Source organism: Noviherbaspirillum sedimenti, from assembly GCF_003590835.1.
Lineage (GTDB): Bacteria > Pseudomonadota > Gammaproteobacteria > Burkholderiales > Burkholderiaceae_D > Paucimonas > Paucimonas sedimenti.
In genome coordinates, this window is record NZ_QYUQ01000002.1 from 1,434,731 (window position 1) to 2,355,240 (window position 920,510).

Consider the following 920,510-nt stretch of genomic DNA (forward strand, 5'->3'; position numbering starts at 1 on the left):
GTGACCAAGGCGAATCGGTGCCCTGCTCTGGCCCAGCGGCGTACAGCCTCCAGAACTTGCTGGTCGGTACCGTGCATCACTACGCTTTCAGCTCGTCAGTGTTGATCGGCAGCTTGCGTACACGCTTGCCGGTTGCCGCCGCAAGTGCGTTCGCCAACGCCGGCGCGAGAGGCGGCACGACCGGTTCGCCGATACCAGTGGGATTGGCTGCGGAAGGAACGATGTGGACCTCAATGCGTGGCATGTCAGCAATGCGTACGGGCTGATAATCGTGAAAGTTGGATTGGTCTACTTTACCTTCGGTGAGGGTGATCGCGCCGTACATTGCCGCGGACAGTGCGAAGCCGATCGAGCCCTCGACCTGTGCCCGGATCACATCGGGGTTGATGGCGATGCCGCAATCCACCGCGCACACCACGCGGTCCACGCGATAGCTGCCGTCGCCTTTCACCGTCACCTCTGCGACCTGAGCCACATACGACTTGAAGGACTCGTGCACAGCCACTCCGCGGCCACGGCGCTCGCCTGGCTTGCCGGCAGGCAGTGGCGTATTCCAGCCCGCCTTTTCCGCAGCCAGTTTCAGCACCGCCGCATGGCGAGGATGCTTCTCCAGCATGGTCAAACGCCAGGCGACCGGGTCCTTCCCCGCCACTTGCGCCAGCTCATCGACGAAGCATTCCGTCGAGAAAGCCGTATGGGTAGAGCCCACCGAACGCCACCAATGCACCGGCACGCCAATGTCCGTCGGTGTGTGCAACTCTACCTGCATGTCAGGAATGGCATAAGGCAGATTGGTGGCGCCTTCCACCGAAGTGCCATCTATGCCGTCCTTGATCCCCGCCGCAAAGGGAGAACCGGCGAGAATAGACTGTCCCACCAGGCGATGGCGCCAGCCGACAAGCCTGCCCTGGTCATCCAGCCCAGCCCACAGGCGGTGATGGAACATGGGACGGTAGTAGCCGCCGCGCATATCGTCTTCGCGCAGCCAGACGAGCTTGACGGGCGCACGGCCGTCGATCGCCTTGGCGATGTGCGCGGCTTCCACGATGTAATCGGCATTCTTGCTGGCACGGCGGCCAAAGCTGCCGCCGGCATACAGAGTGTTGATACGCACCTGCTCTGGCGTCAGACCGAACAGCTTGGCCAGCGCCATCTGGTCGACGGTTTGCATCTGGTCGCCGTTCCAGATTTCACAGCCATCCTTGCCAAGCCGGACCACGCAATTCAGGGGTTCCATGGCTGCGTGAGCAAGATAGGGGAAGTCATACGATGCTTCGAGGGTACGTGCGACGGTACTCAGCGCCTTGTCCACGTCGCCTGCGCGGCTCGCCACATTGCCGGGCGACTTGGCAAGTTCCCGGTATTTTTCCAGGATCTGATCCGAGCCAAGCTTGAAGGCTGCACTTTCGTCCCATTCGACGATGAGAGCGTCACGGCCCTTCTTGGCGCTCCAGGTATCTTTGGCAAGAACCGCGACGCCGGAAGGAATCTGCACCACATCCACCACGCCTTTGATCGCCTTCGCCTTGGTAGCATTGAACGACTTCACCTCCGCGCCGAAGCGGGGAGGATGCGCCACCACGGCGGTGAGCATGCCCGGCAGGTGTATGTCCTGGGTAAATACGGCCCGGCCGGTGGTTTTATCGGTACTGTCCTTGCGCGGAGCATGCTTGCCAATGAGCTGGAAGTCCTTCGGATCCTTGAGCTTGACGTCCGCGGGCATCGGCTGCTCAGCGGCGACACGGGCGAGCTGACCGAAGCTTGCCTTGCGGCCGGATGCCTTGTGCATCACCATGCCGTTGGCAACAACAATCTCTGCGGCAGGCGTATTCCATTGCTGCGCAGCTGCCGCCACCAGCATGGCGCGTGCGGACGCTCCTGCCCGGCGCAGCTGCTCCCAGGAGTTGGCGATGGCGCTGCTGCCGCCGGTACCCTGCATAGGCCCCCAGGACAGGTTGTTGTAGCGCTTGGCGTCTGCCGGCGCACTTTCGACGCGGACCTGCGACCAGTCGGCGTCGAGTTCTTCCGCCACGATCGTGGCAAGCCCCGTATAGACCCCCTGCCCCATTTCCAGGTGTTTGGCAATGACGGTGACCGTGTTGTCCTCGGCAATGCGCAGGAAGGCATTCGGCGCGAAATTTGCAGTCTTCGCCATCTGCTTGCCAGCGCCTGCTGCTGTCGCGGAAGGCAGGTAGATCGCCAGCGTGAGTCCCGCGGCTTCCTGCAGGAAGCGGCGGCGGCTGGCGTTTTCGATGCGAGTCGTGGTCATGGTTCTTCTCCCTTAGGCCAGCGACTTTGCCGCTTCATGAATCGCAGCGCGAATACGCACATAGGTGGCGCAGCGGCAGACATTGCCGCCCATTGCGCCATCGATGTCCGCATCCGTCGGCTTGCGGTTATTTTCCAGCAGCGCCACGGCGCTCATGATCTGGCCGGACTGGCAATAGCCGCATTGGACGACATCGAGCCGCTGCCAGGCATGTTGCACCGCCTTGCCGACACGGCTGCGCCCGACACCTTCGATGCTCACAATCTTCTTGCCGGCCGCCGCGGATACCGGCGTGCTGCAGGAACGCACAGGTTCTCCATTCATGTGCACGGTACAGGCGCCGCACAGCGCCATGCCGCAACCGAACTTGGTACCGGTGAGCTGCAGGGTATCGCGCAGCACCCACAGCAACGGGGTGTCGGGCTCGGCATCGACGCGCGACTCTTTGCCGTTGATATTCAGTGTGATCATGAAAAACTCCGATGTGGGGTAGTAATCAACCTATGCAACTACTTTTTTGCTTTTTATTATTGCAGCCGGGAAGTCCGTTGATTAGATAGCAAAACGTGCATAGGTCTATAAGCACAGCTAATGAATGCGGCTGTGGTAAGGCATGGTTTTCCCGTTGTTGAGGGCTGGCACTTCGTCAGGCTCGGTAGCGCAATGCGTCGACCACCAATGCAAACGCCGGAGACGATTGACGGCGTGTTGGGTAGTAGAGATGGTAGCCAGGAAAAGCAGGACACCAATCTTCCAGCACGGAGATGAGGTGCCCTGCGTCGATATGTTCCTGCACCAATTCCTTTAGGGCGAACGCCAACCCCAATCCGGCCAGCGTTCCCTTGATCAGTTGAGGAACGGCGTTGACGATAAGCTGACCGTCAACGCGCACATTCAACGCGCGTTTCCCCTTTTTGAGTTCCCAAGCGTATAGCCCGCCATAGGTCGGCAAGCGGAGATTAATGCAGGAATGCTCGGTGAGATCTTCCGGCTTCTTTGGTAGCGGCCTCTTTGCGAAATAAGCGGGAGCACCAACAATTGCGGTAGGAACGTCCGGGCTAATGCGCACGGCAATCATGTCTTTCTCCACCTGGTCGCCAAAGCGTACGCCGGCATCGAAGCGCTGCTCGACGATGTCGATCAACCTGTAGTCAGTATTAATCTCGACCTTGATGTCCGGATAATCAGGCAACAACTTCGCCAGCTTCGGCAAAAGAATGGCGTCAGCCGCTTGCTCCAAAGTCGATATGCGAACGGTGCCGGCGGGCTTATCCCGCAGTTCGCTTAATGCCGCGAGCTCAGCATTGATCTCGTCAAACCGAGGGGCGACGGTCTGCAGCAAGCGTTCACCTGCCTCGGTAGGTGAGACGCTGCGCGTGGTTCTGGTCAGCAGTCGAATGCCCAACCGCGCCTCCAACTCCCGAATCGTCTGGCTCAACGCCGATTGGGACACGCCCAGTTGCGCAGCCGCACGGGTAAAGCTAGCTTCGCGCGCCACTGCGACAAAAGCCAGAAGATCGTTGAAGTTTTCTCGCGCCATTTATAAGCCAATCTTATAGGTTCATGCGAATTATACCGTCCAATCAAATGCTGCCATATCCACTACATTTGCAGCTGTGAAAAAGGGGCGACTCCCCCCTCCTTTTGGATAAGACAAACATGCAGCCATCCAAAAGAATCGCTGAGATGCTTTGCTTTATCAGTCAGCGCAAGCTGATGGTGAGTTTGCCGGTTCGGCCCGTCACATTTCTGCCAAAAGCAGGCCGTCGCCAACTTATATCAAACAAAAGACTACGCAGTCTCTTCAATCAACCATTCCTTGACAGCCGCCGCAGCTGGCCTAAGCGCCAACCTTCGGTGATGGACGACGTAGTATCCGCTGGATAAAGGCAGGCGACAGTCGAAAGGCTCTATTAGCGTTCCCTCTGTCGTTTCTTCTTCCATCAAGAGAGCGCTGCTCAAAACGACCCCTTGTCCTTGTTTGGCAGCCTCGATCGCTACCATTCCTTGATCAAAATGAATGCGCGGGATGCTCGCAATGTCTGCATCCTTCAATCGGCTGAAATGACGTAGCCATTTTGGCCAATAAGGCTGCACCGTTGTATGCAGCAGTGTGGCCCGAGCCAGATCGTCTGGCTGTTTAAGCGAAAGGTCTGCGGCATAGCCTGGACTGCAATACGCTCTGGCCTCGTCTTGAAAGAGCAGCGTGGCATCGAGATTGGCGGCGCTACCCTCGAAGTACCTGATGGCCAGATCGATTTGTTCGCGCTCGAAGTCCACCAGTGCGGTTGACGCATTGAGATGAAGCTCGATTTCCGGATACCGCGTTAGCAAGCGTGCCATTCGGCGAGGAAACCACTTGGCGGCAAAACTCGGCGGCATGGAAAGCCATACCGCCATGCTGCGGCGATCTCTGAGTTTCTCACTTGCATCGGCTATCTGGGCAAGTGCAGGTTGAATCCGCTCCCAATACAGCAATCCATCTGCAGTGGGCTGCACTTGACGGATCTGGCGGGTGAATAATAAAACGCCAAGCCACTCCTCCAGTTTTTGTATTTGTTGGCCAATTGCGCCAGGTGTTACGTGCAGTTTTTCGGCTGCATGAGTAAAACTATGTGTTCTCATTGCAGCATCAAAGGCCACCAATGCTTTTAAGGGAGGATATCTGTTCATGACATAGAAAATCTATTCCATTGCATATATTAAATCATTTGTCGGGCAGAGTGTAAGCGAACAAAATCGCCATAGTTTTCATAAGGAATGAATATGTTTCTTTCACTACGTCGCCCTGATGTCTTAGTCATTACCCTGGCCGCCGCCGGCATTCTCATGGTGTCCATGGGCATTCGACAATCCTTTGGACTTTTCATCAGTCCGATCAATACGGCGACCGGCATGGGGATCGCCACGATCAGCTTTGCGCTGGCGATCGGACAGTTCACCTGGGGGGCAATCCAGCCTATCGCCGGCGCAGTTGCGGACCATTATGGCCCACGTGCGGTATTGATCGGCGGGCTGGTCATGCTGGCGATAGGCTGCGCGCTGACGCCTTTTGTCACGAGTGGCTTTGGGCTGATGGTGTCGCTCGGATTACTGGCATGCGTGGGATCAGGCGCCAGCAGTTTTTCGGTTTTGATTGGCGCGGGTTCACAGCGCCTGCCCGTCGAATCGCGGGCAGCAGCATCCGGCGTCATCAATGCGGGCGGCTCTTTCGGCCAGTTCATTTTCGCACCTCTTGCACAGAAACTGATTCAGTCGATCGGATGGATGGGAGCGATGTGGACGATGGCGCTCGCAGCGCTCTTGACCCTGCCGCTGATTGGCAAGCTGACTGGCGCTGAAGCCAGGCCGCACACGCATGCGGATGGTGATCAGGGACTGCGAAAAACCCTCCGGGATGCAATGAAGAATCCGAGTTACCTGCTGCTGCATGCCGGATTTTTCACCTGCGGATTCCATATCGCCTTTATCGTCACCCATTTGCCTGGCGAAGTAAATCTGTGCGGCTTGCCCCCTGCCGTCGCCGGTTGGTCTTTGTCGATTATTGGCCTGGCCAATATTTTCGGCAGTCTTTACGCAGGCTCGTGGATCGGCAAGTACCGGAGCAAATACGTCCTGGCGGCGATGTATGGCTCACGCGCCGTGCTGATTGCGTGGTACCTGATGATGCCGCGCACCGAATGGACGTTTTACGTGTTTGCCGCTGGCCTCGGCTTCACCTGGCTGGCGACCGTGCCGCCGACTGCAGCCATCGTGGGAAAGCTGTTCGGCACACGCTATTTGGCAACCTTGTTCGGGATGACGCTTTTGTCGCATCAAATCGGCGGCTTTCTCGGTGCGTGGCTGGGTGGAATCGCCATTACCCAGTTCGGCGACTTTAGCTGGATGTGGTACGCCGACATTGCCCTGGCCATTTTGGCCGCCATCATCAATTTGCCGATTCGTGAAGCGCCCGTATTGCGCGCCACTGTCAGCCCAGCTCAAGCTCAGGCAGAAACTTGAAAGGAGTCCAAACGATGGCAAGCGAACAATATCTCGACGACTTGACTGTAGGGCTACGATTTGGCTCCCGGCGTCTCGTAATGGATAGCAGCGCAATCAAGCGATTTGCGGCGGAGTTCGACCCTCAGCCTTTCCACCTCGATGAACAGGCAGCACAGGGAACCCTATTTCGAGGACTGGCTGCCAGCGGTTGGCACACAGCGGCACTTACCATGAGACTTCTGGTCGAGAGCGAGTTCAGGCCGGCTGGTGGAATCGTTGGCGCGGGCTTGGAAGAGTTGCAATGGCCGCGCCCAACGCGCTCGGGGGACGAGCTATATGTTGAAACTGAAGTGCTTGAGGTCAGGCCATCGAAGTCTCGGCCCGCGCAAGGCATAGTCAAGGTTCGGGTCACGACCTTCAACCAAATGCAGGAAGTTCTCCAGATGTACGTGGGGAACCTGGTCGTGCAGCGTCGGCCGTCATAGCACTTTCCTCATATTATCCAGCTCCCGGTCGAATTCCCTTCATTTTCAGAAACGATGCAGGCCCGCATGCGGGCCATCTTGCCGGTTGCGGGTACGGGTGCGAGCTCGAACGTGGTCATCAGTCCCGGCGTCAACCGGCCGGGGCTGATGACCTCCTTGTACGCTGCATTGAATGCACCAATGGCCTTCTCCCTCAAAACGGCGCTGGGTCGCGGGTCGCTTTGCGGCGTTACGCCATCAAGCCAAACGCCAGCTCGCTGTCCTTGATGTCGGCAATCGGACCGAGGATAGCACTGTCGAAAGCTCTCGGCTCACGCCTGGCTTCAAACACCTTCGGCAGGTCCGGATTGGCCAGCGCTCCTCGTCCCAGCGCAACGATGTCGGCGCCGGCTTCCAGCGCCTCATTTGTCCGCTCGACATTGTGCAGGCTGCCGTTGGCGATGATCGAAATCTTGGGGGCGTATCGGCGGGCCAGCGCAAGCAGGCTGTCTTGCCCGCCCTCGAAAGCCGGCTGCCACGCCTCGAACTCGGTCACGTGGATGAAGTCCGCCCCGGCTTCTGCGAGCGCGCTGAAGATGACTTCAGCGTCTGCCTCACGGCCGGGCCACTTGCTCGTGAAGTCGTTCACCTTGCCCTGCGAGATGCGAATGCCGACCGGCACTTCGTTGCCCACCTCGGCTTTGACGGCCTTGACGATCTCGACCAGCAGGGACACCCGTCCCTTGACGTCGCCGCCCCACCGATCCGTGCGACGGTTGCTGTCCGCGGTCAGGAACTGGTCGAGCAGGTAGCCGTTGGCCCCGTGGATCTCGACCCCGTCGAACCCGGCGACTCGCACGGCGCGGGCCGCCGTGTCCACGAAGCCCTTGATCACTTCGGCGATCTCGACGTCGGTGATCTCCACCGGCTCGGCGTAGGTGCCCTGGCCGTAGTAAACGCTCATCTGCTGGCCCTTGGGCCGAATCGCCGAGGGAGCAACGGTGTGGCTGCGGAATCGGTTGGCATGGCTGAGGGCGCCGGCGTGCATGATCTGCGCGAACACCCGCGCTCCGTGCGCTTGCATTTCCCTGGTGATGTCTGCCCAAGCGTGCGCTTGTTCTTCGTCGGCCAAGCCGGGCTGGAACGGGTAACCCTGCGAGTAGGCCTTGTCCGTATACAGCCCTTCCGTGATGACCAGGCCGAAGCCGCCCTTGGCAAACCGGACGTAATAGTCGCGCATGGTCTGCGTGGGAACGCCTTCTTCAGTGGCGGTCACCCGGGTCATGGGCGCCACTGCCAGACGGTTTCGCAGAACTGTGCCTTTTATATCGTGCGTAGATAAAATGTTGCTGATCGAATCGTTCATGCTTTGCTCACCTCATTGCTTGCCGTTAGCGGGTTTTCGAGCGCGGGCAGCGCTTCAATAGAGGTATAGTAGACATCGTCGTGGCGCCGACCAAGACCGGCAATGGTGAAGCCGCCTTAACGAATGAGGATATAAAAGTGCAAATCTCCGACCTCCGGATTTTTCTGGCGGTAGCTTCGACTGGCAGCTTGTCAGCGGCGGCGCGGCAGCTGGATGTCGTACCCATGCAGGTTTCCCGTCGGCTGGGCGCCTTGGAAGAGGAATTGGGGGTTCGCCTGTTCCACCGCACCACAAGGTCGGTTTCCTTGACGGCCGAGGGCGAAGCATTCCTCCCCTACGCCAACACGATGACCGAGGCGGAGGAAAGCGCGCGAGGCGAGTTGAGCCCATCGCCGGCCAAGGCGTCGGGAGTGTTGCGGATGACAGCGCCGAGCATCCTGGGCCAATCCATCGTGCTCCCCTTGCTGCCTCGTCTGCTGGAGCGGCATCCTGAACTGCGCGTCGACCTGGACCTTTCCGATCGGGTGATCGATATCGTAGGCCTGGGCCTGGACCTGGCCCTGCGCGTTGCGCCGCTGGACGATTCGGAGCTCGTCGCCAAAAGAATCGTGCCGAACCCTCGTGTCATTTGCGCTGCCCCGGCCTACCTGAAACAGCATGGACACCCGTCGACCTTGTCAGATCTCGATGCCCATCACTGCATCCTGCTGCAAGCCGTTCCCCGCTGGCCCTTCGTGATCGACGGCGAGTTGCAGCGCAGGCGGATGAATGGTCGTATCAACACCAGCAGTGTCGATGCCGTGAGGACGGCGGCCATCCAGGGATTGGGGCTTGCCATGCTGACCTACTGGGATGCCTTCCAGCAGCTGGCTGATGGCTCGCTCGTCCAGATTGAACTGCAGGACGCCTCCATGGAAGACCTGTCCGTATGGGCGGTCACCCCGACCCGGCGCTATGTGCCGACCCGGGTGAAGGTGTTCCTGGATGCGCTTGAGGCCCGGCTGGCAGATCGGCAGTGAGCGATCGGCCGGACCCGCCTTGTCGCTGAGGCGAGGCGGCCAGGCTTCGATTCCAGTTCACGCAATTGCAGCGTCAGCATCCGATCCGCTGCGTCATCTCTGGCATAAGGCGCCTTAACTCGTTGAACCGACGGGTTCCAAGCTTCATGTCAAGCTCTTGCCAAAGCAATGGTATAAAAAATGTGCCTACAGCACAAAATTGTGCGTACTTACGTACATCGCTGATATAGCTTAGCATGGACTCACATCTACACATAGAAGTCATTCAAATGAGTCTGTTGCTGTTCCCCTTCGAAATCCACTGAAACCCAGGGGTCTTTCCGCACCGAGTCAGCCATCAGTAACATTAGAAGGAGGCATTGCCTTGTTTTCTTTATCATCACTACCCTATGGCGACCTGCCGGGCTTTCGCAGGACCTACCGCCCGGGCCAAATGACGCTGGGCCTGTACTTTCCGATCGAGGCATACGAGGGCGACGCGCCTTCGATGTGCAACCAGGTGGAGCTTGCGCAACAGGCCGATGAGACGCGCTGAACGGTGAAAATCCGGATGCGCGGCGGTAGTTTGTTCGGTCAACGTGGTGGCATCCAGCCGGATGGCCAGCAGCGTCTGGCCCAGTTCGTCATGCAGGTCGCGGGCAATGCGCTGACGCTCTGTTTCCTTGATGGTTTCCTGATGGGCGGCCAGTTCGCGGATGCGGGCGCGCGACTGGCGCAGCGCTTCTTCGGCCAGCTTGCGCTCGGTGATATCCTTGCCCGTGCCGCGGTAGCCTTGGTAAGCGCCATGTTCATCAAACATGGGCTCGCCGCTGACGCTGTACCACGCGATGCGACCGTCCGATGCCTGGATCCTGTATTCAAAATCCGTAAACGGGAGGCGGGCTTCCGCCGTCACACGTTGCCTCTGCCAGGATGGCTCGTTACTCCCCAAACCCAGTTCCCAGCCACAACAGGATGAATTGAGCGTCTACCGGCTTCCTTCGAGCGCTCCTGGCTGCATGATGAATTGCACAAGGCGCGCAAAGTCAGCGCCGCTGGCAGGAAACGCAATCGGGCCATTGCCATGAGCTCGGTGCACACAGCTTCGTTGTGATCGATCCGGATCTTTGTGGCAGCATTGGTCATGGCGGCATCTCTCCAGAAAATGCCAAAAACCAGCAGAATTCATGCCTGCAAATTAACGGGACGGAACACTAGCGTCAGTTATGCCCAGTTGGTTTCCCAATTCCTGAACTGCTCTGCCGGCATTGGCTTGCTGATGTGATAGCCTTGTGCCACATCGCATCCGAGCGCCGCCAAGCTATCCCAGTGCGCCTGGCTCTCCACCCCTTCCGCCACGATTTTCATGTCCAGATTGTGACCCAGCTCGATGGTGGTACGTACGATCACTGCCGAATCATTGGATACCGTCATGGGCATGACGAATGACTGATCAATCTTGATGTAATCCACCGGCAATTTCTGCAAATAGCCCAGGCTGGAATAGCCCGTCCCAAAGTCGTCTATGTACAACCGCGTGCCCAGCTGCTTTAAGTCGGTGAGCGTCTCCAGGGCGCTGGCCGGATCCTCCATTAATGCACTTTCAGTCAGCTCGAACTGCATCAGTTCCGGCCGGATGCCCCAGGTAGCAAACAAGCCCCGGATCCGCTCGACCAGATCGGGATCGCGCAAGTCATGCGCGGAGAGGTTGACCGCCAGCGGCCAGTCCAGCCCGGCCTCATGCCAGGCGTAGCTTTGACTGAATGCAGATTCCAGCACCCAGTTGGTGAGCGGCGTGATCAAACCAGCTTGCTCCGCAAGCGGGATGAATTCACTGGTCGAAATCATGCCATGCACCGGGTGTTCCCAGCGCACCAATGCTTCCGCGCCGCATACGCGCCGCGAAGCGATGTCTACCTTGGGCTGGCAATACAGCAGCAATTGGTTGTGCTCGATGGCATGCCGCAAGTCGCCCATGAGCGCGAGCCGCCTGGCGTGCAGTTCTTCCTGGCCGCCGGTGTACATGGCATAACCGCCGTGCGTCGGCCTGGCTTCGCGCATCGCGGAATTCGCCCTGCGCAATAAAGCTTCCGGGGTAGTGGCGTGACCAGGAAAGAGCGCGATGCCGATGTTCACGCTTGCATCGACCATGAGGCCGGACACTTCTACAGGGTCATGCAGAATGGCGGTAAGCCGTTGCGCCCTCTGGATCGCATGCTCGGCACTCGTCGCAGGCAATAGCAAGGCGAACTCCGCTTCCCCCACGTGCGCCAGCGTTTCATTTTCCTTGACAGCCAGCTCAAGGCGCCGGCCGAGTTCCTGCAGTAATTGATCCCCCGAACGGTAACCCAGGACTTTATTGATTTCGTGAAAGCGCCCTACGTGCAAGTGCAGCAAGGCCAGCGCATGGTGATGCTGTTTCGCCTCTTGCATTGCTTCTTCCAGGCACTCCAGCAGGAATGTGCGATTCGGCAGCCCAGTCAGCGCCTCATAGTAAGCCAGGCGGGCGATGGTGGCTTCGGCCTCACGATGTTTTTCGCGGATCCGCAGGTTGGCAATGCCGTAGGCCAGATCGTCGGCCAGCTCGCTAAGCAACTGGACTTCTTCTTCATCGAAGTCATCGGGCTCAGCCGCAGCCATGGCCAGAGCGCCAATCACCTCGCCATCGATGCGCAAGGGGAAGGCGGCGGTGACTAAAGCGAAGCCTGTCTTGATTGCCTCCTCGCGCACACGGTCGTAGGCTGGATAGGCATAGGCCGGATCGGTGAGGATATGTCGTCCCACGCAGGGTTCGCCAGTGCGGATTGCCGTACCCATCCCGGTGCGGCCGGATTCGGTATCCGCCCAGGTAAAATGCAAGGTCTCGAGATACGTCATGTCCGTATCGGCGGCGCCCACCCAGCGGATCGTCTTTTCTTGATCGTGCTCTGCATAACCAACGACAGCTTGTCGATATCCGCCACTTTCGACAATGACCCGACACATGTCCTGCAGCAATGCCTGCTCGTCTGAAGCATGCAATAAAGTATGATTGCCGGCACTTAAGGTTTTGAAGGCGCGATGAATGCGCGCCAGTTTCTGTGCCTGATCGTCCACTGACGCAGGCCCAGCTTGGTCGCCCATTGGCGCATCGGCAAGGTGTTTCATGGAGTCCGCTCCAGCACGCATAACATTTCATTATAGGCCAGCATGCGGGTTCATTCAGGCAAAGCATGCCGATCGTCAGGATGCCATCAGCACGGCGCTTCGATTGACACCGGGAGCGGAATGGAAAAGCGGAGCCTGGTGCCTTTGCCGGGAGCGCTGTCCACGGCAAACGTGCCGCCGATCGCCTTGATGCGCTCCTCGATGCCAACCAGCCCGAAAGCCTGTTTTTTGCGGCGCTGGTTTTGGGCGATGCCAATCCCGTCATCGGCAATCGTCATTTCAAGCTGGCCCTCTTCCGTGCGGATCGCAATGCTTACCTGCCGTGCCTTGGCGTGCCGGGTGATGTTGGTGAGGGATTCTTGCAGGACGCGGAACAATGCCGTGGAATGGCTGGCGTCAAGGTGGCGATAGGAATCTTCGTCGTCCACCTCCAGGTCGCAAGGAATGCCGCTCATGCTCTCGAATTCATGGACTTGCCATTCCATTGCGGCCAGCAGTCCCAGGTCCAGCACGAAAGGCCGCAAGTCGTTGATAATTGTCTTCACGCTCGTCATTGCCGTATCAATGTGCTCCAGCATGAGACGTGCTGAACGGTGAAATTCCGGATGCGCGGCGGCAGTTTGTTCGGTCAACGTGGTGGCATCCAACCGGATGGCCAGCAGCGTCTGGCCCAGTTCGTCATGGAGGTCGCGGGCAATGCGCTTGCGCTCTGTTTCCTTGATGGTTGACTGATGTGCGGCCAGATCGCGGATGCGGGCGCGCGACTGGCGCAGCGCTTCTTCGGCCAGCTTGCGCTCGGTGATGTCTTTTCCCGTGCCGCGGTAGCCTTTATAAATACCGTCTTCATCGAACATGGGCTCGCCACTAATGCTGTACCACACGACACTGCCGTCTGGGCCCGGTTCAGCCCTTTCGTACTCAAAATCCTTAAATGGGCGGCGGGCTTCCACTGTGGCACGCTGCACCCGCCAGGACGGCTCGTCTTTCCAAATGCCCTCTATTTTCCAGGAATTCTCTCCAATACCGTGTTCGGGGATCTTGCCATTTTTGATTGCCTTCCATCCTGCAACGCTGGTTACCACAAGGTCCTTGTCATGCTCCCAGTACCATTCCGACGAGAGCGCGACCAAGCAGCGAAAGCGCTCCTCGCTTTCCCGCAGCGCTTGCTCGGCCAGCTTGCGGTCGGTAATGTCCCGGGCAAAAGCCAGGGCGACAGGCTCATTTTCGTAGTCAAACGGCATGGCGGAAATCCGTGCATACACCGCCGTGCCGTCCATGCGCTGCAACTTCACTTCCACTGGCGCAACGGTTTCCCTGGCTTCGATGATCAGGAGGATCCGCTCCTGAGCGGCAGCCTGCGAATCAGGATGGACGCGGTCAAGGAGGGAGTGGCCCACCACCTGGTCTGGTGAATCGGCACCGAACAGCTGCAGTGCCGCCGCGTTCGCATAGGCAACGCAGCTGCGGTTGCACACATAAATCGCATCCGGCGCATACTCGAAAAGCGAACGTAAGCGCTGCTCGCTGACGTTCAGCGCTGCTTTGCTGCGATGACGATCCTCGACCAGGGCATTGAAATGATGAATGATGCCGCCAATCTCGCCCTTGTCTTTGACCGTCAAAGGCACCAGCGATGCCATATCGTGCGTCATGCGCTGCATTGCCTGATTCGCTTCATCTAAAGGGGCAAGCAGGCGTCGCGTCATCCAGTGGGCCACGCAAACCGCCAGCAGCGTCAGGATGGCGGCCATGGCAATCAGGTAATGACGCATGGCGGTCACCGGCTGGAACGCCACCTCGGCCGGATAGGTTGCCGTCACGAGCCAGTTCGTCATGGGGATGGAACTGGCGGAAAAGAGCGTCGCTATGCCCTCGGTATTGCGCGCACTGGTGGAGCCCTCAAAGCCCGCGACGAAGCGGTCGTAGACTGCGTGTTGGCCTGGTGCTGGTGCCGCGGTCAGGACGCGGGCAGGATCGGTCGACGCGAGAACGAGATGATTATGCGGCGAAGTGACATAAAACTGCCCCTTGCCTGCCATTTTGCGTTCGAAAACGAGGCCGAAAAAATTGGGAGCACTCAAGTCTATGGCGCCGGCCAGGACCGCGCGCACCGTGCCGGCGTGGTCTCGCACCGGCACCGTGATCACCAGGGTCGGACGCTGCAACGATCTTGCCGTGACGAGCGTGGCGATGGCGGGCTTGCCGGTTTTCACGACGTTTTGGAAATAGTCGCGTTCGCCGACGTCCATGCCGCGGCGGCCCGGCATCGCCGGGTAATCGGCCATCACCCTGCCATCCAGCCCGATGACAATGATGCCGCTGGTAAAGGCCTGGTGTAAGGTGACCAGTTGCGACAGATGGTCATCGAGGACGCGCGTCGAGAGCTTGTCGGGAATGCGCGCGGCAGAGACGGTGAGCATGTCGACGCGTCCCTGCAGTTCGCCAGCAATGTCGGCGGCAAGACGACGTACCGATGCGAACTGCTGGTCAAACAGCACTTCACTGAATTTCTGCTGCTGAAAGGAGGTCGAGAGAAATACCAGTATCCACAGCAGGGTCAGGGAAAAGCCGAGCGACAAGGCAATCAGACGGCCTTTCAGGGAATCCAGGCAATACCACTTCAGTCGTATGAAAAAACCCTGGAGCCGGTTTGAATAAGGAGTGAGCATGTCGTACTAAGTCATACTGGGTCAACTGAAAATCCGATACCAGGCGACGCCATCGTCATCCAGAGTCGGCAATCTAATTCGCGCGTGAGCAATGTCTCGATACCATGCTGTGCTAGGCATCCACGACATTTTCGACAATGCTTTCTGGACTCTCAGGCAGGCATGCCAAGCCGATGAAGATGACAATGGCTACATGTTGGAATAATTCGGCCCGCCACCCCCTTCGGGGGTGACCCAGACGATGTTCTGGGTCGGATCCTTGATGTCGCAGGTCTTGCAATGCACGCAGTTTTGCGCATTGATCTGCAATCGCGCTTCACCGATATCGCTCTTGACGAATTCATATACGCCCGCCGGACAGAATCGTGACTCCGGGCCCGCATATTTCAGCAGGTTGATATTCACCGGCACGCTGGCATCCTTCAGGGTCAGGTGCACCGGCTGGTCTTCGGCATGGTTGGTGTTGGAAATGAACACCGAGGACAGGCGGTCGAAAGTCAGCTTACCATCCGGCTTGGGGTATTGGATCGGCTGGCACTCTGCCGCTGGTTTCAGGCATTCATGGTCGGCATGGGTGTGATGCAGGGTCCACGGCGCCTTGCCGCCGAAGAGGACCTGGTCGATGCCCACCAGCAGCGTGCCGGTGACCAGGCCCTTGCCCATGGCCGGCTTGAAGTTGCGCGCCTTGTGCAGCTCTGCATGCAGCCAGGAGCGCTCGAAAGAAGCCGGATAGGCGCTCAGCTCATCCTGCTGCCTTCCCGCCGCCAGCGCCTCGAAGGCTGCTTCGGCAGCCAGCATGCCGGTCTTCATGGCGGCATGGCTGCCCTTGATGCGCGAGGCATTCAAAAAGCCCGCATCGCAGCCCACCAGCGCCCCGCCCGGGAAAACCAGTTTGGGCAAGGATTGCAGGCCGCCGGCCGTGATAGCCCGGGCGCCATAGGACAGGCGCTTGCCGCCTTCAAAGAATTTGCGGATTGCCGGATGGGTCTTGTAGCGCTGAAATTCCTCGAAAGGCGACAGGTAGGGGTTGTCATAGGCCAGGCCCACCACGTAGCCTACTGCCACCTGGTTGTCTTCCAGGTGATAGAGGAAAGACCCGCCATAGGTGGCATTGTCCAGCGGCCAGCCGGCCGTGTGGATCACCAGGCCGGGCTGGTGTTTGGCTGGATCGATTTCCCACAATTCCTTGATGCCGATGCCATAGGTTTGCGGATCGCGCCCGGCATTCAAGTCATACCTGGCCATCAATTGCTTGCCCAGATGGCCGCGGGATCCTTCGGCAAACAGGGTGTATTTGGCATGTAGTTCCATGCCCAGCTGGAAGGCGGCCGTGGGCTGGCCTTCCCGGTCCACGCCCATGTTGCCAGTGGCCACGCCCTTGACTGAACCATCGTCATGGTAAAGCACTTCCGCTGCGGGAAAGCCGGGGAAGATTTCCACGCCCAGGCTTTCGGCTTGCTGGCCCAGCCAGCGCACCACGTTGGCCAGGGAAATGACGTAATTGCCATGGTTTTGGAAGCAGGCGGGCAAGAGCCAGTTGGGGGTCTTGTACGCCCTGGATTCCGACAGGAAGAGGAAGCGGTCTTCGGTGACGGGAGTATGCAGCGGAGCGCCCAGGGCTTGCCAGTCGGGGAAGAGCTCGGCCATGGCGATAGGGTCCATGACGGCGCCGGAAAGGATATGGGCGCCCAGTTCGCCGCCTTTTTCCAGCACGCAGACGGAGACTTCATTGCCTTTGTCCGCGGCGAGCTGCTTCAAGCGGATGGCGGCAGCCAGGCCGGCCGGGCCACCGCCGACGATCACGACATCGTATGCCATCGCTTCGCGCGGGCCGTATAGTTCCAGGATATTTTGGGAATTCATTAATCTTGCCTAGTGCTTGTTAGTATCTCGGGTCGCAAAAAACAACACAAAAAAAAATGCTCGCGCCCACAAGGACACGAGCCAAAACCACATTGGAAGTGGTGGAGAAACTGAATTACGTTGTTTCGGCGAACAATTCGCGGCCGATCAGTCTGCGGCGGATTTCCGAGGTGTGTCGACGCCGATCTCATACAGCTTGGCGTCGCGCCACAGACGCCCGACCGGGAACCCGTAATCGGCTCAAACTACTTGTTCAGTGCTATTCCACGGCCTTGACCATGTCCTCGATGACTTTCTTGGCATCGCCAAAGACTATCAAGATCTTGTCCATGCAAAGCAATTCATTGGCCAGACCCGCATAACCCGACGACATCGAGTGCTTGTTATTCACAAGCTGTTAATCGCCGCAACCTTAATACGTATAAAAACCCTGCTTGGTTTTGCGGCCTAGCATGCCGCCGTCCACCATTTCTTTCAGCAATTGTGCCGGGCGATATTTCGGGTCATTGAAATCGCGGTAGAGCACTTCCATCACGGCCAGGCAGACATCCAGACCGATCAGGTCCGCCAGGGCAAGGGGGCCGATCGGGTGATTCGCTCCGAGCTTCATGCCCGCATCGATTTCCTCCGCGTTGGCCGTGCCTTCCTGCAGCAAAAAGATGGCTTCGTTAATCATGGGGACGAGCAGGCGATTCACGACGAAACCCGGCGAGTTTTTCACGGAGATCGGGGTCTTGCCGACGCGCTCGGCGAGTGTCCGGGTCGCCTCGACCACGACGTCGTCGGTGCGCAGGCCGCGGATGATTTCAACCAGCGACATGACCGGCACCGGATTAAAGAAATGCATGCCGACAAAGCGCTCGGGGTTGGCCAGCGTCGCGGCCAGCTTGGTGATCGACACCGATGACGTATTGGAGGCGATGACGCAGCCGGGCTTGGCGACAGCTTCCATTTCTTTCAGGATCTGCTGTTTCAGCGCCAGGTTTTCCGTCGCGGCTTCAATGACGAAATCGGCTGCGGCCAGGTCGGCCAGCGCCGTGGTGCCCTGAATGCGGGAAAGGATCTGGTCTTTTTGTTCGGCTGTCAGCTTGCCGCTCTTGATCCCCCTGTCCAGGCTGGAAGCAATGGCGGCCATGCCTTTGGCGATGGCCGCGTCGTTAATGTCGCGCATGATGACACGCAGGCCAGCGGCAGCGCAAACCTGGGCAATGCCGCTGCCCATTTGTCCGGAACCAATAATGCCGACAACTTCAATACTCATCTTATTCTCCATGGCATGCGATATGAATTCGGGTTCCGCATGCGGTCTCTCAGTTCTAAGCAATTGTTCCACAAGCTTGTTCTGCATCGCAGCGTAGCTCCTTTAATCGAGCGCCTGTTCCAATTGCGGCACGATCTCGAACAGATCGCCGACGATGCCGTAGTCGGCCACCGAGAAGATCGGCGCTTCCGGGTCCTTGTTGATGGCCACAATGGTCTTCGAATCCTTCATGCCGGCCAGGTGCTGGATGGCGCCGGAAATGCCCACCGCAATGTACAGCTGGGGCGCGACGATCTTGCCGGTCTGGCCCACCTGCCAGTCATTGGGCACATAGCCTGCATCCACGGCGGCGCGCGAAGCCCCCATGGCGGCATTGAGCTTGTCGGCCAGCGGTTCGAGAATCTTGAAATTCTCTCCGGAGCCCATGCCGCGCCCGCCCGAGACGATGATCTTGGCAGCAGTCAGTTCCGGACGGTCCGATTTGGCCACTTCACGCGACACGAACGCCGATTTGCCGGAGTCCGCAACGACAGGCAGGGCTTCAACGACGGCACTACCGCCGGCGCCAGCGGCATCGAAGCCGGTGGTGCGTACGGTGATCACTTTGATCGGATCGGCCGACTGCACTGTGGCAATGGCATTACCGGCATAGATTGGGCGCTCGAAGGTGTCCGGGCTATCCACCTTGGTGATTTCCGAGATCTGGCCCACGTCCAGCCGAGCGGCAATGCGTGGGGCAATGTTCTTGCCATAGGCGGTGGCCGGGGCCAGCACATGCGAATAATCCTTCGCCAGCGCCAGCGCCTGCTCGGCGACATTCTCGGACAGGCCATCGGCAAACCAGGCGGCATCGGCCACCAGCACCTTGGCCACGCCAGCCAGTTGGGCGGCGGCTTGCGCAGCGGCGCCGCAGTTATGGCCGGCGATGAGGACATGGACGTCACCGCCGCACTGGAGGGCAGCGGTGACGGTATGGGCAGTGCTGCCCTTCAGGGTAGCGTTGTCGTGTTCGGCAATGACGAGAGTAGCCATGGTTTTCCTGACAAAATGATTGACCTGAGCGAGATTGACGCGGGCGCTCAGGCTGCTTGTTGAATGGGGTAGTCATCAGCATGGTCGACCTGCTTCCAGTCCAGCTGGCGCCGGATCTGCTTGGCATCGGGCAACGGGGCCGGGCTTTTCCTGCGGTTGGCAAGCCATTCCCTGATTTGCTCTTTGGTGGGCTGGTGAATGTTTTCCATGACAATGGTTCCTGTGCTATTCGGAGAGGGCTAAATGACTTTGGCTTCGTTCTTCAGCTTGGCCACGAGCGTTGCCACATCCGGTACGATGATGCCGGCGGAGCGCTTGGCCGGCTCGACCACTTTCAGGGTCTTCAGGCGCGGCGAAACATCGACGCCCAGGTCGGCCGGCTTGACCACCTCCAGCGTCTTCTTCTTGGCCTTCATGATGTTGGGCAAGGTCACGTAGCGCGGCTCATTCAGGCGCAAGTCCGTGGTGACGATGGCCGGCAGCGCCAGCGAGACGGTTTCCAGGCCGCCATCGACTTCGCGGGTCACCACGGCCTTGTCGCCGTCGATGACGACCTTGGAAGCAAAGGTGGCTTGCCCCCAGCCCAGCAGGGCGGCGAGCATCTGGCCGGTCTGGTTATTGTCGTCATCGATGGCTTGCTTGCCAAGAATGATCAGTTGCGGCTGCTCGCGGTCGGCCAGGGCTTTCAAGAGCTTGGCCACCGCCAGCGGCTGAAGTTCGGCATCGGTTTCCACCAGGATGGCGCGGTCGGCGCCAATCGCCATGGCGGTGCGCAAGGTTTCCTGGCACTGGGTCACGCCGCAGGAAACGGCGACGACTTCGGTGGCGGTGCCGGCTTCTTTCAGGCGCATGGCTTCCTCGACGGCGATTTCATCGAAGGGATTCATGCTCATCTTGACGTTGGCGAGTTCGACGCCCGAACCATCGGACTTGACGCGCACCTTGACGTTGTAATCGACCACGCGCTTGACTGGAACGAGAATTTTCATGTGACACTCCTGCGAATAAAAAGGCGGACCACTTGAGTGGCCCGCTAAAGCACCCCAAAGGAGAAGGGATGAGAGACATCGGTTTCCTGCATCAAATTTTGTTCCGGACTACTCGACGGCCTTGACCATATCTTCGATGACTTTCTTGGCATCGCCAAACACCATCATGGTCTTGTCCATGTAAAACAATTCATTGTCCAGGCCCGCATAGCCCGCCGCCATCGAGCGCTTGTTGACGATCACGGTCTTGGCCTTGAACGCTTCCAGGATCGGCATGCCGGCAATGGGCGACTTCGGGTCTTTCGCCGCCGGATTGACCACGTCGTTGGCGCCCAGGACCAGCACCACGTCGGCCTGGCTAAATTCGCTGTTGATGTCTTCCATCTCGAACACCTGGTCGTACGGCACTTCGGCTTCGGCCAAGAGCACATTCATGTGCCCCGGCATGCGCCCGGCCACCGGGTGGATCGCATACTTGACGGTGACGCCCTTGTGGGTGAGCTTCTCGGTCAATTCCTTCAAGGCATGCTGGGCGCGCGCCACCGCCAGGCCATAGCCGGGAACGATGATGACGGTTTCCGCATTGCCCATCAGGAAGGCCGCATCGTCGGCCGAGCCGGACTTGACCGGGCGCTGCGCCTGCGCGCCACCCGTGCTGGCGGCTGCCGCATCGCCGCCAAAGCCGCCCAGGATCACGTTGAAGAACGACCGGTTCATGGCCTTGCACATGATGTACGACAGGATCGCACCGCTTGACCCCACCAGCGAGCCGGCAATGATCAGCATGGCGTTGTTCAGCGAAAAGCCGATGCCGGCCGCCGCCCAGCCCGAATAGCTGTTCAGCATCGACACCACCACCGGCATGTCGGCGCCGCCGATGGGGATGATGATCAGCACGCCCAGTACGAAGGCAATCGCCGCCATGATCAGGAATGGCGTCCAGGCCGGCTCCAGGCCCGGGGCGAAACAGAAGGTCAGGCCCAGGATCACCATCGCCAGCGCCAGGATCAGGTTGAGGATGTGCTGGCCCTTGAAACTGACCGGCGCGCCCTGGAACAGGCGGAACTTGTATTTCCCCGACAGCTTGCCGAAGGCAATCACCGACCCCGAGAAAGTCACCGCGCCGACGAAAGTGCCGATGAACAGTTCCAGGCGGTTACCGAAGGGAATCGGTGCATCGCGCGACGTGATGCTGAATACCCAGGGTTCGGCCACCACGGCCACCGCAATGCACACCGCGGCAAGACCGATCAGCGAATGCATCGCCGCCACCAGTTCCGGCATCTTGGTCATCTCGACCCGTTTTGCCAGGGTGGCGCCAATGCCGCCGCCAACCAGCACGCCGGCCAGCACCAGGCCAAAGCCCAGGCTGCCGTTGCTGGCTTCTCCCTGCAGCTTGACGATCAGGGCGAGCGTGGTCACGGTGGCGATCGCCATGCCGCTCATGCCAAAGGCGTTGCCCCGCCGCGCCGAGGCGGGATGCGACAAGCCCTTCAGGGCCTGGATGAAACAGACCGAAGCGACCAGATAGAACAGCGTCACCAGGTTCATGCTGACAAAGGCCATGTTCATGCTGGGCTCCCTTCCTTGGCCAGGGCCGGGGCACCGGCCGGCTTCTGGACCGCCTTCGGCTCTTTCTTGCGGAACATTTCCAGCATGCGCTGGGTCACCAGGAAGCCGCCGAAGACGTTGACGGCCGCCAGGGCCACGGCCAGCGTGCCCATGGCCTGGCCGACCAGGCCTTCGGTCAGACCCGCCGCCAGCATGGCGCCGACGATGATGATGGCGGAAATGGCATTGGTGACGGCCATCAAAGGCGTATGCAGCGCCGGGGTGACGGTCCAGACCACGTGGTAGCCGACGTAGATGGCCAGCACGAAGATGATGAGGTTGATGAGGGTATGGCTGACTTCCATGGGATTCTCCGTTCAGGCTGCCTTGCGTAAGGATTGACCGCCGCTGCACAGGAGCGTGGCGGCAATGATTTCATCGTCCTGGGGAATGGCCAGTTGCCCTTCCTTGTCGATGATGAGCTTCAAAAAGTCCAGCACATTGCGGGCATACAGGGCCGAGGCATCGGCTGCCACCAGGCAAGCCAGGTTGGCTTCACCGATGATGTGCACGCCATGGCGGGTGACCGTCTTGCCCAGTTCGGACAGGGGGCAATTGCCGCCCTGCTCGACAGCCATGTCGACGATGACCGAACCCGGCTTCATGGCCTTGACCGTGTCTTCGCCGATCAGGATGGGCGCCTTGCGGCCGGGAATCAGGGCGGTGGTGATGATGATGTCGGCCTGGGCTGCGCGCGCATGGACGAGCTCGGCCTGGCGCGCCAGCCAGGCGGGTGGCATGGGCCGCGCATAGCCGCCCACGCCTTTGGCGATTTCACGCTCTTCCTCGGTGAGGTAAGGCACGTCGATGAATTTGGCGCCGAGCGACTCGACCTGTTCCTTGACGGGCGGGCGCACGTCGGAGGCTTCGATCACGGCGCCCAGGCGCTTGGCGGTGGCGATCGCCTGCAGGCCAGCCACGCCCACGCCCATGATCAGCACGCGCGCCGCCTTGACGGTGCCGGCGGCGGTCATCAGCATGGGCATGAAGCGCTGGTAGGTGTTGGCAGCCAGCATGACGGCCTTGTAGCCGGCGATATTGGCCTGGGAAGACAACACGTCGAGCGACTGTGCGCGGGTGATGCGGGGCGCGGCTTCCAGGGCGAAGGCGGTCAGGCCGGCCGCGGCCATGGCAGCGGTGTTGTCGGCGTCGAAGGGGTTGAGCATGCCGATGACGACCGTACCCGGGGCCATCAGGGCGCGCTCGTCAACAGAAGGGGCGCGCACCTTGAGCACCATGGCGCAGGCGAAGGCTTGCGCTGCTGTGCCGATGGTGGCGCCGGCGGCCACGTAGGCGTCATCGGGGATGCTGGCCGCCAGGCCTGCGCCGGCTTGCACGATGATGGCGTGTTTGGCCGCCAGCTTCTTGACGGTTTCGGGCGTCGCCGCAACCCGGGTTTCCCCGGGCCGCGTCTCGGCGGGTATGCCAATTCTCATTTGACTACTCCTTCACTGATATTTGATCTCATTGTGCTGCACCCTTAATTCGCAAGTTCCAGGAGCAGATCCTTTGCCGCGACCACCGCGCCTGCCTGCACATGGACCTTGTCCACGACCGCGTCGCGCTCGGCGCGCAGCACGGTTTCCATCTTCATTGCCTCCAGCGACAGCAGCGGGTCGCCCTTCTTCACCTGCTGCCCCGGCTTTGCCGCCACCATCACCACCATGCCCGGCATCGGTGCGCCCACATGGCGCGGATTGCCGTCTTGCGCCTGCAGCTGACCTGCCTTCTGCGCCGCACCGGCACGCGCCACGCGGATCAGGCGGGATTGGCCGTTCAGCTCGAAAAACAGCTTGTTTTCCGCTTCATCCTCAAGCTCCGCCTGCCCAAGCAAACGGATCACCAGCGTCTTGCCCTGGTCGATATCGACTGCGATCTCACGGTTTTCCGGCAAACCACCGAAGAACACCGGCGTCGGCAGCACGCTCACGTCGCCATATTCCTCCCGGTGCGTTGCATATTCGCAGAACACTTTCGGGTACATCAGCCAGGACGCCAGCTCTTGCTCGCTGAGGCTGCGCCCCACCTTTTGCTCCGCTTCCGCCCTGGCCTGCGCCAGATCGACCGGCGGCAAACTCGCTCCCGGCCGCCCATCCAACGGCTTTTCTCCCTTCAATACCTTCCTTTCCAGATCTTTCGGGAAGCCGTCCGGAGGAAAACCCAGCTCGCCCCGGAACAGTGAAATCACCGATTCCGGAAAGGCGATTTCCTTCTCCGGGTTCCGTACGTCTTCCGGTGTCAGGTCGTTGGCCACCATGAACAGCGCCATGTCGCCCACCACCTTGGACGTCGGCGTGACCTTCACGATATCGCCGAACAAGCGGTTCACGTCCGCATACGCCTGCGCGACCTCGCCCCAGCGGTGCGCGATGCCCATCGCCCGCGCCTGCTCGCGCAGGTTGGTGTACTGCCCGCCCGGCATTTCATGCCGGTACACGTCCGAGGTGCCGGAACGGATATCGGCTTCGAACGGCGCATAGGCGCGACGCACCCCTTCCCAGTATTGCGATATGGCAAACAGCGCATTCCGGTCCAGGCCGGGATCGCGGGCGCTGCCTGCCAGCGCGGCGGCAATCGACCCCAGGTTCGGCTGCGACGTCAGCCCGCTCATCGCATCCATCGCGCCATCGACCGCGTCGCAGCCGGCATCGATCGCAGCCAGCACGGAAGCGGCGGCAATGCCACTGGTGTCGTGGGTATGGAAGTGGATCGGCAGGCCGACTTCTCCCTTGAGCGCCTGGATCAGTGCCCGGGCCGCGGCCGGCTTGCATACCCCGGCCATGTCCTTGATGCCGATGATGTTCGCGCCGGCTTTCTCCAGCTCTTTCGCCATCGCGACGTAGTACTTCAAGTCATACTTCGGCCGGGCGGGATCGAGCAAGTCGCCGGTATAGCAGATCGCCGCCTCGCACAGCGCGCCGGTGTCGCGCACTGCATCGATGGCGACCCGCATGTTGTCGACGCTGTTGAGCGAATCGAACACCCGGAACAGGTCGATGCCGCCTTTGGCCGCCTGCTCGACGAAGTGCTTCACCACGTTGTCCGGATAATTGGTGTAGCCAACCGCATTGGACGCGCGCAGCAGCATCTGGAACAAGATATTCGGCACCTGCTCGCGGAGGCGCGCCAGGCGCTCCCACGGGTCTTCCTTCAGGAAGCGCATCGCGACATCGAAGGTGGCGCCGCCCCAGCATTCCAGCGAGAACAGATTGGGCAGCATCCCTGCATAGTAGGGAGCGATCGCGGTCATGTCGGCGGTACGCATGCGGGTCGCGAACAGCGACTGGTGCGCATCGCGCATCGTGGTATCGGTCAGCAAGACCCGTTTCTCTTCCTTCATCCACTGCGCGAATTTCTCGGCGCCCAGTTCCCGCAGTTTGTCACGCGTGCCGGTCGCAATTGCCTGTTGGGTTGCAACAGGCAATTGCGGTGGCAGCAGGCCTGCAGCAATCGGCTGCCGGCCCTGCATTTCCGGGTTGCCGTTGACGGTCACTTCACCGATGAAGCGCAACAGGCGCGTGGCGCGGTCGCGGCGCTTTTCGAACCGGGTCAGTTCCGGCGTGGCATCGATGAAGCGGGTGGTACATTCGCCGGACAAAAACAGCGGGTGGTTGATGACGTTTTCCAGGAACGGCAGGTTGCTGGACACGCCGCGGATGCGGAATTCCCGCAACGCCCGGTCCATGCGCGCGGCAGCTTCCCCGGCCGTCGGCGCCCAGGCGATCACCTTCACCAGGAGCGAATCGTAGTACGGGGTGATCACCGCACCGGAATAGGCGGTGCCGCCGTCGAGGCGAATGCCGAAACCTGACGCGCTGCGGTACGCGGTGATGCGGCCGTAGTCAGGCGTGAAGTTGTTTTCCGGGTCTTCGGTGGTGATCCGGCATTGCAGCGCATGGCCGTTCAGGCGGATGCCGGCCTGCGCCGGCACGCCTGCCGGATGCGGCTGGCCTTCACCGATTGCCGCGCCTTCGGTGATGCGGATCTGCGCCTTGACGATATCGATGCCGGTCACCTGCTCGGTCACCGTGTGTTCGACCTGAATGCGTGGATTCACCTCAATAAAATAGAAGGCGCCGGTATCGGCATCCATCAGGAATTCGACGGTGCCCGCATGGGTATAGTTGACCGCCCGGCCCAGGCGCAGCGCTGCGTCGCACAGCGATTGCCTAGTGGTATCGTCGAGATACGGGGCGGGCGCGCGCTCCACCACTTTCTGGTTGCGCCGCTGCACCGAGCAGTCGCGCTCGTACAGGTGCACCAGGTTGCCATGAGTGTCCCCCAAGAGCTGGACTTCGACATGGCGCGCGCGCTGCACCAGCTTTTCCAGGTACATTTCGTCATTGCCAAAGGCGGCTGCCGCTTCGCGGCGGGCGACGTCAAGCTGGCTAGCCAGGTCGGCTTCCGATTCGATCACGCGCATGCCGCGCCCGCCGCCACCCCAGCTGGCCTTGAGCATCAGCGGGTAACCGACGTCCCGGGCCATCGCCTGCACCTGGTCGAGATCGCGCGGCAGCGGCGTGGTGGCCGGCATCACCGGCACACCGGCTGCAAGCGCCGCGTTGCGTGCGGCGACCTTGTTGCCGAGGGTGCGCATCACGTCCGGCCGCGGCCCAATGAACAGGATGCCATTCCTGGCGCAGGCATCGGCGAAATCAGGATTCTCCGACAGGAAGCCATAGCCAGGGTGGATCGCATCGACCTGCGCTTCTTTCGCGATACGCAGGATATCGTCGATGTCCAGGTAGGCGGCAATCGGCTTCTTGCCTGCCCCCACCAAGTAGCTCTCGTCAGCCTTGAAGCGGTGCAGCGCGAAGCGGTCTTCGGCGGCGTAGATTGCGACGGTGCGGATGCCAAGTTCGGCCGAGGCGCGCATCACGCGGATCGCGATCTCAGAACGGTTGGCCACAAGGAGCTTTTTAATCTGGCGTGGCATGTTACCGAAAATGGTGCTCATGGTTCAGGATAAAAGGAGACTACTCATCACGATCGAGAAAAATCCCCCGCGACTATACGCGGGGGGAAAACCCTTCCGAAGAAAGGAGGAGACATTCTTCGCGATCGATTGCAGCGATCGAGGGGCGAAGCGGGGAAAGGCCGCACGCGCTTGTTCTTCAAGTACGCAGTGAGCCGACCAGTTTTGATGAACGGCTCACACCCCAACTTGCCGCCTGTTCGCTTCTTAAAGTGAACTGACGAGGTGACCGCCATCGACTGCAATCACCGAACCAGTCATGTACTGCGACGCATCCGATGCAAGAAGCAACAGCGGCCCGTCCAGGTCTTCGAGCTTTCCGAGGCGGCGGAAAGGCACCCGTTTGATCAACGTCTGGCCGGCATCGCTCTGGAAAAAATCATGGTTCAGTTCGGTATCGAAATAGCCTGGCGCAAGCGCGTTGACCCGTATACGATCACGCGCCAAGTCCAACGCCATCGACTTCGTCAACTGAATCACACCTGCTTTCGATACTGCATAGGCAGAGAGTTGCCCCGCCTGCCGCAGGCCCAGGATAGAAGCGATATTGATGATACTGCCGCCAGTCGCTTTCATCTTTCTTGCGGCAGCCATCGCTACCAAGGCCGCTCCGCGCAGGTTGGTGCCGATCACGAAATCCCAGTCTTCCGGAGTTTGCGCAGCGAACGGCTTGCTCAGGGTCACGCCTGCATTATTGACCAGGATGTCAACCGCTTCGAGGGACCCGATAACCGCCTCGACCTTCGCAGGATCGGTTACATCCAGCGCGACGGCTTGCGCTGCCCCACCCGTATCGCGGATTTCCGCGACCAGTTTTTCGAGAGCGTCAACCCGCCGTGCGGCAACGACGACCTTTGCCCCAGCACGGGCGAGAACGCGAGCGAAGTGGGCGCCGAATCCGCTCGATGCGCCCGTGACAAGCGCGGTACGCCCTGCCAAATTGGCTGTCAGCATGGATTATCCTTTCAAAGAGATTTATGTCAGGCTTGTTTGGCTGTGCCAGCCGTGCTGTCCTTGTAGCGATGCTTGACGCCTTTCGCAAGCGACCAGCGATGCACCTCGGATGGGCCGTCATAAATGCGGAAGGCGCGAATCTCTCGGAACGCCTGCTCGACCACGGTATCCCGGGTCACCCCCATGCCGCCGAGCACCTGCACGCAGCGGTCCGCGACCCGGAACAGGGCTTCCGACACCGCCACCTTTGCCATGCTCGATTCAGCGGTGCCCAGGCTTCCCTGGTCCAGCACCGAGGCGCACCAGTCAATCATCAGTTCCGCCTGCTTCAGGTCGATCTCATTATCGGCAAGCATGAAACCGACGCCTTCATGGTCCACCAGCGGCTTGCCGAATGCATGGCGGGTACAGGCATAACGGGCAGCGATATCGTGCGCACGCTTGGCGGTACCCCACCAGCGCATGCAGTGGGTAAGGCGGGCGGGTGCAAGGCGTACCTGCGCATACTTGAATCCCTGGTCCACCTCTCCCAGAATCTGGCTGGCAGGCACCCGCACTTCATCCAGATTCATGACGGCATGGCCGCCCGGCATGGAATTGTCGATTGTGTCAAGGATGCGCTCGATACGGATGCCGGGTGTATCCATATCAACCAGGAACATGGTGGCATTCTCACCGGTCCTCGCCATGATGATGCCGATTCCCGCCCCTTGCGCGCCGGTAATCAGCCATTTTCGGCCAGAGATGACCCAGTCATCGCCATGGCGGGTAGCCACGGTCTTCAGCATGGACGGATCAGAACCCGCGCCGCCTTCGGGCTCCGTCATCAGGAATGCGGAGCGCACTGTTCCCGCAGCCAGCGGCCGCAGGAAACGCTGCTTCTGCTCGGCGGTCGCGACCCTCTCCAGCAAATGCATATTGCCTTCATCAGGCGCCATGACATTCATCGCTACCGGCCCCAGTGGCGAGTAGCCCGCCGCACGAAATACCGTCGCGGTTTCCCTGTGGCTCAGGCCATGGCCGCCCCATTCCTCCGACAGCTGCGGCGCTATCAGGCCGGCCGCCTGCGCTTTGGCGCGCAGTTCGCGTACCAGATCTTCAGTCGGCCCGTGGCCATGGTTGCGCGGGTCCTTCTCGTACGGAATGACTTCCTCGAGGATGAATCTGGAAACTTTCTCTGCTAGTGCACGCGCCCTTGCGCTGCTTTCAAACATATTCATGGGATTTCTTCCTTCGTTATGTCAGCAAGTCATGGCGATTTCCGCCTGCTCCCAGGCCAACTGCGCCAGGGGTTCGAATTTGCTCGACAATTCCTTTGCCTTCGCCGAGGATGCATTGCCGCGGATCTGGCGGCCGCGGATGCCATGCAGGATCGCAGCAAAGCGGAACATGTTGAACGCGATATAGAAGTCATAGCCCGGAATGCCGTCACGCCCTGTGCGGCGGCAATAAGCCTCGACGAATTGCTCCTCGGAGGGAAGTCCCAGGGACGGCAAATCTTCGCCCTTCAATCCCGACATGATCGTCGGCGGCAACCGGTACATCATTGCATGATAGGCAAAATCGGCCAGCGGATGGCCCAGCGTGGACAATTCCCAGTCGAGGACCGCCAACACCCGGGGTTCCGTCGGATGGAAAATCATGTTGTCGCAACGGAAATCGCCATGCACGATTGCAGTGTCATTGCCACTTGGGATATTTTCCGGCAACCATTCAACCAGACGGTCCATATGCGGATTGCGCCCCGCCAGTTCATCTTCCATATACTGGCGCGACCAACGGGCGATCTGCCGTTCGAAATAATTTCCACTGCGTCCATAGTCAGCCAGTCCGATTGCCGCATAGTCCACCGTATGGAGTTGCGCAATCGTGGCATTCATCGCATCGAAATAAGCGGCGCGCTCGCCACGCGGGACTTCCGGAAAGCGCGGATTCCAGAAGACGCGCCCCTCGACCATGTCCATCACATAGAATTCGGTGCCGATGACAGATGCATCGGTGCACAAGCCATATACGCGAGGGACCGGAAATCCGGCAGATTGCAATGCCGAGATCACGCGATATTCGCGGTCCACCGCATGCGCCCCCTTCAGGATATCGCCAGGCGGCTTGCGGCGCATCACATAAGCACGGTCAGGGGCATTGAGCTTATAGGTCGGATTCGACTGCCCGCCCTGGAATTGCTGGACGGAGAGCGGCCCGGAAAATCCTTCGATGTGCCGCAGCATCCATTCCTCGAGCCTGGCTTCATCAAAGCGCAGCGCTTCGCGCACCGCGCCCACGCCGACATTGTCGTTATTGTGGTTCATGTCATTTACCTAAAAAGCGTTCCATGTGATATGCGTTATCGCCGAAAATTCTTTCGGAAACGATTACGCGCCGCAGATAATGCCCGACCGGATACTCGCCGGTTACACCGATGCCGCCATGCAGATGCACCGCAGTGCCGGCAACCGACTTGGCCGATTCCATCAACTTGACCTTGCATGCTGATACCGCCTTGCGCCGCTCATCGCCTGGCGCGGAAAAGGAAGCGATCGCCCGATGCAGCATCGACCGTGCGTCCGATGTTTCGATGAACATCTCTGCCATGCTATGCTGCAATGCTTGGAAATCGGCCAGCGGCCGTCCGAACTGAGTGCGTATCTTCAGATATTCGCAAGTCAGCTCCATCACTTTCTCCATGCCGCCCAAGGCGTCTGCACACAGGCACAGGATAGCTTCGTCGATTGCATCCTCGAGGCAAGCCAGCGCCCCCTCCGACCCCTCCAGCAATGCATCTGCGGGAAGCGCGACGTCTTCAAAAGTGAAATCGGCCACACTGCCGTCATCGATCGTCCGGTACGCGTGCTGCTGGATGCCGGCCAGACGGGCGTCCAACAGGAACAAAGCCAGCCCATCCTGACCGCTTCCATTCTGTTCGATCCGGGCGGAGACAATCAGCTTGTCGGCATCGGCACCTCCGCTGACGAGGATCTTGCTTCCGGAAAGGCGGTACGATCCATCCCCCATCCGCCTTGCAAGCGTCACCGGGAAACGCAAATCGTATCGACTGCCTTTTTCATAAAGTGCGACTGCGATGCAAGCTGCTTCACCCGCAATGCCGGCCAACTCCAGCTCCTTCGCAGCTGCATTGCTGCAGCGGCTGAGAATCCCGGCGGGGAGGACTGCGCATCCGATAAAGGGTTCGACGCATAAGCCGCGCCCCATTTCCTCCGCCACAATGGCGAGATCTTCGACGCCGCTGCCGAGGCCGCCCCAAACTTCGGGCACAGCCAATGCCAGCCAGCCCAAATCGGCCAGCTGCCTCCAGCTTTCCTGCAGAGGTTCAGCCAGCCGTTTATGCCTGTTCTCAAACAGCTGCTCGGCCGATATATACCGCCGCGCGCTGTCGCGCAACATTTCCTGCTCCATGCTCAATCGGAAATCCATCGTTCACTGCCCTCAAGTTGATGCTGGATTGATTGTATGGAGAGGCGACAGAGACTGTCTTGATGCGTTGCGACAGATAGTCCACTGCCCGCGACGCCTGTACGAAGTCAGGCGCGCTGCATGGTAACGAGGTCGGCGCCGCGTCTTGCTGATTGGCGTCATATGCCTGCTCGATCAATCTACTTTTCGTAGATACCCAATATGTCTCAGGGTCGCAAGCAGTCGCTTATATGTCGCAACGCATCAAGACCTGGGAATAGCCGCGTTCCTACAATGGCCCATCATTCAGTATGGAGCGGCCCAATGGATCTTGCATTTACCAAGGATGACGAAGCGTTTCGGGCAGAAGTCCGCGCCTTTCTCAAGCACAGTCTTCCGCCAGAAATAGCGCGACGTGAAGCCCAGGGGTTTCACCTCGAACGCAAGGACGTCGCCGAATGGCAACATATCCTGTACCAGAAAGGCTGGGTAGCGCCAAACTGGCCTGCGGAGTATGGTGGCACGGGCTGGACGCCGATCCAGCGCTACCTGTTCGAACTTGAATACGGTCTTGCAAATGCTCCCGAGATCAGCCTGATAGCGCTGTCAATGGTCGGTCCGGTCATCTACCGCTTCGGCTCTTCCCACCTGAAGGAACGGTTTCTTCAGCCGATTCTGCAAGGTGACGCATGGTTCTGCCAGGGATTCTCGGAGCCGCAGGCCGGCTCCGATCTCGCCAGCCTTAAAACCCAAGCGATCAGGGATGGGGACGCTTATGTCCTGAACGGCCAGAAAACCTGGACGACAGCAGCCCACTTCGCCGATTACATGATTTGCCTGGCTCGCACCAATCTGCAAGTGAAGCCACAGGCGGGGCTCTCGATGCTCATCGTTCCCATGGATGCGCCCGGTGTGACGGTGCGCCCAATCGAAACCATCGATGGAGATCACAGCGTCAACGAAGTGTTTCTCGACAATGTGCGCGTGCCGGCGGAGTACCTGATCGGCGAAGAGAACGCCGGTTGGACCCAGGCCAAATTCCTGCTCGGGAATGAACGGACGCACAATGCCTACATCGGCATCCTTAAACGCTATCTGGCAAGGATTCCCGCCCTGATCGACGCTGAAATCGACAACGGCTTGACGCGCATGACCGCGGACATGCTGAGGCACAAGCATGCCCGGCTCGAAATCGACGTGAACGCCCTGGAATGGTCGGTCTTGCGCACGCTCGCCAGCGATGAAAGCCCTGCACTGGTCGCCGCCGCATCCGGCTTGAAGGTGCGCGGTTCCGAGTACCTGTTGCGTGCAAGCGATCTGGAAAACGAGATTCTCGGCTTGCAGACCGCACCCCGCTTCACCCCGCAGGACAGTGGGCTGCTGCATGCAGGCGCGTCGCTGGCCGCACCGGGACGCACTACCCAGTATCTTTACTGGCGTGCCTCGACGATATTCGGCGGCGCCAACGAGATCCAGCGCAACATTATCTGGAACACCATGTTCAGGGCATAGGCTGTCAAGGCAAAATGCTGTTATTGAATTCTTCGAAAGGGAACACATCATGACTCGCGAAGTAGTAGTGCTTGCCGGTGTTCGCACCGCCATCGGTACATTTGGCGGCGCGCTCAAGGACGTGCCTCCGACCGAAATGGCCTCACAGGTGGTGCGGGCGCTGCTGTCCCGCGCACAGGTGGATGGCAGCGATATTGGCCATGTCGCATTCGGCAATGTCGTCCTGACCGAACCGAAGGACGTCTACCTTTCGCGCGTGGCTGCATTGAACGGCGGCTGCTCGAAGGACACGCCGGCGTTCAATGTCAACCGTCTATGCGGCTCGGGGTTGCAGGCGGTGATCAGTTCTGCCCAAAGCATCCTGCTTGGCGATGCCGATATCGCCATTGGCGGCGGCGCCGAAAGCATGTCGCGCGGCGCCTATCTACTCCCGTCCGGACGCTGGGGTATGCGCATGGGCGACGGCAAGGTCCAGGATCTCATGGCAGGCGCGCTGCACGATCCCTTCGAAAATATCCATATGGGCGTTACGGCTGAAAACATCGCCGCGAAATGGGGCATTAGCCGCGCCGATCAAGATGCACTGGCGCTTGAGAGTCATCGCCGTGCCAGTCACGCAGTCAAAAACGGTTATTTCAGCAGCCAGATAGCCCCGATCACGATCAAGGGCCGCAAGGGCGATACCGTATTCGATACCGACGAGCATTTCCGGGATGGGCTCAAGGCGGAAGACCTTGCCAAACTGCGCCCCGGCTTTGTGAAGGAAAATGGCACCGTCACCGCCGGCAATGCTTCCGGCATCAACGACGGCGCCGCCGCCCTATTGCTTGCCGAGCGCCATGTCGCCGAACAGCGTCAGCTCAAGCCGATGGCACGGCTGGTGTCTTACGCCCACGCTGGAGTTGACCCCAACCACATGGGCATCGGCCCGGTTCCGGCAAGCCGCAAAGCACTTCAGAGGGCCGGCCTGACCATTGACGACATTGATGTAATTGAGGCCAACGAAGCATTTGCGGCGCAGGCTTGCGCCGTCGCCAGGGAACTGGGCTTCGATCCAGCCCGCGTCAATCCGAACGGGTCAGGCATCGCACTGGGCCACCCCATCGGCGCTACGGGCGCGATCATTACCGTGAAAGCGTTGTACGAACTGGAGCGCATCAAGGGCCGCTACGCGCTCGTTACCATGTGCATCGGCGGCGGCCAAGGCATCGCCGCGGTATTCGAGCGCATCTGAACTACTGACCCATGACGAGCACGCGACAAGGGGAAGAGCCCATGGATAATTCGCCAGCCAAAGCGACCTACAACCCGAACGAAAAACAGAAAGGCGCAGGCAAGACTGCGCGCATCCCGATCAAGATCGTGCCGGCAGAACGCCTGCCCAAGCCGGACTGGATCCGCGTCAAGGCCGGTTCGCCGACCACGCGCTTCTATGAAATCAAGGATATCCTGCGCGCCAACAAGCTCGTGACCGTGTGCGAGGAAGCTTCCTGCCCGAACATCGGCGAGTGCTTCGGCAAGGGCACCGCCACCTTCATGATCATGGGCGACAAGTGCACCCGCCGTTGCCCGTTCTGCGACGTCGGCCATGGCCGCCCGGACCCGCTCGACGTCAACGAGCCGGAGAACCTGGCCAGGACCATCGCCGCCTTGAAGCTCAACTACGTGGTGATCACTTCGGTGGACCGCGACGACCTGCGCGACGGCGGCGCCGGCCACTTCGCCGACTGCATCCGCCGCGTGCGCGAACTCTCGCCCAACACCCGCATCGAAATCCTCACGCCGGATTTCCGCGGCCGCATGGACCGCGCCCTGGAAATTCTCAAGGCGGCGCCGCCGGATGTCATGAACCACAACCTGGAAACCGTGCCGCGCCTGTACAAGGAAGCGCGCCCGGGCTCCGATTACGAATACTCGTTGAACCTCTTAAAGCGCTTCAAGGCACTGCATCCGGATACCCCGACCAAGTCCGGCATCATGCTGGGGCTAGGCGAGACCGACGAGGAAATCCTGCAGGTCATGCGCGACCTGCGCGCGCACGATGTGGACATGCTGACCATCGGCCAGTACCTGATGCCCTCGGGCGATCACTTGCCGGTGCGCCGCTACGTGCATCCGGATACCTTCAAGATGTTCGAGGAAGAAGCCTACAAGATGGGCTTCGTGCATGCGGCCGTGGGGGCGATGGTGCGCAGTTCGTACCATGCCGACCAGCAGGCGCATGGCGCCGGGGTGCAGATGGCGGAATAAGCCTGCTGCGAAAAAGCCGCAATAGATGCAAGTTGATTGAAGCCCGGCCAAGGCTCGCAGCGCAACCGCGCTCCCGTTATTTCGTTTCGGCCAACTTCAGGAACTCTCCTGAAGTTGGCACTGCGAATACGGTAGCAGCTAGCCACTCGTTCTCTTATTAAGCATTGCCATAATTTTGATGGATTTCGTCGTTCTGAGCAATCCCGGCCAACCACCAATCCACAAAACCTGCAAGATCGGCATGCCGTGAATGCGCAAGGGCCATATCCTCGCCAACATTTGGACTTCCATTTGGCTCACGCAAGATAAGCGCGGCATGAATTTGCGACGGTATTCCCTTCAAGAACGGCAAATAGTCATCGACAAATGCAACAGGCTTCAGCTCGTGCAATACCTGCGCCTTTGGGCTTAGATCAGTAACATTATTTGCCGTTGCAATAACGTGATTAATTGGGAAGCCACATTCGCGCAAATTCTGTAGCCGGGCAGCCTGGAAATTCGGATCGATGGCACTCACGCAAACCAGTTCGAATCCGGCAGCCACAAGTGCATGGCAAGCATCGACAGCACCTGGAATCGGCGGAATGGTCGACCAGAACTCCTCGTTGAATTGGCGGCGGAAATGTTCCATTTCCTCTCCGGCGAGCCGGCGTACGTCAAAACGAGCCAAAGGCCAGTATGCTTGCGGGTCGCGCACAGCAGGAATGGCGCCAAAGGCATTTGCCCACGCAGCACGATAAGCCTGGTGATAATCTACAAGTACGCCGTCGCCATCGAGTGCAATGACTGCCTTTTTACGCATCGCCTGAAGTCCTTATTTCTTTTACTCAGTAGCCGTTAGTATAAGCGACAGAAGGGGCGTTGCAAGCTGCTACGCTGCAGGAACGCCCCCTCAAATTCAACCGTGACTTGTCCACGAAAAGGCGTGGTCGGTGCCCTCGGGACTTTCACGATATCGTCTAAAGTAAGAACCTGAGCGAATATCGCTGATAATATCGAAATGGCGCGGCACCCAACCGAGTTCCGCGATCGTGCGCTTCGCTATTGATCTGCTGTTCACTGCCAGCGCTATATCGACCCAAAAACCACCCCAAAGCGAACAGGACTCTTCATAGGAAAGCGAGCGTGTGCCGCAACCCGCCACCTCCGCTACAGCCTCTGCAATCGTCCGGAAGTTCGCCTCTCCCGATACGGCATGATACAGAGCCCCAGGGGTACCCTTCTCGATAGCCAATGCATATACCTCAGCGAGATCGTCGACATGGACGCAGGAATAGAGGTTGAGACCATAGCCGAGATAGCAAGCATCGCCGGTTTTTCGAACTGATTCAAAGATCTGTGGGATCTGAACGCTCGCGCCGTTCCCATAAATAAGAGGCGGACGGATCACGTAGGTGCTGAGGGAAGATGAGGACGCTTCGCGCACCAGATTTTCCGTCTTGAGCCTGATGTCGCGATTATAGCGTGAGGGAAAGGGGAAGGGATCATCTTCGGCGAAGGTGTTTTGATTCCAGGCTCCGTCTTTGGCCTCAATCGCCAGCACGCCCGTTCCCGAGGTAAAGAGCAAATGCCGGTGGAACTGTCCTTGGGCCGCAATCAAAGCTCTCATAATGCCCGCTTCTGCTTCGAACGGTACCATGGCTGCCATGACTACCACGTCGAAAGGTTGGGATAGTTCCGTTAGTCGGGCGAGGTCTTCGAGGTTGCCTTCGATCGGTACCACGCCGGCCGCCTCAAGCTTCTCTCGGTTCGCAGCATTTCGTGCTAAACCGTGCACAAGCATGCCGCGTTCCTTCAAAGTGCGCGCGACTGCCGAACCGACATAGCCTGTCGCTCCGAGTACCAGTGCTTTCATAAATACCTCCGTCAATGAAAAAAATATCTCGGTGGCCATCAGCGTTCGGCCATACCAGTTTATTTGAACCGTGAATGAGCGAGACCACTCCGATCAGGCAAGCTTCGCCTGTTCTTCCAGCTTGGTATCCGGAAAACCAGCCTTTGGATCAAAATAGTCAGCCCAGCGAGCAATTAACCCATTCTTGAATTCCATAACGCCGCAAATCTTGGGCACTAGCGTTGCAATGCCGTTTGTGTTGCGATGCCAGTCCGTGCGCTCGGTGAAGACAACATCGCCGACCGCCGCTATGTGAAACATCTCGACCTCGATCGTCTGAATATCCAGTTCTGGCAGGGTGCAGACGGAAGTTATGAGATCGATGGCCTCTTCAATACCATTGCACGGCGCAACTCCGGAATTTTCATACCGAACATCCGGTGCCAAATATGTACGATAGGCCTCGCAGAGATCTGCGAAAGTTCCCTTCTCCCAAGCCTTAAAAAACGCCAGCACATGAGCCTCGTTATCCCCAGCAGACATTTCATCTCCTTTTCTCTACAGCCAGCGCATTATTGCGCGACAAACCCACCATCGACGACGAGCGCATGACCCGTTACAAAACTGGCCTTGTCCGAGCATAGCCAGACCGCCCCTTGAGCGATCTCTTCGGGTTCACATAGCCGTCCCATCGGCGCATAATTTTCCAATCGCCGGCGAATCGCCTCGCTCATCGCCATCACCTGATCCACCATGGCGCTGCGTGTGACCCCTGGGCAAATGGCATTCACACGGATGTTGCGGTTCGCATATTCCAGCGCGGTACTCTTCATTAGCCCAATCACGGCGTGCTTGCTCGCAGTGTAGGCAGGAAGTGGCGGATCCATGGTGCCGATCAGTCCTTGGGTCGATGACGTGTTGCATATTGCCCCCTTACCACGCTTAAGCATCTGCGGAATCTGATATTTCATACACAACATCTGGCTGATAAGATTGATCTCGAGTGTGCGGCGGAACACCGACTCTTCCCACTTGTGGTCGTCCGGATGCGTAATTCCTGCATTGTTAAAAGCGCAATCAATCCCGCCGAATTTCGCCACCGTCGCGTCAAGGAACCGCTGCACGTCAGCATCGAGCGAAATATCCCCGGCGATCGCGATCACCTGGCCGCCTTGGCTTTCGACCAAGTGGGCTGTTTCCTCGACGCTCTGCGAATTCAGGTCGGAGAGCGCAATCATGGCGCCTTCCGCCGCAAAAGCAAGCGCACCGGCACGACCAATTGCCCCGCCAGCGCCGGTCACGGTCACAACTTTTCCTTCGAACAATCCCGCCATATACTGTCTCCTCAATTCAATATCTTCCCGGTTATGCACGATCGAAGCTGACATGCAACTTCCGGGGCCCGTATCAACCTGCCCCCATACCTCCGTCAACGATCAATTCGGCGCCCACGGCATAAATGGCGTCGTCGGACGCAAAGAACAAAATTGCCTCCGCGATTTCCGCCGGTTGTGACACCCGTCCAAGTGGGATTTGCGTCGCAAATGCCTTGGCTATCTCTTCGTGATTATCCAAGCCTGTAATCAAATTGGTCATGGATGCGCCGGGGTGAATGCTGTTAACCCTAATGGGTGGTTTAAACGCAGCACCTTCGAGTGCAGCCGCCTTCGTCATTGTGGTGACTGCGCCCTTTGTAGCGCAATAACCTGTCATGTTGGGCGATCCCAGAATTCCACGGAGCGACGAGACATTCACCACCGAGCCACCGCGTCCGGCCCGTGCCATTTCCCGAAAGGCGCAGCGGATACCAAGCCATGTGCCTTCAACATTCACGCGCTGCATTAGATCCCAGTCTGACTCTGTCGTGTCTTCAATTGGTTTCCACACATGAATACCAGCATTATTCACCACTATGTCGAAGCCGCCGGTCTCGGCGCGCAGCCGATCTGCGAGGTCGTTCCAAGCCTCTTCCCGAGTCACATCCAGATGATGATAAAGCGCCTTGCCGCCATCCCGCTTTATCTCGGCGACTACAGCCTCGCCGTCTGAATCAACGATGCCGGCGACGACGACAGTCGAGCCCTCGGCGGCGAAAAGTTTCGCCGTCGCCTTGCCAATGCCCTGCGTCGCACCGGTGACAATGGCGACCTTACCATTAAGTTTTCCCATGATTCTCTCCTCTTTTTTATATCGCGACCATGCCGCCGTCGATGAACAGTTCTGCGCCGGTCACGAAGCTGGATCGGTCGGAGGCGAGAAAAAGGACGCCACCGGCGATTTCACTCGCCTCCGCGCGACGCTTGATTGGGATGCGCTCATCGAGCGCCGGATCGATTTCAGCGCTCATCGTGGTCTTGCAGATGCCAGGCCCTAGGCTATTGACGCGTACGCCGTCTTTGGCCAGTTCAAGCGCTGCCGACTTGGCAAGCACACGCTCCCCGCCTTTGCTTGCGCAATAGGCGGAGTAATTCTCGTAGCCCACCTTGCTCGAGGTCGAAGTAATGAAGACGATTGAGCCCTTGCCAGCCTGGCGCATTGGTGGGCTGACATATTTTAGGGCAAGGAAGCAGCTGCGCAAATTGGTATCGAGCGTCGTCCGAAGGGTTTTCAGGCTTCCTTCCAACACTGACTCGCTGGTCGAATATCCTGCACAACAGACCAATATGTCGATGCGTCCATGATCCCGCATCACCTGCTCGGTCAAATGTTGCCAATCTTCCCCCGACGTGATGTCTTGGCGGATATAAAACGCCTTACCGCCATTTTTCACCATATCAGCGGTCGCTGCCTCCCCCTCGCTGCGCGTGCGACAGGTAATGATGACAGTCGCCCCCTCGGCTAGGAAACGGTCTGCGATCGCGCGTCCGATATTGCGAGAACCACCCGTCACGATCGCTATTTTTCCTGCAATTTCGTCAGCCATTTTCGCTCCTCTCGATTATCTAGTTTTCTTGCCGTTGCCACTTAGTTGGCGGACGGCAGCGGAATGGTCAGACGCCGCAGTCGCGTAAGCTTCAGCGTCTCGATCTTCCATACGTCATTCTCGCGTCGATAGGTCTCGTGATAATGGCCCGCACCGGTCATCTGCGAAATGCCGAACGGATTGCCTTCGCTACCCAACCAGTAAATCTGGTCAGTCATTGCCCAAATTGCCTTGGCATGGTTGGCATCGACGATCTCGATCTCGGGCATAAAACCGCTGTGGATGCTGACCGGGGTTTGCAGAACATCCTTGATGAAGGTCATCCCCTCGTCGATCGGTCGTGGCGCATCGAAGGCCTCCGCAAAAAATACCGTAGCGTCGTCTGTAAAGATGGCGCGCAACGAGTCCCATTGCTTGGTATCAACGAAACGAAAGTATCGTGCTTTTAGTAAGCGGATCTGTTCTATTGCATAGAGCTTATCGGCAATGTTCATCATGGTATTCCAAATTATTTTGGTTGGAGGGTAGCCCTCTTCCTCGCTACAGCACCGAGGTTCGCTTCATCAAGGAAGTGGCCGAAACCACCCCTACTTTTACAAGGGTGCGACCCACAAGGGGGCCGCCTGCTGAGGGCATGGCGACCAGAACCGAAGCTCCGGGCGACAACCCTCTAGTCGATGCCTCATAACACGCGGCTCACGGACACGAGCGTGCGTGTCGCACGCAAAAGATTTAGGATAGAGATGCCAGAGCGGCCGGGTTGAAAGGCTGCAGTTCGTTGTGTGCGCCGCGACGAACTTTCTCCACCCAGCTGGGATCGGCCAGAATCGCGCGGCCGACCCCGATCAGATCAAAGTCGCCACGCTCGAACATTGCCAACAGTTTGTCGAGGCTGGCAGGCTGACTGGTTTCGCCCATCAGCGTTGCCATTAGTTCCACGTCTAGCCCAACTGAACCTACGGTCATGGTTGGCTTGCCGGTGATCTTCTTGACCCATCCTGCGAGATTGAGATCACTTCCCTCAAACGCCGGCTCCCAGAAGCGCCTCTGCGAGCAGTCGAAAATATCCACGCCGGCATCGACAAGAGGCGTCAGAAACTGCTCCAGTTCCTGCGGTGAATTGACGAGCGTTGCACCATAGTCGTGCAGTTTCCATTGTGACAAGCGGAACATCAACGGATAGTCGGCAGATGTCCGGGTGCGGCACTCCTTGAGCACCTCCGTGGCAAAGCAGGTGCGTTTCACGAGATCGCCACCATAGCGATCCTGGCGCAAATTCGTCTTGTCCCAGAAAAATTGGTCGAACAGATAGCCATGGCCGCCGTGGAAGCCAACGCCGTCGAAGCCTAGATCGAAGGCGCTGCGTGCAGCTTGGGCAAAAGCCTCGATCACCGCATCGATATCGGCTTGTGTCATTTCGCGCGTTAGTTTGACCGGGGCAGTCCCTATGGCACCTACCATACCGGACGGTCCAACTTGGACATCGGTGACGGAACCCGCAGACTCATAGACACCCTCGATTTTCGAGCGGGTGAACAGTCCCGCATGCCACAATTGAGGAATGATTTTGCCGCCTTTAGCATGGACCTCCTTCACCACCTTGCTCCACCCTTCCAACGCGGGACCGTGGAAGTCGGGCACATTTTCCTCATTTGATGCGCCCGGATGTGGCACCCAGGTACCCTCGGTAACGATTAGTCCCACGCCGCCTTCGGCGCGCCGCCCGTAATAGCCAGCCACATCCACGCCTGGCACGCCCCCTGGGGAAAAGGCACGCGTCATCGGTGACATCACGATGCGATTTGACAGCTTGAGGCTGCCGATCACAATTTCCTCGAACAAGAACTCAGTATTCATTCAACTCTCACCTTCTTTCTATGACAGACGATGGTCACCCGCGAAGATGACCTGCACCATACCCCTGAGATGCGGCCTCGCAAAGCAACGACCGCAATCATCAGTCTAAAATCCACGTCCGCCGAGATGCTCGGGGGATGGATAACTACTCCAACGCACGCTTGCGACCGGTTGGCATGCAAGCTCGAAACGCAATGCGTCGACGGCCTCAAACCTGCTGGACGGGACAGTTGCCCCGAGACAGCGCGCTCATCGCTAACAGGCGAAATCCGACCTGGGCGGACATCTCATATCTGACCGTTCGCCGTTTCACCCATTCAATCCCTTATAAATCTGTTCACGCAACTTCATGGCCCGGCAGCTATGTATTCCCTACAGTTACAGGTACAGGTACACCGACTTCGCCTGCGCGATGCGCGCCACATCACCGTTTTGAGACACTTTAGTTGAGCCCGACGGGCCCGTATTGATGCTCAATGACAAAATCACCTCTCCATACGACTAACGCGGGTTTCTTGCGAGGGCCGCCGGGAGAGAAGTGGCATCAGCTTTTCGAGCAATGCCGATCAGGTTCGATTGTGCGATTTAAAATTCCGCAATAACGAGCGCTTCATCTACGAGTATGACCTCGGTAACTACTGGCAACACGAAGTCCGCGTTGAAGCGCGCTTGGCGCGGGAAGATAAACGCACCTATCCCTGCTGCATTAACGGTCGACGGCGGGCGCCGCCGGAAGACTGCGGCAATCCCTTGACCTTCATGGCGCGACGGGATGCCGTCCCGCTGCAAGTTGCGGATTTATTCGAGATCATCCGTAAATATCACGTTATATGTGATGTCGCGCCTGATACACATTCTGTCGCCCAATGGTAATACGTCCACAGGTGAATTGGTTACTATCGTTCCGCCAATGTTGAAGAAGTGAGTACACCGCGCGCGATGTTTGCGCCGCCTCTATGCGGTAACACAAAAGACATGAATGGAGAATCGCCGTGCTTAAACAGATCGTACTTTTGAAGCGTCGTCCCGGAATGACGATGGAGGAGTTCAAGGACTATTATGAGAATGTCCATTCCAAGCTTGGTGAAAAGTATATGCCCTTGGCGCGGCGTTACTTCCGACGCTATGTGTGCCCAGAGCCAAATCCTATTACACGGCAGGTAGAAGAACTCGATTTCGACGTTGTAATGGAGATTTGGTGGGACTCTCGCGAGGATTTCGAGTCAACGATGGAGTCAATCGGTAGCGGTGAAATACACCGGTTGTTCGTTGAAGATGAGAAGAAGATCTTTGATCGACATAGTAATCGTGTCTTCACTGTTGAAGAAAAGGAGTCAGTGATGGATAGGAGCTGGGAGGGTTGCTGATCTGGCCGCAGCTCCCAAACCTAATCCGCGGCTCTTCGAGGCGGCATACTGACCTCTTGATGCCGGGCCAGCGTTTGATCTCTGGAATATAGGCCGGGCACGGGCAACGCCACACAGTGCCGCGTCTCGACACGGCCATGCCCCTTGTCGAGTGTCTCAAAGTGGGAAGGGCTTCAATGTCGTCCCATCCCTCGGCCCCGGCCATGATTGCGCACAACGCGATCACCAGAATATCGGCAAGCGCGTGATCAAAGCGGCCTGTCACGCGTGGATCGTCAATGCCTCTCAGCCGTTGCACCAGGATCATGCCAGGATTCATGTCTGCCCCCGATTCAAAATCAAGGAGCAAACATTGTTAACGGCTTTTAATGCTCCGTGGTCGGAATAACGGGGCAAAGCCTGAAACCGGAACTAAAGCGGCGTCACACCCAATTGGGCACACGCACCCTCGATTGAGTTGACGACACTCGACGGCGCCTGGAATCCGGTTGGCCTGCCGCCATCGTCCAACTCACGAGAAATCAGAAGCGCCATGCGTGCGGTCTGTTCATAGATCGGCCACGACGTTATCGCAGCCTGTGTCGACTCATCCCCTCGCGACAAGTAAGCGGTGACGAATCCCACAAATGCTGGCTCTTCTTCCACCGCCTGACCTGCTGCCGAGCCGATTTTTTCAAGATACGCCAAGCGCCCTTTTTCGTCCTTCAGCCCAGAAGCCGCCGAGGTAAACATTTCCGCGGTTTGCTCCGCTGCCTCGGCGGGAACATCGATGCCAGAACGAAAGCTCTCGAACCGCATGTAGCGCGATACAAGAATGGGGTCCGCCAGCGGCCGCTCGACTAGCGTCCTGCCCCCTATTTTGTGGATGGAGCCGAGTGTTTCTCGTTCCACCAGTTCGCCATGTTCGACCACAACACCAGGGTGGCTCAGTATCTCCATTTCCGAAAGAAGGGTCCCGTAACTTGGCGTAAAGCCACCTGCGAAGTAACCGGTGACTCCCGCTGTCGCGTCAGGCATTTTTTTTAACGCGAGCCGGACCGCGAAATCTCCAGTCGCCCCTGAGTAGCCTGCGCCAGGGCATAAAGTAACGCCGCGCTCGCGTGCAGGCTCATCCAGCTCCCGCAGCATGCGCAAAGTGTCACGCACCTCCCCGCTGAAGTCCATGTAGTGCGCACCCGCCATGATGGCGGCGCGCGCCAGGCCATGCCCCAATGCACCGGACGGTGTGGCCGCGTTAAGCAGTACATCGCCAGGGCCCAGGGCGGAAACAACCGAACCCATGTCGCTCGCATCGACCCGGCACATCTCGAAGTCCGCTCCGAGCCCGGCCAGCCTCCGTCTCGCTGTATCGATATTTCGAACCGCCAGTCGTAACTCCACATCCTGCTGCAACGCGTACTGAATAATGCGGCGACTTGTCTCGCCAGTGGCACCAACCAATAAAATCATTTGTATTCCTTTTTCCTGGAGACTGGAACTTTCCTTGTTAATATCTGATTATCTCGGTCGAGAAATCGTCAGGCAATAGAACGGGCAATTCTGTGTCCTTCGGCTATCGCCACCTGGACGTCGCGCGGCGCCAAGGCATCGCCGACCAGGAAAATTTCCCGCCCTTCACTTCGAAGGATATCGTATAGTTCACGCAACGGCTGGTTCTGGGTAACCAGCACCACGGTGTCGGCCGCAACCGTCCGCGTCAGCCCATCCGGCGCCTGCCATGGCCGAACAATGCATTGGTCGCTGCCAATGTCGACAAGATGATGGCGCAGCAAAGCTTCGAACTGGCCTAGGGCATAAAACCGCTCCAGCGCCGGCACATCGCGCCAAGTAGTCTGTACGTAGGGGGTCATGCTGACGGCATGAGTCACGTAGGTTACGCTGGCACCCAAGCTGAGAAGCTGCTCCACGGCTGCGATCGCCTCGTAGTGCCCGACGGTATCAAACACGAGCGCAGTTGAACCGCGCTGTACGCTTCGCGCTCCAAGCAAGAGGTCATGCGATGAAATAACGTGCTTCCGGTCGGCCCCTTTGATCGGCGCATTTGGATTGGCCAACTGGAAGCCATCCATCCTTGGGACCGATCCAGTCGCAATGATGACGACATCAGGCGCAGCGGCCAATATATCATCCGCGGACATATAAGTTGACAGCTTGATGTTCACTCCCAACCGGTAAATCTCTTGCTCCAGCCAGTAGGTGATGTCACCCAAGGTACGCAAGGTAGGTGCCAGTTTGGCGATATTTACGGTACCGCCCAGAACAGGCTGCGCCTCGGCAAGCGTCACATGATGGCCCCTGATGGCCGCGATGCGTGCCGCCTCCATGCCCGCCGGCCCACCACCGACCACCAATACCGTCTTCGGATTGCTCACCCTTTGCAGCAAATCTTCCGCTTGGCTAACTTCCGCGCCGACTGCCGGATTGACAGCACACCCCATCCGGCCCACCCTGAATAGACCGCCAATGCAACCCTGGTTGCATGCGATGCACGGCCGGACTTCGTCAGCGCGTCCTTCCCGTGTCTTGCGCACCAGGTCGGGGTCTGCGATCTGCGCTCTGACCATCGATACCAGGTCCGCACTCCCCTCACGAAGAACCTGTTCCACCTCTTCCAGCGTGCGGAAGCGCCCGGTAACGATGCGTGGGAGCCTGGAAACCGATGCAATGTCCGCCGTCGAAGGCAATTCATAGCCGACCGGATTCTGCATCGTTCCCACCATCGTATCCATGCGGTAATAATCCCCCCTGGATACGTCTACGAAATCGATCAGGCCTTCTGCCTCCAGCTGTTTCAATATGAGCTTATTTTCGTCCTCGGTAATGCCGCCTGGCGCCTGGCTAGCACCCAGTCGCACACCGACGGCAAAATCGGCTCCGACCGCAGCCCTGATCTCGCGCATCGTTTCGAACAAAAACCGGCTCCGATTTTCAAAGCTGCCGCCATAGCGGTCTACCCGGTTGTTATAGCAAGGTGCAAGAAACTGGTGGAACAGATAGCCGTGGCAGGCGTGCACTTCCACGCCATCCAGACCGCCTTCCTTGCACTTTATGGCCGCCTGGACGAAAGCCTGCTTCACTTCCTCGATGTCGGCCAGCGACATGACACGGCCCACCAAACCCCAGTACCCCGGAACATCCGATACCGCAAACGGCGGACCGCCGTCAAACGCAGGATACAGGTTTCCGCCATGCCACAATTGCTGAAACACGCGCATTCCATATGGACGCACCGCATCCATCAACTGGCGAAATCCAGGAACGATGGCATCATTGAACAAGGCAAGATGCAATCGGCTGGACGAATGGACACTAGCTCCTTCCAGAATGGTCAGTCCGCAGCCCCCCTTGGCCCGAGCCACGTGGTAGGCAATGAAATCCTCACCGATATCCGGTACGGCAAAACCGGTGTCGTGCGCGGTGCGTACCACCCGGTTTGGCACGACGACATTTCCGATCTGGATCGGCTCGAAAACCCGCTTCAACGTAACCATCGTATTCATCTCTAGCTCCTGTTTGCAACGATACACAGGGCAATTGCCTTGACGTAAGCTTTTTTTTCACTTGCATTCATCATTTTTTCAGTCTCCATTCACCCAATTCAGATATGCGCCATGACAGGCCCAAGCTTTTTATTCCTGCGTTGCTCGGTTCGATTCCACATACCTGGCGCCTGTCTTCTCCCTCACCTCCAAAGCGCTAACGCCCGGCGCCAGTTCAATGAGTTTGAATGGCGCACCGATCCGATCATCCCGCCGGAAAACTGCAAGATCGGTGATGATCATGTCAACAGAATTTGCGCCGGTCAAAGGGAGCGAACAGCGTTCGATGAATTTCATTTCGCCATCTTTGGAAACGTGCTCCATCAAGACGATAATGCGTTTTACCCCTGCCACCAGATCCATCGCGCCGCCCATGCCCTTGACCACTTTTCCCGGAATCATCCAGTTGGCAATATCACCGTTTTCAGCGACTTGCATCGACCCCAGGATCGACAGATCCATGTGGCCGCCGCGGACCATGCCAAAGCTCTCTGCTGAATTGACAAAGGCGGTACCCGGCAACTCGGTAACTGTTTGTTTACCAGCATTGATCAGATCGGGGTCAACTTGGTCAGGAAAGGGAAATGGACCGATGCCCAGCATTCCATTTTCAGACTGGAAAGTGACATCTATGTCCGGGGCGACATGGTTCGCAACCAGCGTCGGCATGCCGATACCGAGGTTGACATAAAATCCATCCTTCAGCTCTCTGGCGGCTCGGGCCGCCATTTGCTCGCGAGTCCAAGCCATTACGCGCCCCCTTTGCGAGTAGTAATCTGCTCTATGCGTTTTTCATAATTCGATCCACGAAACAAGCGATCGACATAAATGCCGGGAGTATGAATATGGTCAGGGTCGATTGTGCCCGCCTCGACAATCTCTTCGACCTCAACGATGGTGATCTTGCCGGCCATGGCAACCAGAGGATTAAAATTGCGCGCGGTTTTCCTGTAAATCAGATTTCCTCGCGTATCAGCCTCCCAAGCCTTGACGATAGCCAGATCCGCCGTTAAGGCGGTCTCGAGGATGTACTCGATGCCATTGAAGTATTTGTGTTCCTTTCCTTCCGCGACGATGGTCCCGACCCCGGTGCGGGTATAAAATCCCGGTATGCCAGATCCGCCTGCGCGAATACGCTCGGCAAGCGTTCCCTGCGGATTGAATTCCAGTTCAATCTCCCCGGAGAGATACTGACGCTCGAATTCCTTGTTTTCGCCGACATAAGAGCTGATCATTTTTTTGATCTGGCCAGTCTGCAGCAATAAGCCTAGACCAAAGTCGTTCACGCCCGCATTGTTGGAAATTACGGTCAGATTTTTTACTCTGCTGTCACGAATTGCGCTGATCAGGTTTTCCGGTATGCCGCATAAGCCAAAGCCCCCAGCGGCGATCGTCATGCCATCGAACAGCGTGTCCGCCAAAGCGGATTTCGCACTCTCATAGATTTTATTCATGATTCCGTATCAATCAGCCTTGAATACCGGAGCGCGTTTCTCCATCAATGCGAGTACGGCATCCTTATGATGGTCCGAGGACATGGTGAGGTTTTCAAGGCCGATATGGGCTTCTATGGCCGCTTCGGCCTGACGGCGCAATACCATATTGATGGATTGTTTGGTCGCTCTGATCGCTTCAGTCGCCCCGCTCGCCAGCTTTTCGGCATAAGCATCGACCTCGGCGTCCAGCATATCCGCCGGCACTGCCTTGTAGATCAGGCCGATCGCGGCGGCCTCCACAGCACCTATCGGTTCCCCGGTAAGCAGGTGATGCCGGGCGCGGGCAAAACCGATCAGTTGCGGCCAGAGCAGAGAGCCGCCATCACCGGCTGATAATCCGACATTGACGTGCGAATCGGCAATCTTGGCGGTATCAGCCGCGATAACGACATCGCAAAGAAGCGCGAGGGTTGCTCCCAACCCCATCGCATGGCCGTTCACGCGCGCAATCACCGGTTTGTCCAGCCCAAGCAGCGAATGCACGATATGCGGGGCCCGGCGCATCGACTCCGCCCTGACCTTTGTATCTTCTATGGACTTCAACATGCCGTGGAAGTCTCCACCTGCGGAAAAGGCACGCCCTGCGCCGGTCAAGATAACGACATGGCAATCGGGATCCCGCGCAATATCGTAGAAAATATGGGACAGTTCATCATGCAGCTGAAAGCTTGCCGCGTTCACGGGAGGATTGTCCATGGTAACGGTCAATATCTTCCCTCGGCGTTCGAATTTCAATAATTCGTATCGGTCGTACAACATTGAATCTCCAGAATATTTTGTATGCGCCAAATCCAGATTGCAGCACTCTCCACTACGCATTCAGGGACGGTCAGGCACCTCGGGGTGGTCGTAAGGATCAAGCAGGAACCGGCGCAGCTCACGGTGGAAATTGCTGATGGTGCGCTCCTGGACAGGATTGGTCCGCTCGCCAGCAAATCCGCGCGACTTCATCCCCTTTTGAACCTCGGGAATATTGACAAAATCCTGCTTGTAAATCAGGGGCCATTCGGCATCGCGCCAGTTCTCATAGAACTCGCGCTTCAACGGCGGCTCCTGGCCTGGGCCGTAACGCTGCAGAGACCAGACATCGAAAATGCAGCTTTCGGGGTCATGGCCATTGGGGCGCACGCGATACCACAGCACTCCATCGATCGAACCATGCAGATAAATCGTATTCGGAAACACGTGCCAGTCCAGGCCTGAGCGCTCGATATAGTCGGCAGTCAGTTCAGCAGGCCACCCGGATCCGTCCGCCACGGCGGCCTCGACCTGAACCTGCACCCACTTGTTGAGCACCTCGCCGGGCGGATCCGTATTGGTCACTTCCTCCCGCAAGCGCTGCGTCGCGTTGTAATTGCGTTCAGTGACCATCGCTTTCAGGTCGCGATTGAATTGGTTGACAAATTCAAGAATATGCTCACGAAGCGGCGGCTCCTCTTTCGGCGGTAGACGCGGCGAACGCTTGAACGGAATGGCGCCATTAGCGTCATACCAGACTGAACCGTGGCGGCCAAAACCAGCACTTTTCGAATAATCGTTAGTGAATTCCAGCAACTGGCGATGTGCCTGCTGCACGTGGTAAAACTCGTTAAAGAAACCAAGCACCGTTTTCCAGTTCGCCGGCATGATGACGGTTTTGTACCAGCGATAACGAAGTTTTTCAAACTCGAACTTGGCACAATAGTCATCGACCGGATGAAGAAATTCTGCAAGCGACTGGCTTTGCGGGTCCATGTTAATGAAGACAAATCCGCCCCAGGTATCCGCCTTGATTTCCTTGAGGTTAGCATCTCCTTCCTTAAGGCACGCGCCCCAGTCATCGCGATCGATCACCCTGATGTTTTTACCCCCAAGATCGTATTGCCAGCCATGAAACTTGCAGGTGAATTTCTCTGCTCGGCCAGTCCCTTCAGTCAGGCGACGCCCACGATGCGCGCAGACATTGTGATAGGCCTTTATTTCGCTCTCGCCAGTGCGCACGACGATGATGGAGTCATCCACAATATCGTAGGTCAGGAAATCGCCAATCTTTGGGATTTCTTCCAGCCGGCACGCGATCTGCCAGACATAGGGCCAGAGACGCTCCTCTTCCAGGCGAGCGAAGTCCGGGCTGTAATATGCTTCCTTCGGCACGAAATCGTCACGCACGTCACCAATAGGAAACCCTTTCCTCTCAGCGGTCATTTTGTACCTCCTGATGTGTATTGCATAAGGCGCAGTCCTTTGAGTTTCACTTTGACGCAAGCTCCCTGATTGCCGCTTCCAATTCCGCTTTGCCAGGCAAGAAGGCCTCTTCGAGGTGCTTGGAGAACGGGACCGGCGAAAATTTGCTGCCGATTCGCTTAACAGGCGCCTTTAGTTCGCTAAACAAGGCTTCATGAATGATCGATGAGATTTCAGCGCCAGGCCCAAATTTTTTCGTCGCCTCATGCAGGACGATTGCGCTGCGGGTTTTCGATACCGACCGCAGGATCGCAGCTGTGTCAAGTGGCGCGACAGTGCGCAGATCCAGCACCTCCACCGACACGCCCTCACTTTCCAGCTTCCTGGCAACCGCCATTGCATCATGAACCTGCCTGCCATAGGTGATGACAGTCACATCCTTGCCGGCGCGCACCACATTCGCTTGTCCAAGCGGGATGCGGCGGCCCCGTTCCGGCGCATCGCCCTTGGTCCAATACATGGGCAAGGTTTCGACAAAAATGCAGGGGTCAGGGTCTTCGATGCACGAGAGCAGCAAGCCGTAAGCGTCTGCCGGAGTCGAAGGAATGACGACTTTCAAGCCCGCCGTATGTGCAAACCAGGCTTCCAGAAAATCGCTGTGCTGTCCGCCGTTGCCCATCCCGGCTCCAGTCATGGTTCGTATCGTGATCGGCACATTGGTTTGTCCACCGGACATGAAACGAAGCTTTGCTGCATGGTTCACGATCATGTCCATCGCAACGGTCGTGAAGTTCATCAGCATAATCTCGGGAACCGGCTTGTAGCCGACCATCGATGCACCGATTGCGGCACCCATAATCGCCTGCTCGGCAATTGGCGTAGACCGGACACGTTGAGCCCCAAATTTGTTGGCAAGCCCTTTGGTAACGCCGATCACCCCACCGCCCTCCTCATCAGCGACATCTTCACCGAGCAGCAGCACCTTGGGATCGGCTTCCATGGCGTCATGCAGCGCAAGATTGATCGCCTCCAGCATATTCAATTTTTCAGAGCTCATGCTGCCTCCACTTCATGCTGAAATACATCCCGGTAAATTTCCGCCGCGTCCGGATAAGGACTCGCAAGGGCAAATTGCAGCGCCTCTTCGAGCTCTGCAGCGATGCCGGTTTCGATTGCAGCAAGTTCATTTTCCGTCGCGTGATTGTTGGCTAACAGCCAGTTGCGATAGATGGGATAGGGATCCTTCTCCATGTGAGCCGCTCGCTCGCCTGGGCTCATATAGGAGTCGTCATCGCCGAACACATGACCATAGAATCTGAATGTAATGGCCTCGATCAGGGTCGGCCCACCTCCCTCCCTAGCTCGCTCAATTGCCTCGCGCGCGGCAGCATGCATGAGAAGAGGGTCATTACCATCGACGGTTACCCCGGGCATCGAATAGCTTTCGGCACGCTTCGATATCCGATCAATCGCGGTACCGGAGGAATATTTGGTATGTTCCGCATAACCATTGTTGGAGCAAACGAAGACAACCGGAAGTTTCCAGAGGGAGGCCAGATTCAGCGCCTCATGGAATGCCCCGATGTTGCTCGCGCCATCACCGAAGTAGGCTATGGTGACACGACCGTCTCCGGACAATTGGGAAGCCCATGCCAGACCATTGGCGATAGGCATGGTCGAGCCCACGATGCCGGTTGTAATCATCACGCCGCTGGCGGGATGGGTAATGTGCATCGGGCCGCCTTTGCCTTTGCACGTGCCGTCGATGCGTCCGGCCAGTTCCGCCCAAACCTGTTTCAAGGGAGCCCCTTTGGCGAGGGAGTCATGTATGCCACGGTAGATCGTGCAAATATAATCCTCCTTGCGCAGGCAAACGGAAACTGCTGCTGGTATCACTTCCTGTCCACGCGATGAGTAGTACGGCATGCTTAACCGGCCAGACTTGATTGTTGAACGCAGTTTTTCGTCGTTCATCTTCAGCAACGCCATCTTCCGGAACATTTCAATTAAATCTCTTTTCTCAGCCAAAGTTTTCCTCCACATTCCCAAAATTTAGCGGCAAGTACCATCGACAATTGATCACACGATGCGAAGAATAAGGTTTGCCAATATCCGCAGTCTTGATTCTGTACGACAGGTGTGCGCCATCTGGCGACACCGGTGGTTAAAAACACTCAATGAAATGGATCGGATACAGGACGCCACGCCGTCCAGTTCGCTGCCTGCAGCTCAGGCAATGCATGCTGCTCGAGAACTTCGCAGATAGGCATCAGGATTTGTTGAGTAGACATGATCATTCTTTTGCCCCTCCAATCGTGGCATAATAATTTTTCTCGCCACGTCCGATAATCTGCCATACTTCATCAAGGTCCTTGCCAATGCACTGTGCTAGACAGTGCTCCACATCGGCTGAGAAACTGTACAGAAACGACGGCCCATATTTTCGCATCGCGTCTCTCCACGGCTTTATTGCTGTTGAATGATTAACGATTGGTACCAAGCGTAGCTATTTATTTTCGAAAAAAATCTTAATCCCACGCAACAAAGAAAATACGTTTTGTTGTACGGATTGGAGAGCAATTCCTTCCATGAAACCAAGGTTGGCATAAAATTATTCCGCCACGATCACAGGAATGGAATTGATACGATTAGTTATTGAGTCGATGCTCATTTGCAATTGAATCGATGCTCATTTGGGCCTATAGTGAGCTTGCAACTGCAGGATTCGAAGGGCACTGCGCAAGATGCCCGGAACTGGCCAAGTTATAAATCCTCCGGCCAGGAAAAAGTCGATTTTCCGCAGATATATATGCGCTAGAATAAGCGCCAAAATAATTGGAGACTGCAATTGGAAAGCCTTATCAGTTCCCCGGTTTCAGATGTTGAAAACGACAATCGCAAAAGCTACAAAGCTGCGGTCGTCCGCGTGGAAGCCCTGCGTGACACGTTCCCCAGAGCGGTTAGTGATCTGGGAGGCACCCCGGATCTTTTGCTCCACAAAGAGCACATCACTCCTTCGATACTTCAAGAGTCCAACGCCGTCATTTCGTACCGGGCTGTAATCTCCCTTCTCGAACGTGCTTCTGACGAACTCAACTGCCCCGATTTCGGGCTGAAGCTTGCCGGGTATTCAGGCGATGGAATTACGGTCCTGGGGCCGCTTGAAATCGCTATGCGAAATTCCAAAACGCTTGCAGATGCGTACGACTATTGCGCAAAAAATCTTCAGGTTTACAGCCCAGCGGTGCATATAAGTGTGGGGCGCGATTTTGGCGAAGGTCAAAGCAGCATCGTATTCGATATTCTGCTCGACGGCGTTCCGCGCCAGCGCCAGACCGTCGAACATGCGCTCGGTCTAACTCATCTTGGCGTCAAGTCATTATCGCGTGATAAAGTGCAACCACAAGAGGTTTGGTTTTCGCATTCCCCTCTCGCCCCGCTGAATGTCTACCGCCTTTTTTTCGGAGTGCCGGTAAAATTCGGAATGCCAGCTAATGCACTCTTATTTGGAAAAGACGATCTTCAAAAACCAATCGCCAACAGGAACCCGCAAATCTACGAGATGGCGTGTAGCTTTATCGACACGAAATTTCCTTCTCCCTCGGTGCTTCTCGCCACCCAGGTTCGCATCATCCTGGGCCGACTATTGGCGACAGGACGCTGTACACAGATCAATGTCGCAGACATGCTGGCCATGCACCCACGGACATTCCAGCGCCGATTGAAAGAAGAAGGGACGAGTTTTGAAGAATTGGTCGATGCGACGCGACGTGAGATCGCGCTGCGCAATCTGACTGACACTTCGGTGTCACTAACCCGGATCGCGGAAAAACTAGGGTACAGCGAAACTTCGGTTCTGACCCGAAGCTGCTATCGCTGGTTTTCCAGCTCCCCCCGTCAATTGCGAAAGGGAGGAACATGAAAACCGGAGGTCAACCACGAAATCCATGCTCCAGGCTTCGTTGGGACGAGTTGGCTTGATCTTGATCCCGCGCGAGACCACCATTTTGCGGCGCTTGGGTAGTTTGGAACGCAACTGCAGCTGTTCTTCGCAATACAGGCGGTATGCCTGGTTCTTCCCAAGTTGCCAACCTTCGCGCTTGAGCAAGGCGTGAATGCGCCGATAACCATAGCGCACACGCGTGTGCGCTATGTCCCGCATACGCTGGCGCAGGCCATGCCGCGGATCCTTGACGCTTCGGTAGTAATCATCATTCTCGCAAGATCGCCGTTAGCCATCAAGATGGATTCGCCGGCTTTCAATTACCCATAAATTCTGATATTGCCATAGTAGCGTCCTAGCCTGACCAAAAGATGGTAGTCAGGAGAGTGTGATGGAACAGCAGCAACATTGCCCCCGTGATGTCGTACCGGGATGGCTTGCTCACGAATTAGATGGCTATCGTTTCTTCGATGCCCGCCTGGTTTTACCTTGCCGATGACAACTTTAAAAAATGTCATCCTATGTCTCGTTCTTGACGTCCGCTGTCAAGATATTGCGTAGATGACTTTGCTATTGTTAAGCCTCCTAAAACTGAGGGCGCCTATTCCACCATTACATTGGGAACCAAGGCCAACTTGCAAATCACTGTTTCAAAAGGAGACATAGCAATGCGAGTACATATACCAGAACGGCATGCGTCGAATCCCGTAGCTTATGTGATGTCAACACATGCTGAAGATATTGTTCGCGCGGGCATCAACTTCTCAAAGGAAACCTATTCGAGGTCATCATTGTCGTTGCGTGAATTTGAAGCTGCGCGCACTCGTACTGCACAAATTAACGGATGCGTGTTGTGCAAAGCATGGCGATCTGCGCGTGATGTTCCAGGTTATCTGGAGTCGCTAGGCGCAGAGAGCCATGCGAGCGTCGTCCAGAATGGGCCTGCGCCTGATGAAATGTTTTACCAAAGTGTGTCGAATTGGCAAAACACGGATCTTTTCAGTGAGCGCGAGCGCATTGCGATCGAATATGCAGAACTGATGGGACTTGAGCCAAACGAACTTGCTTACAACGAAGATTTCTGGAGACGGGCCAAAGCAATCTTCACTGATAATGAGCTCGTCGACTTATCGTTCTGTCTTGCGGCTTGGATTGGCCTCGGAAGAGCCATTCATGTTTTAGGCTTGGACAATGCGGCGGCATGCCAGATCTCCTGAGTTCAGCGCGCCTTGCGCACATTCGAGAACTGGGAGCATGATTACCTGCTCGAAGGCAAAGTAAGTCGACGTTCGGACGGGGCTATTGCCCCGATTACGTTCTGTCTCTTACTCTACGCGCTACCGACGAAGGCCGGCTCAATCTGCCTATTCCCAATGCAGGCACTATTCTGAGTTGTAAGCACCCAACGGCCGCCACATGGTCTCATTCATCATACGGATCCGGGCAGCCAGGCCAGATAAATCTGTGTGGTTATTCAACTTTACTTACGGCTTTCATAAGCCCTCTTGCTTATGGACAGATACGTAAGCGTGGCGCCAGCACCGTCTTGACGTAACCCGCTATTTTTTACCCCAGCCATTCCATCCCATGCGTAACAACGTGCTATTCGCAGCGCGCCGATCAAATGCTTCAGGGTCGAAGAATCCGCCAATCCACCTCAGATAGTCTTGCGCTTGCTGGCTAGCGGGTGCTTGCTGAATCGCGGTCAGGAATTCTTCGTAACCGGCAACGCCGCCGACGTCTTCTGGCGGACAGGCGCGTTGCCCGTCAATGATATTGCCGCATCCCATTTTGTGTGCGCACGATTCGATTTTTTCAACCGTAATCTTATGCATCCAACTGTCGCCGAAGTCATATTGATAGACGAACATTTGTCCTGGATAGGTCAGTCGTTGCAGCTTCGCCTTGCGATTATCGAATGCCACCTGCTCTAGATCTTCGATCGAATCAAGCACGTTCTCATTATCCAGCATTGCGTAGATGCGCTCTTCAATGACGAACTCATGCAGGTGAGAGCTGGTCCAGCCGAAGGCGGCCTGGATGATGTGATGCAGGCCGCGCAGTGTGATGTCGTCATCGACCTCGATGCGGCGCCAGATTGCCGGTGTGATGTCTTCGAGTTCAACGCGAAGGGTAATGATTTGGGGCAGCTTTGCCATGGGTGGTCCAGGTTGAAGGGAATTGCCGCAACCTCCCTTGCAAGGTCGGCCTAAGCTTGTAAAAGCGCGAGTTTATCAGCCACATTCCATGGCAACAAATCGCTCACCCGGTTGACCGGGTAGTCGGCAATGTGCGTCAGCACGTGGCGCAGGTAGGCCTGCGGGTCGATGCCGTTGAGTTTGGCGCTGACGATCAACGAGTACATCGTGGCGGCGCGCTCGCCACCGCTGTCGGCACCCAGGAACAGGAAGTTCTTACGGCCCAGGCAGCACGTCCTCAACGCATTCTCGGCGATGTTGTTGTCGATCTCGACGGTGCCGTCGTCACAGTAGTACACCAGCGCTGGCCACTGATTAAGCATGTAGTTGATGGCCTTTGTGGTGTCCGATTGCGTCGACAGCGTGAGCAGGCGCATACGCAGCCAGGCTTCAAAGTCATCGAGCAAGGGACGCGCTTGCGCCTGCCGTATCCGCTTCCGATGATCCGGTAGCTGGCCACGAATCTGCTCCTCGATTACATACAGTTCGCCGATCCGACGTAGCGCCTCGGTCGTCGTCACGGTCGCCTTGCGTACATGCAGATCGTGGATATTGCGGCGCGCGTGGGCCATGCACGCCGCCTCTCGTACGCGACCGTCAGCAAAGACCTTATCGTAGCCCGGGAATGCGTCCGCCTGAAGGACGCCGCTGAAATGGGCAAGGTGCGACTGCGGATGCTGGCCCTGGCGGTTCGGCGTGTAGGCAAACCACGCGGCTGGTGCTGCCGCTGAACCGGCGCGGCGATCGTCGCGTACGTAGACCCACAGGCGGGCTGTCTTGGTTTGACCATTGCCTGGCGCGAGTACGGGCATCGGCGTGTCGTCAGAATGCACCTTCCCGGGTTGAAGAACGTACTGCTGAAGTGCATCGACCAGCGGCCGCATCAGCGCCCCGCATGCACCGACCCAGCGTGCCATGGTCGAACGGTCAAGCTCGACGCCATCACGTGCGTAAATGGCGGACTGGCGGTAGAGCGGCTGGTGGTCAGCGAACTTTGAAACGAGTATTTGCGCCAGCAGCCCTGGCCCGGCGATGCCGCGTTCAATGGGCCGGCTCGGCGCCGGCGCCTGCACAATATGATCGCAGCAGGCACATGCCTTCTTGCGCCGTATGTGACGAATTACCTTGAAGGCCGAGTCGATGATTTCCAGCTGCTCGGATACATCCTCGCCCAGGGGCTTGAGTTTGCCGCCGCACTCGGAACACGCCTGGTCGGGCGGTTCGATGACACGATCTTCCCGTGGCAGATGCTCAGGCAGCGGCTGGCGCGGGACCTTGCGCACATTGGACGCCATCGACGTCGCTTTTTGCTCGCTGGCGCCGTCCTCGGCAATGAGATCCTCCAATCGCGTTTCCAGCTGTTCGATCTTGCGATCCAACTTCTCGGATTTGCGACCGAACTGCATGCGCTTGAGTTTGGCTAGTTGGAGCTTGAGCTGTTCGATTTCTAGCGTGCGGACATTGAGTGCCTGCTCCAGCGTACTGACGGTGTCGCGCAGTTGCTGCATTTCGCCGCGACTCTGCAGCACTAATGCCTTCAGGGCGTCAATATCATCGGGGAGCGAAGTGGGGCGGGAAGGCATGCGCGCAGTTTACGCGCATGTTTAAACGTTTACAACACCGACATGAGGGGTGCGGTGCGTTCTGGCTGTTTCCAGTTGATGCCTTCAAGGAGCATGGACAGCTGGGCCGGAGTCAGGTGAACCTTTCCGTCGGTGGCCTGTGGCCAGACGAAGCGGCCATGCTCCAGCCGTTTGGCAAACATGCACAGACCGTCGCCACTGGACCACAGCAGCTTGATGACGTTGCCGCGCCGTCCACGGAACGCAAAGACATGGCCACTGAACGGATCATCCAGCAACGCGCTCTCCACCTTGGCGGCCAGGCCATTGAAGCCGCAGCGCATGTCCGTGAAGCCAGCCGCGATCCAGATGCGTGTGCCCGCCGGCAGTCCGATCATGCGCGCAAGCTCTGGAAGATCGTCCTGAGTAGCGCTGCATCGGCGCCGCCATGCACACGGACCACCGCGTCGGCGATGATAATTTCGACCATGACCGATGCTGTCACCGATGTCGGCTGTGCTGCTGCGACGTCCGATGCCACCTCCACAGGCGCATCCGCAAGAACGACTGGCAGCAGCTTTGTAGTCGTTTGTGGAGGCGCATCGTCAAAAAGACCGGCACGAAATTCACGCCGCCATTTGAACACCATGTTTGCGTTCACCTCGTTGGCCATCGCCAGCTTCGAAACCGACACGCCGGCCTCACACGCTGCGGCGGCGAGCCGCCGCTTGAATTCGACCGGATAGTTCGGTCGCCCCTTCCGGTTACCCGGCTTCATTTCAGTATCCAAAGTAGTTCCCATCATAAAAGTAGTGGGAACTACTTTGGCGTGTAGGGCTAGCTACGTCCAGACGGTGCTGGCGCCACGCTTACACAGATACCGTAGCACAGCTAACATGCACGACAATGAAAGGGGTTACAGTGTATAGAAAATGGCAATGCCTAAACTGCGGAAAGATCTACGACGAAGCTTTGGGATGGCAGGATGATGGGATAGCGCCTGGAACGCGTTGGGAAGACATTCCTCCTGACTGGATTTGCCCTCTCTGTGGAGCCGAAAAAAGCGACTTCGAAATGGTAGAAGTCCCCGGTTAGAACCTGATCTATTTTTTACCGTCTGGGTTTCCCCCGATAAGACGGACACATTCGATAGGTATGATGTCCGTCTTATCGGGGGAAACCCACGCCTATCATTGTGCCGTAAAACCGCCATCGACAACCATCGCGTGCCCTGTCACGAAACTCGCCTTGTCGGAGCAAAGCCAGAGCGCTGCCTCCGCGACTTCCTCCGGTTCAGCAAGGCGACCCAGAGGAGCGTGATTGAGTAATCTTTGACGAATCGATTCACTCATCACCATGACTTTGTCTACCATTGCGCTTCGTGTGACACCAGGACACAAAGCGTTGACACGGATATTCGAACGAGCGTATTCCAGGGCCGTACTTTTGCTCAATCCTATCACGGCGTGTTTACTTGCGGTATAGGCAGGCAGAGGGGGCTCAACCACGCCAACCAGACCCTGAATTGATGAGGTATTCACTATGGCGCCTTTGCCGCGCCGTAGCATTTGCGGAATTTGGTACTTCATGCAGAGCATCTGGCTGATCAGATTAATCTCTAGGGTACGGCGAAATACAGCTTCGTCCCACTTATAATCCTCCGCATGAGTAATGCCGGCATTATTGAACGCACAATCCACGCCCCCGAACCGCTCCACAGTGACATTAACCATGCGCTGAACATGTTCGTCCAGTGAGATATCTCCGACAATTGGTAAAGCATCGCCGCCTGCCTCTTTGATGATTCGGACTGTCTCAGCCACGCTTTCCTCGCTAAGATCTGAAACTGTAACCCGCGCTCCTTCCGCTGCAAATTTGATCGCCGCCGCTCGCCCAATCGCGCCGCCGGCGCCAGTGACGATCACTACCTTTCCTTCGAACAGGCCTTTCATATCAATCCTCTTTTCCTTATTGATCTTATCGAAAAACGCCATATTTCCGCATTAAACACGGTCAAAAGAAATATGGAGCTTGGTTAGTCCAAAATTAAAGACATGGGAAATATATTCCACGCCTTCATCCCCATAGGTAAGGCGGAAGTTCTTCATACGCTGAAGAAGCTTGCCGATCGCTATACGCAACTCCGCACGGGCAAGTTGATTGCCAATGCAAAAATGCGCTCCATGTCCAAAGGTTAGATGCTGGCGAACATTTGATCGCTCAATGTTCATGTGGGCCGGACATTCGAATTTGGCCGGATCGCGATTGGCCGCCCCATATTTGATGAGCATGATGGACTCGGCTGGAATCTGCACGCCTCCGATCTCGGTATCCCGGACTGCGCGGCGCCACAGCCCTTGTACCGGCGAGGCAAGCCGAAGCACTTCTTCTATGAACTGAGGAATAAGCTTGGAATCTGACCGTAGTCGCTCCTCAAGACCCGGTTCCTGAATAATGCGGTACATGCACGAACCCATCACGCTGGTTGTCGTGTCATTTCCGGCAACAAGTAGCTGGGTACAGATGGCCACAAGCTCCTGCATGGTAAGGCGTCGTCCGCCGACCTCTGCATGCACAAGGTCGCTGAGCATACATTCACGCGGCGTCTTACGATACTCCTCTGCCTTCTCTGCGATATATCGTTGTAGCTCACAGATGGTATGGGCAATCTTTATTCTTTCTTCAACACTATGACTTTGGTAAGCTTGCGATAAAACAGCCTCTGACCAACGCTTGAATGTTTCGATATCTGACCTCGGAACGCCAAGCTGGTCGGAAATCACGCTCATGGGCACTATGTTGGCCATCTTGCTCATAAACTCGATCTGACCGTCATCGATATGGCGGTCGATCAAATCCTCCACGACTCCGTTTAAATAGTCTTCCATCTGCCGAACACGTACTGGCGTGAATGCCTTGTCAACCAAAGAGCGATAGAAGGTGTGGTCCGGCGCATCGCTGACCACCAGCGTGTTGATCGGGAGATATCCATGTTCCTTGAAAATCGCGTCAACCTGGTCTTGTCCGGGCAATTCTTGAACAAGAAGCTTTCCGGTAACGCTTGAGAAGGTCGCAGCGTCGTTGGCAATCTGGCGCACCAGTTCATAGTCTGTAACTACGTAGTTTCCGGTCACCGGATCGCGATATACCGGGCCGAGAGCGCGCACCTCCTCATAAGCAGAAAATGGGCAGCGCTGAACTTCCGGGTCTGAAAAGGTAATTTGGGAGGATGTCATTATTCACACTTTCTATAATAAAATGTTTATGTAACAGTAAGATAAGGGATTATGCTCGTGCACGAAAAATGGAATGGTGCTACTTTGCGCTCTCACCATCTCCCCGTCTGCTCACTCGCATGCTGTCGGCAGAGGGATCGTCGCCCGGCGCAACCGGGTGAGTTTTAGCGTGGCAATCTGCCATTTACCGCCGTTGCACCGGTATGTCTCGTGATAGTGACCAGCACCAGTCATCTCCGATATCCCGAAAGGATTGTCAGCTGCACTTGACCAGTAAAGCTGATCCTGCATCGGCCATATCGCCCGAGCATTGCGATCATCGATGATCTCGATTTCCGGCATGTAACCACTATGGATACTCACCGTTTTATCCAGAACATCGATGATGAAGGTCATTGCCTCGTCAACCGGTTTAGGCGAATCAAACGCCTCAAGAAAGAATATCGTCGCATCGTCATCAAACAATGAACGCAGCTCCTTCCATTGCTTCGTATCGACAAAGCGGAAATAGCGTGCCTTAAGGTTGCGAATACATTCAATTGCCAGAAGTTTCTCCTGTGCGTCCATCATCTCTCCAATTAGTCTCAAGACAGGCTCAGCAGTGCGTCAGGATGGTACGACATCAGTTCGCCGTGCATCCCTGCCCTGATTTTTTTTGGCCAAGCGGGATCGACAAGCAGCGCACGTCCAACGCCAACCAGGTCGAAATCGCCCCTTTCTAACATTTCAATCAGTCGATCCAAGCTTTCGGGTTTGCTGCTTTCGCCCATCAGGGTAGGCATTACGTCGAGGTCGAGCCCGACGGACCCAACGGTCATTACTGTTTTTCCGGTAATCTTCTTTACCCAGCCGGCAAGGTTCAAGTCACTACCCGGGAATTCTGGCTCCCAGAAACGACGTTGCGAGCAGTCAAAAATGTCGACGCCCGCATTGACCAGCGGAGTTAAAAATTCCTCTAATTCCTGAGGGGTATTGCACAAACGCGCCGCATAGTCCTGCAGCTTCCATTGAGAAAAGCGAAACATAAGAGGGAAGTCGGGCCGCGTCCGTCGCCGCGACTCCTCGACGATTTCGCATGCAAATCGTGTTCGCTGCGCGATCGTTCCACCGTATTTATCCAACCTCTGATTGGTACCTTCCCAGAAAAATTGATCAATAAGATAACCATGCGCACCATGGAATGCGACGCCGTCAAAACCCAGGCGGCAAGCCGTCTCGGCTGCCGTAGCGAACGCATCAATAACGTCGTCGATCTGCCTTTGTGACATCGGATCATTGATTGGAGAGGGCATCTCGCCCATGCCTCCCCCGAGTCCTGAGGGTCCGACTTGCAGATCGGTGTGGCCAGATCCCTTTTCATAAAGACCTTCGATCTTGGACTTCGTTATAAGGCCTACATGCCATAATTGCGGGACAATACGGCCACCTCCGGCATGCACCTCGGAAACCACATTCGCCCATCCGTCAAGAGCGTCGCGGCCATAGAAACGCGGGACATTCTCTTCATTTGAAGCACCGGGATGGGGCACCCAAGTGCCTTCGGTCACTATCAGGCCGACACCGGATTCAGCGCGTCGACGGTAATAATTCGCAACATCTTCTCCGGGGACACCGTCGGGTGAGAACCCCCGTGTCATTGGTGCCATGACAATGCGGTTTTTTAAATGGAGGCCGCCAATATCTACAGGATCGAACAGGGTGCCATAGCTCGTTTTGCTCATTTCCTAATCCTCAAGTGGTTGGGTGGTTCAGTGCGTTGTGGCACACAGGATTTGCACTAATCTTGCCAAGGTCGAACGTGTATGCAATCGTATTTTGGCGTTGCAATCTCCGTTGGTCTTGATAGTTCGCGACAATTATTTGGCATACGGACATGCTGGCCACCCATTCCACAGCAAACGGGCCACCATTTTTTGGCCAGCCGGCTGGCCATGAACTAGCGTAGCACGCGGGGTAACTGCGCCATCCTCGGCAATTTTTGCTGAGGACCAGATGGCGAATAAGAGCTTACCCATGCGAGATATTATTGAAATACTGAGACCGAGTCAGGACGACGGGCGCAGCATCAGGGAAATTGCAAGAATCGTCGACGTGTCGCGCACCACGGTCGGGGAGATCGTGCGCCGAGCCAGTCTTGCCGGCGTGAGTTATCCGGTGCCGGCCGACTGGGCGACAGGCAAGATGCGGTCGATGAAATCATGGAGCAGGCTATACCTGCGGCGCACCTTAGATTTGTGACTCTGGCAGTCGGATAATGAGGCCATCCATAGCTGCGGTGAGCAGGATCTGACAGGTCAACCTGCTGTTATGTTTCATGTCCAGGGCCCCGCCAAGCATATCCAGCTCGTCCGCCTTCGCAGACGATAAACTACCGGTCCACATTTCATCTACGTAGCCATGGCATGTAGCACAACTGCAAGAGCCGCCGCAGTCAGCAAGCACACCTGGCACGCCGTTATTGACAGCAGCTTGCATTGCGGTACTGCCTACTGGCGCTTCCACGCGATGCTCGGTACCGTTGTGTTCAATAAAGGTAATTACAGGCATATTCATCTCGCTACTGAGGGTTGTTGGACCGGCGGCCGGCCGGGCGACGGTAATAAATCTCGGAGAGAAATGGCTGGATTAGCCAGGTCGGAGGGGTCGACTTCGGCCGCTGCGCCCACTAATTGCTTAGCAACCAGGAAATCCGGAGCACGATTCACTGTATCTGCCGCCAGCACACGGCGACCGCGCAGGTAAAATGCCGAAAACGAACGCTCCGATAAATCGCCCCGCAGTATGACCTGGTCGTAGCCGCTTGAAAGCCCGACCATCTTCAGCTTCAGATCATACTGGTCAGACCAGAACCAAGGGACGGAATCATATCTGCGCTGCTTGCCGCAAAGACTCGCCGCCACGGTACGCGCCTGCTCCAGGGCGTTAGGCACCGACTCCAGCCGTATCGAACGTTGGTACAGTTGACTGAAATAACGCGTGCAATCGCCGGTTGCGTAGATCGCAGGATCACTGGTACGGGCAAACTCATCCACCAATACTCCATCCGCCACTGTCAGACCAGCAGCGGATGCAAGTTCAGTGTTCGGCACTAGCCCAATGCCTGCCACCACCAAATCCGCAGGAAAGAGGTCACCGCTGCTGCAGCGGACTGCTACAATATTCGCTCCTGACGAATCAAGTTCAAAGCCTTCCACTTGCTGGCTCGTTTCTATCGTCACCCCAGCTGCTCGATGCACTTTTGCATAGAAATCCCCAACCACCTGCGCAGTGACACGAGCCAGTACACGCTCCGCCGCCTCGAGTACAGTAACCATTAATCCGGCCTTGACAGCCAGTGCTGCCAGCTCCAGGCCGACGTATCCCCCTCCCACCACTACCATACGGCGCCCGGGGATCAGTTGAGATTTGATCCGGTTAGCATCATCCAGCGTGCGCAAGTAATGCAGGTTACGAACCTGGCCCGCACCCAAAACACTGATTGGCAGAGTGCGTGGCCGGCCTCCAGTGGCGAGCACCAACCGTTCATAGCGAAGCTCGCTCCCGCCGCTCAGCGCGACATTCCGAGCCGCACGATCGATCGATTCCACCCGATTCCCTAATAGAAGCCGGATACCGGCACGCTCGTATATGGAGGCCGGCTTCAAGACGACTGTGTCAACGGCCGTCTCACCTGCAAGATAAGATTTTGAAAGTGGAGGCCGGTGGTATGGCAAGTGCTTTTCCTCGGAGATGAGTACGATTTCACCATTCCATCCCGCCTCCCGGGCGGCAACCGACACTTCCACGCCCGCGTGTCCTGCACCTACGATGATAAGTGGATTATTGCTCATAATATTTTAAAGACGTTACATCACACATTCCTGCTTCGACGCTCCCTTAATCCATCGTATTTCGTGAGGGAGACACGCCGACGCGTTCCTTGAATCCGCTCAACCGTTGTCCCGCCTAGTTGAATGCGAAGTTGATTGCCAGCTTACGCAATTGGTCCTTTCGTACTTTTCCGGATGCCGTCCAAGTTTCACCTCTTTACCCTATGATTTAGCAGCAAACCTCATCGTCTACTGGAGGAATAGCCTGAAGGATAGAATTTGTCTAGCTGCTCGTCTTGATTTTGGGCGACAACAGTTCGCCACATGGCGACACCATCGGGTTTGAATCATTGAGGGTGAATAGAAAGTCTCTGCGTTACGGAACCAAGCGGACGGTCCGTATCTCGGTCGCTGCTCCGGCGGCACGGCCCACTCCGTCAGCGTTATCTCACCGCCACTGGTCCAAACCGCGTCTTCATGTGGTTCTGACCGAATATCAGCGATTCCAACAAATGGCGAATACGTCCGTTGCGTTGCGACAGATAATCCACTGCCTGCGACGCACCGGCAAAGGCGAGGCATTCATCAATATCATCATGCCGTCCGTGCACAGTGGATTAACTGTCGTCCCGCATCAATACTGCTTGATAGCGATCTTCCTACAATTCGCCATATTCTCTGTGGAGCCAATGATGGATCTTGCATTCACCAGCAACGATAAAGCTTTTCGTGAACAGGTACGGCTATTTCTCGAAGAAAATCTACCCAGCGATCTGGCGTGTCGAGCCATCATCCCGCAGACTGGAAAGCATGGCATGGCTTGCTGCATTAATAAGATTCCCCATCAAGTGGACAATATCGGGAGACTAATCAATGGCTGATAAAAGCGTTACACAACTTCAAACACTTCTCGACCGCCAAGCGATTGAGCACATTCTGACCACTTACCCCAGAGCGATTGATCGACTTGACCTCGATTTGCTAAAATCCTTATACCATCCGGACGCCCGGGACTCCCATGCCGTATTTGAAGGGACGGCATACGAATTTGCGGAACATATTATAGAGTTCTTGCGCGATATGTTCACTTCGACCATGCATCATGTCACGCACTCGAATATCGAGGTACACGGTGATATAGCGGCAGCAGAATCCTATTACGACGCCTACCACCTGCTTGAGGGCGATTTTGATAAGGTCGCCGGCTACTTCGGTTCCACCTACGCAGAACGATGCCGCAACGAGGGCACTATAGATGCCGGCCATGAGTTTCTTTGCGGTGGGCGCTATATTGATATTTTCACCAGGTGCCGGGGTGAATGGCGCATCGCCGAACGCGAGATTACTGTCGAATGGAAGCACTTCCGACCTGTAACGCGAGGTGATAGCGGATCTGGTATAGAAAGGGTCGTCGCTCCTGCAGGGCGGGACCTCGATGACGTTGCTTATCGCTTCTTTACTCGTGCCGGCAAAGCACGAATTGTTTGAAAGGGAGCTCGTCTAATGCTCACCTGTCGTGCCTGCGGGGTCGAGCCGTATACCTATCTGCGCCATGTGCTGGCCGAATTACCGCACCGCGCCGACGCCGCAGAGCTCAGTGATCTGCTGCCGTTCATCGAGACGTCTTCGTCGAGACCAAATCCGTCGTCGCCCCGCCTGCCACCTTGTCCGTGATTGCCGCAAATAGCGCGGTCGAAATCGTGTTCATGTCCAGCGCCGCATTCAGCGGCATTTCTGCCGTGCCGGAGCGGCGGAACAGCTCGGCCAAGGCCGCTTCCGGATCGTCAGTTTCCATCTCATAGATTGCAAGATAGCGCCCTGGAAGAGCACTCTCCGCCTGGGCCAGCTTGAATCGCTGTGCAGCGACAAAGCCGGGGACCTTGAGGACGTCGGCAAGGTGCTGGTTGGTGTACCAGGCGTTGTATTCCTCCTCCGTGCCAGGCTGAGGATTGCTCCAAACGACAAAATTGAATTTTTTCACACTGTCACCCTTCTTTTATTAGCGCCGGATTCATATGCGGCCGGTTGAGTTGGTCCCGGCCAATATCCTGCGGCAACTCACTGATTGTTAACGGCTTTTAATGCTCCGGCCCTGTATAGTTACGGGCCCCCTGCTCTCGAATTTCCCAATAAGCGTGAAACGGACATTTTTGCACTTCCGGGTCAGTAAAGCTGATGCTTTGTGACGGCATCATTTTTGTCTCCGAAAAATCGAACTGAAGTATGCATCGTTTCCGAATCACCGGGCCCCGACCTCATCTTGAGTCCCAAGCCTGAGCAATTCGCTTCCCAAACCCAAGCAGAAGCGTGCCGCATCCGCGCCATTGATTACACGATGGTCATAACTAAGGGAAACTGGCAGCATCAGGCGCCACTCGATCGCACCATCATCGCTGCGACGCGGCTTCCACTGTGCCCGCGTTACGCCCAGAATCGCCACCTCCGGCGCATTGACGATAGGAGTGAACGCGGTGCCACCAATGTGACCGAGCGAACTGATGGTCATGCATCCTCCAACCATCTCTTTCATCGCAAGACCCTTTGCTTTCGCCTTGGCAGAAATGGCCGTTAGCTCGTCAGCCAACTGGCTTATACTTTTTCGCTCACAGTCGCGTAGCACGGCGACCAACAGTCCCGCCGGCGTGTCTATCGCCACCCCGATATGAAAATATTTTTTCAACACCAGATTACGGCCGGTGGCATCAAGCGAGGCGTTAAATTTCGGAAATTTCACCAGTAGCATCGCCACGGCTTTTGCAACAAACGGCAGCAAAGTGAGTTTGGTTCCGAATTCCGAGCCGAGGCGCTTGCGCAACGCTTCCAGTTCAGTAATATCCAGCTCATCGTGATGGGTCACGTGAGGAATCGCGACACTATTGCGCGAAAGATATCCAGCGGTGAGCGCCTGTATGCGTGACAGCGGCATAATCTCGACTTCGCCAAACTCCGCAAAGTCCACAACAGGCCACGGCGGCAAATCCAGCCTGAAAGAAGTAGAAGTGATGTCGTTCATGGATATATCCTGTCCAGGGCCTCAGACAATCTCACCGAGCACGTCACCGATCTTGTATACTTCGCCAGCCTTGGCAATAATCCTTAAGGTGCCGGATGCCGGCGATTCGACTTCCTGGACCGACTTGTCGCTTTCCAGCGCATAGAGCGCCTGCCCTTCCTTCACTTCGGCGCCATCTTCGCACATCCATTCGGCAAGGGTGCCTTCTTCCATGGCAAAGCCAATCCTGGGAAAGAGTACTTGAGTCGTCATATTTAACCTTCATGAATTGAAATAATCTTCAGCACAAGAGCCCCTACGGCACTCCGCTCGAATTGAATTGACTTGACGCAAACAGAATACTTCGCGGCCTGAAAATGGTCTTGATAATAGACGACAAGAACATGGCATCTGGCGATGATGGAGCCGGTCACCGGCTTTGCTGCTTCCATGATCTTGATCTTGCAGTCGGATACCGCCTTGCGCCGTTCCACCGCCGGCACAGTCAGCCCTACGATTGCCCGGCATGTTCTAGCGTCGCTCAGTCAGTTGAATGCAAAATTAATTGCCATCTTGCGCAACTGGTCCTTGCGAACTTTTCCGGAGGGCGTTTTGGGTAACTCGTCGATGAGCTGGACATGCTCGGGCGTTTTCTGGCGCGCCAGGCCTGCCGCCTGCATCATGCCGCTGACTTCCGCAAGGTCAAGGCTTTCACCTGGCTTGACCACAACGAAGGCGCAAATCGCTTCGCCAGTTTTTTTACTTGGCATGGCTACGACGGCAGCATCGATCACCTTGGCGGAACGGAACAACACGTCTTCAATTTCTTTTGCGCTGATATTTTCTCCGGATCGGATGATCAGATCCTTCTTGCGCCCAGTGCAAAGAATGCGGCCCTGTTCGACAATCCGGACCAGATCGCCCATCCTGAAAAATCCATCCTCGTCGTAGGCGCCTTCATTGTCCTCGGCCCTTGCGTATCCGAGCGCCATGCTCGGCTCGCGAGCAAGGATTTCCCCCTCCTCACCCTCCGGAACCGGGAGGCCGGTTACAAGGTCGACGACTTTCACCTCGGCACGGTACGGCAGACCGTCTGTTTCCGCTCCGAACCTGATATCGGCCCGGGAAGCCGGGCATTGTGTCATGGTGGGGACTTCCGTTGCACCGAAATTTCGCCAGGGAATGCAGTTTGGAAACAATTCAGCCGCTTCGTAAATCAGGCTGGGAGACACTGCGGCGCCACCGCACAGGTAATAGCGCAATGCATCGAGCCGCTCGTTCTGCTCACGGGCAACCATCACTATATCCTGCAGAAATGCCGTTGCGCCCAGCATAAACGAGCAGCGGTGCCGCTTTAGCAACTCCAGCGCTCGGCGCGGCTCCCAAATGTCTATCATCACTGCCGGTACGTTGCCATACCACGGCATGTTCAGGAGCCATAAGTAACCGGTGACATGGGTGAGCGGCGACGGGCAGAAGGTAAGATCCTTATCGGTCATCCGCATCACCGGTTGCATCTTCACGCAATCGGCCAGGATGCTGTTATGAGAGTGAAGCACACCTTTTGGCCGTCCGGTGGTGCCAGAGGTGTACATCAATAACCTGACGGCGTTTGGATCGACCGCAAGCGGCGCGACCAAGGGCTGGGCAATATCAAGAACCGCATCGAACGATTCGAACTCACACGCAGCGCCACGCACTACCACGACACGCGGAGGATTAGCCAGCAGCGGAAGGATCCGGCGCATCATCGCGGCGTAGTCGAACTTACGAAACACTTCGGGGATGAAAATCACATGGCTTTTAGACTCACCGAGCATATAGCCAACCTCGGCATCCCGATTAATGGGCACGATCGGATTGACCACGACACCGATCATGGAAGCAGCCAGGTCGATGACGGCCGCTTCCCACCAATTCGGCAACTGAAAGGAAATTACATTGCCTTCCTTGAGGCCGATATCCCGCATCCATCCGGCAAGACGCTGCGCCTTGCCATACAGTTCAGCCGCAGTGAGTGCGCGATCGCCATCGATTAATAGCACCCGGTCCGGCTGTTTCTCGACCCTGCTTTCCGCCAGTTGCGCTATCGTGCGGTTTACCCAGTCGCCATCGCGTGCCGCGCGCTCAGCCAGCGCGGCGTTCCAGCGCACCAGCCAGCCGCCGACGTCCCGTCGATACTCGATTCCACTCATCAATATCCCCTACGAATCTTACTTGTTATCACGTGATTGCACGTCCAGCCTTCTCGTGGCCATTCGATCAATAACGGCGCTCCCCTCCCCGACAAATGCAGGGCGATACTGTTTGATCGGCAGTGCGTCGAGCGCCGCCATAACCCTTGCAGAAAGTGGCGCAGTGCGCTGATCTGGCTTGAAAATCTGCAGGCGGCCTTCCCCGGTCCATGCCTTGTCATAGTTCCAGCGCATGACGTTTAGCGTCGGATAGTCCACATCCGGGACTGCTTCATTGTTCGGAATATATTTCCAGCCGAAGGTATTGACCTCGGAAGCGTTGCGTTGCACGCGCGCGAGCGTTTCATCCACCAGCGGACGCATGCCGCGCACCTCCCCTTGCAAAAGCAGCGCTCCGTATTCCGAACAGCCAAACCTCCTGCTGTCGCCTTCCCGCTGGATTGCCTCCATCTCGCCGGGAAGCTTGGCGAAGCCCATCAGTTCACGTCCACTGATTAGCGCGCCAACCTCCGAAACCCACATGACGGGCGCGAACCCCGCGGCAATCGGCTCGCCCATACCCCGATACACGGCGCGCACACTCACAACAACCTCGCTATAGCTACGCCCTCCGAGATAATCCACCTCCTGGTACTCGATCCTTGACACAGTTATGAGAGGCAGGTCCCCCAGCTCGAAATGGCGCGGCAACAGCTTTGCTGCAGCATCCCTGGTGGTCTCAAAGACAATCGACACCACTTCTGCATGAGGAATATGGCTTTCGTCTGGAATATTGCTTGGCCCAAAAACAGCGGGCATGTAAAAACGCGTCGGATTCATAGGTCTGGCAGCATCAAATTTGAAGAAAATCGCTTTACTAAAAAACTGTAGCCAATCTTAGGGCGTGAGGCGCAAAGCGTCTTGATGCGAGGAGACAGATTGGGGGCTGTGGGCGACGATAATCCATGCTAACCACCAGCAGGTCCCTCACACTGACAGGAGTACCTGGCGCAACATGAACTTGCCTGATCATGCCATGCCGATCTTCCCAGTAAGGTGTTGGCCATTGCCGCCTCTCTCGCTCGCTGCGGAGATCGCCAATCAAGCGACACGTGCCAAATTGTCGGTCACACTCTCGCTGGGAGATACCGTGGCATCCTGGCTCCCGACCGCCTTGACATCGCGCAGCAGAAAATAGGACAAGGCGGGTATCCCGATCAGCGCGCCAATCATATTCCAGAGGAACATAAATGCGAGCAGGATCCCCATATCCGCCTGAAACTTGATGGGTGACCAAGCCCATGTGATCACGCCCACCGCCAGGGTAATCCCGACCAATACAACGACCTTACCGGTAAAGGCAACCGCTATGCGATAGGCTTCCTTGAGTGGCACACCGGCACGTTGCTGGGCCAACTGCGTGCTTAGCAGGTACAAAGCGTAATCCACGCCGATACCGACGCCAAGTGCGATCACAGGCAAGGTCGCGGTTTTCACGCCAATACCCAGGAAAACCATCAGCGCTTCGCAAAGTATCGACGTGAGTGCCAATGGCACAATCGCTACCACTGTTGCACGCCAGCTTCGGAACGCAATAAGGCACAAGATACTGACCGCGCCATACACAAGGTAGAGCATGGTGCGGCTGGATCGTTCTACTGTAATGTTTGTGGCTGCCTGGATTCCCGCCGATCCCGCGGCCAAAAGAAACTGGTAGTCATTCGTGCTGTGGGCATCGGCGAATTCTTTCGCGACCTTCACTGTTTGCGCCAGCGTTTCGGCCTTATGATCGGAAAGATAGGCTGTAATCGTACCAACCGACCAATCGCCATTAATGACCTCGTTGTGGTCTCCATAGATTGTGGCCATGGCGTTTGCATTCACCGAAGGATCGCGGTTGATCGATAGCCATTTGGGGGAATTCTCGTTTCCTCCAGCCGTAGCAAAGCGCAGATAGCCAGCTGCAGATAGCACTGTTTGTACAAACGGGAGTTCCCGCAATTTCATCGCGAGCCGGTCTTGCTCAATCAATGCCTGGTAGCCGGCGACGCCCTGGGGCGGTGTCTTTACGATGACCACAAATTGATCGCTTGAAAGCCCGTAATTTTCACCGATATAGGCAACATCTCGGTTGTATCTCGACTCTGCCCTAAGCTCAGGCGCACCCGGCTCCAGGTCGCCAATTTTCAGGTCGAGACTGACGAAATATGCTCCCAGCCCAAGGACTGCTGCGATAACAACAGTGCCCGTTGCAACGCGACGTTCAGTAAAGCGATCAAGAAAGTCAAATACGAAATTTGCCGATTTTGTCTCGCCATGCAGTGTGCGCTTTGCGGCATTCTGACTCACGCCGCAATACGAGAGAAGCACCGGCAACAGAACCAAATTGGTAAACACCAGTACCGCTACACCAATGCTAGCCGCCATCGCGATGTCCTGAATGACTGGAATATCAATCACCATCAGGACTGCAAAACCCACTGCATCGGCCAACAATGCGGTCAGACCGGCCATGAATAAACGGCGGAATGTATAACGGGCAGCAACGTACTTGTGAGTACCTCTCCCGATATCTTGCATGATGCCGTTCATTTTCTGTGCACCATGCGAAACGCCGATGGCAAATACCAGGAACGGCACTAATATGGAATATGGATCGACTGAAAGTCCAAGCAGCCGTACAATGCCTAGTTGCCACGCCGCTGCTGCAATAGAACAAATTAGGACAAGAACCGTGCTTCTTATGCAGCGCGTATAAATATAAATCGCAATTCCGGCCAGCAGCGCAGCGATCCCGAAATAGGTGATGACCTGCTCCAATCCATCGATCAGATCGCCAACCAGCTTTCCAAAACCGACAATATGGACTTTGATTGAATCCGATTCCTTGGCGCGCACGATTGACTCAAGCTGGTGCGAGAGTTGCTTGTAGTCCAGCGCCTTGCCGGTGTTTGGATCGATGTCGAGCAGCGGTACGATGATGAGACTTGAGCGCTGGTTGTTGGACACGATACTGCCAACGATACCAGCGCGAGCGATGTTATCTTTGAGCAGAGCGATTTTGCTATCCGAACCGTCGTAATCCGTTGGCATCACGGGCCCACCGCGAAATCCTCCTTCTGTTACCTCGGTCCATCTGACGGAGGGTGTCCAGATGGACTTCATGAAAGCCCGGTCCACGCCAGGCATCAGGAACGTGGCATCATTGATTTCTTGCAGAACCTTTAAATAGGCCGGGTCGTAAATGTCGCCACCAACATTTTGCACATCTATCTGAATTGCGTTTCCCTGAGCACGCAGCGATTCTTTGTTAGCCAGGTAATTTCGAATGAATTCCTGCGACTGCGGAAGCATCTTCTCAAAGCTGGCATTGATTTCCAGCTTGCTTGCTTCATATCCGAAGAACATCGTCAAAAGCAAACTGATTATGCAAATCAGTAAGCGATTATTGAAGATGAGGCGCTCGATGCGATTTCCTGAACGCGCATCAAAGTCATCGCGATTGCTGATGACGGGTGCCTCAATTTGCTCAAACGCTGCCATAGTGGTCAATCCTAATGAAATGTTCTATCCCTAGCCCGCTACCAGGGCTGCTTTATTACTTGCTTTGCACCTGAATTCCACCGTAGCCCGCCACGACTACGCTATCCGTCCCACTGATGGCTACTGCGGCAAGCATCGAGAGATTTGGGATGGGGTGCGCCTGGAATGTTTTCCATTGGCTATCGCCGATAAATAGCTGGCCACGTTCCGAAACAAGGATCGGGAGGCCAGAGCCAGTGACAGTTCCGGCGGTAAGCGTTGCTCGTGTACCGATGTTGGCAGGCTCCCATGTCAACCCGCGATTGGCGCTGCGGTAGACCGTGCCAGCGAGGCCAAATGCAAGCAGCTTATCCTGGGACCCGGTCAGGCCAAAGAAACTTCCGTTGTAACCAGTCGCAATGGATTTGAACACCATGCTCGACCGGTCCAGTTTCCATACCATGCCACGTTCCCCGACCATGTAGAGATCCGTTCCTACTTGCTGGATATCGTTTAAGTTCAGGAAATCATTGTTTTCGACATGTTCCAGCCATGGCCGCCACATCTTGCCGCCATCCTCGGTCGCCACGATCATACCGAATGAGCCCACGGCGTAGCCGATTTTTTCATTGGCGAAATGGACGGCCAGATACGGGAGCGCCGCACCGTTTTGCGCGTTAAGCGTAACCTGATCGAGGAAAGCTTTTTTTCCCTCATTTCCTGCCTCAACCTGTTTCCGGTAGTAGTCCGGAAACAGGGTGGCAGCCTGATTCCCATCGAACTGCTTTACCCAGGTTTCTCCCGCATCACTGGTGGCGATAATGACGCCATCGTGGCCGACCGCCCAACCATTGCGGTCATTAGGAAACGTCACCGCGGTCAGATCGGACTGGACTGGCACCTTCGCCTGACGCCAGATTTTCCCGCCATCGTCCGACAGTGCGATCAAGCCTCGCAGTCCAACGGCAACGATTTTTTTGTTTACTGTGGCAAGCGCCAGAATGGGCTGCTTCGAGATTTTCAATGCACCCGCCACTGGCGTTGCCGCCATGGACAAGGGATCCTGAAATGCCCTCCCTGACTCCGCTTTCGCGCCAGGAGCAATCAGGACACACGCAGAAAAAGCCAAAAGCAGCGTGAGATAAAGTTTGGAGATCCGCATAAAGACACCATTGCCTTGAAAATTTTTGAAGCGGCACCCGCCCTGCCCGGGCAGGCGCCGTTACCTGGAAAAAATGACGCTAGCGAATGCCTCTGGCAGACATCGCTTCAGGTGTCATGGATTGCAAGTTGGATTTCAAGCCGGCTGGAGTGGCGTCCACTTTGAAGTAATCACCCGGGCGACTGAACAAGTTACCGTTAAAATACGTCCCCTTGCTCTGGTCATAAAACTGCATCGACGTCCAGACTGTTTGGTGGTCCCATACTGGCATCAAGGGGAAATAAGCGATACGATATAGTTTCCCCGCCTGATCATAGGCGTCAGCAGCGAGGGTTGCCCACGAATCTTCGTCGATGTACATAGTACGGCGCGCGAAAACATGGCGTTGGCCCTCCTTGAGGGTTTGTTCAACGACCCAAACTCGATGCAACTCCCAGCGCGTCAAGTCCGGATTGACAAAATCTTTGCTGGCAGTCAGTTTATCGGTGGGCGCAAACATTAAACGGTTGGCGTTGTATGGAACATAAATTTCCTTCTTCCCTACCAACTTCCAGTTAAAACGATCGGGCTTTCCCTTGAATCCGAAAAGCTCATCGAAATTGACAGCGCCGCCATATGACGATATCGGGGTATCGTAGGAGAATTCAGGCGCGATACGGGTACGACGTTGCCCCGGCGAATAGCTCCACGTCGAGTCAGGCGTCGAACCGAAATCCGTTGAGTAAAACTGCAGAATTTTTATTCCTACCGATGCCGGCGGTCCAACATATTCAGAAACGTCTTTCTGGCCAAAAGCATCAACCATCTTGTCGGTTTCCGGGTTCTGATACGGCCTCACCACGGTGACCTCGGTATGTCCTGAATCAGTTGCCCGCCCACTGGCATCAACCATAAAAGCACTGGCACGAAACTTCGCGTTATACCCCGCAGTCTGCCTGAGCTGATGGTTCCATTGCGCCTCCAACCCATTCTTTGGAATGGGAAAAGGAACACAGCCATAGGCGTCAGTGAAGCCGTTTCCGTCTGCCGTCAGCTTCGCGTTGGCCGCATTTTTTTTGCAATAGCTCAATGACTTCTCGCGCCACGCCACCGAGCGATGCGTCTTATAGATATCCATCCTGTAATCAGGATACTTCTTGAGAAGTTGAATCGAACCTGCCGTAAGCTTGTCCTTGTATTTTTCTATGTCGGCGGCCTTGATTGTGAATACAGGCTTTTCGTCGTCGAACGGGTTTCGCTCATACCGGCCGGATCCTTTTACCCAACCCGGCACAGTGGTATCCGCAGGCAGCCCCCCAGTGTACGCAGGTATCGTGCCTTCGGCGTTACCAGTTCTTTCCGCTCCAGACAGGGTCAAACTCTTGCCCAGCTTATCGATTTCTTCCGGCGTGGCCGCGGCCAGGGCCACATGGCTCACTGCAAGCAAGGCTGCCAGTGTCGTACTCGTCTTAATAAATGATTTCACGTTCGTCTCCTTTTGCGCTTTAAAATAGTCGTCAGAATGCTGTAGAGAAGGTCAAGGACACCCAATTTCTATCGTTTAAGAAACTTAAGCCATTGCCAGCGGTGTAAAAGTTGCCAGCGGGACCGGAGGTCAGACCGCCAGAATGGTGTCCATGAAAGCCGTTGTACTGCAGAGTAACGTGATATTTCTGCTGAACCAGAGCGTGCAAGCCCAGGGTATAGAGAAGGCTGCCTTGATTGTTGCCCCCGGCAGCAGTCGCCGAATTTCCGTATAAGCCATACTGCGCATACATAGGCATATCAAGATCTACGCCCGGCATGACCTGCAACCACTGCGGCGCCACATAGAGAGCGATCGAAGCCGAATCGTCGGTTGCACAGCCAGTCCACTTATCACCGCCAGGACAAGCAGCCGCGTTGTTAACCCCGGCATACATTTCCGCTTTACTGCGCGTTTTCAGCCTTTTCGTATAAGCGAGTTCTGCGATTGCAAATCCGGCGTCGTAGAAGGAAGTCGGCGTCAGCCCTTTCTGCACATTGGCGATCAGGTGCAACGTGTCTCCTCGGGCGCCTTCCCTGCCGGCCAAGTCGCCTGCAACCGGCCCGGTTGAACTAGCAAGCGCGGTATTTCGGCGATACGATGCTTCGAAGCCAGTGCTGAAGGGGCCAATCGCCGCGTCATAACTCAACCCCACCATTCTGACCTTGTCCGCATAAGCCAGGTGATAGTTGGTGTTTCCTGCAGCATCAAGCCCAATCAAAGGCGCCCAGGGCGCCGTCTCGGTGAATTGACGGACGTGAAATCCGAAATTCCCCCCCCGGGTACGGGCGTCCAGCCGAGCTTTACCCCGAAATCGCTCTTAAACCCGTCTTTCGGCTTAAGGTCCTCGGAGCGAGGCACCGCTCCAAACAAACGGTCCGGGCCATCGAACAGAAACCCGGCCGCTCCCATATAGGTGCCGCCTGTCGTATTTCGACTGGGTTCAAACTCGGCAAAATATTGGGCCGCCAGAGAGACTTTTTCCGTCAGTTGAGTCTGAAAGAGGATTTGGGCGCGGGGGATCGCCAGCTCTTTGGCTTGCGTTCCTGGCGAAGTGAGTGCCTTAATATTGTCAGCCGCATTTTGGCTATAGTTGATGCCCTGCGTGCCGAAAAATTGCGTGTTCCCCCAGAATTGCGTGACGCGACCGACTCGAATTGAACTCGGTTGATCATTGAGATCGAAATTAGCAAAAACGAAGGCATCCAGTAATTGTGCACCCTCTTTATAATATCGCCTCGTAAAGCTTGAATATTTTCCAGAGGAATAGGACCCTAAGGCGCTGTTCGCCGGGTTGTTCGCGACATTCTCATTGTTATACGCGAAGTCCTTCCACATCGAAGCGCTGAGCCGCGCCCCGAAATTTCGCTTAAACACTGCATCGAACTCAGTCAGATTGGCAATACGATTAGTGACGACATCTCCGGATTTTGGAAATTTATAGTCCGATTCGCTGAATACAGGGTTGTTACCAATTCCGGGATCGATACTTTTGGCACGAAAACCCAAGTTATAAGAAACTGTGTTATCCCAGCGGACTTGCCAATCCTCATTGGTATCAAACTGAAATGCGGCGGCATTTCCGGCGACACCGAAAATTCCGGCGATTGCGGCCGTCAGTGACACCGCATGACGCCGCCTCACACCAGCCCTTTGCAAGGTTTTTCTTTTTTCCGTCATCTCGCTCTCCTTTTTGGATTCACCAGGAATGTGGCATTCCGAGTGTGTATTAGAATGATTTTTATGCTGACCTTAATAGATGGGAATAGGTGGTTCTGACCGCTCCGAATGCTCCGTAACTCGATGCCTAGTTGGGTCCAGAAATATTCCTTCTTCCATCCTCGCCAGGATTTTTTATATCCCTTTAGCTCAGTTTCCTCAACTCAACAAACGCAATAGTCAACAGCGCGGGATCGCGATTAGCTCCTTTTCTCCAAGAGCAGAATACGTTGCACAAGCGATTGTGGTATTGATGAGCTGCGCATGTAATTTGACATCTAGCGACATACAATTTTTGCGCGCATTCAGAGCAACAGGCGGCTATTCGTGCTGCCACACCCGTTCCATTTTGAGATTCAGGAAGAAGCGTTCGGCGACGGCGTCAGAGCAGTGCTCTGACGCCCAGCAGTTCCCCTTGCGGCTCATACTGCAGATGAAACCATGACTGGCCAAGAGCGCCCGACCCTGACGCCTCGGCTTGACAGCTCTGTCACCATACGGCGGCCGCCATAGCTCTGGTGACTTGCCGCGAAAGCTGCGCGTACATGAACACTCTCTTTGCAAACAACGGGCGCGGTAGCACGGCGCTTGGCCTCATAGAAAAAAGAACGCAAGCTCGACAGTGGAGCGGCCAGCTCTCAAGACGATATCGATAACTTCCATAGTTACTTTTTGCTTTGGCCAGGCTGGCCCGATTTCAGACGTCCGCCGAGTTCAGCAGCTGGACCCAATCAGGCAGTCAGTACAACAGAGCCGACCGTCTTTCCCGCCTCAATATCGGCATGGGTACTTGCGGCATCACGAAGCTGACAGGTATTTTTTATGTGTAAGCGCAGGCGGCCTTGTTTGATCAAACTGAATAGCTCCGAAGCACCGCGTTTCTTGCCGGGTGCGAGCGCGAACGTGGTCATCAGTCCCAGCGTCAACCGGCCGGGACTAATGACCTCCTTGTACGCTGCATTGAACTGAGCCAATGACTCTCTCAAATCGAAGTTGAGTCGCGAGCCGCTTTGCGGCGTTACGCCGTCAAGCCAAACGTCAGCTCGCAGTCCTTGATGTTGGCAATCGGATTCAGTATAGAACTATCGAAGGCACTCAGCTCACGCCTGGCCTCGAACACCTTCGGCAAGTCCGGATTGGCCAGCGCTCCTCGTCCCAGCGCAACGATGTCGGCGCCGACTTCCAGCGCCTCATTTGTCCGCTCGACATTGTGCAGGCTGCCGTTGGCGATGATCGAGACGTTCGGGGCGTATCGGCGGGCCAGCGCAAGCAGGCTGTCCTGCCCTCCCTCGAAAGCCGGCTGCCACGCCTCGAACTCGGTCACGTGGATGAAGTCCGCTCCGGCTTCTGCGAGCGCGCTGAAGATAACTTCAGCATCGGCCTCACGGCCGGACCACTTGCTCATGAAGTCGTTCACCTTGCCCTGCGAGATGCGAATGCCGACCGGCACTTCGTTGCCCACCTCGGCTTTGACGGCCTTGACAATCTCGACCAGCAGAGACACACGCCCCTTGACGTCGCCGCCCCACCGATCCGTGCGACGGTTGCTGTCCGCGCTCAGGAACTGGTCGAGCAGGTAGCCGTTGGCGCCGTGGATCTCGATCCCGTCGAAGCCGGCGACTCGCACCGCGCGGGCCGCCGCGTCCACGAAGCCCTTAACCACCTCGGCGATCTCGACGTCGGTGATCGCCACCGGCTCGGCGTAGGCGCCCTGGCCGTAGTAGACGCTCATCTGTTGACCCTTGGGCCGAATCGCCGAGGGCGCGACGGTGTGCTCGCGGAACCGGTTGCCCTGACTGAGGGCGCCGGCATGCTGGATCTGCGCGAAGATCCGCGCTCCATGCGCTTGCATTTCCCTGGTGATGTCTGCCCAAGCGTGCGCCTGTTCTTCGTCGGCCAAGCCGGGCTGGAACGGGTAACCCTGCGAGTAGGCCTTGTCCGTGTACAGCCCTTCCGTGATGACCAGGCCGAAGCCGCCCTTGGCAAAGCGGACATAATAGTCGCGCATGGTCTGCGTGGGAACGCCTTCTTCAGTGGCGGTCACCCGCGTCATGGGCGCCACTGCCAGACGGTTGCGCAGAACTGTGCCTTTTATATCGTGCGTAGATAAAATGTTGCTGATCGAATCGTTCATGCTTTGCTCACCTCATTGCTTGCCATTAGCGGGTTTTCTAGCGCGGGCAGCGCCTCAATAGAGGTATAGTAGGCATCGTCGTGGCGCCGACCAAGACCAGCAATGGTGAAGCCGCCTTAACGGATGAGGATATAAAAGTGCAAATCTCGGACCTCCGAATCTTTCTGGCAGTGGCTTCGACTGGCAGCTTGTCGGCGGCGGCGCGCCAGCTGGACGTCGTACCCATGCAGGTCTCCCGCCGGCTGGTCGCCTTGGAAGATGAATTGGGGGTTCGTCTATTCCACCGCACCACAAGGTCGGTTTCCTTGACGGCCGAGGGCGAAGCGTTCCTTCCCTACGCCAACACGATGACCGAGGCGGAAGAAAGCGCGAGAGGCGAGCTGAGCCCCTCGCCGGCCAGGGCATCGGGGGTGTTGCGGATGACAGCGCCAAGCATCCTGGGACAATCCATCGTGCTGCCCTTACTGCCCAGCCTACTGGAGCGACATCCTGAACTGCGCGTCGACCTGGACCTTTCCGATCGGGTGATCGATATCGTGGGCCAGGGCCTGGACCTGGCCCTGCGCGTTGCGCCGCTGGACGATTCGGAGCTCGTCGCCAAAAGAATCGTGCCGAACCCTCGTGTCATTTGCGCTGCACCGGCTTACCTGAAACAGCATGGACATCCGTCGACCTTGTCAGATCTCGATGCCCATCACTGCATCCTGCTGCAAGCCGTTCCCCGCTGGCCCTTCGTGATCGACGGCGAGTTGCAGCGCAAGCGGATGAATGGTCGAGTCAACACCAGCAGTGTCGATGCCGTGAGGACGGCGGCCATTCAGGGCTTGGGGCTTGCCATGCTGACCTACTGGGATGTCTTTCAGCAGCTGGCCGATGGCTCCCTGGTCCGCATCGAGTTGGAAGACGCATCCATGGAAGACCTGTCCATATGGGCGGTCACTCCGACCCGGCGGTATGTGCCGACCCGGGTGAAGGTGTTCCTGGATGCGCTTGAGGCCCGGCTGGCAGATCGTCAATGAATTTGCATCGCGGAACCCCTTGACCTTTGTAATCGAACGATTACAATTTGTTTATGTATTCGATCAAAGCACTTCCTGAATTCACCGTATGGCTCGATTAGCTTGCCGACGAACAGGTTCGTGGGGTGATTGCCGCACGAATCAAGCGTTTGGCGCTGGGTTTGACGGGAGACGTCGAACCGGTTGGCGAGGGTATTTCGGAGTTGCGCATTCATTTGGGTGCGGGCTGGCGCATATATTTTACGTAGCGGGGAAAAGAGCTGATCGTGTTGCTGGCTGGTGGCTCCAAGCGCACCCAGAAAGCTGACATCAGGCTGGCTAAAACCCTGGCATCGCGACTAGATTGACCTAAGGAAATGACCATGAAACGAATCAAAGTGGATGACTTGCCTGAATTTGACGCTGCGCCCTATCTTGATAGCGAAGCATCGATTGCGGCTTATCTGACAGACATTATTGAAGCGAATGATCCAGCATTGCTGGCTTCGGCACTTGGCGATATCGCCCGCGCTCGCGGCATGAGCGAAATTGCCAAGGCATCTGGCATCACCCGGGAGGCGTTGTACAAAGCGCTGCGGCCCGATGCACAACCACGCTTCGATACCATCAGCCGTGTTTGCGCGGCCTTGGGGGTGCGATTGGTAGCACAGCCTGTTCACGCTGCAGTTTAATTTCCGCCGAAGCATAACTCGATGCTCAACTCAGAGACGCGCCAGAATGCTTGCCGCTTTGCGGCGCAAGCGCGTGCTGGTCAACGTGGCGATCAGGACTGGATAGACGGATTGCACCACATGGGCGATTGATTCCAGGTCGCTGGAGAGCCACAACTCAGCAAGCAGTCGGCAATCGTCTTAGCGACACCATAGACCCGCAGCGGCACCTGGTCCCGCTCATGGGTTTCAATACCCTCCAGGTACGCCGGACCGGAAAACTGCACCATTTTTACCGGCCGATATTCCATTTTCGGCACGTGGCTGCCCCATGGCATGGCGATCCATACTGCCGCAGCAACAGGGTCGTCAATTCGTGAAATTGCAGTGCTGTCAGCAGGCAAAACACCGCCTGGGGTGCCCGACGGGCGACAAGCGTCATGCCTTCGTACTCGGTAAGCGCGCTATCGGGAAGGCGTTACAGGCCACGCCCCGCCTTTCCAGAAGGCCACTTTGCCGTCAAGCGCGTCAGGTAAACGCGCGGGATGCCGATATCGTCCAGTTCCTTGGAGCGCAGTACTCCCTTCTGCCGTAGCAGATCGAGCAGGCGATGAGCGTGAGTGTCGGGGCGCATAGGCACGCAGCATGTTCCATTTTTTCGTCAATTGCAACTAAACGGAGATCATAAGGAACATATTACCTGGCAGAAGATATCACTTTGTCTTGCGCTGAAAAGTTGATTGCAAAACGTCTATTTTTTAATTAATTTAAGTAGAATAACTCTCACTTTTAAATAAATTATTGGCCGCATAAAGAAATTATGACGGAATCCCTCGGTTTTAAATGGATCTCGGAGCAGACTGGAATTGCCCCTACGCAACCTTTCAAGGTTACCAGTCGCTTGGGTACGAATCGCAAGTCCTTGCACGCCAATGGGTTTGCACAAGAAGTATATCCGGCCCAGTTCAGGCCTGAACCTACTATACCTGGTCATCTGACTTTCGCGCTGAAATATGAGATTGTCCACTTGGAGTTTCTGTCCCGGCTCTTCAGCACGCTCGAGCCCGGCATCCTTGAAGAGTGGATCCGAGACGAGCCAACCGGCAGCTTTGCGCGCCGCGTGGGATTCCTTTACGAATGGCTCACCGGCAAGCTGCTCGACGTGCCTGACGCCGGCGGCAATTACATTGAGGCCCTGCCTGAGGATAAATACCTGACTGCGGCCCGGCCGGTGAACCATCAGCGTTGGCGAGTGCGAGACAACATGCCCGGCAACCCCAGTTTCTGCCCGATTGTGTACCGCAGCCGGCAAGTGGAGACCGTGGAGGGCTACGACTGTGCCAAGGCGCTGAATGAACTGGAGGTTGAGTACGGTGCCCACCTCCTTATGCGTAGCGCCGTCTGGCTCACCATCAAGGAGAGCCGAGCAAGCTTTGCGATCGAACATGAGGAAAAACAGGTGGACCGGATTAAACGGTTCGCTGCGGCGATGGCGGAGCGGTGCGGCAAAGGCAATGATCCGCTCGATACCAAGGAACTGACAGACCTGCAGACTGCAATTCTTGGGCGCGCGACGCGCTATGGGCTTCGCAAGTCCCCTGTGTTCGTAGGCCATACCAGCGGCTATGCCGAGATCGTCGACTACGTGGCACCCCACTGGGATCACACCAGTGAGCTCTTGAATGGGTTGCAGGAGTTCCTCTCCCGCACGCGGCAACGTTCGTCCATTCTTCGGGCGGCCGTCGCTTCATTCGGGTTTGTCTACATCAATCCGATGGCCGACGGCAACGGCCGCATTTCCCGATTCCTGGTCAACGACGTCTTGCGGCGCGACGGAGCGGTGCCGGAGCCTTTTATTCTGCCAATCTCGGCCACAATCACCAACACGACCAAAGCCAAGGCCGGATACGACCATACACTGGAGGAGTTGTCGAAGCCTTTGCTAGACACCTATAAGGACCGCTACAAGTTCGGGCAGGAAGTGCCCTATGAGGACGGCGTTGTCAGTAATTTCCATTTCGACGCCTACGATGAAGCGCTGCATGTCTGGAAGTATCCGGATCTCACGGCGCACGCAGAATACATGGGTGAAGTCATCCAGATGACGATCCAAGACGAGATGAACAAGGAGGCCATGTATCTTCGCAACTTGGAGCGTGCGCGCGAAGGCGTGAAGAATTGGCTTGAGGGGCCGAACACCGATATCGACCGCATTATCAGATCGGTGTCGCAGGGCGGCGCGTGGAAGGTGTCGAATAAACTTGCCAAGGAATTCCCGGCGCTTGCCGAGGCGGAGGTCGCAGAGAACGTGGTGAAGGCTGTTAGAGAAGCCTTCAATGCAGGGGAACCTGAAGGAGGCGACGAGGAGTCGTCAGAGTTGTAGTAGTTCCGACTTGATCGACAGCGGGTTACTACATCTGATGCAGGTTCTGTCGACCGAAACCCCGATCAAAACGCGCAAACAATTTTGCGGAAAGGCGCGTGATCACGGCCAGAAATTATGAATTTCGCCACGCATCCGCCGAGGGAAAAAGCATATCCACACGAAAACCGTCCCGCCCCGACCGCTTGCGGATGATCATCAGGCAGACGTGCTTGCGCCATCACGAAAATTTCATTATTTTTTTAATTTGAATGCAGATGAGCCACGAATCGCAAGCTCATCTGCATCCGGAATCGCGCAAGCTGCATTCCGGCGTCGCAGTCGTGACCTGCCCTGCTCTGCTGCCCTGCCTGCAAAGGCAAAAATTCATTACATGCTTGCTTGCCCACCAGCAGGTAACAGGCAAGTTGCAGTCACTGCCTAACTGATGGCCATCAGGAGCTTAGCCTGATCGCCCATCGCGCGTCCTTTGGCTATCGCGCGCCGCAAGCCATTCAGGTGTTCCCTGCTTTATTCACACCCCGGCGTAAGACTGTTTCAGTCATGGCGCTTTGCGACCATATGGTTATGCTCCTGCCTTGCCAACTGACGTCAAGGATTACTTACAATTCTCATTAATCATTACTCGCCTGGATACATCATGACCACACCTCAATCCCCCTGCGCAATCCGGAACGATATAACGCCATGCTGCCTTTTCACCCCAAGCCGTTGGCAAGACTGCCATGAAGCCGGTTGGTGAATCGCCATGTTATCCCCGGAAATTCTGGATGCCGCCCAGACCGCGGCGCTGCTGCACGCGGAAGCGGAAACGATCTTGCAGCTCGCCCGCAATGGAACGCTTCCCGGCACGCGTATCGGCAAAGCTTGGATTTTCCTGCGCGAAGACGTGATGGCGTTTCTAAAAGAACAGATGTATGAAGAAGCTTCGCGTCGGATACCGGCACGGCATTGGCACGCAGATATTGTGCGAAACGCGAAGTTGGAAGGTGCCGTTATTAAAAGCCTTGATGGTCGACATGATCACTCCATGTTGTCGACGGGCTTTTAAACTGTTTACGGCGAATTGGCCATTTCAACTGTGGTATACCACACTGGCGCAGTGACATAAAAAAATGACCTAGCCCAGAATTGGCTAAGTCATTAATTTGTATGGAGGCGGGGGTCGGGATCGAACCGGCGTAAACGGCTTTGCAGGCCGCTGCATAACCACTTTGCTACCCCGCCATGGGTGCGTATTGTAACCGCGAATCTAAAAAGCTGCTGTACACGGCAAGGATGGAGCGGGAGAAGAGTCTCGAACTCTCGACCTCAACCTTGGCAAGGTTGCGCTCTACCAACTGAGCTACTCCCGCATCGTTACCGCTACAACATCGCTGCATGTTTCTATTCGTGCGCATGACGCACGATGGATTGCCCCGCATGCTCCTGAATAAAAAAGGGAAGCGTGGTTAGCTTCCCTCCAGATTCTGGAGCGGGAGAAGAGTCTCGAACTCTCGACCTCAACCTTGGCAAGGTTGCGCTCTACCAACTGAGCTACTCCCGCGTTGCGCTGCGTTGCATTGCGACGACAGGAAAGCATTATAGACCATTGGAAAAAACTGTCAAGCGCCAGACGCTGGATTGCAGGGCTTAACCGCGTTCCTTGATCAGCGGCCAGGCCTTGCGCAGGTAATACAGCATCGACCAGACGGTCAGGATGGCGGCGACGTTGAGCAGCAGCGTGCCCCAGTAATACGTGTCGATCGCAGAAAACAGCGTGCCCTTGAACAGCAACATCGGGATCGCAATCATTTGCGCGGCAGTCTTGATCTTGCCGAGCGAACTGACCGCCACCGACTTGGAAGCGCCGATCTGCGCCATCCACTCGCGTAGTGCCGAAATGGTGATTTCGCGGCCGATGATAATGAAAGCGACCACCGCATTGACTTCGTTGAACTGCACCAGCACCAGCAAGGCGCCGGCCACCATCAGCTTGTCGGCGACCGGGTCAAGGAAGGCGCCGAAGGCCGAGGTCTGGTTCCAGCGCCGCGCCAGGAAGCCATCGAACCAGTCGGTGACGGCAGCGACGATGAAGATGACGGTGGAAGCCACCGCCTTGTCGAACGGCGACAGCCAGGCGTCAGGGAGATAAAACACGCCGACCACCAGCGGAATCAGCGCCACGCGCAGCCAGGTCAGCAGGATCGGAAAATTGAAAGGCATAAGCCGAATTGTAATTGCATTTACCCGCTTACGGTCAATGCAATTGCCGGTAAATGTCTTCGGCCAGTTGGCGCGAGATGCCCTCGACCGATGCCAGTTCCTCGACACTGGCATCGACCACCCCGCGCAAGCCGCCGAAACGCGCCAGCAGCTTCTGGCGCCGCTTGGCGCCGATGCCCTCGATTTCTTCCAGGCGCGAGGTCTGGCGCGCCTTGGCACGCTTGGCACGCATGCCGGTGATGGCAAAGCGGTGCGCCTCGTCGCGGATTTGCGCAATCAGCATCAAGGCCGCCGACTCCTTGCCCAGCGCCTGCGGCGCGCGGCCATCGGCGAAGATCAGGGTTTCCAGCCCGACCTTGCGCCCTTCTCCCTTGGCCACGCCGACCAGCAGGCCGATGTCGAGCCCGAGTTCCGAAAATACCTGGCGCGCCATCTCGACCTGGCCCTTGCCGCCGTCGATCAGCACCACGTCGGGCATCACGCCATCGCCGTTGGCGACCTTCTCGTAACGGCGCTGCAGCACCTGGCGCATGGCGGCGTAATCGTCGCCCGGGGTGATGTCATTGATGTTATAGCGGCGGTATTCGCCATTTTGCATGGCATGGTGATGAAACACCACGCACGACGCCTGGGTCGCCTCGCCTTGCGTGTGACTGATGTCGAAGCATTCCACCCGCAGCGTATCGAGGTCTTCGGATTCGATGACGAGCGCCTCGGCCAGCGCGCGCGTGCGCGCCTGCTGCGAACCCTGCTCGGACAAGAGGCGTGCCAGCGCGAGTTCAGCGCCCTTCTGCGCCATCTCCAGCCACTGGCGGCGCTGCCCCTGCGGCTGGAACACCAGGTTGATGCGATGCCCGCATTGTTCCATCAGCGCCAGCATCAGCTCCGGCTGGTCGAATTCGGCATTGACGATCAGGGTGCCCGGAATGAAGGCGTCGATATAATGCTGCGCCAGGAAAGCCTTCAGCACTTCGGCTTCGATGGCTTCCTCGCCGGTCGCCAGCGCGCCCTCGACCTGGGTCGGGAAATACGCGCGGTCGCCCAGGTGGCGGCCACCGCGCACCATGGCCAGGTTCACGCAGGCGCGCCCGCCCTGCACCACCACGGCGATGATGTCGATGTCGGCGTCGCCGCCGGTTTCCATGCTCTGCTGGTGCAGCACGCGCGACAAGGCGCTGATCTGGTTGCGTACCAATGCAGCCTGCTCGAACTTCAGTTCGGCAGCATAAGCCTGCATCTTTTCCTGCAACGCTTCCAGCACCTCGCTCTGGCGGCCGCGCAGGAACTGCGCTGCGTGCTCGACATCGGCGGCATAGGCTTCCTGGCTGATGAAATTGACACAGGGCGCGCTGCAGCGGTGGATCTGGTGCAGCAGGCACGGCCGCGTGCGGTTGGCGAATACGCTGTCCTCGCAGGTACGCAGCAGGAAGACCTTCTGCAATATCTGCATCGATTCCTTGACCGCCCAGGCGCTCGGAAAGGGTCCGAAATACTCGCTCTTCTTGTCCACCGCGCCACGGTAGTAGGCCATCCGCGGATAGGTGTGGCCGGACAGCTTCAGGTAAGGATAGGACTTGTCGTCGCGGAACAGGATGTTGTAGCGCGGCTGCAGGGTCTTGATCAGGTTATTTTCGAGCAGCAGTGCTTCGGCTTCGCTGCGCGTGACCGTGGTTTCCAGCCGCACGATGCGCTCGACCATCAGCGCGGTGCGCGGGCTGGCGAGGTTCTTCTGGAAATAGCTGGTGACGCGCTTTTTCAGGTCGCGCGCCTTGCCGACATACAGCAGCTTTTCCTCGACGTCGAAATAACGATACACGCCGGGCAGGTGCGGCAAGGCGGCGACGTTTTCCAGCAGCGCCGCGCGCTTGTCCGCCAGCGCCGCCGCGACTGCCTGCGCCTCCGCATCGGGTGCGGGGGCTGCGCCCGGTGCATTCACCTCATCCATGACAATCCTGTATTCCGCCCGCGCCAGCCATGCCTGCTCCCTGCCAATTTATCAGACTATCAGACCAGCGACTGCGCCAGCTTTTTGGCGGCCTGGTAACGGCCGTCGCCCTGCAACGCTTCCCAGTCCGGCGCAGCGGCAGCAGGCACCAGGGCGGCAATGCGCGCCGCCGATTGCGCCGCTGCCTTGCCGGCTTTCAGCTTCAGCCCGGCCAGCAACTGGTCGGCCTTGTCGGGCGAATTGCAGATCAGGACCATGTCGCAGCCGGCCGCCAGCGCCGCATGCGCGCCATCGACCACGCTGCCGGCGACACTGGCGCCTTCCATGCTCAAGTCGTCGCTGAAAATCACGCCGTCGAAGCCCATGTCCTTGCGCAGCAGGCTCAGCCATTTTTTCGAGAAGCCGGCCGGGTGCTTGTCGACTTTCGGATAAATCACGTGCGCCGGCATTACGCCCGCCAGGCTCATGCCAAGCCAGCAATAGGGCGCCGCATCCTGCTCGACGATTTCCGCGAAGCTGCGCTCGTCCACCGGCACCGCCACATGCGAATCGGCCTCGGCAAAACCGTGGCCGGGGAAATGCTTGCCGCAATTGGCCATGCCGGCCAGCGCCAGGCCGTGGTTCAGGCTCTTGGCCAGCAGCGTTACCACGCGCGGGTCATGATGGAAGGCGCGGTCGCCGATCACACCAGACTGGCCGTAATCCAGATCGAGCACAGGGGTGAACGACAGGTCGACGCCGCAGGCGCGCAATTCCGCCGCCAGCACGAAGCCCACCGCAGTGGCAGCCTTGGTCGCCGCCAGCACGTCGCGCTCCCACAGTTCGCCCAGGCGGCGCATTGCCGGCAGTTTGGTGAAGCCATCGGTCTTGAAGCGCTGCACCCGGCCGCCTTCGTGGTCTACCGCGATCAGCATGCCCGGACGCTCGGCATGGATGGCCGCGGCCAGCGCGGTCACCTGCTGGCGGTCGGTGTAATTGCGCGCGAACAGGATCACGCCGCCGGTCAGCGGATGGCGTATGCGGCGGATATCGTCGGCTGTCAGCGTCGTGCCGACCACGTCGAGCATGACAGGACCCAGATTCTTTTTCATTTCTTCTCCACTATAACGAATGCGATTGCATAATCGGCTTCATCGGTAATCGACACCTGCGCGCTCAGCTTATTTTGTTCCATGAATTCCAGCAAGGCGCCGCTGGTGACGATGACCGGCTTGCCGCTGGGGTCATTCAAGGTTTGCAGCGCGCGCCAGGTCATCGGCATGCGCAAGCCCAGCCCGATGGCCTTGGAATACGCTTCCTTGGCAGCAAAGCGCGTGGCCAGGAAACGCAGGCCGCGCACCCCGACCTTGTCTTTCCTGCGCCGGTATTTTTCCAGTTCCTGCGGCCCCAGCACCTTTTCCGCGAAGCGCTCGCCATGGCGCGCCAGCGCCTCTTCGATGCGCGAGATCTGGATGATGTCGGTGCCGATGCCGTAGATCATTTCAAGGCACCCAACCGCGCCTGCAGCATGATCGCCTTCATGTCGGCAACGGCCTTGCGCCAGCCGTCGAACACCGCCTGCGCGACGATGGCGTGGCCGATATTAAGTTCAGCAATGCCGGCAATGGCGGCAATCGCCTGCACGTTCGTGTAGTGCAGACCGTGGCCGGCGTTGACCCTCAGGCCGCGCGCGATACCCGCGCGCACGCCGGCCTCGATGCGCTCCAGCTCGGCCTGCTGCACTTGCGCGCTGGCGGCATCGGCGTAGCGGCCGGTATGCAATTCGATCACCGGCGCGCCGGCTTCCGCCGCCGCCTGGATTTGTCCTTCGTCCGGATCGATGAAAAGACTCACGCGGATGCCGGCAGCTTGCAACTGCGCCACCGCCGCCTTGACTTGCGCAAAATTGCCGGCGACGTCCAGCCCGCCTTCGGTCGTCACTTCGGCACGGCGTTCCGGCACCAGGCAGACATCCTGCGGCAGAATCTCGCAGGCAAAATCCAGCATTTCCGCCGTCACCGCGGATTCGAAGTTCATGCGCGTATGCAGCAGCGGGCGAATTGCGCGCACATCGGCATCCTTGATATGGCGGCGGTCTTCGCGCAGGTGCAGGGTAATGGCATCCGCTCCGGCCTCCTCGGCCAGCAAGGCAGCCTTTAGCGGGTCAGGATAGACGGTGCCGCGCGCATTGCGCAGCGTTGCCACATGGTCGATGTTGACGCCCAGTTCGATCGTCGGGCCGGCGGGGTGAAGGTAGCTCATGGGGTTCCGGTATGGTGTCGTTATGGCTTAAAGCTGCATCAGGTCGATCAGGATTTGCCGCGTATTGAGCTGCCCGCCACCCAGGTGGTGCGACAGCAGATGGCGCATCAGGAATTTGCTCTGGGTTTGCGTAAGCGCATCCGAGTAGTCTTCCTTTTCCATGTCGAGCAGGGTCTTGCCGGCCACCAGCGGCCAGGTATCGGCCGGCATGGCCGGGCGCGGGCCGCGCTCCGGATCGACCACATAGGTCCGCTCCGGCAGTACTGTCTCGCCGGTGCTGGTGCAGCGGGTGAAGTCGCCGGAAAAGCCGGTATCCTTCAGCAGCGCGCGCTCGAACTTGCGCAATACGATGGGCGCGGGCTCGCCGTGGGCCAGTTGGTTCAGGGTGGCGACATAGTGCTGGAACAGCGGGGCATGGGGGTCGTCGCGGGCGAGAAACTTGAGCAGCAATTCGTTGAGGTAAAAACCGCACAGCAGCGCGCCCTTTTCCAGCGGCAGCAAGCCGCCCACCCATTCGGCCGCCGTCAGGGTGCGCATCTCGCCCTTGCCGCTCCAGGACAGCGACAGCGGCTGGAAAGTTTGCAGCACGCCGCGCAATGCCGAATGCGGGCGCTTGGCGCCCTTGGCCACCAGCGCAATGCGGCCATGGTCGCGCGTCAGCACATCGACGATCAGGCTGGTTTCCTTGTACGGATAGCTGTGCAGCACGAAGCCGGGCTGGTGGGTCACCCGGTGGTCCTTTTCAACCGGCGCCCGCAGGCGCCTTTCGGCGGCGATCAGCTCCATCGCAGGGATGTCCGGGATGGCTTATTCGTAACCGTAGGCGCGCAAGCCGGCTTCGTTGTCGGCCCAGCCGGATTTGACCTTGACCCAGACTTCGAGATAGACCGGGCCGCCGAACAGCTTTTCCATGTCGAGGCGCGACTGCGTCGAGATTTCCTTGAGCCTGGCGCCCTTTTGGCCGATCAGCATGGCCTTGTGGGTGTCGCGCTCGACCAGGATGGCGACAAAGATGCGTCGCAGCTTGCCTTCCTGCTCGAATTTTTCAATCAGCACCGTGCTGGTGTATGGCAATTCATCGCCCACCAGGCGGAACACCTTTTCGCGCACGATTTCCGCCGCGAGGAATTTCTCGCTGCGGTCGGTGATATCGTCTTCGCCAAAGATGGGCTGGTTTTCCGGCAGGATCTTGCGGACTTCTTCCTGCAAGCCCTCCAGCTGAAAACCCAGCTTGGCCGACACCGGCACCACCGCAACGAAATCACGCTGCGCCGCCACCTGCTGGGCAAAGGGCATCAGCACGGCCTTGTCCTTGACGTGGTCGGCCTTGTTGATCACCAGGATGCAGGGCACATTCTTCGGGATCAGCGCCAGCACTTGCTGGTCGGCCGGACCGAAAGTCCCCGCTTCCACAACGAACAGCACCACGTCCGCTGCAGTCAGGGTATTGGTGACGGTCTTGTTGAGCGTCTTGTTCAGGGCATTGGCATGCCGGGTCTGGAAACCGGGCGTATCGACATACACGAATTGCGCATTCTCGATGGTCTGGATGCCGGTGATGCGGTGCCGCGTGGTTTGCGCCTTGCGCGACGTGATACTGACCTTGGCGCCGATCAGCTTGTTCATGAGGGTCGATTTGCCAACGTTCGGGCGGCCGACGATGGCGATGTATCCGCAACGGAAGTCGGCGGATGCGGCAGGAGATGTCATTCTTTTTTCGCTTGGGTGGTGCCGGCTGCGGGCACGGCATCCGGAGCTGGCGTGGCGGAGGCCGATACGGGCTTCGCATCGGGTTGGACCGCTTCTTTATCGGCAGGTTTCGGCGCGGCGGCTTTCGTTTCCTTCGGCTCTTTCGCTTCCTTCGGCTCTTTCGGCGCGGCCTTGGCCGCCGAGCGGACTTCCGTCCTGGCTTCCGGCACTTTGGCGGTGGCGATGGCTGCAGGCGCCGGCACTGGATCTTCCGCCGGCGCATCCGGCTGGATGGTGGCGATTCCCGCCAGTTTCAGTTGCGAGGTACGCGGCTTGGCCTTGCGCGCGGCGGCCGGGGTTTTCGCCAGGGCTGCCTGCACCGCTTCCAGCGCCAGCTTGGCGGCGGCCTGTTCGCCGGCGCGGCGGCTGCCGCCGTTGCCAAAGACCTGGATCTCCAGTTTCGGCACCAGGCACTCGATTTCAAATTCCTGGTTGTGCGCAGCGCCATGGGTGGCCACCACATTGTATTGCGGCAGCGCGATTTTCTTGCCCTGCAAAAATTCCTGCAACAGCGTCTTGGCATCCTTGCCCAGGGTCTTGGGATCGACCGTATCGAGAATCGGGATATACAGGGAACGGATGACCAGGCGCGCCGCCTCGAAACCGGCATCGAGGAAAATCGCGCCGAACAGCGCTTCCAGGGTATCGGCCAGGATCGAGGGACGGCGGAAGCCGCCGGATTTCAGCTCGCCCTCGCCCAGCCGCAGGAATTGCGACAATTCCAGACGCTGGGCGATTTCATATAATGATTGCTGCTTGACCAGGTTGGCACGCAGCCGCGACAGGTCGCCTTCATCGATCTTGCTGTAGCGCTCGAACAGAAGCGATGCGACTACGCAATTGAGAATAGAGTCGCCAAGAAATTCCAGACGCTCGTTATGCAAGCTGCTGTGGCTGCGATGCGTCAAGGCTTGCTGCAGCAAGGCGGCATCCTTGAATGTGTGGCCCAGCCTGGTTTGCAATAACGTCAAATCCATATTAATTCATTGTCTTCCTGCGCTGTCATTCTGCTTGATCTGTTTAAGCGCCGCCATCCTTGTTTGGTTTCGCACCTTGCTTGGCGGTACTGCCCTGGTATTCGATCAACAGGCTGGCCGGACCGAACAAGCCGATTTTCTTATCATAGGCGAAGCTGACTTCCAGGCTATTGCCGGCATTGTAAATTTCCAGATCCTTGCCAGCGATCGAGGTAATGTAAGCCACATCGGCCTGCTTGTCGAAACTGCTGCGGATTTCTGCGGGGGTCGAGCCTTCGGTCCTGGCCTTGCCGATCGCCTTGTTGACCGCCATGTACTCGCTCACGGTCGGCACGACCTTCATGCCCAGCACGGCCAGCACCGCCAGGATCGCCAACACGAAAATCAATCCGACCAGCGAAACGCCTTGCTGCCTGCGCTTGAATAATTTTGTTTGCATGCTATTCCCCCTTGGTTGATTACTGGATTACTGGAAACTACCAATCCGCTTCAGATTTCCAAAATTCATCCACACGAAAAACGCCTTGCCGACGATATTCTGGTCCGGCACGAAGCCCCAGTAACGACTATCGAGGCTATTGTCGCGATTATCGCCCATCATGAAGTAGCTGCCCGGCGGCACGGTACAGGCAAAATCGCCGGCATTAAAGCTGCACAATTCATGTCCCGGAAAATTACGTTCATTCGAAGCGAAGGCTGGCGCGCCCTCGTCGTTCAGAATCCGGTGCGCGACACCATTCAGGTTTTCCGTCAATTGCTGCGAATAACTCAAACGGCCTTCATCCAGGTAATCCGCCAGCTGCGCGTAAGGAAGCGCTTTACCATTGACAGTTAACCGTTTGTTTTTATACGCTATTTTATCACCCGGCACACCCACCACACGCTTGATGTAATCCAGCGACAGATCTTCCGGATATTTAAAGACCATCACATCGCCGCGTTTCGGGTCATTGACATCGAGAATCTTTTTATTGATCACCGGCAATCTTATGCCATAAGTGTACTTGTTCACCAAAATCAGGTCGCCCACCAGCAAGGTTGGCACCATCGAGCTGGATGGAATCTTGAACGGCTCATACAGGAAGGAGCGCAGCACGAACACCAGGGCGATCACCGGGAAAAAGCTGCCGGAATATTCGATCCAGGTCGGCTGGCGCAAAATGCCCGCTTCCAGCGCGGCGCGCCCGCTGGCATCCGGCTTGATGCCGTCGGCCGCCAGCCTGGCGTTGCGCGCATCGTATTCCGCCAGCGCCACATTCGCGTGCGCGCGGCGTTGCTTTGCCAGGAAAAACACGTCCAGGAACCAGATAACGCCGGTCACCACTGTCAGAACGAACAAGATCAGGGCGAAATTGCCCAAAATTGCCTGCAAACTCATTTTTCATCCACTTGTAAGATTGCCAGGAACGCTTCCTGCGGGATCTCGACCGAACCCACCTGCTTCATGCGCTTTTTACCTGCTTTTTGTTTCTCAAGCAACTTGCGCTTGCGGCTGATATCGCCGCCATAACATTTTGCCAACACATTCTTGCGCAAGGCCTTGACGTTTTCGCGGGAAATGATGTTGGCGCCGATAGCGGCCTGGATCGCCACGTCGAACATCTGGCGCGGGATCAGCTCGCGCATCTTGGCGGCGACTGCGCGGCCGCGATACTGGCTGTTGGAACGGTGCACGATGATCGCCAGCGCATCCACCTTCTCGCTATTGATCAGCATGTCGACCTTGACCACGTCGGCCGGCCGGTATTCCTTGAACTCGTAATCCATCGAGGCATAGCCGCGCGAGGTCGATTTCAGCTTGTCGAAGAAATCGAGCACGATCTCGGCCATCGGGATTTCATAGGTCAGCTTGACCTGCTTGCCGTGGTAGCTCATGTCCAGCTGGACGCCGCGCTTTTGCGTGCACAGGGTAATCACCGAGCCGACATACTCCTGCGGCATGTACAGGTTGACGGTAACGATCGGCTCGCGGATCTCCTCGATCTTGGACGGTTCCGGCATTTTTGACGGATTGTCCACCATCAGGATGGTGCCATCGCGCAGCACCACTTCATAAATCACGGTGGGCGCGGTGGTGATCAAGTCCATGTCGAACTCGCGCTCCAGCCGCTCCTGCACGATTTCCATGTGCAGCAAGCCCAGGAAGCCGCAGCGGAAGCCGAAACCGAGCGCCTGCGAGACTTCCGGCTCGTACTGCAGCGCGGCGTCGTTCAACTTCAGCTTTTCCAGCGAATCGCGCAAGGCATCATACTGGTTGGCCTCGACCGGAAACAGGCCGGCAAACACCTGCGGCTGGACTTCCTTGAAGCCCGGCAGCGGCTCGGCTGCCGGCCTTGCAGCCAGGGTGACCGTATCGCCCACCTTGGCCGCCTTCAATTCCTTGATGCCGGCAATGATGAAACCCACTTGCCCGGCGCTGAGCGACTCGCGCACAACCGACTTGGGCGTGAAGACCCCCACGCTTTCCACCAGGTGCTGGGAATCGGATGCCATCAGCAGGATTTTGTCCTTGGGACGCAAGGTACCATTGATGATACGCACCAGCATGACCACGCCAACGTAATTGTCAAACCAGGAATCGACGATCAGCGCCTGCAACGGGGCCGCAGGATCGCCCTTCGGCGGCGGCACCTTGGCAATCAGCGACTCCAGCACATCCTGCACGCCCAGGCCCGTCTTGGCGGAGCAATGCACCGCGTCGCCGGCTTCGATGCCGATGACTTCCTCGATTTCAGCGATGGCACTGTCCGGGTCGGCGGATGGCAAATCGATCTTGTTCAAGACCGGCACCACTTCCACGCCCAGCTCGATGGCGGTATAGCAATTGGCCACCGTTTGCGCTTCCACCCCCTGCGAGGCATCCACGACCAGCAAGGCGCCTTCGCAAGCCGACAGCGAACGGCTGACTTCGTAGCTGAAGTCGACGTGTCCCGGCGTATCGATTAGGTTCAGGTTATAGACCTGACCATCACGCGCCTTGTAGCTCAGGGCTGCGGTCTGCGCCTTGATGGTGATGCCGCGCTCGCGCTCAAGATCCATCGAATCGAGCACTTGCGCCTCCATCTCGCGGTCGGACAAACCGCCGCAAAGTTGGATGATGCGGTCAGCCAGGGTAGACTTGCCATGATCGATGTGGGCGATGATGGAGAAATTACGGATATTTTTCATAAAAAATAAAAAGCGCTCAAAGCAGGGGAACTTCCCTGGGCGAGCGCCTTATGAGATTTCCTGGAACGGAATATGATGCCATTTTACCGGATTTCAGAGTGAAAATCCGGAAATACTGGGTTCAGTCCACGGGGTCGGCCGCAGCCAGGAAAGCCCGGACCCCGTCGCGGTCGAGGAAATAGTGGCACAGGCGGACTTCCTCCCCCGCGCACCGACCCACCAGCACCGGCACCAGCTCGTCATAAAGTGCGACCAGCGCCGGGTCGGCATCCACATCCTCGATGCGGATCGTGAAGGAAAATTCGGCCTGCAAGGCTTGCAGCGCAGCCAGCATGTCATCGCATAAATGACAGTAGGTGCGCGAATAAAGGATGAATTCGACCGGCATTCCAGACCTGACAGGCGTCCTGCAATACAAAGAAAAAGGCTGCATGCCGGGCGGCCTGCAGCCTCGCATCAAAAGCGCACCGGCTTACTGCGTATTTGGCCGGAGCGGCACGAATTGCGAAGAATCGCCGCGGCGCACCAGCAGCACCGCCATTTTCTTCGGATCGAGCTTGGCGACCAGCGCATTGAACTGGCCGGCGTCCTTGATATCAGTATTATTCAAACGCAGGATCACATCGCCGGGACGCAAGCCGGCACGCGCGCCTGCCCCCTCGGCAGCCTCCACCAGCACACCGGACTCCAGGCTCAGTTCACGCCTTTGCGCTTCCGACAGGTTCGTCACCAACAAGCCCAGTGCATTCGCAACGCGCTCCGGCTTCGACTTGCCGTCATCCTTTTTCGCCACCTTTTCGGATTCCATCTCGGCGATGGTCAATTGCAGTTCGCGGCTGGCGCCCTTGCGCCAGACGGTAATGGCGGCGCGCGCGCCCGGCCTGGTATTGCCCACCAGGCGCGGCAAGTCGCTGGAACGCTCGATGGCGATGCCATTGTATTTGAGGATGATGTCGCCCGTTTCCACGCCGCCCTTCTCAGCTGGAGAACCAGGCTCCACCCGCTGTACCTGGGCGCCGTGCGCCTTCGACAAGCCAAGCGATTCGGCCACATCCTTGGTGACTTCGCCGATCTGCACGCCGATACGCCCGCGTGTGACTTTGCCGCTGGCCTTGAGCTGTTCGACCACGCGCATTGCTTCGTCGATCGGCACGGCAAACGAAATCCCCATGTAACCGCCGGAACGGCTGTAAATCTGTGAATTGATGCCGACCACCTCGCCACGCATGTTGATCAGCGGGCCACCGGAATTGCCCGGATTGACTGCCACGTCGGTCTGGATCAGCTGCAGGTAATCGCCCGTGTCGCGCGCCTTGGTCGAGACGATGCCGGCGGTCACGGTATTGTCCAGGCCGAACGGCGAGCCGATGGCAATCACCCATTCACCCGCGCGCAGCCGGGCCGAGTCGCCAATCGGCAGGCGCGGCAGGTTGCCGCCCTCGATCTTTACCAGCGCCACATCGGTGCGCTTGTCGGCGCCGATCACCTTGGCCTTGTACTCGCGCTTGTCGGTCAGGGTCACGTACACCTCGTCGGCGCCATCGATCACATGGGCATTGGTCATGATGAAACCGTCGACGGAAATAATGAAACCGGAGCCGACGCCGCGCGGCACTTCTTCCTCCTGCTGGGGCTGCTGCTTGCCATTACCGCGCGGCGCCCGCTCGGGCTGGCGCGGCATCGGAATACCGAAAAAACGCCGGAAAAATTCCTGCATTTCCTCGTCGTCCGTCCCTGGCGCACCATTCTGCCCGGAACGCATTTTTGCCGTGGTACGGATATTGACCACCGCCGGACCGGCCTTTTCAACCATTTCGGTAAAGTCAGGCAAGCCTGCAACGGCAGGTGCCGCCATGGCCGGCGCAACGCCCAGCCCGCCGGCAAAGAGGACACTGGCTGCGCCAAGAATGAGCGTTGAGAGAAATTTACGAGCGGGAATTCCAGTATTCATAGAGTCGTTATCTAGTCTTGAATTCGATTGAATTGGCAACCTGCTTGACAGCAACAGCAGGCACTTCACCCACTATGGTAAGCCAAAAATCGCCATGGCGCTTGCCGGCAATATTCATCGCGCCCTGCTGCATAGTCCCTTCGGCACGACTGGCGCCAGCCGGCTCGATGAAAATGGAAATTGCCGCCAACCCATCCGAATACACCAATTGCGCCATCTCGCGCGACTGTGCGGCGTGACCCGGGCGCGCCGAGCCCGCACCATTCGTCACCAGCCGTTTGACTTCGCGAATCTTGCGAAAGCCCGGCGGCATCGCCTGGACGCTCCAACCGGACAAAGTAGCCGTTTCCATGGCAGCACGTTCGATATGCCAGCCTTGGGTATTGCTGATGCTGCTGCGAGTGCGCTTGCGGTCGATCTTGCCAATCTCGATTTGAGTGAAGGAAATCTGTTCAACGATCTCGCCTTTCTCATTGAGCGTCTGGGCGCGCAGCAGCAAGCCGCTCTTTTGCTCGGCCCACAGCCTGTAGCCATAGCGCAAGTTGTCGCGGGGCGTCAGCAGGATCGCCTGGGTCGGGTAGCCGGCCACCCTGCCCGTGCCGCCCTTGCTCAAACGGTAATGGTCACCCAGCCTGGCGGGATTGGCATTCGGCAAGGCCGGGAACACCTCGGGCGTCACCCGCTTTTCAACCAGCAGGGTTTTGCTGTCGGGCACGTAGCAAATGATTTCGTCATTGGTGCGGATGTACTCGCGCGGCTTGCCATCGAGGACTTCCAGCTTTTCATATTCATTCTTGCCGATTTTCACGTGCGTGATGCGGGAAGTCCTGAACTGTTCGCCCTGCTGATAGACGAAGGTGCCGGAATAACTGAGGCGGACGGCGGCGGCCTGGATATTTTTCAGCCAGGCTTGCGCCTCGCGCTTGTCCACCGGGCTATCGGCAGCTTGCGCCTGGACTGAAAATGCGATGAAGGAAGAAAGGACAAAGGCGAAAAACTTTGATAAACCCGGGGTTTGCCGCATAAAGATCATTTACCCGTGTCGTTTGCAAAAGTCGCCGAACGCGCATATTGCGCTGAACTGTAAACCGAAGGAGAAAATCGCTGATGCGCCATCAGGTATTCGTCGATACGGGGATCGCGCAGCACCTCAGCCGGTTGCTGTTCGAGCACGGCCATCGTCGCTTCAACACCGGCTGGCGCGGCAATGACGGCGGGTGCCGCAGCAACGGCGGGCGTCATGGCCGGATTGGTGGCGACCACCACCACCGCAGCATCGGCTGCGCCATCCTTTTTCGCCACCAGCATTTGCGGCGCGGTGACGAACACGGCGGTGGCCACAGCCGCCGCCGCCATGCCCGGCATGGCGAAGCGCTTGAGGCGGCCAACCAGGATGGAAGTGTCACCGGCGGCGACCTGCGGTGCATTGGCGACAATCGGGGCCAGAATCGGGGCCAAAATCGCCGGCTCCGCCTCCAGGCGCGCCGCCACACGGGCGGCAAACCCGTCGCTCAGCGAGAAGGCCATGTCATCCGAACGCAGGACGTCACCGATCTGGTGATAGAGTTCCCAGTCGGCGCGCGCTGCGGGGTCGCGCAACGCAGCCAGCGCGACCTCGAGCTGACTGTCACTGAGTTCATCGTCGGCCAGCGCCGAGATTTGTTCCTGCGTTCTTTCTTTCGTATTCATAAACAGCCCGCGATGCGCGGCCTCACATACAAATTGTAAATATGATTTCCTTACCACCGCTTGTCAATAGCGGTGCCGAGCAAGGGCCTCAGCTTTTCCGCGATGGCTTCCCGCGCCCGAAAAATACGGCTGCGTACCGTGCCAATCGGACATCCCATCGCTTCGGCGATTTCGTCGTAACTCAAACCCTCGATTTCACGCAGCGTGATCGCCATGCGCAACTCTTCCGGCAAGGCATTCATGGCGACGTTCACCGTTTCCGCGATTTGCTTGGTAGCCAGCATCGATTCGGGCGTATTGATATCTCTTAGGTGCTCCCCGTCATCAAAAGTTTCCGCCTCTTCAGCATCGGCATCGGTCGAGGTCGGTGCCCGCCGGCCTTGGGTCACCAGGTAGTTTTTCGCCGTGTTGATACCGATGCGATAGAGCCAGGTATAAAACGCCGAGTCGCCGCGGAACTGAGGCAAGGCGCGGTAAGCCTTGATGAAGGCTTCCTGCACCACGTCTTCCGCTTCCGCCTGGTCACGCACGAGCCGCGACACCAGCCGCATCAGCTTTCTTTGGTATTTGACCACCAGTAGCTCGAACGCCCTCTTGTCACCTCGCTGGACGCGCTCGACTAACAGTTGGTCAATATCGCGTTCTGTCGTCAACACCCAATTCCTTGTCTTTCACAACATGCGCGAATTAACGTTATTGACTAATGGCAACTGAAGAAGTTCAATCGTTACCCGCGACGTTACAAAATTTAATGTTTTGCCTGACCATTGTGCGCGGCTATCCAGTGACATGCAACCGACAGGGCGCGGTATTTTTCCGCGCTCATGCAATCACGCAGGATCAACACATTCCTGACCCTGCGATCATCGGCCTGTAGCCGCAACAACAGCAGATATGGCCAGATGGTCGAGTCCGGCAAGAGCCTGACCACCGCACCGCCGGCATCCTGTTCACGCCCTGCCTGCATTCCCTCGATAGTGCATGCCTCATCTTCTGCCACCGTGATTTCTCCGTAATCGGAAATATCAATACGGAGTGATTTTCCGCGCCAAATTGCCGCGCGGCTTAGCCAAACCGGCACGACCGCCAAAACGAGCGCCAGCGCCGCGCGCACGGCAGGCGGCGCATCGATTGCGGCACCGAATACAAGCAGAACGGCGACGCCGGCCAAGCCTAGGCAAAAGCCGCCCATCAGGACAGCAAGCTGTCGGGACGGCAGGACCACGGTGGATACCGCGATGGACATGGGGGCGAATAAGGAAATCCCGCACGCCCCGAATGGGCAGTGCGGAAAGGGGGAATCAGGCTTTGCTGAAAATCAGCGTACCGTTGGTGCCGCCGAAGCCGAACGAATTCTTGACGGCGATTTCGATCGGCATGGAACGCGCCGCGTTGGCACAGTAATCCAGGTCGCAGGCAGGGTCCTGGTTAAAGATATTCATGGTCGGCGGCGACAGCTGGTTATGCAGCGCCAGCACGGTAAACACCGACTCCAGGCCGCCGGCGCCGCCCAGCAGGTGGCCGGTCATCGACTTGGTGGAATTGACCACGATATTTTTGGCATGATCGCCCAGGGCCCGCTTGATGGCCACCGTTTCGGCCAGATCGCCGAGCGGAGTCGAGGTACCGTGCGCATTGACGTAGCTCACCTGGTCGGCATTGATGCCCGCGTTGCGCATGGCCGCAACCATGCAGCGTCGCGCACCGTCGCCATCTTCGCGCGGTGCGGTCATGTGATAGGCATCGGCGCTCATGCCAAAACCCAGCAATTCCGCATAAATCTTGGCGCCGCGTGCCTTGGCGTGTTCGTATTCTTCCAGCACCATCACGCCGGCGCCCTCGCCCAGAACGAAGCCGTCGCGGTCCTTGTCCCATGGGCGGGATGCGGTAGTGGGGTCGTCATTACGCGAAGACAAGGCGCGTGCTGCAGCAAAGCCACCCAGCCCCAATGGCGAAATGGTGGATTCGGCGCCGCCGGCAATCATGACATCGGCATCGCCATACTCGATCAGGCGCCCTGCTTCACCGATGCAATGCAGGCCGGTGGTGCAGGCAGTCACGATCGCCAGATTCGGTCCCTGCAAACCATACTTGATGGACAGGTGACCGGAGATCATGTTGATGATCGAAGCCGGTACAAAGAAAGGAGAAATGCGGCGCGGACCGCGCTTTTCCAGCTCGGCATGGGTTTCCTCGATCAGCGGCAAGCCGCCAATACCGGAGCCGACGATGACACCAATGCGCTCGGCATTGGCTTCGGTCACCTCCAGGCCGCTATCCTGGAACGCCTGAATGCCTGCCGCCATACCGTAATGGATAAAGGTATCCATCGTGCGGGCTTCCTTGCTCGACAAATATTCGTCGACCTTGAAGCCCTTCACTTCCCCCGCAAACGTGGTGGAATAAGGCGTGGCGTCAAACCGGGTGATGGTGGCGATGCCAGACTTACCTTCGATCAATGCATTCCATGCATCGGTGACGGTATTGCCCACCGGTGAAATGCACCCCAAGCCGGTGACGACCACCCGACGGCGTTGACGCGAGCTGCTCAAGCGTTTCTCCTTGTGATGCGAATAACGGATTAGGCCTTGACGTGAGCCTTGGCGTAATCGATCGCTTGTTGCACGGTGGTGATTTTTTCGGCTTGCTCGTCCGGGATTTCCATTTCGAATTCGTCTTCGAGTGCCATCACCAGCTCCACGGTGTCGAGCGAATCAGCGCCGAGGTCGTCAACAAACGAGGACTCGATCTTGATGTCAGCTTCGGCGACGCCCAGTTGCTCAGCGACGATTTTCTTAACGCGTTGTTCGATATCGGACATGTTATGGCTCCAGAGAGTGTTTACAGAAAGTGCGCGCATTTTATCAGGTTTGCGCTATGAAAAATCACTTTTAGTTATTTTCTCGATCAATCAAGAAAATCGGCTAAAAGTGCTAAAAACTCATTAACTCATGTACATGCCACCATTGACATGTAGCGTTGTTCCAGTGATGTATCCCGCTTGCGGCGAAGCAAGGAAGCCCACTGCCGCAGCAATGTCCTCCGGCGTGCCCAGACGGCCCAGCGGAATTTGCTGCTGCAAGGAGGCAATTTGCTGTTCGCTCAGCGCCTTGGTCATATCGGTATCGATGAAACCCGGCGCGATGCAATTGACGGTAATGTTGCGGCTACCGATTTCGCGCGCCAGCGCACGACTCATGCCCGCCACGCCCGCCTTGGCGGCCGCGTAATTCATTTGGCCGGGATTGCCGGCCGATCCGACCACCGAGGTAATATTGATGATGCGGCCATGCTTGGCTTTCATCATGCCACGCAGCACGGCGCGCGACAGCCGGCCCACCGCAGTCAGGTTGGTGGAAATAACAACATCCCACTCCTCATCCTTCATACGCATGGCCAACTGGTCTTGCGTAATGCCGGCATTATTGACCAGGATGGTGACGGCGCCATATTCCTTCTGGATTTGCTCGATCAGGGCATTGCTGGCGGCGGCGTCAGTGACGTTCAGGACAGCGCCCTTGCCGGCTTCCGGGCCAATTTCCGCCAAATAAGCCGAAATCGCCGTGGCGCCCGCTTCTGACGTCGCCGTGCCGATCACTTTTGCGCCATGACGTGCCAGTTCGCGCGCGATTGCCTGGCCGATGCCACGCGAGGCGCCGGTCACCAGCGCGACTTGATTGCCGAGATTCAGGTTTTGTGCAGTCACTTCGAGAGCTCCAATACTTTTTCCAGCGTCGCCTGGTCAAACATCGCTTCGCCAATCAAATCGCCATTGATACGCTTGGTCAAACCTGCCAGCACCTTGCCGGGCCCGCATTCAACGAGATGGGTAACGCCCTCGGCCGCCATTTTTTGCACCGTTTCCACCCAGCGCACCGGACTCGCCGCTTGCCGCACCAGCGCATCCTTGATGGCGGCCGGGTCATTAATGATGGCAACATCAACGTTATTAATCAACGGAATTTGAGGTGAAGCAAAATTCACGCCGGCCATGTACTCGCGCAAGCGGTCCGAAGCCGGTTTCAGCAGCGACGAATGGAAAGGCGCCGACACCGGCAACGGCAAGGCGCGCTTGGCGCCCTTGTCCTTGGCGATCTGGCAAGCGCGCTCGACCGCTTCCTTGTGGCCGGCGATCACTACTTGCGCCGGCGCATTGAAATTGACCGGCTCGACCACCTGCCCCTGCGCCGCTTCGGTGCATGCTGCGCGCACCTCATCGTCGGACAAGCCGAGGATCGCCGCCATGCCGCCCTGGCCGACTGGCACCGCTTCCTGCATCGCCTGCGCGCGGAAGCGCACCAGCGGCACTGCATCCTTGAAGGCGATCACACCGGCAGCCACCAGCGCCGAATATTCACCCAGGCTATGTCCAGCCACCAATGCCGGCGCCGGACCACCGGCTGCCAGCCAGGCGCGGTAAGTCGCCACCGCCGCAGTCAGCATCACCGGCTGGGTATTGGTCGTCAGATCCAGGTCTTCCTTCGGCCCCTCGGCAATCAGCTTGCCGAGATCAAACTGCAAGGCATCGGATGCCTCGGCAATGGTCTGCGCCACCACCGCATTGCCGGCAAAGCCATTCAGCATGCCGACCGCTTGCGAGCCCTGGCCAGGAAATACAAAAGCGAATTTACTCATAATCAATATGGGGTCAGAGTCGTTTTAATCAGTTGGGGACAGAGTACCGCTGCGCTTAACTCTTTCCCCAAGTGTTGTTACATTTTTGCCAGCACCGCGCCCCAGGTGAAGCCACCGCCGACGCCTTCCATCATGACGTTGTGCCCGGGCTTGATGCGGCCGTCGCGTACCGCCTGGTCGAGCGCCAGCGGAATCGATGCCGCCGAGGTATTGCCGTGCTGATCCACCGTCACTACCATTTTTTCCAGCGGCAAGTGCAATTTCCTGGCAGTGCTTTGCATGATGCGGATGTTGGCCTGGTGCGGCACCAGCCAGTCGATTTGCGCGGATTCCATACCGGCGGCCTCCAGCGCTTCGTGAGCGACTTTTTCCAGCACCGACACGGCCAGCTTGAACACTGCCTGGCCATCCATGACCAGGAAGGCGCTGCCTTCCAGCGCGCCGCCACTGGGTTTTCCCGGCACGCACAGGATATCGGCATGGCGGCCATCGGCGTGCAACTTGGTCGCCAGGATGCCAGGCTCGGTCGATGCGCTCAGCACGACGGCGCCGGCGCCATCGCCAAACAGCACGCAAGTGCCGCGGTCGTCGAAATTCAGGATGCGCGAAAACACTTCGGCGCCGATCACCAGCACTTTCTTGTTGGCGCCGGACTTGATGAAATTATCGGCGATCGACACCGCGTAGACGAAGCCGCTGCATACCGCCTGCACGTCGAAAGCGGCGCAACCATTGGTAATGCCAAGCTTGCGCTGCACTACGCAAGCGGTACTGGGAAAGCCGCCGAGAAAATCCGGCGTCGAGGTTGCCAGGATGATCAGGTCGATGTCGTCCGGCTGCAGGCCGGCCGCATCCAGCGCGCGCTTCGCGGCTTCCATCGCGAGGTCGCTGGATTGCACGCCGGCCTCGGCGAAATGGCGCGCCGAAATGCCGCTGCGCGAAACGATCCATTCGTCTGAAGTCTCAATGCCTTTTTCCGCCAGTTGCGCAGCCAGGTCGTGGTTGGTCACGCGCCGGGGCGGCAAATAGCTGCCGGTGCCGATAATTTTGCTGTACAGGCTCATGTGCTCTCTTATTGGATGGGTGCGGAAATTGCGCTGGGCACGCCGGCGGCCGGCGCCTCGACTTGCGGCATCAATTCGGCGATGCTGGCGGAGATACGCGACAGCACATCGTTCTTCGCCGCGTCGTAGGCGCGCCGGATCGCCCATTCATAGGCGTAGGCATCGGCACCGCCATGGCTCTTGAATACCAGCCCGCGCAAGCCCAGCAGGCTCGCGCCATTGTAGCGCGACGGATTCATGCGTTTGGAAATCGACTTCAGGGCACCACGCGCAATCAGTGCGCCCAGCATGTTAAGCGGATTGCTCTTGAATTCGGCGGTCAGGACCACCTTGAAAAAACGGCCCAGGCCTTCGGATGCCTTCAGCACGACATTGCCGACGAAACCGTCGCACACCACGATATCAGTGGTGCCCTTGAAGATGTCGTTGCCCTCGACGTTGCCGTAGAAATTCAGCACGCCCTTTTCATGGTCGGCACGCAAGAGCTTCGCAGTCTGCTTGACCACTTCATTGCCCTTGATGTCTTCCTCGCCGATATTCAGCAAGCCGACAGTCGGCATGGAGCGGCCTTCGCTGCTCGCCACCAGCGCCGAACCCATCAGGGCGAACTGGTGCAAGTGCTGCGGCTCGCAATCGACATTGGCGCCGAGGTCGAGCATATACGTGGGCTTGTCTTTCTGGTTGGGAATCAGGGTACAGATCGCGGGGCGGTCGACACCGGGGATGGTTTTCAGGACGTAGCGGGAAATCGCCATCAGCGCACCGGTATTGCCGGCCGAAACGCAGGCTTGTGCGCGGCCATCCTTGACCATGGTGATCGCCACCCGCATCGAAGAATCCTTCTTGCGGCGCAGGGCAACCTCGAGCGGATCATCCATGGTAACGACTTCTTCGGCGTGCACGATCGACAGGCGCGGGTGAGCCGCCGCCCGGTGCTTTTTCAGCTCGGCGCGGATCGCCTCTTCCCGGCCCACAAGGATCAACTCGGCATCCGGCTCGCGATTGACAAATGAAATGGCTGCGGCAACGGTGACCGCCGAGCCATGGTCTCCGCCCATGCAGTCGATGGATATTTTAATTGTCATTGCTTTGATTCTGACGCCACACATGGAATGGCGCAGATGGAACGCGACTCAAAATGATGCGGCTGCGACTTGAAACACAAAAAACGGCGCCGGGCATATTGCGCGTCACGCCGTTCACATCCCGCAACAACGATGAATTACTCGTCGTTCTTGGTCTTCAGGACCTTGCGGCCACGATAGTAGCCGTTCGGGCTGATGTGGTGACGCATGTGGGTTTCGCCGGTGGTCGGCTCGACTGCCAGTTGCGGCGCAGTCAGATGGTCGTGCGAACGGTGCATGCCGCGCTTGGACGGGGATTTTTTATTTTGCTGAACAGCCATGATTACTCCTAAACCTAAGATTCCAAAATTTTAACACAACCCAAACGCAAACTCACCCAATCCAGCTTGCGGGGAGCCCGCATATTCTCTTGCCTTGCAACCTAGCGCTTCCAATCCTTCAGGGCGCCGAAAGGCGATGGTGCCTTGCTGCCCCCCACTGGAGACGCCTGCTGCGACGGCTCCGGACAAACATCGTGCCGAGGCGACACCGGCAGCGCCAGCAGCGCCTCGTCCTCGACCAGATCGGTGACACCGAACTGCCGCGAACCCGCAATCACTTCAAGCGATTCGTCATCCAGCGACGCCTCCAGCTCGTCTGCAGCTACCTCATCCTGCGCCAGCACCAGCACCGATTCGACATCGATGGCGAACTCGTAGGGCGTCAGGCAGCGCTGGCACATCAACTGCACCGCACCGGTCACCGTCACGGTCAACTGAGGATATCCCAGCGTATGCTTGCCGCCGGTAAGTGTCCAGCGGATCACGCCGGATGGTACCGCCAGTTCCGCAACCAGCCTGGGGAAATCGGCGACGGCAAATTCGCCCGTGCGCGACTCTCCAAGACGGCAAAACTCAAATGCATCGATCAGAATGGCTTCCATGCGCCTGACTAGTCCGGAAAACCTGCGATAATAACAGGCTTTTCCTTTATTCGTCAAAGCCTTAGCGTGGATTTCGGCTTTGACTGCATGCCTTTATTGGCAGAACACCCGGGCAATATGACAAACCCAGTGACAAACTCACCACAAACCGTACCCCTGCCACGCCTGATCCTGGGCTCCAGCTCCCGCTATCGCCAGGAATTGCTGGCGCGCCTTGGCCTGCCTTTCGAAGTATGCAAGCCCGATGTCGACGAAGCCCCGCACGACGGCGAAACACCTGAAGCGACCGCCCTGCGCCTGGCAGTCGACAAGGCGCAAGCGGTGGCCAGGCAAAATCCCGGCTGCCTGGTGATCGGCTCGGACCAGGTCGCCACCCTGGATGGCGCGCAGATCGGCAAACCAGGCTCCCATGAAAACGCCCTGCGGCAATTGCAAACCATGCGCGGTCGGCGGGTCGTGTTCCACACCGCCCTGTGCCTGTGGGACGGCCGCGCAACGGACGAGCAGAAAGCCGCCCAACTGGAATGCGTCCCCACTTTCGTTACCTTCCGTGACTTGCCGGATGCCGAACTGGACGCCTACCTGCGCATCGAGCAACCCTACGATTGCGCCGGCAGCGCCAAGAACGAAGGCCTGGGCATCGCCCTGCTGGAAAAGATCGAGAGCAGCGATCCGACCGCGCTGACCGGCCTGCCGCTGATCACCCTGACCACCATGCTGCGCCGCGCCGGCGTGCTTTTTTTCCGTAACTGACCATGGCAGGCACCCTTTACCTGATTCCCAACACGCTGGGCCCCTGCGAAGCGGGCACCGCCGATCCATTGGCATCGCTGATCCCGACCGAGGTGCAGGCCCTCACCGCCCGGCTGGATTGCTTCATCGCCGAAAACGCCAAGACCACGCGCGCCTTTCTCAAGCTGATCGCCGTCCAGCACCCCCTGGCGAAGCCGCTGCAGGAAATCGAGATCGCCGAGTTGAACATCAACACCGCCGAAGCCGCGCTGCCGCAGCTGCTGCAGCCATTACTGGCGGGGCGCGACGTCGGACTGATTTCGGAGGCGGGGGTGCCGGCAGTGGCCGACCCCGGCGCCAACCTGGTGCGGCTGGCGCACGCCCAGGGCGTACGCGTGCGTCCGCTGGTGGGCCCCTCTTCGCTACTGTTGTCGGTAATGGCCAGCGGCCTGAACGGCCAGAGCTTCGCCTTCAACGGTTACCTGCCGATCGAAGCCGGCCAGCGCGCAAAACAGATCAAGCTGCTGGAAGATCGCTCGCGCAAGGAAAGGCAGACCCAGCTCTTCATCGAGACGCCCTACCGCAATGGCGCCCTGCTGGAAACGCTGGCATCCACCTGCCAGCCAAACACGCTGGTCTGCGTGGCTACCGACCTGAGCCTGGCGAGCGAATCGATTGCAACCCGCACCGCCGGCGCCTGGAAGAAGCAGCTTGCCGCCGGCAAGGCGCCGGACTTGCACAAGCGGCCGACGGTGTTCCTGTTGCTGGGGGAGTAAGCCCCTCAGCGCAGGCTGGGCCTGACGCCGCCCCACAGCGACTGCCAGGCACCGGCGCCGACCGCGGCGCCGAATTTCTTCAGGACGCGCTCGGACAAGCCTTCATGCTCGGTATAGTCGACGATATCCTCGACCTTCAATTCGTCCCGCGCAACGGTATCGACCGTGCCGAAACCATCGGCCAGGCCCAGCTCAACCGCCTTGCTGCCGCTCCAGAACAAACCCGAAAAGGTTTCCGGAGTTTCCTTCAGGCGCTTGCCACGGCCGGCCCGTACCACCTCGATGAATTGCTGGTGGATTTCTTCCAGCATATCCTTGGCATAGACTTGCTGGGCATCGTTTTGCGGGCTGAAGGGGTCGAGAAACCCCTTGTTGCTGCCGGCGGTCAGCAGGCGACGTTCGACGCCGAGCTTGTCCATCAGGCCGGTAAAGCCGAAGCCGTCCATCAATACCCCGATGGAACCGACGATACTGGCCTTGTTGACGAAAATCTTGCTGGCCGCAGCGGCGATGTAATAGCCGCCGGACGCGCACATTTCATCCACCACCACGTATAGCGGTTTTTTCGGATACTCGGCGCGCAGGCGGGTGATTTCGTCATTGATCATGCCGGCCTGCACAGGGCTGCCACCGGGACTGTTGATGCGCAGGATCACGCCGACCGAACCGGCGTCGGCAAAGGCGCGGTTCAGCGCCGGGATGACCGAATCGGCATCGCCGCTGCCGCCGCCGCCGGTAATCGCGCCATCGATCTCGATCAGGGCGGTGTGCGGCCCGGACACTTCGGCCGTGGCCGTGCCCAGGTCGAGCGCGCGCCACAGCACGACGGCGACGACGGCCAGGAAAGCCAGCTTGAAAAATATGCCCCAGCGGCGCCGCGCGCGCTGCTCGCGCAAGGTGGCGAAGGCCAGTTTTTCCAGCACCTCGCGCTCCCAGCCTTCCTTGCGACCGGCCAATGCAGGCTCGCTGGCGGCGCCAAGCGGCGCCCGCCCAGTATCAATATCATTATTATCCATACCCATTCCCGTCATTGAATCACGCCCTTGCAGGCGTGAGGAAATCGTCCGTTTGCCAAAACACCATATCATCCTTTTCCACCACCGCAATCGGGCGCAAGCGCCCGCCGCGACACGGGCCGCCGGCGCATCGGCCGGACTCCGGCAAATACATGGCGCCGTGGGTAGAACACATCAGGTACAAACCGCTGGAATCGAAAAATTCCCCTTCATTCCAGTCCAGCTCGATCGGCACATGGGCACAGCGGTTCAGGTAGCCGCGCGCCACGCCATCGTAGCGCACCACGAAACCGCTGGCATCCTCGCCGCCGGCAGTCAGCGGAAAGCGGATGCCCCTGCCGCGCTCGGCCAGGGCATCCGCCGCGCAAATCGGGATCAGATCAGCCATGCCGGCTAGCCATTCTCACTCAGCCAGGCATGCAGCGCCGGCACCGAATCGGCCGCATACACAGGCGCCAGCGCCTGCAGTTCATGCGGCGGATGGGCGCCGTAATGCACCGCGATGCCAGCGGCGCCGGCATTGCGCGCCATCTGCAAATCATGCGTGGTATCGCCGATCATCACGGTGCGCGCCATGTCCTGCCCCAGTTCGCGCGTCAGTTCATGCAGCATTGCCGGATGCGGCTTGGAAAAAGTCTCGTCGGCGCAGCGGGTCGCATCGAAAAACGACAGCAGCTCGGCCGCATGCATCGCGCGAGTCAGGCCGACCCGGCTCTTGCCGGTTGCGACTGCGAGGAAATAGCCTTGCTGCGACAAGTCCTGCAACATCTCGCGCACGCCCGCGAACAGGGTCAGCTCGTGGTCCTGGCTCAGGTAATGGTAGCGGTAGCGCTCCACCATGCGCGGATAATCCGGCGGCTGCAGGCCTGGCGCTGCCATTTGCAGAGCTTCCTGCAGCCCCAGGCCGATCACGTGCGCGGCCATCTCGCGTGCCGGCACCGGCAGGCCGAGGTCGCGCGCCGACGCCTGGATGCACTTGACGATGGCCGCCGTGCTGTCCATCAGGGTGCCGTCCCAGTCGAAGACGATCAAATCAAACTGTTTTCTTGCCATGATTGCCTAGCGCGTTGCCGCCTGTCCTTTGGTTGCTGCCCTGTTCGCCATCACATCGTCCGCCACCGCCGAAGACGAGTGCTCGAGGCTTTTCAGAAAATTCGCGCATTCCGGCGGCAAGGGCGCATTCAAGCGCACTTCCTTGCCGCTGCCCGGATGGGTAAATGTAATCTGGTGCGCGTGCAGAAACATGCGCTTCAAGGCCTTGCGCCCGCCCTCGGCCTTTTGCAAGGCCCGATTCAGGGCGAAGTCGCCATACTTGTCGTCGCCAGCGATGGGAAAGCCGCTCGCCGCCAGGTGCACCCGGATCTGGTGCGTGCGACCCGTCTTCAGCTCCGCTTCCAGCAATGCATATGGACCATATTTTCGCAAAAGCTGGAACACCGTGTGCGACGCCTGGCCATCGGCCTGCACCCGCACCCGCCGCTCGCCTTCGGAGGTGGTGTATTTATGCAATGCCAACTTGACATGCTGTCGTTGATTTTGCCAGTCGCCATGCACCAGCGTCAGGTAACGCTTGTCGAACGCCCCTTCGCGGATTTGCTCATGCAAATTGGTCAAGGCCGAGCGTTTCTTGGCCAATAACAAGATTCCGGAAGTTTCGCGGTCGAGCCGATGCACCAGTTCCAGGAACTTGGCATCCGGCCGCGATGCCCGCAATTGCTCGATGACGCCGTAACTCACCCCCGAGCCGCCATGGACGGCGACCCCGGCCGGCTTGTCAATCACCAGCATGCAATCGTCTTCCAGCAGGATGGTGAATTCACATCCCGGCACGGTCTGTGTCGATTTCTCAGCCAGGCGCAATGGCGGAATGCGGACCACGTCGTTCTCTTGCAGCCGGTAAGTCTGGTCGATGCGCCCCTTGTTGACGCGCACCTCACCCGAGCGCAAAACCCGGTAGATATGGCTTTTTGGCACACCCTTGCAGACCCTTATCAGGAAATTATCGATGCGCTGGCCAGCCTCTTCGGCGGAAATCGTGACAAGTTGAACTTGCGGCAAGACTTGCGACGGCTGGGCAAGCGCGTGGTTTTTCGCACTTTCCCTTGAATATTTCGCTAAGTCCTTCATTTTGAATATATAATTGTTTCGCAATGGGCATAACCCAGAGCAAGTGTGAGAATAAAAAGAGCATTCTACACAGAGGTGTGTCCATCAGCCTCGCTGAATTGCAAATTAGATGGAAAAGCAGTGTATGCACATCGCTGCGCGAGTCGGGGTTGCACCACTTTGCGATCAGACAGCGCGCACCGATGCTGGATATGAATGCCCGGATAGATTAGATAATGCCGGCGAGCCCATTCTCAAAGGCGGGCTCGCTGGTTGGTAGTGTTGCAGCCAGTTTGCCATTTGCAAACCGGTGCCTTGCCTGGCAGTCAGGTTGCCTGGCCCGTGGTGCCAGTATTTCGATACGTTCACCTCCGGCCCGACCACGCCCGGCAATGCGCGCAACCCACTGCGCCCTGTTGCGACCGCGCTCGAATGTTTGCGCTGCCGCACGCCAAGGCAATTCTCTCCCACGGGCGTTCCGTCCGCGCGTACATCCCTGTACTACTTATTGCTGCATGTTAGCGGTTTGCGTCGTCATTAAAGAAATATAAAGGCTCGTCATGGAGCCGTCGACTGCCTCTGGCACCGGAGCCAGCGCCCTGCGCTGCACGTGCCGGCAGCTCGCACGGACAATGACCGCGCCCTGGTTTCGACACTTTGGCAACGCCCCTCGCCTGCAGCATTGAAATGACCTTCGGGTCCGGAGCACAACAACATGAAACGGATGTTATTCAACGCCACGCAGCAGGAAGAACTGCGCGTAGCCATCGTCGATGGGCAAAAGCTGATCGACATCGATATCGAAGCCGCAGGCCGCGAACAGCGCAAATCGAATATCTACAAGGGGGTCATCACCCGCATCGAACCTTCGCTGGAAGCCTGCTTCGTCAATTACGGCGAAGACCGCCACGGCTTTTTGCCCTTCAAGGAAGTGGCGCGCACCTACTTCAAGGAAGGCGTCGACGTCCGTAACGCCTCGATCAAGGAAGCCCTGCGCGAAGGCCAGGAAATCATGGTCCAGGTCGAAAAGGAAGAACGCGGCAACAAGGGCGCAGCCCTGACCTCGTTCATTTCCCTGGCCGGCCGCTACCTGGTACTGATGCCGAACAACCCGCGCGGCGGCGGCGTTTCGCGCCGTGTCGAAGGCGAAGACCGCCAGGAACTGCGCGAAACCATGGACAAGCTCGACCTGCCGAACGGCATGTCGGTGATTGCCCGTACCGCCGGCATCGGCCGCAACGTCGAAGAACTGCAGTGGGACCTGAATTACCTGATGCAACTGTGGCGCGCCATTGAAGGCGCCGGCACGTCGGCACCAGGCGCCTTCCTGATTTACCAGGAATCCTCGCTGGTGATTCGCGCCATCCGCGACTACTTCCAGCCGGACATCGGCGAAATCCTGATCGACACCGACGATATCTACGAGCAGGCGCACCAGTTCATGTCGCACGTGATGCCAGACATGGTGCACCGCGTCAAGCGCTACCGCGACGACGTGCCGCTGTTCTCGCGCTTCCAGATCGAGCACCAGATCGAAACCGCCTATTCGCGCACCGTGCCGCTGCCTTCCGGTGGCGCCATCGTCATCGACCATACCGAAGCGCTGGTATCGGTGGACGTCAACTCGGCGCGCGCCACCCGCGGCAGCGACATCGAGACCACTGCATTCAATACCAACCTGGAAGCGGCCGAAGAAGTGGCGCGCCAGTTGCGCCTGCGCGACCTCGGCGGCCTGATCGTGATCGACTTCATCGACATGGAGAATTCCAGGAACCAGCGTGAAGTCGAGACCCGCCTCAAGGATGCGCTGCACTTCGATCGCGCGCGCGTCCAGATGGGCAAGATTTCCCGCTTCGGCCTGATGGAATTGTCGCGCCAGCGCCTGCGTCCGTCGCTGTCCGAAGGCAGCCACGTGACCTGCCCGCGCTGTAACGGCACCGGCCACATCCGCGATACCGAATCGTCCGCCCTGCAAGTCCTGCGCATCATCCAGGAAGAAGCGATGAAGGAAAACTCGGCGGCGATCCACGTCCAGGCGCCGGTCGATGTGGCCGCCTTCCTGCTGAACGAAAAACGCGGCGAGATCCTGAAGATCGAAACCCGTCATCGCGTCACCGTCATCCTGATCCCCAACAAGCATCTGGAAACGCCGCACTACAAGATGGAACGGATCAAGCTCGACGATCCGCGCCTGGAAGAAGTGCAGGCCAGCTACGCCATGGCCGAGGAAGCCGATACGGATATCGGCTACAGCAAGCGCCAGAAGGAAGAAGCCAAGCCGCGCCAGGAAGCCATGGTCAAGGGCATCACCCCGGCGCAGCCGGCGCCCATCGTCGAGCGCAAGCCGATCGAGGCAGCCGCACCCGTGGCCCAGCCGGCAATCCTGTCAGGCGAACCTGGTTTCCTCGGCAAGCTGTTCGGCTTTTTCTTCAAGAAGCCGGAACCGGTGGCTGCCGCCGCCGCGCCGATCGAAGCCAAGCCGGAGCAGGCGCGCGAGCGCAACAATGAACGCGGCGCACGCAACCAGCGCGGCCGTGGACGCACCGGTCGCGGTCCGCGCGAAGAACGCGAAGGCGGGCGCGGCGAACAACGCCAGGAAGGCGTCGCCAAGCAAGCCGTCAGCGAAGCAGGCGCACCGGCACCCGCCGCACGTCCGCCGCGCCCGCCACGCGAACCCCGTGAGCCACGTGAACCACGCGAAGGCCAGGAAGGCCGTCGCGAACGCGGCGACCGTGCGGAGCGTACTGAACGCACTGAAGGCGCGGAACGCGCTGAACGCGGCGAGCGGCCAGAACGTGGTGAGCGCCCGGAGCGCGGCGAACGCCAGCAGCGCGGACGCCAGGAGCGCAAGGAAGCCCCGGTCAAGGTCGAAGAGCCTCTGGTGGAAGTCGCCGCACTGCCGCTGGCAGCCGCGGCACCTGTCGCCGAGGAAACCGTTCCGGTGACTGCAGTCGTGGAACAAGTCGAAGCACAACTGGAAGGCGGCGCACCTGAAGTCGAAGGCGGCGAGCAGAGCGAAGAGCAGCGCCGTCGTCGTCGCCGTCGTGGTGGCCGCAACCGCAACCGCCGCGAACGCGAAGGTGGCGAGGGACTGGAAGGCGAAAATGCTGGCGAAGCCGGCGAAGCTGAAGGCGCGGAACAGGCTGAGGCAACGGTTGCTGCAGCTGCAGCACCAGCAACCGAAGCTGCAGCCGTAGCCGAAGCTGCACCCGCAGCCGAAGCCGCGCCGGTGACTGAAGCCGCGGAACCAGCCGCGCCGGCAGCGCAAGTTGCCGCCCCGGTGGCCGAGCAGGCGGCAGAGCCTGCCATCGCGTCGATCGAACCGGTGGCAACCGTCCCGGTGCAAACCGTGTCGCAGCAGATTACGCTGCCACTGGAAACTGCCGCTACTGGAACCGTGGAAGCGCCTGCCATAGTCCCGGTCGCCATCGTGCCAGTTACACCGGCACCTGCCCCGCAAGCACCTGCCGCACTGGCACCGGCAGCACTGGCACCGGCAGCACCTGCACCTGCACCTGCAGCAGCAAAGCCAGTCGCGCTCCAGCAGGGTAGCGCCCCGGCGCCGCTGCAGCTGGACGACTTGCGCGAGGTCCTCAGCGCCGCCGGCCTGACCCTGGCCAGCACTGACCCGGACAAGCTGCGCGCCGCCCAGGAAGCGACCGCAAAGATCGTCCCGCCGGTACGCCTGCCGCGCGAGCGCAAGCCGCTGCCGCCGCTGTCGACCGAGCCGCTGGTCCAGGTGGAGACGCGCAACTGATCGCCGTCGGCAAAAAATGAAAGAGGAGCTCCGGCTCCTCTTTTTTTATCCCCAATCGGCTATGATGCGCCTGACCAACTTCTCCAGTTACAGACCAGGCATGACCATCCCCGCACCACCTGGCACCGTCTCCCTGTCGCAAGCCTTCCGCTTCTGGCTCAAGCTCGGCTTCATCAGTTTCGGCGGCCCGGCGGGACAGATCGCCATGATGCACGCCGAACTGGTTGAAAAGCGGCGCTGGATCTCGGAACAGCGCTTTCTGCATGCCCTGAACTATTGCATGCTGCTGCCTGGCCCGGAAGCCACCCAGCTGGCCGTCTACATTGGCTGGCTGATGCACAGGATGCGCGGCGGCATCATCGCCGGCGTGCTGTTCGTGCTGCCCTCGCTGCTGATCCTGATCGCGCTGTCGTGGATTTACCTTGCGTTCGGACATGTCGGCCTGGTGGCCGGCATCCTCTACGGCATCAAGCCGGCGGTCGTAGCCATTGTGCTGGCCGCCGCCTGGCGCATCGGCTCACGCACCCTCAAAAACGGCTGGTTGATTGCCATCGCAACGACTGCATTCTTGTCAATTTCCCTCCTGCACCTGCCTTTCCCCTTCATCGTCCTGGCGGCGGCACTGCTGGGATTGCTTGGCGGACGCATTGCCCCCGCCATATTCAAGATCGGTGGCGGCCATCCCGCATCCCGCAGCCACGCCAGATTCGGACCGGCGCTGATCGATGACGATACGCCGACACCGGCACATGCGCTTTTTTCCTGGGGCAAGCTGATTGGCCTGACGGTCTTCGGCATCGCGCTGGGCGCCGCTGTCTGGGGGGTGCTGGCGGCAATCTTCGGCGTCGCCACGCCAATGACGCAGATGGGCTGGTTCTTCACCAAGGCAGCAATGCTGACCTTTGGCGGCGCCTACGCGGTGCTGCCCTATGTCTACCAGGGTGGCGTCGAAACCTACCAGTGGCTGAGCGCCGCGCAAATGATCGACGGCCTGGCGCTGGGCGAAACCACGCCGGGTCCGCTGATCATGATTGTCGCCTTCGTCGGCTTTGTCGGCGGCTGGACCAAGGCGATCTTCGGCCCGGACAGCCTGCTGATTGCCGGCACGCTGGGCGCCTGTGTGGCGACGTTCTTCACATTTTTACCGTCCTTCATTTTCATCCTGGCCGGCGGACCGCTGGTGGAATCGACGCGCGACAATATCCGCCTGACGGCACCGTTGACCGCGATCTCGGCCGCGGTGGTCGGCGTCATCGTCAGCCTGGCGGTTTTTTTCGCCGAACACGTGTTCCGGCTGTCCTTGACGCTGGCGCAATGGGATTTTGCCGCCATCGCCATCGCGGCGGCCGCTTGCATCGCCTTGTTCCGTTTCAAGATCGGCACCATCAAATTGCTGCTGGCCTGTGCGATCGCCGGGCTCGTGGTATCTTATTTCCCTTGGCAATCCTGATGCGAAAAAACGCCGGCTTTTATCCAGGCCTGCTTTCGGTAATTCAACAACATGGCTGAAAAATTCATTCCGGTCGCCGATCTCAGGCATCGCCCCTCGATACCATTGATTCCTGAGCAACGGCAGGCACCGAGCGGACGCCTCATCGACCGCCTCGATCGGCCCCTGCACGATCTGCGCATTTCGGTAACCGACCGCTGCAATTTCCGCTGCGTGTATTGCATGCCGAAACAGGTATTCGACAAGGATTACCGCTTCCTGCCGCAGACGGACTTGCTGTCCTTCGAGGAAATCACCCGCGTCGCCAGCCTGTTCGTCGCCCACGGCGTCGATAAAATCCGCCTGACCGGCGGGGAGCCGCTACTGCGGAAAAACATCGAGAAACTGATCGCGATGCTGGCCGCCCTGAGAACGCCCGATGGCCGGGAGCTCGATCTGACGCTGACCACCAATGGCTCGCTGCTGGCGAAGAAAGCCCGGGCATTGAAAGATGCCGGCCTGAAGCGCGTGACCGTGTCGCTCGATTCCCTCGACGACACTACTTTCCGGCGCATGAACGACGTCGATTTTGCGGTGGCCGACGTGCTGGAAGGAATTACAGCTGCCCTGCGGGTCGGATTGGGGCCGGTCAAGATCAACATGGTGGTCAAGGGCGGCATGAACGATGCCGAAATCGTGCCGATGGCGCGCCACTTCCACGGCAGCGGCGCGATCCTGCGCTTTATCGAATACATGGATGTCGGCGCCAGCAATGGCTGGAAGATGGATGAAGTGATACCGTCCGCCGAAGTCATCCAGCGCATCGACGCCGCGCTGCCGCTGCAGGCGATTTCGGCGAATTATGCCGCCGAGACGGCGGCGCGCTGGCGCTACGCCGATGGCGGCGGCGAGATCGGCGTCATCTCCAGCGTGACGCAAGCCTTTTGCCACGATTGCACGCGCGCGCGCCTGTCCACCGAAGGCAAGCTCTACACTTGCCTGTTCGCCAGCACCGGACACGACCTGCGCGCACTGCTGCGCAGCGGCCACAGCGAAGCAGGAATCTCCGCGGCGATCGCCCATCTGTGGCAGCAGCGTACCGACCGTTATTCGGAGCTGCGCGCCAGCCCGACTGCGCAGTCGACTGACGCACAGCGGAAAATCGAAATGTCCTACATCGGCGGCTAAAAAATGGAAAATGCGGCCTGGCCGGCCGCATTTTCCATTTTCGATCTCCGCGAATCTGGCGCATTCCCGCAAAGGAACGCGCCAGCGCGGTTGCCGTTTAACCCTTCGTCAGCGGGCATCCACCTTCGGTCAGGGGCCGGAAAGCCTGCTCCGCCGGAATCACCGCCTTCAGCTTGTAGTAATCCCATGGGTACTTCGACTCCGACGGCTTCTTGACCTGGTACACGTACATGTCGTGCACCATGCGGCCGTCGGCGCGGATGCGGCCGTTCTTGGCGAACATGTCGTTAATCGGCGTAGCCTTCATCTTCGCCATGACCGCGGCAGTATCGTCAGTACCGGCTGCCTGCACTGCCTTCAGGTAATGCAGGGTGGAGGAATAGTCGCCAGCATCGCCCATGGTCGGCATGCGCTTGGTCTGGTCGAAGAAGCGCTTCGACCATTTCCGCGTCTCGTCGTCGCGATCCCAGTAGAAGCCGTTGGTCAGGGTCAGCCCTTGGGCAATTTCCAGGCCCATGGCATCGACGTCGGTGATCCACACCAGCAAGCCGGCGATGGATTGCTTGCCAGACTTGGTTACACCGAACTCGTACGCCGACTTGACGGTGTTGATGAAACCGGTGCCGGAACCGGCCAGGCCAATCACCTTTGCTTTCGAGCTCTGCGCCTGCAGCAGGAAGGATGAATAATCCGACGTGGCGGCCGGGTGGCGAATGGTGCCGAGCACCTTGCCGCCCTTGGCCTTGACGGCCGCCATGGTGTCGGCTTCCAGCGCATGGCCAAAGGCGTAATCGGCAGTCAGGAAATACCAGGTATCGCCACCCTGCTTGACAATCTCGTTGCCGGTACCGTTGGCGAGCGCCCAGGTGTCATAGGCATAGTGGATGCTGTTTGGCGTGCAAGCGTCCCCGGTGATGCGGGAAGAGCCTGAGCCGTTGACAATCGCGATCGCGTTCTTTTCCTTGGCCACGCCGATCACCGACAACGCCACGCCGGAGTTGATCAGATTATTGATCATGCGCACGTTCTGGGTATCGAACCATTCGCGCGCCTTGGTGGCAGCAACGTCCGGCTTGTTCAGGTGGTCGTTGACGATCACTTCGATCGGCCGCCCCAGCACCTTGCCGCCAAAATCCTGCACCGCCATCTTCACTGCGTTAACTGCCCCCTGGCCTGCCTCATGGGAAAACTGCCCGGTCAAATCGGTCATCACGCCGATGCGCAAGGGTTTGACATCCTGCGCCTGGACACTGCCGGCAGCAAAAGCCATCAGCAGGCTGCACTGCAGTACATTCATTGCTATTTTCATCGTCTCTCTCCATTCATGATTTGAATTAAGGTCTTTTTAAGCAAGTGATTTGCTTGCATAAGTAGATTATTAAAAAGACGGCGACATGTCAAAGAGTTTGTGCACAAAATTCCGGCTGAATCATCATCTATGATGGATTGATGGATGACGAAGAACAACGTCACATGAAAATGGCGCGGACAGGGCCGCGCAACATCCTCTATCGAAGAGGATGCTGTCGATTAAAAATTCACTTATGCAAGTCTATATTGACTGAGGAGTCGCATTATCCAGGGTGTAATGCAAAGCATAGTCGACCTGCCTCGGATCAAGTTCCTCGCCACATTCGCTGCACACGACGCGGGCAAAAAAGTCGTGCTGGCATTGACGGTGTCGCAGGACCAGCGGCGGCCTGCCGCTGGAGAGCCATTTGTCTCCCCAGCGCATCATGACGATCATCGAGCCGTACAGGTCGCGCCCTCTGGCGGTAAAGCGGTACTCGTAACGGTCAGGACGCACCTGGTACTGGCGCTTTTCGATGATGCCGTGCTCTGTCAGGCGCTGCAGGCGATCGGTCAGGATGTTGCTGGCGATGCCGAGGTTCGCCTGGAATTCGTCGAACCTGCGCACGCCGAAAAACATGTCCCGGATCAGAAGAAAGCTCCAGCGGTCGCCAATGATTTGCAGCGCGCGCGCCACCGAGCATGGCCTGACCCGCTCCAGTATGTGCGGATCGGAGGCGCGCCGCGAGCGCGTGCGCCCGGTCGCATGCGGCTGGCTGCCCGCGCCCGGCCCGTTGCGGTACTGGACGTCGTGCGGATCGATCGCCTCGTTGCATGCCGAGCAGGCGACCACGGCGGAACACGGCTTGCCGCAGCGCTTGTGGATCAGTTGCACCGGAAGCTCGTGGTCGCCGCCGAGCCAGGTGTCGCCGAACTTGAGCAGCGCCAGCATGGTCGGGTACAAGTCCCGGCCTTGTTCTGTCAGGCGATATTCGAAGCGCGTCGCCGAGGCGGAATACGCGACCTTGCGCAACAGGCCCAGCGCGGTCAGCTTGTGCAGCCGCTTGACCAGGGTATTGCGGGGCAGTTGCAGGACACCCTGGAATTGCTCGAAACGGCGCGCACCGAAAAAACATTCCCGCAAGATCAGGAAGCTCCAGGCATCGGACAGGATCTCGACCGTGCGGCCAACCGAACAGAACCGGTCCAGCGAGGGGAAGCGCGATTCGGCATCGCCATGCGGCGTGGTGCTGATTGTTTGCACAGCTGACATAGCGTACGATGCCTCGGTTCGGCGCAGCGCCGGGTCAAGTTAAATAAAGCTGAATATTATACGGCGCAATCAAATCCCGCCCATGCACAGGTACTTGATTTCCAGGTAGTCCTGGATACCGTATTTCGACCCCTCGCGGCCGTTGCCACTTTCCTTGATGCCGCCGAAAGGCGCCAACTCGGTGGAGATCAAGCCTTCATTGATGCCGACCATGCCATATTCCAGCGCTTCCGCCACCCGCCAGACGCGGCCGATGTCGCGTCCGTAAAAGTACGACGCCAGGCCGAACTCAGTATCGTTAGCCATGCGAATCGCCTCTTCCTCGGTCTTGAAGCGGAAGATCGGTGCCACCGGACTAAAAGTTTCTTCGCGGAAGATTGCCATGTCCGGCGTGGCATCGGCCAGGATGGTCGGCGCATAGAAATTACCGCCCAGCGCATGACGCTTGCCGCCGACGACGATCCGGCCGCCCTTTTGCACCGCATCGGCAACGTGTTCCTCGGCCTTGCCGACGGCATTGGCGTCGATCAGCGGGCCAATCACGGTGCCGGCTTCCAGGCCATGGCCGACCTTCAGGGCGCAAACCGCCGCGGCAAAGCGCTCGACGAACGCGTCATATACGCCCTCCTGCACCAGGATGCGGTTGGCGCACACGCAAGTCTGGCCGGCATTGCGATACTTGGCGATCATCGCGCCCTTGACTGCGGCATCGAGGTCGGCATCGTCAAAGACGATGAAAGGCGCATTGCCGCCGAGTTCCATCGAGGTCTTTTTGACGGTCGCCGCGCATTGCTGAATGAGCAGCTTGCCGATCTCGGTCGAGCCAGTAAAGGTCAATTTTCGTACGGTCGGATTTGCCGTCAGTTCGCTGCCGATTTCCGTGGCCGAGCCGGTCACGCAGGACAGCACGCCGCGCGGGATACCCGCACGTTCGGCAAGCACGCACAAGGCCAGTGCCGAAAACGGCGTCTGGCTGGCCGGCTTGACCACCATGGTGCAGCCGGCCGCCAGCGCGGGCGCCGCCTTGCGGGTGATCATCGCCGCCGGGAAGTTCCATGGCGTGATCGCCGCGCACACGCCGACCGGCTGCTTGATGACGACAATACGGCGGTCCGACGTCGGCGCCGGAATGGTGTCGCCATACACGCGCTTGGCTTCCTCGGCGAACCATTCCACATACGAGGCGGCGTAGGCGATTTCGCCACGGCTCTCGGCCAGCGGCTTGCCTTGCTCGGTGGTCATGATGACCGCGAGGTCTTCCTGGTTCGCCAGCAGCAGGTCGAACCATTTACGCAGGATCGCCGCGCGTTCCTTGCCGCTCTTGGTTTGCCAGGCTGGCATCGCAGCGGCAGCCGCATCGATGGCGCGACGGGTTTCTGCGCGCCCCATTTTCGGCACGCTGCCGATAGCAGCGCCGTTCGCCGGATTTTCAACAACGATGGTTGCGCCCTGGTCGGCATCGACCCAGGCGCCATCGATATAGCATTGTTGCCGCAGCAATGTCGGGTCTTGCAGGCGAATGCCGGAGAAATCAGCTTGATTCATATTCATGCCTCGGAGTATCAGGATATGGGTAATTGCAGTGAAAATTATGCGCCTGCCGCGCCAGGATGCGGCAGGCGCAGACCATCAGCTGGCTGTCAGGGTTTCCTTGAGCTTGAAACGGATGATCTTGCCCGAGCCGGTACGCGGAATTTCATCGACCACATGCACCGCATGCGGCAACTTGTACGACGACAGGCGTTCGCGGCAATGCGTGATCAGCTCCGCCTCGACCAGCGTGGCACCCGGGCGCGGCACCACGAACACCACCGGCACTTCGCCCAGGTGCTGGTGCGGCGCGCCGACCACCGCGCAGTCCAGCACCGCCGGGAAGGCGCAGCAGGCTTCCTCGACTTCCGATGGTGCAATGTTCTGTCCGCCGCGGATAATGACTTCCTTCAGGCGGCCGGTGATCGTCAGGAAACCGTTGCTGTCGCTTTTGGCCAGGTCGCCGGTGTAGTACCAGCCATTGCGTACCGCGCTGGCGGTTTCTTCCGGCTTGCGGTGGTAGCCTTGCATCAGGTTGGGACCGCGCACAATCAGCTCGCCTTCCGCGCCTGGCGCAACATCAAGTCCGCTGACCGGATCGATGATGCGGGTCGACAAGCCCGGCACCGGCAAGCCGCAGGAACCCATCACCCGGCTGCCGCTGCGCCAATTGAGCGTGACCATGGTCGAGGTTTCGGTGATGCCGTAGCCATCGAGCAGCATGACGCCGAAACGCCGTTCGAATTCCTGGTTGACCGGCGCCGGCATGATGGCGCCAGCCGACAGGCACAGGCGCAGGCCGGGGAATTGCACATCCGGCTCGGCGCGCGCCGCTTCCAGCAGATAATGAAACACGGTTGGCACACCGGGGAATAGCGTCACGCGGCCGGATTTGAGCTGCGCCATCACTTCCGTTGTGGAGAATTTTTCCAGGATATATTCGCTGGCGCCGACTGCCACGATACTAAGCACCGTCAGGTTGAGCGCATAGGAATGGAACAGCGGCAGTGTCGACAGCACATGGTCGTTTTCATTCAACCCGGCGATCGGCGCCCAACATGCCGCCGTCACCCACAGCATGCTGCGCTGGGAAAGCAATACACCCTTGGCGCGGCCGGTGGTGCCGGAGGTGTAGACGATAAAGGACGGCTCGTCGATTGCATCGAGGTCGCGCGGCAGCGAGCGCGCCACGTTTGCGCGCAGATCGGCATAGCGCAGCCCGGCCGCCGAGTCGCTCGCGGCGCCGCGGTCGGTCAGAATTACTGTCCGCAGATTGGGGTATTCTGCCTGCAGCTTCGCCATCACATCGGCGCGCTCGTTGCTGGTGATGATTGCCTTGCAGTTCGCGTCCTCGATTCGGTAGGCGACTTCATGCGCTGTCGCATCGTAGCTGATCGGCACGCTGACAGCGCCGGCGCGGACGATGCCCAGGCAGCTTTCGACCCACTCCACCGAATTCGGCAGGAAGATCGCCACGCAGTCGCCAGGCTCGATGCCGGCATCCTGCAGATGGCCGGCGAGGTTGGCGGTGGCATGCTCCAGTTCGGCGTAATTCACCGACGTCTTGCTGTCCTGAAAGGCAAGCTTGTCGGGCTTCGATTGTGCATGGCGTCGCAGCAGCGTGCCAAGCGGTGCAATCAGTTCGGTATGTATCATGATGTTGTCTCCTCTTGCTCTTCTGCTTTGGGGCGGATCAAACCATGCAAAAGCCGCCGTTGATACTCAACACCTGGCCGGTGATCCAGGAGGCGCCGTCGGAGGCCAGGAAGGCCACGGTCGGCGCGATGTCAGCCGGCTTGCCGATGCGGCGCAGCGGATACTGCTTGACGATCTTGTCGCGGTTGGCAGCCAGGAAATCCGCATCGGAGTGGGCGGTCTCGATCAGGCCCAGTGAAATGGCGTTGGCAGTAACATTGGCGCGGCCGAGTTCGCGCGCCAGCGATTTCATCAGGGCGATGCCGCCGGCGCGCGCAGCCGCGGCAATCGCCAGGTTGCTCTCGCCGATGCGCGAGGAATCGCCAGCCAGGGTGATGATGCGGCCGCCGTTCTGCTTGATCATGTGCGGCGCCACCGCGTGGCAGGTATGGATGGTGCCATACAGGCAAACATCGATCTGCTTGGCCCATTGTTCCGGGGTGGTATTGACGAAACGCTCGTTGATGACGACGCCGGCATTGTTGACGAGGATGTCTACGCTGCCAAAATCCTTGACGATGGCGTCGACCATGGCTGTGACTTCTTCATACTTACCGACGTTGGCGCGGTAGGCGCGGGCGTTTCCGCCAAGTTTCTTGATCTCGGCCACCACCGCTTCAGCTTCGGTTGCCGAGCTGTTGTAGTTGACCGCGACGGTAGCGCCTTCGGCCGCCAGCGCCAGGGAAATTTCACGACCGACATCGCGTCCGGCGCCGGTTACCAGGGCAATCTTGCCATTCAGTTTTGCGTTCATTTACATCTCCTTGGTGTTAAGTTTCTGTTTCTGGATTAATTGGAAAAGTCGTTCCGGCGTTACCGGCAATTCAAAAATTTCGATGCCCAGCGGCGTCAGCGCATCCGAGACGGCATTGGCGATCGCCGCAGGCGCACCGATGGTGCCGCCTTCGCCCATGCCGCGAAATCCGCCAATGGTGTCCGGCAGGGCCGATTCGACATGCACCACGCGGGTCGCCGGCACTTCCGGCGCCGAGGGTGCGACGTAATCGACCAGGCTGGCAGTCAGGATCTGGCCGCGCTCGTCGTACACAATTTCTTCGAACAGCGCGGCGCCAATGCCCTGAGCCACCGCGCCATGCGCCTGGCCATCGACGATCAGCGGATTGATCATGCGCCCGCAATCCTCTGCCACCAGGTAATCGGTGACGTGGATCATGTAGGTTTCCGGATCGATCTCGACCATCGCGATATGCGTGGAGGAACTGGTTGTCCCCCACACAGGGTCGTAGGATTTGGTTTCTTCCAGCACTTCGATCACATCCTTCGGCACCCGCCCCATCTGCGAATACACCGCATCGGCGATCTCGGCGATGGTGAGGCTCTTGCCGTTATCGGCTGCGGTCGCCACGCCTTCGCTGATGCTGATATGGGGGGCATGGCTACCCATCAGGTGGGCGGCGATCCGCTCCAGCTTTTCGCGCAGCGCGCGCGCCGCCAGGGTGCCGGCGCCGCCGGCCAGCACCGCGCTGCGGCTGGCGTAGGTGCCGGTGCTGTGCGATACCGCAGCGGTGTCGCCATGGATTACCGTAATCTCCTCGAAGCGCGCACCGAGTTCGTCGGCCACTACCTGCGCCAGCGTCGTTTCCAGCCCCTGGCCGTGCGAGGCGATGCCGAACGAGGCGGTGATCGAACCGCTGGGGTCGATTTTCAGGTTGCAGATCTCGGTGCCGGTATTGATCGGCATGCCGGGCGAAGCCGAGATCCGCGAGCCGATGCCGGACAACTCGGCATACGAAGAAATGCCGATGCCAACCCAGCGCCCTGCCGCGCGCGCCTCTTCCTGTTTCTGGCGCAAGGTATCGTAATCGACCGCTTCGCAACCGCTCTCCAGGCATTCGATGAAGCCGGAACGGTCCCAGACGATGCCGGGCGCGGTCTTGTACGGAAATTCTTCCGGCTTGATGAGGTTGCGCAGGCGAATTTCTTTCGTATCCAAGCCAAGCTTGTGCGCCGCCATGTCCACCAGGCGCTCCATGACGAAGGTGGAAGTCGGCCGGCCGACGCCGCGATACGGGCCAGTTGGGGACTTCGACGTCGCCACGCCGCGCACCTTGCCGTGGTAGACCGGCACGCGGTATGGGCCGGGCATGAAGCTGATCACCTGCACCGGCTCCAGGCCGGCGGTCCAGGGATAGATCGAGTAGGCGCCGACATCGCCAATGACGTTGGCGCGCAGGCCGAGGATTGCGCCCTGCTCATCCACGGCCAGTTCGGCATAGACGGTTTCATCGAACGCCTGGCTGGTCGCAGCCAGGTCTTCCATGCGGTCGCCGGTCCACTTCACCGGGCGGCCGAGGTGGCGCGCCAGCGCGCACACCAGGATTTCTTCGGGATACAGCGAGCCCTTGCCGCCGAAACTGCCGCCGACGTCAGGCGCAACCACCCGCAGGCGGCTGCCGGGTATGCCGAGAATATCCACCAGCGCGTCGCGCACGATGCCCGGGCTGCCGGTCGAGGAATGCAGCAGCAGCGAGCGCCGGCCCTGGTCGTATTCGGCCAGGTAGGTGCGGTTTTCCATGGCCAGCGGCGTCTTGCGGTGGAAGCGGAAGCGCGCACCGACCTTGATCGGCGCCTGCGCCATGACTTCATCGATGTCGCCGCGACGGAATTCGCGCTTGACCAGGATATTGGTGCCGGCTTCCTCGTGCAGCAGCGGCGCATCCGGCTCGGCTGCGGCTTCCGGATCGACCACGTTGGGCAGCAGCTCATAGTCGATCTGGATGTAATCCATTGCATCCTCGGCGATGTAGCGGCTCTCGGCGACTACCGCCACCACCGGCTCGCCGACGTAGCGCACCTTGCCGCGCGCCAGCGGGTAAATCGCGGTGGGGTGGTAATCCGGCATCTTGGAGGTGGCATAGATCGGCTTGACCATGCTGTCCATGTGCTCGGCGGTAAAGATCGCGACGACCCCAGGCAACTCCAGCGCCGCCGCGTAATCGATGCCAACGATGCGGGCATGCGACTGGTCGCTGCGGCGAAAGGCGATGTGCAGCAGGTTGGCCACCTGCTTGTCATCGGTATAGCAGCCGTGCCCGGTCAACAGGCGCGGATCTTCCGAGCGCTTGACTGACTTGCCGACCAGTTTCGACTTGCTTGCGGTTTCCATGTCTCGTATGTTCTGTATTGTTCGTTGTGGTGCGGCCGTCCAGGCGGTCCGTATCGTCAAGCCAGCACGACTAGTCGTAAAACTCTGCGCCCTTTTTCAGGGTTTGCCACTGCGCGTCGTCGTGGCCGAACAGCACCGTGGCGCCGCCTGCTTCGATGCGGCGAATTTCCGCCATCGATTTGCTCGACTGCTCGGCATCCCAGGTATTGCGCGGATTGATGTCGCGCTCCAGGTTGTCGCGCATTGCTACCGCGTCCGACGCCAGCAGGAAGGCACCGGACTTGTCGAGCGACACCAGGGCCGAGGTCATGCCGGCGGTGTGTCCCGGCACCGGCACCAGCACCACGCGGCCGTCGTTGAACAGGTCGCGCTCGCCGTCGATGGTTTCCATCGGCATGGGCTGCCGCCAGTCCACCGGCAGGAAGCCGAACTTTTCGGCATCCTCGCGGCGGGCCGCTTCCAGCTCGCGGGCATGGCAGATCACCGTGGCCTTCCTGAAAAACTCATTGCAGCCGCAATGGTCGGAATGGAAGTGCGAATTGACCACCACATCGATATCGTCCGGCGTGAAGCCGATGCTAGCGAGCTGGTCGACTACGTTGTCCTGCGCTCCGGAAATCGGCGCCATGGCGCGGGCCATCGCGCCCCAGCGCCCTTCGGCGTCATGCGCCGTCGAGGGATGGCAGCCGGTATCGAACAGGACATTGCCCTGCGGATGGCGCAGCAGGTAGCATGAGACCGGCAGTTCGACCAGCTCGGCGCGGTCGGCTTCCGGCACGTAGACGCTTTTTTTCATGCGCAGGCGTCCGCCCGACAATACGTGCATTTTCATTCCGCGCTCTCCTTGCTGCGTTGCTTGACCAGGCGTACCGCATCGACGATGTGCTTGTAGCCGGTACACCGGCACAGGTTGCCGGACAAGCCTTCGCGGATTTCCGCGTCGGATTCCAGCGGATACTTTTGCAGCATGTCGGTGCAGGTCATCAGCATGCCGGGCGTGCAAAAGCCGCACTGCAGGGCGTGGCACTCGTGGAAGGCTTCCTGCAAGGGGTTGAGCTTGTCGACGCTGCCAAGGCCCTCGACGGTCTGGATTTTGCAACGGTCGGCCTGCACCGCCAGCATCAGGCAGGAACGCATGCTGTCGCCGTCGACCATGATGGTGCAGGCGCCGCAGATGCCATGCTCGCAGCCGACGTGGGTGCCGGTCAGGCCGAGCGTATGGCGCAGGAAATCGGCCAGCAGCAGGCGCGGCTCGACCGCGCGCTCGTACTTGATGCCGTTGATGACGACGGAAATGTTTTGGGTTTCGATCATGCTGATTCTCCTTGGGCGCGGCGCCATGCCGTGGCAACGGCGCGGCGGGCCAGCACGCCCACCAGGTGGCGCCGGTAATCGGACGATGCGTGCAGGTCGGTGGCAGGCGCGACCGCCTCGCGCACCGCCTTGACCACATCGTCCAGGGTTTGTTCATCGCAAGCCTGGTTGAACAGGATGGTTTCGGCGTCATACACGCGCATCGGCGTATCGGCGACCCCCATCACGCCGACCCGCGACTCGGTGACGATGCCGTCCTCGACCTTCATCACCACGCCGATTGCGGCCAGGGCGAAGTCGCCGGCGCGCCGCGCCACTTCCTCAAACGCCCAGCCGGCCTGCGCAGGCAGCGCCGGCAGGCTGATCTCGATGACGATCTCGTCCTCTTCGACCGCAGAGGTCAGCGAGGCTACGAAGAACTCCTCGGCTGGCACGGTGCGCAGCCCCCTGGGCGATGCGAGGATAATTTCTGCATCCAGCAGCACCATCATCATCGGCAGTTCGGCGGCCGGATCGGCGTGCGTGATGCTGCCGCCGATGGTGCCGCGGTTACGGATCGCCAGGTGGGCGACGAACTGCATGGCGTCATGCAATACCGGGAACAGCCGCTTGACCACCGGCGAGGTTTCCAGCGTGTGGTGGCGTGTCAGCGCGCCGATGCGCAGGGCGCCGTCGGGCTGCTCCTCCAGAAAGCTGAGTTCGGCGATGCGGTTGATGTCGATCAGCACCGACGGACTCAACAAACGGAAGTTCAGCATCGGCATCAGGCTCTGGCCGCCGGCGATGATCTTGCCGTCGCCCTCTGCCGCGGCCAGCGCCGCCAATGCCTCGTCCAGCGTTTGCGGGCGAACGTAATCGAACTTGGGGGGTTTCATGCTGTTTACTTCCCGAGGAATACCGGCTGGCGTTTTTTGACAAAATCCTGGCGCGCATCACGGTAGTCGTCGCTGGCGACCGCGCGCTCCACCACGTGGCGCACGGTGGCATTGTCGAGCGTCCCCATGCCCATCGCCAGGCCATTCAGCATGACCTTGGTGCCGGAGATGGTCAGCGGCGCATTGTCGGCCATGACGGCGGCAAACGACTTGGCTGCGCGCATCGGATCGGCCGCCACGCGATCGACGAAGCCGATGCTGTGCCCTTCCTCGGCACCGAACTTGCGCGCCGAGTAGAGAATGCGCTTGGCGTTGGCGATACCGACCAGCGCCAGCAGGCGCTGCGTGCCGCGCACGCCATAGACGATCGACAGGCGCGCCGCCGGAATGCCGAACTGCGCGGCGCTGGCGGCAACCCGGAAGTCGCATGACATCGCCAGGTGGCAGGCGCCGCCCATGCAAAAACCATTGACGACCGCAATGGTCGGCTTGGGGGTGGCGGCGATGGCGTCGCAGCAGTCATCCACCGCAACTTCATATTCCACGCCCTGCTCGACCGAGGCGCGCACCTGGCCGAATTCGGCGATATCCGCGCCGGCGCTGAAATTGCCGCCGGCGCCGGTGAGGATGATGGCGCGCACCTGCGGATCGCGGCCGAGTTCGGTGAAGATGCGGCCAAGGTCGCGCCACATCTGCAAGGACACGGCATTGCGCTGTTTGGGGCGGTTCAGGGTAACGATGGCCGCCTTGTGGCGCACGCCGGCGCGTGCCGGCGCCTTGCTCGCAGCTTGCGCGGGCTTGGCGCCACCCAGCAATCTCGACAGCCAGCCGCCGGATGCGGCCGGCGCCACGACCTGCAGCTCATCCTCTTCCTGCACATCGATCAGATCCACCAGAATGTCGTCGGAGCTCGACAGCGCGCCGCCGGTGACGGCGGCAGCAGGCGCCGCCACGGTCACGGCCAGGGAGGCAGCCGGCGCGACAGTTACAGGGGGGGCCGAAGCTGTCGCCGGCGCCGCTGCAGGAGTTGTGACCGGAGCCGGTGCTGCAACTGCAGCAGGGAGCGCACCGGTACGGCTCTGGATGGCTTCGTTAAAGCTGGCGAAGAACTGGTCGGCCATTTTGCGGGCGGTGGAGTCGATCATGCGCGAGCCGAGCTGGGCGATCTTGCCGCCGATATTCGCCGCCACGCCATAGCGCAGCAGGGTCGAAGGCCCCTCGGATTCGAGCTGCACCGTGATTTCCGCCTTGGCGAAACCGGCCACGCCGCCCTGCCCCTCGCCGATCAGGCGATAGCTTTCCGGCGCCGCGACATCCGCCAGCGTCACCTTGCCGGAAAACTTCGCCTTGATCGGCCCGACCTTGACCACTACCAGCGACACCATCTCGGTATCCGAAAGTTTTTCCAGCGATTCACAACCGGGGATGCAGGCTTGCAGCACTTCCGGATCATTCAATGCTTCCCACACCACCTCGCGCCTGGCTTCCAGGCGGATCTCGTCATTCATTTCCATGGTTCTTGTCCCATTTCGTTGCAGCCAGTGCGTTATTTTTTGCTGGATCAGGCCTAAGTGGACGCCGGCGTCCGCAAAGGCTCCAGCGCATTGCGCAGCGCCTGCGGCAGCGCCGTCGGCCGGTTGCTCGCGCGGTCCACATAAACATGCACAAAATGTCCCTGGGCCGCGGCAACATCGTCATCGTTGCGAAAAATACCGAGTTCATAGCGCACGCTGCTGTTGCCGAGATGAGCAACCCGCACGCCGACATGAATCGTGTCGGGGAACGCCGTCGAGCTGAAATAACGGCACTGGGTTTCGACCACCAGGCCGATCACGTCGGATTTGCCGATATCGAGCGCGCCCTGGCCAATCAGGTACGCGTTGACCGCCGTGTCGAAATACGAGTAATAGACGACATTGTTGACATGACCGTAGACGTCGTTATCCATCCAGCGCGTGGTGATCTGGTGGAAATGGGCAAATGCGGCACGGGATTCCGGGGATTTTTTTTCGCTCACAATACCGCCTCGTAAATGGCAAGCGCGTCGTCGTAACCGATCTCGCGCGGGTTGTTGATAAGTAACCGGGTTTGCTTCATGGCGTCTTCCGCCAGTTGGGCCAGATCGGCTTGCTTGATGCCGACTTGCGACAGACGCGTTTGCAAGCCGAGTTCGACCGGCAGTTGCGCCAGGTTATTGACCAGCGCCTGGGCTTTTTCGCGGGCGCTGCCGAAGGCGCCCGGCGCCACAATGGCGGCCAGTTCGCCGTACAACTCCTGGGCTTGTCTGGCATTAAATTGCAGCACGGCCGGCAATACCAGAGAATTCGACAAGCCATGCGGCACATGGAAGCGCGCACCGACCGGATAGGCTAGCGCATGCACGCCCGCCACCGGCGCATTGGCGAATGCCATGCCAGCCAGCATGGCACCCAGCAGCATGTTGTGGCGCGCCTCGCGGTTGCCGCCATTGCGGCAGGCTTCATGGATATTGCCGCACAACAGGCGCAGCGCTTCGCGCGCCAGGCAATCGGAAACCGGGTTTTTCAGGCGTTTGCTGGTATACGCCTCGATCGCATGCACGATTGCATCCACACCCGTGGCGGCGGTGACTTGCGGCGGCAGGCCAAGGGTGAGGTCGGCATCCAGCACAGCCCAGTCCGGCACGATCACCGGCGTCACCACGCCCTTCTTTTCGCCCGCGCCGGTGGTGACGATGGAGATCGGCGTGACTTCCGAACCGGTGCCCGCAGTGGTCGGCAACAGGATCAGCGGCAGGCGCGGGCCCCTGGCTTGGCCCACGCCATAGATATTTGCCAGATTTTCCTTGCCGACCGCCAGCAACGCCACCAGCTTGGCCACATCCATCGAACTGCCGCCGCCGAGTCCGATGACGCCATCGGCATTGACGCTTCTGGCGGCAGCGGTGGCGGCAGTGATCACCGCTTCCGGCGGATCGGCCTGCACCTCGGTGTAAACGGTGACAGCAATACCACTGGCCGCCAGGCCCTGCAGCGCGGGCGCCAGCAAGCCCGCCTGCTCGACACCCTTGTCGGTGACCAGCAATACCGAACGGCAACCAAGTCCTGCCGCCAACTCGCCGACCCGCGCGGAACTGCCTGGCCCGACCAGGCTGGAACGCGGGGACTGAAATTCGAAAGTCTGCATGTAATCTCCTTCTTTATTCTTTGGCGGGGGTGTCTCATGGGCCCCGGATACTGCGGATTTTCCGCGCTTCGTAACTTGCATAACTAAACTATACACAGCAGCAATTGCCTTTGCAAGCAACTCGAAAAATATTTTTTCATCCTACTAAAACAGGGATTTTCAGCCACCACCCCCTTTACTTTAAATACTTTCATAACTAGACTTGTTACTGGCAGAGCGGATATACGGCGAATTCAGCCAGGCCCGCAGACACGACACGCAAGGGAAACTCATGGACAGCATCGACCTCGAAGTATTGAAGACCGCCATCAACTGGTCGCAAAGTGGCGCCTATACGATACTGGCGACGGTGGTGCGAACCTGGGGCTCGGCGCCGCGCCCGGTGGGTTCGATGATGGTCATGCGCGGCGACGGCCATGTGCGCGGCTCGATTTCCGGCGGTTGCATCGAAGACGACCTGATCCGCCAGATCCGCTCGGGAGAGTACCGCGCCACCGCCCCGCAGACGCTCACCTACGGCATTTCCGCCGACGAAGCGCACCGCTTCGGCTTGCCCTGCGGCGGCACCCTGCAGATCGTGCTCGAATGCGTGACTGATCAATCGCACTTGCCGGCGCTGCTGAAATCGGTCAGTCAGCAGGGCTTGATGACCCGCGAACTCGATATGCACACCGGCGCCGTGACGCTCACTGCCGGCGCCCACGCCGTCTCACTGTCCTTCGACGAGCGACACCTGGTGACCGTGCATGGTCCACGCTACCGCCTGATTATCGTCGGTGCCGCACAATTGTCGCGCTACGTTGCCAGCATGGCGCAAAGCCTGGATTACGAAGTCATCGTCTGCGACCCCCGCGAGGAATACCTGGATGAGTGGGATATCGAGGGCGTGCAACTGTCGCGCGAGATGCCGGACGACCTGATCCTCGAGCTCGAGCTCGACTCCCACAGCGCCGTGCTCACCCTGACCCACGACCCCAAGCTGGATGACATGGCGCTGCTGGAAGCGCTGAAATCGCCTGCCTTCTACGTCGGCGCCATCGGCTCGCGTCGCAACAATGCGAGAAGACGCGAGCGTCTGGCGCTGTTCGACATCACCGAGGCGGAAATCGACCGCCTGCATGGCCCTGTAGGCATGTATCTCGGCGCCCGGACGCCGCCGGAAATCGCCATTTCCATCCTGGCGGAAATGACGGCTATCAGGAATGGCGTTCCGGTACTGCAATCCCACGCGCTGCGCCCCCATCCCGCCGCACCAGCCGAAGCCGGCTGCGCGCTGGCCTGAACGATGCACCGAGGCGACGAACGCGAGGGCACAGCCATGGACCAGGCACCGACGCAAGGCTATGCCGGCATTCTGCTGGCCGCCGGCCGCGGCGCCCGCTTCGACCCGTCCGGCCACCAGAACAAGCTGCTGCAACTGCTGTCCGATGGCGAGACCGTGGTGGCGCACGCCGCGCGCAACCTGCGCAGCGCGCTCGGTTCGGCACTTGCAGTGATCCCCGCCGATTCGCCGCTGCTGTGCGCGCATCTGTCGTCCGAGGGCTTTGCAGTGACCAAGTGCGTGAATGCGGCCAGCGGCATGGCCGCATCCCTGACCCATGGGCTGAGGCTGACGCCACACGCCGCCGGCTGGGTGATCGCGCTGGGCGACATGCCTTTCATCCAGGCCGACACCATGACCAGGCTGGTCGAGGCGCTGCGGCAAGGCGCCGACATCGCCGTGCCGTGCTACCGCGGCCGTCGCGGCAACCCGGTGGCATTCAGCCGGCGCCACCTCGACTTGCTGCTGCAACTGTCCGGCGACATCGGCGCGCGCCAGTTGCTGCAAAGCCTGCCTGTGATGGAAATCACGGTCGACGATCCCGGCGTATGCCGCGATATCGACACTGTTGCCGACCTGCGCAACTGCCGATGTTCAAAGGAGACTGTTCATGCTTAAAGTTTATGCCATCGATGGCGTCACCCCGGTGGTGCACCCGTCCGCCTACGTGCATCCGAGCGCGGTGCTGATCGGCGACGTCGTGATCGGCCCGCGCTGCTACATCGGGCCGCTGGCCAGCCTGCGCGGCGATTTCGGCCGCATCATCATCAACGAAGGCGCCAATATCCAGGACACCTGCGTGCTGCACGGCTTCCAGGAATGCGACACGGTGGTCGACATCGATGGTCATGTCGGCCACGGCGCAGTGCTGCACGGCTGCCGCATCGAACGCGATGCTCTGGTGGGAATGAATGCGGTCGTCATGGACGATGCCGTGATCGGCGAATCCAGCATCGTCGGCGCCGGTGCATTCGTCAAGGCCGGCATGATCGTGCCGGCACGCAGCCTTGTGGTCGGCGCCCCGGCCAGGATCGCGCGCAGCCTGCGCGAGGATGAGATCGCCTGGAAGCGCCTGGGCACCGCGCAATACCATGAACTGACCACGCGCTCGCTGACCAGCATGCGTGAAGTCGCACCCTTGAGCGAAGTCGAGCCAGACCGCCAGCGGATTCAGACGGCAACGCTCAACAAGCCGAAAATCAGGGAAGCCTGACGCCGCAGGCGCGTCTTGCCATACAACCCATGAATTGCCTCTCGCCATCGATGACAAGCCCACAGCGCCAACGTATCCCCGTATCGAGCAGCGATGGCACCCTCGCCCAGCTCGACGCCATCAGGCGCCATGTACCACAGGCCGAATTGCTGGTGCTGGAGAATTGCCGCCACGTGCCGCAACAAGAGCAGCCGCAGGCGCTGCTGGATGCCTGCATGCGCTTCCTGCGCTCGCTTTGAGTGCAGCTTTTTGAATGCAGATTCGCTGACGACGGATTCAATCGGCGGCACCGCCCTCCTCGTCGCCGCCATCCACCAGGCCGGTTCCCAGCAACACCCGCGCGGTATCGCTTGGCAAGGCCTCGACCGATTTCAGCTTGCGCGTCATCTGCCGGGTACGCACCTCGGCCTGCTCGATATTGCGGGCGGCCCGTTCCAGCGTGGACTTGGTAGCAGCAAGAACCTCGCCGAACTTGCCAAATTCCGTCTTGACTGCGCCAAGCACCTGCCACACCTCGGACGAACGTTTTTCCAGCGCCAGCGTGCGGAACCCCATCTGCAAACTGTTCAGCAGCGCCGACAGCGTCGACGGGCCAGCGATCGAGACGCGGCAGCTGCGCTGCAATTCATCGGCCAGGCCCGGCCTGCGCATGACCTCGGCATACAAGCCCTCGGTCGGCAGGAACAGGATGGCGAAATCGGTAGTCAGCGGCGGCGACAGGTACTTCTCGGCGATGGTCTTCGCCTCGTTGCGCACCACCTTTTCCAGCTCGCGGCCAGCGGCGGCCACGCCCTCGGCATCGGCGTGCTCGGCCGCTTCGGCCAGACGTTCATATTGCTCCTTGGGGAACTTGGCGTCGATCGGCATCCACACCGGCAGCTGCCCTTCTTCCTGTCCCGGCAGCTTGATGGCGAACTCGACGCGGGCGCCGCTGCCGGGGATGGTTTCGACATTCTTGGCGTACTGGTCCACCGTCAGCATCTGCTCAAGCAACATTTCCAGCTGCACCTCGCCCCAGGTGCCGCGCAACTTCACATTCGTCAGCACCCGCTTCAGGTCGCCAACCCCGATCGCCAGCTGCTGCATCTCGCCCAGGCCCTGGTGCACTTTTTCCAGCCGGTCCGACACCAGCTTGAAGGATTCGCCCAGGCGCTGCTCCAGCGTGGCATGCAGCTTTTCATCGACGGTCTTGCGCATTTCCTCCAGGCGCTGGCCATTGTCGTTTTGCAGTTCGCGGATCTTCGTTTCCAGCGTGCCGCGCACCTCCAGCAGGCGCTGGGCGTTGGACTCGGTCAGCGCGGCCAGGCTCTGGTTGAGGGTATCGCCGAAGCGCTTCAGCGATGCCGCCTGCTCCTCGCGACCGGCCAGCGCCTGCTGTACCATCGCCTGGCGCAGGCCCTCGAGCTGCTGCGCATTGGCTTCGTTGAGCTTGGCCAGTTGCTGGGCGAAGCCGTCGATCTGGTTGTTCTGGATGGTGGCGACACTGGTCATCTGCACCGTCAGCGCTTGCTGGAATTGCGCAAGGTTGGCGGACAGTTCCAGCCTCGTGCCCTGCCCTGAAGTCTGTACCTGGGCGCGCAATTCGCGCTCGATGCGTTCGCTGGTTAGCTGCTGGTGGGCCTGCAAGCCTTCCTGCAATTGCGCCAGACGCGGCGCCAGATCGCCTCCTTTCGCGCGAAGGAACAACAGGATTTGCAGCACCACGATAACGACTGCCAGCGACAGGAGGATGATTTCGGTAAAGCTCATGGAAAGGCTTGTTTGCGGTTTCTGTTTAAATTAAATGTCACTTGCGACATTAAAGCCTGTTTACGCTTGTGCGTCATCCCCGTTATCGGCATAGGTCGCGGCGGACCCGGAAATGCCAAGCCGCTGCAGGCGCCGCTTGAACGCGTGGCGGGAAATTCCCAGGCGCTCGGCGGCATGCCCCTTGTGACCGCTGGCTTCGCGCAGGGCGCTCAACATCAGCTGCCGTTCAGTGCTGGCAAGCGCATCCTCGATGTTCGGTATGCCATTGGATTGCGGCGCCGGCGGTGTTGGTGTTAGTGTTGGCGCCGGCACTTGCTCTGTATCCAGCAGTTCTCGCGGTAGCGCAGCCACGCCAATTTGAGTGCCCGGATAAAGGATCGTGAAACGCTCGATCAAATTCCGCAATTCGCGCACGTTGCCGGGCCAGCGATAGTCCAGCAAGGCTTGTTGCGCGTCCGCCGACAAGACGATCGGCCTTGAGCGCTCTTCTCGCGCGAACTCGCCCGAAAAGTGTTCGATCAGCGCCAGCACGTCGGATCCGCGCTCCCGCAATGGCGGGATGTTCAGCTCGATGACGTTCAGCCGGAAATAGAGGTCTTCACGAAAGCCTCCTTCGCTCGCCGCCGCGGCGAGATCGCGATTGGTGGCGGCGACCACGCGCGCATCGGCGAACTGGGTGCGACCGCTGCCGATCGGCCGGTACTGGCCGTTTTCCAGGAAGTGCAACAGCTTGGCTTGCAGCGGCAGCGGCAGTTCGCCTATTTCATCGAGAAACAGCGTGCCTTTGTCGGCCAGCGCCACCAGTCCGACCCGACGCTGGTGTGCGCCGGTGTAGGCGCCTTTTTCGGCGCCGAAAAGCTCCGCCTCGATCAACTGCTCCGGCAGCGAAGCACAATTGATTTCAATGAAGGGGCCGGCGGCGCGCGGGCTGGCCGAATGAATCGCCCTGGCAACCAGCGCCTTGCCGGTGCCGGACTCCCCCAGCACGAGTATGCGCATGGCATTGCTCGACGCCACGCGCTCGATGGTTGCCACCAGCTCGCGCATGGTTGGGCTTTCGCCCATCAGGCCCGATTCCCGCATGGCTTCGCTGCGATGGAATGTCAGCTCCGCCACCATCTGCCGCCGCTCCAGTATTACCCGTATGGTCATCGACAAGTCGTCGAGGTCGAATGGCTTGGTGATGTAATCGGCGGCACCCAGATTGACCGCCTTGACTGCAGCACGGGTGTCGCCATGCGCGGAGATCATGATGACCTGGGCGGCAATCTGCTGTGCCTTCAGCAGCTCCAGCACCTCCAGACCGGACATGTCAGGCAGTTTCAGGTCGAGCAGGATCAACTCCGGCTGCAGCTGTGCGGCCGCACTTAAACCTGCAGCGGCCGTGCCGGCGCCGTGCACCACATGGCCTTCGTCTTCCAGCGCAAAGGTGAGCGAGCGCACGAGGTTGGACTCGTCGTCAATGATCAGTATGCTGGCCATGGTTTTCTTCATTCAATGGAAAATAGACACGCACCGAGGTGCCGCTGCCGGGAGTGCTGCTGATGTCGAGCCGGCCGCCGTTCATCTCGGCCAGCTGGCGCGAAATGCTCAGCCCCAGGCCCATGCCCTTGGCCTTGGTGCTGAAGAAGGGATCGGTCACGCGCGGCAACTGGTCGGCGGCGATGCCGTGACCGCAATCACTGACTTCCAGTTCCGCCATGCCGTCAACGCGCGAGGCGCGCAGCACCACGGCGGCGCCGGCCTCGCTGGCCTGGATCGCGTTAATCACCAGATTCAGCAGTATCTGCAAGACATGATCAGCGTCAGCTTGCAGCACCAGGTCGGTATCGCCCTGCGCTGAAAGCGACACGCCGCGGCCGTTGGCCTCGGCGGTCTGCAGCTGGGTTGCCCGATGAAATACTTCGCGTACTGCCACCGCCGCCGCCGCCGGCGGGCGCGGCCGGCCGAATTCCAGCAACTGGCTGACCACCCGGGCAAGCCGGTCGATCTCGCATTCCATATCTTCCAGCAATTGCAGGCGGCGCCCATCCTGCTCGCGACGCGCCAGCGCCTGCACGCTGGTCTTGACCGCGGCCAGCGGGTTGCGCACTTCATGGGCGATGTGGGTGGCAAATTCACCCAGCACGGCCATCTTTTCCATCTGCACGATGCGCGCCAGGTGCGCTTCCAGATTGCGGGCCATGGCGTCAAAGGCGCGCGACACCGTGGCAATCTCGTCCTGACCGGCATCGGCAATCCGGTACTCCAGCCGGCCCGAGGAAATGGCATGGGCGCCGGCCACCAGTTCCCCCACGCGCTGGCGCAAACTGACGGACATACGATAGAACAGCAGCACGATCAGGATGGCGCCCACCATGACGGCAATGAACAATGCGCGACGCATACGGTCGAATGGCGCCGCAAGCGCGGAAGCATCCACTTGCAGCATGGGCTGCCATCCCGGGAAGATCTCGGGACCGGGAACCAGCTTGCCCGCAGGCTTCACCAGCACGCCGACGCGATTGAAGTAGCCGGCCGGGGTTTTCAGGATGGGCTCCAGGGTCCCGCCCGCGGTATTCCCGGCCATCTGCTCGGTCAGCGACGCCAGACGCACATGCAGCGCGACATGTCCGGCCGGGCCGCCGCCGGGCTGCGCACTGGTGAGCGCATGGCGCAACAGCAGCCAGCCAGATTCACCATCCCTGGGCAAGGCCGGTCCGATCATATCGATGTCGCCGATTTGCATGCGCGGCAGTCCGGTCGTGCTGAACGGCGTATCGCTCCAGTACGGCGGGCCGGATGCCGCCTGACCCGGAATGACCTGACGCAGCGTTTCATCCTCGGCAAAGAACAGGATACCGAACAAGTCCGGCAAGTCCGATTCGACCTGCAGCAACGCGCCGACCTGCTGTGACGCCAGCCCCGGCTGGGCAGCCGCGAACTGTTGGATGCCAGGAAAGTTGGCGAGCGTTTCAATCTGGTAGCGCCGCGCATCGATGAATGCCGACAGCCTGCTGGCGGTGGCAGTCAGTTGCGCCGAAAGCTTGTCGTTGATCATGCCCTGGAAGGCTGATTCGGAAAACCTGTCGTACAGCACACTCACCCAGATCACCGGCAGGGCCGACGCCAGCAGTGACAGGAGCAGATAGCGGCGGATGATGCTTTGCTTGATCGTCATCGAAGGTGGGGCTCTGGCAGCAATGTGTGGGCGGTATTCGCGGGGGGTTTTTACCAAAGGCAAGGAACATGCCGCCCTCTGTTGGCGGCTGCCTCGCTCCAAAATACGCGCTCCGATGGCTGAAACGGCGGGATCCACATTTTCAGACCAAAATTCTGAGCGACATCCGCTCATGCCGTCAATCAAAACGATCGAAAACCGCCCACTCAGGCGCTCAACATCTGGCCGAATTATCAATTTTCGATGCAAAACTGCGTGAATTGCGCGAAATTTGATATCAATTCCATCATTTTCCGATCCGGCAAAACCTGGCACGCGCCTTGCAAAGCAACGAGGCCACAAATAACCAGTGTTGGCTGGCGTTTTCCGCCAATAATAAAAAAACAGTTTGATTGGTTATTTGCAGAGGAGACGAAACATGTTCAGATCAATTCCCGTCGTATCCCGCCTTGCGGGGCTGAGCCGCAAGCTGGCGCTGCTGTCCTGCCTTGCCGCCGGCCTGCTCGCCACGCCGAAAGCGGCGCAGGCGCGCATCGAACTCGGCGCCTCGGCCGACGAGGCCGACGCCGTGGTCGGCTGCATGTTTCCATTAAGTGGACGCGTCGCGCTTTACGGTCGCGACAGCATCGGCGGCATCAAGCTGGCGCTGGCCGACCTGCGCGCGCAACTTGGCGACAAAAACGCGCCGCGCCTGCGCGTACTGGTCGAGGATGACCGTTCCAAGGCATCATTTGCCAAGCGTATCGCCACGGATTATGTGGAGCGCGATGGCGTGCGTTTTCTGTGTGGCGTGGTCAGCTCCGGGGCCGCCCAGGCGGTCAGCCGGGTGGCAAAGGAACGCGGCGTGCTGTTGATTGGCACCGACCATGCGTCGTCGCGCCTGAGCTTCGAGGAATTTCACCGCCACTATTTCAGGCTTTCCAACGACACTTATACATCGATGGCGGCGGGTGCGCGCTACCTCGCCGAACTGCAAAAGAAGACCAACTGGAAGCGTCTGGTCTTTCTCGGGCCTGATTACGACTATGGCCACGTCTCCTGGCGCGATCTGCGCAGCAGCCTGGATCGGCTCGGCGTGCGCTACCAGGTGGCGGGCGAGTACTGGCCCAGACTGTATGAAGCCGATTACTCCAGCTACATCGCCGAACTGGAAAAATCCAGAGCCGACATCGCGGTGGTGGGCCTGTGGGGCGATGATTTCGTGCGCTTTCTCAAGCAAGCCAGTTCCAGCGGCTTGCCCACCCGGATGCGCATCGCAAACTTCGATACCGGCGGCAACTACGAAGTGCTGGCATCGCTCGGCGAGGCGGCCCCCAGCGGCCTGATCCTGTCGTCCCGTCATCACAACAACTGGCCCGACACGCCGCGTAACCGCAAGTTCGTCGCCGACTTCCACCAACTGGAAGGCCGCTATCCCACCTATACGGCGGAAGGCGCCTACAGCGGAATCATGGCGATCGGACACGCACTGGCCAGCGCCGGCAAGCATGCAAGCACAGACAAATTGATCGCCACCCTGGAAGGCTTGCGCCTGAACCTGCCGGAAGATCCGGAAGGCTTTAGCTCCTACATCGACCCGCAGACCCATCAAGTGGTGCAGGCCCAGGCGATCGGCGAGATCGTCCCCAACAGCGATTTCCCGCCGGCCCGTTTCATGCTGTCCAACTGGACCGTTTACCCGGCCGAAGCGCTGCTTCCGCCGGCCGACCTGATTCAGCAACGCCGGGCCAATGCCCGGCAAGCATCACCCGTAGTAAAACCACAAATCAAGGAGAAGTAGTTCATGAAGGCTCACCGTTCTTCCGTACGCAAGGCAGGCCTGGCCGTTGCCGCATTATCCGTCGCCGTCTCGGCCGCATTCGCACCTGCCGCCCACGCCGCTGACAATGGCAAGTTCCGCATCGGCATCGTCACTTTCCTGTCGGGCGGCGCCGCCGGCCCGTTCGGTGTGCCGGCAGCCAATGCCGCCAAGCTGGTGGTGGAAGCCTTGAACAAGGGCGGCCTGCCCGCGCCCTACAACAAGAAGGGCATCAACGGCATTGAAATCGAAACCGTCATCATTGACGAAAACGGCGGCGCCACCAAGCAGGTCGAGGAATACCGCAACCTGGTGCAGCGCCAGAAGGTCGATGCCGTGATCGGCTACATTTCTTCCGGCGATTGCCTGGCGATCGCGCCGGTTGCCGAAGAACTGAAGATGCCGACCGTGTTCTTCGATTGCGGCACCTCGCGCCTGTTCGAAGCCGTCAAATCGCCGAAATACACGTTCCGCACCGGCCTCGACGCCGTCGTCGACAACGTCGCCCTGGCGCGCTACATCGTCGAAACCCGTCCGAACATCAAGACGGTCGCCAGCATCCAGCAAAACTATTCCTTCGGCCAGGATTCCTGGAACGACTTCATCCTGACGCTCAAGCACCTCAAGCCGACAATCAAAGTGGCCTCCGAGCAATGGCCGAAACTGATGCAAGGCCAGTACGGCGCTGAAATCTCCGCGTTGTCGGTGGCGAATGCCGACCTGGTCCACTCCAGCTTCTGGGGCGGCGACATGGAAGCGCTGATGCTGCAAGGGTCGGCGCGCGGCCTGTTCGACAAGAACAGCGTAGCGCTGACTTGCGGCGACACCGGCATCGAAGATTTCAAGGACAAGATACCGAACGGCGTGATCATCGGCGCGCGCGGCCCGTACGGCGCCTTTGCGCCGAAAAATGCCCTGAACGACTGGTTCCGTCCCAACTTCACCACTCAGTTCAAGGAATCGCCGACCTATCCCGCCTACAAGATGGCGCAAGCGATCCTCGGCATCAAGGCTGCCGTCGAAAAAACGGCCAAGCCGAATGCCATGCCGACCGCGGACAACATCACCCAGGGCTTGAAGGGCCTGAGCTTTGAGGCGCCGAGCGGCACCGTGAAGATGGCCAGCGCCGGCGGCCACCAGGCTGTGCAGGGCGTCACCTATGGCGAATACCACTACGACGCCAAGACCAAGAAGGCCAGCCTGACCAAGGTCAAGAGCTACGCCGCTGAATGCCTGATGCCGCCGGATGGCACCCCTGCCGTCGACTGGATCAAGGCCGGCATGCCGGGAGCGAAGTGCCAGTAAGGCGCCCCACCCGCGGCTAGTCTTGCCGCCGCGTTTGCACGCGGCAAGGCGGCCGCCCCGATCAATCTCTATCTTTGCAAGCGTACCCTGCCCTGGCAACAAGGCGGGGCTTCGCTTGCCCACGGAAGACTATGAATACCCTATTCGCAATACTCGTCGACGGGATGATCTATGCCTCATGGCTATTTCTCGTCGCTGCCGGCCTGACCGTGATCTATGGCGTGATGCGCATCCTGAACATGGCGCACGGCAGCTTCTATGCCATCGGCGCCTATAGCGCCGCCTCGCTGATCGGCTGGTATTTTTCCGGCGACGGTGATTCCTCGCCCTACTGGAGCTATGCGCTGCTGCTCGGCTGTGCGCTGGTGGCGGGCCTGGTGGTCGGGCTGCTCATCGAACAGGGCTTGCTGCGTTTCATGCGCGGCCGCGATGAAAGCCTGATGGTCATCGTCACCTATGCCCTGCTGCTCATCCTCGAAGACACCACCAAATTGCTGTGGGGCGTCGACCCCTATTTCGCCTACCAGCCTTACCGGCTGCTCGGCCAAAGCGCGCTCGGCGACGTGCTGCGTTTCGCCAACTATGACCTTGCGCTGATCGTCGTTTCCATCCTGGTCGGCCTGGCCGCCTGGTATGCGCTGAACCGCACCAACAAGGGCCGCCTGCTGCGCGCCGTGATCCACGACCGTGAAGTGGCCATGGCCATGGGCGTCAATGTGAATGTCATGTTCGCCGTCACCTTCGTCATCGGCGCCATGCTGGGCGCCCTGGCCGGCGCGCTGACCGCGCCAGCCATCTCGGTCACGCCGGGCATCGGCATCGAAGTCATCATCCTGGCGTTTGCCGTGGTGGTGGTGGGCGGCCTGGGCAGTATCGGCGGCGCCGCCGTCGGCGCGCTGCTGGTCGGCCTCACCCGTTCGTTTGCCGTCCACGTGGCGCCGGAAATCGAATTGTTCGTGATCTATGGCGTGATGTTCCTCGTGCTGGCGGTGCGCCCGCAAGGCCTGTTTGGACAAATTCTTGCAAGAAAGATCTGAAATCATGCGTACTGAACTTGCTTTACTCCTCGCCGCGGTCGCGATTGCGGCCGGCGGCATCATCGCCCCGGACTGGCTGAGCTTTTTGCTCACGCTCGCTTTTGCCAAGGCGCTGGTCGTGCTGGGCGTCATCATCCAGACGCGCATGGGCCTGGTCACTTTCGGCCAGGCGCTGTTCTATTGCGTGGGCGGCTATGCCGCCGGCCTGGCGGCGCAATTCCTCGGCGTGCGTGATGCATTCGCCGTGCTGGCCATCGGCGTCGGCGTCGCGGTCGTGCTGGCGGCCATCTGCGGCTTGCTGCTGGCGCGCTATCGCGACATCTTCTTCGCGATGCTGACCATGGCGCTGTCGATGGTGCTGTTCGGCGTGCTGGTCAAGTCGTCGGCGCTGGGCTCGACCGACGGCTTCAATGTCGCCACGCCGACCTACTTTGGCTGGGAACCCTCGGCGGAAAACGCCAAGAGCGTCATCTTCCTGCTCACGGTCGGCATCAGCGCGGTTGCCGCGATGGTGTTCCATCGCCTGCTGAAGTCCGGCCTCGGCCTGGTTTCCGAAGCGATCCGCGAAAACGAAATCCGTGTCGAATACCTCGGCATCTCGCCGCGCACCATCATCTACACGAACTACATTTTCGCTGCCGGCGTCTCGGCGCTGGGCGGTGGCCTCACTGCACTGGCATCCGGCCATATCGATCCCGACATGGCATTCTGGACCACCTCCGGCGAATTCGTCTTCATCGCCATCCTCGGCGGCACCGGCCATGTCGCGGCGCCCTTCATTGCCGCCATCGTGTTCGCTGCGGTGCGGACCTTCGCCATCCAGGAAGTGCCGCACACCTGGCAAATGATGCTGGGCAGCGTACTGCTCATTTTAATTATCTTCCTGCCCAAGGGCTTGTGGAGCCTGGTCAGCAAGCGCCAGCACAAGACTGAGGAAGCAGCCGCAGGCAAAACCAAGGAGGTGAACGCATGACTGCGATTCTCGAAACCATCGACCTGCAGCGCACTTTTGGCGCGGTGGTCGCCGCACGCGACATCAACGTGCGCATCAACAAGGGCGAAGTGGTCGGCGTGATCGGTTCCAACGGCGCCGGCAAGACCACCTTCATCAACATGGTGACCGGCTACCTGCCGCCGTCCAGCGGCAAGATCCTGTTCGAGGGCCAGCCCATCGTCGGCCGCGCCTCGCGCGACATTACCCGCATGGGCATGGCACGCTCGTTCCAGGTCGCGCAACTGTTCCCGCAACTGAGCGTGCTGGACAACGTCATGGTGGCGCTGGTTGCGGCAGAAAGCCCGCGCCCGTCTTTCATGGCCAGCTATGACACGCCCAAGCGGCGCCGTCGCGCCCTCGAAATCCTCGAGGAATTCGGCGTGGCGCAATTCAGCAATGCCCTGGTCAGCGCGGTGCCGCAAGGCGCCCGCAAGCTGATTGACATCGCCATGGCGCTGGTCGGCAATCCGCGCATGCTGCTGCTGGATGAACCGACTTCCGGCGTCAGCGTCGAGGAAAAATTCCCCTTGATGGATACCGTGATGGCGGCGGTGCGGCATCACGGCACCACCGTGCTGTTTGTCGAGCATGACATGGATATCGTCGCCCGCTACGTCTCGCGCATCCTGGCGTTCTACAGCGGCGAAATCATTGCCGACGGCGCCCCCGCGGATGTGCTCGCCAACGCGCGGGTGCAGGAGCTGGTGATCGGCCACCATATTGTTCCATCGGAAATCCTGGAAGGAAAAACAGCATGAGCCAGCCACTGCTCTCGATTCAACACCTGAATGTCGCAATCGACCGCATTCCCATCCTGCGCGACGTCAGCATGGACGTCCCCAAGGGCAGCATGGTCGGCCTGATCGGCCGCAATGGCGCCGGCAAGACCACCCTGATGCGCTCCATCATGGGCCTGATGCCGCTGGAAGCGCAAAAGCTCGAAGTCAATGGCGAAAACCTCGCGCGGGTCGCAGCGCACGGCCGCGCCTCGCGCGGCATCAGCTATTTGCCCGAAGACCGCCGCCTGATACCAGCGCTGACAGTGGAAGAAAACATCTTGCTGCCGGCCTGGGCCAACAGCATCCCGGACAGCGCCGCGCGCCTCGAATGGATCTACGGACTGATGCCAGAAGTCAGGGAATTTCGCGACCGCCGCGCATTGCAACTGTCCGGCGGCCAGCAAAAGCTGGTAGCGCTGGCGCGCGCCCTGATGCCAGGCCACACGCTGTTGCTGCTGGACGAACCTTTCGAGGGCGTCGCGCCTGTACTGTCGCGCCGCCTGACCGAAGTGATCGCCACGCTGCGCAGCAAGGGAATGTCGATTATCCTGTCGGAGTCCGACGATACCCACTCCGCCGATCTCGTTGATCATGTATTTCGCATCGAACGCGGCGTCGTCACCGCCGGCTGATTTACCAGGAGAGTAACAATGTCTCAGTTTATCTTTGAAACCGCGCCGAAGATCGTCTGCGAGCAAGGCGCCGCCAATCAGCTCGGACAGCTGTCCAGACAGCTCGGCGTCACGCATCTGTTCATCGTCACCGATCGCTTCCTGCATGAATCCGGCATGCTGGCAGGCGCCCTGGCCAGCCTCGCCGAAGCCGGCATCCAGGCGACCGTTTTTTCCGACGTCCAGGCCGATCCGCCGGAAACCAGCGTGCAGGCGGCAGTCGAATTCGCGCGCAGCACCGGCGTCGATGGCGTCGTCGGTTTCGGTGGCGGCAGCTCGATGGACACCGCCAAGCTGGTGGCGCTGCTGGTCAAGACGCCGCAGGCGCTGCCGGACATCTATGGCGTCGGCCTGGCGCGCGGGCCGCGCCTGCCGCTGGTGCAGGTGCCCACCACCGCCGGCACCGGTTCGGAAGTGACCGCCATCTCCATCCTGACCACCCCGGCCAATGAAAAGAAGGGCGTCGTCTCGTCGCTCCTGTATCCCGACGTCGCCCTGCTCGACAGCCTGCTCACGCTCGGCCTGCCGCCGCGCATGACGGCCATGACCGGCGTCGATGCCATGGTCCACGCGATCGAGGCTTACACGTCGCGACACAATAAAAATCCGCTATCGGATTCGCTGGCCGTGCGCGCGCTGACACTGCTGTACAACAACATCCGCACCGTGATCCGCGACGGCAAGGATGCCGGCGCGCGCGAAGCGATGCTGCTGGGCTCGCTGTTTGCCGGCATGGCCTTTGCCAATGCCCCGGTGGCCGCTGTGCATGCGCTGGCCTATCCGCTGGGCGGCCACTACCACCTGCCGCATGGCCTGAGCAATGCGCTGGTGCTGGTGCCGGTACTGGAATTCAATCGAGAAGCCGCCGCCCCGCTGTATGCCGAACTGGCCCGTGCGATTCTGCCGGAACGCAGCTTCAGCGATGACCTGCAAGCCACCGATGCCTTCATTGAGGCGATCCGCGCGCTGGTGTCGGAAATGCCCTTCGAACAAAACCTGAAGAGCGCCGGCGTGCCGGAAGGCGACCTGGAAATGCTGGCCAAAGATGCGATGAATGTGCAGCGCCTGCTGGTCAACAATCCGCGCGACGTCAGCTACGACGATGCGCTGGCCATCTACCGCGCGGTCTACTGACAACCCGATCACGAGAGAAAATCATGCAACTCAAAGATCCCGCCCTGCTGCGGCAACAAGCCTATATCGATGGCAGCTGGGTCAATGCCGATCTGGGCGCTACCAACGCCATCCGCAATCCCGCTAACGGCGAAACCATCGCGCATGTGCCCGACATGGGGGGCGACGAGACCCGCCGCGCGATTGCCGCCGCCGACGCCGCCCTGCCCGCCTGGCGCGCAAAAACCGCCAAGGAACGCGCCGCCATCCTGCGCAAATGGTTTGAGCTGATCATGGCCAACCAGGAAGACCTGGCGCAGATCATGACGCTGGAGCAAGGCAAGCCCTTGGCCGAAGCCCGCGGCGAAGTCGCCTATGGCGCCTCCTTCATCGAATGGTTCGCCGAGGAAGGCAAGCGCGTGTATGGCGAAACCATCCCCGCCCCGCAGGGCGACAAGCGCCTGGTCGTCATCAAGCAGGCCGTCGGCGTCACTGCCGCCATCACGCCCTGGAACTTCCCGATCGCGATGATCACCCGCAAGGTCGGCCCGGCGCTGGCGGCTGGCTGCACCTCGGTGGTCAAGCCGGCCGAAGCAACCCCCTTGTCGGCGCTGGCCCTGGCCGAACTCGGCGCCCGCGCCGGCATTCCCAGGGGCGTGCTGAACATCGTCACCACAGCCCGCCCGGCCGATGTCGGCGGCGAACTGACTTCCAACCCGACCGTGCGCAAGCTGAGTTTCACCGGCTCGACGCCGGTCGGCAAACGGTTGATGGCGCAGTGCGCCGACACGGTCAAAAGGGTGTCGCTGGAACTCGGCGGCAATGCCCCTTTCATCGTCTTCAACGATGCCGACATCGACGCCGCGGTCAAGGGTGCGATCGTTTCCAAGTACCGCAATGCCGGCCAGACTTGCGTGTGCGCCAACCGCATGATCGTGCAGGATGGCATCTACGACCAGTTTGCGGAAAAGCTCGCGCAGGCGGTCGCAGCGATGAAGGTGGGTGACGGCATGCAAGCTGATGTGGTGATCGGCCCGCTGATCAACCAGGCTGCCATCGCCAAGGTGGACGCGCTGGTGGCGGACGCCGTCGGCAAGGGCGCCACCGCGGTCGCCGGCGGCGCCCGCCATGCGCTCGGCGGCAATTTCTATGCGCCAACCGTGCTGACCAATGTGACCGCCGACATGGCGGTCGCCCAGGAAGAAATTTTCGGCCCGGTCGCCCCGCTGTTCCGCTTCAAGACGGATGAAGAAGCTGTCGCGCTGGCCAACAATACCCGCTACGGACTGGCCGCGTATTTCTATTCGCGCGATATCGGCCGGGTCTGGCGCGTGGCGGAACAGCTCGAATTCGGCATGGTGGGCATCAATGAAGGCGCAATTTCCAACGAAGTCGCTCCCTTCGGCGGCGTCAAGGAGTCAGGCATCGGCCGCGAAGGCTCGCATCACGGCATCGAGGAATACCTGACGATCAAGTACCTCTGCATGGGCGGCATCTAGGCCCCCAGGCAATACGCCGGGCTCAACCCGGCGTATTGCGCATCCAGTCGGCGGTCTGGTAAAACGATTCCATCAGGCGCTGCTGCATGGCTGCTTCGACGCCGACATCCTGCATCGCCCAGGCCATGCAGCGCAGCCACTGGTCGCGCTCGTCCGAGGCGATGGCAAAGGGCAGGTGCCGCGCGCGCAGGCGCGGATGACCGAACTGCTCGATGTACAGGCTCGGCCCGCCCATCCAGCCGGACAGGAACCAGTAAAGCTTGTCGCGCGAACTGTCGAGCGGCGTCGGGTGCATGGCGCGGATGCCGGCGAATTCCGGCTCCAGGTCCATCAGGTCATAGAAGCGGTCCACCAGCTCGCGCAGCTTTTCCGCCCCGCCGATCACCTCATAGGGCGTCGGCTGTGGCGATTCAGATTGGTCTTCGGTACTCATGCCGCCCATGATAACGCATCAGCCGGCAGCCGTGGCGTTGCCACTCAGGCTTCGCGCAGGGTCTGCAGCGGCGGTTGCCGCAGGACGTTGCGCAAGCCGAGCCAGCCGCCGATGAAGGCGCAGGCGACGCCGACCGCCAGGCCCGCCAGCCATACCGTCGGGTCGAAGATCCACTCGAACTTGAAGACGAAGCGCGCCAGCACCCAGCCGGTTGCCGCCGCGCCGCTGGCCGCCAGCAAGCCTGCCAGCCCGCCCACCAGCGCGAATTCGATCCATTGCGCCCGCGACAACTGGCTGCGGGTCGCCCCCAGCGCGCGCAGGAGGCCGGCCTCGCGCGTACGCTCGTCCTGGGAACCCATCAGCGCCGCGTACAGCACCAGCACGCCGGCGGACAGGGTGAACAGGAACAGGAATTCCACTGCCGCCACCACCTGGTCGATCACCTCCTGCACCTGGCGGATGATGCTGCCCACATCGACCACCGTCAGGTTGGGAAATTCACGCGTCAGCGCGTTGACGAAATCGCCCTGCGCCGCCGGCAGGTGGAAGGCGGTGATCCAGGTCTGCGGCATGTCCTGCATCAGCGCCGGATTCATGATCACGAAGAAATTCACCCGCATCGAGCCCCACTCCAGCTTGCGCAGGCTGGTGATCGGCGCCGACACCGTCTGCCCGGCGATATCGAAGGTCAGCAGGTCGCCCAGCTTCAGGTTCAGGGTCTTGGCCAGGCCTGCCTCGACCGAGGCTTCCGGCTTGCGGTCGTCGAACCAGCGGCCGGACGAAATGCGGTTCTGCGCCTGCGGCGCCGCCATGGTGGACAGGTTGAATTCGCGGTTGACCAGGCGCTGGGCGCGATCGTCGGCATAATCGCCGCCCTTGACCGCCGCGCCATTGACCTCCACCAGGCGGCCACGGATCATCGGGTACAGCTCGGCGTCGCCGGCGCCGACAGAGCGCAGGCGCGCGGCAATCTCGGCCTTCTGCTCGGGCTGGATATTGATGATGAAACGATTCGGCGCATCGGCCGGCGTGGCCTGGTGCCAGGCCTGGACCAGGTCGCCGCGGATCACCGTCAACAGCAGCAGCGCCATCAGGCCCAGCGCCAGCGCGACAATCTGGATCACGGTGGCGCCGGCGCGGCGCTGCAGCCCCGTCACGGCGAAGCGCCAGGCGGCCTGCGGCAAGGCGCCGCGCAAGGGCCGCAGCACCTGCAGTGCGGCCCAGCCGACCGCGGCGAATACGGCCATGCCGCCGAGGAAGCCTGCGGCGGTCAGCAAACCCAGTTGCAGGTTGCCTGCCTGCCAAAGCAGCAAGGCGGTAAATGCCCCCAGCCCGAGCAGATAGGTCGCCAGGGTCAGCGGCTTGGGCGCCTCCTGCTCGCGCCGGATCACACGGTTGTGCGGCACTTCGCGCAATTGCAGGATCGGCGGCATGGCAAAGCCGGTCAGCAGCAGCAGGCCAGTCGCCAGCCCCTGCAGCGCCGGTAGCCAGCCCGCCGGCGGCAGATCGCCCGCCACCAGCTTGCCCAACCATTCCAGCAACACGAAGTGCGCGCCGAAACCGGCCGCCACTCCCAGCGCGCTGCCGAGCAGGCCGACGATCAGGAACTCCGCCAGGAACAATGTTGTCACCTGCCCTTGCCGCATGCCCAGGCAGCGCAGCATGGCGCAGGTATCCACATGGCGCAGCATGAAACGACGCGCCGCCATGGCCACCGCCACCGCAGCCAGCATGGCCGTCAGCAGACCGACCAGGGAGAGGAATTGCTCGGCGCGCTCCAGGGTGGATTGCATTTCCGGACGGCCCGACTCCAGCGACTCCAGCCGCACACCCTTGACCGCATCGCGCGCCATCGCCTCCTTTAGCCAGCGCTGGTATGTATTGACCTGGCCGGGGGTCCCCGCCACCAGCAGGCGGTAAGTCACGCGGGAGCCGTCCTGCACCAGACGGGTCGCCGCCAGATCGGACAAGGGCAGCAGCACCCGCGGAGCAAAATTCATGAAGGCCGCGCCCCGATCGGGCTCCACCGCGATGACGCGGGCAATGGTGAAACGCTGCTCGCCCAGTTGCAGACTGTCGCCGACGGCAACCGCCAGTCCGCTCAGCAGGGCCGGATCGACCCAGACCGTGCCCGGCGCGGGGATATCCTCGGCCGGACTTGCCGGGCTGTCCGGCCCAGCCGCCACCGTGACCCGGCCGCGCAAGGGATAGCCGGGCGAAACCGCCTTGATCGAGGCCAGTTGCGAAACTGCCTGTGCGCCGGTGCCGGCCAGGGCCATGCTGGGAAAAGATACGGTATCGACGAGTGCGAGGCCGCGCCGTGCCGCTTCCTCGCGCCAGGCGGAAGCGACCGGCTGGTCGGCATTGATGACCAGGTCGCCGCCAAGCAATTGATGGGCATCGCGCTGCAAGCCTGCGCGCATGCGGTCGACGAAAAAGCCGACGGAAGACAGCGCAGCCACGGCGACGATCAGGGACAGCATCAAAAAACGCAATTCGCCGGCGCGCCAGTCGCGCGCCGTCATGCGCAATGCTTGCAGGAACATGGATCGACTTTCCGTAAAATGGGCGAGCTGCCTATTGTAATGAAAAGTCCGGATGCCCATGCGCCTGCTACTTTTCTTGCCGGCTACATGCTGGAGCCCTTGGTGGGGTCGATGTAGGTTTTTTCATGTTGCATCTGGCACGGCGCGCAACGCTCGGCGGCAGGCTGCACTTTCAGCCGTTCATACGGAATGTCGAAGCCGCATTCGATACATTCCCCATACTTGCCATTATCGATGCGCTCATAGGCATGCTGCACCGCCTTCAATTCACCGAGGTCGCGGCCCACTGCGGCATTGCCCAGATCGACGGAAAGGTCAGCGAAGGACGCGTCGCCCGCATCCGGCGCTTCGCTGGCAACGTCCGCATAATCATCTTGCTGGTTCACTTCACGCCGTATATCGTCGCGCAAGGCTTGCTCCCGCTCCTGCAGGATTTTTTTCAGTTCGGCGATCTGCCCGGTACTTAAGTCTGTCATGGCGCATTTCCCGAAATTAAGGTAACTCGAAGAATCCGGCGACGTGGCCGCTGCCATGCGGCGTGTTGCGATTGTGCGCTTGCCCACGCCAGGTTGTGCATGCGAGCGCGACTGTCATGTGACCTTGCGCAAGCACGGGTGTTCCTGACGCCATGCCCGCCCGTGCCTGCCGGTGCACGATTCTACCAAGGTGTTGGTGATAGCAGCCCGTGCGGATAAAATGAGAGACATTACCGCCCGAACCAGCAAGCCAACACCATGCCAGCAGTCAACATCATCATCAGCGAAACCGACCATAAAAAACTGCAGGAAGACTATGACAAGATGACGATTGCCTGGGTGCAGCAGGGCCGGCAATCGGCCCCGCCGCCTTTCGAACATTGGGCCGGCGAACGACTGATACGCGCCACCCCGGTCTCGGCAGATGAAATCGGGCAGATGCGCCTGTTTTCAGCGATCGAACAGCTGGTCACCAGCATGCACCTGCACGGCTTTTGCTTGGCGCATGTCGGCGGCCATGCAACGCCGCCGGAAAAATCCGCACTGGAACTGGCGCAGGCGCTGGCGCGACATTTCGAATTACCGGCCCACTATGTCAAGCGACTGCAGGATGTTTTCTGCTATTATCAGAAAAGCGCAGCCAGCCTGGTCGATGGCAATGTCGGCAATGCCTTGCTGCATTCTGCTGCTGCCATCGAACGCGTGTATGACGACTTGCTGGACCGCACCACCAAGGCGCTCGACCACCTGGACACGGAACGGGCGATCGGCCGCATCGAGGGCGCCATTGCGCTGCTGGTCAGCCTGGAAGTAATGGGGCGCGAGAGCGCGATGGAAAAGACCCAGGCCTTCAAATCGTCGGCACGCACCCTGAAAAAATCATGATACGTGCCTAGTGCCGGGGTTTTTCTTGCAGATCCGGTGCGCGCGCCAGTTGCACCAGCAGGGCGCCCTGCACCATCGACAAGGCAACGTTGCTGCCGAACTGAAATCCGCGCATGGCGGCGGCATCCATCAAATCGAGCACCTGGTCGCGGCTAAGGTATTCGCACTCATCGAGCATCGGGAAGGCATCCCGGTTTTTCCGGCTGATTTCGCTAACGATTTCGTCTGAGGTCATTTTTAACTCCAATCCAGCGAAATGGTTCAAGCTGCCGATAGGAGTTTTAACGATACCAATTGTTCCCCCAAGATTAATTGTCGGGGGTCATATTTCAAGCGTATTAATGCGGGTTTTTAATGCGGCAGGTTTTTAATGCGGCGGATTTTTAATGCGGCACAGGCTTTAAGGCCCAGGCTTCAGCAATTCCATGATTGCCGACAACTCGGCGCGCAGGGCAGCCGGGCTGGCAATGGCCAGTGCGACGGCAGGTGCCCCGCCACTGCTGCCGCGTGCATCCGCCAATGCTGAATTTTCCAGCCTGTTCCTGGCACCGCTGATGGTAAAGCCCTGTTCGTAGAGCAATTCACGGATGCGGCGGATCAGCAGCACTTCGTGGTGCTGATAATAACGGCGGTTGCCGCGTCGCTTGACCGGCTTCAACTGGGTAAATTCCTGCTCCCAATAGCGCAACACATGCGGCTTGACCCCGCACAATTCACTCACCTCGCCGATCGTGAAGTAACGCTTGGCGGGAATCGGCGGCAATGCCGTCGCCTCGGGCTTAAGGATGGCGCGATCGTTCATGCACTAACTCAGGAAATGCTGGCAAGCGGCTGGCGGCTGGCGACTTCTACCATGCCTTTCAGTTTTTGGCTGGCATGGAATGTCACTACGCGGCGCGCGGTAATGGGAATTTCCTCGCCGGTCTTGGGATTGCGACCAGGCCGTTGCGGTTTGTCGCGCAACTGGAAATTGCCGAAGCCGGACAACTTGACCGATTCGCCCCGCTCCAGCGCATTGCGGATTTCATCGAAAAAGGTCTCCACCATATCCTTGGCTTCGCGCTTGTTCAGACCGACCTGCTCGAACAGCAGTTCGGCCAGTTCAGCCTTGGTCAGGGTTGGCAATTCTTTTTCCGCCTGCGAACGCGCCCGTGCCTCGAGCATGGCCCGGTTCAGGTCGGCAGTCAGAATCGATTGAAATTCGGCTGAAGTCACGTCATTCATGCTAAAACTCCCCCTCCTGCATCAGGTACGCAATTTTGCATCATGCTTTTTCGTGACGGCTGCCAGCAAAGCAGCGATGGCCGCCTCCACCTTGTCATCCTGCAGGGTTGTTTGAGTATCTTGCAAGGTGAAACGGAAAGCAAGGCTTTTTTCGTTGTTTTCCAGTCCTTTACCGCGATATTCATCAAATAAAACAATGGCTTGCAAAATGCTGCATTGCGAGTTTGATGCCTTTTCAGCAAACAAGGTATCGAGCAGTTCCTGTGCCGCCAGCGCTTGCGGCACTACCAGCGCCAAATCGCGCGTCACAGCCGGGAATTTCGAAATTTCCTGGTAGGCGGGCACTTGACGCGCTTGCAAAGCAGCCGCATCGACTTCAAATACCACAGGGGCCAGCGGCAAAGCATATTTTTGCTGCCAGCGCGGATGCAGTTCGCCGACAACACCAATTTCCTTACCCTCAAGAAAGACCTGCGCCGAGCGGCCCGGATGCAGCGCCGGGTGTTCGGCCTTGACGAAACGCAGCTGCTGCGGTGCGAACAAGACTTCCAGGTCCGCCTTCACATCGAAGAAATCGATATTGCGCGATGGCTGTCCCCACTGCTCCTCGACCACCGGGCCATACGCCAGCGCGGCGACCCGCTTGGGCTGATCGAAACCGGCCACAGTCAGTGCGCCATCCTGGGCGGCGGGATTGCGCAGGAAGACCGCACCGGTTTCGAACACGCGCACGCGGCTGAGCTTGCGGTTCAGGTTGTAGCGCACATTGGCGACCAGGCTCGCCACCAGCGAAGAGCGCATCACGCTCATCTGACTGGCGATCGGGTTCAAGAGGCGGATCGGGTTCGTATTGCCGCTGAAATCGGCTTCCCAGGCTTCCTCGACAAAACTGTAATTGACCACTTCCTGGTAATCGAGGTCAGCCAGCAGACGCCGCACGGTAAACAGCGAGCGGCTGTTTTCCGGCGGAATGCGCATTTCGTTCGCTGCCACCGGCGGCAGCGCCGGAATATTCTCGAAACCGTAGACACGCGCGATTTCCTCGATCAAGTCTTCCTCGATCTCGATATCGAAGCGGTAGGAAGGCGGCGTGACATCGAAACCGTCGCCCTGGGCGACAAATTCGAGGCCGAGGCGGGTGAAGATATCGGCGATCTGCCCGGACGACAGCGGCACACCGATCACTTTCACGGCGCGCGCGGTACGCACATGCACCGGCGCGCGCACCGGCAGATTCAGGATCTGGTCATCCACCGGCCCGACCAGGGTCTGGTCCTTCTGGCCGCAGATTTCCACGATCAGTGCGGTGATGCGCTCCAGATGCGCGACGGTAGTGGCAAAATCGACGCCGCGCTCGAAACGGTGCGCCGCATCGGTTGAAAAATTGTAGCGGCGGGCACGCCCCTGGATGGCGTTCGGCCACCAGAAAGCGGCTTCGACGTAAATGTTTTGCGTCTCCAGCGTGACAGCGGTATCGTCGCCGCCCATGATGCCGGCCAGCGATTCGATGCCGCGATCGGCAGCGATGACGCCGACCCAGTCATCCACCTCGACCGTATTGCCGTTCAGGAGTTTGAGCGATTCGCCCTTGCGGCCCCAGCGCACATCCAGGCCGCCATCGATCTTGTCGAGGTCGAACACATGGGTCGGACGGCCCAGTTCCAGCATCACATAGTTGGAGATATCCACCAGTGCCGAGATTGGGCGCTGGCCGCTGCGCTCCAGGCGCCGCTTCATCCATTCCGGCGTCGCCGCCCTGGCATTGACACCACGGATCACGCGTCCTGAAAAGCGCCCGCACAGATCCGGCGCCGATACTTTCACCGCCAGCTTTTCAGCCGAATTGACCGCCACCGCAGTAAAGGTCGGCGCCTTCAGCGGCATACCGGTCAGGGCTGCGACTTCGCGCGCCACGCCCAGCACCGACAGGCAATCGGCCTTGTTCGGCGTCAGCTTGATGGTAAATTTGAGGTCGTTCAGCAGATAATAATCGCGGAAATTCTGGCCGACCGGCGCATCTTCCGGCAAATCCATCAGGCCGGCATTTTCTTCCGACAGGCGCAATTCGCGCGCCGAGCACAGCATGCCCTGCGACTCGACCCCGCGCAATTGACCGACCTTGATCTCGAAGGATTTGCCATCGTCGCCCGGCGGCAGCATGGCGCCGGCCATGGCGCACGCCACCTTCATGCCGGCGCGCACATTGGGCGCACCGCAGACGATGTTGAGCAGCGTGCCGGTGCCGGCATCGACCTGGCACACGTTCAGACGGTCGGCATTGGGATGCCTGGCGACTTCCAGCACCTTGGCCACGACCACGTTCGAGAAAGGCTGAGCGACCGGTTCGACTTCCTCGACCTCGAGGCCCGACATCGTCAGCAAATGCGCCAGCTCATCCGAAGTCATCTTCGGATCGACCATCGTACGCAGCCATTTTTCGGAAAATTGCATAATTCAGCCTTCAGATATTCTAAACAATTGCGCGATCAATTGAACTGCTTCAGGAAGCGCAAATCGCCCTCGTAAAACAGGCGCAAATCGTTGATGCCGTAGCGCAGCATGGTCAGGCGCTCCAGGCCGGAACCAAAGGCAAAGCCAAGGTATTTTTCCGGGTCCAGGCCATAATTGCGCACCACCGTCGGATGCACCTGGCCAGCGCCGGAAACTTCCAGCCAGCGCCCTTTCAACGGACCGCTGCCGAAGGCGATATCGATCTCGGCCGACGGTTCGGTGAAGGGAAAGTACGAGGGACGGAAGCGCACCTGCAAGTCGTCGGTCTCGAAGAAGGCCTTGACGAAATTGAGGTACACGCCCTTCAGGTCGGCAAAGCTGATGTCTTCGGCAATCCACAAGCCCTCGACCTGGTGGAACATCGGCGAATGGGTGGCATCGCTGTCGACGCGATAGGTACGGCCAGGCGCGATCACCTTGATCGGCGGCGTATGCGTACGTGCGTAGCGCACCTGCATCGGGCTGGTATGGGTGCGCAGCAGCAGCGGCTTGCCGGCGCCATCCTTTTCCTCGATGTAGAAAGTATCCTGCATCGAACGCGCCGGATGGTTTTCCGGGCTGTTCAAGGCGGTGAAATTATTCCAGTCGGTCTCGATCTCGGGGCCGTCGGCCACATCGAAGCCGATCGAAGCAAAGATTTCCTCGACGCGCTGCCAGGTGCGCATCACCGGGTGAATGCCGCCGACGCCACGGCCGCGACCCGGCATGCTGACGTCGATCGCTTCGGCGTTCAGGCGCGCTTCCAGCTGCGCATTGGCCAGCGCATCGCGGCGCGCTGTCAGCGCATTCTCGATCTGTTCCTTGGCGGCGTTGATGACGGCGCCCTGGGCCTTGCGCTCTTCCGGCGCCAGCTTGCCCAGGCCCTTCATCTGTTCGGTGATTTGCCCGGTCTTGCCGAGATATTTCGCCTTCGCGTTTTCCAGCGCGGCGGCATCCTGCGCGGCGGCGAAATCAGCCTGCGCCTGGATGACGAGTTGTTCTAGGGGATTCATGCTTTGCCAATTCAAAATAAAACGGGGCCAAGGTGTCGACCTTTGCCCCGCCTGTATTGCACGGCACCGAAGTGCCGCAAGCATTGCTTACGCAGCGATCTTGGCCTTCACCTGATTGACAATCGCGGCAAATGCCGGCTTGTCCATCACAGCCATGTCAGCCAGGACTTTACGGTCCAGCTCGATCGAAGCTTTCTTCAAGCCATTCATGAACACGCTGTAGGTCAGACCGTGCTGACGCGAAGCCGCGTTGATACGGGTGATCCACAGTGCGCGGAACACGCGCTTCTTGTTACGACGATCGCGGTAGGCATATTGGCCTGCGCGCATGACCGCCTGCTTGGCGATGCGGTAGACCGTGCTGCGGCGGCCGCGGTAACCCTTGGCGGCGTTGAGGACTTTCTTGTGACGGGCGCGTGCGGTAACCCCACGTTTAACTCTAGGCATAGTAGCTCCTTATGTGTGAGGTTAGGCGAACGGCATCATGCGCATGACGGATACGACGTCAGCAGCATGAACGTTGGTGATACCGCGCAATTGGCGCTTGTTTTTGGTGGTTTTCTTGGTCAGGATGTGACGCTTGAAAGCGTGACCACATTTGACAGTTCCACCCGGGCGCACGCGAAAACGCTTCTTCGCGCTGCTCTTGGTCTTCATTTTTGCCATGACAATGTCTGTCCTTGAGGGACAGCTCCATTTTTTAGATGATTGCAGGTGGCAACACTTCGTTGCACTTGGATGCCTGCTTTCACTTATTTTGCAGTGGCATCGAGGCCGCTGCAGTTTGTGTGTCTCGTCCATTACTGGGCGGGGCACGCAATTTTTTATAGTGTTGGGGACAGAGTAACTCGGCACGCTGCGGCGCCTCGCAAACTCTTTCCCCAATCTACTTAATTAGTCGGGGACAGAGTAGCTCGCCGCGCTTCGGCGGCTTACAAACTCTGTCCCCGATTTATTACTTTTTCTTCTTCGGCGCCAGAACCATAATCATCTGGCGGCCTTCCATCTTCGGAAACTGCTCGACCTGGGCATACGGCTCCAAGTCGGCTTTCAAACGCTCCAGCATACGCATGCCAATATCCTGATGCGCCATTTCGCGACCGCGATAACGCAATGTGATCTTGGCCTTGTCACCGTCTTCATCAAGGAACCTGATCAGGTTACGCAGCTTGATGTTGTAGTCACCGTCATCGGTACCCGGCCGGAATTTCACTTCCTTGACCAGGACGATTTTTTGCTTGAGCTTGGCTTCGTGCGCTTTTTTCTGTTCCTGGTATTTGAACTTGCCGTAATCCATCAAGCGGCATACCGGCGGCTGCGCAGTCGGCGCAATTTCCACCAAGTCCACATTGGCTTCTTCGGCCAAGCGGAAAGCTTCGGCCAGACTGACGATGCCAAGGGCTTCGTTTTCAACACCAGACAAGCGCACCTCAGGTGCGGTGATTTCGCCATTGATGCGATGCGATTTATCCGTAGCTATTGCAGTTTCCTTTAAAAATCAAATAATTAAGCCGTGCTCCACGTCGAGGGGTCCCGATCAGACTTTGGTATCGACCTCGTTTTTCAGGCGTTCCACCAGCTGATCGACGGGCATGACACCCAGATCGACATTCCCTCGCGCACGCACGGCCACGGTGTTGGCATCCCGCTCCTTGTCGCCGATGACGACGATGTAAGGCAGCTTTTTAACAGAATGCTCGCGTATTTTATAGGTTATTTTCTCGTTACGCAAATCGAGCTGAACCCTAAACCCTTGTTTTTTCAGGTTTTGTGCGACGCTTTGCGCATAATCAGACTGCGCATCCGAAATGTTCAAGACGGCAACCTGCACCGGCGCCAGCCACAAAGGCAGCGCGCCGGCGTGATTTTCGATCAAAATGCCGATAAAACGCTCCAAAGAGCCAACAATTGCCCGATGCAGCATCACCGGCACCTTGCGGGTATTGTCGACATCGACATACTCCGCACCGAGGCGGCCCGGCATCGAGAAATCGACCTGCATGGTGCCAACCTGCCATGGGCGACCCAGCGAATCCTTCAGGTGGTATTCGATCTTCGGACCGTAAAAAGCGCCTTCACCCGGCAATTCCTCCCAGGTCACGCCGCAAGCCTTGAGCGCATTGCGCAGGGTATCTTCCGCACGATCCCAGACTTCGTCCGAGCCGATGCGGTTTTCCGGGCGCAAGGCGATCTTGATCGAAATACCGGAAAAGCCGAAATCGGCATACACCTGCATGGCCTGGGTATGGAAAGCCTGCACTTCTTCCAGGATCTGCTCTTCGGTGCAGAAAATATGGCCGTCATCCTGGGTAAAGCCGCGTACGCGCATGATGCCGTGCAGCGCGCCGGATGGCTCGTTGCGGTGGCACTGGCCGAATTCGCCATAACGCAGCGGCAGGTCGCGGTAGCTGCGCATGTCCGAGTTGTAAATCTGCACATGCCCAGGGCAATTCATCGGCTTCAACGCATAGTTGCGGTTTTCCGATTCGGTCACGAACATGTTTTCGCGATAGTTTTCCCAGTGGCCGGTCTTTTCCCACAGGCTGCGATCAAGGATTTGCGGCGCCTTGACTTCCTGATAACCATTTTGCTGGTACACGCTGCGCATGTATTGCTCGACCTGCTGCCACACGGTCCAGCCCTTCGGGTGCCAGAACACCAGGCCCGGGGCTTCTTCCTGGAAGTGAAACAGGTCCAGCGCCTTGCCCAGCTTGCGGTGATCGCGCTTCTCGGCTTCCTCCAGCATGTGCAAGTAGGCTTCCTGATCTTCCTTCTTGGCCCAGGCGGTACCATACACGCGCTGCAGCATCTCGTTCTTCGAGTCGCCGCGCCAGTAGGCACCAGCCAGCTTCATCAGCTTGAAGACCTTCAGCTTGCCGGTCGATGGCACGTGCGGACCGCGGCACAGGTCGGTGAACTTGCCCTCGGCATACAGCGACACATCCTGGTCGGCCGGGATCGATGCAATGATTTCCGCCTTATAGGCTTCGCCGATCGACTTGAAATAGGTCACCGCCTCGTCGCGCGGCAACACCGTGCGGGTAACCGGCTCGTCCTTCTTTGCCAGTTCCGCCATCTTCTTTTCGATCGCTAGCAAGTCGTCCGGGGTGAAAGGGCGCTTGTAGGAAAAATCGTAGTAAAAGCCGTTCTCGATCACCGGGCCGATGGTCACCTGGGCGTCCGGAAACAATTCCTTGACCGCGTAAGCCAGCAAGTGCGCGGTCGAATGGCGGATCACTTCCAGGCCATCGGCATCCTTGTCGGTGACGATGGCGAGATCGGCATCCTGCTCGATCAGGTAGGAAGTGTCGACCAGCTTGCCGTCGACCTTGCCGGCCAGCGCCGCCTTGGCAAGACCCGCGCCGATACTGGCGGCGACTTGCGCCACCGTGACCGGCGCATCGAATTGACGTTGTGAACCATCGGGAAGTCGGATTGCAACCATTTATTTTCTCCATGCGGCAGCAAGCTGCTTGCGGACTTAGAACTAAAACTGCGTGAAAAATGCGGGCAAAAAAAAACGCGGACCAGCCGCGTTCTTCATTCAAGCGATGAAAGACCCGACTAGCGTCGCTGCGTACCACTGATGCTAGTTCGCGGTGTCATAACCAGGTGCCTTTCTCGCTCTTACAGAATATGTTGTCGAAATTAAATTCCAGACTTGCTGGCGCAATTTTCGCCAAACGAGCATTCTAGGAGGATTTCCGGAGGATGTCCATTAATCATTCTTGACCACAATCGTCGGAAACTTGCTGGTCATATCCCTGGCCTTTTCTGCCACCTTGACCGCCACCTTGCGGGCGATCTGCCGGTAAATCTCCGCCACCGGCCCTTCCGGATCGGCCACCACGGTCGGCTTGCCCGAATCGGTCTGTTCGCGAATCGACATGGTCAGCGGCAGCGCGCCGAGAAAATCGACGCCGTATTCCCGGCACATCTTCTCGCCGCCGCCGGCGCCGAAGATCGCTTCGGCATGGCCACAGTTGGAACAGATGTGGGTACTCATGTTCTCGACCACGCCGAGGATGGGGATGTCCACCTTCTCGAACATCTTCAGGCCCTTGCGCGCATCCAGCAAGGCGATGTCCTGGGGCGTGGTGACGATCACGGCGCCAGTCACCGGCACTTTTTGCGACAGGGTCAGCTGGATGTCGCCGGTGCCTGGCGGCATGTCGATGATCAGGTAATCCAGTGCACGCCAGTTGGTCTGCTCCAGCAATTGCATCAGCGCCTGCACGACCATCGGGCCGCGCCAGACCATCGGCTGGTCGGGGTCGATCATGAAACCGATGGACGAGACTTGCACGCCATGGTTTTCCAGCGGCTCCATGGTCTTGCCGTCGAGGCTTTCGGGCCGGCCGGAAATGCCCATCATCATCGGCTGCGAAGGACCGTAAATGTCGGCGTCCAGCAAGCCGACCTTTGCCCCTTCGGCCGCCAGCGCCAGCGCCAGGTTGGCCGCCGTGGTGGATTTGCCGACACCGCCCTTGCCGGACGCCACCGCGATGATGTTTTTCACATTCGACAGCAGCTTGACGCCGCGCTGCACCGCGTGCGAAAGGATATTGGCGTAGACATTGACCGTGACCCTGCCAACGCCCGGGATCCCCCTGACGGCGCCAAGGGCGGCGTCGTGCAGCAGCGCGATCTGGCTATTGGCCGGGTAGCCGAGCTCGACGTCCAGGCTGACGTCGGCGCCGCTGACCTGAATGTTCTTTGCGGATTTGCCGGAAACCAGATCCTTGCCGGTATTCGGGTCCATCACAGCGGCCAAAGCCACCTTCACTGCATCAACTGAAATACTCATTATTTCTCCGGATTCTTCACTAAGTTGCAAGTCTAAACCAAATGCCGGTGCCGGGCTGCCAGGCAAGTCAAGGCGACATCGCGGTGCGTTCGTGCGGCTTCATGACAGTTTGAAGGCGCATTTCCAGCGAAATTGCCGCTTGCGCTGCTAAAATGACTGTTTTATTTCAGAAAACCCCGCAACACGTATGAGTACCCCACAGCCCCGCAAGCTTTTCGTCACCACCGCCCTGCCCTACGCCAATGGCGCTTTCCACATCGGCCACATCATGGAATACATCCAGGCCGACATCTGGGTGCGGTTCCAGCGAATGCAGGGCAACGAAGTGCATTTCGTCGGCGCCGACGATGCGCATGGCACGCCGATCATGATCGCCGCGGAAAAGGCCGGCATCACGCCGCAGGAATTCGTCGCGAACATCGCCGCCGGCCGGCCGCAATACCTGAACGGTTTCCATATCTCCTTCGACAACTGGCATTCCACCGATTCGCCGGAAAACACCGAGCTGTCGCAAGCTATTTACCTGAAGCTGAAAGAAGCCGGCCTGATCGTCACCAAGGTGGTCGAGCGCTTTTTCGACCCGGTCAAGGGCATGTTCCTGGCCGACCGCAACATCAAGGGCGAATGCCCGAAGTGCTCTGCCCGTGACCAGTACGGCGACAATTGCGAAGTCTGCGGCGCCGCCTACGAGCCGACCGAGCTGAAGAACCCGTATTCGGCGCTGACCGGCGCCACGCCCGTGATGAAGCCTTCGGAACAATATTTCTTCAAGCTGTCCGATGAACGCTGCTTCGCCTTCCTGCAGGAATGGCTCAATTCGCCGGGCCGCCTGCAGTCGGAAATGGTCAACAAGGTCAGCGAATGGCTGGGCAATGACGGCAAGGACCTGGCGGACTGGGATATCTCGCGCGATGCGCCCTATTTCGGCATCCCCATCCCCGATGCGCCGGGCAAGTTTTTCTATGTCTGGCTGGATGCGCCGGTGGGCTACCTGGCCAGCCTGAAAAACTATTGCAGCAAGAAAGGCCTCGATTACCAGGCGCTGCTGAACGACCCGGCCACCGAGCAGGTGCATTTCATCGGCAAGGATATCGTCTCCTTCCATCTGCTGTTCTGGCCAACCATGCTGAAATTTTCGGGCCATCCCGTCATCGACAAGCTGAAAGTCAATGTGCACGGCCACATGACGGTTGGCGGCGAAAAGATGAGCAAGTCGCGCGGCACCGGCATTTCGCCGCTGCGCTACCTCGACCTGAAGATGGATCCGGAATGGCTGCGCTACTACATCGCCGTCAAGCTCAATGCCAAGGTCGAGGATATCGACTTCAACCCGGAAGATTTCATCGCCAAGGTGAATGCCGACCTGATCGGCAAGTACGTCAACATTGCCAGCCGCGCCGCCGGCTTCATCAGCAAGCGCTTCGATGGCAAGCTGAGCAATCCGGTTACGGCCGGCACCAGCGGCAACCGCTTCTGGGAATCGTTGAAAAACGGCGAGGAAGCGGCGATCCGCGATGCCTTCGAGACGCGCGAATATGGCAAGGCGATCCGCCACATCATGGCGCTGGCCGATGAAGTCAACCAGTACGTCGATGCGAAAAAGCCATGGGAACTGGCCAAGGACCCGGCCAACGGCCAGGCCTTGCAGGATGTCTGCAGCGACCTGCTGCTGGCCTTCCATCGCCTCTCCGTGTTCCTGGCGCCGGTGCTGCCGGAAGTTGCGCGCAAGGTAGCGGCGCTGTTCGGCATCGGACGCGATCTGACCTGGGCCGACCTGCACACCTGGCCGACTTCGATCGGCACCTTCGAACATTTGATGACGCGGGTGGATCCGAAAATGCTGGAAAGCCTGTTCGACAAGCCGGAATCAGCGCCTGCCGCGGCCAATGCCGCCACCGCCGCAACATCGGCGGCAACGCCTGCCGCCTCGGCTGCCGACAGCGCAGTCAGCGGCATCGAACCGCTCGCCCCTGAAATCAAGATCGACGACTTTGCCAAAATCGACTTGCGCATCGCCAAAATCGTCAATTGCGAACAGGTCGAAGGCTCCGACAAGCTGCTGCGCCTGACGCTGGATGCGGGCGAAGGCCGCCTGCGCAACGTTTTCTCCGGTATCAAGTCGGCCTACCAGCCGGAAGACCTGATCGGCAAGCTGACCGTCATGGTCGCCAACCTGGCGCCGCGCAAGATGAAGTTCGGCATCTCCGAAGGCATGGTGCTGGCGGCGTCAAGCGCCGACGAAAAAGCCAATCCCGGCATTTACGTGCTGAACCCCTGGCCCGGCGCCGAGCCAGGCATGCGGGTTCGATAAGCTGCATGCCTGCCGACGCCATGGACCTGATCATCCGCGAAGCCAGCTTCGACGACGCCCAGTTGCTGGCCGACCTGACCCGCGCCGCCTGGGCCGGCAAAGTAGCGGTGACATCCAGCGGTCACCGCGAAACTGCAGTGCAGGTCCTGCAGCACCTGCAGCAAGGCGGCGGCCTGATCCTGCTGGTCGATGGCGCGCCGGTCGGTTCGGTGCGCTGGCTGCCGCTGGATAGCGAATCCGATGTCTGGGATATCGTGCGCATGGGTATTTTGCCTGGCCACCGCGGTCGCAACCTCTCGCAACACCTGCTCGAATCGGTGACCCACGTGGCGCAGGAAGCCAATGTGCGCGAATTGCGGCTGGCGGTGCACAATGACCAGCCGCACCTGATGGACCTCTACGCCGCCTACGGTTTCGAGCTGGCGCCCGAGCTGGAATACTCCCACGCCAACCCGCTCGAGCAGCCGCCGATGGTGATGCGCCGCGTGCTGCAAGACAATTAGGCGCGGTCGCCATGCGCAGGACAACGGCATGCAATACCTGAACCTGTCCTTCCGCCCGCGCATCGTCGATGCTCTCAAAGGCTACGACCGCGCCCGCTTCTTCAATGACCTGATGGCCGGCCTGACAGTCGGCGTGGTGGCGTTGCCGCTGGCAATGGCATTTGCGATCGCGTCCGGCGCCAAACCGGAAGCCGGCATCTTCGCCGCGATCATCGGCGGCTTCCTGGTTTCCGCGCTGGGCGGCTCGCGCGTACAGATCGGCGGGCCGGCCGGCGCCTTCATCGTGGTGATCTACGCCATCATCGAAAAGTACGGCCTGGCCAACCTGTTCATTTGCACCATCCTGGCAGGCATGATGCTGTGCCTGATGGGCATGCTGCGCCTTGGCGCCGTAATCCGCTACATCCCGGTGCCGATCGTGATCGGCTTCACCAATGGCATCGCGGTCCTGATCGCGCTGTCGCAGCTAAAGGATTTTTTCGGGCTGGAGATTGCGCGCATGCCGGGCGATTTTTTCGCCCAGTTGCAATTGCTGTATGCGCAGGCGCATACAGCCAATCCGCTGGCGGTCCTGGTCGCTGCGCTGTCGCTGCTGCTACTGTTCCTCTGGCCCAAGGCCTACCTCGGGCCGAAGAATGACGGTCGGCCGGTATCGCCGGCTGCGCGCGCCTGGCGTTTCATCACCGCGATCCCCGGGCCGGTACTGGTGCTGGTGCTGGCAACCACCGCTGTCAGCCTGCCTGGCTTGCCAATCGAGACCATCGGCAGCCGTTTCGGCGGCATCCCGCAGGGCATTCCGGAATTCCGCCTGCCCGCCTTCAGCTGGGACCTGGTGCGCCAACTGTTCGCGCCGACCCTGACCATCGCCCTGCTGGGTGCGGTCGAGTCGCTCCTGTGCGCCCGCGTGGCCGACAACCTGATCCAGGAACGCCACGACCCCAACCAGGAACTGCTGGCGCAGGGCATCGCCAACATCGTCGTGCCCTTCTTCGGCGCCCTGCCGGTCACCGGCACCATGGCGCGCACCATTACCAACATCCGTGCCGGCGCCACCAGCCCGGTGGCCGGCATCGTCCATGCACTCACCCTGGCGGCGATCGTGCTGGTCGCCGCGCCGCTGGCGAAGGACATCCCGCTGGCGGCGCTGGCGGCGATCCTGCTGCATGTCGCCTTCAACATGGGGGAATGGCACGAGTTCCGCCGGATGCGGCACTTTTCCCATAACTACCGCATCCTGGTGCTGGCCACCTTTCTGCTGACGGTGACGGTGGACCTCTCCACGGCGGTCGAAGTCGGCCTGGTGCTGGCCTGCCTGTTCTTCATTTACCGCATCTCCAGCCTGACCGACATCCAGCCGATCACCGCCACGCCGGCAGGTCCGTTGCCGCCAGGCGTGACCGTCCATGCTCTGTACGGCTCGCTATTCTTCGGCGCGGTAGGCAAACTGGATGGCTTGGTCGAGCCGCAAGCGATCCCGGCGCGCGCCATGATCCTGGAAATGCACAAGTTGATCAGCCTGGACACCACCGGGCTGGATGGCCTGGAAACCATCCACAAGGCGCTGCATCGCTCCGGCAGCCGGTTGATCCTGTGCGGCATCAATCCGCAACCGCGCAGCCTGATGGAGCGCACCGGCTTCGTCGGCCGCATCGGCGAGGAAAATTGCGTGGTCGATTTGCCGGCCGCGCTGGCGCGCCTGCAGGCGCCAACCGTCTGAGGCCGGAAATTTGCCGTTACAAGCGAAACTGGCGGTCAGACAAGGTAAAATAGCCGATCATCCCATTCAGTTGCCAAATCCTCATGAAACTGTCGAAGCAATATTCGAAATACGAGTCTGAAATCACCCGCTTCATCAAGGAACTCAAGCAAAAGAACCCGAAGCTGGAAGAACAGCAGCGCGCCGGCCGCTCCCTGCTATGGGACAAGGCGCCGATCGACCTGGATGCGCGCGATCGTGCCGAGCAATCGCGGGTCAATCAACAGCCCTACGTGTACCAGAACAAGGGGTAAGCGGTGAGCCGGCAGCACATTGCCGAGCCGACGGGTGATGCGCTTGAACTGGCGGTCGCCGGCCAGGCCGACTCGACGCCGGACGTGATCGATGGCGTAGGTTTTGCCAGGCTGTACGGCGAGCCGCTGTTCCAGCTGCCGACCGACCTATACATCCCGCCGGATGCGCTGGAAGTCTTCCTGGAAGCCTTCGAGGGTCCGCTGGACCTGCTGCTGTACCTGATCCGCAAGCAGAATTTCAACATCCTCGACATCCCGATGGCGCAAGTCACGCGCCAGTACCTGGAGTATGTCGACCAGATCCGTGTCCATAATCTCGAACTGGCGGCCGAATACCTGCTGATGGCGGCCATGCTCATCGAGATCAAGTCGCGCATGCTACTGCCGGCAAAGCAGGCCGAAGCCGGCGAAGAGGCCCAGGATCCGCGCGCCGAGCTGGTGCGCCGCCTGCTCGAATACGAACAGATGAAACTGGCCGCGTTCGAGCTCAATGCCCTGCCGCAGCTCGGGCGCGATTTCGTGCGCACCCAGATCTATATCGAACAAAGCATCGTCACGCGCTGGCCGGAAGTCCATGTGGCCGACCTGCAGGCGGCCTGGGCCGACGTATTCAAGCGCGCCAGGCTGATCCAGCACCACAAGATCAGCCGCGAGGAACTGTCGGTGCGCGAGCACATGACCGGCATCCTGCGCCGTCTGCAATCGGCGAAGTTCGTTGAATTCGCCGACCTGTTCGACCCGTCCAGGGGTGCCCCTGTGCTGGTGGTAAATTTTATCGCCCTGCTCGAACTGGCCAAGGAAACCCTGATCGAAATCACCCAGGCCGAAGCGTTCGCACCGATCTACGTGCGCCTGGCCTATTCGCCCACCTGATTGAAATTCCATGAAAATCGTCTCGTCCATCGAAGAACTGCGCGACCAGCTGCGCGGCCAGTTACGTACCGCCTTCGTGCCCACCATGGGCAACCTGCATGAAGGCCATCTGTCGCTCATGCGCCTGGCCCGCAAGCATGGCGACCCGGTGGTCGCCTCGATCTTCGTCAACCGCCTGCAGTTCGCACCGGGCGAAGACTTCGAAAAATACCCGCGCACCTTCCATGCCGATGTCGAAAAACTGGAAAAGGAAGGCGTATACGTGCTGTTTGCCCCCACCGAAAAGGACATGTACCCGGAGCCGCAGGAATACCGGGTGCAGCCGCCCGATGGCCTGGGCAATATGCTGGAAGGCGAATTCCGTCCCGGCTTTTTCACCGGCGTCTCCACTATCGTGATGAAACTGTTTTCCTGCGTGCAGCCGAGGGTCGCCGTGTTCGGCAAGAAGGATTACCAGCAACTGATGATCGTGCGCAACATGGCGCGCCAGTTCGCCCTGCCCACCGAGATCATCGGCGCCGAGACTTACCGCGCCGAAGACGGCTTGGCCCTGTCTTCGCGCAACAGCTACCTGTCGGCAGATGAACGCGCCGAAGCGCCGGCGCTGTTCCAGACACTTAACCAGGTCGCAACGGAAATGCGTGCCGGTCACCAGGATATTTTCCTGCTCGAACAGCAAGCAATGGCCAGCCTGGCCGCGCGCAGCTGGAAGCCGGATTACGTTTCGATCCGCCGCCGCGTCGACCTGCAGCCGCCGGCCGCCGGCGACCTCGCGCAAGGCGAAGCGCTGGTGGTGCTGGCCGCCGCCAAGCTGGGCGCAACCCGCCTGATCGACAACCTGGAAATCTGAGCGGCTTGCAAGGTCCAGTGGAACTGCCGGCATGGCTACCCTGTTGCATACCGCAAACCGGCGGCAGAAGTGCCCATTAACGGCAACGGTCCTGCTGGCGGCGGTCCTGCTGGCGGCGGTCCTGCTGGCGGGCGGCCCGGCGTTGGCGAACGGTGCGCCCGGCGTCGTCGACGACGCCGGCCGCACGCTCGCCTTGAGCACACCCGCGCGCCGCATCGTCAGCCTGGCGCCGCATGCCACTGAACTGCTGTACGCTGCCGGCGCCGGCGAGCAGGTGGTTGGCGTCAGCGAATTCAGCGACTATCCGCAAAAAGCCAGGCAGGTTCCGCGCATCGGCGGCGGCGGCGCACTCGATCTCGAACGCATCGTCGCCTTGAAACCCGACCTGGTGGTGGCCTGGCGCAGCGGCAATTCCGCCGTCCAGATCGCCCGCCTGAAAAACCTCGGCATCCCCATATTCGAGAGCGAACCGCGCGACTTTGCCGCCATCGCCAGCAATATCGAACGGCTGGCGCAACTGGCCGGCACCGAAACCGCCGGCCATGCAGCCGCGAGCGCATTCCGTGCGCGCCTGGATCTTCTTTCCACCAGATTCGCCGGGCGCGCTCCGGTGCGCGTGTTTTACCAGGTCTGGGACAAGCCGCTGATGACCTTGAATGGCCAGCACATGGTGTCAGCCGTGATGCGCCTGTGCGGTGGACGCAATATTTTCGACAGCCTGCCGCAACTGGCGCCCATGGTTGGCGTGGAAGCTGTGGTGCGCGCCGATCCGGAAGTGATCATGGGCGACAGCGCCGAACGGAATAACGCCCCCTCGGCATGGCGACGCTTTCCCAAAATGACAGCAGTAGAACGCGGCAACCTGTTCGTAATCGATCCTGACCTGTTGACACGCCCCGGGCCGCGCATCATCGATGGCGCCGAGCAAATGTGCCAACAACTGGAAACCGCGCGCAGCAAACGCCCTTAGCGTCCATCGCGCCCGGTCGCGCCTCCTAGCGCGCCACCCACTCCAGCACGCTCTGCCACTGCTCCTGGTCTTTTTCCACCCGTGACGGCGCGGCATCCCAGACGGTGGCGCCCTGCGCTGCCAGTTGCACGTAATTCTGCGTGTCGCGCAAGAAGCCCAGCACCGGCAAACCGAGGTTGTTGACGTAATGCGCCAACTGGTCGGCGGCGCGCGTGCGGCCATTCACGCGCATGCCGAGCACCCCCACCTGCAGCTTGTCCTTGCGGGCGATGAGCTTTTGCAGGAAAGCCTGGGTAGCAAGGATATCGAATATCGACGGCTGCAGTGGCACGATGACCTTGTCGGCGATACGCAACACCTCGTCGAAGCGCACGCCGTCAAAGCCGGCGGGGGTATCCAGCACCATGTGCGTGGTGCCCTGCGGCGGCCTGGCGACAAAGCCGGTACCGACTTCCCAGGCCGCAATCGGCGCCAGGTTGGGCGGACGCAGCGCCAGCCAGGAGCGCGAGGACTGCTGGACATCGACATCGCCCAGCATGACCTTGTGGCCGCGCGTGGCGAAATAGCCGGCGAGATTGATAGCGAAGGTACTTTTTCCAACGCCGCCCTTCGGATTGGCGATGACGAATACTGGCATGGCTTTCCTGGATGTCTTTTTTTGCAAGAATAACACGCAACACTCACAAAAATCAGCCCGTAAAACACCTGCTGCGTCGATACGACAGTGCCGCCTTGCCTTAAAATGACTGCATGCATATTCTCCCCATGAATGCTGCCGGACCCGCGGTCGAAGAGCAGCAGGATTCCCTGCAATCCTATTTCAAGTACGATATCTCTCCGGATGACGTCGAACAGGTCTACCGCCTGAAAAGCGCGCAGCCACTGCTACAAGCCTTCACCGCCCTGTTTCATGGCGGTTTCGACGGCGTGCTGGTGCGCCTGCTGGTCTTGCGCGAACTGGTAGCGGAAACCGGTTCGCCGGCGTTTACCCGCGCCGACATCAACCTGCGCCTGGCTTACCTGGAACCCGAACGCCTGGAAACCGTGCTCGCACGCCTGCGCGCGCACCACCTGCTGGCCTGGGATGCGAGCCATGGCCTGTACCGCGTCACACCCGGTGCGCGCAACATCCTGGCTGCCATCGATAGCCTGCTGCAGATGAACCAGGACAGCGACGACGCCGACATGGGCTTTTTGCTATCCCAGGTAGCGGGCGCACAAGCAGTCGGCGGCGTCACCGTCGAGCAGCTGCAGCACCTGCTGGGCCGGCTGGTCGGCTTGACGGAGGAATTTGCCGATGCGATTGCCTCCGGTTCGGAATTCCGCCTGCGCGCCGCGCAGGAAAAATGGAACACCGCCTGCGACTGGGTCGAAAAAGGTTCGGAAATTCTCCATTCCATCATCCAGGACGCCCGTGCCGACGCCGCCACCCATCGCGCCGCCCAGGCGATCGGCCGCGCGCAAAGCGCCTTGCTCAACATGCAAGGCATGTTCTCGCGCGCGCTCAACCAGATCGAGCGCCAGCGCGTGCATCTTGGCCAGTCCGGCCTGACGACCACCGACATCAAGACCTGGCTGATGCAGCATGAAGACCTGGCCGGACTCGCGCGCGCGGCGGTATCGCTGCCGGTCACGCCCATGTTCATCACCCCTTCCGAGATGATCGATGTGGCGGAGACCGAACTGCTGGCGGAAAAGAACAGCACGCCGGTCTTTGCCTTGCCCGCCGGCGAAAGCGCCCAAATCACTGCCAGCGAAGTGGCGACACTTCCAGTCGTACTGGACGACTGGCTGAGCCGACTGACCGCGTTTGCAACGGCAGCCGACGCATCCCCAAAGGTACACGAGACCCTGCTGCCCGCCACATTCGCGATCGCCTCCTACCGCGCCTCGCTGTTGCAGTTGTTGGGCGACGAGAGCGAAGCCGCGCTGCAGGGCGGCACCGCCACGATGGCACGCCTGCCGCTCGAATTCGCGCCGCAGGACGGCATGGTAAAACTGAAAGACCCGCACGTGGCGGCGATCTCGATCGCGACGCTCACGCAAAGGACCGAACCGGAAAAAAAGCATGACTGACGAAGCACAAATCCTGATTGCGCAACTGCTCACGCATCAGACCCTGGCGCGCGAGAACAAGCTGGTCAAGCGCGCGCTGACCGATGAGGCCTTCCGTCTCGAAGTCGACAAGCGCCTTGCCGCCTGCGGCATGAAATTTCTTGACAACGTCTACGCCGACAACGTCACGCTGGCCCTGGCGCGTGAGATCGAGCCGAAAATATTCGGCGCGCGCGAAGTCTGGCAAAACAACAACCTGGGCCTGGCGCGCGATGGCGTCGCCCTGCTGGTGGTGCTGTGGGCGATGATCATCCTGCCCAAGCGCGAACGCCAGGAAGCGCACCAGGCCGCGCTGGAAGACCAGGAAGACATGTTCGGCAAGGACAAGCCGCTACCGCGCGCCGAAGATGCCTCGATGGGTATTTCCTATCGTGCGCTGCTGGCGGATTTCGGCGACAAGCTGGGCAAAAAAACCCGTATGGACATGAACCTCGGCCAGCTTTCCAAGCTCGGCTTCGTCGAGCGGCGCGGCGACATGATCACGGAAGGTCCGCTGCTGGATTTGATGATGGATACCGATGCCCTGAAGGACCGGATCGTCAATGGCGCGCTGGCCGACATCTTCCATCTCGCGCGACCGAAGGATGCGGACGTAATTCCGTTCCCGCAGGTCGAAGCACAAAGCCAAGAATAATAAGGAAGTTCCATGTTTCACATCAAATCGCTGGAAATGGTCCACTGGGACTACTGGCAACGCGTCAAGAATATTCCGCTCGACGCCAAGATCATCACCATCGCCGGCCAGAACGGCTCGGGCAAGACCACCCTGCTGGACGCGCTGCGCACGCTGTTCGGCCTCGACTGTTCGATGGGCCGCTCCTACAAGCATTACGCGCGCCACGCCGGCCAGCAGATTTCCTGGCTGCGCGCCGTGGTCGACAACCGCGCCACCGGCCGTCAGCTGTCGAACCGGCCGTTTCGCGCCTCCGGCTTCTTCAGTGAAGACGAAGTCACGCTGTTCTGCCAGATCCAGAAAAACGGCGGCGACTGGAAACGCCAGTACCTGATGCGCCCGGGCGTCGTCGAGATCGAGGAAGTCCAGGACGCCACCGACTGGCTCGGTCTGGACGCCTACCGCAAGCGGCTGGCCAATGCCGGCCTGTCGCAGGCGATGGCGAAGGTGCTGGCCCTGGAGCAAGGCGAAACCGACAAGCTGTGCGAATACGCGCCGCGCCAGTTGCTCGATCTGGTGTTCCAGGTGTTCGGCGACAAGGAAGTGCTGGACGCTTACGACGAAGCCAAGCGACACCAGCGCGATACTGAAATGGAGTTGCAGCGCTTCGAGGCGGAGCTGGAATCGGCGCAGACCAACCAGGAGCGCCTGCGCCTGCGCGCGGCCAACTTCCATCAATGGGAAGGCCTGCTGAAGGAACAGCGCGACCTGCAGGAAGAAATCCTGCCGACGCTGCAATATCACGAGATCCGCGAAAAGGCGGCAATGACCAGCGCCACGCTACGCGAAGCGCGTGCATCGCTGTCGTCGCAGGATGGACAACTGTCCGACAAGCGCGCCGATGTCGCGCAACGCGCCGCCGCCCTCACCGCTGCGCATCAGCATGAAACGGCGCTGGAAGAAGAAAAATCGGTTCTGGAGAAGCAGCTGGGCGAGCTCAACGGCAAGTTGAAGCCGCTGGAAAGCCTGCTCGAGCAAAAGACGCGCCTGCAGAAGCTGGCCGCCGACGCCGGCGCCGACATCGCCGATGTCGCGGCAGAGCTGGAGCGGAAGGAAGCCGACTACATGCGCCTGCGCCGGGAGCGCGACGAACTGGCGGCGCGCATCGCCGCTGACCGCATGGCGATCGCGGCGCTGGAAAGCAAGTCCGCCCTGCCCGACCCGGAGAACGTCCGCTCGATGCGCCGCGCCCTGGCCGACGCCAAGCTCGACCACGTGATGTTGCCTGACATAGTGGAAGTGACCGACGCGCGCTGGCAGGGCGCGGTCGAAGGCGTCCTGCGCGGCTACACCTCGGTCGTGCTGCTGGCGCGCGCCGGCGACACGGCTGCCGCCTACCGCATCGCCGAGCAGGAACGCTACGGCCACTTCATCGTCGCCGACCGCATCAAGGCGCCGGATGTGAAAGACAAGAGCCTGCTGTCGGCCGTGCGCTTCACGGCGCCGGCGCCCGGCTGGCTGATCGATCAGCTGGCGCGCATCACGCGCGTCGATTCGGTCGAGGCCGGCGCCAAATTGTCGAACAGCGATGAATGGATCACGCCCGAGGCCTACCACTGCGAGCGGCGCGGCGGACGCTCGCTGTTCGTCGAGGCGTCACGCTACCGTTTCGGCGATGCCGGCCGCCTGCAGCGCCTCGCCGCCCTGCAGGCAAGCCTGCCAAAGCTGGAAGCGCAGGAAGACCAGTTGACGCTGAAAATCAGCAAGCTGGCGGGCGAAGTCAGTGGCTTGAAAGCGCGCATTGCCGGCGTCGATGCAGCCAAGGAACTGGTCGCGCGCCAGGCCGAGTTTGATGAAGCCGTGCATGGCGCCGCCCCGCTGAAGGCGGCGCGCACCGAAGTCGGCAGCCGCCTCGGCGAATTGTTCCCATTGACCAAGAAGGCCACCGAGGAACGCACGCTGGCCGACAACCACTGGCAGAACGCCAGGCGCGCGCTGGCCGACGCCGAATCGTATCAGCGCGTATCGAACAAGCGCTATCAGGAAGAACGCAGCGCGCATGCGGCCAGGCTGGCTGAACTGCGCAAGACCTGGCGCCACCTGCCGCACGCCTGGCGCCGCCCGGCGCGTCGGCTGGCGCTGGTCGAGGAACACCAGAACGCGCACCAGGTCGAACTGCGCATGAAGCACCTTGCCGTTGACCTTGCGCGCGATGACTGGGAAACCGATTCCACCGTGGTCGACCAGCATGTGCGCCTGTCCAACCTGCTGCAAGGACGCCAGGCCGAGACCGATGAGCGCCGCTACCAGAACAACCGGGCGATCGAGGCCACCACCAATGCGCGCGGCGCCTATATCGAACGCCTGCGCTACACTGTCAAGACCTACAGTCGCAACATCAAGGAGCTGGGCGAGCTGGCCGGCATCGAAGTGCATACCGATACGGTGCGCCTGGAAAACGACGACGTGCAATTGGCGCAGGCCGGCCTGCACGTGCGCTTCAAGTTCGACGGCAAGGGCGCCATCGGCATGAACGACGGCGAGGCATCGGGCGGCCAGCAGGTGATGAAGTCGCTGATCCTGCTGATCGGCCTGCTGAAGTCCGACGATGGCTCGGGCGGCTTCGTGTTCATCGACGAACCCTTCGCCCACCTGGATATCCGCAACATCCAGCTGGTCGGCGAGTTTCTGAAGAATACCGATGCGCAGTACCTGATGACCACGCCGCTGACGCACAACACCGACGTGTATGACCCGTCAGAGCTGACGCTCATCACCAGCAAGAAGAAAAAGGATGTGCACTGGGCGCAGCCGATTTTCGTGCTGCAGCGGCGCAAGGAGACACAGGCTGCCTGAGAACATGCGGATCGAAGACTTAGCGCCGTGCTGGCATAAATCAGCGCGATCAATCCTGGACACTTTATTTCATGGTCCAGCCACCATCCACCAACATGCTGGTTCCTGTGACCATGCCGCTGATTGGCGCGGCCAGATAAGCGACCGCTGCAGACACTTCGTCAACAGTGGCCATGCGCCCTAAGGGAATATTTTCCTGCACATACCGATTAAATTCAGGATCTTCGAGGAAAGGCTTTGTCATTGGCGTCAACACAAATGTCGGCGCAACGGTGTTGACGCGGATCTGGTGTGTTGCCAGCTCCAGCGCCATGGCCTTGCTCATCCCTTCCATCGCGAATTTTGTCGAACAGTAGACCGTTCTATCACGTAAAGCCACATGGCCGGACTGTGATGACATCATGATGATCGATCCTGTGGACTGCGTTGCGATCATTCGCCTTGCCACGGTTTGAGCGCAGAAATAGTTCACCTTGACGTTCAGGTTGAAAATCTGGTCAAAGGTCGCTTCATCGACGTCTACAAATGGCTGTGGCTTGTTCATGCCGGCATTGTTGACGAGGATATGAACTGCGGGCAAGGCATCGACCCGCTGCCGAAATTCTTCGGCATTATTCAAGTCCATTGCCCAGAAATCGGCAGCGCCGCCGGCATTCCGGATGTCCATGCAAAGCGTTTCCAGATCGCTTGCATTGCGGGCGACAAGAATGACGTGAGCGCCCAGTGAAGCCAGCATGCGTGCACAGCCCTCGCCAATGCCGCGTGAGGCGCCGGTCACGATCGCTGTCAGGCCTGGTAATTGAAGCGGATTTGCAGAATCGATCGCCGGGCTCATCATGCTGGACATTGTTATTTCTCCTTCTTGTTTCGCATTGCAGCGAGGGTCATCAATTGACGATCACGCCAGGCGCGGCGTTCGTTGAGTTGGTCTTGTCCGAGAATCGTGCGACGCTGCGCCTCTACCTCGGCAATCAGCTCGTCAGGCCACGGCTGTTCATGCGTGCGCGAATGTGCGATTTCCTGAAACAAGCGACCAAAACGGCGTGCATAATCGGCCACACCTTGTGGTGCATTCAGATCAATCGTTTCAAACGGCCCCATAAACGACCAGCGCAATCCCAAGCCGTCCCGGATTGTCTTGTCAATATCTTCGCAAGTTGCAACGCCCTCTTCCACTAATGCCCATGCCTCGCGCAACAGGACGGCTTGCAACCGGTTCAAGACAAAGCCCTGAGTTTCGCGGCGCACATGCACCACGCTTTGGCCGACGGATTGCATCAGCGCGTCCGTAAAGGCAACCGCCTCAGACAGCGTGGCCGGCGAAGGCACGATTTCCACGACAGGGACCAGATAAGGCGGGTTGACGGGATGAGCAATCAGGGTGCGGCCCGCCAGTTTGAGACCTTGCGTAAATGCCGAGGCCGGAATGCCCGAAGTTGAACTGCCGATCACGGTATTCTCTGAGGTCAGTTCCTCCAGCTCTTCCATGAGTCGCCGTTTGACTTCCACTTTTTCGAGAATGGATTCTTGAAGATACGCCGCATCGGTGACCGCTTCCTGCAATGTTTCTACTGCAGTCATGCGCGCCATCACGCCATCGATATTATCAATGAGCTCGAATGCATGCAGATCTTCCAGCTGACTCCGTATCAGCGACAGCGACGATACTGCGGCGTTGGGCGCCGCATCGAAGATCTTTACCTCCAGCCCGGCCCTTGCAAATACGATCGCCCAGCCTGCGCCAACCAGCCCGGCGCCAATGATCCCGATGTGCCGTCCATTTACAAGCTTATTCGCTTTTTGTGACATATTCTGCCTCCTTGTTAAAATGGTGCGACAAGCCCTGCCGCACCATTTTTTCTCGAACAGCTTAGCTTATTCGGCCGCACCGCCGTAAGGAACATCCTTGTGCCCGTAGCGGCGGACGCGGATATTGGCTTGCTCGCCGTGGCCGGCGAAGCCTTCCAGAGCGCACAGCCTGGAGCAATACTCGCCAATCATGGCAGATGCTTCATCGGTGAGCACCTTTTGATAGGTGCAAGTCTTCAGGAATTTGCCGACCCATAAGCCGCCGGTATAGCGCGCTGCCTTCATTGTCGGCAAGGTGTGATTGGTGCCGATAACTTTATCGCCATACGAAACATTGGTGCGTGGCCCTAAAAACAGTGCGCCGTAGTTACGCAGATTTTTCAGGAAATAGTCATCATCGTGCGTCATGACTTGCACGTGTTCGGATGCAATTTCATTAGCAATCTTGACCATTTCTTCATTGCTTTCAGCAACGATCACCTGGCCAAATTTTTCCCATGACTGGGATGCAATGGCGGCTGTCGGCAAAATCTTCAGCAAGCGCTTGACCTCTTCGATGGTATCCAGCGCCAGTTTTTCGGAAGTGGTCAGCAAGATTGCCGGCGACTCCGGACCGTGCTCTGCCTGTCCCAGCAAGTCGGTCGCACACAGTTCGCCATCGACGGTGTCGTCTGCGATCACCAGGGTCTCGGTCGGGCCCGCAAACAGATCGATACCGACGCGACCGAACATTTGGCGCTTGGCTTCCGCAACAAACGCATTGCCTGGGCCGACCAGCATATCCACCGGCGCAATAGACCGCGTGCCGATTGCCATGGCGCCGATCGCCTGGATACCGCCCAAGCAGTAGATTTCATCCGCACCTGCCATGTGCTGAGCGGCGACAATTGCCGGTGCTGGCTTGCCCTGGAATGGCGGCGCGCACGTGATGATCCGGGGCACACCAGCGACTTTAGCCGTGATCACAGACATATGGGCCGACGCCAGCAAAGAATACTTGCCGCCCGGTACATAGCAACCCGCGGCATTCACTGGGATATTCTTGTGCCCCAAAATAATGCCCGGCAGCGTTTCGACTTCGATGTCTTTCATCGATTCGCGCTGGTGCTGCGCGAAATTACGCACTTGCTTCTGCGCGAATTCGATATCGGCCAGGTTTTTATCGCTGAGTTGATTCAGGCAATTCTGGATTTCTTTGTCGGTCAACCGGTAATCGTCGCGCTCGACTTTATCGAAGCGAATGGCCAGCTCGCGTACGGCGGCATCACCACCTTGTTCGATGTCAGCAAGGATTTTTTCCACGGTTTCCCGGACTTCCCGCGCCGCGTTTTTGACAACTTCCGGTTCTGCGCCTTGCTTGAGCCACTTAGCCATTTTCAGTCTCCAGTCGATTTGGTTTAGATGCATTGCATACGTATGCAATGCATCGCAGTATAGGACAGGCATGCGGACTGCGCAAGTTTTTTGAAAGCCAAAACAAAAGACGGAGTTTCTTTAAAGAAGCAAGCCCTTAGCCAGCATGCCTGGTCACGTCGCATGTGCTGCAGAGGAAACGTGTGAACTTCCTTATTCCTGGTGCCAGACTTTTACACCATCAATGATTGATATCCCCTTGTCAGGAATACGCGCAGACTCCCGCACGACCAGCCTTCCCTTTACCGTCTCATGGACGGGAGCCATTCCTTTATCTCCCAAGGCTTCTTTCACGATATCCACGACACGTCCCACCATTAACCGGACCGGCTGGGCGTATGTCGTCAGTCCAAAAATCGGCCATCCCGCCAATTCCGAGTCATCAAATCCTACGACGGAAATTTGACTACCCACTGCCAGGTTAAATTCGGTACGGGCAACGTTAATTGCTGCCAAAGCCATTTGATCGTTTGCGCAAAAAATGGCGTCAGGCCGATTTTTCCGGTTCAACAGCTCCCTGGTCGCCGACACGGCACCGGCCGCCGTATAGTTGCCGACCACGCGTATTGGCGTAGCATAGCCATGCTCTTGCAGATAGTCGGTAAATGCTTTTTCCCGGTCGCGATTGGTCGAGGAGTTTTCCAGGCCGGCGATATAAGCGAATCGCTGATGGTCACTCGCCGCAAGAAAAGCAGCGATCTGCGTAGCGCCTGATTTGTTTTCCCCCGTGACGCTGGACGCCATCTTGCTATTGGTTTTCCGATTGAGAAGTACGACAGGCAAACCAATCTGCTGACACTCGTCGGCGAAATGCGAAGATAAATTCGAAGCAACCAGGACGAGCGCATCGACGCGATACCGCAGAACCTCTTCCAATACGGGATCCGAATTGCGATCAGGGTTGGTCGTAAAGAGCATGATGCGATAGCCGATCTCACCAAAGCCCTCTGCAAGCGCTTCCAACAATTCGGAATAAAAGGGGTTCGACAGGCTCGGGATCGTCACGCCCACAATATTGGAACGCCCCGTAATAAGGGAGCGTGCCACCAGGTTGGGCCGATAGCCAAGCTGCTTGGCAGCCAGCATCACCTTTTCCCGCGTATCGGGCGAAACGCTTGCCCCTTCCGTATACGTGCGGGAAACGGCAGATTGAGACACTCCTGCCAGCCGAGCAACTTCATGCGCTGTCACGGGCCGACGATCAGCTGGCGCTGCTAGCGCATGTTGACTTTTTGAATGCCTGCTGATCATAGACCCCTGTGATTAAAGACTTGTAAGTTCTCAATGTTAGTCTACATGAACAATGCGGATTTTCACCTGCCTTTCAGGACCGCAATCTGTACTTGGAGCCTCTGCTTTTGGCCTATTCTGTTGGAATTGTCATCAGCTAACGGTTTGGCTACGGTAGCGCAAATAAAAAAGCCCTGCAACAGGCCCGCAAGGGCCAAGGAAAACAGCTTGAATGCGCCGTTCTATCGGATCAAGCCGCAATTAACAGGGGGCATTGCGTCCCGTCCTTTATCTGAATAAAAAAGCCACCGCAACGAGCAGCGCTACGAAACTCGATACGAGCACTGCCCCGGCGGCGATGTCCTTGACCGCGCGAATCTCGGGGTGCAGTTCTGGATGAATGCGGTCTGCCAATACTTCCAATGCCGTATTGAACAGTTCGGCAACCAGGACCAATCCAACTGCCAATGCGCCCATCACCCACCATACAATCTCGGGGCGCGTCAGCAATAGAACAACCAGCACTCCTGCGGCAGCAAATACTTGCAACCGGAAGCTGGATTCGCGGCGGAATGCCAGATAAAGGCCATTGATGGCAAATCCGAGCCGCTTTCCAAACGACTGTCCCTTCATCGCTTCGCTCCATTGCCAAGATTGAAAACGTGGGCAAGCAGCCAGCACCCGAGTGCCCAGGCCGCACCGGCAGCCCAGCCAGCCAGAACATCGCTAGGCCAGTGGACGCCAAGATAGACCCGGCTGACGCCAATCAGGATGGACAAGGCAGCGGCGATGCCCATGACGTAAATCTTTAACCATCGTCCTGGCGTCAAGCGTGCCACCAGCGCACCCAGGGTCAGGTAGACCAAAGCCGACATCATTGCGTGGCCGCTCGGAAAGCTGGCGTGATAGTCAAGCGTCCCCAGGGGGACCAGGTCTGGTCTGGGGCGACTGAACACTTCCTTCAGCAGGAAGGATGCCAGCCCGCCGCCAAATGTCGCAATCAGCGTGAAAAGCGCTGTTCGCCATTTTCTAATAAGCAGCAGAAAAATAACTGCCGCGGCAACGAGCAAGATCAGTACGCCCAGACTACCCAATCCACTGATGTCGCGCACAAATTCATTGAGCCAGGCGGGACCAAACGCTTGAGTTGGGTCATGGGCGGAACGAAAAACCATCAGGATTGCCAGATCGATTTTTCTGGTTTCCCCCTGAACCACGTCTTCGGCTATCTCGATAAAAAACCACAGCGCAGAGGTGATGGCCGTGATTGCAACAAGTAAGCGGACTTCCAGCCAGTTGCGAAGCATAAACTTCGTCTCAAATCTGAAAACCTATTCCGCATCCGGCTGCGCCGCCGGCTCGGCTTTCCTGAATGCTTCCAGCGTCATCGCGTATTCATCGATGCGCGCAATCGTCGGATAGGCATCCAGCGCAATGTCGAAACGCCTGGCATTCCATACCTGCGGAATCAGGCAAAGATCGGCAATGGTCGGCTGGTCGCCGTACACCAGCTTGCCGGTATGCGGATCGCTTGCCAGCCGCTTTTCCAGCGACGCAAACCCTGACGTCACCCAATGCCGGTACCACGCCTGCTTGTCCTCTTCCGACACACCCAGCGTGCCCTTCAGGTACTTCAGCACGCGCAGGTTGTTCAGCGGATGGATTTCGCAGGCGACCTGCAGCGCCACGGCACGCACGTAAGCGCGATCGGCAGGTTTGGCCGGCAACAGCGCCGGCGAAGGATGGGTTTCCTCGAGATATTCGATGATCGCCAGCGATTGCGACAACAACTGGCCGTCATCCTCCAGCGCCGGCACCAGGCCGGCCGGATTGATGGCCTGGTAGGCGGGCGCCATCTGTTCGCCGCCGCCACGCACCAGGTGCACCGGCAGGTATTCGTACGGCAGGCCCTTCAGGTTCAGGGCGATGCGGACCCGGAAGGAGGCCGAGCTGCGATAGTAACTGTAGAGTTTCATCATGGCAGATTCACTTTACCAGATGGGCGGGAAGAATGGTACCGGTGCAGACGCCGAAGCCGACGCGGTAGCCCGCGCCCTGGCACCAGCCGCGCAGGGTCAGCTCATCGCCATCCTCGATGAATGTGCGCTGCTCGCCGGTTTTCAGGGTGATCGGCTCGCGGCCGTTCAGGGTGGCCTCGAGCAGGGCGCCCAGCGAATCGCGCGTCGGTCCGCTCAAGGTGCCGGAACCCATCAGGTCCCCTACCCTGGTATTGCAGCCGGATACGGTGTGGTGCGCCAGTTGCTGCGCCATCGACCAGTACATGTACTTGAAGTTGGTATGCGCCAGGGTCGTTGCTTCCGCCTTGCCTTGCGGCTTCAGCAAGGCTTCGAGCTGGATATCGAAGGCATGTTCGCCGGCGTGCCGCAGGTACGGCAGCGGCTCGGGCGACTGCGCCGGCTGCGCCGTGCGGAACGGCTCGAGCGCATCCATGGTCACGATCCATGGCGAAATCGAGGTAGCGAAGGTCTTGGCATTGAACGGGCCCAGCGGCACGTATTCCCAGGCCTGCAGGTCGCGCGCGCTCCAGTCGTTCAGCAGCACCATGCCGAAGATGTGCTGCTCTGCTTCCTCGCAGGGAATCGGCTCGCCCAGCGCGTTCGGCACGCCGACGATGAAGCCGGTCTCCAGTTCGATATCGAGCTTGCGGCAGGCGCCAAAGATCGGGCGCTCCTGGTCCGGCAGCTTGATCTGGCCGTTCGGACGCCGCACCGGGGTGCCGCTGACGATCACCGACGAGGCGCGGCCGTTGTAGCCGATCGGCAGTTCCGACCAGTTCGGCAGCAGCGCATTCTTCGGATCGCGGAACAGCGCGCCGACATTGGTGGCATGCTCTTTCGAGGAGTAGAAATCGGTGTAACCCGGCACCTCGACCGGCAGCAGCATGCTGGCATCGGCTTGCGCCACCAGCGCCTTTTCGCGCAAGCCGGCATTGCCCTGCAGAGCCTGGTTTTCATGCGACAGCAGCGCGCTGATCTGTTCGCGCACGCCACGCCAGACCGTGCGGCCGAGGGCGATGAAGTCATTCAGCCGGGGCTGGGCGAACACGCCCGCTTCACACTTGAGCAAGCCGGCCTCGGCCAGCACTGCCAGGTCGAGGATGCGGTCGCCGATGGCGACGCCGACGCGCGGCGCCGAATCGCCGGTCTTGAACACGCCGTAAGGCAGGCTCTGGATCGGGAATTCGCAATCCGCTGCGTTGGCGGATTCAACCCAGCTTTTCAGCGAAGGTGCGGTAGTGGAATCGAATTTTGCCATGCTCTCATTCTCCTTTGAAGCTGCCGTCATGCATCCAGCGCGCATGCTGCGGCGCCTTTTTGGTCTTCGCCCATTCGTTGAGCATGTCCCACTTTACGTCGTCGAGCATCTTGTTCATCTTCGGCGTGGCAGTGTCGGCGCACAGTTCAATGCGATGGCCATTCGGGTCGAAGAAGTAGATGGACTTGAAGATGGTATGGTCGGTCGGGCCGAGCACTTCGATGCCGCCGGCTTCCAGTTTGGCCTTGGCTTCCAGCAGGTCGTCCATGGACTTCACTTTCAGCGCCAGATGCTGCGTCCACAGCGGCGTGTTCTGGTCGCGACCCATCGGCGGACGGGTCGGCAACTCGAAAAAGGCGAGCACGTTGCCCATGCCGGCGTCGAGGAAGACGTGCATGTAGGGATCGGGTTCCTTGGTGGACGGCACCTCGTTCTCGGCGATCGCCAGGATGAAACGCATGTCCAGGTACTTGACGTACCACTCGACGGTTTCCTTGGCATCCTTGCAGCGGTAGGCGACGTGATGAATTCTTTCGATCTGCATTTGATTCTCCTGAATGGTTTGCAAACTTACCCTGAGATCACAAGTCGCGCAGTGCGGCCTGGACGTGGGCGCCAAAGGTGTCGGCATTACCCAGCGCATTAGCGTTAAGCAAAGCCAGTTTGACGAGGAACAGCTCGGTTTTGTCCGGACCGGCCTGATCGATGGCGGTGGCCAACGCGTCGTACACGGTTTCCAGGCCCGGGATGGTCAGGGCGTTGTTGGCGATGGTCATGGAGGCTCTCCTATTACTGGGGCAAAGCGATATTCAGGGCAGCTTGCAGGCGGGTGGCGTCCAGCGTCAGCCAGCGTGCGCAAACGTGCTGATCGGGGCGCATCAGGTAGGCGGCGCCGCTGGCCAGCACGCCGTAGCGCTGGCGGAAGTGGCCGTCGGCGTCCGCCAGGGTCAGGTCGGCGCCGGCCACCGGCTGGGCCGCACCGACGGCGATCACGCGCAGCGGCACGCCGCGGGCACGGGTGTCCGCCACCACCTTTTGCAAGGCATCGGGCATGGCTGCTGCATCCGTGAAGTACAGCAAGTCGAAGCCGCCACCCAGGTGATCCAGCAGGAAATCGTTGGCTGCCAGGCGGATATTCTGCGGCGGCGCGCCGTGGGCGGGACCGGACTTGAACAACGCGTTGTCGTCGCCGGCGCTGTTGAGCGCAGAATGAGTGTACTCGTGCGGACGCGAGGTGCGCCAGTGGTAGAGCGGACGCACGAATTCTTCGGTCAGCGACAACGACAGCACGGCATCGCGCAACAGGCGGAAGCCGCGGCTCGGCGGCGCCATGAAGCGCGTGCTCTTGCCGGCTTCGTCGATGATTTCACGGGCTGCGCCGACGCGCTCGGCGCTGTGGTTGGCCAGCAGCTTTTCACTTGCCAGGCCCTTGATCACGAAGGCCAGGTGCCAGGCCAGCGATTGTGCATCCTGGAAGGCAGTGTTGGCGCCGCGCACGCCGAAAATCGGCAGCAGGTGGGCGGCATCGCCGGTGAAGATCACGCGGCCATGCACATAGTCGGGCAGCGTCAGGGTGCGGGCGGAATAGACTGAATTCCAGTCCATCTCCCAGGCAATACCGGCGTGGCCGATCATGGCCAGCTGGGCGTCGATGCGTTTTTTCAGCGATTCCGGCTTGAGCGCTTCTTCCGGTGTTTCGCCGGGCGGCAGCTGATAATCCACGCGCCAGATGCCATGCGGCTCGCGGTGCATCAGGATGGTGTTGCCGGGGTTCCATTCGGGATCGAAGAAGGCCAGGCGCTCGGTCGGCAGCGGCAAATCGACGCGGATGTCGGCGATCACGAAGAAACCCTCGTAAGAGGCGCCTTCCATCTGCAGATCCATGGCCGTGCGGATGCTGGAACGACCGCCGTCGGCGGCGACCACCCATTCGGTCTCCAGCGTGTAGGGGCCTTCGGGCGTATCGATGGTGACGTAGGCAAGCTTGTCGGCCTGCTCGACCTTGACAAGCTTGTTACCCCAGCGGAAATCAATCAGCGGATTGGCTGCGCAGGCATCGATGAGATATTCCTCCATGTACTGCTGCTGGATATTGATCATCGGGAAGAAGCGATCATCCGCATCGCGCGCGGATTCCATGCGGAATACGCGCTTGCCGCGATAATAGGAATTACCGAAAAGCCATGGCAAGCCATTTTCTGTCATGCGCGCGTCCACGCCCACCTGCTGCAGGATTTCCATCGAGCGGCGGGTAAAGACAATCGCGCGGCTGCCTTGGGAAACCTGCAGTTCCGCCGTCACCACCACGCTGGGCACGCCCAGGCGCGCCAATTCCAGTGCAGCCACCATGCCCGCAGGGCCGGAGCCGGCGATGACCACTTTCTTACGATCCTGCGCCGGATGGGCCGACGGCAACCAGGGCTTGAACACCTGGTAGTTGTAATAGATGGAAGGACGGGCTTCAGTGGTTGGTTGATGCATGATAAATCCCTAAATTCAGTGAATAACTGAAAAAAAACGTATCTGTTCCGGCTATAACTTAGTGCAGGCGCTGGCGTTCACGCGCGGATTGCCGCAGCCGTTTTCTGTCGCCGGGCGATAGGCAGCAGCAGCACGATCACGACGCCGACCATCATCAGCACGGCCGAATAGATCAGGCCAGCCTTGAAGCTCTGCGTGGCGTCCTTCAGCCAGCCGACGACGAGCGGATTGAGCGCCGAGCTGATATTGCCCATCGCATTGATCACGGCGATGCCGATGACCTGCGCCTTGAGGCTCAGCGCCTGGTCGGGCGTCGTCCAGAAAATCGACATGGCAGTATAGGAACCGGCCGACGCCATGCACACGCCCAGCATCTGGATACTCGGGTTGCCCGACATTGCCGTAAACATCCAGCCCGCCGCCGCCGCCAGCATCGGCAGCACCAGGTGCCAGCGGCGCTCCTGCTTGCGGTCGGAATGACGGCCCCACCAGATCATGGCAATGATGGTCACCACCTGCGGGATCGCTGCCAGCAAGCCGACCGTGGTATTGCTGGCATTGGCGCTGAAGCTCTTGACGATGAGCGGCGCCCAGACGGCTACCATGGCCAGCGTATTGACGAGACAGAAGTAGGCAACGGCAAACTTGATGACAGTCAGCGAAGTCAGTTCGGCAAACAGGCTGCGGCCACCGGCGGTCTCAATGGCAGCCGCGCCTGCCTGGTCCGCGGACGGCTTGCGCTGGGCCTGCAAGCTCCGCGCCAGCACGGCCTTGTCTTCCGCAGACAGCCACTTGGCATCTTCCGGCTTGTCATCCAGGTAGAAAAATACGACCAGGCCCAGGATGGCTGAAGGCAGGCCTTCCAGCATGAATAGCCATTGCCAGCCTTTCAGGTCCCAGATGCCGTCCATGGCCAGGATGTAGCCGGAAACCGCCGAACCCAGTGCGGCAGTCACCGGCATGGCAATCATGAACAAGGCATTGGCACGGGCGCGGTAAGCCGGCGGAAACCACAGTGTCATGTACAGCAACATGCCTGGCAAGAAACCAGCCTCGGAAATACCGACCAGCACGCGCAGGATATAGAGCGTATTTGCATCGGTCGCAAACATGGTCGCGGTGGACGCCAGGCCCCAGGCAATCATGATCGAGCCAATCCAGATCCGCGCACCAATCCGTGCCAGCACAATGTTGCTCGGAATGCCGCAAGCGATGTAGGCGACATAGAACAGCGTCGTTGCCAGACCGAACTGGGTCGTCGTCAGACCCAGGTCCTTCATCATGGTCAAGCCGGCAAAGCCGATATTGATTCGATCCAGAAAGGAAAAGACGAATAGCAGGAAAATGAACCAAAGCAAGCGCTTGGACACTTTACCGACAACGAGCCGTTCGATCTCGATGGCGCTGGTGGCTGCCGTGTAGCTGGATGGGGTTTGAGTTCCCGATGGGAATTGTTGCATTTTGGCTGTCTCCTGAACTTTCAATGAACCTGCCGGAGCGCACTGCGCACCAGTCAGTCATCGCCATTTTTTTATTAGTATCGGCGCAACGCATCATTGCCATTTCGCTTTTATTGGCAGGATGCGATTTTTTAGTATAAGAGTCAGCCGGGACGATGTTGTCCCTATTTTGGGTACAGCCGGATGGGCTAATTTCAGACTTTTTCAGTCGAGAGGCAAAGCGCGAACAATTGGCGCTGGCTTGAAATGCCGAGCCGCTGGTAGGCGCGCTTTTGATAGGTAATGACGCTGGCCGGCTTGATGCCCAGGATCTCGGCAATCTCGATGGCGGTACGACCTTCCAGCACGCCGCGCACCACATCCAGTTCGCGTTTGGCCAGCGTGGGGCAAAGGCTGCGCAATCGCGCCAGCATCAACTGGGGGAGGCCCTGCTGGTTCTGGCCGTGCAAGGCATAGTGATGTTTGGCTGCATGCCCTATCAAGGGTGCCAGCGCCTCGACCAGCGCAATTTCGCGCTGCTGGAAATTTGCATAAGTGCGATCGCGGTAAAGATTGACTGACAGCCAGATGTCATCGGCCGGCTGCAGCAGCACCGACAAGCGGTCGCAGACATTGGGGTCGCTGTAACAGGCTGCACGATAACCCGCATGCGTGATGTCGTCGCTGGTTTGCCGGTGCATCACGATGGCCCCGCCAGGCTTGGCGGCGGGTTCGTTTGTGACGATCCCTTGGTTGCCATCGAGAACATAAAACAGTTTTGAATAGACGTCGGCGACATCGCGCAAAAAGCGCCCGCCCCGGCGATCCGCAACCGACACGGTACGCGGACGGTTGCCAAATTCATAAGCGAAGATGGTGCACTGTGAAATCTTCGCGGCGTCGCCCAATGTATTGAGCACCTCTCCGGCAAACGAAGTCGCATCGGCACAACCGATGGCCGCCACGAGGCTGGTGACATGGGAAAGGTCGATTTGCCCGCCAGGCGCAGGACGGTCGAGTTGCCAGTAGCGCATTGCGCAAGATTGTACTGAATGAAGGAGTCTGTTTCAGGCTAGCATCCGGCCCTGGCAGTGTCAATGTCAGGGCCGTCGCCAAGATGCCGCGCCATTGAAATCATTCTGCGGGAATCGCTTGGCGAGGAAAGTACCCTGCGTCCCATTGCGCCCGTGGACTATCAACTTACCTGACGTTTCTGTTAAAAAAGATAATCGATCGACGATAGATAGCGTTTCCAAGCCTGTGCTATCGTAGCGCCCACACGTTGGCAACCCACTCAAATCAATTTTCAATGACCATGTCTTGTAATGGCGTGGTGGACGTATGCATATTCCAGTGATCAATTCCATTTATGATGTGTCGCTGTCGAAGCTCCTGGACACAGCCATCAACAACAAGACCAAGCCGCTTGGCAGTTTAGGCGCGCTCGAGTCCCTGGCCAGGCAGATCGGCCTGATTCAACGGACGGAACATCCGCAACTGACCAAGCCAGCCATCCTTGTATTTGCCGGAGACCATGGCATTGTCGCGGAAAATATCTCCGCCTATCCGCAAAGCGTGACATGGCAAATGGTGGAAAACTTTCTGGCGCAAGGCGCCGCGATCAATGTGTTTGCGCGCCAGAATCAGTGCGCATTGCACATCATCGATGCAGGCGTGAATCATGATTTCGGCCCGCGGAAAGGATTAATCCACCGGAAAATCGCTCCTGGCACGCGCAATTTTGCGCAGGAAGCAGCGATGACGCCTGCGGAATGCAGCCGCGCGATGGAACACGGCATGGCGCTGGTTTCCGCAATCGAAGCTAAGGTCATCGGCTTCGGCGAAATGGGGATTGGCAATACCACTGCGGCGGCGGCAATCATGCACAAGCTGACCGGCATTCCGGTCGCGAACTGTGTCGGCGCCGGGACGGGCCTGTCGACCGAAGGCATGTTACACAAGCAGCGCGTCATCGAGCGCGCGGTTGCCCATCACAGCAGCGTCACAGATCCGCTGGATGTACTGTCCACCTTTGGCGGCTTTGAAATCGCCATGATGGTCGGGGCAATGCTGCGGGCTGCCGAACGGCGCATGGTGCTGCTCATCGATGGCTTCATCGTGACCAGCGCATTGATGATTGCGGCGCGGCTGCAACCAGCCATTCTCGATTACTGTGTCTTTTGCCATTGTTCCGATGAGAATGGGCATCGACAGATGCTGGACCATCTCGGCGCGCGCCCGCTGCTGCAATTGAACTTGCGTCTCGGTGAGGGAACCGGTTGTGCGTTGGCGCTGCCGCTGCTGCAGGCCGCAGTGAATTTCATGGCGGAGATGGCAACTTTCGAATCAGCCCAGGTCCATGAGAAGATGGAATAGGCAGGGACCTTATGCTGCAAACTGCGAACCCGTCCATAAGCTTGCGCGCCCGGTGTATCCATCAGGTGCGCCTTTTTTTCGTCGCCCTGCAATTTTTCACCCGCATACCCATTCCGCGCTGGGTTGGCTTTGATCCGGCCTGGCTGCACCACGCTTCGCGCTACTATCCGCTAGTCGGCCTCGTGGTCGCGGCTGCCACAAGCGCCGTCTATCTGCTTGCGGCCTTGTTTTTGCCGCAACTGGTGGCCGTGCTGCTGTCCACCATTACCGGCATTTACCTGACGGGCGCGTTCCATGAAGACGGCTTCGCCGATGTCTGCGACGGCTTCGGCGGCGGCATGACGCCGGCGCGCGTGCTGGAAATCATGACGGATTCGCGGGTCGGCGCCTACGGCGCGATCGGCATCGGCCTGCTGCTGCTATTGAAATGCGCGACGCTCTTTTATTTGCCGGTGCAGGCGGTGATTGCCGCCTTGCTGATTGCGCATCCCTTATCGCGCATGATTTCAAGTGTCTTTATCTGGCGTCTCGATTACGTCAAAGGCGACGGCAAAGCCAAGCCGCTTGCGCACCGCATGTCCACGGCAGAAATGCTGATTGCCGCGCTCACCGCCGCCATGCCGATTCTGCTAATGGGTTTTGCGGGGTGGATTTCCTGGTATGGCATCCTCGCCGGCATGGCGGCTGCCGGACTGATGTCGACCTGGCTCGGCAAAATTTTCATGCGCCGCATCGGTGGCTATACCGGCGATTGTCTAGGCGCAGTGCAACAGGTCGCCGAAGTGGCCTTTTATCTCGGCGTGCTGGCTTGCATGGGCAATGGCATCCTGCATTGATAACAGCCCTCCCCCATGCGCCTGTATCTCATTCGTCATCCGCAACCGCTTGTCGCCAAAGGCATTTGCTACGGCAGCAGCGATGTGGCGGCTGATCCACATGATCATGCGCGCATCCTGCAATCCCTGCTGTTAAGCTTGCCTAAAAATGCGCGTTTTTTTTCCAGCCCGCTGCAACGTTGCGCCGGGCTTGCCCGAGATGTCGCGGATGTACTTGGCAATGTCACGCTGAGCTTTGATGCGCGTCTGGCGGAAATGGATTTCGGCAGCTGGGAGTTACGCACCTGGGACGATATCCCGCGCGCCGAAATCGATGCCTGGGCCAGCGATACCATCCACTACCGCCCCGGCGGCGGCGAGAGTGTTTTGCAGATGGCGCAACGCGTCCGCGCATTTCACGATGAGGTACTGATGCTCCAGCAGGATTGCGTGGTGATTTGCCATGCCGGCACCATTCGCCTGCTGCTGGCATGTCAGCGTAGCTTGTTGCCTGCGGAAATGGCCCTGTACGCTGCACAATCCAGTCACCAGATCGCTTATGGCGAAGTGATTCACCTGGAATGGCAAATCCCATGAACTTTCCCGATACGAAAACATCTGCCCTGACATGATCCCGAAGCCAAATCATACCTGTCCGCTATGCGGCGGTCCGAACGCATGCGCCCCGGCGTGCAGCGGCGACATCAATACGCCTTGCTGGTGTACCACCGTCAATATCGATCCGGCCGCGCTCGCCCGCATTCCGGACGCTCAGCGCATGCAGTCCTGCGTCTGCCAGCAATGCGCGACAGCGGCCGCCGACCCGGCGCCCGGGAGCGGCACCAACGCCGGATAGTTCATACGAAAATCAGTAGGGAATGAAACTGCGCACGCCGCCGCTTTCCAGCAATTCGAAGCGGCAATCGAAAGCTTGCTGCAATGTATCGACGGAAAGCACTTCATCGGCCGTGCCAAGCCAGTGACGCCCCTCGGCCAGCAGCAGCACATGGGTAGCGAAACGCGCCGCCAGGTCGATATCGTGGCAGCTCGAAATCACGGCATGCTTGCCCGCGAGCTCACGGATGAAACGCATCATGGCCAGCTGTTGCGACACATCCTGGTGCGCCACCGGTTCGTCCAGCAGCATCAGCGCCGGGGCTTGCGCCAGCAGCGCCGCCAACGCCACGCGCTGGCGCTCGCCGGCCGACAGCGTCAGCACATCCATCTTTGCCTTGTGCGTCAGACCCACTGCCGCCAGCGCGCGTTCTGCCTGCGCCACATCGGCATCGCTATCCCAGCCGCCGCCGAGCCGATGCGGCGTGCGGCCGACCAGCACAGTGGCCAATACCGACGAGGGAAAGCTGTCGAGCTGCTGCTGCGGCATGAAGCCGCGCTTCAGCGCCAGCGCCTGCGCCGGCCATGCGTGCAGCGGCTTATCGTCCAGCATGATGCTGCCCGAGGAGATCGGCGCCAGGCCGCTCAACGCATACAGCAGACTGGTCTTGCCGACGCCGTTCTGGCCCAGGATGCACCAGAATTCGCCGGGCGGGACACGCCAGTTCAAATCATCGATCAGCTGTTGACCGCCCCGCGCCAGCGCCAGATGTTCGGTCCGCAGTTCAAAATTTATAGTGCTCATGCCCTTCCCCGTCCCAGCAATATCAGGAATACCGGCACACCGACCAGGGCGGTGATGACGCCGACCGGCAATTGTACCGGCGCAACGATGGTGCGTGCCAGCAGGTCGGCGAGGGTCAGCGCAATGCCGCCCGCCAGCGCCGAGGCCGGCAGCAGCAGGCGCTGGTCGTTGCCGATTACCAGGCGCAAGGCATGCGGCACTATCAGGCCGATAAAGCCGATGGTCCCGGCCACAGCAACCGCGGCAGCGGTCGCCAGGGACGCCACCAGCAGCGCTGCGGCGCGCAGACGCACGACAGGCACGCCCAGCAACTGCGCGGCGGCGTCGCCATGCGCCAGCACGTTCAGGCGCGCGCTGTTGCGCATGGCCCAGACAAAAGACAGGCCCAGCACGAACCAGGCAGCCCCCTGCCACTGGGCGTTTTCGAGGTCGCCCATCAGCCAGAACACCATGCCGCGCAGGCGCGTATCCGGCGCCAGCGACAGAATCAGGGTCAGCATGGCGCCGAAGCCCGACGCCAGCATGACCCCGGTGAGGATCAGGCGCACGCCGCCGCCGTTGGCGCCGCGCGTCCCCAGCCGCAACAAGGCGCCGCGCGCCAGGCCAAACAACAGCCCGGTCGCCAGCAAGGCGCCGGCCAGTGCGCCAAACTGCACACTCAGCTGCATGCCCCATAGCAGCGGCGCAGCCGGGGCCAGCAGCAACATGCCCAGAGCGCCCACCGCGGCGCCGCCGGACACGCCCAACACATAGGGGTCGGCCAGCGGATTGCGCAGCAAGAGTTGCAGCAAGGCGCCGGCCAGCGCCAGCAGGCCGCCGACTGCAAACGCCGCCAGCGCGCGCGGCAGGCGCAGTTGCATGACGATATCGTCGCTGCCCCATCCCGCGCGACAGCCGCTACTGCCGCAGGCGACTGCCAGCGCCAGCACGGCCAGCCCCAGCAACAGCAAGCCGCACAGGATGAGGAAAGCTTTTCTCATGATTTGACTGGAAAGTCAGGCGTGCGGTCGCTGGCGCCGCGGGTTCGGTGCCGCACGCCGGCAGCCCAGGGGTTCAGGGTTAGAAGCGATATTCGGCGCTTACATAGCCATTACGCCTGTCTTCGGGGTAGGCGTTAAAGCGCGAAGGCGTCGCCGAAATATTGGTCACAGCGTAGGAATAATAAGCCTTGTCGAACAAGTTGTTGATCCCTGCCGCAAGACGCCATGCGCCGATGTCATGACTCAGCTTGATATCGCTCACCGTGTAGCTGGGCATGCGGCGGAAGCGGTTGGCCTGGTCATTGTCGTAGCGCTGGCTGCCGACATAAATTACGTTGAAAGCCAGGCGCGTGGCAGCCGTTGCCTGCCAGCCGAGGTTGAGGCTGAGGCGATCCTTCGGCACCAGCGGCACGTCCTCGCCGGCGATGTTGACGCTGAAGGGCGCGAAGCCCAGGTCGCCGTCGAACCCGTTGAATGTACCGCTGCGGAAACGGGACTGGATTCGGGTATAACGCGCAGTCAAATCCACCGTCTTGCCGATGACCAGCTCGCTCTCCAGTTCCAGGCCACGCCGTCTGGTCGGCGACAGATTCGAGTTTCTGCCCTCGTAGGCGTTGTAATGAATCTCGTCATCGATCTCCATGTCGAACAGCCCGGCACGCAGACGCGCCCCCTTGCCGCTCCATTGCATGCCGATTTCGCGGTCACTGGACTTCTGCGGCTTGAGCAAGCCCGGTGCGCAGGGAGCAAACTGACAGCGGTTTTCATCGATCGTCGCCACGCGGAAGCTCTTGCCGACGCGGCCGTAGGCGGAATAGCCGGCGCCGAGCTCCTGTTGCAGCGCCAGTTCGTGCGCAGACAGGCGATGCTTGACCGATGTTTTCGAGCGGGGCGTGATGCTGTCGGCGTCATCCTGTTCGACGATTTCGCGGCGCGCGCCCAGGCTCAGGCGAGTGCCGGTGGCGAACAGCAATTCATCACGGAAATAGACCGCACGATTTTCCTGGTTGCCCACCTCGTTTTGGCTGGACAGAAAGCCCGTTGCCGCTGTCCGGTTGGTGTAGGACCAGTCGCTCCAGTCCATGCCGGCGGTCAGCCGGTTGTCGATTCCGGCCAGCCGGCTCTTCCACAGCAGGCGGGGGGAAACTGTAGTGACGTCCACATCCGTATCGGCAAGGCTGGTGCCTACCCCGACGAACGAGCCGAACGACTGTCGCGCTTTCTCGCGCCGCCCGACATCGAGGGCCAGCGTCACATCGCCGAAGCGCTTTTCCCCGCGCAGGGAATAAATCCGGCTGTCGCTGTTCATGAAGTCGTCGGGGGTCGTGGCGCCGCGCGGATCGCTCGCCAGCTGCGCCTCGGTGCGGATGCCGGGCAAGCGGGATTTCTGGTCGTCGGCACTGAAATTGAACGCAATGAATTCGTCGCGTCCACCAAAGCGCAATTCACCGCTGACGGTATCCAGCTCGGCGCGGTTATTGGCGCGGTAGCCATCCTTTTCATAATGCTGGGCATTCAGTCTGAGCCCCCAGGTGCCGTTACCGACCTGCATGCTGCCACGCACATCGCGCAACCCGTAGCTTCCCGCCAGTCCCAGCACATTGCCGCTGACGCCCTCCGTGACGGGGGACTTGGTGATGATATTGATCGTGCCGCCGGTGGCGCCGCCCCCGTACAGCACGGCGCCAGCGCCGCGCAGGATTTCGATGCGTTCGATGGAGTCGACGGGAATCGACGACAAGCGCGCAGGAACGCCCTCGTTCTCGGAAATGCGCTGTCCATTCAGCAGGACCAACGTATTCTGATCCCCCGTCACGCCGAAGCCGCGCAAATCCAGCGGAGCATCGGGTACGCCGGTGAAGCTGATGCGGGTGTGCACTCCGCCGAGTTTACCCAGCACTTCGGAAACCGTCGTCGGCGAGCTGTTGCGGATGTCGTCCGCCGTGATGACCTGGGCCGCGATAGGAGCGTCTGCGGCGGCAGACTGGAAACGCGTCGCCGTGACCACGACCGGGGCGAGCGCCTGTTCAGCGTAAAGGTTGGTGGCGTACAAGAGCGGCAGAACAGCCGCCAGGGGCGTCAAGCGGGAAATGGCGCGCGCCCCGCGCGAAGCAGCCGGACGGGAATTGATATTAGACATGATTTCGATTTCAAGAAAAGTTCCCCGGCCAGCTTCCCCGCGAGCCGGACTTAACAAAAGGCTGGAAGAAGGATAGAAACGAGAACGGCATGCATGTCGCGCAATTCGCAACGGCAGCATTTCGTATTCGCGAAATTCCCCGTTCGCAGCACTTTCACCCGTTCTGGCCGGTATCCGGGCTCACAAGGCGAACTGCGTAACCTTCCCATGCCAAATCAGCACAGTGGTGTCAAGACGCAGCCAGTACGGCAATGCCGTACGCTTGTTGACCGTTGCGGGGGCAGCACACGCGGGCGTGGGTCGCATGGATCCATCCAGCCTCGTGTTTCCCGTTTAACTGCGCGCCATGAACGGCGCGCGGGCACCAAAACCCGGCAAGTGTACATTTTATCCACATTGAAAGTCAATTCGACAAGAGGCAAGCGGCACACTTGCGCAATTGCGACGATTTGACAATTCCTTTGCCCATAGAGGGAATTTCTTCGGTATTATTGCCATTAATCAACGATATTTCGCCGTCTGGCCCTTCCCGACCATTCCCTCCCGAGCTGGCAAGGCGGGCCCGCCTGACGGCAACCCCGCACACTGGAGATGCACTGGCTATGACTGATGACCTGGACGCACTGTTTGAAGAAGTGTCGGCGCAACGCACGCAAGCAACAACGACGGCAGCGCAAGCGGTGACAGCGGCGGCGGCCGACGGCAAGCTGGCTTCGGATATCGCCTACGACAATCAGGACAAGCAGGACCAGCCGATGTATACACGCCTTGGCGGCATCGTGCGCCTGCTGCACGATTCGCTGCGCGAACTCGGCTATGACCGTACCCTGTCCGATGCCGCCTCGCAAATCACCGATGCTCAAGGCCGCCTGGAACACATCGCCGCGTTGACTGAACAGGCCGCCAACCGCGTCCTCAACACCATCGACCAGGGCATCCCCGAACAGGAAGCAGTGCTGAAAAGCGCGCTGGAGATGGATAGCCGCTGGACAAGGCTGTTCGAAGGCACGATGAGCATCGAGGAATTCCGTGAACTTGCCACCGATTCCAAGGCATTTGCCCTGAAGGTCGCCAGCGCCACCGAAACCGAGAAGGCGCGCCTGCTCGACATCATGATGGCGCAGGATTTCCAGGACATCACGGGCCAGCTGATCAAGAAAATCGTCTCTGTCACGCAAAAGGTCGAAACCGAGCTGGCGCAGCTGTTGCTGGACAATGCGCCGCCGGAAGTGGCGCAATCGCTGAAAGATGCGCCGGAGTCTCTGATGCAGGGCCCCTCCACCAGTGCGCTGGGGCAGGATGACGTCGACAGCCTGCTGGAAGGTCTCGGTTTCTGATGGAAGAAATGCTCAAGGAATTCGTCGTCGAGGCGCTCGACCTCGCGATGAATGTAGAAGAACACCTGCTCAGCCTGGAACGGCAACCCGACGACGCCGCCACGCTGAACGCGCTATTCCGCTCGTTCCACACCATCAAGGGCGGCGCCGGCTTCATGAACCTGCCGGCGATGGTCGCCGCCTGCCATCTCACCGAAAACCTGTTCGACGGACTGCGTACCGGCAAGGTACCAGTCACGCCACTGGCAATCGAGGCGGCACTACAGGCCAGCGGCTTCGTCGCCGACCAGTTGCAGGCGCTCTCCAACGGTGCCGAGCCGGCAAGCCTGCCGGCCATGCCGGAAGCGCTGAAGGAATTGTTGAACCAGGCCATCGAGGGCAAGGCAGAGGCGACGCCAGTGCCTGACACCATGGCCGCCGCGCAAGTGCCGGCGGCACAGAGCGCCCAGGAAGCCATGGCGACTGAAGCCGTCGCGCAGGCTGACGACGGACCGGACTGGGAAGCCCTGTATTACGCAGTAGTCCCGGCGGAACTGGCGCCGCCCCGCCCTGCTCCCGTCGCTGCCGCAGCCGCCAGTGCACCGATCGACCCGACTGCCGCTGTGCCAGCCGCTGCCCTCCCCAAACCGTCCGCTGCGCCAGAGGGCAAGCAAGCCTCGGCCAAGGACGAAAGCATCCGCATCGATGCAGTCAAGCTCGACGCCTTGCTCGAAGTGGCTGGCGAATCGGTGCAGGCGGCCAACCAGGCCAGCGTACTGCTCGAAAAGCTGATGCAATTCAAGTTCGATAGCGCCGCCGCCAACCTGATGGTCACCCTGGCCGAAACCCTGGGCCGGGCATCGCGTTACTCGACCGAACTGCAGCGCGCCACCCTGTCGACCCGCATGCAGCCAGTCGGCCGCCTGTTCCAGAAATTCCCGCGCATGGTGCGCGAACTGGCGCGCGACCTCGGCAAGGAAGTCGAATTGCTCATCGAAGGCGCGGAGACCGAAGTCGACCGCGTGGTGGTGGACAGCCTGTACGACCCGCTGGTGCACATGCTGCGCAACTCGCTCGACCACGGCATCGAAAGCGCCGATGCCCGCGTTGCCGCCGGCAAGCCGGCCAAGGCAGTCATTTCGCTCAAGGCCTGGCAGCAGGCCAACAGTGTCATGATCCAGGTGGCCGATGACGGCAAGGGCATGGATGCGCAAGTGCTGCGCAACAAGGCGCTGGCCAAGGGCCTGATCACCGAATCCGCAGCACAGACCGTGGAGGATGCGCTGCAACTGGTGTTCCTACCCGGTTTCTCTACCAAGGATGTCGCCTCCAGCGTCTCCGGGCGCGGGGTCGGCATGGACGTGGTGAAAACTGCGGTGGAAAAGCACCGCGGCACGATCACCATCGACTCCACACTGGGCGCCGGCACCTGTTTCTCGATCCGCCTGCCAATCGAACTGTCGATCGTGCCGACCATGCTGGTGCGCACCGCCGGTGCGGCCCTGGCAATACCGATGAGCGTAGTCGAACGCGTGGTGCAGCTGCCGGAACATTTCGACGCCGTGGGCGGCGCGCCGGTCATGCGCGACCAGGGCCGGCCGCTGCCGGTGCGCTCGCTCGGCAAGACCCTCGGCTACGAAGCCTCGGAAGAACGTATCGGCATCGTCATTGCCGCGCCACAGCCCTATATCCTGGCGGTAGACAGGGTGGAAGGCACGGCCGAAATGGTGATCAAGCCACTCACCGCCATGAGCGTGACCGGCATCACCGGCACGGCGCGTTCTGCCGAAGGCGAACTGGTGCTGGTGCTGGACCTGTCCTTTCTGCTGGACGGCTGCCGCGCCACGGCACGCCTGGCGGCTTGAACCTGCGTTTGCGCTCAACTTTGCAGAGTCAATTGTAATCAACAGTGCGGTGCGCCTGCGCCGCACTGTTGCGGCAGCACATACTCATCAAAATTCCCCTCCCGACATTCCTGCCAGCACGACCTTGCTTTTTTGCAGAGGTGCGTCAAGGTGCATTTGTGTTTTTTGAAATAGGGTGTGCTAAAGTCAGACAACGTATTTATTTGACAAGAGAAGAAGCAGCAGCGGGCGTATAAGCCTTCGTTCCAGCGGACTGCCAAAAGCTTCGCTTTTGTCATCCGCGGAACTCAACATTAGCCATTAGAGAAAATAATGCGATTCGTTTCGTGCACTTACGAGGCCCACGCAAGCGCGATACTCGATATTCTGAATGAGGCGATTATCAATTCGACGGCGCTCTACGATTATATGCCGCGCACAATGGAAAGCATGGCTGGATGGTTCAACGCCAAGGCTGCGGCGAATTTCCCTGTCATCGGCGTCGAAGATGACACTGGAATTCTGATGGGCTTTGCTAGCTACGGAACATTTCGCGCCTGGCCGGCTTACAAATACTCTGTTGAAAATGCCTTATACATTCACAAGGACCATCGAGGCAAAGGACTGGGATTTTCGCTAATGGGAAGGCTCATTGAATTGGCCAAAGAGCAGCAGTACCACACCATAATCGGCGGCATTGACATGGACAATGCCGCCAGCATTGCTCTTCATCAGAAACTGGGATTTGTGCACAGTGGGACGATAAGGCAAGCTGCATTCAAGTTTGGACGCTGGTTGGATCTTGGCTTCTATCAGCTGATTCTTGAAACACCATTCCAGCCAATCGACGGCTAGCATGGTGGGACATGGCCACCTACCGTGCACTAACCCGAAAAAATCGTCTATCGCATATTGAAAGGAGAACAAGCCATGTCCACAGGTACCGTACGACTGCATCGCGTACTACGCGCCCCTCCTGAGCGTGTCTATCGTGCGTTTCTGGACGCCGACGCACTGGCAAAGTGGCTACCGCCTTACGGTTTTACCTGCAAGGTTCATCACATGGAAGCCAAGGTCGGTGGATCTTTCAGGATGTCGTTTTCGAACTTCAACACAGGGAACGGACACTCATTCGGTGGCGAGTATCTCGAACTTGTTCCCAATGAGCGAATTCGCTATACGGACAAATTCGACGACCCGAACCTGCCCGGCGAAATGCGGGTGACGGTGACTTTATCGATGGTGTCATGCGGAACCGAGATCAACATCGTGCAGGAAGGGGTGCCCGAGCTTATTCCCGTCGAGATGTGCTACCTCGGCTGGCAGGAGTCACTTGCTCAACTTGCCAAGCTCGTCGAACCCGAGATTCCCGATTAACAGGAAGACGCCCTAGCTCTTTGAAGTACGTATCCCGAGCGGCGACAGAAAAGGCTGGTAAAACCGCTGCAGCTTGCCGCTTTGCTTTGCCGTGAAATCTCCATAATGGTCCCCAGTGTCGCGGATTGATGATCCGCGAGCCGATCTTATGCGCAAAGGGGCCATCCATGCTGAACGAACGGGAAGTCGAGAGCTGTTATCTGGGGCAATTCATCCCAGTCCATTATCACCACAATATGCTCATGGACGATAACCGGATGAAGAACTTCAAGGCGGCGATCAGCCATGCCGTGCGTCCGGGCGCAAAAGTGCTTGAACTGGGTGGGGGCACGGGCGTGCTCTCCTGGTTTGCCGCCGCCAATGCCAGCAAGGTGTGGTGCGTCGAATACAATCCGGATCTGGTCAAGGAAGCGCGCCGCTTTCTCGCTCTCAACCAGCATGGGCACAAGGTGGAAGTTATCCATGCCGACGCCTTCGACTACCTGCCGCCGGAACCGGTCGATGTCGTCATTTGCGAAATGATTCACGTCGCCATGCTGCGCGAAAAGCAGGTCGAAGTGATCGAGGCCTTCAAGCAGCGATATCTGCAACGCTTCGGTGGGCCGCTACCGCTCTTTATTCCAGAAGCGGTGGTCATGGCAGTGCAGCCGCTGCAGCAAGACTACAGTTTTGAAGGCTATTGCGCGCCGATCGTGCAGTTCCAGCCGCATACGCTGCATCCTGGCACCGTCGAGATGGCAGCGCCCGCCGTCTACAGCATCCTGGATTTCAGCCAGCCGACGGATACCTTGATCCGCTGGGAAGGCAGTTTTCGCATGCAGGCGAGCGGCACCTTGAATGCCTTGCGATTCATTACGAAAAACATTCTCACGATCCTGCCGCAACAATCGGCAACCATCGATTGGCTGAACCACTACATGGTCTTGCCGCTGGCGGAACCGCTGCGTGTCACAACGGGCGATGAAGTGCACGTCAGCTTTCAATACCGTGCCGGCAATTCGATTGCATCGCTGCAGAATGCGATCAGCGCGCAAGTGGTCGGAGCGTGCATCGAAGCAGATCGCGCCGTCGCCTATGCCTAGGCATGCCAGCAATGGCCCCTGGCACGGGGCCACTTCTTCCAGCTGAGCATTGCACCGGCGCAGCTGATTACCAGCGGCAAACAAAATTAATTTTTCAGCAACACTGCAGTCAAAGAAACGGACGAAAAATATTTTCAAAAAGTTTGTCGCCTGATTCAACCAGATCGAATGCTGGTGCGTTAAGGAGAGTATTGCGGCATGCAACTGGAAGATGCTCCACCGGATTTCCTCCAGCCAAGTGCATACGAACCTTAAAATGAAGGAAAAGCAATGGTCAAACTACCGCACGTGACATTCAAGCGCTGGAAACAGGAACTGGAGACGTATTACCCAAAAGTACGTATCCACACAAATCGCTATGGCGCGGTAGCGCTCGACATGAGCATGCCCTTTCCGGGACGCGTTGGTCAGTGGATCCGGGAAATCGGCGGCTCGCTGGACAAGCCGAACGCCTGTAATTGATTAGTGCTGGAAAGCTGTTGCGTCAATCGCAATAGTTAATCGCAATCGTTAATCGCAGTACAGGGCGTAAATCGGATCGTCGCGCAATTGTTGTTTGCGCAACGCATAGTCCAGCCCCGTCAATGCGACGCGCCAGCTCCGTTGTCCTTCCGCAAACGCCCCGATGGGCGTTTGCAGAAAAGCCAGATGCAGCGGCACATCTTCCGCCAGCATCAGGTGCAAATCGAGGCTGTCGAGCGCCGCCAGCACTTCGCGCGCCACCGAATCGGCGTCATCCCAGTCATCGTAATCCGCCGCACCCGACTGGAATCGGTGGCTGGCCCAGTCCCAGAGTTGTTGCGTCGCCATCTCGCCAGCCTGCCAGGCCTGCAGCATGCGGATGATTTCACCGCGTGTGACGTAGCTGTCGTTCATATCGCCGCCTGCCTCCTTACAGTTCGTAAGTTTCCTTCTCGCCGCTCATGGCCCGTTCGATCATCTTGCGGTTCAGTACGGGCGCCAGCAGTTCAATGAACGTGTATACATAGCTGCGCAGGTAGGCGCCCTGCTTGATTGCCACGCGCGAGACATTGGTGCCGAACAGATGCCCGACAGGAATCGCCCGCAGGTTGCGGTCGCGTTCCGGGTCGAAGGCCATGCCGGCGATGATGCCGATCCCCATATTCAATTCCACGTAGGTCTTGATGACATCGGCGTCGATCGCTTCGAGCAGGATATCGGGTTTCAGGTTACGCACGGCAAAGGCATGGTCGATCTTGTTGCGCCCGGTAAATGCGCTGTCATAGGTAATGATCGGATAGGCGGCAAGCTCTTCCAGCGTAACCTCGTCCGACTTGAGCAAGGGATGGTCCTGCGGCACCACGACGACATGTTCCCATTGATAACATGGCAAGGTCACCAGGCCATCCTGGCTGGCGATCGCTTCGGTGGCGATTGCCAGGTCGGCCTGGTCTTTCAAGACCATTTCGGCAATCTGCTTCGGGCTGCCCTGAATCAAGGACAAGCGCACCTTGGGAAATTTCTGGGTGAAGGCTTGCACCACCTTGGGCAAGGCATAGCGCGCCTGGGTATGGGTGGTGGCGATGGTGAAGCCGCCGCTATCCTGAGCGGCAAATTCCTTGCCGATCTGCTTCAAGCCATCGATTTCCTGCATGATCAGCTCGACCGACTTCAGTACCGCCCGCCCCGGCTCGGTCAAACCCCGGATACGCTTGCCGTGACGTAAGAAAATATCGATCCCGAGCTCCTCTTCCAGCTCGATGATGGCCTTGGAAACGCCTGGCTGGGATGTATACAAAGCCTTGGCCGCCTCGGTCAGGCTGAAATTCTGGCGAACCGCCTCCCGCACGAAACGCAATTGATGGAGATTCATGGCATGCCTTCTTTCTACTTGTGCATTTTTTGTATTTATTTATACCAAATTCGCATATAAGCAAATAAATACTATGTAGTTTGGAATATTGCCCAAGTTTATTACCATTCGGGATACTTTGCGCGAGGTGTTATGGAATTTTCTTATATAGTCTCAGGGTTTGCGGTCGGCGTACTAGTCGGATTGACCGGCGTGGGCGGCGGCTCCCTGATGACGCCGCTGTTGACCCTGCTGTTTGGCGTGTCGCCCAGCGTGGCGGTCGGCACCGATCTGGCTTTTGCCTCGATCACCAAGGGTGCCGGCACCCTGGCACACCGTTTCAAGGGCAATGTCCATTGGGATATTGTCAAGAAATTATGCCTGGGTGCACTGCCGGCTGCCTTGGTCGCTACCCTGGCGCTGAAATACTTCGGCGGACTCGACAAGGAAATCAACCAGATCATCCGCTATACCATCGCCTGCTCGGTGCTGCTGACCGTGGTGGCGCTAATGTTTCGCGGCCGCATGCTGCATTGGATCAAACACCATCCAGAAAAACAACTGCAAGGCAGGAAGCTGACAATTGCTACAATAGCGTCTGGCGCCGTGCTCGGCGCCCTGGTGACCGTATCCTCCATTGGCGCTGGCGCGATCGGCGCGACCTTGCTGGTCATGATGTACCCGCGTCTGTCGCCCGCCGAAATTGCCGGTACGGATATCGCCTATGCCGTCCCGCTGACCGCGATTGCCGCGGTCGGCCACTGGTGGCTGGGCTCGATCAACTGGGGTTTGCTGCTCATGCTGCTGATCGGTTCGGTGCCCGGCATTACGCTCGGTTCGCTGTGCGCCCGCGCCATTCCGGAGAAGGTGTTGCGCGCGCTGCTGGCTACCACCCTGACAGGCGTTGCCGTGAAGTTACTGAGTACCTAGACATAATAATCAAGCCGTTTAATTAAGCTGCATAACGAGGATTGAAGATGTATCGCTACGACCAATACGATCACCAGATCATCCAGGAACGCGTTGCACAGTTCCGCGACCAGGTGCGCCGCCGCATCTCCGACGAATTGACGGAAGACGAATTCCGCATCCTGCGCCTGCAAAACGGCCTGTACATGCAGCGGCACGCCTACATGCACCGCATCGCCGTGCCCTACGGCATGCTGTCGTCGAAACAGATGCACATGCTCGCCCACATCGCCCGCAAGTACGACCGCGGCTACGGTCACTTCACGACGCGCCAGAACATCCAGTACAACTGGATCAAGCTGGAAGAGGCCCCTGCCATCCTTGCAGACCTGGCCACCGTCGAAATGCATGCGATCCAGACGTCCGGCAACTGCGTGCGCAATATCAGTTCCGACCAGTTTGCCGGCGTTGCCGCCGACGAGATCATCGATCCGCGCCCGTATTGCGAAATCCTGCGCCAGTGGAGCACCTTCCACCCGGAATTCGCCTACCTGCCGCGCAAGTTCAAGATCGCCATCAATGGCGCCGTCGAAGACCGTGCCGCCATCGGCATGCACGACATCGGCCTGACCGTCGTGAAAAACGACCAGGGTGAGATCGGCTTCCGCGTCATGGTCGGCGGCGGCCTCGGCCGCACCCCGCTGATCGGTGCCACGATCCGCGAATTCCTGCCCTGGCAGCACGCACTGACCTATATTGAAGCGATCCTGCGCGTCTACAATCAGCATGGCCGCCGCGACAATATCTACAAGGCCCGCATCAAGATTCTGCTCAAAGCCCTGGGCGCGGAAGAATTCGCCCGCCAGGTCGAAGCCGAATGGGTCGACCTGAAGGACAGCGAAGCCACCCTGACGGTCGAGGAACTGCAGCGCGTCGCCGCCTGCTTCACTGCGCCGGCTTATCTGACGCTGCCGGCTTCCGACGCCGCCTACGAGCAGGAAAAAGCCACCAACAAGGCCTTCGCCAACTGGGTCATGCGCAACGTCAAGGCGCACAAGGTGCCGGGCTATGCCGCCGTGGTCTTGTCGCTGAAGAAAACCGGCGTGCCGCCGGGCGACATCACTGCAGACCAGATGGACTTCGTCGCCGACCTCGCCGACCGCTACAGCTTTGGCGAACTGCGTTCCGCCCATGAGCAAAACCTCATCCTGGCCGATGTGCGCCAGGCCGACCTGGTGTCGCTGTGGAAGGAAGCCAAGGCCCATGGCCTGGCCACGCCGAATATCGGCCTGCTGACCGACATGATCTGCTGCCCGGGCGGCGACTTCTGCTCGCTGGCCAATGCCAAGTCGATCCCGATCGCCGGCGCCATCGCCGAGCGTTTCGATAACCTCGACTTTTTGCATGACATCGGCGAGATCGAATTGAACATTTCCGGCTGTATCAATGCCTGCGGTCACCACCACATCGGCAATATCGGCATCCTCGGCGTCGACAAGGACGGCAGCGAGTGGTACCAGGTATCGCTGGGCGGCGCCCAGGGCAACGACATCGCCGTCGGCAAGATCATCGGGCCGTCGTTCTCGGCCGGCCAGATGCCGGAAGTGATCGACCGCATCCTGCAAGTCTACGTGCGCGAACGCACCGAAGACGAGAAATTCATCGACACGGTGCGCCGCCTCGGCATCGCTCCCTTCAAGGAGTATGTCTACGCGACCCCGATCAAAACCGAACTGCAGCACGGAGAAGATGCATATGCGTAATATCATCAAGGACCACCAGATCGTGGCGGATGACTGGAACGTTCTGAGACTGGAAGAAGGCCAGACGCCGGAAAGCGTCGCCGTCCCCGCCGGCAAGGTGCTGGTGCCGCTGAAGGTATGGCAGGCGCAGCACGCCGCCCTCGTCTTGCGCGCCGACGTCGGTGTCTGGATCGACAGCGACGAGGGTGCGGAAGCGCTGAAGGAAGATGCCGCGAAGCTGCCGCTGATTGCCGTGAATTTCCCGAAATTCGCCGATGGCCGCGGCTACTCGATTGCCTACAACGTGCGGTCGCGCCTGAAATACGCGGGCGAGTTGCGCGCCATCGGTGACGTTCTGCGCGACCAGCTGTTCTACATGCAGCGCGCCGGTTTCAATGCTTTCGCCGTGCGCGAGGACAAGGACATCAACGATGCCCTGAAGGGTTTGAGCGACTTTTCCCAGCCGTACCAGAACTCTACCGATATCAAGGCGCCGCTGTTTCGCCGCGTGCATCGCGATGGAGCTTCGGCGTGAGCAATTCCATGAGCGACTATGACAAGCTGGTCGCCAGCACCAAGCTGACGCTTGGTCGCATCGCCACCGAGTTTACACCCGCCGTGCTGGCGTCCAGCCTGGCGGCGGAAGACATGGTGCTGACCGACATGATTTTGCGCAGCGGCCTGCCAATCGGTATCTTTACCCTGGAAACCGGCCGCCTGCATGCAGAGACGCTGGAGATGGTCGCACGCATCAAGCAAAACTATGCGTATGACGTGGCGCTGTACAAACCGCAGCCGGAGGCGATTGACGCCTACGTTGCCACGCATGGCCTGAACGCCTTTTACGACAGCGTCGAGTTGCGCAAGGAATGCTGCCGCATCCGCAAGGTCGAGCCGCTCAACCGCGCACTCGCGGGCAAGAAAGCCTGGGTCACCGGCCAGCGCCGCGCCCAGGCTGCCATCCGCGCCGAGTTGCACGTGCAGGAAGACGACGCCGCCCACGGCATGGTGAAATTCAATCCGCTGGCCGACTGGTCGGAGGAAGATGTCTGGCATTACATCCGCAGCAACGACGTGCCCTACAATCCGCTGCACGACAAGGGCTATCCCTCGATCGGCTGCGAACCCTGCACCCGCGCCATCCAGCCCGGCGAGGATATTCGCGCCGGCCGCTGGTGGTGGGAACAGCCGGAATCGAAGGAATGCGGCCTGCATGTCGTCGATGGCAAGCTGGTCCGGATCAAAGCGGTTTGAATGGACCTATCACATCAGTCATATCAGCGTGAACAACTTATGAATACAGCAGTCGATAAATTATTCCTGGACGCGGCCAGCAACCGCCATCTGGACTGGCTCGAATCCGAAGCCATCCACATCATGCGCGAAGTCGCTGCCGAGTGCACCAATCCTGCCCTGCTGTTCTCGGGCGGCAAGGACTCCGTGGTCTTGCTGCGCATCGCCGAAAAGGCTTTCCGTCCAGGTAAGTTCCCTTTCCCGCTGGTGCATGTGGATACTGGCCACAATTTCCCGGAAGTGATCACCTTCCGCGACAAGCGCGTGGCCGAACTGGGCGAGCGCCTGATCGTCGGCTCGGTCGAGGATTCGATCAAGCGCGGCACCGTGCGCCTGCGCAACCCCAAAACCGATTCGCGCAATGCTGCCCAGGCAGTCACCCTGCTGGAAACCATCGCCGAACACAAGTTCGATGCCTGCATCGGCGGCGCCCGCCGCGATGAAGAAAAGGCCCGCGCCAAGGAACGCATCTTTTCCTTCCGCGATGAATTCGGCCAATGGAATCCGAAGGCACAGCGCCCGGAACTGTGGGACCTGTATAACACCCGCGTGCATCCCGGCGAAAACATGCGCGTATTCCCGATCTCGAACTGGACCGAGCTCGACGTCTGGCAATACATCGCCCGCGAAAAGCTGGAACTGCCGCCGATCTACTTCGCCCACGAGCGTGAGGTCATCCCGCGCAACGGCTTGCTGGTGCCGCTCACCGACCTGACCCCGCCGAAGGAAGGCGAGCAGGTTGAAAAGCGCGTGGTGCGTTTCCGCACCGTCGGCGATATTTCCTGCACCTGCCCGGTGGCGTCCGACGCCGCCGATGTGGATGCCATCATCGCCGAAACGGCGGTCACGCAAATCACCGAGCGCGGTGCCACCCGCATGGATGACCAGACCTCCGAAGCCTCGATGGAAAAACGCAAAAAAGAAGGATATTTCTAAATGAACGCCGTGGTTGCAGAACAATCCAAGTCCGGTGCAGGTTCGAACGAACGCGGCCTGCTGCGCTTCATCACCGCCGGCTCCGTCGACGACGGCAAGAGCACCCTGATCGGCCGCCTGCTGTTCGACAGCAAGGGCATCTTCGCCGACCAGCTGGCCTCGATTTCGCGCTCCAAGCACAAGCGCACCGTCGGCGACATCGTCGACCTGTCGCTGCTGACCGACGGTCTCGAAGCCGAGCGCGAGCAAGGCATCACCATCGACGTGGCCTACCGCTACTTCGCCACGCCCAAGCGCAAGTTCATCATCGCCGACACCCCGGGCCACGAGCAATACACCCGCAACATGGTCACCGGCGCCTCGACCGCCGATGCCGTCATCATCCTGGTGGACGTTTCCAAGGTCAAGCTCGGCGACGATGGCAGCGTCGAGCTGCTGACGCAAACCAAGCGCCACTCGACCATTGCCCGCCTCTTGCGCATCGAGCACGTGATCGTCGCCGTCAACAAGATGGACCTGGTCAATTACGACCGCAGCGTGTATGACCGCATCGTCGCCGAGTATCAGAAATTCGCGCAGCAACTCGGCTTGACCGATGTGCACGCAATCCCGCTGTCAGCGCTGGCCGGCGACAACGTCGTCGAACGCGGCGACAATCTGTCCTGGTATGAAGGCCCGACCCTGATCGAGTTGCTGGAGTCGCTGTCGGTGTACGACGACGCCCACGAAGAGCCGTTCCGCTTTCCGGTACAGCTGGTGGCCCGCCATGGCGGCCATCTGGCGGACGACTTCCGCGGCTACATGGGCCGCATCGAAGCCGGCAAAGTGAGCAAGGGCGACAAGCTGGTGGTGCAGCCGACCGGTCTGACCGCGACCGTCAAGGATATCCTCACGCTGGACGGTTCGCTGGAAACGGCGCGCGCCGGCCAGTCGGTCACCCTGCTGCTGGAAGAGTACCTGGACATCTCGCGCGGCGACATGCTGGCCGCCGCCGACCAGCCGGCCACCGTGCTGAAGTCGGTGGAAGCCAACCTCTGCTGGCTGTCGGAGGAAGCGCTCGACCTGCGCCGCAAGTACTGGCTCAAGCACACCACCCGGCAAGTGAATGCGCGTGTCTCGAAGATCGAATTCCTGCTCGACATCAACACGCAGGAACGGCATGCTGCCGAGACCCTCAAGCTCAACGACATCGCCAAGGTCACGCTCAGCGTGCAGCAACCGCTGGCCGCCGACGCCTATGACGCCATCCGTGCTACCGGCGCCTTCATCCTGATCGATGAAGTCACGCATCAGACGGTCGCGGCCGGCATGATCCGTCTCGACTGATCCGGCCTGCCATGCCCCACTCCAAGGCAGCACCGGGCCCTGCCCGTCACGGCAAGGTCTGGTTGCTGGGGGCGGGGCCGGGCGCCGCCGACCTCATCACCGTACGCGGTGCGCACCTGCTGGCGCAAGCCGATGTGGTGCTGCACGACGCCCTGGTCACCGATGAAATGCTGGCGCTGTGCCCGCAAGCGGTAAAAATTTCGGTAGGAAAACGCTCCGGCCAGCGCTCGACGGCGCAGGCGGAAATCAACCGGCAACTGGTCGAATGCGCCGGGCAATACCAGCAGGTGGTGCGGCTGAAAGGCGGCGATCCGATGCTGTTCGGCCGCGCCGACGAGGAATTGCGCGCGCTGGAAGCGGCCGGCATCGAAGTGGAAATCGTCCCCGGCATCACCGCCGCACTGGCTGCCGCTGCTTCCGCCAAGCTGCCGCTGACCCGCCGCGGCGTCGCCCGCAGTGTCGCCTTTTTCACTTCCAGCACCGCCCCCGGCCATCCGGAAGAAACCACCCTGCCCGATTGCGACACGCTGGTGCAGTACATGGGCGGCAAGGAAGCCATCGCCACCGCGCGCAACCTGCTGGCGCGCGGCGAAGCCCCCGGCCTGCCGGTGGTGGTGGTGGAGAACTGCAGCCGCGCCAACGAGCGCATCATGCATCTGGATCTAAGTGAGCTGGAACGGGGCCTGGAGGCATGCCAGGGGCCGGTGCTGGTGATGATCGGCGCGGCGCTGGCGCCGCGCGGCTAGGAAAAACTGCCAGCCCTGCCAGCCCATCAAGGCCTCAGGCGTGCGGACGGTCCAGCGTTTACTGCGTGTCCAGGCTGGCCACGCAGTAAGCGGCGATCGCTTGCAGCACGCTCTCCGCCTCGCCAACCGCGCTGGCGATCCGAAAGCGGACCGCCGGATAAGTTTGCCGCAGCGCTTCCACCATCGGCGGCAGATCGCGCAACACATGGCCGCCCTGGCCGAAAAACACCGGCACCAGCGTGACATCGTCGCAGCCTTGCGCGGCCAGCGTCTGCACCAGTTCGGGCAGGCGCGGCGGCATCAACTCCAGAAAAGCCAGTTCCACCGCAACCCCTGGCAACTGCCCGCGCAACATCTCGCGCAGGCGCTCGAACGGCACAGCCCATCGCGCATCGCGCGCGCCATGCGCAAACAGGATCAGGGCCCGGGTCGCCATCCTAGTGTCGCTCCACCCACCACAGCGCACCGATCGCCATCAGCAGGAACAAGGTGCTTGGCAAGGCCGCCGTTGCAAACGCCGGCCAGGTATTGATCAGGCCGAGGTGGGAAAACAGGTTGTTCAAGAGCTGGAAAGCCACGCCGATCATGATGCCGGAGAAAATCTTCAGGCTCACCCCGCCGGAACGGAAATGCATGTAGGCGAATGGCAGCGCCAGCGCCAGCATCACGAATACGGCGAAGGGATAGACCACTTTTTTCCAGAAGGCGATTTCGTAACGGCTGGTGGCCTGGCGGTTTTCCTCCAGGTGGCGCGTATACGCCGCCAGATCCTTGGCCGACATGCGATCCGGATCGGCGAACACCACCGACAGGATGTCAGGCGTGATTTCAGACACCATGCGGTAGGCATCCAGCTGGCGCATGGTAATGCCTTCAGGGCGCCCCGCATTCGTCCCGGGCTGTACGAAGGCATCGGCGGCAAACTGCGTCTGCACCACCTGGCGCAGTTGCCAGGCCTGGTCACCGAGGTAGCTGGCACTGACGGCGCTCAACATCGCTTTCAGGCGGAAGTCATGGTCGAACTCGTAGACGCGCACGTCATTCAGCAAGCCGTCCGGCTGCACCTGGCGCACATTGATGAAGCGCGAGCCAATCACGGCGCCGCTGCCATCCTCGGCCTTGACGGTATCCTTGGCCCACAGGCCGGAGCGGAATTCCTGGGAAAGGTTGGCGCCCTGCGCGCGCAGCTTCCACTTCTCGGCCATTTCGCTGGACTTGGGCGCGATCAATTCACCAAACAGGATGGTGAGCACGGCGAAGACCAGGCCGATCTTGGCCAGCATCATGCCGGCGCGCCAGGTCGACATGCCTGACACCCGCATGATGGTGAATTCAGAGCGGGAGGCCAACTGCGACAAGGTATAGATCGTGCCGATCAATGCCGCGATCGGCATCAATTCGTAGGCATAGCCCGGCAAGCCCAGCAGGACGTACACCAGCGCACCCTGGAAGGTATAGCTGCCATGCCCCACCGCTGACAACTCGCCCATCATGTCGAAAAACGCAAACAGCGCCAGGAAGGCCACCAGTACGAACAGGACCGACTTGAAGATTTCCGACAACACATATTTTTGCAAGGTCTTCATGCTTGTGCCTGCCTCGGCGTCACGCCGCGCTTGAAGCGGGCCCACAGCGCCAGCGGATGGTATGGGTTGTTGACATTGATGCGCCACGAGAACAGAAACACTGTGATCAGCAGCGCCGCCGCATGCACCGGCCACCATCCCAGGGCGAACGACAGTTTGCCCTGCACCACTGCCACCCGTACCACGCTGATCAGGTTGCTGTAGACAATCGCCAGCATCAGGGCGACCAGCAGATTGGCGGAACGGCCGCCGCGCGGATTGACGAAACCGAGCGGGATCGCCAGCAGCATCAGCAGCAATGCCATGAACGGTGTCGCCATCCGCCACAGCAACTCGCCCCGGTTGAAACGGTCAGGATTGGCCAGCAGCGCCTTCGTCGGCAATGCCCGCGACGAAGTGTCGCCGACCAGCGCCTGCGACTGGCGCGAGATCAGCAGGCCATAGCGCTCGAATTCCATCAATTGAAAGTCCGGCTGGGTCGGCATGCCGTCATAGCGCCGGCCCTGGTGCAGGACCAGAAACTTGTCGCCATTGCGGTCGAGCTCGGTAGTGCCTTCCCTGGCCACCACGATGCTGGTCTTGCCGTTGGGCTCGCGCGTATTGACGAAGATGTTGCGCACCTTGTCAGCCGCGCCGGAAATCCCTTCGACAAAGAACACCCGGTCCTGCGACGAGGATTCCTGGAAGCGGCCCGGCGAAACACGGGCGATATCCTCGCGGTTGGCGAAGCGTTCGCGGAATTCGGCGCTTTGCTCATTGGCCCAGGGCGTGACGATGAAGCTCAGCATTCCGGTCAGGAACACCACCGGCAAGCCGAACGACAAGACCGGCTTGATCCAGCGCGTCAGACCGAGGCCGGACGCGAACCAGACCACCATTTCGGAATCCTGGTAGCTGCGCGTGACCACCAGCAGCACCGAAATGAAACCGGTCAGGATCAGGATGTACGGCGAGTAGGACAAGGCGGCAAAGCCCAGCATGGCGACCACATCCGCCGAGGCGATCTTGCCGCCGGCTGCCTGGCCGAGGATCTTGATCAAGAGGATGGTGACGGTAATCGTAAACAGCGTCGTGAAGACTGCGCCGGCTATGCTGATCAATTCGCGTCGAAGAGCGCGTTCGAAAATCATTGACTATATAATTGGGGGATCAACAAGGGAGAATGGCATGGACTTTAGCATAAAATCATTCGACGCAAAAAACCCGGCAGGTGCGCTGAAGACCGGTTGCCTGGTGGTCGGCGTCTTTGAAGATGGGAAACTGTCCGACGCCGCCGCGCAAGCCGGCCGAAAAGGCGAACTGAGCGCGGCAGTCAAATCCGGCGACATCAGCGGCAAGCCCGGCACCACCCTGCTCCTGCGTAACGCCGGCGGCGCCAATGGCGGCACGGCCGAACGCATCCTGCTGGTTGGCCTGGGCAAGCAGGATGCCGTCACCGACAAGAATTTCAACAGCGCGCTGCAAGCCACAGCACGCGTGCTGGCAAGCCTGGGCGGCGGCGATGCCGTCATCGCCCTGCCGTGGGAGCAAGTCAAGGAGCGCGACCTGTTCTGGGCGGTCCGCGGCGGCGTCCTTGCCCTGCGCGAGCAGGCCTACCGCTTCGACGCCATGAAAAGCAAGAAGGAACCGGTATCGCAGGGCGTGAAGAAAATCGCTTTCGCCGTTGCAGCGCAAGCGCTGGCGCCAGCCAGGGTGGCCCTGGCCGAAGGCGTGGCGGTGGCCAACGGCATGGATCTGGCGCGCGACCTCGGCAACCTGCCGCCCAATGTCTGCACGCCGACCTACCTCGCCAACACGGCCAAAAAGCTGGCACGCGAATTCAAACTCGGCGTCGAAGTGCTCGACCGCAAGCAGATGCAGGCGCTGAAAATGGGCAGCTTCCTGTCCGTCACCCACGGCACCGTCGAGCCGCCCAAGTTCATCGTCCTCAAGCACGAAGGCGGCAAGGCCAAGGAGGCGCCGGTAGTCCTGGTCGGCAAGGGCATCACCTTCGATTCCGGCGGCATTTCGCTCAAGCCGGGCGGCAGCATGGATGAGATGAAGTACGACATGTGCGGCGCCGCCTCGGTGCTCGGCACCATCCGTGCCATCGCCGAACTGGGCCTGAAGCTGAATGTCATCGGCGTCATCCCCGCCACCGAGAACATGCCTTCCGGCAGCGCCACCAAGCCGGGCGACGTCATCACCTCGATGTCGGGCCAGACCATCGAAGTATTGAACACCGATGCCGAGGGCCGCCTGATCCTGTGCGATGCGCTGACCTATGCGGAGCGCTTCAAGCCAGCCGCGGTGGTGGATATCGCCACCCTGACCGGCGCCTGCATCACCGCGCTCGGCCACCACAATTCCGGCCTGTTCACCCGTCACGATGCCGCCCACGACGCCCTCGCCGATGAATTGCTGAGCGCCGGCCGCGCCAGCGGCGATACCGCCTGGCGCCTGCCGATCGAGGACAGCTACCAGGAACAGCTTAAATCCAACTTTGCCGACATGGCCAATATCGGCGGCGCCCCGGCCGGCAGCATTACCGCCGCCTGCTTCCTCGCGCGCTATACCAGCAAATATACCTGGGCCCACCTCGACATCGCCGGCACCGCCTGGAAAAGCGGCGCCGCCAAGGGCGCCACCGGACGCCCGGTGCCGCTGTTGACGACCTTCCTGATCCGCCACGCACAGGCACAGGCATTGACGGGCAAAGGCAAGAAGGCCGCATGAAGCTCGCCACATGGAACGTCAACTCGCTGAAGGTGCGCCTGCCGCAAGTGCTGCAATGGCTGGCGGAAAATCCGGTGGATGTGCTCTGCCTGCAGGAGACCAAGCTCACCGACGACAAATTTCCGGTCGCCGAAATCGAGGCGGCCGGTTACCAGGTCGCCTTCACCGGACAAAAGACTTATAACGGCGTGGCGATCCTGTCGCGTCATCCGATGACCGAAGTCGTCAAGGGCAATCCGCATTTCGAGGATGAACAACAGCGCCTGATCGCCGCCAGCATCGACGGCATGCGCGTCATCTGCGCGTATGTGCCGAATGGCCAGGCTCTTGATTCCGACAAGTACGGCTACAAGCTGCGCTGGCTCGAGGGCCTGCGGCACTGGCTGGCCGAGGAACTGGCGGCGCACGACAAACTGGCCATCCTGGGCGACTACAACATCGCCCCGGAAGACCGCGACGTCCACGACCCGGCAGCCTGGGAAGGTAATGTCCTGGTCTCGCCACCCGAACGCGCAGCCTTCCGCCAGTTGCAGGACATGAACCTGAAGGATGCCTTCCGCCTGTTCGAGCAGCCCGACAAGCTCTTCAGCTGGTGGGATTATCGGCAAATGGCGTTCCGCCGCAACATGGGCCTGCGCATCGACCACATCCTGCTGTCGGCGCCGCTGGCAACGCGCTGCAGCGCCTGCGTCATCGACAAGGTGCCGCGCAAGTGGGAACAGCCCTCCGACCACACCCCGGTCGTCGCCACGCTCGACTGATCCCCCTCGACGCCGGGGAACACTTCCCCGGCACAAATCCGGCAGCCAATAAAAAGCCTCCCGCTTGGGGAGGCGCAAAGTTCCGGCAGAGTCGTTTCTGCCGGGAGTGGCCGGCCCGTCGCAGCGGGCCGGCCTGGAGCAAGCATTAACGCTTGTTGCGGATAGGAATTTCCATTTCTTCCGGCTTGATTTCGCGCACCAGTTCAGGCACGCCCCAGACGAATGCCGGGTCGTTCTTGATCTTGAAGTGGTACATCGATTGCATCGCCTGATGGTCTTCCTTGCGGAAAGTCATCTTGCCCTTCGGCGTATCGAAGCTCAGGCCTTCCATGGCCGCGATCAGCTTGTCGGTGTTGGTATCGCCACCGGTCTTCTTGAGCGCTTCCACCACGGCGATACCGGCTGCCATGCCGCCAGCCGTGAAGAAATCAGGCGGGGTCTTGTAGCGCTTGTAGTGCTCGGTGTTCAGCCAGTTGTTGATCGGGTTTTTCGGGATGCCGTAGTAGTAGTACAGCGCGCCTTCCATGCCCGGCAACTTCTTGTACGCGGCCATCGCCGGCAGGATGTTGCCGCCGGTGGAGATTTCAATGCCATAACGCTCTTTGAGGTTCATGTCGGCAAACTTGCCGAACGGGTCGCCACCACCGGCCCACATCAGCCACATGATCTTGCGGCCCGGCGCGTCTTTCAGCTTTTCGATGATGCGCTGCGCGCTGGCGGTGAAGTCGGTGGAGGTCGGCGGCGCGTATTCTTCATGCACCAGCTTGGCATTCTTGATGGCGCCCTTGAACGCCTTGATGCCGTCACGGCCAAAGGACGAATCCGGGGCGAAGGTCACGATGGTGGTGCCAGCCTTGTCGATGGCCACGGCGTTGGAGATGGCGTCCTGGGACGAATTGCGGCCGGTACGGAAAATGTACTTGTTCCACTTTTCACCGGTGATGGCGTCGGCCACGGCCGGCTCCACCAGCAGGATCTTCTTGAATTCTTCGGCGATCGGCAGCATGGCCAGGGCCACGCCCGAGTGGGTCGGGCCGACGGCGATGTCAGCCTTGTCATCCTGGTAGGCGGCGGTCAGCTGGGCCTTGCCGATGTCGGGCTTGCACTGGTCATCCTTGTCGATCAGCACCAGTTTGTTGCCGTTGACTTCGTTGGTGCCCTTGGTGGCGTATTGCAGGCCGAGTTGCAGGCCCACCTGGGTTTGCTTGGCGTAGGCTTCCAGGATGCCGGTCTTGCAGTAAATGTGGGCAATCTTGATGTCCTTTGCTTGCACGGATGCAGCGGCGCACATGATGGCCAGGGCGGAAAGTACGTGACGTTTCATATGATTGGTGTCCTTGTTATTTTAAAATGAACATTACTTCCAGAGGGCGCACTTGGACTCGGCCTTGCTCATGTAGGCCTGGTCACCCGGGATGGTCTGCACCACCTTGTAGTAATCCCATGGATATTTCGACTCGGCCGGCGTCTTCACCTGCATCAGGTACATGTCATGCACCATGCGGCCGTCCGGACGGATCACGCCATTCTTGGCAAACATGTCGTTGACCTTGGTCGCCTTCATCTGCGCCATCACCTTGTCGCCATCGTCGCTGCCCACGGCCTTGACCGCGTTCAGGTAGTGCATGGTGGCCGAGTAGTCGGCCGCATGCAGCATGGTCGGCTCTTTCTTGGTCTTGGCAAAGAATTTCTTCGACCAGGCGCGGGTGTCGTTGTTCAGGTCCCAGTACCAGCCGTCGGTCAGGTACATGCCCTGGGTCAGGTTCAGGCCCAGCGAGTGGATGTCGGTGATGAACACCAGGAGACCGGCCAGCTTCATGGTCTTGGTGATGCCGAACTCGTTGGCCGCCTTGATGGTGTTGATGGTGTCGCCGCCGGCATTGGCCATGCCCAGGATCTGCGCCTTGGATGCTTGCGCCTGCAGCAGGAAGGACGAGAAGTCGGAGGCGTTCAACGGATGCTTGACCTGGCCCTTGACCACGCCGCCCTGCACCTTGACGACGTCCGCGGTGTCTTTTTCCAGCGATGCGCCGAAAGCATAGTCGGCGGTCAGGAAGAACCAGTCCTTGCCGCCGTTCTTGACGATGGCGCCGCCCGTGCCGCGTGCCAGCGCCACGGTGTCATAGGCGTAGTGCACGGTGTAGGCGGTGCAATCCTCGTTGGTCAGACGCGAAGAGCCGGCGCCGATCGAGATGAAGGGTTTTTTCTTTTCCGCGGCCAGCTTGGCCAGCGCCAGGTTCACGCCCGAGTTGGTGCCGCCCAGGATCATGTCGACGCCTTCGCGGTCGATCCATTCGCGGCCCTTGCTTGCTGCGATATCGGCCTTGTTCAGGTGGTCGGCGGAGACGAATTCGATTTTCTTGCCGTTGAGGGTGCCGCCGAAATCGGCAATCGCCATGCGCACGGCTTCAGCGCCGTTGGGGCCGTCGACGTCGGCGTACACGCCGGACATGTCGGTGATCAGGCCGATCTTGATGGTATCGCCGGAAATCTGCGCCGAGGCGGGAGCGGAAATGCCCAATGCAAGGGTGCCAAATACAGCGGCGGTCATGACTTTCATCGTGTTGCGCATGCTTTCTCCAATTCAATGTTTATTATTTAAGTGCCAAGTTCTGGCGTGCAACAATTATTGATCTATGCCACAAGCAAAAATTTGACTTGCCAGCCAGAACATGTACCAGAGGCAAGGCCATCATAGGTGGGGAGATTTAAAACAGACTTAAAATTTTGTATAAAAGAAAACACTGTGGAAAGAATATGACAAGTATTAAATTTCCGCTCGGAAAATAACTTCCGCATGCAAGCCGCGCTTGCCGCTTGTACCGTTACGCAAGCGGATTTCGGCGCCATGGGCGTTGGCAATCTGCCGCACGATGGCCAGTCCCAACCCGCTGCCTTCGGACGGCGTGCCCGGCACCCGGTAGAAGCGGTCCATGACACGCAGCAGTTCTTCGTCCGGGATCCCTGGCCCGGTATCCTCGACCACCACGGCGAAGCCGCCGGGGTACGCCTGCACCGAGATATCCACCAGGCCGCCGGCAGGGGTGTAGCGGACGGCGTTATCGACCAGGTTGTTCAACATGATGCGCAGCGATTCCGGATTGCCGTGGACGTGCGCCGACGTCGGATCAGCGGCCTTGACGCCAAGATCGATGCCGCGATCGACGGCAATCGGCGCGAAATAGACTGCCACGCAGTGCACCAGCGCCACCAGGTCGATGCGGTCGCTTACCCGGCGCGGCACCGCCGGGTCTTGCCGGGCATGGGTGAGCAACTGGTGCACCAGGTGGCTGGTACGTTCCAGCCCGCCCTTGAGATCGGCAAAGGCCTGGCGGCACTCCTCGTCGGTATCGGCGCGTTCGGCCAGCTGGACCTGCAGCTTGAGGGCCGTCAGCGGCGTCTTGAATTCGTGCGCCGCATCGGCGATGAAGGCGCTCTGGGCGGCGGCGGCACGGCGCAGGCGCGACAGCAGCGCATTGAAGGCATGCGTCAGCGGCTGTATTTCGCGCGGCAATTCATAATCGGGAATATCGTTCAACGCATTGGCCTCGCGCGACTGCACCTGCGCCGCCACAATCTTGACCGCGTCCAGGCTGCGCCCCACCGTGACCCAGATCAGCACCGCCAGGAAAGGCAGCAGCAGAATCAGCGGCGCCACCGTGCGCAGCGCCACCGACGCCGCCAGCTCATGGCGGGCGCTGGCGAGCTGCGCCACCTGCACGATGGTTTCGCCCAGTCGGGCGTTATAGATGCGCCATTCGGTTTTCTCCACATATTGGTCGTGGAAGCCGGGAATCATGGGCTGCGGCAGGTTGACGATACCGTGCGAATTGTAGAGCCGGAAACCGTTGGCGCTATCCCAGACCTGCACCACGAAATCGTCGCGCTGGCTGTTCTGGTTGGTGCGGGTGGTGGCGACCGGCCCGGGCGGCTGCGGCAGCGACGCCACCATCTGCTTCATCTGCTTGTCCGACAGCTCGTTGGCTTCCTGGCGCGCGCGGTCATAGACCACCGCCGCCGCCAGCCCGATGGCGGTCGAGACCCCGACCAACAGCCACACCAGCAGCGTATTGCGAATCGAATTCATGCCTGGCGCGGCACCATGTAGCCGACACCGCGCACGTTCTTGATGAAATCCGCACCGAATTTTTTACGCAGCGAATGAATGTACACTTCCAGCGTATTGCTGCCGACGTCGTCATCCCAACCGTAGATTTTTTCACCCAGCTGCGACAGCGACAAGACCGCGCCGGGGCGGTCGAGGAAGGCCGCCAGCAACGAATACTCGCGTCCCGACACTGCCACCGACTGGCCCCTGAAGCTGACCTCCCGGCTGGCCGGATTGAGCGTCAGCTCGCCCTGCCGGATCACCGAATCGGCACGCCCGGCCTGGCGCCGCAACAGGGCGCGGATGCGCGCCTCCAGCTCCTCGAAATCGAAAGGCTTGACCAGGTAATCGTCGGCGCCGGCGTCCAGCCCCTTGACGCGGTCGCACACCGCGTCGCGCGCGGTCAGCACCATGATCGGCAGGCGGTTGCCGCCCTGGCGGATCGACACCAGCACTTCCAGCCCGCCCTTCTTCGGCAAGCCCAGGTCCAGCAGCATCAGGTCGTAATTATCGTTCTCCACCGCCAGCTCGGCGGCGCGACCATCCTGCACCCAGTCGACGGTAAAGCCGTCCTGGCGCAAGGCCTTGCGCAGGCCTTCGCCCACCATCGAATCGTCCTCAACCAATAACAATCGCATGGGTACCCGCCAGATCAAATCAACACGTGAATTATTGTACGGACAAATCACGGATGGGTGTCAGGGGTATGACATGCCTGTGACAGAATGCAACAGAATGCATGTGCGTGCTTATGCTCATGCTTATGCTTATGCTTATGCTTATGCTTATGCTTATTCGCACTTCGTTTACTTTACGACGGTACAGTGTCCAAACCCTTCGGCTCCGACTACACTGCTGGCGAGTCTGTAAGGCCACGAGGAAAAACCGCCTTAAGCCTGACCTAAGAAGCCATCCATAGAATGAAAGCCTGGTCATTTCAAAAATGGTTTCCTGCAGGAGAAAACCATTGAATCACCATCCCGGATTAGGCCAGCGAGTCTTTTCACCACACTACAACAGGCCGCTTGCAATTAGCATCCTGTGCGCGATGCTGGCTGGCTGTGCCGTCGAGCAGCCGCGCCGGCAGGTCGTCGTGCCGACACCGGCGCCGACACTGGCGCCGATACCGACACCCGCGCCAGTCACGCCCAATCCTGCTCCCGTCCCAGCCACGCCCGCGCCGGCAACGATACCGGTTGCGCCGCTCACATCACCCATGCCGCCCCTGGCACCGACGCAAGCTCCCCCCGCACTGCCCGACAAGGTAGCCATCCTGCGCAGCTGGGCCGAACAACAGGGCCGCCTGTACCGTGTCGCCGCGCCGCTCCTGATCAACAATACCGAACTGTGTCCGCGCCATGCGCGCAACCTGCTCGGCTTCACCGCCAAGACCCGTTACGCCTACACCGATGAATTTGCCGAAACGGCGCAGTCCGCGCTGGGCCTGGATGAACGTTTGCGCGTCATGAACGTGCTGCCGGGCAGCGGTGCCGAACAGGCGGGATTGCAGAAAGGCGACGCCCTGCTCGCAATCGAGATCGAACCCTTGCCGCAAGGGCGTGGTGCGGAGCGCGCAAGCGCGTCGATCATCGCCTCGGAATTGCAAGGGCGCAGCAGCATCAGCCTGACGGTATTGCGCGACGGCCGGCGCGTCGTGCACGATATTTCCTTGACGCCCGCCTGTGCGATGGTGATTGACCTCGGCAATACCGACTTGGCAGACAGCTACGCCGACGGCCAGCGTGTCATGGTCACGCGCGGCATGCTCGATTCCGTGGCTTCGGATGAAGAGCTGGCCTACGTGCTGGCGCAGGAAATCGCCCACAACATCCTGGCGCAGGAACCCCGTCAGGACATGGTTGCCGCGATCGACCGCCTGCACGCGCTCAAGCCGCCTGCAGACAATGGCACCGCTGCCGGCGATATCCCGACCTATCCGGCCGACATCGAACTGCGCACCAGGAAGCTGGCCCTGTACCTGCTGGCACGGGCTGGCTACGGCATCGATCACGCTTTGGATTTCTGGCAAAGGATGGCGAATCCACCTGCCTCGGATGAATTTTTTACCGAACTGGAGCAGACTGTCGGGGCGATCGCGGCCAGGAAACAACTGGGCGAGCCGCTCGTGCCCGAACAGCCGTAATCCGTCGAGCGTAAATCGATACAGGCACCATGCGGGCGCCTGGCATCTGCTTGGGCCGGCGCAAGCCGGTCAAACGATTTTCTTCTTGCCTGGCCGGCTGTCCATATCCGGCCCCGCGATTGGTTTGGTATCCCCATGCGGGGCTTCGTGCCCGTAGCCGGGTTCATGCTCGATCTGCTGGCGACTGAAGGCCCGCGCGGCACGTGCCTTTCCTAGCGAAATCATCTCCTCGGCGCGCCAGAATTCGTGAATCTGGCAGGCGTTGTGCGGAATTTCGATGACCACGTCGGGCGAATAGGCGGCCAGCTTGAAGCGGGTGATCGCGGCCTGCATCGTATCCATCGCCTTCAGGGCCACGTCCACCATGCCGATCGGCGGCGTGGCGCCGGCCTGGATTCGCGCCAGGCTTTCCATGAAGCCGAGGATGCGCCTGCGGTAAGGGGGAGGTGCCGCCTTGGCCTGCGGCGTCGGCATCGATGTCGGCGTCGAAGGCTGCAGATGCGCATGCGGATGCGCCAGGCGGGTTTCGTCGCGCCCGCTGAGGCCGACCACCACCGTCAGGTCGGTGCGGTCGTTGAGCGTGGGCGCAATCGGCACCGGATTGACCGTGCCGCCGTCGATCAGGAAACGTCCACCGATCTCGAACGGCGTGAAGATCATCGGGATAGCGATCGAGCCGCGAATGGCGTCGAACAGATTGCCCTTGCTTAACCAGACTTCCTTTCCTGTATGAAAATCCATCGCCACCGCGACGAAGGAGATCGGCAGATCTTCGATATTGACGTCACCGATCAGCCGGCGCAACTGTTCGATGATGCGATCGCCCTTGATCAGGCCGGCGCGGCTCAAGGCCGGATCGAGCAGGCGCACCACGTCCATTTTCTGCAGCGTACTCACCCATCTGGCGTAACGATCCAGCTTGCCGGTGGCGTAGATTCCGCCGATCAGGGCGCCGATCGAGGCGCCGGAGATCGACTTGATTTCATAGCCGTTCTCGACCAGCCAGTGGATTACGCCGATATGCGCGAAGCCGCGCGCCCCGCCGCTGCCAAGCACGAGAGAGACGGTTTTTGGATCGTTCTTGGCTGTCATTGAGAAAGGATTGCGTTGTTATATCGAAAGAAATTTACCACGACCGGCGTCCGGCCTGCAGGCTGCCGCAGCTGAACGATGGCGGGCAACACCAGTCTAATTTTTTTAATTCATCCTATCTTGATGCACATGATGAAACGGCTTCGATTCGTTCTCATATCACTGATGCTTGTCGGTGTCGGCACATGCGACATCGCTGCGGCCCGACCTGGTCATCACAACCATTACCATGGTCATGGCCGGGTGCACGCCCACGTCGGCGTGTATGTCGGGCCGGCGATTGGCTGGAACTGGTACCAGCCGGCACCCTATGCCTACTCACCATACACCTATTCACCATACACCTATTCACCATACACCTATTCACCATACACCTATTCACCATACACCTATTCGCCCTATAGCTATTCGCCCTACTATTACCCGCATTCCCCCACCGTCGTGGTCGTGCCGCCGGCGCCATCTGCCTACATCGAACATGCGCCGCCGGATCAGGGGCGGCAGGAACAGCTTGCGCCGAACGACTGGTACTACTATTGCAAAAAACCGGAAGGATATTATCCCTACGTCAGACGCTGCCCCGGCGGCTGGCAACGGGTACCGGCCCAGCCCCCACGGTAAGGAATAAGGAAGCATCCATGTTGAAAATAGCAGGCAAACTTGCCGCAACGACCGGCCTCATCATGCTGGGAGCGTGTGTCTCGATGCCGGACGGTCCCAGTGTGATGGTGCTGCCGGGAACAGGCAAAAACTTCGAACAGTTCCGCACGGACGATCTTGTATGCCGGCAATTCGCGTCGCAGCAAATGGGCGGCGCCACCGCCTCCGGCATCGCCGCTGACAGCGGCGTGCGCAGCGCTGTGGTGGGAACCCTGCTGGGCGCCGCCGCCGGCGCGGCGATCGATGGCGGTCGCGGTGCCGGTGTCGGTGCCGGCGCGGGCATGGCCATGGGCGGATTGAGCGGAACGCAGACGGCGCAGGCCTCTGCCTATGGGGCGCAGCAGCGCTACGACGTCGGCTTCATGCAATGCATGTATGCGAAGGGCCACCGGATTCCGGCCGGGGGACGGTTCACCTCCGGCTTCACGGCGGAACAGCCGCTGATGCCGCGAGATTACTATCCGCCGCCGCGCAGGATGGCGCCGTAAGGAGTGGGCAAAAGAAAGGGACGTATAAAGCCAAGCCTTATACGTCCCTGAATTCGTTGGTGGGCGGTGCAGGGTTTGAACCTGCGACCCCTGCCGTGTGAAGGCAGTGCTCTACCACTGAGCTAACCGCCCAACGCGGCCGCAATTATGGCACAAAAGCTGCGCAGGATCAATCGGCTTTCTCGGCGCGCCAGATACAAGCCCCCTTGGACTCCTTGTCCACCTTGTCCAGCGTGGCTTCATGCAGGGCCAGTTCGTCTTCGCTGGCGGCCAGCACGATGATCTCTTCCAGGGCAGCGAATTCGACGCCGCCGCCCGCGCGGCCGTTGGATTCCCCGAGATCGATGGAAAAGCTCTCCTGCCCGCGCGTCATTGCAAGATAGACCTCGGCCAGCAATTCGGCGTCCAGCAAGGCGCCGTGCAGGGTACGGTGGGCGTTGGAGACTTCATAGCGGTCGCACAGCGAATCGAGCGAATTGCGTTTGCCCGGATGCAGGGCTTTGGCTTGCGCCAGCGTATCGGTGATCTCGCCGACATGCGTGACGAAGCGCGGCAGGCCGAGGCGATCGAATTCAGCGTCGAGAAAGGCCAGATCGAACGGCGCGTTGTGGATGATGATCTCGGCATCCGCGACGTATTCGCGGAATTCTTCAGCGATTTCAGCGAACTTCGGCTTGTCGCTCAAAAAATTCCTGGTCAGGCCGTGCACCGCCAGCGCGCCCTCTTCCGAATCGCGCTCGGGATTGATATAGCGGTGAAAATTATTGCCGGTCAGGCGGCGGTTGAGAATTTCGACGCAGCCGATTTCAATGATGCGGTTACCTTCGCGGGCATTGAGGCCGGTGGTTTCGGTATCGAGAACGATTTGACGCATGGTAGGCAATCCTCTTTAGCGCAACGACTCGACGCCGCGGTTGGCCAGGGCATCGGCGCGCTCGTTGCCTTCATGGCCGGCATGCCCCTTGATCCAGCGCCATTCGATACTGTGCTGGGCTTGCGCGGCGTCGAGCGCCTGCCACAGGTCGACATTCTTGACCGGGGCGCGGGCCGCGGTTTTCCAGCCGCGCGCCTTCCAGCCATGAATCCATTCACTGATGCCCTTTTGCACGTACACGCTGTCGGTATGCACGATCACTTCGCAGGGGCGCTTCAAGATCAACAGGGCTTCGATCACGGCGCGCAATTCCATGCGGTTATTGGTGGTATTGGGTTCGCCGCCAAACAATTCTTTTTCATGGCCGTCGGCCAGGAGCCAGGCGCCCCAGCCGCCACGACCGGGATTGCCCTTGCAGGCGCCATCGGTATAAATTTCGATTTTTTCCACAATATAAATTAACAAAGAAAGTGAGCGGGGACGCAGGGTGCGCTCCCGGTTTAATGAATTCTACGAATTTTTTTATTTTACTCGACGAATTTTATTGGTTGCCGGCATGCCTTGCGGCATCTGGGCGCTACGCTGGGTCCAGGCCGGGCCGATCAGGCGCATGCCCTTGACCCGCTTGATCGCCTGCACCATGTACACGGCGCCGAGATAAGGCCACCAGCGCTCACCCGCTGCTTCCATGAAGCTGAAGCGGTTGAGCCACTTTTCCCGGCGAAATGGCGGCGCATAACAACCGAAATAGCCGCGGTTGACGCCGAGATCGAGCAATTTCATCCAGTCCTTGATGCGTGGCATGCTGATGAATTCGGCATGTTGCGGCAGGAAATTCGCCCCCGACAGACGCCCGGTAACTTGCCGCGCGCCCCACATGCTGGCCGGGTTGAAGCCGCAAATGATGACCTGACCTTCCGGGATCAGCACCCGTTCGACTTCGCGCAAGACCTGGTGCGGCTCGGTAGCGAATTCCAGCACATGCGGCAGGATTACCAGATCCAGGCTTTGCGAGGCGAACGGCAGTTCGGCGAAATCGTGCACCACCACCACCGGCGGGCGGGCCTCATCCCCATCTACTGGCACCCGTATGTCGGACAGCCACTTGTTGGGCATGCGGTTGGCGCGCAAGGCATCGATCTGCGGCATGCCGACCTGCAAGGCATTGAAGCCGAAAATGTCGGAAGTCAAGGCATCCAGCCGCGTCTGTTCCCAGGCGCGCACGTAGCTGCCCAGCGGCGTTTGCAGCCAGGAGCCAAGCGTTATAATGGGTCTTTCGAACGATAAGTGTTGCATCTGTATGCTGAATGTACTGGCAATTCCGGCGTTTGATGACAATTATCTCTGGCTGGTGCATGACGGTCGCCATGCTGTCGCCATCGATCCGGGCGACGCCGCCCCCATCATAAGCGCTTTGGCGACGCGCGGCTTGACCTTGTGCGCTATTTTACTGACACATCATCATGCTGACCATGTCGGCGGCGTACCGGCGTTATTGCAACACTGGCAAATTCCAGTGTACGGGCCGCGCCATGACAATATTGCCTGCCTGACAAATCCTCTGGATGACGGTGATCTTGTTCATGTGGAACAACTCGGGCTGGACCTGACTGTCATCGCCGTACCCGGCCATACGCGCGGCCATATCGCCTACCATGCGGCGCAACCAGGCTGGCTGTTTTGCGGCGATACCCTGTTCGGCGCGGGCTGCGGACGCATCTTTGAGGGCACGCCGGCGCAGATGGCGGCATCGCTGGCAAGACTTGCCGCCCTGCCGGAGGCCACGCAAGTCTATTGCGCGCATGAATATACCCTGTCCAACCTGCGCTTTGCGCGCACGGTCGAACCGGGCAACGCCGCCCTGATGGAACGCCTGGCAGCCGATACCGCCAGGCGCGCGGCCGGCGTGCCGACCGTGCCATCGAGCATCGGGCTGGAAAAAGCCACCAATCCCTTCCTGCGCTACGCCGAGGCGGAAATTCTGGAGAGTTTGCGCCAGGCGGGCCGCCTGCGGGAAGACACGCCGCTGGCGGCCTTTGCCGCCTTGCGGGAATGGAAGAACGTTTTTAAATGAGGGTCTGATCAGGCCGGTTGCAGGCAAGCGGGCGCTGCCTGTTCCTGCCCGGCCCGCACCCCGGTCAACAGGAATTGCAGCAATTCCTGCACCGGCCGGATATCGCGCCCCAGCGGCAGGGGTTCGCTGCCGCGGAAAAACAGGCCCCGTTTGACATCGCCATTCATGGCGAAGGCCAGCCGGGTATCGATGCAGAATTGTCCGGCCTTGGCGATGCCGTCGCGCAAGCCACATTGATGCAGACAATCGAAGGCGACCTGGCATTCCTGCGGCCTGGCCTTGGTTTGCAGCCTGGCTTCCTTGTCCAGGTAATTGGCCAGCCAGGGCGTGCGCACCGCGCGCGCCGGCAATCCGGCCACGCTCATGAAGGTCACGATGTCTTCCTTGGCAGCGCCGACCAGGACTTTCTTGAAATTGAGGTGGGCATCGCCCTCCTCGGTCACGGCAAACGGCGTGCCGAGCTGGACGGCACTGGCACCTTGCGCCAGCAGCGCGCGGATCTGTTCGTGACTGTGAATGCCGCCGGCGGCGATCAGCGGAACCTTCTCTCGCTCGAGGCCCAGTTCCTTGAACAGGGCGCAGGTTTCTTCCAGCACGCGCGGCATGTCGAAGCGCGCATCAACGATGTCCTCCGCCTTGGGTGCGCCCAGGTGGCCGCCGGCGTAGCGCGGATGTTCGATGACGATGGCGTCCGGCAGGCGGTTCTTGCGCATCCATTTCTTCAGGAGCAGGCTGATGCCGCGCGCATCCGACAGGATCGGGATCAAGGCCACCTGCGGGAAATCGGCAGTCAGTTCCGGCAGATCCAGCGGCAAGCCGGCGCCGACCACCACCGCATCGGCCCCGCTTTCACAGGATTGGCGCACCTGGTTGGCGTATTCCGCCACGGCGCGCATGATATTGACGGCGATGAGGCCATTGCCTTCGGCGATATCCCTGGCAGCCCGGATTTCACGATCCAGCGCAACCAGATTGGCCTGGTTGATTGCATCCTTGTCACGACTCTTGCCGGTCTGCGCCATCAGGTCGGCGTGGTGGCGGCGCAGGTCGACGCTGGAAATGGTGCCCACCGCATTCTGGCGCGCCACGGCACCGGCCAGGCGGTGCGCAGAGATACCCACGCCCATGCCACCCTGGACGATGGGCAAGAGCGTTTTATTGCAAAACTTAAAATACGGTAAGTCAATGTTCAACATGAAAATCCTTCTGCTGGGCATGCGATGGCCGACGATATCAAAGCGGTTTGGCAATTCACTTGATATAAATCAAGGCAAACAGGCCGTGAGTTGTGCAATCCCCATGGTTGCCGACTTTAGTTCGGTAATCTCGGTTACGGGTCGGCAAAATGGGAACTAAGCCAGAAAATATTTATCTCTAACAAGCGCAAGAATTGCAGCGAAGGAAGACACTCTGTGCGTCAGCTGCATTCCAGGCATTTGGGGACGAGTAATCAGAGCGCATTGCGAAATCGTCCAATCAGGATATGTAAAATTCCTTGACGCAAGAAAAGCCAGTTCCTTACACTGTCGGATTAATGTTTTGCCGACTAATGCAGGGTCGGTCCTTGACAAACTACCCATGCATTTATCATTCAAATCCACCCTTCTTGTAGCCGCGCTGCTGGTCAGCCAGGTGCCGCTTGCCGCGCGCGCCGCCGACATCAGCCTTTATTTGCACGGCAACGACCGTCTCGACTATCCGCCGCAGTCGCAGTCGCTGGCCATGGAAGAGATGGATGTGTGGGAGCGCATCCGCAAGGGTTTCGGCATCCCGGACCTCGACAATCCGCTGGTCATTTCGCAAACCAACTGGTACAGCGCGCGCCCGGATTACATCCAGCGCACCACCACGCGCGCCTCGCGTTACCTCTACCATGTGGTCGTCGAACTGGAAAAGCGCAACATGCCGACTGAACTGGCGCTGCTGCCCTTCATCGAATCGGCATTCAATCCGCAAGCCTATTCCACCGCCAAGGCGGCCGGCATGTGGCAATTCATCCCCTCGACCGGGCGCGATTTCGATCTGAAGCAAACGCAGTTCAAGGATGAGCGGCGCGACGTGCTGGCCTCGACCGATGCCGCGCTGACTTACCTGCAGCGCCTGTACGGCATGTTCGGCGACTGGCAGCTGGCGCTGGCAGCCTACAACTGGGGCGAAGGCTCGGTGCAGCGCGCCATCAAGAAAAACACGGCGGCCGGCCTGCCGACCGACTTCAACGGCCTCTCCCGCATCATGCCGGCCGAGACGCAGAACTACGTACCGAAACTGCAGGCGGTAAAAAATATCATCGCCAGCCCCGAGCAATACGGCATCAGCCTGCCGCGGGTGGACAACGTGCCCTACTTCGTCACCATCGGCAAGACGCGCGACATCGACATCAAGCTGGCGGCACAGCTGGCCGAACTGTCGCTGGAAGAATTCAAGGCCCTCAATCCGCAATACAATCGGCCGATCATCATCGGCAGCGTCGACACGCAAATCCTGCTGCCGAAAAACAATGCGGCAAAATTCAAGGAAAACCTGGCGAACTGGAGCAAGACCCTGTCGTCCTGGACGGCGCACAAGGTCACCGGCGCGCGCGAACGCATCGACGCCATCGCCCACCGCTTCGGCACCACGCCACAGGTGATCCGCGAAGTCAACAACATCCCGCCGAAGATGGCCCTGAAGGCGGGTTCGACCATCCTGGTGCCGAAGACAGAATTGACCTCGCAAAAGGATATCAGCGCCGAGGTAGCCGACAACGCCACCATGCAGGTGGTGCCGGACGTGCCGGAAACGCGCCGCATCTATGTCAAGGTCGGCAAGCGCGACACCCTGACTTCGCTCGCCAGTCGCCACAAGGTCAGCGTGGCGCAGATCCGTGAATGGAATGATTTGAAGGGCGACAAGGTCGCCAGCGGCAAGCGACTGGAATTGCATGTACCCAACCGGGTGGCAGCGCGCAGCGGCGCCGGTGAAAAGCGTCAGCTGGCACGCGGCGAGCGTACCCGCGCCGTGAAAACCGCATCGAACCGCAAGGCCGCGCCGGCAGCCAAGCCGCGCGCAGTCGCCAACAAAAAATCGACAACAAAAACCGCCCGCAAGAGCAACCGCCCGGTGAAAGTAGCTTCAGCCAAATAAGTTCGCCGCCAGTCAGGCGTCAACAACTTCAGGGCGGGTCCGTACCCCGCCCTCGCCCTACTCGATCCATTAATTTCAAGTCACCGGCAGCGCGGCGTATTCGGCCGCCGCCAGCAGGCGCCGGGTATATTCCTGACGCGGGCTGCCGAGCACTGCCTCGACCGTGCCGCTCTCAACCACCTTGCCATCCTTCATCACCATCACCTGGTGCGCCATGGCGCGGATCACCGCCAGGTCGTGGCTGATGAAGATGTAAGCCAGGCCATACTTGCGCTGCAGTGCGGCCAGCAATTGCAGCACCTGCTGCTGTACCGAGACGTCCAGTGCCGAGGTCGGCTCATCCAGCAGCAGCAATTCGGGCTTCAATACCAGTGCGCGCGCAATTGCGATGCGCTGCCGCTGGCCGCCGGAAAACTCGTGCGGGTAGCGCGCCATCATCGCCGCTTCCAGCCCCACCTCTTCCAGCCCTGCCGCCACCGCCGCGCGCAGCTGATCCCGGCTCAGGTGCGGCTGGTGCAGCGCCAGCCCTTCGCCGACGATCTGCTCGACGGTACGGCGCGGCGACAGCGAGGCGAACGGGTCCTGGAACACCACCTGCATCTTTGCGCGCAAGGGACGCAGGCTGGCGGCATCCATCTCGCTGACCGGCTGGCCGGCAAAGCGTATCTGGCCCGCTACCCGCGCCGTGGACAGGCGCAGCAGCGCCATGCCCAGCGTGGATTTTCCGGAGCCGGATTCGCCAACGATGCCGAGCGTCTCGTGCGGTTGCAGGCGCAAGTCGACCGCATCCACGGCGACGAAGGCGGTTTTTTTAATCCAGCCGCGCGGAATATCGAACACGCAGCGCAAGCCTTGCGCCTGCAACAATGCGGCACCTTCAGCGGGCGCCGAGGCGACCATGCGCTGCGGCTGGCTATTCAGGAGCTTGCGGGTATAAGCTTCGCGCGGATTGGCGAACAATTCGGCGCTGGAGGCCGTCTCCACCAGGCGGCCCTTTTCCATCACGCCGACGCGGTCGGCGAAATGCCGCACCAGGTTCAGGTCGTGTGAAATCAGCAGCACCGCCATGTTCTCTTCGCGCTGCAGCTGGTTGAGCAATTCGAGGATTTGCACCTGGATCGTCACATCCAGCGCAGTGGTCGGCTCGTCGGCGATCAGCAGCTTGGGCTTGCAGGCCAGCGCCATGGCGATCATCGCGCGCTGACGCTGGCCGCCGGACAGCTGGTGCGGATAAGACAAGGCACGCCGCGCCGGCTCCGGAATACCGGTCTTTTCCAGCAAGGCCACCGCGCGCAGCGCCGCTTCCCGTGCATTCAGGCCTTCGTGCAGCATCAGCACTTCGGCAATCTGGTTGCCGATGGTGAAGAGCGGATTCAGGGCCGTCATCGGCTCCTGGAAGATCATCGCCACGTCCTTGCCGCGCACCGAGCGCATCGCGGCTTCCGGCTTTTGCAGCAGGTCCTGGCCTTCGAACAGGATGCGCCCGCCATAGCGCGCATCCGGGTTCAGGCGCAAAACCGACAAGGCGGTAACGGTCTTGCCGGAACCGGATTCGCCCACCAGCGCCAGCTTTTCGCCCGGCGCAATCGTCAGGCTGACATCGTCCACCACGGTGGACGCGCCAAAAGCCACACTGAGGTTCTGGATTTGCAAGAGGCTCATGCCTTCCTCCGCACATCCAGGGCGTTGCGCAAGGCATCGCCGATATTGGTCAACAGCAGCAGCGTCACGGTCAGCACCATGAAAGTCGAGAGCGCAATCCACCAGGCGTCCAGGTTGTTCTTGCCCTGCGCCAGCAATTCGCCCAGGCTCGGCGTCGAGGGCGGCACGCCCAGGCCGAGAAAGTCGAGGCTGGTCAGCGCCAGGATCGATGCGCTCATGCGGAACGGCAGAAAGGTCACCACCGGCGTCATACTGTTGGGCAGCACATGGCGCCAGATGATCTGGCCATTCGACAGCCCCAGCGCACGCGCCGCCTGCACGTATTCGAGGTTGCGGTTGCGCAGGAAGTCGGCGCGCACGTAATCCGACAAACCCATCCAGCCGAACAGCGACAACAGGATCAGCAGCAAGCCAAGGCTGGGTTCGAAGATCGAGGAAAATATAATCAGCAGATATAGCTCGGGCATCGAACCCCAGATTTCCATGAAACGCTGGAATACCAGGTCGGTCCTGCCGGCAAAGTACCCCTGGATCGCGCCCGTGATCAGGCCAAGCACAACGCCCGTGATGGTCAGCGCCAAGCCGAACAGGATCGAAATGCGGAAGCCATACAGCAGCCGCGCGAAGACGTCGCGTCCACGGTCGTCGGTGCCGAGCCAGTTTTCACGCGATGGCGGCGCCGGATTGGGCGACTGGGCGAAATAGTTCAGGGTGTCGAAGCGGTAATGGTTGAGCGGATAAATCGCCCAGTTGCCCGGCTTGCCCAACTGTTCGCGGATGAAGGGATCCAGATAATCGGCCGGCGACTCGAAGTCGCCGCCGAAGGCCTTTTCCGAATAGTCGCTGACGATCGGCACCAGCAACTGGCCGTTGTAGCGGGCCAGCAGCGGCTTGTCGTTGGAAATCAGCTCGGCCATCAGGCTGATGGCGAACAGAATGCAGAAGATCACCAGGCTCCAGTAGCCGCGGCGGTTTTGCCGGAAGCGCAGCCAGATGCGGCGGCCGGGCGACACCGAGGGGGTGAGTACGGAATTCATCGGGCAAGGCTTTCAAACTGGACGCGCGGGTCGGCCCACACATAGCACAGGTCGCCGATCAGCTTGACCACCAGGCCGATCAGGGTAAACAGGTACAGCGTGCCCATCACCACGGGATAGTCGCGCCGGATCACCGATTCATACGACAACAAGCCCAGGCCATCGAGCGAAAACAGGGTTTCGATCAGCAGGCTGCCGGCGAAGAAGGCGCCGATGAAGGCGGCCGGAAAGCCCGTCACCAGCGGGATCAGCGCATTGCGAAAGACGTGCTTGTACAGCACGGTATTTTCGGAGAGGCCCTTGGCGCGCGCCGTCAGCACGTATTGCTTGCGGATTTCTTCCAGAAAGGTGTTCTTGGTCAGCATGGTCATCACGGCAAACGAACCCGCCACCGAGGCCGTCACCGGCAAGGCGATGTGCCACAGGTAATCCTTGACCTTGCCGAACAGCGACAACGTTTCCCAGTCGTCCGAGGTCAGGCCGCGCAGCGGGAACCATTGCACGAAGCTGCCGCCGCCGAACAGCACCAGCAGGAACACGCCAAGCACGAAGCCGGGAATCGAATAGCCGACCAGCACCGCCATGCTGGTAATGGCATCGAAGCGGCTGCCTTCGCGCACCGCCTTGGCAATCCCCAGCGGCAGCGAGATGAAATAGGTCAGGAAGAAGGTCCACATGCCGATGCTGATCGACACCGGCAGCTTGGATTTGACCAGTTCCCACACATCCTTGTGATGGTAAAAACTCTGGCCGAGGTCGAAGGTGGCAAAGCCCTTGAGCATTTGCCAGAAGCGCTCTGCAGGCGGCTTGTCGAAACCGTACAGGGCCTTGATTTCGGCCACCCGCTCGGCGTCGATGCCTTGCCGGCCGCGATATTGCGAGGCGCCGCCGCCGGATGCTTCACCGGCGCCGACCTGCCCTTTCAATTCCATCATGGCCTGCTCGACCGGCCCGCCGGGGACGAACTGGATCACCGCGAAGGTGATCGCGATCACGCCGAACAGGGTCGGCAGCATCAGCAGCAGCCGCTTGGCGATATAGGACCAGATATTCATGCGGACTTCCTCATCTCGTTTTTATCTCGGCTGCTGTTCCCACCAGCTCGACACCACATAGGGGTTGGCCTGGTAATACAGGGGCGCGACCGCCGGGATGCCGAAGCGGTTGCGGTAAGCCACGCGATGGGTCGAGGAATACCAGTGCGGCACCACGATGTACATGTGCAGCAGCACGCGGTCGAGCGCGCGCGCGGCAGCGACGAGTTGCTTGCGGCTGTCTGCCTTGACCAGGGCTTCGACCAGCCGGTCCGCCACTGGGTCCTTCAGGCCCCAGGCATTGTTCGAGCCTTTCTGGTCGGCCGCCTTGGAGCCGAACATGTCGAACATTTCATTGCCGGGGCTGGTCACGTCGGGAAAGCGGATGGAAGTCATGTCGAAATCGAATTCCTCCATGCGCTTTTGCACCAGCGCATAGTCGGCGGTGCGCTGGCTGACCTGGATGCCGAGCTTTTGCAGGTTGCGCACATACACGCTGACCACCCGCGACAAGGCGCCCTGGTCATCGATGATCTCGAAGCTGAATTGCTCGCCTTTGGCGTTACGCAGGGCGCCATCGCGGTATTCCCAGCCGGCCTGCGCCAGCAGCGCACGCGCCTGCAACAGGTTGGCGCGCAGCGAGGCCGGCGGATCGGTGCGCGGCGGCACCGGCGCTTGCCCGAACACGGCGGGGTCGAGTTTGTCACGCATGGGTTCCAGCAGGCGCAATTCATCCGCCGACGGCAGGCCGGTGGCGGCCATCTCGCTGTTGTTGAAGAAGGAATAGATGCGCTTGTACTGGCCGTAGAACAGTTGCCGGTTCATCCATTCGTAGTCGAGCGCCAGGCCCAGCGCCTGGCGCACCCGCGCATCCTGGAACTGCGGGCGGCGCAGGTTCATCACGAAGCCCTGCATGCCGGCGCCGTTGGAATGCGTCAACTCGCGCTTGACGATCTCGCCGCTGGAAAACTTCGGCCCCTTGTAGCTGCGCGCCCAGTTCTTGGCGCTGTATTCGACCACGACGTCGAACTCGCCGGCCTTGAAGGCTTCCAGGCGCGCCACGTCATCCTTGTAGAAGCGGTAGACGATGCGCTCGAAGTTGAACATGCCGCGCCGCGCCGGAATGTCGGCGCCCCAGTAATCCAGGTTGCGTTTATAGCTGATGGTGCGGCCGACGTCAAAGCGCTCGATCAGGTAGGGGCCGGTGGCGATCGGCGCATCCAGCTGGATCTTGTCGAACGCCGTGGCGGCGCCCCACTTGCGTGAAAACACCGGCACGCTGCCGACGATCAGCGGCAATTCATGGTTTTGCGTCCTGAAATCGAAGCGCACCGTGCGCTCATTCAGCACCACGCACTGCTTTACATCCGCGAACATGCTTTTGAATTGCGGCGCGCCCTTGCTCATCAAGGTGTCGAAGGAATGCTTGACGTCGGCCGCCAGCACCGGATCGCCATTGTTGAAGCGTGCCCTGGCGTTGAGGCGGAAGGTCATGGCCATGCGGTCCGGCGCCAGCACCATGTCTTCCGCCAGCAAGCCGTACATGGTGGCCACTTCATCGGCCGAACCGACCGCCAGCGACTCGAACATCAGATCGGAGACGCCGGCAGCCGACACTCCTTTCAGCGAAAACGGGTTGAACTTGTCGAAGCTGGTGCGGCGGTCTGGATTGGCCAAATACAGGGTGCCGCGCCGGGGCGCATCCGGATTGACGTAGCCGAAATGGGTAAAGTTCGCCGGGTACTTCGGCGTGTCGTACAGGGAAAAGGCATGGGCCGCCCAGGCCGGGGCAGCCTGACAAACCAGCCAGACCAGTGGCAAAATCAGAAGTTTTTTCAGCATTCGTCGGTTCGGCTAGCCAGTGAAAGCAGGTTCAGGACAAGACTCGTGCGGATTATTTTAAACAAAGACGCCTTGCGCCGGCTGGCAAAAATTTGCCGTTGCAGCCCATAACTCTTACAATCTCGCTCAATTCGCATCACTATAACAGTACATACGGAGTATCTCATGGCATTCTTGCAAGGCAAAAAAATCCTGATTACCGGTTTGCTATCGAACCGTTCCATCGCCTACGGCATCGCCACCGCCTGCAAGCGCGAAGGCGCCGAACTGGCCTTCACCTATGTCGGCGAGCGCTTCAAGGACCGCATCACCGGTTTTGCCAAGGAATTCGACAGCGAGCTGATCTTTGACTGCGATGTCGGCAGCGACGAGCAAATCAATGCCCTATTTGCCGACCTCGGCAAATCCTGGAGCCAGCTCGACGGCCTGGTGCACGCCATCGGCTTCGCCCCGCGCGAAGCGATCGCCGGCGACTTCCTCGACGGCCTGTCGCGCGAGGGCTTCAAGATCGCCCATGACATTTCCGCCTACAGCTTTCCAGCCATGGCCAAGGCCGCGCGCCCGATGCTGAGCAGCAAAGCCGCCCTGCTGACCCTGAGCTACCTGGGCGCCATGCGTGCCATCCCCAACTACAACACCATGGGCCTGGCCAAGGCATCGCTGGAAGCCAGCGTGCGCTACACGGCCGAGTCGCTCGGCCCGCAAGGCGTGCGCGTCAACGGCATTTCCGCCGGCCCGATCAAGACGCTGGCCGCCAGCGGCATCCAGGATTTCAGCAAGCTGCTCGGCTTCGTCGCCTCGCATGCGCCGCTGCGCCGCAATGTCACCATCGATGACGTCGGCAACACCGCCGCCTTCCTGCTGTCGGACCTGGCCGCCGGCATCACCGGTGAAATCACCTATGTCGATTGCGGTTTTTCGCATGGCATGGGCCTGAACCAGGCCGATTACGCCTGAGTTGGGCAAGCCGGCCGTCTCGCGTCAAACGACGGCGGGCGGCCAGAGGATGAGGTGGGCGCTGGCCGCCCTCCCCCTAAATTTCCAGTTCCACAAGCAAAGAAACCGGCAGGGATTCAAAATTCCCTGTACAATTGCGTCCTTGCGGTTCACCATGCGCCGCACATCAAGCACTACCCCTAGCAGCATCGCTAAACCCTTAGCTTAACGTTAAAGCCCTCCCGCCCCTGGTGCCGATAATCGAGCACCGTCCCGGCGCAAAGCTTTCTGTGCCGAAATCTCTTCGAGTTTTCAGTTGTTTCGTTGGTTTGCGTTGCATTTTGCGTACGCGTTTCTCCACAAGAGCTGACGCGACGCTGATTATTACGAAAGATATTCATGACATTTGAAGCATTAGGATTGCACGCGTCCGTACTCAAGGCCCTCACCGATGCCGGCTATACCGAGCCGACCGCAGTGCAGCAGCAAGCCGTTCCGGCTGCCATCGCCGGCCGCGACCTGCTGGTATCCTCGCAAACCGGTTCCGGCAAGACTGCCGCCTTCATGCTGCCGTCGCTGCACAAATTCGCTTCGGATGAAGCTGCCGTTGAAGGCGGCAAGACCGCCAACCAGGAACGCCAGGCTGCCCGCGCACGCGGCGATCGTCCGCGCTTCCAGCCGGCCCAGCCGAAAATGCTGGTATTGACGCCGACCCGCGAACTGGCCCTGCAAGTGACCACCGCCACCGACAAGTACGGCATCCACATGCGCCGCGTCAAAGCGGTGTCGATCCTGGGTGGCATGCCTTACCCGAAACAGATGCAATTGCTGTCGCGTAATCCAGAAATCCTGGTGGCAACGCCAGGCCGTCTGATTGACCATATGGACTCGGGCAAGATCGACTTCTCGCAACTGGAAATCCTGGTGCTGGATGAAGCCGACCGCATGCTGGACATGGGTTTCATCGAAGATATCGAAAAGATCGTCGCCGCCACGCCGGCAGGCCGCCAGACCATGCTGTTCTCGGCAACGCTCGACGGCGTTGTCGGCTCAATGGCGCGTCGCATCACCCGCGATCCGCAAGTGATCCAGATCGCCAGCGCCGGCAACAAGCATGAAAACATCCAGCAGCGCGTGCACTTTGTCGACGACCTGTCGCACAAGAACCGCATGCTCGACCATCTGCTGACCGATACCACCATGGATCAGGCAGTGGTGTTTACCGCCACCAAGCGCGACGCCGACACCCTGGCCGACCGCCTGAATATCGCCGGCTTTTCCGCCGCTGCGCTGCATGGCGACATGCACCAGGGCGCGCGCAACCGCACCCTGAACGCGATGCGTAACGGCCAGGTGCGGGTACTGGTCGCCACCGACGTTGCCGCCCGCGGCATCGACGTGCCGGCGATTACCCACGTCTTCAACTATGACTTGCCGAAATTCCCGGAAGACTACGTGCACCGTATCGGCCGCACCGGCCGCGCCGGCCGCAACGGCGTGGCGATTTCGCTGGTGAACCATGCCGAAGGCATGAACGTCAAGCGCATCGAACGCTTCACCAAGCAAATCATCCCGGTCGACGTGATCGAAGGTTTCGAACCGAAGCGTTCCGCATCGGCACCGCGTACCGCACGCAAGCCGGGCGGCTGGAAGCCGGGCGCCGGCCGCAGCAATGGCGGCAACGCCGGCAACAGCGCCAAGCCGGGCCAGCGCACCTTCAGCAAGCCTTCCGCGCCGCGCAAGGAAGGCGGCTACAAGGGCGATAGCGCACGTCGTTCGTATGGCGACCGCTAATCGCTGAACGCTGCATGAAATAAAACGGCCGCCGGGTTCAAAACCGGCGGCCGTTTTCATTGGTGCGACGCCCCTGGTGGCGCGCCCTTACAGTGCGCAGGTGCGAAAGCCGACAAACATGTCGGCGCGCCCGGGCAGATAAAAATTGCGATACTTCGCCGAACGCATGCGCGGGCGGGTTGCAAAGGAGGCGCCGCGCACGGCTTGATGCGTGCCGAACCACGGCGCCGAATATTCCCGATAAGCGTCCGCCGCAAAGCCGGGATACGCCGCGAACGGCGAACAAGTCCATTCCCACAAATCACCCCAGCGCAACGATGGATGCCCGGACAGCGCCGCATATTCCCACTCTGCCTCGCCTGGCAGGCGCCGCCCGGCCCAGGCGCAATACGCCTGCGCCTCGTACAGGCTGACATGGCGCACGGGTTCTTGCTGCGCCAGCGTCATCAGGCGGCCGAAGCGGCGCGCCAGCCACTGGCCGCCCTCGCGCTGCCAGCCCGGCGGCGCCGAACGCTGCTGTTGCATCAGCCAGGCGCGCGCTGCCGGCGTCCACAGGCGCGGATCCTCATAGCCGGCGTCGGCGACGAACTCGGCATACTGCGCATTCGACACCAGCGCCGCATCCATGGCGAATGGCGCCACGCGGCAGGCATGCGCCCATTTTTCATTATCGAAGACAAAGCCATGCCCCGGCGGACTGCCGAGGGTGAAGCTGCCGCCGGCAAAGCCGATTTCGCGCGGCGTCGCGCCAAGTAGTGCCAGTGGCGCCGGCCAGGACGGCGGCTGCGGCATGGCCACATCGAGGGTCTGCAAGGTATAGGCGAAGGCTTCGCCGTGCATGTCCTCGTGCGCCAGCGCCAGCCGGAACGGATACAGGGCTTCGTCGCGCGCCGGCGTGCGCGAAAGTTTGTCGAGCACGCGGTCGAGCACTTCACGGCAATAGGTTTTCATGGCGCCGGCACCCGGCAAATCGAGCGACCAGCGCGCATCGTGCGCCACCGTATTGGAGTCGAACCAGTCGTCGCCACGGTTCAGCAAGGAGGCACGCTGCGCGGCAGCGGGATGGCTCGACTGCGCCTCACGCAGAATGTACCATTCGGCAAACCAGGCCACATGGCCCAATTCCCACAGCGGCGGATTGACGATGGTCAGGCGCGGCACCCGGGCCGGCGCGTCCAATCCTGCCTCAAGGAAATAATCGAACAGGGCCAGCGTATAATCGCGCGCATCCCGCAATGCGCGCGCCAGTTCGGGCGGCGAAGCCTGGCGGAAAGAAACGTCGGCGGATGGTGCGGACGGTGCGGATGGTTCCATTTATACGGGAAGCGACAAAGGTGAAACCGCATATTGTCATGATCAGCCCGGCGCTGGCAAATGCCAACAACGGCAACTGGCAAACCGCCAGCCGCTGGGCGCGCATGCTGCGTCACCATTATGCAGTCACGATCGTGGCCAGCGGCGCGGCGCCGGCAAGCGATGCCGCGCGCTGCCCCGACCTCGTGATCGCCCTGCATGCGCGCCGCTCCGCCGCCGCGCTGCAGACCCTGGGCGCAAGTTGCCCGCAGACCCCGGTAATGCTGGTATTGACCGGCACCGACCTGTATCGCGACATCCACACCGATGCCGCCGCGCGCCAGGTCCTGCAACGCGCCGACCGGCTGGTGATATTGCAACAGGCCGGCCTGCAGGAACTCGCGCCCGCGCTACGCACCAAGGCGCACGTCATTCACCAGTCCGCCCCCATGCTCAAAGCCATCGGCGCAGATGTGAAAAACCGCATGCGCCACTTCGATGTCTGCATGGTCGGCCACCTGCGCATTGAAAAGGACCCGGCCACCTTCATGCGCGCAGCCGCCCTGCTCGCTCCGCCGCGCATCCGCCTGCTGCATATCGGCGGCGCGCTCGATGCGGCATTGGCGACCCAGGCGCAGGCAACAGCACAAGCGCAGGCCAATTACCGCTGGCTCGGCGCATTGCCGCACGCCGACACCCGCCGTCGCCTGAAACACTGTCACCTGATGGTGATCGCCTCGCACATGGAGGGCGGCGCGAATGTCATCATCGAAGCCTTGACCTCGGGCGTACCGGTGCTGGCTTCCGACATTTCCGGCAACCGCGGCATGCTCGGCGACGACTATGCCGGCTACTTCCCGCCGGGCGACAGCGCCGCGCTGGCGCAAGCCATCGAGCGCGCCGCCCGCGACCCCGCCTTTTACGCGCGACTTGAGCAGCAGTGCCAGGTGCGGGCGCCGCTGTTTGCACCGGAGCGTGAACAAACGGCCTTGCTGGACTTGGTGGATAATATGCTGCATAGCAAGGACACACACAGGAACCCCTCCCCATGAACGCACCCATCGAACCCGGCATCCGGCTCACTTCGTTTTCCCATGGCGGCGGCTGCGGCTGCAAGATTGCCCCCGGCATCCTGGCGGAAATCCTGAAAAAGTCCAGCGGCTTTCCGGTTCCCAAGGAATTGTTGGTCGGCATCGAGACCGCCGATGACGCCGCCGTCTACAAGCTCAATGACGAGCAGGCGCTGATTGCCACCACCGATTTCTTCATGCCCATCGTCGACGATCCCTTCGACTTCGGCCGCATCGCCGCCACCAATGCCATCTCCGATGTCTATGCCATGGGCGGCACGCCGATCATGGCGCTGGCGCTGGTGGCCATGCCGGTCAACCAGTTGCCCATCGAAGTGATCGGCAAGATCATCCAGGGCGGTGAGGCTGCCTGCGCCGAAGCCGGCATCCCGATTGCCGGCGGCCACACCATCGACTCGGTCGAGCCGATCTACGGCCTGGTGGTGATGGGCATCGTGCATCCTGCGAAAATCAAGCGCAACGCCGACGCCCGCGCCGGCGACAAGCTCATCCTCGGCAAGCCGCTGGGCGTGGGCATCCTGTCGGCGGCACTGAAGAAAAATGCCCTCGACGCCGACGGCTATGCCGCCATGATCGCCAATACCACCAAGCTCAACAAGCCGGGCCGCGCATTGTCCGAACTGGATGGCGTGCATGCCCTGACCGATGTCACCGGCTTCGGTCTGCTCGGCCACACGCTGGAAGTGGCACGCGGCGCCGGCCTCACCGCACGCATCGAGATGCCAGCCGTCCCGCTGTTGCCGGGCGTGGCGCAACTGGCGGAAAACGGTTTCATCACCGGGGCCTCCGGCCGCAACTGGGCCGGCTATGGCCAGGACGTCCGCCTGGGAAGCGAGATCGGTCCGGTGCAGCAAGCCTTGCTGACCGATCCCCAGACTTCCGGCGGCCTGCTGGTGTCGTGCGCCGCCGATGCCGTGGAGCAAGTACTGGAAATTTTCCGGCGTGAAGGTTTCGCCGATGCCGCCGTGATCGGCGAGATGGCCGCAGGTCCGGCCAGCGTCGTCGTCAGCGCATGAACTTTGCCTTGGCGCAATGCCAAGGCAAAAAGTTTTACTACGATCTAATTTCTGCGATCTAATTTCAATGTGTGCCAGGTCACTTTGGCGACCTGATTTTTTCCGCTCCTGCCATCGGCACGGTTAACCTCCAAAACATGCTCCGCGCGCAAGCCTGCGCGCCGGTACTGTGCGGGAGGTCGTGCTTTGCCGAACCAAAACAATTCAGACGCTGTTCCGAATTCCCGCAAGGGAGGCTGGCGCCGCCGGGCACGCCAGTGTGCCACCGGACTGGGCGTGATCCTCAGCCTTGCCGTGCTTGCGGGCCTGACTTACCTTGCCTGGTTATTGCCCAGCCTGCCCGCGCTGGATGTCATGCAAAAGGTCCAGAATGTTCGCCCGAGCACGGTGCTGGCTGCCGACGGCACCGTACTGACAGAATTTCGCCAGAAACAGCAGGAAACAATTGCGTTGGATCAGGTATCGCCGCATGTGCTGCAGGCGCTGATCGCCACCGAAGACCAGCGCTTCCATGAACACCGCGGCGTCGACCTGCGCCGCACCGCGCTGGCGCTGCTGCACACCATCACCGGCCGCGGCCAGGGCGGCTCGACCATTACCCAGCAACTGGCGCGCAACCTGTTTCCGCAACAGATCGGCCGCGCCCGCAGCGTACACCGCAAGGCGCGCGAAATGCTGACCGCGCTGAAAATCGAACGCAGCTATGGCAAGCGGGAAATCCTCGAAATCTACCTCAATACCGTGCCCTTCCTGTATAACGTGTACGGCATCGAAATGGCCGCCCGCACCTATTTCGACAAACCGGCGGCGCAACTGAGCCTGCCGGAGAGCGCCACCCTGGTCGGCATGCTCAAAGGCACCCAGTATTACAATCCCGTGAAAAATCCCGAACGGGCGCTCAAGCGACGCAATGTCGTGCTCGGCCAGCTGCTGCGGCAAGGATGGCTGACGCAGCAGAATTTTGACGTCCTCGTCAAACAGCCGCTGGGCGCCGCCCTGCACCGCCCGCCGGAGGTTGGCGGCATGGCGCCGCATTTCACCGCCCATGTGCGCAAATGGCTGCTCGACTGGGCCGCGCGCGAGGACCACGACCTGTATGCGGAGGGCATGGTGGTGCACACCACGCTGGATCCCACGCTGCAAGCCGTCGCCGAAGCTGCGGTCGAACGCCAGACCCAGGCGCTGCAGCAGATCGCCGATGTCGAATGGGGATCGGGCCGCTTGCGCACGTCCCTGCAGGCCGAATTTTATGCCCGCCTGCACGAACAGGTGACGCCGTTCAGCCATCTGTGGAAATCGCGGCCGGAACTGGTCGACACCTTCATCCGCGAAACGCCGGACTACAAGAAATACGCCGCCGGCGGCGCCGGCCCTGACGGCGCGCTGGCGCAGATGAAAGCGGACCAGACGTTCATGCGGCAACTACTGCGCAGAAAATCCCGCCTGGAAGCCGGCTTGCTGGCAATGGAGCCCACCAGCGGCGCAATCAAGGCCTGGGTCGGCAGCCGGGATTTCGGCATCGACCAGTTCGACCATGTGGCGCAAGCCGTGCGCCAGCCCGGCTCGACCTTCAAGCCTTTCGTATACGGCGCGGCGCTGGAACAGGGCATCAGTCCGCGCCAAACCTTCCGCGGCGGCCCGGTCGAAATCAGGATGGCCAACGGCCGCGTCTGGCGGCCGACCGACATGGATGTGGCCGACCGCCCGATGAGCCTGCGTGAAGGCCTGGTGTATTCCAAAAACACCATTACCGCCCAGGTGATGCAAGAGGTCGGCGTCGATCCCGTGGTCGAACTGGCGCAGGCGATGGGCGTGCGCCAGAGCCGGCTCGATCCGGTCATCTCGATCGGCCTGGGCACCAGCCCGGTCACCCTGCTGGAAATGGTCTCGTCCTATGCAACCATCGCCCGCGCGGGGGAATACCGCGCGCCGCTGGCGGTCAGGCGCATTATCGACCGCAACGGCAAGCGCATTGCCGAATTCGGCGAACAGGCCGGCGAACGCGTCTTGTCGGAAGATACTGCAACCGAGCTGATCGACATGCTGCGCGCCGCGGTGGACCAGGGCACCGGGCGCCTGGTCAAGCGGCAGTTCGGCATTGTCGCCGACATTGCCGGCAAGACCGGCACCACGCAAAACAATACCGATGGCTGGTTCATTCTGATGCATCCGGGCCTGGTGGCCGGCGCCTGGATCGGCTTCAACGACCAGCGTGTGACCATGCGCAGCAGCTACTGGGGACAAGGTGGCCACAATGCCATCCTGGTGGTGGGCGATTTTTTCCGCGATGCCTTGCGGCAGAAGCACATCGACATTGCCGCGCAATTCCCGCGCCCGGAACGTTCGCCCCGGTTGGCAAACGGCCTGCTGCATGACGGCGAAGCCGGGCCTGCAGCGGAAGAAGACGATACCCTGGGCAACGGCGCGCAGGATGACGCCGGACTGCCGCTGGCCGGACTGGCGTCGGGACACGGCATCATCGTACGCCGCAAAGGCGGGCGCATCCTGATCGGCGACGCCAGCGGCATGCAAAGCATGGAAAACGACATGGCGCCCGCCGCCGCACCGGATCGCTGACGCCGGCCTGCCCGGCCTGGCCGATCAGGCGGCCTAATCGTCCTTGGCGCCGGAAATGCCGAGTTCCTGGATCTTGCGGGTGATGGTGTTGCGGCCGATTCCCAGGCGTACCGCCGCATCATTCTTGCGGCCATGAGTATGCTTCAAGGCCACCTTGATCAGGGTCGATTCGAACTGCCGCCCCAGAGCCTCCATCACCTCGGGTTGACCAGCCGACAGCATCTGCGCCGCCTCCGACTCCAGCAAGGACAGCCAGCTCTCGCGGTCGGCGCCGTTCAGATAGGCTGCCGCGCCAGCAACACCGGACGCCACCACTTGGGGCGCGCCATGCGCGTAGCCGCCCCCGGGCGGTGCATCCATCGCCGGCACCGCACCAACATAGACAGGCGGCGCCGCCATCGTGGTGGCCGGCACGCTCGGCTCGATGCCTTTTTCCTCGATCAGGTCCTGTGGCAAATCCTTGATTTCGACGGTCTGGCCCGGCGCCATGACGGTGATCCAGTTGCACAGATTTTCCAGCTGACGCACATTGCCCGGCAATTCCCGCGTGGCAAGGAACTGCATGGCGCTCTCCGACATGCGCTTGGCTTCCACCCCGAGCTGCCTGGCGCTCTGCGCAAGGAAATGCCTGGTCAGCAGCGGAATGTCTTCGCGCCGCTCGCGCAGGCTGGGCAGGCGCAGACGGATCACATTCAGGCGATGGAACAAGTCCTCGCGAAACAGGCCATCCTTGACCCGGCTTTCCAGATTCTGGTGGGTGGCGGCGATCACGCGTACATTGGCTTTCAGGGGCTGGTGCCCGCCAACGCGGTAGAAATGGCCATCCGACAGCACCCGCAACAGGCGCGTCTGCAGGTCAAACGGCATATCGCCGATTTCGTCGAGGAACAGCGTGCCGCCTTCGGCCTGCTCGAAGCGGCCGCGCCGGGTCACCTGGGCGCCAGTGAAGGCGCCGCGCTCGTGGCCGAACAGTTCGGACTCCAGCAAGTCTTTCGGGATCGCCGCGGTATTCAGCGCGATGAAGGGCTGCGCGGCGCGCGGGCTGTGCTTGTGCAGGGCGCGCGCCACCAGCTCCTTGCCGCTGCCGGATTCGCCCGTGATCAGCACCGTGACATTGGATTGCGACAGGCGGCCGATGGCGCGGAACACGTCCTGCATCGCCGGCGCCTGGCCGAGGATTTCCGGGGTCTCCGCCGAGACCTGCTCGACGCTGGCTTCGCGCAGGCTTTCTTCCAGGGCGCGGCGGATCAGCTCGACCGCCTTGTCGACATCAAAAGGCTTGGCGAGGTATTCGAAGGCGCCGCCCTGGAATGCCGCCACCGCCGAATCGAGGTCGGAAAAGGCAGTGATGATGATCACCGGCAGGCCGGGATGGCTGGCCTTGACGGCCTGCAGCAGCTCCAGTCCGGTTTCGCCCGGCATGCGGATATCCGACACCAGCACCTGCGGGCTGCTGGTCTGCAACGCATCCATCGCATCGCGGGCATTGGCAAAGCTGCGCGTGACCAGGTTCTCGCGCGCCAGGGCTTTTTCAAGCACCCAGCGAATCGATTCGTCGTCGTCAACAATCCAGATTGGTTTCATAAGTTCTCGGTTTCTCGTGTGCGGGTCGACGGGTTCATGTTGCCGCCCCTGTCAGGGCAGCGGTATCAAAATCCTGAAATCGGTGCATCCCGGCCGGCTCTCGCATTCAATCACGCCCATGTGCTGCTGCACGAAAGTCTGCGCCAGCGTCAACCCCAGCCCACTGCCGCCGTCCCTTCCCGACACCAGGGGATAGAAGATGCGGTCCTGGATTTCGGTCGGGATGCCAGGTCCATTGTCGATGATATGCAAATCTAATGCCAATCGATAACGAACCTTGGCCAGCGTCACCTGACGGGCAATCCGCGTGCGGAAAATCAGCTGCGCATCGCCCGCCGCGATGCGCGGCGCCAGCGCCTGGGCAGCGTTATGGGCGATGTTCAGCACCGCCTGGATCAGCTGTTCCTTGTCACCCCGGAATTCCGGTATCGACAAGTCATAATCGCGCTCGATCGTCAGGCCGCTGGAGAACTCCGCCATGATCAAACTGCGCACGCGCTCGAACACTTCATGGATGTTGACGTCGCCGACGATGTGCGGGCGCCGGTGCGGCGCCAGCAGGCGGTCGACCAGGGTTTGCAGGCGGTCGGCTTCCTTGACGATGACCTGGGTGTATTCGCGCAACTCCTTGAGATGGCGCTCCGGCAACTCCAGTTCCAGCAGCTGGGCGGCGCCGCGAATACCGCCCAGCGGATTCTTGATTTCGTGCGCCAGGTTGCGGATCAGTTCCTTGTTGGCCTGGCTCTGGTCGAGCAGGCGCTCCTCACGATCGAGCTTCAACTGCTGCACGGTTTCACGCAGCTCGATCATGATCGCCATGCCGGGACGGTGCAGTCCGCTGACGATGCAATGCACGTGCAAGACTTCGCGCCCGGCTCGCTCCAGGGTCAGGTCCTGGCGCAAGTCGGCAAACTGGTTTTCGATCGCCTGGCGGAACAACACGGCCATCTGCTCGCCGTTCTGGAACAGCTCGCTGAACTTGTGCTGCGACAAGGCCTTGAATGAACTCTCCAGCAAATGCTCGGCGGCGGGATTGGCGTAGACGATCCGGCTTTCATCGTCCAGGACGAGCACGGCCGATGCCAGCAGATCGAGGCCATCCAGTCCATGCAGCGGGGGTAATATCATATTTGGAACTTGATTTGGAATTGAAAAAGGCCGCATAGCGCGGCCTCTTGAAAGCAATTGCCATACCTACTTCAAATTGGCGATTTCGCGCTTGAGCGCATCGACGTTTTTTTCAGTGCGCTCGAGGTCTGTTTTCATCGATCCTACACGCTCCTGGTACTTGGCGTAATTGCGTTCGCCACCCTGGCGCTCCGGCTCGCCATTGTTGTAATCCTTCTTCAGCGCCGCCAGCTTCTGTTCCTCGTTTTTCAACTCATCCGCCAAAATCTGGCGACGGTCGTTGTCGCGCGCCTTTTGCGTGGTACTGTCCACCTTCGGGAAACCCTCTGACGCGGCGGTCTTCGCAACCGCCGTTGGCGCCGCAGCCGGACGCGCCCTTGGCGCCTCGATCGTGGTAATGCCTGGCAGTTCAACGCGCTTGCAGCCTTTGGTGCCACCGGTATTCTTGTATTCCTTGTTGCCGCGATCGTCCACGCACAGATAGACTTCGGATTGCGCATAAGCACTCACCGAACCAAGGACAGCCAATAAAACAGCAGAGAATATTGCAAATTTCATAACATTACTTATGAGAAACCAACATTGCGGAATGTCAGTTTAGGATAAGAATCAGTTATTTACAATTATTGCTTAATACTTCTTCTCATATTACAACGCCGCAAAAAACAAAAGGGCGGGTTACCCCGCCCTTTTGAATTGCTTACCGCCGTTGGATTACGACGAATAGTACATGTCGAACTCAACCGGATGCGGTGTCATACGCATGCGCTGGACTTCCTGCATCTTCAGTTCCAGGTAGGCATCGATCATGCTGTCGCTGAAGACGCCACCACGGGTCAGGAACTCGCGGTCCTTGTCGAGGGCTTCCAGCGCCTGCTCGAGCGACGAGCACACGGTCGGGATCAGTGCATCTTCTTCTGGCGGCAGATGGTACAGGTCTTTCGAGGCAGCTTCGCCAGGATGGATCTTGTTCTGCACACCGTCCAGGCCTGCCATCAGCAATGCAGCGAAGCACAGGTACGGATTGGCCAGCGGATCCGGGAAGCGCGCTTCGACGCGACGGCCCTTCGGGTTGGCCACGTGCGGAATACGGATCGAAGCCGAACGGTTCTTGGCCGAGTAAGCCAGCTTGACCGGCGCTTCATAGCCAGGCACCAGGCGCTTGTACGAGTTGGTGCCCGGATTGGTGATCGCGTTCAGTGCACGGGCGTGCTTGATGATACCGCCGATGTAGTACAGGGCGAAATCCGACAGGCCTGCATAACCGTCGCCGGCGAACAGGTTTTTGCCGTCTTTCCAGACCGACTGGTGCACGTGCATGCCCGAGCCATTGTCGCCAACGATCGGCTTCGGCATGAAGGTCGCGGTCTTGCCATAGGTGTGAGCAACGTTCCAGACCACGTACTTCAGGTTCTGGGTCCAGTCGGCGCGCTCCACCAGGGTGGAAAACTTGGTGCCGAGCTCGTTCTGGCCGGCGCCTGCCACTTCGTGGTGGTGCACTTCGACCGGGATGCCCAGCGATTCGAGGATCAGGCTCATTTCCGAGCGCATGTCCTGGAAGCTGTCGACTGGCGGCACCGGGAAATAGCCGCCCTTGACGGTCGGACGATGGCCGCTGTTGCCGCCTTCAAGCTTCTCGCCGGTGCTCCAAGATGCTTCTTCGGAATCGATCTTGACGAAGCAGCCGGACATGTCAGACTTCCAGCGCACGCTGTCGAAAATGAAGAATTCCGGCTCCGGGCCGAAGTAGGCGGTGTCGCCCAGGCCGGAGGATTTCAGGTAGGCTTCAGCGCGCTTGGCGATCGAACGCGGATCGCGGTCATAGCCCTTGCCGTCGGACGGTTCGATCACGTCGCACTGCATGAACAGTGTGGTTTCTTCCATGAACGGATCGATGTTGGCCGTGTTCGGATCGGGAATCAGCAGCATGTCGGAAGCTTCGATACCCTTCCAACCGGCAATCGACGAACCGTCGAAGGCATGGCCGGATTCGAACTTGTCCATATCGAAGTGGGAAACAGGCACGGTCACGTGCTGTTCCTTGCCCCGGGTGTCAGCAAAACGGAAATCAACGAATTTGACTTCGTTGTCTTTCACCATCTTCAAGACCTCTGCGGCCGTTCTTGCCATGCGAATCTCCTAAATGTGAGCGGAAATTAATAAGAAAATGCGAATTGAGATCGGAGCAACCGTCAGCGGATAACAGGAGGCCGACGGGCTTGAGAAAAATCAAAAATTCAACCAAGAATGATAGCAGGTTCCATGCCACCAACAGAATAATTAAACCCGATGGCAATTGCTTTGAACTGCGCTGATTCTGGCGGCATTCAACAAGTTTGGCACGCCCCCCTTGCGCCGTAATCGCACCATTTTGATGCAAATCAAAATTGACGCACCAATATAGTGAAAATTCTATTTGGAAATATTTGTACGCACTGTTTTGGTGCCTCGGTGCGCAATCCGGCGCTTCGCTCCCTGAACCTGTTTGTTTCACAAGGCTATAATCCAGTATCTTGTGCATTCTTTTGGATGGATCCAATCATGACCACGGTAGCTGAAATTCTCGCGAACGCCCGCCAACGTGCCGAGGCCGGCAACCTGCCCTATGCTGGCGCGCTCACCCCTCAGGAAGCCTTTGCACTTTTGCAGGCCGATCCCAATGCCAAACTGGTGGATGTGCGCACTGCCGCTGAACGCGACTGGGTCGGCCGCGTCGCCCTGCCTGAAAGCCAGCACCGCGCGGTGCAATGGAATCTCTATCCGGGCGGCGTCCACAATCCGGATTTTCTCGCGCAACTCGCGCAATCCGCCACACACGAAGATCCCCTGCTGTTCCTGTGCCGCTCGGGGGTGCGCTCGCGCCATGCCGCCAAACTTGCCACCGAACAGGGCTACAAGCATTGCTACGATATCCTCGAAGGATTCGAAGGCGACAAGGATAGTGAAGGCCATCGCAAGCACGTCTCCGGCTGGTGCAAGGCCGGCCTGCCCTGGCTCGGCGCCTGAGGGCCAAGGCCGCGACGGGCAAGACTAGAGAGCAAACGCGCAAAGGCTCACTGCCCTTGCGTCAGCCAGAGGATACGCTTGCGCACGAAGTTGATATGGCTGCGCAAGCCATACAGTTCCTCGGCAAAGGAAAGCGGGATCGAGGTGTGATTGGCTTTTTCCTCGATCTCGTTCAGCCGCTGCAATTGCTCCTGATACACTTCGGCGCGCCGCTCGGCCGGCACCTCCTCGATCGCCTGCTCGACGGCACGCAGCTTGCCGTACCAGCGATAGATACGCGAACGCACCTTCCACACATACAACGGCGGCAGAATGCGCGATAGCGGCAGCGCCAGCGCGCCGACGGCAATGATGACGACCCACATGCGGCTGAAGAAATTGGCCAGCCAGAACGGCAGGTAACGTTCCAGGAAGGAAGGCCCACTGCGGTAATAGCGTTCGGCGTCGCGGGCAACCGGGATCTCGGTATAGCTGGCGGTCGGGAATGCCTTTTGCACATTGAACCAGCTGGCGCCGCCATGGATGCGCGCTGCCGCCTGCACGAACAGATCCACCAGGGCCGGATGCAGGTCTTCGCGCGCCACCAGGGTGGCGGTCGGGGCAATCAGGTGGTAATCCCGGGCGGGCAGGTTCTTGCCCAGGTCGGCAATGCCGCGCGGCAGCACCACATGCGAAAGGAAAGGAAAGCGCCGGGTATAGGCTTCAGCCTGGGGGAAATCGACCAGCTGGATGCCGGGCGTTTGCAGCAGCATCTGGATCAGCGGCGCATCCGGCGCCGAACTGAACACCAGGCCATCGATCCGCCCCGCCAGCAATTCCACCGTGGCAGGCGTGTTGTCCAGATCACCCAGGCGCACTTCCGTCGCCTCGATATTATTCACTTCCAGCAAACTCTTGAACAGCTGCGGCACGCCGGTCCCCGCCGGACCGACATTGATTTTCAAACCCTTCAACTGGCTCAGCTCGCTTATTTTTTTATTGCCGCGCAAGAAAATCCACACAGGCTCGGTAAACAGGCTGCCCAGCGAAACCAGCCCCTGGCGCTCGGCTTCGGCCTGTTCGGTCGAGCCGCTCTGCACAAAGGCGATATCCACCCCGGAATCCTGTTCCTGCAGGCGCTTGAGGTTTTCCCGCGAACCGGGCGAGGCGCGCAATTCGACCTGGATGCCTTGCCTGGCCAGGGTGGCGGCATATTTTTTGCCGAACTCCTGGTAGGCGCTGTTTTCCTGGCCGGTCGACATCACCACCTGTTTCGGCGGCGAAGGATCGATCAGCCAGTAGGCTACAAAGCACAAGCCGATCACCAGCAAGGTCGCTGGTCCGGCGGTGACGATCAGGTCGCGCAAAGAGAATTGGGTGAACTTGAATATTTTAGGCATGACGGTGAGCAAAAGGTAATGCCGACACGATGCCAAGAAATGCCATTGCGCGCAAGAGAAGTTCCCGACTGCCGGAAGCAAAAAAAAAGAGCGACCAGGTCGCTCCACAGAATTGCCCCTACTGAAACCTTATTGTGAAGATGAATGATGCTCTGATGAATGCTGGGCGCTGCCTGGCACGATGGCTGGATGATGCCGATTTTTCTCATCGTCGGAAAGAAATTTGGCCGCCAGGTCGAACCATTCCTCAATGGAGAGGGTACCCCTTACAATCGGAAACAACTCTTCTTCTTCCTTGGCAAAACGCTTGCGCAAGTTATGGCAATACAGTTCCATGGTGGAACAGATTTCTCGCACGTCGGCCAAACCGCGTTCGAATGCGCTGCACAACTGCTCATGCAGCGAGCGCAGGATGCGCATGCTGCGCGAACTCAGGGAGTCGAGTTCATCCAGAATCGGATCGGCCTTGCGGGTGGTCTTGCGCAATGCCGGGATCACGTAAGTCTCGACTTTCCGTTTGTGACAATATGCCTCGAACTGTTCAAGCTTGTTCAAGGCCGCTTCCACACTGGCTCGATTGATCGTGTGCAAATCCTGCAAAATGCTTTGAATTTGGTGATGTACTCTGGACAACATGCTGCGTGTATTTTTTTGTTCTGCTGATAATGCTACCAAGGAATAAGTGGCGGTCAACATAATCAATTCACTCCTTTTCCGTGCCATTGAATTGCCGGCAATGTGGATTTAAATATCTTGTCTCGTAATACGTCTTTATTATTGGTGCGAGGGAGCTAATATAAGTCAGGCAAGAACTATAAAAACAAATTCCACACATCAACTTGACTAAAATCAAATGTGAAATTTTTATAAATCTTCAATTATTCTTTATCGCCGTCCATGCATCACACATGCGCCACGCGAAAAATGCACCTTGGAATGATGTACGCTGGAAATAAAAAATAATGCCTAACCATGACGCAGTAACAACATGCGCCACGGTTAGGCATAACAAGATGGTATGAGTTCCCGATGTCTTGCGGAAAAATCAGACAGGGAATCAGCGACGATTATTCGAGCTTGACGGAATGCTCGCGCGTGGCGTGGAAGGTCAGTTGCGGCCAGCGCTCTTGCGTATGACGCAAGTTGACGCCCGATGTGGCCAGATAAGCCATATTTCCGGCGGCATCGAAAGCAATGTTATTGCCGGCAATCGATTTTTCAAATTCGGCCAGGGCTTTCTTGTCGTCGCAGGTAATCCAGCGCGCACTGCTGATGCTGGTGCCTTCGAATACCGCATCGACGCCATATTCGTTCAGCAAGCGGCTGGCAACCACCTCAAACTGCAGCACGCCGACCGCGCCCAGGATCAGGTCGCCGCCATGCACCGGCTTGAAGACCTGCACCGCGCCCTCCTCGCCCAGCTGCTGCAAACCCTTGTGCAATTGCTTGATCTTCAGCGGATTGCGAATCCGCACCGAACGGAAGAAATCCGGGGCGAAATAAGGAATGCCGGTGAACTGCAGCATTTCCCCTTCGGAAAAACTGTCGCCGATCTGCATGTTGCCATGGTTGGGCAAGCCGATGATATCGCCGGCAAAGGCTTCTTCCACCTGCTCCCGGCTTGACGCCATGAAGGTCACCACATTCGACACGCGAATGTCGCGATTGATGCGCAGGTGCTTGATTTTCATGCCGCGCTCAAAGCGCCCGGAACACACCCGCAGGAACGCGATGCGGTCGCGGTGGGCCGGGTCCATGTTGGCCTGGATCTTGAAGACGAAGCCGGAAAACGGCGTTTCCTGCGGCTCGACCGTGCGCACGGTGGCATCGCGCGGACGCGGCGCCGGCGCCCATTCCAGCAAGGCATCAAGGATTTCGCGCACGCCGAAGTTGTTGATGGCCGAGCCGAAGAAGACCGGCGTTTGCTTGCCGGCGAGATAAGCATCGAGATCAAAGGCGTGCGAGGCGCCATGCACCAGCTCGACTTCCATTTTCAATTGTTCGATTTCCAGCGGGAACATCTCTGCCAGACGCGGATTGTCGATACCCTTGACGACTTCAAAGGTCTGGTCGGCGCGCTCGCTGCCCGGGGCAAACAGCAGGATTTCATCGCGCAGCAAATGATAGACGCCGCGGAAGGTCTTGCCCATGCCGATCGGCCAGGTCACCGGCGCGCATTCGATCTGCAGCACCGACTCGACTTCATCGAGCAACTCCAGCGGATCGCGGGTTTCGCGGTCCATCTTGTTCATGAATGTCAGGATCGGCGTATTGCGCATGCGGCAGACGTTGAGCAGCTTGATGGTCTGCTCTTCCACGCCCTTGGCGGCGTCGATCGCCATCAGGGCCGAGTCGACCGCTGTCAGCACGCGATAGGTATCTTCCGAGAAATCCTGGTGGCCCGGGGTATCGAGCAGGTTGACCACGTGGTCACGGTATTCGAACTGCATCACCGAACTGGCCACGGAAATGCCGCGCTGCTTTTCGATTTCCATCCAGTCCGAAGTGGCGTGGCGGCCGCTCTTGCGGCCCTTGACGGTGCCGGCCAGCTGGATGGCGCCGGAAAACAGCAGCAGTTTTTCCGTCAGCGTGGTCTTGCCGGCGTCCGGGTGGGAAATGATGCCGAAAGTGCGGCGGCGCGTGACTTCGCGCGCAATCTGCGCAGCGCTGACGGTGCGCGTCGTTTCGGCCTGGGCCGAGGCAAGCTCGGGGGCATCTGCGCCTGGCAGATCGGAATCGGTAGACATGGGGCGGTAGTGCGCAAAACTCACAAGTCTACCGGCTCTTGGGCGCGGTGTCTAATGCCTTGACGACAAAGGGAAAATTCCTTGTCCGTATGTGCGCTCAACGCCCATGGCGACCGTGACCGCCGTCATGACCATGACCATGACCATGACCATGACCGTGACCGTGACCGTGACCATGACCATGACCGTGACCATGACCGTGACCATGACCGTGACCATGGTCATGCCGGTGACCATGACGGTGACCATGTCCATGGTGGTGACCGTGCCGGTGATGACGCCAGTCAGGCCCATACACGTAGCGCGGCGCCGGGGCGCCATAGTATTCACCGTAGCCCATCACCGGCACCGGCCGCTGGACCACCACCACGGGAGGCCTGTGGACAACCACCGGCGGCTGCACCACGACCGGCGCCGGATAGCCATAACCGCCGCCCGAACCGATATTCACCGACCAGTCGACATTGTCGCGCGCCATGGCGGCGGGGGTGACGACCATCAGGCTGGCGCCCAGAATGGCGGCGCCGGTAATCAGGGAATAGAATTTGTTCATGTCTGGCTCCTAGGGGGGCGAATGTTTCGTTGGTTGCTGTACACTCTATTTAACTTCACGCCCTCGCTGGCAACCAGTCCTTGCACAGTAAATATTGAAACAATTTGTATCCGTCGCGTCTTCCTCCGATGCTCCGATTTACGCTTGCACAAAAAAAAAGCCCGCAGTGCTTGCGCAACGCGGGCCAAAACAACTCCAGGGGGAGTGTATTGAAGGATCAGATGTCATCGTAAGCCAATCCCCAAGCAAGTATTTGCGATTACGCAAATTTCCATCAGTTTAGATTTTTTACACCGTTATGTTGAAGTCAAGAATTATTCTGCTTGGCCTGTTGCTGGTTGCCAGCCAGGCTTTCAGCCGCCCCCTTGATCCCGATTGCGCCACCCACTTTGCCGATGGCACTGTGCCCGAGCTTGTCGCGGAAAAGTTGCGGCCGCAAACCCGCACCCTTTGTTTCGAAAATTTTGCCGTACTGCATTCGGGTGTTTCGCGCACACCGCTGTGGTCAGCCGAATATCTCACGGCGCCTCGACTGGGCCAGGCGCGGATGCTGAAACGCAAAAATACCTACCATGAAGAAAAACAATTGCCCTTCTGGCAGCGCGCCGAACTGGAGGATTATGTACGCTCCGGCTTCGACCGCGGTCATTTGAGCCCGTCGGGCGACATGGCGACCGACCAGGCGCAACATGAAAGTTTTTCATTGGCCAATATCATTCCGCAACATCGGAAAAACAACCAGATCCTGTGGGAAGGGATCGAATACAGCACGCGCGAACTCGTGTTCGAGCGCGGCGCATTGTATGTCATCACCGGCCCGATCTTCGAAGGCGAAGAATTGCAACGGCTCAATGGCCGGGTGCTTGTGCCGACGCATGTTTTCAAGGCAATATACGATCCAGCCAGGGGCGAGGCCGGGGCTTATGTCGCCGTCAATGCGGCAGGGCTGGAATACCAGGAGCTCAGCATCGATGCCCTGGAAAAACGCATCGGCATCAAGCTTTTTCCCCGCATGCGCGCCAGCGTGAAGACGGCCGGCATGCAACTGCCGCCGCCGCAGCCGTACAAATACCGCAGCCGCGGCAAACCCATGCCCGTCGCCGGGTCCAATCCATCCATGAGGTAAAGCCATGACGCAATTGCAGCCATTTCAGGACGAAGCAACGGTACTGACGCTGGACCAGATGACGCTGGAAAACCGCCTGGATCGCATCGAGATGTATGGCAGCTTGCAAATTACCCGCGACAAAGCGGGCCTGGCGCTGGCGCAGGAATTGAAGCAATTGATCGATGCCACGATAGCGGCGCTGGAGGGGGCCGAATTACCAGAGAAAATTGCTCTCAAGCCGCTCGACAAGGTGGCCAATCCTTTCAAGTGAGCCGGGCAAGCCCCCCACGCCGCCCCGGACCAAGATCATTGACCCGGCACAAGGTTCCATCCAGTTGCTCTTTTATCATCGTGCAGCGAAACCGAAGTCCACACGATGGCGACACAGGAGATTGCGATGGGCACTAGCGATGCAAGATTCAGCGGCGCCTTGCGCAGGAAAAGCACCACCCTGCCCCTGATGGGCGCGATCCTGCTGCTGCTTGGGTCATTCGGGCCAGTTGTGCCGGTTGGCACCGCGCACGCGAGCGGTTTTGCACTCAATGAAATGAGCGCAGCCGGCGTCGCCAATGCCCATGCCGGCGGCGCCGCGGCAGCCGAAGATCTCGGCACCATCTATTTCAACCCGGCGGGCTTGTCGCGCATGTCCGGCCAACAATTCATGCTGGTCGGCTCCGCCATCCGGACCTCCTCCAAATTCAGCAACGCCGGCTCCCTCTCCGCGCTCGGCACTGCGGCAAGCGGCGGCAGCAGCGACGATGCCGGCGGCTGGGCGGCGGTGCCCGCCGTGTATTTTGCGATGGATATCGCACCGCAGCTGCGCTTTGGCATTGGCCTGCAATCGCCGTTTGGCCTGAAGACCGACTACGACGCCGGCTGGGTCGGCCGCTACCAGGCGCTGAAATCGGACATGAAATCCGTCAACATCAACCCCGCGCTGTCATACAAGCTGAGTGACGCCGTCGCGCTCGGCGCCGGCATCAGTGCGCAATACGTCAATGTCGAACTGTCCCGGGCCATCGACTTCGGCACGGTTTGCGTCGCCAGCCTTGGCCCCGGCGCCTGCGCACCGCTGGGTTTGCTGCCACAAGCCAGCGATGGCAAGGCGACCGTCAAAGGCAATGACTGGGGTTTCGGCTTCAACCTCGGCGTGCTGTTGACGCCGAACGAGGCGACGCGCATCGGCATCGCCTATCGCTCCCGCATCAGGCACACACTGTCCGGTGACGCCAGCTACGACAAGCCGGCTGGCCTGCCAGCCCCGCTGGCCGCCGCACCCACCTTCACCAACAGCGGCGTCAGCGCCGACGTGACGCTGCCGGAGTCATTGAGCGTGAGCGGCCACTTCGATCTCAATCCGCGCTGGACGGTGATGGGCGATGTGAGCTGGATGCGCTGGAGCCGTTTCCAGGAATTGCGGATACGTTTTGCCAACGGCGCAGCCGACAGCGTGACGCCTGAACAATGGCGCAACACGGTGCGCATTGCAGTCGCGGCGAATTATCGCTACAACGATGCCTGGAAACTACGCGCCGGCCTCGCCTACGATCCAACGCCCCTGGAAGAGCAGTTCCGCACGCCGCGCATCCCCGACGCCGACCGCACCTGGCTCGGCTTCGGTGCGCAGTTCAAGCCAACGCCGCAGGATGCCTGGGATTTCGGCTATGCCCATCTGTTCATCAAGGATGGCGCCATCGACAAGACGGAAACCGGCGCCGGCAGGCTCATAGGTAACTATGACAGCAAGGTTGATATCCTGAGCGTGCAGTACAGCCGGAGTTTCTAGTCACCGCCACCGCCACATCCGCCGCCACCGTCGCCGCAGCCATCACTGCCGCTGGAACAACCGTCAGCCGACGAGGAGCCGCCGCACCCGCTGCCGCAACCAATGTGCGAAGCACAGTAATCGGCGCCGGACTGGCAGTTCAGCGCGTAGCGATAGCCATCAGGGATTGCCAGCATGGCGTCCATCGCGAATAACAGCGGCAGTCTTGCGGGACTCTTGGGATCGATGCCTTCTCGTTTACAGGACAGCCGCCATGCACGCTTGATGCCGTGCTGGGCCTGTGTTGGCGTGCGCATCGCCTCGGACGGCGTGTGATGCAGGTAACGTCCCAGGGTCGTGCGGCAGAAATGATGGTACAGCCGGGTGAAAAGAATGAACTCATGCCAGGCCACGTCGACCACTTTGCTGGGCATGGAAACCATGTGCCGCTCGGCAATGGCGGAGATGTGGAAGTATTCACGCAAGCCGTTCATGACCGTGGCGGTCTGGGCATCGGTGAGGTGGGGGTATGCATCCTTGAGCTTATTCGCAATCGATGGCGGAAATACGAACTGGCTGATCCGTTCGGCTTTCGTATTGCCTGCGCGTTTGCGCAAAAGCAGAAAGGCGGCTGTGGCGGCGAGCATCAAGGATAGTGACAACATGAGCATGGTTGTGACCTCGTTCATTCTGGCGCAGCGGAAAGAGTGGACTGATTCCTGCCTCGTCAAGCCAGACTAATCGATCAGTTTCCTGAATTGTCGGATGAGACCATATACGAGTCAGATGTATAAATTGTGATTTTATCTGAAAGGATGTGTCAGATTACCGTTACGTAGGCCCAAGTTCGACCCGTTGCAGCCGGTCAGCCAGATTTCATGACTGGCTGCTTTGCAAGCGAAAGCAGTCGGTCAATTCCAAGATGGACAGGCAAGAGCCGGCCAAAACCGGACCTTGATGAAAGTCATGGGAGCCTGATGTTTATTAGCTCAAAGTAGGTAGGGTATACCGTGTCAGATTAAGTTGAAACGACGGCAATGATGAATGCCATTAATCGGCCATAAGCGGGCGGTGATGAAGAAATTCATCAGAGTACTCAAATTGCAGCCAAGGTGACCGAGAATATAGATAGGATGCAAAGTAACCGTGAGGTGCTGCTTTTCACGAAAATTTAATACTGCATGAATGTATAGTACCGTGCTCGAAAAACCAGTTTACAAGCGACTCTTAGGCGATTTCATGTTCCGAAATTAAGGCGATTTCAAGTCAATCGAGGAGGATGCCGATGAAGTACATGATCAGCTGGTTCGAACGCCCGCAAGGTTCGCCTACAGAGTACGAGAATGCCCAGAAGCGAATACTTGATGTGTTCGGTCAATGGAAGGCGCCCGCCAATTTCAAGATCGAATTGTTCGTAGTGCGAGTCGGCGAGTGGGGTGGGCATATGTTGGTAGACTGCGACGATCCGCTGGCCGTTCACAAAGTTTGTTCGACCTGGCCTGCTTTCGAATTCCAGGCACGACCCGTGATTGCCGTCGAAGACGCTGTCCGCGTCGAACTCGAGGCTATTGCCTGGCGAGATGGACTGCAACCCAAGTGATAGTAGCCATCGCCTTCGGCATCGGCCAGACCGCGGGCTAACCCCTCGCTTAACCAGATGGCCAGCGGCCTGCTGCCACTGGCCGCCGGTTAGCTCGAACGTTGGGCGGCGTCTATGTCGGAGGACAAGAATCACAGTACCAGAAAGGAGATGCACATGGCATACCAAGGTAAGATTCAGCTCATCTACGTCATCGTTGCTCCGCCGGATCAAGCGGATGAAGGTGATCGTCTTTTTCGAAGCCATGGACCATGGATGGAGGCTACGCATCACCGCGACGGAGAAAAGGCTCTTTTGAGCTACAACGTTTCTAAGGCGCCAGAGCTTTCCAACCCCATGGATCCCGACTCCGCTCCCACCGGAAACACCTGCTTCATCCTGAGCGAGATCTACGAGACAGACGCTGGTGTGGCCGACCACTTCCAGATGTCCGAATCAAGTTGGCAGGACTTCCCAGCCCTCGTCAAGTGGATGGAGAAATGCACGGTCACGGGACTGCCGGCGGCTCCGATCATCAACTCGCTCTGGTGAACGTGGGATGGAGGGCTCGATTCGGCGTGTCTACCTCAACGTCTATGACTCGATTGAGAAGCACAAGATTTGATGGCCCGCCTAACAACGGCATGCAGCGGACGACGCTTCGCGCCGCCGCTGATGCCGAACGTTGAGCGTCCGCTTTTGCGAAGCACGATAGTCAGTTTCGGGTCGCTATGTAGAGGTTTACATAGCGACCCCTATGCGCAGATCGCAACTATGCGCAGGTGACATGCGAATGATGGCGCCGGCCCCTGTTGCGGTGGGCGTTGGGGTCCGGAGCTTTCTACGCATAGTTACAGCGTCTGCAAGAATCGCATGAGCGAGTCCGGCGCCCGGAACCGACGCATGCTGGTATCGGGCGGCGCCAGCCGGGCGAGCGCTTTTTCCTTCATGGAGAGATCGGCCTCGACGTAGCGGTGGGTCGTAGTTGCACTCTCGTGCCCGAGCCACAGTGCGATCACATTGAACGGCACGCCGGACTGCAGCAGATGCATCGCCGTGGTGTGTCGCAGCGTGTGCGGCGAGACCCGCTTCTTGAGGATGCTGGGCTCTTGAGTTGACGCGCGGGCGACGGCAAGGTCCAGACGCTGCGCGACGTTGGATCTTGACATCGCACGCCCGTCTCGGTTGGGCAGCAATGCTGCCTCGCCACGCAACGTCGGATTAAGACGTAGCCAAGCCCGGATCTCAAGGAGTGTAGTCTTCCACAGGGGCACTGATCGCTGCTTGCGCCCTTTGCCCTGTAGATGGACGCAGGCGGCGCCTTCAAGCACAACGTCGATGACACGCACGCCGATGATCTCCGAAACCCGCGCGCCGGTGTTGTAGAGCATGGCCAACAGCAGATGGTCACGCTGCGAAGACCAACTCGACCCGGGTTGCCCTAGCACCGCAATCATTTCCTCACGCGTGAGAAAGCCCAGCATTGGCCGCTCGAAGCGCTTCATCGGGACGGCCAGTGTTCGCTCGACAACGTGTAGTGAGTCCACGTCGCGCCGGCCGGCGAACTTCAGGAACGCGCGTAATGCGGTGAGCCTCAGATTGCGACTGCGAATCGCGTTGTGTCGCTCGTGCTCCAAATGGTCCAAGAACGCCATGATCAGATCGGGTTGAATGTCGTCCAATTTCATGGCCGTCGGCGCCTTGCCCAGCTTGTGACTGGCGAAGTCCAGGAACAGCATCAATGCATCTCGGTAGCAGGCTACCGTGCGCGGACTGACCGCGCGCTGCGCGACCAGATACTCGGTGAAGAACTGCTGGACCAGGGAGGGGAACGACGGCGGCTTCGGTGCAATGGCCTTGAATGCGGTGGATTTACGCATCTGAAACCTCCGACCGAGGCATGAATGACTCAAAGCGTCCGGCAGCCAATGCCATTAACTCCGGCACCGCTGAGAGGTACCAATAGGTATTGGTCACCATCGCATGTCCGACGTAAGTCGATAGCGACAACATCGCCTGATCGATGTCTACCCCCTGCGCCTGCCACAGCACAATGCGGCGCACTACGAATGTGTGCCGCAGATCGTGGATGCGCGGGGCGTGGTGAGTCCCACGGTTGCGCCAGCCCAACTGCTGGCGAAGTTCGGCGAATACGCGATGCACCTGGCGGTCGCCCAGTGGCAGTCCCCGCCTCCGACCTCGCGTGCCTATGAAGAATGGTGCATCGCCCTGCGCGGACTCACCGGCCAGGTCGCGCATGCAGCGATAGCGCCGCAGCGCTTCCACGGTGCTTGGGTGCATGGGCACCTGGCGCGACTTGCCGAACTTGGTCTGATGAATGGAGAGCATCTCGCGCTGGAGATCGACGTCTTCGTTGTGCAGCGACAGCGCCTCGGAGATCCGCAGCCCAGTGCAGGCGATCAGACCGAACAGCGTTTCAAAGATGACACCGCGCAGCCCTGGCGTCGGCCCGAGCCGTCGCGCGGCGGCCAGCAGATCGATGATCTCATGCTCGTTATAGATGTGCGGTGCCTGCCGCTCGGGCAGGCGGCCGAAGATCGCGTCGTCTGGGACCTCGGTTCGCGGCTCGAACTGCTGCAGCCAGCGCGTGAACGAACGTAGGTTCTTCAGCCGGCGCGCCCAGGTGCGCGGGTCACTGCTGCCGTGGCTGTCGCACCGCGCCCAGTCGGCCATGACTTCCACGGTCAGTGGCCCGCAGTGACCGGCGTCCTGGATATGGCGCGCGAAGCTGCGCAAGGCATAGCCCGGGGTGCGCACGGAGAAGCCCAAGCGGCGACGCTCGGCCAGATAGCGCTCGACGCGCGCTTGCAGGGATGTGGTCGCGCTCATGCTGCGCTCCCCGGCCACGGCAGCGCCACATCGACAAGCTTGCGGCTATCGAGCTTGGCGTAGATTAGCGTGGTGTTCAGCGATCGGTGGCGCAATACGTCGGCCACCTCTTTGAGGGAAGAGCCGCCTGCCAGCAGCCGGTTGGCCATCGTGTGGCGCAGCAAATGCGAGCGCGTGTAGGGCAGCCCGGTGCGCGCGAAGGCCTGGCGGATCGTCTTGCGCACGAGGTCGGGGCCGATGGGCTGATCGCGCGGTGCCACATGGCGCACGAAGACGGCACGATTGCGCGTCTTGGGGCGTTCGTGTTTCAGGTAAGCCGCGATCGCCTCGCCGGTGGTCGCCGGCAGTGGCAGCACATCTTCGCGACGACCCTTGGTGTGACGTAGTGTGATCGTGCCGGCGCGCCAGTCGATGTCATCGAGGCTGATACGGGCGATCTCACCACTTCGAAGCCCGAGATCCATGGCGCAGCGCACGATGGCGTCGGCGCGCCTCATGGAGCGGCCCGGTCTGCCAAGCGAGCCGACCAACTGCTCGACTTCCTCGGCAGTGAGGGTCTTGGGAAGCGATGCCAACTGCCAGTTGGCAGGGTAGGACACCGCGCCGATCAACCCGTGCACCGCGTCGCCAAGCGATGCGCGATAGCGGAAGTACCCGCGCAGTGCCGAGATCACCGTGCCGGCGTTTGCCGGCTTGCGGTAGAGCTTGGCTTGTTGCGCGAAGAAGCGGCGAACATGGTCGGGCTTGATCGCTGCAATGTCGATGGCGCCGTCGCCAAAGCGAGAGGCCAGCAGCCGCCCCACGATACGCAAGGCGATGTCGCGGGTCTTGGGCGCCAGGCCGCGCACATGGTCCATGTACTCCTCGTAGCAGAGCAGTTCCTCATCCACCGGTGTCGTCCTCATCATTGGCGGAGCAACCACACCCTGAGCGCGCAAAACAACCAGAAGATGGCCCAGCGCGGCGCTCAGATTGCGTCGGTCGCAGTGAACTGGGCCGGTACAGTGGCATCGCGGAAGATGATCGTCAAGAAACTCGGCGACGACTGTCTCGTCGATGCGTTGGACGCGCAGACGGCGACCGTGAACCCATTGAGCAAAGTGGGCAACGCTGCGCACGCAGTTGGCAAACGTGGTCGCAGCGTAGCCGCAGTCAGTCAGGTACTGCTTAAACGCGTCAACGTGAGGCGCGAGAGGTCCCGTCGCGAGCCAGTCGGTACGGGTGAATCGAGATGATCGGGTGTTTCCCATGGTGGTCTCCTGAAGTGGAGCCACCACTGCACTCTGATCCGGAAACTATGTCCAGATCTACGCTGATCGACCTCGCCAAATGCCACGCCACGATTGAATCGGCAAAGTTCTACCAGGACGACCTGCGCATAGTTGCGATCTGCGCATAGGGGTCGGCTGCAGCAATTGGCGAATCAAGTATGACTGACCGGAATCAGCCTTGGATTCAACCAGTCATTCGGACATTTCGGTCGAATGACGACTCCTGGCCGTTTGCAGAAAAGAGATGCTGGCCCACGCGGACGTAAAAGGCCCCAAGTCACTTTGATAGTGAAACTCCACTTGCCTCAAACAGTTGGTTCAGAATTTCGCACACCAATTCCAAGGTGCCTAGCACTTGGTTGTGCAACATAGTGCTACCGTGCGCGTAAGAATTCCGAATGCCCGGAAGCACGACAACAATATGTCTTTCAGGAAAGACAGTATAACCACATTCCGCAGCCGCTCCCTCATAAATATGGGAGAAACGCAGGGAAAATGCAGCTATACAGCCCTATCTGGACTCAATGCACCGGAGTGATACAAAACAGCGGAGAAATCGCGGAAGGATCAGTGAGGTGAAACAGGCCATACACGCCAAAGCCGAGCAGCGCCAGCGCGCCGACTGCCTTCGCCACCAGCGGCAAGCGCCGCCCATGCAGCCATTGCCCGGCGCCCTGCGCGACCAATATATGCGGCAAGGCCGCCAGGCCGAACACCAGCATCAGCGCCGCGCCCGACCAGGCGTCGCCTGACAACAGCGCAAACGGCAGCACGCCATACAGCAAGCCGCACGGCAGGCCGCCCCAGGCCATGCCGGTCAGGAAGGGATGGCGCCCGGCTTGTGCCGCCGGCGAAAACCGCGCCGGCACCAGCGCCGCCAGCCTGCCGCCGAAGCGCGACAGCGCGCCTTCCAGCGGCGCGTAACCCACCAACCGCAAGCCAAGCCAGATCAGCGCCAGGTTGCCGAACACGAACAGCGCGGTATGCACCGGCATGATGGGCTTGAGCAGCAAGCCGGCCGCACCCAGCAAGCCGACCACCGCCCCCAGCAAACCGTAGGTGGAAATCCTGCCCGCATGCAGTAGGGCCGCATGGCGCCAACCGGCGGCCGCAGGCTGCGAGGCGCAGGCCGAAAACGTACGGATGGAGGTCGTCACGGCCGGCGCCGGCATGATGGGAATGGTGCGCCCACTATCCTGCCCCTGTCGGCGTCCAGCCGAGCCCAGCATGGTCGCCATGCCGCCGCACATGCCGGCGCAATGGATGCCGCCCAGGAGTCCGGCGGTGGCGACTGCGGTAATCAGGGGAAGGTTCAGCATGATGGGAAAGCTGCAGCCGCCCCGCGGCACGGTCCGTGGCAGCGATAGTCAGGCGGCATGACCGTATGGCGGCTTACGTCGGTTCGGCGCCGGCCAGCAGCAGCGCCGTCAGGGCGCTGGAAATCGCGCCCAGGAACCAGAACAGGAAAAATCCGACGGTATAGGTGCCGAGCTGGCTCAGGTGCACCTGGCTGTCGAGCAGCACCAGCTCGACCGGATCCACCAGGCTGAACAGCACGCCGCTGGAGACGCACGCCATCAGGAAGGATGACCACAGGATTGCCATGACGAGGCGCGGCAGGTGTCCCTCTTTGCGTGTAGGTGCTGCGGTATGGCTGGCATTCATTTGGTCTCCCCGTGTCACAAATGGCTTGCGATCTAAAATGTTGTGCGTCCATTGTATGCATGGCTGACGGGATTGATCAACCGGCCGGCTTGATCGTCACGGCAGCATGGATCGGCCCGTACCAGCCGGATGTCAGGCGCCAGTCGCCGCCATCCAGATTGACCTGCCACAGGAACGCGGCATTGGCATCCAGCGCAGCCGGCCAATCCAGCTTGCCGCGATAGACGCCGGCGCCGGCCTGCAGCAGATTCGCCTTGAGTACGATTTCTTCGGTGCCCTCGCCGGCCGGGCGCGAGAGGCGCAAGGCCAGGGTCGGCGGCAGCGAGCCCTGCCCGCTCAGCCGCAAGCTGACCGCACGGGTGGATTCATCGATCTGCAGCCCGGCTTCCAGGCCGCGTTCGCGTGCCGCCATGTCGCGCCGGATGTCGACGTTGATCGCCAGGCCGCGCTTGTAGTAATCCGGCGCGATCACATGGTCGGCGCCCTTGTACGCCAGGAAGGCCAGGTAGAAGCTGGCCACGATGACAATCGCAGGGCCGCCGATCACCAGCAGCATCCAGGGCTCCTGGTACCAGTGCTTTTGCTGCGGCTTTTCCGTGGTGAATATCGATTCCATGTATTTCTCCTAGCGCGGCACGATGAAGACCGCTTTTTCCGTGATCTTCACGCTCTGGTCGTCCGTATCCTGTATCACGAACTTGATCCGGTTGGATCCCGGTTGCGCCGCACCGGCAGGTACCCGCACCCGCACCGGCACTGCCTTGGTGGTGGCCGCGGCCACCTCGAATTGCGATTCCGAGACGATGCTGACGCCATTGATGCCTTGCACAGAAATCACGTAGCGGTTCGGCTTTTCCTCGGTATTCATCATCTGCAGGCGATAGACGTTGTCGACCGAACCATCTTCGGTCGCGCGCGGCATGCCGCGGTCGCGGATGACGTCGACCTTGAGCGGCTGGCGCAGCGCCAGCGACATGGCCGCCGCCAGGATGATCAGGCCGAGAATGCTGAAATAGATCAAAGTGCGCGGACGCAGCACGCGGCGCCAGATGTCGCGGCGGCCCAGCTTGTTGATCATGGCATGTTCGGTGGTGTAGCGGATCAGCCCCTTGGGGTAACCCATCTTGTCCATCACCTGGTCGCAGCCGTCGATGCAGGCGGCGCAGCCGATGCATTCGTACTGCAGGCCCTCGCGGATGTCGATGCCGGTCGGGCAGACTTGCACGCAGATGCCGCAATCGATGCAGTCGCCCATGCCGAGTTCGAAACGGTCGGCCTGCTTGCTGCGCGGGCCGCGCGGCTCGCCGCGCACGGTGTCGTAGGTGACGGTAAGGGTGTCCTTGTCGAACATCGCGCTCTGGAAGCGCGCGTACGGGCACATGTACTTGCACACCTGCTCGCGCATCCAGCCGGCATTGCCGTAGGTGGCGAAGCCGTAGAACAGGATCCAGAAAGTTTCCCAGGGGCCGAGCGCGAAGCTCATGACTTCCTCGGCCAGCAGGTGGATCGGCGTGAAATAGCCGACAAAGGTAAAACCGGTCCACAGCGCAATCGCGCCCCATACCAGGTGCTTGGAACCCTTCAGCGCCACCTTGCGCGCCGACAGCGGCTCACGGTCGAGGCGGATGCGGGCGCTGCGTTCGCCCTCGATCTTGCGCTCGACCCACATGAAGATTTCGGTGTAGACGGTCTGCGGACAGGCGTAGCCGCAAAACACGCGCCCGCCCACCGCAGTAAACAAAAACAGCGCCAGCGCCGAGATGACCAGCAGGACCGCCAGGTAAATGAAGTCCTGCGGCCACAGCACCAGGCCAAAGATATAAAACTTACGGGAAACCAGGTCGAACAATACCGCCTGGCGATCGTTCCAGGTCAGCCAGGGGCCGCCGTAGAAGATGATCTGGGTAAACCACACCAGTATCCAGCGCCAGGTGGCAAACCAGCCGGTCAGCGCCCGCGGGTAAATCTTCTTGCGGACTTCATACAGGCTTTGCTCGATCTCTTGCTGCGAGTACTGCTTGGGGGGTGAGGTTTCCATCGTCTTTCCTGCTTGCCGATGGCACCCCGCAGGGCGGCCACCGGTACTGCTCTATGCTTTGGATTACTGCCTGGCCGGGGTGTCGCTCACGCCGGTCAGCTTGCCCATCGCCCTGGCATCGCCAGCCGAAATGCCGGCTACCGTGGCTTGCCGGTTCGATAGCCCCCAGACATAGGCTGCCAGCAAATGTACCTTGGCGTCGGACAGGATGCCTTTGTGCGCCGGCATCATGTTGCCGCGGCCCTTGTTGATGGCATCCATCACGTTGTTGAGGCCGCCACCATACAGCCAGGTCTTGTCGGTCAGGTTGGGCGCGCCGAGGACCTGGTTGCCCTTGCCGTCGGCGCCATGGCAGGCGGCGCAGGCGGCATACTTCGCCTTGCCCATCACGGCCTTGATCGGGTCATGGCTCGAGCCGGACAGGCTCAGCACGTAATTGGCGACATTGCGCACGTCCTGGTCGCCGCCGACGGCCGCGGCCATGGAAGGCATCTGGCCATGGCGGCCTTCGCGAATCGACGCCAGCACCGTTTCCGGGGCGCCGCCGTACAGCCAGTCGGTGTCGGCGAGGTTGGGGAAGCCCTTGCTGCCCTGCGCGTCCGAGCCGTGGCACTGGGCGCAGGAATTCAGGAACAGGCGCTCGCCGATTTCCCTGGCCTGCGGATCCTGGGCCAGCGCCGGGATGGGCATGGCCTGGTACTTGTTGAAGATCGGGCCGTATTTTTCTTCACCGGCTTTCATTTCCTGCGCATATTTTCCAACCTGGCTCCAGCCGAGCGTGCCCTGCATCGAGCCAAGGCCGGGATACAGGATCAGGTAGCCGAGAGCGAAGACGATGGTCAGGTAGAACATGATCATCCACCAGCGCGGCAAGGGATTGTTGTTTTCAACCAGGTCCTCATCCCAGACGTGGCCGGTAGTCTGCACCGGCAGCGGCTGGCCGTCCGCACCCACCTTGACCTTGACCTTGGACTGCGAATACAGCAGCAGTCCGCAGGCAAGGATGCCCAGCAGCGTGACGCCGGCGATGAAAAGGCTCCAGCCGTTATGTAAGAAATCTGCCATGATCAGTTTCCAGTTGTTGCGTTATCTTGATCTTGTTCGAGCGGCATGCGGCCCATCGCCTCGAAGCGTTCCTTGTTGTGGCGGCTGTAGGCCCAGAACGCGATGCCGAGGAAGACCAGCAAGCTCAATATCGTAAAAATGATGTTAAGGATCGTAGACATGATTGGGTTCCCCCGTGTCGATCAATACTTGTTCTTGACCGCGGTGCCAAGCACCTGCAAGTAAGCGACCAGAGCGTCTTCCTCGGTCTTGCCCTTGACGTCATCGGCTGCCTTGGCGATCTGCTCGTCCGTATAAGGCACGCCTACCGAGCGCATCGCGCGCATCTTCGGTGCGATCGCGGCCGGATCGAGAACCGCCTTGGTTAGCCAGCTGTAGGCCGGCATGTTCGACTCCGGCACCACGTCGCGCGGATTGCGCAGGTGGATGCGATGCCACTCGTCGCTGTAACGGCCGCCGACGCGCGCCAGGTCCGGACCGGTGCGCTTGCTGCCCCACTGGAACGGGTGGTCATAGATCGATTCGCCGGGCACCGAATAGTGGCCGTAGCGCTCGGTTTCGGCGCGGAACGGCCGGATCATCTGCGAGTGGCAGTTGTAGCAGCCTTCGCGCAGGTAGACGTCGCGCCCGGCCAGCTGCAGCGCCGAATACGGCTTCCAGCCCTCGACTGGCTGCGTGGTGGTTTTCTGGAAGAACAACGGCACGATTTCCACCAGGCCGCCGATACTGACCACCAGCACCGACAGCACGATCAGCAGGGTGACGTTTTTTTCAATCAGTTCGTGAGTAAATTTACGCATCTATCTTCTCCTCTTGGCGCGGACCGGCTCAGGCAGCCGCATGGACAGGCGCATGGGCGGCGTCGCTCTGCACGGGGATTTTGGGATCGACCGCGGGTGCGCCGGCGATGGTCTTGACCATGTTGTAGGCCATGCACAGCATGCCGAACAGGTACAGCGCGCCGCCGGAGAAACGGATGATGTAGTACGGATAGGTGGCCTTGACGCTTTCCACGAAGGTATAGGTCAGGGTACCGTCCGCGTTCACCGCACGCCACATCAGGCCTTGCATGACGCCGGCGATCCACATCGAGGCGATGTACAGCACCACGCCGATGGTGGCGGTCCAGAAGTGCACCTCGATCAGGCTCTTGCTGTACATTTCAGTCTTGCCGAACAGGCGCGGGATCATGTAGTACAGGCTGCCCATGGTGATGAAGCCGACCCAGCCGAGGGCGCCGGCGTGGACGTGGCCGATGGTCCAGTCGGTGTAGTGCGACAGGGCATTGACGGTCTTGATCGACATCATCGGGCCTTCGAAGGTGGCCATGCCGTAGAACGACAGGGCGACGATCAAAAAGCGCAGGATCGGGTCGGAACGCAGCTTGTGCCAGGCGCCCGACAGGGTCATCATGCCGTTGATCATGCCGCCCCAGCTCGGCGCCAGCAGGATCAGCGAGAACACCATGCCGACCGATTGCGCCCAGTCGGGCAAGGCGGTGTAGTGCAGATGGTGCGGGCCCGCCCACATGTAGGTGAAGATCAGCGCCCAGAAGTGCACGATCGACAGGCGGTAGGAATAGATCGGCCGGCCGGCTTGCTTGGGAATGAAGTAATACATCATGCCGAGGAAGCTGGTGGTGAGGAAAAAGCCCACGGCGTTATGGCCATACCACCACTGGATCATCGCGTCCTGCACGCCGGCATAGGCGGAGTAGGACTTCATGAACTCGACCGGGATCGCGATGTTGTTGACGATGTGTAGCAAGGCGATGGTCAGAACGAAGCTGCCAAAGAACCAGTTCGCGACATAAATATGCGAGACCTTGCGCTTGTAGAGCGTGCCGAAGAACACGATGGCGTAAGCGACCCAGACCAGCGTGATGAGGATATCGATCGGCCATTCGAGTTCGGCGTATTCCTTGCCTTGGGTAAAGCCCAGCGGCAGCGAAATGGCGGCGGCGACGATCACCGCTTGCCAGCCCCAGAACACGAAGGCGGCCAGCTTGTCCGAAAACAGCCGTACGCCGCAGGTGCGCTGCACCACGTAAAAGGAAGTCGCCATCAGGGCGGTGCCGCCAAAGGCGAAGATCACCGCATTGGTGTGCAGCGGCCGCAGGCGGCCGTAACTGAGCCAGGGAATGCCCATCCCCAGCTCCGGCCAGGCCAGCTGGGCGGCAATGAAAACGCCCACCAGCATGCCCACTACGCCCCAGACGACGGACATGATGGTCAATTGGCGAACGACCTTGTAGTTGTAACTCGAAGCAAGGGCTTGGGTCATATGTCGGCTCTTTGAGAAAATTTCTGGGGAGACTGTACTGGAGGGATTTTGCAACGCACTTGATTCAGATCAAGCGGTATTGCCAATTTGCAATCATTTTAGCCGAGCGAGGATGCGTCACGCTGCATAGGGGTGACACTGCCGCGGAATTCATGCGGCGAAATAACGATACGGAGCGATTGCAAGCTGCCGAAGCTTGGCAGCGCAATGCGGACCGCAGCCGCGCTGCGGGATTACAGGAAGAAGATGAAGTGCGCGTTGCTCGCCGGCAGTTCAGGCGGCCGGTGGCGGTTTCTCGTCATCGTCGGCGAGGAGGCGCTCGCTGACTTCGTCGAGATCGTCGAACTGGCGGCTGCTCAAGGCCCACCAGAACACGGCGCCGACGGCGAACACCAGGATCACGCTCAGGGGCACCAGCAAATAAAGGACATCCATTTGAGTCAATCAGTCCGAGAAAATATGCGCAACGAATTCAAAACAACGATGAGCGAACTGAGCGCCATGCCGATCGCCGCATGCCAGGGTTGCAACAGGCCGGAGACGGCGGCGGGAATCGCCACCAGGTTGTACAACAGCGCCCAGCCGAGGTTTTGCCGGATCAGGGCCAGCGCCCGGCCGGTGGTCGTCACTGCCGCTGCCATGTCCTGCAGGCGGTTCGACATCAGCACCAGGTCGCTGCGCACCTGGGCGATCGGCGCCCCCTGCCCCATCGCGATCGAGACGTCGGCCAGCGACAATACCGGGCCATCGTTCATGCCGTCGCCGACCATCGCCACCAAGGCTCCCTGCTTCTGCAACGCCGCCACCATGTCGTGCTTGTGCTCCGGGCGCAGTTCGCCGTGGGCGACATCGATGCCCAGTTCGCGCGCCACCTTGGCCACCACGTCGTGCTTGTCGCCGGACAGCAGCCATACCTGTTTGCCTTGCCGACGCAGGAAGGCGATGCAGGCGGCGGCGTCCGCGCGGATCTGGTCCTGCAGCGCGAACAGGGCGATCCAGCCGCGCTCATCGCCCAGCGCCGAGACGGTCTTGCCGGCGAACTCTGGCGGCAAGACGAGGGCTTGGCCGTGCAATTCCTGCACGAACGCCAGATTGCCAAGGCGGTAACGCTGCGCGCCAGCCTGCGCTTCCATGCCCTGGCCGGCGACTTCACGCAAATCCGTATATTGGGTGCCGTGGCCGAAGATGCCGGCGGCGGCCGCGGCCCTGGCCAGGGCCTGCGATACCGGGTGGGTGGAGGCGGCGGCGATGGCCGCCGTCATGCCCAGCAATTCGGCGTGCTCGAGGCCGGGCTGCAGGGTGTGCACGCCGGCCAGTTGCAGGCGGCCTTCGGTCAGGGTGCCGGTCTTGTCGAAAACGAAATGCGTGGCGCGCGCCAACGTCTCGACCGCGCGGCCGCGTGCCACCAGCACGCCGCTTTTGGCCAGGCGGCCGATGGCGCCGGCCATGACGCTGGGCGCGGCCAGCGACAGCGCGCACGGGCAAGTCACCACCAGCACGCTGATCGCGATCCATAGCGCACGCGCGGAATCGATCTGCCACCACACCAGCGCCGCCAGCAGCGCCACCACCAGGATCGCCGTCATGAAGCGGCTGGCGTGGCGATCGGCCAGCGCCACCAGCGGCGGCTTTTCATTGGCGGCCGCTTCCATTTTCTGCACCAGCGCCGACAACTGGGTGGCGTCGCCGACCCGTTCCGCCCGCATCACCAGTTGCCCCGAAAGGTTGATGGCGCCGCCCACCAGTTCGGCGCCGACCTCCTTGGCCACCGGCTGCGATTCGCCGGTCATCAGAGCTTCGTCGCATTCGCTGTACCCTTCCAGCACGCGGCCGTCGGCCGGAATCTGCGCGCCTGGCGCCACCAGCAAAAGGTCGCCTTCGCGCAGCTCGCCCGCATCCACCTGCTCGGTGCGGCGGCTGGCGGGATAGTCGGGCAGGCGCTGCGCATTCAGCGGCGCCAGCGCGGTCAGGGCCTGCAATGCCGCCATGCTCTTGCCCTGCACACGGTCCTGGAGCAGGCGCGCAATCAGCAGCAGGGTCACGAACATGATCAGTGAATCGTAATACACCGGGCCGCCGCGGTAGGTGGCCCAGACGCTGGCGCCGAAGGTGGCGAGGATGCCTGCCGAGACCGGCACATCCATGCCGACATGGCGGTTGCGCAGGTCGCGCCAGGCCGCACTGAAGAACGGCGCGGAAGAAAAGAACACCACCGGCACGGTCAGCACCATGCTGGCGATCTTCAGCAGGCGGTCGATATCCGGGGTCAGGTCGCCATTGATATCCGGCACCGGCTGCAAGTAGGCAGGAAAGGCATACATCATCACCTGCATCATGGCGAAAGCGGCGACGAACAGACGCCACCACACCATCTTATTCTGTTGCGCGGCGCTACTGTCTTTGGCGCCGGCCGGCAAGGCGCTGTAGCCGAGCGCGGCAATCGCCTCGACGATCTCGCGCAAGCCGATGCGGCGCGGGTCCCAGCGCAGTTCGGCGCGGTGGCTGGCGGCATTGATGCGGAAAGTCTCGACGCCGGCAAGGTGCTGCACCCGGTATTCGATGATTTGCGAACAGGCGGCGCAGCGCATGCCGCCGATGGCGAGCTTGTCGTACGCCAGCGCCATGTGCGCCAGTTCCGCAGGCGCCGGTTCCGGTTGCGCCGGCATGTCCTTAGCGCGTTCTGGCTGCGCCAGTTGCTGCGCGCCGGACATGAGGGATGTTTCACTTGTCATTGCTTGCGGCCACCTGCCCTTTTTGCGCGCGGTATTGCTGCACCATGCCCATCTGTTCCACCGTCTTCAGAATGGCGGCGCAGCCGTGGCAGCAGACAGTGCGCGCGGCGCCATCGAATTGCACGTCGATGGCATGACGCCGTTTCACCAGATCGCCGCAATGAAAGCACGGCAGCTTCTCCGACGCCGGCACTTGCCCGGCCCGTTCCCCGCCAACCAGCGATGTCAGCCAACGCAGCATAGTCTGATCCGGCCCAAAGCCGGATAAAAAATAAATAAAGACAGTCCGCATTTTCTCATGATTACCCGCGAGTATGCAGTCCGGCATGACCGTGCAACTCAGGCAGGGGGCTTGCTGCACAGGGTTGTTGCCAGACAATTCGTGAACCATGTACAGGCAAATCATCATTCCGGTGCGCCAGCTTCTGGTGTAATATTTGAATGTAGCCGGGCTTGTTCGCCAGCCTTTTCAGAAACTTTTTATGTCAGGCACCATGCAAAATTCCCTGCAAATTCTCTTTCGAGACATCCCGACATCCGAAGCTATCGACGCCGAAATCCGCAAGCGCGTGGCCAAGCTGGAAAAACTCTGCAGCGACCTGATGACATGTCTGGTTTCAGTCGAGTCCGAAGCCAACCACAAGCAGCAAGGCAAGCTTTACCGCGTACGGGTCGACATCAAGGCGCGCGGCGCCGAACTGGTGGTCGATGGTTCGCGTACGTCGAATGAGGATGCCTATGTGGCCGTGCGCGACAGTTTCGATGCCATGACGCGCCAGGTGGAAGAATTCGTCGAACGCCGCCGCGGCGATGTCAAGACCCATACGGCCTGAACGCATCGTTCCCATCGTTTCATTCAATTCGATATCCAGGCATACAAACAGCCTTGGCGCTTACCAGCGCCAAGGCTGTTTCAGTTTACTGCCATTACGTTGATTACTTTGATTACTGGCAAGCATGCCTTACAGTGCATGCGCCTGCGGTTCTTTAAAGTTTAGTGCAAACTGTGCTTCAAGTCGGACAGTTCCCGATGCGCCAGTAACACGGCATCCCGCACATCCTCATCCAGATCACTTGCATTTTCGCAAGCATATTTAGCCCGATCCCCCAGTTCTTCCAGATCATCAACACACTGGATGATCTGGCTTTCATCCTGCGATTGCATGACTTTCCTGGCTTGGCCGGTTTGCTGATCGAGTTCGTTTATGCATTGTTTCAAATCCGACGGTACGTCGGCAGAAGTGCGGCAAGCCTCGCTGGCGTGCTCGATGGTTTGCTCAATATGATTGAACCGCTGCCGAATTTCGTTTACTTGCATCATGGCGACACTCCTTGTTCAAGATTACCCGGAATAAAAATTACCGGTTGAAGATCCATCCCCTTCCTGCCACGCTGGGCGTGCGCGCTGCAAGCGCAACAGATGCCGCCCAACTTGTCATGGGTATTTGATAAGCAGGCAACAATGAAGTTCCGGCGAACCCGGCGTGCCGCTGCGCCACGCTGCGTGCGCGCATAAAAAAACGCGAGACCTGCTCGCGCTTTTTTCCGATGGCGCTTTTGTACGATGGCGCTTACAGGGTCAGGCCACCGGTGACTTCAATGACGGCACCATTGATGTAGCTGGCCTCGTCGGAAGCGAGAAAGGCAAAGGTGTTGGCAATTTCTTCCGGTTTACCCAGGCGGCCCATCGGCACGCGGTCTTCCATCGACTTGATCACATCGGCCGGCATGTCCTTCAGGATCGGGGTGGCGATGAAACCGGGACAGACCGAGTTGACGCGGATGCCCTTGCGGCCGAGTTCGCGGGTCCAGGTCTTGGCCATGCCGATCACGCCGAACTTGGCAGCGGCGTAATTGGTCTGGCCGAAGTTGCCGAACAGTCCGACGACTGAAGAGGCATTGACGATGGCGCCGGATTTTTGTTCCAGCATGATGTCGACCACAGCCTTGGTACAGTTGTAGACGCCCTTGAGGTTGACATCGATCACCTTGTCGAATTGCGCTTCCGTCATTTTCTTCAGGGTCGAATCCATCACGATGCCGGCATTGTTGATCAGGGTATCGATGCGGCCGTACTTGGCCATCGTGCCCTGGACCATGGCGGCGATGGTGTCCTTTTTGGTGACATCGACCGCAAAACCGATCGCTTCGCCGCCGGCTTCGCGGATCTGCTCGACCACGTTGTCGACGCCGGCCTGGTTCATGTCGCAAACCACGACCTTGGCGCCTTCCCGGGCGAATTTCAGCGCGGTGGCCTGGCCGATACCCTGAGCCGCCCCGGTGATGATTGATACCTTGTTTGCAAGTCGCATAAATTCTCCCCCTGGCAATACGGTTACATTCGGTTAAATACTTCCATTCTTTGTCTTGTCGGCCCGGATTTTGGTCCAGACAAACTCATTGTAGAACCGGCGTACATTATTTCCTGATTATTTTGCCGCTCAACGGCCCTAATTTAACCGATTGGCAGCGACCGGTTAAGCAAGTTAAGAGGCGATGTGGTTTATTTTTAATATCGGCCAAATAAAAGCTTGCCGCGGGGCTTGGACGTGTTGTATTTACAATGCAAAACTGGTTTTTTGCACACAAAATGTGCGTGCAGATTAGCTTGCGCTCTTGAAAAAGTGCAGGCCCAGCGCTCAAATCACGTACAGGTCGACGTATTCGTGCACCGGCATGATTGCCAGCTTCTTTTGATCGAGCGAAACGTCCAGGATGGTTTTTTGTTGTTTTGGCGGGAACCTGCGCGCGAGATTCGTATGGAACTTGGCTTCCAGCAGGGGGATGCCTTCCTGCCGCCGACGGGCGTGGCCGATCGGGTATGCCACCACTACTTCCGCGAGCTTGCTGCCGTCATTGCACTCGACCGTCAGGGCATTGGCGATCGCGCGCTGCTGCGGATCGTGGTAATCCTGCGTGAAGAGCGGGTCTTCGACGCAGACGATCTTGTCGCGCAGGATGTCGATGCGCTTGTCGGCGGCGACCTCATCCTCGTAGTCGGCCGCAGTCAGGCGGCCGAAGATCAGCGGCACGGCAACCATGTACTGGATACAGTGGTCGCGGTCGGCCGGATTATTCAGCGGCCCCTGCTTGTCGATGATGCGGATGCAGGCTTCGTGGGTGCGGATAGTGACCCGGCGAATCTCTTCCACCGCCTTGCCAGCCTTTCGCAGCTGCGCGTGCAGGGTCATCGCCGCTTCCACGGCGGTTTGCGCGTGGAACTCGGCCGGGAAGGAAATCTTGAACAGGACGTTTTCCATCACGTAGCTGCCCCACTGCGAAACCGGCCGCTGGAACCGGAATGGCTGGCCCTTGAACAGGACGTCGTAGAAGCCCCAGGTGTTCGCGGTCAGCACCGATGGATAGCCCATCTCGCCGGTCCTGGCGATCAGCGCCAGGCGCACGGCGCGCGCCGTGGCGTCGCCGGCGGCCCAGGACTTGCGCGAGCCGGTATTGGGCGCATGACGGTAAGTGCGCAGCGCCTGGCCATCGACCCAGGCCAGCGAGACGGCGTTGAGCATTTCTGCGCGCGACAGGCCCAGCATCTGCGCGACGACTGCAGTGGATGCCACCTTGACCAGCACCACGTGGTCGAGGCCGACCTTGTTGAAGGCGTTTTCCAGCGCGATGCAGCCCTGGATTTCATGCGCCTTGATCATGGCGCTCAGGACATCCTGCATGAGCAGCGGCTGCTTGCCGGCGGCAATGGCGCTGCGCGAAAGCCAGTCGGCAGTCGCGAGGATGCCGCCGAGGTTGTCGGATGGATGCCCCCATTCGGCCGCCAGCCAGGTGTCGTTGAAGTCGAGCCAGCGGATCATGGCGCCGATGTTGAAGGCGGCCTGTACCGGATCGAGCTGGAATTGCGTGCCCGGCACCCTGGCGCCGTTGGGAACAATGGTGCCAGGCACGACGGGTCCGAGCAGCTTGGTGCAGGCCGGGTACTCGAGTGCTTCGAGGCCGCAACCGAGCGTGTCGATCAGGCAGTTGCGCGCAGTGTCATAGGCGAGATCAGAGCTGATCTCGCATTTCTGGACGTAGTCGACAATATCGACCAGAACTGCATCCCAGTCAGGGCGCTTGGCGGAATCCATGCTCCTTGAGACATGGCGTCCGCGCCATTGTTCCTCCGGGCCCGCCGGGCTTTCAGAAAGCGTCGCCAGGCACCCTTACCCATCCTTCCATCAGCACGCGGGCGCTGCGGCTCATGATGGCCTTGGTCACGCTCCATTCGCCATTGGCCTGGATCGCTTCGGCGCCCACGCGCAAGGTGCCCGAGGGATGACCGAAGCGCACCGCCGTGCGCGCACCGCCACCGGCGGCCAGGTTCACCAGCGTGCCTGGAATGGCGGCAGCGGTGCCGATGGCAACCGCAGCCGTCCCCATCATGGCGTGATGGAGTTTACCCATGGATAGCGCCCGCACCAGCAGATCGATATCGCCGGCAGCGACCTGCTTGCCGCTGGAAGCCACGTAATCGGCCGGCTTGGCGACATAGGCGACCTTTGGCGTGTGCTGGCGCCTGGCAGCTTCATCGACGTGCTTGATGAGCCCCATGCGCAGTGCGCCATAAGCGCGGATCGTCTCGAACATGGCCAGCGCCTTGGCATCGCCGTTGATGGCATCCTGCAACTCGGTGCCGGTGTAGCCGATCGCTTCCGCATTCACGAAGATGGTCGGGATGCCGGCATTGATCATGGTGACCTTGAGCGTGCCGACACCCGGCACCTCGAGATCGTCGACCATGTTCCCGGTCGGGAACATGGCGCCGCCACCATCGCCCTCGCCTTCATCGGCCGGGTCCAGGAATTCGAGTTGCACTTCGGCTGCGGGGAAAGTGACGCCATCGAGTTCAAAGTCGCCGGTTTCCTGCACTTCGCCGTTGGTGATCGGTACGTGGGCGATGATGGTCTTGCCGATGTTGGCTTGCCAGATGCGCACAGTGGCGATGCCGTTTTGCGGGATGCGGGCAGCATCGACCAGGCCGCTGGCAAGCGCGAAGGAGCCCACCGCAGCCGACAGGTTGCCGCAGTTGCCGCTCCAGTCGACGAAAGCCTTGTCGATCGCGACTTGGCCGAACAGGTAATCGACGTCATGCCCAGGCTTGCTGGATTTGGACAGGATGACGGTCTTGCTGGTGCTGGAAGTCGCCGCGCCCATGCCATCAATCTGCTTGCCGTAAGGGTCGGGGCTGCCGATGACGCGCAACAGCAAAGCATCGCGCGCCGCACCTGGCACCTGGGCGGCTGCTGGCAAGTCTTGCAGGCGGAAAAACACGCCTTTGCTGGTGCCGCCACGGATGTAGGTGGCGGGGATTTTGATCTGGGGTACGTGAGCCATGAAATGTTCTCCTGAAATGGCTGAGGCGGCACGTTGCCGTACCGCCTCAGTATGTTGCGTCAGTGCGTCTGATGCAGGCGGCTTTGGATTCAGGCCGCTTTTGACGATGCCAGGAAGTCCTGGGCGAAGCGTTGCAGCACGCCGCCGGCTTCGTAGACAGACACTTCTTCGGCGGTATCGAGACGGCAGGTCATCGGTACTTCCACGCGCTCACCGTTCCTGCGGGTGATCGCAAGAGTCAAGTCCGCGCGCGGCCTGAGCTCTCCGATCACGTCATAGGTCTCGGTGCCGTCGATGTTCAGGGTCAGGCGGTTGGTGCCAGGCTTGAACTCCAGCGGCAGCACGCCCATGCCGATCAGGTTGGTGCGGTGGATGCGCTCGAAGCCTTCGGCTGCGATGACTTCCACGCCTGCCAGGCGCACGCCCTTGGCGGCCCAGTCACGCGAGGAGCCCTGGCCGTAGTCGGCGCCGGCGACGATGATCAGCGGCTGCTTGCGCTCCATGTAGGTCTCGATGGCTTCCCACATGCGCATGACCTTGCCTTCCGGCTCGACGCGGGCCAGCGAACCGGCCTTCACCGTGCCGTCTTCCTTCTTCACCATCTCGTTCTTCAGCGTCGGGTTGGCGAAGGTGGCGCGCTGTGCAGTGAGGTGGTCGCCGCGGTGGGTGGCGTAGGAATTGAAGTCTTCCTCCGGCAGGCCCATTTTCGCCAGGTACGCACCGGCAGCGCTGTCCAGCATGATGGCATTGGACGGCGACAGGTGGTCGGTGGTGATGTTATCCGGCAGCACCGCCAGCGCACGCATGCCCGTCATGGTGCGCGCGCCAGCGAGGGCGCCTTCCCAATACGGCGGGCGACGGATATAGGTGGACTGCGGGCGCCAGTCGTACAGCGGCGTGACCTTTTCGCCGGCATCCGCTGAAATCGCGAACATCGGCTCGTAGACCTTGCGGAACTGTTCCGGCTTGACGCTGGACTTGACGATGGCGTCGATCTCTTCGTCGTTCGGCCAGATGTCTTTCAGGCGGATTTCGCGGCCGTCGACCACGGCCAGCACATCCTTCTCGATATCGAAGCGGATGGTGCCGGCAATCGCGTAAGCCACCACCAGCGGCGGCGACGCCAGGAAAGCCTGCTTGGCATAGGGGTGAATGCGGCCGTCGAAGTTGCGGTTACCGGACAACACGGCCGTGGCATACAGGTCGCGGTCGATGATTTCCTGCTGAATCTTCGGATCCAGTGCACCGGACATGCCGTTACAGGTGGTGCAGGCAAACGCGACGATGCCGAAGCCCAGCTTTTCCAGGTCCGGCAGCAATCCGGCTTCTTCCAGATACAGCTCAACCGCCTTGGAGCCCGGCGCCAGCGACGACTTCACCCAGGGCTTGCGGGTCAGGCCCAGCTTGTTGGCATTGCGCGCCAGCAGGGCCGCAGCGATGACGTTGCGCGGGTTGCTGGTGTTGGTGCAGCTGGTAATCGCCGCGATGATCACGGCGCCGTCCGGCATCTGGCCGGGGACTTCGTCCCACTTGCCGGCGATGCCCCTGGCGGCGAGATCAGCAGTCGCCACGCGCGCATGCGGGTTGGAAGGGCCTGCCATGTTGCGCACGACAGTCGACAGGTCGAACTTGAGTACGCGCTCATATTCGGCATTCTTCAAGGTATCCGACCACAGGCCGGCTTCTTTCGCGTAAGTCTCCACCAGCCTGACCTGCTCGTCGGCACGGCCGGTTAGCTTCAGGTAGGTAATGGTCTGCTCATCGATGGAGAACATCGCCGCCGTGGCGCCGTATTCCGGCGCCATATTGGAGATGGTCGCGCGGTCGCCCAGGGTCAAGGCAGCGGCGCCCTCGCCGTAGAACTCGAGGTAGGCGCCGACCACCTTGGACTTGCGCAGGAACTCGGTCAGCGCCAGCACGACGTCGGTGGCGGTGATGCCCGGCTGCGGGCGGCCGGCGAGCTCGACGCCGACGATTTCCGGCAGGCGCATCCAGGAGGCGCGGCCCAGCATCACGTTCTCGGCTTCCAGACCTCCGACACCGACGGCAATCACGCCGAGCGCGTCGACGTGCGGCGTGTGGCTGTCGGTGCCGACCAGCGTATCCGGAAAGGCGACGCCGTCCTGCGCGTGCACCACCGGGCTCATCCGCTCCAGATTAATCTGGTGCATGATGCCGTTACCCGGCGGGATCACTTCGACGTTCTTGAACGCCAGCTTGGTCCAGTTGATGAAGTGGAAGCGGTCTTCGTTACGGCGGTCTTCGATGGCGCGGTTCTTGGCGAAGGCGTCGGGATCGAAGCCGCCGCACTCCACCGCCAGCGAATGGTCGACGATCAGTTGCACCGGCACGACCGGATTGACCTTGGCGGGGTCGCCGCCCTGCTCGGCAATGGCGTCACGCAGGCCGGCCAGGTCGACCAGCGCGGTCTGGCCGAGGATGTCGTGGCACACCACGCGCGCCGGGAACCACGGGAAGTCGAGGTCGCGCCTGCGCTCGACGAGTTGTTTCAGGGAGTCGGTCAGCGTGGCCGGGTCGCAGCGGCGCACGAGGTTTTCGGCATGCACGCGCGAGGTATACGGCAGCTTGTCCCAGGCGCCCGGCTGGATCGCGTTCACCGCGGCACGCGCGTCGAAGTAATCCAGTGTGGTGCCCGGCAGGGATTTGCGATAGGCGGAATTCATGGCTCAGTCCTGAAAGGAAACAACATTCTTAACTCGGCGCTGCCATGCTGGCATGGCAGCGCCGAAACGTCGGATAGCCGGCGTAGCGAGCAGCCCACTTCATTCATCCATGGGTTGCGCAGTAGCCGGACGCCGACGTTTTTACTTGCGATCTTTAATCGGCACAAACTTCAGATCTTCCGGGCCAACGTAGTTGGCGCTCGGGCGGATGATCTTGTTGTCGATGCGCTGCTCGATAATGTGCGCGGCCCAGCCGGAAGTACGTGCGATCACGAACAGCGGGGTGAACATCGCAGTCGGCACGCCCATCATGTGGTACGACACAGCCGAGAACCAGTCGAGGTTGGGGAACATCTTCTTGATGTCCCACATCACGGCTTCGAGGCGCTCGGCGATGTCGAACATCTTCAGCGAGCCGGCGTCCTTGGACAGGGTGCGGGCGACTTCCTTGATGACCTTGTTGCGCGGGTCCGAAATGGTATAGACGGGATGGCCGAAACCGATCACGACTTCCTTGTTCTCGACACGCATCTTGATGTCGGCTTCGGCTTCGTCCGGATTGTCATAGCGTTTCTGGATTTCGAAGGCGACTTCGTTGGCGCCGCCATGCTTGGGACCGCGCAGCGCACCGATGGCGCCGGTGATGGCCGAGTGCATGTCCGAGCCCGTGCCGGCGATGACGCGGCCGGTGAAGGTCGAGGCATTGAACTCGTGCTCGGCGTACAGGATCAGCGAGGTGTGCATGGCTTTTTCCCACAAGGCCGACGGCTTTTCGCCATGCAGCAGATGCAGGAAGTGGCCGCCGATGGAATCGTCGTCGGTTTCCACTTCGATGCGGCGGCCGTTGTTGCTGTAGTGGTACCAGTACAGCAGCATCGAACCCAGCGAGGCCATCAGGCGGTCGGCGATATCGCGCGCGCCCGGGGTGTTGTGATCATCCTTTTCCGGCAGCACGCAACCCAGCGCGGAAACGCCGCTGCGCATCACGTCCATCGGGTGGCTCGATGCCGGCAGCGCTTCCAGCACGGCCTTGACGCCGGCCGGCAAGCCGCGCAGGGCTTTGAGCTTGGCCTTGTAGGCCTTCAGTTCGGCGGCGGTCGGCAGCTTGCCGTGCACCAGCAGGTGGGCGATTTCCTCGAATTCGCAGGCGTCCGCCACATCCAGGATGTCATAGCCGCGATAATGCAGGTCGTTGCCGGTCTTGCCGACGGTGCACAGTGCAGTATTGCCGGCGGTAACGCCAGACAGGGCCACGGATTTTTTCGGCTTGAAACCGCTTGCTTGTTGTTCGCTCATTGTCTTCTCCTGATTCAGTTTGTCGGGGTTTTATTCGGGCTTATCTGAGATTACTTGGCTTTTTGCTGGGCGAACAGGGCGTCCAGTCTGCGCTCGAAATCGTGGTAGCCGATGCTCTCGTACAGTTCCATGCGGGTCTGCATGGTATCGACCACATTCTTTTGCGTGCCGTCGCGGCGGATCGCAGTGTAGACGTTTTCGGCAGCCTTGTTCATGGCGCGGAAAGCCGACAGCGGATACAGCACCAGGCCCACCTCCACCGACTTCAGCTCTTCGACCGTATACAGCGGGGTCGCGCCGAATTCGGTGATGTTGGCCAGCACCGGCACCTTCAGGGCGTCGGCGAAGGTCTTGTACATCGACAGCTCGGTGATCGCTTCCGGGAAAACCATGTCGGCGCCGGCTTCGACGCAAGCCTGGGCGCGGTCGAGCGCGGCTTCCAGGCCTTCGACGGCGAGCGCATCGGTGCGCGCCATGATGACGAAGTTTTCATCGGTGCGGGCATCGACGGCGGCCTTGATGCGGTCGACCATTTCCTGTTTGGTGACGATTTCCTTGTTGGGACGGTGGCCGCAGCGCTTGGCGCCGACCTGGTCTTCGATGTGGATGGCGGCGGCGCCGAACTTGATCATCGATTTGACCGTGCGGGCGACGTTGAAGGCCGAGGAACCGAAACCGGTATCGACGTCCACCAGCAGCGGCAGGTCGCAGACGTCGGTGATGCGGCGCACATCGGTCAAGACGTCGTCGAGATTGGAAATACCGAGGTCGGGCAGGCCGAGCGAACCGGCAGCAACGCCGCCGCCGGACAGGTAGATTGCCTTGAAGCCGGCGCGTTTGGCCAGCAGCGCATGGTTGGCGTTGATGGCGCCGACGACTTGCAAGGGGGATTCTTCCTGAACCGCCTTGCGAAAGGCGGCGCCTGCTGAAAATTGGGTCATGTGTGCACCTTTTCGTGGTGAGTGAGTGTTGCGATGGCCTGCCTGTTTGCAATGCCTGTGCCAACCAGGCGTTCCGCTACATGAAACCGCATGCTCCCGCGCATCATTCCTATTAAAATCAGGCACTTAAGCGAAGAGACGGAAATTCACAAGAGCGCATCGACGTCACCATGGCGTTTCATTCTATGTTACATTTGAAACGTTTGAAACACCACTTGAAACATGACACGTTCCAACTACCCGCTACGCGAAAGCGCCGACAAGCCGGTCATCTGGACCGTGTCGATCTCGCGCCTGTTCGACCTGTTCCGCGACATCATGGTCGAGTTCGACGAACGCGCCATCATCGAGCCGATCCATCTCGGCTTCGAGGATGCGGTGCAGCACATCCGCGAGCGCATGGCGACCGAGCGCTGCGACGCCATCATCGCTGCCGGCTCCAACGCCGCCTACCTGAAGAGCCGCATATCGGCGGTGCCGGTGGTGATCGCCAAGGCCAGCGGCTTCGATGTCATGCAGGCGCTGGCGCGCGCCCGCAAGCTCACCCCCGAGATCGGCCTGGTCACCTATCAGGAAACCATGCCGGCAGTGGCCGAGTTCATCGACACCTTCAGCCTGCGACTGGTGCAGCGCACCTATGTGACCGAGGAAGATGCCCGCGCCCAGATCAATGAATTGAAGGCGGCCGGCATCAAGGCCGTGGTCGGCCCCGGCCTGATCACCGACCTGGCCGAGGAAGCCGGCCTGACCGGGGTGTTTTTGTATTCCGCCGCCACCATCCGCCAGGCTTTCGAGGATGCGCTGGAAATCGCCCGCTTCACGCAACTCGAATCGTCGCGCGGCCGCAGCCATCCGCAGGCAGAATCGCTGCGCGCGCGCCACGGCCTGAACGATTTGAGAGGCGAATCCGCCGCCATGCAAGGCGTGCGCCAGTCGATTGCGCTGTTTGCGCGCTCGCCCGCGACGGTCCTGATCCAGGGCGAGACCGGCACCGGCAAGGAACTGGTGGCACAGGCCATCCACCGCGAAAGCCCGCGCGCGCGTCATCCCTTTGTCGCCATCAATTGCGGCGCGGTGGCGGAATCACTGCTGGAGTCCGAGCTGTTCGGCTACGAGGAAGGCGCCTTCACCGGCTCGCGCCGCGGCGGTCATGCCGGCCTGTTCGAAGCAGCCAATCGCGGCACCCTCTTCCTCGACGAGATCGGCGAAATGCCGGCGCAACTGCAGACGCGCCTGCTGCGCGTGCTGGAAGAGCGCGAGGTGGTGCGGGTCGGCGGTACGCGGCCGATTCCGGTGGATGTGCGCATCGTCTCGGCAACCCATTGCGACCTCGATGCACGCATCCATGACGGCCGCTTTCGCGCCGACCTGTTCTACCGGCTCGGCGTGCTGCGCGTGACGCTGCCGCCGCTGCGCGAGCGGCCGGACGACCTGGTGGCGCTGGCCGCGTGGTGCCTGAAGAACGCCCTGGCGGCGATGAACGTGCGCCCGCACGCCAACCTGCATGCGGAAGTGGTCGCCTGCGCGCCGCTGCTGGCCAGCTATGCCTGGCCGGGCAATGTGCGCGAACTGCGCAACATGATGGAACGCCTGGCATTGTTCCTGGCGGCGCAGCCGCTGCAGGCTTTGACACCCAGCTTCGTGCTGGGAGTGGCGCCGGAGCTGGCGCGGGATTTGGGACAGCGCCCGGCAGGCGCCATGATGCCTGTCTCCGCCCTGCCCGCGCCGGCGCCCCGACCGGGTCAGGAAAGCATCGCCGAGGTGCTGGCGCGCTTCGGCGGCAACCGCGAAGCGGCGGCCCGACATCTGGGCATCAGCCGCACGACCTTGTGGCGAAAATTGCGGGAACGCGGCTAGCGCCTTGCCTTACCAGGCGCCGACCCCGCCGTCGCTGCGCGGGTCGGTGCCGCCTTCGAACAAGCCGTTGGCATGCCGCACGATCGCCCCGGCGTGCCCCATGGTTTCATCATACGCCGCCATGATTTCCACATCATGCCCCATGTCGCGCAGGCGCGCGCCGACCGCACCGCCAAAGCGCGCTTCCAGCTTGAGCGTGTCGCTCGACTGTCCCCAGGTCCGGCCCAGCAGCCAGCGCGGCGCATCGATCGCCGCCTGCGGATTCATGTTGAAATTGGCAATGCGGGTAAACACCGCCGACTGGCTCTGCGGCTGGCCGTCGCCGCCCATGTTTCCATAGACGATGGTGCGACCGTCATTGAGGCGCGCCAGCGGCGGGTTCAGCGTATGGAAGGGCTTGCGGCCAGGCATGAGCGGGTTGCGCGCCGTGGCATCCAGCGCAAAGCTGCAGCCGCGATTCTGCCAGTTCACGCCGCTGTGGTCGAGCACGATGCCGCTGCCGAACTCGTGATAGATGCTCTGGATAAAACTGACGGCGACGCCATTGCCGTCCACCACCCCCATCCACACCGTATCCGCCGGGCCGAGCCCCCTGCCCCAGGGCGCGGCGCGTTCCAGCGAAATACTGTCAGCCATCCCGGCGATGCGGACGGGATCGAGCAAGTCCTGCGCATCGATTTCCATGTAGCGCGGATCGGTGATGTGACGGTCGCGAATGGCAAAGGCGCGCTTGGTGGCTTCCACGCAGGCATGCACATATTCCGCGCCCAGCGGATCCATGCCGGCCTTGAGCAGGCGGTCGAGCTGCCCGAGGATCAGCAGCGACACCAGTCCCTGCGTCGGCGGCGGCATGTTGTAGATGGTGCCGAGCGAATGCTGCAGCGCCAGCGGCGTCTTCCATGCGGCCCGATGCGATTCCAGGTCGGCCAGGGTCAGCGGGCTGCCGACTTCGGCGAGGTCGCGCGCCATGCTGCGCGCCAGCTCGCCGCGGTAGAAATCATCGAGACCGTTCTTTGCCAACTGCTCCAGCGTGGCTGCCAGCCGCGGCTGCGTGAAACGTGCCCCCGTTGCCGGCGTGGCGCCGTCGGCCAGGAAAGTGTGGGCAAAGCCGGCAATGTCCTGCAATTCGTCGCGCTTGGCGGCGATGCAGGCCGACTGGCTGCGGGTCACCGGTATGCCGTCCTTTGCATAATGGATGGCGTCGCCAAGCAGGCGCGTGAGCGGCAACTTGCCGCCGATCGCCTCGCGCGACCAGGCATAGGCGGCATCCCAGCCGGAAATCGTGCCCGCCACGGTATTGGCCGCCAGGCCGCCGCGAAAAGGGATAGCCGACAGGCCCTGCGCGCGGTACAAGTCGATGCTGGCGGCGCCAGCGGCCGCGCCGCAGGCTTCCAGCCCCATCGGCGCTTCGCCGGGGCGTGAAATCAGCCAGAAGCCGTCGCCGCCGATGCTGTTCATGTGCGGGTAAACCACGGCGATGGTCGAGGCGGCGGCGATCATCGCCTCGACCGCATTGCCGCCCTCGCGCAGGACGGCCAGCGCGCTCTGCGATGCCAGGGAGTGCGGCGCGACGGCCATGCCGCGCGTGCCGCGGGCTGGATTGATGTGCTGGTTCATGTTTATGCCTGTTTTCAAATTTTCATTTGCCCGGCGCCACGTGGCCGGGCTGGACCGGCACTGGCGCTTCTGCTTCTGCGGCGGCGGCACGGCGTGCGTAACGATTGGCCAATACCGCGCAGAGCATGAGCTGCATCTGGTGGAACAACATGAGCGGCAAGACCATCACACCCACGACACTCCCGGCGAACAGGACTTTGGCAATCGGCACTCCGCTGGCAAGGCTCTTCTTGGAACCGCAGAAGACCATGACCACTTCATCTTCGCGGCTGAAGCCAAGGCGGCGGCTCGACCAGGTCGTGATGCCGATGGTAAGCGTGAGCAGGATGGCATTGGCAAGCAGCAGGCCAGCCAGCGCGCCCGAGGGCAGTTGCTGCCACAGCCCCTGCACCACCGCTTCGCTGAAGGCGGTATACACCACCAGCAGGATCGAGCCCTGGTCAACGAAACGCAACATGGTCTTGTTGTGAGCAACCCAGGCGCCGATCCAGCGCCGCGCCACATGGCCTGCGACAAACGGCAGCAAAAGCTGCACCACGATCTTGAATATGGAATCGAGCGATGACTGGCTCTCGCCATGCAGCGACAGCACCAGGCCGGCCAGCACGGGGGTCAGGAAAATGCCGAAAAAATTGGATGCCGATGCGCTGCATACTGCCGCAGGCACATTGCCGCGCGCAACCGAAGTCAGGGCGATCGAGGATTGCACCGTCGACGGCAAGACGCACAGGAACAGGATGCCGAGATACAGATCCGGCCCGACCAGGCGTGTGAACAGCGGACCGAGCGCAAGGCCCAGCAGCGGAATCAGCAGGAAGGTGGACGCCAGCACGGCCAGGTGCAGGCGCCAGTGCGTGATGCCAGCGACAATCGACTCCCGCGATAGCTTGGCGCCATGCAGGAAAAACAGCAGGCCGACAGCGACGGCGGTAATGCTGTCGAACGCCTCGGCAAGCATGCCCTGGACCGGCAGGAAACTGGCGAGGACGACGGTGCCTGCCAGCGCGAGGACGTAATTATCAGGAAGAAAACGAGGGCGGATCATTATCAGATTTATATCAAGGCAGGGAGTGAAAAACGGCTTTGCGCGCCGACAACAGGTGCAAGCGCATATGCCGATGGGCCAGCGCGGCGTCGCGCGCCAGAATGGCGTCGAGGATGTAGGAATGCTCTTCGAATGATTCGCCGATACGCTCGATGTTGTGGAACTGGCTGCGCCGGAATGGCGCAGCCCGGTTACGCAGATGCACCGTCATCTCGCTGAGCACTGGATTGTGGGCGCCCTGGATGATGGCCGCATGCAGTTGGCGATTGAGGGAATCGTAGCTGTCCATGTCACCGGCCTGCATCGCTGCGCGTCCCTGCGCATGCAATTCGCACAGGGACGCGCGCTCGTCGTCGGTCATGCGCAGCGCCGCATGGCGCGCGCAGGCCGCCTCGAGTTCGCCGATGGCCTCGAACAGCTGGTCCAGTTGTTCCGCAGTCATTTCCGCGACAATGGCGCCACGGTTCGGGCGGTAGTCCACCAGGCCCATGATGGCGAGCTGCTTGAGCGCCTCCCGCACCGGCGTGCGGGACACGCCGAACATTTCGGCCAGCGTGTTTTCATCCAGCCTGGAGTTCGGCTGGAAGCGCCCCAGCACGATATCGTCGGCGATCTTGCGGCACACCTCCTCGGCCAGTCCGCCGCGCGAACGGGTACGGGCGCCGGCGATTTCCACGGCTTCGCTCATGCTGCCTCCGTCATCATCGTGACCGGATGCCAGCATGCCAGCCGCGTCCCGGCGGCGTCGATCATGGGCGGAACTTCCGCGCGGCAGCGCGCGCTGGCATGGCCGCAGCGCGGCGCGAAGCCGCATCCCGCCGGCAGGTTGGCAAGATCCGGCGGCGATCCCGGCACCGCCGCCAGTGGCTTGCCGCGGTTGTCCGCGCTGACAGTTGCCGCCAGCAGTCCGGCGGTATAGTGATGTTGCGGACGCTGCACGATATTCTCCACCGCGCCTTCCTCGACGATGCGGCCGGCATACATGACCGCAATCTTGTCGGCGACCTCTACCGCCGCGCCAATATCGTGGGTGACGAAAATCACCGACATGCCGGTCTCTTTCTGCAGCTCGCGCAGCAGCAGCAGGATCTGGATCTGCACCGTGGCGTCCAGCGCCGTGGTCGGCTCGTCGGCCAGCAGCAGCCTGGGCTTGCAGGCAAGCGCCAGGGCAATCATGGCGCGCTGGCGCATGCCGCCCGACAATTCATGAGGATAGGCGTCAAGCCGACGCCTCGCCTGCGGAATTTGCACGCGCTCGAGCATGCGCAGCGCTTCGGCATTGGCGGCCTGACGGTCGATGACTGCGTGTGCGCGGATGCATTCGGCAATCTGCTGGCCTATCGTATATACGGGGTCGAAAGCAAGCCCCGGCTCCTGGAATACCATCGATGCTGTGCCGCCCCGATAGCTGTCCAGTGCCTTGCCGCGCAAGGCCAGGACATCCAGTCCATCCACCAGGACGCTACCATCGACACGGGTGGTGGCAGCAGGATGCAGGCGCAGCAATGTGCGCAAGGTCACGCTTTTTCCGGAGCCGGATTCGCCCAGCAGCCCCAGCACCTGGCCGGCCTCGAGGTCGAAGCTGACCTGGTTGAGCGCGCTTGCCTTGCGCGCGCCATGGAAGTTCACATTCAGGTCGCGAACGGATACCAGGGGGGTACTCATGCAATCATCTCCACTTTTGCCTCGACAAATCCGGACTGTACATCATTCATGTGGCATGCCACCCAATGGCCATTGCCGGGCGCGGTTTCCGCCAGCGCGGGCATGCGCTCGGCGCAGACGCCCTGGGCAAACTGGCAGCGGTCGCGAAAACGGCAGCCGCTGGGCGGGTTGATCGGGTTCGGCGGATCGCCGCTCAGGGGCGAGCGCTCAGTCCGATTGGCCGGATCCATCGAAGGCACCGCCGACAGCAGCGCGCGCGTGTAGGGATGCGCCGCGCTGCCGTAGATACGTTCCACCGGACCTTTTTCCACCACCTGGCCGAGGTACATTACCATCACCTCGTCGCTGATGTAATGCACCACGTGCAGGTCATGCGAGATGAACAGATAGGTCAGCGAGTGTTCCGCCTTCAATTCCTGCAGCAGGTTGAGCACCTGCGCCTGCACCGACTTGTCGAGGGCAGCTACGGCCTCGTCGAGCACCACCAGGCGCGGGTCGAACGCCAGCGCGCGGGCGATATTGACGCGTTGCCGCTGGCCGCCAGAAAGTTCATGCGGATAGCGTGAGGCGAACTGGTCCGGTTCGAGACCGACCCGCGCCAGCAATCGGCGCGCCCTGGCATTGGCATCGGCGGCGGACACGCCGTGCACCCTGGGACCGTAGGCGATCGTCTCGGCGATGGTCAGGCGCGGGTTCAGCGAGGCGAACGAATCCTGGAACACCATCTGCAGGTTGCGCCGGAATTCCTTGAGTTCCATGCCGCCGTATTCGTTGACGCCGTCGCCGTCGAATATCATGAAACCGCTGTCCGGCGCCATCAGGCGGGCAATCAGGCGCGCCGTCGTCGATTTTCCGCAACCGGATTCGCCGACGATGCCGAGGGTTTTACCCTTGGCCACCGAAAAGCTCACGCCATCAACGGCATGCACATACTTGCGCTCCCGTTCGAAGACGCTGCCGCGCACTGCGAAGCGCTTCTTCAGGTCGCGCACCACCAGCAGAGGCTGGGCCGGCCCGCCACGGTCGTCGCGGGATAAGTCTGGCTGTTTCATGATGTTCATTTGCGGATATCCATGGCTGAGCGAAGGCCGTCAGCGAGTAGATTGAAGGCGATGGAGGTGACAAAAATGAGCGCGCCGGGAATTGCCGCGACCGTCGGATTGCTGTAGATCGCCGAGCGCAGCGTGTTGAGCATCAGGCCCCACTCCGGCTCCGGCGGCTTGACGCCCAGGCCGAGAAAGGACAGGCCGGAGCCGAGGATCATGCTGACGCTCAGCAAACCGGTGGCATACACGAATACCGGCCCGAGCACGTTGCCCAGCACATGCACGCGAATGATGGAGAACGCGCTGGCGCCGCTCATGCGCGCCGCTTCGATGTAATCGAGCCGGCGCACCTGCGTCGTCACGCTCTCGGCGATGCGCACCACCTGCGGCACGAACACCAGCGTCAGGGCAATCAGGCTATTGCTCATGCCAGGCCCGAGCGCGCCGGAAATGGCCACGGCCAGGAGCACCGAGGGGAACGCGTAGAAGATGTCGAGCACGCGCATGATGATCGTGTTCAGGCGGCCGCCGACATAGCCGGCCATCAGACCGACCGAGGTGCCGATGACAAATGCCGCCAGCACGGGCACCACGCCCATCAGCAGGGACAGGCGGCCGCCGTACATCAGGCGGGAGACCAGGTCGCGGCCGAGCTCGTCGGTGCCCAGCAGGTAGCCCTCGCTGCCCACCGGCAGCAGACGGTTCAGCATGCTGGCCTTGTAAGGGTCTGCCGGCGCCAGCCACGGCGCAAACACGGCAGCGCCAATGATCAGGATAAGGATCACCGCGCTGGCAAGGGCAACCGGCTCTCGGCAGAACTGCCGGGCCACCACGGTCCAGTAACTGCGGCTGGCCGGCGGCCTGACAGCGTCTTGCGCCGGCAAAGCGATATCGAGGGATGCAGACATGAAGCGTTCCTTTCAGCCCCGGCCCATGCGGGGGTCGAGCAGCGGTTGCAGAATATCGACGATCAGGTTGAGCGCCACGAAAAACATGCACAGCACCAGGATCGTTCCCTGCAATAGCGGGATATCGCGCTGGAAGATCGCTGTATTGAGCAAAAAGCCGGTGCCCGGCCAGGCGAAAACCGTCTCCACCAGGATCGAACCACCCATCAGGTAGCCGATCTGCAGGCCGGCCACGGCCAGCACGGTGGGTGCCGTGTTCTTGGCGATGTGGCGAAATACCCTGCTGCCGCCAAGACCGCGCGCCCGCAGGGAAGTCACGAATTCCTGTTGCAGCATGTCGGCGACCAGGGCACGCACCGTGCGCGTGATGATGCCCATCGGGATCACCGACAGCGTCAAGGCCGGCAGCACGAGATGGCGCATGTGCTCGATATCCCACCGCCATTCGGAAGAGCCGCCCGGCCCCGCGCCCATGGCCGGGAACCAGTCAAGCCAGATCGAGAAAATGATGGTGAGAACCAGTCCCAGCCAGTAGTGGGGGATACTGACGCCAACGACCGAAATCAAGGTCGCGATGCGGTCGATCCAGCCGCCGTTTTTGTAGCCGGCCAGCGCGCCGAGCGCGCAGCCGGCCAGGACGCCGACCAGGCCGGCAATGCCAGCGAGCAGCAAGGTATTGCTGACCGCACTCATGACCTCGGTGTTGACAGCACGGCCGGAGGCAATCGACGTGCCGAGGTCGCCCTGCACCGCCCGCCATAGCCAGACGCCATACTGCACCGGAACCGGGCGGTCGAGCCCGTACGCGCTTTTCAGCGCCTCAATCACGTCTGCCGGCGCATCCGCCGGCGCGATGGCATTCAAGGGGTCGCCCGGCGCCAGATATACCAGCATGAATGACACCAGCGTCACACCCAGCGCGATCGGAATAGCGTACAAGAAACGCTTAAGGATATAGAACAACATCATCGTCTTTCATGAATACGGTCGGGGCCGGGGCGGCGCCCCGACCGTCAAACGTCACATCACATGCGGATCGTGGTGAGATCCTGGAACCAGTGCTGCGCCTGCACGAACTCCTTGACCTTGGGGGAAAGGGCGTGGGGATTGACGTCATGCACCACCCACAGCATCAGCGCATCGTCGACCATGGCCTGGTGCACGCTGGCCAGCAAGCCGTCCTGGACCTTGGTGTCGAAGCTGACGCGGATCTTGTCGATGGCGGCATCGACCTTCGGGTTGGCGTATCCACCCCAGTTCACGCCATTCGGCGCCTGGTACCGGCCGTAGGCAAAGCGGGTGAGCGCGTAGAACGGATCGGCCGTCACATAGCCCAGGTTGATGCCGGTGATGCCCTTGCCTGCATTCATGTCAGCCTTGGCGCCGCTCCTCCAGTGCAGATAGAGATTTTCCAGTTCGACGACTTCGAATTCCAGCTGGATGCCGACTTCTGCCAGGCTTTGCTGGATGAATTCATTCATCGGCAGCGACAGCATTTGTCCGGTGCCGCCCTGGGCGATGATGATCTTGGCCTTGAGCGGCTTGCTCGGGCTGTAGCCGGCCTGGGCCATCAGCGCCTTGGCGGTTGCCAGGTCGTATTTGATCTGGAAGCCAGGCTTGCCGAACCAGGGACTGGTAGCGTCCAGCTGGCCCTTGGCCGGTGTCGCCAGGCCATTGAGCAGTTTGACGATGGCATCGCGATCGATGGCCAGGTTGGCTGCCTTGCGCACGCGGATATCGGTCCAGGGCGAGCCCGGCTGGGTACTGAAGTGATAAGGCCAGACGTGCGGCGTGACATTCTTGACCAGCTTGTATCCCGAGCGCTGCAACTGCGGCAGCACATCCGGCGGCGGCGTCTCGATGATGTCGACCTGGCCGTTCATCAGGGCATTCGCGCGCGTCAATGCATCGGGAATCGGCACCAGCACGATGCGGTCGGTCTTGGCCATGCGGGTCTTGTCCCAGTAGCCGGCATTCTTCACCAGGTCGGCGCGCTCGCGCGGCACCAGCTTGTCCAGCTTGAAAGGACCTGTGCCGGAAGGCTGGGAAGCAAACTTGTTCCAGTCGCGGCCGAGCTTGTCCCACTGGGTCGGGCTGGAAATCAGGAACCACGGCAATTGATAGGGAAACAGGGCGTCGACATCCTTGGTAACGATTTCCACCGTGCTGTCGTCCACCTTGCGGTAGGACGCAATGGAGGGAATGCGCGGACGCACCTGGGCGCTTTGCTTCGCATCGAACTGCGGCGACTTGTCGTCCAACACCTTGTCAAGGTTCCACACCACGGCATCGGCCGTCAGGTCAGACCCGTCATGGAACTTCACGCCCTTGCGGAGAGAAAATCGCCATTTCTTGTTGTCCTTGGGATCGACATTCCATGCCGTCGCCAGGCCGGGAATCAGCTTGCCGGGACGGTTGCCGATATTGGCTTCCCAGGCGACCAGCGGATCATAGAGGGTGTGTCCGGTGAATTGATAAGCGCCGGCACCACGGTCCGGCTGCCCGGTCGTCAGCGGAATATCCGCCATGGAAATGCCATAACGGGCAACAGTCTCGGCGTGCAGACTTGCATGCAAAGTGAGGGCAAACGGTAGTGCGATCAGACAGCGAGCGAATTTCTTGCTTAGGGGTTGCATGTAATTCTCCAAGTGAGTGAAACACGCTCCAAGTTGCATGAAGCGTGCCAGAAAGCAAAATCACTTGAAATGTTTTTTATAAAACCTTGTTATATCTGAGTTATTTTTCTTATTGTATTTAATGAAGACGCCTCATCCAGCAGAAAGAATGACAAACAGAAAACAAATCTTGCATACAATTTCACCGAAATAGGATGCAGTTGAGGGATTGCGCACCAAATCAGGCGCCTGACTGCATACAAGATCCGAATGCCACCCATCTACCAAAGCACCAGCGAGGTGCGAAAGCCGGTCTATTTATCGGCATGAATATTGCTGGAATTCCTGCATATTCGTTCTTCAGAAAGGATGTGCAATGGATACTGCAACCACCTTCAAGACAATAAAGCCGGCAGATATCCCGATTACGCCAGCACGAACGGAAATTGGGTACCATGCCGCCTCGCAATGCGTCTCCTTGCACTGTCCGCTGCATGTCTGGGTCTGCGACCTGAACGGCGACCTGGTATTCGCCACCAATCGCCCCGCCGTGACGGCCTAGGGCTGCAGTTCCGGGTAGTGGCGGAATATTCCCTCTTCTGAAAATGGCAGGCGCCGCGCCGACGCCAGGTAGGCCGCGATGCGCGGACGCTGCGCCACGCGATCGTGCAGATCGACCAGCAACGGCCATCCCGACTCCCTTTTTGCCATCGCATGCGGAAAAGCGTAGCGCATGCCCTCGACCACCTGGAACATCGACAGGTCGGCATACGACAGCCGGGCGCCGACCATGAAGCGGCTGCCGCGCGGATTATGTGCCAGCACCTGCTCGAAGTAATCCAGGTACTTGGGCAGCCGGACTGCGGTGAAATCGGCTGCACGGATTTTCGCCGCCTTCTTCTGCTCTTCGTAATACAGGTTGACCGACAGCGGATGATGGGTGTCGTGCACTTCCGTGACGAGGTCGGCGACGGTCAGCTGCAACTGGTGCGTCCACAGCCGCCCTGCCTCGGCTTTCGGCGCCAGGCCGAGCGCAGTGCCGAGAAACAGCAGGATGTTGGCGGTCTGGCCGATCAGCAGGTCGCCTGCCTTCAGGAATGGCGGCGCAAACGAAAACCGGCCCGACGCGCCGGGCTCCAGCAGCCGCATCATGGCCGCCGTCCCGCCATCCTGGCGCGCCACGTCGACATAATCGGCGCCAGCCTCTTCCAGCACCAGGCGCACGAATTCACCGCGCCCCTGGATCCCCGGCCAATAATACAGTTCGTAAATCATTTTACGGCGATCATGAACGCGCCAGGCGGATGCCGGAAAACTGCCAGCGTGCTGTGGCGGGAAAGAAATTGCGGTAAGTCGCGCGGGCATGGCCGGCCGGGGTGGCGCAGGATGAGCCGCGCAGCACGTACTGGTTGACCATGAATTTGCCGTTGTATTCGCCGAGCGCCCCGGCGGACGGCGCATAGCCGGGATACGGCGCGTAGCTGCTGGCAGTCCATTGCCAGCAGGCGCCGAACATCTGCGCCAATCCTTCCTGGCGCGCCGCCTGCGGATGCATGGCTTCGTGCGCCAGTTCGTGGCGACCGCTGGCGGCGACTTCCCACTCGGTTTCCGTCGGCAGCCGCGCTCCCGCCCAGCGCGCATAGGCATCGGCCTCGAAATAGGAAAGGTGACTGACCGGCGCGTGCAATTCCAGCGGCAGCAAGCCATGCAGGGTGAACTCCTGCCAGCCATCCTGCGCCGGCCGCTCCGCGTTCTCCCCGGGCGCATGCCAGTACAGTGGCGCCGACAAGCGGCTCGCCTGCACCCAATCCCAGCCTTCCGACAACCACAAGGCCGGCGTGGCATAGCCGCCGCCAATCACGAAAGCCAGGTATTCGCCATTGCTGACCAGCCGCGACGCCAGCTGGAAAGGCTCGACGAACTGGCGATGACGCGGCAGTTCATTATCGAAGCAAAAGCCGTTGCCGGCATGGCCGATCTCGACGACATCGGCTTCGTAGGCCAGCCAGTCCAGCGGCAAGGTCTGGCGTGCTTCAGGCCCAGGCTGGCTGGCGTAAGCCGGCTTCAGCGGGTTTTGCGCCAGCAGGTGCTTGACGTCGGTGAGCATCAGTTCCTGGTGCTGCTGCTCGTGGTGCAGGCCCAGTTCCACCAGTGGCAGCATGTCCTTCGCCGCACTCGCGTCGGACAGCAATGCCAGCATGCGGGCGTCGACATTGCGGCGATAGTCGAATACCGCCGACAAGGGCGGACGCGTCAGCAGGCCACGCTGCGAACGCGGATAGCGGGCGCCGACGTCGTTATAATAGGAATTGAACAGCACGCGAAATTGCGGCTGGAACGGGTGGAAGTTCCGCTCGAAGCGCTCCAGGATGAAGGTCTCGAAAAACCAGGTGGTATGCGCCAGGTGCCATTTGACAGGACTGGCGTCCGCCATCGACTGCGCGCAGCAATCCTCTTCCGAGAGCGGCTCGCACAGCATCATCGAGCGCGCCCGCACGCTGAAGTAATGCTGCGACAGGGCTTCGACCCCTTGCAGGAAATGCGCCTCGGCGTGCGTGTTCATGGCGACATCGCTTCCTTCACCTGTCAATGCGGCGCGCGCGCATGGCACACCATGAACCAGCCGCGCGCGTCGGTCCAGGCGCGCGGCTGGACGAAGCCGGCCTCTTCCAGAAGTTGCAGGAAGCCCTCGCGCGTGTACTTGTAACTATTCTCGGTATGGATGCGTTCGCCTTCGGCGAAGCGGCGGCGCGCGCCCGGCCAGCCCACGCTGACGTCGCGGCGCGCCTCCAGATGCATTTCGACGCGGCTGGCATCCGGATTGAAATAGCCGAGATGGCGCCAGTCGCGCACATCGAAGTCAGCGCCGAGCAAGACATTCAGGTGCTGCAACAGGTTCAGGTTGAAGGCGGCGGTCACGCCCAGGGCATCGTCGTAGGCGGCATCCAGCAGCCGCTTGTCCTTGACCAGGTCGACGCCGATCAGCAAGCCGCCGCCCGCGCCCTTTTCCGCCCCATCGCTGCAGGCTGCGCGAACGCGGCGCAGGAAGGCCAGTGCCTGGTCGGGCGCATCGTTGCCGATCGAGGAGCCGGGGTAAAAGATCAGGCGCCGCGTGCGGCCGACCGCTTCGGGCAAGTCCAGCGCGCTGGAAAAATCCAGGCCGATGCTGGTGACGGCAAGTTGTGGATGGCGCTGCTTGAGCTGCGCCACCGCCTCGCGCAGAAAATCGACCGAGATATCTACCGGTACATACTGGCGCGGCGCCAGCGCATCGAACAGCCTGGCGGCCTTGGCGCAGTTGCCGGCGCCGAGATCGATCAGGGTCACGCCGGTGCCGATGGCCGCGGCCATGGCGGGCAGGTGCCGCGCAAAAATTTCCGTTTCAGTGCGGGTCGGGTAATATTCCGGCAATTCGCAAATCGCCTCGAACAGTTTTGATCCGAGCGGGTCGTAGAGGAATTTGGGCGCAACGGTCGCATTCGTGGCAAGCAAGCCCGCCACCAGCTCGGCGCGAATGGCGGTGTCATCCCGATGAAAAGCCTGGATGAATCCGTCCGGCAAATGTTCAGCGGGTCTCGACATGGCGTTCGATCCGGTTGATGCTGCATGAAAAGCTGATCTGCCCGCAGCAATACATGATTATTTTGGCTATCATAGCGGATTATCCCACCCCCCGGTTGAGACCAGACAAAGGCTACCCGCCCTTTGCTCGACGACTTTCCAATAACCTTACAAGAAAGCTTACCATGCTCAAGCGCGTTGCTTCTCCCTGCAAAAAAATGGTGTTGACCCTGGTGCTGGCTGTCGGCGCCGCCGCCTCCGGCAGCCTTGCGTATGCACAACAAGTCCTGCGCGTATCTGCCATCCCCGACGAGGCGCCGACCGAACTGCAGCGCAAGTTCAAGCCGCTAGGCGAATACCTGGAACAGAAGACCGGCCTGAAAGTCGAATTCACTCCGGTCACCGACTATGCCGCATCGGTGGAAGGCTTGCTGAACAATAAGCTGGATATGGTCTGGTTCGGCGGCTTCACCTTCGTGCAAGCCAATGTCCGCAGCAAGGGCCAGGTGATCCCGATCGTGCAGCGCGAGGAAGACGAGAAATTCAAGTCGGTGTTCATCACCACCCACAAGGACATCAACAAGCTGGAAGACCTGAAGGGCAAGACCTTCTCCTTCGGCTCCGAGTCGTCGACCTCCGGCCACCTGATGCCGCGCTCCTTCCTGCTGGGCGCAAAGGTCAATCCGGACACCGACATGAAGCGCATCGCCTTCTCGGGCGCGCATGACGCCACCGTGGCGGCGGTTAGCGGCGGCAAGGTCGATGCCGGCGCCCTGAACATCTCGGTGTGGGAAAAGCTGGTTTCGCAAGGCAAGGTCGATCCGAAGGAAGTGCGCGTGTTCTACACCACACCCGGCTATTACGACTACAACTGGACGGTGCGCGCCGACATGAACCCGGCGCTGCGCAAGAAGCTCACCGATGCCTTCCTGGCGCTGAACAAGGACACCGCGCAAGGCAAGGAAATCCTCGAACTGCAACGCGCCACCCGTTTCATCCCGACCAAGCCCGAGAACTACAAGGCGATCGAGGATGCAGCGAAGAACGCCGGCCTGTTGAAGTAAGCGGTATTGGCCAGGGCGAACGGTGCGACTGACGAAAACATCATGGTTTTTTCATTGAACCAGCTGTCGGTGCGCCATCACGGCGCCGGCGGTGCCGCGTACGCCCTGCGCGAACTGACCCTCACGGTCGCGGCCGGCGAACAGGTCGCCCTGATCGGTCCGTCCGGCGCCGGCAAGACCACCCTGCTGCACACCCTGGCCTGCGCCCATCGCCCGGATAGCGGCACGCTTGAAGTGTTTGGCGTCTCGCCCTGGGCGCTGTCCGATGCCCAGCGCCATGCGTTGCGGCGCCGTTTGTTCCTGGCGCCGCAGACGCCGCCGCTGCCACCGCGCCAGCGCGTCGTCACGGCGGTGCTGGCCGGCCGTCTGCCGCAATGGAGCCTGGCGCACGCCATCGTCTCGCTGTTCAAGCCAGCCGATCCGCAACTGGCCTTCGAGGCGCTGGCGCACTTTCATCTGCAGGACAAACTGTATTCCCGCGTCGACCGCCTGTCCGGCGGCGAACGCCAGCGCTGCGGCATGGCCCGGCTGCTGGTTTCCGGCGCCGAGGCGCTGCTGGTCGACGAACCCCTGTCGGCGCTCGACCCGACACTGGCGCTGCAGACGCTCGCCGTGCTGCAACAGGAAGCGCAATCCCGCAAGGCCGCCATGATCTGCAGCCTGCACCAGGTCGAACTGGCCCGGCAGCACTTCCCGCGCATCATAGGCCTGCGCGATGGCCGTATCGTCTTCGACGCCGCCCGCGAGGATGTCACCGACGCCATGATCGCCGCGCTGTATCGCCATGCGACCACGCCGCTGCATGCCGCCGACGAAGCGGAAAACGGCAGCCTGCAGCAGGCGCCCACCATCACGCGCTGCTTCTGATGCCATCCGCCGCGCCCAATCAGTACGCCGATCCCGCCTGGCGCATTCGCGTGGCCGGCCTGGCGATCGGCATCGCCCTGCTGTGGCCGCTGCTGGTGGCGAGCGAATTCAAGCCCTGGATCCTGTTCGACGCGCAAAGCCTGCGGGCGACCGGGCGCTTCCTGGCTGATTTCTTCCCGCCGGCGCACTCTGCCGAATTCCTCGCCATGGTAGTCACGGCGACCTGGGAAACCATCGCCATGGCGACCGCCGGCCTGACCCTGGCGATCGTCGGCGCGATCCCGCTGACCCTGGTGGTCAACGAACAATTATCCATTTCCCGTATCGGCGGCGGCCGCATGCGCCTGCCGGCGCAGCTGGCGCGGCAAGCCGCGCGCTGGCTGCTGGTGGGCCTGCGCAGCGTGCCCGAACTGGTGTGGGCGCTGCTGTTCGTGCGCATTGTCGGCCTCGGCCCGACCGCCGGCGTGCTGGCGATCGCACTGACCTATTGCGGCATGCTCGGCAAGGTGTACGCCGAAATTCTCGACTCGGCCGACGCCCATGCGACGCAGGCGCTGTTGCGAGCCGGCAGTTCGCGCCTGTCGGCGCTGCTTTACGGCACCCTGCCGCAAGCCGCATCGGAACTGGTTTCCTACACGGTATACCGCTGGGAATGCGCGATCCGTGGCTCGATCATCATGGGCTTCGTCGGCGCCGGCGGGCTCGGACAAAGGATGGATGAATCCATGAAAATGCTGGCAGGCGGCGAAGTGGCGAGCATGCTGCTGGTCTTCATCCTGCTGGTGGGCTGCGCCGACGGCGCCAGCCGGCTGTTGCGACGGCGGCTGGGATGAGCGGCGACGCCCTCAAGCTGGTAGCACCGGCGCCGCCGCCGCGCGACTGGCCGATCCTGTTGCTGCTGGCGGCAATCCTGCTGATGGTCATTGCCAGCTTCGCCACCCTGCCGCTGAAATGGGGCGAGTTGTTCAGCGCCGGGGCCTTGCAATCCACCCTGGAATTCCTGCGCGGCTTCGCGCCGCCGGAACTGGCGCCGGCATTCCTGCGCAAGGTCGCCGGCGCCACCCTGGAGACGCTGGCGATGTCGGCGCTGGGCACCCTGCTGGCGGCAATCGCGGGGCTGGCGCTGGCGCTGCCGGCGGCCGGCCGCTTCGGCGCCGCGCCGCGCGCAGCCACCCGCATGCTGCTCAATGTCCTGCGCTCGGTGCCGGAACTGGTGTGGGCCTCGATCCTGCTGATCGCCGCCGGCCTCGGACCCTTCGGCGGCACCATGGCGCTGGCCGCGCACACCGCTGGCGTCTTGGGGCGGCTGTTCGCCGACGCCATGGAGAACCTGCCGCCGCAGCCGGAAGCAACGCTGCGCATCAACGGCGTCACGCCGGCGGCGGCCTTCCTGTACGCGACCCTGCCGCAAGCGCTGCCGCAGATCATGTCGTACACCCTCTACCGCTGGGAAAACAATATCCGCGCCGCCGCCGTGCTGGGCGTGGTCGGCGCCGGCGGTCTCGGCCAGATGCTGAAATACCACCTGTCGCTGTTCCAGATGCAGCAAGCCGCCACGGTCATCATCGCCATGCTGCTGCTGGTGGCGGCAGTCGACGCGGCAAGCTTCGCGCTGCGCCGCGGCATGACCCGCTAGCAGGGGCGCCATGCTGGAACTGCGCCACCTCAGCAAGGCTTACGCGAACGGACGCCAGGTGTTGTCCGACCTGTCCTGGCGCCTGGCGCCCGGCGAATACGTCGCCATCATGGGCGAATCCGGCGTCGGCAAGTCGACCTTGCTGAATATCATCGCCGGCCTGGATACGCCGGACTCAGGCGATGTCGTGGTCGATGGCGTGGCGATTTCCACGCTGGACGACGATGCCACGACCCGTCTGCGCCGCGAAAAATTCGGCTTCATCTTCCAGGCTTTCCACATCCTGCCGCACCTGAACCTGCTGCAGAACATCGCCCTGCCGCTGCTGTTGAACGGCATGCCGCAGGCGCGCGCCGCGCAGATGCTGGCAGCAGTCGGCCTGGACGGGCGCGGCGCGGATTTCCCGCGCCAGCTGTCGGGCGGCGAATTGCAGCGCGTGGCGATCGCCCGCGCACTGGTGCACCAGCCCCGGCTCATCCTCGCGGATGAGCCGACCGGCAATCTCGACCCGGAGACTGCGCACGGCATCCAGCAATTGCTGCGCGCCGAAATCAAGGCCAACCAGGCCAGCGCCATCCTGGTCACCCATTCGCCGGCGGCGGCTGCCAGCGCCGACCGCGTGCTGGTGCTGAGCCGGGACGGCTTGCGCCCGGCCTGACATGCCAACGCCAGCGCGCACTACCTCCCTGCGACGCTTGCTGCACTGGCTGCTGGCCGGCGAATGGCGCGCCCATCCGCTGCGCAGCGGTATCGCCATCCTTGCCATCGCCGTCGGCGTGGCGCTCGGCTTTGCCATCCATCTGATCAACAGCGCCGCCCTCAATGAATTCTCGGCCGCGGTGCAAACCCTGTCCGGCCAGGCCGACCTGCAGGTGCGCGGCACACAAAGCTGGTTCGACGAAACGCTCTATCCGCCGCTGGCAGAGCATCCCTCGGTGGCGCTGGCCAGTCCGGTTCTGGAGGTCGACGCGGCCCTGCCCGGCCAGACCAGACCGCTGAAAATCATCGGCATCGACGTCTTTCGCGCGGCGGCAATCACTCCCGAACTGGTCGGCACCGTGCTCGAAGACAATCGTACCGACACCCTGGCCGACGACGCCATCTTCCTGTCGCCGGCGGCGCTGCAATGGCTGCAGCGCCAGCCTGGCCAGCAGCTGCAGCTGCGCGCCGGCACCGGTACGGTAAGCTTGCGCATCGCCGGCACCCTGACTGGCGCGCGTCCCGGCCAGCGCCTTGCCGTCATGGACATCGGCGCGCTGCAATGGCGCCTGCACCACCTCGGGCAGTTGTCGCGCATCGACCTGAAACTGCGGGACGGCGTGCCGCGTGCGGCCTTGCAACGGCAACTGGCGCAGCAGCTGCAGGGCCGCGCGCTCGTCGGCGAACCGCAAGAACAGCAAACGCGCATCGCCAGCATGTCGCGCGCCTACCGCGTCAACCTCAACGTGCTGGCGCTGGTGGCCCTGTTTACCGGCGCCTTCCTGGTGTTTTCCAGCCAGGCGCAGGCCGTCATCCGCCGCCGCAGCCAGCTGGCGCTGCTGCGTGTGCTCGGCATGACGCGCCGCCAATTACTGCTGCAACTGCTGGCCGAAGGCGCCCTGCTCGGCACCGCAGGCGCCCTGCTGGGACTGGCAGGCGGCCACGCGGCCGCTGCCGCCGCCCTGCATTTTTTCGGTGGCGACCTCGGCGGCGGCTACTTTCCCGGCGTGCAGCCGAGCGTGCAATTCGCGCCCGGCGCCGCCCTGGTGTTTTTCCTGCTCGGCACCGGCGTCGCCGTGCTCGGCAGCGCCGCCCCGGCATGGGAAGCGGCCCGCGCGCAGCCCGCGCAAGCCTTGAAACCCGGCAGCGAGGAAAGCGCCCTGTCGAGGCTGGCGACGCCATGGCCGGCGCTGGCCTGCCTTCTGCTGGGGGCGCTATTCACCCGCCTGCCGCCGCTGGCCGGCTTGCCGGTATTCGGCTACCTGGCGGTGGCGTTGCTGCTGGTCGGCGGCATTGCACTGATGCCGCGCCTGGCGGCGCTGGCCTTCGGCGCCCTGTCGGCATTCGCCACCCGGAAAGGCGCCAGCGCCAGCGTGGCCGCCACGCTCGGACTGGCGCGCCTGGCCAACGCCCCCAACCAGGCATCGATTGCGCTGGGCGGCGTCTTGTCCAGCTTCAGCCTGATGGTGGCGATGGCAATCATGGTGGCCAGTTTCCGCGTCTCGGTGGATGACTGGCTGTTGCGGGTCTTGCCGGCGGACCTGTATGCGCAGACCGCTGGCGCCGGCAGCACCGACGGCTTCGCCCCGGCCGAGCAAGCTGCGATCGCCGCAGCGCCCGGCATCGCCCGCGCCGATTACCTGCGCATGACGCAGCTGACGCTGGATCCGGGCCGTCCGACGGTGGCGCTGATCGCCCGCCCGATCGACATCCATGACCCGGGCAAGACGCTGGCGCTGGTGGGCGACAGCCTGCCGCCGCCAGCCATCCCGCCTGACGTGGTGCCTGTGTGGGTGTCGGAAGCCATGCTCGATCTCTACGGCTATCGACCTGGTTCGCGCATCCGCCTGCCGCTCGGCGGTCGCCAGCAGGATTGCATCGTGGCCGGCGTGTGGCGCGACTATGTGCGCCAGTTCGGCGCCATCCAGATGCGGCAGGATGATTACCGGCGCCTGAGCGGCGACCTGCTGGCCGACAATGCCGCGCTGTGGCTGCGCCCGGACAGTGTGCCGACAGAGATCATCGAGACCTTGCGGCGACTGCCTTTCGGACCCGCACTGGAGTTTTCCCAGCCCGGCGAAATCCGCGCTGCCAGCCTGAAAATCTTCGACCGCAGTTTCGCAGTCACCTACCTGCTGGAAGCAGTAGCGGTACTGATCGGCCTGTTTGGCGTGGCCACCACCTTTTCCGCGCAAACCATCGCACGCGCCCGCGAATTCGGCATGCTGCGCCATATCGGCGTGACCCGCCGCCAGATACTCGGCATCCTCGCCATCGAAGGCTTTTTATTGACCGGCATCGGCATTGCCGCCGGCTTTGCGCTGGGATTTGCCATCAGCCTGATCCTGGTGCATGTCGTCAACCCGCAATCCTTCCACTGGAGCATGCAACTTCATATGCCGTGGAAATTGCTGGCAAGCGTCGCGGCCGTCCTGCTGGCCGCGGCAACGCTCACAGCGGTGGCCGCCGGCCGCCATGCCGTGTCCGGCAATGCGGTACGCGCGGTCAGGGAGGATTGGTGATGCGAGCAACAATCAACAGACTGGCGCGCGCGGCATGTGCAGCATTGGCAACATTGGCAACATTGGCAGCATTCGTGGCATTGGTGACATTCAGCGCCACCATGGTACTCGCCGCCCCGCCCGCGCTGGCGCCGGTGTTGCCGGGCCAGGTCCTGGCCTTCCCGCGCGATCACGGCGCCCACCCGGAATTTCGTACCGAATGGTGGTACGTCACTGGCTGGCTTGAAACACCGCAGGGGAAACCGCTCGGCTTCCAGATCACTTTCTTCCGCTCGGCCACCGATCACGACCGCACCAATCCGAGTGGCTTCGCGCCGAAGCAACTGGTCATCGCACATGCCGCCCTGTCCGATCCTGAACATGGCAAACTCTTGCACGACCAGAAAAGCGCCCGCGAAGGTTTCGGCTTGGCCTACGCAAAACCAGGCGACACCGATGTAAAAATTGACAGCTGGCGTCTGCAGCGCAGCCAGGACGGCCGTTACCACGCCAGCATCGCCGCGCGCGATTTCTCCCTGGACCTGCAACTGGTGCCACGACAGCCTCCCATGCTGCAAGGCGAGCGTGGCTTTTCCCGCAAAGGGCCGCGCCCGGAACAGGCCAGTTACTATTACAGCCAGCCGCAACTGCAAGTGAGCGGCAGCGTCAGCCGCGGCGCAAATCGAGACGCAAATCGTGACGCAAATCGTGGCAGCCAGGCGCAAGCGGTCAGCGGCACGGCCTGGCTCGACCATGAATGGTCCACCAGCGTGCTGGATGAAAACGCCGCTGGCTGGGACTGGCTGGGCGCCAACCTCGACGATGGCGGCGCCCTGATGGCCTTCCAGATCCGCGCAAAGGATGGCAAGAAATTGTGGGCGCATGCGGCCCTGCGCGATGCCAGCGGCCGCGTCACGCAATTCGGTGCCGACCAGGTCAGCTTTGCTCCGGTACGCCGCTGGCGCTCGCCGCGCACCGATGCCAGCTATCCGGTGGCCCAAACGATTACAATCGGTCCCCATGCATGGCAATTGTCGCCGCTACAGGACGACCAGGAACTCGATTCGCGCCAGTCCACCGGCGCAGTTTACTGGGAAGGCGCCGTCACCATCCGCCGCAACGGCCACCCGGCCGGACACGGTTACCTTGAACTGACCGGCTACGTAAAGCCGCTGAAACTATGACGACATCCACTCCGCGCGCCAAAGGCAGCCTCGCCACCCTGGGCGCGTTGCTGCCCTTCCTGCGCCCCTACCTGCGCCGCTTCCTCCTTGCCGGCGTCGCCCTGCTGGTGGCGGCCGGCGCCACCCTGGCCATCCCCTACGCCTTCCGCCAGATGATCGACCTCGGCTTTGGCGCCGCCGGCGCTGCGGGTGCTGCCAGCGCCGCTCATATTGACCGCTATTTCCTCGGGCTGTTCGGCGTTGCCGGCATCCTGGCGCTGGCCACCGCCGCGCGCTTTTACATGGTGTCCTGGCTGGGCGAACGCGTCACCGCCGATTTGCGCAGCGCCGTGTACCGGCACGTGGTCGAGCAAAGCCCGCAATTTTTCGAAACCGCGCAAACCGGCGAAGTGCTGTCGCGCCTGACCACCGACACCACTTTGATCCAGGCGCTGGTCGGCACCAGCATTTCGATGGCCCTGCGCAATGCCCTGCTGCTGGTTGGCGGCATGGCGTTGCTGTTCGTTACCAGCGTCAAATTGTCCGCCCTGATCCTGGTGCTGCTGGCGCTGGTGGTGCTGCCGATCATCCTGTTCGGCCGGCGCGTGCGCAAGCTATCGCGCGATTCGCAAGACCGCATCGCCGACGCTTCTGCGCTGGCCGGCGAAATCCTCAACGCCATGCCGACCGTGCAAGCCTTTACGCAGGAAAGGCGGGAATCGCAGCGCTTCGGCGTCACGGTCGAACGCGCCTTCGCCACCGCCACCGCGCGCATCCGCGCCCGCTCGCAGCTGACGGCGCTGGCGATCCTGCTGGTATTCGGCGCCATCGTGTTCGTGCTGTGGCTGGGTGCGCAAGCCGTGCTTGAGGGCAGCATGACTGCGGGCGAGCTGGGCCAGTTCATCCTGTATGCGGTCATCGTCGCCGGCGCCATCGGCGCCCTCGCCGAAGTGCTGGGAGAAGCGCAGCGCGCCGCCGGCGCCACCGAGCGCCTGCTGGAACTGCTGACGCTCAGCTCGCCGATCCAGACGCCCGCGCATCCGCACGCCTTGCCGCAACGCGCCGCCGGCGGCGCCGCGCTCACCCTCGCCGCAGTGGACTTCTGCTATCCGTCGCGGCCGCAAACGCCGGCATTGTCGCAACTGTCGCTGACGGTCGCGCCAGGCGAAACGGTGGCCATTGTCGGCCCTTCCGGTGCCGGCAAGACCACCCTGTTCCAGCTGCTGCTGCGCTTTTACGACCCGCAACAGGGGCAGATCACGCTAGACGGCATCGATATCCGCCGGCTCGACCTGCAAGACTTGCGCAGTGCAATCGGCATCGTGCCGCAGGATACCGTGATCTTTTCCGCCGATGCGCTGGAAAACATCCGCTATGGCCGCCCCGGCGCCAGCGACGAAGAAGTGATCGCCGCCGCGAAAATGGCGGCCGCGCACGAATTCATCGAGCGCCTGCCGCAAGGCTACAAGTCGTTCCTGGGCGAGCGCGGCGTGCGCCTGTCCGGCGGCCAGCGCCAGCGCATCGCGATCGCCCGCGCGCTGCTGAAAAATCCGCCGCTGCTGTTGCTGGACGAAGCCACCAGCGCGCTCGACGCCGAATCCGAGCGCCTGGTGCAGGCCGCGCTGGAAGCAGCCATGCAGGGTCGTACCACGCTCGTGATTGCCCACCGCCTGGCCACCGTGCAGCGCGCCGACCGCATTCTGGTGATGGAACACGGCCGGATTGTCGAATCCGGCACGCACGCGCAACTGGTGGTGCAGGGTGGCCTGTATGCCAGCCTGGCTGCGCTGCAATTCGGCCACGGATAAAAGACGCGCGCATCATCAGTTAAAATGACGGGCATCGCCCTCCGACCAAGACCCAAGTCACCAAGAAGCACCCATGCGCCAATACCTCGACTTCATGCGCCATGTCCAGCAACATGGCACCGAAAAAACCGACCGCACCGGCACCGGCACCCGTTCGGTGTTCGGCTATCAGATGCGCTTCAATCTGCAGGAAGGCTTCCCGCTGGTCACCACCAAGAAGCTGCACCTGAAGTCGATCATCCATGAATTGATCTGGTTCCTGGCCGGCTCGACCAACACCAGATACCTGAAAGACAATGGCGTCTCGATCTGGGACGAGTGGGCCGATGCCGAAGGCAACCTGGGGCCGATCTACGGCTACCAGTGGCGCTCCTGGCCAGCGCCCAACGGCCAGCACATCGACCAGATCGCCCAGGTCCTGGAGCAGATCAAACACAATCCTGATTCGCGCCGCATGATCGTCTCGGCATGGAACGTGGCCGACATCCCGCAGATGAAGCTGCCGCCCTGCCACGCCTTCTTCCAGTTCTATGTCGCTGACGGCAAGCTGTCTTGCCAGCTGTACCAGCGCAGCGCCGACATTTTCCTCGGCGTGCCTTTCAACATCGCTTCCTACGCCCTGCTCACCCATATGATGGCGCAGCAGGCCGGCCTGGAAGTGGGCGACTTCGTCTGGACCGGCGGCGACTGCCATATTTATTCGAACCACATGGACCAGGTCGCCGAGCAACTTTCGCGCACCAGCTTCCCGCTGCCAAGCTTGAACATCCGGCGCAAGCCGGCGTCGATCTTCGACTACAAGTTTGAGGATTTCGAAATTGTCGGCTACCAGTCGCACGCCGCCATCAAGGCGCCGGTCGCCGTATAGACGAGCATTGCCTGGCTGGTGAAACCGCCTGTGGATTACTCACACGAATCGTGGACAATACTGTGGACAAGTGCCGAACAGATAAGCTAAGCACTTGTTTTAAAAAGATTTTTCATGACCGATGAAAAATCAGGCAAGTCTGCTTCCGGCTTGCCCCGCCCTGCTTTGCTGCCCACATTTTTTTTGAATGCGCAACATCCGGATTACAACGATTTCCTGTTGGTATTTACAGTAAAATAGGCAATCCGACCAAGGTCGCCCCGGATATGCATCATGAGCAACACCATTTTTGAATTAAGAGATTCTGTCGAAGTTTCCACCGGACGTCTGGGACACGTTCGCATGAAGCAGGAAAACTACAACCAGGAAGTGGCCATCATCACGGTCCATCCCGACGACATCCCGCAATTAATCGAACAGCTTGAAAAAGTCGGCAAGGAAGCGCAAGCAATCCGCGAAGAATTGCGCAACAGATCGACGACAAAAGAAGCCGACAAGCCCTAGGCAATATCAAATTGCGCGGCGGCGCGTGTGCCGCCAAGCTTCAAGCGTCCGTGATTGCCACGATCAGGGATGTCAAGGCAAGCCCCATCAAGGTAATTGCAATTTTTCTGGTGTGGCTTTTTGCCGCTTGCAGCTTATTCCAGCGCCGGTCAAATAGGGAATCATTCGCTTCCATAAAATACCACCTGTAAAAAAACGTTGATTTATTGTATTCCTGGAAAATTCAAAATGTATTAATTTTTCGCAAACAGATGCCAGTTTGCAACATTTGTATGGGTCGGTGCCGCCTCACGTAATGGGATTTTCGGCCCGCATCCCCCGCGCTCCCAATTGGCTGTCGAATATTGGTGCCATCAAAGTCCTTCGCATTCGTTGCTTCCCATCTGTTCCTTTGATTTTTCTCATAGTCTTCTGCCACTCCGGAATTAATCTTGATCAATCAATTGCAAATCGTGCATTGATTCAAAATTGAGGAGCGGAAATGCAAATCACGGCATCACATCCCGGCAACAATCCGGATCGGCACCTGATTTCCCGCGAAAGCGGCGCTGAACTGGAGGAGCGCGTTGTGAAATCTCATTGCTGGTATTGCAATAAACCCTTGTACATCCACCGTAACTATTGCAGCACGGAATGCAGAGAAGCAATGTATGAAGACAATGAGCACGCCAGGCAACGCCGCATGATTTTTGGTTGCCAGTGCTGACTCAACAGTGCTGATTCAAGCCGGCTAAAGCAAGTCATCGTGGCATATCCAAAGGCACCAGACAAACTTCCTTTGCGCGGCACCCTATCCTGCCGGCAGTTGAATTGATGCGACACAAACTCCATTACGCATGGCATATTATTGTCAAAGCAATCTCAAAGATTGTAGAGGCCATGCCATGCCGCTTCCTACCGCCATCCCGGATTTTGACATGCTGGTGACGCTGCACCAGCACGACCCGCAAGCTTTCGAGGCGCTGCGCTGTCACTTGCTACAGGAAGCATTGGACGCGGCGCCGGCGGCACGGCGCGCCAGCCTGGAATTGCTGCTGGGGCGCATCGAGGCGGCGCGGGCAGCAAGCGCGTCGCCGCAGCAGGCAGCCAGTATTGCCTTTGCCATGATGGCCGAATCGCTGCAGGAATTGCGGGATTCCTGGCAACAAGCGTTTCATGCGCTGAGTGAATTACAAACCCACCTGCTGCTTGAAAAAGTCCGTTAAGCAGGCTTTGCCCTATTTTTTACCAGCAGGAAATACGTCTTTAAAATCATTCACTTAGGAAATTTCTTCTATACTTATCCACAAGCTTGTGCACGATTCATGTGAACAAGTCAGCGCATCCCCACGGCGAGCGGCGCAATTGTGCGTGCAGCGCCGGGAAACCCCAGGCAATCCGCAAAATCCTCGAACGCCCCATAGACTGGTTGCGCCGGCCGATTCCGCCCGCACAGGTCACTTGCCTGGGTTTTGCCGGCATCGCGCCGAGGTGGCGCCGTGCGCCAGGCCAGATCAAGCGTCGCCGGCTGCCGGTACAGCGCGCGTGCCGTATGCCATCCCAGGTAGCTGGCGGCCATGGCGCCCGTGAGATTATCGACGGCGCGCACCACGCCATCATCGCGGCTGCGAATCAGGCCGTCGACCAGGTTACCCTCGATATCGGCGCTACTGACGGCAAAACGCACCGTGATCCCGGCGGTGTCGAGCAGCGTGTTATGCGCCACCTTGCTGGCGGAGGCGCGGTTGAGGTAAATGCCATCGTCGGAACAGGAAGCGATCAGGTTGCCGTCAATGCTGCCGCCATCATGCTCGGTAAGGCAACGACGATCGCGGCAATAATCGCTGCCGGTGCCGCCGCCGCCCAGCGACAAGCCGACGCGCTGGCCGGGCGCACCGCGCAAGGCGCGTTCGCACAGGATGATGTTGCGCTCGAAACGGTTGCCACTGCCCGCGCCCTTGGCAAATGCGCCATAGCTGACGCGGTTGCCTTCCCCCTTGATGAAGTCGCTGATCAGGTTGCCGCGAATGCGCCAGTCGCTGGCGCCGACCAGGTCGATCGGGGTGACCGGGTTGGCGGTCTGGCGCACACTGGCATTGCTCAGGGTATTGGCTTCAATGACGCCATGATCCGGGTAAATATTGCCTTCGCCATTGATCTTGAAATGCGCATTGAAATCGGTGATCACGTTATTGCGCGCAATGAAATGGGATGCCTGCGAGACGACATGAAAAGCATGTTCGCAATCACCATGTTGCCGGCATACGCCCTGGATCGTCAGGTTTTCAAACACCCAGTAAGGCGCGGACACCTTGAAGCCTTCGCTCAGGCCAAACAGCAGGGTGACCGTGCCCGGCTGCTGCGCGCGCACCGTAATCGGCATGGCGGAACTGCCAGGCTGGCTGGCAACGATGGTTCTGTCGCTGAAATGGTAGCTGCCGGGCAGGAAAGTGATCACATTGCCGGGGCGCGCCGCCTGTATCGCAGTGCGGGCGGCAGCGGCGGAATCGACAAATACCACCTGCCTCGCCTGGACTGCCTGCGGGATGGCGGCATTGACTGTCGCAGCCGGCACAGGCTGGGCGCCAAGCGTCAGCGCCGGCAGCGCGAAGGGAAGCTGATCGCCGCGATCAAGTGCGACCAACGTACGCCCGGCCCAGCTGCCGAAGCCGGCGATAAGCGGATTGTGGCCCTCGGCGCGGCGTTCGAGGTACGGCCCCAGACTACGCGGCGCGATTTCCAGACGTTCGACCAGCAGCGCCAATGCCAGCGCCAATGCCAGCGCCAGCAAAGCCAGCGTCGCGGCGGCGCTCCACAGGAAACTCTTGCGGGTAATGAAAGGCGCGGCAGACATGTTTGCGTCAAGACTCCCTGGCGTGGCGAAGCGAAAGGAATGCGGCCACGCGGCCATTGCCTGGCATGCGCCGTGAGCGCAAACGCGTCCGTCATCCGGGGGACAGTTTAAAGGATCGCCGCCGCACTGGCAAAATTCCCGCTATGCCCTCGCCGTACACTCAACATTCAGGCGGCGTGCGGTCGGAATGACCAGGGACCGATCACCAGCGGCATGTCGGTCTGGCCGGCGTTGAGCAGGCGCCGCGCCACTTGCTGGATGCGATATTCATTGCGCCGGTAGATCGCCGCCAGGTCCTGCGGATCAGCATCCTCGGAAAGTAGATACAAGGCTTGCCGCAGCACGATGCATTTGCGACGTGAAAAACCTTCCGCGAGCGTGAACGCCACGCCATCAAGGCCGGGTTCATTGATTACCAGTTCATTTAGCATTGCCATTCTCCCGATTCGCAGAACAAAGTCCCCACGGAAAGGATAAAACCGAACGGCAATTAATCGTTGCGACTAATCAATAGATAAACCTGCGCCTGTCATGCCTGTGCTCATGGATTGTCCAGCAAGCGCCGCACGAATTGCGTGACCTCCTGACGCGCCTGCGCATCGTGAAACGTGCTATGCCCGAAAGCCGGCACGATGACACTTTTCGCCTCGGCGCGCCCTGCCGTTTGATCGTCCTCACATAGGACAGAAAGGACCATTTGAATTCGCCGGACTAACGCCTCCAGGACACACCATCGGATGAATCCCGTCGTCCCTCGTCAATTTATTGGCGCATTGCACAAAAAATCCGTCCCGCAGAGCAATCCAACGCCCCTTAAAAATCATTCCACCAAGAACCAAATTCGATCTACAATCAGCCACTGCAATAATAACGGGGGTCGGATGCTTTTTTTCGTGACGGTACTGGTTATCCTGCTGCTTGCCTTGGCCAGCTTTTATCTGGTCTGGTGCGCCACGGAAGATGGCGTGACCATGAAAGAACTCGATAACGTCTATTATCACGATCCTGCCTATATAGCGCATGCCCCGCGCGACGCCTGGAACGATCCGGACTGAGCTGCCGCCTTCACAACGCCGGCTTTCTCTCTGTCAATGAAAATTCGCACTGATTTGCAACTTTATGCTGTAATACAAGCAGCTTCAAGCCTTGTTCCGTTTACGCGAAGTTCCCCTGACCAATTCCTGGAGAAGTGCATGAAAAAACTGCTCGTCTTGCTCGCACTGACTGCCCCGCTCGCCCTGCAGGCCGTCCACGCGCAAACCGCTCAAACTGAGCCAAAGCCGACTGCGCAACAAAGCAAAATGACTACCTGCAATAAGGAAGCTGGCGACAAAAAAGGCGACTCGCGCAAGGCTTTCATGAAACAGTGCCTGAGCGCCAAACCTGCGGCGCCTGCCGACGGCCGCACCGCGCAGCAGGAAAAAATGAAGACCTGCAACCAGAATGCGACCGGAAAAAAAGGCGATGAACGCAAGGCTTTCATGAAGGAATGCCTGAAAAAGGACTGATGTTCCTTTCCCGCCAAAACCCGCCCGCGCGCTCGCCGGGCGGGTTTTTTCATGCCAGCCTGTGTTGCATCGAAGATTGCATTCCCGAAAACTCCGTACGCAAGGAAGGCTGATACAGCGCAAACACGGAATCTCGCGTCTTGTCTAAGGTGTACATAATCACTTCAGGAAAGACCCATCGCCATGGACAAGCAAACCGTTCCAGCCGGCGTAGAGCGCATGGCCAGCCCTTGGCTTGGCACCCTGCACCGCGACTTTCCCTTTTACCACGAGCCGTATAACCAGCCCCCCGCCGCCAATCTTGACCGCATGCTCAAGGCCGGGATCGGCAAGCTGACCGCGAATGTCTCGCCGATGTCGATCTGGATGGCCTACGTCGACTGGCTGGTGCACGTCCAGTGCTCGCCATCCAAGCAACAGGAATTATTGACCGAAGCGGCGCGAAAAATCTGGCGCTGGAACGAATACGAGCTGGAAGTGGCCCAGGACGACCCGCATGCCGAGCAAACCTCGGTAGTCCCGCTACCCCAGGACAAACGTTTTGCCGACCCGGCCTGGCGCCGCTGGCCCTTCAATGTCATTTCCCAAGGATTTCTTCTGACACAGCAATGGTGGCATCGCGCCACCACCGATGTTTCCGGTGTTTCGCTGCACCACGAAGAAGTGGTCAATTTCATGGTGCGCCAGATTCTCGACATGTACTCGCCATCGAATTTCTTGCTGACCAATCCGGTCGTCCTGCACGAAACCCTGCAGACTGGCGGGCGCAATCTGGTGGCGGGAATGCAGAATGCCATGAAGGATCTGGAACACACGATCAACGATACCCATCCGCAAGACCGGTCGAGCTTCAAGGTCGGCAAGAACCTTGCCGTCACGCCAGGCAAGGTGGTATTCCGCAACCGCCTGATCGAGCTGATCCGCTACCAGCCGACCACCGAGACCGTGCACGAAACGCCGATATTGTTCGTGCCGGCATGGATCATGAAATATTACATTCTCGACCTGTCGCCCAAAAATTCCCTGGTCAAATATCTGCTCGACCAGGGCTATACCGTGTTCATGATTTCCTGGAAAAACCCGCTGGCCTCGGACCGCGACATGTCGCTGGAGGATTACCGCAAGCTGGGTGTCATGGACGCCCTGGAAGCGGTGCTCGAACAGACCGGCGCATCGCATATCAATGCGGTCGGCTATTGCCTCGGTGGTACGCTATTGTCGATTGCCGCAGCTGCCATGGCGCGCCACCATGACCGGCGGCTGGCCAGCATGACGCTGTTCGCTTCGCAAGTCGATTTCAAGGAACCCGGCGAACTGTCGCTGTTCATCGACGAAAGCCAGATTACGCTGCTTGAGGCAATCATGTGGGACCAGGGCTATCTTGACACCAAACAGATGGCCGGTGCCTTCCAGCTGTTGCGCTCGAACGACCTGATCTGGTCGCGCCGGCTGAACCAGTACTTGCTGGGGCGGTCGGAGCCTGAAAACGATCTGATGGCCTGGAATGTCGATGCCACCCGCATGCCTTTCCGCATGCATTCCGAGTACCTGCGCAAGCTCTTCCTTGACAATGAACTCGCCGAAGGCGGCTATTGCGTCGATGACCAGCCGGTCGCCTTGACCGATATCCGCGCACCGATTTTTTTGGTCGGCACGCTCACTGACCATGTCGCCCCTTGGCGCTCGACCTTCAAGATCCATTTGCTGGCCGATACCGAAGTCACTTTCCTGCTGACCACTGGCGGCCACAACGCCGGCGTGGTGTCGCCGCCGGGGCAGCCACGCCGCAGCTATCAGGTGGCGACCAGCCAGCATCATGATCCGTATGTCGATCCGGATATCTGGCAAGCCCGGACGCCACGCCAGGAAGGCTCATGGTGGCCGGAATGGGAACGCTGGTTGCGCAAGCACTCCGGCAAGCACATCGCGCCGCCCCCATTCGGCAAGACTCTCTATGATGCACCCGGCAAGTACGTGCTGCAGCCCTGATGCGATTGATGCGATTGATGCGATTGATGCGATACCGGCAGCCTGCGACGGCCTGCGCCACCCACCAGCACAACAGGCCGCTGCTTATCCGCCTTGGTCCACCAACTCAGCCCGCCTTCAACCCGGCAATTCCTCCACGCTCAGCTTGAGCGCGATCAGCTTGTCCTTGCGCCACACCTCGGCGCTGACCGTGGTGCCGGGCCGCGTGCTCCCGACCAGCCGTGCCAGGTCGGCCGGATTCTGCACCGGCTTGCCGTCAAAGGAAAGCAGCACGTCGCCCGGCACGACCCCCGCGCGCGCCGCCGGTCCGCTGCGTTGTACCGCTGCCACCAACACGCCACGGGCTTCCTTCAGCCCCAGCGCGGCGGCGATATCCTGCGTCAATTCCTGTGACTGGATACCAATACGCCCGCGCGTCACCTTGCCGGTTTCGCGTAATTGGCGGGAAATATCCAGCGCGATATCGATTGGAATGGCAAACGAGATGCCCATGTAGCCGCCGGTCTGGCTGTAAATCTGCGAATTGATGCCGACCACATCCCCGCGGGTGCTGAACAAGGGCCCGCCGGAATTGCCGGGATTGACCGCCACATCGGTCTGGATGAAGGGTACATAACTACCATTGGGCAACAAACGCCCCTTGGCGCTGACCACGCCCACCGTAACGCTGTTTTCAAAACCGAAGGGTGCACCAATCGCCGCCACCCATTCGCCCGCCTCCAACCGGTTGGGATCGCCCATCGTCACCACCGGCAAGTTCTTGGCATCGATCTTGATCAGGGCCACATCCGTGTAGCGGTCGAAGCCGATCACCTTGGCCTGGAATTCGCGCTTGTCGGTCAGCTTGACCAAGACTTCATCGGTATCGGCGACCACATGGGCATTGGTCAGCACATAACCATCCGGACTGATGATGAAGCCGGAACCCAGGCCCGCCTGGGGCGCTTCACCGAATTGCGGCAAGCCGCCAAAACGCCGGAAAAACTCATAGAAGGGGTCGCCCTCGCGCAAGCCACTCCCCTCGCCGCCACTGCCCGCGCGCAAGGTGCTGATGTTAACCACTGCCAAGCCTTCACGCTTGACCAGCTCGACGAAATTCGGCAAGGCCAGACCCGGCGCGGGAACCGTGGCCGGCACTGTTTTGCTCGCCGGCGCAGGTGGTGGCGCGGGCGCCGGCGAGCAGGCGGCAAGCGCGATCGCCACGGCCGCTGCCGCGCAATTTGCAGGAATACCCGGGCGCGTGGACATGCTGGCTCCTTGTTTCGGCTCTGACGGGAAGGCTGGCTTATGATGCACCCAAGGCGGGCAGCGGGCATTCATCTGCATCAAGCGCGGTTGCCGACATCTTGAATTCGCCCGCCCTGCCACCATGTTCACATTCATGGGGTCAGGCAAAACCGTCGCCTGGTCACCACTCACAAGGCAAGCCATGTCCCTCCTCCACCTCGTCTGCCCCGCCTGCCAGTCAGTCAACCGCGTTCCCGAAGAGCGCCTGCGCGATGCCCCCGATTGCGGCCGCTGTCATCGGCCGTTGTTTAGCGGCCAGCCGCTGGCATTGACGACCGCCGAATTCGAACGCCACTTGCAAAAAAGCGACATCCCCCTGCTGGTGGATTTCTGGGCGCCGTGGTGCGGCCCCTGTCGCATGATGGCGCCGGCGTTCGAGCAAGCGGCGGCGCAGCTGGAACCGCATTTTCGCCTGGTCAAGGTCAATACCGAAGAAGAACAGACGCTGGCCGCCCGTTACGCCATCCGCAGTATCCCGACCCTGGCAATCTTCCGCCACGGCCAGGAAATCCGCCGCCAGGCCGGCGCCATGGGCGCCGCCGACATCGTGCGCTGGGCGCGCAACGCGCCCCGTTGAGGCCACCCCACGGCGTGCCGCGGCATGAAAAAAGCCGGCGGGGCATGTGCCGCGCCGGCTTGATTTTCTGCAGAGACTTTACTGTGCCTGTTTCAGTTGATCAAGGATCGCCGGATTTTCCAGGGTCGAGATATCCTGGGTGATTTCCTCGCCCTTGGCCAAGACGCGCAACAGGCGCCGCATGATCTTGCCGGAACGGGTCTTGGGCAGGTTGTCGCCGAAACGCAGTTCCTTCGGCTTGGCGATCGGGCCGATCTCCTTGGCCACCCAGTCCCGCAATTCCTTGGCAATCTGCCTGGCTTCCTCGCCGCTCGGACGCGAACGCTTCAGGACCACGAAGGCACAGATCGCTTCGCCGGTGGTCTCGTCAGGCTTGCCGACCACGGCCGCTTCCGCCACCAGCGGATGGGCCACCAGCGCCGACTCGATTTCCATGGTCCCCATGCGATGGCCGGAGACGTTCAGCACATCGTCGATGCGCCCGGTAATGGTGAAGTAACCGGACTCCTTGTTGCGGATGGCGCCATCCCCCGCCAGATAAAGCTTGCCGCCAAATTCTTCCGGGAAGTAACTCTTCTTGAAGCGCTCCGGATCGTTCCAGATGGTACGGATCATCGCCGGCCATGGCCGCTTGACCACCAGGATGCCGCCCTGGCCATTGGGCAAGTCATTGCCGGTCTCGTCGACGATCGCCGCCATGATGCCCGGCAAAGGCAGGGTGCAGGAGCCCGGCACCATGGGGGTGGCCCCCGGCAGCGGCGAAATCATGTGGCCGCCGGTTTCGGTTTGCCAGAAGGTATCGACAATCGGGCATTGCTCGCGGCCGATATTCTTGTAGTACCACATCCACGCTTCCGGATTGATGGGTTCACCCACCGAACCGAGGATGCGCAGGCTGGACAGGTCGTATTGCGATGGATGCACCTTGGCATCGGCATCGGCCGCCTTGATCAGCGAGCGGATGGCGGTGGGCGCGGTATAGAAGATGCTGACCTTGTGGCGGGCGATCATGTCCCAGAAACGCCCGGCGTTCGGGTAGGTCGGGATGCCTTCGAAGACGACTTGCGTCGCGCCCACCGCCAGCGGACCATAGGCAATGTAGGTGTGGCCGGTGACCCAACCGATGTCGGCGGTGCACCAGAAGATATCGGCTGGCTTGATGTCGAAGGTCCACTTCATGGACAGGGCCGCCCACAGCAGGTAGCCGCCGGAAGCATGCTGCACCCCCTTGGGCTTGCCGGTGGAACCCGACGTGTAGAGGATGAAGAGTGGATGCTCGGCATTCACCCATTCCGGTTCGCAGGTGTCGGCCTGGCTGGCCACCAGTTCGTGCAGCCAGAGGTCACGGCCTGCGGCGACAGCGATATTGCCGCCGGTGCGGCGATAGATGACGACATTCCTGATGGTGTCGCAACCGCCCAGCGCCAGCGCTTCATCGACAATGGCTTTCAGGGGCAGGTGCTTGCCGCCGCGCAGTTGCTCGTCGGCAGTGATCACCGCCACGGCGCCGGCGTCGATGATGCGCTCCTGCAGCGACTTGGCGGAAAAACCGCCAAACACCACCGAGTGGGTGGCGCCGATGCGCGCGCATGCCTGCATGGCGGCGATGCCTTCGACCGACATCGGCATGTAAATGACCACACGATCGCCCTTCTGGATGCCAAGGGATTTGAGGCCATTGGCCAGCTGGCATACCCGCCGGTGCAATTCGCGGTAGCTCACCTGGCTCACTTCGCCGCCATCGGCTTCGAAAATCACCGCAGTCTTGTCGGCATTGCCATTGGCGAGGTTGCGATCCAGGCAATTCCAGGAAACATTCAATTCGCCATCGCCAAACCATTTGTAGAACGGCGCCTGCGATTCATCCAGGGTTTGCGTGAAAGGCTTGTGCCAGTCGAGGTTTTCCCGGGCCAGCCTGGCCCAGAAGCCTGCGTAATCCCGGTCGGCCTCGGCGCAGAGCGCCCGGTAGGCATTCATTCCGGAAATCGCCGCATCTTTTACCAGATTGGCGGGCGGATTAAAGATTCGGCTTTCCTGTTTTGCACTTTCGACATCGGCCATTGAGTTCTCCTGCAAGCAGTTGTTATGAATGAAATCACGCTAATTTTATTTTTTTCTATTGTATCGCTTGTTATTCAATTTGCACGGCTATCCGGAAAAGTCTTATTTTTTGACAATTTAATCCCGCAAAATCGGGCAATGGCCATGCATAAGCCAGTGCAAGCCATGGCCGGCGCCGTGTAAAATTGCGGGATTCGTTTTTTGAACCCAAGCATCATTTTCGGAATAAACATGTCACCCAAGGAAGATCTCGAAGTGCGCGCCAGCCGGCCGATCCGTCCGCTACCCAATCTGATTTTCATGAGCCGCTGGCTGCAGCTGCCGCTGTACCTCGGCCTGATCCTCGCGCAAGTTGTCTATGTCTTCCACTTCTGGGTCGAACTGACCGACCTGATCGGCGCCGTACTGGGCGACGCCTCCTCGCTGGCGCATATTCTTTCCGCAGTCTCGATTGATGGCGCCCCGCGCGGCACCAAACTGACCGAAAGCACCATCATGCTGGTGGTGCTGGGCCTGATCGACGTGGTGATGATTTCCAATCTGCTGATCATGGTGATCGTTGGCGGTTACGAAACCTTTGTCTCGCGCATGAATCTGGAGAGCCACCCTGACCAGCCGGAATGGCTCTCGCACGTGAATGCTTCAGTGCTGAAGGTCAAGCTGGCCACCGCCATCATCGGCATTTCCTCGATCCACCTGTTGAAAACATTCATCAACGCTAGTGCCTATGACACCAAGGTGTTGCTGGCGCAAACCGGCATCCACCTGGCTTTCCTGCTGTCGGCGCTGGCGATCGCCTATACCGACAAGCTGCTCGCAGGAGCGCACGGACCGGATTCCCATCATTAAACCTTTGAAGGCACTTTCATGACTATCATCAAGCAAGAAGACCTGATCGAATCCGTTGCAGCGGCGCTGCAATACATCAGCTACTACCACCCGGCCGATTACATCCAGCATCTGGCACGCGCCTACAAGACCGAGCAAAGCCCGGCAGCAAAAGATGCAATTGCGCAGATCCTGACCAACTCAAAAATGTGCGCCGAAGGCCACCGGCCGATTTGCCAGGACACCGGTATCGTCAACGTGTTCCTGAAGATCGGCATGGAGGTGCGCTTCGAAGGCTTCAAGGGTTCGATCACCGACGCCGTCAACGAAGGCGTGCGCCGCGGCTACGCCAATTCCGACAATCTGCTGCGCGCCTCCGTGGTGGCCGACCCGCTGTTCGACCGCAAGAACACCAAGGACAACACCCCTGCCGTGATCCACATGGAAGTCGTGCCCGGCAACACCGTCGACGTGCAAGTCGCGGCCAAGGGCGGCGGCTCGGAAAACAAGTCCAAGTTCGTCATGCTCAACCCTTCCGACTCGGTGGTCGACTGGGTCCTGAAGACCGTGCCGACCATGGGCGCCGGCTGGTGCCCACCGGGCATGCTGGGCATCGGCATCGGCGGCACCGCCGAAAAGGCGATGCTGATGGCCAAGGAATCGCTGATGGACCACATCGACATGTACGAATTGCTGCAGCGCGGCCCGCAGAACAAGCTGGAAGAACTGCGCATTGAACTTTATGAAAAGGTCAACGCGCTGGGCATCGGCGCCCAGGGCCTGGGCGGCCTGACGACCGTATTGGACGTCAAGATCAACATGTATCCGACCCACGCCGCATCCAAGCCGGTGGCCATGATCCCGAACTGTGCGGCGACCCGCCATGCGCACTTCGTGCTCGATGGCTCCGGCCCCGCCTATATCGATCCGCCGTCGCTGTCCGACTGGCCGGACGTGCAATGGCTGCCGGATACCGAGAAGTCCAAGCGCATCGACCTCGACACCCTGACCCGCGAAGAAGTCGCTTCCTGGAAGCCCGGCCAGACCCTGCTGTTGAACGGCAAGATGCTGACCGGCCGCGACGCCGCCCACAAGCGCATCGCCGACATGCTGGCCAAGGGTGAACAATTGCCGGTCGACTTCACCAACCGCGTGATCTACTACGTTGGCCCGGTCGATCCCGTGCGTGACGAGGTGGTTGGCCCGGCTGGCCCGACCACGGCCACCCGCATGGACAAGTTCACCGACATGATGCTGGAAAAAACCGGCCTGATCTCGATGATCGGCAAGGCCGAACGCGGCCCGGTTGCCATCGAATCGATCAAGAACCACAAGTCGGCCTATCTGATGGCCGTTGGCGGCTCGGCTTACCTGGTCTCCAAGGCCATCAAGAGCGCCAAGGTGGTCGGTTTTGCCGATCTGGGCATGGAAGCCATCTATGAATTCGAAGTCAAGGACATGCCGGTGACGGTAGCCGTGGATTCGAATGGCGTTTCGGTACACAACACCGGGCCAAAGGAATGGCAGGAACGCATTGCCGCCGCCAAGCTCATCGATATCCCGGTGATGCCGGCTTAAGTTTCCCGCAGCGTTTACGCCATATCATGAACCAGCCAGCGCCGATGGACAGGGATAACTCTGCCCCCATCGGCGTTTTCGATTCCGGCATCGGCGGCCTGTCGGTGTTGCGTCACATCTGTACGCATCTGCCCAACGAGCACCTGCTGTATTTTGCCGACTCCGGCTTTGCCCCCTACGGCGGCAAGCCGCGGGAAGTGATCGTCGCGCGCTCGCTGGGGATCGCCGAATTCCTGCTGGCGCAAGGCGCCAAGGCACTGGTGGTAGCCTGCAACACTGCCACCGCGGCCTCCATCAAGGCGCTGCGAGAGCGTTACCCTGCCCTGCCGGTGGTCGGCGTCGAACCCGGCCTGAAGCCGGCGGCAGCCCTCAGCAAGCGCGGCAAGGTCGGCGTACTGGCCACCGAGCGCACCCTGGCCAGCGAAAAGTTTCGCCAGTTGCAGGAACAAACCACGGCGACCACCGGCGTGCAATTCCTGCTGCGGGCCTGCAAGGGCCTGGCCGACCAGGTGGAAAAAGGTGAATTGCATTCCCCCGCCACCATGGTCTTGCTGAATCAGTATGTCACGCCGCTGCTGCAGGAAGGCGCCGACACCCTGGTGCTGGGCTGCACCCATTACCCCTTCGTGCAACCGGCCATCGAAAGCCTGGTGCACCAGGTCGCAGGCGCGCCGGTGGCGATCGTTGACACCGGGGAAGCGGTCGCGCGGCAACTGGTACGCCAACTGGACCAGCACGGCCTGCGGCGTTTCGATGGCGGGCCCGGCAGCCTGCGCGCCTTCACCACCGGCAGCCAGGCCACCCTGAGTCGGGCATTCGACGCCCTGTTGCACCTGCGCCCGGAAGTCACGGCAATCGCGTCCGGCGCCAGCAACTGACCGCCAATCCGACGTTTTACAGAGAGTTTGCCAGACGCGCGTGAATTTTGTATAATGGCTGGCTGCAAGGGTGCTAATCACCTTGGCAAGCGTTTTTCAGTGGCGGCTGTAGCTCAGTTGGTAGAGTCCAGGATTGTGATTCCTGTTGTCGCGGGTTCGAGCCCCGTCGGTCGCCCCACCGGATCAAGCAAAAAGCCCATCTGCCAAGATGGGCTTTTTCTTTAAGCAGATTTGGCCCATGTAGCTCAGTGGCAGAGCACTCCCTTGGTAAGGGAGAGGTCGGCAGTTCAATCCTGCCCATGGGCACCAAGAAATACCAGCACTTAGTCCCGCCTTTCCCCTCCCTCACCTAGTAATCGAACGCGCTCCGATAAGGCAGGCTGTAGGTATTGCTGCGCGCCAGCATGGCGCGGTCGATATCGTCCCTGGATCGGACCGACAGGTCCTTGATGCTGTATTGCAGTTTGCTTGCGGCCGGCAAGGAGGCAACGAAGGGATAAGCATCGATATCGAAGGCAATCCCCCGTACGCCGGCCTGCGCCAAAGATGGCAGGATGTCGCGCCCGAAACGCTGGCAATCGGCGCGCTGCGGATTGCCAGCGCAGTCGAGGCCAAAATCGGCGGGAAGCGCGTAAAACAGCTGGTAGCCGGCGTTGGCGAGGCGCTGCAAATGCGCCTTGTCCAGCCCCTCGAAATGCGGGATTTCAAGCACGACCCGGGCGCGCTGCGCTGGCGCGAACAGGCGCTCCAGCCGGGCCTGCAGCAGGCCCAGGTTGCGGTTGTCGGGGTTACTGATCGCCAGCAGCATGTGGCCTTCCAGCGGCGGCCCGAAGCGGAGCATATCCTCCAGTTGCAGATGATTGTTTTTCTGCGGCGGACGGTAAGCGTACAGCTTGCCGGCATTCGCATCGATGGTGATATCGACTTCGACACACTTGAATATGCTGGCAGCTTCGCGATATTTCAGCAGGCTATTGGTGCGGTAGGCGCAAAACTTGTTTTTATCGGCGCCAGGAAAGGCATTGTAGATGCGACGCTTGCGGAAGTAGTCGTGGCCCTGGTTGAGCAGGGCATGGCGGGACGAAGCGTCCTCATCGTCGACCGCCAGGATGAACTGGTTGCCGCGAATATCGGTACGCCGCAAGGCATAGCGTTTCGGCGCATGCAACTCTGGCCTGAACACCGACAGCAGCGCTCTGTCCTTGCTTTCGATCCCGGCCAGGTCGAGCAGGGTATCGCTCAGCCACTCCAGGCTGTAGGGCTTGTCGCGATTCGCCAGCGCCGCCTGGTACAAGTCCGGATACGCTTTCCTGGCCGCTGCGTTGAAATAGATGAAAAACGGGATTTCGATATGCCGGAAACTGTTTCTGCGTGAATCGTGGCTGGTACCCTCGAAAACTTCCTCGCCATGGTCGGCGAAATACAGGAATACCACCGGCATCTTGCGCTGCGCCACATCGTCGATCACGGCGCGCAGGTTTTTTGAAATGAAGGACATCGCCGAGTCATAACATTTGATCGACTCCATGCGCTCCCTCAAATCACCGACATACATGTCGCCAAACAGTGCCTTTTGCGGCAGGGGCGGCAGGATCTGTCCAGACACCCGCCATTCGTCGCGCGGGATGTTCTTGCAATAGTCGCCATGCCCGGCATAGGAATGCAGGAACATCATTTGCCGCGGCCGGTCCAGTTGCTCGGCCTGTTGCCGATAGGCTGCGATCAAGGCCCGGTCGGTTTTCCGGGTGCCATTGGAATAAGTTCGCTCCGCGCCATTCAAGACTTGCAGATGACGGGCATGCCGGCCGAACAATTCGGAATTCCAGTCCCAGCGCCCGACCAGGTTCTGGTTGGATATCCAGTGGGTTTCCATGTCAAATGCGCTCAACAAGGCGATGCTGTTGGCGCGATGTAAATCCTTGATCAGGCGAAACTGGTCGAGATAAGGCTCGCGGCTCAGGGTGAAGGCCCGGTAGAGCGACGGGAAGGTGTGGGAAAAGGAAGTCACCACATCGGTATAGAGGATCAGGTCCTGGCGTATTTCCTGGAGCGGATCGGGCAAGGAAGATGCCGGCGTATAAACCGGCAAGGTTTCCCGTGAAGTCGATTCGCCGATATACACCACGACATTGGGCGCATCGCGCTTTCTTTCCATCCCCAGCATGGCTTGTGCAGTGGACGCTTCCAGGCGGTCCCTGAAATAGTCGATCGGATGATAATTCGCTGCCATCTGATAAAAGAAATGGACGATCGTCAGCAGATAAATCACTGCGATGATTTTCAGCGCAATGCGGATATCGCCCAGCCCTGCCATGCCCATATTTTTTCGCAGCTGCGCGTACACGGGCACCAGCAACAGGGGACAGAACAGGACCAGCGCTTCCTTCGTGCTCAGCTTGATGAAGGAGAGATAAGATTCGATGAAATCCCCACTCTCCTGGGAATTGGCATGGATAATTTCCGCCATCGAATCCGTGCCCATATTGTCGAACTTACCCTTTGCCACCAAGGTCAGAATAAATATCATCAAGAAAAAAAACACCATCAACTTGCTGCGCCCGGGCTTGTGAAATCCCAGAGCACTGACCACCATGAGCAGCAGAATACCGACCAGCACGAGAAAGCCGATTTGATCAATCTTGTTAATGACATGGATGAGGGGATCGGCGAACCTGAACTGGTGCAGATAAGCCAGATTCCCCTGTAAAAATGACGTCACCGCGATCAGCAAGGCTGCACCGGCGGCATTAATTGTGAAGAAGTATTTTTTTAAAAAATCCAGCCAAGGTTTCACATATCTTCGGAGCACCGTCAACCGCTTCGGCTTTTTCTGCAATACGTCATTACATAGCTGCATTTCAACATGCATCATTGCCCTCGCCTCTCTTTGATGGCGTCACTTAAACAGATAGACCAGGCAATCATGGGAATAACGAGCAGCTTGTCATTGTTTCGTCATGATCGACAAACATCCTGGATTATCGTTCGGTTCAATCACCTTCTCCTTGCGACACGTCGGATCAAGGATGAAAATCCATTCCCGTCAGACATATCTGACGCCAGTTTCAGTGGCTTCCGACTGGCATTCGCTGGCTTTCCGATTACACTGAAAAATTCGCGCACCCACCGGAGGCATCCTCATGTCCGAACTGATTTCCGTAGCCTATCCGGATGCCTACAAGGCGGCCGACGTGCTCAATGCCATGCGGCGCCTGCAAAGCGAATACCTGATCGACCTTGAAGATGCAGCCTATATCACCAAGGATCAGGAAGGCAGGATACGCTTGCACCAGTCCGTCAACATCCCGGTCATTGGTGCCGTTTCCGGCACCTTCTGGGGCGCCCTGATCGGCATGATTTTTCTCAACCCCTTGCTGGGGGCAGCCATTGGCGCCGGCAGCGGCGCCCTGACTGGCGCCATTGCCGACTACGGCATCAACGATGACTTCATGAAAGGTCTGGCCGCCGAGTTGCGTCCGGACAGTTCAGCACTGTTCATCCTCGCGCGCCGCTACACGCCGGACAAGGTCATCGCGGAACTGGCGCAGTTTGGCGGCACTGTTTTACGCACCTCGCTGAGCAAGGAAGCCGAAGTGCAGCTGCAACATGCACTGGATGGCGAAGGCTTGCCGCCCGCCGACGCATTTCCCGCGACGACGGCAGCTGCGCCCAGCAATGCGCAATCCACACCGCCCTGATCAAGCGCAAAGCTGATCCGGCAAAACAGGTTGTAATGAAATGTGCGGTACATGCCGGCTACCTCTCTACACGGAATCAAAAGGAGCACCTTCATGAATCCAGAATATTCATCTTCTTCCCCCACTACTTCTTCAGACGTGAATGCCGCTTATCTTGGCAGTGGCATGGACGAAATGTCACAAGAGGAATTGGGAAAGGAAAGCCGTTCCACAGCAAGCGGCAGCAAACGCACTGGCGAGTCCCTGCGTACCGAACTAGGCAACCTGAAAAGCGACCTCGATACCCTGATCGGCCGTGCCACCAACCTGTCGGATACTGAATTGCGCCAGGAATATGCGCGCCTGATGACAAAATTCAGCTCGCTGCGGGCCGCCGCCAAGGGCGTGGCAGAACAAGCCGGCCAACAGCTTAACCGCGGCATGGACGCCACCTCCGGCTACGTACGCGAAAAGCCGCTGCAATCCGTGGCGGTGGCAACTGGTGTAGGAATGATGCTGGGCATGCTTTTTCATCGCCGTTGATGTAGCGCAGTCACATGCTGAATACCTTACGCAAATCCAGAAAGTTGTACGCGATCGCTTTGGATCGCCTGCACGATTACAAAGAATTGTTGCGTATCGAGTTGCAATTACAGGGACGCGGCGTGGGCGTGCAAATCGCCGCCTATATGCTGGCCGGACTGATGGCCGTGTTGGCCGTGACATTCATCGGCATCGCGATTATCGTCACGGCCTGGGACACGCCCTATCGCAGCGCGGCAGCCTGGCTGGTGGCCGCCTTGTATGCCTTGCTGGCGGGCATCTGCATGGTTTTTGTACGGAAGTACCACGCCGAATCGGCGCTCACGACGCTAAAAAGCGAATTGCAACGCGATTACAAGGTTTTGAAGGAGAGCCTGTGAATGCACACCATTCCTTGTCAGAGGAAAAACAGGCCCTGCTGGAGAGGATGCAGGCAAGCCGGGGCGCTTACCAGCGTATGTTGTTGGGTCAGGATGAAAATGAAGCAAGCCTGGTAGCGGATGCCCCCGTAAATTCATTTCCAAAGAGTAAAACAGTCAGATGGATTCGTGACCATCCTTATTTGACGCTACTGGGACTGACTGCCGTGGTCCTTGCCAGCCGACGGGCACCGCGCCAGGCAGCCCGTTCCCTGCTTCATAAAGGCGGCAACGCGGCCATGGCGCTCTCGCGCAATCAACAGGCGATCCGCTCGGCCATCGGGATTGTCGCCCTGCTGGCACGCGCGATCGACAAACGCCGTCCTCACTAAAGAATAATTAGAGGGCTTGACAGCTTAATTTGGCAACTTAATTTGACAGCTTAATTTCCATCATCACCGCCGGCGCTTTCCCTACCTGATTCCCCATTCCGTCCGGCCTTCTTGCCTGCCGCTACAGCGGGCTTGCCCGGCCACGCAAATGTCAATTGGCGCGTCGGTGCCTTGCCGCCCTTGACCAGTACGGTACGATCGATCGCCTGGCCGCCAGTTTCCGCATGAATACGGTAGCCGCCGCCAGCCGGCAAATCCACCAGCAAAATCGGTCCGTCGCAAGTGGTATCGAGCACCGACTTGCCATGCGCATCCTTGATCGAAACATTGACATCAGCGACATAGTTGCCGCTTTTCTCGGCAAAAGTCATCATTAAATCGTAATCACGCGCCGCCGTCTGTTTCATGTAAGTCGATTCATCCTCGCCGATGCCGCCGCACATGTAGGTCACACCATCTTTGGTCTGCTGTGGCTTGACACCAACAGTGGTGGCGGCCGCCGGTCTGGATTGCGCAATCGTCGGTGTTATCAATTGCCCGCTGCTGCCAGACGGCGCCATTTCCGTGCTGGACGCTCCCGACGACAGGGTGCCGCTTGTGTCCGCCGGCTTTTCTGCCGGCGCGACTGCACCGGCTTCGCTACCCATGGTGGGCATCGGCATCCGGCTGGGCCCAGTCGGATGCGTCGTTGTTCCAGGGTTTGCCATACGACCCGGCGCCTGCTCCGGTGCCGGCCGGTCGGATTGCGCCATGGCGGCAGATGAAACCAGGCCGAGCGCCATCAGGAATGTGCTGCATGCTTTCATGATTGATCCTCCTGTGCAAGATTGAGGAATCGGCTGCCGGGCCAGCTAGGGGGCGTCGCGCATCGGCACATTTGACGCGTTTGAAGCCGGCGACACAGAGAGCGGCGGCGGCATACCCACGTCATCCGGGATACGCCATTGCGCCGCTTTCTGCAGATAATCCATGACCTGAACATCGTCCAGCGGCGCCGAATCGGTATACCATTGCTCGATAGAACTCATCCATTCAGGCACCTCCTGGCATATCACGGCATCGGCTTCAAGCCGCAATTCCGCAATACTGTCGCCTGTCCCCACCGGTATGGCGACGATGATTTGCGCCGGATGCTCATGGCGCAAGGCCCTGACCGCCGCCAGCATTGTCGCCCCTGTGACAAGACCATCGTCCGCGACAATCACCACCCGGTCCTTGAGTTCCAGTTGTGGACGGATGGCACGATAGGCGCGCTCGCGCCGCTGTATTTCCCGCAATTCGCGGCGCGCCGTGGCTTCGATCACATCCGGCGGGATGTCCATCATGGCGATTGTTTCCGGACGCAAAACACAAACGCCCCGGCTGCTCACCGCGCCCAGGGCCATGTCTTCGTGTCCAGGAACGCCGAGCTTGCCGACCAAGAAAACATCCAGCGGCGACTCCAGGCTGGCGGCAATTGCATAACCGACCGGCACACCGCCACGAGGCAAGGCCAGTACAATAACGTCGCGCCGACCGGCATATTTTTCAAGCTGCCGGGAGAGCAGCTGCCCCGCCTGCAGGCGATCGGGAAAGGGAAGCATGGTTGCCTGCATATTCAGAAATCAATGAACAGACTAAAAAACTGCGGCATCGTGACAATGCAGTTCAAGTCTTTTCCATAAGAGAAGACTGGCACTGCATCAACTGTACTTCGCACCTGAACTTCACAACTGAACGTCTCACCTGAACTTCGACATCCGGATGCACCCCGGGTTCGCCTGCCACATCAGATTGCCACGCAAGTCTGATGTCCCACACTGCCTTCATACCTGCAAGCGGCCGCACTTACCCTCTTCCGGCTCGGGCTCCAGGGAAGAGGATGCTTTGCTGGCCGGCCGGGCATAATTGAAAATTGCCTGGTGCACCGCTTCCATTTGCATGCCAGACTGCATTTTCGGCTTGGACGGAACCACCGGTGTTGGCGGCATACTCGGGCGATTACAGGCCACCAGCAGCATCAGCAACACGCTCGCCAGCGCGAGGCGACTCATTTTTGCCGCGTCCAATTCCCTTGCGACAAATATCTCCGGAATGCTGTTTGCCATGTTCTTCCCCGTGGATGTTTTCCTTTGCGCGCAAGACCAGTCTTCATGCAAGCGGCATGCCCGAATCGGCGAGCAAGGCGCGAACGGTCTCCATGACACTGGCACTTGCCACGGCTTGCGTCCGTGCGGCCAGTGCAGTCGCAGCATCCACGCAGCGGTGGCGACGCCCGTCCAGCGGCGCCCAGCGCCGCCCGCCGTTGCCGCAGCACACAGCCAGGCTCGGCGTTTGCAGCGCGGCGGCAATATGGGCAATGCCGGTATCGTTGCAAATCACCAGTCGTGCCTGCGCCAGCAACGCCGCAAAGGCACCCAGTCCGAGCTTTCCGGCCAGGCTCAATGCCGGCGCCCTCATATGCTGCCGGACCGCTGCCGCAAGCGCGACTTCCTGGGTCGAACCGACCAGCACCACTTGCAGCCCTGCCGCATGCAGGCGGTCTGCCACTTCGGCGAAATGCGCGGCCGGCCAGCGCTGCGCCGGCAGACGCGCGCCGGGATGAATGCAGACATACGAGCCGGCCGCCGGCAGCGCCGGATGACTGGCTCGCAGCGCCTGCCAATCCGCCTCGGTCAGGGGAAATTCCAGCTCAAGCCCGGCGCTCGGCACAGTGAGAAATTCCATCAATTGCACCAGGCGCAGGATGTCATGCTGATTCTCATCCCAGGGCATGAAATGCAGGGGATCGGGGCAATAGTCGCCTTGCCGGTAATAGCCGGCGTTCCTGGCAGCGCCGAAGGTCCGGATCAGGGGATTGGTCAAGGCGCCGCTGCCATGCATCTGCAGCACGCAGTCGAAGCGCTGCTGTTGCATGGCAGCGATAAATCCGGGGATACGTTCAAGCGCCACCGACTGCCCGGGCAAACCTGGAAAGCCGGGGAAATCGACATGCGCATCGACATACCTGGAAAACCGCCGGGCAAAGCTGGCGGCCCATGGCAGGCCGATCAAGGTAACATGGGCCATCGGCAGCACCGTCCGCAAGGCGCGCAGCGCCGGCACCGCGCACAGCATTTCCCCAAGGTGCATGGCGCGAAACACCGCTATTTTCGGACGCGCCGACACGGTGCCGGCATCCAGCAGACGGAAAGAAGGGCACGCAACACTCATGCAAGACTCCCATGACTTGCCGAATCGTCGTTGCCGCGACAAGCGACAGCATGAGCTATCTTAGCCATACGCCATTTGCGCATGCTCGAATGCCGCAAACTGCCGTCGTCTACCAACGCAGGCGTCGATCAATGCGCGCTGCGCGCAATGACATGGTAACTATGATTGGCATTAACTACAGGAGATGGTAAAAAATTCCTGCCCTGTCGGTAATCAACCGGTTTGTCCGGCGGCAGCAATGACTTCGCGGCTCATACGCCTGTTGTGCGCATGAATTGACTGACCGATCAGTGCTGCCACAAAATTGAAAGCATTGGTCCAGACGAAAACCCAGTTTTCAACCAGGTAGCTGTACAGCACGAAGCCCAGCGAGGCCAGCATCTGGCCGATGAAAAACCAATTGGAAACACCGGCGCAACTCTTGCTGCGCCATTGCGCATAAACTTGGGAAGAAATCGTCAGCGCCAGGATCATTGCGCTGCTCCAGCCTGCCAATTCCGTCATTCCGCGCAATCCCTTCTGCCTGCAACATAGCAATAAGCTTGCATCATCCGCCCTGGATGTCCAGGCGTCGGACAGTACCCGGTGCGGCTGCCATCCTGAAGCTGACATCCAGTACGCCGTCATGCATGCTGGCCTGCGCCGAATCCGGATCCACCCCTGCAGGCAAGGTAATCACCCGGTAAAAATGGCCGTAATTGCACTCGGCACGATGACGCGCCGTCTGCTGCCCGCCGGCGCCAGCGCGCCGCTCGCCTTCGATGATCAACTGGTCGCGAAGGATTTCTATTTGCACATCCTGTTTGCTTACCCCCGGCAAATCGGTGCGAATATGCATCTGGCCGGCATGCTGCTCGATATCCACCGGCGGCGTCCATGCCTGGCGCCGATGCAGCGGCGCCTCTCCTGCCGCTTGGCTCTGGCCGGCATTCCGCGGGAGCGCATTTTCGGCGTCTGCATCGACTGTGCGTCCCTGCGTAACCGACGCCTGGCGATGGAGGTCGTCAGAATTGGCGCCACGCGAACGTACTTTGCTTTCGACCATTTTTTTAAAGCGCGCCAGATCGCCCTCATCCTGAGGTGGGAAGCCATCTTCGCTTGCCGTCTGATCCAGCGGCGCTTCCTCGGCTTCCATGGACAGGAATATGCGGGTTTTGTCGGGATCCAGCGCTTCCAGCACAACCCTGCCTTCGCTTCTGGGGCCGCTGGTATTACGCCAGGCAATGCAGTGTTCAGGAATTTGTTCAGTGATTTCCGCATCCCACTCCATTTCCTTGCCATTTTTTTCTGCTCGCCAATGCAGATGCGCATCATCGAGCTGGTGCACTGAATGAACGCCTTTCATAAAGCGGGGGAATTCTTCGAACTGGCTTAGCTCCCTATAAACGATGCTTACCGGCACATTCACTTCAATTAATCGTTCGACCTTGACCATCACCTGCCCCTCTCATGCGGATTCATGGTTCGCCAGTCACGCTTGCTGGCGACAGCCAGCGTCGCCGCGCAAAAGTTAGACTGAAAAGTTCCTCAATCGTTTTACTTTGCGGCTGCGGCATGCCGATCCTGTCTTGAATCGCGGTTCTAGCCATGATTCGCGTTACGGTATCCGGAACATGTCAAACAGAACGGATGAAGCCTGGAACTGGAATGGCAATTGCGTCTCCAATACTTAAAGTGCGTGGCAAAACGACTGTTTTTGCATGGGGATTTCATAAATGGCGAAAATTATTGCCTTTCCCAGTAATCCGCGTTGTGTACATCAGGGTGGCAAACAAGCGAAGATAAATACCATCCTGTATGCCGGCCGCCTGGCGGCCGATGCACCGTCAGGGGTGATCCATACTGCACAAATACAACCGATCTGGAAGTCACGTACGCGCGGTATCCAGATGTCGGTGATATTGCCGGCCCGGGATCGACCTGAACTGCTGAACCGTTGCCTGGCAGCGTTGACGCGGCAAACCCTGTCGCCTCGCCAGTATGAAATCATCGTGGTCGACAGTGTTCCCAGTCGTGCCAGCCGCGAAGTGGTGGAAAGCTATCTGAACCCGCCTGGAAATGGTCCCTGCATCATTTATCTGCCGGCAGGCGGCCAGGATGGTGCGGCCGCAGCGCGCAATCATGGATGGCAGCTCGCCCGTGGCGCCTTGATCGCTTTTACCGAGGAAGATACCATTCCCTGCGCCGACTGGCTGGCGCAGGGAATGCTGGCCTTCAATGGCATCGCGCAGGCAGTGTGCGGGCAGATCCTGACCCCGCTGCCTGGCCTGCCGACGGATCATGAGCGCACCGTAAAAACTCTGGAGCAAGCGGAATTCGCCAGCATCAATTGCTTTTGCCTCAGGCAGGTTCTGCAAGATATGGGCGGCTTTGACGAACGCTTCGGCACCGCCGGGCGCGAAGATTCGGATCTGTATTTTCGACTGCTGCAAGCAAATGCCGTTATCTGCCATGCGCCGCTGGCGGTGGTCGAACATCCGGTCGCTGCGGCACCCTGGGGCACCAGCCTGCTGCAACAGCAACGCATGCAGTTCGACGCTTTGCTCTATAAAAAGCATCCGCTCCTGTATCGTGAAAAAATCAGTCCGGCCATACCATGGCACTACCATGCCATCGTCATGGTGCTGCTATGCCTGGTCGCCGCGCTGGTCTTCCACGAAACGTCGGCAGCGCTGCTTGCCCTCGCCTGCTGGATACTGCTCAGTGCAAGTCTGTGCCTGCAGCGCCTGCGCGGCACGGAAAAAACTGCTTCAAACGTCAGCGAGATCCTGCTGACCTCGCTTCTGCTGCCGCCGCTCGCAATCTTCTGGCGCCTGGTCGGGGCGTTGCGCTTTCGTGTCGGCTTCATATGAAATTATTTCATACCGATTAACGAATATCGAGCCGCACCGCCTGTTCGGCATGCGCTCCGGGCACTTCAATGCCTGCTTTCAATGCAGCCGCGATGGCTTTTTTATCCGGCACGGGCGGCGGCGGCTCCGGATACTGCAAGAAGGCCGGTGGCAAGGCGGCTGCGCAATCGATCACCACCGCCGGTGGATTCTTGCGGATCGCCAGCGAAAACAGCGCGGTCGTCACATGTTCGCGCTGTGCGCTCTGCATCAGGTCCAGGATCAACTTGCGTCCGCGTTCTGCCGCTCGCTGCAATCCGGCGTGGCGCGCCGCCAAGTCTTCCATCGTGCGCACCACCCCGCTATCGGCAGCTTCCAGGTTACGCACCATCTTCGCCAGGTTTTCAAGATGCTCGTCGAGCGGCCCGGCTTCACTTTCCAGCGTATCGCTGATGACTTGTGCATCCTCGTGCTGCTCGGCGAGGTACTCCGCCAAACGGCGGTATTGCGCCGCCAGCTCAAACGCCTCGAACACCGGGTTCATGCATGTGCTCCATAAATTGCATCTTCCGCCGCCTCGAGTGCCGCCTTGCGCTCATCCTTGATACGTGACAGGTCGGCGATTGCAGCGGCATCCGGAATCGCATTGGCCGCGCGATATGCCGCAGCGAACACGTGATACAGCTCATCGAGGTCGCGCGCCCTGCAGATGGACTCGGCCAAGGCCGCCTTCTGCTCGCCGCTCATGAGCATCGGTGCGCCCATCGGCTCTTCTTCGCTACCGCTCTCCAGCCAGGCCAGCAGGCGGCGGCCGATCTCGGCATCGGGCTTGATGATCTGGCCATCGAACAGACGCGTCCGGTCCTTGCCGACATAGGCCATGTGCTGCGCATCGAGCTCCATGAAAATCGTGAACTCATAATCGATGCCGTCGCGCATGATCGGCGCCAGTCCGATCTTGCGCACCACCTGTTTGCCGGTGCGCTCATCCTTTTCCTGCACATATTCAGTCTTGGCACGCATTGTGGCAATGATATGGCAGCGGCTTTGCAGCAGGGACTCGACCAGCGCATTGTGTTCCGGGGTGACCTGCCGCCAGGCCTGCCACGAGTTTCCGGAGCGATCGGCGATCTTGCCCTGGCGGTCAAGGGATCCGCCTTCCCCACTCCACGCATGCGTCAGACTGTCGATGATGATCGTGTTTGCCCCCGCCTGTTCCAGGGCGTGAATTGCTTCAATATAACGCCCCGGCGTAAAGGGCGGGGCAAGGCGCAGCACGTCATAGCCCTCAGGTAACAGATCCGCATACAAGTCGCCGCTGCCATGCTCGGTATCGATCATGCCTATCCGCCCACCCAGGCCGGAAGCAATCAGCAAGGCAGAATAGGTTTTTCCGCTGCCGGCGGGACCTGACATTCCCAAACGCAGTTTGGCGCGGCGTTTGGTTGCACGGTGAATTTCGAATTCGCTCATGATCAGATAATTCCTTTCGATTTCCGCGTGTTCAATTTGCTGAAGACAACCGATTTGCGCAAACCACTGCAAACCGCCATCCCCGAAATCCTGGTAGTTCTCCATGATTTTCATTGATGGCTTGGTGCAAGCCAGAGAAGCTTACGCAATGAGTCGCTTGCGCAGAACAATATTGAAAAATTGATTTTATTCAGGAAAACTCTTGAGGCGCATTTGCAATACGACCTGCCATGCCGGCAATGTTAACGCCCTATAAGGTAGTAATTGTTTGACATAAGAAGAAGACAATCGTTCCAGCTGCACGGCCTCCAGCAAGACCTGCTCGCGCTGGACGGGATCGGTGCCCAAAGAGGGCGACCAGCATACTTTTTCCTGCCTGCAGCGCGCTATCAACACCGCATGGGTGTAGGAATCATGAAAAATGCGTTGCGCTACCGCATGCTCACCATTTTGCAGCAAGGGCAAGACCTTGCTCCAGGCTTGCGCCATTTCACGAGTCCAGACCACCGAGGCGGCTTCAGTAACCGGCAACATTTTCCAGGCGACCTCCGCGCTCGGGCGACCGTCGTCGATCCTCACCAGGATTTCGCCAATGCTTAAGCGCCCCCGCAATTCAGCGCGACAGCATGCCAGCGCGTCGAGTACGGCGGCCCGCGGCAGTGATGCAAGATCGTCCGCCAGCTGCAAGGCAGCGGCGGTGGAAAGCGGATGGCCGCCCAGCTCCGCGGTGGCTGAAACTGCCTCGATGAGCTCGCGCTCAGGAGCAGAAGCCGGCTGCCGCGCTGCGGGTCGCCCAAGTGTGGAAATGCGTCGCATAGCAATTCACCCTCATGAAGTGAGCAACGCCATGATCAAATCTGATTGCGGCACAGCCATGGCAACTAAAGCCGCTCGTGGCACCGACGCGGTGATCGGCATCTGCCTGCCGCGCGGTTTCTCTACCACCTCAATTAACTACCTTTTTGGTTGTTAATTATCAACATAAAAGATCGGTGTCCGGTTAAAATGGCAAGGCCTCAAAGATTGGAAAATTGACTTAAGCGATGCGCCACAGTTTGCCAAAGCCGGTCACATCCTGATTGCAACGAAGGTTGTCAGATGCTCCTGGATAGCGCCCAGATTCGACACAGAAATTTTATGAAATTGTTTCATGATTTCATAAACAGGCATGCGGATACGCCAAGACACGGCATGCTGAAATTGTTTGCCCAGCACTTGCAATTGTCGGAGCGCTACCTCAGTCATATCAAATGCAATCGCAAGAATATTGGCGCAAATCTGGCCCGTATCATCGAGGAACGTCTTCACTTGCCGCATGGCTGGATGGACCGTGAACACGATCTCCAGACCATGCCCCTGAATGACCGGGAAAAAATTTTTGTCGCCACTGCCCTGGCCTTTTTTCGGGCACAGCCAAATGAAGCGCGCGACAGTTTGATGCACTATTTCAAGCAACAATTTCAGGACGCCGATTAATCTTAAAAAGCATACCATAAAAGTAGCATTTATATGTATGCATGTACAGTAGATTGGTCCCGCAGTTTGCCTTGTGCCTTTGCTTTTACAACTTTTACAATAGGGAATATTCCGTTTCAGAGCGGGAAATTTCGCACCTTGCTTTCCTCCAGCGACGGCAAGGATTCGCCGACGCTCGACGCTGCTTCCCGCTCGGGAAAACCATATTCCTCCAGGCGGTTGTACAGCGTTTTCAGACTGATGCCGAGGATGGCGGCAGCACGCTTCTTGACACCGTCGCATAACTGCAGCGTAGCGAAAATGATTTTCCGGTCAACATCGGCCAACGACGTACCGACCGGAACCGCCAGTGTCAGGCCGGTGGATGCTTCGCGCTCCGCCAGGTCGGGAGTCAAGGCAGTAACACCAATGGTTTGGTCCGCCATGATATAGGCGCGCTGGATGTGATTACGTAATTCACGAACATTGCCTGGCCAATTGCGCGAAGACAGGCTTGCAAGTGCATCCGGCGTCATGACCTTGTTCGTGTCATGCGCCACATTTAATTCATCAAGAAAATGTTGTGCAAGCAATTCCACATCCTCCGTGCGTTCGCGCAAAGGCGGAATATAAATAGGAAAGACATTGAGGCGATGATACAGATCAAGGCGCAGCCGGCCTTCGGCGACGGCCTGTTCCGGGTCACGATTACTGGCAGCAATCACCCGCACATCGCAGGCGATTTCCTCATTGCTGCCAATACGCATGAACGAGCCGCTTTCCAGCACGCGTAGCAACTTGACCTGTAGCTCCGGCGGCATTTCGGTAATTTCATCCAGGAACAAGGTGCCGCCATTTGCCCGCTCAAAGTATCCCTTGTGCTGACGCTCGGCACCGGTAAAGCTGCCCTTCTCATGCCCGAAAATTTCGCTTTCGATGAGCTGCGGCGAGATCGCGCCGCAATTGACTGGCAAGAATGCCTGCTTCTGCCGGGGACTCAATGCATGGATGGTCAATGCCGCCAATTCCTTGCCGGTCCCACTTTCGCCCAGCAGCAGCACGGTGGCATCAGTAGGCGCGACGCGCCCCACATGATGGTAGAACTTCCGCATTGCCGGCGCCACACCCAGCATGCGGCCAAAACGTTCGCAACACTGCAGCTCCGGCAATCCTTTCCCTGCGATGCTTTCCACCAAGGTTGCGAATGGACTCGCATCATCGAAAGCTAGTATATGCGGCATAGCATTATTGGCCATTGGCACCGGTGCGGCGATGGCCGGACCGGGCCTTTTCCTTCCTATTGCTTCACAGTCATCTTGTTATCCACGCTGCTGACGCCATCGATACCCTTGACGATACTTGCTGCGCGTTCACGCTGTCGTTCGGTATCCACCATGCCACTGAGCGACACCACCCCCTTGTTGGTTTCCACATGGATGTCAGTCCCCTTGACCGTGGTATCGGCCAGCAAGGCCGTTTTCGCCTTGGTTGTGATCACCGAATCCTCGATTCCTCGTTCGGCGCGCTGGGTTAGAGAACCGTTGCCATAAGAACCTGAGGCGCTTGAAGATTCCGACGCCCCTGAAGACATGGATTCTGATCCGGGCTGATCGGCGGCACGGCGTTCGCAGCCGGAAATTGCCGCACCAAAAACAATAATGAAAAACAAGCTTTTGAAGAGATGGGAAGTTTTGTTCATTTTCAATCCTTTCCACAATGGGTAACCGTCGTTTCTAGACTCCACCTCATGTAATAAGTTCTTTAGCAATTCATATGAGCAACAAGAAAGGTCCTGCCGGTAAGTAATACAGCTTTCTTGTCGAGCGCCTGCCAGAAATACTCAGGCAGACGAATAACGAATTGCACGCGGTTAATGTAATGAACCTGCTGAGCAATGTCCCGGCGACTCAAAGGCCATAGTGGCGGAAGCATTCGCTTGCGCTCGTGAGCGATATCAAGCCAGAGATGATTTCGCGGCCAATTGCGCGAAATGGACGTCGCAGTGAATCAATTAATTTCCCTACAAAAAGAACGCCCACATGCGTGCCCACGCCTCATGAATACGCTCGGCCATGCCGCGCTCCTCCCAGCGGGCGGCATCGATCCGCACCGATGCGGCGACGTCAGCGTCAAACATCTGTTCCATCTGCTGCGCAAATTTTTTTCCCAGCACGATCGTATTGACCTCGTCGTTGTACAGGAAGCTGCGGAAATCGATGTTGCTCGATCCCACTGTGGACCAGACACCGTCAATGACTGCGGTCTTGGCATGTAGCAGCGCATCCTTGCGCTCATAAATCCCGACGCCGGCCTGTAGCAGTTCCGAGTAATATGAACGGGCAGCATGCAAGGTGCTCCGAAAATCGCTAACGCTTGGCAGCACCAGCCGCACGTCCACGCCGCGCTGCGCCGCGCTCTTCAGTGCAGCCACGGTTTGTGCATCCGGCACAAAATAGGCCATGGTCAGGTGGATGCTTCTATCGGCATTTGTCATAGCCGACAGCAACTCAACATAGATCAGGTTCAGCTCGTCGTCCGGACTGCTGCCGAGGGTACGCACGATGGTATCGCCCTGCTGTTGCACCACAGGAAAATAGCTTTTTTGCGCAAGTGCGGCGCACCCCTGGCGCTGCCAGCTCCCGAGGAACAGCTGCTGATACTCCCTTACGGCAGGCCCGCGCACTTCAATCTGGGTATCGCGCCACGGATGCGGCACACCGCTACGCATCCTGCGGATCGACGAACTGCGTGAATAGACGCTGCTGATGTTGATGCCGCCGGTAAAACCGATCTTGCCATCAACCACGAGAATTTTTCGGTGATCGCGATGATTCAGCGAGAACAGCTTGCCACGTAATGGATTAACCGGATTGAACTCGCAGACATTGATGCCGGACTGGCGCAGCTGTTGAAAGAACTCCGGACGCGTCGACAAACTACCGACGCTGTCGTACATCAGACTCACTTGCACACCATGCTTCTGTTTTTCCATCAACAATTTTCCGAGTGCTTCACCGACACCCTCTTCATCGTAGATATAGGTTTCCAGGTTGATGTGGTCCTGGGCGGCACGGATTGCGTCAAACATCGCGCGATACGTGGCGGCACCATCGATCAACACGCGTACGGCGTTACCTGTAATGAGCGGATTTGGATTAATTGCGTGCATGAATTCCAGGTGACGATCGAGCAAATCCGTCTTGCCTTCCCGCTGCAGCCTGTCCAGAATCTGCGCGCTTTTCTGGGGGGATAACAGACCATGCTGGCCGGCGACATGTGGTCTGCCTTGACTGGCATTGTCGCGATCCAGCGTGTCAATATCCGGCAGGCTGGCGCAAGCCACCTGACTCAGTGCCAGTGCCAGTGCGGCGACAACGCGCTTGACAGAATTGAATTTGTTGCCCGGATTCATTTTCCGCCTTTCCGCAATTTTCAGGCTCAAGGCAATCGTAACAAATTTTATTTCAAGCACTCTTGTGTAGAAATTATCGTCATGCAGGTCAATTTTTCCATACTTCGTTACACAGCGATTACAAACAAGATAAAAGCACTTGTCACTATCAGCCAACACATGTGGCACAGGCCGCTGAACTTAGCCAGAGAAAATCCGAGAAGAAGCCCACACGCCATACGCGTGCATAAAAGAACGGCGCCGCAAAGCGGCGCCTCGGTATCGGTCCCGGCACTGGCGCGTATCTTCGACATCGGCATGCTCGTCGAAATACGTGATTACGCCATGCGCGCCTTCCATGCCAAGGTTTGCGTATTCCGGCTAAAGGCCGGAGCGCAATCTGTCGACCGGGGTACTGCCGCTTTATGCGGCCAGCTGCGGCATGCGCTCGAGTGCGTCGAGCAGCAGTCGCGGATCGCCCGCAGCCAGGCGGCGCGAGTCGGACAAGGTCTGGCGAAAATGCCGTGCACCCGGCATGCCGGCCATCAGGCCCAGCATGTGGCGGGTAATGCTGTTCATGCGCAATCCCTTGCCATTGTCGCCGTAGCGCGCCAACTGCTCATGGATATACGGCAGCATTGCCCGCACGATATCGGCACGCGATTTTTCCGGCGCGGCATCGCCGTAATAACGCGCATCGAATTCCGCCATCAGGTAAGGATTATGGTAAGCCTCGCGGCCCAGCATCACGCCATCGACCTGCTGCAGGTGGGCGTCAATTTCCGCCAGCGTCTTGATGCCGCCATTGACGATGATTTCCAGATCAGGAAAATCGCCTTTGAGGCGATAGGCATAATCGTATTTCAGCGGCGGAACCTCGCGGTTTTCCTTCGGGCTCAAGCCTTTCAGGATCGCATTGCGCGCATGGACGATGAAGGTGCGGCAGCCGGCATCAGCCACCGTGCCGACGAAGTCGCGCACGAAGTCGTAGGAGGCGACGTCGTCGATGCCGATGCGGTGCTTGACCGTGACATCGATCGTTACGGCATCGCGCATGGCCTTGACGCAATCGGCGACGAGCGACGCCTCGTTCATCAGGCAGGCACCGAATGCGCCCTTTTGCACGCGTTCGGAAGGACAGCCGCAATTCAGGTTGATTTCATCGTAACCCCATTGCTCCCCCAGTTTTGCGCATTTTGCGAGGTCGCCCGGCTCGCTGCCGCCCAGCTGCAGCGCCACCGGGTGTTCCTCCTCGCTGAAATCGAGGTGGCGCGCAACGTCGCCGTGTATCAGCGCGCCGCTGGTCACCATCTCCGTATACAGCCAGGTATGGCGGGTGATGTGGCGGTGGAAGACGCGGCAATGGCGATCGGTCCAGTCCATCATGGGCGCAACCGACAGGCGGCGAGGCGGGAGAGTCTTGTTCATTTCGATTCAGGCATGAAGGGCGGCGCTGCAACAAGCCGTGCAACGCAATTGCGGAAGTATACGGAAAATTCGCTTCGCTGGCTCGGCTGCCGTACTATGATGGCAATATTGAATCTTATTCGATGGATGCCCGCGCCATGCCCCAGCCCTCCGACAAGCCCGATACCAGCCACTTCTGGATGCCGTTCACCGCCAACCGGCAGTTCAAGAACAAGCCGCGCATGCTGGTGGCGGCTTCCGGCATGTATTACTACAGCGACGACGGTCGCCAGATCCTCGACGGCACCGCCGGCCTGTGGTGCGTCAATGCCGGCCACTGCCACCCGAAAATCACCGAAGCGATCCAGCGCCAGGCCGGTGCCATGGATTACGCCCCGGCCTTCCAGATGGGCCACCCGCTGGTCTTTGAGGCCGCCAGCGCGCTTGTGTCGATCGCTCCGGAAGGCCTGAACCGCGTCTTCTTTTGCAACGACGGTTCGGAAGCGGTCGACACCTCCCTGAAGATCGCCCTGGCTTACCACCGGGTGCGCGGCGACGGCCTGCGCCATCGCCTGATCGGCCGCGAGCGCGGCTACCACGGGGTCGGCTTCGGCGGCATTTCGGTCGGCGGCATCGCCGGCAACCGCAAGCATTTCGGCCCGGCCCTGCCGGCCGTAGACCACCTGCGTCATCCCTTGGACATTGCCCGCAACGCCTTTACCCGCGGCCTGCCGCAACAAGGCGCGGAACTGGCCGACGAACTGGAACAGCGCCTGTTGGCCCTGCATGACCCCGCCACGGTGGCGGCCGTCATCGTCGAACCCATCCAGGGCTCGACCGGCGTAATCCTGCCACCTGCCGGCTACCTGCAAAAGTTGCGCGCGATCTGCGACAAGTACGGCATCCTGCTGATTTTCGACGAAGTCATTACCGGCTTCGGCCGCCTCGGCGCCGCCTTCGGCGCTGGTTATTTTGACGTGATGCCCGACATGATCATCTGCGCCAAAGGCCTGACCAATGCCGCCGTGCCGATGGGTGCAGTGCTGGTGCGCCAGGAGATACATGACGCATTCATGGACGCCGCACCGGAAAATGCCATCGAATTTTTCCACGGCTATACCTATACCGGCCATCCGCTGGCATCGGCGGCGGCGATCGCCGCCATCGACGTCTATACCAGCGAAGGCTTGTTCGAACAGGCGGCGGCCATGGCGCCATTTTTCGAACAGGCGGCGCACAGCCTCAAGGGGCTGCCCTACATCAAAGACATCCGTAACTTGGGACTGGTGTGCGGCATCGAACTGGAAAGCATTCCCGGCCAGCCGGGTGCACGCGCTTTCAACGTCTTCCTGAAATGCTTTTGGGAGAAAAATATCCTGATCCGCACCACCGGCGACATCATTGCGCTGTCACCGCCGCTGATCATCAACCAGATGCAAACTGAACAATTATTTGGCGCGCTGGCCGAGGTGCTGCGGGGCTTGTAGATCAAGTTGAGATTGCGGCCCCGCCGCCACCTTCGCATCTACCCTATTTCAGGCTGCCAAACACTTTGCCAATAATCTTGCTGCCCGAGCCGATCGGGTCGCGCCGGATCGCCTTTTCTTCTTCGCCGATCATGTAATACAGGCCGTCGAGTGCACGCTGCGTCACATAGCCTTCGACCGTGGCCTGCTGCTCATTGACCAGATTGAATTTGGAAACCTGTGCCATCGTCGCATTGTATTTTGCGGAAAGGCCCGAACGATCGGTGATGCCCTTGACGATCGGCAGGAACTTCACTCCCAGCGAACCAGAGGTCTTTTCCCGGAAAAAATCGGTCACAGACGTCTCGCCACCGCTCAGAATATTCTTGGCGTCGCTGACCGACATCGATTTCACCGCATTGAGCAGCAGCGGCTTGGCCAGCGGCACCGCAGCTTCGGCGGCACGGTTCATCGACACCACCAGGTCGTCGAGCTGCTGGCCACGGCCGCTCATTTTCAGCAAGGGGCGCGCCTGCTCCAGCACGCCTGGCAGCTGGATCTTCACCTTGTCGTTGCCGAGAAAACCATCCTGGACGCCGAGCTTGGCGACCGCCGCCACCGCGCCCTTTTCCAGCGCAGCCTTCAAGCCGCTGCTGGCTTCCTGATTCGACAGATCCGACAGCGACACGGCAAGGGCGAGCGACGCCGTCATTGACAACATCAGCAGGAGTGGGGCTTTGAAGGCATAAAACCTGGACATGGCGCGTCTCCTTGCGAGTTATGGAAAAAGCAGTGTAACCCAATTCCGGCATACCAAAAAACAAGGCCGCCGCAGCTTGCGCTGGGGCGGCCTTGCATGTCCGGCAAAGAGGCTTACGCCGCTTCGCGCGATGCCTTCTTGCGCTCGTGCTCTTTCAGGAAGCGCTTGCGCAGGCGAATGCTTTTCGGCGTGATCTCGACCAGTTCATCGTCCTCAATGAATTCGACCGCATATTCGAGCGACATCTGGATCGGCGGCACCAGGCGTACCGCTTCGTCGGTGCCGGAGGAGCGCACGTTGGTCAGTTGCTTGCCCTTGATCGGGTTGACCACCAGGTCATTGTCACGGGAATGAATGCCGATGATCATGCCTTCATACACCGGGTCGTTATGCGAAACGAACATGCGACCGCGGTCTTGCAGCTTCCAGATCGCATAGGCAACGGCAGCGCCGTCATCCTGCGAAATCAGCACGCCGTTGCGGCGCCCTGCCATCTCGCCCTTGGAGGCATCCACCGCCGCGTACTCGTCGAACACGTGGCTCATCAAGCCGGTGCCGCGGGTCAGCGTCATGAACTCGCCCTGGAAACCGATCAGGCCGCGCGCCGGAATGCGGTACTCGAGACGCACCCGGCCTTTGCCGTCCGGTTCCATGTTCTGCAAGTCGCCACGACGACGGCCGAGCTCTTCCATCACGCCGCCCTGGTGATCTTCTTCCACGTCAACCGACAGCAATTCAAACGGCTCGTGGCGCACGCCGTCCACCATCTTGAACACCACGCGCGGGCGCGACACGGCCAGCTCGTAACCTTCACGACGCATGTTTTCAATCAGGATCGTCAGGTGCAATTCGCCGCGACCGGAAACCTCGAACGTGGTGTCGTCGCCGGTATCGGTGACGCGCAGGGCAACGTTGGATTTCAGTTCACGTTCCAGACGCTCGCGAATCTGGCGGCTGGTGACGAACTTGCCTTCACGACCAGCCAGCGGCGAGTTATTCACCATGAAGTTCATGTTCAGGGTCGGCTCATCCACCGTCAGCATCGGCAAGGCTTCCGGCGTATCGACGGCGCACACGGTAGTGCCGATGCCCAGCTCCTCGATGCCGTTGATCAGCACGATATCGCCGGCAACCGCTTCATCGACCAGAACACGTTCCACGCCCTTGAAATTCAGGACCTGGTTGATGCGGGCTCTGCGCGGCGTGCCTTCCGGGCCATCCATGATGACCACGTCCTGCAGCGCCTTGACGCGGCCGCGGATGACGCGGCCGATACCGATCTTGCCGACGTAAGAATTGTAATCGAGCGAAGAAATCTGCAATTGCAGCGGACCGTCAGGATTGTCGTCGCGCACAGGAACGTGCTGCAAGATTGCCTCGAACAAAGGCACCATGTCGCCGCTGCGCACGTCTGGCGTCAGGCCGGCATAGCCGTTCAGGCCGGATGCGTAGACGACCGGGAAGTCCAGTTGTTCGTCGGTTGCGCCCAGCTTGTCGAACAATTCAAAGGTCTGGTTGAGCACCCATTCGGTACGCGCGCTCGGACGATCCACCTTGTTGATCACGACGATCGGCTTCAGGCCCAGCGCCAGCGCCTTGCGGGTGACGAAACGGGTTTGCGGCATCGGGCCGTCAACCGCATCGACCAGCAACAAAACGCTGTCCACCATCGACAGAACACGCTCCACCTCGCCGCCGAAGTCGGCATGGCCCGGGGTGTCGACGATATTGATATGAATGCCGTTGTACTCAACCGCGCAATTCTTCGCCAGAATCGTGATGCCGCGCTCTTTTTCAATATCGCCGGAATCCATCACGCGATTATCGACTTGCTGGTTGTCGCGGAAAGTGCCGCTTTGGCGCAGGAGCTGGTCGACCAGGGTGGTTTTGCCGTGGTCGACGTGGGCAATGATGGCGATATTACGGATGGCGCGTTTGGTAGTGGACATATGTGTTCGGATCGTTAGGGTACGGGGCCCGAAATTCGGGTAACCCATAATTATAGCATGGTGCGGCGCATGAAAATAGGAAAAGCCTTGTATTTCAATGGCTTGCCGGAAACGCAGGGAATATTATGCTTGCCTGTAATTTCGCAGAATGCAATATTTTGTGTGATTACCAGGAGCCTGCCGCCCAAGGGACAGACGCCCATCATCCAGTTTCACTTCAACTGGAACCACGTCTCGGTCATTGCCGCACTCACGCGCACCAACTGCCTGTTCCGGCTGCACGAAGGCAGCATCAAAAAGGAAGAGATCGTCGAATTCCTCAAAGCACTCAAGGCGCATCTCAAGCAGCCTTTTCTGGTGATTTTGGACGGCTTGAAGGCGCATCGCAGCCGCCTCGTGCGCGACTATCTCGATGCGCTGAACGGCCACATTCAAATTGCCTTTCTTCCATCTTATGCACCCGATCTCAATCCCGTCGAATATTTGTGGGCCTGGCTCAAGCGGCATGCGCTGGCCAATTACTGCCCCAACAATCTGGACGAGCTGCACGCGACCGCGCGCAACAAGCTCAAGAGCGCGCAAAAGCGCCCTTCGATCATCGCCGCATGTTGGAAGCAGGCTACGCTGTGGTGATGTGATAAATTATGGAATTCTCAATAGTGGCGGGTCCACGCTAACTGCCGCTCGACGTAGTCTTGCGAAGCGAATCACATTGCGTCCGCTGTTCTCAGTGATTGACGCGGTTGCCGGCGAAGCTCATGGAATGCCCCTGGCGCGCGCACGCTCCTTTGCCGGCGCGCTATCGAGAGCAGACACCTCGTTTCTGCGGATGGCCTCTCGGAGCACGTTTTTCTGAATCTTGCCAGTTGCCGTCTTCGGAATCGGGTGCAAGACGATTCGCTTAGGGCATTTGAAATGCGCGAGATGTTCACGACAGTGGGCAATCAGTGCATCTTCGGAGATATCCCTCTCGTCGCGCAATTCGACGAAGGCAACCGGGACCTCTCCCCACTTCTCGTCGGGCATTGCGACCACGGCGGCGGCTGCCACAGCTTCGTGCCGATACAGAATATCCTCGACCTCGACCGACGAAATATTCTCGCCACCGGAAATGATGATGTCCTTGGAACGGTCCTTGATCCGAACATAGCCGTCCGACTCGAGCACCGCGAGGTCGCCAGAGCGGAACCAGCCCCCGTCGAACGCGCGGTCGGTTGCCTCGGAGTCTTTGAGATACCCCATCATCGTCATGTTGCCCCGGAATACGATCTCTCCGATCTCCGAACCGTCCGCTTTGACCTCAGCCGTAGAATTCGATGCCATCACTGTCATGCCCGCCTGCAGGGCATAGTTGACACCCTGGCGGGCATTGCGATCGGCGCGCTCGGCATCGCTTAGCCGATCCCATGCGGGCTGCTGCTCACAAATTGCAGCCGGCCCATAGGTTTCCGTCAGCCCGTAAATGTGAGTAAGCCGCACACCGATAGAATCCATGGCCGCGATTAGACTCGCCGGCGGCGGCGCACCACCTATGAGCGCCGAGACGGAGGGATCGAAGACAAGATCTTGATGTTGCGCCCTGTCGCGTATTAGCGCATGGACAATCGGCGCGCCGCAGTAGTGCGTTACCCGTTCATCGGTAATAAGTTGGACGATAGTTTCACCGTCAACACGCCGCAGGCAAACGTTCTTGCCGCCTTGCAGGGCGAGGATCCACGGCATGCACCAACCATTGCAATGAAACAGCGGAAGTGTCCATAGATAGGAGGCTCCCTTCGGCACGCCCCAACTGACTATCGATGAAACAGCCGAAAGATAAGCGCCCCTGTGTGAATACACCACTCCCTTAGGGCGTCCTGTTGTTCCTGAGGTGTAATTGACCGCAATCGGGGTCCATTCATCATCGACTTTGCAAGTCGGAGCATTCGCATCTCCCGAGGCCAGAAACGACTCGTAGATCTCGACATCACGCGGTGCTGCAAATCCTGCCTGTAGGTCGGCGAAAGCGATAAGGCGAGGTGGTTTCCGTATCTGCGCGAGTGCGGTTTGCGCCAACTCAAGAAATTCCGCGTCCACGATCAGCAGACGTGCTTCACAGTGTTCAAGGATGTAGGAGATGGTCTCTGCGTCAAGCCGCGTGTTGACGGTATTGAGCACAGCACCAGCCATCGGCACGGCAAAATGCGCAGCAAGCATCGGCGGCGTGTTTGTCATCAACAGAGCTACAACGTCGCCACGCTTGATCCCTGCGCGCATGAGTGCTGAGGCAAACCGGCGGCATGTTGTAGCATGCTCACTCCAGCTTTCCCGATGGTTGCCGTAGACGATGGCGATTCGATCTGGAAAGACCTTTGCGGCACGATCCAGGAAAGTAACAGGTGTCAATGCATCGAAGTTTGCTGCCCGTGGCCTCAAGCCCGGATCATTCCATTGGTTCGTCTGCATAGGTGTCTCCTAAAAAATGTTTTTATATTTTGGGGATGTGCCTGCAAGCCACTGCTGGACTACTGGATCAGCAACGCTCGAAGACAGCTGCGATGCCCTGGCCGCCACCGATGCACATCGTTACCGTGCAACGGTCCTCAGCTATCAGTCGTTAGCCGGCAACCATGGCCCGCCGCATGACCTTCTGCGCCGCGGCTTGGGTGACAGTTACGGCCAGCGTTCCATAGTGCGATCCCCAAGCGCCAGAGACACTCGGGCTGCGAGTGCTCAGGAATACGTCCACCACCTCCTGGGTGCTGTGACGCAGCAGTTCGGCGCCTTGCAGGACACGCGCCACCGCCTCGGTCATTGGACGAGCGAGGAACTCATCGCCCACCGCATCACGCACTAGGCGCTCGGTGTGCTGGATCAAGGCATCGAAGCGCGCGTCCTGGCCAGCCAGCGGCTTGATTTCATCGAACAGGGCGTCGATCGTGCGGGAGTCCTTGATCATGGCACGGCGAACGTCCATGCACATCATGTTGGCCGTACCTTCCCAGACGCTGTTGAGCGGCGATTCGCGATACACGCGCGCCATCGGGTTTTCTTCGATGAAACCATTGCCGCCATGACACTGCAGTGCCTCGTAGGCAATGGACGGTGCACGCGAGCAGTTGAAGAATTTTGCCGTTGGGGTGGCCACACGGGCCAGCAGCCTTTCGTGCTCGCTAGTCACCATCAGGTCGGTAGCCTTGGCCACGCGCAGGGCCATCAGCGTGGCCGCTTCGACCTCCACGGCCATATCCGCCAGCACGTTGGTCATCATCGGCCGGTCGGCAATTGTCGTACCAAAGGCGTTACGGGTCGTGGTGTGCCGCATTGCCAGGGTCAGTGACTGGCGCATCAGACCGGCAGAGCCGATCGCAAAGTCCAGTCGTGTCAGGTGAGCATGGGACAGGATTTCGCGGATGCCGCGGCCCTCTTCGCCGACACGGATAGCCAGTGTTCCAGCGTATTCCACCTCGCTGGACGCGTTAGACTTGTTGCCGGCCTTGTCCTTGAGTCGTTGCACGAAAAATCGGTTGTAACTTCCATCGGGCAGCGTTCGTGGCAGGAAGAAGCAGGTCACTTCACCAGCGACCTTGGCAAGCGTAAAGAAACCATCAGACTGCGGCACAGAGCAGAACCACTTGTGGCCGGTCAACTCGTACCAGTACGCCGTTGCACCGTGGTAATCACCCGAATGCGAGTAGTGTGCAATAGTCTGCGTCTCGCGCAGGTCTGAGCCACCTTGCTTCTCGGTCATTGCATACCCGATCACCACCGACGGTTTGTCGCCCACTTCGCGGCGGCTAAACTCGTATTTTGTGCCCTTAGATTTTTCCGCCCAAATAGCAAGTGCTGGCTCGGCTTCAAAGCCAGCGTAAGAGGCATAGGCCATACCTGTCGGGCAGGCGGTCCCTTGCTCGACTTGGTTCCAGAGGTAGGACAGCACTGCGCGGGCGAAGTGGCCGTTTTTCTCGGTGGTGCGCCAAGCAAGGTTGGGGACTTCGTGTTTCCACGCCAGCGACATCAGCTCGTGCCAGCTCGGGTGGAAATCGACCCAGTCGATGCGATTGCCGAAACGGTCGTGAGTCTTGAGTTCGGGCGTGTGACGGTTGGCCAGGCGCGCCAACTCCTGCACATTCTCGTCCCCTGCAAGCGCGCCGAGGGCTTCGCAGCGGTCTGCTGCCCAGTGGGCTTCGCGATAGATGGCTGCGCGGATCACCGCGTCTCCAGTGAAGGCATTGAACCCGTTGGCGGGCTGCGCCTGATTGAGAACTTTGTGAGTGTTGTAGCGATCAGCGGCCGCTTCGAAGATGCCGGGCGGAAGATGTTTGTTCATGAAAGTCTCCAAGTGAGTTATCGAACCGTGGCTGGGGGAATAGCCACACTGGTGCAGGCTAGCCTGGCGATCTGGTCGGCCAGGATGGCCACTTCACGCCGATAGATATCCGTCGCATGGTGCTGCTGACGACTTAGCGGCGATAGCGGGCCAATCAGACCCTCCATGAACCCTCCCACGATGACGGAAGCGGCGATGTCAGGTTGGACGTCGGATCTCATTTCTTCCGCCGACTGCCCAGAGATGATGATTGAACGCACCACCTCGCTGATGGCGGCCCGGTATGTCAGTCGGGCCTCGTCGATCTCCTTGTCGCACGGTTCGGCAATAAGCGCATATGCCAGGCGCGGGTTGCGCATGGCACGTCGCACGAACGTCCCCACCGCAGAATGCAGCCGAACGACGGCTGTGCCATCCGACTTCGCGATCTCGGTCAGCACATCCACTTCGCGCTGGGACACCGCCGACAACACCTCGGCAAAAAGCTCTGCCTTGGACGGGAAGTAGCGGTACACAGTACCCGTGGCTATGCCGGCAGCAGCTGCAACACTCGCGACCTGCGCCTCCTTCCAGCCACCTTCACTCACGAGAGTGCGGGCGGCTTCCAGGATGCGACTGCGGTTGTCCTGCAGGCGTGCTTCGACAGCGGGAGTTTGACGATAGGCCATAAAGAAATGAACTTGGATTCACAATAGAATGAATTCTAGTTCATTCTATTGTTTTGTGCAAGCGCACGGACTCGAAGGCGGCTTCACGTGGGGTGTTTCGCGACGAATGAATCGCCCCGGGATTTGAGGAGGCTCTGATCTTTGAGCGGATGGAGCCAGGAGGAAGCCAGTGAAGATTTCGCCGGAGGTTCGGAAGCGGGCTGTACGCATGGTGTTCGAGCGCCGTGGCGAGTATGAGTCGCAGTGGGCAGCGCCTCATCGCGCTGCGCGCGTGCGCTCAGCCAGGCTGGATTACGCTTGCTGGCCCGTCGCGCCGATAAGCCGGCGGGACGATCTGCAGCACCCTGTAGTTGGGCTCGCCCCCGAGAGCCGGAGGCGGTGCGCCTGTAGGACGAATTTGCCTATGCCGCAGGCTCGTGGTCCAAGGCGTGGCGTGTGCTGTTGAAAGCGGAGGTGATGGCCCTGGGCGAGAATCCACGATTTGTCGTCACCTCCCTTGGCGGGCTTGATGCCGGCAACCTCTACGAAGAGCTGTACATGGGTAGGGCAAACTTCGCCCAATACAACTTCATGTCGCCGATCGGACCTGCATCTCGATCACATTCCTGCCGAAACCAATTTCATGAAATATTCAGGCTAAATGATGAAAAGTCACAAAGTCCTGATGGGACGATGATTATCTGTAGTAGTCTCGGCCGTGCCCAGAAGTTCGTCCCCAAAGGAATTTATCAGCCAACCGCCACCAACCGCTCCGGCGCCAGCACGCTGTATTCCTGCAGCAGCGCCGTCCCCAGCAAGCGACCGCCGTCAAGCGCATACACCCGCACCCTGCCCTGATAATCCGGCAGCGCAATGTCCTCCTTGCCCAACGCCAGCCGCTGCCCATGCAGGAAGCGCTGCGCCAACACCTCGGGCAATGAAATAGCAGGAAAGGACGACAGCAAGGCATCCACCGGGGCAAGCATAGCCACCCGTTGCGCCTCTTCGATTGCCGACAGCTGTTCCAGTGTCACGCATCCGGCAAGCGTCAGGCTTCCCACCTGCGTACGCCGCAACGCCTGCAAATGTGCCCCGCATCCCAGCGCCGCGCCAATATCCTCGCCCAGCACGCGAATGTAAGTTCCCTTGCTGCAGGTAACTCGCAAAGTCAGAAACGGCGCATCGAAAGCCAGCAGTTCCAGCACATGGATCGTCACGCGTCGCGCCGCACGCTCCAGCGTGATCCCCTGCCGTGCATACTCATACAATGGCTTGCCATCGCGCTTCAAGGCCGAATACATCGGCGGCACCTGGTCGATTTCGCCGCGAAATTGCGCGAGCACCGCTTCGATTTGCTCGCGCGTCACATTCACCGCGCACCGCTCCAGCACTTCGCCCTCAGTGTCGCCGGTGGCCGTGCGAACGCCGAGATGCACCACCGTCTCATAGGTCTTGTCAGCTTCCAGCAAGTCCTGTGAAAACTTGGTCGCCTCGCCAAAACACAAGGGCAACAGGCCCGTCGCAAAGGGATCAAGGGTACCGGTGTGACCGGCCTTCTTGGCATTCAGCAGTCGCTTGGCCTTGATCAGCGCATCATTGCTGGACAGGCCGACAGGCTTGTCCAGCAACAGCACACCATCCAGCGCCAGGCGCTGCCGTTTTTCAGGCTTCGTCTGCATCCTTGGCGCGGGTAGCGTTGGCTTCATCGATCAGGCGCGACAATTCAATGCCGCGCGCCGTCGAGGTGTCGTGCACGAAGTGCACTTCCGGGGTTGTATGGATGGTCAGGCGGTGACCCAGTTGCCCGCGGATGAAGCCGGAGGCCTTGCGCAAGCCCTGCAGCGTGTTCTGCACTGCCACCGGATCATCCGGCAGCATCGTGAAAAATACCTTGGCATGGGCGTAATCAGGGGTGACCTGCACTTCGGTGATGGTGATCATCGACACGCGCGGGTCTTTGAGTTCGTAGGCGATGATTTCGGCGAGGTCGCGCTGGATCTGGTCTGCCACGCGATTCATGCGGCCGGGAATGGATTTGCTGTGTTTGGCCATGCTCTGCTTTCCCGCCCTTTGCAGGGCTTGGAATTGATAAAGCCAGGGCAGGCACCACGTGCCCGCCCTGGCTGCTTGCTGAAGACGCGCCGCGTCTTACAGCGTACGTGCGACTTCCTGCACCTCGAAGACTTCGAGCTGGTCGCCTTCTTGCACGTCGTTGAAGTTTTTCAGCGTCAGGCCGCATTCGAAACCGGCCTTGACTTCCTTCACGTCGTCCTTGAAGCGCTTGAGCGAATCGATTTCGCCGGTCCAGGTCACGACATTGTTGCGCAACAGACGGACCGAGGAACCACGCTTTACCAGGCCTTCGAGCACATAGCAGCCGGCAATCGCGCCGACCTTGCTGACCAGGATAACCTGGCGGATTTCCACCAGGCCGAGGGCCTGTTCGCGTTTTTCCGGTGCCAGCATGCCCGACAGCGCTGCCTTCACTTCATCCACAGCATCATAGATGATGTTGTAGTAGCGGATGTCGATGCCATTGGCTTCGGCCAGCTTGCGTGCCGATGCGTCGGCACGGGTGTTGAAGCCGAGGATGACTGCCTTCGAGGCAGTGGCCAGGTTGACGTCGGATTCGCTGATGCCGCCGACCGCTGCATGCACCACCTGCACCCGCACTTCGCTGGTGGAGAGCTTTTGCAGCGAATGCACCAGGGCTTCCTGCGAACCTTGCACGTCGGTCTTGATGATCAATGGCAGGTTCTTGACCTCGCCCTCGCCCATCTGTTCGAAGATGTTTTCCAGCTTGGCGGCTTGTTGCTTGGCCAGCTTGACGTCGCGGAACTTGCCCTGACGGAACAGACCGATTTCACGTGCCTTGCGCTCGTCCGACATCACCATGACATCTTCGCCGGCAGCCGGCACTTCGGTCAGGCCCTGGATCTCGACCGGAATCGACGGACCGGCTTCAGTAATGCTTTTGCCGTTTTCATCGATCATGGCGCGCACGCGGCCATAGCTCGAACCAGCCAGCACGATGTCGCCGCGCTTGAGCGTACCCGATTGCACCAGGATGGTCGCTACCGGACCACGCCCCTTATCAAGTCTGGCCTCCACCACCAGCCCCCGGGCTTGCGCTTCGACCGGTGCCTTCAGCTCCAGCACTTCGGCTTGCAACAGGACGTTTTCCAGCAATTCGTCGATGCCCTGACCGGTCTTGGCCGAGACATTGATGAAAGGCGATTCACCGCCATAGGCTTCCGGCACGACTTGTTCGGCGATCAATTCCTGCGTCACGCGCTCGGCATTGGCACCAGGTTTGTCGATCTTGTTGATTGCCACCACTAGCGGCACACCGGCAGCTTTCGCGTGGGCGATGGCTTCCTTGGTCTGCGGCATGACGCCGTCATCGGCAGCAACCACCAGGATCACGATATCGGTGGCCTGGGCGCCGCGTGCACGCATGGCGGTAAACGCTTCATGGCCCGGCGTATCGAGGAAGGTGATCATGCCGCGCGGGGTTTCCACGTGGTAGGCGCCGATGTGCTGGGTAATGCCGCCCGCTTCGCCGGAGGCGACCTTGGCGCGGCGGATGTAATCCAGCAGCGAGGTCTTGCCGTGATCGACGTGGCCCATGACGGTAACGACTGGTGCACGTGGCAGGCTTTCCGCATCGGTATGTTCGACACCTTCGGCCAGCAGCGCTTCCGGATCGTCCAGCTTGGCGGCATGCGCCTTGTGACCCATTTCCTCAACGAGGATCATGGCGGTTTCCTGGTCCAGCACCTGGTTGATGGTGACCATCTGGCCCAGCTTCATCAGGTGCTTGATGACTTCCGAAGCCTTGACCGCCATCTTGTGCGCCAGTTCGGCGACAGTCAGGGTTTCCGGCACATAGACATCCTTGACGACAGCCTCGGTCGGCGCCTGGAAATTGCTTTCGCGGTCGTCATCGTGGCCATGGCGACGGCCTCGCGGGCCAGAACGCCAACCGTCGCGGCCGCCCGCAGGGGCGCCCGGACCACGGGTTTTCATGCCGGCGCCGCGGCGCTTGGCGGCGTCGTCCTGCCAGGTCGACGACACATTGGCCGACTTGATCGACTTCTTGTCGCCGACGGCCGGTTTCTTTTCTTCCTTTTTCTCGCCAGGCTTCTTGTCTGCGGGCTTGTGCAGGGTGCCCTCGGCCGCCTTGGCTACCGGAGCCGGCGCCGGCTCCGGCGCCTTGATGACCTTGCGCGGCGTGCTCATCATGAGACGGATCTGCGCGACTTCGTCGGCCACGGCCTTACGTGCGCGCTCGGTCGCAGCAGCGCGCTCGGCAGCTTCCTTGGCGTCGTTCGCTTCCTTGGCTTGCTGCTCCGCCTTCTTGCGGCTTTCCTCGGCGCTGTCAGCCTTTTTCTCGACCACAGGCGCAGCGCTTGCTGCAGTCGCAGCGGCCTTTTCTTCCGCGGCCTTCTTGGCTTCGAGTGCCTGCTGCAGCTTCAAGGCCTTCTCGTGCTCGGCCTTCTCGGCTTCCAGCTTCGCCAGGCGCTCCTGCTTTTCACGCAGGTCGGCTTCCTGGCGGGCGATCAGTTCGGCCTGGCGCTGCGCTTCTTCGGCGCGACGCGCCTGTTCAGCCTCGTCGATCACGGGCGCGGCAGGCGCAGCCGGGGCTGCCGGCGCTGCCGGTTCATCACGCTGGACAAAAGTACGCTTCTTGCGCACTTCCACTTGGATCGTGCGCGACTTGCCAGTGGCGTCGGCCTGCTTGATCTCGGTGGTTTCCTTGCGCGTCAAGGTAATCTTCTTTTTCTCGGCATCAGGCGCAGCGCCATGAGCGCGACGCAGGTGACCGAGCAGCTTGTCCTTGTCTTCCTTGGACAGCTCATCGGACGCCGAACTCTTTACAACGCCGGCCGCGCGCAATTGCGTCAACAGCAGATCCGCCGGCATTTTCAGTTCGGTGGCAAATTGGGCTACATTGTTACTCGCCATTCAGTCCTCTTTTCTATGTGACTCGGTGTATGAAAAAACCTGCGGATTACTTCGCTTCCGCCAGGCTCCATGCGCGGGCCTGCAAGGCCTTGGCATGCTCATCGTATTTAGCATCGATGAGCTTCATCTCTTCATCGGTCACATCTTCAAATTCGTTATCAATCAATTGCTGCGCACGCTCGGCAGGCAGAGCCAGGATTGCGCCAAACTCGTCGTAAGCCAGGGCACCGAAGCCGTCCAGCGTCTTGACGCCGGCGAGGCCAAGCTTGCCCGCGATGATGCGGTCCATGCCTTCCAGGCTCACCAACGCATCATCCATGCCTTCCATGCCCTCCTCCGAGGCAATCGCCTCACTCACCAGGGCATCGCGGGCGCGGTTGCGCAACTCGTTGACGGTATCCTCGTCGAAGGCTTCGATATCCAGCATTTCCTGGATCGGCACGTAGGCGATTTCTTCCAGGGTGGCGAAACCTTCCTGCACCAGGATGTCGGCCACTTCCTGATCGACATCGAGCTTTTCGACGAACAGGGTGCGGACTGCTGCGGTTTCGGCTGCCGACTTGTCGGCCGACTCCTCGGCGGTCATGATATTGATTTGCCAGCCGGTCAACTCGGAAGCCAGGCGGACGTTCTGACCGCCGCGGCCGATGGCAATCGCGAGGTTTTCTTCATCCACCACCACATCCATGGCGTGCTTGTCTTCCTCGACCATGATCGAGGAAACATTGGCCGGCGCCAGGGCGCCGATCACGAATTGCGCCGGATCGTCGGACCACAGGACGATATCGACACGCTCGCCACCCAGTTCGCCGGTAACGGCCTGCACGCGCGAGCCGCGCATGCCGACGCAAGTGCCGATCGGGTCGATCCGCTTGTCACTGGTAAACACGGCAATCTTGGCGCGCACGCCGGCGTCACGCGCCGCCGATTTGATTTCCAGCAGGCCCTGTTCGATTTCCGGCACTTCCAGCTCGAACAGCTTCATGATGAATTCCGGCGCGGTGCGCGACAGGATCACTTGCGGGCCACGGGCATTGCGGTCGATGCGCAGGATATAGGCGCGCACACGGTCGCCGATACGCAGGTTTTCCTTCGGGATCATCTGATCCCGCGGCAGGCGGGCTTCGATCTTGCCCGATTCGACGATGGCGTCGCCCCGCTCCATGCGCTTGATGGTACCGGTCACGAGCGAGTCGCCGCGCTCCAGGAAGTCGGCCAGGATCTGTTCGCGCTCGGCATCGCGGATGCGTTGCAGGACGACCTGCTTGGTATCCTGGGCAAAGCGGCGACCGAAATCGACCGACTCGATCGGCTCCTCGATATAGTCGTCGACCTCGATGTCGGAAATCTGCTCCTTGGCTTCGAAATGCAGGATTTCCTGGTCGGGCAATTGCAGGCCCGCTTCGTCCGGCACCACGTGCCAGCGGCGGAAAGACTCGAACTCGCCGTTATCGCGATCGATGGAAACACGAATATCGACATCGCCCTCGTAGCGCTTCTTGGTGGCCTGTGCCAGCGCATGCTCGAGCGCACCGAACACGACTTCCTTATCGACATTTTTTTCGTGTGCCAGCGCATCGACCAGCAATAAAATTTCGCGACTCATGCTTTGCGACTCCTAAAATTCACCTGCGGCACCAAGCGTGCCTTATCCACGTCAGCGAGCGTAAAATCGAGCACCGCCGGACCATCTTTTGCTTCAAATTCCAATTTCAGCTGATCGCCTTCCGGTGCCAGCAAAATGCCCTGGAAACTCTTCCGGTTGGCTGCGGCTGCCATCGGCATGCGCAATTTCACCAGCGCTTCCTGGCCAGCGAAGCGGACATAATCAGCCAGTTTCTTCAGGGGACGATCCAGACCCGGCGACGATACTTCCAGTCGCTCGTAATTCACGTTTTCGACGGTGAACACGTGCGTCAGCTGATGGCTGACTTTTTCACAATCTTCTACCGTAATAGTGTCATGCCCATCCTGACCGAGCGCGGCAAGGTCGATATACACGCGCATCAGGCCGCGCGCGGCATGTTCGACATCGACCAGCTCGTAGCCCATGCCGGCCAGGCTTGTTTCGATCAATTGCTGCAATTGCACAAGATTCTCCGTTTCATGCCGGCGCGCCACCCAGACGCACAAGCCGCAAGCGGATCGAGCAAAAAAAAATGGGCCTACCGCCCATCTTTTTATGATTCAAGCCCGCCGGAATCCAGCTCGGAAGCACTTGCGCACCAACTTCTGTAAACGCAATATTATAAACGATTGATGCATCACCCGCAATGCGGGAATTTGCCCGAGCATGCGCTTCCGGCAAATATATTTCCAGAACAAAAGTGAGTAAGCGCCGACCTCTGCCGGCGCCACCACATTAGCCGCGCGTACGTCGGCGCATGCCCGTATTCGGCATGCCGCCTGCGCCCGAACCGCCATAGCCATAACCACCCTGGCCTTGCCCGCGCCCCTGTCCAGGACCACCACTGCCACTGCGTCGCCGCGGCTGCTCCATACCGGCAAAACCAAGCGCCGTTTGCAATGGATCAGGTTGGCGACTGCGCGACTGCCCTTGCGCACGTCCCTGGCCCTGGCCCTGACCCTGCCCTTGACCTTGTTGCCCTTGACCCGGACCGCGCCGCGGGCCCTTACCCCCCTCAGCCGACCCCAGGCCCTGACGCGGACCACGTCCTTTGCCGGCAGCAGCACTCTGGCCGGCGGTTTTTTCGAGGCCGGCCATACTCATCAGCTCACGCACGGCATTTTCTTCCATTTCTTCCCAGCGTCCGCGCTTCAGGCCGCGTGGCAGGGTCAGCACGCCATAGCGGGTACGGATCAGCCGCGAAACGGTCAGGCCAACCGCTTCGAACATGCGGCGCACTTCGCGGTTACGGCCTTCGCCAATGGTGACCCGGTACCATTTGTTGATGCCTTCGCCACCGCCGTCGGCGATGCGGGTAAATTGTGCCACGCCGTCTTCCAGCTCGATCCCGGCGAGGAGTTTCTGGCGCATGCCTTCCTCCAGTTCACCCAGCGTACGCACCGCATATTCGCGGTCGATGCCGTAACGCGGGTGCATCAGGTGGTTGGCGAGATCGCCGGAGGTAGTAAACAGCAGCAAGCCTTCGGTATTGAAATCGAGCCGGCCGACCGCAAGCCACTTGCCAGCCTTCATGGTCGGCAGGCGATCAAATACCGAGGGGCGGCCATCCGGATCGCTATGGCTGACGATTTCGCCAGCCGGCTTGTGATACACCAGCACGCGCGGCGGCCGCTTGCTGACCTTGCGCTGAATCAGCTTGCCATTGATGCGCACCTGGTCGGTCGGCAGGATCCGCTGGCCGATATGCGCAGGCTCGCCATTGACCGACACGCGACCGGCAATGATCATCTCTTCCATGTCGCGTCGCGAACCCAGGCCGACGTCGGCCAGCACCTTGTGCAATTTGGGCGCATCGTCATCCGCGGTCAGGTCGCGCCGCACATTCTTGGCTGGCGCCTGGCGCCGGCCGCTGGCGCCAGCTTCCGCCTCGGACACCGACTTGTCGAACGCGTCGGACGTCACGAAAGAAAATACGTCGTCGGCATCGCCCGCACCAGATCTGGCGGCGCCAGGTTGCGGCTTGCCACGCCCTTTGGCTGCAGGCTTGGCGGATTTGGCAGCCTTGGGGCCGTTGTTTTGCCGCGGCTCGCGCGGCTCACGAGGCGCGCGCTCAGCGGGCCGCTGCGGCACATTGGCAGGCGATGCTTCGGACTGGGCCGGGACTTCGGCCACTGCGGCTTCGGCATTAGCGCCTTCAGCTGCCGTGCCCGGGCCTGCAGCGGCGCGCTGGGCGGCACGGTTGCGCCGCATGTTGCGCGGACCGCGCAAGCCGCGCTTGGCGGGCTTGGCGCCAGCAGCATCCCGCCCGGCATCGTCAGCCGGCGACGCCGACCGGTCGCCACCCGAGGTCGAAGCATCCGCAGGGGAAGGAGCGGCAGAGGCCGCGATTACGTCATCAGGCTTGGGCAGAGTCATCGTTTGTTTCTTGGTTATCCAGGTCAGTCACGGCGGACGCGTCCGCAGCGGGTGCCGCGTCGCCTGAGAGCGACGGGCCAGTAGCAGTCACGGGCACATTCCCGGCTGCCAGTTCATCAATATCGGTAGCCATGGCAGCTTCAAGCGCTTCCATCGCTTCAGAAACTTCCGCCGCCCGTTCGGCGGCGGGGCCGCGCCCGGCATCGGCTTGAGCGCCATCTTGCGCATTTGACTGCGACAATTCGGTTGGCACCTGCTCGAAATTTTCATGCAAGCTTGCTTCCAGGGCTTGGATTTCAAGCAAGCTCCCTTCCTGCAGCTGACCCGAAGCCACTTGCTGCAGCGGCGGCAGCTGATCCAGCGCGGTCAGGCCTAGGTCGTCCAGAAACTGTTTAGTTGTGGCAAACAACGCAGGGCGCCCCGGCACATCGCGGTGACCAATCGATTCGATCCAGCCGCGATCTTCCAGCATCTTGATGGTTTGCGAATTGACGGTGACGCCACGAATTTCCTCGATATCACCCCGGGTGACCGGCTGCCGGTAAGCGATGATGGCCAGCGTTTCCAGTGTGGCGCGCGAATATTTCGGCGGCTTTTCCGGATTCAGGCGATCGAGGTAAACCTTCATTTCAGGGCGACTCTGAAAACGCCAGCCCGTCGACAGGCACACCACTTCGATTCCCTTGCCGCTCCAATCCTCGCGCAATTCCTCAAGCATCTGCCGGATCGCATCGGCACCGACTTCTTCCTCGGCGTCGCCATGGGCAAGGTACAGCTTCTTCAAGTCATTGATCGACAATGGCTCATGCGCGCAAAGCAATGCGGTTTCGAGGACCTTCTTCGCCTCAGCTGTAATCATGTACGGCTCTTGCACGGCTAGTTTTATTAGTAAGTTTCGCAGAGGTTTAAACGACCGATGCCAAGATGTCGTCTGATAGAGAACCTGCAGATGCTGCGTTCCGACGCCCGTGAGGAGGTGATGATGGGCGGGAATATTAAGACTTTGGTTGCGGGGACAGGATTTGAACCTGTGACCTTCGGGTTATGAGCCCGACGAGCTGCCAGACTGCTCCACCCCGCGTCTGAGTCGAACACTATACATCGAATTAACGAATATTGCAAACCCTGCCGAGCAATTGCCACATGATGTTACACTTGTCGCAAGCAGCAGCCGCGATTGCCATACGACTGCACATCTATCCTCTTGACGCCCTTTGATCCCGTATGAAATTCTGCTCAGAATGCGCGCATCCGGTCGCGCTCCTGGTTCCGCCGGATGACAATCGCCCACGCCATGTCTGTTCGCAATGCGGCACCATTCATTACCAGAATCCCAAAATGGTCATCGGTTCGATACCAGTCTGGGACGCGGATGGCACAGCGCGCGTACTCCTGTGCAAACGCGCCATCGAACCGCGTTACGGGTACTGGACCTTGCCGGCCGGCTTCATGGAAAACAATGAAACCACTGCAGAGGCAGCCGTACGCGAGACCGAGGAAGAAGCTGGCGCACGCATTGCATTGCATCCATTGTTTTCAATGCTGAACGTGCCTCACGTGCACCAAGTGCATATGTTTTACCGGGCGCGCCTGCTGGACCTGGATTTTGCCGCCGGCACCGAAAGCCTGGAAGTCAGACTGTTTACCGAGGCCGAAATTCCCTGGGACGACCTCGCCTTTTCGACTGTCAGCCATACCCTGAGGCTGTTTTTCGCCGACCTGGCCAAAGCCCGCGAAGGCGCGCCTTTTGGCTTCCACACCCAGGACATCCGCAAGCCCCAGGATATTCGCCAGCCGGTGTAGATCCGATATGCCGGTGCCCCGGCGTCCCGTTGCCCGCTACCTGCCGATTTCCCGCTCGGCGGTAGCGCTGATCTTGTGGATGGAAAGATCCGCCCCCTCGAATTCCTGCTCGGGATCCAGTCGCAATCCGACCACGGCTTTCAATCCGCCATACACGGCCGCGCCACCGACCAGGGCAATCACCACACCCAGGGCCGTGCCGACCAGTTGCGACAGGAACGAAACGCCGCCCATGCCGCCGAGCGCCTTCAGGCCGAAAATCCCCGCCGCCAGGCCGCCCCAGGCGCCACACAAACCATGCAGCGGCCAAACGCCCAGCACATCGTCAATCTTCCACTTGTTTTGCGTCAAGGTGAACATCTTGACGAAAATCGCCCCGGCCACGCCGCCGGTGATCAAGGCACCCAAGGGGTGCATCAGGTCGGAACCGGCACAGACCGCCACCAGTCCCGCAAGCGGCCCGTTATAAACAAAGCCCGGATCATTCTTGCCCAATACCAGCGCCACCAGGGTGCCGCCAATCATGGCCATCAGCGAATTCAAGGCCACCAGCCCATTCATGTTTCCAAGCGTTTGCGCACTCATGACGTTGAAGCCGAACCAACCGACAGTCAGGACCCAGGCGCCCAGGGCAAGAAAGGGGATGCTGGAGGGTGGATGCGCCGTCATTACGCCCTCCTTCGTGTAGCGTCCGCGCCGCGCGCCGAGCAACAGCACAGCCGGCAAGGCAATCCAGCCACCTACGGCATGTACCACGACCGAGCCGGCAAAATCATGAAACTCGTGCGAAAAAGTTTCCTTCAGCCAAGATTGCAAGCCAAAATGATGATTCCAGACAATTCCTTCGAAGAAGGGATAAACCAGGCCAACCAGCAAGGCTGTGGCTGCCAGTTGCGGATAAAATCGCGCCCGTTCCGCGATCCCGCCGGAAATGATTGCCGGAATGGCCGCGGCAAAAGTCAGTAGAAAAAAGAATTTCACCAGCTCAAAACCATTTCTTGCGGCCAGCACTTCAGCGCCGGAAAAGAAATTGATGCCATAAGCAATGCTGTAGCCGACAAAAAAATAGGCGATTGTGGACACGGCAAAATCGACTAAGATTTTAACCAGTGCATTCACCTGATTTTTTTTGCGAACAGTGCCCAACTCGAGAAAGGCGAAGCCGGCATGCATCGCCAAAATCATGATCGCGCCGAGTAAAATGAACATGGCGTCTGCGCCATTTTTAACCCCATCCATGCAAAAATTCTCCCAATAAACGTGCAAGATCATGAAAACGTGCTTCTTTAAAGCAAATTTCATTCCATTTTGGTGCAATATCACAAGCCATTGTTTTTTATGAGAAAATTCTTTCTTTCAATTTTACAAAGCCGCCGGACGCACCGGAATTGTGCGATATCGTGATGCAAATTAGGGCATGACCATGATCCCCTGGCTGGAAGTGGATGCGCCATTTCCAGATGTCGCGCAAGCGCTGACGGAAAATGATGGCGCAGCGGGACTGCTGGCGGCCGGTGCCGACCTGTCGCCCGAACGCCTGTTGCAAGCCTACCGGCATGGCATTTTCCCCTGGTTTTCAGAGGGGCAACCCATTCTCTGGTGGAGTACCGATCCACGCATGGTCTTGATGACGGATCGCTTTCATATCTCCGACAGCCTGAAAAAGACCTTGAGAAAAGTCGAGCGCAGCCGCGCGGCGGCAGGTGAGTGGGAAATCCGTTTCGACAGCGCCTTCGAGGAGGTCATGCGCGCCTGTGCCGCACCCCGCGTCGACGGCCCCGGCACCTGGATTTCAGAGGAAATCATCGCCGGCTATGGCGCCCTGCACCGGCAAGGCTATGCCCATAGCACCGAGGCCTGGCTCAATGGCCAGCTGGTCGGCGGCGCCTACGGCGTGTGCATCGGCCGCATGTTCTATGGCGAATCGATGTTCGCCCGTGTCAGCGATGCGTCCAAGATTGCCCTGGCTTACCTGGTACATTTCCTGAAAACCAATGGTGTTGCCATGATCGATTGTCAACAGGAGACCGGCCACCTGGCGTCGCTGGGGGCTACGCCGATTCCCCGCGCCCGCTTCCTCGCCCATCTGAGGCAGGCGGTGGCGCAGCCCGGCATCGCGTGCTGGAAGCCAATCGCTTTATTTTGAGCGCAGTGTGATAAAACGCATGCAATCGGTGTAAATTATTGATTCAAACGCTGTCAACCCGCTGGTAACAGAACGACATGACGCACCTGAAGGATCTGCCCTTTTCAACTTTGCAGTTTTATGCGACTGCACCCTACCCGTGCAGCTATCTGGACGAACGGCAAGCGCGCTCGCAGGTGGCCACGCCTTCGCACCTGATCAACGCGGATGTCTATTCGGAACTGGTGCAGAACGGCTTTCGCCGCAGCGGCATTTTCACCTACCGGCCGCACTGCGACGGTTGCCAGGCTTGCACGCCGGTGCGCGTCGTGGCAAATGAATTCGCCGCCAGGCGCAGCCAGCAGCGCGCCTGGCAACGCCACGGCAATCTGACTGCCCAGGTCACCAGCCTGACCTACATGCATGACCACTACGAACTGTACCTGCGCTACCAGTCGGTACGCCATGCCGGCGGCGGCATGGACCAGGACAGTCGCGACCAGTATGCGCAATTCCTGTTGCAGAGCAAGGTCAATACGCGCCTGGTGGAATTCCGCGAGCCGGACGGCACCCTGCGCATGGTCAGCATCATCGACGTGCTCGATGACGGCCTGTCGTCGGTCTATACGTTCTACGATCCGGATGTGCAGGGCGCCAGTTTCGGCACCTACAACATCCTGTGGCAGATCGAACAGACCCGAAAACTCGGCATGCACTACGTCTATCTCGGTTACTGGATCCGCGAAAGCCGGAAAATGGCTTACAAAATGAATTTCCAGCCGCTGCAGGCGCTGCGCCTGGGCCGCTGGGAAGCACTGCAAGACCAGCCGGAACCAGACTAGTGGACTGTAACAATTGATTCGGGAGTGATTCGCTTGCTTGGATCGAAGTACTTCCACTTCACTGGCTTTGGCTGGGTGTTGTAGTGACGGATGTAACGCATGAGTTTTCTCTTGAGATCCGTCAGCGATGTGAAAACGCCCCGCGCAATGACGTCGCGTTCGATTTTTGCAAACCACAGTTCGACCTGATTCAGCCAGGATGAATACGTAGGAGTGAAATGCATATGCACCGTGGGATGCGCCTCCAGAAATGCCGCGACGAGCTTGGTTTTGTGCGCGGAGAGATTGTCGGCGATGACGTGGATTTCTTTGCCCTTGGGTTGGTTGGCGACGATGTCTGTGAGGAAGGCCACGAACTCAGCCGAGGTGTGCCGCGCAGCGGTCTTGCCCAGCACCTCGCCAGTCCTGGTGTTGAAGGCGGCATACAACGACAGCGTGCCGTGCCGGTAGTATTCGAATCCATGGCGTTCGGCGCGTCCGGGCGACAGCGGCAGCACTGGGTCTTTCCGATCCAGCGCCTGGATCGCAGTTTTTTCGTCCACGCAAAACACGGCCGCGTGCTGGGGCGGATTCATGTAGAGGCCAATCACATCGGCGGCCTTGGTCTCAAAGTCGGGATCGTTGGAGGCGAGATAGCCTTCGAGGCGATGCGGCTTGATGCCATGCTTGGCCCAAATGCGCGCGACCGCCATGTGCGAAATCCCCCCGCCCAGTTCGGCAGCCAGCTTGCGTGTCGACCAGTGCGTCGAACCATCGGCCGGTTTGTGTTTCGTGGTTCGGGCCAGGACGCGTGCCTCGATGCGGTCGGTGACCTTGTAGCGTTCCCGCCCGGCATGGCGCGAAAACAGTCCGGCAAGCCGGTCTGCGGAAAAACGCTTGCTCCAGAGATCAATGAAGCTGTCGCTGCAATCGAGCTTGGCGCGGATATCGGCCCAGGTATGGCCATCGGCCAGCAGCAAAATCAGCCGGGCGCGACGTGCAGTATCTGCCCGTCCATTCCTCGCACTGACCTGTTGTTGGAGCTCCATGCGTTCGCTTTTGGTGAGTATCATCATGCCCTCCATGAGCATGAGTATACTTCGCTTTTAAATGTTACAGTCCACTAGTTAGTGCCGGCGGCACGGACGGCGCGTTAAAATAGCGGACTTTGCGTTCCGCCGCCAGGCGACGGGACCCCCACCTTTGCGCTGGATTGCCCGTGTCTGAAAAATTCCTGTATTCGCTTGCCCGCCCCTGCCTGTTCTCGCTCGATGCCGAAGCGGCCCACCACCTGACCCTGTCTTCGCTGAAGAAAGCCGACGCGCTCGGCCTGACCCGGCTGCTGCCACAGCCGCCGCGCGACGAGCGCCAGGTGATGGGCCTGACATTCGCCAATCCGGTTGGCCTTGCCGCCGGTCTCGACAAGGATGGCGCCTATATCGATGGGCTGGCCGCGCTCGGCTTCGGCTTCATCGAGATCGGCACGGTCACGCCGCGCGCGCAACCGGGCAACCCGAAGCCGCGCATGTTCCGCCTGCCGCAGGCGAACGCCATCATCAACCGCATGGGATTCAACAATGGCGGCGTCGATGCCTTCGTCGCCAACGTGCATGCCTCGCGCTTCTACCAGAACCGCGCTGGCATCATCGGCCTGAACATCGGCAAAAATGCCGACACGCCGATCGAACGTGCGGTGGACGACTACCTGCTGTGCCTGGAAAAAGTCTATCCTTACGCCAGCTATGTGACCGTCAACATCTCTTCGCCCAACACCAAGAACCTGCGCCAGCTGCAGGGCGCATCGGAGCTGGATGCCCTGCTGTCGCAACTGAAGGCGGCGCAACTGCGCCTGGCCGACCGGCACAAGCGCTATGTGCCGGTGGCGCTGAAGATCGCCCCGGACATCGATGCCGAACAGGTCAAGGAAATCGCCGCAGCACTCCTGCGCCACAAGATCGACGGGGTGATCGCCACCAACACGACGATTACGCGCGATGCCGTGCAGGGGCTGCCGCACGCGCAGGAAGCCGGCGGCCTGTCGGGCGCGCCGGTATTCGAACTATCCAATGCCGTGATCCGCGGCCTGAAGGCGGAACTGGGCGAGGCGCTGCCGATCATCGGCGTGGGCGGCATCCTCGATGGCGCCGGGGCGCGCGCCAAGATCGCGGCCGGGGCATCGCTGGTGCAGCTGTATTCCGGCCTGATTTACCAGGGACCTACGCTGGTGCGGGAATGCGCAGCGGCGCTGCGCCGCGCGGCGCGCTAGAACAGGAAGCCGGCGCAGCCAGTACCGGCCACCGTTATTCGCCGCCGCCCTGCAGCGCAGTCTTGATTTCTTCGTGCGTCAGTTGCGGCGCGAACTGCTGAATGAAGTCGTATGTGTAGGAACGCAGATAAGCGCCACGGCGTACCGCCAGGCGGGTGACGTTGACGGCGAACAGATGGTCGACTCCGATATGGCGTAAGCCGTTATGAAACCCCTGTTCGACCGCCATCGATGCGACGATGCCGACGCCGAGGCCGAGCGCAACGTACTGCTGGATCACGTCGGAATCCATCGCGGTCAGCACGATGTCCGGTGCAATTTCCGCCTGACGAAATGCCTGGTCGATATGGCCGCGGCCGGTGAAGCCGACATCATAGGTGATCAGCGGCCAGGCGGCCAGCGCCTGCAGGGTAATGCCTGTCTCCGACAAGAGCGGATGCCCCTCCGGCACGACCACCACGTGATTCCAGCGATAGCATGGGAAGGACACCAGCTCCTCGAACTGGCTCAGGCCCTCGGTGGCGATGCCGACATCCGCCTTGCCCGAAATGACCCACTGCGCGATGTGTTCGGGCGAACTCTGCTGCAGGGCGATGCGCACGTCCGGAAACGCCGCGCGGAAGGTCTGCACCACCTTTGGCAGTGCATAGCGCGCCTGCGTATGGGTCGCGGCGACGGTCAGCGTACCGCTGGTCTTGCCGGAATATTCCAGGCCTGCCTGCTGCAGATTTTCCGCTTCCAGCAACAAGCGCTCGATGATGTGCAGGATGCCCTTGCCGGGCTCGGTCAGACCGGTCAGGCGCTTGCCATTGCGCTCGAAAATGTCAACGCCCAGCTCCTCTTCCAGTTCACGGATCTGGCGGCTGACCCCGGGCTGCGAGGTGAACAGGACATTGGCCACCTCGGTCAGGTTATAGCCGCGCCGCGCCGCTTCGCGTACTGAACGCAATTGCTGGAAATTCATGCCTGCCCCTGACTGACCGACTGGTCCACGAAGATCCGCAGGCGCTTCGGCCGCACCAGCAAGGCATCGCCCTCCTGCAATTGCAAGCGTGCGTAACGGTCGCTGGAAATCACCGCCTCGATCAATTCGCGGTTGTCAGTGCGCTCCAGTTCCAGCTGCGCCAGCGGCCCGATCGCATGGGCGCGCTTCAAGCGCACCGCGATACCATCGGCGCCATCGGACTGACGTTCGATTTCGAGCTCGTGCGGGCGCACATAGCCGACGCCCTGGGCATCGCGCACGGCCGTATGGTCGGGCGCATCGAAGACGACCCCGCCGGAGTCCAGCAAGCCTTCATGCAGACGACCCTGGAACAGGTTGACGTTGCCCAGGAAGCCATAGACGAAAGGTGACGCCGGGTGGTTGTACACTTCGGCGGGCGCGCCGATCTGCTCTACCCTGCCCTTGTTCATCAACACCACCTGGTCAGCCACTTCCAGCGCCTCTTCCTGGTCATGCGTGACAAAGATGCTGGTGACATGCAATTCGTCATGCAGGCGCCGCAACCAGCGGCGCAATTCCTTGCGTACCTTGGCGTCCAGTGCACCGAACGGCTCGTCCAGCAGCAGCACGCGCGGCTCGACCGCCAGCGCGCGCGCCAGGGCGATGCGCTGGCGCTGGCCGCCCGAGAGTTGCGGCGGGTAACGGTCGGCCAGCCAGTCGAGCTGCACCAGGTCCAGCAAGCGATGCACCTTGTCGCGGATTTCGTTTTCCGACGGGCGCACATTGCGCGGTTTGACGCGCAAGCCAAAGGCGATGTTCTCGAAGACGGTCATGTGCTTGAACAGGGCGTAGTGCTGGAACACGAAGCCGACCTGGCGTTCGCGCACGTGGCGTGCCGAGGCATCCTCGCCATCCAGGATCACCTGGCCGCCGTCGGGCTGCTCCAGCCCGGCGATGATGCGCAACAGCGTGGTCTTGCCGCAGCCGGAAGGTCCCAGCAACGCAGTCAGCTCACCGGTGGGGAAATTCAGCGACACATTGTCGAGCGCGACAAAATTGCCGAAACGCTTGTTGATATTTCTGACTTCAATTGCCATGATGTGTACTCACTATGTAAGTTTGCGTGTACTTCGGGCCGCCATGCGCCGCCCGCGCTCAATGTTCTTAAGGTTCCTCAATGTTCCTGTAATGGCCGGCTGGTTTCATCACGCAGCCGCCATTCGATAAAGCTCTTCAGCGCCAGCGTCACCAGGGCCAGGAAGGCCAGCAACGACGCCACCGCGAATGCCGCCGAGAACGCATATTCGTTGTAGAGGATTTCGACCTGCAGCGGAATGGTGTTGGTCTCGCCGCGGATATGCCCGGACACCACTGAAACCGCACCGAATTCGCCCATGGCACGGGCGTTACACAGGATCACGCCATACAGCAAACCCCATTTGATGTTGGGCAGCGTCACATGCCAGAAAGTCTTCCAGCCGGAAGCGCCCAGTACCAGCGCCGCTTCTTCCTCTTCCGTGCCCTGCGCCTGCATCAATGGAATGAGTTCGCGCGCCACGAACGGAAAGGTGACGAAAATGGTCGCCAGGATGATGCCGGGCACGGCGAAGATGATCTTGATGTCGTGCTCCATCAACCACGGCCCGAGCCAGCCCTGGGCGCCGAACATCAGCACGTAGATCAGGCCGGAAATCACCGGCGACACCGAGAACGGCAAGTCGATCAGGGTCAGCAGGATGTTCTTGCCGCGAAATTCGAACTTGGCGATGGTCCAGGCGGCCGCCACGCCGAACACCAGGTTCAGCGGCACGGCGATGGCAGCCGTTATCAGGGTCAGCTTGATCGCCGCCCAGGCATCGGGCTCGGTGATCGCCGCGACATACGCATCCCAGCCTTTTTTGAAGGCTTCGGCGAAGACGGCCAGCAGCGGCACGAACAGGAATAGCGTGAGAAAGGCCAGCGCGATGCCGATCAGCAAGGCGCGCACCCAGAACGATTCCTGCGTCGCTGCCGGCACATAGGCGGCGGCGCGACCCTGGCTGGCGATGGGGAGAGTTGCAGCAGCGGACATGGCTATCCTTATTCCTTGGTCGACTGGCCGCGCTTGCGGGCCCAGGCTTGCAATAAATTAATCGTCAACAGCAGCGCAAACGACACCAGCAGCATCACCACGGCAATGGCGGTAGCGCCGGCATAGTCGTATTGTTCGAGCTTGGTGATGATGAACAGCGGCGTGATTTCCGACACCATCGGCATGTTGCCGGCGATGAAAATGACCGAGCCGTATTCACCGGTGGCACGGGCAAACGCCAGCGCAAAACCGGTCAGCAAGGCCGGCATGATGCCGGGGAAAACCACCTTGAGGAAAGTCTGCCAGCGGCTCGCACCAAGGCTGGCAGCGGCTTCCTCCAGTTCGCGCTCGGCCTCTTCCAGCACCGGTTGCACGGTCCGTACCACGAAGGGCAAGCCGATGAAGGTCAGCGCGATGTAGACGCCCAGCGGCGTGAAGGCGACCTTGATGCCGAGCGGCTCCAGATATTGTCCGATCCAGCCGTTCGGCGCATACAGGGCGGTCAGGGCGATACCGGCGACGGCGGTCGGCAATGCGAATGGCAGGTCCACCAGCGCATCGATGATTTTCTTGCCGGGGAAGCGGTAGCGCACCAGCACCCAGGCGACGATGCCGCCAAACACCACGTTCAGCGCTGCCGCCAGCAAGGAGCCGCCGAAGGTCAGGCGGTAGGAGGCCATCACGCGCTCGGACGACACCGCAGCCCAGAATGCCTCCCAGGTCAGGGTAAAGGTTTTCAGAAAGACGGCGGACAGGGGGACCAGGACGATCAAGCCCAGATAAAACAGCGTGAAGCCAAGGGCGAGATTAAAACCCGGCATCACCCGTGGAGTGATCCTTGTATTACGAGAAATATTTGCTTCCGGCATAAACGTCCTCTTATTACATTTACGACTAACAGGACGCTATATTTGCATTTGGTCGTTATAAATAGAACGAATATTTCCGCATGTTTATAGAACAAAAACGTATATACAAAATTGGAATGGGAAATTAAAAAGCAAAAAAAAAACGGACGCCGAAGCGCCCGTTTTGTTCTCGCGAGTCTGAAAACAACCGGATAACCGGTCGCGTCGACTTAGAAGGTGTGCTTGACTGCCACTGCGAAGATCGAAGCCGATTCGCCGCCCAGCAAGACCGAACCATTGCGCGTATCGCCAGAATCAACCGGCTGGTAGGTAGCATTGGAATCGTTATCCAGCTTGCCGTAGAACACGCCTACGTTGGTGCGCTTGGACAGAGCATAGTCGTAGCCGAGGGTCCACATCTTGGCGCCGGAGTTGATTTGACCCTTGATGTCGCCTGCCTTGGTGAAGCTAGCCAAAATGGTGTTTGCACCGAACTGGTAGCTGACCGGGATTTGCCAAGCGTTACGCTCGCGGTCTACAGCACCTGCTTCGATCGTTGCACGATCAAACTGGGCGCCGACCTTGAGGCCGAACGGGAAGGCATACGAACCCGACAGACGAACTTGCTTTTCGTCGCCAACGGCAGGCTTGCCTTCGAGTTGCTGATCGTAGTAAGCCAGGTTCAGGAAAATCGGGCCATTGCTGTAGTTACCTGCCAGGAAGTACTGCTGGCCTTTGCTATAGTCGCCGTTATTGAAAGGAGCTGCGCCAGCTTGCGTACCTTCGTTGCCATCCGGATTGGTCGAGAAGCCGACGGTTGCCTTGAAGCCGCTAAAATTCGGCGAGACGTACTGGATCGAGTTGTTGACGCGACCGGTGCTCATACCGCTAGCGCGGGCGCCATTAGTCGTATCCACAAAATTCAGGATGTTTTTGCTGCCAAGAAAGCCCGAGGGAATTGCCTGGCCGCCCTTGATGCCGTATTGCACGGCGTTGCCTTGGTCTTCCATGAAGGTGTGCTTACCAACAGTCACCTGACCAAAGTTGCCCGACAGGCCGAGGTAAGTATTGCCATTGGCCAGACCGTTGCCGCCGGCGTTTTGGCCGGTGCCAACGTCCGTGTTGAAACGATTTTCGACATAGAACAGGGCTTTCAGGCCGCCGCCCAGATCTTCGGTGCCGCTCAGCCAGAAACGCGAAGTTTCATCATCATCAACGCGCAGTTCGTTCTTGGCAACACGGCCAGCAGTGGTTACATCGCCAACTTTGTAGCTCTTGATGTCAGCCTGGACACGGCCGCCGATCTGAACATTGGTTTGCGCTTGTGCGGCAGTTGCGAATGCACCCAGAACAGCCAGTGCAATGAGGGACTTCTTCATTCAATTTCTCCCAGAGTTGTAAAGCAAAATAAACTGTTTTAACAATCTTTCCTTCAATGCATTTGAACTCGACAACAGCGATCAAAAGCTATCCGAAGCTGTTGCAACGCTCATATCGTCGCTTCGTTGGAAAAACCGCATTAATTACTCGCTTATTAGCGATGCCAGAATGGTACGCAAGGTAAATGACAGGATTATTACAAGCAATATTGGTCTGCAGAAATACAACAGTCGGGTCATCTATGCGGGAATTTTCCGCAAGATATGAACAAATTGAAATGAGATTCAAAGAAAATCTTGTCAATCCGACTGCTGAAATTATCAAAGATCAAAATTCTTGAAAAATTTGTCTCATTTTTGTCACGCGCATTTAACATTGTATCAAATGACATTGCCTTTATTTAATGCTGATAGGCAATGCCAAAACAGGCGCAGGCATATCAAGCCCATATCCCTGCACAAAAATCGCCCGGTCGCTGCCCACCGACAGCTCCTGCAAAACTGCCAGCACCGCAGGGCTTTCCACGCGCTTGAATACGACTTGCATGCCACCTTCATGCGCACTTTCGAGCAAGCGCCTGACGGTGTTCAGGTTGCCGATCTCGCGTGCATCCACCTTGATCACAGCCGGCCGCACACGTTGCAGCAATTGCAAGGCTTCCGCCGCATGGGCAGTATTGATGGCAATACGAAAACCGTTCAGCCGGTAGTTGTCCGCCACATAATTCAACAGCCAGCCCTGGTTCTCTGTAATCGGCGGCAATTGCAGCACGATATGCTCGGCCGGCAAGCCAAGGCCCGTCAGGATGCGCCGGAACGCCATGCCATGATTGCCGCTGACCGCGGTCAGGAGACGGTCATGCACGCTCAGGAACAGGTCCCTTCCCTCGGCTGCGGCCTGGCGATAAAAATTGATCGCATGCAGCATGCGGCAGAGCCGGTCCAACTCGACTGACTCGTCATCATTGGCTGCATGGTCGAGCAACTTCCAGATCGACAGGCCGTCCCCGTGCTCCGAGCAACTGCGGGCGAACGCTTCGAAGCCGCTCACCCGGTCGGCGCCGAGTTCACGGATCGGCTGGAAGGCGCTGGTCAGGGTACAGTTGAAATAGCGTCCCTGCGCATGCCCATCGGCATCGACCCAGACCCTGGTCGCTGCCCCGGTCGTATGGCGCAGGCGGCCCAGGTAGTCTTGCAGTACGGGGAATGACATGGCGCCCTCCATTGCGGAAACAAACGGTCAGAGTTTGGCGATCGACACCTCGGTCGCCTTGACCAGCGCCACCACTTCGGAACCGACCACCAGGCCCAGGTCCTTGACGGAACGGGTCGTGATGACGGAAGTGACGATACCGGCCGGTGTCTCGACATCCACTTCGGACACGACCGGGCCGTCGATGATGGTTTTGACCTTGCCGCGGAACTGGTTGCGGACGTTGATTGCTTGAATGCTCATGTTCTCTCCTGAGAGCGTTGGTTAAAAATTGTGCAACTGAAAATGGTAAGTCGCCGGCTTAAATCGCCCAAGCCACCTGGTTGACGGTGCGCTGCAGCGATACGTCGCCCAACGCGCCGTCAGGCCGGGATGCGGGATGCTGCAGTAGCCGCGCCAGGATGGTTTCTTCCAGCCGGGCGAACTGCAGATTGCCGCGCGCACGCGGGCGCGCCAGCGGAATGCGTTCATCCAGCGTGATGCGGCCATCCTCGATGAGCAGCACGCGGTCGGCCAGCGCAATCGCTTCCTGTACATCGTGCGTGACCAGGATGGCGGTGAAACCACGCTGTTGCCACAGCGTTTCAATCAATTGCTGCATTTCGATGCGCGTCAAGGCATCCAGCGCGCCCAGCGGCTCATCCAGCAGCAGCAATTGCGGGTCGTGTACCAGCGCCCGTGCCAGTGCCACGCGCTGGCGCTGGCCGCCGGAAAGCACCGCCGGCCATTCGCCGGCGCGGTCTTCCAGTCCAACCTGGCCAAGCGCCTGGGCGGCAGCACCGGAATCCTGAGGCAAGCCGAGGGCGACGTTTTTCAGCACCCGCTTCCACGGCAGCAGGCGCGAATCCTGAAACATGATGCGGGTTTCCGGCGTTTCGCCGCCCGCGCCGAATCCGATATGGCCGCTATCGACGGCTTCAAGACTGGCCACCAGCCGCAGCAAGGTACTCTTGCCGCAACCGCTGCGGCCGACGATGGCGACGAACTCGCCCGCGTCGATTTCGAGGTTGACTTCCTGCAGTACCTTGCGCCCGGAAAAAGACTTGGACAAATCCTGGATGGCGATGCGGATGCCGCGGTGAGACGGCACCTGGTCCTGCGTCGAAGTAACCGTCTTGACCTGCGCCTGTTCGGCTGAATTGCTTTGCATTGGGACTCCTTTCCGATCACTGATAACCCGGATGCCAGCGCAACCAGTAGCGTTCCAGACCGCGCGACAGCGTATCAGCCAGCTTGCCGAGCAAGGCATACAGCAGAATGCCGACCAGTACCACGTCGGTTTGCAGGAATTCGCGCGCATTCATGGTCATGTAGCCGATTCCCGATACGGCCGAAATGGTCTCGGCGACGATCAGCAACACCCACACCAGGCCCAGCGAAAAACGCACGCCGACCAGCACCGACGGCAAGGCGCCGGGCAGGATTACATCGCGGTACAAAGGCCAGCCCGACAGGCCATAGCTCTTGGCCATTTCGATCAGGCCCTTGTCCACCGAGCGGATGCCGTGAAAAGTATTCAGGTACACCGGGAAAAACACGCCGATCGAGACCAGGAACAGCTTGGCGGCCTCGTCAATGCCGAACCACAGAATCACCAATGGAATCAGCGCCAATGCCGGAATGTTGCGAATCATTTGCAGGGTCGTGTCGAGCAGGGTTTCGGCCGTCTTGAAGGTGCCGGTCAACAAGCCGAGCAGCAGCCCAAGACCGCCGCCGATGGCGAAACTGGCGAGCGCGCGCCAAAGGCTGACCTTGACATGGGTCCAAAGTTCTCCGGATACCGCCAGCGCCCAAAATGCCTTCAGCACTGCCCACGGTTCCGGCAGGATGCGGCTGGACAGCCAGCCGCTGCGCGCAGCGATTTGCCATACCAGCACCAGGCCGATCGGCACGGCCCATGGCGCCAGGCGGGCAAACAGGCTTTGCCGCCAGGCGGCCGGGGCTTGTGCCGCCGGGAGCGGTATCGTGACCGGAATTTCAGCGGTTGCCGTCATGGAGACTCCTTAACTTGCCGACACTTTGGGCAGGATATCGCTGGCCACCATCTCGCCGAAGGGCCCGGTCAACGGTCCTGAAAACCCGCCAGTCTTGCCCTTGCCCAGCAGCGGGAACACCAGCTCGGCAAAGCGGTAGGATTCCTCCAGGTGCGGATAGCCCGAGAGGATGAAGGTCTCGATGCCAAGATCGGCGTATTCCCGCATGCGGGCAGCCACCGTTTCCGGATCACCCACCAGCGCGGTGCCGGCGCCGCCGCGCACCAGGCCAACGCCGGCCCACAGGTTCGGCGAGACTTCCAGCTTGTCGCGGCGGCCGCCGTGCAAGGCAGCCATGCGTCGCTGTCCGACCGAATCCATCCTGGCGAACGCTGCCTGGGCGCCTGCGATCACGTCATCATCAAGATGACTGATCAATTCATCTGCGGCTTGCCAGGCGGCCTCGCTGGTTTCACGCACAATCACGTGCAGGCGGATGCCGAAGCGCACCGTGCGCCCATGTTTGGCGGCACGCGCGCGGATGTCGGCAATTTTTTCCGCAACCGCCGCTGGCGGCTCGCCCCAGGTCAGGTACACATCGACCTGTTCGGCAGCCAGTTCGTGCGCGGCTTCGGAGGAGCCGCCGAAATACAGCGGCGGATACGGTTTTTGCACCGCCGGGTACAAGGTTTTTGAACCTTTGACCTGGATATGCTTGCCATCATAGTCAAACCCTTTGCTGCCGCCCTCGCCGGCCAGCGTGGCACGCCAGACGCGCAGGAATTCCGCAGTGATTTCATAGCGCTCGGCATGGTCGGCAAACAGGCCATCGGCTTCCAGCTCGCCCTGGTCGCCGCCGGTGACGACATTGACCAGCAGACGTCCGCCCGACAGGCGATCGAAAGTGGCTGCGGTGCGCACCGCCAGGCCGGGCGTGGAGAGGCCCGGACGAATCGCCACCAGAAATTTCAGGTTTTTGGTGGCACCAATCAGGCTGGATGCGACAACCCACGGATCTTCGCAGGAGCGTCCGGTGGGGATCAGCACGCCGTCATAGCCCTGCGTGTCGGCGGCAACCGCCACCTGGCGCAGATAGTCGTAACTGACTTCGCGTGCGCCCTTGGTGGTGCCGAGATAACGGCTGTCGCCGTGGGTCGGTAAAAACCAGAATATATTCAGACTCATGACAACTCCTTACAGCTTGGCCGGCAAGACGGCATCCTTGATGGTGATTTTTTTCGGAATCAGCTTCAGATTCGAAAATACGTCGGCAATCTTTTGCTGCTCGGCCAGCACCGCTTCGCTGATCGGCTTGATGCCGTAGGTGAAGCGCGATGCAGCCAGTTCGACGACCTCCGGTTCCAGCCCAAGCTGGGGCGCCAGGATGGCGGTCACGTCCTTGAGATTCTTGCCTGCCCACTCGTCGGTTTTGGCCAGCTCTTCAATAATGATCTTGACGATCGCCGGGTTCTTTTCCGCATACGGACGCGCGGCCAGATAAAACTGGTGGTTGCTGACCAGGCCCTTGCCATCAGCCAGCACCCGTGCGCCAATCTGTTTTTCCGCAGCTGCCAGGAACGGATCCCAGATTACCCAGGCATCGACGCTGCCGCGCTCGAAAGCGGCGCGCGCATCGGCCGGTGGCAGATAGACGGTCTGAATATCCTGATAGGCGACACCGGCCTTTTCCAGCGCCTTGACCAGCAGATAATGGACGTTGGAGCCCTTGTTCAGCGCAATCTTTTTGCCCTTCAACTCGGCCACCGACTTGATCGTGGAGTTTTTCGGCAGGATGATCGCTTCGCCAGTCGGTGCCGGCGGCTCATTGGCGACGTACACCAGGTTGGCGTTGGCGGCCTGGGCGAAAATCGGCGGCGCTTCGCCAACCGTGCCGAAATCGACGCTGCCGACATTCAATCCTTCCAGCAGCTGTGGTCCGGCGGGGAATTCACGCCATTGCACCTCGATGCCCTGCTCGGCCAGCCGTTTGTCCAGCGTGCCGCGTGCCTTGAGCAGGGTCAGCGTGCCGTATTTCTGAAAGCCGATGCGCAGCACGCCCTTTTCCTGTGCAGCGGCAGTACTGGGCAAGGAAAATGCCAATGCGCCCGCGGCGGCGGCAAACATCAGACCCAGGGTGCGGCGTTTGGCGTTGCGGTTACCATGCGAGATAGTCATGCGGTTTCCTTTTTTATTTAGTCAAATTTCGGAAAAAAGTCACCCTGCCGCAGCGATCCGCGGCATGGCAATTGTGTTTAATAGACTTGGTTACGACAGGGAAAACGGGTATGGCAGCAATATCAGACGCTACATCGGACTTGCGAAAAATGGACTGGCGCGAATTCCGTCACGGCGGTTTCTTGCAAAGCCAGCAGGCTTGCCGAGAGATTGTCGATGCCTGCAGCCAGGCGCTGCACAATCGCAGAATCGATCGTCAGCCCTTGCTCGGCCGACCAGGCGACCTGGGCATCGGTAACGTAAATGCTCGGCAAGACGTGGCGGGCCGAAAGCGATGTCAGCACCGGACGCAGAGCATAGTCCAGCGCCAGCATGTGCGACTGGCTGCCGCCGGTCGCCAGCGGCAAGACCAGCTTGCCGGCCAAACCATCTTGCGGCAGCACATCCAGGAAGGCTTTCAGCAAGCCGCTGTAGGCCGCCTTGTACACCGGCGTGGCGATGACCACCGCGTCTGCAGCGGCTACCAGCGCCTGCGCCGCCTTCAGTTCGGCATTGCCGAACTCCGCATGCAGCAAGGCCTGGGCAGGCAAATCCCGTACCTGCAGCAAACCGCTGCGGTGGCCGCGCAGTGCCAGTTGTTCACCGGCGTACTGCAGCAACCGGGTGGAACGCGATGGCGCCGACGGGCTACCTGCGATCAAGATGATATTCATTTCAATTCCAGATTTCGCATCAGGGCCAGTAATTACTTCTTGCCCGGTTGGTAAATCTGATCGAAGGAACCGCCATCGCCGAAATGGGTGGGTTGTGCCTTGGCCCAGCCGCCGAACACTTCATCGATGGTGAACAGTTTCACTTTCGGGAATTGCGACGCATACTTTTTCGCAATCTTCTCGGAAATCGGACGGTAGTAATTCTGCGCGGCGATTTCCTGGCCCTCGTCGGAATACAGATATTGCAGGTAGGCTTCCGCGACCTTGCGGGTGCCGCGCTTGTCGACATTTTTATCAACCACGGTGACCGGCGGCTCGGCCAGGATGCTCAAGGGCGGCGCGACGATATCGAACTTGTCCGGGCCGAGTTCCTTGATCGCCAGGATGGCTTCGTTTTCCCAGGCCAGCAGGACATCGCCGATGCCGCGCTCGACAAAAGTGGTAGTCGACCCACGCGCACCCGAGTCGAGTACCGGCACGTTCCTGAACAACTTGGCGACGAATTCCTTGGCGCTTGCTTCAGTGCCGCCCGGCTGTTTCAAGGCATACGCCCAGGCTGCCAGGTAATTCCAGCGTGCACCGCCGGAAGTCTTGGGGTTCGGAGTAATCACGGCCACGCCAAGTTTGACCAGATCGCTCCAGTCCTTGATGCCTTTTGGATTGCCCTTGCGGACCAGGAACACGATGGTCGAGGTGTAAGGCGAGCTGTTGTGCTGCAGGCGCTTTTGCCAATCCTTGACGATATAGCCTTTTTCGGCGATGGCATCGATATCGTAGGCCAGCGCCAGGGTGACGACATCGGCCTCGATGCCGTCAATCACCGAACGCGCCTGCTTGCCGGAGCCGCCGTGCGATTGCTTGATCTTGACGTCATCGCCGGTCTTGGCTTTCCATTGCTTGGCAAAAGCGGCATTGAATTCCTGGTACAGCTCGCGCGTCGGGTCGTATGACACGTTCAACAACGATACTTCTGCAGCATGCACAGTCGGCACGGCGAGCGCAAGAGCAGTTCCAATCTGGAGTAATTTTTTGAGCAGCATTTTTTTCCTTAACAGCATATGGGTTGCGGGAAATTGAAGATTAAACTGATGCCAATTCAAAAAGAACGAATACTTTCGCGGTTTCTTATGCGTTTTGCGCATATAGGAACTTATTTATACGGCGAACTGTAGGTTCTTGAATTCGTGCACCACTGCCTGACGCAAGACAGGCCCGAATTCCCGTGCATCGGTAGCAAAGTAATCTGGTCGGCCATCGGTCAACAAGGCCAGGGCTTCTCTTTCAAGCAATGCCAGTTCGGGACTGCGGCGGTCGCGCTGGCGCGGAATATCCACTCTGACTTCACCGCTCAGGCGCCCCGGATGGCTCGTCAACGCAATGACCCGGTCACTCAGGTAAATTGCTTCCGTAATGTCATGGGTAATCAACAGCAAGGTCGTACCGTGATTGGCCGCTACGCTCAGCAATAAGTCTTGCAGACGCATGCGGGTGAAGGCATCAACGGCACTGAAGGGTTCATCCAGCAACAGCAAGGCCGGCTGGGTAAACAAGCCGCGGGCAATTGCCACACGCTGCGCCATGCCACCGGACAGTTGCTTGGGATAGGCATTGGCAAAGTCTGCCAGGCCCACCTCGGACAGCAGTTCCTTCACCTTGGGATGGGCGCCGCCCTTGCGTCCGAGGTCGAAGCCGACATTCTCGGCAACTGTCAGCCAAGGCAACAGGCGCGGCTCCTGAAATACCAGCCCGACGTCGCGCGAATGCAGAACGGGAGCGTGGCCGTTGACAACGACCTTGCCGCGAAAATCCCTGTCGAGCCCGGAAATAATGCGCAATAAGGTACTTTTCCCGCAGCCGCTCGGACCCACCAGGCTGACGATTTCGCCACGATGAACCTGGAAATCGACATCGAGCATCACGGTCTTGGCCGCAAAACTCTTTTCGCGGACGGCGACGTCCACCAACTGCTGAGGCATTTCCGGCTCCCTATTTTTTAACGTCACGCCTGGCGGGTTTCATAGACATCGCGCCAGGCAAGCAGGCGTTCCTCCAGCTTGACCAGGATGCTGTCGCTCACTTTCCCAAGCAAAGCCAGCACCACGATGGCGACGATCACCAGGTCGGCCCGTCCCAATTCGCGGCCATCCGTCATCAGGTAACCCAGCCCCTTGGTCGCGGCAATCAATTCAGCGGCCACCAGGAACATCCACGCCAGCGACAGCCCGGTGCGAAAGCCGATGAAAAGATTGGGCAATGCGGCAGGCAGGAATATCCTTGCGATCAGGCGGATGCCGCTCAGGCCATACACCTCGCCAAACTCGACCAGTTTGCGATCGACATTGCGGATACCGGACACGAGGTTCACGTACACCGGAAAAAAGGCGCCGATGGCGATCATGGTGATCTTTGGGGTTTCATCGATACCGAACCACAGCAGCAGCAGGGGTACCCAAGCCAGCGAAGGAATGGCGCGCAACGCCTGGAAACTTGGATCGATCAGTGCCGCAATGCGCGGCGACAAGCCAACCGCAGCCGCGGCAGGAATCGCCAGCGCGGCACCAATCAGAAACCCGACGAGCACGCGCAGCGAACTGACGCCGACATGCTGGAAAATCGCGCCGTTGGCAAGCAGATCCGACAGCGTCGAGGCGAGCTCCGTCGGCGGCGGCAACAGGTTGGCCGCAATTAAGCCACCCCTGACCGCTGCTTCCCAGACCAGCAACAGCAGCAGCGGCACCAGCCAGCCCTGGCCATGACGCACCAGCCACGTCCCGAATCCCGTTTCCGAGGGTGGATTGCCGACGGCGGCCGCTTCCGTTTTGATCACTGGTACGCTACTCATCGCTGCCAACCGATCACTTGATGACTGCTTTGGCAAACGACGGATCGACCAGATCGTCAATCACCTTGTTAAGGTCGGTGCCTTTTTTTACCAATTCTTCCTCGAGCAGGATCGACGCGGCATTCTTGAAGGCGGCGATATGCTCAGGACCCGGCTTCGGGCTATTGAAGTTATTGCGGGTCAGCTGCAGTTTTGCCACAGGCAGCGACAGCTTGGCCTCTTCGGACAAGAGCTTGGCGGCCTCTTCCGGATTGGCCAGCACCCACAGACGCGCCTTTTCATAGAGCTTGATCACGCGCTTGACCGTATCCGGATACTGGCGGGCGAAAGTCTCGCTGGTGTTCAGGAAACCATAAGTGTTGAAGCCGACATTACGGTACAGCAGACGCGACTCTTTTTCCACTTCGGATGTGGCCATCAGTGGGTCGAGACCAGCCCAGGCATCCACCCTGCCCTGCTCAAGTGCGGCGCGGCCATCGGCATGCTGCAAGCTGACGTGCTCGATATCGCTTTTCTTCAAGCCGGACTGATGCAGTGTGCGCAACAGGAACAGGAAAGGATCGGTGCCTTTGGTAGCGGCAACTTTCTTGCCCTGCAAATCCTTGATTGACTTGATCGGGGAATCCTTCGGCACGACCAGCGCAGTCCATTCCGGCTGCGAATAAACGTAAACACCCTTGATTGCATTGCCGTTGGCCTTGCTGAGAACGGCGGCCAGTCCGGCGGTCGAACCGAAATCGACGCTGCCGCTATTCAGGTATTCGAGGGCGCGGTTGCTGCCCGCGCTTAGCACCCACTTGACCGGCACGCCATCCGCCTGGAATTCCTGCTCGGCCCAGCCGAACTTTTTCAGCACCAGGCTGGTCGGTGAATAATAGGCGTAGTCCAACCGCAGCTCTTTTGGCTGGTCGGCGGCAAGCGCATTTGCCGACAGCGATGCCGCCAGCGCCACGCCGGACACACTCGCCAATGCCATGCGCAGGAATCTGGCCAGGAATTTATTGTTTTTCGTCATCATGCTCTCTCAAATAAAGTAAACGTCAGGGATTTTTCCAGGCACTTCTTTACGTTAAAAATAGAAAATCATTCTTCATCGCTTCCCTTATGCAACGGGAACATCAGCGCCGCAAAAACGACCGCGATGGCGCCAATGGCAGTAAACAAATCGATCAACTCCATGGCTGGCATCCTCCTTCCAGACGCGTGATTAGCGAGCCGGCCTCCAGATCGGCACATCGGCCGCATTGACCTGCTTTGGCAGCAAGCCTTCCGCGAAAAAGGCGTTTGCAATGCTTTGCTGCTCGCGCAAGGCGTCGGCGACGACTGACCGGACTTCATAGCTCCTGCGGCCGTTCGCAGTTTCAATGGTTTGCGCATCCAGCCCCCATACAGGTGCCAGCAAGGCTGCCGCATCCTTGGGGTTTTGTTTCACCCAGCGGCCGGTTTTCTGCAGTTCATCAAACACGGTCTTGATGATTTCAGGGCGTGCTTCGACAAAAGTTGCCGATGCCAGGTAGTAGCGCTGGTAGTCGGCAACATTCGTGCCATCGGCCAGGATGCGCACCGGCGACTGGCGCTGGACGCCTGCAAGGAACGGGTCCCAGGCAACCCAGGCATCGACGCTGCCGCGCTCGAATGCGGCACGACCATCAGCGGGCGACAGGTACGCCGGCTGGATATCCTTGAATTTAAGCCCGGCCTTTTCGAGCAGGGCAATCAAGAGATAATGGCTCCCAGCGGCCTTGGTCACTGCAATCTTTTTCCCCTTGAGTTCGGCAACCGACTTGATCGGCGAGTCCGCGCGCACCAGGATGGCCTGCGCCGAAGGCGAAGGCGCCTCCTGCGCCACATAAGCCAGTTTTGCCCCAGCCGCTTGTGCAAACACCGGAACGGTATCGGCGACATCGGCACTCAAATCAACGCCGCCGACATTCAGCGCTTCCAGCAGAGGCAAGCCGCTGGAAAATTCATGCCAGCTGATTTTCACGCCCTGCGGCGCCAGCAATTGCTCCAGGGTGCCACGCGTCTTTATAATGGTGAGCAAGGTTGAGGATTTCTGATAGCCAATACGCACTGTCTCGGAAGTTTTTTGCGCATGGGCCGGCAAGGTGGCGGCCAGAGGTAGTACAGCGGCCAGGAGCAGGAACGCCCGGCGAACAGGCTTGGTGAGTAAAATAGGCATGCTTGATCCGCAATCGATTAAAAGCTGCATTGTAGGGAGCGCATTCCATCAATCAAACGAATGATTTCGCAGATCAATATCGGTTTTTTGGACGATGCGCATCCCAACCAAACTTCGCATATCGATATGCGTTTTACTTCGTTATGCGGGACGCGGACGGAATCTAAAATACATTGCCGCCATCAAGCTTTAACATGGCAGTTTTCTCAATAAAAGGACCCTGATTCATGAGCATGCAATACCGACATCTCGGAAATACCGACATCAAGGTCAGCAACATCGCACTGGGCACCATGACATGGGGTCAGCAGAATTCAGAGGCCGAAGCGCATGCCCAGCTTGATCACGCTGTCGACTTTGGCGTGAACCTCATCGATACCGCAGAAATGTATCCGGTGCCGCCGCGACCGGAGACCCAGGGCAGGAGCGAACAATATCTTGGCAGCTGGCTGAAGAAATCCGGCAAGCGCGACCGGGTGCTGATCGCCACCAAAGCCACAGGCCCGGCACGCATGCCCCACAATCCACGCCACATACGCGGAGGCAACAACCATTTTGATCGCGCAGGCCTGACAACTGCCTTGAATGAAAGCCTTGCGCGCCTGCAGACCGACTATATCGACCTGTATCAACTGCATTGGCCGGATCGCAGCCTGAATATTTTCGGCAAGCTGAATTACACGCATACAGCTCAGGAAGAGAGTATTTCGATCGAAGAAACCCTGGACGTCCTTGCCAGCTTCGTCAAATCGGGCAAAGTACGCTACATCGGCGTATCGAACGAATCGCCTTGGGGAGTAGCACAATTTTTGCGTGCAGCAGAAAAACTGAACTTGCCACGTATCGTGTCAATCCAGAATCCCTACAATCTGCTTAATCGCACATTTGAAATCGGCCTGGCGGAATTTGCTTTCCGCGAGCAGGTTGGCTTGCTGGCTTATTCACCGCTGGCGTTTGGTGTACTGTCGGGAAAGTACCTGCACGGCGTACGACCTGAAGGCGCACGCCTGACACTCTTCGAGCGTTTTTCCCGCTATAGCAATGCGCAAGCGCAGCAAGCAGTACAACAGTATGTCGGATTGGCGCGCCGGCATGGACTTGATCCGACACATATGGCGCTTGCTTACGTCAATTCCCGTCCATTTTTGACCAGCAACATTATTGGCGCGACGGACCTTATCCAACTGCAGTCCAATTTGCGCAGCATGCATTTGACACTCAATGCAGGCATCCTCGAAGAGATCGAAGCAATTCATACCCAACATCCCAACCCGGCGCCATGATCAACAAGGCGTCTGCTCGCACTGCGGCTAGCGGCACGATCCGATGCGACAGCGCATATGCTTATGCGATCAAATTCGATTACAGGCCGCGACTGCCACGCTATAGTGGTTACGTCTCTTCCAAATAACTCCGGTGATTTGGTTTATCCGCCGCCAGCAATGGCGGCGTTTTTTTGCCCGAAGCACGAAAAAAAATGGCGCCGCAGGCATTTAGCCTGCGGCGCCATTACGTGGCGCTACGACGAAAACAACACGCCGTAGCCCGGCAGCACGCTTACATCTTCACGGTGTCGGCCACTTCCCTGAAATCTTCGATCTGGTCGAAGTTCATGTACTTGTAGATCTTGTCGCCGTCGGCGTTGAGCACGCCCATGTCGGCCATGTACTCGTCCTTCGTCGGGATCTTGCCCAGGCGCGAGCAGATCGCCGCCAGTTCCGCCGAGCCGAGGTACACGTTCGTGTTCTTGCCCAGGCGGTTCGGGAAGTTACGGGTCGAGGTCGACATGACCGTCGCGCCTTCGCGCACCTGTGCCTGGTTGCCCATGCACAGCGAGCAGCCCGGCATTTCGGTACGGGCACCGGCTGTGCCGAAGACGCCGTAGTGTCCCTCCTCGGTCAGCTGCTTCTGGTCCATCTTGGTCGGCGGGGCCACCCACAGCTTGACCGGGATGTCGCGCTTACCTTCCAGCAGCTTCGACGCGGCACGGAAGTGACCGATGTTGGTCATGCACGAGCCGATGAACACTTCGTCGATCTTGGCGCCGGCCACGTCAGACAGCGTCTTCACATCGTCCGGATCATTCGGGCAGGCCACGATCGGCTCGTGGATGTCGGCCAGGTCGATCTCGATGACGGCGGCGTACTCGGCGTCGGCATCCGGCGCCAGCAGTTGCGGGTCTGCCAGCCACTGCTCCATCGCCTTGATGCGGCGCTGCAGGCTGCGCGGGTCCTGGTAGCCCTGGGCGATCATCCATTTCATCAGCGTGATGTTGCTGTTGAGGTATTCGATGATCGGTTCCTTGTTCAGGTGGACCGTGCAACCGGCGGCCGAGCGCTCGGCGGACGCATCCGACAATTCGAACGCTTGCTCGACCTTCAGCTCGGGCAGGCCTTCGATTTCGAGAATACGGCCCGAGAAGATGTTCTTCTTGCCTTGCTTGGCAACCGTCAGCATGCCTTGCTTGATGGCGTACAGCGGAATCGCGTTGACCAGGTCACGCAGGGTCACGCCCGGCTGCATCTTGCCCTTGAAACGGATCAGCACCGATTCCGGCATGTCCAGCGGCATCGTGCCGGTGGCGGCCGCAAAGGCCACCAGGCCCGAACCGGCCGGGAAGCTGATGCCGATCGGGAAGCGGGTGTGCGAGTCGCCGCCGGTGCCCACGGTGTCGGGCAGCAGCAAGCGGTTCAGCCACGAGTGGATCACGCCGTCGCCCGGGCGCAGCGCGATGCCGCCACGGTTGCTGATGAAGTTCGGCAGGGTCTGGTGGGTCTTCACGTCCACCGGCTTCGGATAGGCGGCGGTGTGGCAGAACGACTGCATGACGAGGTCGGCCGAGAAACCCAGGCACGCCAGGTCCTTCAGTTCGTCGCGGGTCATGGGGCCGGTGGTGTCCTGCGAGCCGACCGAAGTCATCTTCGGTTCGCAGTACGTGCCCGGGCGGACGCCCTGGCCTTCCGGCAGGCCGCAGGCGCGGCCGACCATCTTCTGGGCCAGCGAGAAGCCCTTGCCGCTGTCGGCCGGCTGATGCGGCAGGCGGAACAGGGTCGACGGCGCCAGGCCCAGGGCTTCACGCGCCTTGGTGGTCAGTCCACGGCCGATGATCAGGGGAATGCGGCCGCCGGCGCGCACTTCATCGAACAGCACGTCGGACTTGACCTGAAACTCGGCAATCACTTCGCCGTTCTTCAGGGCCTTGCCGTCGTATGGGCGCAGTTCGACCACGTCGCCCATTTCCATCTTCGACACGTCGAGTTCGATCGGCAGGGCGCCGGCGTCTTCCATCGTGTTGTAGAAAATCGGGGCGATCTTGCTGCCCAGGCACACGCCGCCGAAGCGCTTGTTCGGGACGAAGGGGATGTCTTCACCCGTGAACCACAGCACCGAGTTGGTGGCCGACTTGCGCGAGGAGCCGGTGCCGACCACGTCGCCCACGTAAGCGACCAGGTGGCCCTTTTCCTTCAGCGATTCGATGAACTTGACCGGGCCACGCTTGCCGTCCTCTTCCGGGGTGATACCGGGACGGGCGTTCTTCAGCATCGCCAGCGCGTGCAGCGGAATGTCCGGACGGGTGGTAGCGTCCGGGGCCGGCGACAGGTCGTCGGTGTTGGTTTCGCCGGTCACCTTGAAGACGGTGATGGTCAGGCTTTGCGGCACTTCCGGACGGCTGGTGAACCATTCGGCGTCGGCCCAGCTTTGCAGCACGGCACGGGCGTTGGCGTTGCCCTTGTCGGCCAGTTCCTTGACGTCGTGGAACTGGTCGAACATCAGGAGGGTTTTCTTCAGCGCGTCGGCGGCCACGGCGGCCACTTCGGCATCGGACAACAGCTCGATCAGCGGCTGGATGTTGTAACCGCCCAGCATCGTGCCGAGCAGTTCGGTGGCGCGGGCGCGCGAGATCAGCGCGCAGGCGGTCTGGCCTTTGGCCACGGCGGCCAGGAAGCCGGCCTTCACGCGGGCGGCTTCGTCCACGCCGGCGGGCACGCGGTGGGTGATCAGGTCGAGCAGGGTCTGCTCTTCGCCGGCGGGCGGATTCGTCAGCAATTCCACCAGCTCGGCAGTCTGCTGAGCCGTCAGCGGCAGGGGAGGAATACCGAGCGCGGCGCGTTCGGCCACGTGAGCACGAAAGTTTTCAAGCATGGGGGACCTTCTGGTATGGCGTTTCTGGGAGAGGGCTTTTTGGGCACTCCGGGGCTGTTCCGGGCACTACTTGGGTCGGGATTTTATTCTTAATACCCTGCAACGTCAAATGTCTTATGTCTTATATAAGAGTTAAAAAGGAGACATTGGGAATCATGGTTATAAGGGGTGATCGTACTTTTAGTGCGGAATGCGGCGGTTTAACTGGGCGCCTTGTCGCTTTAGTACGTACACCTGCGCCTCGTCTCACATGCACTGGACAGGAGCAGTATGCAGCGAAAGGGGACGCCGGCGGTTTGCTGTATCATCCCTTTCCTGAAAACGAAAGCCGCGCATGCTCATCATCACCATTAAACAGGGTAAGGAAAAAGGCCTGCTTTCCGGCGACCCGTGGATTTACGTCTCCGCCATCGAAAAGGTCGACGGCAAGCCGCAGGAGCGCAACAAACCGGGCGCCACGGCGATCGTGCAGTCGTCGTCTCACCAGTTCCTGGCCCGCGCGGCCTATAACGCCAAATCGCAAATCGCCGCCCGCGTCTGGACGTTGCGCGAGGACGAGCCGGTTGACCACGCGATGATAAAGCGGCGCGTACAGGCCGGCGTGCTTCTCCGCGCCGATGCGCTGCGCAGCGCCGATCCGCAGGCGCTGGTCCAGCTGGTCGATGGCGAAAAGGACGGCTTGCCGGGTTTACTGGTGCACAGCTATGGCGGCATCGCAGGCTATCTGGTTTGCCAGTTCAATGCCGGTGGCGTCGACCTGTGGAAGGTGCCTGTAGTGCAGGCGCTCCTTAATGCCACGGGCTGCCGCAACGTTTACGAACGCTGCGATCCACTGTTGCGCAGGGGCGAAGGACTGTCCGTTACGCCGCGCGCGCTGGCAGGCGACGAACCGCCCCAGCGGCTGATGGTGCGCGAGGGCACCCGTCTGGTACCGATGGATATTCGCACCGGCTTCACCTACCCGCGCTGAGAGGCGCGCCGAAAGGAAAATTCCTGGAACAACGCTCCAAGGCATGTCGGATTTGTATGCTAAAGATCTACCCAGGACTTGGATGGCTGCTGTTGGCCGAAAGCGGAAATTCAGGTATGTATGTTTTCGGCCACCAGCGGACGTTCGACTGTAGCCACTCAACCCTTCCCAGCAAGTTTTTTAAATGAGGCTGAAATGTGGTGTGGCGGGTCGTTCGCGACCTTCGATAGTGCTTCGGCTGCATGTCACGCCCTCACCGTGGGAAGCCTATGTTCCTGAACTTCATATCGACCACTGAAGGTCTCGGACTTCCACTAGCAAGGATGACCAACCCGAGTGCTTCAATAGTCTTGCTTTGACGCCTTTTTTGCCTGCCAAAGCCTTGGCGTTCCGTCATCGACTTTTAATCCGACAAGGACGGATTTGACTCCGCTTGAAGGGTCGTAGTCCCGCGACGATCGGTACTTCCAAAGCGTTATCTTGAAAACAAGTCGCTTGCTGACGGTGGACAATGTCGCAGCAAGCCAATCGGGCGAAGCCCATAAAATCTCACCATCCTCATGACGGCGATGCCGCCTGTTATCGGGATCGGGTGTCCAGCTGCCCCAAACCTGGCTTCTCAAAGCGAGACTTCCATCAGCCGTATGCCAATCACCGCTGTTTGGCTCATTCACCAACTCCAGACTCTTCGTGAGGTCGATTCCAAGACGCGGTCTCCCACCCGGTCCCTCCGCGGCGATTTCGTCGCCCACGTCTATACCCAGACTGTGGGTCTCGGGTGCCCACACAAACGGAGCGAAAGGGCTCTTCGGACGGTGGTGGTGGTTGTAATACCCCTCGTCCCAAAACTCCGGCAGCCAAAGGTCATGGCTGGGTTGCTTGGCGAATGCCATGCACCGACCTATGGCGCCATTTCGCTCCGTCAGCGCCGACGTGATGCTTACTGTCACGCCATCAGGCGATGACCAGCTTCCATATAGTGGAAACAGCGCATCGGTGGCGGTGTCCACGAAGCCCAATTTCCGCAGCACTGTTTCTTGATCCTGCAGCATTTCCTGCTGGCCGATCCTTTCACCTAACAGATTTTCTTTCGCCTGCTGAGGAACAGGATCCTTCCGGTCAGACAGCCACGAACCGTCATCGAATGTGACGTCGTAGCGATCGCGCCACTCCATCCAAGGTGAGCCGCCTCCAGTTTCATAGCTCCGAACGACCACCGGCAGAGCCTTGGAAAGGCTGGTGGTAGCGTTAAGCAACGCGTGTCTTTGAATATGCTCCCGGTAGGACTCATATCGATCGCCTCGGTCCCACTGATACCGCTCGCTGCCGGGAAAAAAATCCATCGAGGTGGCCTCCGGCCATCGGCGCGTAATCTCAGCCGTGATTGCATCTTCGACCGTTGCCTGTTCGACATTAAAGAGCCAAGCGAGGGTGCTGATCTCGTGTTTTGTAAATTCGTAGTCGAAGCGAAAGCCCGATGTCGATTTCGTGGCACTCGGGTAGACGTCGCTGGTGACAATGCCGCATGGCGGCTGGTCGATCTGATCGAGCAACGCCTCCAAATCCGCGTCGTGCTCTCCTTCGCTATTGATATGGCTTAGACACCTGGCGATGTGGACTTTGTCTATGACGTGAAGGTCGCTTCGTTGAGCGAGAGCCAGCAGCTTGGGTTGAAGAGACCTCATTGTTTGTCCGTGGTGCAAAGCGGCCCGCGCCAGACCCATCAGCAACCACTGCTGGGAATTTTGGAACGAAAGCTTTCGATCCGTCGATGCCAGGGCCGCGACTTCTCTTTGGTCGAAGCGATCAAGTAATAGGTTGAGTTCGTCGTTGAGCCCGAACTCGAAAAGTGTGTTCAGACCCCTCGCGACCGTCCAGCGGACATAGGCATCATCCTCGCCAAGGAGGTGCCAAACGACGTCGGCGAAGAACTCCAGTTCGCCCCCCCCTATTGCTTGCTCAGGGCGAAATGGTCCCTCTCCGATCTCGTCGGCGATACGAGATGCCGGCCCGGACAGCAGTAATTCCAGCGCGTCGAGACCGGCTTGGCCCGATGTTACGTCGCATAGGGCAGTGGCCAACTGCAGCCACTCATCACCGTCGAGCTCGACCTCATCCGCGGCGACCTTGCGGAGGACGAGCTGCAACACATAGCGCTTGTCATTGCACAAATCCGACAGCTGGCGGATGCCGCGCGCGGTGTTGGAGAACTGACCATCGAATAGCTCGGCACTCTTGCACTCGAACAGTCGTTCAACCAGCGTTTTTGCATTGGAAACAAGGTGCGTGGATGAGCCGCTCCAGGCGGCGAAACACTCGGCGAGTATGTCCAGCGACTGAGTAAGATTCAGCTCGACCGCGTCGCAGACCGCGAACAATAAGGCCAAACGCTTAGGGTACGGGCACGAGGCACGCAAACCAACGATGAAGCGCTGCCGGGAAGCGTAGTCAAGTTTGTCGTCCGCCTGGATGTTCTTCAGAGCCTTGTCGATCGAACTTGCAGAGGACGGATCGCAGTCCGAGACCAACGTCGCGATGAGGCTGTCAACCTCCTCCTTGCTTGGCTTTGGGGTTTGAATGGTCAGGAAATCCGGCGGCGAGTTATTGCGACTATTAAACTCATCCTGCTTGCGCTTCGCCTCTGCCCAGCGCCGTTCGATCGCCTCTCGCTCTTCGGTGGTGATTGCGTTTGGATACTGATTGCCCGTTTCCAGGAGTCCTTCCCAAAGCGAGGGCCAAGCACCGAACGGGTGCTCAGCGCGCAGTTTTGCGACGACCGCCAGAAAGATCCGCCTCTGATCCGCCGGCCTGGACAGTTTCAGCAGGTCTGCGACCCCATCTCCGGAACGCCAGTCCCACCAGCCGTGATCTTCACAGATCGTAAGGACAAAGGCAGCACGGCGTGGATCGAGATTTCCGTTCTTGGCCAGAAAGCATGCAAGCTGCGGCAATCCGTAAGACAGGTCCGCCACGTCCTGGTCGTGCCAGCGCACGAGCTTGGCTATCGCCGGGAAACCTATGGACTTGGCTGCGGCACGCCCGAACAACGTCCATCCGAACTTGCTTGGCTCGTTCCGCACAATGGTCTGGCAAAGGTTCATTAGCCGCTGGGCCAGTTCGGGCTTTAGGAAGCCGCCTTGCTGGACGCTCGCAAAATGAAGCAGTGAGTAGATCTGCTCATAGCTCTCTCCGCCCATCTGGTCCAACTGGGCCAGACCTTGTTGGTAGTATTCACGGGCCTCATCGACGCTCATGGGCACAAGAGAAGCAGCGAGTTCCGCGTAGGAATCGCCGCGCTGTCCAATGTTGTCATCCTGGCGGATTTGTTCCGTGACGTGCTGCGCGAATTCACCTGCAAGCTCATGGAGGGCCGACCGTTGAGTAAGCTGACCCAACACGTCGATCTTCTGCTGGACGGAGAACCGTCCGGAGGAAATCAAACTGATCAATGTCTTGGTTTGGTCGGCCGATATCGTAGGCGCATGGTTCAGCAGGATGCGGACACAGCCGAGCCCAACGGTTCGGACAAGCAAATCAGCTGCGCTTTCAGCCCTCCAGTGCCCGCCCTCGCGCACTTGCTTGCCCCACCCATCTAGGATGTCGTTGACGCTCGCACTCGTGAGTCCTTTGCCCGAAAGGACGGCGTCCTCGATCGGTCGCGTCAACACGAGTGCACGCTCAATTCCTTCGCTGATTTCCTCACGTTCCCGGTCGCTAAACCTCGCCCTGACCTGGTTCTTGCCGCCCTTCTTGCTGGGACCAGCGGGTACAGGTTCGCGCAGCTCCTTCAGAAACGCCACCAGCTCCGTCTTGGTCGAGACAGCTTTTGCCCGTCTGGTAACCTTCAGTTCGTTCGGAAGCAGGTCACGATAGCTGACGGGCCTTCCAACGGACCAAGCGCGAACACAGGCGCAGAGGATTGGGGACCAAGCTCTCGAGTTACCGTAACGCTCGCCGTAGTCGTAAGCCGACGGGCGAGTAAGCGGCGCATGGCGGATGATCGCTGCGGTTGCGGCTCGCGAGCTGTAGAAGAGCGATGTCAAAGCTGCCTGCACAATGTCGCCGCTGTTCCCTTGCTCGTGTTCAATTGAGAAGCCCTCATCCTCGTCATCGTCGGCGGACGCGGGTGTTCCAATCGCCTTCGCAAGCGCCTTCACCTGCTGCCTACTGAGATAGCGGGGGCGCGAGAGTAGCCGCAGTTTGAGCGCCTGCGACGTGCATTGGTCGCTTGCGGCAAACGACACAAAATCCGCGAGTACCGTCGTGCCGTTTGCCCGGTCGAACAGCGCTAGCAGCTGCAGGAGTTCGTCGCTCGCGGACAGCGAGAAACGATCATTCCAGCGCGCGAGGTTGCGATCGGCAATGCCAAACTCGCCTTCGGCGACATGCTGGAATAGCACCGCTGCGTAGTCCTCGACCCCTGGACCGGCGCGGTCGCGAAGTCTCTCGTCACGCGGCTGCTCGGTATGCCAGTTAATCCACCGAACTGTGCTCTCGCACTGAATTTGCGCTTCTTCGGTATTATTTGCAAAGCGATGCGCGACCGTCAACCGTGCACTTCTGGCACCACGCCATCCCGAGCGATCCGAGAAAAGGCGGCGATAGGAGTCAGCATCACCGAGTACAATCGCGAGAGCAGGCGAGCTGCGAATGAATTCGTCGCCTCGCATGTTGGCCGTTGCGGCTTGGGCCAGCCGCATGCTGAGGCCAAGCACCCGGTCAAAGTCATCTTCTGCCACCGCCAATCGAAAGGCCGCACGAAGGCGTGCGAGCGTTAGCCGACGGCGGCCGAACTCCGACTGCACCGTTGTTGGGAAGCTGGTTGAATCGGCGAGCGCGAATGCTCGGTCACTATCTTTGATGACAACCAGAAAGTGCGGCAGCGCTTCAGCTGCATATGCCGATGTCGCCTGCGAAGAGATAAGGCGGTCGGCAATAGTTCTTTGAGCCTCCGGCCGCTCGGAAAATGTCTCCCGAACATATGTTTCCGTAGGTTCGTCTCTGAAAATCGCACCGTGCGAGGTGATCTCGAGCATTGGAGCCAAATCCGATGCGGCGGTATTCACCTGAGCCGCAGACCACCCAAGTGCGTTTGCAAGTTCCTCGAGCGGAATCGGTGGAGGCAGGAGGGACAGCGCGACAAAGAACTCGGTTACCTCTGAATCCCGCCATCCTTCAACATGAAGATCCGAGACAATCTTGGTGCAACGTTGGGCGATAATTTCGGGGACAGTGATTGGGGCGGCCGAAGTTTTGCCGAGGACATTCGTGTCCCAGGTCTGAACAAGGTAGTCGAGGACACGCGCGTTCCGGCCAGAGCGTGCCAAGGCGGTTGCTATCTCCACACCGGAAGCACTTGGCTTGCGATCTTTCAGAAATTTGCGGGCCTCCGGATCGGTAAATGGTCCTAGCTCGACATCTTTCACTGCGGTGCGGCCAATGACCTTCTTTTTGCGGTGCGTGCGCGCCGTAAGTAGCAACTTCACTCCGTCGATAGAGTCTTCGTCGATGGTTGAGAGAAGGAGTTTCGGAAATGCTTCTTCGTGGCGGCACTCGGCTTCGAGCTGGGCGTTATCCGCAGCATCGACGATAATAAGCAAACCGAGCTTTTTCGATTGAGTTCTGATCGCCGTCGCAGCTTGAGCAAGTCGTCTGCGCGCCGCCTTGATGATTTTGCGACTGTCATCGCCGCCTGGTAGCATCAGATCACATAGTGTCCGTGAGGCTAGTTCATTGACGATCTGCACCAGCCCGATTCTGGGGAGGTGCCGGGAATGATTGTCTGAGCGGTAGGAACCACCACCAAAGCAGTCAAAAACGACGACTTCAAATTCGTTCGCCATCTTTGAAGCGAGGCTTTGGACAAACACGGTTTTGCCCACTCCGCCCTCCGCGTGGACGAAGACGGGCAGCTCTGACGCCTTGATTAGATCGCCGACCGTCGAAAGTTCAGCTCGCTCAACGACGGCACCCACGTCGATGAAGCGGGTGTCGGCCGGAAAAAGGTCCTCTGGCTCGCAATCGAGCGCATCCAAGACATCTTCGCGGCGAATCAGGTTTTTGCCCTGGCCGCTTGGTCCGGCCTTCTTAAGGACGAGGTCCTGGAGCCCGTGAAGCCGAAGCCTGGCCTCTGAATCGGCGCCGGCCGACCAGTCGGTGAGTGTTCGCCTGAGCGCGTTGTCTTGACCCGCAAGGCTCTTCTCTCCGGCTCGAAAAACTATTCTCGAGAAGAGACGACTTGCGTCAGATAGACCACGCTCGGAGCACCACTTCCTGAGGTTGCGAGCCTGGGTGGCTGCGCCGGGGGCTGAAGGCGACGTTCCCTCGATCAGGGACATTATCGCGTCCCAGAGACTTTCCGTGAATTCTGAGTTCGTGACGAAGATGAACGATGCCTTTTTGTCGGCGTCGGCTGCCGAAAACTCCTTCTCGTAGCCGAGGATCGTGTCGGAGAACTTCTCGATCGTCTTTTTCAGATAAGACGCTGTGACAGCCTCTTCGCGAAGCTTGTATTTGAACTGAACGGTCTCGAGCCGCTCGCAAGTCTGAAAATTGTCTCCGCGGCCATAATAGAGGACAAGGTCAGCTACTTCTTCGGCCCGCGCTCCGGGGCTCGCAGTCTCGGTCGAGGAGATCCCCTCTACGGCGATCGCAAATAGATCGTCACTAGGAAAGACCAGTTGCAATGCCCGCCTGGCAGCCCATCTCTCGTGGAAGGTGTGGCCTGCGCGAGATGCGCGGACGGTATCGATGTCTGTGTCAATATTCAGCATTATTGTTATTGCGCCTTTCACCCCAACAGCGCTCAGTTATTGGATTTCACCATTCTTTTGCCAGTCAAGGGTGACTGTACCACCAGCGCGCCATTCACCCACAGGCTCCAACGGTGTAACGAGTCTGCGCAAAGAAACTTTCAGTCTGAAGCCGGAAGCGCACCTGCATTCTAGCGGGGTAACACGGCCACTTTCCCCGCTGGTCGGGCCTAGTCAGGGGGAGTCCTCTGACACCCAAACCTCTCATTTCGGGTCCGCTTTGAGTCTTGCAGACATTCTAGACAAACATGATTGGCAACGTACCCATACGTAAAATCCACAAAGGCAAGCCCCTCCAGACTTTATCGTTGAATGCCACCGCCGCCATCATTGAGATGACAAGCCGCCCAATGTCCCGGCGCCACTTCCCGCAATTCCGGCGCCTCCTGCCGGCAGCGCGGCATTGCATGCGGACAACGCGGATGAAAATGGCAGCCCGAAGGCGGCCCCAGCGACGACGGCACCTCGCCGGAAATCGGAATATGCCGCTTTGCCGTCACTTCCAGCGTCGGCATCGACGCCAGCAGCGTCACGGTGTAAGGATGATTTGCCCGCGCGAACAGTTCTTCCGTCGGTGCGACCTCCACTATCCGCCCCAGATACAAGACCGCGACACGGTCGGCGACATGCCGCACCACGCCGAGGTCGTGGCTGATGAACAGGTAGCTCAACCCCAGTTCGGCGCGCAGCTGCATGAAAAGATTGAGCACCTGTGCCTGGATCGACACGTCGAGCGCGGCCACCGCCTCGTCGCACACCAGGAATTGCGGCCGCACCGCCAGCGCGCGGGCAATGCCGATGCGCGCCCGCTGTCCACCGGAAAACTGGTGCGGATAGCGTTGCAGCATCGCGGCATCCAGCCCCACCCGCTGCAGCATGGCGGCGGCGTACTCGTTCTTTTCCCTTGATGGCACCAGTCCGTGCGCCACCGGCGCCTCGCCGACAATGTCGGCAACCCGCATGCGCGGATTGAGCGAAGCATACGGGTCCTGAAAAATCAATTGCGCAGCCAGCTGCTTTGCGCGCCGGGCCTTGCCATCCATCGCCGCGACATCCTGCCCGCGCCACAGGAGCGCGCCGGAGGTCGGCTTGAGCAATCCCGTGGCAATACGGCCGAGGGTCGATTTGCCGCTGCCGGATTCGCCGACCAGTCCGACAACTTCACCCTCACCGACCGCCAGGGTGACACGCTCAAGCGCATGCACCACCGGCCGGCTGCCGGCGCCGGAGAACATCCCCGCGATGCGCGCGGCCGCATCGACCGGCCGGACATAGGCCTTGCTGACGCCATCGAATGCCAAGATCGGCACCTGTTGCCCGTTCATGCCCCCTCCTCCATCACCGGGTGAAAGCAGCGCAGCTGCCGGCCATCGAGCATTTCCAGCGGCGGCACCCTGCGGCAAACTTCTGTAGCCCGGGCGCAGCGGTTGCGGAAGGTACAGCCGTCCGGCAGCGCGGACAGCGCCGGCACCATGCCCGGAATCTGCGGCAGCGGCTGGCCGCGCGGATTGCGCGACGGCGCCGAGGCGATCAGGCCATGCGTATAGGGATGGCGCGGATGCCGCAGCACCCGCTCGACCGTGCCGTTCTCGACGATGCGGCCGGCATACATGACCGCGACCGTATCGGCGAATCCGGCAACCACCGACAAGTCATGCGTGATCCAGACCAGCGCCGTGCCCGCCTCGCGGCACAGCGCCTGCATCTGGCCGAGGATCTGGCTCTGGATGGTGACGTCGAGTGCGGTGGTGGGTTCGTCGCAAATGATCAGGTCCGGCCGGTTGAGCATGGCAATGGCAATCGCCACGCGCTGCCGCATGCCGCCGGAAAACTGGTGCGGGTAGGCCAGCAGGCGCTCTTCGGGCGAAGCGATGCCGACCCGCGCCAGCGCCTCGCGCGCCATTTCCCGCGCGGCGCGCCTGCCGACAGGCCGGTGTGCGGTGATGGCTTCGATCATCTGGGTGTCGATGCGCAGCACCGGGTTCAGGCTGGTTGCGGGATCCTGGAAGATCATGGCGATACGGTCGCCACGCAACGCGCGCAGGGCACGCTCGTCCAGGGTGCGCAAATCGCCCCCCTGGAAAACGATGCTGCCGGCGCTGATGCGGCCCGGCGCATCGACCATGCCCATGATCGACCAGGCGGTCATCGACTTGCCGGAACCGGACTCGCCGACCAGCCCCATGATCTGGCCGCGCCTGACTTCGAACGAAACGTCATCCACCGGCCTGACGATGCCGCCGGCGACGGGAAATTCCGTCGTCAGGCCGCTGACGGCAAGTGTCGGTAAATCCGCTTGCGACTTCATGGCGCCGGCCCCTGCAGGCGGGGATTGAGCACATCGCGCAGGCGATCTGCGACCAGGGTAATCGATGCCACCAGCAACAGCAGGGCGACACCCGGGAACAGGCTGATCCAGTATTTACCGGACAGCATGTACTCGAAGCCATTGGCGATCAGCAGCCCCAGCGACGGTTCGGTGACCGGCAAGCCAAGGCCAAGGAAGGACAAGGTCGCCTCCAGCGAAATCGCCGCAGCCACCTGCAGCGCCGCCACCACCACCAGCGGCGGCAGGCAGTTCGGCAGCAGGTGCCGGAACATGATGCGCGTGCCGGACAAGCCCAGGCAAGTCGCCGCCTCGATGTATTCCTTGCGGCGCTCGACCAGCGCGGCGCTGCGCGCGGTGCGGGCGTAATACGCCCATTGCGCTGCTGCCAGCGCGGCGATGATCTTGCCCAGGCCCGGCCCGCTTAAGGCCAGCAGCACCAGGGCGATCAGGATCGAGGGGAAGGACAGCTGGATATCCACCACGCGCATGAGCACGGCATCGATGCGCCCGCCGCGATAGCCAGCCAGCAGCCCCAGCGCCAGGCCGACGGCCAGCGCGATGGCGGTGCTGGCTATCCCCACGATCACGGAGATGCGGATACCGTACAGCATGGCCGACAGCATGTCGCGCCCCTGGGCGTCCGAACCGAGCAGAAATACCAGGCTGCCGTCGCCCGACATCGTGCCCGGCGCCAGGCGCGCATCCAGCAAGTCGAGCCGCGCCAGATCATACGGATCCTGCGGCGACAGCAGCGGCGCAAACAGTGCCGCCAGCAGGATGAGCAGCAACAGCACGAAACTGCCCGTGGCGATGCGCTTGCTGAAAAACTCCCGAGCAAAGCGGCGCGATGGCGACATGGCAGGCACTTGATGGGTTGCGATGGCCATCGCTACGTATCCTCCCCGGTCAACCGCACGCGCGGGTCCAGTGCCGAATACACCAGGTCCGCCGCCAGATTGATGGCGACGAACAGCGCCGCCACCAGCATCATGTAGGCAACGATCACCGGCCGGTCCAGCACCCGGATCGAATCGATGATGAGCTTGCCCATGCCCGGCCAGGCAAACACGGTTTCCGTCACGATCGAAAAAGCGATGACGGCGCCAAACTGCAAGGCCACCACCGTGACGATCGGCACCAGGATATTCTTGAGCACATGCACGCCGACGATGCGGCCGGCAGACAAGCCCTTGGCGCGCGCGAACTTGACGTAATCCTGCCGCATCGCATCCAGTGTGCCGGCACGTGCAAGGCGGATCACCAGCGCGACATTCACCAATGCCAGGTTCACTGCCGGCAGCAGCAAGTGGCGCAAGCCTTCGATGCTCAGGAAGCTGACCGGCACGCCCAGCAGCAGTGTGGTCGGCCCGCGCCCGCCGGCGGGCAGCCAGCCCAGCTGCACGGCAAACAGCATGATCAGCATCAGTCCTACCCAGAACGTCGGCAAGGAAACGCCGAGGATGGATGCCGCCATGATGGTGCGGCCGATGACGCCGTCCGGTCGCAGCCCGGCCCACAGGCCCAGCGGAATGCCGAACGCGACGGCGATGAAGATCGCCGCCAGCGCCAGTTCCAGCGTCGCCGGCAAGCGTTCGAGGATGAGGCCCAGGGCCGGCGTCGCATAGATGTAGGAAGTGCCGATGTCGCCCTGCACGGCATTTTTCAGGAACAGCAGGTACTGCCGCCACAGCGGCTGGTCCAGCCCGAAGGAGGCGATGACCCGCGCGCGCTCGGCCTGGCTGGCATCCGGGCTGATCAGCACATCGACGGGATTACCGATCGCATGCACGCCGGCGAACACCAGCAGCGACATCGCCAGCAGGACGACGGCGCTTTGCAGCAGGCGGCGCAACAGGAAGGCAGGCATGGCTTATCGCTCCGCGCGGCTGCCGCCGGCGCAGGCACATCTGCCGCACGATTGCAGCGTCCTATTGCGGATGAAAAAGGTGAGCAAAGGTAAATTCATCGGTTCGCGCAGTGTACTGCAAACCCTTGCGCATTGCCCATGTCGCAACCTGGTGATGCAGCGGCACGATGGCATATTCGCCCAGCGCCAGCGCCGCCGCCTGGCGCGCTGCATTTTCGCGTTCGGCGGGCGCGACCGAAGACAAGGCGCTTCGCACCAGCGCATCGACCATGCCGTTACTGTACTTCCCCCAGTTCCAGCTGCCCCAGCCGGTCTGCGGATTCGGCGTGCCGACCACCGTGCGCAGGGCAAAGTCGCCGGCCAGCGAACCCCAGCCGAGCAGCGCCGCGCTGAATTCGCCCTTGCGCGCCCTGCCGAAATAAATCGACAGCGGCATGGTCTGCACCTGCGCGCGGATGCCGACGCGGTTCAGGTATTGTGCCGTCGTCTGCACCACGGCGGCATCGTTGATGTAGCGGTCGTTGGTGCCGTGCAGAATCAGGGCGAAGCCATCCGGATAGCCAGCCTCGGCAAGCAGCTTACGGGCGCCGTCAGGGTCGTATTTTTCGACCGGCAGAGCCGGATTGTGGCCGAAGATGCCCGGCGCCACCAGGTTCGATGCCGGCACCGCCAGGCCTTCCATGGTGCGGCTGGTCAGCGCTTTGCGGTCGATGGCCATGGAAATCGCCCGCCGCACGCGCATATCGCGCAGGGGGTTTTCGGGCAGCTGCTTGCCGGCCTTGTCCGTGACAAAGGGCGACGGCCGCGCCGACTGGTCGAGATGCCAGAAAATGGTGCGCCAGGAGACTTTCTGTTCAAGACGGAACTTCGGGTCTGCCTTGATCCGCTCGATATGCGCCGCTGGCACGCCTTCGATCGCATCGACGTCGCCCGCCAGCAGGGCTGCCAGGCGCGGCGCATTGCTGGTGAGGATGCGCAAGGACACCTTGTCCCAGGCAGGCTTGTCGCCCCAGTAGTGTTCATTGCGGACCAGTTCGATGCGGTCGCCGCGCAGGAAGCGCGCGAACCGGTACGGACCGCTGCCGATCGCGACCTTGCCGCTGTTGAAATCGGCGGTGGAAGCGTACTGCGCCGCCCGTTTCGAGACGATGAAAATCGAGCTGAGGTCAAGCGGCAGTGGCCCGTAAGCCTTGGCGGTCTTCAGCCGTACCGTATGGCGATCGGGCGCGTCCTTGGCGACAATTTGCCTGGTGTAACTGGTAAATGGCCCGGGGCTGCCGACCAGCGCTGCCGGGCGATCCAGCGAAAACAGTACATCGTCGGCGGTCAGCTCACTGCCGTCGTGGAACTTCACGCCTGGCCGCAGCTTCAACTCCCAGGTGGTCGCATCCACAGCGCGCCATGAAATCGCCAGCCCTGGCACCAGCTGGCCATCCGGACTGACCGCCACCAGGGTATCGAACAGATGCGTGGACAATGCGATATTCGGCGCGATATTCAGATAATGCGGGTCGAGCGAGGAAACATCGGCGGCAAGGCCGATGCGCAGTTCGGCGGCGCGCGCCGGTGCCGCCGCCAGGATTGCCGCCAGCATCAGCAATGCAGCAAGCGCGGTGACTGCCCTTCTTTTCATCTGCGTGCCAAACATCAAGTTTGTCGATTCAAAATGGGGAAGTCCGGATTGTAACGCCTGCCTTCAACCGCAATGATTTTTTATACGAATCATCAAGCCATCTGTTTACCTGAAACAGGGACAGTCGTACCTCAATTTCAGGATATGAATATTTAAAAATATTCGTTCCCCCTGCCGCTACCAGCATCTAATCTTGTCACACCCAAGGCTTCCATGGATTTCCATCAAAACGGAATAATCGGAATACGTGGGATTGCTCAATGAAGGAAACGTGATGGCAGTCAGTTTTGAACCCCAATTCCACAAACGCCTCGTGCGCCATAAAAGCGCACGCATATGGGTTGCATTGCCTCAGCCTAAAACGCTGATGCCGGTGAAATCGGCCTTTTATCAGCAATGGCAAAGAGAAGAACGCCTGAAATTGCAAGAAGCAGGCGAAACTGTGCTGCAAGAACCCGACGGGCGTTAGACAAACCATCGTCCGTCGGCATCAAGTCACGGGCATGCCGCTAGCCCCAGTCCAGTTTCCGGCGCGCCTGCCAGCCAAGCCAGAGTCCACCGAAAAGAAACAAACCGAATACCCAGCCGGAAGCTGCCCCGGCCATGATCCCGGACAGCATAGTGCCGACGGTGCAGCCCAGCGCCACCATGGCGCCCCACCCCATCAGCACACCACCCGCCAGGGCGCGGCCGATTTCCGGCAGTCGCGGCAGGCGTGGCTTGAAGTCGCCCGCGAAAACCGCTGCAGCCAGCGATCCCAATACCAGGCTCAGGATGAATACGCCATTGTCTGACCACAGCGTCTGCTTGATCACGGTTGCACAACCGGAAAAGGTATCCAGTCCTTCCAGCCGGTCGGGCAGCCATCCGGTCGTGCTGGCGGCGGTACGGGCGATACTGCCCAGCTCGGCCGTCACGCCCAGGGGCCCGAGTCGAAAATAAGACAGCACGCCGAGGAAACCGACCAGCAAGCCGCCGACATACGCCGGCCAGCGGCGTTCCCATGCACCGCCCTTTGCCGCCACAGCATCCGGTTGGCGATGCCATCGCCACAAGCCGATCGCAATAATGGCAAGCACCACCAGTTGCAGCGCCACCGAGCCGGCATAGCCGAAGTGATGCGGCAGCCACACCACTGGGGCCTGCTGGATACCTGAAAGGTACAGATCATTCCAGCTTGCAAAACCAAGTGCAAAGCCGACCAGCGCACCGAGCAAGGCAAATGGCGAGGCGGTCGATCCCTCACCGAGGCGGTACAGGTGGGCGCTGATGCAGGAGCCGGAAAGCGCCATGCCGATACCGAAGGAAAATGCGCCGGCCGCCAGCACCCAGCTCAATGGTCCGATGTGCGCCTGCGGCGGCAGGCGACCAGGCGTCGGCACCGGCAGGAAGGCGCCGAATACGAGGTGGTAGCCGACGATACCGATCGCCAGCGCGGCGACGATGCCCAGCAAGCCGCGGGCATCGCGTTGCTCGATGAAGTCCCGGCTGACGCAAAAGAAGCAGAAGCGCGAGCGTTGCAGAAAAATGCCGAACGCCAGGCCAAACAAGGCCGACAGCGCCAGCTCCCGACCACCCTCGGCGATGCCGCCGAGGTGATGAGAGAACAGCACTACCGCTGCTACCACAGTTGCGGAAACCGCGAGCCGCCGCGCGGGCGGCACTGCCAGTGCAGCCAATTACTTGCCACCCCAGACGGTGCCGGCAGGATTGTTGATCGGCACGCCGACCGCATTGCCGTATTCGGTCCAGGATCCGTCATAGTTGCGCACGTCATAGCCCAGCAGCTTTTTCAGTGCGAACCAGGTATGGCTGGAGCGCTCGCCGATGCGGCAATAGGTAATCACCGGCTTACTGCCGTCGATGCCCACCGCAGCATAGATTTTCTTGAGCTCTTCGACCGGTTTGAAGGTGCCATCGGCTGCAACCGCCTGGCCCCAGGGCACATTGACGGCACCCGGCACATGGCCGGCACGGATCGCCAGTTCCTGCACGCCGGCCGGTGCGAACACCTTGCCGCTGTACTCATCGGCAGAACGGATATCGACCAGTGCGACATTGCTCTTCTTCTCTGCCACGGCAACGACGTCGGCCAGGCGCGCACGCAGGGCCTTGTTCGCTGGCTGAACCTTGACATTGCCGGCAGCCGGAACCTTGGCGACGGCGACCAGCGGACGGTTTTCCGCTTCCCATTTCTTGCGGCCGCCATCCAGCAGTTTCACGTTCTTGACGCCGTAGGTATCAAACACCCAGGCGCCCCAGGCGGCAAACCAGTTGTTGGTGTCGCCATACAGGACCACGGTACTGTCATTGCTGACACCGGCGTCGCGCAGCAGTTTTTCAAAATTCGGCTGGCTGACGATATCGCGCTTGACTGGATCGACCAGGTCCGTATGCCACGTGAAATTGACCGCCCCCTGAATGTGACCACGCTCGAACTGACCGGGATTGACGCTCACTTCAATCAGGCGCAGTTTCGGATCGTTGATGTTCTTTTCCAGCCAGTCGGTGCTGACCAGGAAGTCGCCAGGCGCCGCATGCGCAGTGCCCAGCAACAAACTGCCGACGAGCAGCAGTGATTTGACCAGTTTCATTGTTGTTCTCCCTTGATGAATGAAATAGAGCCAGCGAACAGATTACAAGAGAAATTTGCCTATCAACAACGAATCAAATCCGCTATTGATACGTAAAAAACAGATATCAGCTTGCCTAAAATCCTGTCTTCGCCAACCAACAATTTCCGCATAAGCAAGCGTGAATTGATTCGTTCCAAACCGCCCAATCGGTCGCTACGATCTTCGCCATTCATCGTTCATAACCTGTCATGACAGGCTCGATAGAAAACTTGCCCCACTGTCCGCCGCCCGTGAAGTAAAGCCGGGAACGGCGCTGCTGCGTATCGAGCGTTTGACATACAGCGCCGACGGCAAGCCGCTGGATTTTGAACATTTGTATTTTCGCGGAGATGCATTCCAGTACCGGTTGAAAATCTCGCGGCGACTGGACCATCCGCCCTCGCATCAATTTCAGGGGAACGCCCCTGATCCAACCAGGAATTAATGATGGAAACTCATATCCAGACCGTTGACGTGCTCGTGATCGGCGGCGGCACTGCCGGACCGATGGCGGCAGCCAAGGCCAAGGAAGCCAATCCGCAACTGCGGGTGCTGCTGCTGGAAAAAGCCAACGTCAAGCGCAGCGGCGCCATTTCGATGGGCATGGATGGCTTGAACAATGCCGTGGTGCCGGGCTTCGCCACACCCGAACAGTATGTCAAGGAAATCACGACCGCCAATGACGGCATCGTCAACCAGAAAACCCTGATGGCGTATGCGCAGAACAGCTTTCCGATGATCGAGGAACTCGACCGCTGGGGCGTGAAATTCGAAAAGGATGAAACCGGCGACTATGCCATGCGCAAGGTGCACCACATGGGCACGTACGTCTTGCCAATGCCGGAAGGTCACGACATCAAGAAAGTATTGTATCGGCGCCTCAAGCGCCAGCGCGTGGAAATCACCAATCGTCTGGTCGCAACGCGCCTGCTGACGGCTGACGACGGCAGCATCGCTGGCGCCATGGCTTTCGATTGCCGCAGCGGCGATTTTCACGTAATCCGCGCCAAGACCGTGGTGCTGTCGACCGGCGCTGCCGGCCGCCTTGGCCTGCCCGCCTCCGGCTACCTGTTCGGCACCTATGAAAACCCGACCAATGCCGGCGATGGCTACAGCATGGCGTACCACGCCGGCGCAGAACTGTCGGGGCTCGAATGCTTCCAGATCAACCCGCTGATCAAGGATTACAACGGCCCGGCCTGCGCCTACGTGACTGGCCCGTTTGGCGGCTTCACCACCAACAACAAGGGCGAGCGCTTCATCGAGAGCGATTACTGGAGCGGCCAGATGATGCAAGAGTTTTACAACGAACTACAAGGCGGCAACGGCCCGGTGTTCCTGAAACTGAACCACCTGGCCGAAGAAACTATCAGCACCATTGAAACCATCCTGCATACCAATGAACGCCCCAGCCGCGGCCGCTTCCATGAAGGTCGCGGCACCAATTACCGCGAGCAGATGGTGGAAATGCATATTTCCGAGATCGGCTTCTGCAGCGGCCACTCAGCCTCTGGCGTGTGGGTCAACGAGCATGCCGAGACCACGGTGCCAGGGTTGTACTCCGCCGGCGACATGGCATGCGTGCCGCACAACTACATGCTGGGCGCCTTCGTCTACGGCAAGCTCGCCGGCGAAAGCGCGGCGCGCTATTGCGCCGAAAAGCCGCTGGCCGATATTGACCAGGGCCAGGTCGAGCGGGAGCGCCAGCGCGTATGGGCGCCGCTGTCGCGCCGGGACGGCTTGCCGCCGAACCAGGTGGAATACAAGCTGCGACGCATGGTCAACGACTACCTGCAGCCGCCCAAGGTAACCCGCAAGATGGAAATCGGCTTGTCGCGCTTCGAAGCGATCCGCGAAGACCTGGACCGCCTGCAGGCGAACAATCCGCATGAATTGATGCGCGCACTGGAAGTGCACGCCATCCGCGACTGCGCCGAAATGGCGGCGCGGGCTTCGCTGTATCGCACGGAAAGCCGCTGGGGCCTGTACCACAACCGCGTTGATTATCCGGAACGCAATGACCGCGACTGGTTCGTTCATGTCCAGCTGAAAAAAGACAACGAGCAGATGACTTGCTTCAAGCGCGCCATCGAACCCTACATCGTCGCGCTCGATGAAAATGAAAAAACCGCCTATCAGCGTTTGCGCATCAACAAGGAAGCCGACGCGCAAACCAGCAACCAGGCGCATGCCGCCTGAAAGAGAAGACCATGCCAACCGCCATCAATATCACCAGCGTCCCGGTCAGGGTCGATGAAGAAAAATGCATTGCCGAAAAAGGCTGCACCGTGTGCGTCGATGTCTGCCCGCTCGACGTGCTGGCGATCGACCTCGTCAAGGGCAAGGCTTACATGAAATTCGATGAATGCTGGTACTGCATGCCATGTGAAAAGGATTGCCCCACCGGCGCCGTCCACGTCGATATCCCGTATTTGCTGCGTTAATGAAGTGCCTTGAAGTAGAAGTGATCCGAAAATAACCACTCTGGGAGAAGTAAATGCAACTGCATAAAAAACTGCTGGGCCTGGCCCTGGTACTCGCCTTCGGCAGCGCCAACGCCGAAACCATCCGCATCGCCATCGGCACGCAAGATACCACCATCAATTGCGCCACCGGCGGTCTGCTGATCCGCGAACTGAAACTGCTCGAAAAATACCTGCCGCGCGACGGCAAGTACAAGGATGCGCAATATGACATCCAGTGGAAGAACTTCACCTCGGGTGCGCCGCTGACCAATGAAATGGTCGCCGGCAAGCTCGACTTCGGTTCGATGGCCGACTTCCCCGGCTCCTTCAACGGTGCAGCGCACCAGAAAGCCGGCAAGCAGAGCATCTTCATCAATGTCCTGTCCGGCAGCACGCTGGGCAGCGGCAACGGCATCGTGGTGCCGAAATCATCGCCGGTGCAGTCGATCTCGGAATTGAAAGGCAAGACGATTTCCGTGCCGTTCGCATCGACTTCGCATGGCATGCTGCTGCGCGCCATCAAGTCACAGGGCTGGGACCCGGAAAAAGATGTGACCATCACCACCCAGTCGCCGGAAGTCGCCGGCTCCGCCTTGCAAAGCAACAAGATCGAAGCCCATGCCGACTTCGTGCCGTTTGCCGAACTGTTTCCGCACCGCGGCTATGCCCGCAAGATCTTCGACGGTTCGCAAGCCAATGCGCCGACCATGCATGGCAGCCTGGTCGATGCCGAATACGCCAAGAAATATCCGGAAATCGTGGTCGCCTACCTGCGCGCAGCCATCGAGGCTGACCGCATTATCGCTGCCGAACCGGAAAAGTACAGCGAACTGATCGCCAAGGTCACCGGCATCGAAGCCGAAGTCAACTACCTGTTCCATGGCCCGCTTGGCTTGCAAACCCGCGATCTGAGCTGGAAACCGGAATACCGCCAGGCGGTGAAGACGTCGATTGAAACCCTGCGCCTGCTCAAACGCACCGACAGCGATATCGACGTCAATGCCTTCATCAACGATCAGTACCTCCGCACCGCCTTCAAGCAAGCCAGCCTGAACTATGACGCCCAGTTGAAGAACTACGCCAAGCTGCCGCTGACTGCCAAGGACGCCGTCACCGGCAAACCGATCGCAGATCCGAAGCGCGTCGCGCAGATATGGGTCGAGGGTGAACCGCTGGTGCGCCATTATGCAACGGCGGAAACCGCCTTTGCCGAAGCCCGCAAACTGGAAAAGGCCGGCAAGAAGATCCGCACCGTGTATGCGCATGACCGCGAAACCGGCCTGAAGCTGCTGGCCGGCGATGCCTGGTTCGTTGCCCACGGCAAGAATGAAGTCAGCGCCTTCCTGCTGAAGGCATCCGCCGAGGCATGGGCCCAGAAGAACAAGGGCAAGGTGCTGGATTTCGACACCGCCAAGGCCGGCATTGCCAGCTGATCAATGAGCAACCAAGCGGAGTCCTGACATGGCCAGCACGAGCCTCAACCTCCCCGGCGCAGCGAAGCTGCAACTGACCGGCCGCCTGCTGTTGCGGGTAATCTCCATCGCCGCCTGCGTCCTGGCCTGGCACTGGGCGTCAACGCGGCACATCAACCTGGGCCTGGTGACATTCCAGAATGTTCCCCCGCCCAAGGACGTGCTGCAGGCGGCGCTCGACCTGATCCAGTCGCCCAGGCTGGCGCAGCATCTGTCGGCCAGCGTGTACCGCGTGTTTGCCGGCTTTGCCGGCGCCGCGGTGGCAGGCATCCTGCTGGGCCTGGTGATTGGCCGCTCGCGCTGGCTGGAGGATGTGCTGCTGCCGCCGCTGGAAGTGCTGCGGCCGATTCCGGCCGTGGCCTGGATTCCGCTTGCCATCCTGATGTTTCCCTCGTCGGAAATGTCGATGATCTATATCACCTTTATCGGCGCGCTGTTTCCGATCCTGCTCAACACCATCCACGGCGTGGAAGGCGTCGATCCACGCCTGATCGCCTCCGCCCGCAGTCTGGGCGGCAGGCGGCGCGCCATTTTCACCGAAGTGATCCTGCCCGCCGCCGCGCCCAACATTGTCACCGGTCTGTCAATCGGCATGGGCACCGCCTGGTTCTGCCTGGTGACTGCCGAAATGATTTCCGGCCAGTTCGGCATCGGCTATTACACCTGGGCTTCGTACACCATCCAGAATTACGCCGAGATCGTGGTGGGCATGCTGTTCATCGGTGTCATCGGCATGGGCAGCAGCGCGCTGGTCAAGAAAATTGGCAATGCGCTGATGCCCTGGTATCTGCTGCAAAGGAAAAAAACATGAGCAACAATGCTAGCCAGGGCAAGATCGAGATCGACCGTGTGCACATCCGGCTGGGCGCAGGCAAACAGGAATTTGAAGCCCTGCAGGATGTGTCGATTTCGGTTGCACCGGGTGAGTTCGTTTGCATACTCGGGCCTTCCGGCTGCGGCAAGTCGACGCTGCTCGGCGCGCTTGCCGGCCATCTGGCGCCAAGCCAGGGCAGCGTCCGCGTCGATGGCCTGCCGGTCAGCGGACCGCACCCGGACCGCGGCCTCGTGTTCCAGCATCACACGCTCTTCCCCTGGAAGAAAGTCGTGGAAAACGTCGCCTTTGGCCTGAAAATGAAAGGCATCCCGCGCCGCCAGCGTCTGCAGCAGGCGCATGACCTGCTCAAACTGGTGGGACTGGAAGGCTTCGAAAACGTCTATCCCGGACAACTTTCGGGCGGCATGCAACAGCGCGTGGAAATTGCACGCGTGCTGATCAACCATCCGCGCGTGATGCTGATGGATGAGCCTTTCGGCGCGCTCGATGCGCAAACCCGCCTCAAGATGCAGGAGCTGTTGCTTGAGGTCTGGGCGCGCATCCAGACCAGTATCGTCTTCATCACCCACGACATCGACGAGGCGCTGTTCCTGGCGGACCGCATCCTGGTGATGAGCCCGCGTCCCGGGCGCATTATCGAAGAGATCCCGCTCGAATTCGCCCGTCCGCGCAATGCGGAATTGCTGACTTCCAGCAGGTTCACCCAATTGAAACGGCATTGCATGGCATTGCTGCACCCCGGGGCACATGTCGCTCCGCTGGAGCGTCTAAGTCCTCTGGGGGCGGTGCCGGCAAGCCTGCTGCAATTCGCAATTTAAGGAACAAAACAGTGAGTCTGGTATTCAACGACGATCCTGAAATTCAGGCCATCCATGAAAGACTGCAGTCGCCGGATAATGAAGTGCGGCGGATTGCCATCCTGGATTTGACGGACATTGCGGGCGATGAACATGCCGCGCTTTTCATCACTGCCTTGCAGGATGCTTACGCCCGGGTGCGCGCCGAAGCCGCGCGGGCGCTGGAGGCGTTCGAAAGCGATGCCAGCGTCGCCGGCCTGGTTGTGCTGTTAAGCGATGCCGATGCCGACGTGCGCGAAGCTGCGGCGCACAGCCTCAGCGAATTGAAAAACTCCGCATCGGCGGATCTGCTGCTGGCGCATGCCAGCGCCGCCGATTCCTTCGTGCAAGTGGCGATTTTGCGCGCCTTGCGCGAATTGCGCGTGGCGGAAAGTTTCGAACCCGCGCTTGCCGCTCTGGGCAATGGTGATCCGGCAGTGCGCCGCGAAGCGGTTTCCGTCCTGGGCTATCTGAAGCGGCCAGCGGCACTGGCGCCCTTGACCGCTATCGCTGCCGGCGACGCCGATCCTGACGTGCGCCGGGCCGCGGTGGGCGCGCTCGGCTTTGCCACCGATGACTCGGTACTGCCGGCGCTGCTGTCGGCATTGCTGGATCCTGCATGGCAGGTACGCGAGGAAGCGGCGACGACGCTGGGCAAACTGCGTTTCCCCCAAGCTGCGCAAAGCCTGATTGAGGCGCTGCAAGACAGCTATTGGCAAACGCGCTTGCGCGCGGCGCGCAGCCTTGGCCGCTTGCGCAGCACGGCTGCCGTCCCGGCGCTGATCCTGACGCTGGCGCATGAAAACAGCAACCTGCGCAAGGAAACGGCGCTGGCGCTGGGCGAGATTGGGGTGGAAACGGCGCTGCCGGCGCTGGAAAGCCTGCAGGCTGATCCCGATCCCGAGGTGCGCAAGTCGGTGCGCCTGGCGATCGAACAGATTCGTACAGCGTCCTGGCAGGAAATGCCGTAAATGCCTTATCCGCAAGCACTGCGCAGCGATGCCCGTACCGCGCTGCTCGAAATTGTCTGGGATGACGGCACAACACAGCAACTGGATGGCGCGCTGCTGCGCCGCCAGTGCCCCTGTGCCGACTGCAAAAGCATGCGCCAGCGGAGCAGCGATGCACTTGCGATCCACCCGCCAGCGAGCATCACAGATATCCGTCTGGTGGGCGCCTACGCCGCGCAAATCATTTTCAGCGACGGCCACGAACGCGGCATTTTCCCCTGGGTGTACCTGAAGGAGCTGGATCAGGAATAAATCGACGGTTCCGGCACTTCGCCGGTCAGTACCCACTGGCCGACATCTTTCAGCTTGTAGTCGAGCGAATCATGCAGGGTATGCACGCGCACGTTGCGCCAGAAGCGGTCAAAGCCGTATTTCGTCGCCGTAGCGCGCGCCCCCATCACTTCAAAAATCTTCGAGGTAATCTCCAGCGCGGCGCGGGCGGCGACTATCTTCGCTTCGTAGATCGCCAACGCGGCAGTGCCGCGCTGCTCTGCAGTCAAGGCATCGCCCAGCTCCCAAGCCTGCTGCAACTGACTGGCGGCCGCTTCGGCCAGGGCAATCGCCCCGCGCAACGCAATCCAGAGGTCGCCATAATGCTGCTGGGTAAAGGGATCATCGATAGCGCGTTCGACACCGGAAGAAATCCACGGACGGCCCTGCTCGTGCGTGTACTTCCAGGCGTTGAGCAGCGCGCCCTGCGCATTGCCGATGTAAATTTCAATCAGAATCAGTTGCGAGACCAGCGTGCGCAGCGTGGCCCGCGGCGTGCCGGTGGTGCCTGGCGGCCCCAGCACTTCGTCGCGCTCGACGCGCACCCGGTCGAATGTCACCGAGCCGCTATCGGTCTGGCGCTGCCCCAGGTTATCCCAGTCGTCGTGGATATTGATACCGGCACGATTGGTGGGGATCGAAAAAAATACGCGCTCGGCCGGCTTGTCCGGGTTCGGCGCGGTGACGTTCAGCATGTCCGAACCCGTCGCTCCCGAGCAGAATGACTTGGTGCCATTTAATTCAAAATAACCGCCATCGTCGTCGCGCCAGATCAGTGAGGCCCGATTATCCAGGCCATTGGTCGCGTTGCCCCAGAACCAGCCTTCCGTCACGGTCTTGCCCAGGAACTGCTGTTTCTGCTCGGGATTTCCGAACAGGATGATGCTGGCGACTTGCAGATGCTGGAAGCCGAACAGATGCGCGAGCGAACTGTCCACTTCGGCGAAGCGCCGGATGATTCTGTAAATGAGCGGCCAAGGCGCTTCCGGGCCGCCGAATGCAGCAGGCACCGCCAAGGGCAGCAGGCCGCTGTCGCGCAAGGCCTGGCGCTCGGCCCAGGCCGTACCGCCGCGCTGGTCGCGTTCAGGGGCGGTCAGCGCCAGTACAGCCGCAGTCGACTCCACTGCTTCGGTCAGTGCGCCAAAGTCGCGCCGCACGAGATGCAATGGCTTGCTGCCGGCAGCGGCGCGCGGCAACTGCTGCAGTTCGCTTAGTTTCGGTATTTTGCCCATTTTATTGCCAGTCCAGTTCGATTGGAATCCGATTTCCCGGAACGCGTCACGCACGCGCCGGCAAGCTCAGAAATGGGTCGATCATAGGCATGAACAAGCACACAGACAACGAAGCATTCCGCATATCCATATGAGATGCGCAAGCGCTTCAACGGCTTCGTGGCCAGGCGCGAAAACAGTATGGCGTAATCGAAGCCCGCGTGAAAAACTCAGTTGCGCCAGAACAGCGGCAACAGGATTACCACCCAGCTGGCAAAGGCCAGCGACATTGCCAGGAACACCGCCGCACTACCCAGATCCTTGGCGTTTTTCGACAAGGGATGGCGCTCCAGCGAGACGCGGTCGACGATCGCCTCGATCGAGGAATTCATCAATTCGATGATCAAGACCAGCACCAGCACGGCAATCAGCAACAGTTTTTCAATTGCGGAAACCGGCAGCAACAGGGCAATGACGGTGCCGGGAATGGCCAGCATCAACTCCTGGCGAAAGGCATGCTCATGCTTCCAGGCTGCTTTGAAGCCAGCGATGGAATAGGAGAATGCCGAAAAAATCCGCTTCAGGCCGCTTTTACTCTTGAATTCGCTAAACGATGGTTCGTGATCGGACATGGGGGAGAGTTTTCACAGCCGCAAGGCAAAGTGATGATTTTATCAGGCCGGGGAACAATGCCATTTCCAGAACGAGCCCTTTTTGATTTTTTCACATTGTGGTATAAAGGTTTATTGCAATGCATTTTCACGTAATGAAAAACGATTCCACGACCGACTTGGAAAAAACCTCGATCCAGGTGATCGAACGCATGGTGTCGCTGCTTGACGCGCTGGCCGAGCGGCCCGATCCGATCAGCCTGAAAGAACTGGCCGCTGCCACCGGCCTGCACCCCTCCACGGCGCACCGCATTCTCAACGACCTGGTCATGAAGCGTTTTGTCGACCGCTCCGAACCCGGCACGTATCGTCTCGGCATGCGTTTGCTGGAGCTTGGCAATATGGTCAAGAGCCGCATCAACGTGCGTGAAGCGGCGCTCGATTTCATGCGCAGCCTGCATCGCAAGACCAATCAAACCATCAACCTGTCGGTACGCCAGGGCGATGAAATCGTCTATATCGACCGCTCCTTTTCCGAACGCTCCGGCATGCAAGTGGTGCGCGCCATCGGTGGCCGCGCGCCACTGCACCTGACATCGACCGGCAAGCTGTTCCTGTCGCTGGACGACTCGAAAGCCGTGCGCGCCTACGCCACCCGCACCGGCCTTGCCGGCCACAACAAGAATTCGATTACCGACCTGGCCAAGCTGGAACGCGAATTGAACCAGGTGCGCACGCTCGGCTATGCGCGTGACAATGAAGAACTGGAACTCGGGGTGCGCTGCATGGCAGCCGGCGTTCGCGACGATTCTGGCCGCCTGATCGCCGGACTGTCGATTTCGGCACCGGCCGACCGCTTGCAGGAAGAGTGGCTCGAAGACCTGATCAGCACTGCGACGCAGATTTCGGCGGTGCTGGGCTATGTGCCGCCAGCCGGGATGCCGGCCTAAAACCGGGGCAATGTCCGCACAGGGTTCAGCCCTGGCCGCCGGCAAGCGCCGTAGTGGAAATGGAATGCGGCTTGATATTCTCGATCCACTTGCGGATCCGGCCGGCATCGGCCAGGCGCGATAGCTTGCCCTTGGAATCGAGGAACACCATCACGATCGAGCGTCCCTCGATTACCGTCTGCATCACTAGGCAACGGCCTGCTTCCGCGATATACCCTGTCTTTTGCAAGCCGATCTCCCAAGAGCTGTTACGCACCAGCTGATTGGTATTGCGGTATTGCAGGGCCCTGCCGCCGGCATCCACCACCGATTCAAGCGAGGTCGAGTATTGCCCGAGGATCGGGAACTTCTGCACCTCCGCCACCAGCTTGACCAGGTCGCGCGCACTGGCGACATTTCGGCTGGACAAGCCACTGGAATCGACATAATGCGTATCGCGCATGCCCAGCGCCCGCGCCTTGGCATTCATGGCCGCCACGAATGCTGGCAAGCCGCCTGGATAATTGCGTCCCAGTGCCGATGCCGCGCGGTTTTCCGAGCTCATCAGCGCCAGGTTCAGCAGACTGGCGCGCGACAGCCGAGTACCGACTGCCAGCCGTGATCCACTGTTTTTCTCGCGGTCGATGTCGTCGGCGGTAATTTCGAGGATTTCATCCTTGTTTTGCTGCGACTCGACCACGATCAAGCCAGTCATCAGCTTGGTAATGGATGCGATCGGCAGCGAGACATCGGGATTTTTTTCAAACAGGACTTCGGAACTGGACTGATCCAGCACCAGCGCCACATTCGACGCCAGATCCAGCGGATCGGTCGTCTGGTTCAGGCCGGCCAGGTCGCCAGCCGTTCGCACTGCCGCCACCGCCGGCATGACAGGGCGGGTCTTGACTTGTTGATATGTCACACTGCGCTTGCCATTCACCACGCTGACGTGCTTGACGATTTTATCCCCGCCGCTGTGCGCCACGACCGTGGCGCGCTTGCGCGACGTTTTGCCGGGCGCGACCTTGCGCTTGCCGGCGACGGCTTTTGACGCGGCGGATTTCTTGATCAGGGTCTTTTTGGGCGTCGGCCGGGAGGCGCCAGACGCAGTGTTCTTCGCCCCGGCCTCAGGAAGCGTCGCACAAATGAAGATCAATAAAAACAGTATCCCTAGCGCAGGCTTGCCCATTGGATGGCTCCGATCCTTACTCATGCGAACGTACGTGAAGATTGCAGTGTAGCAAAATGATAAAAATATGCAAGAGAATGAAGGATTTAGCGCACTTCATTAAACAATATTCTAATTAGAAATAATTTACATAATAGCATTCACTTAAGTAAGGGCACGCCAGCAAATAGTCGATTTGGCAATTTCTTGAGCAGTGCACGGATTTGCATCCCTACGATCCCTTCTTGCCGACGACAAAATACAACATTCACTGCCAACAATAATGCCCCTCTGCACCTTGCAAATGTCGCGGTTGGCAATGCAGGCCGCACGTCCTAATTGATCTATGTCATGAGATAGCTAATTTCCTCACAACAACTATCCAAAACACAAGATCATGATGTTGTGTCTACAAACAACTTTATAGTGCACCGCACAAAAAACCCTTGACACGATGAAATTAGTATTTAAAATAGGGTTTGTTGCAGCGCACAATTCGAATTCACCTTCTGTTTCTTATTAATTAACTCACCAAAGGAATTGCCATGTCTAATCTGTTTCCGAATCAAGAAAATTTCGCTGCAGTCACCAAAGCCAATTTCGAAGCGCAAATCGCCCTGATCACTTCGCTGACCAACAAGGCTTTTGAAAGCGTCGAAAAACTGGTTGACCTGAACCTGACTGCTGTCAAATCCTCGCTCGAGGATTCGAATTCTGCTGCCAAGCAATTGTTGGCCGCCAAGGATCCGCAAGAACTCTCCACGCTGCTCGCCGCACACGCCCAGCCGAGCGCTGAAAAAGCCCTGGCTTACGGCCGTCATGTCGCCACCATCGCTTCCAGCGCCCAAGCCGAATTCACCAAGGCTGCTGAAGAGCAAGTTGCCGAAGCCAACCGTAAAGTCCTGGCACTGATCGAAGAAGCCAGCAAGAATGCGCCGGCCGGTTCGGAAAATGTGATTGCCCTGGTCAAGTCGGCCTTCGGCACTGCCAACGCCAGCTACGAACAACTGGCCCAGTCGACCAAGCAAGCCGTCGAAGCCCTGGAAACCAATCTGAACACTGCGGTGACCCAGATTTCGCAAGCAGCAAACAAGACCGCCAAAGCCAAGAAGTAATTTGCCTCAGCCGCGCCGATACAAGGTTGCGGCATGCGTTTGAAGGCAAACGGGCCTGCCGGACAATGCAAGCATGATGCATTGCCCGGCAGGCCCGAATTTTTTGTCGAGCGCCTCAGGTATGGCGGTATTCGCTCCCCAGCCGGTCAAGTTCCGCCTGCAGGCAGGCGAACGCCGCTGCGGTTTGTGCCGGCTCCCCCTTGACCCCCAGTTCAATAAAGGCGCGGCTTTGAGCGTTGCCCACACTGGGCAGGCTGAACACCTTCACCTGGAGAAATTGCTTTTCGATCGACTCCATCAGCGGCGTCAGGGTCGACTCCATCGCCCCGAATACCAGCACCGAACGCTCCAGCCGTGGCGACTGGTGAAACAGGGACGAATAATGCGTATCCAGAACCCATTCGATCATCGGCCAGGCCATGACTGGAAAGCCGGGCACGAAATGATGTGCGCCGCTTTTTGCTTCAGCCTCAGCCTCCCCCACCGCCCCTCGCACCGAAAAGCCTGGAATCTTGTTATAGGGATTTGGGATGATTTGCGCACCCACGGGAAACTCCCCCATCTTCAAGCGGTGCAGATTGTCCGGCGCCTGCAAATCCGCCGTGATGCCGGCTTCACGCGCCATATCGGTGATGCGTTCCTCGATCCTGTCCCGGGCTTGCGGATGCAATGCCAGCGGCACGCCCAGTGCCGCCGCCGCACATTGACGGGTGTGATCGTCCGGCGTGGCGCCGATGCCGCCGCAGGAAAACACGACATCGCCACTGGCCAAGGTGCGGCGCAAGGTGGCGGTGATGCGCGCCGGATCGTCGCCCAGGTATTCCGCCCAGCCAAGCTGCAAGCCGCGCGCTCCCAGCAATTGCACCACCTTGGGAAAATGCTGGTCAGCGCGTTTGCCTGACAGGATTTCGTCGCCGATGATGATGAGTCCGAACGCCATGGTCTGTATCCGTTTAAAAATTAATTGATGTCCTTGAATTGCACCGGCGTCGCATCATCCCTGGCCGTGGCGGCGCGCATCTGGCTCAACGCAGCCAGGCAGTAATGGGCAAACCACAGGCTGGTGAAGACGAACACCAGCACATACAGCCAGATCGAAATGGCCGCAAACACGGGAAATAAAACCACCGAAAGCGCACCGCCCAGCCACAACAGCATCGGCGCCGCCCCCATGGCGCCGGTCAGGGTGCCGATCAGCAGCAGCGCGCCGCGGTGCCGCCTTTGCAGTGCGCGAAATTCCTCCCGGCTCGCATGTTCAGCCAGCGCGTCATACGCCAGCACCTTGTAGGTCAGCCAGCCCCACAGCAGCGCTTGCACGATCAGCCCCAACGGCGGCAGTGCCACCAGCGGCAGGCTGACGATCCACAGCAATGCGAACACGATGAACGAATACAAAGATAGCCACAGACTGCCCCAGACGCTGCCGCCCTGGCGCCGCTCGAGTTGCGGATAATCGCGGCTGGCCACATGGCGAACGATTGAAGGCATGGCGAACAGGGCAATGAAAACCAGCGCCGTCAGGATCATCAGCGGCAGCAACAGCCACATGGCCACCAGCGGCACCACCACGTAGCCAGCGAAACCGGTGCCCATGGCGTCCAGCCAGTCGCCGGCCAGGCCGAACAAGTCATGCCCGGCAAAATACGCATGCACCCAGTCGTACATCGGCTGCAGGCTGAAATACAGCACGATGCCCCAGATAACGACTGACAACATAAATGGCGCGATCGTCAGCAGCAACATGCGCATGTGCAGCTGTGACAACACGGCCTTGCCGAAGGCGCCCAACACCGGCCGCATCATCGCACCGGCTCCATTTCAATTCCCATCATTCCCGCTTTCTTCGCTACAATCTCGTCAGTCTACCCTGCTTTTTAGAACCCAACCCTGAAGGAAAATTATGTCCACCATCACGACCTCCACCGGACTGCAGTATGAAGATATCACCGTCGGCGCTGGCGCCGAAGCGACTGCCGGCGCGCATGTGAGCGTGCACTACACCGGCTGGCTGCAAAACGCCGACGGCAGCGCCGGCAGCAAGTTCGACTCCAGCAAGGACCGCAACGACCCCTTCGCATTTCCGCTGGGTGCAGGCCACGTCATCAAGGGCTGGGACCAGGGCGTGCAAGGCATGAAAGTCGGCGGCGTGCGCAAGCTGATCATTCCGGCAGCGCTCGGCTATGGCGCGCGTGGCGCCGGCGGCGTGATTCCGCCCAACGCGACGCTGATTTTTGAAGTCGAACTGCTGGACGTATAAGTGCCATGAGCCTGCAAGCTCGTTTTGAACAGGTCGTGGCCGAGTCGAAGAATCTGCCCGAGCGCCCGGACAACCTGACCTTGCTGAAGATGTATGCCCTGTATAAACAGGCCAGCAGCGGCGGCGCCACCGGCGAACGTCCGGGCATGACCGATTTCGTCGCCCGCGCCAAATGGGATGCCTGGAATGCCCTGAAAGGTACGCAGCCGGAAGCGGCGAAGCAGCAGTAAGTATATCGACCTGGTGGAATCCCTGAAGGCCTGATCCAGTGCCTGCCGGCGCTTTGGCCAAAGCCGCACGAATCCCGTGCGGCTTTTTTGTTTTCCGGACTTGCCACAGCAATTACAGCAGTTATCCCTGGCGCAAGGCTTGCGGATTCAACAGGTTGGGAGGCGTCTTGCCGCTGAATGCGGCAATCAGGTTGTCCGCTGCGCACGTTGCCATCGCGCGCCGGGTCGCTCCGGAAGCGCTACCGATATGCGGAGTCAATACGACATTATCCAGTGCCAGGAAATCCGGATGGAAGGCCGGCTCGTTCTCGAAGACGTCCAGCCCGGCGGCAGCAATCCGGCGCTCGCGCAGCGCCGCGATCAGCGCGGCGTCATCGACGATGCCGCCGCGGGCGATATTGACCAGGGTGGCCGTCGGCTTCATCAATGCCAGTTCGGCAGCGCCGATGGCATGATGGGTCGCCGCCGAATACGGCAGCACCAGCAGCAGATGGTCGGCCCGGCGCAGCAAGTCATCCTTGTCGACAAACTGCGCATGGTTGGCCGCGGCTTCGAGCGTCGCCGGCAGCTGCGTACGATTATGGTAAAGCACCTGCATGTCGAAGCCGCGTGAGCGGCGCGCGATCGCCTGGCCGATACGGCCCATGCCGAGGATGCCCAGGGTGGCGCCATGCAGGTCCGCCCCCAGGAAGGCATCATAACGCCAGCGCTTCCATTGCCCGGCACGCAGCCAGCGTTCCGACGCCCCCACCTGGCGTGCCGCCGCCATCAACAGGGCCCAGGCAAAATCCGCGGTGGTTTCGTTCAATACGTCTGGCGTATTGCTCACCATGACGCCTGCGCGCGTGGCGGCGTCGAGGTCGATATTGTTGAAGCCAACCGCCATATTGGCGATCATTTTCAATTGCGGACAAGCCGCGATCAATTCGGCAGTGATGCGTTCGTTCGCACTCGAGAACAAGCCTTGCTTGTCGTGCAAGCGTTGCGCCAGCTCGGCGCTGGACCAGGGCAGGTCGTCCTGGTTGGTTTCCACTGCGAAATGGCAGGACAGGCGCTCCACCACCTCGGGAAAGATGGCGCGCGCAATCAGGATTTTCGGTTTCATGCAGGATTCGAAAGCGTTAAAGTGGATTTTTCCAGTTCTACCGGGAGATGAGCGAAACGCCGCAAGAATGGCTGGCGCATTTGCTTATGCGTAATTTGTATAACCGCTGTTTGTGGGAAGATATAAAATGCCTTAAAATACAAGGCTTTGCGAAAGATTGCAGAAATGTGGCTGTTTATCTCTTGAACAGCATCTGCATCGCGCCATTTTATCCCCAATTGAGTAGATAGGACTGTTATGACCCACGTTGTGACCGAATCCTGCATCCGTTGTCGCTATACCGACTGCGTCGATGTATGTCCGGTGGACTGCTTTCGCGCAGGTCCGAATTTTCTGACGATCGACCCCGACGAATGCATCGACTGCGCGGTGTGCGTGGCAGAATGCCCGGTCAATGCCATTTACGCGGAAGAGGATGTCCCGGCAGACCAGCAGCAATTCATCAAGCTGAATGTCGAGCTGGCGCGCAAGTGGCCGTCCATCACCAAAACCACGGCGCCCCTGGCGGAAGCCGAGGAATGGAAAGATACGAAAGATAAATTGCAATACCTCCAAAGCTGAGGCCTTGCCACGAAATACCCGAAGCCGGTGCATGTTTCCCCGGCTTTTTCACTTTTTCAATGAAACAGGAATTTGACAGTCGTATGGAAACCAGCGCCGGCCTCGAAGCCTCGAACCTCGCCCCCAACACCACTCCCGATGCGGCCAAGGCGCCGATCGAAGCCGATGCCGTGATCATCGGCGCCGGCCCGGTCGGCCTGTTCCAGGTATTCGAACTCGGCCTGCTGGAAATCAAGGCACACGTGATCGATTCGCTGCCAGTCGTCGGCGGCCAGTGCGTGGAACTGTATCCGGACAAGCCGATCTATGACATCCCTGCGGTGCCGGTATGCACCGGCCAGGAATTGACCGACAACCTGCTGAAGCAAATCGAGCCCTTCGAACCGACCTTCCACCTGAACCAGGAAGTCACCGTGGTCGAAAAGCGCGAGGACGGCCGCTTCAATCTCGAGACGTCGATGGGCACCCGCTTCATCACCAAGACCATTTTCATCGCTGCCGGCGTCGGCTCCTTCCAGCCGCGCACCATCAAGGTCGATGGCATCGAACAGTTTGAAGGCGAGCAAGTGTTTTACCGCGTCAAGGACCCGAGCCGTTTCCACGGCAAGAACCTGGTCATTTGCGGCGGCGGCGACTCCGCCCTGGACTGGGCGCTGAACTTTGTCGGCAAGGCCGAATCGGTCATTCTGCTGCATCGTCGCGAAGATTTCCGCGCCGCGCCGGCTTCGGTGGCCAAGATGAAGGAATTGTGCGACGAATTTGAAATGCAATTCATCGTCGGCCAGGTCACCGGCTATGAATCCAAAGACGAGCGACTCAGCGAGATCAAGGTCACCGGCGCCGATGGCGTGACGCGCCGCCTGCCGCTGGACCACTTGCTGGTGTTCTTCGGCCTGTCGCCCAAGCTCGGCCCGATCGCCGAATGGGGCCTGGATATCGAGCGCAAGCAGCTGAAAGTCGTCGATACCGAGAAATTCGAAACCAATGTCCCGGGAATTTTCGCGGTAGGCGACATCAATACCTACCCTGGCAAGAAAAAACTGATTCTCTCCGGTTTCCATGAAGCGGCACTGGCGGCCTTTGGCGCAGCGCCCTACATTTTCCCGGAAAAGAAGATCCACATGCAATACACCACCACCTCGCCCAAGCTGCACAAGATCCTGGGTGTCGAGACCCCCGTATTCGATTAATCGTTTCACGCGGCAACAACCTGGAAACGCCCCTTGGCTGGACAAGCCAAGGGGCGTTTTTTCTTGGCAGGCATTATGCGTGTCAGTGACTTGGCACGACTTATGCTGCACTGCTACATGATCAACGGAATGCCAGCCAAGGCGATTTGGGCACTTCAATAGCCGCGGACGGCAAAAAATGGCATAACGACTTCATGATCGATGGATTACGGTTTCATGACCGCGTCACGGCAAGCCATGGCCGCCCATCGCATTTCGCCGATTGAAACAAGTTATTGATTTCACATGGAATTATTGTCATTTAGTTGAAACAAAACGACAGTCAGGAGAAGAAAATGGACTGTAAATGTCTGACCAACGCCAACAATTTATGGTATGTTTCTTAGCGTCAATGCGCGCAAATCGGGCGACTCCAAAGAAATCCCGGTTTTGCAAAGTGTTCCCTGTCGTTTGTAATTATGTTGTAATGCAATAAGAATTTTCCTACACGTTGAAGTAAAATAAGCTTACTATGATGCATTGCAACATTTAAAAATAAAAACTGATTGTGCTGCACTATCCGATGAGGCGACCATGCTCTATCAATTTCACGAATTAAACCGCAACTTCATTAACCCATTGATCCAGTGGGCCGAAGCCTCCGCCAAGCTATTTACCAATCCAGTCTCGCCGCTGGCACACGCGCCATTTGCGCAACGCATTGCAGCGGGCTACGAGTTGATGTATCGCCTTGGCAAAGCTTACGAAAAGCCGCCCTTCAGCATTGAAAACGTGACAGTTGATGGCAAGGAAGTCCAGATTCTGGAACGCGTTTCCGCGCAAAAGCCTTTCTGCACCCTGATCCACTTCAAGAAGGATTTGAGCGATGCGGAAACCGCCAGGCTCAATCATCCCAAGGTCTTGATCGTCGCCCCACTGTCCGGTCACCATGCCACCCTGTTGCGCGACACCGTGCGCAGCATGCTGGAGAACCATGACGTCTACATCACCGACTGGATCGATGCGCGCATGGTGCCCTACTCGGAAGGCCCCTTCCATCTGCACGATTATGTCTACTACGTGCAGGATTTCATCCGCCACCTGGGTCCGGATCTGCATCTGATTGCGGTGTGCCAGCCGACCGTGCCGGTGCTGGCGGCAGTCGCGCTGATGGCCAGCGACAACGATCCGATGCTGCCCAAGTCCATGACCCTGATGGGCGGCCCGATCGACCCGCGCAAGTCGCCCACCCAGGTCAACGACCTGGCGACCGACAAGCCTTTTTCCTGGTTTGAAAACACCGTGATTTACGCGGTGCCACCTAATTATCCGGGCCACGGCCGCAAGGTCTACCCAGGATTCCTTCAGCATGCGGGTTTCGTGGCGATGAACCCGAGCCGTCACGCGCAAAGCCACTGGGATTTTTATCTGCATCTGCGCCAGGGTGACAACGACTCCGCCGAAAATCACCGCAAGTTCTACGACGAATACAATGCCGTGCTGGACATGCCGGCAGAATATTATCTGGAAACCATCAAGACTGTTTTCCAGGACCACTGCCTGCCCAAGGGCACCTGGGAAATCGGCGGCAAGCTGGTGCGACCGCAGGATATCAAGACCGTTGCGCTGTTTACCGTCGAAGGCGAGCTGGACGACATTTCCGGCCCTGGCCAGACTCAGGCCGCGCACGAACTGTGCTCCGGCATTCCCAAGGACATGCAGCAGGATTATGTCGCCCCGGGTGCTGGCCACTACGGCATTTTTTCGGGCCGCCGCTGGCGCGAGACCATTTGCCCGAAAGTCGGCGAATTCATCAAGAAATATTCCTGATACATTCCTGATACGTTAAGCCGCCTTGCGAAAAGCCGTCCCCTTCCAGGGACGGCTTTTTTATTGACAGCATGCCGCCTGATTGTGCCAAACGCGGCGGCATTGGATAATGCTGTTTTTATCGATGAATAGTCCCGTGTCCGCTCCGCTTGCCGATCGTATCGAAGACCTGCTGCCGCAAACCCAGTGCACCAAATGCGGCTACCCGGCATGCCGCCCCTATGCCGAGGCGGTCGCCAGCGGCGAGGCTTCCTACAACCAGTGTCCGCCCGGCGGCGCCGAGGGGGTCGCCAGACTGGCAGCCCTGCTCGGCAAGCCGGTCATTCCGCTGAATCCCGCCAACGGCGCCGAGCGGCCGCGCCCGGTGGCGCTGATCGACGAGACCCTGTGCATTGGCTGTACCCTGTGCATCCAGGCCTGTCCGGTGGATGCCATCATCGGCGCCGGCAAGCAGATGCATACGGTGGTGCCGGCGCTGTGTACCGGCTGCGACCTGTGCGTCGCCCCCTGCCCGGTGGATTGCATCGCCATGATCGACGTCACCGCCAGCCTGACCGGCTGGGACGCCTGGTCGCAGCAGCAGGCCGACGACGCGCGCGACCGCCATGACTTTCATGTCATGCGCCTGCGCCGCGACAAGGAAGAAAACGACGCCAGGCTGGCAGCCAAGGCAAGCGCCAAGCTGCAGGCGCTGGAGGCCGAAGCCGCTGCCAGCCCGGAGCAGCAGGCCGAACAGGCGCGCAAGAAGGCGATCGTGCAGGCCGCCATCGAACGCGCGCGCCTGAAGAAGGAACAGATGGCGGCAGCCACGGCGACCAGCCCGGAGGAAAAACCTTGAATTCCCAGAAGCGGCGCCTGATTTTTGAACGCCTGCGCGCGGCAAATCCAAATCCGACCACCGAACTGGCCTATACCACGCCGTTCGAATTGCTGATCGCCGTGATCCTGTCGGCGCAGGCCACCGATGTCTCGGTCAACAAGGCCACGCGCGTGCTGTTCCCGCTTGCCAATACGCCGCAGGCGATCTTTGCCCTGGGCGTCGAAGGACTGACAGAGTACATCCGCACCATCGGCCTGTACCGCACCAAGGCGAAAAACATCATTGAAACCTGCCGCATCCTGCTCGAACAGCACGGCGGCCAGGTACCGCGCACGCGGGAAAGCCTGCAAGCCTTGCCGGGCGTGGGCCGCAAGACCGCCAACGTGGTCTTGAACACGGCATTCGGCGAAGCGGTGATGGCGGTGGATACACATATTTTCCGGGTATCCAACCGCACTGGCCTGGCGCCCGGCAAGAACGTCGATGAAGTCGAGCGGGCCTTGATGAAAAATGTCCCGCACGAATTCCTTCACGACGCCCACCACTGGCTGATCCTGCACGGGCGTTATACCTGTATCGCCCGCAAGCCGCTGTGCTGGAACTGCGTCATCGCCGATTTGTGCGAATACCCGGACAAGACGCCGCTGCCGGCCAAAGGAGTCTGAACATGTTTAATCCCTCGCAAGACGATGTCCGGCGTTTTTTCTGCGACGCCTACCGCAAACACCGCAACAATGAAATCCTGACGCCGCTGGAGGCAATTGCGCGCGACTGGATCGCCCAGCACCCGGAATATGCCAGTGAACTGGAAGAAGTCGAAGCCGCGCTGGCAGCCGACTATTCGGTCGAACGCGGCCAGGCCAATCCTTTCCTGCACCTGTCCATGCACCTGTCGATTGCCGAGCAGGTGTCGATCGACCAGCCCCCTGGAATCAGGGCGGCTTGCCAGGCGCTTGCGAACAAACTGCAATCCGAGCATGACGCGCATCACCAGATCATGGAATGCCTGGGCGAGATGATCTGGAATTCACAGCGCAACGGCACGCCGCCCGACGGCGCCGCCTATATCGATTGCGTGCGGCGGCGCTGCCGCTGACGGCGCCGGCCGGAACTCACGCACGCCCTGCAGAATCAAAAAAGCCACGGACTCCGTGGCTTTTTTTAAGGGAAAATCAGCAGCTTATTTGCGTACCATTACTTGCGTACCATTACTTGCGTACCATTACTTGCATACCATTACTTGCATACCATTACTTGCGCACCACCAGGGTGCCCGGCAGGCTGTGCAGGTACGCCGCGATATTCTGGATATCCTTCTTGCTCAATTGCTTGGCCTGACCCGCCATGATGGCGTTGCCGCGGCCGCTCAGGCCGCTGGTGCCGCGCTGATAGGCAATCATTGCATTCTCCAGGTAATCCTTGTGCTGGCCGGCCAGCTTCGGATAGCTGGGATCGATCGGCGTATTGTAATCCTGGCCGTGGCAGGTGAAGCAGTTGGACTTTTGCGCGGCGACCTTGCCGGCTTCGATATCGCCGGCAGCTTGTGCGCCCTGCGCGATTGCGGAGGCGAGTACCAGGACCGCGATCTTGAACATGTTTTTCATCGTGCGCTCCCCTTATTTCTGTTGCGCGTAATACGCCGCAACGTCGGCGATATCCTGCTCCGACAGGCTGGCGGCGATGCCCTGCATGGTCGGATGTTTGCGCTCGCCTTTTTGATAGGCTTTCAGCGCGCTTTCAATGTATTTCGCCGACTGACCACCCAGCATGGGCACTTGATAGATTTCCGGGAAAGTGGCCTTGTAGCCCGGGATGCCGTGGCAACCGATACACATCTCAACCTTGGCCCTGGCGGCTTTGGCGTCGCCGACCACATCCGCCGCAGCAGAGAGGTTGGCCACGCCTGCGAGCGCGAGCAATGCGAATATTTTTTTCATGGTAGCAGGAGGTAAGTAAAGCGAAACCGGCGGATGTTCAGCGCTCCCTTGCAATGCTGACATCCAAACCGTTCGATTCTACCTGAACTCCCAACGCCAGTCCATGCTACCAAGACATGACGTTGGTCGTGGCGGCTCAGGCGCCGTCGCTTCCCGAACGCTTGCGGCGCTCGTCCTCGAAAGCCGCAGCAGGCGCGGCCTGCGCCACGCCGCCGGCTTCCTGTTCACGCGGGAACAGGAAGGAACGCGGCGACCGCGCAAAGCGCCGCAGCACCGAGCTGAATACCAGTCGGCGGATGCGGTCCGGCACTTCGCGCGCGCGCAAGGCCAGCGCCAGCGCGCAGCCGAACGCCACCCCGACATTCAGCAAGCCGATGGCGGCAATGCCGAGCACGGCCAGCCAGAATTCGGACGACGCCATGCTGGCCCAGCCCAGGCTCGCGGCAGCAGCCACCAGGGTGCCGGTGGACAGCGTGACATGCCGCACGTCCAGCCCCAGCCCGAAAAACTGCATGACGACCGGCCCCATGCCCAAGAGGAAGGCGAGCGAGAGGTTGCCGGCCAGACTGGACACATGGCGCTCGGCCCAGCGCGCCAGCCGCTCGGCGCGCGCGGCGCCGAGTGCGTGCACCAGGCGCCGGTGATGCGCCAGCGAAGCGCGCAGCTGGCGCAGGGCAAACCAGTTATCGACAAAGCTGGCAACCAGGCTGGACAGCCACAGCAAACCGCCGGTCAGGGCGGCGTAGAGCGGCGTCATGCCGAACAGCGACAGGGACTGCAGGCTGGCCTGGGCCTTGGCCGGGTCCAGCGGCGGCGTGCCGGTGAACAGCAGCACCGCGCCCGCCAGCACGGCCATCACCGGAATTACGGCAATCAGGTTACCGAACACTGCCGCGGCCTGCGAGCGCAGCAGCCATGCCGTTTCCTGCAGCAAGCCGCGCAAGCCTTCACGGGAATCCAGGTCGCCCATGCGCGCGGCCAGCGCCGGTGCGGTTACGGCCGGCTGCCTGGTGGCCAGCACCCCGCCAAGGGCGGTGATCAGGACGAAGCTGGCGGCGTACGTCAGCGAGGCGGACAAGCCGGCGATGAAACCCGCCTGGCCGGTGCTGGCCATGGCAAGCTTGGCCAGCACGGTAAAAGCGGTGATGATGCCGCCGACATACGCGGCTTTCAGCATGGCCCGATATTCAATGCGGTTGCGGGCAATGTAATGCTCGCCCTGGCCGGCATTGCGCTCGACCAGCTTGCGCGCCAGTAGCGAAAAGCTGCGCCGCACCAGCGCCGGCACCGAATCGCGCGCATGCTGCGCGCGGATCAGGTCGGCCAGCAGCGCCTGCACCTGTCCTGCGCCCTGCGGCGTGAGCAAGGTCGCCGTGCGCAAATCGAGCAGGCGGCCGATGCGCACCAGCTGGGCGCGCATGCGCTCGACGCTGTAGACCAGGCCGACCGAGACGCCATGCTCGTCGAGGTCGGCATAGATGCGGTCGGTCTGCGCCTGGCACACGGCGACCAGCATCTTCACGCTGCGCAATGCGGCAACGTCATGTTGGCGGCTCAGGCAGAAATTCTCCAGTTCACGCTTGAGCGCCATGAATGGGGTCGACTGCAACGGCACTTTGGGGTCCAGGCGCTGGCGGAATGCCGGGCTGATGCCGACCGCCACGATCATGGCGGCCAGGTAGGTCAGCGCCTCATCGATCTGCCGGATATAGGCATGCAGGATACCTTCATCGATGCAAAGCCTGGCCAGGCGCCCCAGGGTGAGATGGTCCAGCCCCAGCAACCAGTCGGCATCGGCTGGATCGGGGAACATGGCGGCAAACAGGGCCGACAAGTCCTGTTGCGCCGGTGGGCGCGGCAGAATGAACTTGACGATGCGCTCGCCCAGCTCGCTGAAAAAAGCCGGTTCGCGCGGCAGGCCGGTAGCGCTGAACAGCTCTGGCCCGGCTGCTTCGCGCAGGGTTTTCTGCAGGGTGGTTTGCACCAGCCGGCGCGCGTCGCGTTGCCCATCGAGCCAGTCAAGCAGGAGCAGCAGGCGCTGCCGACGCAGCTCACCGGCGTCAGCCGGGGGCAGCATGCCGGACCTGGGCACATGGCGCAGCCAGGCGGCGACATCGATCATCCAGTTGGCGCGCTCGTTCCAGCTGGCGAAGGGATTGGCCTGCCGCAGCAGGGATTCGGCCTGGCGCTCGTAACGCACATGGCGGTCACGGCGGTGCTGGGTGCCGCCGCAGAGGCGGCGGCACATCACCCATAGACGCAGGAAAATGATCTTCATGCAGCTTGTCCCTTTCGTTAAATCTGAATGCAATAAGAATGACAGAGGGAAAAGGACGCTCCCCGCCGGCCATCCGCTTCTCGTTTATACTTGAACATGTCGAGGCGGATTAAACACCCCGTAATTTTCGCCTTGATGACATGTTATTTTCTTGAAGACACTAAGTTATGCGACAGGAAACACGCTTCGAAGGTTCCCCAACATATGTGGCAACCGAAGATTTAAAGCTGGCGGTGAATGCGGCATTGACGCTGCAGCGTCCGCTGCTGATCAAGGGCGAACCCGGCACCGGCAAGACCATGCTGGCCGAGGAAGTGGCGGCGGCGCTCGACATGCCGCTGTTGCAATGGCACGTCAAGTCGACCACCAAGGCGCAGCAGGGCCTGTATGAATACGACGCGGTGTCGCGCCTGCGCGATTCGCAACTGGGCGACGAGCGGGTCAGGGATATCCACAACTACATCGTCAAGGGCGTGCTGTGGCAAGCCTTCACCGCGCCGCAGCCGGTGGTGCTGCTGATCGACGAGATCGACAAGGCGGATATCGAATTCCCCAACGACTTGCTGCGCGAACTGGACCGCATGGAATTCTATGTGTATGAGACGCGCGAGATGGTCACGGCCCGCCACCGGCCGCTGGTGATCATCACCTCGAACAATGAAAAGGAATTGCCGGACGCCTTCCTGCGCCGCTGCTTCTTCCACTACATCAAGTTCCCCGACAAGGATACGATGCAGGACATCGTCAAGGTGCATTTCCCGCACCTGAAAAAGGATTTGCTGGCGCAGGCCCTGCAAACCTTTTATGAAGTGCGCGAAGTGCCGGGTCTGAAGAAAAAGCCGTCGACATCGGAATTCCTCGACTGGCTCAAGCTCTTGCTGGCCGAGGACATTCCGGCTGAAGCCCTGCGCAGCCAGGATGCCAAGCTAGTGGTGCCGCCGCTGCACGGCGCCCTGCTCAAGAACGAGCAGGACGTGCACCTGTTCGAGCGCCTGCTGTTCATGGCGCGCAACAACCGCTGAGCAGCGCAGCCATGCCGGGCGCCAGGGGATTGCCGTGCTGATCGATTTCTTCTTCACGCTGAAAGACGCGAAAATTCCGGTCTCGATCAAGGAATTTCTGCTCTTGCTGGAAGCCCTGCACAAGGGCGTGATCGGCCCCTCGCTGGATGATTTTTATTATCTGGCGCGCACCACCCTGGTCAAGGATGAAGCGCACTATGACAAGTTCGACCAGGCTTTCGGTCTGTATTTCAAGGGCATCGCCGCAACTTTCGGAGAAAACAGCCAGATCCCGCTGGATTGGCTGATCCAGCGCATGCAACGGGAACTGACGCCCGAGCAGATTGCGCAACTGGAAAAATTCGGCTACGACAAGCTGATGGATCGCCTGCGCGAGCTGCTGGAGGAACAGAAGGAACGCCACGAAGGCGGCAGCAAGTGGATCGGCACCGGCGGCACCTCCCCTTTCGGCCATGGCGGCCACAATCCTGAAGGCATACGGATCGGCGGCGAATCGCGCAACCGCAGCGCAGTCAAGGTGTGGGAAGCGCGTGCCTACCGCGATTACGATAGCGAGCGCGAACTTGGCACGCGCAACATCAAGGTGGCGCTGCGCCGCCTGCGCAAGTTCGCCCGCGAAGGCGCGCAGGAAGAACTGGCGCTGGACGACACCATCCGCGCCACCGCCAACAATGCCGGCTATCTGGATATCAGAATGCAGCCGGAACGCAAGAACAATGTCAAAGTCCTGATGCTGCTCGATGTCGGCGGCAGCATGGACGACCATATCGCCCGCACCGAGGAATTGTTTTCCGCCGCCAGTGCGGAATTCAAGAACATGGAGTTCTTTTATTTCCACAACTGCGTCTACGATTACCTCTGGAAGAACAACCGCCGCCGCCATGCCGAAAAATTCCCGACCTGGGATGTGCTGCGCAAATATACGCCGGATACCAAGCTGATCTTCGTCGGCGACGCCACCATGAGTCCGTATGAAGTCCTGCAACCGGGCGGCTCGGTGGAATACAACAACGACGAAGCCGGCGCCAACTGGCTGCAGCGCTTTACCCAGGCTTTTCCGAAATTCATCTGGCTGAACCCGGAACCGGAAGGCTTGTGGCAATATCGCCAGTCGATTGCCATCATTCACCAGATCATGCAGGGAAAAATGTTCCCGTTGACGCTGGACGGGCTGGAGCGTGGCATGCGCATGTTGAGCAAATAGGCGGCTGCAGGCGAGCCACACATTACCTTTATCGCAACAAAAATTGCTCATGCAGAAATTGCTGGAAAAGAGTAATCTGATGGCTGTAAAATTTCTACTGTATAAATAAACAGTTTTTGTATTCACTCATCATCCTGCATGGCCACCAAAAAATCCTCTTCCGATTACAGCGAATCATCGATCCGGGTCCTGAAAGGACTCGAACCCGTCAAGCAGCGGCCGGGCATGTACACCCGCACGGAAAACCCCCTGCACATCATCCAGGAAGTGATCGACAACGCCTCCGACGAGGCGCTCGGCGGCTTCGCCCAGAATATCCTGGTCACCCTCAACACCGACGGCAGCGTCAGCGTCGAAGATGACGGCCGCGGCATCCCGGTCGGCCTGCACCCGGAAGAAAAGGTGCCGACCGTGGAAATCGTGTTTACCCGCCTGCATGCCGGCGGCAAGTTCGACAAGGGCTCGGGCGGCGCCTATTCGTTTTCCGGCGGCTTGCACGGCGTCGGCGTATCGGTCACCAATGCGTTATCAACCCGTCTGGCAATCACGGTCTGGCGCGAAGGCCGCGCGCATGACATGGCCTTTGCCGACGGCGACGTGATCGAAAAACTGAAATCGCGCAGCCTGGCCAAGGATGAAAAGCGCTCCGGCACGAAAGTGACGGCCTGGCCCAATGCCAAATACTTCGATTCGGCAGCGATCCCGCCGGGCGAATTGCAACGTCTGCTGCGCTCGAAAGCAGTGCTGCTGCCCGGCGTAAAAGTCACCCTGGTCAATGCGAAAAATGGCGACACGCAAAGCTGGCAATACGACCAGGGTTTGCGCGGCTACCTGGTCGAATCGCTGGCGCAAGCCTCCGGCGCCGATCCGGTGATCCCGTTGTTCGAGGGCGAACAATATGCGAATGCCGATGCTGAAGGCTTCGCCGAAGGCGAAGGCGCGGCCTGGGTGGTGGCCTGGACCGAGGACGGCAATGTAGTGCGCGAATCCTATGTCAACCTGATTCCGACTTCCGCCGGCGGCACGCACGAATCGGGCTTGCGCGATGGCCTGTTCGGCGCGGTGAAAAGCTTTGTCGAGATGCACTCGATGCTGCCCAAGGGCGTCAAGCTCTTGCCGGAAGACGTATTTGCCCGGGTCTCCTTCGTGCTGTCGGCCAAGGTGCTGGACCCGCAATTCCAGGGCCAGATCAAGGAACGCCTGAATTCGCGCGATGCGGTCCGGCTGGTGTCGGGCTATTCCAAGCCGGCGCTGGAATTGTGGCTGAACGAACACGTCGATTACGGCAAGAAGCTGGCCGATCTGGTGATCAAGCAGGCGCAGTCCCGCTTGCGCTCGGCGCAAAAGGTGGAAAAGAAAAAATCTTCCGGCGTCGCCGTTCTGCCGGGCAAGCTGACCGATTGCGAATCCAGCGACATCACCCGCAACGAACTGTTCCTGGTCGAGGGCGATTCCGCCGGCGGCTCGGCCAAGATGGGCCGCGACAAGGAATTCCAGGCGGTCCTGCCGCTGCGCGGCAAGGTATTGAACTCCTGGGAAACCGAACGCGACCGCCTGTTTGCCAACAACGAAATCCACGACATCTCGGTGGCGATCGGCGTCGATCCGCACGGCCCCAACGATACCCCCGACCTGTCGGGCCTGCGCTACGGCCGCATCTGCATCCTGTCGGATGCCGACGTCGATGGCTCGCACATCCAGGTCCTGCTGCTGACCCTGTTCTTCAAGCACTTCCCGCAACTGATCGCGCGCGGCCACATCTGCATCGCCCGGCCGCCGCTGTACCGGGTCGATGCGCCGGCGCGCGGCAAGAAGCCGGCGCAGAAAGTTTATGCGCTCGACGATGCCGAACTGACGGCCATCGCGGACAAGCTGCGCAAGGACGGCGTCAAGGAAGGGGGCTGGAGCATTGCCCGTTTCAAGGGCCTGGGCGAAATGAATGCCGAACAATTGTGGGAAACCACCATGAACCCGGACACCCGGCGCCTGCTGCCGGTGGCGTTGGGCGGCTTCGACCTGGAATCCTCGCAGGCGCGCTTCACCATGCTGATGGGCAAAGGCGAAGCGGCTGCGCGGCGCGCCTGGCTGGAAGAGCACGGCAACGAAGCGGAAGCCGATATCTGATGCGCACGCTGCCGGCGATCCTTCTGGCGCTGGGCCTGTCGCTGACGGGCGCGGCTGCGCATGCCGACATCTATGGCTATGTCGATGCGCAGGGCACCGCACATTTTTCGACCGAAAAGCTGGACGACCGCTATCAGTTGTATGCACGCGGCGATGCCGTGTTCGATACCGGGCGGCTTGATCTACCCGTGCCATCGGGCGAGCACAAGCCGGTCTCGCCGGCGCTGTCGCGCCACCTTGACGGGCACCCCAACCTGAAAAAATTTGAGCCCCTGCTGCACCAGGCAGCCAGCGATTTCGGCCTGCAGCCGGCCTTGCTGAAGGCAATCATGGCGGCCGAATCCGGCTTTAATCCGGCGGCAGTGTCGCCCAAGGGCGCCATCGGCCTGATGCAGGTGATGCCGGCCACCGCCGAACGCTACGGCCTGCAGGCCGGCGCGAAAAAATCGCTCGAACAGAAGCTGGCCGACCCTAAAACCAATATCCGCCTGAGCGCGCGCTATCTGCGCGACCTGTCGCGGCTGTTTCCCGGCCAGCCCGAGCTGGTGATCGCCTCGTACAACGCCGGCGAAGGCGCCGTGCAAAAGTACCGCAACACTATCCCGCCCTACCCCGAGACCCGCAATTACGTAAAACTGGTGGCGCAGTTCTACCGGTTCTACCACCGGGTGGCGGCGGACCAGGCCCAGGTGGCAAGGCTGTCGAATCCGCAAGGCGGCGGCCGCATCCGCATGACCATCCCCGGCCGCAGCCTGCCGGCGGCAATGACGACCACATACGAATAATTCACCGAATCACGATGACCGAACAAGCCAATCTGTTTGAAACCAGCCTGCCCGACGACGGCGAATCCCTGACCCTGGCCAGCTTTGCCGAACAAGCCTATCTCGATTACGCCATTTCCGTGGTCAAGGGCCGCGCCCTGCCGGACGTCTGCGACGGCCAGAAGCCGGTGCAGCGGCGCATCCTGTACGCCATGCACGAACTCGGCCTGAACGCCACCGCCAAGCCGCGCAAGTCGGCTGCGGTAGTGGGCGACGTGCTGGGCAAGCTGCATCCGCACGGCGACCAGTCGGTGTACGATGCCATGGTGCGCATGGCGCAGGATTTCTCGCTGCGCTACCCGCTGGTCGACGGCCAGGGCAACTTCGGTTCGCGCGACGGCGACGGCGCCGCGGCCATGCGCTACACTGAAGCACGCCTGACGCCGATCTCGAAGCTGCTGCTTGATGAAATCGACCTGGGCACGGTGGATTTCCAGCCCAACTACGACGGCTCCACCGAAGAACCGAAGCTGCTGCCTGCGCGCCTGCCGATGGTCTTGCTCAACGGCGCCTCTGGAATCGCGGTCGGCATGGCCACCGAGATTCCGCCGCACAACCTGCAGGAAGTGGCGAAAGCGGCGGTAGCGCTGATCAGGAACCCGAAACTCACCAGCCGTGAGCTGGTGGAATTCATCCCCGGACCGGACTTCCCCGGCGGCGGCCAGATCATCACGCCGGCGGCGGCGATCGCCGATATCTACGACAGTGGACGCGGCTCACTCAAGGTGCGCGCGCGCTGGAAGATCGAAGACATGGCGCGCGGCCAGTGGCAGGTGGTGGTGACCGAACTGCCGCCCGGCACCTCGTCGCAAAAGGTGCTGGAAGAAATCGAGGAAATCACCAATCCCAAGATCAAGCTCGGCAAGAAGTCGCTGCTGCCCGACCAGCTGACCCTGAAACAGAATGTGCTGGCCATGCTGGATACGGTGCGCGACGAGTCCGGGCGCGAGGCGCCGGTGCGCCTGGTGTTCGAGCCGAAGTCGAAGAACCAGGACCAGACCGAATTCACCAACATGCTGCTGGCGCACACGTCGCTGGAAAGCAGCGCGCCGGCCAACCTGGTGATGATCGGCGGCGACGGCCGGCCGCGGCAGAAGACCCTGGCCGACATCCTCAACGAATGGATCGCCTTCCGCTTCGTCACCATTACCCGCCGCACGCAATTCAAGCTGCAGAAAGTCAACGACCGCATCCATATCCTGGAAGGCCGCGAAGCGGTGCTCCTGAACATCGATAAAGTCATCAAGATCATCCGCGAATCCGACGAGCCCAAGCCGGCGCTGATCGCCGCATTCAGGCTGTCGGACCGCCAGGCCGAAGACATCCTGGAAATCCGCCTGCGCCAACTGGCGCGGCTGGAAGCGATCAAGATCCAGCAGGAATTGCAGGAATTGCGCAATGAAAAAGCCGGTTTGCAGGATTTGCTGGACAACCCGGCCTCGATGAAAAGGCTGGTGATCAAGGAAATCGAAGCCGACGCCAAGCAATATGGCGACGCCCGCCGCACCCTGATCGAGGAAGCCGAACGCGCCGTGATCGAACAGAAGGTGATCGATGAACCGGTCACCGTGATCATTTCGCAAAAGGGCTGGGTGCGCTCGCGCAACGGCCATGGCCACGACGCCGCGCAATTCGGCTTCAAGGCCGGCGACGGCCTGTACGCCACCTTCGAATGCCGCACGGTGGACAACCTGCTGGCCTTCGGCTCCAACGGCCGCATTTACTCGGTGCCGGTGTCTGCCCTGCCCGGCGCGCGCGGCGACGGCGTGCCGGTCACGACGCTGGTCGAGATGGCTGGCGGCACCCAGCTGTTGCATTACTTCGTCGGCGTGGCCGATACCACCCTGCTGCTGGCATCAAGCGCAGGCTACGGCTTCACCGCCCGCGCCGGCGACATGGTCAGCCGCACCCGCGGCGGCAAGGCCTTCATGACCCTGGATGATGGCGACATGCCGCTGGCGCCGCGCCCTGTGGCGGGCAAGGCCAGTGCGATCGCCTGCCTGTCCGAGAAGGGTCGCGTGCTGGTTTTCGGCCTGGATGAAATCAAGACGCTGTCCGGCGGCGGCCGCGGCGTGATCCTGATGGATCTGGAAAAGAATGAAAAACTGCTGGCAGCCGAACCGATCAGCCAGCGCGGCGTGCTGGTCTCCGGCGCCGGCCGTGGCGGCAAGGCGCAGGAAGTGACGCTGTCTGCCTCCGGGCTCGGCGAGCACATCGGCAAGCGCGCGCGCAAGGGCAAGGCGCTGGAGTCGAAGATCAAGGCGAGCGGTTTGGCGGCTTTACTTTAACTGAAGGCCAATGCGGTGATTGCTCACATCTGCGTGGGCCGACTTTGGTGAAGACGCAAGGATGTATCCATGACGACATGGTGCAGCGGATAATGCGCACCATGCCGTTTTCGTCAACTCTGCTAGAACTTGACGCGCGCCGTTAACTGGGCATTACGGGGAGCGCCGGGCAGATTCAGATTCGGCGAGGTACCGTGCCCGGATACGATGTATTTGCGATCCAGTAGGTTATTGAGATTCAACTGGAGTTCAAACTTTTGAGCCTGATATCCCAGCATGGCATCGATGGTCGTATAGCCAGGCAGCGTGACGGTATTGCCGGGGTTCGCAAAGCGATCGGCGACATAGTTCACGCCGGCGCCGGCGCGATAACCATTCGCAAAGGTTTTGGTCAGCCAAAGGTTCGCGCTATGCCTGGGCGTAAGTGACGGCTGCTTGCTCTGCAACGGTTGTCCCGCATCTCTTGCAATCGATTCCGTTATCTTTGCGTCGAGATAAGCGTAGCCTGACCAAATCTTCCAGCCGCCTGTCAAGTCTCCGGCAAGAGTCAGTTCGAGGCCGTCGGTGCGTTGCACGCCGATTGGGATCAGCCGGTTCGTCGCAGGGTCGATCGATTTGATATTGCGTCGTTCAATCCGGAACAGCGATGCCGTTGAAGATACTTGTCCATTGAAGAAATCCAGCTTGGCGCCGATTTCGTGATTGGTCGTTTCTTCCGGCGCGATTTGCTCATTGTTTGCCGCCAATGGAAACGCTTCGGCCGACGGCTGAAATGACTTGCTGTAGGAGGCGTAATAAGACTGGTTCGACGACGGCTGATACACTAGTGGACTGTAACATTTAAAAACGAAGTATACTCATGCTCATGGAGGGCATGATGATACTCACCAAAAGCGAACGCATGGAGCTCCAACAACAGGTCAGTGCGAGGAATGGACGGGCAGATACTGCACGTCGCGCCCGGCTGATTTTGCTGCTGGCCGATGGCCATACCTGGGCCGATATCCGCGCCAAGCTCGATTGCAGCGACAGCTTCATTGATCTCTGGAGCAAGCGTTTTTCCGCAGACCGGCTTGCCGGACTGTTTTCGCGCCATGCCGGGCGGGAACGCTACAAGGTCACCGACCGCATCGAGGCACGCGTCCTGGCCCGAACCACGAAACACAAACCGGCCGATGGTTCGACGCACTGGTCGACACGCAAGCTGGCTGCCGAACTGGGCGGGGGGATTTCGCACATGGCGGTCGCGCGCATTTGGGCCAAGCATGGCATCAAGCCGCATCGCCTCGAGGGCTATCTCGCCTCCAACGATCCCGACTTTGAAACCAAGGCCGCCGATGTGATTGGCCTCTACATGAATCCGCCCCAGCACGCGGCCGTGTTTTGCGTGGACGAAAAAACTGCAATCCAGGCGCTGGATCGGAAAGACCCAGTGCTGCCGCTGTCGCCCGGACGCGCCGAACGCCATGGATTCGAATACTACCGGCACGGCACGCTGTCGTTGTATGCCGCCTTCAACACCAGGACTGGCGAGGTGCTGGGCAAGACCGCTGCGCGACACACCTCGGCTGAGTTCGTGGCCTTCCTCACAGACATCGTCGCCAATCAACCCAAGGGCAAAGAAATCCACGTCATCGCCGACAATCTCTCCGCGCACAAAACCAAGCTCGTCGCGGCATTTCTGGAGGCGCATCCCACGGTGCATATGCATTTCACTCCTACGTATTCATCCTGGCTGAATCAGGTCGAACTGTGGTTTGCAAAAATCGAACGCGACGTCATTGCGCGGGGCGTTTTCACATCGCTGACTGATCTCAAGAGAAAACTCATGCGTTACATCCGTCACTACAACACCCAGCCAAAGCCAGTGAAGTGGAAGTACTTCGATCCAAGCAAGCGAATCACTCCCGAATCAATTGTTACAGTCCACTAGTCCGATGCGAGGGCTCCATTCCTTGTCGCTGCGCGACAGATTCCGTTGCCCTGCTCTTCTCTCCTTCGTCTCCTGTTCGAAGCGGTCGTAGCGGACACCGGCCAGCGCCTTCCATCGATCCGATAGCGTTACCAGGTCCTGCACATACGCACTGCTGGTTTTCATGATGCCCAGATTGTCGACAAACGGCGCGGCCGTGGCGTTCAGTGCCACCACGGGCAGAACAGGATTGAAGAGCGAGACAGTTCCGGCATTGGCGCGCCGGCGGAACTGGTCTTTATCCTGCCTGCCGATTTCGATGCCATACAAAATCTGGTGCTCCATGCCGGCCAACTCAGCTTTCTGCGTCAGTTCGGTCTGATTGAAATAACCATCTTCTTCGCGTCGCGTATTGTTGTGCAGCAGTGTGGCGCTGCGGGCGGCTTCATTGACCGAATTGACAAAGGTGTCATTCCGGTTCAGCTTGTAATCATAGTGGCGGAAGGCATTGCGCACCGATAGCTGGTTGCTGAAACGATGGTTCAGCGTAAACCCAACTGCGGTCATTCTCGCTTCGGAGGTATCCACCTCAGCCGCATTGGCGGCGCCATAATAGGTGCTGGTGGGCACGTCGACAGGCTTTCCGCGGTAGGCCGGAACGCCGAAGTCCGTTACACGGCGATCCGACAGGTACTCCGCCTGGAGCAAAAGGTTCGTGTCGGATCCCAGCTTGAGCAACAGGGACGGCGCCAGAGCTTCGCGATTGAGGAATTGCTTGTCCCGGTAACTGTCCGCGCGCTCGATGGCGCCGGTAACCCGGAATGCTACGCCGTTTTCGCTGAAATTGCGTGCCAGGTCGATTTCGCCGCGACGCTGATTCCAGCTTCCCACCTGGGCCGTGACTTCACTCTTGTCGATGCCGGGTTTCTTGGTGATGCGGTTGATCAGGCCACCCGAAGAACCGCGACCGTATAGGACAGATGCCGGCCCCTTGATAACTTCTACTTGTTCGATGTTCGAAAGATCGCGAAAATACATTGCATCATCGCGTACCCCGTCGATAAACTGATCGCCGATCGCGTTAAAACCACGGATCGTTACCTCATCGCGCTGACCATCGCCATGCGACATGCCGATTCCCGGCACGGATTTCAGCACATCCTGCATGGACGTTGCCCGCTGGTCACGTAGCAGCTGTTGCGGCACCACATTGACAGTCTGTGGAATATCGCGCAACGGTGCTTCAATTTTGGTTGCGGTGATCGCGGTCGGTGCGTTGTAGGTTGGCGCCAGCTCGCGCGTGCCACTTACCTTGACTTCGGGCAGGCCCGTTTCAGCTTGCGTTGCGCTCTGTGCAAACGCAGCGCTGGATAATTGTTGAACAGCCAGCGCGACTAGCAGTGCCAGTCGTGGTTCTTTGAATGCCATGATGCTCCATTTATATATATAAATTCGCTGGCTGGCTATTGCGTCAAAAAGACCTTGGCTGGCTGTCGAATACCAATGAAAAATTTAATTAGTTATCAATCGCATAGGTTAACGTGAAATTGTACAACGACAATTCGCCAGAGGCTGAATATATGTTGCGTGTCAGCCATGCGCTTGTTCCGTTAAGTTTGTGCATGGACTGCACACTCACTTGACCGCGCACTTGCGACGAGTCGCAAAAGGGGATTGCGCCTATCCGGCTGAGGCATCGCCCGCTCAACAACGGTGGCCCATTGTTCCGACAATTGCTGGCAGGTGGCGCGCAATACCGGCGCCAGTTCAGGCAACTCGGCGAGCGCCTTCATATGGCGCTCGATGACAGACGCCAGCTTGATGCAAGTGCCGCTCTCGCTGGTGTTTGCGGTGTAATGCGACATCAGGTGTAAAGCTGCGGAAATGAGTAGTTCGGGCTGAGAAGGTGTGCAATTTGGTTCAAGAAACGCAGGATTGATTCCATCGATGGCCATGCAAAGCTCCTTTTGTTCGGTCAGATGGGGGCTGGCTACCGCGAAGAGCACGATGCGGCGGTTGGCTGGCGAGATTTCGACGGACTTGTTATGCCGTCTTGGACTGCATACTTTTGGTCAATCTAGGCTGTCAGGATCAGCTTGTTGAGTTGCGTGAGGCGCAACCGGGAAATCCGGCCTTCATGATCAATTTCCACTTCTTTTGTTTGCTGAAAAAAATCCTTGCTTTTGATGCGTTTCGCTGTGTCTTTCACCGGAGCAGGAAGGGATGTAGCCGTTTCGCAATTTTTTGCTGCAGCCTTGTTTCTTTCAGGTTGATGCATTTTTGCCCCACTATATGAATGAGAATCATTATCGTTTATTGGATTTTTGCTGATCTGATCGACTATTGCAAGAAATTTTTAGGTGCAGGCAGGGGCGTCCACCATTCATTTGAAATTTGTTGCGAATGATTCTCATTTCGGATATTATCTGCCACATGCTGGTTACGTAGCGACTTTTGCGTACCCAGCGTACGGTCGTATAGACGTAACCGTCATCCCGCAACAGCCAGCCACCAAATCCCGTTCTCCGGGAAAGGCAGCCCGCTTCATGTCGTATGCGGCTTCCAATCAGGAGAATTCAATGAAAATCCGTAGCTGCCGGACAGAATGTATCGCCGTCCCGTTAACCATCGCATCTTGCGTAACTTCCGATCCGGGCTCCACTTGTATCGAGTGCGCCGGCCCGGATTCGACCTGCCGCCAGGTACGATCGTCGTCCGGTTAGCAGATCTCGCCTGACAAATATCCCACTTGACGGTCGCGCATGCCGCGCCCGTTCTTGACAACGCATTCCGCTTGCCTACCGGAGCTCAAGCTTCATCGGGTGCGGCCATACCTTTGACATTGCAAACCGATTTTCAAGGAGAATCATGAAAGAACTTATCATTCTGGCCCACGTGCCTACCGATGCCATCAATGCTGGCTTTATCCCGGCGGCGCAGCGCCTCGGCTTGTCGGTCGTATTGTTGACTGATCATGCAGAAGCCCATCAGCAGCATTTCGGTCAAGCTCGATTGGCAACTTATCCTGACGAGATCATTGCCTGTGACGTGTTCAATCCGCTGGCGGTCATCGGCGCGCTCACCTGCCGCTCGCAAGCGCCGGCGGCAATTTTCTCCAATAGCGACCACCTGCAAGCCAGCACGGCTATCGTGGCGGATTATTTCGGCTTGCCCCGCAAGGACTGGCATGTCGCCTATCGTGCCAAAAACAAGGCGGAAATGCGCGCCAGCTTGCAAAACCGCGGGCTGGATATGCTGTGGCATGCCGTAGTCTGTGACAAGGCGGGACTGGCGCAAGCAACGAAGGGGATGCCGTTTCCATGCATCGTCAAGCCGCGCGAAGGCGTCGCCAGCCAGCAGGTTACGCTGAGCCATGAACGCGCCGAACTGGAGGCGCAATGCGAAGCCGTCTGGTCCGAGCAACCGGGACTGCCGCTACTGCTGGAAGAATATATCGAAGGCCCGCTTTATACGCTGGAAACGCTGGGCGACGGCAAACGACTTCACGTGCTCGGCGGCTTTCAGGTGAAGCTGTCGCCGCCGCCGTACTTCGTCGAACTGGAGGCGAAATGGGGGACAGGCTTGACCGCCGCGCAGGAAGCACAAGTGGTCGACATAATCCGCCGCTTCGGCGTCGGTTTCGGCGCATGCCATACCGAATTCGTGATGACGGACAAAGGGCCGCGCCTGATCGAAATCAATTACCGCAATATTGGCGATTACCGCGAATTTCTGCTGCAGGATACGCTCGCCATTCCCTTGTTTGAAATCGTGCTGCGGCTCTACCTGGGCGAGCCAATGCCGCAGCTCGAACTTGCGCAAAATGCCGCGTTGATCCGCTACTTCACCGCGCCGTCGGCGGGGTGCCTGACCGAGGCGCCGGGTGCGTTCGTCAATCAAACAGATGGACAACTGTTCTCTTATAAGCCGCTACGCTCGATCGGCGAATTCATAAGCCTGACAAATTCAAACAAGGATTACCTAGGCGTGCTGCGCGCCACCGGGCCCGACGCGCAGCGCCTCGGTGCGGAGGTGGAGCGGATCGGCCGGTCCCTGGCATGGAGGATCGCCGCATGAATGCGATTACGCTTGAAACAGCGCCGGACCAGGAAGTCCAATTGGTGCACGCAGAACATGCGCAATATATTCGCCGGCGCGTGCTGGATGCGCTGTTGCGCGAAGACGTGCGCGCGTGCGTGAGCCAGGCTGAACTGGTGTCGCCTGCCGCCTCGCCAGCCGGCTTGCCCAAGCTTGAATCCAGCGCTTGCGCCTGGCTCAAGGTGTCGCACTTCGGTAACGGCGTGCTCTGGATCCCGGTGAACGAGGCTACGTTCATGCAAGACTGGCGCGGCGCCGACTTGCCGCTGCTGTGGCAGGAAGGTGGGCAGGTCAAGGAGTTGTATGCGGTGGCGGATATCATTGCCTGCTTCGCGCATGGTCTGGACGCAGGCGCAGCGTCGCTGTTCAACGCCTTCATCGAGGAATGCGAGGTTGCGCTGTCGCACCGCGCGATGAGCGAAGCCGAGCGCGAACGCTGGTTTTCGGAATTGCGGACGGCCGGGCCGGTTAGCGAGCCATCGGCGTGGCATGGCCGCCTGCAGTACTACGACAGGCTCGGCGCATTCCTTGACCATCCGTTGTATCCGACCGCGCGCGCCAAGCTCGGCTTTGACGAAGCAGCGCTCGCCACGTACGGACCTGAATTCCAGCGCAGCTTCCAGTTGCGCTGGCTGGCCGTGCCGCTTGCGTTGTACCATCCCAGCATCGCCGGCGAGCAGGGCTGGCCATCGCTGTGGCCGGGTTTCGAAGACGTCGGCCTGCCGGCCGCGATGGCGCAAACACATGCGCTGGTTCCGGTGCACCCTTTCGTCTGGGAGCGCCAGCTTGACGCTTTCCTGCGCGAGCATGGATTGGCGGAGCAGGTAACCCATGCGCCACGGGCTTGTCTCACGGTGGCGCCGACGTTGTCGGTGCGCACCGTGGTATTGCTGGACGCACCCGAGTGGCATCTGAAACTGCCGCTGACGATACGTACACTCGGGGCGAAGAACATTCGCACCATCAAGCCGAGTACGATCCTCGACGGCCACAGCATCCAGAGCACGCTTGGCGCGATTGCCGCACGCGAGCCATCGATCGCCGGACGGTTATTGCTGACGGAAGAACAATGCGGTGCGCATGTCGACAACCGCATGTTCCTCGGCTATATCCTGCGGCGTTATCCAGTGGAGGCGTTGTGCGACAGTACTTTGATTCCCGTGGCGTCGCTGATGGCACAGGCACCGTCCGGCAAGCTGGCGATGGAGGACATAGCGGCCCGCTACTATGGCAGCGACGTCGAGAAGTTCTTCAACGATTATCTGGACCTGACGCTGCGCCTGCACCTGCTGCTCTGGCTGCGTTACGGCATCGCGCTGGAATCCAATCAGCAAAACTCGGTCGTCGTCGTCAGCCACAGCGAGCCGCGGTTGCGCCTCCTGCTCAAGGACAACGACGCGGCGCGCATCCATTTAGATGATCTCAGGCAGCGCTGGCCGAATCTGGCGTCGCATCTCGCGGAATTGCAAGATCAGCGCCTGGCAGTAACCGAGCCGCTGCCGCTGGCGCAGATGTTTACGACAATCACGCTGCAGTTGAATATTGCAGTCCTGGTCGAGCGCATCGCATCCATCCTCGGCCGGTCGACCGCAACGCTGTATGCCGGTGTCCGGCGGCGGATCGAATCCGTGCTGGCAGAACTGGCCGGCGCGGGCGAGAACACCGCACTGGCGCGCCGCGTGCTGCTTGAAGACGATCGTCTGTATATCAAGTATCTGCTGATCGCTGCCACCCTGGCGGAAAAGAGCGAGACCGGCGCCGCCGACGTCAACAAGTTTTATGGCCGCAGTGCGCCCAACTTCCTGAGGCCGGCATGAAGACACACATGAAAACTGACAGACGCCGCCTCATCATCGGCACCATCATGGCCGGTCACTTCATCGCGGCATTCGTCGCGCTGGGCATGCCGCCGTTTTTTGCGCTTATCCTTGAAAAGGCCTTGCATAGCGACGCAGTGTATTTGGCCGGATGGCTTTACGTGGTGCCGTCTTTCTGTACCGCGATCAGCAGCCCGTGGTGGGGCAAGCTGGCGGACAGGTTCGGCAAGAAGCCGCTGTTGCTGCGCGCGCAACTGGGACTGGCGGGCAGCTTCCTGCTGGCCGGCTTTGCGCCCAACACCTGGGTGTTTTTCGTCGCATTGCTGCTGCAAGGTCTGCTCGGTGGCACGTTCTCCGCGTCCAACGCCTACCTGGCAACCGTCGTCAATGGCGCGGAATTAACCCGCAGCCTGACTTTGATGCAGTGGTCGGCCCGCGCCGCACTGGTGGTCGCACCGACCGGCCTGGGCATGCTGATGATGACGGTCGAATCGCCCCTGAGTTTGTACCGCTATCTGGCGCTACTGCCCTTGTGCGCGGCCGCGCTCATTTGGCGGCTGCCGACTCAGCAGACGCAGAATGCGGGCAAAGCGCCGCCACCGGCATCAGACAAGATCGTCGAGGCGACGCCGCGACAGATCTACGCCTTGCAGTTCGCATTCGTCTTCGCCACCGTGATGACATTTCCCTACTTTGTGCCGTTCATCCAATCGTCCGGCGCTGCGATGTCGCCGGCGCTTGCCGGCGTCCTGTTCGGCCTGCCGCATTTAATGTATTTGCTCTGCGCGGTACCGCTCAGCCGCCATCTCGGAAAAGACAGCCTGGTCCGTTCGCTGGCGCTGTCGTTTCTGGCGCTCGCCGTATCGCTTCTGGGACAGGCATTGGCGCCGTCGCTGCCCGTGATAACGGCCTGGCGCGTCGTGATGGGACTGGCGATGACAGCCGGGTTTATCGGCCTGCACGCCTTGATCGCCGCCATCGTCCATGGCGGCAATGCCGGCACGACGTTCGGCTGGTTCGAAAGCAGTTCCAAGTGGGGCGCGGTGGCCGCCGGTCTCACTGCCGGCGTGGCCGTGCAGGCCGTCGATGTGCGCGCACCGTTTTTCATTGGCGCACTAGCCATGTTTGTGGCGGGCGGATATCTCGCAGGGTTGACGTTTCATCGCCTGCGCCTCAGTAATTATCAATGACAGGAGAAATCATGCAAGCAAATAATCTGGCCTATGCCATCGATCCCGCGTTGCTGGCGCGGCAGGAAGCGCGCCGGCGTTCGATGGAAACGCTGCTGAATTGTTATTGCCGCGAGGTGGCGGAGCCGCAGGGTCAATTGCATGTCGGACCGCTCTTCGGCCAGTCCGACTGGCCGCAGTCGGTGCAGATGGCGTTGCGCAACAGCGGAAGCAACACTGGCGGCAGCGTCATGCACATTCGATTACCGCTGAGCGGAGCGCGACTGCTGACGGTGGTTGAACAGGCTTCCGTCACCGGCAATTACCGTTACCGATCGCCATTCTATTGTAAAGCGCCGGCCAAGCCGTGGGACTTGCTTGATTGGGAAGGATTGGCGGGAATGCTATTGCGCGAATTGTCGTTGCAAACCGACACGCCGAGGAACGACGAGTTGATGCAGCAGATCCGCGACAGCGTGAACGTCACCGCGGCGGTGCTGCAATCGTCGCGCCCGGGGCCTTTCGCAGCGGATCCCTTGCAGGCATTCATCGAGTCCGAGCAGTCGCTGGTATTCGGCCATCCATTCCATCCGGCGCCGAAAAGTCGTCAGGGGGTTTCCTACGACGACATGCTGCGCTACTCGCCGGAAATAGGGGCAAAGTTCCCGCTGCATTATTTCGCGGTGCGCCGCGAGTACCTGCTGCAGCAATCGGTACTTGACACGCCCTGCGACCAGATTATTGCCGAGCAGGCGCCTGACGGCCTCGCCGTCGACGACGACTATGCGCTGATCCCGACGCATCCATGGCAGGCGCGTTACTTACTGGAGCATGCCAGCGTTGCGCAGGCAATCCGCACCGACCGCATCCGCGATCTCGGTCCGCAAGGGAAAGCGTATTATCCAACCTCGTCGATCCGCACGCTGTTTCACCCGGAGAATCCATATTTCTATAAAGGTTCGCTGAACATCCGCATCACCAACTGCGTACGCAAGAATGCCGTGTACGAACTGGAAGGCGCGCTGCAGGTCACGCGAATCATGCGCGAACTGATGCCCGTGTTGCAGCAGCAGTTTCCCGGGGTCCGCGTGCTGGAAGAGCCGGCTTTCATCTCGGTGGACCTGATGCAGAACGACGAGCAACTCGACAGGGAAGTGACAGAGGGCTTCGGCATGATCCTGCGTCGCAGCTTCAACGAGGTGCTGCATCCCGGCGTCACTCCCTTGCTGGCCGGCGCGTTGTTCGGCAACCATCTCCACGGCGAACAGCGCATGCGCGAATTGCTGGCGCAGATGGGGCAGCGCCGCTCCTTGCCGCCTGAAGAAGCGGCGGAACAATGGTTTTCGCGCTATGTCGCAGAGGTCATGTACCCGGTGCTGCATTGTTATTTTGCGCATGGCGTGATTTTCGAGCCGCATCTGCAAAACGTGGTGATTGGCGTGGCTAGCGGCGAGCCGCGCCAGGTATTCCTGCGCGACTTCGAAGGCGTCAAGCTGGTCAGCGAACGTTTTAGCGAACAGCAGTTGCAGCATGTCACTCCGCGCACCCGCGCAGCACTCTGGTACAGCAATGAATTGGGCTGGAATCGCATCGCCTACTGCCTGTTTGTAAATAACTTCTGCGAAGCGATCAGCCAGATCGGTGCGGGTAGTCCGCGCTTGCAGCATCGCTTATGGTCGGTGGTGCGGCACCATCTGCATAATTATCAAACCCAGCACGGCGATGCGCATTCGATGCTGCGCATCAAGGCTTTGCTGGATGGCGAACCATTCCCCGGCAAGTCGAATTTGTTGAACCGTTTTTTCAAGCGCGCTGACCGGGCGACGACCTACCTGCCGGTCGCCAACCCGCTGGGGATGATTGCGGAGGACAAGGCATGGAACTGAGGCTGGCCAAGGTTTTCGCAAGCATTCGCGCGGCACAAATCGCTGCCGGCGAACCCTTGTGCGCGTATGTCTACGACCTGGAAGGATTACGCCGGCACGCGGCCCATGTGGCCGGTTCCTTGCCGGCAGGATGCGAATTGTTCTATGCCATCAAGGCCAATTCCGATTTGCCGATTCTGCAAACGCTGGCGCCGCTGGTGCACGGCTTTGAAGTGTCGTCTGGCGGCGAATTGGCATGGGTGCGCGAGAATTTTGCCGATGTGCCGGTGATTTTCAGTGGGCCGGGGAAGCTCGATAGCGAACTCGATGCAGCGGTCGGGCTAGGCGTCGATTGCCTGCATGTCGAAAGCCTGAATGAATTGCAGCGCCTGGCCGCAATTGTCAAGCCCTGGAGCAAGACGCAGGGCGTGCTGTTGCGAATCAATCTGGCGCTCGACAAGCTCGTCGAAACCAGCTTGATGATGGGTGGGAAGCCGACACCCTTCGGCATTCCGGCACAGCAATTGCCGGAATGCCTGGCATGGTTGCGCGACCATCCGGAGATCCGGTTGTGCGGCTTTCATTTCCATTTGCTGTCGCACCAGCTCGATGCGCAAGCGCATTTGCAACTGTTGGACGCCTATCTGAACCAGGCACTGCAATGGTGCGAGCAATACCGGCTAGCCATTGAACAGATCAATGTCGGTGGCGGCATCGGCGTCAATTACCGGCAGCCGGACCGGCAGTTCGATTGGAAAACTTTCAGCGGTGGCTTGCCAGCATTGATGGAAAAGAGCGGCTTGTCCGGAGTCAGAATGCGCTTCGAACTGGGGCGCTATATCACTGCGGCATGCGGTTACTACGCGATGCAGATTATCGACATCAAGCGCAGCTACGGCAAAACTTTTGTGGTCGGACGAGGCGGCTCGCACCACTTCCGCACTCCCTATGCGCAGGGCCACAGCCATCCCTTCCATGTGCTGCCGGTCGATGCATGGCCTTATGCGTTTCCCCGTCCAGAAGCATCGAATGAACGGATCAGCGTGGTGGGGCAGCTTTGCACGCCGAAAGACCTGCTGGCGTCCGATGCGCCTGTTGAGTCTGTGCGCTGCAACGATCTGGTGGTGTTTCCCTATGCCGGCGCGTACGCATGGCATATTTCGCACCACGATTTCCTGCGGCATCCGCACCCGATTCAATGGTATTTGCCGGTAGAGGATGACGCACATGCTGCAAATGAACAAGCTTAAGCGCGCGCTCGCCGACGGCAAGACGGTATTCGGATTGCTCAATTCGATTCCATCGCCCCTGATGGTGGAAATGATCGGCTATGCGGGCTACGATTTCGTGATCCTGGACATGGAGCATGTCTGCGTCAACCCCGAGACACTGGAAAACATGGTGCGGGCAGCCGAGTGCGCAGGCATGACCGCCCTGGTCCGTGTGCCGAATGCAGCACCAGAAACCATCTTGCGCGCACTGGACTGCGGCGCGCTCGGAATCGTCGTGCCCCATGTGCGCAGTCGTGCCGATGCCGAACAAGCGGTCGCGGCCAGCCGCTATCATCCGCTGGGCAGCCGCGGCATCAGCGGCGGACGCACCACCGGTTTCGGCGCGATTGACTTGCCGACGTATTTTAACCGGGCAAATGCCGAGATCATTGTGGTGGCAATGATCGAAGACAGGGAGGGAGTCGACAACCTGGATGCAATCCTGTCGGTCGCTGGCATCGACATGGTGCTGGAAGGGGCGATCGACTTATCCCAGTCATATGGCGTGCCGGGGCAAGCGCAACATCCTGACGTGCAAGCCGCCATCGACAAGATTGCCACCGCGTGCGACCAGCACGCGGTCAAATTCTGTGCGATTCCGCGCGCTGCGGATCAGTTGGCCCGCTGGAAGGCGCGCGACGTACAAGCGTATTTGCTGGGGGATGATCGCGGCGTCAGCTTCCGGGCGCTCAAGGCGCATGCAAGTGGAATGCGAAGCGCTGGTGATGCGTCAGATGCCGTTGCGAAGGACAAGAAGGTAATGTCTGGCTAAGGCATGCACCAATCTTTTATGTAAGCAAGCGGCCGTCGCTTCCAATGCATCCATGCTCTGCTGCGGCGTTTGGGGATACTGACCCGCCAATGCGCGTCGGCTGAGGATGCGTGGCATCGATTCGACCATGTTTTGCCACGATCCGCTCAGCGGCGGGCACAAAGGCGTCACGCCATGCGCAATCAAGCACAACACCAGAGCCGGCGGCAGGTCTGCCGGCAGCGTGATCGGTTTGGTCAGTCCCTGCTGCAGGCAATACCGCATTGGCCGCGGTCGTAACGCCTTGCATGATCTGGCCAGGCATATTGCGCAATTACGATCTAAAGTTTCGCCTTGATCAGCTTGCCCAGCTTCGCCACGCCTTCGCGGATCTTTTCCGGCGGCACCGTCACGAAGCTTAGGCGCAAGGTATTGTGCTGCGGGTCGTTGGCATAGAACGGCGCGCTTGGCACAAAGGCCACCAGTTCGGCGACTGCCTCATCAAGCAGCTTCATGCTGTCGATATGCTCGGGCGGGCGAACCCAGATGAACATGCCGCCTTCCGGGCGGGTCCAGCGGGTACCGGTCGGGAAGAATTCCTCCAGCGCCGACAGCATTACCTGGCACTGGTCCGCATACAGCTTGCGGATCGTCGGGATGTGCCCATCCAGGAAACCGTCCTTGATCTGCCTCTCCAGAGCCGGTTCATTTCACCTTGATTTCGGTCCACATGCGGCCAAGAATGCGCCGTTCGCGCGGTTCCATATCGCGAATCATTTCCAGCCGCTGCAGCATTGCCGCATCGGGAAAGATGTTCGGATCGCTTGCGATGTCGTGCCGAATGAAACGTGCGGCGTCGCGATTCGGATTCCCCGCGCCTATCATGTTGGCAAGGCTCGCAGAATTCTCGCCCTCCAGCATGAAATCGATGAAGCGATGCGCGAGGGCGCCCTGGCGGCCGCCGCGATGCAACACCATGTTGTCGACCGCCAGAACCGCGCCTTCCCGTGGGGTGAAATAGCCGATCGCAAAGGGGCGCCGCGCTGCGCGCGCATCCTCGCGCGCGCGGAACATGTCGTTCGAATAGCCGTGCGCAACCCAGATATTGCCGATGGCCAGGTCCTTGATGTAAGTGCTGTTGGAGAATGCCGCCCAATAAGGCTTGGCCCGCAGGATCAATTGCTTCGCCTGTTCCCACTTGCGCATGTCGCGATCCTGGATGGAGTAGCCGAGATACTTCATCGCCGCCCCCATTAACTCCCTTTGGCTGTTCAGGACAGTCACCTTGCCCTTGAGTTTCTGCAAGTACCTTGGCTCGAAAATCAGCGCCCAGGAATCGGTGGGCAATCCCAGTTGGCGCAACTTGTCGACGTTGTAGCCGATCAGCGTGACCGAATAGGCATAAGGCACTGAATACCGATTGCCCGGGTCATACCAGAGATTGAGGAACGCCGGCTTGATATTGGCGAGATGCCCAAGGGCCTCCTTGTCCAGTGGCAGCAAGGCATGCTGGCGGATCAGCGTTTCAACCGCATTACCGGTCGGCACCAGGATATCGTAACCGGTGGCACCGGCCTCGAGCTTGGCCAGCATTTCCTCATTATCGGAATAGTAATCCTGCTTGACCCGGCAAGCGCAGCGCGCTTCGAAGCGCCGCAGCGTCTCATCGGCAATGTAGTTATTCCAATTGTAGAGATAGAGCGTGTCCCTGGCGTTCGCAACGGCGCATGCAAGCATCATCAGCAGCAGGCATAGAAATCGCATGGTCATGGCGTCAGGCCCTCTTCCGCCCGGTGGATTTATGCGCGTGTAACCTGCCGTGCAAGACCTCCGGCGAGATGCGCGATGCTGCCACGATCATGGTCAACGTCACCGTCATCAGCAGGGTGGATACCGCGTTGACCTCCGGCGTGACGGCAACCTTGATCATGGAATAGATTTGCAACGGCAAGGTCTTGACGCCGACACCGGCATTGAAAAAAGTAATGACAAAATCGTCTATCGACAGGGTGAATGCGATCAGAAAACCGGCAACGACTGCCGGCAGGATCAGCGGCAGCGTCACATGACGGAACGTCTTCCACGGGTTGGCGCCCAAATCGCGCGCCGCCTCGAAGACATTCTTGTCCATGCCGATCAGGCGCGAATGCACGATGATGGCAACCGCGCCCAGCGAAAATGTAATATGGGAGACGAGTATCGACCAGAATCCCAGAGTCAGGTCCAGCATTTGTCGAAAAAACAGCAGCAGCGATACGCCAAGCAGGATTTCCGGCATGGCGACCGGCGCCAGCACCAGGACGGGCAGCACGCGGAACCTGTACTTGTGCATGGCGATGCCGGCCATGGTGCCGAGCAGCGTGGATAGCGTGCTGGAAATCGACGCAATGACCAGCGAGTTGCGGGCAGCGGCAAGCATGTCGGCGTCGCGCAATAGCGTGGCATACCAGCGCGTCGTGAATCCCATCCATTGCGCATTCAATTCCGAATCATTAAAAGAAAATAGCACGACAATCGCGAGCGGAATGTACAGGAGCGCATACCCGGCCATGGCCGCGCACCATAGCGCAAGTCCGGCGCGCATCAACGCTCCCCGCCGCGGCGCACGAAGCGCGCAGAGAGCGTGGCCACGGCAAGAAAAACCAGTGTCAGGATGAGCGACAGGGCCGCGCCAAAAGGCCAATCGCGACTCTCAAGAAACTGCTCCTTGATCAGATTGCCGATCAGGATGTCGCCGGTGCCTCCCAGGAGTTCTGGAATGGCAAATATGCCGAGCACCGGAATGAATACCAGGGCGCTGCCGGAGAAAATTCCGGGCAGCGACATGGGAAAAGTCACCTTCCAGAATCTCTGCCAGGGATGCGCGCCCAGATCGCGTGCCGCGTCGAGCAGCAAGGGATCATGTTTCTCCAGGTTGGTATAAAGCGGCAGTATCATGAATGGCAGGTGGACGTAGACCATGCCGGCAATAACTGCAAAGGGCGTATAGAGCAAGTCGAACGGCCCCAGGATAATGATCCAGGCGTAGATGCGGATCAAAAAATTGCTGGAGAAAGGAAGGATCACCAGAATCACCATGACGTCGCGCTGCCGCAGCGGCCGGCGCGCTATCCATAACGCCAGCGGATACGCCAGCGCCAGGCAAATCAGCGTCGTCGCCAATGACACCAGCAGCGATTTGACGAGGATTTCGGCGAAGATCACGTCGCTGAAAAAGAAGCGGTAGCTTTCCAGGGTCAAGCCCGCGTCGCCTGCCACGCCTGCGACTTTCCGCAGCGGGGCGAGGCCGCCGAATTCGCCGGGGAAGCGGAATGACGCCACCACCATAATAATGGACGGCAAGACGAGAAAAACGATCAGAAACGCATAGGGTGGCGCTGCCGTCACCCATTTGGCGATGCGCTCGACGCGGGGCAGCCGCCGCTGGTTTTCGCGAAGGGGATGCGGCTCAGTCACGCAAAAACCTCCCCACGTCAGCCGGCCAGGCCAGCTCGACCGGCTCGCCTTCCTCGAAGAAATGCACCCGCCCGGGCAATGAATTGGCCAGCAGCGCCTCGATGCGCACGCCGCCTTGCAGCTCGACGATATACGTCGTTACGTCGCCGACATACAAAAAATCACAGACCTTGCCAGAAACGCGGTTCGGCAAATCGGCAAAGGCGCCCGGGCGGCCGATGCGCAATTGTTCGGGCCGCAGCGCAAGCCAGCCCTGCTGGCCAAAGCGCGCTCCTGTTGTTGCGGGCGCTGTCACCATGCCGAGCAGCGGTGTGGAGAGCGACAACCGGGGACCATCGATCGCCTGGACCGTCGCCTCGACGATGGTGCAATGGCCGATGAAATCGGCCACGAACTTGTTCCTGGGGAAACCGTAGATACGTGCCGGATCGTCCAGCTGTTCGATCCGGCCATGGTCCATCACGCCGATGCGGTGCGACATGGCCAGCGCCTCGTCTTGCGCATGGGTGACAAAGACGAATGTGATACCGAGATCGCGTTGCAGGCGGATGAGTTCGACTTGCATCAACTCGCGCAGCTTGGCATCCAGCGCCGCCAGTGGCTCATCCAGCAAAAGAACGCGCGGCAGATCGGCGATGGCACGCGCCAGCGCCACGCGTTGCCGCTGGCCGCCCGACAGCTCATGCGGGAAGTGCCGGGCTTTGTCCGACAACGCCACGTGCCGCAAGACTTCTGTCACGCGCGCACGCGTCGCACGCGCCGATTTCCCCTTCATTTGCAAAGGAAACGCGACATTCTTTTCCACCGTCAGGTGGGGAAACAGGGCATAACTCTGGAATACGGTGTGTATGGGCCGCTGTTCCGGCGCTGTAGCGAGAATGCTTGCGCCGTCGAGCAGTATGTCGCCATCGTCCGGCGCGTCGAAGCCGGCGATCATGCGCAACAACGTGGTTTTGCCGCAGCCGGACGGGCCTACCAGCGAAAAGAATTCCCCTGCGTCAATGCCGAAGCTCACATGGTCGATGACCCGCAGATTGCCAAAGCGACGGGAGACATTGCGGATTTCAAGCAAGGGCATATGGCAGGGGTATCCGGCAGCACTTCATCATGATGATGAACGAGTCTATGGATACGCCCGCGTGTTGCATTTGATGCAGGTCAAAGCGGACAACGCTACCCCTGTGGACAACCATGCCGCTTGCGCACGGTTATCGCAATACGATTTACAGCTTCGCTGCGATCAGCTTGGCCAGCTTGGCCACACCTTCGCGGATTTTCTCCGGCGGCACCGTCACGAAGCTCAGGCGCAAGGTATTGTGCTGCGGGTCGTTGGCATAGAACGGCGCACCTGGCACAAAGGCCACCAGTTCGGCGACTGCCTCATCGAGCAGCTTCATGCTGTCGATATGCTCGGGCAGGCGAACCCAGATGAACATGCCGCCTTCCGGACGGGTCCAGCGGGTACCGGCCGGGAAGAATTCCTCCAGCGCCGACAGCATTACCTGGCACTGGTCCGCATACAGCTTGCGGATCGTCGGGATGTGCCCATCCAGGAAACCGTCCTTGACCGCCTCGTACACCACCATCTGCGTGATCTGTGCGGTGTGCAGGTCGGCCGCCTGCTTGGCTTGCTCGAGCTTGCGGATCAGCGGCTGCGGCCCGACCAGGTAGCCCAGGCGGATGCCCGGGGTCAGCACCTTGGAGAAGGAACCCATGTGGATGACGCCTTCCGGGTTCATGCCCAGCAGCTTGGGCAAGGGCTCGCCACGGTAGCACAGCGCGCCGTAGGGATCGTCCTCGATCAGCGGCACGCGCAGGCGCGCGCAGGCTTCCACCAGGGCGTGGCGACGCTCCACCGACAGCGTGCGGCCGGTCGGATTCTGGAAATTCGGCAGCGCATACAGCAGGCGCGCGCCCTGGCCGATCTCGGCGATCGACTCCGGCAGCAGGCCGCCGTCGTCGGTCGGCAGCGATTCGAATTGCGGACCATACACCGAGAATGCCTGCAGGGCGCCAAGGTAGCTGGGGGTTTCCACCAGTACCTTGCTGCCCTCGTCGATCAGCACCTTGCCCAGCAAATCCAGGGCCTGCTGCGAGCCGGACACCATCAGCACCTGTTCCGGCACGATGCGTGCGCCTTCCTTCGACAGCGAAGCGGCGACCCATTCGCGCAGCGGCGCGTAACCGTCGGAGGGGCCATACTGCAAGGCCACCTTGCCCTGCGTCGTCAGCACCTTGTCATAGGCGGCGCGCAAGTGATCGACCGGGAAGGTTTCAGGGGAAGGCAGACCGCCAGCGAAGGAAATGATTTCCGGACGCATCGTGACTTTCAGGATTTCACGGATGGCGGAACTTTCCAGTTTTTGCGCGCGGCGGGAAAAACGCCATTCGATGGGCGCGTGCTTATCGATATTCATGCAATTCTCTACAGTAAATGGACGCGACAATCGCCGCGCCCGGAAGTGCGGGTTTCAGAAAACCTCGCTTCAGGCGACTTCGGCGATCAACTCGATTTCGACGCAGGCACCCATGGGAATTTGCGCCACGCCGAAGGCGGAGCGGGCATGCTTGCCGGCTTCGCCGAAGACTTCGCCGAACAGTTCGGAGGCGCCATTGGTCACCAGGTGCTGCTCGGTGTATTCGCCGGTGGAATTCACCAGGCTCATGACCTTGACGATGTGCTTGACGCGGTTCAGGTCGCCGCCGCAGGCTGCCTGCAGGGTCGCCATCAGGTCGATGGCGACGGCGCGCGCAGCTTGCTTGCCTTCTTCGGTTGTCATGTTCTTGCCCAATTGGCCCACCCAGGGTTTGCCGTCTTTTTTGGCGATATGGCCGGATAAAAACAGCGTATCGCCCGTCTGCGCATACATCACGTAGGCGGCAGCCGGCGCCGAGACTGCCGGCAATTCGATGCTGAGGGCGTTGAGTTTTTCGTAATAAGACAAGATCCGCTCCGAAAATGGCGCCGGCGGAAAGCAACCGGCAAAATCAGTCAAAGGGTCGATTTTACTCCCAACCGTGCCGCCCGCGTACCGTTGCCTGTTACATCCACAGTGAAAATGCAGCATATACCGTCAGCAGCGCCATCACTGCGCCACAGGTTTTTTGCCATGCCGGACGCGCCAGCTGACGGCGCAGGGCGGCGCCAGCGCCAGCCCAGACGCTGATGCAGCAAAAATTCACCACGCAAAAGACCAGGCACAGCATGCCGATGCCGCCCGGGGCCGTCTGCGGCAGGAAGGCCGCCACGCCGCCCACCGCCATCACCCAGGCCTTGGGATTGACGAACTGGAAACCGGCGGCGCCGCCAAAAGACAGCGGACGTGGCGGCGCGTGCACCGAGTCGCAAAACCGCATGCGCCGCAATTGCCAGGCAAGATGCAGCAGGTAAGCCGAGCCGGCCGCTTTCAATGCCAGGTATATGGCCGGCATTGCCAGCACCAGGCCGCCAACGCCGGTACCGCACAACAGCAGCATCGCACCGAATCCGGCGGTCACGCCAAACATGTGCGGCACCGTGCGGCCAAAGCCGAACAGGATGCCGGACGACGTCAGCATGATGTTGTTCGGTCCCGGCGTGATCGATGAAACGAAGGCAAACAGGACCATAGATAGAAGGGCTTCCATGACTTCTCCAGAATCAGTGGTAATGGTGACAAGCCATCCTATTCGACAAAACCGGTACAGTACCGGTACAATTTTCCAGATAATTCCTGACACTGTGCCGGTAGCATGACCAATACAGCCATTCCTCGCCAGCCGCACCCCGTTTCGCTGGCGACAGACCAGCCGCTGATTTCGCGCGATTCCAGCCTCTCGCTGGTTGAGCAGATCGTGCGTGCGCTGGCCGCCAGGATCGATGACCGGCTGCTGCGCAGCGGCGCGCGCATGCCGTCGATTCGCCAGTTCGCCGATCAGCACGGAGTATCGCGCTTCACGGTGATCGAGGCATATGACCGGCTGGTAGCCGGCGGCCACCTCGAATCGCGCCGCGGCTCCGGGTTTTACGTGCGCGAGCGCGCGCCACATCTGAGCGCGGCGGCGCCAGACGCCGACGCGGTGAACAGCCAATTGGATGTGGTTTGGCTGGCGCGCAACATGTTCCGGCAACTGCCGCCGCAAAAAATGCCGGGGTCCGGCCTGTTGCCCGCCGATTGGCTGGATGCCGAACTGGTCGGCAACGGCTTGCGCGCCGTCAGCCGGCAAAACCCCACCCTGCTGCTGCAATACGGCAGCCCGCAGGGATTTCTGCCGCTGCGCCAGCAACTGCAGCTGAAACTGGCCGAACTGGAAATCCAGACAACACCGGAGCAGATCGTCACCACTTCGGGCGTCACGCAAGCGCTCGACCTGGTCGCGCGCCAATTCCTGCGTCCCGGCGACACCGTATTCGTCGACGATCCCGCATGGTTTCTGATGTTCGGCTCGTTCGCCGCCCTCGGCGCCAGGGTAATCGGCATCCCGCGCACGGCAGATGGCCCGGACGTGGCCAAACTGGCGGAGCTGGCGGCATTGCACCGGCCGAAGCTGTTTGTGATCAATTCAGTTCTGCACAATCCGACTTCGGGATCGCTCTCCTCGGCCAAGGCATTCCAGATCCTGAAAATCGCCGAACAGTACGATTTTCATATTGCGGAAGACGACATTTACTGCGACCTGCATCCCGGCAGCGCCATCCAGCCCGCCACCCGCATCGCCGCGCTCGACCAGTTGCATCGCGTGATTTACCTGGGCGGCTTTTCCAAGACGCTGGCCGCGAACCTGCGGGTGGGTTTCATCGCCGCCTCCCCGGCGCTGGCCCAGACGCTGGCCGATCGCAAGATACTGTCATCGCTGACCAGCACTGAAATCGGCGAACGGGTGATCTACAAGGTTTTGTCGGAGGGCCACTATCGCAAGCACGCCGAGCGCCTGCGCGGCAAGCTCGACCGCGCGCGCGAACGCACCCTGCGGCAACTGGAACGCATCGGCCTGGATGTCGCCGGAAGCCCGGCCGCCGGCATGTTCGTGTGGGTCGACACCGGGCGCGACACCAACCGCCTGACCGAGCGCGCCATGGCCGAAGGCTGGCTGTTGGCACCGGGCAGCCTGTTTTCTCCGCACCAACTGGCTTCACCCCGGATGCGCCTGAATATCGCCGCCATGGCCGACCCCGGCATCTGGCGCTTCCTGGAAGAGGCGCTTGCGCAGTCTTGAAATTCCTCATTCCATCCCCATTTTGCCCAAAAATCACACGATCACATGTATTCGTTTTTAACCCACCTTTAACTGAAATTTGAGGAAAAAATGGCCGTAGCCGAAAAACAAACCCTGGGTTTTCAAGCCGAAATCAAGCAGCTGCTGCAGCTGATGATCCATTCCATGTATTCGAACAAGGAAATTTTCCTGCGGGAACTAATTTCCAATGCCTCGGATGCCGCCGACAAGCTGCGCTTCGAAGCCATCCACAACGCCGCGCTACATGAAAACGACGCCGAGCTGAAAATCCGCGTCACCTTCGACCAGGCCGCGCGCACCATCACGATTTCGGATAACGGCATCGGCATGAGTCGCGACGAGGCCATCGAGCACCTGGGCACCATCGCCAGGTCCGGCACCAAGGAATTTTTCTCGAAATTGTCCGGCGACCAGCAAAAGGATGCGGCGCTGATCGGCCAGTTCGGCGTCGGCTTCTACTCCGCCTTCATCATCGCCGACAAGATCACGGTCGAATCCCGTCGCGCCGGCCTGCCCGCAGCCGAAGGCGTGCGCTGGGAATCGGCCGGCGAAGGCGACTTCAGCGTCGAGGCGATCGACAAGGCCGCCCGCGGCACCGACATCACCCTGCACCTGCGTGAAGGCGAGGATGAATTCCTCTCTTCCTGGAAGCTGAAATCCATCATCCGCCGCTATTCCGACCATATCTCGCTGCCGATCCAGATGCAGAAAGAAGAATGGGACGAGGAAAAAAAGGCGACGGTACTGAAGGACGAGCTGGAAACGGTCAACCAGGCCAGCGCTCTGTGGGCGCGCAGCAAGTCCGACATCACGCCGGAACAGTACGAGGAATTCTACAAGCACGTCTCGCACGACTTCCAGGCGCCGCTGGCCCATACCCACAACCGCGTCGAAGGCCGCAGCGAATATACGCAGCTGCTGTACATCCCGGCCCATGCGCCCTTCGACCTGTGGGACCGCAACAAGCGCGGCGGCATCAAGCTGTACGTCAAGCGCGTGTTCATCATGGACGATGCCGAGCAATTGATGCCGGTGTACCTGCGCTTCGTCAAGGGCGTGATCGATTCCGCTGACCTGCCGCTGAACGTCTCGCGCGAAATCCTGCAGGAGTCGCGCGACGTCAAGGTGATCCGTGAAGGCTCGACCAAGCGCATCCTGTCGATGCTGGAAGATATGGCCACTGCCGACGAGCAGGAACAACGCGACAAGTACGCCAGCTTCTGGACCGAGTTCGGCCAGGTGCTCAAAGAAGGCATCGGCGAGGACGCCGGCAACAAGGAACGCATCGCCAAGCTGCTGCGCTTCGCCTCCACCCACAATGAAAGCGATGTCCAGACCGTCTCCTTTGACGACTACATCGGCCGCATGAAGGAAGGCCAGGACAAGATTTACTATGCCACCGCCGAATCCCATGCGGCGGCAAAGAACAGCCCGCACCTGGAAATCTTCCGCAAGAAAGGCGTCGAAGTTCTGCTGCTGACCGACCGCGTCGACGAATGGATGCTGTCATTCCTGCAGGATTTCGACGGCAAGGAACTGGTGTCGGTGGCCAAGGGCGACCTCGATCTGGGCAAGCTGGAAGACGAAGCCGAGAAAAAGCAGCATGAGGAAACCGAGGCATCCTACAAAGACCTGGTCGACAAGATGAAAACGGCGCTGGCCGACAAGGCCAAGGAGGTGCGCGTGACCTTCCGCCTGACTGACTCGCCGGCTTGCCTGGTGGCCGACGAAAACGAATTGTCGGGCAATCTGGTGCGCATGCTGAAAGCCGCCGGCCAGAATGCGCCGGAATCCAAGCCCATCCTGGAAATCAACCCGGATCATCCGCTGGTGCAGCGCCTGAAATACGAGGATGCGCGCTTCGGCGACTGGTCGCATATTCTGTTCGACCAGGCCGCGCTGGCCGAAGGCGGCGCCCTGGCCGACCCGGCCGGGTTTGTGAAGCGTCTGAATGAAATGCTGCTGGCGATGGCAAGCAAATAAACGCCTGCCATTTGGCGTGCATCGGCAAGGCCCGGATGACAATCCGGGCTTTTTTTTGCCTGCTGGATTGGCACGCCGCCTCTAAAGAAACCATTGCCGCACCATCTTGTCAAATAATCACATTTTTTCATTTCTCTTGGCTTTCATCCGTTTTTATGCCGATTTTTCCGGATGCAGCCCAGAACGATTTGCTTTGCCAACTTGTTCTGGACAATGCCCTCGATGCGTTCATCGCCATTGATGACCGGGGCAATATTATTGAATGGAGCCGGCAAGCCGAAAAAATTTTTGGATGGAATCGCGAGGAAATGCTCGACAAGCCATTGAGCAATATGTTGATTCCTCCGCGCTACCAGGACGCTTATATGACAGCGATCCAGCGTTTTCTTGCTTTAAGTGAACAGCAAATTTCGGAATATCGCCCGGAGATCATTGCCTGCCGCCGGGATGGAAATGAAATTCCAGTTGAACTCAGTATGACATCAGTGCGGCACGCCAACCGCACGATCCTGTCGTGTTCTCTGCGGGATATTTCATTGCGCAAGAAGCTGGAACAGGAAGTCCAGCACCAGGCAAGCTTCACCAAGTCGATTCTTGAATGTATGCCGGACGCGGTTGCGGTGGCCGATGTTACAGGGCACCTCATCCTGATCAATCCCGCTGCCCAGCATTTACTGAACCTGCAGCCAATGGAGCAGCATCCGGAGCAAACCTACCACAACTACCAGTTGCTTCAAGCGGACGGCAAGACGGCCTATCCTGAAAGCCAGCTGCCGACGGTACGGGCGCTGCGCGGCGAACATGTTCAAGGAGCGCTGGCGTTAATCCGGCACGAGCATCTGGATGGCGATGCGTGGGTCAGCATCAATGCACGGCCGCTCATGGACGAGAACGGCAGGCTGGCCGGCGGCATCCTGGTTTTTCACGACATTACGAAGTTGCGCCAGCGCGAAAGCGAGCTGGCGCACCAGGCCCACGTCCTGCATGAACGCGTCAGCCTGCTGGAACTGTCGCATGATGCAATCATCACTTGCGACATGAATGATTCGATCACTTTCTGGAATCATCGTGCTGAACGTCTGTACGGCATCAGCCGCAAGGAAGCGAGCGGCCGAAATTGCCATGAATTGCTGCAGACGCAGTTTCCGATTCCAGTTTCCGAAATCAAGACGATCGTGCATGAACAGCGTCACTGGCAAGGCGAAGTGCGGCAACGGGCCAAAGACGGGCGGGAAATCATCGTCATCAGCCAATGGGCGCTTGAGCTACGGGACGGGGTTCCCTGGCGCTACCTGCAAACGCATACCGATATCACCCAGCAGGTCCATACCGAACGAGCATTGCGCGAATCCCGGGAGAATTGTCGCCTGCTGGTGGAAACCACGACCGATTTTGCAATCATCGTAACCGACCCTGAGGGCATCATCACCAACTGGAACCCCGGTGCCGAAAAAATACTGGGAATGCGTTCGCAGGAAGCGATCGGCCGTTCGCTCACGGAGCTATTTACCCCGGAAGACCGCAGCATGGGGCAACCCGAAAAAGAACTCGAAACCGCCCTGAAACTGGGGCGCGCCGAGGATGTCCGCTGGCATTTGCGCAAAGACGGCTCGCGGCTTTGGACCAACGGCGTTGTCACGCCGTTGCGAAACGAAGACGGCAGCCTGCGCGGCTTTGTCAAGATCATGCGTGATCAGACGGCAGCGCGACTGGCCGAAGAACAAACGCAATTCCTGGCGCTGCATGACATGCTGACAGGTTTGCCGAACCGCGTCCATTTCAGTAACCAGTTGCATAATGCAATCGCCCATTCCGGTCGCACGAAAATTCCGTTAGCCATATTGCTGCTCGATCTGGACCGTTTCAAATACGTCAATGACACCTTCGGTCACCACGTCGGCGACTTGCTGCTGAAGGAAGTCGCAGCCCGGATTCTCTCTTCAATACGCGAAACGGATACGGTTGCCCGTTTGGGCGGCGATGAATTCGTCGTGATCCAGTCGAATGCATCGCAGCCGGCGGCAGCCGTCACGCTCGCGAAGAAACTGATTCATGAGCTTGGACAGCCTTATCAACTGGAAGGCAACGAAATCATCAGCGGCACCAGCATCGGCATCAGTTCGTTCCCGCTGGATGCCGGAAATCCGGTCGAACTGTTCAAACACGCGGACCTTGCGCTGTATCAGGCGAAAAACGCCGGCAGGGGAAGCTATCAACACTATACCCCCGCGCTTTCCCAGGAAAAGGACTGGAAAAAAAACCGCGAGCAGGCATTACGCGAAGCCCTGGAACAGCAAAAATTCTCCTTGTACTATCAGCCGCAAGTCAACTTGTCCAGCTGGAGAATTTCCAGCGTGGAAGCCTTGCTGCGCTGGCAGGCCAGCGAGCTGGAAATGGTTTTACCCAACGACTTCATCGACATTGCCGAGGAGTCTGGATTGATCGTGAAAATCGGCGAGTGGGCGTTGCGGCAGGCATGCATGCAACTCAAGGCATGGCATGGAAAAGGCATGGAGGATTTGCGCATCTCGCTCAATTTCTCGGCACGGCAATTCAGCAACCCGGAATTCGTCAAGAACATACGCCCGATCCTGGATGAAACCGGAATTGCCCCCTCATGCCTGGAACTGGAGATCGCGGAATCGATGCTTGCCAGCCACCCGCAGATCAAGAAACGTCTGACCAGCCTGCGTAGCGAGGGCGTGCGGATCGCCATTGACAACTACGGCACCGGCACGACTGCCTTGATCGACCTGAAGGAATTCGAAGTCGATGGATTAAAGATCGACAAGGCATTCGTGCAACATCTGCCGCACCGCCGCAAGGATTGCGCGATTGCTTCGGCCATCATCAGTCTGGCCCATGACCTTGGCATTGACGTGTCGGCCGGCGGGGTCGAAACCGCCGAGCAGCTTGCCTTTCTGAAGGCCAGGGATTGCACCAGTGCGCAGGGTTTCATTTTCAGTCCGCCCATACCGGCAAAAAAATTCGAGGAGCTGATGCTAAGCGGCCATTGGTCCAGGATCAACCCCTTGCCTTTACTGGAAGGCGCAATGGTTTTCAAGGACCTGCATTGACCCTGCATTATTTGCGCTGCTGGCGCTGATACAAGGATGACATCAGCGAAATATCATCCAGGATCGGAATGATCGCAAACAGCAGCAACACGGTCGCCGGAATGAAAACCGCCACGAAGGCTGCCAGCGCACAAATTTCCGCCCGAGCGGACAGGTGCAGGAGGCAAATTCCGGCATGCGTGCCAGTCGCGCAGGGCTATAATGCCGCGACAACCGTTGGCGCACGCACCTGCGGCGACACCCCTTCAGCATTGCAGATATGTTAATTCGACGTAAATCCATAGAAGCCCAGGCCAATCGCATGGAAGGCCCAGGCAGCAAAGGCGCAGGCAACGCCGCCAAAGCCGCTCCCCGCAAGCCAAAATTCGCTCCCGTCACCCTGTCCGAGCAGGATGGCGTGCGCTTCCTGCACTTCGGCACCGAGTGGGTGCAAGGCGCCATGCGCATCCGCAAGCCGGACTGGCTGGAGCTGGAATACGCCCAGCAGATGATGGCCTGGATGCTGTTTCTCGACCAGCCGCGCCGTATCGTCCAGCTTGGTCTCGGCACCGGCGCCCTCACCAAGTTCTGCTACCGCCAGTTCCCGGAGGCCCAGGTCACTGCGGTCGAGCTGAACTCCTCCGTAATCGCCATTTGCGCCTCGATGTTCAAGCTGCCGCCCGATGACGAACGACTGTCGGTCATCGAAATGGATGCGCTGGATTACATCACCGACCCGGCCATTACCGGCAGCATTGACGCCCTGCAGGTGGACCTGTACGACGCTACCGCGCGCGGCCCCGTGCTCGACACCCCCGAGTTTTACCAGGCGTGCGCCGCCAGCCTGGCCGAGGACGGCATCATGACCGTGAACCTGTTCGGCGACCATCCCAGCTATGCCAAAAACCTCAAGGCGATGCGCTTTGCCTTTGACAAGGTCCTGTGCCTGCCCGAGGTCCATGAAGGCAATGTTGTCGCGCTTGCGTTCAAGCGCGCGCCGACGCTGGATTTCGCCTGGCTGCATGAGCGCGCCATGGAAATCAAGGAAACCACGAAGCTGCCGGCCAAATCCTGGGTCAACGGCTTGCGCGCTGCGGCAGTCTGACGACAGTCGCTGCCCGGGTGCTTTGCCAAGCGCTCGCGCAACTGTTACGCTTGGCGCCTGAGGTGACGCAGGGGCTGCATATCCCGCAGGCGCCACACGACTGACCGACCTGACTGGGCAAGATGATCAAAGAAGCGCACAAACCACTGGACCTGAAACAGATTTTCAGCTGGCTGATGGAAGATGGCGTTGTCGACAAGGCCGACGCCAAGACCAGCTACACGCAGGCGCTGGCGATCCTCAACAACGCACCAGCGGCCATGCATCCGCTGACGGCGCTGGCACAAAGCAAGCTGAAATCGGCCCATCCGCCGCATCGCATGCTGACCCTGGACATGCTGACAGAATGGATGGCCGGCAAGGTGAAGCTGCCCTTCCTGCGCATCGACCCCCTTAAAATCGACTTCACCAAGGTCGCCGACGTCATGTCGGCCAGCTATGCGGCACGCTTTAACATCCTGCCGGTGGCATTGAATGCCACCGAACTGACCATCGCCAGCGCCAGCCCGTTCATGTCGGACTGGCAGGCGGAAATCGAGAAGCTCACGCGCCGCAAAGTGCACCTGGTGATCGCCAGTCCGCTCGACATTTCCCAGTACACGGCCCAGTTCTTTGCCCTGGCCAAGTCGATCAAGGGCGCGCACAAGTCCACCGGGCAGGATCTGGCGCTGCGCAACAATTTCGAGCAACTGGTCGAAATGGGCGCCGCCAACAAGCACATGGACGCCAACGACCTGCACATCATCAACATCGTCGACTGGCTGTGGCAGTACGCGTTCGACCAGCGCGCTTCGGACATCCACCTTGAACCCAAGCGCGATTTTTCGGTGATCCGCTTCCGCATCGACGGCATCCTGCACCAGGTCTACCAGGTGCCGGCGGTGGTGATGATCGCCATGACCGCACGCATCAAGCTGCTGGGTCGCATGGACGTGATCGAAAAGCGCCGGCCGCTCGACGGCCGCATCAAGACCAGGACGCCTGGCGGGCAGGAAATCGAACTGCGCCTGTCCACCCTGCCGACCGCGTTCGGCGAAAAGCTGGTGATGCGCATCTTCGACCCGGAAGTGGTCGTCAAGACGCTGCCGGAACTGGGCTTTCCGCAGGCAGAAGCCACGCGCTGGGACAGCCTGACCAAACGACCGCACGGCATCATCCTGGTCACCGGGCCGACCGGCTCGGGCAAGACCACCACGCTATACACTACCCTGAAAGCACTGGCCACATCCGAGGTCAACGTCTGCACGGTGGAAGACCCGATCGAAATGGTCGAGGCCGCGTTCAACCAGATGCAGGTCCAGCACGGCATTGACCTGTCATTTGCCGACGGCGTGCGCGCACTGATGCGCCAGGACCCGGACATCATCATGATCGGCGAAATCCGCGACCTGGAAACCGCGGAAATGGCGATCCAGGCGGCGCTGACCGGGCACCTGGTGCTCTCCACCCTGCATACCAACGACGCGCCCTCGGCAGTGATGCGCCTGCTGGAACTGGGCGTGCCGTATTATCTGCTGGAAGCCACGATGATCGGCATCATGGCGCAGCGCCTGGTGCGCACACTCTGCCCGCACTGCAAGGCGCCGGATGGCAATGTCGCAGAAGACATCTGGAACAACTTGACGGAAGGCTGGAATATGCCCAGGCCGGCCAGCGTGTATCGTCCGGTCGGCTGTCCGGAATGCCGCCAGACCGGCTTCAAGGGACGCACCGGACTGTATGAACTGCTGACGGTCAGCCAGAAATTCTCCGGCTTGATCAAGGAAGAAACGGATATCCACGCCTTGCGCCGGCAAAGCGTCGCGGATGGCATGAAGCCCTTGCGCATCGCCGGCGCCCTCAAGATCATCGAAGGCAGCACCACCGCCGAGGAAGTGCTGAAAGTGACGGCGACACTGAACGGTTGAGCTGTCGCTATCCTGCTTATTCCCCTGCTTATTCTCCCGCCTGTTTTCCGAGCTGACCAGGACGCCGCAGCAGCGTCCCCACCTCGGGGTAGCGCAGGCGCACGCCCAGCTCGGCCTTGATCCGCGCGTTGGCCAGGCGGCGCGATTCCGACATAAATGACAACAATAGCGGCGGCACCACCTGCGCCAGCTCGGCGCGCGCCAGCCGCAGCGGCCGCGGCAGGCCGAAGGCATCGGCCACCGCGTCGAAGTAATCCGCCATTTTCAGGTCGGTGTCGTCGACCGCATGGTAGACCCTCCCTGGCAGGCCGCGAAACAGCGCCAGCGCGACCAAGCGCGCCAGGTCGTCGGCGTGGATGTGGTTGGTGTAGACATCGTCAGCCGCACGCAGCGCCGGCGTGCCCTTTTTCAGGCGTTCGAGCGGCAGGCGGTCGGCCGCGTAGATACCAGGCGCGCGCAGGATGGCCAGGCGCGAGCCGGAACGCCTGGCCCAGCGGCGCAAGGTGGTTTCGGCGTCCACCCGGCGCCGGGCACGGGCATTTTGCGGCCGCACTGCGCGCGTCTCATCAACCCACGCTCCCTGGCAATCGCCATACACGCCGGTGGTGCTGACATAAACGAGAGTCGTGCGGTCGGGTAAAATGGCGGCTAGATTGCGGGTCCGCCGGTCTTTTTCACCTTCCGCCTGCGGCGGCGCCAGATGCACGACCCGGTGCGCCAGCCGCGCCAGCCGCGCCAGGCTGTCGGGCCGGTCAAGGTCGGCAACGATCGGCACCGCGCCGGCGGCGCGCAGTTCGGCGCGGCGCGCCGGCTGGCTGGTAACGGCGAAAACGCGAAAATGCTGTCGTACCAGCGGCAACAGGCGCATGCCAACATCGCCGCAGCCGACGATCAGCAGTCGCGGCTTGCCGAATGCGTGCGCGGCATCTCGCGTGGAAGTATTGACCAAATTATTGACCAGATTTTTATTCTTCATTTACGGAATTGTATGACTTTCCAAGTAACCGTACAGCCGAGCGGTCGGCAATTTACCTGCGACGAAGGCGAAACCGTGCTGGGCGCGGCCATCCGCGCCGGCGTCGGCCTGCCATATGGCTGCAAGAACGGCGCCTGCGGCAGCTGCAAGGGCAAGGTGCTGGAAGGCGCCGTCAGCCACGGTAAGCACCAGGAAAAAACCCTGCCCGCGGCGGAGGAAGCGCAAGGCCTGTCGCTGTTTTGCTGCGCCGCCCCGCAATCCGACATTGTGATCGAGGCGCGCGAAGTGCTGGGCGCCGGCGACTTCCCGATCAAGAAGCTGCCCAGCCGCGTAGCCAAAATTGAAAAGCTGGCAGATGACGTCATGCTGGTTGCGCTGCAATTGCCGGCGGCGGAACGCCTGCAATACCGCGCCGGCCAGTACATCGAATTCCTGCTCAAGGACGGCAAGCGCCGCAGCTACAGCATGGCCAATGCGCCGCACCTGGATGAACAGATCACGGTGCACGTGCGCCACATGCCGGGCGGCCTGTTTACCGACCACGTGTTCGGCGCCATGAAGGAGCGCGACATCCTGCGCTTCGAAGGGCCGCTGGGCACCTTCTTCCTGCGCGAGGAATCCGACAAGCCGATCGTGCTGCTGGCTTCCGGCACCGGCTTTGCGCCGATCAAGGCGATCATCGAACACGCGGCCCATCAGAAAACCGCGCGGCCGATGACCCTGTACTGGGGCGGCCGCCGCCCCAAGGACCTGTACATGCACGCGCTGTGCGAGGAATGGACCCGTACCCTGCCGAATTTCAAGTACGTCCCGGTGATTTCCGACGCCCTGCCGGAAGACGGCTGGCGCGGCCGCACCGGTTTCGTCCACCAGGCCGTCATGCAGGACTTGCCCGACCTGTCGGCCTACCAGGTGTACGCCTGCGGCGCACCGATCGTGGTCGATTCGGCGCAGCGCGATTTCGTGGCGCAATGCGGGCTGCCGGAAGAAGAATTTTACGCAGATTCCTTTACCTCCGAAGCGGATCTGGCCAAGTCATCAGTGACGTAATTTTTTGACGCAGTGTGCAAATCGGCATACTATTGGCCTTATGAATGCCAATATCAAACTCTTGCGACGCCGTAGCCCTCTGCCCCGATCCCGGATGCCGTGCGCGTAAGTATTTGTCGATTGCTGAAGCCACAGGACAGTCCTGTGGCTTTTTTTTTAACATTAGCAAACCGTTTAATAATTTTCACCAAGTTCAGTTGAGGAACCCCAAATGGAATTCAGCCAGTACGATATCAATGCTTTGATGTATGTCACCAACCGCCCCGAGCTTGTCTTCACCGAAGGGCAAGGCATGTGGCTGACCGACCATCAAGGCAAGCGATATCTTGACTATCTGCAAGGCTGGGCGGTGAACTGCCTCGGCCACTCGCCGCAATGCATCCAGGATGCGCTGGCGGTGCAGGCGAAAAAGCTGATCAACCCCTCGCCGGCTTTCTACAACGAACCGTCGGTCGCCCTGGCTTCGCTCCTGACCGACAACTCCTGTTTCGACCGCGTCTTCTTTACCAATAGCGGCGCCGAAGCCAATGAAGGCGCCATCAAGCTGGCGCGCAAATGGGGCAAGAAAAATCCCAACGCCAAGGGCGAAAACCGCTTTGAAGTCATCACCTTCAAGCACAGCTTCCACGGCCGCACCCTGGCCACCATGTCGGCCAGCGGCAAGCCGGGCTGGGATACCCTCTACGCACCGCAAGTGCCGGGCTTTCCCAAGGCTGACCTGAACGACCTGGCCAGCGTCGAAAAGCTGCTCAACGAGCATACCGTGGCGGTGATGCTGGAGCCGGTGCAGGGCGAAGGCGGCGTGCTGCCGGCCACGCGCGAATTCATGCAAGGCTTGCGCGAACTGACCAAACGCCACGACATTCTCCTGATCGTCGATGAAGTGCAAACCGGCATGGGCCGTACCGGCGAACTGTTCGCCTATCAGTTGTCCAATGTCGTGCCCGACATCATGACCCTGGGCAAAGGCATCGGCGGCGGAGTGCCGCTGGCCGCCCTGCTCTGCCGCGAGGAAATCGCCTGCTTCGAAGCCGGCGACCAGGGCGGCACCTACAACGGCAATCCGTTGATGACCGCAGTCGGCGTCGCCATCATTGAAGCCCTGCTGGCGGACGGCTTCATGCAAGCGGTACGCGACCGTGGCGCCTACCTCAGCACCGAACTGAAAAAGCTCTCCGCAAAACATGGCCTGGGCACCGAACGCGGCGAAGGCTTGCTGCGCGCGCTCGACCTCGATTCCGAGATCGGCCCGAAAATCGTCGACATGGCGCGCGACATGGGCCCGGTCGGCCTGCTGCTGAATTCGCCACGTCCCAATCTGCTGCGATTCATGCCGGCGCTGAATGTCAGCACCGAGGAAATCGACCAGATGATCACCATGCTGTCGGACATTCTCGCCAGTATCAAAGGCTAGGCCAGGCAACGAATCAGCCTGCGCCAGCCTCATTCAGGGTGCTCGGGGCAGGCTGGCCAGCATGTTCAGCCTGGTTGTTTGAGCGCGCTTCGCTGGCGGGAATTGCATGGCTAGTTACTTTCCTAAATGTATTATTGATAAAAGGAAACATATCAATAAGGATTAATAATAACTAATTGATTATTTTTGGTTATTCTATGGGCTGCCGCCAGTCCCTGGTGATGCGTTAGCCGGGCCAGGGCGCGATCACTGGCATTCATCCTGGGCAAGCTCGGCGGCGTCCTAAAGACGTAACGCCGGCCCTGCCCAGGTAATTTGCCAGATACTTTTATTTTGCATTTGATTTGGTGCCGACAGAATGCCCGATGTTTCAATGGATACAGAAGCCAACGCTACCGTCTACAAGACTCTGCTGGAATCCACCAAAGCGATTCCGTGGAAGATCGACTGGAGCACCATGCGGTTCGCCTACATTGGCCCGCAAATCGAGTCATTGCTGGGCTGGTCGCCCAAGAGCTGGGTGAGCGTGCAGGACTGGGCCGATCGCATGCATCCCGATGACCGGGAAAGGGTCGTGAACTTCTGCGTGGCGCAGTCGCAGGCCGGCGTCGATCACGAGGCGGATTATCGCGCCCTCACCACGGATGGCCACTACGTGTGGATCCGCGACGTGGTGCATGTGGTACGCAAGGAAAACGGTGAAGTTGACGCGCTGATCGGCTTCATGTTCGATATCAGCGAACGCAAGCAGAACGAAGAAAAGCTCGCGCAGTTACAGAAGGAACTGGAAGCGCTTTCCTTCAAGGACGGCTTGACCGGGGTAGCCAACCGCCGGATGTTCGACACAGTTCTGGAAACAGAGTGGGCGCACGCACAGCGCAATCAGCAAGCGCTCTCGCTGCTCATTCTCGACGTCGACCACTTCAAGCAATACAACGATTGCTACGGTCACCTCCGGGGCGATGAGTGCCTGCAGCGCGTGGCCCGGATTCTGGCTGCCTCGCTACAACGGCCGCGGGATTTCCTTGCCAGATTCGGCGGCGAGGAATTCGTCATCGTGCTGCCGGAGACGGACGCGATCGCAGCGCAAACAGTGGCAGAACGGTGTCTTGATCTGGTGACCAGTGCGCAGATCCCGCATGCGGAATCGGCCACCAGTCCGGTGCTGACGATCAGTATCGGCGTGGGCACCATCGTTCCCGGGCAAGACGATGTGCCGAGAAGATTCATCGACCAGGTGGATAACCGGCTTTACCAGGCCAAACGCAACGGCAGGCACTGCATCGCCTGAAGCCGGCGCAGTACCTCGCTCGTCCGGCCCGTTCAGGCATCAGGCTCCGTGATCCGCACGACCTGCCTGCCAGCCGGACGCTGGCGTGAGGCGATGCGGCTGACCCGATACGCCGCCCGTTTGACTGCGAGATCAATCGCGTTGTACATGTTTTCCTGCACTTCTCTGATGATCACGGCCGGCTTGCCCGCCATCGTCACCGACACCTGGCACTGCATGTCGCAACCGCCGCGTGGACCGTTCAGGTCGCGCAGGCGCACTGCGATTTCAATGATTTTTCCGCCAAGCGGCGCAAAAGCGGCGCGCAGGCGCTGCTCGAGATATTCGCGCAGCGAGGGAGTGAGAGAAAATTGCGGTGAAACCATATGGACTTGCATAACAACCTCCTTTAAGAGACAGCGTTCATGCCGAATCGCGTCAGGACCATTGTTGTACAAGGGTATTACCCATGGAAGCGGGGTTAACCTGAATGCTGCTTCAGAAAAACGGAAGTACGCATCAGCCGAAAAATTTCGGCATCTCAAACAAATCCGGTTTCTCACCACGATTAGCTCAAGGCTTGCAGCGCAAAACATACTAGCGTTGAGAGCGTTGACGTCGATTCGCAAAGGAGAACTGTTATGGAATGCAATCCAGTAGTCTGGTTCGAAATCTATGTGCAGGATATGGACCGCGCGCGCAAATTTTATGAGGCGGTTTTGCAGATCACGCTGGAAAAGTTGAACAACCCCAGCGATCTTCCCGGACTGGACATGTGGGCTTTTCCAATGGCGATGGAGAAATCCGGCGCCGGCGGCAGCCTGGTGCGCATGGAGGGTGTCGCTTCGGGCGGCAATAGTACTCTGGTGTATTTCGCTTGCGAAGATTGTGCGGTCGAGGCGAGCCGGGTCACGACGGCCGGCGGGAGCATCCAGCGCGAGAAAATGTCGATCGGCGAATATGGCTTCATCGTCCTTGCCATCGATACGGAAGGCAACATGCTGGGACTGCACTCGATGAAATGACATTAAAGATCTGGTCAAGCACGCACGTCGGAGTTAATCTTAGTTCTTGTATTCAAGTCAACAAGATTAAATCCCCGACCGCTTGCCATGGACCTTGAAGTTGCCCGCAATTTTCTGATTGCCCTGTCGATTGGCGCCCTGATCGGCATCGAGCGTGAAAAAAAGAAGGATGCTGAACCCGGCCGCTCCGTTGGCGGCATCCGCACCCATATCCTGCTGGCGCTGATCGGCGCCGCCTCGGCCTGGCAGGCGCGCGAGCTGGCCATGGCATGGATTTTCGTCGTCACCCTGGCAGTGGTCGGCATTGCGGTGGTGGCCAACCATCTGCGCAATCCAGCGCGCAGCCAGGACGGCGCGTCAGGCTTGTTGAGCGAAGTCGCCGCCTTCACGGCCTGCCTTCTTGGCGGCATGGTGGTGGTCGGACATGCGGCACTGGCGGTGGCGCTGGCAGTGGCCGCCTCCGCAGTGCTGGCTTACAAGCAGCCGCTGCATGGCCTGGTGGAGCGCATCGGCGTGGACGATATCTATGCCGGTATCAAGCTGCTGATTGCCTTCTTCATCGTGCTGCCGCTGCTGCCGAACGAGACCATCGACCCGTGGCAGGCGATCAATCCACATGCCCTGTGGTTGCTGGTGATCCTGATTTCCGGGCTGTCGCTGGTGGGCTACGTGGCGGTGCGCTGGGTGGGAACCGCGCACGGCATTGCTCTTACCGGCATTACCGGCGGCCTGGTATCGTCTACTGCAGTGACCCTGAATTTTGCGCGCAGCAGCCGCCTGCAACCGGAAGCGGCCCAGGCCCACGCTTTCAGCGCCGGTATCCTGCTGGCCTGGCTGGTGATGTTCTTGCGCGCGGTGACCCTGGTGGCGATCGTCAATGCCGGCATGTTGCATACCATCTGGATACCCTTTGCCCTCATGGGCCTGGTGACCGCAGCATTCGCCGGCTGGCATTATCGCGCCAGCCTGACGGCAACCGCACCGGTCGAGCAGCAAGGCGTCGCCATCGCCAACCCGTTCAGTCTGAGCTCGGCAATTCGCTTTGGCGCCCTGTTCGCCGTCGTGCTGCTGGTCGTCAAACTGGCCCAGGAACATGCGCCAGGCACCGGTGTTTACCTTGTGTCGGCGCTGGCTGGCTCGGTCGATGTCGATCCCCTGATCCTGTCGATCGCCAAAGCAAATCAGGGAAATGGCAACCTGGCGCAGGCCAGCACGGCGATCGTGATCGGGGTGCTGGCCAACACTGCGGTCAAATGCGCCATGGTCGCAGGCCTGGGGGCCGGGCCGACGCGGCGCCACATTGCAGTCGCCAGCGCGGCCATCGCCGTTGCCGGCCTACTGGCCATCTGGCTATTCTGACCCGACCGGCAGGGATCAGCTCTTCGGCAGGGTCACGCCGCGCTGGCCCTGGTACTTGCCGCCGCGATCCTTGTACACTTCACTCTGAGTGCATGCCACGTTGTGAAGCGAAACCGTCGTCCTGCTAAGTACTAAGTAAGCTGCGCGGCCGGTGGAGCAGCGGATTCATCCCGCTTGGCGCTGGATTCCTGAGTCAGTTCCTGAATAAACAGGCGGGCGACCGGCGACAGCACGCTACCATGCCGCGTGACCAACTGGTACGGCTCACTGCGCGAATGCAGTTCCAGTGGCAGCACTGTCGTCATGCCGAAGCGCGAACAGAATTGCGCGACGTCGGTCGACAGCAATGCCACCAGCGTCGGGTTCCTTTGCAGCAGAGACAGCGTGGTGAAGGCCGAAGTCGTTTCCAGCAGATAGAGAGGAAAACGCAAACCCGCCTCGTGAAATTCGCGTTCCAGCAGCAGTCGCATCGGCATGTTGGCCGAGTAGACCACCCAGCGAAAGCCGGCCAGATCGGACAGCACCAGGTTTTTTTCCTTCGCCAGAGGATGACTCTTGTTGGCCACCACCGCCAACTGCTCGTCGCGTACGTCCAGGCTGTCGTAAAGATGCGGGCGCTGGCTGATGCTGGTGCGGCAGATCGCCAGATCGAGCCTGCCTTCATCCAGCAGATGGAGCAAGTGGCCGCTGGTATCCTCGACGATTTCGACCGATAGCGCCTGGCGTTTTTCCAGCAGCCGCGACAAGGCATCGGTCAGCAGTGGCACCGCACCCATGATCGTGCCGAGTGACAAGCGGCCTCCATGGCCTTGCAGAATGCCGATCATCTCTTCCCGCAAATGCGCCAAATCAGTCTGAATCAGGCGCGCATAGCGGATCACAACGTGCCCCACTTCATTCGGTTCGAGACCGCGATTGGTGCGCACGAACAAGGTGGCGCCTAACGCCGATTCGATTTCGTGCAGCGCCTTGCTGGCGCCGGGTTGCGTCAACGCCACCTGTTCGGCCGCTTTGATGAGGGACCCATGGTCACTCAGCGCAACCAGCAGACGCAGCTGTTTCAAGCGCAGGCGGGAAACGATTGAGTTAAGCGGTGGCAACATAGGGCGACTCTGATATGAAAGAAAGTTATACCAGCATAATCACTTCTCAATAGTCAGGCAAGTCTTCCTGACTTACAGTTGCCCTGAAGTTTTGGCTCCCGCCCCTATAAGGCAGCGATTGTCAGCATGCGAATATGGCGCCGGTGCGCCAATTCGGCAGATTTTTCATCTATAACTTTTGGGAAAACCCCTTATGGCACTGATTAACTATATTACTCAGGTTCAATTTGATTTCGGCGCACTGGGCTTGCTGCAGCAGGAATGCGACCGCATCGGCATCCGCAGTCCAATGGTCGTGACCGATGCCGGCATCAAGGCCGCCGGCATTCTCGATCGCGTGTTGGCGCAGCTGAACAATGCCGCCAGCGTGGCCGTGTTCGACCGGACACCGCCCAATCCCAACGAAGCTGCGGTGCGCGCCGCCGCCGAAATTTACCGCGAAGGCGCTTTTGACGGCATCATCGCAGTCGGTGGCGGTTCCTCGATTGATCTGGCCAAGGGTGTCGCCGTGCTGGCCACTCACACCGGTTCGCTGAAGACTTTTGCCGCCATCGAAGGTGGGGTTGCCCGCATCACCTCGGCCACCGCACCGGTGATTGCCATTCCGACTACCGCCGGCACAGGGAGCGAAGTTGGACGGGGCGCCATCCTGATTCTCGACGATGGCCGCAAGGTCGGCGTCCTGTCGCCGTATCTGGTGCCGAAAGTGGCAATCTGCGATCCGGAACTGACGCTCAAGTTGCCGGCCATGCTGACAGCGGCCACTGGCATGGATGCAATCGCCCATTGCATGGAAACCTTCATGGCGCCGGCCTTCAATCCGCCGGCAGACGGCATTGCCCTCGACGGCCTGTGGCGGGCTTGGTCGCATATCGAACGTGCCACCCGCGATCCGGAAGACCGCGAAGCCCGCTTCAACATGATGAGCGCATCGATGCAGGGCGCCCTGGCATTTCAAAAGGGTTTGGGTTGCGTGCATAGCTTGAGTCATTCGCTGGGCGGCGCCAATCCGCGCCTGCATCACGGCACGCTGAACGCGATTTTCCTGCCGGCGGTGATCGACTTCAACCAGTCTTCGGCGTCGGTACAGAAAGAAAACAAGCTGGCGCGCATGGCGCAGGCGATGGGCCTGGCCGATCCGGCCGAGATCGGCTGCGCCATCCAGGCGCTCAACCAGCGACTGGGACTGCCGGCCGGGTTGAAAGAACTGGACGTGAACCGCGAGCTGTTCCCGAAGATTATCCAGGGCGCACTTGCCGATCACAGCCACAAGACCAATCCGCGCGTCGCCAGCGATGAAGATTACGCAACGATGCTGGAACAGTCGCTGTAAGCGGCGGTGAATTTCACTGCACGCCATGACGACACATCGCTGAACAAACAAGGACATCATCCAGTGACAACTTCCATTCTCGGCCACAATTATATCGGTGGCCAGCGTAGCGCCAGGGGCGCCATCACGCTGCACAGTCTTGCAGCAGCCAGCGGCGAAGCCTATCCGGTAGCGTTTTACGAAGCCACCGACGCCGAAGTCGATGCCGCAGTCGCCGCCGCTGCCGCCGCCTATCCGCGCTATCGCAAGCTGCCGGCGGAAAAGCGGGCAGCATTTCTTGACGCGATTGCCGAAGAACTCGACGCCCTGGGCGAGGACTTCGTCGCCGAAGTCGCCCGTGAGACGGCATTGCCGAGCGCCCGCATTCTGGGCGAGCGGACGCGCACCAGCAATCAGATGCGCTTGTTCGCCAAAGTTTTGCGGCGGGGCGATTTCCATGGCGCGCGCATCGATCATGCATTGCCCGACCGTCAACCACTGGCGCGCCCGGACCTGCGCCAGGTGAAAATGGGCATCGGACCGGTTGCGGTGTTTGGCGCCAGCAATTTCCCGCTGGCGTTTTCGGTAGCCGGCGGCGATACTGCCGCGGCGCTGGCGGCTGGATGTCCAGTGGTGGTCAAGGCGCACACCGGTCACATGGTGACTTCCGAAAGAGTAGCCGACGCCATTGAGCGCGCTGCCACCCGCAGCGGCGTCCCGGCCGGCGTATTCAACATGATTTACGGCGTCGATGTCGGTGCGCGGCTGGTCAAGGCAAGCGGCATCCAGGCAGTCGGCTTTACCGGATCGCTGAAGGGCGGGCGCGCATTGTGCGACATGGCTGCCGCACGGCCGCAGCCGATACCGGTATTTGCCGAGATGTCGAGCATCAATCCGATCATCCTGCTACCGCTGGCCCTGCACAAGCGCGGCAATGCGATCGCCAATGAACTGGCGGCGTCGGTCGCCATGGGTTGCGGCCAGTTGTGCACCAATCCAGGCCTGGTGATCGGTGTGCGCTCGCCGGATTTTAGCGAATTTGTCGGCCAGCTGAAAAAGGCGATGGCGGCACAGGCGCCGCAGACCATGCTGACTGCTGCCACCCATGCCAATTATGCTGCCGGTATCAAGCGGCTCACCCAGCTGCCTGGCATCGAGATGCTCGTGGGCGGCGATGCCTCCGGCAATCAGGCAGCGCCACACTTGTTCAAGGCCGACGCAGCGTTGTTGTTCAACCCCGCCGCGCCGCTGGAAGAAGAAGTGTTCGGCCCGGCGACCGTGGTGGTCGAGCTTGCCGACCGGGAGCAGTTGCTCGACTTTGCCGCGCGCATGCATGGCCAATTGACGGCGACGCTCCAGGCGGAGCGGGATGACTTGCCCGCGTACCAGGACTTGATCGAGTGTCTGGAAGAGAAGGCTGGACGATTGCTGATCAACGGTTATCCGACCGGCGTCGAAGTATGCGATGCGATGGTGCATGGCGGACCTTACCCGGCAACGTCGGATGCGCGCGGCACGTCGGTTGGCAGCTTGGCGATCGAACGCTTCTTGCGGCCGGTGTGCTACCAGAATTATCCGGACGAGTTGCTGCCGCCTGCCTTGCAGGAGGCCAATCCGCTCGGCCTGTTACGACTGATTGACGGGACGATGACACGTACCGCGTGCTGACGCGAACCGGTCGCCACAGCCGGGGTTAGGTGTGGATGTGATAGTAAAAAAAGTGCCGGGTGTATTGCCTGGTGAATAAATAGAACGACACCATAAGTTTTTACTGGAGGAAATGACCATGAGAATGAATAGAAAAATCGTCTCGCTCGCCGTTGCGGTAGCTGGAACGTTTGGATTGGCGGCGTCTGCTTGCGCAGCAGACAATGTCATCAAGATCGGCTTCATCACCGATATGTCCGGCGTCTATGCCGACTTTGATGGCCCAGGCGGCGTCGAAGCGATCAAGCTGGCGATTGCCGATTTCGGCGGCGTGGTCAATGGCAAGAAGATCGAGCTGATTGCCGCCGATCATTTGAACAAGGCCGATGTGGCGGCAGCCAAGGCCCGTGAATGGTTCGACAGCCAGGGCGTGGATATGCTGATCGGCGGCGCGAACTCGGCGGCGAATCTGGCGATGGCAAGAATCGCCGCGGAAAAGAAAAAGGTCTTCATTTCGGCCGGTTCGGGAACCACTCGCCTGACCAACGAAGAATGCAATGCCTACACGATTCAATATGCGTATGACACGACAGCGCTTGCCCGTGGCACCGGCGCAGCGCTGACCAGGCAAGGGGGCAAATCCTGGTATTTCCTGACAGTCGATTATGCGTTCGGCACTTCGCTGGAAAAAGATACCGCCGATATTGTCAAGGCTAACGGCGGCAAGGTCGTGGGTAGCGTCAAGCACCCGCTGTCAGCGCCCGATTTCTCATCGTTCCTGTTGCAGGCGCAAGCCTCGAAAGCGCAAGTCCTTGGACTAGCCAATGCGGGCGGCGACACCATCAACGCGATCAAGGCCGCCAACGAATTCGGCGTCACCAAATCGATGAAGCTGGCCGGCATGCTGATCTTCATTAACGATGTGCATGCGCTCGGCTTGGATGTCACCAAAGGCATGTATCTCACTGACGGCTGGTACTGGGACCTGAACGATGATTCGCGCAAATGGTCGGCCCGTTATTTCGAAAAAATGAAAAAAATGCCGTCGATGTTTCAGGCTGCGGATGCCTCGGCAACTATCCAGTATCTGAATGCGGTCAAGGCGACCGGCACGACTGATGCGGATACCATCATGGCGCATTTGCGCAAAACCAAAATCAACGATTTCTTCACGAAAAATGGCGTGGTTCGCCCGGATGGCCGCATGGTGCATGACATGTACTTGATGGAGGTGAAGTCGCCTGCCGAATCGAAACGGCCATGGGATTATTACAAGCTGGTGCAGACCATTCCCGGCGAACAGGCCTACATGACCAAAGCCGAATCAAAATGCGCGCTCTGGAAGTAATGCGATTGTCTATCGTCGGCTGAAGACCGCTGACGTCGAAGCTGGGTGTGGCAGCAATGTGAGCGAAAGCCCCGGACGGGTCATTACCGGCCGGGGTATTTTCTTGCCATAAATTTCATCCTCGAGACGAGGGAGCCGCGTTCAAGTCTTCGGCAGGGTCACGCCGCGCTGGCCCTGGTACTTGCCGCCGCGATCCTTGTACGAGGTTTCGCAGATTTCGTCACTCTCGAAGAACAAGACCTGGGCGCAACCTTCGCCAGCATAGATCTTGGCCGGCAGCGGCGTGGTATTGGAAAACTCCAGTGTCACATAGCCTTCCCATTCCGGCTCGAACGGGGTCACATTGACGATGATGCCGCAACGGGCATAGGTCGATTTGCCCAGGCAGATGGTCAGCACCGAACGCGGAATGCGGAAATACTCCACGGTGCGCGCCAGCGCGAAGGAATTCGGCGGGATGATGCAGACATCGCCCTTGAAATCCACGAAGGATTTTTCGTCGAAGTTCTTGGGATCGACGATGGTCGAATTGATGTTGGTGAAAATCTTGAATTCATCGGCGCAACGGATGTCGTAGCCGTACGACGAGGTGCCGTAGGAAACGATCTTCTGGCCATTGGCCTCGCGTACCTGGCCCGGTTCGAAGGGCTCGATCATGGCCGTCTCTTCGGCCATGCGGCGGATCCATTTGTCGGATTTGATAGTCATTTTTTCTCTTTGCGAAACAGCGTAACAGCGTAACAGCCGGATTTTACGTGAAAATCGGCGCAACTCCGGGAAAAATGCGCGCCTAGCGCTGCAGCGTTTCCCAGACCTTTTGCAGGCGCTTGACCGAAACCGGCATCGGCGTGCGCAATTCCTGGGCAAACAGCGATACCCGCAGCTCTTCCAGCAGCCAGCGGAATTCCACCATCTTCGGGTCGGCCCTGCCGCCCTGGCCTTTTTGCGCGCGTTGCCAGGGCTGCGCTGCCAATTGCCATTCGGCCATCAGCTTGGCATCGCGGGTGGGGTCAGCGCGCAGCTTTTCCAGGCGCACGCTGATCGCTTTCAGGTAACGCGGGAAATGGGCGAGTTGGACATATTCGTTGTCGGCAATGAAGCGCTTGCCCATCAAGCCCTGCAATTGCGCCTGGATATCAGCCACCGCTTGCGGATGTCCCTTGGCGCCCTGCAGCTTTTTCGGCAGCGCATGGTATTCGGCCAGAACCTGCCCCGCCAGTCGGGCGATCTCGTTGACCAGCAAGCCCAGGCGCGCCTTGCCCTCGTCCTTGCGCTGGTTGAATTCGGCGCCATTCTTCGGCAGCGGCGCCTGCAGGCAAGCGCGCTCGAGGCCGGCCTGGATGATCTGGTCGCGCAATTCCTCCTGCGTGCCGAGTGACATGAATTGCATGCCCATCTGCTGCAGGCCGGGAATGTTCTTCTCCAGATACTTCAGCTGTTCCTTCAGTTGCAGCGCAATCAGCCGGCGCAAGCCGGCATGGTGGACGCGCGCCGCCTCGTCAGGATCGTCGAAGACTTCGATATCGCAATGGCTGCCCTTGTCCACCAGCGCCGGAAAGCCGATCAGGGTCTGCTTGCCGCGCTGGATTTCCAGCAGCTCGGGCAATTCACCGAAAAACCAGGTGGTGAGATTTTGCTGGTCGAGCGTGCCCGGCTGGCCGGCAGGAACCGACTGGCCGGCCTTGCCCGCAGCCGCGGCTGCTGCCGGCTTGCCGGCGCCAGCTGGCCCTGCCGCTGCAGTGCTGCCTGCGCCAGCGGCACCGGCAAGCGGCGCCACCACGGCAGTCTCCGCCAGCCGCTGGAAGCTCTGACGCGCCTGGCCGCCGAATTCGGCTTGCAGGGCCGCCAGGTTGCGCCCCATGTCGAGCTGACGACCATGCTCGTCGACCACCTTGAAATTCATGAAGTGATGCGCCGCCAGGGTCTCCAGCTTGAAATCGGACAGCTTGGCCGCAAGGCTGGTGCGTGCGCGGATATCGGCGATCAGGGCGTCGAGCAGCGGCCCCTTGCCAAAGCCGTGCGCCGCCTCGGTGCGGTCGCAGAAGCCGGCGGCATATTCCGGCAGCGGCACGCAATGGCGGCGCAGTTTCTGCGGCAGCGATTTCAGCAGCAGGTGAATTTTTTCCTTCAGCATGCCCGGCACCAGCCATTCGCTGCGCGCAGCGGATACCTGGTTCAGCGCAAACAGCGGCACCGTCAGCGTCACGCCGTCGCGCGGCGAGCCCGGCTCAAAATGGTAGGTGAGCAGCATGTCGACGCCGGCCACGCTCATCGCCTTCGGAAAGAGGTCGGTGGTGACGCCGGCGGCCTCATGGCGCATGAGGTCGTCGCGGTTCAGGTGCAGCAGCTTCGGGGTCTGCGCGCTGGCGTCCTTGAGCCACTTCTCGAAAGCGGCGCCATTGCAGACATCGGCCGGCACCAGCTTGTCGTAAAAGGCGAAGATCAATTCCTCATCGACCAGCACATCCTGCCGGCGCGACTTGTGTTCCAGGTTCTCGATTTCGCGCAGCAGGCGCTGGTTGTGGGCAAAGAATGGCGCGCGCGTGTCATAGTCGCCCTCGACCAGGGCGCCGCGTATGAAAATCTCGCGCGCCTCGGCCGGCTTGAACGCGCCATAGTTGATGCGGCGCTGGCTGTACACCACCAGCCCGTACAGCGTGGCGCGCTCGTAGGCCGTCACCTGGGCAGCGCGTTTTTCCCAGCGCGGGTCGCCCCAGGATTTCTTCAGCAAATGGCCGCCGACGCGCTCCAGCCATTCCGGCTGGATTTGCGCGATGCAGCGCGCATACAGACGGCTGGTCTCGACCAGCTCGGCGGCCATGATCCACTTGCCGGCTTTCTTCGCCAGGTGCGAGCCGGGCCAGACATGGAACTTGATGGCGCGGGCGCCAAGATAATGCGGCTCGTCCTCGGCCTTGAAGCCAATATTGCCGAGCAATCCGGTCAGCAGGGCCGCATGCAACTGCTCATAAGTGGCAGGCAGTTCATTGGTGCGCCAGCCCTGCTCGCGCACCAGCGTCAGCAATTGCGTATGGACTTCGCGCCACTCGCGCAGGCGCAATTGCGAGAGAAAATTGGCACGGCAATTGTCGGCCAGCTGGCGGTTGGTTTTCTTGTGCTCGATCGCTTCCTCGAACCATTTCCACAATTTCAGATACGAGAGGAATTCGGACTTGTCGTCGGCGAATTTCTTGTGGGCCTGGTCGGCGGCCTGCTGCGCCTCCAGCGGTCGCTCGCGCGGGTCCTGCACCGATAGCGCTGCGGCGATCACCAACACCTCGGACAGGCAAGCCTGCTCGCGCGCGGCCAGGATCATGCGACCGATGCGCGGGTCCAGCGGCAGCTTGGCCAGCTGCCTGCCGACGGGCGTCAGCTGATTGTCGTCATCGACCGCGCCCAGCTCCTGCAGCAGCTGGTAACCGTCGGCGATCGCCCGCCCCGGCGGCGGCTCGATGAAGGGGAAGGTCTCGACATCGGCGAGGTGCAGCGATTTCATGCGCAGGATGACCGCGGCCAGCGAGGAGCGCAGGATTTCCGGCTCGGTGAATTTCGGCCGCAGCAGGTAATCCTGTTCCTCGTACAGACGGATGCATACGCCGGCGGCAACGCGGCCGCAACGACCGGCGCGCTGGTTGGCGGCCGATTGCGCCACTGCCTCGATCTGCAACTGCTCGACCTTGTTGCGGTAGCTGTAGCGCTTGACCCGTGCGAGGCCCGCATCGACCACGTAGCGGATGCCCGGCACGGTCAGCGAAGTCTCGGCGACGTTGGTCGCCAGCACGATGCGGCGCGCATTGGACGTCTTGAACACGCGCTCCTGCTCCTGTGCCGACAGGCGTGCAAACAGCGGCAGGATCTCAGGCGCACGCAAACCCTGCGGCGAATGGTGCTTGCGCAGGGTTTCGGCGGCGTCACGGATCTCGCGCTCGCCCGGCAGGAATACCAGCACGTCGCCCGATCCCAGCCGGCACAATTCATCGACCGCATCGGCCACCGCATCCATCAGGTCGCGCTGCTCACGACCCTTTTGCGCGACGGACGGCGCCACGCCCGGCTTGGGTGTGGCACGGTCGGGCGGCTCCACCGGCCGGTAGCGGATCTCGACCGGATACAAGCGCCCCGACACCTCGATCACCGGCGCCGGCTTGTCGCCGCGCGCGAAGTGGCGGGCGAAACGCTCGGCATCGATGGTGGCCGAAGTGATGATCAGTTTCAGGTCTGGCCGGCGCGGCAGCAATTGCTTGAGATAACCCAGCAGGAAATCGATGTTAAGGCTGCGTTCGTGCGCCTCGTCGATGATGATGGTGTCGTATTGCTTGAGCAGCGGGTCAGTCTGGGTTTCGGCCAGCAGGATACCGTCCGTCATCAGCTTGACCGACGCTCCCTTGGTCAGGGTATCGGTGAAGCGCACCTTGAAGCCGACATGCTCGCCCAAGGGCGAGCCCAGTTCCTGGGCAATGCGCTTGGCGGTGGAAGACGCGGCGATCCGGCGCGGCTGGGTATGGCCGATCAGGCCGGCCTGGCCGCGCCCGAGTTCCAGGCAAATCTTCGGCAATTGCGTGGTCTTGCCGGACCCGGTTTCGCCGCAGACGATCACGACCTGGTGCGCGCGCAAGGCGGCAGCGATCTCCTCGCGCCGGCCTGACACCGGCAATTCTTCCGGATAGACAATGGGCGGCAAGGGGTTGCGCACAGGCGCGGATGCGGACGCAGTAACGGACGCAGAAGCGGGCGGGCGGCCCGGCCTGGGGGGGCGGGGCGAGGCCCCCGTGGTATTTTTGGGAGTTTCAGGTGCAGACATGGCTGGCCGAATTATAATGCGCCCATGGAAAACCCGATTGAATTCGTCGCCTGGCTGCGCTCGGTCGCACCTTATATCCACGCTTTTCGTGGCAAGACTTTCGTGGTCGCCTTCCCCGGCGAGCTGGTGATGGCCGGCGCCCTGCCGGTACTGGCGCATGATTTGTCACTTTTGCATGCCCTCGGCATCAAGGTGGTGATCGTGCATGGTTCACGCCCGCAGGTCGAGGAACAGCTTGCATTGCGTCACGTGGAAGCGCGTTTTCACAATGGCTTGCGCATCACTGACGTCACCGCGCTGGAATGCGCCAAGGAAGCCGCCGGCGAACTGCGCCTGGATATCGAGGCCGCTTTCAGCCAGGGCTTGCCGAACACGCCGATGGCGCATGCGGCGATCAGTATCATTTCCGGCAACTTTGTGGTTGCCAAGCCGCTCGGCGTGATCGATGGCATCGACTTTGAATGGACCGGCCTGACCCGCAAGGTCGCCTACGAAACCATTAACCCGGTACTCAACAATGGCGGCCTGGTACTGCTGTCGCCGCTGGGCTTTTCGCCGACCGGCGAGATCTTCAACCTGTCGATGGAAGACGTGGCGGTGGCTGCGGCAACCGCGCTACGCGCCGACAAGCTGATCTTCATCACCGAAACGCCGATGCTGACCGATGCCGGCGGCGCGGAAATCCGCGAATTGTCGACGCACCAGGCATATGCGGTGCTCGCCTCCGAATGCCTGCCGGCCGATTCTGCCTACTATCTGCAAAATGCCACCAATGCTTGCAGAAATGGCGTGCCGCGCGCTCACATCGTCCCCTTCGCCACCGACGGCTCGGCCCTGCTGGAACTGTTCACCCACGACGGTATTGGCACCATGATTTCCAATGAAAACGTGGAAAGCCTGCGCGAAGCCACCATCGAGGATGTCGGCGGCATCCTGCAACTCATCGAGCCGCTGGAAGCCGATGGCACCCTGGTCAAGCGCGGCCGCGAACTGATCGAGCGGGAAATCAGCTATTTCTCGGTGATCGAGCACGATGGCGTGATCTTCGGTTGCGCCGCACTTTACCCCTTCCCGGCTGAAAAGATGGCCGAGATGGCTTGCCTGATCGTCAATCCGGAAGTCCAGGGGCAAGGCGATGGCGAGCGCCTGCTCACCCGGATGGAAAACCGCGCGCGCGCCGCCGGCATCAAGAAGCTGTTCGTGCTGACCACCCGCACGGCGCACTGGTTCTTGAAGCGCGGCTTTGTCGCGGGGACCGTGGACGACCTGCCCAAGAATCGTCAACTCATGTACAACTGGCAGCGCAAGTCGCTGGTATTCATCAAAAAACTTTAAGGAAATAACATGGCACGTACCGTTCATTGCATCAAGCTCAACAAGGAAGCTGAAGGGCTCGACTTCCCGCCGTATCCCGGCGAACTCGGCAAGCGCATCTATGAAAGCGTCTCGAAGGAAGCCTGGGCCGGCTGGCTCAAGCACCAGACCATGTTGGTCAATGAAAACCGCCTGAACCTGGCCGATGCGCGCGCGCGCAAGTACCTGGCCACGCAGATGGAAAAGCATTTCTTCGGCGAAGGCGCCGATGCGGCGCAAGGATACGTGCCGCCGAGCGAATAAGCCCGCTGGCCTTTACATGAAAAAAGCCCGCCGATGCTCGCGCGGGCTTTTTTCATGGCGAGCCAAAACTCAATAAGTGAATTTTTTCACGCCATCGGCCATGCCCAGCAAGCCGACATCGGCGCCGCGCACAGCGAACAGGCCGACCGTCACCACGCCGACAATATTGTTGATCTGTTGTTCCAGCGCGACCGGATCGGCGATCTGCAAGCCATGCAGATCGAGGATGTAGCAGCCATTGTCAGTCAGCAGCGGCTGGCCATCTTTCAGGCGCAGACGTGGCTCGCCGCCGAGTTGCGCCAACTGACGCGCAACGGCCGCATATCCCATCGGGATTACCTCGACCGGCAACGGAAATTTGCCCAGCTTGTCGACCAGCTTGGAACCGTCGGCGATGCAAATGAATTTGTCCGCCACCGAGGCGACGATCTTTTCACGCGTGAGCGCGGCGCCGCCGCCCTTGATCATGGCGCCGGCCGCCGTGATCTCGTCGGCGCCATCGATATACACCGGCATCGACGTAATGTCGTTCAGATCGAATACCTGGATGCCGTGCGCAGCCAGGCGCGCCGCGGTGGCTTCGGACGAGGCGACCGCGCCCTTGATCTTGTGCTTGATCTTGCCGAGTTCGTCGATGAAGTAATTGGCGGTAGAGCCGGTGCCGACACCGACAATTTCGCCTTCCACGACATATTCGATGGCGGCACGGGCAACCGCCTGCTTGAGTTCATCCTGAGTCATGTTTTCTCGCAAATGGGGGAATACGCTATTTTAGCCGACACATCACCCGGCCCGCAGCGCGCTGGCCGCCTGCGCCAGCGCCGTGATGGCTGGCCAGTCGCCGGCGCGCAGCGCTTCCTTCGGAGTCAGCCAGGAGCCGCCGACGCAGGCGACATTGCCGAGCGCGAGAAATTGCGGCGCTGTTTCCAGGCTAATGCCGCCGGTGGGGCAAAACAGCGTGTCCGGCAGCGGCCCGGCCAGCGCTTTCAGCATGCCGACGCCGCCCGCCGGCACCGCCGGAAACAGCTTCAACTGGTTGAAGCCCGCCTCGCGTGCCGCCATCACCTCGCTGGGTGTCATCACCCCAGGCAAGAGCGGCAGGCCGGACGCCCTGGCGGCGCTGATCAGCGCCGACGTCAGCCCCGGCGAAACGCCAAACACCGCACCGGCATCGCGTGCGGCGACGAATTCCTCCGGCCGCGTCAAAGTGCCGACACCGACGATCGCCTGCGGCACCTGCTCGGCAATCGCGCGGATGGCAGCCAGGCCGTGCACGGTGCGCAGGGTCACTTCCAGCACGCGGATGCCGCCGGCGACCAGCGCCTGTGCCAGGGGTACAGCTTGCTGCAGTTCGTCGATGGCGATCACCGGGATCACCGGCGATGTGCGCATGATATCTGTCAGAGTCATGATGAAGGCTTTTTGGTCAGGAAGATGTGCGTTCAAGAAGATGTGCGTTCGTTCACCTGCGTATCTTCGTCGTTGAAGGGTTGGCCGCCAGTGCCCAGCGAACTGTGCTCGTAATCGCCCGCCAGCAGCGGCGGCAGGCCGAAGGTGGCGGCGCCCTCTTCGGCCATGCCGACCGTGCGGCGGAACATGGCGAACAGCTCGCGCCCCATGCCGACCTCGTTGGGCGACAGGTCGGCCACAACAGGTGCGCGCGCATCCCATTGCGCCGCCGGCACCAATGCTTGCAGCATGCCGGCCTCGGCATCCAGGCGGATCAGGTCGCCATCCTGCACGCGCCCAAGCGGGCCGCCGCCCAGGACCTCCGGGGTGACATGGATCGCCGCCGGCACCTTGCCGGACGCGCCCGACATGCGGCCATCGGTCACCAGGCCGACATGGAAGCCGGCATCCTGCAGGCTGCCCAGCGCCGGCGTCAGCGCATGCAATTCCGGCATGCCGTTGGCGCGCGGCCCCTGGAAGCGCAGCACGGCAATGAAATCGCGCTGCAACCGGCCGGCCTCGAACGCCTGCATGAAAGCGTCCTGCGAATCGAACACCAGCGCCGGCGCTTCCACCACACGGTGCTGCGGCTTGACGGCGGATACCTTCACCACGGCGCGGCCAAGGTTGCCGGTCAAAAGGCGCAAGCCGCCCTCGGGAGAAAATGGCGCGGCAGCCGGTCGCAGCACTTCAAGGCTGCCGCTGGCAGCCGGCGCCGACTGCCACACCACGCCCTCATTGCCGAGGAATGGCTCGGTGCAGTGCGCGCGCAAGCCGCGGCCGAGGACGGTGGTGACATCCTCGTGCAAAATGCCGGCGTCGAGCAACTCGCGGATGATGAAGGGCGTGCCGCCGGCGGCATGAAAATGGTTGATGTCGGCCTCGCCATTCGGATAAATCCGCGCCAGCAGCGGCACCACCGTCGACAGCGCGGCGAAGTCATTCCAGTCGATCACGATGCCGGCGGCGCGGGCGATCGCCACCAGGTGCAGGGTGTGGTTGGTCGAGCCGCCGGTCGCCAGCAGCGCGACAATGGCATTGACGATCGCCTTTTCATCGACCACATGGCCCACCGGCGTGTATTCGGCGCCCTGGGTGGAAATCTCCACCGCGCGCCGCGCCGAAGCCTGCGTCAGGGCGTCGCGCAGGGGCGTGTTGGGGGTGACGAATGCGGCGCCCGGCAGGTGCAGGCCCATGACATCCATCAGCATCTGGTTGCTGTTGGCGGTGCCGTAAAAGGTGCAGGTGCCTGGGTCGTGGTAAGACTGCGCTTCGGCTTCCAGCAATTCCACGCGGCCGATCTTGCCCTGCGCATACAACTGGCGGATACGGGACTTTTCCGGGTTGGACAGGCCCGACGTCATCGGCCCGGCAGGAATGAAGACCGCCGGCAGATGACCGAAATGTAGCGCGCCGATCAGCAGACCCGGCACGATCTTGTCGCACACGCCGAGATAGACGACGGCGTCGAACATGTTGTGTGACAGCGCCACGGCGGTCGCCATGGCAATGGTGTCGCGCGAAAACAGCGACAATTCCATGCCGGCCTGGCCCTGGGTGATGCCGTCGCACATGGCCGGCGTGCCGCCGGCGAACTGCGCCACGCCGCCGGCGGCGCGCACGGCGTCGCGAATCAGCGGCGGAAAACGCTCGAAGGGCTGGTGCGCCGACAGCATGTCGTTGTAAGCCGAGACGATCGCCACCGAAGGGCTTTTCATTTGCTTCAATTGCAGCTTGTCATTCGCGGGAAAAGCCGCGAAGCCATGCGCAAGATTGGTACAGGAGAGCGTGCCGCGCTGGACGCCCTGGTGGCGGGCAGTATCAAGCCGGTGCAGATAAGCTCGGCGGTAGGCGCGGCTGCGCACCGCGATTTTTTCGGTGACCGCTGCTACAGTGGCATGAATCGACATGGCAAACGTATCCTTGACTAAGTCGTTTTGAAATTTTACTACAAAAAGTTATTTGCTTTTGCCCTTGCAGCAACTTCTGACCTACATCAAGCCATCTTTCCGGGCAAATGTAAAGTTGGAACAAGCATGGCCTTGTTATTCTCGATAGATCAAGCTCAATATCCAGTAGTAAATTTACTTAAAAGTATTGTATATTTGCTCCAATTATCAATCAATCAGTCAAATGCCTCGGATGCCTTTCACTGCCAGCGCGACCCATACTGCCCTGATGGATCACCATGCCCGCGCATGCCAGTGGCGCATGGCAGACCTGTTCGCCCAGGATCCGCTGCGCGCGCAAGCCTTCTCGCTGGAAGCAGCCGGCCTGTTCCTGGATTATTCCAAGAACCGCATCGACCGCACCACCGTCGCGCTGCTGGTGGCGCTGGCACGCGAATGCGGCGTGGCGCAACAACGCGACGCCATGTTTGCCGGCGCCCGCATCAACACCACCGAAAACCGCGCCGTACTGCACACCGCCCTGCGCGCCCCCCGCGGCCACACCCTGCGGCTGGACGGCCGCGACATCAATGCGGATGTCCACGCCGTGCTCGATCAGATGCGGCTCTTTTCCGATCAGGTCCGCACCGGCGCCTGGCGCGGCTGCCAGGGGCAAGCCATGACCGATATCGTCAACATCGGCATTGGCGGCTCCGACCTGGGCCCGAAAATGGCGTGCCAGGCGCTGCGCCCCTATGGACACCCGCGTCTGACGTCGCATTTCATTTCCAATGCCGATGGCAACGACCTCGCTGCGCTGCTGCCGCGCCTGAATCCCGCCACCACCCTGTTCATCATCGCCTCCAAGACCTTCACCACCGCCGAGACCATGATGAATGCGCAAACCGCGCGCACCTGGTTCCTGCGCCAGCATCCGCACACCGGCGACTTGAAGAAACATTTTGTGGCGGTATCGACCAATACCCCAGCGGTCCAAGCGTTTGGCATTGCCCCGGAAAATATGTTCCCCTTCTGGGACTGGGTCGGCGGGCGTTATTCGCTGTGGTCGGCGATCGGCTTGTCCATCATGCTGGCCATCGGCTTCGATCACTTCGCGCAATTGCTGGCCGGCGCCCATGCGCTCGACCGGCATTTCCAGGAGGCGCCGCTGGAACGCAACCTGCCCGTCTTGCTGGCACTGATCGGCATCTGGAACCGCAACTATTTCCAGGACGCTTCACTTTCCATCGCGCCTTACCATCAGGATTTGAAATATTTCCCGGCCTATCTACAGCAACTGGAAATGGAAAGCAATGGCAAGCAGGTCGCCTGCGACGGCACGCCCCTGGCGGCGCCCGCCTGTCCGGTCATCTGGGGCAATGTCGGCACCAACGGCCAGCATGCCTATTTCCAGCTGCTGCACCAGGGCGCCGATGTCGTGCCGGTCGATTTCATCACGGCATTACAGCCCGCGCATGACTTGCCGGGCCATCACACGGCCTTGCTGGCCAACTGTTTTGCGCAATCCGAAGCGCTGATGCTGGGGAAAAATGCCGGGCAAGCCAGCGCCGAAATGCAAGCCGAAGGCAACAGCGCACCCGCCATTGCGGCGCTGCTGCCGCACAAGCTATTTCCCGGCAACCGGCCCAGCAATACCCTCCTGCTCGAGACCTTGTCGCCGGCCCGTCTGGGTGCGCTGATTGCGCTGTATGAACACAAGACCTTCGTGCAGGGCGTGATCTGGGGCATCAACAGTTTCGACCAGTGGGGCGTCGAACTGGGCAAGGTCCTGGCCAAACAAATTCATGCGGAACTGGCTGGCGCAGCCGTATCTAACCAGCATGACAGTTCTACCCATGGCTTGATTGCACGCGCCCGGGCTGCCACCCTGCAGGAAAAGGCGCTCCCGGATGGCGCATCCAGGTCCAGGTCCTCCATTTCCCCTTAGGCACAACCATCATGGCCCTGGCTGATTTCGATATCGTATTGTTTGGCGGCGGCGGCGACCTGGCGATGCGCAAGCTGCTGCCGGCCCTGTTCGCGCGCGACCGCGACGGTCATTTGCCGCCGGCGGCGCGCATTATTTGCGCCGGTCGTCATTTGTGGAGCCAGGAAGAATTCCAGCAATTCCTGGACAAGAGCGCCCGCCCGCACATCGACGCGGCCGCAACCGAGCCACAGCGCTGGCTGGCATTTTGCGCACGCATTCAGTACGTCGGGCTGGATGCGACCGACCCCGCTGCATATGCGCCGCTGATCGCCGCCATGCGTGCCGACCCGAATCTGGTGCGGGTGTTTTACATGGCGACGCCGCCCAGCCTGTTTTCGCGAATCTGCCACAATTTGGCGCAGGTCGGCCTGGCCAATGCCCATTCGCGCGTGGTGCTGGAAAAGCCGCTCGGACGCGACCTCGCCAGCGCCAGGCAAATCAATGCCGAGGTCGGCAAGGTCTTCGCCGAATCGCAGATCTACCGGATCGACCATTACCTCGGCAAGGAAACCGTGCAAAACCTGCTGGCGCTGCGCTTCGGGAATGTCTTGTTCGAGCCGCTGTGGCGACGCGAATGGATTTCCGACGTGCAGATCACCATCGCCGAAGAGCTGGGCGTGGGCAACCGCATGGAATACTACGATACCGCCGGCGCCCTGCGCGACATGCTGCAAAACCATTTGCTGCAACTATTGTGCATCGTCGCCATGGAACCGCCCCTGAGCGTGCAGGCCGACTCGGTGCGCGATGAAAAACTGAAGGTCCTGCGCTCGCTGAAGCGCTTCACTCCATCCACCCTGGCGCAAGACGTCGTGCGCGGCCAATACCGCTCCGGCCACGTCGATGGCGTGGCGGTGCCCGGCTATCGCAAGGAAGGCGCGCCGGCCGATTCGCGCACCGAAACCTTCGTCGCCGTGAAAGCCGAGATCGATACCTGGCGCTGGTCCGGCGTGCCCTTCTACCTGCGCACCGGCAAGCGCATGGCCGACCAGCTGGCCGAGATCGTGGTGCGCTTCAAGGCCATCCCGCATTCGATCTTTGCCCAGTCCAGTTCCACCTTCCAGCCGAATTGCCTGGTGATCCGGCTGCAGCCGGACGAAGGCCTGCAACTGAACCTGATGGCCAAGACCCCGGGCGACCGCATGCGCCTGAAGCCGGTCGAGCTGGAACTGGATTTCCGCGAACAATTCAAGATGCCGCGCATGGACGCCTACGAGCGCCTGCTGCTGGATGTCCTGCGCGGCCAGCTGACCATGTTCATGCGCAGCGACGAACTGGAAGCTGCCTGGGAGTGGGTCGAGCCGATCCTCAACTTCTGGGAACAGGAACAGACCGAGCCGCTGCCCTATAGCGCCGGCACCTGGGGGCCGGCTGCCGCCAGCGCGCTGATCGGCCGCGATGGCCTGCAATGGCGCGAAGAAGTCTTGCCGGAGATGTAGGCGCACATGCTGCTGGAATCGATACGCACCCAACTCGCCATACTGTCGCGCTCGGAAAAAAAAGTCGCGCTGGCCGTGCTCGACAATCCCAGCCTGGCGGTGGCGGAAAACATCACCGCGCTGGCCAGGAATGCCCAGGTGTCGGAGCCGACCGTGGTGCGCTTTTGCCGCGCCATCGGTTACGAAGGCTGGCACGAATTCAAGCTCAAGCTGGCGCAAAACCTGGCGCTGGCCATGCCCGGCTCCGACGAAAGCCTGGTGCCGGACGACTTGGCGGTCGACCTGGTGGGCAAGATCTGCAGCCGTTCAATCAATGCCTTGCTCGACTTGCGCAACAACCTGCAGGCGGAGCCGATCCAGCGCGCCCTCGATATCCTGGCGCGCGCCAACAAGATCGAATTCTATGGCCAGGGCACGTCCGGCATCATCGCTGCCGATGCGCAACACAAATTTTTCCGCTCGGGCGTGCCGACGGTCGCCTATTCCGATCCGCACATCCATAGCATCTCGGCTTCGCTATTGAACCCGGGCGATGCGGTGGTCGCCATTTCTCAGCGCGGCGGCAGCACCGCATTGTTGGGCAGCGTGCGCCTGGCGCGCAAGAGCGGCGCCGATGTGATCGCCCTGGTACCCAGCGGCACGCCGCTGGCCGAATTGGCCACGGTACTGGTGCCGATCGACCTCAGCTTCAACGCGGATCCTTACACGCCGATCTCGGCGCGCCTGGCGCACCTGGTCGTGATCGATATCCTGGCGGTCGGCCTGGCCCTGCGGCGCGGTCCGGAATTCCGCAAGAAAATGCTCCATGCACAAAAAGCCTTGCAAAAGCTCGACATGCCCTTCGATTCTTTCCTGTAATTAATTTAAAGCAAAATTTGCACACGTTTTCCTAAAAGCGATCCAGCATCCGGCGAGGATTGCGTACAATAAGCGATCGCCTTGCCGCTTACATTTTTCTACGCCAGCCATGAACCAGCTCGAACAACTCAAGCAATTCACCACCATCGTTGCCGATACGGGCGATTTCCAGTCGATGAAAGCGTTCGCGCCGCGTGACGCCACCACCAATCCTTCGCTGATTCTGAAGGCGGTGCAAAAGGATGAATACCGGCCGTTGCTGGAACAGGCGGTGCAACAGCACGGCAGCAAGCCGGTCGGCGAGATCATCGACCATTTGCTGGTCGCGTTCGGGCTGGAAATCCTCAAGCTGATCCCGGGCCGCGTTTCGACCGAAACCGATGCCCGCCTGTCCTTCGATACCGAAGGCACGATCGCCAAGGGACGCGAGCTGATCCGCCTGTACGAACAGGCCGACATTCCGCGCCAGCGCATCCTGATCAAGATCGCCTCGACCTGGGAAGGCATCCGCGCCGCCGAAGTGCTGGAAAAGGAAGGCATCCGCTGCAACATGACCCTGCTGTTTTCGCTGCCGCAGGCAGTTGCCTGCGCCGACGCCGGCGCGCAGCTGATCTCGCCCTTCGTCGGACGGATCTACGACTGGTACAAGAAATCGACCGGCGAGGAATACAGCGGCGAGAACGATCCTGGCGTGCAATCGGTCAAGGGCATCTACAATTACTATCGCAAGTTCGGCTACAAGACCGAAGTGATGGGCGCGAGCTTTCGCAATATCTCGCAACTGACCGAACTGGCCGGCTGCGACCTGCTGACCATCAGTCCGGAATTGCTGCAAAAGCTGGCGGAGTCCGATATGCCCTTGTCGCGCAAGCTCAGCATCGAATCGGCGCAGGCGTCCGACCTGGAAAAACTCGCGCTCGACGAAAAGGCGTTCCGTCTGATGTTGAACGACGATGCCATGGCAACCGAGAAGCTGGCCGAAGGCATTCGCCTGTTCTGCGCCGATGCCGTCAAGCTGGAAAAAATGATCGAGGCGCTGCGCTGATCATTGTCCAGCATCGGCCATGAAAAAAGCGAGATGTGCTCCCGCTTTTTTATATTCCCCTGCAGCCTGGAGCTCAGGCCGCGTTGATCACCTTGCGCGCACTCGGCAAGAATTTGGCGATCGTCGACAGCAATTCATCCTCGCTGACCGGCTTGCCGAGATAGGCATCGCAGCCAGCCCAGTTGCCACGGAATTTGTCGAAGGCGCCAGACTTGCTGGTCAACATGACCACGGCCGTATTCTTGGTGGCAGCGCTGCCCTTGAGGCGCTTGCATACTTGATAGCCATCGATGCCGGGCATCATGATATCGAGGAAGATGCAGGTATAGGGCTTGGCCTGCGCCATGTCGATGGCGGTTTCGCCATCGACGGCGAAATCCACATCGAAGCGGAACGGCGCCAGCTTGGCTTTCATGAAGGCGCGCACGGTAGCGCTGTCATCGACTACCAGCACCGATTCATTCGGGCTGGGTTCGACGAACACTTCTTCCGGCGGCGCATCCTGGTCGATCGCCCGACGGAAGGTGCGGCCATCCCACTTGTCGCCGCTGTCACTCGGGCGGCGGGCACGTTCCAACAGCGCCACGTGCATCACCGTATCGAGCTGTTCGAACAGGCGCATCCAGTGGATCGGCTTTTCCACACGCGGCCAGCCGATGTCCATGGGCGAACGGCCGATCAGCACGGCGGGCGCATAGGGGTTAGGCGCACGTTCCGCCAGCTCCTTCAAGGCGGCCGGACTGTCGCCATTGGCCAGGTAAATGTCGGTGCGCTGGCTTGGCTCAGTCGCTTCGGCATAGAAAAAGGCGCGACGCCCAGTCAGGCGGAAAGTCGAGGCCAGCATCGCCTTTTCCGCAGGGGAAAATCCGATCATTTCAAGATTGAAACGACGTGGTCCGGAGGCAGCGGGGACGTTCTGTAAGGCCTGGTTCATGGTGGTCTTTTTCTCGTGAGAAATACTGCTTGCCGTGGAGCGATTCCATTGATCAAATGATAACAGAACTCCAGGCAGTTGGACGCTGCCTGATTGCAAACTCTTGTGAATGATTGTCATGCCGCGCCAATCAAACTGTCAGTCAGTTCCAGATAGAAACTATAAAGTGGGCTGACAATTGTTGCGGCTTTCCAACTAGTCAGGATGCATCATCGAAATTTAAGCATGAAGCATGCCGAGTTACAGTCACGCTAAATGACTTTATCGGCACGCAAGCGCTCGATTTGTGCCGCATGGTATAGATTTTCCCGACTGGCACGTCGGCCGCCTGCAGCCTCGCCAGCGCTTCATCGATGCCTTGCGTGGCGCACCTTGTTGCCCCATGCTTTCAGGTGGCGCGGCGGTCGAGCATGGCGCGCGCGATAGTGCCGGCATCGACATATTCCAGTTCACCGCCGACCGGCACGCCACGCGCCAGGCGACTCACCTTCAGGCCGCGCGCCTTGAGGGTTTCGCTGATGTAGTGGGCAGTGGCTTCGCCTTCGTTGGTGAAGTTGGTGGCCAGGACCACTTCCGCCACCACGCCGTCAGTGGCGCGGGCGATCAGCTTTTCGAGGTGGATATCCTTGGGACCGATGCCATCGAGCGGCGACAGGCGGCCCATCAGCACGAAGTACAGGCCCTTGTAGGTCAGGGTCTGCTCGATCATCAACTGGTCGGCCGGTGTCTCGACCACGCACAGCAAGGTCGGGTCGCGCTCTTCATCGAGGCAAGTCTCGCACACCGCATTTTCCGTAAAGGTATTGCAGCGTTCGCAGTGATGGATACGCTCGACCGCCTGGCCCAGCGCGCGCCCCAGCATCGCCGCACCTTCGCGATCGTGCTGCATCAGGTGGTAGGCCATGCGCTGCGCCGACTTCGGCCCGACGCCGGGTAGACGGCGCAGGGCTTCGGTCAGGAAGTCGAGGCTGGAAGAGGACTTCATAGATAATGTTGGGGACAGAGTACCGCTTTCACCTTAATCAGTTGAGGACAGAGTACCGCTTCGCTTAACTCTGTCCCGCAAGGAAAAGGACGCTTTCCCGCAATATTTAAAATGGCAGCTTGAATCCGGGCGGCAGCGGCAGGCCGGCGGTGACGCCAGCCATCTTTTCCTGTGACGTGGCTTCGGCCTTGCGTACAGCGTCGTTGAAGGCGGCGGCCACCAGGTCTTCGAGCATGTCCTTGTCGTCGCCCAGCAGCGATGGGTCGATCGACACGCGCTTGACGTCGTTCTTGCAGGTCATGACGACTTTGACCAGGCCGGCGCCGGACTGGCCTTCGACTTCAATGGCCGACAACTGGTCCTGCATCTTTTTCATGTTGTCCTGCATCGCCTGCGCTTGCTTCATCAAGCCTGCCAATTGGCCTTTCATCATGGTCGTACTCCTTCTAAATAGGTTAAAAAATTGGGGACAGAGTACCGCTGCGCTTAACAAATCTGTCCAGTTATATCCAGTTGGGGACAGAGTATTTATATTGGCCTTATCGAGCCCGGCACGATGGTGGCACCGAATTCGCGCATCAGCGTCTGCACGAAGGGATCGCCCTGCATCGTTTCTTCGGCCTGGCGCTGGCGTTCCGCGCGCTCGGCTTGCGCGGCGGCGCTCGCTGTCTGTTCGACCGCGCCGATTTCGGTCGTCACGCGCACGGTCTTGCCGAAATGTTCGCTCAGCGCCGCCACCAGCTTGTCAATGCTGCCCGCGGCACACAAGGTTTCCAGCGGCACACGCAGATGAAATTGCGCAGCATTGCCATCGGCCTCGCACTGCAGCAGTTCGCTTTGTTGCGCCAGTTGCTGCGTTACCCCGCGCACCGGCAGGCCCGCGGCCAGTACCGGCCAGTTGCCGTCCCAGTTTAGCTGGGGCACCGGCGCGCACAGCGCCGCACGCGGCGGCGGCACGCTTGGCGGCAGCGCTGCCGCTGCGGCAGGTACAAGCGCTACCGGGGCTTCAGTTTTTTTTTGAGCCGCGGCCGCCGCGGCGCCGCTCTCGAATGCCGGATGCGGCACCTCATCGTCCCACGGCGGCGGCGCCTTCGACTGCTGCTGCGAAACTGGTACAGCCGGCGCTGCGGGTCTTGGTGCTGCCGCTGTCGCTCCTGCAGGCAGCTTGCCACCATTACGCGCAGCTGCCAGCGCGGCGAGGGCCGGACTCATGCCGGCGGCTGCCGGACGCGCCACCGGCACGCTGGCGCTGGCTGCCTGCGGTGCTGCGGCGAGTTTCGCCGGCGCAGCGGCTGCCGTTGCCGATGCGGCGACAGCGACAGGTGCAGGCGCGGCCTGCCCCTCGGCGCCACCCATGCCCGGGCGGAACGCCAGCATGCGTAACAAGGTCATCGAGAAGCCCGCATATTCATCCGGCGCCAGACCAAGCTCATTGCGGCCATGCACGGCGATCTGGTAAAACAATTGCACTTCTTCCGCATCGAACAAGCCTGCCAGGCGCAGGATATCCTCGCGCTCGGGGAGATCGTCCGGCACCGCCGCCGGCACCGATTGCGCCAGGGCGAGGCGATGCAGCAGCGACCCCAGATCCTGCAGCGCGCCATTGTAGGAAAGGCTGCGCACCGCCATTTCATCGGCGACCGCCAGCAGACCGGCACCATCCTTCTGCGCCAGGGCATCCAGCACGCGCACCAAAAAGGATTGGTCAAGCGCGCCCAGCATGCCCTGCACCGCTTCCAGGGTGACCTTGCCGGCGGCATAGGCGATCGCCTGGTCGGTCAGCGACAGGGCATCGCGCATCGAGCCATGCGCACCCTGCGCCAGCAGGCGCAAGGCCGGTGTTTCAAAGCTAATTTCTTCTTGGCCGAGGATGTTTTCCAGATGCCCGACGATATGGCCAGGCGGCATCTGCTTCAGGTTGAACTGCAGGCAGCGCGACAACACCGTGACCGGAATCTTTTGCGGGTCGGTCGTGGCGAGGATGAACTTGACATGTTCGGGCGGCTCTTCCAGCGTCTTCAGCATCGAGTTGAAGGCATGGTTGGTGAGCATGTGCACTTCGTCGATCATGTAGACCTTGAAGCGCGCATTGGAAGGCGCATACACCGCCTGCTCGAGCAATTGCGCCATTTCATCGACACCGCGGTTGGACGCCGCATCCATTTCGATGTAATCAACGAAGCGGCCGGCATCGATCGCCACGCAAGCTTCGCACGCGCCGCAAGGCTGCGCGGTGATGCCGCCATTGCCGTCAGCGCCTTGACAATTGAAGGACTTGGCGAGGATGCGCGACAGTGTGGTCTTGCCGACGCCGCGGGTGCCGGTAAACAGATAGGCGTGATGCAGCCGCTTATTCTCCAGCGCATGCGTCAGTGCCCGCACCACGTGCTCCTGCCCGACCAGGGTGTCGAAGCTTTTGGGTCGATACTTTCTTGCCAGAACTTGATAAGACATAGCCACGCTACAGGTTGGATGTAACCAGCATTTTACCTGACCCGCGACCAGGCAAGGCCACTTCCCGTCTGCCACAGCGTAAAACCGCATGATCATGCCTTGCCATACTTGCAAATACCGCTGAATTGCCCCTATCATCAAGACACCAACAGGCGCGGGGAGAGTGCGATGCAATGGCCCACCCATGAAGTCACCAACCAGGTACCGGACTTGCGCGACTATGACCTGTTCGCCAGCGATCTCGCCCTGTGCGAAGGTGTACGGCGCGAAAATGCCGACTGGCACCTCGAGGAATTGCAGCGCCTGGGAATGGAGCTTGGACAGGGCCGCATCCTGCAACTGGGCGACCTCGCCAACCGCCATCTGCCCGAACTGCTGACACATGACCGCAACGGCTATCGCACCGACGTGGTCAGCTTCCATCCCAGCTGGCATCTGCTGCTGGCGCTGCTGCGGCGCGAAGGCCTGCACGCGCTGCCGTGGATATCGCCGCGCCCCGGCGCCCATGTCGCGCGCGCCGCCGGCTACTACATGCATGCCCAGGTCGAGGCAGGATCGTTGTGCCCGACCACCATGACCTTCGCGGCGATCCCCGTGCTGCAAAAGGAGCCGCGGCTGTTCGCGCAACTACAGGACAAACTCTATTCGCTGGAGCACGACCCCCGCGACCTGCCGATTGCCGCCAAGAATTCGGTTTTGATCGGCATGGGCATGACTGAAAAACAGGGTGGCTCGGACGTACGCGCCAACACCACCACGGCACGACCGGACGGCGCCGGCGGGCGTGGCGCGGATTACCTGATCACCGGCCATAAATGGTTTTTCTCGGCGCCGATGTGCGACGCCCACATGGTGCTGGCGCGCAGCGAAGGCGGCCTCTCCTGCTTTTTCGTGCCGCGCTGGCGCCCGGACGGCGGCAAGAACGCCGTGCTGGTGCAGCGCCTGAAGGACAAGCTGGGCAACCGTTCCAATTCGAGCGGCGAAGTCGAATTCCAGGATGCGCACGGCATCCTGGTCGGCGAGGAAGGCCGCGGCATCCCGACCATCCTCGAAATGGCCGGCTACACGCGCCTGGATTGCGTGATCGGCAGCGCCGGCCTGATGCGCCAGGCCTTTGCGCAGGCGGCGCACCATGCGCGCCACCGCAGCGCCTTCGGCAAGCCGTTGATCGAACAGCCGCTGATGCGCAATGTGCTGGCGGACCTGGCGCTGGAAAGCGAAGCTGCCACCCTGCTGATGCTGCGCCTGGCGGCCGCCTTCGATGCCGCCGACAATTCCGCCGACGACCCGCTGGAGCGCGCCTGGCGTCGCATCATGACGCCGGCCGCGAAGTTCTGGATCTGCAAGCGCGCGCTGGAATTTTGCGGCGAATGCATGGAAGTCTGGGGCGGCAATGGCTATGTCGAAACCGGGCCGATGGCGCGCCTGTACCGCGAAGCGCCGGTCAATTCAATCTGGGAAGGTTCCGGCAACGTCATGTGCCTGGATGTGTTGCGCGCCATCGAGCGCGAACCCGACGGCTTTGCGCTGCTGCTGGAGGAACTGGAGCGTGCCGCGACGCCTCCCGCCGTGCGCGCCCTGGTCGATGGCGTCAAGGACGACATGGCGACGCCGCCGCAGCAGCGCGAAATGCTGGCGCGCCGCTTCGTGCAGCAACTGGCGCTGGCGGCGCAATCCTGCCTGATGCTGCAGCATGCGCCGGCAGCGGTTGCGCAAGCCTTCATCGCCAGTCGCGGCGATGCCGCCTGCGGGCGCGTGTATGGCACCCTGGCGTCGACAACGCTGCAGGAAGAAATCCTCAGGCGCGCTTGGCCGGCCTGACGGCCGGCTCAGCCGGCAGCGTAGGCGCCAGCAGCTCCGGCGCCAGTTCCACCGGACCGGTGCCGCTGAAGCGGTCCAGGTACAGGTAAATCACCGGAGTGATGAACAGCGTGATGACCTGCGACATGAGCAGGCCGCCGACGATCGCCACGCCCAGCGGCTGGCGCAACTCGGCGCCGGCGCCCAGGCCGAAGGCGATCGGCAGCGCGCCCATCAGCGCCGCCAGCGTGGTCATCATGATCGGCCGGAAACGCAACAGGCAGGCCGTGCGGATCGCCGCCACCGGCGCCATGCCCTGGCTGCGTTGCGCATCCAGCGCAAAGTCGATCATCATGATGGCGTTTTTCTTGACGATACCGATCAGCATCAGGATGCCGATGGTGGCAATCAGGGTCAGTTCGAACCCGAACAGGGAAAGTGCCAGCAAGGCGCCGATGGCCGCCGACGGCAGGCCCGCCAGGATCGTGATCGGATGAATATAGCTTTCATACAGCACCCCCAGCAGGATATAGATGACGGCGACCGCCAGCAGCAGCAAGGCCACCTGGCTGGTCTGCGACGACTGGAACACCGCGGCATCGCCGGCATACGAGGTGATCACGCTGGCCGGCATGCCCAGCTCGGCCTTGATTTCGGCAATCCTGGCGCTGGCGTCGCCCAAGGGCACATCCGGCGCCAGGTTGAATGACACCGTGATCGCCTGCAACTGCCCCGCATGATTGACCGCGATCGGGCCGGCGGCACGCCGCACCGTCGCCACGCTCATCAGAGGCACCAGCACGCCGGTCTTGCTGCGCACATGGATATCTTTCAGGTCGGCCTCATCCTGGCGGCCCGATCCTTCGCTTTGCAGGATCACCTGGTAGCTGTTGCTGCTGGTGAAAATGGTCGATACCTGCCGCTCGCCATACGCGCTGTAGAGCGCTGTGCGGATGTCCTGGATGCCGACGCCGGCCTGGTTGGCGCGATCGCGGTCGATATCCACCATCGCTTCCAGCCCCTTCAGTTGCGAATCGCTGGTCACGTCGCGAAAAATCGGTTCGGCGCGCATACGCTCCTGCAGCCGCTCGGCCCAGACGTTCAATTCATCGGCGCGCACACTTTGCAGCACATACTGGAACTGGCTCTTGCTGGCACGGCCGCCCAGGCGCAGGTTCTGTACCGGCGTCAGGTAGATCGACAGGCCCGGTATGGCGCCGATCTTGCGTCGCATCTGTTCCAGCACACGATCCATCGATTCACGTTCGCTGCGCGGCTTCAAGCCAATGAAAATCCTGCCGGAATCGCTGCCGCTCACGCGCGAGGAAACGGTGGCGACATTCGGGTCGTTCAGCATGACATCCGACGCCGCATTGACCAGCGCCACCATCACCGGATAGGAGGCATCCTGCGGCCCCTCCACCACGGCGGAAATCTGGCCGATGTCTTCGCTGGGGAAAAAACCTTTCGGCATGCTCTGGAACAGCCAGGCAGTCAGGGCAAAGGTGGACAACGCCACCGTCAGCGTGAAGCGCCGGTGCCGCAGGCACCAGTCCAGGCCCCTGGCATAGGCATTCAGGACGGCATGGAACAGCTTTTCAAACGAGCGGCTGAGCCAGTTTTCCTTTTTGTGCCCATCATGCTTTTCATGCCGCAGGTAGCGGCTGCACAACAATGGCACCAGCGTCAGCGACACCACGGCCGACACCAGCACCGCCAGCGACACCACGGCGGCGAATTCATGGAACATCAGGCCGATCACGCCCGGCATGTAAAAGATAGGAATGAATACCGCCACCAGCGAAATCGAAATCGAGACGATGGTAAAGCCGACTTCGCGCGAGCCCTTCAATGCAGCGGCCAGCGGCTCCATGCCATCCTCCATATGGCGCACGATGTTTTCCAGCATCACGATCGCGTCATCCACCACCAGGCCGACCGCAATCGTGATGCCGAGCAGGGAAATATTGTTCAGGCTGTAGCCCAGCCAGTGCATCAGGGCAAAACAGCCGATCAGCGAAATCGGCAGCGACAGCACCGGGATGATGGTGGCCGACAGGCGCTTCAGGAACAGGAAGATCACCATGATCACCAGCGCGATCGTCAACACCAGCGTGAGCTTGACGTCATGGATCGCTTCGCGGATCGACACCGAGCGGTCGTTCAGGACCCGGATATCGACCGAGGCCGGCATCTGCGCCTTGAATTGCGGCAGCCTGGCGATGACTTCATCGACCACGGCAACCGTATTGGCGTTCGGCTGGCGCTGCACGCCCAGGGTGATCGACGGCTCGCCATTGGCCCAGCTGCCGCTCTTGGCCGATTCCACGCTATCCTCGACATCAGCCACATCCCGCAGGCGCATCGGCACGCCGTTGCGGCTGGCGATCACCAGATTGCCGAACGCCTCGGCATTCAGCAATTGCCGGTTCGCCTGCAAGGTCAGGCTCTGGCGCGGGCCGTCCAGCACCCCGACTGGCGTATTGGCGTTGGCGGCGCGAATCGCCGCCGCCAGCTCATCCATGGTCATGTTGCGCGCAGCCAGTTCATCGGCACGCGCATTGATCCGCACCGCATAGCGGCGCTGGCCGAACACCGACACCTGCGCCACGCCGTCGATGGTCGACAGCGACGGCGAAATCAGGTTTTCGGCGTAATCGTTCAGTTCCGACAGAGACATGGACGGCGAAGTCAGCACCACCAGCAGCACCGACTGGTCGGCCGGATTGACCTTGCGGTAGGCTGGCAATGACGTCACTTCCTCGGGCAGGCTGCGCTGCGCGCGCAGCAAGGCCGCCTGCACATCGACGGCGGCAGCGTCGATGTCGCGGTCTTCATTGAATTCCAGCGTGATCGAGGTGCTGCCGCGGGTATTGGCCGAGCTGATGGTAGCCAGCCCGGCGATGGTCGAAAACTGTTTTTCCAGCGGGGTTGCCACCGACGCCGCCATGATTTCGGGACTGGCGCCCGGCAGCGAAGCGGTAACATTGATGATCGGCGTGTTATAGCTGGGCAGCGCAGAAATCGGCAGGCCAACATAGGCGAACAGGCCAACCACGACGACCGCGATGGAGAGCAGCACGGTCATGACCGGACGGCGGATGCAGAGTTCGGAAATATTCACGGTTCGATCGGCTTCGTTTCAACATCCGCCTGTCAGGCGGCGTCCTTTTGCACACGCGCAGCGCCGCTCGCGCCCTGCCCTTTTTTTGCACCGGCTTCCTGTATCTTGCTGCCGGGGCGCAGGTTTTGTGTTCCTTCGACCACAACCCGCGCACCGGCGTTCAATCCCGCCACGGCAGCTTCTCCCTGCGCAATCGTCAGCACCTCGACGTTCTGCGGCTTGACAGTATCATCCGGCTGCACCACGTAGACGAATTTGTCCACCGGCCCGGTGACGATTGCCTGCGCCGGCACCACCACCGCGTCGGGCAGCGTGCGCGCCACCAGCCGCACACTGACATAGGTGCCCGGCCACATCCGGCGGTCCTGGTTGGGGAACTGCGCCTTCATGCGGATGGTGCCGGTCTGTGCATCTGCGGCATTGTCGATGAAATACAGCGTGCCACCGACCTCCTGGCCGCCTGCCAGCTGCGCCCGCACCGGCGCTGCGCCATCCGGGTAACTGGCGCGGATATGCTGCAGTTCCCGTTCCGCCAGCGAAAAACTGACTGCAATCGGGTCAAGCTGGACAATCGACACCATCGGATCGCCGCCGGGTTGTGCCAGGCTGCCCGGCCGCACACTGATCGCGCCCAGGCGGCCGCCGATGCTGGCACTGATCTTGTTATGGCTTAATGCAACGCTGCTGGACTGGATCGCCGCCTGGTCACCCCTGACCGTGCTGCGCAAGGCTGCCACCCGGCTTGCCGCGGTATCGACCACGGCTTGCGAAACAAAATTTCTGGCCAGTAGTTCCTGGTTGCGCTTGAGCGCTGCCTCAGCCTCTACGAGGTCAGCGCGGTTTTTCGCCATTTGTGCCTGGGCGTTTTCGACGCCGGCCAGATCGCTGCGGGCATCCAGCGTAAACAATAATTGCCCGGCCTTGACCTCCTGCCCTTCCCGGACATGCACGCTGCGCACAATGTTCTGGATTTGCGGACGTACATCGACGGTATTGAGCGCGGAGACATACCCATTGGCCTGGATCGTGACAGGAATCGACTTTTGCTGCGCCAGCACGCTTTTGACGATTTGCACCGGGGTACGCGGCTTTTGCACCTGCGCTTCCGGCTTGCGTTGCCAAATGAAATAAGCGACGCCGGCGACTGCGGCGAGAACGAGTACTGCGGCAATGAACTGCTTTCGTGTCACATGCATACCAGAGAGAGGAGATGGGTGGGCCTAAAATGATTCAAGGCAAAATAATAGTACTAGATGCCCAAGATTGCTGCCAGCAATCAGCCTTGATCGAAAAACCCGATAGAGGATACTGGCACCTGGCCGGCAACTGCCAAAAATGGAAGCTTGCGGCAGGATAACGGAAGAATATGACAGGGAAAAGAAAGGCGAGCCTTGTCTGCGGCACTTGTGGGGATCGGCTGTGGCTGCTTCGTTCCCGACCTGACCAGATTGACCAAGCCACAATGCGCAGGGGCCCGCCGAGCGCATTTTACCAGCAAAGCCAGGACTGCACCTGGCAATTTGCACTTGCGCCGATGCTGCAGGACTGTACTCCGTCCAATCAGATGCCCAGGTCCTGCCAGATGGCATCCACCCGTGCCTTCACTTCGTCGGTCATGGCAATCGTCCGGCCCCACTCCCGACTGGTTTCCCCCGGCCACTTGTTGGTCGCATCGATGCCCATCTTGCTGCCCAGGCCGCTGACTGGCGAAGCGAAATCCAGGTAATCAATCGGCGTCTGGTCCACCAGGGTGGTATCGCGCACCGGATCGACCCGGGTGGTGATGGCCCAGATGACTTCCTTCCAATCGCGAATGTTCACATCCTCGTCCACCACCACAATGAACTTGGTATACATGAACTGGCGCAAAAAACTCCACACCCCGAACATGACGCGCTTGGCGTGGCCGGGATAGGATTTTTTCATCTGCACCACCGCCATGCGGTAGCTGCAGCCTTCCGGCGGCAGATAGAAATCGGTAATTTCCGAGAACTGCTTTTGCAGCAGCGGGACAAATACCTCGTTCAGGGCTACGCCGAGAACGGCAGGCTCATCCGGCGGCTTGCCAGTATAGGTGGAATGATAGATCGGATCGCGCCGCATGGTGATGCGATCGATGGTAAACACCGGGAACCAGTCCTGCTCATTGTAATAGCCGGTGTGATCGCCAAATGGCCCTTCCAGGGCCATTTCGTAACCATTGACCGGACGGGGGGGCACGTTAGTGCCCTCCTGTCCCTCGAGGGCGTGTTCGTAGCCGCTCGGATGCGCCGCATCCGGATAGATGTGCCCTTCCAGCACGATCTCGGCCGACGCCGGCACTCGCAGTTCGCTGCCGAGCGCCTTGACCAGTTCGGTGCGGCTGCCACGCAGCAAGCCGGCGAACTGGTATTCCGACAAGCTGTCCGGCACCGGCGTGACTGCGCCCAATATCGTCGCCGGATCGGCCCCGAGCGCCACCGCGACGGGGTACGGTTTGCCGGGATGGGCAATCGCATGTTCGCGAAAATCGAGCGCGCCGCCGCGATGCGCCAGCCAGCGCATGATGACCTTGTTGCGTGCCAAAACCTGCTGGCGGTAAATGCCAAGATTTTGCCGCTTCTTGTGCGGCCCTTTCGTAATCACCAGCCCCCAGGTAATCAGAGGCGCGATATCGCCCGGCCAGCAATGCTGGATCGGCAGCTTCGCCAGATCGACATCATTGCCTTCCCAGACGATGTCCTGGCAAGGTGCCGAGCGCGACTCCTTCGGCGCCATATCCCACAAGGCCTTGAGCAAGGAGCCCAGGCCCAGGGCATCCTTGAATCCCTTGGGCGGTTCCGGCTCTTTCAGGCTCGCTAGCAACTGGCCGATACGGCGCAACTCGCTGACATCCTGCGCGCCCATGCCCAGCGCGACCCGGCGCGGCGTGCCGAACAGATTGGCCAGCACCGGCATGGTGTGCCCCGTCGGATGCTCGAACAGCAGCGCAGGACCACCCGCGCGCAAGGTGCGGTCGCACACCTCGGTCATTTCCAGATGCGGCGAAACGGGATGCCCGACGCGCTTGAGCTCGCCGATTGCTTGCAACTGCTTAATAAAATCGCGCAAATCTGTATATTTCATGTTTTTTTGTAAAGTTTTAAGCTCATGTTCAGTATCAAACTAAAACATCCAAGTCACTGTTTATATTCAATTTTGTTGCAGTGCAGCGCGATTCTATATATCAATAAGTTATTGATTTTAATTTTTATATGATTGACTTGATATAAATCAGCCCCTACAATTCGCCTCACTTGAAGAGGAAGCAGCCTTACACAAGAACAAGTGCTGCAGAATAAACCAAATCAGTTCACGGGGTTCGGGGCCCCACATGACATTTTAAGGAGTGTTGCCAAAGGCGTCAGCCTTCCCCCCGAAAAATTTGCCTGCCACTGGGTCCGGTGCCGCTTATAGCCGCCGCCAGCTGAAAACAGGCAAAATCGACCGTCTGACTTTGCGCCATGCATAGTCAGACGATGTTTCTGATTGACGGCGTTGACAGGAATCAGTCCGGGCTTGCCCGGCGTGGGGACTGTTTGTGCCGTGACGATTCAGGAGAAGCAATGTTACATCGATTTATCCAGGCTGGAGGTATGCTCGGTCGCAAGACCGCCGACCAATCCGCCACAGTTGTCACCTCGCTCGCCCGCGCTACGCTGGGCGGCATCATGACCCTCGCCCATCATTCCCTGATGGTACTGGGCGTGGCCGCGATCGCCGCGCTGACCTTGATGTTCGTCAAGCCGCACTTCACCGAGCATCTGAAAGCCCTGTCGCCGTTTGCGGCAAGTACGGTAGCGGCAAGCGCCGAGATTGACGAAGTCGTTGTCAGTAAGGATGTCGGGCTGGCCATACCGATGGATACCCCGGCACAACCCTTTCGCCAGACAGCTGCGGGCAAGCCGGCAGCAGTGAAGCAACCGGCCAAAATCGACCTGGAAATCACGAAGGCATCCCTGTCGGATGAGCAAATGGTCGTTTCCCGCTGGATTTCACGCCGTTACCGGGTCGCGGCGGATGCCACCCACATGCTGGTATCGGAAGCCTACAAGAACGCCCACAAACTCCAGCTCGATCCGCTGCTGATCCTGGCGGTGGCCGCCATTGAATCCGGCTTTAATCCCTTCGCCGAAAGCGCCATGGGCGCGCAGGGCTTGATGCAGGTAATGTCCAAAGTGCATCGCGACAAGTTTCGCGAGCACGGCGGCCTCCATGCGGCGCTGGATCCGGTTGCCAATATCAAGGTCGGCTCGGCGATTCTGAAAGATTATGTCAAGCAGGGTGGCTCAGTCGAAGCGGGCCTGAAGCGCTACGTGGGTGCCGCCGCATTTGCCACCGATTCCGGTTATGGCGCACGGGTATTGGCTGAATACCGCCGGCTGCAAGCAGTGGCGGGCAAGTCCGCACCGGTGGTTTCCACAGTCGCCAGCAGCGCCGAGCCGAATTCGCCGGCCGAAGCCGTCTCCGCGCCGAAAAAGGCAGTGGCGGCGGAAGACAAGTCGGCAGCACTTGCCCCACACCACAAGATCGAATCCGAAAAGATTGCGGTAGCGGCTATCTCAGGCTAAGGCGCCCTGACTGGATTGCGAACTGGAGCCAGCCGGCTCCTTTTTTTATTTTGGTAGTGTAAAACCCGGCGCCAGCCCTGTCCCGCGTTTGAAATAGGTTTTCAGGCGGGCCACCGCTTCCTGCAGATTTTCCATCGAGGTGGCGTACGAGAGGCGAATATACTGCCGTGCAGCATGGCTGCCGAAATCGAGCCCCGGTACCAATACCACCCCTGCCTGCTCCAGCATATCGATAGTGAGGCGGTCGGCATCGTCGGCCAGCGCACTGCAATCGGCGTAGACATAAAAGGCGCCATCCGGCTTGACCGGCACGCGGAAGCCGATTTCCTCCAGCGCCGGCACGATGTAGTCGCGCCGGCGCCGGAATTCGGCCTTGCGTTCTTCGAACAAGGCGAGCGATTCAGGCGCAAAGCAAGCCAGCCCGGCATATTGCGAAATGGCGGATGCGCAGATGAACAGGTTTTGCGCCAGCTTTTCGATATGCGGCACCAGGCTCTCGGGCACCACCAGCCAGCCCAGGCGCCAGCCTGTCATGTTGAAATACTTGGAAAAGCTGTTAATGACGATCACATCCTCGCCCAGCGACAAGGCCGAAAATGGCGCGGCATCATAGCTCAAGCCCTGGTAAATCTCGTCGACGATGGTAAATCCGCCACGTTCCGTGACGCTGGCGACGATTCTACCCAGTTCAGCCGGATCGATCGAGGTACCGGTCGGATTGGAAGGTGAAGCCAGCAACACGCCGCGCGTGGCCGCACCCCAGTTGGCACGGACCATGGCGTCGGTCAGCTGGAAGCGCTCCGCAGGGCCGCTGGGAATCATCTTCGCCTGGCCCTCGAAGGCGGCGACGAAATGCCGGTTGCAGGGATAGGATGGATCCGGCATCAGGACTTCCGCGCCCTGCTCGACCAGCGCCGCGCACGCCAGCAGCAAGGCGCCCGAGGCGCCGGCGGTGACGATGATGCGTTCCGGCGCCACCTGTAAGCCATAAGTGCGCAAGTAATGGCCAGCGATCGCTGCGCGCAATGCCGGCAAGCCCAGCGCCGACGTATATTGGGTCAGGCCCTCGGCCATCGCCCGGCTGGCGGCTTCAATGACCGCCGGCGCGGCAGTAAAATCCGGCTCGCCGATGCCCATGTGGATGATCGAACGGCCCTGCCGCTCGAGGGCGGCAGCCATTTTCGCCAGTTCCATGACATGGAATGGCGCGATATTCCCGAGACGGGATGCGAGAGGAGAGAAATTCATACTTACAAGCGTAATTCCTATGGAATTACTGCCTGTGGAATTACTCTTTGCGGGCAGACTGGACTTCCGTCCCCCGCATTTTTCCGGCGAGCTTGTCCAGCACACCATTCACATATTTGTGGCCATCGATGCCGCCGAAGGACTTGGCCAGCTCGACGGCTTCGTTGATGACAACTTTGTATGGGATCTCGAGATGGTGCTTCAGTTCGTAAGCGCCGATCAACAGTACCGCATGTTCAATCGGCGACAATTCGCCGATCGGACGGTCGATCAAGGGGCTAATCCCTTCGCGCAACACGCCGGCATCGCGGATCGCGCCGTGCAGCAAGGCGTCGAAATGCCCGGCATCGGCCTTGTCGAAGCCATGCGCTTCGCGGATATGGGCATCGATGGCGCCCGCATCTTCGTTATTCAGCAGCCACTGATACAGCCCCTGCAGGGCGAACTCGCGCGCGCGATGACGCGGCGTGCGGTTCTTGTTGGAATTGGCGTGAAGTTCTTTTTGTGTCATGAATGAAAATACCTGAGGTTCCGGCTAGCGCCGGAACGCATCAAAACAGGGTTAATGGCGCCAGGCGCCAGCGGGAATGTCGCCTTAGGCCAGATCTTCTTCGGTCGAATCCGCCAGGTCTTCCAGGGCAATCGCCAGATTGGCCATTTCGACGGCCACGCGGGCAGCGTCCGCGCCCTTTTCGACCATACGTACTTCAGCTTGTTCGTCGGTTTCGGTGGTCAACACGGCGTTGGCGACCGGAATGCCATAATCCAGGCCGACGCGGCTAATGCCTGCGCCGGATTCATTCGACACGAGTTCAAAATGGTAGGTTTCCCCGCGGATGACTGCGCCAATGGCGATCAAGGCATCAAATTGCTGGGTTTCCGCAAGTTTTTGCAAAGCCAGCGGGAGCTCCAGCGCACCCGGCACGGACACATGCAAGATATCCTCGTCGGCTACGCCCAGGCGCTGCAACTCTGCCAGGCAAGCGGTCAGCAAGCCCTGGCAAACAACTTCATTAAAACGCGCTTGCGCAATCCCGACGCGCACACCCTCGCCATCCAGATTCGATTCGTAGCTTCCCACTGTCATGGCTTTTCCCCTATTAACTGCATACAAAATTCAATGTTCCAATTCCGGCCCCAGCCTCAGGACCGCTCTTGAAAACCGACCACTTCCAGATTGAAGCCGGCCATCGAAGGCATCTTGCGCGGATTGGACAACAAGCGCATCTTGCCAACGTTCAAATCCTTGAGAATTTGCGCGCCGATACCGTAAGTGCGCAAATCCATGCTCGTGGCCCGCGTCGGCGGACGCTTTTCCGGCGCATTCATTGCGGCGAACTGATTAAACAGTTGCTCTGCCGATTCTTCGCAATTAAGCAAGACCATCACGCCATGCGACTGCGCCTGGATCGCCTTCAGCGCCGTCGCCATGTTCCACGAATGGGTGGTAACTTCGGTATCGAGCATATCCAGCACCGAAACCGGCTGATGCACCCGCACCAGGGTTTCATTTTCCGGGCGCGGCTCGCCATGCACCAGCGCCAGATGCGCGCCACCGCTGGGCGTGTCACGGTAAGCCACCAACTTGAAGCGGCCATATGCGGTCTGCACGCTACGCTCGCCGACGCGCTCGATGACGCTCTCGTGTTGACTGCGATAATGAATCAGGTCGGCGATGGTACCTATCTTCAAGCCATGCTCTTGTGCGAACTCGATCAAGTCCGGCAGGCGCGCCATGCTGCCGTCGTCCTTCATGATTTCGCAAATCACCGCCGCTGGTGTCAGGCCAGCCATTTCAGCCAGGTCGCAACCGGCTTCAGTATGGCCGGCACGCATCAGCACGCCGCCTTTTTGCGCTTTCAACGGGAAAATGTGGCCGGGCTGCACGATATCCGTGGGCTTGGCGTGTTTGGCCACCGCCACCTGGATGGTACGCGCCCGGTCCGCCGCCGAAATGCCGGTCGTAACGCCTTCGGCCGCTTCGATCGATACCGTGAAATTGGTGCCGAATGCGGTGCCGTTGCGGGTCGCCATCATCGGCAATTCGAGATGCGCGCAACGTTCTTCGGTCAGGGTCAGGCAGATCAGGCCGCGACCGTACTTGGCCATGAAATTGATCGCTTCGGGCGTGACGAATTCGGCGGCCAGCACCAGATCGCCCTCGTTTTCACGGTCTTCCTCGTCGACCAGAATGACCATGCGCCCGGCGCGCAACTCGGCGACGATTTCCTGTGTTGTTGCTAAAGACATAAATTGGTTCCTCGGTAGACCGCTATTTTAATTGATTTAGCCTGACGCCTCAGTTTAATGAACGCGGATTTATCGGCCTGAATCGCTCAGCGACAGCATGCGCTCGACATACCGCGCAATCAGATCTATTTCAAGATTGACCCTGGCGCCGGCGCGCAAATGCCGCAGCGTGGTGACCTCGACCGTATGTGGAATCAGGTTGATCGAAAATTCACAGCCCGTTGCCAGATCGGCGACGCGGTTGACCGTCAGCGAGACGCCATTGACGACGATCGAACCCTTGAAAGCCAGGTATTTTGCCAGCACCTGCGGCGCTTCGATCACCAACTCATATGATTCGCCGACCGGCTCGAAGCGGCGCACCACGCCCAGGCCATCGACGTGGCCGGATACCAGATGCCCGCCCAGCCGTTCAGCCAGGGTCAGGGCTTTTTCAAGATTGACCTCGCCCGGCGCATCCAGGCCGACCGTGCAATTCAGGCTTTCGCGCGACACCTCGACCTCGAAGCTTGCTGCCGTTTTCGCAACCACCGTCATGCAGGCGCCGTTCAGGGCGATCGAATCGCCCAGCGCGACATCGGCCAGCGGCAGCCCGCCGGCTTCGACGCTCAGGCGCAGGCCGGCATCCGGGTCGCTACCCAAAGGCGTGATGGTGGCAATTTTTCCAACTGCGGCGACTATTCCAGTAAACATGGCGAGATAAAAAATTAGGAGAAACGGGCAAGGATACGCAAATCGGCGCCGATTTGCCGGACCTCGTGAAATGACAGTGCGCGCCGGCCGTCGAGCGACTCGAGCGCAGGCAGGTCGAACAAGCCCTGGGCATCGCCGAGCAGGCTGGGCGCCAGGTACAACAACAACTCATCGACGCACCCCTCGGCGATCAGCGCACCGTTCAGACGCGAGCCGGCTTCGACATGCAATTCATTGATTTGCCGCCGGCCGAGTTCTTGCATGAGCGCCGGCAAATCCACCTTGCCGGCGGCATTGGGCAGCATGATGATTTCGGCGCCGCGCTCGCGCAGCAGCGCTTCCTTTTCCGGATTGGGCTGGGCGGCGACAATCCAGGTGCCGCCGCCGGCCAGTACCCGCGCATCGGGGCTGATCTGCAAGCGGCTATCGACCACGATGCGGCGCGGCTGGCGCGGCGTATCGACGCCGCGCACCGTCAGTTGCGGGTCGTCCTCATTGACCGTGCCGCTGCCGGTGAGGATCGCGCAGGCGCGCGCGCGCCACCAGTGGCCATCCGTGCGCGCCGCTTCCGAGGTGATCCACTGGCTCTGGCCGTTGTGGAGCGCCGTCTTGCCGTCCAGGCTGGCGGCTGCTTTCATGCGCACCCATGGCCGGCCGCGCTGCATGCGCGAAAAAAAACCGATATTCATTTCGTGCGCTTCATCTTCGCGCACGCCGCAAGCCACCGCGATGCCGGCCGCCTGCAACTTCGCCAAGCCCTGCCCTGCCACCAGCGGATTGGGGTCGCCGATCGCCGCCACTACCCGCGCCACGCCGGCGGCGACCAGCGCATCGGCGCAAGGCGGGGTGCGGCCATGATGACTGCAAGGTTCGAGCGTCACATACGCGGTGGCGCCGCGCACATCGTTGCCGCGCTGCGCTGCGTCACGCAGGGCCTGGACCTCGGCATGCGCCTGCCCTGCCGGTTGGGTCGCGCCTGCGCCGATGACCTCGCCAGCGCGCACGATAACGCAACCGACCCGCGGATTGGGGGTGGTGATAAACATGCCTTTGGCGGCCCATTCCAGGGCCAGGCGGATACCGTCGTCGTCGTTTGTAATGTTCACAAGGCTGGATCGGATAGTTGATTCAAGGATGGCAATACTGCAAGCGCAAACGACTCAGCCCGACTTGACCGCGCCGGGCTGGATGCCACCTCAATCAGCGTCAATCAACGTCAATCGGTCTCAATCGGCGTCATCGGCGCCGGTGCAGGTTTTGTCCTGTTCCGGATTGCAGACGCGCGCGCGGCCGGAAAAATTCAGCTTGATGCTGCGGATCTTCCCGTCGAGGAAAAACGATACTGTCCCGAGTTGCGGCGTCTGGCTGCTGGCGTTGGTTCGCGTGCGTCCGCTGCCATTATATGCAAGATAGAGCTTGCTTGAATCGGTCAGCACCGATTTTATGGCCATGCCGCCGGCCACCGCCGCCTGCCTTGCAAGGATCATTTCGCCGGAATCGGCTTGTTGGTTGTCATTTTGATCAACGAAAACCACCCACCCCTGTGCCCAGTCGGCCCCGTCCGCGGGCACCAGATCGACCCGGCTGCCACGCCTGATCGCCTCCGAGCGCGTCAGATGCAGCGCCCCGATAAAGGCGTTGACGCTGGTACTCAGGCGCTGGTTGCGGATCAGCGACTGAAAGCCCGGCACCGCGAGCGCCAGGACGATTGCGGCAACCGCCAGCGCGGTCAGTAACTCGACCATGGAAAAACCCGTTCGCTCGCTCGCCCGACTTGTGCTGGACTTGCGCATCATCGGCTTACCAGCAGTCCTTGCCGGCCGGAAGTTTGGCGCCGGTACTCGACAACGACAACACGCCGCAATGCGGATCCTCATAGGCGCTATCGACCTTGGCGCTGCCCGGTGTCGCGGACAGAAGGATGCAATCCTGCAGAGTCGCGCCAGCGCAGGCAGCGCCGCTGATTTCATAGGCGCTGGCAGCAGCGGAGTTACCTGAATGCCAGTTGAATTTCTTGGCATCGGCATCGGCCGAGTCAGCAGAAAACGCAATATAGCGGGTATGCAGCAGGTAATAGCGTTCTTGCTGCTGCAGCACTTGCAACAGCGCCGCGCGGCCTTCAGCCCGGCGCGCCTTGCGAACCGCATCGCGGTAGGATGGATAAGCCAGACCGGCGAGGACAGCAATGATCACGGCGACCACCATCACTTCCACCAGCGTGAACCCGCTCCAATGAAATTTCATCCGATAATGCTTATCCATATCCATATCGCCGGCCTATTTCTTTTTGGCGGCAAGACGCAATTCCTGCCATTTCAAAATCTCGCGCCATGAAAAGCGCATGGCAGGCACCCCGATACTGGCGAGCCCCCCCTCGATATCTCCCTGTCCGGCCGCCAAGCTGCCCTTGGCGCCGCCACTGCCGGCATGAATGACGGCAGACTTGCGCTGGACGATGGCCTTGCCAAATGGATTACGATTGCCGCTTGAAACAGAAGTCTCGAGAATTGCCGGCGCCGTCAACATGCCCACTTGCGACATCATGCCGCTGGTGTTTTTTTCGACCGGCAAGCCGCTCAGGGCATCCAGCACATAGCTGCGCCCGCCACTATCGAGGCAGGGTGCGGCGCACGGAATCAGACTGTTGAACAACAGCCGCCCCGACGCCACCAGCGGATTGCTGACGCTGCGCTCGCCAGTTTTTTCCGACGCCAGGAAATCGAAATACCATCCACGCTTGCCACCCGCCGCCGCACCATAACTGAACTCCTGGCCGGCGAATTCCAGTACATTGCCTGCCTTGAAAAGCGTTCTCGGCGCCAGCTGGCTGCGGCCCGCTACTGCATAGGACGCCTGCACGGCATCGTAAATCCCATAAAAGGACTGGCTAGCGAATCCGGCGGGATCGATGTCAACTTGCTCGAGGAATTTACCGGTGCCGAACAAAACCACATAACCGCCGCCGGGCGCGAACACCACCCGCGGCTGGGTCGTAATCGGCTGTCGGCGCTGCTGATCATCGAGCGCAACAAACAAGGGTGCGGTGCCCTGGTTTTCCTTTTTCCAAGGCAAGCCGCCGGAGAAGTCGAAACGCCACAGGTTGCCCTGCAAATCGCCGGCATAGGCGTAACGGACTGCACCATCCTCGCCGATGACCATGGCGGGCGGACTCAAGCCATTCGGCAATGCGGCATCGAGGATCGGTTTCTTGAACTTGAAATAATTTACGCCAGGCTGCCAGGGTTCATCTGGCCCCTTGTCCAGCGACAGCAGAAACAGAACCGCAGGCGCCAGAGGATTGGCATAACCATCATCCCGGTAATTGTTCAAGCCACTGGCTACCATCACAAAATGGCGATATTCGGGAAGGCCGGGCGGCAACTTGCTGCGGAACCTGGCGATCACCGGCACATTGAATACATTGCCCATATCGGCATCATCGTGGTCCGTAAATTCCCACAAGACCCCGGCGCCACCATTAAAGTCCGCTGGATCGGAGACATCCAGCGCAAATACGCCTTGCGCCCCACCGCCCATGCCGGCGGCCAGCACGGTTTTCCATTTTCCCAGCACGCGCGCCTCGGCCACCGCAATCGCGCCATCCACATACGGCCGGTGCACATAATCGGGGCGACTCAACTGATTCAGATTGCGGATCAGACATTGCGGCACGTAGGCGAACAGCTCGACGCCATCCTTGGCGTCGAATGCATGCAGCATGCCGTCGTTGGCGCCGACATACACGGCACGCGCGCGATTCTTTCGCGCCGCGTAAAACTGCAGGTATTCAGCGCCGGCGCCGTCATGGGCCGGCGCCCCGACATGGACCACGTTGCTGTTGACGATGTCGCCCAACACGCCATCGCGCAGACGAAATATCCCTTGCGGCTGGCCCAATTCCGCGCTGCGACCACCGCGTAAAAAATCCACGCGTTGCGCGCCCAGTCCGTCGCTGGCACCGTCAAGCGGCGAGGCATCCAGCGCCGCCCGCTGGCTATCCGCAAGCTTGTCCCATTTGAACTCCACCATGCCGGATGCAATGCCGGGGTTTGAGGTATAGATTTTGCGATTCCCAGGCAAGGGCAAGGCTGGCACGCTTTTCAGGCCGCTCAGGATATCTGCCGCATCCCACTCCGGGACGCTGGCCAGTTGCAAGCTGCCATCGCTGGCAACGTCGATTGCATGTTTCCTGAGCTTGCCGCTCCACCACACAGCATCGAAGCCAGCCTGGTAAAGAAATGTGCCACTGGATTCCAGGCCCGTGCTGCCCACCGCCATTACGGACATGCCAGCTGCGCCCTGCAATAAAGGGCTTTGGGCAATCTGCACCGGGGGGACGCCACCCCACGCAGGCTGCATCAACCCAAACAGCAAGACCGACACCGGAGCGATCCCCCTTGAGGACCTGGTCGCTACGATAAATTTTATTTTCTGCTGACGAGTCACTCGCTCTCCTTCCGGTAAAAACTTTGCAAAGCGACCTGCGTGGTTTCGCGCGCGCCAAACCCGACGGCGGTAACACGATAGAAATAGCTGGGCTTGTCGGCGGCCTCACCCGGCTTGTTATAAGAAAAGAGCTCGATGATGTAGCGGGGCAGGCGGCTGGGCAACGCCCCCTTCCCCACTTGAAGGATCTGACCTGTGAAAGTCCCATAAGGCACTGAACGAGTGGTGGCGGCCTCGTCCCCAAAGTCGGCCGTTTGCCAGGTGGGTACCGTGTCCATGGCGGTGCGCCGGCACAGCCCGAGATAAATGTTTGCAGCGCCGCCATTGCAGCCAGTCTCGCCGGGCGCCGGAAAGCCCAGTGCGCTTCGTCGCGAAAAAATGGCGCTGCGCGACTTCCCGGCATCCGGAGAGTGCTCAATATCCATTTCGGCATCCCGCAATGCGGCTTCGGCCGCCTGAAAGGCGACCTGACGATCGCTGTCGTTGCGCGCTGTTTTCAAACCCTGCAAAGCGCTCTGCGCAGCGGCGAGGCCCAGCATCAGAATAACCATCAGCATGATCAGCGCCACGACGAGTGCAGCACCACACATTTTTCGCCGATTCATGCCGGGTTTCCCATGCTCTGGTTGCGCAACTGTATGGTGGCGACGAAAAGTTTGCGGATCCGGTTGCGGCTCTTGGCGGGCAGTGTCTTTTCCTCTATACGGGTGCCGTGATCGGTCCCGCCCATTGCATCGCCATAGTCCTTGCCGAACAAGTCGTACGACTTCCCAATGGCATCCGCGCGGGCGGCGTTTTCACCGCGTATCAGGATCGCCACCTTGATGGTGACAATTTTCTTCCAGTGCGTCTTGCGGTTCTTGTCGACTGCCTGTTCGGCGCTGGACGCACCGGCCAACGACAAGGCGTCGTCCAGGGTGTCGACCTCGCTGGCGCGCAGGTACACGTTGGCAACACCGTCACCATCCTCATCGAGGCCATACAAGATCTGGAAGGACTCGACGCCACGCGCTATCGCCACGGCTGTCCAGCTGCTTTTTCCCTTGTATTTGCACCGCAGTTCCGGCTCACCGGTGGCGTCTTCGGCGACGAAAAAAATGCTCCAGCCGCGCTCGCTTCCTGTGCCGTCCTTCAGGGAAGAAGCGACACTGAAGCCTGCGCAGTTGAGCATGGTTTCATCCCCAAGCTCGCCGCTACCGGCGCCATGAAAACGGATGCCCAGCACGTCGCTGCCGTTTACGGATTTTTTAACCGGCGACTCCATCGCAATGCCGGTACTTTTCAGGCTGCGCGCATCCATGCCGATGATGTTGGCGCTGTCAGTCGTCGCCGTCAGCCGGATAGCACCCGCGCCATCCCAGTCCTCATACCCGGCCTGGTGCAAGGCCCTGACAATGAGTTCAATCGCATGGCGCCCGCTTTCCTGGATCACCACAACGTCATCGTTTGTAATGTAGGCAGATTTACTGCTCAATAACAGCAGCGTGGCGGCCAGAATCACAACCAGACTCAATGACATCGACACCATCAACTCGACCAGGGTCAGCCCGGCATGATGCAGCCTGGTCCGGCAATGAAGCATGTAGTTTCTCCACATGGCGCCTCCCGTCAGGAACGGACCAGCAAGACGAATTGCGGAACAGCCGCGAGCGTTGCGGCGCCAGCCTTGACCTCGCCCGGATTCCGCCAGCCGACCTTGACCACAATGGGTGCGTCGCTGCCGGCGCTGCCACAATCCCAATGATAGGTTTGAGCTTTGTCATCCCAAGGCGTAGCATCACGACAGACTTTGATCCGGCCCTGCGGCAACAAATTCTGGAGCCGCCTTTGTACTTCGTAACTGGCGAATGCCACCATGCTTGCGCCGTCACATCCTGCTGCGGCGCCATAACAGAGCGCAGCGGGTATGGCGGCTTGCTCGCTGCTTTTGAAATCCAGTGTCAGCAGGGGATTACTTGCCTCACTGATGCGGACCTGGTCGGCGACGTCGGTCGCCAGTTGCAGTGCGATATTGTGGAACCCGGATTGCTGGGTGGTACGGAGCGCGGTCAACTGTATGGAAGCCGCGCCGATGACGCCCAACGACAGGATGCACAGGGACACCAGCACTTCGACCAATGAAAATCCCGCGCCTGTTTGCTTTGTCCGTTTTCGCATATGGGTGTCGCCCTGTGTGTCATTGCATTTTTGATAATGCAAACGATACTAGGGAAAACACCGGGCGCGCATCTCATATTCATGGGAGGCGCAGAGAGAAAATCACTTCATTTGATTTGGCTTAAGCGACTGCCGTTCATCGACACTGGCTTAAGCGGCGCGCAAGATGAACACCTTGAAAAACTGTTTGGCAACCGCAAGCTCGGCGGCCAACAGCGGGTCGGTAACCGCATCGGCGACAAGCGACAAGCAACAAGCAACAAGCTCACGCCCGCCGCGCGCAAGCTGGGAAGCGACGTTCTACCGTTCCAGCGGGCGGCGCTGCGGAGGTCCTCCCTACTTTCCTCACCTGAAGCATCGGGATGGCAACTGAAGAATCGCGCCAGCGTCATGTCTCGCTCCGCAGCGAGCAAGACCATGGCGTTATTGCCGATCTTGCTGTGGCGTTCTGGGTAACTGAAGATAAAAAAATCACACGCGACGGTGGATGAAAATTCAATGGCCCGCCGCACCAGATCCGATGCCAGGCTTTCCGATTCGTGCGCACGCCAGATTTCTTCTTCAGAAAAATCCGCGAGACTCTGACAGATCAGGCAGGCCCGGCCTTCATCGCTTTCGTAGAAGGAAATAACGAACTGGGCACGTCCAAGTAATATACGTAAGCGCCTCATCTGTACCGTCTGGACGATTTTATCCAAATAATCCACGATAGTTCCCGCTATTTTTTAGTGGGAACTATCATGGATTCATTGATTTTAGAGGGGCGTCGCAAGCGGCGCCCGAATTTTCCGGTTGCGTTCAAACGGCAGCTGGCACAGCAGGCCAGCGAGCCTGGCGCTTCCGTTTCCCATCTGGCGCAGCAGCACGGCATCAACGCCAACATGCTGTTCAAGTGGCGGCGCCATTTGGTGGCTGGCCTGTTCGATGCTGCGCCAGCGCCTCAGGCCATGTTGCCCGTCACGATAGTCGAGAGAGCGGCAGCGGTCGCGCCCACATCAACGCCTCGACTTGCGGCGACGACGGAGACGGCAAGCACAACGAACACGTGCGTTGCGCGACAAGGCATCATCGAAATCGCCATCGCCGATGTGACGGTCCGATTCGATGGCCATGCCGATCTGGCCATGCTGCACGCGATTCTGCGGATGGTGCGCGCATGATGGGCCTGCCGGCGGGAACACGCATCTGGATCGCCGCAGGCATCACCGACATGCGGGCAGGCATGAATGGCCTGGCGGCCAAGGTGCAAATGACCCTGGCCGAGGAGCCGCTCTCAGGCCATGTGTTCGTCTTCCGTGGCCGGCGTGGCAATGTCATCAAGGTGCTGTGGGCCACCGGCGATGGACTATGTCTACTCATCAAGCGGCTTGAGCATGGCCGGTTTGTCTGGCCACAAGCCGACAGCGGCAAGATCCACCTGACCCCGGCGCAGCTGTCCATGCTGCTGGAGGGGATCAACTGGAAGCAGCCGGAACGCACCGGGCCACCGCTTTCCTTGTTGTAAACATTCCGGCAAGCGCGTAAACTGCCGCGCATGCCTGTCACCCCCGCCTCACTGCCGGACGATATTGATGCCCTGAAGGCTTTGCTATTGCGCCGCGACGACGAGCTCCAGCAATTGCGCCATACCGTGTCGACGCTGGAGCTGGCACTTTCCGTGCGCACGCTCGAAATCGAGCAGCTGCAACTGCAGATCGCCAAACTCAAGCGCATGCAGTTCGGCCGCAAGTCCGAGAAGATCGACAAGAAACTCGAGCAGCTGGAAACGCGTCTGGAAGATCTGCTTGCCGAGGAAGGCGCTGCCGAACAGAAGCAGCCGGAAACAGTAACGCCCCGGCAGAAGTCGGCACGCCAGCCATTGCCTGACCACCTGCCGCGCGAAGACCACATCATCGAGCCAGAGGTCCAAGCCTGCCCGGCATGTGGCGGCGACCTCAAGTCGCTCGGCGAAGACGTTTCCGAACAGCTGGAAATCATCGACGCCGCCTTCAAGGTGATTCGTCACGTACGCCGTAAAAAAGCCTGTGGCTGCTGCGACGTGATCGTCCAGGCGGCCGCACCGAGTCGGCCGATCCAGCGCAGTTTCGCCGGCCCCCGGTCTGCTGGCCAACATCGCCGTGGGGAAATTCGCCGATCATCAACCGCTGTATCGCCAATCGGTCATCCACGCCAGGAAAGGGGTGGATCTGGATCCCGCCACCACAGGGCGCTGGATGGGCGCATGCGGTGTGCTGATTACCCCTCTGGTGGAGGCACTGCGCCGCCATGTACTGGCCCCGGGCAAGATTCATGCGGACGAGACGCCGATGCCGGTACTGTCTCCCGGCAATGGTCAGACGAAGACGGGCCGACTCTGGGTGTACGTCAGGGATGATCGCAATGCCGGCTCGTCCGCTCCAGCGGCCGTGTGGTTTGCCTATTCGCCGAACCGCCAGGGCCAGCATCCGCAGTCGCACCTGGCCGGATTTGCCGGCGTGGTTCAGGCTGACGCATTTCCAGGCTTCAACGCGATCTATGCGGATGGCCAGGTAAAGGAAGCGGCATGCTGGGCACATGCCCGTCGCAAGCTCCATGACCTGCACGTGCGCAAGGCTACGCCCACCTCTACCGAAGCGCTGCGACGGATTGGCGAGCTGTATGCCATCGAAGCGCAAATCCGTGGGCAACCACCGGACGAGCGGCAACGGATTCGGCAACAGCAGGCCAGGCCCCTGCTGGACGATCTTGAAATCTGGCTGCGACAGCGGCTGTTGACACTATCGACCCAATCGGACACGACCAAGGCCATCAACTACGCGCTCAACCAGTGGCAGGCGCTGGTCTATTATTGCGACGATGGCATGGCAGAGATCGACAATAATATCGCGGAGAATGCCTTGCGCGGCGTCTGTCTTGGCAGGAAGAATTTCCTGTTCCTGGGGGCTGACAGCGGTGGCGAGCGTGCTGCCGCCATGTACTCGCTCATCGGCTCAGCCCGCCTCAACGGCATCGATCCGGAAGCGTACCTGCGCCATGTGTTTACCCACATCGCAGACTATCCGATCAATCGCGTGGCAGATCTCCTGCCATGGAACGTCGCAGAGCGCCTGAAAAAATCAGCCTGAGTCCCGCATCACCATCAGCACCGAAAGTCAATGACGGTGCTGATGAGGTGCTTACTAATATACTTCCTGCCTGAGCCGCTCAACCCGCACAGCGTCACGTTCCGACTTAATCCGGAAACGTTTTAATTGAGATGTGCGTAACAGCGTGGAAACCATGTGTTAGCTGATTCGAATGGCCCCTGCGGCAGAGCAAGGCAGCCTGAGGCAAGAAGTCGCCCCGATGGGGCCGCGGTGCAGAAGGGGGTGGATCGCCCCTTGAATGTGCAGGCAAATAAATCGTCCGCGCAAAGCGAAACGCCCCGGCTTCTTTCGAAGTCGGGGCGTTTCTGGGGTAAATAGCCTGACGATGACCTACTTTCACACTGGTTGCAGCACTATCATCGGCGCGAAGTCGTTTCACGGTCCTGTTCGGGATGGGAAGGGGTGGTACCAACTTGCTATGGTCATCAGGCATAACTTGTAGTGTCATTTGTGGTGCCCGTTGAGCTGGGCATCGCAAACAACGCAATCCGGGAAGAAGCAATAGTTTAGGGTGCTATATATATTGGCGGTTGTGATTGCCAGAATCGATCATGGCATTCACAGCATACTCGTCATCCATAACATCAAGGTTATAGGGACAAGCCGCACGGGCAATTAGTACTGGTTAGCTTAATGCATTACTGCACTTCCACACCCAGCCTATCAACGTCCTGGTCTCGAACGACCCTTTAGGGGAATCAAGTTCCCGGGAAGTCTCATCTTGAGGCAAGTTTCCCGCTTAGATGCTTTCAGCGGTTATCTCTTCCGAACTTAGCTACCCGGCAATGCCACTGGCGTGACAACCGGTACACCAGAGGTTCGTCCACTCCGGTCCTCTCGTACTAGGAGCAGCCCCCCTCAAACTTCCAACGCCCACGGCAGATAGGGACCAAACTGTCTCACGACGTTTTAAACCCAGCTCACGTACCACTTTAAATGGCGAACAGCCATACCCTTGGGACCGGCTACAGCCCCAGGATGTGATGAGCCGACATCGAGGTGCCAAACTCCCCCGTCGATATGAACTCTTGGGAGGAATCAGCCTGTTATCCCCAGAGTACCTTTTATCCGTTGAGCGATGGCCCTTCCATACAGAACCACCGGATCACTATGTCCTACTTTCGTACCTGCTCGACTTGTCAGTCTCGCAGTTAAGCACGCTTATGCCATTGCACTATTAGCACGATGTCCGACCGTACCTAGCGTACCTTCGAACTCCTCCGTTACACTTTGGGAGGAGACCGCCCCAGTCAAACTGCCTACCATGCACTGTCCCCGACCCGGATAACGGGCCAAGGTTAGAACCTCAAACAAACCAGGGTGGTATTTCAAGGTTGGCTCCACGAGAACTGGCGTCCCCGCTTCAAAGCCTCCCACCTATCCTACACAGATTGGTTCAAAGTCCAATGCAAAGCTACAGTAAAGGTTCATGGGGTCTTTCCGTCTAGCCGCGGGTAGATTGCATCATCACAAACATTTCAACTTCGCTGAGTCTCGGGAGGAGACAGTGTGGCCATCGTTACGCCATTCGTGCAGGTCGGAACTTACCCGACAAGGAATTTCGCTACCTTAGGACCGTTATAGTTACGGCCGCCGTTTACTGGGACTTCAATCAAGAGCTTGCACCCCATCATTTAATCTTCCAGCACCGGGCAGGCGTCACACCCTATACGTCCACTTTCGTGTTTGCAGAGTGCTGTGTTTTTATTAAACAGTCGCAGCCACCATTTTATTGCAACCCTTTCACCCTCCTGGCGCAGGCCAGTCAAGCTACTAGGGCGTACCTTATCCCGAAGTTACGGTACCAATTTGCCGAGTTCCTTCTCCCGAGTTCTCTCAAGCGCCTTAGAATACTCATCTCGCCCACCTGTGTCGGTTTGCGGTACGGTCATCATGTGACTGAAGCTTAGAGGCTTTTCTTGGAACCACTTCCGATTGCTTCGCGGCACAAGGCCACTCGTCGCACACCCTTGAATTACGCCCCCGGATTTGCCTAAGGGCCTTCTCTGATGCACAAACCGACTATTCCAACAGTCGGACAACCTTCCGCGATCCGTCCCCCCATCGCATCACACGACGGTGCAGGAATATTAACCTGCTTCCCATCAGCTACGCATCTCTGCCTCGCCTTAGGGGCCGACTCACCCTGCTCCGATGAACGTTGAACAGGAAACCTTGGGCTTACGGCGTGGGAGCTTTTCACTCCCATTATCGCTACTCATGTCAGCATTCGCACTTCTGATACCTCCAGCATCCTTTACAAGACACCTTCGCAGGCTTACAGAACGCTCTCCTACCATATGTCCTAAGACATATCCGCAGCTTCGGTGACTGGCTTAGCCCCGTTACATCTTCCGCGCAGGACGACTCGATCAGTGAGCTATTACGCTTTCTTTAAAGGGTGGCTGCTTCTAAGCCAACCTCCTGACTGTTTTAGCCTTCCCACTTCGTTTTCCACTTAGCCAATCTTTGGGACCTTAGCTGGCGGTCTGGGTTGTTTCCCTCTTGACGCCGGACGTTAGCACCCGACGTCTGTCTCCCTTGCTCGCACTCATCGGTATTCGGAGTTTGCAATGGTTTGGTAAGTCGCGATGACCCCCTAGCCATAACAGTGCTCTACCCCCGATGGTGATACAAGAGGCACTACCTAAATAGTTTTCGGAGAGAACCAGCTATTTCCAAGTTTGTTTAGCCTTTCACCCCTACCCACAGCTCATCCCCTAATTTTTCAACATTAGTGGGTTCGGACCTCCAGTACCTGTTACGGCACCTTCATCCTGGCCATGAGTAGATCACTTGGTTTCGGGTCTACACCCAGCGACTGTCGCCCTGTTCGGACTCGATTTCTCTGCGCCTCCCCTATTCGGTTAAGCTCGCCACTGAATGTAAGTCGCTGACCCATTATACAAAAGGTACGCAGTCACCCCTTGCGAGGCTCCTACTGTTTGTATGCACACGGTTTCAGGATCTATTTCACTCCCCTTCCGGGGTTCTTTTCGCCTTTCCCTCACGGTACTGGTTCACTATCGGTCGATTACGAGTATTTAGCCTTGGAGGATGGTCCCCCCATGTTCAGACAGGATTTCACGTGTCCCGCCCTACTTGTCGCAAACTTAGTTCCACAACGCTGATTTCGTGTAAGGGGCTATCACCCTCTATGGCTGCACTTTCCAGAGCATTCCACTATCAACAATGCTAAATCTTGCAGGCTCTTCCCATTTCGCTCGCCACTACTTTGGGAATCTCGGTTGATTTCTTTTCCTGTAGCTACTTAGATGTTTCAGTTCGCCACGTTCGCCTCACACACCTATGTATTCAGTGAGTGATGACCCAAAGGGCCGGGTTTCCCCATTCGGAAATCTGCGGATCAAAGCTCGTTTGCTAGCTCCCCGCAGCTTATCGCAAGCTACTACGTCCTTCATCGCCTGTAATCGCCAAGGCATCCACCATGTGCACTTAGTCACTTGTCCCTATAACGTTGATCTCTCGGTTTGTTCCCATTCCAAGAGACGTCATAGAGTTATTCTGAGTTTGTTGCGTTTGCCGTAATCCAGCCATTCTCGCTTGCGCGGGAACGCTTTCATACTTCGATGATTGATACAATCACAACCCACCAGTCTTTCCAATGCATTCCTGCATCAGGCCAACTGATAAATTTCTTTACTATTACTTCTTCCAGATTGTTAAAGAACAAAACAGCCAATGGTCTTCTAAAAACCAAACCAGAGTCTCGTCATACTGACTGACTGTGGTTTGACCTTTGTGAAACTGGTGGAGGTTGACGGGATCGAACCGACGACCCCCTGCTTGCAAAGCAGGTGCTCTCCCAGCTGAGCTAAACCCCCGTATTCCTGGTGGGTCTGGTTGGGCTCGAACCAACGACCCCCGCGTTATCAACACGGTGCTCTAACCAGCTGAGCTACAGACCCGCTTGATCAGACCTCAATTGCCCCGTGGTGCTGCGGGCACTGTTTTCTGTTCTCTTCAACTAACAGACCGATAAGTGTGAGCGCTCAACTTGCATGCATACTCTAGAAAGGAGGTGATCCAGCCGCACCTTCCGATACGGCTACCTTGTTACGACTTCACCCCAGTCACGAATCCTACCGTGGTAAGCGCCCTCCTTGCGGTTAAGCTACCTACTTCTGGTAAAACCCGCTCCCATGGTGTGACGGGCGGTGTGTACAAGACCCGGGAACGTATTCACCGCGACATGCTGATCCGCGATTACTAGCGATTCCAACTTCATGGAGTCGAGTTGCAGACTCCAATCCGGACTACGATACACTTTCTGGGATTAGCTCCCCCTCGCGGGTTGGCGGCCCTCTGTATGTACCATTGTATGACGTGTGAAGCCCTACCCATAAGGGCCATGAGGACTTGACGTCATCCCCACCTTCCTCCGGTTTGTCACCGGCAGTCTCATTAGAGTGCCCTTTCGTAGCAACTAATGACAAGGGTTGCGCTCGTTGCGGGACTTAACCCAACATCTCACGACACGAGCTGACGACAGCCATGCAGCACCTGTGTTACGGCTCTCTTTCGAGCACCCCCGCCTCTCAGCAGGGTTCCGTACATGTCAAGGGTAGGTAAGGTTTTTCGCGTTGCATCGAATTAATCCACATCATCCACCGCTTGTGCGGGTCCCCGTCAATTCCTTTGAGTTTTAATCTTGCGACCGTACTCCCCAGGCGGTCAACTTCACGCGTTAGCTGCGTTACCAAGTCAATTAAGACCCGACAACTAGTTGACATCGTTTAGGGCGTGGACTACCAGGGTATCTAATCCTGTTTGCTCCCCACGCTTTCGTGCATGAGCGTCAGTGTTATCCCAGGGGGCTGCCTTCGCCATCGGTGTTCCTCCACATATCTACGCATTTCACTGCTACACGTGGAATTCTACCCCCCTCTGACACACTCTAGCCGTGCAGTCTCCATCGCAATTCCCAGGTTGAGCCCGGGGATTTCACGACAGACTTACACAACCGCCTGCGCACGCTTTACGCCCAGTAATTCCGATTAACGCTTGCACCCTACGTATTACCGCGGCTGCTGGCACGTAGTTAGCCGGTGCTTATTCTTCAGGTACCGTCATTAGTCCCGGGTATTATCCAGAACCGTTTCTTCCCTGACAAAAGAGCTTTACAACCCGAAGGCCTTCTTCACTCACGCGGCATTGCTGGATCAGGGTTGCCCCCATTGTCCAAAATTCCCCACTGCTGCCTCCCGTAGGAGTCTGGGCCGTGTCTCAGTCCCAGTGTGGCTGGTCGTCCTCTCAGACCAGCTACTGATCGATGCCTTGGTAGGCTTTTACCCTACCAACTAGCTAATCAGATATCGGCCGCTCCAGGAGCATGAGGTTCTTGCGAATCCCCCACTTTCATCCGTAGATCGTATGCGGTATTAGCGCAACTTTCGCTGCGTTATCCCCCACTCCAGGGCACGTTCCGATATATTACTCACCCGTTCGCCACTCGCCGCCAGACCGAAGTCCGCGCTGCCGTTCGACTTGCATGTGTAAGGCATGCCGCCAGCGTTCAATCTGAGCCAGGATCAAACTCTTCAGTTTAATCTCTGTTTTGTGTCCTTGCGGACAGGTTCCGAAGAACCGTCGCTCACTCAAAATACTGACAGGATCAATCCTTGCGGACTGACCTATTTTCTTCTGTGCGAGCACTTGATATTTTAAGCTTGACGCTGGCTACCCAGCGCTGCACTCCATCAAGCGCCCACACTTATCGGCTGTTAATTTTTAAAGAACTTTCTTTTCTGCTTTGCCAGGTGACCGGCAGGCTGCGAAGCGTTTTGTTCGTCAGCAGCAGAGAGGCAAGATTATGATGCGTTTCAAAGTTTTCGTCAACCGCGTTTTTGAAGAATTTTTCAACCCTCTCCAACGCCGCCTCTCCTTCACCCCACCCGGACTTGCCGGACGGAACACCAGACAATCCACCGGCACAGACACGCAGGCCTGAAAAACAAGGAACCGGGCCAAAGCGCCGGATCAATGCAACCGAGGGGATTTGCTGCCAGGGAGGACGTACTGCTTTGACCAACTTCCGCAATCAAACTTCTCTTCCTTCGCCGCTTCAACACTCTTGCGAGTCGTCGGTGGCAACGAAGAAGCAGGATTATGGGGCTTGCAACGGAAACCGTCCACTTCTTTCGGCGACTTTTTTCGTGAAATTTCCCCGGCCAGATTATTGACTTGCCCGGCAAGCTTATTTGCCTGCCGGCTTGCGCTCCTGACCAACCTCGGCGATCGCATCCTGGAATTCGGTTACATCCTCAAAACTCTTGTAAACCGAGGCAAAGCGGATATAGGCAATCTTGTCCATGCGCTTCAGCTCGTGCATCACCAGTTCGCCGATGCGGCCAGACATGACTTCGCGCTCGCCACTGGAGCGCAGCTTTTCTTCGATCCTGTGTATGGCGGCATCAATCGCTTCGGCAGAAACCGGCCGCTTGCGCAGCGCCAGCATGAAACTGGCGCGCAATTTGGTTGGGTCAAATTCGGTGCGACTGCCATTTTTCTTGACGATCACAGGCATCGCCAGCTCGATACGCTCGTAAGTGGTAAAGCGCTTGTCGCAGTGCACGCAGCGACGGCGGCGGCGAATTGAATCACCCTCTTCCGATACCCGCGTATCAAGGACTTGCGTATCTTCGTGCTGACAAAAGGGACATTTCATTGCGAGATTCTTGTTCTAATCATTACACCTCGAGAAACCGGCTTCGATAGCGCCTTCGCCCCAAACGGGTTACGAAGGCGCTTTGACGCAGATTACTTCGCGTAGACCGGGAAGGCGTCAGTCAGTTTCTTGACTTCGGCCTTGACTCGTTCAATGGTCGCGGCATCCTGCGGGTTATCCAGCACATCGGCGATCAAGTGACCAACCTTGGTCGCTTCAGCTTCCGTGAAACCGCGCGTGGTCATGGCCGGGCTACCAAGGCGAATGCCAGACGTCACGAATGGCTTCTGCGGGTCATTCGGGATGCCGTTCTTGTTGCAGGTGATGTGCGCCGCACCCAGAATAGCTTCAGCTTCCTTGCCGGTCAGCCCCTTTGCACGCAGATCGACCAGCATCACGTGGGACTCGGTGCGGCCGGAGACGATACGCAAGCCACGCTCGATCAGCGCCTTGGCGAGTGCATCGGCGTTCTTCACGACTTGCTGCTGGTAAGCCTTGAATTCCGGCGTCAGCGCTTCCTGGAATGCCACCGCCTTGCCGGCAATGACGTGCATCAGCGGGCCGCCCTGGATGCCGGGGAAAATTGCCGAGTTGATGGCTTTTTCGAATTCTGCCTTCATCAGGATCACGCCACCGCGCGGACCGCGCAGGGATTTGTGCGTGGTCGAAGTAACAAAGTCGGCGTACGGCACCGGATTCGGATAGACACCGGCGGCGATCAGGCCGGCGTAGTGCGCCATATCGACCATGAAGTAGGCACCAACTTCCTTGGCGATTTTCGAGAAACGTTCGAAATCGATGCGCAGCGCATAAGCAGATGCGCCGGCGATGATCAGCTTGGGCTTGTGCTCGCGCGCCAGGCGTTCCATGGCTTCGTAATCAATTTCTTCCTTGTCGTTCAGGCCGTATGAAACGACATTGAACCATTTGCCGGACATGTTCAGCGCCATGCCATGGGTCAGGTGGCCGCCTTCGGCCAGCGACATGCCCATGATGGTGTCGCCAGGTTTTAGCATGGCGAAGAATACGCCCTGGTTGGCTTGCGAGCCGGAATTGGGCTGCACGTTGGCGGCTTCAGCGCCGAACAATTGTTTCAGGCGATTGATCGCCAGGGTTTCGACAACATCGACATACTCGCAGCCACCATAGTAGCGCTTGCCGGGATAGCCTTCGGCGTATTTATTGGTCAACTGCGAACCCTGGGCTTCCATCACCGCGGGCGATGTATAGTTCTCCGAAGCGATCAGTTCGATATGGTCTTGCTGGCGGGTGTTTTCCTGCTGGATGGCGGACCAAAGTTCCGGGTCGACCTTGGCAAGGGTGTGGTCTTTTGCGAACATGAGAAATTACTCCAATTGATGAATTCAAAATGCCTGGGCTCAATCGAATGAGGGCCAACAGGAAATGACAGGCAGCCTCAATCGTGCTTTCCATTTGGGCTGCCCAGGCGAACGGCGGAAGAAATCTCACGTTCCCCGGTGGATATCCACCTTGTCACCGGAATGCGTATTCCGGTTTTTCGCCAGTCACGTGAGACGAAATGGTCGTAAATTGTATGATAAGCCCTTGATTTGAGCAAGAATTCTGCGGTTCAGCCGCTGCCGCACCGCCGTCGCCACATGGTGAATTGCGGTATGAATGTTAGGCCAGCAGGGGCAAACGGATGTCGTTGACGGGCTCGGGCAAGCGCCGCAGCATAATTTTGCCTATAATCAACAGTTATTCAAGAGGATATGATGATTGTCTTCATTACAGGTGCCACGTCCGGTTTTGGCGAGGAAATGGCACGCAAGTTTGTACAGCATGGCCACAAGGTGATTGCCACCGGCCGCCGCCGCGACCGGCTCGATGCCCTGGCCGCGGAATTGGGAACGGCGGTTCTGCCGATTGCCATGGATGTCACCAGCAAGGCCTCGATCGTCGAGACGCTGGCTGCCCTGCCTGACGAATGGCGCCCGATCGATGTCCTGATCAACAATGCCGGCCTGGCACTGGGCGTTGAGTCGGCGCATCAAGCCGCGCTGGACGAGTGGGAAACCATGATCGAGACGAACTGCAAGGGTCTCGTCACCATGACGCGCCTGCTGCTGCCAGAGATGGTGGCGCGCAGAAGTGGCACCATCATCAATATCGGTTCGATCGCCGGCACCTACCCTTACCCGGGTGGCAATGTGTATGGCGCAACCAAAGCTTTTGTCGATCAGTTCACCCGGAATTTGCGCGCGGATCTGGCCGGCACCGGCGTACGTGCGACCAATATTGCGCCCGGTCTGGCGGGCGGCACTGAGTTTTCCAATGTGCGCTTCCGCGGCGATGACACGGCGGCGGCGAAAGTGTATGAAGGCACCGCGCCGCTCACTGCAGCCGATGTGGCCGAAGCTGCGTTCTGGGTTGCCAGCCTGCCGGCACATGTGAATATCAATCATATCGAGATGATGCCGACATGCCAGGGCTTTTCTCCTTTCGCCATCAAGCGCGACTTGCTGGCTTCACAATGACCGCCACAACCCACGCCTGCGCACTGAGAAAGCATGAACTCCGACGAAGCATTTAGCTGGCCCATCCGTGTGTATTACGAAGACACGGATGCGGGCGGGATTGTTTTTTATGCAAACTACCTGAAGTTCTTCGAGCGTGCACGTACCGAATGGCTGCGGGCACTTGGCTACAGTCAGCATGTGCTGGCGGATAATCTTGGCTTGCTTTTCGTCGTAAAAAAGGCTTCGATCGAGTATCATGCGCCTGCGAAACTTGATGACGAACTGAAACTGGTTGTCGTAGTCGAACGCGTGGGGGGTGCCTCCCTGCAAATCCGACAAGAAGCCTGGCGCCTCCAGGCGGAACACGCGACCTTGCTGGCAGAGGGATTGGTGACCATCGTTTGTGTCGGCAAGGCGAATTTACGTCCTTGCGCCATTCCTGATTCCATGCGTCTGAAACTGAACAATGCCGAATAAAGCCTCGTTACTGCAACCCGCTATCGCCCTGCCAGTTCCATCACACCGGTATTGCCGTTTTACGCATACCGACTGAACCTTTCCATTATTCGTCACAGCGCTCCTTCCTATGACAGTTGCACAAGACCTCTCGTTTGTTTCCCTGATTACCAATGCATCACTGCTGGTCCAGCTGGTCATGCTGCTGCTGGCCGCCGTCTCGCTGATGAGCTGGACTTATATTTTCCGCAAGTTGTTTGCCATCCGCAGCGCCAAGACGCAAACCGAAGAATTCGAGCGCAATTTCTGGGCGGGAGGCAATCTTAATACCCTATATGAAGACGCAGTCTCGAATCGTCGACGCAACACCGGCCAGACCGGCGCGCTGGAACGCATTTTCGAGGCAGGCATGAGCGAATTCAACAAGGCCAAGGCAAGCATTGCCGGCAAGGGCACAGTCGACGCCAACACCCTGGTCGATGGCGCGCGGCGCGCCATGCGGGCGGCTTACCAGCGCGAAATGGATGCGCTGGAATCGCATCTGGCATTCCTGGCTTCGGTCGGTTCGGTGTCGCCTTATGTTGGCTTGTTCGGCACCGTCTGGGGCATCATGAATTCCTTCCGCGGTCTGGCGAACGTACAACAGGCCACCCTGGCAGCGGTCGCGCCGGGCATTGCCGAAGCACTGATCGCCACCGCCATCGGCCTGTTCGCGGCGATTCCGGCGGTGGTAGCGTACAACCGCTATTCGCACGACATCGACCGGATGGCGATCCGCTTCGAAAGCTTCGTCGAGGAATTCTCGAATATCCTGCAACGGCAGGTCCGTTAAGGAGAAAGATCGATGGCTTCCTCGTTTTCCGGATCGTTGCGCGGCGGCCGTAGCCGCAAGTTCAAGTCTGAAATCAATGTGGTGCCTTACATTGATGTGATGCTGGTCTTGCTGGTGATTTTCATGGCCACCGCGCCCATGACCGATCCGAGCGTGATCAATCTGCCGACTGCCGGCAAGTCGGCCCAGCCGCCCTCGGAATACATCCAGGTATCCATGAAACAGGATGGGTCGGCCTCCGTGAAAATCGGCGGCAGCGGCGCAAGCGGCGCTGGAGGTACTGCCCAGAGCGTGACAACGGCCAGCCGCACTGAACTGGTCGCCACCCTGCGCGACCTGCATGCGGCACACCCCGACATGCCGGTGATGATCGCTGCCGACAAGGAAATCAAGTACGAGGAAGTGATCCAGGCGTTGTCAGAAGCGAAAAAGATCGGCATTACCCGGGTCGGGCTGGCGACCAGATAAACGGCATCATGGCTGACACGACTCCATATTCCGTTCCGCAAGAACCAGGCCGCTGGCGCGCCATCGCGCTGGCGGTGGTGGTGCATGCGGCGCTGTTCATTTTCCTGTGGATCGGTATCCGCTGGCAAAGCGAAACGCCGGTGGCGCTGGAAGCCGAGGTCTGGGATATGGAGACGAAAGACGCCGCCCCGCAGCAGGCTTTGCCGCCGCCAGTGCCGTCCAAGGCGGAACCCGAGCCGGAGCCCAGGCCGGAACCTGAACCCGTCAGCAAGCCCGAACCGAAACACGCGGTAAAAGCCCCCGTGGAAAAACCCGATATCGCGCTCGAGCAAGAGCGCAAGAAAAAAGAAAAGGCGCAACGCGAAGAGGAAGAACGGATCGAGCGCCTGGCCAGGCTGAAGGAAGAAAAGGAACAGGCAGAGAAGGACAAGAAGAAGGAACTGGCGAAAAAAGAAAAGGCAGATGCCGAGAGAAAGCGGCAGGATGCCCAAGAAGCAAAACTGCTGGCCCAAATGCGCCAGGACGCGCAGAAAAACCTCGCTGGCCCCGCCGGCAGTGGCGGCAGCGGCACAGCGGTCAAATCGCAAGGCATGCGCGGCGATGCCGGCTATGCTGGCAAGGTTGCGGCAAAAATCAAGTCGAATACGGCGTTTTCCGTTCCGCCCGGGCTGGAAGGCAACCCTTCGGTGGAATATGATGTGCAGCTATTCCCGGACGGCTCCTTGCGGGGCGCGCCACGCAAGGTGAAATCCTCGGGCATTCCGGCATTCGACGATGCAGTGCGGCGGGCGATCGAATTGTCGGCGCCCTTCCCTGCCGACAAATCCGGTGCTGTACCGTCCGACTTTCCAGTGATCCATCGACCGAAAGAGCAGTAAGCCATGATGAAAAAACATCTCTTCCGCTTTGATTTTTTTCGCACTCTCGCCCTTCTGGGGCTGTTTGCGGCAGCGACCGCACACGCCCAGTTGCGCGTCGAAATTTCCGGTGTCGGCGCCAACCAGATCCCGATTGCGATTGCCGCTTTTGCCGACGAAGGCGTCGCGCCGCAACAGGTCAGCGCCATCATCAAGGCCGATCTTGCCCGGAGCGGCTACTTCAAGATCATCGACACTGGCGTAGCGATATCGGAAACCACACCGGTCAAGTTCGGCGACTGGAAATCGCGTGGCGCCAACGCGCTAGTGGTGGGCAGCGTGCAGCGCTTGGCTGACGGGCGCTTCGATGTGCGCTACAAGCTGCTCGACACGCTCGCAGCGTCCCAGCTGTCAGGCCTGGCGATGGCGGTACAACCGCAATTCACGCGGCTGGCAGCGCACAAGATCGCCGATGACATCTACGAAAAGTTGCTGGGTGTACGCGGCGCTTTCGCCACGCGTGTTGCCTATGTAACCAGGGCCGGCAACGAATACCGACTGGAAGTCGCGGATGCCGATGGCGAGAGCGTGCATGTTGCGTTGCGCTCCAACGAGCCGATCATCTCGCCGGCCTGGTCGCCGGATGGCACCAAAGTCGCCTATGTCTCCTTCGAAAAGAAGAAGCCGGTGGTGTACGTACAAGACCTGGTCAGTCGTGAGCGCACCGTCGTGGCCAACTTCAAGGGCAGCAACTCGGCGCCGTCCTGGTCGCCAGACGGCAGACGGCTTGCCATCGCCCTGGCGCGCGAGGGCCTGACCCAGGTGTATGTAGTCAATGCTGACGGCAGCGGCTTGCGCCGTCTTACCAGCACCAATGGCATCGATACCGAACCGCAGTTCTCGGCCGATGGCCAGAGCATCTATTTCACCAGCGACCGCAGCGGCGGGCCGCAAATCTACCGCATGCCGGCAGACGGCGGCGAGGCGCGGCGCGTGACCTTCCAGGGTAGCTACAACATCAGTCCGCGCATTGCCCCCGACGGCAAGACGCTGGCCTATATTTCACGCCGCGAAGGCCGCTTCCAGCTGTATGCGCAGGATCTTGGCAATGGCCAGGAACTGCGCCTGTCCGACACCTCGCGCGACGAATCGCCAAGCTTTTCGCCGAACGGCAAGTACATCATGTATGCGACCGAAACCGGTCGCCGCGGTTCGCTGGAGGTGGTGTCGGTCGATGGCCGCACCAAGTACCGTTTGAGCACCCAGGCAGGCGATATCCGTGAGCCCAGCTGGGGCCCGTTCATGAAATAAATCCACCCAACCAACTCTCAACTCAAGGAGCTTTTTATGCAAAAACTTTCCGCATCCGCTTTTATTCTGTGTAGCGCATTGGCACTTTCCGCTTGTTCGAGCACCAGCCTGAACGACAAGGCGCCGATCGAAGACCGCGCTGCCACGCCGGCCCAGGGCACCGATGGCAGCCGCACCGTCGCCACCGTCGACACCCAGTCAACCGATCCGCTGAAAGATGCCAAGGGCGCATTGGCACAGCGCAGCTTTTACTTCGATTTGGACAGCTACGTGCTGAAGGCCGAAGCGCAGCCGGTAGTCGAGGCACATGCCAAGTACCTGAGCGCCAACAAGGGGCGCAAGGTCGTCATCCAGGGCAATACCGACGAGCGCGGCGGCCGCGAATACAACCTGGCGCTGGGTCAGAAGCGCGCCGAAGCAGTGCGCAAGTCGTTGTCCCTGTTGGGCGTAGCCGACGCGCAAATGGAAGCCGTTTCGTTTGGCAAGGAAAAGCCGAAGGCACAAGGCAGCGATGAAGCTTCCTGGTCTGAAAACCGCCGCGCCGATCTGGCCTACCAATAATGAAAAGGCTAGTCTCCCCTGCTCTTGCTGCGGCCTGCCTGGCCGCAGCTTCCCTGGCGCCGCTGCCGGCCCACGCGCTGTTCGGCGACGACGAGGCGCGCAAGGCCATTGTGGACTTGCGCGGCAAGTTCGAGGCGTTCCAGAAGGAGAACGCTGCACAAATGGACGGCAAGGCGAACCAGAAAAGCGTGCTCGACCTGGCCAACCAGAATGAACAGTTGCGTCAGGAAGTGGCAAGGCTGCGCGGCCAGCTTGAAGTGCTGAGCAATGAACTGGCCAATGCCCAGCAGCGCCAGAAGGATTTTTACGTCGATCTCGACAACCGTCTGCGCAAGCTGGAACCGCAGCGCGTGACGTTCGATGGCAAGGAAATCAGTGTCGATCCTGCCGAGCAAAAATCCTATGACGCTGCACTGGCATCGTTCAATGGGGGAGACTACAAAGCGGCATCGGTGGCATTGGCCGACTTCGTGCGGCGCTTTCCGCAATCTGGGTATGCGGCCAATGCACAGTATTTGCTGGGCAATAGCTTCTATGCGCTGCGCGATTACCGCAATGCCATGGTAGCGCAACAGGCGGTCGTCAAGAATTTTCCCGACCACGCGAAAGCGCCTGATGCACTGCTGAATATTGCCACCTGCCAGCTGGAACTGAAGGATCGCGCCGCCACCAAAAAAACGCTGGAAAGCCTGGTGGCGAAGTATCCGGAGGCGCCCGCCGCAAAAACCGCCAAGGAACGTTTGGCAATCCTGAAATAAGAAGTGGGGGGTCTGCCTGTCGCTTCTGATTTTTGCATTTTTTGGCGCGCAGCAACGATCAGCATTGACAGGCCGCCCACTTATTATTATAATTTTCCTTCTTTGGGTCGTTAGCTCAGCTGGTAGAGCAGCGGACTTTTAATCCGTTGGTCGCAGGTTCGAATCCCGCACGGCCTACCAAGAATATGAAGGGCTTGCAGAAATGCAAGCCCTTTTCATTTCTGGATTCGTTCAGCTTTCCTATTTCTCCTGTCATTCATACGCATCATGGTGATGGAAAATAGCCAGTATTCGAATTCATAGTAATTCATATCGCTCGCCTGTGGCGCCTTGAATTTTTTCCGAAGTTATCCGAATTCACGCATGCGAGCAGCGCGTTTCTTCCTGGAATTATAAAAATACAGTATAATCTTCGGCTTCGGGTTGTTAGCTCAGTTGGTAGAGCAGCGGACTCTTAATCCGTAGGTCGAGTGTTCGAGCCACTCACAACCCACCAGTAATTTAAAGGGATTGCATGACGAAAAGCATGCAGTCCCTTTTTCTTTTACTGATGCATGGCGCGCGCAACGTTATTGCTCCACTCATAGGCTTCCGCCTGCAGCAAGAACAAGTCACCGCTATCCAGATGGAACTTGCCTAGCATCGGCAACAATGCAAGGGCATCTCTACGCTCGATCGCCTCGATCAATGCCAGCAAATCCCCGTAATAACCCTGGTGCACCAGCAGCGCATCGCTGACCTCCTCGACCACAGCGATTTGCTTGAGGATCTCCACCATGGGCAGACCGAACAGCGCATCCATCAGCGACATGATGCCGACCGTGAATGCGGCATCGGCAATGCCGCGATTGCCGGGACGGTGACGTTGCGCGATCAATTCCAGCAATTTTCCACGCGCCGTCGCCAGCATCAGCAAAGGCTTGACGCTGGGGGCATTCTCCTCGGCCTGGGCATACAGCATTACCTGCAGCCAGCTTGCCAGCTGCTTGCGCCCCAAGACCATCAGCGCCTGCCGCAGCGAATCGATACGGTGTGTGCCGACGGCAGCGGTATTCACCAGCCGCAGCAAGTTCAGGCCAAGAGAAACGTCGCGCTTGATGCGTTCCTCGATCTCGACACTGTCGGCATCGCTGGTAATCAGCGCAATGATATCGATGATCGCCAGTTGCGACGGCGCCAGTTGCCGGTTCGGGACAATTGTCGGCCGAGCGAAGTGAAAACCCTGGAAGTAGTCAAATCCCAGTGCCAGGCAGGCATCGAACTGCGCCAGTGTGTCGACATTGTCGATGAGCAGTTTCTTGTTGGCGAAATGGGACTGGGAAGTCAGCTGCACAAGTTCCTCGCGCGTCCGCTTGTGCAAGTCGAATCTGATGACTTCTGCCAGCGGTATCAGTTTTTGCAGGCTTTCGGCATCTGCCATTGCCTCATCCACCCCAAACACGAAACCCTGCGCGGCAAGCTCGCCAAGCCTTTGCAGCACCGCCTCGGTCGCCGTGACCGTGCCGGCCAGGCAGAAAACGAATTTGGTGCGCGGGATATGCTGAAATACCTCGCTCATGAGGACTTGCTCATCGATATTGACGAAACCACGCAATTCGCCAATCACCTTCAGCATATCCATTTCCGCGAAATGGCTTATAACGGCAGCGGTTAGATGATCACTGCCTGCAGCCTCGGCCTGGCTGTCGACGGGATAAAACACAAGCTCAAAGGCCAGGGCCTCCTGGCGACGGTCCAGGACAGGCTGGCGCGCCATGAAAAAACCAGGGACACAGAGCTTGCTGCCAGCGCTATTGAGAATGACCTGGATTGCCATAATGCCCTGACCGATTGAGGGAAGCTGCTTAAAGAATAGTCCTGAATTTGCCGAAAGGAAAGCAAAATAAAACGGCTGCCTGGGGCAGCCGTCGATCTTTCCGAATGGAGCGCCGGCAGGGCCGCTAGAGGTTATTTTCCGAGATGATTTTCCAATGACCGCTTTCCTTCTCCCAATACTGGCGCTTGCGCACGGAATTGCGGGTTTTACCGATGGCCGATTCCTGGGTAAAGGTAGCAACGATCAGATCATCGCGCCCGGGATACAGAAAGTAGGTCGCATCCTTGATTTGCATTGAGATATTTTTCACGCCCTTGAGGATTTTTTGATACTTGCCACTCAGGGTCTGCAGGCTTTCGCCCCGTTCCGACTTGTACTGACGGGAATAATTGGACATCACCCGCGCCGCATCACGGCTTTCCACATCGCGGCGCCATTCGGCGACCAGACGGTTGGCGAGATTGCGCTCGCTTTCCCACTTGGGCCGGCTGACGAATTCCACGCGATCGGCAATCACGACCGGTGTCTTGCCGGCTTCGACGGATTGATAGAGTTGATTCAAGTCGGCATTGGTCAATACCACGCAACCGTCGGAAGAGAGCGGCGGCCGGCTGTAACTGTCGCTGGGTACCCCGTGCAGCCAGATGCCGGACCCGCTACGGCCGTTCAGCTTGTCCCACTCGTTCGGGTAATTGATCGGCAAGGCACCAGTGCCATAGAAATCGGGCAGCTTGGCGCCCGGCACCCGTTGCGTGATGTAGTACACACCGATGGGAGTGCGCTGGTCGCCTTCCTTGAGCTTGTTGATGCCGAGTTTGCCCTGGCTGATGTAATAGTCCGTGTTGAATTTCAAGCGACCGCGCTGGTTGTCATAGACATACAGGCGCGAACGCCTGGCGTCGACCACCAGCACCTGCTTCTGGTCATCGCGCAATTGCAGGACCGGCCGCGGCAACAAGTTGTTGTCGGGCTTTTCCTTCAGCCACTTCAGGCGTGCCCTTGCCTCGTCGCGCAAACTCTTGAGCTTGTCCTCGGGCGCATTCGGTGCGGCGCCCAGGGTGGAAATCGGCCTGGTGTGCAATTGCAGCAGGTCACCGCGAATCAACTGGCCAAGACGGAAGGTCGGATAGGCTTCAACCAGGGCGTCGGCCTTGGCCTGCGCCTGGCGCAGGCGATTGGCGCCCAGGTCCTTGTACACCTCGAGCAGCAGTGCCTCCGGGTCTGGCTTTGCCTTGCCGGCAGAGGCAACTTGCGCCGGCCTGGCCTGGGCCAATGCAGGGGCACTCGCCAGCCAATGGCCGGCGGTAAACAGAAAAGCACAGGATAGGGCCAGCATACGCGCCGGGGTGGCGGCCATTCGTGCCGCCGGTTTCACGCTAAAACACGACATCAGCTACCCGCGCGCTCCTGCCGGATCTGCCACTTGCTACCCTGCTTGGTGAAGATCAGGGTCTTGCGGCTGTTGGCCGTCAACTTGTCCGATACATACACCTGGCGGAATTTGGCGGTGGCAGTAGTGCCATTGACCGTAACCTGGGGCGATTCGACCTTGACGCTGATTTCTTCCTTGCCGACGATGCGCGCACGCCGTCCATCGGCCCAGGCAGCGCGCGATTGGCCGCCAGGTGCCTGAAAGTCATTGCTGTAATAGGAAAGATAAGCCTTGACGTCCTGGTTGCTCCACGCCTTGGCCCAGGCGTTGATCACCTTGAGCACGTCGTCGCGCTCATCGTCACGCGCCGGCTCGGCTTTTGCAGCTGGTTCAGGCTTCGTTGCCGGCTTGGCAAGCGGTTTGTCGACCGCAGCGATCTTCGGTTCCGGGGCTGCAAGCACCGGCTTTGCTGGCACGGGCGCTGCAACAGCGACTTGGGTACTGACTGGCACTGGCGCCGGCTTGACATTGCCAACCGCCAGCGTGCGCAGCAAGGTCAGCTTGGACTTGGCGGCGGTATTGCCGGAGTCCAGCTGCAAGGCCTTGTCATATGCCTGGCTGGCCAGCCTGGCGTGGATATCACCCAGGTTTTCGTACGCGGTGGCATACGCGGGATTGGTGCGGATCGCCATATCCAGGGCCGCGCGCGCCTTGTCATATTGTCCGCCAGAGGCGTACAGCACGGCCAGGTTGTTGTAAGGCTCAGGCAAATCGGGGAAATCTTCGGTAAGCCTGGTGAAAATGGCAATCGCTTCTGCCGACTTGTTTTGTTCCGTGAGGATCACGCCTTTCAGGAAGCGCATCTGGGCGTCCTTGGGACGCTGCGCGAGAAACGCATTCGCCTTGCCCAGCGCTTCGGCAAACTGCCCCCCGCGCATCAGCTTGCCGACATCTGCCGCGTCATCGGCAAAAGCCGGCGCCGCCATCAATGCAGCCACCAGGCCGCCAACCAGCAAGGTCTTGTTGTACATGTTTCGCATGCTTGAATCGATTGGAGCAGTGGGCAGGAAAGACGGTTTTCTCATTGATCTTGTTTTATAGTATAAATGCCGGGGTTTTGGCATTGTATACCGAGTCGCCCGCTTTTTTTCCCATGACAAAGATTCGACTTTAAAATAAAGCCGGAAGATGTTGCACCAAACTGCAGGTACAGCATCTTCCGGCGATGGGATGATCGTGCGGATTATTCCTCGCTCTGCCCGCTCGGCGCCTGCGAACCGAGCTGGTAAGACAGGTTCAGTTTCGTTGTCATTGCGGCAGCCGGCACGGGCGCGGCAAAGGTCACGGCCGTGTTCGCCGATACCGGCATTGCAGCCGGGCTGGCCGCCTGGTGGCTGGCAGCGGGCAAGCGCCAGGCAAGCGCGCCCGCCAGGGCTGCCACCAGCACCGCGCCCAGCAATACCGTTACCACCTTTCTGTGCCCGCTGGCGACCGGCTTGGCGGCGACCGTCAACGGCGCCTCGGCCAGCAGGGTTTCAGCCCGGAAGTGCCAGTCATCGGTTTCATCGCGTTGTTGCGATAGCTTTTCCAGCAATTCACTGACCAGCACATGCGCCTGTGCCTTTTCCTGCTCGAGCCTGGCTTGCAGCAAGGCAGACCGGGCCTGCGCTTCAGCCTGCTGGCGAGCATCTTCCAGGGCCTTGCGCTCGGTTTCCAGGCGCGATTCTTCGGCAAGCCTGGCTGTCGTCTCCGCCGCCTGCCGCTGCTGCGCCAGTGCTGCTTGCGCCTGTTCCGCAAGGGCGCGGGCCTCGGCTTGCTCCCGGGCTGCCTGCTCGGCCTGTAATTTTTCCTGAATGGCCAGCGCCGCCTGCTGTTCCGCTGCGGCGCGCGCGCGTTCGATGCGCGTCAATTCAGCGGCTTGACGCGCCTGCTGCAGCGCAGCCCGGGCGGCATGACGCTCGTGATCGGCCTTTTCCTTTGCTTGGGCAGCCAGATGTTTGGCGGCGATTGCCTGCGCCTCATAAGCCTGCTGCACTTCCCGCTCGGCCTCTTCCCTTGCGCGCAGGGCGGCATTTTTCGCTTCGAGCGCCAGCCGCGCCTGCTGCCCGGCCTGTTCGCTGCTGCGCGTCAAGGCCGCATGTTCCTGGTCAGCCAGGGCACGCGCTTCGGCTTCCTCCATGGCGGCTTGCTCTGCCTGCACTTTTCCCTGCAAGGCCTGCAGCGCGCGTTGCTCGGCAGCGGCACGCTCGCGCTCGATGCGCGCAAGCTCTGTGGCTTCACGCGCCTGCTGCAATGTCGCCTGAGCGGCCTTGCGCTCCTGCTGGAGCTTTTCCTTCGTTTGCGCGGTGATATGGCGGGCGGCGGTGGCTTGCGCTTCGCAAGCCTGGCGCACTTCACGTTCAACCTCTTCCCTGCCGCGCAAGGCTTCAGCCTGCTCAGCCTGCGACTGCGCGCGTGCTTCGGTTTCAGCAAGCGCAGCCTGTTCGGCTGCCAGGCACTGCTGTTCCACCTGTAACAACTGCGCGGTTTTTTCGGCACGCGCCATCTCGGCGCTCAACCTTTGTTGCAGAGCATTCTGCGCTTCCTGCTCCTGCCTGGCGCACTGGCGCTCGACACTTGCCAGCGCTACCGCCTGCTTGGCCTTTTGCATCGCGGCCTGCGCTGCGATCTGCTGCATTTCAGCCTGTTCCTGCGCCTTGGCAAGCGCAATGCGCGCCGCCGCCGTCTGCGATTCCTCGGCAATTCTGGCGAGCTGCTCGACTTGTTCGCGCTGGCGCAGCAGCGCCAGCTTTTCCTGTTCGGCCTGCATGCGGGCCTGCGACGCGGCGGTCGCCACCTGTTCAAGCGCGCTTTTTTCCCGCAAGACTTCGACTGCGCGCTGTTCGGCCGCCACGCGTTCCTGTTCGAGACGCGCCAGTTCCGCCGCCTGCTGCGCTTTTTCCTGCGCTGCCAGTGCTGCGGCACGCTGCAACTCAGCCTGCTCGACGGCCAGCAGGGTCGCTTCCTGTTCTACCGCCACCCGTGTGGCGGCATGGTGCATGGCCGCGCGTTCCAGTTCGGCGCGCTCGGCAGCCAGTTGCGCAGCGCGCGATTCCTCGGCGGTCGTAGCGTGCGCAGCGGCTGTAGCCTGCGACTCAAGTTCTGCGCGCTGGCGCGCTGCGGCGATGGCTTGCTGTTCGGCGGCCAGCCGATCGCGCGCCTGGACATCGGCGTAATGCTCGGCTTCGACCCGTTCGATGGCAAATGCCTGCAATTCACGCTCGGCCTGGATGCGCGCTTCGGTGGCGTGGCGGATGCGTTCTTCGGCGTCACGGCGCGCCTGTGCGGTCACCACGCGCATCGCCTCGGCCTGCTCGCGACGCACGGCGGCGTCGCGCAAGTCGAGGTCAGCCTGCAGCCGCAGGTGCAAGGATTCCAGGACCCGGCTTTCCGCCTCGATGCGCGCCTGGGCTACGGCTTCCTGCTCCTGTTCGGTAGCGGCGCGTGCCCGCGCCTGCTCAACAGCAAGCACTTCGGCGGGAACGCGATTCAATGTGGATTCCAGCGCCAATACGTCGGCGCGCTGGAGTTCCTGCGCCCGCTCGAGTATTTCGCTACGGGCCGCCACCAGCATTTCAGCGGTCTGGCACGCCTCCTTTTCCTGGCGTTCACGCTCGCGCGCCAGTTCAGCCATGCGCGTTTCGGTGCGCGCGCGCGCCGCGGCAGCAGCCTGGGCGGCATTGGCGGCGGCGACCCGTTCCGCCACCTGGCGCCGCGCGTGTTCGGTTTCCTGTTCCAGCCTTTGTGCAGCTGCGGCAGCTACCGCACCCAGCTCTGCTTCTGCTGCAGCCTGTTCGGCGGCGCGTTTACGGGCTTCCTGCTCGGCGCGAACCCGCGCTTCAGTCTGTTGCCTGGCTTGATCGTCGGCTTCGGCGCGGGCGCGCAGTTCGGCGAGTTCCTGGTGGCCGGCGGCGATTTTCGCTTCACTGGCCATGCGCGCCTGCCGCTCTGCTTCCAGGCGGGAGCGGCTAAGGGCAATCGCTTCTTCAGCAGCCTTGGTGCGCTGATACGCTTCGGCGCTGGCGGCGGCATCGGCGATCGCACGGTCTTCGGCCAGGGCGCGGGCGCGGGCTTCGGCATACGCGCGGTTTTCGGCCGCAACCGTGGCTTTCGCCTCCGCTTCGACCCGGGCAATCGCTTCACGAATGGTTTGCAGCGCAATCCCACCCTGCGGGCCGGTGGATTCCAAAGCGGCCGCTTGCGATGATGCCGGCTGCTCATCTTCCGCGTATGCCACGCGCAGATTGGGATGCTTGCGCATTGCCTGATTCGTATCCATCGATTACTCCCGCTTGTTGTGGGTATCCGGCGCGGCGTTAATCTGGGAAAGACGCCGGAATTTCATATTAAGCATTATCAAACGAATACTGGCGAACCAGGCACGGAATAAAAGGGGAAATCCGGCTTACTTCGGCGTTATCGCCTTTTCAATCCTCGGCCGCCTCGGACAATTCCATCAATACGGCACGCAATCTGTCGATCCGGATAGGCTTGCTGAGGAAATAATTCATTCCCGCATCCAGGCAAGTCTGGATATCGGAAGCCGCACCTGCAGCGGTCAATGCCACGATCGGCACGCTGGCGCACGGTGCTTCCATGGCCCGAATCAGGCGCGTGGCCTCCAGACCATCCATTTCCGGCATGTGCATGTCCATCAGGACCACGTCGTAGACCTGGGTGCGAACCGCCGCTACCGCAGCCAGGCCATCGGCCACCACATGCACTCGATGTCCGGCCTTTTGCAGTAACGAGAACGCCACTTTCTGATTGATTTCATTATCTTCCGCCACCAGGATCGTCATGCCGCCAGTCGGTGTTGACAGCACCTCCCTGGCGACCGTCCTTTCATGCGGCGCCACGGAGGATGGCAGCGTCAGCTCGAACCAGAAATCGCTGCCGACCCCTTCGGTGCTGTCCACGCCGATTTGCCCGCCCTGCATGTCAACGATCTTTTTGCAGATTGACAGGCCGAGGCCGGTGCCGCCAAATCGCCGGGTAATCGAATTATCCGCTTGCGAGAAAGACTGGAACAAGCGGCCCTGCGCTGCGGGCGCAATGCCGATGCCAGTGTCGCTCACCGTAAACCGCAACCGCTCGGGGTGCTCCGGCAACTGCCGGATCCGCAAGGTGATGCTGCCCTGCTCGGTGAATTTCAACGCATTGCCGATCAGATTCAGAAGTACCTGGCGCAGCCTGGCCACATCGCCTTGTACGAAACGCGGCAGGCTGTCCGGAAAATCCAGCCGCAAGGCGATGACTTTTTCGCGGCTGCGCGCCGACATCAGGTTGATGACGCTTTCGACGGTTTTAATCAGATCAAAGCTGATGGATTCGAATTCCAGGCTGCCTGCTTCCAGCCTGGAAAAGTCAAGAATTTCATTCAGAATGGTCAGCAGGGCTTCCGCGGAATATTGCGCTGTTTCCAGGTATTCCTTCTGGCTGGGGTTGGTCGCCTCCATGTTCGCCAGTTGCATCATCCCCAACATGCCGTTCATCGGCGTGCGGATTTCATGGCTCATGACTGCCAGGAATTCCGACTTGGCACGGTTGGCCGATTCCGCTGCTTCCTTGGCAATCGACAAATCGCGGGTGCGCTCGGCGATTTTTCGTTCCAGGTCGTGATAAAGACTGGCATTCTCCAGCGAGATGGCGATTTGCGTCGACAGGATTTGCAGCAGTCCGGCGCGCTCGGGGGTGAACGCATCCACCGCCAGGTTGTTTTCAAGATAAAGGATGCCGACCAGCGCGCCTTGCTTTTGCAAAGGTATGCATAACAACGACCTCGGCCGGGTTTGCGCGATGTAGGGGTCGTCATTAAAACGGGCGTCAGTACCAGCGTTACCGAGGACCAGCTTGTCGCCGGTACGCTTGACATAGTTGACAACACTCAGGCTGAGCCGCGCCTGCTCATCCAGCGGCGTGGCCTGCCGGACTTCGATGAGGTCCCCTTCGATACTGGCCTGTAGCTGCAAAGTCCCGTCCTTCAGCAGCAGCAGCACGCCCTTTTCCGCCCCGGCATTCTCGATCAGGATCCGCATCAGCTTTTCCAGCAGCTTGTCGAGGTGGATTTCGCCAGACAGGGTGTTGGATGCCTTGATCACGGTTTCGATGTCCAGGTACTGCTGTGCCGGCGCCAGGGTCAAGGCGGCTTGCGCAGGTCCGGGCGCAGCCACGGCAGCAAGCAGCTCCGGGTAAGCGCGTTCGAACTGGGCCAGCTTGGCAAGCGCGCCCCATTCCTGGTATCGGGCATGCGCCTCAGCCATGTATATACGCGCATACATCAGCTTGCCCATGGCCAGGTAAAATCTGGCGGCCAGTTCATTGGCAAGCGCCTCCTCGTTCAGATAACCGTGTTCGTGCGCGCCCTTGATGGCGGCATCGTACCATTCCGCCGCCTCCCGGGTTTTGCCCTGCACCCGCTTGAGCTCGGCCTGCACCAGCTGCCATTTGTGCAGATAATTCATGGGGGCGTGACTCGCCCACAATTTCAGCTTTTTCTGCAACTGCCGAATCTGCCGGTACACGGCGTAACGCTGCCTGAAGCCCATTTCGGCATGACAGGCCAGCAGGCACAGCGCATGACAAAAATGCCACAACGGGATCGACGGCATGCAGGCTGCAGAGGCGAGGTAGGGCTCGGCGTCCCGGCTATGCTCCAGCGCCCGCGGGAACTGTCCGAATGCATATGCGCGCATCGCCTCGAACAGGTGCTGGTGGAACAGCGTCAGCCTGGTCGTGCTGGGCGCTTGACTGCCATCCTCCATCTGGTCGGCGCCATCGCCACGCATGGCCGAAACGTAGCGAAGAAAAATGGCGAGGGCGTCCGAGGAGGTTTTCTGCCTGAACTGAACTGCCCGCTCCAGGCCGCCTTGCAATTTTTCCGCGAGGCCGCCCAAAGGACGCCCAACCAGCAATTCAGCGCGCAGCGCCGACACCAGGCTGTAGCACGCATATTCGAATTCGCCGATATCCAGCCCGGCCTGATAATTTTCGTACAGCGGCTCAGGCGCCTCCAGCAAGTGTCGCGACCAATGAAAAATCGCCCCGTACGCAAGGAAGCCGACACGCACGCCATGACTATCCTTTTGCCAGGTCGGCTGGTTTTTCAGATTCGATTCAAGCATCAGGCGGCCAAGCCGGGTCGCGAGCGGTATGGCGCCACCCTGGATCGCCACCATCGCATATCCGCCGAGCGCCCATGGCAAACCAGGCGAGAAGCGCTCCCGTTGCAGGGCACGCTCGATCTGCTCGAACGTCAGGATCGGAAACAGCGCAGGATTGACAACATAGGATGCCGACACCGCCCGGCTCAGGATTTTCTGTTTCAGCAGCTCGATCGCCTCGCTTTCTTCAGGAAAATCCAGCAGGCGTTGATTGTCGAAGCGTCCCAGCTGCCACTTCACCGTCCACAACCGCCAGACCAAGGCCGGCCTGATCAGCCTGGCGGGTACTTTGACCCCCAACATGCGCAGCGCCTGCAGCGCCAGCGCCTGGCCATCCGCGTGGCGATCCTGGTACAGGCAGGAATGGATCAGGACGTCGTACACCCGGGCCATTTGCACATCGTCGGACGCATACGCCAGCATCGACTCGCCGATACGCTCGACTTCGTGGAAACGATGGCTCATGAATCCGCTTTCGAGCTGTTCCAGTTGCAGGGAAAAATGCAGCGGCGAGCGAGTTTCACCGATGCCGCGCAACGATGCCAGACCGTTCGACGCCAGCTTCCATGCGGTCTCATGCGCCACCGCCGCCTTGGCCTTGCGGGCAGCCAGCAAATTCAGCCTGGCGAGTTCAATTTTTTCCCGGTCGCCCGGGATCAGTTCACTGCCGGCATTCAAATGATAAACAATATCGAACAAATGCTCGCTGCGCTGCTCTTCAGGAATGGAGGCGGTCAGCAAACGGCCAATCTGCAGATGCATGGCCTTGCCAGCCTGAACCGGTATTTCCGCATACGCGGCCTGCTGCACCCGGTCGTGCTGAAATCGATAGACATGCGATGAAATCTCCGGACTGGCAAAAGCCTTGTCGGGCGCCATCACCAGCCCGGCCTGCAAGGCAGGCTGCAGCAACAACTGGGTTTCATCGGCGTTTTTCCCCGCCAGGATCGCCAATGTCCGGTAATCGAAGCGGTTGCCAATGCAGGCAGCCAGTTGCAGCAATTGCCGCGTTTGCTGCGGCAGGCGGGCCAGCTCGCGGGTCAACAGGTCGACCACGTTATCGGTAATTTGCAAGGATTCGATTTCGGCCAGCATCCAGTGCCACTGGCCGCCATGAAAGCGCAGCAGCTTCTCGCGGCCCAGATTTTTGATGAACTCGCCCACAAAGAATGGATTGCCCATCGTCTTGCGATACACCAGTTGCGCCAGCGGCGCCACGGCAGCGGGTGCCGCCTTGACCGCATCCGCAATCAATGCACACACCGTGGCGTCGTCAAATGGCTTGAGTTCAATCGTGGTGACCGCAACCTTGTTGCGAATGGTCTCGAGCGTTGTCAGCAAGGGACTGGCGATATCCACTTCATTGTCGCGGCAGGCACCGATGACCAGCAGCGACGTGCGATCGAGACCGTTCATGAACAGCTCGATGAGCTCGAGTGAAGCCTCGTCGGCCCACTGCAAGTCATCCAGGAAAATGACGAGCGGATGCTCCCGCCTGGCGAACACGCCGATGAAATTCTGGACCACGTAGCGGAAGCGGTTCAACGCCTCATTGGCGCCGAGACGGACAACTTTCGGCTGCCTGCCGATGACGTACTCGAGATCGGGGATGGCATCGATCATCAACTGGCCGTTTGTACCCAGTGCGCCCAGGATCCGCGCCTTCCACTCCTGGATCCGGCTTTCATTTTCCGTCAGTATCTGGCGGATCAATCCGCCGAAAGCGTGGGCAATCGCGTAATACGGGATATTGCGCTTGAACTGGTCGAACTTGCCGGTAATGAAATAGCCGTGCAGCGTCACGACCGGCTTGTGCAATTCATGGATCAAGGAAGATTTGCCAATGCCGGCATAGCCGGTAACCAGCAAAAATTCCGCTGAAACGGTCATGCTCCGATCCAAAGCCTGGCGCAATTGCGCCAGTTCGGTGTCCCGCCCGTACAGTTTTTGCGGCAACTGCAGCCGGTCGCACACATCGGCCTTGCCAAGTTCGAAGTCCGGCAACACGCCGCCACTTTCCAGCACCGCACGACAGGCTTGCAGATCCGCTCGCGCACCCTCCAGGCTTTGATAGCGGTCTTCCGCATTTTTCGCCAGCAGCTTCATGACGACATTGCTCACCACCGCCGGCACTGCGGGGTTGATGTGGGCCGGCGGCCTTGCCTGGCGAGCGATATGGCCATGGATAATTTCCATCGCCGCAGCGCCCGAAAAGGGCAGCGCGCCTGTCAACAGCCGGTAAAACACCACTCCCAACGAATAAAAATCGCTACGGTAATCGACGCCGCGATTCATTCGGCCGGTCTGTTCTGGCGAGATATAAGCCAGCGGCGGCATCACCTCATTGCGCAACTCGACGCTGCCGTCTTCGTGAATATGAATATTTCCGGGGCAAAGCGCCTGGTGCATGGGCGTCTGCGCATACCAGCGCTCCAGGCTGTCGACGATCGCCTGGCAAACCGCCAGCGTGCCTGCGAGGTCGAACGTATCGCTGACCTGCAGCCCGCTCCGCGCACCAGCCGCGTCCGTCGCCTGACAAAAGAACCGTGTCTCTATTGCGCCGAATTTCAGCAAAACACCCCCAAAAATTCTTGTTATTTATTTCACGCTTTTGCTATCTTATGGGCGAAAGCCTGACGAGACAATACTCGCGACGGCAAACCGGGGATGAAATGACCCGAAAATCCAGACTACAGACTACAAGACCACAGATAACAATGAAAAACGAACAGCTGGCGACAGAATCCATCCCCGCAGGCGAAGCAGAGCGCATCCGTGACCTGGCAGCGCGTTTGCAGGCGAAAATCATCCGGGAAAACCCGACCGGCATCATGCGGCGCGACGCCCACCCCAAGATGCATGGCGTGGTCAGGGCCGAATTCACTGTCGAAGCGGATCTGCCGGCCGCATTGCAGGTCGGCGTATTCGCGCAGGCGCGGACTTACCAGGCCTGGATCCGCTTTTCCAACCAAAGCCCGAGCCGGGGCCCGGATAGCGACCGCGACATTCGCGGCATGGCCATCAAGCTGATGGGCGTGCCTGGCGAAAAACTGCTGGAAGATCAGAAAAACGAACTGACCCAGGATTTCATCCTGATCAGCACCGATGCCTTCGTCACCCGGGACGTGGCGCAATTCGACGACCTGATCAAGGCCATGACCGGCAGCCTGTGGTCAAAAATATGGTTTTTCGGTTTGCACTGGCGCGTGATCCGCAATCTTTTCAGGTCACTGCGCAAGTTCGCCAATCCGCTGCAGATCCGCTATTTCAGCACCACCCCTTACCTGTTTGGCGCCACCGCGGCCAAGTATTCGACGATGCCGCGGATCCAGCGCGCGGACGCGCTGCCAGACACACCCGCCGACGATTATCTGCGCACGGCCATGGTCGAGCAGTTGCGGCGGGAAGACGCGTTGTTCGACTTTGCAGTGCAATTGCAGACCGATGCCGATACGATGCCGATCGAAGACCCGGGCCGCGCCTGGGATGAGGTGGTCTCCCCCTACCGCAAGCTGGCCACCATCCGCATCCCGCGCCAGGAATTCGATACTGAAGCGCAGCGCACATTCGGCGAAAATCTTTCCTTCACGCCCTGGCACAGCCTGCCGGCGCACCGGCCGCTGGGCGGCATCAACCGCGCGCGCCGGGTCGTCTATGACCTGATCTCGGCATTCCGGCACGAACGCAACCAGGTGCCGCGCCAGGAGCCGACCGGCTGGGACATCGATCCGCTTCAGGTCGGATCGACCGATCCCTCCGAGATCATGCGCAGTGCCGTCATGCTGGGCACAAAAAAGTAATCGCCGCCGCGCGTTTCGACCAGGCGCGGAATATTCCGCAAAAAGTACGGCGCCTGGTCGCTGTCCTGCGCTACCGGCAGCACCGCCCGGCTCGGATATTCCGCGTCGTGGTTGCCGAGGATGATTTCCTTGTCGTTGCCGGCCCGGAAATCGTTGCCGTAATTGATCCACTGCTGCTGCACGAATTCGAACTGGCGCTTGATGTCGGCCTGCATCATCAGGATGATGATGCCGTGATTGCCATCGTCGCGCCGTTGATCCCTGACCTCGCCATAGGGCAAGCCGCGGCGCAGGATGCGGCGGCGGTTGGCCAGTGCCCCGGGCGTATCGAAAGCGCCGGGCGTGGTCTGCAGCGACGCGCGCGGATTGATGCGGCGCACGTGCGCACTGAACGGGCATTTGGCGCCGTCGGCATCATGGTCGAAGGTGAAGGCGCTCAGCATCCGGTCTTTTTCCGCCGGTGCTGCCTGCGCAAAGCGGCGATCCCAATCCTGCTTGCTGGCGGTATCGGGCGCATCGGCCAGGGGCGCGCCATTGTCGCGCCAGCGGCCGACAAACTTGGCGGCCAGCTGCTCCCGGCCGCCCGGATACCGACTCCCTTCGCGGTCGAGGAAGTCGTTGAAGCTGCCGACGTTTTCATGCAGCTTGCGGTACACCATATACGTGCCGTTGCGCGCCAGTGACAGCGGTGCCGGCGCAGGCGGATACTCCCTCGCTTCGTCGATATGGCCGAGGATGAATTCGCCGGTCGCCAGCGGTTCCCAACCCTTGTCGGTCTGCTTGCCGCGCCCTTCGACGCGACGCGCCGGGCCGGGCAAGCCTTCGAAAACCGGGTCGCCGATGCCGTCGGTATAGCCGAAATGTTCCTTGCTGGTCAGTTTGCCATTTTCCGGCAATGCCTGGGCGGGCTGATACGGCAGGTCGGCGACGCCATTGTCGCCGCAATGACCGTGCAATAACGACACGCCGCCTTCGCTTTGGGCAATCAGGCCGAGCAGCCATTGGTAGCGTTGCTCGAGATATTCCGGCTGCTGGCCATTGATCGAGATGAAGACATGCACCTGCTCGCCCTGCCAGACCGGGTCCCAGTGCTCGGGGTCGCTGGGGCCATTGTCACCCAGGATAGCCTTGCGCGCTTTCATGCCCATCACGAACTCCGGCGGGAACCCCCGCAGGGAAGCTTCCGGCAATTCGAGCGCCTGCAGTCCGGCGAAGGTAAAGGCAATATTGGTCGTGGCTGACGGCTTGGGCATCTGGCCCGGGCCATCGCCCCAGGTCACCGCCGTAGTCACCTGTCTCGCCACCGCGGCAACGAACGCCCGCCCGCGTTCGCCGTGATGAATGCGCAACAGCAGGTAGCGCGCGCACGGAAAGCTGAAACGGCCATACGCCTTGATCACGTTGCCCTGAATATCGAGCAAATCCAGCACTTTTGTCATCGCATCTCCTATCGCAAACGATACTGGCCCGGATGCCAGCTCGGCCCCGCCAGGTTGGCCGGCTCGGCCCGCGCAATGAATTCGCGATAGGCCTGCTGCAACTGTTCGGCTGGCAAACCCTGGTGCTCGACAACGAACTTGCCGAATTCCTGCTTCAGGTAGAGCGCCTTCAACTGCTCTTCCAGCGGGTCGTCATTGGAACCGTCAAAAAACAGCGACGCCTTCAGCCGGCATTTTTTCATGTAAGCGACAAAATCGTCGGCATTGCGTACCTGGTCGAAGGCATAGCAAAACTCCCAGGCATGACGAATCTCGTTGCCGGCGGCCAGCCACATGCTGCGCAGGTAATTGTCCAGATCGCCATGGAAGTTGCAGGAAAACACCAGGTACTTCGATTTCAGATGGTCTTCGCGAGGCAAGGCGCGCCGGCGCGCCCGATCGGAAAAAATCGACAGGAAATCGAACAGCGGGCCAAATACGTCGCCGCCGGCCAGGGACTGGGTAAACACATCATCCAGCACGAAATAGCGGCACAGGTAAGTCTGCGGCACTTTGGCCATCGGACTGTTTTCCAGGAAATTCCAGGCATCCAGGCGGCTACGCACGACATCGGCGTAGGCGACTTCATCCAGGCGACCCGGCCTGATCGGCGACAGGATGGTCAGGGCATAGACGTTTCCGCTTTTGTCAGGCATGTTTGCGCTCCTCCCGCAGGGCTGCCAGGCGTTCGTGCTCCTTGCGAATGTCGCGCCGGCGGCGTTTTTCCACCTGGTTGGCGGCCATGCTGACGATCGGTGTCGGCCGCATGTCGCCCAGGTCGTTTTGCACATGGCGCAGCATGGCCTGATAGCCCTGCATGAACTGCTCCGGCGCCTGCTGCGATTGCGTTTCGAAATCCAGCAAGGCTTGGCGGACTTTTTTTGCCGCCTTGATGTCGTTGGACGAGGCCAGCGGATAAGCGCTGTAGTAATGCGTGGTCTCGATCTGGTTGTAACGGATGTATTCGTGAAAGGGGGTCAGCGGCACCGAATTCGGGTAGCGGATATTCCACTTCCAGAACAGATCCAGCCCGCTGGGAATCGAAAAGGTGAAGGAATCGACATATTGATCCCAGCTGCCGTTGAAATTACTGAAGAACAGCATGTAGCTGTAACGCAGGTCTTCTTTCGGCTGCTGCGGATGGAGATGCGGGAACTGCCTGCGGCCGATGACGACCCAGCGTGCATAGTGGATCAGCGACAGCGTGATCAGCCCCTTCAGGGTGGAAGAACGATTCTGCGCAATCCAGAAAAATAATTTATTGATCCATGCCATGTACCAGCGGATCGGCGTGATCACGCTCATGGCATAGGCTTTGCCTGCGATGTTGGACATACCTTACTCCCCTGGAATGACTTTTTATTCTTGTGTGCGGCCAGATGGCGTGCAAGCAGCGGACGCTTGCCGTGCCGGCGGACCAAGGCGCTAGATTACTGCGAAAGTTTGGTTATTGGCAATAAAATTTCCGACAATTCAGCATCACGCCTCCTCCCCTGTCGCAAGCGTGCCAATGCCGCACCGGCCTGCATCGTGCAAGCAAAGAATGTTTTTGCCATTCATACGGGGGATCGCTTAAGATGTGCAGAATAGCAACTTAACCAAATGCCAAGCCAAATGGATACAAGGATGCGGGAAGCGGATGAGCGGGAAGCAGATGAGCTGGAGGCCATGCGCGACATGTTTGGGGAAGACTTCGCCATGCTCGCCGAACTCTACCTGGGCGACAGTCCGAAACGCCTGGCTGCCTTGCAGTCAGCGGCGGCGGCAAGCGACGCCGCACAAGCGGCAAAGATAGTGCATTCACTGGGCGGCAGTTGCGCATCGATTGGCGCGTCCAGTCTGGCGGCCATGTGCCAGGCAATGGAACTGGACTGCCGCAACGGCAACCCGGGCAATCTGGGCGAGCAATTGCAGGCCATCGCGGCTGAGTACGCAAGAATAGAAGCCCGGCTGCGCGCCATGCTGCTGGCATAGGAGGCACGAGCTTGGCGCCCTTCAAAAAACGTGAAAACATCAATGTGGTGGTGGCCGACGACGATGCCACCACACGCGCTGCGCTGCGCCTGCTGTTGCAAGACCATTTCTATACCGTGGTCGGAGAAGCAGCCGATGGCGAACGGGCGGTCGAACTCTGCATGGCCCTGAAGCCGCATGTCGTTTTCCTCGATATCGACATGCCAAAACTGAACGGCAATCAGGCCGCGCAACGGCTGCGCGAGCTGCATCCGGAAATCGGCATCGTAGTCGTCAGCGCATTGTCGACCCTGGACAATGTGCAGCAGGCCCGGCAGTCAGGCGCCAGCGCATTCGTGGTCAAGCCCTTCAACGCCGCCAAACTGATTGGGGCAATCGACAGCTGCCTCAAAGGGAATCATCCCCGTCAATAGCCGGCGCGGCGGTTCACACATCGAAGCGGATGCCCTGTGCCAGCGGCAGGGTGCCGCTGTAATTGATGGTGTTGGTGGCGCGCCGCATGTAAGCCTTCCAGGCATCCGAACCGGATTCGCGACCGCCGCCGGTTTCCTTTTCGCCGCCGAATGCACCGCCGATCTCGGCGCCGCTGGGGCCGACATTGACGTTGGCGATGCCGCAATCGCTGCCGCCGGCGGACATAAAAATTTCCGCTTCCAGCAAGTCGCGGGTGAATATGCTGGAGGACAATCCCTGCGGCACGGCGTTGTGCCATGCCAGCGCCTGTTCCAGGCTGCGGTAGCGCATCAGGTACAGGATCGGGGCGAAGGTCTCGCGCCGCATCACCGGCGTCTGGTCCGGCATTTCCACCAGTGCCGGCCGCACATAATATGCATAGGGACCGGCGTCCGGCGCGATGCGCTCGCCGCCAAGAAGCTGTCCGCCTTCCGCCCTGGCCGCCGCCAGCGCCGCCTGCATCGCCTCGAAGGCGGCGCGGTCGATCAGGGGGCCGACCAGGGTGTGCGGATCCATCGGATGGCCCACCGGCAGCGCCAGATACAGCTTTTTCAGGCGCGCCAGCAGCGCGTCGTACACGTGTTCATGGATGAACAGGCGCCGCAGGCTGGTGCAGCGTTGCCCTGCCGTTCCCACAGCGGAAAACACGATCGCCCGCAATGCCATGTCGAGGTCGGCGCTCGGCGCCACGATCATGGCGTTATTGCCGCCCAGTTCGAGGATGCTGCGCGCCAGGCGCCGCGCGCAGGCTTGCGCGACTTCGCGCCCCATGCGCGTGCTGCCGGTGGCGCTGACCAGCGCCACGCGTGCATCCTCCGCCACCGCCGCACCGCATGCGGCATTGCCCAGCACCAGCTGCGACAGGCCAGCCGGCGCATCGCTGCCGAAGCGCGCGCATGCCCTGGCAAACAATTCCTGCACCGCGATGGCGCACAACGGCGTCTTTTCCGACGGTTTCCACACCACGCTATCGCCGCACACGAAAGCCAGCGCGGCATTCCACGACCACACCGCCACCGGAAAATTGAAAGCCGAAATCACGCCGACCACACCCAGCGGGTGCCAGGCCTCCATCAACCGATGGCCTGGTCGTTCAGACGCGATCGTCAAGCCATACAACTGGCGCGACAAGCCGACCGCGAAATCGCAAATGTCGATCATCTCCTGCACTTCGCCCAGGCCTTCCTGCAGGATCTTTCCGGTTTCCAGCGTGACCAGCTCGCCCAGCGCCGCCTTATGGGCGCGCAGCTCTTCGCCGAACAGGCGCACCAGCTCGCCGCGCCGCGGCGCCGGTACCATGCGCCAGCGTGCCTGTGCCACCTGCGCCTGGCCGATCCTGGCCGCGACCAGTTCCGGGGTATCGCTACGCAGGCGCGTCAGGAGCGCGCCGTCGATCGGACTGCAGCTGGGTAAATCCGCGCCTTCGTAGCGCTTCAATTCAATCCCCAGCCGTGCCAGCAAGGGCGCAATCGTCTCCATCTGCATTCTCCTTGACGGACCCGGGCGCAACGGCCCATACGTCCACTATAGGAGCAAAAACCGTCAAGTAAAAGGCCGGGAAGACTCGTCATGCGGTATGCTTGCGCTGCAAGACATCCGGATCAGAGAAGGACAAGAAAGTAGTCAAGGACGCAAAATGCACGACATCACCGAATCGAAAAAAAACCACCTTTGGCGCAAGCTTGTCTGGCAAACCGATCCAGATCAATCCCCTCTGGGACCGTTCCACCATGCCGAAGTCTATTGTTGCGAAGAGTCCAACGGCTATGCGGTCTGGTATGTGCGGCGCCTGGCAAAGGATGACCGGCGCGGCATGGCCGGGGTGGAAAGCGCGGATTACCTGCTCGATTTTTTCCCGAAAACCCGACGCGACGATGCCATCGAACGCGCCGTCCTGGTCGCCAACAACGCTGTCGACGTCGACCAGCTCATTGCGGCACTGGATGCGCTTGCTGCTGCCGGCAAAAAAGTCTGACCGCCCAGGACAGTCCGAGTCGCCGCTGCCGCCCCAGCTGGCCATATCCTGCGCAACTGGCCATGCTTTTCACGCCGGCCACAATGGCGGCTCATCCATCAATGCGATCTGCTCGCGCAATTCCAGGATCCGGTCTTGCCAGTACCGCTGCGTGTCGAACCACGGGAACGCGCGCTTGAACGCCGGGTCATCCCAGCGTCTGGCCAGCCACGCCGCGTAATGCATCAGGCGCAAGGTGCGCAAGGCCTCGATCAAATGCAATTCCTGCGGATTGAATTCGAAAAAATCCTCGTAACCGGCCAGCAGGTCGGATAATTGGCGCACCCGGTCGGCGCGCTCGCCCGACAACAGCATCCATAAATCCTGGATCGCCGGCCCCATGCGGCTGTCATCGAAATCGACAAAATGCGGACCGGCATCGGTCCACAACACATTGCCGCAATGGCAGTCGCCATGCAGACGGATGCCGGCGACCTCCCCGGCTCGCGCAAAACAGTGGCGCACGCCATCGAGCGCCTGCGCCGCCACGCTGCGATACGCCTCGGTCAATTCCGCCGGGATGAAACCGTGCGCCAGCAGATAATCGCGCGGCTCCTCGCCAAAGCTGGCCACATCCAGTACAGGACGCTCGATGAAGGGGCGGATCGCGCCGACGGCATGGATACGGCCGATGAAGCGTCCCAGCCATTCCAGCGTGGCCGGATCGTCCAGTTCCGGCGCCCGCCCGCCATGGCGAGGAAAGACGGCAAAGCGAAAACCCTGGAACACGTGCAGGGTTTTACCGTCCAGATTCAAGGCCGGCACCACCGGAATTTCGCGTTCGACGAGCTCCTCGACGAAGGCATGCTCTTCCAGGATCGCCGCATCGCTCCAGCGCTGCGGGCGATAGAATTTTGCCACCAGCGGTGGCCCGTCTTCCATGCCGATCTGATAGACCCGGTTTTCATAACTGTTCAAGGCCAGCATGCGGCCATCGCTGCGCAGGCCGATGGCTTCAAGGGCGTCAAGGACCGTATCGGGCGTCAGGCTGGAAAAAGCGGGAGTAGCGAGAATGGCGGCAGGATTCATGTCCGCCATTGTACGGCGCAAATACGTTCTCCCGGCTTTTTCTGCCTTTTCCGGCGCCCGGTGCGATGCCAGATGCCCTGTATCAAAAACCGAATTTCACTTGCAAGCCAACGGTCACTGGCGACTTCTTCATGCGTGGCGGATGAATTGGTTTAACTACATCAAACCTGCGGGTGCCCATGCGAGGAATTAGTTTTTTCATCGGCAAGATTTGCCACGGACAGAAGGCCAGCAAAGTGACATCGCATTTTTCTCATGCAATTCAAGGCAGCGCCCCGGCCAGTAAAATGGTAAGGTGCCATTTTTTCGCACCAGACCCAAAGGCATGTCCATGAATATTGAAGAACCGATTTCCGACAAGGAATTCGACGAACTCGACCAGTTCCTGTTGTCGGACCGTTGCGCCGACGACGGCATGACCATGGATAGCCTGCACGGCTACCTGACTGCCCTGGCGATTGGCCCGCAGCAAGTCTTGCTGCCGGAATGGCTGCCACGGGTCTGGGGTGCTTCGGGCAAGACACCGGAATTCAAGTCGGACAAGGAATGCAGCCGCATCATGAGCCTGATTGCGCGCTTCATGAATGAAGTGGTGATGACATTTGAAGTCGCGCCCAAGGAGTTTGAACCGCTGTTTTGCGAATACGAATGGGAAGGCCGTCAAGTCATTGACGGTGAAGCCTGGGCCTGGGGTTTCCTGGAAGGGGTCGACTTGCGCGCCGATGCCTGGGCGCCGATCTGGGATTCCAATCTTGCTCCGCTGATGCGCTCGATCTACCTGCTGGGCGCTGAAGAAATCGAGGAAGAGGACATGGTGCTGGTGGATGATCCTTTAAAACGTCACAAGCTTGCCATCGAGGTCGAGGCGGCGATTCCGAACATCCACAAATACTGGCTGCCGCACCGCAAGTCGGCAGTCATGACCGTAGAGCGCGCCGAAGCCAAGGTCGGCCGCAATGACGACTGCCCTTGCGGCAGCGGCAAGAAATTCAAGAAGTGCTGCGGCGCGGAACCCCAGCAAGCGTGAAGCCGGAATGGCGCTCGGCGGGCGTGGCCGGGCGCCGGCAGTTTTTACAGCTTGATGAAATGCTCGCGGTAGTACTTGAGTTCTTCAACCGACTCGATAATGTCGGCGAGCGCAGTATGCTTCTGGTGTTTCTTGAAGCCGCTGACCAGTTCCGGCTTCCAGCGCCGGCACAATTCCTTCAGCGTGGAGACGTCAACGTTGCGGTAATGAAAAAATGCTTCCAGCTTTGGCATGCCGCGCACCATGAAGCGGCGATCCTGGCAGATCGAATTGCCGCACATCGGAGATTTTCCGGCCGGCACAAAATGTTTCAGGAAGGCGATAATCGCACTTTCAGCATCGGCTTCGGTAATCGTCGAGGCCTTGACCCGGTCGATCAGGCCGGAACGGCCGTGGGTGCCCTTGTTCCAGGCATCCATGCGGTCCAGCGCCTCATCGGATTGATGAATGGCAAATACCGGCCCTTCAGCCAGCACGTTCAGGTGCGGGTCGGTCACCACCACCGCAACTTCGATGATGCGGTCGGTATCGGGATCGAGGCCGGTCATTTCCATATCGACCCAGACCAGGTTAAATTCGTTCGGACGCGCCGGATTGGCCGGCACCGGGACTTGCAGATCAGTAGGTTGTGACATAATTGTTTTTCCTTGGAAGTCCGATATTTTCTCACAGGCCAAGAATGAATTCTTACGTGTTTTCGCTGTTGTTCATCGCTTTTCTGCTGCTCACCCTGGCGGTGCGCTTCTGGCTAAGCTCGCGCAATATCCGGCACATCCTGGCGCATCGCCAGGATGTGCCGGCCCAATTTTCGGAAAAGATCGCGCTGTCCGCCCATCAAAAAGCCGCAGATTACACCGTCGCCAAGACCAGGCTGGGCATGGTGATGCTTGTCGTCAATACGGCCGTACTGCTCGGGTTTACGCTCTTCGGCGGCCTGCAATGGCTGTCGGTGACGGTCCTCGACCTTACCGGCCCCGGCATGACATATCAAATCGCCTTGCTGGCGGCGTTTGCCGTGATCTCCGGCCTGATCGACCTGCCCTTCAATTATTATTCCCAGTTCCGCCTTGAGGAAAAATTCGGCTTCAACAAGATGACGCCCGCGCTGTTCTTCAGCGACCTGGTCAAGGGCGTGCTGCTGGGCGCCGCCATCGGCCTGCCGCTGGCATGGGTGATCCTGGCCCTGATGGACAAGGCCGGCGACCTCTGGTGGCTGTATGCCTGGCTGGTCTGGAGCGGCTTCCAGCTGTTGATGCTGGTGCTGTACCCGACCGTCATCGCACCGCTCTTCAACAAGTTCACGCCGCTGCAGGACGACAGTCTGCGCGCGCGTATCGAAAATCTCATGCATCGGGTCGGCTTTGCCTCCAAGGGCCTGTTCGTCATGGATGGCTCCAAGCGCAGCGCCCATGGCAATGCCTATTTTTCCGGCTTCGGCACCGCCAAGCGCATCGTCTTTTTCGACACGCTGCTGGCGCGCCTGGCGCCGCAGGAAGTCGAAGCCGTGCTGGCGCACGAACTGGGCCACTTCAAGATGAAGCACATCGTCAAGCGCATCGTCGTCATGTTCGCCCTCTCGCTCGGCTTTCTCGCCCTGCTCGGCTACCTCAAGACGCAGACCTGGTTCTACACCGGCCTGGGTGTCGACCCCATGCTCGGCGCCAGCAACGACGCCATGGCGCTGATCCTGTTCGCGCTGGTGCTGCCAGTATTCACCTTCCTGTTTTCGCCGCTGACCTCGATCAGCTCGCGCAAACACGAATTCGAAGCCGATGCCTTCGCCGCCAAACATACCCATGCTCCCGACCTGGTCAGCGCACTGGTGAAGCTTTACGAAGACAATGCCTCGACCCTGACGCCGGACCCGCTGCACTCGGCTTTCTACGATTCGCATCCGCCGGCGGCGCTGCGCATCGAGCGACTGCTTGGCAGCCAGACCACTTGAGGAAAACCCCTATGATGACGACGACCGCCGACCTGCTGAAGAAAAAATGCCGGCATCAGGATAGTGCCCTGAATGATGCCCAAGTACAGGATTACCTGGCCATCCTGCCAGACTGGCAATTGCAGGAAGGCCGGGTGACACGCACATTCAATTTCAAGAATTATTATGAAACCCTGGCCTTCGTCAACGCCATTGCCTACATGATCCACGCCGAAGACCACCACCCGATACTCAGCGTCGCCTACAACCGCTGCACCGTCAAATACCATACCCATTCGGTCAATGCCGGCAACGGCGGCCTGTCGGAAAACGACTTCATCTGCGCCGCCAAGGTCGATGCCGTGTTCGCCGGTTCGTACGACGGCGCGCATTCCTGATGGCGCACCTGACCGCCACCATCATCGCCGCGCACGGTCGGCATTACCTCGGACAAATCGACGGCGAGCTGCTGCATTGCGTCACGCGCGGCAAGAAAAGTGATGTCGCCGTCGGCGACCGCGTCGACATCAAGCGAACCTCGCCCAACCAGGGCGTAATCGAAGCCATCGCCGAACGCAAGACCCTGCTGTTTCGCTCCGACCAGTACAAGTCGAAACTACTGGCGGCGAATGTCACGCAAATGTTGATCGTGGTCGCCACCGAACCGGGTTTTTCCGACGACCTGGTTTCACGCTCCCTGGTCGCGGCGGAAGCTGCCGGCGTCACGCCGCACATCATCCTGAACAAGACCGACGTGACGGAACTCCTGCCCAAGGTGCGCCAGCGCGTGGCGTTGTACGCGGGGCTGGGTTATCCGGTGCATGAAGTTTCCGTGCGCGCCAACCCGGACGCCGCCCGCGCCCTGCTGGAGCCGCTGCTGGCCGGGCAGAGCTCGATTTTCATCGGCCAGTCGGGCATGGGAAAATCCTCGCTGATCAACCTGCTGGTGCCCGATGCCGAGATCGCCACCCGCGAGATTTCGGCGGCGCTCGATACCGGCAAGCACACCACCACCTTCACCCGTCTGTATGCGATCGACCAGGACACCAGCGTGATCGATTCGCCTGGCTTCCAGGAATTCGGCCTGTATCACCTGAGCGAAGGCATGCTGGAGCGCGCCTTCGTCGAATTCGCGCCGCATCTGGGCAAGTGCAAATTCTATAACTGCCACCACCTGAACGAACCGGCCTGCGCGGTGCTGGAAGCGGTCACTTCCGGCAACATTGCACCGATCCGCCATGACTTGTACCGGCAACTGGTGCACGAGGCGTCACAGACGATCGGATATTGAGTGGTGGCAAGCCAAATGCAGGCAATAAAAATGAAATATTTCCATATTTACAATTACTTATAAGCCCTACCAGCCCCAGGCTGTCATTCCAGCGACAAAACCCATATAATTGAAGCAGTTACATTAACCGGCGGCAGGCGCCACCCTTGCCGCCGTTTCTATTTATGGCAATCAAACACTTTCTGCAGTTTTCCGATTTCACGCTCGACGAGTTCGAGTACGTGATGGGACGGGCGCGCCTCATCAAGCGCAAATTCAAGAATTACGAACCGCATCCCACGCTGGCGGACCGCACCCTCGTGATGGTGTTCGAAAAGAACTCGACCCGTACGCGGCTGTCCTTCGAGGCCGGCATGCACCAGATGGGCGGTGCCGCCATCTATCTGAACACGCGCGACAGCCAGCTTGGCCGCGGCGAGCCCGTCGAGGACGCGGCGCAAGTCATGTCGCGCATGTGTGATGTGATCATGATCCGCACCTTCGGCCAGGAGATCATCGAACGTTTCGCCGCCAATTCGCGCGTACCGGTGATCAATGGCCTGACCAACGAATATCATCCCTGCCAGGTGCTGGCGGATGTCTTCACCTTCATCGAGCATCGCGGCAGCATCGCCGGCAAGACCGTGGCCTGGATCGGCGACGCCAACAACATGCTCTATACCTGGCTGCAGGCGGCGGAAGTCTTCGATTTCCACGTCAACGTATCGACCCCGGCCGGCTATCCGATCGACCCGGCGCTGGCGATTGCCGACAAGTCCCGCTACACCGTGTTCGCCGATCCGGCCGACGCCTGCGCCGGCGCCCACCTCGTCAACACCGATGTCTGGACCAGCATGGGCTTCGAAGAGGAGAACGCCGCGCGCCTGAAAGCCTTCGATGGCTGGATCGTCGATGCCGCCAAGATGGCGCGTGCCAAATCCGATGCGCTGTTCATGCATTGCCTGCCGGCCCACCGCGGCGAGGAAGTTGCGGCGGAAGTGATCGACGGTCCGCAGTCAGTGGTATGGGATGAAGCGGAAAACCGTCTGCACGTGCAAAAGGCATTGCTCGAATACCTGGTCCTGGGCAGGCTCGCCTAGTCACCGTCCAAGTCAGTTAACGCCCGGCACATCATCGTCCCTTCAACTTCATTCACATTTCAAGCAGGCGAATCAGAAATCATGTCGACCATACTCCAGTCCGTCCCCGTCAACCAAAAAGTGGGCATCGCCTTTTCCGGCGGGCTCGACACCAGCGCAGCACTGCACTGGATGCGCCAGAAAGGCGCGATTCCATATGCCTACACCGCGAATCTGGGCCAGCCCGACGAAACCGACTATGAGGCGATCCCGCAAAAGGCCAAGCTGTACGGCGCCGAACTGGCGCGCCTGATCGATTGCCGCGAACAACTGGTCGCAGAAGGCATCGCCGCGCTGCAATGCGGCGCGTTCCACATCTCGACCGCCGGCGTCACCTACTTCAACACGACGCCGCTGGGCCGCGCGGTAACGGGCACCATGCTGGTCAGCGCGATGCACGAAGACCAGGTCGACATCTGGGGCGACGGCAGCACGTTCAAGGGCAACGACATCGAACGCTTCTACCGCTACGGCCTGCTGATGAATCCGGCGCTGCGCATCTACAAGCCCTGGCTGGACGACACCTTCATCCAGGAACTGGGCGGGCGCAAGGAAATGTCGGAGTTCCTGATCAAGTCCGGCTTCGACTACAAGATGTCGGTTGAGAAGGCGTATTCGACCGACTCCAACATGCTGGGCGCAACGCATGAAGCGAAAGACCTCGAGCATCTGAACAGCGGCATGAAGATTGTCGAGCCCATCATGGGCGTGGCGTTCTGGCGCGACGACGTCGAAGTCAAGCGCGAGGAAGTCAGCGTGCGTTTCGAGGAAGGCCGTCCGGTCGCCCTGAACGGTGTGACCTTTGCGAACCCGGTCGACCTGCTGCTGGAAGCGAACCGCATCGGCGGCCGCCATGGTCTCGGCATGAGCGACCAGATCGAAAACCGCATCATCGAAGCCAAGAGCCGCGGCATCTACGAAGCCCCGGGCCTGGCGCTGTTGTTCATCGCCTACGAACGCCTGATCACCGGCATTCACAACGAGGATACGATCGAGCAATACCGCGACAACGGCCGCAAGCTCGGCCGCCTGCTGTACCAGGGCCGCTGGTTCGATCCGCAAGCAATCATGCTGCGTGAAGCATCGCAGCGCTGGGTCGCGGGCGCCATCACCGGCGAAGTCACGCTGGAACTGCGGCGCGGCAACGATTACTCGATCCTGAATACCGAATCGCCCAACCTGAGCTACCAGCCGGAACGCCTGACCATGGAAAAAGGCGAAGGTGCCTTCACGCCGCAAGATCGCATCGGACAATTGACGATGCGCAATCTGGACATCACTGACACGCGCGCCAAGCTTGGCATCTACAGCAAGGCTGGTTTACTCTCTTCTAGCTCGTCAATTGCACTGCCGCGCCTGAACAAAGACAGCGACGAGTAACCCCTCTTTCAACGGAAGACACGACATCATGAGCACACAATTCGACCACGTTTCGGTGATCAAGAAATCGAATATCTTTTTCGATGGCAAATGCGTTTCGCACAACATCATTTTTCCTGACGGCACCAAGAAAACCATCGGCGTGATTTTTCCATCGTCGCTGACGTTTGGCACCGGCGCACCGGAAATTATGGAAATCAATGGCGGCAAATGCCGCGTGCGCCAGAAGGATGGCGAATGGCAAACCTACGAAGCCGGCCAGCGTTTTCAAGTACCGGGCAATTCCAGCTTTGATATCGAAACCCTGGAAACCGTCGACTACGTCTGCCACTTCGGCTGAACCTGACCCGCCGACACAAGGCATTCGTATGCAAAGGGCCGCTTCCATGCGGCCCTTTGCAATTGCGGGTCAGACGAACACTGGCTCCGGCTCGATCCTTACACCGAAGCGGGCCAGCGCATCGTCCTGTATCTTGCGCGCCAGGGTGAGTATGTCCTGGCCGGAAGCCCCGCCCCGATTCACCAGCACCAGAGCCTGTTTTTCATAGACTCCGGCCGCGCCCAGGCTGCCACCTTTCCAGCCGCACTGATCAATCAGCCAGCCAGCGGCCAGCTTGTAGCTGCCATCGGCCTGCGGATAACTGACCAGTTGCGGATAGCGTTCCAGCAAGGCATGGCGCTGCTGCGCCGGTACCACCGGATTCTTGAAGAAGCTGCCGGCATTGCCGATTACGGCCGGATCGGGCAGCTTGCGGGTACGAATGGCCATCACGGCATCGCTGATCTCCACCGCACTCGGGTCGGACAAGCCGCGTGCTGTCACTTCCTGGCTTAACTCGGCATAGCGCAGGTTGGGTTGCCATTGTTTCGGCAACGCAAAGCTGACATCCAGGATCACCGAGCGTTCGCGCAAGGCTTGCTTGAAGATGCTGTCGCGATAGCCGAAGGCGCAAGTCGTCTTGTCCAGGGTCGACACGGCACCACTTTCAAGATCGAGGACGGTGACACTATGAAAGCAATCCTTCAGCTCGGCACCGTAGGCACCGATGTTCTGAATCGGCGCAGCTCCGACGCTGCCCGGAATCAAGGACAGGTTTTCCAGCCCGCCCAAACCTCGCGCCAGGGTCCAGCGCACCAACTGGTGCCAGTTCTCGCCGGCTGCCGCGCGCACGTAGGTCATCTCGGCATCGTCGCCGACGATATCGATGCCCTTCATGCACATGTGAAATACAACGCCAGGGAAGTCGCCGGTCAACAGGATATTGCTGCCGCCCCCCAGCACCAGGCGAGGCAAACCAGCCAATTCCGAAGAAACATTCACCTCCAGCAACATCTTTGCAGAAGTAATTGTTACATATCGTTTCGCAATTGCATTTATACCAAAAGTATTATGGTCGCGCAGGGGATAATCGGATTGAATAATGGGAATAGCCGTCATAGGGGACAAATTATAGTCGCAAGCCGGCGCCATGACAGGGACACTTGCGCTGGCAGCCAATGTCGCAAGCTAACTTGATCTTCACCAATTTTCCAGGATGACAAGCCTCTAGCCACCTGTTGCGGGGTTGGTTAGAATGGCAGCTTATTGAATATGCAATTACTGGCGGCATGTGAAAACTGCCGCCGCTGAATAAGGATTTAAAGTCATGCCCTCTTTTGATGTCGTTTCCGAAGCCAACCTGGTTGAAGTCAAGAACGCCGTAGACCAGGCAAACAAGGAAATCGCGACCCGTTTCGATTTCAAGGGCAGCGATGCGCGTATCGAGCAAAAAGAACGCGACCTGACCGCGTATGCCGATTCGGAATTCCAGTTGAATCAGGTGCGCGACGTCCTGACCGCCAAGCTGGTCAAGCGCAACGTGGATGTGCGCTTCATGGACAATGGCAAGATCGAGAAAATCGGCGGTGACAAGGTCAAGCAGGTCATCAAGATCAAGAATGGCATCGAATCCGACGCTGCCAAGAAGATCGTGCGCCTCATCAAGGATAGCAAGATGAAGGTGCAGGCCAGCATCCAGGGCGAAGCCGTGCGCATCACCGGCGCCAAACGCGACGACTTGCAGGCGGCAATTGCGCAGCTGAAGAAGGACGTCACCGATCTACCGCTGGAATTCAACAATTTCCGCGATTAGCATGCTCGATTTCTGGGAGAGTATCATGCCGCGCTACCGCTTCCCCGCCTCCAGCCCGCCTGCCACCGCAGACGCTGTGCCCCAGGGCGGCGACCAGCCAGCGTCCTGCATGAGCGCCCTGGAAGTGCAATTCCCGCACATCCTGTCGGCCATCCAGGCGCTGTGGGGATTCAAGGAATTGAATACCTACTTCACCAAGCTGACCATCGACGAGCGCGGCGGCCGTGCCGGCTTCCCCCCTGAAGTCTGGGATGAAATCCATACTCTGTTGCGCCTGCATCAGGAAATTCTGCCGGAACCCCTTTTCTCGACTAATAGCTCCCGCCATGCGCTCGATTTCATGCGTAGCAACTAGCCTGCTGGCGGCCGCATTGTATGCGGGCGGCGTCGCTGCCGCCGACATCGACCTGATCGGCGTATTTCCCGGCAAGGCCGTCCTGGTGGTCAACGGCGGCAACCCCAAGACCTATTCGGTAGGCAATACCGTGGCCGGCACTATCAAACTGACGAGCGTTGGCAGCGCCACGGCCACGCTGGAAGAAAACGGCAAGCGGCAAACCCTGCAACTGGGCGAGCATTTCAATCGCACTGCGCCTTCCGGCCCGGCCAGCATCACCCTGCACGCCGACAGCAAGGGCCACTACATGGCGCAAGGCCAAATCAATGGCGGTACCGTGCGCATGCTGGTCGATACCGGCGCCAGCATGATCGCCCTGCCCTCCGGCGACGCCACGCGCCTGGGGATCGATTACAAGAAAGGCCAGCTTGGCTATTCCAGCACCGCCAACGGCGTCAAGCCGGTGTACCGGGTCACGCTGGATACCGTCAGGATCGGCGATATCCAGTTGAACCAGGTCGAGGCCACCGTGCATGAAGGCGGCTTGCCGGTCATTTTGCTCGGCATGTCCTTCCTGAACCGCACCGACATACGCCGCGAAGGCGATCTGCTTACCCTCTCCAGGCGCTATTGATAACAAAATGGGCGCGGAAAACCCGCGCCCATCGCATGCATCATGAATAGCCTGGTGAAATTGGTGAAACTCAGGCTTCTTCCGTATCCCGCAAGCGGCGCTGCTTGACCGCATCGGCCAGGCCTTGCAGCACGCCCAGGCTTTGTTCCCAGTCGATGCAGCCATCGGTGATCGACTGGCCATATACCAGCTCCTTGCCTTCCACCAGATCCTGGCGGCCCGCCACCAGGTTCGATTCCACCATCACGCCGACGATGCGGGTATCGCCGCTGGCGACCTGGCCGGCGATGTCGGCGCACACCGGCACCTGGTTCTCGGGTTTTTTCGAGCTGTTGGCGTGGGAAGCATCGATCATCAGGCGTGCTGCCAGGCCATTCTTGGCGATGCCCTGGCAGGCCTCTTCCACGCTGGCGGCATCAAAGTTGGGTGCCTTGCCGCCACGCAGGATGATATGGCAATCCTCGTTGCCGGCGGTCGAGACGATCGCCGAATGGCCGCCCTTCGTCACCGACAGGAAGTGGTGCGGCTGCGATGCCGCTTTGATCGCATCGACCGCGATCTTGATGTTGCCATCGGTGCCATTCTTGAAGCCCACTGGACAGGACAGGCCGGATGCCAGTTCGCGATGCACCTGCGATTCGGTGGTGCGGGCGCCGATCGCGCCCCAGCTCACCAGGTCGGCGAAATACTGCGGACTGATCACGTCGAGGAATTCGGTGCCGGCCGGCAAGCCCATCTCGTTGATCTTGACCAGCAACTCGCGCGCCATGCGCAAGCCGTCATTGATACGGAAACTGTTATCCATGTAAGGGTCGTTGATCAGGCCTTTCCAGCCGACCGTCGTGCGCGGCTTTTCGAAATACACGCGCATGACGACTTCCAGTTCGCCGGCGAAGCGTTCACGTGCCTTCACCAGCAGGTTGGCGTATTCCAGCGCGGCCTTGGGATCGTGGATCGAGCACGGGCCGATCACCACCATCAGGCGGTCATCCTGGCCATGCAGGATGCGATGCAATGCCGTACGCGCATTGGCGACGACTTCGCCGACCTTGCCCGAGCATGGAAACTCGCGGATAAGATGCGAAGGGGGGGTCAATTCTTTCAATTCTCGGATCCTCAGATCGTCAGTGCGCGGCATCTTTTTCTCCAGTAGGGTTAACAAAAAAACCGCCATCACTGGCGGTTTTTTCAGAAATTCGGTTTAAGCTTTTTACTCGCGCGCTTACCGCTTTTCCACCGCCGTTGGGCTGGAATAGCTAAAGTAAAAATAAAAGTAAAAGCGTGCGGGTTTCATGAATATCACAAAAATATTTCTCTGATAGGGAAATATTGCAGCAAATCGGGCCATTTGGCAAGCACATGTCCCATTTTAACAAAAAATCCCCTGCTTGACGCCCGCGGGGCTGCCTTACGCCGTACCGCCGACCGTCATGCCATCGATACGCATGGTCGGCTGGCCCACGCCCACCGGCACGCTCTGGCCTTCCTTGCCGCACACGCCGATGCCCGGATCCAGGCACATGTCGTTGCCGATCATCGAAACACGATGCAGCACGTCCGGGCCATTGCCGATCAGGGTCGCGCCCTTGACCGGATAGGTGACCTTGCCGTCCTCGATCATGTAGGCTTCGCTGGCGGAAAACACGAACTTGCCATTGGTGATGTCGACCTGGCCGCCGCCGAAGTTGACCGCGTACAGGCCGTTCTTCACCGAGGCGATGATTTCGGCCGGGTCCTTGTCGCCAGCCAGCATGTAGGTATTGGTCATGCGCGGCATCGGCAGGTGCGCAAAAGATTCGCGGCGCGCATTGCCGGTGACCGGCATCTTCATCAGACGCGCATTCAAGGTATCCTGGATATAGCCCTTGAGGATGCCATCCTCGATCAATGTGGTGCACTGGGTCGGGTTGCCTTCGTCATCCATGTTGAGCGAGCCGCGGCGGTCGGCCAGCGTGCCATCATCCACCACGGTCACACCCTTGGCGGCGACACGTTCGCCGATGCGACCGGCGAAGGTACTCGATCCCTTGCGGTTGAAGTCGCCTTCCAGGCCATGACCGACCGCCTCGTGCAGCAGCACACCCGGCCAGCCCGGCCCCAGCACCACGGTCATCGGCCCGGCCGGCGCCGGCCGGGCATCGAGATTGACCAGCGCCGAATCGACTGCCTCGGCCGCGTATTTCTCCAGCAACTCATCAGTGAAGTAATCGTAGCGGTAACGCCCGCCGCCGCCGGATGAACCCATCTCGCGGCGGCCATCCTGTTCGGCGATGACCGTCACCGACAGGCGCACCAGCGGACGAATGTCGGCGCCGATGACGCCGTCGCTGCGCACCACCAGCACCACGTCGTATTCGCCGGCCAGCCCTGCCATGACCTGCACCACGCGCGGGTCGCGCGCGCGGGCGATGCGCTCGACCTTTTCCAGCAGCTTCACTTTCTGCGTGGCGTCCAGCGACACCAGCGGATCGTTCGGCAAGTACAGCTGGCGGCTGCCGCCGAGCTGGATGGATTGCGCCACCTTGATCCTGCCTGTCCCCTGGCGCGCGATGGTGCGCGTGGCGGCAGCAGCCTCATTCAAGGCACGTTCGGAAATTTCGTCGGAATAGGAAAACGCCGTCTTGTCGCCCGATACCGCCCGCACGCCGACACCCTGGTCGATCGAAAAACTGCCGGTCTTGACGATGCCTTCTTCCAGGCTCCAGCCTTCATTCTTGGTGAACTGGAAGTACAGGTCGGCATAATCGACCTTGTGGGTAAACATCGTGCCCAGCGTCGTGAGCAGCTTCGATTCATCCAGCCCGAAAGGCGTGAGCAGGATGTCGCGGGCGGTGGCAAGCGCGGTCAGGTTCGGTTCAAATGGGTTCATGTGCTGGCTGGAGAGATAAAGGTTACCGGAGCGGATGAAACCAGTCCGGCAAAAGGGCATTGTAGAACATCTGGCAAGCCGGCGCTGTGCCGGCGGCCACTCACAACTTGCGGTGCCGCAATGCCGGCAGGTTTTCGCGCACGCGCGCCAGTTCCGCCGCATCGAACGCCCCTGTCACCACGCCTTCGCCCTCCGGCAAGACGGCCTTGACCTCCCCCCACGGGTCGATCAGCATGCTGTGGCCCCAGGTGCGCCGGCCGTTCACATGCTTGCCGCCCTGAGCGGCCGCCAGCACATAGCACTGGTTTTCGATGGCCCGCGCGCGCAACAGGATTTCCCAGTGCGCCCGCCCGGTCGTGTAAGTAAACGCCGCCGGCACCACGATCAACGATACCGGTCCCATGGCGCGGTACAGCTCCGGAAAGCGCAGGTCATAGCAGACCGACAGGCCAATGTCGCCGAAAGGCGCGCAAAACACCGTAACATCCTTGCCGTGCACGATGGTTTGCGACTCGTCGTAGGATTCCTCGCCTTTGGTGAAACTGAACAAATGGATCTTGTCGTAGCGCGACACCATGGCGCCATCCGGGCCATACACCAGCGTGGCATTCATTACCTTGCCGGCTTCCGGCGCCACCAGCGGCAAGGTGCCACCGATCAGCCAGAGCTTGTGCTCGCGGGCGAGATCCGACATGAAGCGCTGGATCGGTCCGCCATCGAGGGCTTCGGCCAGGCCGAGCTTGTCCGTGTCCTGCATGCCCATGACCGGCCAGTATTCCGGCAGCAAGACCAGCTGCGCGCCCTGCCCGGCCGCTTCGGCGACCAGGCGGCGCGCAGCCGCGAAATTTTCTTCCACATCAGGCGTGGAAACCATTTGCACTGCGGCGACTTTGATTGGCATATTTTTTTGCATGGGATTGGTCATGGCATTAATTCACCGTTTCGCTATTGGCCCTGGCCCCGGCAGCACCGCTTTGGCCGGCGGCAGCGTCGCTTTTCCGGCCGAGTTTGGTGACCACCGGGTCTTTCCAGGGGCCGGTGATCTGGTATTCAAAGGTAAAGGCTTTCATCAAGGGATCGCGCAAGAACAGTTGCGCCAGGAAGGTACCCAGGCCGATCACCGGATTGACTGCCAAACCATACACGAGCGAGGCAGCGCCCGCATTGATGTCGGGGATGATCGCCACATGCAGGTTGGTGGTTTCCTTGGCAATATCCGCCGTGCCGCCCATGAGCACGGTGGCGCTCACGCCGCGCATCTTGAAATTGTCAGTTGTTGCCACGCCGTGTGCGATTGCCGCCGAACCGACGATACCATCGAAGGCAAAGCCCTCCGAAAACACATCGCGGAAATCCAGCGCCAGGCGGCGCGGCAGGGATTGCAGACTCAACACGCCCAGCAACTTGGCGGCGCTGGGGTCGACCTTAAGGAATTGCCCGGCACCGACATCCAGGCTCAGTTGGCCATCCAGCGAGGGAATATCCAGCGCAAAAGGCAAGCCCTTCCAGCGCAATTCGCCTTGCATTTTCCCCTTGCCGCCCCGCAGGACATTACTGAACCCGAAACGGTCCAGCAATTTGCCGGCATCGACAATATCCAGCGTGTAATCCAGGCTCGACTGACTGACACCATCGCGGCTGAGCCATTTTCCCTTGGCCTGCAATTCGCCGTCCGGATTGGCAATCGCCAGCTTGTTGATGCGCCATTCGCGCATGCCGCCCGACGGACGCATGTTGTTGGCCTGCAGTTCCAGCTGGCCAAAGCGCTTGCCGAACAGTTCGAAATTTTCCGCAGTGATGTCCAGCGCAGGGATCGACGAAGTTTCCTGCTTCCCTTCCAATAGTTCCGACACATCCGAGGCGGCCGACTTCGGCACCACCAGCGACGCCAGGCGCGCCGTCACCTTGCCCAGTCCCCTGCCCGATGGCGACTCATGCCAGGTGACGTAGCCGGATGCCTGATCGGAATCGATATTGGCTTGCCATGCACCCGGCAGATGCGAAGCGCCCACCACCACGTTGTCGAGCTTCTTGCCAGCGACGATCAGCTCGGTGGCGCGCGCCGCCAGTACTTCCGGCTCGAGATACGGCGACAGGTCGAGGGTCGCTGCAGCGCTTGCGCCGTTGCCGGCTACGCCTGCCGGCAACGGCGCCTTGCCGCCATCCAGAATACTCGACACCAGCTGGCTCCATGCGTCGATATTCAACGACGGCAAGCTGACATTGACGATCACGCCGCTATCTGGCTGCGGTGCCGGCACATTGATGCCGATGCCTCCCCGCAAGACCCGCCAGGACGCATGGTTGGCGCGCGGCTTTTCGCGTTCATACCAGGCCGCGATGGCGGTGCCGGCAGATAGCCTGATTTCGTCACGCAAGCTGTCCGCAGTGGCATCCCCCTTGCTGGTCAATTCCAGCTTGAAGGGCAGCGTGTCGCGGGCCGCCTTTTTCAAGGGCACGGGCAGATCCAGGCCAATGCCTTGCAGGCTCGACTCGACCGTGACGTCAGTCTGCCCGCCGGCTTTGACGCGGATCTGGGCCGCATAACGCGTGCCGCCGCTGATGCGCTGGCCGATGCGCTGCATGGCCGGCGCGGCATAGGCCTTGCGCAGGCCGTCGGCGGTCAGGTTGCCAGCAGACTTGATCACGATGCTGCCGTCGCGCAGGGTACTGCCGGTGATGGTCGTTGCACCGCCCAGAAAACCCGCCTTGATGGATGGCAGGCTAAGGCCCCGCTCGGAAAACTCGAGTTTGCCGCTGGTGGCCGACAAGGTCGGCAAGCCATTGAACAGGCCGATATCATTGCCAAGGAATTGCAAGGCCCCCTGCACTGTCGCTTTTTCGACGTCGTTCAGCGGCAATTGCAGCTTCAGCGCCAGTTTCGCCTTGCCGCTGGCCTTGCTGTCTTCGGTAAAGTGGCCGATCCATTCCGCCACCGGACTGGTGTTCACATAAGCGATGAAATCCTGTAATGCCGCCTCTGCCTGGCCATCGATATCGAGCAGCGGGTGATCGGACAGGAGATCCGGAATCACCGCCTTGACGTTGCTTACCGTAGCCCCGCCAGTCTTGCCGCTATTTGCATTGATTTCCAGGCGCGCGCGGTTGAAGGCGATCGTGCCCTGAATGTCGTGCAGAAGCGGCCAGAGCGGCGTCTTGCCATCCGCCGCGAATACGCCTGGCGTGTAATTCAGGCGGCCATCGGCGATCCTGCCACTCAAGGTAAATTCGCCTGCCGGTTTGACGCCGGGCCGCTCGGCCCGAAAGGGGAAATCGGCCAGATTGCCCTTGATCCTGAGCGCAAGATTGTGCGCCTTGCCGCTTTCGAGGCCGCCCGCCAGCCAGGCGCGGGTTTCCGGCGGCGTTTGCAGCGGCAGGTAGCGCCCCACCTTGGCAAGATCCAGTTCAGCGATCTTGCCGGACAGGTCGATCTGGCCAAGCGGTGCGCCCTGCCGGGCCTGCAAGGGCATCAGATGCCGCCCCGACAGGGAGGCCACGAGGCCATCCTGGACAAAGTCCATACGGTCTATTTCCAGCAGTAATTGCTCGTCCTTCTGGAAGGTCCAGCTGGCTTGCATGTCGAGTTTTTCGAACGCCATGACCGGCTCGCTGAAATAGCCTGGCAGATTCAGTTCAAGCCCATTCGACAGCACCTGAAAGCTGCCGCCCTTGTCGCTGGCATCGACCGCGCCGCTCAGGTTCGCAAAACCGGGAATCGCCGGCAAGGCTGCCTGGGCCGGCTGGGTGGCAGTCTTCGGGCGCGCCGGACGCGGCGCCTGGGGCTGCATGCTCAAGCCGGCAAAATGCCCCTTGACGCGATACGCTGCCAGCGCGGGATAGCTGCCTTGCCATTGCACGGAAAAATCCTTGAGTTGTCCGCGCGGCAGAAAGTCGGCCAGCATCTCGCGCTGGCCGGCGGGCAGCGGCAATTTTTCTGCAAAATTGGCAACGGTATGCAAATCGAGCAATTTGGCCGTCACCTCGAATTTTTCCGGCTGCCCATTCCGGGCAGGAGTATAGCGTTCGGACAAGGTGGTGCTCGGAAATACCAGCCCTTCCCGAGTCCTGAACGAGAAATTGGCCAGTGCGATCGCATGGCCATGGGCACCGAAAGTCGGCGTGCCGTCCTGACGCTGCGGGTCGATTTCTTCGCTGACCGAAATGCGGCCATCGACCTGCGCCAGATCCAGCGGCTGCAAATCGTGGCGCAAGCGGGTGTGGACATTGGCCAGGGACAGGTCGGCACTGAAATCGGCAACCCTGGCCTGGTCGAAAGCGAGCCAGGCGCGCACCGAGCCGCGCCCCTGTGTCAGCTCGACTGGATAATTCACGTAGGCTTTCCATACTGTCAAGTCGGTTTCGCGCACGTCCACATACAAGTCGCCGGTCCAGCGCCTGACGTCGGAAATCCGTTTGGCAAAGTGCGGATGCTGAAAGTCGGCGCGCACATCCAGCGGCTGCGCGTATGCCGGGGGTGGTGTCGCCCTGAGCGCGAAGCGATGGCGCCGCCAATGGTTGCGCATGACAAAATCGACCCCTTGCAATGCCAGTTCCGGGGCGCCGCGCTTTTCATCCAGCCAGCTCAGGCGCCCGCCGCGAATCACAATCTCCTCCTGCGCCAGCACCCAGTCCATGCCCTTGCCATCGCCTTCCTGATTCAGATCCACCAGGATGCCGCCAACGTGGAGCAGACCGTCACTGTCGCGCCGGATGGCCAAGTCAGGCTGGTCGATTTCCAGCCGCTGCAGCCGCAGGTCGGCGACCAGCACCGAAGACCAGGCGAGGGTTGCCGACACCCTCGGCAATACCAGGGCCGGCTGGCCGGCGGGGTCGCGCACCACCACGTCGGTCATGCTCAGGTGCGGGCGCAGGCCGCGCCACGAAGCTTGCAGACTGCCCGCCGCAACTTGTCGCCCCAGCGCACGGCTGGCCATTTGCTCAATGGCCGGCTTGTAGACGTCGATATTCGGCAAGACTGCGTAGCGCAGCACCAGGATCAGTGCGGCAAACAGGAAATAGGCCAGGACCAGCAGCTTGAACAGCCCCCCCAGAATGTGGTGGCTGGCGATATTGGCGTAGCGCCACGCATGCCGCGCCGTCGCCCAGAATGCACCAAGGTGCCGGCGTATCGGGGAAGGAAAATATTGGTCTCTTGGCATCAATCGGCGCGCTTCGTCCCTGCCTCGCGGGGGTTTTGACCTTGGGAAATCGCAATTGGCAACGGCCTCAGCACTGTCGCACCAAACCCGGCGTACAATAAAGTAATAAAAATCATGCCTTATCCGCAATCATACCCATAGCCCCTAGTCTTGCTCGCCAGAAAGCCGGCATGGCCACGCTCACTGCAATTTACCTATGACAATTCATTCTTTGACTGGTGCCATTTCCTCGCGGTTTTATTCGCGCTGGCTGGCGGCCGATCCGGCACGCCCGGCAATGGCGGCAAGCCTTGCCGGATTATCGCTTGGCCCGGAGATTTTTGCCAAAGTTTTACAAAATGAAATGGCGGCCGGCATGCCCTTGCCGCGCGCCATGCGGCGCCTGCGCAACCTCGTCGTTGCCGTCCTGATCGAGCGTGACCTCACCGGCCGCGCCGACATGAACGAAGTGGTGACCACCATCAGCGAATTGGCCGAGTTCGTGCTGCGCACCCATGTCGCAGCGCTGAGCACGGAACTGATCGCGCGTCACGGCACGCCCATCGGCGACGAATCCGGCAGGCGCCAGGAGCTGATCGTGCTTGGTATGGGCAAGCTGGGCGGGCGGGAATTGAATGTTTCATCCGACATCGACCTCATCTTCGTCTATCCGGAAGACGGCGAAACCCGCACAGACAGCGCCGACCAGCGATCCCTGTCCAATCATGAATTTTTCACGCGCCTTGGCAAGCGCCTGATCAAGGACATCGGCGACATCACCGAGGACGGTTTCACCTTCCGCGTCGACATGGCCTTGCGGCCGAACGGCGCCTCGGGGCCGCTGGCAGCCAGCTTCGGCATGGTCGAGGAATATCTGATCGTGCAAGGGCGCGAATGGGAGCGCTACGCCTGGGTCAAGGCGCGCGCGCTGACCGGCCAGGCCGAGGATATCAGCGCACTCGAAGCCATCGTCAAGCCCTTCGTCTTCCGGCGCTACCTGGATTTCGGCGCGATCGAGGCGATGCGCGGCATGCATGCGCAAATCCGCGCCGAGGTCGTACGCCAGGAAACCCGGCACCCGGAGCGCAGCCACAACGTCAAGCTGGGACGCGGCGGCATCCGCGAAATCGAATTCCTTTCGCAAGTATTCCAGCTGATCCGCGGCGGCCGCGATGCCGAACTGCGCGACCGCTCCACCCGCACCACCTTGCGCACCCTGGCAGCCAAGCAATTGCTGGGCGCCGAGGAGGTTGAGCAGTTGCTCGCGGCATACACCTTCCTGCGCAATCTGGAACACCGCCTGCAGTACCTGGAAGATGGCCAGACCCATACCCTGCCGGCCAATGAAGCAGACCGCCTGACCATCGCCAACATGATGGGCTTTGCCGATACGCCGGCGCTGCTGACGGCGCTGGACGCCTGGCGCCGCTTCGTGGCCGCACGGTTCGACGCGATTTTCGCCGACAAGAGCGGCCAGGACAGCGACGAGGACGGCAGCCAGGTGGATATCCAGGCCGCGCTGGCGCATGGCGACGACCCCGACGCCTTGCAAGCGTCGCTGGCGGCGCTGGGATTCGTCGACCCGTCCGCGGCAGCCCAGCGCCTGCTGGCGACCTGGCAGTCGGCGCGCCTGCAATCGCTGCCGGCGACCAGCCGCAACCGCGTCATCGCCCTGATCAATTCCGCCCTGCCCCTGATTGCCGCCTGCCGCGACACGCAAACTGTCACCCTCAACCGCCTGCTCGACTTCTTCGAGGCGATCGTGCGGCGCGCCGCCTATCTGGCGCTCCTGATCGAGTACCCGCACGCGCTCAAAAGGGTGATTCGCATGATGCACTCGAGTAACTGGGCGGCCCAATACCTGACGCGTCATCCGATCCTGCTGGATGAATTGCTTGACGACCGCACCCTGAAAGCCGCGCCGGACTGGTCTGCCTTCAGCGCCGAACTGCAGCGCCAGATGGATGCGGCGGCCGGCGATACCGAGCGGCAGATGGATATCCTGCGCGAGATGCATCACGCGCAATTGATGCGTCTGCTGGCGCAAGACCTCGAAGGCGATCTGAGCGTCGAAAGGCTGGCCGACCATCTTTCCACGCTGGCCGATATCCTGGTGGGCGCCACCGTGCAGGCAGCCTGGCAAACCATCGCCAGCCGCCACCGCGAAACGCCGCAATTCACGGTGATCGCCTATGGCAAGCTGGGCGGCAAGGAACTCGGCTACGCTTCCGACCTCGACGTCATTTTCCTCTACGACGACGACGACCAGGAAGCGCCGGCCCACTACGCCAAACTGGCGCAGCGCTTCATCACCTGGATGACCAGCCACACTGCCGCCGGCATCCTGTTCGACGTCGATGTCGCCCTGCGCCCGGACGGCGCCAGTGGCCTATTGGTCACGAGCGTCGCTTCTTTTGAAAAATACCAGGCGGAATCGGCCTGGATCTGGGAACACCAGGCGCTGACACGCGCCCGCTTCTGCGCCGGCGACGCCGCCATCGGCGCGCGCTTCGAGGCGATCCGCGAAACGGTATTGCGCCAGCCGCGCGACGACAAGGCGCTCCGGCAGGAAGTCATGTCGATGCGGCAGCGGATGCACGCCGGCCATCCGAATGCCAGCACCTTGTTCGACCTGAAGCATGACGACGGCGGCATGATCGATATCGAATTCATGGTGCAGTACCTGATCCTGCGCTACGCCGCACAGCATCCGGAACTGGTTGCCGATATCGGCAACATCGCCTTGCTGAAACTGTGCGGCAAGCTCGGCCTGATCGATGCCGCGCTGGCCGAGCAGGTGGCCAACGCCTATCGCAGCTACCGCAAGCTGCAGCACCAGATCCGGCTGCAGGGCGAAGACAAGACGCGCGTGGAAGTGGCACGCGTGGAGGAGGACGCGGCAGCAGTCAGGCAGCTCTGGACACGCATATTCGGCTGAACCGGACTGCGCACCACCATAAAAAACGCCCCGGCCAGCGGGGCGTTTTTCATCTTGATACAACCAGAATTACTTGGCCGACATCAGTGCAACGGTGGTATCCAGCATGCGGTTGGAGAAGCCCCACTCGTTGTCGTACCAGGAAGTGACTTTCACCAGGCGGCCCGACACCTTGGTCAGTGTCGCGTCGAAATTGCTCGAAGCCGGGTTGTGATTGAAGTCGACCGACACCAGTTGCTCGGTTTGATAGGTCAGGATGCCTTTCAGCGCGCCTTCGGAAGCTTCCTTCATGATGGCGTTGACTTCGTCCACGGTGGTGTCGCGCTTGGCGATAAAGGACAGGTCGACGATCGAGACATTGATGGTCGGCACGCGGATCGCGAAACCGTCCAGCTTGCCGTTCAATTCCGGCAGCACCAGGCCGACAGCGGCGGCGGCGCCGGTCTTGGTCGGGATCATCGACTGGGTGGCGGAACGGGCGCGGCGCAGGTCTTCGTGCATCACATCGGTCAGCACCTGGTCATTGGTGTAGGCATGCACGGTAGTCATCAGGCCGGTTTCCAGGCCGATCTTCTCGTTCAGCGGCTGGACCAGCGGAGCCAGGCAGTTGGTGGTGCAGGAAGCGTTCGAGATGACGGTGTCAGTCGCCTTCAGGACGTTCTGATTGACGCCGAAGACGATGGTGGCGTCAACATCCTTGCCGCCCGGAGCGGAAATGATGACTTTCTTGGCGCCGCCCTTCAGGTGGGCCGAAGCCTTTTCCTTGGTGGTGAAAAAGCCGGTGCACTCCAGCACCACGTCAACATTCAGCTCGCCCCATGGGAGGTCGGCGGGATTGCGCTGCGCGAACACGCGGATCTTGTCGCCATTGACGATCATGTAATCGCCGTCGACTTCGACGGTGCCGGGAAATTTGCCATGCGCCGTATCGTAGCGGGTCAGGTGGGCATTCGACTGGGCATTGCCGAGGTCGTTGATGGCGACGATCTGGATATCGTTCTTTTTACCGCCTTCGTAGTGAGCGCGAAGGACGTTGCGGCCGATACGGCCATAGCCGTTGATTGCGACACGAATGGTCATGGTTTTCTCCTGGACTTGGTTGAGCTGAAAATCGAATTTGACGCTAATTTGTCTCTAATTTGTTGGGGACAGAGTACCGCTCTACCTTAATCGGTTGGGGACAGAGTACCGCTTCACTTAACTCTGTCCCCAATTGCAAGGATGCTGTCCCGCAATTTGCTTACTTCGCGGCCACCAGCTTCACGGCAGCGACGACCTTCTCGGTGGTAAAGCCGAAGTGCTTGAACAGCACGCCTGCCGGTGCCGATTCGCCGAAGGTATCGATGCCGATCACGGCGCCTTCCAGGCCGACATACTTGTACCAGAAGCCGGTCACCCCGGCTTCGACCGCCACGCGCGGCACGCCGGAAGTCAGTACGCTGGCCTTGTAGGCAGCATCCTGGCGATCGAACACATCGGTCGAGGGCATCGACACCACGCGCACCGGCACGCCCGCCTGCGCCAGTTCGTCGGCGGCCTTCACCGCCAGTTCGATTTCGGAGCCGGTGGCGATCAGGATCGCCTTGGCGTTCGGCGCATCCTTCAGCACATAGCCGCCGCGCCGGATGTTGGCGACCTGGGCGGCATCGCGCTCCTGGTACGGCAGGTTCTGGCGCGAGAAAATCAGGGTGCTCGGACCATCCTTGCGCTCGACTGCGCTGGCCCAGGCCACCGCCGACTCGACCGTGTCGCACGGACGCCAGTTGTCGAGGCCAGGAATCAGGCGCAGGCTGGAAACATGCTCGACCGACTGGTGGGTCGGGCCGTCTTCGCCGAGGCCGATCGAATCATGGGTGAACACGAAAATCGAGCGGATCTTCATCAGTGCCGCCATGCGCAGGGCATTGCGGCTGTAATCCGAGAATGTCAGGAAGGTTGCGCCGAAGGGGATATAGCCACCATGCAGGGCGACGCCGTTCATCACCGCGCTCATGCCGAATTCGCGCACACCGTAGTTGATGTGGTTGCCGGCCTGGTCGGCGCGTACTGCGACGCACTCCTTCCAGTTGGTCAGGTTGGAGCCGGTCAGGTCGGCCGAACCACCGAGGAATTCCGGCAGTACCGGCGCCAGTGCCTGGATGGCGTTCTGGCTGGCCTTGCGGGTGGCGATGGTTTCCTTCTTTTCCAGACAGGCGGCGATATAGCTGTCCACGGTTTGCTGGAAGTTGCCGGGTAATTCACCGTTCAGGCGGCGCACCAGTTCGGCAGCCTGCTGCGGATAACGCTCGCCGTAGGCCTTGAACAAAGTATTCCATTCGCCTTCGCGGGCCGCGCCGGCCGCCTTGGCATCCCAGACGGCATACACATCGGCGGGGATTTCAAAAGGGGCATGCGGCCAGTCGAGCGCTGTGCGGGTGGCGGCGATTTCCTTGTCGCCGAGCGCCGCGCCATGCACCTTGTCGGTGCCCTGCATGTTGGGGGCACCCTTGCCGATCACGGTCTTGCAGCAGATCAGGGTCGGTTTGTCAGAGCCGCGCGCCTGCGCGATGGCGGCATCGACCGCCGCCACGTCATGGCCATCGACCGCAGGAATCACGTTCCAGCCGTAGGCTTCGAAACGTTGCGGAGTATCGTCCTGGAACCAGCCGCTGACATGGCCGTCGATCGAAATGCCGTTATCGTCGTACAGCACGACCAGCTTGGACAGGCGCAAGGTGCCGGCCAGCGAGCACACTTCGTGCGAGATGCCTTCCATCAGGCAGCCGTCGCCGACGAACACATAGGTGTGGTGGTCCACGACGTTGAAGCCGGGCTGGTTGAATTCGGCCGCCAGCAGTTTTTCCGCCAGCGCCATGCCGACTGCGTTGCTGATGCCCTGGCCGAGCGGGCCGGTGGTGGTTTCGATGCCTGGCGTGATGTCCACTTCCGGATGACCCGGGGTCTTGGAATGCAACTGGCGGAACTTGCCGATTTCTTCCATCGACAAGTCGTAGCCGGCCAGGTGCAACAGGGCGTAGTGCAACATCGAGCCATGACCGTTCGACAGGACAAAACGGTCGCGGTTGCTCCAGCCCGGGTTGGCCGGGTTATGGCGATAGTGTTTCGACCACAGCGCCACGGCAATTTCTGCCATCCCCATCGGCATGCCGGGATGCCCGGAATTGGCTTTTTGAACAGCATCCATTGCCAATGCACGAATTGCATTGGCCATCTTCGAGGTCGGGAGCGAGGCAGTCATGTGAATGAGGGAACTTTACCAAATTAGAAAGGAAATGCTGTTGCAGGCGCGCTGTTGCAGACGATGAATCAGCGTGCGCCGGAGCAAAGCCGGTTATTTTACCAGAGCCGGCCACCCGTCAAGCATTTTGGGATACGATCCAGACCTTTGATAATAAAAGCGTATTGACCGGATACTGCAGCCATGCCGCGATTTTTCTGTTCCCACGCCCTGGCAATCGGCCAGATGATTTCCTTGCCGGAGGCGGTCGCCCGTCATGTCCAGGTCCTGCGCCTGGCGCCGGGCGACACGCTCACCCTGTTCAATGGCGAGGGCGGCGAATACGCCGCCACCCTGGCAAGTATCGACAAGCGGGGGGCAACGGCGGAAATCAAGGCATTTTCCCGGCGCGAAGCGGAGCTGGCACATGCCATCATCCTGGCCCAGGCTTTGCCGGAAGCCGCCAAGATGGACTGGATCATCGAAAAAGCGGTAGAGCTGGGCGCTGCAGGCGTGCAACCGCTGGCTGCGCAGCGCTGCGTGGTGCGCCTGGCAGCCGAGCGGGCGCAAAAAAAATTGCAACACTGGCAAGGCGTGGCGGTATCGGCAGCCGAGCAATGCGGCCGCAACCGCGTGCCGCAAATCGCCGACATTGCCAATTACCCATCCTGGATCGCCCGGCAAGATATACACCGCCGCATCCTGCTGACGCCGCGCGCCGAAATGTCGCTGACCGCCTGGGCGCGTCATCACCCGCCCCAGGCCCTTACCTTGATCATCGGCCCGGAAGGCGGCTTGTCAGGGGAGGAAGAAGATACAGCAATGCAACATGGCGCCCTCGCCTTGTCCATCGGCTCACGCATCTTGCGCACGGAAACCGCCGGCATGGCAGCATTGGCGGCGCTGAATGCCCTTTGGGGGGAGATGTAGCGCTGTAGCAGAGCTGTAAAGCCGCCCCGCCGCAGCGCAATCCGGTTTTCCCGTCAGGAACCCCCGGAAAAGATTTATAATTCAAGGTTTTGCGGCATTTTCAATTTTTGTCTTGATGAGAGTATTTCGCGGACTTCCCAATGCTGCCTCTCGCGCGCCCTGCGCGCTGACGATCGGCAACTTCGACGGCGTGCATCGTGGCCACCAGGCGCTGCTGGCGCATTTGCGCGCGGCCGCCGATCGGCTCGGGCTGGAAGCCGCAGTCATGACGTTCGAGCCGCACCCGCGCGAATTTTTCGCGCAAGTAAGCAAAGGTGCAGTGCAGGCACCGGCGCGCATTGCCAGCCTGCGCGACAAATTGCTGTCACTGTCCGGCAATAGCGTCGACCGCGTCATCGTCGAACACTTCAACGCCCATTTCGCCGCGCTGTCGCCAGAGGATTTTGTCGAAAAGATCCTGGTGCAAGGCTTGCATGTGAAATGGCTGATGGTCGGCGAGGACTTCTGCTTTGGCGCCAGGCGGGCCGGCAATCTCGACTACCTGGTCGATGCCGGCCGGCGCCATGGCTTCCATGTCGAATCGCTCTCGAACGTGATGGACGGCGACCAGCGGATTTCCTCTTCCGCTATCCGCGCAGCCCTGGCGGCAGGAGATTTTGGCGGGGCGGCACAAATGCTGGGGCATCCCTATACGATTTCCGGGCATGTCATCCATGGCCAGAAGCTTGGCCGCGACCTCGGTTTTCCGACCCTGAACCTGCGCGTCGCCCACAAAAACCCCGCGTTGTCCGGCATTTTCGTGGTACTGGTACATGGACTTGCAGAACAGCCGCTGCCCGCGGTGGCCAGCCTGGGCGTGCGCCCCACGGTGGATGACAGCGGCCGGGTGCTGCTGGAAACCCATGTGCTGGACTATGCCGGCAACTGCTATGGCAAGGTCGTGCGGGTTGAATTCCTGAAGAAATTGCGCGACGAAGAAAAATACGCCGATTTGCCGACCCTGACGGCGGCAATCTTGCGCGATGCCGAGCAGGCGCGCGACCATTTCCGCGAGACCGGGATGATGGCCGTATCGGCCACCGACCGAATTTGACGCTCGCCCGCGCACTCCCCCGGCGGCCCCGGGCGCAAGCCTGGCGCCATGCAAAGTATTCCGAATTTCAGTGAAAAGACAATATGTCCGACAATAAACCGAACAAGCCGGCCGCCAAGCCGCAAAGCAAATACCCGGTCAACATGACCGAAACGCCCTTCCCCATGCGCGGCGACCTCGCCAAGCGCGAGCCGCAATGGGTCAAGCAATGGCAGGACAAGAAAATCTACGAACGCATCCGCAAGGCGGCCAAGGGCCGCCCGATGTTCGTACTGCATGACGGCCCGCCATTCGCCAATGGCGACATCCACATGGGCCATGCGATGAACAAGATCCTGAAGGACATGATCATCAAGGCGCGTACCCTGGGCGGTTTCGATGCACCCTACGTGCCGGGCTGGGATTGCCACGGCATGCCGATCGAAATCCATATCGAGAAACAATACGGCAAGGGCTTGCCCGTCACCGAAGTGCTGGCCAAGTCGCGCGCCTATGCGAGCGAGCAGATCGAGCGGCAGAAAGCCGGCTTCATCCGCCTGGGCGTTCTCGGCGAATGGGATCGCCCTTACAAGACTATGGATTTCGGCAACGAAGCCGATGAACTGCGTACGCTCGGCAAGCTGATGCAAAAGGGCTATGTCTACCGCGGCCTGAAACCGGTCAACTGGTGCTTCGACTGCGGCTCCTCGCTGGCCGAAGCGGAAGTCGAATACCAGGACAAACGCGATCCGGCGATCGACGTCGGCTTCCCGTTCGCGGAACCGGACAAGCTCGCCCACGCCTTCGGCCTCGACAAGCTGCCGACCAAGGATGGGGCTGAAATGCGAGGTTACGCCATCATCTGGACCACCACCCCGTGGACCATCCCGGCCAACCAGGCACTGAACGTGCATCCCGACCATCGTTATGCGCTGGTGCAGACCGAACGCAATGGCGAAACGATTTTGCTATTGCTGGCAGTAGAGCTGGTTGCTGCCTGCCTGCAGCGTTACGGACTGGAAGGCAAGATCATTGCGACCGCGCCGGGTGAAGCGCTCTCCATGATCAATTTCAAGCATCCCTTTCATGATGCCGATCCCGGCTACCAGCGCTTGTCACCAATTTATGTAAGTGACTACGTAACCCTGGACACTGGCACCGGCATCGTTCACTCCGCTCCTGCCTATGGCGTGGATGACTTCATCTCGTGCAAGACGCATGGCATGAAGGATGACGAGATTCTCAAACCCGTCATGGGCGACGGCAAGTATGCCTCCTGGCTGCCTTTCTTCGCCGGCATGACGATCTGGGAAGCATCGAAACCAATTTGCGCCAAACTGGAAGAAGTCGGCTCGCTGTTCAAGCTGGTCATGTTCGACCACAGCTACATGCATTGCTGGCGCCACAAGTCACCCATCATTTACCGCGCCACCTCGCAATGGTTCGCCGGCATGGATATCCAGCCGAATGACAGCAACGACAGCTTGCGTGAAACGGCGCTGGCCGGCGTCGAGGCAACATCGTTCTATCCGGCATGGGGCAAGGCGCGCCTGCACGGCATGATCGCCAACCGTCCCGACTGGACCTTGTCGCGCCAGCGGCAATGGGGCGTGCCAATGGCTTTCTTCGTGCACAAGGAAACCGGCGAACTGCATCCGCGCACGCCTGAACTGCTGGAAGAAGTCGCCAAGCGCATCGAGCAAGGCGGCATCGAAGCCTGGCAAGCAATCGATCCGAAAGAACTGCTGGGTGACGACGCCAATAATTACGTCAAGAACAGGGACACGCTCGATGTCTGGTTCGACTCGGGCTCGACCCATCAGACCGTGCTGCGCGGTTCGCATGCCGTGCAATCACACTTCCCGGCCGATCTTTATCTGGAAGGTTCCGACCAGCATCGCGGCTGGTTCCATTCTTCCTTGCTGACCTCGTCCATGCTCAACGGCCGCGCGCCGTACAAGGCCTTGCTGACGCACGGCATGGTGGTCGATGGCGAAGGCAAGAAAATGTCCAAGTCGGTCGGCAATGTGGTGTCGCCGCAAAAGGTATTCGATACGCTCGGCGCCGACATCCTGCGCCTGTGGGTGGCGTCCGGCGATTATTCGGGCGAATTGACCATCTCGGATGAAATTCTGAAGCGCGTCACCGAAGCCTACCGCCGTATCCGTAACACCCTGCGCTTCCTGCTGGCCAATACCTCCGACTTCGATCCGGCGAAAGACGCCGTGCCGACTGCCGACCTGCTGGAAATCGACCGCTATGCGATCGCCCGCATGGCGCAGCTGCAGGCCGAAATCACGCAGCACTACGACGCCTATGAATTCCACCCCGTGGTCGCCAAGCTGCAGATGTACTGCTCGGAAGATCTCGGCGGTTTCTACCTCGACATCCTGAAGGATCGCCTGTACACCGCCGGCACCACTTCAGCGGCAAGGCGCTCGGCGCAGACCGCGATCTGGCACATCAGCCAGGCATTGCTGCGGGTGATGGCACCGATCCTGTCGTTCACCGTCGAGGAAGCCTGGCCGATCCTTGCCGGCGAGGCAGCCTATACCGCCAGCGACGAAACCATCTTCACGCAAACCTGGCACGTGCTGCCGGAAGTCGCCGATGCAAACGCGTTGCTGGGCAAGTACACCAGTCTGCTGGCGTTGCGCGCCGAAGTCACCAAGCAGCTGGAAGAAGTGCGCATGGCCGGTGGTATCGGCTCGTCCCTGCAGGCCGAGGTGGAAATCAAGGCGGCCGGCGACAAGTACGCCTTGCTCGACGGCCTTGGCGACGACCTCAGGTTTATCCTGATCACCTCGCAGGCAACGGTAACGCAGGTGGCAAGCGCCGATGAAGAAGCGGTACTGGTCACGCCTTCAGTGCAGCAAAAATGCGAACGCTGCTGGCACTACCGCGCCGATGTCGGCGCCCATGCCGAGCATGCCGGCCTGTGCGGCCGTTGCGTATCCAACCTGTTTGGCGCCGGCGAAGCGCGCAAGTTCGCCTGAAAGAGATAGCCATGGCAAAAAAAAGCGGTTTCTCCACAAGCGGCGGCAATTCCCTCATGCCCTGGATGGGCATTGCCACCATTGTCCTGCTGCTGGACCAGCTCTCCAAGATCACCATCACGCGGCTGTTTTCCTATGGCGAATCGGTGGCGGTGACATCCTTCTTCAACCTGGTGCTGGTGTATAACAAGGGAGCGGCCTTCAGCTTCCTTGCCAACCAGGGCGGCTGGCAGCGCTGGTTCTTCACGGCACTCGGCATCGGCGCCGCGCTGTTCATCGTCCACCTGCTCAGGCGCCATGCCGGCCAACGCATGTTCTGCTGGGCACTGGCTTTGATTCTGGGCGGCGCCATCGGCAACGTGATCGACCGCATCGCCTATGGCCATGTGATCGACTTCCTCGACTTCCACGTCGGCGGCTGGCACTGGCCGGCCTTCAACGTGGCCGACAGCGCAATCTGCATCGGCGCGGTGCTGTTCGTGCTCGACGAGTTGCGACGAGTGAAAAAATAATGCAGGGAGCATTGCGCATGGAACTCGCTGGAAAAAAAATCGTCCTGGGCCTCTCCGGCGGCATCGCCTGCTACAAGGCCGCTGAACTGGCACGCACCCTGGGCAAGGCTGGCGCCTCGGTGCAGGTGGCGATGACCGACGCTGCCACCCACTTCATCACCACCGTGACCATGCAGGCGCTGACCGGCAAGCCGGTCTATACCGACCAGTGGGATGGGCGCATCGCCAACAACATGGCGCACATCGATCTCTCGCGCGAGGCCGATGCCATCGTGATCGCGCCCTGTTCGGCCGACTTCCTGTTCAAGCTGGCGCACGGCGCCTGCGACGACCTGCTGTCCACCCTGTGCCTGGCGCGCCCGACCGGCCTGCCGCTGCTGGTGGCGCCGGCGATGAATGTCGAGATGTGGCAAAACCCGGCGACGCAACGCAATGTCGCCCGCCTGAAAGACGACGGCATCCTGGTGCTGGGGCCGGACGCCGGCGCGCAAGCCTGCGGCGAAACCGGCATGGGGCGCATGCTCGAACCCGAACAATTGTTCGAAGAAATAGTGGCCGCATTCCAGCCCAAGCTGTTGGCTGGCAAGCGCGTGCTGCTGACCGCCGGCCCGACCTTCGAGCCGATCGACCCGGTGCGCGGCATCACCAACCTGTCCTCGGGCAAGATGGGATTTGCGATTGCCCGCGCCGCCCGCGAAGCCGGTGCGCAAGTCACCCTGGTAGCCGGGCCCACCGCGCTGCCGACGCCCTATGGCGTATCGCGCATCGATGTGCAAACCGCGCAGCAGATGCATGACGCGGTGCTGGCGCAGGTCGGCGACAAGGATATCTTCGTTGCCGTGGCCGCGGTAGCCGACTGGCGGGTGGTCGGCGCCAGCGAGCAAAAGCTGAAAAAAACTGCGGCCGGCGCTCCGCCGCAACTGCAGCTCGAACCCAACCCCGACATCCTGGCCACGGTGGCCGCCTTGCCCAACCGGCCCTATTGCGTCGGGTTTGCCGCCGAGTCCGAGAACCTGGCACAGTATGGCGAAGAAAAGCGCCAGCGCAAGAACGTCCCGCTATTGATCGGCAACATCGGCCACCAGACTTTCGGCCGCGACGACAATGAGCTGATTTTGTTCGAAGACAGCGGGCAAACCACGCTGGCGCGCGCGACCAAGCAGGAGTTGGCGCGCCAACTCGTCGCCGCGATTGCGCGGCGCATCTGATTCAATTCGATTCACGATTTCCCCTTACTCCCGCCTCCATCCATGAAAATCATCGACGTCAAGATTCTCGACCCGCGCATGCAAGAGCAGCTGCCCGCCTATGCCACCGGCGGCAGCGCCGGGCTCGACCTGCGCGCCTGCATCGATGCACCGCTGACAATCAAACCGGGTGAAACCCAGCTGATCCCGACCGGCCTCGCAATCCATATCGGCGACCCCGGCTATGCGGCGATGATCCTGCCGCGCAGCGGCCTGGGCCACAAGCATGGCATCGTGCTGGGCAACCTGGTCGGCCTGATCGACTCCGACTACCAGGGCCAGCTGATGGTGTCGACCTGGAACCGCGGCCAGAGCGAATTCGTCCTCAACCCGATGGAGCGGCTGGCGCAACTGGTGATCGTGCCGGTGCTGCAGGTCGGTTTCAATGTGGTCGAGGAATTCGACAGCAGCGAACGCGGCGCCGGCGGCTTCGGCAGCACCGGCAAACATTGAAAGGATTTTCCATGACCGAGCGCATCTCCCGCAATCCCGGCCGCAGGCGACTGCCAGTTCGCCTCGCCTGCCTGCTGCTGCCGGCCGCCCTGCTGGCAGCCTGCGCCATGCCGCCCCAGCAGCCGGGGCAACCGACTCCGGTCATCGGCGGCACGCCGGCGGCGCCGGGTTCTGCGCAACAGCAGGCCTTGCGCGCCATCGCGGAGGCGCAAAGCCGGATCGATCGCGTCGCCGGCCCGCTGCTGGTGAATAACGCGCCGCTGTGCAAGTCCCACGCGTACAAGCTGCTCGGCTTTGCCGCCAAAAACAAGTATTCCTATTCGGCCGATCTGGCCGAAACCGTACAGCAGACCTTCGGCTATGGCGAACGCCTGCAGGTCACCAACGTGCTGGCCGGCAGCGGCGCCGAGCGCGTCGGCGTGCGCCGCGGCGACATCCTGATCGCCGCCGACAACAAGGAACTCCCGCCGGGCGACCAGGCCGAGCGCCAGGCCGCCGCCGTGCTGGCGCCGCTGGTGCGCAGCCGCTCGCTGGTCAAGCTGACGGTCGAGCGCAACGACGCCCGCCAATCACTGACAGTGCCGCTCACGCAGTCCTGCGGCTTCAGCATCGACCTTGGCAACGCCGACCATGTCAATGCCTACGCCGACGGCCGCCGCATCGTCATCACCCGCGGCTTGTTGAACTTCGCGCGCTCGGACCAGGAACTGGGTTATGTGATCGCGCGCGAGATGGCCCACAATATCCTCGGCCATGCCGCCAGACAGCGCCTGGGCGCCACCATGGGCGGCATTATCGACAACCTGATTCGCGTCAATCCGGATCTCGACACCATGACCGGGCGCTCCGGCGTGACGCCCTATCCAGCGACGCTGGATGCCGAGGCCGACCGCCTGGGGCTCTACCTGGCGGCGCGTGCCGGTTACGACGCCAGCGCCGCAGCGGCGTTCTGGCGCGGGCTGGCCGAGCGCACGCCCGCCTCGGTGGCGAACGGCTATACCGCCATCCACCCGGACAGCGAGGCGCGCCTGGCAGCACTGGAAAAGGCGGCCGCCGAAATCCGCAGCAAACAGGCGGCAAAACGTCCCCTGCTGCCCTAGTCCCTGACCTGCTAGGGCGACAAAATCAAAAGCCCGGCGCATTTGCATGCGCCGGGCTTTTTGTTTGCGGCTGCGGTGTGCCGGGCTGGCCTGATCGACCTACTCGATCTCGGCGGCCTCCAGCGGCGCTGCAGGCGGTACGACGTCGCCTTCGATGAAATCCAGCCTGACCTGGTCTTTCTCGTCCAGGTCCACCGTCACCCTGCCGCCCGAGACCAGGCGGCCGAACAGCAGTTCGTCGGCCAGCGCCTTCCTGATCATGTCCTGGATCAGGCGCGACATCGGCCGCGCGCCCATCAACGGGTCGAAGCCCTTCTTCGCCAGGTAGCTGCGCAGCTTTTCGGTGAAGATGGCATCCACCTTCTTCTCGTGCAGCTGCTCTTCCAGTTGCATCAGGAACTTGTCCACCACGCGCAGGATGATTTCCACGTCCAGCGCCTTGAAGCTGATGACGGCATCGAGGCGGTTGCGGAATTCCGGCGTGAACATGCGCTTGATATCCGCCATCTCGTCGCCCGCTTCACGCTGCTCGGTGAAACCGATGGTGCGCTTCTGCAGGCTTTCGGCGCCGGCATTGGTGGTCATGACGATGATGACGTTGCGGAAGTCCGCTTTGCGGCCGTTGTTATCGGTCAGCGTGCCATGGTCCATCACCTGCAGCAGGATATTGAAGACATCCGGATGCGCCTTCTCGATCTCGTCAAGCAGCAGCACCGAATGCGGCTTCTTGGTGATTGCCTCGGTCAGCAAGCCGCCCTGGTCGAAGCCAACGTAGCCCGGTGGCGCGCCGATCAGGCGGCTGACCGCATGACGCTCCATGTACTCCGACATGTCGAAACGGATCAGCTCGATGCCCATGATGAAGGCCAGCTGCTTGGCGACTTCGGTCTTGCCGACGCCGGTGGGACCGGAGAACAGGAAGGAGCCGATCGGCTTGTCGGTCTTGCCCAGGCCCGCGCGCGCCATCTTGATGGCCGACGCCAGCGCCTCGATCGCAGGATCCTGGCCGAACACGACGTTCTTCAGGTCGCGCTCGATGGTCTGCAGCTTGCTGCGGTCATCCTGATTCACCGTTTGCGGCGGAATGCGCGCGATCTTGGCGATGATGTCCTCGATCTCGGCCTTGCCGATGGTTTTCTTTTGCTTGGACTTCGGCAGAATGCGTTGCGCCGCACCGGCCTCGTCGATGACGTCGATGGCCTTGTCCGGCAGGTGGCGGTCGTTGATGAAACGGGCCGCCAGTTCTGCCGCCGTGGTCAGGGCCGATGCCGAATACTTGATGCCGTGGTGTTCCTCGAAACGCGACTTCAGGCCGCGCAGGATCTGCACGGTCTGTTCGACCGTCGGCTCATTGACATCGATCTTCTGGAAGCGCCGAGACAGGGCGTGATCCTTCTCGAATACGCCGCGGTATTCGGTGAAGGTGGTGGCGCCAATGCATTTGAGCTGGCCGCTCGACAGCGCCGGCTTCAACAGGTTGGACGCATCGAGCGTGCCGCCCGACGCCGCGCCGGCACCGATAATGGTGTGAATCTCGTCGATGAACAGGATGCCGTTCGGGTTATCCTTCAACTGCTTCAACACTGCCTTGAGGCGCTGTTCGAAGTCACCGCGATACTTGGTGCCGGCCAGCAGCGCACCCATGTCAAGCGAATACACGACCGCATTCTGCAGCACTTCCGGCACATCGCCTTGCGTCACGCGCCAGGCCAGGCCCTCGGCGATGGCGGTCTTGCCGACGCCGGCTTCGCCCACCAGCAGGGGGTTGTTCTTGCGGCGGCGGCACAGGGTCTGGATGACGCGCTCGACTTCAGCTTCGCGGCCGATCAGCGGATCGATCTTGCCCTCGGCGGCTGCCTTGTTGAGGTTCTGGGTAAACTGCTCGAGCGGGCTTTCCTTGGCCTGGCCTTCGACCTGCGGGTCTTCCCCGCCTTCGGGCGACTTTTGCGCATCGCCCTGCTGGTCCTTGCGTACGCCGTGCGAAATGAAGTTCACTACGTCCAGGCGCGTGACGCCCTGCTGGTGCAGGTAGTACACCGCATGCGAATCCTTTTCGCCGAAGATGGCCACCAGCACGTTGGCGCCGGTGACTTCCTTCTTGCCATTTGACGCCGACTGCACGTGCATGATGGCGCGCTGGATCACGCGCTGGAAACCGAGGGTCGGCTGGGTATCGACTTCGCTGGTGCCCGGCACCGTCGGCGTGTTGTCGCTGATGAAGTTGGTCAGCGTTTTGCGCAGGTCGTCGATGTTGACGGCGCAGGCGCGCAATACTTCGGCTGCCGACGGATTGTCCAGCAACGCAAGCAACAGGTGCTCGACAGTGATGAACTCATGCCGGGCCTGGCGCGCCTCCACGAAGGCCATATGCAAACTAACTTCAAGTTCTTGCGCAATCATGCTTCCTCCATCACGCACTGCAAGGGATGCCCTGCTTTCCTGGCGTGGGTTAATACCAACTCGACTTTTGTGCACGCGATATCCTTGGGATACACGCCGCACATTCCTCTTCCATCGCGGTGCACCTTGAGCATAATTTGCGTGGCAGTCTCACGGTCCTTGCTGAAAAATTCCTGGATGATCGCCACCACGAACTCCATCGGGGTGTAATCATCATTTAACAATAACACCTGGTACATGGGAGGGGGCTTGAGCTTTTGCTCCTGCCGCGCCAGTACCGTACTGTTGTCATGCTTAGTTGCCATGCGTCTATTCTAATGCTTTCACTTAGGTACGCAACGCCCGAAAATAATTCACACTACAATTTTTAACGATATTACGCCCTTTCTTGATAGTGCGCAGATGGCACCTGCCTAGCGTAAAACAAGTGGAAATTGTTGCGATCACGCATAAATCGACAAATTCCCTTGCCGATAGGCCTTGACTTTATCTTTTTTTCCTAGAACAATGAACAATATTGGCAAGGGTGAAAGTTGCGCGCTTGTTAATAAGAAGTGAGCAGGTTTGGAGAGGGCAGCTCTGCGCGAGCCTTCTTGCTTTTACGGCTCGTGTGATTAGTTCAATTTGAAAGAAGCTTTTATGGCAACAGGTACTGTCAAGTGGTTTAACGATTCCAAAGGTTTCGGCTTTATCACTCCGGATGATGGCGGCGAAGATCTGTTCGCACACTTTTCCGCAATCCAGATGAATGGCTTCAAGACCCTCAAAGAAGGTCAAAAAGTCCAGTTCGAAGTCACGCAAGGCCCCAAAGGCAAGCAAGCTTCCAATATTCAAGCGCCCTGATTACAGTCAGTTTGCTGAATGAAAAGCCCCGCTACCGCGGGGCTTTTTTTATTGCCGGCCAGGCTGCACGCATGGCGCAGACCTGGCGCAGCAGGTGCATCAATTAAAAAAGCCGGACCAGGTCCGGCTTTTGATGCATCTGCAGGCGCAGATTACATGTGTTCGATCAGGACATCGCCGAAGCCCGAGCACGACACCTGGGTAGCGCCTTCCATCAGACGGGCAAAGTCGTAGGTGACCTTTTTCGAATTGATCGATTTTTCCATCGAGCTGATGATCAGATCGGCAGCTTCCAGCCAGCCCATGTGGCGCAACATCATTTCCGCCGACAGGATCAGCGAACCCGGGTTGACGTAGTCCTTGCCGGCGTATTTCGGCGCGGTGCCATGGGTCGCTTCGAACATCGCCACCGAATCCGACAGGTTGGCGCCCGGCGCGATGCCGATGCCGCCGACCTGTGCTGCCAGGGCGTCGGAAATGTAATCGCCGTTCAGGTTCAGGGTGGCGATCACGCTGTATTCGTTCGGACGCAACAGGATTTGCTGCAGGAAGGCGTCGGCGATCGAATCCTTGACGATGATGTCCTTGCCGGTCTTCGGATTCTTGAACTTGCACCACGGGCCGCCGTCGATCAGCTCGGCGCCGAATTCGCGTTGTGCCAGGGCGTAGCCCCAGTCGCGGAAACCGCCTTCGGTGTACTTCATGATATTGCCCTTGTGGACAATGGTCACCGACGGCTTGTCATTGTCGATGGCGTACTGGATCGCCTTGCGCACCAGGCGCTCGGTGCCTTCGCGCGACACCGGCTTGATGCCGATACCGGAAGTGCCCGGGAAGCGGATTTTCTTGACGCCCATTTCCTTGACCAGGAAATCGATCAATTTCTTGGCGCCGTCGGAACCTTCGGCCCATTCGATACCGGCGTAGATGTCTTCCGAGTTTTCACGGAAAATCACCATATCGGTCTTTTCCGGCTCGCGCACCGGCGAAGGCACGCCCTTGAAGTAGCGCACCGGACGCAGGCAGACGTACAGGTCGAGTTCCTGGCGCAGCGCCACGTTCAGGGAACGGATGCCACCGCCCACAGGGGTGGTCAGCGGGCCCTTGATCGAGACGACGTAGTCTTTCAGGACTTGCAGGGTTTCTTCCGGCAACCAGACGTCCGGGCCATACACCTTGGTCGATTTTTCGCCGGCATAGATTTCCATCCAGCTGATCTTGCGCTTGCCGCCGTAAGCCTTGGCGACAGCGGCATCGACCACCTTGATCATGACCGGGCTGATATCCACGCCGGTGCCGTCACCCTCGATATAGGGGATCACCGGATTGTCGGGAACAGTCAGGGAATAGTCGGCATTGACGCTGATTTTCTTGCCGTCGGCGGGTACTTTAATATGTTGAAACATCTTGGTCTCCGGATGGAAGGAGGAAATGGCCCGGTGTTTTTTTACAAGCGCCGGTTCTGAATCGAGTGCGAGTCTTATATAAGACATAAGACAACGTTTCGTATTATGCACTAGAATTTTACTTTGTGCCATATTGTGGCAATAATTTGGGCCGCTGACAAGCGCTGGAAGGCCTGTTTGCAGCAGTTCACAGGCGCCCGCGCCCAAGTCATGCAAGTACAATGATGCGGGCCGCTTGCGTGCTTGCCCTGTCTAAAATCAATATGCCGCTTATCCTCTTCAACAAACCCTATCAAGTCATGTGCCAGTTCTCGCCCCACCCTGGGCGGCAGAGCCTGGCCGATTACCTGTCCATACCCGGCATCTACCCTGCCGGGCGGCTCGACGCCGACAGCGAAGGCCTGGTATTGCTGACCGATGACGGCAAACTGCAGCATGAGCTGAGCCACCCTGCGCACAAGCAGCCGAAAACCTATATCGTGCAAGTGGAAGGCCAGACCGATGCGGCGCAACTGGCGCGCCTGTCCGGGCCGCTGGACCTGGGCGATTTCACCACCCAGCCCTGCCATGCGCGACAAATCCTGCCGCCGGAGTGGCTGTGGCCGCGCGATCCGCCGATCCGGCAGCGCGCCACCAATCCGACCAGCTGGCTGGCAATTACACTCACTGAAGGCAAGAACCGCCAGGTGCGGCGCATGACCGCTGCGGTCGGCCTCCCTACCCTGCGCCTGGTACGCATCGCCATTGGGCCTTTTACGCTGGCAAGCCACCCGCTGATGCCGGGGGAATGGCGCGAAGTGGCTACGAGCGAGTTGCGCCGCTAGTCACCGGCGATTGCGCGACGGACAGAATTTTGGGTTCCCTCAAAAAACTGTCAACCAGGTGCACTGAATCCCGTTATTGGCTGTGATTCAACAGAATCGCCACATTCATGATCACCTCTTTTAGGAGTATCAAATGAAGAAGATTATCGCTGCCCTGGTTGCCGGTCTGTTTGCCACTTCCGTTTTCGCCCAAGCTGCTGCTCCTGCAACCTCTGCAACTCCGGCCACCCCGGCTGCTCCGGCTGCCGCTGCGCCTGCTGCTGAAAAAGCACCGGCCAAGAAAACGCACACCAAGAAAACCACCAAGAAGGCCACGCACGCCAAGCACGCCGCTCCTGCTACCGCAACCCCTGCAGCGCCTGCCGCAGCCGCTCCTGCAGCCGTCAAGTAATTCACTTCAGCCATGCAGAAAAGGCAGGCGCGTCCTGCCTTTTTTGTTTTCCAGTATTTTTGTATCATCCAGTCTGACTTCACAGCCAGGCCATGCCATGAAAAACACTCTTGCCCGTCTTTTTCGCCCCGCGCTTGCGGCGGCGCTTATCCTTGCCGCCAGCTCGGCCGGCGCCCAGCAGGCGGCAAAATTCCGCACCATCCCGCTCAATATCGGCATCCATGTCATCCAGGCAGAAGCGGCTGCCAGCCCGGCACAGCGCGAGCAAGGCTTGATGTACCGGGAAAAAATGCCCCCGAATGAAGGTATGGTGTTCTTGTTCGGTGCGCCGACGACGGTGTGCATGTGGATGAAGAATACCCCGCTGCCGCTATCGGTCGCCTTCATCGATGAACAGGGAAAAATCGTGAATATCGCCGACATGCAGCCGCACAGCACCGAATCGCATTGCGGCGACAAACCGGTCAAGTATGCGCTGGAAATGAACCAGGGCTGGTTCAAGCAGAAAAACATCAAGCCCGGCACCGTTGTGGACGGCCTGCCGCGCTAAAGTTCGATAAAGTTCAAAACACCAACAACAAAAGCCGCGTGCAGCACGCGGCTTTTGTGTTTTTTACTCCATCATTCCCGCCGAGCGAACTCAGGCGGACATGATGAAGCAGCTATCAGGCCAGCGCCTTGATGGCAGCAGACAGGCGGCTCTTGTGGCGGGCAGCCTTGTTCTTGTGAATGATTTTCTTGTCGGCGATGGTGTCGATGGTCGACACGGAAGCCTGAAAAATCTGCGCAGCAGCGGCTTTGTCGCCGGCCTGGATCGCCTTGCGCACTGCCTTGATTGCGGTGCGCAGCGTCGAACGCTGGCTGGAATTGTGAGCGTTCAATTTGACTGCTTGACGAGCACGCTTGCGCGCTTGTGCGGTATTTGCCATGAAAATATCCTAAACGATGTCCGAGTGATGCATTCGCAATACCAATCGATAGGTACCACGAGCCAAATTCTGTAAAGCCGTCGAGTATAAGCTTTTTTCAATGGAATGGCAAATCCATTCTTTACCGCAAGCTATAATTGCCCCATGAACCTGTATCGAGCCCTGGTCACCATTTCCGGCATGACCCTGCTGTCGCGCATCACCGGCCTGTTGCGTGAATTCCTGATTGCCCGGGCGTTTGGCGCCTCCGCCTATACTGACGCCTTTTTCATCGCCTTCCGCATCCCCAACCTGCTGCGCCGCCTGTTCGCCGAAGGGGCGTTTTCCCAGGCCTTCGTGCCCATCCTGGCGGAATACAAGAACCAGCGCGGCGATGCCGCCACCAAGGAGCTGGCCGATCATGTGGCCACCATCCTGGTCTGGGCCCTGGTAGGAACCAGCCTCGCCGGCATCCTGGCCGCGCCGGCCGTGGTGTATCTCATCGCCACCGGCCTGAAAGACGAAGGCGAGGTATTCAATGCGACCGTCATGATGACACGCATTATGTTCCCGTATATCGGCTTCATGTCCTTTGTCGCACTGGCTGGCGGCATCCTGAACACTTGGCGCGAATTCCGCGTACCTGCCTTCACCCCGGTATTGCTGAACCTGTCCTTCATCGCCGCTTCGCTCTTTTTGGCGCCGCACCTGAAACAACCGGTGTATGCCCTGGCAATTGCCGTGTTTATCGGCGGTATCCTGCAACTGGGCATCCAGCTCCCCGCCTTGAAAAAAATCGGCATGTTGCCGCGCATTGCCTTCAATCCGCTGGTCGCCTGGCGCGACCCTGGCATGCGCCGCGTGCTGAAGCAAATGGTGCCGGCCACCTTCGCGGTCTCGGTCGGCCAGCTCAGCATCATCATCAATACCAACATCGCTTCGCGTCTGGAAAACGGCAGCGTGTCCTGGCTCAACTATGCCGACCGCCTGATGGAATTTCCCACCGGGATGCTGGGCGTGGCGCTCGGCACCATCCTTTTGCCCAGCCTGTCCAAGGCCCATGCCGATGGCGACCCGGCCGAATATTCCGCCCTGCTCGACTGGGGCTTGCGCCTGACGTTCCTGCTGGCGCTGCCGGCAGCAGTCGGGCTGGCAACGCTCTCCGAGCCGCTGACGACCACGCTTTTCCATTACGGCAAATTCTCCGCCGCCGCAGTCGGCAAGACCGAGCAAGCGCTGATCGCCTATGGCGTCGGCCTGCTGGGCCTGATTCTGGTAAAAATCCTGGCACCCGGCTTTTACGCGAAACAAGACATCAAAACGCCGGTCAAAATTGCCATTGGCGTCCTGATTGCCACCCAGTTGATGAACATCGCTTTCGTACCCTGGATTGCCCATGCCGGCCTGGCGCTGTCGGTCGGCCTGGGTGCCTGCATGAATGCCGGCCTGCTTTTCTGGGGCTTGCGTCGGCGCGGCATTTACCAGGCGCGCGCCGGCTGGGCGCTGTTTTTCATCAAACTGGCGGGTGCCGTGACCCTGATGGCGGGCGCTGCCTTGTGGAGCGCCGGCCATTTCAACTGGATTGCGCTGCAAGCCCACCCGCTGCAACGCATTGGCGCGCTCGCCTTGGTGGGGGTTGCCTGTGGGATGATTTACTTTGCCGCGCTGTTTGCCATGGGCTTCCGTTTCCGCGATTTCAAGCGCAGCACGGCCTGAGTCCTTTGCGCCGGGAACAGGCGGGCACTATGATGAATGAATATACTGACTGACGGCTTGCGACAATGATGATCAGCGCCCTCGATTATTTTTCCGCACTGGTGCAACAGGACGAAGACTTCCCCCTGTTCGAAGCCGCGCTGGCGATCGCCCAGGATGCCGATCCCTGGCTCGATTTCGCTGCCGTACAGGAAACCGTCGATGGCTTTGCCGCCCAAGTACTGCGCCGCTTGCCTGCGGGTGCCTCGGACGTGCAAAAGCTGCGCATGCTGAACCATTTTTTCTACAATGAACTTGGTTTTGCCGGCAACGTCAACGATTATTATGATCCAGGCAACAGCTACCTGCAGCGGGTGATCGAGAGCCGCCGCGGCATTCCGATTTCGCTGGCGGTCATTTACATGGAACTGGCGCAGCAGATTGGCCTGGCAGTTCGCGGAGTGGCCTTTCCAGGACATTTCCTGATGAAACTGTCGGTGCCGTCCGGTGAAATCATCCTCGACCCGTTCAACGGCGCCAGCCTGACGCGGGAAGAACTGGAAGAACGGCTGGCCCCTTATCTGGGCCATTATCACCAACCTGAACTATCACTGGCGGCTTACCTGCAAACTGCGTCGCCGCGCGCAATTCTCGCGCGCATGCTGCACAATCTGAAAGCGCTGTTTACCGAACATCAGGATTGGGAACGCATGCTGGAGGTGCAGCAGCGGCTGGTGATTCTGCTGCCGAACGAAGTGACGGAACGGCGCGACCGCGGCCTGGCGTATGCCCACCTGGACTACCCGCAAGCCGCGCTGGAAGACTTGCAGGCCTATTTGTCGGAATGCCCATATGCAAGCGATGCGCAAAGCCTGCGCGAGCGCTTGACGGCATTGCGCAGGGCGGGCGAGGGACTACAGTAAAAACCAGGCTGCAAGCGCTTCCCGAGAAAGGAAAAGGCGCCGTTATTACTTGCCCAGCGCCTCGATTGCTTCCCACTTTTGCAGGCAGTCCAGCAGCATGTCGTCGATTTCGGCAAAGCGCTGGTTCAGCGCCTGCACTTCCTGCGGCTGCTTTGCATACAACTCCGGATCGGCCAGGCGCGCCGTGATTGTCTTCTGTTCTTCCTCCAGCTTGGCGATCAGCGCCGGCAATTCATCCAGCGCACGCTGCTCCTTGTAGCTGAGCTTCTTTGGCTTGACTGCGGGCGGCACGTCCTTCGCCGCAGCCGCGGCGGCCTCGGCTTCCGCCTTCGCTTCCCCTTTCGCAGCCGCCCTGGCCGAGACTGCAGCAGGCGCCGGGCGCACGCGCTCCCAGTCGCTGTAGCCGCCGACATACTCGCGCCACAGGCCATTGCCTTCGGCAACGATCACTTGCGTAACGACATTGTCTAGGAAGGTACGGTCATGGCTGACCAGGAAAACCGTGCCGTCGTAGTCGGTCAGCAATTCCTCCAGCAATTCCAGCGTTTCGATATCCAGGTCATTGGTTGGCTCATCCAGCACCAGCACGTTGGCCGGTTTGGCGAACAGGCGCGCCAGCAAGAGGCGGTTGCGCTCGCCACCGGACAGGGACTTCACCGGTGAACGCGCGCGCTCGGGCGCAAACAAAAAGTCGCCCAGGTAAGTCATGACGTGCTTGCGCTGGCCATTGATCTCGACCCAGTCGCTGCCGGGCGCGATGGTATCGGCCAGGCTGGTTTCTTCATTCAACTGCGCGCGCATCTGGTCGAAATACGCCACTTGCAGCTTGGTACCCTGGCGCACTGTACCGGCATCGGGTTGTTCCTCGCCGAGAATAAGTTTCAGCAACGTAGTCTTGCCGGCGCCGTTGGCACCGATCAGGCCGATCTTGTCGCCACGCATGAGGATCGTGGAAAAATCGCGCACGATCACCTTGCTGCCATAATCCTTGTTGACGTTTTCCAGTTCGGCGACGATCTTGCCGGAACGCTCGCCGGAGGCGACATCCAGCTTGACCTGGCCCTGCACGTCGCGCCGTGCGCTGCGGGTGCCGCGCAATTCTTCGAGACGCTTGACCCGGCCTTCATTGCGGGTGCGACGCGCTTCCACGCCCTTGCGGATCCACACTTCTTCCTGCGCCAGAAACTTGTCGAACTTGGCGTTTTCCACCGCTTCGATTTCCAGCAATTCCTTCTTGCGCGTCTGATAGGCGCTGAAGTTGCCGGGGAAGGAGAGCAAGCGGCCGCGATCGAGTTCGATGATGCGGGTGGCGACATTGTCAAGGAAGCGGCGGTCATGGGTGATGAACAGGACGCTGCCCTTGAAATCGCGCAACAGGCCTTCCAGCCACAGAATGGAGGTGAAATCAAGATGGTTGGTCGGCTCGTCCAGCAGCAACACGTCAGGTGCGCCAACCAGTCCGCACGCCAGCGCCACGCGCTTTTGCATGCCGCCCGAGAGCGTGCCCATCAGCGCATCGCCTTTCAGGCTCAGGCGGTCCAGCGTGGCTTCGACGCGACTCTTGAAATTCCAGGCATCGGCGGCGTCGAGCTGCACCTGGATATCGTGCATGCGATCCATCAGTGCTTCGTCGTTGTCGCCACCGAACTGGGTGGTCAACTCGTCGTATTCGGCCAGCAGCGCCTGCATGTTACCGAGGCCCGCGGCGACGGCATCGAATACCGACATCTCGGAGTCAAAATGGGGTTCCTGCTCGACATAGGCGATTTTCACGCTCTGCTGCATGACCAGCAAGCCATCGTCCAGCTTGGACCTGCCGGCGATGATTTTCAGCAGGGACGATTTGCCGGTACCGTTACGGCCGATCAAGCCGACCCGCTCTCCCGTTTCCAGAGAAAAATCAGTATGGTCGAGCAAGGGGACGTGGCCGAAGGCGAGTTGCGCATCGGAAAGGGAAATGACTGCCATAAGGAACCGAGTGAAAGCGGGCATGCGCGCATACGGCAAGCCCATGGTGAATATAGATGAAGCCCGCATTGTACCGAGTCCAGCAGATTTCGTATTATTTTCCCGGCCGGCTCGGCTATAATCTCGGTCGCAGCATGTTTTTACTGCCTGCAAGCGTCTCGCCGTAGTTCAATGGATAGAACAAGTGCCTCCTAAGCGCTAGATACAGGTTCGATTCCTGTCGGCGGGACCAAGTACCCTTCCAAAGCTGTCCAAAGCGGCCTAAAAATCCGCGCCAACCCTAGTGATGGCGCGGGTTTTTTGTTTTATGCCGTCCAACGGGGTACATTTACATCCACGAATATTGGGGGTACATTTGGGGTACTTTTCTACCCCCAAGTGCCAATTTTAAAAAATACCCCCAATGAAGCTCACTGCGACCGAATGCAAGAACGCAAAGCCCAAGGACAAGGCCTACAAGCTAGCAGATGGCGGCGGCATGTTCCTTCTAAGCAGGTAGACAAAAGTTTTTTGACAAAATGCGATGCAACCAAAAGTGCCTGGATAGCACACCGGAGGTTTGCAATACTTCCTTGTTCGACAGGCCATACAAATAGCTGATGAATAAATCGACCTGCTCGTCAATATCGGCATATTGCTTGTTGGCGCTGACCACATCCTTGCCTTGCCCCCACAAGGTATCCATGGGGTTCAGTTCGGGGGCGCGCTTGGGCAACCAAAGCAATCGCATGCCCAGCCGATCAGCCAGACATTGCGAAGATTCTGCCGTATGACTGGGATCACTATCCAACAACAGCGTGACATGCCAACCGCGATAATGTCCATGCACGCAATGCAAAAATGCCTGGAAGTCTTCCGCGCGTTGATACAATCGCACCTGAAACAAGCGGTGACCCGTCGTCAGATTCATGCATCCGAACACCACCCTCTTGGCATTCCAGCCGCTCAACAACACCTGTGCCGGCTGGCCGCGTTGCGACCACGTCGCGCGCAACGGCGGGAACAGCAGCAAATCCGACTCATCTTCGACCAGCAGCACGCTGCGCTCTGGCAAGCCACGCACGGCGCGGCAAATTTGCCGTTTTTTTCTCGCGCTCCGGATCCGGCGCCAATACATATCGCGCACGTTTCCAGAGATAGCCGAGCCGGTGCAGACTTCGCCGCACCGTCCGGGCAGAATAGTGGCAACCGAGGCTATGCCAAAGCTGCTCCTGCAGTAGCGGCACCGTCCATTGGGTCGCAAAGTAGCCAAGATCCTGCGGCATGCCCTTCAACAGGGTTTGCAACAGCGCCTGGGCTTGTCCACTCCACGAGACAGGCCGTCCGCACCGGGGTGCATCAGCCAGTGCCTGTACATCGCGTGTTTGCCGAAAGGCTTCGATCCAGTTATACACACTCTGCCGACTTACCTGCAACGACTCGGCAATCTCTGCCGCCGCCTTGCCGCAACCCGACTCCAGCACGGCAAGCGCGCGCCGGTACTGTCGCAAGTCGTGCGTCTGTCGCAGAACGTTTAACAGTTGTCGCCGCTCGCTGGCCGTTAGTCTTTCGCTTTCCATGATCGCTCGCTTCAGCCTCAACATCATGGACAAATTCTATGTCAAAAAACTTTTGTCTACCTGCTTAGTGCAACCCAACGGTGCACGGTATTGGCGCCTGAAGTACCGATACGCCAATAAGGAAAAGCTGCTGGCCCTGGGCGTATTTCCAGAATGCCGCAGCCACATGCCGTGGATCGGATCGCCAGCGGCGCGGCTGACGCCCGGGAAAGCAATATCGTGCGAACGCACATCCGTCAAATGACCCTCGATATCCCACAGATTGTCGTTTCTGCGATATCCCTTGAACGTGACGGTTCGCGTGTGAAGGAGCTCCCGCTCCGGAGTTGGGGCCGGCAAAGGCAAGGTGAGACACTCCTTTCAATTCAATGATGCATACATGAAACGAAGCACCGGACAGGAAACCGTCTGGGCCAGTTACTTGCCGTCTCGGATGAAACAGATATCGACTGCCACCAGAGTGGCCAGATACTAGTGGACTGTAACATTTAAAAACGAAGTATACTCATGCTCATGGAGGGCATGATGATACTCACCAAAAGCGAACGCATGGAGCTCCAACAACAGGTCAGTGCGAGGAATGGACGGGCAGATACTGCACGTCGCGCCCGGCTGATTTTGCTGCTGGCCGATGGCCATACCTGGGCCGATATCCGCGCCAAGCTCGATTGCAGCGACAGCTTCATTGATCTCTGGAGCAAGCGTTTTTCCGCAGACCGGCTTGCCGGACTGTTTTCGCGCCATGCCGGGCGGGAACGCTACAAGGTCACCGACCGCATCGAGGCACGCGTCCTGGCCCGAACCACGAAACACAAACCGGCCGATGGTTCGACGCACTGGTCGACACGCAAGCTGGCTGCCGAACTGGGCGGGGGGATTTCGCACATGGCGGTCGCGCGCATTTGGGCCAAGCATGGCATCAAGCCGCATCGCCTCGAGGGCTATCTCGCCTCCAACGATCCCGACTTTGAAACCAAGGCCGCCGATGTGATTGGCCTCTACATGAATCCGCCCCAGCACGCGGCCGTGTTTTGCGTGGACGAAAAAACTGCAATCCAGGCGCTGGATCGGAAAGACCCAGTGCTGCCGCTGTCGCCCGGACGCGCCGAACGCCATGGATTCGAATACTACCGGCACGGCACGCTGTCGTTGTATGCCGCCTTCAACACCAGGACTGGCGAGGTGCTGGGCAAGACCGCTGCGCGACACACCTCGGCTGAGTTCGTGGCCTTCCTCACAGACATCGTCGCCAATCAACCCAAGGGCAAAGAAATCCACGTCATCGCCGACAATCTCTCCGCGCACAAAACCAAGCTCGTCGCGGCATTTCTGGAGGCGCATCCCACGGTGCATATGCATTTCACTCCTACGTATTCATCCTGGCTGAATCAGGTCGAACTGTGGTTTGCAAAAATCGAACGCGACGTCATTGCGCGGGGCGTTTTCACATCGCTGACTGATCTCAAGAGAAAACTCATGCGTTACATCCGTCACTACAACACCCAGCCAAAGCCAGTGAAGTGGAAGTACTTCGATCCAAGCAAGCGAATCACTCCCGAATCAATTGTTACAGTCCACTAGGCGAATACTATCAAACCCAAAGCTATCACGAGACATCCGAAATTTCTTGTGAAAAGTGGCTACACAGCTTCAGTACCGTCCCCCAATAACATGTATTCACAAGACAACCGGCAGCAAGCCTGGCCACTGGACCCTGGCCGAAGGCACATGACAACAAGGAGACAACCAGATGTTCAAAACGCTTGCACTTACCCTTACCGCCGCGCCAGTCACTGGGCTATAAGACGCCCAGCCAGGTGTATGCGAGCGGACAGGGAGGGGGGCACTGATCGTTGATAAATACGGTAGCGCCGAACTGCCAGTCATGGAAATAGCGTGATCGGGGAGGCCCTGGGGCTCTGCCCCAGACCCCGTCCTGCCGGGAGGCGGCCACTGGAGATACCCCTCTCCAGTGGCAAGGAATAAGCAGTACGGGGCAGCGCCGACCAGCTGCGGAGGTGAAAATGGGCACAGCTTAAATTCGCTCAAAAAGTATCTTGACCGATGGGTCCACTTTAGGGAACAATTTTCGTAACACAGTTGTAATAGCGTAATAGCACGGTGTGGAATCACGCGTTTGGCCGCTTACATTATTTTTATATGTATTGGTGGGGCAAATGCGGCTCACGGGAAATGCTGCTTCCTCGGAGGGGAATAGCATAAATTTGATACTACTTACCTGTTTCGATCAAAGCTTCTCGATAAAACTGTGATGACATATGCGTGCGCTCGCTACCATGCAGTGAACCCGATGTTCCAATAACCATCCTTGCCAAAAGGAGACCAAAATGTCAGAAAAAACCGCCTCGGTTCCTGCAGACCAGGTAATTAATCTTGGGCGTCGCCGCCTGATGGCCGGGAGCGCCACTGTGATCGCGGCCTCCATGACGGGCCTGGCAAAGGCAGCCGATACGTCGTCCGCCCCACCACCAACGTCCGCAGGAAAGCCGTTGCCGCCTTACGTTGCATGGAAAGATCCGAATGCAATGATTGTCCATACGGGCAACACATTGGAAACGAAGCGGGCTGCGTTCGGCACCAGCATCATCACGCCAGCCGATCAACTGTATATCCGCAACAATCTTCCCGCCCCCAATGTCAGCATCGTCGCCGACCGCGATGCATGGGAAATCTCGGTGGAAGGCGTGAAAAACCCACGCAAGTTGACGGTCAAGGAACTCAAATCCATGGGGCTGGAAACCATTGCGATGGTGCTCCAGTGTTCCGGCAATGGCCGCGGCTATTTCCCGAGCAAGCCGAGCGGCACGCCCTGGCAGGTCGGTGCAGCCGGATGCGTGATCTGGAGCGGCGTGCCGGTGCGCGCCGTGGTCGAAGCGCTGGGCGGCATGGTAGACGGCACTGCCTACATGACAGGCACGGGTGGCGAGAAGTTACCGGAGGAGATCGATCCAAAGAGCGTGATTGTGGAACGCTCGGTGCCCAAAGGCGCCATGCAGGACGCGCTGCTGGCATGGGAAATGAACGGCGCGCCGATTCCGCATGCCCATGGCGGCCCGTTGCGCCTCATCGTGCCCGGCTATACCGGCGTGAACAGTATCAAATACATCAAGCGCCTCGCCTTTACCGCGGAGCAGTCAGATGCGGCCATCCAGCGGACTGGCTACCGCCTCTCGCCCCCTGGACAAAAAGGCGATCCCAGCCAGCCATCGGTATGGGAAATGAGCGCCAAGTCGTGGATCAATAGCCCGGCCACGGACAGTGCTCCGGTTCAGGCTGGCCTGGTGCAGATCAAGGGCGTCGCCTTCGGCGGCATTAACGCCGTCCGTGGCGTGGAGGTCTCGATTGACGGCGGCAAGACTTGGCAAGCTGCGAAATTTGTCGGCCCCGACCTTGGCCGCTATGCATGGCGCCAATTCGTACTGCCGGTGAAACTGGCCGCCGGGACTTACACCGTGGCTTGCCGCGCGACCGATTCCAAAGGTAATCGCCAGCCGGAGGAACGCATGGAAAATGCCGCAGGCTATAATAACAACAGTTGGCGTGACCACGCCATGCAAATCACCGTCGTTTAAAAGGAAAAGCATGCCGTTTTACGTAAGACAAGCAGCAAGCGCTGCGCTTGCTGCTGTTGCCGCCCTTGCCGGCAGCAATGCGCTGGCCCAGGTCAATATGGAGGAAGGGAAGAAGCTGTTTACCAAGACAGCGGCACCTGCGTGCGCCCTGTGCCACTCGCTGGAACACGCCGGCGCACAAGGCGCGATCGGCCCTGACCTGGACGAACTCAAGCCGGATGCGTCGCGCGTCGAGAAGGCAGTGCGCAACGGTATCGGACAGATGCCGGCGTACAAAGGCTTGACCGAGCAGCAAGTCAAGACGCTCGCCAAATATGTGGCGGACGTGACTGGCGCTGCAAAGTGAAGCAGTAAGGAATTTTTAGACATCATGCAGCACCTGTCCTGGCAATTTCCGTCGCGCCAGTCAGGTAGCTACAGGCTCGATTCCTGTCGGCGACCAAGAATCCAGAAATTCCTCAACCAGATCAAAGAGTTAGCCAGCAGCCCCCCCCGTGCAAAGTGCGACCCTGAGCGTGACACAACAATTAGGTCATGCCTGGTTGGAACTCATGGACGGGGACATCTTGACCGTGCCAGATGCACTCTGGCGATACTAATAGCGAAGTACATTCGGCGGCCGACAATGGCTGACTGAAATAATATCCCTGTACTTGATCACAATGGTGCTTGACGAGCAATTTTAATTGCCGCTCCGTTTCGACGCCTTCCGCGACGACTTTCAAGCCTAAGACGTGCGCTATTGCAATAATGGCGTTGCAAATCGCAAGATCATTCACATCATGGGCAATATCGTTGACAAATGACTTGTCGATCTTGAGTTTTTTGACCGGAAATCGTTTCAGATATCCGAGATTTGAATAGCCAGTTCCGAAATCATCAATCGCCAGCGAGATTCCGCGATCATTTATCTTCTGCATGAGACGGATGGTATGATCCGGGTCTTCCATCGACAGACTTTCCGTTATTTCGATTTCAAGGTGGCGCGGATCCAGCTTTGTCTCCGCCAAGGCGCTATCCAGCACATCAATAATGTCCCCGGTTGTGCATTGAACGAATGACAGATTGACCGACATTGTTATCGCAGCAATGCCCTCATCCTGCCACGCTTTGTTTTGCCTGCACGCTTCACGCAGCGCCCACTCGCCGATTCCGGTAATCAAGCCCATTTCCTCGGCTGCGGGAATGAAGTCGGCGGGATTCACAATTCCATGAGAAGGGTGCAGCCAGCGAATCAGGGCTTCGACACCGACCACCTTGCCGCTTGCCAGCCCAACTTGCGGCTGGTAGTACAGACGAAATTCGCCGTGTTGCAATGCCTGCCGTAGCTCTTTTTCCAGCAACCATCGTTGATTGGCGCGTTCGTTGAAGGCCCGGGTAAAGAACTGATGTGGCTGTGCCTGTGTCTTGCTTTCTACTGCTCGCTGCAGCGCGACTTCGGCATTTTGCAGCAGTTGATCTGCATCCGTTGCATCGAGCGGGTAGAGTGCAATGCCGATATGCGGTTTCAAGTAAATTTCATGTTGCTCAATTTGAAAAGGCTGCTCCAGTGATTTGGCGACGCTTTGTACAAGCGAAAGAACGGCCCGACTATCGGCCATGTCGCAGAAAACGCCGAAGTTTTCGTCGGACGCACGGGCTACCGTGGCTTCTCCTGTCACATCATTCTGTAGACGTTGCGTGACCTGCTGCAACAATGCGTTGGCAATCTTCCGTCCGAGGGTGTGTCTTATGTCATCGATTCGGCCTAGCCTAAGCATTAAAACGGCAAGCTGCCTGCTGACGCGTTCGGCTTGAGAAATGGCCTGTTGCAAGAGATCATGCAGCAACAACCGGTTCGGCAATCCGGTCAGGCCATCGTAGTTGCTCAAATAATGCGCCCGCTGCTGCGCCTGTTTGAGTTCGGTGATATCGATGCCTGTGCAGACGATGTAAGGCGAGCCTTCTGGACTTTCGGCCAAGTAGGTGATTGACCATAGCGCCTCGCGCTGTGTGCCTTCACGAGGGATCCAGCCGCCATAATATTGAACGCCTTGCGTCTGTTGCTGTAGATCGGCAAGCAATGATTTGAGTAGAGTTGCTTCGTTGGGGAGGAAAAAAACTTCCCATAGGAATGTTCCAGCAATTTCCTCTTCACTATAGCCACAGGCTCTCGCCGCTGCCTGGTTCAAGCGCGCAATCCGTCCGGCGGTATCTGCCAGGATGATTAGCGCACCGGTCGTGTTAAGTATTGTAGCGAGCAGATTGCGCTCTAACGTCAGTTCATTTGCCAGATGCGCACGCCGGCTCATCTCCTGCAACAGGGTTTCGCGCATCTCATTCACGCCATTCACCACCTGCTCCAATTCGTCCGGCGCATGAGGACTCACTGGTCGATTCAATGTCAACGGCACGTTTAGGCGATCAAGACGAAACTGACGCGCATACCCGGCCATCCTATCCAGATGACGGGCAACCAGCCGTCGGAAAACAAACAGGAAGGCGATGGCGACGACCAGCATTCGGACGGCATGGGTGCCAGCGATGATCTGTATGCGTTCGACTATCCTTTGATAAATGCCAGTAGGAGTCGCATCGATTTTCATCGTGCCGAGCATCTGTCCATTTGGTGCATATATTATCGGGAAAGAGCGGCTGATCGATGGCGCGTTTTCCGCTGGATTTCCGGCACGGTAAAATTCGCCATCGGATGTTCGTACCTCGACATATTGGACGTCCGGTACTTGGAGAATGCCATGCATGATGATTTTTATCTGGCCTTCATCGAATGTCCAGAGTGCATTGGCAAGACTTGGGCCGTTAATTTTCTGCGATTGAAGAAGCCGGCTCTTGATCGTCTCCATCCCCTGCCGATATTCGGCGTACATCTGGACGCCGGTGGCGATGATGGTGAATAGCGCACTGATGAGAATGACAAGGACGACGAACCGATACCCCACTCGATGCGCCGCATAGCCATTCCAGATTCGTTCTTTCCAACGCATAGTGCCGTTCCTTCAGGACGACGGTGGCTGTGGCACGACGTGACCGAATTTGCGATGTTCTATTCTCGTCATTCTCATTTAATTATCGGCAATTGAAACATACCAGGTGGCGCATGGATCTTCAGCGGAAAAGATGCATGCCGTTTCGGCTCGAATTTCAGTATAGTTAGGTTCGAAAATCCTGACGCGATGCGTCGCAATAATTTACGCCAGAGCAGCAATGTGCTGTCGGCAACCATGTGGATAAGCTGTATTGATAAGAGTAGGAAATGCTTGTGTTTCAATGCGTTCGTAGTTGCGCGCCCAAAAAATATTACTCATCAACCGACCGAGGCGACCATGTTTTTGTGTCCGCTACAAAGAATAACGATAAAGATTGTTTCCCTGCTTTTATTGATGGCAGCCTCCTCTGCGCTATTGGCGAAGACGACGCTGGTTTATCCTGCGCCTGAATCGTTCAAGGATGTCCGTCATGAATATGTCGTCCGGATGCTGCAATTGGCGATTGACAAGGCTGGCGGCCCCTATGTGCTAAAGCAAAGTTCAATACTGATGTCGCAAAAAAGAGCCTTGGTACAATTGGAAAATAACGCGGGCATTGACGTCGCGGCCTATATGACGTCGGTAGAGCGGGAACAACACTTGCGTCCAATTCGCATTCCGATTGATAAGGGCTTATTGGGCTGGCGTATTTTCCTGATCAGGCAAGAAGATCGGGAAAAATTCAGAAATATTCACAAAGTCGAGCAACTAAAACACTTGCTTGCCGTACAGGGACACGATTGGCCAGATGTTGAGATTTTGCGCGCCAATGAATTCCGCGTTGAAGGAATCGCCTCTTATGAAGGAAATTTCAAGATGCTGCGGTCGCGCCGCGTTGATTATTTTCCTCGCGCCATTATCGAAGTCGAGAGGGAACTGCAACAGCGACCGCTTGCCAAGCTGATGATTGAACCGTCGATCGTATTGCATTACCCCACTGCGTACTATTTATTTGTTAACAAGAAGAATGTAGTGTTGGCAGAGGTATTGGAAACCGGTCTGAAAAAAGCCATCCAGGATGGATCTTTTGACCGTCTGTTTGACGAATATTATGGCGACTCCATCCGTCATGCTCGTTTGGAAAAACGTAAAATCTTTAAGCTTCTCAATCCTTATCTCCCCCCAGAAACGCCATTTCAGCAGCGAAAATTTTGGTATTTCCCGGAAGCAGAACAACATTCATTTCGATAAAAAGCACCCAACAAATTATAGCGATGCCTTACGCCAAATCAGGGCACGCCTCTCGCCAATCCCCGACTTGGAGAGCGGATTGGACTTTTAACGAGCATGATCATTGACAAAATTCCGCCAGAAATTGCAAGTCCTGTCGCCACCCATTGCGGAGAAGAATACGAGTAGCCGAGAGTAAGCGGAATGCCGCCAAGGAAGGCGCCCGTGGCATTGCCGATATTGAAGCCTGATTGACCTAAAGAAGATCCGAGCATTTCAGCGCCTTTTGAATGTTGCATCAACAGCATTTGTATGGGCGGTCCCAAGGCCATCGCAGTCGCGCCCGTCGTGAACGCGAGGCAAAGCATTACATACTGGGAACTGGCCAGAAGTCCGTTCAGAGCAAGAAGGATGGACATCGTGGCCAAAAGAATGGTAATGGCCTTGATCGGAGCAAATTTGTCCGCCAACTTGCCGCCAAGGATGACGCCGACGGTCATCCCGACACCGATAATGGCCATGATCAAAGGAATCGAGCGCGGCGCGAACAGCGAGACATCGGTTAGTAATGGCGCTATGTAGCTAAACCACGCGAAAAATCCTCCGGTGCCGATGGACGTTATCGCGAGCGCCAGCCAAAGATCCGGGTTGCGAAATATCTTCATGTCGCTGATGACGCTGGCACTGCTGTTCGCATCGATGTGGGGAACCCATCTTTTCAGGCTGATGACGGTAAGAAGCCCGATGATGGCAACGATGAGAAAAGCGAAGCGCCAGCTGAAATTGTGGCCGACATAAGTCCCTGCCGGCACACCGATGATGTTCGCAATAGTCAGCCCCGCAAACATCGTTGCCACCGCCCCAGCGACTTTCCCCTCGTCCGCCAGACGGCTCGCCACAACCGCGCCAACGCCGAAGAATGCGCCATGGGGCAATCCGGCAAGAAAGCGACTAATGACAAGCAGATGGAAGTCGGGAGAGAATGCCGATAATGCATTGAATGCGGTAAACAGAATCATGAACCAGATCAGAACACTCTTCGGCGGACGATTTGCCAGTGTGCCGACCAGAATCGGGGCGCCGAGGACGACGCCCAAGGCATAGGCGGAGATCAGGTAACCCGCCTCGGGAATCGAAATTTTCAGGTTCGTGGCGATATCGGGCAGAATGCCCATCATGACGAACTCTGTCATGCCAATGCCAAAGCCGCCGAGGGCCAAAGGGATGAGGGTTTTTTTGATCAGCATGATTCTGTGCGAGCTTGATATTGTTATCCGCTGTTGCGCAGGCCGGCGGCAACGCCATTAATCGACAAATGGATCCCGCGACGAACCAGCGCATCGTCATGATTTTCGCGGCGGCGGCGCAGTAGCTCGACCTGGACCTGGTTGATTGGATCCAGATAAGGAAAGCGGTTGGCCGTCGGTTCCGACAACACGGGATTGTGCTGCAGAAGTTTGACCTGACCAGTGATGTTCTGTAGCGCGGCAACAGTGCGCTTGTGCTCGGCGCAAAGGCGCGGGAAAATCACATCCCGCAGTTCCGCGTCCTTCACCAGACCAGCATAGCGTGAGGCAATTCCCAAATTTGTTTTGGCAATCACCATATCCATGTTCGAAAGGGTGGTGGCAAAGAACCCCCATTTCTGATGCATTTCCTGCAGTAAGGCGAGTCCAGGTGCACCGTGCTTGGCGATAAATGCTTCGACGGCACTACCGAACCCGTACCAGGCAGGCAGCATCAGCCTGCATTGCGCCCAACTGAATACCCAAGGTATGGCCCGCAGGTCTTCGATAGACGTGGTTTTCTTGCGGGATGCCGGGCGAGACCCGATATTCAGCGCGGCAATTTCGGAAATGACGGTGGATTCCCAAAAGTAGCGCTCGAATCCGTCGGTTTCATAGACGAGTGAACGATAGGCCGCATAAGCGTGGCCAGAAAGGAGCTCCATGGCTTCAACGTATGACTCGCAAGGAACCGGTTCGCGGTCATGCAGGATGGTTGCTTCGAGGGTTGCTGCCAATAGCACTTCGAGGTTGCGACGGCCGAGTTCCGGGTTGCCATATTTTGATGCGATCACTTCGCCCTGTTCGGTCAGCCGAATCTGCCCTTGCACAGCGCCAGCCGGTTGGGCCAGGATGGCTTCATAGCTCGAACCGCCTCCTCGCCCAACGGAGCCACCGCGCCCGTGGAACAGACGTAGCGTCAGGTCATGGGCAGCGAACACTTCCACTAGCGCCCTTTCAGCCTTGTACAGCTCCCAGCCGGATGTCAGAAAACCGCCATCCTTGTTACTGTCTGAATATCCAAGCATCACTTCCTGCATGTTTCCTCGGAACGCCAGCAGACGGCGGTAGAAAGGCAGCTGCAATAATCCCGACATGACCGATCCGGCGGCACGCAAATCATCAATGGTTTCAAACAGGGGAACAATGTTGAGGTCAAGCTGGCTTTCGCGCGGCCGTAACAAACCCACTTCCTTCAGCAACACTGCGACCTCGAGGAGGTCGGAAACACTGGCCGATTTGGAAACGATACAGTTGCCGATTGTGGCGGCGCCGTAGCGGCGATGGCTGTCAGCGGCGATGTGGAAAATCGCCAACTCCCCTTCTGTTTCATCACTGTAGCGGAGCGTACCGGACGCAAGTGGACGGGGGCTCTGCAACTCGCGGGACAGGAGGGCGATGCGTTCCTCTTCTGGCAACTGCAAGTAACAGGTTCCTGGTGCAACCGCCTCCAGCAATTCAGCGACTGTTCGCTCATGCACTTCCGAATTCTGCCGCAGATCTATGGCAGCCAAATGAAAGCCGAATACAGCGACCGCATGGCGCAAACGCCGCAGGCGCCCATTCGCCAGGGGTGCAGAGCCGTGGCTCATCAAGGATTGAAAGACCACATCCAGATCAGCAGCCAAAGCATCCGCATCGGAATACGGCTCGACTTGCCTGGAAAAAGGCAATCCGCTGTCCAGCCCCACGAGCTTCTGCGCTGTGGCTGCCAGTCTTGCGCGAATGCCCAATACGGTACGACGATAAAGTTCATCAGTGCGCTGCACCGACTGATCTGGCGATGCATGGGCTAAAGCGATCAATGCCGGCGACGCCGGAATCAGAAGGTTCGACAAGGATAGCTCGTCACTGAGGGCATGCAACTCTTTCAGATAAAATTGCAGAATATGGTTTACCTGAAGACTCAGAGTTTCTTTGAGAACGTCTGCCGTCACGAATGGGTTGCCATCCCGGTCGCCGCCAATCCAGCTACCCATGGTCAATAATGGCGGCAGCGCCACCTTCCTGCCGGTGGCTTTGCACATCGCTTCTTCCAGGGCAATATAAAGACGGGGGATTTGCTGGAAAAAGGTGTAATCGTAATAGGACAATCCGTTCTTGACCTCATCGATCACGGTCAGTCGCTCGCTGCGAAGCATGCGGGTTTGCCAGAGCCGCAGAACGGCACTATAGAGCGCGGCATTATCCGTTTCGGTTTCATCCGGCGTCAGTGTCATGCGGTAGCGGCGGGATAGCAAATCAGAGATTTCACGTTGACAGTTCAGTATGCTCTTGCGCTTGACTTCAGTGGGATGGGCAGTCAGTACGGGCACCACATGCATGCCTTCCAAGGTAGCCAACAGCGCTTCCGGCGCGATTCCCGCAGCGGCGACATGCGCCAGCACCTGCGCCACCCTCCTCGCACCAGGCTTGCCGGCTTCATCCCCACGGAGGCGATGGGAAAAAATCAGATGCTGGTCTTCTGCAATATTTGCGAGCTGTGAAAAGTAGCTGAAGGCGCGGATTAAAATGTTGGTTTGGTCGATTGAGAGCGTCGAGAATATATTGCCGAGCTCCTGCTCCGCAGCAGGATCGTGCTGCCGATGAAATCGAAGCGAGATCGTTCGCACTTGCTCGACCAGATTGAATATCTCTTCGCCATGCTGGGTACGTATGATGTCACCGAGCATGCCGCCGAGCATGCGGATGTTCTTGCGCAGCATGCAGTTATGTTTATCTGACACGGATGTAAGTTCTGTTGAGGCGTTTATAGTGGACATGGCGCTTTTTTGAATTGTGGCGGAGCGAAAAGCAGGCTGGGTTCAAGGAGCCCAATATACCCGGCAGGGCGGACGTTCCTGGCGCAGGGCGAGCCGGACAGGCAACTCTGCGACAGGGCCGGGCCGCAGCGCCTGCTGAAGCAGTTCCCGCTTGGCGACGCCGGTGATGTGCAATACCAAGTGGCGACAATCAGTCAAAGTTGCTGCAGTCAGGCTCAGGCGGGGCACCGGCACATTGGGCTCCGATGGTGCGGGTACTGCAACGCAGGGCAGCATATCGCCCCCGTCCTGCAGCCCCTCTTGGGTTCCGCTAAAAAGAGAGGCCGTATGGCCATCGATGCCCATGCCGAGGATTACCACATCGAAGGGCCGCGCCATGCACGCCAGGCGTTGGGCGACCGCCGGCACCGCCGCCGCCGCTGTCGCCGAGCCGTCAAAGAGCGGGACGAAATGGGCTTCGGCAGCGGCGTTGCGGAGCAGGTTGCTGCGGATGCCGGCTTCATTGCTGTGCTGGTCGGAAGACGGCAACCAACGTTCGTCCGCCAAGGTCAGGCTGACCTGAGCCCACGGCAGAGGCCGCTGGGACAAGCGCTCAAAAAAGCCCTTAGGCGTGTTGCCGCCTGAAACCACCATGCTGGCTTTGCCGCGAAGCGCAATCGCCTCGGCGAGTTTGTCGGCGACAAACCCTGCGAGGGCCTCATCCAGATCCGCTTGCGTGGCATAGTCGTTTCGCAGGATCTCACTCATCAGATTTCCTCGTGCCATTGAAGGCCGCTGCTAGCCATCAAGCTATTGGATGCCGCCGGTCCCCAGGTGCCGGCGGTATAGTTCCGCGGCCTTTCCTGGGAAGCCTGCCAGCCTGCCATGATGGATTCCACCCAGCTCCACGCAGCCTCCTGCTCATCACGGCGGACGAACAAGGTGAGGTTGGCCCGCATCACGTCGATCAGCAACCGTTCGTAGGCTTCCAGACGGCGGGTGCGAAACGTTTCAGAGAAATCCAGGTTGAGTTGCACCGGCCGCAACTGCACCTCTTCACCGGGTTGTTTCGCCAGCAAATGCAGTTCGACAGTTTCCTCGGGCTGCATGCGGATCACCATGCGATTGGTAAATGCGCCAACCGGAGAGTTGAAAATGGTATGCGGCGGTTCGCGAAAATTGACGACAATTTCTGCCAGCTTTTCCTGCATGCGTTTGCCGGTGCGTAGAAAAAATGGCACGCCGGCCCAGCGCCAGGTATCGATTTCAGCCTTGATGGAAACGAAGGTTTCCGTGTCGCTATCGTTGGGGACATCATCTTCTTCGAGATAGCCACGGACCGGCTTGCCCGCGATCGCGCCGGCACGATACTGGCCGCGCACGGTCTTTGCCGCGACGTCATGCCCTTTGATGGGGCGCAGTGCTCGTAGGATCTTCAGTTTTTCATCCCGCACCACGTCAGGCGCAATCGACGCTGGAGGTTCCATGGCAACGATGCACAGCAATTGCAGTAAATGGTTCTGCAACATGTCCCTGAGTGCGCCGGTACCATCGTAAAACTCCCCGCGAGACTCGACACCTAGCTGTTCCGCGACGGTGATCTGGACATCACGCACGCAATCCCGTCGCCACAATGGTTCGAATAAAGCATTGCCAAACCGTAAAGCAAGCAAGTTTTGCACGGGTTCCTTGCCAAGGTAGTGGTCAATGCGATAGATCTGCGTTTCATGGAAGAATTGCCCCACCTGGTCATTGATCTGGCGCGACGATTCCAGATCATGGCCCAGCGGCTTTTCCAGAACTACCCGCGACTGCGGGCTGATCAATCCTGTTTCGCTCAGATTCCTGCAGATATCGGCGAACAGGGCAGCCGAGGTCGACAAATAAAATACCCGGTCACGATCATTGCGGCTGCCGAGGCATTCGGCCAGCGATGCATAAGACGTCAGCTTGCGGGCATCAATCGTGCAATAGTAGAGTTGGGCGGTAAATCCTTCCCACTTGGATTCCGAAAAATTTTTGCCCAGATGGCCTTCGCACTGCTGTCGCGCGCTGGCCTGGTAAGCAGCGCGGTCCAACTCCTCGCGGGCGACTCCGACAATGCGTGCGCCGGATGCCAGCAGGCCATCGCAATACAAGTGGTAGAGCGCCGGCAGCAACTTGCGCATGGCAAGGTCGCCGGTGCCACCGAAAATAACCAGATCGACTTCCATTGGCTTATGCATTCTGTTCATTCTTCCCATCGCAGTGCGAGTTGGCACGTTCGATTGTGGCTGCCCCTGGTCCCCGCGCATTTCCCAGAGCTGCCGCCTGGACAGCGAGCGACTGGATCGCCAGCCACTCGCCTCGGGCCACCAGCGCCGGCGGCACCAGCCAGGAACCGCCGACACAAGCGACGTTTTTCAGCGCCAGGAACTGCGCCGCATTCTCCGGATTGACACCACCCGTGGGGCAGAACACCACGTCCGGAAAAGGCCCGGCCATGGCATTGAGCATCTCGATGCCGCCTGCCTGCTGGGCCGGAAACAGCTTCAATGCCGCGTAACCCGCCTCCCGTGCCGCAATCACGTCCGAGGGCGTCATTACGCCCGGCAGAAAGGGCAGGCCGCTGCCAGCGGCCGCGCAAAGCAGCGACGGCGTATGACCAGGCGACACACCGAACATCGCACCGGCCTTGAGCACGGCGTCGATATCGCCGGCCCTGGTAATCGTCCCGGCCCCCACAATCGCCTGCGGCACTTCATTACAGATGCCACGAATGACATCCAGTGCCTGCGGAGTGCGCAGGGTCACCTCGAGCACCCGGATACCGCCATTGACCAGGGCGCGGGCGAGCGCCACACCGGCGGTGACGTCATTGGCCACGATTACCGGCATCACCGGACTGGCGGCAAGAATTTCCTTTATGTTCATGTTGCGCTCCTTAAGCCGCGGGAGCGGTCAACGCCCCCAAAAAAGTGATTGCGCCCTGTTCGGCACTGGTTGCGTTTTCTCGGGCCGTGGCGAAGAGTTCACGACCGCAGCCAAAGCCATTCATGGAAAGGTCTGTTTCCGGCATCGGGCGCCGAGCCAGCTCATCGCCCGGCGTGATCGCCTGCAGAATGCCGGCCTCGGAATCAAGGCGGATCACATCGCCATCGCGCACCCGCGCCAGGAAGCCGCCGGCCCGACATTCCGGTGTGACATGGATGGCGGCAGGCACCTTGCCGGATGCGCCGGACATGCGGCCGTCGGTCACCAGGGCCACCTTGTAACCCTGTTCCTGCAGCAGGCCCAAGGCCGGCGTCAGCTTGTGCAGTTCCGGCATGCCATTGGCGCGCGGACCTTGAAAGCGCAGCACGGCGACGAAGTCGCGGTTCAATTCCCCGCGTTCGAACGCCTCCAGCACCGCCTCCTGGCTATCGAAAACCAGGGCAGGCGCCTCCACCACCCGATGCTGCGGTTTCACCGATGACACCTTGATGATTGCCCGGCCCAGATTTCCGGTAAGCAGTTTCAGGCCACCGTCCGCCACAAATGCATCGGCACAGGGTCGAAGCACTTCCGGATCGCCGCTTTCGCCGGGCGCTTCGCGCCATGACAACTGGCCGTTGTCCAGGAAAGGCTCCTGGCTGTAATGGCCCAATCCGGGGCCAGCCACGGTACGCACATCGGCATGCAGCAGGCCGTTTGCCAACAGTTCGCGGATCAGGAATCCCATCCCGCCCGCCGCATGAAAATGGTTCACGTCCGCACTGCCATTCGGGTAGATCCGTGCCAGGCTCGGCACGACCGATGAGAGATCGGAAAAATCGCTCCAGTCGATCACGATACCGGCGGCGCGGGCAATCGCCACCAGATGGATGGTATGGTTGGTCGATCCACCTGTCGCCAGCAGACCGACGATGCCGTTGACGATCGCCTTTTCATCAATCACTTCCGCGATAGGGGTGAATTCCTTGCTGCCGAACGTCAACCGGGCTACCCGCTGGGCCGCTGCCGCCGTCAACGCATCGCGCAGGGGCGTATCGGGCGTCACGAAAGCAGCACCGGGCAAATGCAGCCCCATGATCTCCATCAGCATCTGGTTGCTGTTGGCGGTGCCATAGAAAGTGCAGGTGCCGGGGCCGTGGTAAGCCTTGAGTTCGGCCTCGAGCAAGGCGGCACGATCAAGCTTGCCCTGCGCGTGAAGCTGGCGAATTTTTGCCTTCTCGTCATTGGACAGGCCCGAGGTCATGGGCCCGGCCGGAATAAAAATCGCGGGCAAATGCCCGAACTGCAGCGCGCCGATCAGCAGGCCCGGGACAATCTTGTCGCACACTCCCATGTACAGGGCGGCATCAAAGACGCCGTGGGACAGGGCCACGGCGGTCGCCATGGCAATCACATCGCGGCTGAACAAGGACAACTCCATCCCTGGCTGGCCCTGGGTAACGCCATCGCACATCGCCGGAACGCCGCCGGCAAACTGCGCCACCGCTCCCGCCTGCCGCGCCGCTTCTTTGATAATCTGTGGAAAGCGCTGGTAAGGCTGATGGGCCGACAGCATGTCGTTGTAGGATGACACAATCGCCAGGTTGGGCGGACGCTCTTCCCGCAGGCGGATTTTGTCGGCACGTTCGACCGCCGCAATCGCGTGCGCGAAATTCGTGCACGAGACATGCTGACGCGCTGCCGTGTACTTTGCAGCATGCCGCACCTGTTGCAGATATTGCTCCCGCAAGAGGGAACTTCGTTCTTGTATGCGTCGCGTCACCGCGGCAATTTTTTCATTCAACATATTCTTCTCCTTAATCTTGACGGCTTGCTTCGGCACTCCAGCCGGACAGCGGCGCGGCGTGCAGGGTGGGAGTCACGGTGGCCTGCAAGCGTGCAATTGCCGCAGCCGCCTGTGCCACACTGGCGGCGCTGCCGTGAATTTCGATATCGAGCGCCAACTCCCTCGACTGGCCGGCATCGAGCGCGGCAACGCGACCATGGCGCGCTTCGAAGGAACGCGGATTTGGAAAATTGATCCCGGGCTCCAGGCCAACCACGTAGCCATCGGCCATGGCTGCGGTATTTTTCCAGAGGGTAAAGCATGGCAATTGGCTGCGGCTGAAGTGCAGGCTGACGCCCCGCTCAGCGCTGGCATTGTGAAGCAGCACCTGGGTCTGCCCTTGCTCATCGGCCAGCAGATCGAGAAAATAAACCTGCTCCTGGAATTGCGCATCGGGCGCTTCAATGCTATCCCACTGTTCGACACTGGCGGCGGCATGGGACGTGCGCGGCACCAGGGTGCGTACCGGCGCATGAATGCGCGAGCCGGCGTCGAGCAAGGGCGCGCCGAAGTTGATGTGGTACAGCATCTGGCCGCTTCCCTGCCTGGCCGACAGGTTTGTTATCCGGTCCCGCACCCGGATCGTGTTGCTGTGCGCCGCGCTGGACGTCGTCGATTGCAAACGCAGCTTCTGCGCATGGAGACGACTCTCATCGACTTCCGCGCTGACGGCGATCTCGCCAGTCTGCGCATCGATTTGCGCATCCACGCACCGGGCAGGCAAGTTGGCGATCCTGCCGTGCAGCGGATAGCGCAGGATGCCGCGCGCATCGAATTCTGGCGCGCCATTGCTCTCCAGGCCGCAACGGCACAGCAGCTCGTCGAAACCATCGAGCCAGCCGAGGCCGTCCGGTTCAGCGAGCGGCACGAAACGGGGATTCACGGGCCCGCGGATCGGCGCCTGCCAGCCGATTTCGAAGCCATCCAGCCAGGCCTTCCAGATCCCCATGCCGCGTTGTGGCAACAGCCACAGCCTGAGCCTGCCATTGTGCACTTCACAGACCTCGACGCCATCCCGCAGGCCGCCCTCCAGTTTCATAAAGCGCACGAATGGTGCGGCCGGCGCGCAGGACGAGGCGTTTGCACTCAGAGACACGGCAGGTAAAGTATCGAAAGACGTGCTCATGAATGCGTCGGCTCGGGATTGTCAAACCGCTTGATCCGGGCAATCAGGGCAGTAGTCGACGCGTCATGGACGACCGGCGCGGCGCCCGCCAGTTCCGCGAAAATATCCGTACTCAACTGCTTGCCGAGTTCCACACCGCACTGGTCGAAGGAATTGATGTCCCAGATCACGCCCTGCACAAACACCTTGTGTTCGTAAAGTGCGATCAGGGCGCCCAGGGTTCGCGGCGTCAAGGTATCCAGCAGCAAGGTCGTCGACGGGATATTGCCCGGGAAAGTGCGGTGTCGCGCCAGGTACTCGCTACGCTCGAGACTTAACCCCGCCGTCCGCAATTCCCGATACGTTTGCGCGGTGCTACGCCCCAGCATCAATGCCTCCGCCTGGGCCAGCATGTTGGCATGAACCACCCACTGGTGTTCGGTTATGCTGCCTGGACTATGCATGACGCCGATAAAGTCGACCGGGATCCAGTGCGTGCCCTGATGCAGCAGCTGAAAGTACGCATGCTGCCCATTGATGCCAAGGCCACCCCAGATCAATGGTCCGGTGCCATAGCCAAGCTCGTTACCCCGGATATCCACACGCTTGCCATTGCTTTCCATGTCAAGCTGCTGCACATACGGGACGACTTCACCCAGCCGCGCGTCATAGGGCGCGATCATGTGGCTGGGCGCATGATGAAAGTTGCGATACCAGATCCCCAGCAGCGCCAGCAGGACCGGCATATTTTCTTCCAGGGCGGCATGGCGAAAATGCTGATCCATTGCGCGCGCGCCGTCGAGCAGGAGCTCGAACTGGTCGGCGCCGATCGCCAGCATGATTGGCAGGCCGATCGCCGACCACAGGGAATAGCGCCCGCCCACCCAGTTCCAGAAAACAAAGGTGCGCTCTTCGGCGAATCCCAGGGCTGCCGCGGCGGCCGGGTTGGCGGTGACGGCGACGCACTGCGCCATGGCGTCACGTTCGCTGCCCAGAAATTCGCTCAACCATTGCTTTACCGTGTGGAAGTTAGTCAGCGACTCCTGCGTCGTAAACGTCTTGGACGATACGATCACCAGGGTTTCCTCCGCACAGAGTTTTTCCAGGATGCGATGCACCGCATTGGAGTCCGGATTGGATAGAAAATGCAGGCGCGGACCGGTCACCGGCAGCGCTTGCGTCACCATCTTGGGGCCAAGATCCGATCCGCCGATGCCGATGTTGATCACATCGCGAATCATGCCCTTGCCGGCAACGCCAGGCACACCGTTACGCACGGCTTCACTGAATGCCGCCATCCTGTTCTTTTCCCTGACGACCGCTGCGGCGACATCCACGCCCATGACCGACAAGGCTTCCTTGCTGCGCAGGGCGGTATGGAGTACGGACCTGCCCTCGGTGCGATTGATGGGCGCACCGCTGAACATGGCGTCCCGGCGCGCCTCGACGCCTCGCTCGCGCGCCAGTTGCACAAGAAGTTCGCGCGTCGTGTCGTTAATGCGATTTTTTGAGTAGTCGCAGAAAATGCCCGCCACATCAAGGCTGAAGCGTTTGCTGCGCCCGGGATCGGTGACGAACAAGTCGCGCATGTGCGTGGCATGCGTTTCGTTGAAGTGCGCCTGCAAGCTTACCCAGGCATCGGTTTTATCGAGTGTTTTCATCGCGCAAAATATCCTTGAAATTCAACAAACTTTAAAATCGGGAAATTTTTCAATTCCCCGTGCGGCTTACCACCACGTCTCGGCAGTGATGCCGATCACCGAACCCTTGTTGGCATTGCCGAACACGCCGCTGGCCGACAACGGGTCGCCCGCCGCAGCCGCGGTGCGGGCCGCGTTGTTCCAGTTTGCGCGCGTATAGAACACCCGAAGCTCCGGCCGGGCGTAATAGCCAGGGCCACGCGACAGCGCTGCCGCGAGCGTGAACTTCGTCAGCCGGCGCGTTTCGCCGCCTTGCGGCGTCACGCGGTCTTGCCCGAGATCGGCCAGCAGCTTGATGTGATTAGTCAAGCCATAAGAGACACGCCCTCCCAGGCTCGTCCAGACTGCGGATTTCGCGGGGTCGTTGGCGGTATCTTTCTGGTAGACGGCGATCAATTGCCCGCCAAGTTTTTCATTGATTTGCGCGTACAGGCCGTCGACAATCCGGAAACGGCGCACATCGCTGCCATTGGACGTATCGCCGGTGCCGCCGTTGGCGACGCCAGCGCCAGTGCCGTACTGCACTGCCAGCTTGTTTTCACCCTCCAGAAACAATCCGGTCTGGCGATGCTGCACGGTCAGCATGGAGCCGCCGTGGCGATTCGGCAGATTGCTATCCTTGGCGATCAGCGCAAGCCCGAATTCCAGGGTGCCGCCGCGATTGACTTTCAAGCCGCGCAACTGGAAGTCATGGCGCGTGGATGAATCGCCGTTCTGCATAGTCGGCATCGTTTGCCTGTCATCGCGCAAGAGCGCATAGCTGAACTTCAGGTCGCCGACCGGCAAATCTTCCAGGCCGACGCCGAATCCGGACGGATTCCAGTAAAAGAAATCGGTGATATGGACGTCTTCGCGCTTGTAATAGCGGCGCCCCATCCAGGCGGTTGCGCCGCCAAGTTCCGGTATCTTGTCTGCCGTCAGATACACTTGCGGGAGGTCGACTTCGCCGCCGCCTTTGGTCAGGCTCGGCGAATTGGCGGTGGCGTTGCTCAGGCCGAGCATGACATGGGCTTTGAAGCCGGGGCCGTTCTCGACCTTGGCGATATCCTGGCCTAACAGCAGCTCGCCATAGATGCCGCATTCGTTACCGAGGCGATATTTCGAGCCCGCGCCTGCCAGGCCGAAACAGGTCTGGGCGCCGCCGGCGGAATTTGAGCCGCCATTGGCGCGAAAATACCCGTTGAAATCCAGGGCCAAACCACTTTGGCCGACTGCCATGACGGCGGCGGCCAGTCCAATTTGTTTCAGATAATGCTTCTTCATACAGTCTCCTTGAATTTTTGTCATTGGACGGCTATCCTGTGTAGCGATCCTGTTTTTTTGTACGTCGATGCGACTTGAACAGCGGCCGATGCCGTTTTTCATGTTCCTTTGGGGACGCTGCCGAATTTCGGAAAAAAAGCGCCCTCTCCTTCCCGTCGTAGCGGGAAAGCTTCCTTCACCAATCATCGTTTTGTCTCGGAGTGGTTTCCCGGCTTACAGGAAAAATGTCCCCCTCCCGACCAAACGGGATCAATCTTTATCTGCGCATCGCTGTGCTGTTTTACCTGACTTTCGCTCCCTCTCCTTTTTCAATGATTGGCCAAAGAAGCCAGCTGACAAACCTGTATTGACGATGCGCTTGCGCCTTGCTTTCTCTGATTCAGCAGTAATGCGACCTCGTCGCGGCACGGCGCGTAGGGCCCGGCCCGGGTTGCCGCCAGGGCTGCGACCGCTGCAATGGTCTGCAGATGGCGGGCCGGCGCGCTACCCGGAAAAAGCAAGAGACTGCTCATCCATCCGGCCATGGCGGCATCGCCGCAGCCGACGGTGTCCGCCACTTCCACGCGGAATGCCGGCTGTTCCCAGACGCTGTCGCCGCGCAGCAGGCTCATGCCCGCCGCTCCCCGCGTCAACAGGATCTCGGCGCCGGGGGCCAGCTGGCGCAATGCCGTGAGCCCCTGTGCCGGTGACAGGCCTGGAAAAAGTCCCTCCAGGTCTTCGTCGGATACCTTGATGTAGCTCGCAATGGAAGCGAGCAGCCGGAATGTTTCCTGATACTGGGCGGTGTCCATGTGCTGCCGCATGTTGGGGTCAAAGGCGATGCGCTTGCCGGCGCGATGCGCCGCGATGGCCTGTTCCACCAGCCGTGCGGCCAAAGGCTGCCGCGCCAGGCTCAAGCTGCCGACATGGATCACTTCCGCCGCCCGCAGCCAGCCCTCGGGCAGCAGGGCCGGGTCGAACTGGAGGTCGGCGCTGTTTTCGCCAATGAAAAAATAGCTCGGCGGATTTTTTGACGTCACCATGGCCAGAAAAGGCAGCGCATCGACGCGTTGCAGGAAGCGGCGGTCCAGCCCGGCTTCGTTTCCCATGCGTTCAAGGTCGTCGCCGAACATGTCCATGCTGACCGCGCCGGCAAAGCCGGTCGGCACGCCCAGGCGGGCGCCGACCCGCGCCACATTCCAGCAAGAGCCGCCGGGCATCGCGCGCCAGGAGCCATCGTCCTGGCGTATCATGTCTGTCAAGGCTTCGCCAAAGACCACGTAACGCGGAAAAGGGATCGTCGCCATGATCTCAGTTCACCTGGCTTTGATGACGCCAGCGGTCCAGCATGACGGCGAGAACGATGACCACGCCCTTGGCGACATACTGCCAGAAGGACGACAGGCCCAGGATGGTGAGGCCATTGTTCATCAGGCCGATGATCAGGGCGCCGATCACCGTGCCCCAGATCGAACCCACGCCGCCCATCAGGCTGGTCCCGCCCAGCACGACGGCGGCGATGGCGTCGAGTTCATAACCGCTGCCCCAGTTGCCGTTGGCGCCGTACAGCCGGCTCGCCGACATCGCGCCGGCCACTCCCGAGCACAGGCCGCTGAATGCATACACGAATGCCAGCACCAGCGAGACCTTGATGCCCGTCAGCCGGGCTGCCTGCAGGTTGCCGCCGACGGCATAGATATGCATGCCAAGCACGGTGCGCCGCAAGATAAACCAGGACAACAGCACCAGGGCGGCGGCGACCCATACCAGGTAGGGCAAGCCGAGCAACTCCGCGTTGCCGATCCAGGCGAAACTGGGAATGTCGCGATTCAGGATCGTGGTGCCATCGGCGAAGAGGAAGGCTGCGCCGCGCAGGGCCGTCATGGTGCCCAGGGTGACCACGAAGGGATTGATCTTGAATCCGGCAACCAGCACGCCGTTGAGCAAGCCCATCACCAGGCCGGAGAGCAGGAACGCCGGCAGGGATAGCCAGGCCAGTTCCGGCGATAGTGAAGTCAGCATCCCGAGCACCGCCGACACGGCCAGCATCGAGCCCACCGACAAGTCGATGCCGCAGGTGAGGATCACGAAGGTCATGCCGGTCGCCAGCACCAGGTTGATCGAGGTCTGGCGCAGGATATTCATGGTGTTGGCGGTCGTCGCAAAGTTCGACACGCCGTCTTCCGAGAAATAGCCTGTCAGGAAGTAGAACGCGAGATACAGCGCAATCAAGACGGGCAGCATGCCCATGGCGCCGAATGCTTTGCGAATGGTTTTGCCCATATTGCTGTGCATGATGCTTTCCTTCTCTATCTGCGGCATGAGTTGCCCAGGCGACGTTGCTGTCATAACTGTTTTGGTGGTGTTGCCGTGCATGATGCTTTCCTTATGCTGCCTTGGCATAGGTTGCCAAAGCCATGATGTTTTCCTGGGTAATGCGGTCGCCGCCGAGTTCGCCCATGAGCGATCCTTCGCGCATGACGAGGACGCGGTCGCAGATGCCTATGATTTCGGGTAACTCGCTGGAGATGCAGATCACCGCCACGCCGGCATCGGCCAGTTCGTGGATGATTTTGTAGATTTCCTGCTTGGCGCCGATGTCGACGCCGCGCGTCGGCTCGTCGAGAATCAGCACCCTGGGATTGATTTCCAGCCAGCGGGCAAACAGCAGCTTCTGCTGGTTCCCGCCGGACATGCCGCCGATGATCCCCCTGGGTCCGGCGCCCTTCACCGCCAGGCGCTTGATGGCGCTTTCGGTGATCCGCATCAGTTCGGCCTGTTTCAATACACACCAGCGGGAATGCCGGCGCAGCACATTCATCGTGATATTGACCAGTGAAGGCAATTGCAGGAACAAGCCCTGCCCCTTGCGGTCTTCCGGCACGTAGCCGATGCCCTGGCGTATCGCGTCGGCCGGATGGCGGATCGATACCACCTTGCCGTCGAGCTCGATGCTGCCGCCGGCGCTTTTGTCGGCGCCGAAGATCAGGCGCGCCAGCTCGGTGCGGCCAGCCCCGACGAGGCCCGCCAGGCCGACGATTTCCCCGGCGCGGACCGTCATCGACAGGGGCGCCACCCTGCCGCCGTGCAAGGCATTGACTTTCAGGCGCACCGGTCCCGGCTGGCGCGACGAGGCGTGTTCGTAAAACGCGCCCAGTTCGCGGCCCACCATCATCTTGACGACGGCATCCGGCGTTGCCTCTTGCCGGTCCAGTTCACCGATGAAAGTGCCGTCGCGCAGCACGCTCACCCGGTCCGCAAGCATGCGCACCTCGGCCATGCGATGGCTGATATAGATGATGGCGATGCCGTCGTCGCGCAGGCGCCGCATCACCTCGAACAGGCGCTCCGTTTCACGATCCGACAACGCCGCCGTCGGCTCATCCATGATCAGGACGCGGCTCTTGTGAATCAGCGCGCGGGCGATTTCCACCTGCTGCTGATCGGCGATGGAAAGCTCGCTGGCCAGCGTGTCCGGGGCAAAGCGCGCGCCCAGCATTTCCAGCACTTCTTCCGTGCGGCGATGCATCTGGTCGAGGTTGACCATGCCCAGGTGGTTGCGCGGCTCCGCCCCCATGAAGATGTTTTCCGCCACGCTCAGGTTGGGCGCCACCGACAGTTCCTGGTAAATCAGGTTGATGCCCAGACCGCGTGCAGTTGCCGGATCGGCGATGCGCACCTTTTCCCCGGCAACCCGGATCTCGCCTTCGTCAGGCTGGTATACGCCGGCAAGGATTTTCATCAGCGTGCTTTTGCCGGCGCCGTTCTCGCCCATCAAGGCGTGGATTTCGCCGCCAAACACGCGCAGCTTCACGCCATTCAGCACCCTGACGGCGCCAAAACTCTTTTTGATGCCCGACACTTCGAGCACCGCCTGCTGCATTGGAGATTCCATAGGTCCTCCGACCATGACAAAGATGTACCCAACAAGGCGGTGACGATGCATCCGTCACCGCGACGAACTCGCCTGGCGGCGCGTTCAGTTCATCGTCCAGCCCTTGTAGGTTGCAACATTGTCCTTGGTGATGGCCGGCGTCGGGATCAGCACCTTGGCGGTTTCCGGGCGTTTGCCATTCATGATGCCGTAACCGATTTCCACCGCCATGGAAGCCATCTTGTAGGGATTCTGGGCAGTGGAAACGGCAAACAGGCTGTCTTTGGCCTTGATCGCCGCCTCGGCATCGGGCGCGCCATCGACGGAGGCAATCAGGGCGATATCCTTGCGCCCGGCCTGCCTGATGGCCAGTTCGGCGCCGATCGCGGAGGGATCGTTGATCGCAAAAACGGCATTGATCTTCGGGTAGGAAGTCAGCAGGTTCGCCATGACTTCCATGCCGCCGTCGCGGCTTCCCTTGGCGTCCTGATTGTCAGACAGGACTTTGATGCCGGTACCGGCGAATACCTTCTTGCAGCCAGCGACGCGGTCGAGCACCGCCGTGACCGGCGGGCCGTTGACGATCACGACATTGCCCTTGCCGCCCAGGCGGTTGGCGATCACCTTGCAGGATTCGGCGCCGGCCATGACGTTATCGGACATGACCGTCGCATCTGCGCCCTCGGCGTCGACGTCGACGGCCACCACCACGATGCCGGCGTCTCTTGCTTTTTTCAGAGCCGGACCAACGCCCCTGGGATCGGAAGCATTGAGGATGATGATGTCGACTTTGCTGGCGATGAAATTCTCGATCTGGCCGACCTGGGTATTGAGATCATATTTGTTCGAAACGGTCGTGACCTTGACGCCGGCGCCACCGATTTTTTTTGCCGTGTCCGCAGCTCCCTTGCTAATTGCAACAAAGTAAGGATTTGCAAGATCACTGACGGAAATGCCGATCGCCTTCAAGGGCTTGGCAGCAAGGGCTGCGCCTGACGAACCCAATACCAGCGCGGCGATGCATGAATGCAAAGCATATTTTTTCATTGAAACGTCTCCAAAAGATTTTTATTGAATTGGCAAGCATGTGTACTTACTCATTTGCCCCAGCATGAAATACCAAAGGCATAAGCTGTAATTTACACGTGTCTAATTTGGCGTGTCAACAGGTATTTTCTGCTTTTAAAATAAAAAATCGGTTACTGAAAAGATATTTTTACAATGCGTAAAACAATGTTCAAATCCGCATGATTCCGAAGGAAAATGGCTTTTTAACACTTTTTGTTGTTAAGAAAGCGCGCTATTCGATTAGTTTGCTATGATGACGAATGAAGAAACTATAGATTGTCACACGTGACGAATTACTGCCATGAAGTACGGCACGGATGTTGATTACTCACCACCAAAAACATTACACGCGTAAAGTTTATTTATGAAAAATAGTAGCAATGCGAGTCGGAAATCTTCTCCAGGTTCGCAGATCGACTCAATAGACTTGCGCAAGTCAGGCATGGCAACCATGCATGATGTGGCGGACTTCGCGAAAGTTTCGCGAGCGACCGTATCCAAGTATTTCAATGGCAGCAGCAGCCTCAGGCCGGACACGCGTGCGCGCATCGAACACGCGTGTCGAGTGCTCGCCTATGTACCGGACCCGCACGCGGTCAGTCTCGTCAAGGGGAAATCGAATCTGATCGGCGTTATTCTTCCCGTCATCAGCGAACCGTTTTTCGCAGAGGCGCTGCGGGTCATCGAAGCAGAGGCGACTGCCATTGGCATGGATCTCGTCATTCAATGTTCATACAACAGCCCGGCAGGCGAAGCATCCGCCTTGCGCGCATTGCGCTCGATGAAAGTCGCCGGCGTCGTGCTCACCGCGGTCGCGGCGCCCGATAATATAGATTTACTGCGACGCTTGGAGAAAGAGATTCCCATCGTCTATCTGGATAGTTACGTGCATGCCGACTGCAACTACGTCATGAACGATAACCGGCAAAGCACGTCGCTACTGACGCGCTATCTGATAAGCCACGGCCACAAACCGGCTTTCCTTGGCGCGCCCCCAGTTGCGAGCCCCTCACCACAGGAACGTCTATCCGGCTACCTCGAAGTCATGCGGGAAGCGAACCTGCCGCCTTGCGTCATTGCGCCCGAAGAAACCATCAAGTCATGGGATTTCGAAAAGTATGCATTGCAACAAGTGCTCAACTGGCTCGGCCGTGGTACCTGGAAAGCCGACGGCATTACGGCGCTGGTCTGCGGTACTGACCGCTTGGCCATCGGCGCAATGACGGCGCTCCGGAGATTCGGCCTGATACCGGGCAAGGATTTGGCAATTGTAGGTCATGATGATTTGCCTATTTGCGAATACCTCTACCCTCCCCTGACGACTTTCAAACAAGATATCGCTTCGATTGGCCGCGCCGCTATTGAATGCCTACACCATCAAATCAATGCCACCGAAATCCTGCCGCTATACCAGCGAAAAATCACAGGAAACCTCATTATTCGCGATTCGGCTTGAGCGACAAGCGCTCGAATTGCCCTCTGGCCCGAACCAGGTCTGGTCTATGGATTTTGTCAGCGATGCGCTGGCCAATGGCCGGCGCATCAAAGTGCCGACCATCGTCGATGACTACAGCAAGGAGGCTATCGATCTGGCGGTGGATTTCGGCATTGCAGGACACCACGTGACGCGTGTGCTCGATCAAGCGGCCCGATTTCGGGGCTAAGCGCCTGAGGGCACCAATTAGTAACGCGCGAGCCAGTGCGCGTAAGGTGTGGGCAAGGTCCACGATGCGCGCTCGACGCCCAGTTCCCTGGCGGCGGAATAAGCCCAGTGCGGATTAGCCAGATGCGCTTTGCCCACCATGACCACATCGAGCTGCTGCGCTTTTACTACTTGCTCGGCGATTGCCGGCGTACCGAAGCCCCAGGCAGACGACACTGGCACGTCCGCTTCCCGGCGCACCCGCTCGGTCACTGGCCCCATGAAGGCCGGCCCCCAAGGAATCGATGTCCCGGGAATCGTGAAGCCTACGCTGACGCTGATCATGTCCATGCCAGCCGCCTTGAATTGGCGTACCAGGCCGATCGACTCGAGCAGCGTTTGCTCATCGCGGCCGTCGTATTCGATCACGCCAAAGCGCACCGTCAGCGGCAGGTTTTCCGGCCACACTTCACGTACTGCCTTCAACGTCTCCAACAGGAAACGGCCTCGGTTCTCAACACTACCGCCATAGATGTCGTCACGCTGGTTCGAATGCGCGGAAAAGAAACTCTGTGCCAGATAGCCGTGCGCAAAATGCAATTCAAGCCATTCGAAACCGACCTCGCGTGCACGCACGGCTGCGTCGACGAAGTTTTGACGCACGCGGGCGATATCGTCCAGTGTCATCGCCTGAGGCTGCTTCGGCAGACCTGCACCGAATGCTATCGCCGAAGGAGCGATGGTCTGCCAGCCGCGCGCATCGCCTGCGGCGATATGGTCGTCGCCTTCCCATGGCAAATTGGCACTAGCCTTGCGTCCAGCATGGCCGATCTGGATACCTGGCACCGAACCAGCCGCCTTAATCGCCTGCACCACCGGCACGAACGCCTGCGCCAGATCGTCGGACCAGATTCCCGCGCAGCCCGGCGTGATACGTCCTTCGGGCGCGACGGCAGTCGCTTCGACGATCACCAGCCCGGCCCCGCCACGCGCCATGCCGGCGTAGTGCGACAGATGCCAGTCACTGATCAAACCATCGACGGCCATGTATTGGCACATCGGTGGCACCGCGATACGGTTGCGCAGCGTAACGTCTTTTAATTTGAAGGGCTGGAATAAAGCGGACATGGAGGCCTTTTGCAAATGGATAAGATTTTGTTCGTTAGTTCGAATATATACGAACAATGGAATGAGTATAACCCAAGGTGTATGATGCTGCTTATGCGCCCCTACAAACATCCTGCTGCCAGCGAGCTGTCCCTCGAACGCGTACTGTACGCCTTGAGCGACTCGATCCGCCTGGACATCGTTCGGCACCTGGCGCGTGTGGAGGCCGCTACCTGCGGCGAACTGGATGGCGGGCGACCAAAGTCCACCGTATCGCATCATTTCAAGGTATTGCGCGAAGCGGGGCTGGTGTTAACCGAAAATACGGGGACCATCCACATGAACAAGCTACGCCGTGCGGACATCGAAAGCCGATTCCCTGGATTGTTGACCGCGATATTGGCGCAGCACGCATCTGCGTAAATAACCGATTCTTGAAGGGCTGCGGCGGCAGCTCAACGCGCGCCAAACACCACTGTGGCATTGTTCTTCGTCGCATCGGTTGCTGCGGCAATCAACTGACGCTGGCCATTTCCCAGGAGATACGTCACCGCATGTCCCGATACCGTCTGGCTTGCCAGCACGCAGGGCGCGGGGCCAAAGGTGATTACGACATTGAACACATTCCTGCCTGAAACACGCGGCGCGATGGTGCCGGTAAAACCACATCCCGCAGAAGCGGCGGTGAAGCTGCCATTGGCGGCGATGTTCAGCGCCACGGGTTCGCCCGTCAACGTGGTCATGTCCCAGGCACCCACAATATCGGCCAGGTTGGCCAAGGAGTTGTACACATAGCTGGTACTGGATGGCACCGTGCCTGCAAAAGTGATTGCCTGGCCGGCGCGGTTGACTACCGCGTTGAAGCTGGTGGCGGGAATAAAGGATGCGCTCAGGGTGCCGGCAAGCGGGATACCGCCGGCAGGAAAATCCTTCAGGTCGGTCGAGCTGAAACTGCCATTGCCGGATTGCCCGCTGCCGGTGATCAAACCCGTTACGGTGAAGACATTATTCAAGCGGTTGCCGTAGATAATGGTGAACTGGTCGTTTTCCAGAACGAGGGTATTGAAGTAGCGTCCGTTGGAGGCGACGCCTTCATAGAGACCCTGGGCGCTGCCGGTCGCCAGCGTGGTGGTGGTGGACGGACCGATGGTAAAGTTCTCGGTGATGGCTGCGCTGTCGCTGCCGCCGCAACCGCTGAACAGGGTTGCCACTGCCATGGCTGCAATGCCGGTGGATTTCCGCTTCATGCCGCACCCCTTTCATGAATTGCCCTGCCGGCGAAACTGCCACTTCCGGCAATTGCATCATATTCCGGGTGAAGACCGCCCGTCTTGCGTCAAACCAGCATTCCGCTACGTTGATGATAATCAAGCCCACTCTGGCAACAGCCCAGCCGTTGCCGGAACTTGCACCCATGGCGATTTTCTAATCTTTCCTGACGGAGGATGGACAAATGAAAATCCAATTCATCGTGATGTTGATTCTAGCAGCATTTTTGATCGGCATATCCCTGATTTCCCTGGTACTGTTGCCAAGCTGAACCGACACAGCATTCTTACTGAGTACATCAAGGTTCGCAGGATTCGCCCAGATAGGCTTCACGCACCTTGGGATTGTGTAGCAATTCATCAGCCGCTCCAGCCATGGTGACCAATCCGGAATCCATGACGTAAGCGCGGTCGGCTGCCTGCAGCGCGAGCCGGGCATTCTGTTCCACCAGCAAGATAGTTACGCCCTGCGCCGAAATGTCGCGCACCACCTGGAAAATCTTTTCCACCATGATCGGCGCCAGGCCCATCGAGGGCTCGTCCAGCAGCAACAGTTGTGGCTGGCTCATCAGCGCACGCGCCATGGCGAGCATTTGCTGCTCGCCGCCGGAAAGCGTGCCGGCCAGTTGCGATGCACGCTCCTTCAGACGCGGAAATATCGCAAACCATTTCTCGATATCGGCGTCGATGCCGGCCTGGTCCTTGCGGGTATAGGCGCCCATCGCCAGGTTTTCACGGATCGTCATGCGGGCAAACACGCCGCGCCCTTCCGGCACCATGACCAGACCTTCGCGCACCAGTTCAAAGGAATGCAGTCCCTTGATCGCGCGGCCGCGGTAGTCGATGTGTCCATCCACGCGGCATTCCGGCAAGGTGCCGGTGATGGCCTTGAGCGTGGTGGTCTTGCCGGCGCCATTGGCGCCGATGAGCGTCACCAGTTCGCCGCGCCTTACCTCCAGTGCAATGCCCTTGACCGCGTGGATGCCGCCGTAGGCGATGTGCAGCTGCTCGATGCGCAGGACGGTTTCGGCTGCGGGCTCGGCCGCCTCGCTTTGCTGCGTTGTTCGTTGCCGCGTGATTCCTTGCTGCCTCATGCGCCAGTCCCTCCCAGGTAGGCTGCGATCACCGCCGGGCTTTTCTGCACTTCGGCCGGGGTGCCTTCGGCGATCGGCTTGCCATAGTCGAGCACGGTGATGCGGTCACATAAGCCCATGACGAGCTTGACGTCATGCTCGATCAAGAGAATGGTCTTGCCGTCGGCCTTGATCTTCAGCAGCAGCTCGCGCAAGCCCAGCTTTTCGGTGGCGTTCATGCCGGCGGCCGGTTCGTCCAGCGCCAGCAATTGCGGGTCGGTCGCCAGCGCGCGGGCGATTTCCAGGCGGCGCTGGTCGCCGTAGGAAAGAAAGCGCGCGGTACGGCTGGCCAGCCGGCCAATGCCGACATAGTCGAGCAACTCTAGCGCGCGCCGGCGGATCGCCGCCTCTTCCTCGCGCGCGGCCTTGTGGCGCAGGATGGCGCCGAGCACGCCCTGGTGGGTGCGCACGTGGCGGCCGACCATGACATTCTCCAGCGCGCTCATTTCGCCGAACAGGCGGATGTTCTGGAAGGTGCGGGCAATGCCGGCGGCCGCCACCTTGTGCGGCGCCGAGGGCGAATACGGCTTGCCGCCCAGGATGAAGCTGCCGGTGTCTGGCTGATACAGGCCGGTAATGACATTGAAGCAGGTGGTCTTGCCGGCGCCGTTGGGGCCGATCAGGCCATACACCTGGCCCTGGCGCACGCGCAGGCTGACATCCGCCAGCGCCTGCAGGCCGCCGAAACGTTTTCCGACGCCGGCGATGTCGAGAATCACGGGGGCTTGCATGCCCTGCGCCATATCCGTCGTCATGCCGCCACCACATCGGTCGATTTGGCGGGTTCATCGATGTCGGCGTCGGGCCGGTCTTCCTGGCGCGGCGCCGGCCACATGCCGGCGGGACGGAACAGCATGATCAGCACCATGGCCAGGCCATAGAGCAGCTGGCGCAGGATTTCGGCTTCGATAATGATCTTGCCGAAAAGGAGCTGCTGCGCCGGCTCCACCACATGCCGCAGAATTTCCGGCAAGGCTGCCAGCAGGATGCCGCCGAGGATCACGCCGGGGATGTGCCCCATGCCGCCCAGTACCACCATCGCCAGCACCGCGATGGATTCCATCAGGGTGAAGGATTCCGGCGAAACGAAGCCCTGGAACGAGGCGAACATGGCGCCGGCGACGCCGCCAAAGGAAGCGCCCATGGCGAAGGCCAGCAGCTTCATGTTGCGGGTATTGATGCCCATCGCCTTGGCAGCGATCTCGTCTTCGCGGATCGCCACCCAGGCGCGACCCAGGCGCGAATGCTGCAGGCGGTAGGAAACAAAGACGATCGCCAGGCACAGGAACAGGAACAGGAAGTAATAGGCGTTCACCGAGGGCATGGCGAAGCCGCCGATGTGCACGGTCGATTGCGAACCGGCTTCACCGGCCAGCGAGACGCCGGCGATGCGGATCGGCTCAATGAGATTGATGCCTTGCGGACCGTTGGTGATGTTGACCGGGCCGCTCAGGTTGGTCATGAAGATGCGGATGATTTCGCCAAAGCCGAGTGTCACCACCGCCAGGTAGTCGCCGCGCAGCTTCAGGGTCGGTGCGCCCAGCAAGGCGCCCAGCAGCCCCGCCAGCAAGGCGCCGAGCGGCACGATCAGCCACACCGAGAGGTGGATGCCGTTTTGCGCGATCTCGGGACCGAAGAAAGACACCAGCGCGGCGCCCAGCGCGGGATACTGGTCGACGAAGGATTGCAGCACCACGGCGAACTGCGGCGAAGCCAGCAGGCCCGTCATGTAGGCGCCCAGGGCGTAGAAGGCAATGTAGCCGAGATCGAGCAGGCCGGCGAAACCGACCACGATGTTCAGCCCCAGCGCCAGCATGATGTAGAGCAACGCGTAATCCATGATGCGCACCCAGGAATTGCCGAACTGGGAAGCGACGAAGGGAAAGGCGATCAGCAATACGGCCAGCACAGCCAGGCTGGCGACGGTCTTGCGCGGATGGAGGCGGTAGTTGAAGTAGAACACCTGGCGCCCCTTATGCGCGGTCGGCCACGCGCTCGCCCATGATGCCGGACGGCCGCAGGGTGAGCACGATGATCAGGACGATGAAGGCGAAGATATCCTGGTACTGGCTGCCGAGGAAGTCGCCGGTCAGTTCGCCGATGTAGCCGGCGCCCAGGCTTTCGATCAGGCCCAGCAGGATGCCGCCGGCCATGGCGCCATAGATGTTGCCGATACCGCCCAGCACTGCTGCGGAAAACGCCTTGATGCCGGGCGTGAAGCCCATGGCGAACTGCGCCGACGAATAATTCGCGCCCCACATGACGCCGGCCACCGCCGCCAGCGCGGCGCCGACGGCGAAGGTGAACATGATCACGCGGTTGGCGTCCACGCCCATCAGGCCGGCCACGCGCGGATTCTCCGCAGTAGCGCGCATGGCGCGGCCCATTTTGGTTTTCTCGACAAGGAAGACCAGTGCAGCCATCGCCGCCGCTGCCAACAGCAGCAGCATGACCTGGGTGGAGGAAATCAGCGCGCCGAAAATTTCATAGGGCTGCGAGGGCATCACCTGAGGAAAGGGCAAGGGGTTGCGGCCCCAGATCATCATGGCGAAGGTTTGCAGCAGGATCGATACGCCAATGGCGGTGATCAGCGGCGCCAGGCGCGGGGCGTTGCGCAGGCGCCGGTAAGCCACCCGCTCGATCAGCACATTGACCAGCACGCAGACGGGAATCGCGCCGGCAATCGCAATCAGGAGTTGCACTGGTCCCGGCAAGCCGGGCGCGACTTCCTGCACCACATTGAGGATGGTCAGGCCGGTCATGGCGCCGATCATCAGCACTTCGCCATGGGCGAAATTGATGAGATTGAGGACGCCGTACACCATGGTGTAACCCAGGGCGATCAGCGCATACATGCTGCCCAATACCAGACCGTTGACGATCTGCTGGATGAAAATATCCATTGTAATAATTATTGTATGAAGCCGTTGAGTAAGTCGTTGTACGATTTTTTGCTGCTGTCTCCTGCCCAGCAAAAATCGTTCCTGATATTCAAATAATCAAACGGCACCCGGGAGCTTCATCGCGGGTGCCGTCATTTTTCCTTGCTCAGTTCTGGGCTGCCTGCTGCCCGCCGAGGCCCTTGGGCATCGGGAAAGTCACATGTTCCTCGACACCCTCCAGCGTTCGCACGCTTTGCGCGCCGCACGCCTTCAAGCGTGCAATCACTTCGTTCACCAGGATTTCCGGGGCGGAGGCGCCGGCAGTGACGCCAATGCGTTTTTTCCCCGCCAGCCAGGCGGGGTCGATCTCGCCGGCATTGTCCACCATATAGGCTTCGGTGCCCTTCTTGCGCGCGACTTCGCGCAGGCGGTTGGAATTGGAACTGTTCGGGCTGCCGACCACGATCACCAGGTCCACCTGCGGCGCCATGAACTTGACCGCCTCCTGGCGGTTGGTGGTGGCGTAGCAGATATCGCCCTTCTTCGGCTCGGCGATACTCGGGAAGCGCCGCTTGAGGGCGGCGATGACGTCGGCGGTGTCGTCCACCGACAGCGTGGTTTGCGAGACATACGCCAGCAGGTCGGGATTGCGCACGGCCAGCTTGTCGACATCGGCGACGGTCTCGACCAGGTGCATGCCCTCTTCCGTCTGGCCCATGGTGCCTTCGACTTCCGGATGGCCGGCGTGGCCGATCATGATGATTTCGCGGTCCTCGCGGCGCATCTTGGCGACTTCCATGTGCACCTTGGTCACCAGCGGGCAGGTGGCGTCGAACACTTTCAGGCCGCGCGCAGCCGCCTCGACTTCGACCGCCTTGGAGACGCCGTGCGCGGAAAAGATCACGGTATTGCCGGCGGGGACATCCGCCAGCTCCTCGATGAAGACCGCGCCTTTGTTGCGCAAGTCCTCCACCACATAGGCGTTATGCACGATTTCGTGGCGTACGTAGATCGGCGCACCGAATTGGAGCAGGGCGCGCTCGACGATCTCGATGGCACGGTCCACTCCCGCACAAAACCCGCGCGGCTGCGCCAGTAATACTTCCTTGTCCATGCTGAATCCTTATCACTGGCTGAACATTGCCACAGGTTTGAATATTACAGCTTGCTGCTTACAGAATGCCGATGATCTTGACTTCGAACTTGACCTGCTGACCGGCCAGGGGATGGTTGAAGTCGAACAGGGCGTCATTGTCGTTAATTTCCCGCAAGATGCCGGCAAAACGGCCGCCGCCGGGCGCGGCGAAGTCCACCAGATCGCCAACCGCGTAGGCTTCGCCGGGCGCGGAGTTTTCATCGAGGGTGGCGCGCGAGACGCGCTGGATCAGGTCCGGATTGCGCGGACCGAATGCCTGCTCCGGCGGCAGCTCGAAGGTTTGATGTGTACCTTCGGGCAAACCGAGCAGGCAGGCTTCCAGCGGCGGCGCCAGCTGGCCGTGGCCGAGTTGCAGGGTTGCCGGGGTGTCCTGGAAAGTGCTGACGATGTCCTCGCCCGCCATCGAAGTCAGACGGTAATGCAGAGTAAGGTAGGATGATTCAGTGACGAGCGGGTGTGACGAATTTGACATGAAATATTCCGAAAATCAGGATAGCCGCCTATTTTAAGCCACGTTGGCCCCCTAGCGCTGTTTATGCCAGTCTTGCGCGCCCGCAAAACCATTTCTTGGCAAGAATCTATCCTCTTCACTCATGGCAATTACCGACTGGCCCGAAGAACAACGTCCGCGCGAACGCCTGATCCGGCATGGCCCACAGGCGCTGTCCGATGCCGAGCTGCTGGCGGTATTTCTGCGCGTGGGCGTGGCCGGCAAGAGCGCGGTGGACCTGGGACGTGACATGGTCGGGCATTTCGGTTCGCTGAACCGGATGTTTGCTTCAAAACTGCATGAGTTTTCCGAAATGAACGGCCTGGGCCCGGCCAAGTATGCGCAGTTACAGGCAGTGCTGGAACTGGCGCGACGGGCGATGGCTGAACAACTGCAGGCCGGCGCGGTACTCAGCTCGCCCCAGGCAGTGCGGCACTACCTGCAATTGCTGCTGACGGCCAAGCCGTATGAAATCTTCGTGGTGCTGTTCCTGGATGTGAAAAACCGCCTGATCGCCAGCGAGGATTTGTTTCGCGGCACCCTCACCCACACCAGCGTCTATCCACGCGAAGTGGTCAAGGCCGCGCTGGCACGTAATGCCGCCAGCGTGATCTTCGCGCATAACCACCCTTCCGGCACGCCCGAGCCGAGCGCCGCCGACCACAGCCTGACGCAAGCCCTGAAGCAGGCGCTGGCGCTGGTGGATGTGCGCGTGCTCGACCATTTCATCGTCGCCGGCCACCATGTGCATTCCTTTGCCGAACACGGGCAGCTGTGACGCCTGCTGTGAGTGATGGAGACACGATGGCGATGGATAGACGATGCTTTGCATTGTCACATCGCATCACTTTAAATTGTTAAATACAATAAACATGAAAAGACACAGTTGTTTTTCGCAAGTCATTGAAAAATCGGTATTTTTCCGCTAAACTCTCGTTTTTTCCAATTCTGGAATATTTAAAGGAGTCAGTCATGGCACGTGTTTGCCAAGTCACCGGGAAGGGGCCGATGGTCGGCAACAATGTTTCCCATGCAAACAATAAAACGAAGCGTCGCTTTTTGCCGAACCTGCAAAATCGCCGCATTTTCGTTGAGTCGGAAAATCGCTGGGTTTCCCTGCGCCTGTCCAACGCCGGTTTGCGCGTCATCGACAAGATCGGCATCGATGCCGTCCTGGTCGACATGCGCGCCCGTGGCGAAAAAGTCTAAACCCAATCATTGGGGGGCTGAGTCAAGCATGACGCTACTCCGCTCTCAACTGGATAAGTAAAGGAATCATCATGGCGAAATCTGGCCGCGACAAAATCAAACTGGAGTCGACCGCAGGTACTGGTCACTTCTACACCACCACCAAGAACAAGCGCACCATGCCGGAAAAAATGGCGATCATGAAGTTCGATCCCAAGGCACGCAAGCATGTCGAATACAAGGAAACCAAGATCAAGTAAGCGATCTTCGGCTTCAGTAAAAAAACCCCGCAGCGAGTTAATCCTGCGGGGTTTTTTTAACCCGACCTCAGCGCACAAAATTCCTGACACGTCCCTAGCGATGAACCTCGGCCTCCACTTGCGGTAGATCACGCGCGAGGATGTCGTCATAGTCATTAGCATCTCCAAATCCAATATGCCTTCCGAGGTTGCCCATGTCTTGCTCTGAGAAACCTGCATCCGTCCAAAGCTTACGAAGCAATTGATAGTCGGTTTTCAAATAACCATTGACTAATTTCGCGCCAGCTTTGTCGTCGCCCGCGAGCAAGCCCTGCGCGTCGATTGCTTTCTGGCGCATCGCCCGAAACACGGCATTCACTTCCAAGTACCACTCAAGCATTGAGTCTCTCCATATCCAATTTTTATCCACGCCAGCAGAGGTATATTCTCTGCATGGAAGGTCGCTGACCATAAAGGTAGTCTTCAATACCAAGTCATGCCATGACACAAGCCACCCAGCATAAACCCCTTGTATGCGTTCAAAGTTCTCTGGGCTAGTTCGGCACGTTTGGGGGAGCCACCTTCACTCTCTTGGGTTGCCTTCTAGTTGCTTTCACAGCAGTATCTGAAAGCTTCGCATTTTTACTGACAGCGCTTGGCAAGTAACGTCGGCCCGGCACTTTGACAATCACGACGTGTCTCGGCTCGGTTTCACCTGACCGCCGTATGGAGCGGCATTGCACCAAAGATCGTATGTGCGGCGTACCTTCGAGCTTCGGAGCAGTTAGATCAAGGACAAGCAGGAACCCCAATCGAATACTGACGTTTTGGTAATCGGTAGTCTGTCCCGCGTAGTGACTTGCCAATGAATCAAACGATGCATCGCCCGTCTCGCGCTTGACCTCGATCACCATGCGCTCTCCCGTGGCCTTCAGCGCCACGTCGGCACGTCCGCCCCCAAGATTCGTGGGCTCCATTTCACCCGATGCAGATTGGGTACTTATCCACCGAAAATAGTCGTCTTGGAGGGCACTCTCTGGCGCCAATGTCCCGTCAGATGTCTCGAACAGATAAGCGACCGATGGATCATCCTTTTTCGTGATTTCCAGACGATTTTTGAGAAATCTGGTCGTCCACAGTAAAACTGTGCTGAACAGCTTGGCACCGCGGACGCTGTCTCCGTAGTCTGGGTGGTACTCCACCGAGGCCAAGCAATGGTCAAAGATATCGATCTCTGCCGTGCTGAGTCCTTCGAGACTGAATGCGTATGCGTTCGAGACAACTTCGATGGCGCGCCGTTCGGTTTCTTTGCTGCAGCGGGCTTGCGACAGTACGGCAGCAACCGGCGCCCAAACGGTGGCTGCCTCAGTGGGGTTTCGCTGGACCTCTGCATCAGTGGTCATCAAACGGTCAATGCCGCTCAGGATCGCATCGGCTTCGGGAACCTGCTCGTGCTCCCGATTTTTTTGAGCCAGCATTTCAGAAGATACGCTTGCCCCTCGCGCTGCGCGATCGAAGACTCGATCCTGGGACGCAGCAAAGTCTCCAGGTATCCATCACGACTGCGTTTCAGGACCGTTCGCCCCGCGCTGTAAGCCGCCAGCACCTGACATTCGATCACAACCCGGGGCTCCCACCAGCTGGCCTGTTGCAGACTGTCAGCAAGAGACGCGAGCACTGCGGCAAGATCGTTCCAGCATGCAGCTTGAACATGCCGCGCGCCCAACCATGCGGGCGAATTTGCATCGGCGTGCCAGGCAAGCAATTCGAAGGCCGATTTGTGAATCGCCGCGCTGCGCGCTCTCAACTCAACGTCAGTCTTGTGCGCGTCGAAGTCCGTCAACAATGTGAGACATTCCCCATACAGCGCGGCCTCTGGCGTCGCTTCTTTCATTGATTCAGCTTTCTTGAACCACTGCAGCGAGTCCAGAAAGAAGGAGTTCGCCACCGCTCTCTTCGGCTCGTCGAGAGCCGATGCCAGGCCGGCCATCCCCAACTCAAAGCTGGCTTCATAGGCCGCGTCCTCACATTCGGAGAAGATGCGCAGCCTATCCACCAACTCCGCTTCGCGCCAATGAGAGTGGGCGATCCCCATGATCTTGGCGGCATGGCGAAGGAAATGCGACTCGTCGGAGACCTGAATGCCCAACAAGGCATCCAGTAGGCGAAGCTGCATCCGGCGATCAGATGCAGCCATGCGGAAAGCTCCTTCAAGCGCTACGGCGCGAGCATAGCCCGTGAGAGCGCCGGAAACATCAACTGCCTTCTGCAAGAAAGCCATGAACACGTCGCTGGCGGTGCCGTCCGGCAATTGACAAGCATCCAGCGCGTCGACCATCTCGATCAACACAACATCGCTTGTGGCCGCCCGTACCAGACGATCGATCAGATCTTTCCATGGATGCACATCCTTGACCGATGCGTCGCTCGCGCCTCGGAGAACTGCCGACAATATCTCGCCGGCCAAAGGCGATGCTCCCAGCGATGGGGTAGCCTGAGCAATAGCGTCGAATCCGCCCAGATCATCGACGCTTGGCACTTTGCCTTGGCTCAACAACACATGTAGCGCGACTTCCACCGGATGTAGTTGAATCCCCGGGGCGGTTGCTACCACAGGTAGCCTCCATTAATGGCTTCTCTGCGATGGCTGTCAGGGATGTGATCGTTCATTGCTTTAGAGGTCACACCAGCAACGAAAATCTGCAGATGAGGAAGTTCATCACGAATATCCTTCAATCCCGAGAGCAGTTCACGAAGATCCTCTGGCGCGATTTCCTGGGCAGCGGGCGAGTCGATCATCATCAGACCGGGGTGTCTTCCGATACCTCTTCGTTCACCGACCTGAATCATGGCGAGAACTGTGGCGACCTTCAGTCGCAGGCGTTCGCCTTTCGTCACTTTGCTGAACGATGTCTCGGCCCCGCCCTTCGTCAGGATCAGGCTCGCATTCCCGCGCAGTTGAGCCTTCGACAAGCTGTGCATGCCAAAGCGCTGGGCGAAGTGAAGAAGGCTGATGGAAACCTCTGCCAGAAACTCGTCGCGGACAGCTTTTGATCGTGTTTCCGTCTCGCTGACAATGGCTTTGAGCACAACGGCTTCGTCATCCGAGACATCATCGCTACCAGGATCAAAGCCAGCTTCTTCGAGGCGACCTTCAAGCACTGCGATCTCGTTGGCAAGAAATTTTCGAGCGTCGAACGACCCAAGCTGCAGCGTCAACGCTTCGCTCTTCGTTTGAATGCCCTCCAGATCCGCTTGCAAGGCCTGGAGACTTTTATCGGCCAGACCACGGTTCTTCTCGGCCTTGTCGAACGCCGCTTTTGACGCCTTGACACTCGCCTCAAGCTCTTTCCTCAGAACATCCGCGTCCTCGCTGCTCGAAATGTTCTCTCCACATACCGAGCATGAATGGCTGGCAGCTTCCTTTTTCTTTCGTGCCTGGTCAATCTCATGATCACAACGCGGGCAGCAACTCGGGTCGAGCAAACGGAAGATTGAGCCAGCCGCTGTCGAATCCTGGTGTGCCTGTAGCTCCCGGCGGTCCTGTAAGTGGGCGGCGCTTGCCTGCTGTTCTGCGAGCGTCTCTCGATCAAGCCGATCTTGCATCGCCTTCTCCCGACGCTTGGTTTCCGAGTACCTGCCGCTAAGCACCGACAGTTCAGCCTGGATTGCCTCATCCGAGGGTTGCGCACTCAGTGCTTCTCGCTTCTCTGCAAGCGACGCTTCGATCTCCTTGACGCGGATTTGCTTGGCACGCGCGCCTTGATTGCGGCGGCGGACATCCAATTCATTTCCAGACTCGACGAGTTTCAGTGCCGCCGCTGCCGTGGCCAGTGTCGAGACCCACGGAACACCCAGGTACATCTGCATCAGACGCGCCTGAGTTCCTGTCGTAGCGGGCAGATCGCCGAGCACTACGTCGTAGTTGGTGCCGATGAACATCGCACCCGACAACGCCGGCCAACCATGAACGACCGCATGGCCGGTCTTTTCTTCGGAATCGCTTTCGCGCCATGTCGCAAGACCCTCCATCGAGAACGCACGCTGAAAGAAGTCCGACATGACCATCTCGAACTGCTTATCGCTATTGAAGGACGCGAGCACCGTAGGGTTCGCCGTCGTCGATGAACGCCGGCTCAGCGTTCCAGAGGCTCCATTCTGACAATCGAGCCGCACCTCATGTTCGAGCCCATCGAGATCGAATCGCAAGCAGGCGTCGTGTATCCAAGTCTTGACGTCATCCTGAAGATTCGGAGACGGCCTGCCGCGCATCAGCCAGCGTACGACTTCGATGATCGATGACTTCCCGCGCAGGTTTCGGTCCGTCATCATTCCCCAGAGTCCTTCACTGAGGCCCTGCCATTCGAAGGTGTAGCGTCCATCGTCCTCTACACCTTGCTTCGTCCCTCCGAAGGCAATACTCAGAAGCTTTATCCTGCGCGGAGCGGGCAGCACTGGGGTTGGCACGATATGCCGCGCGGTCAACACTGACTCCACGCGACTCGTATCGACCTTCGCTCGGCTTGCGATGGCGTCCAGCCATTCCATGCTTTCTTTTGCCATGTCTCCTCCTTCAGGCGGTTTGTTTGAGTTGATTCAGTCTTCGTTGCACGTCCGTGCCGATAGGAGGAATGATCCCGCCGAGCTGGGTTTGAGCATACGTTGCCTGCTCGTACTGCTTATCCTTCAGAGCACCACCACCACGTGTGCCGGCAATGTCCGCGACCAAGGCTGCCCGTTGTGCATACCATTTAAGAATTGGTTCCTGTACGACAGCATTCGAACAAACATCTACCCCGCGAACCGTCAGGATGAAATTGGTTTCGTGGACCTTCACCTTCCCTTTGATACCAGTGATGCGGACTAGGTCGCGTGATCGAAGCAAGGAAAGCGCATCGTCGAGGCGCTCATAGGCACCAAACAGATAGCGGATCATCGGAATGCGCCGCAAGTCAGGCTCATCGCTTTCGAAGATCGCTTCCGCAGCTTGACGGTGGGTGGCATTGCCTGTCGCTTCGTAGCCGTCCAACAATTCGCTAGCCAGATAATCCGGGTTGCGCATCCAGAAGTCGAAGGCATGCAATCGCGCCTCGCCTTTGAAAATCTTGGCGACCGTCGGGTCGTTCGGATCTGCCCATGGCATGCTGCCGGCGTTCAAAATGAAAAGTATCCGGATTGCGTCCCGGTGCGGCGTTCGAGCATTCACACGTTCCCCTTTTTTCTGAGCATCAGTTGAATCATCGCGAACAGGCGATGGAACAGATAATCGACGTGATCCACATCAATGACGGCGACTTGGTTGATTTCCGAGTGCCGTATGAGATGGCTATTGCCAATCGTCGTCAGTTCCATCGCTTCCGCCTCCAGTCGTGATCGCAAAGACGGTTCTGCAGCCACGGCATCAAGGATGATCTTGATCGACCGCTTCTTATCGCCAGGGTCCGCCAGTGACTTGAGCCGTTCCCATGCGTCCCACAAGCGTTCCAGCGCTTCGCGGCGCACAAGCGGATTGCGATCGGAAAACTTGGTCCGACATTCCTCCAGCATGTTGTCCAGCGTGCGATCACCGCTACAAAACGCTGTTCGCCTGAGATCGTCGCCAAGCACGGGAGGTAGAACACGCACGATGCGGCCGGTCGACAGCATCTCGAACGCCACGCCATTGCGCGCAAAAATGCGGTTGACGGTCTTGCGGAATTCTTCCTGCCCAGCCGCCTGGTCGAACATCAAATGATGATGGTTGAAATAGTCGTGATGCTTGCCCGGGATCGGTTGCGCCACGGCGGCATACACGAACTCCACGAAATCCAGCACCAGCATGGTGTCAGGCGCAAACGGCTGACGCTGCGAGAAAAATCCTTCCTCTTCCACACGAGTCGTTTCCAACGGCCAAGACAAGCCAGGCATCTCCGCAACCACGGACGCGGCAAGCGCACCCGTGTCGCTGCCACAGACCGCTTGTCCGTCCGGGCATCGCTCGGGAAACCGCTGGCCAAAAGCCCCGCTGTTGACCAGCGCTTGCACCGTCCCCACCAGTCCCGCCCACACGACGGGTGAGATCACCTGATCGGTACGGGCGCGAGCGCCATTCTCTCTATCACTGAAGTAGTCGCTCATGGGTGTTGCGTCTCTTTCGTGGTAAGCGCTGCCATTCCAGCGCCATTGACGATCTGCTCGAATCGTTTCGTACTGTCCAGTACTGCATCGAGTGGAGGGACGTCGCCGAAGACCATGCCGGCCATCGCTTCATAGTCTCTTTCGAGCGCATCTCTCATCGCTGGGCTCGGTGTCAGCTTGAACGTTCCGGGTACTGCAATATCGAGCCCCAAATCTGCGCTGCCAAAGAACAACCTCGCATGGCGAGCGCAGTCGATCGCCAGCGCGTGATCACTCTGCCATACGGCCGCCAACGGAGCCTGCATCAGTTGATGCACGTCATAGTAGTGGCGCGAGACGCGTTGCCCTCCGTGCCTTAGCTCGCTGCGACGATCGTGCCACTGGCGTAGGCCGTGCAAGATCATGACCTTGTCCCAGAAGGTGCGTTCGGGCTTCACAGTGATCACGTTCGTCACGGTCAAGTCCAGGTCGGGCAGATCCTGTGTGACATACGGCGTGATGGAGGCAGCGACATGCGGATCGAGTGCCGATTTGGCACCGGCCTCAATCTTGACGGCTGAGCGGATGTAGTCGTCGGTGGTAGCAGTGACCGCCGGATACCAGAACAGGAGGCTCTGACCATCCTTGTCGTCGGGGTCGGGCTCCAGTCGAAAACGGTCCTCGGGAATGACGGATGCCGCAAGGTGAGTGAACTGCGCTGTCAACGGTCCTGCGACATAGGCTTGACATGCATCGCGGATGGCTTCAAGGCGTGCACGGCGCTTCTTCCCGCTCAGCGCATCCAGGTCGGCAACCTCGGCACCCTGTCCCAAATCATCACGGAACACCGTGATGTCAATGTCTTCGGAAAAGCGGGAGATGAGGCCGAAGGCCTTGGCGAGCGAGGTGCCGCCCTTGAACAGCAGGCGGGGTCCACCGACCGCCAGACCGTTGAACAAGGCATCCAGTGTCCAGCAGACCCAGAAATCCTTTTCGACGTTCTGAACCCCTGTACCGAGGCGAGCCGCAGCGCCGAGAAATAAGTCTCGCCGCTCGACATCGCTGGCGGTGATGACGGTATGGAATGCGGGATTCAACTGGCCTCCACGTGTTTGGCCGAGCGGCGGCGCACAGACGGTGGCTTTTCAACACCGGGAGATTGACGTGTCGCTGTTGATGCAGCCTGCGGGTCACATCCGGGGAGTTCACGGACCAAGCTTTGCATCCACGCCGGCAATACGTTGAAGCCATCGAGCAGATCCTGGCGGATCGCGGCGCCGTGTACAGGGTCGGCCAGCACCTTGGTCAGTTTGCTCAGGATAGGATAACGCTCCGAAGTCAATGTGTCTTTCAACCAGTGCAGCGCCTGCACGATGCGCATGGCCGGACGCCCCGCCCAGTAAAGACGGCTAGGCGCCGTCTGCTTGAACTCGATGGTGAGCTTGTCTAGCTGAACCGCGCGACGGCGGGTGTCGGTATGGATGGTGACGCGAGCCGGCACCGCATCGGTCAGGCCGAGGTCATTGGCGGCGGTCATGCCGTCTACCAGTAGGCGCAGTTGATCACGGCGGGCAATGGCTTCCGCCACAGCGCGGTAGTCCGGGGTTGTGGGGCGCTTGGTCAGGCTGTTGAACTTGGGCCTGTCATATAGGCCCCTGTCGATGCGACGCAACTCTCCCGCCCGCACCATGCGCTGCAGGGTCTTGTCGATGGCATCACGACTGCCCAACTGTGCAAAGTCGGTTGGCACCCAAACTTGTCCAGGTTCAGCCGCTTCGATCAGGGCAAAGATGTGGGATTTGAGTTCGGACATTATCTCTCCTGTCCGATATTTATATATCTTTTTCGGACATTGAGCAAGAGCTTGTCCGAAAAATGTAGTTTTATTTCGGACGACATATGTATGCACCGCAAATAACAACGGCCCGCAATGCGGGCCGTTGTTCATAAGGCAGATGCCGGATCAGGCATAGCTGCGCAAGCGCAGTGAAAACTCTTGCAAAGCCTTGATGCCGGAAGCTTCGGCACGGACACACCAGTCCTGCAACTGGTGCAGCAATTGCTCGCGGCTGGCGTGGGAGCGGTCCCAGATGGCGGCCAGTTCCACGCGCATGTCATGCATGGTCTGCAGCGGCTTGCTGTGCGCCAGCACGGCGGACAATTGCTGCTGCTGCGGCTCGGCCAGCTTGGCAGGTTCGCTTTGCAGCAGCTTGCGCGACGATTTCAGCACACGGGATTCGATCTGCGACTTGGCTTTCAGGTGTTCCAGCTCATCATGCCAGGTCTGTTTCAGCGATTTTGCGTATTTCCCCATGACGTCGTAGCGATTGGCGATCACCGATTGCAGGGTATCGAAATCGGCCACGAGCTTTTTGCGGTCGAACTTGGGCGCCGGCGCGATTTTCTTGACCTTGGCCAGGCCGACGCTTTTCAGGATGCAGATATACATCCAGCCGATATCGAACTCGTACCATTTCGACGAAAATTTCGCCGAAGTACCAAAGGTGTGATGGTTGTTGTGCAGTTCTTCGCCACCGATGATGATGCCCCATGGGAACACATTGGTCGAAGCATCGGTGCAATCGTAGTTGCGGTAACCCCAGTAGTGGCCAATGCCATTGATGATGCCGGCGGCGTTGATCGGGATCCACATCATTTGCACAGCCCAGACGGAAAGGCCGATGATGCCGAACAGCGATACGTTGATGATCAACATCATCGCAATGCCCAGGGTGCTGTACTTGGTGTACAGATTGCGCTCGAGCCAATCATCCGGCGTGCCATGACCATACTTTTCCGTGGTTTCGGCATTCTTGGCTTCGATGCGATAGAGTTCCGCGCCTTCAAAGAAAACCTTCTTGATGCCGCGGGTAACCGGGCTATGCGGATCTTCCTCGGTTTCGCACTTGGCGTGATGCTTGCGGTGCACCGCAGCCCACTCCTTGGTCTGCATGCCGGTGGTCATCCACAGCCAGAAACGGAAGAAATGGCTGGGAATGGCATGCAACTCCAGGCCGCGATGGGCCTGGCAGCGGTGCAGGTAAATCGTCACGCCCAGGATAGTGAGATGCGTCACCACCAGGGTGTAAATCAGCACGTCCCAACCACTGGCGCCGGTCAGACCATTCGCCAGAAAATTCAATATTGTGTCCAAAGTATGACTGCTCCAGAAAAATTCATCTCTTTGGCCCTGCAGTCCCCCGCACGGCCACGCTTATCTTGCTGTTTTTATTGGTCTTTTCAGGATTGTACTCGTTTTTCAGGGGAAACCCCCAAAGAGTTCAAGTTTCAATTTTGTTAATTAATCTCACTTCACGTTGCGGGTAAGGAATGTTTATGTTGTTCGCGCTCAAGGCACGCAAGATAGCGACATTTACATCAGACAACACATTCGCCTTGCCATTCTCGGGATCGGCGATCCAGAAACCAATTTCCAGGTCCAGGCCATCAGCCCCGAGATTCAGGAGAAAAACGGTCGGCGCCGGATCCTGGCTCACCCTTGGCACGCCGGCAGTAGTATCCAGCAACAATTTCAGTACATGGTCGATATCCGATTCATACCCCACCGTCACCTTGGTAGCCTGGCGAATCGAGCGATCGCTCAGATACTGGTTTTGTACTGCATTGGAAAGCAGCATTTCATTGGGGATGATGGCTTCAACGCCGTCGCCACCGCGCAGGGTGGTGTAACGGGTATTGATCTCACGGATTGCCCCGGTATATTTATCGACCGTCACCACATCGCCAATAGCCAGGCTGCGCTCGAGCAGGATGATGAAGCCCGAGACGTAATTGCTGACGATTTTTTGCAAGCCCAGGCCAAGGCCGACGCCGAGGGCGCCGCCGAACACCGACAATACCGTCAGGTCGATGCCGACCAGCGACAGGCTGAACAACACCGCCACCACGATCAGCACAGATTTGCCAAGGCGGACCATTACCACCCGCAGCGAGGGATGCATGCCTTCGATATGCAGCAGGCGCGCTTCCAGCGTCGCGCCAATCCACAGCGCCACGACCAGGGTAATGACGACGAAGACCGCTGCCTGCAGGATCGCCAACAGGGATACCTGGCTTTTGCCAATGGGCAGCGATGTTTGCCCCAGAAACCCGATCAACTCCGGCAGCAGGCCGGTGATGTGCAAGGCCACGCCAGCCCATACCAGGGTGGAGAAGCCACGTTCGAACAACAGCTGGGTCGCGCTGATCCGGCCGCCACGCACAAATGCGCGGCGCAGGATATAGAAAGCCAGGCGGATCAGGGCAAAAGAGCCGATCAGTGCAGTCGCAAGACGCAGCAGATTGACTGGCTGCCACTGGCCGAGCAGCCAGCGCGCCAGCCAGATCAGCAGCAGTGCCAGCAAGGGCCACAGCGCCGGGCCGATGCCTTCCACGCCCAGACGCCGCAGGCGCTGCTCGCGGTCCTGTGCCGACAGGCGCGGCCGCAACAGGCGCGCCAGGCCCCAGGAGACGGCAATGCACAGGCCGATCGTGACGATTTGCCAAAATACATCCGGATGCTGCAGGTCGTTCCAGACGTCCTGCCACAGCGGTGACAACAGCGTCGACTTCATGAGATTACTTCCGGCGTTGCAGGACCGCGGCAAAGAAACCGTCGGTCTGGTGTCGTTGCGGCGTCAGTTGCAGGTAGTCCTGCATCTCCAGGGCGATCTTTTGCTCGGCCAGCACTTCGTGCATCGGCACCAGGCTGAAGTCTTCGTGGCTCGCCAGGAATTGTTCGACGATCGCCTGGTTTTCCTCATCCAGCAGGCTGCAGGTGGCATACACCAGGCGCCCGCCCGCCTTCACCAGGCGCGCCGCGCCGGCCAGGATCGCCGCCTGCTTGACGTTGAGCTCGGCAACCGACGCCGGCGTCTGGCGCCATTTCATGTCCGGATTACGGCGCAGGGTGCCCAGGCCGCTGCAGGGCGCATCGACCAGCACGCGGTCGACCTTGCCGGCCAGGCGCTTGACCTTGGTATCGTTTTCATGCGCGATCAGGACCGGGTGCACGTTCGACAAACCGCTGCGCGCCAGACGCGGCTTGAGCTTGGCCAGGCGCTTATCGGAGACGTCGAAGGCGTACAGGCGGCCGGTGTTGCGCATGTTCGCGCCCAGCGCCAGGGTCTTGCCGCCGGCGCCAGCGCAGAAATCGACCACCATTTCGCCACGCTTGGCGCCGACGATCTGCGCCAGCAACTGGCTGCCTTCGTCCTGCACTTCGATGGCGCCGCTCTGGAACAACGGCAAGTTCTGCAGCGCCGGTTTCTTGTGGATGCGGATGCCCAGCGGCGAGTATGGCGTCGGTTCGGCAATGATGGGGGCTGCAGCCAGTTCGCGCACCACATCCTCGCGCGCGGCTTTCAGGGCATTCACGCGCAAGTCCAGCGGCGCCGGCCGGTTCATCGCTTCGGTCAGTTCCACCAGCCCGGCTTCGCCTTCGCGCGCCAGCAGCTTGTCGAACAACCAGGACGGCAGATTGCTGCGCAATGCCAGCGGCAGGGTAGCGCGGTCGATCTGCAGCACCCGCGTGAGCCAGTCGACCTCTTCCGGCAGCAGCCCGCCCAGGGAATCGATGCCGACCGTATCGGCCAGGCCCAGCAGGCTGATGCGGCGCATGGCCGCACCGATACCAGACTCGGCGAAATTGGTATAGACCAGCCGGTTGCGCAGGATGGCGTACACGGCTTCGGCGATCACGCCGCGCTCGCGCGACCCCAGCTTGGGATGCTCGCGAAAATAGCGCGACAGGGTAACGTCGGCCGGGCCGGTAAGGCGCAAGACTTCGCGCAAGACTTCGTCGGTATGACCGATGATTGCGGGAGGCAATCTCATGGGGAATCCTTCAGTAATATTACAGGTTGGCGCAGGCGCTCTTGCTGTTATTGCGCCTGGTCGGCGAGATGGACGCGGCCGTTCTCAATCGACAGACGCCCTTCGACAAACCAGCGCACCGCGCGCGGATAGATGATGTGTTCCTGCGCCAGCACCCGCTCGGCCAGCACATGCTCGGTATCGTCCTGCAGCACCGGCACGGCTGCCTGCGCAACGATGGGTCCGTGGTCGAGGTCGGCAGTGACGAAATGCACGCTCGCCCCATGCACCTTGACGCCGAAGCTCAAGGCTTGCTGGTGCGTGGCCAAACCGGGAAAACTCGGCAGCAGCGATGGGTGGATATTCAGCAGGCGCCCGTCATAATGCTCGACGAAGGGCGCAGTCAGAATGCGCATGAAACCGGCCAGCACCACCAGATCGGGGGTGTAGCTGTCGATTTTCGCGCGCAGGGCAGCATCGAAGTCGGACCGCTCCGGGTAGTCCTTGCTGACCACCACAGCAGTCGGGATACCGGCAGCTGCCGCGTATTCCAGACCGCTCGCGTCGGCGCGATTGCTGATGATGGCGGCGATACGCGCCGGCCATTTTTCCGCGCGTGCCGCCTCGACGATGGCTTGCATGTTGCTGCCGCGTCCGGAAATCAGGATCACAATGTTTTTCATGGCCGGCATTGTACCGTACCGCCGCCCTTGCCCGGCAGGATGCCGCGCTAGCGCTGCCTATTGAAAGGAATAAAACACCCTGAAGGGGACTTTCTTGTCGGCCCAGAAATCGGCGGCATCGCGGAACACGTCCAGCAGGGTTTCGCGGGCTTCCTTGTCGAATTTTGGCGTGTTCGGAAGTTGCTCCAATACAATCAAAAAGCCCGGTTGCTGACCCGATTTATGTGTCAAATCGGTCAGGCAATCTTCGAGGGCATCGAAATTCTTGCCGAAATGCTTGGGAAAATGAAACGCACTGGCGATGATCCCCAGGACTTGCTGCTTGGTAGTTGCATCTGCACAATAGGCATATAGAAAATGCTGGCCCAGGCGCGCGGCTTCCTGCTGCAAATCGGTCACCCGAAAGGCGCGGATCGACTGCACTACATTGGGCGAAACGGTCACCAGCAAATTCACACTTTCCTCGCCGGTGCCTTTACTCTCTGATACGCTTGAAACTGACATAGTGGTCATCGGTATAAAAGTATTCCTGTCCCTGTGGTGGCGCACCACCGGCAATGATGCGGCGTGCGCCACGGTGGCGCACGCCAGGCGTTTTCACCGTATATTCACGATAATACCCGCGCTGCTCCCTTGGCAAAATCCCCTCATAATTCCGAAACACCACGCCATCCCGGGCGTACGGGAAGGGTCCGCCTTGCTTGATCAGGGATAAGGTTTGCCGTGCCTCGACCGGCAACTCGCGCACCGCGATCCCATCGAGCGGCGCCGGCCCCCTGGCCCAGACACTTAAGGAAAGAAACAAGGCGATGAAAGCAAAAACAATGCTTTTCGCGATGTTCATGGCAGAATATTTCATAATAGCAATACTATGTTTCTGAGACAAATGTTCGGTTTAGATACCGTAGCGTAACTTGTTGCAGACAATGAATCAACTAATTTCCATTTAAACAACAACGCGCGACAAGCCGGATCCGCCTACGAACAAAGGCAGCGGAAACAAATTGTTTCAAAATTTACCGGTGTTTGACGCAAGGATTTTGGCATTCGACGACAAATTGGCGTTTAATAGCAATGAATAACCAAGGAATCCATCATGAAATCCGCCCTCTTCCCCAGCACCCTGTTGGCAATTGCCTTTGCCTTGCTCGCCAGCGCACCCGCAGCCCAGGCAGGCGACCGATCGGGCGTCAACTGGTCGATCAGCGTTGGGGCGGGGCCAGCAGTGGTCTACGCACCGCCGCCGGTCGTCTATTCCTATCCCCAGCCGGTGTATGTGCAGCCGCAACCGGTGTATGTCGAGCAGCCGCCGGTGATCGTGTATGGCGCGCCCGGCTATGTCACCTATAGCCAACCGTATTATGTCGAGCGCCCGCGCCACCGTCATCACCATCACGACCGCGGCCACAATGACGGCAATGCCCGCCAAGGCGCCTGGGGCTACCGCGACCGGGATTGATCCCCCTGCTTCATCCTCCTACTCTGCCCCAGCCGACATTTGCTCGACGACCGATGGCGCCACCGGCCCGCGCCGGCTGACGCGACGGTCGGCGCCAAAGAAAGCCAGCACGTCATCACGCCGCGCCTGCGTATCCTTCACACCGAGCCGGATCAGCTCACTCGTATAACTCGCCTCGAACAGCAGATAGGACGCCAACGCTGCGCCGCGCACTTCAGTGGCGCCGATGCCGCGCAACAGCGTCCTGATCGGTAACGGCAGGCTGCCGACATGACGGCTGGCGATGTCGTCGAGCCGTTCCGATGGGGCGATGATCAGCATGTCGATCGGCCGCAGCGAGGTTTTCCCGCGATGCTCTTCCGGCAGGTAAGACAAGGTATTGTTGATGCGGTTCAGGCGTTCGATATCCACCGCCAGGCTATCTAGGAAAATGCTGGAGAGCGCGTGGCCGGCGATTTGCGCCAGGCTCGGATAGGTCGCCGCCGCGCGGGCCTCCGGGGCCGGCTCGACCAGGCGCCCGGCGCCGATCACCAGCACCTTGTCGGCCCCCAGATGGATCGCCGGCGAAATCGGCGCCAGCTGGCGCATCGAGCCATCGCCGAAATATTCGCGATGGCCATTGCAATAGATCGGTGTAGCGGGAAAAATCAGCGGGATGGCCGACGATGCCAGCAGGTGTTCGACGCCGATCTGGGTCTGCTGGGCGATGCGCTGGCTGCGCTTCCAGGGCGCGATCTCGGCCGCGCTCTGGTAAAAGGTAATGTGATGCCCGGCGGTATAGGATGAAGCCGTCACTGCCAGCGCGTGCAGGTCGCCGCTGGCCAGCGCGGCATCCAGGCGCGGCAGGTCCAGCATGCGATGCAGCAGGCTGACCAGCGGCGTATTGTTGAGCAGCGAATTGGGCGGGTTGGCGTGCCAGGCGCGCAAGAGCCAGCCGAAAGACATGAGCGACAGCCAGCGGGCGCCGGAGCGCAGCACCCCAAGCGAATCGGCGCGATAGACTTGCTCGGCCGCGAAATTATCCCAGACCGCCAGCAATTTTCCGACGCCTTCGGCGAAGTTGTCGGCGCGGCAGGCCAGCGCGGTGGCATTGATGGCGCCGGCGGAGGTGCCGCAGATGATGTCGAACGGCGAACTTTGCGAAGCCCAGCCGGCGTCGTGCAGGATTTCCTGCACGGCCTGCAGTACGCCCACCTGGTAGGCGGCGCGCGCGCCGCCGCCAGTCAATAACAGGCCGATTTTATTTTGATCTCCCACCATGCTGCAAGATTAGCAAAGCCGCCGTGCCTTGTGGGGATTTCCGAGCGCCGCATGATGCGCAAAACATACGCCCAAGCTCGCGCGGCCGCCAGCCTTACTTCGGCTGCATGCGGATGGCGCCGTCCAGACGAATCGTCTCGCCGTTGAGCATGACGTTTTCGATGATGGTCCTGGCCAGGTGCGCGTACTCGGCCGGCTTGCCCAGGCGCGGCGGGAACGGCACCATCTTGCCCAGCGCATCCTGCACTTCCGCCGGCATGCCCAGCAACATCGGCGTTTCGAAAATGCCGGGGGCAATGGTCATGACGCGGATGCCGTTGCGCGACAAGTCGCGCGCCATCGGCAGGGTCAGGCCGGCCACCGCCGCCTTGGATGCGGCGTAAGCGGCCTGGCCGATCTGGCCGTCGAAGGCGGCTACCGAGGCCGTGTTGATGATCACGCCGCGCTCGCCCTGCTCGCCGGCTGCCGTCTTCGACATGGCGTCGGCTGCCAGGCGCGACATGTTGAAGGTGCCGATCAGGTTGATGCTGATGACGCGCTGGAACAGGTCGAGCGGGTGCGGGCCTTCCTTGCCGACGGTTTTCGCCGCCGGCGCGATGCCGGCGCAATTGATCAGGCCGCGCAGGGTGCCGAGCGACTGGGCCGCGGCCACGACCGCTGCGGCATCGCTTTCGGAGGTGACGTCGCACTTGAGGAACTTGCCCTGCAGTTCAGCTGCCAGCTTTTCGCCGGCTTCGACCTGGACGTCGGCCAGCACCACCTTGCCGCCATTGGCGGCGATCATGCGCGCGCTGGCCGCGCCCAGTCCCGAAGCGGCGCCGGTGATGATGAATACGTTATTCTGGATCTGCATGTTGTCCCCTGCCTTGGCAAAATGAAAATTTCAATCGAACACGCACTATAGCGCATCACGCCCCAGGATTCGAGCGAAAGCGACAACAAAAAAGGCAGCCGCAGCTGCCTTTCGAAATGGGGATGCGGCGCGACGACCTAGAGGCCGGCCGCCGGCAACAGCGGCACGATCAGCAACGCAACGATATTGATGATCTTGATTAAGGGGTTGATCGCCGGGCCGGCGGTATCCTTGTAGGGGTCGCCGACGGTGTCGCCGGTCACCGCCGCCTTGTGGGCGTCGGAGCCCTTACCGCCGTGGTGGCCGTCCTCGATGTATTTCTTGGCATTGTCCCAGGCGCCGCCGCCGGTGCACATCGAAATCGCCACGAACAGGCCGGTGACGATGGTGCCCATCAGCAGGCCGCCGAGCGCCACCGGTCCGAGCACCAGGCCGACCACGATCGGCACCACCACCGGCAACAGCGACGGCACCACCATTTCCTTGATCGCCGCGGTCGTCAGCATGTCCACCGCTTTGCCATATTCCGGCTTGCCGGTGCCTTCCATGATGCCGGGGATGTCGCGGAACTGGCGCCGCACTTCCTCGACCACGGCGCCGGCGGCGCGGCCGACCGCTTCCATCGCCATGGCGCCGAACAGGTAAGGAATCAGGCCGCCGAGGAACAGGCCGATGATCACCATGTGGTCGGACAGGTCGAAGCGCAGGCTGATGCTGCGCGCTTCCAGCGCATGGGTATAGTCGGCAAACAGCACCAGCGCCGCCAGCCCGGCCGAGCCGATGGCGTAGCCCTTGGTGACGGCCTTGGTGGTGTTGCCGACGGCGTCGAGCGGATCGGTGATGGCGCGCACGCTGGCCGGCAGATCGGCCATTTCGGCGATGCCGCCGGCATTGTCGGTAATCGGCCCGTAGGCGTCCAGCGCCACCACGATGCCGGCCATGCTGAGCATGGCGGTGGCGGCCACTGCAATGCCGTACAGGCCCGCCAGGCCGTAAGACACCCAGATGGCAGTGCACACGAACAGCACCGGCCACGCGGTGGATTTCATCGACACGCCAAGGCCGGCGATGATGTTGGTGCCGTGGCCGGTGGTCGAGGCCTGGGCGATATGCTGGACCGGCGAGAAATTGGTGCCGGTATAGAACTCGGTGATCCACACCATCATGGCGGTCAGCGCCAGCCCAACCACGCAGGAACCGAACAGGGCAAAGGCGCCGATGCTCTGGCCGCTCGCCACCTGCACCGGCTGCGGGAACAGCCAGTCGGTAACGAAGTAGAACGCCACCAGCGAAATCACGCCGGCGACAATCAGGCCGCGGTACAGCGCCGGCATGACGTTTTTCATGCCGGGCGAAGCCTTGACGAAATTGCAGCCGATAATCGATGCGATGATCGACACGGCGCCCAGCAGCAGCGGGTACAGCACGGCGTTGAGCGGCGCGCCGGTGACCATCAGCGCGCCCAGGGTCATGGTGGCGATCAGGGTCACGGCATAGGTCTCGAACAGGTCGGCCGCCATGCCGGCGCAATCGCCGACATTGTCGCCGACGTTATCGGCGATCACCGCCGGGTTGCGCGGGTCGTCCTCGGGGATGCCTGCTTCGACCTTGCCGACCAGGTCGGCGCCGACATCGGCGCCCTTGGTGAAGATGCCGCCGCCCAGGCGCGCAAAAATCGAGATCAGCGAGGCGCCGAAGGCCAGGCCCAGCAGCGGCTTCAACGCGGCCGCGTCGACATTGACGCCACCGGTGAGGTACCAGAAAAACAGGGAAACGCCGAGCAGGCCGAGGCCGACCACCAGCATGCCGGTAATCGCCCCGCCGCGGAAGGCCACGTCCAGCGCCGGCCCGATGCCGCGCGTGGCGGCCTGGGCGGTACGCACGTTGGCGCGCACCGAAACATTCATGCCGATGAAGCCGCAGGCGCCCGACAGGATGGCGCCGAGCACGAAGCCGGCCGCCGTGGTCAAGCCGAGGAACACGCCGATCAAAATCGCCAGCACGACGCCGACGATGGCGATGGTCTTGTACTGCCGCGCCAGGTAGGCGGCCGCGCCCTGCTGCACGGCGGCGGCGATTTCCTGCATGCGCGCATTGCCGGGATCCTGCTTGAGGATCCAGCTGCGTGAAATCATGCCGTAGATGACGGCGATCAAGCCGCAGGCGACGGCGAACCATAGAGCTGCATCTGCCATATTGTCTCCTCCTTGTTATGACGACAAAGTTCAGTTGCTACAACTGCAAAACTTTTCGCGGCCCTTTTGTTTTTTATTCTAGGGGGCCGGTTCCGTCAGTGCCTGACAAAAACCCTGGAGATGCAAAAAAGCGGACTCAAGGTCCGCTTCCGTTTCAGTTTTCGAGCGCCGCGAATGCTGCGTCGCGGATGCTCTCGACCGGTCCGACCCCGGCGATCTTGCGGTATTTCGGCGCGCCCGGCTGGCCGGATTCGGCCCACTGGTTGTAATAGCCCACCAGCACCTCGGTCTGCTCGTGGTAGACCTGCAGGCGTTTCAGGACGGTGGCTTCCTGGTCGTCGTCGCGCTGGATCAGCTCTTCGCCGGTCAGGTCATCCTTGCCGGCGACCTTGGGCGGGTTGAACTTGACATGGTAGGTGCGGCCGGAAGCCGGATGCACGCGACGCCCGCTCATGCGCTCGACGATGGCCTCGTCGGGTACGTCGATTTCCAGCACATAGTCGATTGCCACGCCAGCTTCCTTCATGGCGTCAGCCTGGGGAATCGTGCGCGGAAAACCGTCGAACAGGTAGCCATTGGCGCAATCCGGCTCCTTCAGGCGGTCCTTGACCAGGCCGATGATGATGTCGTCGGACACCAGGCCGCCGGCATCCATCACCTTTTTCGCGGCCAGGCCCAGTTCGGTGCCGGCCTTGACGGCGGCGCGCAACATGTCACCGGTCGAAATCTGCGGAATATTGAATTTTTCTTTGATAAAAGTGGCCTGTGTACCCTTGCCGGCACCAGGCGCTCCCAAAAGGATGAGACGCATTGCATTTCCTAAAACAAGTTTTGAAATCGGTTGCGCATCCGGCGCAGTGGCAGCCAGGACGCAGGGTGATTATTTATTATATAAATGCTTTTATACCACACTAACTTTGTACGAAACTTACCACAGAAATTGACCAAACTGGGAGTTCGGTCCGTTTTCTGTCATTCAGCCGTCAAAAAAACGCCTGACCCGCGCCAGGTCTTCGGGTGTGTCGACGCCTGCGGCCGGCGCACTGCCGGTGACATGCACGGCGATCGGATAACCGTGCCATAACACGCGCAATTGTTCCAGTGCCTCAATCTGCTCCAGCGGCGACACCGCCAGTTGCGGGTAAGCCTGCAGGAAGGCATTGCGGTAGGCATACAGGCCGATGTGGCGCAGCGGCGCATAGCCGGCGGGCAAAGTCTCGATGGTCCGGGCGAAGCCGTCGCGGTGCCAGGGGATCGCCGCGCGCGAGAAATACAGGGCGCGCCCGACCTGGTCCAGCACCACCTTGACCACGTTCGGGTTGAATACTTCGGCGACCTCGGTAATCGGATGGGCGGCGGTGGCCATCGGCACGGCCGGCGCGATGCACGCGGCGGTGGCCGCGATCAGGTCGGGGTCGATCAGCGGCTCGTCGCCCTGCACATTGACCACCACGGCGTCCGGCGCCAGGCCGAGCGCGGCGGCGACTTCGGCGATGCGGTCGGTGCCCGAGGGATGGTCGGCGCGGGTCATTTGCACGGCAATGCCATGCTGGCGGCAGGCGGCGACGATGTCGGCATGATCTGTGGCGACGACCACTTGCGCGGCGCCCGATCGGGCGGCGCGCTCGGCCACGCGCACCACCATGGGCTTGCCGCCAAGGTCGGCCAGCGGCTTGTTGGGCAGGCGGGTCGAGGCCAGCCGGGCGGGAATAATGACGGTAAAGGACATCGTTGTTGTTGCGCCGGTCAGGCGGCGTTCAATCGGCCAGCGGCGCGGCTTCGGGTTTGGCGTTGAGGTCGCGGGCCTCATCGGCCCACATGATGGGGATGCCGTCACGAATCGGATAAGCCAGTTTGTCAGGATTGCAAATCAATTCCTGGGCTTTCTTGTCGTATACCAGCGGTCCCTTGCACAAGGGGCAAACCAGGATATCAAGCAGGCGAGCGTCCACGAAGTTTCTCCAGTAGTTGGTCGAGCAATGCGCCCTCGATCCGTGCCGTCACCGGCACCACCCACAGGCGGGGATCGTTTTTCAGCGCATTCAGTTGCCGACATTTTACTGCATCCTTCTCCGTGATCAGGATGATATCGGCGGCCACATCGGCAAAGGGGTTGTCGGCGAAGTCGTAATGGTCGGGCAATGGCATTTCAGCAAAGCGCAGGCCGGCGCCGCGCAGCGTAGCGAAAAAGCGTGACGGATTGCCAATGCCGGCAGCAGCGAGCAGGCGCGGCGGCGTGCTTGCGCTGCCGGCGCCTTCCGCCTGGGCGAACGCCGCCAGCGGCCGGGTCTGGGTGCGGTCGGCGAGGCGTTCGGCGAGCGCGCCTTCGAGCCGCATGCGGATGGCCGATGCCGGCATGCCCGGCACCGCCTGGCTGGCATTGACGACGGTGAAATCGCGGCGGCGGCCGGCCGGCTCGCGCAAGGGGCCGGCCGGCAACAGCCAGCCATTGCCATTGCCGCGGCTGTCGGACAGGACGATTTCGATATCGCGCCGCAAGGCATAGTGCTGCAGGCCATCATCGGCCAGGATGAGATCGACTTCGGGTCGCGCCGCCAGCAAGGCGCGGCCGGCGGCCACGCGGTCGCGCCCGACCATTACCGGGCAGCCAGCGCGCGCGGCAATCAGCAGCGGCTCATCGCCGACGTCCTGCGGCAGGGAGTCGGGCGTAAGCAGGCGCGGCACTGCCTGGCTGGCGCCATAGCCGCGCGAAATCACGCCCGGCGCATAACCGGCATCGCGCAAGGCTTGCACCAGCCAGATGGTCAGGGGGGTCTTGCCAGTGCCGCCAACGAAGATGTTGCCGACCACGACCACCGGCACCGGCAGGCGCGTCGAGGCCAGCCAGCCGGCCGCATACAGCCTGCGGCGCAGCGCGCCGAGCAGGCCGAACAGCCAGGCCAGGGGCAGCAAGGCCAGTGCCAGCGGGCCGCGCCGCAGCCAGGCGCGCGTGAGTGCCGATTCGAGGTTCGGGCGCATCAATGGCAATGGCCGGCAGCGCTCACTTCTTGCCGCCGGTCTGGGCGGCGAAGGTCACCTTGGCGAAACCGGCCAGCCGCGCGGCTTCCAGCACGTTGATCACGGTCTGGTGGGCGGCGGTGGCATCGGCGTTGATGATGATCACCGGGTCTTCGCGGTTGCCGCCTTCACCGGCGGCTTTTTTCAGCTCCTCGGCGAGCGTGGCGGGATCGTGGTATGCCACCCGGGCATTGTTGATGGCATAGCGGTTTTGCGCATCGACGCCGACATTGATCTCCAACGGCCGCTGCAGCGATTTTTCCGCGTCCGCCGTCGGCAGGGTGATCTGCAGCTCGGTGAATTTGCTGTAAGTGGTGGTGACCATCAGGAAGATCAGGATCACCAGCAACACGTCGATGAACGGAATCAGGTTGATTTCCGGGTCTTCGCGCATGCGCCCCTTGCGAAAGTCCATAGCCATGCTGGTGACGTCCTTTTACTTGCGTGCGTTATGCACGATATCGACGAATTTCACCGCCTGCTGTTCCATGTCGACGATGAAGCTGTCGACCAGGGCGCGGAAATGGCGGTAGAAAATCAGCGCCGGCATGGCGATCGCCAGGCCGAAGCCGGTGTTGTACAGGGCCACCGAGATGCCGTGGGCCAGCTCGGCCGGATTGGTGCCGGTGTTATTCTGCGCACCGAAAATTTCGATCATGCCGACGATGGTGCCGAACAGGCCCATCAGCGGCGCCAGGCTGGCGATCGTGCCCAGGGTGGTCAGGAAGCGCTCCAGTTCGTGCGCGGTGCCGCGCCCTGCTTCCTCGATCGATTCCTTCATGACGTCGCGCGGCGCATCGACGTTGCGCAGGCCGGCAGCCAGTACGCGGCCCAAGGGTGAATTCTGTTCCAGCTTGCTGACGACCTCGGCATTGACCTTGCCGTTGTGATAGACACGTATCACTTCCTGCAGCAGGGTGGGCGGCAGGATGCGGCGACGGCGCAGGTACAGTATGCGTTCGATGATCAGGGTCAGGGCGATAACGGAGGCGACCAGCAGGAACCAGATCGGCCAGCCGGCCGCTTGGATAATGGCGAACAAAAGCTACTCCTCAATACGATGCAGTCAGGGGGGAGCGCGGCATGCCGCGCAAGATGCAGAATGTATCGTGTTGAGCCATTGGGAGCAAGCATCATTGCATTGCTGGCCCGATAAACGTATAGAATCGATGGCGCTTTAAAAATGGATTGCACGGATCCGTGCAAAGGCCATAAGACTGACTTCCCACACCAATTACACGCTGTGTCGCTGATGTACCTGGCGGCCAGCCTTGCAGTCAGCCCACTGCGCTTGCAGACAAGGACAGGCAATAAAAAACCATGCCCATGACGAATTGAGCGGCGTATAACATTACGGCGGTGCTGTGGATAAGTTTGTGGGTATTTTCTGGCATGAAGGCAAAGTACTTGATTTAAGAAAACTTTCCTGTTTCCTCTAAGCTTACAAAAATAAAATTCTTCTTTAAAATCAAACGCTTGAAATTAACCAATAGCAACATTATGTCCTATGAGAAAAGAATGGCAAATTCATAGCACTGTGGACAGATTCTGCGATTCAAAAATATATGACTTCCGATAATTTTCCTGCTGGCAATGATGTCAGCCAGCAGGTCTTGAGCGTTTCCGCCCTGAACCAGAATGTCGCGCGCATGCTGGAGAGGAATTTCCCCCTGTTATGGGTATCGGGAGAAATTTCCAACTTCACCCGCGCTGCCTCCGGCCACTGGTATTTCACCCTGAAGGATGAAGGCGCCCAGGTGCGCGCCGTGATGTTTCGCGGCCGCGCCCAGTATGCCGGCTTCATCCCGAAGGAAGGCGACCGCATCGAGGTGCGTGCACTCGTCACGTTGTACGCGCCGCGCGGCGATTACCAGCTGAACGTCGAAGCCGTGCGGCGCGCCGGGCTGGGCAATCTGTATGAAGCCTTCTTGCAGTTGAAGGAAAAATTGACGCGCGAAGGCTTGTTCGACCCGGCACGCAAGCGTCCCCTGCCCGCCTTTGCCCGCAGCGTCGGCATCGTCACCAGCCTGCAGGCGGCGGCCTTGCGCGATGTGCTGACCGCCTTGCAGCGGCGCGCCCCGCATGTGCGGGTAGTCATTTACCCGGCGCCGGTGCAGGGCGACGGCGCTGCGGCAAAAATCGCCGAGGCGATCCGGAGCGCTTCCGCGCGCGCCGAGTGCGATGTGCTGCTGGTCTGTCGCGGCGGCGGCAGCATCGAGGATTTGTGGTCGTTCAACGATGAAGGTGTGGCGCGCGCCATTGTTGCCTGCGCCATGCCGGTGATTTCCGGTGTCGGCCACGAAACTGATTTCACCCTGGCTGATTTCGCCGCGGACCTGCGTGCGCCAACCCCGACCGCCGCCGCCGAACTGGCGGCGACGCCGCGTAGCGACTGGCTTGCAACGCTGGAAGCCAACGCCGATGACCTCACGCGCGCCTTGCGGCGGCGACTGGCGGACACGAGCCAGAGTGTCGACTGGCTGTCGCGCCGGCTGACCAGTCCGGCGGCACTGATCCGCCACGAACGCCTGAAATTGCAGGGATGGCAGACGCGCCTGGCGCATGCCACCCGGGCGCCGCTGACGCGGGCGCGTCATGGCCTGACCCAGGCCAGCATCCGCCTGTCGGCAAGGTTGCCGCAAACCGCTGCCCGGCGTCGCCAGCTGCTGGAGTCTGCGCGGCGCATCGACAGCAGCATGGCCAACCTGCAGGCGCAGCGGCGACTGGCGCTGGCGGCCCTGGCTGGACAGCTGGAATTGCTCAATCCGCAACGCACCCTGGAACGCGGCTATGCCATGGTGACCGATGCGCGCGGCAATATCGTGCGTGCGCCGACGCAAGTGCATCCGCGCGAAAACATCACGCTGCGCCTGGCGCAAGGCGTGGTGGAGGTCGGCGTCGCCTCGGTGCAGCCGGGCCTGGTGGAGTAGCTCAATGTGGCGGCGCCATCCGCTGCAATCCTGCCGCATCCAGCATACAATGAACGGCTTTCTAAAAAACCATCTCTAGCAAACGAAGAAAGGATAAGCCCATGGAACATACTCTGCCCGCCCTGCCTTATGCAATGGACGCCCTGCAACCGCACATTTCCAAGGAAACCCTGGAATATCATTACGGTAAGCACCATCAGGCTTACGTCACCAACCTGAACAACCTGATCAAGGGCACCGAATTCGAAAACGCCAGCCTGGAAGACATCATCAAGAAGTCTTCCGGCGGCGTGTTCAACAATTCGGCCCAGGTGTGGAACCACACTTTTTACTGGAACGGCCTGACCCCCAACGGCGGCGGCGCACCGACCGGCGCCCTGGCGGATGCCATCAACGCCAAGTGGGGCTCGTTCGACAAGTTCAAGGAAGAGTTCACCAAATCCGGCATCGGCAACTTCGGTTCCGGCTGGACCTGGCTGGTGAAAAAGGCTGACGGCTCGGTTGACATCGTCAACACCTCCAACGCCGCCACCCCGCTGACCACCGCCGACAAGGCGCTGCTGACCTGCGACGTCTGGGAACACGCCTACTACATCGATTACCGCAACGCCCGGCCGAAATACATCGAGTCGTTCTGGAGCCTGGTGAACTGGGATTTTGCTGCGAAGAATTTCGCGTAATCTGCAGGATAAGTGTTGCTCCATGACAAAATTCCGGGCACAAGCAAAAAGTTCGGAATTTTTTTAAGTGGACACGCAATATAGGTCGGAACAATTTTTGACATTCCGATGAACGCCCAGTGCATCATCTACATGCACTGGGCGTTTTATTTGGGATGCTCGCCCTTGGCCTGGGGAGGCATGCCGACAAAATCCAAAACACCTGTTGCGCAAATTATGCCGCGAAGTAGCTGAATGGGACGTTGCCAGACGGACAAAGCTGCTGGCAATCCTCTCATTGTCCTTTTCGAAATTCAGTCAATGCGCTGATATCCAATCAACTCATGCACGATGGCGCATGTCCGGCAAATTACGGGTAACCGCATCTTCCGGCCGCACACCTTTCTTCGCCGTTTCCAATACAGCTTTGGATGGCAGAAGAAACGCTGCGAGACTCGGAACCAGAATGAGCGCACCGACCATGTTCAATAAAAACATGAAGGCCAGCAGAATCCCCATATCAGCCTGGAATTTGATCGGCGACCCTGCCCACGTGATGACAGCTGCGGAAAGCGTCACGCCGATCAGCGCCACGACCTTTCCGGTGGATGTCAATGCACTGATATAGGCGTCGCGCACTGAACTGCCCTGACGTTGAAACACCAGATGCGTGGTCAAGAGATAGAGCGAATAGTCAACGCCGATGCCTACCCCCAGCGCGGTAACCGGCAAGGTCGCAACCTTGATGCCGATTCCGAGCATCACCATCAGTGCTTCGCATAGGATGGTGGTGACAACCAGGGGCACCACCGCGACCACGACTGCGCGCCAGCTACGGAATGTAATGAAGCATAACAGGACAACGGCTGCATAGACGTAAAGAAGCATGGTGCGATTTGCCCGCTCCACGGCGATATTCGTCGCCGCCTCGATGCCCGAATTGCCCGCGGCCAGAAGAAACTTGCGCTCTGCCGTGTTGTGCTTGCTTGCAAAGTCTTCGACCGCCTTCACCACACGTGTCAGCGTGGTTGCCTTGTGATCCGTCAAGTAAACAATGATCGGGGCGACCGAGCGACTGTCATTGAACAATTCCGGGCTGGAATTATTCACGATGCTCATCGCGTCCTGCACCACGAACGGATCACGATTGATGGTTTCCCATTTCGGGGATCCCTCAAAACCAGCCGAAGTATAACGACGGGCAAGGCTGGCGACAGACGCCGTTGTCTGTACGCCGGGCAGATCCCGTAGTATTTGCTCGAGGCGATCCATTTCCAGCATCGCTTCGTAGGTGACCAGCCCATTCGGCGGAGTCGACACAATTACCGCAAACTGATCGCTGGATAGCAGGTAATGTTTCGTAATATATGCATTGTCCTGGTTATAAACCGAGTCCGGCCGCAATTCCGGGGCGCCCGGATCAAGATCGCCAATCTTGAGTTGCAGACTGACCAGCACGCCGGCCACTGCCAATAGCAGCGTGACTGAAATGACACCAAGCGCGCGGCGTTTTTCGCAAAACCGGCTCAGCCAGTTTACGACGGGATGGACTCCCTGCAAACTGCGTATGCTGTATTCTGCGCCCCCCTTGCTCACCCCGGTAAAGGACAGCGCCACCGGAATCAGGATCAGGTTTGTAAAAATCAGCACTGCCACGCCAACGCTTGCGGCGAAAGCCAGGCCGCGAATAACTGGAATATCAATCAAGGCCAGCACGGCAAAGCCGACCGCATCGGCTAGCAGCGCCGTCAACCCCGCAAGAAAGAGACGACGGAAGGTATAACGCGCCGCCACGTATTTGTGCGTTCCGCGACCGATATCCTGCATGATGCCGTTCATCTTCTGTGCGCCATGAGATACACCGATAGCGAAAATCAGGAAGGGCACCAGGATGGAATATGGATCCAGCGAAAATCCGAATATCTGCATTAATCCCATTTGCCACACCACGGCAACCAGCGAGCAGCCGGTGACTAACAGCGTGCTGCGCCAGCAGCGCGTGTAAGCAAGAATGATCAGTACAGCGATGACGGCGGCGTACAGAAAATAGGTCAAAACCTCGCTCAAGCCATGAATCAGGTCGCCGACAAGCTTTGCAAAACCGATGACATGGATTTCCACGCCATCTTTTTCGAAACTCCGCAGCGCTTCAAGCTGGTCGCGAAACGCCTTGTAGTCAATTGCCTTTCCCGTAACCGGATCCTTTTCGATCAGTGGCACAAACAGCATGCTGGAATGGTGGTCGGTGCTCACCAGCGATCCCACAATACCCGAGCGCACCACATTGTTACGAAGTTGCTGCACATTCTCAGGCGAGCCGGTGAATCCATCCGGCATCACCGGACCACCCTGATATCCCTCCGCAACGATTTCCGTCCATCTCACCACGGGCATCCAGAGCGACTTCATGAAGGAGCGATCAACGCCTTGCAACAAGAATACCTTGTCGTTGATTTGCTTTAACGTCTCCAGGTATTTTGGGTCATAAATATCGCCTGATGTGTTCGTGACCACGATGCGCACCGAATTCCCGAGCCCGCCAAGGGAGGCCGCATGTGCTTTGTAGTTTCGGACGAACTCTTGCGACTGCGGCATCATGTCTTCGAAACTGGCACTGACTTGCAATCGCGTCGCGAACAATCCAAGCATTACCGTCACGATGAAGCAGACTACTACCAGCAACACGCGGTTATTGAAAACAAGCCGTTCGATCAAATTACCTGATCGTTTGTCGAAGTCCCCGACGCTGGCCATGATCGGCATTGCATCGCTGTGACTGGTTGTGAGCGCCATTTGTTTATACTCCAAGTAAATTCACGTAAGTTCCTGCACCGGCATCAGTGTCACTTCAGGGGCGCGACCTGGATTCCTTCGAGCGCCGTCAGCAACAACTGCTCGCCAGGGATCTGGGCAATTCCCGTATAACGCCACCCCTTTTTACCCTGCCTGGCGGAGAACCGAAGTCCTGTCGCATCGCCCATGAGCATTTCTCCTGCGACATTCACCAGGGCGAATGCCCCCGTGGTTTTCAAGACAGTGCCACCGCTGATCGTCGTCTGTGACGGAACATTCACCACATCCCAGGTTCGTCCATGATCAGCGCTGCGGTACACTGCACCCTTGAGGCCATAGGCAAGCAGCACGTTTTGAGAGACAGCCAGCCCGAAAAAACTGCCTGTGTAACCGGTGGCAATGGCGCCAAAGCGGCCGTTTGCGCGATCCAGCCGAAATACCGCCCCACGCTCTGCGGCAATATAAATACCGCCGTCGCCGCCACGAATGGCATTGAGATGGAGCATTTCCGTATTGTCGATGCGATCCAGCCAGGGGATCCAGGTACGACCGCCATCGGTCGTCGCAATAATCAGCCCGAAAGCGCCTACGGCAAATCCGTTTCGCTCATCATCGAACCACACATCCAGCAACGGCAAGGTCGGACCAGTCTTGTAATTGCGTTCGATTGCGCCGAGGGCCGCCTTGTAGGCAGCGTTTCCCGATTCCGCTCCAGCTTTGTAATACTGTACGAATAAATTTTTTGCGAGGCGGCCATCAAGCTGCTTTTGCCATGTCTTGCCGCCGTCTTGACTATGTAACACCACGCCATCATGCCCGACCGCCCAGCCCATTTTCGCGGTTGGAAAATGTACAGCTACCAGGTCGCTTTGTACCGGGGACGCACTTTGGGACCATGTTTTTCCGCGATCATCCGAGATGGCAATGACCCCTCTGGCACCGACGGCAACCAGCCTTTCCCCGGCAGTACCGACTGCCTGCATCGGACGCGCGCTCAGGCCGCCCACGGGGATCGACGGGAAATCCAGAGGATCCTGAATGGCCGCCTGCACAGCGCAGGGGAGCAAGCCGCAGAACATAGCCAAAAATAACAAGCCGATCATCCTCAGTCGTTGCGAACAAACGACTGCACTGCGACAAATGAAATTCATCTCAAATTCTCTATTCGAATAAGAACTCAGGAAAACGGCCAATACCGTCTTTGGTCAAGAACCACAGCAGGCGCCAGATTCGCGCCTGCTGTGGTTCAACCGTCAGCGAACGCTACCGGCAGCGACTGCCTGAGGATTGAAGTGGATGGTGAGTCCATCCGCGTTCTTGTGGTTACGGACATAGTTATCCTTGTCCTTGACACCGGTATTGATCACCAGGTAGTTCCCTTTTTGCAGATCAATAAAATCAAAGGTATTACTGTTGACGCCGCCCACATCGTAGGCCGGCCATTGGTACAGATTGGCGACGCGCCAGAGTTTTCCGGCATTGTCGTACGATTCCGTGCCGACAAAACACCAGCAATCCTCTTCTACATAGAACACCCGCTTGCTGTAGGCGTGACGCGCGCCTTCCTTCCTGGTCGCCTCCACCACCCAGACGCGACGCTTCTCCCAGCGCACAGCCTCTGGATTGACATGCTGCTTGCCGAGCACTTCGTCGGAAGTCATTTGATTGGTCACCCCGAATACGTTATAGGGAACGATCATTTCCTTCTTTCCGACCAGCTTCATGTTGAACCTGTCCATGCGGCCGACGAAGCCCCATGGCTCATCCCAGAACAGCACCCCTGCATAAGCAGACATCGGAATGTCATAAGCGAACTCAGGCGCCTTCCGTACCCGGCGTTGGCCTGGCGTATAGATCCAGATTGGCGTCGGCGCAGCGGCATCGGGCTGGTAGTAATTCAGGAATACAGTCCCGGCCTGTGTCGGCGGCGAGGTCAGCGTGGTCCAGAATCCGAATACGGCGTTGTACGCGTCTTTTCTCAACTTGCCAGTCTGCTCGGACCATGGATGCATATAGGCCGCAAAAAAGTTAGGCAATGGAATCTTGGATCCACTCGTATCGACCAGCCACGATGAATTGCTCAACATGGAAATCGACGGAGCGAAGTGGAACATGGCGTTCCACATCACCTCATATCCCGATTTTGGAATCGGAAATGGAATACCCTGATGGGGCTCACCATCCGGTGCGGCGCCAGTCACCTTATCCCCTTCAACCTCGCCGCCAAGCTTCGCCGTCGTGGCGTTCTTGACTGTATTGTCGACAAACCAGTCCGCATAGGCCATGGTTCGATGAGTCGGATAAACATCCAGGCGATATGTCGGGAATCGCTGCAAGAGCGCTTTCGTCCCTTCACCCAGCAGCGATTGATATTCGCCCATGTTCTTGCCGGTGACGGCATACAGCGGCTTTTCGTTGGCAAACGGGTCGGCGTACTGGTTGGCGCCGGCGGGATGGCTCTTTTTCAGGCCGCCGGTATAGGCTGGAATTGATCCGTCTGCATTTTTCCCGGCATCCGCGCCGAAACGGGTCAGTGTCGTTCCCAATTGCTTCGCCTCTTCGGCGGAAACCGCTGCGAAAGACGCAGGAACGTACAGGATGGAAGCCGCGAGGGCCAATGCAGTTCCACCGATGCATTTGAGTTTTTTCATTGATGTCTCCAAATCTAGAATGAAGTTTTTACAGTCAGCTGTACCCAGCCCTTGTCATTCAATGCGACAGGGCCATTCCCGCCGAAACCGGCGTACGACGTACCCAGGCCAGGCACATTGGCTTTCGGGCTCGTATTCCATTTATATCCGTTGTATTGAAGCGCCACGGTGGTTTTCTGGCGGATGGTCGCTTTCACGCCGACCGAGAAAATTTTTGTTCCCTGTGCATAGAACGAACCGGCGGCATAAGCCGGATTGCCGTGCACCCCGTAGGTCAAGGACATCGGCGCACTCAGATCAATGCCTGGCCCGACTTGCAACCATTGCGGCTCAAACAGGAATGCCACCGCCAAAGCATTTTTCGATGCACAGCCATCGGCTTTGGCGCCCGGCAGCGCTGCGTTGACGCTGTCTCGGCAACTGGCATAGCCGACCCCGTTGTACAGGTTGGCGTTACGGCTTACCCGGTTAAGATGGGTATAGGACATTTCCGCGATGAGCAAGCCAGTATCCCAAAGCGGGGTTTGAGGCAATGTGTACAAGCCATTGGCAATGACGTTGACGATGTCGCCGGTAGCGCCCTCGCGGTACGGAACGCCCACCAGGCCGTTCGAGAATGCGCTATTCAGAGCCGTATCGGTGCGATAAGAAACTTCCCAGCCGGTGCTAAGCGTGCCGAAGGTGCGCTCGTAACTCACACCAAACAACTTGCTCTTTCTCGCAAATGTCTGATGAACCTCGCCCCCGCCGCCCGCGTAGATATCCGCTGCAGCCCATGGTTGTACATCATCAAACTGCCGGTAATAAAATCCGATGTCGCCACCCGCCCAAGCCGGCGACCATGCAGCCTTGACGCCGAAGTTGTTATTGATGCCCTTGGGCTTATAGGACTTCCCGGCCGAGACCGGACCGCCGAACAATCCGGCAACAGCACCGCCGCTGGTCGGGCCGGAGTAAAGAATATCGAACGGCCCCAGGTAGGTTCCGCCTTGAGGAAAGCGGTTAGCGCGAAACTCCAGGAAATACTGGGCACTGACCGACAACTCCGGCGTCAGGTCAGCCGATGCCATGACTTGCGCACGCGGCAGGAACAGTTCTTTGACTTCGGATCCAGGCTGCGTGAACGCCTTCACGTAGTCCACCGGATGCTGGGAATATGCAATATTGGAAAAGCCGAAGAAAAAGGCATTGCCCCAGTGCTGCGTGAAACGGCCAGCCTTCAGGTAGAGGGGAGTTTCGCCCACTTTTGTATTGTGAAACACGAAGGCATCCAGAATCTCGCCGCCCTGCAGATGCCATTTTTTGGTTTCCGGCGAATAGACGCCGCTCGGATAGCTCAGGAAAGTAGAAAAAGCCGGATTGGGATTGGTCCTGACTTTGTCATCGTAGGCAAAGTCCTTCCAGTAAGAACCCGACAGCCGAAACCCGGTATTTTTCTGGTACACACCCTGCAACTCCACCATGCCCTGGACGCGATTGGTGACCATGTCACCCTTGTCGAACTTGTAATCGCCTTCGGCAAAGAAAGGATGATTGCCGATCGCGTCATCCCGCTCCTGGGTTCGCCACCCAGCCGTATACTGCACCGTCGTATCGAGATTGACGTCCCAATCGCCGCCACTTTTCAAGTTGGCCGCTTGAGCCTGCCCCACCCCACCCATGACAGCCAGCGCAGACGCCAGCACAGTCAAAGGCAGTGAACCGCGAATCTGTATATCGCTCATCATGTCACCTCCGTTTTATTATTCCCTTGGACAAAGATGCCCCCTTGAAAGGTGGCATGCCTTCTTCATGCTGCTGACGTGTCATTCAAATTGCTGTCTGCTATAAAACTCCTTGCTGTTGTTATTAAGAAATTTTTTTCCATGAGCCCGGCGGGCTCGTTGGCTTGGAAAAAATCAAAGGAAGCATCCAGCGCACTCGATAACGGCCAGTGCAGGATTGATGGGGGGGGGGGAGGCGCCACACCGTTGCAGCTCACGCGACCGCGCAAACGGGGGTGTGAATAACTATTCCGGACGGAATCTCGACTATTCATACATGTCTCCAGCTTATAATTTTTAGCCTGATGGCTGTTGTGATATGAAGTCACTATATCCACCGACTTCGGGCGACAACCCACCCGTCATGAGTGGTTATAGGGTGGCTGGCCGGGTCACCCGGAGACGCCCTGTCATCGGCCTTTGAAATTCGCACGGCGCTTGGCCAAAAATGCGCTTACCCCCTCAATGAAATCCGCTGTCCTCGTCGCCGCCCTGAAGGCCTTTCGTTCGGCCTCAAGCTGGTCGTGCAGCGGACTGGAAAAGGAATCCTGTACCAGACGTTTGTACTGGCCATAGGCACGGGTGGGACCGGCAGCGACCTGCCTGGCCAATTCTTCAATCCGCGCCGATAACGCGCCATCCGGCACCAGGAAATTGACCAGCCCGATGTCCTTCGCTTCCGCTGCGCTCAATGTCTCGCTCAGCAGCATGAACTGCGCCGCCCGGCGTACGCCAAGTATCCTGGGAAGGAAATATGTCGTGCCACAATCAGGTGCTGCGCCTACCCGGTCATAGGCCATCAGAAATTTCGTACTGTCGGCTGCCACCACGATGTCGCAAGCCGACACAAATGCCAGGCCAGCGCCGGCGACGGCGCCATGCACCGCAGCCAGCACCGGGGCATCCATGGCGCGCAAGGCCTCTATGACCGGATTTAATGCGCCGAGAAGCTCATCGACGACCGTCTCGGCCTGGTCGAAGTCCTCGGCGAAACGGCCAACGTCGCCGCCCGCCATAAAAGCAGGCCCTTTTCCCCTTAATACGACACAGCGCACGCGGCGATCGTCGACCAGCGGAAGAATGCAGTCACGCAGGGCATACGCAAGAGGAATGTCAATCGCATTCAGGACTTGCGGCCGGTTGATCGAAATCCAGGCGATCCCGCTGACAGCATCAAAATCCAGCGCGGCAAGGCTCATGCTGCGGCCCCCCGAAGAGGGGATTGCACTGGTACGCCATCGGTATAAAAACGCCCTCCCTTGGTTTCAAATTCGCGTAGCAACTGCGGCACTTCAAAGCGTGGCCCGTACAGCGCCACGAATTGGTCGCATTGCTTGACGAACGCTTGCGCGCCAATCCCGTCGATGAACGAAAATGGACCACCCAGCCAGGATGGAAATGCCCAGGCCAGCTGCGCGCCAAGATCCGCTTCGGCGGCATCGACCACGACGCCATCGGCCCAGCAACGCGCCGCCTCGATCACTTGCGCGTACAGCAGGCGCTCCTTGACTTCAGCGATATCGATCTCGCGCGCATGCCCCACGAACCCGGTGTCCAGACGCTTCGGCGCGTCGCCAGGGTACAGATAGAAGCCGTGTCCGGATTTTCGGCCAAGGCGCTTGCACTCTTTCAGTAAATCGACGATACGGTTCTGCGCCACGTGGCGGTCATCGGCCCAGGCGCCAGCCTCGCGCGCGCGGAACAAATGGCCAATGTGGTACAAGACGTCAATACCCACTTCGTCGGCCAGCGCCAGTGGCCCGACCGGCATGCCAAGCGCGACGCCGCCATTTTCGATCAGCGCGGCGCTGACGCCGTCGGCCAGCAGGCGGATGCCTTCCCGTATGTACGCATCAACGCAGCGCGAGGTATAAAATCCGTAGCCGTCGTTGACCACAATCGGCGTTTTGCGTATCTGCTGAATATAGTCAAGCGATCGGGCCAGCGTTTGCGCTGAAGTATTCTTGCCCACGATGACTTCGACCAACTCCATCCTGGAGACCGGCGAAAAGAAATGGAGTCCGATGAAATTTTCCGGCCTGATGCTGGACGCTGCCAGTTCATTGATAGGCAACGCCGAGGTGTTTGTCGCAAAGATGGCATTGGCGCTGGTGGCCGCTTCAGTCGCCTTGGTCACGCTCGCTTTCAAGGCTGCATCCTCAAGGACAGCCTCCACCACAAGATCACAATCGCCAAACGCTGCGTAGCTGTCGGCCACGCCAATGCGCGATAACAATGCATCGCGAGCGGCCTGCGCCAGACGGCCTTTTTTCACCTCGATCTCAAGCGCCTGGGCGATGTTGTCGTAGCCGCGCTGCGCCGTGGCCAGATCGCGATCGAGCAGCACGACGTCAATCCCCGCTGCTGCCGACACTTGCGCAATCCCGGCGCCCATGAATCCTGCACCCAGCACACCGACTTTGCCAACCTGCGACTTCGCGATGCCTGCCGGGCGGCGCGCCAATTTACTCGCAGCCTGCTTGGCGAAAAACAGGGTCCGGATCATGTTCTGGGCGACACTTCCCTGCACCAGAAGGACAAAATGCTTTTGTTCGATAAGCAACGCTTTGCCGATCGGCAGGCGAGCGCCTTCGTAAATGCAACGCAGAATTGCGTACGGTGCCGGGTAATTGTCGCGGATCGACGCATGCGTTGCGGCGTTCGCGGCCACCAGGGCGTTGGCATTGGCGGGCGCATAACAGTCACCGCCGGGTAGCCGGAAGCCTTTCTCGTCCCAAGGCGCGCTGGCCTTGACCCGGCCCTCGGACACAGCCGTTTCTGCCGCCTTGCGTAATTGATCCGGCGGAACGATTTCGTCCAGGATGCCAAGGCTGAGCGCATCCTGGGCACTGAGCGCGGTACCCTTGGTCAGCAAGGGAATGCTGCGCGCCACACCGATGATGCGCGGTAGACGCTGGGTGCCGCCGGCGCCGGGCAATAGTCCAAGCTTAACTTCCGGCAATCCAAATTGTGCCCGTGAATTGTCGGCGGCGATGCGGTAATGACATGCCAGCATCAGTTCCAGACCGGCACCCAATGCTGTGCCGCTTGCCGCAGCAACGACCGGCTTGCCGCAAGTCTCAATCCGACGAAACAGATTGCCATAGCAGCTGATGCGCTGCAGCGCGTCGGCCGGGCTCACGTCCGGCCCGGCAAGGTCTGCCATCTGCTCCAGATCGGCACCAGCGATGAAACTGCTCTTGGCCGAACTGATCACGATTGCCTTGATCGCGTCGTCACCAACGAGCCGTTCGAATTGCCTTCCCATTTCATCGGCAAGGGCCGGGGTAAACACGTTCATCGAGCGGCCGGGCAAGTCGATGATCAGGTGACCGATGCTTGCGTTAATTTCAGTGGTAATCATGGATAAGCTTCCTGTGATAATGAGGTTGGACCGGATCGCAGTCCTAGACGCGTTCGATGATGGTGGCAACGCCCATCCCGGCGCCGATGCACAAGGTGACCAGCGCAGTCGACTTGCCGCTGCGTTCCAGTTCGTCGAGCGCGGCGCCAAGAATCATGGCCCCGGTCGCCCCCAGCGGATGCCCCATGGCGATGGCGCCGCCGTTGACATTGATCCGGTCGAAATCGATATCCAGTGCTTCGGCAAAGCGCATGGGTACGGCGGCAAACGCCTCATTGACCTCGAACAGGTCAATGTCCGAAGCACGCATGCCTGCGCGCTTGAGGGCTTTTTCCGCGGCAAATGACGGGCCGGTCAGCATGATGGTCGGCTCGGACCCGACTTCGGCAAAGGCGCGGATGCGCGCCCGCGGCTTCAGGCCGGCTGCCTTGCCGGCGGACGCCGAGCCGATGAGCATGGCGCATGCGCCATCGACGATACCGGATGAATTGCCGGCATGGTGGACATGGCCGATCGCCTCCACTTGCGGATAGCGTTGAATCGCCAGCGCGTCGAAACCGGCGGCACGTCCGATTTCGGCGAAAGACGGCTTGAGCGCAGCCATATCGGCCAGCGTGCATGACGGCCGAACAGTCTCGTCATGCGCCAGCAGGATTTCTCCGAGGATGCCCTTGACCGGCACCACCGAAGCATTGAAGCGCCCTTCCGCCCAGGCATGGGCAGCGCGCTGGTGACTGCGCACCGCAAACGCATCCACATCGGCACGGCTATAGTTCGAGAGCGTCGCCATCAAGTCGGCGCTGACTCCCTGCGGAATGAAATTGGAGGTAAATGCCGTGACCGGGTCCACGCTCCAGCAACCGCCATCGGACAGCATGGGCACACGCGACATCGATTCGCTACCGCCGGCGACAATGAAGCCATCCGAGCCAGCGGCAATTTTTGCAGCGGCCATATTGCAGGCCTCCAGCCCGGATCCGCAGAAACGGTTGATCTGCACCCCCGCTGCTTCCTGCGCATACCCGGCCTGCAAGGCAGCGAGCCGGGGCAGGCACTGTCCCTGCTCGCCAATCGGCATGACTACGCCGAATATCACATCATCTACCGTGCGCGTATCAAGCTTGTTGCGGTCGCGCAGCGCGGCCAGCACCGTGGCGGCCAGATGCACCGCGGTCGCCTCGTGCAGCGCGCCATCAGGCCGTCCCCGTCCGCGGGGCGTACGTACATGGTCAAAAATCAAGGCTGTCGTCATTTCATTTCCTCCTGAACTTTCAAATTTTCATTGCAAACGGGGCAATCCCACCTGGCCCGTCTGCGCATCAACACGTCATTGCGAAAATGGCGCAGCACGCTATGCCGACCACAGGCCGCCCTCGACCGGGAGAATTGCGCCCGACAGATAGGCCCCCGCGCGCGAACACAGGAAGATCACGGCACCGCCGACATCTTCCGGCGACCCCAGCCGGTGCGCCGGGATCGCCGCCAGCATCTGTTCTTTCAGGCCGGGGGCAGCGGTGAAGAACCCGGCCGTCATATCGCTGGGGAAAAAGCCCGGCGCGATGGCATTCACGGTGATATTGCGGGCCGTCAAATCGGAGGCGAGCATCCGGGTGAGGTGATGCAGTCCGGCCTTGGTCGCGCCATAGGCATAGGCCTGGCTGCTCTTGGCCCACAAGCCTGCAATCGATCCGATGTTGACGACGCGCGCCGGGCTGCCTGCCTTGGCTGCGGCGGCCAGTTGCGGAAGCAACTGCTGCACCAGGAAAAACGGTGCGCGCAGGTTGAGCGCAACTTCGCGGTCCCAGCTGGCATCGTCAGCCGCCTCGATCGGGCCGGCGCTGAACGCGCCGGCATTATTGACAATGATGTCCAGTGCCGGCGCGTGCTGCGCAATGGCGCCAGCGGCAGCACGCACACCGTCCATCGTCGCCAGGTCATGGCGCAGGAAGGTGCAGCTGCCCTCGCGCGCCAGCTCGGCGGCGAAACGCTCGCCCTCCTCTGCCGAGCGCGCCACTACCAGCACTTTGCAGCCGGCCCGCACCAGTGCCCGGCTGATCATGGCGCCGACACCCTTGGCGCCGCCAGTCACGACCGCGGTCCTTCCCTCGATAGAAAACAAGTCATTCAAAAATCCACTCATGGCAATTCCTTTCAGGAGCCGGTTAATTCTGTTGATATTGAAGATTCGTAAAATGGCGTCATCACACTTTTTCCGTGGATGGCTTATTTTCCAGACCGGCTTGCGTCTCCCGCGCCAAGTCGATTCTTTGCAGCGGAACAAACTTCACGGCGGTGCTTGCAAACTGCGCCGGGTTCCTGAATTTCGCCAGTATCTGCGGCTCGATCTGCCTGACTTTCTTGACGTTGGCTTCCTTGATGTGGCCAAAGCCCCTGATCTGCGCCGGCAAGCCGGCAAATTCCACTGCGGCCGCATGGTTGGAAGCTGTCAGCACTCCGGCCATCATCGTCAGCTGCGCCTCGTAGTCGTCGATCAGTCCTCGCTCCATCCGCCGTTCCTCGGTGTAGCCGAATACATCGAACGCCGTACCGCGCAGGAATTTAAGGCGGGCCAGTAGGCCGAAGGCATGGCCGACCCAGGAACCGAATTCGCGTTTGACCAGCTGTCCGGTAAGCGGATCGCGCTTGGCGAATAGCGGCGGCGCCAGGTTGTAGCGCAGCTTCATTTCACCGGCGAAATTTTCCTTCAACTGTTGCTTGAAGCTGGGCAGGCTGTAGAGACGGCCGACCTCGTATTCATCCTTGTAAGCCATCAGCTTGGCAAAATTGCGTGCCACGGCGACTGCCAGGGCAGTGCTGCCCGGCTGAATCCGCGCCTCCGCCGAGGCGACCTTCTCGACCAGCCGTTGGTAACGCTGCGCGTAGGCGGGATTCTGGTAAGCGCTCAACAGTGCGACCCGATGCGCCAGGATATCTTCGAGCTTGCTCAATGGTTCGAGCTCCGGCTCCGGCCGGCTGCGCACTAGTTTCTGCTCAAGCCGATCTGGATCAGCCGCCAGCAAGCGCCCGAGCGCAAACGCAGTTTTGTTGAACTCGACCGACACCGCATTGATCTCGATTGCGCGTCCGAGCGCTTCGGGCGACACCGGCAGCAGGCCCTTCTGTGACGCGTAGCCGAGCATGAACAGGTTGGCGGCAATCGAGTCGCCGAGCAGGGCCAGGCCCAGCCCTGTCGCATCAACGTCATACAGGCGGCCATCTCCAACCAGCTTGCCCAGGCTATTGACCAGCAAGGGCTGATCAATCTGCAGATCCGGATTGCGCTGGAAGGCAGGCGTCGGCGTGATGCGGGCATTCACCACGACCGCAGACTTGTCTTTTGCCAGTGTGTTCACGGCCTCTTTGGACAGCGCAGCCACGGCGTCAAAGGCGAGCGCCAGGTGGGCTTCGCCGATGCCCAGTTTCTGCGCCCCCAGGTCATCGACCTTGGCGCCGATCCGCACATGGCTGTACACGGCGCCGTTCTTCTGGCTCAGGCCCGTCATGTCGAACGTTGAACAGGCCTTGCCTTCCAGGTGCGCCGCCATCGCCAGCAGCGCACCGACGGTAACCACGCCGGTGCCGCCGATACCCGAGACCATGATGTTGTACACGCCGTCATTCAGCGTTGCAATGGCGGGCACTGGCAGACCGTCGATGTTATCCCCGGACAGCGAAGTACGCTCCGGCTTGCGCGGCTCGGCGCCAAGCACCGTCACAAAGCTCGGGCAGAAGCCCTTGACGCAGCTGTAGTCCTTGTTGCAGCTGGACTGGTCGATCTGGCGTTTGCGGCCAAGTTCGGTCTCCTTCGGCCAGACGCTCACGCAATTCGACTTGACCGAGCAGTCGCCGCAGCCTTCGCACACATCGCTGTTGATGAACATGCGCTTGGCGGGGTCCGGATACGTGCCGCGCTTGCGGCGGCGGCGCTTCTCGGCGGCGCAGGTCTGTTCATAGACGATCACGGTGACGCCCTTGATCTCGCGCAGGGTGCGCTGGACGCTGTCGTAATCGTCCCGATGGTGAACCGTCACTCCTGCTTCCAGGCCGCTCTGTGACCCGTAGTGGCCCGGATTGTCGGTGACCACGACGCAGCGCACGGCGCCTTCCGCCAGCACCTGGCGGGTAATGTCGCCGACCGACAGCGGTCCGTCGACGGGCTGCCCGCCAGTCATCGCGACGGCATCGTTGAACAGGATCTTGAAGGTGATGTTGACCTTGGCCGCGACAGCGCCGCGCACCGCCAGCAGCCCTGAATGATAGTAAGTGCCGTCACCCATGTTCTGGAAAATGTGCGGCATGTCCGAAAATTTTGCCAGGCTGTACCAATGCCCGCCCTCGCCGCCCATTTGCGTATTGGGCAGCATTTTGTCGTCGCTGTACATCGCCATCGCGTGGCAGCCGATGCCGCCGGCCGCATAGCTGCCGTCCGGCTTGCGGGTGCCGGTGTTATGCGGGCAGCCAGAACAGAAGTACGGTGTGCGTACCGTGCCGGCCGGGCTGGCTGCGGCCACGCTTTCCATCTGCTGTGCGAGCACCTTGGCGCAGGCATAGACGGGATCTGCAGCCACAGCCAACCGGCGCAGGCGTTCTGCAATAACAATTGCCAACTGGATCGGTTCGAGCTGGACATCCGAGGGGATCATGAATGTCCCGTCTTCATCGGTCTTGCCGACGATCAGAGGTGCATTCGCCCGCCCGTAGAGGATCGTCTTGGCCTGATTTTCGGTAAGCCCTTCCTTCTCCTCGACAAACAACAGCTCGGCCTGGCCGGCGGCGAATTCCGACAAGCCTTCGCGCTCGACGGGAAACATGCAGCCCAGCTTGTAGAAGGAGATGCCCAGCCCGGCAGCGCCTGCAGCGTCCAGATGGAGCAGCTTCAATGCTTGCAGCACATCCTGCACCGCCTTGCCGGTTGCAACGATCCCCAGCTTGCGCACCGGGGCATCGATCAGCACGCGGTCGATGCCGTTGGCGCGAACAAACTTCTCGACAAGCGGCCACCGATAGCGCTTGGCGACGACCTCGGAGCGCTGGCGATCCACATGGGTGGCAACATTGTGAATGCCTTCAGGAGGCAACTCGCCCCGGTCGGGAAAGACCGGGCCCTTGGCATGCGCGCCGATTTCGACCGTCATGGTCTGTTCAAGTGTCTCGTTGCAGAGCTTGAATCCGGTGTACAAGCCCGTGTAGCGCGACATCGCGAAACCCAGCAGGCCAAAGTCGATCACATCCTGGACATTCGAAGGCGCCAGGATCGGCATGCCGACATGCATAAGCGCGACCTCGCTCTGATGCGCGACGGTCGAGGATTTACCCGAATGATCGTCGCCGGCGACGATCAACACGCCACCGTTCGGATGGGTGCCTGCGATGTTGCCGTGCTTGAAGGCGTCGCATGAACGATCCACCCCTGGGCCTTTGCCATACCAGATCGCGAACACGCCATCCTTGTTCGCCTGTGGCGTCGTCGCCAGCATCTGGGTGCCCCACACGGCCGTGGCCGCCAGGTCTTCGTTGACGCCGGGCTGGAACACGATGTCATTCTTCTCGAGAAGCTTGCGTGCGCGCCACAGATCCAGATCGTAGGAGCCCAGCGGCGAGCCACGGTAGCCGGAGATGAAGCCGGCGGTGTTGAGTCCGGCGCTGCGATCAATGCCCCGCTGCAGCAGCGGCAGGCGAACCAGCGCCTGGATCCCCGACATCAGGACGGAACCGTTCTCGCAAATATATTTATCGTCAAGCGTTACGTTGCGCATAGTTCTTCCATTTCTCATTGCCTAAATTGTATGCAGCGTTTTTCTCGATCAGATAGCTGCCCAGCGCACTGTCGAAGTCGGCCATAACGACCCTGCTGCTTGCGCGTTTCGACATCAGCGCGAACCACGCTTTCAGTCCTTCGGTCTCGGCCAGCAACGAACGGCCATATTCAAAGCACGTCACGCGCTCGGCGATATCGAAGCAGTAGTAGGCGAACAGATCGGCATAGCTGAGTTCTTTTCCCAGCAAAAAAGGCCAGGGCGCGCCAAAACGGCCCAGCGCGCTGCTGGCACGAATGAGCATCCGGCGCACCGCCTCGACCGTCTCCGGGCTGTTCTTTCCATCCATGAACACGCCTGGATACAGCGTACGTACTTGCGCCTCCACATACATCTGGATGATGTTGATGATCTGGCGGCCGCGCGCACGCAAGTAAGGATCGACCGGATGCAGGCACGGGCCGTCCTGCGTGTCCTCGATATATTCCAGAATCGCGACCGTCTCGCTCATCCACCCTTGCGGCGTCTCGAGCACCGGGATCTTCCCCATTGGGCTGTGCGCGAGGAAATCAGGCTGCTGGCTGGCGCGCACTGTGACAATCTCGAATTCCACGTTCTTTTCGATCAACGCCGCACGGACAATATTGAAATAGTTACTGACGGCGTAGCCGTGGAGTCGCAGGGCGGGCATCATGGGCTCCCTGCCGTTTCGGCAGCGAATATCTTGCCGGGGTTGAGAATTCCGTTCGGGTCGAGCGTCAGCTTGATGCTTTGCATAAGATTGCGCTCGACTTCATTGCGGCTGATCGGAAACCAGGCCGCCTTTTCCAAACCGATGCCATGTTCGGCCGACACCGACCCACTGATCGCGCGCAGCGGTTCATAGACACAGGTTTCGACCGCATGCCGGTCATTTTCGCCACCGGCGCCGATCGCGATGTGCAGATTGCCGTCACCGACGTGACCGAGGAAGGCGATCGCACCCTGCGGCCAGCGCGCGCGCAGACGTGTGGTCACTTCGCGCATATACGCTTCCATATGTCCCACTGCGAGGCTGACGTCGAACGCATAGAAGGGCTGGAAGTCGCGCACCAGATGCTCCAGATCCTCGCGGATGGCCCAGATTCCTTGGCGCTCCCGCTCGGAGCGCGCAATGATGGCGTCGCTGCACAAGTCCTGTTCAAGGCCCTGGCCCAGGGCCTGCTCGAACAATTGCGTATCGCGTTCCTGATCGGCGCCGAGCGCCTCGATGATCGCGTAAAACGGCTTGTCGGCCGGCAGCGGCGCCGCATGCCGGCCGGCACCGGTATTTGTCCGGTAAAAATTATGATCAATCAGCTCAAAGGCGCTGAGCTGGCCCCCCAGTGCGCCATCCATGTGGCGCAACAGCCGGGATATCTGATCGAAGCTGTCCGCACAGACCAGAGCGGTGTTGCTGCTGGTCGGACGTTCGCGCAGCCTGAGTACGAGGCGGGTAATCACGCCCAACGTGCCTTCGCTGCCGATGAATAACTGCTTCAAGTCGTAACCGGTATTATTCTTGATCATGCGGTTCATCGACGACACGATCCGGCCGTCGGCCAGCACCGCCTCCAGGCCGAGCACTTGTTCGCGCATCATGCCGTAACGGATCACGCGCATGCCACCGGCATTGGTGGCGGCATTGCCACCCAGCTGGCAGGATCCGCGTCCGCCCAGATCGAGCGGGAAGCTCAGCCCGAATCCTTCAATATGATTTTGGAAGGTTTCGAGCACGACGCCAGCCTGAACGGTAGCAGTGCGATTGGCGAGGTCAACTTCTTCAATGGCGTTCATGCGTTCGAGTGAAAGCGCGATCTCGCCAGCCCGGGTCTGGGTGGCACGCACCCAGCCCGACATGCCCCCCTGGACCACGACCGGCTGGCCAGCGGCATTACACAGCGCCAGCACTTGCGAAACCTGCTCCACGCTTGCCGGACGCACGATGGCGTCCGCACCGATTTCAGACATGAAAAAGCCAGGGTAACGCGAGCGCACCTCGCTGCCAGCAATCACACCTGCCGCGCCCACGATTTCGCGCAACTGATCCAGCAAGGCTGTATTCATACCGCCACCAGAATGTCATCACCGTCGACCCTGACCGGATAGATGTCCAGGGCCAGCGAAGGATCATCAGTGCACACACCGCTGTTCAGATCGAAGGTCCAACCATGCCACGGGCAAGTCAGCCAAGCCCCCTCGAGATCGCCGCACTGGATCGGGCCGCCCGCGTGCGGGCATTTACCGCTGGTCGCCACGACTTCATCCTTGATGTAGAAGACAGCGATTTTCTGGCCGTCAAGAGTGACATCCAGGGGCTTACCGTCTTTGAGTTCCTTCAGGGAACCAACCCGCTGCATGGGTTTCATCGTTATCACCTTTCTTGAGTTTCACGGGCAGCGCTGCAGCCCGCTTGCAAAATATGATTCCATCCAGACCGCTTCTTTGCTGAACGCCATCAGCGCGCGCGGCCGCCCCGGCGGCAGCTTTCAGAGCGCCGCCGGGATGCCCTCGCTCATGCCGCTGCAAGCTGCTGGAACACCGGGATCGCATCCCAGATGCTGCGCTCGAGGATGATCTTGCCGTCTTTCCAGCCCATCACGGTCACGCCCCGGGTCTTGGTGATCTTGCCGGCTGCCGGCCGCCCCAGGAAGTCACCTGCATGCTTGGTTTCCCAGGTCCACTGGAACGAGCCGAGCTTGTCATCGCCGACGTAATCAAACACATCGAATTTGTTGTAGCTCAGCTCCGGATTGCTGATCACGAAGCCGGAAAAAAACTTCCGCAATGCCGCCGGATCGTCCTTGATCTGTATGCCGAAATTGACGTCTTCGAATTGAAAGCTTGGCGAGTAAAGCGTCATCAACTCGTCGGTGCCATTGGCGAAGAGTCCGATCCAGTGTTGCGCCCATTTAAGATTCATTTTTTATCTCCTATTTAAATATCCAGAACCAGAAGCTGGCTCCTGGCACGCGAACAACAAGGCATGAACTGGTCATTCGCCGCGCGCTCGGCGTCAGACAGACAAACGTCCCGATGATCCGGCTCGCCATCAAGCACCCGCGTCAGGCAGGTGCCGCAGACTCCCTCGTTACAGCCGACGGGAATGCTGATGCCGTTCTGCGCCAGGACGTCCGTGACTTTTTTATCCTTTTCGATGGTGTAGACCGCTCCGGTGCTTGCAATCTTCACGTCAAACGCGCGGCTCGCCGATGGGTCTGCAGATTCCGGCGCGGCGAAATACTCGCGGTGCAGGCGTTCTCCCGGCCAGCCGGCAGCATCCGCCGCAGTGAGAATCGCCTTCATGAAGCCCGTCGGGCCACAGACATAGAGATGCGTCCCGGACTGGGCAGCGGTCGCGACGAGCAGTTCTGGAGCATTCAGCCGCTGCTCGTCGGCACCGTCGTCAACATGAAAGAACACGCGACCGGCAAAAGCGGAGTTCCGTATGCGATCATAAAAAGCCATCCGGTTCTGCGCGCGTGCGCAGTAATGCATTTCAAAATCGGCACCGGTATGCCACAGGTACTCGGCCATGCAGAGCATGGGGGTTACGCCAATCCCGCCCGCCATCAGCAGCGAACGGCCCGCGCCGTGCTGCAGCGGGAACAGATTGCGAGGTTCGCTGATCATCAGCGTATCGCCTTGCTGGACGCGGTCATGCAGGGCCACCGAGCCGCCGCGCGAAACCGGGTCGCGCAATATGGCAATCAGGTACGATTGCTGCTGCGACGGGTGATTGCACAATGAATACTGTCGCAGCAAGCCATCGCCGACTTGCACGTCAATGTGGGCGCCGGCCGAGAACGGCGGCAGCACGCCCCCGTCGCAGCGAGCCAATTCAAGACTGACGATGTCTTCCGCTTCATGCTGCTTTTTTTTCACAACTACTTCAATCATCACATCCTCCTGGTAATTCATTCGCGCGGGGCGCAGGATTATTCGCGCCTTTCCGCCTGTCCTGCCGCCACATCCGCTTAGGACGCAGAGGCAGATATGCCATAGATACAGTTCAAGACGGCATCCTGCCGCTGGTTGTCGGCGCCGATTGCGTCTATGGTTTGCATGACATCCAGACCACGCAGGCCAAGCTGGGTGGGACGTCCGGCATCGACCATGCGGTAGGCTGCCCGGATCGGATACACATGGACATTGCCGATGCTTTGGAACAGCGTCGCACCAACGGCAGAGAACACTTCCGTCAGGCAAGCAGCCAGGCTCGACTGATCCTGGCAGACGATCTGGATCGCGACGTCAAAGGTGGTTTCGGGTGTCTGTGCATGCTCGACACCGGCGGGACTCCACCAATGCGGGTCGCCGGAAATGAGCACATGCGACCGCAATTTCAAAACGCCTGCACGATCCAGCAGCGCAGGCAGCAAGGTGCTCTCAATCGCGCCGACGGTATCCGCCCCCGCCTGTTCGGGCCGGCGTCCGACCAGCAGGAAGGCACTGGCTGCTTCCGGCCGTTCGGCGTCCGGCTTGCCATCCTGCGCCAACCGGTCTACATACGTACGGCTTGCGCCCGGCGCAAGGTTGTACAGAAGCGAAGTCTGAAACACATTGCGCTCGTCCTCCTGGATCAGCGCAGCCACTGCGCTCGTCGCCAGGCCAGCACGGTCCTGTTCTTTTTCATAGAGAACTTCCGCAATGCCATCGAACTTAACCGAACGCCCAATCGCGGCAGTCGCGGTTTTCACCGTCATCTCAACATCCTGCAAAGGCTCATCGAGGTGGAACTGAAGGTAGGATTCAAAGCCAGGGATGCGCGCCGCCAGCACCCCGTGCACATCGCGCCAGTAGCGAGAAAAGAGCGATTGGGAAATGCCATTTTTTTTCACAAGCAGAGCGATAGTTGTCACTGCCTCATCATTTTTCTTTGATGAATTTTGTGTGGGCAGAACGGCTGTCATTACCATGTTAGGTCTCCTTGAACCCAGGGGCTCGCCGATTTTGAATAATGCGACGGGAGCGTGCTTGCTCACCCGGCGCAGGCCGTTTCAGGACATGAAGAATGGAAGCGCCCATTGCACCAGCACACCATAAAGAAGGGATGCCCCCGCAGCACCAGCACGCGAGATCACGGCAGCAGGGTGTGAAAAGCCATTCCGGAAGAAATCAAAAATATTCATGCTTGTCTCCAACTTTTATTTTTCCTGACAGCTTTTTGTAGTACAGCGTCACTATATCCATCGGCTTTCGACGACGACCTACCCTTCTTGAGGGGTTATTGGGTAGCTGGCCGGCTTCGGATTATTCGCTCGATCTCTTTTCGAAATCTGCAGCATGGAAGGGGTATGGAGGGCAGAAAATTTATGACATACTCTTTAAAAATTAAAAGTTGGAGACAAGCATGAATATTTTGAAATTCATTTTTTATTGCAATTCATCCCCTGCAGCCGCGATCGCGCAAGCCAGTGCTGGCGCAGGGTGCAAGCTCGCGTCCTTGTCTCCGGCAGTGCGTTGTGCCGGGCATACCAGAATTTAATTTTTTCGCGCTAATTTCCATTGCAAGAGGACACGTCAACACATCGCGATGGCGTCAATGTGTTGACGCCATCGCTCCTCTTTCTGGATGCTTCTTTGCCAACCGAATTTAGTCGAGACGACTTCGAGGTTCAGCCATGATCACGACCAAAACCGTTCCACCGCGCTACCGGCGCAAGCTTGTCGACCGGGCACGCCTGATCGACCGACTCAATGAAGAGGCCTACCACAGCCTCATTTTCATCAAGGCCGCGAGCGGCTTTGGCAAGACCTCGTTGCTCACACAATGGCGCCAGAGCCTGGTTACTCAAGGATGCAAGGTTGGCTGGATCAACCTGGATGCATCCGATAATGAAGAGAGCCAGTTCCTCACATACTGGATAGCCGCCCTGCAGCAGGCCGGATGCGACTTCGGCCAAGGCGCACTTGCCGTCTACCGGCGTGGCGAAACGAACGCCATCTCCTCATTCGTGACTGCCCTGATCAATGATCTTTCGACACTTGACGCCGAGATCTATCTCGTGCTCGAGGACTACCACTACATCGTCAACCAGGACATCCATGACATGATCGAGCGCGTGCTCGATTACGCCCCCACCAACTTTCACCTGGTTATCTCCTCGCGCACCGGACTACCCTTCCCCCATCATCAACTGCGGGTGCACGACCGGATCACAGAGATCGGGGTCAAGTCGTTGCGCTTCACCTTCGACGAGACTCATGCGTTGCTGGCTGAGCGCGTGTCCGATCAGGTCGAACCGGAGCAGAGCCGCACGCTGCACGATGCCACGGAAGGCTGGGTGGCTGGAATCCAGATGCTGTCGATGGCCTGGCGGGCCGACGGCAATACGCATGGCACGCAAAGCGCGCTGGCCGTAGCACACAGTCATCTCTCCGAGTCGATACTGCAGAGCACCTTCGAACGCCTGCCGCCGGAAACGGCCGACCTGCTGGTGCAGATGTCAATCTTCGACCGCTTCGCAGCGCCACTGTGTGAAGCGGTCATCGGCGTATCCCATGTCGACGAAGTGCTGGAAAAACTGGCATCCGACGGCGTGCTCCTCGTGCCGCTTGATCATGAAGATAACTGGTATCGCTTCCATCCACTGTTTGCCGAGTATTTGCGGCGTCAACTGGTGAAGCGCGTTGTGGAACATCTGGGTGGGCTCCATGCCAAGGCAAGCGACTTTCTGGAGGATCCCGAGTCCATCAATTCGCCCCAGTTCTCGAGCTTCCTGCGAATATGCCGCAGTACGCTGGCCCTGGTGGACCTGCCGGCCCTGCATCTCAAGGCCAGCGTGTGGTTCGAGAAACAGGGCTATCTGATCGAGGCGGTCCAGCATGCGCTAAGCGCAGGCGAAAATACCTACGCCCATGACCTGATTGAACGATGCGCCATGACGGCCGTCGAGCAAGGCAACCTGAACAACGTCCTTGCCTGGGTCGCCAACGTCCCCGCAGAACTGCTGGCAACGCGCTGGCGTTTGCGCCTGGCGAAATTCTGGGCGCTAGCATTGAGCAATGACCTGACGGGCTCCCAAACCGAACTGGATGGCCTGTCTGCCGGCGTGTCATTGCCAGGCGGTATCACGCCATTCGAATTCGCGGTATGCCGAAGCGCCCTGGCATGCATCAGCGAGCACAGCAACGTTGCGCTTGAGCTCGACGCCATGACAATGCCGTCGGGAGATGTATTCCACAACACTGTCGCGTGCAATGTCCTGAGTTATGCTTACGGCTATGCCGGGCAGTTTGAAAAGGTCAAGGCATTCCAGACCCTGTTCAGGGAAAACCTGAAAAAAACAAAATGGACCATCGCCCTTTCGTACGACCGCAGCTTCCTTGCCCGGCAATTCATGATGCAGGGCGATTTTGCCACGGCGATTTCTGGCTTGCGCGATGCTCTCGCTCTCGCCGAGGAGAAGTTCGGTCGCCGCTCGACGCCGGCATGCGCAGTCGCCAGCTATCTGGCCGAAGTGCTTTACGAAACCAACTCGCTCGCCGAGGCAGAAAGCCTGCTGGCAGGACGGCTCGACGTCATGAACCAGTTGCTGTTTTTCGAAAGCGTGGTGCAGGCTTACCTGACTGGCGCCAAGCTGCGCTTCATCCGGGGCGATATGGATGCGGCCTGCGACTTGCTGGACCAGCTCAAGACCTACGGCGCCAGCAAAGGCCTGGTGCGGCCGATCGCGGCATCGCTCGGCGAACGGATCAGGATGGCGCTGCTGCAGGGCGACCAGCTCACCGCGTTGCTGCTGCAGCAACAACTTGAAGGCCTCGCCATCCCCTATGGCGCCGAGCCGAAATGGGCGACATTGGGCAATGCGATGGAGATGCCGCTGATCGCGCGCCTGTCGCGCGTGCGCTGCGCCATTGCCAGTGACGACGCCGACAGCGCGTTGGCCTTGCTGGACTCGCTGGCCGGCACGCCGGTGATCGCCTGCCGCCACGGCATCATGGTTTGCATCCAGCTGCTGCGCGCGATGGCGCTTGATAGGCAGGGAAACACCGAGAAAGCAGCCATGGCGATGTGCGATGCAGTTCGGCTGAGCATCCGCTCGGGAATGGTGCGCAGCTTCACGGATGAAGGGCACGCCTGCCAAACGCTGCTTGTATCGGCCCGCGCCAGGCTCGCTGCCGAAGAGCCTGGCAACGGGGTCCTGGACAAGCACTTCGGGACCATCCTGGCCGCATTCAACACGAACAAGCAAGCGTGCCGCGAGATGTCCCCGCGCCGTGAAGAAGACTATGCGAATACTGGACCAAACCGGCTGAGTACGCGCGAGTGCGATGTTCTTAAACTGCTCGCACAGGGCATGCCGAACAAACGTATCGCCGCAACAATGAATGTTTCGATCGACACCGTCAAGTGGCACCTGAAGAACATTTTCGGCAAACTGGATGTCGTCGACCGTGTCGATGCGGTCGACAAGGCGCGGCGTACCGGCATCATTGCGCACTAGCGCTGGACGCAAAAAAATAGATATCGTTGGCTTTCCCAACGATATCTATACCGGCAATGGCCGTCCGTCCCTGGCAAGCGCCGACGCCATGCTAATTGACGCTAATGTCGGACATACGGCAGTTGCCGAACGAGCATGCTGTTATCTAACTGACGGGAAATATGGCATATCGATCTGATCAAACATGCCGCCATAGCCGAGCGCTTTCTGCATTTCCCAATCCACCATCGAATAGGGATGGCCGAGATCAAACGCGCTGGCCTGATCAAGCTCTCGCAACGTCGCCGCATCCAGTACCAGTTCGCTTGCCTTGATGTTTTCTCGCAATTGATTGACCGATGTCGCTCCGGCGATCGGGATGACACCGCGCGACATCACCCATGCCAGCGCCACCTGCGAAGAGGCGACGTCAAGACGATCCGCGACAGCATCTACCGCCAGCGCAATTGTGCGGTTGCGTGCATTGAGTTCCTGCAACTGCATCGACTCCAGCCGCACAGAGCCGCCATGCTGATTTTGCCGGGTGTACTTCCCGCTCAGAATGCCGCCTGCCATCGGCGACCATGCAGTCACGCCGATGTCATAGGTGTTGGCCAAAGCCAGGTGCTCTCGCTCGATGGACCGCTGCACGAGGCTGTACTCAAGCTGCATGCAGGCGATCGGGGCAAGCCCGCGCAACTCATGGAACGCCTGGGCGCGCGACACAACCCATGCCGGCACATCCGACAAACCGATATGCAGGATCTTGCCGGCGCTGATCGCGTCGTCCAGCGCGCGATGGACCTCTTCCACCGGCGTGGTGAAATCCCACCAGTGGACGAAATAGAGATCGATGTAGTCAAGTTCAAGACGCTTGAGACTGGCATCGAGCGACTGCGTCAGGCTCTTGCGGTGCATCCCTGCGGCATTGGCGTCATTCCTTCCCGGCACCGCATTGGCATACTTGGTGGCGACCACGAATCGCTCCCGATCGCTCGCCACCAGCCGGCCAACGATACGTTCGCTTTCGCCGCCGGTGTACATGTTGGCGGTATCGATGAAATTTCCGCCAGCTTCGGCATAGGCTTCAAATACCGCGCGCGATTCTGCTTCCGGGCGGGACCAGTCACTTCCAGGCCCGAAAGTCATCGTGCCCAGGCACATTTTTGAAACCCGTAATCCGCTCCGTCCCAGGATCGAATAGCGCATGGTCATGTCCTCAACGCTTTCGCTTCAGCATTGGGCACACTGCGCCATTTTTCGTCCGGCGCCGGGATCACGCCCAGTTGTATTGCGAACTCGCGGAAATTCCAATGCGTGCGGCAGCGAACAATTTTTCCTTTCCGATAGAATTGCGTCGTCGTACCGCGGGTATAGGTGGTTTTTCCTTTCGCAGGAATGCCAAAGAAATCTTCATTATGCGTGGCTTGCCACACCCACTGCATGTAGCCCCACTCGTCGTACTCGAAATCGGCACCGAGCAGAATATTGCTAGCCAGACGCTTGTAATCCTTTGCATTCCAGTCCGCCGGCGCAGCGGCTTTTCTCTTCTCGGCTTTCGATCCTGGCGCAACGACGCCGCCGTCATAACTGATCATTTCGAACTTATGCACTCCGAACGGCGATTCGGGACCGGAATTGTTAAACACCAGGAATGCCTTGTGCAGCTCTTCCTTGGTTGCGATGGTTTGCCCAAACTCGATATCTTCCCAGATAAATTTATCGTCGTAATAGCCGAGCACCACGTCGGCGCCTTTATTGAAGAATGCCGTCACCCAATCTTCAGCCGTCGTGAAATTCTTGCTGCGCTGGGCACCGGCGGTCTTCGCCCCGGCTCTTTGGGCAGCCATTGCAGCATTCCCCGCCAAAAGAGCGAGTGCACCGCCGGACAGCGCCATTTTGGAAGCCTTGCCCAAGGCGGCGCGGCGGGACAAATCGGTGAGTTGTTCAGTTTTTTTCATTAAAGCGTCTCCTTAGAAATATGTGCGCAATCGCCAACTAATGGCTACGGCGCGAATCGACCGAGTGACCCCGTGCTATGACTGCACGGGGTGCTTACTTTCAAGCTACTGCCATAAGAAATGTGCATCGCGTCTTCTCCAGCGGTTACTTTCAAGATCACAGTAAATGTCCGCTGTAGCTTTTACAACGCCACTTCAATTCTGAATGTATGCCACCTGGGTATGCATGTATTCATACAAGCCATGCTTGCCGTCTGTGCCGCCGATACCCGAACGCCGCACGCCTGCATGGAAGCCCTGGATCGTCTCGAAATTTTCCCGGTTGACGTAGGTTTCACCGTATTTCAGGGAATTGACCGCATGCATGGCCGAGCCGAGATTGCTGGTGAAAATCGATGAACTCAGGCCGTACTCGTTCGCATTGGCCAATTTGATCGCCTCATCGAGATCATCGACCGGCTCGACCAGGATCACCGGGCCGAATATTTCACGTTTCAGAATCTGCATGTTTGCATTGGTGTTGGCAATGACGGTCGGCCTGAAATAGCAGCCATCGCCGATTTCGCCACGACTGCCGCCAGTCAGTATCTCGGCGCCGTTTGCCCTGGCATCATCCACCAGCTGGCCGATCCTTTCGACACTGGCGCGATTGATCAGGGGTCCCATGTCGACTGGAGTGGCTCCCAGCGGATCGCCGAAACTGATCGATGCCACCGCGGCCGCGAGTTTGTCGCTGAACTCGGCGTATATGGCGCGCTCGACAAAAACCCGCTCGGTAGAGTTGCAGGCTTGCCCGCTATTGATGGACTTGGATACCTTCAGCATCGTCACGGCAAGATCGATATTGGCATCGGCCAGTACGATCGAGGGTGCCTTGCCGCCAAGTTCAAGATTGACCTTGGTGATGTTGCGCGCGGCATTTGCCATGATCGCCGAGCCGGCTGCCGAACTGCCGGTGAAGCTGACCATGTCGATCCCGGGGTGTCCCACCAGCGCCTGTCCGACGCTCTGGCCCAATCCGCCCACCAGATTGAATACGCCGGTCGGCAACTCGACCTGGGCGGCGATTTTGGCGAATTCGTAGGCGCTATAAGGCGTTTCCTCGCTGGGCTTCATCACGACCGTATTGCCCGTGACAAGCGCCGGCGCCGCTTTTCGGACGATCATGAAGAATGGGAAATTCCATGGCAAGATCGCCGCGACAACCCCCATCGGCCGGCGAAACAGAAAAATGTTTTCGCGCGCCCGATCGCTGGAGATAATTTCGCCCTCGATTCTCCTCGCCCATTCCGCCATGTAGTCCAGGTATTCGGCGGCCATGAAAACTTCCATTTCCGCCAGCGACAGCACTTTCCCCTGCTCTGTTGCAACGACTCGCGCAAGGCGCGAAGTATTTTCACGAACGATCTTAGCCATGCGGCGCAGATACTGGCCACGCTCATTGGCCGGCCTGGCTGCCCAGCCGTCCTGGGCAGCACGAGCCGCGGCGACTGCATCATTGACCAGATTTTCATCTCCATCCGGTATCGCGCCGAGCAATACGCCATTCGCAGGGTTGTACACCTTGATGCTGTCGGCGTATCCGGACGCAAAGCTGCCGGCCACAAAGTGTTTGAATTCAGGAACAATGTTTGTCATTTCATACTCCGGGTAAATTTGGTAGTAGGGTTCGGCTCTGCTGCCGCGTATTGCAGAAAGTCTGGCAACCTGTCCGCAGGCGTAATGTGCCGCCGACTGACTTCGTCGACACTGGCACAGCCAATCAAGCCGAGCGTTCTTTCGGTTTCTTGCCGTAACAGGCCCAAGACCCGCTCGACACCGGGCTTGCCAAATGCGGAAAGTCCATACAGGTAGGGCCGCCCGATCATGCAGGCCCGCGCGCCCATCGCAAGCGCCTTGACGACATGACTGCCGCGCCGCACGCCGCTATCCAGGACGACCTCCAAGCGGTCGCCGACTGCATCGACCATATTGGCGACCAGATCGACTGTGGCGGCGCCACCGTCTAGCTGCCGACCGCCATGGTTCGAGACAACGATGCCGGTGACCCCGCTTGCGGCGGCGTTGCGCGCATCCGCCACTGACTGCAGGCCCTTGACGATGAACGGCTTGCCCCAGTGACGCATCAGGCGTTCGACGCGCGACCAGGTGATGTTCTGCTCCATGTTGGCGGCAAAATAGGCGGCAAGCGTGCCCAGATTCTGATTGCCATCGCCGGCTGGAATATTCGGCAAACTCACGCCGCCGCCTGCGAGATACCGGAGACACCAGGCCGGGCGCCTGGCGAATCCGACGATGTTGCGGCGATTCAATCGCGGTGGCACCGTCAGGCCGGTACGATGGTCGCGTTCGCGATTGCCGGCCACAACGGTGTCGACCGTCAGGCACAGGACGTCGAAGTTCGCGGCCTTGCAGCGATCGATCATCTCGATGTTGGCGGCATCGTCTTTCAGCAAATACAGCTGATAGATTTTCGGTCCCCTGGCTGCGGCCGCCACATCTTCGATGCTGGTTGTCGCCATCGTGGACAGCGAATAGGCCACGCCGCTACTTGCCGCCGCCTGGGCCACGGCCCTTTCCCCGTCGGGATGAAAGACCCCGGTCAAGCCGGTGGGGGAAAGCATCACTGGCCATGCGAGGTCCACTCCGAAGACTGTCCGCCGCATGTCCACCTTGCGGATGTCGCGCAAAAAAGCGGGAGTGAGGTGGTACCGGTCAAACGACGATGTATTAGCGCTTTTGGTAGTCTCATCATCGGCGCCGCCGCTGATGTAATGGAAAAGCGGACTGGGCAGACGTTCACGGGCCGCTTTTTCAAAATCGAGCAGATTAAAGCAATCGTTAATTCTGGTCATGACGTCGTCCGGTAGATCAAGAGTTGCACTTATCTCACCTTGTAGTGCACCGGTAATTTGTGCGGACCTCGGGCAAAATACGAATCGATCCATTCGACTTCTTCCGAAACCGACGCGAGCGTTTCGAAACGCTTGAATGCAGTTTCAAGTGCCGAGCGCGTCTCCATCAGGCTCAGATACTTGCCGAGACAGAAATGCGGTCCCTGGCCGAAGGACATCAAGGGGGCCGAGGGCTTGCGGTCCAGGTCAAAGGATTCCGAATCGTCAAAGCGGGTTTCGTCGCGGTTCGCAGAGGCCAGCAGCACCATGACAGCAGAGCCCTTGGGCATATGTACGCCAGACAGCTCGGTATCCCGCGTGGTATGACGGAAGATCATTTGCACCGTAGGATTAAAGCGCAGCAACTCTTCGATAAATGCCGGAATCAGCGCAGGATCGTTGCGCACCCGTGCATACACTTCAGGTCGGCGACTGAATTCCACCAGCGCAGAACCGAGCAGATTGGTCGTGGTTTCGACGCCGCCGATCAACAGCAGAATGGCCATCTGGATGACTTCAATGCGGGTCAACCTGGTGCCGTCAACTTCGGCCTGGATCAGCGTGGAAATCATGTCGCTGCCAGGATTGGCGCTACGCTGGTCATACAATTCCTCAAAGAAGGCGCGCACCGCGTCCGAGCTTTTGCGGATCTCCGCCAAGCGCTCCGGACCATAGGCGGCCCGATTGGCCGCGCCCAGCACGTCATCGACCCACACCTTGAATTCGGCACGACGCTCGCTGGGTACCCCCAGCACCTCGGAAATCACCGTCACCGGGTACAGCGAAGTAAAATCCCAAACCCAGTCGCATTTGCCTTCTGCGCCGTACTTCGCGACCAGATCGTCGATCAGCTGATTGGCGATGTCGGCGCTACGCTGCTGCAGCGCATTGACCTGGGTAGGAAGGAAGGCCCGATTGACCAGCTTGCGCAGCTGCATATGATTTGGCGGATCCATCGAAATCATCGGCGGCACTTCCGGCACCGGGTCGAACTCGCCCAGCAAGGCCGGCCAGAACTGCGCTGAACTGAAGATGCTTGCATCCTTCAGCACAATGTCAACATCGTCATAGCGCGAGACCGCGAATGCCTGCAAACCCTCGATCCACTTGACGGGCTCGTCGCGACGCAATTTGGCATAGTAGGGATAGGGGTCCTGCTTGACGTCATGGTCGAGCGGATCGTAAGCCTTGCCGAGTTTGTCGACTTGTGCGGCAGTCAAATTAATATCGTGGTGATTCATCTATGTCTCCTGTGACTGATAGTTTTTACCTGGATGCCAGGCCTGAGCGCCCCCGCTCTTCTCGAAGAGAACTTCAGTGCTTCCGAATGGAAGCGAAATATTCATGTTTGTCTCCGACTTATAATTTTTGCCCGTGGGCTTTTACTACAAGGCCACTATATTCATCGGCTCAGGACGAGGACCCACCCTTGTTGAGTAGTTATTGGGTGGCGGCATATACTGAAAAATGGAAGGGCTTCGAGGAAGCCACGAAGGGAGTCGGATTGGCGCGGCATGAAGTGCGCGGCCAGGATGGCACCAAAGAAAGATGTCCAGGTCAGCACTTTCATGGCAAAGATTGATCTTTGTGTTTGACAGTCTGTACAACAGGGCGAAAATCGCCAGATGCGCCATATTGCGTCCCATCTTATCGAGCTCGGAGCCTTGATATGGCGCGCCGGTGACATATTCAGCGGAAGATTCAAGACAATTGCAAGAATGCTATATATCAACTAAGCTGAAAAACATTGCACAGAAATTCCGCACCACCCTATCAAAGGAGGTCGCATGTCTGTCAAGATACAAATTATTTTCTACAGTTCCTATGGGCACATCTACCAGATGGCTGAAGGAATGGCGGCAGGCGCGCGCGAGGTCGAGGGCGCCGAAGTAAGGCTTTTGCAAGTGCCGGAACTGGTGCCCGACGAGGTTCTGGAAAAATCCGGCGCCAAGGCAGCACGCCAGGCCTTTGCGCACATCCCGGTGGCCACGGTGGAGCAATTGCCCGAGGCGGACGCCATCATCTTCGGCACGCCTACGCGCTTTGGCAACATGTGCGCGCAAATGCGCAACTTCCTCGACCAGACCGGCAGCCTGTGGATGAATGGTTCACTGGTGGGCAAGGTCGGCAGCGTCTTCAGCAGCACCGCGACCCAGCACGGCGGCCAGGAAACCACCCTGACCAGTTTCCATACCACCCTGCTGCACCAGGGCATGATCATCGTCGGCTTGCCCTATTCCGAGACGCGGCAAATGACCATGAGCGAGATTTCCGGCGGCAGCCCCTATGGCGCGTCTACCATCACTTCCGGCGACGGTTCGCGCATGCCAAGCGAAAATGAACTGGCGATGGCGCGCTTCCAGGGGCGCCATGTTGCGGAGATCGCCAAAAAACAGGCACAGAAATAAAACCAATTTGCCGGATTGCGGCTTCCTGGCTGCAATCCAGTCTGCGTTGTGTCAACCAAAGGGAGAGCAAGATGGACAAGGGACTGGAAATCGCAGCACGGTTGTTGATGTCGCTCATTTTTATCATTGCGGGCTGGGGCAAGCTCACCGGCTATAGCGGCACCCAAGGGTATTTCACATCGATTGGCTTGCCCGCCATATTGGTGCCGCTGGTCATCCTGATCGAACTCGGCGGCGGACTGGCCCTGCTGTTCGGTCTCAAGACACGCTGGGTCGCCGCCATCCTCGCCTTGTTCAGCATCGGTTCTGCATTTATTGCCCACACCAATTTTGCCGAGCCTGGCCAGATGAATAATTTCCTGAAAAATCTGGCGATGGCAGGTGGCTTCCTGTTATTTGTCAAATATGGCGCTGGCGCGCCCAGCATCGACGACAAGATTGCAAAGTAAATCCGCTCGAAAGCAAGCGGCAAGCAAGTTAAGGTCCCCTTAAGCGACGGTGCATATAATGCACGGCACCGTCGCCCCCTCGTTCACGCCCTTGAGCCGATTGCATGCATGCCGAAGCCAGGCATCAGATCGGCTCAGTTCCACTGGCAGCGCACCACGCATGGAGAACCGATCAATGGCATGCGGCTCCATCCTGCGCGCCCGGCGTGATTCCCCAAGCAACACCCATTTTTCATGAGGACCGCCCATGCTCGAAACCCTGTCGATCCCGTATGAACTGGCCTGGCCGTTTGCCATCGCCATTGGCTGGGTGGCCGGTGAATTCGGCCACCGCTGGACCGGCTTGCCGCGCATTAGCCTGTATGGCCTGGTCGGCTTCCTGCTCGCGAATACACAAATCGGCTTCCTGCCGAAAGCGGCCGACAGCAACATGCTGGTGCTGGCCGATGTCGCATTCGGCCTGATCCTGTTCGAGCTTGGTTATCGGATCAACCTGCACTGGCTGAAAGTCAATCCCTGGATTGGCGCCTCCAGCGTGGCCGAGGCGCTTGGGACCTTTGCGGTGGTCTATTACATTGCAACCTGGTATGGTGCACCGACCATGACCGCGCTGCTGCTGGCGTCCTTGGCGATGTCCACCTCGCCGGCGGGGATCCTGCGCGTGATCAACGAGCAATCGAGTTCGGGCCAGGTGACCGAGCGCGCACTGCACCTGTCGGCGCTGAATTCGGTGATGGCAGTGTTCGCCTTCAAGGTCATCATCGGCTACTGGCTGTTCCAGAGTTCCGGCAGCATTCTCAAGGCCGGCTGGAACAGTCTGGTGGAACTGATCCTGTCAGCCCTGCTGGGCGCGCTGTTCGGCGTGCTGATCCCGGCACTGCGGCGCCGGCTCGGCAATGTCGGCAGCGATGCGACGGTCGGCTTCGCCATTGGCGTGATCCTGCTGGTGGCGCTGTCGCATGCGCTGCATTTCTCGCCCATCCTGAGCACCCTGACCTTTGGCCTGGTGGCGCGCCATCGACGCGAAACCCTGAGCCAGACCCAGCGCAATTTCGGTGTGCTGGGCGACCTGCTGGTGATTCCGCTATTCATCTTCGTCGCCACCACGCTGGAGTGGCAGCAAGCCCTGGCCGGTATCGGCCTGGGCTTGCTGCTCATCGTTGCCCGCATCCTGGCCAAGATCGTCGGCGTGACGCTGTTTTCCCGCGTCAGCGGCATTTCCTGGCGCAAGGGCTTGCTGACCGGCCTGGCCTTGAGCCCGGCGTCGGTATTCGCGATCCTGATGCTGGAACAGACCCGATTCCTGCAGATCGACCTGATAAGCCACCTGGCGCCACTGGCGGCCATGGTGCTGGTGATGGAAGTGATCGGCCCGATCCTCACGCAGCGCGCACTGATCTGGGCCCGCGAAACTTCAAGCGAGGAGAACTGACATGCCGCTGGAACCCTTCAACACATCCCGGCCGCTGACCATGGGCGTCGAGCTGGAATTGCAGCTGGTGAGCCTTTCCGACTTCGACCTGGTGGCGGCCAGCCCCGACATGCTGGACCTGTTGTCGCGCAAGCCCTTCCCTGGCAACGTGACCCCGGAAATCACCGAGAGCATGATCGAAATAAACAGCGGCGTGCATGCGGATTTCCCCGGCCTGCTGGATGAGTTGCAACGCATCCGCGATACCCTGGTGCATGCCGCCGACCAGCTGAACATCGGCGTGTGCGGCGGCGGCACTCATCCATTCCAGCAATGGTCGGAACGCCGGATATTTTCCAAGCCGCGCTTCAAGGAAGTCTCGGCGCTGTATGGTTACCTGGCCAAGCAATTCACGGTGTTCGGCCAGCACGTGCACATCGGCTGCGCTTCCGGCGACGATGCCATCTACCTGCTGCATGCCCTGAACCGTTATGTGCCGCACTTCATCGCCCTGTCGGCCTCCTCGCCGTTTTTTCAGGGGCGCGATACCCTGTTCAGTTCGGCGCGACTGAATTCGGTCTCGGCTTTTCCCTTGAGCGGACGAGCGCCGTTTTTGCACAGCTGGGACGAGTTTGAACACGATTACTTCGCCCGCATGGAACATACCGGCGTGGTCAAGAGCATGAAGGATTTTTACTGGGACATCCGCCCCAAGCCGGAATTCGGCACCATCGAACTGCGCGTCTGCGATACGCCCCTGAGCGTCGAGCGGGCGGCGGCGCTGGCCTGCTATCTGCAGGCATTGTGCCGCCATTTGCTGCAACGCGAAGAGCCGGCGCCCGCCGAGGATGATTACCTGGTCTATAACTACAACCGCTTCCAGGCTTGCCGGTTCGGCCTGGATGGCACCATTGTGCATCCGAAAACCCATGAAACGCTCTCCTTGCGCGAAGATATCCTGACCACCCTGCGCCGCATGGAACCGCACGCCACCGAACTGGGCAGCCTGGCGGCGTTCGAGCACCTGTACCAGGCCAGCCATGAGGGCAATGACGCCACTTACCTGCGCGAGCAATATATCGCCACCGGCAGCGCCGAAGGCATGGTGGATTCGGCGATCCAGCGCTTCCGGCAAGGATGCGCCTAGCCGACACTGGCCGTTAACTGGCCGTTAACTGGCCGTTAAGCCGGAATCAAGGTAAAGTAACAACAAGTATAAAAATATTGGGGGAGTGAAATGCCCTTTCTGGCGCCAGAACGGACATATCAAATCATTAACGGCATCATCAATGCCGAACGTCTGGACGACTTGCTCGATTTGCTGTGCGCAGAAATCGTCGCACTGGGCGTGGCGGATGGCTATCTTGTGAATATGCGGGATGCCTCCGGGGGGTATCTCAGTTGCCTGAAAATCCGCTACCCCGCCGAATACCAGAACCTCGAGCAATCCTACCTCGGCTACAAGATCCCGCTGGATAACGGCCAGTTGAATGCGCGCGCCATGGCAACGCGCGAGCTCGTGCGCGTCAATCCCGGCAACGCCAACAGCGAGGAACAAAACATCCTGCTCTACTGGAAAATCCAGGAAATGACCGGGATGCCGCTGTGCGCACCCGGCGCGCCCGCGGGCGCGCCGATCGGTGTACTGGTCCTGCTCAAGCAAGGCCCGGCCATTCCCGATGAAGATTTCGCCAAGGTGCAGGAACTCCTGGGCCTGTTCCTTGCTAGCCTGTCGCGCTGGCTGCACTTTTCGCATCTGGAACAGCTGCACGATGAAGCGACCGCCGCGGTGGCGGAAAACCAGCGCTTGCTGCAGTTTCTGGACGATATGACCAGTCTGACTTCGCTCGACAAGATTTATGAATTGTTCGCCGCCGAACTGATTCGTCAGCTGCCATTCGACCTTGCCAGTTTTTACCTGGTCGAAGATGATCACCTGCATTTCCGCAAGGCGATCGCGGCCAGGCCGCAATTGGAATCACTCCGCCAGGAATGGGAGCACCATCTGCTGCAGACGCCCTATCCGCTCGACCCCACCGCCAGCGGCCTGGTTTACGTAATGCTGCGGGATGAAGCCATGGTGTTCCCGGACTTTCAGGAAATTCGCCACCTGCCGCTGGCCGGCTACGACAAGAAAAGCCTGGCCATTCTGCGCACGCCGCGCACTCTCTTCATTTCGCCGATCCGCCATCACAAGAAACCGATTGGCATCTTTGCCCTGTACAGTCTGGAACACACGGTCGAGCTTTCCAATGCCGATCTGGATTTGCTCGGCGATCTCTCGTCCTTCCTCGGCACGGCCATCACCAACAGCAAACTGTATGCGACCAGCCAGGAGCAGGTCCTGGAAATCCGCCATTTGAATGCAATGCTGGAAGAGAAGGTGGAGGCACTGGCAAAGCAGGCCTCCACCGACCAGCTCACGGGCCTGTTCAATTTCCGCACATTCGAAGATGAGTTGGTCCGGCGCCTGCACGAAACCGCACGCGCTGGCGACCATGAGCCGCTGGCGCTGCTGCTGATCGACATCGACCATTTCAAGCGCTTCAACGACACCAACGGCCATGCCGCGGGCAACGACATACTGGCCGCGGTGGCGCAAGAAATCGGCAGGCATACGCGCCAATCCGACAAGGCTTGCCGCTATGGCGGCGAAGAATTCGTCCTGATCCTGCCAAAATGCGGGCTGGAAGGCGCCATTCAGCTGGCCGAACGCATCCGCGACAGCATTGAATGCCAGGCATTCGCAACGTGCGCCGGCCAGCGCTCGGTCACCGTCAGCGCCGGCTGCACCATATACCGCCCGGGTGACGACCGCCAAGCCCTGTTCAACCGCGCCGACCAGGCCTTGTATCAGGCCAAGGAACGCGGCCGCAATCGCGTGTGCAGCCTCTGAAGCAGCCAGCGCTTCACCCTCACTTGCGCTGACTCATCTGGCTAGCCGATGCCGATGCTGACCTGGATGGCACGCTCCGGATATTGATTGCGTTCGGACAATAGATGACGCAAGCAGGCATGGTCAGTCTGCATAAACGCGCCCCTTATTTTCCTGATTGTTCCTGATTGGCATGTTGGTTGCTGCATTTTCTTGCTAACTTCACAGCAATTTCCCCCTAAAGCATATTGCTTTTATATCCCTCTGAAAATTTCTTTCGGAGTTGTTCCAGTTTGGCATTGACTGCAGAAAATCGCTCTTTACAATGGGGAAAATTACTGGAGGAAAGGCACTATGCCTGGTCGGGTTTCCCCCTGGCTTTGCAACACTTCTCCGGATCGCCCCGTGCCTCGGCCCGGACCATCGCAAGACCTGTTCCCGATTTTGCAAAGCCGTTTGCCCGTATGCTTCGATTGCCTGCCGCTCCCCGTCCTACCGCACGCCGCCTGATGTTGCTTCTGGCACTCGCCGCCCTTCCCGCCATTGCCCTGTGGACCAATGATTGCGTGGCGCAGAGGGCCGCGCCGCTCGACCCGGGCTTGAATGAAGCCGTGGTCATGATCCCGGTGCAGTCCCGACCCGCCTCATGGAGCGGCAAGCAAGAAAAATCGAGCGGCGCCGATGTCGCCGCTGCGACGGGCAAGGCCCCTGCGACGGCGCAAGCGCACGGCTGGAATGGCGCACTGGAAACCACGATATTCATGCCGCCCGGCGAAGGCCCTTTTCCCCTGCTGATACTCAACCACGGCAAGTCCCTGGGCGATCCGCGGGCGCAGGAACGCACACGCTTTCTCGCCATCAGCCGCGAATTCGTCAAGCGCGGCTACGTCGTGGTGATCCCGATGCGCACCGGATTTTCCAGGTCCAGCGGCGAATATCTCGAACAGCATTGCGATATGACCGCCAACGGTCAGATCCAGGCCGATGACTTGCACGATGTGCTGGCCTATGCAGTGCGGCAGCCGTGGGCCGATCCGGACCGCATCCTGGTCGGCGGACAGTCATACGGCGGCCTGACGGCAATGGCTTTTGCCACGCACGATTTTCCGGGCGTCAAAGGCGTGCTCAATTTCGCCGGCGGCTTGCGCACCGAAGGCTGTCGATGGAAAGCATCGCTGGTGCGTGCCTTCGGCACCTACGGCGGCCAGACCCGTATCCCCAGCCTCTGGTTCTATGGCGAAAACGACAGCTACTTCAACCACGAACTGGCCAGCAAGATGCACCAGGCATATACCCATGCCGGCGGCAAGGCGACCCTGGTCAAATTCGGCGCCTTCAAGAACGATGCGCATGCCATGAGCGGCAGCCGCGATGGCGTGCGCATCTGGTGGCCGGAAACCGAGAAATTCCTGCGCCGGATCGGTATGCCCGCCGAGGAAATTTTCAACATCGCAGAACCGGCCCCGCCCGCGAGCAGCGATTTTGCCGCGATTGCCGATGCTACTGCCGTGCCGCACCTGCAAGAGCAGGGGCGCGAGCAATATCGCAAATTCCTGACCAGATCCCAGCCGCGCGCCTTTGCCCTGTCGCCCAGCGGCGCCTGGAGCTGGGTCGAAGATGGCGACGACCCGGCCGAACGCGCCCTGGCCAATTGCCAGAAAAACAGCGCCGCGCCGTGCAAGCTGTATGCCATCGACGACAAGGTGGTATGGTCCGACAAGACCTGAGGGCCGCAGCCCACCGATAAATAAAAACGCCGCAGGCCAGCGCGGCGTTTTTTTATGCGCGGCTCAGACCTTGCCCGCTTCTTTCAGTACTTCGTGCGCAGCGCGGAAGGCTTCCACCGCCAGCGGCACGCCGCAATACACGGTGGCATGCAGCAACACTTCACGAATTTCATCGACGCTGGCGCCATTGTTCAGGGCGCCACGCACATGGCCCTTCAATTCATGCGAGCGGCCCAGCGCCGTCAGCATCGACAAGGTAACCAAACTGCGGGTCTTCAAATCCAGCCCTTCGCGGCACCATACCGTGCCCCAGGCATTGCGGGTGATGTAATCCTGCAAGGGTTTGGTGAAGTCATCGACATTGGCAAAGGCCTTTTCGACAAAAGCATCGCCCATCACTTGCTTGCGCACCTGTAAGCCATCCTCGTATTGCTCGTCCATGTCCGGTTCCCTGATCAAAAAAATAACTGTGGCACGATACGCCAAGGCGTCCCCAGGGTCAACGCCGTCGCCCTTCTCTAACGGCAACAGCATCGTGTAGGACGGCAAAATCCTTGTTATTTCAAGTAGTTAATGAATTTCCAAATGATTCAAGCCCCTCCGAAAAAAGCCTTGGCAGCCGATGCCGCCGGCCCGTTTCCTGTACAATCCGCCCCATCATGCCTGCCCCGAAAAACCTGATTGCCTACGTCCCGAAAGGGTCCCGTCCCCGCTCCGCCCCCTTCCTGCCCATGTCGCGCAAGGAAATGGATGCGCTCGGCTGGGATGCCTGCGACATCATCCTGGTGACGGGCGATGCCTATATCGACCACCCCAGCTTCGGCATGGCGCTGGTCGGGCGCCTGCTGGAAGCACAGGGCTTCCGGGTCGGCATCATCAGCCAGCCCGACTGGCACTCGGCGGAACCCTTCCGCGCACTGGGCAAGCCGCGCCTGTATTTCGGCATCACCGCCGGCAACATGGATTCGATGGTCAACCGCTACACGTCCGACCGCAAGATCCGCTCCGACGATGCCTACACACCCAATGGCGAACCCAACAAGCGCCCCGACCGCGCCGCCACGGTGTATGCACAGCGCGCGCGCGAAGCCTACCCGGACACCAATATCGTCCTCGGCAGCATCGAGGCCAGCCTGCGCCGCATTGCCCATTACGATTACTGGTCGGACAAGGTACGCCGCTCGGTGCTGCCGGATACCAAGGCCGACATCCTCATCTATGGCAATGCCGAACGCGCCCTGCTCGACCTCACCCACCGCCTAGCGGCGGGCGAGCCGATCAAGAACATCCGCGACCTGCGCGGCACCGCCTTCATGGTGCCGGCCGGCTGGAAGCCGGCCGACGACTGGAGCGAGGTGAACTCGACCCGCATCGACACGCCGGGCAAGATCGAGCAACACACCGACCCGTACGCGATGACACCGGCCGGGGAAGAGAACTGCGCGACCGGCAAGAATCCGCAAGCCGAGCCGCAAGCCGAAGCGCAATCCGAGGCGCAATTCAGGCCGATCAAGATCATGACGCGCGAAGAGCGCCAGGCGGCATTGAAGGAACAGCGCGACAAGAGCGTGGTGCGCCTGCCCTCCTACGAACAGGTCAAGGACGACCCGGTCATGTACGCACATGCCTCACGCGTGTTCCACATCGAATCCAACCCCGGCAATGCACGTGCGCTGGTGCAGGCGCATGGCGAGCGTGACGTCTGGCTCAATCCGCCGCCGCTGCCGCTGGCGATGGAAGACATGGATTACGTCTTCGACATGGCCTATGCGCGGGCGCCGCACCCGTCCTACGGCAAGGCAAAAATTCCCGCCTGGGACATGATCCGCTTCTCGGTCAACATCATGCGCGGCTGCTTCGGCGGCTGCACCTTCTGCTCGATCACCGAACACGAAGGCCGCATCATCCAGAGCCGCTCGGAACCGTCGATCCTGCGCGAGATCGAGAATATCCGCGACAAGACCAAGGGCTTCACCGGCACCATCTCGGACCTCGGCGGGCCGACTGCCAACATGTACCGCCTGGCCTGCAAGGACAAGAAGATCGAGGAATCGTGCAAGCGCCTGTCCTGCGTGTACCCGACCATTTGCTCGAACCTCAACACCGACCACAGCAAGCTGATCCAGCTCTACCGCAAGGCGCGCGCCATCCCCGGCGTGAAGAAAATCCTGATCAGTTCCGGCCTGCGCTACGACCTCGCCGTGCGCTCGCCCGAATACGTCAAGGAACTGGTGACACACCACGTCGGCGGCTTGCTGAAGATCGCGCCGGAACATTCCGAAGACGGCCCGCTGTCGAAGATGATGAAGCCCGGCATGGGCGCCTACCACCGCTTCAAGGAATTGTTCGAGAAGTATTCGAAGGAAGCCGGCAAGGAACAGTACCTGATTCCCTACTTCATCGCCGCCCACCCCGGCACCACCGATGAAGACATGCTGAACCTGGCGCTGTGGCTGAAGAAAAACGACTTCCGCCTCGACCAGGTGCAGACCTTCCTGCCCACGCCGATGGCGCTGGCGACCACCATGTACCACACAAGGAAGAATCCGCTGCACAAGGTGACCGGGGATTCGGAAGCCGTGGAGACGCCGCGCCTGGGCAAGGTGCGCAAGCTGCACAAGGCCTTCCTGCGCTACCACGACCCGGAAAACTGGCCGATCCTGCGCGAAGCCCTGCAGAAGATGGGACGCTCCGACCTGATCGGCAGCGGCGACCGCTGCCTGGTGCCGCGCAATACCGCGCCGAGCACAGCACTGAGCGCCATCGAAAAGCGCAAGGAAAGCCCGGCGCCGGCCAGGGTGGCCAAGCAATTCGGCCTGCCCAGGCCGCGTGACGGCGCCGCTATTGCGCGCACGCCGGCGGGCGGCCGACTGCAGCGCAAGGGCGCAGGCCAGGCAACCGCGACTGCAGCGACCGGCAGGTCCGACAGGTCCGGCAAGCCTGCCCGCAGCGGCAGGAAATAATCTGGCCGATCCGCGCGGGTGGCGGGTGTAGCGGACTCAGGCGGCAACGCCTGGATCCAGCAGTTGCCCGCGATACAGCGCGGCGATCAGGTCCGACTGCGTCAGCATGCCCGCCAGACGCCCTTCGACATCCACTACAGGCACATGGTGCTTGCCGCCGTTCGACAGCACAGGCACCAGTTCGACGATGTGCGTATCCGTGCTGGCAGTCAGCACGCCCTTGCTCATGATTTGCCCCACCACGTCCGGCTTGTCGGTATGTGTCTCGCCGCTGGGCCGCACCAGTTGCCGCAGCTTGTCGTTGACGCTGCCGAATTTATCGGGATTGGCGTGCTTCAGGAAATCCACCAGGGTGACGATGCCCACCACCCGCCGCGCCCGGTTGACCACCGGCAGTGCCTTGATCCGATGCCAGTGCAGCAAATTCCAGGCTTCGTCCAGCGGCGTGCCGAATTCGACCGTGATGACGTCGCGCGACATGATGTCGGCGCAGGTAATCTCGCCCAGGCGACGGCGGAACGCATGCCGCTCGGTTTGCATGAACAGTTCTTCCAGGTCGTCGCGGCTGATATCCAGCATCTGGTTGTATTGTTTGAGCACATCATCCAGATCCTGCGGCGTGAAGCCGAGGCGGTCGATCGGCGGTGCATCGGCGGTACGGTGGAGATTCGCATGCTCGGGCTGCAAGGCGTGCGGATAGCGGCGCCCGGTCGCATTGTTGAAGAACAGCGCCAGCAACAAGAGCAATACCGAATTGAGCGCCACCGGCATCAGCACGAAGCCATAGCCCAGCGCCCGCACCGCCGGCCCGCCCAGCACGGCCATCAGCGCAATGGCGCCGCTGGGCGGGTGCAGGCAGCGCAAGGCCAGCATCGCCGCAATCGCCAGGGTCAGCGCGATCGCCGAACCCCAGAGCGGATCGACGACCCAGCCGGCAATGGCAACCCCGATCGCCGCCGATAGCGTATTACCCCCAATGATGGACCAGGGTTGCGCCAGGGGGCTGGATGGCACGGCAAACAGCAAGATCGCCGACGCGCCCATCGGCGCGATCAACAACGGCACGGCAGCGCCCGGCCCCAGCGCCAGCCGTGTCGCCAGACCCGTCAGGAGGATGCCGAACAAGGCGCCGCAACAAGCGCGCAGGCGCTCCGCGCCATTGATCGGCACCGGTTGCGGCAAAAAGGATTTGATCCAGGACGACAGGGACCGGCCGCGCGACAGAATATTGCGCATGCTTGGCTTCACTCCAAAATGCAAAGCGACAGAGTTTACACCGGTCCACGCGTCAGCGGCCGAATTGGCGCCAGGGTGTTGCACCTGCTAGAATTGCAAAACGCGTTCCCTTCGGATTGCCTGTGCCTCCCCAAATTTACGGATAGACATCGCCTTGTCCCTGCCTTCCTCGCCGACTGCCCTGCATCGACGTCCTGCCCTGAGCACCTTGCTGCTCGTGCTGGCGTTGCTGTTTGCGCAATGGCTGGGACTGGCGCACCGCATCGAACACGCCGGCCTGGCGCAACCGGCCCAAACAGTCCAACTAGCCCAGGCTGGCCAGGCGTCCCTGCAGACGAACGCCAACTACGACAAATCCCTCGAACATTCCTGCGCCCTGTTCGATGCGACCGCACTTGCCGCCGCATTGAACTCGCCGCCAGTGAGCCTGGCGGTCGTGCCGGGCGCCCAGGTGCTGGCGCTATGGCTCGCCTTCGCCTCCTGGGACGCCCCCTTCCTGCGGCATTTTTCCTCGCGCGCGCCGCCGCCTGTCTGATCTCCTGCGCTTTACCCGACTTTCCGTGAACCGTCCGCCTGTCGCATGGCGGCGCTTCGCGCATTAATCTATTCAGGAAATCAGCATGAACTTTCAACGTACGCCCATGGCGCGCGCAATGGTTACCGCCATGGCCGCCGCGGCCAGCCTGCCGCTGCACGCCCTCGCCCAGACCGAACCGCAAACCCTCGCACCCGTGGTGGTCAGCGCCACCCCTTTCAGCGCCAGCGAAGATGCGCAAATCCTTACCCCGGCCAAGATCCTGGCCGGCAGCGAATTGCGCGACAAGCTGGGCACCTCGCTCGGTGAGACCCTGTCGCACGAACTGGGCGTGTCTGCCTCGGCCTTCGGCGCCGGCGCTTCGCGCCCCATCATCCGCGGCATGGAAGGGCCGCGCGTAAAAATCCTGCAAAACGGCATGGCGGTGTCCGACGTCTCCAGCCTGTCGAATGACCACGCGGTCGCCGCCGATTTCGGCACGGCGCGCCAGATCGAAATCCTGCGCGGACCGGCTGCACTGCTGTACGGCTCCGGCGCCATTGGCGGCTTGGTCAACGTCGTCAATGAACGCATCCCCACCATGCTGCTGCCCAAGCCCACCGGTGAAGCCGAGTTGCGCGCAAGTTCGGCCGATCGCGGCAAAGCGCTGTCGCTCGCCGTCGATGGCAGCGCCGGCAATATCGGCCTGCACCTCGATGCGCAGGTCCACGAGACCGACGACTATCGCATCCCGGGTCTGGCTGCGCCGGCCAATCCGGCATCGGCGTCCGGCCGCCTGCCCAACGCTTTCACGCGCCAGCGCAATGTGGGGTTGGGAATGTCGCACGTGGCTGACTGGGGCCACATCGGCGCCTCGGTCGGCACACTCGACGACCATTACGGCATCCCTACCGACGAGCGCGCCTTCATTGATCTCAAAAAAAACCGCTACGATGTGGATGGCCTGTTCAAGGACCCGCTGCCCGGACTGGCCGCGATCAAGTTCAAGCTCGGCGCCACCGACTACACGCACACCGAAAAGCAGCAGGATGGCACGCCCGTCACCGACTTCCTCAACCGCACGCTGGAAGCCCGCCTTGAAGCCACGCACCTGCCGCTGGCTGGCTGGCGCGGCAGTTTCGGCATGCAGACCGAGCACAGCAACTTCGCGGCGCTGTCGGCCGCCACCGGCACGCCCGACGCCGTGCCGAAAACCCGCTCGACTTCCGTGGCCGGATTCCTCGTCGAGGAACGCGACTTCGGCCCGCTGCGCGCCAGCGCCGGCATGCGCATCGAAGCGGTCAAGCGCGCGCCGGATGCCGCCAGCGGCCTGGCGCGACGCAACTTCGACCTGGCTTCCTATTCGCTCGGCGGCCTGTGGCAATTCATGCCGGGCTATGGCGCCGGCCTCACCTGGTCGCGGGCCCAGCGCGCGCCGAGCACCGAAGAACTGTATTCCAACGGCCCGCACGAATCGACCTCGACTTTCGATATCGGCTCCCCGTCGCTCGGCAAGGAAACCTCGCACAATTTCGAAATCAGCCTGCAGAAAACCGCCGGGCTGATGCGCTGGAAAGCCAACCTGTTCCAGAACCAGGTGGACAATTTCGTCTACGGCCGCATCCCTGGAACCAGGGTGGACGAAGCCGGCGCAATCGATCCGACCGGCGAATTCACGCAGCGCTTCTGGTCGCAAGGCGACGCCACCATCCGCGGCGCCGAAGCCGAAGTCAGCTACAACCTGCGCGGCGAAGGCTGGTCGCTGCGCGGCTTTGCCGACACTTCGCGCGGCCATCTCAAGGGTGCCGGCAATCTGCCGCTGCAACCGGCCACGCGCTATGGCGTCGATGTCGGCTATCGCCAGGGCGACTGGCGCAGCGGCATATCACTGCTGCACGCGCAAAAGCAGGACCGCCTGGCCACCTTTGAAACCAGCCCCACGGCCGGCTACACGCAGGTTGATGCCAGCCTGTCATGGACTCAGCGGTACGGCCATTCCCGCATAACCTGGTTTGCGCTGGCAAAAAATTTGCTGGACCAGGACATTCGCGTAGCGACCTCGGTGCTGAAGGATAGTGTGCCGCTGGCGGGCCGCAACCTGGTGCTGGGCATGCGCGTGAATTTTTAAATCAGGCGCTTGTCCATAAGCGGGCGCACCGCCTCCAGCAGGGCGGCGATGCGCTTGCGCATGCGCACCACATGCGATCCTTCCCAGTACACCTGGCCGCAACCGGCGCAGCGGCGAAAACGCTGATGGCAGGCGCCGCTGCGCGCAGGCAAATCATCTTCCACCGCATCCCTCGACACCGGCGCCAGCAAGCCGTTGCAATTCAGGCAGCGCGACAATGGCCTGATTTCGCCAGCCAGCCGATAACGCGCCATCACGTCCAGCAACTGCTGGTCGCCATCGATTGTGTACAGATAGCAGCCACGCGCCACCGGCTTGCGCATCAGGAGGTCGCGGTCGCGCGTCAGCACGATGCGTTGCTCCTGCACGGCGATGCGAACGATATCGTCGTCAGAAAAATCGTTGCGATACAAAACGTCGAATCCCAACATGCGCAGATCGCGCGCCAGACGCCCCAGGTGGGCATCGGCGACAAACACTGAATGGCCCGACGGCTGCAACGATGCGCACGGCGGCGCCGGCATCAGGCAGGCGAATCGGGGATAGACACTGACATGATCCTGCTCGCGCAGGCGATAGGAAAAATCAACCGGTCGGCCATTCACCAGGATCAGCGCCACTTCCGTATGCGGCACGCCAAGCGCCTCGACCATGTGCTTGACGCTGGCATCCTGCGCGCAGACACGTTCGACGCTGCGCTGGCGCTGCGGCGGGGCGACGAACCGGTTGAGTTCGGCATAAAAGCGGAACCATGCGCTGGTCACGATGCATCCGCAGCGCCCGCTCCCGCCTAATGCGAACGTACTTGCCTGGCGGCGCTGTCAAACTGCCTGGCGGCGGCGATGCAATTGGTTTCCAGCGTATCCAGGACTTGCCTGCTGGCCTGAATGATTTGTTCAAGACGTGCATTCGCATGATCGAAGCTCAGCTGCATCGCATGGATGAAGCGGCTGTATTCCCCGGGAGCGCTACGGGAAATATCGGCGACCAATTCTGCAATTTCCGTATTGGTTTCGGCCATCTGAGCACCGAGCAAGGCAATCAGCTCGGCGTGCGTACCGGCGGCAATCCCCGCACAATTGCAGGCATATGCAGCAGCGCGTCGGGAGGACGCCCGCGCCTGCGCTCCCGCCAGCATGGTCAGTTCCTGCGTGCTATGAGACTGCATACCCTGCCGTAACATTTCCCCGGCCTCTTGCAATGATGCTCTGGCAGCGGGCGCATTCAAATCGGCAAACCTTCGCGCGCTGTCCAGGAGCTTGCCGTACAAAGCTGTATTCAAGTCGATTTGAATTTCCGTACTGCTCTGACTGGCATCGGAAAAATGATCGCGGAAAGTAAACATGATTGCCTCCTCGACTTCGACCGCTACAGATAATTTTATTGTAGGAGTCACAGCAGCGAAATCAAGAATAAAATTGTGCGGCGCATCAATCAAATTTCAATAATTCAATCCATTCCGGCATTTGCAGCGGTGCCTAGCCAGTCGCGCACGCCCTGCCCCGCGCACAAACCGGTGGCAAAGCAGGCATTCAGCAGATACCCGCCGGTCGGCGCCTCCCAATCAAGCATCTCGCCGGCGACAAAAACGCCAGGCAGCGCGGTGATCATGAGATTTTGATCAAGGCTGTCAAAGCGCACGCCACCGGCGGTGCTGATCGCTTCGGCAACGGGGCGGGTTGCGCGTACGGTGATCGGCAGGGATTTGATTGTCGCCGCCAGCGTAGCCGCATCGGCAAACTGTTCCTTGTTGAGCGCTTCGTGCAACAAGGCCAGCTTGACGCCGGAAATGCTGACGCGGCTTTGCAGATGGCTGGAGATCGAGCGCGATCCGCGCGGATGACTCACATCGGCCAACACCCGCGCAGCGTCGCGCCCGGGCGCCAGGTCAAGCGTAAAGGTAGCGCTGCCATGGGCATTCAAGTGCTCGCGCAACCGCTGCGAAAACGCATAAATCAGGCTGCCTTCGACGCCATGCGCGCCAATCACCATTTCGCCCTGGCGCTGCTCAGTACGACCATACGCATCGGTAAATGTCAGCGACACCGATTTGAGCTGCGCGCCGGCGAATTTGTCGCGCAAATGCGCACTCCATGCCACCTCGAAGCCGCAATTAGCGCTTTGCAATGGCGCGATCTTTACGCCCCGCGCCTGCAGCCACGGCAACCAGGCGCCGTCCGCCCCCAATTGCGGCCAACTGGCGCCGCCCAGCGCCAATACCGTGGCCTGCGGCTTGATCGAAATTTCGCCGCCGGGATGCGCCAGCCGCAATGTGCCATCGGCATTCCAGCCCAGCCAGCGATGCCGCACGTGCAAGCGCACACCTGCGCTGCGCAGGCGATGCAGCCAGGCCCGCAGCAGCGGGGCGGCCTTCATCTGTGTCGGAAATACGCGGCCCGAGCTGCCGACAAAGGTATCGATACCCAGCCCGTGGACCCATGCGCGCAAGGCGCTCGGCGGAAACCGGTCGAGCATTGCCTGCAACTGCGGCTGACGATCGCCATAACGGCCACAGAAAGCATCATAGGCTTCGCTGTGCGTGATATTCAAACCGCCGATGCCGGCCCGCAAAAACTTGCGGCCAACCGATGGCATGGCGTCGTAAACATCGACCTGCATGCCGTGCAGGCTCAATACTTCGGCAGCCATCAAGCCGGCCGGGCCGCCGCCCACCACCGCCACCACAGGCCTGGAGGAAGTCATGATTCGTGCCCTGCTCAGGCCGCCGGCGCCGCCGCGGGCGTCAGCAAATCCAGTTGCGCCTGCGCCAGATAGCACCATTCGCCCTCGGCCAAGCCCAGCGCATCCAGCGTCAGGCCGCCGATGGCGGTGCGGCACAGCGCGCTACAATGGTTGCCAGCCGCCGCCAGCATGCGTTTCACCTGATGGTACTTGCCCTGCTCCAGCACGATCTGCAGCCGGTGCGCGTCCAGCATGTTGCAGGTGACGGCGGCCAGCGGCGCCGGCTCGTCATGCAGCTGCACCCCGCCCAGCAATTGCGCGACCAGTTCCGGCGTCACCGGGTCATGGGTGGTGGCCACATACAGCTTGGGCACATGGCGCCGCGGCGAGGATTGCGCATGGATGAAGGCGCCATCGTCCGACAGCAGCAGCAAGCCGGTCGTGTCATGGTCCAGTCGTCCGACCGGCTGCACATCGCGCCACGAGAATTGCTCCGGCAAGAGTGTCAGCACGCCCGGGTGGTGGCTGGGCTTGCGTGAACATTCGAAATTGGCCGGTTTGTTAAGGGCGATATAGATGTGCTCGCGGTAAGTCCACTCCTCATCGAAGATGGAAAATACCAGCCCGGCAGTATCGAAACTGGCGCGGTAATCGTTGACGACAGTGCCATCGACCGAGACTTCGCCGTCGGCGATCAACTGGCGACAATACTTGCGGCTGCCAAATCCCTGCGACTGCAGGATACGGTCCAAGCTCAAACGTGCGCTCATGGGAATAATCAGGAATTTGCGGGAAAAGCGGCATTGTATGCCGCAATGCCGCTCAAGGCATGTGCTCCAACCGTCTTTCGCTGGCAAAGCGGCGCAGTTCACCGCTCAAGGGATCGGTAAAGGCAATTTCTCGCGCCAGCAATTGCAGTGGTCGGGAAACATCGTCCCCCTTGCAAGGCAAGGCCACCGGGTAAAAGGTGTCATTGACGATCGGCATGCCCAGCGCCGCCATGTGCAAACGCAGCTGGTGCTTTCTGCCGGTGACCGGGCGCAGGCGATACAGGCTCAACGCACCACGGTTTTCCAGCACTTCGATATGCGTTTCCGCATTCGGCTCGCCCTCGACCTCGGTCATGCAAATGAACGGTTCGCCATCCACCATGCGGCTGCGCCGGGTCATGGGAAAGACCAGGTCCGGCCGCGTCGGCGCCAGGGCTTCATAAACCTTGTCCATCGCGCGCTGCTGGAACAGCGACTGGTAAATGCCGCGCGTTGCCAAGTGATGGGAAAACAGCACCACGCCGGCGGTTTCACGGTCAAGCCGATGGAGCGGCGTCAAGTCCTGCAATCCAGTCGAGTGTTTCAGGCGCACCAACAGGGTTTCGCGCACGAAGCGCCCGCTCGGAATCACCGGCAGGAAATGCGGCTTGTCGACGACCAGGATATGCGCATCCTGGAACAGGATGGTCTCGGCAAAGGGGATCGGCGTCTCGTGCGCCAGTGCGCGGTAATAGAAAATGCAGGTGCCGCGCCGATAGGGGCTGTCGGGCCGCACGGGCGCTGCCTGCAAATCGACCACCTCGCCCTTTTCCATGCGCGCAGTCCACTCGGCTTCGCCCACTGCGGGAAAACGCGCCACCATGAAGGCCAGCATGTTTTCCCAGACGCCCTCCCCCAGCCAAAGGTAACTGGGCGAAACGCCATCACGCACCGGCAAGGGCGCGCTGAGTTTGCGTCGATTGGACCTGCTCATCGCTGCTCCAGCCGCCTCACCACTGACAAAAGGGGTGCGCAATCAGGCTGGAATTGAAATAACGCGCATCGTCCGTGACTTCCTTGCCGATCCACTCGGGCAAGGCGATCGCCTGCTCAACGCTGTCGAGCTCGACTTCGGCAACCACCAGCCCCAGGTTATCGCCGAGGAATTCATCGACTTCCCAACACAGCCCCTTGCAGGCCAGCGTATAGCGGCGCTTTTCGATCAGCGGCTTCAGGCACAAGGTCTCCAGCAGCGTGGCGGCATCCGCAAGTGGAATTTCATACTCGAATTCGGGGCGGGCAATTCCTGCCGCCAGGCCCTTGACCGTCATGAAAGCCCGTTCGCCGGCGATGCGCACACGCACGGTACGCGCCTTGTCGGTAGACAGATATCCTTGCCGGTACAGTACGCCCGCGGTGGCGCGCTTCCAGGCGTCGCCGGTGACGAGAAACTTGCGTTCGATTTCGATGGCCATAACTTGCTAACTAAAATGAAGCAACAGGATAGCAAAGATCGGCCGAATCGGCGCGCAAGGCGGACGAATAGCCAGCAAGAACCCACGAAAAAAATGGCAGCCCGCAGGCTGCCATCTTCATTCCAGATCCGCTCGCGCAGCGAGAATTTCAGGCCTTTTTACGCTTTGCAGCCAGCAGGCCGAGCAAACCGAGGCCGAACAGGGCCAGGCCGGTCGGCTCCGGCACCGGATTGGTACCGGAGAAGGTGCCGGCTTCGATGAACACGCCCGAATCCAGAGCGAAATCGCCCAGGTCCTTGATCAGGAATTCAAACGTATTCGTGCCAGTGATGCCTGTTGCCTGCGCAACCAGCACGGTAGTCAAACCGTCATACCCGAGATCCAGGCCCAAAACCGTGTTGTCACGATAGTAGGCGGCGTTGCTGCCATTATTGACATTATTGATCGAAACGACACCACCAGCACCAGGCAACAGGGCAACATTTACGCCATTCAGGCGCAATTCGAACTGGTCATTAAACTGCGAGCCCACCCATTCATTGTATTCTTCCGACGCAAACACATACTTGAAATAGACGTTACCGGTATCGCTGGTGAAATCGAATTTCAATGAAGTGGTCGTACCGGAAGTGTCGCCGCAGTTGGCGGAAGTATTCGGGCCCGGAGCGCAGTTGACAGTTCCGGTTGTCAGCAAAACGCCGCTGGCAAAACCGACCGAGTCCGCGCCGCCGGTAAATGTGCCGGTCGCAGTCGAACTTGCTGTCGAAAGAAATGTGGCATTGCTGATGGAAACGCCGGAGCCGCCCAAGGCATTTGCCAAGGCTGTTGCATTATTATTTGCGGTAACAACCAATGCGCTTGCCGAACTGGCGGCCATCGACAAAGTCAATGCTGCCAGGATAGAACTCAACTTGGAAAATTTCATGATTGACTCCTTTAAATTATTTTCGCCAGGATTTCAAAAACCAGTTACCAAAGCGACTTAAAGCGACAACTATGCCAGCATGAATTTTCATTAATTTTCAAATACTTACGAATTTTTCCATCGGAAAACATTTAAATACTGTAAAACCCATCGACAAGATTTCCCCTCACCTGACGTAGAGCAAAACTGCGCACAATGCGTCAAAGATTTCCCCGAGGAAGCATAGATTCTCCCAAGCAATACGCCTCCCCATTTCATAGTTGTTAAGGTATCATCACAGGCATGAATATCGGGCGCGTCTGCCCGACTCATGCAATGCTGCACGCCTGGCATAAATTTTCCCTTGATCAACTCGGGCCCGCACAACAAAGCGAAGACAATGCAAGTAATCGAAGAGATAAAGGCACTGCTGGCCGAAACACTGAACCTGGGCGCCCGCGCGGAAAGCCTGAATGCGCAATCCAGTTTGCTGGGCAGCTTGCCCGAACTCGATTCGATGGCGGTCATTCACCTCATCACCGCGCTCGAAGACCGCTTCGGCATCATGATCGAGGACGATGACATCAGCGCCAGCACCTTCGAAACGGTCGCCAGCCTGGCGGCATTTGTCGACAGCAAACTGGTGCAATGAACACGCCGCAGGAGATTCCTTCAGCGCGGCCGTTTTTCCTCGATGCCGGGTCCGGCAATCGCTTCTGTCTTTATCACGCGCCTATCAGCAAGAATGATTGCCGGGGTGCCATTATTTACGTTCATCCCTTTGCCGAGGAAATGAACAAATCCCGGCGCATGGCAGCACGCCAGGCCAGGACATTCGCTGCGCAAGGCTACGCCGTCCTGCAAATCGACCTGCTGGGTTGCGGCGACAGCAGCGGCGACTTCGCCGATGCGCGCTGGGAAATCTGGAAGGAGGATCTGGCGCATGCTTACGCCTGGTTGCGCCATGAAACCGCTGCCCCGATCAGCCTGTGGGGCCTGCGTCTCGGCGCCCTGCTGGCGCTGGATTTTGCCAGCGGCTTTCACGAAGAAATCCAGGGTTTGCTGCTCTGGCAACCGGTCCTGCGGGGCGAGCTATTCCTGACGCAATTTCTGCGACTGCAACTTGCCGCCGACATGCTCACCGGCCAGTCCCAAGGCGAGAATGGCACGCGGCAGCTGCGCGCCCGACTCCAGACAGGAACCAGCGTGGAAGTCGCCGGCTACCGGCTCGCGCCGGCGCTCGCGCAAGCCATCGATACCACGGATGCCGCCATCCTGGCACCGCCCCGCTGCACCACCTACTGGTTCGAACTCATGCAGGGCGCGGACCGCCCGCTAACGCCGGCGGCCAGCCGCCTGGCCGCCGCCTGGACGCAAAATTCGGTCGATCTGCGCATGCATCAGTTGCAATGTCCGGCATTTTGGATAGCGCAGGAAACCGTCGATTGTCCGGATTTATTATCGGCCACGAGCGCCGCTTTCGGCGTCGCGCCAACATGAATTTCGAGGAACGCGCCCTCGCTTTTCCCTGCCAGGGAGCCTGGCTGTACGGGATTTTGAGCATGCCCGCCGAAACGGCCTCACGCGGCGTGTTGATCGTGGTCGGCGGTCCGCAATATCGCGCCGGGAGTCACCGGCAATTTACGCTGCTAGCCCGGCAACTCGCATCGGAAGGCATCCCGGCGATGCGTTTCGACTACCGCGGCATGGGCGACAGCCAGGGTGCAATCCAAAACTTTGAAGATATCGGCGACGATATCAGCGCGGCGATCGACCAGTTCATGGCGGCCGTGCCCGGCCTGAAGGAAGTCGCCATCTGGGGATTGTGCGATGCCGCTTCCGCCGCAGCTTTTTACGCCCATCGGGATGAACGCGTGTGCGGACTCGCGCTGCTCAATCCCTGGGTCAGGACCGGCGAAGGCGCGGCCAGGGCGTACCTGAAGCATTACTATCTGAAGCGGGTATTCGACCCCGGGCTCTGGCAAAAAATTGCGCGCGGCCGCTTCGCTTGCAAGGCCGCCGGCCATTCGCTGCTGGCCATGCTTCGCACGGCGCTGCAATCGCGCCAGCGCCCGGATACAACAGACCAGGCGCCTGCGGTCCATGCGTCATCCAGCGCCATGCCCTTGCCAGAAAAAATGTATGAAGGACTAAACCGCTTCAATGGCCGGATCCTGCTGGTATTAAGCGGCGACGACATGACCGCGCAAGAATTCTCGGACCTGATCGCCACGTCGCGGCAATGGCGAAAATTGCTGCGTGACCGAAAAATCCGGCGTCATCGGCTGGCGGGCGCCAACCACACTTTTTCACAACAGGAATGGCGCGAACAAGTCGCCACCTGGACCCGGGATTGGCTGCGCTCATGGTGAGCCCGAGTGCAGTGCCGCCTCAGCGCAAAATCAGACGGTTGATATAGGCATCGAACGCCTGCGCCCCCTGGCGGGCAAGCGGGCGATAACGATAGGCATAGACGGGCAAAATCGAATACTGAAATTGCAGCAGCAGGCGTGGCCGCGTCGTCGGCACTTCGCCCTTGTGGATACCGTAGGTATCGGCGGCAAAGCCCATACCTGCGGGGCCGGTCACCGAAACGATTTGCTCGTCACCGTACGCCCTTCCCAATTCCTCATCGCCATAGGTGCGCAGACGCAGTGGCGCAGGCGCCCGATGCGAGCCTTTTACATAGACATGCGGTCCGCAGCCGTGCTCCACATCGGTGAGATAGACGAACACTTTCACGAAGCGCCAGTCATCCGAATCGCGGTGAAACGCCTGCAAGCCTTCACCCGGCGCATCGACAGGAAAGGACCAGCGCAAGCCGATCGCCGACAGCGTCGGTTTGCAGCCAATGTATTGCGTTGCCAGTGACAGTAATGCGGGACTGTTCGCCAGTTGCAGGATGTGGGGGCAATCAAGCACATCGCCCAGGCCATAATCGGCCATGCGCATATCCGCCGGGGCCGCCTTCAGAGGAAATGTTCGCCCGCGCGGGCCATGCTCCTCCAGCAATTTATCTGCCAAAAATCGATGGATTTCAACAAGTTGCGCCGGTGTAAAAAGTGTCCCCAGCGCAGCAAATCCGTCCGCCTTCAGCAATCGCGAGGCATCATTGACCTGCGTTGCCGTCGCCTGGTCAATCCGTTGTGCGCCTGCGCGCAGGCGCACAAGCGCACATAAACCGGAAACAATCATCCGGCGCATGACCGGGGCGGTCACCATGCGCTGGGTATAGTAAAACAGGCTTTGCGCAGGAGAAAACTCAGGGCCTGGCCATAATTGAGCAAGCTGCAACACATCTCCCTTTATTTATTTTTTGAGGCAAACCGTGGCAGTCTTGCCCCCGTGCATTTTGAAGAATATGCTTCAGACAACACTAAAAATTTTTAATAAAAATCAATGACTCGATATATTCCTCATGAAATTTCGTATGTCAGGTTTTTTTACATTAAAAAGAAAATTTTTCTTTTTAGAAAAATTCCAGAGAGATGCTGTGCGCTAAGTTTCTGATTCTTATTGTACAATTAATAAATTAACCAGCATTGGAATGTATATTGCTTAAGGGATGTTTAGTTTATATAAACGCGCCAACTGCCCATCCGCAGAAACAACCCTGAATAATCACAAGAGACCTCCCGACGGAACGTGACATGACGATAAAAAGCAGTCAGGACCAAACCAGTGGCGACGTTGCCGTGCCCGACGCCGCCCTTGGGGACGCGAACGCTACCAATCCATCCCGTCGGCATTTTGCCAAAACCGGGCTGGGCATCTCGGGGGTCATCCTGAGCCTGGCAAGCCGTCCCGTGCTGGGAAATGTTGTATGCAAGTCACCTTCTGGCTTTCTCTCCGGCAATGCCAGCACACATGGCCCACAACCGGTGTGCCAGGGCAGGTCGCCCGGCTACTGGAAAAACCATGAAGGCAGCTGGCCGATTGCGACGGATACCCAATTCAGCAGCGTGTTTACGACCAGCCAGACTTCCGTTTACGCACAATACACTTTCCTCCAGCTGCTGACGCCCCAGCAGGATGACAAGCACAACCTCGGCATGCACCTGGTCGCCGCCTACCTGAATGCAGTCAAAGGCTGGACGCCTTTCCTGACTGTCGAAACCATCCTGTCCATGTTTGCCGAATGGCAGTCAAAAGGCGTGTTTTCGCCCATCGCCACCGTGCAATGGAGCGCCCCTGACATTGTTTATTACCTCAAAGCCACGCAAGCTTGATGGCCGGTCTCTGCCCCAACTGCCTGCCGCGCCTGCGAACAGATACCCACTTTCATGAAATGGCAAGCCATCTCCCCGCAGTCGCTGCACACGCGCACCTGGGACGATGAAGTCGTGGTCTACGATGCGCTGTCCGGCAATACCCACTTGCTGGGCCTGGCAGCCGCCCGCTTGCTGGCGGCGATCGCACAAGCCCCGGGCGATATTGCCGCGCTTGCGCACACGCTTGAGCAGCACTGGCCGGACCTGACAGCTGAAGAGGCGCATACGCACGTGGACGCCATGCTCGCCGAGCTTGCCGGCATTGGCCTGATCGCCGCCGTCTCACCTTGAACATTTCCGCCCTGAGCCCGGCACAGTTGCAGCAGCGCTTGCGCGAGCGCGGTTTATGCATCCGCACCGGCCCTTTCGTCACGCGCGTGCATACCTCCCTGGCCGCCGCTGCGGAAGGCATCGGCTTGCTGTATGCCGATTACCCGCTGGCCGAGGAAGAGGATTTCGCCGACTTCCATATCCGGCTTGCCCTGCCCAACGGCTTGCGGCGCTGGCTCAAGCCGCAGGTGCTGTTCCTGTTCGACGGCACCCGCACTTTCAAGCCGCTGCCGGCCGACCAGGCCTTTCCCATGTTCGAATGGGGTCTGAACTGGTGCGTCTCCAGCCACGCCCAAAGCTACCTGATCATCCATGCCGCCGTGCTGGAAAAACACGGCCATGCGGTCATCCTGCCGGCCCCGCCAGGCTCGGGCAAAAGCACCCTGTGCGCCGCCCTGGCCCAACGCGGCTGGCGCCTGCTGTCGGACGAACTGGCACTGATCCGCATCGCGGACGGCTGCGTCGTTCCGCTGCCGCGGCCGGTGAGCCTGAAAAATGCTTCGATCGACATCATGCGCCAATACACGCCGGACGCGGTCTTCAGCCGCCAGGTCCGCGATACCATGAAAGGCACGGTGGCGCACATGAAAGCGCCGGCCGACAGCGTTGCCCGCGCCAGCGAATGCGCCCGTCCCGGCTGGGTGATTTTCCCGCGCTACGAAGCCGGCGCCGATGCGCGCCTGACTGTCGTGCCGAAAGCCCGCGCCTTCATGCGCGCCGCCGACAATGCCTTCAATTACAGCTTGCTGGGCCAGCAAGGCTTCGCCAGCCTGGCAGGATTGATCGGCGCATCGTCCTGCTACGACTTCACGTACAGCAAGCTCGATGAAGCCATCGATACCTTCAACCAGCTGGCGCTGCCAGCCCTGCTGCCATGACAGCACCGCCTCTGCTATTGCAAGCGCTGCGGCAACCGGATCGCCTTGCTTCGTTCGGGCTGGCAGATTGGGACATGCTGATCCGCCAGGCGCGCAAAGCCAACCTCTTGGCCAGTCTTCACGCTATCGTGAATGAGCACGGCCTGTTCGCAGCCATCCCCGCGCAGGCGCGCGAACATCTCGGCTGGGCACATGCGCTCGCCGAACGGCATGTGCTGGCGGTGCGTCATGAAGTTTCCCTGATCGGGCAAGCGTTGGCAGCCAGTGGCGTGCCCATCATCCTGCTCAAAGGCGCCGCCTATGTCATGGCGCAACTGCCCGGCGCGCGCGGCCGGCTGTTTTCCGATATCGACATCCTGGTCCCCAAAGAAAAGCTGGACCAAGTCGAAGCGGCGCTGATGCTGCATGGCTGGGCAGCGACCCACCATGACGCCTACGACCAGCGCTATTACCGCACCTGGATGCACGAGTTGCCGCCGATGCGGCATATCCGCCGCATGACCGTCATCGATGTGCATCATGCGATCGTGCCGGAAACCGCTCCCGTGCATCCCGACCCCGCAAAACTGCGCGCCGCGGCATGCCCGGTGGCGGGGCATACCGCCTTGCTGACACTGGCGCCGGCCGACATGGTCTTGCACAGCGCCGTGCATCTGTTCCATGACGGCGAACTGGAGAACGGCCTGCGCGACCTGGTCGACCTCGACAATCTGCTGCGCCATTTCGGCCGCCAGCCGGCGTTCTGGCCGCTGCTGATTGAACGCGCCGTGGCGCTGGAACTGACCCGGCCCTTGTTTTACGCATTGCGCTATACCGCCCGCATGCTGCATACCAGCATCCCGCCCGACACACTGGCACAGGCGGCGCAACTGGGCCGCCCCGGCAATGCCCTGCTGGCCATGATGGATGCGCTCTTCCTGCGCGCCCTCTTGCCGGACCATGCGGGATGTACAGACAGCCTGAGCGGCATCGCCCGCACGCTGCTGTACATACGCGCCAACTGGCTGCGCATGCCGCCCCTGCTGCTGGCGCAGCATCTGTTTCACAAGGCGTTTATTTCATCGAAACCGGAAGATTGACCGGCTCCCCCGCGCACTCATGACTGGCCGCACGCTGTTCATACTGTTGTTGATGCTGGCAATGCACAGCCTCGCAGTCGATACTGCCCGCGCAGGCGAAGCATTCGCTGGCGCTATGGATGGCATTACAAAACTTTCTGTAGAAGAACAGACCGCATTGGGCGCACGCCATGAACATGCCGAAGGCGTGCCGCAGGATTATCGCAAGGCAATTGCGTTGTATTGCATGGCGGCAAAAACTGGCCATGCAAACGCCCAGTACGCGCTTGGATGGATGTATGCCCATGGCAGAGGGATCGACAGGGATGATGGCATTGCCCGGCATTTCTTCGAAATGGCCGCCCGCCAGGGACACACGCAGGCGCAGGAAATGCTGCGCTACATTCCTGCCGATGCGGCATTCACCCTGCCCGCCTGCCTGCTGCCTCCGACGCCCGCCCCTGTCGACCTGGAAAGTCTGGCGCCTGTTTATCCCAGAGGGCCGGTTTACGATCTCGTACACAAACTGGCACCGCGCTATGGCATCGATCCCCAACTGGCATTGGCGATCATCCGCGTGGAATCCGCTTTCAATTCGCGGGCAGTCTCGCCTAAAAATGCCCATGGCCTGATGCAATTGATACCCGAAACAGCACGAAGATTCCGGGTAAAGGATGCGGTTGATCCCGAAGAAAACATCAAGGGGGCGCTTTCATACTTGCAATGGCTTTTAGCCTTTTTTCAGGGAAATGTCCCCTTGGTGGTTGCGGCATATAACGCCGGCGAACGCGCGGTGCAATATCATCGCGGCCCCCCCTTATCCGGAAACACAAAACTACGTTCGGAAAATTACTGCGCTGTATAGAAAATCCACCCATCCTTTCAGAAGTAACTTTTTATCAACGAGCGCAGTTAGCCTGAAATAAATTGTTTCGGCTTGCGTGCCATCTTTTCAGTGTCGACCATTCTTACACTCACCCCCTTAAATTTCTGTAAGTAGTTGATTTTATTGACTGGCACGCTATCTGCTTTATGTTTGCCGAAACAATAATTTTTGAATGCATACAGCACTTAAGGAAGGTTAATATGAACATGATCAAATCTTTTCTGGCTGGCGTTGCGCTCGTCGCCTCGACGTCAGCTTTCGCTACGCCGGTTTTTCTGGGCGGGGAATCGCCCGATCTGCAAACCGTGATCAACAGCCTGTACACTGCTGCAGGCACGTCGCTGTCGGCCGCACCTGATGTCAACCTGAACCAGGCAGATGAAGGCGGCACGTTCCTGATCGAAGCCTCCGGCGGTTCCGTCTCGACCATGATCATCGAAGTTGCCGGCAGTGCAAGCACGAATACTTTCGGCATCTACGATATCTACAATCCGACGACCTACCTGCAACTGTTCAGCGGCGCTGCCTCCAGCGGCGGCCAGGCGTTCCTGAGCGTCAACGACTCGAACCAGTTTTCGGTCAACTTCGGCACCGGCGTGCAGTTCACCAGCTCCTTGTTTGGCTATTATCTCGGCACCGCGAACGGCCCGACGTTTTACTCGCAAGCCAGCCTGAACGGCGGTAATGACCAGCTGGTCGCCTTCCAGGGCGATGGCGACTGGATCAAGCTGCCGACCAGAGCGCCGGGCGTGTGGGGTTCGGCGAGCTTCATCCTGGCATGGGAAGACCAGCTGGCGGCCTATTCGGACAAGGATTACCAGGACATGGTGGTCTATGTCGAGTCCATCACTGTTCCCGAGCCGGGTTCGCTGGCCTTGCTGGGTCTCGGCCTGGCCGGCCTGGCGGGACTTGCACGGCGCAAGAAGCAGGCCTGATCATCGCATCAACATCATGGTAACGGCGTAGCGCCAGCTGCTCCAGGTTTCCGAGAAACCCCGCCTTTTCTGGAAGGCGGGTTTTTTTGCATGCGCGCCTGCTTCGAGCATCCGCCAACTTTCATGGGGAATTCTCAGGGGCGCTCAGATAATCTGCAATTTTAATTCCACATAGAAACTTTTAAACGATTTTTACACGATTTTTCACAATTTGACTGTGGGAAATGTTGATAAGTTGTAGTAATCTTTTGACTAGCCTTTTTTTCAATGGGGCAATTTTTCTGCAGACTGGCGATGTTACGAATATCCAATCACCACGTATCCAAAATAATTTCCATCCTGTTTGCCGTGGAAGTTCTTGTCCTGATCGTGTCGGTCTATCTCGGCACCAGCATTCGCTTCCGCGATACGACGGACAGCTTCGCGGCGCATTTCGACCGCTTCTTCCTGCCAGCCTGCGCCTTTACCATGACCATGCTCTTCAGCATGAGCGCGCTGGGCATGTATCAACTCAAATACCGCGAAGGTTTTCGCAATACCCTCCTGCGCCTGATGCCGGCCTTCGCCCTCGGCTTCGGCATCCTGACCCTGGTTTTCTATCTGCTGCCCGAGCTGTATTTTGGCCGCGGCATTCTAGGCCTGGTTATCGTCATATCGGCCACGGGAATCCTGCTGGCGCGCGTGCTGATTTTCAAATCCTCGGAATTCGGCCTGCTCGAATCACGCATTATTTTCGTCGGCAGCGGCGCGCTGGCCAAGGAATGCGGGCAGCTTGCCAAACACAATATTGCCTACCACAAGTATCACATCGTCGGCTATGTCCCGGTGTCGGGGGAAGACACACGCGTTGTCGCCTCCGCCATGCTGCAAGGCGGCGAGCCGCTGGCTGCCATGGCGACCAGACATAACGTGGGAGAAATCATCGTTTCGGTGGAAAACCGCCGCGGCGGCAACCTCCCCATCAAGGAACTGCTGGACTGCAAGCTCAACGGCATCAAGGTCACGGATGCCGCCACCTTCTTCGAACGCGAAGCCTGCCAGATCCGCGTCGACTCGCTGCAACCGAGCTGGCTGGTGTTCGGCACCGGCTTCGATCAAAGCTTTTTGCGCGCCTTTTGCAAGCGCAGCTTCGACCTGGTGGTCAGCCTGCTGATCTTCACGGTATCGATTCCGGCGATGCTGATCACCTCCCTGTGCATTTATCTCGAAGACAAGGGGCCGATCCTGTACAAGCAGGAGCGGGTCGGCAAGGATGGCCGAACCTATATGGTCCTGAAGTTCCGCAGCATGCGCAACGATGCTGAAAAGGCCGGTAACCCCCAGTGGGCGAAATCGAACGATCCGAGGACCACCCGCGTCGGCAACATCATCCGCAAGCTGCGCATCGATGAACTGCCGCAGATCCTGAATGTGCTGAAAGGCGAAATGAGTTTTGTCGGACCGCGCCCGGAACGCCCCTTCTTCGTGCAGCAGCTGAACGAACAAATCCCTTTCTATAACGTCCGTCACAGCATCAAGCCCGGCATCACCGGCATGGCACAGGTGCGTTATGCCTACGGCGCCTCGGTCGAGGATGCCGTGCAAAAACTGCAGTACGACCTCTACTATGTCAAGAACAATAGCCTGTTCCTCGACATCCTGATCCTGATCGATACCTTGCAGGTGGTGTTGCTGGGCAAGGGCGCGCGTTAATGGCGGCGGAGCGCATCGCATGCTAGGCAATATCGCGACCGTGAGCTATGCCAGCGCCGCGCTGGCATTCCTGTTTTTGAGCATGCTGCTGCTGACGAGCTGGCGCGGCCGCTTGCACGGCATGGCCGTCACCAGCGCCTGTCTGCTGAGCGCCGGCTGGGCTGCGGCACTGGCCTGGCAAGCGGCTTCGGCAACCCCCGTGCCCCTGCTTTCGCACATTCTGGAATTGCTGCGCGGGGCTTGCTGGTGCGCCTTCCTGTTCGTGCTATTGAAGCCGGCGAGCGGCGCCAGGCTGTTCGCCGTTTTGAAAAGCAAACGTTTCCTGGTCGGCGTGGCGCTTATGGCTGCGGTGTTTTTCTTGCAGCCCGCTTTCCTGTTTGCCTTGATTGGCTTGACCGCCACCCCGCTCGCGCGGCTCGCACTGGCAATCGCCGGCATGCTGCTGGTGGAACAGCTGTTCAGGAATACGCCGCCGCGCGAGCGCTGGGGCATCAAGTTTGCCTGCCTCGGCATCGGCGGCATGTTCGCCTATGATTTCTATCTGTACAGCGACGCCATGCTGTTCCGTCACGTCAATCCCGAAATCTGGACTGCCCGCGGCGGCGTCAATGCGCTGGCAGTGCCGCTGCTGGCGATTTCGGCCGCGCGCAATCCGCAGTGGTCGCCCGGAATTTCCGTGTCGCGCCGGGTGCTCTACCATTCGGCTGCACTGTTTGGTTCGGCCATCTATCTCCTGGCCATGGCGGCGGCCGGCTACTACCTGCGTTTCTTCGGCGGCAACTGGGGCAACGTGATGCAGGCGGTGTTCCTGTCGGGTGCCCTGGTCCTGCTGGCTGCGGTGCTGTTTTCCGGCGCCTGCCGCGCCTGGCTGCGGGTATTCATCAGCAAGCATTTCTACAGCTATGGCTATGACTACCGGGAAGAGTGGATGCGCTTTACCCGCACCCTGTCCAGGCAAGGCCCCGAACTGGGCGAGCGCACCATCCAGGCAGTGGCGGACCTGGTGGAAAGCCCCGCGGGTGCCCTGTACATTGCACGCGAATCCGGCCAGTGCGAAGCGACCGCGCACTGGAACCTGACGCCTCCCGACGCGACTGAAGCGCTCGATGGCGTGTTTTGCCGCTTCCTGGAAAACAAGGAATGGGTCGTCGATTTGCAAGAGGAACGCGCCGCTACCGGCAACCAGACCGAAGCCATCATCCCGCCATGGCTGCTGCATTTTCCACGGGCGCGGCTGGTAGTGCCGCTGCTGTTGCAAGGCAAGCTGTTCGGCTTCATGGTGCTGGCCGAACCGCGCAGCCACATCAGCCTGAACTGGGAAGTGCTGGATTTGCTGAAAATCGCCGGCAGCCAGGCGGCGAGTTACCTGGCCCAGCAGGAAAGCGCGAACGCGTTGATGGTGGCGCGCCAGTTCGAATCCTTCAACCGCATGTCCACCTTCATGGTGCATGACCTGAAGAACCTGGTATTCCAGCTCTCGCTGCTGCTGTCGAATGCGGAAAAGCACAAGCACAACCCGGCCTTCCAGCAAGACATGCTGGAAACCGTCGATCTCTCGGTACAGAAGATGAAGCTGTTGCTGCAAAAGCTGGCCAGGGGCATATCGGTTGAAACGCCGGCTTCGCTGCCGCTGGAACAGCTGTTGCGGCAAGCAGTCGCAGCAAAATCCGGAGCCGAACCCAAGCCGACGCTTGATGTCGCCGACAGCAGGCTTGCCGTGTTCGCCAACTGGTCGCGCCTGGAACGGGTGATCGGCCACTTGATCCAGAATGCTATCGAAGCCACACCCAAGGATGGTAAAGTGAGCGTCCTGCTGGAACGGCAGGCGGATTGCGCAGTCGTGACCGTCAAGGATAGCGGCACCGGCATGAGCGCGGAATTCATCCGCGAGAAACTGTTTCACCCCTTTGAATCGACCAAGGCAGGCGGCATGGGCATCGGCGTGTTCGAAAGCCGCGAATACGTCAATGAACTGGGCGGCCGGCTCGAGGTGGAAAGCCGGCCATCGCAAGGCACGACTTTCCGCCTCAGCCTGCCGCTGCGACAGGAAGAAGAGCGCGCGGCCGATCTGGCTGCGTAAGACAGTATTGGAACGAACAAGGGCGTAATCAGGGCAAAAGGGAATACGTGAGCCAAAACAGGAAAAAACTGCTCGTCATCGAAGATGACCCGGGCCTGCAAAAGCAGTTGCGCTGGAGCTTCGACGCATATGAGGTACTGGTGGCAGGCGACCGCGCCGCTGCTCTGGCCGAAGTGCGGCGCCACGAGCCTGCGGTCATCACCATGGACCTCGGCTTGCCGCCCGACCCCGACGGCGCCTCGGAAGGACTGGCGACCTTGCAGCAGATCCTGGCGCTGACACCGGATGCCAAGATCATCGTCCTGTCCGGTAACCAGGAACGCGCCAATGCAGTCAAGGCGATCGGCATGGGCGCCTACGATTTCCACCAGAAGCCCTTCGAGCCCGAATTGCTGGCGCTGGTGATCGAACGCGCTTTTTTCCTGCATGCGCTGCAGCAGGAAAACCGCCAGCTGCTGCAGACCCAGGGCGATTCCCCGATGGGTGGCATCGTCAGCCGCGATCCCGGCATGCTGAAAGTGTGCCGCAGCATCGAGAAGGTGGCGCCCTCCTCTGCCACCGTGATGGTGCTGGGCGAAAGCGGCACCGGCAAGGAAGTGCTGGCGCGCGCGCTGCACCAGTTGAGCCCGCGCCGCGACAAGCGCTTCATGGCGATCAACTGCGCCGCGATTCCCGAAAATCTGCTGGAAAGCGAATTGTTCGGCTATGAAAAAGGCGCCTTCACGGGCGCTGCCAAGCAAACCGTCGGCAAGATCGAACTGGCCCATGAAGGCACATTCTTCCTCGACGAAGTGGGCGACCTGCCAATGGCGCTGCAGGCCAAACTGCTGCGCTTCCTGCAGGAGCGCGTGATCGAGCGGATCGGCGGCCACAAGGAAATCCCGGTGGACGTGCGCATCGTCTGCGCCACCCACCAAAAACTCAAGGAACTGACCGCCGCCGGAAAATTCCGCGAAGACCTGTATTACCGGCTGAGCGAGATCGTCGTCACGATTCCGCCCTTGCGCGAACGCATCGGCGACGCCGCTTTGCTGGCGCACCACTTCAAGAACCGCTTCAGCGACGCCGAGGGGCGCTCGCGCCTGAATTTCAGCGCCGACGCCCTGGCCATGATCGAAAGCCACACCTGGCCCGGCAACGTGCGTGAAATGGAAAACTGCATCAAACGGGCCGTCATCATGACCGACGGCCCGCAGATCACCGCCGACGACCTCGGGCTGGCGGAGTCCGGCGCGACGGAAGAGCCGCTCAACCTGCGCCAGATACGCGACGAGGCTGAATACAAGGCGCTGGTAAAGGCGCTGGCGCGAACCGACGGCAATATCGTCAAGGCCGCCGAAATGCTGGGGGTGAGCCGGCCGACCATTTACGATCTGATGACCCGCCACGGCGTCAAGCAGGCTTGAACTGCGGTGTAACACCAGCCATGTCAATGTCCCATCTCGTGCATGAGTCGATCATTCGCCAGGCGATGCAGGCGCCGGCATCGCCTGCACTGGCCTACGGACGGCAGCGCTGGGACTATGCCGCACTGGGCGGTGCGCTGGAGGCATTTGCGCAAGGCTTGCTGGGGCTTGGCCTGCAGCGCGGCGAGCGGGTCGCAGTTTATCTGGAAAAGCGACTGGAAGGCGTGGCGGCCATGTTCGGCACCGCCGCCGCCGGCGCTGTGTTCGTGCCGGTCAACCCGCTGCTCAAATCCCATCAACTGGCCCATATCCTGCGCGACTGCGACGTGCGGGTACTGGTGACATCGGCCGAGCGGCTGGCCATGCTGGGCGATGCGCTGGCCGGTTGCCCCGCCCTCCACACGGTTGTGGTGACGGCAACGGCCGCGCCGCCGGCCATTGCGAGCTCCTGCGCAGTGCTTGCCTGGGACAGCCTGCTGGCCGGCGCCCGTGGCCCGAGCGGTCGACTGCCGCATCGCCGCATCGACGGCGACATGGCGGCGATCCTGTACACCTCCGGCAGCACCGGGCAGCCCAAAGGCGTGGTGCTGTCGCACCGCAACCTGGTGGCCGGCGCCGCCAGCGTCGCCAGCTATCTGCAAAACACCCCTGGCGACCGCATCCTGGCGGTGCTGCCGCTGAGTTTCGATTACGGCCTGAACCAGTTGACCACCGCGTTCGAGGTCGGCGCATCCGCAGTGCTGATGAATTACCTGCTGCCCCGGGATATACCTGCCGCGGTTGCCGAACACGGCATCACCGGACTGGCTGCCGTCCCTGCGCTGTGGATGCAGCTGGCGCGGCAAGCCTGGCCGCAACAGGATTCCCTGCGCTACATCACCAACTCCGGCGGCGCCATGCCGCAGACGACCCTGGCCTTGTTGCGTCAGGCCCTGCCGGCGGCCAAGGTGTTCCTGATGTATGGCCTGACCGAGGCCTTCCGCTCCACATACCTGCCGCCGGACGAACTGGCGCGGCGGCCGGATTCGATCGGTCGGGCGATTCCCAACGCTGAAGTCATGGTATTGCGCCCGGACGGTTCGCCTTGCGCTGCCGGCGAAGCCGGTGAACTGGTGCATCGCGGGGCGCTGGTCGCGCTGGGTTACTGGAACGACCCCGAGCGTACCGCGCAGCGCTTCCGCCCCCTGCCGGGTGACGGCGCCGGCCTGCCGCTGGCGGAAATCGCGGTATGGTCGGGCGATACCGTGAAGATGGATGAAGACGGCTTCCTGTACTTTGTCGGCCGCGGCGACGACATGATCAAGGTTTCCGGCTATCGCATCAGCCCGACTGAAATCGAGGAAGTCATCGCGGCCACCGGACTGGTGGCGGAAGCCGCGGCCTTCGGCGTACCCCACCCGAGCCTCGGGCAAGCCATCGTGGCCGTCGTCAAGCCGGGCGACGATGGCGTAACGCCGCAATTGCTGCTGCAGGAATGCCGCCGTCATCTACCCGCCTACATGGTGCCATTGCATATCGCCGTCCATGACGACGACCTGCCGCGCAACCCGAATGGCAAGATCGACCGCAAGGCGCTGCAGGCAGCGTTTTCCGGCTTGTTTGAAAATGAGGCTGAATCATGAACAGCGACAAACCCAGGCATGCGCCGCAATCGCAATTCCCGGTGCGCGACGGCCACCTGCACATCGGCGGCATTGCCTTGCCGCGCCTGGCCCAGCGCGTCGGCCGCACACCCTTCTATGCCTATGACCGCGCCTTGCTGACGGCGCGGGCGCGCGAGTTGCGGGCGGCGCTGCCCGCCGGCCTGCGCCTGCACTATTCCCTCAAGGCCAATCCAATGCCGGCGCTGGTGCAGCACATGTCCAGCCTGGTCGATGGCCTCGATGTCGCTTCCGGCGGCGAATTGAAAGTCGCCCTGGATACCGGCATGCAAGCGCAGCACATCAGTTTTGCCGGACCGGGCAAGACCGACGCCGAGCTGACGCAGGCAATTGCCGCTGGCGCCGTGCTGCACCTGGAATCGCTGCGCGAACTGGAAAGCGTCGCCCGCATCGGTGAGGCACTGGGGCTGCGACCAATGGTCATGCTGCGGATCAACCCGGATTTCGAACTGAAATCCTCGGGCATGAAAATGGGCGGCGGCCCGAGGCAATTCGGTGTGGATGTGGAACAGGCGCCGCAACTGCTGCGGCGCATCAGCGAGCTCGGGCTCGACTGGCAAGGTCTGCATATCTTCAGTGGCTCGCAATGCCTCAACGCCCAGGCAATTGCGGAAACCCAGAGCAAGACGTTCGAGCTGGCCTTGCGGCTGGCCGACCACGCCGCGCAAGCGCCGCGCCTCTTGAATATCGGCGGCGGCTTCGGCATCCCCTATTTCGCCGGCGAGACGGCGCTGCAGGTGGGCCCGATCGCCGACAATCTGGCGCACTGGCTGCCGCGCGCGCAAGCCGCCTTGGGCGGCGCGACAGTGGCACTGGAGCTGGGGCGCTATCTGGTCGGCGAAGCCGGCATCTATGTCACGCAGGTGATCGACCGCAAGGTCTCGCGCGGCCAGGTGTTTCTGGTCACGGACGGCGGCATGCACCATCACCTGGCCGCCTCCGGCAACCTGGGGCAGGTGATCCGCAAGAATTATCCGGTCGCCGTCGGCAACCGCATGAACGAGAAAAGTGGGGAAACCGTTTCGGTGGTCGGGCCGCTATGCACGCCGCTGGACATGCTGGCCGAGCGCATGGAATTGCCAGCAGCAGATGTCGGCGACCTGATCGTCATATTCCAGTCGGGCGCCTATGGCTGCAGTGCCAGCCCGTCGGCGTTCCTCGGCCACCCGCAAGCGCTGGAAGTGCTGGTCTAGCCTGCTGCTGCCGGCCAGCCCGGCACGCTGGCAATCACTAAAAATAGCTTTCCGGGATGACCAGGATATCGCCCGGCTGCATTGGCACGTTGGCAGAAATGTCGCCATCGCGGATCAGGTCGCTCAGGCGCACTGCCAGCTGTTGCTGCTTGCCATCGATGTTGCGAATGATGTTGGCGCGATTGCCAGCCGCAAATTCGGTGACACCGCCCACCGCAATCAGCACATCCATCAAGGACATGCCCTGCCGGTAAGCCAGCGCCTGCGGCTTGGCTGCCTGGCCGATGACGCGGATCTGTTCGCTATACGGGCCGACAAACGCCGTGACGATCACCGTTACCACCGGTTGCTGGATGAATTTGGCCAGCGCCTTTTCGATATCCCTGGCCAGCTGCGTCGGCGTCTTGCCGCTGGCGGTCAGATCTTCCACCAGCGGCGTGGTGATCTTGCCATCGGGACGCACTGCCACCGACATTGACACTTCGGGATTGCGCCAGACGGTGACGCTGACGGTATCGCCGGGGCCGATCAGGTAATCGCGCGGCGAAGAAGGCGCCGCAGCTGCGGCGACCGACAACTGCGGCGCGGTGGTACAGCCGCCGACGACAAGTAGGGCCAGGCCAAATGCCGCCAGGCCCAGTATTTTAACGAGCTCACGGAAAAGCACTTTCACTTGAGTTTCCTTTTTTCCAGTATGAGAGGTGAGGCGCTCCACCGGCGCATGCCACTTGGCAATGAAATTACAACACGATGTTACCATTACCATAAGATAAAAATTTCCTTAGTAACACTAATATCACCATTTTTCTTTCAAAAAATAGTAAATTTCAGTCAAATACTCGAAGCTAACTTTCCGTATGGAAATTTATTATCCCGACAAGCAAAAAATGCCCTGAAAAGTAATAACTATTGCAAAATTACACGATTACTTAGTAGCAAAAATGTTATATTTCCGCGAGAATTTTATTTTTCAATTTGGCAACATCGTCACTGATCATCGCTCGCGCAGCATAGGCACGCATACAGGCTGACCCTTTCGCCCTTGCATACGCTGGCGCCGACCTGTCCTACACGGAGAATCTGGCAAGATGGAGGAATTGGTATCTCAGTTGCTGGCCCTGGTAAAAGGGGTCTCGAAATACCGCTGGTATGCGATGGGGATCGCCTGGCTGGTGGCGCTGGCGGGCGGCATCGTCATCTTCAAGCTGCCCGACACCTATCAGTCTTCCGCCCGGGTGTTCGTCGACACGCAAAGTGTGCTCAAACCACTGCTGTCGGGCATGACCACGATGCCCAATGTGGAACAGCAAGTCTCAATCATGAGCCGCACTCTGCTGAGCCGGCCCAATGTCGAACGGGTCATTCGCATGGTAGACCTGGATATCAAGACCGGCACGGCGAAGGACAAGGAAAAGCTGATTGACGAGCTGATTTCCCGGATCAAGATCAATGGCACGATCCAGAACGATATCTACACCATTTCCTACACGGGCGAAAAGCCCAGGCTGGCCAAGGACATCGTGCAGTCGCTGCTCACCATCTTCGTCGAAGGCAGTTTCGGCGGCAAGAAAAACGATTCCGCCAAGGCGATCCAGTTTATCGATGCGCAAATAAAAACCTATGAAGACAAGCTGGCGACAGCGGAAAATGCACTCAAGGAGTTCAAGCTGAAAAACATGGGCTTGCTGCCGCGCCAGGGTGGCGACTATGGCAGCAAGCTGTATGAAGTATCGGAAAACCTGAACCAGGCCCGGCTGGAACTGCGCGAAGCCGAGCAGGCCCGGGATGCGATCAAACGCCAGATATCGGGGGACGATGGCGGCCGCGGCGCCGCGCCGGCACCGGTCAGTGTCGTCAATCCTGAAATCGATGAACGGATCCAGTCCCTGCAGAAGAACCTCGACAACCTGCACCTGCAGTTTACCGAGCAGCATCCCGATATCGTTTCGACCAAGCGCCTGATCGCCCAGCTCGAGGCGCGCAAGCTCGAAGAGGCCAAACAGAAAAAAACCGGCGGCGACCCCGGTGCCAACTACAGTCCGATGCTGCAGCAGTTGAAAGTGTCACTCTCCGCAGCGGAAGCCAGAGCGGCCTCGATGCGCGCACGCGTCGATGAATACGCCTCGCGCGTTGCCCACTTGAAGCAAATGAGCCTGGCGGCACCGGAGATCGAAACCCAGATGGCCCAGCTCAACCGCGACTACCAGGTGAACAAGGAAAACTATGAAAAGCTGGTTGCCAGCCGCGAGGCCGCCAAGCTGTCCGATGAGTTGAGTGCGACGACGGAAATGATGACCTTCCGGGTGATCGACCCGCCGACCCTGCCCTTGCAAGCCACTGGTCCGAAGCGCGCATTGCTGTTTTCCGGCTTGCTGGCGGGCGCCCTGGTGGCGGGGATTGCGTTTGCCTTCCTGATGAGTAAAATCCGGCCGACTTTCCTGAGCCAGAACGAACTGCGCAATGAAACCGGCTTGCCGATACTGGGTACGGTATCGATGATCTGGACCAATCAGGAACAGCGGCGACGCAAGAAAAGGCTGGTGGCCTTTGGCCTGTCATTCATGGGCCTGCTTGCCTTGTACGGCGGCCTGATGTCATTCATGCTGCTGCGCGCCTAGGCAAGCGCGATGCACATCAGCCGCATCATGAATTCAATACGGAATTGGCGTCGGCAATCGCATGCGGCCGGCCAGGATGATAGAGGTTTAGCGTGAGCATAATCGAAAAAGCGATCGACAAGCTGGATCAGGGCAAGGGTGACGCGCCGCGCGCACCCATCATCGCCAGCGCCGCCGAGGCTGCGCAAAAAATCGCAGTACCCGCAGTACCGACACCCGCAGCCGCAGCCGAAGCAAGGGCAAGCACAGGCGCGACATCGAAACGGGTGGAGATCAACCTGGCCCGCCTGCACGACCTCGGCATGGTCACCCCGGATGGCGGCAGGACTGCGATCGCCGAGGAATTCCGGCTCATCAAGCGCCCGCTGATCGACAAGGCCTTCGACCGGGCGAGCGGCGTTGCGTCGAATCACGCCAACCTGATCATGGTGACCAGTTCGCTGCCCGGCGAAGGCAAGAGCTTTTGCGCGGTGAACCTGGCCATCAGCATTGCCATGGAAATGGACCATACGGTGCTGCTGGTCGATGCCGACGTCGCACGGCCCTCGGTCCCGCATTTCCTCGGCTTGAAAAATGACACCGGGCTGATGGATGTCTTGCTAGATGACAAGCTGGATCTGGCCGATGTCATGCTCAGGACCAATATCGATTCCCTGAGTTTCCTGCCTGCGGGGAAAAGCCATCGCCATGCGACCGAACTGCTGGCCAGCCAGTCGATGAGCCGCCTGCTCGACGAGATCGCCAAACGTTATCCAGACCGGATCGTGATTTTCGATTCGCCGCCGGTATTGCTGACCACCGAATCGCGCGTGCTGGCCAGCCAGATGGGACAGATCGTGATGGTGGTGGAAGCCGAGAAAACCACGCAACACGCGGTCAAGGCAGTACTGCGCCAGCTTGGCGCGTCGACCAACATCAGCCTGCTGTACAACAAGTCCAGGGGATTTTCGGGCGAAGAATATTATGGCCGCTACTATAACTAGGCTGAATGCAAGCCGGGGCCGGCTGCCTGTAACTTCGGTGGCGACGGTATCGGCGCTTGCCTCGCTGCTCTTGCTGGCGGCGCCGGGCGCCGGCGCCGCGCAGTGGACATTCACGCCCAGCGTCGGCTTGGCCGAGATCTACAGCGACAATCTGCGGCTGACGCCGCGCGGTACCGAACGCAGCGAATTCATTACCCAGGTCACGCCGGGCCTGGCGATTGCCGGCGACGGGCCACGCCTGAAGTTCAAGGCCAACTACAAAATGCAGAATTTCGCCTATGCCAGGCAGGGCGGCTTCAGCAGCAACCACCAGTTCATCGGCAATGCCGACGCTGAACTGGTCGATCAGCTTTTTTTTTGAACGGCAAGGCATCGCTCAGCCAGCAAACCATTTCGCCTTTTGACATCCAGCCAGCCAGCACGGCCAACCCGAGCAGCAACCGCACTGACATCCGGACTTACAGCCTCAGCCCCTACCTGCGCCATCGCTTCGGCAGCGCCGCCGTGGCCGAGATGCGCTACACCCATGATGCGGTCGCCAGCAGTGCCGGCGGGCTGCTCGACAGCAGCAATGACAGCATCCGGCTCAGTCTCGACAGTGGCGCCGCCTTTCGTACCGTGGGATGGGGCTGGCGCTACAGCCGCCAGGATACCGATTACGACAATGCGAATTCGCTGCGCATGGAAGAAACCGCAGCCAGCCTGCGCTACCTGCTGACGCCGCGCTTCGCCCTGACCTCGAGCGTCGGCTACGAAAAAAGCAATTACCTCTCGCTGGGCGCCAAGCCGCAAGGCAGCTTCTGGCAGGCCGGCGTATCCTGGGCGCCCACAAGCAGGACTAATCTCGAGGCCAGCGCCGGCCATCGCTATTTTGGCAAATCTTATTCCCTGCTGGCCCGGCACCGTGCCCGCAACACCGTCTGGGTCGTCAGCTATGGGGATCAGATCAGCACCACGCAATCGCAATTCCAGGTGCCGGCCAGCCTGGACACTTCGGCATTTCTCAACCAGATGCTGCAAGCGGGTATCCCCGACGACGCCTTGCGCCAGCAAGCAGTGGATAAAATCATCCAGGACAATGGCTTGCCGGCATCGCTCAATACATCGGTCAATTCATTGACCAACCGTGTCTTCCTGGAAAAGCGCTGGCAGGCATCGGTGGCGATCAATGGCGCCAGGAACACGCTGCTGCTGAGCCTGTTCGACACCAATCGCAGCGCCCAGACAGCCCGTGCGGCCGATACCGCCTTGCTGGGCGCCGCCAACCTGGCGCAGGAAGACGATACGCATCAAGCCGGCATCGACGCCTTGTGGAACTGGCACCCCACTTCCCGTACCAGCTTGAGCGCCGGCCTGGGCTATGTGCGCGCCGAGTCACTTGCCACCAGCCTGCTGACCAATACCCGCACCTACCGGCTGGCGCTGAACCGCCAATTCGCACCGAAGCTGAAGGGAACGCTGGAGTATCGCCACCTGCAGCAGGAATACAACCAGCCCGGCCGGGACGTGCGCGAGAACGCCCTCACGGCTTCCCTTTTACTGACTTTCTAGCGGCACGAGGCGATTCATGTACGAGTCTTACTACGGTCTGTCCGCCAAGCCTTTCCAGCTGAAGCCCGACCCGCACTTCTTTTATGGCAGCAAAGGCCACAAGCGCGCCATGGCCTATCTTGACTATGGCCTGTCGCAGGGCGAAGGCTTCATCGTCATCACCGGCGAAATCGGCGCCGGCAAGACCACCCTGATGCGCAACCTGTTCGCGAAGCTGGAGTCCGACAAGATCCACGCCGCCCAGATTGTCACCACCCATGTCGACTCGGACGATATCCTGCGCATGGTGGCAGCGGCATTCGGCCTGGCGTTCGAGGATGCCAGCAAATCGACCTTGCTGACCCGGCTCGAACAGTTTTTCCGGCAATGCCACGCCCAGGGCAAGCGCGCCCTGCTGGTGGTCGACGAAGCGCAGAACCTGACGCCGCGCGCAGTCGAGGAATTGCGCATGCTGTCGAATTTCCAGACCAGCGACGCTTCGCTGCTGCAAACCTTCCTGCTCGGCCAGCCGGAGTTCCGCAAGACGCTTTTGAGCGGCGACATGCAGCAACTGGTGCAAAGGGTGATCGCGACCTACCACCTGGGACCGCTGGACGCCGCCGAAACCCGGGCGTACGTCGAGCACCGCCTGCATACCGTCGGCTGGCGCGACGACCCCGCCATTGCCGAAGGGGCTTACGCCGCCATCCATGCCTATAGCGGCGGCATCCCGCGTCGCATCAATACCCTGTGCGATCGCCTGTTCCTGATGGGCTACCTGGAAGAATTGCACGCCTTTGGTGGCGACGAAGTGGCTTCAGTGATTGCCGATATCCAGCAGGAATTCGCATTGCCGGTCGATGTGGCGAAACAGCGCGAAGCGGAAAAAACCCAAGTCGACGGCGATGCGGAAAATCCTTTGCAGACGCAGGCTCTGCCAGTGCTGGAAAACATGAATGAGCGCCTGTCGAAAATGGAACGCTCGGTGGTATCCATCCTGGATGCGGTCAAGAAAATCGTCTCCACGCCACGCCCGCGCAAACTTCCGGAAGAAGAGGCATGAGCTGACATGACGACCTTGATACGCAATGCAATGACAGTGGATGTCGAGGATTATTTCCAGGTCTCGGCCTTCGCCCCGCACATTTCCCGCGACAGCTGGGACAAGCTCCCCTGCCGCGTCGAGCGCAATATCGAGCGCATCCTGGCGCTGTTCGAGCGCGAAAATGTGAAGGCGACATTTTTTGCGCTGGGCTGGATCGCCGAGCGCTACCCGGCCATGATCAGGCGCATCGTCGCCGGCGGCCATGAACTGGCCAGCCATGGCTATGGCCACCTGCGCGCATCCGACCAGAGCGAAGCCGAATTCCGCCAGGACGTCAGCAGCAGCAAGGCCCTGCTGGAGGACATCGGTGGCCAGCAGGTGCTGGGCTACCGGGCGCCGAGCTTTTCCATCGGCAGCAACAATTTGTGGGCGCTGGATGTATTGCTCGAAGCCGGTTACCGCTACAGCTCCAGCATCTACCCGATCCGCCATGACCACTACGGCATGCCGGACGCGCCACGCTTTTCCTTCTATCCGAACGGCCGCGACCGGTTGCTGGAAGTGCCGATCACCACAGTGCGCATGTTCGAGCGGAACTTCCCCGCCGGCGGCGGCGGTTATTTCCGGTTTTTTCCCTATGCGCTGTCACGCTGGTTCCTGCAGAAGGTCAATCGCGACGACAGCAGCCCCGGCATCTTCTATTTCCATCCCTGGGAACTGGATCCGGACCAGCCGCGGCAGGCTGGCATCGGCATGAAGACCCGCTTTCGCCATTACATCAACCTGCATCGCATGGAAGACCGCCTGCAAGCGCTGACCCGCGATTTCCGCTGGGACCGCATGGACAAGATTTTTCTCGAACAGAAATGAATACCGCCAACGCCGCCCGCACTCCAGTCCAGGCACCAGCCCCGGCCCCAGCCGCCGGACATGCCGACCACGCCATTCCGGACTGCATGGCGCATGCCGACCTGCAAGTGCGTTCCCTGCAGGATGCCGACGCCGCCCGCTGGGATGCTTTCGTGCAGCAATCTGCGGAAGCGACTTTCTTTCACCGCGCCGGCTGGAAAAAGGTGATCGAGCGCGCGTTCGGCCACCGCACCCATTTCCTTTACGTCGAGTCTGACGGCGAAATCCTGGGCGTATTGCCGCTGGCCGAAATCAACAGCCGGCTGTTCGGACATTCCCTCGCGGCGCTGCCGTTTTGCGTCTATGGCGGCATCGCCGCAACCGACGCGGCCAGGCGCGTGCTCGACGAAGCGGCGCAACAGCTGGCAGCACAGTTGCAAGTCGGCCATCTCGAATACCGGAACCTGCAGCCGCAACATGCCGACTGGGTCTCCAAACCGCTGTACGTCACCTTCCGCAAGGAGATTGATCCGGACGAAGAAAAGAACATGCTGGCGATTCCGCGCAAGCAGCGCGCCATGGTGCGCAAGGGAATCAAGGCCGGCCTGCAAAGCGAAATCGATGCCGACATCGAACGCTTCTTCCACGCCTACTCGACCAGCGTGCACCGGCTCGGCACGCCGGTATTCTCGAAAAAATATTTCGCCATCCTCAAGGAAGTGTTCGCCGACGATTGCGAACTGCTGGTCATCACCAACGAAGGCCGCACGGTCTGCGCCGTCATGAGCTTTTACTTCCGCGATGAGGTCCTGCCCTACTATGGCGGCGGCACAGATGAAGCGCGCGCAGTCGCCGGCAACGATTTCATGTACTGGGAACTGATGCGCCGCGCCTGCGCCCGCAGCTACCGGATTTTCGACTTCGGCCGCAGCAAGCTGGGTACCGGCTCCTTTGACTTCAAGAAGAACTGGGGTTTCGAGCCGACACCGCTGCATTACGAGTATCAGTTGCATCAATCGAAGGCGGTACCGGACACCAATCCCCTCAATCCCAAGTATCAACTGTTCATCAAGATGTGGCAGCGCATGCCGCTGGCGTGGGCCAACCGCATCGGCCCCTACATCGTCAGGAACCTGGGATAGGCCGTGGAACATCTACTCTTCCTTGCGCATCGCATCCCCTATCCGCCCAACAAGGGCGACAAGATCCGCTCCTGGCATTTGCTGCGGCATCTGGCGCAGCGCTACCACGTCCATCTCGGCAGCTTCATCGACGATGCGGATGACTGGCAGTACGCCGACACGGTCAGGAAAATCTGCGCGGATACGCACTTCGCCAAGCTTGCGCCGCGCCGCGCGCGCCTGCGCAGCCTCGGCGGCCTGTTCGCCGGCCGGCCGCTGACGCTCGACTATTATCGCAACGCCGCCTTGCAATCCTGGGTGGATGAAGCCATGCGCCGCCATCAAATCGGCAAGGTCCTGGTGTTTTCCTCGGCGATGGCGCAATTCGTCGCGCCGCCGCAAGGCGCATTACCCACATTGTCCGCCGTGCGCCGGGTGATCGATTTCGTCGACGTCGATTCCGACAAGTGGGCGCAATACGCCACCAGCAAGCGCTGGCCGATGAAGTGGATTTATCAAAGGGAGGCCCGCACGCTGCTGGCCTACGAACGCAAGGTGGCGGCCGCCTTCGATGCCGCGCTGTTCGTCTCACCGGAAGAAGCGCAACTGTTCCGCGCCCTGGCGCCCGAGAGCGCGGAAAGAACCGGCCATTTCAGCAACGGCGTGGATGCCGAGTATTTTTCTCCCTTGCACGCGTTCGACAATCCCTACGGCGTGGATGAAAAGGCCATGGTGTTTACCGGCGCCATGGATTACTGGCCCAATATCGATGCGGTGCAGTGGTTCGCCCGTGAAGTCTTGCCGGCGGTGCGCGCGCAACGGCCGGACGCGGTTTTTTATATCGTCGGCAGCCGCCCGGCGCCGCAGGTCCAGGCGCTCGCCGCCCAGGCTGGCGTGCGCGTCACCGGCACGGTGCCGGATGTGCGTCCTTACCTGGCGCATGCGCACGCGGCCGTGGCACCGCTGCGCATTGCCCGTGGCATCCAGAACAAGGTGCTGGAAGCCATGGCCATGGCCAAACCTGTGGTGGTTTCAGCGCAAGCGCTGGAAGGCATTGCCGCCCGCCCGGGCGAAGACGTGCTGCTGGCAGAAGATGCCGCAAGCTTCACCGCCGCAGTCCTGCAACAGCTGGCGCAGCCGGATGCGGCGCTGGGCATGCGTGCCCGTGAAAACGTGCTGGCGAATTACGCCTGGCCAGCCCACCTGGCCGCGGTCGATGCCCTGCTGGTCGCCAGTCCTGCCGCAATCGCGGCGCCACGCTCCCGCGCGCATGACACCCCCCATTCCCTGCAAAGAAAGGCAGCCCGGTGATTTCGCAATCTGACGCCCGCTCCCGATTCTGGATCCTCTGTGCCGTGGGGGCAACGCTGCTGGCCCCGTTCATCATCTACTTTGCCACGGCGCGTTCGATCGTCGCAATCTGGAACAGTTCGGAAACCTTCGCCCACGGCTATATCATCCTGCCGATCAGCCTGTGGCTGGTCTGGCGCGAGCGCGGCAAACTGGCGCGCCTGACGCCTGCCCCCTGGTGGCCGGCGCTGCTGCTACTGGCGGCCTGCGGCTTCGGCTGGCTGCTGGCTTACCTGGGCGATGTCCAGGTGCTCAGGCAATACGCCTTTGTGGCGATGATTCCTGCCGCCGCAGTGGCCGTGCTGGGCTGGCGGATTTCCTCGCGGCTGGCGTTTCCCCTGCTGTTTTTGCTGTTCGCCGTGCCTTTCGGCGATATCTTCATCGATCCCCTGATCAGACTGACGGCGGATTTCACCGTGGCAGCGGTCGAAGCAACCGGCATCCCGATCCTGCGTCAGGGGAACAATTTCTCCCTGCCCTCCGGCGACTGGTCGGTAGTGGAAGCCTGCAGCGGCGTGCGCTACCTGATTTCCTCGGTCACGCTCGGCTGCCTGTACGCCTACCTCACATACCGCTCGTGGCAGCGGCGGCTGCTGTTCGTGCTGGTGTCGATCGTAGTGCCGATCGTCGCCAATGGCGCGCGCGCCTTCATGATCGTCATGATCGGCCATTTCAGCGGCATGCAACTGGCCGTCGGCGTCGATCACCTGGTCTATGGCTGGCTGTTCTTCGGCCTGGTGATGTTCCTGATGTTCTGGATCGGCAGCTTCTGGCGCGAGGATGCGCCGCGCGCAAACAACCCGGCGCCCACGGATGCCTTGCTTCAAGAGACAACGCCCCCGGACGTGCCTGCGTCACCCGCTGCTTCGACGGCAGGTGGGCGCATGGCTGCCGCTGCGATTGCCGCCATCGCCGCCATGGCGCTCTGGCCCGCCTATGGCTATTACCTGGAGCACTCCGGCGCCCCCCTGGCGCAAGCCGACCTGTCCGGCTTCCGGCCAGGCTGGCAAGCCGGCGCGCGGTTCACCGACTGGAAGCCGCACTTCCAGACGCCGAACGCTGAAATCAGCCGTTTTTTCCGCAAAAATGCGCAACAGGCCGGGCTGACGCTGCTGTATTACCGCAACCAGCATGACGATTCCGAACTGATCAACTCGCAAAACCGCCTGGTGGTGGATGAAGACCCAAGCTGGCGCAGGATTTCCAGCCGCGGCCATCAGACAGCGCTGGCCGGGCAGCAGCTCGCCGTGCGCGAAACGCAACTGCAAGGCGCATCCGGCAAGCTGCTGGTGTGGCAGTGGTACTGGATCGATGGCGGTTTTCTCCTCAGCGACTACACCGGCAAACTGCTGCAGGCCAAGCTCAAGCTGCTGCGCCAGCGCGACGATGGTGCCTCGCTGATGGCCTATGCACCGCTCACCGAGGATATCGAACAGGCGCGCGCCACCCTGCGCGATTTTCTCGCCGAAAACCTGGCACCACTCGAAGCCATGCTGGCGGCCAACCGCCAGTCCTTGCCCTGAGACCGGGACACGCGATGCACGCAATCGATACCCGTCCGCTCATTGTTCACCTTGTCTATCGCCTGGATTTTGGCGGCCTGGAGACCCTGCTGGTCGAATGCGTCAACCGCCTGCCCGCCGAACGCTACCGGCATGCAGTGGTCTGCCTGACCGATTACTCGGCTTTCGCCAAAAAGATCCGTGTCCCCGACGTCGCCCTGTTCTCACTGCACAAACCGGCCGGCCTGGGCCTGTCGACGCACCTGAAGCTCTGGCGCCTGCTGCGCCGCCTGAAGCCGGCCATCCTGCATACTTATAACCTGGCGGCGATCGAGTATGCCTTTACCGCGGCCATGGCCGGCGTGCCGATCCGCATCCACGCCGAACACGGCCGCGACGCCGCCGACCCGGAAGGCAAGAATCCGAAGCACAATCTCCTGCGCAGGCTGCTGGTGCCCTTCATCGACCGCTACATTCCCGTGTCAGGCGATCTTGCGCACTGGCTGCAAACGGTAGTCGGCATACCGCCAGCGAAAGTGCAGCTGATTCATAACGGCGTCGATACCGGGCAATTCCATCCGGGGCCGGCCCGCCCGGCGGAAACACAGCAGATAGCGCCGACGCCGTTTGGCGACGACTGCTTCGTCATCGGCACGGTCGGCCGCATCCAGGATGTCAAGAACCACCTCGGCCTGGTCGATGCCTTTATCCATCTGCGGCAATTACTGCCGGATGCCTCCGGCCTGCGGCTGGCCATTGTCGGTGACGGCCCCTTGCTGCCAAAATTGCGGGCAAAAGTTAACGTCGCAGGCCTGGCTGAAGTCGTCTGGCTGCCCGGGGCGCGCACCGACATCGCCGACATCATACGTGGCTTCGACCTGTTCGTCCTGCCGTCGCTGGCCGAAGGCACGCCGGTCACCGTGCTGGAAGCCATGGCCTGCGGCCTGCCGGTGGTTGCCACGCGGGTAGGCGGCCTGCCGGAAGTGGTCGAGGAAAATATCAGCGGCTTGCTGGTGCCACCCGCCGATGCGCCCGCACTGGCGGCTGCCCTGCTTTCCTTTCATTCCAGGCCGGACCACGCCGGCGCGGCCGGTGCGGCCGGCCGCCTGCGTGTGGAGCGGCAATACAGCGTGCAGGCGATGCTGACCGCCTATGCCGGACTGTACGAGGCGCTGCTGGCCAATAAAACATCTTTCAGGGAACCCATCAGATCATGTGCGGAATAGTCGGCATCTTCGACCCTCGCGGCGAACGGCAAATCGAGCGGCAAACGCTGCATGCGATGAACGAGCGCCAGCACCATCGCGGCCCCGACGAAGGCGGCCTGCATCTCGAAACCGGGGTCGGACTCGGCCACCGGCGGCTGTCCATCATCGACCTGTCCACCGGCCAGCAGCCGCTGTTCAACGAAGACGACAGCGTGGTCATCGTATTCAACGGCGAAATCTACAACTTCCGCGAGTTGATGGCGGAGCTGGTCGGACTGGGCCATGTGTTCCGCACCCACAGCGATACCGAGGCGATCGTGCACGCCTGGGAACAATGGGGGCCGGCTTGCGTAGAGCGCCTGCGCGGCATGTTTGCCTTCGCCATCTGGGACCGCAATGCCAGGACCTTGTTCGTCGCGCGCGACCGCCTGGGCATCAAACCGCTGTATTACGCGCAGTCGGCCGATGGCAGTTTCATCTTCGGGTCCGAATTGAAAGCGCTGTTGGCGTATCCCGGCATGCCGCGCGCAATCGACCCGTGCGCCGTCGAGGATTATTTCGCCTATGGCTATGTGCCGGAACCGCGCACGATCTACCAGGGCGCATTCAAGCTGCAGCCCGGACACACGCTGACGCTGCGCGTGGGCGAGGCGATGCCGCAACCGCAGCCATACTGGGACGTGCCGTTCCGCCCGCTCGGCCCGATCAGCGAGGCCGATGCCGCCAGCGAACTGAACGAACGCCTGCGCGAAGCGGTGCAATCGCACATGGTGGCCGAAGTGCCGCTGGGCGCATTCCTGTCCGGCGGCGTCGATTCCAGCGCCATCGTCGCCGCCATGGCCAGTCTGACGAAAGAACCGGTCAACACCTGCTCGATCGCCTTCAACGACCCCGCCTACGATGAATCCGCATATGCGGCGCAAGTGGCGACGCAATACAAGACCCGCCACCACAGCGAAACGGTGGACAAGGACGATTACGCACTGCTCGACACCCTGGCAGAGCTTTACGACGAACCCTATGCCGACAGCTCGGCCATACCCACCTACCGCGTCTGCCAGCTGGCGCGCAAGCGCGTCACGGTGGCACTGTCGGGCGATGGTGGCGACGAGAATTTTGCCGGCTACCGGCGCCACCGACTGGCAATGGCGGAGCAGCGGGTGCGCTCGACCATGCCGCTGGCGTTGCGCAAGCCGCTGTTCGGCGTGCTCGGAAAAATCTATCCCAAGGCAGACCGGGTGCCACGCTTCCTGCGTGCCAAGACCACCTTCGAAGCGCTCAGCCGCGATCTGGTGGACGGCTATTTTCATGGCGTCTCGGTGATGCCGGATCGACTGCGCGCGCGCCTGTTCAGCCCGGCATTTCGCCGTACGCTGCAAGGATATGACGCGATTGAAGTGATGCGCGGCCACGCCGGCGTCGCACCCACCGATGATCCGCTGTCGCTGATCCAGTACCTCGACATGAAAACCTGGCTGCCCGGCGACATCCTGACCAAGGTGGACCGCGCCAGCATGGCGCACGCACTGGAAGTGCGAGTGCCCCTGCTCGACCACCAGCTGGTCGAATGGATCTCCGGCCTGCCCTCCTCGCTCAAGCTGCGCGGCCAGGAAGGCAAGTACATTTTCAAGAAGGCGCTGGAGCCGCAGCTGTCGCAAGACATCCTGTACCGCGACAAGATGGGCTTTTCCATTCCGCTGGCCAGCTGGTTCCGCGGGCCGCTGCGGCAGCGCGTGCGCGAGGCCCTGCTGGGTCCGGCAATGGCCGACAGCGGCATCTTCGACATGGGATTCGTTACCGAGATGGTCGAGCAGCACCAGTCAGGGCGGCGCGATTACAGCGCGCCGATCTGGATGCTGCTGATGTTCGAAGCCTTCCTGCGCAAGGAAACGGCCTAATTCGCCCAGGTTCGGTACCAGGCGCCGAAGCGCTCCAACCCCTGTTCCAGCGGCGTGGCCGGCGCGAAGCCGACGTGCGCGCGCAAGGCGGCGGTGTCGGCATAGGTGGCCGGCACGTCGCCGGGCTGCATCGGCTGAAAATCGATCCGCGCCTCGACCCCCAGCACCTTTTCCAGGGTCCGGATGAATTCGAGCACGCGCACCGGCTGGTGGTTGCCGATATTGAAGACCGCGTGCGGCGCCGCGCCATTCTCTGCCACGGTCGGCTTGAACAGCAGCCGCACCACGCCCTCGACGATGTCGTCGATGTAGGTGAAGTCGCGCCGCAGCTCACCGCCGGCGAACACCGGAATCATCTCGCCCTTGAGCATCTTTTGCGTAAAGCTGAAATACGCCATGTCCGGCCGGCCCCAGGGGCCATACACGGTAAAGAAGCGCAAGCCGGTAGCCGGAAAACGGTACAGGTGGCTGTAGGAATACGCCATCAGCTCGTTGGATTTCTTGGTCGCCGCATACAGCGAGACCGGCTCGTCGGTACGGTCGCTCTCGCTGAAGGGCACCTTGGCATTGGCGCCATACACACTGCTGCTGCTGGCATACAGCAGATGCTCGACCTGGTGCTGGCGGCAAGCCTCCAGCATGTTGGCGAATCCCACCAGGTTCGACTGGATATAGGCCGCCGGATTCTGCAGCGAATAACGCACGCCGGCCTGCGCCGCCAGGTGCACCACCAGCGCCGGCCGGTGCTGTGCGAACAGCTGCTCGACCTGCGCCGCGTCAGCCAGTTCGAGCGGCAGGCAAGGCACGCCCCGTGGCGCCAGCAACGCTGCCACCCGGTCGCGCTTGAGCTGCGGCGTGTAGTAGTCATTGAAATTGTCGCAACCGATGACCTGGTACCCCATGTCGGCCAGGCGGGCGGCGACGAAGGCGCCGATGAATCCGGCGGCGCCGGTCACCAGGATGGACTTGCCTGCGCTGCTCACTGGTTCGTCCAGGGATTGCGGCGGCCGATACCGTAATAGCGCAAGCCGGCGGCGCGCACGATTTCGGGGTCGTACTGGTTGCGGCCGTCGAAAATCGCCTTGCTGCGCAACGTACTGGCCAACAGGCCGAAATCCGGCGCACGGAACTCCTTCCACTCGGTCACCAGCACCAGGACGTCGGCATCCTCGATCGCTTCGGACGAGGATGCCACCAACGCCAGTTGCCCCGAGCGCAGGCATTCCGCTCTGGTCGCCTGCAAAATCCGTCCTGCCTCCTCGCGCGCCACCGGGTCGTAAGCGCGGATGCGGCAGCCTGCCTGCAGCAACTGGTGGATCAGCACCAGGCTGGGCGCCTCGCGCATATCATCAGTATTGGGTTTGAAGGACAAGCCCCACAAGGCGATGGTCTTGCCATACAGTTCGTCGCGGCCGCCGAAGTGGCGCGCGATCTTTTCGAACAGGACGCCCTTTTGCGCCTCGTTGACGGTTTCGATGGCTTTCAGGAGATGCAGCGTACGACCATGGTCGACCGAAGTTTTCAGCAAGGCCTTGACATCCTTGGGAAAGCACGAGCCTCCGAAGCCCATGCCGGAATACAGGAAATGCGGGCCGATGCGCGGGTCGGAGCCGATCCCCATGCGTACCGCCTCGATATCCGCATCCAGCGCCTCGGCCAGGTTGGACAATTCATTCATGAAGCTGATGCGGGTCGCCAGCATGGCATTGGCGGCATACTTGGTCAATTCCGCACTGCGCACATCCATTTCGATCATCTTGTCGTGGTTGCGGCTGAATGGCGCGTACAGTTGCCGCATCACCTTGGTCGCCTGCTCGTCGTTGCTGCCGATGATGATGCGGTCCGGCCGCATGAAATCCTCGATCGCCGCGCCTTCCTTCAGGAATTCAGGATTGCTGACCACCGCGAAGTCGATGCGCGCAGCGCGGCGATCGAGTTCCTGGCGGATCGCCTGGCTGACCGCATCGGCGGTGCCAACCGGGACCGTGGATTTATCCACCACCACGACCGGCCGGCTCAGGCGCTGGCCGATGCTGCGCGCCGCTGACAGGATATGCGTGAGGTCGGCGCTGCCATCCTCGTCAGGCGGCGTGCCAACCGCAAGGAAAATCACCTCGGCATGCTCTACCGCTTCATCGTAGCTGGTGGTGAAAGCGATCCGCCCGGCGGCGAAATTACGTGTAACCAGCGTATCCAGGCCGGGCTCGTGAATCGGAATGCTACCGGCCTTGAGCATCTCGACCTTGCGGGCATCGACGTCCAGGCACAGGACATTGTTACCAAAATCCGCGAAGCACGCGCCCGACACCAGGCCGACATAGCCCGTTCCGATGATGGTGATTTTCATGAATTTATTTAGCTAAATGTTAAAAAATTTTAAATCAAAATTTGTTGCAGAAACAAGCTTGCCGACATTTTATTGAAAAGAATATACTTAATAAATTACTAGTAGTAAATGTTTAATATTAGAATATTGCAAATGTTTTACTTGTCTTGATTTTAACTGGCAATTTGAGAATTGCCGGACCTTGGGCCCGGATGAAACTGCTTACCTTCAGCACCTTGTTTCCCAACGCGGAAAAACCCAACCACGGGATATTCGTGGAGACACGCCTGCGCTATCTGCTGGCAAGCGGCAAGGTGCAATCCCGGGTGGTCGCACCGGTACCCTGGTTTCCCTCCGCGCACCCTCGCTTCGGTCGATACGCTGGCTATGCCAAAGTGCCGGCCGTGGAAAGCCGCGCCGGCATCGAAGTGCAACACCCGCGTTATGTCCTGCCACCCAAAGTTGGCATGACCCTGGCGCCGTTCCTGCTCGCGCAATCGGTCAAACCAACTGTGCGCCGCATCATCGACGCGGGTTACGATTTTGACCTGATTGACGCCCACTATTTCTATCCGGATGGCGTCGCCGCCGTCATGCTGGGACGCCATTTCAACAAACCGGTGGTCATTACCGCACGCGGTACCGACATCAACCTGATTCCGCAGTACCCCTTGCCGCGCACGCAGATCCTCTGGGCTGGCCGCCGGGCGCAAGGCATGATTACCGTCTGCAATGCGCTGAAAGAAGAAATAGTTGGGCTCGGCATCGACGCCGATCGCATTACGCCCCTGCGCAATGGCGTTGATCTGCAGCGCTTCCAGCCAGTGGACCGCGCCACGGTGCGCGCTGCTCTCGGCATGACCGGTTTCACCTTGCTGTCGGTCGGCTTGCTCGAACCGCGCAAGGCGCATGACTTGATCATCGCGGCCCTGCCGGCGCTACCCGATACGCGGTTGATGATTGCCGGCAGCGGACCGGAACGCGCCAGGCTCGAAGCGCTGGCGCAGCAATTGAATGTGTCCGGGCGCGTGAGATTCCTGGGCGCACTGCCGCAAACCGAACTGCGCAATTATTACGGCGCCGCGGATGCCATGGTGCTGGCCTCCAGCCGCGAAGGCTGGGCCAATGTGCTGCTTGAATCCATGGCCTGCGGCACGCCCGTAGTCGCCAGCAATGTCTGGGGCACGCCGGAAGTCGTCGCCGCGCCGGCAGCCGGCATCCTGATGGCCGAGCGCACACCCCAGGGCGTCGCCGACGCAGTGCGCAAGCTGCGCGAAAATTACCCCGCCCACGAAGCCACGCGAAGCTACGCGGAAAAATTCAGCTGGGACGACACCACCGCGGGACAAATCGCCCTGTTCGACAAGATACTGGGGGAGTTCCGCCCGTGAAAATTCTCTACCATCACCGCACCCGCTCCAAGGATGGTCAGTACGTCCATATCGAGGAAATGATCGATGCCCTGCGCGAGCAGGGACATGAGGTCATCATCGTGGCACCGCCCAGTGCGGAGAGCGAGGCTTTCGGTTCCGATGCCGGGCTGGTCGCCTGGCTCAAGCGCCATCTGCCGAAATGGTTTTATGAACTGATGGAGCTGGCGTATTCGCTGGTGGCATACCGACGCCTGGACAAGGCCGTCAAGCTGCATCGACCGGATTGCCTGTACGAGCGTTACAACCTGTTCCTGCCTGCGGGGATCTGGCTCAAGCGCAGATACAAATTGCCCATGCTATTGGAAATCAATGCGCCGATCTTCGAGGAGCGGGCGCGTTACGATGGCTTGTCACTGAAGCGCCTGGCGCGCTGGTCGCAAGCTTACGCATGGCGCAACGCAGACTACGTGTTGCCGGTGACGCAGGTGCTGGCGGATATCGTCGCCGCCTACGGGGTCGCGCGCGAGCGCATCGTGGTGGTCCCGAATGGCATCAATGAAAAACGCTTTGCGCAGGCGCCGGACACCGAGGCCGCGAAAGCCGCACTGGGGCTGCAGGGCAAGCTGGTGCTGGGATTCACCGGCTTCGTGCGCGACTGGCACGGGCTGGACAAGGTGATCGACCTGATCGCAGCAGATCCGGCGGAATCGAGCCGGCACTTGCTGGTGGTGGGCGACGGGCCGGTGCGCGCGGCGCTTGAAGAGCAGGCGCGCGCACTGAACATCAGCCATCGGGTCAGCTTTACCGGCATTGTCGGGCGCGATGATGTGGCGCGTTATGTCGCGGCGTTCGATATCGCGCTGCAACCGGCGGTGGTCGCGTATGCTTCGCCACTGAAGCTGTTCGAGTATCTGGCGCTGGGCAAAGCTATCGTGGGGCCGGCGCAGCCGAATCTCATGGAGATACTTAAAGATAACCACAATGCGATTTTGTTTGACCCCGCACACGCTAGCGGGCTTGCCGAAGCAATCAGCAGGCTCTGCAGGAGTAACACGCTGCGCGCCCAGCTTGCAGAAAATGCACGCCAAACAATTTCTGATCAGGAGCTAACCTGGAATGGCAATGCAATACGTGTGGAAAAAATGTTTGAACGCCTAATAATCCGTGCGTGATCTCCTGATCTTTGCGATCGTTTTTGGATCGTTGCCCTACATTCTAAAACGCCCGGCTATCGGCGTGCTGATGTTCACGTGGATCAGCCTGATGAATCCGCATAGGCTTACTTATGGCGCAGCCTATGCGTTCCCTTTTGCAGCAGTATTGGGGGCTGTAACACTGTTAAGCCTTTTGTTCACAAGAGAGCCAAAGCGATTTCCAGTGACTCCGGTAACGCTTACATTAATTGTGTTCCTGGCATGGATGACGTTTACAAGTTTTTTTGCATTAGAACCCGGATTGGTATGGAAAGAATGGGATCGGGTGATGAAGAGTCTTTTCATCATTTTGATTGCCATGCTTGTGCTCAACACGGAAAAGGACATCAAGGCATTTGTCTGGGTAGTCGGACTTTCACTGGGAATCTATGGCCTAAAGGGGGGGATTTTCACACTGGCTTCCGGCGGTAGCCACAAGGTATGGGGGCCGGAAGGAAGCTATATTTACGAAAACAACTCACTTGCACTGGCTTTCATTGCTACGCTACCCATCATCTGGTACATGCGGGTACATGCTGACAAAAAATGGCTGCGCATCGGTTTGACGGGTATGGTCATCTGTACCGTAATAGCGGCGGTAGGTTCATACTCCCGCGGGGCACTGCTCGGAGGGGGAGTCATGCTGTTTTTTTTGTGGTTGAAGAGTCCCAAAAAAATACTCACCGGCTCTGCACTCATTTTCATAGTACTGCTTGTATATGCGGTGATGCCGGAGCAATGGTTTGCCAGAATGCAAACCATTGATAATTTCCAGGAGGATGCCTCGGCCATGGGGCGTTTTAATGCCTGGTATTTTGCAATCAATGTTGCCACAAATCATTTTTTGGGTGGCGGCTTTAATGTGTTTTCACCGAGAATGTTTCTTGCCTATGCGCCCAATCCTCTCGATTATCATGTGGCGCATAGCATCTATTTCCAGGTTTTGGGAGACCATGGATTCATTGGTCTGACAATGTATCTCCTGTTAATGTATTTTTCCTGGCGAACCGGTACCCGGATCATCAAGTTTTGCAAAGAAAAAGAAGAACTCAAGTGGGCCAGCGATCTTGCAAAAATGGTTCAAGTAAGCATTATCGGATTTGCAGTAGGAGGGGCGTTCCTATCCTTGGCGTATTTCGATTTGTACTACGATATTATTTTAATATTAGTCTTATTAGAAAAAGTGCTGATCTTGAATTCCAATCGCGATGGACATGTCCCGCAGCAGAAAACCAGAACACCGGCACCCAACAAAATCAATAAATTCCAGAACGATTTGACTCATTAATCTCCCATGAATTCGACGATCGTTAGCGGACTCTTTTCCTTGCTTTCACCTGGTGGACCGAGAGGACGACTTACAGTACTCCTCTTCCACAAGGTGCCAGAAGTGGCCGATCCATTGGCGCCGACTGAACTTTGTCTTGATCGATTTGAACATATTCTCGAATTCATAGCAGCAACGTCAAATGTGCTGCCATTGGGCGAAGCCACTGACGCGCTTGCGCGGGATAGTCTTCCCAATCGTGCGGTGGCACTTACATTCGATGATGGTTATGCCGAATGGATAGAAACCGTCGGACCAGCTTTACGCAAACGTAATTTACCCGCCACTTTCTTTGTCACGACTGAGCAACTCTCGGGACCGGCCCTATGGCATGAGCGAATTCTCGCTGCTGTTCGCGCTCTACCTGATCACGGCATTTCCCTACCCTATGGATTCGGGAGTTATGGAGATCTTAGCGCCCCGCAGAGTCGGATTCGTCTGGTGGCGGAATTGCAGGAGCGGCTGAAATATGCGCCGCTGAAAGAACGATTGACCGCCATTGAATTGCTGGAGACACAAGCAAGGACTGCAATCATCTTGCCAAGGCCATTTGATGCCGCCTCTGTCCGTGAATTACATAGTCAAGGCTTTGAAGTCGGCGCACATACCATAAGACATCCAATTCTGAATGAGTGTACGGATGAGCAAGCCAAGGCTGAAATCGGCGGCTGCAAAGAAGAACTTGAAGCAATTATCGGTGACACAGTCAATTTATTTGCATATCCGAACGGCCGTCCTTTAAAAGATTACAGCGCCAAACACGTCGGGATGGTGAAATCCTGCGGCTACAAAGCTGCTGTAGCCACAAGCGGCGGCACTGCGACCAGTTCTTCGGATATTTATCAGTTAGCGCGATTTTCTCCCTGGGATATTAACGACACCCATATTGCTTACCAGCTTGCACGCAATTTCTTTACCCGAGAGAAGCACGTACCGCTGATTCCGGCCGCAAATGGCGTAGACCAAGGCGAAGTGAAATGCCTGCTGGTGGCAAGCACCTTCCCTCCCATTCACGGGGGGTCCGCAGTTGTATATGAAAACCTGTGTGAAAAATTACCCCTTGAAAGCATCAGAGTTCTCACGGCAAAAAGAAATTATTTGAATAATCAAGAGATCGAAGGCTGGCAACAACATGACAGTACGGCTGCATTTCCAGTTGACCGTATAAGTTTGCTCCGCCCATTGATGGCCCCTCCCCCGGCCAACACCTTAGTATCGTTGTACCGTCTGGTATTTCAAGACTTGCCACTGTATGCCCGCATGCTCATGACCGCTGCACTCCTAGTTTATCGACATCGAATCAATGTCGTCTGTATCGGAGAACTCGTCACAGGCAGTTGGCTTGGCATCGCATTAAAAAAAATATTCGGTTGCAAACTGGTTATTTACGTTCATGGCGAGGAGATCACCACGGCCACAGGGGGACGACTGCACGGCAATAAACGACGGCATTATTTGGCGGCTGCCGATAAAGTGGTCGCTGTCAGCTCCTTCACTTGCGATGCACTCACCCAATCCATGGGATTGAATCCCGCTGCAATCACACTGATTCAAAATGGTGTGGATACCGACCGCTTCACTCCTGGAATAAAAGATTACGGCCTGCTCGCCAAGCACCAGCTTTATGAAAAAAAAATCGTACTCACTGTTGGGCGCCTGGTCCTACGAAAAGGTATTGATATGGCTATCAAGTCCATGGCAAGGGTTGTAACCGAAATGCCTCACATTCATTACCTGATAGTTGGCGATGGCGAATGCCGTTCCGAGTTTGAAAGTCTCATTTACAAGGAAGGCTTATCAGACCATGTCACTCTCGTAGGAAAAGTATCTGACGAAGAACTTGTCCAGTATTTTCGTACGTGCGATGTATTTCTCATGCCAAATCGAACCATGCCTGACGGCGACACAGAAGGATTCGGACTGGTATTTCGTGAAGCCAACGCGTGCGGAAAACCGGTAATTGGGGGACGCGCAGGCGGCGCAGTAGAAGCTGTTGTCGACGGAAAGACTGGTTTTTTGGTGGATGGCACAAACCCAGAAACCATCGCCACAACAATAATTGAATTGCTCCGAACCCCTCAACTTGCAGAAAACATGGGCAGAAACGGGCTTCAACTTGCATTGGAAAACAATACAAAATCCGTTGCCAACCTATTCCTAAAGACTTGCGAAAGACTCCTGCGAGAAAACCCGAACCGACTGATGTGAAGCATGAAAAAAAGTCCAACGAATTTTCAGAGGCAAGTTAATGATCCTTTTTTATGAGTTGGCTCAAATGGGGGCATCGCACGCACCATTTACCAGAGCGATGTTGCAGACAGCAGCGCACGCCTTTCCCAGTCGGGAATTGGTAATTTATGCGCATGAGTCACACCTTGAAAAAGCGCTACCCGAACCTGACCCGTTATTAGATGGCCGTCTGCAAAAAATAACCGACATCCCCCCCCCTGCACCACGACGAAATTTTTTTTGGCGTACGGTGACGACCCTCCTTTTTCTTCGTAAAACCTATGGCAAATGGAGCGGGTTCGCGCCACAAGTCCAGGTGGTATTTCTTACCGGCGAGCCTCATCACATATGGGCCGCCAAACTGTTCAGGCATTTCAATCCAGGCTTCCGGTGCCATCTTGTTCTGCACGGCGACGTTAATAACGTGCGATTTCCGCGTAGTCGCAATCCCTTTCGGCGAATTTCCGACTACTTTAGTAGCCTCGCCTACGCAAATCATCCAAATGTTAGATTTATCGCCCTTGAATCGCACATTCGCACCAATTTAGCGGCATTGATTCCATCCGTCGGCCGCATGATAGACATTATTCACCACCCCTGCATGAATACCGAAATAGACTGGCAAATTTCCAGTCCAACACGGGAGCACCTTCGGTTTGGACTCTTAGGAATTGCTGGCCGCTCCAAGGGACTTGATGTATTTGCCCGCCTGGCGCTCCGGGTTGAAAAACAAGCCGCGATCGCTGCCGATTTCCGCCTCGTCGGAAAGCTGCAGGCCAATTGCCAGAATGTCGATCTCAGTGGCATCAGCGGACCACGACCGTTTTCTAAAGACTGGCTATCTCATGAATTATTCGAACAGGAACTGGCCAACATACAATACGTTGTCCTGCCGTATAACATGGATTATTACGGGTTGTCCGCGAGTGGTGTCTTACTCGATGTCCTGCGTTGGCGCAAACCGATTGTCTCGTTCGACACGCCGGTGATCAGAGAATTGACCAATCGCTTCGGCGACATCGGCTATATTTGTGGCGATGAAAATGAGATGCTTGCAACGGTAAATAGTCTCCTGTCCACGTTCGATCAGGAACGCTATTTGTCCCAGCAATGCAATCTCGACAGGGCCTATCGCAGTCGCCTGCCTGAGGCGACGGCCATTGAGTATGCACAAACCCAGAATGCTTTCGGGCGCACCACCATGGAAGTGCTATAACCATGCGTAGAAATCTCGTTATCTCTTTCATGCAAAAGCATGTGCAAATGCTGATTGGGATAGCATCGGTCATTACCCTATCCCGATTAATTTCGCCCGAGGAAACCGGGGTTTTTTCGGTTGGCGTTGCAATTACTGCGATCACTCATGCGCTCAGAGATTTTGGCGTGGGAAACTTTTTGGTCAAAGAGGCGGAAATGACGTCGGAAAAAGCCAATACTGCTTTTACGGTATCGCTGCTAATCGCTGTTTCATTGAGCGTCATCCTGTTAGTGATTTCCGGGCCATTGGGTTCCTACTATGCCAATCCCGAGATTACGACAATTATCTACATAACAACCTTGGGACTGCTCATTTCGCCGTTTTCGACAGTAAGCTTGGCTCTCATGCTACGTGATCAACGCTTCATTGACATGTTTAAAGTCAGCGTGGCGGGCTCAGTTGCCAATGCCGTTGTTGCCATTTTTTTAGCCTGGATTGGAATGGGCGCCAAAGCACTGGCTTTGGGAGCATTAGTAAGTTCCATTGCGATTGTTTTGGTCGCCAACCTGCTCTGGCGCGATTTAGGGATCTATCGTCTCTCTCTGGTATGCTGGCGCAGGATTACGCAATTTGGGTTGCATATGACCGCCTTTGGCGTAGCTGAACAGCTTGGCCAGCGGGCCAGCGACCTCATAGTCGGCAAAGTATTGGGCTTCAGTTCTGTCGGCCTTCTAAGTCGCTCAGGGACATTGACTAGCATGGTCCAGGAATCCGTCTTATCTTCGGCTATGCCAGTGGTTTTAACGTCGATGGCCGGGGACCAGCGCAAGAGTGGTGATGTCTCCCAACTTTTGTTGCGATCGATCGAATATTTCAGCGTTATCACTTGGCCGCTGTTCGCAGTGCTATCCATTTTTGCTCATGATGCCGTACTGGTTCTATTCGGACAGAAGTGGCTTGAAGCCGCACCTTACACCAGCATGCTTTGCTACGGAGCCTGCTTCGCGGCACTATCCTCACTTGTCGGGACAACTTGCAATGCCACCGGTCGTGTCGATTTATTGTCGCGCTACGGAATCATCGCCCAGGGAATCAGGGTTGCCATGGTAGCAGCGGGCGCCATGACAGGTAGCTTGCAGACTGTGGTTCTTTTTTTGGTGGCCACAGAAGCCATTCAGTGTGCGCTTGCATATTTTTTTGTTCGCCGCACCACCTCCATCACAATTGGACAAGTAATTCAGAGAAGCTGGAAAAGCCTTGCCGTTACCGGGATCGTCGTGTCCGCCATGATCCCCATTGACGTGCTCGTCAACTACCATGCCATCATCCGACTGGCGATTGTCGCGGTGACAGCCACCATGACGTGGATAGCTGCAATTTTCCTGGTTCGCCATCCAATATCGACTGAATTTATTTTGATGACGACAATGCTCACGGGGCGTTTTCGAACACTGATGTTTTCTAGAAAAATTTAGTCGGTGACAATTTTGATTACATGAAAATTCTCGACGAACAAAAAACTTCAATGTCAGCCATTAGCATTCCTGCTGCATTTGTATTGTCAAGAACACGCTTAATTAAATTGAACTGAAATCCATGACTAAAACTCATTCAGTCGTTGTCAGCATTCTCAATTGGAACACATCGGAAAGCACGATCAATTGTGTTAATTCCGTTTTGAAAATGCAAGCAACCGAATCGCTAAAAATTCATGTAATAGTGATCGACAATGGTTCAGCCAGTGAAAACTGGGAAGCCTTAAGGCAGGGGATCAATCATGAAGTGGTTTCCATAATTCGAAAAAAAGACAATCTTGGATTCGCGGGGGGACATAACGTTGCAATTCAGATGGCCATTGCAGAAAATGCGGATTTTATCTGGCTGGTAAACAGCGATGCAATCGTTACGCCTGAAACGCTGGGGCATTTGGTTTCCATCATGGAATCGGATCCAACATGCGGAGCCGTGTCGCCAGTAATTGTCGCACTGCATGATGAAAAAATTCTCGATTTTTGCGGCGCCCAACATGACTGGGGAAATCTCGATTCGATCAGACCAAGGACGATCGATGAGGCACTTCATCGCGAAGCCAATCATTTAACGGACATGTGGGTCGCCGGCACCGTCGTCCTGTTCCGGATTGCCGCCCTTAAGTCCACAGGATTCCTTGATGAAGGTCTGTTTGCCTATTTTGAAGACGATGATATCGGCGCGCGGCTTTCATGCGCTTCTTGGACGAGTCGAATGGCCACGCAGGCCATTGTGAGGCACGCCCAGCCGCATATCAAGGAACGTCCCGCTTATTATTTTTACTTAACATCGCGAAATTCATTTCGATTTTGGCTTAAGCACACGCCAAAGCCTTATCGCCGCTTCATTCGACTTCGTTTATTGGATAGAGCATTATTTACTGCCAACAGGCTTTACCGCAGGGGCTCGAATGCAAAAGCCGAAGCCTGCCTGCTCGGGGCACTGGATGGATTCCTTGGGCGTTACGGGGTACCTGACCTGAATCGTCGACCGCCAGTATTCATGCAATTGCTCAGGAAAGCTGTGTTACTGAAGCAGTTTAGGCTACTGCGAAAAATCGAACCCTCTCAAGCTCAATGAACGGGATGCGTTCATGTTGCTAAACACCTAGCTCAAGATTGCTGTGAAGCTGCTCGACTAAAAAATTTCGGTACAAGTACTAGAGTGGCCTGTTCCAAATGCTTTTTCACACCGTACGCTTTATCCAATGGTAATCCCCCCATTTTTAAGCGAGACGGATTCAACCGGGAGGATTACCGATGCAATACGCAATTATTTTTGCGTGACTCGCCAGGCCGTTTCTTTTAGCAAGGAAGGAAGCGCCATAATCATTCTCTTGAGCAATACCCTCAAATCCCTTGGAATCTCCCGCAATAGTGAAAATATTTCACTGGCAGTTGTGAATTCCCCTTGTGCATATGCATCGTTAAACGCGCCTATACGTCGTTTTTCTATGCTTTGCAAAATGATATCTTGATAGACCGATGCGCGCGGATGATTTTTCAACGCATATTCAAATATCAATGCTTCGCCCACAGATTGCCTCATTGAGTTTCTGGAATCATTCCCCGCATGTTTTCTCACGCGGCCAAGCGGTTGCAACAACACACCAAGCCTTCCTAAGCTTACAGCCCGTAATAGAAATTCCAAATCCTCTGAACCAACACTTTTAAACTTGCTGTCATATCCCCCAATTTCCTGATAAAAGGCTTTCTTCATCGTGCTGCCGGTAGGGAATAATGGCTGATACGTCATCAGGCGCACATATAAATCCGGGATTTCAGTAATCAAATTTCCATTTGATTCTGCACCATCGAAAAACCAATCCGGTGCCAAACTGAATTTATCTGGATAATTCGAATGCTCATCAAACGGAATAAAATTGCAATAGAGTATGTCGCAGTCCGGCGAAGTTTCTAAGCAGGATTGCAGTATTTCGACAAATCTTGGATCCAGCAGGTCGTCCGAATCACACAATGTAATGTATTTGCTGTTTGCTGCCGCAACCCCTTCGTTACGGGCGGCTTGCACCCCTTGGTTGGGTGTTTGAATGATTTGGATTCGATCAATGTATTTTTGCAAGACGTCGAGTGTATGATCAGTCGATCCGTCGTTAACAACAATTATTTCGGCAAATGGCCTAGTTTGCTTGAGTGCGCTCTCAATGGTTTCGCAGATCAGGTCGGCTCTATTATAGGCAGGAATAATGAGGCTCAACGTCGCTGCTTGGCTCTGTAATGCGTCAGGCATTTGCTTTTCCAGTTTTAATAAATTGGCTGATTCGAAGTGCCAGTCTTTGAGGGAAAATACGTTTCAATAGCGACGGGATCTCGTCTACAAGAGGATGCTTAAAATATAGAATACCGATCAGCCAAGTGCTCCCCATACTTATGCCAATCAATGGCAATACCAGAATTTCTGGCCACTCAGAGGGCAATAGAATTTTCAACATGAAAGCTATCATGAAACAAAAAACGCTGACTTTAACGCTTGGAATATGCGCGGCAGCTGACATGCGAATGCTGTAGCCCAAATATCTGGCCATGAGCAGCGCCGCAACGGGGGTCGTGAGCAAATCGGCGATGCACAGCGCCAATGCCAAAGTTAATATATCTTTGGCGCCCATCATGTAAATGAGAATGAGCCTGGCAATTATTCCAATACTGGTGGAGATTGCAAAAAGATACGGCTTTCCTATGGCAGTCAATGCGGGCTGGCACAAAATGTACCCAATACGCGCGGCACTGGCACTACAGATAAATACCACTAGCGGAGCGGCTTCAATCCAGCTTTTCCCGTAAAGCAGCCCAATAATCTCCTCAGCAAACACCGCAATCAGTATGTACGCTGGCCAGGCGAGTCCGGTTAGATAACTGGTTGACTTGGCCAGCATTGCGCCAAGCGGAGCCAGCGCATGATAATTTCTTGCAATATAGGGCAGTGCATTGTATGTGACAGTGGGGCCGGCGATCTGCAAAAAAATGCCGACTAAACCATTGGCGCGACTATATAAGCCTGCACTATGCGGGCCATTTAGCTTGCCCAGCACTAGATCGGGGATGGAAATATAGATGTCTTCGAACAAGCTGCCAATGATAGAGCCACCACCAAATTTTATGGGATTGCGCCATCCTCGAAAAGATGGCATTAGGCTGATTCCATTGGGACGTAATGGGATATAGGTCAGAATTGAGACAGCGATGTTCGCCACATTTGCCCAAGCCAAGGCCATATAGCTGAATCCCAAGGATGCCAATGCAATGCATGTAATTGCATAGGCAATCGTGCTTAGGAGATTGACGATGGCCTGCTTCCCGGCCTGATGCTCCCTCGACAGTAACGCATAAAACAGGGAAGCAAAGGGTAACAATGTGAAACTGATACTCATTACGCGCATTACTGCGCCAATCCCTGGTTGTCCGAAATACGCGGCAACATAATCGCTTGCAAAATATATGAAAGCCGCGATGATCCATGAAGTCGTGATGAGCAAGCCAATGGCGGACCGAATTTTTTGGTGCGTCAGATCCTTTTCTTGCTGCAAATAGCTGGTCACCCCGAAATCCCGGAAGGTGTGGGAAATGCCAATAAATACCGCGGTGATGGAAAAAATTCCGACTTCTGCAGGCGTAAGCAATCGTGAAAGTACAAGAGTTACGCCAAACTGCATCGCCATTGCAGAATTGGACGAAAAAAACGTAATGAATAAGGAACGCCGCAATCGAATCATTGCTTGGTATTGAGTTGACTACTTTGTTTCAAAGCAAAATTGTCGCACTAGTTTTATGGGACCAATTGACACGATAAAAAAAGACGTTGTCGTCTTGCACAACTTTAATTCTTCGACTTGCTTATATTTTCGAGAAGAATAGCTCGACGATGTACAGGCCCAAAAGGTTTCATGAATTAAAAAATCCCCGTCGTGCCGAGACGGGAATTAATTTGATAGCTATATTCCGCGCACCCACAGTCAAAGATTCGTCAGGCAATTCCCATTCATCGTACGAACCCTCCTGGAGAATCCTGAACAACTTGCGACTTATTACAGCAACAATGAATTACACCTGACCAAATCTTTCCATTTGAAAGAAAATATTTTTGTGCACCCTATCTTGGAACAATGGCGAATTGCGGGTCTGTTGAGTAATCCGGTTTCATTTGTCGCTGATTAAAAATACTCCAGGCAGTTGCTGCATTCGCGATACCAGAATCCTTGGCATATGCAAGAGCCGGTTGCATATTGGCGGGGAAGCCCATTGAAGACTGTGGATATCCAACCATCGCTCCGGCAATCATGGGTGTGCCCGGGTCCTCCAACTGAATTTGTTGCGCCATCGCGGCACTACCACATGCTGTCGCCCGCAAGGCAGCAGAGAGCGTCGCCTGATAGACTTGTGCGTAGGTAGTGAAAAACGGACTCGTGTTGGTAGGCCGCATATTGAATGTATAGACAGATCCCATCACCCAGCAGAATCCTGCGTCAGCCATGCGCCCAACAGGGAATTTGGCTTTCCATGCCAACAGTGCAGGTGCTCCGGAAAAATTACGTTCCGCTGCATGTCCGATAACGGAAGTAAAAAAATCATCCTGCCATGGCGCGATTCCTGTTTCGTTATTGTATGAAAATGCATAGCCATTGGTCAAAGCACCAAATACATTTGCACTTGCATTCGTCGTATAGGTTGTATTGAACCATGCGAGATTGGCAGCCAATATGGCATTGAATTGTGCTTTCATTGGGTCGCTATCCGGAAGGACATAGGCAGCGTCTACAACATTCCGTAAGGTCCAAGCCTGCCCTCGAACCTGGTCCGATGCTACCAGGCCTTGCTCTAATTGCCGATACACCGGATGACCGCCCCCTACACTCCACATGGTATAGAACAGCAGTTCTTCGAGGTAATAGTGCTCCCCCGTTAGTAAGTAAGGCAAATAATTAAATGCCGGTTGATGCGCTGTATCCGCCACATTGGGGTTATTGCAAACCGTTGTACAACCTGGCAATGCCTCGTTACGATTTGCTGTCGGGTTAAATGAATCGGAGGATGGCCCATTCAACGTCATGTAAGGGTAGTCAGCCAGGCTGATCGGACGGCCTGTTACTTTATCGCGATAGTGTGTGGGCCAACTTCCGGACAAGTCACCCATACCTAAAGTGACATCCTTGGCACGTTTGTCCATGCTCAAGACTGTCATTGCTCCCCAACCAGGGATGAGACCGATTTCAGGCCGGCCACCGGTCGTTGGCATATAGGGCGTGGCAATACCGTTGCCCATTGGCTCGATCGATGCCGCATCAAAATTCATTTTAAGATTGGCCAAGCCGGTTTCCGATATCGTGATGCTCTGGTCGTAATTCGGCACGGCTTTGGATGCAATCAAATAAGCTGTATTGTGCTTAATGTGCGCCAGCGGAGCCGTCCCCCACCAGAACGATTTGCGCCAGCGCGCATGATGATAATGCGTCAGCGCGTTATTGGAGTATACAGTCTGGCCGCCGACCTCGACCTGCACGTCATAGGTGAAATCCTGCGGGTTAGGCTCATACGCCCAGCCATTTTCAACAATCACATCGACTTTGGCTTTATTGATTCCAGCATAGGCCCGGATCGCAAAACGTGCCACCAGATGGGGATGCACTACACCGCCGGCGGTTTTCAATGGCGCCGACACCAGCCATTCATTGACAGATGGTCCAACAAGCCACTTGGTGGGATTAGGTAACTGCAGCAGGTCTTTTGCCGAGACACTGTAGGCAACGCCGCCGATCGTGAGATTGACTCTGGCATCAAATCCGCCATTGAGCAAATCCGCCAAGGCTGTTGCCGAAGGTGTCGCCGTATAGGCGGCAGTCTTGACCAACTTGATTGTCTGCGACTGTCCGGCAGCCAGTTGCGGCAGTACCGTCGAAATCACGGCATGGCGTAAAGAGCCATCGGCATGACTCGCCTTGGCATCGATTTGCAAGCCCAGCGGGGTACCGTCGGCCAGCGTGCCGGTGATGGACTCGCTGGACCCAACTTCCCCCTGAACGAACACTTGGCCAAACGTCAATGGCACATTACCTTGCGCACCCGCACTTGTGCTTTCAACCTGCAGGGTAGTTACAGTGCCACCAATCGGCAGGCTGGTAGTGGTTGTACTCGTTGTTGTCGTGGTGGTGGCAGCCGTTGTCGTGGAAGCCACACTGCTACCGCCACCGCCGCAACCGCCCAGCAATGCGCCCATCAGCAAGATAACTCTTGGCAGCATCGCCTTGGATAGTTTTTTCATTCCCATTTCCCCCCGACCGCAGCCGATTACATGAAACAATTTTTCATATTTTTCTTGAATGAAATATATCATAGGTGAAATATTGTTAATAAAAAATATTTCGCTAACAGATTGATTTTATTGCCTTAATTCAACATTTTCGCCAATTCACTCGCTTGCGGCACGCACCATTTTTGGGCGGTTATCGCCCCCTTCACACCTGATACATTTTGTTGCAACCTTTACCAATTGCGTCTGGCCCCGTCGCGGCCGCTGGTATTTAATGATTCCGTTATCCCAACGAGTCTGATCATGAAAACTTTCCTCACTCCGGCCCTCGCCGCCATCGCCGCGACAGCCTTGCTCGGCGCCTGCGCCAGCCCCGGTCAATCCGGCCCCTACGGATCGCAACCCTATCCTGCCATCTATCCCGCCACCACCAGCACCTATCCGTCGAACAGCACGCCCTACCAGGTTTCCTTCGGCGTGGTGGACTCGATACAACTGACGCAGGCGGCCAGCGGCCAGGCCAGTGGTGCCGGCGCGATTATTGGCGGAGTGGTCGGCGGTGTGCTCGGCAACCAGGTGGGTGGTGGCAGCGGCAAAACCGCGGCGACGGTCGCTGGCGCTGTGGGCGGCGCAATCGCCGGCAATGAAATTGAAAAACGCAGAGGCGGCGCGCAGAGCAACCGCTACCAGATTGGCGTGCGGCTGGACAATGGTGCGTATCAAACCATCGTGCAGGACAATCTCTACGATCTACAGGTCGGCACCCGCGTTCGTGTTGAAAACAATACGGTATATCGCTACTGACCCATGCAGGCAAGGCGGATCACCCTGCTCGCATGGGCATCAGCCTTGCCGCAACTGGCATGGCCGCAGGATCAAGCCTCAGGAGGCCATGCCCGCTTCGGCGGCATGCATGGCACCGCTTTGCTGAGGCTGGCCGGCCGACTTGGGCTTGCCCATGATGTCACCGAAACGATACTTTGCCCGGCGGTCGCCCAATACCTCACGCAACTCACGAATGCTGCGGCCAGTCGTTTCATGCATGCGGATGAGGATCGACGCACTGACCGGCAACCTGCCATGACGGATCTTACTGATCAACGGCGGTCCGATTTGCAAGGTGCGACATAGCGCCGCATCGTTCTTGAGATGCAACTCCTTGATCAAGGTATCCAGCAAACGATTTGGCTGGTAACCGTCTTGTATTTCCATGTCGCTCATGTCGTCTCCTATCAGGTTATGAAAAAAAATTGCCTTAAAAGATGACCAGCGGGGTGCTGCTGAATTCCCGGCTTGACCGGCTCCCTTTTGCGCCTGCACAAAAAATCCAGTGCCGTCCTGCTTCGAGGTTTTTCCTTGCTTAATTGCGAGTCATATCGCCCTGCTGGCGCGAATGACAGTCAAACGACGAGGGATGGCTACAGTCGCATGCCGCGATGCGGGAGAAGCATTTGATGGGCCAAGGGCGAAAGCCAGATGGCGGCAAGAATTGCGATGTCAAGTTGCCGCCCTCAAGATAGACGAAATGCGGACTTCATTCATGAAAAATGCGGCTTCTGCGGCGCGACCTGGCGTGAGCGCACGCGGCGCGAAAATGCCGTGATGAAAGCCGCATATTCATTCGAACCGGGACGGATGCCGGCCTTGGCTGCCTTGGCCACCCCGCTCTCGAAGGTATCGCCCAGATCGTAAGCCAGGTCACCCAGGGACCAGGCTTGGCCCTTATCCGTACCAGCCATCTCCGCAAGCATGAATTTACCCAAGGTGGTGCCGGACAGTAGCGGTTGCGGATAATCCATCGTCGTCGACTCCAGTTGGCATTGAACGATCTTGTTTGACTTGTGCGTTCAGACAGGCTGACAAGTGCTGTAGAACATTCTCTTCCGCATAGGGACGAACGGTTTGAATTTTGTCAAAATTCTGCTTGCATGCCCTGCCCGCCATCATCAGGGAGAGGCGAAGGACACGCCATTGAGACAAGGGCGAGATATTGTTCCAGTTTGGCAATACGGTTGGTTTCCATATACCATGGAAGCAAGCACATTCCGGGGTATGCTGCAATGCCAATCAAATTTCCCAAGTCGGGCCAGCGTCTGGTCGCCATGCTGGTGCTGCTGAGTACCGCGACGCTGCCTGCGATTGCCGCCAGCGAAGACGATACCCAGCTGGCGCGCCGCTATCTGCGTTGCGCCGCCTTTTATTTATTTGGTACCAGCGGGGTCAGCAAGCCGGAATTGAAACAGCAGCTGCAGCAGATGGCTAACATCAGCCTGTACAGCGCGGAAGTATTGATGGACAAGGACCGCCTGCGGGTCAAGAGTGAATTCGACAGCGCGCGCGAAAAATTTCTCGCTGAAACTTTAAGCGATGAAGTCAAGGCTGACGCCCGGGGCTTTTTGCAATACATGGGCGAGCACTGCAACGAACTACGGAAAAATCATCGGGTGCCGCTGCCCAAGCCAGCCTCGTGAATCCAATCCTAGACCGCAATAAAACCACCTGCGAATCAGTACTACTTTTTGCCAGTGCGGCGACGTCGCACAAATCCCAGCAATCCCACGCCAAACAAAGCCAGTGTTGCGGGTTCCGGCACCTGTGACACATCAGCATGCACGTTCAGCACGTCATTGTTGCAGGATGGCGCCCAGAAAAAATCCAGTGCGCTCGCATTGCTGAACATGGCCAGTTCGAACGACAATTCAATGACGGAATGCTGGTTGGTCACATCATCACGCGTGTACACGTAATCGGCCATGCCGAGCTTGGCAGAATTGACGCCGGCATTGAACTGCACCCCCGCCGTTTCACCGGCGATGGGACTGCTCATCCACTGGACATTCGACCAGATACTGCCGGCGGTCTGGGCGGCTGCGGCATTGGCAGACGACACGGTATAGCCATTCGAGTTCAACGTGTAGGTGGTGCCTTGGGCGCCTTCGTTGATCGCACCCTGCTTGATTCCGGTGCCGCCCGCGCCACCGCCAACTTCGATGCCATAGACTTTGTTATTGTTATCGACGATGCGGATATCGCCCGGGCTGTAATACTGCGCACCATTGTCCGGCCGCTGGCCGGTGGCGATCGTCAGGAATATCTTGCCGGCCTGGTAGGCGACCGCCATGAATTCGACATCATAGTTCTGACCACCGTAATGCGGCCCGAGGTAATAATCATTTTTTGTATCGTTCGTGTCCTCGATCGCATAACCCAGCAGCAAGGCGCCAGCCGGCGCAGCCACGGTGGCGAAATTGCTGGCTGGCGTCGACTCGTCGAATCCTTCAACAAGACATTCCAGTCAGCAATGGTGCCGTCAACAGCCAGCGGTGCCGCCTGAGCCTCTGCGGAAATAGCCAGCGCCGTTATAACGGTTATCAGCAGCGTCTTGAACATATAAAATTCCTTGGCAAAAATGATTTTCTCTGCAGTAAGCACGAAGCAGGCCAAGTCGAGATCGGTTCACATTTTGCCGGGAAGGTTTTTTTATCTGCGTTGCATGCACTAGGCAAGTCATTGATTTTATTTAATAAATTTCAGTCATCAATGAACTGGGCCGATGCAGAAAAATTCCGAAAAAAAAATGTTAAATAAATAACAGTCATTAACAATTGCATTTCTAAAATTATTACTTAGTGTAAATTTTTTCGACAACATTACGCTTGGACGACCACGCCATAGTTAGGTCGCTCATAAGCACATGAAAACCCTGCCCGCATCAGGTTCTGGCACGATGTATTGAAGCTTTCCGTTTCAGCCACAAAATACCGCATGCCGAGTGCAATGCCATCGGCAATACGTCGCGCAATCAAGGCTTGCTGGACACCGCGCTGGCGAAATGCCGGCAAGGTCGAGCCAATGCCCAGCCAGGCGACATCGTTATCGACATACATGGCCGCCGCCCCGGCTGGTTGGCCATCGACAAAAGCCAGATAGTGGCGCCAACGGGGCAAGCCGACAGTCGCTGCCATCCAGTGCGCAACGATCGGTGGCCGCTCGAAGCCACGCGCCGATACATCGCCGAACAGCGCCTTGTCATCCAGTCCGATCAGCCGGATGTCCCAATCATTTCCCTGCAACGGCGCATTGTCGCGCACCAGTTTGACCGAATAGCCGCGCAGCACCAACCCGGCTTCAGCCAGCCATTGCTCAAGTTCTGCAGGACGTGCATGGGGACTGATCTGCAACGCAAAATTGCGCATGCCAGTCGCCCTGAATCTGGCTGCCAGCGTCAGGATTTGTTCGCGCGTACAAGAAGCCCCCAGGCCAAGCGCAATGGCGCGATTGCCCAAGGGTGCGTCAGCGACCAGGCAATGCGAGATGACGACATTGCCCTGGCGTTCCACAGATAATTGCAAAGCTAGCGCCACCTCGACAGGCACAGCGCGGCACAGCGCTTCCCACGAATCGGCATCGATCTGCTCCAGTGCAATGTGCAGCTTTGCATCCTGCAGCTTTTTATCGTCAACATTCATGCTTCTCCCTTTCAAACGCCGGCTGGCGCAAACTGAAACGACTTCCTTGTCACACCCCAGCCGATCAACAGCACAGCAGCATATGCCAGCGCCAGGCCGAAGAACATGGCACCGTATCCAACCAGGGTGATCAGCGCGCCGAGACCGATCGGGCTCAGGCGAAACCCCACTTCAAAAGCCGCCACCAGCCAGCCCGCCACCCTGCCCCTGGCCTGCGCCGGCACACGGTCGAACGCCAGGGCACTCAGCGCCGGGTACAACCAGCCATAGCTGAGGCCGAAAGCAAGTCCCAGTAACATCGCCTGCCGGGGCCCATGCATCCACGGCACCAGCAGCATGGTCAGCAGCAGCACGAAATGGCAGATGGCCAGCACCCAGGGCCGCAACAGTACAGCGGCGAAATAGCCGCCGGCCAGACGCACCAGCGCCACCACCAGCAAGGCTGGCGTAAGAAACCAGGCAGCGGCAAACGGCTCGGCGACCACACCGCTCTGCCCAAGATGGTCGATGAACGCCGGCAGAAATTGCGTCATGCCGGCGAAGGCCATGCCCACTGCGGCAATCGCCCAGATTTCGCCCGGCCAGCGCAGCTTGATGGCCGGTGCTTGCGCAGGCGCTACCACGGCAGCCGGCTTGAATGACCAGCAGGCGCCCAGCGCCACCAGCACCAACCCAAGTCCGGCGCTTCCCAGCCAGAATGCGACCATCCCCCTGAGATACGCCATTTCGCCCAGCACGCTGCCAATCGCATTGCCCACCTGGATCACCACCGCAAGCCAGCCGATCAGTCGTGCGCGCTGCAGCGGATGATCAACCAGAAACGCCGCCTGCGCGAACAGCGTGCCAAACACCATCGCATGCCCGACTGCAAACAGCATGCGCAGCGCCAGCATCCCCAGTCCGACATGCTCGACCCAGAGCATCAGCACATTGCCCAACACGGCAAATATGCCGCCGACCACCAGCGGCCAACGACCGCCCCGACGGCGGTTCCAATCCCCCACCGCGCCGGCAAGGCACAGCACCGGGACCAATCCCAGCGCCAGTATCCACCCCACGTCCTGCGCACTGCCGCCGAACCGCAGGATGATGCGCGGAAATTGCATCAGGAATGCCCCTGCGCAGAAATAGAAGCCCGCCATTGCCAGCAAATGAAGCACACGCAAGCGCGGCAAGGGAGGCAATTCAGGCATTCATCCGCTCCAGATTGATAATGCCAAAAGGATAATATGCGTTATGATATTTGACGACAAACAAAGGCCATTAAAGGCCATTAACTGATATAAGAAAATGGATATCAATAAGCTGGATTTGAATCTGTTACGCGTGTTTGATGCCGTCTATCGCGAGCGCAGCCTGTCACGCGCCGCAAGCCGCCTGGGGATCAGCCAGCCGGGCATCAGCCAGGCCTTGAACCGGCTGCGGCAAAATACTGGAGACCCGCTGTTCGTGCGGCAGACCCACGGCGTTGCGGCGACGTCATACAGCGATGCCATCGCCCAGCCGATCCAGCGCGCCCTGGAAGGCTTGCAGGAGGCTCTGCAGGCGCAGACTGCACTGGATATCCGCCAGACCGATCGGCGCCTGCGGATAGCGATGAGCGACTATAGCGAGAGCCTGATCCTGGCGCCGCTGATCCGCATGGTCGATGAACAGGCGCCCAAACTGCAGATCCGGGTGGTGCCAGATGATCGCGTCAATCTGCACACCGCCATGAATGACGGCGAACTGGACCTGATCATTGGCGCCATACCTCCCTTGAATGAACAGTACCGGCACCAGGATCTGTGCACCGAAGAATTCGTCTGCATCGTGCGCCGCGGCCACCCGACGATTCAGGGCCAACTGAGCCTGGAACAATACAAGCAGGCGCGACACGTTGGCCTTGCCGTGCGCGCCGCGCAATTATCGAAGATCGACCAGGCTTGCCAGCCCCATGGCTTTCAGCGACAGATCCACGTGGTCGTCCCGAACTTCCTGGCGCTACCCTTCATCATCGCCGCGACGGATGGTGTCGCCACCATGCCGCGCCGCCTGCTGCGGCTGGTGCCGCCTCATCTTGGCCTGCAAGTGCTCGCGCCGCCGCTGGCACTGCCGACGCCCACCGTTCGCCAGTACTGGCCGGAGCGCAACCACCAGGATATGGTTTGCCGCTGGATACGCGAGCAAATCCACAAAATCTGCCAGGCAATCTAGCCCCCAAGGGCCATTCAATCCAGCGCGGGCCTGAGCGCCGCCAGTGTCAGGCGAGACTGGCCCTAGCGCGTTCCGTTGGAGCGTTCGCCGCCATCGCTGAAATTAACCGATTCATCGCCACCGCTCCAGGCATGGCCAAGTTCGCTGATCTCGCAAACCTGCAGCAGGTTTTTCTTGCCGAAATAGTAGCCATAAGTTTTGCCGGCATGACCGGCAAATGCACCAGCCGGGCTGCGGCTTCGCGTATGGCGCTGGCGGTTTTCTGGCGATACAGGACAGCAAATCCCTTTTTATCCGCAAGCTGATTCATGCGCGTGCTTTGCGCAAACTGCGACGCTGTCTGCGCGCAGCCATGCAGCATGACCACCAGCGGCATCCGCGCAGCATTCGTCAATGCATTTATCGAACGTGTAGAAAGTTGATCAAGAAACGCACGTATTTTCGCAACAGTTTGCAAGTCGTTTCAAGGCATGCGCGTCGCCGTCAGGTGCAGAAACAGCCAGTCGGCAGCTAGTTGCGCTACGCTCTCGAGAGTGCCGGGTTCTTCGAACAGGTGGGTAGCCCCTGGCACAATGCGCAATTGCCTTTCGCACTGCATCCGGTCATATGCCGCCCGGTTCAAGTCGATCACCACCTCGTCCAGACCGCCCACCAGCAAGAGGGTCGGTGCCTGCACCCGATCGAGGGCGTCTGTGCCTGCCAGGTCGGGGCGCCCGCCGCGGCTGACGACAGCCCGCACCAGTCGGGGCGAAAGGGCTGCCAAGCGCAGCGCCGCAGCCGCGCCAGTGCTGGCGCCAAACAGGCCGACCGGCAAGGTGGAAAGCGGTGCGCCTTGCCGCTGCAGCCACGTCAGCGCCGCTTCCAGTCGTTGCGTCAGGAGGGAAATGTCGAAGCGGGTTTGATACGTCTGGTCTTCGCCGGGCGTCAGCATGTCCAGCAGCAAAGTACCCAGGCCGGCATGACGCAGTACGCCGGCGACATAATTATTGCGGGGACTCAAGCGGCTGCTACCACTGCCATGGGCAAACAACACTATCCCCACAGCATGCAGGGGCAACTCCAGCATGCCCTCCATGTGCACGCCATCGGCGGCAATGCTCACCATTTTTTTTTGTTCTGACGCGGCCATCGTCTTTGCAGCATGCAGACCAATCGATCAATGCTGCGGCGACTGTTCCGGCAGGCTATTTTCAGGAGATGGAACGGCATTACCAGCCATTTGCGCACTCGGCGGTTGGCGCCGGTCGCTGGCATCACGCTGGCATGCGCGGCGTTCAGTGATGCGCCGCTCTATGAATTTGTTCAAGTCATAGCTTGCGGCTTCGAATAGTGAATCTGGGCGAGTCATGGCGCTTTCTCAGAATGGATCGGTAACGCAAATGGTGCTGCTGGGCTTTTCCCCGCTTTCGCCGGAGAGTTCTATCATCGCTTGCACAGGCAACACATGTTTTGACTATCATCAATACTTCTATCTCCCGACCAATTACCGTATGGCCTGATCTGACTATCCGACATTTTTTCCTGACGCATTGCTGGCAAGACGCAATTTGAACGACTTTATAACTTTTTATAACTTTTCGTTAAGGACCTCACTCATGCAAGCTTACGGTATCTCGCCCGCAGCCACCCTCGATGAAGCAGGGATCAAACAGCTCTATCCGCAATTATTTTCGGAACTGGATGCCATGACCGATGCTTCGGATGCGCAGTTTTGCATCCGCTATCCGAAATTTGTCGCCGAACTGGAGCGCGATTTCGCCACCGAGGAACAGTGGATGGGGGGCCTGGAGACCGCCATGTTGCAGGAACACCGGGCCGAGCACGCCCAGCTATTGCGCTTGCTGCATCACGCACAATCCCGTGTGCTGGTGGGCGATTGCCAGCTCGGGCGCAAGATACTGCCCTTGCTGTCGCCATGGTTTGCCACCCATATCTCGGCGATGGATACGGTTTGGGCGCGTACAGCGGCCACCAACTCGTCCTTTGAGAAGGTCGCGGCAATGCGCTAAATTTGTTTTTACAGGCCGCGTGCACATCCGCGGCCCGGGCATATCAGGATAAGCTGTACAATGGTTACGGTCGGCGCTGCAGGTTTTGATCGAGCGATGATGTTCAGAAAACCGTTTATTCCATGGCTGATGGCAATCGCATGCCTGTTTCTTGCCGGCTGTGGCGGCGCATCGATCTCGCTGCTGTTTTTCGACGACTTGCCGCAAGATCACGTGCAAGTCTTGCCCTTTCAAAAAATTTCCCCGACCTTCGATTCCGCCATCGGAGCGCAACGCCTGGTCGTCATTCGCGATATCGTTGCATGGGATGCGTTATGGCGCGAACATACGGCGGGCATATTGCCATCCCCTCCACTGCCACCAATCAACTTTTCACAAAACATGGTGATCGGTGTTTTTCTGGGCCGCGGCAGCAATGCATGCAAGGATGTGAAAATCGAATCGATCCTGGAACACACGCGTCCGCATCGCATTGAAGTCAATTTCCGCGAAATACTAGCAAGCAATTCTACCTGTGCTACAGGCCTGCGTAACCCATCCACATTGGTCGTGCTGACCTATTCCTTTTTGCCAGTCGAGTTTTTCCAGAAAAACCCGATGCAAATTCTATAGGTCACTCACAAATACCACATGAGAAAGCCTTGGCCAGCGCACGAAGCAGCAAAGCCATCCTCGCGACAATGCAACGAATAAAGAAGCGCAATGTTGCGCATCGTCATTGTTCAGGCCAGCCATCAACAGGATGTGCCGGTGAACAACAGTGCGTTATTCCTGACTTGCGCATGCGCAGCACAGCGCAGATTCAATGCATCGAACCTGCCTGTTGCTGGACGTTTCCAACGTTTTCACTCGTCTTGGGTTTGCCCTGGGCATCACTCAAGCGGTATTTGGTCCGGCGGTCACCCATCAAATCGCGCAAATCACGAATGGTCATGCCGGTGACTTCATGCATCCTGATCAAAAGCGATGCGCCAATCGGCAAGCGGCGGTGGCGGATCTTGCTGATCACAGGCGGGGCTACTTCCAGCTTGCGCGACAGGGCCGCATCGTTTTTCAAGGCCATCTTTTCAAGCAAAAAGTCGAGCAAATGGTTCGGGTTATAGCTTTCCTGGGATGAGAGAGCGTGTTCAGCCATGATGTCCTCTAGAAAGAATGAATCTGTCATTAACCGCAATAGCTTTTAGGCCATTGCTGATAACACAAGACTTCATTGCGGAGGAAAAAGTTCCGCGAATAATTCTTGTTTAAGCTTATTAAACATATCCAATTGTGTTATGCACCACATTGATCGCCAGCAAATACCAGACGTAAGTACTGGCTGTCCCCGAAAAGCTTATGGCATTGCGCAACAGTGTGGAGGCGTTGCGCTTGCCAGCGTGACAATCGTGCGTCAAAGTGAAGGTTTTTCCATCCATCCATGAATTCATGCAAAAAAATGAAAGACTGATCGAACGTATCGTCGCAGTCACGGCCATGGTGGCCCTGATTGGCGGCTGCCTGTATATCCTGGCGCCGTTTTTTGCCCCGCTGCTGTGGGCAGCCATCATCAGTTTTTGCACCTGGCCGATCTATATCCGCCTGGTGCGCCTCATGCGCGGCCAGCACATCGTGCCGGCATTGATCATGGTATTGCTGGCCTTGCTGTGCGGGGTCGGCCCGCTCGCCTTCGCCCTGTTCGGACTGGCGCAGCAAACCGATGAAGTCAGGGCGATCGTCAACAAGCTGATCGAGCGCGGGGTGCCGCCGCTGCCGGACTGGATCGCCGGCTTGCCGCTGGTCGGTGCGCGCATCCTGGCGTTCTGGAACGATCTGATGCACGGCGGCGCGGAATTCGCCGATTTCGTCCGCAACCGCCTGGCCGCCCCGCTCGGCCAGTGGCTGCTTACCTTGGGAGCTGCCACCGGCGCCGGCCTGTTGCAACTGGCGCTGAGCATCATTTTTTCCTTCTTCTTTTATATCGGCGGCTATGTGGCGCTGGAATGGCTGCTGGGCGGCGTGCGACGCATCGCCGGCGAACGCGGCCCATACCTGCTGCAACTGGCAGGCGGCACGGTCAAGGGCGTCGTCTATGGCATTCTCGGCACCGCGCTGGTCCAGGCTGTGCTGGCCGGCCTCGGTTACTGGTTGGCAGGCGTGCCGGGCGCCGCCATCTGGCTGCTGGCGACATTCTTTCTCTCGGTGATTCCGATGGCGCCGGCCTTGATCTGGATACCGGCAACCATCTGGCTCTACAGCCAGGGGGCGCTCGGCTGGGCGATTTTCCTGGTCGTGTGGAACGCGCTGGTAGTGGGCAGTGTGGATAACGTGATCAAGCCGCTGATGATCAGCAAAGGCGGCGGTCTGCCCTTCATTGTGGTGCTGCTGGGCGTGCTGGGCGGGGCCATCGCCTTCGGCTTTCTGGGCGTGTTCATCGGGCCGACCATGCTGGCGGTCGGGTACTCGGTCCTGCACGACTGGACCGTCGGGGCGCAGCGCCGCATCGAGATAAGCTGAAACGGTAGCGCGCCGACCCGCCTGTTTTGACGCCTATTTTGATTTTTCCGGATGCATGTCCATAACCGGCTTGACGCTGCCACAGTCGGCGGCGATCCACTTGCTGCTGGATTTTTGTAATGGATCGAAGTGGATGACGGCGACCGCCAGCGACGGGCGGCGGCGACCGGTATTGCAGACATATTGCACGCAGATGATAACTTGTTTCAAATACATCACATGTCGCTTTTCTGCCCGTGCGCCAGGTATGCATGGGGAGGCATTATTGGCATAATGGCCTTTTTCCGCATGCGGCAAGCGGGTGCACCTGCGAGGGACCAGAATGGAATTGTTGAACACATTCGCTGACTACGGCCACCCCATCGACGCACTGCAGTTGTTCCAGGGGGTCGTCGATGGGGCGCTGCCAGGCCTGCTGGCCGGATGCCAGGTGATGCGGGTCGCCGCCGGTGAAACAGTCCTCGACAACACCTGCGCCGGTGCGCGGCTGTACATCCTGTTGCGCGGCGCGCTACGCGCCTGCCAGCCTGATCTGGAAAGCGGGCCGGCAGAGGTCGCCGATGTCCGGCTGATGCCGGGAGAATGCGTGGGCGAACTGACGGTCCTCGACCAGCAGACGCAGGCGGCGACCATCCATGCCCTGCAGGATTCCGACCTGCTGGTCATCGAGGCCGGGCAGCTCTGGCAATTGATCGACCAATCCAATGGCGTTGCGCGCAACCTGCTGCACCTGCTGTCGTTTCGCATCCGCGCCGCCAATGCGCAACTGCGCCGGCGCCACCGGGTCGGCGAGTTCTATCGCCAGCTGTCGCTGGCAGATAGCCTGACCGGATTGCAAAACCGCGCCTGGCTGGAGCAGAACCTGCCGCTCCTGATCGAGCAGACGCGTGCCGCCGACAATCCGTTTTCACTGATCATGCTCGACATCGACCACTTCAAGAAATTCAATGACGAACACGGCCATCAGGCCGGCGACGAAGTCCTGCGACTGGCGGCCAGGGTGCTGACAGAAACACTGCGGCCGCGCGATTTCGCGGTGCGCTACGGCGGCGAGGAATTGCTGGTGCTCCTGCCGAATACCCATTGCAAGGGTGCCGCCGGTGTCGCCCACCGCCTGTGCGAAAGCCTGCGCGAAACGATTTTTTTCAGCGACATGCACAAGCCGTTACCGCATATTACGGCGTCGTTTGGCGTCGCCAGCCTGGTGCCCGGGCAGGATGCCAGCGCCCTGATCGCCAACGCCGATGCGGCGCTTTACCGCGCCAAGCACGCCGGACGCAACCAGGTCGCACAGGCCTGAGGCCCTGCGCTCGGCTGCCGAAGACTGCTGCCGCCGGCGTGCCATTCAGGCTAAAATGCCGGATCGTCAATTCCGGCCTGCCAGGCCAGCCTGCCCCGCCATGAGTTACCTCGCTGTCAAACACCTCCACATCACGTGCGCCGCCTTGAGCTTCCTGCTCTTTTTCTTGCGCGGGATCTGGATGCTGCAAGCTTCGCCCCTGCTGCAGCAACGCTGGGTAAAAATCGTTCCCCATGTGGTCGACACGCTGTTGCTGGCCAGCGCCCTGGTGATGGTGTTCTGGAGCGCCCAGTACCCGTTCGTCGAAGCATGGCTGACCGCCAAACTGATTGCGCTGATTGCCTATATCATCCTGGGGACGATTGCCTTAAAGCGCGGTAAAACCAAAGCAGTGCGCTTGAGCGCCTTCCTTGCCGCCCTGGCGGTATTCGCCTATATCGTCAAGGTGGCGCTGACCCGTCAGCCCTGATTGCAGAGAACAGGAGAATCACCATGCAGGAAATCCGCTTTGCGCTTGAAGGCGACCATATCGAATTGAACCAGTTGCTCAAGCTCGCGGGCTTGTGCGACAGTGGCGGCGCCGGCAAGATGCTGGTGGCCTCTGGCGTAGTCATGGTCGATGGCCAGACCGAATTGCGCAAGACATGCAAGGTCCGCGCTGGCCAGGTGGTCAAGCTCGGCGATGTGCGCATTCGGGTTGACTAGCTTTACCCGCTGCCGGTCATGCCCTGCTTGCGCTACACTAGCTGACGCCAGGCTTTACCTGCCGCGCACGCAAGGTGGCCGACTAGCAGTTCCTGCAAGCAGGTACCTATGCAGTGCCCCCAATCCAGGAGACAGCCATGAAATGGGAAGGCAACCGCGAAAGCGACAATGTGGAGGACCGCCGCGGCAGCGGCGGCGGCGGCTTTGGCGGACGCTCGATTGGCCTGGGCACGATTGCCATCGCCCTGGTGGCATCCTATTTTCTCGGCATCAATCCGCTCACTGTCATTGAAATGATGAGCGGTGGCAATGTCACCTCGGTGCAGCAAGCGCAAACGCCTGCCGGAGCGCCGGCCAACGATACCGAAACCCGCTTCGTGCGTACCGTGCTGGCCGACACTGAAGATACCTGGAGCGCCTTGTTCCGCAACAGTGATGCCACCTACGCGCCGCCGACCCTGGTCCTGTTTGCAGGCGCCACGCCCACCGCCTGCGGCACCGGCCAGTCTGCCAGTGGGCCGTTTTACTGCCCTGCCGACCAGAAATTGTATATCGACCTCAGCTTTTTCCAGCTGATGCGCGAGCGCTTCCAGGTCAATAGCGAATTCGCCCAGGCCTATGTCATCGCCCATGAAATCGGCCACCATGTCCAGCACCTGACTGGCATCGACGAACAGGTCCGGCGCGCCCAAGGCCGCATGTCGCAAGTGCAGGCCAACAATCTGTCGGTACGCACGGAACTTCAGGCCGATTGTTATGCCGGCGTCTGGGCTCACCATGCCAACCAGGCGCGCGGCATTATCGAACAGGGTGATGTGGAGGGCGCCTTGCGCGCGGCAACCGCCATTGGCGACGACGCCTTGCAACGCCAGTCCCAGGGCCATGTGGTGCCGGACTCCTTTACCCACGGCAGCTCCGCCCAGCGCACGCGCTGGTTTTCGCTCGGCCTGGAACGCGGCCGGATAGAGGACTGCGATACTTTCAAGGCGCGCCAGCTGTAAGGTCTTCGCGCGCCTGGCAAGCCCGCCGCGGCCGCGGCTTGTCTCCAATCTGCCAAACGGCAGCATATCCCGCTTTATTTCACAGGCTGTTTGGTGATAATCTATCAACGCGACAGTTGATGTACATCAAAAAGTTGGCGCCCACTATTCATTAAGAACCGGTGCGCTGTTGATAAATAAAGCGCTATTAAAGCGCCCTTGCCGCCCGATGAATCCATCTTCCCGGACTATCAGTGAGCCATTGCGCCTGGCACTCAACAGCGGCGGGCATGTGGCCTTCGACTGGGATATCGGTGCCAATACCTTACAAGTCAGCAGCGAACTGCCTGCCTGCTTTTCTCATGTGCCGCTGCAAGGTATTTCCCAGGTCTCCGCGCTGCATGCCTTGATCCACGAGGAAGATTTACCTACGGTCAAGGAACAATGGACAGAATTACTGCATGACAGCTTGCCTCACCCCGAATTAGGCGTGCAAGTGGATTTACGCCTGCAGGACAGCAAGATTGGCTGGCGCTGGGTCAGCCTGTCTGGCCAGGTGGCCGAGCGCGATGCCGATGGACTGGCGCTGCGTGCGGTTGGCGTTCTGACCGACATCATGGCGCGCAAGGCGCATGAGGAACGCATTGGCAGGTTGCGCGACCTGTACGCAGCGTTGCGACAGACCAACCAGGCCATTTTGCATGCCAGGGATCGACAGGCACTATTCAATCAGATCTGCCGCATTGCGGTCGAACGCGGCGGCTTCCAGATGGCGATGGTGCGCCTGATCGACCCGGCATCGCAGGAACTGGTGCCGGTGGCCGGACATGGCACCAAGCTGCCGCCGACGCCGATTGCCAGGATTTCCATCGATGCCGACAAGGCGGAAGGCAAGGGGCCTGCCGGCATCTCGATCCGTGAAGCGCGTCCGAGCATCTGTAACGATTTTCTCGGCATGGGTTTTCACGAGGAATGGATCGAACTGGCCAACTGCGTCGGCTTCCGCTCGGTTGGCAGTTTCCCCTTCCGGCAGGCCGGCAAGGTTATCGGCGCGCTGCTGCTTTACGCGGAAGATCGCGACTATTTTGACCAGGAATTGATCGAATTACTGGAAGAAATGACGAATGAAATTTCATTCGCCCTTGATAATTTCGAACAACAAGCCAAGCGAACCGAGGTCGAAGCGGCGCTCGCCAACAGCGAAAATCTCAAGAACGCGATTCTGCAGGCGGCGCTGGACTGCATCATTTCCTGCGATGAGCGCGGCTTCATCATTGATTTCAACCCGGCGGCGGAGCGCACCTTCGGCCATGCGCGCGAAGACATCATCGGCCAGCCACTGGCCGAGCGCCTGCTGACGCCAGATTCGGGTGCGCAGTTCCAGCAAGGCATGACCGATTTGCTGCAAAACAGCGATAGCCCGCTGCACAAGCGCCGCATCGAACTTTGGGCCATGCATGCCGAGGGCATGCGCTTTCCGGTGGAAGTCGCAGTGGCGCCCATCGCCCTGGGCGACCGCCTGGTATTTACCGCTTACATGCGGGACATTTCCGAATGGAAGCAAAGCCAGGCGATTCTTGCCGACAGCGAGGCACGCTACCGGCAACTGATCGATTTGTCGCCGGAAGCGATTTTCGTGCACCAGCACGGCAAGTTTGTTTTATTGAACCAGGCTTGCCTGCAATTGTTCGGCGTCCGCCAGTCCGGCGAACTGCTCGGCCAGCCGGTCAGCCCCTTCGTGCATCCCGATTACAAGGATATCAGCAAGAAGCGCGCACTTGCCCTGCCAATGGGCGAACTGCAAACCGGCCAGGTCGAGGAAGTCTGGCTGAAGATCGACGGCACCGCCTTCCATGCCGAGGTATCGGGCTCCAAGTTCATTTACCTGGGCGCGCCGGCAGTGCAGATCGTCATGCGCGACATCAGCGCGCGCAAACTGGCCGAAGCATTGCAACACGCCCAGAATGCAATTCTCGGCATGATCGCCGGCGACGAAGCGCTGCCGGATATTCTCGCCACCCTCACGCGTCTGATCGAAGACCAGTCTGAACGCGGCAAGTGCGCCATCGCGCTATTGAATGCCGAGCGCAGCCACCTGCATGCGGTCGTCGCGCCCTCCCTGCCCCGGGGCTTTGTGGACGCCATGACCGGCCTGGCAGTCGGCCCCTGCCATGCTTCGGCAGGCACCGCGGCATTCCGCCGCGAACCGGTGCTGGCGACCGACATTGCCAGCGACCCGCTGTGGATCATGTGGCGCGAGCTGGCCCTGCCTCATGGCTTGCAAACCTGCTCGGCATGGCCGATCTTCGGCAAGAACAACAAGGTACTGGGCGCACTGTCGCTGTACCACCGCGAACGCCACCAGCCGAGCGAAAATGAATTGCAGGTGATCGAAATCGCCGCCAACCTGACCGGCATCGCCATCGAAAACAAGGAAACCGAAGACCGCATCCGCTACCTCGCCCACTATGACGAGATGACGGCCTTGCCGAACCGGGCGCTGTTCAACCAGATCCTCAACCACGCCATGAAGTCGGCGCACCGGCGCCAGAAAAAGCTGGCGGTGATGTTCGTCGATCTCGACCGCTTCAAAAACATCAACGACACTTTCGGCCATAGTGCAGGCGACCAGGCCTTGCAGGAATTCGCCGAGCGCATGCGTGGCTGTCTGCGCGAAAACGATACCGTCGCACGCATGGGCGGCGATGAATTCTATGTCCTGATCGAAGAATTGATAGATGGCCAGATCGCCGCCGGCGTCGCCGAAAAAATCCTCGAAGAAGCCGCGCGGCCATTTTACGTCGATGGCCAGGAATGCCACCTGTCGGCCAGCATCGGCATCGCGCTTTACCCCGACGACGGCGGCGATGCGATGGCGCTGCTGAAAAACTCGGATATCGCCATGTACCGCGCCAAGAGCGACGGCAAGAATGCCTTCCGTTTTTATTCGGCCAGCAAAAACACCCATTCGGTGGAGCGCCTGGCGCTCGAATCGCAATTGCGCCGGGCCATCGACAACCAGGAACTGGCCCTGTACTACCAGCCCAAGGTCGATGTCTACACCGGCCGCATCAATGGCGTCGAGGCGCTGGTGCGCTGGCAGCACCCCGACCTGGGCCTGTTGCCGCCGCAGCATTTCATTCCGCTGGCTGAGGAGACTCGCCTGATCATTCCGCTGTCAAAGCACATTCTGCGCATTGCCTGCGAGGATACGCACGCCATCAACCGGGCCAGCGGCTACCCGGTGCGGGTCGCGGTCAACCTGTCCGCGCGCCAGCTCGATGACAGCCATTTCCCCGACACCGTGCAACAGCTGCTGGAACAGACCGCCCTGGACCCCGACTTGCTGCAACTGGAAATCACCGAAAGCATGGTGATGGACAATCCGGAACAAGCGGTGGAAATCATGAACCGCCTGCGGGCAATGGGCATTCGCCTGGACATCGACGATTTCGGCACCGGCTATTCCTCGCTGGCCTACCTCAAGCGCTTCCCGGTCTACAGTCTCAAAATCGACCGCTCTTTCATCCAGGACATCCCGAACGGCCCCAACGATACCGCCATCACCCAGGCCATCATCGCCATGGCCCACTCGATGGGCATGCGCGTGGTGGCAGAAGGCGTCGAAAAGAAAGAGCAAGCCGAGGCCTTGCGCCAATTCGGCTGCGATGAATACCAGGGCTTTTACTTCAGCCACCCAGTGCCGCTTTCCAAACTACTGGATTTGCTTGGCAATCAGAAAGTCTGGATGCAGGCGATGCCTGCCAGCCTGAAAGCGTCCTGAGCCGGAATTCTCCGCAGCCTTCCGCCGCATTTTTCCGCCGCTCTTTCGGCCGCTCTTTCGGCCGCTCTTTCTGCCGCTCTTTCTGCATTACGCAAATCCTGCCTGAGGTTTCCCTGTACTGTTTTACCTGCTACGCAAGCGGCTGCGCATGGGCATGTGCAATTGCACGAAACTGCTGGAAGCAATCGCGTTCTAACGCTCACATGCGCTTTTGATCAAAGGCACATGTCCCTTCTTTTTCAAGCCGAAGCAGGAAAAACAGTCAATTCATTTTGGAGCTGCCGATGGAACATGTGCCCACCCAGAAAGTGCAACGCGAACTGGATGAAATCAATGAAAAACTGCGCAAGGACGTTATCCGCACGATCGAACCTTATGGCCTCAAGAAAATAGTCGACTTGGGCGCAATGAGCGAAAGCGAACGCACCAAATGGTTTTTCTGGAACTTGCACGAAAATATCGACGAGATCCGCAAGTGCGAACCGGCCCTGATCGGACAAGTGATCCGCACCCAGTTGACTGTCAGCGATGGCCAGTCCTTATGGACCGAGAAATGCGGTCTGGAAAAACGGCTTGAATTAAGTTGCAAATGGCAATTACTCGTCAAGGATGGCACTTACCAGAATGAGGAAGCCTATGCCATCAGCGATGGCTGGATCGACCTGTCGGTTGGCCAGTGCCCGCCTCCCCACCCCACCCTGCAAGAGAACCAGAAAGGTTACCTGGATTCCGACAGCAAGCTGTATCCCAACCAACTTTACCTGTATGGCTGGATCACGGAAGGCGTCTGGGACGAGGTCAAGGACCAGCTTTACAATGCCAGCGCCAACTGCCACACTGATATTTTCATCCGCGATAATTTTTTATTTCCGGTCAAGCCAGAACACAATTTCGTCACTGGACCGGCCGGTTCGATCGGCATTATCAACATCGAATTTCGCGTCTCCTCGCAGCCACGTCTGACCAGTTGGGTCAAACAATAAACAATCAGGGGATCAGGACCGCGAATTCACCGCTGTTTATGGCACTGGAATGGTCAAAGACTGGCAAAATGAAACCATAGTCAACTTGACCAATAGAAAGAGGCGCCATGGCCACCCTGTTATTCATCGCCGACCCCATGTGTTCATGGTGCTATGGCTTTGCACCGGAGCTGAACGCATTGCAGCAAGGATTGCCGGAAGTGCCGGTGGAGATCGTGGTTGGCGGTTTGCGCCCCTATCAGCAGCAGCCGCTCGATGCCGAAGGACGGCAGCAGTTCCTGTCACACTGGCAGCAGGTTGAGACGGCAACCGGCCTGGCTTTTTGCAGCACCGCGCTGGATGCCGAGGGATTTTCCTACGATACTGAACCGGCCTGCCGGGCGGTGGTGACGGCACGCCAGCTTGCGCCGCATACCAGCCTGCCGGTCTTTCATGCGATCCAGCAAGCCTTCTTTGCCGAAGGGCGCGACGTTACGCAGCCTGAAGTCTTGGCGGAGCTTGGTGCGCAGGCCATGACGGCAGCAGGCCATGCCATCGATGCTGCAGGGTTTCAGCTAGTCTGGAGCAGTGCCGCCATGATCGATGCCACCGGCGCCGATTTCGCTCTCACCAGACAGTGGAGTGTGGAAGGTTTTCCAACGCTGGTGCTGGAACGTGGACGCGAACTCGATCTCGTCACCGCCGGCTTTGAACCCATGCCGGTCCTGGTCGAACGGCTGCAAGCGCTGGTCGACCAGCAGGCAGCGGCCTGACGCTGACGACGGCGGGCTTGCTGCCCGCCGTCGCCGGCCTTAATACGCCAGCCTCAATACATGTGCTGGCCGCCATTGATGGCGATATTGGCGCCGGTGACGAAGGCCGCCTCGTCCGAAGCCAGATAGGCAACCAGTCCCGCCACTTCTTCCGGCTTGCCCAGACGTCCCATTGGAATTTGCGGAATGATCTTGCTGTCGAGGACCTCCGCCGGAATCGCCATCACCATCTTGGTGCCGATATAGCCCGGCGAAATGGTATTGACCGTCACCCCTTTGCGGGCCACTTCCAGCGCCAGCGCCTTGGTGAAGCCATGCATGCCGGCCTTGGCGGCGGAATAGTTGGTCTGGCCGAAGGCGCCCTTCTGGCCATTGACCGAGGAAATGTTGATGATGCGGCCCCAGCCGCGCTCGGTCATGCCATCGCACACCGGCTTGGTCATGTTAAAAACGGAATCCAGGTTGGTGCGGATAACCGCATCCCAGTCGGTCTTGTCCATTTTCTTGAAGGTCGTGTCGCGCGTGATGCCGGCATTATTGACCAGCACATCGACCGGACGCACGTCCTTTTCGATTTGCGCGATACATTCCTGCGCCGATTCATAGCTCGCGACATCGCAGGGGTAGGCGCGGAAGTTGTAGCCTTGCTGCGCCATCGCTTCGAGCCATGCCGGCCCCTTGGTACTGCTGGGTGAGTAAGTGGTGATGACCAGGTAATCCAGGGCGGCCAGCTTGATGCAAATCGCTTCGCCCAGACCGCCCATGCCGCCAGTCACCAGTGCAATTCGTGCCATGTCCTATCCTCTCGCAAAAAAATAAAAAACGCCCCGGCCAGAACGGCACTCGCGCCAGCACAACAGTACGCAAGGCTCATGCCAAACAGTATGAGCCCTGCCCTGCCGCCGTGCGCAAACATGCAGCAGCGATCTTACCTTTCCACTGCCAGCGCCACACCCATGCCGCCGCCGATACACAGGCTGGCCAGGCCGCGCCTGGCATCGCGCCGGACCATTTCATGCAGCAGCGTCACCAGAATGCGGCATCCAGATGCACCAATCGGATGGCCGATCGCGATCGCGCCGCCGTTGACGTTGATCTTGCTGGTATCCCAGCCCATCTCGCGGTTGACGCCAATGGCCTGGGCCGCGAATGCTTCATTAATTTCCATCAGGTCCAGGTCCTGGTGCGTCCAGCCGGCCTTCTTCAGGCAAAGCTGGGCGGCAGGCACCGGGCCCATGCCCATCACCGATGGATCGACGCCGGCCGAGGAATATGCCTTGATTTTCGCCAGCGGCGCCAGGCCAAGTTCACGGGCCTTGTCGGCGCTCATCAGCATCACGGCGGCGGCGCCGTCGTTGATGCCCGAAGCGTTGGCAGCGGTTACCGTACCGGCCTTGTCAAACGCCGGACGCAAGCCGGAAATCGACTCCAGGGTCACGCCTTCCTTGACGTATTCATCGGTATCGAAAACGATCACGCCTTTTTTATGCGGGATTTCCAGCGGCAGGATTTCATCCTTGAACTTGCCGGCCTTTTGCGCGGCTTCGGCCTTGTTTTGCGAAGCGACCGCAAACTCGTCCTGCTCCTGGCGCGAAATGTCGTATTTCTTGGCGACGTTCTCGGCAGTGACGCCCATGTGATAGCCGTTATACACATCCCACAAGCCGTCATTGATCATGGTGTCGACCAGCTTGGCGTCACCCATGCGAAAACCGTCGCGGGAATTGTTCAGCACGTGCGGCGAAGCGCTCATGTTTTCCTGGCCGCCGGCGATGATGATCTCGGCGTCGCCGCACATGATGGCCTGGGCAGCCAGATGGACTGCCTTCAGGCCGCTGCCGCACACCTTGTTGATCGTCATGGCGGGCACCATGCTGGGCACACCGGCACGGATCAGTGCCTGGCGTGCCGGATTCTGGCCGACGCCGGCAGTCAGCACCTGGCCCAGAATGATTTCGCTGATCACGTCGGCCGACAAACCGGTCTTGGCCAGCAAACCCTTGATCACATGCGCTCCTTGATCCGAAGCGGCAATTTTCGCCAGGGAGCCACCAAACTTACCGACTGCGGTTCTCTGTGCTGCAACAATTACGACGTCTCTCATTTCAATTCCCTTATGACGGCAAAAAAGATTATCCAATTGGTGATAAGCCATTCCTCTTTGCTTGGACACCCTCTGGCGATCAACAGATTGTCGCTTGCCAGCAGCGGCACTTAAAGCAAAAGTTCGCTTATTGTAACCAGCTATGGAGTCTGGTTCCTGCATTTTGCATTGCGCATCCCCTGCTTTTGGCGCGAATTCATTGCAAAATCCTTCTTCGTTGCCGCATTAAATCATAATAGCCGGCAAAACTACAATATTGACAATAGTCAAAGTTTTCAAACACGGATGCCATGATGATGCACAGCCGGCCGGATCATGGATTGGCGTTGTACAGGATCCCACAAGTCTTAAAAAAAAATGGGCATTGGCATGATTGCGAACTTAATTTCGGGCACAATACTTCTTGAGTTTTCTGTGCTTGCAAGCATATTTTGCACAGGAAGCCTCTGCCGGCGCAAATGGCATGCCTGGACCTGGAAATTGCTGCCGGAGAGTATGCATTACCTTTGATGGAGTCTGGCATGGATCATTTCAGCAGGAATAATTACAGCAACTCGGCGCATCTGAAGGAATTGATGACTGCGCCGCCGATGACCGCCGAACAGCATGCCGCGATCAACCGCAAACGCAATGAACAGCGGCGCATGATCGAAGAAGCGCGGGAAATCCGCAACGAAAACGCGGATCTGCTTTAACCTGCCTTAAGCCGATGCAGCCGTGGCGTTGCGGGCAATGCCGGCGTCCGCTCCAAACAGGCAATCGCTCAACGGATCAGGATTGCCCGGAAGTCGTTGACATTGGTGTGGGTCGGCCCGGTCATGACCAGGTTACCCAGCGCAGAAAATGCAGCATGCTTTGCGCGATGCCGGCGTGTACCAGTGCGGCTTCCCTTGCCTCCGCCTCGATGCAATCGAAAAGAATCAAGGGCGCGATCCCCAATTCGCGCGCGCGCCGCGGCGGCTTGCAGGCTTTGCATCGGGGTGGCGATCAATTCAGTACGGCAATGCGCAAAATCCTGTGGCGTGCGCGTGACAGGACGCCCCAGCGCGGCCACCACATGCGGTGGCAGGCGCAGCCCCAGGCGGGCGACGATTTCCAGCGGCGGCTCCGGGTCTGCCGGCGGCGCCACGGTCGGACCGGAGGCGACGAAAGCGGGGTCGTCACCGGGCACATCCGAGATCACCAGCGTCAGCACCCGGGCCGGCCAGGCGGCCGCTGCCAGCCCGCCGCCCTTGACCAACGACAATGCCTGGCGCACACCGTTGAGCTCACGGATCGTTGCACCGGCCTGGAACATGGCTTGCGTCACTTGCTGCTTGTCAGCCAGGCTGATGCCAGCCACCGGCTCCACCAGCAAGGCTGAGCCGCCACCGCCGCCTGGAACAGCTCGAGAAGGATGGCGCGCGGAGTCATGCCAGACCCGGCACTATTTGACGATGCGGTAACAGGGTATGTATTTTTTGCCAGGCAATTTCATGCGGTGATGCTCGACGAATGAGGCCAGCAGGGCATCCATCGATGCCATGATATCGGCGTCGCCATGAATTTCGAAGGGACCGTACTGTTCGATGGCACGGATGCCCTGGTCCTTGACATTGCCGGCCACGACGCCGGAAAAGGCACGCCGCAGGTTGGCGGCCAGCAAGTGGCTGTCCTGCTGGCGCTGCAGCTTCAGGTTGCGCATGTTGTCGTGCGTGGGGAAAAAAGGCTGCTGAAATTCGCGGTCGATTTTCAGGCGCCAGTTAAAATAATAGGCATCGGCCTTTTCCTTGCGATATTCCCGCACCCGCTTGATTCCTGCCTGCATTTCCCGCGCCACTGCGGCCGGATCGTCGATGATCACCTGGTAACGCTGCCGCGCTTCCTGCCCGAGGGTGTCGCCGATGAAACGGTCGATCTGTTCGAAATACGCTGCCGCGCTGTGCGGGCCGGTGAAGATCAGGGGAAATGGCAGCTCGGTATTATCCGGATGCAACAGGATCCCCAGAATATACAGAATTTCCTCGGCCGTACCTGCGCCACCGGGGAACACTACGATGCCATGCCCGAGCCGCACGAAAGCCTCCAGGCGCTTTTCGATATCCGGCAGGATCACCAGGTCGTTGACGATCGGATTCGGCGCTTCGGCGGCGATAATGCCAGGCTCGGTGACGCCCAGATAGCGGCCGCTGCTGATGCGTTGCTTGGCATGTCCGATCGCCGCGCCCTTCATCGGTCCCTTCATGGCACCGGGTCCGCAACCGGTGCAGATATCCATTGCCCGCAAGCCGATCTGGTAGCCGACTTTTTTAGTGTACTCGTACTCGCCGCGCGAAATCGAATGGCCGCCCCAGCACACCACCATGTTGGGATTGATCAGTGGCCGCAGCATGTTGGCGTTGCGAAGAATATGAAAGACCGCGTCGGTGGTGCCTTCGGACGACGCCAGGTCGAACCTGGGATCGTCCTGAATTTCATTGCTGACGAAAATCACGTCGCGCAATACCGCAAACAAATGCTCGTGGATACCCTTGATCATCTGTCCATCGACGAAGGCGGAAGCAGGCGCACCCTTGATATCCAGCTTGATGCCGCGCTCGCGCTGCAGGATGCTGATATGAAAATCCTTGAAACGCTCCAGCAGTTCCTTGCCGTCATCCATGGCGTTACCGCAGTTAAGCACGGCCAGGGAACAATTGCGGAAAATGGTGTACAAGCCGCCTTGGCTGGTGTCGCGCAACTTGGCGACTTCCGCTTTGGACAAGACTTCGAGCCGCCCTTCAGGGGCGATCTGGGTATCGATGACCTCGTATTTCATGTGTGCGCTAATCTCGGTAAATGAATGCCCTGCCAGTTTGAACTGGAAAGCAGCATCAAGTCCAGCATTTCAAAGCGGATATTTACCGTAGCGGTGGCCGTCCATACCGGTCGCAGGCCGGCGAAACAATATTAAGGATTTTCCGCGACAGAATCGGCACTGCGCTTGAGCAGCCCTTGTCGTTGCGCTTCAAACACGGCTTCGCCGCGCGAATGCACGGAGAGCTTGCCATAAATGCTTTTGATGTGGGTCTGCACCGTACCGACCGACACGGACAGCATGCTGGCGATATTGCCGTAGGAATCACCACGCGCAATCAGGTCGAGGATGGTCTTTTCACGCTTGGTCAGCTGGCTTTCCGTCCGCGCCTTCTTGTCGCTGGAGGCAGCAGCAGGCTTGCCGGTGCGGATGCGTTCGAGCACCATGCGCGCAATCGCCGGACTCATCGGCGCGCCGCCTGCACGCATGCTCAGCACCGCGCGCGCAATATCGCTCTTGTGCGCCCCCTTGAGCAAGTAACCGGAGGCGCCCGCTTCGATGCAGGCCAGCACATTGGCTTCATCGGCCGACATCGTCAACACCATGATATCGCATTGCGGATGCAATTGACGACAGGCGCGGATGATATCAATGCCGGAACCGTCGGGCAATCCAAGATCCGTAAGCAGGACATCCATGACGCCAAGCAGCATCCAGTCCAGCGCCGCCTGCATGTTGTCGAAAACAGCTGCCAGCGTCAGGCTTGGCTCGGCCTCGATTGACAGGCACAAGGCCGCCCTGGTCAGCGCATCATCTTCGACCACCAGCACACGCGCCGGCGCCAGATCCGGTTCCGATGGCTGGCTCATGGCATTGAACTGGGCCGGCAGGCCGCAGGAAAGCACAGAGAAGACATTTTTATTGTTTATTAGCAACTACCAAAGGGTGTTACAAGAAATATACCATCATTCAACGCCAAAATATCCCATAAATATGGGATGTGCGAAAACCAGCATTCCTCTATAGTAATCTTGTCTCTTCCAACGCTTCTCCAGTGTTGAGTTTGGCCCGTCACGGCTTCCGTGTGCGGGCCATTTTTTTTCCAGAAACAGGCACCGGGACATCCCTGCCCCCCCTGTCCGGCGTTGGAAATTCCCAACACATTAGCCACAATCCCGGGCGTGTTTGGCCAATGTCACAACCATAAAACGGTGCCGGTTTCATAGTCATGACATGAATAATTCTGCGTTGCAAATCAACCCAGCCCAAAATGACGCATAGTCCGACACCAGCGGCGCCCGGCATCGGGGCGCTGGCGAGCGCCAGCGAGGCGACAATGCCGGTACGTCATCGTAACTTTCGCTCGTTCGACACGGTCATGCAGGAAAACCGCGGCGTCGGTCCCGGTTTCGATGCACTGCGCATCGCCCTGGCCCTCGTCATCGTGACCTATCATTCCCTCCTGCTGGCCCCCGACAGCAGTGGCTTTGACTTCATCAGCGGCAATTTTTACCAGTTCATCATTGCCCTGGTGCCGATGTTTTTTTGCCTTTCCGGATTCCTGGTTACCGGCAGCGCGCTGCGCACGCGCTCGGTCAAGGTTTTCCTGACTTACCGCGGACTGCGCATCTTTCCGGCGCTGGCGGTCGAAGTGACGCTGTGCGCACTCTTGCTGGGCCCCTTCATGACCAGCCTGCCGCTGGCCGAGTACTTCACTACCAAGCAATTCTTCTCTTATTTCGGCAATATCATCGGCGTCGTCCGCATGGAACTGCCCGGCGTCTTCCTCGACAATCCGCTGCCGAAAATCGTCAACGGCAGCTTGTGGACCCTGCAGCCAGAATTCTATTGCTACCTGATCATGGCGGCGTTGATGGCATCCACGCTGGTATATCGGCGCGGCTGGTACAGCGCGACTTTCATGGCCGCGACTGCTTTGCTCACGGCCAGTAACGCGCTGTTCGGCTACGGCAATCCCGGCGACCTGTTTCCGCCAAACGTGATCATCTATTATTTTTTCGCCGGGATCGCCGCCTATCACTGGCGTGCCTGGATCCCGGCCCATCCACTGCTGTTTGCGCTTGCACTGGCAATGGCTGCACTCATGCTGTCACGCCAGGGCCTGGTCTACCTGGCCGCGATTCCCGTGACTTACTGCACGGTGTATGCCGGCATGCTCAGGCTGCCCCGCATTCCGCTACTGCAGAAGGGAGATTATTCCTACGGCATTTACCTACTGCATTTTCCCATCCTGCAAAGCCTGGTTCACCTGTTCCCTTTCCTGCGCACGTGGTGGCTGCTGCTGCTCCTGGCCGTACCACTGGTGATCGCCCTGTCGGCGCTCTCCTGGCACTGGATCGAGAAGCCATCCCTGCAATTGAAAAAGCGGATTTTGCCGCGCCAGACGCCGCCCCAGGTCATGTCGGCGGCACAGCCCGGCAATCCATTGGCGCGCATCGGCGGATGAATCATGCAAAAGTGCGTACCAGCCGTCAGCATGGTGGCATTGGCCTGCTTGTAACGGCATAAAACAGGAGTTCAGAAGATGGCAACGAACTTGTCCGGACTGATCAGAAAGGCAGGCACGATGGATGGGACCCGCAACATCGTCAACCTGTTTGCCAACTTGCCGACCGTCGCAACGGTGCTGGAAAAAAATCGCGGCGCCGGTCCCGGCTTTGATGCATTGCGCATTGGCCTGGCGCTGTGCATCCTGCTGTTTCATTCCATCCAGAATTCCTATGGCAGCCGCTATTCGGCCTACGTGCCAACTTTTTTCTATCCCATCATCCTGGCTTTGCTGCCAATGTTTTTTTGCCTCTCCGGCTTCCTGGTGACGGGAAGCGCGTTGCGCACCCGCTCGGTACCTTTGTTTCTGACCTACCGGGGCCTGCGCATCTTTCCAGCGCTGGCGGTTGAGGTGACCTTGTGCGCCCTGCTGCTCGGCCCGCTGCTGACCACGGTGCCGCTGAAGAATTACTTCAGCGACCACCAGTTCTTCGAATACTTCGGCAACATCATCAGCATCGTCCGCTACACGCTGCCGGGCGTATTTGCCGATAATCCGGTGCCCCACATCGTCAACATTGCCCTGTGGACCTTGCGCCCGGAATTTCATTGTTATTTCGCGATGTCCCTGCTGATGCTGAGTTCGATTGTGTACAGGCCGACCTTGTACACACGCCTGTTTCTCGCCGCATCCGTGTATGTGGCGATACTCAATGTCGTCAATGGTTTCGGCAATCCGACCTCGACCTTTCCCTGGCATGTAATCCTGTATTATTTTTTCATCGGCATCGCCTTCTTTCACTGGAAAGAACATATCCCGCTGCATTTTTCCCTGTTCGCGGCGGCGGCGATCCTGTCTTATTTTCTGTTGCCGCTGGATGGTACGACCTATGTTGCCGCATTTCCGCTGACATACTGCATGGTGTATCTGGGCACGCTGAAAATACCGCGCGTCCCCTTGTTGCAAAACGGCGATTATTCCTATGGCATTTATCTGTTCCATTTCCCCATTCAGCAAACCCTGATACATTTTTTCCCGGGCTTGCGCGAATGGTGGCTGCTGTTCCCGGTCGCCGCAACGTTGACGATCCTGTTTGCCGCCGCGTCATGGCACTGGATTGAAAAACCTTCGCTGAGCCTGAAAAAACACTTCGATTTTCTGCGAACATGGCGCATCGGCAGAATACTGCCGGCGGATCAGCCGCGCTAAGGTTCAGGGGAGCCACCAAGCCGCAGACGAGCCAATAGCCAATAAGCGCAGGCGAGCCGCCAAGGCTCAGACAAACACCGGCATGATCTGCAGCGGGAAATCGGATTGCCTTGCCGCCGGCGGCAAGGGCTTGGCGATGTAAAAGCCCTGGATCTCGTCGCATTGCAGGCGTCGCAGGACTTCGATTTGCCGGGCGTTTTCCACGCCTTCGGCAACCACACGCATGCCAAGCGCATGTGCCATGGTGATGATGGCGGTAAAAAACACTTTACCCTCCTCGGTCTTTGCAACCTCGGAGGTGAACGCGCGGTCGACTTTCAGCACATCGAAATCGAGCCGTTGCAGCTGTGACAGTGACGAATAGCCCGTACCAAAGTCGTCGATCAGGATTTTGATGCCCATTTTCTGCAAGGCTGCCAGGGCCGCAGAAACGTCATGGCTGTCGCCCATCATGCAGGATTCGGTGATTTCTATTTCCAGCAATTGCGCGGGTATCCGATGGCGCTTGATGCAGGCGGTAACCACCTTGATGAAATGACGATGATTGAACTGGCGCGGCGACACATTGACCGATACCGGCAATATTTCCCGCTCCCGCTGTGACCAGGTGGCCAGTTGGGCGCATACCTTGTCCAGGACCAGTTCGCCAATCCCGAGAATCAGGCCGGTTTCTTCGGCCAGCCCGATGAATTCCAGCGGTTCGATCAAGCCCCGCGACGGATGCTGCCAGCGCACCAGCGCTTCCATGCTCGATACCATGCCGGTCTTGATGTCCAGGCGCGGCTGGTAGTAGATGAGAAGTTCGTCATTTTCTATCGCGTGGCGCAATTCCTGTTCGCGGTCGACGCGCTTGCGCAAGTCTTCATACAATTGATGTTCATAAAAGCGGTAATTGCCCTTGCCCGCGGTTTTGACGGCATACATGGCGATATCCGCATTCTGCAGCAAGGTGTCGGCGTCCATGCCGTCCTCAGGGAAAACGCTGATACCGATCGAAGTGCCGATCAAATGCGTGCCCTGTGACAGGCGAAATTTTTCCTTGAATGCGGCGACCACCCGATCAGCGACGTGGGCAACGTCGTGCCTGTCTTCGAGCTGTTCGACAATCACCACGAATTCGTCGCCGCCCAGGCGCACGACGTGGTCATGCGGACGCACCGCCACCTTCAGGCGCTCAGCCGTGTAGCGCAACAGTTCATCGCCAACTGGATGTCCCATCGTGTCATTGATGCCCTTGAATCCATCCAGATCGATGAACAGCAAGGCCAGCATACTGTGTTCCGTGCGCGCGCGGGCGATCGCCTGAGGCAGGAAGCTCTGGATCCAATGGCGGTTGGGCAAGCCTGTCAAGGCATCTTCATTGCCGCGGCGCTCAAGTTCGCTCACATGCGCCTTGGTATCGCTGATGTCGCGCATGGTGATGGCCAGTTCGTCGTTGGAACGCACCATTTTCAAATGGACCCACTTCACGGGCGCCGACCATTCTCCGGTCGCCTGCAATTCGCCTTCGTAGAAACTCGATGCCATCGCCTGCATCATGCGCACCATGAATTCCTGGCGTTCCGGCTCCGGCAGCAAGGTGGAAAAATGCTTGCCGATCACCCCTTCGCGCCGCTGCTGGAACAGCCTGGCGCCATAGGAATTGCAATCGACCGCAACAAAATCGACCATCTTGCGTTCCTTGTCGCACACCTGTTTGGCAATGAAAAAACCTTCGTGGCCTTCTTCCGTCGCCATCCGGTAGGTGGCCTGGGTTTGTTCGAGCTGGTGCTTGCGCCATGCCAGCCGGATCGACAGGATCATGGCGATCATGGCAAAACAGAACAGCACAACGGATGCCAGGACAGCATTGCGAATCGAGGTTGCCCGGGTTGCCAGGTATGGCGCCAGCGCATCGGCCTGGTCGAGGCCGGCGATCGCCACCAGCGGATAACCTTCAATTTGCTGCCAGCCGATATAGCGGGGACGGCCGTCGGCAAACCAGGTTTCCCCCTCCATCAACTTGCTTCCCCAGAGCATGGTGAACTGCGGCATTTTGGTAAAGGCAAACACGCCGCGATTGTTGATCGTGTTGCCAACCCTGGTTGCCCGCATGGCGCCATCATCGCCCACGAGGGCGAGCAGGCCGTGCTTGCCGAGACTGATTTCAGTGTATGTCGTCGTGAAATACTCGGCCCCCACGCCCACCATGACCGTGCCGGCAAAGCTGCCGTCGGGCTGACTCAGGCTGCGGGCAAAATGCACGATGTCGCGCGCCAGACCCGGGCTGTACACTGCGCCGCCCAAATACAGAAAATCGATGATGGCGAATTTTTGTGCCGTAAAAAATTGTCGATCGCCAATATAGGAATTTCTGACATTGGCCATGGTACTGGTGTCGATTCTGCCATTGCGATTCACAATCGTTACGTCAAAAAGCGAGCCTGCCTGAAATAGCTTTTTTCTGTTGAGCGTTTCAAGCTGAAGTTTGCCGTTTGTCAACTCCCATTCATACCGCACATGCAGGAGGGTCTGGTCGACGATATCGAAGCTTCTCACCAGATGTCCGGCATAGTTTTTTGCCATATTCAGCGCTTCCCGCATGGCGGTGGCTTCCGCGCGTTGCCGGCCATGTTCCAGGTCCGACAGCAGCAGGAACCAGCCCAGCAGGGCGAGCAACAGTGCCCCCAGCGGCCATGACATTGCCCAAAGGAGGTGTCGCTTCAACAAGCGGGGTTTATCAAGAAAATTCTTGAAACGAAATAAAGAGGCGCCGAAAAATTTCTGCATATGCAAGGGTTTGTGATCTTTTTGGCGCTATTTATAGCCTTGAGCACGATCAATGGCATGATCGCGCTGGAATTGCAGAGCTGAAAGAAATGCTGTGCGAGCTTAGCGCGCCTTCTTTGACTAATTTGGCTTCAGACAAATGAATTCTGGATTAGTTGCAACATCGGAATTTTTCATGCGCCGCATTGCACTTTGTTCGCAGTATTACAACAATTTTTGATTTACAGCCAGATTGCATTCACTTCGAGATTGACAATAAAATCTACAAACGATCTCAATTTTAATCGAACAATTGCGTCAACACCCTGCGTGCCGGCATTGGCAGTATTGCGGTATCGCATCTTGTAGTTTGGAAGGGCCTACCGGAACGGTCATGATAAAGCGCACGCAATTATCAGAATTTTTTTTGATGCTGGTGCTGGCTGTATTGCCCTCGATCGTGCTGGCCCTTGCCAGACCCGTCACGGTGATGACGCTAACCGGCGCGATTGGTCCGGCCGGAGCGGATTATGTCCAGCGTGGCGTTGCCCGTGCCGCCCAGGAAGGAAGCCAGCTGGTCGTGCTGCAACTGGATACGCCCGGCGGGCTGGATACCGCCATGCGCGCCATCATCAAAACCATCCTGTCGGCGCCGTTGCCGGTCGCCTGCCATGTCGCACCAGGCGGCGCGCGCGCTGCCAGCGCCGGCACTTATATCCTGTATGCCTGCCACATTGCCGCCATGGCGCCCGGCACCAACCTGGGCGCGGCCACCCCGGTCGCATTGCACGCGCCCTTCATGGATCCGGAGCCATCCAAAGAAAAAAGGGATAAAGACGAGCGCCAGTCAGGCAAACCGGCAACGCCGGACGAAAGCGCAACCACGCCCTTGCGGCAGAAGCAAGTCAACGATGCCGCGGCGTATATCCGCGGACTGGCGCAATTGCGCGGCCGCAATGCGGACTGGGCCGAGCGCGCGGTGCGCGAAGCGGTGAGCCTGCCGGCGGAAGATGCGCTGCGCCTGGGCGTGGTCGATTACCTTGCGGCCGACACCCCTGCCCTGCTGGCCCAGCTCGATGGCAAGACAATCAAGGTGCTGGCAGAAACCCGGCTCTTGCAAACCGCCGGCGCGCCGCTGTTGCCGTACCAGCCCGACTGGCGCACGCAAATTCTGGCGGCGATCACCGACCCGAGCATCGCACTGTTGCTAATGACCATAGGCATCTACGGCTTGCTGTTCGAATTCATGAATCCAGGCGCAGTCGCGCCCGGGGTCCTGGGCGCCATCTGCCTCTTGCTGGCGCTGTATGGTCTGCAGCTTTTACCGGTGAATTACGCTGGCCTGGCGCTGATCCTGCTGGGCCTGGCCTTCATGGTCGCCGAAGTCTTCCTGCCCAGCTTCGGTGCGCTGGGCCTGGGCGGCATTGCCGCCTTTGTGGCCGGCGCGCTGATCCTGATCGATACCGATTTGCCGGGATTCGGGATTCCGCCCGCACTGGTAGCGTCGCTCGCCTTGCTGAGCGCGCTCCTGATCGCGGCGATGACCGGTGTCGCACTCAAGACGCGCCGACGCGCCAGGGTCGGCGGCCTCGATGACATGCGTGGCGGCGTCGCCGAGGTGCTGGATGTCGCAGGCGATGCAATCTGGGTCAGGCTGGGTGGCGAAACCTGGCGTGCGGTCAGCGTGACGCCCTTGCAGCGGCAGCAAAAGGTGCGGGTGATAGGCCGCAAGGGATTGGTACTTGAAGTCGCCCCGCTGGATCTTCACGATAAAGGAGCATAGCCATGTTTTACGGATTCGGATTCAGCAGCCTGTTCATCCTGGTATTGATCCTGCTCTTTTCATCGCTGCGCATCCTGCGCGAGTACGAACGCGGGGTGGTGTTCCAGCTCGGCCGTTTCTGGGCCGTCAAGGGGCCGGGCCTGGTGCTGCTGATCCCGGTCATCCAGCAAATGGTGCGCGTCGATTTGCGTACCGTGGTACTGGATGTGCCGACCCAGGATGTCATTTCGCGCGACAATGTCTCGGTCAAGGTCAATGCAGTCATTTACTTTCGCGTGGTGGATCCGGAAAAAGCGATCATTCAGGTCGCCAATTTTTTCGAGGCCACCAGCCAGCTGGCGCAAACCACCTTGCGCTCGGTGCTCGGCAAACATGAGCTGGATGAGATGCTGGCCGAACGCGAGCGCTTAAATGTCGATATCCAGCAAGTGCTGGATGCCCAGACCGATGCCTGGGGCATCAAGGTGGCGAATGTCGAGATCAAGCATGTCGATCTCGATGAATCGATGATCCGCGCCATTGCGCGGCAAGCGGAAGCCGAGCGCGAGCGGCGCGCCAAGGTAATCCATGCCGAAGGCGAATTGCAGGCATCGGAAAAATTGATGCAGGCAGCCCATGTGCTGGCGCAACAACCGGGCGCCATGCAGCTGCGCTATATGCAAACGCTCTCCAATATCGCCGGCGACAAGGCTTCGACCATTATTTTCCCGATGCCGATCGATCTCCTGTCCGGCATGGCCGAAGCGGCCAAACGCCCGCCTGCCTGAGCGCCGGCCTTGGAGGGGACCGTTGCGCTGCTGCTGCGTACCTATACCCTGGCCGACGATATTTCCTTTGATGACATTCTCAGTTCACCCCTGAAAAAAAAAGCGGGCGCTCTTTAAAGAGCGCCCGCTTTTCGTGACATTGCGTTTTTTTCTTACCAGACAGCCTTGCCAGCTTCGTCCTTCAGCTGGGTTTTCCAGGCATCCTGCACCAGCTTGACAACGGCCGGCGGCATGCCGACGTAATCGAGTTCGGTTGCCATGGCGCCGCCGTTCTTGTAGGCCCAGTCAAAGAATTTCAGCACTTCCTTGCCCTTGGCAGCATCGGCCTGCACCTTGTGCATGATGATGAAGGAAGCACTGGTGATCGGCCAGCTTTGCTTGCCGGCCTGGTCAGTCAACGCCACGGCAAAGCCCGGGGTCTTGTCCCATTGCGCGCCGGCGGCGGCCGCCTTGAAGGTGGCATCGTCCGGCTGCACCCATTGGCCATCGCGGTTTTTCAGCTGGGTGTGGGCCATCTTGTTTTTCTTGGCATAGGCGTACTCGACATAGCCAATCGAATTCTTGATGCGCTGCACGTTGGCGGCGACGCCTTCGTTGCCCTTGCCGCCCACGCCCGTGGGCCACTTGACGGCGCTGCCGACACCAACTGTCGTCTTGAATTCTTCGTTGACCTTGGAAAGGTAATCGGTGAACTGGAAGGTGGTGCCGGAACCGTCAGCGCGATGCACCACGGTGATGTCTTCGGCCGGCAGCTTCACGCCAGGATTGTCGGCAGCGATTTCCGGCGCATTCCATTTGGTGATCTTGCCCAGATAAATGCCGGCAAATGCCGCATTGGACAGCTTCAGCTGGCCGGGGGCGATGCCGTCGACATTAATCACTGGCACCACGCCGCCCATGATGGCAGGGAATTGCATCAGGCCTTCTTTTTCCAGCTCTTCCTGCTTGAGCGGCATGTCGGAGGCGCCGAATTCCACGGTCTTGGCCTTGATTTGCTTGATGCCGCCGCCGGAACCGATCGACTGGTAATTCAGGCCGGTGCCGGTGGCTGCCTTATAGGCCTCGGCCCATTTGGAATAGATCGGATAGGGGAAGGTCGCGCCGGCGCCGGTGATATCTGCGGCCTGGGCTGCGCCACCGGTCAGGATGACGCCTGCCGCCAGAATCAGGGAAGGAACGAATTTATTCAAACGCATGGAGACTCCTTTTGATTGATCAAAGTTACCAGCGAACTTTAAACCCGGTTTATGACATCTTCATTACCTCGATGACAAACAGGAGCAGCATGACATTACCTTGTCACATTGAAAATTTATGATGGTCGTCAGAAAATTATTTACTCCCTTGCATATAGAATCGTTTACCCGCCATGGACACAGTCGCACGTCAGCCAGACGAGCAGGTCAAACAGCCGATGGACGGCGGGCACGCAAGCTTGCAGTTGCATGAGGTTCTGCAACAAGGATTGCTTACCCCCGTGTTCCAGCCGATTGTCGACATGAACAGCGGCGCACTGATCGGCTATGAAGGCTTGATCCGCGGCCCGGAAGGCAGTGCGCTGCACGCCCCCGCCCAGCTGTTCCACGCAGCACGACAATCCGGCCTCGGGCCGCAGCTGGAAGACTGTTGCAGCGAAGTCATCCTGAAAAAATTCGTCGAACTGGCGCTGCCCGGCAGAATTTTTTTGAATATCAGTCCGGACAGCCTGATCAAGGCAGGCGTGACTATTGCGGACAAGCTCGCCCAGCTGCACCTGATCGGCGTGGCACCGCAACGCATCATCCTCGAAATGACTGAAAACCAGGCGATCCACGATTACGATGCCATGCGCGAAGTCTTGCGGCGCTGCCGCAGCCTGGGCATCCAGATCGCCATCGATGACCTCGGCGAGGGCTTTTCCAGCTTGCGCCTGTGGTCGGAAATCCGGCCCGATTACGTCAAGATCGACATGCATTTCATCCAGGGCATCGACCGTGACCCGGTGAAGCTGCAATTCGTGCAATCGATCCAGCAGATCGCCCGCAAATCGGGCACGGTCACGATCGCCGAAGGTATCGAGACAGACACTGAACTGCGACTGCTACAGGAACTCGGCATCGGCTGGGGCCAGGGTTACCGCATCGCCAGGCCGCTGGCGCAACCGGCGCTCGCCATCACCGCAGAACTGGTGGCGCGCATCCGCCACAATGCTGCCCTGGCCACCGCCGGCAACCAGCGCGGCTTCAATCTGCCGACTGCCCTGAAGCTGTTGCGTATCGTCCCGGTAGCAACGCCGGATACCTCCACCAACGCCGTGTATACGACCTTCGCTGCCGACGCCGGGCTGGAAGTCATGCCGGTGGTGCGCAATGGCGTACCGCTCGGGATCATCAACCGCTTCCAGTTCATCGACCGGCTGGCGCGGCCCTATCAGCGCGAACTGTATGGCAAACGCTCCTGTACCGCTTTCATGACACCGGAGCCGCTGACCGTCGACAAGAACACGTCCCTGCAGGATATCAGCCTGATGATCGTGGAAGCGAAGTCGCATCATTTCTCCAACGGCTTCACCATCACCGACCATGGCCAGTACATCGGCGTGGGCTCCAGCCAGGACGTGATGCGGGAAATCACCCAGATGCAGATCAATGCGGCGCGCTATGCCAATCCGCTGACACAGTTGCCAGGCAACGTGCCAATCAACGAAGAAATCGACCGCCGCCTCGCCGCCGGTGTCGAATTCAATGTCTGCTACGGCGATATCGACCATTTCAAGCCGTTCAACGATGTTTACGGCTACCTGCGCGGCGACGACATCATCCGTCTGACCGGCGATATCCTGGCGCGCTATTGCGTGCCGGGGGTGGACTTCCTCGGTCATGTCGGCGGCGACGATTTCATCATCCTGTTCCAGAGCGCCGATTGGAAATGCCGCTGCGACGGCATACTGGAGACATTCGCAGCGGAGACGCCGGCGTTTTTCAGCGCCGCGGACCGCAGCAATGGCGGTTACGTGAGCGAAGACCGGCGTGGCAACCGGGTGTTCCATCCGCTGGTATCGCTGTCACTCGGCGTGGTGAAAATCGACGCCGCGCGCCATTATTCAAGCTACCAGATTGCCGCCGCCGCAGCGGACGCCAAGAAACAAGCCAAGACCATGAGCGGCAACAGCCTGTTCCTGGAACGCCGGGAATTGCAATAGATCCGGGCTTTCGCCTGGCATTCAGCTGCTGCTATTCGCTTCGCCCAGCACCACTTTGGCGCCAGTCACCAGCGCCGATTTCACTTGATCCAGGTACGGGCTGGCGAAGCGCTTTCCCTGCGGCGAATCGCGCAAGGCCATGTTCCAGTGACCGGCCACGGCCATCAGCTGTGCAGGTGTTCCGGCTTTTTCGATGCGCTGGATCACGGGGGCGCTCAGCAAGCCAAGATAGGTTTGCGCAGTGGTGGTCATGAAATCCTTGACCAGGCGGATGGTCGCCGGGTCTTCCGTCAAGACGCCCCCGGCCTCGGCGCCGCTGGCGGCCGGCGCCACCACGGGCGCATTGCCCCGCGCAGCTGGCGCCGGCGCCGGCGCGGCAGATTCCACTGGTGTTGCGCGCAATGCACCAGCATGGGACTGGCCGCGTGCATCGCTGTCCGTCTGCGCAATGAAGCCATGCTCCAGCAAGTGGCTGAGAATTTCCTGCAACTGTCCCGACGGCACCATTGCCGGGACCATTTCAATAATCGTCTCCAGGTCCTTGCTGCCGTCAATGATGATGAGCACGCGTCGTTGCATGGGGGTCAGGCCATGGGCACGGCTGGACATTTCCTCGCGCCCTTTTTCGGTCTTTGAAAAAACGAGCCCGGTACTTGCCATGGTTTGTGCCAGCATATATTTTTCCTTTTTCACCGCATCCCAGGCTGCCTCAAGGGGAGCCGCGCGGCGCACGACGACATCACGCCACGAACGGCGCTTCGTTAAAATTGAGCCAGGTAACGCCCAGGCCATGCATCAAGTCCTCGCCCAGATCCTGGATGGCATCGTCTTCCTCATCGAACTCCCAATCGATATCGACTGCGCAACCGGCGTGGGCGGCTTCGTTCAGCACCATGAACAGTTGCCGCATCGATTTGGTCGAGGCGCTGTTGACATAGGAAAGCCGGATGCGTGCATAAAATTTCGCCGAGACCTTGTTGTCGAAATGCGCTTGCATCGTGCCGATGATCGGCTGGAAAAACAGGTTCGGATTCTCCGGATAACACTCGCCTGCGATAAACAGGGTGTTGTGCACCGGGTTGAAAATGACTTCTGGCGTACTGTCCGTGCGGACTGTTTTAATGGCTTGCATTTTTTCGGCTCCCGAAAAATTAAATCACTGTCTTCAAGTAAAAATAGGAAAAGCGCCCCGCCGACTGCGTATGCGGAACGAATTCGAACTCGATTGGCTGGGTGCTGTCGCGTGCAATCGTCAACAAGCCCAGGCCGGCGCCCTTGCTGATGGCATCGGTCGCCTCATGCTCGTCATTGGCCAGTTGCTGGCGGTAGGCGGCCTTGATTTCCGCCAGCGACATGCTCTTCAGCGCAGTCAGCTTGCCGTGGATGCGCTCAACCTGTTCGCTCGGCACCAGGTTGCCGCAGGCTATCCAGTAGGATTGTTCCGCCTGCCCCATGCCAATCGCGCCGGGCTTGCCCGGTTCCGGGCAAGTGCCATTGCCGGGGGCGCCGCCATAGTGCAGGATGTTCTGCGCCATCTCGACAAAGCTGGAAAACAGCTTGCGCTTGACCGGGCCGCTGACGTTTTCGTACTCCAGCTTATCCTTGAGCGCACGCGACAGGACATTCATCATGTCGCCGTCAAAGCAGCCGGCGTAGTAATAAATTACGCCGGCATGCGCGGCCCCCTCCTGGAACTGTTCAAACGATCGCAAGTTCATGCCTGGCCCTCGGCAGCGAAGGCGAGGAAGCAGACATCGTCGCGGCGGCGCTGCTGGCCTTGCCATTCGGCGAAGCGCTCCAGCAGCAAGGCAGAAAATTCTTTCGGCGCCAGGGCCCGTTCCTCCGACAGCATCTGGTACAGGCGCCGGCGGCCATGCGCGATACTCTTCGGGCCGCCGATCTGGTCGATCACGCCGTCGGTGGTAACCAGCGCGCGATAGCCGGCCGGCAGGCGCACGCGGTGCGAACGGAAAATAAAATCGTCCGGTGTGTCGCTGTAGCCGACGCCCATGCGGTCGCCCTCGAACAGGCTGACTTCTTCGGCTTGCGGCTGCACCAGCGCCAGCTCCAGGCGAGCGCCGGCGTAATGCAAGGCGCTGGCGGCTTCGGTCAGGACGAACATGAAGGCATCCATGCCGTCGTCCGATTTGTCCGCCGCCTGGCTGCCCGGTTTCTTTTCCTCGTTGCGCTGGCCCAGCACTTTCTTGATGTAGGTATTCAGTCCGCTGAGCACCACGCCCGGGTCGGGTTCCTCGGCGCCGCTCGCGACCTGGTTTTCCAGGTAGGACAGGGCAATCAGCGTCATGAAGGCGCCCGGCACGCCATGGCCGGTGCAATCAATAATGGCGCCGAAGATGCCGTTTTTTGTGGTACGGAAGAAATAGCAATCGCCGCCGACCACATCGCGCGGCAACCAGGTCAGCTGCGCAGCGGGCATGGCTGCCAGCAGTTCCTGGTTGGAGCTGCGCAGGTTGGATTGCTGGATGGCTGAAGCGTAGTCAATACTGGAAAGCAGCTGGCGGGTCTTTTCCGCTTCGATATCCGACATCGCCTTCAACAGCGACATGCCGGTACCAAGGCCGAAGTACTTGCCGCCCCGGGTACAGATGAAGCCATCCTTCATGACGCGCGCATCCGGCTCGACTGCATGGCGCACCAGCACTTCGATCGGCGCATCCTCCGCAGCGATCAAAGGCGCGGCATCGGCAAAACCGAGGCACGATTTTTTGCCAAAAAGCTCGCGGCTGAAGGGTTTGCTGTACTGCTCCATGAAAGCATTGCGGTTGACCAGGCCGACCGGAACATCATCCTCGACGATTGCCACGGTTTCCATGTCGGGATGATCCCGGAAAAATTCCTGTAGCCCGGCATTGGTCATGTCCGGGCCGATGGCCGGGACTGCGCTCGCCAGCTGCCCCGCATGCACTGCCAAGCTCCCATGTGCACCGGCGCTGGAAGCCGCATTGGCGATGGAACTGTACAGATCTTCGATACTTGCCACTTGTATTGCTCCTTCGATTAAATGCCTTTGAACATCCGCCTGTCTGCATGCATGGACTATTTTCCTGACGGCAAATCTGACGGCAAATATATAGCCGCCGTATGACATAGGCATGAAGTAATGATGACAAATGTAAATTTTTCTGATGCGCGCCGGCAGCACCGCCATGTCATGCAATCGTCACAAAAAATTTCCTATTTGTAACAACCCCGTCACAAGCCATCCCTAGAATTCGCTTCAGAAATTTCGGTTTCTTCTTTGACAAACAATAGGAGTTGATCAATGAATTTGAAAAAAGTGTTTGCAGCAATGGGCGTTGCATCCGTCGCGCTGCTGACCCAGGGCGTCCAGGCCCAGGCAGTGAAGGTCGATGCCGGTCTGCCGACTTATCAAAAAGCTGCTGGCGTAGCCGGCAACTTCACCAGCGTCGGTTCCGATACGCTGAATAACCTGATGACACTGTGGGCGGAAGAGTTCAAGCGTCTCTATCCGAACGTGAATATTCAAATCCAGGGCGCCGGCTCCTCCACCGCGCCGCCGGCACTGACCGAAGGCGCCTCCAATTTCGGCCCGATGAGCCGCATGATGACCGCCAAGGAAGTCGAAGGCTTCGAGAAAAAGCATGGCTACAAGCCATACGCCGTGCCGGTCGCGATCGACGCGCTGGCCGTGTACGTCAACAAGGACAACCCGATCAAGGGCCTGAGCCTGCAAGACATCGACGCCATCATGTCGGTCGGCCGCAAGTGCGGCGGCGCTGCCGATGTGACCAAATGGGGCGAAGTCGGCATGAAGGGCGAATGGGGCAGCCGCGATATCGCCATGTACGGCCGTAACTCGGTCTCCGGCACCTATGGCTACTACAAGGAAATCGCACTGTGCAAGGGCGACTTCAAGCGCAACGTCGCCGAGCAGCCGGGTTCGGCTTCGGTGGTGCAAAGCGTCGCTACCCAGCTGAACGCCATCGGCTACTCGGGCATCGGCTACAAGACATCCGGCGTGCGCGCATTGCCGCTGGCGAAGAAATCCGGCCAGCCTTTCGTCGAGCCGGATGCCGCCCACGCAATTGACGGCACCTATCCGCTGGCGCGCGTGCTGTACGTGTACGTGAACAAGAAGCCGAACCAGCTGCTGGCGCCGCTGGAGCGCGAGTTCTTCAAGATGGTGCTGTCCAAGCAAGGCCAGACCGTGGTGGTGAAGGATGGCTTCGTGCCAATGCCAGCACGCATGGCGCTCAAGGCCAGCCAGGACTTGAGCAAGTAAGCAGCATCCGCGGCGCGTTCTGCGCGCCGCACCCTCCCGCCTTTTCATGTGCGGGAATCAGTCATGACATGCTGCCGCGAGCCGCGGCAGCAGATCGAATTCAACAGGCAGCGCGGAAGAATCCAGACCGGCACGCCGGCACCGTTGCTGCATGATCTTTAATACGAGGGAGTTAGGCATGAAGCAAAAAATGCGCATGGTGGCATTGCTCGCGGGCACGGCTGCGGCACTGGCCCTGAGCGGCTGCGCCACCGACATGAACCAGACCGCGCCAGCGGCAGCTGCACCGGCAGCTGCGCCGGCAGCCAAGCCGGCAGCCCCGGTAGCCGAAAAAGCGGCTGTGGCGGCACCGTCGGCCAAGGAATTCTTCATCATTCTGCCGGCAAGCGGCCGTATCCACGCCTTCGGCGACACCAGGAATTACCTGCAATACCTCGCCAATGGCGAAGTGGCGCTGACCCGTACCCAGATCGGTACCGGTCCGAAAGGCGAAACCGTCGTTTATGGCATCACCAGCGACGACGTCAAGAAAAACCAGCCGAGCCTGGGCGAACTGGTCTACCAGGACAAGTTGCCGGCTGCCGAGGACTTCCATGGCGAAGTGTTCAAGAACGGCCGTTTCTACGTCTTCGGCAACCTGCAGGACATGAAAGCCTTCGCCGCCTTCGGCGAAGTGCCCTACTCCTACACCGATATCGGCGCCGGCCCGAAAGGCGAGACGCTGGTTTGGGTAATGAACAAGGATAGCTACAAGAAGGGCCGCCCGCTCGCCAACATCGAGCGCTTCAAGCAGATTCGCGCAGCGACGTAAGCGCCGCGGAGCCAGGTGCGACATGCCTGGTTCCGGGCGCATGCGCAAGGATCGCAAAAGGGCGGCGGCTTATCGTCGCCCTCGTTTTATTTTAAAACACACAAAATCTCCATGAATACCACAAGCCAGCGTCAGAGTCCGGCCAGCGGCGCGACCGCCGTGCTCGGAAACCGTCCGATGAGCCGCCGCATGCTGATCGATCGCCTGTTCAAGCATCTGATGTCGATCGGCGGCATCAGCGTGATCGTCGCGATCTCGGCCATCTTTTTCTATCTCGCCAGCGTCGTCGTGCCGCTGTTTACCCCGCCCACGATCGAGCAGGAAAGCCAGTTCGCCGTACCGGGCGCGGCAGGCCAGGATACCGCTGCGCTGTCTGGCGAAGAACAGCGCGAGATCGGCATCCGTGTCGGCGCCAGGGGCGCGATCAGCTTCTTCAGCTTCGCCAGCGGCCAGGTGCTGGCCAGCCATGCCATCAAGCTGCCGGATGGCGCCCAGGTCACCAGTTACGCCAGCGGCGAACGGCGCACCTATGCGCTGGGCTTCGGCTTGTCGGATGGCCGTGTGGTGCTGGTCAAGCAAGGCTACCAGGTCACCTATCCGGACAACAAGCGGCTGATCACGCCGTCGATCGAATACCCGCTGGGTGAAGAACCGCTGGTGATCGATCCGCAAGGCAAACCAATCGTGCAACTGGCGATCCAGCAATCCGAGGAGGGTTCCACCATCGTCGCGCTGACCGAGGACGGTCGCCTGCTGGTATCCGCGGTGAGTCTCACCAACAACCTGATGACCGGCGAATCGACCAGCCAGGTCGAGCAGTCGGAAATCGTGCTGCCGCCGTCGGACATCCGTCGCCTGCTGGTGGAATCCAAGCAGCGCGAACTGTACGTGCTGCATGGCGACCGCGCGCTGGCCCGCTATGACATTGGCGACAAGACTCAGCCCAGGCTGATCGAAACGGTACAACTGACCGACGCCGGCGAAAAAGTCACGGCACTGACCATGCTGAGCGGCGGTTTCTCCATCATCGTCGGCACCAATCGCGGCAATCTGGCGCAGTGGTTCCCGGTGCGCAAGGAATCCAACCATTTCATCCTGACCCGCATCCGCACTTTTGATCCCATGCAAGGCGCCGTCACCGCACTCGCGCCGGAATTCAACCGCAAGGCCTTCATTGCCGGCGACAGCCAGGGCAACCTCGGCAGCTACTTCGCCACTTCGAACCGTCTGCTGTTCAACAAGAAGCTGAGCGACCAGGCGCTCACCGTGCTGGGCATTCCGCCGCGCGGCAATGGTTACCTGGCGCAGGATGCCGCCGGCAAGGTATATTCGGCGGCGGTGCACAACGACCATCCGGAAGTCTCGTTTTCCAGCCTGTGGCAAAAGGTCTGGTACGAAAGCTATGAAGCGCCGGATTATGTCTGGCAATCGTCGGCCGCCAACTCGGACTTCGAACCGAAGTTCAGCCTGGCGCCACTGACCTACGGCACCATCAAGGCAGCCGCCTATGCGATGCTGATCTCGATCCCGCTGGCCTTGCTGGGCGCCATCTTCACCGGCTACTTCATGACGCCGAAGATGCGCACCATCGTCAAGCCGAGCATCGAGATGATGGGCGCCCTGCCGACCGTGATCCTGGGTTTCCTCGCCGGCCTGTGGCTGGCGCCGCTGGTGGAAAACAACCTGGCCGGCGTACTGCTGTCGATTGTCTTGCTGCCGGTCTCGCTGGTCGGCTCCGCCTGGCTGTGGCAACTGCTGCCGGAAAACCTGCGCAACCGCGTGCCGCCAGGCTGGGAAGCCGCGCTGCAATTGCCGGTAGTGGCGTTCATGCTGTGGTTCCTGTTCCAGATCGGCCACCCGATCGAGGCGGCATTTTTCGGTGGCGACCTGCCAAGCTGGCTCAGTAACGAGCTCGGCATCAGCTACGATCAGCGCAACTCGCTGGTGGTCGGCATCGCCATGGGCTTTGCGGTCACCCCCAACATCTTCTCGATTGCCGAAGACGCCATCTTCAGCGTGCCCAAGCACCTGACCTCGGGTTCGCTGGCGCTGGGCGCGACGCCCTGGCAAACCCTGGTGGGCGTAGTACTGCTCACGGCCAGCCCCGGCATTTTTTCGGCGGTGATGATCGGCCTGGGCCGCGCGGTCGGCGAAACCATGATCGTGCTGATGGCTACCGGTAATACCGCGGTGATGGATTTCAGCATGTTCTCGGGTTTCCGCACCCTGTCGGCCAACATCGGCGTCGAAATGCCGGAAGCCGGCGTCGGCGAAACCCACTACCGCCTGCTGTTCCTGTCGGCGCTGGTGCTGTTCGCCTTCACATTTATCGTCAACACTCTCGCTGAACTGGTGCGCCAGCGCATGCGTGAAAAGTACAGCACTATCTAATCGGAGTTCACAACATGCGAGACTGGTTCAAATCAGGCACCCCCTGGATCTGGCTGACCGCCGGCGCGGTAGCGCTGGCGCTCTTGATGGTCGCTGGCGTACTGGGCTTGACCGCCATGCGCGGCCTCGGTCACTTCTGGCCAAAGCCGGTGGCGGAAACCACCTACAAGGAAAAGGATGGCAGGCAGATTCGCCTGATCGGCGAAATCCGCGAGCGCGAGGAAGTGTCGGTCAAGCGGCTCAAGGAGGCGGGCTTTGACATCGGCGGCGAGCAAGTGTTCGTCAACCGCCTGCTGGTGAAACTGGGCAACCGCGACGTCAGCGGCGTCGACTTCCGCTGGTTTCCGGAACCGCTGCTGGGGGAAATGCGCTATCCCGGCGATGTACTCACCATCGAGCGCCACGAATGGGGCAATTTCTACGGCCATCTGAAATCGGTCAAGGAAAACGGCGCCGTGGTTGCGTCCGGCGAGACCGCCTGGCCCGAGTTGCAGAAGCGCTTCGAACGCGCCGGCGAACTGTTCAGGAAGATCCACCAGATCGAAAAGGATGACATCGGCGAAATCAACCATGGCATCGAACAGTTGCGCCTGCAACAGCGCCGCGCCGAAATCAAGGGCACGCTGAGCGAGGCCGACAAGGCCGCGATGGCGGCACGCAAGCAAAAGCTGGATGAGCGCTTCGCGGTCGTGCAGCAGGAGTTGCAGGCGCTGCGCGCCGATATCGGCCGCGACTCGCTGGTGGCGGAAGTCATGGATGGCAAGGAAGTGGAAATCAAGCTGGCGCTGGTGGCGGACGTCTATCGCGCCAATGCCATGGGCCTGTTCGACAAGATCGGCCATTATTTCCGCAAGATGGGCGAGTTCGCCTTCGACGACCCGCGCGAAGCCAATACCGAAGGCGGCATCTTCCCGGCCATCTTCGGCACCGTGCTGATGGTGCTGATGATGTCGGTGATCGTGACGCCCCTGGGCGTCATGGCGGCGGTGTACATGCGCGAATACGCCAGGCAAGGCCCGCTGATCCGCATGATCCGCATCTCGGTCAACAACCTGGCCGGCGTGCCTTCGATCGTGTATGGCGTATTTGGCCTGGGCTTTTTCGTGTACTTCTTGGGCGGCAATATCGACCAGCTGTTCTTTGCCGAATCGCTGCCGGCGCCGACCTTCGGCAGCCCCGGCATCCTGTGGGCATCGCTCACCCTGGCGCTATTGACCCTGCCGGTGGTAATCGTCTCCACCGAAGAGGGCCTGTCGCGGGTGCCGCGTTCGGTGCGCGAGGGCAGCCTGGCACTGGGCGCAACCAAGGCCGAAACGCTTTGGCGCACCGTGCTGCCGATGACCGGCCCGGCCATGATGACCGGCCTGATCCTGGCGGTGGCGCGCGCCGCCGGCGAAGTGGCGCCGCTGATGCTGGTGGGCGTGGTGAAGCTGGCGCCGACGCTGCCGCTGGATGGCTATTTCCCGTTCATCCATCTCGAGCGCAAGTTCATGCACCTGGGCTTCCACATCTACGACGTCGGTTTCCAGAGCCCCAACGTCGAAGCCGCGCGCCCGCTGGTGTACGCCACCGCCCTGCTGCTGGTGATCGTGATCATGGTCCTGAACATGACCGCGATCCGCCTGCGCAACCGCATGCGCGAAAAACTCCGCGGCCTGGAATCGGTCTGATCGGCGCCGGCAAACACAACTGAATAATTTATCGAGGTAAAACCCATGCAAACCACAATCCAAACCGCCCTGCCTGGCATGAAGGCAAATGCCGCGATTGCCCAGCCGACGGCCGGCTTTGCCGGCCTGGTCGATCCGGACGTCGCGCTGAAAGTCAGGAACGTCAACCTGTTCTATGGCCAGACGCAAGCGCTGTACGACGTCAGCATGGATATCCCGCGCGGCCAGGTGGTCGCCTTCATCGGCCCCTCTGGCTGCGGCAAGTCAACCCTGCTGCGCTGCTTTAACCGCATGAACGACCTGGTGGACGATTGCCGCGTCGAGGGCCAGATCCTGGTCGATGGCAAGAACGTCTACGAGCGCGGCGTCAATGTGGCCGACCTGCGACGGCGGGTCGGGATGGTGTTCCAGAAGCCGAACCCCTTCCCCAAGTCGATCTATGAAAACGTCGCCTACGGCTTGCGCCTGCTGGGCATCAAGGACCGCGCCACGCTGGACGAGAACATCGAGCGCGCCCTGCGCCAGGCCGCCCTGTGGGATGAAGTCAAGGATCGCCTCGACAGCAGCGGCCTGTCGCTGTCCGGCGGCCAGCAACAGCGCCTGGTGATCGCCCGCGCGGTGGCGCTGGAACCGGAAGTGCTGCTGCTGGACGAACCCTGCTCGGCGCTCGATCCGATCGCCACGGCCAAGGTGGAAAATCTGCTGGAAGAATTGAAAACGCGTTACACCATCGTCATCGTCACGCACAACATGCAGCAGGCGGCACGCGTTTCGGACTACACCGGTTTCATGTTCATGGGCAAGCTGGTCGAATTCAGCGAGACCCAGCAAATGTTCACCCAGCCGGGCAATCAGCAAACGCTGGACTACATCACCGGACGTTTCGGCTAATCCCTGTCTGAACCAATATGAGAGAAAATCGCATGAGTACTCCACATATCGTCAAATCCTATGACCAGGAATTGCAAACACTGGCTTCCAGCGTCGGTGCCATGGGCGACTTCACCGGCGTGCAATTCGCCGACGCCGTCCAGTCGCTGCTGGCGCGCGACACCGTCATGGCGCAACGCGTCATCGATCAGGACCGCATGGTCGATGCGCTGCGGCGCGATTTGTCCGCCGCCGCCGCCAACGTGATCGCCCGCCGCCAGCCGGTCGCCAACGACCTCGATGAAGTGCTGGCGGAACTGCGCATCGTCGAAGACCTGGAACGCATCGGCGACCTGGCAAAAAACATCGCCCGGCGCGCCATCACCATCGCCGCCGAACCGTTGCCCGTAGAAGTCACCGACAAGATCCGCCGCCTGGCGGCGCTGACTTCGGAGCAGTTGCGCAATGCGATCGACGCGTATATCGCGCACGATGCAGAAAAGGCCCAGGCAATGCCTGCGGATGACGACGAGATCGATGCCCTGCACGCCGACATTTTTGCCGACATCATCGCCATGATGAACGCCAGCCAGCAGCAGGTGATCGGACTTGTACATCTGCTGTTTTGCGCGAAAAACATCGAGCGCATCGCCGACCACGCGACCCATATCGGCGAGGTCGCCTTCCAGTCGGTGAGCAGCCGCCCATCACGGCCACGGCAGTTCCAAACCGACGGCGGTGTCGGTAATTAAAGAGGACAAGGGCGGGACATGCGCTTGGCGAATATCGAGGAATCCGGTGTAACGGTGCCGCCAGACGGTTGCGCTCACGCGGCCTGCCCCGGCGCCGCCACGCCTCATCCGCCCTACCGCATCCTGCTGCACCATGATGGCCAGGCTTATGTCGCGGAGGTTCCGGAATTGCCCTCCTGCAGGGGCGTAGGCGAAACGCGCGCTGACGCACTGGCGGCCGCAGAACAGGCCATGGCGACCTGGCTGCAAGAAACTCGCGTGAGTGGCGCGGCATTGCCCGCCCTGCTGGCACCAGCCGAACTGGCAAGGAATATCAGGGAACGACTTGCCGCTGCCTGCCCGGAACAAATGCCGGTGCCGAGAATGTCTCCGGTCAAACTCTTGCTGGTCAAAAAATTCGGCAAGATGTCCAATCGCGAGCTTGCTGGCCGCATCGGGCTAAGTGGCCGGGATGCGCCCACCATGCTGTCGGCAGCCGCTTCGGGCAAAGGCACGCGGCGGGCGCGCTGCGCCATTGCGCTGGCCTTGAATGCACCGCCTTCCCGCCTATGGCCGGAGCGCCCACCGGAAATCGGCCAGGACGACGATCGCCTGTATCTTGCCTTGCGCGCCACCGCTGACGCGCGGCCAGCGTCGCCAGCTTGACTGCTGCGCTGGACAATATCTCAGACGCCTCTTCCGTAACACGCTTGTAACCAAGCCGTCACGTCAACGTAATGTTTCTTATCTACACTCCCGCAGGTTATCGCCTTAACCTCAACCGGAGCAAGATGCATGAACAAGCCCAAGGATCTTCCGCTGACACATATCGATTCTGACGATATTGGCCACAACACTTCGAATAATTCTGAATTCGGCGAAATTCTCAACGCCCGCATCAGCCGCCGCAATATGCTGCGCGGCGGCGCGGTATCGGCAGTCAGCGCCCTGTTCGGCTCGATCGGTTTGTCCGCCTGCGGCGGCAGCAGCGAAGTGGTCGCGCTTGCTCCCGTACCACCGGCGCCAGTTGAAAAATTGCTCGGCTTTGCTGCCGTGAGCAAGAGCCTGGCCGACAGCGTCGTCGTTCCCGCCGGCTATACTGCTTCCATCATCTACGCGTTGGGCGACCCCCTCGCGGCCGCGACGCCGGCCTACAAGAACGACGGCACCGATACCGATTACGACAACCGCGCCGGTGACCATCACGACGGCATGGAGTGGTTCGGCTTGTCGGGCACCGGCACGCCGTCGTTGACCTCGGTCGATCGCGGCCTGCTGGGCATGAACCATGAAGCCACGACTGACGAAACCAAGGCGTCATTCTTCCTGCATGCAAATGGCGGCACCACCACGCTCCCGCGTCCGGCAGCCGAAGTCGACAAGGAAATTCCAATTCACGGCGTAGCCATCGTCGAAGTCAAGAAAACCGGCGCAGCCTGGGCCTATGTGAAAGACTCGACGTTCAACCGCCGCATCACGCCGATGACGGTCGCAGAGATTGCCGGGCCGGCGCGCGGCAATGCGCTGATGACCACCAAATATTCGACCGCCGGCACCACCACGCGCGGCACCATCAACAACTGCGGCACCGGCAAGACGCCCTGGGGCACGCTGGTCACCGGCGAAGAGAACTGGAACGGCTACTTTACCCGCGGTGCCGCTGACAATGCCGCGCGCGGCAATGACAAGAGCGTGACCTCGCTCAACCGTTACGGCAAGTCGCAGGGTGGCGCGTCGCGCCATGGCTGGGAGTCGGCTGGCGCCGACGACAAGTACGCGCGCTGGAACATCGGCGTGACCGGCGCCACCGCCGCCGATGACTATCGCAACGAGATGAACACCTTCGGCTACATCGTCGAGATCGATCCGTACGACAAGACCAAGTCGATCAAGAAGCGCACCGCGCTGGGCCGCTTCGCGCACGAAAGCGCCGCCTTCGGCAAGCTGGAAGCCGGCAAGCCGCTCGCCGTGTATCAGGGCGACGATTCGCGCGGCGAATACATCTACAAGTTCGTGTCCAACGCCAACTGGGACCCGGCAGATGCGACTGCTGCCGATCGCATCGCCACCGGCGACAAGTACCTCGATGCCGGCAAGCTGTATACCGCCAAGTTCAATGCCGATGGCAGCGGCCAGTGGATCGAGCTCAGCATCAGCAACGCGGCAATCTCCGGCTATGCCGGCTACGCCTTTGCCGACCAGGCCGATGTGCTGGTCAATGCCCGCCTGGCAGCCGATGCCGTGGGTGCGACCAAGATGGACCGCCCGGAATGGTGTGCCACCAATCCTGCCAACGGCGAGATCTACTTCACTCTGACCAACAACTCTAATCGCACGGTCAATTCGGCGACCACGCCGCCCGATGCCGCCAATCCGCGTGCCTACACGGACATGAAGGGCGCCACCGCCCAAGCGGGTAACCCCAACGGCCACCTGATCCGCCTCCGTGAGGGCGCGGCCGGCGCGGCTGCCACCGCCTTTACCTGGGACGTGTACCTGTTCGGCGCCGAAGCCAGCGCGAGCAAGTCCCTGGTCAATCTGTCGAGCCTCACCGACGACCAGGACTTTTCCAGCCCGGATGGCCTGGCATTCACCCCCTCGACCGGCATCTGCTGGATCCAGACCGACGATGGCGCTTACACCGACGTCACCAACTGCATGATGCTGGCGGCATTGCCGGGTCAGATCGGCGACGGGGCTGCGCAGACGCTGAGCTATACCAAGGCCGATAGCAGCCAGCTCAACGTTACCACCCCTGTCGGCAAGGCGCCGACGGCCGACACCCTGAAGCGCTTCCTGGTCGGTCCGAAGGCTTCCGAAATTACCGGCATCTGCGAAACTCCGGATGGCAAGGCATTGTTCGTCAATATCCAGCATCCGGGCGAAAGCACAAAGGCAGCCGATATCGGTGATCCGACCAAGTACACCAGCCAGTGGCCGAGCAATGCCGGCTTCGGCGCCGGCAACCGGCCGCGTTCGGCAACCATCGTCATCACCAAGAATGACGGCGGCCGCGTAGGTACTTAATCAGCAACTGCGATAGCAGGTTCCGCGCGACGGGCTACGGTAATTACCCTTACCGTAGCCCGTCGTTTTTTGAACAGTTCAACCGGCGCTGGCCAGTGTAACGAGTTGTATGCCTTCGGCGGACGTTCGTTCTCGATCTGGAACGCGGCCACCGGTGCGCGTGTGTATGACTCCGGCGACGCTTTCGAAACCATCACGTCCACGCTGGCAGGTACGCCTGGCTTCGACTTTACGTTCAACACCGGTCACGACGAATACGCATTCGACGGCCGCAGCCCCAACAAGGGCCCTGAGCCTGAAGGCGTGGTGCTGCAGCGCTTCGGTGCCAAGGTCTATGCCTTCATCAGCCTGGAGCGCGTCGGTGGCGTGATGGTGTATGACGTGACTGCGCCGGCCGCCCCCAAGCATGCGACCTACATCAATACCCGTACCGGCGCCACCGGCGATCTCGGACCTGAGGGCCTGATCGTGATTCCGGCAGCAAAGTCGCCTAACGGCAAACCTTTGATGGTGGTCGCGAACGAAATCAGCGGCACAACGCGGATTTTCGAAATCAAGCTGACTTACTGAGCAAGGCACTGGCCGGCGCATGCCGGTCGTTCGAAAAAGCCCCGGGATCCGCTCCAGGGGTTTTTTATGTCTTACAGAAATGCTGTGGCCGGCATATCGGCATCCGGCCTTTCGTCGACGATAGTATTGTCATGGATATGTCATATTTTCAAAATATAATTGAAGTTCTTTGCGCCCAAAAAGCAGCTGCCTGCATATCCGGCGTCGGTGCCCGGCCTGGCGCAGGCGCTGCGGCTGTTATAGTATGATCAATCAAACTTCTGGACGCCGTGCCAGTTCTTATTGCGCAGCCTCATGCCAACATCACGGAGCCGCATGGATCAACGTGTAAAAGCCGCCCGCAAGCCCGCAGTCGCCCCGGATGCGGCAGAGATTTTCCTGAACCGCGAATTGTCGCAGCTGGCCTTCAACCGCCGCGTGCTGGCGCAGGCCGAAGATCCCGAGATTCCCCTGCTGGAGCGGCTGCGCTTCCTGTGCATCGTCAGCAGCAACCTCGACGAATTTTTCGAAGTACGCATTGCCAGCATGCTGGCGCAGGACCAGCGCGAAGGCAACACACCAGGAACGCCTGGCTTCGTCGAGCCCCTCGAACGCATTGATGAAGAATGCCATCAACTGGTTGAACGGCAGTATGCCGTCCTGAACCAGGAAATCCTGCCGCAACTGGCGCTCCACGGTATCCACCTGCTGCGCCACCAGGACCGCAATGAAGCGCAACGGGCCTGGGTCAAATCCTATTTCGAACGCGAAGTGCGGCCGCTGCTCACGCCGATCGGCCTGGATCCGGCCCATCCATTCCCCCAGGTCGTCAACAAGAGCCTGAACTTCATCGTCCAACTGGCGGGCAAGGATGCATTCGGCCGCAGTACGGCCATCGCCATTCTCAAGGCGCCGCGGGTTTTGCCGCGCATTATCAAGTTGCCGCCCGAGCTGTGCGAGGATGGCATGGCATTTTGCCTGTTGTCGTCGGTGATCCATGCGCATATCGCCGACCTCTTCGCCGGCCGCGAAGTGCTGGGGTATTCGCAGTTCCGCGTCACCCGCAACAGCGACCTGTGGGTCGACGATGAGGAAGTCAAGAACCTGCGCGAAGCCTTGCAAAGCGAATTGCAGACGCGCTCCTTCGGTTTTGGCGTGCGGCTGGAAGTCGCAAAAAATTGCCCCGAGTACCTGTCGCAATTCCTGCTGGAACAGTTTGCCATTCCGATGCACCGCCTCTACCATGTCGACGGTCCGGTCAACATGGTGCGCCTGCTCGAACTCGTCGATTACGTCAACGCGCCGACGCTGCGCTTTGCGCCGTTTTCCCCGTCCTTTCCAGCCCGGCTTGCCGAAGGCGGCATTTTTTCCATTCTCGGCAAGCAGGACGTGCTGCTGCACCACCCTTTCCAGTCCTTCCAGCCGGTGGTCGATTTCATCCGCAGCGCCGCCAGCGACGCCAATGTGCTGGCGATCAAACAGACCATTTACCGCACCGGCATGAATTCCGACCTGATGGAAGCGCTCATTACGGCGGCCCAGCAAGGCAAGGAAGTCACGGTAGTGGTGGAATTGATGGCGCGCTTCGACGAGGAAGCCAACATCAACTGGGCCGAACGGCTGGAACGGGTCGGCGCCCAGGTGGTGTATGGCGTGGTCGGCCTGAAGACCCATGCCAAGCTGGCGCTGGTGCTGCGCCGCGAGGAAGGCAACCTGCGCTACTATGCTCACCTCGGCACCGGCAACTACCATCCGACCACCACCAAGTTCTACACCGACTTCGGCCTGCTGACCTCGCGCCCCGAACTGACGCGCGACGTCAATGAAGTGTTCCTGCACCTGACCAGCCTGGCCAGGCCCAAGAAACTCAACCACCTGTGGCTGGCGCCGTTCGCGCTGCAAAAGGAATTGATCCGCTCGATCCAGAACGAAGCGCGCATCGCCCGCGAAGGCCGCCCGGGGCGCATCATCGCCAAGATGAATGCCTTGCTGGACGAATCCGTGATCCGTGCGCTGTATGGTGCTTCCGACGCCGGCGTCAAGATCGACCTGATCGTGCGCGGCGCCTGCGCCTTGCGCCCGGGCGTGCCGGGACTGTCGGAAAACATCAAGGTGCGTTCGATCATCGGCCGTTTCCTCGAACATACCCGGATCTTTTACTTCCGCAACGACCTTGCCCACGATGTCTACCTGTCCAGCGCCGACTGGATGAGCCGCAACCTGTTCCGGCGCATCGAGGTCGCTTTTCCGGTGCTGGACAAGGCGCTCAAGAAGCGCGTGATCACAGAAGGCCTGAACCCCTATCTGAAGGATAACCTGAACGCCTGGGAACTCGAACCAGATGGCGGCTATCATCACAGGACGCCACGCGGCAAACAAAAACCCTACGGCGCCCAGCAAACCCTGATGCAAACCCTCGGTTCGCCGCTGGCCAAATAAGCCATGGACATCCTGCTCTGGCGCCATGCGGAAGCGGAGATCGGTGAACCCGATGAAGGGCGCGCCCTGACCCCCAAGGGCGTGCGGCAGGCGCAAAAGATGGCGCAATGGCTGGAGCGCAACCTGCCCAGCCGCTGCCGCATACTGGTCAGCCCGACCGTACGGACCCTGCAGACAGCGCAGGCGCTGGAACGCAAATTCAGGATATGCCCCGAAATTGCCCCCGGCGCGACACCGGAAGCGCTACTGGCCGCCGCCAACTGGCCCGACGGCAAGGAGCCGGTGCTGCTGGTGGGCCATCAGCCAAGCTTCGGCCAGGCGGCGGCCCTGCTTTTGTGCGGCAGCACGCAAGACTGGACCATACGCAAGGGCAATATCTGGTGGATCGCCCAGCGCGAACGCGACGGCTCCAGCGACAATTACCTCAAGGCCGTGGTGGCGCCTGACCTGGTGATGAAGTAAGGTTCATGCAACCGAAGATTCGGACATTTCGCCCAGATGCAGTATCGAAGGCGGAAAGGCAGCGGCGGGCCTGGTTTTGGCGGCCGGCCGCAGATTGCGAAGAAATTGCTGGGTCGCCGCTTCCCATGAGTATTTCAATGCATGCTGCCGGACTTGCTCGCGCGGCAGGCGCAGCGCCTCGAAGCAGGCGCGTTCAATGTCGTGGTCGAGCACACCGGTCTTGCCCTGTTCGACCACATCGATTGGACCGGCCACCGGATAGGCGGCAACCGGCACCCCGCACGCCATCGCTTCCAGCATGACCAGCCCAAAAGTATCGGTCAGGCTGGGGAAGACCAGGACATCGGCACAGTTGTAATACGGCGCCAGCTTGTCGTGCGCACGCGCGCCGAGGAAGTGTACCGATGGATAGCGGCGTTCGAGCGACTCGCGCTGCGGGCCGTCGCCGATGACCCATTTGGTGCCCGGCAAACCCATTGCCAGGAAGGCGTCGATATTTTTTTCCACCGCCAGGCGGCCGACGTACAGGTAGAGCGGGCCTTCGATGCCGGCGTGCTCGCGTGCGAGCGGCTTGAAGTGGCCCGTGTCGACACCCCTGCCCCACAAGACCAGCTTGCCGAAGCCGCGCTGCGCCAGATCGTGCATGACGGCCGGAGTCGATACCATGACGGCACTGGCCGGCTCATGGAACCAGCGCAGCCAACGGTAGCTCAAGCCTAGCGGCAGCATGAAACGGGCGCGGATGTATTCCGGAAAGCGGGTGTGGTAGGACGTCGTGAAACGCAAACCCTGACGCAGGCAGTAGCTGCGCGTGGCCAGCCCGATCGGCCCTTCGGTGGCAATGTGGATACAATCCGGTGCAAAGGCATCGATGGCCTGGGCGACCTTGCGGTACGGCCGGTACGCCAGGCGAATTTCCGGATAAGTGGGACAGGAAAATGTCCGCATGTTTGCCGCTGACAGGACCAGCACGTCGTGCCCCAGCCGCTCCAGGCGCTCACGCGTCGCCATGAGCGTATTGACGACGCCGTTGACCTGCGGCGCCCAGGCGTCGGTGGCGATTACGATACGCATAATTCTCCGCTTGTTGCTGCCCTGGCTTGTTTCTGCAGTCCCATGATTTCTTGCCAGCTGACCAGGCGCAATTCGCCATTCAGGTCTTCCACCAGCGCCGACAGGCTTTCTACCCAGTCGCCATCGTTGCAATAGGTGATGCCGTCGATATCGCGGATTTCCGGCTTGTGGATATGACCGCAAATCACGCCGTCCAGCCCCTTCTTCTTGGCTTCCGCCGCCAGCGCATGTTCGAACGAGCTGATGTAGCTGACCGCGTTCTTGACCTTCAGTTTCAGGTATTGCGACAGCGACCAGTATGGCAAGCCGGCACGGGCGCGCCAGCTGTTGTACACCTGGTTGAACTTCAGGATCACGGTGTAAAGACTGTCGCCGACATAGGCCAGCCACTTGGCGCAGGCGATCACGCCATCGAAGCGGTCGCCGTGCAGCACCAGCATGCGCTTGCCTTGCGCCGTCACGTGCACCAGCTCGTCGCGGATGCGGATGCCGCCGAAATCGAGATCGATGAACTGGCGCACCGCTTCATCATGGTTGCCCGGGACGAAGATGACTTCGGTGCCTTTCTTCGCTTTCTTCAGTACCGTCTGCACCACGTTGTTGTGGGTCTGGTCCCAGTACCAACGGCGTTTCAGTTGCCAGCCATCGATGATGTCGCCGACCAGGTACAGCGTTTGCGATTCAGTCGCGCGCAGAAATTCCAGCAGGCGGGCCGCCTGGCAGCCGGTAGTGCCGAGATGGATATCGGAAATCCAGATGGCGCGAAAGCGGGTGCCATTGTGCCCCCTCTCCGACGCCGTCGACCGGTCCGCGGCTTGATGCTCGCGGAATGCGTCTGCCAGAAACTGCTCGCTCGGCTTCATGCTGCGCGCGCCTCCAGAAAGTGACGGGCATAGCGGCTGTCAAGATTGGCCAGCGGCATCAGCATGAACAGGTCGATGCAATTGAAATCAGGATCCCAGGCCGGTTCGCCGCACACCCAGGCACCGCTGCGCAGGTAACCCTTGATCAGCGGCGGGATAAAGGCGCCCTGATGCTCCGGATTGCGTTCGCCCACCGGGAACGGCAGGCGCGGGCGCACCCGGTATTCTGCCGGAGCGATGTTGTTCTCGTTTAAGGTATGGTAGATCGACAGCGCATTCTGGCCGCCATCGGCCAGGCTGACGCTGGCGCAGCCGATCAGGTAATGGCAGTTTTCCTTTTTCAGGTAATCCGCCAGGCCTGCCCACAACAGCATGATGACGGCGCCGCTGCGGTAATCCGGGTGGATGCAGGCGCGGCCGGCCTCGGCCATATTCGGGCGCAAATGGTTCAGACGCGACAGTTCGAACTCCTGCTCGGAGTAGTAGAGGCCGATGCGGCGCGCCGCATGCGGACTCAGGACGCGGTAGGTGCCGATCACCTTCAGCGAGCGGGCGTCACGCACGATCAGGTGGTCGCAGTGCTGATCGAATTCGTCGCGATCCAGCCGTTCGGCATTGGCCAGGGCGGACAGCCCCATGCCTTCGACGAACACCTGGTAACGCAGGCGCTGCACCTCGCGCACCTCTTCCGGGGTACTGGCAAGGCTGAGAACGAACTTCGAGGAACTAGACGGGTTTTCCGCCGGAGCCGCATTCAGTTGACGCATGGATCATCATCCTGGTTATGAAGATGATCCAAGCGTAACGATAGATTACTTCGAGAAAATGACAGTTCCGTGTCAGTTTAATGACATGACAACACCCGGCGGGACGCATACCTCGCCGCAAGCGAGGGGTTTACGAGGGGCTTACTTCGCCTTCTTGGGGCGTCCCGCCTTCAGTGACGGCAGCGTCGCCAAAACCTGCTGCAGCTGAGCGACATCGGCGCGCTGCATCAGCGCCACACCGACGCGCAACAGTTCGCTCTTCTTGACTTCAAAACCGGCCTTGATGCAGGCTTTCTTGAGGTCGGCCAGAACCTTGTACTCGGCTTCGGGCATGGTGAAACTGTCCCGCACCAGCTTGGGCTTCTTGGGCTTGTCCTTGGGCGCGGCCAACGCTGCGGCTGGTGCAACTGCGTTGGATTTCGCCGGCACGGCTTTCCTGGAGACGACCGGCTTGACGGCGCCTGGCGGCGTCGGTGCCGGCTTGGCTACGGCAGCCGGCTTGGCTGCTGCGGCCGGTTTGCGAATGGCGTCCGCAGGCTGGGCGGCGGCCTTGCGCGGCGGCGTCGCCACGGCTTTGGTGGACGCCTTGGCGGGCGCTTTGGTCGGAACTTTGCTTGCCATGTCGCTTCCTTTCATAAAATGGTATAAATAATATATACAATTTTATTCAAAAAGACAACTTAATTGCGTACTACAAACTCGATACCGGCTTCGGCCCACCACTCCTGTTCCTTCTCGATCCAGTAGGCCAGCGTGGCGTGCTGACGACTCCAGTCGCGCCGGATCTCGAGCTCGATACGGCTTTTCATTTTCACGCGCAGTTCGTCGGCCAATACATCGATGCGCGAATGCATGGCCATCACGGCCAGGCGCAGGGCCAGTACCGCCTTGGCGAAATCGGCATCGGCCAGCATGCCGTTGAGCTTGCGCAGATTGCCTTTATGGCCGAGCACCAGCTTGCTCAACAGGCGCTGCTCGCCAGTGGTAAACCCGGGCAGGTCGGCGTTTTCGATCATGTAGGCGCCATGCTTGTGATAGCCGCTGTGCGACACCACCATGCCGACCTCATGCAGCAGGCCGCTCCAGTACAACTGCCTTTCGTAGGCATTCGAGGACGGCTTCAATTGCGCATACAGGCCGCTGGCGATTTGCGCAACGCGGTCGGCGCGCGTGGCATCGAGCGCAAAGCGTTCGAGGAAACCCTGCACGGAGAGTTCGCGGCGATCGCGCCGGGTGGCGCGCAATTGCAGATCGCGCAAGACGCCCATGCGCAGACCGGCTTCGAGCGGCTGCAGGTTCTTGACGCGCAACTCGCGCAAGACGCCCATCAGCACGGCCAGCCCGCCCATGATGATGGCGGCGCGGTCCGGCTTCATGCCGAGCAGGTCGATCCTGCCGACATGGCCGAACTCGATCAGGCGTGCCTTGAGCGCTTCCATGCTCTTGTAGGAGAGCTTGCCGTCGCCCAGGGAATTCCTGACAATGGCATCGGCGATGGCGCGGATGGTGCCGGAAGAACCGTAGACGCTGCCCCATTGCCGTTCCAGGAAAGCCGGCACGCCATCTTCGAAATGACTGCGCGCCGACAGGATCGCCTTGTCGAAGGCTTCCTCGGTGATGAAACCGTCGGGAAAGAAGGCGTGGCTGTGGCTGACCGTACCGATGCTGAAGGATTCCACCAAATCGATACCGAAACCCTGGCCGACGATCAGTTCGGTCGAGCCACCGCCGATGTCGATCACCAGGCGCCGCTCCTCGGGGGAACCGAGCACGCTGGCCACCCCCATGTAGATCAGGCGCCCTTCCTCTTCGCCGGAAATGATTTCGATCGGATGACCGATTGCCTGCTCCGCTGCCGGCAGGAACGCTGCGGCATTCTTGGCAATGCGCAAGGTGTTGGTGGCAACCACGCGCACCCCATCCAGCGGATAGGCGTTCAATACTGTGCGAAAGCGCGCCAGCGAATCGAGTGCAGCCTGTATCGCCGCGTCGGTCAGGAACATGTTCTTGTCAAGACCGGCACCCAGCCGGATCGGATCGCGCTCGCTCTTGACGATGCGGATGGCATCGCCATCCTGCCTGCCGATATGCAAACGAAAACTGTTCGAACCCAAATCCACTGCCGCCAGCATGCAAGACCTCGCTTCAACTAATTACATCGCAAAGGATGCAGGATACACCAGAGTCGTGGGTCTGTTTTCCGGCACCGGAAAACGCGACTGAAAAATGATGGATTGCATCATAAAGCCGCTACCCTGGTCATCGTCTTGTCATGAATTGGCAATAGCATGGCGTACGCTTGCCAACTCATTTTGCCACGTAACAGGCAATCTTCAGCATGAAACACCATCCTGCCAACAAAGGCAGCAAGAACCTCATTTTTTTCTGGCCCCTCATCTGCCTGGTCGCCGGCGCCGCCTTGTGGCTGTTCGTCGAGGCCCGCCAGGCCGCTGAACGGTCCGCACTGGAAGCCCAGGCCCTGAAGGATACGGCCTCGCTGTCGCGCGCGTATGCCGCCTACCTTGGCCGCAGCCTGGAACAGATGGACCAGATCACGATGCACGTCAAATCGGACTGGGAGCGCTGGAACCGGCGCTTGCGCCTGGAAGACCTGAAAAAGGATGGCTTGTTTACCGCTTCCACCTTCATTGCAGTGACCGTGATCGACCGCGACGGCCGCCCGGTCACCAGCACGGCACCGATGCTGGGTGATGCAGATTACGCCAAGAACGCTTACTTTCAATTCCACCGGTCTAACATCTCGACTGCGCTGCGCATCGGCAAGCCTGACCTCAAGCGCGCTGATTCCTCGTCCGTCATCCATTTCACCAGGCGCCTGGATACGGTAGATGACTCCTTCGACGGCGTGGTGCTGATTGCGGTCGAGCCGGAATACTTCCTGTCCTTTTACGACGGTACAATTCTGGGCGAATCCGGGCTGCTGGCGGTGCTCGGCGACGACCATGTCTTGCGTGCCGAGACCATCGGCAACAAGCACAGCAGCGGCGCGGCGATCGGCGACCTGGCGGCCTTGCAAGATATCGGCAAGCCGCGGCTATTGTCCGATGCCGACGCCTTTACTGATGGCAAGGTGCGTTTTGTCGCCTGGCAGGAATTGAAAAGCTATCCGCTGACCGTGATGGTCGGCCTGTCGCAACAGGAATTGCTGGCGCCGCATGAACAGATCTGGAATACCTATCGCAATGTCGCCCTCGGCGGCACGGTATTCCTGCTCATCGTCGCCCTGGTCGGCGCCATCTTCGGCGTGCGCGTCGCCCGCCAGGAACGCCAGGCGCTGGCCTTGCGCAAAACCTACCGGCTGGCCACCGACAGCGCCAATGAAGGCTTTTTCATCCTCGATCCACTGCAGGACGGCGACGGCGAAATCGTCGATTGGCTGGTAGCCGATGCCAACGAGCGCGGCGCCAGCTTTTACGGCATGCAGAGCGGCGAGCTGATCGGCATGCTGTTATCGGAAATGTATCCGGGCCCGCTGTTCCAGATCATGCTGGATCTGTTCCGGGTCGCCTGCGCCTCCGGCGTGTACGAGGATGAATGCCGGGTGCCGCCGGAAAGCCCGTTGAAGGTCAAATGGCTGCATCGCCGGCTGGTCAAATCCGAGACCGGCCTGGCGATGGCCATCCGCGACATCTCGCAGGCCAAGAAGAATGAACAGGAACTGCTGCGCCTGGCCAATGAGGATGCCCTCACCGGCTTGCCCAACCGCCACTGGCTGTTCCGTTTCCTGCCGCTGGCGATGCAGCGTGCGCACCAGAACGGCGACATGCTGGCAGTGCTGTTCCTTGACCTCGACGAATTCAAGAACGTCAACGACACGCTCGGCCACTCTGCCGGCGACAAGCTGCTGCAGATCGCCGCGCAGCGGGTCAAATCGGTGCTGCGCCCAAGCGACCGGATCGTGCGCCTGGGCGGCGACGAATTCACCGTCATCGTCGAGCAGGTCGGCCACAGGAGCGCTGCTGCCCATGTGGCCGAGCGCATTGCGCAGGCCTTGCGTGCGCCACTGGAACTGGGCGGCCGCCGGCAGTCGATCCACGCGTCGATCGGCATCAGCGTTTATCCGGACGATGGCATGGAGGCGGAAACCCTGCTGAAAAACGCCGATATCGCCATGTATTCAGCCAAAGCCGCCGGCAAGGGCCACTACCGATTTTACGAGGCGCAACTTTACGAAAGCCTCAAGGAACGCCTGGAGATAGAGCAGGCGCTGCGCCAGGCGATCGAACTGGACCGCTTCGTGCTGCATTACCAGCCGCGCGTCAACGCCTTGAGCGGCGAGATCTGCGGCATGGAAGCGCTGGTGCGCTGGATCGACCCGGTGCGCGGCATGATCCCGCCACTCGAATTCATCCCGGAGGCCGAGCGCACAGGGCTGATCCTGCCGCTGGGCGCCCTGGTGATCGACAAGGCCTGTGCGCAGATCGCCGCATGGAAAATGCTCGGCTTGCCGACGGTACCGGTATCGGTGAATGTCTCGGCGCGTCAGTTCAACGAAGGCGACATCAAGGGCCATTTACTGGAATGCATCGCGCGGCACGGCATCGCCGCCAGCGACATTCAGATCGAATTGACCGAATCGGCGATGATGGGCGAGCAGGCCGACGTCGCCGACCAGCTCGCCGCCATCCGCAGCCGCGGCATCAAGCTGATGGTGGATGATTTCGGCACCGGCTACTCGTCGCTGTCGCAACTGCAGCGGCTCGACATGGACGCATTGAAGGTGGACCGCGCCTTCACCGCCGAACTGGGCAAGGCCGGCGAAGGCCAGGTATTTTTCAAGGCGATCGTCTCGATGGCCCATGCGCTGGGCATGAAAGTGACGGCCGAAGGCGTGGAAAACATGCAGCAGCTGGCGATCCTGAGGGCGCTGGACTGCGACGAAGTCCAGGGCTATTTCATTTCGCGTCCAATGCCTGCGGCCGAGATGGCTGCCATGCTGCGGCAGCAGCCGGTTTTCGCTGCAGCGCCCCGGCTTGCGGAAATCGCGTCCTGAATAGGGCATTTACTCCAATTTGAACATCGACACCGCCTGAGCCACGTGCATGGCCTGGGCATGCATGCTTTCGGTGGCGTCCGCTGCCTGCTCCACCAGCGCGGCATTTCGCTGGGTCAGTTGCTCCATGCTGACGAGTGTCTGGTTGACGTTTTCGATGCCGCTGCGCTGCTGATGGCTGGCGGCGGTAATGTCCTGCATGATGTCAGCGACCCGCTTCACCGAAGAGATGATCTCATGCATGGTCTGGCCGGCAGCGCCGACCTGGGCGCTGCCGGCATCGACCTTGTCGATCGAGTCCAGAATCAGCGACTTGACTTCCCTGGCCGCCCCGGCGGTGCGCTGCGCCAGGCTGCGGACCTCGGCCGCGACCACCGCAAAGCCGCGGCCCTGCTCGCCGGCGCGCGCCGCCTCCACCGCCGCGTTCAGCGCCAGCAGATTGGTCTGGAACGCGATCGTGTCGATGACGCCGATAATGTCGCCGATCTTGCGCGAGGACTGCGTAATCGAGTCCATGGTGCCCACCACCCGTTCGACCGCCTGGCCGCCGCTGGCGGCAATCTGCGACGCCGACAACGCCAGCCGGTCGGCCTGCTGCGCATTGTCGGTATTTTGCCTGACTGCGGCAGTCAGCACCGCCATCGCCGCCGCGGTCTGCGCCAGCGCGCCGGCCTGCGCCTCGGTGCGCGACGACAGATCGGCATTGCCGGCGGCGATGTCGCGCGAGACGACCGCCATCTTGCGTGTGCCGGAACGGACCTCCTCGGCCATGCGCGCCAGGCCGGTGTTCATTTCGCCGAACGCGTTCAGCAAGGTGCCGATCTCATCCATGGCGTCGGAACGCACGCGGTGGCTGAGATCGCCGCCGGCGGCGCGTCCAACCGCCAGATCGAGGGCCCGCACTTCGGTCGAAAATGACGCATAGAAGCCAACCAGCAGGTATAGCGCCAGCAGCACCGTAAACAGAACGCCGCCGAGGATCAGATTGCGCCGCTGGACATCACGTTCGATGCGTAGCGCCAAAGCCTGGTCGAGCCGCACGGCGGCGGCGTCGGCAAAGCCGTACAGACCGTCAAGCGCCTGGCGTCCGGCGTCATGGAAGCGGGCGCCAGAGCTCTGGTCGACCGATTTCAGCACCTCATTGCGGACGCGCTCGAGAAAGGCGCCGGCTTGCCGGATCGCGCCCTCTTGTGGCGCCAGCGCCGTGCGCAACGCCGGGCTCGCCCTGAACATGGCATCGAGTTGTACCGAAATACGCGCCAGGTCGCGTTCCGCGACCATCACTGCAGCGTTCAGCATGACGTCTTCATTGGCTTCGAACAGACCGGTGTCGATATAAGCGGCACCGCGCCCGCTGATTTCTGCCACGCCGTCGGCCACCTCCGGGAACGACTTGATGAAGGCGACGATCAGGTAATGGGTATTGACCTGCGGATCGAGCGTCAGGTTGGAACGATCCGCAATCAGCGCGTTCAGCTTGTACAACTGCTCGATCAACGCCCCGTGCGCGGCATTGCTGTCTTTCGCCTTGGCCTGCTCCAGGCCCGCCTGGAGCAAGGCCCAGCTGCGCTTGATGCCTTCCAGCGATGAACCAGTGCCCAGCGCCGCGCGCGCGGCCGCATCGGCTTCCAGACGCGCCATGCCGGCGTTGATCGCCTGCTGCGCCTGGCTGGCTTGCTGACGCACAGCGGCGTTGCCGCCCAAGACCATGTGGCGCAGCGCGCGGTGCTGCTGGCTCAGTCGCAGCAAATCTTCTACCTGTCGGGCATGGCGTACACCGACGCGCTCTTTTTCGGCAAAGGCGATCGAGCGGTTCAATTCCTCAATCAGCAGCGCGCTGACCAGCAGCAGCGGCACCAGCACCAGCAAGGTCACCAGGGAAAACTTGGGCAACAGACGGAGACGCCGCATCAGGCGAATGGCGGGTTGAAACACGATATTCATATGAAAAATTCCAATTGCACGCAGTAGCTGTACGGAGTACCAGCGTTACCATATTGCAATAAATTTATGACAGGGTAATGAATGGGGATGCAATTGCCGGGCTTTGCAGTACGAAATGGCCGGGTCTGAGCAAGGGATACGGTACGATGGCGCAACGGCGGCAGGCCGGGAGCAGTGCGCCAGTAAGGCGCTGAAAAGCCCATTTAAAAGGAGACTTGGCGAGAATTCGCCGAAGGACAAGAATCTGGTTGGTGGGCCAGCCCGACTCTATCGGGCCCGGCGCACCTGCCCGCCGTCATGCATATCGGTTGCATGTACTGCGGATAAAGCATCCTAACCCTGCTTTGTGACAGCATGATGAATGGTACAAACTTTCGCTGACGCAGCGCAAACCATGCCAAATGTAAAATCGCCAATCCGAATTCCGTCACACTGTTGTCATGTGCAGCGGTTATGGTTATGCCTGTCAACTCAGACATGCAGGTTTTTAGCGATTCCGCGCATGCCCCTGAACCCTGGCAAGCACCCGATGCATTTCGTCGTGTGCGTCTCCTCTTTCTTCTCCGAGATCTGGAGTTTTGCCCGCTGCATTCCTGCAGCGGGTTTTTTCTTTCCCCCGGCCGCAACCTGCCGCTTTAGCCTTGTCTTGCCTTGCCTTGCCTTGAAATAATCGGAAAGCAATAAACTGATTTACAATGCATCGCGTGTGGCCCATGGCCCTCCATCATCCTGTTTACAAGCGCTACGCAAGCGACCCATTATTCACGAGGACTATCACGGTGTGCCGTCAATTGCTGCGCCAGCTGCTGTACCGTCTGTTGCGCGCGCTCGGCGTGCTGCTATGGCTGGCCGCGGCCGGCACGGCGCATGCTTATACCGTTGAAATCCAGGGTGCCGGACAATTTTCCAAACTGCTCGACTTGCACCTGGACATCCGCCGCCATCAAGACGATCCTGACATCTCCGACGAGGAATGGCGCCGCCTGGCGGGCATCACGCCGCAGCAAATCCGCGAATTGCTCGCCACCGAAGGGTATTTCTCGCCCGTCGTCACCGCGGAGCTGCTGACCGAGGGCGACCAGCGGCTGGCGCGCTTTCGCATCGAACCTGGCGCGCCGACCACCATCGAAACGGTCGATATCCGCTTTCACGGCGCGGTGGTCGACGCCTATCCCCAGCGCGTCGAACGCCTGCGCCGCCAATGGGGCCTGAAGCCGGGCGAGCGGTTTACCCAATCCGCCTGGAGCGATGCCAAGAATGCCCTGCTGAAAGGTTTGCTGGTGCGCGATTACCCGGCCGCCGCCATCCGCACCAGCGAAGCGCGCATTGAACCGGAACAGCGGCGCGCCACGCTGGTCGTCGAGATCGATTCCGGCCCCGCCTTCACCTTCGGCGAACTGCAGATCGAAGGCTTGCAGCGTTACTCGCGCGCCATGATCGACGGCCTCAACCCGATCCAGCCCGGCGAACGGTATTCTCAGGAAAAGCTGAATGAATTGCAGTCGCGCCTGACCGACACCGGCTATTTCAGTTCGGCATTCCCCAGCATCGACCTCGATCCGGCCCACCCGCAGCACGTCCCGGTCAAGCTCAACGTGGCGGAAAACCAGCGCAAGCATCTGGGGCTGGGGCTGGGCTTTTCCACCGATACCGGCGCTGGCGTGCAGGTAAAATGGCTGGACCGTAATTTCCTGCAACGCGACTGGCGCTTGCAGACACAGCTGGAATTGAATCGCGAGACCAGTCTGCTCGACGGCGCATTGTATTTGCCCGCCAGGCGCAACGGCTGGATTCCCAATTTTAATGCGCGCTTCGAGCGCAGCACCACCGCCGGCGAAATCATTGACAAGATCCGCGCCGGCGCACGCATGAGCACCCCCAGCCGTATCGACGAACGTTCCGCCGGCATCGCCTTTTTCGCCGACAACCAGAAACTGCCGGACGGCAGCGTCAACAATCGCCAGGCTCTTATCGCCGCCTACAGCTATACGCGCCGGCGCGTCGACAACCTGCTCACGCCGCGCCGCGGCTACGTGGCGTCGCTCGAATTCGGCGCCGGCCCCAAGGGAGTGGTCAATGAGGCCAATATCGTGCGCATGGCTGGCCGCGCCACCTGGCTCGCGCCGCTGCAGCGCAACTGGCAAAGCGTATTGCGCGGCCAGATCGGCCAAGTATTGATCGCCGATCGCACCAGAGTGCCAGGCGACCTGCTGTTCCGTACCGGCGGCGCCCAGAGCGTGCGCGGTTATGGCTTTGAAACCCTGGGCGTGCAACAGGGCGGCGCCGTGGTCGGTGGCCGCGTGGTGGCGGTGGCGAGCGCGGAACTGGTGTACCGGATCACGCCGCAATGGGGCGCCGCCGTCTTCCATGACGCCGGCAATGCCGCCGACAGCTGGCGCAATTTCAAATTCGTCCATGGCAGCGGCATCGGCGCACGCTGGCGCAGCCCGATCGGCCCGGTCAACCTCGACCTCGCCTACGGCCATGCGACCAGCGAGCCGCATCTGCATTTTTCGGTCGGCTATGTCTTCTGAAGCGCCAGCACCACCACGGCGCCGCCGGCGTCTCGTGTCCGCTGCCCTGGCGCTGGCTGCCCTTGGCTTGCTGGCGCTGTTCGTCTGGCTGGGCGCGACCACCGGCGGCGCACGCGCGGTGCTGTCGGCGCTGGCCGCCGCCAGCGGCGGCAACGTCCGGATCGGCGCAGTCGACGGCCGGCTGACCGGGCCCTTGCATCTGCAGCAGTTGACCCTGCAGAGCGCCGGCCTGCAAACGGAACTGCAGGATATCCGTCTCGACTGGCGGCCGCAGGCGCTTTTGCAGGGACGCCTGCATGTCACGACGCTGCGCATCGGCACAATCCAGATCAGGCAACGCATCGGCCAGCCGGCAACCCCGGCCGCACTGCCGGCGAGCCTTTCCCTGCCGTTGCGGCTGAACATCGACAGTGTGCAAGTCGGCCGCGGCAGGCTCGACTGGGGCGCCTTGAATGTGGTCGAACTGGGCGCTTTCACCATGCACCTGGATTACGATGGCGCGCGCTACCGCCTCGCGCTCGAAAAACTGACGGCCAGTACCGATATGCAGAGCGACGCCGCTACTGGCGCTGCCGGCGCCCGGGTGGGCAAGTTCCACGGCAGCATGCGCGGCCAGGCCGAGCTGGCCGACACCCGGCCTTACCCGCTCAGCGGCGTCTTTCACGCCGAGGCCGACGCGCTCATCGGGCAACAGCGTCTAGCCGGCGCCGGCAAGCTGCAGCTCGACGGCAGTCTGGCGCAACTGCAAACCGGCATGGACTTTGCCATGGGTGCCGCCAGCCTCAAGGGGCGGGCGCGCTTGCAGCCGTTTTCCGATTTACCACTGGGCGACGCCGAAATCAACCTGCAGGGACTGGACCTTGCCGTATTCGGCGCCGGCTTGCCGCGCACCCGCCTCAGCGGCAAGCTGGCAACCAGCACCGCAGGCGGCACGCTGACGCTGACCAACGCGGAAGCGGGCACTTACGACGCCGGCCGCCTGCCGCTGCGCGCGCTGTCGAGCCGATTCCGCCAGGATGCGCAGGGGCTGCACTTCGACGCCATTGCCGCGGCGCTCGGTGCCGCCGCCGAACCGGCGGGCGACATCCGCGGCAGCGCTCAGCTTGCCAAGGGCACGCTGGACCTGGCGCTGGCGACAACAGCGCTCGACCTGCGCCGACTCGACCGCCGCGTGCTTGCCACCCGCCTGGCCGGCAATGCCGTCGTGCGGCATGTCGCCGGCCGCCAGGAATTCACGCTGGAACTGTCCGAACCACTGCAAAGCCGCCGCCTGGCATTGTCGGCACAGGCCACGCTGGCCGACGAGGCGCTGGCGCTGCAACGCGCCGAACTCAGGCTGGGCGACGGCACGCTGCGCGCCAGCGGCCGCCAGCAGCTGACCGGCAAGCGGGAATTTTCCGCCAGCGGCGTCGTCAGCCGCTTCCATCTGCAAGACCTTGGACGGTTCAACGGCTTTCCCGATCTGTACCTGAACGGCGAATTCTCCCTCAGCGGCGCACTGGCGCCGCAGCTCACCGCCGCACTGGATTTTCGCATCGCCGACAGCCGCCTGGCGAACCAGCCCCTGCAAGGGAATGGACGCGCCCGTCTGCATGCCGACAGCCTGGATATCCCGAAACTGACGCTCGCAGCCGGCGTCAACCGACTCGATATCGCCGGCCAGCTGCAGCCACAGGGTGGCCAATTGACGTTCGCGCTGGCCGCCCCCAGCCTGGCGCAATTCGGCGCGGGATTTGCCGGCGCGCTCGAAGCCAAAGGCACGGCACGCGGCAGCTTCACGCGCCCGCGCATCGCCGCCGAATGGCATGCCAGCCATTTACGCCTGCAGGACTTGCTGCAGCTCGACAGCCTGCATGGCAGCGGCGAGCTGGATCTGGACCGCAAGGCGCCCTGGCTGCTGGGCCGCGCCAGCATGGACGCCACCGCCCAGGGCGTGCGCAGCGGCGCCGCAAAAGCCGAAAGCCTGGCGGCGTCCCTGCGTTTCGCACCGCCCGCCAATGCGCCGCTGACGCTGCAAGTACGTGCGCAAAAAATCGCCGCAGCGGATTACCGCGCCGACAGCCTCACTGTCGATGCCAGCGGCACCACCGGCCGCCACACTTTGGTCGCCAGCCTGGCGCAGGCAGGACAGCAATGGCGCCTGCAGGCCAGCGGCGCACTGCAGGCGCAAGCGCTGCGCTGGCAAGGCAGCATCGACCAGCTAAGCGGCAGCGGCCGCCTGCAGGCACGGCTTGCAGGCGCCGCGCCGCTGGAAGTTTCGCGCCAGCGCATCGAGCTGCGGCAATTCCGGCTGGAAATGGACGACGCCATTCTGGCGATTGAACAATTACGGCGCGACGAGCAAGGCATCCAGACGCGCGGGCGCTTTGAACATCTGCCGCTGGCGGCATTATTGCCCTACCTGCGGCCACAGCCGGATATCAGTACCGACCTGCTGTTCGGAGGGGAATGGGATGTCCGGCTGGCGGGCGTGCCGAGCGGCACGCTATCGCTGCGGCGCGAGCGTGGCGACCTTGCCACGCGCGGCATGGCGCCGGTGGCGCTGGGTCTCACGCGCCTGGAAGCCAGCGCCCGCGCCGGCAGCGGCAAACTTCAGTTGCAGCTGCATGCCGATGGCGCCAACCTGGGCAGCATTGAAGTCGACGCCGGCCTGGCGCTGGGCGGCGCGGGCCGCTTCGGCATCTCGCCGCAGTCGGCACTGTCCGGCGGCGCCAGACTCACGGTTCCCACGCTGCGCTGGGCTGCGCCGATGATTGCCGCCACCGCCATCGCCGATGGCAGCCTGGACGGCGCACTCAGCATTGCCGGCAGCCTGGCCGCACCACGCCTGGCTGGCCAGGTCAACGGTCGCAGTTTGCGCCTGGCCCTGCCCGACCTCGGGGTGGATTTGCGCGGCGGCAGCCTTGCTGCCAGCTTCCAGGATACCCGGCTGCTGGTGCACAACCTCACTTTCGCACAAGGCCCCGGCAAGCTGAGCATTGCCGGACCGATCGATCTGGCCGGCGCCCAGCCCGACGTGCAACTGACGCTCAAAGCCGAACGCTACCCCCTGCTGGTACGCAGCGACCGCAAGCTGGTGGTCAGTGGCGATGGCGCAGTCAGCCTGCGCGAGGGACGCCTGCAGGCAACTGGTGGCTTCACTGCGGATTCCGGCCTGATCGATATCGGCCAGGCCGACAGGCCGACGCTGTCTGACGACGTGGTGGTGGTCGGCGCGACGCCAAGGAAAGCAGTCACGCCGCTGGCGCTGGACCTGGTGATCGGACTGGGTGAAGGGATTGTCATCCGCGGACGTGGCATAGATGCCGTGCTGGTCGGGCAATTGCAGTTCAAAAACGATGCCGGCGAACAACTGAAGGCGCAAGGCGCCATGCGTATCGTGCGCGGCACGTTTGCCGCCTATGGCCGCAAGCTCGATATCGAAAAGGGCTTGCTGTACTTTAACGGCCCGCCCGGCAATCCCGGCCTCGACATCCTGGCGATGCGACGCGGCCAGCAAGTCGAAGCCGGCGTCGCCGTGCTCGGCACCGCACTGACGCCGCGCATCGTGCTGGTGTCGGAACCGGCGGTGGCGGATGCGGAGAAACTCTCCTGGCTGGTGCTCGGGCGCGGACTTGATGCCGCCACCGGCGGCGCCGACCTGGCGGCCCTGCAGGATGCGGCTGCCTCACTCTTGACCCAGGGTGCTGCCGCCGGCGTGCAAGCCGGGCTGGCGGGCGCCTTCGGACTGGACCAGTTAAGCTTGGGCACCAGCAGCGACAGCCTGCAGCAGCGCATCGTCACCATCGGCAAGCAAGTTTCGTCGCGCCTGCATATCGGCATCGAACAAGGGCTGGAAACCGCCAGCAGTGTATTGCTGCTGCGCTATACGATTTCGCGCAAGCTCAGCCTGGAAATCGACACCGGCGCCCGCTCCGCATTCACCCTGTTCTATAACTTTGCCTTCGATTGACGTGCGCTTGGATCGACAACAATGCCAGAGGCCGTTTTCTACGTATGCTGGAGATGAAATGTATTCCGACAATGCATCGCAGAGGATGAAGCCATGGATGACGATCGTCAATTGCATAAATTGCATATACTGCCGAAGTCGCGACGCCGTTTCACCGGCGCCACGCCAATGCTGCTGGGCGCCGCAACCGGCCTTGCCCTGTTCGCCGGATGGTCGGCGTTGCGCGCCAACCGGCGCGCACGCAGGTACGCCGACCACGGCCTGGAACGCCGCGCCCCGCTCAGCATGTTTGCCGGTGGCGACCATCCCCGGCGCCGGGAAATCGATTATTCCGGCACCCACCCCCTGTTCGAGCGGCGCCAGTCGGTCTACGACGCCTATTGATGCCTATTGAGAAATAAGCCCCCCACAGTCTTGCGTCTGGCTTCATCCTGAGCCAAACGCCATGCCATTGCAAAAATCCATTTAAAGTTTCCTTTCGGCTAAACATTAGCCTGCTGCATGCCACTCAGGCTAGCATGCTAAACAAGGTTTTCTTGATTTCCCTAAAAAAACACTGGTTAACTGGCACTATTGTCCAGCATTAAAGCGGTAAGATAGACGCTGTGCGTTAATTTTCTGTTTTTGCCGGATCATGTTGAAAAAAACCCTGCTTGCCCTTCTCCTGTGTTCGGCTTCGTCCGCCTTCGCGCTGCCATTTCATTCGCAGCATGCGATGGTATTTGAGGAAGGCAGCGGCAAGGTATTGCTGGAAAAAGACGCCAATGCGGTGGTGTCGATCGCTTCGATCACCAAGCTGATGACCGCCATGGTGGTGCTGGACGCCAAACAAAATATGCAGGAATTGATCGATATTGAAGAAGCCGATGTCGACATCGTCAAGCATAGTTCCTCGCGCGTGCCGGTAGGCGCGGTCCTGCCACGCACCACCGTCCTGAAACTGGCGCTGATGTCGTCGGATAACCGTGCGGCAGCAGCGCTGGCCCGGACTTACCCGGGCGGCCGCAATGCCTTTCTGGCGGCAGTTCAGCAAAAGATCAAGACGCTGGACATGCGCAATACCGTGATCGAAGAGCCAACCGGCCTGTCGCCGCAGAACCGCTCGACGGCGACCGACCTGGTCAAGATGGCCAGCGCCGCCGCCTATTACCCCGACATCGCCCGCCTGACCACCAACACGGAAGACCAGGTCGACATGAAGGGCCATCTGGTGCACTTTCGTAACACCAACCGCCTGGTCGGCAAGCAGGATTGGGATATCCAGCTATCGAAAACCGGTTTCACCCGCGAAGCCGGCCGTTGCCTGATCATGCGCATGAAAGCCGCCGACAAGAATGTGGTGGTAGTGCTGCTCAATGCCAGGGACAGCTTCGCGCGCATGGCGGATGCCGAAAACGTTCTGCGCCACCTCGAAGGACGCCCGACCGCCATGACTGCCCTTGCGCAGGCCCCGGCCGCCACCAAGGCAACATCACGTCCGCGCGCCCAGCGCAAGCTGCATGGCACGAAACTGGCGGACAAGCGCCAGACCAAAAACCGCCGCGTCTAAGTACGCTACAGACACAGACGCAGCGACGCGCCGCCGCCGGCAGAGGCGCCGGAAAATCCTGTCAAGACCTTTTGCCTACCAGCATTTTCCGCTATCCTGCCCGGCTCGCCTTATTGCCGGCGCGCTGCTTGCCGCACTTGCGCCGACCCCTACCCGCACTCCGCACTCGACAGGACATGACATGTGGTTCAAGAATCTGCAAATATTTCAACTGACTTCGCCGTGGACCCTCGGCGCCGATGAACTCGAAGACGCGCTTGCCAAGCAAGACTTCCAGCCTTGTGGCAGCTCGGACATGCAAAGCCAGGGTTGGCTGGCGCCGCGCGACAATGGCGGCCTGGTGCATACCGTCAACCGCCAGATGCTACTGCGGTTCGGCACCGAGAAAAAGCTGCTGCCAGCCTCGGTGATCAATCAGTTCACCAAGCTCAAGCTGGCCGACATCGAAGAACAGCAGGGCTACAAGCCCGGCAAGAAGCAGCGCAAGGACGTCAAGGAACAGGTCACCGATGAACTGCTGCCGCGCGCCTTCGCCGTCAGCAACAGCACCCACGTCTGGATCGACCCGGTGCATGGCTGGCTGGTCGTCGATGCCGCCAGCCCGGCCAAGACCGACGATGTCTTCAAGTGGCTGCTGCGCTCCGTTCCCAACCTGGCAGTGACCGCCCTGCAAGTAGTGCGCTCGCCCGGCGAAGCCATGACCAGCTGGCTCGAACTCGACGAGGCCCCCTACAGCTTCACTGTCGACCAGGATACCGAACTGACTTCCACGGGCGAAAACAAGGCCACCGTGCGCTATGTGAAACACACCCTGGAAGCCGACGACATCCGCCGTCACATCAAGAGCGGCAAGCGCTGCACCAAGCTGGCCCTGACCTGGAACGACAAAATTTCCTTCGTGCTGACCGAGACGCTGGCGGTCAAGCGCGTCGCCGCGCTCGATGTACTGAAGGAAAACGCCGGCGGCGGCTCCAAGGACGAGGATGAACGCTTCGACACCGACTTCGCCCTCATGACCGGCGAACTGGATGGCATGCTCACCAGCCTGGTGGCAGCCCTGGGCGGCATCGCGCCGGCCTGACGCGCCTCCGAACGGATGGCAGGCGTTCTGCGTGCCAATTTGCCCAGACGACAGGAACATCGTTGCCAACGCCCTGCAACGACTCGCCCAACCCAAGCAGATCGTCTCGGCAGACGGCAGGATCGCGCGCAGCGACGGCAGCACGGCCGATATCGAACTGGCGGCGACCCCATTCATCATCCAGGGCCGGCAGGATACCTTGCTGGTGGTGCGCGACGTCTCCGAAAGAAAGAAGACGGAGCAGAAAATTTACCATCTCGCCCATCACGACCCCCTGACGGGACTCGCCAACCGGATGCTGCTCAAGGAACGCCTCGAACATGCGATCGCGCACGCGCACCGTACCGGCAAGCCGCTTGCCGTCCTGTTCATCGACCTTGACCGCTTCAAGGGCATCAACGACAGCGCCGGCCACAGCACCGGTGATCAGGTATTGATCGAATGCGCGCACCGGCTGCGTCACTGCCTGCGCGACAGTGATACCGTCGCCAGGACGGGCGGCGATGAATTCCTGATCCTGATCGAAGCGTCCACCGATCCGCTGCATGTGCCGGCGGTGGCGCAGAAAATCCTGGCGTCCATGGAACGCCCCTTCCACGTCGGCGGCAAGGAATACGCGATCAGCGCTTCCATCGGCATCAGCACTTATCCGACCGATGGCAGCAATGTCGAGGCGCTCATCAAGCATGCCGACATTGCGATGTACCGTGCAAAGAACGAAGGCAGGGGCGGCTTTCGCTACTATTCGGCGGCGATGGCTGCGCAAAGCCTGGAACGCTATGCCATGGAAGGCGCCTTGCGGCACGCGCTCGAGCGCGGCGAAATGGAACTGTACTTCCAGCCCAAGGTCACCCTGCAGGATGGCCGCATCAGCGGCGCCGAAGCGCTGATCCGCTGGCATCACCCGAAACTCGGATTGCTGCTGCCGCACCGCTTCATTCCCCTGGCCGAAGAAATAGGGCTGATTACCGAACTGGGATGGTGGGCCATCGCTGAAGCATGCCGGCACTGCCGCGACTGGCAGGAGCAACATCTGCCGCCCATCCGGATCGCGGTCAACCTTGCCTACAGCCAGTTTACCGATGACCGCTTCTGCGACAAGGTCAGGCATTTCCTGCAGGCGGCCAAACTTTCCCCGAGCAGCCTGGCGCTGGAGCTGACCGAAACCATGGTAATGAAAAATGCCGAACGCCTGATGAGCACGCTGCAGCAACTGAAACAGCTTGGCGTGCACTTGTCCGTGGATGACTTCGGCACCGGCTATTCTTCCCTGGCTTTCCTCAAGCGCCTGCCGGTAGACAGCGTCAAGATCGACCGCTCCTTCATCAAGGATCTGCCAGGCGACAGCGAAGATGTGGCGATTACACGCGCGATCCTGGCCCTGCTGCACAGCCTGAAGCGCACGGCGGTGGCGGAAGGCGTGGAAACCCGCGCGCAGTATGAATTCCTGTTGGAAAATGGCTGCGAGGAAGGGCAAGGCTATTACTTCAGCGCGGCATTGCCGCACCAAGAATTCCATGCACTGCTGGCCGATGCGCGCTGCTTTGCAGTATGAATGACTAAGCGGGCGGGCGGTAATCCAGCTGCTGCGCGACAAAGCCGTCAAACGCCTGCAGCAGCGGCTGGAATTTGGGATCGCAGTTTTCGAGCTGCATCAGCGCATGACACGTCGCTTCCAGCGTTGACAACTGGTGCGGGCGATGCGCCTTGCGGATCGCGTAGCGCGATGGCGGCGCCTGCAGCAGCGGCAAGCGCGGCAACTGCTGCAGCAGCGGATTCAGGTAAAGCATTTTCCGGCTTTTGCGCCATGTGCCATCCAGCACGACCAGGCGCAATTTTTCCGGCACGGCCAACAGCGCCGGCGCCAGAGGGGGAGACGGCGCTACGCCGGCGATTTCCGGATACAGCAAAACCGCTTGCATGGCGTCCGGAGCGGCGGCTGTGCCGCTCTCCTGTGTCAAGGAAAATGGCGCGTACAGCAGCGCCTGCAATGCCTGTTCCGCAAATACCTCGCCGACGGCCAGCCGGCTGCGCGGCAGGCTCAGATGCAAAAGGCGCGCACTGCCCTTGGCATTCGCCACTTCCAGCGGATGCTGCAGGATCACGACTTCAACCGCATGCGCGACCGGCGTAATCCAGCGGCAGATGCAGGCTTGCTGCGGCCGCAGGCAGGTCAGGCAGGCCAGCCGCCTGGCATGCGATGGCGGCGTGATTGCAATCGCGCTCAAAACGACGAGCCTTTCTCCTGCAGGAATTCAAGCTCCTCCGGCCGGGACGGGCGCCCCAGTATCCTGTTACGGTGCGGGAAGCGGCCAAACCGTGCAACGATATCCCGGTGGCGTACCGCAAAATCCAGGAAACCTGCAAAAACCGGGCGCTGCGGCAGCGGCACGCTGGCCAGTAGTTTTTCAAACAGGGCAACGGCAAGATCCTGATCTTCGCGGGACTCCGAGTGTTCCAGGGGCAGATAGAAAAATACCCGCTCAATCGGGCGCAGCAGCATGTCGAAGCCATTCCGCATCCCTTCCTTGCAGTATGCAAGGGCCAGCGGATCCAATGCGAACGCTTGCGGCGTGTCTCTGTAAATATTTCTGGGGAATTGATCCAAAAGAAGTATCAGGGCAAGGCAGCCAGCTGCGCTGCGCGACCAGGCATCCAGCTCCCTGTTTGCGGCCTTGGTCACCCATGCCTCAAACCGCTGCCGAATCTCTGCATCGGCTTGCGGATTTTTACGCCACCACAGCTTTGCCTTTTCGTTCGCAAGCTCGGCATCGCTTTGACTGAAGCCAAACCAGAATTCGTGGAGCGTGTTTTGCATGGACAGTTCATTGAGCGTCACAGCCGAATCCTTAAAAGTGGAAATCAAAGGCGTTTTTTCAAGATCTTGAAACGCCCAGCACCAATCCTATCTTGAGACCAGCGGATGCTCACCGGAGGTCCGCCAGGCGGGCCAGACCGGCCCACGACAATATCGCTTACTTCGTGAGGATATCACCATGCGATCATACGATTTTTCCCCGCTCTACCGTTCCGCCATCGGCGGCGATACCGTGCAAGTGCTGGAGCGCCAGGCAGCGTAATTTTTTCGCCAACACCTGCAGCGCCAGCCATCCCGGCAGCGCAATCACGCATGCCGCTCAATGAACTATTGCGCGGCATTTTTCATGCCGGCTTCTATGCTGAATTCTGACAGTTGGCAAACATATCAAAGCTGCATAATGCCGTGAAAATTCCGCGAAAATGCCGCTCTGTCATCACATTGCCGGACGTGCATTATCGTCCGCATAACAAGCAGCACGCATGCTGTGGCATAGCGCAAATATTTTTCATTTTCCCTGCGGGCGTCCCCTTGATAGGCACCGACAAGCGCGCTAAAGTTGCTTGCATCACGGAAAATAAATTTCCATGAAAATCATTGATCAAATAGCTTAGCAAGCGGGAAACAAAGATGCGAATGACGTTGGCACACAAACATGAATCGGCCTGGGATATGGGCGATTTTGCGTACGATGCAGAGGACACCATAGAAACAGGCAAGGCCAAGGCAGCAAGTCTGGGAATCCATCCCTGCTCGGATGAATATGCGGCATTCATCACGGCGTTTGGCCGGCGGGTACGCATGAAACAGGTATCGCCCCGCAAGGTTGCCGCCAACGCTGCCGCAATGGTGCAGGCGGATGCGGATGCGGAAACTGCGAGCGCGTCCGAACTGCTGCGCGCCGTCTCGTAAAAGATAGCCATGCCTGGACACGCCCACCTCGACCGGATCAAGCGCGAACTCGCCGTGCTTGGCATTGCCGAAGAACTGATTGCCGCCAAGCGCCTGCCCTTCCACGCGGAAGCGCAACAGCTGGTGGCAGCCGAGACCGACGCGCGCGGCAACACCCATCTGCTGATACCGGCGGCGGCACTGGCATGGCAAGACATGAAACAGGCTGCAGGCGAGGATGGCATCGTCATCGAACTGGTGTCGGCATTCCGCAGCATCGAGCGGCAGGTCGACATCATCCGCAGCAAGCTTGCGCAGGGCCTGGCGATCGATACCATCCTGACCTTGAGCGCGCCACCCGGCTACAGCGAGCATCACAGCGGCTGCGCCATCGACATCAACACGCCGGGTTGCGCGCCCACCGAAGAAGCATTCGATGCCACCGACGCTTTCACCTGGCTGACGGCGCATGCAGGCCGCTTCGGCTACACGCTCTCCTACCCGCGCGCCAATGCGCTGGGTTTCATCTATGAACCCTGGCACTGGTTTTTCCGGCAGGCGCACGCCATACAGGCTGCCTGAACGCCTCCGCCAGGAAATCGATCAGGTGCCGCAACTTCAGCGGCAACTGCTTTCTTGAAGCATACAAGGCATAAATGCCAAGTTCGGCCGAACGGTAGTCCGGCATCAACTCAACCAGCCGCCCGCTGCGCAAATCCTCGCCAACCAGAAAGTCCGGCTGCAGGATGATGCCCTGGTGCTCCAGTGCCGCGGCGCGACAGGTGTCGCCATTGTTGGCAGTCAGGCGCGAACGCACGGTCACCTGCGCCGGACCATGCGGTCCCTCGAAGCGCCATTCGTCGCGCGAAGACCAGTAAGAGTACGAAATCACGTCGTGCCCCGCCAATTCGTGCGGGTGCAGGGGTTCGCCATGCTTTTGCAGATAGGCCCGCGAGGCACACAGGACCACGCGGCTGGACGCCAGCTGGCGCCCGATCAGGGTCGGGTGCGGCGCCTGGGAGATGCGGATCACCAGGTCATAGCCCTCTTCCACCGGCTCGACCGTGCGGTCCGACAAGGACACATCCAGCGTCACTCGCGGATGCAGCGCCAGGAATTTTCCCCACAGCGGCGCCAGGTACGCGATGCCGAAGGTGACCGGCGCGCTGACGCGCACCCGGCCGCTGGCCTCACCGCTGCGCGCGCTCAACACCGCTTCGGCTTCATCGATGGATTCAAGGATTTCGACGCAGTGATGATAGAACGCCTCGCCATCGTCGGTCAGTGAAAGCTTGCGGGTAGTGCGGTTCAGCAGACGTGCGCCAATGCGCTGTTCCAGTTCGGCCACATGGCGCGACACCGCCGCCTTGGAAGTGCCCAGCGTATCGGCCGCCTTGACGAAGCTGCCGGCATTGACCACTGCGACGAAGGATTGCATTTCCTGGAACTTGTCCATTGTCTCGATTAATGAAACAAAATGTCATGCTAACGCATATTTATCCCATTAATCAATATTGTTATAGTGCCTGCATAACCTGATGTTACTTGCGCCCCTGTGCCTGCACTGCCGGCGCTGCAGGCACGGTGCGCCAGTCCTTAGCCAACCGCCGTATCATTTGCAACCAGGAGATCCCTATGTCCCGCTTACCGACGCTCTTCATTTCGCACGGCTCACCGATGCTGGCGCTGGTCGACAGCCCGGCGCGCCGCTTCCTGCAGCAGTTGGGCAATTCGCTGCCAAGGCCGAACGCCATCGTGGTCGTCTCCGCCCACTGGGAGTCAGTTGGCGGCCCCGCCGTGAGCCTGGTCGCGCAACCCGCCACCATCCATGACTTCGGCGGCTTCCCGCGCGCCCTGGGCGAAATCCAGTATCCCGCGCCGGGCGCCCCGCAAGTAGGCGAACAGGCGGCGGCGCTGCTGGAAGCTGCAGGTTTTGCGGTCAAGCGCAGCGACACGCGCGGCCTCGACCATGGCGCCTGGGTGCCGCTGTCCCTGATGTACCCCCAGGCCGACATCCCGACCCTGCAAGTGTCGGTGCTGCGCGGCGCCAGCCCGGCTGCGCACGAACGACTCGGCCAGGCCCTGTCGGCGCTGCGCGAGCAGGGCGTGCTGGTGATCGGCTCGGGCTCGCTGACGCACAACCTGTACGAATTCAGGGGCCAGGACATCGATGCGGCCGCGCCGGCCTGGGTCAGCGAATTCAGCGACTGGATGGCCGACAAGCTGGACAACGGCGAGCGCGAAGCCTTGCTGAATTACCGCCAGCAGGCGCCGCATGCGGCGCGCAACCATCCTACCGACGAGCACCTGATGCCGCTGTATGCCGCCATGGGTGCCGCCGGCGCGGCGGCCAAGGCCGAACGCATCCACGCCAGCGTCGAATACAGCGTGCTGGCAATGGACGTATACGCATTCGCGTGAATGCACGCGAATAAATTAAACTGAACCGACAGATTGAAAGACCGCCATGGAACATAGCCTGAACCAACTCGTCACCCATCCCGCCCTGCCGCTGGCGTATCGCCTGCGCAGTCCAGCTGGTACTGCGCAGGCTGGTACCGCACCGGCTGATACCGCGCATGCTGGTACCGCGGCGGCCGGCACAACGGAAAACGCCGGCGGCGCCGTCCCCTGCCTGATCCTGCTGCATGGCGTCGGCGCCAACGAAGCCAACCTGATCGACCTGGCGCAGCGTCAGGACCCGCGCCTGCTGGTGATCCTGGCGCGCGGCCCGCTCGCTTTCGGCCCGGCGCAGTTCGGCTGGTTCAACGTCAACTTCGCCTCGGGCGGCCCGGTGATCAATGCGCAGCAGGCGGAGCAGTCGCGTGCCGCACTGCTGCAATTCATCGAAGGCTTGCCGGGCGCTTATGGCGTCGATCCGCAGCGGATCTGGATCGCCGGCTTCAGCCAGGGCGGCATCCTCAGCGCCAGTGTGGCGCTGACGCGCCCGGACCGCGTTGCCGGCTTCGGCATCCTGAGCGGACGCATCCTGCCGGAGATCGCCCCGATCACGGCGCCGAACGAACAGACGCGCAAGCTGGCCGGCTTTGTTTCCCATGGCGTCGCCGACGGCAAGCTGACCGTCGAATTCGCCCGCAGCGCCGAGCGCCTGCTGAAGGAAAAAGAAGTGCAACTCCGCTACCGCGAATACGATGCCGTGCATGAATTGAACGCGGCAATGCAGAATGATTTCGGCGCATGGCTGACGCAGCAGCTCGATGCCAGCCAGCGCTGAGATTACCTCGGCACCGGCAGAAAATTGCCGCCTCGCGCGGCAACCGAAGTAAGCGCCAACTATGGCAGCAGGCGCTGCGCCCCTTCCCACAGCGCGCGCGCCAGGTCGGCGGCCGGTACGGCGCGCGCCAGCGCGGCGGATTGTCCTGCCCAGGCCTGCATCCGCTGCAAGTCGCCGGTTTCCTGCGCATGCTTGCGCATGGTCGCGGTCAGGCCGCGCTGCACCGGATATGGCGCCGGCGCCGGCGCGCCCGGCGCAGCGGCGGCAATCGCATAGTCGGTGGCAAGGCTGCGCCCGGCGCGGCCGCTGAAGGCGCGCGTCAGGACGGTTTTTTCCGGCAGGGCGGCGGCCAGCGCCTGTGCCCAGGCCGGATGGATACCGGCTTCCGGGCAACGCAAAAAGCCGGTGCCGATCTGCACCGCCGACGCGCCCAGGGTGAGCGCCGCGGCGATGCCGCGCGCATCGGCAATACCGCCGGTGGCAATCACCGGCACCCGCACCGCATCGACCACTGCCGGCAACAGCGAAAACAAGCCTGACTGGGTTGCCTCCGCGCGCGCCGCCTCGAAGCAGCCGCGATGGCCCCCCGCTTCCATGCCCTGGGCGATGACCGCGTCGGCGCCGGCGCTTTCCGCCGCCCTGGCTTCGGCCACCGTGGTCGCAGTGGCGAACCAGGCAATGCCTGCGGCTTTCAAGCGCTCGACGAATGCCGGCGCATACAGGCCCATGATCGAGGATACGATCGCCGGCCGCGCCGCCAGCAACGCGTCGCACTGGGCGGCGAAATCCTGGGGGACGGCATCGGCCGCCGTCAGTGGTACCGGCGGGCCCCATTTGCCGAGGAATTCGCGCACATGCGCTTCCTGCGCGGCATCGCGCTTCGGCGGCGGATCGGGAATCCACAGGTTAATCTGGAACGGGCGGTCGGTTTGCGCGCGCATGGCGTCCGCCCAGGCAGCGATTTCGGCCGGCTGCATCAGCAGCGCGCCGCAAGCGCCGGCGCCACCGGCCTGTGCCACGGCGATCGACAAGGCCGGCGGGCAGGCGCCCGCCATCGGCGCCAGCAGGATCGGTAAATCAAGGCGAAAGCGCTGGCAAAAAGCCGCGCTGCGCGAACGGATTTCGCTCATCGTCAACTCCTGTATCGGCATGGTCCGGCATGCCGGCGAAACACCGGCACTTGCAACACATTGTACAAGAGACCAGGAGCAGGCGAAGGCCTGCTATGCCACCGCCGACAGCATCCAGCCGCCGCAGGCGGCGATCGCGGAACCGGCCGCCGTCCATCCCCATTTTTGCTGCTGTAACCTGCCGCCAACGAACAAACCGGCCGCATGCAGCGTTGCCGTCGCCAGGATAAAGCCGGCGCCGTACAGCCAGGGCGACGCCAGTGCCGGCATTTCCATACCATGCGCGTAACCATGCGCCAGCGCGAACAGCGCCACCAGCAGCCCACCCAAAGCCGGCGCCATTATCACTGGAGAGGCAATCAGCAATCCAGCCAGCAGCACCGAAGCGGCGATCCCGCCTTCGGCCAGCGGCATGGCGATGCCGGCCATCCCGATGCCGGCGGCCAGCGCCATGCACACCAGAAAGCTCGCCGGCATCAGCCATCGGGCACGCCCGCCCAGGCGGGCAGCCCAGATACCGACCGCCAGCATCGCCAGCAGGTGATCGAGTCCCAGCAACGGATGCAGCACGCCGGCAAGGACACCATGGGCGTAGCCGGGATGGGCCAGCGCAGCACCGCTAAAGAAAGTGGCGGCCGCTGCGACTGCGGCCTTGAAATAGTGAATACGCATCAGATCTTCCCTTTTTCATCGTTGTTAAATACCAGTGACCGAATCCCAAAGCGAATATCGGGCCTATCCTGGCAGGCAACGCACAAAGCACCTGTCTGTTGCATCCGCTGATGCAGCACCAGAACCCCGCACCAATTTGCAACACACCCCCTCCCTTCTCGCACCAGACCGCGCCCATCTCGCACCGTTTTAAGGCAATGCAAGGGGAATCAACCCCAATACTGCGCCCGCTGCTTCTGGCACAACTTGTGCTCATTACAAATTCGCAACTTGCCACAAATCCTTAGACAACCCACTGTAGGAGAAACGCATGTCCCGTCGCAACCTCTTGAAGGCGACCGCTATCGGCGCTTTGACCCTCGCTTATGCCGACTGGATGCCCCAGGCTCTCGCCGCCGATACTATCAAGGTCGGTATCCTCCACTCGCTGTCGGGAACGATGGCGATTTCCGAAACCTCGCTCAAAGACGTGGCCTTGATGACGATCGAGGAGATCAATGCCAAGGGCGGCGTGATGGGCAAGAAGCTGGAACCGGTGATTGTCGATCCCGCCTCCAACTGGCCGCTGTTCGCCGAAAAGGCGCGTCAGCTGATTTCGCAGGACAAGGTGGCGGTCGTGTTCGGTTGCTGGACCTCGGTATCACGCAAATCGGTGCTGCCAGTTTTCAAGGAATTGAACAGCCTCTTGTTTTACCCGGTGCAGTATGAAGGCGAAGAACTGGAGAAAAACGTCTTCTATACGGGTGCCGCACCCAACCAGCAGGCGATTCCCGCCACCGAATACCTGATGTCCAAGGAAGGCGGCGGTGCCAAGCGCTTCGTGTTGCTCGGCACCGACTATGTTTACCCGCGCACCACCAACAAGATCCTGCGCGCCTTCCTGAAATCCAAGGGCGTGGCCGACAAGGATATCGATGAAGTCTACACGCCGTTCGGCCACTCCGACTACCAGACCATCGTCGCCAACATCAAGAAATTTTCTGCCGGCGGCAAGACTGCAGTAATCTCGACCATCAACGGCGACTCCAACGTGCCGTTCTACAAGGAACTTGGCAATGCCGGCCTGAAGGCCACCGACGTGCCAGTAGTCGCTTTCTCGGTGGGCGAAGAGGAATTGCGCGGCGTCGATACCAAGCCGCTGCTCGGCCACCTGGCTGCCTGGAACTACTTCCAGTCCGTGAAGAATCCGGCCAACGCTGCCTTCATCAAGCAGTGGAAAGCCTATGCCGCCGCCAAGAAGCTGCCGAACGCCTCCACCGTGGTCACCAACGACCCGATGGAAGCCACCTATGTCGGCATCCACATGTGGAAGCAGGCCGTGGAAAAGGCCAAGTCGACCGATACCGACAAGGTGATCGCAGCGATGGGCGGCCAGACCGTCAAGTCGCCCTCCGGCTTCATGCTGACCATGGACCCGACCAACCACCACCTGCACAAGCCGGTGATGATCGGCGAAATCAAGGGTGACGGCCAGTTCAACGTGGTCTGGAAAACCAAGGGCCCGCTGCGTGCGCAACCCTGGAGCCCGTACATTGCAGGTAACGAAGGCAAGCAGAAAATGTAATCCGGACGCCCCTCTGCCACATGAGGGGCGCATCCTGCAGCGAGCATGATGTAAAGGTGCAGGCCGGGGCGTGGCTTCTTCTTTGCCCACGTCCCGTTTTTTTGCCTGCAGATTCTTGTTTCCTGCGTACGTCGGGCGTTTAAACAATGAAAAAATTACTGGTGTTGATTTGGCTTCTGGCGCATTCGCTCGGCGCCATGGCCGCCATCGACGCGGCATTGCTGGCGCCGCTGGCCGGCGATGATCCCGATGCGCGCATCGAAGCAGTCAACAGGATTGCCGCGCTGGCCAGCGACGACGCCGTCAAGCTCCTGCATGCATTGCAGAACGATGCGCTCTACGCGGCGCCGGATGGCAAGGTCTACATCGTTGAAGACGACCAGGCATTCGACCCGGCCAGCGGCCAGAAGGTCGCCATGCCGGATGGGATCGATGGCATCAGCGTCAATAACCGCTTGCGCGGCGCGGTGGAAGACGCGCTGTCCGGATTAAAACTCTTGTCCGAAAACCGCACCGAGCGCCTCGCCGCCGCCAGCGAACTGCAAAAAAGCGCCAGCGCCGCCCAGGCGCCGCTGATCAACAAGGCGCTGGAAAAAGAAACCGACCCGGAAATCAAGGCCATGCTGCAACTGGTCGCAGCCACGGCCAACCTCGTCTCGCCGGATGCGGCACTGCGCCTGGCCGCGGTAAAAGCCTTGGCCACCAGCAGCAATGCCAGCCTCAAGCCGGTGCTGCTGGGGATGCTCGAAAAAAACCCGGACGGCTCGTATGCCGAGCCGGAAGAAACGGTCCGCGTCGAAGTCGTGCGTACCCTGAGCGACCTGAATGCGCGTCTGGCGCGCACCGAATTCGTCGGCAACCTGTTTTATGGCGTGTCGCTGGGCAGCGTACTGCTGCTGGCCGCACTCGGCCTGGCCATCACCTTCGGCCTGATGGGCATCATCAACATGGCGCATGGCGAACTGTTGATGATCGGCGCCTACACCACCTACCTGTGCCAGCTGGTGTTCCGCAATTACTTCCCGCTGGCGCTGGACGCCTACCTGTTGGCCGCGCTGCCGGCTGCCTTCATCGTCACCGCGACAGTCGGCATCGTGCTGGAACGCACCGTGATCCGCTGGCTGTATGGCCGCCCGCTGGAAACGCTGCTGGCCACCTGGGGCATCAGCCTGATGCTGATGCAACTGGTACGCACCATCTTCGGCGCGCAAAACGTCGAAGTCGCCAACCCCTCGTGGATGTCCGGCGGCGTCACCGTCATGGGCTCGCTGGTGCTCTCGTATAACCGCATCGTGATCATTTTCTTTGCGCTGTTCGTGGTGGCTGCCGTCTGGGCCATCCTCAACAAGACGCGCCTGGGCCTGTTCGTGCGCGCGGTCACGCAAAACCGCCGCATGGCCGATTGCGTGGGCGTCTCCACCGGCCGCGTCGACATGATGACTTTCGGCCTCGGCTCCGGCATCGCCGGACTCGGCGGCGTCGCGCTGTCGCAGCTGGGCAATGTCGGCCCCGACCTCGGCCAGGGCTACATCATCGATTCCTTCATGGTGGTGGTGCTGGGCGGCGTCGGCCAGCTGGCCGGCACCGTGATCGCCGCCTTCGGCCTGGGCGAACTCAACAAATTCCTCGAACCCTCGGTGGGCGCCGTGATCGCCAAGATCACCATCCTGGTCTTCATCATCATCTTCATCCAGAAACGCCCGCAAGGCTTGTTTGCCCTGAAAGGCAGGAGCGTGGAATGAGCTCATCCCTGTTTTCCCGTCCCGCCTGGATCGGCATCGTCGTCTGCACCCTGCTGCTGGCACTGTTGCCGGTACTGAACCTGGCGTTTGCCCCCGGCCACTCCTTGCATGTCTCCACCTACACGGTGGCGCTGGTCGGCAAGTTCATGTGCTACGCGATGGCGGCGCTGGCGCTCGACCTGGTGTGGGGCTATACCGGCATCCTCTCGCTCGGCCACGGCCTGTTCTTCGCGCTGGGCGGCTACGCCCACGGCATGTACCTGATGCGCGCCATCGGCCGCGACGGCGTCTATCAAAGCCACCTGCCGGACTTCATGGTGTTCCTCGACTGGAAAGAATATCCCTGGTACTGGGCCTTCACCGACAATTTCTGGTACTGCATGGCGCTGGTGGTACTGGTGCCGGGCGTGCTGGCCTTCGTGTTCGGCTACTTTGCGTTCCGCTCGCGCATCAAGGGCGTGTACTTCTCGATCATCACGCAGGCGATGACGTTTGCCTTCATGCTGCTGTTCTTCCGCAATGATACCGGCTTTGGCGGCAATAACGGCTTCACCGATTTCAAGCGCATTCTCGGCTTCACCATTCCCGATGCCGCCACCAAGGCCACGCTGTATCTGGTCACGCTGCTGTTGCTGCTGGGTTCACTGCTGCTCTGTCGCTGGATCGTCAGCTCCAAGCTGGGCCGTGTGCTGCAGGCAGTGCGCGACTCGGAATCGCGGCTGATGTTCATCGGCTACAACCCGCTGTGGTTCAAGCTGTTCGTCTGGACCCTGTCGGCGGTGCTGTGCGGGATTGCCGGCGCCCTGTATGTGCCGCAGGTCGGCATCATCAATCCGTCGGAAATGTCGCCTGCCAATTCGATCGAGATGGTGATCTGGGCCGCGGTCGGCGGCCGCGGTTCATTGCTGGGCCCGATCATCGGCGCCTTCTCGGTGAATGGCCTCAAGAGCTGGTTTACCGCTGCATTCCCCGACCTGTGGCTGTTTGCGCTGGGCCTGCTGTTCATTCTGGTCACCCTGTTCATGCCGCAGGGGATACTGGGGCTGGTGAAGAAACTGAGAAAAGACAGGGAGGCAGCATGAATGCTGCAATCAAGGGCGAAGGCGTCGATACCACCCATGGCGCGATCCTGTACCTGGAAGACATTACGGTGTCGTTCGACGGCTTCAAGGCAATCAACCAGCTCAACCTCGATATTTCCGTCGGCGAACTGCGCTGCATCATCGGTCCCAACGGCGCCGGCAAGACCACGATGATGGATGTCATCACCGGCAAGACGCGCCCGGTCTCCGGCACCGCCTTCTTCGGCCAGACCATGGACCTGACCAGCATGGCCGAATATGAAATCGCCCACGCCGGCATCGGCCGCAAGTTCCAGCGACCGACCGTGTTCGAACAGCACACGGTATTCGAAAACCTCGAACTGGCAATGAAGATGAACAAGCGCGTCGCGCCGACGCTGTTCTTTCGCGTGAGCTCGGAACAGAAAGGCAAGATCGAGGAAATTCTCAAGCTCATCCGCCTGCACGGCGAGGAAACCCGCCTGGCCGGTCTGCTGTCGCACGGCCAGAAGCAATGGCTGGAAATCGGCATGCTCTTGATGCAGGAGCCGCAATTGCTGCTGCTGGACGAGCCTGTCGCCGGCATGTCGGACGCCGAAACGGTGCGCACCGCCGAACTGCTCAATGAATTGCGCGGCAAGCATTCGATCGTCGTGGTCGAGCATGACATGGCCTTCGTCACCGAAATCGCGCAGGGCGGCAAGGTGACTGTGCTGCATGAAGGTTCCGTGCTGGCCGAAGGGACAATGCAGCAGGTGCAGGCCGACGAGCGGGTCATTGAAGTGTATCTGGGAAGGTGAACCGAATGCTTAGCGTAAAGCAGCTCAACCAGTATTACGGCGCGGCGCACACCCTGCGCGGCGTCTCGCTGTCGCTGGAAAAAGGCCAATGCCTGGCGCTGCTCGGCCGCAATGGCGTCGGCAAGACCACCCTGCTGAAATGCCTGATGGGTGTGCTGCCGGTGGCCGGTGGCGAGGTGTACTTCGACGACGTCGACATCACCCGGATGAAACCGCACGAACGCGCCCGCGCCGGTATCGCCTATGTGCCGCAGGGCCGCGAAATCTTCGCCCGCCTGACGGTGGAGGAAAACCTGCGCATGGGCATGGCGGTCAAGCCCGGCCGCCATGCATCGGCGATCCGCCAGGATGTTTTCGCGCTATTCCCGGTACTCAAGGACATGCTGCACCGGCGCGGCGGCGACCTCTCCGGCGGCCAGCAGCAACAACTGGCAATCGCACGCGCGTTGCTCGCCGATCCGAAACTGATCTTTTTCGACGAACCCACCGAAGGCATCCAGCCGTCGATCATCAAGGATATCGAGCGCGTGATCCGTCTCTTGCGCGAGCGCGGCGACATGGCGATCCTGCTATGCGAACAGTATTTCGATTTTGCCCATGCGCTGGCCGACAAGTTCATCGTGCTGTCGCGCGGCGAAGTGGTCGCCGCCGGCGCCCATGCGCAAATGGCTGGCGACGATGTGAAGCGGCATTTGGCGGTATAGCCCGAAAATGAAAATGGACTACGACGCAGTGGCCACCGTCATGCCACCGGCCATACCCGACGTGACCAGGCCGGTTCCTGCCAGAGCCCATTGGCAGGCACGACTGTCGCTCGGCTTTGCCGACGACCAGGGCACCACGCGGCTGGTCGAGTGCACCCACCTCGGACCGCTGCGCGTGCAAAAGCCGCTGTATCCGGAAGGCCCCGGCGTCTGCCATGCCATCGTCGTGCATCCGCCGGGCGGCGTGGTCGGCGGCGACCAGCTGGCAATCGCGGCCAACCTGCAGGACGCGGCCCGTGCGCTGGTGACGACCCCCGGCGCGGCTAAATGGTACCGCGCCAACGGCCATGGTTCGCGCCAGGATGTGCGGCTGACAGCCGGCGCCAGAACGACGCTGGAATGGCTGCCGCAGGAAACGATTTTTTTCAATGGCGCCGACGTGCAACTCGGCCAGGAAGTCGTGCTGGCACAGGATGCCAGCTACATCGGCTGGGATATCCTGTGCTTCGGCCGCACCCGCTCGGGCGAATCGTTCGATGCCGGCCGGATTGGGCAACGCACCAGCGTCCGCCGCGGCGGCAAGCTGGTCTGGTTTGAGCAGGGCACCATCGACGGCGGCGGCAGCGCGATGCATAGCCCCTTATCACTGGCAGGACATACGGTCTGCGCCACGCTGATAGCGGTCGGCAAGGCGATGCCGGCACCGCTCATCCAGGCGCTGCGGGAACAGGCGGCCTGCATCGCCAATGGCGACGGCCGGACCGGCCAGACTGGTCTTAGCCAGATGAAACAGGTGTGCGTGCTGCGTTACCTGGGCAACTCCAGCGAAACCGCCCGACAAGTGATGATCGGCGCCTGGCAGTTGCTGCGTCCAGCCCTGCTGGCGCGCGACGCGATCGTGCCGCGGATCTGGCAAACCTGATGCAGGGAGAATGCCAGACCAACGATATAACAAGGGAGCGTGTTCCCTGCACACGCTACAGTCTTGACTGAAAAGGATAAAAAATGGAACTGACTCCGCGGGAAAAAGACAAGCTGCTGATCTTTACCGCCGCCCTGTTGGCCGAGCGGCGCCGCGCGCGCGGCCTGAAGCTGAATTACCCGGAAGCGGTGGCGCTGATCACCGCAGCCATCATGGAGGGCGCGCGCGACGGCAGCTCGGTTGCCGAACTGATGTCCGAAGGAACCCGAATCCTGACCCGCGCCGATGTGATGGAAGGCGTGGCGGAGATGATTCCCGATATCCAGGTCGAAGCCACCTTCCCCGACGGCACCAAGCTGGTTACCGTCCACCACCCGATTCCTTAAGAAAAGCCATGATCCCAGGTGAAATGCTGATCGAGGACGGCGACATCGAATTGAACGTCGGCCGCCAAACCACCACCGTCAAGGTGGCCAATAGCGGCGACCGCCCGATCCAGGTCGGCTCGCACTTCCATTTCTATGAAACCAATCCGGCGCTGCTGTTCGAGCGCAAGCTGGCCTACGGCATGCGTCTCAATATCGCGGCAGGCACTGCGGTGCGCTTCGAACCCGGTCAGGATCGCACCGTGGAACTGGTGGCGCTCGCAGGCGAACGCAAGGTCTATGGGTTCAATGGCAAGGTCATGGGCGCATTGAGAAAGGACGAGGACGGCAAATGAGCAAGATATCGCGACAGGCGTATGCAGAAATGTTCGGCCCCACCGTCGGCGACCGCGTGCGACTGGCGGACACCGACCTGTTCATCGAAGTGGAAAAAGATTTCACCACCTACGGCGAGGAAGTGAAGTTCGGCGGCGGCAAGGTCATCCGCGACGGCATGGGCCAGTCGCAACGCAACCACGCCGATGTCATGGATACCGTCATCACCAACGCACTGATCCTCGACCACTGGGGCATCGTCAAGGCCGACATCGGCTTGAAAACCGGCAGGATCGCCGCCATCGGCAAGGCCGGCAATCCCGACATCCAGGCGGACGTGACGATGGCCATCGGCGGCGCCACCGAAATCATCGCCGGCGAAGGCATGATCGTCACCGCCGGCGGCATCGATTCCCACATCCATTTCATCTGCCCGCAGCAGATCAAGGAAGCGCTGATGTCGGGCGTGACCACCATGCTGGGCGGCGGCACCGGCCCGGCGGTCGGCACCGCCGCCACCACCTGCACGCCTGGCCCGTGGCATATCCACTCCATGCTGGCGGCGGCCGACGCCTTCCCGATGAATCTCGGCTTCCTCGGCAAGGGTAACGTCAGCCTGCCGGTGCCGCTGGAAGAACAGATCCGCGCCGGCGCCATCGGCCTGAAGCTGCATGAAGACTGGGGCACCACGCCGGCGGCGATCGATAACTGCCTGTCGGTGGCCGACCGCATGGATATCCAGGTGGCGATCCATACGGATACGCTCAACGAAGGTGGCTTCCTGGAGCACACCCTGGCAGCCTTCAAGGACCGCACCATCCATACCTTCCACACCGAAGGCGCCGGTGGCGGCCATGCCCCGGACATCATCGCGGCGGTGGGCGAAGGCAATGTACTGCCCTCGTCCACCAACCCGACCCGGCCCTACACCGTCAACACCCTGGACGAACACCTCGACATGCTGATGGTGTGCCACCACCTCGACCCGGCGATCGCCGAAGACATCGCCTTTGCCGAATCGCGCATCCGCCGCGAAACCATCGCCGCCGAGGATATCCTGCACGACATCGGCGCCATTTCGATGATGTCGTCGGACTCGCAAGCCATGGGTCGCGTGGGCGAAGTGATCATGCGCACCTGGCAAACCGCGCACAAGATGAAGACCCAACGCGGCTCTCTTCCGGAAGATTCGCGCCGTAATGACAATTTCCGCGCCAGGCGCTATATCGCCAAATACACCATCAACCCGGCCATCACGCACGGCATCGCGCACGTGGTCGGCTCGCTCGAGGTCGGCAAGATCGCCGATATCGTGCTGTGGAAACCGGCCTTCTTCGGCGTCAAGCCCTCGATGATCCTGAAGAGCGGCATGATCGCTGCCGCCCAGATGGGCGACCCCAATGCCTCGATCCCGACGCCGCAGCCAGTGTATTCGCGCATGATGTTCGGCGCCTTTGGCGGCGGCCTGAAGACGTCGCTGACCTTCGTCTCGCAGGCGGCCTTTGATGCCGGCATCGGCGAGCAACTCAAGCTCAACAAGCCGGTGATGGCTGTCAAAAACATGCGCCACCTGCGCAAGCGCGACATGATCCACAACGGCGCCACGCCAAAAATGGAAGTCGACCCTGAAACCTATGAAGTGCGCGCCGACGGCGAGCTGCTGGTGTGCGAGCCGGCCAGCATACTGCCGATGGCGCAGCGCTATTTCCTGTTCTGATAATTCTGAGAATTGCTGGAATGACGATGCTGACCCTGAATACAAAAATCGACCACGCCGACCATATCGACGGCGAACTGTTACTGCCTTTCGAGTTGCGTGAAAAAAGCCGCCAGCGCGCCACGCTGGCATCCGGCGAGGAAGTCGCAGTCTTCACGGTGCGCGGCACGGTGCTGCGCGATGGCGACCTTTTGCGCGGCGACGACGGCCGTGTGATGAAGGTCGTAGCGGCACAGGAAGCGACCTACCGCGTCGAGTGCGCCACCGCGCGCGAATTGCTGCGCTGCGCCTTCCACCTCGGCAACCGCCACACCCAGGCCCAGGTCGGCGCGGGCTTTTTGCGCATTCGCCAGGATGCGGTGCTCAAAGAGATGTTGCAAGGACTGGGCGCAACCGTGACTGAAGAACAGGCACCGTTCGAGCCGGAAGCCGGCGCCTATGGCGGCGGCCATCACCACCATGGCGACGAGCATCCGAATTTGCTGGCACCGGTGCCATTGCGCCAGAAGATCCACCGGCCGGCGCAGGTGGCATCCGAGCCGCGCGATTGACCATGCAGGCCGCAGCGTTTTTGCACCTGCTGCAGTTGTCCAGTCCGTCGCTGCCGGTGGGCGCCTACAGCTATTCGCAAGGGCTGGAAGCGGCGATGGAATGCCGCCTGGTGCACGATGAAGCTACTGCGCGGGCGTGGATTGCCGCTGCCCTGCAAGAAGTGGTGGCGCGCTTCGAGGCGCCGGTGCTGTGGCGCCTGCTGCACGCCTGGGGCGCACGCGACGCCGAACTGGTGACCGTATGGAGCGAACGCTTCCTGGCGGCGCGCGACACCGCCGAGTTTCGTGCCGAAACCATCCAGATGGGATATTCGCTGGCGAAGCTTGCAAGCGACCTGAAGCTGGGCGACGATGCCCTGCGCGCCATGCTGGCGCAGCAGGAGGAAATCTCTTTCCCCGTCGCGCTGGCATACGCCGCGGTGGCGCTGGAAGTGCCGGCGCCGGAAGCCCTGCTGGGCATGCTGTTTTCATGGGCCGAGAACCAGGTGCTGGCCTGCGTCAAATCGGTGCCGCTCGGCCAGGTGGCCGGCCAACGCCTGTTGCTGTCGTTGCGGCCAGAACTGGAACAGGCGGCGGCCACCGCGCAGCAACTGGCCGACGACGAGCTGAGCAACTGGGCGCCGGGACTATCGCTGCTGTCGATGCAGCATGAGGTGCAATACAGCAGATTGTATCGAAGCTAAATACCTTCCCAAAAATTTCAGGAAAAACAAATGACCCCAACCTCCAACCCCCTGCGCGTCGGCATCGGCGGCCCGGTCGGCTCCGGCAAGACCGCCCTGTGCGAAATGCTGTGCAAGTCCATGCGCGACCAGTACGACATGGCCGTCATCACCAATGACATCTACACCAAGGAGGACATGGAAATCCTGCTGCGCGCCGACGCCCTGCCGGCAGAGCGGCTGATGGGCGTGGAAACCGGCGGCTGCCCGCACACCGCGATCCGCGAGGATGCCTCGATCAATCTCGAAGCAATCGCCCGCATGAGCGCGGAATTTCCCGACCTTGACCTGATCCTGGTCGAATCCGGCGGCGACAACCTGGCGGCCACCTTCAGCCCGGAACTGTCCGACCTGACCCTGTATGTGATCGATGTGGCCGGCGGCGAAAAGATTCCGCGCAAGGGCGGCCCCGGCATCACCCGCTCGGACCTTTTGATCATCAACAAGACCGACCTCGCCCCCCATGTCGGCGCCAATCTCGACGTAATGGCACAGGATGCCAAGCGCATGCGCGGCACGCGGCCCTTCGTGTTTACCAACCTGCGCAGCGGCGATGGCGTCGCCGAGGTGGTCGCATTCATTCGCCGCCAGGGCTTGCTCGATAAATAGCCCAGGCCGGCCAGGTCCGTAGTTCGCTGCGCAGTTCCCGATGCAGTCGCGCCAGCAGCAGCGGATCGCCCAGCAGGGCCAGCCTGTCGTCGTTGCATAGCGCGTCCGGCCCCGCATCCAGCGCCCTGGCCAGCAGGCGCATGCGCGCTGCACGCGTGGCCGCCGGCAGCACAGGATGGGGCCGCACTGCGGCGCATGCCAGTGCATTGATGACGGGATCGCGTACCGCATCGACAAAGCCCGGCAGCGCGTGACTGCCGCCATCGCCGGCCGCGCCGGCATCTGCATCTGCAAAGGCTGCCGCCAGTTCCGCCGGCGGCGCAACTTCCTCCGGAATCAAAAACAATCGCGCCGCCCGCGCAGAGCGGCCCGGCGCCACCCGGCTCGACCATACCGACAGCAGCGGCGCCAGCACCAGGGCGCCGGCGATCGGCAGCAGCCATGGCAGGAAAGCCGGGCTGAGCCAGCCGACGAGGCCGCCCCAGCCCAGCCCCAGCAGCGCCTGCCAGCCATGCTGGCGCAGCGCCTCGGCCCAGCCGGTTTGCGCATCCTGGCGCGGCGGCGACTTCCAGCCCTGGCGCCAGCCAAGCAATGCCGCCAGCACGAAGCGGGTATGGAACAGCATGCGCACCGGCGCCAGCAGCATCGAAAACAGCCACTCCAGCAGCATGCTGATCACCACCCGCAGTCGTCCGCCGAACGTCTGCGCGCCGTTCTTGCATACCAGCAGCGCCGCCAGCAGCTTGGGCAGGAACAGCAGCGTGGCGGTGGCGCTGAACAAGGCCAGCGCGCGGCCCGGATGCCACTGCGGCCAGGTCGGAAACAGCTGGCGCGGCTCGGTGAAATACGCCGGCTCGACCAGCGTATGCTGGGCCAGCAGCACGGTTGACAGCAGCAGGAAGGCAAACCAGAGCGGCGCCGACAGGTATGCCATGGCGCCGGTCACGAAGACCGCGCGGTGCACCGCATGCATGCCGCGCGCGGCCAAAAGACGGAAATTCATCAGGTTGCCGTGGCACCAGCGGCGGTCGCGCTTGAGCTCATCGAGCAGGTTGGGCGGCAACTCCTCGTAACTGCCATCGAGGTCGTAGGCGATCCACACCGCCCAGCCGGCGCGCCGCATCAGCGCCGCCTCGACGAAATCGTGCGAGAGGATTTCGCCAGACAGGCCGCCGCGTCCCGGCAGCGGCGCCAGCGCGCAATGCGCCATGAAAGGCGCCAGGCGGATGATGGCGTTGTGGCCCCAGTAATGCGATTCGCCCAGTTGCCAGTAATGCAGCCCGGCGGTAAACAGCGGCCCGTAGACGGCGCCGGCAAATTGCTGGATGCGTGCATACAGGGTTTCACGGCCGACGGCGCGCGGCGCGGTCTGGATGATGCCGGCGCCGGGGTGCGCTTCCATGAGCCGCACCAGGGCGCTGACGCAGTCGCCGCGCATGATGCTGTCGGCGTCGAGCACGATCATGTAGCGGTAGGCGCTGCCCCAGCGGCGGCAGAAATCATCGATGTTGCCGCTCTTGCGCTTGACCCGGCGGCGGCGCCGGCGATAGAAAATACGGCCGAAGCCATCGAGCTCGCGGCACAAGCGCTCCCACGCCACCAGTTCCGCGGCGCAGGCATTGGCGTCGTTACTGTCGCTCAGGATAAAGAAATCGAAGCAGGCCAGCTCGCCGGTCTGGCGGATCGATTCATGGGTGGCGCGCAAGCCGGCAGCCACACGCGCCACATCTTCGTTACAGATGGGCATGACGATCGCCGTCCTGGCCGCCGCGTCGAGCGGTCCTTCACGGGCCGCCTCGCGCGAGACAGCAAAGCGGTCGCCGCCGCGCCATAGCACCAGAAAACCCGCCAGCGCCGTCCAGAAGCCGGCCGATACCCAGCAAAACAGAAGAGCGAACAAGACCAGGGCAGCGATCTCCAGCGGCGGCTGCCCCTGATAGGGCAATACCCTGGCCATGGCCTGGGTCGCCAGCGCAGTTTGCGCCAACATCATGAACAGCAAGCTCAGGCGGCGCAAATTGCCAGGATGCTGCCATTGTCCCAAGGGGTCGGAACCATCGACCGTGTCGCGCTCTTGTGCCTCTTGTGCGCATGCCTTGCCCCTGCGCCACAGCGGATTGAGCACGCCCCACGAATGCGGCAGCATGGCGGCACGGCGCAAGCCGGGCGCCAGCGGCAGGCCGTCGACGCGTGCCGCACCGCCCGACGCCTCGACCGGCGCCACGGCCGTAGCCGCAGCAGCCGCCGGCGCAAGCCTTACTCGGCGGGCAGGATATAGCTCCATGTCTCGGACAGGGTTTGTTGAGCGTTGCGCAAATAGCCGCGTAATTCCACCGCTTTCTTGTCGTCCGCGCGATGCAGCCGCAAAGCGACACGCCAGCCGCCGGTGACCGCATTGCGGTAAACTTGCTGCGCCAGGATCCTGGCATTGGCGTCGGCGCTGAAGCTGGCTTCGACGCGGGCATCGGCCGCCAGTTGCTGAAATGCCGGCCCTTCGAAATCGATGAGCAGGGCAATGCTGTCATCGGGCTTTGCCAGGTAGCCATGCCCGCGCCGGGTTTGCGTCACCCAGGCCAGCGGCGAGCGCGCCTGTTGCTGGCCTTGCCAGACGACGCGGTACTCCAGGTCAAAAGGCGCGCCGACAGCTGGCATGGCCTGCGGCACCCAGAAGGCGACGATGTTGTCGTTGGTTTCGTCAGGCGTTGGAATTTGCACCAATTCCACCCGGCCGGCGCCCCATTTGCCCTTCGGTTCGATCCAGGCGCTGGGCCGCGCTTCATAGCGTGCCTCCAGATCCTGGTAACTGACAAATTGCCGATCGCGCTGCATCAGTCCGAAGCCGCGCGGATCGGTCAATCCAAACGATGTCACCAGCAAGCGCTTCGGGTTGACCAGCGGTCGCCAGAGCCATTCGCCGCTGGCGGCATGGATCGCCAGGCCATCCGAATCATGCACCTCCGGCCGGTAATCATCGCTGGCGGCATGCTGGTTCTCGCCGAACAGATACATGCTGGTCAGGGGGGCGAAGCCCGGCTTGGCGAGCGGCTCGCGCAGGTACAGGCGCGCCTTGACCTCGATTGCGGTGTCTTCCCCAGGCTTGAGGACGAAACGGTAGGCCCCGCTGGCGCGCGGGGAATCGAGCAAGCCATAGATCGTCAGTTCCTGTGCATGTGCTTGCGGCCGCTCGATCCAGAATTGTACAAAACGCGGAAATTCCTCTCCCGAAGCGACGGCGGTATCGATGGCCAGCGCCCGCGTCGAAAGACCATACAGCTGGCCCTTGCCGAGCGCGCGGAAATAGCTCGCGCCCAGAAACACCAGTGCCTCGTCCTTGTACTGCGAGGTATTCAGCGGGTAATGCACCCGGAAGCCGGCAAAGCCCAGGCCGTCCATTTCGCGCGGATCGATGCGATTCTTGCCGTAATCGAACAGCTCCGGGGAAAACCGAATCGGACGCACCCGCTTGCCGACGATTTCATGGATGCCGACCGGACTGTCGTACAGCGGTCCCTGATGAAAAAAAGCCAGCTCGAAGGGCAAGCGTTCACGCCGCCACAAAAACTGATCGTGGCGAAAACGGATATCGCGATATTGATCGTAGCCAAGCTTGGTCAGCGCCGTGGGTAAATTATTTTCCGGTGTCTTGTAAGACGACACAGCCAGACGCTTGGCCTGGCTGGCCACATCATTGAAACCGAATGCCCGTGCTATTGACCATGGCAATAGCAGTAGCCAAACGCCAAGCAGGACGAAGCAGATGTAACCGGGGAGTTTCCGGAGAGTTTGCAGCATGGGATTTCCGACGATAAAAACAGAGAAGAACGAGCCTGCTTATCGTGTCAGAACATGGTCCATGCCTTTTGAGTAGGAGCAATGGCGGTAAGAACAGAAATGCTTTGTTTTGAGCAATCTCAAAACAAAGCAATAGCGGTCATGTGAATTGGCAAGTAAATTTAATTGAGGAATCGGTTAACTGTCCAAGACCCGGCATGGTTTGTTCAGGTCTGCTACGGCCTGTTCAGGCTTGGTGCCGCATATTGGGGCAGACATCGGCTGCGCCTTTTTCCTCATCTACCAGCGCACTCGTTTCTTCCTTGCGCAAAAGATGGACGAAGTAAAAAAATACCACTGCTGCCAGTGCAATCGACACCAGCGTTTGTGTAACTTCAGGCGAAGCGAGAAACGGGAAAAAACTGATAACGGCATCCATTTTACGGTCCTTCCAGAGTGATTCAAATTGAAGGGAGAAGCGATGCCGTGCTTGATGTCGCATATCGCGTCGGGCGCCGACCGCATGTAATCAGCCTGCGCGAAATCCTTTTTATCAGCGCAAGTCTTGTGCAAGGCATACCGGCAGCTTACGCGCAGAGATAGTCATTTGCATCCCATAAATATGGCAAATCATAAGCAATTTACAATCGTTCACACTCCTGTTTAGCAAAGGAGACAATTTCCTTCTTTAGAATTTTATTCATGGAAATATTTATACTGACAAAAGCTTAATGCAAGCAGGTTGCTTGTCATCCGTTGTTGTTGCTTTCCGGTTCGACCTTGCCGCGCCCCTGCAGCCATAACATGGTGAGCCAGCACAACAGGGCCCAGCCAATGCCAACCACCCAACCGGCAATGACATCCGTGGGCCAATGCACCCCGAGATAAATGCGGCTGATGCCAACCACTACGGTCAGGCAAGCTGCAATGCTCAAAAAATAAATCTTCAGGCGCACATTTTCCTGTGAGCGTGCAAGCAATGCGCCCAGGGTAAGGAAAACGACGGCAGACAGCATTGCATGCCCGCTCGGAAAGCTCTGGGAAGTGACGAACGCGCCATGCGGCACGAGATCCGGGCGTGACCGATCGAAAACCCATTTCAGCAAGTGGCTTGCCAGTACGCCGCCGATCACCGCACCGGCAACCATCAGCGCAGCATGTCGCTTTCGCACCAGCACCAGAAATCCGATGACGACCAGCGTCAGTACCGTGAGGACACCGAAGCTACCCAACGCGGTAAAGTCGCGCATCATTTCTTCCAGCCAGCGCGGGCCGAGCGGATCCGACAAATTCTGCGGATTGCGGAAAGCCAGCAAGACTGCTTCATCGAATGCCCGTGTTTCTCCCTCGCTCACTTCATCAGCCAGTTCGCTAAAGACATAAAAGGCAGTGGCTGCCACGGCCATCGTCAACAATGCCGATTTTTCAGCGAATCCGATCCGCGCCAGCAAAGACGACAAGGTCATGAACCCGCGCCTCATCCATCCATTCACGATTGTTCGCATGCCTGCCCGTTTCATGAAAAAAATTCTTACTCGGATACCTTGTCTGATCCGGAATGATCCGGCTTTTTGAGCAGGCGTGCCAGCGAAAGAATCGCCAGGCCAAACAGCGTGCTGACAATTGCGGTCGCTTCCCGCCCCATGCCGGCGGCAATGCCGACGGCGGATGTGAGCCAGATGCTGGCCGCGGTGGTCAGCCCGCGGATTTCGAGCCCCATTCCCAGCTTGATGATGGCGCCGGCGCCGAGAAAGCCGATGCCGGCGATCACGCCCTGCAACACCCGGGTCATGTCTTCCAGCGGCGTGCCTGCCTGCAGCGGCACCAGCACGAAAAGGGCCGAACCGAGCGCAACCAGCATATGGGTGCGAAAGCCTGCGGACGCTCCCGCCGATTCCCTTTCATAGCCCAGGATTCCTCCCAGCAGCAAGGCCATGGAAAGCCGCACGCAGGTTCGCGTAAATTCGGCGACGCTCGGCAGATCGGAAAATTCCTGCCGGATGACGCCCCATACGTCCAGCCACCATCCATCCATGTCAACTTCCTTGCCGGGTTGTTCGCATCCTTATTTATCGCAGCTGACCGGCCTGGCGTATTGATTCTTCGCAGGACACCCCGGCCTCGTCGCGGGCGCGCCAGCGAACTCCAGCCGATCTGGTTACAATTTCAGGCTATTCACTCCCTGGCGCATCGCTGAATGCCTGCCTGATATGTCTGCCCCATCCGTTATTGCGCCTCTTTCCGTACTCGACCTCTCCCCTATCCCAGAAGGCAGCGATGCCGCGCAATCCTTGCGCAATACGCTCGACCTCGCGCGCCATTGCGAGCGCCTGGGCTTTCACCGCTACTGGCTGGCAGAACACCACAGCATGCCTGGCATCGCCAGTGCCGCCACCGCGGTCGTGATCGGCCATGTCGCTGCCGGCACCTCGACCATCCGCGTCGGCGCCGGCGGCATCATGCTGCCCAATCATTCGCCGCTGGTGATCGCCGAGCAGTTCGGCACGCTGGAGTCGCTGTTCCCGGGCCGCATCGACCTCGGCCTCGGTCGTGCACCAGGCTCGGACCAGGCCACCGCGCGCGCGTTGCGCCGCAACCTCGATTCCGACGCGGATCAATTTCCGCAGGACGTGCTGGAGCTGATGCATTACTTCGAACCGCCACGGCCAGGCCAGACAGTGCGGGCGGTGCCCGGCACCGGCCTGCAGGTGCCGGTCTGGATTCTCGGCTCCAGCCTGTTCGGCGCCCAGCTTGCCGCCGAACTCGGCTTGCCGTATGCCTTTGCCTCGCACTTCGCGCCGGCGCAGATGATGGATGCCATCGCCCTGTACCGGGCACGCTTTCGGCCATCGCGCCATTTGCAAAAACCCTACGTGATGCTGGGCTTGAGCGTGTTCGCCGCCGACACCGACGAAGAAGCGCATTTCCTTGCCAGCTCGATGCAGCAGGCCTTCGTCAACCTGCGCAGCGGCAATCCGACGCCGCTGCTGCCACCGGTAGAAGGCTACGTCGACAGCCTGATGCCGCACCAGCTCGCGATCCTTGAGCACACGATGTCGTGCAGCGTCATCGGCGCCCCGGACACGGTGCGGCGCGGCATCGACGCCTTCGTCGCGCGCACCGGCGCCGATGAATTGATGATCACCGCACAAATCTTCAGCCACACGGCGCGCCGGCATTCCTATGCACTGACGGCGGCGGCGACCGGCATGCGTGGCGGGACGGCCTGACCCCATGCAGACCACGCCCACGCCCGCGCCAACACATATCCGCCCCCCTTCCCCTACCCTGCTGGCAATCCTGCTGGCAGGCCTGGCGATGCTTGGACCATTTTCGATTGACACCTACCTGCCCGCCTTCCCCGACATCCAGGCCGGGCTGCATGCCAGCGCAATCGAAGTGCAGCAGACGCTGACCGCCTACATGTTGTCATTCGCGCTGATGATCCTGTGGCATGGCGCGCTGTCGGATGCCTTTGGCCGGCGCAACATCACGCTCGGTTCGCTGGCGGTGTTTGCCGTCGCCTCGCTGGGCTGCGCCGCGGCGCACAGCGTCGAATACCTGTGGGCCTTCCGCATCCTGCAAGGCGTGTCGGCCGGCGCCGGCGTCGTCATCGGCCGCGCGGTCATCCGCGACATGTACGCCGATGCGCGCGCCGCGCGCCTGCTGTCGCTGGTGACCATGATCTTTTCGATCGCGCCGGCGATTGCGCCGATACTGGGCGGCTGGATCGTCAAGCTGCTGGACTGGCGCTCGATCTTCCTGTTCCTGTTCGCCTTTACGGTACTGCTGCTGTGGTTTTGCTACAAGCGCCTGCCGGAAACCCTGCCGCCCGAACAGCGGCAACCGTTCAACCCCGCCTTCCTGGCGCAAAGCTACAAGAAAGTGCTGCGCTCGCCGCGGTTCCATCTGAAGACCGGCGTGGTCGCCTTCAATTTCGCCGGGCTGTTCCTGTACGTTGCCGCAGCGCCGATCTTCATCACCCGGCACCTTGGGCTGGGTCCCGGCCAGTTCGGCTGGCAATTCATCCCGGCCGTGGGCGGGATTTTCCTGGGGGCGCTGGCGGCCAACCGCCTGGCCGGGAAAATGCCGGTACCAAGGCAAGTCATCATCGGTTTCTGCTTTTTGATCGGCGCCGGACTGTTCAATGTCCTTTACCATGCTTTTTTCCCACCGGCCCTGCCATGGTCGGTCGTGCCGCTGTTTTTCTATTGCTTCGGCATGTCGGTGGTGGCGCCCGGGGTGACTTTCATGGTGCTCGACCTGTTCCCCGAAATTCGCGGCACGGTCGCATCCTGCCAGTCCTTCGTGCAAACCATGCTGGGCGCCCTCGTCGCCGGCGTGATCGCGCCGTTGTTATGGGGCTCGGTGCTATGGCTGGCGGCCGGTCAGCTGATTTTCGCCACCGTGGGACTGGCCCTGTGGCTGGCAGTCGGCCCGTATCGCCGCCGCGCTCAGATGGTTTTGGAGTAGCGCAGGCGTTCCAGTTTGATTGCGTGCGGCATGCCCAGATAGCGGTCGAATACCATGCAGATATTGCGGATCAGGAGGCGCCCCTTGGGCGTCACCATAATTTCGCCCTCGGCCAGGCGTAGCAGGCCGTCTTCCTGCAGCGCCTGCAGCTGTTGCAATTCGCTGCCAAAGTAAGCGCCGAAGTCGATGGCAAATTCCTTTTCGAGCGCCGGCATCGACAGCGCAAAATCGCATGCCAGCAACTGGATCACCCGACGGCGCAAAAAATCGTCGGCTTGCAGCGCCAGCCCGCGCGTCACCGGCAATTCGCCGGCATCGATGCGCAGGTAATAAGCTTCCAGCTTTTTCTCGTTCTGGCTGTAGGTGCCGCCGACCGCGCTGATGCCGGACACGCCGCATGACACCAGTTCAGCTTCGGCATGCGTCGAGTAACCCTGGAAATTGCGCTGCAGGCGTTTTTCGTGCTGCGCAACCGCCAGGTCGTCGCCGGGCTTGGCGAAGTGGTCCATGCCGATATACACATAACCGGCGCCGGTCAGCCGTTCGATGCACAAGGCCAGCATGTCGAGCTTGGTTTCGGGGCTCGGCAAGTCCTCTTCCAGGATCAGTTTTTGCGACTTGAACAACTGCGGCATGTGCGCATAGTTGTAGATCGAGATGCGATCCGGATCGGCGTCGATCACCTTCGCCAGCGTCGCGCGCATCGTCCGCATGTTCTGCCTGGGCAGGCCGTAGATCAGGTCGATGCTGATCGAACGGAAACCTGCCGCGCGCGCAGCCTCGATCACCGCGACGGTCTGTTGCTGCGGCTGGATGCGATTGACCGCCTTTTGCACTTCCGCATCGAAATCCTGCACGCCCAGGCTGATGCGGTTGAACCCTTGCGCGCGCAGCACATGCACGCGCGCCGGATCGACCGTGCGCGGATCGATTTCGATCGCATATTCCCCGACCTCGTCAGGGGCGAAGTCGAACGCGCGGCGCAAGTGCGCCAGCAAGCCATCCATCTGCGCGTTCGACAGGTAAGTCGGCGTGCCGCCGCCGAAATGCAATTGTTCGACCTGGTTGATGCCTTCGAAAAGGCGGGCTTGCATCGAGATTTCCCGCCGCAGATAGTCGAGGTAGACATCCGCCTTGTCATGCTCGCGCGTGATGATCTTGTTGCAGCCGCAGTAGTAGCAGAGCGATTCGCAAAACGGGATGTGCACGTAGAGCGACAGGGGTTTTGCCGCACCCGCCGCGCGCACGCGGGACACCGCCTGCAGGTAGTCTGCCGTGCCGAATCCCGGCGTGAAGCGGTCTGCCGTCGGATACGAGGTATACCGCGGCCCCTGCCTGCTGTGACGGCGGATCAGATCGGCGTCGAACTGGACAAGCGGACCGGTGACGGGTAACTCTGCTGGGACTGTCATGCTGCGCACTCCTCGTGACTCAATCGGGCGGGCCTTTTTACAGGCCGGATGCCCAAGTGTACGAGCGCAGTGCAGCAAATGTGGTTGATCCAGGTCAATCCAAACCGGGCCGAATTGGTGCCCGGCACCGCCAGATCAGCGTGTGCGGGAAAACTTCGCTGCCAGCTGATTGAGTTTTTCAGAGCGCCGCTGTTCCTCTTCCTCGGCCTTTTTCTGTGCTTCCTGCGTCTGGCGTTGCGCCTTGCGCTGTTCGGCATCCTTCTTCAGCCGCTCGTCAAGCATCTTCGCCGCATGCGCGCGCTGCTCTTCGGTGACTTCACCGGCGGCGTTGCCGTCGAGGTCGAACCTGGCCGTGGCCTTTTTCATCGCCTTCAGGTAGCGCAATGAATTGGTATGCATGCCAAGTGCGATGCGCAGCGCCTTGCGGTTCAGATCGGGCTGACGGCCAATCAGCTGCTTGTCGATGCCGATTGCCAGCGGCTGGCAATCGCGCAAAACGGCAAAATTTGCCTGCAATTCCTTCAGCAGCGCACGGGCGACTTGAAAAGGGCTGGGCGCGGTGGTGTCCATACTCATTCAGGGTAAAAAAATTGGATTTCGAAAGGAGTGCAGGATATCACGGAGTGGCGACCGGCCCCGCAGTCCAGGGCGCACAAGAATGCTGCAATTTGCCGCTTATTCGCAGGATAGCGTAAAAAATACTGGCAAACTGGCAATGTTAATGGCATTCTTCCTGCACATGACCCTTGCCACCGCCATCCCCATCAGCACAGCCACCGTCAACCGCATCGGCCGCTTCCGTATCATTCGCGAGCTCGGCCGCGGCACCATCGGCTGCGTCTATCTCGGCCACGATCCGGTCATCGACCGCGAAGTCGCGATCAAGACCTTCCTGCCCTCGATGTCGGCGGTGGAGCGCAAGCGCATCGAAGAGCAGTTCATCAATGAAGCGCGCGCCTCGGGACGGCTGAACCACACGAATATCGTGACGATCTACGAAGCTTACTCGGAAGGCGGCACGACCTATATCGCGATGGAATACCTGCAGGGCACCGAACTGCACCGGCTGCTGGCAACCCAGCACAAGTTCGCCACCAGCGACGTCGCCTCGATCATCTACCGGCTCGCCAACGCCCTCGACTTCGCGCACAACAATAACGTCGTCCACCGCGACATCAAGCCGGCCAATATCTTCCTGGTGGCCGACAATCAGCCCAAGCTGATGGATTTCGGCATTGCCCGCGCGCCCAACCGCGTGGCCGATGAATTCGCCGGCAGCGACGATGCGCCCTTCACCCTCTATTGCAAGGAAAACCTGCTGGGCACGCCCAACTACATGTCGCCGGAACAGGCCACCTATTCCCGAGTGGACCACCGCACCGACATCTATTCGCTGGGCGCGGTGATGTACGAGATGCTGACCGGGCGCAGGCCCTTCGTGGCGGAAAACGTCGAGAAGCTGCTGGAAAAAATCGCCCACAGGGCGCCAAAAGCGCCGCATGAGATCAACCCGGAAGTGCCGGAAGGCTTGTCGGCGATCGTCATGCGCGCCATGAGCAAGCGCCCGGAAAAGCGCTATGCCAGCGCCCACGACATGGCCGAAGAAATCAAGCGGTATGTCCTCGCCGGCCAGCGGCGCCGCCGCGAAGACCGCATGCGGCAAGGGGAAGAACAACGGCGCCGTACCGACCGTCCGCAGGACGGCACCAGTCCCGGCTTGCTCGACAAGCTCTTCAGGAATGTCTTGCGCAAATCCTGACGCATCTCAGCAGGAGCGCGCCGTCTGCGCGCTGCGGCCTGCGCGCAGATGTCGTGCCAGGCCGATGCCGCCTGCACGCATGATCGCATCGTGGTTCCAGCGGAACAGCGGCTTCGCCAGCGGGGCCAGCAGGTTCATCCACAATCGGGTCGTGCGCACCTGCCATTCGTAGCGCACGGTGGTGAGGCCCTGATCCCGTTCGAAGCGCCAGCAGCCTGTGCCTTCGAGATCGCCCTCGACGCAGCCTTCGAGCAGCCGCAAAGGCTCGATCCGGGTCACGCGCATGACGAAGCTCAGACGATACGGCAGTACGCCCTTCCAGGTGTAACGCTGCCGCGCCCCCAGGCCGTCTGCTTCCCCGCGCTCGAGGGTGACGATGCATTCGGCACCATTCCACCATCCCGGCCACGCTTCCGAGTGGAAGATCGCATCCCACACGATCTCGAGCGGCGCATCGAATTGCCACAGCGTGGTCAAATGATAGTGATGATTGCCGGCTTCGCGCATGCGATCCTCGTCAGATCAGGGAGCGAAAAACCGCTCGGAAAACCGGACGTCGATTTCGACATCGCGCATGTCGACCGTCTCGATCAGGTCGCCGGCAGCATCGAAACTTTCCACTTTTAACGGAAACCGGGTGTCATGCGCCAGCCACACCCGATAACGATGCACGCCAGCCACGGCATTGCCCGCATCACCAAGGATATCGAAGCCTGCGGCTGACTGCGCAGCGAGTTCCGTGTCGCCGAGTGGCGTCATGCGGCCGCGCGCCCGCAATTGCAGCAGATTCGCCAGCAGCGCACCGACGTCGGAGCGATCGATCCGCTGGCCGCTGCGGCTGCGCACCAGCGGATTGTCCGGCGCGAAGGTCAGCGTCGGCCGATGGTTCAGGCCGAATGGCCAAAGACGCACCTTGCGCACGGCCGGATCGTAGATCAGCACCAGGCCCGCGTGCGGCTGGACGAATTCCATCCGCACCCAGCCTGGCTTGCGATAGAAATAATGGATCACTTGCCGCTCACCATCGGCGGCCGTCGATTGCACCGTAACCTGATAGGAATTCAGCGCGCGGAAACGGGCTTCGGCCTCGTCCAGCGGGTCGGCCATGACCTCAGCGGCCAGTGCGACGGCGAATAGGCTCCATAGCACACGCTACTCCCTGACCTCCAGCACGCCGGCCATGCCGCGCTCGCGATGGCTCTTGAAACCCAGCAGCCGTTTCGAGCAATAGAATACGTACTTGCCGGCCGTCAGGTTAAAGCGCAGCGTTTGCGCCTCTTCACCGAGTTTTACGTCCGCCAGCGAGGTGCCATCCGCAGCCTCCAGCACGAAACTGTGCGGGACGACGCCCGGCTCCACCTTCACGCTGATCTCCAGCGGCTGACCGGCCTGCGCGACGATATGCTCAGGTCGAAAGAAATAGTTGCCGCCCACCAAGGCAACCCGCTGCACGCCATCGGCGTCCCTGCTGGCCTGATAGGAGAGCGCATCCGGCCCAGCGGCACTCGTCCCGAACGCGAGCATGGCGATAGCAATGGCGCAGCAGCGGGCGAACATGGCAGGTTTCATGGCTCAAACCCCGTATCAAAATCATCCAGCACAGCATATAAGATTCCGCACTGGAAGTTTGGTTCGCGGCGCGCCGTTCGGCCCGAACTCCATTCGAACTCCATTCATCCGCAGCCATCTAAATGCTCTTCCAGCCTGGGCATTTTTACTGCAGTCTTTTTTCCAGCGCATGGATTTACAAAAGGAGCTCGTAATGACTATCAGCAAGCCAAACCGGACGCATGTCCAGTCTTCCGATCCGATGCAAATGAAGCGGCATAAAGAGTCGGGTGACCAGCACATTCTTCCGATCGACGAACCGGCCGAGTCGCCGCACCGGCCGCATCGACTCAGCCGGCAGGACATGCAAAAGACCCTGCCGCCGGAAAGAGAAAGCGCCGCGCCAGAGGAACCGGAATCTCCGTAAGTCGCCCGGTCCGGGCACCGTATCGAAGAGCTTTACAGTGCTCGCCGAATTTCAAAATGCAAATCCAATAACCCATTGAAAAATTTGATATTTATAGAATTGGTGCCGTACTTGCTTGATTAGAAAAAGCAATACAACCCAACTTGAAGAATATCAAATGAAGCTATTCAGGAAAATGACTTTAGGCATGGCATCCCTTGGGTTCCTTGCGGTTGCGTCGACGGCACAGGCCATCACCTTAGATGTCACCGCCTCCCTCACGCCTGGCTCCGGATACGGCATCGATACTGGCTCGAATGACGAGAATGGGGGTACGCTGCTGAATGTGTTGTTCACGAACACGGGTATGCTGCAGAGCTTCCCCCTGAACGCCATTAACGATGCCTTTACTTTCACCATCGGGACGGTGAATTTCGCTGAGCCCAACACCGGCAGTGGCGGCAACCCGGGCATCAACAACAATGAAATGGACAATCTCAGCGTGCTTGCTTCCTTTGTCTTCACCAATCCGCTGGGGACAACGCAAACCCTGACGGCGACCGGCGTGGCCACTCAAGGCTCAATCAGCGATTCTGCTGTGGATTACACGCTGAGCTGGAATCCGCTTGCTGTGGGTTTTGGTTCAGGCGGTCAATTCGAAATTGATCTGCTCGACCTTTCCTTCAGCAACACTGGCACTCAAAACCAAACCGCGACGATCAAGTTGCTGGCGCTGCCGACGACGACGTCCGACGTTCCCGAGCCGGCTTCGCTGGCGCTGTTGGGACTGGGTCTTGCCGGGCTTGGCTTTGCCCGGCGAAAGTCGGTATCATTCTTACAAGAAATAACAATAACATAATGCCGCTTAAAAATTTTCTTCCTTGTTGAGCCGAATATGCTATCTTTTCAGCTCAAATATTGAGCCGAAAATGACATGAATTCGCCTCATTCAGCAAAATACATCTGGCAACAGCCAGGCTGGCCAGCGCTACGCTACGACCTTGCGACACTCGCGCCGGAACTGGGTGCGGCCAGACGAGCGCAAGGCAACGTGCTTGGCCGGGCAGAAGCCATCGGGCTGGAGCAACTGGCCAGCATCACGAATGCCATCTGGGTCGACGAAGTGATTGCCACGGCGGCAATTGAGGGCGAAGCCCTGAACCTGGATGCGGTGCGTTCTTCCGTGGCCCGTAAACTCGGCTTGGGCGAAGGCGGCCCTGTCGCCAGAAATGTGGATGGCCTGGTGGATGTGATGCATGACGCCGGCAGCGCATTTGCCGACAGGCTGGATGCCGACCGGCTTTGCCGCTGGCATTCTGCGCTCTTCCCCGGCGGCACTTCCGGCATTCGGCGCATCGAGGTGGGCCGCTACCGTTCGTTTTCCGACCCGATGCAAATCATTAGCGGCCGCCCCGGCAAGGAAGTCATTCACTATGAAGCGCCGCCATCGGCACGTGTGGCCGCTGAAATGGACGCCTTTATCGACTGGTTCAATTCATCAGCCACTGCCGGCGAAGATGGCCTCATCCGCGCCGCCCTGGCGCATTTGTGGTTCGAGACCATCCATCCTTTCGAGGATGGCAATGGCAGAATCGGCCGCGCCATCGTCGATCTGGCGCTGGCACAGGATCTGGGTGCCGCCACGCGCCTTTACAGCATGTCGCGCCAGCTTCGGGAAAACCGGCGCGCGTATTACGATGCGCTCAACCAGGCCCAGTCCGGCGCACTGGACGTTACCGACTGGGTGGCCTGGTTCGCACGCCAGTTCGCCTTGGCCTGCGAAAAATCCGGCCAGATCATCCAGGCGGCCCTCGCCAAGCAGCGGTTCTGGGCACAGCATGCCGGCGTGCCGCTCAACGAGCGGCAGCGCAAAGCAATACAGAAGCTGCTCGATGTCGGCGACAGCGGTTTTCAGGGCGGGCTGAGCGCGGAAAAATATGGCGCGATCACGGGAGCGTCAAAGGCGACCGCGACGCGCGATCTGACGGCGCTGGCGGAACACGGCCTGCTGTTTGTCAGCGGACAGGGGCGAAGTACGCGGTATGCGTTGAAGAAGGGTTAAGCCGCGATCAACGTGCGCCCCACCCTGGAAAATTACGGCAATCGAAATCCACCTCTCCCTCGCGGAAATACGCCCGTTTAAAAAACGTGAAAAAAGGAACGCCAGTAAAGTAGTGTGTGGCTTTCTTAACTATGTGGTTCGACTTGAGAAGCTCAAGCCCGCAAGAAAGATTTTTGAACGGCTGCGTTTTCAATGTCGGTCTTAAACCAGCGCAGAAGATCAAGAACTTCTTCTACTAGGCTATCAAAACGCGGCGTATCAATCACCAGATATTCTCCATGGGCTATCCCATTACGTGTCCCTAACAAAGTCTTGTCGATCAGCGTGAAGCGGGTTGAATACTTTGCCGGAACGATCCCGATCCAGCCAACGATGTTCGTGAACACATCTGAGTTCAGATTGCTCTGCGCACTGATTGCCTCAACCGCCGGTAATTTAATTGGCCTATTCAGTTCATCGATTAAATACGAGACGGTGGCTACTGCAATAGCTGATTGCGCTGATGTCTGAGTAGATAACATTATTGATTTCATACCTAAAGCGACGAAGCAAGGCTTTAGGTCACACATGCGATCCCCGCGAAATGACAGGTAGCTCACATACGCATTTGCAGCTCCTTTAACGAAATCTTCCCAATGAGCATACAGCATCGCTACACCAGCCCGAATGTGCGCATCTATATTTTTTCCTTTAGCACTTTGAACAGCACTTCGCAGCTCGTGCATCTCCTTTAGGATCACAAATGTCGCAAAGCGACCCAGGCTGTGTAAAAACGCGCTTATCAAGTAAACGAATTTTGCTACGGCTTGTCATACTGATATCTCACATGAGCGTCGAGGTGTCGAATGAAACGCTTCATCCAAGGCAGCGATCGAACACAAGGCATCTTGCTTCCTGAGCAGTTGGACGACTATGTGGCAGAAGAGAACACTGTGCGGGTGATCGATGTCTTTGTTGATGAACTGGATCTGGCAACGTTGGGTTTTGCAGGTGTTGCTCCTGCCAACACTGGGCGCCCTGCATACCACCCAGGCGACCTGTTGAAGATCTACATCTACGGATACCTGAACCGCATTCAGTCAAGCCGCCGCCTGGAACGTGAAGCCCAGCGCAACATTGAGTTGATGTGGCTGACTGGCCGGCTAACACCGGACTTCAAGACGATCGCCAACTTCCGCAAGGACAATGGCACCGGAATACGAAACGTCTGTCGTCAATTCGTGCTGCTGTGCAGGAATCTGGACCTGTTTACGCAGCAGCTTGTAGCCATTGATGGCAGCAAGTTCAAGGCCGTCAATAACCGCGACCGAAACTTTACCAAGGCGAAGGTCCAGGCGCGCATGCAGCAGATCGAGGTCAGTATCGAGCGCTACCTGAGCATGCTGGACACAGCTGACCGCACGGAGCCTGCAGAAGCGCCGGCAAAGGCTGCCCGACTGCAGGACAAGATCACCCTCCTGAAGGAAAAGATGCAGCACCTGAAGGAGGTTGAGGTACGCCTTCAGGATGCGCCTGATCAGCAGATATCCTTGACCGATCCCGATGCCCGCTCCATGGCCACCAGTGGCCGTGGCACTGGAATGGTTGGCTACAACGTGCAGACTGCTGTCGATACGACGTATCACCTCATCGTCGCTCATGAAGTCACCAATATTGGCAACGACAGAAGCCAGTTGGCGAACATGTCTGAACAAGCACGAAAAGCCACGGGCATTGAGAAGTTGGCCGTCGTTGCAGACCGCGGGTATTTTAGCGGCGAAGAAGTCCTGGCTTGCGACCAGGCTGGCATCACCGCATACGTCCCCAAGCCGCTCACGTCAGGCGCTAAGGCAGACGGCCGGTTCGGCAAGCAAGACTTCGTGTACATGCCCGATCGGGATGAGTACCGTTGTCCCGCCGGTCACCCAATGACGCGCCGCTTTGCAACGGTTGAACATGGACTCACCTTGAATGCATACGCGACCCCGGAATGCAGGCGATGTCTGCTCAAGCCCCAGTGCACAACCGGTCCGGAACGTCGCATCAAACGATGGGAGCATGAAGCGGTCATTGACGCGATGCAGGAACGGCTCAGTAAAGCGCCTGACCAAATGCGCTTGCGACGGCAAACTGTGGAGCATCCATTCGGCACCCTCAAGGCATGGATGGGTGCCACGCATTTCCTGACGAAGACCCTTGACCGGGTCAGCACGGAAATGAGCCTGCATGTGCTGGCTTATAACTTCAAGCGGCTCCTCAGCATTCTGGGTACAGAATTGATGATGAAACTGGCCAAGGCCTGATCGACCTTCCGCAGCAACACGCTGCTTCCTATCCCATAAAGCCAATCAAGTCCGCGACCAAGCCTTGCCGCCGGCGCATCTATCTCTGTACCTTCTGTTTTTACACAGCCTGGACCCGTTGCAGCCGGTCAGCTTAACAATTTTTCTTCGAAACCGACAACAGCCCAGTCGCCGCGCCAACACAAGAGATTGCGCCCACGCAAACCCAAGAGCATCCCCAATTCGCGTGTGTGTTGACAACCACGACATTCGCCCTGTAACGTTCGGCTTGTACGCCAGTTCGGAATTGACCATCTGAGTGTTTTGATGCCGCGGTTACTGTGCTGTCGGACGATACTGTCGTTCGCACTACGCAAACCTATTTATCAAGACAAGTCCGCAAATTTCGTTGATCAAGGTATCCCAGTAGTCTGGCCGCCATCAACTTAACGCATAGGAATAAAAAGATGAAAAATCCTACACGCCGCGCTTGGCTTGGATTGGCTCGCGACCTACTGGCTCTGGCCGCCGCTTCGTTTGTTCTTATTTCTCCTGTGCAGGCGGCGGGCGGCGGCAGCGGAACTGGCGCCAAGCCTACCCTCAGCACCAAAGACTTCGATTTTTACCTCACGGGTAATTCAACCGATAGGTCACCCAGTCAGCCTACATCGCAGATGACTGTGCTGATGGGTGGCGGGCTCGACGTTGATCAGGCCTTCAAGGACATGATTGCCAAGGCTGGAGGTAGCGCCACCAACAAGATTGATGTCGTCGTCATCCGCGCTTCAGGTGCAGATGGCTACAACCCATACTTGTTCACCATGGACGGCGTCGATTCGGTCGAAACCCTTGTCATCAAAACTCCAAATGGGGCTAACGATCCGAAGGTCACGAGCGTCATGCTCGGGGCAGACGTGTTGTTCATCGCCGGAGGCGACCAGTGGAGCTACATCGGTCAGTGGAACCAGACTTCCGTCGAGGCGATTATCAGGACTGTGCTGCTTCCGAAAAACGTGCCTATCGGCGGAACGAGCGCGGGCCTCGCCGTGTTGGGCGCTGTAGATTTTTCGGCACAGTACGGCACGATCACTTCGTCAGATGCGCTCAGCAACCCGTATCACCGCAGGCTCACCCTTGACGACACGTTCCTGGAGACCATTCCCAAACTCCAGAATACGATCGTGGATGCCCATCTGGTGAGCCGCGACCGCATGGGACGCCTGGTGACCTTTCTGGCGAGGATGATTAAAGACGGTATGCCCTGGAGTGCTGCACGGGCCATCGGTGTCGACGAGGGAACTGCCGTCGTGATCGATGGTGACATCGCCACCGTGCGTGCCAACAGCGGCGGAACTGGGGCTGCGTACTTCTTGCAACTGCCGCAAGACCCGGGCACTTCCTTGATTGTCAAGCCTAAAACCCCGCTCGAAGTCTCGTCGGTACAGGTTGATAAGCTCACTCAGGCGGCAGGGGGCCACTTCGACATGGTCAACTGGCTGCGGAACGGTGGCGGTAGTACGTACTCCCTGTATGTCCAACGTGGCGTGCTGTATGGGCCGGGCAATAACCCTTACTGAGGCATTGTCACGTTAATGATCAACGCTGGTAAAGTTGATCGATGAAGACACCCAAAGCCCTTTATCATCGCCATCGTTTCCCCGGAGCGGTCATCAGTTGTGCCGTGCGCTGGTATTTCAGATTCCAGCTCAGTTTGCGGGATATCGAAGAGCTGCTCTTTGAGCGCGGCGTGATAGTGAGCTATGAGACGATCCGGCGGTGGTGTGACAAGTTCGGTCGGCAGTTTGCACGGCAAGCGAAGCAGGTGCGACCGGTGCCCGGTACGACCTGGCATCTGGACGAAGTCTTCGTCAACATCGACGGTGAACCTTACCTGTTATGGCGTGCCGTCGACCAGCATGGGGCCGAACTCGATATCCTGCTGCAAAAACGCCGCGACAAAGCCGCCACCAAACGCTTCTTCCAGCGGCTGCTGGCCCAATATCCGAATGGGCCACGAAAGATCGTCACTGACCAGTTGCGCAGTTATCCGGCCGCGAAAGCAGAGCTGCCAGCCCTCGACGGCGTCAAGCATGTATTCGTGAAAGCAGCGGCCCGGGTCAACAACCGGGCCGAGAATAGCCACCAGCCGACACGGGAACGGGAGCGGCGCATGAAGGGTTTTCGTTCAGCGAGACGGACACAACAATTCCTGTCCAGCTTCGGGCCGATCCGCCAACATTTCGCGATTAACCGCCAGCGCCTCGGCGCCGCGCAGCATCGTATTCAGCTGACCAAACGCTTCGCTGTGTGGCATCACATCACCGGCGGCACCCAAAATCCGTCTACCGCAGGGTGAGCACCGGCCGACCAGCCCTCTCTTTGCTTTAGCTACGTTAAGTTGACAGTGCCGTTTGCAGGGCTTAGGGGAACGAAGTTTTGCGGCGGAAAGCCCGGCCAACACTTCCGGATAGTTCACTGGCATATTAGGAACATGCTGTCCCTTGGTTAATGCTTGGTTTTTGGGTCAACATGCTTGATTCGTACTGACTCTGCGAAACGGCGTCTACCATGTAGCAGCGCATAAATTTGGCCCCGATTGGTACCGAATCATCGCCCAACAACTTGAATTTAAAAAAATGTAACCTATGCTGTCGGAACCCATATCCTGAACTATAGTGCATTGCAGCAAATTCGACTTTCGTGGCGAATGTCGCTTGCCATCCGCCATGGCAACTCATGGAGTCCAAAATGAATTCCCTGATACCGACACCTTCGGCAGCCGTGCTGGCCTTCATGGATCCGTTCGGTTTCGGACGTTCCGCCTTCGACTACTGGCGGGATGCACTGGAGCGCAGCGTGCTCTACATGGATGTCATGCGCCGTCGGGGTAACCAGTACCTCGAGCATATCGAGAAGACCAAGCCCAGCGTGATGCGCTTCGAGACCGAGGTGCTGATGGACGGTCGCAAGCTGCCGCGGCCGGTCAACTATGAACTGCTGCGGATCCTACCCCCCGCGAGCATCAAGATCGACCCGCTGATGCGACCTTTCGTGGTAGTGGACCCGCGGGCTGGGCATGGCCCCGGCATCGGTGGCTTCAAGTCCGACAGCGAGATCGGCGTGGCCCTGCGCGCCGGGCATCCCTGCTACTTCATCGGCTTTCTGCCCTATCCTGAGCCGGGGCAGACGGTAGAAGACGTGGTCGTCGGGGAGGCCGCCTTTCTGCGTCACGTCATCGAACGTCATCCGGAAACCTCGGAAAAGCCCATAGTGGTGGGCAACTGCCAGGCCGGCTGGCAGATCATGATGGCCGCGGCTCTGGAGCCGGACCTCTTCGGTCCTATCCTGATCGCCGGCACACCGCTTTCCTACTGGGCTGGCGAACGCGGCAAGGCGCCGATGCGCTACACCGGCGGCATGACCGGCGGCAGCTGGATGACCTCGCTGTTGAGCGACCTGGGCAGCGGGCTGTTCGACGGTGCCTGGCTGGTGCAGAACTTCGAAAACCTCAACCCGGCCAACACCTGGTGGACCAAGCAGTACCGGTTGTTCAACAGCGTGGATATCGAGGGCAGGCGCTATCTGGAGTTCGAGCGCTGGTGGGGTGACCACGTGGTGCTCGGCGGTGAGGAGATCCAGTACATCGTCGACAACCTGTTCGTCGGCAACCGGCTCTCCACCGCCCAGTTGGTGACCTCCGACGGGCGTCGCATCGACCTGAGCAACGTGCGTTCGCCGGTGGTGGTATTCTGCTCGCGGGGCGACGACATTACCCCGCCGCCCCAAGCCCTGGGCTGGGTGCGCGACCTCTATGAAGGGGTCGACGACATCATCGCCAACGAGCAGACCATCGTCTACTGCGTGCATGACACCACCGGTCACCTGGGCATCTTCGTATCGGGCAGCGTCTCGCGCAAGGAACATACCGAGTTCACCGCCAACATGGACTACATCGACGTGCTGCCGCCAGGACTCTACGAAGCCTCGATTTCCCGCGCCGATGAGCGCAGCGATGCCGGACTGATCGAGCGCGAGTACCTGCTGGAGTTCACGTCGCGCACCGTGGAGGAGCTTGACCGGGAGATCCAGCATCGTCCCGAAGATGACACCCGCTTCGCCACCGTGGCCCGCATCTCCGAGATCAACCTGGGCCTCTATCGCTTGTTCGTGCAGCCCTGGATCCGCGCGCTGGCGACGCCCGAGTCGGCGAAATGGATGCGGCGCATGCATCCCAACCGCCTGGGCTACGAGCTGCTTTCCGACCGCAACCCACTGACGGCGCCACTGCCAGTGCTGGCCGAGAAGGTGCGGGCCGATCGGAATCCGGTCGGCGAGGACAATGTCTTCCGCATGGCCGAGAGTCTCTTTTCCGACCAGATCACCCGCGGCCTCGATGCCTGGCGCGACCTGCGCGACAGGTCCAGCGAGCGGCTCTTTCTGGATATCTATGGCCAGCCGCTGCTGCAGGCTCTCGTCGGCATCGGCGGCGACGCCCATGTGAATCGCCGCCGCCCCGGCACCGAGCTCGAGCATCGGCGCTTCATCGAGCGCCGGCAGGCCGAGCTGCGCGTTCGTATCGCCGAAGGTGGCAGGCACGAGGCGGTGATGCGCTCGATCATCTATGTGTTGGGCGGGGCGCCTGCCACCGACGAACGCAATTTCAAGCGGATGCGCGCCGCGCGTGCGAAGCTGGAGCCAGGCATCCCGCTGGCCAACTTCAAGCACCTTCTGCGCGAGCAGTTCTTCATCCTCAAGCATGACCGGGAGGCGGCGCTGGAAGCGATCCCGGCCCTGCTCGAGGGGCAGAGCGCCGCTGAGATCGATGCGCATCTCGATCACATCAAGCATGTGTTGGCGGCCAGTGGCGAGCTCAGCGTCCATGCCGCGAATCGCTTCGAGCGCATCAGGGCTCTGTTCCTGCGCGCCCGCCCGACGGCGCCCGCGCCGCCGTCTCCGCCCGGTGATGCCATGCCGGACGCCCAGCTGGCCGGCACGAACGAACCCGAGTCGCCCGTTCCGGTCTCCGTGACGGCCGAGCCGCAAGCAGCCAACGAGAGCGATGCCCCGGTCGCCGAGTCTCCGGACAGGCAAAGCAGCGGCACCCGTCGCAAGTCAAACAGCGGCAAGGCCAGTACTCCGCGATCACGCACCACACGCAAGCTGCGCGACACCTGATTCGGCGTTACGCCCGAGCCGGTCCAGAGTCAACACCACCAGCGTGTAATGCCGGCGGATTCCAGGTATGGCGGCAGTACGTGGTCCTGCAATGTCGCGAGGGACCGAAGGCCGCTGCGAAATCATGAGACCATCTCGCGCGCCACGCCGACCAACTTGTGGCGGTCCGACGGCGACATTCGATGAAATACCACCAGCAGCCAAGCAGCTTCATCATCCTTCGCGTAAAAGTAGGACTCGGGCACGTTGAGCGCTTTGGCGATGCGCTCGACCATTGAGAAGTCAGGCTCGTGCTTTCCGCGCTCATACTGATTCATCCGTGCACTCGATGACATCTCGTCGATGTCTGCCATAACGCCCAAGCGCTCCTGGGACAGGCCGGCGCGAGTGCGCGCTTCCTTCAGTCTCTTCGTGAACACAGACATTCTTGGCCCCTAAAGGCTAAGATAATCTGAGTATTTGGTTGACCTAACACTAAGGAATGCTTAGTATTACTTAGTGGTGTCTTCGGAATTGCGCGGAATACGTCTTTGCAATATGACCAGGACCAATATGGCCACCAACACAACGAAAGCTAGGGTTAGCGGACTCGACATCGGGTGGCTGATTGGCTTCCTAGAAGGCGAAGGCAGCATCTGTTTGCTGGTAAATCGCCGCAAAAACCGGACGCAGACTCTGCGGGTAGTGCCAAAGGTGATTTGGACCAATTGCGATTACGCGATGATCGAGAAGTGCGTCGACATCCTTAAACGTATGGGCGTTGATAGCGTAGTGCCGGAAAAGAACCCGCGCAATAACCCTAATGGTCTCGTCAAAAATGGGTCGAAAGCTATTTATTATGTCAACGTTTGGGGCCTTTCCCGAATAGGTCGGCTGTTCTCTTTCATTGGTGGACGCATTGTCGGCGAAAAGGCAGAACGAGTCGACGTGTTGCACCGCTTTATTCAACGGCGCTTGGCACTCGCTGAAAAGCTTCAGCTTAAGCACCTCCATTACGATCAAGTCGATGTGAAACTGATGCTGGAGTTTTTGGTGCTGACCAAATGCAGGAGCATCGAGCGGGTTACCCGCCTACTGGAGGCCTACACATCTAACGCTCGGTATGCCGACCGATCGACCGACCTTAGTGAATTTGCTGCGCCGGGGGAGCGAAGCTGTTCGCTGCCGGACTGCAACCGCAAGCACTATGGCCTGGGCTATTGCAGTCGGCACTGGCAGCAACATCGGGCGGGCATTGAGTTACCATCCCCTCCAGAACGTACAAAATCTTCAAGCCAGCCGATCAGCACCAGGGCGTCGGCCAAGCCTTTGATGCAGGTCTTGCAGTCGACCGCGTGTAGTGTCAAGCCGAAGATATGTGATCAACTGCAGTTCACTCCTCAACCGAGTTCGAGAAAAGGCCGTCAGGCGGACAGGGAGGAGTTTTCGATCCCGTCCTGCCTACGCAAGCCGCGTCTACGGGTACGCGCCACGGTATGGGAGCTGACGGCACTTCCAGTATAGACACGGCGGGCGGAGCGCTGCTCCCCCGCAAGACCAATCACACCTATACTGAGCAATATGACAAGCTACCCGCTGCCGTCCGAGACGATCCACGCTACCGCGACGCCGCCCCGGCCCTACGGGACGTGGACACCGCGCGCGCCTTACGTCGTGCGCTGGCGGCCTTCGAGCAAGCCACCTACCCCGGCGAAACAGCCACCACCTACGCCCTCGACGACGACGGCAATGTAGTCGTGCTGCGCGACGGCCTGGCCGCCGCACAGGCCGCCGAAGCCTTTGCCGCCGAGCATGACCTGGGCATCATCGTGCGCCATTCGGCCGGCGGCACCCTGGAAGACTACATCGACGCCGGCTTCACCCCAGAAATCAGCCTGGGCTACTACACCGGCCTGGGCGGCTACACTGGCGTCGGCGGCTTAAACACCATCGTTGCCAGCAAGCACCTGCGCGGCATCCCGCTGTTTTCCATCGGCGACGACGATGGTCTGCTGGCACGCGGCGCGGCCGCCGCCACCGGCGGAAAGCTTGGCCTCGGCGCCCGCCTGGCCCATTACCGAGGCATCGGCCTGCAAATGCTAGGGCGGCGCCAGCTGGTCGACTACTTCGGCCCGCTGTTCCAGACCAGCCCCGGCCAGACCGACCTGATGGAGCAATACAGCAACCTGGTCATGCGCATGGACGCCGACAAGAACGCCGCCGGCGCCGCCGCCGATGCCCTGGCCGACCGCTGGGGCAAGCTGCCAGACGCGGGTAAACTGGCCGAACTGATGCACGACGCCACCCGCTACGAAATCGACCCCGACAAGCCGATGCCGCCGGGCGTCATCCCGGCCCTGTACCGGGGCTTGAAGACCCGCTTCGAGGCCCTTTCGCACGCCGCCCAGACGCTCTACCGCGAGGCCCGCGCCGCCTACGAGACGCATTACCAGGCGGTCAAGGACGCCGTGCGCGAGCGCATCCTGCGCGCGCTGCCGGACCATCCGCACCGTGCGCAATTGCTGGCCCGCATGGACAGCGAATTCTTCGGCCGCGTCAAGGGCGTGTATTTCCCGCTGGCCCGCTTCGGCGATTACCTGGTGCGCGTATCGGACGACAACGGCCACCATGGCGAAGCGGTGCATTTCGCCGAAACCCTGGCCGAGGCCGAGGCGCTGCGCGCCAAGCTGCTTGCGCAGTACCCGGCCAATCGCGGCTACGTGGTCAGCAAGGTGACGCGCCGCGCCAAATTCAACGCCGCGCGCGACATGGTCGGACGCGGCTTCTTGAAGGAACTGTTCGGCGTGCTCGGCCAGTCCGGCGTCGGCCCCGAGCTGCAGGACGCCATCAACCAGCTCTACCTGACCAGCCTGCCCGACCTGTCCTGGGCCAAGCACGGCATCCACCGCAAGGGCACGCCGGGCTTTTCGCAGGACGCCCGCCGCGCCTTCGCCCACAACATGTTCCACGGCGCGCGCTACCTGGCCAAGCTGCGCTACGCCGACCAGTTGAGCGAACGCCTGGACGACATGCAGGAACACGCCGATGCCAACGCCCAAGTCGAGGATTACGACCAGGTCGCCGCGCAGCAGGTCATCGACGAAATGCACAAGCGCCATGACGCCTACCTCAACCCCAACAGCCACCCGCTGGCGACCGCGCTGACCTCGGCCGGCTTCCTGTTCTATCTCGGCCTGTCGCCGGCCTCGGCGGCGGTCAACCTGACGCAGGTGCCGCTGGTGGCCCTGCCGATCCTGGGCGGCAAGTACGGCTTCGGCCGCGCAGCAGCCGCGCTGCTGACGGCGGCCAGCAGTGTGGCCAAGAGCAAGAACAGCCTCGCCGAAATGTTGGCCGGCGACGAGCTGGCCATGATCCAGCAAGCCATCAAGGACGGCGCCGTGGACGTGTCGATGGCGCATGACCTGGCCGGCATCGCCCAGGGCGAAGACCACAAGCTGTGGGGCAAGCTGCGCCCGGTCATGAAGATCGCCTCGTTCATGTTCCATCACGCCGAGCGCTTCAACCGCCAGGCCGCCCTGCTGGCGGCCTACCGTCTGGCGCGCCAGGGCGGCGCCGACCACGCCGGCACCTATGCCCGCGCGGTCGAGGACGTGTATGCGTCGCAGTTCGATTACAGCGCCGGCAATCGCCCGCGCATCATGCAGGGCAACGTCGCCCGCGTGCTGCTGCTGTTCAAGCAGTATGCGCAAAACATGATCTTCACGCTGGGACACAATGCGCAACTGGCCGTGCGCGGCGACCGCCAGGCCGCCAAGACCTTCGCCGGCCTCCTGGTCACGCATGCGCTGGCCGCCGGCGCCCTCGGCCTGCCGGTGGTGGGGCCGCTCCTGGCCCTGGCGTCGCTGTTGGGCCACGACGATGACGAGCCGTGGGATGCCGAAGTGGCCCTGCGCAACCTGCTGGCCGAGACCTTCGGCGACAAGACCGCCGAAGTCATGGTGCATGGTCTCAGCCGCCTGACGCCGTGGGATATTTCCGGGCGCGTGGGCCTGGACCGCCTGCTGCTGCCGGACGTGCAGGAAGGGCTGGAAGGCCAGCACCTGGCCGAGTCGTGGCTGGCCGCCGCGCTGGGGCCGGTGGCGGGTCCTTGGCGCAGATCAGTAGCCGGTGCCGTATTCCTGCTCCGCCTGGTCAGACGGCGGGCAGGCGACGTTGGCCATGCTTCTGTTCCAGGGTCACGCGCTGCGCCATGTTCGATTCAACAGCCATGCGGGCCGCAGCGGGCTTCCCAGCGCGCTTATGGGCCTTCGGTGTGGCATCGGCGGGCGGCTGTTGCGCCGGCGCCGCCACGGCGTCCTGCTGCGGCTTCACGATGGCCAGGATGGTCGCCCGCGCCACGTCGAACTGCCGCGCCAGTGCGCTGATGGACGTGCCCTTGCCGTGCGCCTGGATGATGCTGGCGCGCTGCTCCGACGTGGTCTTGGCCGGCCGGCCGAGCACCTTCCCTTCGGCCTTGGCGCGCTCTAGGCCAGCTTGGGTACGCTCGATCAGCAGGTCGCGCTCCATCTCGGCCACGGCCCCGAGCATCGCCATCATCAGCTTGCCGGCAGCGGATGCCAGGTCGAGCTGGCCGAGTTGCAGCACGATGACCTTGATCTTGCGCTTGGCCAGCGCCTTGACCGTCGCGGTGACATCCATGGCATCACGCCCGAGCCGGTCGAGCCGGCTGACGATCAATGTCTCGCCATCGCGGATTTTATCCAACATCGCTTTGAACTGCGGTCGTTGCGCCGCCGGGATCGCGCCGCTGATGCCTTCGTCGGCAAACCAGTAATCGACCTGGTAGCCGGCGCGTTCGATCTCAAGCCGCTGGTTCTGGACGGTCTGCCCGGTAGAGCTGACCCTGGTGTATGCGAATGTCGCCATATGATGTTCCCGACGTGTTGGAAAGGTAGCTGGAGAATATCCAACATGCCGGAAAGTCGAAAGCCTACTTTTTCAACAGTCTGATCGGCATCAATCCGACCCTGTTGGCAAACGGTCGGTTTCCAACGGGCCAATAAATAGTTATTCCGGCATGCAATGGTTAATATCCTCCGCGTCATCTCCCAATTCTGCATGTCGAGAAGTTTTACACTGAGCAGGCGCGCTTCTCGTAACTCATTGATTTATCAAGGTGGTATTAAACTTGCTATTACTAATTTCCCAAACTTATGAAAAAGGAGAGAACTTTATGAAAGCAATAAAGCGATTTGTTCACATCATGAGAGGCTGGAGGCTAAACGTCTTTACCGTTGTAGCTGCGCTGTTTGTATCAATGAGCGCGCAAGCAGCCGTCATTACAGTGCAAGGAACCAACTCCTTCGGACCTGTAAATTGCATCCCATTCGGCTGTCCCGCTTTCTATGATCCTCATATGGGCTTCATTTATAAGAATCTTCCTGCATTTACTCTTAATCCGGGAGATATTCTGGCCTACGACTTAGGTCAGGCAAACGATTTGCCTTTATCTTTTACCATCTCCTTAGCAGCAACAACAAACAACGGCGGCACAATTGCAGCAAGCCCTTTCACTACAATTGCTACCAATTCAACGCCGGCAGTGCCAACGGGCGATAACATCCCATACAACTATGAATTGGCTTTTACCATCACCAATAGTTTTAATTTTTCAGGGGGAGGACTAATTGTTGATTTTCTGCCTACTGGACTTTCAACTACGGATGCTACCGGGGACCAAGTATTGATGGTTTCAAATGGTAACGATCCATCTGGGTTCTTCGTTCAGCGTTACTATTTTGGAGCCTTTGCAGGCGACACAAGTAGCGGGGATACGTCTCATATTGGAAACTTCCGTATCATTACCAATGATGTTCATCAGGTCCCAGAGCCAGCATCTCTTGCCCTGCTCAGTGTTGGTCTGTTCGGCTTTATCGCATCCCGTCGCAAGTCGGAGAAAAGTAAGAACGTCTAAACCAACATAGCCATGGCAGCGAAGCCCGCCGAGTGCGGGCTTTTTTGTTTTTAAGCCGTCGTTTTCTGGCGGGAATGCGAATGCGCAATCAGGGGTCGGCTCAAAGCTGAGCTGCAATTGAAAAGCCCTCCGCAGAAGGGAGGGCTTGGTATTTGGTGCCGGTATTATTGCCGACCGCCAGCTCCGGTGGATGCAACCTATTCTTTTGAAAACTTTGTCTCACTCCAAAAGTTGCATGGGCGGAACTATACAAGACATTTCGTCACCCAGTGTTCCTTGCATTTGAGATATTGATTTGTATCAAGTGCGCTTGACGGTGCGGGTGGTCGGCGCGGTCGCTCCACGCCGACCATTCGGCAACGGTTTCGGGCGGCCTGTACGAATTCGTCTGTTTTCCGGCCCGTCAATGCAATGCTTAAAAATTCGGCATAAGTTACACACAAATTCTGTGCGCAACTCGGTGGATATCTCATAGGAAATATTGGTAAGGTACTGATTCATATCAGAAATGTTGCGCTGCTCAAAAACCGATATGGAAATCTATTCACAGACCTTTCCATTGTGTAATCTACAGGAAACGCCTACGGTCCATGCACAGGTAATGCACAGGGTTGCGCGCGGCGTCGCCCAAGTGGTTGCGGGCGCAGTTCGGCGTGATGATGGAACGCACCGGAAATGAGTTGCGTGGCATTTCCTGCCTGGCGCTGGAAGATGCCGTGCCGCCCAAACAGCAAATCGTTACCTCGCGCTCCTTCGGCCAGATGGTGCTTGTGCTCGATGAACTCAATGAGGCGGTAGCGACCTACATGACGCGCGCTGCCGAAAAGCTGCGGCATCAGCATGCCGTGTGCGGCGCCGTCTACGTCTTTATCCATACCAACCAGTTCCGGCCGCAGGACAGGCAGTACGGCAACGGCGTGGTGATGCCGCTTGCAGAGGCGACCAGTGATACCCGATGGCTGACGGCCGCCGCGCTGGCGGGTTTGAAGCGCATCTATCGGCCAGGCTATGCCTACAAGAAGGCTGGCGTCATGCTGCTTGAGCTGTCGCCGGCAGGCATAAGGCAGGCGTCGCTGTTCGACCCGGAGGGGAAGGGCGCTGTCCAGTCGGCCGCCGTGATGCGGGCCGTCGATACCCTGAATCGGGCGTATGGGCGAAATACCGTGATGGTGGGGGCGGCCGGCATGCAGCGGCGCTGGAGCATGAGGTCGGAAAACAGGAGTCCCCGGTTTACGACGCGGTGGGAGGAGATGCCGGTGGCGCTGGCGAGGTGACCGGCATGTGTAGCTTGTCTTTGACTTCCGAGGAGAGGCCACCCTCAGGCGGTTGCTTTCGGCTGCTTGGACAGGAAGACCACTTTCGCGCCGGCCTGCGCCGCCACCAACTGCTCGCTCCACCAGTACCACTGTGGTGTCAGATGTTGCTAATTGCTCATTATCAAAATATTGCTTCGATGGTAATGCAACAATGTTAAGACACTTGGCTTTCTTGATTCAATGAGGCGCGGACCCCAATTGCCGGAAGTTGATGAAAAATAAAAATGACAGCACAGATTCCTGACACTTGTACTTTTGAGGGGCGAAAGTGGACGCTCGATGAGTGGGATGGACCAACTCAATGCGTGCCTACCGACGAGCTCCAACAAGCATAAAGTGTAGTCAGTTTTTTCAGATGAGGGGATGGATGCCCCGGGAGTATCGAGTAATTTTTCGCCTGTAGAAAGATGGTGAATATGACGAACAAAATTGAAGACGTGCCTCGCTTATTGCGATTGCCTGGAGCGATAGCTCTTCGTCGCCAGATGCTTGGGGAAGCTCACATTGCTCCATTAACGCAGTATGTAGAGAGCTTGAGAGCAAAGCATCCGACGTGGGAATTTCAGGACTTTGACCCGATGGATGGCGGGGTAGAAGCGGACATGCTGTTTCTGATGGAAAAGCCCGGCCCCATGACTTCGCCCACTGGCAAGAAGCAAGGATCTGGCTTCATCTCGCGTAACAACGATGATCCAACGGCTGAAGCGACATTCAACTTCATGGTTGCGGCCGGTATTCCCAGAAAGCGGGTGGTGCTATGGAACGTGATACCAGGCTGGAACGGAACCATCAGCATGACGGTTGCCGAGTGCCGCTCTGGTGTGGAAGAGTTGAACGACCTGTTGCTGTTGCTGCCAAAAATCAAGACCGTGGTTCTGGTGGGTGGTAAGGCCGGACGTGCTCAAAAGCTTCTGGAAGGCATGAACCTGAGAATCTTCACGTCAGCCCATCCCTCTCCCAAGGTGCGCTCCATCAAACGGGCAATGTGGGACTTGATACCCAGGCAATGGGAAGAGGCGTATAAGTGTTGTCGCTGACGCGATTTTGACCCAGGCTGCCGATTTTGACTGCCCAACTTCAAAAATTCCATAGCAGTCAATCGGGTGCCATGCATGTGAGTGGGCCAACGAATTTCGGCAGCCTGGGGACGAACTCGGAATTTCGCCATCTGACACACCCTGTCGGATAAAGTTACGACTTATACAGGAAAGTGCTGGTCGCGGTCACGCCCACTCCGCACTGAGCGTCTCCGCCTGCGCCAGCACCAGTTGCACTGCCTCTTCCCGCTTCACCGGCGGGTACTTGTACTTGCGCAGGATGCGCTTGACCATCAGCCGCAATTTCGCCCGCACGCTTTCCCGCACGGACCAATCCACACTGACATTCTGGCGCAAGCTTTCCGCCAGTTCATGGGCGATCTTTTTAAGTGTCTCGTCGCCCAACTCCCGCACAGAGTCCTCATTGTTGGCCAGTGCATCATAAAAGGCCAATTCATCGGAATTCAAGCCCAAGTCCGCGCCCCGGTCAGCCGCCTCCTGGAATTTCTTGGCCATCTCGATTAATTCCTCGATCACCTGCGCGGTTTCAATCGAGCGGTTCTGATACCGCTTGATGACGTTGGCAAGCAACTCCGAGAATTTATTGTTCTGCACCAGGTTGCTGGCGAAGCGGCTCTTGATTTCCCCTTCCAGCAGCCGCTCCAGCAATTCCACGGCAAGATTTCTCTCCGGCAGATTGCGCACTTCGTTCAGGAAATCGTCATCGAGAATCCCGATGTTTGGCTTGTCCAGCCCCGCTGCACCGAAAATATCGACCACTTCGGTGGACACCACTGCCGAGTCGATGATCTGGCGAACCGCCAGCTCCCGTTCCTCGTCGGCCAGTTTTTTGGCGCTGATATCTTTTTTGGTCAGCAGCACCTTCACCGCCTGGAAAAACGCCACTTCTTCCCGTGCTGCCTTGGCCTCATCCAGCGTGCAGCACAGCGTGAATGCCTTGGACATGGCCAAGGCGGTGTCAGCAAAGCGCTTCTTGCCATCCTGGACGCCGAGGACATGATTGGCGGCCTTGGCCAGCAAGCCGTGCCCGCCAGTCAGGAAACCGCTATAGTCAAAACTATGCAACATGGCGCGCAACACGTCCAACTTTTCTTCCATGACCGCATACGCCTCATGCGCATCGACAGTCGGCCGGCCACGCCCGTTGCTGGCGGTATATTCCTTGAGGGCCTGCTTCAGGTCGTTGGCAATGCCGATGTAATCGACCACCAAGCCGCCCTGCTTGTCGCGGAACACGCGGTTTACGCGCGCAATCGCCTGCATCAGGTTATGGCCCTTCATCGGCTTGTCCACGTACAGCGTATGCACGCAGGGCGCGTCAAAGCCGGTCAACCACATGTCCCTCACGATCACCAGCTTTAATGCATCTGCGGGGTCTTTAAACCGCTTTTCCAGCCGTTTCTTGACCTGTTTGGAGTATATGTGCGGGCGTAGCAGTGCCTTGTCGCTGGCCGAGCCGGTCATGACGATCTTAATTGCGCCCTTTTCGGGATCAGCGTCATGCCAGTCGGGCCACAAGGCGACGAGGGCATCGTACAAGTGCACGCAGATCTCGCGGCTCATCGCCACGACCATCGCCTTGCCGTTTTGCGCCTTGTTGCGCTCCTCGAAGTGCGCGACAAGATCTGCGGCCACTTGATGGACGCGCGGCGCGGCACCCACAACCTTTTCCAGAGCTGCCCATCTGCTTTTCAGCTTGGCCTGTTCGTCGCCTTCCTCGTCTTCAGCCAACTCATCGACCTCGGCATCGATAGTCGATAGCTCATCCTCCTTCAAGCCGAGCTTGGCCAGGCGCGATTCATAGTAAATCGCCACCGTCGCGCCATCATCGCGCGCTTGCTGCATGTCGTAGACGTGGATGTAGTCGCCGAACACGGCCCGCGTGTCGCGGTCTTCGCTGGAAACCGGAGTGCCGGTAAAGGCGACGAAAGTCGCGTTGGGCAGCGCGTCGCGCAGATGCTGCGCATAGCCGACCTGGTAGCCCTTGGCATCACCTTTGAATTTCGCCTCGAAGCCATACTGCGTGCGGTGCGCTTCATCAGCGATGACGACGATATTGCTGCGGTCGGAAAGTACCGGGAATGTATCTTCATCCTCGCCAGGCATGAACTTCTGGATGGTGGCAAAAACGATACCACCCGATGGCCGGTTGGCCAGCTTGGCGCGCAAGTCTTGGCGAGTCTCACCCTGCACCGGCTGCTCACGCAACAAATCCTGCGATAGCGAAAACACGCCGAACAGTTGGCCATCGAGGTCATTGCGGTCGGTGATGACGACGATGGTTGGGTTTTCCATCGCCGATTCGCGCATCACGCGGGCGGCAAAGCAGGTCATCGTGATGCTCTTGCCAGATCCCTGTGTATGCCACACCACGCCGCCCTTGTGATTGCCATCCGGGCGCGACGCCGCCACGACCTGATTGATCGCTGACCGCACTGCATGGAACTGGTGATAGCCGGCGACCTTCTTGACCAGCGTGCCGTCATCCTCGAACAGCACAAAGAAACGCAGGAAATCCAGCAGATAGGCCGGGGCCAGCACGCCACGCACCAGGGTTTCCAGCTCGTTAAATTGCCCCAGCGGGTCAAGCGTGATGCCGTCAATCGTGCGCCAGGCCATGTAACGCTCGGCAGTGGCCGACAACGCCCCCATGCGCGCCTCGGTGCCATCCGAAATCACCAGTACCTCGTTGTACTGGAACACATCCGGGATTTGTTCCTTGTAGGTTTCAATCTGGTCAAAGGCTTTCCAGATATCGGCATTTTGGTCGGCGGGGTTCTTCAGCTCCAGCAGAACCAACGGAAAACCATTGATGAACAGGATGATGTCGGGGCGGCGGGTATATTTGGCGCCCTTGATCGAGAACTGATTGATCGCCAGCCATTCGTTGGCAGTGACATCGGCAAAGTCGATCAGGCGCACGAAGTCGCCGCGTGTCTCCCCGTCTTTTTGGTATTCCACCGGTACGCCATTGACCAGCATGCGGTGGAAGTTGCGGTTGGCTGGCAGCAGCGCGGGCGTGTCAAGATTGAGCACCTGCCGCAGCGCATCCTCGCGCGCGGCCGCCGGCACCGAAGGATTCAAGCGGGCGATGGCGTCGCGCAGGCGGCCGGCAAGGATGACTTCGCGGTAGTGGGCGCGTTCCGGGCTATCACCGTCGGGCGCGATATCGGGGCCGTACAAGGGCGTGTAACCAGTATCGGCCAGCCAGCCGAGGGTTTCCAGTTCGAGTTGGTCTTCAGTCATTATCGGTATCATTCTTGCAAGCAATAACAATACCATAATGCAGCTTAAAAATTTTCTTCCTTGTTGAGCCGAATATGCTATCTTTTCAGCTCAAATATTGAGCCGTAAATGACATGAATTCGCCTCATTCAGCAAAATACATCTGGCAACAGCCAGGCTGGCCAGCGCTACGCTATGACCTGGCGACACTCGCGCCGGAACTGGGTGCGGCCCGACGAGCGCAAGGCAGCGTGCTTGGCCGGGCAGAAGCCATCGGGCTGGAGCAACTGGCCAGCATCACGAATGCCATCTGGGTCGACGAGGTGATTGCCACGGCGGCGATTGAAGGCGAAGCCCTGAACCTGGATGCCGTTCGTTCGTCCGTGGCCCGTAAACTCGGCTTGGGCGAAGGCGGCCCGGTCGCCAGAAATGTGGACGGTCTGGTGGATGTGATGCATGACGCCGGCAGCGCATTTGCCGACAGGCTGGATGCCGACCGGCTTTGCCGCTGGCATTCTGCGCTCTTCCCCGGCGGCACTTCCGGCATTCGGCGCATCGAGGTGGGCCGCTACCGTTCGTTTTCCGACCCGATGCAAATCATTAGCGGCCGCCCCGGCAAGGAAGTCATTCACTATGAAGCGCCGCCATCGGCACGTGTGGCCGCTGAAATGGACGCCTTTATCGACTGGTTCAATTCATCAGCCACTGCCGGCGAAGATGGCCTCATCCGCGCCGCCCTGGCGCATTTGTGGTTCGAGACCATCCATCCTTTCGAGGATGGCAATGGCAGAATCGGCCGCGCCATCGTCGATCTGGCGCTGGCGCAGGATCTGGGCGCCGCCACGCGCCTTTACAGCATGTCGCGCCAGCTTCGGGAAAACCGGCGCGCATATTACGATGCGCTCAACCAGGCTCAGTCCGGCGCACTGGACGTCACCGGCTGGGTGGCCTGGTTCGCCCACCAGTTTGCCGAGGCCTGCGAAAAATCCGGCCAGATCATCCAGGCGGCCCTTGCCAAGCAGCGGTTCTGGGCACAGCATGCCGGCGTGCCGCTCAACGAGCGGCAGCGCAAAGCAATACAGAAGCTGCTCGATGTCGGCGACAGCGGTTTTCAGGGCGGGCTGAGCGCGGAAAAATATGGCGCAATCACTGGAGCGTCAAAGGCGACCGCGACGCGCGATCTGACGGCGCTGGCGGAACACGGCCTGCTGTTTGTCAGCGGACAGGGGCGAAGTACGCGGTATGCGTTGAAGAGGGATTAAGCCGCGATAAACGTGTGCCCCACCCTGGAAAATTACGGCAATCGAAATCCGCCTCCCCCTCGCGCCCTGCGCCGATGCGCAACGGCACGCAGCTTGGGCGCCAGAACAACTTCTGCTTCAACGTTGCGTACCATCGGACGTTGTGGCAATGAAGGTGGCATTCAGAATCAAGCCAATGCTACGTCGATTTCCGAAGTCGCGTCCGGCAGGCGGAGCTGGCCCGAGATCAGGCGGGGGAGCAAGGTGTCGCGCAAGCTGGAAAGGGTTTGTGCCTGTTTTTCATTTTCGACCAGTCGCTCAAACAAACTGCCAGCAATATTTACAAATGCCTCATGCACAGGCGAAGGTGGAACGAGCATGGGAATCGGTCGAAAAGCCTTTTTACTGATTTCCATGAAAGTTGATCCATTAGCACGTGCCTTGATTGCTTCCATATTTTGCTTGCACCAGAACAGCATGAACAACGGAGAAAGCTGGCCGCCGGGTGGCATGGCAATATAGCCCTGATTAATCGCCAACGGGATTTGTGCAATGGCCAAGTAGCCAATCGGCGCACGCGAAGACATCAACAATGTTCCAGCGGGCAGAAGCCCCGAACTTATTTTTGCCACCCCTTTGGCCGACAGTTTGCGTTCAGTGTCGAGCAAAATGGGAGATTGAATGCCCGACAGATCTTTTGGCGTGGTCCAGCAATACTCGCCGGACTCCCAATAGCTTGCCTCCTTGGTATCCGGGGTTCCGCCGCCAACGCTTTCGATAACATCGCCTACAGGAGTTACTTGCCATCCTATGGGCACTAATCCTAATTCCGACTCCTCAAAACCATCCGGGAAGAGCGCGGCAGTGACAGCATCCATTCCTTCCGGCGGACGGTCTTCCTGCTTGGCGCGCACCGGGTCGAAATTCACGAACCAGGATTTGAACAAGGCTTGGACGATGGCTTCGAGGGTGGCGTTGATTTCGCGCAGGAGGGCGATGCGGTCATCAATGAGGCCGAGAATTCTGGCAATCTTGCATTGTTCTTCAGGAGTAGGCCAAGAAACCTCAATGGGATGAACATGATTCCGGTTCAGTGTTGGATTGGCCGAACCGACATCTAGCGCGCTGAGTTCTTTCGCATGGGCGAGAAAGAAGTAGTAGACAAACAATGCATCGTTTCCGTGGAAGTCTTTAACCCAGAGGGATGTGTCATGCGGCCAATAGTCTTCCTTTATGAAATGGACGCTGCCGACGACCCCTTTTCGACCTAATACAACGCCAGGACCGCTGACCATCGCTGTGTCATGCCAACTGCTGATACCAGCAGAGGAGACAACTGGTATAGGACCTGGGCGCTGCGTTGCTTTTGTAATGTCAAAGCCTCGTTGCAGCGTTGCCTGTTCGCCTATTGTGGTTCGTATCCACTCAGAACTCATATCCCAGCCCTCCTAGCTTCTGCCGAATCAGCTGGTCCAGTTCCACGCCCTTGGCCATCTGCTCCCCCAACTTCTCAGTGAACTGTTGCATCTTGGTGGCGAAGTCTTCGTCGTTGTCTTCTACTTCTTCCGCACCAACATAGCGGCCAGGAGTCAGCACATTCCCATGCTGGGCGATTTCAGCCAGCTTGACGCTGCGGCAGAAGCCAGCAATGTCCTGGTACTCACCAGCCTCTGCCTCGCCGCGCCAAGCAGCCACAACGCTCGCGATACGCTCAATCACCTCGTCAGTCAGCTCAGACTGCACGCGGCTAATCATGGTGGCCTGCTTGCGGGCATCAATGAACAGCACCTCACCCTTACGGTGGGTCTTCTGCTTAACCAGGAACCACAGGCAAGCCGGAATCTGGGTATTGAAGAACAACTGGCCCGGCAACGCCACCATCACTTCGACCACGTCGGCATCCACCATTGCAGAGCGGATAACGCCTTCGTTGTTTTGGCTGGAACTCATGGAACCATTGGCCAACACGATGCCGGCACGGCCTGTTGGCTTGAGGTGGTAAAGCATATGCTGCAACCAGGCGTAATTGGCATTGCCTTGCGGAGGGTCGCCATAAACCCAGCGCGGGTCGCCAGTCAGGCTGCCGTGCCACCAGTCGGAGATATTGAATGGCGGGTTGGCCAGAATGAAATCGGCGCGCAGGTCCGCGTGCTGGTTGCGCACGAAGGTATCGGCCGGTTCGCGCCCGAGGTTGAAGTCGATGCCGCGAATGGCGAGGTTCATCGCCGCCAGGCGCCAGGTGGTGGGGTTGGCTTCCTGGCCATAGATGGAGACGTCGCCGATCTTGCCGCCGTGCGCCTCGATGAATTTTTCCGATTGAACGAACATGCCGCCCGAACCGCAGCAGGGGTCGTACACCTTGCCGTGGTGCGGCGCGAGGATGGCCACCAGGGTCTTGACGATGGAGGCCGGCGTATAGAACTGGCCGCCGCGCTTGCCTTCGGCACTGGCGAACATGCCGAGGAAGTATTCATACACTTGCCCGAGCAGGTCGCGCGCCTGCTGGCCAGGCGCATTGAAGCCGATGGAGGACACCAGGTCCACCAGTTCGCCCAGCTTGCCGTCGGGGAGCTGGGCGCGGGCGTAGCGCTTGTCGAGGATGCCCTTGAGCTTGGGGTTTTCCGTCTCGATCAGGGCCAGGGCGTCGTCGATGCGCTTGCCGATGTCGGCTTGCTTGGCTTGCGCGCGCAGGGTTTCCCATCGTGCCGCTTCGGGCACCCAGAAGACGTTGACTTCGGTGTAGTAGTCGCGCTCTTCCGGTTCGCTCGCCAACAGGCCCGGGTCGGCGTCGGGGATGAAATAGTCGTCGTTGGGGTCGATAAAGCGCCGGGTCAGGTCGTCGCGGCGGGTCTGGAAGGTGTCGGAAATGTATTTCAGGAAGATCAGGCCGAGCACGATGTGCTTGTATTCGGCTGCGTCCATATTGGCGCGCAGCTTGTCGGCGGTGGCCCAGAGGGTTTTTTTGATGTCTTCGATCATAAAACAATATATGTTGCCAAAAGGAATATAGTGACGAATGTTAGCTTATCCACTCTTCGCACGCCCAAGAATTCTCGTCAGTCTACGCAGCCATGAACACTTCCTTTGAAAATCTGATAAAGCAACTGACCCTGCCACACAATGGGCAATATCCGCGCCCTTGGATGACGAGAATGCGCGATCCACAGAATGCGAAAGTCTTCATTATTGGTAAAAATCAGGCGACGCCCTTCACTATCGAAAAGGTGGGAAGCCATGAACGCCATATTGATGCCTTATTCAATCGAAATGGCGAAACCTGCGATGAGCTTTACCATGCGGTACGAGACGGAAAATCATCCAGAAGTCGGCCAGTCATCGAAACGCTGACAACCCGGCTAGCGCAGCAGGGCATTCATGAAGTCCTGGAAACCAATGTCATTTGCTACTCGACGCCCATGAGCCGCGACTTGGCGCAAGAAGTGCATGCAGGCGGGACAAAAAGGGGCGAAGAGATTTTCCACACACTGCTGAAGGTGATCCAGCCGCCAATTTTGATTGCTCATGGGCAAAGTGTCAGGACTGCTTTAGAGCAATCCTTGGGCCAACCTTTGCCTAGACTGCCAGAAAACCCAACGAGCGATGTCGTTAGCACGGAATTACACTTTGGGAATTACAGGCCGGTGGTCATGGTAATCCCCAGCCTAGCCATGCCCCAAGCAAATAAATGGGCAAGCTGGAGGCCAGCTCATTTGGATAGCCTCGCCGAGAAAGTTGCAAGGGTTCTTGATGCTTTCTAGACACTGGACCAAAGGGGCAGTAGCACCTTGGTAGCACCAAAAAAAATGGGTTAGCACTTACTACAGCGCTAACCCTTGATATTACTGGTGCTGATGAGAGGAATCGAACCACCGACCTACTGATTACGAATCAGTTGCTCTACCAACTGAGCTACATCAGCGAAGTTCGCTATTTTAGCAAAGAATTCGTTCTTTCCGCCAGCAATGCCTCACCCGGCGCAATCAGGCCTCCTGATGATAGCCTGTGACGCGCTCGACTTCATTCTTCGAACCCAGGAAAACCGCCACCCGCTGGTGCAGCGCGGTCGGCTGGATTTCCATGATGCGCTGCGGGCCGTTGGTGGCGGCGCCGCCGGCCTGCTCGACGATGAACGCCATCGGGTTGGCTTCGTACATCAGGCGCAGCTTGCCAGGCTTGTCCGGTTCGCGGGCGTCGGCCGGATACATGAAGATGCCACCGCGGTTGAGGATGCGATGCACGTCGGCCACCATCGAAGCAATCCAGCGCGTATTGAAATCGACGCCGCGCGGGCCGGCCTTGCCTTCCAGCAGCTCACCGATGTAGCGCTGCACCGGTTCATACCAGTGGCGGGCGTTGGACGCATTGATCGCGTATTCCCTGGTGTCGGCCGGGATCTGGATATTCTGCTGGGTCAGCACCCACGAACCCATTTCGCGGTCGAGCGTGAAGCAGTTGACGCCATTGCCGGTGGTGAGCACCAGCACGGTTTGCGGGCCGTACACGGCATAGCCGGCGGCGACCTGGTGCGTGCCCGGCTGCAGGAAATCCTGTTCCGTCGGCGAAGCCATGCCTTCCGGCGCCTTCAGCACCGAGAAGATGGTGCCGATGGAGACATTGACGTCGATGTTGGAAGAGCCGTCGAGCGGATCGAACAGCATCAGGTATTCTCCCTTCGGGTAGCGGTTCGGAATCAGGTGGATGGTTTCCATCTCTTCCGATGCCATGGCCGCCAGGTGGCCGCCCCACTCGTTGGCTTCCAGCAGGATCTCGTTGGAGATGACGTCGAGCTTCTTCTGCACTTCGCCCTGCACGTTTTCGCTGCCGGCACTGCCCATCACTTCGCCCAGGGCGCCCTTGCCGACCGCGTGGCTGATGGTCTTGCAGGCACGGGCGACGACTTCGATCAACAGCCGCAGTTCAGCCGACACGGTGTTGTGCAGGCGCTGTTCTTCGACCAGGAATTGCGTAAGGCTGATACGTTTTGTGTTGGTTGTCATGGTGTTTCTTTAGTTGGCGAGGGATTTCGAGATAACTTCAAGCACGTCACCCGACAGTGCCGGGGTGTCTGCGACCCGCTGCAGGGCGGCGCGCATCTTTTCGCGCAGCGGCGGCGCATACTTGCGCCAGCGGTCGAGGGCGCGCGCCAGGCGCGCGGCGACCTGCGGGTTGATGGCGTTCAGGGCAATCACGTGCTCGGCCCAGAAGGCATAGCCGCTGCCGTCGGCGGCATGGAATTGCGCCGGGTTGCTGCTACAGAAAGCCAGCACCAGGCTGCGCACGCGGTTGGGATTTTTCAGGGTGAAGGCCGGATGGCGCGCCAGTGCGCGCACCGCGGCGACATCGGTGCTGCGCTCGGTGGCCTGCAGGGTGAACCATTTGTCGATCACCAGGGCTTCGTGTTCGAAGTCGCGGTAGAAATGCTCCAGGCTTGCCTGGCGGCCGGGCGCGCTGCTGTTGACCAGGGCGGTGAGCGCCGCCATGCGGTCGGTCATGTTGCCGGCGTGGTCGTACTGTGTCTGTATCAACGCATGCGTGCGCTCATCGTCGAGCTCGGACAGGTAGGACAAGGCCAGGTTCTTCAGGCCGCGCTTGCCGGCCGACTGCGCATCCGGGCTGTAGGGGCCGGGAGTCTGGTTGTCGTGGTAAGCCGCCTCCAGGTCTTCCCGCAACTGTTCGGCCAGGACGCGCCTCAACGCCTGGCGCGCGCGGTGGATGGCGTGCGGATGGATCACGTCCATCTGTTCGGACAGCATGGTTTCCGAAGGCAGCGTCAGCGCCACCTCGCGAAACTCCGGATCAAGCCCGGTGTGGCGCAAGGTACTGCGCAGTGCACTCACCAGCGCGGACTGCTCGGCGACCGGGGCGCCGGCGCTTGCGGCCATGGCAGCGGCCGCGTCGGCAGCGTCGCCATCGAAGGTCTGCGCCGCCGAATCGGTCAGCAGCAGCTTGTCGACCAGCACCAGCAGGCGGCGCGTGGCCAGCCGCTGGCCGCCTTCCCAGCGGTTGAAGGGGTCGCTGTCATGCTCCATCAGGAAGGCCAGCTCGGCATCGGTGTAGTCATGGGAGAGCACCACCGGCGCCGAGAAATTGCGCAACAGCGAAGGCACCGGGTACTCGCCCACCTGGTGGAACACGAAGCTCTGGTGCGCTTCAGTCAGTTCGAGAACCGCAGTGGTCTGCGCATCGGCCGCCACCGCACCCGGGGTTTGCACCAGCGGCATGTCGTGGCCGCCGGCGTCGAGCAGGCCGACCGCCACCGGAATATGGAAAGGCAGCTTCTGTTCCTGGCCGGGCGTCGGCTTGCAGGTTTGCGCCAGCGTCAGGGTATAGGTGCGGGCTTGCGCATCGTATTCACCGGTAGCCGAGACATGCGGCGTGCCGGCCTGGCTGTACCAGCGCTCGAATTGCGACAGGTCGCGGCGGTTGGCGTCGGCCATGGCGGAGCGGAAATCGTCGCAGGTCACAGCCTGGCCGTCGTGCCGCTGGAAATACAATGCCATGCCGCGGTTAAAGCCGTCGCGCCCCAGCAGGGTCTGGTACATGCGCACCACTTCGGCGCCCTTTTCATACACGGTCACGGTGTAGAAATTATTGATCTCGATGTAGGAGTCCGGGCGCACCGGGTGCGCCATCGGGCCGGCATCTTCCGGGAACTGGGTCTGGCGCAGCACGCGCACATCCTCGATGCGCTTGACGGCGCGTCCCGAAGCGCTGCCGATCATGTCGGCGGAAAATTCCTGGTCGCGAAATACCGTCAGGCCTTCCTTCAGCGACAACTGGAACCAGTCGCGGCAGGTGACGCGGTTGCCGGTCCAGTTGTGGAAATATTCGTGGCCGACCACCGCTTCGATATTGGCGTAATCGATATCGGTGGCGATGCGCGGGTTGGCCAGCACATACTTGGTGTTGAAAATGTTCAGGCCCTTGTTTTCCATGGCGCCCATGTTGAAGTCGCCCACCGCCACGATCATGAAGCGATCCAGGTCCAGTTCCAGATTGAAGCGCTCCTCGTCCCAACGGATACTGTTCTTGAGCGAATCCATAGCGTGCTGGGTCTTGTCGAGGTTGCCGTGCTCGACCCACACCTGCAGCAGGACTTCGCGGCCGGACTTGAGCTGGAAGGCTTCTTCCTGGCACACCAGGTTGCCGGCCACCAGGGCAAACAGGTAGGACGGCTTCTTGAAAGGGTCTTCCCACAGGGCATAGTGGCGGCCATCACCCAGATCCCCTTGCTCGACCAGGTTGCCATTGCCAAGCAAGACCGGATAGCGCGCCTTGTCGGCGCGCAGCATCACGGTGTATTTCGCCATCACATCCGGCCGGTCCGGGAAATAGGTGATCTTGCGGAAGCCCTCGGCTTCGCACTGGGTAAAGAAATTGCCGCTGGAAACATACAAGCCCATCAGCGAGGTATTGCGGCCGGGCTGCAGGGCGGTTTCAATGTCCAGGGTGACGCGGTGCGGCGCGCCGGCAATGCGCAGGGTGTCGCCATCCAGCTGATATTGCCCGGGCGACAAGACCTTGCCATTCATGCGAATCTGCACCAGCCGCAATTCGTGGCCGTGCAGCACCAGGTCGCCTTCCGGGCTGTCCGGGTTGCGCACCAGGGTACTGCGGGTGGCAACCCGGGTATCTTCAGGATCCAGATCGAAACCCATCTCGACCTGTTCGACCCGGTAAGCGGGAGCGGCATATTGCTGGCGATAGATCGTCGGAGGGGTATCGGTACGCATCAAGGTGGAGTCCTGCAAAAGAAAGGCGCAAAATAGGATTTTACCAATCCCAAGAGAGAATCATGAAATTTGTATCAGCGGCCGCCCTGCTTTGCCTCATGCTTGGACTCGTATCCTGTACCCAAGAGCAACAAAACCAGATCAGCCGCTCGGTGCAGAACTGGACCGGCACCAATGGCGTGCTGGAATTCTATGCCGGCGACAAGCTGGCGCGGCGCTTCCTGCACATCGACAAGATTTCCACCGCCATGGGAACAGACGATGCCCGGCCGCGTTCTTACCGTTATGGTTATGGCATCCTGGATGAAAACCAGAACATGGTGGCCGACTCTGGCGAAAAGAAGGTGTACTTTGAAATCAGCGATTTTGGCAGCAACTACATTTTCTTCGAGAGCCCGCGTTAAAGGGTAAGCAAGAACGCAGTCCGGATCGTCACGCTTACAATTTTTTACTGTTTTTCCTGGCGGTGCAACTATTATTCAGGATGTCATTGAATTAACCGGAGCATGCAATGAAACGCGGTTTGCCCCTGATCCTGCTGGCAGCACTGGCGCTGCTGCTCGGCGGCTGCGCCGCCCCCACCCTGCGCAGCGAGGTGACGGCCTTCCACGAATGGCCGGCGCAACTGCCTGACCAATCCTTTGTCTTCGAGCGCAGCCGCGCGCAAGACAATGACCTGGAATACCGCAACTATGAAAACCTGGTGCGCGACGAACTGTTGCGCCTGGGCTTTACCGACCCCGCCGCGGCCGGGAAAGCCGCCCTGAAAATCGGTCTGGCTTACCAGGTCAATGAGCGCGACGTACGGATAGTGGAGCCGGTCGTAGTCAATTCCGGCTGGGGCGCACCCTACTACGGTCCGCGCTGGCCCTACCGCTATTACGATCCCTTCTATGACCCGTTCTGGTATTCACCGCCGGTAGTCAGCTATCAGGAATCGAATTACCGCCTGTACCGGCGCCAGCTGCAGGTCGGCATCACGCGCGTCAGCGATGGCAAGAAACTGTACGACGTCACCGTTATCAGCGAAGGCAAGACCGCGTCGCTGGCGGCGGCCATGCCTTACATGGTCAAAAGCGCCTTTGCCGATTTCCCCGGCAAGAGCGGCGTGCCACGTCAGGTCGAACTCGAGTTCAAGGAAGCCAAGACGAAAGCCCCTCAGGAATAATAAGCCTCGGAAGCGACGGTAATCGCCACCACCAGCAGCACCGCGGCGACCAGCACAAGCAGCAAGCGCCCGAACTTCGGCAAATCATCTTTGGGCTCAGTCAATTTGGGGTCAGAGTGCATAAAAAATTGGGGTCAGAGTCAAATTTTTCAAAATCAAGAATTCTTGGCAAACCAGCCGTGAATTGCAGTCGAGGTAAATCAAAAAAATGGGGTCAGAGTTAATTTTATAAAGCCGGAATTTCTGGCAAATCGCGGCGGCAAATTCAAGTCAGAAACAAATTTTCAAAAGATCCTGGAAATTGCACTCCGACCCCAATTACACCCAATTACATGAAGAGACTCCGGGAAATTGAACTCTGACCCCAATTAAGCAATCAAGGCAGCAAGATGGTCGAGCCAGTGGTCTTGCGGGCTTCGAGGTCGCGGTGCGCCTGCGCCGCATCCTTGAGGGCGTAACGCTGGTTGACCGGGATTTTGATCTTGCCGCTTCCCACCATGAGAAACAGTTCGGCCGCCATCTGCTCCAGGTCATCCCGCCTGGCGATATGGGTAAACAAGGTCGGCCGGGTCACATACAGCGAACCGCGCGAGGCCAGTTCCTGCAGAGAAAACGGCGGCACCGGGCCGGAGGCGGCGCCGAAGCTGACCAGCATGCCCAGCGGCGCCAGGCAATCCAGCGATCCCGTAAAGGTATCCTTGCCGATCGAGTCGTACACCACCGGCACGCCAGCGCCGCCGGTGATCTCGCGCACCCGTTCGACGAAATTTTCCTTGTTGTAGTTGATCACATGGGCGCAACCATGCGCCCTGGCCAGCGCGGCTTTTTCATCCGAGCCGACCGTGCCGATCATGGTCACGCCCAGCGCCCGCGCCCACTGACAGGCGATCAGGCCGACGCCGCCGGCAGCCGCATGGAACAGAATGGTTTCGCCGCCACGCAAGGGATAGGTGCGACGGAACAGGTATTGCACCGTCAGGCCCTGCAGCATCATCGCCGCGCCGGTATCGAAATCGATCGCCGCCGGCAGCCGCACCACCTGCGCGGCTGGCATCACGCGCTCCTCGGCATAGGCCCCCGGCGGGCGCGCCGCATAGGCTACATGGTCGCCGGGCTGCAGGTGCGTCACATCCGCGCCGACCGCCTCGACCACTCCAGCCGCTTCCATGCCCAGCCCCGCCGGCAAGGGTTGCGGATAGGCGCCGTTGCGGTAATACACATCAATGTAATTCAAACCGATGGCGGCATGCCGCACCCGCACCTCGCCCGGCCCGGGCGCGCCAACGTCGACCTCGACATATTCCATGACTTCCGGGCCGCCGACCCGGGAAATTCTGATTGCTTTAGACATGCGCGCCTCGCCTGGTAAATGGATGATCGATGTGGGATGACGTGATTGTAAGCCTGCTCAAACCTTCTTGCGCGACAACAGGTACATCCCGCACAAGACCAGCGCCGTGCCCGCCAGCTGGATCGACGTCACCGGCTCGCCCAGGATCAGCGCCGCCAGGAACAGGTTCGATACCGGCCCGACCATGCCGGCCTGGGAAGCGCTGGCCGCGCCGATCTTTTCCACCGCCAGCATGGTCAGGTAGACCGGCAGCACCGTGCAAAATACGGCATTGACCAGCGACAGGCCATACACCTCGACAGGCTGCACCAGCATGGCGGCCGGCCGCAGCAGGAAAAACTGCACGATACACGCCGCGCTGGAGACGCACATGGCATAGGCCACCAGGCGCAGGGTGCCGACCTTGCGCACCAGCTCCCCCGACAGCAGCAGGTACAGCGCATAGCTCATCGCGCTGGCCAGCACCAGGCTACCGCCCAGGGCGATATTGCCGCCGCCGGCGCGCACATCGTGCAGGAATACCAGCGCCGTGCCGCCATAGGAAACCATCAAGGCCAGCCACTCCAGCCGCGCGACCTTCCTTTTCAGGAAGGCGAAGGAAATCAGCAGGACGAAGGATGGCGACAGGAACAGGATCAAGCGCTCGAGGCCGGCGCTGATGTATTGCAGACCAAGGAAATCGAGAAAGCTCGACAGGTAGTAGCCGATCAGCCCGAGCAGCACGATCTTGCCCCGTTCGACACGCGACAGCGGCGCTGCCGTGCCGGCCTGCCAGAGCGCGATGGCGGCAAAGAATGGCAGGGAAAACAGCATGCGGAAGGCGATCAGGGTAACCGCATCGACGTGGTAACGGTAAATCAGTTTGGCGACGATCGCCTTGGCGGAGAAAAAGACCGCGCCCAGGACCGCGATCGCCAGGCCGGCCAGAAACGCGCGACGCGCCGGCGCTTGAGAGGGAAAACTTGCAGACATGCACGGATTGTAGGCTTTCCGCAGCTTCCTTGCCACGCGCGCTTACTATCTGCCTACTGTCTGCCGGCCATCTGCCTGCCGTCGCCGCCAGTTCGCCCGGTGGGCATGGACCTTGCGCAGGGTCGCTTTGGGACGGTGCCGGTATGGTAAAATCCGCACTCATTTTGGTGTCTGCGGTCGCCCAGGCCGGATCGAAAAACCCCCGTTTTTCCCTTCACAAACAGATACTTGCAAACGCTTACGGGAAAGAGTCGTCATGGCAGGACATAGCAAATGGGCCAACATCAAGCATAAGAAGGCGGCAACCGACGCCAAGCGTGGCAAGATCTGGACCCGGCTGATCAAGGAAATCACGGTGGCCGCGCGCATGGGTGGCGGCGACATCAATGCCAACCCGCGCCTGCGCCTGGCGGTGGACAAGGCGGCCGACGCCAACATGCCCAAGGATAACGTCACTCGCGCCATCCAGCGCGGCACCGGCGGCCTGGAAGGCGTCAACTACGAAGAAATCCGCTATGAAGGCTATGGCATCAACGGCGCCGCCATCATCGTCGATTGCCTGACCGACAACCGCGTGCGCACCGTGGCCGAAGTACGCCACGCCTTTTCCAAGTTCGGCGGCAACATGGGCACGGAAGGCTCGGTAGCTTTCCTGTTCAAGCATTGCGGCCAGTTCTTCTTTGCCCCCGGCACCAATGAAGACGCCCTGATGGAAGCGGCGCTCGAAGCCGGCGCCGAGGACGTCCTGACCGACGACGAAGGCGGCATCGAAGTGCTGTGCCCGCCGCACGATTTTTCCGCAGTCAAGGATGCACTGGAAAAGGCCGGCTTCAAGGCCGAGATGGCCGAAGTCACGATGAAACCGGCCACCGAAACCGGATTCACCGGCGAAGATGCCGAAAAAATGCAGAAACTGCTGGATGCGCTGGAAAACCTGGACGACGTCCAGGACGTCTATAGCAACGCCGTAATCGAGGAATAAGAACATGAAAGTACTGGTAGTTGGTTCCGGCGGCCGCGAACACGCGCTGGCCTGGAAAATCGCACAATCGCCGCGCATCCAGGTGGTCTATGTCGCGCCCGGCAATGGCGGCACCGAACTCGATTCGCGCCTGCAAAACGTGGCGATCACCGATCCGGCGTGGCTGGCGCAATTCGCCATCAAGGAAGGCATCGGCCTCACCCTGGTCGGCCCGGAAACCCCGCTGGCTGCCGGCATCGTCAACATCTTCCGCGACCTCGGCCTGAAAATCTTCGGCCCCACCAAAGAAGCCGCGCAACTGGAAAGCTCCAAGGATTTCGCCAAGTCCTTCATGCAGCGCCACGGCATTCCCACTGCGGAATACCAGACCTTCGCCGACGCTGCTGCCGCGCACGACTATGTCAATCGCAAGGGCGCGCCGATCGTCATCAAGGCCGACGGCCTGGCCGCCGGCAAGGGCGTCGTCGTGGCGATGAGCCTGGACGAGGCGCATGCCGCCATCGATGCCATGCTGTCGGATAACAAGCTTGGCGACGCCGGTGCCCGCGTGGTGATCGAGGAATTCCTCGATGGCGAGGAAGCCAGCTTCATCGTCATGGTCGACGGCCACAACATCCTGCCGATGGCCACCAGCCAGGACCACAAGCGCCTGCTGGATGACGACCAGGGCCCCAATACCGGCGGCATGGGCGCCTATTCGCCGGCGCCGATCGTCACGCCCGCGCTGCACGCGCGGGTCATGCGCGAAATCATTCAGCCGACCGTGCAGGGCATGGCCCGCGACGGCATCCCGTTTTCCGGCTTCCTGTATGCCGGCCTGATGATCGACAAGGATGGCAACCCCAAGACGCTGGAATTCAACTGCCGCATGGGCGACCCGGAAACCCAGCCGATCATGGCGCGCCTGAAGACCGATTACCTCACCGTGCTCGAACACGCCGTCGCCGGCACGCTCGACCAGATCGAACTGGAATGGGACCGCCGCACCGCGCTGGGCGTGGTGATGGCCGCCGCCGGCTACCCGGAAGCGCCGCGCAAGGGCGACGCCATCCACGGCATCCCCGCCGAGACAAGCGATTGCGTGACTTTCCATGCCGGCACCACCAGCGCTGACGGCCACCTGGTGACATCGGGCGGCCGGGTATTGTGCGTGGTCGGCCTGGGCGACAGCGTCAAGATGGCGCAGCGCCAGGCTTACCAGACCGTGGAAAAAATCCAGTTCAGCGGCATGCAATACCGCCACGACATCGGCTGGCGCGCGATCAAGCGCTAGGCATGACAGCAATAAGCATGACAGCGACCAACATGAACACCGCCCCCGTCAAAGCCTGGCTGCTCGAACTGCAGAGCCGTATCGTCGGCGGCCTGGAAGCCATCGACGGCAAGCCCTTCCTCACCGACAGTTGGGAGCGCGCCGAAGGCGGCGGCGGCATTTCGCGCATCATCGAGGAAGGCAATGTCTTCGAGCGCGGCGGCGTCGGCTTTTCCCATGTGATGGGCAAGAACCTGCCGCCGTCCGCAGCCGCCAACCGGCCGGAAATCGCCGGGCGCAATTGGGAAGCCATGGGCGTGTCGCTGGTGCTGCACCCGCGCAACCCGTATGCGCCGACGGTGCACATGAATGTGCGCTTCTTTATCGCCATCGCCGAAGGCCAGGAACCGGTATGGTGGTTCGGCGGCGGCATGGATCTCACGCCCTATTACGGCTTCGAGGAAGATGCCCGCCACTTCCACCAGACCTGCAAGGATGCCCTGACGCCGTTTCGCGGCGACCTGCACCCGCGCTTCAAGCAATGGTGCGACGACTATTTCTTCCTCAAGCACCGCAATGAACCGCGTGGCGTCGGCGGCATTTTTTACGACGATTTCAATGCCCTCGGCTTCGAACAAAGCTTCGCCATGACGCAAAGCGTCGGCGACGCTTTCTTGACGGCGTACGTCCCCATCCTCAGCCGTCGCAAGGACACCCCCTACGGCGAGCGCGAGCGCGATTTCCAGGCGTACCGGCGCGGCCGCTATGTCGAATTCAACCTGGTGTTCGACCGCGGCACCCATTTCGGCCTGCAATCGGGCGGCCGCACCGAATCGATCCTGATGTCGCTGCCGCCCGTTGTGAAGTGGCGCTACAACTGGAGCCCGGCTGCCGGCAGCGCCGAAGCGCAACTGTATTCCAATTTCCTGATCCACCGCGAGTGGGTCTGAAGCACCTGCTGCCTTTAGGCAATAACAAGCAATAAGCGCTTGCCGGCGGTGCCGTCGCCGCCGGCAGTGTTAAACTACGCCTAACAACATCATCTCTACCGGAACCAAGCCCCGCATGGATATCAAAAAACTACAAGCCCTCGTCGTTGACGCCCTCTCAGACGTCAAGGCCCAAGACATCCGTGTCTACGACACCACCAAGCTGACCAGCCTGTTCGACCGCGTGGCGATTGCCTCCGGCACCTCCAACCGGCAAACCAAGGCGCTGGCCGCCTCGGTACGCGACAAGGTCAAGGCAAACGGCGGCACGCTCGTCAGCATGGAAGGCGAGGACACCGGTGAATGGGTGCTGGTCGACCTGGGCGACATGATCGTGCACATCATGCAACCGGCCATCCGCGACTATTACCGCCTGGAAGAAATCTGGGGCGTGACGGAAGTCAAGATGGGCGCCGCCAAGCGCGTCTCGCAACGCACCGCCTCTGAGCCGGACGAAGAGGAAGCGCCCGCCAAGAAGCGCGGCCGCCATCTGACGACCAGCCAGCCCGAGATCGACGTCGCAGAAGCGCCGAAAAAGGCCCCGGCACGCAAGACCGCCACCGGCGCTGCCAAAACGGCAACGAAGACTGCGACGAAGACGGCGACGAAAACAGCAGCGAAAACAGCCAGCAAGACTGCGGCGAAGTCCCCCCGGACCGCCACCAAAACCACTGCGAGCAAAACCGCCGCAACGAAGACCGCCGCGCCGCGCAAGACGGCAGCCAAAACTGCCGGCAAATCTGCAGCCGACAACGTCGTCAAGGTGAAGGTCGCCACCCGCAAGGCACCGCCGAAGAAGTCACCGGCAAAAAAAGCCTGATAAGCGATAAGCGCCAGGCATGCAGTTGATCATCGCCGCGGTCGGCCACAAGATGCCGGTCTGGATCGAAACCGGCTTTGCCGAATATGCCAAGCGCATGCCGCCTGAATGCCGCCTGCTCCTCAAGGAAATCAAGCCGGCCGACCGTGCCGGCGGCAGGACCGCCGAGACTGTCATGGCGCAGGAACGCACCCGCATCGAGGCGGCCATCCCGAAAGGCGCGCGCATCATCGCGCTGGATGAGCGCGGCAAGGACATTACTACTGTACAACTTTCCAAATATCTGACAGAGTGGCAACAAGATGGCCGGGATGTTACATTCGTCGTCGGCGGCGCGGACGGCCTGGATGCGCAATTCAAGGCTGGCGCCGATCTGCTGGTACGCATTTCCAGCCTGACCCTGCCGCATGGCATGGTGCGGGTACTCCTGGCAGAACAGCTTTACCGCGCGTGGTCGATCACGCAAAATCACCCCTATCACCGGGTATAGTCAAACCAACTGGCACGTAAAAAAGACATTTGACCAAGCAGGGCATGAAACAAAGCGACCAGAAAATCTACCTCGCCTCCAAGAGCGCCCGCAGACGCGAGCTACTGCGCCAGATCGGGGTGGAATTCGAATTATTGCTGCTGCGCGACCAGACGCCGCGCGGGCCGGAAGTCAGCGAAGAAGTCCTGCCGGATGAAGCCGCCGATGCCTATGTCGCCCGCGTGACGCTGGAAAAGGCCGAGTGCGCGCACCACACCATGCTCTGGCGCAAATTGCCAATTCGCCCGGTGCTGGCGGCCGACACCACGGTGGTGGTCGATGGCCGCATTCTCGGCAAGCCGGCCGGCTACGCCGAAGCGGCCGAGATGCTGCGCCTGCTCTCGGGGCGTACCCATGAGGTCCTGACCAGCATCGCCGTGCGTCATCACGACGACACCTGGCAAGTCACGCAACGCTCGGCCGTGCGTTTCACCGCCCTGAATGAAACTGCGATCCATGCCTATTGCATGAGCACCGAGCCCTACGACAAGGCCGGCGGCTACGGCATCCAGGGCATGGCGGCAGTTTTCATCGAGGAAATCGCGGGCAGCCATTCCGGCATCATGGGCTTGCCCCTGTTCGAAACGACCCAGTTGCTGCGCCAGGCTGGCGTGCGCATTCTTGGCGTCAATAGCCACTGAGCGGCCACTGAACCTTTCCATGAGCGAAGACCTTCTCGTCAACATCACCCCGCAGGAAACCCGGGTCGCGCTGATCCTGCAAGGCAGCGTGCAGGAATTGCACATCGAGCGCACCCTGTCGCGCGGCATGGCTGGCAATATCTACCTCGGCAAGGTGGTGCGCGTCTTGCCCGGTATGCAATCGGCCTTCATCGACATCGGCCTGGAACGCGCCGCCTTCCTGCACGTGGCCGATATCTGGGAAGCCCGCTCGCGCGAAGGCAGCGGCACCCTCACGCCCATCGAAAAATTGCTATTCGACGGCCAGGCGCTGATGGTGCAGGTGGTCAAGGACCCGATCGGCACCAAGGGCGCGCGCCTGTCCACGCAAATCTCGATCGCCGGGCGCATGCTGGTCTACCTGCCGCAGGATCCGCACATCGGCATCTCCCAGCGCATCGAAAACGAAGCCGGACGCGAGCTGCTCAAGCAACGCGTGCAGCGCCTGCTGCCGCCCGAAGAAAAAGGCGGATTCATCATCCGCACCATGGCCGAGGACGCCTCCGAAGCCGACCTGCAGATGGATGTCGATTACCTGCGCAAGACCTGGTCCAACCTCAGCGCCCGCGCCAAGACGCAGCCGGCGCCGACGCTGCTGTACCAGGACCTGAACCTGGCGCAACGGGTGCTGCGCGACTTCGTCAACGACGACACCTCCAGCATCCAGGTCGATTCGCGCGAAAACTTCCTGATGCTGCAGCAGTTCGCCGGCACCTACACGCCCTCGGTACTGCCGCGCCTGATGCACTATACCGGCGAGCGCCCGGTATTCGAACTGTACGGCGTGGAAGAAGAAATCCAGCGGGCGCTGGGGCGCCGGGTCGACCTGAAATCCGGCGGCTACCTGATCGTCGACCAGACCGAAGCGATGACCACCATCGACGTCAACACCGGCAGCTACGTCACCGGCCGCAACTTCGACGACACCATCTTCAAGACCAACCTGGAAGCGGCGCACGCCATCGCCCGCCAGCTCAGGCTGCGAAACCTCGGCGGCATCATCATCCTCGATTTCATCGACATGGAAAACGCCGAGCACAAGACCGCCGTGCTGGCCGAACTGCACAAGGCGCTGGCGCGCGACCGCACCAAGATTTCCGTCTCGGGTTTCTCCGCCCTGGGCCTGGTGGAAATGACCAGGAAGCGCACCCGCGAATCGCTCGCGCATATCCTGTGCGAACCCTGCCCGGCCTGCGCCGGCAAGGGCCAAGTCAAGACCCCCCGCACCATCTGCTATGAAATCCTGCGCGAACTGCTGCGCGAAGCGCGCCAGTTCAACCCGCGCGAATTCCGCATCCTCGCCTCACAAGTAGTGGTGGACATGTTCCTCGAAGAAGAATCGCAGCACATGGCGATGCTGGGCGACTTCATCGGCAAGCCAATCTCGCTGCAGGTCGAGTCGCAGTTCCACCAGGAACAGTACGACATCATCCTAATGTAAACATTCAACCTTTAATCATACTCGTAAGGTTTCATCTTTACATCAGACATTCGTTCACGCGCCATTTCGTCCAGATCGAGCGGTGGCTTGTCCCACCAGAGTGCGCGTGCTTCACGCTGTTTTTTCTCGGTATCTGGATGTTGCCGCTTGAATTGCTTGATGAATTGCGTAAACTCGGATTCGTAGGGCGTAGAAAATTGAGTGTATTTCATGATGATCAAAAAAGATTCGTGTTCAAGCTTGATTTCAATAGTCGGCAAAGAACAAATCATGCATCCGTAACCTCGACCCTCACCTTACGAGGCTTGTCTACCTGCACTTTCGGCAGTTCCACCCGCAATACACCGTTTTTGTAAATAGCCTTGGCCTGATCGGACAATACGGCTGTCGGCAACGGCACCACCCGACGGAAGTCGCCGTAAGCGCATTGCAGGATGCGATAGCGCCCTTCCGTATCCTCGCGCTCGAAACGTTTCTCGCCGCGCACGACAAGCGCATCGCCCTGCACCTGCACATCCAGTTCGTTTTTGTCCATGCCTGGCACTTCCACCCGGACAATCACCCGCTGGTCATCTTCAAACACATCGCCACCCAGCATGGACCAGCCAATCGACGGCAAGTAAAACGCATCATCGACATCGCTTCTTGTCGGCAGATTGGTATGTTGACCGGGCCGGAATCCGGTGAGTGCGCTGGAAGCTGATTGACGCAAATGTTGCCAGCCCTCAGCAACCGAATCCAGCCACGAAGACAAGCCCTGTTTGATCTCATCGAGTTTCATCATTTATCCAGTTGAACAGAACAAACCTTAGATTTTTATAAAAAAAATATGTTCCGTTTATACCGAATCCGCCTCCGATCTGCCCTACGAAAACTGCAGCTGGTACAGCTTGGCGTAAATGCCGTTCTTTTCCAGCAGCGCCGCATGGGTGCCGGTCTCTGCGATGCGGCCGCCGTCCAGCACCACGATGCGGTCGGCGCGCTCGATGGTCGACAGCCGGTGCGCAATCACCAGCGTGGTGCGGCCGTGCATCAATTCATCCAGCGCCGCCTGCACGGCGCGCTCGGACTCGGTATCCAGCGCCGACGTCGCCTCGTCGAGGATCAGGATCGGCGCATCCTTGTAGATTGCCCGCGCGATCGCCAGGCGCTGACGCTGGCCGCCGGACAGGCGCATGCCGTTGTTGCCAACCGAAGTCTCCAGTCCCTGCGGCAGGTTGGCGATCACATCCTCCAGGTGCGCCGCCCGCACCGCCGCCGCGATGCGGGCACGGTCCGGCTGCACGTCGCCATAGGCAATGTTGGCAGCGACCGTATCGTCAAACAGCACCACGTTCTGGCTGACCATGGCGATCTGCGCGCGCAGGCTCTCCAGGGCGAGTTGTCCGACCGCTTCGCCGTCGAGACGGATTTCGCCGGCAGTCGGCGTATAAAAATCCGGCACCAGGTTCACCAGGGTCGATTTGCCGCCGCCGGAAGTGCCGACAAAGGCCACGGTTTCGCCCGGCTGGATCGATAAATTCACCCCTGTCAACGCCGCGCGCTCCTGTCCCGGATAGGCAAAACCGACATCGATGAAGTCCAGCCGGCCGGCGGCGCGTCCTGGCAGGGCCTTGCCACCGGTGCGCTCCGGCGCCGCGTCGATCAGGCCGAAGACGTTTTCCGCTGCCGCCAGCCCGCGCTGTAGCGGCCCGTTGATTTCGGCCAGGTGTTTCAAAGGCGTCAACAGCATCAGCATGGCCGTGATGAAGGAGGCGAAGCCGCCCACCGTGGCCTGGCCCTCGCCTGCCTGCAGCAGCGCGATCACGATCACCACCGACACCGCGCAAGCCGTCATCACCTGCGTGACAGGCACGGTGGCCGCGAAGGTGCTGGCCATGCGCATGGCAAAGCCGCGCAGCTTGTCGGCGCGCCGCTCGAAGCGCGTCTTTTCATAGTGCTGGCCGCCGAAGATCTTGATCACCTGGACCGCGCGGGTGGTTTCCTCGATCACCTGGGTCAGCTCGGCATTGATTTCCAGGAAGGTCGTGGTCAGCCGGCGATAGCGCTTGCCGGTCAGGCGCACCACGCCGGCAATCAGCGGGATCAGTACCAGGGTCACCAGGGTCAGGCGCCAGTTCAGCCAGAACAGGTAGCTCAGCAAGCCAACCACGGTCAGGCTGTCGCGGATCATCGCCGTCAAGACATTCTTGAGCATATCGACGATCTGCTGCACCTCGAACATCATCGAATTGATCACTTGTCCGACCGAACTCCTGGCGTAATAGCCGAGCGGCACATCCAGCAACCGTCCGAACATCGCCTCGCGCAGGCGATTCTGCAGCCGGGTCGAAACCCACGAGATCATGTAGGTCGTGAGGAAGGTAGACACCCCGCGCAACAGGAAAATGCCGACCACGAAGGCCGGCACCGCCCAGAGCGAAAAACTCGGCTTGCCGGAGAACCCTTTGTCGAGCAGGAGCTTCATCATCGCCGCCAGCGCCGGCTCGGTAGTCGCGGTCAGGGCCATGCCCAGCAAGGCCAGCGCCAGGCGTCCCTTGTAGGGCGCCAGCATGCCGACCAGGCGTTTCAAATGCTCAGGAAATGTCATTGCCCTCTATGTCCGTTATTCGTCCGTTATGCGACTGTTATGCGTCCGTTATTCACGCCAGTGCGCGGCGATCCAGGGCGCCCGGCGCACAAATCGCAAAGCCCGGTTGCGCCTGCCGTCGAGCGCATCCGGCGGATTGACCTCGCCATGAAAGATCACGATGCGCGTACCGGCAGGGATTTTCGGATCAAGAAAGTAATTCAATGGCCAGCGCGGAATGCAGTGATATTTATAGCTGCAGCACCAGTCGCTTGGCCAATAAGCAAGTTTGCCCTGCTTGTGCAAGACATCCGACAGGTAGGCCTGCTCATTGCGGAAGGTCTTGCGCGCCTCTGCCTGCGTGGCGCGGAATTGCGCCAATACGTCAGCATGGGCGCCCAGCTTGAAGCGATACACGGATGAATTGCCGGTGACGCGCCAGGGCCGCTTCCAGTCATGGATGATGAGGAATTCGCCGGGCTGTTCAAAAAAACAATCGATGCTGTCGGTGATTACCACGTCCAGGTCGAGAAACAGCGCCGTTCCCTGCAAGCCATGCAAGTCAGCCTCAAATGTTGTCAGTTTCTTCCAGCCGCGCTCGGGCAAGCCTTCGGGCAGCCTCAGATCGGGAATCGGCAGGCACTCCACCTCCGAGCGTATGCCCTCATTGCGGTCGGTCAGGCAGACAAACCGGAACGTCCCCTGCAAATGGCGGCGCACCATGGCGTACAAGCGATTGACATATTCCGGACCGTACTTGACGCCCCATTTCATACATAGGATCACGCGATCATCAGTCGTCGCCACGGTGCTGGGTGTTGTCAAAAATTACTCCGCCTGGTAGGGATAAATGGAAACGGTATCGAATCGGCGATTATCCCCCGGCTGCGACTACTTGTGCAATGCCTCCCTCGCGCCCTTGCCGGCGGGCTGAGGGGACGGAATTTTCCCCATGATAAAATCCGGCCTTCGCCGCACAGTCACGTTCTGCAAGCCGGAACACTGGAAATAACGATATGACATCCCCACCAGGTAGCGCTGACGTCACCGTCATCGTTGTCACTTACAACAGTGCCCACTGCATCGACGGCCTGGCGCCGACGCTGGCAGCGCTGCCGCATGTGACGATCGTCGACAATGCCAGCAACGATGGCACAGTGGAAGCGGTGGCGCGCGCCATGCCGAACGCCCTGATCTTGCGCAATCAGGAAAACCGTGGCTTTGGCGCGGCAAACAACCTGGCCCTGCGCCAGGTAAAAACCCCTTATGCGCTGCTGCTCAATCCGGACTGCCTGCCGACGCCGGATTTGCTGGCGCGCCTGCTGGAAGTGGCGCGGGCCTATCCGGACGCGGCCATGATTGCGCCGCATCTGATCCGCCGCAACGGCGAAGTCGAGGTCAGCTACCGCTGGCCGGGCACCCACTGGCGCTCCCGCGGGCCCGCCGCCGAAGGCATTTGCTGCGTCGGCTTCGTCTGCGGCGCAGTCATGCTGATCAATATCGCGGCAATGCAGGAAATCGGCTTCTTCGACGAAGATTTTTTCCTGTACTACGAAGATGAAGATTTATGCCAACGCATTTTCACCAGGCGCAAAGCAATCATTGTGGCGCCTCATGTCACGGTGACCCACCTGTCACGCGGCTCGGTGCGCGGCAACAGCCCGCTGCGCGCAGAATTCTACCGCGGCTATCACCATGCCCAGTCCAAGCTGATTTTCACGGAAAAGCACCTGGGCGCAGCACATGCCGCACGCCTGCGCCGAAAAACCCTGGCGCTGGCAGTCGCTGCGCTGCTGCCGCGACTGCTGGTGCCGGCGCCGCGCTACGTGGCGCGCCTGCTTGGCCGCATCCGCGGCCTGTGCGCAGCCACCATCCCGTATAGCGCGCAGGCGAACCACACACAAACCACATGAACCAGCCATTGCCAGGACAACCTGAAAAAAACGCCGCGTCGCCGAAACTGACGATCGGCATTCTCACGCTCAACGAAGAGAAGCGCATCGCCAATTGCATCGCCAGCGCGAAATTCGCCGACCAGATTATCGTCGTCGACAGCGGCAGCAAGGACCGAACCTGTGAAATTGCCGCTGCGCTTGGCGCCGAAGTCCATGCCTATCCACAGTGGCAAGGCTTTGCCGTGCAGCGCAACCGCGTCCTGCAACATGCCAAGGGCGACTACATTTTCTTTCTCGACGCCGACGAGGAAATACCGCCGGCGCTGCAACAGGAAATCGCCGCCGTGGTCGCCGCCGGCAAGGACGAAATCTGGGAAGTGCAATGGAACCAGGTAGCGTTCGGCCGGCCGCTGACGCTGATGAAAAGTACCGGCGGCATCCAGCGCATGTTCCGCACCGGGTCGATTCGCGAATTCACCGGCCTGGTCCACGAGCACGCCGACATGCATGGCGACAGCCGAGCGGTACATCTATTCCGCGCCCGCTTGCTGCATTATTCGCGCGAATCGATCTACAGCAGCCTCAACAAGCTGGCGCAATATGTCCAGCTCGGCGCGGCCAAACGCGCGCAGGCGGGCAAAAAAGGCGGCGTGCTGCGTGGCATGGCCTCGGCACTTGCCATCTTCCTGAAGCTCTATGTTTTCCGGCGCGGCTTCCTGTGCGGCGCAGCAGGCTTCCTGTTTTGTTTCTTTATCGCGCTTGAGTGTTTCTTCCGCCACACCGCAATCAAATACGATGCCGGCAGGCTGGAACAAGCTGCCATGCGTGGATGAGCGTGCCAACCATGCACCCGCTAGCAAAAACACTGCCGGTCCTGGCAACGCTGGTTTTCCTGACATTCCCCGTCGCCATGGGCGTCGCCAATGCCCTGACGCTGCTGTTGCTGCTTGCCTGGATCTTCAGTGGCAATCACCGCGCGCACTGGCACGCCATCCGCGCCAATCCGGTGATCATGATGGCATTGCTTTTATATGGCGTGATACTGCTGGGCGCGAGCTATTCCGCGGCGCCCGCAGCGGATATCACCCTGCATCTCACCAAGTACGCCAAGCTGCTCTTCGTTGCCGTACTTTTTTCCATCCTCGGCGACCGCACCTGGCAGCGCCGCTGCATGGTCGCCTTCACGGCAGCCATGCTGTTCATTCTGGCGTCGACCTGGATGAACCTCTGGTTTGTCCTGCCCTGGTCGAAAACCCAGACACCCGGATGGGGGCTTTCCCATCACGTCTTTGGTGACTACATCACGCAAAACGTAATGATGGCCTTCTTCGTGCTGTGGTCGCTGGTGTCTGCCAAGGCCCAGAAAACCGTCGCAAGACGCGCGGCCTGGCTGGCGATTGCCCTGTTGGCCGCCGTGAGCATCACGCACCTGTCCGACGGCCGGTCCGGCTATCTTCTGCTGGCGACGACATTGCTGATCTTTGTGCTTGCCACCCTGCGCGGCAAGGCGCTCTGGGCCATGCTCATCGCCAGCGTTCTCGGCCTGGGCGTGACCCTGATGAGTTCCCAGTCGCTGATGCAACGCTTTGAACGGGCGGCAGTGGAAGCCCGGCAAAGCGAAACAGACAATCAGTCATCCATCGGGCACCGCCTGTACAACTACCGGAAAACCCCCGAACTGATCATGGAAAAGCCTCTACTGGGATGGGGCACAGGAGCCTACCACACGCAAATCTGCCGGATCGTCGAAAAGCCCGAATGGTGTCCGGTATTTAACTGGCACCCGCATAACCAGTACCTGTTTTTAGGCGCCGATCATGGCATGCTGGGCATTCTTGCCTATCTGGCCCTGATGGCCTCCATGGTATGGCTGGCGTTGCGCGACCAGGACATCAGTTCACGCACGCTGCTACTGGGATTGGCAGGCCTGCTGGCAGTGAATAGCCTGGTCAATTCGCCGCTCTGGAGTTCACGCGAAAGCCATTTTTTCATGTTCATGATGGCACTGCTGGCCGCCCGCAGCGGCCTTGCTCTGCAAGCGGAAGCAAAATCGCCCCCTGCCTAATACTCAAACCAGACGTTCTCGTCCTTCAGCCATGCGCCCAGCTGGCTGCGCAAGGCATCGTCGCCGCGCACGCGCCAGCTGTCCGATAACTGCCACTCGCCCAGCGCGCCGTCCTTCGTGTACTGCACGATGATGCGGCAGGCGTCTTCGGCTTGCTGGTAGGGCGCCAGCAGTTCGCGCAACTTTTGCGCATCGGCCTGACCATTCATCGACAGCCGCAGGGCCTTGCCGAAGGCGGCGCGGGCGGCGGAGATATCCATGACGCGCTCGGCGGTGATGCGCAGGCCGCCGGAGAAGCGGTCTTCCGACACCTTGCCCTGCACCGCGAGGAATTCGTCCTCCTTGAACCAGCCCCGGTGCTGGTCGTACAGCTCGTTATACACCGTCACATCCACCGTGGCGCTACTATCGTCAAGGGTGACGATCACCATCTTGCCGCGCTGGGTCATCTGCGTGCGTACCGTCGTAATGACGCCGGCGATGAGGCGCGGATCGCGCGAGGGCGCAAGGTCGGCCAGCTTGGTGCGCACGAACTTGCGCGCCTCGGGCGCGTAGGCATTGAACAGGTGGCCTGACAGGTAAAAGCCGAGCGCGGCCTTTTCTTCAGTCAGGCGCTGCTTCTCGCTCCAGGCCGGCACCTTGATGTAGTCCGGCGGCGCCGCCATGTCGCTGTCGTCGCCGAACAGGCTGACCTGGTTGGCGGCCGCCTGGGCCTGCTCAGCGCCTTCCAGCGCCAGCGATACCGAAGCCAGCAGGATGGCGCGGTCGACCTTGAAGCAATCGAAGGCGCCGGCGCGAATCAGCGACTCGATGGTGCGGCGGTTGATCTGCTGCTTGTCCACCCGTTTGGTGAAATCGAACAGGTCGGTAAACGGCCCCGCCGCACGGGCAGCGACGATCGCCTCGATGGCGCCCTGGCCCGAGCCCTTGACCGCACCCAGGCCATAGCGGATCTGCATGGCCTTCTTGCCCGGCGCGCCCACCGGCATGAAACGATAATCCGAGAGATTGATATCCGGCGGCAGCAATGTCAGGCCGCAAATATCGACCGCATCCTCGACCAGGATCTTGACCTTGTCGGTATCGTCCATCGCCAGCGACATGTTGGCCGCCATGAACGCGGCCGGGTGGTGCGCCTTCAGGTAAGCCGTGTGATACGACAGCAACGCGTAGGCGGCGGCGTGCGACTTGTTGAAGCCGTAGCCGGCGAACTTTTCCATCAAGTCGAAGATCTCGTCGGCTTTTTCCTGCGTCAAGCCGTTCTTGGCGGCGCCGGCACGGAATATCTCGCGGTGCTCGGCCATCTCTTCGGCCTTCTTCTTGCCCATCGCGCGGCGCAGCAAATCGGCGCCGCCGAGCGAATAGCCGCCGATCACCTGCGCCATCTGCATCACCTGCTCCTGGTACACCATGATGCCGTAGGTCTCGGACAGGATGCCCTCGGTACGCGGATCGGGATAGTCGAAGCGCTCGCCATGCTTGCGGCGGCAGAAATCCGGAATCAGGTCCATCGGGCCCGGACGGTACAGGGCCACGAGCGCAATGATGTCCTCGAAGCGGTCTGGCCGCGCATCCTTCAGCATGCCTTGCATGCCGCGGCTTTCAAGCTGGAACACGGCAACGGTCTTCGCCTTGGTCAGCAACTCATATGATGGCCGGTCATTCAGCGGCAGCCGCTCCAGCGCGAAATCGGCCATGGCCGGATCGAGCATCTTGATGTAGCGTACCGCGCGGTCCAGGATCGTCAGCGTGGTCAGGCCCAGGAAGTCGAACTTGACCAGGCCGACTGCCTCGACGTCATCCTTGTCGTACTGCGACACCACGCCGGCGTCGCCGCCCTGGGAGTAGAGCGGGCAGAAATCGGTGAGTTTGCCCGGCGCGATCAGCACGCCGCCGGCATGCATGCCGATATTGCGGGCGATGCCCTCGACCTGCTGGGCGAGATCGAGCAGTTGCTTGACCTCTTCCTCGTTTTGCATGCGCTCCTTCAGGAGCGGCTCTTCTTCAATCGCGTCGGCGATGGTCACCTGCTTGCCCGGCTTGAACGGGATCAGCTTGGAGATGCCGTCGCAAAACATGTAGCTCATGTCGAGCACGCGGCCCACGTCGCGCACCGCGCCCTTGGCCGCCATGGTGCCGAAGGTGGCAATCTGCGACACGGCATCGCGGCCGTAGCGGTCCTTGACGTACTGGATCACGCGGTCGCGGTTTTCCTGGCAAAAGTCGATATCGAAGTCGGGCATCGAGACGCGTTCCGGATTCAGGAAGCGCTCGAACAGCAAGTTGTACTGGAGCGGGTCGAGGTCGGTGATCTTGAGCGCATACGCCACCAGCGAGCCGGCGCCGGAGCCGCGGCCCGGCCCCACCGGCACGCCATTGTTCTTGCCCCACTGGATGAAGTCGGCCACGATCAGAAAGTAGCCGGGAAAGCCCATCTTGATGATGGTATCGGTCTCGAATTTCAGGCGGTCTTCATAGCGTTGCCGCACTGCCTCGCGCCTGGCCTCATCCGGAAACAGTTGCAGCAGGCGCTGCTCCAGGCCGGTGCGCGCCTCATGCGCCAGGAAATCGTCGAGCGACATGCCGTCCGGAGTCGGAAACAGCGGCAGCTTGGGCTTGCCCAGCTCCAGGTTGAGGTTGCAGCGCCGGGCGATTTCCAGCGTATTCTGCAAGGCGGCCGGCATGTCGGCAAACAGCGCCGCCATTTCTTCCTGCGTCTTGAAATACTGCTGCTCGCTGAAGCGCTTGACGCGGCGCGTATTGGCGAGGATCTCCCCCTCGGCGATACAGGTGCGCGCCTCGTGGGCGGTAAATTCTTCCGGGCTCAGGAATTGCACCGGGTGCGTCGCCACCACCGGCAAGCCAAGTCGGGCCGCCAGCGCCACCGCTTGGCGCAGGGCCGGCTCGGCGTTGGCATGGCCGGGCCGCTGCACTTCGATGTAAAAATGGCCAGGGAAGATCGTCGCCCAGCGTTGCGCGCATCTTTCCGCAGCGGCCAGCTTGCCATTCTCGATCGCAATGGCGATATCGCCGTATTGGGCACCCGACAGGGCGATCAGTCCGCCCGGCGGCAATTTCTCCAGCCATTCGGCGCGAATTTCGGCGCGGCCGCGATGCAGATTGGTCAACCAGGCCTGGCTCAGCAGTTCGCACAACTGCAGGTAGCCGTCGCGGTTCTTGACCAGCAAGAGCAGGCGCGAAGGCTTCTCGCGGTCGTCGTCGTTGGTAATCCAGACGTCGCAACCGACGATCGGCTTGACGCCCTTGCCGCGCGTAGCCTTGTAGAACTTGACCATGCCAAACAGGTTGGCCAGGTCGGTGATGGCCAGCGCCGGCTGCTGGTCTTTCGCTGCCGCCTTGACAACATCATCGATGCGCACCAGGCCATCGGCGATCGAATATTCGGAGTGGAGGCGGAGATGGATAAATTGCGGGGAAGTCATCCGGCTATTTTACCTGCTCGTACCTGAATTTCATGGGTGCAATTTCATATAGCGCATGGCGCATGGTGACGTGCCGGATCGACTCGCGGCAGAAATGCGTTGAATCTCGAAATTCATCCCAGCAAGGCTTATAATGGCGCCAAATCAAAGACTTAGAGAATTTACATGCAGTCAGCCACCACCCCCATCGTCAACATCGCCGCCTACAAGTTCATCAGCTTCGACGACACCCAAGAAAAGCGCGCCGAGTTCCAGGCCATCTGCAAGGAACTCGACCTGAAAGGCACCATCCTGCTCACGCCGGAGGGCATCAACCTGTTCCTCGCCGGCGTGCGCGCCTCGGTCGACCGCTTCCTCGCCTGGCTGCGCAGCGATGCGCGCTTTACCGATATCGAAGTCAAGGAAAGCTATTCCGACGACCAGCCTTTCAAGCGCATGCTGGTCAAATTGAAGCGCGAAATCATCACCATGAAGATGCCGCTGATCCAGCCGGAAAAAGGCCGCGCACCGGCAGTCGACGCCAAGACGCTCAAGCGCTGGCTGGACGCTGGCGTTGACGACGCCGGCAAGCCGGTGGTCATGATGGACACCCGCAACGCCTTCGAAGTCGATGTCGGCACCTTCGACAATACGCTCGACTACCGCATCAAGAAATTCAGCGAATTCCCGGAAGTGGTGGCAAAGCACAAGGATGAACTGGCCGACAAGACCGTGGTTACTTTCTGCACCGGCGGCATCCGCTGCGAAAAGGCGGCGATCCACATGCAGAATATCGGCTATGAAAGCGTGTACCAGCTGGAAGGCGGCATCCTGAAATATTTCGAGGAAGTCGGCGGCGTTCATTACACGGGATCCTGCTTCGTGTTCGATTACCGCACGGCACTCAACCCCGAGCTGGAACCGTCAGGGGAAATCCGCTGCCGCAATTGCGATGCGGTGGTCAAGCCGAGCGAGCAGGCATCGCCGTTATTCATCTATGGGAAGTTCTGCCCGCGTTGCGCGGAGGGGTAACCGTACGGAGGATCGGGTTCTTCCAATGCCGCCTTCAACGCAGCGGCTGCGCCGAAAGATGCGGGCCTGATTTCTCCCTCCAGCCGCTCACATGGCCACAATCCATTGGCGCATCACCGCCACCGATTGCGTCAATCCCTGTGCCAGCAAAGTGTCCAGGTATTCGTCTGCCGTCTTGGGTGGCGACTTCAATGACCGTCGATGGCTGGCCGCCGCCTCCAGCACGCCAGCCGGGTGCAGATCGAGAAGATCAACGATGAAGTCATCCGGGTGCTGGGCGACCAGGTTATAAGGCTTGAGCGCCTTGGGCGGAAAGTCCTTGAGGTTGAATGTGACGATCAGGCTGGCCCCGGAATGAATGGCGGCCGCCACCACATGCCGGTCGTCCGGATCAGGCAGATTGACCGACGAAATCATATACTCGAAGCCGGTAACAACGCAGTCGCGTACAGCATGGTTCATCCGAGCGCGCGTCTGCTCCAAACGATCAAGGCTGAGATCGGGACGGTTCGCGTGAACATTGCGTATCCACTCGTCGTGGATCATGTTGCTCCAGCGCGCCCGAAATAGATCAGAGAGCGCCAAATGCATCAGCAGATCACGCAGTGGGGCTGGATAGAGAACGCAGGCATCGTAGACGACGGTGAAATGTGAACCCATCCAATCAATACCCCATACCGAGTTCTTGCGCCTCTGCCGCCAATTCATCCAGTGCTTTGCGGCGCTTGGCATCAATCCGCGTCTTGTAGGCGATCACATCCTGGTAGCGCACTCGGCGATGGGTGCCGATTTTGCGGAACTGCATCTCACCTTTTTCCAGCAACTGGACAAGAAAGGGACGAGAGACGTTCAGCACGTCAGCAGCTTCCTGCGTGGTTAATTCTGCATGGATGGGGATGATCGACACGGCATTGCCTTGACCGATTTCAGTGAGCACCTCAAGTAGCAAGCGCAAAGCCGAGGTCGGCATATTCACTGCACGCACGGCTCCCTTGTCATCGTGAAAGTCGATTTGCTGAGTCTCAGAGCGGGTCAGCAAGACGGTTGACAACGCTCGACCCGACTCGCGGGCAAGCGCGATGTCCTCTTCCGAAGGCAGGGTTTTGGTGACTGCGGGAGCATTCATAGATATCTCCTCATGAGGATAAAATTCAGACTAACATCATTATAAACGAAATATTCGAAAACGAAATAACCGAAACAGCATGACTCATTCTCAACCCCGAACTGGAACCGTCCGGGGAAATCCGTTGCCGCAATTGTGATGCGGTGGTCAAGCCGAGCGCGCAGGCATCGCCGTTATTCATCTATGGGAAGTTCTGCCCGCGTTGCGCAACCGCATAGCTCGCGCCATGCAGGTGAAGCAAAACAGTCGCAAAAAATAATAAGATCCGACTTTCGCAATATATAATGTTTATTATATATATACGGAGGCATCATGCTGACTTTCAAATTGACAACGGTAGGCGCATCCGAAGGCTTCATCGTGAATAAAGAAGCCAAGGCAAAACTGGGGGTGCAAAAAGGCGATGCGCTGTATTTGACCGAGGCACCGGGCGGCGGATATCGCCTCACTCCCTACAACCCGGATTTTGCACGGCAAATGGCCTTGGCCGAACAAATCATGCACGACGATCGCGAAATCCTTCGTGTGCTGGCCAAATGAACTGGCGCTGGGTCAGGGAGGACGTTGTACTGGCAGTGCATGATGTCCAGTTGGCCCAGCACGGCGGCCTGGATGGCGTGCGCGACATGAATGCCATCCAGGCCGCCCTCGCGCGTCCGCAGCAACTGGATACCTACGGCGATCCTGCGCCAGATGTATTCGATCTCGCAGCCGCCTATGCCTACGGCCTCGCAAAAAATCATGGCTTTGCCGATGGCAACAAACGTACAGCATGGATCGTTGCGCGGCTTTTCCTGCTCGACAATGATATAAAAATCCAGTTCAGCCAGCCAGATGCCATTCAAGCCATGCTGGGTGTGGCAGGCGGAACAATGGAGGAAGCGGTGTTTGCCCAATGGCTTCGGACACGCCAGTTCACTTGATGTCCTTGGCGCGGCCCGGACTTGCTAAAAATGCCAACGTTATGAACGCACCAGGATGGCGCCTGCATGCCAGTCTTCATTTAAAATGTGAGCTATCATAAAATTAATACTCTTGTCGTTGCGCCAATCAATGGAAAAATGGAATGGAAGTCAAAAGCTTTAAGACAGCAAATGAACTTTCGATCTATCAACATGATCGCGAAGTAAAAGAAGCATTACATGTGCAATCGATGACTGGCGCCGAGCGTTTCCAGTGGCTTGCCGATAATTGGGGACGCCTTCAAGACGGAGCAAATACGCTGTTCACGGATGCACCCGAGAGGCAAGCGACGGCCCGATGCTTTGCTTCCATGGAAGAGAAAAACCGTTTCGACCGGGAG

822 protein-coding genes, 13 tRNA genes, 3 rRNA genes, 1 other RNA gene, 15 pseudogenes and 2 riboswitches (2 of these 856 running past the window's edge) are annotated in these 920,510 nt (G+C 59.8%); of the genes and pseudogenes, 361 read left to right on the forward strand and 493 right to left on the reverse strand.

Annotated elements, in window-relative coordinates:
* The 5 genes from D3878_RS06680 to D3878_RS06700 form a co-directional block, all read right to left on the reverse strand.
* Window positions 1-77 carry the 5' end (the start) of an XdhC family protein gene (locus D3878_RS06680; RefSeq protein WP_119784756.1) on the reverse strand. The gene continues 928 nt to the left of window position 1, outside the view, so 77 of the gene's 1,005 nt are visible here — the first part of the coding sequence; its start codon is at window positions 75-77; its stop codon lies off the left edge, out of view.
* Between the two features lie 2 nt (window positions 78-79).
* Window positions 80-2,269 (reverse strand): xanthine dehydrogenase family protein molybdopterin-binding subunit, encoded by a 2,190-nt coding sequence (locus tag D3878_RS06685; RefSeq protein ID WP_119784757.1) that lies wholly within the window; start codon window positions 2,267-2,269, stop codon window positions 80-82.
* A gap of 12 nt (window positions 2,270-2,281) precedes the next feature.
* Window positions 2,282-2,740 carry a (2Fe-2S)-binding protein gene (locus tag D3878_RS06690; RefSeq protein ID WP_119784758.1) on the reverse strand — a complete coding sequence of 153 codons (459 nt, stop codon included), beginning with the start codon at window positions 2,738-2,740 and terminating at the stop codon, window positions 2,282-2,284.
* A 175-nt stretch (window positions 2,741-2,915) separates the two neighbouring features.
* Window positions 2,916-3,809: a LysR family transcriptional regulator gene (locus tag D3878_RS06695; RefSeq protein ID WP_119784759.1), complete on the reverse strand. Its 894-nt coding sequence runs from the start codon at window positions 3,807-3,809 to the stop codon at window positions 2,916-2,918.
* 251 nt (window positions 3,810-4,060) lie between these two features.
* Complete coding sequence (locus D3878_RS06700; protein ID WP_119784760.1) at window positions 4,061-4,942, reverse strand: LysR substrate-binding domain-containing protein; 882 nt, start codon at window positions 4,940-4,942, stop codon at window positions 4,061-4,063.
* A 93-nt stretch (window positions 4,943-5,035) separates the two neighbouring features.
* On the opposite strand from D3878_RS06700, the gene D3878_RS06705 reads away from it, so the two are divergent.
* A complete protein-coding gene (locus D3878_RS06705) occupies window positions 5,036-6,271 on the forward strand; it encodes an MFS transporter (protein WP_119784761.1) in 1,236 nt (411 codons plus the stop codon).
* A gap of 14 nt (window positions 6,272-6,285) precedes the next feature.
* Window positions 6,286-6,738: a MaoC family dehydratase gene (locus D3878_RS06710; protein WP_119784762.1), complete on the forward strand. Its 453-nt coding sequence runs from the start codon at window positions 6,286-6,288 to the stop codon at window positions 6,736-6,738.
* A 229-nt stretch (window positions 6,739-6,967) separates the two neighbouring features.
* Here the strand turns inward: D3878_RS06710 and D3878_RS06720 are convergent, their stop codons facing one another.
* A complete protein-coding gene (locus tag D3878_RS06720) occupies window positions 6,968-8,083 on the reverse strand; it encodes an NADH:flavin oxidoreductase (protein ID WP_119784764.1) in 1,116 nt (371 codons plus the stop codon).
* Window positions 8,084-8,163: 80 nt separating this feature from the next.
* Between D3878_RS06720 and D3878_RS06725 the strand changes: the two genes are divergently transcribed.
* Window positions 8,164-9,102 (forward strand): LysR family transcriptional regulator, encoded by a 939-nt coding sequence (locus tag D3878_RS06725; protein ID WP_233556254.1) that lies wholly within the window; start codon window positions 8,164-8,166, stop codon window positions 9,100-9,102.
* Between the two features lie 382 nt (window positions 9,103-9,484).
* On the opposite strand, the gene D3878_RS24600 is transcribed toward D3878_RS06725, so the two are convergent.
* The 17 genes and pseudogenes from D3878_RS24600 to D3878_RS06810 form a co-directional block, all read right to left on the reverse strand.
* Window positions 9,485-9,997, reverse strand: a complete 513-nt coding sequence (locus D3878_RS24600; protein ID WP_274381900.1) for a histidine kinase — start codon at window positions 9,995-9,997, stop codon at window positions 9,485-9,487.
* Window positions 9,998-10,305: 308 nt separating this feature from the next.
* Window positions 10,306-12,228 (reverse strand): putative bifunctional diguanylate cyclase/phosphodiesterase, encoded by a 1,923-nt coding sequence (locus D3878_RS06740; protein ID WP_233556255.1) that lies wholly within the window; start codon window positions 12,226-12,228, stop codon window positions 10,306-10,308.
* 86 nt (window positions 12,229-12,314) lie between these two features.
* Window positions 12,315-14,897, reverse strand: coding sequence for a PAS domain S-box protein (locus D3878_RS06745; protein ID WP_119784766.1), 2,583 nt, complete (start codon window positions 14,895-14,897; stop codon window positions 12,315-12,317).
* A gap of 189 nt (window positions 14,898-15,086) precedes the next feature.
* Window positions 15,087-16,760 (reverse strand): electron transfer flavoprotein-ubiquinone oxidoreductase, encoded by a 1,674-nt coding sequence (locus D3878_RS06750; protein ID WP_119784767.1) that lies wholly within the window; start codon window positions 16,758-16,760, stop codon window positions 15,087-15,089.
* A gap of 259 nt (window positions 16,761-17,019) precedes the next feature.
* A pseudogene (locus tag D3878_RS06755) lies at window positions 17,020-17,154 on the reverse strand (NAD(P)(+) transhydrogenase (Re/Si-specific) subunit beta); the annotation flags it as partial.
* Between the two features lie 18 nt (window positions 17,155-17,172).
* On the reverse strand, window positions 17,173-18,021 hold the full coding sequence (locus D3878_RS06760; protein WP_119784769.1) for a 3-hydroxybutyryl-CoA dehydrogenase: 849 nt from the start codon (window positions 18,019-18,021) through the stop codon (window positions 17,173-17,175).
* Window positions 18,022-18,123: 102 nt separating this feature from the next.
* Window positions 18,124-19,053 carry an electron transfer flavoprotein subunit alpha/FixB family protein gene (locus D3878_RS06765; RefSeq protein ID WP_119784770.1) on the reverse strand — a complete coding sequence of 310 codons (930 nt, stop codon included), beginning with the start codon at window positions 19,051-19,053 and terminating at the stop codon, window positions 18,124-18,126.
* Between the two features lie 47 nt (window positions 19,054-19,100).
* On the reverse strand, window positions 19,101-19,262 hold the full coding sequence (locus tag D3878_RS24045) for a hypothetical protein (protein ID WP_199688102.1): 162 nt from the start codon (window positions 19,260-19,262) through the stop codon (window positions 19,101-19,103).
* Between the two features lie 30 nt (window positions 19,263-19,292).
* Window positions 19,293-20,042, reverse strand: a complete 750-nt coding sequence (locus tag D3878_RS06770; RefSeq protein ID WP_119784771.1) for an electron transfer flavoprotein subunit beta/FixA family protein — start codon at window positions 20,040-20,042, stop codon at window positions 19,293-19,295.
* A gap of 108 nt (window positions 20,043-20,150) precedes the next feature.
* A complete protein-coding gene (locus D3878_RS06775; protein WP_119787747.1) occupies window positions 20,151-21,608 on the reverse strand; it encodes an NAD(P)(+) transhydrogenase (Re/Si-specific) subunit beta in 1,458 nt (485 codons plus the stop codon).
* Between the two features lie 2 nt (window positions 21,609-21,610).
* The gene (locus tag D3878_RS06780) at window positions 21,611-21,958 is read right to left on the reverse strand and encodes an NAD(P) transhydrogenase subunit alpha part 2 (protein ID WP_119784772.1); all 348 of its coding nucleotides are present in this window, start codon (window positions 21,956-21,958) and stop codon (window positions 21,611-21,613) included.
* Window positions 21,959-21,970: 12 nt separating this feature from the next.
* Window positions 21,971-23,089, reverse strand: a complete 1,119-nt coding sequence (locus D3878_RS06785) for a Re/Si-specific NAD(P)(+) transhydrogenase subunit alpha (RefSeq protein ID WP_119784773.1) — start codon at window positions 23,087-23,089, stop codon at window positions 21,971-21,973.
* 44 nt (window positions 23,090-23,133) lie between these two features.
* On the reverse strand, window positions 23,134-26,610 hold the full coding sequence (locus tag D3878_RS06790) for a pyruvate carboxylase (RefSeq protein WP_233556256.1): 3,477 nt from the start codon (window positions 26,608-26,610) through the stop codon (window positions 23,134-23,136).
* A gap of 225 nt (window positions 26,611-26,835) precedes the next feature.
* Complete coding sequence (locus tag D3878_RS06795) at window positions 26,836-27,582, reverse strand: glucose 1-dehydrogenase (protein ID WP_119784774.1); 747 nt, start codon at window positions 27,580-27,582, stop codon at window positions 26,836-26,838.
* A 26-nt stretch (window positions 27,583-27,608) separates the two neighbouring features.
* Complete coding sequence (locus D3878_RS06800; RefSeq protein ID WP_119787749.1) at window positions 27,609-28,796, reverse strand: acyl-CoA dehydrogenase family protein; 1,188 nt, start codon at window positions 28,794-28,796, stop codon at window positions 27,609-27,611.
* Window positions 28,797-28,823: 27 nt separating this feature from the next.
* A complete protein-coding gene (locus D3878_RS06805; RefSeq protein WP_119784775.1) occupies window positions 28,824-29,891 on the reverse strand; it encodes a phosphotransferase in 1,068 nt (355 codons plus the stop codon).
* A gap of 1 nt (window position 29,892) precedes the next feature.
* Window positions 29,893-31,014 carry an acyl-CoA dehydrogenase family protein gene (locus D3878_RS06810; RefSeq protein WP_119784776.1) on the reverse strand — a complete coding sequence of 374 codons (1,122 nt, stop codon included), beginning with the start codon at window positions 31,012-31,014 and terminating at the stop codon, window positions 29,893-29,895.
* Window positions 31,015-31,317: 303 nt separating this feature from the next.
* Here D3878_RS06810 and D3878_RS06815 point away from each other — a divergent pair, with 303 nt between their 5' ends.
* The 3 genes from D3878_RS06815 to lipA are packed head-to-tail and all read left to right on the forward strand — an operon-like array spanning window position 31,318 to window position 34,755.
* Window positions 31,318-32,505, forward strand: a complete 1,188-nt coding sequence (locus D3878_RS06815; RefSeq protein ID WP_119784777.1) for an acyl-CoA dehydrogenase family protein — start codon at window positions 31,318-31,320, stop codon at window positions 32,503-32,505.
* A 49-nt stretch (window positions 32,506-32,554) separates the two neighbouring features.
* Entirely contained in the window at window positions 32,555-33,739 is a 1,185-nt protein-coding gene (gene bktB / locus D3878_RS06820) for a beta-ketothiolase BktB (protein WP_119784778.1), read from the forward strand.
* A 41-nt stretch (window positions 33,740-33,780) separates the two neighbouring features.
* Window positions 33,781-34,755, forward strand: a complete 975-nt coding sequence (gene lipA / locus D3878_RS06825) for a lipoyl synthase (protein WP_119784779.1) — start codon at window positions 33,781-33,783, stop codon at window positions 34,753-34,755.
* A gap of 157 nt (window positions 34,756-34,912) precedes the next feature.
* Here lipA and D3878_RS06830 read toward each other — a convergent pair whose 3' ends face one another.
* From D3878_RS06830 to D3878_RS06865, 8 genes are all read right to left on the reverse strand, one after another.
* Window positions 34,913-35,557 carry an HAD family hydrolase gene (locus tag D3878_RS06830; protein WP_119784780.1) on the reverse strand — a complete coding sequence of 215 codons (645 nt, stop codon included), beginning with the start codon at window positions 35,555-35,557 and terminating at the stop codon, window positions 34,913-34,915.
* A 96-nt stretch (window positions 35,558-35,653) separates the two neighbouring features.
* On the reverse strand, window positions 35,654-36,610 hold the full coding sequence (locus tag D3878_RS06835; protein WP_158592199.1) for an NAD-dependent epimerase/dehydratase family protein: 957 nt from the start codon (window positions 36,608-36,610) through the stop codon (window positions 35,654-35,656).
* 93 nt (window positions 36,611-36,703) lie between these two features.
* Window positions 36,704-37,132 (reverse strand): limonene-1,2-epoxide hydrolase family protein, encoded by a 429-nt coding sequence (locus tag D3878_RS06840; RefSeq protein ID WP_119784782.1) that lies wholly within the window; start codon window positions 37,130-37,132, stop codon window positions 36,704-36,706.
* Window positions 37,133-37,161: 29 nt separating this feature from the next.
* The gene (locus D3878_RS06845) at window positions 37,162-37,977 is read right to left on the reverse strand and encodes an SDR family NAD(P)-dependent oxidoreductase (protein ID WP_233556257.1); all 816 of its coding nucleotides are present in this window, start codon (window positions 37,975-37,977) and stop codon (window positions 37,162-37,164) included.
* Between the two features lie 19 nt (window positions 37,978-37,996).
* Window positions 37,997-38,758 (reverse strand): SDR family NAD(P)-dependent oxidoreductase, encoded by a 762-nt coding sequence (locus D3878_RS06850; protein ID WP_119784784.1) that lies wholly within the window; start codon window positions 38,756-38,758, stop codon window positions 37,997-37,999.
* 16 nt (window positions 38,759-38,774) lie between these two features.
* Window positions 38,775-39,512, reverse strand: coding sequence for an SDR family NAD(P)-dependent oxidoreductase (locus D3878_RS06855; protein ID WP_119784785.1), 738 nt, complete (start codon window positions 39,510-39,512; stop codon window positions 38,775-38,777).
* Between the two features lie 41 nt (window positions 39,513-39,553).
* Window positions 39,554-40,009: a nuclear transport factor 2 family protein gene (locus D3878_RS06860; protein WP_199688104.1), complete on the reverse strand. Its 456-nt coding sequence runs from the start codon at window positions 40,007-40,009 to the stop codon at window positions 39,554-39,556.
* Window positions 40,010-40,244: 235 nt separating this feature from the next.
* A complete protein-coding gene (locus D3878_RS06865; protein WP_119784787.1) occupies window positions 40,245-41,369 on the reverse strand; it encodes an NADH:flavin oxidoreductase in 1,125 nt (374 codons plus the stop codon).
* 543 nt (window positions 41,370-41,912) lie between these two features.
* Between D3878_RS06865 and D3878_RS06870 the strand changes: the two genes are divergently transcribed.
* Both D3878_RS06870 and D3878_RS06875 read left to right on the forward strand, forming a co-directional pair.
* Window positions 41,913-42,242 (forward strand): plasmid pRiA4b ORF-3 family protein, encoded by a 330-nt coding sequence (locus tag D3878_RS06870; protein ID WP_274381938.1) that lies wholly within the window; start codon window positions 41,913-41,915, stop codon window positions 42,240-42,242.
* 119 nt (window positions 42,243-42,361) lie between these two features.
* Window positions 42,362-42,736: an EthD domain-containing protein gene (locus D3878_RS06875; RefSeq protein WP_119784789.1), complete on the forward strand. Its 375-nt coding sequence runs from the start codon at window positions 42,362-42,364 to the stop codon at window positions 42,734-42,736.
* On the opposite strand, the gene D3878_RS24785 is transcribed toward D3878_RS06875, so the two are convergent.
* The 9 genes from D3878_RS24785 to D3878_RS06920 form a co-directional block, all read right to left on the reverse strand.
* Window positions 42,684-43,055 (reverse strand): transposase family protein, encoded by a 372-nt coding sequence (locus D3878_RS24785; RefSeq protein WP_119784790.1) that lies wholly within the window; start codon window positions 43,053-43,055, stop codon window positions 42,684-42,686. The genes D3878_RS06875 and D3878_RS24785 overlap by 53 nt on opposite strands.
* A gap of 92 nt (window positions 43,056-43,147) precedes the next feature.
* The gene (locus D3878_RS06885; RefSeq protein WP_119784791.1) at window positions 43,148-44,185 is read right to left on the reverse strand and encodes a saccharopine dehydrogenase NADP-binding domain-containing protein; all 1,038 of its coding nucleotides are present in this window, start codon (window positions 44,183-44,185) and stop codon (window positions 43,148-43,150) included.
* A 68-nt stretch (window positions 44,186-44,253) separates the two neighbouring features.
* On the reverse strand, window positions 44,254-46,236 hold the full coding sequence (locus D3878_RS06890) for an oxidoreductase (protein WP_233556258.1): 1,983 nt from the start codon (window positions 46,234-46,236) through the stop codon (window positions 44,254-44,256).
* Window positions 46,237-46,365: 129 nt separating this feature from the next.
* On the reverse strand, window positions 46,366-47,025 hold the full coding sequence (locus D3878_RS06895; protein WP_119784792.1) for a 3-oxoacid CoA-transferase subunit B: 660 nt from the start codon (window positions 47,023-47,025) through the stop codon (window positions 46,366-46,368).
* Window positions 47,025-47,729 (reverse strand): CoA transferase subunit A, encoded by a 705-nt coding sequence (locus D3878_RS06900; RefSeq protein ID WP_119784793.1) that lies wholly within the window; start codon window positions 47,727-47,729, stop codon window positions 47,025-47,027. The genes D3878_RS06895 and D3878_RS06900 overlap by 1 nt, the downstream gene beginning before the upstream one ends.
* Window positions 47,730-47,738: 9 nt before the next feature.
* Window positions 47,739-48,530, reverse strand: a complete 792-nt coding sequence (locus D3878_RS06905; protein ID WP_119784794.1) for an enoyl-CoA hydratase/isomerase family protein — start codon at window positions 48,528-48,530, stop codon at window positions 47,739-47,741.
* Window positions 48,531-48,590: 60 nt separating this feature from the next.
* Complete coding sequence (locus D3878_RS06910; RefSeq protein WP_119784795.1) at window positions 48,591-49,955, reverse strand: aromatic ring-hydroxylating oxygenase subunit alpha; 1,365 nt, start codon at window positions 49,953-49,955, stop codon at window positions 48,591-48,593.
* 46 nt (window positions 49,956-50,001) lie between these two features.
* Window positions 50,002-50,991, reverse strand: a complete 990-nt coding sequence (locus D3878_RS06915; RefSeq protein ID WP_119784796.1) for an alpha-ketoacid dehydrogenase subunit beta — start codon at window positions 50,989-50,991, stop codon at window positions 50,002-50,004.
* Entirely contained in the window at window positions 50,988-51,962 is a 975-nt protein-coding gene (locus D3878_RS06920) for a thiamine pyrophosphate-dependent dehydrogenase E1 component subunit alpha (RefSeq protein ID WP_233556259.1), read from the reverse strand. The genes D3878_RS06915 and D3878_RS06920 overlap by 4 nt, the downstream gene beginning before the upstream one ends.
* An 898-nt stretch (window positions 51,963-52,860) precedes the next feature.
* Here D3878_RS06920 and D3878_RS06925 point away from each other — a divergent pair.
* Entirely contained in the window at window positions 52,861-53,856 is a 996-nt protein-coding gene (locus tag D3878_RS06925) for an AraC family transcriptional regulator (protein ID WP_420799574.1), read from the forward strand.
* Here D3878_RS06925 and D3878_RS06930 read toward each other — a convergent pair.
* Window positions 53,830-54,162: pseudogene (locus tag D3878_RS06930) on the reverse strand (IS3 family transposase); the annotation flags it as partial. The gene D3878_RS06925 and the pseudogene D3878_RS06930 overlap by 27 nt on opposite strands.
* 383 nt (window positions 54,163-54,545) lie before the next feature.
* Here D3878_RS06930 and D3878_RS06935 point away from each other — a divergent pair.
* On the forward strand, window positions 54,546-55,094 hold the full coding sequence (locus tag D3878_RS06935; RefSeq protein ID WP_119784799.1) for a carboxymuconolactone decarboxylase family protein: 549 nt from the start codon (window positions 54,546-54,548) through the stop codon (window positions 55,092-55,094).
* A 342-nt stretch (window positions 55,095-55,436) separates the two neighbouring features.
* On the opposite strand, the gene D3878_RS06940 is transcribed toward D3878_RS06935, so the two are convergent.
* The 4 genes from D3878_RS06940 to tnpA (D3878_RS06955) are packed head-to-tail and all read right to left on the reverse strand — an operon-like array spanning window position 55,437 to window position 58,415.
* Complete coding sequence (locus tag D3878_RS06940; RefSeq protein WP_119784800.1) at window positions 55,437-56,036, reverse strand: plasmid pRiA4b ORF-3 family protein; 600 nt, start codon at window positions 56,034-56,036, stop codon at window positions 55,437-55,439.
* A gap of 50 nt (window positions 56,037-56,086) precedes the next feature.
* Window positions 56,087-57,658 carry an IS66 family transposase gene (gene tnpC / locus D3878_RS06945; protein WP_119784801.1) on the reverse strand — a complete coding sequence of 524 codons (1,572 nt, stop codon included), beginning with the start codon at window positions 57,656-57,658 and terminating at the stop codon, window positions 56,087-56,089.
* Window positions 57,659-57,687: 29 nt separating this feature from the next.
* Window positions 57,688-58,035 (reverse strand): IS66 family insertion sequence element accessory protein TnpB, encoded by a 348-nt coding sequence (tnpB, locus tag D3878_RS06950; protein WP_119784802.1) that lies wholly within the window; start codon window positions 58,033-58,035, stop codon window positions 57,688-57,690.
* Entirely contained in the window at window positions 58,032-58,415 is a 384-nt protein-coding gene (tnpA, locus tag D3878_RS06955; protein ID WP_233556260.1) for an IS66-like element accessory protein TnpA, read from the reverse strand. The genes tnpB (D3878_RS06950) and tnpA (D3878_RS06955) overlap by 4 nt, the downstream gene beginning before the upstream one ends.
* A gap of 128 nt (window positions 58,416-58,543) precedes the next feature.
* On the opposite strand from tnpA (D3878_RS06955), the gene D3878_RS06960 reads away from it, so the two are divergent.
* A complete protein-coding gene (locus D3878_RS06960; RefSeq protein WP_119784804.1) occupies window positions 58,544-58,732 on the forward strand; it encodes a rubredoxin in 189 nt (62 codons plus the stop codon).
* A 95-nt stretch (window positions 58,733-58,827) separates the two neighbouring features.
* Here the strand turns inward: D3878_RS06960 and D3878_RS06965 are convergent, their stop codons facing one another.
* From D3878_RS06965 to D3878_RS06980, 4 genes are all read right to left on the reverse strand, one after another.
* Window positions 58,828-59,631, reverse strand: a complete 804-nt coding sequence (locus D3878_RS06965) for a glucose 1-dehydrogenase (protein WP_233556261.1) — start codon at window positions 59,629-59,631, stop codon at window positions 58,828-58,830.
* 9 nt (window positions 59,632-59,640) lie between these two features.
* Window positions 59,641-60,873 (reverse strand): cytochrome P450, encoded by a 1,233-nt coding sequence (locus D3878_RS06970; protein WP_119784805.1) that lies wholly within the window; start codon window positions 60,871-60,873, stop codon window positions 59,641-59,643.
* A 111-nt stretch (window positions 60,874-60,984) separates the two neighbouring features.
* Window positions 60,985-61,443, reverse strand: coding sequence for a nuclear transport factor 2 family protein (locus D3878_RS06975; protein ID WP_119784806.1), 459 nt, complete (start codon window positions 61,441-61,443; stop codon window positions 60,985-60,987).
* Between the two features lie 14 nt (window positions 61,444-61,457).
* Complete coding sequence (locus tag D3878_RS06980) at window positions 61,458-62,594, reverse strand: NADH:flavin oxidoreductase (protein WP_119784807.1); 1,137 nt, start codon at window positions 62,592-62,594, stop codon at window positions 61,458-61,460.
* Window positions 62,595-62,886: 292 nt separating this feature from the next.
* Between D3878_RS06980 and D3878_RS06985 the strand changes: the two genes are divergently transcribed.
* Entirely contained in the window at window positions 62,887-63,111 is a 225-nt protein-coding gene (locus D3878_RS06985) for a helix-turn-helix domain-containing protein (protein ID WP_158592202.1), read from the forward strand.
* Here D3878_RS06985 and D3878_RS06990 read toward each other — a convergent pair.
* Both D3878_RS06990 and D3878_RS06995 read right to left on the reverse strand, forming a co-directional pair.
* Entirely contained in the window at window positions 63,100-63,420 is a 321-nt protein-coding gene (locus D3878_RS06990; protein ID WP_119784809.1) for a 2Fe-2S iron-sulfur cluster-binding protein, read from the reverse strand. The two genes, D3878_RS06985 and D3878_RS06990, sit on opposite strands and share 12 nt — an antisense overlap.
* Before the next feature lie 2 nt (window positions 63,421-63,422).
* A complete protein-coding gene (locus D3878_RS06995; RefSeq protein WP_119784810.1) occupies window positions 63,423-64,703 on the reverse strand; it encodes an NAD(P)/FAD-dependent oxidoreductase in 1,281 nt (426 codons plus the stop codon).
* A 275-nt stretch (window positions 64,704-64,978) separates the two neighbouring features.
* Between D3878_RS06995 and D3878_RS23420 the strand changes: the two genes are divergently transcribed.
* The 3 genes and pseudogenes from D3878_RS23420 to D3878_RS07010 all read left to right on the forward strand — a co-directional run.
* A complete protein-coding gene (locus D3878_RS23420; protein WP_147383899.1) occupies window positions 64,979-65,563 on the forward strand; it encodes a hypothetical protein in 585 nt (194 codons plus the stop codon).
* A complete protein-coding gene (locus D3878_RS07005) occupies window positions 65,556-66,170 on the forward strand; it encodes a nuclear transport factor 2 family protein (RefSeq protein WP_119784812.1) in 615 nt (204 codons plus the stop codon). The genes D3878_RS23420 and D3878_RS07005 overlap by 8 nt, the downstream gene beginning before the upstream one ends.
* A 12-nt stretch (window positions 66,171-66,182) precedes the next feature.
* Window positions 66,183-66,356 (forward strand): annotated as a pseudogene (locus D3878_RS07010) (transposase domain-containing protein); the annotation flags it as partial.
* On the opposite strand, the gene D3878_RS23425 reads toward D3878_RS07010, so the two are convergent.
* The 13 genes from D3878_RS23425 to D3878_RS07075 all read right to left on the reverse strand — a co-directional run bounded on the left by D3878_RS23425 (window position 66,295) and on the right by D3878_RS07075 (window position 79,889).
* A complete protein-coding gene (locus D3878_RS23425) occupies window positions 66,295-66,663 on the reverse strand; it encodes a DUF4286 family protein (RefSeq protein ID WP_147383900.1) in 369 nt (122 codons plus the stop codon). The pseudogene D3878_RS07010 and the gene D3878_RS23425 sit on opposite strands and share 62 nt — an antisense overlap.
* Window positions 66,664-66,921: 258 nt before the next feature.
* The gene (locus D3878_RS07015) at window positions 66,922-67,695 is read right to left on the reverse strand and encodes a 2-oxo acid dehydrogenase subunit E2 (protein WP_119784813.1); all 774 of its coding nucleotides are present in this window, start codon (window positions 67,693-67,695) and stop codon (window positions 66,922-66,924) included.
* A gap of 21 nt (window positions 67,696-67,716) precedes the next feature.
* Window positions 67,717-67,947 (reverse strand): biotin/lipoyl-containing protein, encoded by a 231-nt coding sequence (locus D3878_RS07020; RefSeq protein WP_119784814.1) that lies wholly within the window; start codon window positions 67,945-67,947, stop codon window positions 67,717-67,719.
* A gap of 2 nt (window positions 67,948-67,949) precedes the next feature.
* Window positions 67,950-68,126, reverse strand: a complete 177-nt coding sequence (locus D3878_RS23725; RefSeq protein ID WP_158592203.1) for a hypothetical protein — start codon at window positions 68,124-68,126, stop codon at window positions 67,950-67,952.
* A gap of 93 nt (window positions 68,127-68,219) precedes the next feature.
* Window positions 68,220-69,869: an AMP-binding protein gene (locus D3878_RS07030; RefSeq protein WP_119784816.1), complete on the reverse strand. Its 1,650-nt coding sequence runs from the start codon at window positions 69,867-69,869 to the stop codon at window positions 68,220-68,222.
* A gap of 18 nt (window positions 69,870-69,887) precedes the next feature.
* Window positions 69,888-70,688 (reverse strand): acetoacetate decarboxylase family protein, encoded by an 801-nt coding sequence (locus D3878_RS07035; protein WP_119784817.1) that lies wholly within the window; start codon window positions 70,686-70,688, stop codon window positions 69,888-69,890.
* A gap of 261 nt (window positions 70,689-70,949) precedes the next feature.
* Entirely contained in the window at window positions 70,950-73,391 is a 2,442-nt protein-coding gene (locus D3878_RS07040) for an efflux RND transporter permease subunit (protein WP_119784818.1), read from the reverse strand.
* Between the two features lie 55 nt (window positions 73,392-73,446).
* Entirely contained in the window at window positions 73,447-74,532 is a 1,086-nt protein-coding gene (locus tag D3878_RS07045) for a WD40/YVTN/BNR-like repeat-containing protein (protein ID WP_119784819.1), read from the reverse strand.
* A 79-nt stretch (window positions 74,533-74,611) separates the two neighbouring features.
* Window positions 74,612-75,997, reverse strand: coding sequence for a DUF1329 domain-containing protein (locus D3878_RS07050; protein ID WP_119784820.1), 1,386 nt, complete (start codon window positions 75,995-75,997; stop codon window positions 74,612-74,614).
* 31 nt (window positions 75,998-76,028) lie between these two features.
* Entirely contained in the window at window positions 76,029-76,757 is a 729-nt protein-coding gene (locus tag D3878_RS24605) for a DUF1302 family protein (protein ID WP_274381901.1), read from the reverse strand.
* Window positions 76,754-77,716: a DUF1302 domain-containing protein gene (locus D3878_RS24610; RefSeq protein WP_119784822.1), complete on the reverse strand. Its 963-nt coding sequence runs from the start codon at window positions 77,714-77,716 to the stop codon at window positions 76,754-76,756. The genes D3878_RS24605 and D3878_RS24610 overlap by 4 nt, the downstream gene beginning before the upstream one ends.
* 770 nt (window positions 77,717-78,486) lie before the next feature.
* On the reverse strand, window positions 78,487-78,729 hold the full coding sequence (locus tag D3878_RS07070; protein WP_119784824.1) for a zinc-binding dehydrogenase: 243 nt from the start codon (window positions 78,727-78,729) through the stop codon (window positions 78,487-78,489).
* A 44-nt stretch (window positions 78,730-78,773) separates the two neighbouring features.
* The gene (locus tag D3878_RS07075) at window positions 78,774-79,889 is read right to left on the reverse strand and encodes an NADH:flavin oxidoreductase (protein WP_119784825.1); all 1,116 of its coding nucleotides are present in this window, start codon (window positions 79,887-79,889) and stop codon (window positions 78,774-78,776) included.
* Between the two features lie 80 nt (window positions 79,890-79,969).
* On the opposite strand from D3878_RS07075, the gene D3878_RS07080 reads away from it, so the two are divergent.
* Window positions 79,970-80,908 (forward strand): LysR family transcriptional regulator, encoded by a 939-nt coding sequence (locus D3878_RS07080; protein WP_233556263.1) that lies wholly within the window; start codon window positions 79,970-79,972, stop codon window positions 80,906-80,908.
* 356 nt (window positions 80,909-81,264) lie between these two features.
* A complete protein-coding gene (locus D3878_RS07090; RefSeq protein ID WP_119784826.1) occupies window positions 81,265-81,579 on the forward strand; it encodes an addiction module antidote protein in 315 nt (104 codons plus the stop codon).
* A gap of 92 nt (window positions 81,580-81,671) precedes the next feature.
* On the opposite strand, the gene D3878_RS23435 is transcribed toward D3878_RS07090, so the two are convergent.
* Together D3878_RS23435 and D3878_RS23440 are read right to left on the reverse strand one after the other, a co-directional pair.
* The gene (locus tag D3878_RS23435; protein WP_147383901.1) at window positions 81,672-81,962 is read right to left on the reverse strand and encodes a type IV toxin-antitoxin system AbiEi family antitoxin domain-containing protein; all 291 of its coding nucleotides are present in this window, start codon (window positions 81,960-81,962) and stop codon (window positions 81,672-81,674) included.
* Window positions 81,963-82,036: 74 nt separating this feature from the next.
* Entirely contained in the window at window positions 82,037-82,192 is a 156-nt protein-coding gene (locus D3878_RS23440; RefSeq protein ID WP_147383902.1) for a type IV toxin-antitoxin system AbiEi family antitoxin domain-containing protein, read from the reverse strand.
* A 186-nt stretch (window positions 82,193-82,378) separates the two neighbouring features.
* On the opposite strand from D3878_RS23440, the gene D3878_RS07095 reads away from it, so the two are divergent.
* Both D3878_RS07095 and D3878_RS07100 read left to right on the forward strand, forming a co-directional pair.
* The gene (locus D3878_RS07095; protein ID WP_199688105.1) at window positions 82,379-83,941 is read left to right on the forward strand and encodes a Fic family protein; all 1,563 of its coding nucleotides are present in this window, start codon (window positions 82,379-82,381) and stop codon (window positions 83,939-83,941) included.
* Window positions 83,942-84,689: 748 nt separating this feature from the next.
* On the forward strand, window positions 84,690-84,992 hold the full coding sequence (locus tag D3878_RS07100) for a helix-turn-helix domain-containing protein (protein WP_119784828.1): 303 nt from the start codon (window positions 84,690-84,692) through the stop codon (window positions 84,990-84,992).
* A gap of 102 nt (window positions 84,993-85,094) precedes the next feature.
* Here the strand turns inward: D3878_RS07100 and D3878_RS07105 are convergent.
* The 28 genes from D3878_RS07105 to D3878_RS07240 all read right to left on the reverse strand — a co-directional run bounded on the left by D3878_RS07105 (window position 85,095) and on the right by D3878_RS07240 (window position 107,572).
* A tRNA-Cys gene (locus tag D3878_RS07105) sits at window positions 85,095-85,168 on the reverse strand.
* Window positions 85,169-85,220: 52 nt separating this feature from the next.
* Window positions 85,221-85,296: transfer RNA gene (locus D3878_RS07110), tRNA-Gly, on the reverse strand.
* Between the two features lie 115 nt (window positions 85,297-85,411).
* Window positions 85,412-85,487: transfer RNA gene (locus tag D3878_RS07115), tRNA-Gly, on the reverse strand.
* Window positions 85,488-85,573: 86 nt separating this feature from the next.
* A complete protein-coding gene (gene pgsA, locus D3878_RS07120) occupies window positions 85,574-86,146 on the reverse strand; it encodes a CDP-diacylglycerol--glycerol-3-phosphate 3-phosphatidyltransferase (RefSeq protein WP_119784829.1) in 573 nt (190 codons plus the stop codon).
* Between the two features lie 34 nt (window positions 86,147-86,180).
* Window positions 86,181-88,091 carry an excinuclease ABC subunit UvrC gene (gene uvrC / locus D3878_RS07125; protein WP_119784830.1) on the reverse strand — a complete coding sequence of 637 codons (1,911 nt, stop codon included), beginning with the start codon at window positions 88,089-88,091 and terminating at the stop codon, window positions 86,181-86,183.
* A 59-nt stretch (window positions 88,092-88,150) separates the two neighbouring features.
* Complete coding sequence (nagZ, locus tag D3878_RS07130; protein ID WP_119784831.1) at window positions 88,151-89,182, reverse strand: beta-N-acetylhexosaminidase; 1,032 nt, start codon at window positions 89,180-89,182, stop codon at window positions 88,151-88,153.
* A complete protein-coding gene (gene acpS / locus D3878_RS07135) occupies window positions 89,179-89,571 on the reverse strand; it encodes a holo-ACP synthase (RefSeq protein WP_119784832.1) in 393 nt (130 codons plus the stop codon). Before acpS ends, nagZ begins: the two co-directional genes overlap by 4 nt.
* Window positions 89,568-90,332 (reverse strand): pyridoxine 5'-phosphate synthase, encoded by a 765-nt coding sequence (pdxJ, locus tag D3878_RS07140; protein WP_119784833.1) that lies wholly within the window; start codon window positions 90,330-90,332, stop codon window positions 89,568-89,570. Before pdxJ ends, acpS begins: the two co-directional genes overlap by 4 nt.
* Before the next feature lie 27 nt (window positions 90,333-90,359).
* Complete coding sequence (gene recO / locus D3878_RS07145) at window positions 90,360-91,136, reverse strand: DNA repair protein RecO (protein WP_420799575.1); 777 nt, start codon at window positions 91,134-91,136, stop codon at window positions 90,360-90,362.
* A 3-nt stretch (window positions 91,137-91,139) separates the two neighbouring features.
* Window positions 91,140-92,042: a GTPase Era gene (gene era, locus D3878_RS07150; RefSeq protein WP_119784835.1), complete on the reverse strand. Its 903-nt coding sequence runs from the start codon at window positions 92,040-92,042 to the stop codon at window positions 91,140-91,142.
* A complete protein-coding gene (rnc, locus tag D3878_RS07155) occupies window positions 92,039-93,058 on the reverse strand; it encodes a ribonuclease III (protein WP_119784836.1) in 1,020 nt (339 codons plus the stop codon). The genes era and rnc overlap by 4 nt, the downstream gene beginning before the upstream one ends.
* A 43-nt stretch (window positions 93,059-93,101) precedes the next feature.
* Window positions 93,102-93,497, reverse strand: a complete 396-nt coding sequence (locus D3878_RS07160) for a DUF4845 domain-containing protein (protein ID WP_119784837.1) — start codon at window positions 93,495-93,497, stop codon at window positions 93,102-93,104.
* Between the two features lie 27 nt (window positions 93,498-93,524).
* A complete protein-coding gene (lepB, locus tag D3878_RS07165) occupies window positions 93,525-94,436 on the reverse strand; it encodes a signal peptidase I (RefSeq protein WP_119784838.1) in 912 nt (303 codons plus the stop codon).
* Window positions 94,433-96,226 (reverse strand): translation elongation factor 4, encoded by a 1,794-nt coding sequence (gene lepA, locus D3878_RS07170; protein WP_119784839.1) that lies wholly within the window; start codon window positions 96,224-96,226, stop codon window positions 94,433-94,435. Before lepA ends, lepB begins: the two co-directional genes overlap by 4 nt.
* A gap of 121 nt (window positions 96,227-96,347) precedes the next feature.
* On the reverse strand, window positions 96,348-96,614 hold the full coding sequence (locus D3878_RS07175) for a glutaredoxin family protein (protein ID WP_119784840.1): 267 nt from the start codon (window positions 96,612-96,614) through the stop codon (window positions 96,348-96,350).
* Window positions 96,615-96,698: 84 nt separating this feature from the next.
* A complete protein-coding gene (locus D3878_RS07180; protein WP_119784841.1) occupies window positions 96,699-98,177 on the reverse strand; it encodes a DegQ family serine endoprotease in 1,479 nt (492 codons plus the stop codon).
* A gap of 7 nt (window positions 98,178-98,184) precedes the next feature.
* The gene (locus tag D3878_RS07185; protein WP_338016802.1) at window positions 98,185-99,210 is read right to left on the reverse strand and encodes a MucB/RseB C-terminal domain-containing protein; all 1,026 of its coding nucleotides are present in this window, start codon (window positions 99,208-99,210) and stop codon (window positions 98,185-98,187) included.
* A complete protein-coding gene (locus D3878_RS07190; protein WP_119784842.1) occupies window positions 99,207-99,866 on the reverse strand; it encodes a sigma-E factor negative regulatory protein in 660 nt (219 codons plus the stop codon). Before D3878_RS07190 ends, D3878_RS07185 begins: the two co-directional genes overlap by 4 nt.
* A 50-nt stretch (window positions 99,867-99,916) precedes the next feature.
* Window positions 99,917-100,519: an RNA polymerase sigma factor RpoE gene (gene rpoE / locus D3878_RS07195; protein WP_119784843.1), complete on the reverse strand. Its 603-nt coding sequence runs from the start codon at window positions 100,517-100,519 to the stop codon at window positions 99,917-99,919.
* Between the two features lie 95 nt (window positions 100,520-100,614).
* Window positions 100,615-101,112: a protein YgfX gene (locus D3878_RS07200; protein WP_119784844.1), complete on the reverse strand. Its 498-nt coding sequence runs from the start codon at window positions 101,110-101,112 to the stop codon at window positions 100,615-100,617.
* Window positions 101,113-101,167: 55 nt separating this feature from the next.
* The gene (fabF, locus tag D3878_RS07205; RefSeq protein ID WP_119784845.1) at window positions 101,168-102,418 is read right to left on the reverse strand and encodes a beta-ketoacyl-ACP synthase II; all 1,251 of its coding nucleotides are present in this window, start codon (window positions 102,416-102,418) and stop codon (window positions 101,168-101,170) included.
* Between the two features lie 29 nt (window positions 102,419-102,447).
* Window positions 102,448-102,687 carry an acyl carrier protein gene (gene acpP / locus D3878_RS07210; RefSeq protein ID WP_009664389.1) on the reverse strand — a complete coding sequence of 80 codons (240 nt, stop codon included), beginning with the start codon at window positions 102,685-102,687 and terminating at the stop codon, window positions 102,448-102,450.
* A gap of 123 nt (window positions 102,688-102,810) precedes the next feature.
* Window positions 102,811-103,572, reverse strand: a complete 762-nt coding sequence (gene fabG / locus D3878_RS07215; RefSeq protein WP_199688106.1) for a 3-oxoacyl-ACP reductase FabG — start codon at window positions 103,570-103,572, stop codon at window positions 102,811-102,813.
* Complete coding sequence (gene fabD, locus D3878_RS07220) at window positions 103,569-104,501, reverse strand: ACP S-malonyltransferase (RefSeq protein ID WP_119784846.1); 933 nt, start codon at window positions 104,499-104,501, stop codon at window positions 103,569-103,571. Before fabD ends, fabG (D3878_RS07215) begins: the two co-directional genes overlap by 4 nt.
* Before the next feature lie 77 nt (window positions 104,502-104,578).
* Window positions 104,579-105,565 carry a beta-ketoacyl-ACP synthase III gene (locus D3878_RS07225; protein WP_119784847.1) on the reverse strand — a complete coding sequence of 329 codons (987 nt, stop codon included), beginning with the start codon at window positions 105,563-105,565 and terminating at the stop codon, window positions 104,579-104,581.
* Between the two features lie 8 nt (window positions 105,566-105,573).
* Window positions 105,574-106,650 carry a phosphate acyltransferase PlsX gene (gene plsX, locus D3878_RS07230; protein ID WP_119784848.1) on the reverse strand — a complete coding sequence of 359 codons (1,077 nt, stop codon included), beginning with the start codon at window positions 106,648-106,650 and terminating at the stop codon, window positions 105,574-105,576.
* Between the two features lie 137 nt (window positions 106,651-106,787).
* Window positions 106,788-106,970 carry a 50S ribosomal protein L32 gene (gene rpmF, locus D3878_RS07235; RefSeq protein WP_119784849.1) on the reverse strand — a complete coding sequence of 61 codons (183 nt, stop codon included), beginning with the start codon at window positions 106,968-106,970 and terminating at the stop codon, window positions 106,788-106,790.
* Between the two features lie 101 nt (window positions 106,971-107,071).
* The gene (locus D3878_RS07240; protein WP_119784850.1) at window positions 107,072-107,572 is read right to left on the reverse strand and encodes a YceD family protein; all 501 of its coding nucleotides are present in this window, start codon (window positions 107,570-107,572) and stop codon (window positions 107,072-107,074) included.
* Window positions 107,573-107,701: 129 nt separating this feature from the next.
* Here D3878_RS07240 and D3878_RS07245 point away from each other — a divergent pair, with 129 nt between their 5' ends.
* Together D3878_RS07245 and D3878_RS07250 are read left to right on the forward strand one after the other, a co-directional pair.
* On the forward strand, window positions 107,702-108,325 hold the full coding sequence (locus D3878_RS07245; RefSeq protein ID WP_233556264.1) for a Maf-like protein: 624 nt from the start codon (window positions 107,702-107,704) through the stop codon (window positions 108,323-108,325).
* A 2-nt stretch (window positions 108,326-108,327) separates the two neighbouring features.
* A complete protein-coding gene (locus tag D3878_RS07250; protein ID WP_119784852.1) occupies window positions 108,328-109,080 on the forward strand; it encodes an SAM-dependent methyltransferase in 753 nt (250 codons plus the stop codon).
* 5 nt (window positions 109,081-109,085) lie between these two features.
* Here D3878_RS07250 and D3878_RS07255 read toward each other — a convergent pair whose 3' ends face one another.
* From D3878_RS07255 to rluC, 4 genes are read right to left on the reverse strand one after another with little or no spacing between them, the layout of a single operon-like run.
* Window positions 109,086-110,096 (reverse strand): S49 family peptidase, encoded by a 1,011-nt coding sequence (locus D3878_RS07255; RefSeq protein ID WP_119784853.1) that lies wholly within the window; start codon window positions 110,094-110,096, stop codon window positions 109,086-109,088.
* 19 nt (window positions 110,097-110,115) lie between these two features.
* Window positions 110,116-110,484, reverse strand: a complete 369-nt coding sequence (locus D3878_RS07260) for a Rieske (2Fe-2S) protein (protein WP_119784854.1) — start codon at window positions 110,482-110,484, stop codon at window positions 110,116-110,118.
* A gap of 5 nt (window positions 110,485-110,489) precedes the next feature.
* Entirely contained in the window at window positions 110,490-111,149 is a 660-nt protein-coding gene (locus D3878_RS07265) for an HAD-IIIA family hydrolase (RefSeq protein WP_119784855.1), read from the reverse strand.
* 6 nt (window positions 111,150-111,155) lie between these two features.
* Window positions 111,156-112,223 carry a 23S rRNA pseudouridine(955/2504/2580) synthase RluC gene (rluC, locus tag D3878_RS07270; RefSeq protein ID WP_119784856.1) on the reverse strand — a complete coding sequence of 356 codons (1,068 nt, stop codon included), beginning with the start codon at window positions 112,221-112,223 and terminating at the stop codon, window positions 111,156-111,158.
* A gap of 694 nt (window positions 112,224-112,917) precedes the next feature.
* On the opposite strand from rluC, the gene D3878_RS07275 reads away from it, so the two are divergent.
* The 3 genes from D3878_RS07275 to moaA all read left to right on the forward strand — a co-directional run bounded on the left by D3878_RS07275 (window position 112,918) and on the right by moaA (window position 118,576).
* Entirely contained in the window at window positions 112,918-115,959 is a 3,042-nt protein-coding gene (locus D3878_RS07275) for an Rne/Rng family ribonuclease (protein ID WP_119784857.1), read from the forward strand.
* A 100-nt stretch (window positions 115,960-116,059) separates the two neighbouring features.
* Window positions 116,060-117,409 carry a chromate efflux transporter gene (chrA, locus tag D3878_RS07280; protein WP_119787755.1) on the forward strand — a complete coding sequence of 450 codons (1,350 nt, stop codon included), beginning with the start codon at window positions 116,060-116,062 and terminating at the stop codon, window positions 117,407-117,409.
* 51 nt (window positions 117,410-117,460) lie between these two features.
* A complete protein-coding gene (gene moaA / locus D3878_RS07285) occupies window positions 117,461-118,576 on the forward strand; it encodes a GTP 3',8-cyclase MoaA (protein WP_119784858.1) in 1,116 nt (371 codons plus the stop codon).
* Between the two features lie 97 nt (window positions 118,577-118,673).
* Here moaA and D3878_RS07290 read toward each other — a convergent pair whose 3' ends face one another.
* The 12 genes from D3878_RS07290 to D3878_RS07345 all read right to left on the reverse strand — a co-directional run bounded on the left by D3878_RS07290 (window position 118,674) and on the right by D3878_RS07345 (window position 132,845).
* The gene (locus D3878_RS07290; RefSeq protein ID WP_119784859.1) at window positions 118,674-119,885 is read right to left on the reverse strand and encodes an ABC transporter substrate-binding protein; all 1,212 of its coding nucleotides are present in this window, start codon (window positions 119,883-119,885) and stop codon (window positions 118,674-118,676) included.
* A gap of 243 nt (window positions 119,886-120,128) precedes the next feature.
* The gene (locus D3878_RS24790) at window positions 120,129-121,139 is read right to left on the reverse strand and encodes a winged helix-turn-helix transcriptional regulator (protein ID WP_119784860.1); all 1,011 of its coding nucleotides are present in this window, start codon (window positions 121,137-121,139) and stop codon (window positions 120,129-120,131) included.
* 69 nt (window positions 121,140-121,208) lie between these two features.
* Window positions 121,209-122,684 (reverse strand): NADP-dependent succinate-semialdehyde dehydrogenase, encoded by a 1,476-nt coding sequence (gene gabD, locus D3878_RS07300; protein WP_119784861.1) that lies wholly within the window; start codon window positions 122,682-122,684, stop codon window positions 121,209-121,211.
* An 84-nt stretch (window positions 122,685-122,768) separates the two neighbouring features.
* Window positions 122,769-124,325, reverse strand: a complete 1,557-nt coding sequence (locus D3878_RS07305) for a class I adenylate-forming enzyme family protein (RefSeq protein ID WP_119784862.1) — start codon at window positions 124,323-124,325, stop codon at window positions 122,769-122,771.
* A 37-nt stretch (window positions 124,326-124,362) separates the two neighbouring features.
* Window positions 124,363-125,118 carry an SDR family NAD(P)-dependent oxidoreductase gene (locus D3878_RS07310; RefSeq protein WP_119784863.1) on the reverse strand — a complete coding sequence of 252 codons (756 nt, stop codon included), beginning with the start codon at window positions 125,116-125,118 and terminating at the stop codon, window positions 124,363-124,365.
* Entirely contained in the window at window positions 125,119-127,491 is a 2,373-nt protein-coding gene (locus D3878_RS07315) for a xanthine dehydrogenase family protein molybdopterin-binding subunit (protein WP_119784864.1), read from the reverse strand. It lies immediately after the preceding gene.
* Between the two features lie 70 nt (window positions 127,492-127,561).
* The gene (locus tag D3878_RS07320; RefSeq protein WP_119784865.1) at window positions 127,562-128,323 is read right to left on the reverse strand and encodes an N-acyl homoserine lactonase family protein; all 762 of its coding nucleotides are present in this window, start codon (window positions 128,321-128,323) and stop codon (window positions 127,562-127,564) included.
* The gene (locus D3878_RS07325; RefSeq protein WP_119784866.1) at window positions 128,320-128,805 is read right to left on the reverse strand and encodes a (2Fe-2S)-binding protein; all 486 of its coding nucleotides are present in this window, start codon (window positions 128,803-128,805) and stop codon (window positions 128,320-128,322) included. The genes D3878_RS07320 and D3878_RS07325 overlap by 4 nt, the downstream gene beginning before the upstream one ends.
* Window positions 128,802-129,680: an FAD binding domain-containing protein gene (locus tag D3878_RS07330; protein ID WP_119784867.1), complete on the reverse strand. Its 879-nt coding sequence runs from the start codon at window positions 129,678-129,680 to the stop codon at window positions 128,802-128,804. The genes D3878_RS07325 and D3878_RS07330 overlap by 4 nt, the downstream gene beginning before the upstream one ends.
* A 5-nt stretch (window positions 129,681-129,685) precedes the next feature.
* Window positions 129,686-131,194 carry an enoyl-CoA hydratase-related protein gene (locus tag D3878_RS07335; protein WP_199688107.1) on the reverse strand — a complete coding sequence of 503 codons (1,509 nt, stop codon included), beginning with the start codon at window positions 131,192-131,194 and terminating at the stop codon, window positions 129,686-129,688.
* Between the two features lie 53 nt (window positions 131,195-131,247).
* Window positions 131,248-131,697 carry an acyl-CoA thioesterase gene (locus tag D3878_RS07340; protein WP_119784868.1) on the reverse strand — a complete coding sequence of 150 codons (450 nt, stop codon included), beginning with the start codon at window positions 131,695-131,697 and terminating at the stop codon, window positions 131,248-131,250.
* Entirely contained in the window at window positions 131,694-132,845 is a 1,152-nt protein-coding gene (locus D3878_RS07345; protein WP_119784869.1) for an iron-containing alcohol dehydrogenase, read from the reverse strand. The genes D3878_RS07340 and D3878_RS07345 overlap by 4 nt, the downstream gene beginning before the upstream one ends.
* 271 nt (window positions 132,846-133,116) lie before the next feature.
* On the opposite strand from D3878_RS07345, the gene D3878_RS07350 reads away from it, so the two are divergent.
* The 4 genes from D3878_RS07350 to D3878_RS07365 are packed head-to-tail and all read left to right on the forward strand — an operon-like array spanning window position 133,117 to window position 135,618.
* On the forward strand, window positions 133,117-134,127 hold the full coding sequence (locus tag D3878_RS07350; RefSeq protein ID WP_119784870.1) for an XdhC family protein: 1,011 nt from the start codon (window positions 133,117-133,119) through the stop codon (window positions 134,125-134,127).
* A 36-nt stretch (window positions 134,128-134,163) separates the two neighbouring features.
* Entirely contained in the window at window positions 134,164-134,784 is a 621-nt protein-coding gene (locus tag D3878_RS07355; protein ID WP_119784871.1) for a nucleotidyltransferase family protein, read from the forward strand.
* Window positions 134,777-135,379 carry a phenylacetic acid degradation protein PaaY gene (paaY, locus tag D3878_RS07360; RefSeq protein ID WP_119784872.1) on the forward strand — a complete coding sequence of 201 codons (603 nt, stop codon included), beginning with the start codon at window positions 134,777-134,779 and terminating at the stop codon, window positions 135,377-135,379. Before D3878_RS07355 ends, paaY begins: the two co-directional genes overlap by 8 nt.
* A gap of 50 nt (window positions 135,380-135,429) precedes the next feature.
* Window positions 135,430-135,618 carry an alpha/beta fold hydrolase gene (locus tag D3878_RS07365; protein ID WP_119784873.1) on the forward strand — a complete coding sequence of 63 codons (189 nt, stop codon included), beginning with the start codon at window positions 135,430-135,432 and terminating at the stop codon, window positions 135,616-135,618.
* Between the two features lie 37 nt (window positions 135,619-135,655).
* Here D3878_RS07365 and D3878_RS07370 read toward each other — a convergent pair whose 3' ends face one another.
* From D3878_RS07370 to D3878_RS07380, 3 genes are read right to left on the reverse strand one after another with little or no spacing between them, the layout of a single operon-like run.
* Window positions 135,656-137,128, reverse strand: coding sequence for a DNA recombination protein RmuC (locus D3878_RS07370; protein ID WP_199688108.1), 1,473 nt, complete (start codon window positions 137,126-137,128; stop codon window positions 135,656-135,658).
* A gap of 60 nt (window positions 137,129-137,188) precedes the next feature.
* Complete coding sequence (locus D3878_RS07375) at window positions 137,189-138,610, reverse strand: sigma-54-dependent transcriptional regulator (RefSeq protein WP_199688109.1); 1,422 nt, start codon at window positions 138,608-138,610, stop codon at window positions 137,189-137,191.
* Entirely contained in the window at window positions 138,588-140,288 is a 1,701-nt protein-coding gene (locus tag D3878_RS07380; protein WP_158592205.1) for a sensor histidine kinase, read from the reverse strand. The genes D3878_RS07375 and D3878_RS07380 overlap by 23 nt, the downstream gene beginning before the upstream one ends.
* 68 nt (window positions 140,289-140,356) lie before the next feature.
* On the opposite strand from D3878_RS07380, the gene D3878_RS23735 reads away from it, so the two are divergent.
* From D3878_RS23735 to D3878_RS07420, 9 genes are all read left to right on the forward strand, one after another.
* Window positions 140,357-140,563, forward strand: a complete 207-nt coding sequence (locus D3878_RS23735) for a hypothetical protein (RefSeq protein ID WP_158592206.1) — start codon at window positions 140,357-140,359, stop codon at window positions 140,561-140,563.
* 143 nt (window positions 140,564-140,706) lie between these two features.
* Window positions 140,707-142,068 carry an ABC transporter substrate-binding protein gene (locus D3878_RS07385; RefSeq protein ID WP_119784876.1) on the forward strand — a complete coding sequence of 454 codons (1,362 nt, stop codon included), beginning with the start codon at window positions 140,707-140,709 and terminating at the stop codon, window positions 142,066-142,068.
* 3 nt (window positions 142,069-142,071) lie between these two features.
* Complete coding sequence (locus tag D3878_RS07390) at window positions 142,072-143,391, forward strand: ABC transporter substrate-binding protein (protein ID WP_119784877.1); 1,320 nt, start codon at window positions 142,072-142,074, stop codon at window positions 143,389-143,391.
* Between the two features lie 131 nt (window positions 143,392-143,522).
* A complete protein-coding gene (locus D3878_RS07395) occupies window positions 143,523-144,428 on the forward strand; it encodes a branched-chain amino acid ABC transporter permease (RefSeq protein ID WP_119784878.1) in 906 nt (301 codons plus the stop codon).
* Window positions 144,429-144,432: 4 nt separating this feature from the next.
* Window positions 144,433-145,401 carry a branched-chain amino acid ABC transporter permease gene (locus D3878_RS07400; RefSeq protein ID WP_119784879.1) on the forward strand — a complete coding sequence of 323 codons (969 nt, stop codon included), beginning with the start codon at window positions 144,433-144,435 and terminating at the stop codon, window positions 145,399-145,401.
* On the forward strand, window positions 145,398-146,180 hold the full coding sequence (locus D3878_RS07405; protein ID WP_119784880.1) for an ABC transporter ATP-binding protein: 783 nt from the start codon (window positions 145,398-145,400) through the stop codon (window positions 146,178-146,180). The genes D3878_RS07400 and D3878_RS07405 overlap by 4 nt, the downstream gene beginning before the upstream one ends.
* Window positions 146,177-146,833, forward strand: a complete 657-nt coding sequence (locus D3878_RS07410) for an ATP-binding cassette domain-containing protein (protein WP_119784881.1) — start codon at window positions 146,177-146,179, stop codon at window positions 146,831-146,833. Before D3878_RS07405 ends, D3878_RS07410 begins: the two co-directional genes overlap by 4 nt.
* Window positions 146,834-146,851: 18 nt before the next feature.
* Entirely contained in the window at window positions 146,852-148,006 is a 1,155-nt protein-coding gene (locus D3878_RS07415; RefSeq protein WP_119784882.1) for an iron-containing alcohol dehydrogenase, read from the forward strand.
* 23 nt (window positions 148,007-148,029) lie between these two features.
* Window positions 148,030-149,484 (forward strand): NAD-dependent succinate-semialdehyde dehydrogenase, encoded by a 1,455-nt coding sequence (locus tag D3878_RS07420; RefSeq protein WP_119784883.1) that lies wholly within the window; start codon window positions 148,030-148,032, stop codon window positions 149,482-149,484.
* A gap of 22 nt (window positions 149,485-149,506) precedes the next feature.
* Here D3878_RS07420 and D3878_RS07425 read toward each other — a convergent pair whose 3' ends face one another.
* From D3878_RS07425 to D3878_RS07435, 3 genes are all read right to left on the reverse strand, one after another.
* Complete coding sequence (locus D3878_RS07425) at window positions 149,507-149,917, reverse strand: group II truncated hemoglobin (protein ID WP_233556265.1); 411 nt, start codon at window positions 149,915-149,917, stop codon at window positions 149,507-149,509.
* A gap of 44 nt (window positions 149,918-149,961) precedes the next feature.
* A complete protein-coding gene (locus D3878_RS07430; protein WP_119784885.1) occupies window positions 149,962-152,463 on the reverse strand; it encodes an ABC transporter permease in 2,502 nt (833 codons plus the stop codon).
* Window positions 152,464-152,546: 83 nt separating this feature from the next.
* Window positions 152,547-152,939 (reverse strand): TraR/DksA family transcriptional regulator, encoded by a 393-nt coding sequence (locus D3878_RS07435; protein ID WP_158592207.1) that lies wholly within the window; start codon window positions 152,937-152,939, stop codon window positions 152,547-152,549.
* 258 nt (window positions 152,940-153,197) lie between these two features.
* Here D3878_RS07435 and D3878_RS07440 point away from each other — a divergent pair, with 258 nt between their 5' ends.
* Window positions 153,198-153,824: a hypothetical protein gene (locus tag D3878_RS07440; RefSeq protein WP_119784887.1), complete on the forward strand. Its 627-nt coding sequence runs from the start codon at window positions 153,198-153,200 to the stop codon at window positions 153,822-153,824.
* Between the two features lie 7 nt (window positions 153,825-153,831).
* On the opposite strand, the gene D3878_RS07445 is transcribed toward D3878_RS07440, so the two are convergent.
* The 10 genes from D3878_RS07445 to apbC all read right to left on the reverse strand — a co-directional run bounded on the left by D3878_RS07445 (window position 153,832) and on the right by apbC (window position 163,358).
* Window positions 153,832-154,059 (reverse strand): hypothetical protein, encoded by a 228-nt coding sequence (locus D3878_RS07445; RefSeq protein WP_119784888.1) that lies wholly within the window; start codon window positions 154,057-154,059, stop codon window positions 153,832-153,834.
* A 165-nt stretch (window positions 154,060-154,224) separates the two neighbouring features.
* Complete coding sequence (locus D3878_RS07450; RefSeq protein WP_119784889.1) at window positions 154,225-154,626, reverse strand: MerR family transcriptional regulator; 402 nt, start codon at window positions 154,624-154,626, stop codon at window positions 154,225-154,227.
* 8 nt (window positions 154,627-154,634) lie between these two features.
* A complete protein-coding gene (locus tag D3878_RS07455) occupies window positions 154,635-154,988 on the reverse strand; it encodes an integration host factor subunit alpha (protein ID WP_476638917.1) in 354 nt (117 codons plus the stop codon).
* Window positions 154,989-155,069: 81 nt separating this feature from the next.
* The gene (pheT, locus tag D3878_RS07460) at window positions 155,070-157,499 is read right to left on the reverse strand and encodes a phenylalanine--tRNA ligase subunit beta (protein ID WP_119784891.1); all 2,430 of its coding nucleotides are present in this window, start codon (window positions 157,497-157,499) and stop codon (window positions 155,070-155,072) included.
* A 35-nt stretch (window positions 157,500-157,534) separates the two neighbouring features.
* The gene (gene pheS / locus D3878_RS07465) at window positions 157,535-158,551 is read right to left on the reverse strand and encodes a phenylalanine--tRNA ligase subunit alpha (protein WP_119784892.1); all 1,017 of its coding nucleotides are present in this window, start codon (window positions 158,549-158,551) and stop codon (window positions 157,535-157,537) included.
* Window positions 158,552-158,638: 87 nt separating this feature from the next.
* Complete coding sequence (gene rplT / locus D3878_RS07470) at window positions 158,639-158,998, reverse strand: 50S ribosomal protein L20 (RefSeq protein WP_119784893.1); 360 nt, start codon at window positions 158,996-158,998, stop codon at window positions 158,639-158,641.
* A 21-nt stretch (window positions 158,999-159,019) separates the two neighbouring features.
* Window positions 159,020-159,217 (reverse strand): 50S ribosomal protein L35, encoded by a 198-nt coding sequence (gene rpmI / locus D3878_RS07475; protein WP_158592208.1) that lies wholly within the window; start codon window positions 159,215-159,217, stop codon window positions 159,020-159,022.
* A 289-nt stretch (window positions 159,218-159,506) separates the two neighbouring features.
* Window positions 159,507-160,031, reverse strand: coding sequence for a translation initiation factor IF-3 (gene infC / locus D3878_RS07480; RefSeq protein WP_119784895.1), 525 nt, complete (start codon window positions 160,029-160,031; stop codon window positions 159,507-159,509).
* 57 nt (window positions 160,032-160,088) lie between these two features.
* Window positions 160,089-161,996 carry a threonine--tRNA ligase gene (gene thrS / locus D3878_RS07485; RefSeq protein WP_119784896.1) on the reverse strand — a complete coding sequence of 636 codons (1,908 nt, stop codon included), beginning with the start codon at window positions 161,994-161,996 and terminating at the stop codon, window positions 160,089-160,091.
* Window positions 161,997-162,269: 273 nt separating this feature from the next.
* On the reverse strand, window positions 162,270-163,358 hold the full coding sequence (apbC, locus tag D3878_RS07490; RefSeq protein WP_119784897.1) for an iron-sulfur cluster carrier protein ApbC: 1,089 nt from the start codon (window positions 163,356-163,358) through the stop codon (window positions 162,270-162,272).
* A 187-nt stretch (window positions 163,359-163,545) separates the two neighbouring features.
* Between apbC and metG the strand changes: the two genes are divergently transcribed.
* From metG to D3878_RS07525, 7 genes are all read left to right on the forward strand, one after another.
* Complete coding sequence (metG, locus tag D3878_RS07495) at window positions 163,546-165,669, forward strand: methionine--tRNA ligase (RefSeq protein ID WP_119784898.1); 2,124 nt, start codon at window positions 163,546-163,548, stop codon at window positions 165,667-165,669.
* Window positions 165,670-165,689: 20 nt separating this feature from the next.
* Window positions 165,690-166,172, forward strand: coding sequence for a GNAT family N-acetyltransferase (locus tag D3878_RS07500; protein ID WP_119787758.1), 483 nt, complete (start codon window positions 165,690-165,692; stop codon window positions 166,170-166,172).
* 28 nt (window positions 166,173-166,200) lie between these two features.
* Window positions 166,201-167,889, forward strand: a complete 1,689-nt coding sequence (locus tag D3878_RS07505) for a SulP family inorganic anion transporter (RefSeq protein ID WP_119784899.1) — start codon at window positions 166,201-166,203, stop codon at window positions 167,887-167,889.
* An 83-nt stretch (window positions 167,890-167,972) separates the two neighbouring features.
* On the forward strand, window positions 167,973-168,182 hold the full coding sequence (locus D3878_RS07510; RefSeq protein ID WP_119784900.1) for a DUF3460 family protein: 210 nt from the start codon (window positions 167,973-167,975) through the stop codon (window positions 168,180-168,182).
* A 3-nt stretch (window positions 168,183-168,185) separates the two neighbouring features.
* The gene (locus tag D3878_RS07515; RefSeq protein WP_119784901.1) at window positions 168,186-169,055 is read left to right on the forward strand and encodes a segregation and condensation protein A; all 870 of its coding nucleotides are present in this window, start codon (window positions 168,186-168,188) and stop codon (window positions 169,053-169,055) included.
* 10 nt (window positions 169,056-169,065) lie between these two features.
* Window positions 169,066-169,905 (forward strand): pantoate--beta-alanine ligase, encoded by an 840-nt coding sequence (gene panC, locus D3878_RS07520; RefSeq protein WP_119784902.1) that lies wholly within the window; start codon window positions 169,066-169,068, stop codon window positions 169,903-169,905.
* 31 nt (window positions 169,906-169,936) lie between these two features.
* Window positions 169,937-170,875, forward strand: coding sequence for a cobalamin-binding protein (locus D3878_RS07525; protein WP_119784903.1), 939 nt, complete (start codon window positions 169,937-169,939; stop codon window positions 170,873-170,875).
* A 25-nt stretch (window positions 170,876-170,900) separates the two neighbouring features.
* Here D3878_RS07525 and D3878_RS07530 read toward each other — a convergent pair whose 3' ends face one another.
* Window positions 170,901-171,512, reverse strand: a complete 612-nt coding sequence (locus D3878_RS07530; protein WP_119784904.1) for a ParA family protein — start codon at window positions 171,510-171,512, stop codon at window positions 170,901-170,903.
* A 128-nt stretch (window positions 171,513-171,640) separates the two neighbouring features.
* Here D3878_RS07530 and D3878_RS07535 point away from each other — a divergent pair, with 128 nt between their 5' ends.
* From D3878_RS07535 to D3878_RS07545, 3 genes are read left to right on the forward strand one after another with little or no spacing between them, the layout of a single operon-like run.
* A complete protein-coding gene (locus D3878_RS07535; protein ID WP_119784905.1) occupies window positions 171,641-172,951 on the forward strand; it encodes a hypothetical protein in 1,311 nt (436 codons plus the stop codon).
* Window positions 172,944-173,624: a hypothetical protein gene (locus D3878_RS07540; RefSeq protein ID WP_233556266.1), complete on the forward strand. Its 681-nt coding sequence runs from the start codon at window positions 172,944-172,946 to the stop codon at window positions 173,622-173,624. Before D3878_RS07535 ends, D3878_RS07540 begins: the two co-directional genes overlap by 8 nt.
* A 12-nt stretch (window positions 173,625-173,636) precedes the next feature.
* The gene (locus D3878_RS07545; RefSeq protein WP_119784906.1) at window positions 173,637-176,459 is read left to right on the forward strand and encodes an ATP-binding protein; all 2,823 of its coding nucleotides are present in this window, start codon (window positions 173,637-173,639) and stop codon (window positions 176,457-176,459) included.
* A gap of 64 nt (window positions 176,460-176,523) precedes the next feature.
* Here the strand turns inward: D3878_RS07545 and D3878_RS07550 are convergent, their stop codons facing one another.
* The 13 genes from D3878_RS07550 to D3878_RS07610 all read right to left on the reverse strand — a co-directional run bounded on the left by D3878_RS07550 (window position 176,524) and on the right by D3878_RS07610 (window position 189,141).
* Window positions 176,524-177,306, reverse strand: a complete 783-nt coding sequence (locus D3878_RS07550) for an SDR family NAD(P)-dependent oxidoreductase (RefSeq protein ID WP_199688111.1) — start codon at window positions 177,304-177,306, stop codon at window positions 176,524-176,526.
* A 2-nt stretch (window positions 177,307-177,308) separates the two neighbouring features.
* Window positions 177,309-178,268: a 3-hydroxyacyl-CoA dehydrogenase gene (locus D3878_RS07555; protein ID WP_119784907.1), complete on the reverse strand. Its 960-nt coding sequence runs from the start codon at window positions 178,266-178,268 to the stop codon at window positions 177,309-177,311.
* A gap of 66 nt (window positions 178,269-178,334) precedes the next feature.
* Complete coding sequence (gene hisD, locus D3878_RS07560) at window positions 178,335-179,642, reverse strand: histidinol dehydrogenase (RefSeq protein ID WP_119784908.1); 1,308 nt, start codon at window positions 179,640-179,642, stop codon at window positions 178,335-178,337.
* 192 nt (window positions 179,643-179,834) lie between these two features.
* Window positions 179,835-180,932 carry a LacI family DNA-binding transcriptional regulator gene (locus D3878_RS07565; RefSeq protein ID WP_119784909.1) on the reverse strand — a complete coding sequence of 366 codons (1,098 nt, stop codon included), beginning with the start codon at window positions 180,930-180,932 and terminating at the stop codon, window positions 179,835-179,837.
* Window positions 180,933-181,199: 267 nt separating this feature from the next.
* Complete coding sequence (locus tag D3878_RS07570) at window positions 181,200-181,544, reverse strand: diacylglycerol kinase (protein ID WP_119784910.1); 345 nt, start codon at window positions 181,542-181,544, stop codon at window positions 181,200-181,202.
* A complete protein-coding gene (locus D3878_RS07575) occupies window positions 181,541-182,218 on the reverse strand; it encodes a phosphatase PAP2 family protein (protein WP_119784911.1) in 678 nt (225 codons plus the stop codon). The genes D3878_RS07570 and D3878_RS07575 overlap by 4 nt, the downstream gene beginning before the upstream one ends.
* Before the next feature lie 24 nt (window positions 182,219-182,242).
* A complete protein-coding gene (gene maiA, locus D3878_RS07580) occupies window positions 182,243-182,887 on the reverse strand; it encodes a maleylacetoacetate isomerase (protein ID WP_119787760.1) in 645 nt (214 codons plus the stop codon).
* Between the two features lie 10 nt (window positions 182,888-182,897).
* Window positions 182,898-184,187 carry a fumarylacetoacetase gene (fahA, locus tag D3878_RS07585; RefSeq protein ID WP_233556268.1) on the reverse strand — a complete coding sequence of 430 codons (1,290 nt, stop codon included), beginning with the start codon at window positions 184,185-184,187 and terminating at the stop codon, window positions 182,898-182,900.
* 4 nt (window positions 184,188-184,191) lie between these two features.
* Complete coding sequence (locus tag D3878_RS07590; RefSeq protein WP_119784913.1) at window positions 184,192-184,731, reverse strand: VOC family protein; 540 nt, start codon at window positions 184,729-184,731, stop codon at window positions 184,192-184,194.
* Window positions 184,732-184,768: 37 nt separating this feature from the next.
* Window positions 184,769-184,963 (reverse strand): DUF2783 domain-containing protein, encoded by a 195-nt coding sequence (locus D3878_RS07595; protein WP_119784914.1) that lies wholly within the window; start codon window positions 184,961-184,963, stop codon window positions 184,769-184,771.
* Window positions 184,964-184,976: 13 nt separating this feature from the next.
* Complete coding sequence (locus D3878_RS07600; RefSeq protein ID WP_119784915.1) at window positions 184,977-186,668, reverse strand: FAD-dependent monooxygenase; 1,692 nt, start codon at window positions 186,666-186,668, stop codon at window positions 184,977-184,979.
* Window positions 186,669-186,745: 77 nt separating this feature from the next.
* A complete protein-coding gene (locus D3878_RS07605) occupies window positions 186,746-188,128 on the reverse strand; it encodes an MFS transporter (RefSeq protein ID WP_119784916.1) in 1,383 nt (460 codons plus the stop codon).
* 194 nt (window positions 188,129-188,322) lie between these two features.
* A complete protein-coding gene (locus tag D3878_RS07610; protein ID WP_119784917.1) occupies window positions 188,323-189,141 on the reverse strand; it encodes a helix-turn-helix transcriptional regulator in 819 nt (272 codons plus the stop codon).
* A gap of 307 nt (window positions 189,142-189,448) precedes the next feature.
* On the opposite strand from D3878_RS07610, the gene cobT reads away from it, so the two are divergent.
* The 4 genes from cobT to D3878_RS07630 are packed head-to-tail and all read left to right on the forward strand — an operon-like array spanning window position 189,449 to window position 192,154.
* On the forward strand, window positions 189,449-190,483 hold the full coding sequence (cobT, locus tag D3878_RS07615) for a nicotinate-nucleotide--dimethylbenzimidazole phosphoribosyltransferase (RefSeq protein ID WP_119784918.1): 1,035 nt from the start codon (window positions 189,449-189,451) through the stop codon (window positions 190,481-190,483).
* A gap of 11 nt (window positions 190,484-190,494) precedes the next feature.
* Complete coding sequence (locus D3878_RS07620; protein WP_119784919.1) at window positions 190,495-191,319, forward strand: adenosylcobinamide-GDP ribazoletransferase; 825 nt, start codon at window positions 190,495-190,497, stop codon at window positions 191,317-191,319.
* A 15-nt stretch (window positions 191,320-191,334) separates the two neighbouring features.
* Complete coding sequence (locus D3878_RS07625; protein WP_119784920.1) at window positions 191,335-191,895, forward strand: histidine phosphatase family protein; 561 nt, start codon at window positions 191,335-191,337, stop codon at window positions 191,893-191,895.
* 31 nt (window positions 191,896-191,926) lie between these two features.
* Window positions 191,927-192,154 carry a cysteine-rich CWC family protein gene (locus D3878_RS07630; RefSeq protein WP_119784921.1) on the forward strand — a complete coding sequence of 76 codons (228 nt, stop codon included), beginning with the start codon at window positions 191,927-191,929 and terminating at the stop codon, window positions 192,152-192,154.
* A gap of 12 nt (window positions 192,155-192,166) precedes the next feature.
* On the opposite strand, the gene D3878_RS07635 is transcribed toward D3878_RS07630, so the two are convergent.
* From D3878_RS07635 to D3878_RS07645, 3 genes are all read right to left on the reverse strand, one after another.
* Window positions 192,167-192,937, reverse strand: coding sequence for an ABC transporter ATP-binding protein (locus D3878_RS07635; protein WP_199688113.1), 771 nt, complete (start codon window positions 192,935-192,937; stop codon window positions 192,167-192,169).
* Complete coding sequence (locus D3878_RS07640) at window positions 192,934-193,917, reverse strand: FecCD family ABC transporter permease (protein WP_119784922.1); 984 nt, start codon at window positions 193,915-193,917, stop codon at window positions 192,934-192,936. Before D3878_RS07640 ends, D3878_RS07635 begins: the two co-directional genes overlap by 4 nt.
* A gap of 79 nt (window positions 193,918-193,996) precedes the next feature.
* On the reverse strand, window positions 193,997-196,057 hold the full coding sequence (locus D3878_RS07645; protein WP_158592210.1) for a TonB-dependent receptor family protein: 2,061 nt from the start codon (window positions 196,055-196,057) through the stop codon (window positions 193,997-193,999).
* A 148-nt stretch (window positions 196,058-196,205) separates the two neighbouring features.
* Window positions 196,206-196,441: riboswitch (cobalamin riboswitch) on the reverse strand.
* Window positions 196,442-196,659: 218 nt separating this feature from the next.
* Between D3878_RS07645 and D3878_RS07655 the strand changes: the two genes are divergently transcribed.
* From D3878_RS07655 to D3878_RS07680, 6 genes are all read left to right on the forward strand, one after another.
* Complete coding sequence (locus D3878_RS07655) at window positions 196,660-197,394, forward strand: protein phosphatase CheZ (RefSeq protein ID WP_119784923.1); 735 nt, start codon at window positions 196,660-196,662, stop codon at window positions 197,392-197,394.
* Window positions 197,394-199,238: a chemotaxis protein CheA gene (locus tag D3878_RS07660; RefSeq protein WP_199688114.1), complete on the forward strand. Its 1,845-nt coding sequence runs from the start codon at window positions 197,394-197,396 to the stop codon at window positions 199,236-199,238. Before D3878_RS07655 ends, D3878_RS07660 begins: the two co-directional genes overlap by 1 nt.
* A gap of 312 nt (window positions 199,239-199,550) precedes the next feature.
* Window positions 199,551-200,072 carry a GNAT family N-acetyltransferase gene (locus tag D3878_RS07665; protein ID WP_119784925.1) on the forward strand — a complete coding sequence of 174 codons (522 nt, stop codon included), beginning with the start codon at window positions 199,551-199,553 and terminating at the stop codon, window positions 200,070-200,072.
* A 75-nt stretch (window positions 200,073-200,147) separates the two neighbouring features.
* Window positions 200,148-200,594 carry an SRPBCC family protein gene (locus D3878_RS07670; protein ID WP_119784926.1) on the forward strand — a complete coding sequence of 149 codons (447 nt, stop codon included), beginning with the start codon at window positions 200,148-200,150 and terminating at the stop codon, window positions 200,592-200,594.
* Between the two features lie 167 nt (window positions 200,595-200,761).
* Window positions 200,762-201,676 (forward strand): class I SAM-dependent methyltransferase, encoded by a 915-nt coding sequence (locus tag D3878_RS07675; RefSeq protein ID WP_119784927.1) that lies wholly within the window; start codon window positions 200,762-200,764, stop codon window positions 201,674-201,676.
* 270 nt (window positions 201,677-201,946) lie between these two features.
* Entirely contained in the window at window positions 201,947-202,138 is a 192-nt protein-coding gene (locus tag D3878_RS07680) for a hypothetical protein (protein ID WP_119784928.1), read from the forward strand.
* A 48-nt stretch (window positions 202,139-202,186) separates the two neighbouring features.
* Here D3878_RS07680 and D3878_RS07685 read toward each other — a convergent pair whose 3' ends face one another.
* Together D3878_RS07685 and D3878_RS07690 are read right to left on the reverse strand one after the other, a co-directional pair.
* Window positions 202,187-202,552, reverse strand: a complete 366-nt coding sequence (locus D3878_RS07685; protein WP_119784929.1) for a hypothetical protein — start codon at window positions 202,550-202,552, stop codon at window positions 202,187-202,189.
* Window positions 202,553-202,568: 16 nt separating this feature from the next.
* Window positions 202,569-203,510 carry a CysB family HTH-type transcriptional regulator gene (locus D3878_RS07690; RefSeq protein WP_119784930.1) on the reverse strand — a complete coding sequence of 314 codons (942 nt, stop codon included), beginning with the start codon at window positions 203,508-203,510 and terminating at the stop codon, window positions 202,569-202,571.
* 132 nt (window positions 203,511-203,642) lie between these two features.
* Between D3878_RS07690 and D3878_RS07695 the strand changes: the two genes are divergently transcribed.
* The 7 genes from D3878_RS07695 to cobA are packed head-to-tail and all read left to right on the forward strand — an operon-like array spanning window position 203,643 to window position 210,441.
* Window positions 203,643-204,419, forward strand: a complete 777-nt coding sequence (locus D3878_RS07695) for a sulfite exporter TauE/SafE family protein (protein WP_119784931.1) — start codon at window positions 203,643-203,645, stop codon at window positions 204,417-204,419.
* Between the two features lie 47 nt (window positions 204,420-204,466).
* Complete coding sequence (locus D3878_RS07700) at window positions 204,467-206,161, forward strand: nitrite/sulfite reductase (protein WP_119784932.1); 1,695 nt, start codon at window positions 204,467-204,469, stop codon at window positions 206,159-206,161.
* Window positions 206,154-206,675, forward strand: coding sequence for a DUF934 domain-containing protein (locus tag D3878_RS07705; protein WP_119784933.1), 522 nt, complete (start codon window positions 206,154-206,156; stop codon window positions 206,673-206,675). The genes D3878_RS07700 and D3878_RS07705 overlap by 8 nt, the downstream gene beginning before the upstream one ends.
* A gap of 8 nt (window positions 206,676-206,683) precedes the next feature.
* Window positions 206,684-207,394: a phosphoadenylyl-sulfate reductase gene (locus D3878_RS07710; protein WP_119787763.1), complete on the forward strand. Its 711-nt coding sequence runs from the start codon at window positions 206,684-206,686 to the stop codon at window positions 207,392-207,394.
* Window positions 207,395-207,433: 39 nt separating this feature from the next.
* Window positions 207,434-208,369 (forward strand): sulfate adenylyltransferase subunit CysD, encoded by a 936-nt coding sequence (cysD, locus tag D3878_RS07715; protein ID WP_119784934.1) that lies wholly within the window; start codon window positions 207,434-207,436, stop codon window positions 208,367-208,369.
* Window positions 208,370-209,695 carry a sulfate adenylyltransferase subunit 1 gene (locus tag D3878_RS07720; RefSeq protein ID WP_119784935.1) on the forward strand — a complete coding sequence of 442 codons (1,326 nt, stop codon included), beginning with the start codon at window positions 208,370-208,372 and terminating at the stop codon, window positions 209,693-209,695.
* An 11-nt stretch (window positions 209,696-209,706) separates the two neighbouring features.
* Entirely contained in the window at window positions 209,707-210,441 is a 735-nt protein-coding gene (gene cobA / locus D3878_RS07725) for a uroporphyrinogen-III C-methyltransferase (protein WP_119784936.1), read from the forward strand.
* Between the two features lie 58 nt (window positions 210,442-210,499).
* Here cobA and D3878_RS07730 read toward each other — a convergent pair whose 3' ends face one another.
* The 3 genes from D3878_RS07730 to lptF are packed head-to-tail and all read right to left on the reverse strand — an operon-like array spanning window position 210,500 to window position 213,157.
* On the reverse strand, window positions 210,500-210,877 hold the full coding sequence (locus D3878_RS07730) for a sirohydrochlorin chelatase (RefSeq protein ID WP_119784937.1): 378 nt from the start codon (window positions 210,875-210,877) through the stop codon (window positions 210,500-210,502).
* Window position 210,878: 1 nt separating this feature from the next.
* Window positions 210,879-212,027, reverse strand: coding sequence for an LPS export ABC transporter permease LptG (gene lptG / locus D3878_RS07735; RefSeq protein ID WP_119784938.1), 1,149 nt, complete (start codon window positions 212,025-212,027; stop codon window positions 210,879-210,881).
* A complete protein-coding gene (lptF, locus tag D3878_RS07740) occupies window positions 212,024-213,157 on the reverse strand; it encodes an LPS export ABC transporter permease LptF (protein ID WP_119784939.1) in 1,134 nt (377 codons plus the stop codon). Before lptF ends, lptG begins: the two co-directional genes overlap by 4 nt.
* Window positions 213,158-213,194: 37 nt before the next feature.
* Here lptF and D3878_RS07745 point away from each other — a divergent pair, with 37 nt between their 5' ends.
* Both D3878_RS07745 and xth read left to right on the forward strand, forming a co-directional pair.
* Window positions 213,195-214,742 carry a leucyl aminopeptidase gene (locus D3878_RS07745; protein WP_119784940.1) on the forward strand — a complete coding sequence of 516 codons (1,548 nt, stop codon included), beginning with the start codon at window positions 213,195-213,197 and terminating at the stop codon, window positions 214,740-214,742.
* Window positions 214,739-215,503, forward strand: a complete 765-nt coding sequence (gene xth / locus D3878_RS07750; protein ID WP_119784941.1) for an exodeoxyribonuclease III — start codon at window positions 214,739-214,741, stop codon at window positions 215,501-215,503. The genes D3878_RS07745 and xth overlap by 4 nt, the downstream gene beginning before the upstream one ends.
* Before the next feature lie 145 nt (window positions 215,504-215,648).
* On the opposite strand, the gene D3878_RS07755 is transcribed toward xth, so the two are convergent.
* From D3878_RS07755 to D3878_RS07770, 4 genes are all read right to left on the reverse strand, one after another.
* Window positions 215,649-216,827: a substrate-binding domain-containing protein gene (locus tag D3878_RS07755; RefSeq protein WP_119784942.1), complete on the reverse strand. Its 1,179-nt coding sequence runs from the start codon at window positions 216,825-216,827 to the stop codon at window positions 215,649-215,651.
* Window positions 216,828-216,860: 33 nt separating this feature from the next.
* Complete coding sequence (locus D3878_RS07760; protein ID WP_420799500.1) at window positions 216,861-218,075, reverse strand: ABC transporter substrate-binding protein; 1,215 nt, start codon at window positions 218,073-218,075, stop codon at window positions 216,861-216,863.
* Between the two features lie 195 nt (window positions 218,076-218,270).
* Window positions 218,271-219,590, reverse strand: a complete 1,320-nt coding sequence (locus tag D3878_RS07765) for a sensor histidine kinase (RefSeq protein WP_119784943.1) — start codon at window positions 219,588-219,590, stop codon at window positions 218,271-218,273.
* A complete protein-coding gene (locus D3878_RS07770; protein ID WP_119784944.1) occupies window positions 219,587-220,249 on the reverse strand; it encodes a response regulator in 663 nt (220 codons plus the stop codon). Before D3878_RS07770 ends, D3878_RS07765 begins: the two co-directional genes overlap by 4 nt.
* Before the next feature lie 329 nt (window positions 220,250-220,578).
* On the opposite strand from D3878_RS07770, the gene D3878_RS07780 reads away from it, so the two are divergent.
* Window positions 220,579-221,754 (forward strand): M48 family metalloprotease, encoded by a 1,176-nt coding sequence (locus tag D3878_RS07780; protein WP_147383905.1) that lies wholly within the window; start codon window positions 220,579-220,581, stop codon window positions 221,752-221,754.
* A gap of 69 nt (window positions 221,755-221,823) precedes the next feature.
* Here D3878_RS07780 and D3878_RS07785 read toward each other — a convergent pair whose 3' ends face one another.
* The gene (locus D3878_RS07785) at window positions 221,824-222,846 is read right to left on the reverse strand and encodes a patatin-like phospholipase family protein (protein WP_119784947.1); all 1,023 of its coding nucleotides are present in this window, start codon (window positions 222,844-222,846) and stop codon (window positions 221,824-221,826) included.
* 129 nt (window positions 222,847-222,975) lie between these two features.
* Here D3878_RS07785 and D3878_RS23445 point away from each other — a divergent pair, with 129 nt between their 5' ends.
* Both D3878_RS23445 and D3878_RS07790 read left to right on the forward strand, forming a co-directional pair.
* Window positions 222,976-223,467, forward strand: a complete 492-nt coding sequence (locus D3878_RS23445; protein ID WP_147383906.1) for a hypothetical protein — start codon at window positions 222,976-222,978, stop codon at window positions 223,465-223,467.
* Window positions 223,468-223,484: 17 nt separating this feature from the next.
* Window positions 223,485-223,994 carry a YMGG-like glycine zipper-containing protein gene (locus tag D3878_RS07790; RefSeq protein WP_233556269.1) on the forward strand — a complete coding sequence of 170 codons (510 nt, stop codon included), beginning with the start codon at window positions 223,485-223,487 and terminating at the stop codon, window positions 223,992-223,994.
* A 57-nt stretch (window positions 223,995-224,051) separates the two neighbouring features.
* Here D3878_RS07790 and D3878_RS07795 read toward each other — a convergent pair.
* From D3878_RS07795 to D3878_RS07810, 4 genes are all read right to left on the reverse strand, one after another.
* Window positions 224,052-224,126, reverse strand: a tRNA-Val gene (locus tag D3878_RS07795).
* A gap of 37 nt (window positions 224,127-224,163) precedes the next feature.
* On the reverse strand, window positions 224,164-224,868 hold the full coding sequence (dnaQ, locus tag D3878_RS07800; protein WP_119784948.1) for a DNA polymerase III subunit epsilon: 705 nt from the start codon (window positions 224,866-224,868) through the stop codon (window positions 224,164-224,166).
* A 15-nt stretch (window positions 224,869-224,883) separates the two neighbouring features.
* On the reverse strand, window positions 224,884-225,318 hold the full coding sequence (gene rnhA / locus D3878_RS07805; RefSeq protein WP_119784949.1) for a ribonuclease HI: 435 nt from the start codon (window positions 225,316-225,318) through the stop codon (window positions 224,884-224,886).
* A 72-nt stretch (window positions 225,319-225,390) separates the two neighbouring features.
* The gene (locus tag D3878_RS07810) at window positions 225,391-226,164 is read right to left on the reverse strand and encodes a class I SAM-dependent methyltransferase (RefSeq protein ID WP_119784950.1); all 774 of its coding nucleotides are present in this window, start codon (window positions 226,162-226,164) and stop codon (window positions 225,391-225,393) included.
* Window positions 226,165-226,168: 4 nt separating this feature from the next.
* Between D3878_RS07810 and gloB the strand changes: the two genes are divergently transcribed.
* A complete protein-coding gene (gene gloB, locus D3878_RS07815) occupies window positions 226,169-226,942 on the forward strand; it encodes a hydroxyacylglutathione hydrolase (RefSeq protein WP_119784951.1) in 774 nt (257 codons plus the stop codon).
* An 8-nt stretch (window positions 226,943-226,950) separates the two neighbouring features.
* Here gloB and D3878_RS07820 read toward each other — a convergent pair whose 3' ends face one another.
* Window positions 226,951-228,138 (reverse strand): NAD(P)H-dependent flavin oxidoreductase, encoded by a 1,188-nt coding sequence (locus D3878_RS07820; RefSeq protein WP_119784952.1) that lies wholly within the window; start codon window positions 228,136-228,138, stop codon window positions 226,951-226,953.
* A gap of 382 nt (window positions 228,139-228,520) precedes the next feature.
* On the opposite strand from D3878_RS07820, the gene D3878_RS07825 reads away from it, so the two are divergent.
* Window positions 228,521-230,065, forward strand: a complete 1,545-nt coding sequence (locus D3878_RS07825) for a transglycosylase SLT domain-containing protein (RefSeq protein ID WP_119784953.1) — start codon at window positions 228,521-228,523, stop codon at window positions 230,063-230,065.
* 75 nt (window positions 230,066-230,140) lie between these two features.
* Here the strand turns inward: D3878_RS07825 and D3878_RS07830 are convergent, their stop codons facing one another.
* From D3878_RS07830 to D3878_RS07845, 4 genes are read right to left on the reverse strand one after another with little or no spacing between them, the layout of a single operon-like run.
* Window positions 230,141-231,727 carry an ABC transporter ATP-binding protein gene (locus D3878_RS07830; RefSeq protein WP_119784954.1) on the reverse strand — a complete coding sequence of 529 codons (1,587 nt, stop codon included), beginning with the start codon at window positions 231,725-231,727 and terminating at the stop codon, window positions 230,141-230,143.
* Window positions 231,724-232,764: an ABC transporter permease gene (locus D3878_RS07835; protein WP_119784955.1), complete on the reverse strand. Its 1,041-nt coding sequence runs from the start codon at window positions 232,762-232,764 to the stop codon at window positions 231,724-231,726. Before D3878_RS07835 ends, D3878_RS07830 begins: the two co-directional genes overlap by 4 nt.
* Window positions 232,761-233,819, reverse strand: coding sequence for a microcin C ABC transporter permease YejB (locus tag D3878_RS07840; RefSeq protein ID WP_119784956.1), 1,059 nt, complete (start codon window positions 233,817-233,819; stop codon window positions 232,761-232,763). Before D3878_RS07840 ends, D3878_RS07835 begins: the two co-directional genes overlap by 4 nt.
* Window positions 233,820-233,840: 21 nt before the next feature.
* Window positions 233,841-235,640: an extracellular solute-binding protein gene (locus D3878_RS07845; protein WP_119784957.1), complete on the reverse strand. Its 1,800-nt coding sequence runs from the start codon at window positions 235,638-235,640 to the stop codon at window positions 233,841-233,843.
* 165 nt (window positions 235,641-235,805) lie between these two features.
* Here D3878_RS07845 and fabI point away from each other — a divergent pair, with 165 nt between their 5' ends.
* Window positions 235,806-236,597, forward strand: a complete 792-nt coding sequence (fabI, locus tag D3878_RS07850) for an enoyl-ACP reductase FabI (RefSeq protein ID WP_119784958.1) — start codon at window positions 235,806-235,808, stop codon at window positions 236,595-236,597.
* Window positions 236,598-236,975: 378 nt separating this feature from the next.
* The gene (locus D3878_RS07855; RefSeq protein WP_119784959.1) at window positions 236,976-238,370 is read left to right on the forward strand and encodes a DEAD/DEAH box helicase; all 1,395 of its coding nucleotides are present in this window, start codon (window positions 236,976-236,978) and stop codon (window positions 238,368-238,370) included.
* 87 nt (window positions 238,371-238,457) lie between these two features.
* Here D3878_RS07855 and senA read toward each other — a convergent pair whose 3' ends face one another.
* Window positions 238,458-239,684, reverse strand: coding sequence for a selenoneine synthase SenA (gene senA / locus D3878_RS07860; protein WP_274381902.1), 1,227 nt, complete (start codon window positions 239,682-239,684; stop codon window positions 238,458-238,460).
* 38 nt (window positions 239,685-239,722) lie between these two features.
* Between senA and senB the strand changes: the two genes are divergently transcribed.
* The 3 genes from senB (at window position 239,723) to D3878_RS07875 (ending at window position 244,347) form a co-directional block, all read left to right on the forward strand.
* Window positions 239,723-240,715, forward strand: a complete 993-nt coding sequence (senB, locus tag D3878_RS07865) for a selenoneine biosynthesis selenosugar synthase SenB (RefSeq protein WP_233556464.1) — start codon at window positions 239,723-239,725, stop codon at window positions 240,713-240,715.
* Window positions 240,716-240,723: 8 nt separating this feature from the next.
* Window positions 240,724-241,770 carry a selenide, water dikinase SelD gene (gene selD, locus D3878_RS07870; protein ID WP_420799576.1) on the forward strand — a complete coding sequence of 349 codons (1,047 nt, stop codon included), beginning with the start codon at window positions 240,724-240,726 and terminating at the stop codon, window positions 241,768-241,770.
* A 186-nt stretch (window positions 241,771-241,956) separates the two neighbouring features.
* A complete protein-coding gene (locus D3878_RS07875) occupies window positions 241,957-244,347 on the forward strand; it encodes a penicillin-binding protein 1A (protein ID WP_233556270.1) in 2,391 nt (796 codons plus the stop codon).
* Between the two features lie 33 nt (window positions 244,348-244,380).
* On the opposite strand, the gene ntrC is transcribed toward D3878_RS07875, so the two are convergent.
* From ntrC to D3878_RS23450, 5 genes are all read right to left on the reverse strand, one after another.
* On the reverse strand, window positions 244,381-245,931 hold the full coding sequence (gene ntrC / locus D3878_RS07880; RefSeq protein WP_119784961.1) for a nitrogen regulation protein NR(I): 1,551 nt from the start codon (window positions 245,929-245,931) through the stop codon (window positions 244,381-244,383).
* A 51-nt stretch (window positions 245,932-245,982) separates the two neighbouring features.
* Window positions 245,983-247,059, reverse strand: coding sequence for a nitrogen regulation protein NR(II) (gene glnL / locus D3878_RS07885; RefSeq protein WP_119784962.1), 1,077 nt, complete (start codon window positions 247,057-247,059; stop codon window positions 245,983-245,985).
* 66 nt (window positions 247,060-247,125) lie between these two features.
* Window positions 247,126-247,617, reverse strand: a complete 492-nt coding sequence (locus D3878_RS07890) for a DUF4124 domain-containing protein (protein WP_119784963.1) — start codon at window positions 247,615-247,617, stop codon at window positions 247,126-247,128.
* 156 nt (window positions 247,618-247,773) lie between these two features.
* Window positions 247,774-249,189, reverse strand: a complete 1,416-nt coding sequence (glnA, locus tag D3878_RS07895) for a type I glutamate--ammonia ligase (RefSeq protein ID WP_119784964.1) — start codon at window positions 249,187-249,189, stop codon at window positions 247,774-247,776.
* A complete protein-coding gene (locus D3878_RS23450) occupies window positions 249,128-249,580 on the reverse strand; it encodes a hypothetical protein (protein WP_147383907.1) in 453 nt (150 codons plus the stop codon). Before D3878_RS23450 ends, glnA begins: the two co-directional genes overlap by 62 nt.
* Window positions 249,581-249,600: 20 nt before the next feature.
* Between D3878_RS23450 and D3878_RS07900 the strand changes: the two genes are divergently transcribed.
* Window positions 249,601-250,065, forward strand: coding sequence for a rhodanese-like domain-containing protein (locus D3878_RS07900; RefSeq protein WP_119787769.1), 465 nt, complete (start codon window positions 249,601-249,603; stop codon window positions 250,063-250,065).
* A 47-nt stretch (window positions 250,066-250,112) separates the two neighbouring features.
* On the opposite strand, the gene D3878_RS07905 is transcribed toward D3878_RS07900, so the two are convergent.
* The 4 genes from D3878_RS07905 to D3878_RS24050 all read right to left on the reverse strand — a co-directional run bounded on the left by D3878_RS07905 (window position 250,113) and on the right by D3878_RS24050 (window position 254,744).
* A complete protein-coding gene (locus tag D3878_RS07905) occupies window positions 250,113-251,444 on the reverse strand; it encodes a TAXI family TRAP transporter solute-binding subunit (protein ID WP_119784965.1) in 1,332 nt (443 codons plus the stop codon).
* Between the two features lie 129 nt (window positions 251,445-251,573).
* Window positions 251,574-252,140, reverse strand: a complete 567-nt coding sequence (locus D3878_RS07910) for a hemerythrin domain-containing protein (protein WP_119784966.1) — start codon at window positions 252,138-252,140, stop codon at window positions 251,574-251,576.
* 371 nt (window positions 252,141-252,511) lie between these two features.
* Window positions 252,512-254,191 carry a peptide chain release factor 3 gene (locus D3878_RS07915; RefSeq protein ID WP_119784967.1) on the reverse strand — a complete coding sequence of 560 codons (1,680 nt, stop codon included), beginning with the start codon at window positions 254,189-254,191 and terminating at the stop codon, window positions 252,512-252,514.
* A 97-nt stretch (window positions 254,192-254,288) separates the two neighbouring features.
* A complete protein-coding gene (locus D3878_RS24050; RefSeq protein ID WP_119784968.1) occupies window positions 254,289-254,744 on the reverse strand; it encodes a hypothetical protein in 456 nt (151 codons plus the stop codon).
* A 298-nt stretch (window positions 254,745-255,042) separates the two neighbouring features.
* Between D3878_RS24050 and D3878_RS07925 the strand changes: the two genes are divergently transcribed.
* The 3 genes from D3878_RS07925 to D3878_RS07935 all read left to right on the forward strand — a co-directional run bounded on the left by D3878_RS07925 (window position 255,043) and on the right by D3878_RS07935 (window position 257,638).
* Complete coding sequence (locus tag D3878_RS07925; RefSeq protein ID WP_119784969.1) at window positions 255,043-255,870, forward strand: DNA/RNA non-specific endonuclease; 828 nt, start codon at window positions 255,043-255,045, stop codon at window positions 255,868-255,870.
* Between the two features lie 4 nt (window positions 255,871-255,874).
* On the forward strand, window positions 255,875-256,123 hold the full coding sequence (locus D3878_RS07930) for a hypothetical protein (RefSeq protein ID WP_119784970.1): 249 nt from the start codon (window positions 255,875-255,877) through the stop codon (window positions 256,121-256,123).
* A gap of 126 nt (window positions 256,124-256,249) precedes the next feature.
* Window positions 256,250-257,638, forward strand: a complete 1,389-nt coding sequence (locus tag D3878_RS07935) for an OmpP1/FadL family transporter (protein WP_119784971.1) — start codon at window positions 256,250-256,252, stop codon at window positions 257,636-257,638.
* Here D3878_RS07935 and D3878_RS07940 read toward each other — a convergent pair.
* Window positions 257,635-258,306 carry a glycine-rich domain-containing protein gene (locus D3878_RS07940; protein ID WP_199688115.1) on the reverse strand — a complete coding sequence of 224 codons (672 nt, stop codon included), beginning with the start codon at window positions 258,304-258,306 and terminating at the stop codon, window positions 257,635-257,637. The two genes, D3878_RS07935 and D3878_RS07940, sit on opposite strands and share 4 nt — an antisense overlap.
* A gap of 596 nt (window positions 258,307-258,902) precedes the next feature.
* Between D3878_RS07940 and D3878_RS07945 the strand changes: the two genes are divergently transcribed.
* Window positions 258,903-259,217, forward strand: a complete 315-nt coding sequence (locus tag D3878_RS07945; protein ID WP_119784972.1) for a DUF3303 domain-containing protein — start codon at window positions 258,903-258,905, stop codon at window positions 259,215-259,217.
* Between the two features lie 156 nt (window positions 259,218-259,373).
* Window positions 259,374-259,748 (forward strand): hypothetical protein, encoded by a 375-nt coding sequence (locus tag D3878_RS07950; RefSeq protein WP_119784973.1) that lies wholly within the window; start codon window positions 259,374-259,376, stop codon window positions 259,746-259,748.
* Window positions 259,749-260,047: 299 nt separating this feature from the next.
* On the opposite strand, the gene D3878_RS07955 is transcribed toward D3878_RS07950, so the two are convergent.
* The 14 genes from D3878_RS07955 to D3878_RS23745 form a co-directional block, all read right to left on the reverse strand.
* Window positions 260,048-261,076, reverse strand: coding sequence for a tyrosine-type recombinase/integrase (locus D3878_RS07955; protein ID WP_119784974.1), 1,029 nt, complete (start codon window positions 261,074-261,076; stop codon window positions 260,048-260,050).
* Entirely contained in the window at window positions 261,069-262,046 is a 978-nt protein-coding gene (locus D3878_RS07960; RefSeq protein WP_119784975.1) for a tyrosine-type recombinase/integrase, read from the reverse strand. The genes D3878_RS07955 and D3878_RS07960 overlap by 8 nt, the downstream gene beginning before the upstream one ends.
* Window positions 262,043-263,296 (reverse strand): site-specific integrase, encoded by a 1,254-nt coding sequence (locus D3878_RS07965; protein ID WP_119784976.1) that lies wholly within the window; start codon window positions 263,294-263,296, stop codon window positions 262,043-262,045. The genes D3878_RS07960 and D3878_RS07965 overlap by 4 nt, the downstream gene beginning before the upstream one ends.
* A gap of 542 nt (window positions 263,297-263,838) precedes the next feature.
* Window positions 263,839-264,636 (reverse strand): sulfite exporter TauE/SafE family protein, encoded by a 798-nt coding sequence (locus D3878_RS07970; protein ID WP_147383908.1) that lies wholly within the window; start codon window positions 264,634-264,636, stop codon window positions 263,839-263,841.
* 73 nt (window positions 264,637-264,709) lie between these two features.
* Entirely contained in the window at window positions 264,710-264,982 is a 273-nt protein-coding gene (locus tag D3878_RS07975; protein WP_199688116.1) for a hypothetical protein, read from the reverse strand.
* Between the two features lie 76 nt (window positions 264,983-265,058).
* On the reverse strand, window positions 265,059-265,598 hold the full coding sequence (locus tag D3878_RS07980) for a FixH family protein (RefSeq protein WP_119784978.1): 540 nt from the start codon (window positions 265,596-265,598) through the stop codon (window positions 265,059-265,061).
* A 9-nt stretch (window positions 265,599-265,607) separates the two neighbouring features.
* Window positions 265,608-267,020 (reverse strand): cytochrome c oxidase accessory protein CcoG, encoded by a 1,413-nt coding sequence (ccoG, locus tag D3878_RS07985; protein WP_119784979.1) that lies wholly within the window; start codon window positions 267,018-267,020, stop codon window positions 265,608-265,610.
* 63 nt (window positions 267,021-267,083) lie between these two features.
* Window positions 267,084-268,085, reverse strand: a complete 1,002-nt coding sequence (gene ccoP / locus D3878_RS07990; RefSeq protein WP_119784980.1) for a cytochrome-c oxidase, cbb3-type subunit III — start codon at window positions 268,083-268,085, stop codon at window positions 267,084-267,086.
* Between the two features lie 2 nt (window positions 268,086-268,087).
* Window positions 268,088-268,246, reverse strand: a complete 159-nt coding sequence (locus D3878_RS07995; RefSeq protein ID WP_119784981.1) for a cbb3-type cytochrome oxidase subunit 3 — start codon at window positions 268,244-268,246, stop codon at window positions 268,088-268,090.
* Window positions 268,247-268,267: 21 nt separating this feature from the next.
* The gene (gene ccoO / locus D3878_RS08000; protein ID WP_119784982.1) at window positions 268,268-268,885 is read right to left on the reverse strand and encodes a cytochrome-c oxidase, cbb3-type subunit II; all 618 of its coding nucleotides are present in this window, start codon (window positions 268,883-268,885) and stop codon (window positions 268,268-268,270) included.
* A gap of 28 nt (window positions 268,886-268,913) precedes the next feature.
* Window positions 268,914-270,368 carry a cytochrome-c oxidase, cbb3-type subunit I gene (gene ccoN / locus D3878_RS08005; RefSeq protein ID WP_119784983.1) on the reverse strand — a complete coding sequence of 485 codons (1,455 nt, stop codon included), beginning with the start codon at window positions 270,366-270,368 and terminating at the stop codon, window positions 268,914-268,916.
* Window positions 270,369-270,641: 273 nt separating this feature from the next.
* Complete coding sequence (gene ccoS, locus D3878_RS08010; protein WP_119784984.1) at window positions 270,642-270,803, reverse strand: cbb3-type cytochrome oxidase assembly protein CcoS; 162 nt, start codon at window positions 270,801-270,803, stop codon at window positions 270,642-270,644.
* Window positions 270,804-270,808: 5 nt separating this feature from the next.
* A complete protein-coding gene (locus tag D3878_RS08015; protein WP_119784985.1) occupies window positions 270,809-273,100 on the reverse strand; it encodes a heavy metal translocating P-type ATPase in 2,292 nt (763 codons plus the stop codon).
* Window positions 273,090-273,341, reverse strand: coding sequence for a heavy metal translocating P-type ATPase metal-binding domain-containing protein (locus tag D3878_RS23745; RefSeq protein ID WP_158592212.1), 252 nt, complete (start codon window positions 273,339-273,341; stop codon window positions 273,090-273,092). The genes D3878_RS08015 and D3878_RS23745 overlap by 11 nt, the downstream gene beginning before the upstream one ends.
* A gap of 253 nt (window positions 273,342-273,594) precedes the next feature.
* On the opposite strand from D3878_RS23745, the gene D3878_RS08025 reads away from it, so the two are divergent.
* Window positions 273,595-273,933, forward strand: coding sequence for an HPF/RaiA family ribosome-associated protein (locus D3878_RS08025; protein WP_119787772.1), 339 nt, complete (start codon window positions 273,595-273,597; stop codon window positions 273,931-273,933).
* Between the two features lie 161 nt (window positions 273,934-274,094).
* On the opposite strand, the gene D3878_RS08030 is transcribed toward D3878_RS08025, so the two are convergent.
* From D3878_RS08030 to prpB, 7 genes are all read right to left on the reverse strand, one after another.
* Window positions 274,095-274,421, reverse strand: coding sequence for a hypothetical protein (locus D3878_RS08030; RefSeq protein WP_119784987.1), 327 nt, complete (start codon window positions 274,419-274,421; stop codon window positions 274,095-274,097).
* Window positions 274,422-274,671: 250 nt separating this feature from the next.
* The gene (gene fabG / locus D3878_RS08035; RefSeq protein WP_119784988.1) at window positions 274,672-275,412 is read right to left on the reverse strand and encodes a 3-oxoacyl-ACP reductase FabG; all 741 of its coding nucleotides are present in this window, start codon (window positions 275,410-275,412) and stop codon (window positions 274,672-274,674) included.
* 327 nt (window positions 275,413-275,739) lie between these two features.
* The gene (locus D3878_RS08040) at window positions 275,740-277,191 is read right to left on the reverse strand and encodes a bifunctional 2-methylcitrate dehydratase/aconitate hydratase (protein ID WP_119784989.1); all 1,452 of its coding nucleotides are present in this window, start codon (window positions 277,189-277,191) and stop codon (window positions 275,740-275,742) included.
* Between the two features lie 52 nt (window positions 277,192-277,243).
* Window positions 277,244-278,437 carry a 2-methylaconitate cis-trans isomerase PrpF gene (gene prpF / locus D3878_RS08045; protein ID WP_119784990.1) on the reverse strand — a complete coding sequence of 398 codons (1,194 nt, stop codon included), beginning with the start codon at window positions 278,435-278,437 and terminating at the stop codon, window positions 277,244-277,246.
* Between the two features lie 89 nt (window positions 278,438-278,526).
* The gene (gene acnD / locus D3878_RS08050) at window positions 278,527-281,121 is read right to left on the reverse strand and encodes a Fe/S-dependent 2-methylisocitrate dehydratase AcnD (protein WP_119784991.1); all 2,595 of its coding nucleotides are present in this window, start codon (window positions 281,119-281,121) and stop codon (window positions 278,527-278,529) included.
* A 141-nt stretch (window positions 281,122-281,262) separates the two neighbouring features.
* The gene (prpC, locus tag D3878_RS08055) at window positions 281,263-282,417 is read right to left on the reverse strand and encodes a bifunctional 2-methylcitrate synthase/citrate synthase (protein WP_119784992.1); all 1,155 of its coding nucleotides are present in this window, start codon (window positions 282,415-282,417) and stop codon (window positions 281,263-281,265) included.
* Between the two features lie 50 nt (window positions 282,418-282,467).
* Complete coding sequence (gene prpB / locus D3878_RS08060; RefSeq protein ID WP_119784993.1) at window positions 282,468-283,358, reverse strand: methylisocitrate lyase; 891 nt, start codon at window positions 283,356-283,358, stop codon at window positions 282,468-282,470.
* Between the two features lie 222 nt (window positions 283,359-283,580).
* Here prpB and prpR point away from each other — a divergent pair, with 222 nt between their 5' ends.
* Window positions 283,581-285,215 carry a propionate catabolism operon regulatory protein PrpR gene (prpR, locus tag D3878_RS08065; RefSeq protein WP_119784994.1) on the forward strand — a complete coding sequence of 545 codons (1,635 nt, stop codon included), beginning with the start codon at window positions 283,581-283,583 and terminating at the stop codon, window positions 285,213-285,215.
* 9 nt (window positions 285,216-285,224) lie between these two features.
* Here the strand turns inward: prpR and D3878_RS08070 are convergent, their stop codons facing one another.
* Genes D3878_RS08070 through D3878_RS08105 form a run of 8 tightly spaced genes read right to left on the reverse strand, consistent with a single transcriptional unit; the run spans window position 285,225 to window position 294,132 of the window.
* Window positions 285,225-286,832 carry a gamma-glutamyltransferase family protein gene (locus D3878_RS08070; RefSeq protein WP_233556271.1) on the reverse strand — a complete coding sequence of 536 codons (1,608 nt, stop codon included), beginning with the start codon at window positions 286,830-286,832 and terminating at the stop codon, window positions 285,225-285,227.
* 22 nt (window positions 286,833-286,854) lie between these two features.
* The gene (locus D3878_RS08075) at window positions 286,855-287,877 is read right to left on the reverse strand and encodes a bile acid:sodium symporter family protein (protein ID WP_119784995.1); all 1,023 of its coding nucleotides are present in this window, start codon (window positions 287,875-287,877) and stop codon (window positions 286,855-286,857) included.
* Between the two features lie 13 nt (window positions 287,878-287,890).
* Window positions 287,891-288,565, reverse strand: a complete 675-nt coding sequence (locus D3878_RS08080; protein WP_119784996.1) for a GntR family transcriptional regulator — start codon at window positions 288,563-288,565, stop codon at window positions 287,891-287,893.
* The gene (locus D3878_RS08085) at window positions 288,562-289,542 is read right to left on the reverse strand and encodes an ABC transporter ATP-binding protein (protein ID WP_119784997.1); all 981 of its coding nucleotides are present in this window, start codon (window positions 289,540-289,542) and stop codon (window positions 288,562-288,564) included. Before D3878_RS08085 ends, D3878_RS08080 begins: the two co-directional genes overlap by 4 nt.
* Window positions 289,539-290,603, reverse strand: a complete 1,065-nt coding sequence (locus tag D3878_RS08090) for an ABC transporter ATP-binding protein (protein WP_420799502.1) — start codon at window positions 290,601-290,603, stop codon at window positions 289,539-289,541. The genes D3878_RS08085 and D3878_RS08090 overlap by 4 nt, the downstream gene beginning before the upstream one ends.
* A complete protein-coding gene (locus D3878_RS08095; RefSeq protein WP_119784998.1) occupies window positions 290,600-291,496 on the reverse strand; it encodes an ABC transporter permease in 897 nt (298 codons plus the stop codon). The genes D3878_RS08090 and D3878_RS08095 overlap by 4 nt, the downstream gene beginning before the upstream one ends.
* A 12-nt stretch (window positions 291,497-291,508) precedes the next feature.
* Window positions 291,509-292,462: an ABC transporter permease gene (locus D3878_RS08100; RefSeq protein ID WP_119787775.1), complete on the reverse strand. Its 954-nt coding sequence runs from the start codon at window positions 292,460-292,462 to the stop codon at window positions 291,509-291,511.
* A gap of 59 nt (window positions 292,463-292,521) precedes the next feature.
* A complete protein-coding gene (locus tag D3878_RS08105) occupies window positions 292,522-294,132 on the reverse strand; it encodes an ABC transporter substrate-binding protein (protein WP_119784999.1) in 1,611 nt (536 codons plus the stop codon).
* 355 nt (window positions 294,133-294,487) lie between these two features.
* On the opposite strand from D3878_RS08105, the gene D3878_RS08110 reads away from it, so the two are divergent.
* The gene (locus D3878_RS08110) at window positions 294,488-294,673 is read left to right on the forward strand and encodes a hypothetical protein (protein WP_119785000.1); all 186 of its coding nucleotides are present in this window, start codon (window positions 294,488-294,490) and stop codon (window positions 294,671-294,673) included.
* Here D3878_RS08110 and D3878_RS08115 read toward each other — a convergent pair.
* From D3878_RS08115 to egtD, 3 genes are read right to left on the reverse strand one after another with little or no spacing between them, the layout of a single operon-like run.
* Window positions 294,670-295,386 (reverse strand): glutathione S-transferase, encoded by a 717-nt coding sequence (locus tag D3878_RS08115; protein ID WP_119785001.1) that lies wholly within the window; start codon window positions 295,384-295,386, stop codon window positions 294,670-294,672. The genes D3878_RS08110 and D3878_RS08115 overlap by 4 nt on opposite strands.
* Window positions 295,387-295,396: 10 nt before the next feature.
* A complete protein-coding gene (egtB, locus tag D3878_RS08120; RefSeq protein WP_119785002.1) occupies window positions 295,397-296,674 on the reverse strand; it encodes an ergothioneine biosynthesis protein EgtB in 1,278 nt (425 codons plus the stop codon).
* 23 nt (window positions 296,675-296,697) lie between these two features.
* Window positions 296,698-297,693 carry an L-histidine N(alpha)-methyltransferase gene (gene egtD / locus D3878_RS08125; RefSeq protein ID WP_119785003.1) on the reverse strand — a complete coding sequence of 332 codons (996 nt, stop codon included), beginning with the start codon at window positions 297,691-297,693 and terminating at the stop codon, window positions 296,698-296,700.
* 197 nt (window positions 297,694-297,890) lie between these two features.
* Between egtD and D3878_RS08130 the strand changes: the two genes are divergently transcribed.
* From D3878_RS08130 to D3878_RS08175, 11 genes are all read left to right on the forward strand, one after another.
* Complete coding sequence (locus tag D3878_RS08130) at window positions 297,891-298,736, forward strand: putative selenate ABC transporter substrate-binding protein (protein WP_233556465.1); 846 nt, start codon at window positions 297,891-297,893, stop codon at window positions 298,734-298,736.
* A 42-nt stretch (window positions 298,737-298,778) separates the two neighbouring features.
* Window positions 298,779-299,603 (forward strand): phosphonate ABC transporter ATP-binding protein, encoded by an 825-nt coding sequence (locus tag D3878_RS08135; protein ID WP_119787776.1) that lies wholly within the window; start codon window positions 298,779-298,781, stop codon window positions 299,601-299,603.
* Complete coding sequence (locus D3878_RS08140; RefSeq protein WP_119785005.1) at window positions 299,603-300,436, forward strand: PhnE/PtxC family ABC transporter permease; 834 nt, start codon at window positions 299,603-299,605, stop codon at window positions 300,434-300,436. The genes D3878_RS08135 and D3878_RS08140 overlap by 1 nt, the downstream gene beginning before the upstream one ends.
* Window positions 300,433-301,239, forward strand: a complete 807-nt coding sequence (phnE, locus tag D3878_RS08145) for a phosphonate ABC transporter, permease protein PhnE (RefSeq protein WP_119785006.1) — start codon at window positions 300,433-300,435, stop codon at window positions 301,237-301,239. Before D3878_RS08140 ends, phnE begins: the two co-directional genes overlap by 4 nt.
* Window positions 301,240-301,249: 10 nt before the next feature.
* A complete protein-coding gene (locus D3878_RS08150; RefSeq protein ID WP_119785007.1) occupies window positions 301,250-301,897 on the forward strand; it encodes an ABC transporter ATP-binding protein in 648 nt (215 codons plus the stop codon).
* 1 nt (window position 301,898) lies between these two features.
* Complete coding sequence (locus tag D3878_RS08155; RefSeq protein WP_119785008.1) at window positions 301,899-304,460, forward strand: ABC transporter permease; 2,562 nt, start codon at window positions 301,899-301,901, stop codon at window positions 304,458-304,460.
* A 101-nt stretch (window positions 304,461-304,561) separates the two neighbouring features.
* Entirely contained in the window at window positions 304,562-305,623 is a 1,062-nt protein-coding gene (locus tag D3878_RS08160; protein ID WP_233556466.1) for a lipocalin-like domain-containing protein, read from the forward strand.
* The gene (locus D3878_RS08165; RefSeq protein WP_119785010.1) at window positions 305,620-307,410 is read left to right on the forward strand and encodes an ABC transporter transmembrane domain-containing protein; all 1,791 of its coding nucleotides are present in this window, start codon (window positions 305,620-305,622) and stop codon (window positions 307,408-307,410) included. The genes D3878_RS08160 and D3878_RS08165 overlap by 4 nt, the downstream gene beginning before the upstream one ends.
* A gap of 73 nt (window positions 307,411-307,483) precedes the next feature.
* On the forward strand, window positions 307,484-308,278 hold the full coding sequence (locus tag D3878_RS08170) for a thymidylate synthase (protein ID WP_119785011.1): 795 nt from the start codon (window positions 307,484-307,486) through the stop codon (window positions 308,276-308,278).
* Between the two features lie 114 nt (window positions 308,279-308,392).
* A complete protein-coding gene (locus tag D3878_RS24615; RefSeq protein WP_274381903.1) occupies window positions 308,393-308,518 on the forward strand; it encodes a hypothetical protein in 126 nt (41 codons plus the stop codon).
* Window positions 308,519-308,551: 33 nt separating this feature from the next.
* Window positions 308,552-308,782, forward strand: a complete 231-nt coding sequence (locus D3878_RS08175) for a hypothetical protein (protein ID WP_119785012.1) — start codon at window positions 308,552-308,554, stop codon at window positions 308,780-308,782.
* 40 nt (window positions 308,783-308,822) lie between these two features.
* Here D3878_RS08175 and D3878_RS24620 read toward each other — a convergent pair whose 3' ends face one another.
* Entirely contained in the window at window positions 308,823-308,957 is a 135-nt protein-coding gene (locus D3878_RS24620; protein WP_274381904.1) for a hypothetical protein, read from the reverse strand.
* Window positions 308,958-309,263: 306 nt separating this feature from the next.
* Here D3878_RS24620 and D3878_RS23460 point away from each other — a divergent pair, with 306 nt between their 5' ends.
* Both D3878_RS23460 and D3878_RS08190 read left to right on the forward strand, forming a co-directional pair.
* On the forward strand, window positions 309,264-309,488 hold the full coding sequence (locus D3878_RS23460; protein WP_147383909.1) for a DUF2116 family Zn-ribbon domain-containing protein: 225 nt from the start codon (window positions 309,264-309,266) through the stop codon (window positions 309,486-309,488).
* Window positions 309,489-309,666: 178 nt separating this feature from the next.
* Window positions 309,667-309,987 (forward strand): DUF3135 domain-containing protein, encoded by a 321-nt coding sequence (locus tag D3878_RS08190; protein ID WP_158592213.1) that lies wholly within the window; start codon window positions 309,667-309,669, stop codon window positions 309,985-309,987.
* A 110-nt stretch (window positions 309,988-310,097) separates the two neighbouring features.
* Here the strand turns inward: D3878_RS08190 and D3878_RS08195 are convergent, their stop codons facing one another.
* The 3 genes from D3878_RS08195 to D3878_RS24305 form a co-directional block, all read right to left on the reverse strand.
* Window positions 310,098-311,615, reverse strand: coding sequence for a right-handed parallel beta-helix repeat-containing protein (locus D3878_RS08195; RefSeq protein WP_119785016.1), 1,518 nt, complete (start codon window positions 311,613-311,615; stop codon window positions 310,098-310,100).
* A 167-nt stretch (window positions 311,616-311,782) separates the two neighbouring features.
* The gene (locus D3878_RS08200) at window positions 311,783-312,046 is read right to left on the reverse strand and encodes a DUF1488 family protein (RefSeq protein WP_158592214.1); all 264 of its coding nucleotides are present in this window, start codon (window positions 312,044-312,046) and stop codon (window positions 311,783-311,785) included.
* Window positions 312,047-312,156: 110 nt separating this feature from the next.
* A complete protein-coding gene (locus D3878_RS24305) occupies window positions 312,157-312,312 on the reverse strand; it encodes a hypothetical protein (protein WP_233556272.1) in 156 nt (51 codons plus the stop codon).
* Window positions 312,313-312,508: 196 nt separating this feature from the next.
* Between D3878_RS24305 and D3878_RS23750 the strand changes: the two genes are divergently transcribed.
* The 3 genes from D3878_RS23750 to D3878_RS08210 all read left to right on the forward strand — a co-directional run bounded on the left by D3878_RS23750 (window position 312,509) and on the right by D3878_RS08210 (window position 315,112).
* Window positions 312,509-312,670, forward strand: a complete 162-nt coding sequence (locus D3878_RS23750; RefSeq protein ID WP_158592215.1) for a hypothetical protein — start codon at window positions 312,509-312,511, stop codon at window positions 312,668-312,670.
* A 138-nt stretch (window positions 312,671-312,808) separates the two neighbouring features.
* Complete coding sequence (locus D3878_RS08205) at window positions 312,809-313,123, forward strand: PsiF family protein (RefSeq protein WP_119785018.1); 315 nt, start codon at window positions 312,809-312,811, stop codon at window positions 313,121-313,123.
* A gap of 183 nt (window positions 313,124-313,306) precedes the next feature.
* On the forward strand, window positions 313,307-315,112 hold the full coding sequence (locus tag D3878_RS08210) for a PHA/PHB synthase family protein (protein ID WP_199688117.1): 1,806 nt from the start codon (window positions 313,307-313,309) through the stop codon (window positions 315,110-315,112).
* Window positions 315,113-315,238: 126 nt separating this feature from the next.
* On the opposite strand, the pseudogene D3878_RS08215 reads toward D3878_RS08210, so the two are convergent.
* Window positions 315,239-316,342: pseudogene (locus tag D3878_RS08215) on the reverse strand (trypsin-like peptidase domain-containing protein); the annotation flags it as partial.
* 199 nt (window positions 316,343-316,541) lie between these two features.
* Between D3878_RS08215 and trxC the strand changes: the two are divergent.
* Window positions 316,542-316,976: a thioredoxin TrxC gene (trxC, locus tag D3878_RS08220; protein ID WP_119785020.1), complete on the forward strand. Its 435-nt coding sequence runs from the start codon at window positions 316,542-316,544 to the stop codon at window positions 316,974-316,976.
* Window positions 316,977-317,054: 78 nt separating this feature from the next.
* Here trxC and acs read toward each other — a convergent pair whose 3' ends face one another.
* On the reverse strand, window positions 317,055-319,037 hold the full coding sequence (gene acs / locus D3878_RS08225) for an acetate--CoA ligase (RefSeq protein ID WP_119785021.1): 1,983 nt from the start codon (window positions 319,035-319,037) through the stop codon (window positions 317,055-317,057).
* 24 nt (window positions 319,038-319,061) lie between these two features.
* Between acs and D3878_RS23755 the strand changes: the two genes are divergently transcribed.
* The 6 genes from D3878_RS23755 to D3878_RS08250 all read left to right on the forward strand — a co-directional run bounded on the left by D3878_RS23755 (window position 319,062) and on the right by D3878_RS08250 (window position 322,630).
* Complete coding sequence (locus D3878_RS23755) at window positions 319,062-319,220, forward strand: hypothetical protein (RefSeq protein ID WP_158592216.1); 159 nt, start codon at window positions 319,062-319,064, stop codon at window positions 319,218-319,220.
* Between the two features lie 48 nt (window positions 319,221-319,268).
* Window positions 319,269-319,886 (forward strand): YqhA family protein, encoded by a 618-nt coding sequence (locus tag D3878_RS08230; RefSeq protein WP_119785022.1) that lies wholly within the window; start codon window positions 319,269-319,271, stop codon window positions 319,884-319,886.
* 18 nt (window positions 319,887-319,904) lie between these two features.
* Window positions 319,905-321,443 carry a fumarate hydratase gene (locus D3878_RS08235; protein WP_119785023.1) on the forward strand — a complete coding sequence of 513 codons (1,539 nt, stop codon included), beginning with the start codon at window positions 319,905-319,907 and terminating at the stop codon, window positions 321,441-321,443.
* A 26-nt stretch (window positions 321,444-321,469) separates the two neighbouring features.
* Window positions 321,470-322,321: a glutamate racemase gene (gene murI / locus D3878_RS08240; protein WP_233556273.1), complete on the forward strand. Its 852-nt coding sequence runs from the start codon at window positions 321,470-321,472 to the stop codon at window positions 322,319-322,321.
* Window positions 322,322-322,423: 102 nt separating this feature from the next.
* Window positions 322,424-322,499 (forward strand) — tRNA-His (locus tag D3878_RS08245).
* A gap of 56 nt (window positions 322,500-322,555) precedes the next feature.
* A tRNA-Thr gene (locus D3878_RS08250) sits at window positions 322,556-322,630 on the forward strand.
* A gap of 40 nt (window positions 322,631-322,670) precedes the next feature.
* On the opposite strand, the gene D3878_RS08255 is transcribed toward D3878_RS08250, so the two are convergent.
* Complete coding sequence (locus tag D3878_RS08255; RefSeq protein ID WP_119785025.1) at window positions 322,671-325,193, reverse strand: sulfatase-like hydrolase/transferase; 2,523 nt, start codon at window positions 325,191-325,193, stop codon at window positions 322,671-322,673.
* Window positions 325,194-325,461: 268 nt separating this feature from the next.
* On the opposite strand from D3878_RS08255, the gene D3878_RS08260 reads away from it, so the two are divergent.
* The 4 genes from D3878_RS08260 to D3878_RS08275 all read left to right on the forward strand — a co-directional run bounded on the left by D3878_RS08260 (window position 325,462) and on the right by D3878_RS08275 (window position 327,292).
* Window positions 325,462-326,019 carry a DUF1269 domain-containing protein gene (locus D3878_RS08260; RefSeq protein ID WP_119785026.1) on the forward strand — a complete coding sequence of 186 codons (558 nt, stop codon included), beginning with the start codon at window positions 325,462-325,464 and terminating at the stop codon, window positions 326,017-326,019.
* A gap of 93 nt (window positions 326,020-326,112) precedes the next feature.
* A complete protein-coding gene (locus tag D3878_RS08265; protein WP_158592217.1) occupies window positions 326,113-326,541 on the forward strand; it encodes an ElaB/YgaM/YqjD family protein in 429 nt (142 codons plus the stop codon).
* A 14-nt stretch (window positions 326,542-326,555) separates the two neighbouring features.
* Complete coding sequence (locus D3878_RS08270; RefSeq protein ID WP_119785028.1) at window positions 326,556-326,921, forward strand: phage holin family protein; 366 nt, start codon at window positions 326,556-326,558, stop codon at window positions 326,919-326,921.
* Window positions 326,918-327,292 (forward strand): hypothetical protein, encoded by a 375-nt coding sequence (locus D3878_RS08275; protein ID WP_119785029.1) that lies wholly within the window; start codon window positions 326,918-326,920, stop codon window positions 327,290-327,292. Before D3878_RS08270 ends, D3878_RS08275 begins: the two co-directional genes overlap by 4 nt.
* A 50-nt stretch (window positions 327,293-327,342) precedes the next feature.
* On the opposite strand, the gene D3878_RS08280 is transcribed toward D3878_RS08275, so the two are convergent.
* The 6 genes from D3878_RS08280 to D3878_RS08305 form a co-directional block, all read right to left on the reverse strand.
* Complete coding sequence (locus D3878_RS08280) at window positions 327,343-328,098, reverse strand: hypothetical protein (RefSeq protein WP_119785030.1); 756 nt, start codon at window positions 328,096-328,098, stop codon at window positions 327,343-327,345.
* Between the two features lie 45 nt (window positions 328,099-328,143).
* On the reverse strand, window positions 328,144-328,875 hold the full coding sequence (locus D3878_RS08285) for a phosphoribosyltransferase (protein ID WP_199688118.1): 732 nt from the start codon (window positions 328,873-328,875) through the stop codon (window positions 328,144-328,146).
* Between the two features lie 222 nt (window positions 328,876-329,097).
* Complete coding sequence (locus D3878_RS08290) at window positions 329,098-329,379, reverse strand: hypothetical protein (protein ID WP_119783614.1); 282 nt, start codon at window positions 329,377-329,379, stop codon at window positions 329,098-329,100.
* A 43-nt stretch (window positions 329,380-329,422) separates the two neighbouring features.
* Window positions 329,423-330,484: a glycosyltransferase family 9 protein gene (locus tag D3878_RS08295; protein ID WP_119783613.1), complete on the reverse strand. Its 1,062-nt coding sequence runs from the start codon at window positions 330,482-330,484 to the stop codon at window positions 329,423-329,425.
* Between the two features lie 213 nt (window positions 330,485-330,697).
* Window positions 330,698-330,988, reverse strand: a complete 291-nt coding sequence (locus D3878_RS08300; protein ID WP_119783615.1) for a PQ-loop repeat-containing protein — start codon at window positions 330,986-330,988, stop codon at window positions 330,698-330,700.
* Between the two features lie 43 nt (window positions 330,989-331,031).
* On the reverse strand, window positions 331,032-331,919 hold the full coding sequence (locus tag D3878_RS08305) for an Hsp20 family protein (RefSeq protein WP_119783616.1): 888 nt from the start codon (window positions 331,917-331,919) through the stop codon (window positions 331,032-331,034).
* Window positions 331,920-332,199: 280 nt separating this feature from the next.
* Here D3878_RS08305 and D3878_RS08310 point away from each other — a divergent pair, with 280 nt between their 5' ends.
* Window positions 332,200-333,336, forward strand: a complete 1,137-nt coding sequence (locus D3878_RS08310; protein WP_119783617.1) for a glycosyltransferase family 2 protein — start codon at window positions 332,200-332,202, stop codon at window positions 333,334-333,336.
* A gap of 16 nt (window positions 333,337-333,352) precedes the next feature.
* On the opposite strand, the gene D3878_RS08315 is transcribed toward D3878_RS08310, so the two are convergent.
* The 3 genes from D3878_RS08315 to D3878_RS08325 all read right to left on the reverse strand — a co-directional run bounded on the left by D3878_RS08315 (window position 333,353) and on the right by D3878_RS08325 (window position 335,604).
* On the reverse strand, window positions 333,353-333,859 hold the full coding sequence (locus D3878_RS08315) for a siphovirus Gp157 family protein (RefSeq protein ID WP_119785032.1): 507 nt from the start codon (window positions 333,857-333,859) through the stop codon (window positions 333,353-333,355).
* Window positions 333,856-334,788 carry an ATP-binding protein gene (locus D3878_RS08320; RefSeq protein ID WP_119787778.1) on the reverse strand — a complete coding sequence of 311 codons (933 nt, stop codon included), beginning with the start codon at window positions 334,786-334,788 and terminating at the stop codon, window positions 333,856-333,858. Before D3878_RS08320 ends, D3878_RS08315 begins: the two co-directional genes overlap by 4 nt.
* 186 nt (window positions 334,789-334,974) lie before the next feature.
* The gene (locus D3878_RS08325; RefSeq protein WP_119785033.1) at window positions 334,975-335,604 is read right to left on the reverse strand and encodes a hypothetical protein; all 630 of its coding nucleotides are present in this window, start codon (window positions 335,602-335,604) and stop codon (window positions 334,975-334,977) included.
* Between the two features lie 31 nt (window positions 335,605-335,635).
* Here D3878_RS08325 and D3878_RS24625 point away from each other — a divergent pair, with 31 nt between their 5' ends.
* On the forward strand, window positions 335,636-335,761 hold the full coding sequence (locus D3878_RS24625) for a hypothetical protein (RefSeq protein ID WP_274381905.1): 126 nt from the start codon (window positions 335,636-335,638) through the stop codon (window positions 335,759-335,761).
* Between the two features lie 95 nt (window positions 335,762-335,856).
* On the opposite strand, the gene D3878_RS23465 is transcribed toward D3878_RS24625, so the two are convergent.
* The 5 genes and pseudogenes from D3878_RS23465 to dusA form a co-directional block, all read right to left on the reverse strand.
* Window positions 335,857-336,246 carry a hypothetical protein gene (locus tag D3878_RS23465; protein WP_147383910.1) on the reverse strand — a complete coding sequence of 130 codons (390 nt, stop codon included), beginning with the start codon at window positions 336,244-336,246 and terminating at the stop codon, window positions 335,857-335,859.
* A 134-nt stretch (window positions 336,247-336,380) separates the two neighbouring features.
* A pseudogene (locus D3878_RS08335) lies at window positions 336,381-337,406 on the reverse strand (sigma-54 interaction domain-containing protein); the annotation flags it as partial.
* Between the two features lie 134 nt (window positions 337,407-337,540).
* Window positions 337,541-337,942, reverse strand: coding sequence for a BON domain-containing protein (locus tag D3878_RS08340; protein ID WP_199688119.1), 402 nt, complete (start codon window positions 337,940-337,942; stop codon window positions 337,541-337,543).
* Between the two features lie 321 nt (window positions 337,943-338,263).
* Entirely contained in the window at window positions 338,264-339,655 is a 1,392-nt protein-coding gene (cls, locus tag D3878_RS08345) for a cardiolipin synthase (protein WP_119785036.1), read from the reverse strand.
* A 402-nt stretch (window positions 339,656-340,057) separates the two neighbouring features.
* A complete protein-coding gene (gene dusA / locus D3878_RS08355; RefSeq protein ID WP_119785038.1) occupies window positions 340,058-341,062 on the reverse strand; it encodes a tRNA dihydrouridine(20/20a) synthase DusA in 1,005 nt (334 codons plus the stop codon).
* 137 nt (window positions 341,063-341,199) lie between these two features.
* On the opposite strand from dusA, the gene aptA reads away from it, so the two are divergent.
* A complete protein-coding gene (aptA, locus tag D3878_RS08360; RefSeq protein WP_199688120.1) occupies window positions 341,200-342,528 on the forward strand; it encodes an omega-aminotransferase AptA in 1,329 nt (442 codons plus the stop codon).
* Between the two features lie 43 nt (window positions 342,529-342,571).
* On the opposite strand, the gene D3878_RS08365 is transcribed toward aptA, so the two are convergent.
* Window positions 342,572-343,267: a DUF4197 domain-containing protein gene (locus D3878_RS08365; protein WP_119785040.1), complete on the reverse strand. Its 696-nt coding sequence runs from the start codon at window positions 343,265-343,267 to the stop codon at window positions 342,572-342,574.
* Window positions 343,268-343,380: 113 nt separating this feature from the next.
* Window positions 343,381-345,216 carry a translational GTPase TypA gene (gene typA / locus D3878_RS08370; RefSeq protein ID WP_119785041.1) on the reverse strand — a complete coding sequence of 612 codons (1,836 nt, stop codon included), beginning with the start codon at window positions 345,214-345,216 and terminating at the stop codon, window positions 343,381-343,383.
* Between the two features lie 171 nt (window positions 345,217-345,387).
* On the opposite strand from typA, the pseudogene D3878_RS08375 reads away from it, so the two are divergent.
* Window positions 345,388-345,849, forward strand: a pseudogene (locus D3878_RS08375) (IS630 family transposase); the annotation flags it as partial.
* Between the two features lie 123 nt (window positions 345,850-345,972).
* On the opposite strand, the gene D3878_RS08380 reads toward D3878_RS08375, so the two are convergent.
* The 3 genes from D3878_RS08380 to D3878_RS08390 all read right to left on the reverse strand — a co-directional run bounded on the left by D3878_RS08380 (window position 345,973) and on the right by D3878_RS08390 (window position 350,193).
* A complete protein-coding gene (locus D3878_RS08380) occupies window positions 345,973-347,661 on the reverse strand; it encodes an AMP-binding protein (protein ID WP_119785042.1) in 1,689 nt (562 codons plus the stop codon).
* Between the two features lie 151 nt (window positions 347,662-347,812).
* Complete coding sequence (locus D3878_RS08385) at window positions 347,813-349,525, reverse strand: acyl-CoA dehydrogenase family protein (RefSeq protein ID WP_119785043.1); 1,713 nt, start codon at window positions 349,523-349,525, stop codon at window positions 347,813-347,815.
* A 17-nt stretch (window positions 349,526-349,542) separates the two neighbouring features.
* Complete coding sequence (locus D3878_RS08390) at window positions 349,543-350,193, reverse strand: TetR/AcrR family transcriptional regulator (protein ID WP_119785044.1); 651 nt, start codon at window positions 350,191-350,193, stop codon at window positions 349,543-349,545.
* Between the two features lie 402 nt (window positions 350,194-350,595).
* Here D3878_RS08390 and D3878_RS24850 point away from each other — a divergent pair.
* Window positions 350,596-350,739: pseudogene (locus D3878_RS24850) on the forward strand (transposase); the annotation flags it as partial.
* Between the two features lie 182 nt (window positions 350,740-350,921).
* Here D3878_RS24850 and truB read toward each other — a convergent pair.
* From truB to D3878_RS08440, 8 genes are all read right to left on the reverse strand, one after another.
* Window positions 350,922-351,851: a tRNA pseudouridine(55) synthase TruB gene (gene truB, locus D3878_RS08400; protein WP_119785045.1), complete on the reverse strand. Its 930-nt coding sequence runs from the start codon at window positions 351,849-351,851 to the stop codon at window positions 350,922-350,924.
* Window positions 351,835-352,224 carry a 30S ribosome-binding factor RbfA gene (gene rbfA / locus D3878_RS08405; protein ID WP_119785046.1) on the reverse strand — a complete coding sequence of 130 codons (390 nt, stop codon included), beginning with the start codon at window positions 352,222-352,224 and terminating at the stop codon, window positions 351,835-351,837. Before rbfA ends, truB begins: the two co-directional genes overlap by 17 nt.
* 96 nt (window positions 352,225-352,320) lie before the next feature.
* A complete protein-coding gene (gene infB / locus D3878_RS08410) occupies window positions 352,321-355,140 on the reverse strand; it encodes a translation initiation factor IF-2 (protein WP_119785047.1) in 2,820 nt (939 codons plus the stop codon).
* Window positions 355,141-355,186: 46 nt separating this feature from the next.
* Window positions 355,187-356,746, reverse strand: coding sequence for a transcription termination factor NusA (nusA, locus tag D3878_RS08415; RefSeq protein ID WP_119785048.1), 1,560 nt, complete (start codon window positions 356,744-356,746; stop codon window positions 355,187-355,189).
* Entirely contained in the window at window positions 356,743-357,231 is a 489-nt protein-coding gene (gene rimP / locus D3878_RS08420) for a ribosome maturation factor RimP (RefSeq protein WP_119787780.1), read from the reverse strand. The genes nusA and rimP overlap by 4 nt, the downstream gene beginning before the upstream one ends.
* A 271-nt stretch (window positions 357,232-357,502) precedes the next feature.
* Entirely contained in the window at window positions 357,503-359,143 is a 1,641-nt protein-coding gene (gene rluB / locus D3878_RS08430; RefSeq protein ID WP_119785050.1) for a 23S rRNA pseudouridine(2605) synthase RluB, read from the reverse strand.
* The gene (gene scpB / locus D3878_RS08435; protein WP_119785051.1) at window positions 359,124-360,002 is read right to left on the reverse strand and encodes an SMC-Scp complex subunit ScpB; all 879 of its coding nucleotides are present in this window, start codon (window positions 360,000-360,002) and stop codon (window positions 359,124-359,126) included. Before scpB ends, rluB begins: the two co-directional genes overlap by 20 nt.
* A 145-nt stretch (window positions 360,003-360,147) precedes the next feature.
* Window positions 360,148-360,224: transfer RNA gene (locus tag D3878_RS08440), tRNA-Met, on the reverse strand.
* A 143-nt stretch (window positions 360,225-360,367) separates the two neighbouring features.
* Between D3878_RS08440 and D3878_RS08445 the strand changes: the two genes are divergently transcribed.
* Window positions 360,368-360,946, forward strand: coding sequence for an NUDIX hydrolase (locus D3878_RS08445; RefSeq protein WP_119785052.1), 579 nt, complete (start codon window positions 360,368-360,370; stop codon window positions 360,944-360,946).
* A 36-nt stretch (window positions 360,947-360,982) separates the two neighbouring features.
* On the opposite strand, the gene D3878_RS08450 is transcribed toward D3878_RS08445, so the two are convergent.
* Window positions 360,983-362,185 carry an ammonium transporter gene (locus D3878_RS08450; RefSeq protein WP_119787781.1) on the reverse strand — a complete coding sequence of 401 codons (1,203 nt, stop codon included), beginning with the start codon at window positions 362,183-362,185 and terminating at the stop codon, window positions 360,983-360,985.
* Between the two features lie 184 nt (window positions 362,186-362,369).
* On the opposite strand from D3878_RS08450, the gene aat reads away from it, so the two are divergent.
* Both aat and D3878_RS08460 read left to right on the forward strand, forming a co-directional pair.
* Window positions 362,370-363,092, forward strand: a complete 723-nt coding sequence (gene aat, locus D3878_RS08455; RefSeq protein WP_119787782.1) for a leucyl/phenylalanyl-tRNA--protein transferase — start codon at window positions 362,370-362,372, stop codon at window positions 363,090-363,092.
* 77 nt (window positions 363,093-363,169) lie between these two features.
* Complete coding sequence (locus tag D3878_RS08460) at window positions 363,170-363,913, forward strand: arginyltransferase (RefSeq protein WP_119785053.1); 744 nt, start codon at window positions 363,170-363,172, stop codon at window positions 363,911-363,913.
* Here the strand turns inward: D3878_RS08460 and D3878_RS08465 are convergent.
* Window positions 363,910-364,965: an IS630 family transposase gene (locus tag D3878_RS08465; protein WP_119785054.1), complete on the reverse strand. Its 1,056-nt coding sequence runs from the start codon at window positions 364,963-364,965 to the stop codon at window positions 363,910-363,912. The two genes, D3878_RS08460 and D3878_RS08465, sit on opposite strands and share 4 nt — an antisense overlap.
* Before the next feature lie 146 nt (window positions 364,966-365,111).
* Between D3878_RS08465 and D3878_RS08470 the strand changes: the two genes are divergently transcribed.
* A complete protein-coding gene (locus D3878_RS08470) occupies window positions 365,112-366,158 on the forward strand; it encodes a quinone-dependent dihydroorotate dehydrogenase (protein ID WP_119787783.1) in 1,047 nt (348 codons plus the stop codon).
* Between the two features lie 34 nt (window positions 366,159-366,192).
* Here D3878_RS08470 and D3878_RS08475 read toward each other — a convergent pair whose 3' ends face one another.
* The 17 genes from D3878_RS08475 to D3878_RS08555 all read right to left on the reverse strand — a co-directional run bounded on the left by D3878_RS08475 (window position 366,193) and on the right by D3878_RS08555 (window position 382,500).
* A complete protein-coding gene (locus D3878_RS08475; RefSeq protein WP_119785055.1) occupies window positions 366,193-367,122 on the reverse strand; it encodes a CysB family HTH-type transcriptional regulator in 930 nt (309 codons plus the stop codon).
* The gene (locus D3878_RS08480) at window positions 367,119-368,201 is read right to left on the reverse strand and encodes a sulfate/molybdate ABC transporter ATP-binding protein (RefSeq protein ID WP_119785056.1); all 1,083 of its coding nucleotides are present in this window, start codon (window positions 368,199-368,201) and stop codon (window positions 367,119-367,121) included. The genes D3878_RS08475 and D3878_RS08480 overlap by 4 nt, the downstream gene beginning before the upstream one ends.
* A gap of 77 nt (window positions 368,202-368,278) precedes the next feature.
* The gene (gene cysW / locus D3878_RS08485) at window positions 368,279-369,175 is read right to left on the reverse strand and encodes a sulfate ABC transporter permease subunit CysW (protein WP_119785057.1); all 897 of its coding nucleotides are present in this window, start codon (window positions 369,173-369,175) and stop codon (window positions 368,279-368,281) included.
* An 8-nt stretch (window positions 369,176-369,183) separates the two neighbouring features.
* Window positions 369,184-370,044, reverse strand: coding sequence for a sulfate ABC transporter permease subunit CysT (gene cysT / locus D3878_RS08490; RefSeq protein WP_119785058.1), 861 nt, complete (start codon window positions 370,042-370,044; stop codon window positions 369,184-369,186).
* 209 nt (window positions 370,045-370,253) lie between these two features.
* Window positions 370,254-371,402, reverse strand: a complete 1,149-nt coding sequence (locus tag D3878_RS08495; RefSeq protein ID WP_119785059.1) for a porin — start codon at window positions 371,400-371,402, stop codon at window positions 370,254-370,256.
* A 397-nt stretch (window positions 371,403-371,799) separates the two neighbouring features.
* Window positions 371,800-372,615 carry an EAL domain-containing protein gene (locus D3878_RS08500; RefSeq protein ID WP_119785060.1) on the reverse strand — a complete coding sequence of 272 codons (816 nt, stop codon included), beginning with the start codon at window positions 372,613-372,615 and terminating at the stop codon, window positions 371,800-371,802.
* A 27-nt stretch (window positions 372,616-372,642) separates the two neighbouring features.
* Window positions 372,643-372,858 carry a TOBE domain-containing protein gene (locus D3878_RS08505; RefSeq protein ID WP_119785061.1) on the reverse strand — a complete coding sequence of 72 codons (216 nt, stop codon included), beginning with the start codon at window positions 372,856-372,858 and terminating at the stop codon, window positions 372,643-372,645.
* Between the two features lie 58 nt (window positions 372,859-372,916).
* Entirely contained in the window at window positions 372,917-373,765 is an 849-nt protein-coding gene (locus tag D3878_RS08510; protein WP_119785062.1) for an ATP-binding cassette domain-containing protein, read from the reverse strand.
* Between the two features lie 16 nt (window positions 373,766-373,781).
* Entirely contained in the window at window positions 373,782-374,609 is an 828-nt protein-coding gene (gene ssuC / locus D3878_RS08515) for an aliphatic sulfonate ABC transporter permease SsuC (RefSeq protein ID WP_119785063.1), read from the reverse strand.
* A 9-nt stretch (window positions 374,610-374,618) separates the two neighbouring features.
* The gene (gene ssuD, locus D3878_RS08520; RefSeq protein ID WP_199688261.1) at window positions 374,619-375,767 is read right to left on the reverse strand and encodes an FMNH2-dependent alkanesulfonate monooxygenase; all 1,149 of its coding nucleotides are present in this window, start codon (window positions 375,765-375,767) and stop codon (window positions 374,619-374,621) included.
* A 15-nt stretch (window positions 375,768-375,782) separates the two neighbouring features.
* On the reverse strand, window positions 375,783-376,763 hold the full coding sequence (locus tag D3878_RS08525) for a sulfonate ABC transporter substrate-binding protein (RefSeq protein WP_119785065.1): 981 nt from the start codon (window positions 376,761-376,763) through the stop codon (window positions 375,783-375,785).
* 122 nt (window positions 376,764-376,885) lie between these two features.
* Window positions 376,886-377,476: an NADPH-dependent FMN reductase gene (gene ssuE / locus D3878_RS08530; RefSeq protein WP_119785066.1), complete on the reverse strand. Its 591-nt coding sequence runs from the start codon at window positions 377,474-377,476 to the stop codon at window positions 376,886-376,888.
* Between the two features lie 32 nt (window positions 377,477-377,508).
* Window positions 377,509-378,516: a sulfate ABC transporter substrate-binding protein gene (locus tag D3878_RS08535; protein WP_119785067.1), complete on the reverse strand. Its 1,008-nt coding sequence runs from the start codon at window positions 378,514-378,516 to the stop codon at window positions 377,509-377,511.
* A 114-nt stretch (window positions 378,517-378,630) separates the two neighbouring features.
* Complete coding sequence (locus D3878_RS08540) at window positions 378,631-379,452, reverse strand: ABC transporter ATP-binding protein (protein WP_119785068.1); 822 nt, start codon at window positions 379,450-379,452, stop codon at window positions 378,631-378,633.
* A 23-nt stretch (window positions 379,453-379,475) separates the two neighbouring features.
* The gene (locus D3878_RS08545) at window positions 379,476-380,318 is read right to left on the reverse strand and encodes an ABC transporter permease (RefSeq protein WP_119785069.1); all 843 of its coding nucleotides are present in this window, start codon (window positions 380,316-380,318) and stop codon (window positions 379,476-379,478) included.
* 13 nt (window positions 380,319-380,331) lie between these two features.
* Window positions 380,332-381,336 (reverse strand): aliphatic sulfonate ABC transporter substrate-binding protein, encoded by a 1,005-nt coding sequence (locus D3878_RS08550; RefSeq protein ID WP_233556275.1) that lies wholly within the window; start codon window positions 381,334-381,336, stop codon window positions 380,332-380,334.
* Window positions 381,337-381,525: 189 nt separating this feature from the next.
* Window positions 381,526-382,500 (reverse strand): aliphatic sulfonate ABC transporter substrate-binding protein, encoded by a 975-nt coding sequence (locus D3878_RS08555; RefSeq protein ID WP_119785070.1) that lies wholly within the window; start codon window positions 382,498-382,500, stop codon window positions 381,526-381,528.
* A 233-nt stretch (window positions 382,501-382,733) separates the two neighbouring features.
* Here D3878_RS08555 and D3878_RS08560 point away from each other — a divergent pair, with 233 nt between their 5' ends.
* Complete coding sequence (locus D3878_RS08560) at window positions 382,734-383,783, forward strand: NADP(H)-dependent aldo-keto reductase (RefSeq protein ID WP_119787785.1); 1,050 nt, start codon at window positions 382,734-382,736, stop codon at window positions 383,781-383,783.
* 274 nt (window positions 383,784-384,057) lie between these two features.
* On the opposite strand, the gene acnB is transcribed toward D3878_RS08560, so the two are convergent.
* Window positions 384,058-386,643: a bifunctional aconitate hydratase 2/2-methylisocitrate dehydratase gene (acnB, locus tag D3878_RS08565; RefSeq protein ID WP_119785071.1), complete on the reverse strand. Its 2,586-nt coding sequence runs from the start codon at window positions 386,641-386,643 to the stop codon at window positions 384,058-384,060.
* Between the two features lie 334 nt (window positions 386,644-386,977).
* On the opposite strand from acnB, the gene D3878_RS08570 reads away from it, so the two are divergent.
* On the forward strand, window positions 386,978-387,613 hold the full coding sequence (locus D3878_RS08570; protein WP_119785072.1) for a class I SAM-dependent rRNA methyltransferase: 636 nt from the start codon (window positions 386,978-386,980) through the stop codon (window positions 387,611-387,613).
* A gap of 341 nt (window positions 387,614-387,954) precedes the next feature.
* Here the strand turns inward: D3878_RS08570 and D3878_RS08575 are convergent, their stop codons facing one another.
* The 6 genes from D3878_RS08575 to D3878_RS08600 all read right to left on the reverse strand — a co-directional run bounded on the left by D3878_RS08575 (window position 387,955) and on the right by D3878_RS08600 (window position 400,254).
* Window positions 387,955-394,386, reverse strand: coding sequence for an NACHT domain-containing protein (locus D3878_RS08575; protein ID WP_119785073.1), 6,432 nt, complete (start codon window positions 394,384-394,386; stop codon window positions 387,955-387,957).
* A 341-nt stretch (window positions 394,387-394,727) separates the two neighbouring features.
* Complete coding sequence (locus D3878_RS08580; protein ID WP_119785074.1) at window positions 394,728-395,750, reverse strand: ABC transporter ATP-binding protein; 1,023 nt, start codon at window positions 395,748-395,750, stop codon at window positions 394,728-394,730.
* Window positions 395,747-396,733, reverse strand: a complete 987-nt coding sequence (locus D3878_RS08585; RefSeq protein ID WP_119785075.1) for an ABC transporter ATP-binding protein — start codon at window positions 396,731-396,733, stop codon at window positions 395,747-395,749. The genes D3878_RS08580 and D3878_RS08585 overlap by 4 nt, the downstream gene beginning before the upstream one ends.
* On the reverse strand, window positions 396,730-397,641 hold the full coding sequence (locus D3878_RS08590) for an ABC transporter permease (protein WP_119785076.1): 912 nt from the start codon (window positions 397,639-397,641) through the stop codon (window positions 396,730-396,732). The genes D3878_RS08585 and D3878_RS08590 overlap by 4 nt, the downstream gene beginning before the upstream one ends.
* Window positions 397,642-397,643: 2 nt before the next feature.
* Entirely contained in the window at window positions 397,644-398,621 is a 978-nt protein-coding gene (locus D3878_RS08595) for an ABC transporter permease (protein WP_119785077.1), read from the reverse strand.
* 61 nt (window positions 398,622-398,682) lie between these two features.
* The gene (locus D3878_RS08600; protein WP_233556276.1) at window positions 398,683-400,254 is read right to left on the reverse strand and encodes an ABC transporter substrate-binding protein; all 1,572 of its coding nucleotides are present in this window, start codon (window positions 400,252-400,254) and stop codon (window positions 398,683-398,685) included.
* Between the two features lie 274 nt (window positions 400,255-400,528).
* Between D3878_RS08600 and D3878_RS08605 the strand changes: the two genes are divergently transcribed.
* Window positions 400,529-400,723 (forward strand): hypothetical protein, encoded by a 195-nt coding sequence (locus D3878_RS08605; RefSeq protein ID WP_119785079.1) that lies wholly within the window; start codon window positions 400,529-400,531, stop codon window positions 400,721-400,723.
* A 40-nt stretch (window positions 400,724-400,763) separates the two neighbouring features.
* Here the strand turns inward: D3878_RS08605 and D3878_RS08610 are convergent, their stop codons facing one another.
* From D3878_RS08610 to D3878_RS24795, 3 genes are all read right to left on the reverse strand, one after another.
* Window positions 400,764-401,933 carry a YeeE/YedE family protein gene (locus tag D3878_RS08610; protein ID WP_119785080.1) on the reverse strand — a complete coding sequence of 390 codons (1,170 nt, stop codon included), beginning with the start codon at window positions 401,931-401,933 and terminating at the stop codon, window positions 400,764-400,766.
* Entirely contained in the window at window positions 401,934-402,848 is a 915-nt protein-coding gene (locus D3878_RS08615) for a sulfurtransferase (protein WP_119785081.1), read from the reverse strand.
* 211 nt (window positions 402,849-403,059) lie between these two features.
* Window positions 403,060-403,203 carry a hypothetical protein gene (locus D3878_RS24795; protein ID WP_420799504.1) on the reverse strand — a complete coding sequence of 48 codons (144 nt, stop codon included), beginning with the start codon at window positions 403,201-403,203 and terminating at the stop codon, window positions 403,060-403,062.
* On the opposite strand from D3878_RS24795, the pseudogene D3878_RS08620 reads away from it, so the two are divergent.
* The 8 genes and pseudogenes from D3878_RS08620 to D3878_RS08655 form a co-directional block, all read left to right on the forward strand.
* Window positions 403,141-403,314 (forward strand): annotated as a pseudogene (locus tag D3878_RS08620) (UTRA domain-containing protein); the annotation flags it as partial. The gene D3878_RS24795 and the pseudogene D3878_RS08620 sit on opposite strands and share 63 nt — an antisense overlap.
* Window positions 403,315-403,316: 2 nt before the next feature.
* Window positions 403,317-405,068, forward strand: coding sequence for a fumarate reductase/succinate dehydrogenase flavoprotein subunit (locus tag D3878_RS08625; protein ID WP_119785085.1), 1,752 nt, complete (start codon window positions 403,317-403,319; stop codon window positions 405,066-405,068).
* 11 nt (window positions 405,069-405,079) lie between these two features.
* On the forward strand, window positions 405,080-405,313 hold the full coding sequence (locus tag D3878_RS08630; protein WP_119785086.1) for a 4Fe-4S dicluster domain-containing protein: 234 nt from the start codon (window positions 405,080-405,082) through the stop codon (window positions 405,311-405,313).
* Window positions 405,314-405,366: 53 nt separating this feature from the next.
* A complete protein-coding gene (locus D3878_RS08635) occupies window positions 405,367-406,767 on the forward strand; it encodes an ABC transporter substrate-binding protein (RefSeq protein ID WP_119785088.1) in 1,401 nt (466 codons plus the stop codon).
* 28 nt (window positions 406,768-406,795) lie between these two features.
* Window positions 406,796-407,617, forward strand: a complete 822-nt coding sequence (locus tag D3878_RS08640; RefSeq protein ID WP_119785089.1) for an ABC transporter permease — start codon at window positions 406,796-406,798, stop codon at window positions 407,615-407,617.
* Window positions 407,614-408,459 (forward strand): ABC transporter ATP-binding protein, encoded by an 846-nt coding sequence (locus D3878_RS08645; protein WP_119785090.1) that lies wholly within the window; start codon window positions 407,614-407,616, stop codon window positions 408,457-408,459. The genes D3878_RS08640 and D3878_RS08645 overlap by 4 nt, the downstream gene beginning before the upstream one ends.
* Before the next feature lie 11 nt (window positions 408,460-408,470).
* Window positions 408,471-409,448, forward strand: a complete 978-nt coding sequence (locus D3878_RS08650; protein ID WP_119785091.1) for a HEAT repeat domain-containing protein — start codon at window positions 408,471-408,473, stop codon at window positions 409,446-409,448.
* Window positions 409,449-409,739: a DUF971 domain-containing protein gene (locus D3878_RS08655; protein WP_119785093.1), complete on the forward strand. Its 291-nt coding sequence runs from the start codon at window positions 409,449-409,451 to the stop codon at window positions 409,737-409,739.
* On the opposite strand, the gene D3878_RS08660 is transcribed toward D3878_RS08655, so the two are convergent.
* Window positions 409,730-410,989, reverse strand: coding sequence for an acyl-CoA dehydrogenase family protein (locus tag D3878_RS08660; RefSeq protein ID WP_119785094.1), 1,260 nt, complete (start codon window positions 410,987-410,989; stop codon window positions 409,730-409,732). The two genes, D3878_RS08655 and D3878_RS08660, sit on opposite strands and share 10 nt — an antisense overlap.
* Before the next feature lie 209 nt (window positions 410,990-411,198).
* A complete protein-coding gene (locus D3878_RS08665) occupies window positions 411,199-411,600 on the reverse strand; it encodes a diacylglycerol kinase (RefSeq protein WP_119785095.1) in 402 nt (133 codons plus the stop codon).
* A gap of 134 nt (window positions 411,601-411,734) precedes the next feature.
* On the opposite strand from D3878_RS08665, the gene D3878_RS08670 reads away from it, so the two are divergent.
* On the forward strand, window positions 411,735-412,529 hold the full coding sequence (locus tag D3878_RS08670; RefSeq protein ID WP_119785097.1) for an IclR family transcriptional regulator: 795 nt from the start codon (window positions 411,735-411,737) through the stop codon (window positions 412,527-412,529).
* Between the two features lie 25 nt (window positions 412,530-412,554).
* On the opposite strand, the gene pbpG is transcribed toward D3878_RS08670, so the two are convergent.
* The gene (gene pbpG / locus D3878_RS08675) at window positions 412,555-413,697 is read right to left on the reverse strand and encodes a D-alanyl-D-alanine endopeptidase (RefSeq protein WP_119785098.1); all 1,143 of its coding nucleotides are present in this window, start codon (window positions 413,695-413,697) and stop codon (window positions 412,555-412,557) included.
* 524 nt (window positions 413,698-414,221) lie between these two features.
* Here pbpG and phaP point away from each other — a divergent pair.
* Window positions 414,222-414,791 carry a TIGR01841 family phasin gene (gene phaP, locus D3878_RS08680; RefSeq protein ID WP_420799505.1) on the forward strand — a complete coding sequence of 190 codons (570 nt, stop codon included), beginning with the start codon at window positions 414,222-414,224 and terminating at the stop codon, window positions 414,789-414,791.
* A gap of 115 nt (window positions 414,792-414,906) precedes the next feature.
* Here phaP and D3878_RS08685 read toward each other — a convergent pair whose 3' ends face one another.
* Together D3878_RS08685 and D3878_RS08690 are read right to left on the reverse strand one after the other, a co-directional pair.
* On the reverse strand, window positions 414,907-415,731 hold the full coding sequence (locus D3878_RS08685) for a competence/damage-inducible protein A (RefSeq protein ID WP_119785100.1): 825 nt from the start codon (window positions 415,729-415,731) through the stop codon (window positions 414,907-414,909).
* A gap of 20 nt (window positions 415,732-415,751) precedes the next feature.
* Window positions 415,752-416,594, reverse strand: coding sequence for an EI24 domain-containing protein (locus D3878_RS08690; RefSeq protein ID WP_338016803.1), 843 nt, complete (start codon window positions 416,592-416,594; stop codon window positions 415,752-415,754).
* 97 nt (window positions 416,595-416,691) lie between these two features.
* Between D3878_RS08690 and D3878_RS08695 the strand changes: the two genes are divergently transcribed.
* The gene (locus D3878_RS08695; protein ID WP_119785101.1) at window positions 416,692-417,048 is read left to right on the forward strand and encodes an FKBP-type peptidyl-prolyl cis-trans isomerase; all 357 of its coding nucleotides are present in this window, start codon (window positions 416,692-416,694) and stop codon (window positions 417,046-417,048) included.
* A gap of 5 nt (window positions 417,049-417,053) precedes the next feature.
* Window positions 417,054-417,278, forward strand: coding sequence for an acyl-CoA-binding protein (locus D3878_RS08700; RefSeq protein ID WP_119785103.1), 225 nt, complete (start codon window positions 417,054-417,056; stop codon window positions 417,276-417,278).
* Between the two features lie 121 nt (window positions 417,279-417,399).
* Here D3878_RS08700 and D3878_RS08705 read toward each other — a convergent pair whose 3' ends face one another.
* The gene (locus tag D3878_RS08705) at window positions 417,400-418,383 is read right to left on the reverse strand and encodes a 2-hydroxyacid dehydrogenase (protein ID WP_119785104.1); all 984 of its coding nucleotides are present in this window, start codon (window positions 418,381-418,383) and stop codon (window positions 417,400-417,402) included.
* Window positions 418,384-418,620: 237 nt separating this feature from the next.
* Here D3878_RS08705 and fdxA point away from each other — a divergent pair, with 237 nt between their 5' ends.
* From fdxA to D3878_RS08735, 6 genes are all read left to right on the forward strand, one after another.
* Entirely contained in the window at window positions 418,621-418,944 is a 324-nt protein-coding gene (gene fdxA / locus D3878_RS08710; RefSeq protein ID WP_119785106.1) for a ferredoxin FdxA, read from the forward strand.
* Window positions 418,945-419,027: 83 nt separating this feature from the next.
* Complete coding sequence (locus D3878_RS08715; RefSeq protein ID WP_233556277.1) at window positions 419,028-420,134, forward strand: NAD(P)/FAD-dependent oxidoreductase; 1,107 nt, start codon at window positions 419,028-419,030, stop codon at window positions 420,132-420,134.
* Window positions 420,135-420,707: 573 nt separating this feature from the next.
* Window positions 420,708-421,943, forward strand: coding sequence for a polyhydroxyalkanoate depolymerase (locus tag D3878_RS08720; protein ID WP_119785107.1), 1,236 nt, complete (start codon window positions 420,708-420,710; stop codon window positions 421,941-421,943).
* 124 nt (window positions 421,944-422,067) lie between these two features.
* Window positions 422,068-422,781 carry an electron transport complex subunit RsxB gene (gene rsxB, locus D3878_RS08725; protein ID WP_420799577.1) on the forward strand — a complete coding sequence of 238 codons (714 nt, stop codon included), beginning with the start codon at window positions 422,068-422,070 and terminating at the stop codon, window positions 422,779-422,781.
* Window positions 422,778-423,428, forward strand: coding sequence for an endonuclease III (gene nth / locus D3878_RS08730; RefSeq protein WP_119785110.1), 651 nt, complete (start codon window positions 422,778-422,780; stop codon window positions 423,426-423,428). Before rsxB ends, nth begins: the two co-directional genes overlap by 4 nt.
* A gap of 2 nt (window positions 423,429-423,430) precedes the next feature.
* Window positions 423,431-423,859, forward strand: coding sequence for a DUF1841 family protein (locus tag D3878_RS08735; protein ID WP_119785111.1), 429 nt, complete (start codon window positions 423,431-423,433; stop codon window positions 423,857-423,859).
* Between the two features lie 154 nt (window positions 423,860-424,013).
* Here the strand turns inward: D3878_RS08735 and D3878_RS08740 are convergent, their stop codons facing one another.
* The 3 genes from D3878_RS08740 to D3878_RS08750 form a co-directional block, all read right to left on the reverse strand.
* Complete coding sequence (locus D3878_RS08740) at window positions 424,014-424,367, reverse strand: c-type cytochrome (protein ID WP_119785113.1); 354 nt, start codon at window positions 424,365-424,367, stop codon at window positions 424,014-424,016.
* Between the two features lie 12 nt (window positions 424,368-424,379).
* Window positions 424,380-424,700, reverse strand: a complete 321-nt coding sequence (locus D3878_RS08745; protein WP_119785115.1) for a c-type cytochrome — start codon at window positions 424,698-424,700, stop codon at window positions 424,380-424,382.
* A gap of 136 nt (window positions 424,701-424,836) precedes the next feature.
* Window positions 424,837-426,978, reverse strand: a complete 2,142-nt coding sequence (locus D3878_RS08750) for a site-specific recombinase (protein WP_119785117.1) — start codon at window positions 426,976-426,978, stop codon at window positions 424,837-424,839.
* Window positions 426,979-427,145: 167 nt separating this feature from the next.
* Here D3878_RS08750 and D3878_RS08755 point away from each other — a divergent pair, with 167 nt between their 5' ends.
* The 5 genes from D3878_RS08755 to parC all read left to right on the forward strand — a co-directional run bounded on the left by D3878_RS08755 (window position 427,146) and on the right by parC (window position 434,440).
* Window positions 427,146-428,000 carry an AAA family ATPase gene (locus D3878_RS08755; protein WP_119785118.1) on the forward strand — a complete coding sequence of 285 codons (855 nt, stop codon included), beginning with the start codon at window positions 427,146-427,148 and terminating at the stop codon, window positions 427,998-428,000.
* A 34-nt stretch (window positions 428,001-428,034) separates the two neighbouring features.
* Window positions 428,035-429,204 (forward strand): vWA domain-containing protein, encoded by a 1,170-nt coding sequence (locus D3878_RS08760; protein ID WP_119785120.1) that lies wholly within the window; start codon window positions 428,035-428,037, stop codon window positions 429,202-429,204.
* A 138-nt stretch (window positions 429,205-429,342) separates the two neighbouring features.
* Window positions 429,343-431,328, forward strand: a complete 1,986-nt coding sequence (locus D3878_RS08765) for a DNA topoisomerase IV subunit B (protein WP_119785121.1) — start codon at window positions 429,343-429,345, stop codon at window positions 431,326-431,328.
* A complete protein-coding gene (locus D3878_RS08770; protein WP_119785122.1) occupies window positions 431,328-432,113 on the forward strand; it encodes a lytic transglycosylase domain-containing protein in 786 nt (261 codons plus the stop codon). Before D3878_RS08765 ends, D3878_RS08770 begins: the two co-directional genes overlap by 1 nt.
* Window positions 432,114-432,127: 14 nt before the next feature.
* A complete protein-coding gene (gene parC, locus D3878_RS08775) occupies window positions 432,128-434,440 on the forward strand; it encodes a DNA topoisomerase IV subunit A (protein ID WP_119785124.1) in 2,313 nt (770 codons plus the stop codon).
* Window positions 434,441-434,562: 122 nt separating this feature from the next.
* Here the strand turns inward: parC and D3878_RS08780 are convergent, their stop codons facing one another.
* On the reverse strand, window positions 434,563-435,264 hold the full coding sequence (locus D3878_RS08780) for a TonB-dependent receptor (protein WP_119785125.1): 702 nt from the start codon (window positions 435,262-435,264) through the stop codon (window positions 434,563-434,565).
* A 53-nt stretch (window positions 435,265-435,317) separates the two neighbouring features.
* Here D3878_RS08780 and D3878_RS08785 point away from each other — a divergent pair, with 53 nt between their 5' ends.
* On the forward strand, window positions 435,318-436,373 hold the full coding sequence (locus D3878_RS08785; protein ID WP_119785054.1) for an IS630 family transposase: 1,056 nt from the start codon (window positions 435,318-435,320) through the stop codon (window positions 436,371-436,373).
* Here D3878_RS08785 and D3878_RS08790 read toward each other — a convergent pair.
* From D3878_RS08790 to hemP, 3 genes are all read right to left on the reverse strand, one after another.
* Window positions 436,353-437,780: a TonB-dependent receptor gene (locus tag D3878_RS08790; RefSeq protein ID WP_119785127.1), complete on the reverse strand. Its 1,428-nt coding sequence runs from the start codon at window positions 437,778-437,780 to the stop codon at window positions 436,353-436,355. The two genes, D3878_RS08785 and D3878_RS08790, sit on opposite strands and share 21 nt — an antisense overlap.
* A gap of 182 nt (window positions 437,781-437,962) precedes the next feature.
* Complete coding sequence (locus tag D3878_RS08795; protein WP_119785128.1) at window positions 437,963-438,307, reverse strand: hypothetical protein; 345 nt, start codon at window positions 438,305-438,307, stop codon at window positions 437,963-437,965.
* A gap of 122 nt (window positions 438,308-438,429) precedes the next feature.
* Window positions 438,430-438,630, reverse strand: coding sequence for a hemin uptake protein HemP (gene hemP / locus D3878_RS08800; protein ID WP_119785130.1), 201 nt, complete (start codon window positions 438,628-438,630; stop codon window positions 438,430-438,432).
* 590 nt (window positions 438,631-439,220) lie between these two features.
* On the opposite strand from hemP, the gene D3878_RS08805 reads away from it, so the two are divergent.
* From D3878_RS08805 to D3878_RS08830, 6 genes are read left to right on the forward strand one after another with little or no spacing between them, the layout of a single operon-like run.
* Window positions 439,221-440,429 carry an ATP-grasp domain-containing protein gene (locus D3878_RS08805; protein ID WP_119785132.1) on the forward strand — a complete coding sequence of 403 codons (1,209 nt, stop codon included), beginning with the start codon at window positions 439,221-439,223 and terminating at the stop codon, window positions 440,427-440,429.
* Window positions 440,426-442,267, forward strand: a complete 1,842-nt coding sequence (locus D3878_RS08810; protein WP_199688121.1) for an IucA/IucC family protein — start codon at window positions 440,426-440,428, stop codon at window positions 442,265-442,267. Before D3878_RS08805 ends, D3878_RS08810 begins: the two co-directional genes overlap by 4 nt.
* 8 nt (window positions 442,268-442,275) lie before the next feature.
* Window positions 442,276-443,457 carry an MFS transporter gene (locus D3878_RS08815; protein ID WP_119785135.1) on the forward strand — a complete coding sequence of 394 codons (1,182 nt, stop codon included), beginning with the start codon at window positions 442,276-442,278 and terminating at the stop codon, window positions 443,455-443,457.
* Window positions 443,458-443,468: 11 nt separating this feature from the next.
* Window positions 443,469-445,322: an IucA/IucC family protein gene (locus D3878_RS08820; RefSeq protein ID WP_119785136.1), complete on the forward strand. Its 1,854-nt coding sequence runs from the start codon at window positions 443,469-443,471 to the stop codon at window positions 445,320-445,322.
* Window positions 445,313-446,551 carry a type III PLP-dependent enzyme gene (locus D3878_RS08825; RefSeq protein WP_119785137.1) on the forward strand — a complete coding sequence of 413 codons (1,239 nt, stop codon included), beginning with the start codon at window positions 445,313-445,315 and terminating at the stop codon, window positions 446,549-446,551. The genes D3878_RS08820 and D3878_RS08825 overlap by 10 nt, the downstream gene beginning before the upstream one ends.
* Window positions 446,529-447,344, forward strand: a complete 816-nt coding sequence (locus D3878_RS08830; protein WP_119785138.1) for an HpcH/HpaI aldolase family protein — start codon at window positions 446,529-446,531, stop codon at window positions 447,342-447,344. The genes D3878_RS08825 and D3878_RS08830 overlap by 23 nt, the downstream gene beginning before the upstream one ends.
* A gap of 320 nt (window positions 447,345-447,664) precedes the next feature.
* On the opposite strand, the pseudogene D3878_RS08835 reads toward D3878_RS08830, so the two are convergent.
* The 8 genes and pseudogenes from D3878_RS08835 to D3878_RS08870 all read right to left on the reverse strand — a co-directional run.
* Window positions 447,665-448,009: pseudogene (locus D3878_RS08835) on the reverse strand (aminotransferase class I/II-fold pyridoxal phosphate-dependent enzyme); the annotation flags it as partial.
* 19 nt (window positions 448,010-448,028) lie between these two features.
* Window positions 448,029-449,093: a polyamine ABC transporter substrate-binding protein gene (locus tag D3878_RS08840; protein ID WP_233556278.1), complete on the reverse strand. Its 1,065-nt coding sequence runs from the start codon at window positions 449,091-449,093 to the stop codon at window positions 448,029-448,031.
* 4 nt (window positions 449,094-449,097) lie between these two features.
* Window positions 449,098-449,907, reverse strand: coding sequence for an ABC transporter permease (locus D3878_RS08845; protein ID WP_119785142.1), 810 nt, complete (start codon window positions 449,905-449,907; stop codon window positions 449,098-449,100).
* On the reverse strand, window positions 449,907-450,779 hold the full coding sequence (locus D3878_RS08850) for an ABC transporter permease (protein ID WP_233556279.1): 873 nt from the start codon (window positions 450,777-450,779) through the stop codon (window positions 449,907-449,909). Before D3878_RS08850 ends, D3878_RS08845 begins: the two co-directional genes overlap by 1 nt.
* The gene (locus D3878_RS08855) at window positions 450,772-451,857 is read right to left on the reverse strand and encodes an ABC transporter ATP-binding protein (RefSeq protein WP_119785143.1); all 1,086 of its coding nucleotides are present in this window, start codon (window positions 451,855-451,857) and stop codon (window positions 450,772-450,774) included. The genes D3878_RS08850 and D3878_RS08855 overlap by 8 nt, the downstream gene beginning before the upstream one ends.
* 145 nt (window positions 451,858-452,002) lie before the next feature.
* Window positions 452,003-453,196 (reverse strand): aminotransferase-like domain-containing protein, encoded by a 1,194-nt coding sequence (locus D3878_RS08860; RefSeq protein ID WP_119785145.1) that lies wholly within the window; start codon window positions 453,194-453,196, stop codon window positions 452,003-452,005.
* A gap of 69 nt (window positions 453,197-453,265) precedes the next feature.
* A complete protein-coding gene (locus tag D3878_RS08865; RefSeq protein WP_119787791.1) occupies window positions 453,266-453,724 on the reverse strand; it encodes a RidA family protein in 459 nt (152 codons plus the stop codon).
* Window positions 453,725-453,821: 97 nt separating this feature from the next.
* Window positions 453,822-454,406, reverse strand: coding sequence for a LysE family translocator (locus tag D3878_RS08870; RefSeq protein ID WP_119785147.1), 585 nt, complete (start codon window positions 454,404-454,406; stop codon window positions 453,822-453,824).
* A 105-nt stretch (window positions 454,407-454,511) separates the two neighbouring features.
* On the opposite strand from D3878_RS08870, the gene D3878_RS08875 reads away from it, so the two are divergent.
* From D3878_RS08875 to tfpB, 5 genes are all read left to right on the forward strand, one after another.
* Entirely contained in the window at window positions 454,512-455,975 is a 1,464-nt protein-coding gene (locus D3878_RS08875; RefSeq protein WP_119785148.1) for an aminotransferase-like domain-containing protein, read from the forward strand.
* A gap of 90 nt (window positions 455,976-456,065) precedes the next feature.
* Window positions 456,066-457,979 (forward strand): molecular chaperone HtpG, encoded by a 1,914-nt coding sequence (htpG, locus tag D3878_RS08880; RefSeq protein WP_119785149.1) that lies wholly within the window; start codon window positions 456,066-456,068, stop codon window positions 457,977-457,979.
* A 155-nt stretch (window positions 457,980-458,134) separates the two neighbouring features.
* Window positions 458,135-461,056, forward strand: coding sequence for a sensor domain-containing protein (locus D3878_RS08885; protein ID WP_158592219.1), 2,922 nt, complete (start codon window positions 458,135-458,137; stop codon window positions 461,054-461,056).
* Between the two features lie 259 nt (window positions 461,057-461,315).
* The gene (locus tag D3878_RS08890) at window positions 461,316-462,140 is read left to right on the forward strand and encodes a spermine/spermidine synthase domain-containing protein (protein ID WP_119785151.1); all 825 of its coding nucleotides are present in this window, start codon (window positions 461,316-461,318) and stop codon (window positions 462,138-462,140) included.
* Window positions 462,141-462,262: 122 nt separating this feature from the next.
* Complete coding sequence (tfpB, locus tag D3878_RS08895) at window positions 462,263-464,047, forward strand: type IV pilus assembly ATPase TfpB (RefSeq protein ID WP_119785152.1); 1,785 nt, start codon at window positions 462,263-462,265, stop codon at window positions 464,045-464,047.
* A 28-nt stretch (window positions 464,048-464,075) separates the two neighbouring features.
* On the opposite strand, the gene D3878_RS08900 is transcribed toward tfpB, so the two are convergent.
* Window positions 464,076-465,023 carry an SDR family oxidoreductase gene (locus tag D3878_RS08900; protein WP_119785153.1) on the reverse strand — a complete coding sequence of 316 codons (948 nt, stop codon included), beginning with the start codon at window positions 465,021-465,023 and terminating at the stop codon, window positions 464,076-464,078.
* 12 nt (window positions 465,024-465,035) lie between these two features.
* Between D3878_RS08900 and D3878_RS08905 the strand changes: the two genes are divergently transcribed.
* The 3 genes from D3878_RS08905 (at window position 465,036) to D3878_RS08915 (ending at window position 468,778) form a co-directional block, all read left to right on the forward strand.
* A complete protein-coding gene (locus D3878_RS08905) occupies window positions 465,036-466,073 on the forward strand; it encodes a CDP-6-deoxy-delta-3,4-glucoseen reductase (RefSeq protein WP_119785154.1) in 1,038 nt (345 codons plus the stop codon).
* A gap of 211 nt (window positions 466,074-466,284) precedes the next feature.
* On the forward strand, window positions 466,285-467,487 hold the full coding sequence (locus tag D3878_RS08910) for an acetylornithine transaminase (protein WP_119785155.1): 1,203 nt from the start codon (window positions 466,285-466,287) through the stop codon (window positions 467,485-467,487).
* Between the two features lie 373 nt (window positions 467,488-467,860).
* Window positions 467,861-468,778 carry a sensor domain-containing diguanylate cyclase gene (locus D3878_RS08915; protein ID WP_233556280.1) on the forward strand — a complete coding sequence of 306 codons (918 nt, stop codon included), beginning with the start codon at window positions 467,861-467,863 and terminating at the stop codon, window positions 468,776-468,778.
* A gap of 32 nt (window positions 468,779-468,810) precedes the next feature.
* On the opposite strand, the gene D3878_RS08920 is transcribed toward D3878_RS08915, so the two are convergent.
* Window positions 468,811-469,155, reverse strand: a complete 345-nt coding sequence (locus D3878_RS08920; RefSeq protein ID WP_119785157.1) for an HPF/RaiA family ribosome-associated protein — start codon at window positions 469,153-469,155, stop codon at window positions 468,811-468,813.
* Window positions 469,156-469,398: 243 nt separating this feature from the next.
* Between D3878_RS08920 and D3878_RS08925 the strand changes: the two genes are divergently transcribed.
* Complete coding sequence (locus tag D3878_RS08925; protein WP_119785158.1) at window positions 469,399-469,782, forward strand: VOC family protein; 384 nt, start codon at window positions 469,399-469,401, stop codon at window positions 469,780-469,782.
* An 87-nt stretch (window positions 469,783-469,869) separates the two neighbouring features.
* Entirely contained in the window at window positions 469,870-471,141 is a 1,272-nt protein-coding gene (locus D3878_RS08930) for an MgtC/SapB family protein (RefSeq protein ID WP_119785159.1), read from the forward strand.
* Between the two features lie 131 nt (window positions 471,142-471,272).
* Here the strand turns inward: D3878_RS08930 and D3878_RS08935 are convergent, their stop codons facing one another.
* Window positions 471,273-472,244 (reverse strand): LysR family transcriptional regulator, encoded by a 972-nt coding sequence (locus D3878_RS08935; RefSeq protein WP_119785160.1) that lies wholly within the window; start codon window positions 472,242-472,244, stop codon window positions 471,273-471,275.
* Between the two features lie 193 nt (window positions 472,245-472,437).
* Here D3878_RS08935 and D3878_RS08940 point away from each other — a divergent pair, with 193 nt between their 5' ends.
* The 3 genes from D3878_RS08940 (at window position 472,438) to D3878_RS08950 (ending at window position 476,551) form a co-directional block, all read left to right on the forward strand.
* Window positions 472,438-473,577: an iron-containing alcohol dehydrogenase gene (locus tag D3878_RS08940; protein WP_119785161.1), complete on the forward strand. Its 1,140-nt coding sequence runs from the start codon at window positions 472,438-472,440 to the stop codon at window positions 473,575-473,577.
* A 63-nt stretch (window positions 473,578-473,640) separates the two neighbouring features.
* Window positions 473,641-475,224, forward strand: coding sequence for an aldehyde dehydrogenase (NADP(+)) (locus tag D3878_RS08945; protein WP_119787792.1), 1,584 nt, complete (start codon window positions 473,641-473,643; stop codon window positions 475,222-475,224).
* A gap of 112 nt (window positions 475,225-475,336) precedes the next feature.
* Entirely contained in the window at window positions 475,337-476,551 is a 1,215-nt protein-coding gene (locus tag D3878_RS08950) for a beta-hydroxybutyrate-binding protein (RefSeq protein WP_119785162.1), read from the forward strand.
* Between the two features lie 141 nt (window positions 476,552-476,692).
* Here the strand turns inward: D3878_RS08950 and dcd are convergent, their stop codons facing one another.
* Both dcd and hrpA read right to left on the reverse strand, forming a co-directional pair.
* Complete coding sequence (gene dcd, locus D3878_RS08955; RefSeq protein ID WP_119785163.1) at window positions 476,693-477,259, reverse strand: dCTP deaminase; 567 nt, start codon at window positions 477,257-477,259, stop codon at window positions 476,693-476,695.
* A gap of 82 nt (window positions 477,260-477,341) precedes the next feature.
* Entirely contained in the window at window positions 477,342-481,352 is a 4,011-nt protein-coding gene (gene hrpA, locus D3878_RS08960) for an ATP-dependent RNA helicase HrpA (protein WP_119785164.1), read from the reverse strand.
* Window positions 481,353-481,376: 24 nt separating this feature from the next.
* Here hrpA and argA point away from each other — a divergent pair, with 24 nt between their 5' ends.
* Entirely contained in the window at window positions 481,377-482,687 is a 1,311-nt protein-coding gene (gene argA / locus D3878_RS08965; RefSeq protein WP_119785165.1) for an amino-acid N-acetyltransferase, read from the forward strand.
* A gap of 9 nt (window positions 482,688-482,696) precedes the next feature.
* Entirely contained in the window at window positions 482,697-482,969 is a 273-nt protein-coding gene (locus D3878_RS08970) for an oxidative damage protection protein (protein ID WP_119785166.1), read from the forward strand.
* 69 nt (window positions 482,970-483,038) lie between these two features.
* Here the strand turns inward: D3878_RS08970 and rpiA are convergent, their stop codons facing one another.
* Genes rpiA through edd (D3878_RS08985) form a run of 3 tightly spaced genes read right to left on the reverse strand, consistent with a single transcriptional unit; the run spans window position 483,039 to window position 486,328 of the window.
* The gene (gene rpiA / locus D3878_RS08975) at window positions 483,039-483,710 is read right to left on the reverse strand and encodes a ribose-5-phosphate isomerase RpiA (protein WP_119785167.1); all 672 of its coding nucleotides are present in this window, start codon (window positions 483,708-483,710) and stop codon (window positions 483,039-483,041) included.
* Window positions 483,711-483,752: 42 nt separating this feature from the next.
* Window positions 483,753-484,379: a bifunctional 4-hydroxy-2-oxoglutarate aldolase/2-dehydro-3-deoxy-phosphogluconate aldolase gene (eda, locus tag D3878_RS08980; RefSeq protein WP_119785168.1), complete on the reverse strand. Its 627-nt coding sequence runs from the start codon at window positions 484,377-484,379 to the stop codon at window positions 483,753-483,755.
* Between the two features lie 32 nt (window positions 484,380-484,411).
* Complete coding sequence (edd, locus tag D3878_RS08985) at window positions 484,412-486,328, reverse strand: phosphogluconate dehydratase (protein ID WP_119785169.1); 1,917 nt, start codon at window positions 486,326-486,328, stop codon at window positions 484,412-484,414.
* A gap of 223 nt (window positions 486,329-486,551) precedes the next feature.
* Between edd (D3878_RS08985) and pgi (D3878_RS08990) the strand changes: the two genes are divergently transcribed.
* The 4 genes from pgi (D3878_RS08990) (at window position 486,552) to tal (ending at window position 491,639) form a co-directional block, all read left to right on the forward strand.
* Window positions 486,552-488,255 carry a glucose-6-phosphate isomerase gene (pgi, locus tag D3878_RS08990; protein WP_119785170.1) on the forward strand — a complete coding sequence of 568 codons (1,704 nt, stop codon included), beginning with the start codon at window positions 486,552-486,554 and terminating at the stop codon, window positions 488,253-488,255.
* Window positions 488,256-488,266: 11 nt separating this feature from the next.
* On the forward strand, window positions 488,267-489,736 hold the full coding sequence (gene zwf / locus D3878_RS08995) for a glucose-6-phosphate dehydrogenase (RefSeq protein WP_119785171.1): 1,470 nt from the start codon (window positions 488,267-488,269) through the stop codon (window positions 489,734-489,736).
* A gap of 6 nt (window positions 489,737-489,742) precedes the next feature.
* On the forward strand, window positions 489,743-490,594 hold the full coding sequence (locus tag D3878_RS09000) for an SIS domain-containing protein (RefSeq protein WP_119785172.1): 852 nt from the start codon (window positions 489,743-489,745) through the stop codon (window positions 490,592-490,594).
* A gap of 109 nt (window positions 490,595-490,703) precedes the next feature.
* The gene (gene tal / locus D3878_RS09005; RefSeq protein WP_119785173.1) at window positions 490,704-491,639 is read left to right on the forward strand and encodes a transaldolase; all 936 of its coding nucleotides are present in this window, start codon (window positions 490,704-490,706) and stop codon (window positions 491,637-491,639) included.
* A 73-nt stretch (window positions 491,640-491,712) separates the two neighbouring features.
* Here the strand turns inward: tal and D3878_RS09010 are convergent, their stop codons facing one another.
* From D3878_RS09010 to dnaX, 4 genes are all read right to left on the reverse strand, one after another.
* Window positions 491,713-492,573: a response regulator gene (locus tag D3878_RS09010; RefSeq protein ID WP_158592220.1), complete on the reverse strand. Its 861-nt coding sequence runs from the start codon at window positions 492,571-492,573 to the stop codon at window positions 491,713-491,715.
* A 388-nt stretch (window positions 492,574-492,961) separates the two neighbouring features.
* On the reverse strand, window positions 492,962-493,558 hold the full coding sequence (recR, locus tag D3878_RS09015; RefSeq protein WP_119785175.1) for a recombination mediator RecR: 597 nt from the start codon (window positions 493,556-493,558) through the stop codon (window positions 492,962-492,964).
* 106 nt (window positions 493,559-493,664) lie between these two features.
* Window positions 493,665-493,991, reverse strand: coding sequence for a YbaB/EbfC family nucleoid-associated protein (locus D3878_RS09020; protein WP_119785176.1), 327 nt, complete (start codon window positions 493,989-493,991; stop codon window positions 493,665-493,667).
* A gap of 95 nt (window positions 493,992-494,086) precedes the next feature.
* Window positions 494,087-496,012: a DNA polymerase III subunit gamma/tau gene (gene dnaX / locus D3878_RS09025; RefSeq protein ID WP_119785177.1), complete on the reverse strand. Its 1,926-nt coding sequence runs from the start codon at window positions 496,010-496,012 to the stop codon at window positions 494,087-494,089.
* Window positions 496,013-496,180: 168 nt separating this feature from the next.
* Between dnaX and D3878_RS09030 the strand changes: the two genes are divergently transcribed.
* Window positions 496,181-497,833: an isovaleryl-CoA dehydrogenase gene (locus tag D3878_RS09030; protein ID WP_119785178.1), complete on the forward strand. Its 1,653-nt coding sequence runs from the start codon at window positions 496,181-496,183 to the stop codon at window positions 497,831-497,833.
* Here D3878_RS09030 and D3878_RS09035 read toward each other — a convergent pair.
* From D3878_RS09035 to D3878_RS09050, 4 genes are all read right to left on the reverse strand, one after another.
* Entirely contained in the window at window positions 497,811-500,936 is a 3,126-nt protein-coding gene (locus tag D3878_RS09035; RefSeq protein WP_119785179.1) for an efflux RND transporter permease subunit, read from the reverse strand. The genes D3878_RS09030 and D3878_RS09035 overlap by 23 nt on opposite strands.
* Window positions 500,937-500,968: 32 nt before the next feature.
* Entirely contained in the window at window positions 500,969-502,126 is a 1,158-nt protein-coding gene (locus D3878_RS09040) for an efflux RND transporter periplasmic adaptor subunit (protein ID WP_233556282.1), read from the reverse strand.
* A gap of 190 nt (window positions 502,127-502,316) precedes the next feature.
* Window positions 502,317-502,415, reverse strand: an RNA gene (gene ffs, locus D3878_RS09045) — signal recognition particle sRNA small type.
* Between the two features lie 81 nt (window positions 502,416-502,496).
* Window positions 502,497-504,041: a UbiD family decarboxylase gene (locus D3878_RS09050; RefSeq protein WP_119785181.1), complete on the reverse strand. Its 1,545-nt coding sequence runs from the start codon at window positions 504,039-504,041 to the stop codon at window positions 502,497-502,499.
* 479 nt (window positions 504,042-504,520) lie between these two features.
* Between D3878_RS09050 and D3878_RS09055 the strand changes: the two genes are divergently transcribed.
* Window positions 504,521-505,525: a transglycosylase SLT domain-containing protein gene (locus tag D3878_RS09055; RefSeq protein ID WP_233556283.1), complete on the forward strand. Its 1,005-nt coding sequence runs from the start codon at window positions 504,521-504,523 to the stop codon at window positions 505,523-505,525.
* Window positions 505,526-505,570: 45 nt separating this feature from the next.
* Here the strand turns inward: D3878_RS09055 and D3878_RS09060 are convergent, their stop codons facing one another.
* The 13 genes from D3878_RS09060 to D3878_RS23470 form a co-directional block, all read right to left on the reverse strand.
* Window positions 505,571-506,773: a pyridoxal phosphate-dependent aminotransferase gene (locus D3878_RS09060; RefSeq protein WP_119785183.1), complete on the reverse strand. Its 1,203-nt coding sequence runs from the start codon at window positions 506,771-506,773 to the stop codon at window positions 505,571-505,573.
* Between the two features lie 40 nt (window positions 506,774-506,813).
* Window positions 506,814-507,284, reverse strand: a complete 471-nt coding sequence (gene nusB, locus D3878_RS09065) for a transcription antitermination factor NusB (protein WP_119785184.1) — start codon at window positions 507,282-507,284, stop codon at window positions 506,814-506,816.
* Window positions 507,285-507,368: 84 nt separating this feature from the next.
* Window positions 507,369-507,860, reverse strand: a complete 492-nt coding sequence (gene ribH / locus D3878_RS09070; RefSeq protein ID WP_119785185.1) for a 6,7-dimethyl-8-ribityllumazine synthase — start codon at window positions 507,858-507,860, stop codon at window positions 507,369-507,371.
* 56 nt (window positions 507,861-507,916) lie between these two features.
* Complete coding sequence (gene ribBA, locus D3878_RS09075) at window positions 507,917-509,023, reverse strand: bifunctional 3,4-dihydroxy-2-butanone-4-phosphate synthase/GTP cyclohydrolase II (RefSeq protein ID WP_119785186.1); 1,107 nt, start codon at window positions 509,021-509,023, stop codon at window positions 507,917-507,919.
* Window positions 509,024-509,092: 69 nt separating this feature from the next.
* Window positions 509,093-509,716, reverse strand: a complete 624-nt coding sequence (locus tag D3878_RS09080) for a riboflavin synthase (RefSeq protein ID WP_119785187.1) — start codon at window positions 509,714-509,716, stop codon at window positions 509,093-509,095.
* 14 nt (window positions 509,717-509,730) lie between these two features.
* Complete coding sequence (gene ribD, locus D3878_RS09085) at window positions 509,731-510,822, reverse strand: bifunctional diaminohydroxyphosphoribosylaminopyrimidine deaminase/5-amino-6-(5-phosphoribosylamino)uracil reductase RibD (RefSeq protein ID WP_119785188.1); 1,092 nt, start codon at window positions 510,820-510,822, stop codon at window positions 509,731-509,733.
* A 120-nt stretch (window positions 510,823-510,942) separates the two neighbouring features.
* Window positions 510,943-511,512: a GspH/FimT family pseudopilin gene (locus D3878_RS09090; RefSeq protein ID WP_420799506.1), complete on the reverse strand. Its 570-nt coding sequence runs from the start codon at window positions 511,510-511,512 to the stop codon at window positions 510,943-510,945.
* A gap of 4 nt (window positions 511,513-511,516) precedes the next feature.
* Complete coding sequence (locus tag D3878_RS09095; RefSeq protein ID WP_233556284.1) at window positions 511,517-511,960, reverse strand: type IV pilin protein; 444 nt, start codon at window positions 511,958-511,960, stop codon at window positions 511,517-511,519.
* A gap of 33 nt (window positions 511,961-511,993) precedes the next feature.
* On the reverse strand, window positions 511,994-514,003 hold the full coding sequence (locus tag D3878_RS09100) for a pilus assembly protein (RefSeq protein WP_158592221.1): 2,010 nt from the start codon (window positions 514,001-514,003) through the stop codon (window positions 511,994-511,996).
* A gap of 155 nt (window positions 514,004-514,158) precedes the next feature.
* Window positions 514,159-514,767 (reverse strand): pilus assembly PilX family protein, encoded by a 609-nt coding sequence (locus D3878_RS09105; protein WP_119785192.1) that lies wholly within the window; start codon window positions 514,765-514,767, stop codon window positions 514,159-514,161.
* Window positions 514,764-515,759: a PilW family protein gene (locus tag D3878_RS09110; protein WP_233556285.1), complete on the reverse strand. Its 996-nt coding sequence runs from the start codon at window positions 515,757-515,759 to the stop codon at window positions 514,764-514,766. Before D3878_RS09110 ends, D3878_RS09105 begins: the two co-directional genes overlap by 4 nt.
* Window positions 515,760-515,770: 11 nt before the next feature.
* Window positions 515,771-516,319, reverse strand: a complete 549-nt coding sequence (pilV, locus tag D3878_RS09115; protein ID WP_119785193.1) for a type IV pilus modification protein PilV — start codon at window positions 516,317-516,319, stop codon at window positions 515,771-515,773.
* A gap of 107 nt (window positions 516,320-516,426) precedes the next feature.
* Window positions 516,427-517,026, reverse strand: a complete 600-nt coding sequence (locus D3878_RS23470) for a hypothetical protein (RefSeq protein ID WP_147383913.1) — start codon at window positions 517,024-517,026, stop codon at window positions 516,427-516,429.
* Between the two features lie 33 nt (window positions 517,027-517,059).
* On the opposite strand from D3878_RS23470, the gene tnpA (D3878_RS09125) reads away from it, so the two are divergent.
* From tnpA (D3878_RS09125) to tnpC (D3878_RS09135), 3 genes and pseudogenes are all read left to right on the forward strand, one after another.
* Entirely contained in the window at window positions 517,060-517,479 is a 420-nt protein-coding gene (gene tnpA, locus D3878_RS09125; RefSeq protein ID WP_119785195.1) for an IS66-like element accessory protein TnpA, read from the forward strand.
* Entirely contained in the window at window positions 517,476-517,823 is a 348-nt protein-coding gene (tnpB, locus tag D3878_RS09130; RefSeq protein WP_119784367.1) for an IS66 family insertion sequence element accessory protein TnpB, read from the forward strand. The genes tnpA (D3878_RS09125) and tnpB (D3878_RS09130) overlap by 4 nt, the downstream gene beginning before the upstream one ends.
* A 30-nt stretch (window positions 517,824-517,853) precedes the next feature.
* Window positions 517,854-519,423, forward strand: a pseudogene (gene tnpC, locus D3878_RS09135) (IS66 family transposase).
* A 338-nt stretch (window positions 519,424-519,761) separates the two neighbouring features.
* Here tnpC (D3878_RS09135) and rrf read toward each other — a convergent pair.
* From rrf to glyA, 8 genes are all read right to left on the reverse strand, one after another.
* Window positions 519,762-519,874: ribosomal RNA gene (rrf, locus tag D3878_RS09140) — 5S ribosomal RNA — on the reverse strand.
* A gap of 164 nt (window positions 519,875-520,038) precedes the next feature.
* Window positions 520,039-522,914, reverse strand: a 23S ribosomal RNA gene (locus D3878_RS09145).
* A 299-nt stretch (window positions 522,915-523,213) separates the two neighbouring features.
* Window positions 523,214-523,289 (reverse strand) — tRNA-Ala (locus tag D3878_RS09150).
* A 7-nt stretch (window positions 523,290-523,296) separates the two neighbouring features.
* A tRNA-Ile gene (locus tag D3878_RS09155) sits at window positions 523,297-523,373 on the reverse strand.
* A gap of 106 nt (window positions 523,374-523,479) precedes the next feature.
* Window positions 523,480-525,012: ribosomal RNA gene (locus D3878_RS09160) — 16S ribosomal RNA — on the reverse strand.
* Together the 16S, 23S and 5S rRNA genes with 2 tRNA genes alongside form the textbook arrangement of a ribosomal RNA operon.
* A gap of 166 nt (window positions 525,013-525,178) precedes the next feature.
* Window positions 525,179-525,505: a hypothetical protein gene (locus tag D3878_RS23475; RefSeq protein ID WP_147383914.1), complete on the reverse strand. Its 327-nt coding sequence runs from the start codon at window positions 525,503-525,505 to the stop codon at window positions 525,179-525,181.
* A gap of 156 nt (window positions 525,506-525,661) precedes the next feature.
* Window positions 525,662-526,132: a transcriptional regulator NrdR gene (nrdR, locus tag D3878_RS09165; protein WP_119785196.1), complete on the reverse strand. Its 471-nt coding sequence runs from the start codon at window positions 526,130-526,132 to the stop codon at window positions 525,662-525,664.
* Between the two features lie 92 nt (window positions 526,133-526,224).
* Window positions 526,225-527,472: a serine hydroxymethyltransferase gene (glyA, locus tag D3878_RS09170; RefSeq protein WP_119785197.1), complete on the reverse strand. Its 1,248-nt coding sequence runs from the start codon at window positions 527,470-527,472 to the stop codon at window positions 526,225-526,227.
* A 94-nt stretch (window positions 527,473-527,566) separates the two neighbouring features.
* Window positions 527,567-527,672, reverse strand: a riboswitch (ZMP/ZTP riboswitch).
* 196 nt (window positions 527,673-527,868) lie between these two features.
* Between glyA and D3878_RS09175 the strand changes: the two genes are divergently transcribed.
* From D3878_RS09175 to D3878_RS09220, 10 genes are all read left to right on the forward strand, one after another.
* Window positions 527,869-528,630 (forward strand): SDR family NAD(P)-dependent oxidoreductase, encoded by a 762-nt coding sequence (locus D3878_RS09175; protein ID WP_119787794.1) that lies wholly within the window; start codon window positions 527,869-527,871, stop codon window positions 528,628-528,630.
* Between the two features lie 33 nt (window positions 528,631-528,663).
* Window positions 528,664-529,089, forward strand: a complete 426-nt coding sequence (gene ybgC, locus D3878_RS09180; protein ID WP_119785198.1) for a tol-pal system-associated acyl-CoA thioesterase — start codon at window positions 528,664-528,666, stop codon at window positions 529,087-529,089.
* 109 nt (window positions 529,090-529,198) lie between these two features.
* Window positions 529,199-529,900, forward strand: a complete 702-nt coding sequence (tolQ, locus tag D3878_RS09185; protein WP_119785199.1) for a protein TolQ — start codon at window positions 529,199-529,201, stop codon at window positions 529,898-529,900.
* 12 nt (window positions 529,901-529,912) lie between these two features.
* Complete coding sequence (locus D3878_RS09190; protein WP_119785200.1) at window positions 529,913-530,368, forward strand: ExbD/TolR family protein; 456 nt, start codon at window positions 529,913-529,915, stop codon at window positions 530,366-530,368.
* 8 nt (window positions 530,369-530,376) lie between these two features.
* Entirely contained in the window at window positions 530,377-531,246 is an 870-nt protein-coding gene (tolA, locus tag D3878_RS09195; protein ID WP_119785201.1) for a cell envelope integrity protein TolA, read from the forward strand.
* Between the two features lie 6 nt (window positions 531,247-531,252).
* Window positions 531,253-532,536, forward strand: coding sequence for a Tol-Pal system beta propeller repeat protein TolB (tolB, locus tag D3878_RS09200; RefSeq protein WP_119787795.1), 1,284 nt, complete (start codon window positions 531,253-531,255; stop codon window positions 532,534-532,536).
* A gap of 36 nt (window positions 532,537-532,572) precedes the next feature.
* Window positions 532,573-533,097: a peptidoglycan-associated lipoprotein Pal gene (pal, locus tag D3878_RS09205; RefSeq protein WP_119785202.1), complete on the forward strand. Its 525-nt coding sequence runs from the start codon at window positions 532,573-532,575 to the stop codon at window positions 533,095-533,097.
* Complete coding sequence (ybgF, locus tag D3878_RS09210; RefSeq protein WP_119785203.1) at window positions 533,097-533,855, forward strand: tol-pal system protein YbgF; 759 nt, start codon at window positions 533,097-533,099, stop codon at window positions 533,853-533,855. The genes pal and ybgF overlap by 1 nt, the downstream gene beginning before the upstream one ends.
* 104 nt (window positions 533,856-533,959) lie before the next feature.
* Window positions 533,960-534,035: transfer RNA gene (locus D3878_RS09215), tRNA-Lys, on the forward strand.
* 240 nt (window positions 534,036-534,275) lie between these two features.
* Window positions 534,276-534,351 (forward strand) — tRNA-Lys (locus D3878_RS09220).
* Window positions 534,352-534,399: 48 nt separating this feature from the next.
* Here the strand turns inward: D3878_RS09220 and D3878_RS09225 are convergent.
* Window positions 534,400-535,470 carry an EAL and HDOD domain-containing protein gene (locus tag D3878_RS09225; protein ID WP_233556287.1) on the reverse strand — a complete coding sequence of 357 codons (1,071 nt, stop codon included), beginning with the start codon at window positions 535,468-535,470 and terminating at the stop codon, window positions 534,400-534,402.
* A 39-nt stretch (window positions 535,471-535,509) separates the two neighbouring features.
* Here D3878_RS09225 and D3878_RS24705 point away from each other — a divergent pair, with 39 nt between their 5' ends.
* Complete coding sequence (locus tag D3878_RS24705; protein WP_233556288.1) at window positions 535,510-535,689, forward strand: hypothetical protein; 180 nt, start codon at window positions 535,510-535,512, stop codon at window positions 535,687-535,689.
* Window positions 535,690-535,795: 106 nt separating this feature from the next.
* On the opposite strand, the gene D3878_RS09230 is transcribed toward D3878_RS24705, so the two are convergent.
* The 4 genes from D3878_RS09230 to D3878_RS09245 all read right to left on the reverse strand — a co-directional run bounded on the left by D3878_RS09230 (window position 535,796) and on the right by D3878_RS09245 (window position 546,819).
* Window positions 535,796-537,007, reverse strand: coding sequence for a L,D-transpeptidase family protein (locus D3878_RS09230; RefSeq protein WP_199688263.1), 1,212 nt, complete (start codon window positions 537,005-537,007; stop codon window positions 535,796-535,798).
* A gap of 53 nt (window positions 537,008-537,060) precedes the next feature.
* Window positions 537,061-538,083, reverse strand: a complete 1,023-nt coding sequence (locus D3878_RS09235; RefSeq protein ID WP_233556290.1) for a YybH family protein — start codon at window positions 538,081-538,083, stop codon at window positions 537,061-537,063.
* Window positions 538,084-538,286: 203 nt separating this feature from the next.
* Window positions 538,287-541,361 carry a coiled-coil domain-containing protein gene (locus D3878_RS09240; RefSeq protein ID WP_119785207.1) on the reverse strand — a complete coding sequence of 1,025 codons (3,075 nt, stop codon included), beginning with the start codon at window positions 541,359-541,361 and terminating at the stop codon, window positions 538,287-538,289.
* Between the two features lie 148 nt (window positions 541,362-541,509).
* Window positions 541,510-546,819: an AAA family ATPase gene (locus tag D3878_RS09245; protein ID WP_119785208.1), complete on the reverse strand. Its 5,310-nt coding sequence runs from the start codon at window positions 546,817-546,819 to the stop codon at window positions 541,510-541,512.
* Window positions 546,820-546,962: 143 nt separating this feature from the next.
* Between D3878_RS09245 and D3878_RS09250 the strand changes: the two genes are divergently transcribed.
* Window positions 546,963-548,045 (forward strand): catalase family protein, encoded by a 1,083-nt coding sequence (locus D3878_RS09250; RefSeq protein WP_119785209.1) that lies wholly within the window; start codon window positions 546,963-546,965, stop codon window positions 548,043-548,045.
* Here D3878_RS09250 and D3878_RS09255 read toward each other — a convergent pair.
* Genes D3878_RS09255 through D3878_RS09265 form a run of 3 tightly spaced genes read right to left on the reverse strand, consistent with a single transcriptional unit; the run spans window position 547,979 to window position 550,858 of the window.
* Window positions 547,979-549,484 (reverse strand): Dyp-type peroxidase, encoded by a 1,506-nt coding sequence (locus D3878_RS09255; protein ID WP_119785210.1) that lies wholly within the window; start codon window positions 549,482-549,484, stop codon window positions 547,979-547,981. The genes D3878_RS09250 and D3878_RS09255 overlap by 67 nt on opposite strands.
* A gap of 8 nt (window positions 549,485-549,492) precedes the next feature.
* Window positions 549,493-550,179 (reverse strand): hypothetical protein, encoded by a 687-nt coding sequence (locus D3878_RS09260; RefSeq protein WP_119785211.1) that lies wholly within the window; start codon window positions 550,177-550,179, stop codon window positions 549,493-549,495.
* Window positions 550,172-550,858, reverse strand: coding sequence for a hypothetical protein (locus D3878_RS09265; protein WP_199688122.1), 687 nt, complete (start codon window positions 550,856-550,858; stop codon window positions 550,172-550,174). Before D3878_RS09265 ends, D3878_RS09260 begins: the two co-directional genes overlap by 8 nt.
* A gap of 279 nt (window positions 550,859-551,137) precedes the next feature.
* Between D3878_RS09265 and D3878_RS09270 the strand changes: the two genes are divergently transcribed.
* Both D3878_RS09270 and D3878_RS09275 read left to right on the forward strand, forming a co-directional pair.
* Window positions 551,138-551,497, forward strand: a complete 360-nt coding sequence (locus tag D3878_RS09270; protein ID WP_158592222.1) for an Hpt domain-containing protein — start codon at window positions 551,138-551,140, stop codon at window positions 551,495-551,497.
* An 11-nt stretch (window positions 551,498-551,508) separates the two neighbouring features.
* Entirely contained in the window at window positions 551,509-551,910 is a 402-nt protein-coding gene (locus D3878_RS09275; RefSeq protein ID WP_158592223.1) for a response regulator transcription factor, read from the forward strand.
* Between the two features lie 13 nt (window positions 551,911-551,923).
* Here D3878_RS09275 and amaB read toward each other — a convergent pair whose 3' ends face one another.
* Entirely contained in the window at window positions 551,924-553,429 is a 1,506-nt protein-coding gene (gene amaB, locus D3878_RS09280; RefSeq protein WP_119785214.1) for an L-piperidine-6-carboxylate dehydrogenase, read from the reverse strand.
* A gap of 157 nt (window positions 553,430-553,586) precedes the next feature.
* Here amaB and D3878_RS09285 point away from each other — a divergent pair, with 157 nt between their 5' ends.
* Window positions 553,587-553,925, forward strand: coding sequence for a hypothetical protein (locus D3878_RS09285; RefSeq protein WP_119785215.1), 339 nt, complete (start codon window positions 553,587-553,589; stop codon window positions 553,923-553,925).
* Window positions 553,926-553,994: 69 nt separating this feature from the next.
* Here D3878_RS09285 and D3878_RS09290 read toward each other — a convergent pair whose 3' ends face one another.
* Window positions 553,995-554,993, reverse strand: a complete 999-nt coding sequence (locus tag D3878_RS09290; protein ID WP_119787796.1) for a serine/threonine protein kinase — start codon at window positions 554,991-554,993, stop codon at window positions 553,995-553,997.
* 331 nt (window positions 554,994-555,324) lie between these two features.
* On the opposite strand from D3878_RS09290, the gene D3878_RS09295 reads away from it, so the two are divergent.
* Window positions 555,325-556,020, forward strand: coding sequence for a UPF0149 family protein (locus tag D3878_RS09295; protein WP_119785216.1), 696 nt, complete (start codon window positions 555,325-555,327; stop codon window positions 556,018-556,020).
* A gap of 44 nt (window positions 556,021-556,064) precedes the next feature.
* Here the strand turns inward: D3878_RS09295 and orn are convergent, their stop codons facing one another.
* Window positions 556,065-556,655 carry an oligoribonuclease gene (gene orn, locus D3878_RS09300; RefSeq protein WP_119785217.1) on the reverse strand — a complete coding sequence of 197 codons (591 nt, stop codon included), beginning with the start codon at window positions 556,653-556,655 and terminating at the stop codon, window positions 556,065-556,067.
* A 44-nt stretch (window positions 556,656-556,699) separates the two neighbouring features.
* On the opposite strand from orn, the gene D3878_RS09305 reads away from it, so the two are divergent.
* The 6 genes from D3878_RS09305 to ppnP all read left to right on the forward strand — a co-directional run bounded on the left by D3878_RS09305 (window position 556,700) and on the right by ppnP (window position 562,073).
* Window positions 556,700-557,965: a M48 family metallopeptidase gene (locus D3878_RS09305; protein WP_119785218.1), complete on the forward strand. Its 1,266-nt coding sequence runs from the start codon at window positions 556,700-556,702 to the stop codon at window positions 557,963-557,965.
* An 11-nt stretch (window positions 557,966-557,976) separates the two neighbouring features.
* Window positions 557,977-558,342, forward strand: a complete 366-nt coding sequence (locus tag D3878_RS09310) for a 4a-hydroxytetrahydrobiopterin dehydratase (protein WP_420799507.1) — start codon at window positions 557,977-557,979, stop codon at window positions 558,340-558,342.
* A complete protein-coding gene (gene rsgA, locus D3878_RS09315) occupies window positions 558,342-559,235 on the forward strand; it encodes a ribosome small subunit-dependent GTPase A (protein ID WP_119785219.1) in 894 nt (297 codons plus the stop codon). Before D3878_RS09310 ends, rsgA begins: the two co-directional genes overlap by 1 nt.
* Window positions 559,236-559,399: 164 nt before the next feature.
* A complete protein-coding gene (gene argF / locus D3878_RS09320) occupies window positions 559,400-560,314 on the forward strand; it encodes an ornithine carbamoyltransferase (RefSeq protein WP_119785220.1) in 915 nt (304 codons plus the stop codon).
* An 81-nt stretch (window positions 560,315-560,395) separates the two neighbouring features.
* Window positions 560,396-561,733, forward strand: a complete 1,338-nt coding sequence (argG, locus tag D3878_RS09325; protein ID WP_119785221.1) for an argininosuccinate synthase — start codon at window positions 560,396-560,398, stop codon at window positions 561,731-561,733.
* A 28-nt stretch (window positions 561,734-561,761) separates the two neighbouring features.
* The gene (gene ppnP, locus D3878_RS09330; protein ID WP_119785222.1) at window positions 561,762-562,073 is read left to right on the forward strand and encodes a pyrimidine/purine nucleoside phosphorylase; all 312 of its coding nucleotides are present in this window, start codon (window positions 561,762-561,764) and stop codon (window positions 562,071-562,073) included.
* A 69-nt stretch (window positions 562,074-562,142) separates the two neighbouring features.
* Here ppnP and murB read toward each other — a convergent pair whose 3' ends face one another.
* Entirely contained in the window at window positions 562,143-563,171 is a 1,029-nt protein-coding gene (gene murB, locus D3878_RS09335) for a UDP-N-acetylmuramate dehydrogenase (RefSeq protein WP_119785223.1), read from the reverse strand.
* Window positions 563,172-563,379: 208 nt separating this feature from the next.
* On the opposite strand from murB, the gene D3878_RS09340 reads away from it, so the two are divergent.
* Genes D3878_RS09340 through D3878_RS09350 form a run of 3 tightly spaced genes read left to right on the forward strand, consistent with a single transcriptional unit; the run spans window position 563,380 to window position 564,836 of the window.
* Window positions 563,380-563,865: a YajQ family cyclic di-GMP-binding protein gene (locus tag D3878_RS09340; protein WP_119785224.1), complete on the forward strand. Its 486-nt coding sequence runs from the start codon at window positions 563,380-563,382 to the stop codon at window positions 563,863-563,865.
* 25 nt (window positions 563,866-563,890) lie between these two features.
* Window positions 563,891-564,220, forward strand: a complete 330-nt coding sequence (locus D3878_RS09345; protein WP_147383915.1) for a hypothetical protein — start codon at window positions 563,891-563,893, stop codon at window positions 564,218-564,220.
* On the forward strand, window positions 564,192-564,836 hold the full coding sequence (locus D3878_RS09350) for a retropepsin-like aspartic protease family protein (RefSeq protein WP_119785226.1): 645 nt from the start codon (window positions 564,192-564,194) through the stop codon (window positions 564,834-564,836). Before D3878_RS09345 ends, D3878_RS09350 begins: the two co-directional genes overlap by 29 nt.
* A gap of 70 nt (window positions 564,837-564,906) precedes the next feature.
* Here D3878_RS09350 and aroG read toward each other — a convergent pair whose 3' ends face one another.
* From aroG to D3878_RS09370, 4 genes are all read right to left on the reverse strand, one after another.
* Window positions 564,907-565,974: a 3-deoxy-7-phosphoheptulonate synthase AroG gene (gene aroG, locus D3878_RS09355; protein WP_119785227.1), complete on the reverse strand. Its 1,068-nt coding sequence runs from the start codon at window positions 565,972-565,974 to the stop codon at window positions 564,907-564,909.
* A gap of 270 nt (window positions 565,975-566,244) precedes the next feature.
* Complete coding sequence (gene tldD, locus D3878_RS09360) at window positions 566,245-567,705, reverse strand: metalloprotease TldD (RefSeq protein WP_119785228.1); 1,461 nt, start codon at window positions 567,703-567,705, stop codon at window positions 566,245-566,247.
* A 100-nt stretch (window positions 567,706-567,805) separates the two neighbouring features.
* The gene (locus D3878_RS09365) at window positions 567,806-568,630 is read right to left on the reverse strand and encodes a carbon-nitrogen hydrolase family protein (RefSeq protein ID WP_119785229.1); all 825 of its coding nucleotides are present in this window, start codon (window positions 568,628-568,630) and stop codon (window positions 567,806-567,808) included.
* A 4-nt stretch (window positions 568,631-568,634) separates the two neighbouring features.
* Window positions 568,635-572,864, reverse strand: coding sequence for a YhdP family protein (locus tag D3878_RS09370; RefSeq protein ID WP_119785230.1), 4,230 nt, complete (start codon window positions 572,862-572,864; stop codon window positions 568,635-568,637).
* A 196-nt stretch (window positions 572,865-573,060) separates the two neighbouring features.
* Here D3878_RS09370 and glnE point away from each other — a divergent pair, with 196 nt between their 5' ends.
* Window positions 573,061-575,781, forward strand: coding sequence for a bifunctional [glutamate--ammonia ligase]-adenylyl-L-tyrosine phosphorylase/[glutamate--ammonia-ligase] adenylyltransferase (gene glnE, locus D3878_RS09375; protein ID WP_119785231.1), 2,721 nt, complete (start codon window positions 573,061-573,063; stop codon window positions 575,779-575,781).
* Window positions 575,782-575,850: 69 nt separating this feature from the next.
* On the opposite strand, the gene gap is transcribed toward glnE, so the two are convergent.
* Window positions 575,851-576,861 carry a type I glyceraldehyde-3-phosphate dehydrogenase gene (gap, locus tag D3878_RS09380; RefSeq protein ID WP_119785232.1) on the reverse strand — a complete coding sequence of 337 codons (1,011 nt, stop codon included), beginning with the start codon at window positions 576,859-576,861 and terminating at the stop codon, window positions 575,851-575,853.
* A gap of 160 nt (window positions 576,862-577,021) precedes the next feature.
* The gene (gene tkt / locus D3878_RS09385; protein ID WP_119785233.1) at window positions 577,022-579,019 is read right to left on the reverse strand and encodes a transketolase; all 1,998 of its coding nucleotides are present in this window, start codon (window positions 579,017-579,019) and stop codon (window positions 577,022-577,024) included.
* A gap of 183 nt (window positions 579,020-579,202) precedes the next feature.
* Here tkt and D3878_RS09390 point away from each other — a divergent pair, with 183 nt between their 5' ends.
* The 7 genes from D3878_RS09390 (at window position 579,203) to D3878_RS09420 (ending at window position 587,308) form a co-directional block, all read left to right on the forward strand.
* Window positions 579,203-579,928, forward strand: coding sequence for a 16S rRNA (uracil(1498)-N(3))-methyltransferase (locus tag D3878_RS09390; protein WP_119785234.1), 726 nt, complete (start codon window positions 579,203-579,205; stop codon window positions 579,926-579,928).
* A gap of 115 nt (window positions 579,929-580,043) precedes the next feature.
* Window positions 580,044-581,021, forward strand: a complete 978-nt coding sequence (locus D3878_RS09395) for a bifunctional riboflavin kinase/FAD synthetase (protein WP_119785235.1) — start codon at window positions 580,044-580,046, stop codon at window positions 581,019-581,021.
* A gap of 83 nt (window positions 581,022-581,104) precedes the next feature.
* Window positions 581,105-583,996, forward strand: coding sequence for an isoleucine--tRNA ligase (gene ileS, locus D3878_RS09400; RefSeq protein WP_119785236.1), 2,892 nt, complete (start codon window positions 581,105-581,107; stop codon window positions 583,994-583,996).
* Between the two features lie 11 nt (window positions 583,997-584,007).
* Complete coding sequence (gene lspA / locus D3878_RS09405; protein ID WP_119785237.1) at window positions 584,008-584,508, forward strand: signal peptidase II; 501 nt, start codon at window positions 584,008-584,010, stop codon at window positions 584,506-584,508.
* A gap of 17 nt (window positions 584,509-584,525) precedes the next feature.
* On the forward strand, window positions 584,526-585,716 hold the full coding sequence (gene coaBC, locus D3878_RS09410) for a bifunctional phosphopantothenoylcysteine decarboxylase/phosphopantothenate--cysteine ligase CoaBC (protein WP_119787798.1): 1,191 nt from the start codon (window positions 584,526-584,528) through the stop codon (window positions 585,714-585,716).
* A 42-nt stretch (window positions 585,717-585,758) separates the two neighbouring features.
* Window positions 585,759-586,208 carry a dUTP diphosphatase gene (gene dut / locus D3878_RS09415; protein WP_119785238.1) on the forward strand — a complete coding sequence of 150 codons (450 nt, stop codon included), beginning with the start codon at window positions 585,759-585,761 and terminating at the stop codon, window positions 586,206-586,208.
* Between the two features lie 11 nt (window positions 586,209-586,219).
* Window positions 586,220-587,308 carry a M48 family metallopeptidase gene (locus D3878_RS09420; protein WP_119785239.1) on the forward strand — a complete coding sequence of 363 codons (1,089 nt, stop codon included), beginning with the start codon at window positions 586,220-586,222 and terminating at the stop codon, window positions 587,306-587,308.
* Window positions 587,309-587,407: 99 nt separating this feature from the next.
* Here D3878_RS09420 and clpA read toward each other — a convergent pair whose 3' ends face one another.
* Both clpA and clpS read right to left on the reverse strand, forming a co-directional pair.
* The gene (gene clpA / locus D3878_RS09425) at window positions 587,408-589,708 is read right to left on the reverse strand and encodes an ATP-dependent Clp protease ATP-binding subunit ClpA (RefSeq protein ID WP_119785240.1); all 2,301 of its coding nucleotides are present in this window, start codon (window positions 589,706-589,708) and stop codon (window positions 587,408-587,410) included.
* A complete protein-coding gene (gene clpS, locus D3878_RS09430) occupies window positions 589,705-590,013 on the reverse strand; it encodes an ATP-dependent Clp protease adapter ClpS (RefSeq protein ID WP_119785241.1) in 309 nt (102 codons plus the stop codon). The genes clpA and clpS overlap by 4 nt, the downstream gene beginning before the upstream one ends.
* A 334-nt stretch (window positions 590,014-590,347) precedes the next feature.
* On the opposite strand from clpS, the gene cspE reads away from it, so the two are divergent.
* Window positions 590,348-590,551 carry a transcription antiterminator/RNA stability regulator CspE gene (gene cspE, locus D3878_RS09435; protein ID WP_009665919.1) on the forward strand — a complete coding sequence of 68 codons (204 nt, stop codon included), beginning with the start codon at window positions 590,348-590,350 and terminating at the stop codon, window positions 590,549-590,551.
* Between the two features lie 152 nt (window positions 590,552-590,703).
* Here cspE and icd read toward each other — a convergent pair whose 3' ends face one another.
* Window positions 590,704-591,957, reverse strand: a complete 1,254-nt coding sequence (gene icd / locus D3878_RS09440) for an NADP-dependent isocitrate dehydrogenase (RefSeq protein ID WP_119785242.1) — start codon at window positions 591,955-591,957, stop codon at window positions 590,704-590,706.
* Between the two features lie 263 nt (window positions 591,958-592,220).
* Here icd and D3878_RS09445 point away from each other — a divergent pair, with 263 nt between their 5' ends.
* From D3878_RS09445 to D3878_RS09455, 3 genes are all read left to right on the forward strand, one after another.
* A complete protein-coding gene (locus D3878_RS09445; RefSeq protein ID WP_119787799.1) occupies window positions 592,221-592,781 on the forward strand; it encodes a pseudouridine synthase in 561 nt (186 codons plus the stop codon).
* A 133-nt stretch (window positions 592,782-592,914) separates the two neighbouring features.
* Entirely contained in the window at window positions 592,915-593,172 is a 258-nt protein-coding gene (locus D3878_RS09450) for a hypothetical protein (RefSeq protein ID WP_119785243.1), read from the forward strand.
* 97 nt (window positions 593,173-593,269) lie between these two features.
* The gene (locus D3878_RS09455) at window positions 593,270-593,722 is read left to right on the forward strand and encodes a DUF192 domain-containing protein (protein WP_119785244.1); all 453 of its coding nucleotides are present in this window, start codon (window positions 593,270-593,272) and stop codon (window positions 593,720-593,722) included.
* 115 nt (window positions 593,723-593,837) lie between these two features.
* Here the strand turns inward: D3878_RS09455 and rpsT are convergent, their stop codons facing one another.
* Entirely contained in the window at window positions 593,838-594,101 is a 264-nt protein-coding gene (gene rpsT, locus D3878_RS09460; protein WP_119785245.1) for a 30S ribosomal protein S20, read from the reverse strand.
* Window positions 594,102-594,245: 144 nt separating this feature from the next.
* Between rpsT and murJ the strand changes: the two genes are divergently transcribed.
* Both murJ and D3878_RS09470 read left to right on the forward strand, forming a co-directional pair.
* Entirely contained in the window at window positions 594,246-595,796 is a 1,551-nt protein-coding gene (gene murJ, locus D3878_RS09465; RefSeq protein WP_119785246.1) for a murein biosynthesis integral membrane protein MurJ, read from the forward strand.
* A gap of 65 nt (window positions 595,797-595,861) precedes the next feature.
* A complete protein-coding gene (locus D3878_RS09470; RefSeq protein WP_119785247.1) occupies window positions 595,862-596,698 on the forward strand; it encodes a SirB1 family protein in 837 nt (278 codons plus the stop codon).
* Between the two features lie 45 nt (window positions 596,699-596,743).
* Here the strand turns inward: D3878_RS09470 and D3878_RS09475 are convergent, their stop codons facing one another.
* The gene (locus D3878_RS09475; RefSeq protein ID WP_119785248.1) at window positions 596,744-598,666 is read right to left on the reverse strand and encodes an ATP-binding cassette domain-containing protein; all 1,923 of its coding nucleotides are present in this window, start codon (window positions 598,664-598,666) and stop codon (window positions 596,744-596,746) included.
* Window positions 598,667-598,823: 157 nt separating this feature from the next.
* On the opposite strand from D3878_RS09475, the gene D3878_RS09480 reads away from it, so the two are divergent.
* A tRNA-Arg gene (locus tag D3878_RS09480) sits at window positions 598,824-598,898 on the forward strand.
* A gap of 255 nt (window positions 598,899-599,153) precedes the next feature.
* Here the strand turns inward: D3878_RS09480 and D3878_RS09490 are convergent.
* On the reverse strand, window positions 599,154-599,705 hold the full coding sequence (locus tag D3878_RS09490; protein WP_158592224.1) for a transposase: 552 nt from the start codon (window positions 599,703-599,705) through the stop codon (window positions 599,154-599,156).
* The gene (locus D3878_RS09495) at window positions 599,686-600,225 is read right to left on the reverse strand and encodes a helix-turn-helix domain-containing protein (RefSeq protein ID WP_158592225.1); all 540 of its coding nucleotides are present in this window, start codon (window positions 600,223-600,225) and stop codon (window positions 599,686-599,688) included. Before D3878_RS09495 ends, D3878_RS09490 begins: the two co-directional genes overlap by 20 nt.
* Window positions 600,226-600,289: 64 nt before the next feature.
* Between D3878_RS09495 and D3878_RS24320 the strand changes: the two are divergent.
* A pseudogene (locus D3878_RS24320) lies at window positions 600,290-600,376 on the forward strand (Arm DNA-binding domain-containing protein); the annotation flags it as partial.
* 17 nt (window positions 600,377-600,393) lie between these two features.
* On the opposite strand, the pseudogene D3878_RS24800 reads toward D3878_RS24320, so the two are convergent.
* A pseudogene (locus tag D3878_RS24800) lies at window positions 600,394-600,570 on the reverse strand (DUF2889 domain-containing protein); the annotation flags it as partial.
* Window positions 600,571-600,750: 180 nt separating this feature from the next.
* Between D3878_RS24800 and D3878_RS09505 the strand changes: the two are divergent.
* The 3 genes from D3878_RS09505 (at window position 600,751) to sorU (ending at window position 604,164) form a co-directional block, all read left to right on the forward strand.
* Entirely contained in the window at window positions 600,751-601,806 is a 1,056-nt protein-coding gene (locus tag D3878_RS09505; RefSeq protein ID WP_119785054.1) for an IS630 family transposase, read from the forward strand.
* A 767-nt stretch (window positions 601,807-602,573) separates the two neighbouring features.
* Window positions 602,574-603,818 (forward strand): SorT family sulfite dehydrogenase catalytic subunit, encoded by a 1,245-nt coding sequence (sorT, locus tag D3878_RS09510; protein WP_119785251.1) that lies wholly within the window; start codon window positions 602,574-602,576, stop codon window positions 603,816-603,818.
* Between the two features lie 10 nt (window positions 603,819-603,828).
* Window positions 603,829-604,164 (forward strand): SorU family sulfite dehydrogenase c-type cytochrome subunit, encoded by a 336-nt coding sequence (sorU, locus tag D3878_RS09515; RefSeq protein ID WP_119785252.1) that lies wholly within the window; start codon window positions 603,829-603,831, stop codon window positions 604,162-604,164.
* Window positions 604,165-604,345: 181 nt separating this feature from the next.
* On the opposite strand, the gene D3878_RS09520 is transcribed toward sorU, so the two are convergent.
* Window positions 604,346-606,802 (reverse strand): bifunctional diguanylate cyclase/phosphodiesterase, encoded by a 2,457-nt coding sequence (locus D3878_RS09520; RefSeq protein WP_119785253.1) that lies wholly within the window; start codon window positions 606,800-606,802, stop codon window positions 604,346-604,348.
* A gap of 189 nt (window positions 606,803-606,991) precedes the next feature.
* Here D3878_RS09520 and D3878_RS09525 point away from each other — a divergent pair, with 189 nt between their 5' ends.
* Complete coding sequence (locus D3878_RS09525; protein WP_119785254.1) at window positions 606,992-608,035, forward strand: substrate-binding periplasmic protein; 1,044 nt, start codon at window positions 606,992-606,994, stop codon at window positions 608,033-608,035.
* 38 nt (window positions 608,036-608,073) lie between these two features.
* On the opposite strand, the gene D3878_RS09530 is transcribed toward D3878_RS09525, so the two are convergent.
* The 13 genes from D3878_RS09530 to D3878_RS09590 all read right to left on the reverse strand — a co-directional run bounded on the left by D3878_RS09530 (window position 608,074) and on the right by D3878_RS09590 (window position 625,807).
* A complete protein-coding gene (locus D3878_RS09530; protein ID WP_233556291.1) occupies window positions 608,074-609,261 on the reverse strand; it encodes an MFS transporter in 1,188 nt (395 codons plus the stop codon).
* A gap of 23 nt (window positions 609,262-609,284) precedes the next feature.
* Entirely contained in the window at window positions 609,285-612,005 is a 2,721-nt protein-coding gene (ppc, locus tag D3878_RS09535) for a phosphoenolpyruvate carboxylase (RefSeq protein ID WP_119785255.1), read from the reverse strand.
* Between the two features lie 99 nt (window positions 612,006-612,104).
* Complete coding sequence (gene pgl / locus D3878_RS09540) at window positions 612,105-612,809, reverse strand: 6-phosphogluconolactonase (RefSeq protein ID WP_158592226.1); 705 nt, start codon at window positions 612,807-612,809, stop codon at window positions 612,105-612,107.
* Window positions 612,809-614,266 (reverse strand): glucose-6-phosphate dehydrogenase, encoded by a 1,458-nt coding sequence (gene zwf, locus D3878_RS09545; RefSeq protein WP_119785257.1) that lies wholly within the window; start codon window positions 614,264-614,266, stop codon window positions 612,809-612,811. The genes pgl and zwf (D3878_RS09545) overlap by 1 nt, the downstream gene beginning before the upstream one ends.
* On the reverse strand, window positions 614,259-614,954 hold the full coding sequence (gene eda, locus D3878_RS09550) for a bifunctional 4-hydroxy-2-oxoglutarate aldolase/2-dehydro-3-deoxy-phosphogluconate aldolase (RefSeq protein WP_119785258.1): 696 nt from the start codon (window positions 614,952-614,954) through the stop codon (window positions 614,259-614,261). The genes zwf (D3878_RS09545) and eda (D3878_RS09550) overlap by 8 nt, the downstream gene beginning before the upstream one ends.
* A gap of 10 nt (window positions 614,955-614,964) precedes the next feature.
* Window positions 614,965-616,800, reverse strand: a complete 1,836-nt coding sequence (gene edd, locus D3878_RS09555; protein ID WP_119785259.1) for a phosphogluconate dehydratase — start codon at window positions 616,798-616,800, stop codon at window positions 614,965-614,967.
* A gap of 10 nt (window positions 616,801-616,810) precedes the next feature.
* Window positions 616,811-617,965, reverse strand: a complete 1,155-nt coding sequence (locus D3878_RS09560) for an aldose 1-epimerase family protein (protein ID WP_119785260.1) — start codon at window positions 617,963-617,965, stop codon at window positions 616,811-616,813.
* Window positions 617,962-619,605, reverse strand: coding sequence for a glucose-6-phosphate isomerase (gene pgi, locus D3878_RS09565; protein ID WP_119785261.1), 1,644 nt, complete (start codon window positions 619,603-619,605; stop codon window positions 617,962-617,964). Before pgi (D3878_RS09565) ends, D3878_RS09560 begins: the two co-directional genes overlap by 4 nt.
* 66 nt (window positions 619,606-619,671) lie before the next feature.
* Window positions 619,672-620,907, reverse strand: a complete 1,236-nt coding sequence (locus D3878_RS09570; RefSeq protein ID WP_158592227.1) for a maltoporin — start codon at window positions 620,905-620,907, stop codon at window positions 619,672-619,674.
* A 308-nt stretch (window positions 620,908-621,215) separates the two neighbouring features.
* Window positions 621,216-622,193, reverse strand: a complete 978-nt coding sequence (locus tag D3878_RS09575) for a carbohydrate kinase family protein (protein WP_119785263.1) — start codon at window positions 622,191-622,193, stop codon at window positions 621,216-621,218.
* Between the two features lie 4 nt (window positions 622,194-622,197).
* Window positions 622,198-623,262: an ABC transporter permease subunit gene (locus tag D3878_RS09580; protein WP_420799509.1), complete on the reverse strand. Its 1,065-nt coding sequence runs from the start codon at window positions 623,260-623,262 to the stop codon at window positions 622,198-622,200.
* Between the two features lie 10 nt (window positions 623,263-623,272).
* Window positions 623,273-624,781 carry a sugar ABC transporter ATP-binding protein gene (locus tag D3878_RS09585; protein ID WP_233556293.1) on the reverse strand — a complete coding sequence of 503 codons (1,509 nt, stop codon included), beginning with the start codon at window positions 624,779-624,781 and terminating at the stop codon, window positions 623,273-623,275.
* 84 nt (window positions 624,782-624,865) lie between these two features.
* Window positions 624,866-625,807: an ABC transporter substrate-binding protein gene (locus D3878_RS09590; RefSeq protein WP_119785265.1), complete on the reverse strand. Its 942-nt coding sequence runs from the start codon at window positions 625,805-625,807 to the stop codon at window positions 624,866-624,868.
* A 472-nt stretch (window positions 625,808-626,279) separates the two neighbouring features.
* Between D3878_RS09590 and D3878_RS09595 the strand changes: the two genes are divergently transcribed.
* Both D3878_RS09595 and D3878_RS23765 read left to right on the forward strand, forming a co-directional pair.
* Complete coding sequence (locus D3878_RS09595; protein WP_233556469.1) at window positions 626,280-627,284, forward strand: LacI family DNA-binding transcriptional regulator; 1,005 nt, start codon at window positions 626,280-626,282, stop codon at window positions 627,282-627,284.
* Window positions 627,283-627,489 (forward strand): annotated as a pseudogene (locus D3878_RS23765) (DDE-type integrase/transposase/recombinase); the annotation flags it as partial. The gene D3878_RS09595 and the pseudogene D3878_RS23765, both read left to right, overlap by 2 nt.
* A 20-nt stretch (window positions 627,490-627,509) precedes the next feature.
* Here D3878_RS23765 and D3878_RS09605 read toward each other — a convergent pair.
* Window positions 627,510-628,598, reverse strand: coding sequence for an NADH:flavin oxidoreductase/NADH oxidase (locus D3878_RS09605; protein WP_119785268.1), 1,089 nt, complete (start codon window positions 628,596-628,598; stop codon window positions 627,510-627,512).
* 93 nt (window positions 628,599-628,691) lie between these two features.
* Between D3878_RS09605 and D3878_RS09610 the strand changes: the two genes are divergently transcribed.
* Window positions 628,692-629,000: an ArsR/SmtB family transcription factor gene (locus D3878_RS09610; protein WP_119787803.1), complete on the forward strand. Its 309-nt coding sequence runs from the start codon at window positions 628,692-628,694 to the stop codon at window positions 628,998-629,000.
* A gap of 32 nt (window positions 629,001-629,032) precedes the next feature.
* Here the strand turns inward: D3878_RS09610 and D3878_RS09615 are convergent, their stop codons facing one another.
* The 7 genes from D3878_RS09615 to D3878_RS09645 form a co-directional block, all read right to left on the reverse strand.
* The gene (locus tag D3878_RS09615; protein WP_119785269.1) at window positions 629,033-629,824 is read right to left on the reverse strand and encodes a hypothetical protein; all 792 of its coding nucleotides are present in this window, start codon (window positions 629,822-629,824) and stop codon (window positions 629,033-629,035) included.
* A 320-nt stretch (window positions 629,825-630,144) separates the two neighbouring features.
* Window positions 630,145-630,939, reverse strand: coding sequence for an ABC transporter ATP-binding protein (locus D3878_RS09620; protein WP_119785270.1), 795 nt, complete (start codon window positions 630,937-630,939; stop codon window positions 630,145-630,147).
* Window positions 630,936-631,709, reverse strand: a complete 774-nt coding sequence (locus D3878_RS09625) for an ABC transporter ATP-binding protein (RefSeq protein ID WP_119787804.1) — start codon at window positions 631,707-631,709, stop codon at window positions 630,936-630,938. Before D3878_RS09625 ends, D3878_RS09620 begins: the two co-directional genes overlap by 4 nt.
* 20 nt (window positions 631,710-631,729) lie before the next feature.
* Complete coding sequence (locus D3878_RS09630) at window positions 631,730-632,941, reverse strand: ABC transporter permease subunit (RefSeq protein ID WP_119785271.1); 1,212 nt, start codon at window positions 632,939-632,941, stop codon at window positions 631,730-631,732.
* A 10-nt stretch (window positions 632,942-632,951) separates the two neighbouring features.
* Window positions 632,952-633,881, reverse strand: coding sequence for a branched-chain amino acid ABC transporter permease (locus D3878_RS09635; RefSeq protein ID WP_119785272.1), 930 nt, complete (start codon window positions 633,879-633,881; stop codon window positions 632,952-632,954).
* 145 nt (window positions 633,882-634,026) lie between these two features.
* Window positions 634,027-634,974, reverse strand: a complete 948-nt coding sequence (ispH, locus tag D3878_RS09640; protein WP_119785273.1) for a 4-hydroxy-3-methylbut-2-enyl diphosphate reductase — start codon at window positions 634,972-634,974, stop codon at window positions 634,027-634,029.
* A 58-nt stretch (window positions 634,975-635,032) separates the two neighbouring features.
* On the reverse strand, window positions 635,033-635,488 hold the full coding sequence (locus tag D3878_RS09645; protein WP_119785274.1) for an FKBP-type peptidyl-prolyl cis-trans isomerase: 456 nt from the start codon (window positions 635,486-635,488) through the stop codon (window positions 635,033-635,035).
* Between the two features lie 121 nt (window positions 635,489-635,609).
* Here D3878_RS09645 and radC point away from each other — a divergent pair, with 121 nt between their 5' ends.
* The 3 genes from radC (at window position 635,610) to rpmG (ending at window position 636,954) form a co-directional block, all read left to right on the forward strand.
* Window positions 635,610-636,284, forward strand: coding sequence for a RadC family protein (radC, locus tag D3878_RS09650; protein ID WP_119785275.1), 675 nt, complete (start codon window positions 635,610-635,612; stop codon window positions 636,282-636,284).
* Window positions 636,285-636,478: 194 nt separating this feature from the next.
* The gene (gene rpmB, locus D3878_RS09655) at window positions 636,479-636,715 is read left to right on the forward strand and encodes a 50S ribosomal protein L28 (RefSeq protein WP_011871857.1); all 237 of its coding nucleotides are present in this window, start codon (window positions 636,479-636,481) and stop codon (window positions 636,713-636,715) included.
* Between the two features lie 71 nt (window positions 636,716-636,786).
* A complete protein-coding gene (gene rpmG / locus D3878_RS09660; RefSeq protein ID WP_119785276.1) occupies window positions 636,787-636,954 on the forward strand; it encodes a 50S ribosomal protein L33 in 168 nt (55 codons plus the stop codon).
* Between the two features lie 94 nt (window positions 636,955-637,048).
* Here the strand turns inward: rpmG and D3878_RS09665 are convergent, their stop codons facing one another.
* The 14 genes from D3878_RS09665 to D3878_RS09725 form a co-directional block, all read right to left on the reverse strand.
* Window positions 637,049-637,333, reverse strand: coding sequence for a hypothetical protein (locus D3878_RS09665; protein WP_199688124.1), 285 nt, complete (start codon window positions 637,331-637,333; stop codon window positions 637,049-637,051).
* A gap of 154 nt (window positions 637,334-637,487) precedes the next feature.
* The gene (locus D3878_RS24060) at window positions 637,488-638,411 is read right to left on the reverse strand and encodes a hypothetical protein (RefSeq protein ID WP_199688125.1); all 924 of its coding nucleotides are present in this window, start codon (window positions 638,409-638,411) and stop codon (window positions 637,488-637,490) included.
* Entirely contained in the window at window positions 638,354-639,547 is a 1,194-nt protein-coding gene (locus D3878_RS24065) for a hypothetical protein (RefSeq protein ID WP_199688126.1), read from the reverse strand. The genes D3878_RS24060 and D3878_RS24065 overlap by 58 nt, the downstream gene beginning before the upstream one ends.
* The gene (locus tag D3878_RS09675; protein WP_119785277.1) at window positions 639,541-641,496 is read right to left on the reverse strand and encodes a large ATP-binding protein; all 1,956 of its coding nucleotides are present in this window, start codon (window positions 641,494-641,496) and stop codon (window positions 639,541-639,543) included. The genes D3878_RS24065 and D3878_RS09675 overlap by 7 nt, the downstream gene beginning before the upstream one ends.
* A 10-nt stretch (window positions 641,497-641,506) precedes the next feature.
* Window positions 641,507-642,091 carry a hypothetical protein gene (locus tag D3878_RS09680; protein WP_233556294.1) on the reverse strand — a complete coding sequence of 195 codons (585 nt, stop codon included), beginning with the start codon at window positions 642,089-642,091 and terminating at the stop codon, window positions 641,507-641,509.
* A 44-nt stretch (window positions 642,092-642,135) separates the two neighbouring features.
* Entirely contained in the window at window positions 642,136-643,050 is a 915-nt protein-coding gene (locus D3878_RS09685) for an AbiJ-NTD4 domain-containing protein (RefSeq protein ID WP_119785279.1), read from the reverse strand.
* Window positions 643,047-644,126: a nucleotidyl transferase AbiEii/AbiGii toxin family protein gene (locus tag D3878_RS09690; protein ID WP_119785280.1), complete on the reverse strand. Its 1,080-nt coding sequence runs from the start codon at window positions 644,124-644,126 to the stop codon at window positions 643,047-643,049. The genes D3878_RS09685 and D3878_RS09690 overlap by 4 nt, the downstream gene beginning before the upstream one ends.
* Window positions 644,123-644,842 (reverse strand): DUF6088 family protein, encoded by a 720-nt coding sequence (locus D3878_RS09695; protein WP_119785281.1) that lies wholly within the window; start codon window positions 644,840-644,842, stop codon window positions 644,123-644,125. The genes D3878_RS09690 and D3878_RS09695 overlap by 4 nt, the downstream gene beginning before the upstream one ends.
* 150 nt (window positions 644,843-644,992) lie before the next feature.
* Window positions 644,993-646,174 (reverse strand): DesA family fatty acid desaturase, encoded by a 1,182-nt coding sequence (locus D3878_RS09700; protein WP_233556470.1) that lies wholly within the window; start codon window positions 646,172-646,174, stop codon window positions 644,993-644,995.
* 136 nt (window positions 646,175-646,310) lie between these two features.
* The gene (locus D3878_RS09705; protein ID WP_119785283.1) at window positions 646,311-647,603 is read right to left on the reverse strand and encodes a mechanosensitive ion channel family protein; all 1,293 of its coding nucleotides are present in this window, start codon (window positions 647,601-647,603) and stop codon (window positions 646,311-646,313) included.
* 4 nt (window positions 647,604-647,607) lie between these two features.
* Window positions 647,608-648,864 carry an RsmB/NOP family class I SAM-dependent RNA methyltransferase gene (locus D3878_RS09710; RefSeq protein ID WP_119785284.1) on the reverse strand — a complete coding sequence of 419 codons (1,257 nt, stop codon included), beginning with the start codon at window positions 648,862-648,864 and terminating at the stop codon, window positions 647,608-647,610.
* Window positions 648,865-648,911: 47 nt separating this feature from the next.
* Window positions 648,912-649,526 carry a phosphoribosylglycinamide formyltransferase gene (gene purN, locus D3878_RS09715; RefSeq protein WP_119787805.1) on the reverse strand — a complete coding sequence of 205 codons (615 nt, stop codon included), beginning with the start codon at window positions 649,524-649,526 and terminating at the stop codon, window positions 648,912-648,914.
* A gap of 57 nt (window positions 649,527-649,583) precedes the next feature.
* Complete coding sequence (locus D3878_RS09720; protein ID WP_233556471.1) at window positions 649,584-650,045, reverse strand: barstar family protein; 462 nt, start codon at window positions 650,043-650,045, stop codon at window positions 649,584-649,586.
* A complete protein-coding gene (locus D3878_RS09725; RefSeq protein ID WP_119785286.1) occupies window positions 650,002-650,370 on the reverse strand; it encodes a guanyl-specific ribonuclease in 369 nt (122 codons plus the stop codon). Before D3878_RS09725 ends, D3878_RS09720 begins: the two co-directional genes overlap by 44 nt.
* Window positions 650,371-650,622: 252 nt before the next feature.
* On the opposite strand from D3878_RS09725, the gene D3878_RS09730 reads away from it, so the two are divergent.
* Window positions 650,623-650,985, forward strand: coding sequence for a hypothetical protein (locus D3878_RS09730; protein WP_119785287.1), 363 nt, complete (start codon window positions 650,623-650,625; stop codon window positions 650,983-650,985).
* A gap of 18 nt (window positions 650,986-651,003) precedes the next feature.
* Here the strand turns inward: D3878_RS09730 and D3878_RS09735 are convergent, their stop codons facing one another.
* The 9 genes from D3878_RS09735 to D3878_RS09775 all read right to left on the reverse strand — a co-directional run bounded on the left by D3878_RS09735 (window position 651,004) and on the right by D3878_RS09775 (window position 659,353).
* On the reverse strand, window positions 651,004-652,245 hold the full coding sequence (locus D3878_RS09735; RefSeq protein WP_420799511.1) for a patatin-like phospholipase family protein: 1,242 nt from the start codon (window positions 652,243-652,245) through the stop codon (window positions 651,004-651,006).
* Between the two features lie 94 nt (window positions 652,246-652,339).
* Complete coding sequence (locus tag D3878_RS09740) at window positions 652,340-653,098, reverse strand: SDR family NAD(P)-dependent oxidoreductase (RefSeq protein ID WP_119785288.1); 759 nt, start codon at window positions 653,096-653,098, stop codon at window positions 652,340-652,342.
* A 137-nt stretch (window positions 653,099-653,235) separates the two neighbouring features.
* Window positions 653,236-655,293, reverse strand: a complete 2,058-nt coding sequence (locus D3878_RS09745) for a sodium-translocating pyrophosphatase (protein WP_119785289.1) — start codon at window positions 655,291-655,293, stop codon at window positions 653,236-653,238.
* Between the two features lie 154 nt (window positions 655,294-655,447).
* Window positions 655,448-656,104, reverse strand: coding sequence for an adenylate kinase (adk, locus tag D3878_RS09750; protein ID WP_119785290.1), 657 nt, complete (start codon window positions 656,102-656,104; stop codon window positions 655,448-655,450).
* A 165-nt stretch (window positions 656,105-656,269) separates the two neighbouring features.
* The gene (kdsB, locus tag D3878_RS09755) at window positions 656,270-657,022 is read right to left on the reverse strand and encodes a 3-deoxy-manno-octulosonate cytidylyltransferase (RefSeq protein ID WP_119785291.1); all 753 of its coding nucleotides are present in this window, start codon (window positions 657,020-657,022) and stop codon (window positions 656,270-656,272) included.
* 28 nt (window positions 657,023-657,050) lie between these two features.
* Window positions 657,051-657,245, reverse strand: a complete 195-nt coding sequence (locus D3878_RS09760) for a Trm112 family protein (RefSeq protein WP_119785292.1) — start codon at window positions 657,243-657,245, stop codon at window positions 657,051-657,053.
* Complete coding sequence (gene lpxK, locus D3878_RS09765; protein ID WP_119785293.1) at window positions 657,226-658,272, reverse strand: tetraacyldisaccharide 4'-kinase; 1,047 nt, start codon at window positions 658,270-658,272, stop codon at window positions 657,226-657,228. Before lpxK ends, D3878_RS09760 begins: the two co-directional genes overlap by 20 nt.
* A 22-nt stretch (window positions 658,273-658,294) precedes the next feature.
* On the reverse strand, window positions 658,295-658,726 hold the full coding sequence (locus D3878_RS09770; protein ID WP_119785294.1) for an ExbD/TolR family protein: 432 nt from the start codon (window positions 658,724-658,726) through the stop codon (window positions 658,295-658,297).
* A gap of 21 nt (window positions 658,727-658,747) precedes the next feature.
* Window positions 658,748-659,353 carry a MotA/TolQ/ExbB proton channel family protein gene (locus tag D3878_RS09775; RefSeq protein ID WP_119785295.1) on the reverse strand — a complete coding sequence of 202 codons (606 nt, stop codon included), beginning with the start codon at window positions 659,351-659,353 and terminating at the stop codon, window positions 658,748-658,750.
* Window positions 659,354-659,876: 523 nt separating this feature from the next.
* On the opposite strand from D3878_RS09775, the gene xseA reads away from it, so the two are divergent.
* The gene (xseA, locus tag D3878_RS09780) at window positions 659,877-661,241 is read left to right on the forward strand and encodes an exodeoxyribonuclease VII large subunit (RefSeq protein ID WP_119785296.1); all 1,365 of its coding nucleotides are present in this window, start codon (window positions 659,877-659,879) and stop codon (window positions 661,239-661,241) included.
* A gap of 101 nt (window positions 661,242-661,342) precedes the next feature.
* Window positions 661,343-661,921 carry a superoxide dismutase [Fe] gene (sodB, locus tag D3878_RS09785; RefSeq protein WP_119785297.1) on the forward strand — a complete coding sequence of 193 codons (579 nt, stop codon included), beginning with the start codon at window positions 661,343-661,345 and terminating at the stop codon, window positions 661,919-661,921.
* A 321-nt stretch (window positions 661,922-662,242) separates the two neighbouring features.
* Here the strand turns inward: sodB and D3878_RS09790 are convergent, their stop codons facing one another.
* The 16 genes from D3878_RS09790 to D3878_RS24635 all read right to left on the reverse strand — a co-directional run bounded on the left by D3878_RS09790 (window position 662,243) and on the right by D3878_RS24635 (window position 683,377).
* Entirely contained in the window at window positions 662,243-664,693 is a 2,451-nt protein-coding gene (locus D3878_RS09790; protein WP_119785298.1) for an efflux RND transporter permease subunit, read from the reverse strand.
* A gap of 50 nt (window positions 664,694-664,743) precedes the next feature.
* Window positions 664,744-665,844: a YCF48-related protein gene (locus tag D3878_RS09795; RefSeq protein ID WP_119785299.1), complete on the reverse strand. Its 1,101-nt coding sequence runs from the start codon at window positions 665,842-665,844 to the stop codon at window positions 664,744-664,746.
* 102 nt (window positions 665,845-665,946) lie between these two features.
* The gene (locus tag D3878_RS09800) at window positions 665,947-667,344 is read right to left on the reverse strand and encodes a DUF1329 domain-containing protein (protein WP_119785300.1); all 1,398 of its coding nucleotides are present in this window, start codon (window positions 667,342-667,344) and stop codon (window positions 665,947-665,949) included.
* Window positions 667,345-667,358: 14 nt separating this feature from the next.
* Window positions 667,359-669,071 (reverse strand): DUF1302 domain-containing protein, encoded by a 1,713-nt coding sequence (locus D3878_RS09805; protein WP_119785301.1) that lies wholly within the window; start codon window positions 669,069-669,071, stop codon window positions 667,359-667,361.
* Window positions 669,072-669,517: 446 nt separating this feature from the next.
* A complete protein-coding gene (locus D3878_RS09810) occupies window positions 669,518-670,306 on the reverse strand; it encodes an enoyl-CoA hydratase/isomerase family protein (protein ID WP_119785302.1) in 789 nt (262 codons plus the stop codon).
* Entirely contained in the window at window positions 670,303-672,471 is a 2,169-nt protein-coding gene (locus D3878_RS09815) for a 3-hydroxyacyl-CoA dehydrogenase NAD-binding domain-containing protein (protein ID WP_119785303.1), read from the reverse strand. Before D3878_RS09815 ends, D3878_RS09810 begins: the two co-directional genes overlap by 4 nt.
* A gap of 43 nt (window positions 672,472-672,514) precedes the next feature.
* Window positions 672,515-673,723, reverse strand: coding sequence for an acetyl-CoA C-acetyltransferase (locus D3878_RS09820; protein ID WP_119785304.1), 1,209 nt, complete (start codon window positions 673,721-673,723; stop codon window positions 672,515-672,517).
* Between the two features lie 99 nt (window positions 673,724-673,822).
* On the reverse strand, window positions 673,823-674,611 hold the full coding sequence (locus tag D3878_RS09825) for an SDR family oxidoreductase (protein ID WP_199688127.1): 789 nt from the start codon (window positions 674,609-674,611) through the stop codon (window positions 673,823-673,825).
* A gap of 61 nt (window positions 674,612-674,672) precedes the next feature.
* Window positions 674,673-678,227 (reverse strand): indolepyruvate ferredoxin oxidoreductase family protein, encoded by a 3,555-nt coding sequence (locus tag D3878_RS09830; protein ID WP_119785305.1) that lies wholly within the window; start codon window positions 678,225-678,227, stop codon window positions 674,673-674,675.
* Window positions 678,208-678,921 (reverse strand): glutathione S-transferase family protein, encoded by a 714-nt coding sequence (locus tag D3878_RS09835; protein WP_119785306.1) that lies wholly within the window; start codon window positions 678,919-678,921, stop codon window positions 678,208-678,210. Before D3878_RS09835 ends, D3878_RS09830 begins: the two co-directional genes overlap by 20 nt.
* Window positions 678,918-680,312, reverse strand: coding sequence for an FAD-binding oxidoreductase (locus D3878_RS09840; RefSeq protein ID WP_119785307.1), 1,395 nt, complete (start codon window positions 680,310-680,312; stop codon window positions 678,918-678,920). The genes D3878_RS09835 and D3878_RS09840 overlap by 4 nt, the downstream gene beginning before the upstream one ends.
* A complete protein-coding gene (locus D3878_RS09845) occupies window positions 680,309-680,614 on the reverse strand; it encodes a Rieske (2Fe-2S) protein (protein WP_119785308.1) in 306 nt (101 codons plus the stop codon). Before D3878_RS09845 ends, D3878_RS09840 begins: the two co-directional genes overlap by 4 nt.
* 146 nt (window positions 680,615-680,760) lie before the next feature.
* Window positions 680,761-681,168 carry an ester cyclase gene (locus tag D3878_RS09850; RefSeq protein WP_119785309.1) on the reverse strand — a complete coding sequence of 136 codons (408 nt, stop codon included), beginning with the start codon at window positions 681,166-681,168 and terminating at the stop codon, window positions 680,761-680,763.
* Window positions 681,169-681,182: 14 nt separating this feature from the next.
* On the reverse strand, window positions 681,183-682,145 hold the full coding sequence (locus D3878_RS09855) for a PDR/VanB family oxidoreductase (RefSeq protein WP_119787808.1): 963 nt from the start codon (window positions 682,143-682,145) through the stop codon (window positions 681,183-681,185).
* 77 nt (window positions 682,146-682,222) lie between these two features.
* On the reverse strand, window positions 682,223-683,107 hold the full coding sequence (locus D3878_RS09860) for an EthD domain-containing protein (protein ID WP_158592230.1): 885 nt from the start codon (window positions 683,105-683,107) through the stop codon (window positions 682,223-682,225).
* Window positions 683,108-683,245: 138 nt separating this feature from the next.
* Window positions 683,246-683,377 carry a hypothetical protein gene (locus tag D3878_RS24635; protein ID WP_274381907.1) on the reverse strand — a complete coding sequence of 44 codons (132 nt, stop codon included), beginning with the start codon at window positions 683,375-683,377 and terminating at the stop codon, window positions 683,246-683,248.
* A gap of 492 nt (window positions 683,378-683,869) precedes the next feature.
* Here D3878_RS24635 and D3878_RS23770 point away from each other — a divergent pair, with 492 nt between their 5' ends.
* The gene (locus D3878_RS23770) at window positions 683,870-686,695 is read left to right on the forward strand and encodes a winged helix-turn-helix domain-containing protein (protein ID WP_158592231.1); all 2,826 of its coding nucleotides are present in this window, start codon (window positions 683,870-683,872) and stop codon (window positions 686,693-686,695) included.
* Between the two features lie 141 nt (window positions 686,696-686,836).
* On the opposite strand, the gene D3878_RS09870 is transcribed toward D3878_RS23770, so the two are convergent.
* The 5 genes from D3878_RS09870 to D3878_RS09890 form a co-directional block, all read right to left on the reverse strand.
* Window positions 686,837-687,883 (reverse strand): aldo/keto reductase, encoded by a 1,047-nt coding sequence (locus tag D3878_RS09870; protein WP_119787810.1) that lies wholly within the window; start codon window positions 687,881-687,883, stop codon window positions 686,837-686,839.
* Between the two features lie 2 nt (window positions 687,884-687,885).
* A complete protein-coding gene (locus tag D3878_RS09875; protein ID WP_119785311.1) occupies window positions 687,886-688,635 on the reverse strand; it encodes a nuclear transport factor 2 family protein in 750 nt (249 codons plus the stop codon).
* Window positions 688,636-688,830: 195 nt separating this feature from the next.
* Complete coding sequence (gene aldA, locus D3878_RS09880; protein ID WP_119785312.1) at window positions 688,831-690,273, reverse strand: aldehyde dehydrogenase; 1,443 nt, start codon at window positions 690,271-690,273, stop codon at window positions 688,831-688,833.
* Window positions 690,270-691,490, reverse strand: a complete 1,221-nt coding sequence (locus D3878_RS09885) for an alpha-hydroxy acid oxidase (RefSeq protein ID WP_158592232.1) — start codon at window positions 691,488-691,490, stop codon at window positions 690,270-690,272. Before D3878_RS09885 ends, aldA begins: the two co-directional genes overlap by 4 nt.
* Before the next feature lie 29 nt (window positions 691,491-691,519).
* On the reverse strand, window positions 691,520-692,770 hold the full coding sequence (locus D3878_RS09890) for a cytochrome P450 (protein WP_119785314.1): 1,251 nt from the start codon (window positions 692,768-692,770) through the stop codon (window positions 691,520-691,522).
* A 546-nt stretch (window positions 692,771-693,316) separates the two neighbouring features.
* Between D3878_RS09890 and wrbA the strand changes: the two genes are divergently transcribed.
* The 6 genes from wrbA (at window position 693,317) to D3878_RS09920 (ending at window position 700,399) form a co-directional block, all read left to right on the forward strand.
* Window positions 693,317-693,937: an NAD(P)H:quinone oxidoreductase gene (wrbA, locus tag D3878_RS09895; RefSeq protein WP_119785315.1), complete on the forward strand. Its 621-nt coding sequence runs from the start codon at window positions 693,317-693,319 to the stop codon at window positions 693,935-693,937.
* Window positions 693,938-694,008: 71 nt separating this feature from the next.
* On the forward strand, window positions 694,009-694,386 hold the full coding sequence (locus D3878_RS09900; protein ID WP_199688129.1) for a DoxX family protein: 378 nt from the start codon (window positions 694,009-694,011) through the stop codon (window positions 694,384-694,386).
* A 247-nt stretch (window positions 694,387-694,633) separates the two neighbouring features.
* The gene (locus D3878_RS09905; protein WP_119785316.1) at window positions 694,634-695,818 is read left to right on the forward strand and encodes a cation:proton antiporter; all 1,185 of its coding nucleotides are present in this window, start codon (window positions 694,634-694,636) and stop codon (window positions 695,816-695,818) included.
* 1 nt (window position 695,819) lies between these two features.
* Window positions 695,820-696,944: a YbdK family carboxylate-amine ligase gene (locus tag D3878_RS09910; protein ID WP_119785317.1), complete on the forward strand. Its 1,125-nt coding sequence runs from the start codon at window positions 695,820-695,822 to the stop codon at window positions 696,942-696,944.
* Window positions 696,945-697,034: 90 nt separating this feature from the next.
* Entirely contained in the window at window positions 697,035-698,693 is a 1,659-nt protein-coding gene (locus D3878_RS09915) for a sensor domain-containing diguanylate cyclase (RefSeq protein ID WP_119785318.1), read from the forward strand.
* Window positions 698,694-699,136: 443 nt separating this feature from the next.
* Window positions 699,137-700,399 carry a dienelactone hydrolase family protein gene (locus tag D3878_RS09920; RefSeq protein ID WP_233556295.1) on the forward strand — a complete coding sequence of 421 codons (1,263 nt, stop codon included), beginning with the start codon at window positions 699,137-699,139 and terminating at the stop codon, window positions 700,397-700,399.
* 63 nt (window positions 700,400-700,462) lie between these two features.
* On the opposite strand, the gene pcaC is transcribed toward D3878_RS09920, so the two are convergent.
* Complete coding sequence (gene pcaC, locus D3878_RS09925) at window positions 700,463-700,840, reverse strand: 4-carboxymuconolactone decarboxylase (protein WP_119787813.1); 378 nt, start codon at window positions 700,838-700,840, stop codon at window positions 700,463-700,465.
* Between the two features lie 290 nt (window positions 700,841-701,130).
* On the opposite strand from pcaC, the gene D3878_RS09930 reads away from it, so the two are divergent.
* A complete protein-coding gene (locus D3878_RS09930) occupies window positions 701,131-703,362 on the forward strand; it encodes a YgiQ family radical SAM protein (protein ID WP_233556472.1) in 2,232 nt (743 codons plus the stop codon).
* Window positions 703,363-703,398: 36 nt separating this feature from the next.
* On the opposite strand, the gene D3878_RS09935 is transcribed toward D3878_RS09930, so the two are convergent.
* The gene (locus D3878_RS09935) at window positions 703,399-704,598 is read right to left on the reverse strand and encodes an HPP family protein (RefSeq protein WP_119785320.1); all 1,200 of its coding nucleotides are present in this window, start codon (window positions 704,596-704,598) and stop codon (window positions 703,399-703,401) included.
* 154 nt (window positions 704,599-704,752) lie between these two features.
* Here D3878_RS09935 and D3878_RS09940 point away from each other — a divergent pair, with 154 nt between their 5' ends.
* Together D3878_RS09940 and D3878_RS09945 are read left to right on the forward strand one after the other, a co-directional pair.
* Window positions 704,753-705,133: a hypothetical protein gene (locus tag D3878_RS09940; RefSeq protein WP_199688130.1), complete on the forward strand. Its 381-nt coding sequence runs from the start codon at window positions 704,753-704,755 to the stop codon at window positions 705,131-705,133.
* A gap of 85 nt (window positions 705,134-705,218) precedes the next feature.
* The gene (locus tag D3878_RS09945; RefSeq protein WP_119785321.1) at window positions 705,219-707,240 is read left to right on the forward strand and encodes a TonB-dependent receptor; all 2,022 of its coding nucleotides are present in this window, start codon (window positions 705,219-705,221) and stop codon (window positions 707,238-707,240) included.
* On the opposite strand, the gene D3878_RS09950 is transcribed toward D3878_RS09945, so the two are convergent.
* The 7 genes from D3878_RS09950 to D3878_RS23775 all read right to left on the reverse strand — a co-directional run bounded on the left by D3878_RS09950 (window position 707,237) and on the right by D3878_RS23775 (window position 713,071).
* Window positions 707,237-708,004, reverse strand: a complete 768-nt coding sequence (locus D3878_RS09950; RefSeq protein ID WP_119785322.1) for a Mut7-C RNAse domain-containing protein — start codon at window positions 708,002-708,004, stop codon at window positions 707,237-707,239. The two genes, D3878_RS09945 and D3878_RS09950, sit on opposite strands and share 4 nt — an antisense overlap.
* A gap of 26 nt (window positions 708,005-708,030) precedes the next feature.
* Entirely contained in the window at window positions 708,031-708,678 is a 648-nt protein-coding gene (locus tag D3878_RS09955; protein WP_147383916.1) for a phasin family protein, read from the reverse strand.
* 11 nt (window positions 708,679-708,689) lie between these two features.
* Complete coding sequence (locus tag D3878_RS09960) at window positions 708,690-709,943, reverse strand: TIGR03862 family flavoprotein (RefSeq protein WP_119787815.1); 1,254 nt, start codon at window positions 709,941-709,943, stop codon at window positions 708,690-708,692.
* Window positions 709,944-709,957: 14 nt separating this feature from the next.
* Window positions 709,958-710,692 (reverse strand): pseudouridine synthase, encoded by a 735-nt coding sequence (locus tag D3878_RS09965; RefSeq protein WP_119785324.1) that lies wholly within the window; start codon window positions 710,690-710,692, stop codon window positions 709,958-709,960.
* 52 nt (window positions 710,693-710,744) lie between these two features.
* Entirely contained in the window at window positions 710,745-711,665 is a 921-nt protein-coding gene (locus D3878_RS09970; RefSeq protein WP_119785325.1) for an RluA family pseudouridine synthase, read from the reverse strand.
* A gap of 16 nt (window positions 711,666-711,681) precedes the next feature.
* Window positions 711,682-712,146, reverse strand: a complete 465-nt coding sequence (locus D3878_RS09975; protein WP_119785326.1) for a CYTH domain-containing protein — start codon at window positions 712,144-712,146, stop codon at window positions 711,682-711,684.
* A gap of 148 nt (window positions 712,147-712,294) precedes the next feature.
* Window positions 712,295-713,071 carry a choice-of-anchor L family PEP-CTERM protein gene (locus tag D3878_RS23775; protein ID WP_119785327.1) on the reverse strand — a complete coding sequence of 259 codons (777 nt, stop codon included), beginning with the start codon at window positions 713,069-713,071 and terminating at the stop codon, window positions 712,295-712,297.
* 379 nt (window positions 713,072-713,450) lie between these two features.
* Between D3878_RS23775 and D3878_RS09985 the strand changes: the two genes are divergently transcribed.
* From D3878_RS09985 to D3878_RS09995, 3 genes are read left to right on the forward strand one after another with little or no spacing between them, the layout of a single operon-like run.
* Window positions 713,451-713,702 (forward strand): acyl carrier protein, encoded by a 252-nt coding sequence (locus D3878_RS09985; RefSeq protein WP_119787816.1) that lies wholly within the window; start codon window positions 713,451-713,453, stop codon window positions 713,700-713,702.
* Window positions 713,699-714,550, forward strand: a complete 852-nt coding sequence (locus D3878_RS09990; protein WP_119785328.1) for a hydrolase 2, exosortase A system-associated — start codon at window positions 713,699-713,701, stop codon at window positions 714,548-714,550. Before D3878_RS09985 ends, D3878_RS09990 begins: the two co-directional genes overlap by 4 nt.
* Entirely contained in the window at window positions 714,496-715,422 is a 927-nt protein-coding gene (locus D3878_RS09995) for a hydrolase 1, exosortase A system-associated (RefSeq protein WP_233556296.1), read from the forward strand. The genes D3878_RS09990 and D3878_RS09995 overlap by 55 nt, the downstream gene beginning before the upstream one ends.
* Before the next feature lie 19 nt (window positions 715,423-715,441).
* Here D3878_RS09995 and D3878_RS10000 read toward each other — a convergent pair whose 3' ends face one another.
* Window positions 715,442-716,344, reverse strand: coding sequence for a phytanoyl-CoA dioxygenase family protein (locus D3878_RS10000; protein WP_147383917.1), 903 nt, complete (start codon window positions 716,342-716,344; stop codon window positions 715,442-715,444).
* Window positions 716,345-716,700: 356 nt separating this feature from the next.
* Between D3878_RS10000 and D3878_RS10005 the strand changes: the two genes are divergently transcribed.
* The 11 genes from D3878_RS10005 to D3878_RS10055 all read left to right on the forward strand — a co-directional run bounded on the left by D3878_RS10005 (window position 716,701) and on the right by D3878_RS10055 (window position 729,440).
* The gene (locus D3878_RS10005) at window positions 716,701-717,279 is read left to right on the forward strand and encodes a hypothetical protein (protein WP_119785331.1); all 579 of its coding nucleotides are present in this window, start codon (window positions 716,701-716,703) and stop codon (window positions 717,277-717,279) included.
* 54 nt (window positions 717,280-717,333) lie between these two features.
* Window positions 717,334-717,612, forward strand: a complete 279-nt coding sequence (locus tag D3878_RS10010) for an HPr-rel-A system PqqD family peptide chaperone (RefSeq protein ID WP_119785332.1) — start codon at window positions 717,334-717,336, stop codon at window positions 717,610-717,612.
* Window positions 717,609-718,529 carry an HprK-related kinase A gene (locus D3878_RS10015; protein WP_119785333.1) on the forward strand — a complete coding sequence of 307 codons (921 nt, stop codon included), beginning with the start codon at window positions 717,609-717,611 and terminating at the stop codon, window positions 718,527-718,529. Before D3878_RS10010 ends, D3878_RS10015 begins: the two co-directional genes overlap by 4 nt.
* Entirely contained in the window at window positions 718,526-719,608 is a 1,083-nt protein-coding gene (locus tag D3878_RS10020; RefSeq protein ID WP_119785334.1) for a nucleotidyltransferase domain-containing protein, read from the forward strand. The genes D3878_RS10015 and D3878_RS10020 overlap by 4 nt, the downstream gene beginning before the upstream one ends.
* 115 nt (window positions 719,609-719,723) lie before the next feature.
* Window positions 719,724-720,452, forward strand: a complete 729-nt coding sequence (locus D3878_RS10025; RefSeq protein ID WP_420799578.1) for a transglycosylase SLT domain-containing protein — start codon at window positions 719,724-719,726, stop codon at window positions 720,450-720,452.
* A gap of 221 nt (window positions 720,453-720,673) precedes the next feature.
* Complete coding sequence (locus D3878_RS10030; protein WP_119785336.1) at window positions 720,674-721,408, forward strand: PEP-CTERM sorting domain-containing protein; 735 nt, start codon at window positions 720,674-720,676, stop codon at window positions 721,406-721,408.
* A 294-nt stretch (window positions 721,409-721,702) separates the two neighbouring features.
* Window positions 721,703-723,100 (forward strand): TIGR03013 family XrtA/PEP-CTERM system glycosyltransferase, encoded by a 1,398-nt coding sequence (locus D3878_RS10035; RefSeq protein WP_119785337.1) that lies wholly within the window; start codon window positions 721,703-721,705, stop codon window positions 723,098-723,100.
* Between the two features lie 19 nt (window positions 723,101-723,119).
* Entirely contained in the window at window positions 723,120-725,180 is a 2,061-nt protein-coding gene (gene prsK / locus D3878_RS10040; RefSeq protein WP_119785338.1) for an XrtA/PEP-CTERM system histidine kinase PrsK, read from the forward strand.
* 47 nt (window positions 725,181-725,227) lie between these two features.
* Complete coding sequence (prsR, locus tag D3878_RS10045) at window positions 725,228-726,586, forward strand: PEP-CTERM-box response regulator transcription factor (protein ID WP_119785339.1); 1,359 nt, start codon at window positions 725,228-725,230, stop codon at window positions 726,584-726,586.
* Window positions 726,587-726,612: 26 nt separating this feature from the next.
* Window positions 726,613-728,208, forward strand: coding sequence for an acyl-CoA ligase (AMP-forming), exosortase A system-associated (locus tag D3878_RS10050; RefSeq protein ID WP_119785340.1), 1,596 nt, complete (start codon window positions 726,613-726,615; stop codon window positions 728,206-728,208).
* Window positions 728,205-729,440: a pyridoxal-dependent decarboxylase, exosortase A system-associated gene (locus tag D3878_RS10055; RefSeq protein WP_119785341.1), complete on the forward strand. Its 1,236-nt coding sequence runs from the start codon at window positions 728,205-728,207 to the stop codon at window positions 729,438-729,440. Before D3878_RS10050 ends, D3878_RS10055 begins: the two co-directional genes overlap by 4 nt.
* A gap of 37 nt (window positions 729,441-729,477) precedes the next feature.
* Here the strand turns inward: D3878_RS10055 and D3878_RS10060 are convergent, their stop codons facing one another.
* Complete coding sequence (locus D3878_RS10060; protein ID WP_233556474.1) at window positions 729,478-730,107, reverse strand: XrtA/PEP-CTERM system exopolysaccharide export protein; 630 nt, start codon at window positions 730,105-730,107, stop codon at window positions 729,478-729,480.
* Window positions 730,108-730,528: 421 nt separating this feature from the next.
* Between D3878_RS10060 and D3878_RS10065 the strand changes: the two genes are divergently transcribed.
* From D3878_RS10065 to D3878_RS10115, 11 genes are all read left to right on the forward strand, one after another.
* Window positions 730,529-732,058, forward strand: coding sequence for an XrtA system polysaccharide chain length determinant (locus D3878_RS10065; protein WP_119785343.1), 1,530 nt, complete (start codon window positions 730,529-730,531; stop codon window positions 732,056-732,058).
* 92 nt (window positions 732,059-732,150) lie between these two features.
* A complete protein-coding gene (locus tag D3878_RS10070; protein ID WP_199688133.1) occupies window positions 732,151-733,041 on the forward strand; it encodes an XrtA-associated tyrosine autokinase in 891 nt (296 codons plus the stop codon).
* Window positions 733,022-733,402, forward strand: coding sequence for a hypothetical protein (locus D3878_RS10075; RefSeq protein WP_147383918.1), 381 nt, complete (start codon window positions 733,022-733,024; stop codon window positions 733,400-733,402). The genes D3878_RS10070 and D3878_RS10075 overlap by 20 nt, the downstream gene beginning before the upstream one ends.
* Window positions 733,399-734,592, forward strand: coding sequence for a TIGR03016 family PEP-CTERM system-associated outer membrane protein (locus D3878_RS10080; RefSeq protein WP_119785345.1), 1,194 nt, complete (start codon window positions 733,399-733,401; stop codon window positions 734,590-734,592). The genes D3878_RS10075 and D3878_RS10080 overlap by 4 nt, the downstream gene beginning before the upstream one ends.
* A 16-nt stretch (window positions 734,593-734,608) precedes the next feature.
* Entirely contained in the window at window positions 734,609-735,634 is a 1,026-nt protein-coding gene (locus D3878_RS10085) for an XrtA/PEP-CTERM system-associated ATPase (RefSeq protein WP_119785346.1), read from the forward strand.
* 6 nt (window positions 735,635-735,640) lie between these two features.
* Complete coding sequence (locus D3878_RS10090) at window positions 735,641-736,486, forward strand: XrtA system polysaccharide deacetylase (protein WP_119785347.1); 846 nt, start codon at window positions 735,641-735,643, stop codon at window positions 736,484-736,486.
* An 86-nt stretch (window positions 736,487-736,572) separates the two neighbouring features.
* Window positions 736,573-737,607: a FemAB family XrtA/PEP-CTERM system-associated protein gene (locus tag D3878_RS10095; RefSeq protein ID WP_119787818.1), complete on the forward strand. Its 1,035-nt coding sequence runs from the start codon at window positions 736,573-736,575 to the stop codon at window positions 737,605-737,607.
* Between the two features lie 3 nt (window positions 737,608-737,610).
* Complete coding sequence (locus D3878_RS10100) at window positions 737,611-738,897, forward strand: TIGR03087 family PEP-CTERM/XrtA system glycosyltransferase (RefSeq protein ID WP_119785348.1); 1,287 nt, start codon at window positions 737,611-737,613, stop codon at window positions 738,895-738,897.
* Window positions 738,894-740,459, forward strand: a complete 1,566-nt coding sequence (xrtA, locus tag D3878_RS10105; protein WP_119785349.1) for an exosortase A — start codon at window positions 738,894-738,896, stop codon at window positions 740,457-740,459. The genes D3878_RS10100 and xrtA overlap by 4 nt, the downstream gene beginning before the upstream one ends.
* Window positions 740,460-740,473: 14 nt before the next feature.
* Window positions 740,474-741,664, forward strand: a complete 1,191-nt coding sequence (locus tag D3878_RS10110; RefSeq protein ID WP_119785350.1) for a TIGR03088 family PEP-CTERM/XrtA system glycosyltransferase — start codon at window positions 740,474-740,476, stop codon at window positions 741,662-741,664.
* A complete protein-coding gene (locus tag D3878_RS10115) occupies window positions 741,652-743,544 on the forward strand; it encodes an XrtA/PEP-CTERM system amidotransferase (protein ID WP_119785351.1) in 1,893 nt (630 codons plus the stop codon). Before D3878_RS10110 ends, D3878_RS10115 begins: the two co-directional genes overlap by 13 nt.
* Here D3878_RS10115 and D3878_RS10120 read toward each other — a convergent pair.
* Together D3878_RS10120 and D3878_RS10125 are read right to left on the reverse strand one after the other, a co-directional pair.
* A complete protein-coding gene (locus D3878_RS10120) occupies window positions 743,541-744,527 on the reverse strand; it encodes an NAD-dependent epimerase/dehydratase family protein (RefSeq protein ID WP_147383919.1) in 987 nt (328 codons plus the stop codon). The genes D3878_RS10115 and D3878_RS10120 overlap by 4 nt on opposite strands.
* Window positions 744,524-745,891 (reverse strand): UDP-glucose dehydrogenase family protein, encoded by a 1,368-nt coding sequence (locus D3878_RS10125; protein ID WP_119785352.1) that lies wholly within the window; start codon window positions 745,889-745,891, stop codon window positions 744,524-744,526. Before D3878_RS10125 ends, D3878_RS10120 begins: the two co-directional genes overlap by 4 nt.
* A gap of 191 nt (window positions 745,892-746,082) precedes the next feature.
* Between D3878_RS10125 and D3878_RS10130 the strand changes: the two genes are divergently transcribed.
* The 7 genes from D3878_RS10130 (at window position 746,083) to D3878_RS10165 (ending at window position 755,800) form a co-directional block, all read left to right on the forward strand.
* A complete protein-coding gene (locus D3878_RS10130) occupies window positions 746,083-747,261 on the forward strand; it encodes a glycosyltransferase family 4 protein (RefSeq protein WP_119785353.1) in 1,179 nt (392 codons plus the stop codon).
* The gene (locus D3878_RS10135) at window positions 747,258-748,415 is read left to right on the forward strand and encodes a glycosyltransferase family 4 protein (RefSeq protein ID WP_119785354.1); all 1,158 of its coding nucleotides are present in this window, start codon (window positions 747,258-747,260) and stop codon (window positions 748,413-748,415) included. Before D3878_RS10130 ends, D3878_RS10135 begins: the two co-directional genes overlap by 4 nt.
* On the forward strand, window positions 748,408-749,724 hold the full coding sequence (locus D3878_RS10140; RefSeq protein ID WP_119785355.1) for a putative O-glycosylation ligase, exosortase A system-associated: 1,317 nt from the start codon (window positions 748,408-748,410) through the stop codon (window positions 749,722-749,724). Before D3878_RS10135 ends, D3878_RS10140 begins: the two co-directional genes overlap by 8 nt.
* Before the next feature lie 6 nt (window positions 749,725-749,730).
* The gene (locus D3878_RS10145; protein ID WP_119785356.1) at window positions 749,731-751,971 is read left to right on the forward strand and encodes a glycosyltransferase; all 2,241 of its coding nucleotides are present in this window, start codon (window positions 749,731-749,733) and stop codon (window positions 751,969-751,971) included.
* A gap of 40 nt (window positions 751,972-752,011) precedes the next feature.
* Window positions 752,012-753,208, forward strand: a complete 1,197-nt coding sequence (locus D3878_RS23480; RefSeq protein ID WP_147383920.1) for a glycosyltransferase — start codon at window positions 752,012-752,014, stop codon at window positions 753,206-753,208.
* Between the two features lie 2 nt (window positions 753,209-753,210).
* Window positions 753,211-754,665 carry an oligosaccharide flippase family protein gene (locus tag D3878_RS10160; protein WP_119785359.1) on the forward strand — a complete coding sequence of 485 codons (1,455 nt, stop codon included), beginning with the start codon at window positions 753,211-753,213 and terminating at the stop codon, window positions 754,663-754,665.
* 121 nt (window positions 754,666-754,786) lie between these two features.
* Window positions 754,787-755,800, forward strand: a complete 1,014-nt coding sequence (locus D3878_RS10165) for a glycosyltransferase family 2 protein (RefSeq protein ID WP_119785360.1) — start codon at window positions 754,787-754,789, stop codon at window positions 755,798-755,800.
* 192 nt (window positions 755,801-755,992) lie between these two features.
* Here D3878_RS10165 and D3878_RS10170 read toward each other — a convergent pair whose 3' ends face one another.
* From D3878_RS10170 to D3878_RS10180, 3 genes are all read right to left on the reverse strand, one after another.
* Entirely contained in the window at window positions 755,993-756,970 is a 978-nt protein-coding gene (locus D3878_RS10170) for a glycosyltransferase family 2 protein (RefSeq protein ID WP_119785361.1), read from the reverse strand.
* Entirely contained in the window at window positions 756,963-758,450 is a 1,488-nt protein-coding gene (locus D3878_RS10175; RefSeq protein WP_119785362.1) for an oligosaccharide flippase family protein, read from the reverse strand. The genes D3878_RS10170 and D3878_RS10175 overlap by 8 nt, the downstream gene beginning before the upstream one ends.
* Window positions 758,451-758,827: 377 nt before the next feature.
* A complete protein-coding gene (locus tag D3878_RS10180) occupies window positions 758,828-761,065 on the reverse strand; it encodes a hypothetical protein (RefSeq protein ID WP_233556298.1) in 2,238 nt (745 codons plus the stop codon).
* Window positions 761,066-761,284: 219 nt separating this feature from the next.
* Between D3878_RS10180 and D3878_RS10185 the strand changes: the two genes are divergently transcribed.
* The gene (locus tag D3878_RS10185; protein WP_119787821.1) at window positions 761,285-761,785 is read left to right on the forward strand and encodes a glycine zipper 2TM domain-containing protein; all 501 of its coding nucleotides are present in this window, start codon (window positions 761,285-761,287) and stop codon (window positions 761,783-761,785) included.
* A 78-nt stretch (window positions 761,786-761,863) separates the two neighbouring features.
* On the opposite strand, the gene D3878_RS10190 is transcribed toward D3878_RS10185, so the two are convergent.
* Both D3878_RS10190 and D3878_RS10195 read right to left on the reverse strand, forming a co-directional pair.
* Window positions 761,864-762,202 (reverse strand): hypothetical protein, encoded by a 339-nt coding sequence (locus tag D3878_RS10190; protein WP_119785363.1) that lies wholly within the window; start codon window positions 762,200-762,202, stop codon window positions 761,864-761,866.
* Between the two features lie 317 nt (window positions 762,203-762,519).
* Window positions 762,520-762,780: a hypothetical protein gene (locus D3878_RS10195; protein WP_119785364.1), complete on the reverse strand. Its 261-nt coding sequence runs from the start codon at window positions 762,778-762,780 to the stop codon at window positions 762,520-762,522.
* A 261-nt stretch (window positions 762,781-763,041) separates the two neighbouring features.
* Here D3878_RS10195 and D3878_RS10200 point away from each other — a divergent pair, with 261 nt between their 5' ends.
* On the forward strand, window positions 763,042-763,452 hold the full coding sequence (locus tag D3878_RS10200; RefSeq protein WP_119785365.1) for a hypothetical protein: 411 nt from the start codon (window positions 763,042-763,044) through the stop codon (window positions 763,450-763,452).
* Window positions 763,453-763,493: 41 nt separating this feature from the next.
* On the opposite strand, the gene D3878_RS10205 is transcribed toward D3878_RS10200, so the two are convergent.
* The 3 genes from D3878_RS10205 to D3878_RS10215 form a co-directional block, all read right to left on the reverse strand.
* Entirely contained in the window at window positions 763,494-764,219 is a 726-nt protein-coding gene (locus tag D3878_RS10205; protein ID WP_119785366.1) for a PEP-CTERM sorting domain-containing protein, read from the reverse strand.
* A gap of 412 nt (window positions 764,220-764,631) precedes the next feature.
* Complete coding sequence (locus D3878_RS10210) at window positions 764,632-765,450, reverse strand: GNAT family N-acetyltransferase (RefSeq protein ID WP_119785367.1); 819 nt, start codon at window positions 765,448-765,450, stop codon at window positions 764,632-764,634.
* Between the two features lie 11 nt (window positions 765,451-765,461).
* Window positions 765,462-766,643 (reverse strand): MFS transporter, encoded by a 1,182-nt coding sequence (locus tag D3878_RS10215; protein ID WP_119785368.1) that lies wholly within the window; start codon window positions 766,641-766,643, stop codon window positions 765,462-765,464.
* A 97-nt stretch (window positions 766,644-766,740) separates the two neighbouring features.
* On the opposite strand from D3878_RS10215, the gene D3878_RS10220 reads away from it, so the two are divergent.
* On the forward strand, window positions 766,741-767,646 hold the full coding sequence (locus tag D3878_RS10220; protein ID WP_119785369.1) for a LysR family transcriptional regulator: 906 nt from the start codon (window positions 766,741-766,743) through the stop codon (window positions 767,644-767,646).
* A gap of 247 nt (window positions 767,647-767,893) precedes the next feature.
* Here the strand turns inward: D3878_RS10220 and D3878_RS24325 are convergent.
* A pseudogene (locus D3878_RS24325) lies at window positions 767,894-768,022 on the reverse strand (PHB depolymerase family esterase); the annotation flags it as partial.
* Window positions 768,023-768,109: 87 nt separating this feature from the next.
* Window positions 768,110-768,751: a dienelactone hydrolase family protein gene (locus tag D3878_RS10230; protein ID WP_233556299.1), complete on the reverse strand. Its 642-nt coding sequence runs from the start codon at window positions 768,749-768,751 to the stop codon at window positions 768,110-768,112.
* Window positions 768,752-769,241: 490 nt separating this feature from the next.
* Between D3878_RS10230 and D3878_RS10235 the strand changes: the two genes are divergently transcribed.
* Window positions 769,242-769,655, forward strand: coding sequence for a hemerythrin domain-containing protein (locus tag D3878_RS10235; RefSeq protein WP_119785372.1), 414 nt, complete (start codon window positions 769,242-769,244; stop codon window positions 769,653-769,655).
* A 60-nt stretch (window positions 769,656-769,715) separates the two neighbouring features.
* Window positions 769,716-770,267, forward strand: coding sequence for a hypothetical protein (locus tag D3878_RS10240; RefSeq protein WP_147383921.1), 552 nt, complete (start codon window positions 769,716-769,718; stop codon window positions 770,265-770,267).
* Between the two features lie 190 nt (window positions 770,268-770,457).
* Here the strand turns inward: D3878_RS10240 and D3878_RS10245 are convergent, their stop codons facing one another.
* Complete coding sequence (locus D3878_RS10245) at window positions 770,458-770,790, reverse strand: hypothetical protein (RefSeq protein ID WP_119785374.1); 333 nt, start codon at window positions 770,788-770,790, stop codon at window positions 770,458-770,460.
* A 290-nt stretch (window positions 770,791-771,080) separates the two neighbouring features.
* Between D3878_RS10245 and D3878_RS10250 the strand changes: the two genes are divergently transcribed.
* Window positions 771,081-772,148, forward strand: a complete 1,068-nt coding sequence (locus D3878_RS10250) for an AI-2E family transporter (RefSeq protein WP_147383922.1) — start codon at window positions 771,081-771,083, stop codon at window positions 772,146-772,148.
* Between the two features lie 33 nt (window positions 772,149-772,181).
* On the opposite strand, the gene D3878_RS10255 is transcribed toward D3878_RS10250, so the two are convergent.
* A complete protein-coding gene (locus tag D3878_RS10255) occupies window positions 772,182-772,445 on the reverse strand; it encodes a hypothetical protein (RefSeq protein ID WP_147383923.1) in 264 nt (87 codons plus the stop codon).
* Between the two features lie 25 nt (window positions 772,446-772,470).
* On the opposite strand from D3878_RS10255, the gene D3878_RS10260 reads away from it, so the two are divergent.
* The 7 genes from D3878_RS10260 to D3878_RS10290 all read left to right on the forward strand — a co-directional run bounded on the left by D3878_RS10260 (window position 772,471) and on the right by D3878_RS10290 (window position 780,652).
* Window positions 772,471-773,448 (forward strand): GGDEF domain-containing protein, encoded by a 978-nt coding sequence (locus D3878_RS10260; protein ID WP_119785377.1) that lies wholly within the window; start codon window positions 772,471-772,473, stop codon window positions 773,446-773,448.
* Window positions 773,449-773,548: 100 nt separating this feature from the next.
* Window positions 773,549-773,917 carry a SirB2 family protein gene (locus D3878_RS10265; protein ID WP_119785378.1) on the forward strand — a complete coding sequence of 123 codons (369 nt, stop codon included), beginning with the start codon at window positions 773,549-773,551 and terminating at the stop codon, window positions 773,915-773,917.
* A 23-nt stretch (window positions 773,918-773,940) separates the two neighbouring features.
* A complete protein-coding gene (locus D3878_RS10270) occupies window positions 773,941-774,153 on the forward strand; it encodes an RNA-binding S4 domain-containing protein (RefSeq protein WP_119785379.1) in 213 nt (70 codons plus the stop codon).
* 137 nt (window positions 774,154-774,290) lie between these two features.
* Window positions 774,291-775,154, forward strand: a complete 864-nt coding sequence (ypfJ, locus tag D3878_RS10275) for a KPN_02809 family neutral zinc metallopeptidase (RefSeq protein WP_119785380.1) — start codon at window positions 774,291-774,293, stop codon at window positions 775,152-775,154.
* A 208-nt stretch (window positions 775,155-775,362) separates the two neighbouring features.
* Window positions 775,363-778,917 carry an EAL domain-containing protein gene (locus tag D3878_RS10280; protein WP_119785381.1) on the forward strand — a complete coding sequence of 1,185 codons (3,555 nt, stop codon included), beginning with the start codon at window positions 775,363-775,365 and terminating at the stop codon, window positions 778,915-778,917.
* 284 nt (window positions 778,918-779,201) lie between these two features.
* Window positions 779,202-779,900 carry a hypothetical protein gene (locus tag D3878_RS10285; RefSeq protein WP_119785382.1) on the forward strand — a complete coding sequence of 233 codons (699 nt, stop codon included), beginning with the start codon at window positions 779,202-779,204 and terminating at the stop codon, window positions 779,898-779,900.
* Between the two features lie 107 nt (window positions 779,901-780,007).
* Window positions 780,008-780,652, forward strand: coding sequence for a DsbA family protein (locus D3878_RS10290; RefSeq protein WP_119785383.1), 645 nt, complete (start codon window positions 780,008-780,010; stop codon window positions 780,650-780,652).
* A 53-nt stretch (window positions 780,653-780,705) separates the two neighbouring features.
* Here the strand turns inward: D3878_RS10290 and phbB are convergent, their stop codons facing one another.
* Both phbB and D3878_RS10300 read right to left on the reverse strand, forming a co-directional pair.
* Window positions 780,706-781,446: a beta-ketoacyl-ACP reductase gene (gene phbB, locus D3878_RS10295; RefSeq protein ID WP_119785384.1), complete on the reverse strand. Its 741-nt coding sequence runs from the start codon at window positions 781,444-781,446 to the stop codon at window positions 780,706-780,708.
* 134 nt (window positions 781,447-781,580) lie between these two features.
* Window positions 781,581-782,756 carry an acetyl-CoA C-acetyltransferase gene (locus D3878_RS10300; RefSeq protein WP_119787822.1) on the reverse strand — a complete coding sequence of 392 codons (1,176 nt, stop codon included), beginning with the start codon at window positions 782,754-782,756 and terminating at the stop codon, window positions 781,581-781,583.
* A 521-nt stretch (window positions 782,757-783,277) separates the two neighbouring features.
* Here D3878_RS10300 and D3878_RS24075 point away from each other — a divergent pair.
* Window positions 783,278-783,451, forward strand: coding sequence for a hypothetical protein (locus D3878_RS24075; protein ID WP_199688134.1), 174 nt, complete (start codon window positions 783,278-783,280; stop codon window positions 783,449-783,451).
* A 68-nt stretch (window positions 783,452-783,519) separates the two neighbouring features.
* On the opposite strand, the gene D3878_RS10310 is transcribed toward D3878_RS24075, so the two are convergent.
* From D3878_RS10310 to D3878_RS10320, 3 genes are all read right to left on the reverse strand, one after another.
* On the reverse strand, window positions 783,520-784,107 hold the full coding sequence (locus D3878_RS10310) for a DUF4147 domain-containing protein (protein WP_233556475.1): 588 nt from the start codon (window positions 784,105-784,107) through the stop codon (window positions 783,520-783,522).
* Between the two features lie 75 nt (window positions 784,108-784,182).
* Window positions 784,183-785,553, reverse strand: coding sequence for a nucleotide 5'-monophosphate nucleosidase PpnN (gene ppnN / locus D3878_RS10315; protein WP_119785386.1), 1,371 nt, complete (start codon window positions 785,551-785,553; stop codon window positions 784,183-784,185).
* Window positions 785,554-785,684: 131 nt separating this feature from the next.
* A complete protein-coding gene (locus D3878_RS10320) occupies window positions 785,685-786,401 on the reverse strand; it encodes a response regulator (RefSeq protein WP_119787823.1) in 717 nt (238 codons plus the stop codon).
* Window positions 786,402-786,802: 401 nt separating this feature from the next.
* Between D3878_RS10320 and D3878_RS10325 the strand changes: the two genes are divergently transcribed.
* Both D3878_RS10325 and D3878_RS10330 read left to right on the forward strand, forming a co-directional pair.
* Window positions 786,803-787,999 (forward strand): acyltransferase family protein, encoded by a 1,197-nt coding sequence (locus D3878_RS10325; RefSeq protein ID WP_119785387.1) that lies wholly within the window; start codon window positions 786,803-786,805, stop codon window positions 787,997-787,999.
* Window positions 788,000-788,077: 78 nt separating this feature from the next.
* Window positions 788,078-789,250, forward strand: a complete 1,173-nt coding sequence (locus tag D3878_RS10330) for an acyltransferase family protein (protein WP_119785388.1) — start codon at window positions 788,078-788,080, stop codon at window positions 789,248-789,250.
* A 66-nt stretch (window positions 789,251-789,316) separates the two neighbouring features.
* Here D3878_RS10330 and D3878_RS10335 read toward each other — a convergent pair whose 3' ends face one another.
* On the reverse strand, window positions 789,317-791,932 hold the full coding sequence (locus D3878_RS10335) for an EAL domain-containing protein (RefSeq protein ID WP_158592236.1): 2,616 nt from the start codon (window positions 791,930-791,932) through the stop codon (window positions 789,317-789,319).
* Between the two features lie 460 nt (window positions 791,933-792,392).
* Between D3878_RS10335 and D3878_RS10340 the strand changes: the two genes are divergently transcribed.
* Together D3878_RS10340 and D3878_RS10345 are read left to right on the forward strand one after the other, a co-directional pair.
* A complete protein-coding gene (locus D3878_RS10340; RefSeq protein WP_119785390.1) occupies window positions 792,393-793,781 on the forward strand; it encodes an NfeD family protein in 1,389 nt (462 codons plus the stop codon).
* A gap of 2 nt (window positions 793,782-793,783) precedes the next feature.
* Entirely contained in the window at window positions 793,784-794,548 is a 765-nt protein-coding gene (locus D3878_RS10345) for a slipin family protein (RefSeq protein WP_119785391.1), read from the forward strand.
* A 152-nt stretch (window positions 794,549-794,700) separates the two neighbouring features.
* Here D3878_RS10345 and pstS read toward each other — a convergent pair whose 3' ends face one another.
* On the reverse strand, window positions 794,701-795,744 hold the full coding sequence (pstS, locus tag D3878_RS10350) for a phosphate ABC transporter substrate-binding protein PstS (protein WP_119785392.1): 1,044 nt from the start codon (window positions 795,742-795,744) through the stop codon (window positions 794,701-794,703).
* Window positions 795,745-795,917: 173 nt separating this feature from the next.
* Between pstS and D3878_RS10355 the strand changes: the two genes are divergently transcribed.
* Window positions 795,918-797,729 carry a GGDEF domain-containing protein gene (locus tag D3878_RS10355; protein ID WP_233556300.1) on the forward strand — a complete coding sequence of 604 codons (1,812 nt, stop codon included), beginning with the start codon at window positions 795,918-795,920 and terminating at the stop codon, window positions 797,727-797,729.
* Between the two features lie 21 nt (window positions 797,730-797,750).
* Here D3878_RS10355 and D3878_RS10360 read toward each other — a convergent pair whose 3' ends face one another.
* The 4 genes from D3878_RS10360 to D3878_RS10375 all read right to left on the reverse strand — a co-directional run bounded on the left by D3878_RS10360 (window position 797,751) and on the right by D3878_RS10375 (window position 800,730).
* Entirely contained in the window at window positions 797,751-798,404 is a 654-nt protein-coding gene (locus D3878_RS10360; RefSeq protein ID WP_119785393.1) for a hypothetical protein, read from the reverse strand.
* Window positions 798,405-798,468: 64 nt separating this feature from the next.
* Window positions 798,469-798,861, reverse strand: a complete 393-nt coding sequence (locus tag D3878_RS10365) for a DUF1987 domain-containing protein (RefSeq protein WP_119785394.1) — start codon at window positions 798,859-798,861, stop codon at window positions 798,469-798,471.
* A gap of 19 nt (window positions 798,862-798,880) precedes the next feature.
* Window positions 798,881-799,447, reverse strand: coding sequence for a SiaB family protein kinase (locus tag D3878_RS10370; RefSeq protein ID WP_119785395.1), 567 nt, complete (start codon window positions 799,445-799,447; stop codon window positions 798,881-798,883).
* On the reverse strand, window positions 799,444-800,730 hold the full coding sequence (locus tag D3878_RS10375) for a SpoIIE family protein phosphatase (protein ID WP_158592237.1): 1,287 nt from the start codon (window positions 800,728-800,730) through the stop codon (window positions 799,444-799,446). Before D3878_RS10375 ends, D3878_RS10370 begins: the two co-directional genes overlap by 4 nt.
* A gap of 282 nt (window positions 800,731-801,012) precedes the next feature.
* Here D3878_RS10375 and D3878_RS10380 point away from each other — a divergent pair, with 282 nt between their 5' ends.
* The 11 genes from D3878_RS10380 (at window position 801,013) to sixA (ending at window position 814,943) form a co-directional block, all read left to right on the forward strand.
* Complete coding sequence (locus D3878_RS10380; RefSeq protein WP_119785397.1) at window positions 801,013-801,993, forward strand: PstS family phosphate ABC transporter substrate-binding protein; 981 nt, start codon at window positions 801,013-801,015, stop codon at window positions 801,991-801,993.
* 178 nt (window positions 801,994-802,171) lie between these two features.
* Window positions 802,172-802,804: a hypothetical protein gene (locus D3878_RS10385; RefSeq protein ID WP_119785398.1), complete on the forward strand. Its 633-nt coding sequence runs from the start codon at window positions 802,172-802,174 to the stop codon at window positions 802,802-802,804.
* Between the two features lie 111 nt (window positions 802,805-802,915).
* On the forward strand, window positions 802,916-805,195 hold the full coding sequence (locus D3878_RS10390; RefSeq protein ID WP_119787825.1) for an ABC transporter permease subunit: 2,280 nt from the start codon (window positions 802,916-802,918) through the stop codon (window positions 805,193-805,195).
* A 14-nt stretch (window positions 805,196-805,209) separates the two neighbouring features.
* Window positions 805,210-806,865: a phosphate ABC transporter permease PstA gene (gene pstA, locus D3878_RS10395; protein WP_119785399.1), complete on the forward strand. Its 1,656-nt coding sequence runs from the start codon at window positions 805,210-805,212 to the stop codon at window positions 806,863-806,865.
* Window positions 806,866-806,910: 45 nt separating this feature from the next.
* Window positions 806,911-807,756, forward strand: a complete 846-nt coding sequence (gene pstB, locus D3878_RS10400; protein WP_119785400.1) for a phosphate ABC transporter ATP-binding protein PstB — start codon at window positions 806,911-806,913, stop codon at window positions 807,754-807,756.
* Between the two features lie 32 nt (window positions 807,757-807,788).
* Window positions 807,789-808,487 carry a phosphate signaling complex protein PhoU gene (gene phoU, locus D3878_RS10405; RefSeq protein ID WP_158592238.1) on the forward strand — a complete coding sequence of 233 codons (699 nt, stop codon included), beginning with the start codon at window positions 807,789-807,791 and terminating at the stop codon, window positions 808,485-808,487.
* An 18-nt stretch (window positions 808,488-808,505) separates the two neighbouring features.
* Window positions 808,506-809,132 carry a type II toxin-antitoxin system HicB family antitoxin gene (locus D3878_RS24080; RefSeq protein WP_199688136.1) on the forward strand — a complete coding sequence of 209 codons (627 nt, stop codon included), beginning with the start codon at window positions 808,506-808,508 and terminating at the stop codon, window positions 809,130-809,132.
* Between the two features lie 129 nt (window positions 809,133-809,261).
* Window positions 809,262-811,493, forward strand: a complete 2,232-nt coding sequence (locus D3878_RS10415) for a PhoX family protein (protein ID WP_119785402.1) — start codon at window positions 809,262-809,264, stop codon at window positions 811,491-811,493.
* 69 nt (window positions 811,494-811,562) lie between these two features.
* Window positions 811,563-812,063 (forward strand): choice-of-anchor I domain-containing protein, encoded by a 501-nt coding sequence (locus tag D3878_RS10420; protein ID WP_147383925.1) that lies wholly within the window; start codon window positions 811,563-811,565, stop codon window positions 812,061-812,063.
* Between the two features lie 315 nt (window positions 812,064-812,378).
* Window positions 812,379-814,481 carry a polyphosphate kinase 1 gene (gene ppk1, locus D3878_RS10425; RefSeq protein WP_119785404.1) on the forward strand — a complete coding sequence of 701 codons (2,103 nt, stop codon included), beginning with the start codon at window positions 812,379-812,381 and terminating at the stop codon, window positions 814,479-814,481.
* A 3-nt stretch (window positions 814,482-814,484) separates the two neighbouring features.
* Complete coding sequence (sixA, locus tag D3878_RS10430; protein ID WP_119785405.1) at window positions 814,485-814,943, forward strand: phosphohistidine phosphatase SixA; 459 nt, start codon at window positions 814,485-814,487, stop codon at window positions 814,941-814,943.
* 3 nt (window positions 814,944-814,946) lie between these two features.
* Here the strand turns inward: sixA and D3878_RS10435 are convergent, their stop codons facing one another.
* From D3878_RS10435 to D3878_RS10455, 5 genes are all read right to left on the reverse strand, one after another.
* Complete coding sequence (locus D3878_RS10435; protein ID WP_119785406.1) at window positions 814,947-816,017, reverse strand: glycosyltransferase family 4 protein; 1,071 nt, start codon at window positions 816,015-816,017, stop codon at window positions 814,947-814,949.
* Window positions 816,005-816,880: a UDP-2,3-diacylglucosamine diphosphatase gene (locus D3878_RS10440; RefSeq protein WP_119785407.1), complete on the reverse strand. Its 876-nt coding sequence runs from the start codon at window positions 816,878-816,880 to the stop codon at window positions 816,005-816,007. The genes D3878_RS10435 and D3878_RS10440 overlap by 13 nt, the downstream gene beginning before the upstream one ends.
* A complete protein-coding gene (locus D3878_RS10445) occupies window positions 816,877-817,647 on the reverse strand; it encodes a GNAT family N-acetyltransferase (protein WP_119785408.1) in 771 nt (256 codons plus the stop codon). Before D3878_RS10445 ends, D3878_RS10440 begins: the two co-directional genes overlap by 4 nt.
* Before the next feature lie 141 nt (window positions 817,648-817,788).
* Window positions 817,789-818,268, reverse strand: coding sequence for a hypothetical protein (locus D3878_RS10450; RefSeq protein ID WP_233556301.1), 480 nt, complete (start codon window positions 818,266-818,268; stop codon window positions 817,789-817,791).
* A gap of 59 nt (window positions 818,269-818,327) precedes the next feature.
* Entirely contained in the window at window positions 818,328-819,779 is a 1,452-nt protein-coding gene (locus D3878_RS10455; RefSeq protein WP_119785409.1) for a Ppx/GppA phosphatase family protein, read from the reverse strand.
* Window positions 819,780-819,985: 206 nt separating this feature from the next.
* On the opposite strand from D3878_RS10455, the gene D3878_RS10460 reads away from it, so the two are divergent.
* Complete coding sequence (locus D3878_RS10460) at window positions 819,986-822,661, forward strand: bifunctional diguanylate cyclase/phosphodiesterase (RefSeq protein ID WP_119785410.1); 2,676 nt, start codon at window positions 819,986-819,988, stop codon at window positions 822,659-822,661.
* Between the two features lie 9 nt (window positions 822,662-822,670).
* On the opposite strand, the gene D3878_RS10465 is transcribed toward D3878_RS10460, so the two are convergent.
* Window positions 822,671-824,605, reverse strand: coding sequence for a methyl-accepting chemotaxis protein (locus D3878_RS10465; RefSeq protein WP_119785411.1), 1,935 nt, complete (start codon window positions 824,603-824,605; stop codon window positions 822,671-822,673).
* Window positions 824,606-825,384: 779 nt separating this feature from the next.
* Between D3878_RS10465 and D3878_RS10475 the strand changes: the two genes are divergently transcribed.
* The 6 genes from D3878_RS10475 to D3878_RS10500 all read left to right on the forward strand — a co-directional run bounded on the left by D3878_RS10475 (window position 825,385) and on the right by D3878_RS10500 (window position 835,276).
* The gene (locus tag D3878_RS10475) at window positions 825,385-827,139 is read left to right on the forward strand and encodes an autotransporter assembly complex protein TamA (protein ID WP_233556302.1); all 1,755 of its coding nucleotides are present in this window, start codon (window positions 825,385-825,387) and stop codon (window positions 827,137-827,139) included.
* Between the two features lie 34 nt (window positions 827,140-827,173).
* Window positions 827,174-831,091 carry a translocation/assembly module TamB domain-containing protein gene (locus D3878_RS10480; RefSeq protein ID WP_158592239.1) on the forward strand — a complete coding sequence of 1,306 codons (3,918 nt, stop codon included), beginning with the start codon at window positions 827,174-827,176 and terminating at the stop codon, window positions 831,089-831,091.
* A gap of 93 nt (window positions 831,092-831,184) precedes the next feature.
* Window positions 831,185-831,475, forward strand: coding sequence for a hypothetical protein (locus D3878_RS10485; protein ID WP_119785414.1), 291 nt, complete (start codon window positions 831,185-831,187; stop codon window positions 831,473-831,475).
* Window positions 831,476-831,725: 250 nt separating this feature from the next.
* Window positions 831,726-832,640: a serine hydrolase gene (locus tag D3878_RS10490; RefSeq protein WP_119785415.1), complete on the forward strand. Its 915-nt coding sequence runs from the start codon at window positions 831,726-831,728 to the stop codon at window positions 832,638-832,640.
* A 181-nt stretch (window positions 832,641-832,821) separates the two neighbouring features.
* Window positions 832,822-833,721, forward strand: a complete 900-nt coding sequence (locus D3878_RS10495; RefSeq protein WP_119785416.1) for a recombination-associated protein RdgC — start codon at window positions 832,822-832,824, stop codon at window positions 833,719-833,721.
* Window positions 833,722-833,752: 31 nt separating this feature from the next.
* Window positions 833,753-835,276, forward strand: a complete 1,524-nt coding sequence (locus D3878_RS10500; RefSeq protein ID WP_158592240.1) for a putative bifunctional diguanylate cyclase/phosphodiesterase — start codon at window positions 833,753-833,755, stop codon at window positions 835,274-835,276.
* Window positions 835,277-835,280: 4 nt separating this feature from the next.
* On the opposite strand, the gene D3878_RS10505 is transcribed toward D3878_RS10500, so the two are convergent.
* Complete coding sequence (locus D3878_RS10505) at window positions 835,281-835,949, reverse strand: tRNA-uridine aminocarboxypropyltransferase (RefSeq protein ID WP_233556303.1); 669 nt, start codon at window positions 835,947-835,949, stop codon at window positions 835,281-835,283.
* Window positions 835,946-836,539 carry a DUF924 family protein gene (locus D3878_RS10510; protein WP_119787828.1) on the reverse strand — a complete coding sequence of 198 codons (594 nt, stop codon included), beginning with the start codon at window positions 836,537-836,539 and terminating at the stop codon, window positions 835,946-835,948. Before D3878_RS10510 ends, D3878_RS10505 begins: the two co-directional genes overlap by 4 nt.
* A gap of 636 nt (window positions 836,540-837,175) precedes the next feature.
* Between D3878_RS10510 and D3878_RS10515 the strand changes: the two genes are divergently transcribed.
* Together D3878_RS10515 and D3878_RS10520 are read left to right on the forward strand one after the other, a co-directional pair.
* Window positions 837,176-837,451, forward strand: a complete 276-nt coding sequence (locus D3878_RS10515) for a hypothetical protein (RefSeq protein ID WP_119785418.1) — start codon at window positions 837,176-837,178, stop codon at window positions 837,449-837,451.
* A gap of 9 nt (window positions 837,452-837,460) precedes the next feature.
* The gene (locus D3878_RS10520) at window positions 837,461-838,012 is read left to right on the forward strand and encodes a M15 family metallopeptidase (protein WP_119785419.1); all 552 of its coding nucleotides are present in this window, start codon (window positions 837,461-837,463) and stop codon (window positions 838,010-838,012) included.
* On the opposite strand, the gene D3878_RS10525 is transcribed toward D3878_RS10520, so the two are convergent.
* Entirely contained in the window at window positions 837,954-838,886 is a 933-nt protein-coding gene (locus D3878_RS10525) for a LysR family transcriptional regulator (protein ID WP_119785420.1), read from the reverse strand. The two genes, D3878_RS10520 and D3878_RS10525, sit on opposite strands and share 59 nt — an antisense overlap.
* Before the next feature lie 179 nt (window positions 838,887-839,065).
* Here D3878_RS10525 and D3878_RS10530 point away from each other — a divergent pair, with 179 nt between their 5' ends.
* Together D3878_RS10530 and D3878_RS10535 are read left to right on the forward strand one after the other, a co-directional pair.
* Window positions 839,066-839,851, forward strand: coding sequence for a dioxygenase family protein (locus tag D3878_RS10530; RefSeq protein WP_119785421.1), 786 nt, complete (start codon window positions 839,066-839,068; stop codon window positions 839,849-839,851).
* A gap of 46 nt (window positions 839,852-839,897) precedes the next feature.
* A complete protein-coding gene (locus D3878_RS10535; RefSeq protein ID WP_119785422.1) occupies window positions 839,898-840,665 on the forward strand; it encodes an alpha/beta hydrolase in 768 nt (255 codons plus the stop codon).
* A gap of 59 nt (window positions 840,666-840,724) precedes the next feature.
* On the opposite strand, the gene D3878_RS10540 is transcribed toward D3878_RS10535, so the two are convergent.
* Both D3878_RS10540 and D3878_RS10545 read right to left on the reverse strand, forming a co-directional pair.
* Window positions 840,725-841,795: an NAD(P)H-dependent flavin oxidoreductase gene (locus D3878_RS10540; protein ID WP_119785423.1), complete on the reverse strand. Its 1,071-nt coding sequence runs from the start codon at window positions 841,793-841,795 to the stop codon at window positions 840,725-840,727.
* Between the two features lie 93 nt (window positions 841,796-841,888).
* Complete coding sequence (locus D3878_RS10545; protein WP_119785424.1) at window positions 841,889-842,467, reverse strand: HupE/UreJ family protein; 579 nt, start codon at window positions 842,465-842,467, stop codon at window positions 841,889-841,891.
* 310 nt (window positions 842,468-842,777) lie between these two features.
* Here D3878_RS10545 and urtA point away from each other — a divergent pair, with 310 nt between their 5' ends.
* The 12 genes from urtA to ureG all read left to right on the forward strand — a co-directional run bounded on the left by urtA (window position 842,778) and on the right by ureG (window position 853,560).
* Complete coding sequence (gene urtA, locus D3878_RS10550) at window positions 842,778-844,031, forward strand: urea ABC transporter substrate-binding protein (RefSeq protein ID WP_119785425.1); 1,254 nt, start codon at window positions 842,778-842,780, stop codon at window positions 844,029-844,031.
* 146 nt (window positions 844,032-844,177) lie between these two features.
* Entirely contained in the window at window positions 844,178-845,773 is a 1,596-nt protein-coding gene (gene urtB, locus D3878_RS10555) for an urea ABC transporter permease subunit UrtB (RefSeq protein ID WP_119785426.1), read from the forward strand.
* A complete protein-coding gene (urtC, locus tag D3878_RS10560) occupies window positions 845,770-846,855 on the forward strand; it encodes an urea ABC transporter permease subunit UrtC (RefSeq protein ID WP_119785427.1) in 1,086 nt (361 codons plus the stop codon). The genes urtB and urtC overlap by 4 nt, the downstream gene beginning before the upstream one ends.
* Window positions 846,852-847,634 carry an urea ABC transporter ATP-binding protein UrtD gene (gene urtD / locus D3878_RS10565; RefSeq protein WP_119785428.1) on the forward strand — a complete coding sequence of 261 codons (783 nt, stop codon included), beginning with the start codon at window positions 846,852-846,854 and terminating at the stop codon, window positions 847,632-847,634. Before urtC ends, urtD begins: the two co-directional genes overlap by 4 nt.
* Before the next feature lie 5 nt (window positions 847,635-847,639).
* A complete protein-coding gene (gene urtE / locus D3878_RS10570; RefSeq protein WP_119785429.1) occupies window positions 847,640-848,338 on the forward strand; it encodes an urea ABC transporter ATP-binding subunit UrtE in 699 nt (232 codons plus the stop codon).
* Window positions 848,339-848,378: 40 nt separating this feature from the next.
* On the forward strand, window positions 848,379-849,260 hold the full coding sequence (locus D3878_RS10575; protein WP_119787830.1) for an urease accessory protein UreD: 882 nt from the start codon (window positions 848,379-848,381) through the stop codon (window positions 849,258-849,260).
* Window positions 849,261-849,343: 83 nt separating this feature from the next.
* Window positions 849,344-849,646 carry an urease subunit gamma gene (locus tag D3878_RS10580; RefSeq protein ID WP_119785430.1) on the forward strand — a complete coding sequence of 101 codons (303 nt, stop codon included), beginning with the start codon at window positions 849,344-849,346 and terminating at the stop codon, window positions 849,644-849,646.
* A gap of 8 nt (window positions 849,647-849,654) precedes the next feature.
* Window positions 849,655-849,981 carry an urease subunit beta gene (locus D3878_RS10585; protein ID WP_119785431.1) on the forward strand — a complete coding sequence of 109 codons (327 nt, stop codon included), beginning with the start codon at window positions 849,655-849,657 and terminating at the stop codon, window positions 849,979-849,981.
* Window positions 849,978-851,678 (forward strand): urease subunit alpha, encoded by a 1,701-nt coding sequence (gene ureC, locus D3878_RS10590; protein ID WP_119785432.1) that lies wholly within the window; start codon window positions 849,978-849,980, stop codon window positions 851,676-851,678. The genes D3878_RS10585 and ureC overlap by 4 nt, the downstream gene beginning before the upstream one ends.
* Window positions 851,679-851,704: 26 nt before the next feature.
* Complete coding sequence (gene ureE, locus D3878_RS10595; protein WP_119785433.1) at window positions 851,705-852,229, forward strand: urease accessory protein UreE; 525 nt, start codon at window positions 851,705-851,707, stop codon at window positions 852,227-852,229.
* Between the two features lie 2 nt (window positions 852,230-852,231).
* Window positions 852,232-852,912: an urease accessory protein UreF gene (locus tag D3878_RS10600; protein WP_119785434.1), complete on the forward strand. Its 681-nt coding sequence runs from the start codon at window positions 852,232-852,234 to the stop codon at window positions 852,910-852,912.
* 30 nt (window positions 852,913-852,942) lie between these two features.
* The gene (ureG, locus tag D3878_RS10605; protein ID WP_119785435.1) at window positions 852,943-853,560 is read left to right on the forward strand and encodes an urease accessory protein UreG; all 618 of its coding nucleotides are present in this window, start codon (window positions 852,943-852,945) and stop codon (window positions 853,558-853,560) included.
* Here ureG and mdoH read toward each other — a convergent pair.
* From mdoH to D3878_RS10630, 5 genes are all read right to left on the reverse strand, one after another.
* Window positions 853,529-855,844, reverse strand: a complete 2,316-nt coding sequence (gene mdoH, locus D3878_RS10610; protein ID WP_119785436.1) for a glucans biosynthesis glucosyltransferase MdoH — start codon at window positions 855,842-855,844, stop codon at window positions 853,529-853,531. The genes ureG and mdoH overlap by 32 nt on opposite strands.
* On the reverse strand, window positions 855,817-857,352 hold the full coding sequence (locus D3878_RS10615) for a glucan biosynthesis protein G (protein ID WP_119785437.1): 1,536 nt from the start codon (window positions 857,350-857,352) through the stop codon (window positions 855,817-855,819). The genes mdoH and D3878_RS10615 overlap by 28 nt, the downstream gene beginning before the upstream one ends.
* A gap of 226 nt (window positions 857,353-857,578) precedes the next feature.
* Entirely contained in the window at window positions 857,579-857,770 is a 192-nt protein-coding gene (locus tag D3878_RS10620; protein ID WP_119785438.1) for a hypothetical protein, read from the reverse strand.
* 310 nt (window positions 857,771-858,080) lie between these two features.
* A complete protein-coding gene (locus D3878_RS10625) occupies window positions 858,081-858,797 on the reverse strand; it encodes a phosphatase PAP2 family protein (protein WP_199688138.1) in 717 nt (238 codons plus the stop codon).
* A gap of 65 nt (window positions 858,798-858,862) precedes the next feature.
* Window positions 858,863-859,366, reverse strand: a complete 504-nt coding sequence (locus tag D3878_RS10630; RefSeq protein ID WP_119785439.1) for an MgtC/SapB family protein — start codon at window positions 859,364-859,366, stop codon at window positions 858,863-858,865.
* A gap of 175 nt (window positions 859,367-859,541) precedes the next feature.
* On the opposite strand from D3878_RS10630, the gene D3878_RS10635 reads away from it, so the two are divergent.
* Together D3878_RS10635 and D3878_RS10640 are read left to right on the forward strand one after the other, a co-directional pair.
* Window positions 859,542-860,561, forward strand: coding sequence for an LLM class flavin-dependent oxidoreductase (locus tag D3878_RS10635; protein ID WP_199688139.1), 1,020 nt, complete (start codon window positions 859,542-859,544; stop codon window positions 860,559-860,561).
* Window positions 860,562-860,565: 4 nt separating this feature from the next.
* Entirely contained in the window at window positions 860,566-861,804 is a 1,239-nt protein-coding gene (locus D3878_RS10640; RefSeq protein WP_119785440.1) for a multidrug effflux MFS transporter, read from the forward strand.
* On the opposite strand, the gene hemN is transcribed toward D3878_RS10640, so the two are convergent.
* Complete coding sequence (gene hemN / locus D3878_RS10645) at window positions 861,786-863,216, reverse strand: oxygen-independent coproporphyrinogen III oxidase (RefSeq protein ID WP_119785441.1); 1,431 nt, start codon at window positions 863,214-863,216, stop codon at window positions 861,786-861,788. The two genes, D3878_RS10640 and hemN, sit on opposite strands and share 19 nt — an antisense overlap.
* Window positions 863,217-863,351: 135 nt before the next feature.
* A complete protein-coding gene (locus D3878_RS10650) occupies window positions 863,352-863,786 on the reverse strand; it encodes a ProQ/FINO family protein (RefSeq protein WP_199688140.1) in 435 nt (144 codons plus the stop codon).
* Window positions 863,787-863,937: 151 nt separating this feature from the next.
* Here D3878_RS10650 and D3878_RS10655 point away from each other — a divergent pair, with 151 nt between their 5' ends.
* Window positions 863,938-864,975, forward strand: a complete 1,038-nt coding sequence (locus D3878_RS10655; protein WP_233556304.1) for a serine/threonine protein kinase — start codon at window positions 863,938-863,940, stop codon at window positions 864,973-864,975.
* 6 nt (window positions 864,976-864,981) lie between these two features.
* Here D3878_RS10655 and D3878_RS10660 read toward each other — a convergent pair whose 3' ends face one another.
* Genes D3878_RS10660 through D3878_RS10670 form a run of 3 tightly spaced genes read right to left on the reverse strand, consistent with a single transcriptional unit; the run spans window position 864,982 to window position 866,544 of the window.
* Window positions 864,982-865,482, reverse strand: a complete 501-nt coding sequence (locus D3878_RS10660) for an SRPBCC family protein (RefSeq protein ID WP_119785443.1) — start codon at window positions 865,480-865,482, stop codon at window positions 864,982-864,984.
* Between the two features lie 15 nt (window positions 865,483-865,497).
* Entirely contained in the window at window positions 865,498-866,124 is a 627-nt protein-coding gene (locus D3878_RS10665) for a LolA family protein (RefSeq protein WP_199688141.1), read from the reverse strand.
* 3 nt (window positions 866,125-866,127) lie between these two features.
* Window positions 866,128-866,544, reverse strand: coding sequence for a cupredoxin domain-containing protein (locus D3878_RS10670; protein WP_119785445.1), 417 nt, complete (start codon window positions 866,542-866,544; stop codon window positions 866,128-866,130).
* Here D3878_RS10670 and D3878_RS23485 point away from each other — a divergent pair.
* The 3 genes from D3878_RS23485 to D3878_RS10685 all read left to right on the forward strand — a co-directional run bounded on the left by D3878_RS23485 (window position 866,543) and on the right by D3878_RS10685 (window position 868,991).
* On the forward strand, window positions 866,543-866,950 hold the full coding sequence (locus D3878_RS23485; protein WP_147383926.1) for a hypothetical protein: 408 nt from the start codon (window positions 866,543-866,545) through the stop codon (window positions 866,948-866,950). The genes D3878_RS10670 and D3878_RS23485 overlap by 2 nt on opposite strands.
* 115 nt (window positions 866,951-867,065) lie before the next feature.
* Window positions 867,066-867,788: a PEP-CTERM sorting domain-containing protein gene (locus D3878_RS24085; protein ID WP_199688142.1), complete on the forward strand. Its 723-nt coding sequence runs from the start codon at window positions 867,066-867,068 to the stop codon at window positions 867,786-867,788.
* Between the two features lie 75 nt (window positions 867,789-867,863).
* Window positions 867,864-868,991, forward strand: a complete 1,128-nt coding sequence (locus tag D3878_RS10685; RefSeq protein ID WP_119785447.1) for a Fic family protein — start codon at window positions 867,864-867,866, stop codon at window positions 868,989-868,991.
* A gap of 152 nt (window positions 868,992-869,143) precedes the next feature.
* Here the strand turns inward: D3878_RS10685 and D3878_RS10690 are convergent, their stop codons facing one another.
* Window positions 869,144-869,731: an MAE_28990/MAE_18760 family HEPN-like nuclease gene (locus D3878_RS10690; protein WP_147383927.1), complete on the reverse strand. Its 588-nt coding sequence runs from the start codon at window positions 869,729-869,731 to the stop codon at window positions 869,144-869,146.
* A gap of 105 nt (window positions 869,732-869,836) precedes the next feature.
* On the opposite strand from D3878_RS10690, the gene D3878_RS10695 reads away from it, so the two are divergent.
* The 4 genes from D3878_RS10695 (at window position 869,837) to D3878_RS10710 (ending at window position 876,427) form a co-directional block, all read left to right on the forward strand.
* Complete coding sequence (locus D3878_RS10695; RefSeq protein ID WP_119785449.1) at window positions 869,837-871,273, forward strand: IS1182 family transposase; 1,437 nt, start codon at window positions 869,837-869,839, stop codon at window positions 871,271-871,273.
* Window positions 871,274-871,719: 446 nt separating this feature from the next.
* Window positions 871,720-872,829 (forward strand): cyanophycinase, encoded by a 1,110-nt coding sequence (locus D3878_RS10700; RefSeq protein WP_119785450.1) that lies wholly within the window; start codon window positions 871,720-871,722, stop codon window positions 872,827-872,829.
* A 41-nt stretch (window positions 872,830-872,870) separates the two neighbouring features.
* On the forward strand, window positions 872,871-873,608 hold the full coding sequence (locus D3878_RS10705; RefSeq protein WP_119785451.1) for an IS6 family transposase: 738 nt from the start codon (window positions 872,871-872,873) through the stop codon (window positions 873,606-873,608).
* Between the two features lie 392 nt (window positions 873,609-874,000).
* On the forward strand, window positions 874,001-876,427 hold the full coding sequence (locus D3878_RS10710) for a DUF3141 domain-containing protein (RefSeq protein ID WP_119787834.1): 2,427 nt from the start codon (window positions 874,001-874,003) through the stop codon (window positions 876,425-876,427).
* Window positions 876,428-876,549: 122 nt separating this feature from the next.
* Here the strand turns inward: D3878_RS10710 and D3878_RS10715 are convergent, their stop codons facing one another.
* A complete protein-coding gene (locus tag D3878_RS10715) occupies window positions 876,550-876,852 on the reverse strand; it encodes a helix-turn-helix domain-containing protein (protein WP_119785452.1) in 303 nt (100 codons plus the stop codon).
* A gap of 127 nt (window positions 876,853-876,979) precedes the next feature.
* Here D3878_RS10715 and D3878_RS10720 point away from each other — a divergent pair, with 127 nt between their 5' ends.
* Window positions 876,980-877,930 carry a hypothetical protein gene (locus D3878_RS10720; RefSeq protein WP_147383928.1) on the forward strand — a complete coding sequence of 317 codons (951 nt, stop codon included), beginning with the start codon at window positions 876,980-876,982 and terminating at the stop codon, window positions 877,928-877,930.
* On the forward strand, window positions 877,903-880,791 hold the full coding sequence (locus D3878_RS24330) for a PLxRFG domain-containing protein (protein WP_147383929.1): 2,889 nt from the start codon (window positions 877,903-877,905) through the stop codon (window positions 880,789-880,791). Before D3878_RS10720 ends, D3878_RS24330 begins: the two co-directional genes overlap by 28 nt.
* On the opposite strand, the pseudogene D3878_RS10730 reads toward D3878_RS24330, so the two are convergent.
* A pseudogene (locus D3878_RS10730) lies at window positions 880,739-881,293 on the reverse strand (recombinase family protein); the annotation flags it as partial. The gene D3878_RS24330 and the pseudogene D3878_RS10730 overlap by 53 nt on opposite strands.
* A gap of 307 nt (window positions 881,294-881,600) precedes the next feature.
* Between D3878_RS10730 and D3878_RS10735 the strand changes: the two are divergent.
* The 3 genes from D3878_RS10735 to D3878_RS10745 all read left to right on the forward strand — a co-directional run bounded on the left by D3878_RS10735 (window position 881,601) and on the right by D3878_RS10745 (window position 884,694).
* Entirely contained in the window at window positions 881,601-882,341 is a 741-nt protein-coding gene (locus D3878_RS10735; protein ID WP_119785456.1) for a PEP-CTERM sorting domain-containing protein, read from the forward strand.
* 656 nt (window positions 882,342-882,997) lie between these two features.
* A complete protein-coding gene (locus tag D3878_RS10740) occupies window positions 882,998-883,615 on the forward strand; it encodes a DinB/UmuC family translesion DNA polymerase (RefSeq protein ID WP_233556478.1) in 618 nt (205 codons plus the stop codon).
* A gap of 458 nt (window positions 883,616-884,073) precedes the next feature.
* A complete protein-coding gene (locus D3878_RS10745) occupies window positions 884,074-884,694 on the forward strand; it encodes a uracil-DNA glycosylase (protein ID WP_158592241.1) in 621 nt (206 codons plus the stop codon).
* A gap of 186 nt (window positions 884,695-884,880) precedes the next feature.
* Here D3878_RS10745 and D3878_RS10750 read toward each other — a convergent pair whose 3' ends face one another.
* Entirely contained in the window at window positions 884,881-887,961 is a 3,081-nt protein-coding gene (locus tag D3878_RS10750; RefSeq protein ID WP_119785459.1) for a type I restriction endonuclease subunit R, read from the reverse strand.
* Window positions 887,962-888,074: 113 nt separating this feature from the next.
* On the opposite strand from D3878_RS10750, the gene D3878_RS10755 reads away from it, so the two are divergent.
* The gene (locus tag D3878_RS10755; RefSeq protein ID WP_119785460.1) at window positions 888,075-889,202 is read left to right on the forward strand and encodes a Fic family protein; all 1,128 of its coding nucleotides are present in this window, start codon (window positions 888,075-888,077) and stop codon (window positions 889,200-889,202) included.
* A 167-nt stretch (window positions 889,203-889,369) separates the two neighbouring features.
* Here D3878_RS10755 and D3878_RS10760 read toward each other — a convergent pair whose 3' ends face one another.
* Together D3878_RS10760 and D3878_RS10765 are read right to left on the reverse strand one after the other, a co-directional pair.
* Window positions 889,370-890,617, reverse strand: a complete 1,248-nt coding sequence (locus tag D3878_RS10760; protein WP_119785461.1) for a restriction endonuclease subunit S — start codon at window positions 890,615-890,617, stop codon at window positions 889,370-889,372.
* Window positions 890,607-892,160: a class I SAM-dependent DNA methyltransferase gene (locus D3878_RS10765; RefSeq protein WP_119785462.1), complete on the reverse strand. Its 1,554-nt coding sequence runs from the start codon at window positions 892,158-892,160 to the stop codon at window positions 890,607-890,609. Before D3878_RS10765 ends, D3878_RS10760 begins: the two co-directional genes overlap by 11 nt.
* 92 nt (window positions 892,161-892,252) lie before the next feature.
* On the opposite strand from D3878_RS10765, the gene D3878_RS10770 reads away from it, so the two are divergent.
* On the forward strand, window positions 892,253-892,939 hold the full coding sequence (locus D3878_RS10770) for a hypothetical protein (RefSeq protein ID WP_147383931.1): 687 nt from the start codon (window positions 892,253-892,255) through the stop codon (window positions 892,937-892,939).
* An 85-nt stretch (window positions 892,940-893,024) separates the two neighbouring features.
* Here the strand turns inward: D3878_RS10770 and D3878_RS10775 are convergent.
* The 3 genes from D3878_RS10775 to pepN all read right to left on the reverse strand — a co-directional run bounded on the left by D3878_RS10775 (window position 893,025) and on the right by pepN (window position 896,914).
* Window positions 893,025-893,100, reverse strand: a tRNA-Thr gene (locus tag D3878_RS10775).
* 61 nt (window positions 893,101-893,161) lie between these two features.
* Window positions 893,162-894,178 carry a class 1 fructose-bisphosphatase gene (locus D3878_RS10780; protein ID WP_119785464.1) on the reverse strand — a complete coding sequence of 339 codons (1,017 nt, stop codon included), beginning with the start codon at window positions 894,176-894,178 and terminating at the stop codon, window positions 893,162-893,164.
* Between the two features lie 9 nt (window positions 894,179-894,187).
* Window positions 894,188-896,914, reverse strand: a complete 2,727-nt coding sequence (gene pepN, locus D3878_RS10785; RefSeq protein ID WP_119785465.1) for an aminopeptidase N — start codon at window positions 896,912-896,914, stop codon at window positions 894,188-894,190.
* Window positions 896,915-896,976: 62 nt separating this feature from the next.
* Between pepN and D3878_RS10790 the strand changes: the two genes are divergently transcribed.
* Together D3878_RS10790 and D3878_RS10795 are read left to right on the forward strand one after the other, a co-directional pair.
* Window positions 896,977-897,318, forward strand: a complete 342-nt coding sequence (locus D3878_RS10790; RefSeq protein WP_119785466.1) for a hypothetical protein — start codon at window positions 896,977-896,979, stop codon at window positions 897,316-897,318.
* Between the two features lie 107 nt (window positions 897,319-897,425).
* Complete coding sequence (locus D3878_RS10795) at window positions 897,426-898,082, forward strand: DUF4136 domain-containing protein (RefSeq protein ID WP_119785467.1); 657 nt, start codon at window positions 897,426-897,428, stop codon at window positions 898,080-898,082.
* Window positions 898,083-898,458: 376 nt separating this feature from the next.
* Here the strand turns inward: D3878_RS10795 and D3878_RS10800 are convergent, their stop codons facing one another.
* Both D3878_RS10800 and D3878_RS10805 read right to left on the reverse strand, forming a co-directional pair.
* Entirely contained in the window at window positions 898,459-899,433 is a 975-nt protein-coding gene (locus D3878_RS10800; RefSeq protein WP_119785468.1) for a quinone oxidoreductase family protein, read from the reverse strand.
* A gap of 57 nt (window positions 899,434-899,490) precedes the next feature.
* The gene (locus D3878_RS10805) at window positions 899,491-900,405 is read right to left on the reverse strand and encodes a DMT family transporter (RefSeq protein WP_119785469.1); all 915 of its coding nucleotides are present in this window, start codon (window positions 900,403-900,405) and stop codon (window positions 899,491-899,493) included.
* A gap of 256 nt (window positions 900,406-900,661) precedes the next feature.
* On the opposite strand from D3878_RS10805, the gene D3878_RS10810 reads away from it, so the two are divergent.
* The 7 genes from D3878_RS10810 (at window position 900,662) to rng (ending at window position 907,098) form a co-directional block, all read left to right on the forward strand.
* Complete coding sequence (locus D3878_RS10810) at window positions 900,662-901,387, forward strand: YebC/PmpR family DNA-binding transcriptional regulator (RefSeq protein WP_119785470.1); 726 nt, start codon at window positions 900,662-900,664, stop codon at window positions 901,385-901,387.
* 4 nt (window positions 901,388-901,391) lie between these two features.
* Entirely contained in the window at window positions 901,392-902,660 is a 1,269-nt protein-coding gene (gene purD, locus D3878_RS10815; RefSeq protein ID WP_119785471.1) for a phosphoribosylamine--glycine ligase, read from the forward strand.
* A 17-nt stretch (window positions 902,661-902,677) separates the two neighbouring features.
* On the forward strand, window positions 902,678-903,589 hold the full coding sequence (gene hemF, locus D3878_RS10820) for an oxygen-dependent coproporphyrinogen oxidase (protein ID WP_119785472.1): 912 nt from the start codon (window positions 902,678-902,680) through the stop codon (window positions 903,587-903,589).
* Window positions 903,590-903,704: 115 nt separating this feature from the next.
* Window positions 903,705-904,448, forward strand: coding sequence for a ribosome silencing factor (rsfS, locus tag D3878_RS10825; RefSeq protein ID WP_119785473.1), 744 nt, complete (start codon window positions 903,705-903,707; stop codon window positions 904,446-904,448).
* Window positions 904,449-904,467: 19 nt separating this feature from the next.
* Window positions 904,468-904,938: a 23S rRNA (pseudouridine(1915)-N(3))-methyltransferase RlmH gene (rlmH, locus tag D3878_RS10830; protein ID WP_119785474.1), complete on the forward strand. Its 471-nt coding sequence runs from the start codon at window positions 904,468-904,470 to the stop codon at window positions 904,936-904,938.
* Between the two features lie 44 nt (window positions 904,939-904,982).
* On the forward strand, window positions 904,983-905,618 hold the full coding sequence (locus D3878_RS10835; protein WP_119787835.1) for a Maf family protein: 636 nt from the start codon (window positions 904,983-904,985) through the stop codon (window positions 905,616-905,618).
* 19 nt (window positions 905,619-905,637) lie between these two features.
* Window positions 905,638-907,098, forward strand: a complete 1,461-nt coding sequence (gene rng, locus D3878_RS10840; RefSeq protein WP_119785475.1) for a ribonuclease G — start codon at window positions 905,638-905,640, stop codon at window positions 907,096-907,098.
* An 11-nt stretch (window positions 907,099-907,109) separates the two neighbouring features.
* Here the strand turns inward: rng and D3878_RS10845 are convergent, their stop codons facing one another.
* The 4 genes from D3878_RS10845 to D3878_RS10860 all read right to left on the reverse strand — a co-directional run bounded on the left by D3878_RS10845 (window position 907,110) and on the right by D3878_RS10860 (window position 910,441).
* Window positions 907,110-907,358 carry a DUF3460 family protein gene (locus tag D3878_RS10845; protein ID WP_338016804.1) on the reverse strand — a complete coding sequence of 83 codons (249 nt, stop codon included), beginning with the start codon at window positions 907,356-907,358 and terminating at the stop codon, window positions 907,110-907,112.
* A gap of 8 nt (window positions 907,359-907,366) precedes the next feature.
* Entirely contained in the window at window positions 907,367-907,882 is a 516-nt protein-coding gene (locus D3878_RS10850) for an Hsp20/alpha crystallin family protein (protein WP_233556305.1), read from the reverse strand.
* An 81-nt stretch (window positions 907,883-907,963) separates the two neighbouring features.
* Window positions 907,964-909,688, reverse strand: coding sequence for a lipid A export permease/ATP-binding protein MsbA (gene msbA / locus D3878_RS10855; protein ID WP_119785477.1), 1,725 nt, complete (start codon window positions 909,686-909,688; stop codon window positions 907,964-907,966).
* 48 nt (window positions 909,689-909,736) lie between these two features.
* Complete coding sequence (locus D3878_RS10860) at window positions 909,737-910,441, reverse strand: glycosyltransferase (RefSeq protein ID WP_119785478.1); 705 nt, start codon at window positions 910,439-910,441, stop codon at window positions 909,737-909,739.
* 242 nt (window positions 910,442-910,683) lie between these two features.
* Here D3878_RS10860 and D3878_RS10865 point away from each other — a divergent pair, with 242 nt between their 5' ends.
* From D3878_RS10865 to D3878_RS10875, 3 genes are read left to right on the forward strand one after another with little or no spacing between them, the layout of a single operon-like run.
* Window positions 910,684-911,580, forward strand: a complete 897-nt coding sequence (locus D3878_RS10865; RefSeq protein WP_119785479.1) for a glycosyltransferase family 2 protein — start codon at window positions 910,684-910,686, stop codon at window positions 911,578-911,580.
* A complete protein-coding gene (locus tag D3878_RS10870; protein ID WP_119785480.1) occupies window positions 911,577-912,395 on the forward strand; it encodes a glycosyltransferase family 2 protein in 819 nt (272 codons plus the stop codon). The genes D3878_RS10865 and D3878_RS10870 overlap by 4 nt, the downstream gene beginning before the upstream one ends.
* An 11-nt stretch (window positions 912,396-912,406) precedes the next feature.
* The gene (locus tag D3878_RS10875; protein WP_158592242.1) at window positions 912,407-913,627 is read left to right on the forward strand and encodes an O-antigen ligase family protein; all 1,221 of its coding nucleotides are present in this window, start codon (window positions 912,407-912,409) and stop codon (window positions 913,625-913,627) included.
* On the opposite strand, the gene dnaE is transcribed toward D3878_RS10875, so the two are convergent.
* Window positions 913,624-917,070: a DNA polymerase III subunit alpha gene (gene dnaE / locus D3878_RS10880; RefSeq protein ID WP_119785482.1), complete on the reverse strand. Its 3,447-nt coding sequence runs from the start codon at window positions 917,068-917,070 to the stop codon at window positions 913,624-913,626. The genes D3878_RS10875 and dnaE overlap by 4 nt on opposite strands.
* 165 nt (window positions 917,071-917,235) lie before the next feature.
* On the opposite strand from dnaE, the gene D3878_RS10885 reads away from it, so the two are divergent.
* Window positions 917,236-918,081, forward strand: coding sequence for a sulfurtransferase (locus D3878_RS10885; protein WP_119785483.1), 846 nt, complete (start codon window positions 917,236-917,238; stop codon window positions 918,079-918,081).
* An 87-nt stretch (window positions 918,082-918,168) separates the two neighbouring features.
* On the opposite strand, the gene D3878_RS10890 is transcribed toward D3878_RS10885, so the two are convergent.
* Together D3878_RS10890 and D3878_RS10895 are read right to left on the reverse strand one after the other, a co-directional pair.
* Complete coding sequence (locus tag D3878_RS10890) at window positions 918,169-918,741, reverse strand: PIN domain-containing protein (RefSeq protein WP_119785484.1); 573 nt, start codon at window positions 918,739-918,741, stop codon at window positions 918,169-918,171.
* A gap of 4 nt (window positions 918,742-918,745) precedes the next feature.
* Window positions 918,746-919,207: a helix-turn-helix domain-containing protein gene (locus D3878_RS10895; protein ID WP_119785485.1), complete on the reverse strand. Its 462-nt coding sequence runs from the start codon at window positions 919,205-919,207 to the stop codon at window positions 918,746-918,748.
* Between the two features lie 312 nt (window positions 919,208-919,519).
* Here D3878_RS10895 and D3878_RS10900 point away from each other — a divergent pair, with 312 nt between their 5' ends.
* From D3878_RS10900 to D3878_RS10910, 3 genes are all read left to right on the forward strand, one after another.
* Window positions 919,520-919,747: an AbrB/MazE/SpoVT family DNA-binding domain-containing protein gene (locus tag D3878_RS10900; protein WP_119785486.1), complete on the forward strand. Its 228-nt coding sequence runs from the start codon at window positions 919,520-919,522 to the stop codon at window positions 919,745-919,747.
* Window positions 919,744-920,130 (forward strand): type II toxin-antitoxin system death-on-curing family toxin, encoded by a 387-nt coding sequence (locus D3878_RS10905; RefSeq protein WP_119785487.1) that lies wholly within the window; start codon window positions 919,744-919,746, stop codon window positions 920,128-920,130. The genes D3878_RS10900 and D3878_RS10905 overlap by 4 nt, the downstream gene beginning before the upstream one ends.
* Before the next feature lie 143 nt (window positions 920,131-920,273).
* Window positions 920,274-920,510 carry the 5' portion of a hypothetical protein gene (locus tag D3878_RS10910; protein ID WP_119785488.1) on the forward strand. Its footprint extends 51 nt past the window's final position, so the window shows 237 of its 288 coding nt (coding positions 1-237); its start codon is at window positions 920,274-920,276; its stop codon lies off the right edge, out of view.

What these genes read in the sequence shown, in the direction of transcription:
- D3878_RS06685 (WP_119784757.1), bottom strand. Translation starts at nt 2,269, where the DNA reads ATGACCACGACTCGCATCGAAAACGCCAGCCGCCGCCGCTTCCTGCAG.
- D3878_RS06690 (WP_119784758.1), bottom strand. Translation starts at nt 2,740, where the DNA reads ATGATCACACTGAATATCAACGGCAAAGAGTCGCGCGTCGATGCCGAG.
- D3878_RS06695 (WP_119784759.1), bottom strand. Translation starts at nt 3,809, where the DNA reads ATGGCGCGAGAAAACTTCAACGATCTTCTGGCTTTTGTCGCAGTGGCG.
- D3878_RS06700 (WP_119784760.1), bottom strand. Translation starts at nt 4,942, where the DNA reads ATGAACAGATATCCTCCCTTAAAAGCATTGGTGGCCTTTGATGCTGCA.
- D3878_RS06705 (WP_119784761.1), top strand. Translation starts at nt 5,036, where the DNA reads ATGTTTCTTTCACTACGTCGCCCTGATGTCTTAGTCATTACCCTGGCC.
- D3878_RS06710 (WP_119784762.1), top strand. Translation starts at nt 6,286, where the DNA reads ATGGCAAGCGAACAATATCTCGACGACTTGACTGTAGGGCTACGATTT.
- D3878_RS06720 (WP_119784764.1), bottom strand. Translation starts at nt 8,083, where the DNA reads ATGAACGATTCGATCAGCAACATTTTATCTACGCACGATATAAAAGGC.
- D3878_RS06740 (WP_233556255.1), bottom strand. Translation starts at nt 12,228, where the DNA reads ATGAAACACCTTGCCGATGCGCCAATGGGCGACCAAGCTGGGCCTGCG.
- D3878_RS06745 (WP_119784766.1), bottom strand. Translation starts at nt 14,897, where the DNA reads ATGCTCACTCCTTATTCAAACCGGCTCCAGGGTTTTTTCATACGACTG.
- D3878_RS06750 (WP_119784767.1), bottom strand. Translation starts at nt 16,760, where the DNA reads ATGAATTCCCAAAATATCCTGGAACTATACGGCCCGCGCGAAGCGATG.
- D3878_RS06760 (WP_119784769.1), bottom strand. Translation starts at nt 18,021, where the DNA reads ATGAGTATTGAAGTTGTCGGCATTATTGGTTCCGGACAAATGGGCAGC.
- D3878_RS06765 (WP_119784770.1), bottom strand. Translation starts at nt 19,053, where the DNA reads ATGGCTACTCTCGTCATTGCCGAACACGACAACGCTACCCTGAAGGGC.
- D3878_RS24045 (WP_199688102.1), bottom strand. Translation starts at nt 19,262, where the DNA reads ATGGAAAACATTCACCAGCCCACCAAAGAGCAAATCAGGGAATGGCTT.
- D3878_RS06770 (WP_119784771.1), bottom strand. Translation starts at nt 20,042, where the DNA reads ATGAAAATTCTCGTTCCAGTCAAGCGCGTGGTCGATTACAACGTCAAG.
- D3878_RS06775 (WP_119787747.1), bottom strand. Translation starts at nt 21,608, where the DNA reads ATGGCCTTTGTCAGCATGAACCTGGTGACGCTGTTCTATCTGGTCGCT.
- D3878_RS06780 (WP_119784772.1), bottom strand. Translation starts at nt 21,958, where the DNA reads ATGGAAGTCAGCCATACCCTCATCAACCTCATCATCTTCGTGCTGGCC.
- D3878_RS06785 (WP_119784773.1), bottom strand. Translation starts at nt 23,089, where the DNA reads ATGAGAATTGGCATACCCGCCGAGACGCGGCCCGGGGAAACCCGGGTT.
- D3878_RS06790 (WP_233556256.1), bottom strand. Translation starts at nt 26,610, where the DNA reads ATGAGCACCATTTTCGGTAACATGCCACGCCAGATTAAAAAGCTCCTT.
- D3878_RS06795 (WP_119784774.1), bottom strand. Translation starts at nt 27,582, where the DNA reads ATGCTGACAGCCAATTTGGCAGGGCGTACCGCGCTTGTCACGGGCGCA.
- D3878_RS06800 (WP_119787749.1), bottom strand. Translation starts at nt 28,796, where the DNA reads ATGTTTGAAAGCAGCGCAAGGGCGCGTGCACTAGCAGAGAAAGTTTCC.
- D3878_RS06805 (WP_119784775.1), bottom strand. Translation starts at nt 29,891, where the DNA reads ATGAACCACAATAACGACAATGTCGGCGTGGGCGCGGTGCGCGAAGCG.
- D3878_RS06810 (WP_119784776.1), bottom strand. Translation starts at nt 31,014, where the DNA reads ATGGATTTCCGATTGAGCATGGAGCAGGAAATGTTGCGCGACAGCGCG.
- D3878_RS06815 (WP_119784777.1), top strand. Translation starts at nt 31,318, where the DNA reads ATGGATCTTGCATTTACCAAGGATGACGAAGCGTTTCGGGCAGAAGTC.
- bktB (WP_119784778.1), top strand. Translation starts at nt 32,555, where the DNA reads ATGACTCGCGAAGTAGTAGTGCTTGCCGGTGTTCGCACCGCCATCGGT.
- lipA (WP_119784779.1), top strand. Translation starts at nt 33,781, where the DNA reads ATGGATAATTCGCCAGCCAAAGCGACCTACAACCCGAACGAAAAACAG.
- D3878_RS06830 (WP_119784780.1), bottom strand. Translation starts at nt 35,557, where the DNA reads ATGCGTAAAAAGGCAGTCATTGCACTCGATGGCGACGGCGTACTTGTA.
- D3878_RS06835 (WP_158592199.1), bottom strand. Translation starts at nt 36,610, where the DNA reads ATGAAAGCACTGGTACTCGGAGCGACAGGCTATGTCGGTTCGGCAGTC.
- D3878_RS06840 (WP_119784782.1), bottom strand. Translation starts at nt 37,132, where the DNA reads ATGTCTGCTGGGGATAACGAGGCTCATGTGCTGGCGTTTTTTAAGGCT.
- D3878_RS06845 (WP_233556257.1), bottom strand. Translation starts at nt 37,977, where the DNA reads ATGTCAGCTTCGATCGTGCATAACCGGGAAGATATTGAATTGAGGAGA.
- D3878_RS06850 (WP_119784784.1), bottom strand. Translation starts at nt 38,758, where the DNA reads ATGGGAAAACTTAATGGTAAGGTCGCCATTGTCACCGGTGCGACGCAG.
- D3878_RS06855 (WP_119784785.1), bottom strand. Translation starts at nt 39,512, where the DNA reads ATGGCTGACGAAATTGCAGGAAAAATAGCGATCGTGACGGGTGGTTCT.
- D3878_RS06860 (WP_199688104.1), bottom strand. Translation starts at nt 40,009, where the DNA reads ATGATGAACATTGCCGATAAGCTCTATGCAATAGAACAGATCCGCTTA.
- D3878_RS06865 (WP_119784787.1), bottom strand. Translation starts at nt 41,369, where the DNA reads ATGAATACTGAGTTCTTGTTCGAGGAAATTGTGATCGGCAGCCTCAAG.
- D3878_RS24785 (WP_119784790.1), bottom strand. Translation starts at nt 43,055, where the DNA reads ATGAATCCTGGCATGATCCTGGTGCAACGGCTGAGAGGCATTGACGAT.
- D3878_RS06885 (WP_119784791.1), bottom strand. Translation starts at nt 44,185, where the DNA reads ATGATTTTATTGGTTGGTGCCACTGGCGAGACAAGTCGCCGCATTATT.
- D3878_RS06890 (WP_233556258.1), bottom strand. Translation starts at nt 46,236, where the DNA reads ATGAATACGATGGTTACGTTGAAGCGGGTTTTCGAGCCGATCCAGATC.
- D3878_RS06895 (WP_119784792.1), bottom strand. Translation starts at nt 47,025, where the DNA reads ATGGCTTGGACTCGCGAGCAAATGGCGGCCCGAGCCGCCAGAGAGCTG.
- D3878_RS06900 (WP_119784793.1), bottom strand. Translation starts at nt 47,729, where the DNA reads ATGAATAAAATCTATGAGAGTGCGAAATCCGCTTTGGCGGACACGCTG.
- D3878_RS06905 (WP_119784794.1), bottom strand. Translation starts at nt 48,530, where the DNA reads ATGTTGTACGACCGATACGAATTATTGAAATTCGAACGCCGAGGGAAG.
- D3878_RS06910 (WP_119784795.1), bottom strand. Translation starts at nt 49,955, where the DNA reads ATGACCGCTGAGAGGAAAGGGTTTCCTATTGGTGACGTGCGTGACGAT.
- D3878_RS06915 (WP_119784796.1), bottom strand. Translation starts at nt 50,991, where the DNA reads ATGAGCTCTGAAAAATTGAATATGCTGGAGGCGATCAATCTTGCGCTG.
- D3878_RS06935 (WP_119784799.1), top strand. Translation starts at nt 54,546, where the DNA reads ATGCGAGTACATATACCAGAACGGCATGCGTCGAATCCCGTAGCTTAT.
- D3878_RS06940 (WP_119784800.1), bottom strand. Translation starts at nt 56,036, where the DNA reads ATGGCAAAGCTGCCCCAAATCATTACCCTTCGCGTTGAACTCGAAGAC.
- tnpC (WP_119784801.1), bottom strand. Translation starts at nt 57,658, where the DNA reads ATGCCTTCCCGCCCCACTTCGCTCCCCGATGATATTGACGCCCTGAAG.
- tnpB (WP_119784802.1), bottom strand. Translation starts at nt 58,035, where the DNA reads ATGATCGGACTGCCGGCGGGCACACGCATCTGGATCGCGGCTGGCTTC.
- tnpA (WP_233556260.1), bottom strand. Translation starts at nt 58,415, where the DNA reads ATGAAGCCGGGTAACCGGAAGGGGCGACCGAACTATCCGGTCGAATTC.
- D3878_RS06960 (WP_119784804.1), top strand. Translation starts at nt 58,544, where the DNA reads ATGAAAGGGGTTACAGTGTATAGAAAATGGCAATGCCTAAACTGCGGA.
- D3878_RS06965 (WP_233556261.1), bottom strand. Translation starts at nt 59,631, where the DNA reads ATGGCGTTTTTCGATAAGATCAATAAGGAAAAGAGGATTGATATGAAA.
- D3878_RS06970 (WP_119784805.1), bottom strand. Translation starts at nt 60,873, where the DNA reads ATGACATCCTCCCAAATTACCTTTTCAGACCCGGAAGTTCAGCGCTGC.
- D3878_RS06975 (WP_119784806.1), bottom strand. Translation starts at nt 61,443, where the DNA reads ATGATGGACGCACAGGAGAAACTTCTGGCAATTGAATGTATTCGCAAC.
- D3878_RS06980 (WP_119784807.1), bottom strand. Translation starts at nt 62,594, where the DNA reads ATGAGCAAAACGAGCTATGGCACCCTGTTCGATCCTGTAGATATTGGC.
- D3878_RS06985 (WP_158592202.1), top strand. Translation starts at nt 62,887, where the DNA reads ATGCGAGATATTATTGAAATACTGAGACCGAGTCAGGACGACGGGCGC.
- D3878_RS06990 (WP_119784809.1), bottom strand. Translation starts at nt 63,420, where the DNA reads ATGCCTGTAATTACCTTTATTGAACACAACGGTACCGAGCATCGCGTG.
- D3878_RS06995 (WP_119784810.1), bottom strand. Translation starts at nt 64,703, where the DNA reads ATGAGCAATAATCCACTTATCATCGTAGGTGCAGGACACGCGGGCGTG.
- D3878_RS07005 (WP_119784812.1), top strand. Translation starts at nt 65,556, where the DNA reads ATGGCTGATAAAAGCGTTACACAACTTCAAACACTTCTCGACCGCCAA.
- D3878_RS07015 (WP_119784813.1), bottom strand. Translation starts at nt 67,695, where the DNA reads ATGAACGACATCACTTCTACTTCTTTCAGGCTGGATTTGCCGCCGTGG.
- D3878_RS07020 (WP_119784814.1), bottom strand. Translation starts at nt 67,947, where the DNA reads ATGACGACTCAAGTACTCTTTCCCAGGATTGGCTTTGCCATGGAAGAA.
- D3878_RS23725 (WP_158592203.1), bottom strand. Translation starts at nt 68,126, where the DNA reads ATGGAAGCAGCAAAGCCGGTGACCGGCTCCATCATCGCCAGATGCCAT.
- D3878_RS07030 (WP_119784816.1), bottom strand. Translation starts at nt 69,869, where the DNA reads ATGAGTGGAATCGAGTATCGACGGGACGTCGGCGGCTGGCTGGTGCGC.
- D3878_RS07035 (WP_119784817.1), bottom strand. Translation starts at nt 70,688, where the DNA reads ATGAATCCGACGCGTTTTTACATGCCCGCTGTTTTTGGGCCAAGCAAT.
- D3878_RS07040 (WP_119784818.1), bottom strand. Translation starts at nt 73,391, where the DNA reads ATGGCAGCGTTTGAGCAAATTGAGGCACCCGTCATCAGCAATCGCGAT.
- D3878_RS07045 (WP_119784819.1), bottom strand. Translation starts at nt 74,532, where the DNA reads ATGCGGATCTCCAAACTTTATCTCACGCTGCTTTTGGCTTTTTCTGCG.
- D3878_RS24610 (WP_119784822.1), bottom strand. Translation starts at nt 77,716, where the DNA reads ATGACGGAAAAAAGAAAAACCTTGCAAAGGGCTGGTGTGAGGCGGCGT.
- D3878_RS07075 (WP_119784825.1), bottom strand. Translation starts at nt 79,889, where the DNA reads ATGAACGATTCGATCAGCAACATTTTATCTACGCACGATATAAAAGGC.
- D3878_RS07090 (WP_119784826.1), top strand. Translation starts at nt 81,265, where the DNA reads ATGACCATGAAACGAATCAAAGTGGATGACTTGCCTGAATTTGACGCT.
- D3878_RS23440 (WP_147383902.1), bottom strand. Translation starts at nt 82,192, where the DNA reads ATGCGCCCCGACACTCACGCTCATCGCCTGCTCGATCTGCTACGGCAG.
- D3878_RS07095 (WP_199688105.1), top strand. Translation starts at nt 82,379, where the DNA reads ATGACGGAATCCCTCGGTTTTAAATGGATCTCGGAGCAGACTGGAATT.
- D3878_RS07100 (WP_119784828.1), top strand. Translation starts at nt 84,690, where the DNA reads ATGTTATCCCCGGAAATTCTGGATGCCGCCCAGACCGCGGCGCTGCTG.
- pgsA (WP_119784829.1), bottom strand. Translation starts at nt 86,146, where the DNA reads ATGCCTTTCAATTTTCCGATCCTGCTGACCTGGCTGCGCGTGGCGCTG.
- uvrC (WP_119784830.1), bottom strand. Translation starts at nt 88,091, where the DNA reads ATGGATGAGGTGAATGCACCGGGCGCAGCCCCCGCACCCGATGCGGAG.
- nagZ (WP_119784831.1), bottom strand. Translation starts at nt 89,182, where the DNA reads ATGAAAAAGAATCTGGGTCCTGTCATGCTCGACGTGGTCGGCACGACG.
- acpS (WP_119784832.1), bottom strand. Translation starts at nt 89,571, where the DNA reads ATGATCTACGGCATCGGCACCGACATCATCCAGATCTCGCGCATCGAA.
- pdxJ (WP_119784833.1), bottom strand. Translation starts at nt 90,332, where the DNA reads ATGAGCTACCTTCACCCCGCCGGCCCGACGATCGAACTGGGCGTCAAC.
- era (WP_119784835.1), bottom strand. Translation starts at nt 92,042, where the DNA reads ATGACATCTCCTGCCGCATCCGCCGACTTCCGTTGCGGATACATCGCC.
- rnc (WP_119784836.1), bottom strand. Translation starts at nt 93,058, where the DNA reads ATGGATTTGACGTTATTGCAAACCAGGCTGGGCCACACATTCAAGGAT.
- D3878_RS07160 (WP_119784837.1), bottom strand. Translation starts at nt 93,497, where the DNA reads ATGCAAACAAAATTATTCAAGCGCAGGCAGCAAGGCGTTTCGCTGGTC.
- lepB (WP_119784838.1), bottom strand. Translation starts at nt 94,436, where the DNA reads ATGAGTTTGCAGGCAATTTTGGGCAATTTCGCCCTGATCTTGTTCGTT.
- lepA (WP_119784839.1), bottom strand. Translation starts at nt 96,226, where the DNA reads ATGAAAAATATCCGTAATTTCTCCATCATCGCCCACATCGATCATGGC.
- D3878_RS07175 (WP_119784840.1), bottom strand. Translation starts at nt 96,614, where the DNA reads ATGCCGGTCGAATTCATCCTTTATTCGCGCACCTACTGTCATTTATGC.
- D3878_RS07180 (WP_119784841.1), bottom strand. Translation starts at nt 98,177, where the DNA reads ATGAATACTGGAATTCCCGCTCGTAAATTTCTCTCAACGCTCATTCTT.
- D3878_RS07185 (WP_338016802.1), bottom strand. Translation starts at nt 99,210, where the DNA reads ATGATCTTTATGCGGCAAACCCCGGGTTTATCAAAGTTTTTCGCCTTT.
- D3878_RS07190 (WP_119784842.1), bottom strand. Translation starts at nt 99,866, where the DNA reads ATGAATACGAAAGAAAGAACGCAGGAACAAATCTCGGCGCTGGCCGAC.
- D3878_RS07200 (WP_119784844.1), bottom strand. Translation starts at nt 101,112, where the DNA reads ATGTCCATCGCGGTATCCACCGTGGTCCTGCCGTCCCGACAGCTTGCT.
- acpP (WP_009664389.1), bottom strand. Translation starts at nt 102,687, where the DNA reads ATGTCCGATATCGAACAACGCGTTAAGAAAATCGTCGCTGAGCAACTG.
- fabD (WP_119784846.1), bottom strand. Translation starts at nt 104,501, where the DNA reads ATGAGTAAATTCGCTTTTGTATTTCCTGGCCAGGGCTCGCAAGCGGTC.
- D3878_RS07225 (WP_119784847.1), bottom strand. Translation starts at nt 105,565, where the DNA reads ATGAGCCTGTACAGCAAAATTATCGGCACCGGCAGCTATTTGCCGCCC.
- plsX (WP_119784848.1), bottom strand. Translation starts at nt 106,650, where the DNA reads ATGACAATTAAAATATCCATCGACTGCATGGGCGGAGACCATGGCTCG.
- rpmF (WP_119784849.1), bottom strand. Translation starts at nt 106,970, where the DNA reads ATGGCTGTTCAGCAAAATAAAAAATCCCCGTCCAAGCGCGGCATGCAC.
- D3878_RS07240 (WP_119784850.1), bottom strand. Translation starts at nt 107,572, where the DNA reads ATGGAAGCCATTCTGATCGATGCATTTGAGTTTTGCCGTCTTGGAGAG.
- D3878_RS07250 (WP_119784852.1), top strand. Translation starts at nt 108,328, where the DNA reads ATGGCAGGCACCCTTTACCTGATTCCCAACACGCTGGGCCCCTGCGAA.
- D3878_RS07255 (WP_119784853.1), bottom strand. Translation starts at nt 110,096, where the DNA reads ATGGATAATAATGATATTGATACTGGGCGGGCGCCGCTTGGCGCCGCC.
- D3878_RS07260 (WP_119784854.1), bottom strand. Translation starts at nt 110,484, where the DNA reads ATGGCTGATCTGATCCCGATTTGCGCGGCGGATGCCCTGGCCGAGCGC.
- D3878_RS07265 (WP_119784855.1), bottom strand. Translation starts at nt 111,149, where the DNA reads ATGGCAAGAAAACAGTTTGATTTGATCGTCTTCGACTGGGACGGCACC.
- rluC (WP_119784856.1), bottom strand. Translation starts at nt 112,223, where the DNA reads ATGAAGGACTTAGCGAAATATTCAAGGGAAAGTGCGAAAAACCACGCG.
- D3878_RS07275 (WP_119784857.1), top strand. Translation starts at nt 112,918, where the DNA reads ATGAAACGGATGTTATTCAACGCCACGCAGCAGGAAGAACTGCGCGTA.
- chrA (WP_119787755.1), top strand. Translation starts at nt 116,060, where the DNA reads ATGACCATCCCCGCACCACCTGGCACCGTCTCCCTGTCGCAAGCCTTC.
- moaA (WP_119784858.1), top strand. Translation starts at nt 117,461, where the DNA reads ATGGCTGAAAAATTCATTCCGGTCGCCGATCTCAGGCATCGCCCCTCG.
- D3878_RS07290 (WP_119784859.1), bottom strand. Translation starts at nt 119,885, where the DNA reads ATGAAAATAGCAATGAATGTACTGCAGTGCAGCCTGCTGATGGCTTTT.
- D3878_RS24790 (WP_119784860.1), bottom strand. Translation starts at nt 121,139, where the DNA reads ATGTCAGCTGTGCAAACAATCAGCACCACGCCGCATGGCGATGCCGAA.
- gabD (WP_119784861.1), bottom strand. Translation starts at nt 122,684, where the DNA reads ATGAATCAAGCTGATTTCTCCGGCATTCGCCTGCAAGACCCGACATTG.
- D3878_RS07305 (WP_119784862.1), bottom strand. Translation starts at nt 124,325, where the DNA reads ATGATACATACCGAACTGATTGCACCGCTTGGCACGCTGCTGCGACGC.
- D3878_RS07310 (WP_119784863.1), bottom strand. Translation starts at nt 125,118, where the DNA reads ATGAACGCAAAACTGAATGGCAAGATTGCCCTGGTAACCGGCGCCGGA.
- D3878_RS07315 (WP_119784864.1), bottom strand. Translation starts at nt 127,491, where the DNA reads ATGGAAACCGCAAGCAAGTCGAAACTGGTCGGCAAGTCAGTCAAGCGC.
- D3878_RS07320 (WP_119784865.1), bottom strand. Translation starts at nt 128,323, where the DNA reads ATGAAAATGCACGTATTGTCGGGCGGACGCCTGCGCATGAAAAAAAGC.
- D3878_RS07325 (WP_119784866.1), bottom strand. Translation starts at nt 128,805, where the DNA reads ATGATCGAAACCCAAAACATTTCCGTCGTCATCAACGGCATCAAGTAC.
- D3878_RS07330 (WP_119784867.1), bottom strand. Translation starts at nt 129,680, where the DNA reads ATGAAACCCCCCAAGTTCGATTACGTTCGCCCGCAAACGCTGGACGAG.
- D3878_RS07335 (WP_199688107.1), bottom strand. Translation starts at nt 131,194, where the DNA reads ATGGAAATGAATGACGAGATCCGCCTGGAAGCCAGGCGCGAGGTGGTG.
- D3878_RS07345 (WP_119784869.1), bottom strand. Translation starts at nt 132,845, where the DNA reads ATGCAGACTTTCGAATTTCAGTCCCCGCGTTCCAGCCTGGTCGGGCCA.
- D3878_RS07350 (WP_119784870.1), top strand. Translation starts at nt 133,117, where the DNA reads ATGGACAGCATCGACCTCGAAGTATTGAAGACCGCCATCAACTGGTCG.
- D3878_RS07355 (WP_119784871.1), top strand. Translation starts at nt 134,164, where the DNA reads ATGGACCAGGCACCGACGCAAGGCTATGCCGGCATTCTGCTGGCCGCC.
- paaY (WP_119784872.1), top strand. Translation starts at nt 134,777, where the DNA reads ATGCTTAAAGTTTATGCCATCGATGGCGTCACCCCGGTGGTGCACCCG.
- D3878_RS07365 (WP_119784873.1), top strand. Translation starts at nt 135,430, where the DNA reads ATGACAAGCCCACAGCGCCAACGTATCCCCGTATCGAGCAGCGATGGC.
- D3878_RS07370 (WP_199688108.1), bottom strand. Translation starts at nt 137,128, where the DNA reads ATGAGCTTTACCGAAATCATCCTCCTGTCGCTGGCAGTCGTTATCGTG.
- D3878_RS07375 (WP_199688109.1), bottom strand. Translation starts at nt 138,610, where the DNA reads ATGGCCAGCATACTGATCATTGACGACGAGTCCAACCTCGTGCGCTCG.
- D3878_RS07380 (WP_158592205.1), bottom strand. Translation starts at nt 140,288, where the DNA reads ATGACGATCAAGCAAAGCATCATCCGCCGCTATCTGCTCCTGTCACTG.
- D3878_RS23735 (WP_158592206.1), top strand. Translation starts at nt 140,357, where the DNA reads ATGCCGCCCTCTGTTGGCGGCTGCCTCGCTCCAAAATACGCGCTCCGA.
- D3878_RS07385 (WP_119784876.1), top strand. Translation starts at nt 140,707, where the DNA reads ATGTTCAGATCAATTCCCGTCGTATCCCGCCTTGCGGGGCTGAGCCGC.
- D3878_RS07390 (WP_119784877.1), top strand. Translation starts at nt 142,072, where the DNA reads ATGAAGGCTCACCGTTCTTCCGTACGCAAGGCAGGCCTGGCCGTTGCC.
- D3878_RS07395 (WP_119784878.1), top strand. Translation starts at nt 143,523, where the DNA reads ATGAATACCCTATTCGCAATACTCGTCGACGGGATGATCTATGCCTCA.
- D3878_RS07400 (WP_119784879.1), top strand. Translation starts at nt 144,433, where the DNA reads ATGCGTACTGAACTTGCTTTACTCCTCGCCGCGGTCGCGATTGCGGCC.
- D3878_RS07405 (WP_119784880.1), top strand. Translation starts at nt 145,398, where the DNA reads ATGACTGCGATTCTCGAAACCATCGACCTGCAGCGCACTTTTGGCGCG.
- D3878_RS07410 (WP_119784881.1), top strand. Translation starts at nt 146,177, where the DNA reads ATGAGCCAGCCACTGCTCTCGATTCAACACCTGAATGTCGCAATCGAC.
- D3878_RS07415 (WP_119784882.1), top strand. Translation starts at nt 146,852, where the DNA reads ATGTCTCAGTTTATCTTTGAAACCGCGCCGAAGATCGTCTGCGAGCAA.
- D3878_RS07420 (WP_119784883.1), top strand. Translation starts at nt 148,030, where the DNA reads ATGCAACTCAAAGATCCCGCCCTGCTGCGGCAACAAGCCTATATCGAT.
- D3878_RS07425 (WP_233556265.1), bottom strand. Translation starts at nt 149,917, where the DNA reads ATGAGTACCGAAGACCAATCTGAATCGCCACAGCCGACGCCCTATGAG.
- D3878_RS07430 (WP_119784885.1), bottom strand. Translation starts at nt 152,463, where the DNA reads ATGTTCCTGCAAGCATTGCGCATGACGGCGCGCGACTGGCGCGCCGGC.
- D3878_RS07435 (WP_158592207.1), bottom strand. Translation starts at nt 152,939, where the DNA reads ATGACAGACTTAAGTACCGGGCAGATCGCCGAACTGAAAAAAATCCTG.
- D3878_RS07440 (WP_119784887.1), top strand. Translation starts at nt 153,198, where the DNA reads ATGCCAGCAGTCAACATCATCATCAGCGAAACCGACCATAAAAAACTG.
- D3878_RS07445 (WP_119784888.1), bottom strand. Translation starts at nt 154,059, where the DNA reads ATGACCTCAGACGAAATCGTTAGCGAAATCAGCCGGAAAAACCGGGAT.
- D3878_RS07450 (WP_119784889.1), bottom strand. Translation starts at nt 154,626, where the DNA reads ATGAACGATCGCGCCATCCTTAAGCCCGAGGCGACGGCATTGCCGCCG.
- D3878_RS07455 (WP_476638917.1), bottom strand. Translation starts at nt 154,988, where the DNA reads ATGCTCGAGGCACGGGCGCGTTCGCAGGCGGAAAAAGAATTGCCAACC.
- pheT (WP_119784891.1), bottom strand. Translation starts at nt 157,499, where the DNA reads ATGCAATTTTCCGAAAAATGGCTGCGTACGATGGTCGATCCGAAGATG.
- pheS (WP_119784892.1), bottom strand. Translation starts at nt 158,551, where the DNA reads ATGAATCCCCTAGAACAACTCGTCATCCAGGCGCAGGCTGATTTCGCC.
- rplT (WP_119784893.1), bottom strand. Translation starts at nt 158,998, where the DNA reads ATGCCTAGAGTTAAACGTGGGGTTACCGCACGCGCCCGTCACAAGAAA.
- rpmI (WP_158592208.1), bottom strand. Translation starts at nt 159,217, where the DNA reads ATGGCAAAAATGAAGACCAAGAGCAGCGCGAAGAAGCGTTTTCGCGTG.
- thrS (WP_119784896.1), bottom strand. Translation starts at nt 161,996, where the DNA reads ATGGTTGCAATCCGACTTCCCGATGGTTCACAACGTCAATTCGATGCG.
- apbC (WP_119784897.1), bottom strand. Translation starts at nt 163,358, where the DNA reads ATGAGTATTTCAGTTGATGCAGTGAAGGTGGCTTTGGCCGCTGTGATG.
- metG (WP_119784898.1), top strand. Translation starts at nt 163,546, where the DNA reads ATGAGTACCCCACAGCCCCGCAAGCTTTTCGTCACCACCGCCCTGCCC.
- D3878_RS07500 (WP_119787758.1), top strand. Translation starts at nt 165,690, where the DNA reads ATGGACCTGATCATCCGCGAAGCCAGCTTCGACGACGCCCAGTTGCTG.
- D3878_RS07505 (WP_119784899.1), top strand. Translation starts at nt 166,201, where the DNA reads ATGCAATACCTGAACCTGTCCTTCCGCCCGCGCATCGTCGATGCTCTC.
- D3878_RS07510 (WP_119784900.1), top strand. Translation starts at nt 167,973, where the DNA reads ATGAAACTGTCGAAGCAATATTCGAAATACGAGTCTGAAATCACCCGC.
- panC (WP_119784902.1), top strand. Translation starts at nt 169,066, where the DNA reads ATGAAAATCGTCTCGTCCATCGAAGAACTGCGCGACCAGCTGCGCGGC.
- D3878_RS07525 (WP_119784903.1), top strand. Translation starts at nt 169,937, where the DNA reads ATGGCTACCCTGTTGCATACCGCAAACCGGCGGCAGAAGTGCCCATTA.
- D3878_RS07530 (WP_119784904.1), bottom strand. Translation starts at nt 171,512, where the DNA reads ATGCCAGTATTCGTCATCGCCAATCCGAAGGGCGGCGTTGGAAAAAGT.
- D3878_RS07535 (WP_119784905.1), top strand. Translation starts at nt 171,641, where the DNA reads ATGAATGCTGCCGGACCCGCGGTCGAAGAGCAGCAGGATTCCCTGCAA.
- D3878_RS07540 (WP_233556266.1), top strand. Translation starts at nt 172,944, where the DNA reads ATGACTGACGAAGCACAAATCCTGATTGCGCAACTGCTCACGCATCAG.
- D3878_RS07545 (WP_119784906.1), top strand. Translation starts at nt 173,637, where the DNA reads ATGTTTCACATCAAATCGCTGGAAATGGTCCACTGGGACTACTGGCAA.
- D3878_RS07550 (WP_199688111.1), bottom strand. Translation starts at nt 177,306, where the DNA reads ATGTCCAGCATGATGAGCCCGGCGATCGATTCTGCAAATCCGCTTCAA.
- D3878_RS07555 (WP_119784907.1), bottom strand. Translation starts at nt 178,268, where the DNA reads ATGTCACAAAAAGCGAATAAGCTTGTAAATGGACGGCACATCGGGATC.
- hisD (WP_119784908.1), bottom strand. Translation starts at nt 179,642, where the DNA reads ATGGCTAAGTGGCTCAAGCAAGGCGCAGAACCGGAAGTTGTCAAAAAC.
- D3878_RS07565 (WP_119784909.1), bottom strand. Translation starts at nt 180,932, where the DNA reads ATGATCAGCAGGCATTCAAAAAGTCAACATGCGCTAGCAGCGCCAGCT.
- D3878_RS07570 (WP_119784910.1), bottom strand. Translation starts at nt 181,544, where the DNA reads ATGAAGGGACAGTCGTTTGGAAAGCGGCTCGGATTTGCCATCAATGGC.
- D3878_RS07575 (WP_119784911.1), bottom strand. Translation starts at nt 182,218, where the DNA reads ATGCTTCGCAACTGGCTGGAAGTCCGCTTACTTGTTGCAATCACGGCC.
- maiA (WP_119787760.1), bottom strand. Translation starts at nt 182,887, where the DNA reads ATGAAACTCTACAGTTACTATCGCAGCTCGGCCTCCTTCCGGGTCCGC.
- fahA (WP_233556268.1), bottom strand. Translation starts at nt 184,187, where the DNA reads ATGGCAAAATTCGATTCCACTACCGCACCTTCGCTGAAAAGCTGGGTT.
- D3878_RS07590 (WP_119784913.1), bottom strand. Translation starts at nt 184,731, where the DNA reads ATGCAGATCGAAAGAATTCATCACGTCGCCTACCGCTGCAAGGATGCC.
- D3878_RS07595 (WP_119784914.1), bottom strand. Translation starts at nt 184,963, where the DNA reads ATGACCATCGCCAACAACGCCCTGACCATCCCGGGCCTGGAAACCGTG.
- D3878_RS07600 (WP_119784915.1), bottom strand. Translation starts at nt 186,668, where the DNA reads ATGCATCAACCAACCACTGAAGCCCGTCCTTCCATCTATTACAACTAC.
- D3878_RS07605 (WP_119784916.1), bottom strand. Translation starts at nt 188,128, where the DNA reads ATGCAACAATTCCCATCGGGAACTCAAACCCCATCCAGCTACACGGCA.
- D3878_RS07610 (WP_119784917.1), bottom strand. Translation starts at nt 189,141, where the DNA reads ATGCGCTACTGGCAACTCGACCGTCCTGCGCCTGGCGGGCAAATCGAC.
- cobT (WP_119784918.1), top strand. Translation starts at nt 189,449, where the DNA reads ATGCATATTCCAGTGATCAATTCCATTTATGATGTGTCGCTGTCGAAG.
- D3878_RS07620 (WP_119784919.1), top strand. Translation starts at nt 190,495, where the DNA reads ATGCTGCAAACTGCGAACCCGTCCATAAGCTTGCGCGCCCGGTGTATC.
- D3878_RS07625 (WP_119784920.1), top strand. Translation starts at nt 191,335, where the DNA reads ATGCGCCTGTATCTCATTCGTCATCCGCAACCGCTTGTCGCCAAAGGC.
- D3878_RS07630 (WP_119784921.1), top strand. Translation starts at nt 191,927, where the DNA reads ATGATCCCGAAGCCAAATCATACCTGTCCGCTATGCGGCGGTCCGAAC.
- D3878_RS07635 (WP_199688113.1), bottom strand. Translation starts at nt 192,937, where the DNA reads ATGAGCACTATAAATTTTGAACTGCGGACCGAACATCTGGCGCTGGCG.
- D3878_RS07640 (WP_119784922.1), bottom strand. Translation starts at nt 193,917, where the DNA reads ATGAGAAAAGCTTTCCTCATCCTGTGCGGCTTGCTGTTGCTGGGGCTG.
- D3878_RS07645 (WP_158592210.1), bottom strand. Translation starts at nt 196,057, where the DNA reads ATGTCTAATATCAATTCCCGTCCGGCTGCTTCGCGCGGGGCGCGCGCC.
- D3878_RS07655 (WP_119784923.1), top strand. Translation starts at nt 196,660, where the DNA reads ATGACTGATGACCTGGACGCACTGTTTGAAGAAGTGTCGGCGCAACGC.
- D3878_RS07660 (WP_199688114.1), top strand. Translation starts at nt 197,394, where the DNA reads ATGGAAGAAATGCTCAAGGAATTCGTCGTCGAGGCGCTCGACCTCGCG.
- D3878_RS07665 (WP_119784925.1), top strand. Translation starts at nt 199,551, where the DNA reads ATGCGATTCGTTTCGTGCACTTACGAGGCCCACGCAAGCGCGATACTC.
- D3878_RS07670 (WP_119784926.1), top strand. Translation starts at nt 200,148, where the DNA reads ATGTCCACAGGTACCGTACGACTGCATCGCGTACTACGCGCCCCTCCT.
- D3878_RS07675 (WP_119784927.1), top strand. Translation starts at nt 200,762, where the DNA reads ATGCTGAACGAACGGGAAGTCGAGAGCTGTTATCTGGGGCAATTCATC.
- D3878_RS07680 (WP_119784928.1), top strand. Translation starts at nt 201,947, where the DNA reads ATGGTCAAACTACCGCACGTGACATTCAAGCGCTGGAAACAGGAACTG.
- D3878_RS07685 (WP_119784929.1), bottom strand. Translation starts at nt 202,552, where the DNA reads ATGAACGACAGCTACGTCACACGCGGTGAAATCATCCGCATGCTGCAG.
- D3878_RS07690 (WP_119784930.1), bottom strand. Translation starts at nt 203,510, where the DNA reads ATGAATCTCCATCAATTGCGTTTCGTGCGGGAGGCGGTTCGCCAGAAT.
- D3878_RS07695 (WP_119784931.1), top strand. Translation starts at nt 203,643, where the DNA reads ATGGAATTTTCTTATATAGTCTCAGGGTTTGCGGTCGGCGTACTAGTC.
- D3878_RS07700 (WP_119784932.1), top strand. Translation starts at nt 204,467, where the DNA reads ATGTATCGCTACGACCAATACGATCACCAGATCATCCAGGAACGCGTT.
- D3878_RS07705 (WP_119784933.1), top strand. Translation starts at nt 206,154, where the DNA reads ATGCGTAATATCATCAAGGACCACCAGATCGTGGCGGATGACTGGAAC.
- D3878_RS07710 (WP_119787763.1), top strand. Translation starts at nt 206,684, where the DNA reads ATGAGCGACTATGACAAGCTGGTCGCCAGCACCAAGCTGACGCTTGGT.
- cysD (WP_119784934.1), top strand. Translation starts at nt 207,434, where the DNA reads ATGAATACAGCAGTCGATAAATTATTCCTGGACGCGGCCAGCAACCGC.
- D3878_RS07720 (WP_119784935.1), top strand. Translation starts at nt 208,370, where the DNA reads ATGAACGCCGTGGTTGCAGAACAATCCAAGTCCGGTGCAGGTTCGAAC.
- cobA (WP_119784936.1), top strand. Translation starts at nt 209,707, where the DNA reads ATGCCCCACTCCAAGGCAGCACCGGGCCCTGCCCGTCACGGCAAGGTC.
- D3878_RS07730 (WP_119784937.1), bottom strand. Translation starts at nt 210,877, where the DNA reads ATGGCGACCCGGGCCCTGATCCTGTTTGCGCATGGCGCGCGCGATGCG.
- lptG (WP_119784938.1), bottom strand. Translation starts at nt 212,027, where the DNA reads ATGAAGACCTTGCAAAAATATGTGTTGTCGGAAATCTTCAAGTCGGTC.
- lptF (WP_119784939.1), bottom strand. Translation starts at nt 213,157, where the DNA reads ATGATTTTCGAACGCGCTCTTCGACGCGAATTGATCAGCATAGCCGGC.
- D3878_RS07745 (WP_119784940.1), top strand. Translation starts at nt 213,195, where the DNA reads ATGGACTTTAGCATAAAATCATTCGACGCAAAAAACCCGGCAGGTGCG.
- xth (WP_119784941.1), top strand. Translation starts at nt 214,739, where the DNA reads ATGAAGCTCGCCACATGGAACGTCAACTCGCTGAAGGTGCGCCTGCCG.
- D3878_RS07755 (WP_119784942.1), bottom strand. Translation starts at nt 216,827, where the DNA reads ATGAAACGTCACGTACTTTCCGCCCTGGCCATCATGTGCGCCGCTGCA.
- D3878_RS07760 (WP_420799500.1), bottom strand. Translation starts at nt 218,075, where the DNA reads ATGCGCAACACGATGAAAGTCATGACCGCCGCTGTATTTGGCACCCTT.
- D3878_RS07765 (WP_119784943.1), bottom strand. Translation starts at nt 219,590, where the DNA reads ATGAATTCGATTCGCAATACGCTGCTGGTGTGGCTGTTGGTCGGGGTC.
- D3878_RS07770 (WP_119784944.1), bottom strand. Translation starts at nt 220,249, where the DNA reads ATGCGATTGTTATTGGTTGAGGACGATTCGATGGTGGGCGAAGGCCTG.
- D3878_RS07785 (WP_119784947.1), bottom strand. Translation starts at nt 222,846, where the DNA reads ATGACAGCCAAGAACGATCCAAAAACCGTCTCTCTCGTGCTTGGCAGC.
- D3878_RS23445 (WP_147383906.1), top strand. Translation starts at nt 222,976, where the DNA reads ATGATGAAACGGCTTCGATTCGTTCTCATATCACTGATGCTTGTCGGT.
- D3878_RS07790 (WP_233556269.1), top strand. Translation starts at nt 223,485, where the DNA reads ATGTTGAAAATAGCAGGCAAACTTGCCGCAACGACCGGCCTCATCATG.
- dnaQ (WP_119784948.1), bottom strand. Translation starts at nt 224,868, where the DNA reads ATGCGTCAAATCGTTCTCGATACCGAAACCACCGGCCTCAATGCCCGC.
- D3878_RS07810 (WP_119784950.1), bottom strand. Translation starts at nt 226,164, where the DNA reads ATGCAACACTTATCGTTCGAAAGACCCATTATAACGCTTGGCTCCTGG.
- gloB (WP_119784951.1), top strand. Translation starts at nt 226,169, where the DNA reads ATGCTGAATGTACTGGCAATTCCGGCGTTTGATGACAATTATCTCTGG.
- D3878_RS07820 (WP_119784952.1), bottom strand. Translation starts at nt 228,138, where the DNA reads ATGTTGAACATTGACTTACCGTATTTTAAGTTTTGCAATAAAACGCTC.
- D3878_RS07825 (WP_119784953.1), top strand. Translation starts at nt 228,521, where the DNA reads ATGCATTTATCATTCAAATCCACCCTTCTTGTAGCCGCGCTGCTGGTC.
- D3878_RS07830 (WP_119784954.1), bottom strand. Translation starts at nt 231,727, where the DNA reads ATGAGCCTCTTGCAAATCCAGAACCTCAGTGTGGCTTTTGGCGCGTCC.
- D3878_RS07835 (WP_119784955.1), bottom strand. Translation starts at nt 232,764, where the DNA reads ATGAATTCCGTACTCACCCCCTCGGTGTCGCCCGGCCGCCGCATCTGG.
- D3878_RS07840 (WP_119784956.1), bottom strand. Translation starts at nt 233,819, where the DNA reads ATGAATATCTGGTCCTATATCGCCAAGCGGCTGCTGCTGATGCTGCCG.
- D3878_RS07845 (WP_119784957.1), bottom strand. Translation starts at nt 235,640, where the DNA reads ATGCTGAAAAAACTTCTGATTTTGCCACTGGTCTGGCTGGTTTGTCAG.
- fabI (WP_119784958.1), top strand. Translation starts at nt 235,806, where the DNA reads ATGGCATTCTTGCAAGGCAAAAAAATCCTGATTACCGGTTTGCTATCG.
- D3878_RS07855 (WP_119784959.1), top strand. Translation starts at nt 236,976, where the DNA reads ATGACATTTGAAGCATTAGGATTGCACGCGTCCGTACTCAAGGCCCTC.
- senA (WP_274381902.1), bottom strand. Translation starts at nt 239,684, where the DNA reads ATGGAACCATCCGCACCGTCCGCACCATCCGCCGACGTTTCTTTCCGC.
- senB (WP_233556464.1), top strand. Translation starts at nt 239,723, where the DNA reads ATGATCAGCCCGGCGCTGGCAAATGCCAACAACGGCAACTGGCAAACC.
- ntrC (WP_119784961.1), bottom strand. Translation starts at nt 245,931, where the DNA reads ATGAAACCAATCTGGATTGTTGACGACGACGAATCGATTCGCTGGGTG.
- glnL (WP_119784962.1), bottom strand. Translation starts at nt 247,059, where the DNA reads ATGATATTACCCCCGCTGCATGGACTGGATGGCCTCGATCTGCTGGCA.
- D3878_RS07890 (WP_119784963.1), bottom strand. Translation starts at nt 247,617, where the DNA reads ATGAAATTTGCAATATTCTCTGCTGTTTTATTGGCTGTCCTTGGTTCG.
- glnA (WP_119784964.1), bottom strand. Translation starts at nt 249,189, where the DNA reads ATGGCAAGAACGGCCGCAGAGGTCTTGAAGATGGTGAAAGACAACGAA.
- D3878_RS23450 (WP_147383907.1), bottom strand. Translation starts at nt 249,580, where the DNA reads ATGCACAAGATACTGGATTATAGCCTTGTGAAACAAACAGGTTCAGGG.
- D3878_RS07900 (WP_119787769.1), top strand. Translation starts at nt 249,601, where the DNA reads ATGACCACGGTAGCTGAAATTCTCGCGAACGCCCGCCAACGTGCCGAG.
- D3878_RS07905 (WP_119784965.1), bottom strand. Translation starts at nt 251,444, where the DNA reads ATGCCTAAAATATTCAAGTTCACCCAATTCTCTTTGCGCGACCTGATC.
- D3878_RS07910 (WP_119784966.1), bottom strand. Translation starts at nt 252,140, where the DNA reads ATGTTGACCGCCACTTATTCCTTGGTAGCATTATCAGCAGAACAAAAA.
- D3878_RS07915 (WP_119784967.1), bottom strand. Translation starts at nt 254,191, where the DNA reads ATGTCTACCGATTCCGATCTGCCAGGCGCAGATGCCCCCGAGCTTGCC.
- D3878_RS24050 (WP_119784968.1), bottom strand. Translation starts at nt 254,744, where the DNA reads ATGAACAAATTCTATTCCCTGATTACCGGCGCCGCCATTCTGGGCGCC.
- D3878_RS07925 (WP_119784969.1), top strand. Translation starts at nt 255,043, where the DNA reads ATGTTGAAGTCAAGAATTATTCTGCTTGGCCTGTTGCTGGTTGCCAGC.
- D3878_RS07930 (WP_119784970.1), top strand. Translation starts at nt 255,875, where the DNA reads ATGACGCAATTGCAGCCATTTCAGGACGAAGCAACGGTACTGACGCTG.
- D3878_RS07935 (WP_119784971.1), top strand. Translation starts at nt 256,250, where the DNA reads ATGGGCACTAGCGATGCAAGATTCAGCGGCGCCTTGCGCAGGAAAAGC.
- D3878_RS07940 (WP_199688115.1), bottom strand. Translation starts at nt 258,306, where the DNA reads ATGAACGAGGTCACAACCATGCTCATGTTGTCACTATCCTTGATGCTC.
- D3878_RS07945 (WP_119784972.1), top strand. Translation starts at nt 258,903, where the DNA reads ATGAAGTACATGATCAGCTGGTTCGAACGCCCGCAAGGTTCGCCTACA.
- D3878_RS07950 (WP_119784973.1), top strand. Translation starts at nt 259,374, where the DNA reads ATGGCATACCAAGGTAAGATTCAGCTCATCTACGTCATCGTTGCTCCG.
- D3878_RS07955 (WP_119784974.1), bottom strand. Translation starts at nt 261,076, where the DNA reads ATGCGTAAATCCACCGCATTCAAGGCCATTGCACCGAAGCCGCCGTCG.
- D3878_RS07960 (WP_119784975.1), bottom strand. Translation starts at nt 262,046, where the DNA reads ATGAGCGCGACCACATCCCTGCAAGCGCGCGTCGAGCGCTATCTGGCC.
- D3878_RS07965 (WP_119784976.1), bottom strand. Translation starts at nt 263,296, where the DNA reads ATGGGAAACACCCGATCATCTCGATTCACCCGTACCGACTGGCTCGCG.
- D3878_RS07970 (WP_147383908.1), bottom strand. Translation starts at nt 264,636, where the DNA reads ATGCTGAACCTTCCCCTGATTACCGCAGTCGCCACCGCCGGACTCCTG.
- D3878_RS07975 (WP_199688116.1), bottom strand. Translation starts at nt 264,982, where the DNA reads ATGAATGCCAGCCATACCGCAGCACCTACACGCAAAGAGGGACACCTG.
- D3878_RS07980 (WP_119784978.1), bottom strand. Translation starts at nt 265,598, where the DNA reads ATGGAATCGATATTCACCACGGAAAAGCCGCAGCAAAAGCACTGGTAC.
- ccoG (WP_119784979.1), bottom strand. Translation starts at nt 267,020, where the DNA reads ATGGAAACCTCACCCCCCAAGCAGTACTCGCAGCAAGAGATCGAGCAA.
- ccoP (WP_119784980.1), bottom strand. Translation starts at nt 268,085, where the DNA reads ATGGCAGATTTCTTACATAACGGCTGGAGCCTTTTCATCGCCGGCGTC.
- D3878_RS07995 (WP_119784981.1), bottom strand. Translation starts at nt 268,246, where the DNA reads ATGTCTACGATCCTTAACATCATTTTTACGATATTGAGCTTGCTGGTC.
- ccoO (WP_119784982.1), bottom strand. Translation starts at nt 268,885, where the DNA reads ATGCGTAAATTTACTCACGAACTGATTGAAAAAAACGTCACCCTGCTG.
- ccoN (WP_119784983.1), bottom strand. Translation starts at nt 270,368, where the DNA reads ATGACCCAAGCCCTTGCTTCGAGTTACAACTACAAGGTCGTTCGCCAA.
- ccoS (WP_119784984.1), bottom strand. Translation starts at nt 270,803, where the DNA reads ATGGATGTCCTTTATTTGCTGGTGCCCCTGAGCGTGATCCTGGTGTTC.
- D3878_RS08015 (WP_119784985.1), bottom strand. Translation starts at nt 273,100, where the DNA reads ATGACAAGTGAAACATCCCTCATGTCCGGCGCGCAGCAACTGGCGCAG.
- D3878_RS23745 (WP_158592212.1), bottom strand. Translation starts at nt 273,341, where the DNA reads ATGCTGCGTTGGCTGACATCGCTGGTTGGCGGGGAACGGGCCGGGCAA.
- D3878_RS08025 (WP_119787772.1), top strand. Translation starts at nt 273,595, where the DNA reads ATGCAAAATTCCCTGCAAATTCTCTTTCGAGACATCCCGACATCCGAA.
- D3878_RS08030 (WP_119784987.1), bottom strand. Translation starts at nt 274,421, where the DNA reads ATGATGCAAGTAAACGAAATTCGGCAGCGGTTCAATCATATTGAGCAA.
- fabG (WP_119784988.1), bottom strand. Translation starts at nt 275,412, where the DNA reads ATGCGACTTGCAAACAAGGTATCAATCATCACCGGGGCGGCTCAGGGT.
- D3878_RS08040 (WP_119784989.1), bottom strand. Translation starts at nt 277,191, where the DNA reads ATGGATTCCGCCAAGCGCCCTGACTGGGATGCAGTTCTGGTCGATATT.
- prpF (WP_119784990.1), bottom strand. Translation starts at nt 278,437, where the DNA reads ATGGCTCACGTACCCCAGATCAAAATCCCCGCCACCTACATCCGTGGC.
- acnD (WP_119784991.1), bottom strand. Translation starts at nt 281,121, where the DNA reads ATGAATTCCGCCTATCGCAAATCCCTGCCGGGCACCACACTGGATTAC.
- prpC (WP_119784992.1), bottom strand. Translation starts at nt 282,417, where the DNA reads ATGAGCGAACAACAAGCAAGCGGTTTCAAGCCGAAAAAATCCGTGGCC.
- prpB (WP_119784993.1), bottom strand. Translation starts at nt 283,358, where the DNA reads ATGACCCAATTTTCAGCAGGCGCCGCCTTTCGCAAGGCGGTTCAGGAA.
- prpR (WP_119784994.1), top strand. Translation starts at nt 283,581, where the DNA reads ATGACACGTTCCAACTACCCGCTACGCGAAAGCGCCGACAAGCCGGTC.
- D3878_RS08070 (WP_233556271.1), bottom strand. Translation starts at nt 286,832, where the DNA reads ATGAACCAGCACATCAATCCAGCCCGCGGCACGCGCGGCATGGCCGTC.
- D3878_RS08075 (WP_119784995.1), bottom strand. Translation starts at nt 287,877, where the DNA reads ATGATCCGCCCTCGTTTTCTTCCTGATAATTACGTCCTCGCGCTGGCA.
- D3878_RS08080 (WP_119784996.1), bottom strand. Translation starts at nt 288,565, where the DNA reads ATGAGCGAAGCCGTGGAAATCGCCGGCGCCCGTACCCGTTCGCGCGGC.
- D3878_RS08085 (WP_119784997.1), bottom strand. Translation starts at nt 289,542, where the DNA reads ATGAGTACCCCCCTGGTATCCGTTCGCGACCTGAATGTGAACTTCCAT.
- D3878_RS08090 (WP_420799502.1), bottom strand. Translation starts at nt 290,603, where the DNA reads ATGAACATCATGAAACAGCCAGACTTATCCCGCGACGACCGTGGCGGG.
- D3878_RS08095 (WP_119784998.1), bottom strand. Translation starts at nt 291,496, where the DNA reads ATGTCTGCATCCCTCGATATCGCTTTGCCGGCGCAAGACGCTGTCAGG.
- D3878_RS08100 (WP_119787775.1), bottom strand. Translation starts at nt 292,462, where the DNA reads ATGTTGTTCTATATCCTTAAGCGTTTCTTGTACGCTATTCCGATCGCG.
- D3878_RS08105 (WP_119784999.1), bottom strand. Translation starts at nt 294,132, where the DNA reads ATGCAACCCCTAAGCAAGAAATTCGCTCGCTGTCTGATCGCACTACCG.
- D3878_RS08110 (WP_119785000.1), top strand. Translation starts at nt 294,488, where the DNA reads ATGGATACTGCAACCACCTTCAAGACAATAAAGCCGGCAGATATCCCG.
- D3878_RS08115 (WP_119785001.1), bottom strand. Translation starts at nt 295,386, where the DNA reads ATGATTTACGAACTGTATTATTGGCCGGGGATCCAGGGGCGCGGTGAA.
- egtB (WP_119785002.1), bottom strand. Translation starts at nt 296,674, where the DNA reads ATGAACACGCACGCCGAGGCGCATTTCCTGCAAGGGGTCGAAGCCCTG.
- egtD (WP_119785003.1), bottom strand. Translation starts at nt 297,693, where the DNA reads ATGTCGAGACCCGCTGAACATTTGCCGGACGGATTCATCCAGGCTTTT.
- D3878_RS08130 (WP_233556465.1), top strand. Translation starts at nt 297,891, where the DNA reads ATGGTGTTGACCCTGGTGCTGGCTGTCGGCGCCGCCGCCTCCGGCAGC.
- D3878_RS08135 (WP_119787776.1), top strand. Translation starts at nt 298,779, where the DNA reads ATGGTTTTTTCATTGAACCAGCTGTCGGTGCGCCATCACGGCGCCGGC.
- D3878_RS08140 (WP_119785005.1), top strand. Translation starts at nt 299,603, where the DNA reads ATGCCATCCGCCGCGCCCAATCAGTACGCCGATCCCGCCTGGCGCATT.
- phnE (WP_119785006.1), top strand. Translation starts at nt 300,433, where the DNA reads ATGAGCGGCGACGCCCTCAAGCTGGTAGCACCGGCGCCGCCGCCGCGC.
- D3878_RS08150 (WP_119785007.1), top strand. Translation starts at nt 301,250, where the DNA reads ATGCTGGAACTGCGCCACCTCAGCAAGGCTTACGCGAACGGACGCCAG.
- D3878_RS08155 (WP_119785008.1), top strand. Translation starts at nt 301,899, where the DNA reads ATGCCAACGCCAGCGCGCACTACCTCCCTGCGACGCTTGCTGCACTGG.
- D3878_RS08160 (WP_233556466.1), top strand. Translation starts at nt 304,562, where the DNA reads ATGGTACTCGCCGCCCCGCCCGCGCTGGCGCCGGTGTTGCCGGGCCAG.
- D3878_RS08165 (WP_119785010.1), top strand. Translation starts at nt 305,620, where the DNA reads ATGACGACATCCACTCCGCGCGCCAAAGGCAGCCTCGCCACCCTGGGC.
- D3878_RS08170 (WP_119785011.1), top strand. Translation starts at nt 307,484, where the DNA reads ATGCGCCAATACCTCGACTTCATGCGCCATGTCCAGCAACATGGCACC.
- D3878_RS24615 (WP_274381903.1), top strand. Translation starts at nt 308,393, where the DNA reads ATGACCGATGAAAAATCAGGCAAGTCTGCTTCCGGCTTGCCCCGCCCT.
- D3878_RS08175 (WP_119785012.1), top strand. Translation starts at nt 308,552, where the DNA reads ATGAGCAACACCATTTTTGAATTAAGAGATTCTGTCGAAGTTTCCACC.
- D3878_RS24620 (WP_274381904.1), bottom strand. Translation starts at nt 308,957, where the DNA reads ATGGAAGCGAATGATTCCCTATTTGACCGGCGCTGGAATAAGCTGCAA.
- D3878_RS23460 (WP_147383909.1), top strand. Translation starts at nt 309,264, where the DNA reads ATGCAAATCACGGCATCACATCCCGGCAACAATCCGGATCGGCACCTG.
- D3878_RS08190 (WP_158592213.1), top strand. Translation starts at nt 309,667, where the DNA reads ATGCCGCTTCCTACCGCCATCCCGGATTTTGACATGCTGGTGACGCTG.
- D3878_RS08195 (WP_119785016.1), bottom strand. Translation starts at nt 311,615, where the DNA reads ATGTCTGCCGCGCCTTTCATTACCCGCAAGAGTTTCCTGTGGAGCGCC.
- D3878_RS08200 (WP_158592214.1), bottom strand. Translation starts at nt 312,046, where the DNA reads ATGCTAAATGAACTGGTAATCAATGAACCCGGCCTTGATGGCGTGGCG.
- D3878_RS24305 (WP_233556272.1), bottom strand. Translation starts at nt 312,312, where the DNA reads ATGGTCCTTTCTGTCCTATGTGAGGACGATCAAACGGCAGGGCGCGCC.
- D3878_RS08205 (WP_119785018.1), top strand. Translation starts at nt 312,809, where the DNA reads ATGAAAAAACTGCTCGTCTTGCTCGCACTGACTGCCCCGCTCGCCCTG.
- D3878_RS08210 (WP_199688117.1), top strand. Translation starts at nt 313,307, where the DNA reads ATGGACAAGCAAACCGTTCCAGCCGGCGTAGAGCGCATGGCCAGCCCT.
- trxC (WP_119785020.1), top strand. Translation starts at nt 316,542, where the DNA reads ATGTCCCTCCTCCACCTCGTCTGCCCCGCCTGCCAGTCAGTCAACCGC.
- acs (WP_119785021.1), bottom strand. Translation starts at nt 319,037, where the DNA reads ATGGCCGATGTCGAAAGTGCAAAACAGGAAAGCCGAATCTTTAATCCG.
- D3878_RS23755 (WP_158592216.1), top strand. Translation starts at nt 319,062, where the DNA reads ATGAATGAAATCACGCTAATTTTATTTTTTTCTATTGTATCGCTTGTT.
- D3878_RS08230 (WP_119785022.1), top strand. Translation starts at nt 319,269, where the DNA reads ATGTCACCCAAGGAAGATCTCGAAGTGCGCGCCAGCCGGCCGATCCGT.
- D3878_RS08235 (WP_119785023.1), top strand. Translation starts at nt 319,905, where the DNA reads ATGACTATCATCAAGCAAGAAGACCTGATCGAATCCGTTGCAGCGGCG.
- murI (WP_233556273.1), top strand. Translation starts at nt 321,470, where the DNA reads ATGAACCAGCCAGCGCCGATGGACAGGGATAACTCTGCCCCCATCGGC.
- D3878_RS08255 (WP_119785025.1), bottom strand. Translation starts at nt 325,193, where the DNA reads ATGATGCATGTTGAAATGCAGCTATGTAATGACGTATTGCAGAAAAAG.
- D3878_RS08260 (WP_119785026.1), top strand. Translation starts at nt 325,462, where the DNA reads ATGTCCGAACTGATTTCCGTAGCCTATCCGGATGCCTACAAGGCGGCC.
- D3878_RS08265 (WP_158592217.1), top strand. Translation starts at nt 326,113, where the DNA reads ATGAATCCAGAATATTCATCTTCTTCCCCCACTACTTCTTCAGACGTG.
- D3878_RS08270 (WP_119785028.1), top strand. Translation starts at nt 326,556, where the DNA reads ATGCTGAATACCTTACGCAAATCCAGAAAGTTGTACGCGATCGCTTTG.
- D3878_RS08280 (WP_119785030.1), bottom strand. Translation starts at nt 328,098, where the DNA reads ATGAAAGCATGCAGCACATTCCTGATGGCGCTCGGCCTGGTTTCATCT.
- D3878_RS08285 (WP_199688118.1), bottom strand. Translation starts at nt 328,875, where the DNA reads ATGCTTCCCTTTCCCGATCGCCTGCAGGCGGGGCAGCTGCTCTCCCGG.
- D3878_RS08290 (WP_119783614.1), bottom strand. Translation starts at nt 329,379, where the DNA reads ATGGCAAACAGCATTCCGGAGATATTTGTCGCAAGGGAATTGGACGCG.
- D3878_RS08295 (WP_119783613.1), bottom strand. Translation starts at nt 330,484, where the DNA reads ATGAGTGTTGCGTGCCCTTCTTTCCGTCTGCTGGATGCCGGCACCGTG.
- D3878_RS08300 (WP_119783615.1), bottom strand. Translation starts at nt 330,988, where the DNA reads ATGACGGAATTGGCAGGCTGGAGCAGCGCAATGATCCTGGCGCTGACG.
- D3878_RS08305 (WP_119783616.1), bottom strand. Translation starts at nt 331,919, where the DNA reads ATGGTCAAGGTCGAACGATTAATTGAAGTGAATGTGCCGGTAAGCATC.
- D3878_RS08310 (WP_119783617.1), top strand. Translation starts at nt 332,200, where the DNA reads ATGGCGAAAATTATTGCCTTTCCCAGTAATCCGCGTTGTGTACATCAG.
- D3878_RS08315 (WP_119785032.1), bottom strand. Translation starts at nt 333,859, where the DNA reads ATGAACCCGGTGTTCGAGGCGTTTGAGCTGGCGGCGCAATACCGCCGT.
- D3878_RS08320 (WP_119787778.1), bottom strand. Translation starts at nt 334,788, where the DNA reads ATGAGCGAATTCGAAATTCACCGTGCAACCAAACGCCGCGCCAAACTG.
- D3878_RS08325 (WP_119785033.1), bottom strand. Translation starts at nt 335,604, where the DNA reads ATGCGACGCATTTCCACACTTGGGCGACCCGCAGCGCGGCAGCCGGCT.
- D3878_RS24625 (WP_274381905.1), top strand. Translation starts at nt 335,636, where the DNA reads ATGATCAAATCTGATTGCGGCACAGCCATGGCAACTAAAGCCGCTCGT.
- D3878_RS08340 (WP_199688119.1), bottom strand. Translation starts at nt 337,942, where the DNA reads ATGAACAAAACTTCCCATCTCTTCAAAAGCTTGTTTTTCATTATTGTT.
- cls (WP_119785036.1), bottom strand. Translation starts at nt 339,655, where the DNA reads ATGAATCCGGGCAACAAATTCAATTCTGTCAAGCGCGTTGTCGCCGCA.
- dusA (WP_119785038.1), bottom strand. Translation starts at nt 341,062, where the DNA reads ATGAACAAGACTCTCCCGCCTCGCCGCCTGTCGGTTGCGCCCATGATG.
- aptA (WP_199688120.1), top strand. Translation starts at nt 341,200, where the DNA reads ATGCCCCAGCCCTCCGACAAGCCCGATACCAGCCACTTCTGGATGCCG.
- D3878_RS08365 (WP_119785040.1), bottom strand. Translation starts at nt 343,267, where the DNA reads ATGTCCAGGTTTTATGCCTTCAAAGCCCCACTCCTGCTGATGTTGTCA.
- typA (WP_119785041.1), bottom strand. Translation starts at nt 345,216, where the DNA reads ATGTCCACTACCAAACGCGCCATCCGTAATATCGCCATCATTGCCCAC.
- D3878_RS08380 (WP_119785042.1), bottom strand. Translation starts at nt 347,661, where the DNA reads ATGCAGACGAACCAATGGAATGATCCGGGCTTGAGGCCACGGGCAGCA.
- D3878_RS08385 (WP_119785043.1), bottom strand. Translation starts at nt 349,525, where the DNA reads ATGAACAAACATCTTCCGCCCGGCATCTTCGAAGCGGCCGCTGATCGC.
- D3878_RS08390 (WP_119785044.1), bottom strand. Translation starts at nt 350,193, where the DNA reads ATGGCCTATCGTCAAACTCCCGCTGTCGAAGCACGCCTGCAGGACAAC.
- truB (WP_119785045.1), bottom strand. Translation starts at nt 351,851, where the DNA reads ATGCAGACGAAGCCTGAAAAACGGCAGCGCCTGGCGCTGGATGGTGTG.
- rbfA (WP_119785046.1), bottom strand. Translation starts at nt 352,224, where the DNA reads ATGGCCAAACACAGCAAATCCATTCCCGGCCGCATGAATCGCGTGGCA.
- infB (WP_119785047.1), bottom strand. Translation starts at nt 355,140, where the DNA reads ATGGCGAGTAACAATGTAGCCCAATTTGCCACCGAACTGAAAATGCCG.
- nusA (WP_119785048.1), bottom strand. Translation starts at nt 356,746, where the DNA reads ATGAGTCGCGAAATTTTATTGCTGGTCGATGCGCTGGCACACGAAAAA.
- rluB (WP_119785050.1), bottom strand. Translation starts at nt 359,143, where the DNA reads ATGACTCTGCCCAAGCCTGATGACGTAATCGCGGCCTCTGCCGCTCCT.
- scpB (WP_119785051.1), bottom strand. Translation starts at nt 360,002, where the DNA reads ATGATTACAGCTGAGGCGAAGAAGGTCCTCGAAACCGCATTGCTTTGC.
- D3878_RS08445 (WP_119785052.1), top strand. Translation starts at nt 360,368, where the DNA reads ATGAAATTCTGCTCAGAATGCGCGCATCCGGTCGCGCTCCTGGTTCCG.
- D3878_RS08450 (WP_119787781.1), bottom strand. Translation starts at nt 362,185, where the DNA reads ATGGATGGGGTTAAAAATGGCGCAGACGCCATGTTCATTTTACTCGGC.
- aat (WP_119787782.1), top strand. Translation starts at nt 362,370, where the DNA reads ATGATCCCCTGGCTGGAAGTGGATGCGCCATTTCCAGATGTCGCGCAA.
- D3878_RS08460 (WP_119785053.1), top strand. Translation starts at nt 363,170, where the DNA reads ATGACGCACCTGAAGGATCTGCCCTTTTCAACTTTGCAGTTTTATGCG.
- D3878_RS08465 (WP_119785054.1), bottom strand. Translation starts at nt 364,965, where the DNA reads ATGATACTCACCAAAAGCGAACGCATGGAGCTCCAACAACAGGTCAGT.
- D3878_RS08475 (WP_119785055.1), bottom strand. Translation starts at nt 367,122, where the DNA reads ATGAATTTCCAGCAATTGCGTTCAGTACGCGAAGCGGCGCGGCGCGGC.
- D3878_RS08480 (WP_119785056.1), bottom strand. Translation starts at nt 368,201, where the DNA reads ATGGCAATTGAAGTCAGAAATATCAACAAGCGTTTCGGCAATTTTGTC.
- cysW (WP_119785057.1), bottom strand. Translation starts at nt 369,175, where the DNA reads ATGTCCGCTGCTGCAACTCTCCCCATCGCCAGCCAGGGTCGCGCCGCC.
- cysT (WP_119785058.1), bottom strand. Translation starts at nt 370,044, where the DNA reads ATGCCGGAAGCAAATATTTCTCGTAATACAAGGATCACTCCACGGGTG.
- D3878_RS08495 (WP_119785059.1), bottom strand. Translation starts at nt 371,402, where the DNA reads ATGAAGAAGTCCCTCATTGCACTGGCTGTTCTGGGTGCATTCGCAACT.
- D3878_RS08500 (WP_119785060.1), bottom strand. Translation starts at nt 372,615, where the DNA reads ATGTCATTCCCCGTACTGCAAGACTACCTGGGCCGCCTGCGCCATACG.
- D3878_RS08505 (WP_119785061.1), bottom strand. Translation starts at nt 372,858, where the DNA reads ATGAGCATTCAAGCAATCAACGTCCGCAACCAGTTCCGCGGCAAGGTC.
- D3878_RS08510 (WP_119785062.1), bottom strand. Translation starts at nt 373,765, where the DNA reads ATGCAAAGCAATTCAGCCGAACAGGCGCAGGTCAAGACGGTTACTTCG.
- ssuC (WP_119785063.1), bottom strand. Translation starts at nt 374,609, where the DNA reads ATGACGGCAACCGCTGAAATTCCGGTCACGATACCGCTCCCGGCGGCA.
- D3878_RS08525 (WP_119785065.1), bottom strand. Translation starts at nt 376,763, where the DNA reads ATGACTATCTCGCATGGTAACCGCAACGCCAAACGCCGCACCCTGGGT.
- ssuE (WP_119785066.1), bottom strand. Translation starts at nt 377,476, where the DNA reads ATGAATATCATCTTGATCGCAGGTAGCCCGTCGGCGCCATCGCGTTCC.
- D3878_RS08535 (WP_119785067.1), bottom strand. Translation starts at nt 378,516, where the DNA reads ATGCTGCTCAAAAAATTACTCCAGATTGGAACTGCTCTTGCGCTCGCC.
- D3878_RS08540 (WP_119785068.1), bottom strand. Translation starts at nt 379,452, where the DNA reads ATGCCTCAGCAGTTGGTGGACGTCGCCGTCCGCGAAAAGAGTTTTGCG.
- D3878_RS08545 (WP_119785069.1), bottom strand. Translation starts at nt 380,318, where the DNA reads ATGAGTAGCGTACCAGTGATCAAAACGGAAGCGGCCGCCGTCGGCAAT.
- D3878_RS08550 (WP_233556275.1), bottom strand. Translation starts at nt 381,336, where the DNA reads ATGATGACGAAAAACAATAAATTCCTGGCCAGATTCCTGCGCATGGCA.
- D3878_RS08555 (WP_119785070.1), bottom strand. Translation starts at nt 382,500, where the DNA reads ATGCCTATTTTACTCACCAAGCCTGTTCGCCGGGCGTTCCTGCTCCTG.
- D3878_RS08560 (WP_119787785.1), top strand. Translation starts at nt 382,734, where the DNA reads ATGCAATACCGACATCTCGGAAATACCGACATCAAGGTCAGCAACATC.
- acnB (WP_119785071.1), bottom strand. Translation starts at nt 386,643, where the DNA reads ATGCTTGAAAACTTTCGTGCTCACGTGGCCGAACGCGCCGCGCTCGGT.
- D3878_RS08570 (WP_119785072.1), top strand. Translation starts at nt 386,978, where the DNA reads ATGCTCATCATCACCATTAAACAGGGTAAGGAAAAAGGCCTGCTTTCC.
- D3878_RS08575 (WP_119785073.1), bottom strand. Translation starts at nt 394,386, where the DNA reads ATGCTGAATATTGACACAGACATCGATACCGTCCGCGCATCTCGCGCA.
- D3878_RS08580 (WP_119785074.1), bottom strand. Translation starts at nt 395,750, where the DNA reads ATGAACGGGCAACAGGTGCCGATCTTGGCATTCGATGGCGTCAGCAAG.
- D3878_RS08585 (WP_119785075.1), bottom strand. Translation starts at nt 396,733, where the DNA reads ATGAAGTCGCAAGCGGATTTACCGACACTTGCCGTCAGCGGCCTGACG.
- D3878_RS08590 (WP_119785076.1), bottom strand. Translation starts at nt 397,641, where the DNA reads ATGGCCATCGCAACCCATCAAGTGCCTGCCATGTCGCCATCGCGCCGC.
- D3878_RS08595 (WP_119785077.1), bottom strand. Translation starts at nt 398,621, where the DNA reads ATGCCTGCCTTCCTGTTGCGCCGCCTGCTGCAAAGCGCCGTCGTCCTG.
- D3878_RS08600 (WP_233556276.1), bottom strand. Translation starts at nt 400,254, where the DNA reads ATGAAAAGAAGGGCAGTCACCGCGCTTGCTGCATTGCTGATGCTGGCG.
- D3878_RS08605 (WP_119785079.1), top strand. Translation starts at nt 400,529, where the DNA reads ATGGCAGTCAGTTTTGAACCCCAATTCCACAAACGCCTCGTGCGCCAT.
- D3878_RS08615 (WP_119785081.1), bottom strand. Translation starts at nt 402,848, where the DNA reads ATGAAACTGGTCAAATCACTGCTGCTCGTCGGCAGTTTGTTGCTGGGC.
- D3878_RS24795 (WP_420799504.1), bottom strand. Translation starts at nt 403,203, where the DNA reads ATGTTCAAAATCCAGCGGCTTGCCGTCGGCGCTGTATGTCAAACGCTC.
- D3878_RS08625 (WP_119785085.1), top strand. Translation starts at nt 403,317, where the DNA reads ATGGAAACTCATATCCAGACCGTTGACGTGCTCGTGATCGGCGGCGGC.
- D3878_RS08630 (WP_119785086.1), top strand. Translation starts at nt 405,080, where the DNA reads ATGCCAACCGCCATCAATATCACCAGCGTCCCGGTCAGGGTCGATGAA.
- D3878_RS08635 (WP_119785088.1), top strand. Translation starts at nt 405,367, where the DNA reads ATGCAACTGCATAAAAAACTGCTGGGCCTGGCCCTGGTACTCGCCTTC.
- D3878_RS08640 (WP_119785089.1), top strand. Translation starts at nt 406,796, where the DNA reads ATGGCCAGCACGAGCCTCAACCTCCCCGGCGCAGCGAAGCTGCAACTG.
- D3878_RS08645 (WP_119785090.1), top strand. Translation starts at nt 407,614, where the DNA reads ATGAGCAACAATGCTAGCCAGGGCAAGATCGAGATCGACCGTGTGCAC.
- D3878_RS08655 (WP_119785093.1), top strand. Translation starts at nt 409,449, where the DNA reads ATGCCTTATCCGCAAGCACTGCGCAGCGATGCCCGTACCGCGCTGCTC.
- D3878_RS08660 (WP_119785094.1), bottom strand. Translation starts at nt 410,989, where the DNA reads ATGGGCAAAATACCGAAACTAAGCGAACTGCAGCAGTTGCCGCGCGCC.
- D3878_RS08665 (WP_119785095.1), bottom strand. Translation starts at nt 411,600, where the DNA reads ATGTCCGATCACGAACCATCGTTTAGCGAATTCAAGAGTAAAAGCGGC.
- D3878_RS08670 (WP_119785097.1), top strand. Translation starts at nt 411,735, where the DNA reads ATGAAAAACGATTCCACGACCGACTTGGAAAAAACCTCGATCCAGGTG.
- pbpG (WP_119785098.1), bottom strand. Translation starts at nt 413,697, where the DNA reads ATGGGCAAGCCTGCGCTAGGGATACTGTTTTTATTGATCTTCATTTGT.
- phaP (WP_420799505.1), top strand. Translation starts at nt 414,222, where the DNA reads ATGTCTAATCTGTTTCCGAATCAAGAAAATTTCGCTGCAGTCACCAAA.
- D3878_RS08685 (WP_119785100.1), bottom strand. Translation starts at nt 415,731, where the DNA reads ATGGCGTTCGGACTCATCATCATCGGCGACGAAATCCTGTCAGGCAAA.
- D3878_RS08690 (WP_338016803.1), bottom strand. Translation starts at nt 416,594, where the DNA reads ATGATGCGGCCGGTGTTGGGCGCCTTCGGCAAGGCCGTGTTGTCACAG.
- D3878_RS08695 (WP_119785101.1), top strand. Translation starts at nt 416,692, where the DNA reads ATGTCCACCATCACGACCTCCACCGGACTGCAGTATGAAGATATCACC.
- D3878_RS08700 (WP_119785103.1), top strand. Translation starts at nt 417,054, where the DNA reads ATGAGCCTGCAAGCTCGTTTTGAACAGGTCGTGGCCGAGTCGAAGAAT.
- D3878_RS08705 (WP_119785104.1), bottom strand. Translation starts at nt 418,383, where the DNA reads ATGAAACCGAAAATCCTGATTGCGCGCGCCATCTTTCCCGAGGTGGTG.
- fdxA (WP_119785106.1), top strand. Translation starts at nt 418,621, where the DNA reads ATGACCCACGTTGTGACCGAATCCTGCATCCGTTGTCGCTATACCGAC.
- D3878_RS08715 (WP_233556277.1), top strand. Translation starts at nt 419,028, where the DNA reads ATGGAAACCAGCGCCGGCCTCGAAGCCTCGAACCTCGCCCCCAACACC.
- D3878_RS08720 (WP_119785107.1), top strand. Translation starts at nt 420,708, where the DNA reads ATGCTCTATCAATTTCACGAATTAAACCGCAACTTCATTAACCCATTG.
- rsxB (WP_420799577.1), top strand. Translation starts at nt 422,068, where the DNA reads ATGAATAGTCCCGTGTCCGCTCCGCTTGCCGATCGTATCGAAGACCTG.
- D3878_RS08735 (WP_119785111.1), top strand. Translation starts at nt 423,431, where the DNA reads ATGTTTAATCCCTCGCAAGACGATGTCCGGCGTTTTTTCTGCGACGCC.
- D3878_RS08740 (WP_119785113.1), bottom strand. Translation starts at nt 424,367, where the DNA reads ATGAAAAACATGTTCAAGATCGCGGTCCTGGTACTCGCCTCCGCAATC.
- D3878_RS08745 (WP_119785115.1), bottom strand. Translation starts at nt 424,700, where the DNA reads ATGAAAAAAATATTCGCATTGCTCGCGCTCGCAGGCGTGGCCAACCTC.
- D3878_RS08750 (WP_119785117.1), bottom strand. Translation starts at nt 426,978, where the DNA reads ATGAAGATCATTTTCCTGCGTCTATGGGTGATGTGCCGCCGCCTCTGC.
- D3878_RS08755 (WP_119785118.1), top strand. Translation starts at nt 427,146, where the DNA reads ATGCGACAGGAAACACGCTTCGAAGGTTCCCCAACATATGTGGCAACC.
- D3878_RS08765 (WP_119785121.1), top strand. Translation starts at nt 429,343, where the DNA reads ATGGCCACCAAAAAATCCTCTTCCGATTACAGCGAATCATCGATCCGG.
- D3878_RS08770 (WP_119785122.1), top strand. Translation starts at nt 431,328, where the DNA reads ATGCGCACGCTGCCGGCGATCCTTCTGGCGCTGGGCCTGTCGCTGACG.
- parC (WP_119785124.1), top strand. Translation starts at nt 432,128, where the DNA reads ATGACCGAACAAGCCAATCTGTTTGAAACCAGCCTGCCCGACGACGGC.
- D3878_RS08785 (WP_119785054.1), top strand. Translation starts at nt 435,318, where the DNA reads ATGATACTCACCAAAAGCGAACGCATGGAGCTCCAACAACAGGTCAGT.
- D3878_RS08790 (WP_119785127.1), bottom strand. Translation starts at nt 437,780, where the DNA reads ATGGCATTCAAAGAACCACGACTGGCACTGCTAGTCGCGCTGGCTGTT.
- D3878_RS08795 (WP_119785128.1), bottom strand. Translation starts at nt 438,307, where the DNA reads ATGGCCATCGATGGAATCAATCCTGCGTTTCTTGAACCAAATTGCACA.
- hemP (WP_119785130.1), bottom strand. Translation starts at nt 438,630, where the DNA reads ATGCATCAACCTGAAAGAAACAAGGCTGCAGCAAAAAATTGCGAAACG.
- D3878_RS08805 (WP_119785132.1), top strand. Translation starts at nt 439,221, where the DNA reads ATGAAAGAACTTATCATTCTGGCCCACGTGCCTACCGATGCCATCAAT.
- D3878_RS08810 (WP_199688121.1), top strand. Translation starts at nt 440,426, where the DNA reads ATGAATGCGATTACGCTTGAAACAGCGCCGGACCAGGAAGTCCAATTG.
- D3878_RS08815 (WP_119785135.1), top strand. Translation starts at nt 442,276, where the DNA reads ATGAAAACTGACAGACGCCGCCTCATCATCGGCACCATCATGGCCGGT.
- D3878_RS08820 (WP_119785136.1), top strand. Translation starts at nt 443,469, where the DNA reads ATGCAAGCAAATAATCTGGCCTATGCCATCGATCCCGCGTTGCTGGCG.
- D3878_RS08825 (WP_119785137.1), top strand. Translation starts at nt 445,313, where the DNA reads ATGGAACTGAGGCTGGCCAAGGTTTTCGCAAGCATTCGCGCGGCACAA.
- D3878_RS08830 (WP_119785138.1), top strand. Translation starts at nt 446,529, where the DNA reads ATGCTGCAAATGAACAAGCTTAAGCGCGCGCTCGCCGACGGCAAGACG.
- D3878_RS08840 (WP_233556278.1), bottom strand. Translation starts at nt 449,093, where the DNA reads ATGACCATGCGATTTCTATGCCTGCTGCTGATGATGCTTGCATGCGCC.
- D3878_RS08845 (WP_119785142.1), bottom strand. Translation starts at nt 449,907, where the DNA reads ATGCGCGCCGGACTTGCGCTATGGTGCGCGGCCATGGCCGGGTATGCG.
- D3878_RS08855 (WP_119785143.1), bottom strand. Translation starts at nt 451,857, where the DNA reads ATGCCCTTGCTTGAAATCCGCAATGTCTCCCGTCGCTTTGGCAATCTG.
- D3878_RS08860 (WP_119785145.1), bottom strand. Translation starts at nt 453,196, where the DNA reads ATGAATATCGATAAGCACGCGCCCATCGAATGGCGTTTTTCCCGCCGC.
- D3878_RS08870 (WP_119785147.1), bottom strand. Translation starts at nt 454,406, where the DNA reads ATGGAAGCCCTTCTATCTATGGTCCTGTTTGCCTTCGTTTCATCGATC.
- D3878_RS08875 (WP_119785148.1), top strand. Translation starts at nt 454,512, where the DNA reads ATGACCAATACAGCCATTCCTCGCCAGCCGCACCCCGTTTCGCTGGCG.
- htpG (WP_119785149.1), top strand. Translation starts at nt 456,066, where the DNA reads ATGGCCGTAGCCGAAAAACAAACCCTGGGTTTTCAAGCCGAAATCAAG.
- D3878_RS08885 (WP_158592219.1), top strand. Translation starts at nt 458,135, where the DNA reads ATGCCGATTTTTCCGGATGCAGCCCAGAACGATTTGCTTTGCCAACTT.
- D3878_RS08890 (WP_119785151.1), top strand. Translation starts at nt 461,316, where the DNA reads ATGTTAATTCGACGTAAATCCATAGAAGCCCAGGCCAATCGCATGGAA.
- tfpB (WP_119785152.1), top strand. Translation starts at nt 462,263, where the DNA reads ATGATCAAAGAAGCGCACAAACCACTGGACCTGAAACAGATTTTCAGC.
- D3878_RS08900 (WP_119785153.1), bottom strand. Translation starts at nt 465,023, where the DNA reads ATGAAGAATAAAAATCTGGTCAATAATTTGGTCAATACTTCCACGCGA.
- D3878_RS08905 (WP_119785154.1), top strand. Translation starts at nt 465,036, where the DNA reads ATGACTTTCCAAGTAACCGTACAGCCGAGCGGTCGGCAATTTACCTGC.
- D3878_RS08910 (WP_119785155.1), top strand. Translation starts at nt 466,285, where the DNA reads ATGGAATTCAGCCAGTACGATATCAATGCTTTGATGTATGTCACCAAC.
- D3878_RS08915 (WP_233556280.1), top strand. Translation starts at nt 467,861, where the DNA reads ATGGATACAGAAGCCAACGCTACCGTCTACAAGACTCTGCTGGAATCC.
- D3878_RS08920 (WP_119785157.1), bottom strand. Translation starts at nt 469,155, where the DNA reads ATGCAAGTCCATATGGTTTCACCGCAATTTTCTCTCACTCCCTCGCTG.
- D3878_RS08925 (WP_119785158.1), top strand. Translation starts at nt 469,399, where the DNA reads ATGGAATGCAATCCAGTAGTCTGGTTCGAAATCTATGTGCAGGATATG.
- D3878_RS08930 (WP_119785159.1), top strand. Translation starts at nt 469,870, where the DNA reads ATGGACCTTGAAGTTGCCCGCAATTTTCTGATTGCCCTGTCGATTGGC.
- D3878_RS08935 (WP_119785160.1), bottom strand. Translation starts at nt 472,244, where the DNA reads ATGTTGCCACCGCTTAACTCAATCGTTTCCCGCCTGCGCTTGAAACAG.
- D3878_RS08940 (WP_119785161.1), top strand. Translation starts at nt 472,438, where the DNA reads ATGGCACTGATTAACTATATTACTCAGGTTCAATTTGATTTCGGCGCA.
- D3878_RS08950 (WP_119785162.1), top strand. Translation starts at nt 475,337, where the DNA reads ATGACCATGAGAATGAATAGAAAAATCGTCTCGCTCGCCGTTGCGGTA.
- dcd (WP_119785163.1), bottom strand. Translation starts at nt 477,259, where the DNA reads ATGACTATCAAATCCGACAAATGGATCCGCCGCATGGCCGAAGAGACG.
- hrpA (WP_119785164.1), bottom strand. Translation starts at nt 481,352, where the DNA reads ATGTCTGCACCTGAAACTCCCAAAAATACCACGGGGGCCTCGCCCCGC.
- argA (WP_119785165.1), top strand. Translation starts at nt 481,377, where the DNA reads ATGGAAAACCCGATTGAATTCGTCGCCTGGCTGCGCTCGGTCGCACCT.
- D3878_RS08970 (WP_119785166.1), top strand. Translation starts at nt 482,697, where the DNA reads ATGGCACGTACCGTTCATTGCATCAAGCTCAACAAGGAAGCTGAAGGG.
- rpiA (WP_119785167.1), bottom strand. Translation starts at nt 483,710, where the DNA reads ATGACTCAGGATGAACTCAAGCAGGCGGTTGCCCGTGCCGCCATCGAA.
- eda (WP_119785168.1), bottom strand. Translation starts at nt 484,379, where the DNA reads ATGACTCTGACAGATATCATGCGCACATCGCCGGTGATCCCGGTGATC.
- edd (WP_119785169.1), bottom strand. Translation starts at nt 486,328, where the DNA reads ATGTCGATTCATGCCACTGTAGCAGCGGTCACCGAAAAAATCGCGGTG.
- pgi (WP_119785170.1), top strand. Translation starts at nt 486,552, where the DNA reads ATGCCTCGGATGCCTTTCACTGCCAGCGCGACCCATACTGCCCTGATG.
- zwf (WP_119785171.1), top strand. Translation starts at nt 488,267, where the DNA reads ATGGCCCTGGCTGATTTCGATATCGTATTGTTTGGCGGCGGCGGCGAC.
- D3878_RS09000 (WP_119785172.1), top strand. Translation starts at nt 489,743, where the DNA reads ATGCTGCTGGAATCGATACGCACCCAACTCGCCATACTGTCGCGCTCG.
- tal (WP_119785173.1), top strand. Translation starts at nt 490,704, where the DNA reads ATGAACCAGCTCGAACAACTCAAGCAATTCACCACCATCGTTGCCGAT.
- D3878_RS09010 (WP_158592220.1), bottom strand. Translation starts at nt 492,573, where the DNA reads ATGAACCAGGCCTTACAGAACGTCCCCGCTGCCTCCGGACCACGTCGT.
- recR (WP_119785175.1), bottom strand. Translation starts at nt 493,558, where the DNA reads ATGAAGTCCTCTTCCAGCCTCGACTTCCTGACCGAAGCCCTGCGCCGT.
- D3878_RS09020 (WP_119785176.1), bottom strand. Translation starts at nt 493,991, where the DNA reads ATGATGAAAGGCCAATTGGCAGGCTTGATGAAGCAAGCGCAGGCGATG.
- dnaX (WP_119785177.1), bottom strand. Translation starts at nt 496,012, where the DNA reads ATGTCTTATCAAGTTCTGGCAAGAAAGTATCGACCCAAAAGCTTCGAC.
- D3878_RS09030 (WP_119785178.1), top strand. Translation starts at nt 496,181, where the DNA reads ATGCAATGGCCCACCCATGAAGTCACCAACCAGGTACCGGACTTGCGC.
- D3878_RS09050 (WP_119785181.1), bottom strand. Translation starts at nt 504,041, where the DNA reads ATGAAATATACAGATTTGCGCGATTTTATTAAGCAGTTGCAAGCAATC.
- D3878_RS09055 (WP_233556283.1), top strand. Translation starts at nt 504,521, where the DNA reads ATGTTACATCGATTTATCCAGGCTGGAGGTATGCTCGGTCGCAAGACC.
- D3878_RS09060 (WP_119785183.1), bottom strand. Translation starts at nt 506,773, where the DNA reads ATGAATTTCTCTCCTCTCGCATCCCGTCTCGGGAATATCGCGCCATTC.
- nusB (WP_119785184.1), bottom strand. Translation starts at nt 507,284, where the DNA reads ATGACACAAAAAGAACTTCACGCCAATTCCAACAAGAACCGCACGCCG.
- ribH (WP_119785185.1), bottom strand. Translation starts at nt 507,860, where the DNA reads ATGACAGTGGGAAGCTACGAATCGAATCTGGATGGCGAGGGTGTGCGC.
- ribBA (WP_119785186.1), bottom strand. Translation starts at nt 509,023, where the DNA reads ATGTCTTTAGCAACAACACAGGAAATCGTCGCCGAGTTGCGCGCCGGG.
- D3878_RS09080 (WP_119785187.1), bottom strand. Translation starts at nt 509,716, where the DNA reads ATGTTTACTGGAATAGTCGCCGCAGTTGGAAAAATTGCCACCATCACG.
- D3878_RS09090 (WP_420799506.1), bottom strand. Translation starts at nt 511,512, where the DNA reads ATGATGCGCAAGTCCAGCACAAGTCGGGCGAGCGAGCGAACGGGTTTT.
- D3878_RS09095 (WP_233556284.1), bottom strand. Translation starts at nt 511,960, where the DNA reads ATGAAATTTCATTGGAGCGGGTTCACGCTGGTGGAAGTGATGGTGGTC.
- D3878_RS09100 (WP_158592221.1), bottom strand. Translation starts at nt 514,003, where the DNA reads ATGTCCGTAATGGCGGTGGGCAGCACGGGCCTGGAATCCAGTGGCACA.
- D3878_RS09105 (WP_119785192.1), bottom strand. Translation starts at nt 514,767, where the DNA reads ATGAATCGGCGAAAAATGTGTGGTGCTGCACTCGTCGTGGCGCTGATC.
- D3878_RS09110 (WP_233556285.1), bottom strand. Translation starts at nt 515,759, where the DNA reads ATGTGGAGAAACTACATGCTTCATTGCCGGACCAGGCTGCATCATGCC.
- pilV (WP_119785193.1), bottom strand. Translation starts at nt 516,319, where the DNA reads ATGCGAAAACGGACAAAGCAAACAGGCGCGGGATTTTCATTGGTCGAA.
- tnpA (WP_119785195.1), top strand. Translation starts at nt 517,060, where the DNA reads ATGGATTCATTGATTTTAGAGGGGCGTCGCAAGCGGCGCCCGAATTTT.
- tnpB (WP_119784367.1), top strand. Translation starts at nt 517,476, where the DNA reads ATGATGGGCCTGCCGGCGGGAACACGCATCTGGATCGCCGCAGGCATC.
- nrdR (WP_119785196.1), bottom strand. Translation starts at nt 526,132, where the DNA reads ATGAAATGTCCCTTTTGTCAGCACGAAGATACGCAAGTCCTTGATACG.
- glyA (WP_119785197.1), bottom strand. Translation starts at nt 527,472, where the DNA reads ATGTTCGCAAAAGACCACACCCTTGCCAAGGTCGACCCGGAACTTTGG.
- D3878_RS09175 (WP_119787794.1), top strand. Translation starts at nt 527,869, where the DNA reads ATGATTGTCTTCATTACAGGTGCCACGTCCGGTTTTGGCGAGGAAATG.
- ybgC (WP_119785198.1), top strand. Translation starts at nt 528,664, where the DNA reads ATGAACTCCGACGAAGCATTTAGCTGGCCCATCCGTGTGTATTACGAA.
- tolQ (WP_119785199.1), top strand. Translation starts at nt 529,199, where the DNA reads ATGACAGTTGCACAAGACCTCTCGTTTGTTTCCCTGATTACCAATGCA.
- D3878_RS09190 (WP_119785200.1), top strand. Translation starts at nt 529,913, where the DNA reads ATGGCTTCCTCGTTTTCCGGATCGTTGCGCGGCGGCCGTAGCCGCAAG.
- tolA (WP_119785201.1), top strand. Translation starts at nt 530,377, where the DNA reads ATGGCTGACACGACTCCATATTCCGTTCCGCAAGAACCAGGCCGCTGG.
- tolB (WP_119787795.1), top strand. Translation starts at nt 531,253, where the DNA reads ATGAAAAAACATCTCTTCCGCTTTGATTTTTTTCGCACTCTCGCCCTT.
- pal (WP_119785202.1), top strand. Translation starts at nt 532,573, where the DNA reads ATGCAAAAACTTTCCGCATCCGCTTTTATTCTGTGTAGCGCATTGGCA.
- ybgF (WP_119785203.1), top strand. Translation starts at nt 533,097, where the DNA reads ATGAAAAGGCTAGTCTCCCCTGCTCTTGCTGCGGCCTGCCTGGCCGCA.
- D3878_RS09225 (WP_233556287.1), bottom strand. Translation starts at nt 535,470, where the DNA reads ATGCTGAAGGTGATTGGCGAATTGCGTGGTTTCGTCAATATCGATGAG.
- D3878_RS24705 (WP_233556288.1), top strand. Translation starts at nt 535,510, where the DNA reads ATGATCACTGCCTGCAGCCTCGGCCTGGCTGTCGACGGGATAAAACAC.
- D3878_RS09230 (WP_199688263.1), bottom strand. Translation starts at nt 537,007, where the DNA reads ATGCTGGCCCTATCCTGTGCTTTTCTGTTTACCGCCGGCCATTGGCTG.
- D3878_RS09235 (WP_233556290.1), bottom strand. Translation starts at nt 538,083, where the DNA reads ATGCGAAACATGTACAACAAGACCTTGCTGGTTGGCGGCCTGGTGGCT.
- D3878_RS09240 (WP_119785207.1), bottom strand. Translation starts at nt 541,361, where the DNA reads ATGGATACGAATCAGGCAATGCGCAAGCATCCCAATCTGCGCGTGGCA.
- D3878_RS09250 (WP_119785209.1), top strand. Translation starts at nt 546,963, where the DNA reads ATGAAAAACGAACAGCTGGCGACAGAATCCATCCCCGCAGGCGAAGCA.
- D3878_RS09255 (WP_119785210.1), bottom strand. Translation starts at nt 549,484, where the DNA reads ATGACAAAAGTGCTGGATTTGCTCGATATTCAGGGCAACGTGATCAAG.
- D3878_RS09260 (WP_119785211.1), bottom strand. Translation starts at nt 550,179, where the DNA reads ATGCCTGACAAAAGCGGAAACGTCTATGCCCTGACCATCCTGTCGCCG.
- D3878_RS09265 (WP_199688122.1), bottom strand. Translation starts at nt 550,858, where the DNA reads ATGTCCAACATCGCAGGCAAAGCCTATGCCATGAGCGTGATCACGCCG.
- D3878_RS09270 (WP_158592222.1), top strand. Translation starts at nt 551,138, where the DNA reads ATGGATACAAGGATGCGGGAAGCGGATGAGCGGGAAGCAGATGAGCTG.
- amaB (WP_119785214.1), bottom strand. Translation starts at nt 553,429, where the DNA reads ATGGAGACGATTGCGCCCTTGCTGGCACGGCTGGGGATTGAATTGAAG.
- D3878_RS09285 (WP_119785215.1), top strand. Translation starts at nt 553,587, where the DNA reads ATGCACGACATCACCGAATCGAAAAAAAACCACCTTTGGCGCAAGCTT.
- D3878_RS09290 (WP_119787796.1), bottom strand. Translation starts at nt 554,993, where the DNA reads ATGAATCCTGCCGCCATTCTCGCTACTCCCGCTTTTTCCAGCCTGACG.
- D3878_RS09295 (WP_119785216.1), top strand. Translation starts at nt 555,325, where the DNA reads ATGAATATTGAAGAACCGATTTCCGACAAGGAATTCGACGAACTCGAC.
- orn (WP_119785217.1), bottom strand. Translation starts at nt 556,655, where the DNA reads ATGTCACAACCTACTGATCTGCAAGTCCCGGTGCCGGCCAATCCGGCG.
- D3878_RS09305 (WP_119785218.1), top strand. Translation starts at nt 556,700, where the DNA reads ATGAATTCTTACGTGTTTTCGCTGTTGTTCATCGCTTTTCTGCTGCTC.
- D3878_RS09310 (WP_420799507.1), top strand. Translation starts at nt 557,977, where the DNA reads ATGATGACGACGACCGCCGACCTGCTGAAGAAAAAATGCCGGCATCAG.
- rsgA (WP_119785219.1), top strand. Translation starts at nt 558,342, where the DNA reads ATGGCGCACCTGACCGCCACCATCATCGCCGCGCACGGTCGGCATTAC.
- argF (WP_119785220.1), top strand. Translation starts at nt 559,400, where the DNA reads ATGGCAATCAAACACTTTCTGCAGTTTTCCGATTTCACGCTCGACGAG.
- argG (WP_119785221.1), top strand. Translation starts at nt 560,396, where the DNA reads ATGTCGACCATACTCCAGTCCGTCCCCGTCAACCAAAAAGTGGGCATC.
- ppnP (WP_119785222.1), top strand. Translation starts at nt 561,762, where the DNA reads ATGAGCACACAATTCGACCACGTTTCGGTGATCAAGAAATCGAATATC.
- murB (WP_119785223.1), bottom strand. Translation starts at nt 563,171, where the DNA reads ATGACGGCTATTCCCATTATTCAATCCGATTATCCCCTGCGCGACCAT.
- D3878_RS09340 (WP_119785224.1), top strand. Translation starts at nt 563,380, where the DNA reads ATGCCCTCTTTTGATGTCGTTTCCGAAGCCAACCTGGTTGAAGTCAAG.
- D3878_RS09345 (WP_147383915.1), top strand. Translation starts at nt 563,891, where the DNA reads ATGCCGCGCTACCGCTTCCCCGCCTCCAGCCCGCCTGCCACCGCAGAC.
- D3878_RS09350 (WP_119785226.1), top strand. Translation starts at nt 564,192, where the DNA reads ATGCGCTCGATTTCATGCGTAGCAACTAGCCTGCTGGCGGCCGCATTG.
- aroG (WP_119785227.1), bottom strand. Translation starts at nt 565,974, where the DNA reads ATGCCGCGCACTGACGATCTGAGGATCCGAGAATTGAAAGAATTGACC.
- tldD (WP_119785228.1), bottom strand. Translation starts at nt 567,705, where the DNA reads ATGAACCCATTTGAACCGAACCTGACCGCGCTTGCCACCGCCCGCGAC.
- D3878_RS09365 (WP_119785229.1), bottom strand. Translation starts at nt 568,630, where the DNA reads ATGACCAATCCCATGCAAAAAAATATGCCAATCAAAGTCGCCGCAGTG.
- D3878_RS09370 (WP_119785230.1), bottom strand. Translation starts at nt 572,864, where the DNA reads ATGCCAAGAGACCAATATTTTCCTTCCCCGATACGCCGGCACCTTGGT.
- glnE (WP_119785231.1), top strand. Translation starts at nt 573,061, where the DNA reads ATGACAATTCATTCTTTGACTGGTGCCATTTCCTCGCGGTTTTATTCG.
- gap (WP_119785232.1), bottom strand. Translation starts at nt 576,861, where the DNA reads ATGACCATTCGTGTCGCAATCAACGGCTATGGCCGTATCGGCCGCAAC.
- tkt (WP_119785233.1), bottom strand. Translation starts at nt 579,019, where the DNA reads ATGACTGCCTCGCTCCCGACCTCGAAGATGGCCAATGCAATTCGTGCA.
- D3878_RS09390 (WP_119785234.1), top strand. Translation starts at nt 579,203, where the DNA reads ATGCCGCGATTTTTCTGTTCCCACGCCCTGGCAATCGGCCAGATGATT.
- D3878_RS09395 (WP_119785235.1), top strand. Translation starts at nt 580,044, where the DNA reads ATGAGAGTATTTCGCGGACTTCCCAATGCTGCCTCTCGCGCGCCCTGC.
- ileS (WP_119785236.1), top strand. Translation starts at nt 581,105, where the DNA reads ATGTCCGACAATAAACCGAACAAGCCGGCCGCCAAGCCGCAAAGCAAA.
- lspA (WP_119785237.1), top strand. Translation starts at nt 584,008, where the DNA reads ATGGCAAAAAAAAGCGGTTTCTCCACAAGCGGCGGCAATTCCCTCATG.
- coaBC (WP_119787798.1), top strand. Translation starts at nt 584,526, where the DNA reads ATGGAACTCGCTGGAAAAAAAATCGTCCTGGGCCTCTCCGGCGGCATC.
- dut (WP_119785238.1), top strand. Translation starts at nt 585,759, where the DNA reads ATGAAAATCATCGACGTCAAGATTCTCGACCCGCGCATGCAAGAGCAG.
- D3878_RS09420 (WP_119785239.1), top strand. Translation starts at nt 586,220, where the DNA reads ATGACCGAGCGCATCTCCCGCAATCCCGGCCGCAGGCGACTGCCAGTT.
- clpA (WP_119785240.1), bottom strand. Translation starts at nt 589,708, where the DNA reads ATGATTGCGCAAGAACTTGAAGTTAGTTTGCATATGGCCTTCGTGGAG.
- clpS (WP_119785241.1), bottom strand. Translation starts at nt 590,013, where the DNA reads ATGGCAACTAAGCATGACAACAGTACGGTACTGGCGCGGCAGGAGCAA.
- cspE (WP_009665919.1), top strand. Translation starts at nt 590,348, where the DNA reads ATGGCAACAGGTACTGTCAAGTGGTTTAACGATTCCAAAGGTTTCGGC.
- icd (WP_119785242.1), bottom strand. Translation starts at nt 591,957, where the DNA reads ATGTTTCAACATATTAAAGTACCCGCCGACGGCAAGAAAATCAGCGTC.
- D3878_RS09445 (WP_119787799.1), top strand. Translation starts at nt 592,221, where the DNA reads ATGCCGCTTATCCTCTTCAACAAACCCTATCAAGTCATGTGCCAGTTC.
- D3878_RS09450 (WP_119785243.1), top strand. Translation starts at nt 592,915, where the DNA reads ATGAAGAAGATTATCGCTGCCCTGGTTGCCGGTCTGTTTGCCACTTCC.
- D3878_RS09455 (WP_119785244.1), top strand. Translation starts at nt 593,270, where the DNA reads ATGAAAAACACTCTTGCCCGTCTTTTTCGCCCCGCGCTTGCGGCGGCG.
- rpsT (WP_119785245.1), bottom strand. Translation starts at nt 594,101, where the DNA reads ATGGCAAATACCGCACAAGCGCGCAAGCGTGCTCGTCAAGCAGTCAAA.
- murJ (WP_119785246.1), top strand. Translation starts at nt 594,246, where the DNA reads ATGAACCTGTATCGAGCCCTGGTCACCATTTCCGGCATGACCCTGCTG.
- D3878_RS09470 (WP_119785247.1), top strand. Translation starts at nt 595,862, where the DNA reads ATGATGATCAGCGCCCTCGATTATTTTTCCGCACTGGTGCAACAGGAC.
- D3878_RS09475 (WP_119785248.1), bottom strand. Translation starts at nt 598,666, where the DNA reads ATGGCAGTCATTTCCCTTTCCGATGCGCAACTCGCCTTCGGCCACGTC.
- D3878_RS09495 (WP_158592225.1), bottom strand. Translation starts at nt 600,225, where the DNA reads ATGGAAAGCGAAAGACTAACGGCCAGCGAGCGGCGACAACTGTTAAAC.
- D3878_RS09505 (WP_119785054.1), top strand. Translation starts at nt 600,751, where the DNA reads ATGATACTCACCAAAAGCGAACGCATGGAGCTCCAACAACAGGTCAGT.
- sorT (WP_119785251.1), top strand. Translation starts at nt 602,574, where the DNA reads ATGTCAGAAAAAACCGCCTCGGTTCCTGCAGACCAGGTAATTAATCTT.
- sorU (WP_119785252.1), top strand. Translation starts at nt 603,829, where the DNA reads ATGCCGTTTTACGTAAGACAAGCAGCAAGCGCTGCGCTTGCTGCTGTT.
- D3878_RS09520 (WP_119785253.1), bottom strand. Translation starts at nt 606,802, where the DNA reads ATGCGTTGGAAAGAACGAATCTGGAATGGCTATGCGGCGCATCGAGTG.
- D3878_RS09525 (WP_119785254.1), top strand. Translation starts at nt 606,992, where the DNA reads ATGCGTCGCAATAATTTACGCCAGAGCAGCAATGTGCTGTCGGCAACC.
- D3878_RS09530 (WP_233556291.1), bottom strand. Translation starts at nt 609,261, where the DNA reads ATGCTGATCAAAAAAACCCTCATCCCTTTGGCCCTCGGCGGCTTTGGC.
- ppc (WP_119785255.1), bottom strand. Translation starts at nt 612,005, where the DNA reads ATGCTGCGCAAGAACATCCGCATGCTCGGCGGCATGCTCGGTGACATC.
- pgl (WP_158592226.1), bottom strand. Translation starts at nt 612,809, where the DNA reads ATGAGTGAGATCCTGCGAAACGACTATGCCACGCAAGCGGATCTGGAT.
- zwf (WP_119785257.1), bottom strand. Translation starts at nt 614,266, where the DNA reads ATGCATAAGCCAATGGAAGTCGATCTGGTTATTTTCGGTGGCACCGGC.
- eda (WP_119785258.1), bottom strand. Translation starts at nt 614,954, where the DNA reads ATGAACATAAAGGAAATTCTTGCCGCCAGTCCGGTGATGCCGGTAATC.
- edd (WP_119785259.1), bottom strand. Translation starts at nt 616,800, where the DNA reads ATGTTGAATGAAAAAATTGCCGCGGTGACGCGACGCATACAAGAACGA.
- D3878_RS09560 (WP_119785260.1), bottom strand. Translation starts at nt 617,965, where the DNA reads ATGAGCACGTCTTTCGATACTTTACCTGCCGTGTCTCTGAGTGCAAAC.
- pgi (WP_119785261.1), bottom strand. Translation starts at nt 619,605, where the DNA reads ATGAAAACACTCGATAAAACCGATGCCTGGGTAAGCTTGCAGGCGCAC.
- D3878_RS09570 (WP_158592227.1), bottom strand. Translation starts at nt 620,907, where the DNA reads ATGAAGAAGCATTATCTGAAACAAATTGGACTGGCCGCCGCCGTCATG.
- D3878_RS09575 (WP_119785263.1), bottom strand. Translation starts at nt 622,193, where the DNA reads ATGGCGACGATCCCTTTTCCGCGTTACGTGGTCTTTGGCGAAGCCTTG.
- D3878_RS09580 (WP_420799509.1), bottom strand. Translation starts at nt 623,262, where the DNA reads ATGCACGGCAACACCACCAAAACAGTTATGACAGCAACGTCGCCTGGG.
- D3878_RS09585 (WP_233556293.1), bottom strand. Translation starts at nt 624,781, where the DNA reads ATGGAATCTCCAATGCAGCAGGCGGTGCTCGAAGTGTCGGGCATCAAA.
- D3878_RS09590 (WP_119785265.1), bottom strand. Translation starts at nt 625,807, where the DNA reads ATGAAAAAATATGCTTTGCATTCATGCATCGCCGCGCTGGTATTGGGT.
- D3878_RS09595 (WP_233556469.1), top strand. Translation starts at nt 626,280, where the DNA reads ATGCATGATGTGGCGGACTTCGCGAAAGTTTCGCGAGCGACCGTATCC.
- D3878_RS09605 (WP_119785268.1), bottom strand. Translation starts at nt 628,598, where the DNA reads ATGTCCGCTTTATTCCAGCCCTTCAAATTAAAAGACGTTACGCTGCGC.
- D3878_RS09610 (WP_119787803.1), top strand. Translation starts at nt 628,692, where the DNA reads ATGCGCCCCTACAAACATCCTGCTGCCAGCGAGCTGTCCCTCGAACGC.
- D3878_RS09615 (WP_119785269.1), bottom strand. Translation starts at nt 629,824, where the DNA reads ATGAAGCGGAAATCCACCGGCATTGCAGCCATGGCAGTGGCAACCCTG.
- D3878_RS09620 (WP_119785270.1), bottom strand. Translation starts at nt 630,939, where the DNA reads ATGAGGCAGCAAGGAATCACGCGGCAACGAACAACGCAGCAAAGCGAG.
- D3878_RS09625 (WP_119787804.1), bottom strand. Translation starts at nt 631,709, where the DNA reads ATGCAAGCCCCCGTGATTCTCGACATCGCCGGCGTCGGAAAACGTTTC.
- D3878_RS09635 (WP_119785272.1), bottom strand. Translation starts at nt 633,881, where the DNA reads ATGGATATTTTCATCCAGCAGATCGTCAACGGTCTGGTATTGGGCAGC.
- ispH (WP_119785273.1), bottom strand. Translation starts at nt 634,974, where the DNA reads ATGGACAAGGAAGTATTACTGGCGCAGCCGCGCGGGTTTTGTGCGGGA.
- D3878_RS09645 (WP_119785274.1), bottom strand. Translation starts at nt 635,488, where the DNA reads ATGTCAAATTCGTCACACCCGCTCGTCACTGAATCATCCTACCTTACT.
- radC (WP_119785275.1), top strand. Translation starts at nt 635,610, where the DNA reads ATGGCAATTACCGACTGGCCCGAAGAACAACGTCCGCGCGAACGCCTG.
- rpmB (WP_011871857.1), top strand. Translation starts at nt 636,479, where the DNA reads ATGGCACGTGTTTGCCAAGTCACCGGGAAGGGGCCGATGGTCGGCAAC.
- rpmG (WP_119785276.1), top strand. Translation starts at nt 636,787, where the DNA reads ATGGCGAAATCTGGCCGCGACAAAATCAAACTGGAGTCGACCGCAGGT.
- D3878_RS09665 (WP_199688124.1), bottom strand. Translation starts at nt 637,333, where the DNA reads ATGCTTGAGTGGTACTTGGAAGTGAATGCCGTGTTTCGGGCGATGCGC.
- D3878_RS24060 (WP_199688125.1), bottom strand. Translation starts at nt 638,411, where the DNA reads ATGCTGGCTCAAAAAAATCGGGAGCACGAGCAGGTTCCCGAAGCCGAT.
- D3878_RS09675 (WP_119785277.1), bottom strand. Translation starts at nt 641,496, where the DNA reads ATGGCAAAAGAAAGCATGGAATGGCTGGACGCCATCGCAAGCCGAGCG.
- D3878_RS09685 (WP_119785279.1), bottom strand. Translation starts at nt 643,050, where the DNA reads ATGAGCGACTACTTCAGTGATAGAGAGAATGGCGCTCGCGCCCGTACC.
- D3878_RS09695 (WP_119785281.1), bottom strand. Translation starts at nt 644,842, where the DNA reads ATGTCCGAACTCAAATCCCACATCTTTGCCCTGATCGAAGCGGCTGAA.
- D3878_RS09705 (WP_119785283.1), bottom strand. Translation starts at nt 647,603, where the DNA reads ATGAAGTCGACGCTGTTGTCACCGCTGTGGCAGGACGTCTGGAACGAC.
- D3878_RS09710 (WP_119785284.1), bottom strand. Translation starts at nt 648,864, where the DNA reads ATGAGATTGCCTCCCGCAATCATCGGTCATACCGACGAAGTCTTGCGC.
- purN (WP_119787805.1), bottom strand. Translation starts at nt 649,526, where the DNA reads ATGAAAAACATTGTGATCCTGATTTCCGGACGCGGCAGCAACATGCAA.
- D3878_RS09725 (WP_119785286.1), bottom strand. Translation starts at nt 650,370, where the DNA reads ATGAACATCGCGAAAAGCATTGTTTTTGCTTTCATCGCCTTGTTTCTT.
- D3878_RS09730 (WP_119785287.1), top strand. Translation starts at nt 650,623, where the DNA reads ATGAAATCCGCCCTCTTCCCCAGCACCCTGTTGGCAATTGCCTTTGCC.
- D3878_RS09735 (WP_420799511.1), bottom strand. Translation starts at nt 652,245, where the DNA reads ATGGTGGGAGATCAAAATAAAATCGGCCTGTTATTGACTGGCGGCGGC.
- D3878_RS09740 (WP_119785288.1), bottom strand. Translation starts at nt 653,098, where the DNA reads ATGCAGATCCAGAATAACGTATTCATCATCACCGGCGCCGCTTCGGGA.
- D3878_RS09745 (WP_119785289.1), bottom strand. Translation starts at nt 655,293, where the DNA reads ATGGCAGATGCAGCTCTATGGTTCGCCGTCGCCTGCGGCTTGATCGCC.
- adk (WP_119785290.1), bottom strand. Translation starts at nt 656,104, where the DNA reads ATGCGTCTCATCCTTTTGGGAGCGCCTGGTGCCGGCAAGGGTACACAG.
- kdsB (WP_119785291.1), bottom strand. Translation starts at nt 657,022, where the DNA reads ATGTCCTTTACCGTCATTATTCCCGCCCGGCTGGCCTCGACCCGCCTG.
- lpxK (WP_119785293.1), bottom strand. Translation starts at nt 658,272, where the DNA reads ATGCGCCCGAACCTCGAATCGGCACTCACGCGCGCCTGGCTGCGGCGC.
- D3878_RS09770 (WP_119785294.1), bottom strand. Translation starts at nt 658,726, where the DNA reads ATGGACTTTCGCAAGGGGCGCATGCGCGAAGACCCGGAAATCAACCTG.
- xseA (WP_119785296.1), top strand. Translation starts at nt 659,877, where the DNA reads ATGACTTCCGATAATTTTCCTGCTGGCAATGATGTCAGCCAGCAGGTC.
- sodB (WP_119785297.1), top strand. Translation starts at nt 661,343, where the DNA reads ATGGAACATACTCTGCCCGCCCTGCCTTATGCAATGGACGCCCTGCAA.
- D3878_RS09790 (WP_119785298.1), bottom strand. Translation starts at nt 664,693, where the DNA reads ATGGCGCTCACAACCAGTCACAGCGATGCAATGCCGATCATGGCCAGC.
- D3878_RS09795 (WP_119785299.1), bottom strand. Translation starts at nt 665,844, where the DNA reads ATGAATTTCATTTGTCGCAGTGCAGTCGTTTGTTCGCAACGACTGAGG.
- D3878_RS09800 (WP_119785300.1), bottom strand. Translation starts at nt 667,344, where the DNA reads ATGAAAAAACTCAAATGCATCGGTGGAACTGCATTGGCCCTCGCGGCT.
- D3878_RS09805 (WP_119785301.1), bottom strand. Translation starts at nt 669,071, where the DNA reads ATGATGAGCGATATACAGATTCGCGGTTCACTGCCTTTGACTGTGCTG.
- D3878_RS09810 (WP_119785302.1), bottom strand. Translation starts at nt 670,306, where the DNA reads ATGAGCCTTGCCGCGCTGGATTTTGATGCTGTCAGCGGGATCGCCTGG.
- D3878_RS09815 (WP_119785303.1), bottom strand. Translation starts at nt 672,471, where the DNA reads ATGATTACCACTGAAATTAACGCAAGCATCGGTCACCTGATCATCGAC.
- D3878_RS09820 (WP_119785304.1), bottom strand. Translation starts at nt 673,723, where the DNA reads ATGACGACAGCCTTGATTTTTGACCATGTACGTACGCCCCGCGGACGG.
- D3878_RS09825 (WP_199688127.1), bottom strand. Translation starts at nt 674,611, where the DNA reads ATGAGTGGATTTTTGAATGACTTGTTTTCTATCGAGGGAAGGACCGCG.
- D3878_RS09830 (WP_119785305.1), bottom strand. Translation starts at nt 678,227, where the DNA reads ATGCGCAACGTAACGCTTGACGATAAATATATTTGCGAGAACGGTTCC.
- D3878_RS09835 (WP_119785306.1), bottom strand. Translation starts at nt 678,921, where the DNA reads ATGATGCCCGCCCTGCGACTCCACGGCTACGCCGTCAGTAACTATTTC.
- D3878_RS09840 (WP_119785307.1), bottom strand. Translation starts at nt 680,312, where the DNA reads ATGAATACAGCCTTGCTGGATCAGTTGCGCGAAATCGTGGGCGCGGCA.
- D3878_RS09845 (WP_119785308.1), bottom strand. Translation starts at nt 680,614, where the DNA reads ATGAAACCCATGCAGCGGGTTGGTTCCCTGAAGGAACTCAAAGACGGT.
- D3878_RS09850 (WP_119785309.1), bottom strand. Translation starts at nt 681,168, where the DNA reads ATGAATCTTAAATGGGCGCAACACTGGATCGGACTCTTCGCCAATGGC.
- D3878_RS09855 (WP_119787808.1), bottom strand. Translation starts at nt 682,145, where the DNA reads ATGATTGAAGTAGTTGTGAAAAAAAAGCAGCATGAAGCGGAAGACATC.
- D3878_RS24635 (WP_274381907.1), bottom strand. Translation starts at nt 683,377, where the DNA reads ATGAATATTTTTGATTTCTTCCGGAATGGCTTTTCACACCCTGCTGCC.
- D3878_RS23770 (WP_158592231.1), top strand. Translation starts at nt 683,870, where the DNA reads ATGATCACGACCAAAACCGTTCCACCGCGCTACCGGCGCAAGCTTGTC.
- D3878_RS09870 (WP_119787810.1), bottom strand. Translation starts at nt 687,883, where the DNA reads ATGCGCTATTCGATCCTGGGACGGAGCGGATTACGGGTTTCAAAAATG.
- D3878_RS09875 (WP_119785311.1), bottom strand. Translation starts at nt 688,635, where the DNA reads ATGAAAAAAACTGAACAACTCACCGATTTGTCCCGCCGCGCCGCCTTG.
- aldA (WP_119785312.1), bottom strand. Translation starts at nt 690,273, where the DNA reads ATGACAAACATTGTTCCTGAATTCAAACACTTTGTGGCCGGCAGCTTT.
- D3878_RS09885 (WP_158592232.1), bottom strand. Translation starts at nt 691,490, where the DNA reads ATGACCAGAATTAACGATTGCTTTAATCTGCTCGATTTTGAAAAAGCG.
- D3878_RS09890 (WP_119785314.1), bottom strand. Translation starts at nt 692,770, where the DNA reads ATGAATCACCACGATATTAATTTGACTGCCGCACAAGTCGACAAACTC.
- wrbA (WP_119785315.1), top strand. Translation starts at nt 693,317, where the DNA reads ATGTCTGTCAAGATACAAATTATTTTCTACAGTTCCTATGGGCACATC.
- D3878_RS09900 (WP_199688129.1), top strand. Translation starts at nt 694,009, where the DNA reads ATGGACAAGGGACTGGAAATCGCAGCACGGTTGTTGATGTCGCTCATT.
- D3878_RS09905 (WP_119785316.1), top strand. Translation starts at nt 694,634, where the DNA reads ATGCTCGAAACCCTGTCGATCCCGTATGAACTGGCCTGGCCGTTTGCC.
- D3878_RS09910 (WP_119785317.1), top strand. Translation starts at nt 695,820, where the DNA reads ATGCCGCTGGAACCCTTCAACACATCCCGGCCGCTGACCATGGGCGTC.
- D3878_RS09915 (WP_119785318.1), top strand. Translation starts at nt 697,035, where the DNA reads ATGCCCTTTCTGGCGCCAGAACGGACATATCAAATCATTAACGGCATC.
- D3878_RS09920 (WP_233556295.1), top strand. Translation starts at nt 699,137, where the DNA reads ATGCTTCGATTGCCTGCCGCTCCCCGTCCTACCGCACGCCGCCTGATG.
- pcaC (WP_119787813.1), bottom strand. Translation starts at nt 700,840, where the DNA reads ATGGACGAGCAATACGAGGATGGCTTACAGGTGCGCAAGCAAGTGATG.
- D3878_RS09930 (WP_233556472.1), top strand. Translation starts at nt 701,131, where the DNA reads ATGTCGCGCAAGGAAATGGATGCGCTCGGCTGGGATGCCTGCGACATC.
- D3878_RS09935 (WP_119785320.1), bottom strand. Translation starts at nt 704,598, where the DNA reads ATGCGCAATATTCTGTCGCGCGGCCGGTCCCTGTCGTCCTGGATCAAA.
- D3878_RS09945 (WP_119785321.1), top strand. Translation starts at nt 705,219, where the DNA reads ATGAACTTTCAACGTACGCCCATGGCGCGCGCAATGGTTACCGCCATG.
- D3878_RS09960 (WP_119787815.1), bottom strand. Translation starts at nt 709,943, where the DNA reads ATGACTTCCTCCAGGCCTGTGGTGGCGGTGGTGGGCGGCGGCCCGGCC.
- D3878_RS09965 (WP_119785324.1), bottom strand. Translation starts at nt 710,692, where the DNA reads ATGAGCGCACGTTTGAGCTTGGACCGTATCCTGCAGTCGCAGGGATTT.
- D3878_RS09970 (WP_119785325.1), bottom strand. Translation starts at nt 711,665, where the DNA reads ATGAGCAGGTCCAATCGACGCAAACTCAGCGCGCCCTTGCCGGTGCGT.
- D3878_RS09975 (WP_119785326.1), bottom strand. Translation starts at nt 712,146, where the DNA reads ATGGCCATCGAAATCGAACGCAAGTTTCTCGTCACCGGCGACGCCTGG.
- D3878_RS23775 (WP_119785327.1), bottom strand. Translation starts at nt 713,071, where the DNA reads ATGAAATTTTCCAAGTTGAGTTCTATCCTGGCAGCATTGACTTTGTCG.
- D3878_RS09985 (WP_119787816.1), top strand. Translation starts at nt 713,451, where the DNA reads ATGCAAGTAATCGAAGAGATAAAGGCACTGCTGGCCGAAACACTGAAC.
- D3878_RS09990 (WP_119785328.1), top strand. Translation starts at nt 713,699, where the DNA reads ATGAACACGCCGCAGGAGATTCCTTCAGCGCGGCCGTTTTTCCTCGAT.
- D3878_RS10005 (WP_119785331.1), top strand. Translation starts at nt 716,701, where the DNA reads ATGACGATAAAAAGCAGTCAGGACCAAACCAGTGGCGACGTTGCCGTG.
- D3878_RS10010 (WP_119785332.1), top strand. Translation starts at nt 717,334, where the DNA reads ATGAAATGGCAAGCCATCTCCCCGCAGTCGCTGCACACGCGCACCTGG.
- D3878_RS10020 (WP_119785334.1), top strand. Translation starts at nt 718,526, where the DNA reads ATGACAGCACCGCCTCTGCTATTGCAAGCGCTGCGGCAACCGGATCGC.
- D3878_RS10025 (WP_420799578.1), top strand. Translation starts at nt 719,724, where the DNA reads ATGGATGGCATTACAAAACTTTCTGTAGAAGAACAGACCGCATTGGGC.
- D3878_RS10030 (WP_119785336.1), top strand. Translation starts at nt 720,674, where the DNA reads ATGAACATGATCAAATCTTTTCTGGCTGGCGTTGCGCTCGTCGCCTCG.
- D3878_RS10035 (WP_119785337.1), top strand. Translation starts at nt 721,703, where the DNA reads ATGTTACGAATATCCAATCACCACGTATCCAAAATAATTTCCATCCTG.
- prsK (WP_119785338.1), top strand. Translation starts at nt 723,120, where the DNA reads ATGCTAGGCAATATCGCGACCGTGAGCTATGCCAGCGCCGCGCTGGCA.
- D3878_RS10050 (WP_119785340.1), top strand. Translation starts at nt 726,613, where the DNA reads ATGTCCCATCTCGTGCATGAGTCGATCATTCGCCAGGCGATGCAGGCG.
- D3878_RS10055 (WP_119785341.1), top strand. Translation starts at nt 728,205, where the DNA reads ATGAACAGCGACAAACCCAGGCATGCGCCGCAATCGCAATTCCCGGTG.
- D3878_RS10065 (WP_119785343.1), top strand. Translation starts at nt 730,529, where the DNA reads ATGGAGGAATTGGTATCTCAGTTGCTGGCCCTGGTAAAAGGGGTCTCG.
- D3878_RS10075 (WP_147383918.1), top strand. Translation starts at nt 733,022, where the DNA reads ATGGCCGCTACTATAACTAGGCTGAATGCAAGCCGGGGCCGGCTGCCT.
- D3878_RS10085 (WP_119785346.1), top strand. Translation starts at nt 734,609, where the DNA reads ATGTACGAGTCTTACTACGGTCTGTCCGCCAAGCCTTTCCAGCTGAAG.
- D3878_RS10090 (WP_119785347.1), top strand. Translation starts at nt 735,641, where the DNA reads ATGACGACCTTGATACGCAATGCAATGACAGTGGATGTCGAGGATTAT.
- D3878_RS10095 (WP_119787818.1), top strand. Translation starts at nt 736,573, where the DNA reads ATGGCGCATGCCGACCTGCAAGTGCGTTCCCTGCAGGATGCCGACGCC.
- D3878_RS10110 (WP_119785350.1), top strand. Translation starts at nt 740,474, where the DNA reads ATGCACGCAATCGATACCCGTCCGCTCATTGTTCACCTTGTCTATCGC.
- D3878_RS10115 (WP_119785351.1), top strand. Translation starts at nt 741,652, where the DNA reads ATGTGCGGAATAGTCGGCATCTTCGACCCTCGCGGCGAACGGCAAATC.
- D3878_RS10125 (WP_119785352.1), bottom strand. Translation starts at nt 745,891, where the DNA reads ATGAAAATCACCATCATCGGAACGGGCTATGTCGGCCTGGTGTCGGGC.
- D3878_RS10130 (WP_119785353.1), top strand. Translation starts at nt 746,083, where the DNA reads ATGAAACTGCTTACCTTCAGCACCTTGTTTCCCAACGCGGAAAAACCC.
- D3878_RS10145 (WP_119785356.1), top strand. Translation starts at nt 749,731, where the DNA reads ATGAATTCGACGATCGTTAGCGGACTCTTTTCCTTGCTTTCACCTGGT.
- D3878_RS23480 (WP_147383920.1), top strand. Translation starts at nt 752,012, where the DNA reads ATGATCCTTTTTTATGAGTTGGCTCAAATGGGGGCATCGCACGCACCA.
- D3878_RS10160 (WP_119785359.1), top strand. Translation starts at nt 753,211, where the DNA reads ATGCGTAGAAATCTCGTTATCTCTTTCATGCAAAAGCATGTGCAAATG.
- D3878_RS10165 (WP_119785360.1), top strand. Translation starts at nt 754,787, where the DNA reads ATGACTAAAACTCATTCAGTCGTTGTCAGCATTCTCAATTGGAACACA.
- D3878_RS10170 (WP_119785361.1), bottom strand. Translation starts at nt 756,970, where the DNA reads ATGCCTGACGCATTACAGAGCCAAGCAGCGACGTTGAGCCTCATTATT.
- D3878_RS10175 (WP_119785362.1), bottom strand. Translation starts at nt 758,450, where the DNA reads ATGATTCGATTGCGGCGTTCCTTATTCATTACGTTTTTTTCGTCCAAT.
- D3878_RS10180 (WP_233556298.1), bottom strand. Translation starts at nt 761,065, where the DNA reads ATGATATATTTCATTCAAGAAAAATATGAAAAATTGTTTCATGTAATC.
- D3878_RS10185 (WP_119787821.1), top strand. Translation starts at nt 761,285, where the DNA reads ATGAAAACTTTCCTCACTCCGGCCCTCGCCGCCATCGCCGCGACAGCC.
- D3878_RS10190 (WP_119785363.1), bottom strand. Translation starts at nt 762,202, where the DNA reads ATGAGCGACATGGAAATACAAGACGGTTACCAGCCAAATCGTTTGCTG.
- D3878_RS10195 (WP_119785364.1), bottom strand. Translation starts at nt 762,780, where the DNA reads ATGGATTATCCGCAACCGCTACTGTCCGGCACCACCTTGGGTAAATTC.
- D3878_RS10200 (WP_119785365.1), top strand. Translation starts at nt 763,042, where the DNA reads ATGCCAATCAAATTTCCCAAGTCGGGCCAGCGTCTGGTCGCCATGCTG.
- D3878_RS10210 (WP_119785367.1), bottom strand. Translation starts at nt 765,450, where the DNA reads ATGAATGTTGACGATAAAAAGCTGCAGGATGCAAAGCTGCACATTGCA.
- D3878_RS10215 (WP_119785368.1), bottom strand. Translation starts at nt 766,643, where the DNA reads ATGCCTGAATTGCCTCCCTTGCCGCGCTTGCGTGTGCTTCATTTGCTG.
- D3878_RS10220 (WP_119785369.1), top strand. Translation starts at nt 766,741, where the DNA reads ATGGATATCAATAAGCTGGATTTGAATCTGTTACGCGTGTTTGATGCC.
- D3878_RS10230 (WP_233556299.1), bottom strand. Translation starts at nt 768,751, where the DNA reads ATGGTGAGCATTGCCGCCGATGGCGTGCACATGGAGGGCATGCTGGAG.
- D3878_RS10235 (WP_119785372.1), top strand. Translation starts at nt 769,242, where the DNA reads ATGCAAGCTTACGGTATCTCGCCCGCAGCCACCCTCGATGAAGCAGGG.
- D3878_RS10240 (WP_147383921.1), top strand. Translation starts at nt 769,716, where the DNA reads ATGGTTACGGTCGGCGCTGCAGGTTTTGATCGAGCGATGATGTTCAGA.
- D3878_RS10245 (WP_119785374.1), bottom strand. Translation starts at nt 770,790, where the DNA reads ATGGCTGAACACGCTCTCTCATCCCAGGAAAGCTATAACCCGAACCAT.
- D3878_RS10250 (WP_147383922.1), top strand. Translation starts at nt 771,081, where the DNA reads ATGCAAAAAAATGAAAGACTGATCGAACGTATCGTCGCAGTCACGGCC.
- D3878_RS10260 (WP_119785377.1), top strand. Translation starts at nt 772,471, where the DNA reads ATGGAATTGTTGAACACATTCGCTGACTACGGCCACCCCATCGACGCA.
- D3878_RS10265 (WP_119785378.1), top strand. Translation starts at nt 773,549, where the DNA reads ATGAGTTACCTCGCTGTCAAACACCTCCACATCACGTGCGCCGCCTTG.
- D3878_RS10270 (WP_119785379.1), top strand. Translation starts at nt 773,941, where the DNA reads ATGCAGGAAATCCGCTTTGCGCTTGAAGGCGACCATATCGAATTGAAC.
- ypfJ (WP_119785380.1), top strand. Translation starts at nt 774,291, where the DNA reads ATGAAATGGGAAGGCAACCGCGAAAGCGACAATGTGGAGGACCGCCGC.
- D3878_RS10280 (WP_119785381.1), top strand. Translation starts at nt 775,363, where the DNA reads ATGAATCCATCTTCCCGGACTATCAGTGAGCCATTGCGCCTGGCACTC.
- D3878_RS10285 (WP_119785382.1), top strand. Translation starts at nt 779,202, where the DNA reads ATGGAACATGTGCCCACCCAGAAAGTGCAACGCGAACTGGATGAAATC.
- D3878_RS10290 (WP_119785383.1), top strand. Translation starts at nt 780,008, where the DNA reads ATGGCCACCCTGTTATTCATCGCCGACCCCATGTGTTCATGGTGCTAT.
- phbB (WP_119785384.1), bottom strand. Translation starts at nt 781,446, where the DNA reads ATGGCACGAATTGCACTGGTGACTGGCGGCATGGGCGGTCTGGGCGAA.
- D3878_RS10300 (WP_119787822.1), bottom strand. Translation starts at nt 782,756, where the DNA reads ATGAGAGACGTCGTAATTGTTGCAGCACAGAGAACCGCAGTCGGTAAG.
- D3878_RS24075 (WP_199688134.1), top strand. Translation starts at nt 783,278, where the DNA reads ATGGATCATTTCAGCAGGAATAATTACAGCAACTCGGCGCATCTGAAG.
- ppnN (WP_119785386.1), bottom strand. Translation starts at nt 785,553, where the DNA reads ATGAAATACGAGGTCATCGATACCCAGATCGCCCCTGAAGGGCGGCTC.
- D3878_RS10320 (WP_119787823.1), bottom strand. Translation starts at nt 786,401, where the DNA reads ATGAGCCAGCCATCGGAACCGGATCTGGCGCCGGCGCGTGTGCTGGTG.
- D3878_RS10325 (WP_119785387.1), top strand. Translation starts at nt 786,803, where the DNA reads ATGACGCATAGTCCGACACCAGCGGCGCCCGGCATCGGGGCGCTGGCG.
- D3878_RS10330 (WP_119785388.1), top strand. Translation starts at nt 788,078, where the DNA reads ATGGCAACGAACTTGTCCGGACTGATCAGAAAGGCAGGCACGATGGAT.
- D3878_RS10335 (WP_158592236.1), bottom strand. Translation starts at nt 791,932, where the DNA reads ATGTCATGGCCGCTGGGGGCACTGTTGCTCGCCCTGCTGGGCTGGTTC.
- D3878_RS10340 (WP_119785390.1), top strand. Translation starts at nt 792,393, where the DNA reads ATGATAAAGCGCACGCAATTATCAGAATTTTTTTTGATGCTGGTGCTG.
- D3878_RS10345 (WP_119785391.1), top strand. Translation starts at nt 793,784, where the DNA reads ATGTTTTACGGATTCGGATTCAGCAGCCTGTTCATCCTGGTATTGATC.
- pstS (WP_119785392.1), bottom strand. Translation starts at nt 795,744, where the DNA reads ATGCGTTTGAATAAATTCGTTCCTTCCCTGATTCTGGCGGCAGGCGTC.
- D3878_RS10355 (WP_233556300.1), top strand. Translation starts at nt 795,918, where the DNA reads ATGGACACAGTCGCACGTCAGCCAGACGAGCAGGTCAAACAGCCGATG.
- D3878_RS10360 (WP_119785393.1), bottom strand. Translation starts at nt 798,404, where the DNA reads ATGCTGGCACAAACCATGGCAAGTACCGGGCTCGTTTTTTCAAAGACC.
- D3878_RS10365 (WP_119785394.1), bottom strand. Translation starts at nt 798,861, where the DNA reads ATGCAAGCCATTAAAACAGTCCGCACGGACAGTACGCCAGAAGTCATT.
- D3878_RS10370 (WP_119785395.1), bottom strand. Translation starts at nt 799,447, where the DNA reads ATGAACTTGCGATCGTTTGAACAGTTCCAGGAGGGGGCCGCGCATGCC.
- D3878_RS10380 (WP_119785397.1), top strand. Translation starts at nt 801,013, where the DNA reads ATGAATTTGAAAAAAGTGTTTGCAGCAATGGGCGTTGCATCCGTCGCG.
- D3878_RS10385 (WP_119785398.1), top strand. Translation starts at nt 802,172, where the DNA reads ATGAAGCAAAAAATGCGCATGGTGGCATTGCTCGCGGGCACGGCTGCG.
- D3878_RS10390 (WP_119787825.1), top strand. Translation starts at nt 802,916, where the DNA reads ATGAATACCACAAGCCAGCGTCAGAGTCCGGCCAGCGGCGCGACCGCC.
- pstA (WP_119785399.1), top strand. Translation starts at nt 805,210, where the DNA reads ATGCGAGACTGGTTCAAATCAGGCACCCCCTGGATCTGGCTGACCGCC.
- pstB (WP_119785400.1), top strand. Translation starts at nt 806,911, where the DNA reads ATGCAAACCACAATCCAAACCGCCCTGCCTGGCATGAAGGCAAATGCC.
- phoU (WP_158592238.1), top strand. Translation starts at nt 807,789, where the DNA reads ATGAGTACTCCACATATCGTCAAATCCTATGACCAGGAATTGCAAACA.
- D3878_RS24080 (WP_199688136.1), top strand. Translation starts at nt 808,506, where the DNA reads ATGCGCTTGGCGAATATCGAGGAATCCGGTGTAACGGTGCCGCCAGAC.
- D3878_RS10415 (WP_119785402.1), top strand. Translation starts at nt 809,262, where the DNA reads ATGAACAAGCCCAAGGATCTTCCGCTGACACATATCGATTCTGACGAT.
- ppk1 (WP_119785404.1), top strand. Translation starts at nt 812,379, where the DNA reads ATGGATCAACGTGTAAAAGCCGCCCGCAAGCCCGCAGTCGCCCCGGAT.
- sixA (WP_119785405.1), top strand. Translation starts at nt 814,485, where the DNA reads ATGGACATCCTGCTCTGGCGCCATGCGGAAGCGGAGATCGGTGAACCC.
- D3878_RS10435 (WP_119785406.1), bottom strand. Translation starts at nt 816,017, where the DNA reads ATGCGTATCGTAATCGCCACCGACGCCTGGGCGCCGCAGGTCAACGGC.
- D3878_RS10440 (WP_119785407.1), bottom strand. Translation starts at nt 816,880, where the DNA reads ATGAAGCCGAGCGAGCAGTTTCTGGCAGACGCATTCCGCGAGCATCAA.
- D3878_RS10445 (WP_119785408.1), bottom strand. Translation starts at nt 817,647, where the DNA reads ATGCGTCAACTGAATGCGGCTCCGGCGGAAAACCCGTCTAGTTCCTCG.
- D3878_RS10450 (WP_233556301.1), bottom strand. Translation starts at nt 818,268, where the DNA reads ATGGCAAGCAAAGTTCCGACCAAAGCGCCCGCCAAGGCGTCCACCAAA.
- D3878_RS10455 (WP_119785409.1), bottom strand. Translation starts at nt 819,779, where the DNA reads ATGCTGGCGGCAGTGGATTTGGGTTCGAACAGTTTTCGTTTGCATATC.
- D3878_RS10460 (WP_119785410.1), top strand. Translation starts at nt 819,986, where the DNA reads ATGAAACACCATCCTGCCAACAAAGGCAGCAAGAACCTCATTTTTTTC.
- D3878_RS10465 (WP_119785411.1), bottom strand. Translation starts at nt 824,605, where the DNA reads ATGAATATCGTGTTTCAACCCGCCATTCGCCTGATGCGGCGTCTCCGT.
- D3878_RS10485 (WP_119785414.1), top strand. Translation starts at nt 831,185, where the DNA reads ATGGATGACGATCGTCAATTGCATAAATTGCATATACTGCCGAAGTCG.
- D3878_RS10490 (WP_119785415.1), top strand. Translation starts at nt 831,726, where the DNA reads ATGTTGAAAAAAACCCTGCTTGCCCTTCTCCTGTGTTCGGCTTCGTCC.
- D3878_RS10495 (WP_119785416.1), top strand. Translation starts at nt 832,822, where the DNA reads ATGTGGTTCAAGAATCTGCAAATATTTCAACTGACTTCGCCGTGGACC.
- D3878_RS10510 (WP_119787828.1), bottom strand. Translation starts at nt 836,539, where the DNA reads ATGCAAAACACGCTCCACGAATTCTGGTTTGGCTTCAGTCAAAGCGAT.
- D3878_RS10515 (WP_119785418.1), top strand. Translation starts at nt 837,176, where the DNA reads ATGACGTTGGCACACAAACATGAATCGGCCTGGGATATGGGCGATTTT.
- D3878_RS10520 (WP_119785419.1), top strand. Translation starts at nt 837,461, where the DNA reads ATGCCTGGACACGCCCACCTCGACCGGATCAAGCGCGAACTCGCCGTG.
- D3878_RS10525 (WP_119785420.1), bottom strand. Translation starts at nt 838,886, where the DNA reads ATGGACAAGTTCCAGGAAATGCAATCCTTCGTCGCAGTGGTCAATGCC.
- D3878_RS10530 (WP_119785421.1), top strand. Translation starts at nt 839,066, where the DNA reads ATGTCCCGCTTACCGACGCTCTTCATTTCGCACGGCTCACCGATGCTG.
- D3878_RS10535 (WP_119785422.1), top strand. Translation starts at nt 839,898, where the DNA reads ATGGAACATAGCCTGAACCAACTCGTCACCCATCCCGCCCTGCCGCTG.
- D3878_RS10540 (WP_119785423.1), bottom strand. Translation starts at nt 841,795, where the DNA reads ATGAGCGAAATCCGTTCGCGCAGCGCGGCTTTTTGCCAGCGCTTTCGC.
- D3878_RS10545 (WP_119785424.1), bottom strand. Translation starts at nt 842,467, where the DNA reads ATGCGTATTCACTATTTCAAGGCCGCAGTCGCAGCGGCCGCCACTTTC.
- urtA (WP_119785425.1), top strand. Translation starts at nt 842,778, where the DNA reads ATGTCCCGTCGCAACCTCTTGAAGGCGACCGCTATCGGCGCTTTGACC.
- urtB (WP_119785426.1), top strand. Translation starts at nt 844,178, where the DNA reads ATGAAAAAATTACTGGTGTTGATTTGGCTTCTGGCGCATTCGCTCGGC.
- urtC (WP_119785427.1), top strand. Translation starts at nt 845,770, where the DNA reads ATGAGCTCATCCCTGTTTTCCCGTCCCGCCTGGATCGGCATCGTCGTC.
- urtD (WP_119785428.1), top strand. Translation starts at nt 846,852, where the DNA reads ATGAATGCTGCAATCAAGGGCGAAGGCGTCGATACCACCCATGGCGCG.
- urtE (WP_119785429.1), top strand. Translation starts at nt 847,640, where the DNA reads ATGCTTAGCGTAAAGCAGCTCAACCAGTATTACGGCGCGGCGCACACC.
- D3878_RS10575 (WP_119787830.1), top strand. Translation starts at nt 848,379, where the DNA reads ATGCCACCGGCCATACCCGACGTGACCAGGCCGGTTCCTGCCAGAGCC.
- D3878_RS10580 (WP_119785430.1), top strand. Translation starts at nt 849,344, where the DNA reads ATGGAACTGACTCCGCGGGAAAAAGACAAGCTGCTGATCTTTACCGCC.
- D3878_RS10585 (WP_119785431.1), top strand. Translation starts at nt 849,655, where the DNA reads ATGATCCCAGGTGAAATGCTGATCGAGGACGGCGACATCGAATTGAAC.
- ureC (WP_119785432.1), top strand. Translation starts at nt 849,978, where the DNA reads ATGAGCAAGATATCGCGACAGGCGTATGCAGAAATGTTCGGCCCCACC.
- ureE (WP_119785433.1), top strand. Translation starts at nt 851,705, where the DNA reads ATGCTGACCCTGAATACAAAAATCGACCACGCCGACCATATCGACGGC.
- D3878_RS10600 (WP_119785434.1), top strand. Translation starts at nt 852,232, where the DNA reads ATGCAGGCCGCAGCGTTTTTGCACCTGCTGCAGTTGTCCAGTCCGTCG.
- ureG (WP_119785435.1), top strand. Translation starts at nt 852,943, where the DNA reads ATGACCCCAACCTCCAACCCCCTGCGCGTCGGCATCGGCGGCCCGGTC.
- mdoH (WP_119785436.1), bottom strand. Translation starts at nt 855,844, where the DNA reads ATGGAGCTATATCCTGCCCGCCGAGTAAGGCTTGCGCCGGCGGCTGCT.
- D3878_RS10615 (WP_119785437.1), bottom strand. Translation starts at nt 857,352, where the DNA reads ATGCTGCAAACTCTCCGGAAACTCCCCGGTTACATCTGCTTCGTCCTG.
- D3878_RS10620 (WP_119785438.1), bottom strand. Translation starts at nt 857,770, where the DNA reads ATGGATGCCGTTATCAGTTTTTTCCCGTTTCTCGCTTCGCCTGAAGTT.
- D3878_RS10625 (WP_199688138.1), bottom strand. Translation starts at nt 858,797, where the DNA reads ATGACCTTGTCGTCTTTGCTGGCGCGGATCGGATTCGCTGAAAAATCG.
- D3878_RS10630 (WP_119785439.1), bottom strand. Translation starts at nt 859,366, where the DNA reads ATGGATGGATGGTGGCTGGACGTATGGGGCGTCATCCGGCAGGAATTT.
- D3878_RS10635 (WP_199688139.1), top strand. Translation starts at nt 859,542, where the DNA reads ATGTCTGCCCCATCCGTTATTGCGCCTCTTTCCGTACTCGACCTCTCC.
- D3878_RS10640 (WP_119785440.1), top strand. Translation starts at nt 860,566, where the DNA reads ATGCAGACCACGCCCACGCCCGCGCCAACACATATCCGCCCCCCTTCC.
- hemN (WP_119785441.1), bottom strand. Translation starts at nt 863,216, where the DNA reads ATGACAGTCCCAGCAGAGTTACCCGTCACCGGTCCGCTTGTCCAGTTC.
- D3878_RS10650 (WP_199688140.1), bottom strand. Translation starts at nt 863,786, where the DNA reads ATGGACACCACCGCGCCCAGCCCTTTTCAAGTCGCCCGTGCGCTGCTG.
- D3878_RS10655 (WP_233556304.1), top strand. Translation starts at nt 863,938, where the DNA reads ATGGCATTCTTCCTGCACATGACCCTTGCCACCGCCATCCCCATCAGC.
- D3878_RS10660 (WP_119785443.1), bottom strand. Translation starts at nt 865,482, where the DNA reads ATGCGCGAAGCCGGCAATCATCACTATCATTTGACCACGCTGTGGCAA.
- D3878_RS23485 (WP_147383926.1), top strand. Translation starts at nt 866,543, where the DNA reads ATGGCTCAAACCCCGTATCAAAATCATCCAGCACAGCATATAAGATTC.
- D3878_RS10670 (WP_119785445.1), bottom strand. Translation starts at nt 866,544, where the DNA reads ATGAAACCTGCCATGTTCGCCCGCTGCTGCGCCATTGCTATCGCCATG.
- D3878_RS10685 (WP_119785447.1), top strand. Translation starts at nt 867,864, where the DNA reads ATGAATTCGCCTCATTCAGCAAAATACATCTGGCAACAGCCAGGCTGG.
- D3878_RS10695 (WP_119785449.1), top strand. Translation starts at nt 869,837, where the DNA reads ATGAAACGCTTCATCCAAGGCAGCGATCGAACACAAGGCATCTTGCTT.
- D3878_RS10700 (WP_119785450.1), top strand. Translation starts at nt 871,720, where the DNA reads ATGAAAAATCCTACACGCCGCGCTTGGCTTGGATTGGCTCGCGACCTA.
- D3878_RS10705 (WP_119785451.1), top strand. Translation starts at nt 872,871, where the DNA reads ATGAAGACACCCAAAGCCCTTTATCATCGCCATCGTTTCCCCGGAGCG.
- D3878_RS10710 (WP_119787834.1), top strand. Translation starts at nt 874,001, where the DNA reads ATGAATTCCCTGATACCGACACCTTCGGCAGCCGTGCTGGCCTTCATG.
- D3878_RS10715 (WP_119785452.1), bottom strand. Translation starts at nt 876,852, where the DNA reads ATGTCTGTGTTCACGAAGAGACTGAAGGAAGCGCGCACTCGCGCCGGC.
- D3878_RS10720 (WP_147383928.1), top strand. Translation starts at nt 876,980, where the DNA reads ATGGCCACCAACACAACGAAAGCTAGGGTTAGCGGACTCGACATCGGG.
- D3878_RS24330 (WP_147383929.1), top strand. Translation starts at nt 877,903, where the DNA reads ATGGGAGCTGACGGCACTTCCAGTATAGACACGGCGGGCGGAGCGCTG.
- D3878_RS10735 (WP_119785456.1), top strand. Translation starts at nt 881,601, where the DNA reads ATGAAAGCAATAAAGCGATTTGTTCACATCATGAGAGGCTGGAGGCTA.
- D3878_RS10740 (WP_233556478.1), top strand. Translation starts at nt 882,998, where the DNA reads ATGATGGAACGCACCGGAAATGAGTTGCGTGGCATTTCCTGCCTGGCG.
- D3878_RS10745 (WP_158592241.1), top strand. Translation starts at nt 884,074, where the DNA reads ATGACGAACAAAATTGAAGACGTGCCTCGCTTATTGCGATTGCCTGGA.
- D3878_RS10750 (WP_119785459.1), bottom strand. Translation starts at nt 887,961, where the DNA reads ATGACTGAAGACCAACTCGAACTGGAAACCCTCGGCTGGCTGGCCGAT.
- D3878_RS10755 (WP_119785460.1), top strand. Translation starts at nt 888,075, where the DNA reads ATGAATTCGCCTCATTCAGCAAAATACATCTGGCAACAGCCAGGCTGG.
- D3878_RS10760 (WP_119785461.1), bottom strand. Translation starts at nt 890,617, where the DNA reads ATGAGTTCTGAGTGGATACGAACCACAATAGGCGAACAGGCAACGCTG.
- D3878_RS10765 (WP_119785462.1), bottom strand. Translation starts at nt 892,160, where the DNA reads ATGATCGAAGACATCAAAAAAACCCTCTGGGCCACCGCCGACAAGCTG.
- D3878_RS10770 (WP_147383931.1), top strand. Translation starts at nt 892,253, where the DNA reads ATGAACACTTCCTTTGAAAATCTGATAAAGCAACTGACCCTGCCACAC.
- D3878_RS10780 (WP_119785464.1), bottom strand. Translation starts at nt 894,178, where the DNA reads ATGACAACCAACACAAAACGTATCAGCCTTACGCAATTCCTGGTCGAA.
- pepN (WP_119785465.1), bottom strand. Translation starts at nt 896,914, where the DNA reads ATGCGTACCGATACCCCTCCGACGATCTATCGCCAGCAATATGCCGCT.
- D3878_RS10790 (WP_119785466.1), top strand. Translation starts at nt 896,977, where the DNA reads ATGAAATTTGTATCAGCGGCCGCCCTGCTTTGCCTCATGCTTGGACTC.
- D3878_RS10795 (WP_119785467.1), top strand. Translation starts at nt 897,426, where the DNA reads ATGAAACGCGGTTTGCCCCTGATCCTGCTGGCAGCACTGGCGCTGCTG.
- D3878_RS10800 (WP_119785468.1), bottom strand. Translation starts at nt 899,433, where the DNA reads ATGTCTAAAGCAATCAGAATTTCCCGGGTCGGCGGCCCGGAAGTCATG.
- D3878_RS10805 (WP_119785469.1), bottom strand. Translation starts at nt 900,405, where the DNA reads ATGTCTGCAAGTTTTCCCTCTCAAGCGCCGGCGCGTCGCGCGTTTCTG.
- D3878_RS10810 (WP_119785470.1), top strand. Translation starts at nt 900,662, where the DNA reads ATGGCAGGACATAGCAAATGGGCCAACATCAAGCATAAGAAGGCGGCA.
- purD (WP_119785471.1), top strand. Translation starts at nt 901,392, where the DNA reads ATGAAAGTACTGGTAGTTGGTTCCGGCGGCCGCGAACACGCGCTGGCC.
- hemF (WP_119785472.1), top strand. Translation starts at nt 902,678, where the DNA reads ATGACAGCGACCAACATGAACACCGCCCCCGTCAAAGCCTGGCTGCTC.
- rsfS (WP_119785473.1), top strand. Translation starts at nt 903,705, where the DNA reads ATGGATATCAAAAAACTACAAGCCCTCGTCGTTGACGCCCTCTCAGAC.
- rlmH (WP_119785474.1), top strand. Translation starts at nt 904,468, where the DNA reads ATGCAGTTGATCATCGCCGCGGTCGGCCACAAGATGCCGGTCTGGATC.
- D3878_RS10835 (WP_119787835.1), top strand. Translation starts at nt 904,983, where the DNA reads ATGAAACAAAGCGACCAGAAAATCTACCTCGCCTCCAAGAGCGCCCGC.
- rng (WP_119785475.1), top strand. Translation starts at nt 905,638, where the DNA reads ATGAGCGAAGACCTTCTCGTCAACATCACCCCGCAGGAAACCCGGGTC.
- D3878_RS10850 (WP_233556305.1), bottom strand. Translation starts at nt 907,882, where the DNA reads ATGATGAAACTCGATGAGATCAAACAGGGCTTGTCTTCGTGGCTGGAT.
- msbA (WP_119785477.1), bottom strand. Translation starts at nt 909,688, where the DNA reads ATGACATTTCCTGAGCATTTGAAACGCCTGGTCGGCATGCTGGCGCCC.
- D3878_RS10860 (WP_119785478.1), bottom strand. Translation starts at nt 910,441, where the DNA reads ATGAAATGGGGCGTCAAGTACGGTCCGGAATATGTCAATCGCTTGTAC.
- D3878_RS10865 (WP_119785479.1), top strand. Translation starts at nt 910,684, where the DNA reads ATGACATCCCCACCAGGTAGCGCTGACGTCACCGTCATCGTTGTCACT.
- D3878_RS10870 (WP_119785480.1), top strand. Translation starts at nt 911,577, where the DNA reads ATGAACCAGCCATTGCCAGGACAACCTGAAAAAAACGCCGCGTCGCCG.
- D3878_RS10875 (WP_158592242.1), top strand. Translation starts at nt 912,407, where the DNA reads ATGCACCCGCTAGCAAAAACACTGCCGGTCCTGGCAACGCTGGTTTTC.
- dnaE (WP_119785482.1), bottom strand. Translation starts at nt 917,070, where the DNA reads ATGACTTCCCCGCAATTTATCCATCTCCGCCTCCACTCCGAATATTCG.
- D3878_RS10885 (WP_119785483.1), top strand. Translation starts at nt 917,236, where the DNA reads ATGCAGTCAGCCACCACCCCCATCGTCAACATCGCCGCCTACAAGTTC.
- D3878_RS10890 (WP_119785484.1), bottom strand. Translation starts at nt 918,741, where the DNA reads ATGGGTTCACATTTCACCGTCGTCTACGATGCCTGCGTTCTCTATCCA.
- D3878_RS10895 (WP_119785485.1), bottom strand. Translation starts at nt 919,207, where the DNA reads ATGAATGCTCCCGCAGTCACCAAAACCCTGCCTTCGGAAGAGGACATC.
- D3878_RS10900 (WP_119785486.1), top strand. Translation starts at nt 919,520, where the DNA reads ATGCTGACTTTCAAATTGACAACGGTAGGCGCATCCGAAGGCTTCATC.
- D3878_RS10905 (WP_119785487.1), top strand. Translation starts at nt 919,744, where the DNA reads ATGAACTGGCGCTGGGTCAGGGAGGACGTTGTACTGGCAGTGCATGAT.